The organism is Klebsiella sp. PCX (assembly GCF_021869705.1).
Taxonomy (GTDB): domain Bacteria; phylum Pseudomonadota; class Gammaproteobacteria; order Enterobacterales; family Enterobacteriaceae; genus Klebsiella; species Klebsiella quasipneumoniae.
This window is the reverse complement of the sequence record NZ_CP091527.1, coordinates 3,659,231-4,566,548: the sequence shown is the minus strand read 5'-3', so window position 1 is coordinate 4,566,548 and position 907,318 is coordinate 3,659,231. Positions and strand designations below refer to the sequence as shown.

Sequence of the window (907,318 nt, the reverse complement as noted above, 5' to 3'; positions counted from 1 at the left end):
CTGGTGGAGAGTCTGGAAGATATCTGCGCGGTACTGGGAGAATCTCGCTATGTGGTGCTGGCCCGCGAGCTGACCAAAACCTGGGAATCGATCCACGGCGCGCCGATTGGCGAGCTGGTGGCGTGGGTCAAGGAAGACGAAAACCGTCGCAAAGGCGAGATGGTGCTGATCGTCGAAGGCTTTAAGGCGCAGAAAGAGGCGCTGCCGGCGGCCGCGCTGCGTACCCTGGCGCTGCTGCAGGCGGAACTGCCGCTGAAGAAAGCCGCCGCGCTGGCCGCGGAAATCCACGGCGTGAAGAAAAATGCGTTGTATAAGTATGCCCTGGAGCAGCAGGGGGAGTGATCCTGTAGACCCAATTGAAGTCTGGCAAGCAGCCCTTCAGATAGTGAAGAGCTGCTTGAGCGTCCTCCTACATGTCGGAAGAAATGTCGGAAGAAAAGTGCAGATTCACTTGCGATACCAATGCTGAGTTTTCGCACCGCTAAGCGCAATCACACTATCTTCAGTTCCACCTTTTTGCTGCTTAACGCTGCACGGTCATTTTCGCTAATGCCGTCGTCGGTGATCACGCAGTCTATTTTTTCCATCGGCAGTACCTGGTTAAAGCCCCGGCGATTGAATTTGCTGGCGTCGAGCACGGCGATCACCTGATGCGCGGCGGCGGCCATCACGCTGCTGATGGAGTAACCTTCGTTAAAGGTGGTGATACCGTTGGTGGCGTCGATACCGTCGGCGCCGACAAACATCAAATCGGCGCAAATTCCCTGCAGCGAACGTTCGGCAATTGTGCCGTGCATCGAATGCGTTTTGTGCCGCACGGTACCGCCGCATACCACCAGGGTGATGTCTTTATTTTCCGCCAGGGTAAACGCGGCGGGCAGGCTGTTGGTGATCACGGTGATATTGGTCATCCGCACCAGCGCCTCGGCAATCAGCAGGGTTGTGCTGCCGCTATCGAGGATCACCGTCATACCTTCACGGATCATTGCCGCGGCGGCCTGGGCGATGCGCTTTTTGGGATCGCTGGCAAGCTGATAACGATCTTCCAGTACCACTTCCTGATTTTCGGCGTCGGTCAGGTCGCTGCCCGCACGGGCGGCGCCGCCGTGAAAACGGGTTAACAGCCCTTTCTCTTCCAGTAAGCGGAGATCGGCGCGAATCGTTACCTCAGAGATGCCAAAGAGATTCGAAAGGTCTAGAACCAATACGCTACCCTGCGTATTCACCATATCGACGATTTTGTTCCTTCGTTCAAATGAGTTCATCTTGATTTGCCTGATAATTAACTCATCTCAGTGTAATCGAAGGGTAACGAAAGTTGAACGATAATTTTCGAAAGGTTTGATGAGCCAGCGCCGAGGGCTGGCTCGGGCGGTCAGGAGAGTTTGAGCAGGATTTTGCCCTGCATCGGCGCGCCGTTGAGCGCCTGCACTTCACGCGCAAAGCTCTCCGCGTCACCGCGGTGGGCGATCAGCGGCGCCAGCTGCAGGCGTTTTTCTGTCAGCAGGCGGGTGGCCGTTTGCCACTCTTCTCCTGGCCACGGGCCAGAGTAGTTCATCCAGCTACCGACAATATTCAACTCCTTGCGCAGGATCTGCCCGAAGGTGGCGGCCGGGAGGGTTAAATCGTGATGGAGCGTGCCGACCAGCGCCAGCTGCGCCCGCGGCCCGGCGGCTTCAATCGCTAATGCGACGGTCTGCGGCGTACCGGCGGTCTCGAGGACTAACTGGTCGAACTGAATGGCTTCCAGCGCCTGCTGAATCGCCTGGCCGCTCATCTCGCGGCTGTTGAACACACGGGTTGCGCCAAGGGTTTTGGCCAGTTCCAGTTTCTGCGGATTGATATCGATCGCCGTGACGCTGTTGGCGCCCAGTTCGCGGGCGCACTGCAGCGCCAGCAGGCCAATGGTGCCGGCACCGATAATAATCACGTTTTTACCTTCGCAGCCCTGCGCCAGATGGAAAGCGTGCAGGCCGACGGTTATCGGTTCGATAAACGCGCCGTCATCAATTGGCATCTGGTCCGGCAGGCGGAACAGGTTGGCGCGCTTTACCACCACATATTCGGCGTTGCCGCCTTCGCTGCGTGAGCCGACGAACTGATACTGTTTACATAAAGAGAAATACTCGCGCTGGCACTGCGGGCACTGGAAGCAGGGCAGCAGCGGCACGCAGGCGACGGCATCGCCGGGCTGCAGGTCGGTTACCGCCGCGCCGTAGGATTCCACATAGCCGCTGAATTCGTGTCCCAGCGTAATAGGGTAGTAATGCGCGCCTTTGGCGAAAATGCGCGGGATATCAGAGCCGCATAATCCGGAACTGACTACTTTGACCAGGACATCGTTTTCCGTTTGCAGCTTAGGGATAGGGCGTTCTTCAACGCAGACGTTCCCCTCAGCATGGATTACCACTGATTTCATAACATTCTCCAGCTATAAGATTGAGGGGAGCGAACGCTCCCCTTTTAGATCAAGACATGCCTGTACTTTGTTGCGGGGCAGCGCTTTTTTCTGCTTTTTCCGCCGCGATGAAGCCGCGAGCGCGACGCCAGGTTAGTAAAACGCCGGCCAGATAAATGATACCGATGACCGCGAAGCCAACCACATTTTGCCAGGTAAAGAGCTGGATCAGCAGCCAGGTAATCGGCGAACCACCCTGGTCCATTGAGGCCACCATGCCGCCGGCTTTCAGGGCCCCGGCGTTTGCCGCCAGCTGGGTGTGCAGGCCAATCGTCTGGGTGGCGATCCACAGGGTGATACCCATAATGATGACCCCGGAAATCAACGTGCGGAACAGGTTACCCTGATGTACCGCCACTGCCATTGCCACGAAGAAGCCGATGGTGGCCAGGTCGCCAAACGGCAGAACCTGGTTGCCAGGAACCACGACGGCGATAAGAATGGTCAGCGGGATGAAGATCAGGCTGGCCGAGACCACCGAGGTATGGCCGAGCAGCAGCGCCGGGTCGAGACCAATCAGGAACTCCTGGCCGCCAAATTTGGCCTGCAGACGCTTACGCGCCTGTTTGGCTATCGGCGTAAGGCCATCCATAATCGGCTTGATCACCCGTGGCATCAGCAGCATCACCGCTGCGGTTTTCACCGCCAGCTGAAGAATGCCCTTCAGGTCGTAACCCGCCAGCGCGCCAATCACCAGCCCCATGACGAAGCCAACGGTAACCGGTTCACCGAAGGGACCGAAGCGTTTCTGAATGTCATCGGCGCTAAAGTGAATGCGGTTAAGGCCGGGGATCTTGTCGATGATGGTATCCACGAGGACAGCAACCGGCCCTAAATACGCCGAACTACCGTGGGGTATCGCAATACCCTCAAGGCCGAAGAAATCGCGGGTATCTTTGGCAAACCAGTCGCCCAGCTTATACACAAAGGCGGCATGCACCACCACGCCGAGAATACCTATCCAGTACGACCCGGTAGCGATGTGCAGCATCGCGCCGGTAAAGGTCATATGCCAGATGTTCCAGATATCGACGTTCACCACGCGGGTCATACGGGTAACCAGCATCACGATATTGACCACGATGGCCACCGGGATTGCCACCAGGGCGATTTGCGACGCCCAGGTCATCGGTGATGAACCCGGCCAACCGATATCGATCACATGAAGATTAATCTGGAAATGCTCCGCCATCGCCTTTGCCGCCGGGCCGATGGAGTCGAGCATCAGGCCAATGACCAGCCCGATACCGACGAAACCGATCCCGATATGCAGACCAGATTTAAAACAATCCCCGAGCTTCATCCCCAGTAATTTGGAGAAGATAATGATCACGATCGGCAGCATCACCGTCGGACCAAGATCGAGGATATAACGCATGATTTCGCTAAACATGGCGTTTACTCCGCGAGGATGCCGAGGATTTTCTGTTGTAAGGCTTCAATGCCGACGCCCGAAACGAACGGCATGCCGTGCACCACCGGAATGTCGCCGAAGGTTCGCTCCACGCGTGCGGTGGTGCAGATAAGATCCGCCCCGTCCATGTAGGTTTCGATTTCATTGACCCGGCACTGCACCAAATCCAGTTCAATATTGTGGTCTGCACATAGCTCTTTAATCTCTTCAGCCGCCATCGTGGAGGTGGCGACGGCACCGCCACAGGCGACGATAACTTTACGTTTCATAGGGTACCCCTTTTATTATCAGTATCTTATGAAGCCACGGCGTTAAGCTCGGGCTCAAGGATAAATTGCTGGAACCGCACCGGTAGCTGATCGTCGGAAGCGGCGAGCAGTGCCTCCAGCGTGTGCGGATTTTGTAGCTCACTAAATAACCGGCGCAGCAGCTTCAGCTGTGCCGCCGGGTTTTCAACAATCAGCGCGATGATGAGCGAAACATCGATTTCGCCGTCGTCGTCAGCGCGCTGAAAAGGGACCGGCATGTCCGGACGTATCAGGTAAATGGCCGGCGATTTCGCGTGAACCGCTTCGCAGTGCGGGATAGCGACAGCGTGTTGTTCCAGGGCGATGCCGGTGGGAAAAGTCGCTTCGCGTTCGAGCAGGGCGGCGGGATAGCTGTCATGTACGACGCCTCGCGCCAGCATCTCTGCGCCAATGTGTTCCAGTGCCTGTTGGCTGGAACTGAAATGAATGCCGGTACGAACAAACAGTTGACTCATATATCCTCTTAACTTCAGGCGGTTTCAGAAGAACAGCCGTAGCGATAGGCACGCAGGACATCCTGGATTTTGTCGAGGATCAGCGCGTGCGGCTCGGCGTTCAGTTCATTCAGCGACAGTCGTTCAAACTGCACCGGCATATACTGGCTGATAAGCCCCAGCGGCAGCTTAGCGTCGGTCAGATTAGCGATAAGTTTCTCAACGCTCTGGCGAATACGCGGATGCGGCCAGTAATAACGGATACGGTCGGAAAGGCTGAAGTGGATATCGACCATCGCCTGGCTCCAGGTGGGGCGATAGTATTTTTTCCAGTAGCCCGGCTCGTTAAGCATCACTTCGTCGATCACCTCCATCACGCGGCTGCGAGACTCCGGGGCGATCAGCTCATTTTCCATTTGGGCGAGGGCAAAGATGGCTTCACGCAGGGCAAAGGTGAGCGCCGGGCCGACTTTCAGAATGGCGAAGTGGTCGCGGACCAGCGCACGATAAGCCTGGCGGGTTTGGTAGTCGGTGGAGTGCGCTTCGTAGACCATCGGGGTGCTTTCGATCCAGGCGGAAAGCGCTTTCGCTTCCTGCGGCTGGTAATGAATGATTTGCGTATGGTCAAACTCCACGCCTGGCTGCACGACGATGGCGATCACGCGTTCCAGCGCGGCGTCGAGGCCCAGCTTGCGGAAGGCGGCTTCATGGGTTTCGAGCGTCGCGGCGGCATCCTGCGCCCGGGTGACATGTACGCTGCCGATGGTGCTGGCCTCACCGCCGGGAACCGGAACTTCGGTTCCGATGACGTAGGTCAGGTGGCGCTTTTGCTCAGCGCTGGCGGTCTCTTCGGCAGCCTGACACAGGCGGGCGGCGCGCTCAGCAACCACACCAGGATCCAACGGCACCGGATCGTCAGCACAGGACATTGACGCATCAAGATGGATTTTGCTAAAGCCGGCGGCGACGTAGGCCTTGATCAGGTCGATTGATTTTTCCATCGCCACGGCTGCTGGTTCATCTTGCCAGCAGTTCGGCCCGAGATGATCGCCGCCAAGAATAATGCGCTCAGCCGGGAAACCGACGGTACGCGCGATGTTGTAGACGAAGTCGCGGAAATCGGCCGGCTGCATGCCGGTGTAGCCACCAAACTGATTTACCTGGTTGGACGTCGCTTCGATCAGCACCTTGTTGTTGGTCGGCAGATCGAAACGTAACGCCGCTTCGATAACCAGCGGATGCGCTGAACACACTGAACAGATGCCGATATGTTCGCCGGACTTGTGGCGAGAGATAATTTCTTTCATTTACAACCTCCGTTTTCTTTCGAATATATTCGTTATGTTTTGTTTTGGTCGCAAATGGCTTTGTTTTGAATTGTGATCTGTATCGATAAATAGTGATGTAACGCAGTGAAAGGTGTCGTCTTTCGAGACAAAAACGCCCTGACCAGGAAGGCAGGGCGTTTTTAATTGATTGAAAATTAACTAAATAGTCGGGAGAGCCAGCTGCGTTTCGTTTTGACGGTTTCCTGAGAGACCTGCTGCGGCTGGGCGGCAATTTCGCCGAGACCGGCGTTAAAAGCGTCGCCAATGGCTTTTAACGCCTGCTGCGCATCGTTGCCGCTGGCCATAAAGTGCAGACGATGACCCTGTTTGGCACCCAGCGATACGACGCGCATCAGATTTTTGGCATCAACAATCGCGGAGCGCGTATCCAGGTTTTCGACCTGGATTTGCGATCGCCACTGCTTGACGGCTTTCACCAGCACCGCGCTGGGGCGGGCATGAAGACCGTGCGGATTGCGCAGGGTAAAGGTGGCCTCTTCGTCAAAATGCGGCGCGGGTTGCGGTTCTTCGCCTGCCGGCAGAGGGATATCGCCAGCGAGAATTTCCAGCACCGCCTGAGGGGTATCGGCGCGCGTCAGCGCCTCAGGCACCCGATCGTCGCCCAGGGCATGGGTGAGCTGGCGCAAAATATCGAGATGCTCATTGTCCTGAGCCGCAATACCGACAATCAGATAGGCGGTTTGCTCCTCACCCCAGTCAATCCCCTGCGGACAAGCCAGCACCTTAACGCCCGTTTTGAGCACTGCGTCGCGACTGTGCGGCGTACCGTGGGGAATGGCGATGCCGTTGCCCAGATAGGTGCTGATTTGCTCCTCGCGCTCGCGCATGCCTTGCAGATAGGCTGCTTGCGTATGTCCGGCCTGAGTCAGGGCTGCAACGACACGCTGTAGCGCCTCGTCTTTCGTTTTGACCTGACGATCGAAACAAATATCGGCAGAAGTCAGTTGCATAGCGTGCTCCTTATTTCATGGCGCCAGCAAGAGCTGTCGCTTTGTCAGTGCGTTTTTGCCACAGCCGCCAGCATCCCAGCATAAGTGCGCCGCAGGCGGAACCGGCGAGAATGCACAGCACCCACATCAACGGTTTGCTGACCAGCGGCAGGATTAAGAAGCCGCCGTGCGGTGCCGGAACCTGAATATGCAAGCTGTAGCTGAGTACCGCAGAAATTGAGGAGGCGATCATCATCATCGGGATCACCCGCAGTGGATCCTTGGCGGCGAAGGGAATTGCACCTTCGGTAATGTGCGTGCAGCCGAGGATATAGTTGACCATCCCGGCGGCGCGTTCTTCCTCGCTAAAGCCTTTCGGAAAGAACGTGGTCGCCAGGGCGATGACCAGCGGCGGCGTAATGCAGGCGGCAGACACACCGGCCATAAAGAAATAGTTACCTTGCCCCAGCAGCAGCGTACCGGTGACATAGGCCGCTTTGTTGACCGGCCCGCCGAAATCGAAGGAACACATTGCGCCGACCACGATCCCCAGCAGGATGGGGTTGGCTTCCTGCAGAGAACTGAGCCAGTTCATCATGCCATTGTTGATCGCTGCCACCGGCTGGCCGAGCAGGACCATCATCACGCCAATCACCAGGACGCCGATCAGCGGCATAATGAAGATCGACTTCAGCCCTTCGTACTGCCGCGGCAGACCGTCGAGCAGATGACGGATCAGCAGCATAAAATACCCAGCTGCAAAACCGGCGATGATCCCACCGAGGAACCCGGCGCCGGTGGCGTTCGCCAGCAGGCCGCCGACAAAACCGGCAACCATACCCGGGCGGCCAGATATCGACCAGGCAATGTAGGCGGTAAACACCGGCACCATGATCGAGAACGCCTGCTGACCGACTTTCATCAGGGTGGCGGCAATCACGTTATACTGCGGTGAATTCGGATCGGCGGAGTAGATGCCCCACAGGAAAGAAACGGCGATTAAGATCCCGCCGGCGACAACGAACGGCAGCATGTTGGAAACGCCGCTCATCAGATGTTTGTAAATCTGTCGGCCGAAGGATTCTCGCTCATATTTCTCGGCGGGATCCGTCGTCGCGGAGAGTCCCTGGCGACGCTGCGCCTGACCGTTAACGACTTTATTAATTAATTCCGCCGGATGGTGAATGGCTTCTTTAACCGGCACCTCGATAACGGGTAAGCCATTAAAACGTTCGGCATTAACATCTTTATCGGCAGCGATAATTACGCCATAAATATCCTTCAGGTCTTCCGGCGTAATGGCATTTTCTACGCCGGAAGCGCCATTGGTTTCGACTTTTATTTCAACGTTTAATTTTTTCGCTGCGGTTTTTAAGGCCTCTTCAGCCATAAATGTATGAGCAATACCTGTAGGGCAGCCGGTAACGGCAATAATTTTTTTCATAATCGGACCTTTATAATTGGACGATCTGAAGTTGTTGTAATAATTCTTGCGTACGGTTTAATTTGCCAAGCCCGGCGGAGGCGGCAACATCGGCGCCGGTGGCGCTGGCCAGCGCCAGCGCCTGGGGAATATCGTCTGTGTTAAGCCATTGGCTGAGGAACGCGCCCAGCGCGGCATCGCCAGCGCAGGCCGAGCTGACCAGCTCGATTTTCGGGGCCGAGCAGAACCACAGCTGCTCGCCATTCGAAAAGTAGAGTCCTTGCGCGCCAAGGGTCAGCAGCACGTTACGGGCCCCGAGCTGGTGGAGCGTTTGCATTGCTTCGCGTACCCGCCGTGGGTTGCTGACATCCAGACCAAAGATCTCTTTCAGCTCGTCGTCATTGGGCTTAATCAATAGCGGACGCCACTCTAACAGCTGGCGCAGCACCGGGTGGCTGATATCTAAGATGACTTCACACCCTTTTTGCTGACACAGCACTAGAATCTCGCTATAAAACCGGCTCTCTATTCCCGGTGGCAGACTGCCGCTGATAACTAAATAATCACCAGGCGCGACGCACTGTAAATGATGAAGAATTTGTTCTTTTCCTTCATCGTCAATCCGCGCGCCGGGATTTACCAGTTTGTATTCATCGCTGCCGTCGTTAATAAAGATATTAATACGGGTGGGTTCAGCGACCCATGCCGGCGTGACGTTAATATGCTGTTTGCGTAGTTCCTCAACGATATAGCGGCCGGTAAAACCGCCGAATATGCCCATAACATGGGTTGGCTGCTGGTAATGATGTAATACCAGCGAGACGTTAACCCCTTTACCATTCGGGCAATATTCCGTCTGCCGGGTGCGGTTGACTGCCGCCGGCTGGAGCGGATCGCAAAAGATATTCATATCAATCGCGGTATTCAGTGTCAGGGTGTGGATCACGACAAGGCTCCTTCGATTCGCTGATTACAGTTGTCCTTCGCAGCCACAAACGTGAATCACTTTGCGAACGACCTCTTTCATTGCCGCTTTCGCCGGTTTCATATAGTGGCGAGGATCGTTGGCGCCCGGATTTTCCAGGAAGTAGGCTTTCAGTGCATCCGAGAAAGCAATTTTTAGTTCGGTGGCGACGTTGACTTTGCAGACGCCCAGAGAAATGGCGCGGCGAATATCACTATCCGGCAGGCCGGAAGCGCCATGCAGGACCAGCGGAACGTCAACGCGGTCGCGAATAGCCGCCAGGCGCTCAAAATCAAGCTTCGGTTCGGCGGTGTAAAGGCCATGCGCGGTACCGATGGCAACGGCCAGCGAATCAATACCGGTACGAGCGACAAATTCGCGGGCCTGTTCGGGGTTGGTATAGAGCGCATCTTTTGCATCGACCACCAGATCGTCTTCTACCCCGCCCAGACGGCCCAGCTCGGCTTCTACGCTGGCATCATAGCGGTGGCTCAACTCCACTACGCTTTTTACCAGCGCCACGTTCTCTTCGAACGGCGAGTGAGAGCCATCGATCATGACCGAGCGGATCCCTGCCTGGACTTTGCGTGTGATATCAGCCAGATCCTCATGATGATCGAGGTGCAGAGCGAGCGGGAGATCCCACTTTTTCGCCAGATCGCGGGCGATCGCCACCACGTTGCCGGTGCCGGCATAGCTATAGGTACCGGGCGTGCCGGCAAGGATCAGGGGGGAGTGTAGCTCAGCTGCCGTTTCAACGACGACCTGCATAGTTTCGAGGTTATGGATATTGAAAGCCGGCACGGCATAACCCTGTCGTTGAGCTTTCAACAGCATGTTTTTACTGGAAATGATGTACATTTTAGTCCTCTATTTTCAAGTTGTAAGTTATTTGTGTCTAATAACCTTCAATTTGAAAGTAATGTACCGATCGTCTCGGCTTTTAGGTGTGATCAACCGCACACAATGATGAATTGATTTTTAAAATGAAAGTTAATAATATTTTTAATGTTTCTTTTTTAAAGTTTTCGCCGGGAAGGTGTGCTTTTTTAACTATATGATTATTATTGATTATTTTATTTATGGCGGAGTGGGTATACAGCCGCTGTTTGACATTGCACCAGGGAAATTTAAAAATGAAAGTTATTCCAGGAGAAAATAATAAGGCATAAACCGTGGCAAAACCGTCAACCAGCCTGCTGAAAAGGCGCTTGGACATCGCAGAGATCGTTCGTAAGAACGGCGAGATCAAAGTCGACGATCTGGCCGAAATGCTGGCTGTTTCCGGGGTGACAATCCGTAACGATCTCAACTACCTCGAGCAGCAGGGCTACTTGAAACGCTCCTTCGGCGGGGCGATTTACACTGCCCAGGCTGGCGCGCCGGTTGCGGTGACCCGGGAAGCACCGGCCGTCAGGGATAAAGCGCTGGAGACGGAAATGGCTCGCCAGGTGGCGGCGCAGATAGAAGATGGCGAAACGCTGTTTTTAGGTCAGGGTTCTATTTTGCGCAAAGTGATCCCCTTTCTGGCCAACAGAGAAGAGCTTTGCCTGCTGTTAAACGATCTGGGCCATGTCGCGCTGGCGCAGGAGTTTTTAAATGGGGAAACCGTTCTGCTTGGCGGGGTGCTGTCAGGCCAGGGGCGGATTGTGGAGGGCGATCTGGCGCTGAAGGCGTTAGGCCATTACCGCCCTTCACGTGCCCTGATAGCGGTGGATCATATTGCCGAAGACGGCACGCTGAGCGTGCGTAACGAGGTCACAGCACATTTACTAAACGAGGCTGTCGCCCAGAGTAAACGAGTCATTGCGATTGTCGCGTCCCGACCAGTCTATGGCGAGAAACGTTATGCTGTGGGTGAATTGCAACAGATCAGCAGCGTCGTGACCCCGCAGGTGGTCGCGGCAGAGTACCATGCCTGCTTCCTCGCTGCGGGTTTGACCAACAGCTATACCAACAATGAATGCCTGACATGGCTCAACACGGCTTTGCATAAGACAAACCAGGAGCGGTGATGAACGTAACCATTTGCACCATCGGCGAGCTGCTGGTGGAGTTTCTCGCCAAGGAAGAGAATCAGGGTTTTTCCCGCCCCGGTGAATTTTGGGGGCCCTATCCGAGCGGGGCGCCGGCAATCTTTGCCGATCAGGTAGCTAAGCTGGGTTTTGGTTCCGTGCTGTTTAGCTGCGTGGGCAGCGACGCCTTTGGTGAGATGAACATTGCGCGGCTGGAGAAAGACGGCGTTAACGTCAACGGTATCGCCATGCTGCAGAAAGCGACCACCGGTAGCGCCTTCGTCAGCTATCGTAGTCAGGCGCAGCGCGATTTTATTTTTAACATGCCCAATAGCGCCTGCGGTTTACTGACCGCCGACCACATTGATGAGGCGCTGCTCAACCGGTGTCAGCATTTTCACATTATGGGATCGTCGTTGTTCTCGTTCCGTATTATCGATGCGATGCGTAAAGCGATTGAAAATATAAAAGGCCGCAACGGGACGGTGTCGTTCGACCCCAATATTCGCAAAGAGATGCTTAACATCCCGGAGATGTCGCAGGCTTTTGAATATATCCTCGACTACACCGATATCTTCCTGCCGAGCGACGGCGAGCTGGATTACTTTGGCCTCAATCCGGAGCGCAATGAGCAGGTCCTGGTTGATAAGCTACTGAAACGCGGCGTGAAGCATGTGGTGATTAAACGCGGGCCGCGTGGCGCCAGCTACTTTAGCGCCAACGAGACACACCATGTCGCCGGCTTCAACGTGCCAGTGGTGGATCCGACAGGCGCCGGGGACTGCTTTGGCGCCACCTTTGTCAGCCTGTTCCTCAATGGCGCCACGCCGCAGGAGGCGCTGAGATGGGCAAATGCCAGCGGCTCGCTGGCGATTAGCCAGCGTGGACCGATGGAAGGTACCTCGACGCAGGCGCAGATCAGCGCTTTTCTTGCCGCACAGCACGCTTAATCAACAAGCCCGGATAAATCCGGGCTGAAGGGGAGTGGGCTGCCAGTGTCGCGATCAGGTCACCGGCGCCGGGTTAAACACCGCCAGTTGGTTATGCAGACCCCATTGATCGGAGAAGGTTTTCTTGCGTCCGCTGGCGACGTCGAGAATAAATTCGAACAGCTTCAGCCCCACCTCCTCAATCGTCTCTTCGCCGGTGGCGATGGTGCCGGCGTTAATGTCCATTAAGTCATACCAGCGGTTAGCCAGCTCGGTGCGAGTCGCCATTTTTATCACCGGTACCGCCATCAGTCCGTAAGGCGTGCCGCGGCCGGTGGTGAACACCTGCACCGTGATGCCAGAGGCCACCTGCTGGGTGCCGCAGACAAAATCGCTGGCGGGGGTGGCGGCGTAAATCAGGCCACGTTTGGTCGGGCGCTGCCCGGGGGAAAGCACCTCAACGATGGCGCTTTTTCCTGATTTGGCAATCGACCCCAGCGCTTTTTCCACCACGTTGGCCAGCCCGCCTTTCTTGTTACCGGGTGAAGGGTTGGCGCTGCGGTCGGTTTTGCCCATATCGAGATAGTTATCGTACCAGGCCATCTCTTCCAGCAGGCGTTTACCCACCTCTTCGTTGATCGCCCGCGGCGTCAGCAGATGGATAGCGTCGCGGACTTCGGTCACCTCTGAGAACATCACCGTCGCGCCGCAGCGCACCAGCAGATCGGAAGCGTAACCCACCGCCGGGTTGGCGGTCACGCCGGAGAAAGCGTCGCTGCCGCCGCACTGCATACCCACCACCAGTTCAGAAGCCGGGCAGGTTTCCCGCTGACGCTGGTTGAGTTTCGCCAGATGGCGCTCGGCGACCTGCAGAATGTCATCGACCATCGATTTAAAGCCCACGTGCTTTTCATCCTGCAGGCTGACGATACTGGCGCTGTCCACCGGGATGCTTTTGACATCTTCCGTCCCCTGCAGCAGCCGCTCGGGCTGCAGCTTTTCACAGCCAAGGCCAATGACCATCACTTCGCCGCCGAAGTTCGGGTTAAGGGCGATATTGTGGATGGTGCGTATTGGTACCACCGCCGCTGGCGCATTAATCGCTACGCCGCAGCCATAGAGGTGATTCAGACCCACCACGCCGTCGACGTTGGGATATTTCGGCAGCAGGTCGCGTTCAATGAGTTTCACCACGTAATCGACCACGCCCGCAACGCAGTGCACGCTGGTGGTGATACCCAGCAGATTTTTGGTGCCCACGCTGCCATCGGCATTGCGGTAGCCTGCGAAGGTATAGCCTTCCAGCGGCGGCAGCGGGGCCGGCACTTTGGTGGCCAGCGGCAGGGTGTTCAACGGCGGGGCGGTGGGCAGCTCCACTAACGACTCGTCAATCCAGCTTCCTTTGGGGATGTCGCGCATTGCCAAGCCAATGACTTCTCCGTAACGGATAATTTCACCGTGGGCTGGGATATCCACCAGGGCGACTTTATGACCCTGTGGAATGTGCTCGATGAGCGTCAGGCCGTCCGGGAAACGCGTTCCGGCGGTTAATCCCCGATCGTTGACAATAATCGCCACATTATCTGTCGGGTCAACTTTTATATAAAACGCGGTAGGCGATTGTTGTCGAATTGAAATATCAGCCATTGTCCAGTTATCTCCAAACAGGTGCTAAAAATATCATTAAATGGTAATTCTGGCGCTGTTAAGCAGAATAATGAAATAAAGCATGTCAGGTGTGTCGGCGTGAAGATGTGATCTGAATCACTCCTTGTCGCCATGGACGCGCGCGGAGGGTGGGGAATCGTAAGAAGTGTGGATTAGCGCCCATAGCTTAAGGCGATTGCCCAACTAAGGCTTTAAAAAATGTGTTTATATTGTGTTTATGCATAGTGTCTGGCGAGTGGGAGCTGACTATACTGAGTCGTGTTTTTGTGACGTCCGATATGCGCATGGTTTGCCTTTTAATCGCGGGTTAATAATTTAGCAGTCACCTAACGAATATTAAAAGATGGTTAATTTGCGATGGGCTTACATTTTCCGGACTCAAGGGCAGGAAATAAAAAAGGACACCCATTCGCTGGTTTATTCTGCGGATAATATTTGGGGTCAGGCGATACGCTTTTCCAGCCTAATGGGGCTCTCTCGCCGGACTGGTGATATAACGAATGAATTGCAGAAGTTAGCAACGATTAACGCAAGGTAAAAATCATGGATAACGCAATTTTCCCGAACAAATTTAAGGCCGCGCTGGCGGCTCATCAGGTGCAGATTGGCTGCTGGTGCGCGCTGGCCAATCCGATCAGCACCGAGGTGTTGGGTCTGGCGGGTTTCGACTGGCTGGTACTGGACGCGGAACATGCGCCGAACGACGTCACCACGCTTATCCCACAGCTTATGGCGCTGAAAGGCAGCTCCAGCGCTCAGGTGGTGCGCGTGCCGACCAACGAGCCCATCATCATTAAGCGCATGCTGGATATCGGCTTCTATAACTTCCTGGTGCCATTTGTCGAGACAGCGGAACAGGCGGCGCAGGCGGTGGCTTCTACTCGCTACCCGCCGGAAGGGATCCGCGGAGTCTCCGTTTCCCATCGCGGCAATATGTTCGGCACCGTGCCGGACTACTTCGCCCAGTCCAATAAAAACATTTCCATTCTGGTACAGATTGAGAGCCAAACCGGGGTGGACAACGTCGAGGCGATTGCCGCGACCGAAGGTGTCGATGGCCTGTTCGTCGGCCCGAGCGACCTGGCCGCCGCGTTAGGTCATCTGGGCAATGCCGCCCATCCTGAGGTGCAGCGCGCCATCCAGCATATCTTCGCCAGCGCGAAGAAGTACGGTAAGCCAAGCGGCATTCTGGCGCCGGTGGAGGCCGATGCGCGGCGCTACCTGGAGTGGGGCGCCACTTTTGTCGCCGTCGGCAGCGATCTGGGGGTCTTCCGTTCCGCAACCCAGAAACTTGCTGATGCCTTTAAAAAATAATCACCAGGATGAAGAGAGAGAACAATATGACAATCAAAGTGGGTTTTATCGGTCTTGGCATTATGGGCAAGCCGATGAGCAAAAATTTGCTGAAGGCGGGTTACTCGCTGGTGGTGTCTGACCGTAATCCGGAAGCGATTGCCGACGTGATCGCCGCGGGCGCAGAGACCGCGGCCACGCCGAAGGCGATTGCCGAGCAGTGCGATGTGATCATCACCATGCTGCCGAACTCGCCGCATGTCAAAGAGGTGGCGCTGGGGGAAAACGGCATTATTGAAGGCGCGAAACCGGGCACCGTGGTGATCGACATGAGCTCTATTGCGCCGCTGGCCAGCCGGGAAATTAGCGAAGCGCTGAAGGCCAAAGGTATTGATATGCTGGACGCGCCGGTAAGCGGCGGCGAACCAAAAGCGATCGACGGCACCCTGTCGGTGATGGTCGGCGGCGACAAGGCGATCTTCGACAAATATTACGATCTGATGAAAGCGATGGCCGGCTCCGTGGTGCATACCGGCGACATTGGCGCGGGCAATGTGACCAAACTGGCCAATCAGGTGATCGTCGCCCTGAACATCGCTGCCATGTCCGAAGCGCTGACCCTGGCCACCAAAGCCGGCGTCAATCCGGATCTGGTTTATCAGGCGATCCGCGGCGGTCTGGCGGGGAGTACCGTGCTGGATGCCAAAGCGCCGATGGTGATGGATCGTAACTTCAAGCCGGGCTTCCGGATCGATCTGCATATTAAAGATCTGGCCAATGCGCTGGATACCTCCCATGGCGTGGGCGCTCAGCTGCCGCTGACGGCGGCGGTAATGGAGATGATGCAGGCGCTGCGTGCGGACGGTCTGGGCACCGCTGACCATAGCGCGCTGGCATGCTACTACGAAAAGCTGGCGAAAGTGGAAGTGACTCGCTAACAAGAAGAGCCCCTGCGCGGCCTGGTGGTTATGCCTGGTGCAACAGTGCCAGACTGCCACGGCGGGGCTAGCATGGACGCGGTATTGATGCCGTTTCCGCGTGTTAACCTCAGTTGCGACGCAGGAAGCGGCGTTTCGCGGCGCGTTTGATAATATTTATCATGCATCGCGCAATATCGTCGCCACCCTGCTGGTCGGGATGACGACAGAAGGATGACAACGGGCGGTAAACCCACTATACTGCGCGCCGAAGCTGACCAGACAGTCGCCGCTTCGTCGTCGTCCCCCTTCGGGGGGAGACGGGCGGAGGGGAGGAAAGTCCGGGCTCCATAGGGCAAGGTGCCAGGTAACGCCTGGGGGGTGTCACAGCCCACGACCAGTGCAACAGAGAGCAAACCGCCGATGGCCCGCGCAAGCGGGATCAGGTAAGGGTGAAAGGGTGCGGTAAGAGCGCACCGCGCGGCTGGTAACAGTCCGTGGCACGGTAAACTCCACCCGGAGCAAGGCCAAATAGGGGTTCATAAGGTACGGCCCGTACTGAACCCGGGTAGGCTGCTTGAGCCAGTGAGCGATTGCTGGCCTAGATGAATGACTGTCCACGACAGAACCCGGCTTATCGGTCAGTTTCACTCCTTAGAAAACCCCGCTTCGGCGGGGTTTTTGCTATCTGAATACCGGACGCAGGATGAATGACTGTCCACGACGCTATACCAAAAGCACGCGGCTTACCGGTCAGTTTCACCTCTTTATGTCAAAACCCCGCTTCGGCGGGGTTTTTGCTATCTGAATCCGTGACGCGAATGAATGACTGTCCACGACGCTATACCAAAAACGCGCGGCGTAGCGGTCAGCTAGCGTTATTTAACCACCTTAGGATTCTGTAGCGTCGGTACCGTAGAATCTTGCACCTGATGAACCTGGCCGATAATCGTGGCGATGCTGCCGTTGCTTAAAGACTCGACGTCTGCGCTGTTATGCGATCCAAAATTAAAGGTCAGACGTTTATCCGTTTTATTCTGCTCATCGCGCATGGTCACGATAAAATAGTAGCTGCCGGCGATGCCGCTCATTCTGCGAATGTCGACAATCACGCCGCGCACTTTAACCCATTTACCCAGATAATCGCTGCTGGCCTTCGCCGGATTGAGAGTAAACGGCTGCAGAAACTGCGCGACGGAATACGTTTGCATCGAAGCGACGGCGTCATCTCCCGGCTGAAATAATTTATCGCCTGCGGAATAAAAGGCTTTAGAGGCCAGGCCGCAGCCGCTTAACAACAATATGAAAAATACCAACGGTAATACACGAAAGCGTAATAACATACCTATCTCCCTATTTATTTTTTTTATGATATCCCTGATTCACTGGATAACGTGATGTGCGCTGATTAAATTAAAGAAAAAGTCACCACTGTCAACTATTTGATCTGCTTCTTTAATTGAAAGTAATGAGTTAATGTTGTTGTATGGAGTGTACGAATTAACATAGTGACCTCATTCATGTAATCAATGTGTTTGGTGTTTTTATTCTTATCACGAATGAAAATAATCTTTAGGTATTATTTTTTACAATTATTCACTCCCGGCTGTAAAATAATAAACCGCTATTTCTGGCAATTTCACATCAGGATAAGACAATGAAATTAATAACCCGTATTGCGTTCGCCACCCTTCTGACCAGCGGTTTCTCTCTGACGGCACAGGCCGCGGACGTGCAGGCGGCGCCAGCGCCAGCGCAGGATCCTATTGTCCAGCACTTAAAACTCACCAGCGATCAGGTGGCGAAAATTAAAAGCCTGCATCAGCAGCTGGAAAATAATGTGCAGCAGATTTCACAGCAAGACATTAAAGATGGCGCGCTGATTAACGTGATTGATTCCGGTAAATGGAATGAGAAAGCGGTGAAGGATCAGCTGGCGGCTTTCAGTAAAATTGATCAACAGGTACGTTATTATCGCGTGAAGTACTATTTTGATGTGAATCAAGTACTAACACCCGAGCAGCGTACCCAGGTGAAAAAAGATCTTGCCGACGCGCTGAGTGAATAATGCCATCGGCCCCTTTCGGGGCCGATATAAGTGGGAAGTCATCAAGGATAGCCGAATAATCCATACTGCAGGTTCAGGCGAGACTTTCTTCATCCCGCAGGCGAATCTCCGCCTCGGCAACAATGGCTTCCAGTTCGCTAAGCATCTCATCATAACCAAAGCTGACGACGCCGACGGTTTCCGGCGGCGTCGGGGCTAGCGGCGTCGGAGACGCCTTTTTTCTGTTTTTCTTCTTACTCACTGACAGACTCCATCACTTCCGTTGTTACACCGGTAAATCTATCAGCAAAGCGCGCAGCGGCGTATCGGCGACGAGGGTAATGTTAGCTTCGTCACGAATAAATGCCCCATCACCACAGGTGAGAGCCTGTTTTGGTTGTTCCTGCGCGATGGCATGGACCGTGCCGTGGATCGACTGCAGGTAGGCGCGTGGCCCATGCAATTGCACGTTGATCTGCTCACCTTTTTCCAGCGCGATATGATAGACCCAGGCTTGCTGGCGAAGCTGGAGGCTATTATTCCCCCCATCCGGTGAGGCCAGCAGCTGTAGCGGCGCGTTGGCGACCTCGATTTTCTGCTGCAACGGGTTTTCCCGCTGCGGGCAGGCATCGAGCCACAGCTGCATCCGCGTTAACGACTGCTCTTTGCTCAGATTATGCTCGCTATAGCTCACGCCAGGCTGGGTGGCGATAAGCAGTGCTTCACCGGCTTTTGCCTGCACGTGGTTGCCGTCGCTGTCGCGATACTCCGCTTCGCCTTCCAGAATCAGGTTCAGGATATCGACTTTTGGGTACGTTCTGGCCTGGAAGGAAGCGCCTGGCGCCAGCACTTCCTGATTGAGAACGCGTAAGGACGCGAAGCCCAGTAATTTCGGGTCGAAGTAGTGGCCAAAGGAGAAGGTGTAGCGGGCCTGCAGCCAGCCGAAGTCTGCTTGTCCGCATTGTTTGGCTGTTCGGGTAGTAATCATGTTCTTGACCTCTCTTTACACTAAATCAATGGTAAAGGTATGGACGCTGTATTGTTAGCCAGATATTCTGCCCGGTATGTTCAAATTTCCTGAATGAGAAAGCGATGGCCAAAGAGAGAGCATTAACGCTGGAAGCGTTACGCGTGATGGATGCGATCGACCGTCGCGGGAGCTTCGCTGCCGCGGCTGATGAGCTGGGACGCGTGCCTTCCGCCCTGAGCTACACCATGCAAAAACTGGAGGAGGAGCTGGACGTGGTGCTGTTTGACCGCTCAGGTCATCGCACAAAGTTCACCAATGTCGGACGGATGCTGCTGGAGCGCGGGCGCGTGCTGCTCGAGGCGGCGGACAAGCTCACCACCGACGCCGAAGCCCTGTCACGCGGCTGGGAAACTCACCTGACGATCGTCACTGAAGCGCTGGTGCCCACGCCGGATCTGTTTCCGCTGATTGAGAAACTGGCGACCAAGTCCAACACCCAGCTGTCGATTATCACCGAGGTGCTGGCCGGTGCCTGGGAGCGGCTGGAGCAGGGGCGGGCGGATATCGTTGTCGCGCCGGATATGCATTTTCGTTCCTCCTCGGAGATTAACTCGCGCAAACTCTATTCGGTGCTCAGCGTGTACGTCGCGGCGCCGGACCACCCGATCCACCAGGAGCCTGAACCGCTCTCTGAGGTCACCCGTGTGAAATACCGTGGCGTCGCGGTGGCGGATACCGCGCGCGAGCGGCCCGTTCTCACCGTTCAGCTGCTGGATAAACAGCCGCGCTTAACGGTGAGCACCATTGAAGATAAGCGCCAGGCGCTGCTGGCCGGGTTAGGCGTGGCGACCATGCCCTATCCGCTGGTGGAGAAGGATATTGCCGAAGGACGCTTGCGGGTGGTCAGTCCGGAATATACCAATGAAATTGACATTATCATGGCCTGGCGACGGGACAGCATGGGCGAAGCGAAGTCCTGGTGCCTGCGCGAGATCCCTAAGCTTTTTGCCGGCAGATAGTCGAGGACGCTCCTCCCGCTAGCGGGAGGAGCAGGAAGATTTAGTATGAAAAGGGTTTTGGATCGGGGCCGAATCGGTTGTTGCCTTCCGTTCCGCGCTGGCAGTTAAAGATCAGAATCACCAGCCAGCCGATGACCGGGATCAACAGCAGCAGCAGCCACCATGCCGAGCGGTCGGTGTCGTGCAGACGCCGAAACTGCACCGCCCACCACGGTAAAAAGACCAGTATGCCATAGATGGTCGTCAGAATGCCTTCGCCGCCCGCCCGCTGCCAGCCCAGCATTTTATCGATGATGCTCAATACGCCGGTCAGGATGAGGTTGACCAGAATAAACATCCAGTACTCTTTGCGCCGCGCACGGCCGCCAAATCCTATATAGTTTTTTAATACCTTGAGATACCAGTCCATTTCTACGCCTCAATTAACCGTCAATCACTTGTTTTTTAAGCGATCGCAATAAGAATAGACGTGAATGAATGGTGGGTAAATATCTGTTTTATGAATTATTGGGCGCCATCACTGGCGCCCGACGGATCAACGGAAGCGCTGGTCGCGACCGTGTGGTTCGCTGAGATCCTGCTGCGGCCCAATGGAGATGATGCCGGTAGGGTTAATGGTTTTATGGCTGCGGTAATAGTGGTGACGAATATGCGGAAGACTCACCGTCTCCGCGATACCCTGCATCTGGTAGATGTCGCGCAGGAAACCGTAGAGATTGAGATAATCGCTGATGCGTCGTTTGTCGCATTTAAAATGGGTCACATACACCGGGTCGAAGCGTACCAGCGTCGTCCACAGGCGAATATCCGCTTCCGTCAGCTGATTGCCCGTCAGGTAACGATGCTGACCGAGGATCTGCTCCAGCCGCTCCAGTGAGGTAAACACCGCATCCACCGCTTCGTCGTAAGCCTGCTGACTGGTGGCAAAGCCGGCTTTATACACGCCGTTATTGACGTTGTCGTAGATCCAGCCGTTCAGCTCATCAATTTGTTCCCGCAGCGCCGGCGGGTAGTAATCCCCGGCTCTGGCGCCCAGGCCATCGAAGGCGGTATTAAACATACGGATGATTTCTGCCGACTCATTGCTGACGATGGTCTGCTGTTTTTTATCCCAGAGTACCGGGACGGTGACGCGGCCGGTGTAGTGCGGGTCGGCGTGCAGATACAGCTGATAGAGAAAATCGTGCTGATAAAGGGTGTCACCGGTGGCTTCCGGGAAGCTGTCGTCAAAGGTCCAGCCGTTTTCCAGCATCAGCGGATGGACCACGGAGACAGGAAGAAAGGGCTCCAGTCCTTTCAGCTTACGCATAATTAACGTGCGATGCGCCCACGGGCAGGCGAGAGAGACGTACAGATGATAGCGATCTTTTTCCGCCGCAAATCCCCCTTCGCCACTCGGGCCGGCCGCGCCATCGGCGGTGAGCCAGTTACGGAAGGCGGAAACGGAACGCTTAAAACGCCCACCGGTGGATTTTGTGTCATACCAGGTATCCTGCCAGACGCCGTCGACTAATTGTCCCATCTTTGTTCCTCCTTCTGACTTCAGATAGCAAAAGCGAGGAGTTGTCTCCTCGCTTTTTTCATTCAGTATAGTGCGCTTACCATTTCTTATTCAGTACACGGTCGATGCTGAATGCGCCCGGTCCGGTAATGGCCAGCAGCAGGTAACCGCCAGCGATGGTCAGGTTTTTCATGAACATCAGAGAGTTCACGCCTTCCGCAAAGTTGCTGTGGAACAGGAACGCGGTCAACAGGGTAAAGCCTGCGGTGAACAGCGCGGTGGTCCGGGTCAGGAAACCGAACAGAATCGCCAGTCCGCCGCCGAATTCAAGGAGGATGGTCAGCGGTAGCAGCGCACCCGGTACGCCCATGGCTTCCATATACTGCTGGGTTCCCGCATAACCGGTGATTTTGCCCCATCCTGCAGTGATAAACAGAATCGGCATCAGAATGCGCGCTACCAGTACACCAACATCTTCTAATTTTTTCATTTCTTACTCCAGAAAACCCAAAGGGCGGCGGTTTTGTTTTTTAGCGCAATCCCGCGTAGTTACACGGTGTTGCTGTCGATGGAGAGGATAGTAGCGAGGCGGAGAGGGAATTGTTAGCAAGGAAAACTGTAGATCTAGTTCAAAGTTTCTGAGTAATCGGCAAGAGGGGGGGGCGAAAGATTCCTGAACGCGATAGATCACTACCGCTCCTGGTATAGGCCTGGCCAGACGGGTAAGAGGACTGGCTGACCGCGGATGGCGGCCAGGAGGCAAGCTGTTACGAACGGCGTTGCGTATCGGGCGGGGAAGTGGCAGAGCGGGGCGCCGGGAAAAGCGCCCGCGCTCCGGGCGGCTAGCGGACTGTCGACTGGCGCAGGATCCCGCGGACCAGCCGCCAGGTACTCCATAAACCCAGTCCGCGTTTGGTCCAGCGCATTAAAAAATGCGGGTGCCGTACGGACCACACGGCCATCAGACCGCTGCCTACCATCAGCCACGAACGTAAACTGAGCAGCGTATGCCAGCCTCGGTCTAAGGGCGCAGTCGCATCCAGCCAGTGGCGGCGACAGGCGCTCAGCTCCAGCCGTTGCTGCTGGATCTGGCGCAGCAGTCGCGCCTTTTGCCGTTCACGCTCCTGTCGGCCATTCATGGTTTATCTTCCTCCAGAAGGGCACGGTCGTTCTCCAGCTCTCTTCGCGTCAGGCGCAGCAGCGTGGAGCGTCGCGCCTTACGTAAGGTAAGGATTCCGACAATCGCGGCGGCGAGTAGCAGCACGACGGTGGTGGCGATCATGACGTGCAGGCGGTACTGAGCGTCAACGGCCCAGATAACCAGCACCAGCAGACTCATGAGGCCAAACGCGGCAAACAGCAGCGTCAGTCCGGTCATGATCAGCAACTGGAAGAGGTTGGCTTTCTCCTCCTCCAGCTCCACGACGACCAGGCGCAGCCGTGTTTCCACCATTTCGACCAGCAGCGTAACGATACGCTGGCCAATGGAGAAGACGCGCTGACCCGGCCCCTGCGTGTGTTGTGTATTCGCCATAATCAGCGACGCGACAGCAGGACACCCAGCACCAGCCCGACGGCGGCGCCAATCCCGACCCCAGTCCACGGATTTTCGCGAACATAATCATCCGCTCGCGCGGCGGTCTCACGAGTTTGACGCAAAATCGCTTCGCTGGTCTCACCCAGGCGGGCGCGGCTCTCTTTCAGCGCGCTCTCCGCTTTACTGCGCAGTTTACCCATCTCTTCTTTCGACTTGTCCGCCGAGGAATTCAGTACTTCCTCCAGGGTGTCCGCCAGCGTTTTCAGTTCTGCACGAAGGTCGTCAGTCACATTCTCTTTAGCCATGTCGTTCTCCTGTAGCGTGGTCCGTATTGCGAAAGTTAATGGTGATTAGTAATCCCGAGACTCCAGCGTTTTCAACTCCTGTTGCGCTTCATTGAGTTTATGCTGGCGTTTGTTGATTTTGTCCGCATCGCCTTTCTTCCGGGCTTCCTGCAGATCGCGCTGACGTTCAGCGATCTCTTCCCGCTGTTTGGCAATTTTTTGCTGATGATCGGCTTTGAGTTTACTGTCGCTGCAGTTCTCCCGTACCTGACGTAGCGCGGTATTTAGCCCATCAATGCGACTTTGATTGTGATGCTTTTCGGCATAGCTGATCTCTCGTTGAATATCCTGCTCTTTTTCCTGGCAGGGAGAGGCGGCTATGGCGCTGGCGCTAAGTGAAGACAGGGCCAGAAGCAGAGCGATGCGGTGTTTCATGGATAGTACCTTCCATTGTCTTAGGGTATACCCGGAGGATAAACCCGTTCCCGTTGGTAAACGTGAATGCGTTGATTCACGCAGGTTTAAGCATAGTAACAAATGCGGGAAACCACCAGACTGCGTTGAAAACGCAGTCTGACGGCCGTTTACCCGAGCCGATGCGGCGCGTCGCGCAGGCGGGATAACCAGGCGGTGGGCGAGTTATCGTCCTCCAGCAAGGCGATAATATAACCATGTGGCAGAGCGCGACCGAGAACCTCTTTCGCCGCCGCGCCCTGGGCGGTGGAATCAAACTTAATTAGCAGGCCATCCTTTTGCGGCGTAATGCTCTTGAAGCGGATACCGTTAGCGTCGAGGTGATGCCAGACGGAGAAACCATCCGGCATACTGACGCCCTGGCCAACCGGACGGATCGCCAGCGTGGCCTCCTGCTGCTGCACCGCCAGCCAGAGCCAGAACAGCGCGCAGAGCAAAAGAGAGCCACCCAGCAGCCAGCTGAGCTGGCGCAGGGAAGGGCGTTTCATGACCATCATCAGCCCCGGCTTCTGTATTTTTTCTTCCACAGCACCACCAGCGAGCCGATCAGTCCGAAGACCAACAGCGCAACCGGCAGGAGCATCAGGCAGGACATCAGCTGATCTTCATACTTAAGGAATACCGGGGTTTTGCCCAGCAGATAGCCCAGCGAGGTCAGGATGAGCACCCACAGCAGGCCGCTCATCCAGTTAAAGAACTGAAAGCGGGCGTTATTGAGACCGGAAAGCCCGGCGATGGTCGGAAGCAGCGTGCGCACAAAGGCGATGAAGCGGCCGATCAGCAGCGCAGAGAGGCCATGCTTATGAAACAGGTGATGCGCGCGCTGATGATAGTGGGAGGGCAGATGCGACAGCCAGTTTTGCACGATCCGTGTGTTGCCTAGCCAGCGCCCCTGGATGTAGCTCAGCCAGCAGCCGAGGCTGGCGGCGGCGGTGAGCAGCAGCAACGTTTCCGGAAAGCCCATCGCCCCTTTGGCGATCAGCACGCCCACGAGCACAAGCAGGCTGTCCCCCGGCAAAAACGCGGCAGGCAGTAACCCGTTCTCAAGGAACAAAATCATAAACAAGACAAAATACAGCATGCCAATCATGGAGGGATTCGCGAGCGTTTCGTAATCCTGAGCCCACAAGGCATTCAATAACTGGGTTAATAGTTCCATTCACGATTCCTGGTACATCGGTTAACGGCACGTCTGAGCGCGTGGCATGTAGGGCGACAAGATTTTTATGAGATTATGGTCGCTGCTTCGGCGCTCTGAACGCTTCCCTGTATAAAACTGAAGTAAGTCAATACCTACTCCCAGAACGGCAAAATGCATCTAATTGTAACAAATCGCCTGACTTTCCGTCAGAGAAATTGCAAGGTGTTGCTCGTTGATTTTGCTGATTGCGGCGATGTGAGGCGAGAGGATTTACACAGGCTGACACTATATATGTTTTGCTTACCTCAGCCTGCCTGGGGAACAGGCGCGCAGGGGCCGCGCGCCGGGAGGATAAAGGCTTATTTCGCGCCGTTGGCCGCCGTATCGAGATGAACCACCGGGTTTTCGGCAAATAAGTAGCGATCGGCATTAAATTCAAAGTCGTCGCTGGTTTCGTTAAACAGCATTTGCTTGGTATTTTCCAGATGCTGCCACATCGCCAGTTTGGCGGCGTTCGGATCTTTTCGCAGTAGAGCCTTCAGGATCTGATCGTGGTCGTCGCACCAGTTATCGACGGTGCGCAGGTCGATATGCTCATGCAGCTTTTTCCAGTACGGGTTATGCACGCGCTGGGTCCACATTTTTTCCACGATCGCCGCCAGGGCGCTATTCTGCGTGGCCAGCGCCACCTGGACATGAAACTGCAGATCCCACTCGGAGTCGCGGAAACACTTCTCGTTGCGCGCTTTCTCCTGAATCTCCATCAGCTTCATGATGTCCTGCTTGGTCACCTGAGTGGCCGCGAATTCGGCGATATTGCTTTCAATAAGCTGCCGCGCCTGCAGCAGCTCAAAGGGGCCATAGTTGGCGAACTCAAGGCTTTCATCGGCCACTTGCTGGTATTTCGGATGGTTAGAGATGACGTGAATGCCCGACCCTTTGCGGACTTCGACATACCCTTCCACTTCCAGCATGATAATGGCTTCACGAACCACGGTGCGGCTAACGTTTTTTTCATCGGCGATAAAGCGCTCGGCGGGCAGCTTATCCCCTACAAGGTAGACACCTTGTTCGATGCGCGTCTTCAGCTCAGCGGCAAGCTGCTGATAAAGACGACGTGGTTCAATGATTTCCATATTCGCTCCCGCAAGATGGCGACAATATTCGATTTGTTATACCACTTTTACGCGATTTCCACCACTGGCAGGGATGAAAAAGCCGCCTGAGAAGGCGGCTTGGCAGGCGATCACCTCAGCATCAGCGTCTCTAACTCTGGGTGGCCGGTTTGCGGCTGCTAAGCGGCGGCGTGTCATCGTCAGCCGGTTTGTTTTTCAGCACCGTCCAGATGACCAGCGCGCCCAGCAGGTCAAAGACCGCCAGTACGGCAAACAGCGGGCTGAAGCCGATGGTGTCTGCCAGCGCGCCGACGACCAGGGCGAACATGGTGCTCGCCAGCCAGGCGGCCATCCCGGTCAGACCGTTGGCGGTAGCGACTTCGTTACGGCCAAAGACGTCGGAAGAGAGGGTAATCAACGCCCCGGACAGCGCCTGGTGAGCGAACCCGCCGATGCACAGCAGGGCAATCGCCACGTACGGGCTGGTGAACAGGCCGATCATCCCCGGGCCAATCATCAGCAGGGCGCCCATGGTGACCACCATTTTACGCGACACGATCAGATTGACGCCGAACCAGCGCTGGAACAGCGGCGGCAGGTATCCACCGACGATGCAGCCGAGGTCGGCGAACAGCATCGGCATCCAGGCGAACATGGCGATCTCTTTCAGGTTAAAGCCGTAAACCTTAAACATGAACAGCGGGATCCAGGCGTTAAAGGTACCCCAGGCCGGCTCGGCGAGAAAACGTGGCAGGGCGATACCCCAGAACTGACGGTTGCGCAGGATCTGCCACGGCGACATTTTCTTCGCGTTATTGGTCTGGTGTTGAGACTCCTGGCCGCCAATGATGTAGTCGCGTTCTTCGTCAGATAATTTCTTCTGATCGCGCGGGTGTTTGTAGAAGATCAGCCAGGCGATGGCCCAGGCGAAGCTCAGCACCCCGGAGATAATGAACGCCATCTGCCAGCTGTGCATGACAATCGCCCACACCACCAGCGGCGGCGCGATCATGGCGCCGATAGAGGAACCCACGTTGAAGTAGCCCACCGCGATAGAGCGCTCTTTCGCCGGGAACCATTCGGAGCTGGCTTTCAGCCCGGCGGGGATCATCGCCGCTTCCGCCGCGCCCACCGCGCCGCGGGCCAGCGCCAGGCCACCCCAGCTGCCGGCGAGGGCGGTCGAGCCACAGAATATCGCCCAGGCGATAGCGAAGAAGGCATAGCCGACTTTAGTCCCCAGAATATCAAGGACATAGCCTGCGACAGGCTGCATGACGGTATAGGCAGCGGAATAGGCTGCAATGATATAGGAGTACTGTTGGGTCGAGATGTGTAACTCTTCCATCAGCGTCGGCGCGGCCGCCGCCACGGTGTTACGGGTCAGGTAGCCCAGCACGGTGCCCAGCGTCACCAGTGCGATCATGTACCAACGTAACCCTTTAATTTTACGCATGTAAACCTCATCGTCTGTAATTTCTCCGCACCAGGTGCGGCCTCTCCTGACGGCGATACGCGGTCGGGAAAGCGAAACGGAGGGTTCAGGAGGGCGGTCCCCTCTGGCCCGAACCTTACCATCAGTTGTTATGTAAAAAGTCGGTATCCATTCCGTATAAGCCGATGCCATCAACACCGGTAAAGCATTCCGTCGGTTTATATGTTGCGACGGCAGAAAGATAACTTGTCATACAACTTTAAAAGTTGAGTGCTGTCACAAAAGTGGGAAAGTTAGTGTGGTCTTTATGACTGGCGAGGAAAGCCAGATACGGCGCGCCCTGGCGAGACGTTTGCCGTGGACAGGCGGTTTTTTTTATCAGCGTTTATTGATCTAACTCACGAAAAACAGTTCGGTCTGTGGAAATTGGTGTGATAACTTTGTCAGCATTGTAGTCAATCATCTGAAAGGCTCCTGTTCCGGAGCGAAGAGGACACACGAATGACACCGTTTATGACCGAAGATTTTCTACTCGATAGCGAATTTGCCCGCCGCCTGTACCACGATTACGCGAAAGATCAGCCTATTTTCGACTACCATTGCCACCTTCCGCCGCAGCAGGTTGCCGAAAATTATCGTTTCAAAAATCTGTATGACATCTGGCTGAAAGGCGATCACTACAAATGGCGCGCGATGCGCACTAACGGCGTGCCGGAGCGTCTGTGTACCGGGGATGCCTCCGATCGCGAGAAATTTGACGCCTGGGCAGCCACCGTGCCTCACACAATTGGCAACCCGTTATACCACTGGACCCATTTAGAGCTGCGTCGCCCATTTGGTATTACAGGTAAGCTGCTGTCACCTTCCACCGCCGATGAGATCTGGGAACAGTGCAATGCGTTACTGGCGCAAGACGCCTTCTCCGCCCGCGGGATCATGAAGCAGATGAATGTGAAGATGGTCGGCACCACCGACGATCCGATTGATTCCCTGGAACACCATGCGGTTGTCGCCAAAGACACTTCATTTGATATCAAGGTGTTGCCGAGCTGGCGCCCGGATAAAGCGTTCAACATCGAGCAGGCGACCTTCAATGACTATATGGCTAAGCTGGGTGAAGTGTCGGACACCGATATTCGCCGTTTTGCGGACCTGCAAAGCGCGCTGACCAAACGTCTGGACCACTTTGCCGCTCACGGTTGCAAAGTCTCCGACCACGCCCTGGACGTAGTGCTGTTTGCGGAAGCGACCGACGCCGAGCTGGACGCCATTCTGGCGCGTCGCCTGGCTGGCGAAACCCTTAGCGAACGCGAAGTGGCGCAGTTCAAAACCGCGGTGCTGGTGTTCCTCGGCGCAGAGTATGCTCGTCGCGGCTGGGTGCAGCAGTACCACATCGGCGCGCTGCGCAATAACAACCTGCGTCAGTTCAAATTGTTAGGCCCGGACGTGGGCTTCGACTCGATCAACGATCGCCCGATGGCTGAAGAGCTGTCTAAGCTGCTGAGCAAGCAGAACGAAGAGAACCTGCTGCCGAAGACCATTCTCTACTGCCTGAACCCACGCGATAACGAAGTGCTGGGCACCATGATCGGTAACTTCCAGGGCGAAGGGATGCCGGGCAAGATGCAGTTCGGCTCCGGCTGGTGGTTCAACGATCAGAAAGACGGCATGGAGCGGCAGATGACCCAGCTGGCGCAGCTCGGCCTGCTGAGCCGCTTTGTCGGGATGCTGACCGACAGCCGCAGCTTCCTCTCCTACACGCGCCACGAATACTTCCGCCGCATTCTGTGCCAGATGATCGGCCGTTGGGTGACCGCCGGCGAAGCGCCTGCGGATATCGCGCTGCTGGGCGAGATGGTGAAAAACATTTGCTTTAACAATGCGCGTGACTATTTCGCCATTGAACTGAACTAAGACCAGAGGTCGGTTGATATGCAATACATCAAAATCCATTCGCAGGATAACGTCGCGGTCGCGCTGGCGGATATGACGGCCGGTAGCGTGGTGACGATCGACAATGACCCGGTCACCCTCGGTCAGGATATCGTTCGCGGACACAAGTTTGCACTGCGCGCTATCGCGAAAGGGGAAAACGTCGTTAAGTATGGGCTGCCGATTGGCCATGCGCTGGCGGATATCGCGCCGGGCGAGCATGTCCATGCGCACAATACGCGCACCAATCTCAGCGACCTTGACGCGTATCGCTATCAACCGGAGCAGGTTGCCCAACCGCCGCAGCCAGCGGATCGCGAAGTGCAGATTTATCGTCGCGCCAATGGCGACGTCGGCGTGCGCAATGAGCTGTGGATCCTGCCGACCGTCGGCTGCGTCAACGCCATGGCCCGCCAGATGCAGAACCGTTTTCTGAAAGAGGCAAACGGCGCGGAGGACATCGATGGGGTACATCTCTTCAGCCATACCTATGGCTGCTCGCAGCTCGGGGACGATCACCTCAATACCCGCACCATGCTGCAGAATATGGTTCGCCATCCGAACGCCGGGGCGGTGCTGGTGGTGGGCCTTGGCTGTGAAAACAACCAGGTGGAGGCCTTTCGCGAAACGCTGGGCGAGTATGATCCGCAGCGCGTGCACTTTATGGTTTGTCAGCATCAGGACGATGAAGTGGAGGCGGGAGTGGCGCATCTCCACCAGCTGTATGACGTGATGCGTCAGGATAAACGTCAGCCGGGTAAGCTGAGCGAGCTGAAGTTTGGCCTCGAGTGCGGCGGGTCTGACGGCCTGTCCGGTATTACCGCCAACCCGATGCTGGGGCGCTTCTCAGACTACGTGATCGCCAACGGCGGCACCACCGTGCTGACCGAAGTGCCGGAGATGTTCGGCGCTGAACAGCTGCTGATGAGCCACTGCCGCGACGAAGCGACCTTCGACAAGCTGGTGACTATGGTCAATGACTTTAAGCAGTACTTTATCGCGCACGACCAGCCTATTTACGAAAACCCCTCGCCGGGCAACAAGGCTGGGGGGATCACCACCCTCGAGGATAAGTCGCTGGGCTGTACCCAGAAAGCGGGCTCCAGCCAGGTCGTGGATGTCCTGCGCTACGGCGAACGTCTGAAAGTTCATGGTCTGAACTTGCTGAGCGCGCCAGGCAATGATGCCGTCGCCACCAGCGCGCTGGCCGGCGCCGGCTGCCATATGGTGCTGTTCAGTACCGGCCGCGGCACGCCGTACGGCGGCTTTGTGCCGACGGTGAAGATCGCCACCAACAGCGAGCTGGCGGCAAAGAAAAAGCACTGGATCGACTTCGATGCCGGACAGCTGATCCACGGCAAAGCGATGCCACAGCTGCTGGAGGAGTTCGTGGATACCATTGTGGCTTTCGCCAACGGCAAACCGACCTGTAATGAGCAGAATGACTTCCGCGAGCTGGCCATCTTTAAAAGCGGTGTTACCCTGTAAAGGCGCATTCATATTGGCGCCCGGGCGGCGTTGATCGCGCATTGGCCTGATAGCGCAGCGTCATCGGGTAAGCAGCAGCGGCGTTTCAGCCTGTGAAGCGCCGTTTGTTTTTTCTCTCAGGGAGCTTTCATGACCGCGTATTGGCTGGCTCAGGGCGTCGGCGTTATCGCCTTTCTTATCGGCATTACCACCTTTATCAACCGCGACGAACGTCGCTTCAGGCTTCAGCTGGCGGTCTATAGCGCCGTTATCGGCGTCCATTTTTTCCTGATGGGCGCCGCGCCTGCCGGGATGAGCGCCGGGCTTAATGCGCTCCGCACGGTCATTTCCCTGCGCACCCGCAGCCTGTGGGTGATGACAGTCTTTATCCTGCTGACGTTGATCCTCGGCCTTGGCAAGCTGCAGCATGCTATGGAGCTGCTGCCGATTATTGGCACTGTCGCCAGCACCTGGGCGCTGTTTCGCTGTAAAGGGCTGACCGTCCGCTGCGTGATGTGGTGCTCCACCGCCTGCTGGGTGACGCATAACCTGTGGCTGGGTTCGATTGGCGGGACGCTGATTGAAGGCAGCTTCCTGATCGTCAACGGCCTGAATATCATTCGCTTCCGCCGGATGCAAAAGCGGGGTATCGATCCGTTCAGGGTTGAAAACGCGGTGCAGGAAGAGAGCCCCTCCGCGCGGTAGCGGAGGGGAAAGGCATTAACTGCGCAGGGCGTTTTTCGCCAGCTGGTCGTCTTCCGCCATGCAGGCGGCGGCGGTAAACAGGGCGTCGGTGGAGGAGTTCAGCGCGGTTTCGCAGGAATCCTGCAGCACGCCGATGATAAAGCCGACGGCAACCACCTGCATCGCCACATCGTTCGGAATACCAAACATATTACAGGCCAGCGGGATCAGCAGCAGCGAACCGCCCGCCACGCCGGAGGCGCCGCAGGCGCACAGCGAAGCGACCACGCTCAGCAACAGCGCCGTCGGCAGATCCACCGGAATGTTCAGCGTATGGACCGCCGCCAGCGTCAGCACGGTAATCGTGATTGCCGCGCCCGCCATATTGATGGTCGCCCCCAGCGGAATGGAGACCGAATAGGTATCGCGATCCAGGTTCAGCTTCTCGCATAGCGCCATATTCACCGGAATATTGGCGGCGGAGCTGCGGGTGAAAAACGCGTAGACGCCGCTTTCGCGCAGGCAGGTCAGCACCAGCGGATAGGGGTTACGGCGAATCTTCCAGAACACCAGCAGCGGGTTAATCACCAGCGCCACCAGCAGCATACAGCCCACCAGTACCAGCAGCAGCTGGGCGTAGCCCCACAGCGTTTCAAAACCGGTGGTCGCCAGGGTGGAAGAGACCAGGCCGAAGATCCCCAGCGGCGCAAAGCGGATCACCACTTTAACGATAAAGGTCACCGCGTGGGAGATATCGTTGATCAGGTTTTTCGTGGTGTCGTTACCATGGCGCAGGGCGAAGCCAAGCCCCACCGCCCACACCAGAATACCGATATAGTTGGCGTTCAGCAGGGCGTCGACCGGGTTGGACACCATGCTCATCAGCAGACTACGCAGCACCTCAACAATCCCCGACGGCGGCGTGATGCTGTCGGCGGCGGTGGTTAAGTGCAGAGTCGACGGAAAGAGAAAACTGAACAACACCGCAGTCAGCGCCGCGCTAAAGGTGCCCAGCAGATAGAGAAACAGAATAGGGCGAATACTGGTTTTTTGTCCGTGCTGATGGTTGGCGATCGAGGCCATGACGAGCATCAATACCAGCACCGGCGCTACCGCCTTTAACGCGCCGACGAACAGGGTCCCCAGCAGGCCGACGGCGATAGCCGCTGGCTTAGAGACCAGCGCCAGCAGCACGCCAAGCACCAGGCCGATTAAAATTTGTTTCACCAGGCTGCCTTGCGCCAGGCGGGAGAGCCACCCTGATGGGGGAGTGCGTGTTGTCATAATTCATTCCTTCCAGTGATGTAGCAAGCCATCCCAGCCACGTATTATTTGTTACGTTTATGTCAGGATGTAAATAGATGTTTGCATAGCCGAGTATACGGAAAGAAAGCCTGGCGGGAAGCGTAAAATACTGTGATTTTAATCTGGATCTTATTTTTTAACCACGCAGTAACATAATTGTGACATGAGCAGGCATTCTCGTTATGAGAAGGTCTGCTATAGCCGATTACCGCGCCGCCAGCGGGAGCCGACGGCGCGCCAGGCAGGTTATTCAGGCAGTTTGCGCTGCTTGTCGTGCTGCTTGTTGACCCAGGCGTTAATCAACAGCGTGACGGTCAGGATGCCGCCCACGACCCCCAGCGAGATGGCGACCGGGATATGGTAGAAGTCGACGATCAGCATCTTCACGCCAATAAACACCAGGATCACCGACAGGCCATATTTGAGCATCGAGAAGCGCTCAGCGACCCCCGCCAGCAGGAAGTACATGGCGCGCAGGCCGAGAATGGCAAACAGGTTCGAGGTCAGCACGATAAACGGGTCGGTGGTGACCGCGAAGATCGCCGGGATACTGTCGACGGCGAATATCACATCGCTCAGCTCGACCAGAATCAACACCAGCAGCAGCGGCGTGGCGAACAGCACCCCGTTTTTACGGGTGAAGAAGCGCTCGCTCTCGATTTTATCGGTCATTCGCAGATGGCTGCGGATCCAGCGCACCAGCGGTTTGTCGCCGATGCCGGAATCATCCTCTTTCGCCAGCGCCATCTTCACGCCGGTAAACAGCAGGAAGGCGCCGAAGACGTACAACAGCCAGTCGAACTGGGAGATAAGCCAGCTGCCGGCGAAGATCATAATGGTGCGCAGAACAATCGCCCCGAGGACGCCATACACCAGCACCCGGCGCTGCAGAGCAGGCGGCACGGCGAAGTAGCTGAACAGCATCAGCCAGACGAAGACGTTATCGACCGCCAGCGCTTTTTCAATCAGATAACCGGTGAGGAAGGCCAGGGCCTGCGGATCGGCGACGGCGCGGCCCTGGGTTTGCACCAGATACCACCAGAACGCGGCGTTGAACAACAGAGAAAGTGTGACCCAGAGGATAGACCAGCCAGCGGCCTGCTTCATGGTCATGCTATGCGAACCGCGTCGTCCCTGAAGCAGCAGGTCGATCGCCAACATGATCGCGACGACGACAGCGAATCCACCCCATAGCAACGGCGTGCCGACAGTATTCATTTGATATTCCTTACATAAAAACAAAAACGGCTGACGTCGGAAGACGGCAGCCGCTGCGCTTTTATGCATAGACCTCGCCTTCCGGCAAGGTCTCACTTACAACAACCAAAGTTCATCGCGATGGGCTTTGGTGATTGCCCGGCGACCGGATGCGGTATTACACGCATCGTAATGACGATCGGCCGGCAAGGAAGTTACTCCCCTTTGCTCGTAACAAAATATGTCACGAGGCGGTTTTCGTCAATGGCGGCCAGACGGGCCTTTACACTCTTTTACGCCAGCGGCTGCGTATCGGCCGGGAAGATCACCCCGGTCTGGCGACGAATTTCGCTCGACAGTTTCGCCGTGATACGGCTCACAGCCAGGCCCGGATGGTCGACATCCTCTGTTTCCACCAGCCGCGCGAAGGTCTCCGCCTCATACAGCATAGTATTGATATGCTGCGGCTGCGTCAGGTCCTGGGCTTTGCCGCCGCGCGGCACAAACGCCAGCTTCTGGCACTCGGAGATTTTTTCGATCACTAATACGCCGTCTTCGCCCTGAATTTCACTGGGGATCGCCGAGTCGCTCACCTTGGAATGATGCAGCGTCACGTCGAAGTCGCCGTAGCTCAGCACCACGGTGCCCTGGGCGTCCACGCCGCTGTCCAGCAGGCTGGCGGTGGCATGAACGGCCTGCGGTTCGCCCCACAGCGCCACAGCGGACGCCAGGCAATAGAAGCCGATATCCATAATCGAACCGTTGGAGAACGCCGGATTAAAGGTGTTGGGGTTTTCGCCGTCGAGGTAGCGCTGGTAGCGCGAAGAGTACTGGCAGTAGTTAATGAAGGCTTTACGCAGTTTACCCACTTTGCCGAGGGTTTCCTTCAGCAGCAGAAAGTTGGGCAGGCTGGCGGTTTTGAAGGCTTCAAACAGCACCACGTTGTTGGCTTTCGCCACCGCGATGGCCGCCTCGACCTCCTGCAGATTCGACGCCAGCGGTTTTTCGCAAATGACGTGCTTTTTGTGGCTCAGGAACAGCCGCGTCTGCGGGAAGTGCAGGGAGTTCGGGCTGGCGATATAAACCGCGTCAATGGCGTCGCTTTGCGCCAGCGACTCCAGCGAGGTAAACAGATGCTCGACCGGATAGTCATTGGCGAAGGCTTGCGCCTGTTCGAGGCTGCGGGAGTAGATGGCGGTAAGTTTATATTTGCCGGTTTCATGGGCGGCATCGACAAACTGCTTAGTGATCCAGTTTGTGCCAACAACTGCGAAACGTATCATAAACGGTGACGAACTCCATTAAAGGGAACCTGTCGTCACTCTATCATGCCCCCATGACAAAACCAGTGCGTGACTACGCAGAACGATTTAACGAAAGGTGCGTCAGCCACAGGCGGGTGTCGAACTCCAGCTGGTGGTACTGCGGCTCCATATGGCAGCACAGCTGGTAGAAGGCTTTGTTGTGCTCCTTCTCTTTCAGATGCGCCAGTTCATGGACCACGATCATCCGCAAAAAGTCCTCCGGCGCGTCGCGAAATACCGTCGCCACGCGGATCTCCGCTTTGGCTTTCAGCTTGCCGCCCTGAACGCGGGAAATGGCGGTATGCAGGCCGAGCGCATTGTTCAGCACGTGGATCTTACTGTCATACATCACTTTGTTGATCGGCGCCGCGCCGCGCAGAAAGCGGTTTTTCAAATCCTGGGTGTACTGATATAGCGCTTTATCGCTGTTAACGTCGTGCCCTTGCGGATAGCGCTTTTGCAGCACCTCGCCGAGGCGGTCTTGCTCGATTAACGTGGTCACCTGCGCCAGCAGCGATTCAGGATAGCCCTGTAAATAAATGAGTTTTGTCATCGTCTTATCATTACGTCTGTCAGGAGGGCAGTTCAGCCACGGTCATGGTAAAGACCAGCGGCGCAGTACCCTCATTGCGGTAACCGTGCTCTATTTCGGTGCGGGCCACCGCGGATTCTCCGACCGCCACCGTGCGGCAGGTCTCGCCAAGCGTCAGCGTCAGCGCGCCGGCTTCCACGTGCAGCAGCTCGAAGGTCGTCGCCGGGTGGCCGGGCGAGGTAAAGGCTTCGCCGGGCTGCATCTCCCAGCGCCACAGCTCAATCATATTCGGCCCGGCGGTGCCGGCGAGAAGCCTGGCGCTGCCTCCCAGCGGGCCTTGCCAGAGGGTGGGGATCTGCTCGGCGGGAATAATATGCAACGCGGGTTCGCTTGCCACATTGACGATATCCGCCACCGAAACGCCCAGCGCGGCGGCGAGTTTGCAGAGGATCGCAATGCTGGGGTTGGCGGCCTCTTTTTCCATCTCGACCAGCATACCTTTGCTGATGCTGGCCCGGCGCGATAGCTCGTCCAGCGACATTTTTTTCGCTTTACGGTAGGCCTTCAGCCGCGTGGCGACGGCGCGACTTACCTGGTCGACATCAGCTCCTGAATCGGTCGTTATATTGACTTTTACGTTCATTGGTCACTATGATGAAACAAATTGGTCATTACAGGATTATCGAATGCGTAGCGTAACGCCGTCAATCGAATCTGCGGTCAGCCGCCTGGCGCCGGGCTTTCGGGCATTAAGTATTGTGGTGGAGAGTGCGCCGGTGGCCAATCCCGCCGTCGCGGAGCAGGCGCTGGCCGAGGCCTGCCAGGCGGTGCAGCAGGATGATGTGCCCTGGGCGCAAGCGCACCTGGCGGCATGGGATGAAGCCTTCAGCGCCTTCGGCGCGAAGGCGAAACGTACCCCCTGTTCGGCGCAGGCGCTGCGCAAGCGGGTGCTGAAAGAGGGGAGCCTGCCGGCCATCGATCCGGTAGTGGATATCTACAACGCGATCAGCATTCGCTATGCCGTCCCGGTCGGTGGGGAAAATCTGGCCGCCTATCGTGGCGAACCGCGGCTGGCCATTGCCCGCGGCGATGAGCCATTCGATACGCTAAAATCGGCGGAGCCGGTGGTGGAATATCCGGAGCCGGGCGAAGTCATCTGGCGGGATGATATAGGCGTAACCTGCCGACGCTGGAACTGGCGACAGGGCGTACGTACCCGGCTGGACAGCGGCGCGCAGACGATGTGGTTTATTCTCGAAAGCCTGCCGGCGATGCCGTTGTCGGCCCTGCAAGAGGCGGGAGAGCGGCTGGTAGGCTATCTGCAGCAGCTGATGCCCGGCGCCCGCGCGTCGATAACGCTGCTGCAAGCCGATGACGAGGGCGATCTACGCTGAGCGGCGATGATCAGCGATCTCTCTTCAACTGGACAGGATTTGCGTATAAACTCGCGGGTTTTACTATTCCGGAGGCGGAGAGGCGATGAGCCAGGCAGAGTTAAACGGTGAGTTATTCACATTAGAGCGGTTCCCACCTAACGCTGAAGAAGAAGCGCTTCAGGCGTGGGAAGCGGCGGATGAATATCTGCTGCAACAGGTGAATGACGTCGACGGCCTGACGCTCATCTTCAACGACGGCTTCGGCGCGCTCGCCTGCGCGCTGGCGGAGCGCAACCCCGTCAGCATCAACGATTCCTTTATTTCCGAGCTGGCGACCCGCCACAACCTGCGGATGAACGGCATTGATGAAGAGAGCGTGCGCTTTCAGGATAGCCTGAGCCCGCTGCCGGCCGCGCCGGCGCTGGTGCTGATTAAGGTGCCAAAGCAGCTGGCGCTGCTGGAACAGCAGCTGCGCGCCCTGCGCCAAGTGGTGACGCCGGAAACCCGTATTATCGCCGCGGCGAAAGCCCGCGATGTGCATAACTCGACGCTGGCGCTGTTTGAAAAAATTCTCGGTACCACCACCACCTCGCTGGCATGGAAAAAAGCGCGTCTGATCCACTGCGTTTTCACCGCCCCTGAGCTGGCCGATGCGCCGCAAACCTACAGCTGGAAGCTGGACGGCACGCCGTGGACCATCCACAACCATGCCAACGTTTTTGCCCGCAGCGGTCTGGATATCGGCGCGCGCTTCTTCCTGCAGCATTTACCGTCTAATTTAGAAGGCGAGATCGCCGATCTCGGCTGCGGCAACGGGGTGATTGGCCTGCAGGCGCTGGCGCAGAACCCGAACGCGCGGGTCATGTTCACCGATGAGTCGCACATGGCGGTGGCTTCCAGCCGGTTGAACGTCGAGCACAACCTGCCGGACGATATCGACCGCTGTGAATTTATGGTCAACAACTCGCTCTCCGGCATTGAGCCGGACCGCTTTACGGCGATCCTGTGCAATCCGCCGTTCCATCAGCAGCACGCCATTACCGACCATATTGCCTGGCAGATGTTTAACGACGCCCGCCGCAGCCTGAAATACGGCGGCGAGCTGTACGTCGTCGGCAACCGCCACCTCGATTACTTCCGTAAGCTGAAGCGCGCGTTTGGTAATTGCACGACGATTGCGACGAACAATAAGTTCGTCATTTTGAAAGCGACCAAGGTGCGTAAGCAGCGCTGATACTTGTCGCAGTTTACCCGGCTTGCGGCTGTCGCCTTAGCCGGGCTACCGGCTGACGCCTTCGCCGGGCTAGCGTGCGGGATTATCGTGGTAGCCCGGGGAAGGCGCATCGCGCCGCCCCCGGGACACGGCTAAATCGTCAGCGCCAGCTTCGTGCCCTGGGCAATCGCCCGGCGCGCATCCAGCTCCGCCGCCACGTCGCAGCCGCCGATCAAATGCACCGTTTTCCCTGCCGCGCGCAGCGGTTCCGCCAGCTCGCGGCGCGGCTCCTGACCGGCGCAGACAATCACATGATCCACCGCCAGCAGCTGGCGTTCACCGCCGATAGTCACATGTAACCCCTCATCATCGATCTTCTCATAGCTGACCCCCGGGATCATTTTCACGCCGCGCGCCAGCAGCGTCGCGCGATGGATCCAGCCGGTGGTTTTGCCGAGCCCTTCGCCCGGTTTGCTCGCTTTGCGCTGCAGCATCACAATCTGTCGCGGGCTTTGACTCAGCTGCGGGCCTTCAGGACGCAGCCCTCCCGCCGTTTGCAGGCTGGTATCGATACCCCATTCGCGGCAGAATTCGCCGATATCCTGGCTGGTGGCCACGCCCGACTGGCTTAGGTACATCGCGGTGTCGAAGCCGATGCCGCCGCAGCCGATGATCGCCACCTTCGCGCCAACCGGCGCTTTGTCGCGCAAGACATCCAGGTAGCTGAGCACCTTGGGATGATCGATCCCGGCGATCGCCGGCAGGCGCGGGGCGATACCGGTGGCGAGGATCGTCTCATCGAAAGCCAGCAGATCGTCTGCCGTAACGCGGGTGTTCAGGCGCAGATCGACGCCGTTAAGATCGAGCATGGTGCGGTAGTAACGCAGCGTCTCGTGGAACTCCTCTTTGCCAGGGATCTGTTTGGCGATATTAAACTGGCCGCCGATCTCCGGCAGCGCATCGAACAACGTGACCTGATGGCCACGGGCGGCGGCGTTAACGGCAAAGGCCAGACCGGCCGGCCCGGCGCCGACCACCGCCAGCCGTTTAGGCGCGTTGGCAGGCAGGACCGGCATCAGGGTTTCATGACAGGCGCGCGGGTTGACCAGACAGGAGGTGACTTTGCCGACGAAGATCCGATCGAGACACGCCTGGTTGCAGCCGATGCAGGTGTTGATCTGATCGGCACGATCGTTCTGCGCTTTTGACATAAATTCGGCGTCGGCGAGGAACGGGCGGGCCATCGATACCATATCGGCATCGCCGCGGGCGAGAATATCCTCCGCGACCTGCGGATCGTTGATGCGGTTGGTGGTGATCAGCGGGATCGACACCGCGCCTTTCAGCTTGCGGGTGACCCAGCTAAAGGCGCCGCGCGGTACCGGCGTGGCGATGGTTGGAATGCGCGCTTCGTGCCAGCCGATCCCGGTGTTGATGATGGTCGCTCCCGCCGCTTCAATCGCTTTGGCCAGTTCAGTGACTTCCGCCAGCGTGCTGCCGTCGTTGACCAGATCGAGCATCGATAGGCGGTAGATGATAATGAAATCGTGACCGGCGCGCTGGCGCACGGCCTTGACCACTTCAACGGCGAATCGCATACGGCGCGCGTAATCGCCGCCCCATTGATCGCTGCGCTGGTTAGTGCGCGCGGCGAGGAATTCGTTAATCAGATAGCCCTCAGAGCCCATCACCTCGACGCCGTCATAGCCCGCTTCCCGCGCGAGCTGGGCGCAGTGGGCAAAATCATCGATCAGCGTGAGGATCTCGTTGTGGCTCAGCTCATGAGGGGTGAACCGGTTAATCGGCGCCTGCAGAGGCGAGGGGGCGACCAGCGCGGGCTGGTAGCTGTAGCGCCCGGTGTGCAGGATCTGCAGAGCGATTTTGCCGCCTTCCTGATGTACCGCGTCGGTGATCTGGCGATGATGCGCCAGATGGCTGGCATCGTTGAGCACCGCGCCGCCGGCCATGGTCACCCCGGACGGGGCGGGAGCGATGCCGCCGGTGACGATCAGCGCCACGCCGTGACGCGCACGCTCGGCGTAAAAGGCCGCTAACCGCCGCGCGCCGTCGGGCAGTTCTTCCAGACCGGTATGCATGGAGCCCATCAACACGCGGTTTTTAAGGGTGGTGAAGCCCAGCTCAAGCGGGGCGAAAAGCGACGGATAGCGGCTCATAATGGCTTCCAATGTAAAATTATTGTTATGTGGTCGGATGAGTTACTAATTTAGCCGTCGTGGAGAAAAAGGGAAAAGGGGAGTGCGGTGATTGTGATGGGATTCAAAGAACGGCGAAGCGTTGCCCCTCACCCCGGCCCTCCCCCAAAGGGAGAGGGAGAAAGGCGGACCAGCACTGGTATTCAGGCTTGCGCCAGACGGTTCCTTCTCCCGCCGGGAGAGGGTTAGGGTGAGGGCGAAGACGGGCACCGATATCCAGGCCAGCGCCGGACGGTTCCCTCTCCCGCCGGGAGAGGGTTAGGGTGAGGGCGAAGACGGGCACCGATATTCAGGCCAGCGCCGGACGGTTCCTTCTCCCGCCGGGAGAGGGTTAGGGTGAGGGCGAAGACGGGCACCGATATCCAGGCCAGCGCCGGACGGTTCCTTCTCCCGCCGGGAGAGGGTTAGGGTGAGGGCGAAGACGGGCACCGATATCCAGGCCAGCGCCAAACGGTTCCCTCTCCCTCCGGGAGAGGGTTAGGGTGAGGGGGAAGACGCAACGCGCTGGCGGCGTTCCAGACCCGGCGCCTGCCACATCGATGTTGTCAGCCCGCTATCGACAAGACCAAGCTGATCGGCATACACCGACTGCCATTTACTCATCATCTCCTGATAAAGCTCGCGATGCTGCGGATTAGGGCTGAATTCGCGGTGCCAGCTCACTAACTTTTCTCCAGCGCTGGCCATATCGCCGTACAGCCCGGCGCCAGCGCCGGCGGCAATGGCGCAGCCGAGGGCAGTGGCTTCGCGGACCACCGGCACCCGCACCGGCAGGCCGGTGACGTCGCTGAGGATCTGGCTCCACAGCGCTCCCTTCGAACCGCCGCCGGCAAACACCAGGCTGTCGAAAGTCACCCCGGAAAACTGCGAAATCTGCGCCAGATTGCAGGCGGAGACAATCGCCGCGTTCTCCTCCAGGGCCCGGAACAGGGTGGCTTTATTGCACTTCTCCGGATCGATGGAGAGGTTAATAAACGATGGCGCAGCGTGGTACCACTGCTTAAAGTGCATGGCGTCGGAAAAAATAGGCATCACGCCGTGGGAACCGGCGGGTACGCGGCTGGCCATCTCCTCCAGCAGCGAATAGGCATCGACGCCGAGACGCTCGGCAATCAGCTTTTCTTCAGCGCAGAAGGCGTCGCGGAACCAGCGCATGGTCAGTCCGGTAAAGAAACTGATCGATTCCGCCTGCGCCATGCCGGGGATCACGTGAGGATTGACGCGGATATTCATCTGCGGGTCGGTGCGCACCTGCGGCAGATTGACCACCTGCTGCCAGAAAGTGCCGCCGAGTACCGCGCTTTGCCCGGCGCGTACCACCCCGAGCCCGAGGCAGCCGAGCTGCACGTCGCCGCCGCCCATCACCACCGGCGTCCCGACGCGCAGGCCGCTCTGCTGGGCTGCTGCTTCGGTGACGGCGCCCAGCAGCGTGCCGGTCTCTTTCACCGGCGAGAGCATATCGGCGCGTAGCCCGGCCATATCCAGCAGCGCCGGACGCCAGTCGCGGCTGAACAGATCGAGCATGCCGGTGGTGCCTGCGTTTGACGGGTCGACCGCCAGCTCGCCGGAAAGCTTCGCCGCCAGCCAGTCGCTGATCATGGTGATAGTCGCCGCCTTGCGGTAGATATCGGGACGATGGTGCGCCAGCCACAGCAGGCGTGGCATGGCGCTGAGCGCCAGCGTTTGCCCGGAGACCTCGTACACCTCGGATTCAAAACGATAGTCGTGGATCTCCTTAAGCTCCGCCACTTCGCGGCTGGCGCGGGCATCAACGTTGGCGCAGGCCCAGATGGCCTCGCCGTTGCGGTCATAGAGGACGATCCCTTCGCGCATCGAACAGCAGGCGACGGACTGAATATCGGCGGCAGAGAGCCGGGCGGCGTCGAGCGCCTGGCGAATGCACTGGCAGGCCAGCTGCCAGTTGGTGGTAAGGTCGAACTCCATCGAGCCGGGGACGTTATCGACGCTCAGGTGTTTCCATTCGGCCTGGCCCACCGCCAGCTGGCGGCCATTAAGATCGAAAATGACCGCCCGTATGCTGCCGGTCCCGGCATCTAACGCTAACAGGTAACTCATGACATGCGCCTCACTGTTGTCGCGCGGCGCCGGGCCGTCAGGAGGCCAGTGCGAGCACCGCGCGTGCTGTTGTCTCTTCCGTTACCAGGCCATTAATGCGCTTGCCAATCAGAGCGGCATGAATCGCCTGCGCTTTTTGTTCTCCCCCGGCGACGCCGACGATGGTCGGCAGCTGCGCCAGCTCATCAAGGGTCACGCCGAGCAGTTCCCGATGGATCTCCAGTCCTTCTACCGGCCGGCCGTCGGCCTGCAGGAAATAACCTAAAATGTCGCCGACCGCCCCTTTGCGGGCGTACATCAGCTGTTCGCCCTCGCTGATATAGCCGGAGCGCAGAATGGTCGCGTCGCGCCGCTGATCGATAGCGCCAATGCCAACCACCGCCGCGTCCGCCGCCGTCGCCGCCAGCATCACATCGCGCACGCTGGATTCGCGGCGCAGGATCTCAGCGACCTCCGCCGACGAGACCCGCAGCGGCGCCGGAATAATACTGACGCTGCAGGCGGCATCCAGTTGGCCGATGCCGGTCATATAGGGGCCGACGCCGCCGGAGAGAGTGACCAGTCGCACCTGCTGCGAGCCGATAAAGCCGCTGAGATGCTGCAGGCAGCTCATGGTGGCTTCGCCGAAGCCGACCGCCAGCAGCTGTCCCGGTTGCAGAATGCCCATCAGCGACTGCGCGGCACCGATCCCCAGCCGGGTATTCATCGGCGGGGTGTTGAGCGCCGGCAGCACACGGGCAATCTTGAGGCCAAAGCGCTGCTGGAGTTCACTTTCCAGCGCCAGACAGCCCTCATAGCGCGAGTTGATCTGCACGCGAATCACCCCGGACTGGCGGCCTTTCTCCAGCAGGCGGGAAATCTTCAGCCGCGGCAGCCCCAAACGCTCGCCGATGTCGTTTTGCGTCAGGCCGTCGTGGTAGTAACACCACGCCACCCGCGCCACCAGCTCTTCCTCGGCTAACGCCAGCCCGGCGTAGCGATGGTCTTCCGTAATGCGTTTTTCGCTCATAAATTGAACTCTTATAAAAATTTAGATCATATGTTCGCTATTGCGCGGCCGGAAAGTGTGAGCCGACTGGCAAAACGGATCTTTCATCTCTGGCCGCTTTTTTCCGGACGATCTAAAGCGCCAAACTGTGATCTTCGCACGGTTGTAAATATAGTTCACCGTCTACGCTTTTGAACATTATTAAATTTAAAAATCATTTGTTCAAACGAGGCGCGACGATGAAGCCACTGCTTGAAGCTCGCCAGATCCGCAAACAGTTCTCCGGCGTTGCCGTGCTGAAGGGCATCGACTTTACGCTATGCGCGGGCCAGGTGCATGCGCTGATGGGGGGCAACGGCGCGGGTAAATCGACGCTGATGAAGATCATCGCCGGCGTCGAAACCCCGGATAGCGGTGAACTGACGATCGGCGAACGCGCGTTTGCGCGCCTTAACCCGGCGTTGGCCCACCAGCTGGGCATCTATCTGGTGCCGCAGGAGCCAATGCTGTTTCCCAACCTCAGCGTGCGCGAGAACATTCTCTTTCGTCTGCCGAAGCGGGCGGATACCACCGCGCGGCTGCAGGAAAAACTGCAGCAGCTGAACTGCCAGATCAACCTCGATGCCAGCGCCAGCACGTTGGAAGTGGCCGATCAACAGATGGTCGAGATCCTGCGCGGCCTGATGCGCGAGGCGCGGATCCTGATCCTGGATGAACCCACCGCCTCTTTAACGCCGGGTGAAACCGAGAGACTGTTTAGCCAGATCCGCGCGTTACAGGCGCTGGACGTTGGGATCGTCTTTATCTCGCACAAACTGCCGGAAATCCGCCAGCTGGCCAGCCATGTGTCGGTGATGCGCGACGGGGCAGTGGTGCTCAGTGGCGAAACGGCGGGCTACGGCGACCAACAGCTTATCAGCGCCATGACGCCGGCCAGCCGCGACCATGCGCTGAGCGACACGCAAAAGCTGTGGCTGGCGCTACCGGGCAATCGCCGTACCCAGGCGCAGGATTTTCCCGTGCTGCGGGTGGAGGATCTAACTGGCGAAGGTTTTATCGATCTCAGTCTGGAGATCCGCGCCGGGGAGATCGTCGGCCTTGCCGGGCTGGTGGGATCCGGGCGCACCGAATTTGCCGAAACCTTATACGGCCTGCGTCCGCCGCGCGCCGGGAGGATCTGGCTGGAGAACCGCGAGATTAGTCAGGAGAGCACCCGCGCCAGGTTGGCCAGCGGGCTGGTCTATCTGCCGGAAGACCGCCAGGTCTCCGGGCTGTTTCTCGATGCGCCGGTGCGCTGGAACACGGTGATGTTCAATCAGCCGTCGTGGTGGCAGCAGGGGAAACGGGAGGCGGCGGTGGTCGAGCGCTATCACCGGGCGCTGGGGATCAAGCTGGCCGATGGCGACCAGCCGGTACGCACTCTCTCCGGCGGCAACCAGCAGAAGGTGCTGCTGGCGCGCTGTCTGGAAGCTAATCCGTTGCTGCTGATTGTCGATGAGCCGACGCGCGGCGTGGATGTCTCCGCCCGCGCCGATATCTATCAGCTGCTGAAAAGCGTCGCCGCGCAAAATGTGGCGGTGCTGATGATCTCTTCCGATGTGGAGGAGTTCGTCGGTCTGGCCGACCGGGTGCTGGTGATGCATCAGGGCCGCCACAGCGGCGAGCTGGCGCGGCAGGCGGTGACCGTCGATCGCATGATGACCCTGGCCTTCGGAGGGCAGGCATGAAAACGTTATTCAAGAATCGCGAACTGAGCGCCTTTTTTGCCATCGTGGCGCTGTTTGCCGTGCTGGTGGCGCTCAATCCGGCCTATTTCAGCCTGCAGACGCTGGCGATGATTTTCGCCAGCTCACAAATCCTGTGCCTGCTGGCGCTGGGGGCGACGCTGGTGATGCTGACCCGCAATATCGACGTGTCGGTGGGCTCCACCGTTGGCCTGAGCGCCATCGCCGTTGGGGTAGCGCTGAACAACGGCTACGGGCTGGCGACGGCGATCGCCTTCGCGCTGGCGATAGGCGCGCTGGCCGGGGCTTTTAACGGCCTGCTGGTGGTGGGGCTGCGCATTCCGGCGATCGTCGCGACGCTCGGCACGCTGGGGTTGTATCGCGGGGTGATGCTGCTGTGGACCGGAGGGAAATGGATCGAAGGCTTGCCCGACAGCCTGAAATCGCTCTCGGAGCCCGCGTTTATCGGCGTGTCGCCGCTGGGCTGGCTGGTGCTGGCGCTGCTGCTGGCGGGCGGCTGGCTGCTGTCGCGCACCGCCTCTGGACGTGATTTCTATGCCGTTGGCGATAACCTCGCCGCTGCCCGCCAGCTGGGCGTGGCGGTCAATCGCACACGGATGCTGGCTTTTACCCTCAACGGTATGCTGGCGGCCTGCGCCGGGATCGTCTTCGCCGCGCAGATTGGCTTTGTGCCCAATCAGACCGGCAGCGGCCTGGAGATGAAAGCCATCGCCGCCTGCGTGCTGGGCGGAATATCGCTGCTCGGCGGCACCGGTACGCTGCTCGGCGCGTTTCTCGGCGCCTTTTTCCTCACCCAAATCGACACCGTGCTGGTGCTGTTCCGCCTTCCTGCCTGGTGGAATGACTTTATCGCCGGCCTGGTGCTGCTCGGGGTGCTGGTGCTTGATGGACGCCTGCGCCAGGCGCTGGCCCGCCATCAGCGGGCGCTGAAGTACGGTCGTTTCCAGCCCGGCAACAAAGGGGGCAAACAGGTTGCCCGCTTTCCCGAACGCAAAAGCAAAGAGGTGGCTTAAATGAAGCTGAAGCTTAACTGGGAAAGCGCGCTGCTGGCGTTATTAGTCGTGGAAATCCTGCTGTTCGGCGAGCTGAATCCGCGCATGCTGGATCTCAATATGCTGCTCTTTAGCACCAGCGACTTTATCTGCATCGGCATCGTCGCGCTGCCGCTGACGCTGGTGATTATCAGCGGCGGGATCGATATTTCGCTGGGCTCGACCATCGGACTGTGCGCCATCGCCCTCGGGGTGATGACCCAGGCGGGCTGGCCGCTGTGGCTGGCGGTGTCGCTGACGTTGCTGCTGGGGCTGCTGTGCGGGCTAATCAACGCCGCGCTGATCCACTACACCGGCATCAGCCCGTTGGTGATCACCCTCGGGACGCTGTATCTGTACGGCGGCGGCGCGCTGCTGCTTTCCGGCATGGCCGGCGCCACCGGTTATGAGGGGATCGGCGGCTTTCCCGACAGCTTCACCGCCTTCGCCAATTTAACTCTGGGCGGGCTGCCGCTGCCGCTGGTGCTGTTCGCGGGTATCACCTTTCTCTTCTGGCTGCTGGCCCATCGCGGGCGCTTTGGCCGCCACCTCTTTTTACTCGGGCAAAACCCGCGCGCCGCGCGCTATGCGGCGCTGTCGGTGAACGGCATCCCGTATGTGCTGTATGGCCTGGTCGGTATTGCCTCGGCGGTCGCGGCGCTGGTGATGGTCTCCTATTTCGGCTCGGCGCGTTCGGATTTAGGCCGTGACCTGCTGATGCCGGCGCTGACCGCGGCGGTGCTCGGTGGGGCCAATATTTACGGCGGCTCGGGATCGATACTGGGTACCGCGCTGGCGGCATTGCTGGTGGGGTATCTGCAACAGGGTTTACAGATGGTCGGCATCCCCAACCAGGTGTCGAGCGCGCTGTCAGGGGCGCTGTTGGTTGTGGTGGTGATGGGGCGTTCGCTGAGCCTGCACCGTGAATGGGTGCGCGCGACCTGGCGGCGTCTTTTCTCGCGTAAAACAATCGGAGCACAACAATGAAAACAAAACGTATCCTGCAGGTCAGCGCGCTGGCGCTGGCGATGAGCGTGGCAACCGCGCAAGCGGCGGACCGCATCGCCTTTATTCCTAAGCTAGTCGGCGTCGGCTTCTTTACCAGCGGCGGCAACGGCGCGAAAGAGGCGGGGAAAGCGCTGGGCGTGGATGTCACCTATGACGGCCCAACCGAGCCCAGCGTCTCCGGCCAGGTGCAGCTTATCAACAACTTCGTCAACCAGGGCTACAACGCGATTATCGTCTCAGCCGTCTCACCGGACGGCCTGTGTCCGGCGCTGAAGCGGGCGATGCAGCGCGGGGTGAAAGTCCTGACCTGGGATTCCGATACCAAGCCGGAGTGCCGCAGCATCTATATCAATCAGGGCACGCCGCAGCAGCTCGGCGGCCTGCTGGTGGAGATGGCGGAAAAGCAGGTGACGAAGCCCGCTGCCAAAGTGGCGTTTTTCTACTCCAGCCCGACGGTGACCGACCAGAACCAGTGGGTGAAGGAAGCCAAAGCCAAAATCGAAAAAGAACATCCGCAGTGGCAAATCGTCACCACCCAGTTTGGCTATAACGATGCCACCAAATCGCTGCAAACTGCCGAGGGGATCTTAAAAGCGTATCCGGATCTCGACGCCATTATCGCGCCGGATGCCAATGCCCTGCCGGCGGCGGCGCAGGCGGCGGAGAACCTCAAGCGTCAGGGCGTGGCGATCGTCGGCTTTAGTACACCCAATGTGATGCGCCCCTACGTGGAGCGCGGCACGGTGAAAGCCTTTGGTCTGTGGGATGTGGTTCAGCAGGGCAAAATTGCGGTTAACGTCGCCGATCGATTACTGAAAAAGGGCGATCTTAACGTCGGGGATAGCGTTGAGGTGAAAGATATCGGCTCGCTGAAGGTCGAACCGAACAGCGTGCAGGGCTACCAGTATGAGGCGAAGGGCAACGGTATCGTGTTGCTGCCGGAGCGCGTGGTGTTCAGCAAAGAGAACATCAATAACTACGACTTCTGACGGAGGATGAGATGGCTGATTTAGATGATATCAAAGAGGGCAAGGACTTCGGCCTCGACCGCCCGCAGCAGAACACGCTGTACACCCTGAAAGGCTGCGGCTCGCTGGACTGGGGCATGCAGTCGCGGCTGGCGCGCATTTTTAATCCGCACAGCAACCGCACGGTCATGCTGGCCTTCGACCACGGTTACTTCCAGGGGCCAACCACTGGGCTGGAGCGTATCGACCTGTCGATTGCGCCGCTGTTCGAGGAGACCGACGTGCTGATGTGTACCCGCGGCGTATTGCGCAGTCAGGTACCGGCGGCGACCAATAAACCGGTGGTGCTGCGCGCCTCCGGCGGTAACTCGATTTTAAGCGAACTCTCCAACGAATGCGTGGCGGTGGCGATGGAGGACGCCCTGCGTCTCAACGTTTGCGCGGTGGCGGCGCAGGTCTATATCGGCAGCGAATACGAACATCAGTCGATCAATAACATCATCAAACTGGTGGACGCCGGCAACCGCTACGGTATGCCGGTCCTGGCGGTCACTGGCGTCGGCAAAGAGATGGCCCGCGACGCCCGCTACTTCTCGCTGGCCAGCCGGATTGCCGCCGAAATGGGGGCGCAGTTTGTGAAGACTTATTTTGTTGAGGACGGTTTTGAGAAAGTGACCGCCAGCTGCCCGGTACCGATCGTCATCGCCGGGGGCAAAAAGCTGCCGGAGCATGAGGCGCTGGAGATGTGCTGGCGGGCGATCGACCAGGGGGCGTCCGGGGTGGATATGGGACGCAATATCTTCCAGTCCAGCGCCCCACGGGCGATGCTGAAGGCGGTGAAAAAGGTGGTGCATGAGAATCTGAACGCGCGCGAAGCGTACCAGTTCTGGCAGGAAGAGAAACAGGGAGAGCGGAAATGAACGTGACGCTGGTGGAGATCAATATCAAACCGGAGCGGGTCGACGAGTTTCTCGAGGTATTTCGCGCCAACCACGAAGGCGCGCTGCGGGAGCCGGGCAACCTGCGCTTTGATGTCCTGCAGGATCCGGAAGTGAAGACCCGCTTTTTTATCTACGAAGCCTATAAAGACGATGAGGCGGTGCTGGCGCACAAGAAAACCCCGCACTATTTAGCCTGCGTCGAAAAGCTGGAGGAGATGATGTCGCAGCCGCGGCAGAAGCGCAGCTTTATCGGCCTGCTGCCGCAGGTGTGAGACGAGCCCTCACCCCGACCCTCTCCCGAGGGGAGAGGGAGAAAAGCGGCTTCGAACGGTTCCCTCTCCCTGTGGGAGAGGGTTAGGGTGAGGGGAAAACGCTACGGCTTACGGAAAAACTCGTTATACAACATATATAAATGCGCCGCGCTCCACGAGAAGTTGGGCGCCCCCTGCTGGGCGCCAGTCAGCGGATTGTAGTTCTCCTGAATCGGGCCATCGGCGGTTAAGCCTTTGGCGTGCTGGAAGAAGGCGTCCGCCAGCTTCAGCGCCTCATCGCGATGACCGTAGCGCTCCATTCCCTTCAGGCCGAACCAGAACTGATCCACCCACACCCGTCCACGCCAGTAAATATCGGCGCCAAAGGCCGGGTTGGTCAGTGCGGCGGTGCCCAGCGGCACAAAGGTGTTGAACTCTTTCGGGTCGAGCATCACCGAAATCACATCGTCAGCATGTTGCTGCGTCGCCGCGCCGTTAAACAGCGGCGACCAGCCTTCCGGCCCTTTGCCGCGCTCGACGATCGGTTTACCGGCGCAGCCGTTGGCTAGCGGTTGTTCCTCGATACGAATGTCGTAATAGAAGCGGGTCTGCGGGTCGAACATGCAGGTATTGATATAATCCGCCAGCTTCGCCGCCAGCGCCTGATAGCGCTTTGCCTCTTCCGCTTTGCCAAGAACGGTCGCCATCTGCGCCAGATAGTGGTTATCGCTGTACATATAGCTGGCCTGATCGACCGACTCCTGAAGCAGCGAATACCCCAGCAGGTTGCCGTCGCGGTCGCGGTTTTCGGCGAATTTGACCGTCCAGTCGCTGCGTTTGCCGCCGTTGGCGACATATTTATCCAGCTGTTCTTTATCGATAAAACCAAATACCGCCGCATCGTCTCGCCCGGATTCCCACGATGCCGCTACCTGCGCCGGGATTTCGAGGCTGTCGTAATCGCCTTTGGCCGTCACCTGCTCGTAGGCGCTGAGGCCGGAAAGCGTCTGCTCGGTTTGCCCTTTTTTCACCGTGAACAGCATGGCGCCGTCGGCGGTGTTGTGCGCCTTATCGCGGGTCGCGCCATATTCCGGCACGCCGTTACCGTTATGGTCGCGATTGCGCAGCCACCAGTCGTGATAGGCCACCAGCTTCGGATACATCTCTTCCAGCCACGCTTTATCTTTGGTGACGTTATACACCTCCATCACCGACCAGGCCGCGAGGCTTGGCTTAGTGTTGCGTTCGTTCCAGTTGCCGCCGTCGCCGCCGCGCTCGGGGCTCAGGTTCCAGGCAATCAGATCGGGCACAAATCCGGCATCCTGCGGACGCACCTTATCATTGGCTTTAATCTGCCAGGAGAAGACGGCGCGGATATTCTCTTTGGCGATATCCGGGTTGAAGTGGGCCATGGCGTAGGCTTGCTTCCAGGTATCCCACGGCCAGGTCTGGTTGCCGGAGAACCAGCGGCCGGTCACGGATGGGGTGACGGTGTGGTAATGCACCGCGCCGCCCGGCGCGCGCCAGTTGCCGTTGAGCGTCTCAATGGCTTTCACCGCTACGCGAGTCTGTTCGGCGGTGGCGTCCGGATTAATGAGCCCTTTTTGCAGATAGCCGTCCCAGCGCTGTTCGGAGGCGGCGAGATAATACGCCGGGCGCGCCAGAATATCGCGGATTTGCGCTTTTTCCTGGCGCGCTTGCTCCGCGGTAAGTAGGTGCGAATAGGTAGTGTACAGGATGGTGGAGCCGCGGATCTCCGCGCTGCTGGTAAAGCGGTGGCCGTCGATACGGGTCTCGGTTACCAGCGAACGGTGGATCTGATACTGCGATTCGCCGGAGGTCATCAGGTCGGAGGCGGCGCGAACCTTGCCAAAGCTGACCGTCAGGCCGTCGGGCGTGGCGCTCAGACGGCGCTGATAGTCCGGGAAGGCTTCATCAATGGTTTTGTCCGATAGCGCTTTACCCTCTTTGGCGGCCAGTTTTTCCAGCAGTTCGCCATCCCACACCAGCTTCAGCGGAGTGTTGCTGGTGATTTTGGTCTCCAGCAGTGAAGTGTGGGCGCTGGCGAAGCGCAGCGTCATCTCCACCTTCACGCCGGGGGCGGTCAGCGTTTGTTTCAGCGCGCCGGGCAGGCTCCAGGCCTGCAGGGTGAAATCGACCTTTTTGCCGTTCTGATACACCGTCAGGCGATCGAAGTTGGTGGCCATAAAGTTGATGTACTCTTCGGTCAGCAGCGCCGGGCCGGGGAAGCCGCCCATGGTCGCCGGGCCATCGGGCAGCAGGTGGCCGTGCCACGCCCCGAGGTCGAAAAAGGGGTTGAAGCGCTGGTGGTCATCGGCGTCGAAATCCTGCATATACTGCGGCGCGCCGCTGCGGTCGATGACGTTTTTAAACGCCTGCGCGGTGACGGCATGGGCGGAAAAACTCAGCATCAGCGCGCAGGCAAGCGGCGTCAGCGTAGTGGTGAGGTTCATGGTATCTCGGCTCCTTGTTACCAGTAGAAGTATTGCATCAGGAAAATTTTGTCGCTGGGGTCGCCGCTGGCGTTGCTGGTATAGAAACGGCTGTCGGCGGCGGTGGCGAAACGACCGCCGCCGTATTCGTACCAGATGCCAAATTGCATAAACGCGGTGGTTTCATCAGCGGCGTGGTCCGGGCGGTGTTTGGCGTAGCTGTATGCGGTGGAGAAGTAGAGCCCGCTTAATGCTTCATACATGGCGCTGGCCATAAAGCCGGTTTCGCTGCCGGGGACATCCAGCCCTTTGGCGCGGCCGGTATGGTGCCAGGCGCGGAAGGCCAGATTGGGCGACAGAACGCCGGTCAGGAATAGCTGCCCGGTGCCGTCGGTCACTTCAAGGCCGTTCATCCAGGTGACGTCTTTGACGATGTCGTACTGTACGTAGCCGTTGATCATCGCCGGATAGGTGTACTTATCGTCATAGCGATCGTATTTGCCGAAGTGCAGCCAGGCCTTGCTTTCATCGTGATGCCCGGCCGGCGTGGCGGTGACGCTATAGCGGAAATCGCCGCTGCGGTTTTGTACCTTCAGCGCGTACATGATGTCGCGGGTATTGGGGATCACGTAACCCAGATCGGGGGTAAAGTCGCCCCACCACTGCAGGTCGTCCAGCGACGAGTCCTGGCGCAGGCTGAGCATGATCTCGGTGTTGTTATCGGTTTTATAGCCGCCATAGAGGCGGTTAAGGCCGCCTTCCACGCCGCCCCAGCTGTGGCCGGGCGTCCAGGCATTGCCCTGGCTATCGGCCTGTACCGTCCAGGCTTCGCCGTAAATCAGCCCGAACCAGTGGCCGTTTTTGACCTCCAGCCCGCCCTCGATATAGGTGCCATCGCTGTATCTATGTTTGTCCTCGCCTTCTAAATCCATGTATCCGCCAACCCCCAACTCGCCGTAAAAGCGATAGGAGGTGGTGGTTAATTCCGGCGTTTTGGTATCGTCGTGCTCGGCCGGATGGACGGTCTCAGCGGCCGCCGCAGGGGCGCAAAAAGCCAGGGCAACGAGTGCCCCGTATAAGTAAGAGTTAGTTTTCATTTTTTTAAGGTATTTAAGAGGTATGGGAAGCCGGAGCCGCTTCTATTTGTTGTTGTTCCTGGGTTAATCCTTTGACGTATCTGCTGTATTTCCACCACGCGAAGCCAAGGAAAATCACGATCCCGCCAACGTTGTAGAAAATAATGGTCAGGATGTTGCCGCCGGTTGGGAAGGTTGAGGCGACGAAACCGATGGCGAAAATCACAATCAGCATGGATACCACCACGATGCCGGTGGTACGCGAGCCCATGCGGAAATCGCGCGGCAGATGGTCGAGCTTGCGGCGCAGGTTGAGGTAGGCCAGCATGATGAACAGCGGCGGCAGCATGGAAGCGGCGGCGGTCATGTTGATGATGGTGTTCATCAGATCCTGCACGGTGTTGGATCCCAGCGTCGGGATGATCATCAGTGGAATAACGATCAGATACTGGATCCAGGCCGCGCGCGCCGGGACACCGTTCTCATTGAGCTCGACGGTTTTTTTACCAAAGATGCCGGAGGGAATTTCCGAGAAGAAAATTTTAACCGGAGTGGCGGTCCACATCAGTAGCGAGCCAAACATCGCGGTAAACGAAACGAGGCCGACGAAGCGGTTCATCAGCATTTCCGGCAGGCCAAAGTAAGCCGCCAGGCCGTGGAACACCTGCACCGATCCGCCGGTAAACTTCAGCTCTTTGCTGCTGACGAAGACGTTGATCAGCACGGAGGAGATCGAGTACAGCACGCCGATGAAGATCCCGGCGAGGATGATCACTTTAACGAAGGATTTCGAGCCGCCTTTCACATCGTTGACGTACACCGCCACCGATTCCGCGCCGCCCGCCGCCATAAAGATCCACGTGGTAATACCGAGGAACGCCCAGTTGAAGTTAGGGATCATCGCTTCGACGGTGATCGGATCCGCTGGCTGCACGCCGCCCACCAGTGCGGAACCGGCCAGCAGAATATAAGAGAGCGTCAGCAGCAGCATCAGCGATGAGGTGACGGAGGTGATAGGCCCCAGCATTTTCGCGCCGTTGGTGGAGATCCAGGTGGAGAAAGCGAACAGTGCCATGCTCAACACGGTGGTGGCGAACGGCGTCAGAATGTATTCGTAGCCGAGGAAGGCGTAAGAGGCATAGGCGATCACGCGCGGCAGCAGCGAGGTGAAGAAAAACAGGTTTACGAACCAGTAGGTATAGGCGGTGATAAACGCCCAACGGCCGCCGAGCGAACTCTTCACCCAGGCGTAAACCCCGGCCTCGGAGTTTTTATTCAGCGACACGAACTCGGCGATAATCAGGCAAAACGGAATGAAGTAGAACAGGGTAGCGAGGAAGAACATCGGCGCCGACGCCAGCCCCAGTTCGATATTGTTGTTGATGACGTTATTGAAACTGTAAACGGCGGCAAAGGTCAGCGATAACAGGCCGAACTTGCCGATGGTATTACGTTTAGTATCAGACATAACACATCTCCACACATTGTCCTTCAGAGGGTCACTGAAGGGGGTTGTGTTGTTTGTAGGGTAGAGGTAGTTAAGAATTAATGTCGATTTTAGTAAAAGTTTTAGTAAATAGAAGTAAAGAAACCGAATAGCTTTAACTCGATCACGAAAAAGGTTGAGTAATACGTAATCAGGCGAGGGTTAAAAAAATCCCGCCAGCCGATGAGGGGCTGACGGGACGACAGGAATGTTATTTACCGGCGGCGGCAGCGTTAACCGGCGCCGCGGCGCGCAGACGTTGCTGCTTTTTTTCAAAGCGGGTGATCCACCACCACGCCAGGCCGGAGAAGACCGCGGTCATAAAGACGTTGATAAAGAAAGCGTTAACCAGATCGACGCCTGGCGGGAAGGCCGAAGCGGTCATGCTAACCACGAAAATCACTATCAGCATCGATACCACGCTCATGCCCACTTTCCTCGAGCCCATACGGAAATCGCGCGGCGTGTCATCGTGTTTCCAGCGGAAGACGAAGTAGGCGACCATGATGAACAGCGGCGGCAGCATGGCTGTACCGGCGGTGAGATTAATGGCGGTGTTCATCATCTGCTGCACGCTGGCGGAGCCGAAGCCGTTAACTATCAGCATCAGGAAGACGAACAGGAACTGCCACCAGGCGGCGCGTACCGGCACGCCGTGAGCGTTCAACTCGGTGGTTTTCTGGCCGTAGATACCTTTCGGGATTTCCGAGAAGTGGATTTTGACCGGCGCGGCGGTCCACATCATCATGCTGCCGAAGATGGCGATAAACAGAATGATGCCGACGAAGCGGCCCATCAGCGCTTCAGAAATGTGGAAGTAGGCGCCGAGACCGGTAAAGATTTCCACCATTCCGCCGGCATAGGTCAGGTTCTCTCGGGCGACAAAGACGTTAACCAGCAGCGAACCTAAGGCATACATACCGCCAATCAGCACCCCGGCGGTGATGATGACTTTAATAAAGGATTTCTGCCCGCCCTTGGTGTCGTTGAGGTAGGCGGCAACGGTTTCCGCGCCGCCCGCGGCCTGGAAAATCCAGCACATAATACCGAGCGTCGCCCAGTTGATGGTCGGTTCCATCGCCGCCAGGGTAATCGGCTGCGCCGGGACGTGACCGGAACCCAGCGCGGTCAGCGCGCCGACGACGTAAATCGCGAACAAAGCGAACACGCCGTAGGCCACGCATTCGGAAATTTTACCCAGCCAGGTCGCCCCTTTGGTGGATATATGGGTAGCCATGGCGAACAGCACGATGGAGATAAGCGAGGTCACCATCGGCGAGAAGGGGATCGCGTACCCGGTGATCGCGTATGAGGCGTAGGCCACCACGTTCGGCAACAGCGAGAGGAAAAAGAACAGGTTCACAAACCAGTAGAGGAAGGAACCAAGATAGGCGGCGCGTGTGCCCAGCGGCTGCTTCAGCCACGCGTACATCCCGGATTCGGAGTGTTTATTGGCCGAGACGAATTCGGCGATGATAAACACGAACGGGATAAAGTAAACGATAGTGGCGAATAAGAAGATAGGCGCGGAACTGAGACCTAACTCAATGTTATTATTGACGATATTTCGCACGTTAAAGACGGCGGTAAAGGCCATCGATAGCAGCGCGAACTTGCCGATTTTGGCACGTACAGATTCGGACATACGTCCTCCAATCATTCATCTACCCGCCGCAGCGGGCTGGAACCGAAAGGCCAACGGGCGTACCCGTTGACCTCCCTTGTCGCTTAACGCGGGTTTACTTATTGAGGAAGTAGCCGTCTTCAACCGTGACTCGCAGCACCACTTTTTTTACCGGCGCATCGCAGATAAAGCGGTAGGCTTCGTCGATATCGCAAATCACCATCTGCCCTTCGTGAACCTTCACCGTTTCACCGATCCCTTTCAGGTATTCGCGATCGGTTTCGTCGCGGTAGCAGGCGACAGTTTGCAGATTTTCTTTGGCGGCAAACTCGATTTTCTGCTGCCCCTGCAGGTAATAGTGCACCTCAAAGTAGCGGCGGTTGCCGACAAATAGCGCGTCGGTCGTACTATCGTTTTCCACCCGATAGGAGAGCGAATCGCCAATGGAATGCGCCACGCCCGGGCGGATGTTGTCGATGTTATTGATGGCTTCCACGCAGCGCTGCCATTTGCGGCCGCTATGATAAACTTGCTTAAACTGTTCTAAATTATCGAGAATTCTCATTGTTCAGCCTCGCTGTGTGCAACGGGGGAAAAGAAACCGGCGCCGAAGCTATGGTTCGCCAGTACCTGCGAGGTGCCGCATCCGCCCTCCAGCGGCAGCAGCGTAAAGCCATAGTTGAAGGTGTTGAGCCAGACGCGCCAGCTATCCAGCACTTCGCTGCCCCAGGAGTTGGAGCCGAGGCCGAGCAGTTGCGCATCGATATTCAGAGTGATGTCATCGCTGCGCTGTAGTTCGTTGCAGTGCTGGGCGGCGTGCAGGTTTTCCGCCGTATAATGCCAGGCGCTGATATTGAGCGGATTGCGCGGTACGACCAGCAGACCGCTGCCGTGGCGGTCGCTGAACGATGCCCAGCGAACGTGCTGACGATTACCGTTGTTCTGCGGGAACGGATAATTGACGAACATATCGTCGACGGTGGTATGCCAGATATCAATGATGTTGCTTTGCTGGCTGTCGGCGTAGTTCTCGCCCGGCCCGCGGCCATAGTAGTTCACCTGGTCGAACTCACCGTTAATGCCCAGCATAAAGCCGATGCACGGGACGATGTGTGGATAGTCGCCGTAGCGCTCGCCGGCCAGCTCAACGTTGATGTGGCCCTGTGGGGTAATCTGCCAGCGATAGGTACAACGCATACCGAAGTCGAACACCGGCGGCGCAATCACGCTGCGGGTGGTGATCACCACCGTTTCGCCCTCTATTTCAGCGCTGAATTCGCGCAGATGCTCCTGCATTATCTGCAGGTGGGCCGGCTGCCACAGTCCTTCGTATTCCTGTTTATGGTTATCAATCATTGGCTTGAAGAAGTTAATCTTCGGCTCGCGGGTTACCTGGTCGACGCCGTTGACCTGCCATTCGCTCAGTTTGCCGCTGACCTTGCTGAACACCACGCGGAAGTTATGGCCGCAGATGGTGTAACTGAGGCGTTCATCGACAATCTGCAGCGGCGTGGCGCTGGCGTTTAACAGCGGCGTTCGCGCGGCGGTTCGCGCTTTAAGCGGGAACTGATAGACGGCGATATCGTGATTGGCTTCGCTATACGGGGTGCGCGAATCTTTGGTCACCATGATGTTGACGAAAGCTTCACGTTCGTCGAGCTGCGGCAGGGCGATTTGCAGGTCGCGGCCGCTATTCGGCGCCAGGTCTTTCACTTTCAGCAGCTGACTGGAGAGCGTTTCGCCTTCGGCGCGCACTTCAACGCGCAGGGTGTAGTCATCGAGAGTGGAGAACCACAGTTTGTTTTCCACTCGCAGTTCGCCGCGGCAGATATCCCGCGCCTGTACTTTTACCGGGGCGATGACCTGTTTGTATTCGCGCAGGCCCGGCCCCGGCGTCTGGTCGGAGAAAATCAGGCCATCAAGACAGAAGTTGTAGTTGTTCGGGTAGTCGCCATAATCGCCGCCGAATTTGTACCACACCGCGCCGTTTTCGTCGCTGGCCTGAATACCGTGGTCGCACCATTCCCACACGTAGTGGCCCTGGATACAGTCGTGCTGGTAAAAAACGTTCTGATATTCAGTTAGTCCGCCGGGACCGTTGCCCATCGCATGGGCGTATTCGCAAATAATGCGTGGTTTTTCATGTGGGTGCTCGCCGAATTCGTTCATCAGCGGTACGCGGGTATACATCGTGGAGATGATATCCACCACCTCGGCGTCGCGATCCTCTTCGTAGTGCACCAGCCGGGTATCATCCAGCGCTTTGGTGGCGTGGTACATGGCGCGGATGTTGCAGCCATAACCGGATTCGTTACCCAGCGACCAGATGACGATCGACGGATGGTTTTTCTGCGCGTGGACGTGGCGCACGATGCGCTCAACGTAGATGTGTTCCCAGGCCGGGTCGTCAGTGATGGCGCTGAGGTTGCCGACGTTGGCGAAACCGTGGGACTCCACGTCGGTTTCCGCCATCACGAACAGTCCGTAGATATCGCACATTTCATAGAAACGCGGGTCGTTCGGGTAGTGGGCGGTGCGAACCGAGTTGATGTTGTGCTGTTTCATCAGCAGCAGATCTTTTTCCACGCGATCCATGCCGACCGCGCGGCCTTTCAGATGATCGTTATCGTGGCGGTTTACGCCGTGCAGCATCACGTAGCGGTTATTGATATAGAACAGGCCGTCACGCACTTTGATATCGCGGAAACCGACGCGCTGTGGGATGATTTCCAGCACCTCGCCGGCGGCGTTCTTTAACGTCAGCACCAGATGATAGAGATACGGGCTTTCCGCCGACCACTGCTGCGGCGCGCTCACATCAATCGTGAAGCCGGTGTTCAGCTGCTGACTGACCTGCAGTTGACCGACGTTGCCCGAATAAAGCGCCTTTTCGCCGTCGAACAGGGTATATTCCAGCGTCGCCGCCGCCGTCTGCGGAGCCAGGTTTTCCAGCGTCAGTTGGCAGGAGAGGGTCGCGTCGATGTAGTCATCGTTAAAATCGGTGCGCACGGTGAAATCCTGCACGTGCAGCGGATTTTTCCCCACCAGATAGACGTCGCGGAAAATGCCCGCCGACCACCACATGTCCTGATCTTCAATATAGGTGGAGTCCGCCCACTGCATCACGCGCACGCACAGCAGGTTGTCGCCGGTTTGCACCGCCGCGCTGATATCGAACTCGGCGGTCAGGCGGCTGCCTTTGCTAAAGCCGATGTACTGGCCGTTAACGTAGACTTCGAAATAGGTTTCGACGCCATCGAATTTGATGATGGTTTGTTTGCCCTGCCAGCCGTCGCCGAGGGTGAACAGGCGCTGGTAGGCGCCGGTCGGGTTATCGGTCGGAACATACGGCACGTCGATGGGGAAGGGGAAACCTTCGTCGGTGTACTGCAGCTGACCGTGGCCCTCCATCTGCCACATACCCGGTACGGTAATCGGCCCCCACTCGTTCTGAAAGCACGAGGTAAAGCTCTCCGGTACCAGCAGCGGGTTGGTGAAAAAGCGGAAGTTCCACTGCCCGCTGAGGGACAGGAAGCGGCTGCTGGTTTCGCGGGCGAAGGTCCGCGCCTGGGCCAGTGAGTCGTAAGAGAAGAAATACGCCCGCGGCGGCAGCCTGTTTTCATGAGTGAGTTGAAGGTTTTCCCAGCGATTCATATCGCCTCCCTGAACGGCTTAATAAGATAAACCTCATTTTAGTAAAACTTTTACTAAATAAAATCGTCAGGGATGATTTACTTTAACTTGATCACAAAATGAGCCGCTTTTGTGCCGGGTGGCGGTTTCGCATTACCCGGCCTACAGAGTGGCGTTCCGGCCAGGACCGGTAGCCCGGCTAAGCGTAGCGCCGCCGGGATGTGGTTGGATTAACGGGTGGTTCCGCGCAGCTTCAACACGCTGGGAACAAAAACGTTAAGCGGCAGGGCGCGGCCATCGCGGGCCTTCTCGATCAGCAGGTTCACCCCCTGGCTGCCCATCATTTCGGAGTGGATCCGCACCGTCGACAGCGGCGGGAAGGTAAAGCGCGCGGTGGGGATATCGTTGACGCTAATCAGCGAAATATCTTCCGGGATCGCCAGCCCGCGTTCGTGAATGGCGCGCAGCACGCCGATGGCGATGGAGTCCGAGGCGACAAACAGCGCCCGCGGAAACTCCGCTTGCGCCAGCATCTGCTTCGCCAGCTCATAACCGGACGAGCTGGAAAAACCGCCGCGCCAGATATCATCGGCTGAAACCACGCCCTTCAACTGGCCGTACTCCACAAACGCCACTTCACGAATATCGGCCTTGCCGGGCTGGTCCTGGCCGCCGATAAATCCAATACGCGACGCGCCTTGCTGGATAAAGAAGTCGACCACCTCTTTAGCGATACGTACCAGGTCGATATCCACCGCATCGTACGGGCTACCGGCTTCGTGGAAATCAATAAAGCAAATATTGTCGGTCAGCGCGCTGGCGGTCTCGCGCAGCTCGCGCGTCGGCTGGCCAATAATCAATACGCCGGTGACCTTTTTCAGCTCGGGCAGGGTGTTATTGAGATAGCAGTTGGTGAGCTCGATGGCGAGCTTTTCGCATTGGGTTTCAATACCGTGGCGAATGGCGAGATAGTAAGGGTCGTTAATTTCCAGCTCTTGCTGGTAGCTATACAGCGCCAGGATATGATGATGGCCGACAGGTAGGACCTGAGTTTTACGCGCGCTGCTGCTTTTATACTCCAGCTTCTCCGCAATCTCCAGAATACGATGCTTGGTCTCTTCTTTTACATTCAGGGTGGGATCGTCGTTTAACACCCGGGAAACCGTCGCCAGCGAAACACCCGCTTCGGTCGCAATGTCTTTTAGCGTTGCCATCTTTTTCCTTTATCGGACGTTGCCCATGTTTGCTCATCCATTGTAAAGCAAGCGTCGCGTCCTGCACCTTATTTCAGTAAAAAACGCCTGCGTGGGAGGGCTATTTTCCCCGGCGATAGCGTGACAGAAGTAGCATTATTCTCAGTAGCATGCAGACGAACGGCAAAAATTTGCTATCTTTTAGTAAAAATTTACTGGAGGTGAGAGATGGATACCGTAGCTTACGCTGATTTTGCCAAACTGGAGATGCGCGTCGGCAAGATTGTCGAGGTGAAGCGCCATGACAATGCTGACAAACTGTACATTGCGCGGATTGATGTCGGCGGCCGCACGCTGCAGACGGTCACCAGCCTGGTGCCCTACTACAGCGAAGAGGAGCTGCTGGGGAAAACGGTGGTGGTGCTGTGTAATCTGGCGAAAGCCAAAATGCGTGGTGAAACTTCTGAGTGCATGCTGTTATGCGCAGAAACCGAAGACGAAAGCGAAAGCGTGCTGTTGACGCCGGAGCGCGTCATGCCGGCAGGCGTGCGGGTGGTATAACGAAAATACCCTCTCCCGACCGGGAGAGGGTTGTGTGTGAATTACGCCTCTGCAACCGAGACGCGCAGGGCCGCCAGCGCCTTACGCGCCGCCTTCAGCACCTGCTCGCACTGCTCAAGGGTGAGCGTCAGCGGCGGTTCAACGCGGATCGTCTTGGCGTTGTTTAACGTCCCGGCGACCAGCACCCGCTGTCTGAACATCTCGCTGGCAAAGTCGTAGCCAATCTCGTTATCGACAAACTCGATGGCCATCAGCATGCCTTTCCCGCGCACATCATTTACCAGGTCCGGATACTCCTGCGCCAGCAGGCGGAAACCGTCCAGCAGCATATCGCCTTTCTGCGCCGCCTGCGCCGGCAGGTTTTGCGTCAACAGCACGTTGATGGTCGCCAGCGCCGCCGCACAGGCCAGCGGGTTGCCGCCGAAGGTGGTGGTGTGCAGGAACGGGTTGTCGAACAGCACGGAGAAGACCTCCTCCGTCGCCACCGTCGCGCCGATCGGCATCACGCCGCCGCCGAGCGCTTTCGCCAGACACAGGATGTCGGGCTGAACGTTCTCATGCTCACAGGCGAACATCTTGCCGGTGCGGCCCATACCGGTCTGCACTTCGTCGAGGATCAGCAGGGCGCCAAACTCGTCGCACAGTTTGCGCACCGCCGGCAAATACCCCGTCGGCGGCAGGATCACCCCCCCTTCGCCCTGAATCGGCTCAAGGATCACCGCTGCGACGTCGTCACCGGTTTTCTTGCACTCGCTCAGCATGGTGCGCATGGCGTTGATATCGCCGAACGGCACATGGCGGAAGCCCGGCAGCAGCGGCATAAACGGTTTGCGGAAAGTCGACTTGGCGGTGGCCGACAGTGCCCCCAGCGATTTGCCGTGGAAGGCGCCGCTGGTGGCGATGAAGGTGAATTTACCTCGCGGCGACTGATAGGCTTTCGCCAGCTTGATGGCCGCCTCTACCGATTCGGTACCGCTGTTGCAGAAGAAGCTGTACTTCAGTTTGCCGGGCGTTAAGGCCGCCAGGGTTTTCGCCAGCATCGCGCGTAGCGGGTCCAGCAGTTCCTGACTGTGAAGCGGTTGTTTCGCGAGTTGATTCTCGACGGCGGATACCACAACTGGATTACGGTGCCCTACATTGAAGATGCCAAACCCGCCAAGGCAGTCGATAAACTCCTGTCCCTGGGTGTCGACAAGCGTATTTAACCCTCCCGCTTGCCACTCTACGGCTCCGTAATCCCCGCCGGCTGTGACCGATTTTCGATACTCTAAAAACCCCGGATTCACATGCTCTTTAAAGTATTCTCTAACCTCCTGGTTAAGTGCTTTCATTTCCTCATGGTCAAGCGTGCGCTTTTCAATGAGATTCAGTGCGTGTGCGCTGCAGGCCAGAGCCGATGCGCTGGAAGGTAACCTGTTCAAAATGTGCTCCTGGGGCGGACGTATCACACGATACTGGATTAAGTATTGCAGGGATTACGCCAGTTCGGCAGAAGCGGTGAAAATCGGGATAAATGCAAAGTAAAAGACGAAATGTGTAAAATTTAATCTCATGGCGCCATTATTGGCACGTTTTATTCCTGAGCTGGCGAGATTTTCTGCCTTGCGGCCTTTAGCGGCACGATCCGTCGTGGTGCGGGCTGCCCCAGCGCGGGGCAGCCGATGGTGAGAAAAGAGGCTTAGTCTAGCTGGGAGATCTCCATCGCCGCACGGTCGATAATGCCAATGATCTGCTTGAGCTGGGCGGCGCTGCTGGCCTGCTGGTTCACTTTCAGGTCGAGGACCGCTTTGAAATTCTCCAGCGCGCGCTTCATCTGCGGATCTCTGCGCAGCTCGCAGCCGACCATCCGCGCCTGCAAACGCGCCTGGATATGGGCCAGGTGCTCCTGGTTCTCCGCGTGCAGCTGTTTCCCCTCTTCGCTGATGACGATTTTTTTGCGTCCGTTGTCGTCTTCCACGCTGATAAGGCCCTGGTCCTGGAGCAGATCCAGCGTCGGGTAGATCACCCCCGGGCTGGGGCTGTAGTTCCCCTGGGTGAGGGTTTCGATCTCTTTGATCAGCTCATAGCCGTGGCTGGCGCTGCGACTGAGGATGTCCAGAATAATCAGCCGCAGTTCGCCGTGGCCAAAGAAACGCTGGCGACGTCCGCCGCCGCGGCGGCCATGGTCGCCGTGTTCGCTGGGATCACCGTGGCGCCCGCGTGGCCCACGCCCCTCTTCATGATGATGTCGCATGGTTACCTCCTGCTGTTTTTGATATATCTAATTTATATCTAAAAAATGAATGTTCGCAATGCTGGTTGCTATTTATTTTTTAAGATATTGATATATATGTAATTATTTTCTGGTTGTGGATTTTCATGCGGTTTGTTTTGACTATATCAAAAAAAGACTTGCATTCTTTTTAGTTGGCAATCATTATCATTTGCATCAAGTTTAGATATATCTATTTACCGTTCACGAAGGCGATCGATGATGACAAAAACCAAAGCAGACAAGTACCCGCAGCGTGTCCGCAATGAGCTGCGTTTCCGTGAGCTGACGGTGCTGCGCGTGGAGCGCGCAGGCGCGGCCTTCCAGCGCATCGTGCTGGGAGGCGAGGCGCTGGAAGGTTTCGTTTCCCGCGGCTTTGACGACCACACCAAGCTTTTCTTCCCGGAGCCGGGCGCGGCGTTTGCGCCGCCGCAGGTGACCGAGGAGGGGATCGACTGGGGTGAGGGCGTGCGGCCTGCTACCCGCGACTATACGCCGCTGTACGATGTCGAACGCCATGAGCTGGCGTATGACTTCTTTATCCACGATGGCGGAATTGCCAGCCGCTGGGCGCTGGAGGCAAAAGTGGGCGATAAGCTGGTGATCGGCGGTCCGCGCGGCTCGCTGGTGGTGCCGGAAGATTACGCCTGGCAGCTGTATGTCTGCGATGAGTCCGGTATGCCGGCGCTGCGTCGTCGTCTGCTGGGATTGCGTCAGCTGGCGGTGACGCCGCAGGTGACGGCCATCGTCACTATCGCTGATGCGTCATATAAAGATTATTTGGCGGATCTCGACGGCTTTAACATCGAGTGGGTGGTGGGCCACAATCCGGCGTTCGTCGCCGAGCGTCTGGCGCAGGTGAAGGTGCCGGCGGAGGATTATTTCATCTGGCTGACCGGCGAAGGCGCGGTGGTGAAATCGCTGCTGGCGCGCTTTGAAGATGAGAGCATCGATCAGCAGCTGGTGCGTTCGCAGGCGTACTGGCACAGCAAGTAAAAAGCCATCGTGGTAAAACCCGGATAGCGGCGCGTAGCGCCTTATCCGGGCTAACCGCGGTGCCGTTTTTTGTCGGGTGTCGGCTAACGCCTTACCCGACCTACCCTTCGGCGCTGTGACGTTGCCCCGGTAAGCGCAGCGCCACCGGGGAGGCTTATCGTTCCGCCAGCGCCTTAAACACCATCGCCACCGCGTGGGCGCCGGGGTCCATGTTGCCGAGCAGGCTGTCGCTGTTGAGATAGGACGCTCGTCCGGCGCCGGCTTTGCTCGACTGGCAGGTGCGATCCGCGCCGGCCTGCGCCGCGGCAAAAGCGGCCTGCAGGTTCTCCGGTTCGGCCAGCAGCGCCGTCAGCGCCGGCTGCAGAGCATCGATCATTGTCCGGTCGCCTTCATCGGCGCCGCCGTAAAATTTCATCTGCTCCAGACCAGCGTTCAGCGCCTCGGCCACGCTGGCGCCTTGCTCCAGTTTCTGCCCGGCAGCGGTGAAGAAGATCGACATCAATACCCCGCTGGAGCCGCCCATCACCACCGTCAGGCGTTCGCCCGTGAGCGCGAACAGCGTGGGTAGATCGTTGAGCGGCAGCTGCTGGCGCTGCAGCAGGTCGGCAACCTCACGCGCCCCGGCGGCGAAGGTGGAGCCGGTATCGCCATCGCCCACTTTGGCATCCAGCGCGTTGAGATGATCTTCAAGCCCGACGAGGGTGCTGGTCACCTGCGCGACGTAATCGCCCACCTGCGGGTTGGCAGAGGGCGTAAAGTCGACGCGTGCGCTGGCGAGAGTGGAGGGCATGATGTTAACTGTCCGCGGCTGCACCGGCCGTGGCCAGCCGGCGGTTTCCACATCCGCCAGCAGCGCTTTCTCAATACTCTCTTCCAGCACGATGGCGCTCAGCGAGAAACCCTTCATATCCAGGGCCGTCACCAGCGAGGCCGGGCCAATCAGCCAGTCAACGCGCGCCTGCAGCGGCGTGTTAGCCAGTTCGCGGGTCAGGATCGCCATTTCGGCCACCGACACGCCGCCGAGGTTATTGAGCATCACCGCCAGACGGCCGGTTTCCGGCAGGGCGGCGGTCAGTTTTTCCACCATCAGGTTGATGATGTCCGCACTGTTTTGCGTGGCGATGGTGGAGGCGCCAGGCTCGCCGTGGATGCCCATTCCCAGCTCGGCGTGACCGGCCTGATGGCGCGGCGCGGTGTCGGCCTCCTGTGGCAGATGGCAGCTGGCCAGCGCCACCCCGATGCTGGCGGTGTGGTTGGCGGCGTACCGCGCTTCGCGCAGAACGGTGGCGAGGTTGTAGCCGCGTTCGGCAAAATAGCCCGCCACCTTATGGACGAACAGCGTACCGGCGATGCCCCGCGGCTGTTTGTTATCCGGCAGCGAAATGTCGTCGCCAACGATCAGCATTTCCACGTTGTAGCCCAGACGGCGCGCTTTCTCCGCCGCCAGGCCAAAGTTCAGCCGGTCGCCGGTATAGTTTTTTACGATCAGCAGGCAGCCCGCCTCGCCGGTCACCGCCTGAATGGCGGTAAGCACCGCGTCGACGCTCGGCGAGGCGAACAGATCGCCACAGACTGCGGCGGTCAGCATGCCTTTACCAATAAAGCCGACGTGCGCCGGTTCGTGGCCGGCGCCGCCGCCGGAGATCACCGCCACGTTGTTTTTATTCAGGTCGCGACGGACCACCACCCGGATCGCCGGGTCGCTCTCCAGCCGGGCGAGGTTATTCCACGGACTGGCGATGATGGTTCCCTCAATCACGTCGTTGACGAGGCTGGCGCGCTGGTTAAAAAAGAATTGAGACATAGTGGTTCCTGAAGAGTAAGCGAAAACTCACCCTCCGGAGGCAGACCTCCGGAGCGGTAACGGTCAAAGTGGATTTAGTGGCGGATAAGGCGCTGGTGGCGCATATCGAGCGCGATGGGCTCGCCGGGCTGCACGCTGTTCAGCGCCTCGCCCTGCTGGCACAGCCAGGCGATCCCCGCCGCGCGGGCGATAATCGCGCCGTGGGCCTGTTCGCTGCCGTCGCGCAGGCACAGGCCTTTGACTCGACTGGCATCCAGTTGCAGGACGGTCGACGGGAACATGTTGTCGGCGATAATAATGGTCGGCTCGCCGGGCGTCGGCAGCGTCTCCTGAACGTCCTGCAGATGGCGCAGGGTGCGCTGCAGAATATCTTCGATATCGATATAGCGCGCCTGCAGATAGGGATCATCCAGCTGGCGATACTGCTGGCTGAGCTCCATCAGCACCTGATGCCACGCCCATTCCGCCGAGCACGGCTCGGTGAGCAGACGATCGTTGGCGGCATCAAACAGATCCTCATCGTCGAGCAGGGTGTGGTGCCCGGCGAAAATCGCCGCGATGTCGGCGTTAAATTTATTCTCCGCCAGCTCGGTCAGGGCGGTGAGCTCCGCCAGCGTCTGGTCGATGGCCCGGCGCAGTCGCTGCTGCTCGCGGGCGACATCGGCGGCGGCTGGACGCACCGGTTGGATCAGGGCCAGCGAATAGCGCAGCGCGATGCCTTCGACGCGCCCGGAGGTGGCCGGGGCCGCTGCCGGTTGCGCCGCAGGCGATTCGCCGAAGTTATCGGCGGCCAGCGCCTGAAACGCCGCCAGCGCCGCATCGGCCTCTGGCCCACGGGCCAGCAGGCGCAGCTTGTCGTTGCGTCGCACCTGCAACAGGGCGATTTGGTTGAGGCTGTCCGGTTTGACGCACTTCCCGTTTTTCTCCAGCAGCAGATCGGCGTTAAAGCCTGCCAGCGCGGCGACCAGCTTCGACGCCGGACGCACGTGCAGGCCGTTGTGGTTCTGTATGACCACCGCAAGCGATTTGCTGTCGCCATCGTCGGCAAGCGTCGGCGTCGGGGCGGCGTCAGGGGTTGGCGAAGGTAAACCCAGCTGGATCCGTTTGGCCTCCAGGGCGTTCATGGCGTCGGCGATCACTTTGTCGATCCCGGCGCCGGAGGCGGCGCTGACGGTGGCCGCCAGCGTCCCCTCCACCAGCGGCGCGGCGCACAGCCGCACCTTCGCGGCAATCGCCGGATCGAGCAGATCGAGAGCGGTCTCGGCGCTGAGCAACGCGCTGCCGATATCCATCATCACCAGCACGTGGTCGGTGTCGGCGACGGATTCGATCGCTTCCATGACCTTGATCGGGTCGGTGCCGATCGGGCTGTCGGGGTCGTCGATCCCGGCGGCGATCGCCAGCTTGCAGCCGTCGTTGATTAACATCTGCCGGGCCAGTTCTCCGACACCTTCGCCCAGCCGGGCGCTATGAGAAACAATAACCAGGTTTACCATCGCGATTTCCTTACTCTTTGGCCGCGGCGGCCAACATCTGCATCATAAACATCACTGACGTGGCGCCCGGATCCTGATGGCCGATGCTGCGTTCGCCAAGGTAGCTGGCGCGGCCTTTGCGCGCCTGCATGGTGATGGTACTGTGGGCGCCGGCTTCCGCTGCTTTGCAGGCGGCATCCAGCGCGGCGGCGATCGACAGGTGCTGCTCGCTGGACTGGCGCAGGGAGTCCACCACCGGCAGCCAGACGTCGCACATGGTTTTATCCCCCGGCTCCGCTTTGCCGCGGTTGACGACGCCGTCCGCGCCTTCGCGGATCATCAGGTACAGTTCGTCGAGCGTCAGGCTCTGGTGAGCCTGAGTGACCTGCGCGGCGCGAATGAAGAAGGTGCCGAACAGCGGGCCGCTGGCGCCGCCGACGTTGGAGAGCAGCGTCATGCCGGTGTTTTTGAGGATAAAGCCAATATCTTTATCGGCAATCGACGGCAGCTTTTCCACCACCTTGCTGAAGCCGCGGTGCATGTTCAGGCCGTGATCGGCATCGCCGATCTCTTTATCGAGGCCGGTGAGAAAATCGCTCTCTTTGGTGAAGATATCGCCGCAGCGGTACAGCCAGTCGACGATTTGCGTTCTGTTCAGTGACATGTCGTGCTCCTTAGTTTCCCCAGTTCAGCGCCGGGGTATGAACCGGGGCGTCCCATAGCGCCAGCGTCTCATCATCCACTTTCAGCAGAGTGATGGAGAAGCCCGCCATATCCAGCGAGGTGCAGTAGCTACCGACGAGGTTGCGTTCGATGATGATGCCGGACGCTTCGCAGCGCTGGGCGAGACGGTGATACACGCCGTACAGTTCGGACAGCGGGGTGGCGCCGAGGTTATTGACCAGCGCGATGACCCGGTCGCCGTTTTGCAGCGCGGTTTTGCTCTGCTTCACTTCCTGCCACGCGCCCTTGACGGTATCCCACTGGCGCAGCGTGCGGCAGTAGGCGCCATTCTCCAGCAGGGTATCGAACATCTCATCGACGGTTTGGTCCAGCGAGCTGAAGCGACGGCGGTCGATGCCCGGCTCGCCGTGAATGCCGACGCCGAACTCCATTTCATCGTCCTGCAGGGTAAAGGAAGGTTGTCCGGCGGCCGGTACGGTGCAGGCGCCGAGGGCGATGCCAATGGAGTGGCCGAGATTATTCAGGCGGCGCCCCAGTTCAGCGCAGGCCTCCAGCGAATCGCCGCGCTCGGCGGCGGCGCCGACCAGTTTTTCGATCAGTACGGTATTGGCGACGCCGCGGCGGCCTGCGGTATAGAGACTGTCCTTCACCGCCACGTCGTCGTCGACCACCACGGTGGTGACTTTAATGCCGCTCTCATGCAGCAGCTCGGTGGCGGTTTCGAAGTTCAGGATGTCGCCGGTGTAGTTTTTGATAATCAGCAGGACGCCTTCGCCGCCGTCAATCTGCATCGCGCATTCGAACATTTTATCTGGCGTCGGCGAGGTGAAGATTTCCCCCGGGCAGGCGCCAGAAAGCATCCCCTGGCCGATATAGCCGCAGTGCATTGGCTCATGGCCGCTGCCGCCGCCGGAGAGGAGGGCGACCTTGCCGGCCACCGGCGCATCGGCGCGGGTGACGTACAGCGGGTCCTGATGCAGGGTAAGCTGCGGGTGGGCTTTAGCCAGCCCCTGTAATTGTTCATTCAGTACATCTTCAACACGGTTAATCAGCTTTTTCATTATTCAGTGCTCCGTTGGAGAAGGTTCGATGCGGCCTCTCTGCTGGCGGAGGCGGTCATCGCGTAGGGGTATCGTCTGACGGTGCAGCGTGCCTGGCGATATGATGATTCTGGCTGAGCGGACGAAAAAAAGAATGCCCCGGCGATCGGGTTTCATTACGAAACATTGCCTGCTTATTTTGTTTCTTTATGGAACGTTTTTGCTGAGAAAACGGTGAAAATGCGAGCTGGCGCGCTTTTTTTCACCTGCTTTAAGCCCCGGTCATCGCAGCCGGCACAGTAGGCGGAAAAAATTTTTCGCTGATTTTCACGCAGCTGCGCGGGAAAAGCCTGCCGCTAAAGGGGGATGGTAGGGGAATTATGCGGCAGAGGAGCGGATCGGGATCGCAATCCTGACGGAGAACAGGGCTTTTTGTTCCAATATGGAACGTAAAAATTTAACCTGTGTTTCATATCAGAACAAAAAGGCGAAAGATTTTTTTGTTCCCTGCCGGCCCTACAGTGATCGCACTGCTCCGGTACATTCCGTTGAGGCCGCGCTTTACCGGCCGGCGCGGATAACGCCAGGGCTCATCATGTCTACATGCGCACTTATTTGAGGGTGAAAGGAATGCTAAAAGTTATTCAATCTCCAGCCAAATATCTTCAGGGTCCTGATGCTGCTGTTCTGTTCGGTCAATATGCTAAAAACCTGGCGGAGAGCTTCTTCGTCATCGCTGACGACTTCGTGATGAAGCTGGCGGGGGAGAAAGTGGTGAATGGCCTGCAGAGTCACGATATTCGCTGCCATGCGGAACGGTTTAACGGCGAATGCAGCCATGCGGAAATTAACCGCCTGATGGCGATTTTGCAAAAACAGGGCTGCCGCGGCGTGGTCGGCATCGGCGGCGGTAAGACCCTCGATACCGCGAAGGCGATCGGGTACTACCAGAAGCTGCCGGTGGTGGTGATCCCGACCATCGCTTCGACCGATGCGCCGACCAGCGCGCTGTCGGTGATCTACACCGAAGCGGGCGAGTTTGAAGAGTATCTGATCTATCCGAAAAACCCAGATATGGTGGTGATGGACACGGCGATTATCGCCAAAGCGCCGGTACGCCTGCTGGTCTCCGGCATGGGCGATGCGCTCTCCACCTGGTTCGAGGCTAAAGCCTGCTACGATGCGCGCGCCACCAGCATGGCCGGGGGGCAGTCCACCGAGGCGGCGCTGAGCCTGGCCCGCCTGTGCTATGATACGCTGCTGGCGGAGGGCGAAAAGGCCCGTCTGGCGGCGCAGGCCGGGGTGGTGACCGAAGCGCTGGAGCGCATCATCGAGGCGAACACCTACCTCAGCGGCATTGGCTTTGAAAGTAGCGGCCTGGCCGCCGCCCACGCGATCCACAACGGTTTCACCATTCTGGAAGAGTGTCACCACCTGTATCACGGCGAGAAAGTGGCCTTCGGCACCCTGGCGCAGCTGGTGCTGCAGAACAGCCCGATGGACGAGATTGAAACCGTGCTGGGCTTCTGCCAGCGCGTCGGCCTGCCGGTGACCCTCGCGCAGATGGGCGTCAAAGAGGGGATCGACGCGAAAATCACCGCGGTGGCAAAAGCCACCTGCGCGGAAGGGGAGACCATCCACAATATGCCGTTCGCGGTGACCCCGGAAAGCGTGCACGCCGCTATCCTCACCGCCGATCTGTTAGGCCAGCAGTGGCTGGCGCGTTAATTCGCGGTGGCTAAACCGCTGGCGCCGGTCAGCGGTTTCTCTTTCTCCCCTCTGGCAGTGGCTGCCGGAGGGGTTCTCTATGGTAAAACGCGGAAAACAGTATGACTGTTCAGACTCAGGATACCGGGAAGGCGGTCTCTGCCGTCATCGCCCAGTCATGGCATCGCTGCAGCAAGTTTATGCAGCGTGAAACCTGGCAAACGCCGCACCAGGCCCAGGGCCTGACTTTTGACTCTATCTGTCGGCGTAAAACCGCGCTGCTGACCATCGGTCAGGCGGCGCTGGAGGACGCCTGGGAGTTTATGGACGGTCGCCCCTGCGCGCTGTTTATTCTTGATGAGACCGCCTGCATCCTGAGCCGCTGCGGCGAACCGCAAACGCTGGCGCAGTTGGCTGACCTGGGATTTCGCGACGGCAGCTACTGCGCGGAGAGCATTATCGGCACCTGCGCGCTGTCGCTGGCCGCGATGCAGGGGCAGCCGATCAACACCGCCGGCGATCGGCATTTTAAGCAGGCCCTGCAGCCATGGAGCTTTTGTTCGACGCCAGTGTTCGATAACCACGGGCGCCTGTTCGGCTCTATCTCGCTTTGCTGTCTGGTGGAGCACCAGTCCAGCGCCGACCTTTCCCTGACGCTGGCCATCGCCCGCGAGGTGGGCAATTCCCTGCTCACCGACAGCCTGCTGGCGGAATCCAACCGCCACCTTAATCAGATGTACGGCCTGCTGGAGAGCATGGACGACGGGGTGATGGCGTGGAACGAACAGGGGGTGCTGCAATTTCTCAATGTTCAGGCGGCGAGACTGCTGCATCTTGATGCCCAGGCCAGCCAGGGAAAAAATATCGCCGATCTGGTGACCCTTCCGGCGCTGCTGCGCCGGGCCATCAAACACGCCCGCGGCCTGAATCACGTTGAAGTCACCTTTGAAAGCCAGCACCAGTTTATCGACGCGGTGATCACCTTAAAACCGATCGTCGAGGCGCAAGGCAACAGCTTTATTCTGCTGCTGCACCCGGTGGAGCAGATGCGGCAGCTGATGACCAGCCAGCTGGGCAAAGTCAGCCACACCTTTGAGCAGATGTCAGCCGACGATCCGGAAACCCGGCGGCTGATCCACTTTGGCCGCCAGGCGGCGCGCGGCGGCTTCCCGGTGCTGCTGTGCGGTGAAGAAGGGGTGGGGAAAGAGCTGCTGAGCCAGGCCATCCACAATGAAAGCGAGCGGGCGGGCGGCCCCTATATCGCCGTCAACTGCCAGCTGTATGCCGACAGCGTGCTGGGCCAGGACTTTATGGGCAGCGCCCCCACTGACGATGAAAATGGCCGCCTGAGCCGCCTTGAGCTGGCCAATGGCGGCACCCTGTTTCTGGAAAAAATTGAGTATCTGGCGCCGGAGCTGCAGTCGGCCCTGCTGCAGGTGATTAAGCAGGGAGTGCTTACCCGCCTCGACGCCCGCCGCCTGATCCCGGTGGATGTGAAGGTGATCGCCACCACCACCGTCGATCTGGCCAACCTGGTGGAACAGAACCGCTTTAGCCGCCAGCTGTACTATGCGCTGCACTCCTTCGAGATTGTCATCCCCCCGCTGCGCGCCCGGCGCAACAGCATCCCGTCGCTGGTGCATAACCGGCTGAAGAGCCTGGAGAAGCGTTTCTCTTCGCGGCTGAAAGTGGACGATGACGCGCTGGCCCAGCTGGTGGCCTACTCGTGGCCGGGAAATGATTTTGAGCTTAACAGCGTGATAGAGAACATTGCCATCAGCAGCGACAACGGCCACATTCGGCTAAGCAACCTGCCGGAATATCTCTTTTCCGATCGGCCGGGGGTCGATAGCGGCTCATCGCTGCTGCCGGCCAGCCTGACCTTTAGCGCCATCGAAAAAGAGGCCATCATTCACGCTGCCCGGGTGACCAGCGGGCGGGTGCAGGAGATGTCGCAACTGCTGAATATTGGCCGCACCACCCTGTGGCGCAAAATGAAGCAGTACGATATCGACGCCAGCCAGTTCAAGCGCAAGCATCAGGCCTAGTCTTCTCGATACGCGCCATGGAGAACAGGGCGTCCGACAGACGATTGCTGTAGCGTTTGAGCGCGTCGCGCAGTGGGCCAAATTGGCCATCCTCTGCCGTACGAATGCGCTAGCGATGAGTGTGACGGGGCCCGCCGCATAACGGCGGGTAACGAGGTTAACTTTCCCCGGCGAGCGCCGGGGGAAGGCTTATTTTTTAATAACCGAGTTGAGGTCGCCGAGTTTAGCGGCGGGGTTCTTGTGGCACTGCTGCAGCATTTTCGGCACCGAGACGGTCTCGACTTCATGCCAGTCGACATAGTCCCCGCCGCTGAAGTCGGTGTTGCGATTCACTACCCAGAAGGCCACCGGGGTCATGCTTTTCGGGTTCATATCCATAAATTCCTGACAGGTCATATTCTGCGGTGTGGTTTCCTGTACCGCGAATGCCGGGCTGGTCATCAGACAGAATGTGGTCGCCGCCACGGTCAATACGAGTGCTTTAGGTAAATTCATTTTCTTCTCCAGTCATAAAATACGGCTTAAGCCCGAGCATGCTTCATCTTATTTCTCAGGACCAGAAAGCCGATGGCGCTAAATATCATTTCAACGCCGATAAATGCGGTAATAAATAACCAGCTTTGCTGCGGGTTCATTGCCAGCCACAGGCAGGCGATAATTAAATCCAGCAGACCGATAAAAATATTCCAGCCAGCGCCGCTTTGTTTTCGGGTTTTACATCCGCTGACGATGCGGGAAATACCGCCGAGAACAAATAAAAAGCCGAATAAAAAGGCCAGACTGCTCATGCCGTTGAGGGGATTGACGACAAAACTCAGGCCGAGCACGATCCAGGCGATGGCGAAGATCAGCGCCACCAGGCGTGATTTCCAGTGCTGCTGACGGAAAACAATCAGGCTGTATAGCGAATAGAAGCCGCAGATCATGAACAACATGCCGGTCACCGTGGCGAGATACCAGCCGGCGACCAATGGCCAGGCCAGACAACAGGCTCCGCAGATAAACAGCAGGGCGGCCATCATGCCGGCATGCCGTTTATATCGAATGAAGACGCGTGGGCTAAACGCATTTAAGGTGTAATTGCTAAACATAAACATAATTGCTCCGCAGATCCGGTTGGCGGCCTGACGCTGAATAAAATACGTTATGATTTATTCAGCGGGCCAAAAGAAATGTCTGAGGAAAATAGTAGGCCGTGCCATCGCCAGGCGTAAATAAGAGTGCTGAGGTCACTTTATACGCCTTGTCTGACAGCTGTCAGACAAGGCCCGCAATATCGATTCCGGGCTCTGATTCTCAATAACTACGATATTTTTTAAGCTGGCTGCGTTTGGTGATGCTTACCGATTTTAATCAGGAGTTAACGATGAAAAAAGTCATTCTGGCGAGCCTGCTGGCAACCATGATGGGTACCTCTCCGGTGTGGGCAGCAGATAACGCGACGGCAGCGCCTGCCGCGGCAGCCACAGCGCAGGTGCAGAAAGAAGCCGCCGATGTGTTACAGGTGGCGGTTCAGGGCGCGAACGCGATGCGCGACGTCCAGTTCGCCCGTCTGGCGCTGTTTCACGGCCAGCCGGAGAGCGCCAAAAAACTGACAGACGACGCCGCCGCGCTGCTGGCCGCCGATGACGCCAGCTGGGCGAAGTTCGTGAAAACCGACGCGACAGCCAAAATGATCGCCGATCGCTATGTGGTGATCAATGCGACCATCGCCTTGTCTGAAGACTATGTGGCCACCCCGGAAAAAGAGAGTGCCATTAAATCTGCCAACGAAAAACTGGCGAAAGGCGATCAGAAAGGGGCTATCGATACCCTGCGTCTGGCCGGTATTGGCGTGATTGAGAACCAGTATCTGATGCCGCTTAACCAGACCCGTAAGGCGGTGGCGCAGGCGCAAAAACTGCTGAAAGCCGGGAAGTATTACGAAGCGAATCTGGTGCTGAAAGGCGCTGAAGAGGGCATCGTGGTGGACAGCGAGATGCTGGTGGCGGGTAACTGATCCTCGTTCCACCCTGAGAGAGCGCAGAGGAAGAGACTGACAAGGATGTCCCCTTAGCGGTCGGGCAGCGGACTGCCCGACCGGAACGGCTAGCGGCCGATGAGGGCGTCGATTTCGCCATCGATCTCGCACAGGATGCCGGTGATGTGCTGTACCACCTCCAGACAGCTTGCCGGCGTCAGCGAATCAGGTCGCTTAGCCTCAAAAGGGGCGCACAGTTGTTGTAGCGCAGTAATCCCCAGGATTTGTGCTGAACCGTGCAGACGGTGCAGCGCCCGCAGAAAGGTCTGCGGTTCATGCCGGGCGATAGCCTGTCCGGCGGCCTGTAAATCTGTGGCCGACGCATCGCGGAACGTCTCCAGCATCTCAGCCATCAGCGCCTGGTCTCCCCCCGTATTTTCGGTCAGCACGCTGAGCTTCAGATGCCGGGCGGCGTTAGGTGATGCGTGGCCCACCGCTAAGCGGCTGAGCTCATGGCTCAGCGTCTGAACCGACACTGGCTTAAACAGACACATATTCATGCCGCTGGCCAGACATGCCTCCCGCGACTGCGGCAGCGCGCTGGCGGTCACTCCCCAAATCACCAGGCTCGGGTAGCGTCGGCGTAACGACGCCGCCAGCGCCAGGCCATCTTTCTTCGGCATATTGAGGTCCGTGATCAGCAGATCGTAATGTTTGCCGGCGAGCTTATTCTCCGCTTCTTCACCGTCGCAGGCTTCATCGACACTGTAGCCGATAGTGTTGAGCTGGCGTTTGAGCAACAGCCGGTTGGTGGGGTGGTCGTCCGCTATCAATATCGACAGCCCGGGCAGGGCCTGCGGCCTGGCGGGCAACGCCTGTGGCGCGTGAATCGCGCAGCGACTCACCCTGACCGGCAGCGTGATGGTGAAAGTGGTCCCCACACCCGGACGGCTGACCATCTCCAGCCGGCCCTGCATCAACGTAACCAGCTCCTGGCAAATGACCAGCCCCAGCCCGGAGCCGGTCTGCTGGCGTCCCTGGCGCGCCTGGGCATAGCGATGAAAGAGGGTGGCCTGCTCTGCTTCACTGATCCCGCAGCCGCTGTCGCTAACGATGAGGGTCAGCTCTCCCTGTGTCTCATCCGCCTGCGCCAGCCGGCAGGAGATCTGAATCGCGCCCTCGGCGGTAAACTTCAGCGCATTGCCGATGAGATTATTGAGAATTTGCCGCAGCGCCTGAGGGTCGACCCACAGCGCGATCCCCTCCTGCAGAGGGAGATGGCTATGCAGCGCGATCCCCTTCTGCTGCGCCAGCGCGCCGAAGGTGTGGCACTGCTGCGACACCACCTGCGCCACATCGCTCCACTGTGGGGTGATCTGGTATTTTCCCGACTCAATCTTGTCGATATCGAGAATATTGCCGATAAGTCCCAGCAGGGTTTGCGCCGTCGACCCCGCCAGCTCGATCGCCTCTTTACGCTGACCGACGATCAGCTCCGGTTTCGCCAGCAGTTCCAGAAAGCCGACGATGGCGCTCACCGGCGTGCGCAGCTCGTGGCTCATGCTGGCCAGAAAGCGACTCTTGGCTTTTGTCGCTTGAATCGCTTTGTCTTTTTCCCGCTCCAGCGCGCAGGAGAGGGCTTCCTTCTGCGCCAGCTCCTCTTCCAGCCGCTGCTGAGAGTCTTTGCGTTTGCGTACTTCCCGGCACAGGGAGAGTCCCCAGCCGAGGCTGATGGCGATCAGCACCAGCGCGAAGGCGATCAACTGGTAAAACTGGCGGCTGTACTGGCTCCAGTTCTCTATTTGCTGGCTGGAGATTTTCGACCACTTCTCGGTCATCTGCAGAATATCCCGCGGCGGAATGGCCTGCAGCGCTTTGTTGAGCACGGCGGCCAGCACCGGTTCATCGCGTGGGATCGCCAGCCGAATGGCGGCGACCGGGAGTCCATCGATGCGGGTGTAGTGAAGATCTTGCGGATAGTAGTGATCGATCATATAGCGGGCGGAAAGCTCCGAGGCCACGGCGGCATCCGCCTCGCCTTCCTCCACCATCTTCATGGCGACACCAACGTTATCCGTCTCCACCCAGTTAACCTGCGGAAAGCGCGCTTTCAGGTCGTGGGCGGCGATCGGCCCCACCGGCAGGGCGATCCGTGCCGGGCGCGTCAGCAGATGCGGGTCGGGCGCGCTGCCGCGGGCGACCAGCACAAAGGCCACGTTAATGAGCGGCTCGCTGAGGGTGACGTAGGCCTGCGGCTGCGGGGTCAGGGTCGCGGCGGGCATGATCGCCCAGTCTTCTTTTTCCATGCGCTTTGCCAGATCCTGACGATTGCGCACCAGAATAGGGTCAAACTGCAGCCCGGTCTGTAGTGAGAAAATATTCAGCATATCGGCCATGATGCCGCGCAGCTCATCTTCGTCATCCACCAGGGTAAAAGGTGGAAAGTAGGGGTTAACCAGCAGACGGATGTGACGATGCTTCCGCAGCCAGCGCTGCTCCTCAGCGGTAAAAGGCAACGGGGTATTAAGAAACGACAGATCGCCGCGGTTGAGCCAGTTTTGCATGATCCGCATCGCGGTATCGCTGTCGATGGCGTGGATAAAACGGTCAAGGAGCTGGTGCAGCGCCGGTCGATCTTCACGGGTGACAAAGCGGTTGTGCTGCTCCTGCTGACGAAAATAGTGCGTGATGACCAGCGATTGCGAGAAATATTTCGAGATGCAGTGGCCGGTGGTGATGTTGTTGCCGATGAAATACTGATTCTCGCCGCTGACCACCGAGGCGAGGGCCTGATAGTCGCTATCATAAAGGGTGATTTTGGCGTTGGGAAACGCCTGTTGAATAATATCGAAAAAGGCGCAATCGCGGGTGCAGGCTAGCTTGACGCGGCGGTCGGTGGTTAGCGGCGGCAGGGGGGATTTTAGCGAGGTGACCAGCGTCGGCCAGGTTTTGATCAGCGGTGCGGATTGAACCAGGCCCGGGGCGAGCGCATCCCGGTGCGCCACCTGAGTGAGCAGGGTATCGACCTGGCGGTCGGCCAGGGCGGCCAGCGCCTGCTGCTCGGTGTCATATTGGCGGATAACCACCTTTAGCCCGAGGCTGTGCGCCATCAGCGCCAGATAGTCGGCGTTAATCCCCTGATAGCTTTCTTCGTCGCTGTCGTAGACGACGGGCGTCATCTCAGGGAGCCAGGTGCCGACGATCAGCGTTGGCTGGGCGGCCAGCCAGGTCTTTGCCTTATCGTTGAGCGGAATGTCGATCGCCGCAATGTGGGCATGGCTTTTCAGCTCCAGTTGCTTCATGGCAAACGCGGAGGGAGAGAGACTCAGCGCCAGCCCGACAATCAGGGATAAAATAAGACGAACGACCATGCCATCACCCTATTTTATTGCGTTGCGCAAAGTCATAAAGCTCAAGCAGGGAGCTGCAGCCTAATTTATCCATCAGACGGACCTTATAGGTGCTTACCGTCTTATTGCTGATATTCATTTTGCTGCCGATGGTGGTGTAGTCGATGCCGCTGAGAATATAGCGGAAGACCTTCATCTCCTGCGTTGACAGCGTATCCAGTCGGTCCTGATCGGTGATGCCGTGGGTGCAGAAGCGCTCCAGTGAAAAAGGGAAATAGCTGTAGCCATTATTGGCCGCGTCGATCGCGGCGAGGATATTATTCATTCCCTCTTTTTTACTCACAAAACCATTGGCCCCGCAGTCGGCGCTACGTTTGCCGTAAAACAGTTCATTCTTGGCGGAAATGACGATGATTTTTCCCCGGTAGCGGCGTTTTCGCAGCTGCTCCAGAACGTCTATGCCGCTGAGTTCCGGAATATCAACGTCGACGATCAGCAGGTCAGGCTGCATGGTTTCGGCGGTCTGTACCGCATGGGCGCCGCTGTCGAGTTCCGCTGCGACGGTAATGCCGTTGCTGTCGAGAAGGTTGCGAATGGCGATACGTGCCAATGGATGATCGTCAATGATTATCGCATTCATGGGGGCGTAAATCCTGATATGAAAAAAGAGGGCGATGCCTGATGCAGGTGCGGCGGGGGTTATTTTTATCGGTGCCGTAATAAGGCGCAATTGTAACACAAATCGTTTTCGGCCGGGAAAATATTGTGGATGTGTGCCTGCCGAATATATTTGCATATCGGGATGACAGCTGTAGGAAAAGGCGTTCGCTTGCTTCAGCGCTGTCTGCTGTTAAAAAAAATGCAAACGATTAATCTGCGCTTTTTAAGGTGAGGTGCCGGGAATATCGTCCGGTGACAGCTGGCAGGTAAAATAATAACAATGGTAAAAGCAAAGCGCCCCCTCTGGCGAAAATGGGCTTGGAAACGTCTGATGGCAGGAATAATCGTCCTGGCAATAAGTAACGCCGCGGTGGGAAAGGACGTGACGACCACTGAGGCGCGGACGCGCGATATGATGCGCTGTCAGGATTATCTGCAGCTGGATCCGCGCACCTGGACGCCGATGGTGATCTGGCTGATGAACGATCCTTTTTCCCTGCAGCCGCCGGAGTGGACCGACTTCCATGAAGCCGAGCTGGTGCTGACGCCGATCCTCACCGAAATCTGCCGTCAGGAGCCAGATGCCTGGCTGACTTCGCTGCGGGAACGGCTCAATTCTTATCAGCAGGTGCGGTCGCTGAACTAAGCGACCGCGGTAAAGCGGCAGAAAAAGTGACTAAACGTGCAGTTAGCGGCCAATTTCTGCGCCGAAGATCAGCAGCGGCCCGCTTTTTTCGACAGGGCGTCGCAGGTTTTGCTCGCTGGCGTCGGGTTGGCGCCGGCACAGATGGCATCCGAGACGGTGCTACTGCCGCCCAGCGGGATCAGTCCATACAGTTTCGGCTCGGCGGCTTTAGTCACATAGCAGCGATGGCGGGTGTTGCCGATGGTCGCCACAAAGTTGGTTTTCACATCCTGCTGCTTCGCATCGGAAATGGTCACCTGCGAAACATCGACATTAAAGGCAAAAGCGGCGGCTTCTTTCATTTCGCTTTCCGTCGCCATCGGTGGTTTAGCTACGCAACCCGTTAATAACAGTGCCAGACAGGTACTGACTGATATATCCCGTATTTTCATATTTTCATCCTTTTGTGTGAGTCAGCGGGTTGTATATATGAGCGACGGGAGGGGGGCGTTGATTTTGATCAGCTGGTACAGGGAAGGGGTATTTTTCGGAAATTGGCCTGAATTGTTAAAGTTATCGTGAGCAGTATGAATTCCAGCGTTGCGGGAATGAAAGGTGTTTTATGCCGACCTTGCGTAGTAAGACAGAGTAAACAGGAACGCGGCAATGATGGACTGGCTTCGGGAGGTGGACAACGCAGATGGCCTGCGCAAACTTTTGCCAGGATAGAGCACTGTCTATTTTAGCGTAAGCGTAAATTTTCCTTTTCGCGATAACGGATTTTTTTATCCTCTTAGCGGAATGGCAAGAAAATGCTGACCACGCGCATTGCTCAACGGCTTATGTTGCCATTTTATCGCTGTTCTAAAATTTAGAAACAAAAAAGCCACTCTTTCGAGTGGCCTAACTGTATGTATTTACTGCTAAAATTTGGTGGCCCCTGTTGGGTTTGAACCAACGACCAAGCGATTATGAGTCGCCTGCTCTAACCACTGAGCTAAGGGGCCGTGGCGAGGGATTATAAAGTAACTGACGGTTGCAATCCAGCGTAAAGCGCGCAGCTGCTGTTTTTATAAACAATGCATTTTCAATCCTTTATAATCATGTTTTAGCCATACAGCCGGAGAAAACATGATTAGCGATATCCTTGCGCCGGGCCTGCGCGTCGTCTTTTGCGGTATCAACCCGGGGAAGTCTTCCGCCCATACCGGCTTTCATTTTGCCCATCCTGGCAACCGCTTCTGGAAGGTCATCCATCAGGCCGGCTTTACCGATCGGCAGCTCAGGCCGGAAGAGGAGCTGCAGCTGCTGGATACGCGCTGCGGCATCACCATGCTGGTTGAGCGTCCGACGGTGCAGGCCAGCGAGGTCGCCCTGCAGGAGCTGCGCAGCGGCGGCCGTGAGCTGGTGAAGAAGATTGAGGAGTATCAGCCGCAGGCCCTGGCGGTGCTCGGCAAGCAGGCCTTCGAGCTGGCCTTTAACCAGCGCGGGGCGAAGTGGGGGAAACAGGCGATGACCATTGGCACGACCCAGGTGTGGGTGCTGCCCAATCCCAGCGGTTTAAACCGGGCGACGCTCGATAAGCTGGTGGCGGCCTATCGTGAACTGGATGATGCCCTGGCGACCCGCGGTCAGTAGCGGAGAGCGGCGGCTTTCCCCGAGCGGCCAGCGAAACGCCATAAAAAAAGCTCCCCGCAGGGAGCTTTTTAACCGGCTTTGGACGCTGTTCCGCGACGATTAATCGTCGAGGAAGCTACGCAGCACTTCAGAACGGCTCGGGTGGCGCAGTTTACGCAGCGCCTTCGCTTCGATCTGACGGATACGTTCACGAGTAACGTCGAACTGTTTACCCACTTCTTCCAGCGTGTGGTCGGTGTTCATGTCGATACCGAAACGCATACGCAGGACTTTCGCTTCACGAGCGGTAAGGCCGGCCAGCACGTCGTGCGTTGCCGCACGCAGGCTCTCGGTGGTCGCGGAATCCAGCGGCAGCTCGAGGGTGGTATCCTCGATGAAATCCCCCAGATGCGAATCTTCATCGTCGCCGATCGGCGTTTCCATGGAGATAGGCTCTTTGGCGATCTTCAGCACTTTACGGATTTTGTCTTCCGGCATCAGCATGCGCTCAGCCAGCTCTTCCGGGGTCGGTTCACGGCCCATCTCCTGCAGCATCTGACGGGAGATACGGTTGAGCTTGTTAATGGTCTCAATCATATGCACCGGAATACGGATGGTGCGCGCCTGATCCGCGATGGAGCGGGTGATCGCCTGACGGATCCACCAGGTAGCGTAGGTCGAGAACTTGTAGCCGCGACGGTATTCGAACTTATCCACCGCTTTCATCAGACCGATGTTGCCTTCCTGAATCAGGTCGAGGAACTGCAGACCGCGGTTGGTGTATTTCTTGGCGATAGAGATAACCAGACGCAGGTTCGCTTCCACCATCTCTTTCTTCGCACGGCGGGCTTTCGCTTCACCGATGGACATGCGACGGTTGATATCCTTCACCTGCTCGATGGTCAGGCCGGTCTCTTCTTCGATCTGCTGCAGCTTCTGCAGGCCGCGCTGCACGTCTTCTTTCACTTCCAGCAGCTTCTCGGACCACGGCTTGTTCATCGCCACCGCGGCGTTGAACCAGGTTTCGCTGGTTTCGTTGCCGGTGAACAGGGTGATGAAGTTTTTCTTCGGCATTTTGCACTGCTCAACGCACAGCTTCATGATGATACGTTCCTGAGTACGAACGCGATCCATCATGCTACGCATGCTGTTGACCAGGTAATCGAACTGCTTCGGCACCAGGCGGAACTGCTTGAAGACTTCAGACAGCTTCAGGATCTCTTCCTGGGCGGCGGCATGGCTACGACCTTTGGCTTTGATAGTGTCGCGCGTCAGCTCGTACTGGGTACGCAGCTCGGCGAACTTCTCACGGGCCAGCTCAGGGTCGATGCTGTTGTCGTCATCGCTGTTGTCGTCGGCGTCTTCATCTTCGTCTTCGTCTTCGTCGTCATCCATCTCTTCCTGAGACAGCTCGGAGCCAACGTGGGTGGCGGTCGGCGCCATATCTTCTTCGGCGTTCGGATCGACGAAACCGGTGATCAGATCGGACAGACGGGCTTCTTCCGCTTCCACACGGTCGTACTGCTCAAGCAGGTAGGTGATCGCTTCCGGGTATTCGGCAACGGAGCACTGCACCTGGTTGATGCCGTCTTCAATGCGTTTGGCGATGTCGATTTCGCCTTCACGGGTCAGCAGCTCTACGGTACCCATTTCACGCATGTACATGCGCACCGGGTCGGTCGTACGCCCGATTTCGGATTCCACGCTGGAGAGCACCTGCGCGGCGGCTTCGGCAGCATCTTCATCCGCGGTGTTTTCGGCAAGCATCAGATCATCGGCATCCGGTGCTTCTTCCATCACCTGAATGCCCATGTCGTTGATCATTTGGATGATGTCTTCGATCTGATCGGAATCGACGATATCTTCCGGCAGATGGTCATTGACCTCGGCATAGGTCAGATAGCCTTGCTCCTTACCACGTTGGACAAGAAGCTTCAGCTGTGACTGCGGGTTTTGCTCCATAAGACGGTATCCACACTTAATTCGTTTGATTGGTGTCGGCAGGCGGGCTGTCGACATTTAAAGCGAGGGCGTACTTATATTATTGCCGCTGCGCCTCTGCGCGGCTGTCGGGGGCTTCCCGATCGATACTCGGCACTTAAGCCGTTAAATACGGTGTCCTTCACGTCGCTCTGCGTTCTGCTGCTGCATCAATGCAACGTGAATGACTGAGTCTGTCATTTATTTCTTCGCCAGCTCCTGGCTGATGGTCCAGAGCTCCCGGCGTTCCTCACTGCTTAAACCGTGTGTGCGATCGCGAGCAATCAACTCTTCCTGTCGCAGTTCCAGCAGTGAATCAAACATATGGTTGAGCGAGTCGGTGAAGGTTTGTTCAGCGATATCTTTATCTGCTATATCGTCCCACATCGACAGTTTTTCAAGGGTTGCGGCCTCTTTTGTGCCGCGATATTGCTCTAAAAGTTGCCCGGTAGTCAGACCAGGCTGCGCCAGACAGCTCTTCACCAGCTCGCCGAACAGGCTCAGCCCCGGCATTTTGCGCGAGTCCAGCCCCTCCAGCGGTGGGACTAACGGCGCCAGATCCGGGTTTTGCACCAGCAGTCCTATCAGTATACGCATGGTCGTGCGTTTTAGCTGTGGTGCGGGGCGCGGGGCGCCATTTTCCGCCTGTTTTGGCATTAAACGTTCAAGCTGGGCGTCATCTAAAATGCCCAGCTTGTTGCCCAGCTCCTGACGCAAATAGATGCGCAGGGTTTCGCCCGGTACCTGGGTTATCAGCGGCAGCGCCAGCGTGCTCAGCTGCGCGCGCCCGTCCGGTGTGCTGAGGTCGACCTGCGGCAGCAGGCTGTTAAACAAGAACGTGGAGAGCGGCTGAGCCTGCTCCATCCGCGCCTCGAACGCCGCTTTGCCCTCTTTACGCACCAGCGTATCCGGGTCTTCGCCGTCAGGCAGAAACATAAAACGCAGCTGGCGACCATCGGTCATGTACGGCAGCGCCGTCTCCAGCGCGCGCCAGGCGGCATCGCGGCCGGCCCGGTCGCCGTCGTAGCAGCAGATGACGTTATTGGTCACCCGGAACAGCAGCTGGATATGATCGGCCGTGGTCGAGGTACCCAGCGAGGCGACAGCATAATTGATGTCGTACTGCGCCAGTGCCACGACGTCCATATAGCCTTCGACAACCAGCAAACGCGGTGGTTCGGGGTTGTCCTGCTGCGCTTCATACAGGCCATATAGCTGACGGCCTTTATGGAATATGTCGGTTTCCGGGGAGTTGAGATACTTCGGCAGGGCATCGCCCAGCACCCGTCCGCCAAACCCAATCACCCGGCCTCGCTTATCGCGGATGGGGAACATCACCCGTTCGCGGAAGCGGTCGTAACTGCGTCCCTGATCGTTGGTGACCAGCATGCCGGCATCAATAAGCGACTGGCGGTTTTCCTGATTGCCGCCAAAACGTTTTAAAACGTTATCCCAACCTGGGGGAGCATAGCCGATGGCAAAGCGCGTAATCACCTCGCTGCTTAACCCCCGTTTTGCCAGGTACTGGCGCGCAGGGTCGGCGGCGGGCTGCATCAGAGACTGTTGATAAAACGTATTCAGACCATCCAGTAACTGGTAGAGGTTCTGCCGTTGATGGCGCTCTATCTGGCTGGGTCCGTTGCCTGCTTCATAAGGCACTTCGAGGTTGTGCATGGCGGCCAGCTCTTCGACCGTTTCCACGAACTCGAGCTTGTCGTAGTTCATCAGGAAATCGATAGCATTGCCGTGCGCCCCGCAGCCGAAGCAGTGGTAAAACTGTTTTTCACCGTTGACGGTGAAAGAGGGGGTTTTTTCGTTATGGAACGGACAGCACGCGTGAAAATTTTTGCCCTGCTTTTTCAGCTTTACCCGCGCATCGATCAGATCGACGATGTCGGTTCTGGCAAGCAGATCGCTAATAAATACACGTGGAATTCGTCCAGCCATAAGCCCCGTTATTTCTGATGACTATAAACGAAAATAAGCCGCGCATTCCTTTCGGAAGCACGGCCTTACAACTACAACTCGGTCTGAATTGAGAGCGTCGCTCTCAACAGATTAGTACAGACGAGTACGGCGTGCGTTTTCGCGGGCCAGTTTCTTCGCGTGACGTTTCACTGCAGAAGCTTTAGCGCGCTTACGTTCGGTAGTCGGTTTTTCATAGAACTCACGACGACGAACTTCCGCCAGAACACCTGCTTTTTCGCAGGAACGCTTGAAGCGACGCAGAGCTACGTCGAACGGCTCGTTTTCACGTACTTTAATTACCGGCATGTGCCTCTCACCTTTGATTAATTCGGTTTGCCGCTGGCCGCAATGCCAGCTTATTTCAAAATGGTGCGGAATTTTACTGCAACTACTGCTGCTTTGTAAAGCACCTGCGCCTTTTTTGAAAGGGACTTTTATAAGGGTGAGGAGTATACACGAAGAGAGCACCAGGGGTGAGCAAAGTTTTACATCGCCGGTCATTGGACCTACACTGCGCGGTATTGAAGCGAGGTAAAACAACTCATGCGTGTACTGGGCATTGAAACATCCTGCGATGAAACCGGCATCGCGATTTATGACGACCAGCAAGGTCTGTTAGCCAACCAATTGTATAGTCAGGTGAAACTGCATGCGGACTACGGCGGCGTGGTGCCGGAGCTGGCATCGCGCGACCACGTGCGCAAAACGGTGCCGCTGATCCAGGCGGCGCTGAAAGAGGCCGGCCTGACGGCGAAAGATATCGACGCCGTCGCCTATACGGCGGGTCCTGGCCTGGTCGGCGCGCTGCTGGTCGGGGCGACCGTTGGCCGGTCGCTGGCCTTCGCCTGGAACGTGCCGGCGATCCCGGTACACCATATGGAAGGGCACCTGCTGGCGCCGATGCTGGAAGATAACCCGCCGGCGTTCCCGTTCGTCGCGCTGCTGGTTTCCGGCGGCCATACGCAGCTGATCAGCGTCACCGGTATCGGCCAGTACGAACTGCTGGGCGAGTCGATTGACGATGCGGCGGGCGAAGCCTTTGATAAAACCGCGAAACTGCTGGGGCTGGATTATCCCGGCGGGCCGATGCTGTCGAAAATGGCGTCCCAGGGTACTGAAGGCCGCTTCGTCTTCCCGCGTCCGATGACCGACCGTCCGGGGCTGGACTTCAGCTTCTCCGGACTGAAGACCTTCGCCGCCAACACCATTCGCAGCAACGGCGACGATGAACAAACCCGCGCCGACATCGCCCGCGCGTTTGAGGATGCGGTTGTCGATACGCTGATGATTAAATGTCGCCGCGCGCTGGAGCAAACCGGCTTTAAGCGTCTGGTGATGGCGGGAGGCGTGAGCGCCAACCGCACCCTGCGGGCGAAGCTGGCGGAGATGATGCAAAAACGCGGCGGTGAGGTATTCTACGCCCGCCCTGAGTTCTGTACCGATAACGGCGCGATGATCGCCTACGCCGGCATGGTGCGTCTGCAAACCGGCGCCAAAGCTGAGCTCGGCGTGACGGTCCGCCCGCGCTGGCCGCTGGCCGAACTACCTGCCGCCTAAAGCGTCCTGAAACAGGCCGACGTCACGTCGGCCTGCCTACCTGACTACTCCATACTTTTACACAGTGAGCAGATGGCACCCTGATGCTTATGTGAATGCATCACGTCCGGGCGCTCGTACTCTTCCTCACAGCTAACGCATTGATATACGGTGGTCGAGGCGTTCCCCGCCGCGTCATAGCGCGGTTCGGCGATCCCGTCATCCACCTGCTTAATATAGTAGCGCCCGCGGGTGAGGATCCCCATCAGCGGGGTCATGACAAAGGCGACGACCAACGCGATCAGCGGCGAGAACGGCGCCAACGTCGTCCCCAGCAGGCCGAAGAAAGCGCAGATCGACAGCCCGGCGGCCAGGCCAAAGGAAACCACGCCCACCGGGTTAACGTTGTAGATCATGCCGCGACGATATTCCGGCTGCGCCGGGGCCAGCTTGAGCAAGCCTTTATTAAAGGTGATGTCGGTCGCCACCACCACGACCCAGGCGATAGCGAAGTTGGAGTAAAAGCCGAGGATCCACGACAGGGCGCTGAACATATCGCCTTCCATCAGCGCCAGGGCAATCGCCAGATTGACCACCACAAAAATAATCCGCCCCGGATAGCGTTTGGTGGTGCGGGTCCAGGCGCTGGTCCACGCCAACGAGCCGGAGTAGGCATTGGTGACGTTAATTTTGATCTGCGAGATCACCACCAGCACCACCGCCAGCGTCAGGGCCAGCCAGCCGGGCACCAGATTATCGAAGACGCTGACGAACTGCTGCACCGGTTCGGTATTGTGCACCGCCGGAAAACGGGTCAACAGATAGAAGCCGAGGAAGGCGCCGATGATCTGTTTGATCGCGCCTAGCACCACCCAGCCCGGGCCTGCGGAAAAGACCGCCAGCCACCAGCTTTTACGGTTCTCCGCGGTTTTAGGCGGCATAAAGCGCAGGTAATCAATTTGCTCGCCAATTTGCATGATCAGCGACAGGCATACCCCGGCGCCGAGCATGATGGCGGTGATGTCCACCGTCGACGCGCTGTTTTTACCAGCGAAATGCAGGAAGCCGTCCACCAGTTGCGGATCTTTGACAATCAGCCACACCACCGGCACCACCATCAGCACCAGCCACAGTGGAGTGGTCCATACCTGCAGGCGGGTCAGGGCTTTCATGCCATAGACCACCAGCGGGAGCACCATCAGGGTGGCGATCAGATACCCCATCCACAGCGGTATCCCGAGGCCCACCAGCAGCCCCTGGGCCATGATCGAGCCTTCGAGGGCGAAGAAGATAAAGGTGAAGCCGGCAAAAATAATGCTGGTGATCACCGAGCCGAAATAGCCGAAGCCGGCGCTGCGGGTGATCAGGTCAAGGTCAATGTTGTAGCGCGCGGCGGTGATCGCCAGCGGAATGCCGGTGAGGAAGATCACCAGCGCCGCCACCAGGATCGAATAGATGGCGTTGCTGGTGCCCCAGGCCATACCGATGCTGGCGCCGATGGAAAAGTCCGCCAGATAGGCGATGCCGCCCAGCGCCGTGACCGCGACGACGCCCGGTCCCCAGCGGCGGAAGCTCAGCGGGGCGTAACGTAAGGTGTAATCTTCTAAGGTTTCCCGGGAGCCGGAAGTCCGCGCTGTCGCGGGTAATTCAGGGTTGAGATCCAGTGATGACATAGTCATTCCTTAATGGTTAGGCATGACTTGAATTAGCAAACCTTATGCCATATTGCAGGGCAGGCGTGGCGGGGAGGGGAGCGCAGGGTGATAGAAGAGAGAGCAGGGGTTGCACCATCCGGACGCGTCTGCGCCCGGCTGGTGCAACAGGCCTATTTGCCGAGCATGCCTTTGTCTTCGAGGAAGGCGATAATGGTGCTCAGGCCGTCTCCCTGCTTCAGATTGGTGAAGGTCCACGGGCGATCGCCGCGCATACGCTGGGTATCGCTGGCCATCACCTCCAGCGAAGCGCCGACATAGGGGGCAAGGTCGGTTTTATTGATCACCAGAAAATCGGATTTGGTGATCCCCGGCCCGCCTTTGCGCGGGATCTTCTCCCCTTCGGCCACGTCAATGACGTAGATGGTCAGATCCGCCAGCTCCGGGCTGAAGGTGGCGCTCAGGTTATCGCCGCCGCTTTCCACGAAGATAAGGTCGAGGTTACCGAACTTTTCACTCAGCGCTTCCACGGCGGCGAGGTTCATCGAGGCATCTTCGCGGATCGCTGTGTGCGGGCAGCCGCCGGTTTCTACACCGACAATGCGTTCAGGGGCCAGCGCGCCCGCTTCGGTGAGGATGCGCTGATCTTCTTTGGTATAGATGTCGTTAGTGACCACCGCCAGCTGCCAGGTATCGCGCATCGCTTTGCACAGCGCTTCCAGCAGGGCGGTTTTACCAGAGCCGACCGGGCCGCCGACGCCGACGCGCAGCGGGTGTTTATAAGAATTCATGGCTTCTCCTAGGAACGGAATAATCGGGAGTATTGGGTTTCATGCCGGGCAGAGGCGATGGCGGCGAGCGGCGTGGCCGATCCGATATCGCCGTCCGGCGCGGCCAGTGCGCGGGGCATCGCCGCTGCATAGTGGTCGCAAAGACGTAAAATGAGCTGCTGGGCGGCCTGCTGGCCGAAGGGCACCAGCTTGACGCCGGCCATTACGGCGCTCTCAATCCAGCTGTAGCCCAGGCTTAAGGCCATCTCGGGCAGCGCGATGCGCCAGCGCACGCCGAGCCAGGCCATCCCGGCGAGCTGGCTTTGCTGGCACAGCGTGCGCCACGGCGGCGGACAGTCCGGCTGCCAGTCGCCCAGCAGGCGGGCAAACGCCGCGCCGCGGTTGCGCTCTTCCTCCCGCAGTTCACGGGTCTCCCGGCAGGCCAGCAGATAAGCCGTCCAGCGCCGGGCCGCGGCGATATCGCCTTGGTCGCAGGCGCGGTACAGGCGGGCGAACAGCGGCAGGTCAACGGTAAAAAAGCCTTCCGTCATCTGCCGTCGCTGCCAGCGCTCGAAGGCCGCGACGTCCGGCACCCAGCCGGCTTCCACAGCCCACTCCAGCCCCTGGGACCAGCTGTAACCTCCTACCGGCAGGTTGCTGCTGGCCAGCTGCATCAGCCGCAGGCGTTGTTCCGCTGTCGACATGCTAGTGGCTGTGAGCGTGGTGGTCATGATGAGCATGATGATGACCGTGGCTTTCGCTGGCGTAAGCGCCGGCTTCCGGCTCGAACGGCAGCTGGCCAAAGGTCACCGTCAGGCCGAACTGGCGCAGCATATCGTCCAGCACGTGATCGTGATGGTAGCGCAGCTCGCCTGGCATAATCTGCAGCGGTACGTGACGGTTGCCGAGGTGATAGCAGGCCTTCGCCAGCATAAACGGGTCGTCGCAGCGCACCACCGACACCCCTTCATCAGCGGCAATCACCTGCACAAATTCGGTGCCGTCTTCGTTACTCAGCACATCGCCGCCGCGCAGCAGCAGGCCGCGGGGCAGCAGCAGACCGGCTTCCCGGCCATCGTTGAGGGTGACTTTTACCCGGCTTTTGACGCGAACATCAATCGGCAGCGTAACGCTGGCGGTCGCGGCGGCGGGGGTCTCCAGACGTTGAGTTAAATAAAGCATCCGCACTCCTTAAAACAGAAAATAACGTTGCGCCATCGGCAGAACCTCTGCCGGCTCGCTGGTGATGAGTTCGCCATCCACCCGCACCTCATAGGTCTGCGCGTCGACGGTGATGTTAGGCTGCAGGCTGTTGTGCACCATGTCGGCTTTCTGCACCGTGCGGCAGCCTTTCACCACGGCAATCGCGCTGCGCAGGTTCAGCCGCTCGGCTACGCCATGGTCCGCCGCTGCCTGCGACAGGAAGGTGAGGCGGCAGTGATGGCGGGCGCTGCCCAGCGCGCCAAACATCGGACGGTAGTGTACCGGCTGCGGGGTCGGAATAGAGGCATTGATATCGCCCATCGGCGCGATGGCGATCATGCCGCCCTTGATCACGGTGGCCGGTTTCACGCCGAAGAAGGCAGGCGACCAGACCACCAGGTCCGCCAGCTTACCCACCTCAATGGAGCCGACTTCGTGCGCGATGCCGTGGGTCAGCGCCGGGTTGATGGTGTATTTGGCGATGTAGCGCTTCACGCGGAAGTTGTCGTTATCCCCGGTCTCCTCCGCCAGCGCGCCGCGCTGCACCTTCATGCGGTGCGCCACCTGCCAGGTGCGGAGAACCACTTCTCCGACGCGGCCCATGGCCTGCGAATCGGAGGAGGTGAGCGAGAAGGCGCCAAGGTCGTGCAGCACGTCTTCTGCGGCGATGGTTTCCCGGCGAATGCGCGACTCGGCAAAGGCCACGTCCTCGGCGATGTCCGGGTCCAGATGGTGGCAGACCATCAGCATATCGAGATGTTCGTCGATGGTGTTGAGGGTGTAGGGCAGCGTTGGGTTGGTGGAGGACGGCAAAATGTTCGGGTGGGCGCAGGCGGTGATGATGTCCGGCGCATGGCCGCCGCCGGCCCCTTCGGTATGGAAGGTGTGAATGGTGCGCCCGCCGATGGCGGCAAGGGTATCTTCCACAAAACCGGACTCATTGAGGGTGTCGCTGTGCAGGGCGACCTGAATATCCATCTCATCGGCGACGGTTAATGCGCAGTCGATCGCCGCCGGGGTGGCGCCCCAGTCCTCATGGATCTTCAGGCCAATAACGCCCGCCGCCACCTGCTCGCGTAGAGCGTCCGGCTGAGAAACGTTGCCCTTGCCCAACAGGCCGATATTAACCGGCAGGCTGTCGGCCGCCTGCAGCATGCGTGAGATATACCATGGCCCCGGGGTGCAGGTGGTGGCATGGGTACCCGCCGCCGGGCCAGTACCGCCGCCGACCATGGTGGTCACGCCGGAGACCAGCGCCTCTTCCGCCTGCTGCGGACAGATCCAGTGAATATGGGTATCGATCCCGCCGGCGGTGACGATTTTTCCTTCGGCGGCAATCACTTCCGTCGCGGCGCCGATGGGGATGGTGACGTTGGGCTGGATGTCGGGGTTGCCGGCTTTGCCGATGGCGAAGATCCGGCCGTCCTTCACGCCGATATCGGCCTTAACGATGCCCCAGTGATCGACGATCAGCGCGTTGGTGAGCACCAGGTCAACACAGTCGGCGGCCAGCATCTGTCCCTGGCCCATCCCGTCGCGGATCACTTTGCCGCCGCCGAATTTGACCTCTTCCCCGTAGGTGGTCAAATCGTCCTCCACCTCGATCCACAGCTCGGTATCGGCCAGGCGCACCTTATCGCCGACGGTGGGGCCGAACATGTCGGCATAGGCCTGGCGTGAAATATTACTCATCGTTTGCCTCCAGTGGGCCCATGACTTCGCCGCGGAAGCCGAAGACGGCGCGGTGACCGGCGAAGGCCACCAGCTCAACCTCGCGTTTCTGGCCAGGTTCAAAGCGTACCGCCGTGCCGGCCGGGATATTCAGGCGATAGCCGGTGGCCTGCTGACGGTCGAACTTCAGCGCCGGGTTGACCTCGGCGAAATGGTAGTGCGAACCGACCTGAATCGGCCGATCGCCGTGGTTTTCAACGACCACGCGACAGGTCGCCCGGCCGGTGTTGAGGGTTATCTGGCCGGGCTTAACGTGATATTCACCAGGGATCATGGCGCTGCCTCAGATAATCGGGTTGTGAACGGTGACCAGCTTCGAGCCGTCCGGGAAGGTGGCTTCGACCTGGATATCCGGGATCATTTCCGGGACGCCTTCCATCACCTGCTCGCGGGTCAGGACGTGACGACCTTCCTCCATTAGCGAGGCTACGCTTTTGCCGTCGCGGGCGCCTTCCATAATAAAGGCGCTGATCAGGGCCACGGATTCCGGATAGTTGAGCTTCAGGCCGCGGGCCAGGCGGCGTTCCGCCACCAGCGCGGCGGTAAACAGCAACAGCTTGTCTTTTTCTCGGGGGGTCAGTTCCATAACGTTCTCTTAAGTCAGCCAGATTCGGGGGAGTACGGGGGACTTGCCGGTGAGATGAGGACGCAGAAACTGCCAGACGTCGCGCATCACCTGCTGGCAAATCAGATTATCGTCGCTGAGGAAGCGCACCGTCAGCAGGCGGTCGGTCAGGCTGGCGCCGGCGTAGAGGCCGAGCGGCGCCAGCGCGTCGCGCACCCCGTCGAGCAGGGCATCGGTTGCCGGATAGCACAGCAGCGTGCCGACCCAGGGACGTCCAGCGATGCTGGAGAGCTCTCCCTCCTGCAGGTGCAGGCGCTCGACCAGCAGCGGCTCATCGTCCACCCATACCTCCAGCCGGTTGCTGAGGGTGCCGTGGCTGAAGGTTTCGCCGATCACCGGGCGGCCAAGGCAGAGCAGATCCCAGGCCAGCAGGGTGCTGGAGGCACACAGGTGAAAGGCGGTGGACAGCCGGGCGTTCGCCCCGGGAAAGAAGATGGCATCCTGCGGGAGCCACTCCAGGGTCGCCTGCGGGGCGAGGGTCAACTGCTGGCGCAAAAGCGCTTGCGCGCCGCTGCTGCGGTAAAACTTGCTGGCGCCAGGCATGGTGATCAGGGTATGGCAGCCGGGATCAAGGTGGGCGCTAATCGTCAGTTCATCACCGCCGACGATGCCGCCGGGGGGGTGAAGCAGATAGAGGTGACAGGTCTCTTCTTCCGGGTAAAACGGGCGCTGGACGGTCAGCGGGCCGACGTGTTGGGCGCTGGCGAGAACGGTCTTGCCGCCGGCCTGCTGAAAGCGCAGATCCAGCGTGGCCTGCCAGCCTTTTTTGAGTGGTGGTAACACGGTGCCGTGCAATGTTGCGCCCCTGCAAAATCAAGATAAAACAGCAGCAATGAGTATTGATCGGCGGGAGATTATCCCGGTCATACGAAACGCTTATGTCATCTGTTACCCGCAGCGTCGCATTGGGCGCAAGGGGAAAGCGGCATAACCGCTCCGGATTATTCACCCGGATAATCATTGCCGTCAATATCCTGATCCGCTGCCTGGCCGCGGCGGAAAAGGCGCCAGCGGGGGGGACGCCGCGCCGCTGGTCGCTGGCGTGATTTTTGCTGTGGGTCACCGCTAACGCATTGTTACAAAAGAGGGATGTGGTGAAGATCGCCAATCATGACGACGTAAGGCGAAAAGGCGGGTGAGACAGGTAAATAGAAGGGGGGATCCCTCCGGCTGGCGGGGCCGGGAGGGGAGATTACTTCTCTTCTGGCGTTTTTTTCTTCTTCACACGCGTCCAGATTTTGCTCTCCTGGCGGCGCCACAGACGCTGAATGTTGTCGTGATGGCGCAGGAGGATCAGGCAGGAGAGCATCGACACCGGGAAGGTGTACTGCGGTTTAAACCACCAGACGTAGAACGGAGCGATCAGCGCGCTGACGATAGCGCCAAGGGAAGAGTAACCGCTGAGCAGGATGGTCAGCAGCCAGGTCCCGGCCATCACGCCGGTCAGGTCGAGGCCGATGGGGGCGATAGCGCCGAAGGCCGTGGCGACGCCTTTACCGCCGCGGAAATGAAAGAAAACTGGCCAGATATGGCCCACGCAGGCGGCAATCGCCACTAAACCCAGCCAGAACGGCGTCAGGCCCAGCGCCCAGGCGCCCCATACCGGCAGCATGCCCTTCAGCACATCAAAAATAAGTACCGCTACGGCCGCCCCTTTTCCGCCAATTCGTAGTACGTTAGTGGCCCCGGGGTTGCCTGAGCCGCTGTCGCGTGGGTCGGGCAGGCCAGCAAGGCGACATACCAGAATGGCGCTGGAAATGGAGCCGCAGAGGTAGGCGAGGAGTACCAGTCCAGGCGCGATTGCACTCATAACGCTGTTCCGTTTTGAAAATGTCGTTGTATTCTCTGCATCTGTGGATAATACGCATAATTCGCCGGAAGTGGTATCCGGTTTAGCTAAAAAGCAGGCAGGGCGTGATGGATATTGTATTTATAGAGCAACTTTCGGTAATCACCACCATTGGTGTTTATGACTGGGAACAAACCATTGAGCAGAAGCTGGTGTTCGATATCGAAATTGCATGGGATAACCGCAAGGCGGCCGCCAGCGATGATGTCAGCGATTGCCTCAGCTATGCTGATATCAGCGAGCGCGTCATCGCGCATGTTGAGGGGGGAAAATTCGCGTTAGTGGAGCGTGTGGCGGAAGAGGTGGCCGACCTGCTGCTGGAGACATTCCAGTCGCCATGGGTGCGCATTAAAGTCAGCAAACCTGGCGCCGTGGCTCGCGCGGCAAACGTCGGGGTGATTATTGAACGTGGCCTTAATCTGAAACAAAACTTTTCAGGTCATACTTGTTAAACAAATTGCGTTTATACCGGTCATAGCATCCGGTCATCAGGCAATTTTACTGGCGATCTTCTACCAGAACGGCAGGCGAATCCTTGTGTACGCCGTGTATGCTGCGGATTGCGCGCCCTCTGGCAGTCGGGTTGTGCCTGTTGAACGATACCGTGTTCCTGGTTTTTTTCATTTTACTTTTTTAAAGGGTTTAATTGGATGAGCGATATACACTCGCTGCTGGTGGCGGCAATATTGGGTGTGGTTGAGGGGTTGACAGAGTTTTTACCTGTTTCCAGTACCGGTCATATGATTATTGTTGGTCACCTGCTGGGGTTTGAAGGTGATACGGCAAATACCTTTGAAGTGGTTATTCAGCTAGGCTCGATACTCGCCGTGGTGGTCATGTTCTGGCGTCGCCTGTTCGGCCTGATCGGCATCCATTTCGGCAGGCCGCCGGAGCACGAAGGTAAAGGCAGCGGTCGCTTGTCGCTTATCCATATCCTTCTCGGCATGATCCCCGCGGTGGTGATGGGGCTTATTTTCCACGACACCATTAAATCTTTGTTTAACCCGGTAAACGTGATGTACGCCCTGATTGTCGGCGGTGTGCTGTTAATTGCGGCGGAAGTGCTGAAGCCGAAACAGCCGCGCGCGGTCGGGATTGACGATATGACCTATCGTCAGGCGTTCGTTATCGGCTGCTTCCAGTGCCTGGCGCTGTGGCCGGGCTTCTCCCGCTCAGGGGCGACCATCTCCGGCGGCATGCTGATGGGCGTCAGCCGCTACGCGGCGTCGGAATTCTCATTCCTGCTGGCGGTACCGATGATGATGGGCGCCACGGTGCTGGACGTCTACAAGAGCATCGGCTTCCTCAACATGGGCGATGTCCCGATGTTCGCCGTCGGCTTCGTGATGGCGTTTATCGTGGCGCTGATTGCGATTAAAACCTTCCTGCAGCTGATCAAACGGATCTCGTTCATTCCGTTCGCTATCTACCGCTTTATCGTCGCGGCAGCGGTTTACGTGGTCTTCTTCTAAGGCCTGCGCCCTCAGCCTTGCGGCTGGGGGCAACGCTGTTCCTTCCACTGCGCCACCGCCGCAATTCTCCGCCGCGTCAGCTCCTCGCGAATTTCCGCCCCTTTAAACCCCGCCGCCACCACCTCTTTGGTGGAGACCGACCGCGCCACTTCCCAGGCCTCTAATAGCAGGCGCCCCTGCGGATAATCGCTAGCCTCGAAACCGGTGCGCCCGCGAACGTCGGCTTCGCTGGTGAGGGCGATCTGCTGCACGCGCTGCGGTTTACGCCAGGCGTCAATGCTGTCGAAGAGTTTGACGAGGGTTTTCGGCTGCAGGATCGGTAGGGTGTGGATCAGATCATGATACTCTGCCACCAGTTTCGCGAGATCGCGGATATCGTTCGGCACCCGCAGACGCGCGCAGAGCTGCTCCACCAGCTTGACTCCCGCCGGGCCATGGCCGTGGTGACGCGGCCAGAGCGCTTTCGGCGTCAGCCCTTTGCCGAGGTCATGGCATAGGGTGGCGAAGCGCACATCGACGTCCGGCGACAGCATCGCGGCCATCGTGACGGTCATCAGGGTGTGCAGGCCGGTGTCGATTTCCGGGTGCCATTTGGCCGGGGCCGGCACGCCGTACAGGGCGTCAATCTCCGGGAACAGCACCTTGAGGGCCTGGCAGTCGCGCAGCGTCTGAAAAAAGACCTGCGGGTTGCGGGTGGTCAACGCGCTTTCCGTCTCTTTCCACACCCGCTCCGGCGTTAAATGGGCCAGTTCGCCGGCCTCAACCATGGCGGCCATCAGGGTCTGGGTCTCTTCGGCAATGCGAAAACCGAGATGGGCATAGCGGGCGGCAAAGCGCGCCACGCGCAGCACGCGCAGCGGATCTTCGCTAAAGGCGGGGGAGACATGGCGCAGCAGACGCTGGCGGAGATCGTTTTGTCCGCCGTAGGGGTCGATAATTGCGCCGTCGGCGTCCTGGGCGAGGGCGTTGACCGTCAGGTCACGGCGCAGCAGATCCGCTTCGAGGGTGACGTCCGGGGCGGCATAGCAGGTAAAACCGGTATAGCCTGCGCCGGATTTGCGCTCGGTGCGGGCCAGGGCATACTCTTCCCGGCTTTGCGGATGAAGGAACACGGGAAAGTCGCGGCCTACCTGCTGATAGCCCGCGTCAAGCATCTGTTGCGGGGTGGCGCCCACCACCACCCAGTCTCGGTCTTTGACCGGCAGTCCTAACAGCGCGTCGCGCACCGCACCGCCGACCAGATAACTCTTCACGCCTGATTCTCCCGTATCTGTTTTTTGCAAGATGATACGTAAGTCTGGCAGAGAAGACGAATTAGTTCATCCACCGGTCTTTACGTTTGCGGCTTGGCACCAGATGCGGCAGCACCAGACCCAGCAGCAGACCGACGCCCAACACGCCGCCGCCGTACATAAACCACTGCATGATAATGGTGCGCTGTTTGTCATCAAGCTGCAGATTCGCCGCATTCACCTTCTTCTGCGCGACAACCAGCTCATTTTTCAACTTTTGGTTCTCGTCTTTCAGCGCGTTGATCACGCTGTCGCTGCCGGCGACTTTCTTCTGCATATCCGCCGTGCGCTGGTTCCAGGTGGCGTCGATATTATTCAGCTTATCGGTCAGCGTTTTGACCTGGTTTTCCAGATCCGGGACGCGGGTGCGCAGGCTGGGCTCGTTGCTCAGCTCTTTCAGCGGGATCCAGGCAGTACGCCCATTGGCGTCGCGGATCTGCGCGTAACTGGTGCTGTCGTTGGTTTGCAGCACCGCCACTTCTTCCCCGGCGTTGATGGTGCCGACCAGACGATAATTATCGCCCGGGCCGCTGCGAACCCAGGTGTTCAGCTCATCGGAAACGTAGCGCTTTTCTTCTGCGTGAACCGCCGTGGCGGCGCTAAGCGCGAGCAAAGTAAAAGTAATCAGGCGTAATTTTGGCATCAGGTCATCGTTTGGTCATAAAAAGTGGAACGATAGTAGAGGCATCGCCAGAGCGACGCAAAGTTTTCCGCCACAATCGGAATCATCCAGGAGGTGGCCCGGCAAAAAGCGCGTTGCATGGCGATTCGCCGCAAAATACTATCTACTGACAAAAAATATCGTCGTAAGTTCGCCGCAATTTGTCGGCGCAGCACAGAAGCGGAAGAATTCAGTCATGGCTCAAGAAATCGAACTTAAGTTTATCGTCGCTCAGGATGGGGTAGAGACGCTGCGCGAGCAGCTCAATGCGCTCGAGGCGAAACATACGCCCGCGGGCCAGTTGCTGAACATTTATTACGAAACCGCCGATAACTGGCTGCGTCGTCACGACATGGGGCTGCGCATCCGCGGCGATCAGGGGCGTTATGAAATGACGCTGAAAATCGCCGGTCGGGTGGTGGGCGGCCTGCACCAGCGCCCGGAATACAATATTCCCCTGGATAAACCGGAGCTGGCGCTTGAGCGCCTGCCGGCGGAGGTTTGGCCGCAAGGGGAACTTCCGACCGCGCTGGCGGAGCATGTCCAGCCGCTGTTCAGCACCGATTTTGCCCGTGAACGCTGGGTGATCCAGGAAGGAAAGAGTGAGATTGAGATTGCCCTCGATCGTGGCGAAGTGAAGGCGGGCGAGCATCAGGAGCCGATCTGCGAGCTGGAGCTGGAGTTGCTCGCCGGGGAGACCGCCGATCTGCTGCGCTTCGCGCAGCGTTTGCTGGAGAGCGGCGTCCTGCGTCAGGGGAGCCTGAGCAAAGCCGCGCGCGGGTATCATCTGGCGCAAGGCAACAATGAGCGCCCGGTGGCCCGGCTGGCGGTGCTGCCGGTGGCGGCGAAGGCCAGCGTGGAGCAGGGGCTGGAGGCGGCGCTGGAGAGCGCCCTGGCGCACTGGCTGTATCACGATGAGGTCTGGCTGCGCGGCAACGCGAAAGCTAAAGCGGAAATCCTGCTGGCGTTGGCCCGCGTGCGCCATGCCCTCGTGCTGTTCGGCGGCATCGTGCCGCGGAAGGCGACCACCCACCTCCGCGCCTTGCTGAACGACGCCGAAGCCGCGCTGCTGGCCGCGGACACCGCCGAGGAGGCGTTATTCCGCACCGAGGTCGTCGCCGCCAAACTGGCGCTGACCGAATGGCTGGTCCAGCGCGGCTGGCGTCCGTTCCTCAACGAGGCGGGAGAGAAAAAAATAGCCGGATCGTTCAAACGGTTTGCCGATATTAACCTCTCGCGGGTGGCGGCCGAGCTGCGCAGCGCCGTGCAGCATCTGGCGGTTGAAGATGCCGCCGACCAGTTGCCGAAGCTGTCCCGCGATATCGACAGCGTCCAGCTGCTGGCGGGCGCCTATGGCGACGCCGTCGCGCCGTGGCTGGAGAACTGGCAGGAGCTTCAGCGTGCGATAGAGCATGACGACCGCAGCGTCTTTGAATATTTCCGTCGCCAGGCGCTGGCTGCCGAGCCGTTCTGGCTGCATAGTGGAAAACGATAATTACAGGCCAGGGAGCCCCTATGATGCCGCTTTCTTCGCAGTTACAGCAGCACTGGCAGACGGTCGCTGACCGCCTGCCAGCGGATTTTCCCGTCGCCGAACTGAGCCCGCAGGCCCGGTCGGTGATGGCGTTCAGTGATTTTGTCGAACAGAGTGTGATCGCCCAGCCAGGCTGGCTGAACGAGCTTGCGGACTCCTCGCCGGAGGCGGAAGAGTGGCGGCATTACGAGACCTGGCTGCAGGATCGCCTGCAAGCGGTGGCTGACGAAGCGGGGTTGATGCGAGAGCTGCGTCTTTTCCGCCGCCAGATGATGGTCCGCATTGCCTGGGCGCAGGCGCTGTCGCTGGTAAGCGAAGAAGAGACGCTGCAGCAGCTGAGTGTCCTGGCAGAGACCCTGATTGTCGCCGCTCGCGACTGGCTGTATGCCGCCTGCTGTAAGGAGTGGGGAACGCCCTGCAACGCCGAGGGTCAGCCGCAGCCGCTGCTGATCCTCGGGATGGGAAAGCTGGGCGGCGGCGAGCTGAACTTCTCTTCCGATATCGATCTGATTTTTGCCTGGCCTGAGCATGGCGCCACCCGCGGCGGCCGCCGCGAGCTGGATAACGCCCAGTTCTTTACCCGCCTGGGGCAGCGGCTGATCAAGGCGCTCGACCAGCCGACGCAGGACGGCTTTGTCTATCGGGTGGACATGCGCCTGCGACCCTTTGGCGACAGCGGGCCGCTGGTGCTCAGCTTTGCGGCGCTGGAGGATTATTACCAGGAGCAGGGCCGGGACTGGGAACGCTACGCGATGGTGAAAGCGCGGATCATGGGCGATAACGACGACGCCTACGCCAGCGAGCTGCGCGCGATGCTTCGCCCCTTCGTCTTCCGCCGCTATATCGACTTCAGCGTGATCCAGTCGCTGCGTAACATGAAAGGGATGATCGCTCGCGAAGTGCGGCGTCGCGGGCTGAAAGACAACATCAAGCTCGGCGCCGGCGGGATCCGTGAAATTGAGTTTATCGTGCAGGTCTTTCAGCTGATCCGCGGCGGTCGCGAACCTGCGCTGCAGCAGCGGGCGCTGCTGCCGACGCTGGCGGCGATTGATGAGCTGCATCTGCTGCCGGAAGGCGACGCGGCGCTGCTGCGCGCGGCCTATCTGTTCCTGCGCCGGCTGGAAAATTTGTTGCAGAGCATCAACGATGAGCAGACTCAGACTCTGCCGCAGGATGAACTGAACCGCGCCAGGCTGGCGTGGGGGATGCATACTGACGACTGGGAGACGCTGAGCGCGCAGCTGGCGAGCCATATGGCCAGCGTGCGGCGGGTGTTTAATGAGCTGATCGGCGATGATGAGGCTCAATCGCCGGATGAGCAGCTCGCTGAGTACTGGCGCGAACTGTGGCAGGATGCGCTGGAAGAAGATGACGCCAGCCCGGCGCTGGCGCATTTAAACGACGCCGACCGCCGCAGCGTGCTGGCGCTGATTGCCGATTTCCGCAAAGAGCTGGATCGGCGCACCATCGGCCCGCGCGGCCGCCAGGTGCTGGATCAACTGATGCCGCATCTGCTGAGCGAAATCTGCTCGCGCGCCGATGCGCCGCTGCCTCTGGCGCGGATCACGCCGCTGTTGACTGGGATCGTCACTCGCACCACCTATCTTGAGCTGCTGAGCGAATTCCCCGGCGCGCTGAAGCACCTGATTACGCTCTGCGCCGCGTCGCCGATGGTCGCCAGCCAGCTGGCGCGCCACCCGCTGCTGCTTGATGAGCTACTGGATCCCAACACCCTCTATCAGCCGACGGCGACCGATGCCTATCGCGATGAGCTGCGTCAGTATCTGCTGCGGGTGCCGGAAGAGGATGAAGAGCAGCAGCTGGAGGCATTGCGCCAGTTCAAGCAGGCGCAGCAGCTGCATATCGCCGCGGCGGATATCGCTGGCACGCTACCGGTGATGAAGGTTAGCGATCACTTAACCTGGCTTGCCGAAGCCATCCTCGACGCGGTGGTGCAGCAGGCATGGGGACAGATGGTGGCCCGCTACGGCCAGCCGACCCATCTGCACGATCGCCAGGGGCGCGGCTTCGCCGTCGTCGGCTACGGCAAGCTCGGCGGCTGGGAGCTGGGCTACAGTTCCGATCTCGACCTGGTGTTCCTCCATGACTGCCCGCCGGAGGTGATGACCGACGGCGAGCGGGAGATCGACGGCCGTCAGTTCTACCTGCGGCTGGCTCAGCGGATCATGCATCTGTTCAGCACCCGCACTTCGTCCGGTATTCTCTACGAAGTTGACGCCCGGCTGCGCCCTTCCGGCGCGGCGGGGATGCTGGTCACCACCGCCGACGCGTTTGCCGACTATCAGCAGAACGAAGCCTGGACATGGGAGCATCAGGCGCTGGTGCGCGCTCGCGTGGTCTATGGCGACCCGGCGCTGCAGGCGCGATTTGACGCCATTCGGCGCGATATTCTGACCACCGTGCGGGATGGCGCGACCCTGCAGACCGAGGTTCGCGAGATGCGCGAGAAGATGCGCGCCCACCTTGGCAACAAACATGCCGATCGTTTTGATATCAAAGCCGATGCCGGTGGGATCACGGATATTGAATTTATTACCCAGTATCTGGTCCTACGCTATGCCAGCGACAAGCCAAAGCTGACCCGCTGGTCTGATAACGTGCGTATTCTCGAGCTGCTGGCGCAGAACGACATCATGGACGAGGAGGAAGCGCGAGCTTTAACGCACGCGTACACCACCTTGCGTGATGCGCTCCATCACCTGGCCCTGCAGGAGCTGCCGGGACACGTGGCGCCGGAGGCATTCAGCCGGGAGCGTGAGCAGGTCAGCGCCAGCTGGCAGAAGTGGCTGATGGCTTAACTATAAAATCGGGTGTGCTATTATCGCGCGCAAAGTTTGCGTCTCGCAGGAGAGAGTCATGAAAGTAACGCTGCCGGAGTTTGAACGTGCAGGAGTGTTGGTGGTGGGTGATGTGATGCTGGACCGCTACTGGTACGGCCCCACCAGTCGTATTTCCCCGGAAGCCCCGGTGCCGGTGGTGAAGGTGGAAAATATCGAAGAACGTCCTGGCGGCGCGGCAAACGTAGCGATGAACATCGCCTCCCTGGGGGCGACGTCGCGCCTGGTGGGATTGACCGGGATTGATGACGCCGCTCGCGCGCTGAGCCAGGCGCTGGCCAACGTCAATGTGAAGTGCGACTTCGTCTCCGTCCCGACTCACCCGACCATCACCAAGCTGCGGGTGCTGTCGCGCAACCAGCAGCTGATCCGCCTCGACTTTGAAGAGGGCTTCTCCGGCGTTGATCCGCAGCCGATGCACGAGCGCATTCAGCAGGCGCTGGGCGCCATTGGCGCGCTGGTTCTCTCGGATTACGCCAAAGGGGCGCTGACCAGCGTCCAGACGATGATCAAGCTCGCCCGTGAAGCAGGCGTGCCGGTACTGATCGATCCGAAAGGCACCGATTTCGAACGCTATCGCGGCGCGACGCTGCTCACCCCGAACCTCTCTGAGTTTGAAGCGGTGGTGGGCAAGTGCCAGGATGAAGCGGAGATCGTTGAGCGCGGCATGAAGCTTATCGCCGAATTCGAACTGTCAGCGCTGCTGGTGACGCGCTCAGAGCAGGGGATGACGCTGCTGCAGCCGGGGCGTCCGCCGCTGCATATGCCGACCCAGGCTCAGGAAGTGTACGATGTCACCGGCGCCGGCGACACGGTGATTGGCGTGCTGGCGGCGACCCTCGCCTCCGGCAACACCCTTGAAGAGGCCTGCTATTTCGCCAACGCCGCGGCGGGCGTGGTGGTCGGTAAGCTGGGAACCTCCACCGTTTCTCCTGTCGAACTGGAAAATGCGGTTCGCGGCCGGGCTGAGACCGGCTTCGGCGTGATGAGCGAAGCGGAACTCAAACAGGCGGTAGCGGCCGCGCGTAAGCGCGGCGAGAAAGTGGTGATGACCAACGGCGTCTTCGACATTCTGCATGCCGGTCATGTTTCCTATCTGGCGAATGCGCGCAAGCTGGGCGACCGTCTGATCGTGGCGGTCAACAGCGATGCCTCCACCAAACGTCTGAAAGGCGAAACCCGCCCGGTGAACCCGCTGGAACAGCGGATGATCGTGCTGGGGGCGCTGGAGGCGGTCGACTGGGTGGTCTCCTTCGAAGAAGATACACCGCAGCGCCTGATTGCCGGGATCCTGCCGGATCTGCTGGTGAAAGGCGGCGACTACAAACCGGAGCAGATCGCCGGCAGTGAAGAGGTCTGGGCGAACGGTGGCGAAGTGCTGGTGCTCAACTTTGAAGATGGTTGCTCAACCACCAACATTATTAAGAAAATACAAAAAGATAGCGAAAAATAACCGTTTCGCTATTCCCCCGCCATAACGGTGCGGCATCACGGCCTGCGATAGCGATATCGCGGGCCGTTTTTATTTAATGATGTGGAAAATGATTTGGCGCAATAAATAATCATATTAAGCGCATTTTTCGTACAAATGGCGTTAAGGTAAGCGTAAATACTGAAGTGAGTAAAAGGCATATGACTGATCAGAACATCCACCGCTGAAGGAGTATGCGCATGAACCATAACGACATGTATTCAATGAAGAATTTTGATTTTTTGGCACGGAGTTTCGCCAGAATGCACGCCCAGGGCCAGCCAGTTGATCTTCAGGCCATTGTCGGCAATATGGATGAAGAACATCGTGAATGGTTTTGCCAGCGCTATGAACTGTACTGTCGTCAGGTGAACAGCCCGGCGGAAGCCGCACACTAAGCCAACGCAAACGGGCCCCTGAGGGCCCGTTTTTTTTACTGCTGCTCTTCGCTGCCAGGCGTCGTCGCCGGGCGGTTTTCGAGGTCATTCAGGCGCTGTTCCAGCAGCGCCAGTTTTTCGCGGGTCCGCAGCAGAACCTGAGTCTGCACGTCAAACTCTTCGCGGCTGACCAGGTCCAGACGGGTCAGCTGCGACTGCAGCGCCTGGCGGATTTTCTTTTCAACATCCTCACCCAGATCGCGAAGTCCTTTTGGCATCGACTCATGGACCTGGCGGGCGATTTGTTCAATTTTTTTCGGGTCAATCATGGTGGTTTCCTGCTCGGGTCGGATGATTGATCATTGTAGTGCGAACCAGGCCGCCTATAAACCAGAAATGTTTGAAGCTTATGCATTGCCGAGGATAGTCAATAGCGTTATAGTTATCTCGCTTATTCTCAGGGCGGGGCGAAATTCCCCACCGGCGGTAAATCAACCACGGCGTTGAAAGCCCGCGAGCGCTTCCCGTGACTACGGGAAGGTCAGCAGATCCGGTGTAATTCCGGGGCCGACGGTTAAAGTCCGGATGGGAGAGAGTAACGGCACAGTCGGGCCCAGGCCCGCTCGCGTTGACTTTTGCCGCTAAACCGGCGCTCCTAAGACTGCCCTGATTCTGGTAACCATAATTTTAATGAGGTTTTTTTACCATGAATCAGACGCTCCTTTCTTCTTTTGGTACCGCTTTTGAACGTGTGGAACACGCTTTGGACGCTCTGCGCGAAGGCCGCGGCGTGATGGTGCTTGACGATGAAGACCGTGAAAACGAAGGCGATATGATCTTCGCCGCCGAAACCATGACCGTAGAGCAGATGGCGCTGACCATTCGTCACGGCAGCGGCATTGTGTGCCTGTGCCTGACCGAAGATCGCCGCAAACAGCTGGATCTGCCGATGATGGTGGAGAACAACACCAGCGCCTACGGCACCGGCTTTACCGTCACCATCGAAGCGGCGGAAGGCGTGACCACCGGCGTTTCCGCTGCTGACCGCGTGACCACCGTCCGCGCGGCGATTGCCGACGGCGCGAAACCTTCCGATCTCAACCGTCCTGGCCACGTTTTCCCGCTGCGGGCGCAGCCGGGAGGCGTACTGACCCGCGGCGGCCACACCGAAGCCACTATTGACCTCGTGACCCTCGCTGGCTTCAAACCGGCAGGCGTGCTGTGCGAGCTGACCAATGACGATGGCACCATGGCGCGCGCGCCGGAGTGCATCGCGTTCGCTCAGCAGCACAATATGGCTGTGGTCACGATTGAAGATCTGGTGGCCTATCGTCGCGAACATGAGCGTAAAGCCAGCTAATCAGCGGCTGACAACGCCAGTGAAAACAGCCCGCTTATTAGTGGGCTGTTTTGTTTCTGTGCCTTAACCGATGCCCATCGTCTGGAGCACCACCAGACTCAGCCCCATCACCGACATCCCGCACAGGACGCCATAGCTCGGGTTGCTTTGCGGATCGATCTCTTTCGCCAGCGGCATCAGTTCATCGACCGACAGCGCCACCATAATCCCGGCGACGGCGGCCATGATCGCGCCCATGACCATCGGCGAGACCAGGCTACCCAGAATCAGCCACGCCAGCACGCCGCCTAAAATCTCCGCCATGCCGGAAAGACCGGCCCAGAGCACCGCCTTACTGCGCGATCCGGTGGCGGCATATACCGGCCCGGCAACGGCCAGTCCTTCAGGAATATTGTGCAGGGCGACGGCAAGCGCCACTCCCATGCCAAGCTCGAGGTTGTTGCTGGCCGTGACATAGGTGGCGATCCCTTCCGGAAAGTTATGCAGGCTGATACCCAACGTCAGCAGAATGGCGGTGCGGCGTAAATTGCGCGGGCGCGGCGCGGCGGGGGTCATCAAATCCTGCGGGTGGGCATGCGGCAGCAGGCGATCGAGACCAAAGTAGCCCAGCAGGCCGAAAACAAACATTCCGTAGCCGAGCAGCGGCGACATGTCCTCGGCGGCCAGCGCGGCAGGCAGCATTTCCATCAACGAAATCAACAGCATGATCCCGGCGGCAAAGCCGAGGGAGAAGCCCAGCAGGCGGTTAGAAGGTTTCTGGCCAATCACGCCGAAAATGGCGCCTATAAAGGTTGCGCTACCGGCTAACAGCGTCAATATTAAGGGTGATGACATCGCTTCTCTCCCTGCGAAAATAAGTGCATAGGAGTATATTGCCTGAGGATGCGCGTACGGGACAGCTCCCTTTACCGCGAATTACATTCAAATTTTCTGACGATCATCATCATGGTTATCTGAGTTTATCCTGGCGCAAAAGCGCGTAATGTGAGCACATCACATTGACACCCTAAGGATATCATCATGTCCCGTACCCGAATGCCCGCGTTGTTTCTCGGCCATGGCAGCCCAATGAACGTGCTGGAAGACAACCGCTATACCCGCGCCTGGGCTCACCTGGGCGAAACCCTGCCGCGTCCGAAAGCGATCGTGGTGGTCTCTGCGCACTGGTTCACGCGCGGTACGGGCGTGACGGCGATGGAGGCCCCGAAGACCATTCACGACTTTGGCGGTTTCCCGCAGGCGCTGTATGACACCCATTACCCGGCGCCGGGCTCCCCGGCGCTGGCGCAACGGCTGGTGGAGCTGCTCTCGCCGGTGCCGGTCACTCTCGATAAAGAAGCCTGGGGATTTGACCATGGCTCGTGGGGCGTGCTGATCAAGATGTATCCGCAGGCGGATATCCCGATGGTTCAGCTGAGCATCGACAGCACCAAACCGCCGGCCTGGCATCTCGAAATGGGGCGAAAGCTGGCCTCGCTGCGTGATGAAGGGATTATGCTGGTGGCCAGCGGCAACGTGGTGCACAACCTGCGTACCGCCCGCTGGCATGGCGAGAACACGCCGTATCCGTGGGCGGAGTCCTTCAACAACTACGTGAAGGCGAATCTGCAGTGGCAGGGCCCGGACGATCAGCACCCGCTGGTTAACTACCTGGCACACGAAGGGGGCTCGCTCTCCAACCCCACGGCGGAGCATTTCCTGCCGCTGTTATACGTGCTGGGGGCATGGGATGGCGTTGAGGCGATTTCGACCCCGGTCGATGGCATCGAGATGGGTTCGCTGAGTATGCTGTCGGTGGTGGTTGGCGCCTGATAAAAATTGAGCTCCGGCGGCGGTATCGTCGCCGGAGCGCGACATTATTCGACGAAAATGTGCGGATAGAAACGCGACAGATCCTGGGTAATCAGCGCCCGGTCTTCACGAATGCCGATCCCGGCGGGCTGATCGTTGATGAGCCAGCTGCCAATCAGCGTGTAGCTGTCACCAAACTTCGGCAGCGGGTAAAATTCCTGCACGATAGTGCCTTCTTCCCCATACGGACCTTCCACCGACTCCACCACCTTGCCCTGTTCAACGATCGACACGTTGGCGCCTTCGCGGGAGAAGATCGGCTTAATGACGTACTTCTCCATCTCCGGATGGGCATCTTCGCTGAAGTAAGCCGCCAGCAGATTCGGGTGATTGGGGAACATTTCCCACAGCATCGGCAGCAGCGCTTTGTTGGAGATGATGCTCTTCCACGCCGGCTCCAGCCAGCGAACGCCGGCGTCTTCCAGCTTGGTGGAGAACATCTCCCGCAGCATAAACTCCCACGGATAGAGCTTGAACAGGTTGCCAATCACCTGATCCTGGAGATCGGTAAACTGGCCTTTTTCACCCAGCCCAATATCTTCGATGTAGAGGAATTCCGTCGCCAGCCCCGCCTCGGCGGCGCAATCCTGCAGATATTGCACGGTGCCGCGATCTTCAACGGTATCGCGGCAGCAGGCCATATGCAGCAGCTGGAAGCCAAACTGCTCGCGCAGCTCACCGAAGCGATCGATCAGCTTCTCCTGCAGGCTATTGAACTGGTCGCTGCCCGCCGGCAGCTTGCCGGCGTTGAGCTGGTCTTCCAGCCAGATCCACTGGAAGAAGGCCGCTTCATACAGCGAGGTTGGCGTGTCGGCATTGTTCTCCAGCAGCTTCGGCTCGCCGACGCCATCCCAGGCCAGGTCGAGACGTGAGTAAAGTGACGGCTGGTTGGTTTTCCACGACTGGCGCACAAAGCCCCAGGTGTGTTTAGGGATGCGGAATTTGGCCATCAGCTCATCGCTGGCGATCACTTTTTCCACCACCTGAAGACACATCTGATGCAGCTCGGCGGTGACCTCCTCCAGCTTTTCCACCTGGGCGAGGCTCAGCTTGTAATAAGCCTCTTCGCTCCAGTAGGGCTCGCCGTACATGGTGTGGAAGTTGAAGCCGTATTCGGTCGCTTTCTCGCGCCAGTCCGGGCGCTCGGTAATGCTGACTCTTTCCATGTTGCTTAGCCGCCCATTGAGCGAGAAGAAGAGGTTGAGCCTGCGGCGCTACGCTGCATAGTCGACTGCTTCGCCACCGACTCGCCGAAGCCCCCGCGGGTGACGGTGGTGGTGGTCGCTGGCTTCGGCGCCATCGCGGTTTTCGGCACGTTCATGGTGCGGCCCGGCTGGGCGGCGCCATAGCTCTTACCGCTGGCGTCAGTGTACTGACCGTAGGCCGGGCTGGCAGGGTTTTTGGAGCTGAACAGCGGCTGCTGTTGCGCCATGCCGCCGCCCATCAGGCGGCCCATCATGTAGCCGGCCATCAGCGGCATCCAGAAGCTGCCGCTGCTTTGCGCCTGGGCCTGGTTTTCCGGGGCGACGCCCGCCTGGGCAGGCGTTTGCTGGCACTGACCTTCGCCAAACTCGGCGACGCAGTCTTCGCGGGTGGCATATTTCGGCGCGGTGCGCTCTGCCTCTTTCACCGCGTTGGTGTAGGCCGTGGTGCATTCGGCTGCTTTGCCCGGGTTGGCGGCGGAGCAGTCATCGGCGTTCTGGTACAGCGAGACCGTTTCGTCGCTTTTTTCACAACCGGCAAGCATAAAGACCGCGGTGACGGCCAGGGCGACCGGCGTCAGGTGACGTGCGCTCCAGCTTTTGCGGAACGACGAATGATTAATATTTTTTGTCCGTTTCATATTTGTCTTCCAGGACCCAGTGGTATGGCGTGTGTTAACGCTCAGGATAGAGGATGAGTGGTGGAAAATGAAGCGAAGAGGGGCGCTAAGCGGGGGATCTTTACGTTGCCTTACGTTTAACGCATCGCCTGTCCGACGGACAGGCGATGCGCGTCACAGTATGAAAATTACTGACGGAACGGATTGCTGCCGCTGCTATGGGTCGTCGTCCGTGCGGACGCCGGCTTCATAGCCGCAGTCGTGTTGCCGTAACCATCGGCAGTGGCATCCTGCTGCGGATTCTCCGGCGCGACGCTGTCGGCAGAGGTCGAGATCGGTTTGCCCAAGGTGTTGTTCAGGGCGATCAGATCCTGCTCGTTCAGCGTACCTAACGCCGACTTGATGTTCAGCTCGTTGATCAGGTAGTTGTAGCGCGCATTAGAGAGCTGCTGTTTGGCGTTGTACAGCGTGGTGGTGGCGTCGAGGACGTCAACGATAGTACGGGTACCCACCGAGTAGCCAGCTTCCATCGCATCCAGGGAGCTTTGCGCAGAGACCACCGCCTGTTTGTAGGCGTTGATGCTGCTGATAGAGGCATTCACGTTGTTAAACGAAGAACGCACGGTCTGGACCACGCTGCGGTGAGCGCTTTCCAGCTGCTCGCTGGCGCCGACGAAATTGTACTGCGCCTGTTTGACCTGCGAGTTAACCATCCCGCCCTGGTACAGCGGCAGGGAGAAGCTCAGGCCGATTTTGTTCTGACCGATATCAGCATCTTGCGAGGTGCTTTTTGAGCCGCTGTAGCGGTTGTTGGAAACGCCAGACGAGGCGTTTAAATCCAGGGTCGGCAAATGGCCGTCCTGCGCCTGGCGAATCTGCTCGCGGGCCAGGTCCTGATTCAGACGCGCCTGCAGCAGCGACAGGTTGCGGTTCTCCGCTTCCTTCAGCAGGGCGTTCACCGCCTGCGGTTTGCTGGTTTTGAAGCCGTCTACGTTCAGGGAGGCCAGCTCCGGGTAGTAGTTGCCGGTAACCTGGCGCAGTTCTTCCACGGCGTTGTCGAGATCGTTACGCGCGGTCACTTCGTTCGCCAGCACGGCGTCGTATTGTGAGCGGGCGTTCTGCACGTCGGTGATCGCCACCAGACCGACGTTAAAGCGCTGGGTGGTTTGATCCAACTGACGGTAAATAGCCTGTTTCTGCGCTTCGGTATAAGAGAGCGTATCGATGGCGGCCAGCACTTTGAAATAGGCCGTCGCGGTATTCAGAATCAGCGTTTGCTGATCGGTCTGATACGTGACATCCTGAATGCCTGCCGCTTTTTCCTGCAGCGTCAGGGCGCGCCATTTCGACATATCAAACAGAACCTGCGTTAACTGCAGCGAGCCGCTGGTGACGTTAGAATTCTGGTCTTTATAATCACGGAAGCCGCTGGTATAGGTATAATCCGCTCCCAGCCCGAGCTGAGGCAGTAATGGACTGCGCGCTTCGTTGATCTTTTCGAATGCGGCGTCACGATCGGCTGCCGATTTACGCAGATCGGGGTTGCTGATGCGCGCCTGCTGGTAAACCTGAAGCAGGTTTTCCGCCTGGCTCATGGCGCTGAACCCGGTCAGGCTCAGGCCGATAAGAATGGGGAGCAATTTCTTCATTTGCATTCCTTGTTGTGAAGCATTTAGCGCTGGTCTAATTCTAAGAAAAATTCCGCTGATTGTATCGATTCTGCCGCCGTAAAAAGTTGGCGTTACGTGCCATCCGGCGGTAATTTGCACCAATCTAACATACGGACCGTAAAACGGTAGCCAAACGGTCTGGAAATCCCTCATTTCGGATTAGCAGGACATAACAATGAGCAAACCCATCCACCAGGGAATTACCTTCTCCAAAAATGATGTAGAAATTATTGCACGCGAAACGCTGTATCGTGGTTTTTTTTCACTCGATTTATACCGTTTTCGCCACCGCCTGTTTAACGGCGGCATGAGCGGCGAAGTCACCCGTGAAATTTTTGAGCGCGGGCATGCCGCCGTCTTGCTACCCTTTGACCCGGTGCGGGACGAAGTGGTGCTGGTCGAACAAATCCGTATCGCCGCCTATGATACCAGCGAGAGCCCGTGGCTGCTGGAAATGGTCGCCGGCATGATCGAGGCGGGTGAGACGGTGGAAGATGTCGCCCGTCGGGAAGCGCTGGAAGAGGCCGGGCTTGAAGTTGGGCGGACGAAACCAATATTAAGCTATCTGGCCAGTCCTGGCGGCACCAGTGAACGGTTATCGATCCTGGTGGGCGAAGTTGATGCATCGACGGCAAAAGGCATTCACGGCCTGGCCGAGGAAAATGAGGATATTCGGGTGCATGTGGTAAGCCGGGAGCAGGCTTACCAGTGGGTAGAAGAGGGGAAAATCGACAACGCAGCCTCTGTCATCGCCTTGCAATGGCTGCAATTGCATTATCACAATTTACGAAACGAGTGGACAAAATGAAGCGTTATACACCTGACTTCCCTGAGATGATGCGCCTGTGCGAGACCAATTTCGCCCAGTTGCGCCGCCTGTTGCCGCGAACGGATGCAGCGGGTGAGAAGGTGAGCTATCAGGTGGGAAGCGCGCAATATCGGTTAACGATAACGGAATCAACCCGCTACACTACTCTGGTGGCGATAGAGCAGACTCTGCCAGCGGTGAGCTACTGGAGTCTGCCATCCATGACCGTTCGCCTCTACCATGACGCCATGGTGGCCGAAGTGTGTTCGAGTCAGCAGATCTTTCGCTTCAAAGCGCGATATGATTATCCTAATAAAAAGTTGCATCAACGCGACGAAAAGCATCAAATTAACCAGTTTCTGGCCGACTGGCTGCGTTACTGTTTAGCACATGGAGCGATGGCGATTCCGGTTTGTTAGCGTCGTTAAACCTAAGGACACCATTTGGAAAGCCTGTTAAACCTACCTCTGGCTGGTGAGGCCAGAGTCAGGATCTTACAAATTACTGATACTCACCTGTTTGCTGAAAAACATGAAACGTTGTTAGGCATCAATACCTGGGAAAGCTATCAGGCCGTACTGTCGGCCATTCATGCCTCACAGCGTCCATGCGATTTGATTGTCGCAACAGGCGATCTGGCGCAGGATCACTCCTCCGCGGCCTACCAGCATTTTGCTGAGGGCATCGCGAGTTTTGCTGCACCCTGCGTCTGGCTACCGGGCAACCATGATTTCCAGCCGGCGATGTACAGCACCCTGCAGGAGTCGGGCATTTCCCCCGCCAAGCGCGTGTTTCTCGGCGACCACTGGCAGATCCTGCTGCTGGATAGCCAGGTGTTTGGCGTTCCCCATGGTGAGCTGAGCGACTTCCAGCTGGAATGGCTCGAACATAAGCTGGCGGAGGCGCCGGAGCGTTATACCTTACTTCTGCTGCATCATCATCCGCTGCCGGCCGGCTGCAGCTGGCTGGATCAACACAGTCTGCGCAACGCTGGCGCGCTGGACAGCGCGCTGAGCGCCTGGCCGCGGGTGAAGCATCTGCTGTGCGGCCATATTCATCAGGAACTGGATCTCGACTGGAATGGCCGACGTATGATGGCGACGCCGTCGACCTGCGTTCAGTTCAAGCCGCACTGCGCCAATTTCACCCTCGATACGGTGTCGCCGGGCTGGCGCTGGCTGGAGCTTCACCCTGACGGAACGCTGACCACCGAAGTGTGCCGCCTGGAAGGCGCGGCGTTTCATCCGGATATTGCTTCAGAAGGCTACTGATGGCGACGCTTCTTTATCTGCACGGCTTTAACAGTTCCCCGCGCTCGGCGAAGGCGACGGCGTTAAAGACCTGGCTGGCGCAGCACTATCCTGAGATCGCCATGGTGGTGCCTGAGCTGCCGCCTTACCCGGCGGAAACGGCGGAGCTGCTGGAGTCCATCGTGCTGGAGCACGGCGGCGAGCCGCTGGGGGTCGTAGGGTCGTCGCTGGGCGGCTACTACGCCACCTGGCTGTCGCAATGCTTTATGCTGCCAGCGGTCGTGGTTAACCCGGCGGTGCGGCCGTTTGAGCTGCTGAACAATTTTCTCGGCCACAATGAGAATCCGTACACCGGGCAACAATATGTGCTAGAGTCTCGCCATATTTACGATCTCAAAGTCATGCAAATCGACCCGCTCGAAGCGCCGGATTTACTCTGGCTGCTGCAGCAGACCGGGGATGAAGTGCTTGATTACCGCCAGGCCGTTCATTACTACGCCTCCTGCCGGCAGACGGTGGAGGAGGGCGGTAATCACGCATTTGTCGGCTTTGACGATCATTTCACTCAGATTATCGAATTTCTCGGCCTGCGCTAAACGGCCCTGAACGACCTACGAATACACACCATGACGCAATCTTCATATAACGCTGATGCCATTGAGGTACTCACCGGGCTAGAGCCGGTGCGCCGCCGTCCGGGCATGTATACCGACACCACCCGTCCTAACCATCTTGGTCAGGAAGTGATTGATAACAGTGTGGACGAAGCGCTGGCAGGCCACGCCAAACGCGTGGAAGTGATCCTTCACGCCGACCAGTCCCTCGAGGTGATTGACGACGGGCGCGGGATGCCGGTCGACATTCACCCGGAAGAGGGGGTGCCGGCGGTTGAGCTGATCCTCTGCCGACTGCACGCGGGCGGTAAGTTTTCCAACAAAAACTACCAGTTTTCCGGCGGCCTGCACGGGGTGGGGATTTCGGTGGTCAACGCCCTGTCTAAACGCGTGGAGGTCAACGTGCGTCGCGACGGTCAGGTCTACAGCATCGCCTTTGAGAATGGTGAGAAAGTAGAAGACCTGCACGTCACCGGCACCTGCGGTAAACGCAACACCGGGACCAGCGTCCATTTCTGGCCTGACGAAAGCTTCTTCGATAGCCCGCGCTTCTCCGTTTCGCGTTTGACCCACTTGTTAAAAGCGAAAGCGGTGCTGTGCCCGGGCGTGGAAATTGTTTTCCGCGATCAGGTCAACAACAGCGAGCAGAGCTGGTGCTATGCCGATGGCCTTAACGACTACCTTAGCGAAGCGGTGAACGGCCTGCCGCTGCTGCCGGAAAAACCCTTCGTCGGCACCTTCTCCGGTGAGACGGAGGCGGTGGACTGGGCGCTGCTGTGGCTGCCGGAAGGCGGCGAGCTGCTGACCGAGAGTTATGTCAACCTGATCCCGACCATGCAGGGCGGGACGCACGTCAACGGCCTGCGCCAGGGGCTGCTGGACGCGATGCGTGAGTTCTGCGAGTACCGTAATATTCTGCCGCGCGGGGTGAAACTGTCGGCGGAAGATATCTGGGATCGCTGCGCCTACGTGCTGTCGGTGAAGATGCAGGATCCGCAGTTCGCCGGGCAAACCAAAGAGCGCCTGTCGTCGCGTCAGTGCGCGGCGTTCGTCTCCGGCGTGGTGAAAGACGCCTTCAGCCTGTGGCTGAACCAGAACGTGCAGGCTGCGGAGCTGCTGGCGGAGATGGCCATCTCCAGCGCCCAGCGTCGTCTGCGCGCCGCCAAGAAAGTGGTGCGCAAAAAGCTGACCAGCGGTCCGGCGCTGCCGGGTAAGCTGGCCGACTGCACCGCCCAGGATCTGAACCGTACCGAACTGTTCCTCGTCGAAGGGGACTCGGCGGGCGGGTCAGCCAAGCAGGCGCGCGATCGTGAATATCAGGCGATCATGCCGCTGAAAGGCAAGATCCTTAATACCTGGGAAGTCTCTTCCGATGAAGTGTTAGCTTCGCAAGAAGTGCACGACATTTCGGTGGCGATTGGTATTGACCCGGATAGCGATGATTTAAGCCAGCTGCGCTACGGCAAAATTTGTATCCTGGCGGATGCGGACTCCGATGGCCTGCACATTGCCACGCTGCTGTGCGCGCTGTTCGTGAGACACTTCCGGACTCTGGTGAAAGAGGGGCACGTCTACGTGGCGCTGCCGCCGCTGTACCGTATCGACCTCGGCAAAGAGGTTTACTACGCGCTAACGGAAGAAGAAAAAACCGGCGTGCTGGAGCAGCTGAAGCGCAAGAAAGGCAAGCCAAACGTCCAGCGCTTTAAAGGTCTCGGCGAGATGAACCCGATGCAGCTGCGGGAAACTACCCTCGACCCAAATACCCGCCGCCTGGTGCAGCTGGTGATCAGCGATGAGGATGAGCAGCAGACCACGGCGATGATGGATATGCTGTTGGCCAAGAAGCGTTCTGAAGACCGTCGCAACTGGCTGCAGGAGAAGGGCGATATGGCGGACCTGGAAGTGTAAGACCGCACGCTGCGCCAGACGTAAAAGGGAGCCTCAGGCTCCCTTTTCTTATTCCGTTTCAGCGTCGGCGGGCTTAGACGCCGGCCTGCAGGATACGGATGGTGGTCTCCAGCACATCGCCTTTGACCGCTTCCGACCAGGCTTTCATGTGCGGGGTCTGCAGGTGCGCTTCAAGATGCGCGACGCTTTCCCACTGCTCCACCATGACGATAGAGTCAGGAGCGGTGGTCTGGAAGCTGACGCCAGCGGCATGATCCACCATAGGCGCATAGCCGTGGCAGCCGGCTTCCTGCAAAACGGTCGGAATAATTTTCGCGAACTGATCGAGAACCGCCTGGCGGTGGTGCTGGCCCGGACGGGTACGGATTTCTGCAATCACTGTTAACATGGTTAACTCAACTCCTTCTGTGTGGATCTTGTCATACTCCAGGTTCCAATAACTCGAAATATGTAGAGCATAGACCCCTAGTTAACCAAAAATTTCCGCCAGATGCTTGCGATATTCTGCGATATACCGTGGGACATCAGGCATTTTTATCACGTCGTTGGCGATAAAGGTTGGCAGCGCCTCCATACCCAGGAACTGGTTGGCTTTATGGAACGGCAGGTAAACGCCGTCAACGCCAACGCCGTGGAAGAACTGCTCTTTGTCGGTGAAGGCCTCCATTGGCGCGTTCCAGGTCAGGGAGAGCATATATTTTTTCCCCTGCACCAGGCCGCCGGAGCCATATTTTTTGCTGGCGTCGGAGCGGGTACGGCCGTCGCTGGCGTACAGCGAACCGTGGCCTTCGGTAAAGACGTCATCCATATATTTTTTCACTGTCCACGGGGCGCCCATCCACCAGCCCGGCATCTGCCAGATCACCACATCGGCCCAGAGGAAATTCTGCACTTCGGCTTTGACGTCGTACTCGCTTTCGGCGCGAACGCTTTTAACATCGTGCCCGGCGTCGCGCAGATAACTCTCCGCGACCTCGGTCAGGGTGTCGTTCAGTTGGCCATTCGAGTGGGCGAATTTTTTTGCGCCATTGATAATCAGGATGTTGCTCATTAGTTGTCCTCAATCTTGAAAATTTGCCGACGATCTTACCCCGCGAAGCGGGGCAGTAAAATGAGCAAAATGTGCAAAGTCTTTTGCTAAATGAGCAATAATCCCGCTACCAGCCAACGCGGGCTTCGAAGCCCCCGTCGCGGGCGTTGGCAAACTCGACGCGCATGCCATGCAGCGAGGCGATGCGCCGGACGATAGACAAGCCCAGGCCGCTGCCCGGAGCATCCTGACCAGGCGGGCGGTAAAAACGTTCGCCGACGCGCGCCAGCGCCTGCGGGCTAATGCCGGGGCCGTTATCGCGGACCCGAAACTCGCGGGCGTTGAGCGTGATATCAACCTGGCTGCCGCGCGGGCTGTAGCGCACCGCGTTATCCAGCAGATTGCGCACCAGCAGGCTGAGGAGCAGCGGCTGGCCGGTGCGGGAGATGCCAGAGGCATTAAGATGCAGGCGCAGCTCAATCCCGGACTGCTGCGCCGGGTGGTACATCTCCATTACCGCCGACTGCAGCAGGTCGTCGATGGCGACCGGCTGCAGGTCGTCCAGCTGGGCGAGCGAGTCCAGCCGCGACAGCGTCAGCAGCTGATCCACCAGACGGGTGGCGCGATCGATCCCCTGATGGAGCTGAGCCAGGGCTTTCTCCCGCCCTTGTGGATCGTCCAGAGAGAGCTGGGCGACTTCAGTCTGCACCTTCAGCGCCGCCAACGGGCTGCGCAGCTCGTGGGCGGCATCAGAGGTAAACCGACGCTCGCGCAGCATGACGTCGTGGGTGCGCTGGAACAGCTGATTCAGGGCTTCGACCAGTGGGCGGACTTCAGGGGGGATCTTCTCCACGCTGAGCGATTCCGCCGAGTCCGGCGCGCGCAGACGCAGCGTGCGCGCCAGATGTTTCAACGGCGCCAGTTCGCGGCTTAACAGCACGATGAGCAGCACGAACATCAGCGGCAGGGCGACCATCCACGGAGTGAGCTGCGAGGTGACAATGTCCATCGCCATTTCGCGGCGATAATCCCACTCCTGGCCGACGGCGATGCGGTGGCGGCCATCGGCGGTGGTTAACCACAGGAAGCGCCACTCGTCATCATCGCCGCGCAGGTAGCCATCGCTAAAGCCCTCACGCTGCGAGTGCCACTGTATATCCTCTCCGTTCTCGCCGTCGTTAAGCACCATTTTGCCGTCGCGGGTGAAGATGGCGAACGCCAGCGCATCGTCGTCGATATGCCCGTGGCGCACCTTTTTCTTTTCCCCGAGCGATGCCGGCGGGGCGCGCAGTTCATCGAAATGCATGGCGCTCAGGCGGCGGGCGAACAGCAGCTGCTGGGTATCAAACAGCTTATCCAGCTTTTTACTGGTCTGCTGCCAGGCGATCACGCTGGCCACGCCCCAGGCGGCGGCGGTCAGCACGGCAAACAGCAGCGTCAGGCGCAGGCGCAGGCTCAGGCGGGCAAGTCGTTTCATGCGTCACCCAGGGTATAGCCGATGCCGTGGACGGTGCGGATAAATTCACTGCCGAGTTTGCGCCGCAGATGGTGGACGTGAACTTCCACGGCGTTGCTGGAGACCTCGTCGTCCCAGTTGTAGAGCTTTTCTTCAATAAGCTTACGCGGCAGCACGCGCCCGGCGTTACGCAGCAGCAGTTCCAGCAGGGCGAACTCCTTCGGCTTCAGCGTCAGGCTTTCGCCGTCGAGGCTGGCGGTTAAGCGGTTCGGGTCAAGGCGTACCTTGCCGTGGCGCAACTCGCTGCTGCTCTGGCCGTGGGCACGGCGGATCAATGCTTCGAGGCGGGCCGCTACCTCAATCAGGGCGAAAGGTTTGCACAGATAATCATCGGCGCCCAGGCGCAGCCCCTCCACCCGCTGGCTGAGCGCATCGCGGGCGGTGAGGATCAGCACCGGTTCATGGCGGCCTTTGTCGCGCCACTCGCGCAGAATATCGAGGCCATCAACGCCAGGAAGAGTGAGATCAAGAATTGCCGCGTCGTAGGGGGCGCTGTATAGGGCGTTTTTGCCCTCCAGCCCGGCGGTAAACCAGTCGATGCTGAAGCCCATTTTGCTCAGCCCGGCCTTGATGCCATCGCCGATTAACTTGTCATCTTCCACCAATAATATGCGCATGTTTCCCTCTGACGATCCTGATTCTTTGCGCAGTAAACCGCGTTGAAGCGGGTGATGTACAGCATTAAAATTTCTTTTTTCCCCTTAAGAAGTCGTTAAGTTTTGTCGGGCGTAATAGGAGCCATATCAACACGAAGGGAGAACACATCATGAAGAAAATTGCTGCGATGACCGCGATCGTTGCCCTGGTTTCCATGCCGGTGCTGGCTGCCGGACAGGGCGGGTATACCGGTCCTTCTGCGACCACGCCGGCAAGTTCAACCACCCAGGGCGGCGGCTTCACCGGCCCGAGCGGCGCGATCACCACCGTCACCAATGTCAAATCGCTGCGGGACGATACCTGGGTGACCCTGCGCGGCAAAATCACCGAGCGCGTTTCCGACGATCTGTATAAGTTCCAGGATGCTACCGGAGTGATCAATGTCGATATCGACCACAAACGCTGGAACGGCGTCACCGTCGGCCCACAGGACACGGTAGAAATTCAGGGGGAAGTCGATAAGGACTGGAACTCGGTGGAAATCGACGTTAAACAGATCCGTAAAATCGCGCCATAAGTCTCCGTTGGATAAGCGCAAGATCGGTCAGGCATCGCTATCCTCGCTCTGTCAGAGTATGTCGCGAGGAGGAGACGATGAACGATATTAAGGCCAGCCCGGGGTATGTCGGGCGCTTCCAGCGCGTCTGTAGGTACATTGCGCACCATCTTGATGAGCCGCTGTCGCTGGAGATGCTGAGCGCGATAGCGCACAGTTCGCCTTACCATTTTCACCGGCAATTTAGCGCTTATACCGGCATTCCCTTGTACCGGTATATTCAGTGGTTGCGTCTGCGTCGCGCCTGTTGGCGCCTGGCGTTCAACCCCCGCGATAAAGTCATCGATATTGCCCTTGATGCCGGATTTCAGAATGCGGAGTCGTTCAGTCGTGCCTTCCGTACCGCGTTTGACCAAAGCCCGACCCAGTTCCGTCAGCAACCGGACTGGGCCGAGTGGCATCGACGCGTACCGAAACATACGCTACAGGAGCAAACGTCGATGGACGTCAACATTATTTCGTTCCCCACCACCCGGATAGCCGTACTGCAACATCGCGGCAGCCCGGACCTTGTCAACGCCACCGCCGCGCGTTTTATCGCCTGGCGTAAAACGAGCGGATTATCGCCCATCGCCACCTGCGATACCTGGGGGATCGCCTGGGACGATCCGCAGACCACCCCGCAGGGGGAATTTCGTTTTGACATCTGCGGTACGGTCGCACGGCCGGTCGGTGAAAACGCCTTTGGCGTGATTAACGGCGAAATCCCCAGCGGACGCTGCGCCGTCGTGCGCCATCACGGCTCGCTGGACACGCTGGCGAACAGCGTTTGGTTTCTCTATCGCGACTGGTTACCCGCTTCAGGCGAGACGTTACGGGATTTTCCGGTGTACTTCCGTTACCTCAATTTTGTCCATGAGGTGGCTGAGCATGAGCTGCAAACCGATATTTATCTGCCGCTGGCCTGATTAAGGTGACGGAATCCTCAACCGATCTCACGGCCTGTGACTCAGGGCGTGAGATCGGGTATTATCGCGGGTAGTTTTGCCGTCCGAACGGTCGGTACCCAGATTGAGGATCCACGATTAATGAGCGATATGGCAGAGCGCCTTGCGCTGCATGAATTTACGGAAAATGCTTACCTGAACTACTCCATGTACGTGATCATGGACAGGGCATTACCGTTTATTGGCGATGGCTTAAAACCGGTCCAGCGTCGCATCGTCTATGCGATGTCCGAACTGGGGCTGAACGCCAGCGCCAAATTCAAAAAGTCCGCCCGCACCGTCGGCGACGTGCTGGGTAAATATCACCCGCACGGCGACAGCGCCTGCTATGAAGCGATGGTGCTGATGGCGCAACCCTTCTCCTATCGCTATCCGCTGGTGGATGGCCAGGGGAACTGGGGGGCGCCGGACGATCCGAAATCCTTCGCCGCCATGCGTTACACCGAATCCCGCCTGTCGAAGTATGCCGAGCTGCTGCTCAGCGAGCTGGGGCAGGGGACGGTCGACTGGGTGCCAAACTTTGACGGCACGCTGCAGGAGCCGAAAATGCTGCCGGCGCGCCTGCCAAACATCCTGCTCAACGGCACCACCGGCATCGCGGTGGGCATGGCGACCGATATTCCGCCGCACAACCTGCGTGAAGTAGCGAAAGCGGCGATTACGCTGATTGAGCAGCCGAAAACGACCCTCGACGAACTGCTGGATATCGTCCAGGGGCCGGATTTCCCGACCGAGGCGGAGATCATCACTTCGCGGGCGGAAATTCGCAAAATCTACCAGAACGGACGCGGCTCTGTGCGCATGCGCGCGGTGTGGAGCAAAGAGGACGGCGCGGTAGTGATCAGCGCGCTGCCGCACCAGGTCTCCGGCGCCAAAGTTCTGGAGCAAATTGCGGCGCAGATGCGCAATAAAAAGCTGCCGATGGTGGATGACCTGCGCGACGAATCGGACCACGAAAATCCGACCCGTCTGGTGATCGTCCCGCGCTCCAACCGGGTGGATATGGAGCAGGTGATGAACCATCTGTTCGCCACCACCGATCTGGAGAAGAGCTACCGCATCAACCTCAATATGATCGGTCTCGACGGCCGCCCGGCGGTAAAAAACCTGCTGGAGATCCTCAGCGAATGGCTGGTGTTCCGTCGTGATACCGTACGTCGCCGTCTGAACCACCGGTTAGAGAAGGTCCTTAAGCGCCTGCATATCCTCGAAGGTTTGCTGGTGGCGTTCCTTAATATCGATGAAGTCATTGAGATCATCCGCACGGAAGATGAGCCGAAGCCAGCTCTGATGTCGCGCTTTGCCATCAGCGAAACCCAGGCGGAAGCGATTCTGGAACTGAAGCTGCGCCATCTCGCCAAACTGGAAGAGATGAAGATCCGCGGCGAGCAGAACGAGCTGGAAAAAGAGCGCGATCAGCTGCAGGCGATTCTGGCCTCTGAACGTAAGATGAACAATCTGCTGAAGAAAGAGCTGCAGGCCGATGCCGATGCTTTCGGCGACGATCGCCGCTCGCCGCTTCACGAGCGTGAAGAAGCGAAAGCGATGAGCGAGCATGACATGCTGCCGTCTGAGCCGGTGACTATCGTTCTGTCGCAGATGGGCTGGGTGCGCAGCGCCAAAGGGCACGACATTGACGCCCAGGGCTTAAGCTATAAGGCGGGCGACAGCTGGAAAGCCTCGGCGAAGGGCAAGAGCAACCAGCCGGTGGTGTTTATCGATACCACCGGGCGCAGCTATGCCATTGATCCGATTACTCTGCCCTCGGCGCGTGGCCAGGGTGAGCCGCTGACCGGTAAGCTCACGCTGCCGCCGGGCGCGACCGTGGAACATATGCTGATGGAAGGCGACGATCAGAAACTGCTGATGGCCTCCGACGCCGGCTACGGTTTTGTCTGCACCTTTAACGATCTGGTGGCGCGCAACCGCGCCGGTAAAGCGTTGATCACCCTGCCTGACAACGCGCATGTGATGCCGCCGCTGGTCATTGAGGACGAGTCCGATATGCTGCTGGCCATCACCGCCGCCGGGCGGATGCTGATGTTCCCGGTCAGCGATCTGCCGCAGCTGTCGAAAGGCAAGGGCAACAAAATCATCAACATTCCCGCGGCGGAAGCCGCCGCCGGACAGGACGGCCTCGCACATCTGTTTGTCCTGCCGCCGCAGAGTACGCTGACCATTCACGTCGGCAAACGGAAGATCAAACTGCGTCCGGAAGAGCTGCAAAAAGTCACCGGCGAGCGCGGCCGCCGCGGTTCGCTGATGCGCGGGCTGCAGAAAATTGACCGTGTTGAAATTGACTCGCCGCGCCGTGCCGCGGCAGGCGATAGCGAAGAGTAAGCGCTTCTCCTCCCGTCTTTGACGGGAGGAGGCGAAAAAATGCCGCAAAATCGTTGTTTATTCAGGCGTTGCGATTAACAATGTCCATCATCAGGGACCCAGGAAGAACGGTCCCGGCCTGCGCAGAACTCGTGAGCCTGCCTTCTGCCAGCAGCGAATAATTCTAAGCGGTTTGGGTTTTAGAGGTAGCTATGCTATTCATTTTTCGAGTAATTTTCGTGGTCATTTATTGCATCGTGGTGTGCATACTTGGCTGTCTGTACTGCTTGTTCAGCCCGCGTAATCCAAAACACGTTGCCACTTTCGGCCATCTGTTTGGCCGCTTATCCCCGGTGTTTGGCCTGAAGGTGGAGCTGCGCAAACCTGCCGACGCGGAAAGCTATGGCAACGCGATCTACATCGCTAACCACCAGAACAACTATGATATGGTGACGGCGTCTAACATCGTGCAGGCCCCGACGGTTACCGTGGGGAAAAAGAGCCTGCTGTGGATCCCGTTCTTTGGCCAGCTGTACTGGCTGACCGGTAATCTGCTGATTGACCGTAATAATCGAACCAAAGCGCACGGCACCATTGCCGAGGTCGTTAACGCCTTTAAAAAGCGTAAAATTTCGTTCTGGATGTTCCCGGAAGGGACCCGCAGCCGCGGCCGCGGTCTGCTGCCGTTTAAAACCGGCGCCTTCCATGCGGCTATTGCCGCCGGAGTGCCGATTATTCCGGTGTGTGTCTCGAATACATCGAATAAAATAAAGCTCAATCGCTGGAACAACGGTCTGGTGATTGTGGAAATGCTGCCGCCGGTGGATACCAGCCAGTTCGGTAAAGACAACGTGCGCGCGCTGGCGACGCATTGCCGCGAGCTGATGGCCGCCAAAATCGCTGAGCTGGACAACGAAGTGGCCGAGCGCGAAGCGGCCGGCAAGCAATAAGACAGGAAACGCCGCCACCGCGCGCGTATTGCTGGCGGGAAACGAATTCCCTTTTTCATTTGTCAGTATGTCATGGAGTTAATATGTCACTCAGTCGGCGTCAGTTTATTAAGGCTTCCGGCGTAGCGCTGTGCGCTGGCGCCGCGCCGCTGAAGGCCCATGCCGCCGGCCAGCAGCCTGCGCTGCCGGTTCCGCCGCTGCTGGAATCCCGTCGCGGTCAGCCGCTGTTTCTGACGCTGCAGCGTTCGCACTGGTCGTTTACGCCAGGCACCCGCGCCCCCGTCTGGGGGATCAATGGCCGCTATATGGGGCCGACGATCCGCGTCTGGAGCGGAGACGACGTCAAGCTTATCTACAGCAACCGTCTGACAGAGAACGTCGCGATGACCATCCGCGGCCTGCAGGTGCCGGGCCCGCTGATCGGCGGCGCGGCGCGCATGATGTCGCCGAACGCCGACTGGGCGCCGGTGCTGCCGATCCGCCAGAGTGCGGCGACGCTGTGGTACCAGGCCAATACGCCGAACCGGATGGCGAAGCAGGTCTATAACGGTCTGGCCGGCATGTGGCTGGTGGAGGATGAGGTGAGCAAGAACCTGCCGATCCCTAACCACTATGGCGTCGATGACTTCCCGGTGATAATTCAGGATAAACGGCTGGATAACTTCGGCACGCCGGAATATAGCGAACCGGGCAGCGGCGGCTTCGTCGGCGACACGCTGCTGGTCAATGGCGTGCAGAGCCCCTATGTCGAAGTGTCGCGCGGCTGGGTGCGACTGCGCCTGCTGAACGCCTCCAACTCCCGGCGCTATCAGCTACAGATGAGCGATGGCCGACTGCTGCATGTCATTTCCGGCGACCAGGGGTTCCTGCCGGCGCCGGTTTCGCTCAAGCAGCTGTCGCTGGCGCCGGGGGAACGGCGTGAAATCCTGGTCGATATGACCAACGGCGATGAAGTGTCCATTACCTGCGGCGAAGCGGCGAGCATTGTCGACCGTATCCGCGGCTTTTTTGAACCGTCCAGCATTCTGGTCTCCACGCTGGTGCTGACCCTGCGCCCGACCGGGCTGCTGCCGCTGGTCACCGACAGTCTGCCGGTGCGTCTGCTGCCGACCGAGCTGCTCTCCGGTACGCCGATCCGCAGCCGGGATATCACCCTCGGCGACGATCCAGGGATTAACGGCCAGCTATGGGATCCGCAGCGTATTGATATTACGGCGCAGCAGGGGACCTGGGAGCGCTGGACAGTGCGCGCCGACCGCCCGCAGTCGTTCCATATTGAAGGGGTGATGTTCCAGATCCGTAACGTCAACGGTTCGACCCCTTTCCCGGAAGACCGCGGCTGGAAGGACACCGTGTGGGTCGACGGGCAGGTCGAACTGCTGGTCTACTACGCCCAGCCGTCGTGGCCGCACTTCCCGTTCCAGTATCTGAGCCAGACGCTGGAGCTGGCCGACCGCGGTTCGATTGGCCAGATGCTGGTGAATCCTGCGCCATAATCTCTTCGACCCTGGCCGGCATACGGTCAGGGTTTGAGAAAATCCTCCTTCATTTCCACTATCATTCCGGCTTATAATCCACGCCCTTTTGGTTATTTTTTTATCATTTTCCCCGGAAGCAATATGAGCGCAATATCCCTGATCCAACCGGATCGTGACCTTTTTTCCTGGCCGCAATACTGGGCTGCCTGTTTCGGCCCTGCGCCATTTTTACCGATGTCGCGTGAAGAGATGGATCAACTTGGCTGGGATAGCTGCGACATTATTCTGGTGACTGGCGACGCCTACGTCGACCACCCGAGCTTCGGGATGGCCATCTGCGGCCGTATGCTGGAAGCGCAGGGGTTCCGCGTGGGGATCATCTCCCAGCCGGACTGGAACACCAAAGACGACTTCATGCGTCTGGGCAAACCGAACCTGTTCTTCGGCGTGACCGCCGGCAACATGGACTCGATGATCAACCGCTACACCGCCGACCGTAAGCTGCGTCATGATGACGCTTACACCGCCGGCAACGTAGCGGGCAAGCGTCCGGACCGCGCCACCCTGGTGTATACCCAGCGCTGTAAAGAGGCGTGGAAAGATGTGCCGGTGATCCTCGGCGGCATCGAAGCCAGCCTGCGCCGTACCGCCCACTATGATTACTGGTCCGATACCGTGCGCCGCTCGGTGCTGGTGGACTCCAAGGCCGATATGCTGATGTTCGGCAACGGCGAGCGTCCGCTGGTGGAAGTGGCTCATCGCCTGGCGATGGGCGAAACCATCGATCAGATCCGCGATGTGCGCAATACCGCCATCATGGTGAAAGAGGCCCTCCCGGGCTGGAGCGGCGTTGACTCCACCCGTCTGGATACCCCGGGCAAAATCGACCCCATCCCGCACCCGTATGGTGAAGATCTGCCGTGTGCAGACAACAAACCGGTGGCCCCGAAAAAAGCCGAGGCTAAAGCCGTTGTCGTGCAGCCGCCGCGGCCAAAACCGTGGGAAAAGACCTATGTGCTGCTGCCCTCCTTCGAGAAGGTGAAAGGCGATAAGGTCCTGTACGCTCACGCCTCGCGCATTCTGCACCATGAAACCAACCCCGGCTGCGCCCGGGCGCTGATGCAAAAGCACGGCGAGCGCTACATCTGGATCAACCCGCCGGCAATCCCGCTCTCCACCGAAGAGATGGACAGCGTTTTCGCGCTGCCCTACAAGCGCGTGCCGCATCCTTCCTATGGCGATGCGCGCATCCCGGCGTATGAGATGATCCGCTTCTCTATCAACATCATGCGCGGCTGCTTCGGCGGCTGTTCGTTCTGCTCGATCACCGAGCACGAAGGACGCATTATCCAGAGCCGTTCTGAGGATTCGATCATCAATGAGATCGAAGCCATTCGCGACACGGTGCCGGGCTTTACCGGCGTGATCTCCGATCTCGGCGGACCCACCGCCAACATGTATATGCTGCGCTGCAAATCGCCACGAGCCGAGCAGACCTGTCGCCGTCTCTCCTGCGTCTACCCGGATATCTGCCCGCACATGGATACCAACCATGAGCCGACGATCAACCTTTACCGTCGCGCCCGCGAGCTGAAGGGCATCAAGAAGATCCTTATCGCCTCCGGGGTACGCTATGACATCGCGGTCGAAGATCCGCGCTATATTAAAGAGCTGGCGACCCACCACGTCGGCGGCTATCTGAAGATCGCGCCGGAGCATACCGAAGAGGGCCCGCTGTCGAAGATGATGAAGCCGGGAATGGGCAGCTACGACCGCTTTAAAGAGCTGTTCGACACCTATTCGAAGCAGGCGGGTAAAGAGCAGTATCTGATCCCGTACTTTATCTCCGCCCACCCGGGGACCCGTGATGAAGACATGGTGAACCTGGCGCTGTGGCTGAAGAAGCACCGCTTCCGTCTCGACCAGGTGCAGAACTTCTATCCGTCGCCGCTGGCGAACTCGACCACCATGTATTACACCGGCAAAAACCCGCTGGGCAAGATCGGCTATAAGAGTGAAGAGGTGGTGGTGCCGAAGGGTGATAAACAGCGCCGTCTGCACAAAGCGCTGCTGCGCTACCACGATCCGGCCAACTGGCCGCTGATCCGTCAGGCGTTGGAGGCGATGGGCAAGAAACACCTGATTGGCTCTCGTCGCGACTGCCTGGTGCCGGCGCCGACCCTGGATGAGATGCGCGAAGCGCGTCGCCAGAACCGTCATACCCGCCCGGCGCTGACCAAGCACACGCCGATTGCGCATCAGCGTTCTAACGGTGGCGCAACGGCGAAAAAGCCCGTCAAACGGGGTAAAGTCGCCGGGCGTTAAGCCTGACTTTGCGCCCGGCTGCGTTTCGCTGGCCGGGTGGTTTCTCAAGCCGGGCACGCATCAGCGCAGCCCGGCTTTTTTACCTGTTATCCGCCGAACTGATCCGGGTCAGGACCCAGACGCTTGCCCTGATCCAGCTTCGCAATCTCACCCAGCTCCTCTTTATCCAGGCGAAAATCCCAGACGTTAAAGTTTTCAGCGATGCGCGACGGCGTGACGGATTTCGGGATCACCACCAGACCGCTGTCTAGATGCCAGCGGATGACAATCTGCGCCGGCGTTTTACCATATTTATCAGCCAGCTGATGGATGACTTTCTGATCGAAGACGCCCTTACCGCCCTGGGCCAGCGGGCTCCAGGATTCGGTCTGGATCTTGTGGGTGGCGTTCCAGGCGTGCAGCTGCCGCTGCTGAAGCAGCGGATGCAGCTCTATCTGGTTGATCACCGGCGCGACGCCGGTTTCATCAATCAGCTTCTGCAGATGCGGCACCTGGAAATTACACACGCCGATGCTCTTCGCCAGCCCCTGCTGCTGCAGCTCAATCAGCACCTGCCAGGCCTCGACGTAATGGCCGATAGCCGGCACCGGCCAGTGGATTAAATAGAGATCCACATAGTCCAGTTTCAGCTTGCTGAGACTCTCTTTCAGCGCCTCGTGCGGCCGTTTTTGATCGTCGTTCCATAGCTTGGTGGTGATGAACAGCTCATCGCGATTGACGCCAGCGCTTTGCAGCGCGTAGCCGACGCCAGCCTCATTTTGGTACGCGGCGGCGGTGTCAAAAGAGCGATAACCGACTTCCAGCGCCTTATGAATGGCGGAGACGACTTCCTCGTTGCCAGCTTTCCACACGCCGAGACCCAGCTGCGGCATCAGGTTGCCGTCGTGTAGTTTTATAACGGTTGGATGTGTCATGCCTTCCTCCTGTTAATGAACTCGGCGAAGCAGGATCCGCCGAGGGGTAGCATTAAGTCTGGACGAAATAGCTAAAAACGGTAGTAAAAACACCCCTCCCCGACGTTTGTTTAACGTAAGGAGAGGTGAATCAGGCGGGGTAACTTAGCGGGCAGCCTCGTAGATACGGCGGCTGACCTCCAGGGTGATATCCTGATGCTCGCCCAGTTTGGTCATGCCGTGCTCTTCCAGTTTCGCCAGCAGCGCCGGGATGGAGCTCCCGTCGAGACCGTAATCGGAAAGGCGGGTCGGCACCCCCATCTGCTCGAAGAACTGGCGCGTCGCGGCGATGGCGGCATCGATACGCTGGTCGTCGGAGCCCTCGGTGATATGCCACACGCGCTCAGCATATTGCAGCAGCTTCTCGCGCTTGGTATCGCGCTTCTCATTCCACAGCGCCGGCAGAACGATAGCCAGCGTCTGGGCGTGATCGAGACCATGCATCGCCGTCAGTTCGTGACCAAGCATATGCGTTGCCCAGTCCTGCGGCACGCCAGCGCCGATCAGGCCGTTCAGCGCCTGGGTCGCGGCCCACATAATGTTGGCGCGCACGTTATAATTTTCCGGCTCCTTCAGCGCTTTCGGGCCATCCTCGATCAGGGTCAGGAGAATGCCTTCGGCGAAGCGGTCCTGAATTTTGCCGTCAACCGGGTAGGTGACGTACTGTTCGACGGTATGGACGAAGGCGTCAACCACGCCGTTGGCGACCTGGCGCGGCGGCAGGGTATAGGTGTAGACCGGGTCGAGGATCGCGAACTGCGGCTGAACGTGCGAAGACATAAACGCGCGTTTGTCACCGGTAGTTTTCCGCGAAATCACCGCCCCTTTGTTTGATTCAGAACCGGTCGCCGGCAGAGTGAGAACCGAGCCCATTGGAATGGCGCTGGCGATCTTACTGCCATAGGTTTCCAGAATTTCCCACGGATCAATGTTGGCGTCATAGTGGGCTGCTGCCGCGATAAATTTGGTGCCATCCAGCACCGAACCGCCGCCGACCGCCAGCAGGAAAGTGACCTTCTCTTCGCGGGCGAGCTTCACCGCATTCATCAGGGTTTCGTAAGACGGGTTCGGCTCGATGCCGCCAAATTCAAGGACGTCCAGGCCATTCAGGGCGGTCAGTACCTGATCCAGGACGCCCGTTTTTTTCACGCTGCCGCCGCCGTAGGTGATCAGTACGCGAGCTTCCGCCGGGATCTGTTCACGCAACTTTTCAATCGCGCCTTTGCCAAACAGAATGCGGGTTGGGGTATGCAGGTCAAAATTATTCATTGCTTGGGTCCTCCAAAGAGTAAAACTGCCGACAGGGACGATACCGCTGCCCGATGACGGTTATTGTGGTCCTCGCGCCGTTGCCTCTCAATGCACATTTCTGCCTATGTCTTGCCTATTTCTCCATATGGCTGGAGAATCCGCGGCGACCTGCGCACAATATATAGGTGAAGAAACATCGGGAGAGACGGTGGCAATGCAACACGCAGAGATATGTCGGACACTGACAGAGAAGGTTAACCAGCTGAAAGATAAGCACGAAATGTTAAGTTCGCTGCTACCTGACGTTCGGCTGCTGTACGGGACGCAGCCCGGACCGCGGATGCCGGTGATGTACCAGCCGGGGATCGTTTTTCTCTTTTCTGGCCATAAAATTGGTTATATCAATGAGCGGACGTTTCGCTACGATACAAACGAATATCTACTGCTGACCGTACCGCTGCCCTTCGAGTGCGAAACCTTTGCCACCCCGAAGGTGCCCCTGGCCGGGATGCGCCTGAACGTCGATATCCTGCAGCTGCAGGAGCTGCTGATGGACATTGGCGAGGATCCGCTGTTTCAGCCCGCCGTTGCCTCCAGCGGGATAAACTCCGCAGTGCTTTCGGAGGACATCTTGTGCGCTGCTGAACGGCTGCTCGACGTGATGGAACGGCCGTTGGACGCGCGGATCCTTGGCAAGCAGATCGTCCGTGAAATCCTCTACTATGTGCTGACGGGACCCTGCGGCGGCGCGCTGCTGGCGCTGGTCAGCCGGCAGACCCACTTCAGCCTGATTAGCCGCGTGCTCAAGCATATCGAGAGTCAGTACACCGAAAACCTCAGCGTCGATCGGCTGGCGGCGGAAGCGAATATGAGCGTGTCGGCGTTTCACCATAATTTTAAAGCGGTGACCAGCACTTCGCCGCTGCAGTATCTGAAAACCTACCGTTTGCACAAGGCGCGCATGCTGATGATCCATGACGGCATGAAGGCCAGTGCGGCGGCGATACAGGTGGGCTATGAAAGTCCTTCCCAGTTCAGCCGCGAGTTTAAGCGCTACTTCGGGATGACGCCCGGGGAAGACGCCGCGCGTATTCGTATGATGCAGGGGATGTAAGACCGGGGGAGGGAGCAGGCCGGGCGGGCGCAGCCCCCCGGCAGTCAACGTCAGGCGCTGCAGTATTTCTTTTTGATCACCACGAACAGCGTGCCGAGCAGGCCAGCCAGCAGCAGGGCAATTGGCAGGATCATCAGGCAGGTCATCACCTGATCTTCATGACGTTTCACAAACGGGATCATGCTCAGCGCATAGCCGAGGCCCGTGACCACGCCGACCCACAGCAGGGCGCTCAGCCAGTTGAAGAACTGGAAGCGGCGGTTAGGCAGACCGGAAATCCCCGCCATGGTTGGCAGCAGGGTACGGACAAAGGCCAGAAAGCGGCCCGCGAGCAGCGCCAGCAGACCGTGGCGGTCAAACATGCAGGTGGCGCGCTGATGGTACTTATGCGGCAGGTGCGCCAGCCAGCCTTTCACCGTTTGCGTATTGCCCAGCCAGCGCCCCTGTACATAGCTCAGCCAGCAGCCGAGGCTGGCGGCGGCGGTCAGAATGGCGATAGTGGGCACAAAGTCCATGACGCCTTTAGCAATCAGCGCGCCGGCGAGCAGCAGCAGGCTGTCTCCAGGTAAAAAGGAGGCAGGCAGCAGCCCGTTTTCCAGAAACAGGGTCGCGAACATAACCAGATATACAACGCCCACAACATGAGGGTTCGCCAGTGCGGCAAAATCATGTTGCCACAGCGCGGCGACAATCTCTTGAATGACAACCATGGACTTTCCTAAGTGGTACCGTATTGTTGACTAGTGTACTCCTGAAGAGACCCGAGCACCTTGATCCCGGGCGCAACAAAAGCGGCCGCTCCGATAAAAAGCGTCCGCTATTGTTGCCACTGACTGTCACTTTACACGATACGCGCGAAGCCCGCTGCTAAATCCGCCTGCAGATCGTCAACATTTTCGAGACCAATGTGCAAACGGATCAGCGTGCCGCTGAAGTCGACTTCCGCATCCGGTCGGATGTGAGCGATTTGCTCCGGCTGATTGGCCAGAATCAGCGATTCAAAGCCGCCCCACGAGTAGGCCATGCTGAACAGGCTGAAGTTGTCGAGATACTCTGCCAGCTCAGCGTCGTTGAGACGCTTGTTGAGCACAAACGAGAACAGCCCGCTGCTGCCGGTAAAATCGCGTTTCCAGAACTCATGGCCTTTACTGCCGGGCAGGGCGGGGTGGTTGACCCGCGCCACCTGCGGATGCTGCGCCAGCCACTCGGCGATGCGCAGGCTGCTTTCATGATGCTGACGCAGGCGGACGCCCAGCGTGCGCAGGCCGCGGCTGGTCATATAGGCGGTATCGGCGTCCAGCATTTGCCCCATCAGATAGGCATTCTCACGCAGCTGCGGCCAGCAGCGCGCGTTCGCCACCGCGGTGCCGACCATGGCGTCGGAGTGGCCGATCAGGTATTTGGTGCCTGCCTGGATGGAAATATCAATGCCAAAATCCAGCGCTTTGAACAGGATCCCCGCCGCCCAGGTGTTATCGATCATGATAATCGCTTCCGGCGCGACCTGACGCACGGCGGCGACAATCGCTGGCACATCATGCACTTCCATGGTGATGGATCCGGGCGATTCCAGGAACACCACGCGGGTCTCCGGCCGAATAAGTTGGGCAATATCAGCGCCGATTAAGGGATCGAACCAGCTGGTGGTGACGCCGAGTTTAGCGAGAATTTTGGTACAAAAGTCCTGGCTTGGCTCATAAGCGGTATTGGTCATCAGCACATGGTCGCCCTGCTCGACAAACGCCAGGATAGTGTTGGCTACCGCGGCGGCGCCGCAGGGGAAGAGGGCGCAGCCGGCGCCGCCTTCCAGCTCGCACATCGCTTCCTGCAGCGAGAAGTGGGTCAGGGTGCCGCGACGCCCGTAAAACAGCTCGCCGTTGGCCCGATTGCGAGTGGCGTGCTTTTTGGCCTCTACGGTGTCGAAAACCAGCGATGACGCGCGCTGGATCACGCTGTTCACTGAGCCCTGGGTGTACTTTTTGCTCCGCCCGGCGTTGACCAGCGCGGTATCAAGATGTTTATCAGCCATGTTGATGAACCTGTTTTTATACGTCTGGACGTCTAAACTAGCATGATTCTTCTTTTCTGTACCAGCGCGCTGCCGATACAGGCGAAAATTTTACCAGGCCCGCGGTTAGCCACTTTTTTACTGCGTAAGCGCAAGGAAAATAAACGTGATTTGCTGCACAGTGTAAATACTAATGAGAACCACTATCAATTCGATGTCGTTTTGATATTATTGAGGGCAGATTTTGTGATTATCGTCGTGGAGATAGAGCGTGGGTAATAATTTGATGCAGGCGGATCTCTCCGTTTGGGGTATGTATCATCATGCTGATATTGTCGTTAAGGTGGTGATGATTGGCCTGATTCTGGCGTCAGTCGTCACCTGGGCCATCTTCTTCGGCAAAGGGGCGGAAATCCTCGCCAGTAAGCGTCGCCTCAAACGCGAACAGCAGCAGCTGGCGGAAGCCCGCTCTCTCGATCAGGCCAGCGATATCGCCAGCGCCTTTGAGGCGAAAAGCCTCACCACCCAGCTTATCAATGAAGCGCAGAACGAACTCGAACTCTCCGCCGGCGCCGAAGACAATGAAGGCATCAAGGAACGAACCGGTTTCCGCCTTGAGCGCCGCGTCGCGGCCGTCGGTCGCCATATGGGGCGCGGCAACGGCTACCTGGCCACCATCGGCGCCATTTCGCCGTTCGTTGGCCTATTCGGGACCGTCTGGGGCATCATGAACAGCTTTATCGGCATCGCTCAGACCCAGACCACCAACCTTGCGGTGGTGGCGCCGGGCATCGCGGAAGCGCTGCTGGCGACGGCCATCGGCCTGTTCGCCGCCATCCCGGCGGTGGTCATCTATAACATCTTCGCCCGCATGATCGGCAGCTATAAGGCCTCGCTCGGTGACGTCGCCGCTCAGGTACTCCTGCTGCAAAGCCGCGATCTGGACCTCAGCGCCAGCGGCGTGAAGCCGGTGCGCAGCGCGCAGAAATTACGGGTAGGTTGATCGGCTATGGCGATGCGTCTTAATGAAAATCTGGACGATAACGGCGAAATGCATGAGATCAACGTGACGCCGTTTATCGACGTCATGCTGGTTCTGCTGATTATCTTTATGGTGGCCGCGCCGCTGGCGACGGTCGACGTGAAGGTGAATCTGCCGGCCTCCTCCAGCCAGCCGCAACCGCGACCGGAAAAACCTATCTACCTGTCGGTGAAGGCGGATAAGAGCATGTTCCTCGGCAACGACCCGGTGACCGAAGCGAATATGATTAACGCCCTGGATAGCCTGACCGCCGGCAAAAAAGATACCACCGTCTTCTTCCGCGCGGATAAAACCGTCGATTACGAGACGATGATGAAAGTGATGGATACCCTGCATCAGGCGGGATATCTCAAGATCGGGCTGGTGGGCGAAGAGACCGTCAAAGCCAAATAACCCGATGCTTTTCCTGAAAAGGCTGGCCGCGCGCCGGCCTTTTTTATTGTCGTCTGCCAGCGAAGTGTTGGCCTGGCGTTGCCATCACGTTATCTGTCTGGGATATAATGTCGCTTCTTTTTGTTAACTGACAGGATCTTATGGAACGCTTTCTGGAAAATGCTATGTACGCCTCGCGCTGGCTGCTGGCGCCGGTTTATTTTGGCCTCTCGCTCGGTCTGATTGCGCTGACCATCAAATTTTTTCAGGAGATCTTCCACATACTGCCGCATATTTTTAGCGTCAGTGAGTCGGATATGATTCTGACCCTGCTGTCGCTGGTGGATATGACCCTGGTGGGCGGTTTGCTGGTGATGGTGATGTTCTCTGGATATGAAAATTTTGTCTCGCAGCTGGATATTAACGAGGGTAAAGAAAAACTCAGTTGGCTGGGCAAAATGGACGCGACTTCGCTGAAAAATAAGGTTGCCGCCTCCATCGTGGCGATCTCCTCTATTCACCTGCTGCGGGTGTTTATGGATGCGAAAAACGTCCCGGACAATAAGCTGATGTGGTACGTGATTATCCACCTGACCTTCGTGCTGTCGGCCTTTGTGATGGGCTACCTCGATCGTCTGACCAAAGTGAAACACTAATCCCTTCTCTCCCGGCGGTGGCAGCTGCCGGGCTTTTTTCTCCCCGTTTCTGCTTTACTGCGCTGGCGTATGTCCGGGCTTCTGCTTTGCTTAAAAGGCGATAAACAACGGAGGCAGGGTGATGACGCGATTAACGGCCAAAGATTTCCCGCAGCAGCTGCTTGAGTATTATGACTACTATGCCCACGGTAAAATCAGCAAACGCGAGTTTCTCCAGCTGGCGGGGAAATATGCCGTCGGCGGGATGACCGCGCTGGCGCTGTTTAATCTGCTGAAGCCCGACTATGCCCTGGCAGAGCAGGTACCGTTCACTGACCCGGATATCCGCCCGGAGTATATTCATTATCCCTCTCCTGACGGCCACGGCGAAGTGCGGGCTTACCTGGTGACGCCGACGAAAATAGTCGATAAAGCGCCCGCCGTTGTGGTGGTACATGAGAACCGCGGCCTGAATCCCTATATTGAAGACGTCGCCCGGCGGGTAGCGAAAGCGGGGTATATTGCGCTGGCGCCGGATGGCCTGAGCTCCGTCGGCGGCTATCCGGGGAATGATGATGAAGGCCGCGCGCTCCAGCAGAAAGTCGATCCCGTGAAGCTGATGAATGATTTTTTTGCGGCGGTCGCGTTTATGGCGAAGCATCCGCAGGCGACGGGGAAGGTCGGTATCACCGGTTTTTGTTACGGCGGCGGCGTCAGCAACGCGGCGGCGGTCGCCATTCCGGAGCTGGCCTGCGCGGTGCCGTTTTACGGCCGCCAGCCGCCGCTGAAGGAGGTCGATAAAATTCAAGCGCCGCTGCTGCTGCACTATGCCGGCCTCGATAGCGGCATTAATGAAGGCTGGCCTGCCTATGAACAGGCGTTGAAGGAACACCATAAAGTCTACGAGGCCTATCTCTATCAGGGCGTGAATCACGGCTTTCATAATGATTCTACGCCGCGCTACGATCGGGCTGCGGCGGATCTGGCCTGGCAACGCACGCTGGCATGGTTTGATAAGTATTTACGCTAACGCAAACGTCATAAATAGCACTACCGCTCGCTCAAAAAAACGCTATATAATTTATTATATAACGATTGGGAGAGCTTGATGGAAAATCATTTTGGCAAAGGCTTAATGGCGGGGCTACAGGCATCCTATGCTGATACCGCCGCGCATGCGGCGAATTTTTGCGCCGACTATAAACGCGGGTTTGTGCTTGGTTACTCGCACCGCATGTTTGAAAAAACCGGCGACCGCCAGCTCAGCGCGTGGGAGGCGGGGATCCTGACCCGTCGCTATGGCCTTGACAGAGATATGGTGATGGACTTCTTCAAAGAGAGTGGTTCCTCGACCGCGATGCGCTACTTTATGGCGGGCTATCGGCTGGAAAGCTAACAACCGGAGGCGGTTGCCTCCGGTGGGTCAGAGCGTTACGCCTGGCGCTTATCTTCCGTTTGGGTGTCAAAGTCGCGGGCGTCGTGGCGCTCATGCAGCTGCTCATTGAGCGGGCCGTTGGTGCGGTTCACGATGCGTCCCCGCTTGACCGCCGGGCGGTTGCCCACATCCTGCGCCCAGCGCAGCACGTTTTTATAGCTCCCGGCGTCGAGAAACTCCGCTGCGTTATAGACATTGCCCAGCACGACGTTGCCATACCACGGCCAGACAGCCATATCGGCGATGGTGTACTCCTCGCCGGCTACATAGCGACCACGGGCGAGCTGTTTGTCCAGCACGTCGAGCTGGCGTTTGGCTTCCATCGTAAAGCGGTCGATCGCGTACTCGATCTTCACTGGCGCATAGTTATAGAAGTGGCCGAAGCCGCCGCCGAGGAACGGCGCCGCGCCCTGCAGCCAGAACAGCCAGTTAAGGGTTTCAGTGCGACCGGCAGGATCTTTCGGCAGGAAGAAACCAAATTTTTCCGCCAGATAGAGAAGAATGTTGCCGGACTCGAATACCCGGGTCGGCGGCGTGGTGGAATGGTCGCTGAGGGCCGGGATCTTCGAGTTCGGGTTGATGTCGACAAAGCCGCTGGAAAACTGATCCCCTTCGCCAATGCGTATCAGCCAGGCGTCGTACTCCGCGCCGCTGACGCCTAACGCCAGCAGCTCCTCCAGCATGATCGTCACCTTCTGGCCGTTGGGCGTGCCGAGTGAGTATAGCTGGAGCGGATGGGTTCCCACCGGCAGGACGCGTTCATGCGTCGCGCCGGAAACGGGACGGTTGATGTTGGCGAACGCGCCGCCGCTGTTTTGCTTCCATTCCCACACTTTTGGTGGCTGGTAGTTTTGCTCTGACATGCTGGTTTGCCTTTTTCGTGGATGTACAAAAAGTGTAGCAGGTGACCTCAGGCCATAATCCGCGCGGCCCACACGCTGACATCATCGCCGCTGCCCAGATCCGGCTGCACCAGGCCATTGACCATAAAGGTCGGCGAGACATGGATGCCGTTCTGGCGGGCATATTTACTGTGCCATTTGATCACGTCCTGCAGCTCCGGGCGGGCAAAGGCGGCCCCCAGCAGCACGTGACTGTAGCGCTCAATGCGTTCAATGATTTGCTGCGGGGTGGCGTTCATGTTCGGCCCGCTGCAGTGATCGGTAAACTCAAACTCTTCCCGATGGTCTGCCACGGCCTGCATCACCTTATGCGCCTGCTCTCTGCCATGCGGCAGGGTGGACGCGGCGAGGATGCAGCGGACAATCACCCCGGAGAACAGATGCCACGGCTGCGATTGCAGCCGTATCTTGATGGTGACGTTATCGGCGCCGACCTCATCGAGCAGATCGTCGAGTTTATTAAACGCGCGGACAGAGTAGGGGCAGGTGGGCTCAAGGAACACCTCAAACGTCCGCGGGCCGTGTCCCCAGACCAGCGGTTGGGCATTCAGATGCGAGGGTGTGCTCATTGTCGACTCCTGATGTTGCGTTGTTTTTTGTTATATCACCGATAACGATATCACTTCTGCTTCCGGCTGCAGGGTTATTTTCCTTAACGGCACGATTAGCGAAACGAATGAGTGGTATCATCGTTACACCTCTGTCTGGTAAGTGCCTGCGGCAGGATAAGAAGAGGGAGTTTTGTTTCGCCAACTGCCCGGGCTGCATTAATTTGAGGTCAGGCTAAATGAGCAAAGGATCGACAAGCAGTGACGCCCCGTTTGGGACATTGTTAGGCTACGCGCCCGGCGGCGTAGCGATTTATTCATCGAATTACAGTAGCTTAAATCCACAGGATTATCCGGATGACGCGACGTTTCGCAGCTACATCGGCAATGAGTATATGGGGCATAAATGGCAGTGCGTGGAGTTTGCGCGCCGCTTTCTGTTCCTGACCTACGGGTTTGTCTTTACCGATGTGGGGATGGCCTATGAAATCTTCTCCCTGCGCTTTCTGCGCGAAGTGGTCAATGACAACATTCTCCCGCTTCAGGCCTTCGCCAACGGCTCCCGTCGTCCGCCGATCGCTGGTTCGCTGCTGATCTGGCAGAAGGGCGGCGAGTTCAAGCACACCGGCCATGTCGCGGTGATCACCCAGCTTGTCGGCAATAAGGTGCGTATCGCCGAGCAGAACGTCATTCACTCGCCGCTGCCGCAGGGCCAGCAGTGGACCCGCGAGCTGACCCTCGAGGTCAACGCCGGCCGGTACACCATCAAAGATACCTTTGCCGATACCGAAATTTTAGGCTGGATGATCCAGACCGCCGATACCGAACACAGCTTGCCGCAGCCGGTACTGCCGGGTGAGGCGATGGCGATCAAGGGCGCGCGGCTGCCGAACAACGGCCAGTTCCGCGGCAAATGGCTGAACGAGAAAGATCCGCTGCAGAAAGCCTACGTGGCGGCCAACGGCCATTTTATCAATCAGGATCCTTATCAGTATTTCACTATCAGCGAAAGCGCCGAACAGGAGCTGATTAAAGCCACCAACGAGCTGCACCTGATGTATCTGCACGCCACCGATAAGGTGATGAAGGATGATAACCTGCTGGCGCTGTTCGATATCCCGAAAATCCTCTGGCCGCGTTTGCGTCTCTCCTGGCAGCGCCGTCGTCATCATATGATCACCGGGCGCATGGATTTTTGTATGGACGAGCGCGGGCTGAAGGTATACGAGTACAATGCCGACTCCGCCTCCTGCCATACCGAAGGCGGGCTGATCCTCGAGCAGTGGTTGAAGCAGGGCTACTATGGCACTGGTCACAATCCGGCGGAAGGTCTGCTCGATGAGCTGGCGGGAGCGTGGAAACACAGCCGGGCGCGGCCTTTCGTGCACATCATGCAGGACAAGGATCTGGAAGAGAATTACCACGCGAAGTTTATCCAGCGTTCGCTGACCCAGGCCGGTTTCGAGAGCAAAATTCTCTTTGGCCTCGATGAACTGCGCTGGGATGCGGCCGGCCAGCTGATTGATGCCGACGGGCGGCTGGTCAACTGCGTCTGGAAAACCTGGGCATGGGAAACCGCCATTGAGCAGGTGCGCGAAGTCAGCGCCGATGAGTACGCGGCGGTGCCGATTCGTACCGGGCATCCGCAGAATGAGGTGCGACTGATTGACGTCCTGCTGCGTCCTGAAGTATTGGTATTCGAACCCCTGTGGACGGTAATCCCGGGCAACAAAGCGATCCTGCCGGTGCTGTGGTCGCTGTTCCCGCATCATCGCTATCTGCTGGATACCGATTTTGTGGTTAACGACGAGCTGGCGAAAACCGGCTATGCCGTGAAGCCCATTTCCGGGCGCTGCGGGAACAATATCGACCTGATCGGCCCTCAGGATGAGGTTCTGGATAAGACCAGCGGCCAGTTTGTCGATCGCAAGAATATCTACCAGCAGCTGTGGTGCCTGCCGAAAGTGGATGGCAAGTATATCCAGGTGTGCACCTTTACCGTCGGCGGTAACTACGGCGGTACCTGCCTGCGCGGCGATTCGTCGCTGGTGGTGAAAAAAGAGAGCGACATAGAGCCGCTGATCGTATTGAAAGACAAAGCGTGACGTGCTGACCCCGGATAGCGGCTCCTGCCCTGTCCGGGGAGAGCGCAGAGACACGAACAAGGATAGCCCGGACTGGTAAGCGCCGCCGGGGAACACCTGCAACAAAGCCAAGATAATTAACACAACAACAAGACAGAAAAGGAAAATAGTATGCACGATCGGCGTCTCGCCGCCCGCGCGGGTGAACTCAAGCCCTCCGCCGTCCGCGAACTTCTCAAGCACAGTAAACTGCCGGGCGTGATCTCGCTTGGCGGCGGCATTCCGGCCCCGGAACTGTTTGATACCGAAGGCCTGGAGCTGGCGGTGCAGAAGGTGATGAGCGAGCGTTTTCATGACGCATTTCAGTACGGTCTGACGGAAGGCTACCCGCCGCTGCGTCAGGCGGTGAGTGAAATCTGCCACTCCCGTGGCGTGACCTGTTCAGCCGCTCAGGTCTATATCACCTCCGGCTCCCAGCAATCGCTGGATATCGTTGCCCGTACGCTGCTCGATCCAGGCGATACTATCGTCGTTGAGCGACCCACCTATCTGGCGGCGCTGCAGGTGTTTCAGCTGGCGCAGGCCAATATTCTCAGCGTCGATACCGATGATGACGGGATGCTGGTGGAGCAGCTGGCTGACCTGCTGGAGACCACCCGCGTCAAAGCTGTTTACCTGGTGCCGACGTTCGGCAATCCCGGCGGCAAAACGCTGAGCGAGGCGCGTCGTCGCCGGCTGGTCGAGCTGGCGAAAAAATATGATTTCGTCATTCTGGAAGACGATCCCTACGGCGAAATTAGCTTTACAGACGCCGTGCGACGCCCGCTCTATCAGCACGCTGTTGAGCTGGGCTGTGAAGATCAAGTGGTTTACACCTCGACGTTTTCAAAGATCCTCGCGCCGGGGATGCGTATCGGCTGGATCGTCATGCCGGACTGGCTGGCGCAGCAGACGGTGATCGTGAAGCAGGCGGCGGATCTGCATACCAATATGCTGTCGCAGGTGATCACCGCGGAATACCTCAGTCTGAACCGGCTGGATAACCAGATTGCGTTGATTCGCGAAGACTATCGCAAGAAGTGCGTGGCGCTGGCCGATGCGCTGGAAAGCCGCCTTGGCGAGCACCTGGAATTCAGCCGCCCGCAGGGGGGGATGTTCCTGTGGGCGCGTTTCCGCTATCCGTTCGATACAATGGAATGGATGAAGAAAACGCTGGAAAACGGCGTGGTGTACGTTCCGGGAGAAGCGTTTTATCACGATAATCCGGATACCCGTACCCTGCGTCTTTCCTACTCAACGGTGTCGGAAGCCGGGCTGCTGACAGCCGTTGAGCGGCTGGCGGCCTCCCTGTAACGGCCCTGCTGTGCGCCGCTTACCGGCGGCGCATCCTCTTCGCTTCAATAGCGAGAGGGAGTGACGCTAGCGTTCAGCGCTGGAATCACTCCGTATCGACGATGCGATCATCCAGCCAGACCAACATCAGCGCTGCGAGAAAAGCTACCGCAAAGGTACCAATAAACAACCACATAGATGTCCCTCACGGGTTAATTATTTTGCTGATTTTACCGGAGAACGATCGTTTCGGTCGGAGATGGAGATTTTTGTCCCAGCCGAATGGCTGGCGAGAGAGAAAAAGTCATCGGCATCAATATCGAAGTTAAGAATAATTTCCCTGTATTCCCCACCGTTAATTAACGCTTTGGCTTCTTTAACACTACTGGCAATAATGACAGGCATCAGTTTTATCTCATTTTGAAAACTGAGAAGCAAAATAAGAGTTAGTTCGTACCAGATCAACTACTTTTTATCGTATACGACTGCAGAAAAAAACGTCCTCCTGTGGCTCGGTGATAGAGGAGGATTTTGTGACAGCGATCGGTTCGTCAACAGCGGGATCTTATCGGGCGCTGTGACGGGCTGCGGTTTCGCCAGCCCGCCGGGATTATTTACCCTGCTGTTTTGCTCGTAATATCTCGCCACAGCGCTGCTGGTCCTGACGCAGCGCCTGCTGTTCCTGCGGGCTGAGCTGATGCCAGGTGTCCAGCATCCGCTGTCCCAGCGCCGGCAGGTAATGTGCTTTATGCAGCGCGTAGTCAGAATTCCCCCCCTCGACGATGTTTTGCATATCGTGGAGGAACTGGCGGCTGTCGTCATGATCGATCACGCAAAATACCGCCCGGTAGTAAGCTTCATCTTCCTCGGTGTAATGCGGAGTTAACCACCAGACCAGCAGCGCGGTAAGCGCCAGCAGCGGGATAATAAAGAGTAATTTTTTCAACATCAGTTTTTCGGCCGGAGACAATCAGCCGTCAGTGTACCTGCAACAACGTCAGGATGTAAGCGCCGGCCCCGGCGGGCCGGCACAGGCTAGTAGCCGACCGGGTAGATGCGGCCGGTCTGAACGCCTTCAATGCTGCGGCGATAGGCCTGCGCCACGGCGGCGGCGGGAACGCTGGCAAAGCCCGGGAAAAAGTCGCCGTAGGCCGCCAGCGACTCGCTGAGCACGGTGGGGCTGATGAGATTGATGCGGATCCCGCGCGGTAGTTCGCAGGCGGCGGCCCGCACAAAGCCTTCCAGACCGGCGTTGACCGTCGTGGCATTGACGCCCTGAGCAATAGGCTCCTGCGCGACAATGCCGCTGACCAGGGTAATCGACCCGCCGTCGCGCAGGAAATGCTGGCCGATCAGCGCCAGGCGAATTTGTCCCAGCAGTTTGTCCTGCAGACCGAGGTTGAACTGGCTGTCGGTCATGGTGCTTAACGGCCCAAAGTGCAGATTACCGGTGGTGGAGACGATGGCGTCTACTTCGCCGGTCTGCGCAAACAGCGCCTCGACGCTCTCCTGCGAGGTGATATCCACCTGATAATCCCCCCGGGTGCGGCCGACGCGGATAACGTCATGTCTCTGGCTCAGTTCTTCGCTGACCGCGCGACCAATGGTGCCGCTGGCACCGACAACGATAATTTTCATGGCAGACTCCTGATGAGGTGAGAGGCTATTCTTTAATAAAACGGATATCGGATAAACTGGCTAAAAGTTAGAACATTACTAACCAGAGGTTAGCAATATGGATAAGCTGCGAGGGATGGAGACGTTTATTGCCGTGGTGGAGTGCGGCAGCTTTACCGGGGCGGCGTCGCGCCTGGGGCTGTCGGCGGTGATGGTCGGGAAATATATCGCCCAGCTGGAAACCCAGCTGGCGACGCGCCTGCTGGAGCGTAACACCCGACGCCAGAGCCTCACCGACGCCGGGCGGGTCTATTTTGACGAAGCGAAACGGGTGATGGAGCAGGTCTCCATCGCCGAAAGCGCCGTTGAGCGGCTGCGGCTGGCGCCGGCCGGCACCCTGCGGGTGAGCGCGCCCACCTCGTTCGGCGCCAGCGTGATTGCGCCCCTGACCGCCACCTTTCTGCAAGCCTGGCCAGCGGTCCGGGTGGAACTGGATCTGACCAACCGGATGGTCGATCTGGTAGATGAGGGTTTCGACCTGGCGATCCGCATTGGCGAGATCCATCAGGAGGATCTGGTGGCCCGCTATCTGGCGCCCTATCGGATGGTGATCTGCGCCGCACCGGCTTATCTGGCGCGTTACGGAACGCCAGGGAGGCCGGAAGATCTCGCCGATCATCTCTGCCTGTCCCATACGGTCTGGACCGCCCGCAACGAGTGGCGGCTGCCGGGCATGGAGGGGGAAGTGCGCTGGAAGCGCGATGCGGTTTTGCGCTGCAACGATGGCTATGCGCTGCGCCAGGCGGCGATCGCCGGGGCTGGGCTGCTGATGCAGCCGGAGGTGCTGCTGGCCGATGCGCTGGCCAGCGGCAGCCTGGTGCGGGTGCTGGAGGCGTGGACCCCACAGCCGCGGCCCGTGCATCTGCTCTGGCGCCAGGATCGCCGGCCCCTGCCGAAGCTGACGCAGTTTATCGCCCACCTTCAGCAGGGAATGCCTGACGCGCTGGCGACGACCTGCGCGTCGGAATAATCACTCCTCCCGAAGCGCCTGCTGCCAGTCGGCAATCAGATCGTGAGGATCTTCGATCCCGACCGACAGGCGGATCAGCTGCGGCGTGATGCCGTTCGCCAGGCGCTTCTCCAGCGGGATCGAGGCATGGGTCATGCTGAAGGGCTGGCTCACCAGGCTCTCGACGCCGCCCAGACTCTCCGCAAGGGTGAACCAGCGCAGCTTGCTGATGATGCGTTCGGCGTAACCGTCATCGCCTTTCACCACTACCGAAATCATGCCGCCGGGCAGGGCCATTTGCCGGCGCGCCAGCTGATGGTGCGGGTGCGAGGCCAGCCAGGGGAACCAGACTCGCTCTACCTCCGGCTGCTGTTCCAGCCATTCGGCGAGCTGCAGCGCGTTCGCGCTGTGGCGCTCCATCCGCAGCGCCAGGGTGCGGATGCCGCGTAGCGTCAGGAAGCTGCTGAACGGGTCGAGTACGCCGCCTACCGCATTCTGCAGGTAGCCAAGCTTCTCCGCGAGCGCGGCGTTATCGCCGACCACCGCCAGGCCGGCGACGACATCGGAATGGCCATTGAGGTACTTAGTCGCGGAGTGGACCACAATATCAAACCCGTGCTCCAGCGGGCGATGGATCGCCGGCGAGGCGAAAGTGTTATCGGCGACGCTGATCAGGTTATGGCGGCGCGCGATAGCGGCGATAGCGCTGAGATCCGCCAGCTTCAGCAGCGGGTTGGTGGGCGTTTCCACCCAGATCATGCGCGTATCGGGGCGGATCGCCGCTTCAATTCCCGCCAGGTCGTCGGGTTTCACCCAGCTCACCTGCAGACCAGCGCTACGGCGGCGTACGTTTTCCAGCAGGCGGTAAGTGCCGCCATACACATCATCGACCGCCACCAGGTGACTGTCCTTATCCAGCAGCTCCAGCACGGTGGCGATGGCGGCCAGCCCGGAGGCGAACGCGTAGCCGCGCGTACCGTTTTCCAGGTCGGCGATCGCCGTCTCCAGCGCATGGCGGGTAGGATTCCCGCTGCGGGAATATTCATAGCCGGTATGCTGCCCCGGCGCCGGCTGAGCGAAAGTGGAGGTGGCATAAATAGGCGGCATCACTGCGCCGTGGCTGTCGGTGAAGGTTCCGCTATGTACGCTCAGGGTGTGGATAGATGACATAAAAAATTCCTTATTGTGCTACTTGGTTACGCCAGGCGGTCAGTACATCGCTGCGGGTGACCAGGCCAAGAAAACGCGCGTTGTCAGCGATCACCGCCACCAGACCGCGATCGAGAATGGCCTGCAGTTCGCTCTCTGGCGCACGCTTATCGAGAGTTTCAACATGGCGGCTCATCGCTTCGCTGACCGGCAGGGAGAAGCGTTGGCGATCGCCCTGTACGTGGCGGATCAAATCCCACTCATCGACGATGCCGACCACGCGGCCATCCTCCAGAACCGGCAGCTGGGAGATGTCATACAGCCGCATGCGGGTAAAGACCGCGGCCAGGGTGTCGTCCGGCGCGGCCGTGACGGTAGCGCCTTCGTCATGGCGCAGGGCGATAAAATCACTGAGATCGCCCTGTTCGGGGCGGGCGATTAGCCCTTGCTGGCGCATCCAGTCGTCGTTGAACATTTTTGACAGGTATTTATTGCCGCTGTCGCAGGCGAAGGTCACCACCCGCTTCGGACGGCTTTGCGCCCGGCAGTAGCGCAGTGCGGCGCTGAGCAGGGTGCCGGTGGAGGATCCGGCCAGCACACCCTCGACCTGCAGCAGCTGGCGCGCGGTGTGGAACGCTTCGCGGTCGCTGACGCGATAGGCGGTATGCACCCCCTCCAGCCTGGCCAGCGGCGGGATGAAATCTTCTCCAATCCCTTCGACCAGCCAGGATCCCGTTTCGCCGTAGCGTCCGGTATCAACCTGATCGGCAAGGATCGAGCCCGCCGGATCGGCGAGGATAAATTCCGTTTTCGGCGAGTGTTCTGCAAACCAGGCCTGAAGCCCGCCCAGCGTGCCGCCAGAGCCAACGCCGACGACGATGGCGTCGATGTCGCCCTCCAGCTGCTGGAAAAGTTCTGGCGCGGTGGAGGTCGCGTGCGCCAGCGGATTAGCGTCGTTGTTAAACTGGTCGATATAAAAAGCCCCCGGCGTTTCATCGGCAAGGCGGCGGGCATAATCCTGGTAATAGGCCGGGTGACCTTTATTGACGTCGGAACGGGTGAGCAGCACCGTCGCGCCCAGCGCCCGCAGGTGAAAGATTTTCTCGCGGCTCATTTTGTCCGGCACCACCAGGATCAGGCGGTAATTTTTCTGCGCCGCGATCAGCGCCAGGCCGAGGCCGGTATTGCCGGCAGTGGCTTCGATAATTGTCCCGCCGGGCGCCAGTTTGCCCTGACGCTCGGCTTCGTTAATCATCGACAGCGCAACCCGATCTTTAATTGATCCGCCCGGGTTCTGATTTTCCAGTTTTAAAAACAGACTGCAGGGCCCGGTATCCAGTTTGTGCAACTGGAGCAGGGGAGTATGACCGATCAGGTCGCTCACGGAATGAAACAGTGACATAACCATTTACCCACTCGTTTAAGATATTTTTGCATGGTAGGTCTGTGAAATCGGTAATTTAAAGAACATTTATCTGTCATTTAGCGCAAAATGGAATATAAGATGCTGTTCAGCCATCCGGAGGGAAAGCAGGGTAGCCGCCTGGGCGGATCGATTGCCAGAAAAGGGCGTTTTTAGCCGCTTTTAACGACAGAATGGCGATTTGAATCAGCGGGTTATCTGATATTTGAAAATGTATTTGCGAAAAGATTCTATGGGGAGAGGCGGTCTGCGCTGGCCGTTAAGTGGCAGCTGGCTCACCAGGAGAAAAGTGCAGCAGAGAAATCACGGGTTAGCGATGTTCGATGAAGAGTCCGGCTACAGAAGAGCAAAAACCCGCCTTGTGGGCGGGTTCTTTAAATAGTGGTGCCGGACTCGGACTAACGCCGCAGGCGTTGAACAGCGCGCGTGTCGCGCTGGCCCCGAAGGGGTGAGCCGCTGTGCGGCGAATAATCGAACGCAGTTCGATGGAGAGTCCGGCTACAGAAAAGCAAAAACCCAGCCATAGGCTGGGTTCTTTAAATAGTGGTGCCCGGACTCGGAATCGAACCAAGGACACGGGGATTTTCAATCCCCTGCTCTACCGACTGAGCTATCCGGGCAACGGGGCGCATTAAACCGTAATCGCCGCGCCTCGTCAACGAAATTTATCTGTTTTGCAGCAGACTGAACAATCTATCACCACATTGCGCTAAAAGCACGCGTCTTCAGGCAAAAAACAGCGTCCAGGCCGCTGAGATCGGCATCGCCAGCACCAGCGCAGGCAGCATATTCACCACGGCAAACATTTTTATTCCGCAGATGCGCAGCCCGGTGGCCACCAGCAGCATACCGCCGACGGCGCTGAAATCCGCCAGCATCATCGGCGTGGTGAGCGGCATAATGATCGCCGCGCAGGCCGCGAGGGTCAGCTGGATAAGTAGCATCGGTACGCTGATGGCGGCGACGGCAATGCCCAGGGTACAAGCGAAAATGGTGGCGGTGAAAAAATCGAGAAACGCTTTGGCAATCAGAATGCTGGCGTCGCCGGTCATCCCTTCGCGCATGGCGCCGAAGACGCCGGTGCCGCTGGCGCAGAACAGGACGATAATCGCCACATAGCTCTGAATATAGGAGTCATGAGCCGAGGCTTTTTTCTTACCCTTCGGCGTCAGCAACTGCTGGAGCTGACTGACCAGCGTATTAATCCCTTTTTCCATATTACAAATTTCGCCGAGCAGCGTTCCCACCAGGGTCGACAGCACCATCACCGGCAAATTGGCGCATTTGATCACCAGTAAAATGCCGATGCCTAATGACGCCAGACCAAAAATTGAGGTCATGGATGTGCGGATCCGTTCCGGCAACCGCTGGCTGAGTAAGGCGCCTAACACGCCGCCGACCAGCACCGCGCTGGCATTAATAAAAGGTCCTGTAACCACGCTGACTCCTGTTAAATATCCCTGATAACCGAATGATTATGACGTTAACCCGCCGTGAAAGCTTGTGTATCCGTGATATAAGTGCATACGGTTTTCATCTTGCGCCTGTCGGGGAAAGGTGCCATGATTGCGCGAATTTTCTCCTCCCTGATATGAGGCCGCCGATGACGACACTGCCATTACCTCGCCAGCGACGCCGCGCACAGATGCGTGGGCTGCCTCATCTTGCTACGCTTACCCCTCTGTTCACCATGCGGTGAAGGACACGTATGCTCACTGTAGGGCAACAGTAAGATCGGACGCGTCTGCTTTTACTGATGTCCGGCGGTCGGAGCTGAATCCGTCAGACCCGGACACATCGTTGGGCAAGGTTTCCCTTGCCTGAGATTTTTACACTCCCGATACGGGCATTTGCGCTTATGAAATCCATGCACATTGCCGCCAGCTGCGAGCTGGTCACCCGCTTGTCCACCCACCGTCGCGTTGTGGCGCTGGACAGTACCGATTTTACCGATGTGGCGGCAGTCGTCATCACCGCGGCGGACAGTCGCAGCGGCATCCTCGCCCTCCTCAGGCGTAGCGGATTTAACCTGCCGGTCTACCTGCTGAGCGAGACGGCGGTCGATAAGCCGGAGGGGGTACAGGCGGTGATCGCCGGTAAAGATCAGGAGTGGCTGGAGCTGGAAGCGGCGGCCTGCGATTATGAAGCGCGTCTGCTGCCGCCGTTTTTCAATACGCTGACCCAGTACGTCGAAATGGATAACAGCACCTTTGCCTGTCCGGGACACCAGCACGGGGCCTTTTTCAAAAAGCATCCCGCAGGCCGCCAGTTCTATGACTTTTTTGGCGAAAACGTCTTTCGCGCCGATATGTGTAACGCCGACGTAAAATTAGGCGATCTGCTGATCCACGAAGGGTCGGCCAAGCACGCGCAGAAGTTCGCCGCGAAGGTCTTTAATGCGGATAAAACCTACTTCGTCCTTAACGGCACCTCGGCGGCCAACAAAGTCGTGACCAACGCGCTGTTGACCCGCGGCGATCTGGTGCTGTTCGATCGCAACAACCACAAGTCAAACCATCACGGGGCGCTGATTCAGGCTGGAGCGACGCCTGTCTATCTTGAAGCCGCGCGCAATCCGTTCGGCTTTATCGGCGGTATTGACGAGCGCTGCTTTGATGAGCGCTACCTGCGGGATCTCATCCGTGAAGCGGCGCCAGAGAAAGCCACGGCCTCTCGCCCGTTTCGTCTGGCGGTGATCCAGCTCGGAACCTATGACGGCACGGTCTATAACGCCCGCCAGGTGGTCGATAAAATCGGCCACCTCTGCGATTACATCCTGTTCGACTCGGCGTGGGTGGGCTATGAGCAGTTTATCCCGATGATGGCCGACTGTTCGCCGCTGCTGCTGGAGCTGACCCCGGACGATCCGGGCATTTTTGTCACCCAGTCCGTTCACAAGCAGCAGGCCGGTTTCTCGCAGACGTCGCAGATCCATAAAAAGGATAACCATCTGCGCGGCCAGGCGCGCTTCTGTCCGCACAAGCGGCTGAATAACGCCTTTATGCTGCATGCCTCTACCAGCCCGTTTTATCCTCTGTTCGCCGCACTGGACGTCAACGCCAAAATCCACGAAGGCGAGAGCGGCCGCCGCCTGTGGGCCGAATGCGTGGCGCTGGGCATCGAGGCGCGCAAAGCGATCATCGCCAATTGCAAGATGATCCAGCCTTTTATTCCGCCGATAGTGGCGGGGCGCCCGTGGCAGGATCACCCGACTGAGGCGATCGCCCGGGAGCGCCGTTTCTTCAGCTTCGAACCGGGCGCGCGCTGGCATGGCTTCGAGGGCTATGCCGACGACCAGTATTTTGTCGACCCGTGCAAGCTGTTGTTGACCACCCCGGGCATCGACGCGGAGAGCGGAGAGTACAGTGAGTTCGGCATCCCGGCGACCATTCTGGCGCATTACCTGCGGGAAAACGGCATCGTGCCTGAGAAGTGCGATCTCAACTCGATTCTGTTCCTGCTGACGCCGGCGGAAAGCGCCGAAAAAATGGCGCAGCTGGTGGCGATGCTGGGGCAGTTTGAACAGCATATTGAAGCGGATACGCCGCTGGCCGATGTGTTGCCGACCATCTATAACAAATATCCGGTGCGTTATCGCGACTATACCCTGCGCGAACTGTGCCAGGAGATGCACGATCTGTACGTCAGCTTTGACGTGAAGAGCCTGCAAAAAGAGATGTTCCGTAAACGGAGCTTCCCGCGGGTGGTGATGAATCCCCAGGATGCCAACCGCGAATTTATCCGCGGCGACGTGGAGCTGGTGCGTCTGAGCGAGGCGGAGGGCCGCGTCGCGGCGGAAGGGGCGCTGCCGTATCCGCCGGGGGTATTATGCGTGGTGCCCGGTGAGGTCTGGGGTGGCGCTGTACTGCGCTATTTCCTTGCGCTGGAAGAGGGGGTTAATATGCTGCCGGGCTTCTCGCCGGAGCTGCAGGGGGTATATAGTGAGACGGATTCGGACGGCATTAAGCGGCTGTATGGCTACGTGCTGAAGGGATAAAAAACGCCCCGCTGAACCGGCGGGGCGTTTTGCTTTTGACGATCACGCGCTCTGCTGCGCGGCGGTCGGTTGTCTGACGTGTTTGTATTTGAACAGCGCCACGAAGGCAAAAGCCAGCACTAGCGAATAGCCGGCGAAAATCAGCCACACGCTCTGCCAGTTAGTGATCCCTTCGACGGTAAAGTGCTCCACCACTTTGCCGCTCACCATGCCACCGAGGATACAGCCGAAGCCGTTGGTCATCATCAGGAACATGCCCTGGGCGCTAGCGCGGATTTCCGGACGCACCTCTTTCTCCACGAACACTGAACCAGAGATGTTGAAGAAGTCGAAAGCGCAGCCGTAGACGATCATCGACAGCACCAGCAGCACGGTGCCGAACGGTGTCGGATCGCCGAAGGCGAACAGGCCGAAGCGCAGCATCCACGCCACGATACTGATAAGCATCACGTTCTTAATGCCGTAGCGGCTGAGGAAGAACGGAATGGTCAGGATAAACAGCGTCTCGGAGATCTGCGAGATCGACATCAGCACCGAGGCGTGTTCGACGATAAAGCTGCCGGCAAACAGCGGATCTTTATCGAAGCTGTGCAGGAAGGTATTACCGAACATGTTGGTGATTTGCAGCTCGGCGCCTAGCATCATCGAGAAGATAAAGAAGATTGCCATGCGCTTGTTTTTAAACAGCGCAAAAGCGTTAAGCCCCAGCATCTCCGTCCAGCTTTGATTACGCTGGGCGTTAGCCACCGGGATCGTCGGCAGCGTCAGGGTGAACAGCGTCAGCAGGACCGACAGCGTCGCGCCAATGTACAGCTGCATATGGCTCAGTTCGAAGCCGGAGAAGCTTACGCCCCACATGGCGAAGATAAAGCCGATGGTGCCCCAGATCCGGATCGGCGGGAAATCGGTGACGATATCCAGCCCCGCCGACTGCAGGCGGTAGTAAGAGATTGTGTTAATCAGCCCCAGCGTCGGCATATAGGCCAGCGAGTTGAGGAGGATCACAAGGAACATCTCGCCCGGCGTGGTGACCTGCGCCGCCAGATACAGCGTCAGCGCGCCCACCAGGTGGCAAGCGGCATACACCCATTTGGCGCTGATCCACTTATCGGCGACGATGCCGAGCAGCGTCGGCATCAACACCGCGGCGATACCGAGCGAGCTATACACTGCGCCGATAGCCGCGCCATCAAACTTCAGCGTGACAAACATGTATGAGCCAAGCGTGGTGAGCCAGCTCCCCCAAAGGCAGAACTGCAGGAACGACAGTATTTTGAGCTGCAGCTTAAGATTCATGTAGTTATCCTCACGAATGTGGGCTTGTTATGTTTTTAAAATAACATTAATCCCGTTATTTTGATGCGATTCTATCATTCACCAGCTGAAGGCTTCTGTTAACTGCCGCAGAAAACCGAAAGATATTCCACAGTATGACGTAGAAAGAAAGCGGCCTCAGCGCGTGGCTGAGGCCGGTGTCAGGAGGGGGGTTATTTACGGCGGTAGCTTTTCTGCGCCGTGTTAACTTTATACAGATAGCGGCGCGATTCCGCCGACGGATGACGGGTGGTCAGCGTCTGGTAGACGTCACCTGGCGCCATGCTGTTGATGATATTGGCCGCCTGGACTTTATCGCTGGAGAAGACCCGCAGCACGCTGCCGGCGCCGCCGTTATAGGCGGTGATCACCGCGTAGCGACGCGAGGTGGGGTTATCGATGCCAGCAAGGTAGACATTGTTCAGCATCGCCAGGTAGGCAGTACCGGTGTCAATGTTATTCGCCGGGTCGAACAGATAGCTGCGGCTTGGCAGGCCCGATTTACCCTGGGAACGGAAGACGTCTCTGCCGGCGCTGTGCTGGACTACCTGCATCAGCCCCATGGCGTCGGCATGGCTGACCGCATAAGGGTTAAAGGAGGATTCGGTCTGCATAATCGCGAGGATCAGCGACTCATCAACCCCATACTTACGCGAGGCCTGACGCACCATGCCGAGGTATTTATGCGCACGTTTGTCGAGGTGGTTCGGCACCAGGTTGATGGTGATGCTGTAGACCACGCGCAGGCCGTTGTTGCGGCTCTTCAGGCGGGTTTGCAGCAGATAGTCGGCAAAGCGCGCGGCGCGCCACTCCCAACGAATTGATGCCCCGGTGTTATCCACCACCTGGCCATAGAGGAACGGCTCTTTGGAGATCTGAATGTCATCGACATCGGAATAGAGGTCGATGGAGTTGGGGTCATCGCCCATCAGCAGGGTTTTGACGATCGCCTGGCGCAGTCGTCCGCGCGGATCGGTGCCGGCGATGGTCTCGACGGTGATCGTCCCTTCATCAAAGTTGATGTGGCTGCGGGTTTGATACTGGTCGGTGTATTTGACGTAGTCCTTCGGCCCGGCGAGCAGGACTTCGTTGTACCCCCAAATGTTCTCGATGTTGTGGGCAAACTGGCCCATCAGGATATCAAAACCGTTGGTATCCTTGACCCAGGCCTCGTTGTATTCGGCGCCTTTTTTATTGGAGCTGGAACACGAAACGAGCAACGGCGCAATCAGCGCGAGCGCTAAGTATTTTTTCATCATTCCGGGCGTGCGTGTTGTGTTTGTTTTTAAAAGGCCGCAGGGCCCTTACTGTTTTTCCGGCGGCGTATAGCCTTCGATGTGCACATCTTTCCCTTCAAACAGGAACTGCACCATTTCCTGCTCCAGCAGCTTGCGGTGCTCCGGGTTCATCATGCTGAGCTTTTTCTCGTTGATCAGCATGGTCTGCTTGTGCTGCCACTGCGCCCAGGCTTCTTTGGAGATTTCGTTGTAAATGCGCTTCCCGAGTTCGCCCGGATACAGCTGAAAATCCTGGCCGTCCGCTTCACGCTGCAGGAAGGTACAAAAAATGGTTCTGCTCATAATCAATCCTCTTTGATAGCCGAAAATTTATACCGGCGTTCCGGCTTTTAACTGTTGCAACAAGCGCTCCACGGGGGCCGCCAGACCGACCGACGGCGGCTGCGCTAAGTTATACCAGAGTGCGTTGCCTTCATCCATGCATGCGCCAGATGAGTGCACTGTAAGCCACATCGGCACAATATCCAGGTGGAAATGGCTGAAAGTGTGGCGAAAAGCGGTGAGCTGCGTCAGATTATCGGCCTTAATCTGGCGCTGTGCCAGCCACTCGCGCAGGCCCGCTTCGTCGGCAAACTGCGGAAAACAGAACAATCCGCCCCACAGACCCACCGGCGGACGTTGGGCGAGAAACACCTCGTCACCGTGCTGCATCAGAAGAAAATAGCCGGTGCGTTCCGGAATGGTCTGCTTCGGTTTTTTGCCCGGATATTCTGCCCATGAATGATTGGCGTAGGCCACGCAGCCGTTGCTCAGCGGGCACAGTTCGCACTTCGGCTTCGAGCGGGTGCAAACCATCGCCCCGAGATCCATCATCGCCTGGTTAAAACGCTCCACTCCCTTCGCCGGCGTGACCGCTTCGCTGATCTCCCACAGCCGTTTTTCCACCTCTTTTTTCCCCGGCCAGCCGCTGACAGCATAGCAGCGGGCGAGCACGCGCTTCACGTTGCCGTCGAGAATCGGATAATGCTGACCGAGCGAAAGCGATAAAATGGCCCCCGCCGTTGAGCGCCCGACGCCGGGAAGCGCCGCCACTTCGTCAAAGGTCTGCGGGAATTCGCCGCCGTGCTGCGTCGCCACCTGCTGCGCCGCTTTGTGTAAGTTGCGCGCCCGCGCGTAATAACCCAGTCCGGTCCACAGATGCAGCACTTCATCCAGCGGCGCGTTGGCGAGATCGACCACCGTAGGGAAACGCGCCATAAAGCGTTCAAAATAGGGGATAACCGTGGTCACCTGGGTTTGTTGCAACATCACTTCGGAGAGCCATACTTTGTAGGGCGTCTTGGCGATTTGCCAGGGCAGGGTTTTACGCCCGTATTTGTCGTACCAGTCCAGGACCTGGGCTGAAAATTGCGTGGCGAGAAAAGTCAAAGCTACGGCTCCGGGATCGCGATTACAGGGGGGCAGATTGCAGCATAAGGGCGAGTGGCTGTAAACCCTTGCATCCGCCGGGTAACTTTGGATAATGCCCGTTTTCCGAACACATTCACAAGCAGACCAAACTTTTATGAAAAACGACGTCATTTCTCCGGAATTCGATGAAAACGGTCGCCCGCTGCGCCGTATTCGTAGCTTCGTCCGTCGCCAGGGCCGCCTGACGAAAGGGCAGCAGCATGCGCTGGATAACATTTGGCCGGTGATGGGCGTTGAATTCAACGATGCGCCGCTCGATTTCGCCGCCCTGTTTGGCCGCGAAGCGCCGGTCACCCTCGAAATTGGCTTCGGGATGGGCGCCTCGCTGGTGGCGATGGCAAAAGCCAAACCGGAACAGAATTTCCTCGGCATCGAAGTGCACTCCCCGGGCGTCGGCGCCTGTCTGGCCTCGGCCGAAGAAGAAGGTGTGCAAAACCTGCGCGTGATGTGTCACGATGCGGTGGAAGTGCTGCACACTATGATTCCGGATAACTCGCTGAATATGGTGCAGCTGTTTTTCCCTGACCCGTGGCATAAAGCGCGCCATAATAAACGTCGTATCGTACAGCCGCCTTTCGCCGAGCTGGTGAAAAGTAAACTGAAGCTCGGCGGCGTCTTCCATATGGCGACCGACTGGGAAGCCTATGCCGTCCATATGCTGGAAGTGATGTCCTCGCTGGAAGGGTATCGTAACCAGTCGGCAAGCAACGATTACGTACCGCGCCCGGAATCGCGCCCGGTAACCAAATTTGAACAGCGTGGCCATCGTCTCGGCCACGGCGTATGGGACTTAATGTTCGAGAGGGTGAAATAATGGCCAAGAATCGTAGCCGTCGTCTGCGTAAAAAAATGCATATCGACGAGTTTCAGGAGTTAGGCTTCTCCGTCGCCTGGCGTTTCCCGGAAGGGACCAGTGAAGAGCAGATCGACCAGACGGTCAACGATCTGATCGAAGAGGTGATTGAGCCGAACAAGCTGGCCTTTGACGGCAGCGGCTATCTCTCCTGGGAGGGGCTGATCTGCATGCAGGAGATCGGTAAATGCACCGAAGAGCATCAGGCCATCGTGCGCAAATGGCTGGAAGCGCGTAAGTTAGAGGATGTGCGCACCAGCGAACTTTTTGACGTCTGGTGGGACTAAGTTTGACAAGGGTCGGCAACTGCCGGCCCGTTTTGTCTTAAGGGAGTTTTATGATGCGTAAAACGCTGCTGGCGGTGGCGCTCTCCGTCACCGCTTTGTCTGCCCATGCGGACTACCAGTGTAGCGTCACGCCGCGTGACGATGTGATCCTCACCCCTCAGCAGGTACAGGTGAAAGGGGAAAACGGCAATCTGGTGATCAAACCGGACGGCAACCTGACCTTTAACGGCAAGGCTTATGCGCTCAGCGCCGCCCAGCGCGAACAGGCGCAGGATTACCAGGCCAGTCTGCGTAGCAGCCTGCCGTGGATTGACGAAGGCGCGCGTTCGCGAGTCGAAAAAGGCCGCAAGGCGCTGGATAAAATCATTACCGAACAGGTCGGCGCCAATAGCAGTATGCACGGTCGTCTGACCAAGCTGGACGCGCAGCTGAAAGAACAGATGAACCGCATCATTGAGCGCCGCAGCGATGGCCTGACCTTCCACTATAAAGCCATCGACCAGGTGCGCGCCGACGGCCAGCAGCTGGTAAATCAGGCGATGGGCGGCATTTTGCAGGACAGCATTAACGAGATGGGGGCGAAAGCGGTGCTCAAAGGCGGCGGCAACCCGCTGCAGGGCATTCTCGGCAGCCTCGGCGGTCTGCAAACCGCTATCCAGGATGAGTGGAAAAACCAGGAGGCCGATTTCCAGCAGTTTGGTAAAGACGTCTGCAGCCGGGTGGTCTCCCTTGAGGACAGCCGCAAAGCGCTGGTTGGCTCGTTAAAATAGCTTGATTTCGCTACCTGCGCCCGCAGGTAGCGACGACGCTCAGGCGATCACATCAGCCCCAGCAGCTGTGGAATAAACAGCGAGATCGGCGGGATATAAACAATCATCATCAGCGCGATCAGCAGGGCGGCGTAGAACGGCAGCAACGGTTTGATGAGCTGCTGAATTTTCACACCTGAAATGGAGCAGCCGACAAACAGCGCGCTGCCAACCGGCGGGGTCAGCAGGCCGATGCACAGGTTAGCGACCATCATGATGCCGAAATGAACCGGATTCATGCCCAAATCCTCAGCAATGGGCAGAAATATCGGCGTGAAAATCAGCACCGCTGGGGTCATATCCATAAAAATGCCGACGATTAGCAGCACAATGTTAATCAGCAGCAGGATCACCACCGGGTTTTCCGACACTCCCATTAGCGCATCGCTTATCATGTAGGGAATATCGGCATTGGTCATCGCCCACGACATGCCGACCGAAAAGCCAATCAGCAGCAGAACGATAGAGGTCATCACCACCGACTCCAGAATCAGCTGCGGCAGATCGCGCCATTTGACTTCACGATAGATCAGCACCGAGAGAATAAAGGTGTAGACCACGGCGATGGCGGACGCCTCAGTGGCGGTGAAAATACCGCCGAGGATCCCGCCCATCACAATAATGACCAGCAGCAGGCTGGGTAGGGCGTCGAAAAAAGCCTTTGCCGCCTGGGCACAGGTCGGCCGTTCGGAAACCGGATAGCCGCGGCGTTTAGCGATGCAGCCGCAGACCAGCATGATGGACAGACCCATCAGAATGCCCGGCAGATAACCGGCCATAAACAGCGAGGCGACCGAGACGCCGCCGGCTGTCAGGGAAAAAACGATCAGCACGTTTGACGGCGGAATAAGCAGACCCGTGATGCAGGATGAGACGTTTACCGCTGTGGAAAAGGTCGGATCGTAGCCTTTTTGCCTCTGAATGGGATTCAGCGTCCCGCCTACCGCCGCGGCGGCCGCGACGGCTGAACCGGAAATCGAGCCGAACATCATATTGGCCAGCACGTTAACGTGCCCCAGCGATCCGGGCACTCGCCCAACCATCACCTGCGCCAGATTGATTAAGCGTATTGCAATCCCGCCGCTGTTCATCAGGGTTCCGGCAAAGATAAAAAAGGGGATGGCCAGCAGCGCGAAGTTATCAAGCCCGTTCGCCAGGCGTTGAGACACGGTTATCACCGCGATATCCCAGGGAAACATCAGCAGCATCGAGCCAACGGTAGCGATACCGATGGCGAAGGAGATGGGAACGCCGATAAAAACCAGAATAAAGAAAACGCCAAATAGCGTCAGTGCAATAGCGCTATCCATGAGTTGCTCCTTCTTCTGCATGTTTCATGGCTTTCAGGCCGTTACTGATAAAACACAATGCGTAAAACATCATCATGATGCCGGTGAGGGGCAGGATCAGATACACGTAGCCCATGGGGATCTGCATCGCGGCTGAGACCTGGGCGGTCGACAGCGTTTTTGCAATCAGTTTTACGCCGCCGGTCACAATCACTGCGCCGGCAAACAGCAGGATCAGCAGGTTAATAATGACGCTGAACAGCGCCTGCCTGCGGGGAGAGAGCGTCATGGTGAGTAAATCAATCGCCAGGTGACGCTGGGCGCCGACGGTGTAGGCCGCGCCCAGTAGCCCGACCCAGATCATTAAGAAGCGCGCCAGCTCATCGGTCAGGGTGCTTGGCTGGTTAAGCACGTAGCGGCTGAATACCTGCCAGACGACGCAGACAACCAGCGCAATCATAACAGCGACAGAGAAGGCGGCGATGGTGCGGTCCACCGCCAGCTTGATGCGGTTAAGTATCATCGTTGATTTCCTGGTGAAGACGGGCCAGCGGCTGGCCCGTTAATGGTTATTCCGCGGCAGCTTCAAATTTGGCCAGCAGGGCGGCCTGAGCAGGATCTTTTTTAAAGTCATCGAATAGCGGCTGCACGGCGGCGCGGAACGGCGCTTTATCCACTTTGATAATTTCGCCCCCCATGGCTTTGGCCTGCGCGCGGGTATCGGCGTCGATTTTCCGCCACAGCTGTTGCTGAAAAACCTCTGACGCTTTCGCCGCTTTGATCAGGATTTGTTGCTGATCCGGCGTCAGCTTGTCCCAGGTTTTACTGGAGATAACGAGGAAATCAGGGATGGAGGCATGCTCATCTTCAGAGAATACTTTCGCGATTTCGATATGGCGCGTCTGCACCCAGGAGGGAACGTTATTCTCCGCGCCGTCCACCACCCCCTGCTGCATGGCGGTATAAACTTCACCAAAGGAGATGGGGGTTGGGGAACCGCCCATTAATTCGACCATTTTTAACGTTGTCGGACTGGCCTGAACGCGGATCTTCAGTCCTTTTAAATCTTCCGGCCTGGTGATGGGCTTTTTTGCATAAAAACTTCTCGTCCCGGCGACATAAGCGGAAAGGGCAAAAAATCCTTTCTCTTTCGTCGAGTTCATTATTTCTTTACCCACCTCGCCGAAGACCACGTTATTGAAGTGGTTCTGGTCGTTAAACAAGAATGGTAAATTATATATGGCGTAAATATTATCGAAAGATTCCAGATCGCTGGCGGAACCTTTGGTCATATCCAGCGCGCCATTTTGTAATAACTCCATGGTCTCGCGAGCGCTGCCCATCTGACTACTGGGGTAAATGCGAATCTTCATCTTACCGTCAGAAAGCTGGTTTACCTCTTTGGACATCTCCTCAAACGCCTGATGCACCACATGGCTGCGCTCAAGGTTATGCGCCAGTTTTAATGTTATTTTTTCAGCCGCGACGGCACCTGCAGAGAGTAGGGCCAGTAAAGCTATACCTACCAGAGAACGAGAAAAAGGATATTTTTTCATGAGTTGGCTCCATGCACTTGGGGTAATGGGTCAATATCTTAAGCATCATGCTTTATTTCTGTATGACATATTATCTTTGTTGTCGTACATCTTTAAGCTGCCTGACTCACACTTTCTGGCAATGAGGTAATGAAATAACCGATCTTATTGAAGGATTGATATTTGGTTTGTATTAATTAATGCAAATTAATTTGAGAGTGGAATATTTAATAACAATGGAACAGATGTAATGAGGTATATATGGCGGAGGAATCGAGTGATTCCCATTCCCGAAATATTGCTGCCGGGAATGGGATGACGATATTTATTCGCTGAGGAATAGTTCGAGAAGAGAATTTAAAAACAGCTTTCCATGCTCGGTAATCTGCCAGTTCTGCTCGTCTTCCTGCAGATAGCCGTGGGCTATCGCCGCGTCCAGCTGCGGACGGATCGCCGCTTCATCAAGACCGGTATAACGGCGGAATTCCGCGCGCGGCGCGGCCTCCAGCAGGCGAAAACGGTTCATAAAGAACTCAAACGGTTTATCCGCCTCTTCCACATCATGCTGGCGTTCGAGGTAGCGGCCTTCCATATAGCCGCGCGGGTGGCGGGTTTTGGCGGTACGCAGGATGCGCCCGTCCGGGAAGGTTATCTTGCCGTGCGCGCCGCAGCCGATGCCGAGATAGTCGCCAAAGCGCCAGTAGTTGAGATTGTGCTGACACTGATAGCCCGCTTTGGCGTAAGCGGAAGTCTCGTACTGCTGGTAGCCGGCGGCGCTCAGCAGCTGATGTCCCTGCTCAAAAATATCCCATAGCGCGTCGTCATCCGGCAGCACCGGCGGCCGGGAACCGAACAAGGTGTTCGGCTCAATGGTCAGCTGGTACCACGAGAGATGCGGCGGGTTGAGAGCAATGGCCTGACGCAGATCGTCCAGCGCCTCCTCCAGCGACTGGTCCGGCAAACCGTGCATCAGGTCGAGATTGAAACTGCGCAAGCCCAGGCCGCTGGCGAGGCGTGCCGCGCGTTTGGCCTCTTCCGGGCCGTGGATCCGCCCCAGCCGCTGCAGCTTTGGTTCGCTAAAGCTTTGTACGCCGATAGAGATGCGATTCACCCCGGCGCGCTGGTAATCAACGAAGCGATCGGCCTCCACGGTGCCCGGGTTGGCTTCCATGGTGATTTCCGCCCCGGCGGCCAGCGGCAGGCAGGCGCGGACGCCATCGAGCAGGGTTTGCATGGCCGGGCCTGACAGCAGGCTCGGCGTACCGCCGCCGATAAAAATGGTGCCTATTTCCCGTCCCTGGGCATACTGCGCATCGGCCCGCAGATCGTTCAGCAGATGCTGGACGTAGTCATCGTGCGGCACCTCGCCTTTCAGTGCATGCGAATTAAAGTCGCAGTACGGGCATTTTTGCACGCACCAGGGAATATGAATATAGAGACTCAGCGGTGGCAAATTAGCCATTACGTAATGCTTCCAGTAACAGTTTAAGCGCCTGTCCGCGATGGGAAATGGCGCTCTTTTCTTCACGGCTCAGTTCGGCCGCGGTTTTTCCCTCTGACGGGACGAAGAAAATCGGGTCGTAGCCGAAGCCGCCATGACCTGCGGCTTCCCGGGCGATCACCCCAGGCCAGCTGCCGTGGCACACCAGCGGCGTGGGATCCTCGGCATGGCGTAGATAGACCAGTACACAGTGGAACTGCGCCTGGCGTTGGTCGTCCGGCACGTCCTGCAGGGCGTCGAGCAGTTTCTCAAGATTCTGCTGGTCGCTGGCGTCGACGCCGGCATAGCGGGCGGAGTAGATGCCTGGCGCGCCGCCAAGGGCATCGACGGCCAGACCGGAATCGTCGGCGATAGCCGGCAGGCCGGTGATCTGCGCCGCATGACGCGCTTTCAGAATCGCGTTTTCAATGAAGGTCAGACCGGTCTCTTCCGCAGACTCGACGCCGAGCTCGGTCTGAGCGACGATATCGAGACCAAAATCTTCCAGCAGCGAGGCCAGTTCGCGCACTTTACCGGCGTTGCCGGTAGCGAGGACGACTTTTTGCATGATGAATCCTGTTTATTCAGTTAGCGCCGCGACCGCAGTCGGGATCTGTTGTGGGGCGATGATTTTAACTTGCTTATGGCGGCCCAGCTCGCCTTTTTCAATCAGTACCTGGCTTTTGGCGACGCGGAACTGTTTGGCGAGAAATTTCACCAGATGGGCATTGGCCTGGCCATCAACGGGCGGGGCGGTAATGGCGACTTTGAGCTCGTCGCCATGTACGCCCACGATGCTGTCGCGGCTGGCCTTCGGCTGAATATACAGCCTCAGCACCAGCCCGTCAGCGCAGCGTTCAACGGCACTCATAGCGCCATCCACAGCCCCGGCAGCAGTACGTTACCGGTAGCCTGCAGCACCTCGGCGACCCCCATATTGATCACGTACAGCAGCAGCACCAGCACCATCGGCGAGAAATCGATACCGCCCATCGACGGCAGCAGGTTGCGGATTGGACGCAGCAGCGGGTCCGCCAGCTGCATCAGCACATACTCCACCGGGCTGCGTCCCTGGCTGACCCAGCTCATGATCGCCATCAGCAGCAGCACCCAGAAGATCAGCGAGCCGATGGTTTTCAGCAGAATAAGCAGGGCGGAGATCCAGATGATCGGCTGGAAGGTGATCACCATAAACAGGACGATCGCTTTGATGACGCAGAGGATGAATGCCACCAGCAGCGAGGCGCTGTCAATCGGCCCCATTGCCGGGATGATCCGGCGCAGCGGCCCGACAATCGGCTGCGTGGCCTTTACCACAAACTGCGAAAACGGGTTGTAAAAGTCGCAGCGCGCCCACTGCATCCAGACGCGTAACAACACGACCATTGTATAAAGCTCAATGACCGTTGAAAGCAGGAAAGTCAACGTCTTCATGGCGTTCCTCAGATTCCTTATTATTTGCTGTAGTCGCGCGCACCAAAAATGGCCGTGCCGATGCGCACCATCGTGCTTCCCGCCGCGATAGCGGCTTCCATATCGTCCGACATTCCCAGAGACAACGTATCGACCGTGGGGTACCGCGTTTTTAACCGCGCAAATGCTACCGCCATTTGCTGGGCGACGGCAAACTGCCTTACATATTCTGACTCAGGCGCGGGGATCGCCATCAGGCCGCGCAGCTCCAGATGAGGTAACTCAGCGATCTCCGCGGCTAAGGCATCGAGCGCTTCCAGCGGGATGCCGGATTTACTCTGCTCATCGCTGATGTTGATTTGAATCAGCACCTTCAGCGGCGGCAAATGCGCCGGGCGCTGCTCGTTCAGGCGGGTGGCGATTTTCAACCGATCGACGGTGTGGCACCAGTCAAAATGTTCGGCCACCAGCCGGCTTTTGTTGGACTGCAAGGGACCAATAAAGTGCCACTGCAGTCCACTGACGCCTGCCTGCTGGAAATGGTTAATCTTCTCCACGCCCTCCTGGACGTAGTTTTCACCAAATGCCCGCTGGCCTGCCGCGATGGCTTCTTCGATCGCGCTCGCAGGTTTCGTTTTACTCACTGCAAGCAATGTCACTTCTTCTGGCGCACGCCCGCAACGGGCGGCGGCACCGGAGATTTTGTCCCGGACCTGTGCCAGGTTATGCGCAATATCGTTCATATTCCGAGGATGAGTTATGAAGCTGGAAGAAATCGTAGCCCTTAGTGTAAAGCATAATGTCTCCGATCTACACCTGTGCAATTCCGCCGCACCGCGCTGGCGGCGGCAGGGTAAGCTGGAGCCCGCGCCCTTTCCCGCACCGGATATTGCGGATTTACTCAACGACTGGCTCGATGCCGCACAGTTACAGCACTGGCAGGAGCACGGCCAGATAGACTTTGCGCTGACTCTGGCCTGTGGTTCACGGTTACGCGCCAGCGCTTTCGCCCATACGCGCGGAATATCGCTGGTGCTGCGCCTGCTGCCCAGCCAGTCTCCGCGCCTGGAGGCGCTGGGCGCGCCGCCTGCGCTAAGCGAGCTGCTGGCGGAAGAGAGTGGCTTGCTGCTGGTCACCGGGGCGACGGGCAGCGGCAAGTCGACCACCCTGGCGGCGATGGTCGGCCATCTCAACCAGCATCTTGATGGCCATATTCTGACGCTGGAGGATCCGGTGGAGTTTATTCATCACAGCGAGCGATGCCTGATTCAGCAGCGGGAGATTGGCCGGCACTGTCCTTCGTTCTCCGCGGCGCTTCGGGTGGCGCTGCGTCAGGATCCGGATGTGATCCTGCTCGGCGAGCTACGCGACAGCGAAACCATTCGTCTGGCGTTAACTGCGGCGGAGACCGGGCATCTGGTGATGGCGACATTACACACCCGCGGCGCGGCGCCGGCGGTGGAGAGATTGATCGATGTCTTTCCGGCAGAGGAGAAAGATCAGGTTCGAAGTCAGCTGGCCGGAAGCCTGTGCGCGGTGCTGGCGCAAAAATTATTACCCGCACGTCATGGCGGCAGAGTTGCGCTATACGAGCTTCTGGTTAATACGCCGGCAGTGGCGAATTTGATCCGCGAAGGAAAAGTGCACCAGCTGCCCGGTGTAATGCAGACCGGGATGCAGGCCGGAATGTTGACATTTACCCAGAGTTTTCAGCAACGTGTGGCCGCAGGCGAGCTGTAAGGGGAGTGTGAAGCGAGTTGGGTGGTTGAAATGGTGTGTTAACTAAATGTTTAAAAGCTGTTTCTGGATATTATTTGATAATACAAATAATCTTTGTGAATAAATTCAAATAAGATATTCAGTTGAGATATGTCGGCAGTGAATACGCATTTCCAGGAAAAAAGTTTGATTACCTTTTGACAGCTTTGAGTCATTCGATTTATGCTGTTTACGGGAATAGGATGATTCTCATAGAATAACGTTTCAATTTGTAAATTGCCAATGCTATTTATAAATTCACGGCTGATTGTATATTTTTTTATTCATTTAACCACCATGACGGTGGATAGCTGCTAAGGAGAGTTTTAAGTGATTAATTTAAATGGAAATTCATCATCTTCTCGTCAGGTAACCTTTATTACCCACCCGTCTATTCAAAGCAAATCCTTTGCCAGCTATCTGAGCGAAACCCTGATGGCACCGGTGGTTTTACAAAATATTAATAAACCGCTGGCGCAGCGTCTGGCAAAAGATTCTGTAATATTATTTGATATTGCAGTGTCAAATAAGAAATTAAACGGGGTGTGGCGGGATATTATTCGCTTGCAGGCAGATAATCCTCGTTTGTTGATTATTAATAGCGCACAAAAGTATGAGTTATACGAAATGGCGCAGTGGCCGGCTTTATATGGCGTGTTCCGCCATGACGATGATGAATCGCGCTTAATTGAGGGCGTCAAGGCCGTGCTGAACGGCGAACAGACGGCTGAATTGAGCGTGATGCACCCGGCGATGTACGCTGCGGACCATGCATCGGCGCCGGTTGAGAACTCGCCGCTGACCGAACGAGAATGCGAGATCCTCAACGAACTGCGCTGCGGCGCGACCAACCTCGATATTGCCCGCGCGCTGTTTATCAGTGAGAACACGGTGCGGACGCACCTGTATAACGTGTTCCGTAAGCTGAGCGTTAAGAATCGCACCCAGGCGGTGAGCTGGGCTAACGAACATCTGCGCCACTAGGCGGGGGAGCTGCGCCGTCTGCGGTTCGCCGGCGGCGCAGAAGAGCAGGGCTTAAAAGCTCTGCTCGAAGTAGCTTTCCAGAATGACCACCGCAGAGGCCGAATCGACGCTGCCTTTATTCAGCGCCCGATAGCCGCCATGTTCGAACAGGCCCGCCCGGGCCTCAACCGTACTCAGACGTTCATCGTGGAGAAGGATCGCGACGCCAAAGCGGCCATGAATTTTATTGGCGAAATTACGCGCGCGCGCGGTCAGCGGTTGCTCAGTGCCGTCCATATTCAGCGGCAGGCCGACGATTACCGCCTCAGGCTGCCACTCCTTAAGCAATTTTTCGATGATATTCCAGTCCGGTTTACCGTCCTGCGCCTTCAGCGCCGGCAGTGGCCGGGCGGTTGCGGTGATCCGTTGCCCTACCGCCACACCGATGCTTTTGGTCCCGAAATCAAAGCCGAGAAAGGTACCGCTCATTATGCATGCCCCGCGACGCCTGGCATCGTCACGATGTCGATGCCAATCAGTTTAGCCGCCTCGCGCCAGCGATCGGCGATGGGCGTACGGAAGAGAATATTCTGGTCAGCCGGGGCGGTAAGCCAGGCATTATCTAGAATCTCCTGCTCCAGCTGCCCTTTCTCCCACGAAGAGTAGCCCAGGGCAACCAGCACGTTGCCCGGTTGCCGGTCGGTGCCTAAGGTTTCGAGGACATCCCGCGAGGTGGTGATCACCGTGTTATCCGAGATACGGATGCTTGAGGAAAAGTCAGAGGGCGGGGTATGTAAAATAAAGCCGCGGTCTTCCGCCAGCGGGCCGCCCAGCATCACCGGTTTATCCAGGCGGATCTCCGGATTACGCGGCTCCGGGACAATTTTGAGCTTCTCAAGGATCCCTTCCACCTGCAGATTTTCCAGCGGCTTATTGATAATAATGCCCATGGCACCCTCGTCGTTATACTCGCAGATATAGACCACGGAGCGGCGGAAAATGGGGTCCTGAAGCGCAGGCATGGCAATCAGAAAGTGATGCTGTAAATTCATTGTCAGAGGTTCTGTTCCTGGTTCAAAAAGCAACACCCAGTATGCGGGCAAAGTAGAATGGTGTCGATGCACTTTATCTGGCAGGCGCCCGAGCGGCGCCTGGCTGGAAGGGTTTCACCAGCGCGGCGATCCGCGCTCGCTGTGCCCTGAGCGGACGTTCGTACGCCGTAGTGCTTATCGGGCGAGACGTCTTTCGATAGCGTCCATCAGCATGCCGGTGATCGAAATATCCGGGAAGGCGGCCTCGATCTCACGTACGCAGGTGGGGCTGGTGACGTTAATTTCCGTCAGACGGTCGCCAATGATATCCAGGCCAACGAAAATCAGGCCTTTAGCCTTCAGCGTCGGGCCGACGCGGCGGGCGATATCCCAGTCGCTTTCGGTTAGCGGGCGGGCTTCGCCGCGGCCGCCGGCGGCCAGATTGCCACGAGTCTCGCCGCCCTGCGGAATGCGCGCCAGGCAGTAAGGTACCGGCTCGCCATCCACCACCAGCACGCGCTTGTCGCCATCTTTAATGGCCGGCAGATAGTTCTGCGCCATGCAGTAGCGGCTGCCCAGCTCGGTCAGCGTCTCGGCGATCACGCCGAGGTTCGGATCGCCGGCTTTGACGCGGAAAATAGAGGCGCCGCCCATGCCGTCGAGCGGCTTCATGATGATATCGCCGTGTTTTTCCCAGAAGGCTTTCAGCTGGGCTTTATTACGGGTGACCAGCGTTTCCGGGGTCAGTTCGGAGAACCAGGCGGTGAACAGCTTCTCGTTACAGTCGCGCAGGCTCTGCGGCTTGTTGACGATAAGCGTGCCTTTCTCTTCCGCTCGTTCCAGAATATAGGTCGCATAAATAAATTCGGTATCGAACGGTGGATCCTTACGCATCAGAATGACGTCAAGATCCGCCAGCGGCAGATCCTGCTCGCCGGTAAAGTCATACCATTTGTCGTAGTTCTGTTCGACGCTCAGTGTGCGCGTCCGGGCGCGGGCTTCGCCGTTGATCAAATAAAGGTCGTTCATCTCCATGTAATGGAGTTCATAGCCGCGACGCTGCGCCTCCAGCAACATAGCGAAGCTGGTGTCTTTCTTGATGTTGATGGTTGCGATGGGATCCATCACGATGCCGAGCTTGATCATGGTTCTTCTCCGTTAACGCCTCAACCTAAGTCGCCAAAACGCACCTGCAGGGCAGTAATGGCGGTGAGCGCAGTAGTCTCTGTACGCAGAACGCGCGGTCCCAACAGGATATCAGTAAACTGGTATTTCGCGGTCATTGCGATCTCTTCAGCCGACAGCCCGCCTTCCGGGCCAATCAGCAAACGGACGCGTTCAACCGGCAGCGGCAGCGTGTTAATGCTGGCGCTGGCGCGCGGGTGCAGGTTGAGCTTCAGCCCGCTGTCCTGCTCGGCGCACCACTCCTCCAGTTGCATCGCCGGACGAATTTCCGGTACCACGTTACGACCGCTCTGTTCGCAGGCGGCAATAGCGATTTTCTGCCACTGCTGGATCTTTTTCTGCAAACGTTCGGCGTCCAGTTTAACGCCGCAGCGCTCGGAAAACAGTGGCGTTATGAGGCTTACTCCGAGTTCGATCGATTTCTGGATGGTGAATTCCATTTTTTCGCCGCGGGACATCACCTGGCCTAAATGGATATGCAGCGGCGATTCCCGATCGTCGGGTTCGCCACTGAGGACTTCAACCGTGACGTTTTTCTTACCGGCCTCGGTAATGACGGCGTCAAACACCTGGTTACTGCCGTCGAATAGCTGAAGGTGCTGACCGGCGGTCATGCGCAGAACGCGCCCGACGTGGTTGGCCGCGTCATCGCTCAGCGCGATCAGGCTGCCGACAATGAGGGGTTCTGGATGATGGATGCGAGGAATGCGCATGCTTGATATTCCGTTCTTTGCGCAGATGCCAGCTTCCCGCCATTAGGCGGGAAGCACAGGGCTGCAAATTAACAATTGCCGCTAGTGTAGGTTAGCTCTTTTGCGCCTGGCAAGCCTGCTGGACATAAGGATTATGGTTGCCCTGCACTTTCGCGATGCGCTCATCGCGTTCACACTCCCAGGCGGTGACCGGATACTGTTTGTTCCAGGCGGTAAACAGCTGAGTTTGCTGGCGGGAAAGATTTAACTGGTAGCGGTCGCGCATATAGAAGTAGGTGCGGGCGATGGCGCCGCGGGCGCGGGCAGGGGGCTCAGCGATTTTATCTTTAAAATCGACCTTCATGGTGCACTGGCCGTACTGGCCTTCACCGCCGTTCCACTGGCTGTACATAAAGTTGCCGCGATCGCCATTCACTTCTCCCACCGCCGGCTGCAGGTTGTGCATGTCGCTTTCCATCTTGCGGTACTCAGGATCTTTGGCGCAGTTTTTACGACCACCCTCCTGCCAGCACTGGCGCTGATGGCCGAACTGCCACGCCGGCACCACGTGTTCCCATTCAACCCGGCTGGCGCGGTTCTCATTTTTACGCACTTTATAGCCACAAGATTCCAGATCGATAACGCCTTTTTTACCCTGCCAGGCAATTTTACAGCCGCAGTAAAAGTCGCCGGGAACGTCGGCGTTTACTTTGACGCCAGCGGCCTTGGCCTGGGAAAAACTGGTAATTTCTGCGGCCGCAAGCGGGCCACTCACTGCCGTGCTCAATACTGCAACGGCTAAAACATGCATACGGGACATCGTTCACTCCGTGTCAAAACGAGCCCGCAACGTAGCGAATGAGGGTGCCGGATGCAATCAGTCAGATCAGAAAGTTTCTAATTAATTCCAATGGTTATTCTTCAGCCACCAGCAGATCGCCGCAGCGCACGCAGCGGTAAGTGGCTTCGCCGCGCACCACCCGGTTATGGCGACGGACGGTGAGCTGATGCTGCTGGCAGCGGCAGCGGTAGGGGAAGGTATTCTGGCGGACTGAATCGAGTTCAAAGCGATGGGTGCGACGTGCGGGAACGCCCAGCACGCCCTCCATCATCCATTTCCACTCTTTACCGTGCGGGGCTACCCGGCCAAAGTGTTGCCACACCAGCAGGTGCGCCAGCTCATGGGGCACCACTTCATCGATAAACGCCTGCTGATTTTCCAGCAGCAGCACCGGATTTAAACGAATTTCGTTTTTCTCCAGCCAGGCGGTGCCGGCGGAGGTACCGCGCTGCTGGTAGACCAACGTCGGCTCCGCGTAGCGGCGTTCCAGCTTGAGGTTCGCTTTGGCGAGATGCTCCCGCAGGCTGCGCATCACGGCCTGCTGAATAGCGATGGGAATACGGGGTGTTTTCATAGCGCCAGAGGATAGTGCGGCGGAGGGGGGAGAGCAAGCGGAAGCTTCCTCCCGGAAGGGGAGGAAGCTCAGACGGATTAATCGCGGGCGCCGATCTCGCGCAGCGGACGACCCTGCATCAGGTTGCGTTCGATATGTTCCAGCGAGACGTTTTTGGTTTCCGGGATCAGCCACAGCGTCAGCAGAATAAACAGCACGTTCAGACCGCCGTAGACCCAGAAGGTGTTGGCGCTGCCCAGCGAATTGAGCATGGTCAGGAAGGTAGCGCCGACAATCATGTTGGCAATCCAGTTGGTCGCCGTTGAGCAGGTGATACCGAAGTCGCGGCCTTTCAGCGGCTGGATTTCGGAACACAGTACCCAAATCAGCGGGCCGGCGCTCATGGCGAAACCGACGATAAACATCAGCAGCATCAGGACGGCGATGTACTGGGCGGTTGAGGAGTGAATACCGATGTGCATCATGCTGCCCAGGACGCCCATTCCCGCTGCCATGACGATAAAGCCAAGGATCAGCGTCGGTTTACGGCCCCAGCGGTCGACCAGACCGATGGCGATAAAGGTGGCCAGCACGTTAGTCAGACCGACAATGACCGTCCCCCACATCTGCTCGGTGGTGTTGGCGTAGCCTGCCAGCTCAAAGATCTTCGGCGCGTAGTACATGATGACGTTCATCCCGGTGAACTGCTGCATTACCTGCAGCAGAATGCCGAGGAACACCGCGCGGCGGAAGTTGCTGTTGTCTTTAAACAGCGACCAGCCGGACTGTTTTACCTTCAGGCTTTCGCGGATTTCGTCGAGCTCGCGTTTCGCTTCGGCGCTGGTATCGCGCAGGCGCAGCAGCACGCGCTCGGCATCGACAAAGCGGCGTTTGGCGGCGAACCAGCGCGGGCTGTCCGGCAGGAAGATAACGCCGATCAGCAGCAATACCGCCGGAATAATGATCACGCCGAGCATCCAGCGCCATGCGCCGCTGTAGCTAAAGGCGGTGTCGGAGAGGTAAGCGCCAAGGATCCCGATGGTGATCATCAGCTGGTACATGGAAATCATACTGCCGCGAATCTTCTCCGGAGCGATTTCCGATAGATACAGCGGCGCGGTGTATGAGGCGACGCCTACCGCCAGGCCCAGCAGCACGCGGGAAACCAGCAGGATCTCGACGTTTGGCGCGGCGGCGGAGAACAGAGAGCCGGCGACAAAGAGGATGGCGCCGATCATCAGGCTCTTTTTACGGCCCAGTTTGAAGGAGAGCCAGCCGCTGCCGACCGCACCGACGGCGGCGCCGAACATCATGGAGCTGACCACCCACTCCTGAGTGTGGGCGGAAATCTGGAACTCATTGGCAATAAAGGGTAAGGCACCCGCAATAACACCGATATCAAGGCCAAACAGCAGGCCAGCCAGCGCGGCGAGGAAACAGACGAAGAACGTCATGGTCTTGTTTGAACGCCCTTGTTTTTTGTTGTCAGGCATAACGCCCTCCAGTTGAGTTATTGATTCTGTCGATGGTTAGCGTAGGACACTCGTCGGTAAAAAAACGTGATTATAATCACGGCTGTGTAATCGTTTCCACAAAGGTAAAGAAACGTAATGCATTAAATGCTTTTTAAATCAGCAATATAAACAAGGATAGTCGACAATTTGAAAAACGGTAATCAGAGTTAACCGAAACAATATGTAACATTGTGAAAAATACGCCGATGAGATGACGCACGCAGGCAGCAATCGACCATTACCATAATGTAATCGCTTTCATTGAGATGTTGCGCTACGTTGAAGCAAGGTACGGCAGGGAAGGTCAGGGAATAAAAAGGCCAGCGCGAGGCTGGCCTTAAAGAGAGGAAGCGGAGAGATTATTTCAGACCGGCCGCTTCGCGCAGCAGGGCCGCTTTGTCGGTTTTTTCCCAAGGGAAATGTTCGCGACCAAAGTGACCGTAGGCAGCGGTTTCTTTGTAGATCGGGTGCAGCAGATCCAGCATCTGAATCAGGCCGTACGGACGCAGGTCGAAGAACTCGCGCACCAGCAGGGTCAGCTGTTCAGAAGGCACTTTTTCAGTACCAAAGGTTTCCACCATGATGGACGTCGGCTCTGCAACGCCGATGGCGTAGGAAACCTGAATTTCGCAACGGTCAGCCAGGCCTGCGGCAACGATGTTTTTCGCTACATAGCGCGCCGCATAGGCTGCAGAACGGTCAACTTTAGACGGATCCTTACCGGAGAACGCGCCGCCGCCGTGACGAGCCATGCCGCCGTAGGTATCGACGATGATCTTACGACCGGTCAGACCGCAATCGCCCATCGGGCCGCCGATAACGAAACGGCCGGTCGGGTTGATGAAGAATTTGGTGGACGCGCTCAGCCATTCGGTCGGCAGAATCGGTTTGATGATCTCTTCCATCACCGCTTCCTGCAGCGATTTCTGGTCGATATCTTCGGCGTGCTGCGTGGACAGCACCACCGCGTCGATGCCGACGATTTTGCCGTCGTCATACTGGAAGGTCACCTGGCTTTTCGCATCCGGACGCAGCCACGGCAGGGTGCCGTTTTTACGTACTTCAGCCTGGCGCTGCACCAGACGGTGAGCGTAGGTCACCGGCGCCGGCATCAGCACGTCGGTTTCGTTGGTGGCGTAGCCAAACATCAGCCCCTGGTCGCCTGCGCCCTGTTCCAGCGGATCGGCACGGTCAACGCCCTGGTTGATGTCTGGAGACTGTTTACCAATGGCGCTCAGTACGGCACACGAGTTGGCGTCAAAGCCCATATCGGAATGCACGTAGCCAATTTCGCGGACGGTGTTGCGGGTGATCTCTTCGATGTCAACCCATGCGCTGGTGGTGATTTCGCCGCCTACCAGCACCATGCCAGTTTTGACATAGGTTTCACATGCGACACGCGCTTTCGGATCCTGCTCGAGGATCGCATCCAGCACGGCATCGGAGATTTGGTCAGCAATTTTGTCAGGATGCCCTTCTGATACGGACTCAGACGTAAAAAGGTGTTTTGCCATATTTTATTTCACCTGTGGACGATTCGGATAGCTCATACTGTTGTGTAATGTGGCTTTGGTGGATAATCAGCGCAAAGCCGCGCAGGTAGCGACACGAGCAGTCTGAGTGTTAATCAGTATAGACGGATTAACTTCTGGACGGCCATTTTAGGTCAAATCTTGAGCCTATTTCCAGCCTTTTTTGATGGCGGTCGCATTTATCGAAAAACTCGCCTGGCAAAATTTCCTGACAACCGCGCAAACGGGCACATTTTTATTTTGCTTTTTACCCCGCTTCTCGGTATAAAACGCCGCGCGCGGCTCATTAAAAAAGCGCACGGGGCATGGCCCTGTGGTGCCACTTCCAGCCGGGTTAAGCAGTCTGTATTTACAGAATCTCGCAACGGCATAGCGCTTGTTGCCCGGTATGTATAGCTTTGGCTTGTCGCCGACCCTGTCGCAGGGCGGTGTGGAGGTGATACCAGATAATGAACCAACGTTTTTCGCTTGTTTCGTCGCGTCGTTCTGTCGCGCGTCAGCACTCCGCAACCTGCATCTCTCTCATGCAAACCAGCCGATGTTCACCCCATCTCGGCGCTTCTCAGGATTCCAGGGCCGGTCGGCCGTCAGAAAACTGAACAAGGGCGCTCTTGCCAGGCAAGAGTTTTCTCGTGGTTTCTCCGGACTGTCATACTCTGTTCGGCTACGTGTTTTACGATGATATGAATAAGAAACCGGTCGCGCAGTCGCAAAACCAGCAGATAGTGCTGGGCTTTAGGACTGTTCATGGGTTGTTATCGCATCTTTGGACTGCGATAGTAGTTAACTGTCTTACACTTATTATTAAAAATTGAGGTTCGCTATGTCTGACGACATGTCTATGGTTTCGCCTTCGTCAGCAGGCGAACACGGTGTACTACGTTCCATGCAGGAGGTAGCGATGAGCTCCCAGGAAGCCAGCAAGATGCTGCGTACTTATAATATTGCCTGGTGGGGCAATAACTATTATGACGTCAACGAACTGGGCCACATCAGCGTTTGCCCGGATCCGGACGTCCCGGAAGCGCGCGTTGATCTCGCTGAATTAGTCAAAGCGCGCGAAGCGCAAGGGCAGCGCTTGCCGGCGCTGTTCTGCTTCCCGCAGATCCTGCAGCACCGTCTGCGTTCAATCAACGCCGCGTTCAAGCGCGCGCGCGAATCCTACGGCTATAACGGCGATTACTTCCTGGTCTACCCGATCAAGGTGAACCAGCATCGTCGCGTCATCGAATCGCTGATCCATTCCGGCGAGCCGCTGGGTCTGGAAGCCGGTTCGAAAGCGGAACTGATGGCCGTGCTGGCGCACGCCGGGATGACCCGCAGCGTCATCGTCTGTAACGGTTATAAAGACCGCGAATACATCCGTCTGGCGCTGGTGGGCGAGAAGATGGGCCACAAGGTCTATCTGGTCATCGAGAAGATGTCGGAAATTGCCATCGTGCTGGAAGAAGCCGAGCGCCTGAACGTGGTGCCGCGCCTTGGCGTGCGTGCGCGTCTGGCCTCGCAGGGGTCCGGTAAATGGCAGTCCTCCGGCGGTGAGAAGTCTAAGTTCGGTCTCGCGGCGACCCAGGTTCTGCAGCTGGTGGAGATCCTGCGTGCCGCAGGGCACCTCGACAGCCTGCAACTGCTGCACTTCCACCTCGGCTCGCAGATGGCCAACATTCGCGATATCGCCACCGGCGTGCGTGAATCGGCGCGTTTCTACGTCGAGTTGCATAAGCTGGGCGTTAATATCCAGTGCTTCGACGTCGGCGGTGGCCTGGGTGTGGATTACGAAGGAACCCGCTCGCAGTCCGACTGCTCGGTGAACTACGGCCTGAACGAATACGCTAACAATATTATCTGGGCCATCGGCGACGCCTGCGAAGAGAATGGCCTGCCGCACCCGACGGTCATCACCGAGTCCGGCCGCGCGGTGACCGCGCACCACACCGTGCTGGTTTCCAATATCATCGGCGTGGAGCGCAACGAATACACCGAGGCGACCCCGCCGGCGGAAGACGCCGCGCGTCCGCTGCAGAGCATGTGGGAAACCTGGCTGGAGATGCACGAAACCGGCAATCGCCGCTCGCTGCGCGAATGGCTGCACGACAGCCAGATGGACCTGCACGATATCCATATCGGCTACTCCTCCGGCACTTTCAACCTGCAGGAGCGCGCCTGGGCAGAACAGCTGTATCTGAACATGTGTCATGAAGTGCAGAAGCAACTCGACCCGAGCAACCGCGCTCATCGTCCGATTATCGATGAGCTGCAGGAGCGCATGGCGGATAAAATCTACGTCAACTTCTCGCTGTTCCAGTCGATGCCGGATGCGTGGGGGATCGATCAGCTGTTCCCGGTGATGCCGCTGGAAGGACTGAACAAGTCGCCGGAACGCCGCGCGGTGCTGCTGGACATCACTTGCGACTCTGACGGCGCCATCGATCACTACGTGGACGGCGACGGGATCGCCACCACCATGCCGATGCCGGAATATGACCCGGAGAACCCGCCGATGCTGGGCTTCTTTATGGTCGGTGCCTATCAGGAAATCCTTGGCAACATGCACAACCTGTTCGGCGATACCGAGGCGGTGGACGTGTTTGTCTTCCCTGACGGCAGCGTTGAGGTTGAGCTGTCCGACGAGGGCGATACCGTGGCGGATATGCTGCAGTACGTGCAGCTGGATCCAAACACGCTGCTGACCCAGTTCCGCGATCAGGTGAAAAACACCGGCCTGGACGACGCGCTGCAGCAGCAATTCCTCGAAGAGTTCGAGGCGGGTCTGTACGGGTACACTTATCTGGAAGACGAGTAGCCGCTGATGCCCGGTGGCGCTGCGCTGACCGGGCCTGCGTATGTCGGCCGCATAAGGCGAAGCCGTCATCCGGCAGACGGCGATACTCACTTGAACCCGTATGCATTACCGGCGATAATTCACGCCAATAAGCGATTTATCTATCAAACCCTTCCTCGTCGGGCCTAACGACGCGGAGGGGTTTTTTTATACTTATTTTTTACGTTCCACGACTGTGAAAAGAGGTCATATCCATGAGCACTTTAGGTCATCAATACGATAACTCCCTGGTATCCAATGCCTTTGGCTTCCTGCGTTTACCAATGAATTTCATGCCTTACGACAGCGATGCTGACTGGGTCATCACCGGCGTACCGTTCGATATGGCGACCTCCGGGCGCGCGGGCGGCCGTCATGGCCCGGCGGCGATCCGTCAGGTGTCCACCAATCTCGCCTGGGAGCACAATCGTTTTCCGTGGAACTTCGACATGCGTGAACGCCTGAACGTGGTTGACTGCGGGGATCTGGTGTACGCCTTCGGCGACGCGCGCGAAATGAGCGAGAAGCTGCAGGCCCACGCCGAGAAGCTGCTGGCGGCCGGCAAGCGCATGCTCTCCTTTGGCGGCGACCACTTTGTTACGCTGCCGCTGCTGCGCGCCCACGCCAAGCACTTCGGTAAAATGGCGCTGGTGCACTTCGATGCCCACACCGATACCTACGCCAACGGCTGCGAGTTCGACCACGGCACCATGTTCTACACCGCGCCGAACGAAGGGCTTATCGATCCCAACCACTCCGTACAGATCGGTATTCGCACCGAATTCGATAAAGATAACGGTTTCACCGTGCTTGATGCGGGCCAGGTTAACGACCGCAGTGTCGATGACGTGATTGCCCAGGTGAAGCAGATCGTTGGCGATATGCCGGTGTACCTGACCTTTGATATCGACTGCCTGGATCCGGCGTTTGCGCCAGGAACCGGTACCCCGGTGATCGGCGGGCTGACTTCCGACCGCGCGATCAAGCTGGTGCGCGGCCTGAAGGATCTGAACATCGTCGGGATGGACGTGGTGGAAGTCGCCCCGGCCTACGATCAGTCCGAAATCACCGCCCTGGCGGCGGCGACTCTGGCGCTGGAGATGCTGTACATCCAGGCGGCGAAGAAGGGCGAATAAATCTGTTCCCGTCATATTTCAAGTTGCATAGGCGTGGGCAATAACTCGGCCCATCCCTGGGCCTCGTCCTTACAGGGCCAGCGCAAGCGCTGTTCAAAACGGCTAGCCGTTTTGTCCTGCAACTTATTTAGGGTATAGACGCGTTTACTGCTGCTGCGCGACGCATACGCAGCAGCAGTGCGCCGCCGGCGCACAGCGTAATCAGCTGCGATGCCACCAGTACGGAAAAACCTGAACTGACCGATCCCACTGATTTCATTACCACTCCCATCAGCAGCGGAATAAACGCCGCGCAGATGTTGCCAATGCCGTTAATGATGCCATAGGCGCTGCCTACCGCTTCGCGCGGGGCGTGATGCTGAACCACCGCGGGGATCGCTGCCCCCTGTAATCCCCAGAACACGTTCGCCGCCAGCATAAACAGCGCCAGCATCGCCGGCTGTTCGCTGAGGATTAGCGCCAGCACGGAACCGGCGGTGAGTAGACCGCCAATAATAAACAACAGCGGCGCCTGCTCCGGGCGCATTTTGTCGAGGAGCACGCCGCCAAGGAACTTTGAGCCCAGGCTTAACAGAAAGGGGACAGCCGCCAGCAGGCCGGTGGCCTGTAGCGAGAAATGATGCTCATCGCGCAGCCAGGCTGGCAGCCAGGCGCTACTCCCCCACAGATAACTGAGGGTGGCAATTTCTATCAGCAGGATCCAGCCAAGCAGCGGCGTACGCCAGGCGAGGGCAAAAGTTTGGCTAAAGCCAGACTTCGCGCGCTGTGAGGTTACTTGTGGCGCGGGGAGAAACCGCCAGATTAACCCGCCGCCGAGCAGGAGATTCATCAGCGCCAGCGCATAGAAGGAGCCGATCCAGCCAACGTGCGCCATCAGCCAGGTGACCAGTGGGAAGCCTACCGCTAGCCCCAACGATACGCCAAGGGCGGTTACCGCATTCGGTTTGCCGATTTCATCGGCGGCAAAGTTGTCGTTGATAAAGCGTGTTTTCAGTGAAAACAGCGGTCCCTCCGCCACGCCAAGCACGATGCGCGCGATCAACATTCCCACCAGTGAACCGAGTAATGGGGAAATGGCGCACACCAGCGCCCATATAACAATGCTGATTAACAGCCCCTGACGATAATGCCATCTACTTTCTATAACTGGTGTTAATAATAATGCCGAAAACCCATAACCCAGAAGAAAGCATGTCATTAGCATGCCTTGTAACATTCTGTTTTCATTTAACTGGAAATGGGCAGCGAATTCCGGGTTAAGGATCATCACCGAGATATTTACCCGATCGACGTAGGAAATAATTATTAACAAAAGTAATGCTATTACCCCTTGCCATCTTGCCGCCATTCGTTGTCTCCACGCTTAATTTAATGATTGCCAGGTATTATTTTTTAACGCCAGAAATAGTTACGTGAGTAAAATGGTTCACCTGTGAAACTCATTGTTTTTAAATGATTAAATAAATAGTTGTTTCATGGGTGAAACACCATGTTTTCCGCTGCTGCCCATTTTTAATGATCGATTTGAAAAGAAGTCAATAGTCGTATGTGAAATTTAAATCGGAATTTTTATTTATAATGGATCACCGCTTTAAATATCATCATTTCATCTGAATGCAGTTTTTCGTGATCAATTGCACACTTAGCTAATTTAAAAGCCATTCATTAACAAGTTCGTCACATTAACGCTTGACGAAACATTCGCCGCTTTTATATTGGTTGTATTAAATAAGAAACACAGTTTCATATATGAAACAACGGCCTGGAGGATTGCGATGAGCTGGATAGGCGTATGTGACGCGGAGCAAGTACAAGAAGATTTTCCATATAGCGGCAATATCGACGGTAAGGAGATCGGCATTTATCTGATTGATGGCGAATATTACGCGCTGGAAGACGTTTGCCCTCATGCCTATGCGCTCCTGAGCCAGGGCTTTGTCGAAGATGGCAAAGTGGAATGCCCGCTGCATGAGGCGGTATTCGACGTGAAAACCGGCCAGTGCCTGCATGGCCCCGGCGGTCGCAACCTTAATCGTTACCCGGTGCGGGTATATGACAATCAGATCCAGATTACCTTTATTGAGGAGAACGTGGCATGAGCGAATCCCTGGATTTCAACCCGGCGCTACCGGAAAGCCGCCAGTTTACGCCACCGGCGGAAGGTGGAAACGGCAATATCCATAAGCCCGGCGACTATCCCAATCTGATCTGGCAAACCCGCAGCCGGGTGCCGGAAAACTGGGAACTGCAGCTTATCGCCACTCTGGAAACGCTGTTCGAGCAGGGCGCGGAAAGCCTCGGTGAGCTGGTGAACGGCCTCAATGGCGTCAGGATGCATGACCAGCAGGGCGAACCATGGAGCGAAAGCAGTTTCCAGGCATTCTTACAGGTCAACGGTTACTGAGGATACAGCGATGACGACAACGGTACAAAACTATCTTGATAAAGGGTTGCGCGGTTTGTGGTATCCGGTGCTGGCGAGCTGGGAAGTGCAGTCTGCGCCGGTAGGCATTACCCGTCTCGGCGAGCAGATCGTAGTCTGGCGGAATAAAGATGGCCAGGTGCAGGCCCTGGAAGACCGCTGCCCGCATCGCGGCGCGCGCCTGTCGATGGGCTGGAACTTAGGCGATCGTATCGCCTGCTGGTATCACGGCGTGGAAGTCGCCGGCAACGGCGAAGTCAAAGACGTCCCGGCGGTTGACCGCTGCCCGCTGGTCGGCCAGCAGTGCGTGCGCAGCTACAACGTGCAGGAAGCGCACGGGGCAATCTTCCTGTGGTTCGGCGTCACCGCCGACCAGCAGCCTGATGAACTGAGCTTCCCGGAGGAGCTGGCCGACCACAAAAAATACAGTCACTTCCTGTGCACCGCGGCGTGGAAATGCAACTACCAGTACGCGCTGGAAAACGTGATGGACCCGATGCACGGTACCTATCTGCACTCGTCATCGCACTCGATGGCGGAAGGCGATCGCAAAGCCGATATGGTGCTGCAGCCGACGAAAACCGGCTTTATCTTCGAGAAAAAAGGGCAGAGCGGCGTCAACTTTGACTGGGTTGAACTGGGCAACAGCGGCGCCTACTGGATGCGCCTGTCTATTCCGTACAAAAAGCGTTTCGGGCCGGGCGGCCACTTCTGGATCGTCGGCATGGTGGTTCCGGAAGATAACGACAACTGCCGCGTCTTCTTCTGGCGCATCCGCGGCGTTCAAGGTTGGCAGCGCGATCTGTGGCGCTTTATGTACCGCAACCGTCTGGAAAAACTGCACTGGGAAGTACTGGAGCAGGATCGCGTGGTGCTGGAGAGCCTGGCGCCGAACGCCCGCGATCATGAATACCTTTATCAACATGACGTCGGTTTGTCCCGCCTGCGCCGCATGATGCAGAAAGCGGCGAAAGAGCAGTTAGCGCTCCGCGAAGCGCAGCAGGGTGCCGCCTGATGAACGGCCTGCTAAACGGTAAACGTATTGTCGTCACCGGCGCGGCGCGCGGCCTGGGCTACCACTTTGCCGAAGCCTGCGCCGCGCAGGGCGCGACGGTGGTGATGTGCGACATCCTGCAGGGGGAGCTGGCGGAAAGCGCTCATCGCCTGCAGCAGAAGGGCTATCAGATCGAATCCCACGCCATCGATCTTGCCAGTCAAGCGTCGATCGAGCAGGTCTTCAGCGCCATCGGCGCGCAGGGGCCTGTCGATGGCTTAGTCAATAACGCGGCGATGGCCACCGGCGTTGGCGGTAAAAATATGATCGATTACGATCCGGACCTGTGGGATCGGGTGATGACGGTCAATGTCAAAGGCACCTGGCTGGTGACCCGCGAGGCGGTACCGCTGCTGCGCGAAGGGTCGGCGATCGTCAACGTCGCTTCGGATACCGCGCTGTGGGGCGCGCCGCGGCTGATGGCCTATGTCGCCAGTAAGGGCGCGGTGATTGCGATGACCCGTTCCATGGCCCGCGAGTTGGGTGAAAAGCGGATCCGTATCAACGCCATCGCGCCGGGACTGACCCGCGTTGAGGCCACGGAATACGTTCCCGCCGAGCGTCATCAGCTGTATGAGAACGGCCGCGCGCTCAGCGGCGCGCAGCAGCCGGAAGATGTCACCGGCAGCGTGGTCTGGCTGCTGAGCGATCTTTCGCGCTTTATCACTGGCCAGCTGATCCCGGTCAACGGCGGTTTTGTCTTTAACTAACAAGTGAGGCGGTATGGCGAACGATCAGGAAGTGAAGTACCTGGTACCGGGTCTGGAGCGCGGTTTACAACTGCTGCTGGCGTTTGGCGAACAGCATCGCGATCTGACCTTTGCCGAGCTGCATCGGCTGGTGGATATGCCGAAAGCGACCGCCTATCGCGTGGTGCAGACGCTGGAATATATGGGCTTTCTCGAGCGTAACGCCCGCACCAATACCTTTTCGCTGGGTATGAACGTACTGCGTCTGGGCTTTGAATATATCGCCTCACTGGATGTCGCTCAGGTGGGTCAGCCGGTCATCGAGCAACTGCGCGATATCAGCCAGTGCAGCAGCCATCTGGCGATCCGCGACGGCCGCGACATTATCTACATCGCCCGCGTCAGCGCTGCCGGTTCGCGCATCAACCAGGTCAGCGTCGGAACGCGGCTACCGGTGCACTGCACCTCGCTTGGCCGCATGCTGCTGACCGATGTTTCCCGCAGCGAGTTTGAACAATTGTTCCCGGATGAACGGCTGCCGGGCAATACGCCGGGCCAGTTGCATGACCGCGAAGCGCTGTGGCAGATGGTGCAGCAGGATAAAGCTCGCGGCTACGTGATTGGCGAATCGTTCTACCGCCACGGCATCTCATCGATTGTCTATCCGGTCTTTGACCGCAGCGGCCGGGTGGCGGCGGTCGTCAGCATTCTGGTGCCGTCGGACGAGATCCCGCAAAGCGATCGCGAGCGGTTGCAGAACGACGTCAGTATGGCGGCGGACAAAATTTCCGGCTTCCTCGGATATTTGTCACAGGCAAGTTAAATCAACAAATTAACAGCAGGCGCTTGATTGCGTCGGGCATGTTTTACGCCCAAATTCGGGCGACTGAACGGTAAAGAGGCGACGAATAATGAGTATTACCGGAATTGAAAAGCTGGAATTTGGCGTAGACGACCTGAACCACAGTGCTAAATTCATGCGCGATTTTGGCCTGACCGGCGACGCCAGCGGCCGCGCGTTTACCACCCTCAGCGGCGCGCGGGTCGAACTTAACCCGACCGATGCCGCTGACTTACCGCCAGCCTTTGAGGCGGGCAACACCCTGCGTCGCATGACCTGGGGCGTGGCGGATCGGGCGGCGCTGGATGCGCTGCGCCCGAAGCTGGAACGCCAGCCCGCTTTCCGTGAAATCGACGGCGCGCTGGAGTGTCGCGACCCTAACGGTATGACGCTGCGGGTGCAGGTTAGCCAGCAAACGGCGGTTGAACTGAACGTTGAACCGATCAACCAGTGGGGCGATGTGCGTCGCATCGACACCCCGAGCCCGGTGTACGACCGCGCGCAGCCCATTAATGTCGGCCACGTGGTGTTCTTCGTGGAAGAACTGGCGGCGGTGGAAAGTTTCTATCGCGAAGTACTCGGCTTCCAGGTGTCAGACCGTTACATCAATCGCGCGGTGTTCCTGCGCTGCGGCGTGCGCGGTGGCCACCATAACCTCTTCTTATTGCAATTGCCGAACCGAAAACGGGGGCTTAACCACGTCGCGTTTACCGTGCGGGATATACATGAAGTGATCGGCGGCGGCATTGCGATGAATAAAAACGCCTGGAGCACTTTTATCGGTCCAGGTCGCCATCCGGTCTCCTCAGCCTACTTCTGGTATGTCAACAGCCCGACCGGCGGCGCTTTTGAATACTACACCAACGATGACTATCTGACGGAAAACTGGCAGCCGCGCGAGCTGGAGCATTCACTCGTGTCCTTTACCGAATGGGCGGTGGAAGGCGGTATCGATCACGATACCCGTCGCCAGCAGAAAAAACCGGAGGCGGTATGACGGCGCGGATTGTCATTATCGGCGGCGGCCAGGCTGGCGGCTGGGCGGCGAAAACGCTGCGTGATGAAGGGTTTAGCGGCGAGATTTGCGTGGTTGCCGAAGAGCAATGGGATTTTTACGAGCGCCCGCCGTTGTCGAAGGCGGCGTTGCTGGAGGCCGAACCGGCGCTGCCGCGGTTATTTAGCGCCGAGGCGCAGCAGGCGCTGAACCTACGCTGGTATCGCCCGCTGCGTGCGGATTCGATCGATCGGCAAAATAAAACCCTGGCGCTGAGCAACGGTGAAACGCTGGCATATGACCAACTGTTGATCGCCACCGGCGGCCGGGCGCGGCTGCCGTCCGAGGGCTGGGCGCAGCATCCGCAGGTCTATACTCTGCGTCACTGGCAGGACGCGCAGCGTCTGAAGCAGCGGCTGGCATCGGCAACGCGGCTGGCGATCGTCGGCGGCGGCTGGATTGGCCTCGAAATCGCCGCCTCGGCGCGCAAAAGCGACGTGGCCGTAACCCTTTACGAGCAGCAGCCGGCGCTGTGCATGCGCTCGGTCAGTATGGAGGTCTCGCAGGCGCTGGCGCAACTACATCGCCAGCAGGGCGTTGAGATTCGCGGCGGCTGCGGCGCGCTGGAGCTGGAAGATGATAACGGCCTGCCGACGCTGCACTGCGACGGCCAGCGGGAAACCTTCGATGCGGTAGTGGTGGGGATCGGCGTCGATCTGAATCTCGAACTGGCGCGCGATGCCGGGCTCACTGTCGATCGCGGGATTGCCGTTAATGCCCAGGGGCGCAGTAACGATCCGGCGATTTTCGCCGCTGGCGATGTCGCTCAGCACCATCAGTACGGCCTGTGCATTCAGTCGTGGGCCTTTGCGCAAAATCAGGCCATCGCAACGGCGAAAGCGATGCTCGATCCGCAGGCCAGCGGCTACGACGAGGCGCCCTGGCTGTGGTCGGATCAATACGATCGCAATATCCAGATCCTCGGGATCCCGCAGGCGGGCAGCCGCACCATTGTGCGTGACGAGCCGCAGGGCGCGATCTACTTCTCCCTGAATGCCGATGGACGCTTAACTCAGCTGGTGGCCTTCAATAATGCACGTATCGTGAAGCTGGCGAAGCGCTGGATGGCGGCGGGAAGGGATCTCTCTAACGTCCCGCTCGCTGACCCGACTTTCTCGCTGATGTCATTGCGATAAGTAACGCGAACCCTTAAGGGGGAGAAATGACCACATTAGAGACCAACGCCGCGCCTGCAGAGGCGAGCGGCGAGGGCGTCCGCACGCCTGAAAAAGCAGTTCGTTGGGCCATTCCGCTGTCCCTGCTGGCCTGCGTGCTGCTGGCTTTTTTCGACAAAATCAGTATCGCCGCGCTGTTTTCCGATAGTCACTTCCAGCAGGCGATGGGCATCGATTTCGACACCACCCGGCTGGGCATTCTGATGAGCGCCTTTTTGCTGAGTTACGGCTTCTCGTCAGTGTTATTAAGCGGCCTTGGCGACCGGATTGCGCCGCTGCGTCTGCTGACTGGAATGATGGTGGTGTGGTGCATCCTGATGGTGATCATGGGTTTCACCCACAACTACGCGCTGATGGTGATGCTACGCGTCCTGTTGGGCATCGCCGAAGGGCCGCTGTTCCCGCTGGCGTTTGCCGTGGTGCGCCACACCTTCCCGCAGCGGCTACAGGCCCGCGCCACCATGCTGTGGCTGCTCGGCACGCCGGTTGGCGCAGCGTTGGGATTCCCGCTGTCAATTTGGCTACTTAATACTTTCGGCTGGCAGAGCACATTTTTCGTGATGGCGATGCTGACGGTACCGGTGCTGATTTTTGTGCGCATCGGGCTGCGCGGCGTGCAACTGGAGGCGAGAGCGAGCAGCGATAAAACCTCGCAGGAAGCGCGCCGCAGCGCGCGTCGCGAGCTCTTTGTGAGTCCGCATTTTTGGATGATCTGCATCTTCAACATCGCCTTTCTCGCCTATCTGTGGGGGATCAACGGCTGGCTGCCGGGCTACCTGATTAAAGGCAAAGGCATTCATCTGGAACACGCCGGCTGGCTGTCGTCGATGCCGTTTATCGCCATGTTGCTAGGCGAAATTATCGGCGCCTGGCTGTCCGACCGCGTCGATAGGCGCGCCGCCGCCTGCTTTATTTCCCTGGCAGGCGCGGGTATTGGCCTGGCGGCAGTGATGCATTTCACCACGCCGCTGCCGGTAATCGCGGCGATGAGCTTTAGCACCTTTATGTGGGGCACCGGCGCGCCGAACATTTTCGCCCTACTGGCTAAAGCGACCCATCCACGGGTCAGCGCCACGGCGGGGGGGATTTTCAACGGGCTGGGAAACTTTGCCGGGGCGCTATCGCCGGCGGTGATGGGCGCGCTTATCGCCTTCACCCATAGCATGGATTCCGGGCTGATTTTTCTGGCAGTGATGGCGGCGGTGGGCTGCGCCCTGTTACTGCCGCTGCTGAGACGTTACTGAGGATAAAACGATGACTGATTCAACCGTAACTGCAAAACAGAGTTTGAAACCTGACCATTTGACGATGGAAGAGTGGGTGGAGTCGCGTATCGCGCGCTTCGAAGGCCGTAAATACGACTGGAATGCGCTGAAATTCCAGGCCGATTTCGACCCCAAATATCGCCGCGCGCAGATGCGCTACATCGGCACCGGCGCCACCGGCGTCGCCAGCGATACCAACACCGTTCCGGCGGAGCACTTCACCTTTTCCACCATGGTGTTGCCGTCCAAATGTGAAGGCCCGCTGCATCTGCATGATGACGTAGAAGAGGTGTTCTTCATGCTCAAAGGGCAGATCACCCTGATGATTCAGGATGGCGACAACTATACCGAAACGGTACTGCGCGAACGCGATCTGATCTCGGTGCCGCCCGGAATCTATCGCGGTTTGTTTAACCACGGCGAAGAGGAGGCGCTGATGTGCGTGATGCTGGGCACGCCGAAACCGCATGTTCCGACTTATCCGGAAGATCATCCGCTGTCAAAAGTGAAGCGTAACTAAGGAGCGATGATGACGGGTTTTCGTGAACAAGGATGCGGGGTACCGCTGACGCTGCTGCACGGCATCAGTTCCGGCGCAGCCTCCTGGCATAAACAGATGGCGCTGCCCGGCTACCGCGTCCTGGCCTGGGATATGCCCGGTTATGGCGAAAGCCCGATGCTTGCGGCGGCGCCGGCGGATGCTGGCGATTACGCTGACGCGCTGGCGTTGATGCTGGACCGTGCCGGGGTAGAACAAACCGTACTGGTCGGCCATTCGCTGGGCGCGTTGGTGGCGGCTGCCTTCGCCGTGAAATATCCGCAGCGGGTGCTTTATCTGGTGCTGGCCGACGTCGCGCAGGGCTACGGTCAGGCGGAGGTCGCACAGCGGGAAAACGTCTGGCTAGGGCGTCAGCAGCAGATAGCGCAAGGCGGCGAGGCGATGGCCCAGGGGCGAGCGGCAAAACTTCTGCGCCCTGGCGCGCGCGAAGCTGATGTGGCGACGGTGGCGGCGGGGATGCGCAGGCTACGCCGCGACGGTTATCTCGCCGCGGCCTGGATGCTGGCTCATGACGACATTCACCGTTGGCTCGCCGACTATCGCGGTCGTCTCTCCGTGTGGTGTGGCGAGCAGGATGCCATTACCCAACCGGAGTTAGTGCAGGGAGTGGCGCTGCGTTACGGCGCTCCTTACATCGCTATCCCGCAGGCTGGGCATGCCAGCTATCTCGATAATGAAATCTTTTTTAATCAACAGCTTTTACGCATAGGGGAAGAGGTGCGCGATGAATGCACAAATTGAAGGACGCGTCGCGGTCGTCACCGGCGGTTCGTCAGGAATCGGCTTTGAAACGCTGCGCCTGTTGCTAGGCGAAGGGGCGAAGGTCGCCTTTTGCGGCCGCAACCCGGATCGTCTGGCCAGCGCCTATGCAGCACTGCAAAACGAATATCCAGAAGGCGAGGTGTTCTCCTGGCGCTGTGACGTACTGAACGAAGCGGAAGTTGAGGCGTTCGCCGCCGCGGTCGCCGCGCGTTTCGGCGGCGTCGATATGCTGATTAATAACGCCGGCCAGGGCTATGTCGCCCACTTCGCCGATACGCCACGCGAGGCCTGGCTGCACGAAGCCGAACTGAAACTGTTCGGCGTGATTAACCCGGTAAAGGCCTTTCAGTCGCTGCTTGAGGCGTCGGATATCGCCTCGATTACCTGTGTGAACTCGCTGCTGGCGTTACAGCCGGAAGAGCACATGATCGCCACCTCTGCCGCCCGCGCCGCGCTGCTCAATATGACGCTGACTCTTTCGAAAGAGCTGGTGGATAAAGGCATTCGAGTGAATTCCATTCTGCTGGGGATGGTGGAGTCCGGGCAGTGGCAGCGCCGTTTTGAGAGCCGAAGCGATAAGAGCCAGAGTTGGCAGCAGTGGACCGCCGATATCGCCCGTAAGCGGGGGATCCCGATGGCGCGTCTCGGTAAGCCGCAGGAGCCAGCGCAAGCGCTGCTATTCCTCGCTTCGCCGCTGGCCTCCTTTACCACCGGCGCGGCGCTGGACGTTTCCGGCGGTTTCTGTCGCCATCTGTAAGGAAAGATGATGAAAAAGGTCATGTTAATTGGCTATGGCGCGATGGCCCAGGCGGTGATTGAACGCCTGCCGCCGCAGGTGAGGGTGGAGTGGATCGTGGCGCGCGAATCGCATCACGCAGCGATCTGCCTGCAGTTTGGTCAAACGGTGACGCCGCTTACCGATCCGCTGCAATGCGGTGGGACGCCGGATCTGGTGCTGGAATGCGCCAGTCAGCAGGCGGTCGCGCAGTACGGCGAAGCGGTGCTGGCGCGCGGCTGGCATCTGGCGGTGATCTCGACCGGTGCGTTGGCGGACAGCGAACTGGAACAGCGTTTACGCCAGGCGGGTGGCAAGCTGACGCTGCTGGCTGGCGCGGTGGCCGGAATAGATGGCCTGGCGGCGGCGAAAGAGGGGGGGCTTGAACGAGTGACCTATCGGTCGCGTAAAAGCCCGGCCAGTTGGCGCGGTAGCTATGCTGAACAGCTTATCGACCTCAGCGCGGTCAATGAAGCGCAGATTTTCTTTGAGGGCAGCGCCCGCGAGGCGGCCCGGTTATTCCCTGCGAATGCCAACGTGGCGGCAACCATCGCGCTGGGCGGTATCGGCCTTGACGCGACCCGGGTACAGCTGATGGTCGATCCGGCTACGCAACGCAACACCCATACGCTACACGCCGAAGGATTGTTCGGCGAGTTTCACCTTGAGCTGAGCGGCCTGCCGCTCGCCAGCAATCCGAAAACATCGACCCTCGCGGCACTGAGCGCGGTACGCGCCTGCCGTGAACTGGCATAACGCAGAGAGGCTGAGATGGACGAATTAGACATTTTTATCGGCGGCCAGTGGCGTCGCGGCGGCGGCAATTTGATGCACAGCCAGTTTCCGGCGGATGGCGCTATTAACGCGGCGCTGCATGCGGCAAGCCTCGATGATCTGCAGGAGGCGATCGACTGTGCCGACCGCGCCTGGCGGGAGCCAACGTGGCGGGCGATGCTGCCGCATCAGCGGGCGAAGATCCTGCATAAGGTCGCGGAACTGATAGAGGTGCAACTTGATGAGTTAAGCCAAAAGCAGAGCCGCGATAACGGTAAGCCGCTGGCTGAGGCGCGGGGACTGGTGATGAGCGCGGCGGGGACGGCGCGCTATTTTGCCGCCGCCTGTGAACTGCTGGAGGGCGAGCTGCCGACGCCGCGGCAGGCGGATCTATTGACCCTGAGCCGCTATGAGCCGCTGGGCGTGGTGGCGGCGATCACCCCGTGGAACTCGCCGATCGCCAGCGAAATGCAGAAGGTGGCCCCGGCGATCGCCGCCGGAAATGCGGTGATCCTCAAACCGGCGGAAGCCACGCCGCTGATGGCGCTGGAGCTGGCGAAGATCTTTGAGCAGGCCGGTTTACCCGCCGGACTGCTGAGCGTGCTGCCGGGTAAAGGATCGATTATCGGCGATGCGCTGGCCCGCCATCCTAAGGTGCGCAAAATTTCCTTTACCGGCGGCACCACCACCGGACGTCACCTGGCGCATGTGGCGGCGGAAAAACTGATCCCGGCGTCGCTGGAGCTGGGCGGCAAATCACCGACCATCGTGCTGGAAGATGCCGATATCGAACAGGCGGCGCGGGGCATCTGCTACGGCATTTTCAGCTCCGGCGGCCAGGCCTGTATTGCCGGCTCGCGGCTGTTTGTTCATGACAGAGTGTACCCGCAATTAATGGCCCGCCTGCTGGAGTTAACCCAAGGGCTGCGGGTTGGTCACCCGTTCAACGCTGGCACCCACGTCGGGCCGCTGATCAACGATAAACACCGCCAGAGCGTGCAGGAGTACGTCGAGCTGGCGAAACGCGAAGGCGGCAGGGTGCTATGCGGCGGCGAGATCCCGGCGGATCCGGCGCTGGCGGCAGGCAGCTATTTCCTGCCGACCATCATTGAAGGGCTGAACAATCAGGCCCGCGTTTGCCAGGAAGAGATCTTCGGGCCGGTGCTGGTGGCGATGCGTTTTCGCGATGAAGCGGCGTTAATCCGTGAGGCCAATGATTCGGTCTTTGGGCTGGCGGCGGGGATCTGGACGCGCGATACCGGCCGCGCGCTGCGTCTGAGCGAGCAGCTGGAAGCCGGTACGGTGTGGATCAACACCTACAAAGTTTTCTCCATTTCGACCCCGTTTGGGGGCTTTAAAGAGAGTGGTCTGGGCCGCGAAAAAGGGATCCAGGGGCTGAAAGCCTGGATGCAGCAAAAGAGCATTTATCTGGCGACGGGTAATAGCGTCAACCACTGGTGCGACTGAGAAAGGGTGAGCAATGAGCGAAATGATAACCGTCGGCGATGCCATCGCCAGAACGCTGGAGCAGTATCACGTTGAAGCCATTTATGGCGTCATTTCTATCCATAACCTGCCGATCGCCGACGCCGTCGGCCAGCGGGAAAAAATCCGCTTTGTTCCGGCGCGAGGTGAAGCGGGCTCGGTGACCATGGCTGACGCCCACGGCCGTTTTTCCGGGCTCGGCGTGGCGCTGACCAGTACCGGCGCGGGGGCGGGTAATGCGGTCGGCGCGCTGGTTGAGGCGATGAACGCCGGTACGCCGCTGCTGCACCTGACCGGACAGGTCGAAAAAGCCTGGCTGGACGCCGACACCGGTTTTATTCACGAAACCCGCGATCAGTTGACCTTTCTGAAAGCCAGTTCGAAGCGCGCTTACCGCATTAGCAACGCCAACCAGGCGGTGGCTATCCTGCATAAGGCGATTCAGGAGGCGCAGACGCCGCCGTGCGGCCCGGTCTCGGTGGAGATCCCAATCGACATTCAGAGCGCCAAAATTCCGCCTTCACTGCTGACCGCGCCGCTGAAACGCGCTCCGGCGGTTGAGCCGGAACCGGCGATGGTCGATGCGCTGTGGGCGCAGCTTAAGCAGGCGAAGCGGCCCTTGCTGTGGCTTGGCGGCGGCGCGTTAGAGAGCGGCGAGGCGGTGAAGACGCTGGCGGATGCCGGGGTGACGGTGATCTCCAGCACCCACGGCCGCGGCATTCTGTCGGACAGCCATCGCGCCAGCCTGCGCGCGTTTCATAATTCTCCCTCGGTAGAAGCGCTGATTTCACAATGTGATTTCACACTTGTGGCCGGTTCCCGGCTGCGCAGCAACGAAACGCGCTCGTGGACGCTGGCGCTGCCCACGCCGAGGGTGCAGATTGATATCGACCCGGCGGCGGCCAGCCGTAACTACCTGATGGACAACACGCTGGTGGCGGACTGCCGCGCTTTATTAGACGCGCTGGCGAAGCGGGTACAGGGCCGGATGTGGGGCGATGCGCATTGGGATAGCCAACTTAAAGAGGCGGTAGAGGCGGCGGAGCAGGGGCTGCGCGACCAGTGCGGCGCTTACGCTAAATTGAATGACGCGATTGCGCAGGCGCTGCCCGATGACGGCATTCTGGTGCGCGATATTACCGTTTCCGGCAGCCTGTGGGGCAGCCGTCTGTTCCGCGCTCACGGTCCGCTGATGAATATCCATTCTCTGGCCGGAGCCATCGGTATGGGGCTGCCGATGGCGGTGGGCACCGCGATTGCCAATCCGCAACGGAAAGTGGTCGGCCTGGTTGGCGACGGCGGCCTGAGCCTGAACCTTGGCGAAGTGGCGACTCTGGCGCAGGAGAAGGCCAACGTGACGCTGTTGATTATGAACGACGGCGGCTACGGCGTAATGCGCGGTATTCAGGATAAGTACTTTGGCGGTCGCCAGTATTACAACGAGCTGCACACGCCGGACTTTACCCTGCTGGCGCAGGCGATGGGTCTGCAGGCGTGGAGCGTGGATCGGGCTGAGGATTTTCAGGCGGTGATGACCGAGGCGCTGGCGATGCCGGGGCCATCGGTGGTGGAAGTGAAGATGGGCCAGATTGGCGCGCTGCGCTTTGCCGGCCCGCCGCAGAAGACGCTGTATTAATGATAACCCAGTGACCCCAACCCTCTCCCTTCCGGGGAGAGGGTACCGTACGGCACAGGGGGTTAATCAAGGCGCCGGACGGTTGCTCCTGCGCGCCGGGAGAGGGCCGACCCGCAGGAGAGGGTTCATGACGTGCTTAAAACACGTTAAACGGATATTCGACGTAGAACCGCACTTCATTGCCGCTGACGTTATAGTCGCTGGCGTTGCTGGAAACCCGCAGTACCGAATACCGGAGTCTGAATTTCAAATCTTTCGCCGCCCCGTTTTGCACCTGGTATTGAACCTGATTGAACCATTCGTGTTCTTTGCCGTTGCTGGTCTCTGACGTTTTAATGTTATCCCCGCGCACGTAGGCGGTGGTCCAGGTCAGCCCCGGTAGCCCCAGCCCGGCAAAATCCAGTCCGTACGATGCCTGCCAGGAACGTTCATCTTCCCCGTTAAAATCAGACCAGTAGGAGTTGGCCAGCCAGATGGTGTTCCCGCCATCGCCGACACCGCCCTGGTTCTGGTAGCCGCCATAGTGGTAGCCGGTGCTGCCGCTGCTTTGCTGGTAAGCGACTTTAAAGGTATGAATATCCCAGATATAGCTGGCGGCCAGACTCCAGATGTTGTTACTGCGTCCGGTGTCATTGGCATCGGCATATTCTTGATCCAGACGTGAGTGATAGCCGTTGAAATCGAGAATCAGCTGCTGGCTGGCGGCGAACGGCTGCTTGTAGTTCAGGCCGAGATACTGCTTATTCAGCACGTCCTCGACGTGTGAAGCGTATAGCGCGCCGCTGAGCTGGTCGTTGAATTGATAGCTGGCGCCGCCAAAGGTCAGGCTCTTCAGGCCGCTATTGTGGCTGTCGTCGCTTTTGCGCTGCTGATCGGTGAGATAACCGGCGTTAATGTCCAGACCGTCGATTTCGCGTGAGGTCAGCATGGTGCCGGTATAGCTCTCGTAGAGCAGGCGCGAGTCGTCGGCGTAGACGATGGGCAGCATTGGGCGCTGGCTGCCGTAGCTGAGCACGGTATTCGAAAAGCGCATTTTGCCGGTGGCGCCGAATTTCGCGAGGTCGGATTTTGCCCGGCCGTCGTCATCCTGGGCGAAAAAGTCGATGCCGCCCGCGCCGCTACGGCCGCGGCCGCCGTCGAGACGCACGGCGTACTGGGCGATGCCGTCCACGCCGAAGCCGACCGGCCCCTGGGTAAAGCCGGATGCGAAGGTGGCGATAATTCCCTGGCCCCATTCGGCTTTATCCGGCAGCCCATCGCGATAATCGCGTTTGATATAAGCGTTACGTAAAAAGAGATCCAGATGACTGTCGTCAATAAAGCCCTGGCTGGTCGATTGTTGGCTGGCGAAAGCCGGTGCGGCGGCAATAATGCCAAGTGCGATGAATGGTAATTCTTTTTTCACTGAGGGCACTTCTCTGTCTGTCGATATATTCAAGGGAATCACTGCAATCGCGATATTCTCCTGAAATAATGTCGAAAGCAATCATTGTGTGAGCAATGGTATCGGCAGGAAACAAGCGGTGTGGCGCGCGCTGGCTGCGTTTGGCGAAGAGGGGTGGACTATTTAATATTTGGTCGAACCCGGTTCTGAAAGGCGGATTGCGTACGCCGTTTTTCATTTGCCAAATAATATATTGCTGAGTAACAGCATATAAAATAATTGGCTGCGACGAGGTGCAATCATAATTAACGGTTTGTGCGCTTAAATTATCAATTGATGCGGCTAAATATTTTTACTGGTAGATAAAAAAGGGAGGCAGACATGCCTCCCGCTGGCGGTTATTTAATCCCGTCGGCCTTCATGCGATCGCGAATATGCTGGGCGCGGGCTTCCGATGCCGGGTGATCGTCAAACATGGAGCTCTGACGGCCGGCTTCCAGCTTGGCCAGTTTTTCGAAGCTGGTGGCCAGTCCCGACGGATTGATGCCGCGCTTACGCAGCAGATCGTAAGAGTAGTCGTCCGCTTCCGATTCCTGGCGCTGGGAGAACTGCGAGTTCACCAGTTTTTCACCCAGATCGCCGAGCTGCGACTGGGACAGGCTGCCGACGATGCCGCCGGCGGAGGCCGCCGCCGCGCGCACGGCGTTGGTGCCCAGGGCAACCTGCATCCCTTTCTTCACGTGGCCCAGCGCGACGTGGCCCATTTCGTGGCCGATCACCGCCTCGACTTCATTATCGTTCATCAGATCCATCAGCCCGCTGTAGACGCGGATGCAGCCGTTGGCCATGGCGAAGGCGTTGACATCCTTGGTCTCATAGACCTTGTAGTTCACGGGCTGACCATTGATGTTATCGCCCAGCGCAGCCGCGATTTTGTTCAGCCGCTGGCTGTATTCACTGCTGGCCGGGGCGATTTTCGCTTTGGCGTCCATCTCTTTACAGGCCTGGTCGCTTAAGGTTTTCACCTGCGCGTCGCTGAGGGAGTATGCCTGGAAGGCTTCGGCCCCTGAGCTGAGCAGACCGTTGGAGTCCATGTTCTGACATCCGGTGAGCGTTGCTGCGATCCCAAGAGCAAGTACGGTTGAGCGAATTTTCATTTTTTATCTTCCACAATCTTATGGTTGTTTATCCGACAATACGGCGACGGCAGGGAACCGTATTCTGCGTAAATTATAAAGAGTATCGCAGGATACGGGCGAGCGGATTCCGGCGTAGCACAACCTGTTCCAGAGATTTCTTAAAGGGCAAAAGGATGCTCCATGTACATGACTTGTCGCTTGGGTTACATTGTTCACACTTTTTTCCGGCGTAGCCCAAAACGCGCTCTCGTCAAGTCGTTAAGGGCATGGCCTTCAACAGTCCGAACTGGAGTCAAAATGTCCTCACGTAAAGAGCTTGCTAACGCTATTCGTGCGCTGAGCATGGACGCTGTACAGAAAGCCAAATCCGGCCACCCGGGTGCCCCGATGGGTATGGCTGACATTGCCGAAGTGCTGTGGCGTGATTTCCTGAACCATAACCCGAACAATCCGGCCTGGGCTGACCGTGACCGTTTTGTACTGTCCAATGGCCATGGTTCGATGCTGATTTACAGCCTGCTGCACCTCACTGGCTACGATCTGCCGATTGAAGAGCTGAAAAACTTCCGCCAGCTGCACTCTAAAACGCCGGGCCACCCGGAAGTCGGCTACACCGCGGGCGTGGAAACCACTACCGGTCCGCTGGGCCAGGGTATCGCTAACGCGGTCGGGATGGCTATCGCCGAGAAAACTCTGGCGGCGCAGTTCAACCGTCCGGGGCACGACATCGTCGACCACTACACCTACGCTTTCATGGGCGATGGCTGCATGATGGAAGGCATTTCTCACGAAGTGTGCTCCCTGGCTGGTACCCTGAAGCTGGGCAAACTGGTGGCCTTCTATGATGACAACGGCATCTCCATCGACGGCCACGTTGAAGGCTGGTTCACCGACGATACCGCCAAACGCTTTGAAGCCTACGGCTGGCACGTGGTGCGCGGCGTTGACGGTCACGACGCTGACGCCATCAAACGCGCGGTAGAAGAAGCACGCGCGGTTACCGACAAACCGTCCCTGCTGATGTGCAAAACCATCATCGGTTTCGGTTCGCCGAACAAAGCCGGTACCCACGACTCCCACGGCGCGCCGCTGGGCGACGCCGAAATCGCCCTGACCCGCGAAGCGCTGGGCTGGAAACACGCGCCGTTTGACATCCCGTCTGACATCTATGCGCAGTGGGATGCCAAAGAAGCTGGCCAGGCGAAAGAAGCGGCCTGGAATGAGAAGTTCGCTGCCTACGCCAAAGCTTTCCCGCAGGAAGCCGCCGAATTCACCCGTCGTATGAAAGGCGAGATGCCGTCTGACTTCGACGCGAAAGCCAACGAGTTCATCGCGAAGCTGCAGGCCAACCCGGCGAAAATCGCCAGCCGTAAAGCCTCTCAGAACGCCATCGAAGCGTTCGGTCCGCTGCTGCCGGAATTCCTCGGCGGCTCCGCTGACCTGGCGCCGTCCAACCTGACCCTGTGGTCTGGTTCTAAGCCGATCAACGAAGATACTGCCGGTAACTACATTCACTACGGCGTGCGTGAGTTCGGTATGACCGCTATCGCCAACGGTATCGCGCTGCACGGCGGTTTCCTGCCGTACACCTCCACCTTCCTGATGTTCGTGGAATATGCGCGTAACGCGGTACGTATGGCGGCGCTGATGAAGCAGCGTCAGGTGATGGTCTACACCCATGACTCCATCGGTCTGGGCGAAGATGGCCCGACTCACCAGCCGGTAGAGCAGGTGGCTTCCCTGCGTGTGACCCCGAACATGTCCACCTGGCGTCCGTGTGACCAGGTGGAATCCGCGATTGCGTGGAAATATGGCGTTGAGCGTCAGGACGGCCCGACCGCGCTGATCCTGTCCCGTCAGAACCTGGCGCAGCAGGAGCGTACCGCAGAGCAGCTGGCGAACGTGGCCCGCGGCGGTTACGTGCTGAAAGATTGCGCCGGCCAGCCGGAGCTGATCTTCATCGCCACCGGTTCTGAAGTTGAGCTGGCGGTTGCCGCGTGGGACAAACTGACCGCCGAAGGCGTGAAGGCGCGCGTGGTCTCCATGCCGTCCACCGACGCGTTCGACAAGCAGGATGCGGCTTATCGTGAATCCGTACTGCCGAAAGCCGTGACCGCGCGCGTTGCCGTGGAAGCGGGTATCGCTGACTACTGGTTCAAATATGTTGGCCTGAACGGCGCTATCGTTGGCATGACCACCTTCGGTGAGTCTGCGCCGGCTGAGCAGCTGTTCGAAGAGTTCGGCTTCACCGTCGACAATGTGGTCGCTAAAGCGAAAGCGCTGCTGTAATCGCTGGTACGGTGCGGGCTAATGCCCTCACCCCAACCCTCTCCCACAGGAGAGGGGGGCAAGCACCAAAAACGGTAACCCCTGGGTTACCGTTTTTGCTTTTACCTCGTCACCCGGCTTTTTTGTATCTGCTATTCCTGAACCATGTAATACGGTTGTAAATTATTCCAGCAAAAATGTGATGTGAGTCATATAGCTGGTTTATTGCGCTGGACAAACATTCCTTTTATTCCTCGTTTGGCTTATTCTAGCTGAAGCGTTTCAGTCGTTTAAATGTTCGACAATTAATCAATCAGTCGCAGTTTGCAGCTGGTAAGGTTTCCCTCAGAGCGTAGCTGGATTACTCTGTCAGCCACCTCATCACAGGGACAGCCTTGCAGGAGATCTATGACCATTCGCATCGCGATTAATGGCTTCGGTCGTATTGGACGCAATGTGGTTCGTGCGCTATATGAATCCGGGCGCCGTGCGGAAATCACCGTGGTGGCAATCAATGAGCTGGCGGATGCTGCGGGCATCGCGCATTTGTTGAAATATGACACCAGCCATGGCCGTTTCGCCTGGGATGTTCGTCAGGAGCGCGAGCAGCTGTTTGTTGGCGATGATGCCATCCGTCTGCTGCACGAGCCGACCATTGCGGCGCTGCCCTGGCGCGAGCTGGCGGTAGACGTGGTGCTCGACTGCACCGGCGTTTACGGAAGCCGTGAGCACGGTGAGGCGCACCTGCAGGCTGGGGCGAAGAAAGTGCTCTTCTCCCATCCCGGCGGCAACGACCTCGACGCGACGGTGGTGTACGGCGTCAATCAGGATGAACTCCGCGCCGAGCACCGTATTGTCTCCAACGCCTCCTGTACCACCAACTGCATTATTCCGATCATTAAACTGTTAGATGATGCCTATGGCATCGAGTCCGGCACCGTCACCACCATTCACTCGGCGATGCATGACCAGCAGGTGATTGACGCCTATCATCCGGATCTCCGGCGTACCCGCGCGGCCAGCCAGTCGATCATTCCGGTGGATACCAAACTGGCGGCAGGGATAACCCGTATTTTCCCGCAGTTTAACGACCGTTTTGAAGCGATTGCCGTGCGGGTGCCGACGATAAACGTGACGGCAATTGACCTGAGCGTGACGGTTAAAAAACCGGTAAAAGCATGTGAAGTCAACCAGTTGCTGCAAAAAGCAGCACAAGGTGCATTTCATGGTATAGTTGACTATACGGAATTACCGTTGGTCTCGACAGATTTTAACCACGATCCGCACAGTGCTATTGTTGATGGCACGCAAACCCGGGTCAGTGGCGCGCATCTGATCAAAACGCTGGTCTGGTGCGATAACGAATGGGGCTTTGCTAACCGAATGCTCGACACGACGTTAGCGATGGCGGCTATTGGTTTCAGGTTCGACGCGTAAACGTCGACAAAACTTTATGAATCAACGAGAGGATTCACCATGTCTGTAATTAAGATGACCGATCTGGATCTGGCTGGTAAACGCGTTTTTATCCGTGCGGATCTGAACGTACCAGTTAAAGACGGGAAAGTAACCAGCGACGCGCGTATCCGTGCATCTCTGCCGACCATCGAACTGGCGCTGAAGCAGGGCGCGAAAGTGATGGTAACCTCCCACCTGGGTCGTCCGACCGAAGGCGAGTACAACGAAGAATTCTCTCTGCTGCCGGTTGTTAATTACCTGAAAGACAAACTGTCCAGCCCGGTACGTCTGGTTAAAGACTACCTGGACGGCGTTGAAGTGGCTGCCGGCGAGCTGGTGGTGCTGGAAAACGTTCGCTTTAACAAAGGCGAGAAAAAAGACGACGAAGCGCTGTCTAAAAAATACGCCGCGCTGTGCGACGTGTTCGTGATGGACGCCTTCGGTACCGCGCACCGCGCGCAGGCTTCCACCCACGGTATCGGCAAATTTGCTGACGTGGCGTGCGCAGGCCCGCTGCTGGCCGCTGAACTGGACGCGCTGGGTAAAGCGCTGAAAGAGCCGGCTCGTCCGATGGTCGCTATCGTCGGTGGTTCTAAAGTATCCACTAAGCTGACCGTGCTGGATTCCCTGTCTAAAATCGCTGACCAGCTGATCGTCGGCGGCGGTATCGCTAACACCTTCGTTGCCGCCCAGGGCCACAACGTCGGCAAATCCCTGTACGAAGCGGACCTGGTTGATGAAGCCAAGCGCCTGCTGAGCACCTGCGATATCCCGGTTCCGACTGACGTTCGCGTCGCGACCGAGTTCTCCGAAACCGCAACGGCGACTCTGAAATCTGTTAACGACATCAAAGATGATGAGCAGATCCTGGACCTTGGCGACGTTTCCGCACAGAAACTGGCTGAAATTCTGAAGAACGCCAAAACCATTCTGTGGAACGGCCCGGTTGGCGTATTCGAATTCCCGAACTTCCGTAAAGGGACTGAAATCGTGGCTAACGCTATCGCGGACAGCGAAGGTTTCTCCATCGCCGGCGGCGGTGACACCCTGGCAGCGATCGACCTGTTCGGCATCGCTGACAAAATTTCCTACATCTCCACTGGCGGCGGCGCGTTCCTTGAATTCGTCGAAGGCAAAGTCCTGCCGGCAGTAGCGATGCTCGAAGAGCGCGCTAAGCAGTAATTCAGTTCAGGCGGGGAAACCCGCCTGTTTTTCAGCGCGCTTAAGGGCTCGCGAACCTTCTTCAACGGTCGAAGATACAGATACAGGACTAAGTAACATGTCTAAAATTTTTGATTTCGTAAAACCGGGCGTCATCACTGGCGACGACGTTCAGAAAGTGTTCCAGGTAGCGAAAGAAAACAACTTTGCACTGCCAGCGGTAAACTGCGTAGGGACTGACTCCATCAACGCCGTTCTGGAAGCTGCTGCGAAAGTACGCTCTCCGGTTATCGTTCAGTTCTCTAACGGCGGCGCAGCGTTCATCGCAGGTAAAGGCGTGAAAACTGACGTTCCTCAGGGTGCTGCTATCCTCGGCGCTATCTCTGGCGCGCACCACGTGCACCAGATGGCTGAGCACTACGGCGTGCCGGTTATCCTGCACACTGACCACTGCGCGAAGAAACTGCTGCCGTGGATCGACGGCCTGCTGGACGCGGGTGAAAAACACTTCGCCGCTACCGGCAAACCGCTGTTCTCTTCTCACATGATCGACCTGTCTGAAGAGTCCCTGCACGAAAACATCGAAATCTGCTCTAAATACCTGGCGCGCATGGCCAAAATGGACATGACCCTGGAAATCGAACTGGGTTGCACCGGTGGCGAAGAAGACGGCGTGGACAACAGCCACATGGACGCTTCCGCCCTGTACACCCAGCCGGAAGACGTGGATTACGCGTACACCGAGCTGAGCAAAATCAGCCCGCGCTTCACCATCGCCGCTTCCTTCGGTAACGTACACGGCGTGTACAAACCGGGTAACGTCGTTCTGACCCCGACTATCCTGCGCGATTCTCAGGAATATGTTTCCAAGAAACACAACCTGCCGCACAACAGCCTGAACTTCGTCTTCCACGGCGGTTCCGGTTCTTCCGCTCAGGAAATCAAAGACTCCGTCAGCTACGGCGTAGTGAAAATGAACATCGATACCGACACCCAGTGGGCAACCTGGGACGGTATCCTGCAGTACTACAAAGCGAACGAAGCTTACCTGCAGGGCCAGCTGGGCAACCCGAAAGGCGAAGACCAGCCGAACAAGAAATACTACGACCCGCGCGTATGGCTGCGTGCTGCACAGACTTCCATGGTGACTCGTCTGGAGCAGGCATTTAAAGAGCTGAACGCGATCGACGTTCTGTAAGAAAAATCTGTTTCTTACCCCGAAGCCCGCAGCAATGCGGGCTTTTTTATTATCTTAACAACAGGATAGCGCGGCAGAAAACTGTGATCCATTTGGCAAAACGTGCACTTATTGTTTACCCTATAACCTGACTGCCCTGTCGCAGGCTGAGTTATTTACTTCCCCCTGGGGGATTCATAAGGAATGTTAAATGGAAGATTTGAACGTTGTCGATAGCATCAACCACGCCGGGACGTGGCTGGCACGCAACCAGGAGCTGCTGCTGAGCTATGCCGTCAACATCGTCGCGGCTATCGCTATCCTGATCGTCGGGATGATCGTGGCGCGCGTCGTCTCTAATACCGTCAACCGCCTGATGCTGGCGCGTAAAATTGACGCCACCGTTGCCGATTTCCTCTCCGCGCTGGTGCGCTATGCGGTTATCGCCTTTACGCTGATTGCCGCCCTGGGACGCGTGGGCGTGCAGACCGCCTCGGTCATTGCGGTGCTGGGCGCCGCGGGTTTAGCCGTCGGTCTGGCGCTGCAGGGATCACTGTCTAACCTCGCGGCTGGCGTACTGCTGGTGATGTTCCGCCCTTTCCGCGCCGGCGAGTATGTCGACCTTGGCGGTGTAGCGGGTACGGTGCTTAACGTACAGATTTTCTCCACTACCCTGCGTACCGCCGACGGTAAAGTGGTGGTGGTGCCGAACGGCAAAATCATCGCCGGCAACATCATTAACTTCTCCCGTGAACCGGCGCGCCGCAATGAGTTTATTATCGGCGTCTCTTACGATGCCGATATCGACAAGGTGAAGCAGCTCCTGACCTCGATTATCGAATCTGACGATCGTATTCTGCGCGATCGGGAAATGACGGTTCGCCTGAACGAACTCGGCGCCTCGTCGGTGAACTTCGTGGTGCGCGTCTGGAGCAAAAGCAGCGATCTGCAAAACGTCTACTGGGATATCCTCGAGCGCATCAAGCGTGAATTTGACGCCAACGGCATCAGCTTCCCTTATCCGCAGATGGATGTTCATGTGGTGCGTCTGCCGGAAAAAGCCGAGTAAACCGCCACTCAGTGACTCAGGCCGGCGATGCCGGCCTTTTTTAATGGCTCATTATTAGTTTTGCTTATTAACGATTAATACTTTCAATTTCCGCTAATAATTTATTCGCGTTATAGTCAGCGCCACTCTCGAACACAGCGGAAAAATCCTCATGTTTACCTATTACTTTCAGGGGCTTGCCCTGGGGGCGGCAATGATTTTGCCGCTTGGCCCCCAAAATGCTTTCGTGATGAACCAGGGGATCCGTCGTCAGTATCACCTGATGATTGCCTTGCTGTGCGCCGTCAGCGACTTGCTGCTGATCTGCGCCGGCATTTTTGGCGGCAGCGCGCTGCTGATGCAGTCCCCCTGGCTACTGGCGCTCGTGACCTGGGGCGGCGTGGCCTTTTTACTGTGGTACGGCTTTGGCGCATTGAAAACAGCGTTCAGCCAGAATCTTGAGCTCGCCAGCGCCGAGGTGATGCAGCAGGGGCGCTGGAAAATCATTATCACTATGCTGGCGGTCACCTGGCTGAATCCGCACGTTTATCTGGATACCTTTGTGGTGTTGGGCAGCCTGGGAGGCCAGCTGGCGATGGAGCCGAAGCGCTGGTTTGCGCTGGGAACCATTAGCGCCTCTTTCCTGTGGTTCTTTGGTCTGGCACTGTTGGCCGCCTGGCTGGCGCCGCGGCTGCGTACCGCCAGAGCCCAGCGGATCATCAACATTGTGGTCGGCGCCGTCATGTGGTTTATTGCGTTTCAGCTGGCAAAAGAGGGCGTCGGCCATATCCAGGCGTTGCTCAACTAAGCGTTGTCCGATGGACTTTCCCGCTGTACGCGCTAAGCTTGCTGGCATGCGTCCCGTAAGGGCGATTTAAGTAACATGGAGAAACGACAGTGAAGTTAAAAGTCTTAGCCCTGGCGGCAACACTCGGATTTAGCACGATGGCGGCACAGGCCAGCGAATTGCCGGACGGTCCGCATATTGTGACTTCAGGCACAGCAAGCGTTGCTGCGGTTCCGGATATCGCCACCCTGGCGATCGAAGTGAACGTGGCGGCAAAAGATGCCGCATCGGCAAAAAAACAGGCTGACGATCGCGTTGCGCAATACCTCTCTTTCCTCGAAAAGAGCGGCATTGCGAAAAAAGACATCAACTCGGCGAATCTGCGCACCCAACCTGATTACGACTATCAGAACGGGAAAAGCATTCTCAAAGGCTATCGCGCGGTGCGCACTGTCGAAGTGACCTTGCGCCAGCTGGATAAACTCAACGGTCTGCTGGACGGCGCCCTGAAAGCCGGTCTGAACGAAATTCGCTCCGTCTCGCTGGGCGTTGCGCAACCGGACGCCTACAAAGATAAAGCGCGTAAAGCGGCGATCGACGACGCCGTGCATCAGGCGCAGGAGCTGGCCGCAGGTTTCCACAGCAAGCTGGGTCCGGTGTACAGCGTGCGCTACCACGTCTCTAATTATCAGCCGAGCCCGATGGTTCGCATGATGAAGGCCGCTGACGCTGCGCCGGTTTCCGCCCAGGAAACCTACGAGCAGGCCACAATCCAGTTTGACGACCAGGTCGACGTCGTGTTTGAACTGCAGCCGGCGCAGGCTGCGGCCCCGGCCACGCCGGCGAAACCGGCTGAAGCGCCGAAACCGGCCCAGTAAGCGATAGAAACAAAAAAGCCACTTCAGCGAAGTGGCTTTTTTTATGCCCGCGGCTTAATCCTGACGCAGCACCTTGTGGCCGTAGTCGATGAGCGCATCGGTCACCCGGCGCATCATGCGGCTTTCCGGGGCAAAGCGGTGCCAGTAAAGCATACGGCGCTGAAACAGGCCGGGAGTGAGGTCGATAAGCTCGCCGCTGTTGAGCTCTTTTTCGATCTGCAGATGGGGGATCATGCAGCAGGTGGTGCCCTGGCGCGCCAGCTGGACGAAGGCTTCCGACGAGTTGACGATATGGCAGGGGACGCTACCCGGCGGCAGGTCGAAGTTTTGCTGCAGAAATGCCTGATGCATATCATCCAGATGATCGAAAGCGACGACCGGCGCTTTCAGCAGCGCCGAGCGCGTTACGCCGTTGGGGAAATAGCGTTGCGCAAACTCTTTTGAGGCGACAAACAGGTAATCGAGCGCGCCGAGCTGATCCACCAGGCAGCTTGGCAGCGCCTGTGGCTGGATACTTACCGCGCCGACCACTTCGCCACGGCGCAGGCGTTCCTGGGTGCGGGTTTCATCTTCCACCTGCAGGTTGAGACGAATAGGGGAGTCCGACAGCACATTAGCCAGCGCCGGCAGCAGCCAGGTCGCCAGACTGTCGGCGTTCACCGCCAGCGACAGCAGCAGCGGCGTGGAGCCAGTCTGCTCGTCCCCCAGCCACTCTTCCTCCAGCAGTTCAACCTGGCGCAACAGCGCCAGCAATTTTTGCCCTTGCTCGGTTGGGCGCGGCGGCACGGTACGTACCAGCAGCGGCTGGCCGAACATATTTTCCAGTTGCTTAATACGCTGTGAGACGGCGGACTGGGTAATACATAGCTTCTGCGCGGCGCGCTCAAATCCTCGTTCTCTAATCACCGCGTCCAGCGCTTGTAGTGTCCTGTAGTCCGGTCGTTTCATTATTCTGGCGTGCCCCCATAACTAATCGTTATCTCGCACTATGACATAAATTTTTATTTGATACAGACGAAATTGGTCTGCTCTGTTGTGTGATCTGCATCGCAGGGACATTTCCACTGTCGATGTTCTATAATGCGCCACAGGCATTCACATCTCGGACCATAATTATGACGCAGGATGAACTGAAAAAAGCGGTAGGTTGGGCGGCGCTGCAATACGTACAGCCAGGGACCATTGTGGGCGTAGGCACCGGCTCGACGGCGGCCCATTTTATTGACGCGCTGGGCACCATGAAGGGGCAAATCGAAGGGGCGGTTTCCAGCTCCGATGCCTCCACCGAGAAGCTGAAAAGCCTCGGGATCACCGTCTTCGATCTCAACAGCGTCGATCGCCTGGGGATCTACGTTGACGGCGCGGATGAGATCAACGGCCACATGCAGATGATCAAAGGCGGCGGCGCGGCGCTGACCCGTGAGAAGATCATCGCCTCGGTAGCGGATAAATTTATCTGCATCGCCGATGCCTCCAAGCAGGTCGATATTCTGGGTAAATTCCCGCTGCCGGTTGAGGTCATTCCGATGGCGCGCAGCGCCGTGGCGCGCCAGCTGGTCAAGTTGGGCGGCCGTCCGGAATACCGTCAGGGCGTGGTGACCGATAACGGCAACGTGATCCTTGACGTGCACGGCCTGGAAATTCTCGATGCTATCGCGCTGGAAAACGCGATTAACGGCATTCCTGGCGTCGTGACCGTGGGGCTGTTCGCCAACCGCGGCGCCGACGTGGCGCTGATCGGCACCGCTGACGGTGTGAAAACCATCGTAAAATAGTCTGTCCGCAGGGAGCCAACCGGCTCCCTCGCAAATATTTTTTCACCTGGCGCAATTTAGTGACTTCTGTCACATTTGTGCAACCATTCTGATTAACGCGCTACCGTTCATTATCTTTCTGGTGTTTTGTCCTGCCATTTCCTTCTGAATGACATTTCTTCAGGACAGCGACGCAAACGTTAATATTGCCGCGATAGTTTTTTTTGATATGTTGCTGAGACGAACTTTCGTTCAGCACGACATCAGTTAAGACAAAACAGGACGGGGAAATGGCTAAGGTATCACTGGAAAAAGACAAGATTAAATTTCTGCTGGTTGAAGGTGTGCATCAAAAGGCAATCGATAGCCTTCGCGCGGCAGGTTACACCAACATTGAATTTCATAAAGGCGCGCTGGATTCCGAACAGCTGAAAGCGTCGATCCGTGATGCCCATTTCATCGGCCTGCGTTCCCGTACCCACCTGACTGAAGAGATTTTCGCCGCGGCGGAAAAACTGGTTGCCGTCGGCTGCTTCTGCATCGGTACCAACCAGGTCGATCTGGACGCCGCCGCGAAGCGCGGTATTCCGGTGTTTAACGCGCCATTCTCCAATACCCGTTCGGTGGCCGAGCTGGTGATCGGTGAGCTGCTGCTGCTGCTGCGCGGCGTGCCGGAAGCCAACGCTAAGGCGCATCGCGGCGTATGGAATAAGCTGGCGGTGGGGAGCTTTGAAGCACGCGGCAAGAAACTGGGGATTATCGGTTACGGCCACATCGGCACCCAGCTCGGCATTTTGGCGGAATCGCTGGGGATGCATGTCTTCTTCTATGATATTGAAAACAAACTGCCGCTGGGCAACGCCACTCAGGTACAGCATCTCTCCGACCTGCTGAACATGAGTGATGTGGTCAGCCTGCACGTGCCGGAAAACGCCTCCACCAAAAATATGATGGGCGCGGAAGAGCTGGCGCTGATGAAGCCGGGCGCGCTGCTGATCAACGCCTCCCGCGGTACCGTGGTGGATATTCCGGCGCTATGCGATGCGCTGGCGAGTAAGCATCTGGCCGGGGCGGCGATCGACGTCTTCCCGACCGAACCCGCGACCAACAGCGACCCCTTCACTTCGCCGCTGTGCGAGTTTGATAACGTGATCCTGACTCCGCATATCGGTGGCTCCACTCAGGAAGCGCAGGAGAACATCGGTCTGGAAGTGGCCGGCAAGCTGGCGAAGTACTCTGACAATGGGTCTACCCTGTCGGCGGTCAACTTCCCGGAAGTTTCTCTGCCGCTGCACGGTGGACGCCGTCTTCTGCACATCCATGAGAACCGGCCGGGCATCCTGACAGCCATCAACCAGATCTTCGCCGCGCAGAGCATCAACATTGCCGCCCAGTATCTGCAAACGTCGCCGCAGATGGGTTACGTGGTTATTGATATCGAAGCGGAAGAAGATGTTGCCCAGCAGGCGCTGCAGGCAATGAAAGCGATCCCGGGGACTATCCGCGCCCGTCTGCTGTTCTAACCATTTTTGCCTCTCGGGCAGGTCGCGTGCCTGCCCGTTTTTTTGTTAACACCTTCCAGGCTGAAATTCTTCTCCCCACGTACCTACCAACACCAGGTTTTGCCCGGGGTGATCACCGCCGGCAGCGGGATATCCCACTCTTCGCTCGGCAGGGTGTCCACCTGCTGGCAGTCGTGCGCGTAGCCCACCGGCTGCAGGCGATACTGCTGCCAGTTTTGCAGCGTCCGGTCGTAAAAACCGCCACCCATCCCCAGGCGTTGTCCGCCGGCATCGAAGGCCACCAGCGGGGTGACCAGCACATCGAGATCAGCGAGCGGCAGCACGTCGCGCACGTCGAGCTTCGGTTCGCGGATCTTCAGGCGATTCACTATCAGTTCGCTCTGCGGATGGTAATGTAAAAACAACAGGTTACCGGGGCTAAACGGATGCAGCACCGGGAGATACACTCGCTTGCCGGCCCGCCAGAGCTGGTCAATCAGCGGTTGGGTGTCCAGCTCGCCGTCAAAGGAGAGAAACAGCGCCACGGTGTGGGCGAGAACCACCGGCGGCCAGGCCATCATTCGCTCTGCGGCCTGCAGGGCAAACTGCCGCTGTTGCTCAGGGCTGAGCGCGCGTCGACGCTCGCGGATCTGCTGGCGAATATGCTGGCGGGAAAGCAGGGTATCGGGCTGTAGGGTCATGCAGGTCTCATGGCGAGCAGGCGAAACAATAGAAAGCAGTGTAATACAGTGCGGCGTCAGCCGAAAACAGGTGTTGGGGAATAATGCGAAGTGAGGAAGGGAATCTCCGAGATGCCGCCGCAGGCTGTAACCCTTGAACCCTTGGTTCAAGGTGAATGTGTCGTCACGGTTTTAAGGCTTCTCGGACGGACCGAGCATGCTCACCAACCATGGAGCGCCACATTCTTGTGGTATGAAATATCGGCTCAGGGGACTGGCCCGCTTGCAAACATCTCAGAGAAATTTTGTTCCTGGAGTTACTCTAACACAGTTAACTGCAAAGTGTTATTCAAACTTCGACCCTGGTCTTTCGCTTATGCGACCTTGCTCAAGCAATGCTTGCTCGATGGTCTGCTGAAGCATGCGAATGCGCTGCTCCATGCTGGAAGCGTAGTCGCGGGTCTTCGCTTTTTCCTGAGTCAACTCATAGCTGATGTTCAACGCGGCGATGAAGACCAGCTGCTCAGTATTTGTGACTCTAGTGCGTTCTTTTAAATCTTGCAACCGCTGATTAAGGTCTTCAGCTGCCTGATTCAGGGCATCCCTTTGTTCAGGCGGGCAATTCACTCGCAGTGAACGGCCGAAAATTTGGAGATCTACGGGTTGTGCAGACATGCCACCTTCCTGCTGATTGACTGCGCTGCCTTCACACCCTGACCCGGGTCTGCGAAGGGGCGACACTATAGCTACCCTGGTGCGAAGATACAAGCCCTATTCTGGTTCACCAGGGTCCAAAGTGGTAGCATACCATGAATATTCCTCCCAACGATGACGAATGCGCATGTCTATACAGAACGAAATGCCTGGTTACAACGATGTAGACCAGTTACTGAACCAACAAGGGGTAGGGCTTACCCCGGCCGAGATGCACGGTTTGATCAGCGGATTGCTGTGCGGCGGCAACACGGACAGCAGCTGGCAGCCGCTGGTGCACGACCTGACCAACGAAGGTCTCGCCTTCGGCCATGAGCTGGCCCAGGCGCTGCGTAACATGCATTCCGCCATCAGCGACTCACTGGATGACGACGGCTTCCTCTTTCAACTGTATCTGCCGGAAGGCGATGCGGTGAGCGTCTTTGATCGCGCCGACGCTCTCGCCGGCTGGGTCAACCACTTCCTTCTTGGCCTTGGCGTGAGCCAGCCGAAGCTGGATAAAGTGAAAGACGAAACCGGGGAAGCGATTGACGATCTGCGTAATATTGCCCAGCTGGGCTACGATGAAGACGAAGATCAGGAAGAGCTGGAGATGTCTCTGGAGGAGATTATCGAGTATGTCCGCGTTGCCGCACTGCTGTGCCACGACACCTTTGCGCGTCAGCAGCCAACCGCACCGGAAGTCCGCAAACCGACATTACACTAACTAAAATTCGTTCAGGGGGCGTCATGACTCAGCAGGAATTTCTCTCGCGTCGCCAGGCGCTGTTGGCGCAGATGCAGCCAGGCAGCGCGGCGCTGATTTTCGCCGCACCGGAAGCGGTGCGCAGTGCAGATTCGGAATATCCCTACCGGCAGAACAGCGATTTTTGGTACTTCACCGGCTTCAACGAACCGGAAGCGCTGCTGGTGTTGATTAAAAGCGATGAAACCCACAACCATAGCGTGCTGTTCAACCGGGTTCGCGATCTGACCGCTGAGATCTGGTTCGGTCGCCGTCTGGGCCAGGAGGCCGCGCCGGCGAAGCTTGGCGTTGACCGGGCGCTGGCGTTCAGCGAAATCAACCAGCAGCTGTATCAGCTGCTCAACGGTCTGGACGCTATCTATTTCGCCCAGGGCGAATATGCCTATGCCGATCAGATTGTGTTCAACGCCCTCGAAAAACTTCGCAAAGGCTCGCGCCAGAACCTGCAGGCGCCGAACTCGGTCATCGACTGGCGGCCCATTGTGCATGAGATGCGCCTGTTCAAATCGGCGGAAGAGCTGGCCGTGATGCGCCGCGCCGGTGAAATTAGCGCTCTGGCCCATACCCGGGCGATGGAAAAATGCCGCCCAGGCATGTTCGAGTATCAGCTGGAAGGCGAAATTCTTCATGAATTCAATCGCCACGGCGCGCGTTTCCCCTCCTATAACACCATCGTTGGCGGCGGCGAAAACGGCTGCATTCTGCACTACACCGAAAACGAATCTGAACTGCGCGACGGCGATTTAGTGCTGATTGACGCCGGCTGCGAGTATCGCGGCTACGCCGGCGACATTACCCGCACCTTCCCGGTGAACGGCAAATTCAGCCAGCCGCAGCGCGAAATCTACGATATCGTGCTGGAATCGCTGGAGACCGCGCTGGAACTCTACCGCCCGGGCACCTCAATCTGCCAGGTGAATCAGGAAGTGGTGCGCATCATGATCACCGGCCTGGTGCGGCTCGGGATCCTCAAAGGCGAGGTTGACGAGCTGATCGCCAACAACGCCCACCGCCCGTACTTTATGCACGGTCTGAGCCACTGGCTGGGGCTGGATGTGCACGATGTCGGTAATTACGACACCGACCGTTCGCGCGTCCTGGAACCGGGAATGGTGCTGACCGTCGAGCCGGGGCTGTATATCGCCGCCGACGCCGACGTACCGGCGCAGTATCGCGGCATCGGCATTCGTATTGAAGATGACATCGTGATTACTGAAGACGGCAACGAAAATCTCACCGCTGGCGTGGTGAAGAAGGCAGATGAGATCGAGGCGCTGATGGCGGCGGCGCGCCAGTCATGAGCGTGCTGATTGTCGGCGGCGGGATGACCGGCGCGACGCTCGCCCTGGCCATCTCCCGTATGACCGGCGGCGCGCTGCCGGTCCATCTGATTGAGGCGCAGGATCCCCAGTCGGCTCGCCATCCCGGCTTCGACGACCGGGCGATCGCCCTGGCCGCCGGCACCTGCCAGCAACTGGCGCGCATCGGCGTCTGGCAACGTCTCGCCGAGCGGGCGACGCCTATCCAGCGGGTACATGTCAGCGACCGCGGCCATGCTGGTTTTGTGAATCTGGCGGCGGCGGATTATAGCCTGTCGGCGCTGGGTCAGGTAGTTGAACTCCACGATGTCGGCCAGCGACTGTTTAGCCTGCTGCGCGAGGCGCCGGGCGTGACGCTACATTGCCCGGCGAAAGTGGAAGCGGTCAGTCGCAGCCAGGAGAGCGTCAGCCTTACCCTTGAGGGGGGCGAAACGATCAGCGGTAAGCTGCTGGTGGCGGCGGACGGTTCGCGTTCGTCGCTGGGCGCCCGCTGCGGCATCAGCTGGCAACAGCAGCCCTATGAGCAACTGGCGATTATCGCCAACGTGAGCACCGCGCTGCCCCACGAAGGCCGCGCGTTCGAACGTTTTACCGAGCATGGCCCGCTGGCGATGCTGCCGATGTCGCAAGGGCGCTGCTCGCTGGTGTGGTGTCATCCGCAGTCGCGCCGCGATGAGGTGCTGAGCTGGTCTGACGAACGTTTTTGTCAGGAGCTGCAGCAGGCGTTCGGCTGGCGGCTGGGGCGCATTACTCACGCCGGGAAGCGCAGCGTCTATCCGCTGGCTCTCACCACCGCCAGCCGCGCGGTGTTGCACCGCCTGGCGCTGGTCGGCAACGCGGCGCAGACGCTGCACCCGATTGCCGGGCAGGGCTTTAATCTCGGCCTGCGCGATGTGATGAGCCTGGCGGAGTTGCTCGCTGACGCCCATCTCAGCGGCGAAGATGTCGGCCATTATCCGCTGCTGTGTCGCTATCAGGCGCGCAGGGCAGGGGATAAAGCCACCACCATCGGCGTGACCGATGGGCTGGTGCATCTGTTTGCCAACCGTTGGGCGCCGCTGGTGGTGGGGCGCAATGTCGGTCTGATGGCCATGGAATTATTTACCCCGGCGCGCGATGCGCTGGCGCAGCGTACCCTCGGTTGGGTTCCCCGTTAAGGAGTAGAACGTGCAAAGTGTTGATGTTGCCATTGTTGGCGGTGGAATGGTGGGGCTGGCGGTAGCCTGCGGTTTACAGGGCAGCGGCCTGCGCGTCGCGGTGCTGGAGAAAGCGGAGCCGCAGCCGCTGGCCGCCGATGCGCCGCCGGCGCTGCGCGTGTCGGCAATTAACGCCGCCAGCGAAAAGCTACTGACCCGCATCGGCGTCTGGTCAGAGATCGTCGCCCAGCGCGCCAGCTGCTATCACGGCATGGAAGTGTGGGACAAAGACAGCTTCGGCCGCATTAGCTTTGATGACCAGAGCATGGGCTTCAGCCATCTGGGCCACATTATTGAAAACGCTGTGGTGCATTATGCGCTGTGGCAGAAGGCGCAGCGTTGCGCTGACGTTACCCTGCTGGCGCCTGCGCAACTGCAGCAGGTGGCGTGGGGCGAGAATGAAGCCTTTCTCAGCCTGCAGGACGGCAGCATGCTCACCGCGCGGCTGGTGATCGGCGCCGATGGTGCCAATTCATGGCTGCGCAATAAAGCCGATATTCCGCTGACCTTCTGGGATTACCATCATCATGCGCTGGTGGCGACCATCCGTACCGCTGAGCCGCATCAGGCGGTGGCCCGCCAGGCGTTCCATGGCAACGGGATCCTCGCCTTCCTGCCGCTCTGCGATCTGCATCTGTGCTCGATCGTCTGGTCGCTGTCGCCGGCGGAGGCGCAGCGGATGCAGGAGGCTGATGAAGCCACCTTTAATCAGGCGTTGAATATCGCCTTCGATAATGGCCTTGGCCTCTGCCAGCTGGAAAGCGCACGTGAAGTCTTCCCGCTGACCGGCCGCTATGCCCGCCAGTTCGCCGCCCACCGCCTGGCGCTGGTCGGCGATGCCGCGCATACCATCCACCCGCTGGCCGGGCAGGGCGTCAATCTCGGCTTTATGGATGCCGCCGAGCTTATTGACGAACTGAAGCGCCTGCACGCCCAGGGCAAGGATATCGGCCAGCATCTTTATCTGCGCCGCTACGAGCGTAGCCGCAAGCACAGCGCCGCGCTGATGCTGGCGGGCATGCAGGGCTTCCGCGACATGTTTTCCGGTAGCCATCCGGCGAAGAAATTCATCCGCGACATGGGGCTGAAACTGGCCGATACGCTGCCGGGCGTGAAACCGCAGCTGATTCGCCAGGCGATGGGCCTCAACGATCTGCCTGCCTGGTTACGTTAACCGCGTCACACTTCTTTCACCCGGCCTGCGCGCCGGGTTTTCCCCCTCATTTGAAATATTCTAATTTCACCTCTTTTTTCGCATTAGATTTATTAATGCGTCCTTTTTTTTGTTAAAGAAATTAGGACGATAAAATCGCACAAAACACCATCATTCCCTAATCAGTGCCGCCTTAATGTTAATTTTATGTGGCATAAATCGCTTTTTTCCAGTCAATAACTCTGTAGGCTTTTCGGCGGATTTTAGTCATAAGCTAATGTGATGCCCTGAATGAGCTTATGGTTTAGTGCCGGGTTCGGTGGTAAGTTCAGGCAAAAGAGAACGTTTGCGTCGGCGTTCGTCAGCGATGCCGACACCCGATTTCGTGGCGAAAAATCGCCGACAATCTTGTGGCTGGTTCCGTTTTTATTCGATGAGGAAAAGATGGCTCAACAGACTCCGTTGTATGAACAACACACGCTGTGCGGCGCGCGCATGGTGGATTTCCATGGCTGGATGATGCCGCTGCATTACGGATCCCAGATTGATGAGCACCATGCGGTGCGCGGCGACGCAGGCATGTTCGATGTGTCGCATATGACCATCGTTGATTTCCACGGCAGCCGGACCAGAGAGTTCTTGCGCTATTTGCTGGCCAACGACGTGGCGAAGCTCACCACCCCGGGCAAAGCGCTCTACACCGGCATGCTGACCGCCTCCGCCGGCGTCATCGACGACCTGATTGTCTATTTCCTCTCTGAAGATTATTTCCGCCTCGTTGTTAACTCCGCCACCCGCGAAAAAGACCTCGCCTGGATTTCCGAACAAGCTGAACCCTACGGCCTCGAAATCATCGTCCGCGACGATCTGTCGCTGATCGCGGTCCAGGGTCCGCAGGCGAAAGCGAAGGCGGCGACGCTTTTTACCGACGCGCAGCGTCAGGCCGTGGAAGGTATGAAGCCGTTCTTCGGCGTGCAGGCCGGCGAGCTGTTTATCGCCACCACAGGCTATACCGGCGAAGCGGGCTATGAAATCGCCATGCCGAACGAGCAGGCGGCGGATTTCTGGCGCGGTCTGCTGGACGCTGGCGTTAAGCCATGCGGTCTCGGCGCGCGCGATACCCTGCGCCTGGAGGCCGGAATGAACCTGTATGGCCAGGAGATGGACGAAGGCGTCTCTCCGCTGGCGGCGAATATGGGCTGGACTATCGCCTGGGAACCGGCGGATCGTAACTTTATCGGTCGCGAAGCGCTGGAGATGCAGCGTGAAAAGGGCACCGAACAGCTGGTTGGCCTGGTGATGACTGAGAAAGGCGTCCTGCGCGGCGGCCTGCCGGTGCGTTTTACCGATAGCGACGGTAACCAAAAAGAAGGCATTATCACCAGCGGCACCTTCTCGCCGACGCTGGGCTACAGCATCGCGCTGGCTCGCGTGCCGGCCGGGATTGGCGACACCGCGGTGGTGCAAATTCGTAACCGTGAAATGCCGGTAAAAGTGACTAAACCTGGTTTTGTACGCAATGGCAAAGCCATTGTGTGATTTACCTTTTTTGGAGATGAATTGATGAGCAACGTACCAGCAGAACTGAAATACAGCAAAGAACACGAATGGCTGCGTAAAGAAGCGGACGGCACCTATACCGTCGGGATCACCGAGCATGCGCAGGAGCTGCTGGGCGATATGGTATTCGTTGATCTGCCGGAAGTGGGCGCCACCGTCGAAGCGGGTGCCGATTGCGCGGTTGCCGAATCCGTGAAAGCGGCTTCCGATATTTATGCCCCGATTAGCGGTGAAATCGTTGCCGTTAACGAAGAGCTGAACGACTCGCCGGAACTGGTCAACAGCGACCCGTACACCGACGGCTGGATCTTCAAGATCAAAGCCAGCGACGAAGCGCAGGTTGCCGCGCTGCTGGATGCCGCCGCGTATGAAGCTCTGTTAGAAGACGAATAAATACGCGTCATCCTTCACGCTGCAGGGGCGTTGGCTTCCTGCCGCGCGAATGATTTTGCGTATTCCGGCCCGGTAAGCATCAGCGCTTGCCGGGCAAACCAGTCAGACAATCACGATTCACCGCACGTTTCAGGAACCATCGCTCATGACTCAGACTTTAAGTCAGCTTGAAAACCGCGACGCCTTTATTGAACGTCACATTGGCCCGGACGCTCAGCAGCAGCAAGAGATGCTGAAGACCGTCGGCGCGGATTCGCTTAACGCCCTGATCGGCCAGATTGTGCCGCAGGATATCCAGCTGGCGACCCCACCGCAGGTGGGCGACGCGACAACCGAATTCGCCGCGCTGGCAGAGCTGAAGGCGATCGCCGGTCGCAACAAGCGCTTCAAGTCTTACATCGGCATGGGCTACACCGCCGTGCAGCTGCCGCCGGTTATTCAGCGCAACATGCTGGAAAATCCGGGCTGGTATACCGCCTATACCCCTTACCAGCCGGAAGTCTCCCAGGGCCGCCTGGAATCGCTGCTCAACTTCCAGCAGGTCACTCTCGATCTCACCGGGCTGGATATCGCTTCCGCTTCGCTGCTCGATGAAGCGACCGCCGCCGCCGAAGCGATGGCGATGGCCAAACGCGTCAGCAAACTGAAAAACGCCAACCGCTTCTTCGTTGCCGCCGATGTCCATCCGCAAACCCTGGACGTGGTGCGCACCCGTGCGGAAACCTTCGGCTTCGACGTGATCGTCGATGACGCCGACAAAGTGCTCGATCACCAGGATGTCTTCGGTGTGCTGCTGCAGCAGGTGGGCACCACCGGCGAAATCCACGATTACAGCAAACTAATCGCCGAGCTGAAAGCGCGCAAAGTGATAGTCAGCGTCGCCGCCGACTTTATGGCGCTGGTGCTGCTGACGGCGCCGGGCAAGCAGGGCGCGGATATCGTCTTCGGCTCCGCCCAACGCTTCGGCGTGCCGATGGGCTACGGCGGCCCGCACGCGGCCTTCTTCGCAGCGAAAGATGAATTCAAACGCTCCATGCCGGGCCGGATTATCGGCGTATCGAAAGATGCGGCGGGTAACACCGCGCTGCGCATGGCGATGCAGACTCGCGAACAGCACATCCGCCGCGAGAAAGCGAACTCCAACATTTGTACCTCGCAGGTGCTGCTGGCCAACATCGCCAGCTTGTACGCGGTTTTCCACGGCCCGGCGGGTCTGAAACGTATCGCAGGCCGCATTCATCGCCTGACCGACATTCTGGCCGACGGCCTGCAGAAGAAAGGGCTGAAGCTGCGCCATGCGCACTACTTCGACACCCTGTGCGTGGAAGTGGCGGATAAAGCCGCGGTGCTGGCGCGTGCCGAAGCCCTGCAGATTAACCTGCGCAGCGATATTCACGGCGCGGTGGGCATTACGCTCGACGAAGCAACCACCCGCGAAGACGTGCTCAACCTGTTCCGCGCCATCGTCGGCGACGATCATGGTCTGGATATCGATACCCTGGATAAAGACGTGGCGCTGGACAGCCGTTCCATCCCGGCGGCGATGCTGCGCGACGATGCGATCCTCACCCATCCGGTGTTCAACCGCTACCACAGCGAGACCGAGATGATGCGCTACATGCACGCCCTGGAGCGTAAAGATCTGGCGCTGAACCAGGCGATGATCCCGCTGGGTTCCTGCACCATGAAGCTGAACGCCGCGGCGGAGATGATCCCGATCACCTGGCCGGAATTTGCCGAGCTGCACCCGTTCTGCCCGGTCGAGCAGGCGGAAGGGTATCACCAGATGATCGCCCAGCTCTCCGACTGGCTGGTGAAACTGACCGGCTATGACGCCGTCTGCATGCAGCCGAACTCCGGCGCGCAGGGCGAATATGCTGGCCTGCTGGCGATTCGCCACTATCACGAGAGCCGCAACGAAGGCCATCGCGATATCTGCCTGATCCCAAGCTCCGCGCACGGCACCAACCCGGCTTCCGCGCAGATGGCGGGTATGCAGGTGGTGGTGGTTGCGTGCGACAAAAACGGCAATATCGATCTCGCTGACCTGCGTGAAAAAGCAGAGCAGGCGGGGGCGAATCTCTCCTGCATCATGGTCACCTATCCGTCGACCCACGGCGTATATGAAGAGACCATTCGCGAAGTGTGCGAGATCGTGCACCAGTTCGGCGGCCAGGTTTACCTTGACGGCGCTAACATGAACGCCCAGGTCGGGATCACCTCTCCGGGCTATATCGGCGCCGACGTTTCGCACCTCAACCTGCATAAAACGTTCTGCATTCCGCACGGCGGCGGCGGCCCGGGTATGGGCCCAATCGGCGTGAAAGCGCACCTGGCGCCGTTCGTGCCGGGTCACAGCGTGGTGCAGATTGAAGGGATGTTGACCCGTCAGGGCGCGGTTTCCGCCGCGCCGTTCGGCAGCGCGTCCATCCTGCCGATCAGCTGGATGTATATTCGCATGATGGGCGCGGAAGGGCTGAAGCAGGCGAGCCAGAACGCGATCCTTAACGCCAACTACATCGCTACCCGTCTGAAAGACGCCTACCCGGTGCTCTACACCGGTCGCGATGGTCGCGTGGCGCACGAATGTATTCTCGATATTCGTCCGCTGAAAGAAGAGACCGGCATTAGCGAACTGGATATCGCCAAGCGTCTGATCGACTTTGGCTTCCATGCGCCAACCATGTCCTTCCCGGTAGCGGGTACGCTGATGGTTGAGCCGACGGAATCGGAAAGCAAAGTGGAGCTGGACCGCTTTATCGACGCGATGCTGGCGATCCGCGCGGAAATCGACCGCGTCAAAGCCGGTGAATGGCCGCTGGAAGACAACCCGCTGGCGAACGCACCGCACACCCAGGGCGAGCTGGTGGGCGAGTGGAACCATCCGTACAGCCGCGAGCTGGCGGTATTCCCGGCGGGTCTGCACAACAAATACTGGCCGACGGTGAAGCGTCTGGACGATGTGTACGGCGACCGCAACCTGTTCTGCTCCTGCGTACCGATGAGCGAATACCAGTAAGTTTGCGTATTATCTATACTTTTAAAGGCGCTGCGGCGCCTTTATTTTTTGGAGGGAAGGTATGGGAATCGCTCTGATAAGCGGCGCGAGCCGCGGAATAGGCCGGGCGACGGCGCTGCTGCTGGCGCAGGAAGGGTATACCGTGGCGGTCAATTACCATCACAACATTAACGCCGCCACCGAGGTGGTGAATACCATTTTGGCGTCTGGCGGCAAAGCCACGGCGCTGCGGGCGGACATCAGCGATGAAGCGCAGGTGATGGCGATGTTTGAGGCGATTGACCGCATGGGCGAGCCGCTGACGGCGCTGGTCAACAACGCCGGGATCCTCTTTACCCAGTGTACGGTGGAGAGCCTGAGCGCCGAGCGCATTAACCGCGTGCTGGCGACCAACGTCACCGGCTATTTCCTCTGCTGCCGCGAGGCGGTCAAGCGCATGGCGCATCGGCATGGCGGTAAGGGCGGGGCGATAGTTAACGTGTCGTCGGCGGCCTCGCGCCTGGGCGCGCCGGGGGAGTACGTTGACTATGCCGCGTCGAAAGGGGCGGTAGATACCCTGACCACCGGGCTGGCGCTGGAGGTGGCGGCGCAGGGGATCCGGGTCAACGGCGTCCGTCCGGGGCTGATTTATACCGAAATGCACGCCTCCGGCGGTGAACCGGGGCGCGTGGATCGAGTGAAAGGTTCGCTACCGATGCGGCGCGGCGGCCAGCCGGAAGAGGTCGCTCAGGCCATTGCCTGGCTGCTGAGCGACAAAGCGTCCTATGTAACGGGTAGCTTCCTTGAACTGGCGGGCGGGAAATAACCCGTAGATGTCTATTGCCCGGCGGCGCTGCGCTTGCCGGCCCTACGGGGTCAAAGCCGAATGGTAGGCCGGGTAAGGCGTAGCCGCCACCCGGCATAAAAACCGCTAAAGCCCGACGGTCTAACAGGAGGCCGGCCACAGCCTCAGTACCCGTAGCCCGGCTAAGCGCAGCGCGAGCCGGGTAACCCGGCGGCCTACCAGGAGGCCAGCCACAGCCGCAGGCGCATTCCCCAACTGCTGGTCCAGCCGGTGGTAACCGACTTCACCTCGCCTCGATAAATCACCACCAGCGTTGGCGTCACCCGAATATCCCACTGCCGCGCCAGCTGGCCGCTCGGGTCATTTACCGTCGGCAGCGTCAGTTTCTTTCTGGCAAGCCACGTCTCCAGCGCGGCGTTATCGCCGGAGCGCAGGGCCACCGTCAGCACATTGCCGCCGTCGGCGGCAAGCGATGCCACCGACGGCGTGGTGTAGCGACAAACTCCGCACCAGGTGGCCCAAACGTACAGCAGCAGCGGCTTTTGCTGGCTCATGGCGTTCAGATCCACCGTCCTGCCGTCGAGGGCGTGCAGCGATGTGGCGCTGACGTTTTGCGGCAGCGCGGGCTGGCGAAAATAATCCACCGCCAGGCTCACCGCCGCGCCAATCAGCAGCCACACCGCCAGCTCGCGCAGCCAGCGCCTGATTTTACTGGCCACGGGCTTTCGCCAGCTGCTCTTTCACCAGCCCCTCCAGCTCATCAGCAGGGATCGCGCCGGCCACCATCTGATCGCCGATGATGGTCGCCGGGGTGCCCTGAATATTCAGCACCTGCGACAAAATCAGGTTCATCTTCAGCGAATCCATGGTCTTGTCATCGATATTTACACTATCGGTGGCGGTTTTCTTCTGCGCCGCGGCGATGCTGGCGTCATCGTGATAGCCTTTTTTCGCCATCAGCCGCTGATGCAGCGCCCAGAACTTATCGGGCTGCTGGCGCCAGGTCGATAGCGCCGCTTTGGCGGCATTGACCGAACTTTGCCCCTTGAACGGCAGCAGCTTAACGATCAGCTGAATGTCCGGGTTATCGTGGACGATTTTTTCCAGCAGCGGATCAAACTGTTTGCAGTAAGGGCAGTTGTAATCGGTAAACGAGACGATCGTCAGTTTTGGCGCATTCGCGCCGGTGCGCGGGCTGTTCGGATCGTTAAACAGCAGCTGCGCCAGCTGGTCATTAGCGTTTGCTTGTGGTTCTTCCGCCGGGGCGGCGAAGCTGAAGGCGGATATGCACAGCAGCAATAAGGCGGTGATAGCTCTCATGTTATTTTCCTTGGGCGACGGACAGGGTGGCGAGAAGGTGTTCGCGATCTAACAGCGCAGGCAGGATCTCTCCCTGCGGCAATCCCGGTCCGTAAATCTGGTTAAACGGCACCGCAGCGCTGCCGCGAGTGGTTAAAAACTGACTAATCGTGGCGGAGGGTCGGCTCCAGTCGCCGCGCAGGGCGACCACGTCCGGCGCTAACAGCGCCTGCTGGACGTCATCGCGCAGCAGCACGTTGTATTTATTGGCTTTACAGGTCACGCACCAGTCGGCGGTGACATCAATAAACACCCGCTTATGTTCCGCCAGGGCGCTGGCGATAGCCTGCTCGCTGAGCGGCTGCCAGTTAACCCGGTCGCGGCGCGGGCCCTCGCCGTCAGATCGGGAGACTAAGGCGACGGCGCCCGCCACCACGATGGCCAGGGCGCCCGCGCGCAGCGCCGTCCGCCAGCGGTAGCGCCAGGCGGTGGCCAGCAGCAGGGCGATGGCCAGAATTACCAGCAAGGTAAGCACCGGCGTACGGCCGATGTGGATCGTCAGCAGGCTGACCAGCCATAGCGCTGAACCAAGCATCATTAGCCCCAGCAGTACGCGCAGATGATTCATCCAGCGGCCGGGACGTGGCAGTCGTTGCGCCAGCCCCGGCCAGGCAACGATCAGCAGCCACGGCAGGCTCATGCCGATCCCCATGGCGAAGAAAATGCCCCACAGCAGCGGCAGAGGCGCCACCAGCGCCACCGACACGGCGGTGCCAAGGAACGGCGCGGTGCAGGGGGTCGCCAGCAGGGTGGCGAAGGCGCCCTGCCAGAAATGGCCCATTAAGCCGTTGCCGCCGCGGGTGGCGAGGAAGGTACTGGCGCTGGAGGAGAGGCGGATTTCGAACAGCCCCAGCAGACTGGCGCTGAACAGGATCATCACCAGCGCCATGGCGCCGATAAACCACGGGCTCTGGAACTGGATCCCCCAGCCGAGCGCCTGATTACCCAGGCGTAGCGCGGTCATCATCAGCGCCAGCGCCAGGAACGAGACGACGATCCCGCACGCCGAGGCGAGGAACTGTCGGCGTACCGCGCCGCGTTCGCGATGTTCGGTTTGCACCAGCGAGCCGAGCTTCATGGCCAGCACTGGCAGCACGCAAGGCATCACATTGAGGATAAGCCCCCCGGCCAACGCCATCAGCAGCACCCAGCCTAACGTCAGCTCCGGCGCGGCGCTGCCGGCGCTGATGGCGATCTGGCTTTCCTGCGCCTGGCCGCTATCCGCCAGCACCAGCGACAAGGTTTTACCGCGCAGATCCGGTGCCGCTTCGCCCCAGCTATCGGTGACCGGTATGGTGGCGGTCAGCGTATCGCCGCGGCTGGTAAAGCTCGGCTTGCCGAAATCGACATCCTCCATGCTGTCGATAAACAGCGCTGGCTGCTGCCAGCCGGCATCGCGGCGAGCGGTCACCGTCAGTTTGCCGCTGACGTAGCTGGCGGTCAGCTGCGAAGTCAGACCATCGCCCAGCGGCAGCGTGCCCACCGCGCGGGTGAAATCGTAGCCAAAACCCTCCCCTGGCGGGGCCGTCATATCCAGCGAAAAGGGATAGTCAGTAAGAATGCAGACATTGCTGCAGGTGGATAACGTCAGTACGCCGCTGAGCGTCGGTGGTAACTTCCCGCGCAGCGTCATCGGGAAGCTGACGTCACCGTGATAGCCCTGAGTGGAAATGCCCGCGACGTCGAAGCGCTGCGGCGTCGGCCAGCGCCAGTCAACCTCCAGCGGCGTGTGCCAGGCGATAGCCGGCGCGATGCCGCCTTCCCCCGGCGAGCGCCAGTAGGTTTTCCAGCCCTTTTCCAGCGCCACGTCTAAAAGCAGGCGGGTATCGCCATTGCTCTCGGTTTGCGCCCGCAGGCGGACGCTGGCGTGTTGATTGTCGGCGGCGCGTAGCCAGCCGCTGTCGGCGGCCTGACTGACGGGCAGCCATAGCCAAAGCAGGCAGACCAGTAGTCGCCTGAATAACATAGACATAAATTTGCTCCATAAATGATGAATTAACCTGAACTGTCAGGAAAATCAGTCACTCACGGAAGACGCATAATCGCAGATGCACCCGCAATCGGGGCGGGGAGATAACGCGGGGAGGCCACTGGCGCTCGATACGCGGCGGGATCGCCGCCAGCACCGCCAGCAGCAGGGTGATAGCCAACAGCGCCCCTTCAAACAGCATCGGCGGGACGGCCATCAGCGACTTGGCGCTGAGTTCGCACGGCGTGACCGGCGCGTCGGCTTTATCCTGGGTTTGCTGTAGTGACGGGCTGTCGGCGGTGAGGTTCATGACCAGCGCGTGCATCCCGGCCATTCGCTGGGCGGTGCAGACCAGCACCACCAGACAGGCCAGGAGGACAAAAAGAATGGCTTTGCGTTGTCGCTTAATCATGAGCGCCTCAAATATTCACGAGGCCTATCTTATCGGGCGAACGCGTTTTGGCAATGGTAAAGCTGTAAAGAAGTGTCTGGCAGATAAGCGATTTGCCCTCTCCCGGCCGGGAGAGGGCGGTCAATTACAGATTCTCGCCGTTGCTGGCGATGACTTCTTTGTACCAGTTAAAGCTCTTCTTGCGCGAGCGGGACATGTCGCCGGTGCCGTCGTCGTGTTTGTTGACGTAGATGAAGCCGTAGCGTTTGCTGTACTGCCCGGTAGTGAAGGAGACGCAGTCGATGCAGCCCCATGGGGTATAGCCCATCAGATCGACGCCGTCATAAGTGACCGCTTTGATCATCTCTTCGATGTGGGCGCGCAGATAGTCGATGCGGTAGTCATCGTTGATGCTGCCGTCGGCTTCGACTTTATCGTAGGCGCCAAAGCCGTTCTCGACGATAAACAGCGGCTTCTGGTAGCGCTCATACAGTTCACACAGGGAATAGCGCAGACCGACCGGGTCAATCTGCCAGCCCCAGTCGGAGGCTTTGACGTGCGGGTTCGGCACGCTGCCTTCGAAGCCGGAAATGGCGTCGCCGGTGCCGCCTTCGGCTTTCACCGCGTTGGTCATGTAGTAGCTGAAGCCGAGGTAAGCGCAAGTGCCTTCGCGCAGGATCTGCGCATCGCCATCTTCCATCTTGATGTTGAAGCCGCGGCGCTCCCACTCATTCAGCACATAGCTCGGGTAGTAACCGCGCAGTTGGACGTCGGTAAAGACGTAGCGCTCGCGCATCGACTCCTGGGCAAACATGACATCTTCCGGTTTGCAGGAGTAAGGGTAGAGGGCGACCATCGCCAGCATGCAGCCGACCTGCATGTCCGGGTTGATGCGCCGCGCCGCTTTCACCGCCAGCGCGCTGGCGACGAACTGATGGTGCAGCACCTGGTACATGGTCTCTTCCGGATTGTCATGCTCGGTATAGACCACCCCGGAGCAGCAGTAGCCGAACAGCGGCGCGCGCCAGTTGCGCTGGTTGTTGATCTCGTTGAAGGTCATCCAGTATTTCACTTTGTGCTTATAGCGCTCGAAAACCACTTCGGCAAAGCGCACAAAGAAATCGACCACTTTGCGGTTGGTCCAGCCGCCGTACTGCTGCACCAGGTGCAGGGGCATCTCGAAGTGGGAGAGGGTGATCACCGGCTCGATGTTGTATTTCAGCAGCTCGTCGAACATGTCGTCGTAGAACTTCAGTCCCTCTTCATTCGGCTGGGTTTCGTCACCCTGCGGGAAGATGCGGGTCCAGGCGATGGAGGTGCGGAAGCATTTGAAGCCCATCTCGGCGAACAGTTTGATGTCTTCTTTGTAGCGGCCGTAGAAATCGACCGCTTGGTGGTTGGGGTAATATTTGCCGGCTTCCACCTGGTGGGTGATTTCACGCGGCACGCCGTGCGCCCCGCCGGTCAGCACGTCGCAGATGCTGGGGCCTTTGCCGCCCTGATCCCAGCCGCCTTCAACCTGATGCGCGGCAACCGCGCCGCCCCATAAAAAATCTTTCGGAAGGGTTAATTTTTTCATCCTGGCTAATCTCTCTAATAACTATTGCGCTCGAGTCTAGCAAAGTGAAATTGAATGTCACGATATAACAAATTCCGCCAAAGGTAATATGTTACATCAAAAAAACAGGCTGTTATTTTTAGCTGATTTTGCGCGCTAATTTACGCCCGAGCGATTCGAGAATATAGATCACTGGAATTTGCGTGGTAATATCGTAGACGCCGCCAATGCGGGTCTGCGGGACGTGCCAGGAGAGATTGAAATCGGCCAGTTTGGCCAGCCGCGAATGCTCGTGACTGGTAATCGACATCACCTTGCAATGATGCAGGCTGAACTGGCTGGCGAAACGCAGGATCTCTTCTGTTTCGCCGGAGACGGAAAGCACGATCGCCAGCGCGTTGCGGGCCATATCGTTGGTCACCGGAAAATAGGGGTCGTCAATATGGTTGCTAAATTTCCCGACGTTGGAGAAGAAACGGGCGCCGTATTTCGCCAGCGCGCCCGAGGTGCCCGCGCCGACAAAAATAATACGTTCTGAGGCGAGAATAATATCGACGGCCTGGTCTAGTAACCCATCGAACTCGTCATTATTAACGCTTTTAAAAAAGCTCATGATTTCACTGGCGCCGATATTTGCCTGTTGAGGCTCGTTCTGCTCAAGATATAATTTAAAACGTACGCGAAATTCAGAGTAGCCCTCGCACTGCAGTTTGCGGCAGAAGCGCAACACGGTGGTGGTGGAGACGCCGGCGGCTTCGGCCAGTTCGCGGATGGTCATGTACATCACTTTGTCGCGATTCTTTATGACGTAGTGGTAGACCATCATCTCAAGATTATTGAGACTGGCGACAGCGGCGTGGGAGAACATACTCACAGGGCGAACTCACAATTCATAATGACCAGGACGGAATTATATCATGCAGGCCAATGACATTACCTTTTTTCAGCGTTTTCAGAACGACATCCTCGCCGGGCGCAAAACCATTACTATTCGCGATGCGGCGGAGTCGCACTTTAAGGTCGGCGATGTGCTGCGCGTTGGGCGCTATGAAGACGACGGCTATTTTTGCACCATCGCCGTGACCGCGACCTCGACAGTGACCCTCGACACGCTGACCGAACAGCATGCTCAACAGGAGAATATGACCCTGGGGCAGCTGCGGCAGGTCATCAGCGACATCTATCCTGGCGAGAGCCAGTTTTATGTCATTGAATTCAAAACGCTTTAAGATAAGCAGGAACAACTGTGAGTTGAAATAATAATGTAACAGTTTGATTTTAATGTATTTACAAATATACATCTTTTTATTTTAGCTAACAGGTGTTCACTGGAATCATTCTCAGTTACCCTAAGTGAGCAATGAAAGCGTTCTTGTTTTCAGGAGTCCAATATGGTGCGCAAACCATTAATCACTCAGGGATATTCTCTGGCAGAGGAAGTTGCCAACAGCATCAGCCACGGGATCGGGCTGGTGTTCGGTATCGTCGGGCTCGTGCTATTGCTGGTGCAGGCGGTGGACACCAACGCCAGCGCGACGGCGATCACCAGCTACAGCCTGTACGGCGGCAGCATGATTATGCTGTTCCTCGCCTCCACGCTCTATCACGCGATCCCGCATCAGCGGGCGAAACAGTGGCTGAAGAAATTCGACCACTGCGCTATCTACTTGTTAATCGCCGGGACCTATACGCCGTTTTTGCTGGTGGGGCTGAACTCTCCGCTGGCGAAGGGGCTGATGATCGTCATCTGGAGCCTGGCGCTGCTGGGGATCCTGTTTAAGCTGACCATCGCGCACCGCTTTAAAATTCTGTCGCTGGTGACCTATCTGACGATGGGCTGGCTGTCGCTTATCGTGGTCTATCAGCTGGCGGTGAAGCTGGCGGTGGGTGGCGTAACGCTGCTGGCGGTTGGCGGGGTGGTGTACTCACTGGGGGTCATCTTCTACGTCTGCAAACGTATTCCCTATAACCACGCTATCTGGCACGGCTTCGTGCTCGGCGGCAGCGTGTGTCACTTCCTGGCGATCTATCTTTACATCGGCCAGTCCTGATAAACATTCCACGGTGGCGCTGCGCTTACCGTGGCTACAATACGCTACGGCCTGGAAATTCCACGGTGGCGCTACGCTTACCGTGGCTACAATATACTGCGGCCGGGTAGCCCGGCTAAGGCGAAAGCGCCGCAAGCCGGGAGTCATAACGCTTAATTACACGTCTTCCAGCGAATAGGGCAGCGGTTCGATGCGCAGGCTTCCGGCATCGTCGCGCACGCGGAAGATGCTGTCCGGCTCCATATCGTTATTCATCACCACCTGCACCAGCAACTGGCCATCATCCAGCTGAACCGCCGCAAGCACCGTACCGGTGCGGCGCCAGTTGTCGCCCATCTTCAGCTCCAGGTCTTCCCCGGCTTCCGGCACCCGGCTGGCGGTACCTGACAGCGTCCACAGCGCGCGCTTATTGGCGCCGCGGAATTTCGCCCGCGCCACCATCTCCTGACCTGTGTAGCAGCCTTTTTTGAAGCTGATGCCGCCCAGCGCCTGCAGGTTGGTGGCCTGCGGAATGAACTGCCCGCTGTTGGCGCTGTCGATAACCGGCAGACCGGCTTCAATATTCAGCGCCAGCCACTGCTGGCTGTTGTTGAGCTGCGCTTCGCCGCGCAGCGCGTCCGTCACCCGATTGGCGGTGTCGACATCGGTCACCAGCAGGAAGCGCTCGCCCGGGTGTTCAAACCACAGCAGGCTGGTGGCGCCTTCGCTGACCGCCGGAGTGGCGGCGTCGGGCAGAGCGGCGAACAGCGGCGCCAGCGCGGCGCGCGCCTGGAAGCCGGCCACCCCCAGCAGAACCAGATCGTCGTTGGCGGCGATGGTGACTTTGGAGAAGACGGCATATTTTTTCAGCTCCGTCAGCTGCGCGTCGCGCAGGCTGCGGCGTTCAATCCACGCGAAGCCGCCGTCGCGACGGAATACGCGCAGGTTGCTCCACATCTTGCCTTTGGCGTCACAGTGGGCGGCAAGCAGATGCTGAGCATCGGTGAGACTGCTCACATCGGCGGTAATCTGCCCCTGCAGGTATTTTTCGCTGTCTGGCCCGCTAATCGTCGCCAGCGCCCAGTCATCCAGGGTCATCAGCGTTAACGGCAGACGAGCGGAAGAGGAAGGCTGACGCGGAGGAAAAGGTGTAAAAGCCATAGTCATATCCTGAATCGCTTAACGCAGTGTGTGTGACCAATGGTAAAAGAGCTATAGTGCATTGCAAGTGCTTTCAACAGGCCATTTGTGCGCTGACGTTTGGTGAAGGCCCGGCGTGGGAAAACAATAAGCCCATCATTATTTTATGGTTTTTATGGAAGGATGCTCGCATTCAGCGATATTCCTGTAAAGTTACGGCAGAAAACGGGTTAAACTAACCAATATTTTGCTGCTGGAAGGTCAACATGGACATTAACAATAAAGCTCGTATCCACTGGGCATGCCGCCGCGGGATGCGCGAACTCGACATCTCCATCATGCCGTTCTTTGAGTATGAGTACGATACCCTCAGCGACGCTGACAAACAGCTGTTCATTCGCCTGCTGGAAAATGACGATCCGGATCTATTCAACTGGCTGATGAACCATGGCAAACCGGCCGATGCGGAGCTGCAGCGGATGGTAACCTTAATTCAGACACGGAATCGGGAACGTGGTCCTGTGGCAATCTGATCTCCGTATCTCCTGGCGCGCGCAGTGGTTTTCTCTGCTGCTCCACGGCGTTGTGGCGGCGCTGGTGCTGCTGGTTCCCTGGCCGTTAAGCTACACCCCGATCTGGCTGCTGCTGCTGTCGCTGGTGGTCTTTGACTGTGTGCGCAGCCAGCGACGGATCCATGCCCGTCGCGGGGAGATAAAACTGCTCACCGATTCCCGGCTGCGCTGGCAAAACGCCGACTGGGAGATCCTCGGGACGCCGTGGGTTATCAATAGCGGTATGCTGCTGCGTTTGCGCCATGTCGATACCCGGCGCGGACAGCATCTTTGGCTGGCGGCGGACAGCATGGACGCCGGAGAGTGGCGCGATCTGCGCCGGCTGGTGCTGCAAAAACCGGCGCAGGAGTAAGCCGCGTCAGGAGAAGTGTTCGGCCATTTCGCCGAGGATCTGCTCGCACCAGCTCTGGATGCGCTCGTCGCTCAGGTCGTACTGGTTGGTTTCATCCAGCGCCAGGCCAACGAACAGTTGGCCATCCGCGATCACCGGTTTCGGGCTGGTGAACTCATAGCCTTCGGTTGGCCAGTAGCCGACAAACTTCACGCCTTTGGTCGCCAGCTTGTCATGCAGCATGCCCAGCGCGTCAAGGAACCATTCGCCGTAGCCCAACTGATCGCCCATGCCGTAGAGCGCGACGATTTTGCCCTCCAGGTCCAGGGTGTCCAGCTGGTCCCAGACCGCTTCCCAGTCTTCCTGAATTTCGCCGAAATCCCAGGTCGGGATGCCGAGGATCAGTACGTCGTACTGGCTCATCAGCGCGGGGGAGTCATCTTTCAGATTGTGCAGCGTCACCAGCTCGGGGCCGATGATATCGCGGATTTTCTCCGCGGCCATTTCGGTATAGCAGGTACTGGAGCCGTAAAACAGACCTATATTCATCGCGTAAACATCTCGATTCTTGCCGTGAATGGCGGGCAGTGTACCAGAAAGGCGTCCTCTTAAGGCATAATGAGAGCGTTTAACGAACAAAGAGGCCGATGTGAAACAGGATCTGGCACTAATCGAACAGTTTCTCGATGCCCTTTGGCTGGAGCGCAACCTGGCGGAGAATACGCTCAGCGCCTATCGTCGTGATTTGACGATGCTCGTGGAGTGGCTGCACCATCGCGGTCTGTCGCTGGCAAGCGTCGGCAGCGACGACCTGCAGGCGCTGCTGGCCGAGCGGCAGTCCGGCGGCTATAAAGCCACCAGCACCGCGCGCCTGCTGAGCGCTGTGCGTCGTTTCTTCCAGCATCTGTACCGGGAAAAAATTCGCCCGGACGACCCCAGCGCGCTGCTGGCCTCGCCAAAGCTGCCGCAGCGGCTGCCGAAGGATCTCAGTGAGGCGCAGGTTGAGCGTCTGCTGCAGGCCCCGCTGGTGGAGCAGCCGCTGGAATTGCGCGATAAAGCGATGCTGGAGGTGCTGTATGCCACCGGCCTGCGCGTTTCGGAGCTGGTGGGGCTGACGATGAGCGACATCAGCCTGCGACAGGGCGTGCTGCGGGTGGTGGGGAAAGGCAACAAAGAGCGGCTGGTGCCGCTGGGGGAAGAGGCGGTACTGTGGGTGGAAAATTACCTCGAGTATGGTCGCCCCTGGCTGCTGAACGGCGTGGCGTCGGATGTCTTATTTCCCAGTCAGCGCGCCCAGCAGATGACGCGCCAGACCTTCTGGCACCGGATTAAACACTATGCCGTGCTGGCGGGGATCGACAGCGAAAAGCTCTCCCCGCACGTGTTGCGCCATGCGTTCGCCACGCATTTGCTCAATCATGGCGCCGACCTGCGCGTGGTGCAGATGCTGTTAGGACACAGCGATCTCTCCACCACGCAGATTTACACCCACGTGGCGACCGAGCGTCTGCGACAACTTCATCAACAGCACCACCCGCGGGCGTGAGTGCTGAATAAAAGGACTGAGTATGAAAAAAGGTTTATTGATGTTCACCCTGCTGGCGGCTTCCCTTTCCGGGGCGGCGCATGCCGATAGCGCGGCAATTAAACAGTCGCTGGCGAAGCTGGGTGTACAGAGCACCGATATTCAACCGTCGCCGGTTTCCGGGATGAGCACGGTGCTGACCGACAGCGGCGTGCTGTATGTCACCGACGATGGCAAGCACATCATCCAGGGGCCGATGTACGACGTGAGCGGCGCGCAGCCGGTCAACGTCACTAACCAGCTGCTGCTGGGGAAGCTGAACGCGCTGAGCAACGAAATGATTGTCTACAAAGCGCCGAAGGAGCAGCACGTCATTACCGTCTTTACCGACATCACCTGCGGTTATTGCCACAAGCTGCATGAGCAAATGAGCGACTACAACGCGCTGGGGATCACCGTGCGCTACCTGGCCTTCCCGCGCCAGGGGCTGCAGAGCCAGGCGGAGCAGGACATGAAGGCCATCTGGTGCGCGAAAGATCGCAACAAAGCGCTGGATGACGCCATGAACGGCAAGGGCGTGCAGCCGGCGAGCTGCAGCGTGGATATCGCCAAACATTACACCCTCGGCGTGCAGATGGGCGTCAACGGCACCCCGGCGATGGTCCTCAGCAACGGCATGGTGCTGCCGGGCTATCAGGGGCCGAAAGAGCTGAAGGCGTTCCTCGACGAGCATAAAAAACAGACAAGCGGTAACTGATTCGCGTGAAACAACAGATACAACTACGCCGCCGCGAGGCGGTTGACGGCGTCGATTTACCCGCCGATCTGCCGCCGCTGCTGCAGCGGCTGTATGCCAGCCGCGGGGTGCGCAGCGCCCAGGAGCTGGAGCGCAGCGTCAAAGGCATGCTCCCCTGGACACAGCTCACCGGCGTTGAAAAAGCGGTCGGGATGCTGCACGACGCATTCCAGAAAGGGCTGCACATTGTCGTGGTCGGCGATTTTGACGCCGACGGCGCCACCAGCACCGCGCTCAGCGTGCTGGCCCTGCGCGCGCTGGGCTACGGCAACGTCTCCTACCTGGTGCCGAACCGTTTTGAAGACGGCTACGGCTTAAGCCCGGAAGTGGTCGATCAGGCTCACGCCCGCGGCGCGCAGATGATCATGACCGTCGACAATGGGATCTCGTCCCATGCCGGCGTCGATCATGCCCATGCGCTGGGGATCCCGGTGCTGGTGACCGATCACCACCTGCCGGGGGAGACGCTGCCGGCGGCGGAGGCCATCGTTAACCCTAACCTGCGCGATTGCGACTTCCCATCGAAATCGCTGGCCGGGGTGGGAGTGGCGTTCTATCTGATGCTGGCGCTGCGCACCTTTCTGCGTGATAACGGCTGGTTCGACGCCCGCGGCATCGCCGCGCCGAACCTTGCCGAGCTGCTGGATTTGGTGGCGCTTGGCACCGTTGCCGACGTCGTGCCGCTGGATGCTAACAACCGTATTCTCACCTGGCAGGGGTTAAGCCGCATTCGCGCCGGCAAGTGCCGGCCCGGCATTAAGGCGCTGCTGGAGATTGCCAACCGCGATCCGCAAAAGCTGGCGGCCAGCGACCTCGGTTTTGCCCTCGGGCCGCGCCTGAACGCGGCAGGACGTCTGGACGACATGTCGGTCGGCGTCGCGCTGCTGCTGTGCGATAACATCGGCGAAGCGCGCGTGTTAGCCAACGAGCTTGACGCGCTCAACCAGACGCGCAAAGAGATCGAGCAGGGGATGCAGGCGGAAGCGTTGACCCTGTGTCAACAGCTGGAACGCAGTAGCGACACCCTGCCCGGCGGGCTGGCGATGTACCATCCGCAGTGGCACCAGGGGGTGGTCGGCATCCTCGCCTCGCGAATTAAGGAACGTTTCCACCGGCCGGTGATCGCCTTTGCGCCCACCGGCGACGGCACGCTGAAAGGCTCTGGCCGCTCCATTCAGGGGCTGCATATGCGCGATGCGCTGGAGCGCCTTGATACGCTCTATCCGGGGCTGATCCTGAAGTTCGGCGGCCACGCGATGGCGGCAGGATTATCGCTGGAAGAGGCGCGCTTTGAGGAGTTTCAGCAGCGCTTCGGCGAGCTGGTGACCGAGTGGCTGGATCCTGCGCTGTTGCAGGGCGAGGTGGTCTCCGACGGCCCGCTGACGGCGGCGGAGATGAGCATGGAAGTAGCGCAGATGCTGCGCGACGCCGGGCCGTGGGGACAGATGTTCCCGGAACCACTCTTTGACGGCCGTTTCCGTCTGCTGCAGCAGCGGCTGGTGGGCGAGCGTCACCTGAAGGTGATGGTCGAGCCAGTTGACGGCGGCCCTCTGCTGGACGGTATCGCCTTCAACGTGGATACTTCCATATGGCCCGACAACGGCGTGCGCGAAGTCCAGTTAGCCTACAAGCTCGACATCAATGAGTTCCGCGGCAACCGCAGCCTGCAGCTGATCATCGACCACCTCTGGCCAAATTGACAACAGTGTATGAATAAGGGCGCGAATCCGGTAGAATTCCGCTCTTATCACCGCATTTTGACAAATCCATTAAAAGAAACCGACCATGTTTGAAATAAATCCGGTAAAAAACCGCATTCAGGACCTCACGGAGCGCTCCGACGTTCTTAGGGGGTATCTTTGACTACGATGCCAAGAAAGAGCGTCTCGAAGAAGTAAACGCCGAGCTGGAACAGCCGGACGTCTGGAACGAACCTGAACGCGCTCAGGCGCTGGGTAAAGAGCGTTCTTCCCTGGAAGCCATCGTAGATACCCTGGATCAGATGTCCCAGGGGCTGGAAGACGTTGCCGGCCTGCTGGATCTGGCCGTGGAAGCGGACGACGAAGAGACCTTCAACGAAGCCGTCGCTGAGCTGGATACCCTGGAAGAGAAGCTGGCGCAGCTTGAGTTCCGCCGCATGTTCTCCGGCGAATACGACAGCGCCGATTGCTACCTTGATATTCAGGCCGGTTCCGGCGGCACCGAAGCCCAGGACTGGGCCAGCATGCTGATGCGCATGTACCTGCGCTGGGCGGAAGCGCGCGGCTTTAAGACCGAAATCATCGAAGAATCCGAAGGTGAAGTCGCAGGGATTAAATCCGTGACCATCAAGATCATTGGTGATTACGCCTACGGCTGGCTGCGTACCGAAACCGGCGTTCATCGTCTGGTGCGTAAGAGCCCGTTCGATTCCGGCGGCCGCCGTCATACCTCCTTCAGCTCCGCGTTCGTTTACCCGGAAGTCGAAGACGATATCGATATCGAAATTAACCCGGCCGACCTGCGCATTGACGTATACCGCGCCTCCGGCGCCGGTGGGCAGCACGTTAACCGTACAGAATCCGCGGTGCGTATTACCCACATCCCGACCGGGTTGGTAACGCAGTGCCAGAACGACCGTTCGCAGCACAAAAACAAAGACCAGGCCATGAAGCAGATGAAAGCGAAGCTTTATGAGCTGGAGATGCAGAAGAAAAATGCCGAGAAGCAGGCGATGGAAGACAACAAGTCCGATATCGGCTGGGGCAGCCAGATCCGCTCTTACGTGTTGGATGACTCGCGTATTAAAGATCTGCGTACCGGGGTGGAAACCCGCAACACTCAGGCGGTGCTCGACGGCAGCCTGGACCAATTTATCGAAGCAAGTTTGAAAGCAGGGTTATGAGGAACCAACATGTCTGAACAACAAGCACAGGGCGCTGACGCGGCAATTGACCTTAATAATGAACTGAAAACCCGTCGCGAGAAGCTGGCTGCGCTGCGTGAGCAGGGCGTCGCTTTCCCGAACGATTTCCGTCGTGACCATACCTCTGACCAACTGCACGCTGACTTCGATGGCAAAGAAAACGAAGAGCTGGAAGCGCTGAACGTTGAAGTGGCCGTGGCTGGCCGCATGATGACCCGTCGTATCATGGGTAAAGCGTCCTTCGTCACCCTGCAGGACGTTGGCGGCCGCATCCAGCTGTACGTGGCGCGTGACGATCTGGCGGAAGGCGTTTACAACGACCAGTTCAAAAAATGGGACCTCGGCGACATCATTGCCGCCCGCGGTAAGCTGTTCAAGACCAAAACCGGTGAGTTGTCTATCCACTGCACCGAGCTGCGTCTGCTGACCAAAGCCCTGCGCCCGTTACCGGACAAGTTCCATGGCCTGCAGGATCAGGAAGCGCGCTATCGTCAGCGTTACCTCGACCTGATCTCCAACGATGAATCGCGCAAGACCTTCAAAGTGCGTTCGCAGATCCTGGCGGGCATCCGTCAGTTCATGGTTGGCCGCGGCTTTATGGAAGTAGAAACCCCGATGATGCAGGTGATCCCGGGCGGCGCCTCCGCGCGTCCGTTTATCACCCATCATAACGCGCTGGATCTGGACATGTACCTGCGTATCGCGCCGGAACTGTACCTCAAGCGTCTGGTGGTGGGCGGCTTCGAACGCGTCTTCGAGATCAACCGTAACTTCCGTAACGAAGGGATCTCCGTTCGTCATAACCCAGAGTTCACCATGATGGAACTCTACATGGCTTATGCGGATTACAAAGATCTGATCGAGCTGACCGAATCCCTGTTCCGCACCCTGGCGCAGGACATCCTCGGCAACACCGAAGTGCCTTACGGCGACCAGGTGTTCGACTTCGGCAAGCCGTTTGAAAAACTGACCATGCGCGAAGCGATCAAGAAATACCGTCCGGAAACCGAGATGGCGGATCTGGATAACTTCGATTCCGCGAAAGCGATCGCTGAATCTATCGGCATCAAAGTGGAGAAGAGCTGGGGTCTGGGCCGTATCGTGACCGAGATCTTCGAAGAAGTGGCGGAAGCGCACCTGATCCAGCCAACCTTCATCACCGAATACCCGGCGGAAGTTTCTCCGCTGGCACGCCGTAACGACGTGAACCCGGAAATCACCGACCGCTTTGAATTCTTCATTGGCGGCCGTGAGATCGGTAACGGCTTTAGCGAGTTGAACGACGCCGAAGACCAGGCGCAGCGCTTCCAGGATCAGGTTGATGCGAAAGCCGCAGGCGACGACGAAGCAATGTTCTACGATGAAGACTACGTGACCGCGCTGGAGCACGGCCTGCCGCCGACCGCCGGTCTGGGTATTGGTATCGACCGCATGGTGATGTTGTTCACTAACAGCCACACCATCCGCGACGTGATCCTCTTCCCGGCAATGCGTCCGCAGAAATAATCGCGTCTTGTGCATTGCAAAAAACCCGGCTTGCCGGGTTTTTTTATGTCTGACGTGAGGTCTGAAGGCTGGCGTAACCCGACTCAGCGCAGGCCGGGGGCTCCCGGATGGCGGCGTAAACGCCTTATCCGGGCTACGCAACAGCGCAGAACCGTAGGCCTGTGCAAGCGTAGCGCCGCCAGGCAACGATGACCGTTATGGCGCCGCTTTTTACGCCGGGTGGTGGCGGCAGCGAGACGAGTCAGCTTACCCGCGCAGACGCGCAACAAAGTCGGTCAGCGCCTGGCGGGCGTCCCGATTTTCCGCTTCCAGCACCATCCACGGGCTAAACGCCCAGGGCGTGGCGGCCAGCGCGCTTAACATCGTTGCCAGGTCAACCCACTGATAATCCATGACTTCATCGTCATTAGGCTGCACTTCGCTCACCACGCGCGCGGCATACACCGGGCATACTTCGTTCTCAACGATACCGTTTGGGGCGACCGCCCGGTAGCGGAAGGCCGGGTGAACCGGCGCGATATCGGCGATCTCCACGCCGAGTTCGAAGCGGCAGCGGCGCGTGACGGCCTGCTCGAAGGTCTCGCCCTGCTGGGGGTGTCCGCAGACCGAGTTGGTCCATACCCCGGGCCAGGCTTTTTTGCCCAACGAACGACGAGTGACCAGCAACTGACCCTGCTGGTTAAACAGCCAGCAGGAAAACGCGAGATGTAAAGGGGTATCAAGCGTATGGGCGGCATACTTCTCCAGCATACCGGCAGGCTGATCCTGCTCATCCAGTAAAATGACGTGTTCCCCGGCCATGACGACTCCTGAAAATAAAAAAAGACCCGGCACAAACCCGCCGGGTCATGTACTCAGGCCACTAGGTTAGCCCATAAATGGCAGAAAGGCATTACCAAAACAAGCCCTGGAGGCGGCTCTGTGAGCGGCCACCCGCATGTTGGGGAAGACCATCATGACGTGCGGCACCAACAGCAATCACTGTTCGTCGCGGGCCGTATCCGATGGCCAGGGGATATTGGTTTTGCCATCAGGGATGACGCCCTGCGCCGCGGACTGGTATGATATTCGCCCTGATTGCGAGGTAAGTGGTTGTGTTAAGTGCAGGATGCCTGATGATGAAACGCGTTTATATGACACTGATGCTGGTGGTAAGCCTGGCGCTGGCTGGCTGCTCCAGCACCTCCGATTCCGGTACGACCTACACCGTTAAACGCGGCGATACCCTGTATGGCATCTCCCGCACCACCGGCACCAGCGTTCGCGATCTGGCCCGCCTGAATAACATCTCCCCGCCTTACACCATTGAGGTGGGGCAGAAGCTGAAGCTTAACGGCAGCAGTTCAACGAAGACAACGAAGAAAAAATCTTCCTCTACGCGCACCGCGGCGGTCACGCCTTCGTCCGCAGTACCTCAGTCCTCCTGGCCGCCGGTGGGACAGCGCTGCTGGCGCTGGCCGACCAGCGGCAAAGTGGTCCTGCCTTATTCCACCGCCGATGGCGGCAATAAAGGCATTGATATCGCCGGAACCCGCGGTCAGCCGGTGTATGCCGCCGGGGCGGGCAAGGTGGTCTACGTCGGCAATCAGCTGCGCGGCTATGGCAATCTGATCATGATTAAGCACAGCGAGGATTACATCACCGCCTATGCCCACAACGATAAGCTAATGGTGAATAATGGCCAGAGCGTGAAGGCCGGCCAGCAAATTGCCACCATGGGCAGTACGGATGCCGACTCAGTGCGGCTGCATTTCCAGATCCGCTACCGGGCGACGGCCATCGATCCGCTGCGTTACCTGCCGCCGCAGGGAAGTAAACCTAAGTGCTAAAAGGTTATTTTATCGCCAGTCAGCATCCGGCAGGCTTGTCACAGGGTGCGTAAGGGCTATAATGCTTCTCGCACCTCTTCGCGGGCGTAGTTCAATGGTAGAACGAGAGCTTCCCAAGCTCTATACGAGGGTTCGATTCCCTTCGCCCGCTCCAAACTCAAGTCTCCTGAAGTCTACCAAACTCAATTTTCCCTTGATAAATCAGCAGTTATAGCATTCTATTAGTCTATTGAACTCAATTGTACTCCCCCAGGGTCAAGCTCAATGTGGGGGTATGGATGGGGGTATAATTGTACCCCCTGCTGAGAGGTACCCCCAATGAAGCTGACTGCTCGTCAGGTTGAAACTGCGAAACCCAAAGAGAAGCCCTACAAACTGGCCGATGGTGGTGGGCTTTACCTGCTGGTTAATCCCAACGGTAAAAGATACTGGCGTCTCAAATACCGTTCGTTAGGTAAAGAGAAGCTGCTCGCTATTGGCGTTTACCCCGATGTTTCTTTAGCTGAAGCCAGAAGCAAGCGAGAGGATGCTAAAAGGACATTAGCGGCTGGCAACGATCCTTCTCTTGAACGGAAAATTGAAAAACTTAGTCGTCAACAAGACGCAGAAAACTCTTTTGAGGCTATCACGCGGGAGTGGTATCAGCGTCGCTATGACCGCTGGTCTGTCTCCTACCGCGAAGAGATGCTGAGAACCTTCGAAAAGGATGTGTTCCCTTATATCGGTCACCGGCCAATCAAAGATATCAAGCCGATGGAGTTGCTTGCAGTTCTTTCAAAGATAGAAGCAAGAGGGGCAACTGAGAAGGTCCGTAAGGTTCGCCAGCGCTGTGGAGAGGTTTGGAAGTATGCTGTTGTGACTGGCAGGGCCGAGTACAATCCAGCACCTGATCTAGCCAGCGCCGTGAGTCCTCATGAGAAAGAGCACTATGCTTTTTTAACCCAGGATGAATTGCCTGAGTTTCTTCGGACTCTGAACACCTATGCCGGTAGTGTGCTTGTAAAGATTGCGATGCAATTGCTCATTTTAACGGGAGTAAGGCCAGGGGAATTGAGGCAAGCGGAGTGGCAGGAGTTTGATTTTGAGCGGAAGGTTTGGAACGTGCCAGCAGAGCGCATGAAAATGCGCCGCCCTCATCTGGTTCCGTTATCAAGCCAGGCAATTGACCTGCTTAATCAGCTTAAACCCATAACGGGAACAGGAGCGTTGCTGTTCCCGGGACGTAATAACCCAAAGAAACCGATGAGTGATATGGCTTTGACTGTGTTGGTAAGGCGCATCGGCTATGCAGGTCGCGTTACAGGGCATGGATTCCGCCACACGATGAGTACCATTTTGCATGAGGAAGGGTTCAATACGGCATGGATTGAAACCCAGCTGGCTCACGTTGATAAGAACTCAATTCGTGGAACGTATAACCACGCTCAATACCTGGAAGGGAGAAGGGAAATGATGCAGTGGTACGCTGATTATATTGACAAGCTTCTAAGTTCATCGACAAATAGTTAAGTGGTTGTTCCCCGCGCCTGAAGATGCGGGGAAGGCCATTCTTTTATTTTTTTGTCTGTTCTTTACCTTCTGGAATATTTACCGCACTGTATGGACTTTTGCGTGAAGCGATCCAGTACTGATTTGACCTGCCCCCCTCCTTGATTAATTCATTGGGATGTTAGTAATGTCTTCATCAGCAACATGAGGGGCCGTCATGAAAGCGTTTTTCCAACGAAAGCCTTCACTTGACCGAACGCCGTTTGCCATTCAGGTTACAGTGTCTCCTCAACACGATAAACTAGGGCACGGAACGCTATTCATTTCACATTTAGCATCCCCAAGTACTTACTTTTTCTATTCACGCAGGAAACGCAGTGGTATTGTTTTAAGTTAATACAGATGTGTGATACGTACCACCAAACATTGGATGGTAGCTTGTTGCTTTCATGAGTCATTCTGCCGTACAACTGAAAGCGCAATCGACGCAGGGACTAAAAATGACCGGAGTATCTAGCGATCAATACGCTGCAGGTGAACAGGGCTTAGGGTATATCTATCAGCCTCGTTTTGCGCTACTTAAGCTTCTACAGTGGCCAGAAGATACATCTGTTTTGATCGAAAAAGATGATGACCTAGACTTCGTCAATTCTAATGGTGTCAAAACACTGGCATCGCTCAAACACAAAGGAGATGGGGATACTCTAACCGACCTGTCTACCGATTTCTGGAAGTCAGTCCGCATCTGGCTTGACCGCTATAATCGTGATGGTAAAACCGAAGCAAATCTTCGTTTCTTTCTGTTTACGACCGGAACTATCTCAAACGCCTCGTTCCTGCAACATTTTTTAGTCGAAGCGCCAACAAAAGACGATAATTCAGTATCAATAACTCAACTCGCCAATACAGCTCTGGCTAGAAGCAAGTCAAAACTGATCGCGGCAATAGCCGATGAGTTCAATAAACTTACTGATGAGCAAAAAGATGACTTCTTATCACGGATAATCATATTTGATGGCGGGCCTCGCATTGAAGACATCCCAACAATTATTAAAAATCAGCACATGCGTATCATTAGACGCGATAACCGAGACGCTATTTTTGAACGACTTGAAGGGTGGTGGAATAACATCATAGTCGATCTACTAACAGGGAAACGTAAAGAGGCGATTTTTGGTTATGAGATTTCCGACAAACTTGCAGCATTTTCTGAAGAGTATAAATCTGACAATCTGCCGATTACGTTCAGAGGAAAAATGCCCGTTGGAGAAATCGATGTTATGAATGATCACAGGCTCTTTGTTGTGCAGCTCCGTGAAATAGGGATTTCCTCTAATCGAATCCGAAATGCGATTCTCGACTACTACCGAGCATTTGAGCAGCGTTCTTCATGGGCTCGTGAAAACCTTTTGGTTACAGGAGAGATAGAAGATTATGAAGACCGCCTTGTTGATGAATGGAGTCGCTATAAAGACGTCGTTTTTGAAGAATTAGATGAAAATTCAGCTGACGAAGTACTTATTACTGCGGGAAAAGCATTGTATCAATGGGCCGATCTTGAAAGTGGTAATATTCACTCATTGCGTATCCGAGAACGAGTGACTGAGCCTTATGTAGTTCGAGGAGGATTTCACATCCTTGCGAACAGTAGACCACTACCCAAAATTTTCTGGCATCCCCACTTCCTAAATAGAGTTGGTCAATTGTTGGGAGCCCAAGCATGAAGCAATGGGATCAGCGTCCATTCGAGATAAGAAATCTTTTCAATCCTGCATTTTGTGGTGTTGTGCTATTTAGAGCAATGCAGAGCTACGAAGAGGAAAACTCACAGGGCATGCCATTTTCTCTGGCTCTTTTAGTTTTACCATTATGTCTGCAAAAAGATTCTCGCCAAGTGTTTGCTGAAAATCCTCGCCGCTACCTTTTGAAAACTATAGAAAATAATCCCAAATTACTCGTTAATTTTGCTAACCGCGTCAATAATATGCTTCCATTTACGCTTGAAGCTTTTGGGATGCTCATGGAACGAGGATGTTTTGTTGTAACACAAGACGGCCGGTTGAAAACAGTACCTAATAAAGTTCGCAAATCGGTCATAGGGACTGAAGAATCTATCTCATGCCAGCGTGTCGCACGCTATATAGGAAAAGAATTTGCCCGTATTGCTGATCGCGTTACGGTATACACGACCTTTGGAATACGCCCATGAAAATTAAGTCGATTCATGTCTACAGCCATGATGGCCAACGTCGGGACCTGCACTTTAAGGTTAATGGTTTAAATGTCATTACTGGCCGTTCCTCAACCGGTAAATCAGCTCTTTCTGAGATCATTGAATACTGCATGGGTCGATCTACCTTTAACGTACCAGAAGGTATTATTCGCGATAAAGTGTCATGGTTCGCAGTCATTTATCAATTTTCACAGGAACAGATACTTATTGCGAAACCAACACCAAATGCAGGAGCCACAAGCTGTGGCACTGTTATGCTGCGACGAGGAAATGAACTGACCGCACCGAATTTCAAAGACCTCTCGGTTAACACCGATGATGATTCGGTAGTCGCACTGTTGTCACGATTACTTGGTATCCGCGAGAACCGTACAGATGTGGCAATTGGGCACAGCAGAGAAAGCTTTGATGCAAACATCAAGCATACTTTTTATTACCTTTTCCAAAAGCAGGGCCTTGTAGCAAATAAAGATCAACTTTTTTATCGACAAAATGAGGCATTTCAGCCACAAGCTATTCGCGATACATTACCGATTCTTCTAGGCATTTCATCAAATGATCGCTATGAACTTGAGGCCAAACTCCGTACAGCGCAGCGAGATCTGAAAATCAACGCCAAACGTCTTGAACAAGCGCGCGATACAATCGATACATCATTGCTAAAAGGTTTTGGGCTTTTATCTGAAGCCAGAGCCGTAGGTATCATCACACAAGACAAAGACAGAATCGGAACTGACGAAGTAATTAATGTTTTGCGTTCTGCAATGCAATGGGTTCCGTCTCCCCTACCTGAAGACGATGGACATAGAATATCCATTCTTGAAAATGAAATTGCTGGTTTACGACAAGACAGACGTAAGATCCAGTCCCGAATTGATTCTGCTCGGATGTATGCCAAGCAATCAGGTAATTTTGAAAACGAAGTTTTAGAACAGCAAGACCGATTATCTTCTATCAAGGCTCTACCGAAAAATCCGGAAACTGGCGAATGGCAATGGCCTTTCTGTGAAGCAAACTTAGCAATGGAATCTCCGATTGCAAAAGCACTCCTGAGCGAACTAACAACTCTTGACGCTGAAATGAGCGTTGTGGCTGGACAACGCCCTAAAATGGATGCTTATCTTGCTGAACTAGAAGATGAGGTTCAGACCATTGTAAGTTCGATAAGGGCCAAAGAAGTGGAGCTTGCTGCTGCAATCGCAGCAAACGAAGTTATTGAGCAATTAGGCACACGCAATAATGCTGCGGCAAGAGTAATTGGTCGTATAAGTTTGTTCTTGGAAGACCTAGTACCTAACTCAGAGCTGGCAACATATGAAGCAGAAAATCGTCGTCTAAAGCTCAAAGTCGAAGAACTACAAAGGAAAGTTGGTGCTGATAGCAGCCATGAAAGGTTCATATCTATTCTGAATAACATTTCGTCACAGATTACACGGTACATCCTGGCTTTTGATGCAGAATTTAAGGGACTCCCTGCTCGATTTGATCTAAGCCAAATGACTATTATCTTTGATCGTACAGATCGTCCCGTACCTATGAGTCGAACTGGCGGTGGAGAAAATCATCTCGCTTATCACCTGTCTGCATTGCTAGCCATTCATCTCTTTGCCTCAAAGAACAATTGCCCCATCCCTCAATTTCTTTTAATTGATCAGCCTACCCAAGTTTATTTCCCTTCTGAAAAAATTTACCAGGAAGCTGATGGTACTGTTCAGAAAACGGAAGCTGATGCTGACTTAGCAGCAGTACGTAGGCTGTTTGCGTTACTGCTGAAGTTTACTAAAGAAGAGGTCCCAGGCTTTCAGCTTATCGTGACAGAGCACGCAAATCTTCGTGACCAGTGGTTCCAGGATTCTTTAACCGAGCTTCCTTGGACCAAGCCCCCTGCCCTGGTACCAGAAGACTGGCCTTTACCGTCAGACTTACCAAATTAAGCACAAGTTTTGAAAATCCCCACACCCTTGGTTCGATACCGAGTCCGGCACCAAACTCATATCAACGGACCTCCACGGAGGTCCGTTTTTGTATACTAAGCCCGCTGACCTGCTCCCCATTGATTAAGTCGGTTGAAGCCGGACGAATCGTTAAAGATGTCTGCCGGGAGGCCGGTATCTCTGAAGCCACTTACTACAACTGGAAGTCCAGATACGGCAGTATGGAAGCTTCTGATATAAAAAAATCAAGGATCTTGAGGACGACAACCGCCGTTTCAAACAGTTGTTTGCTGACCTTAGCCTTGAGAGCCGGGCGCTGAAAGACGTTATCGAAAAAAGCTTTAAAACCAGCCTATAATTGTAAGCTGATCACTCATCTGATAACGACATTTGGACTAAGTATCCGTCAGGCCTGCCGGAGTTTGAACCTGAGCAGAACGGTTTACCATTACCGTCCGAATAGCCGACGCAGAACGCTTTTATTGAGCGCTTTAACCGAACATACCCCAAAGAAATAATCGATTTTTATCTGTTCAGAACTCTGAATGAAGTGTGGGAAATCACGGAAAGATGTGTGTCAGTATATAACTGTAAACGCCCTCATGAATTACTGAACAATAGGACGCCGTGTGAATACGCCAGCATATCCATCAGCGGATCGTAAAATGTAATGGCGCGTAACAGATCATTGGTCCCTGGCATAATGTAAGAAAACATCTGCTCTCCTTTATGGAACCAGGGGAGAGAAGATAGCCTGCCTAAATCACGCAGGCTTTGTTTTTCATTCATCTGCTTTATGAGCCCAGGCGGGCATTGCCGTCAGGTAACGCTTTGCTCGCTTCCGAGCTTCCTCCGGGCCGACTTTTTGCCAGGAATCAAGGAAGAAGGCTAAACCTGATACCGCTTCTTCCCAGGGTTTGAGATTGCCGTTGCTGTCGCTGCAGTACGCACAATATTGATCACTGGCACTGTGTGCATCTGGTGCCGACATCGGCATCCCGCAAGCCTGACAGAACTGTTCATGTTGTGACATATGATGCTCCTTATGGTGACGTGCTGATTAATAAACATACAGAGTATGTATTGTGCAGGTGATGCATCAGATCAAAGCCAAGGCGAAGCCCCCGGTATCTCCAGTCAGAAATACCGGGAACCTGTTGTTACCTGGCGATGAGCGCGAACACGCCCCAGCCAAAGTATTCCCGCGCGTACGTTACGTGGCGTTTCGGCGAGATGTTTAGCTCGGCCCTGACTTCGGCGGCGAAATCGTCGTCAGGATTGGCTTCCAACCAGCGGCGCATGGTCAGCCATTTCGCGGCCTCATACCGATCCCAGCCTTCCTGGTCCGCCAGTACCATTTCCACCACGTCGTAGCCGAGGTCGTCAAACGCGCTGACAAGCCCAGGAAGCGTCAGGAAATCGCTTGTCGAGCTGACGCCGCAGGCCTGGGCTATCTCTTCCGTCGCGGGTAGCTGACGCCAGTAAGGTTCACCGATGAGCATGATCCCGCCCGGTTTAAGGCTCTGCGCCAGCAGTTCGACTGTCCCGGCAAAGCCTCCGGCAATCCAGGTCGCGCCGACGCAGGCTGCTACGTCACATTTTTCATTGGCGACGTAACCCGCCGCATCATTATGAATAAAATGTACGCGTTCGCTGACGCCGAGTTCTTCCGCGCGGCGTCTAGCCTGCGCGGTGAAGAGCGAACTCATGTCGATGCCAGTCCCCGTAATGCCATGATCCCGGGCCCAGGTGCAGAGCATCTCGCCCGAGCCGCTGCCGAGGTCAAGAATGCGGATGCCCGGCTTCATGCGTAGCACGCGGCCCAGCGTGGCGTACTTCTCTTCGGTGAACGGGTTGTGGATGCGGTGTTCGCTTTCACTGATAGTAAAAATACGTGGGATATCCAATGTGGAATTCCTTTTATTGCGTTGAGTATTAAGAGGAAGTTCCTCTGAGATTTTTGCTTTTTCGGCCAGCAGAGCAAACAGCTTTCCTTCAAATGTCTCGCTGACTGGCCAGTCGTGGCTTTCAGGAGGAGGAAGCAGGGTAAAACCGACATTACCGAGCAGGCTGATGTACTCGTCATCGCGCCAGGCCGTCATCTGGCTGCCGAAACGGGTGGTGTGACCGTTTGCTTCTATGGCCCAGAACTGCGTTGAGCTGGTCTGGGCTTCTTCATCCCAGCCATGTTCCGTCAGCAGCAGGTGAGGGATGCCCAGAAACAGCCCGTCCGGACAGCGTTGCCAGCTCGGTTCAGCCATTCCCTGACGTTTAACTTCGTCGAAAGTATGGACTTCAGTGAGCAGCCTGCCATCCGGCTCCAGCCACAGCGCGCAGCGGCTGACGAGTGAGCGCGCATCTGCCGCGCTGAACACATTCAGTTCCCCGAATGTCATCATGATGAAATCGAACGATTTATCCGGCCAGTATGCGCGGATATCCTGCTGGACATAGTCGATGTTCAGACCGGCATTCTGCGCCTGCTGACGGGCCCAGCTCACGGATGCCGGTGAGAAATCCACGCCGGTGCAGTGAAATCCGCGCTCCGCCAGGCCGTGGGTATAAAAGCCGGGGCCGCAGCCGAGATCGAGGATATGTGCGCCAGGGGATAACTGGCTGGCGATCCACTCGACCTGCTGCTCAATGACCTTCTGCCTGCGGCTGGCCCAGTCGTGATCCTGCGACAAATGGTTCGCCAGCATGCGCTGGCTGAAAGCCGGTTCATCCCAGGGGATTTTACTTTCCTGTGCTGATAGCTGGATGTGCCGGGATGAGGAAATAAGGGTGCTGATATCCATCATGCTCTCCTTAGCGGTTATCAAGCTGTGCGCGAACGTTATTCAGCCCGGTGGTGTTGATGCGGTACGGCTGACCGTTGACGGACTTGATCAGTTTTTTGGTTTTGAGTTTTTTGAAGGTGGCAAGGGTGCAGTCGGTGAGCAACAGCCCTTCGCGGGTGTAGCATTCAACGGCGGTGACGCGGCCAGACGCATCGCGGACGTGCGCAATATGGCCACCTTTGGCGAGAACGTGTAAGGTACGTTGTTCCTGACGGGATAAATTCATACTGGAAAACCTGTTTAATCATCATGTGCAAAATGTGCAAACACACAGCGGTGTCCGCATTCGATTTCGGCGCATTGATAATCAGTCCGGCCTGAAAAGGTCGGGGAACTGATTATCGGATGATTACATTCTCCAGCATCAAAGCCTCGGGTTGGGTTGAAAGGTATTTACAGGGTGAATAATAACACCTTGTTTTAATAAGTGAATATCCTGAGCTGAAAAGTGTGATCCAGACAGGGGTCAGTGAGGACTCCCTTATTAAATCGACGGAGATTCTTAGCTGTAAAGGGTCTGCCGGGAAATGAACACTTCAGCTCCCAAAACCGTAATACACAAACGCCAGTTTATTGCCATCCGGATCGCGTACATAAGCACTATGAAATCCTTGTCCGTATTGCGGTCTGTGATCCGGCGCACCTTCATCCGCGCCTCCCAGATTAAGGGCAAGCTCATGCAACTGTCTGATATGTTCAATAGAACGGGCGTTCAGCGCCACCATCGTGCCATTACCAACGCCCGCTGGTTGTTGGTTAAAGGGCCTGCCGACGCACAATCCGATGGTATGGTTATCGCTGAACGTCCCCCAGGATGCGCCTTGTTCATTCCGGCCTGCCTTAGGATGCCCAAGCAATTCCATCAACGGATCGTAGAATCGGATGGCGCGTGGTAAATCGTTAGTACCCAGCATCACATAAGAAAACATAAACCCTCCTTACTTATTGTTTCTGACAGCCTACAGGTGATTCTGACTGGTTCTGATGCTGCCCACGCAGTTTAAGCAGGCGGGAAACTGATATGATGACGGCTATACCGGCCAGCAGCGCCGCGCCGTGGAAAGCAATCCTGCCGCCGGCATGGAAGTAAACCCAGCGGGTCATTTCAATGCTAAGGGCAATTATGCCGAGCGCCAGAATATTCAGCGTGGCAGAAGCGGTGCCTTTTGGCAGGTTATGAGAAAAGAGCGTGAAGCGAAACAGCACCGGATAGAGCAGTCCAATACCCAGGGCATAAAAGCTCGTTCCCAGTACTGACCATAGCCAGACGTGTGGCCATATCAGGTTGCCGACCAGCAAAGCCAGCAAGCCAGCAAACTGTATCGGGACAGTACCCCAGATAAAACGCGGTGAAGTCGGGTCTTTGATAAAATTCGCTACGATCGCACTGGCGATAATGATCCCACTAAACACGGGCACCTGTGTCCAGGCATAGGTACCGGGAGACATACCCCCGTGCTCAATCAGGATCACGGGGGAGAGCGCCACCCAGGTGATGATAGGCAGGTTACCAAAAGCGACTGCCAGTGAGCCGGTCAGCACCACTGGATGGCGAAATGCCGCGATGAAATCTGACAGCACTTCACCCGGTTTGAATTCTCTTCCCTGAGATATAACTGTTTCCGGCATTTTGAACAGTAGTAAGAACCATGCTACCAGACCAAACACACCGATGATGGCAAAGAGCAGTTTCCAGTGAATGAACGCCATCAGCGCAGCGCCGGCCACCGGCCCGATAACCGGGGCGAGCAGAACAACAGAGGTCAGCGCAGCCATGATCCTGATGGAATCCTTTTCATCAAAGGCCTCCTGTATTGATACATAACCCACGGTGGAGATGAAGCAGATACTGGTTCCCTGTATAAAACGGGCAATAAAATACTGTTCGATCGAGGTGACAAACAGCATGCTCAGGCATGCCAGGGCAAAGATGATTGCACCAGTGAGCAGGACGGGGCGGCGACCAATCCGGTCGGAGAGAGGTCCCAGGAGCCACTGGAGCGCCAGTCCGCCTGCCATATACAAACTGACTGATACTGGAGCCAGCGTAACATCCGCCTGTAACTCATTTATAATGTTAATGACGCCCGGCTGAATAAGGTCCGTTGTCAGGTAGGCTGAAAAATCGTAGATGATCATCGCCAGTGGAAATAATAGTATGCTGCCATACCTGCTAAGGCTCCCCAAAAATGGCTTCATAAACGGGTTCTCCGTTTTTATTATTGAATGGTTATTATCAACTTAGATCGTGCAGTTCCTTATCCATCGCAGGAGTCAGTCTGAGATCAAGAAATGCTACCTCCAATCCCTTGCGCTGAGGTGTACAACACATGATGCCCGTTTTGACAGGGCCCGTAGGGAAATGGCATAAGCGAAGTAATGGCCAGTGCTGTCCATCTGAGGAGTACTGCAGTCGTAACGCATCTTTTTTACGGGTCAGACGCAGCCAGAATTCCTTCGGATCCCCAGGAAAGAGTCCTGTAGCCCAGTCGGAATATCCCTGCGTGAGTACACTCCCGATTGCAGGTGCTCCATCGTTGAATTCGATGCCAGCTTTGAGCCAGTGCTGTTCGTCAGAGATAATCATAATTCCGGCCTGGTCATAGAGTGTGGTGAAGTCTGCACGGATCCTGACCTGAAAAGTAAAATCACCTGTTAAATCAGTAGTGTAGACGTGGCCGGTAAAACGCTCAAATCCGTACCAGGTACGGCACCAGAAATCAGTATGCTCATCTGTGATTACCGACAGGGCGTTATTTTCGTAGCACCATACGGCGGGCTCATTGAGCCATTCAAACTTGCAACTCATCATTGTTCTCCTGTCATTCGGAACGCAGCTAAAATGTCAGCTCCATCTCAAACTGGCATAACGGTTCAGCCTGATAACCCGCCGTAGTAAATAATGGTGCCAGCGTTTCTGGGATAGCGGCTGATGTACCTATGCCAGGCCATCTGGCATTGATTTTCTTCAGCATTGTTTTAGCCCGTCCCTGGTAACGATACGCCGGTTCAACAAACAGACAGCGGATCTGAGGTTGGCCCATGAACTCCGCGACAGCACACCATGCATGTTCGTTATCCCTGAGGATGTCGCAGGGAATAGTCAGGAGCGGCAGGGGACTGGCCAGCCAGGGAAGATCATCATCTGGCGCAGACCAGACGGTACGCAGGAAGTCGTCAACAGTCCTGGATTCCATATCCCCTGAAGGTATTTCCAGACGAGACTGTGGATCTCCCCGGTATTTACACAGATGTCGGCGTACCTGAAAACCGAGCGCGTGATAGAGAGCGATGGCCCGGGTATTTCCGCGCATCACTTCCAGCCTCACGCTGGATAACTTTTTCTCTTTTAAGGAGGTAAACAGAGGAGCAAGCATCTGTTTTGCCAGTCCCTGGCTCCGGTACTCGGGCAACACACCAAATGCCGCAAGACGTGCCTTGTCCATTCTTCGGGTTACGATGGCAATTGCCGCCGGGTTATCATTGACCAGCCAGACAAAGGAGTCTTCAAGGCTCAACCCTTCGGAAATGAAACGTGACGCAAACATTTCCGGGGGCAACGCAAACGGTGTCAATGATTCATCAAAGCTGTCTGCAAGAATACGGCACAGCTCCGTAATGCTGCATTCGATGGCTGGTACCGGAATAACGGTCATAGATAAAGCTCTCCATTGCGGTTACCGGGAGCTACAGGGGGAAAATATGCACCCTGTTTTCTCAGGCAGTGAAGCTGATTTTTACAGAGCGGGCACTGCGATCGCCCTCACCATGGTAAACAGCTTCGATATTGTTACCGTCCGGATCCAGAACAAAAGCGGCATAGTATCCGGGATGATAGGTTCGTTCGGCAGGTGCGCCGTTATCACGTCCGCCATGATTTAGTGCTGCGTGGTAAAACGCGTTCACCGATTCACGGTCTGCGGCCTGAAAGGCCAGATGGTGCCGTCCTGTAGGCACTCCGCCAGACTCCGAACTTATTACTGACGAAATGACCAGTTCGTCAGCCCAGATATAATCGTCATCGGTAATAACCATGGGGATCTTAAGTTCCGCCAGAACAGCAGTGTAAAACGTTTTGCTTGCGGCAAAGTCGTTTACCACGAGCTGGATATGGTCGATAAGTCTGCCACGATGCAGCGTATAGTTATCCATGGTTCATTTCCTTATTCAGATTCTGTCAGTCAGGTCTTTACCTGTGAAACTCAACAGAGGCACAACTCTACGTAATGCTTGTGTTGTTGAAAAAAAATACGTTAAGTTTTGTGCTCTGAACCCGACAGATATCAGAAAATCATTCCAGATTTGGTCTTTGTACAGAAATTGCTATTCCGTTATTCGCTTATGACCAGGCTCTCAATTGTCAGTTGTAATATAACGAGCAGGGATGAGATAAGAGCAAGCCATTTTACGGGGCGTAGTTTACGTTCAGGTATAGAGAGCGTGTGGAGTATGGCATGACGCTTCATTTTATTGAGTGGCATGCTGCCTCCTGAAAAGAGCCCCCTGCACAGGCTGCTAAACAATGAAAAAAGAATCATTCCACAACCAAGGCACTTATGAGTAAGGTTAATTGCCGTGGAGCTAACGTAACGGTCGAGGCGGTAAAAACAAGCCACAAGTGGCTAACCGTTTTCCTACCGAATTGACAGCGTCCTCCTGTAGAACTGTTCGTTTGTTAGCCAGAACAGGTTAACGGATAAAAACGGTATATCCATATCAAATAAGAGGTTGTTTAGCGTTTATTTAAAAAATACTAATCGAATAATGCGCGCTCGAATAATAACAAATTCGGAACTATCCAGAAATGCTAATTAATAGGTGCTTATGAGAACTGGAGAGATAACTCCTTCTGATGAGCCACAATGCAGTCTCATCCCGGTCAGGAGATTCTCAGGTTTAATAAGCATGATTAACCAGTACTGTAATGATGGCTCAACGTAAGACGCGTCAGTTTGCTGTTGACTCTCCTGTAAGGTAAGACTGTAAGGTCCACTTATTCATTCAGGGAGATAGTTACATGTATCAAATAGGGCTGTTTTCAAAGATCTGCCGTGTGACGATAAAAACGCTTCATTACTATAATGAAATCGGTTTACTTGTCCCTGCCTATATTAATCCTGAGAATGGTTATCGATTTTATACTTCTGATCAATTAATGAAATTCCATCAGATTGCGAGTTTACGTCAGCTTGGATTTACAATAACTGAAATAGTTACTCTTACTCAGGATGAAAATTCCTACCATATAATTGAACGGCGACGCCTTGAAATACAGAAACAAATTCGAGACATGAACGATATGCTCTCCCGAATTAACCACTATCTGCAACATAAAAAAAAGGAAAGAATTATGTTATATCAAGCTGTTTTGAAAGAGATCCCGGAATGTATTGTTTACTCCAAGCGTTTCATTGTTCCTGATTTTTCCTCTTATATCAAATTAATTCCGCCTATAGGACGAGAGGTTATGAAGGCAAATCCAGGTTTAACCTTAACTACCCCGGCTTATTGTTTCACTCTTTATCATGATAAAGAGTATAAAGAGAAAAGCATGGATGTGGAGTTCTGCGAAGCTGTTAATGATTTTGGTAAAAATGAAGGAAATATTATTTTCCAGATAATCCCTGCCATAACAGCTGTAACTGTAATACACAAGGGACCATATGATTCATTAAGAAATGCTTACATTTACCTTATGCAATGGGTTGAAGACAATGGTTACTTGTTAACAAATTCACCAAGGGAAAGCTACATCGACGGCATCTGGAACAAACAAGACTCCGCAGAGTGGATGACTGAAATACAGTTCCCTGTAGAGAAAGTTTAATCGAAATGCAGGCTGGCCCGGTTAAGGGCCACCTGCTGATAATCATTCAGATTGGAAATTCCCAGGCTGGCATTGTCGTCAGGTAACATTTTGCCTGCTTTTGTGCCCGACTTTTTGCCAGCAATCAAGGCAACCCTGTATCGCCTATGACCAGTGTTTAAGATTGCCGTTGCTGTCGCTGCAGTACGCACAATATTTATCACTGGCACTTTGTGCATCGGTTGAATACATCGCCATTCCGCAGGCCTGATTAAACCACTTGTGCTGTGTCATCATATGCTCCTTCAGTCAGTTGATTGTCTACTAAACATACAAACTTACTGCATGGTCTTTAACGGGTCAGATCAACAGCTCCTGATGGAACGGAACCACTATGAACATTGATTGAGCTCATTTACCCGATAAGCGCTATTTTGATAGGCTCGACTTAACTCGTTGACCATTTACAGGATTGTAACGTTGGAAATCTTTTTTTAACCCACTGAAAAGTATCTCTTAAATATTTTTCATACATAAAAATTCATGGTCCGTTCAGTACGGATCCGATTTTGTATGGGTTAAAAAAGGTACGTTATGAAAGTTACATGGACCGTCACGCCTGTGGGGTATCAGTGCATCGCGAAGCGGTGCCCTTCATGCAAAATTAAACGGGACTTCACGCCGTCAGGTGCTTTTCGGGTTAATTCTCAAAAGAAGTTGCTGGATGTATGGAGTATCTATAAATGCACACACTGCGATTACACCTGGAATATCTCCCTGTTTTCTCGTCTGCACGTCAGCAAAATTGACCGCCAGCTTTATCATCGGCTGATGAGCAACGATGCCGCCACGGTTCAACATTTTGCCTGTGATATCGCGACGCTGAAGCGGAACAACGCCGAGCTATCGGGTCGGCCTGATTTTCACGTTCAGGAGCGCTGGCCGTTAAGCATCACCGCCCACCAGCGGATCCACGTTAGTGTCAGGATCTCTCGTTCATTCCAGGTAAGTCTGCTGTCGATTTTGAAGCAGCAGCTCATGCTGAGCGCTGGTGAGATTCAGAGAAGGGTGGAAGCAGGGCAGATCGGCGGCGTTACGATGAAGATGCTTAAATCGAGAAAGCTGAAGGCTGGGGATTATAAGTTCCAACTATCTCTGGATGCGTTGTATGCCAGACGAAGGATCACTCTGAAACAACGATGAAAGTAAGAAGCTCACCTTGAGGTTGTTGGTATATAAATATCGTGGCCTTTCAAAGTAGTGAACAAAATACCAATAAAAAAGGTGAGCTTCAGCTTTTAATCATCAATCACCACTATCTGGATAGGCCTCCAAACAAAGTAAGAGAGGAGAAGGCTAAACTTACTCGCCTACTCAGGTAACAAGAGCGCTTTGTTAGCAGTACGCTCAACGCTGTAAATTCCAGAATGGCATTTTTTACAATGCTTGTTACCGACGTAATCTTCACTACAAAGAACGCAGAACCAGTGGGTAGGCGGGCTGGTCGAGGTATCGATCGCATAAGTGATCTGCCGCAATTTTTTAATACGGGCAGCTTCCTTCTCCATTGGGTCCACCCAGGCGCACTTCATTAGTTTATGGTGAGATATCGAGTGCTGAATATGCTCAAACCAAGGGCCTTCTTTCTCATCCCCTTTATGTAATATTAGCCTGCAGCCACAGCTGGCGCATGTCCAGTGCTCGTTGGTATTGGAGGCTTCAGCGGCTTCCTTAGCAGTGACATACTTGTTGTATATGTTGTTTGCCAGAAAGCATTTCAGTATGCGCATCCCGTCACCTCCGCAGTCTGGTCTGCTGCACTGGAGTGCGCCCGGCTGTAATCACCGGTGCGGCAGGTCATGCAGTACCGTTCGCCGTAGTAATCGCTGTCGCAGCCAGAACAGTGCCATTCGGCCTTGCGCACCAGCGGTAAGACATCCGGCACATAGCGACGCAGCATGCGCACCCGCCTGGCTTCCTTAGACTCAGGGCGTACATAGGGACAATGGTGGCGTCCGTTCTCCGTCAGGTTTTCCCATGTGTGCTCAAACCACGGGCGGTTAGTACCCCATTCAGGATGGAATAACAGAGCGCTGCCGCAGAGGTGGCAGGTGTAGCGGTCATAAGGGTGAAGCTGTGCAGTGGTTGCGCCCGTGAGACGCTGATTGCCGTCAAGGCCGATAAAGGATTTGGCGTATATCGTCATAGTATTAGTCCTTTGCCGTATGACGCGCAGAGCTAAGCCGTCCCGAGGAGGGCAGCAGTGGAGGTCATACGACTGGTGGTGTTAAATCAGATGGGGAATGTGATTGCGTTCGACAGGTTATTGACGGGACTGTGCAATGCGTTGCTGTAGCCAGGCTTCCACTTCGCTCTGAAGCCAGCGAGAACTTCTGCCCAGCTTAATGGGCTTTGGGAACGCCCCGTCTTTAATCAGTTTGTAGAACCATTTGTCCGTTAAGCCAGTGAGTTGTGTGATAAACGCCATATCGACAAATTTGTCGGTAAGAAGGCTGGCAGGTGTGGTCATCGTTTTTCTCCTTGAGTGAATGGGAGAAGGAGCCTGGTACGGTGAACGCAGACTCCTTCAAACGATGTGGCACCGGCGTAATTTTTAACTGGCTTTTCGCCGCCTGCCTGCTGTCCGTGGCGCAGGAATATTACTCAACTGGCAGATAACCCCCAGGCTTTTCTGTGCCTGCTTGCTGAGGTAGCTCAGGATGTACTGCATACCTCTGCGGCCCCTGGCATCGTCATAAGAGGTCACCCGTTCTCCTCGCACGCGATAATGTTCTTTAGGCTCACAACGGTGCGTGTGTCCTTCTCCCCATGTCACATACTTCCAAGTGTCCCTGAGTGCTTCAAAGACAGTCCAGACCTGGCGATGCTTCTGACCGTTGAGGTAAAACGCGGCGTGGATGTGAAAACCATGCTGTTCGGTTTGTTCCAGTACCCATGCGTAACCCACCAGCCCGTTGATATCCCCGCTGCGTTGAATCAGTAACGTGATATCCGCTACTGTCGAATGAATATCTCCCTGACCATGTGAATCGCTGTCCTGAAGGTAAGAGAAGTCCACCCGTAGCATCAACAGCTTGGAATAACGCTCAAATAACTGGTCCTGATGGCGTCGTAGCTTTCGGTTTAGGGCTGTGTGCTGAACGTAACTGAGATTGATATCGGTCGTGTCGTGGTAGCTCATGTCTGATTCTCCATGTGAGTGTAATCGTCATGGGAATGGACACTGGCGTCAGTTTTGAAATGGGTGCAGGAGAGCGGTAAGTATCGCGGTACCCTGATGATTGCCGTGCCAGGGCATCGCTCATGGGAGTGGAGGGCTACGAAAATGCTTCTCTATAAAATATCATTTTATTCCTTAATTAATTGATTTCGGCCCCATGCTCATGCACTTCAAGGAAGGAGCATTTGCTCATCTCATTGCGTTGACCTTGTCGGCACCTTCGCCAATTTTGACCAGATGATTTTTAAATTATCTTACCAACTACAGACTCTTCCCAGGACCTGACTCAGCAGCATAAGAGAGACGAGTCTAAGCCGCTCTTCGTTATACTGCTGTGATAAATAGGCCAGAAAGAGGCGGAGAAGGCAGTTTGCAGAGCATTTTGGGCATAAAACCCAGTATTAACGGCTAATGAAAGTGAGAAAAATAATTAAAAAACGACGATATACATCATAAAAGACGACGATTTATTGTATTAAAATCGAGCCATTTCATACTAAAAAACAAACATGATAAACGTCAAAATTCGTATAGTTTAAGTGTGAGAATTGTGTGATCGGACGAGTGACAATTTCGATGTTGCAGCGAGTTGGGAGGAGCGAGGGATGGCAGGCCTGAAGGATGACTTTAGAGTGTTTGACTTACGCCGGGAAGATCTGGCCTATGAGAGTCCTAACCAAAGGTGGGGGGAAATCAGCCATCAATATTTCTTTGTTGGGTTCGAGCGTCTGGAGGAGGATGAAAGGCCAGATAAGGAAGAAAAATCCAAAGCTAGCTTCAGGATGTTCGATATGCTGGACAAACTTTATCTGAACCAGGCGACCAGCGATGGGCAAGAGTTTAGAAGACCGAAGATGAAGTTTCGTGATTCTCAGCCAATCCACAGCGAACAGTTAGAGAAAAAGTGGAGAGATGCGCTTTTAAAAGCGATATCTGATAAAGAAAAGGCATTATCTTATCTCTGCGAGAACTATCGGAACGTTGTAAGAAAGCATCGTCAGGTTGAAATGTTGACTCTGAGTTTCTATTTACCTCTTGATAAAGGGGAGAAGATGCGGAACATACGGATTAAAAAAGATGACTCTCGTTTCAGACTACAACTCGCTGAACTTGAACGACGCTTTACCTTGATGAGGAAAAGGATAAATGCGGATCCGCTTTATAAAGCCGCCTGTGGTTATTCGCGAGTGATACTGATAAATGCTAGATTTGAGCCTTTCTATCTGGTGAATTTCTTTTTCAAAAAGCATCCAGACAGTCGGATAGACAGCTTTGTCTCATTAGACATTTACAGGAAATGGGTGCAATCGGGTAAGAAAGAAAACAAATCTGGTGAGCAGGTTGGATATTATTGCTTTAAGGATGCTTCCCGGCCACCTGTTCCAGAAAACAGTGGGCTATTTATTCGCAGGCCAGACCGAGTAACCGATGTTGGTCAATTTTCAGACCCAATCTCGTTGGTCTTATCAGAAGAAAGGAAATTCGAAAACAACCGCAAAGATTATCTGGCTTTCTTTCGCCTTCAGGCCCAAATCTATAATGTTATTCCAGGTGCACGAACCCTGACATGTTCTGACAATTTTACCTACATCAACGCAGCCGAGAAGAAACGCAGAAAAGCCAAAAAAGAAGACCTGAAGAAGAAATCCAAAACAGCATTCCCTATCACTGAAACTTCAGCTGTACCCGGAAATGATCTCTATGATAAAGAGGGCTCTCCCGAGTTGCTTTACCTGTTCGACGAATTTAATGATGACCTGCCTTCAAACCTTGAGGAGCATGTCTACGGGATTTTAAAAGAGGAGAAGCCGTAACAATACTTTGTGTGGCAGTTGAACGACGTCAGAAAATGAACCAGTGGCTATGGTTTCTCAGGCAAATGCGGTACATAGTTGCAAACTTAAACAGCCACCAGGTATCATTCAAGTCATGTTACTGGATAGTTCAACGTCTGCTATGAGCGAAGAGCGGACATTATGCTGCATTCATTAGATGAATCCCAAAGGGTAATAGTTGGTAGCTGAACATGAGGAACTTGCTAATAATAATTGGCTGGTTAAATCCCCGACATTATTAAAAGATTATGTGAAAAAATCAAATACACTCTTTTAGAAATCCTACTTTATCTGCCTGTTTTTTACGATAGACTATGAGGATAGTCAGGAATGTAGTCATTCAATAAAAACGCTTTATTATATAACGCATATGGAGAGAAAATGACTTTAATATTAGCAATGTTTTTGTTCTCCCTTACCATGTCAATTTCTCCAGGGCCAGTCAATATGGTCATTATATCATCTGGAGCGAGCTATGGATTCAGAAGAACTTTCCCATTCGTCTCAGGTGCTACAATAGGATTTACTCTATTACTTATAGTCATTGGTTTTGGGTTCTACGCTTCCATTGAGAAATATCCACTTTTCTTCAAATATCTCAACGTGGCTGGCTCAGCTTTTATAATATACATAGGTTATAAGATAGCATCATCAAGATCTGAGTTATCATTAACAAAATCAGAGGCGCCTAGTTTCACTCAGGGTTTTTTACTTCAATGGCTCAACCCAAAAGCCTGGATTGCCTGCGCATCCGGAGTGGTATTATTTTCTGAACCATCAAATAACACTTCGTTAATAATCTTCATAATAATATATTTTATCGTTTGCTACCTCTCTTTAGCTGCATGGGCTGTCCTTGGAAAGAACATCTCAACATTGCTTAATAGCATTGGACGCATCCGTGCATTTAATTTCTGCATGGGTGGGATACTGATTACCACTGCCTTCTACATGTTTCTGGCTCAATAAGCCACTTTCCCTTACTGGCTGGAATTGATCTTTTACATTATTGAAGCCTTAAATTAATCATAATATTTTGAATTCAAAGGAGTTGTAAATATTATTAATTAACGTGTAAGCGACACTGTTGGTAGATATATTAGAAGGCCAGGTTGCATAGACTTTTAGTGGTTCCAATGACCAGTCAGGGAGAACCAACTGTATTTCATCTCGCTTAATATCCTCTTTGCTGAGATAGCAAGGAGGGGCTGCGATTCCAACCTGATGTTTTGCTAGAGTGTAGGCAGCCTCGACATTATCAACGTACACCGTTGGCGTATACTTAATTAAAGCTATCTCTCCATTTTTGTGCCTGAACTCTCGACTGCCCTTCAGCATGCTCAGACCAATCCAGGGCATTTTTTCTAAGTCATTAGGATGGTTGATAGGCTGATAATTGCTAAGAAGTTTCTTTGAAGCAACAACGTGTCGGGGTAATACAAAAAGATGCCGTGCTTTGAGTGTGCTGTCGGGCAGTTCGCCAATTCGAAATGCAACATCTATACTATCGGCAATAATATCTTTACGAGTGTCGCTATAAGAAATACTCAGGGAAACGTCCGGATGTTCCTTTATAAATCCTGCAAGATGACGAGTAAAAACACTATTTATAAAAACTGCAGGAATTGACAGATTCAGCTTATTACTTGTTGAAATAGAACGCTGTTTAAACTCGATAAACCCCTTTTCATACAGTTCTAGCATAGAGTTTGCAGTTTCGAGCAAACTTGCCCCATCATGGGTCAGCGATAATTTTCGCGTGTTTCTGTATAGCAAAGCACTTCCCAGATTTCTCTCCAGCTTAGACAGATGTGTGCTTGCTGTCGCGGTAGTGAGCCCTAAAGCGTCTGCGCCACCTGAAATCGATCCAGCTTGTACAATTTTTGCAAAAACAATCAGGTAACGGATATCATCAATCATTACTATTCCTGAGTTCACTCATTAACTTTAAGCGTGAGAGTTGTTCTATCAGCCATAAAACTATCATGTTTTTATTTACCGCCAAAGTTCCTTTTTTTATCGAAGATTCCCAAAGTTGGAAACCTGAACATTGAAAAATATAATTAGTAATGAGAGGTAATGACCTGCTCCCCGCAAACTAACATAGCACGATGTTAGCAATGTCCGCTCCTGGCACCTAGCGGACAGAAAGCAAGGTCCCAAAGTCCGCTATGAGCGAGAAGCAGAAATTGCCGCTAAAAAGCTGACTACCGATACCGTGTCGATTCATATCAGCCAGGATGAGACTGTTCCACTTATATCTCTTGGCCTAAGGAACAACTAAGTCAGCCTGTTTAAAGTGCAATCACCATTCGGCTTTACAGGACTGCAACATGCTAACTGACTCCAGAACCTCATGGCTCAATAAAGTGCCTGAAGTGACGCTTTTCTTCTGGCTCATCAAAATGATGTCCACTACCGTGGGCGAAACGGCTGCCGATTTTCTGAATATGGATCTCGGCTGGGGATTGACCAACACCACTGTGCTTACCGGGGGATTATTCGTGATTGCACTGGCTCTCCAGTTGCGGGCCACGCGCTATGTCCCGGCACTTTACTGGGCAACGGTGTTGCTAATCAGCGTGTTTGGCACGCTGGTGACCGATAATCTGACCGACCGCTTTGGCGTGCCTCTGGCTTTCTCCACTGGTTTGTTTGGTGCGTTTCTGAGCCTGACCTTTGTACTCTGGTTTAACGAAGAGAGAACGCTGTCAATCCACAGTATCACTACCCGCAAACGTGAGCTGTTCTACTGGGTAGCGATCCTGTTTACCTTTTCACTAGGCACCGCTGCGGGTGACTGGGCGGCGGAAGGCCTGAATCTTGGTTATTTCAACGCTGCCACACTCTTCGGCGCATTGATCCTTCTGACCGCTCTCGCCTTTTATCTGTTCAGGGCGAACAGCGTGGCCTGCTTCTGGATTGCTTATATTCTGACGCGTCCATTTGGTGCCTCTTGCGGTGATTTACTGTCGCAGTCCCCGGTAAACGGCGGTGTGGGTTTGGGCACGACTGGGACCAGCATCCTGTTTTTGCTAACCATTATCAGTCTGGTTGGCTACCTGACTTTTCGCAATAGCATGGAAATACAGGAGAAATAGCCGCAAATTGCTCAGGGCGGTTCTTGCGTTTATGCTTACTCAGGCGCGGCCAAACGGGTTATTAAAACGATGAGAATTTTACTGGTTGAAGATGATCTGATGGTGGGGAATGCGATGGTGGATTCGCTGCGCGATGCCTCGTATGCTGCGGATTGGGTTCAGAATGGCAATGATGCTGTGACCAGTTGCCTGACACAGCATTACGACATTGTTATTCTCGACCTTGGGCTACCCGGCCAGGATGGCTTCAGCGTCCTGAGTGCATTGCGCCGTAAGGGCTCCTCCGTGCCGGTAATGATTGTCACCGCGCGGGATGCCCTGCCAGACCGTTTACATGGGCTGGATAGCGGTGCGGATGATTATCTGATCAAACCGTTTGAGTTCAGCGAACTGCTCGCACGAATCCGCGCGGTGCTGCGTCGGCATAATGGCAATGGTGAACGTCTGTTGAGTAACGGGGTTCTAAGCCTGAATCCGGTCAGCCATGAAGTATGTTTGCTTGCCAGCGATGAACGTTTTTTACTCTCTAACCGCGAATATGCTCTGCTGGAAGCGCTGATGCGGCGGCCGGGAGGCATTCTCTCCCGTAGCGATCTGGAAGAGCGCATTTATGGCTGGGGCGAAGAAGTAGAAAGCAATGCCATAGAGTTTTTCATCCACGCGCTGCGTAAAAAACTGGGCAAGGATGCCATCAAAAATGTCAGAGGCGTTGGATGGCTGGTTTCCAGAAGCAAGTGATAAATTCCCTGAAGTTTCGGCTCTCGGTAGCCCTGAGCATCGCCATTTTATTTACTGCCATCATTTCCTGCGGCCTCACCTTCTATTTTGCACTAGACGAAGCCCACGAACTGCAGGACAACACCCTCACTCAAATCGCCAGCGTGCTCCAATACAACCCGGACATACAGAATGCTATCCAGTCCCTGGATAGCGATAAAGATTCCCGCGTGGAGGTTGAGTTCATCTCCGCAAACGGCAGTGCTTTGCAGCCCCGAGGGTTCACCTTTCAGTTGGCTCCCCCCATACGCGAAGGCTTTCAGGACGTTAATGCCGGCGGAGAGTCGTTTCGCGTACTGGTCCACCGTCTTTCACCCATGCTGCTGGTTGCCATTGGTCAGCAACGTGACGTACGTGACGAAATCTCGTTTGAAAGCGCACTGCGCACGCTGATCCCTCTCAGTCTCCTGTTGCCAGTATTGTTGCTGGTCGCGACTGATCTGATCCGTAAAGCGTTTCGCCCCGTTTCACGCCTTGCCGATGAGGTACATCAGCGTGACGAACGTGATTTAACGCCGTTCACCGAAGATAACATACCCGATGAGATCCGCCCGTTTGTCAGCGGTATCAATAAGTTGTTGCATAAAGTGGATGAAGCAATGCAGACGCAGAAGCGTTTTATCGCCGATGCGGCTCATGAGTTACGCACCCCGTTAACGGCACTGTCGCTGCAGGCGGAGCGGTTGTCGGCCAGCGCAATGTCGCCCGAAGCGCAATCCCGTCTGAACAATCTTCAACAAGGGTTAAGCCGAACCAAAAAATTGTTAGACCAGCTTTTGCTGCTTGCCCGTGAACAGCAAAACACCTCGCACGAAAGCCATCAGCCACTTCACATTCCGCTGCTGTTCAGGGAGGTGATTGAATCCCTGTACCCACTGGCGCTTGAAAAAAATATCGATATCGGCGTACTGGAAACCGACAGTGCCAGTCAGCAGGTTATCACTGACAAACACACACTCATCATTGCCGTAAAAAATCTGGTGGAAAATGCTATCCGCTACATCCCTGAAAACGGGCAGATTGATCTCAGCGTGACGGTAACGCCGCACGAAGCAGTTATTAATATTGAAGATAACGGCCCCGGAATTGCTGCTGCCGAAAGGACGCGTGTGTTCGACGCATTTTATCGGCCCGAAGGCATGACCCAGCCCGGCTCCGGGCTGGGTTTATCGATAGTCAAAGCCTGCGTCACCCGCCTGGGCGGCGACATCACATTGCTTCCTGCCCGCCAGTTTCCCTCGGGTGTTCTGGCTCGCATCGTCCTGCCACTGTGCTCTGTTCGATGACATGCAGATGAAAACAATGTTCTTACTTGGGATCGTTTTTATTCTGCTGATATTCTGCCAGCACTCCGACCTCTGCCAGGATGCTGCACATTATTTGCAGGAGATGATTTTTTACTTGAGCCACCGGTTTTATGAGACGATAATTTAAGTAGCTCACAGCTGGTCTCATAGTTTATGCTTTGAGCATGTAGATGCATGATTTTACGGTCTGTCCGGAAGAAGTAGTTACTTCTACTGGTACCCGTTCATACTCAAAACCTTCGAACTCATCGAGTATGTGCCAGTGAAGATGCAAATTTTCTGACGTGAAAATAAAACCCTGTACACGATTACCGGAATCATCCAACACGATCCCCGGATATCCCATCTCTGTACCCCAACCTTTATCTAATAACGAACCACCCACGTGGCCTTCCTGCCATGTCCCCCCAATCTTTTCAAGAATATGAGCATTAGGTCGGCCAGGCCCCAGGGTCCCGTAAACAAACAAGCTTTCCATCATTCCTCCGATTGTCGCAAAGCCAATGTGAATGTTCAGTGTGCTAATTTTGATTTTCGGACTCAGGCCTGACAAATCATTTGTTCTCACAATACGCGTGATTTAAAATCACACGTATGATATTTGATCGCCTCCCCCCATTGCAGACTCTGCGTGCTTTTGAAGCCACAGCACGTCTCTCTAGTATGACACTGGCTGCAACAGAGCTGCACGTAACGCATGGCGCGATAAGCCGGCAAATCCGGAAGCTTGAAGAGCATCTGGGGTTAAAACTATTTTTCAGGCTGACCCGACAGATAATACTGACTCAGGAAGGTGCTGAATATCATCGCATTGTTACCCGCCTTCTGAGTGAGTTAATGATGGAATCTGAGCGTCTGCGCGGAAGGAACCCTGCCAAAAGTTTACGTGTCAGTACAACGGTTTCATTTGCCAGCAAATGGTTGGCACCCCGTCTGAGCCGCTTCAGGCAGAGATATCCAGAATTTGATATTCAGCTGGATGTTACTGACAGTAATGTGGATCTAAATGATGGTCAGGTAGATGCAGCCATTCGTTACGGTCTTGGCCATTACCGCGACGTTTCGTATGAGCGTATCTTCGATGAAACAGTTACTCCCGTCTGTAGCCCGGGTTTTCTTAAAGAACATAATGGTCTGACAGAAATTAAGGAGCTTTCAAACTGCATTCTTCTTCATGAATACAGAATGCTGGCGAACTGGGAGGCATGGTTTGAAATGGCCGGAGAAAAAAATTTTTGCTGCCATCATGGCCCCTTATGGACCCTTGGCAGCATGGCGACTGAGGCCGCTATACGTGGCGAAGGTGTGGCTCTTGGACGCAGTGTTCTGGTTGCAGATGATGTAGCAGCTGGAAGGCTTGTTGTTCCGTTTCCGCAATACAAACTCAAGGCTGAGCGGGGATATGATTTAGTTTATCGCTCGGATAATCAGGATTCATTTAAAATACGAATTCTGAGACAGTGGCTCTCTGAAGAAATGAGCTTGCTGGACGATTCAATGACCATCTAAAGATGGTCTGCTTCCGGCATGCAGCGGACAGCCTGGTTGGTCATCAGAGCTACCATTCGCGAGGTGCGGTCATAGATATACTGGGAGAAAGCAGTAGGATAATTAACCTGGTTCAGCACTTCTCAATTACCCATTAAGGCGTGCCTTAAGCCCTCGTTCGGTCTGGCAGTACTCCTCGGATTGCTCACTTTTCGCAAGCAAAAATATTACTTTGAAAGTCATAACAATAGTAAAACGGTACAGTTCAGGTCGCTGGCAGCAAAGACGGTTGTCTTAATTGATGGCTACAGATTCTTTTTTGAGAAAGCCAGTGACTTGCTGAATATTCAGAAGCGCATATGACTTTAACTGGTCTACTTTCAATTTTATTAACCAGATATTTGGCGTCTTTGATCGGATGAAGTCTATCGTCCTTGTATATTGGGCTGGTAGAAACAACTTCCGCCATCATATTTAACGGCCCAGCGTGCAGTTTAAGCAGGTATATATCTTTTTTTACCATATATATAACATCGCAAACTATCCATTCCATAGAATCACTCCAGATAAAATGACAACTAAGAATTGACCAACAGAATGTTCCTGTAAAGGTCAGCAACAATCATATAAGATAAATATATGAAACCGGTCACAGTTTTAATCTTTTTCGTACTGATCCAGAGCAGAGTGGTATGTGTTTTTGGTGGCTTCAGCTTGGATTGAAGCAGATTCTATCACAAGGCAGGCAGATAGCAGCATGTCCGCTTTTGGCACAAAGCGGACATTTATTACCTTTAAGTATAGCCTGTCTATTTAACCAATCTTCCAGCTTCAGGCCCGGTACCCTCCCAAACTCTCGCGTATTATTCGTCACCAGTACCGCGCCGACCGCAATGGCATGTCCGGCAATCGCCGTGTCGCTCGGACCGATCGGCGTCCCGGCGAGGAGCTGAGCCATATTTATCTCCGTGGTCGCATCCACCGCTGCGCGATCCCAGGGCAGGACGACATCGAGACTGGCGCAGATAGCGTCAGCCAGCTGCTGCACGTGAAGCGACTGCCAGGGTACGCCAGCCATCATGATGCGCTGTAGATCGGCCTCGCTGCGAATATTCATCAGTCGGCAGTATTCCTGGTTCTCGGCCAAGGAGCCCCCGAGGTCATACCAATTTCCACGGTTCGCCTCTCTGCTGAATTTTTCCGGAACCAATTTCTGTCAAAGTAGGATCAGCTTCTCTGTAATATTAAGTGATTCGGTTAGCTGAGCGTATTGAGGATAAAGTGGCCCGGCATTCTGCTGCGCCTGTTCTGGAGGTACTGGTCCGGAGAGGATGGCCGTTATTGAACTGCTCAGATGAAAGGTTGTGGTTTCACCGTCTGAAAAGCAATAAACTGCAATGCATAACGTCTGATAAAAGTCTGTAATCTATAATCTGTCAGGCAGATAAATATCATCGGACATCTTTCATAAACTGATTGTTTTCAGAGGTAACATGCAGCCTCCCGACCTTCCAGGAAATGAAGAAGAAAGGCTTAAATCGCTTTATGTTACGGGGCTTCTCGATACCCGCGACGATGAGCGTTTTGAACGACTAACCCGCCTGGCCAGACGCATTTTTCAGGTGCCAGTGGCACTGATTAGCCTTCTGGATCGCGATCGTCAGTGGTTGCTGGCATGTGAAGGGCTTGGTATTCGCGAAACCCCCCGTAACATTTCGTTTTGCGGGCATGCCATTCTGCATGAGGGGCCTTTCATCATTCTTGATGCAGCAGCCGATAAGCGGTTCCACGACAATCCCCTGGTCACCGGTGAGCCCTATATCCGGTTCTATGCAGGACAGCCGGTTAGCCTGCCTGACGGCACGGTGGCCGGCACGCTGTGCCTGATCCACACTTCTCCCCGTACCTTTTCAGAGGATGACATTGCGTCACTCCGGGATCTGGCCTGCATTGTCGAGGATGAATTCCAGGCCATAAGCATGGCAATGACGGACAGCCTGACGGGCATTCCCAACCGGCGTGGGTTTTACAGTGCAGGAGAAAAAGTATTCCGCTCGATGAACCAGCATAATGCGACGTTCAGTCTTATCTATTTTGATCTGGATAAGTTCAAGCCGATTAACGATCTCTGGGGACACGCTGAGGGTGACGAGGTTCTTAAGATATTTGCAGCCTCTTTATATCAGCATCTTGAACCGGGAGAAATTGCAGGCCGTATCGGCGGCGATGAATTTGTCGCACTTATTCGGCGAAACGGAAACACCCAGTCTTTTCTGAACGCGCTGAGTGCGAGTCTGGAGTACCATAATGAAACGTCAGGCAAACCCTACTATATCAATTATTCTTTTGGTGAGCTGATTAATAACGCAGACCAGTATGCGACGCTGGCGGAGATGATTGGTAAATGTGACGAAGTGATGTACCTAAAGAAAAAACGAAAAAATCTGTCACAGAAAACAGAACCGTGATACTTCCCTTCCCGGCTGAACTCTGGGCCCGGGGTTCAGGGGTACAGCAAAAAAGCATGATTTTTGATTTAAGAGCGCAGTATGGCTAACCCCAGAATTGGTCTTTTCGAATGTTTTTCTTGCAGGTGGACAGGCAGCTATGAGCGAGTAGCGGAAGCTCACAATTGTTATTACCGCGTAGGATGCATTACTAACGTTGCTATGTGTTAACGAACGGGGAGCGGGTCAAGCTAATCGAAAATGCAGGTCGAACCGATTTCAATTACAGGTCACAACATTTATGCTGCTGCAATTGTTGGCAGAAATAAGTTGGCAAGCTCGATCTCGAAGGGGTGGACTGGAAAAAAAGCTGGTTGAGGTGGATTAAAATGGCTATGGAAGTTCACGGATTTATTATTTCGTCTCCGTTCGTGTTCGTCTGCGATGATAAGGTTTATAGCAGCCAATCGGGAAAAAACTGGACGGGCATATTTAGCCGTTACGGTACGCAAGCCTGGGGGAATGATACCTATGCTTCCCAGCGCGTTGAGCGGGATTGCCCGCCAAATCGTAACGAAGAAGTTCGTTTGGCTTTCCGTGGCGCAGTTATGCGCCACTTCAAGCTGAACTACACTCAAATCGAGGCATTCTTCCAGCGTCAGATCGACGAGGACAAGCAAATCCTGGTCGAAGGAAATTCGGTTAAACGCCATGTGGTTGGCCGTAGCAGCTACAACACAGGCAGTAGCTGCACGACTATATCTGCACCCGCGCCCGCTCCAGCCAAAAAGGAATCCCCCCATCCAGCGCTTAAACATGGTTGCCCAGCAAGTCGCCTGGAAGAATTCCTGACCTGGGAAAAAGCGCACCTTGGGATTTTGAATCGTGTCAAAATGCCCCAGCGCGTTGCCATGTTCCTGGGAACCTGGGAAGAACCGAAAGCGGTCGAACCTGAACCCCAGGCTGAAGAACCTCGGGCCGAACGGTCGCTGGTTGAAGAACGCGAACACAAAGAAGATGTACCCTTCTATGGCCGTCGCCGTCGTGATCAGGGGAAATTCCGTGAAGATGTGATGCTTAACTGCGGTGGCCGTTTTGTCTACACAAATGCCATTGCGGTACGCTGCGAAGCCGCACACCTTAAAGCCCACGCTCGCAAAGGTGGCGCGAGCTTTAAAAACGGTCTGCTGCTGCGCGCTGATATCCACAAGCTCTTTGACGCGGGACTATGCGCCATCGATCCGCGCACGCTTAAACTCTGGTTCGCGCCAGACTTGGTAAAAAAAGACGCAGATCTCGCGGCCATTGATGGGATAACGATGCGCAAAACGCAGCTCCCTATCAACAAAGACAACATCGAAGACCGCTGGGATGCCTTCGTTAAGATCTTGCTGGCATGATTAACTGGTCACAAATGTCCACTCCTGGCACGAAGCAGACCCACATAACTAATTCACTAGCCTTCATTCAGTGTTCGCTTAAACCGATCGTCAGAGCTGAGATCTAAAATTTAGTCAGTTATATATCATCTTAATGAATTCCTTTACCTTTCTCTTCAACAGGCCATCTCCACCGGATGGCCTTTTTTATCCAGAGGCCAGCATGAAACATCTCTCGGGCTACGCCCTTATCCGCCGTCACCTGCGGCGCTATCCACGCTCACTACGACAACATTTGCTGAAAGAACTCAATCAGCTCGTCACGTACGAACCCGTGATTGGCATTATGGGTAAAACCGGCGTCGGTAAGTCCTCGCTGTGTAACGCGCTGTTCCGCAGTGAAGTCTGCGCAGTCAATGCGGTGGAAGCCTGCACCCGTCAGCCTCAACGGGTTCGTCTTCGCTTTGGCTCTCACTATTTGACGCTGATTGACCTGCCTGGTGTAGGAGAAAGCCTGCAACGTGATGATGAGTACCGCGAACTTTATCAGGAACTGATGCCACAGCTTGATATGGTGCTGTGGGTGTTAAAGGCGGATGACCGCGCCTTCTCGGTAGAGGAGCAGTTTTATCAGGCCGTTTTTGCCGGGTACAACGGGCCACTGCCTCCATTGATATGGGTACTGAATCAGGCGGACAAGACCGAACCGGCAGAGCAATGGAACTGGTCTTCCGCGCAACCCTCAGCGCTGCAGGCTGAACATATTGCTCAGAAACAACAGGCGGTCGCCCGCCAGCTGGGAATTGCAGAGCGTGATGTACTGGTCATCTCCGTCAGGGGGCGTTACCGGCTGTCGCGCCTGGTGGAGGCCATGATTACCCGTCTCCCAAAGCAGACCCGCAGCCCGCTGGTACCGCACCTTCAAACCGGCTATCGCACACAAGTCGTTATCAGCAGCTCCCGCACCGGCTTTGGCGAGGCGGTCGTGGAGGTGATTGACCGCATCATTGATTTGGCCCCGCTGCCGCAAGTTGCCCGCTCGGCCCTTCAGGCCGTGACGCATACCGTGGCCCGCGCCGCCCGCACGATCTGGTCCTACTTCTTCGGTTGACTTTCTCCGTACGTCCCACATTTCGATAAGTTTTTTCGTTCATACACGATCGAAATTCTCGATCGACCCGATCGGATATCTTCATTATCCAGGCGAAAAAACCGCTTATAAAATCCCCTGGCAGACATTCACTGAGTAAGCGCGACAGCGCACCTGTCGCATCACAAGGAGCAAATATGAACATGTTCTCTGCTGCCGCCGCCGTAATCACATTACTGGCAGGCCTCGTCTCATCTGCGGTAAGCGCAGAAAATGACGCCATCAAAGTCGATATCCAGAAAAGTGGCTGGGAGTGCAATGACTGTGTCTACGTCACTGTGACTGCCCGCACGGAGCGGATTCAGATAAAAAATATCGATGTAAACCGGGGCAAATGCCCGCAGCTGAAGCAGGGCGTGACCACCATTCAGGGTCAGAAGATGGAGGGGTGGTGGCCCAATAAAGACCCGTTCACGCCCCGTACGATGCAGTTTGCTGACAGTCTGACCTGGCGATTTGGCAACACGCTCTGGCAGAAGGGTATTACCTGCAATGTTATTGAAGCCCGGATATTCACTGACCTGGGCGTATTCACTTACAGCTGAAACCATGATGAAAATAAAACAAACGACCCAAAAGATTGTCTCGTTGCTGATACTGGCCTGCCTCGCAATGAGCGCCGATGTGTCTGCGGCACCCGCCGGGAATGAGTCCCGACTAATTACAGATGAGGCCGGATATCTGGTCTGCCATCGGTGTGGCCCGGAACACAAGGACAGCTATCTAATGGCGGAGTATCCTGCGGGCTCGCGGGAGAAATCCGTGAATTATCACCTGGTCCGGGATATGAGTCGCTACACCTTTCTGATGTCTTCGGATGCCCCGGCGACTGCGGCGAATCAGACGCCGGATTTCTGGTACATCGATAAGCAATCATCCACCCCGGCGCTGAACAGCATTGTCTTTGACGACGATAATTCGGCACTGTCATCCGCAGAGCACATCACCGTGACAGAGGCTGACGGCCAGACCCGGCTCAACGTTATCTGGGCGAACGGGAAGCGGAACATCTTCATTCTCGATAATCCTTAAACCCCATCAGATCAGCATCACACCCGACGCCCTGCTCATTCGAGTGGGGCGTTTTCTTTTGTGCCTTCAGATAAGGAAACAACCATGAAATTAGCCAGCCGTTTTGGTGCGGTGAACCTCGTTCGCCGTGACCGCCCGCTCACCCACGAGGAGCTGGCGCACTATGTGCCGAGCGTGTTCAGTGAAGACAAGCATGAATCCCGCTCAGAACGTTATTCATATATTCCGACCATCACCCTGCTTGAAAACCTGCAGCGTGAAGGGTTCCAGCCCTTCTTTGCCTGTCAGACCCGCGTGCGGGACCCCAGCAAACGTGAACACACCAAACACATGCTGCGCCTGCGCCGTGAAGGGCAAATCACCGGTAAGCAGGTGCCGGAAATTATCCTGCTGAATAGTCATGATGGGTCCAGTTCCTATCAGATGCTGCCGGGACTGTTTCGTGCTGTTTGTCAGAATGGGCTGATATGCGGGGAGAGTTTTGGAGAAGTACGTGTGCCGCATAAAGGCAACGTGGTGGAGAAAGTCATTGAAGGGGCTTATGAAGTGCTGGAGATATTTGACCGGGTGGAGGAGAAGCGCGATGCCATGCATTCACTCCTGCTACCGCCACCTGCTCAGCAGGCGATGGCGAAAGCGGCACTGACTTACCGTTTTGGGGAAGAGCATCAGCCGGTCACGGAGTCACAAATTCTTGCGCCACGCCGCTTGCAGGATGAGAGCAATGACCTGTGGACCACGTATCAGCGCATTCAGGAAAACCTGATTAAAGGCGGTCTGTCCGGTAGAACGACCAAAGGCAAACGGGCCCATACCCGCGCAGTGAAAGGCATCGATGGGGATGTGAAGCTCAATCGTGCCCTTTGGGTCATGGCTGAAAACATGCTGGAGCTCGCATCATGACCGCGCAGAAACAAAAGGGCCAGAGCCTGCTTCCGGCCGGACCTTTTACCCGCCAGCAGGCGGAGTACGTCAACGCGGCATACCAAAACATCTTCATCGAGGATGACCAGGGAAGCCATTTTCGGCTGGTCCTGCGCGATGCGGATGGCCGGATGGTTTGGCGAGCCTGGAACTTTGAACCGAAGGCCGGGACCGGGCTTAATGCGTACATCCGGGACTACGGCATCCTGCAGGGCCCTCTCAGCCGCCTGCCTTATTATCCACATTGCCACGCTTTCATTTTTCCCCTGACCCGCCAGCCTGAACCGCTGGCTTTTTTATTACCGGAGAAACCCATGAATGACACCACAACTGAACTCACCATTTCCGTCGCTGTTGTTGCCGATGAGTTACGCATCGGCTTCTGGCCGCAGCACTTTGGCTCCATCCCGCAGTGGATAACCCTTGAACCTCGCATTTTCGCCTGGATGGACCGGCTGTGTGTCGATTATCACGGCGGTATCTGGCGCTTTTCGACGCTCAGTAATGGAGGTGCTTTTATGGCTCCAGAGTCAGAGAGCGATGAGAAGTGGTCATTGTTCAACAACATGAACGGCAATGGCGCAGAGCTTACCAGTGAAGCTGCAGGGATAGTCGCGTGCCTGATGGCATACAGCCACCATGCCTGTCGTACCGAATGTGACGCGATGACTGAGCATTATTATCGCTTACGTGACTACGCGCTGAACCATCCGGAATGCAGCGCCATTATGCATCTCATTGACTGAGCATTATTATCGCTTACGTGACTACGCGCTGAACCATCCGGAATGCAGCGCCATTATGCATCTCATTGACTGAGGCATACCGAACATGAATACCGCAATATCCCCACCGTTATCGCAGCCTGAACTCTTTCCGGTGTCGGTCATGGCTCAGCATGGTTGCCTGCTCCCCGCGACATCCGGATTGACACCCTATGCCCAACGGACCATTCGCCGGGCTATCAACCTGCTGGATAAATATCTGCGCCAGCCCGGCATATCTTTTACCTCAAGTACTGCTGCCCGTGACTGGCTTCGGTTACAGCTGGCAGGACAAGAACGGGAAATGTTTATGGTGCTCTATCTTGATAATCAGCATCGTTTACTGGAGAGCGAAACGCTGTTTGCCGGTTCAGTTAACCATGTCCAGGTCCATCCCCGCGAAGTAGTGAAGTCAGCGCTTCGCTTAAATGCTGCAGCTGCCGTGCTGGCGCATAACCATCCATCCGGTGATCCCGAGCCCAGCCAATGCGATCGCAATATTACGGGCAGGCTTAAAGATGCCCTGGCACTGGTTGATGTGAACACGCTCGATCATCTGGTCATCGGCTCAGAGGGCATTGTGTCGTTCGCGGAGCGAGGCTGGATATGAAAATCATCAGTAAACGCCAGGCAATGACCCTGTACCGGCAACATCCTGGCTCCCGGCTGTTTCGCTTCAGTACAGGAAAATATAAATGGTCAGGCAGTATCTGCCATTATGCTGGCCGCGAGGTGGAAGATATACGCGGCGTTCTGGCCGTATTTGCTGAACGCCGTCAGGACCGCAATGGTCCCTATGTCATTCTTCGAAGTGTCACTCTCAATTAATCTTTCCCTTTAATCAGGAACAATAATGAACAATCACTCAGAATCTGGTGACAAGCCGGAGAATCCAGCCTGCCAGCAGTGGGGGCTAAAGAGTACGATCACCCCCTGTTTTGGAGCTCGTCTGGTACAGGAAGGCAGCCGGGTGCATTTTCTCGCTGACCGCGCCGGATTCAACGGTACTTTCAGCGACGAGCATGCGTTGCGCCTCGACCAGGCCTTTCCGTTGATACTCAAGCAGCTGGAGCTGATGCTCACCAGCGGAGAACTCTCCCCCCAGCATCAGCACTGTGTCACCCTATATTACAACGGGCTTACGTGCGAAGCCGATACACTTGGTAGTTGTGGCTACGTATACATCGCCATTTATCCCACTCAACGTTAATTACTTTCACGAGAGAAAAAATGAAATTTCTACCTGCAACAAATATGCGGGCGGCGAAGCCATGCCAGTCGCCTGTGACTATCTGGCAAATGCTGCTTGCACGCCTGCTGGAACAGCATTATGGCCTGACACTCAACGACACACCATTTAGTGATGAGACGGTAATTCAGGAACATATCGATGCCGGTATATCTTTGGCCGATGCTGTTAATTTTCTGGTGGAAAAGTACGGGCTGGTTCGTACCGATCGCAGAGGGTTTAGCTGGCAAGAACAAACGTCATATCTCACGATTATTGATATCATGAGGGCCCGCTGCGATCTGGGTTTATTAAATCATAATTAGTCTGATGCTAATGGTGTCGCTGCTTTCGCAGTATGCTTGCCATTTGCTATCATCTCGCTTCCTGCTGATTTATCGACAAAGGTAATTACTTGAATTCAAAGTCTCTGTGCTTTGGGGGTATCTTTGGGGGTATAAGTTAAGATATAACTTGAAAATTCTGTATTTTTCAGGTACTTGTTTGGTTTGTTCTACTCCCTTCGCCCGCTCCAATTTCAAGTCTCCTGAAGTCTACCCAACTCATTTTTACCTTGAAAAATCAGCGGTTATAGCTTTCTGTTAGTCTATTGAACTCCGACGGAGGACTCCACTTTGGTTGCCGGATCGGCGTTTTGCGCTGCTGGCGCTGGAGTCGTAGCGTTTAGTGATATTTTCGCACTTATCCTGTTTCCGCAGGATGAGTGATTTTACGCAACCGGCTCGCGCTGACTACGACCGATACCGCAGAGGCCGCGGCGGCGCTCCACAGCGCAACATGAATTGCCCTTTCATCTGCTGCCAGCAGAACGGCTACGGCGGCGGCTCCCAGGCACTGCCCGAAAGTGCGCATAATGGATAAAACACCGGACGCATAACTCGCGTGCTCACGAATAACGTTTGAGAGCATTTCCCGGTTATTGGGACTCTGAAAGCAGCCAAACCCTATTCCGCACACCAGACTTCGCAGACAGATATCCCACATTGAAGGGCTGGCGGGTAACGTCGCCAGCAGGATCAAACCGACGACAAATATTACCAGCCCCAGGGTGGATATCGCCGGGGCTGATATCGTGTCCGCCCAACGGCCTGCATGCGGCGCAATCAGCACGATCCCTAATGGCCACGGCGTAAACAGCAGGGCAGACACTACCGGACTGTAGCCGTATTCGCTCTGAAACAGGAAGGGTAGCGCAATAAAGGTGATCCCCTGGCTGACAAAAGCAATCATCGACGTGAAGGCCGCGAGGGTAAAACGTTCATTTTTAAACATGGTCGGCGGCAGTAAGGGATGACCCGTGCGGCGGATTTGCCAGATAAAAGCCATGCCGCTCAGCGCAGCGAGAGCCATCCAGCAAAGGCTGCCGAATTGATAAGTGGCGTTCTGTAGGCTGTTCGCCGCCATGATCGTCGAACCCAACAGCAGCGCCGACAATATGGCGCCCAGGGTGTCGAAGGGCGCCTGCATACGGATCGCATCCCGCGGCAGCGCTCTGACCGCCAGCAGTAAGGCGAGGGTGCCGGGAAGAACGTTTATCGCAAACAGCCATTGCCAGCTCAGGGTGTGAAGGATCGTACCACCCAATACCGGGCCGATAGCGGAGCTGGAGGCAATGAGCAGGGCATGGAACCCCAGAATGCGGCCAAGTAATCGTCCGGGAAATACGGACCTGAGTATTGCGGGGGCAATACTCAGCGTTGCCGCGCCGCCGATCCCCTGAAGCACGCGCATACCGATAAGCACTTCGGGCTTATTCGCCAGCGCGCAACCCAGTGATGTCAGGGTAAAGGTCGTCAGGCCCGCCAGAAATACGGGGCGATAACCCAGACGGGCCGCAAGCGCCGCGAATATCGCCAGCGTCATCGCAGCCGCCAGCAGATACCCGTTGGCGAACCAGACGGCAATACCGGCAGGTACCTGCATCTCCTGAGCCATTGAGGGCAGGGCAATGTTGATCATGGTGCCATCAAACACGCCCATTAAGGTGGTGGTCATTATTGCGGCCATCACCCGTGCGCGCGCCGGCCCAGGCAGTCCTTCGTCGCCGGGTTGGCTGGAAAAGAGCGTCATCATTTGTCCTCTGAGAAGAGTGTATGGATGACAAAACTATAAAGATGGCTTTTACCAGGCGGAAGGCGCACTATTTTCACTTTATTGTTGCATCAAACGCCTTATCTTGATGTGCTGGGAGAAAGGGTAATGTCTGATCCCGATTTTAATTTGCTGGTAGCTCTCGACATATTGCTGAGTGAAGCGAGTGTCGCAGGTGCGGCACGTCGTCTGAACCTCAGCACCTCGGCCATGAGCCGAACATTAAGCAGATTACGCGATGTCACAGGAGACCCGATTCTGGTGCGCGCCGGGCGTAACATGGTACTGACCCCGTGGGCCGAAGCGACCCGGGATCGCGCCAGGCGTGCAGTGCACGAGGCCAGGGCAGTATTGCAGCCCTCAACGGAAACGTTCTGCGCGCGAAGTCTGGCGCGTCTTTTTACCATCAGGGCAAACGATGGTTTTGTAGTGGCGTTTGGGCCTGCGCTCATCGCAGCGGTTGCCGACGCCGCGCCTGACGTCTGTATACGCTTCGCGCCTAAGCCGGAAAAAACGTCGCGCTATCTTCGGGAAGGGCTGGTTGATCTGGAGATTGGCGTTCAGAGTAATATGGGGCCAGAAATACGGCTGCAACGACTGTTTGAGGATCGGTTTGTTGGCGTCGTGCGTAAAGGGCACCCGCTGGCTAAGCAGGCAGAAATAGGCGTGGGTGATTATGTCGCCTGGGGCCATGTGGTAGCGTCACCCGAGGGCGCGTTGCACGGATCCGTTGACGATGCGCTGGCCGAACTGGGGACAAAACGTAAAATTGCGAGCGTCGTACCGGGATTTCCGACAGCACTGTCCGTGGCGCTGGAATCGGATCTTATCGCCATGATACCCGCACTCTATTTACTCAATCAGCAGGTAACGGACCAGGTACACGTTTTCGAGCTGCCGTTCAAAAGCCGTCGTATTACGGTATCGCAGATGTGGCACCCAAGGATGGAACGCGACCCCGGTCACCGCTGGCTGAGAAAGCAAATTCTTGCGATATGCGGTGGGGGGAGGTCAGTCATGGCCTGACCAAATAGACATGTCCGCGCTACAGTCTCGCCACAGCGATCGCTGCTTTCAAAGGATGAGACTCATGACGGCATACGGAACGGAAATTTTCTCAATGAGCGATCTGAACAGATTCACGATCGAAGTCTCCATACTTCGATAGACCGTTTATGTTCTTTCCGTGAGACCTAATCGAAAGCCCTCGTGGTACCTTTAAATTAACAATTAACGACGAATAAAGGACAGCTTCCCTGTCCTTTATTCTTTTTTATTCAGTTTTGCTCTCGCGCGATCGCAATACCTCACCGACCACAGGAGCAGCGGTAAACGCATTTGGCCATCCCGCGTAGAACGCCGCCTGGGCAACCACTTCTCCGGCCTCTTCAGCCGAAAGCCCATTATCCATGGCTCTGTTTAGGTGGTAGCCAATCTGCGCGCTCTGTCCGGCGGCGATTAACGCGCTGACCGTCACCAGGCTTCTGTCGCGGGGCGTTAGCGCGGGCCGTTGCCAGAGGTCGAGAAACAGCGGGTCGGCGGTAAATTTAACCAGGCCAGGTGAAATGGGGCCGACATTTTTTTCGACGGTGTCTGCACGCTGTTTCTCTACCTGTTCATTGAGGGGCAGCAGCGTCGGCGACGCGGCGGGGAGGGACTCTGCCGTCACGCCCCTGGCTTCAAAGATGGCTTTAGCGACGCTGACGGCTGACATCGCATTGGGCCAGCCAGCGTAGAAGGCGAGGTGAGTAATGATCTCTGACACTTCCGCTGGCGTCACGCCGCTATCGAGCGCGACGGCAATATAGTGCTTCAGCTCTCCTGGCTGGTTGCGGGCAATCAGCATCGCCATGGTCACGATGCTACGGTCGCGGGCGGACAGGGCGTCACGTTGCCAGAGGTCGTTGCTGATGGCCTCGCGGCCGAAGCGCGCCAGCGCCGGCGACACCGCTTGAATATCAGCGTCCGTAAGGGTAGAAGGGGTAATTTTCATCATAGCTTCATCTCTTTGTTCGTTGGCATAAGCAAAATCAGACAGCACAAGCGACAAGGCTGCCGCGGCAATCACGTTTTTCATATTTGCTCCTTTCCGATCCACAGGGCGGATCGTTAGCGCGTCCACACCTGAGGATGGTCTTTGGCTTGCGGCGTGTTTTGCGCCATCACGCCTGTGAGGAAGTGCGGCTGATAGGCTTCTTCCAGATAGCGGATTTCTTCCGGGCTCAGTTGAAGGGCTACAGCGTTGACCGCGCCGTCAACATGATGCTTTTGCGTGGCACCGACCACCGGGGCGGTGACTTTAGTCAGCAGCCAGGCCAGCGAAATTTCGGTCATGGAGACCTGATGCCGTTCGGCAAGTTCGGCGACGCGGGCAATAATGCTCCGATCCTGCTCTGCCGTGCGGTCGTATTTGCCCCGGGCATAATCATCTTCCACCGCTCGCCGCGTGTGGCCTTCTAAGCGGGCGAGACGGCCGCTGGCCAGCGCGCTATAGGGAGTCATCGCGATATTATCTTCCGCGCACAGCCCGAACAGCTCTCGTTCGTCTTCACGCATAATCAGGTTGTAGTGGCTCTGCACAGAAACAAAGGACGTGAGCCCTTCGCGTTCGGCAAGGGCGTTCGCCTTCGCCAGCTGCCAGGCATAACAATTGGAAATGCCAATCGCGCGCACCTTGCCGGCGGCGACAGCGGCATGCAGCGCCTCCAGCACGTCGATAACCGGGGTGTTGTAATCCCAAATGTGGTAAATGTAGAGGTCGATGTAGTCCATCCCGAGGTTTCGCAGACTCTGGTCAAGCGAGCGGGTGATCGCCTGTTTTCCGCTGATCCCCCCGGCAATCTGGGCAGCGGTTCGTGGCAGAAACTTGGTGGCCAGCACCACATCCTCGCGTTTTGCCATCTCCCGCAGCGCCCGGCCAACGTACCGTTCGCTGGAGCCGTTCTGATAGGCGATGGCGGTATCGTAAAAATTGATGCCCTGTTCCAGCGCGTAGCGGATGATCTCCCTGCTGGCTGTTTCGTCCAGCGTCCAGCGATGCTGGCCCGTTGACGGATCGCCAAACCCCATACATCCCATGCAGATGCGGGAGACCAGTAAGTCACTCTTCCCGAGCCGGGTATACTGCATCTTTATTTTCTCCCTTTGGGTTATTCCACCAGAGTTTTAAGCCGTGCGATCAGTCTGGCCGCGTGTTCCCGGGCACGCGTTTTTTGCTGAGCGATTTTGTCGGCATCCCGGTCGGCGTAGCTAATGCCGCAGGTATAAACCGGCGCCAGCAGCTCAAGATTGCACAGCCTGGCCGTGGTCTCGAAGGGAAGGAGATACTCCTCAATGGCATGGCCAAAGAAACCGTCAGCGGTATAGAGCGTCTGTGGCGCTCCCGTGGTGAAGGAGAGGATCAGCTTTTTACCACCCAGTTTCGCCGTTGAGCCATGGGCGAAGCCGTGGATAAAGACCTCGTCCAGCCACTGTTTCATTAACCCGGGCAGCCCATACCAGCTAAAGGGAAACTGCCAGACAATCACATCCGCCTGCAGCAGGCTTTCCTGCTCTGCGGCGATGTTGAATTTGCCGTCCGGATAGAGCCAGTCCAGACGACGGATTTCCGCATCAGGCAGGGCGGTCGCCAGCTCATCGAGGATGGTGGCGTTGGCGATGGAATGGTTAAGATCCGGATGCCCGGAAACGATAAGGATATGAGGCTTTCTCATCGTTACTCCTGAGGTTTAAATTCGGCAGAGAAGAGGTTTTCCCAGTTAATAAACGAGCCGAGTGGAATACACTCGAAGGTTAATAAACCCGCCTTCGCCAGCGGAAATTCGGCCATGACGTTATTCGCCTCTTCCACGGTGTCGCACTCGAGGAAAATAGCGACGCCGGGTCGGTCCTGACGGAAATAGATGTCGCGGATAAAGCCAGATTTATACAGCCCCCAGGCATGGAGGGCTTCCGCGGTAAGGTGCGGCGCATAGTGTTCCAGCGTTGCGCCGGGCGCGGGGATATCCAGACATAAAATTCGCATCGTTGTCTCCGGAAAGTCGTTATCAGCGGGAAGAGACAAAAGTATACGAGCCACAGGGAGTGAAGATTAGGCGGTCATTGACTTAAGAATATTTAGCCTGTACTTAATAATCAGGCGAGACTGTCGCAAGGAGATGCTATGAATAACGCCCTTTATAATCAAATACGCATCTTTCAGAGCATTGCGCGCGAAGGCAATATCTCGGCCGCGGCGAGGAAATTAGAAATCACGCCGCCGTCCGTTAGCAATGCCCTCAAGTTGCTGGAGGAGCATATCGGTCATCCGCTTTTTGTGCGTACCACCCGGCGAATCGAGCTGACGGAAACTGGCCAACAGTTGCTGGAGCAAACCGCTGCGGCGGTCGAGGTTCTGGAAACATCGCTGGAGAGCCTCCGCGATCAGAATCGGGAACCCTCCGGGGCGGTGAGAATTACGCTCTCGCGCTTTGCCTACCTGCTTATTCTTAAACCGGCGATGGCGGCTTTCTGTCAGCAATACCCGGGGATCCAGCTGGAAATATCGGTCTATGACGGTACCGTCAATATCATTGAAGAACGATTCGACCTTGGGATCCGCTTTGGCGATATTCTCGAAGGCGGGGTGGTCGCCCGCCCGTTAATGAAACCGTTTCGCGAAGGGTTATATGCCTCCTCAGCCTATCTGGCCGAATATGGCGTGCCTGAGTCGCCCGCCGATCTCAGCCATCACCGGCTGATTGGCTATCGCTTTATTACCAACCACCGTATCCTGCCGCTGATCCTCAATGACCACGGCGAGCAACTCACCGTGGAGATGCCGGGGCAGTTAATCAGCAATGATATTGACGTCATGGCAGACGGTATCCGCCATGGACTGGGGATTGGCCGCTTGTTTGAACCTATCTGGCGGCTACAGCCCGATCGTGAACAGTTTCTACCGGTGATGGAGGACTACTGGAAAACCTATCCGCCGGTTTATCTCTATTACCCGAAAAACGCGGGTAAAACGAAAAGGGTGAAAGCCCTGATTGATTTTCTGATAGCGCATACCGCGGCATAAAGGCTATTTTGCGTGCGAAATGTCTGAAGACACCGGCACTGTCTTTCCCTCTGCCTTAACCCTATACTCCCTGCGGATAAAGCAGTTTTTTATCGCGGTGTAACGGCTTATCCCATCGTCAACGCGATGGGCGGGGAATTTCAATAAGGGAGAGGCAGCAATGGGCAGACGCTTAATGGTCTGTGTGTTCGCGCTGGTGGCGTTTTCAGCCACTGCAGCGCATGGCCATCACGGCCAGTCGGTAATATCGAGCGCCGACGGCGGCAACGGTTCGGACGGCGGCAGTAGCGATAACTCCTCAGGCAGGGCAGGGTGCCCGGGCGGCACCGATCCCGATAAGCACGGCCATTTTTACCTGCCCGGCACCCGCGAACCCTGCAATCCTGGCCCTCAGGATGCAGAGAAAGTCGGGTCTTCCCGCTAGCGTTCAGCTCAGATCGTGCAGCGCTTTGTCCAGCGGCGGGGAAAGCTGAATATCCCGAAATGCAACCGCCAGTCCGCCGCGCTCCGGTGAGCAGCACATGACGCCGGCTTTTACCGGGCCTGGCGGAAAGTAGCCAAGACGCAGCAGCGGCCAGCGCTCGCCGTCGGTCGAATACTGCAGCCTTAACGCATCGCCTTTGCGGGTCAGCCGTAGCCAGAAAGTGCGCGGGTCGCCGGGGAAAAGCCCGGTGGCCCAGTCGGAGTGGGTTAACGTCAGCACGCTGCCGATGGCCGGGGCATCGTCATTAAACTCAATCCCCGCCTTCAGCCAGGTCTGCTCGTCCGCCATCATCATCAGCCCGGCCTGGTCGTAAAGCGTGGTGAAATCCGCACAGATTTTTGCCTGCAGGGTAAAATCGCCCTCCACCTCAGCGGCATAAAGATGGCCGGAGAAGCGTTCGAAGCCATACCAGGTATGGCGCCAGAAGTCGGTATGCTTATCGGTGACCACCGTCAGGCCGTCGGCATCGCGGTGCCACTCGGCAGGTTCATTAATCCAGTGAAAGGATGGCTGCATTTTTCCTCCGGAACAGGCTTATAACAGCGACTGCAGCGCGGGCGACGCCATGCTGGCCTCAAAGGGAATAATCTCCGTATGGGCGAGGCCCAGCTGCTGGAAGGGATCCTGGCCCAGACGCGATTCCAGAATTTCCCGGCTGTCGCATTTCGCCAGAATCACCCCGCCGGTACGAGGAATACGGCGGCCGGAGGCGAGAAAGAGGCCGTCAGCATAGCATTTTTTGAGCCATTCGACGTGGGCGGGGATCGCGTTGTCAATCTCTTCGAGCGGTTTTATATACGTTAAAACAACTACATAAATCGTACTCATCCTGAAAACCCTGTCAATCCGATGGGATCTTCAGCCTGACACATTTCAATGATGGATAAAAGAAAGCGCGGCATTTTTGCGTGCTATTGAGCAGGAGGCGCGTGTTGCAACTGCAGGGAGATTTATCGCAGCTGTGAAAAAAACATATATGTATTTTCGAATGTATATTGATCTTTAATCGTGGTCCCGTATGCTGTCCGTCACGCTTGAGGAGAAACCATGTCTTTATTACCCCTGCAACTGTTCAAAAACCTCGCCGATGAAACCCGGCTGGGGATCGTGCTGTTGCTCAAGGCGCGGGGAGAGCTGTGCGTGTGCGATCTCTGTACGGCGCTCGCCCAGTCCCAGCCCAAGATCTCCCGCCATCTGGCAATGCTGCGGGAGAGTGGGCTGCTGCGGGATCGAAAACAGGGTAAGTGGGTCCATTATCGCCTCTCTCCGCAGATGCCGGCCTGGGCGGCGCAGGTGATTGAGCAGGCCTGGCTAAGTCAGCAGGACGATGTGCGGCTGATGATCAGCAGACTGACCGACGGGCCAGGTTGTCGGTAAAAAATTTATCTTGTCATATATGATTTTTCGAATGTGATTGGTGGAGGAACGATGTTGCTGGCAGGTGCGATTTTTGTCCTGACCCTGGTGCTGGTGATCTGGCAGCCGCGGGGGTTAGGGATCGGCTGGAGCGCGGCCTTTGGCGCGGCGCTGGCGCTGGTCACCGGTGGCGTACAGATAGCCGATATCCCGGTGGTGTGGCATATCGTCTGGAATGCCACCGCCACGTTTATCGCCGTGATCATTATCAGCCTGCTGCTCGACGAGTCCGGCTTTTTTGAATGGGCCGCGCTACACGTTTCCCGCTGGGGAAGAGGGCGGGGTCGTCTGCTGTTTACCTGGATTATCCTGCTCGGCGCGGCGGTGGCGGCGCTGTTTGCCAACGACGGCGCGGCGCTGATCCTCACGCCCATCGTGATTGCCATGCTGCGGGCGCTGGGGTTCAGTAAGGGAACGATGCTGGCCTTTGTCATGGCTGCCGGGTTTATTGCCGATACCGCCAGCCTGCCGCTGGTGGTGTCGAATTTAGTGAATATCGTGTCGGCAGATTTCTTTGCCATTGGCTTCAGGGAGTACGCTTCGGTGATGGTACCGGTCGATCTCGCGGCGATCCTCTCCACCCTGGCGATGCTGCACCTGTTCTTTCGCAAGGATATCCCGCCGGCCTGGGATATGGCGTTACTGAAAGCACCGGCCACGGCGATAAAAGATACGGCGACGTTCCGCACCGGCTGGGGCGTGCTGCTGTTGTTGCTGGTCGGCTTTTTCGTTCTTGACCCGCTGGGGATCCCGGTCAGCGCCATCGCGGCGCCGGGAGCGGGGATCCTGTTTGCTGTCGCGAAGCGCGGGCGGGTGATAAACACCGGCAAGGTGCTGCGCGGCGCCCCATGGCAGATTGTGATCTTCTCGCTGGGGATGTATCTGGTGGTGTATGGCCTGCGAAACGCCGGATTAACGGATTATCTGACCACGGTGCTAAACATGCTGGCGGAGCGCGGGCTGTGGGCCGCGACGCTGGGCACCGGTATCCTGTCGGCCTTCCTCTCTTCGATCATGAATAATATGCCCAGCGTGCTGGTCGGCGCCCTGTCGATTGATGGCAGCGCGGCAACAGGGACGATCAAAGAGGCCATGATATATGCCAACGTCATCGGCTGTGATCTGGGGCCGAAAATCACGCCGATTGGGAGCCTGGCCACGCTGCTCTGGCTGCATGTGCTGACGCAGAAGCACATCACCATCGGTTGGGGTTATTATTTCCGCTGCGGCATCATCATGACCCTGCCGGTGCTGCTTGTGACGCTGGCCGCGCTGGCGCTGCGTCTCTCTTTCAACCAGCCATGAGAACGTGCTATGAGCATCACCATTTACCATAACCCTGAATGCGGCACCTCGCGTAATACCCTGGCACTGATCCGCAACAGCGGCGCTGAGCCCACCATTATCTATTATCTGGAGACGCCGCCGTCGCGCGATGAGCTGCGCCAGCTGATCGCCGCGATGGCGATCCCGGTGCGGGCGCTGCTGCGGCAAAACGTCGAACCCTACGATGCGCTGGGCCTGGCGGAAGACCGGTTTACAGATGACCAGTTAATCGACTTTATGCTCCAGCATCCGATCCTGATTAACCGCCCGATCGTGGTGACGCCGCGGGGCACCCGACTCTGTCGCCCGTCAGAGGTGGTGCTGGAGATCCTGCCGGCGCCGCAAAAAGGCGCCTTCGTGAAGGAAGACGGTGAGCGGGTCATTGATCGGGCGGGGCAGCGTGTGAAATAGCGCGCAAAATGGCGCCGGCTATAGCAGCCGGCAAGCCTTGTAAATCCTGCCGCACGGTTGGCTCTCCGGGGGTAGCACCTGGATGGCTTAACAATATTCTCCCTTAGCGCTATTTCTGCCTCCTCCGGCCCGTTTCCCTTACTTTTCCTGTCGTTATATGCCCTGCCCGCACCGACGGTTTTTGTCCTTTGTTAATCAATCAACTTACTGTTTTTAATAAATAAAATTATGTATTCTGCACAATGGCATAATGTCAACGTTGTTTACGTTTTTGCGAACATTAAATCTATAAAACTAGATGTTTGTCGACTTTTCATCTAAAAAGGAACGGTAAGGGGCTGGACAAAACCACTGCATGGTTATCAAATGGTTAAAAATGCTCGTATCTGATGTTAAGACAAACAAATTATAAATCGTCAGCCCGCTTTATACGGTTAACTTGCGCTGCGGCGCACCTTTTCTGGAGAATTTATGCATTCCTCTGTTAATAAAAACGAAAGCCGTACCTTTTTCGGCCATCCTTATCCGCTGGGCTCCCTGTTCTTCACTGAAATGTGGGAGCGTTTCTCGTTTTACGGGATCCGTCCCTTACTGATCCTGTTTATGGCGGCGACGGTTTACGACGGCGGGATGGGGCTGGCGCGGGAGAACGCCTCGGCGATCGTCGGGATTTTTGCCGGCAGTATGTATCTGGCCGCGCTGCCGGGCGGCTGGCTGGCGGATAACTGGCTAGGCCAGCAGCGCGCCGTCTGGTACGGCTCGATTCTTATCGCCCTCGGGCACCTGTCGATCGCCCTGTCGGCATGGCTGGGCAACGACCTGTTCTTTATCGGCCTGATGTTTATCGTCCTCGGTTCCGGGTTGTTTAAAACCTGTATCTCGGTGATGGTCGGTACCCTGTATAAAAAAGGCGACGCGCGCCGCGACGGTGGTTTCTCGCTGTTCTACATGGGGATCAACATCGGCTCGTTTATCGCGCCGTTAATCTCCGGCTGGCTGATTAAATCCCATGGCTGGCACTGGGGCTTCGGCATCGGGGGGATCGGGATGCTGGTGGCGTTGATCATTTTCCGTCTCTTTGCCGTACCGTCGATGAAGCGTTATGACGCGGAGGTTGGCCTCGATTCCACCTGGAACAGCCCGGTGGCGAAAAAGAATGGCGTTGGGGCGTGGCTGCTGGCGCTGGCCCTGGGAGTGGCGGTGCTGGTCACGCTCATTAGCCTGGGCACGATCGTGATTAACCCGGTGGCGGTGGCCAGCGTGCTGGTCTATGTGATTGCCGCCTCCGTGGCGCTCTATTTCATCTGGCTGTTCGTCTTCGCCGGCCTGAGCCGTAAAGAGCGGGCGCGCCTGCTGGTATGCTTTATTTTGCTGGTCTCGGCGGCCTTTTTCTGGTCCGCGTTTGAACAGAAACCGACCTCCTTCAACCTGTTTGCTAACGACTACACCAACCGGATGATCGGCGGTTTTGAGATCCCCTCGGTCTGGTTCCAGTCGATTAACGCCTTGTTTATCATTCTGCTTGCGCCGGTCTTCAGCTGGGCGTGGCCAGCGCTGGCGCGCAAAAACGTCCGTCCGGGCAGTATGACCAAATTCGTCATTGGCATCCTGTGCGCGGCGGCGGGCTTTGGCCTGATGATGCTGGCGGCGCAGAACGTCCTCAACAACGGCGGGGCCGGTGTGTCGCCGCTGTGGCTGGTGGGCAGCATCCTGATGCTGACGCTCGGCGAACTGTGCCTGAGCCCGATTGGTCTGGCGACCATGACCCTGCTGGCGCCGGAGAGAATGCGCGGCCAGATGATGGGGCTGTGGTTCTGCGCCAGCGCGCTGGGTAACCTGGCGGCGGGGCTGATTGGCGGTCATGTGAAGGCCGATCAGCTGTCGCTGCTGCCGGACCTCTTTGCCCGCTGTTCTATCGCGCTGCTGATCTGCGCCGCCGTACTGGCCGTGCTGATTGTCCCGGTCCGCCGGATGCTGGAGAACAGTCAGTCCAGCGCCGCGCAAAAATCCGTCAGCAACGCCTGACGCGATCCCCAGGCCGGTCCCCCGGGACCGGCTTGTTTTTTGTCCAACCCCCGCCTCAGCTGTGCAAAATCCCCTTTTCTGAATGCGCGATGTCCCATAACGTGAGCGTGTTCTTTGAAATCACGTCGCTTTCCGGTCCATAGTGTAGTCAGGTTTACTATGTGGTTAATATAAGGACACACCTATGCCAGCAGTCATTGATAAAGCATTGGATTTCATTGGTGGTATGAATACGTCTGAGCCAGTACCACAGTCTATGGATGAAAGTACCGCGAAGGGAATTCTCAAATATTTGAAAGAACTGGGCGTGCCAGCCAGCCCGGCCGATGTCGCTGAGCGCGGTCAGCAGCAGGGCTGGAGCGCCGGGTTTACCGACAAAGTGGCGGAGTGGGCTGAACGGGTCGCCGCCGGCGAACGGCTGGTGATTAAGCATCCGGAATTCTTTTCCACCTACATGCGCGAAGAGCTGCGCGCCCTGGTGTAATCGCCGCGCATCAATCCCGCGTCTTCTGTTAAATGCCTTCCCCATCCGGGAAGGCATTCTTGCTGATGACAAACCTGTTTGGTTATTGTGCCCGCCTTTCTGCCGGGCGGCGGCTTCGCCTTACCCGGCCTACGAAAGGCAGCAATATCAAACCGTTATGCGGTTGGCTGTAGGCCCGCGCAAGCGCAGTGCCGCCGGGCAATCCCTGAAGATTGCCCTTTGGCTGCAGTTTGAATGCCTTCCCCTCCGGGGAAGGCATTTTTGTTACTGGCCGCGGTAGCCGCCGCCCAGGGCTTTGATCAGGGTAATGTCGGTGCTCAGCCGCTGGGCCTCAATGTCCAGCAGCAACAACTGCTGGGCAAGAACCGCCCGTCGGGCCTCTTCGGCGGCGTAGCGGCTGAGCAGGCCGCGCTGATAATGGGCGCGAGCGCTGTCGGTGGTGGTCTGCGCCGCGGTGACCTTCAGCTGCTGCAGCGCACGCTGCTGATTCAGGTCGTTAAGCTGGCTGGAGCTGATGGCGACATCGCGAACCGCGTCCAGCACCGCCTGGTTGTACTGTTTGATCAGAATATTGCTGGCGGTGCGCACCGACTGCAGATTGGCGTTCAGACGACCGCCGTCGAAGATCGGCAGATAGAGCCCGGGCAGCAGGTTGATCTGCTGGAAAGAGGACTTAAACAGATCCCCGACGCTCAGGGCGTTATAGCCCCAGAACGCTTTGATATCAAAATGGGGATAGAAGGCCGCTTTCGCCGCGTCGACCTGGCTCAGGGAGGCGGTCACGTACCCGCGCAGCGCCTGCAGGTCCGGGCGGCGGGCCAGCAGCTCGAAAGAGAGCGACGGCGGTAGCGTCTCCTGGAGCGCAGGCAGCGCTACCGGATGGATCGCCGGCATGCTTTGCGCATCGGCGCCGATCAGCGCCCGCAGGGTTTCACGATACTGGGTCAGCATCCCCTCGGCGCTAATGATCTGCTGGCGGGCGGCGAGCTGTTCGGCCTGGGCGTTGGCCACGTCCACACTATCCTCCACACCGCGTTGGGTCCGGTGCTCGTGGGCCGCCACCGAGAACTGGGCAATGCCCTCCAGCTCCTGCAGCAGCGCGATTTTCTGGAATGTCGCCTGCATGGCGAAATAGAGCTGCGCCACGCTGCTGGCGATGTCGAGCTCAATGCCGGCGGTCTCCGCCAGCCGGGCGTTTTTCTCGCCAATGGCGGCGGCGACCCGGGCGCGATCGGCTCCCCAGAGATCGATATTCAGCTGTGCCCCGACGCCAACGGTGTTCAGCGTATACCACGGACCGTTCTTATCCACCGGCAGGGAGTAGGAGTAGGGCCAGCTAAAGGATTTGTCGGTGATCCGCAGGCGGTTTTGCGCCGCGACGGCGGTGGCCTGCAGGCCCATCGCCGACTGGGCGAGTTCCACCGTAGACTGCGACTGGGAGATGCGCAGCCGGGCGGCCTGCATGGTCGGCGAATTCTGCAGCGCCCGATTGATCAGCATATTGAGCTGAGGGTCATCGTAGGCCTCCCACCAGCGGGCTGCCGGCCAGTTGCTGTTCGCCAGGTGGATCACCTGCGCCAGCTGGGCCTGCTGCGGATTGACGATGGCGACCTGGGCAGGCTCGTCCTGAATCAGCGCGCAGCCGCTGAGCAGCGTCAGCGTCAGGGTAAGGAGAGTGTCGCGCAGCCGCGCGGAGAAAGGAAGGATCATCATGACGTTTTAGCCTGTTGCTCAGTCGCTATCGGTGTCGGGCCCCAGTCGGGCAGGGTGGCCAGCGCGGCGGCCAGCGCCGGGCCAAAGGGGTTAGTCAGGTCGGTGGCCAGCGGTTCGGCAGGGGCCGTTGCCTCCTGTTCGATACGTTCGGCGTAGCGCCGCAGCTGTTCGGCGCAGCGGGCCAGGGTCGGGTCTCCCGGCGCGGCGTTGAGCCGGTATCCTTCGCTGAGGCGGGCGATCTCCTCGGCCCGGGCGAGGGTGGCGCGCATCGGCCAGTTTTTCGCCTGGGGCCAGGGGTGGGCATACGTGCCCAGCGGTTCGGCGCGAACCCGATGGATAAGCGCTTCGCTGTCGGTGAAGGCGACAAACAGAGGGGCCAGCGGCACCGCATCGTGCGGGGCGGCGAGGCAGTCCGCCAGCCGGCGATAGAGTCCGGCGAGGCGCGATTTCAGCTGCGGCGCTTCGCTGTCCGGCCAGAGATATAAATGGACAATGGAGGAGACCAGCACCCCGAGCAGGATACCCAGCACCCGGTCCCGTAGCTCGGTGAGGTTAGTCAGCGGACCAAACCAGCTGAGGAAGGCCAGCGCAAAGGTGAAGCCAATCTGGATCCCGGCGTAGGCGATACGCTCCGAACCGGCGGCAATCCAGGCCGCCAGCGCCAGCACTGGCAGGGACATCGCCAGCAGCCCCGACAGCGAGTCGGTCCAGGGCTGGACAAAAACGATTAACAGCAGCGCCAGCAGAGTGGCGAACAGCGCGCCGCCGATGCGCAGCCACGTCTTTTGCATCGTGGCGCCCAGCCCGGGCTGGGCGACGATCACGCAGCTCAGCATAATGGTATGCAGTCCCTGCCAGTCGGCAGCGGTATAGAAGACATAGCAGATTAGCGTCGCCAGCAGGGTCTTGAGCGCAAAATGGAGATACGCCGGGTTGCGCCAGGCGTCCGGCGCTAGCAGGGGCGGCTTCTCCACCTCGCCCTGTGGCAGAGCAACGGGCTCACCCTGGGCCAGCCGCTGCAGAAGGGCTGCCATCTCCTGCAGAACGGCGCGATTGACGCCGCGGCCGCTGAGCGCCAGGGGAGGAATAGCGCCGTCAAACGGCCCCTCGCTGAGGGCACTCTTCAGCTGCAGCACCGCCTGCGACAGCCGCAGGCGATCGTCGCTATCGGCCTCGTCCGCTTGCAGCAGCGCCGCCAGCTGGTAGCAGCGCAGGGTGGCGGCCAGCCGCGAGCGCCAGGCCTGGGGATCGGCGGCGATCTCCGGCGTCGCCCGGCTGGCCTGGGCGAACAGCGACTGCAGCTGGTTGAACTGCGCGGCGGTCTCGCCGAAGGTCGGTGGCGCTTCAGCGTCCGGGTCTGCCAGCCGGCTGGCGACCGCCTGCAGCATCTCCGCCAGACGCGCCTTAAACTGGTTGCCGGGAAAGGCCTGCTGAAAACAGGCGTTGACCAGCAGGGTGACGAGGATCGCGGTGTTAATCGCCACCCACAGCCAGAGCAGCAGCCGCACCAGGATTTCGCTCTGGCTGGTCATCGACGGGAAGGTTTGGGCGTAAATCACCGCCAGCGCCACCACGAAAAAGGCCAGTCCCAGCTTGCCCAGCACCCGCATTAGATAGATGGCGCAGAAAAAGAGCGCCACGGAGGCCGCCAGGCGGATCAGCGGGTAGTCATAGGTCCACTTGATGATCAGCAGCACGCCGCCGAGCGCCACGCTGACGGTGACAAAAAAGACCACGCTGACTAACTTAATCATCAACACGTTAGGCTGGCTGACGTAGAACACGACGATCAGCGCGACGGCCAGAAAGGGGATCTGCAGGGTCATGAACAGGGTGATGAGCACCGCACAGCTCAGCGTCAGGCGCAGCGTGTAGCTGGCGCGTCCCGGTGCGTCGCGCAGTTCCTGGCGTAAAAAATGGGCGAGAGGAAACATCGCGTCGCCCGACTACGGCTGCAGCACGGCGCTGGCCGAGGCGCCCATGCGGAACAGTTCCGGATCGGGATCGCTGACGGCGATTTTCACCGGGAAGCGCTGCGAGACGTGGACCCAGTTAATGCTTTTCTGGATCAGCGGCAGGCCTTCGATGACGCTCCCGCCTTCGGGCAGGACGCCGGAGCCGACCGAATCCACCACCCCGTTAAAGGTCCGGTTGTGGTTGGTCATCACGGTGATGCGCGCCGCCACCCCAGGGTGCACGTTGTTCAGGTCGGTTTCGCGGAAGTTAGCGATCACATACCAGCGGTCGTCATCCAGCAGGGTGAAGACTGGCTTCAGCGCCGAAGCGTACTGGCCGACGGTGGTTTTCAGCGCCACCACCACGCCGTTGAACGGCGCGCGCACTTCGGTGAATTCCAGATGCAGTTCGGCGAGGGCGATTTGCGCCAGGATCCCGGCGCGTTGCGCCACCATGGCATCCACGCCGGTCACAGCCGCCGAGGCCTGTCTGGCCTGCAGCAGCGTGGCCTCCAGCTCCGCCCGCGCCGCTTTCTCGGCGGTGCGCGCCTGATCGAGATCTTCCTGCGAGGCAAACCCCTGCGGCACCAGCGGCTCAAGGCGGATGCGCGTGGAGGTGGTCTGCTTGACCAGCGCTCTGGCGCGCTCGACGGCGGCCGCCACCGACTGGGCGTTATACTCCTGCGCTTTGATGGTGCGCTGGGTCAGCATAATCTGCGCGTCGAGGGTCGTCAGCCGCGCTTTCGCGTCATCGAGCATCGCCTGATAGGGGCGGGGGTCGATGCGGAACAGCAGATCGCCTTTTTTCACCCGCTGGTTATCGCGAATGGGCATCTCCACGATGCGCCCGCTGACCTCGGGCACCACATCGATGGTATCGGCGTAGACATAGGCGTCATTGGTCTCTGGCGACGTTTGCAACTGCCAGATAACCAGGATCAACGCCAGGATGGCGGCCAGGACCAGCGCCAGCAGAGGCCATTTCTTGCGTAACAGGGGAGTGCGGGAAGTAGTCATAAGCGATCAGTGAACAAAAAACAGAAACCACAGCAGTGTGGCGAACAGGAACATCAGCGCGACATAGCTGAAGACCAGGGGAGAAAAGCGAGGCTGCCAGCCTTTACGGGTAATCAGGATATGGCAGGGGATCAGTAAAAACGCCCCGCCCAACAAGCAGAAAAACCAGCCGGGGAATGCGGCGCCCAGTACCGGGATCGCTGGTGAGAGTGAGCAGCCGGTTAGCGGCAAGACGAGCAGTAGCCGCGCTGGGCGGGCTATGGTGGCAATATGATTCAATGGAACATCCCTGAGTGCTCTTACCAGTGTGTCATGAGTGTAATCGCCTCGTTGCGGGAATGAAAGTCAACCGTTCGTTGACTGCGGGATCCTTGCGCGCCGGGAGAGGGGGAGGATGCGCAAAATCGCTCTCCTCACGCCCATTACCGACTTGCGCATAGTCAGCCGTCAAGCGGAGGACTATGCTTAGCCTGAAAGTCATAAAACAAGACCGAGGCAATGTCATGGATAAGGAATTACTGGAAGCCGGCTACCGGGCCTACACCGGGGAGAAAATCGACGTCTACTTTAATACGGCGATCTGTCAGCATTCCGGGAACTGCGTGCGCGGCAGCGCGAAGCTGTTCAATCTCAAGCGTAAGCCGTGGATCATCCCGGATGAAGTAGATGTCGCGACGGTGGTGAAGGTGATCGATACCTGCCCGAGCGGCGCGCTGCAATATCGTCATAAATAAGCGAGGAGAAGATGGAAATACTGGAAGGGCACAACAAATTTTATGTTAACGACGCGCAGGGTAACCAGGTCGCGGAGATTGTTTTTGTTCCCACCGGCGAACACCTCAGCATTATCGAACATACCGATGTCGATCCCAGCCTGAAAGGCCAGGGGGTGGGGAAACAGCTGGTGGCGAAGGTGGTGGAAAAAATGCGCCAGGAGCAGCGGAAGATTATTCCTCTCTGCCCGTTTGCCAAACATGAATTCGATAACACCCGTGAATACGACGATATTCGCGCCTGACGTACCGGCACCGGTGTAAACCGGTGCGCTTTTCTCTCGCCAGCGAATCCACGCCTTTAGTCACTCATCGCTTCCCCTCATGCCCGGACAAACGCCGACCGTGAGTTTGCTGATGAACGAGGCGGCTGCCTGTGCGGAAAGCGAGGGGCCAGATGCGGGTGATATTCCACCAGCTTTTTCACCCCCGCCAGCCGCTGAGCGTAGAGCGTTTTCTGGCTCAATCCGAGACGTTGCGACTGCTCGCCTATCGTCTGCCCTTGCAGCAGGGCGAGGAGCGCTTTGAGCTCGGCATGACTTAATCCAGCGGCCCGTTTTCGGTGGATCAGGGCGGCTTCACTGGCAAGGCGTTCAAGCCGCGGCGCGTTCTTCAGCCGATGGATCAATTGCGCGCAGGGGAGGTCGGCAGGAGCGGCATGGACGTTGCGCAAACGATCCGGATGGCTCACCTGATAAAGCAGCGTTCGCCACAGCCAGATGGCCGGGCTGCGGCTAAGCATCAGCATCGGCAACGGGCGTGATGCCTGGTCGAGCAGCCTGGCCGCCTGGCGCAGTGTGGTGAGCATCCACAGTGGATCGTCAGGAAGAAAGACCACGATCCGCTTCACCGCGGCCAGCTCCCGCAGAGAGACGCCCTCCACCGGCAGCACGACGGGCCGCTTCGCCGCGTTGTGCATCAGCTGGCTCAACCCACGGGCGGCCAGCGAGCAGGGAGAGAGGATGTACTCGGTCATCATTGATAGACAAAGGTAATGCCGATGATCGACTGCACGTTGCCGGCGGTGACCTGGCCTGTGGTCCGGGCGTAGGTCGCCGTCAGGCCGAGATTGACCGGCGAGGTTCCGACGGTGCCCAGTGAGACCGTGCTGTTCGCCGGCACGGCGCTGCCGTTGCGGGTAAGCTGGACGCCTATCCCTTGCGCCGGCGAGGCGGAGGCGGTGTTAGTGAAGATCGCGTTAGCGCTGTCCGCGGTGGCGCCGGAGAGGTAATACCCCAGCTGTTGGCTCTGCGCGCAGTGCACGGTGAGCGGCACGGCCATGGAGCCCGGGTAGTCGGGGAGGGTGACGGTGACATCGCGGGCGGAGACATCGCAGCCGCCGGTGGGGACCACCACGTCGTTATTGGCATAGATATTCCAGATGAACTGGAAGGAGTCGCTATTGTAGTTGTTGGTCTGATGCAGGATCAGCACCGCGATTAACGATCCTGCGGTGATCGCCACCCCGCCGGCGGTGCTGACCGGCGTCAGATACAGGACGGCCGGCCAGGGCTTATCGGTCCGGGAATCGTAAATCACCCGCGCCGTTTCCGTGGTGGTCGGGAAGGGGTAAGAGGTGCCGTTATATTTCACGGTGCCAGAGAAACTCGACAGCACACCGCCATAGGCGGATCCGCGCTGCAGGGTCACGTAGTCAGTGATCGTTTCCGGATAGTCGTTATGGCAAAAAATCTGCGTGGAGAGGTCGACCACCAGGTTTTGCCCGACGTTGACCGCCGGGGTCAGGTTAACGTAGACGTTGGCTGAGCCGCCGCCGATGGGGATCGTCGCGCCGGTGGCCGTTTTGCAGGCGAAGGACCAGGCGTTCATCGACCAGCCCAACAGCAGCAGGGTGGTGAATAAAGGGATAATTTTTTTCATCATGATGCTCTCCTGGCTCAGGCGTAGGTATAGGTCACGTTAATCACCGCCTGAATGGTGCCTTGCGTGGCGCCGCCGTTGACCGACAGGGCCCTGACCTGCAACGGGAAGCGGGCGGACTGGCTGGCCTCATCCACCTGTACCGACTGGCTGCTGCCATTGTTCAGCGTGGTGCCATCCTCGCTCTGCAATTCGAGCTGAATATTGCCCGCCGTCCCCTGGTTTTTGTAATAGCCGGTGCTGTCCGCGGTCCCGCTGAAGGTGGCCTTCACCCGTGAGGTACCGACGGGGCAGTTGCTGAGATCCAGCGCCACGCTGTGCCAGGCCGATGCCGAGCCTGCGCCAATCAGGCTGAAGGTGTAGAGATCGCCCAGCTCGACGGTGGCATTGACGGTGGAGACCGTGCAGGGTCTGGCCACCACCTTCCCGTTGACGGTAAGGGTGACGTCGGCCGACCGCAGGGAAGGGCTCGCGGTTAACAGGCCGGCCAGCAGCCAGCCCACGTGGGTCCATTTCATTTCAGCCTCCACTTACTGAAATTCCAGGGTGAATGTTGCTGTCGCATTGACATGCCCGGGCGTGACGGGCACCTGCGTGGCCATCAGACGGGCGTAAAAGTTCAGGATGTTGGTCTGGCCCGGCGTCAGCGTGGTCCAGGCGATGGCTGACGACGGGGCATTGACAGGCAGCCGGGACTGCTGCTGGTCGAGAATGTCCACCCCCATTCCCGCCGCCGCCGAGGCGCCGGCGTCAAGTTTTAACAGGCTGGTATTGACGCTGTCCGCCACGCCGGTGAAGCCGACCTTCACCGCGGTGACGGAAGTGCCGCAGGGCGATAGCACGATACGGAACGGCACCGGCGGGGTCGTCGCCCCGACGGCGTAAAACTGCTTCGCGGCGTTGTCCTGCAAATCGACGGTGAAATCCTTCGACTCTCCGGCCACCGCGCAAGCGTTGTCGCGCACATAGCCGCTGATGGCGATCGTGCTGTCGGCAGCGAAGGCCAGCGGCGCGAACAGAGCGAGCAGGGCGCTCAGCAGAAACTGCGGTGTTCTCATCATCATCTCCTTAGCGACACGCGACGGACAGCTGGCTGAGCGACTGCTGCTGGCTCTCCGGCGGCAGACGATAATCGGCCACGCACTGGGCGTCCGGGCCATCGCCCCATTTCACCCGCACCTTGCCCGCCAGCGGCATCCCGCTGAGGTAGACCTGACCGTTATCCGCGACGATGCTGCCGCTCTGGTTGCTGTCGCTGGTGGCGAGGGCGCCAAACGGCACCGGTTTGCCGCGATGGGTCAGCGTCATCAGAATCTTCATTCCCACCTGGGCGTTAAAGCTGGCGCGGACGATCGCCCCATGGGTAGGCACCACGCCGACCACTGCATCGTCAAGATCGACATTGTCGGCCAGGGTATTGGTGTCCAGCGCGACCCGGTTTTCGCGATACTCGGTGGCATACGGCAGGACGGCATACCCGCGCCAGTCGGTGCGCACCCCGGTCTGATTTTCTACCTTCACGCCGCCGGCGCCGGGGGCTTTCACCAGCACTACGGTATCGTTCAGCGGCTGGCTCAGGGTGATGCCGTTGGCGTGCGCCAGCACGCCGCCGCTGACCCCGTAGTAGAGCTGTTTGAAACCATCGCTGCGGCTGTAGCCGACGTTGGCGTTGCCGTAGCCGCCGCGGTAGTTGAGCGCGGTATAGCCGGTGCTCCCGCTGTCGCCGTTGCCGCCGCCCGCATAGCCGGTCTGTACGCTATAGCTGAGGTTATTGTCTTCCAGCAGGGTGCCGTACAGGCCCGCCAGATTGGTCATGCGGCCATTGAGATCGTGCGACAGGCTGTAGCTGGCGCTGGCGTGCCGCCAGACCGAACGGCTATCGGAACGCAGCCAGTGGCTGAAGGGGATATTGACGTTGACCGCCAGCATCTGATCGCGCCCCTGCTGCCATGCATTTTTCGTCAGGCTGTAGCTTAGCGACCAGTTGATATCGTCTACGGCGGCGTTGAGGCCGGCCTGCAGTTGCTCATCGGCATCGTCGGTGCCCCAGTAGGTCTGGTGGCTGCCGCTCAGATAGAGGGTGGCGGTGCGCCCCAGCTGTTGGGTCACGCTCAGCTGCACCTTACCGCGCTTGCTGTAAGCCAGATTGTAGTAGTCGGTAAATTTGGGTTTCACCTGGATAACCCCGTCCTGGGTTTCCACGCTGTAGCCGCTCATCCGGCGGTAGGTGGTATCGGCAAAGTTATAGTAGCCGCGGGTGGAGTAGCGGTAGCCCACCAGCTGCAGGTTGGTGCCGGTCTCATCCAGTGACTTGTTATAGAGAAAACGCACCGACTGTCCCTGATGCTCGCTGTCGTCAGGCAGGGTGGCGTTGGCCTGGGTGATATCCAGCGATAAGGCGCCGAAATAGCCCATGTTTTTCCCCACCCCGAGGTTAAAGGCGCGATAGCGGTCCGCCAGCTGGGTGCCGCCGTACAGGGTCCAGCCGGCCGGCAGGCCATGCATGGCCGTGCTCTGGAAAAAATCGGGCGTTTCCTGCTGGCTGTTGCCGCTGCGGTACTCCCCGGCGGTGAGGGCGAAGCGGGTATGGCCTTCGCGCTGCAGCACCGGCACCGTTGACCAGGGCACGCTGAAGACCTGGCGGGTGCCATCCGCTTCTTTAATGGTGACCTGCAGATCGCCGCCGTTGCCCGCGGCGTAGAGATCGTCGATGGTAAACGGCCCCGGCGGCACCGTGCTCTGGTAGATTTCGTAGCCGTTTTGTTTGACTGACACCTGCGCGGTGCCGCGGGCGATCCCGTGGATCACCGGCGCGAAGCCTTTCTGGCTGTCCGGCAGCATATTGTCATCCGAGGCCAGCTGCGCGCCGCGGAAGTTGATCCCGTCGAAGACATCGCCGTTGGTGTAGCTATCCCCGAGGGTAAGCCGCGAGCGCAGGGAAATAATGTCCCGCTCAAGCCAGCTGTTGACGTGCTGCCAGCGGTTCTCATTGGATGACGCGCTGCCGCCGCTGCTGTAACTCCAGGTGCTGTTGTCGCGCAGGCGCCACGGACCGAAGTTCAGACCGCTCTGCAGGTTCAGATAGGCGTAACGGCTGTTGCCCCCGGTGGTGTTATGGACGTTATTACCGGTGAAGTTATAGTTAATCAGCCCGGCGGTGATGCCGTTATCCCATAGCTCCGGCGGGATATACCCGCGGGCGTGGCTGCCCATAAACGCCTGGGGTACGGTGAGATACAGGCGCTGTTGGCCGACATCGAAGCGGGTGGTGGCTTCGCTGATGAGCGTCGTTAGCGGCACGCAGGCCGTACTGTCCAGGGCCGCCATGCCCGTCACCCGTCCGGTATCCACCCCCATGCTCGCCAGCTGGCCGCGGGTCAGGCAGGGCGACAGGCCATGGCCTTGCGCATCGGCCTGGAAAGTGACGTCCCGGGTGGTCATATAGCCGTTATTGAGATAAATATCGACGCGATAGGTGCCCGGCGGGACCTCCTGGCCTTTTTCAAATCCCGACAGGTCTGCCACCGCCGCCGGATCGTCAGCTAAAAAGCGGGGGTTAAAATAGAGGTCCGCCTGCGCGGCGAACGGCTGTGAGCAGAGCCACAGCGTCAGCGCCGGCGTAATCAGGCGCCGGGCGCTTCGGCGACCCTCATGGTCCAGTCCATATTTTCGATGTGACATAATCCCTCCGGTCCGACGTTGCCCGGCTGTCAGTGCTTCTGGTCATGCGCAGCGTGGCCCGCGCGGCGGGGCACACCAGATTTAACGCAGTACGCCATTCATTTTCGGCGTCAGCGCGCCGTAATCGTTAATGGTGCGATAGGTGATGGTGTTGCCGGCATCCGCGGGCAGCTTGACGCTGGTTTTACCCATCGGCGGCACCAGGGCGTTTTCCAGAATGCGCGTTCCGGCGTTCAGTTCGGTCACCGTCAGGTAATAAGGGGTTGGATTCGTCAGCGTTAGCGACGATCCGTTGCGGCTAAAGGTCAGCTTGTCCGCCGCCTGATCCGGGGGCAGGGTCAGTTTTGCCGGTCGGTAGTAGAGCTTGATGCGGCTGATAATCGCCAACTGGAGGGTGTTGTCGCTGAGCTTCGATTTATCCATTGAGGGAATAGCCTTCACGTTCATCCAGAACAGGCTTTCCCGATCCTGCGGCAGCTGGTTATTGGTCGCATCGATAATGCGCAGGGTATTCTCTTTTTTGCCCTGCATGGCAAACAGCGGGGGAGTGATAACAAACCGGCCGTCTCGCTGCCCATCGGCATTTTCCACCCATGACTGAATAAGCCAGGTGCTGTTGTCGTCGTTATTGGTCACCGCCAGCTGGACCTGTTTCTGACCCGCCGGGTAGATGACCCGAGTCGCGCCCAGCGCGACGCCCGCGTGCGCGCTGGCGCTCAACGCGCCGGCGGCGAAAAGCACACATCCCGTCAGTATGCCGCGTATCGTCGTTGCTGTTTTTCTCACATTATCTCCTTGTCTGCTCACGGTGTTGTCCTGCTGGTCTGCGGGTTGATTACTGATAGGTTAATGAGAACCAGGCCTGGGCGTTGGCCGCGCCGCCGGTGACCTGGCGTCCGGTCGCCCGATATTTGGCGACGAAATTTAGCGTCGTCGGTCCGCGGTAGAGCGGCACCCAGCGATCCGGCGGACGATTGAGAGGCAGCTGCTGGCCGTGACTGTCGAACAGCGCGATGCCGATCCCGCTGGCGATCCCCGGGCCTTCACCCACCGACAGCACGTCGGGGTTTTTGCCGTCAGCCACGCCGTGAAATGCCACCCCGACATGCTGGCTGACTGCCGTACTGCAATCCTGTAAATGAATCGTGAAAGGGATCGGGTTGCTGTCTTCGCCCACGTCGTGAAATCGGTTACTGCTGATCTGTCCCAGATTGACCGTCATCTGCCGATCGCCGGCTTCGACGCGGCAGGAACTGGCCATGATCAGGCCCTGAAAGCGCATGCTGCCCCCCGGCAGCGTGACGTTCCACTGATTACCGGCCAGCGCCAGCGGAGGCAGCAGCAGTAGCAGACCCGATTTCATTCCCTGCATCGTTTCACCCCGGTTGCAAAATTAAGCGCGGGCCCTCCTGGCCCGGATGGCTTCCTTGCCTGATGTTTGCCTTACTCGTACTGCACTTTGAAGGTGGCGTCAGCGTTCGCGATACCGGCGGTCGCGGCGCCAGTGGCGTAGTAACGTGCCTGGAACGGAATGATGTTGGTGCCGTCATTCAGCGTGGTGGCTGCGCTGAAGGTGGCGCCGTCCAGCGCCAGCGGCGTGCCGGTGTTGTCGAGGATCTGCACGCCGACGTTGGTCGCGCTGCCGGCGGCAGAGTTTTGCAGCGCCAGAACGGTGGTATTGCTGCTGTCGATGGCCGTACCGGCGAAGGCGACGGACGCTTTGGTTGCTACCGTGGTGTCGCAATCATCCAGCTGAATGTTGAAACCAACGGACGAACTGGTGCTCCCCGCCGTGGCCAGCTTCGCGGAACGCACCTGGCCCAACTGGACGGTTTGATCGATAGAGCCGGCATCCACCGCACAGGCCGCGTTAACGACTTCCCCTTTAAAATGGACGGTCCCGCCGTTAACCGTGGTGGTATCGGCCAGGGCCGCCGCGGAGCTCAGAGACAGGGCTGACACAACAATCATTGCCAGTGTTTTGATTTTCATACTGTTTTCCTTTGAACGATGTCGAAATAACGAACCGGATTGGCAGCCGTTGTGCCTTCCAGGCATTTCAGATTTCAGCCGAGTGGTCTGGCTGCCGGCTCTGCACAGTTTTCGCCCAACCGATGAGACAATTGGGGCCATTTTGACTCGTTGAGATAAACGATCTGTTCGTTGTTTAATCTTGCCTGTTTTCCGGTATTAAAATCTGTTTAATGTGGTTTTATTGGTTATTTAATCTGGTGATGTTAGCGAGAGTGCGAAAGGAAGAGAGATACCGCTGGCGAAGGCGCGCCAATGCAACGGGAGGGCAGGGTGGGGAAAAGTGCGTAATTGACGCTTTAAAAATATATTAAAAACATGTAGTTAATAATTTTTCTGCAGAAATATGGCGTGGTGAGTTGCAAAATATGTCAAAACATTTTTATGATATAAACAGTTTGGCCCCAATTGACCTGTTCACGGTTTATTTTTTTAATTAAATTCAATCAGTTGTATCAATTCCCGATTCTGCAATGCTTTCTCCAATAAGATTATTTCTTTCCCATATTCCAGCGAAACGCGCCGCATTGCTGGCGGTGTAGCGTACCGTGTGTCGAATATTACGATGACCGAGGTAATCCTGGATCAAACGGGTATCTGTACCTCTTTCCGCCAGTTCGTAGCCGCAGGCGTGACGCAGCATATGGGGGTGGGTCTGCGTCACGGTACCCGCCTTTTCCCCGGCGGAGCGAATAATACGATACGCCTGCTGGCGTGAGAGCGGGGTCCCGCGACGGGAGATAAAAAGCGCGTCGGTTTTGGCCGCCGCTTTCCAGCCGGCGCGGACCTGACTCCAGCGCTCAATGGCCTCACGTTCATCAAAGCGCAGCGGGTGAATAGTTGAAAAACCGTTCTTCAACCGCCGCACATTGACCCGGCCTTCCCGTAGATCCAGATCGTGATAGTGCAGATCCAGCAGTTCGCTGATGCGCATCCCGTGGCGAAAGGCGAGAAGGATGAGGCAGTAGTCCCGCTCGCCGGTGGCGCCCTGACGCGCGGCCTGCATCATAGCCTGAACTTCTTTGGCGGTAAGAAAACGACGTCGGTTCACAATAATTACTCCTGAAAAAGAGGTGAGGGGTCGTCATGGCGAAACCATACGCCATGACGGAAAAGATCCGTAATGTAAGAACGGTACAAGGTGAAGGCGATTAACCACGTATAGATAGCATATTATATTTACAGCCAGTCAAAATATCGCCTGGCGATAATTCTTAATTTTAGAGATTTTAAGCAAGGTCACAATAGATCTGCTCGGGTTTTATAGCATGTGCATAAAATAAAAGGGATTTTTCACTCGGTAGATTTTAAAAAATAGCGGGATGGATTTTTAGCCAACAATAAAGAATCACGGCAAAACCGGAATTAATACAGGGTCAATTTAACGATGAGACCGCAGGATTAAATAAGAACTTGCGGGAACAGTAATCATAATTAACTGAGGGTTAATTTATTGCTATTTAATTTCCCCGCAACGCGGTACAACGCCATCCGTGGCGTCAGGCTTACTGAAGCAGCGACAGGCGCTGTTTGTCGCGCGTATTGTCCCAGATACCATAGAAGCGTCCCGCGTTGCTGGCGGTATACCAGACGGTATGGCGAATATTGCGGTGTCCGAGATAGTCCTGGATCAGACGGGTATCGATACCCATATTGGCCAGCGCAAAGCCACAGGAGTGGCGCAGCATGTGCGGGTGGATCTCCAGCGGCAATCCCGCCTGGTCGCCAGAGGAGGCGATAATTTGATAAAACTGCTGGCGGGAAAGGGGATTGCCTTTGCGGGAGAGAAATAGCCACTCGCTGGCGGCCTGCGGCCAGGTGTTGCGAATGGCCAGCCAGCGCTTTAGGGCGTGGATCTCTTTATTCAGCAAAGGGTGGGTGGTCGAAAACCCCTTTTTTAGCCGATGGATATAAACGCAGCGGGAAGCAAGGTCGATATCGGATATTCTCAGGCGACAGATCTCGCTGGCGCGCAGACCATGGATGAAGCACAGCAGCGTCAGGCAATAATTACGTGCGGCATAGGGACCGCTATCGGCGGCTTTAAGTAGCGACTCGATTTCATTCTGAGTCAGGAAGTTCCTTTTTTTTATCTCGGCGTTATTCGTCATAGTGTTCCCTTTTATGGCAGGCAAATATTACGCTTTACAGGCCTGCGTCAGGTCATTGTTAAATGCGACTGCCTTTTTATTTTTTAACAGCGTGCTGATAACGTTTTTATTTGCTACGGGAGCATGCGGTATCATGGGCTATCGCCATCCCCAGCGATAAGACGCCGTATGCTGAAGGGTAAAGAAAGGGTTAGCTGGTTGAACTGGCGAATCTTTCCTGGAGGTTTCCACGTCCTGTACATCCCTGATCCTCTTGATGATGCCCGCTTGATGATGAAGGCACTGGCTTCCGGCCACGGCAAGGCGGCCATCAATGCCGTCATGATTTATTTCCCGGCTGTCGGGGCGGCACGGCGTCAGCCAGCCGGCCTCCCGTATCTCAGCGACGGGAATGGCATGAGTAATTTCTCAGACAGAATACAACCTTGAACCGTCTGGATAGCATTCACTGCAAAACTACAACAGAGATTAAACCATACTGCAAAAAGCCTGGGGATAATAGCCATTGTCTCTGTGAGGGCACTTTAGGTCTTATTTAACGGGTTGAGCTTAATCTTAATGGTGCTGTGGGAGCGTGGGCGGTAATCGGCGGAAGCGGTGATATCAGGCGGTGGGTATAAGAGAGGCATAGGCTGCAGACTGGTGTGGGTAATATTCTGCGGCGAGTTAAGAATAAAGAGCAGGTAGGGGATAGACACGACGGTCCGGTGTCGCAGGCGGTGTTAAAGGCTCCGGTGGCAGAAGTCCGCGATCTGATATCCACCGGAGCAGGCTGACTTACCATTTTTCGTCGCGGGCTTCCTGACGACCTTCGCGGCGGTTTTCCCGCTTATCGTGACGGCAGCTGGCGTTGCTTTGATTATTATTTCTGACGCACTCTTGCTTGGTTTCACGGCCCTGCTCGCGGCTATCCTGGCGGATATCGCGAGCGTCCTGGCGCTGGTCGCTGCGCCAGGTCGCCTGCGCCGAAAGCGAGGGCGTCAGCAGCGCGACGCACACCAGGGCGAGTAAGCATCTTTTCATGGGGGGGCCTTAGGTTTGATAAATACAATAAATTATTAGCATTAATCGATAGAATTATCATATATTTCAGCAGAGAATAGCACGAAATGCATCGCCGCTGGCAGCAAGTTTGTTTTTTATTAAACAAGTTTGTTGACGAATTCATTCTTAAATTAGCAATCCATAATACGATATTAGTATCATGATTTTCGTATCAGGTATAAACTGAAGGGATTAATTGTCTTGATATTTATCAAGTTAATTAAATGCACATATTGTCGGTGTTTTAATTGCGTGCAATATTCACCTCATGAGTTTTTTCTCATCTCACAAGCTAAGTGGATAAATAAATAAAAGGAACTATTTTATGAAGCGTTTAACTATTGCTGCAGCAGTACTGTCTACGGTATTTATGAGCGCCGGCGCTTTTGCGGAAACTGACCAGGGCGAGGTTATTATCACCGGGCGCGTTGTGGGTACGACATGTCAATTTCTTGACGGGAATAACTCTACGACCATTACGATGAACCAGGTGGGACAGGAAAGTCTTGCCGGCCTGAGTGCCGGCGCCACCTATACCGGTATTAAAAACAGCACCACGGTGCCATTAAAATTAAAATGTACCGGTAAGCCGCCAAAAATAAGCCTGGCGCGTAACCAGTTTGATACGACTTACCCGAACATTACGAAAAATACCGTAACGGGCGGCGCATCCGGCGTCGGCTTTGTGGTGACGGCAAATAACGCCGAACTGAACGCCGACTCGCTGATCTCGCTCAATGGCGAACCCGATGAAAATGGTGTTTATACCATTGATTTTTCAGCACAGTATGCGCTGGTGGCTCAGGGGTCTTCCGTCACCCAGGGCGATGTAGAGTCGACCGTTACGCTGACCGTGGTAACCGAGTGATGTGGTAACCCGGCGTAACGCAGAGCGTTCGCCGGGTCTCTGTTTACATGGAGTGAAAGAGATGAAAGGATTCATTCTGCTGCTACTGACATTTTTCATCATCCCTGCGCAGGCGGGTATTGTGATCTATGGAACGCGTGTTATTTATCCGGCCGGTAAAAATGAGGTGATGGTACAGTTAATGAATCGCGGCGATCGCGGCGCCCTGGTTCAGGCGTGGATCGACGACAGTAATACATCCATTACTCCGGAGAACATTCGTGTTCCTTTTCTTATCTCCCCGCCGGTGGTGCGCGTCAGAGCCAATACCGGCCAGCAGCTTAAAATTAAAGCATTATCCAATACGTTACCGCGAAACCAGGAGAGTTTATTTTATCTCAATGTCCTCGATATCCCACCCAATGCCAGCGTGAATGATGGTAAAAATGTGGTGAAGTTTGCAATACAAAACCGGATCAAGCTGTTTTATCGCCCGGAAGGTGTCACTGGCGTTACGCAGGCCAGTTTTCATCATTTAGTCCTGCAGCAAAAAGGCAAAAACTTGTTCCTACAAAATAACAGCGCTAACTGGATCACTATTCCCGAAATTAAAACCAATAACGTTAAGGGAAACAGTAAAGCCATTATGCTGGCACCATTTTCTCAGCAAATGATCACCCTCGGCGGCAGCGTCGCCAGACAGTACAAAATAACTCTTATTGATGATTACGGAAATTATATTAGTGATAGCATCAGCGTAAAATAAAAAGAGGTGGTTATGTTAAGGATGACATCACTGGCCCTGGCGATTATTGCATCATTATTTGCTGAAGCCCTGGCAGCAGAAGAGACCTTTGATACCAACTTTATGTTCGGAGGAATGAAAGGGGTCAAAGACAGTCACTATCAGTTTACAGATGACGCGCTGGTTGCGGGCGAATATAACCTGGATGTATATGTCAATAATAAGTGGCGTGGGAAGTATGACCTGACGGTGAAGGAGCAGCCAGGGGAAAGCTGCCTGTCATTATCCCAGCTGCAGCAGCTCGGTATTAAGACCGAGGGGCTGAACAAAAAGGCTCAGGCGCAATGCATCACGTTGCGCCAGGCGGTGCAGGGTGGAAAATACCATTTTGATATCTCCACCCTGACCCTCGAGCTCAGCGTTCCGCAGGCGTTTGTTGATGAACTGGAGGAGGGCTATGCTTCCCCGGAAAGCTGGGACCGCGGGGTTAACGCCTTCTACACGTCCTATTATGCCAGTCAGTATTACAGCGATTATAAAAGCGCCGGGAATACCAAAAGCAGCTTTGCCCGCTTTACCAGCGGCTTAAATCTATTGGGATGGCAACTGCACTCTGACGCAAGCTATAACAACAATGATTCTGGTTCGGGTGAATGGAAGAGTAACACGCTCTATCTGGAACGAGGCTTCGGCGAGATAGAAAGTACGTTTCGCGCCGGGGATATGTACACGTCAGGGGATATTTTCGACACCGTGCGTTTTCGCGGGGTGCGCTTATATCGCGACATGCAGATGTTGCCCAACTCCAGGCGCAACTTTACGCCGATAGTCCAGGGGATTGCGCAAAGCAATGCCCTGGTGACCATTGAGCAAAATGGTTTCGTCATTTATCAGAAAGAGGTGCCGCCCGGTCCCTTTGCGATTGCTGATTTACAGATGGCCGGCGGCGGGGCCGACCTTGACGTGAGCATCAAGGAAGCGGACGGGACGGTCACCCGCTATCTGGTGCCCTTTTCTTCTGTACCCAATATGCTGCAGGCTGGCGTCTCGAAATACGATCTTGCTGCCGGGCGCAGCCATATCGAAGGGGCCGATCGGCAGGCTGATTTTATTCAGGGTAGCTATCTGTATGGTGTGAATAATCTGCTCACGCTGTACGGCGGTTCGATGCTGTCCAATCACTATTCGGCTTTTACCCTCGGGACGGGCTGGAATACCTGGCTCGGCGCGATCTCTGTCGACGCCACTCAGTCGCATAGCGAACAGGATGATGGCACCTACGATGGTCAAAGCTATCAGGTGGCCTACAGTAAATTCCTGACCCCAACCCAGACCCGTTTTGGCCTGGCGGCCTACCGCTATTCGAGCCGGGATTTCCGCACCTTTAACGATCACGTGTGGGCGAAGAACAGAACTCATTATCACCGTGACGAAAACGATATCTATGATATTGCCGATTATTATCAATATGATTTCGGTAGAAAAAACTCGCTGTCGGTCAATTTAAGCCAGGCGCTGCCGGCGGGCTATGGCGCGATCTCCCTGAGCGCCCTGTGGCGCGACTACTGGGGAAAAAGCGGCAGTAATAAAGATTATCAGCTGGGGTACTCAAACACCTGGCAGCGGCTGACCTATACGCTATCGGCCAGCCAGACCTATGACGATTATCACCACCAGGATAAGCGGTTTAACCTGTATTTCTCTATTCCGTTCAGCTGGGGGGACGATCTGACCACGCCGCGCCGTCGGTTGAATCTGTCGAACTCCACCACCTTTGATAATAGTGGCTTTGCCTCCAATAACACCGGACTCAACGGCATTGCCGGCTCCCGCGATCAGTTCAGCTACGGGGTTAACCTCAGCCATCAGCAGCAAAATAATGAAACCGCCGCGGGGGCGAATCTCACCTGGAATGCGCCGCTGGCGACCCTGAGCGGCAGCTATAGCCAGTCGTCAAACTACACGCAGGCCAGCGGGAGTCTCTCCGGTGGCGTGGTGCTCTGGTCCGGGGGCATCAATCTGGCGAATCGATTATCAGATACCTTCGCGATTTTGCAGGCGCCGGGCCTGGAGGGGGCTCGGGTGAATGGGCAGAAATATCGCACCACTAACGGGAAAGGGATTGTGCTCTATGACAACCTCACGCCGTTCCGTGAAAACGCGCTGATGCTGGATGTGTCGGATTCCCACAGCACCACGGAGCTGAAAGGCAATCGGAAAATGGTGGCCCCGTATCGGGGGGCTGTGGTGGTCAGCCACTTTGATACCGACCAGCGTAAGCCGTGGTTGATTCATGCCCGACAAGCCGCGGGCGAGCCGCTGCCGTTTGGTTATGAAATCGAGGATAACCTCGGGCACAACGTCGGGGTCGTGGGGCAGGGCAGCTTATTATATATCCGCACGGATACGATTCCGTCGACGCTGAAAGTGGCTGTCGATAAAGCAAAAAATCAGTACTGCACGATCACCTTTAAGCAAAACATTGATGAAGCGCAGACCTACGTCTGCCGGTAAAGGACTATGACGATGAGATGGCTACTGTTTCTGCTGTTCACCTTCAGCACTTTTGGCGCCTGGGCAGGGAATTGCGACCTGAACACCAGTTATATCCAGAAAGGGATCGAAGGTTACGGTATCTATATTTTCAAACCCGTGACCCTCTCCGGCACACTGGCGTTACGCGAGGGCACCTTTCCCAATGATGACTGGCTGTTTGTTTGTCAGTCATTAGAGAATGTCGTTATTACCCTGACGGGCGAAGCGCAGCACAGCACCGAGTATAATTTTCTGGTGGGTAATGAAAAATATAAAATTAAATTCGACCTGTCGCCGCATAATTTGTCTGGCAAAGATTTTACCACCAATGCCCACTATAAATTGTCGGATATTTTCACCGATACCGCCTCGATTGACTATGCCATCAGTCAGGGCGAGGTCGCGGGCAGGCCGGTGATCACTCCTGGACAGCCGTTTACGGTAAGTTATAAGCTTAATCTGAGGTACTGTCAGAACAAGGACAAAACGTGCACTGACATCCCCATCACCTATATTTTCCATATTATTCTGCAGATCAACGTGATGACCTGTGGCTTTGATAACCCGACGACGGAAATTAATATGGGTGATTATAATTTCATCGATATTAAACAGGGGACCGTAGATTACCGCCCGGAGATGATCTATATCGATTGCCGGCAGGGGGACTCCGGTATGCTGCAGCTGACGCCGGGCAAAATTGAGTACACCTTCCGGAGCGCATCGCTTCTGAAAAACGGCCTGGTGTTAGCTAACGATGAAGAGTCGTCCGCGACCGGGGCTGGTGAGGTTGGATTCCGTATTCAGGATGCCAACGGCGCGGATATCCAGTATGACAATGGCTACCTGTACGAATCGCCTCAGGCCGCCACCCAGGGGAAAAATCCCATCATTCTCAACATCAAGCCCATGAAATATGGTGAGAATATCCGTACCGGAACAATCAAGAGCCGGGTCATTATCGTGGTGAATAACAACTAATCCCGCTTTGCCGTCGGCGGCGCTCCAGGCTAATGTTATCCCAAACGGTCAGGGAAGGCGTACCGCTCACCCTGGCCGGGAGGGCCGGTACACCGCTCGCCGGAGGTGAGAGGTGCGTCCGGCGGTTTACGTCTTTGCACCATGGCATATTGATGAATACTCCGTTTGCGCAACGCGACTGGCGCCTGCTGGCCGTCGGGAGCGGCGGCCTTCTTCTGCTGGCCGCCGGCATCACCTTGCACAGCCACTGGGGCGACTTCCTCCAGTGGTGCCTCGCCACGCAAATTACCTTGCATCGCTATCTGGTGATGTACCTTCTGCTGCTGAACAACCATCAGTACAGCGGCGGCGTCTGGCTGCTGGTGGGCGCTTTTCTCTACGGCGTGCTCCACGCTATCGGACCGGGCCACGGCAAGTTTATCGTCACCACTTACCTGAGCACCAATCAGGAGAGCCTGACCGCGGCGCGGGTGGTGCCTTTTCTCGGCAGCCTGCTGCAGGGCGTCAGCGCCATCCTGTTTGTCTTTATTCTCGCGGTGGGGCTGAATCTGGCCGCTGGCGATCTCAGCGCCAGCCGCTGGTACGTCGAGAAGATCAGCGCCCTGACCATCGCCGCCTTTGGGGTTTACGTTATCTGTCGTGCGCTGCAGAGCCTGCTGCCGGGTAAAAGGAGAATACGCGCCCTGAGGCCGGCGCATCAGCATGATGCCTCGTGCTGCTGCGGGCACCACGGCGTGGGACACGACCTGCAGGGCGCCGACTGGAAGACACGCCTGGGCGTGGTGCTGGCCATCGGCGCCCGGCCCTGCAGCGGAGCGATTATGATCCTGCTGTTCGCCAACGCGCTGGGGATCGTCAGCTGGGGCATCGCCGCGGTGATGACCATGGCGCTGGGCACCGCGCTGTCGATCCTTGGTCTGTCGCTGGCGGTGCACTATGCCCGTCACCGTACCGTCAACCGGCTGACGGCGACCAGCCGTCCGCGGCCCTGGCTGGTGCCGCTGGTGAAGATCCTCGGCGGGCTGGCGCTGATCCTCTTTGCCGCGGGATTGTTTTTCACCGTGGTGCCGATCAGCGCTAACGGCGACTTTATCGCCGCCGGCTGTTAACGGCTCTCCAGCAGGCGCATCAATACCCGCAGCGCCTGATCCAGCTGCTGGCGCTCGCCATCGCTGAGCCCCGCCAGCAGCTGCCGTTCATTATCGACATGGGTCTCCACCGCTTCATCGATGCGTTCACGTCCGGCGGGCGTCAGGGCGACCAGCATACTGCGGGCGTCTTCCGGATTGGGCAGGCGGGTAATAAATCCGCGTTTCTCCAGCGCCTTCAGGCGATGAGTCATGGTGCCGGAGGTGATCATCAGCGTGGAGAAGAGCTGGGTAGGCGAAAGAATGAACGGCGCCCCGGCGCGGCGCAGCGTCGCCAGCATGTCAAACTCCCAGCGCACCAGCTCATGGCGTGTAAAAGCCACTTCCACCTGCGGCTCCAGCAGCATGGCGCATCGTTTCAGACGGCCAATTGGCCCCATTGGGCTGCAGTCGAGGTCTGGCCGCTCCCGCTGCCACTGGGCAAGGATCCGATCAACGGCGTCGATCGGCGGTGATTTGTCCATCAGTGCTCACTTGTCTTGATATCAAGATAATTGCGTGTACATACTTGCGGCACCAATTTAACTTGAAGTGAAGATAAAATCATGGCTTTTCTCTCGCGTAGTCTGATGCTCGACCTGCTGCTCACGGCGCTGGCGCCCGCTATCTGGGGGACGACCTACATCGTCACCTCCCAGTTTCTTCCCCCCGACCGGCCGTTTATCGCCGCCCTGCTGAGGGTTTTGCCGGCAGGCATCGCCCTGCTGATCTGGAGCCGCCGCTTTCCACAGCGCGGCGAATGGCTAAAGCTTATCGTTTCCGGCATCTTAAATATCGGCGCATTTCAGGCGCTGCTGTTTATCGCCGCCTATCGCTTACCCGGCGGTCTGGCGGCAGTGATTGGCGCGATCCAGCCGCTGCTGGTGATGCTTCTCGCCTGGTGCGTAGACCGGCAGCGCTCGCCCTGGCTGGCGGTATTCTCAGCCCTCGCCGGCATACTCGGTATGGCCATGCTGCTGCTGTCGCCGCGCACCGTCCTCGACCCGCTGGGCATCGGCGCGGCGTTTCTCGGGGCGATCAGTATGGCGCTGGGCACCTGGCTCTCCCGCCGCTGGGCGCTCTCCCTGCCGATCGTCGCGTTAACCGGCTGGCAGCTGGCGATCGGCGGGGTGGTGCTGGCGCCCGTGGCGCTGATCGTTGATCCCCCTTTACATCAGGTGACAGCGCTGCAGGTGGCCGGCTATCTGTGGCTGTGCGTGGCGGGCGCGATGCTGGCCTATGGCCTGTGGTTCCGGGGGATTGGCCGCCTCTCGCCGGTGGCGGTATCGGCAATGAGCCTGCTGAGCCCGGTGACCGCCGTGGTGTTGGGGTGGATTTTCCTTGGCCAAAAGATCCAGGGGATGGCGCTGGTCGGGCTGATCGTGGTGCTGGCGAGCGTGTTGTCTATTCAGCGCGCGCTGGCGCGTCAGGCGGCGGGGGCAAAAACGAAAAAAGCCCCATAACGGGGCTCGACATTGCTGTGTGCGGGGTGGGCGGCGGGAGCCAGACCAGCCGCCCGCAGGCGGCCTGTCCGGCAGCTCCCTCTGCAACCATTCGCTTATTTAGAGAGCTCGGCGGTCATATGGACCTGGTTGCCGGTGTACGCTTCAGTGATGTGGTAGGAAGCGCCTTGTTCTTTCGCAATGGTCGCGATTTTCGCTTCTGCGCTGTCCAGGGTGTCTGCTGTTACGCTCACCGGATGAGCGAAGCTAGCGAAAGAGACCAGGGAGAGCATACCGGCAGCGGCGAGTAATTTTACGTTTTTCATGGTGTTTGTCCTTTTAACTTTTATGGTGGAAAGCGTGTTTGCTTTCGATGGGCTTATAATAAGTCTGCTAACTATAACGCGCGTGGCAAAAAGTGCGATTTAGATCACATTTTTATGGCGGTTTGATGACGGAGATATGAATGTTTCTCTATTTTTTAATTTAAAAACAATGGATTAGTGATTATTTTTTGATGGGAGTATCACGCGGACTGCCTGCGATCAGAATGTAGAATGCGCCTCATTTACGCGGTTACCATTCGTTGTATGAATTAGTTGGGCGGTTTTTAGCCGCCGTTGGGGCGGATTCGGACGATTCGCAATAGCCCTCTGGCGGCCATTTCGGCATGCTGAGACGGCCATTTCTCTCATGCCCTGGCGTTAGGCTTTCCGCGCTGTAAACATCCATCACCCCGTTTTGATCTATCAATAAGCATTTATTAATAGTTATCGATTATCTGTTATATAACTTAATGAAACGTGAACAAATGTATATTTGTCGGCGAATAAATAGCATTCTTTGACGCCGATAGCACCAGCGAACTTATATTTTTAAGTTCGTTACCTGACGCCTTAAATATTGCGGCTCCCGGTCAGTCGAAGATTCTATTAGCAGTGGCATAAATCAGCATCGCCTGATGTTTCTGGTTCTATGCGAATTCACAGTGTGCTCATTGATTCGTAATTCACTCTGACAAGGAAATGGCAATGAAAAAGGTTCTTCTCTCTGCAGCAATGGCAACCGCGTTTTTTGGCATGACTGCTGCCCATGCAGCTGATACCAATGTTGGCGGCGGCCAGGTTAATTTCTTCGGTAAAGTTACCGATGTATCCTGTACTGTTTCTGTTAACGGCCAGGGCAGCGATGCGAACGTTTACCTGTCTCCGGTAACTCTGACTGAAGTTAAAGCGGCAGCAGCGGATACTTACCTGAAACCGAAATCTTTCACCATTGACGTCTCTAACTGCCAGGCTGCTGACGGCACCAAACAGGATGACGTAAGCAAACTGGGCGTAAACTGGACCGGCGGTAACCTGCTGGCTGGCGCTACCAGCAAACAACAGGGCTACCTGGCGAACACCGAAGCTTCCGGTGCTCAGAACATCCAGCTGGTACTGTCTACTGACAACGCTACCGCGCTGACCAACAAAATCATCCCGGGTGACAGCACTCAGCCGAAAGCGAAAGGCGACGCTTCCGCTGTCGCTGATGGCGCGCGTTTCACCTACTACGTAGGCTACGCCACCAGTGCGCCGACCACTGTGACCACTGGTGTGGTTAACAGCTACGCGACTTACGAAATTACTTACCAGTAATTCCGTCAGAAAATAAAACTGCCCCGCGATGGGGCAGTTAATAACAATAATAAAGCGGCGATGACCGCCGCTTGTATTTTTATTCTGAGGTCAGCATGAAGCGTATTGCCCTTTTTTTCTGTTTCATTTTTAGTTTTGCGGCCCACGCCAACAATATTATTGTTAACGGTACCCGCTTTATTTATCCAGGAAATGAAAAAGAAATAACGGTACAGCTTTCAAATAACGCCGACCGTCCGGCGCTGGCGCAGGCCTGGCTGGATAACGGCGATGCCGATGCCACACCGGATACCATTACCACCCCGTTTATTATCACCCCGCCGATTTCGCGCGTTGACGCCAAGAGCGGCCAGACGCTGCGTATTAAGCTCGGCAGCAGCGCCGGTCTGGCGAAAGATAAAGAGACGCTGTGGTGGCTGAATCTGTTGGAAATACCGCCGGTGGTGGCCAATCAGAAAAATGAAGGCCAGAACGTGCTGCAGCTGGCGATCCGTTCGCGCTTTAAATTTATTTATCGTCCTGCCGGACTGGGCAACCGCGATGCGGCGGCCGAGAAGCTGACCCTGACCGCCAGCGGCAGTAGTCTCGCCATCAGCAACCCGACGCCGTTCTACATTACCGTCAGCCGTATTTCCCGCGACGGCGGTAAAGCCCTGAACAGCAAAACCGTGATGCTGGCGCCGCAGTCCAGCCAGACGGTGGCGCTTTCCTCCGCCGTCAACCGCGGCGAAACCCTGACCGTTAACAACATTAATGACTATGGCGCCGATGTCGCAGTGAAAGTGGCCGTTAAATAAGGGAAAAGCTAATGAAGCAGAGGTCATTCTGCCCGGGAAGATTAAGCACCGCGATCGCCATCGCGCTGTGCTGCTTTCCGCCATTTTCCAGCGGACAGGAAAACCCGGGAACGGTATATCAATTTAACGACGGCTTTATTGTCGGCAGTCGCGAAAAGGTCGACCTGTCACGCTTCTCGACCAGCGCGATTACCGAAGGCACTTACTCCCTTGACGTCTACACCAACGACGAATGGAAAGGGCGCTACGATCTGCGCATCGCGCGCGACAAAGACGGTAACCTTGGGGTCTGCTACACCAAAGCGATGCTGACGCAGTACGGCATCGCGGCGGAAAAGCTCAATCCGCAGCTGAGCGAACAGGAAGGCTACTGCGGTAGCCTCAAATCCTGGCGCAACGAAGACAACGTCAAAGACAACCTGGTCCAGTCCTCCCTGCGGTTGAACATTTCGGTGCCGCAGATCTATGAAGATCAACGCCTGAAAAACTATGTCAGCCCGGAGTTCTGGGACAAAGGCATTACCGCGCTTAATCTTGGCTGGATGGCCAACGCCTGGAACAGCCACACCTCTTCGGTCGGCGGGTCGGATAACAGCAGCGCCTACCTTGGCGTCAATGCCGGCCTGTCGTGGGACGGCTGGCTGCTGAAGCATATCGGTAACCTGAACTGGCAGCAGCAGCAGGGTAAAGCGCACTGGAACAGCAACCAAACCTATCTCCAGCGGCCGATCCCGCAGATCAACTCCATTGTCAGCGGTGGGCAGATCTTTACCAATGGTGAATTTTTCGACACCATCGGTCTGCGTGGGGTTAATCTTTCCACCGATGACAATATGTTCCCGGACGGCATGCGCTCCTATGCCCCGGAAATTCGCGGCGTGGCGCAGAGCAACGCCCTCGTCACCGTGCGCCAGGGCAGCAACATTATCTATCAGACCACCGTTCCGCCGGGGCCGTTTACGCTGCAGGATGTCTATCCATCCGGCTATGGCAGCGATCTTGAGGTTTCGGTAAAAGAGGCGGATGGCTCGGTGGAAGTGTTCAGCGTGCCTTACGCCTCCGTTGCTCAGCTGCTGCGTCCGGGCATGACCCGCTACGCGCTCTCCGCCGGTAAAGTGGACGACAGCGGGCTGCGCAATAAGCCGATGCTCTATCAGGCGACCTGGCAGCACGGGATCAATAACCTGCTGACCGGCTACACCGGGGTCACCGGCTTTGACGACTATCAGGCCTTCCTGGTGGGCACCGGGATGAACACCGGGATCGGCGCCCTCTCTTTTGACGTCACCCATTCTCGGCTGAAAAGCGATAGCCATGATGACTCGGGGCAGAGCTATCGCGCCACCTTTAACCGCATGTTCACCGATACCCAGACCAGCATCGTGCTGGCGGCGTATCGCTACTCGACGAAAGGTTATTACAACCTCAACGACGCGCTGTACGCCGTCGATCAGGAAAAAAACAGCCGCAGCAACTACACCCTCTGGCGGCAAAAAAACGGCATGACCTTCACGGTAAACCAGAACCTGCCTGACGGCTGGGGCGGGTTTTATCTCAGCGGTCGTATTTCCGATTACTGGAACCGCTCCGGGACCGAGAAGCAGTATCAGGTCAGCTATAACAATTCGTTTGGTCGTCTCTCCTGGTCGGCGAGCGCCCAGCGCGTCTATACCCCGGACAGCTCCGGCCATCGCCGCGACGATCGCATTTCACTCAACTTCAGCTACCCGCTGTGGTTTGGCGACAACCGCACCGCCAACCTGACGTCGAACACCTCGTTCAACAACTCGCGCTTTGCCAGCTCGCAGATTGGTATCAACGGTTCGCTGGACAGTGAAAACAACCTTAACTACGGCGTGTCGACCACCACCGCCACCGGCGGTCAGCATGATGTGGCGCTCAACGGCAGCTACCGTACGCCATGGACCACCCTCAACGGCAGCTACAGCCAGGGCGAAGGCTATCGTCAGAGCGGCATTGGCGCCAGCGGGACGATGATCGCCCACAGCGGCGGCGTGGTGCTCTCACCGGAAAGCGGCTCGACGATGGCGCTGATTGAAGCCAAAGACGCGGCCGGCGCTATGCTCCCGGGATCGCCGGGCACCCGCGTGGACAGCAATGGTTACGCCATCCTGCCGTATCTGCGCCCGTACCGAATTAACGCCGTCGAGATCGACCCGAAAGGCAGCCATGACGACGTGGCCTTCGATCGCACCGTGGCGCAGGTTGTGCCGTGGGAAGGCAGCGTGGTTAAGGTGGCGTTTGGCACCACGGTGCAGAACAACCTCACCCTGCAGGCGCGCCAGGCGAACCATGAGCCGCTGCCGTTTGCGGCGAGTATTTTCTCCCCCGACGGCAAGGAGATCGGCGTCGTCGGTCAGGGCAGCATGATGTTTATCAGCGATGCGAACGCCAAACGCGCGATTGTGAAGTGGAGCGGCGGGCAGTGTTCGGTGGATCTGGGGCAGCAAACAACAAAGGATAGCGTATGTCGCTGAGGAAATTACTGACGCTTTTTATCGTCTTGATGGCGCTGGGCACCACCTCGTCCTGGGCCGTCTGTACGCGCCTTTCTTCGCCAACGGTGATGCTGGACATGGTGGTGGGCAGGGTGGTGGTGCCCCCGGATCTGCCGGTGGGTTCGGTGATCCTCACCCGCGACTGGACGATGAGCGCCCCCGGCGGGGCGAGCTATCGCTGTACCTCCGGCACCAACCGCTTCGCGGCGAAGATCGTGTCGCCAGGGGCCACGGACCTGGGGAATAAAATTTATTCCACCAACGTGCCGGGAATTGGTATGCGTTTCAGCCGCGGTGGCGCGACGGTGAATATCGTCTATCCCGACGTCTATTCGTCCCGAGTGTATAACACCACCAACTATTCCCTTGAAGGATCACGTTTTACGCTGGAGATTATCAAAACTGCGGCAACCACCGGCAGCGGTACCCTCGCGGCGGGAAAATACACCTCCTACGACTGGGAGAGCGGCGGCAACCCGATCCTCGAAACCTATCTGAGCGCCAACGCGATCACCGTGGTCTCGCCCTCCTGTTCGGTATTGAGTGGGAAAAATATGAATGTTGATGTGGGCGCCATCAGACGTACTGACCTGAAAGGGGTTGGCACCACCGCGGGCGGGAAGGATTTTAATATTGAGCTGCAGTGCAGCGGCGGCCTGAGTGAAACGGGATATGCCAACATCAGCACCTCTTTCTCCGGCACCCTGGCTACCAGCACCACCGCCACCATGGGCGCCTTGCTGAATGAAAAGGCCGGCAGCGGGATGGCGAAAGGCGTCGGCATCCAGGTGCTGAAGGATGGATCCCCGCTGCAGTTTAATAAGAAATATACCGTTGGCCGCTTGAATAATCAGGAGACCCGCTACATCACCATACCGCTGCACGCGCGCTTTTATCAGTATGGCCCGACGACCAGCACCGGTGAGGTGGAGTCGCATATGATCTTTAACCTGACGTACGATTAATACGGGAGGGGGAATGAAGGGATTGCCGAAACATACTATCGCGTGGCTGCTGCTCTGCGGCAGCCTCGCCGTCCCCTCGGCGTGGGGTTTCGAGACTAATTACGACCGCGGACGGGTCGATTTTGCCGGGCGGGTGACGGATATCTCCTGCAGCGTCGCGCTCAATGGCGGCCAGCATGCCGGCAGCGGCAACGTCTGGCTGGCGCCGGTCAGCCTGGCGGAAGTGCACGATCGCGGGGCCGGCGCGTTTATGAAGCCGCAGCCTTTTACCCTGGCGCTGTCAAACTGCCAGCTACGTCATGACGGCGGCGCCGCTTCGCAGGACGAGGTGCGGCGGGTCAGCGTTCGCTGGATCGACGGTTTTTTACTGACGGCGGTCGGCAATGAGAACGCGGGCTATCTGGCTAATACCTTGCCAGACGGCGCGCAGAATATTTATCTGGCGCTGTCGACCAATGATAATAATACGCTGGATAAGAGTAATAAAATTGTCCCTGCGGATCCGCAGCAAAATCAGGTGCATTTACAGGAAAACGCGGTCAGCGGCGGCCTGTTCACCTATTATGTGGGCTACGTTTCGCCGACCCCGAAAAGCGCCACCAGCGGGCCAATTACCAGCTGGGCAACGTGGGAATTAGTTTATAATTAAGCGGGACGAAAAAGCCGGGCAAGCCCGGCTTTTTTATATGCCAATATCGTCGGCAACCAGTTGCTCAATGCTGACTTCCTGCCAGTAATGCCCCTGAATAGCAAACCACTCCATACCCTGCAGCCATTTTTTATGGGCTTCGCTTTCCACGCCTTCAATAATCACGTTGTGATGATTGCGGGATAAAAAGGTGACCAGCGCATCCATCAGCTGACGGCCGGACTCTTTGCGCATCAGATGCCAGAAAAAATCTTTATCAATTTTGACATAGTCAAAATGATAACCGCTGATGGCGTTAATCCCCGCGTAGCCAGAGCCGAAGTCATCGAGCCACAGCGAGGTATCCTGCGGGCTTTGCCAGGCGGCCAGGGAATTATTCAGAAGTTTCTCGGCGTTTTCGGTCACTTCAAAATGGACGCAGGTCAGGGCGGCGATTTTCTCTTTTATTTCCTTCTGGCGCAGCAGAGTCAGGATATGGTCATCAACGTTAATGGTAGCGGAAATATGGTTACGTAAAAACCATGCTTTATGCTGTTCAATCAACCCCAGTTGCTCGAGAAAAATACGTTCACGAACTGCCGCGGTGGCATGGCGGAAAAAATATTCTGGCGAAACGGGAAGATTATCGAAGCGGCTTAAGCATTCAACCGCGACTAAGGTACCTTGTGGGGAAAACATTTTCTGAAAGACGTAGCGTACAGCGATATCATTACGAGATAAAATGTTGTCTTCGAATATTTTAGTGTTCATTATCCCTCTTCACGAGGTTAGTCAGACAATAAGCAGAGGATAGGTTAATTATAGGCTACCTGATGATTAATGGGAATGGCAGGAAATGTAAATCAACAACGAATAAGTACGCTTTATCCGCTATTGATTTACCTCTGCGTAATTTAGCATTGATGGAGGGCGGCAATACGCTGGTTCATCGTGCGGGAATTATCAATGCCCAGCTTTTGCATGATATGGATTCGATGGCTGTGGACCGTTTTATGGGCAATGCCGAGCAGGGCGGCAATCCGCTTATTATTATTGTTGGCAATCAGCAGCTCGAGGATCTGGCACTCCCGCGGCGACAGTTGTTTGCGCAATCGTCGCGGCGGTTGTTCGCTGGCGCCCTTCGCCCGCTGGATAATAGAAGCAAACATAGATAGCGGCGATTTTTCACTAATAATCATGGCATTATCGACGGTTATTAACTCTCTGCACAGTCCGGCAATGTCGCTTTTTATCATCAGCACCGGCTGCTGGCAGCGTTGCAGGGAAAGGCGGAGCGCATTCAATAGATCAACGATTCTGATGGCAGAAATATCCTTATTGATTAAATTGAAAATAACCGTTTGGGCCTCAGGCAGCTGTTTCCCATGGATGACTTCGTCATAGCCAAAACGGGTGGCGTTTTCATGACTATCAATAAGGTAGTGATAGATTGAGTGACCAATGAGATTATCATTGGTGTACAGCAATATACTTTCCAAGGGTATCAGATTCTCTTTTTTCGCTTGGCTTCTAAGATCAGGTCCAGCAGAATTTTCTCTATTCTGCGCTGGTCGTCGAGATGGCGGAACTTAAACTGGCAGGATATCTGATAGTAGCTTTCGCTCTCTTCATTAGGGTCATCAAGGGTGATAATAATGACATTCTTTACCACCAGGTCGATGGTGATCTCGCCATATTCCGCCAGCATCAGTACGGCGTTTTTCAGCAATGCGTTATGACTGAGGAATTTCAGATTCGGCGTTTTGGTCATCAGTGCGCAACCGCCGTCTGAAATGTCCTTGATGTCGAAAAGATAGTTTTCGCCATTTTTATGGCGACCGCGGCAATAAAAATCATGCTCGTGGCGTAAACGAAAGCGGGGATCGCGGCGACGCTGCACCACCTGCAGGCATTCAGGCAAGGAAAAGGCGTAGCGGATACCTTTATCGACACCGCTATTGTCATGTTTTGTCAGGGCCGCATTAAACTCTATTTTCCCTGAATCGCTATGCAGGAGAAAGCGAATTTTATGCCCGGGCGGGATTTTGCGATGGGTCTGAATATGGAACTCGGCAAAGTCCACGCGCGTCAGTTGGGTTATGATACTGGTGTTGTTAAAAAATATTTCAATTTCAGTACGTTTGCGCAACTCCTCTCTGAAAATAGCAATAATTTCATACTTACTGGTCTTTATCGTTCCCTCTGTCATGTGCATCCCTTGTAAATAGTTGTCGTGAGGCGTTTGATTTTTCTTATAGCAATAGCAACATTCTGATTGGGTTAATCAGATGTTTTTATGAGCGTTTGATGTTATTGACTATCTTTGCAGCCAGATTGATATGTATAAACTTGGAATTCGATATTGTGTTTCCTGTAATCAAGCGTTTCAAATTTTGGTCATGACAAAAACGACAACGGCCTCCAAGCTGGAGACCGGTCGAAGGATAAAAAACTTAAGTTTAATTAACGGGAATAATGAGAGAACGATCGTCGATCACGCCCCATTTGTAGGATCTATAGTGCCAGCAGTGATGAGGTTTTTCCAGGCAAATATTGAGGAGGGAAGTCGTTCCCTCCTTTCGGCATGACGGGTCAGGGATGCTTGCGGGTGGCGATATTATCCAGGGTACGCAGCGCATCCGCCGGCAGAATTAGCCCGGCGGCGGCAATATTTTCCGCCAGGTGCGTCCGGGATGAGGTGCCTGGGATCAGCAGAATATTGGGCGCGCGCTGGAGTAGCCAGGCGAGGGCGACCTGCATCGGCGTCGCCTCAAGCGAGGCCGCGACCTCGTTCAGCTCCTGCGCCTGCAGGGGGGTAAAACCGCCCAACGGGAAGAAGGGAACCCAGGCGATGTGCTGGGCGGCCAGCGCATCCACCAGCGCGTCGTCGGCGCGATGGGCAATGTTATAGAGGTTTTGCACGCAGACGATAGGCGTCATTTTCTGTGCATCCGCCACCTGCTTTGCCGTCACGTTGCTGAGGCCAATATGGCGGATCAATCCTCGCTCCTTCAGCTCCAGCAGGGTGGCGAGCGGCGCCTCCAGCGACCCTTCCACCGGGCCGTGGGGGCTCAGCATACTGCGCAGGTTCACCACCTCCAGCACGTCGAGCCCCAGGTGACGCAAATTGTCCTCGACGGCCTGGGTCAGTTCAGCGGGCGACATGGCCGGCAGCCAGTTGCCTTTCTCGTCACGGCGGGCGCTGACCTTGGTGACAATGCACAGATCGTCGGGGTAGGGGTGGAGCGCTTTGCGGATCAGCTGATTGGTCACATGGGGGCCATAGAAATCCGAGGTATCGATATGGTTTACCCCGGCTTCGACGGCGGCCTGCAGCACGCGCACCGCTTCTTCTGGATCTTTCGGCGGGCCGAAAACGCCGGGGCCGGCCAGCTGCATGGCGCCGTAACCCAACCGATAGACCTGGCGATCGCCGAGCGTGCCGCGACCGGATAAGGTGACACTGGACATAGGAACTCTCCTCACGGTGGCTAAGCCGTAAGTGTAATGCGCTAACAAGGAAGGGAAGGGTGAGAATATTGTCAGAATGTGCGACAGCGGCTCAGGCAAGCCGCTGTCGCCGGAGACGGATTAGCCGAAGAACATCACGGAGACGCAGAGCAGGCCGACCACCAGAGTGATGGCGTTACCCACCGAGCGATACGGCTTCAGCGCCGGGATAAGCCAGGTTGACAGCGTGGGCATGATAAACAGGATCATGGCGATAAGCGGTCCGCTGATGGCGTAGATCATCGAGATCGCATTCGGGTTGATAAAACACACCGCAAAGGTGAAGGCAGAGACCAGCATGATCGACATCGCGCGGTTGAAGGCGCGGCTCTTGCGCACGCCCATCAGGCCCAGCGAGCTTTTGACGATTTCGCTGGCGCCTTCAATGACCCCGAAGTAGGTGCCGAGAAAGGATTTCGACATGGCGACCACGGCGACAATAATGCCGGTCACCGCCAGCCAGCCCGGCGCGCCCGGCACCATCGACAGGGCGGAGAGGATGGTCACCCCCTGATCGCGGGCGGTCTCAATATAGGTCGCCGGGATGGCCAGCAGGCAGCTGAAGACGAAAAACAGCACGCTGGCGCAGATGATGGTATAGGCCACCTTCATGATTTTTTTGCATTTACCCATGGCCAGGTCGCCGTGCTTCTCCTGCTGGTCGATAGCAAAAGTCGAGATGATCGGCGTATGGCTAAAAGCGAAAACCATCACGGGTATGGAGATCCAGACCTGGTGGAGCGTCTGCGAGCTGAACTGCATCTGGCTGGTGAGATGTTCCGGATGCCAGTCGCGGATTAAATAGAGGGAGAGAAACAGGAAGCAGGCGATAAGCGGGAAGACCAGAAAGCCCATCACCTTGATGGTGATTTGCCGGCCCATGAGAAAGATCAGGTTAAGGACCAGCACGACCCCCAGGCTCAGCAGCGCGCGTAGCGCAGGCGTCATCGGCGTGCGATGTGCCACCTGCTCGGCCAGCGAGTTGGTAATGGCCACGGCGTAGATCAGCACGACCACAAAGAAGGCGAGGAAATAGAGCCCGGTGATCAGGTTGCCAATTTTCTTACCATAGTAGTGATTTACTGCGCCGGTGATCCCGGTTCCCGGCGCGATATTGGCCGAGAGAATAAACTGGCTCAGCGCTTTGTGAGGCCAGTAGGTGAGCGGCCAGGCGACCAGCGCGGTGATGAAAAGGACAATGGCGCCAGCCGAACCCAGCTGGATCGGTAGAAATAGCGTCCCAGCGCCTACTGCAGTGCCATATAAGGCAAAACTCCATAGAGTTTCTTCTTTAGACCAAATTTTAGACATTATGCGACTTTATCAACCGTCAAACCAAAAAAAAGGAGTGCAATTTACCATATTTATGGTTCGTCTGTTGCGATAGTTTTTGGTGATAAAGTCGCGGCGGATCGCGAAGGATCCGCCGCGGGGCTAGCCGCGCGCCGCCTGGCGCGGGCGGCGACGACGGATCACGCGCTCGCGCAGGGTGTCCCAGACCCAGTTAAACGCCATGGTGTAGGGCAGGAAGAAGAGCATGAAGCCGATCTCCAGCATAAACGCCTGCAGCAGCGATACCCCCAGCACGATGGCCACCATGGTGACGCCGATGATAACAAAGCCGGTCTCGAAGCCGATCGCGTGCAGCGCCCGCACTTTCAGCCGGCGAGGGACGCGGGAGACTGGCCATAGGCGATCGAAAGCCGCGTTATAAATGATGTTCCATACCATCGCCAGGGTGGCGAGCAGAATGCTCAGTCCGCCCATCTCCACCACCGAACGCTGCATCAGCCAGGCGGCGGTGGGAGCGAGGATCAGCGTCGCCAGCCCTTCGAAGGTGATGGCGTGGATAACGCGCTCGGTGAGCGTCTTGCGCTGATGTGGGGTCTGTTGCATGGCGAGCTACCTCCAGTTTTAGCCTGAACAGGAAATTACCCGGCAGTTTATGGAAAAATATGATAAACAAAAGATAGAAACCATCGATAAAGTAGATACATCATGCGTTATTCACCGGAAGCGTTAACCGCCTTTGTCGAGGCCGTTGACAGCGGGTCGTTCTCCGCCGCCGCCCGTCGCCTGCGCAAAAGCCAGTCGACGATCAGTACCGCTATCGCCAACCTGGAGGCTGATCTCGGGGTGACCCTCTTCGATCGGGCAACGCGGCAGCCGACGCTGACGCCGCAGGGGGAGCAGGTGCTGAGCTATGTCAAAGCGATCCTCGCCGCCAGCGAGCGGCTGGATGAGCTGGCGGTATCGCTGTCCGGCGAGACGGAGCCGCGGCTGACCTTTGTGCTCTCGGACACCCTGCACCCGGACGTGCTGGAAGATCTGCTTGTGCAGTTTGACCGCCGCTTCCCTCATACCGAATTTGAATGCTTGATTGGCGAAGATGAGGACGTGATCGATCTCCTGCAAAAATCCCGCGCCCAGGTGGGACTGATTGAGGCGAGAGAGCGCTACCCGACCGATATCGGCAGCACCCGCCTGCCGCTGCAGACGGCGATGGGCATTTACGTGGCGCCTGACCATCCGCTGGCGGGGCAGGGCAAGGTTGTCTGGGATGAGCTGCGCAGCTGGCGCGAGCTGCGTTTGAGCACCTTTCTGGCCAGCGCGACGGAGCCTGCCGCCGGGCAGGTCTGGTCGGCGCCAAACTACCTGCTGCTGCTCAGCATGGCGGTGCAGGGCTTCGGCTGGTGCATTCTGCCCTGTGCGCTGGTGGCGGAGTTTGCGCCGCAGGGCGGACTGGTGGCGCTCGATATCCCCGGCTGGCCGCGGGCGATTTCGGTGGATCTGCTGTGGAATAAGAAAGCGCCGCCCGGGGCGGCCGGCAGCTGGCTGCGTCAGCATCTGCAGCGGCGTGAGCGTTAACGAATAGCTATTTCTTTGTGATTGGCTTCACTTTTTTTAAACAATTACAAAGTTTTTTGATAACAATTATCTAGTATATCGCTGTTTCTTTGCGCAAAAGCACGGGCAGGGGTAGAGGATGAAGGATGTCGTGATCGTCGGGGCGCTACGTACGCCGATTGGCTGCTTTCAGGGCGCGTTATCGCGCCATTCAGCCGTTGAGCTGGGCAGCGTGGTGGTGAAGGCGCTGGTGGAGAAGACGGGAATCGATCCGCAGAGCGTGGATGAGGTGATCCTCGGCCAGGTGCTGACCGCGGGAACCGGGCAAAACCCGGCCCGTCAGTCTGCTATTCGCGGCGGGTTGCCCAACACCGTATCGGCGATCACCATTAACGACGTCTGCGGTTCCGGCCTGAAAGCCCTGCACCTCGCCACCCAGGCGATCCAGTGCGGGGAGGCGGACGTGGTGATCGCCGGCGGCCAGGAGAACATGAGCCGCGCTCCGCATGTCCTCACCGACAGCCGCACCGGCGCCCAGCTGGGCAACAGCCAGCTGATTGACAGCCTGGTCCATGACGGCCTGTGGGACGCCTTCAACGATTATCATATGGGCGTCACGGCGGAGAACCTCGCCCGGGAATATGGCATCAGCCGCGAACTGCAGGACGCCTGGGCGCTCAGCTCGCAGCAGAAGGCGCGCAAGGCGATTGATTCCGGACGCTTTCGCGATGAGATTGTCCCGGTCGTTATCGAGCATAACGGCGCGGCGCGCACCGTGGATACCGATGAACAACCGCGGGTGGATGCCAGCGCGGAAGGGCTGGCCAGCCTGCAGCCTACCTTCGATCGTCTCGGATCGGTAACCGCCGGCAACGCCTCCAGCATCAATGACGGCGCGGCGGCGGTGATGATGATGAGTGAGGCGAAAGCCGAGGCGCTGGGGCTGCCGATCCTTGCGCGGATCCGCGCCTTCGCCAGCGTCGGCGTCGATCCGGCGCTGATGGGCATCGCGCCGGTGCACGCCACTCGTCGCTGTCTTGAGCGGGCCGGCTGGCGGCTGGACGACGTCGATCTGATCGAAGCCAATGAGGCCTTTGCCGCTCAGGCTATCTCCGTTGGCCGGGTACTGGAGTGGGATGAGCGACGGGTCAACGTTAACGGCGGCGCGATCGCCCTCGGCCACCCCATCGGCGCCTCCGGCTGTCGGATTCTGGTGTCGCTGGTGCATGAAATGATCAAGCGCGATGCGCGTAAAGGGCTGGCGACGCTGTGCATCGGCGGCGGTCAGGGCGTGGCGCTGGCGGTAGAACGCGCGTAGCGCTACATGTCGATTTCCATGGCCTCCTGCGGGAGGCCTTTTTTATGCGCCGCGCTTTGCCGACCCCTCTTTTTTCACCCGTATTTCCCTCACCCACCGCCAATTTATTGAGCTCCGTCACGTCTTGTTGTGCCACCTTTTTTGAAACAAATAACTACGATCCTGGTCACTAAAACTAAGGTGCTTAAAAAATAAAATAACGTTTCATAAAAACGAAATGACATTTTATTTATTATAAGGGGTACCCTATGTTGAAACGATCTCTGGTTCTGGCCGCCCTCTGCGGTATGTCTTTTGCGGCAACCGCGGTCACGATAGATTTACGTCATGAATTTATTGATGGCGGCAAGAGCGATAAAAGCAATGCTGACCGCGTCTCGGTGTCCCACCGCTTCGCCAACGGGCTAGGCTTTACCGTAGAGGCCAAATGGCGTTCAGGCGGCGACAACGGTTCGCAACCCTATTCGGACGTGGTGGGCAACGGCCATGAAGACACCATCAGCTGGCGCTGGAAAGCGACATCGAACCTGTTCCTCACCCCCGGGTTTACCATAGAGAGCAACGATAGCCGCTCCATCTACAAGCCGCACCTGCACGTACAATACAGTTTCGACAATGGCTTCTATGTCGCCGCTCGCTATCGCTATGAGTACACCCGCTATCCGAATGATGCCGGCAAAGATGATGACAAGGTGAATCGCGGCGACGCGTGGGCCGGGTTTGCTCTCGGCGACTGGCGCACCGAGCTGAACTATGTCTATGCCCGCAGTTCGGAAGGGGTGAATCGTAACGACAACAAACCCTACTCGCAGGAATATAACGTGAAGGTGGCCTATAAGCTGGATAACAACTGGTCGCCGTATGGTGAAATCGGCAACGTCGGCGTGAATGACCGCAGCGATCGCCAGACCCGTTTCCGCGTCGGGGTGGCTTACTCATTCTGATTTCCATCAGGCCCTCATCGTCTGTTTTCCCCGGCGCCGTCAGCCGGGGTTTTTTATGGGCCAAAGCGGGGGAACAAAAAAAAGCCCTCCGCGAAGGAGGGCAAGGCCAGTTACAGAAAAACGTTCGCCGGGGCTCAGGCGCTCAGCATCGGCGGATGGTCAGGTAATTTCGCGATATAGATGGCCGGCTTGCCGTCTTTATCAGAGCTGAACAGAATGGCGCTGTCGTCCGGCGTAAACGAGGGGTGCGGGTGCGTCACCTGGCGGCTGTTGGCCACCGTCGCCCACGAGGTATCATGGCGCGCGACGCGGAAGTAGCGCTTCTCCGCCACGTTAAAGACGTACAGATAAGGATCGTTATCAATGGAGTAGCCGCCGGTATCTTTGACATCCACCGGCGTGCCTGATCCATCGCCCACCAGCAGCGTACCGTCGAAATTGCTCATCAGATGCGAGCAGGCGGGCATCGTCATCAGGGCCTCGTTGACGCCGCTCTCCGGATCAAAGCGATAGATCGTCCGCCCCTGCTGGCCTTTCAGATAGGAGACGTAGATCAGCGCTGAACCGTCCGGGACCCAGAATTCATGGGTGCAGCTTTCCCCCGGGGCATGCGCTTTGACTTTACGCACGTTGCTGCCATCTTCATTCACCAGCCACATGCGGGCGTCAACCAGATCGTGCGGCCCTTCATGGCAGAAGGCGACGGTATGGTCGTCGAAGGGACGATAGATCGGGTGTCCCAGCCAGATTTTTTCCTCATGGATCACCTGGCTCTCACCGCTGCGCAGGTCGACGCGCAGCAGGCGGCAATGCGGTCCTTTGTGGAAGAAGTCATGAAAAATCTGCCAGTCGTTGAGCGGCGTCCAGTCGCTTTTCGCAATCTCAATGCCTACCAGTTTGCTGCAATCGCTGTTTGCCACCCAGGTGCCATAGCCGACCCACGCCTCGCTGACGCGGTAAACTTCACGCTCGGTGAGGGTGGTGAGGTTCACCTCCAGCAGGGTACGGTCATTTTTCACGTAATAGAGTGACTTATCGTCCGGGGAGAGGAAACCGCCGAAGGTGTTATCCCCGGCGCCTTCCGTCAGCTGAACGGCTTCGGCGCTGGCGATATTCAGCAGATAGTAGTTCCAGTGGCCGTCAAACTCGCCGGCGAACAGTAAATGGCTGCCATCGTTAAAAAAGCATTTCTGATAGAAGTAGTTGCGATGACAGGTGACCTCCGGGGGGGTTAAGCGGGTGACTTCCGCCCCGGTATCCGGATCGCGGCTGACGTGGTAATTCAGTTTGACCCGCATGCCTTTAGCCATGTAGTGCTCCTTTCTTTCCTGCGATGCCGCTGGACCAGAGGCGTGTCGCTGAGTGATGTGTTTTAAAAGATGGGTGTCAATTTATCAAAACAACGTTTCATTATTTGTGATATCCCACGCAGTTCAGCGTAATTCCTGCATCTTCTGCGGCCTGCTGGCCTCACTTTGGCCGCCTCTCCGGACAACCGATTGAATCATCATCCTTTTAAAACCGCTTCCTGTCCGGCGTGGGTTACCGGATCCGTTCGCGTTTTCTTTTTTTGTAATCGGCGTCATAAAAAATGAAACAACGTTTTAAATATCATTGAAAATGACAGAGGGCGGGGCTAAGATGGCACCCATCAGTAAAACGGAACTCTGTTTTATTTTTATGATGGGCTATGCCCGTGAGTTCGCCCCACGCTCAGTCGCGCCGCCGGCGCGAGCCGGGCCGAGAGAACCTTGCCTGCATACTGCAGGCTCTGAACGACTAAGGAACACATTATGATTCTTGATGCATTCTCCCTGCAGGGAAAAGTGGCCGTCGTGAGCGGATGCGATACCGGTTTAGGTCAGGGGATGGCCCTCGGGCTGGCGGAAGCGGGCTGCGATATCGTCGGTATCAATATTGTCGAGCCGGTGGAAACCATCGAGCGGGTGACGGCGCTGGGACGCCGCTTTCTCAGCCTGACTGCCGACCTGCGCCAGATCGACGGTATCCCTCAGCTGCTGGAGCGGGCGGTGGCGGAGTTTGGCCATATTGATATTCTGGTCAACAATGCCGGCCTGATCCGCCGCGAGGACGCGCTGGCGTTCAGCGAAAAGGACTGGGACGACGTGATGAACCTCAACATCAAGAGCGTATTTTTCATGTCCCAGGCGGCGGCGAAGCACTTTATCGCCCAGGGCAGCGGCGGGAAGATCATTAACATCGCCTCGATGCTGTCGTTCCAGGGCGGGATCCGTGTGCCGTCGTATACCGCGTCCAAAAGCGCGGTGATGGGCGTTACCCGCCTGCTGGCCAACGAGTGGGCTAAACACAATATCAATGTCAACGCCATCGCCCCGGGGTATATGGCGACCAATAACACCCAGCAGCTGCGCGCTGACGAGCAGCGCAGTAGCGAAATCCTCGACCGCATTCCCGCCGGGCGCTGGGGCCTGCCGGCCGACCTGATGGGGCCGGTGGTCTTCCTCGCTTCCCCAGCCTCCGATTACATCAATGGCTACACGGTGGCGGTGGACGGCGGCTGGCTGGCGCGCTAACCGACGGTGACGGCCGGCGCGGCACACACCGCTCCGGCCGTCTGAGCAATTATTGTCCATACCGTAAAATGAGGATCGTCCATATTCCATAATGCAGAATTAATGTTACCGCCCTGTATGAACAGGGTTATTAACGATGCGAAACGAATTTTTCGTTACGTTGAAAGTTTAATGTCCATCACAAAACCCATCTTGCCAGCAAAATAGTCCATATCTTTGGCGTATCCAGCCTGACAAACCCCTCCGCCAGTCACGTACTTTCGTCCTATGTCTTTCTCTGTGTGGCAGGAATAAAAATGACTTCAATCAGTAACGACTCTGCATTAACGCCGCGGGCGCAACGTGACACCCGGCGGATGAACTGGTTTGTTTCTATCGCCGCGGCGGTGGCGGGGTTGCTCTTTGGCCTGGATATCGGCGTGATATCCGGGGCGCTGCCCTTTATTACCGACCACTTTACCTTATCCAGCCAGCTTCAGGAGTGGGTGGTCAGCAGCATGATGCTGGGGGCGGCGATAGGCGCGCTGTTTAACGGCTGGCTGTCGTTCCGCCTTGGCCGCAAATACAGCCTGATGGCGGGAGCTGTGCTCTTTGTCGCCGGCTCTATAGGCTCCGCTTTTGCCGCCAGCGTCGAAGTGCTGCTGGTGGCCCGCGTGGTGTTGGGGGTGGCCGTCGGGATCGCCTCTTATACCGCGCCGCTGTACCTCTCCGAAATGGCCAGCGAGAACGTGCGCGGAAAAATGATCAGTATGTATCAGCTGATGGTGACCCTCGGCATTGTGCTGGCGTTTCTTTCCGATACCGCCTTTAGCTACAGCGGTAACTGGCGCGCCATGCTGGGCGTGCTGGCGCTGCCGGCGGTGATCCTGATCGTTCTGGTCGTCTTTCTGCCGAACAGCCCGCGCTGGCTGGCGGAGAAAGGGCGCCATATCGAAGCGGAAGAGGTGCTGCGGATGCTGCGCGATACTTCGGAGAAGGCGCGCGATGAGCTTAACGAGATCCGCGAAAGCCTGAAGCTGAAGCAGGGCGGCTGGGCGTTGTTCAAGGTCAATCGTAACGTGCGCCGGGCGGTGTTCCTTGGCATGCTGCTGCAGGCGATGCAGCAGTTCACCGGCATGAACATCATCATGTACTACGCCCCGCGTATTTTCAAAATGGCGGGCTTTACCACTACCGAACAGCAGATGATCGCCACCCTGGTGGTGGGCCTGACCTTTATGTTTGCCACCTTTATCGCGGTGTTCACGGTGGATAAAGCGGGCCGCAAGCCGGCGCTGAAAATCGGCTTCAGCGTGATGGCGCTGGGCACCCTGGTGCTCGGCTACTGCCTGATGCAGTTCGACAATGGCACCGCCTCCAGCGGCCTCTCCTGGCTTTCCGTCGGCATGACCATGATGTGTATTGCCGGGTATGCGATGAGCGCGGCGCCGGTGGTGTGGATCCTCTGCTCTGAGATCCAGCCGCTGAAATGCCGCGACTTCGGCATCACCTGCTCCACCACCACCAACTGGGTGTCGAACATGATCATCGGCGCCACCTTCCTGACGCTGCTTGACGCGATCGGCGCCGCCGGGACCTTCTGGCTCTACACGGTGCTCAACGTGGCCTTTATCGGCGTCACCTTCTGGCTGATCCCGGAGACCAAAAATGTCAGCCTTGAACACATTGAGCGCAACCTGATGGCGGGCGAGAAGCTGCGCAATATCGGTAACCGTTAATGTGAGGCGCGCGGCAACCACGGGCTGGCGACCTTGCGCGTCTCCCGATGGTTGTCGCCGTGAATGATATGCAGGGCGCTCAGGCGCCCGATGTCGTAGTGCGGCAGCTGCACCGTGGAGAGCGGCGGCAAAAACAGATCGCCAATTCCTACCATATTGTCGTATCCCACCACCGCCACGTCCTGTGGAATGCGTAACCCCTGGCCCAGCAGCGTCTGATAGACCATAAAGGCGATGCGATCGTTACCGCAGATCACCGAGTCGAAGCCGGGTTTACCCTCGCGGATATGCGCCAGCACCACCGCGGGAATATCGTGGTAATGCTCATCGCCCTGGGCCATATATGAGTGGGTCAGGCTCTCCGGTTCGATGCCCGCCTCCCGGCAGGCGCGCTCCAGCCCCTGGCGGCGGCGGATTGTCGCCAGCTGGCTGGCGGGTAAGTGCAGGCACAGCGGACGACGATAGCCGGCGGCAAGCAGGGCTTTTACCGCGTCGTACTGGCCCTGTTCATCGTCCGGGATATAGCTGGCCACCGGCTGGCTGAGGCTTTCGCAGTTAGCCAGCACGCAGGGCAGGGTCAGCAGTTTGTCCGGCAGCGGCACCTGACGCAGGCCCATGGTGGTAAAGATGATGCCGTCCGGACGGTGGGAGAGGAGCAGGTCGACCACTGCTTCCGGCCGATCGTCAGAAAACATATTGACCACAAAGCTGTTCCAGCCGTGGGCGCGGGCCGTTTCTTCGATCGACAGGGTGATTTCCACCGAAAAGGGCGTGGTGACGGTATCCAGCGCCAGCACGCCGATGGTGCTGGGGGTGGCCCGCGCCCCGCGGATCTTTTTCGCCGACAGGTCGGGGACGTAGTTGGTTTCGGCGATGGCGGCCTGTACGCGGGCCAGCGTCTCCGGCTTCAGCCGCTCCGGGGTGTTCAGCGCCCGTGAGACGGTCATCAGAGATACATTCGCCAGTTTTGCTACATCTTTCAGGGATGCCATTTTTTCCTCCGCCATAGCTGCAGAGTACAGGCTATACAACTAAGTCGCTGATGTAAAAGCGTGAAACGATTTTCTGCTAACGCCGTCGTGAGCGATGTTGCGGTTGATTTTTGATCGCGATCGCATCTTCGTTATGTTAACGTTAACTTTTGTGATTAACATCATATATCGCAGCGAATCCCTCTGCGCTTTGTTTTTTGTTAACGTTACCATAATTGCATTCCTCTAACACGAGAATGTCATGATGAAAGCGCATCACTCACACAGCTACCCGTTGCTCAGTGCCTTACTGTTTTTCTTTTTCGTGACCTGGTCGTCATCCGGCTCCTTGCTCTCCATCTGGCTGCACCAGGAGGTGGGGCTGAAGGCCGGCGATACCGGTATCATCTACGCCGTTCTGTCGGTTTCCGCGCTGTTTGCGCAAGTTTGCTATGGCTTTATCCAGGATAAGCTGGGGCTGCGCAAACGTCTGCTCTGGTATATCACCGCGCTGCTGATCCTCTCCGGTCCGGCGTATCTGCTGTTCGGCCATCTGCTGAAAATTAACGTCCTGCTGGGCAGCATCTTCGGCGGGATCTACATCGGCTTGACCTTTAACGGCGGCATTGGCGTGCTGGAATCCTATACCGAGCGCGTGGCGCGCCAGAGCCAGTTTGAATTCGGCAGGGCGCGGATGTGGGGCTCGCTGGGCTGGGCAGTGGCCACCTTCTTCGCCGGTCTGCTGTTTAACATCAACCCGCAGCTTAACTTCCTCGTCGCCAGCTGCTCCGGACTGGTGTTTTTTATTCTGCTGGCCCGGCTGCGCGTCTCCTCGGCACCGCATGCGATGCAGGAGGCGGTTTCGGGCGGCAAGGTGACCCTGGAAGATGCGCTGCGCCTGCTGACGCTGCCGCGCTTCTGGGCGCTGGTCTTCTTCGTCATCGGCACCTGCATCTACGGCGTCTATGACCAGCAGTTCCCGGTCTATTTCTCATCGCAGTTCGCGACCCTGCAGGAAGGCAATGAGATGTATGGCTACCTTAACTCCTTCCAGGTGTTCCTCGAGGCGGCCGGCATGTTCTGCGCGCCGTGGCTGGTGAACCGCATCGGCGCCAAAAACGGTCTGATTTTCGCCGGCATGGTGATGGCGATGCGCATGGTGGCCTCCGGCCTGGTGGAGGGGCCGCTGCTGATCTCCATCACCAAACTGCTGCACGCGGTGGAGCTGCCGATACTGCTGGTGGCTATCTTTAAGTACAACAGCATCAACTTCGATAAACGCCTCTCCTCCACCCTCTATCTGGTGGGCTTCGCCTGCACCAGCTCGATTATCGCCAGCGTATTGTCGCCGCTGGCGGGCTACAGCTATGAAAAATATGGCTTCGCTCAGTCCTATCTGATCATGGGCCTGCTGGTGTTCTGCACCACCTTTATTTCCATCTTCTTGTTGCGCTCCGGCAAATCCTCCGCCGATCCGCTGATGTCGCAACCTACCGCTATCTGAATCAAAAAGAGTGAAAACGATGACTTACACAATCTCCAGGGCTGAACAGGTACTCCAGACACAACGCCAGGCGCTCAATCTGCGCTGGTATCCGCACTATCACCTGGCGGCCCGCGCCGGGTGGATCAACGACCCAAACGGTCTGGTGTGGTTCGACGGCTGGTACCATGCTTTTTATCAACATCACCCGTACTCCACCCAGTGGGGGCCGATGCACTGGGGGCATGCACGGAGCAAGGATCTGGTGCACTGGGAGCATCTGCCGGTGGCCCTGGCGCCGGAGGGGCCGGAGGATAAAGACGGCTGCTTCTCCGGCTCGGCGGTGGTCGATGGCGATACCCTGGCGCTGATTTACACCGGGCATAAATTCCACGGCGACCCTGGCGACGAAGCCAATCTGTATCAGGTACAGTGCCTGGCCACCAGCCGGGACGGGATCCACTTCGAGCGCCAGGGGATGGTGGTCGACACTCCGCCGGGCATGCACCATTTCCGCGACCCGAAGGTCTGGCGGGAGGGAGACAGCTGGTACATGATCGTCGGCGCGCGCGAAGGCGACACCGGTCAGGTACGGCTGTACCGTTCAGCCGATCTGCGCCAGTGGCAGGACGCGGGGGTGCTGGATGAAGCGGAAAGCACCATGGGTTATATGTGGGAGTGCCCGGACTTCTTCACCCTCAACGGCAAACGCGTCCTGATGTTTTCCCCGCAGGGGATGCAGGCCGAGGGGTTCCGCAACCGCAACCTGTTCCAGAGCGGCTATCTGATCGGCGAGTGGCAGCCGGGGCAGCGATTCGTCCGCCACGGCGAGTTCACGGAGATGGATCACGGCCACGATTTCTATGCGCCGCAAAGCTTCGCCACCCCCGATGGCCGGCGGATCGTGATTGGCTGGCTGGATATGTGGGAATCGCCGCTGCCGGAGCAGCAGGACGGCTGGGCGGGCATGCTCTCCCTGCCGCGCGAGCTGAGCCTGAGCGCGGATAACCGCCTGCAGATGCGCCCGGCGAAAGAAGTGGAGAGCCTGCGCGGCGCCTGGTTCCCGTGGCCGGTAAGCACCCTGAACAATCAGCAGACCACGATGGTCGACAACTGCGAGGCGATGGAGGTCAACCTGCGCTGGAACTGCGCCAGCAGCAGCGCCGAGCAGTATGGTCTGCGCTTTGGCGATGGCCTGCGCCTCTACGTGGATGCCCAACAGCAGCGTCTGGTGCTGGAGCGGCATTATCCGCAGTATGGCCTGTGCGGGACGCGCAGCGTACCGTTGACCGCCGGGGCGGATCTCAATCTGCGGATATTTTTCGATAGCTCTTCGGTGGAGGTTTTTGTCAATGACGGCGAGGCCTGCCTGAGCAGCCGTATCTATCCGCAGGCTCCCTGCCGTGAATTAGCGTTATTTGCCTGGAGCGGTTCGGCGGCATTAACCGAAGCCGGAGCCTGGCAGCTCGAATAATAAAAAGGCTGTTGTCGTTAATAACCCGTCTTTGACGATGGGCGGGTTATTATTGCCTGTATCGTCGTGCATTACCCATTAATAAAAAATTCAGTTCATTCCATAATAAAAGGGTTTACCGATGAATAAAATCTGGGTCGGGTGTTTTCTCACGTCTCTGTATCTGCCACAGGCGATGGCGCAGGCGCCGTTATCGCTGGAAGAGCGGCTGGCGCAAATGGAGCAGCGGCTGAAGGCGACGGAGGCGCGCGCCGCCAGCGCAGAGGCGGAGATTAAGACGCTGAAAGGCCAGCAGCAGGCCACGACCGTCGCCCGCGCGGCGCCGGCTACGCCGCGCCTGCAGCTGAACGACAATGGCGAATTAAAATTTTATGGCGACGTCGAATTTAATCTTGATGGCGCCAGCCGCACCGGTAGCCTGACGTCGGTCAAAACCAGCGCGAATAAAAGTTGGGCGCCCGGCGAGAAAGAGCGCTGGGATATTAACGGCCGTATTCTGCTGGGTTTTGATGGCAGACGTAATGGCGACGACGGGAAATATGCCGGATTCAGCGTGCAGCCGCTGGCGGATATGGATGGCAAAATGAATCTCGACGATGCGGTATTTTTCTTTGGTCAGCAGGATGACTGGAAAATAAAAATAGGCCGCTTTGAAGCCTGGGATATGTTCCCCCTGAATCAGGATACCTTTATTGAATATTCAGGAAATACCGCCAACGACCTTTATTCCGACGGCTATGGCTATATTTACATGATGAAAGAGGGGCGCGGGCGCAGCAGCAGCGGCGGCAACCTCCTGTTCAGCAAAACCGTAGATAACTGGTATTTCGAGGTCAATACCCTGGTGGAGGACGGCAGTTCGCTGTTTGTCGATCAGAACTATCACGGTAATGCGCTGGAAAACCGCAAAAACGTAGTGTACGTGCGGCCGGTGGCGGTGTGGCAGTCCGGCGCCTGGTCGGCGGCGGCAGCGATAGAGAGCAACCTCGTCAACAACGCCTACGGCTATCAGAGTCAGAGCGGGCGCTGGGTCGACCAGTCAAACCGCACCGGCTACGGGATGACCATGAGCTGGAACACCCTGAAAAGCGATCCGCACGATGGGGCGGTGGTCAATCTGAGTACTGCCCTGCTGGACGCGGCGGATGAAACCGACTTCAGCGCCGGAATCAATGCCCTGTGGCATCGCGTGGAGCTGGGCTATATCTACGCGCATAACAAAATCGATCAGTTCAACATGGCCGGGGTGAATGGCGAGTGCGATGGCGACTGCGCAATCCTCCCGCCGGGGCGCTATGACATCCATACCGTGCATACATCCTGGCAGTTGCCGAATATTATGGCGATGCCGAACTTCAATATTTACCTTGGCGCCTACGCCTCGTGGCTCGATTCCACGGCGGCGAAGAGCGGGAATCCCGACGAACGCTATGGTGCCCGGGTGCGCTTTAAATATTTCTTCTGATATTTCTTCTGACAGGATACTCAGGCAGACTCTCCCGCGGCGGACGCCGCGGGAGAGTTCAGGTGGGCAGGTTAACGCATCGCGCGGCGCAGAATGCGGTCGGTCTGGCGCTGGAAGTCCTCGGCCGCTTCTTCCACCGACTTTTTACCGTAGTCGATGTACTGCAGGGTGGTGCCGAACTGGGCGACGATCTGTGGGTCGTCGAAGTACGGCGAGACCGGCAGGGTGGTGGGCAGGGATTGCGCCAGCTTCAGGCCGGACACCGCCGGATCGTCGGCTTTGATGATCCCGTCCTCGGTCAGGTAGGTGACCGCCGCTTTGCTCAGCGGCACGCCACGCTCCAGACCCAGAATATCCACCCCTTCTTTACTGTTCAGCAGGAAGTTAATCAATTTCGCCGCCGCCTGCGGGTTTTTCGTCGATTTGCCAATGGACAGCATCTGCGCAGGCTTGAAGAACAGTCCGGCATCGGTGGCGCCGGGGAGCATCGGGTATTCCCCCAGCACCAGCTTCGCCGGCGGCTTTAGATTGTCGGAATATTTATTGATGGTGGAGTTCCACATGTAGGTCCCGCCCCATTCACCCTGGATCCACGGCTTCATCTCGTACATGTTGCTCTTGCCGAACGAGGCATAGTAGCGGGTGTCCGGCATCACATGGCTGTCGATAAGCTTCTTATACATGCCGAAGAAGTCCGCCCACTGCGCTTTGCTGTAGGAGAATTTGCGGCTTTTCTCATCGATGGCCGGCTGGTTGTATTTTTGCACCATGTAAGAGTTGAGCAGGGCCAGCACGTCCTGGTGCTCAAGCACCACCGGGTAGTACTGTTTCCCGAGTTTGCTTTCGAAAGTTTTTCCCGCCGCCAGCAGTTCATCCCAGGTTTTCGGGAAGGGGATGCCCGCCTTTTTCCACGCTTCGTCGTTAAAGTAGAAAACGCGGGCGGTGACCGACACCGGGATGCCGTTGAGCTTGCCGTTGACCGTGGTGGACTGCAGCTCTTTGGCGTCAAACTGGCTGAGATCGATCTCGTCTTTCAGAGTATTGAGATCGTAAAAGCCATCGCCATTTTTCGAAAAGATCGGCAGCCAGTTCCAGTTGGTCTGCATCACGTCAGGCTCGGTGCCGCCGGCTATCTGGGTGGTCAGGCGCGAAAGATGGCCGTCCCAGCCGGTATATTCCGCTTTGACATTGATATCAGGATATTGCTGGTGAAAAGCTTCCAGCGCCTTGAGGGTCACCTGATGGCGGCCATTGCCCCCCCACCAGGACATGCGCAGGTCGACATCCTGCGCCAGCGAGGAGAAGGCGCTAAGGCCCAGGGTGGCGGAGAGGGTGGCGCTTATCAGCACGTTTTTCATTGTTATGCTCCAGGGTTCACAGAGAGAGGTTCTGTTCGGTTTTGGCGTCAAAGATGTGACACTTGTTAAGATCAAAGGTGAAATAGACTTTTCGATTCAGTCCCTTAGCAATCATCGGCTTCGCATCGTCCGACGGCACGCGAGCGGTCAGCTCGTAGCCCGCGACCTGCAGATAGACAAAGAACTCATGACCCATGTTTTCCACCCGCACCATCTCGCCCATGCAGCCGCCTTCGGCGAACGGTGCGTCGGAGAGCGACACGAATTCCGGGCGGACCCCGTAGAACACCTCCTGATGCTGATAGGCGCCGACTTTCTCCGCCAGACGGTCGTTCAACGGCAGGCGCTGGTCGCCAAGGGTCAGGCACAGGCGGCCGTCGTGCTCAACCAGCTGGCTGGGGCGAATATTCATCTCCGGCGCGCCGATAAAGCCGGCGACAAACATATTTTTCGGCTGGTGGTAAAGGTTGTCCGGGGTATCGACCTGCATAATGTGGCCGAGCTTCATCACGCAGATGCGGTCGCCCATGGTCATCGCTTCCGTCTGATCGTGGGTAACGTAGACGGTGGTCGCCGGTTTACCGGATTTCTTCAACTGCTTATGCAGATCGGAAATGCGAATGCGCATCGAGGCGCGCAGCTTGGCGTCCAGGTTGGAGAGCGGCTCGTCGAACAGGAAGACGTCCGGTTTTTTGACGATCGCCCGGCCCACCGCCACGCGCTGCGCCTGGCCGCCGGAGAGCTGGCGCGGCAGACGTTCCAGCAGCTCCTCCAGTTCGAGGATTTTCGCCGCTTCCTCCACCTGCCGATCAATCTGCGCCTTGGGCAGCTTGCTCAGCTTCAGGCCAAAGGCGAGGTTTTCGCGCACCGTCATATGCGGATAGAGAGCGTAGTTCTGGAACACCATCGCGATACCACGGGATTTAGGCGCCAGGTTGTTGACGATCTTGTCCCCAATCCGCACCTCGCCGCCGCTGATGGTCTCCAGACCCGCCAGCATGCGCAGGGTGGTCGATTTGGCGCAGCCGGAAGGGCCGACGATCACCATAAATTCGCCATCGGCAATCTTCAGGTCGATACCATGCACCGCTTTAAACCCGTTGGAGTAAACTTTTTCCAGTTTGTTGAAAATCACTTCAGCCATGATATTTCCCTCTTAACCTTTGATTCCGCTGCTGGTCACGCCCTGCACGAAGTAGCGTTGAGCCAGGAAGAAGACGATGATGGACGGCAGAATGGAGATGCTCGCCATTGCCAGAATTTCGTTCCACGGCGCGCCTTCCGTGACGTCGATAGACATTTTTAGCGCCAGCGCGATGGGATACTTATCGACGCTGTAGACGTAGATCAGCGGACCGATAAAGTCATTCATCGACCACATGAACTGGAACAGCGCCACCGAGATAATGGCCGGCTTGAGGATCGGCACCACCACATACCACAGCACCTGGATGGAGTTGCAGCCGTCGATCTGCGCCGCCTCTTCCATATCGCGCGGCACGCCGCGCAGAAACTGGATCAGCATAAAGACGAAGAATCCCTGGGTGGCGAAGGCCAGCGGCAAGTACAGCGGCAGATAGCTGTTCAGCATTCCCATTTCGCGGAACATCAGGTACTGCGGGATCAGCAGGACGGTGCTCGGCAGCAGCATGGTGGTGATGAGCGTCGCGAACCAGAACTTCTTCCACGGGATCTCAAAGCGCGCAAAGCCGTACGCCACGATGGTGGAGGAGATGATGGTTAACACCACCTTCGGGATCACATACTTAAAGGTGTTCAGCATATAGTGGCCGAAATGGTATTCGGTGCCGGTCTTCCAGCCGTTGATAAACCCGTCCCAGGTGGCGTGGGTCGGCCACAGCCCGAGGGTGGTGAAGATCTCATGGTTCGGCTTGAACGAGGCGGAGAACATCCACGCCAGCGGGTAGAGCATCAGCAGGCCGACGAATATCAGCACGACGTAGCGCACCACCCGGCTCACTTTTTCCCGGCGCAGCGTACGGGCGACCTCACGATCGGCGTCGCTCATCACCGGCGCCATCTGTTGAATATCAGCCATTTTTGCCTCCCTTATCGGCGGAGTAGAAGACCCAGTATTTCGATGACTTAAAGGCGATCGACGCAAAGACCGCCACGACGAGGAACAGCACCCACGCCAGCGCGGCGCCATAGCCCATGTCGAAGTACTTAAAGGCGGTATCGTAGATGTAGAGCGAGAACAGGTAGGTGTAATAGGTCGGGCCGCCGCCGGTTATCACGTACGGGCCGGTAAACTCCTGGAACGCCTGGGTAGTCTGCATAATAAAGTTGAAGAAAATCACCGGGGTGATCAGCGGCACGGTGACCTTCATAAACATCTGCCACTTCGAGGCGCCGTCGATCATTGCCGCCTCATACTGCGACTGCGGGACGTTCTGCAGGGCGGCGAGGAAGATGACCATCGCGGAGCCAAACTGCCAGACGCGCAGCAGGGTGACCGACATTAAAGCCAGCGAGGGTTCCCCCAGCCAGTTGACGGCATCGATGCCAAAGACGGCGAGAAAGCTGTTCAGCAGGCCGTCAATGGCGAACAGGGCGCGCCACAGCACGGCAATCGCCACCGAGCTGCCGAGGATCGACGGGATGTAGTAGGCGGTGCGGAAAAAGCCGATGCCGCGAAGTTTGAAATTGAGCACAAAGGCAATGCCGAGGGCGAAAGCCAGTTTTAAGGGGATGGTTAAAAAGACGTAGGCAAAGGTCACCCCCATCGATTTCCAGAACAGGCTATCCTCGGTCAACATATAGCGATAGTTTTCAATGCCGTTAAATACCGGCGGACTCATCAAGTCGTACTCAGTAAAACTGAGAAAGAAAGATGAAACAAAAGGAAAAGCAGTAAAGACAATCAGCCCGATGATATAGGGCGATATCCATGCCAATCCCAGCAGCTTGTTTTCATTCATACATACCTACCTGGCTTACGAGTTGTAATACGGATCGGGTGACGCGGCGCTGTCGGCCTTTTGCCGCGACCAACGCAAAAAGTCTGAACGTTTCCTCTGGTTAACATATCCTTGTTAATGAATGGCTTAAGTTTTATCTGGCCCAGCGTGGAGGGGCCGTCAGGTTCTTTTTCATGCTGATCTTTTTTTATAAAACACCGTTTTAATTTCATTTTATTGCGATTTATTTCCGCGTCATGCAGATCTGGATGGAAATGTGATCAAAGTCGAAACGATGTTTCAAAAAGGTGAGGTGGTAAGCACTTTAAGGATCTTAGGGAGCTTGAAAACAAGGAATAATCAGTCTGAACTGAGCGGGAAATATTATTACCAGGATAATGATTGGGGCGGCATCTTTTTTAGCGCGTGCTGTGAAACCTGGATCGGGGGCGGCGATCGCCCCCGTCTTTCATCAGCGTGCGAGAAAATCTTCGCGGATCGGGGTAAAGGTGTCGAGCAGCGTGCCGGGCTGCAGACAGACGCAGCCGTGCATGATCCCCGGCTGCTTATACAGCGTATCGCCAGCGCTGACGACGCGCGTCTCCTCGCCGATAGTGAACTCGAACTCGCCCGAGAGCACATAGGTGAGCTGTTCGTGAGGATGGTTATGCATCGGGCCGACGGCGCCGGCGGCAAAATTCACCTCTACGGCCATCATTTTGCCGTCGTGCGCCAGAATGCGGCGGGTTACGCCATTGCCGAGGTCTTCAAGGGTGGTGTCTTTATGGAAAATAAACATCGGGCGATCCTGTTGTTAAAATGAAACGTTGTTTCACTTAACTTATCCCACTCTTCATGAAAAAGAAATACGCGGCCAGAGAAGTGGAAAGTTGATCACAAGTTTGTTTCACTGGCAGAAACGACATAAGGAGCAGAAGATGAAAACCATTGGCCTGTTAGGCGGCATGAGCTGGGAGTCAACGATCCCTTACTATCGCCTGATTAATGAAGGCGTGAAGGCGCGACTGGGCGGGCTGCACTCCGCCAGCCTGGTGCTGCACAGCGTCGATTTTCACGACATCGAAGCCTGTCAGTCCGCCGGCGACTGGGATCGCGCCGGGGCGATCCTTGCCGAAGCCGCGGTCGGGCTGCAGCAGGCGGGTGCCGAGGGCATTGTCCTGTGCACCAACACCATGCACAAGGTGGCGGATGCCATCGCCGCCCGCTGCCAGGTTCCCTTTCTGCATATCGCCGATGCCACCGGGCGGGCGATTGCCGCCAAAGGCCAGCGGCGGGTCGCGCTGCTGGGCACCCGCTATACCATGGAGCAGACCTTTTACCGCGGTCGTCTGCAGGAGCAGTTTGCCATCGAGACGCTGATCCCCGAGGCCGACGATCGGGCGCGGATCAATCAGATCATCTTCGACGAGCTCTGTCTCGGCACCTTCAGCGAGGCGTCGCGGGACTATTATCTGCAGACGATCGCCGCCCTGGCGGAGCAGGGAGCGGAAGGGGTTATTTTCGGCTGTACGGAGATAGGCCTGCTGGTGCCTGCCGAGCTCAGCCCGCTGCCGGTCTTTGACACCGCGGCGATCCATGCGGAAGACGCGGTCAACTTTATGCTCTCTGCAGGACCGACGCCAGCGGCGTGAGGATCTGCGGCAGACTCTGCTGCAGGTGCGTCACAAAGGCATCGACCAGCGCCGAGCGCGGGCGATGGAGCGGGCGGATCAGGCTGACGGTAAACGGCACCTCGACGCTGAAGCGGCGCACCACCACGCCGCTATCAGCATAGTCCAGGGCGGTCAGCGGGTTAACCACCGAGATCCCGGCGCCGGCGCGCACCATGGCGCAGATCGAGGCCGCACTGTGGGTTTCGACCACCATCCGCCGTTTAACCTGATGCTCAAGGAACAGGGCGTCGAGCAGCTGGCGATAGCTGTCGGTGCGCGACAGGCTGATGTAGTTTTCGCCCTGAAAATCGGCGGGGGTCAGCGTCGTCTGCGCCGCCAGCGGATGGCCGGCAGGCAGCACGCAGACTTCATTCAGCGTCAGCAGCGGGGTGCGTTCGGTGCCCGCCGGGGTATGCAGGGTCTCCGTCAGGCCAAGGTCATGGCGCTGGGCGGAGAGCCACTCCTCCAGCAGCGGCGACTCCTGAGGGACGATCTGCAGGCTGACCTCCGGGTAGCGGGCGAGAAACGGCGGCAACAGCAGCGGCAGAAAGGACTGGGAAAACACCGGCAGGCAGGCGATCGACAGCTCGCCCTGGCGAAACTCGCGCAGGCTCTCGGCGGCGCTGACGATGCGGTCCAGGCCGTACCAGGAACGCTGAACCTCCTCAAACAGGCGCAGGCCCTGCACGGTTGGCTGCAGGCGACCGCGGGTCCGCTCAAACAGCTGAAGGCCGAGCACCTTCTCAAAGCGCGCCAGCTCGCGGCTGACGGTGGGTTGCGAGGTGTGCAGCATCCTCGCGGCTTCGGTCAGGTTGCCGGTGGTCATCACCGCGTGAAAGATTTCGATATGGCGCAAATTGACGGCTGGCATGCGGTCTCCCTGAGGCTCGGCTGTAACCATATCATTTTTGCATAGAGTCGCGATAAAACGATATTTTTTATTGGTCAGGCACTGTGGCGTAATCAGAAAAAACAGCGACCAACACACGCACTGCACCGGAGTTTTTATGCCACATTCTCTTTACGCCACTGATACCGATCTAACCGCGGACAACCTGCTGCGCCTGCCGGCGGAATTTGGCTGCCCGGTCTGGGTCTATGATGCGCAGATTATTCGCCGCCAGATTGCCCAGCTCAGCCAGTTTGACGTGGTGCGTTTTGCGCAAAAAGCCTGCTCTAACATCCATATTCTGCGTCTGATGCGTGAGCAGGGGGTGAAGGTGGACTCGGTGTCGCTGGGGGAGATCGAGCGTGCGCTGGCGGCAGGCTACGATCCGCAGCAGAATCCAGAGGATATTGTCTTCACCGCCGATCTGATCGACGACGCTACCCTCGATCGCGTCAAGGCGTTACAGATCCCGGTGAACGCCGGTTCGATCGACATGCTAAGCCAGCTGGGGGAGGTGTCGCCGGGCCATCGCGTCTGGCTGCGCGTCAACCCGGGCTTTGGCCACGGCCACAGCCAGAAAACCAATACCGGCGGTGAGAACAGCAAGCATGGCATCTGGTACAGCCATCTGCCGGCGGCGCTGGAAGTGATGCGTCGTTATCAGCTGCAGCTGGTGGGGATCCATATGCATATCGGCTCTGGCGTCGACTACGGTCACCTGGAGCAGGTGTGCGGCGCGATGGTGCGCCAGGTTGTCGACTTTGGCCAGGATCTGCAGGCCATCTCCGCCGGCGGCGGCCTGTCTATTCCTTACCGCGAGGGTGAAGAGGCCATCGACACCGCCCACTATTACGGCCTGTGGAACCGCGCCCGGGAGCAGATCGCCACCCATCTGGGGCACCCGGTGAAACTGGAGATTGAGCCCGGACGCTTCCTGGTGGCCGAGTCCGGCGTGCTGGTGTCGCAGGTGCGCAGCGTGAAAGAGATGGGCAGCCGCCACTTCGTGCTGATTGACGCCGGCTTTAACGACCTGATGCGCCCGGCGATGTACGGCAGCTATCACCATATCACCGCTCTGGCGGCGGATGGCCGCGATCTCAGCGCCGCGCCGCAGGTGGAGACCGTGGTGGCCGGGCCGCTGTGCGAGTCCGGAGACGTCTTTACCCAGCAGGAAGGGGGTAAAGTCGAGACCCGTCTGCTGCCGGCGGTGGCTCCAGGGGATTATCTGGTGCTCCATGACACTGGCGCCTACGGGGCCTCGATGTCATCCAACTATAACAGCCGTCCGCTGCTGCCGGAGGTGCTGTTTGATGGCGGCAAGGCGCGGCTGATCCGTCGTCGCCAGACCATCCAGGAGCTGCTGGCCTTAGAGCTTATTTAAAAAAAGGTCCCGTCGTTACCGACTCGCGCAACACCAGCGTGCCGGTGAACGGCGGGATCGTTTCGATCGGCTGCTGATTAGCAAGCTTGATCGCCTGATCGATAGCCGTGGTGATCATGTTGTCGATGGGCAGATAGACCGTCGACAGCCCCGGCTCCAGCCATTTCGCGCTTGGCGCATCGTCGAAGCCAAACAGCGACACATCCTGCGGAATACGCAGCCCCGCCTGATGCAGCGCCTTTGAGGCCCCCAGCGCCATATCATCGTTACAGGAAAACAGCGCGCTGAAGCGGGCTTTCTCGTCCAGCAGTTCCCGGCACAGCTCGTAGCCGCGGGTCATCGTCGAGTCCCCGTATTTCACCCGGCTCGGATCCCATTCAATACCATGTTTTATCAGCGCGTTGCGATAGCCCTGCAGGCGCGCCTGGCCGGTGGGGGTGTGCATCGGGACGGTGATGCAGGCGATATCGCGGTGGCCCTGGGTAATCAGATACTCCACGGCCTGGAAGGCGGCTTCCTGCTGTTCGAAAAACACGCAGCGTTCGCGGGCCTGCGCCACATCACGGTTAATCACCACCAGCGGCATGGCGATCGAGTTAATCAGCGACATGATCGCCTTCTCGCTCATATGCCGGGTATAGAGGATGATCGCATCGCACTGCCGGTCGGCGAGCATCTGCACCGCTTCCTCTTCGCGCTCCGGCGTATCATGGCCGTCGGTGACGATAAGCTGTTTTCCCCAGGCTTCGGTCTGGCGTGACGCCTGCTGCAGCAGACGGCCAAAGTAGAAGCCGTCAAAGGTGGAGACAACCAGCCCGATACTGTTGCTGGTCTGATTGGCCAGCGAGCGGGCAAGGAAATTCGGCCGGTAGCCCAGCTCTTCCATCGCTTTAAAGACCTGTTGGCGGGTGCTCTCTTTCACCTGACCTGTGCCGTTCAACACGCGGGAAACCGTCGCTTTCGAGACGCCTGCGCGAATTGAGACATCCAGCATTGTAGCCATTCATCGATTCCTGATTTCACGTGGTAAGGCGCAGTTTATCACAGACCGAAAAGGGACATATCGACGGGGCGGGGCGGAAAAACCATCGCGATCACGCTTTTAGCAGGAACTGACCAACCGGCGCTATCTGGTATGCCAATGGTTGTTTTTATCGATATTTGGGATACCACGAAGCGGGTTGCGAGCGCTGTCACAGAACAATTTTTGCCTGGCGACTATGTTTTGGTATGCCAAAAGTCTCTGGCTGTCTACCTGGCCGCAATAAGCCCTTTACTCTGAGGTACTCTTTTATGGCATTACAGGACAAACTGATCGACGCGCTGGGGCGTTTCGCGACGACATTCAACAGCTATCGCTACATTATGGCGATCAAATCGGCGTTTATTACCCTGATGCCGGTGATCATCGTCGGGGCCTTTTCGGTGCTGATCTCCAATATGGTGCTGGATCCGAAGAATGGGCTCGCCAGCTTTTCCTCACTCTCCTTTCTCGCGGCGCTGAAGCCGATCACCAGCGCGCTGAACTACGCCACGCTCAACTTCCTCAATATCGGCGCCGTGTTTCTGATCGGTATTGAGCTGGGGCGGATCAACGGCATCAAAAGCCTGTTTCCCGGCCTGCTGGCGGTGATCTGCTTTATCTGCGTCACGCCGACCACGGTGGAGATGATGGTCGATGGCCAGATGCACGTGGTGAAAGATGTCCTGCTGCGTCAGTTCTCCGATACCCGTAGTCTGTTCCTCGGAATGTTCATCGCCATTCTGTCGGTCGAGATTTACTGCTGGCTGGAGGGGCGCAAGGGGCTGAAGATCAAGATGCCGGATACCGTGCCGCCGAACGTTTCTGCCTCTTTTTCCGCGCTGATCCCGGCGATCATCACCACCACCGCGATCGCCACCTTTGGTTTTCTCTTCCACCAGCTGACGGGAATGTATCTCTACGATGCGGTCTACCAGGTGGTGCAGCAGCCGCTGGAGCGGGTGGTGCAGAGCCTGCCGGGGATCCTACTGCTGATGTTCGTCGCCCAGCTGTTCTGGGTGATCGGTATTCACGGCAACCAGATGATCAAGCCGATCCGCGAGCCGCTGCTGCTGGGGGCGATCACCGTCAATATGAGCGCCTTTGAGCAGGGGAAAGAGGTACCGAACATCATCACGATGCCCTTCTGGGATGTTTACATGAGCATCGGCGGCTCGGGGCTGACCATCGGCCTGCTGATTGCGGTGATGATCGCCACCAGGCGCAAAGAGATGAAAGAGATCGCCAAGCTGTCGATAGGCCCGGGGCTGTTCAATATTAACGAGCCGGTGATCTTCGGGATGCCGATCATGCTCAACCCGATCCTCGCCATCCCGTTTATCATCACCCCGCTGGTGACCGGCAGCATCGGCTATTTCGCCACCCTGACCGGCTTCGCCGGCAAGGCGGTGGTGATGGTGCCCTGGACCACGCCGCCGCTGATCAACGCCTGGCTGTCCACCGCCGGCTCGATGGGAGCGGTGGTGACCCAGCTTATCTGCATCGTCGTCGCGGTGCTTATCTATCTGCCTTTCGTCAAAATTGCCTCCCGCCGTGCCGATGCCGCACAGCGTCAGGCCGACAATCAACAGACCGCCAACCCTGTCTGAGGAGCCTATGACTACCGTACGGATGACCATTCCCGATGATTTTATCCTTGGCGCGGCGGCTTCCGCCTGGCAGACCGAGGGCTGGAGCGGGAAAAAACCGGGGCAGGACTCCTGGCCCGATCTCTGGTACAAAAACGACCGCCACGTCTGGCATAACGGCTATGGCCCAGCGGTGGCTACCGATTTTATTAACCGCTTTCAGGAAGACGTGCAGCTGATGAAGCTGGCCGGGCTGACCCACTACCGCACCTCGATCAACTGGTCGCGCTTTCTGATCGACTATGAAAACGTCACGGTGGATGAGGAGTATGCGGCCTATTACGACCAGCTGTTCGATGCGCTACTGGCCAACGGCATTACGCCGATGATCTGCCTTGAGCATTACGAATTACCGGGCTATCTGCTGGAAAAGTATGGCGGCTGGGGGTCGAAAAAAGTGGTTGAGCTGTTTGTGCGCTACGCGGAGCAGGTCTTTGCCCGCTACCACCTGAAGGTAACCCGCTGGTTTACCTTTAATGAGCCGATCGTGGTGCAGACCCGGGTCTATCTGGATGCCCTGCGCTGGCCCTATGAGCAGAACACCAGCACCTGGATGCAGTGGAACTACCATAAGGTGCTGGCGACCGCCTGCGTGGTGAAGCGATTTCGCGAACTCGGCTATCCCGGGACCGTTGGCTGCATCCTCAATCCGGAGGTGACCTACCCACGCTCCCGCGCCCCGCATGACCTGCGCGCGGCGGAGATCTACGATCTGTTCTACAACCGTATGTTTCTCGACCCGCTGGTGCACGGGGTCTGGCCGCCGGCGCTTCTCGCGCTGCTTGAGCAGCATCAGGTGACGTGGGAGGCCAGCGCGGAGGAGCTGGCGATTATCCGCGAGCACACCGTCGATGAGCTGGGGATTAACCTTTACTATCCGCACCGGGTCAAAGCCCCGTCGCGGGCCTGGCATCCGCATACCCCGTTCCATCCAGCCTGGTATTATGAGCCGTTTGAGCTGCCCGGCCGGCGGATGAACGCCTCCCGCGGCTGGGAAATCTACCCGCAAATCATCTTTGATATGGCGATGCGGATCAAAAATGACTATCGCAACATCCCGTGGTTCGTGGCCGAGAGCGGGATGGGGGTGGAAAACGAAGGCCAGTTCCGTAACCGCGAAGGCGTCATCGATGACAGCTACCGCATTCGTTTTATCAGCGAACATCTCTGGCACACCCTGCGCGCCCGCGAGGCAGGGGCCAACTGCCAGGGCTATATGCTGTGGGCGTTTACCGACAACGTGTCGCCGATGAACGCCTTTAAAAACCGCTACGGGCTAATCGAAATCGATCTGCAAAACCATCGCGCCCGGCGGCCCAAAGCTTCGGCGCACTGGTTTCGTCAGCTCGGCGAACGGCGTGAGCTGGTGCTGGATATCGACGATGAATACCGCTAGCCGGGAGCAATCTTTGCTAAGATAGCGGCGTATTTGACTCGCAGGCATGTAACGCACAGGTGATTTTGTGGAAAAAGCGATAATTCCGCCGGAAAAGAAGCCCTATCAGGAGATTGGTGATGACCTGCGCGCCCAGATTGCGCAGGGGCGCTACCCGGTCGGGTCGCGTTTGCCGCCGGAACGCCATATTGCCGAAACCTATGGCGTCAGCCGGACCATTGTGCGCGAAGCGCTGCTGATGCTGGAGCTGCAGGGGACGGTGGATATCCGTCAGGGATCCGGGGTGTACGTCATGCGTATCCCGCATGAAAACGACAGCGAAGAAGAGCAGTTGCTCAGCAGCGACGTCGGTCCGTTTGAAATTCTCCAGGCGCGCCAGCTGCTGGAGAGCAATATCGCCGCCTTTGCCGCGAAAATGGCCACCCGCGCCGATATCGACAATCTGAAGCGGATTATCGAGCAGGAGCAGCGGGCTATCGCCCTCAACGACACCGCCCAGGATAACGCCCGCCTGTTCCATCTGGTGCTGGCCGGGGCGACGCAGAACCAGATGCTGTTGGCGACGGTGGAGCGGATCTGGCTGCAGATGGACAGCAGCCCGCTGTGGCAGCAGTTCAATGTGCATATTGCCAGCCGCGCCTGGCGGCTGAAGTGGCTCGGCGACCGGCAGACGCTGCTCGCCGCGCTGCGGCGTCGCGATGTGATGGGCGCCTGGCAGGCGATGTGGCAGCATCTGGAAAACGTCAAAAACAGTCTGCTGGAGCTGTCCGATGAAGACGCCCCGGACTTTGACGGCTATCTGTTCGATTCGGTGCCGATTTTTCAGGGGAAGCTGGTATGACGATCCTGCCGCTGTACGCCGCGCCGCAATTCGCCCGGCAGGTGACCGACTGGCTGTGGCAGGCCTTTGGCGGCGAGGCGCTGCCGCGGGAATTTTTCGCCAGCATTGTGCAGCATAGCCAGACGGCGGAGGCGCTACCGCTGACCTTTATTGCCGTGGAAGGGGAGCAACTGCTCGGAACGATTGGCCTCTGGCGCTGCGATTTGATAAGCCGCCAGGATCTGTTTCCCTGGCTGGCGGCGCTGTACGTCGCGCCCGCCGCTCGCGGTCAGGGGCTGGCCGGACAGCTGCAGCGGCATGTGATCGATTATGCCCGCCGCGCGGGCTATCAGGAGCTTTATCTCTACTCCGCTTGCCGCGATTTTTATGAACGCTTCGGCTGGCGCTACATCGGCGAGGGGCTGGATTACCCGGCCACCGCCGTGCATCTCTATCGCTACGACTTATCGCCTTCCTGCGGGGCCACCACCGAATGACGGCGCACCAGCGTCGGGCTGAACAGGTGGGTGATCTCCGGCGCCGGGCGCTGCTCCGCCAGGGCTAAGGCCAATTCGGCCGCCTGGGTCGCCATTGTGACGATCGGGTAACGGACAGTGGTCAGCCGCGGGCGGACATAGCGCGAAATCAGGACATCGTCGAAGCCGATCAGCGAAATTTCCCGCGGGACGTCGATACCGTTGTCGTTGAGCACCCCCATCGCGCCGGCGGCCATCGAGTCGTTATAGCAGGCGACGGCGCTAAAGTGGCGGCCGCGGCCAAGCAGTTCGGTCATCGCCTGTTCGCCGCCGCTTTCATCCGGCTCGGCAAACGTGACCAGCCGGTCGTTGCACGGCAGGCCGCTCTCCTCCAGCGCCGCGTAGTACCCCTGCAGGCGATCTTCCGCATCAGAGATATCGTGGTTTGAGCACAGATAGCCGATACGCGTGTGCCCCTGCTGGATCAGATGACGGGTCGCCAGCCAGGCGCCGTAGCGATCGTCCAGCGCCACGCAGCGGGTTTCATATCCGGGCAGGATGCGGTTGATCAGCACCATGCCGGGGATCTGTTTCATCAGCCCGGCGAGTTCCTCATCGGGGATCATTTTGGCGTGCACCACCAGCGCCGCGCAGCGGTGGCGGATCAGCTGCTCTATCGCCTGGCGCTCCTTTTGCACGTTGTGGTAGCCATTGCCAATCAGCAAAAAATTGCCGGTGCGGTAGGCCACCTGTTCGACGGCTTTGACCATCGCGCCGAAGAAGGGGTCGGAGACATCGCCCACCACCAGGCCGACGGTTTCCGTGGACTGCTGGGCCAGCGCCCGGGCGTTCGCGTTGGGGTGATAGTTGAGGGTTTCCATCGCCGCGCCCACGGACTGACGCGAGGCTTCGCTGGCTTTGGGAGAGTTGTTGATGACGCGGGAGACGGTAGCGACGGAGACTCCTGCGAGTCGGGCTACATCCTTAATTGTCGCCATACCATGCCTTTTATAGGGTAAGCGTTTACATACTGCTATGTTACGGGAAAGAGCGGCAGATTCAAGGCGCGGCGGCGAAGGAATGGCGCAAATGTGATTCAGAGCGGGCTTATCGGTGACCTGTTTACATTGACGCTATCAGTAATTGAAACCGGCTCGGGGAAATACAAACCTTTGCTTACACTTTGCGATGCGCTGTTGCGAATGTTCGCTGGTTTGTCCGCCGAGCAGGTTGATATTCTGGCTCTCCCAGAGGTATTGATAGGTGGAGTCAACGTCAAGTTGACCACTTTACTTACACCAGCCTGCGCAGATGCGCAGGTTTTTTTTTGCCCGTCGCCGGCGTTGTTACAGATAGCGAAAATCGTAATAACTGGTTGCACTTAGGCTCACTCACTTGCGTTTTCCCGCTGGCCCGAAGCGGGCGAAAAACGCGACAATCGAGATCCCAGAGGTATTGATAGGTGAGTTTCTCAGGTACGCTCTTCGTACTGGACGTCTTACACCAGCCTGCGCGGATGCGCAGGTTTTTTTTATTCTGAAAATCCCCCCGCCGCACTGCTTTCCCACGCCTTCTCGTGTAACCTGCTTTGACTCATCACCGGTCACATGGAGTTGTTATGCTATTGGGATTTTTCAGACTGCTGTTCAAGGGGTTATACCGGGTCAGACTGACCGGCGACACGCAGGCTTTGCACCAGCAAAAAGTCTTAATTACCCCGAACCACGTCTCTTTCCTCGACGGCATTCTGCTGGCGTTGTTTTTGCCGGTCCGACCGGTTTTTGCCGTCTATACCTCAATCAGCCAGCGCTGGTTTATGCGCGCGCTGACGCCGATTATCGATTTTGTGCCGCTGGACCCGACCAAGCCGATGTCGATCAAACATCTGGTGCGCCTGATCGAACAGGGGCGGCCGGTGGTCATCTTCCCGGAAGGGCGAATCTCGGTCAGCGGCTCGCTGATGAAAATTTATGACGGCGCCGCCTTTGTCGCCGCCAAATCGCAGGCGACCATCGTGCCGCTGCGCATTGAAGGCGCTGAACTGACGCCCTTCAGCCGGCTGAAGGGGCTGGTAAAGCGTCGCCTGTTCCCGCGGATTCAGCTGCACCTGCTGCCGCCTACCCATCTGCCGATGCCCGAGGCGCCGCGCGCCCGCGACCGGCGCAAAATCGCCGGGGAAATGCTGCATCAGATCATGATGGAGGCCCGGATGGCGGTGCGCCCGCGGGAAACCCTGTATGAGTCGCTGCTGGCGGCGCAAGACCGCTTCGGCGCGCGCAAACCCTGCGTGGAGGATATCAACTTCCAGCCGGATACCTATCGCAAGCTGCTGACCAAAACCCTGTTTGTCGCCCGCATTCTGGAAAAATATAGCCAGCAGGGTGAGAAGATAGGCCTGATGCTGCCCAACGCCGGCATCAGTGCGGCGGTGATTTTCGGCGCGATCGCCCGCGGGCGCATTCCGGCGATGATGAACTATACCGCCGGGGTGAAAGGACTCAGCAGCGCCATCGCCGCCGCGGAACTCAAGACCATTTTTACCTCGCGCACCTTCCTCGATAAAGGCAAGCTCTGGCACCTGCCGGAGCAGTTGACCCAGGTGCGTTGGGTGTTCCTGGAAGATCTCAAAGGCGATATCACCCCCGCAGACAAACTGTGGATTTTCGGCCATCTGCTGGCGCCGCGTCTGGCGCAGGTTAAGCAGCAGCCGGAAGACGCGGCGATGATCCTCTTCACCTCCGGCTCGGAGGGCAACCCGAAAGGGGTGGTGCACAGCCATAAAAGCCTGCTGGCCAACGTCGAGCAGATCAAAACCATCGCCGACTTTACCGCTAACGACCGCTTTATGTCGGCGCTGCCGCTGTTCCACTCTTTTGGCCTCACCGTCGGCCTGCTGACGCCGCTGCTTACCGGCGCGGAGGTGTTTCTCTATCCCAGCCCGCTGCACTATCGCGTGGTGCCGGAGCTGGTCTACGATCGCAACTGCACGGTGCTGTTCGGCACCTCGACCTTCCTCGCCAACTATGCTCGCTTCGCTAACCCCTATGATTTCTATCGTCTCCGCTACGTGGTCGCCGGGGCGGAGAAGCTGCAGGAGAGCACCAAACAGCTGTGGCAGGATAAATTCGGCCTGCGTATTCTCGAAGGCTACGGTGTGACCGAGTGCGCCCCGGTGGTCTCGATCAACGTGCCCATGGCGGCGAAGGTCGGCACCGTGGGGCGGATTCTGCCGGGGATGGACGCCCGCCTGCTGGCGATGCCTGGCATTGAGCAGGGGGGACGACTGCAGCTGAAAGGGCCGAACATTATGAAAGGCTACCTGCGGGTGGAAAATCCCGGGGTGCTGGAAGCGCCGACGGCGGAAAATCAGCACGGTGAAAAGGAAGCGGGTTGGTATGACACCGGCGATATCGTGACTTTCGATGAGCAGGGCTATGTCCGCATCCAGGGCCGTGCGAAGCGCTTCGCCAAAATCGCTGGCGAAATGATCTCTCTTGAGATGGTGGAGCAGGTGGCCCTCGGCGCGTCGCCGGACAAAATGCACGCCACGGCGATTAAACAGGACGCCAGCAAAGGCGAGGCGCTGGTGCTGTTTACCACCGATAATGAACTGACTCGCGAAGCCCTGCTGCGCTACGCTCGCCAGCACGGCGTACCGGAGCTGGCGGTGCCGCGCGATATACGCTGGCTGAAACAGCTGCCGGTGCTCGGCAGCGGCAAGCCAGACTATGTCACCCTGAAAAATATGGTCGACGAGGCGGAAACAACCCATGAGTGAGTCAGTGCATACTAACCCGTCGCTGTATTCGAAAGGGATGATGGCGGTGATCTGCGCCCAGTTCCTGTCGGCCTTCGGCGACAATGCGCTTCTCTTCGCCACCCTGGCGCTGATGAAGCAGCTCTATTATCCGGAGTGGAGCCAGCCGGTCCTGCAGATGTTGTTTGTGGGCGCTTACATCCTTTTTGCCCCCTTTGTCGGCCAGTTCGCCGACAGCTTTGCCAAAGGCCGGGTAATGATGGTGGCCAACGGCCTGAAGCTGCTTGGCGCCGGCTGTATCTGCTTCGGCGTGAATCCGTTTATCGGCTATACGCTGGTGGGGATTGGCGCCGCCGCCTATTCGCCGGCCAAGTATGGCATTCTCGGCGAACTGACCACCGGCGATAAGTTAGTGAAGGCTAACGGACTGATGGAGTCCTCGACCATCGCGGCGATCCTGCTGGGCTCCATGGCCGGCGGGATCCTCGCCGACTGGCACGTGCTGGCGGCGCTGATCGTCTGCGCGCTGGTCTACGGTGGGGCGGTGGTGGCTAACCTGTGGATACCCAGGCTGCCGGCGGCGCGTCCGGGGCAGTCATGGCGTTTCAAGCCGATGACGCACAGCTTCTTCAGCGCCTGCCGCACGCTGTGGCGCAACGGCGAAACCCGCTTTTCGCTGGTGGGCACCAGCCTGTTCTGGGGCGCTGGCGTGACCCTGCGCTTCCTGCTGGTGATCTGGGTGCCGGTGGCGCTGGGCATTACCAGCAACGCCATGCCTACCTATCTTAATGCGATGGTGGCGGTGGGGATTGTACTGGGAGCCGGGGCGGCGGCGAAGCTGGTGACCCTGGAGACAGTGTCGCGCTGTATGCCGGCCGGGATTTTGATCGGTATCGCGGTGATAGCCTTTGCCGTGCAGCAGTCGCTGCTGCCGGCGTTCGGTCTGTTGCTGCTGCTCGGGGTGTTCGGCGGCTTCTTTATCGTGCCGTTGAATGCGCTGCTGCAGGAGCGCGGGAAGCATTCGGTCGGGGCGGGTAACGCCATTGCGGTACAGAACCTGGGCGAAAACGTGGCGATGCTGCTGATGTTGGGGCTCTATTCTCTGGCGGTGAGCGTGGGCGTGCCGCCGGTCGCTGTGGGAATAGGCTTTGGCGCGGTGTTTGCTGTGGCCATCGCCGCGCTGTGGGTCTGGGGGCGGCGTAAATAACTTCTCGTCGCGGTTGACTTGAAATCGTCGCCCCTGCCAGGCGCGCGGCAGAGAGAAACCCCCGGGTTGCGGCTTGCGCCTGACCCGGGCTACCGCGGCTACTGAGGCGGCTACCCGCCCTGGGTAGCGTAGGCCCGGTAAGGCGTAGCCGCCACCGGGCAACAACGCGACGCCAGAAGCTGGCGTCGACAGGTCGTGCTACGGTGCCGGGTAGGTATAAACCTGATGCACCGCTTCAATCTCCGCTAATACCTCTTCGCTCAGCTCAAGCTGCAAACTTTCCACGTTGGCCTGCAGCTGCGCCATGGTCGTCGCCCCCAGCAGGGTGCTGGCGACAAACGGCTGCCGACGCACAAAGGCCAGCGCCATTTGCGCCGGATCGAGGCCGTGACGTTGGGCGATATCCACATAGGCCGCCACCGCTTTCTGCGACTGCTCGCCGCTGTAGCGCGTAAAGCGGCTGAACAGCGTATTGCGCGCCCCCGCCGGCTTCGCGCCGTTGAGGTACTTCCCGGTCAGGGTGCCGAAAGCCAGGCAGGAGTAGGCCAGCAGCTCCACGCCTTCGAACTGGCTCACTTCCGCGAGGCCGACTTCAAAGCTGCGGTTCAGCAGGCTGTAGGGGTTCTGAATGGTCACGATCCGCGGCAGGTCGTGCTTATCCGCCAGGTGCAAATAACGCATCACGCCGAAGGCGGTTTCATTCGATACGCCGATGTAGCGGATCTTGCCGGCGCGCTGGAACTCGGTCAGCGCTTCGAGGGTATCCAGCAGCGTCACCGCAGGGGCGGCGTCGGCCCAGGTATAGCCCAGTTTGCCAAAGCAGTTGGTGGGGCGCTGCGGCCAGTGTACCTGGTACAGGTCGAGATAATCGGTCTGCAGACGCTTCAGGCTGGCGTGCAGCGCCTCGCGGATATTTTTCCGGTCCAGGACGTGGTTTGGTCGAATACTGCTGTCGTTATTGCGCGCGGGCCCGCTGACCTTCGAGGCGAGCACCAGTTTTTCGCGATTGCCGCGTTTCGCCAGCCAGTTGCCGACGTAGGTTTCAGTTAGCCCCTGAGTTTCCGGGCGCGGCGGGACAGGGTACATTTCGGCGACATCGATCAGATTGATGCCGTTGGCGACTGCGTAATCGAGCTGCTGATGGGCATCGGCCTCGCTGTTCTGCTCGCCAAAGGTCATAGTTCCCAGCCCGAGGGTGCTGATTTCAAGTGAACTGTGTGGGATACGGTGATACTGCATAGCCAGCTTCCTTTTTATTTATAAGGTCAGGCATTCCCCGACAAAGGAGTATCAACATGGCAGAGGGTGAGAAAAAGAGGAAGTAAAAAATCAAAAAAGCCGGGTGACGAGGAGGGGCGGTGGGTGGAACCCGCGGTGTCCTGGTGTGTCCCGACTCTTCTCAGAAGGCTGGTTGTCGGTAAGCGCAGCGTCAACAGAGGCTGGGGCCGACGGGGAAAAATTAACGCTTAATGATTTGCGAAACGTCGTCACGATTGATCTGCATTTTATTACCCTGCTGATCTTCGTAGCTGATAAGACCGGTATCGTCATCCACGGTAGGTTTACCGTCGGTCAGGATCATGCGCCCATCTTTGGTCGCCATGACGTAATCGCTGCTGCAACCGGAAACCGAGAACGCCAGTCCTACGGCGGAAATCAATACTGCCCATTTTTTCATCGTCATCACCTCTTGAGTAGCTGCACCCCATACCCATCTATTAATAGCCTGATTTGTGAGACATAAAAAGCAGTAAAGTCTGAAAAAGGGTTGCAGCCTGTGACCAGGCTGCAATTTTGTGGTTTACAGCGGGTTTTTCTTATTGCGCAGCAGGTTAAGGCTCTCCACCGCAATAGAGAAGAACATGGCGAAGTAGATGTATCCCTTCGGCACATGGACGTCGAAACTTTCCAGCATTAGGGTAAAGCCAACGAGGATCAGGAACGACAGAGCCAGCATTTTCACCGACGGATGACGGTCAACGAAATCGCCGATAGGTCGTGCGGCGAACATCATTACCCCCACCGCAATCACGACCGCCGCCATCATAATAAACAGATGGTCCGACAGACCGACGGCGGTGATCACCGAGTCGAGGCTAAAGATGATGTCCAGCAGCATGATCTGCACGATGGCGCCGAGGAAGGAGTGAACGTTAGTTTTCAGCCCCTCCTCTTCACCTTCGATAGACTCATGGATCTCTTTACTGGCTTTCCAGATAAGGAACAGTCCGCCTAACAGCAAGATCAGATCGCGAAACGAAATCTCCTGACCGAGGACGGTGAAGAGCGGGTTGGTCAGCTTAACGACCCAGGCGATAGAGGCCAGCAGCGCCAGGCGCATGACCATCGCCCCCATTAAACCGATCCGTCGCGCGTGAGCGCGCTGGGCGGTGGGGAGCTTGGCCACGACCAGAGAGAGAAAAATAATATTATCGATCCCGAGCACGATCTCCAGCAGCGTCAAGGTGCCCAGCGCCAGCCAGGCGTTAGGATCGGTTATCCATGCAAATAACATTGTTCAAAGTCCTGCAAAATAGAAAGCAGCAATTATATGCACGCCCCAACGCAGAACAAAAAATTAATCGTGTTGTAACAAGAAATGGCGGGCGAGCAGGGCGGCGGTGAAATTCTTTTTCAGGTAGAAACCGCGCGGCAGGGTGAGGATCGTCTCCCCGCGGGCGCCGATGGCTTCGGTCAACGCCTTGCTGTTGGCCGCTTTCGGTCTTAACTGCAGCACCTCGCCGTGGCGGGCGGTAATGCGCTCCACCTCACCGAGGACAATAAGATCCATCAGCTCTTCCCAGTCCATGCGCAGCTGGCGCTCCTCTTCTTCGTTCGGACTCCACAGCAGCGGTGCGCCGACGCGCCGCGCCGCCAGAGGAATGGTGCGCTCTCCTTCCACCGGGATCCACAGGACGCGCTGCAGCTTATGCCGCACATGGCTGCTCTCCCAGGTGACGCCGCTATTGCCGGTTAACGGAGCGACGCAGACAAAGGTGGTCTCCAGCGGACGACCCCGGCTGTCGATAGGGATCGTTTTGAGCTCCACCCCCAGCGCGGCGAAATCCTGTTCGGGTTTACTGCCCGCGCTGGCCCCCAGCCACAGCTCCAGCAGGATGCCCGTCCAGCCTTTATCACGCTTCAGATCGCGGGGAATGGGGATCCCGGCCAGCGCCGCCAGCTCGCCCAGCGTATAGCCGGCCAGCTGTCGGGCCTGGGCCAACAGCTGTTCCTGACTTTGCGGCGGAGAGGAGAGAGGAGCGATAGCGGGCATAGGGCGACACCTTTGGCTAAAAAATGAGCGCTAATTTTGCGCGTTGTGGATAGAGTTTACCGTTTTCTGAGTAACTATACCAATCCCATGATTTATATGCCTTTTTAAGGTCATTGCGCTGCGGGTGAAAACCATGAAAACAGGTTTTCCAGAACTGGTCACTGACAATAAACAGGATCTTACACCATGTTATCCACAGAAAAGTGGGATAACTGGGGAAAAGCCCCACTACTGGTTCGATTTACAGCCTTGACGTGCGACGAAAATCGAATTTTTTGAGAAAATCTGCCCGCGACCTGCGCGTAATCTGTGGATAAAATCGACATTGTTCGATCTTTCATCAGTCGGCGGATCGTATGTGTGATGATCGTCACGTTATGCTGTAATAAGTGAAAGGAATATATTCTAACTTAATGAATATGCTATCATTATTATAAGGTGTTAGCGGTGCGATGTTCAGATTACTCCGGGTTTTCCCGGGTTAATTCCGTACTTCTTCACAACTCTATCCACAGAAAAAGTGAATAAAATCGGCCGTCGGGCGCTTTCGCTGTTTATAACTCTGGCAATTACTGTGAGTTATTCAAATGTTATCCGTTCTCAGTGTGCGAACAGAGTGGTTTACCGTTTCCGACGAGTGTGAAACAATCATTCACATTGAAGCTTATCTTGAGGTAGTCCGGTGATTGATGACGATGGCTACCGCCCAAATGTCGGTATTGTAATCTGTAATCGTCAGGGCCAGGTCATGTGGGCCCGACGCTATGGTCAGCACTCGTGGCAGTTCCCGCAAGGGGGCATAAATCCAGGAGAATCCGCAGAGCAGGCGATGTATCGGGAATTGTTTGAAGAGGTCGGGTTAAGCCGTAAAGATGTGCGGATCCTGGCCTCAACCCGTAACTGGCTGCGTTACAAGTTGCCTAAACGTTTGGTGCGTTGGGACACAAAGCCGGTTTGTATCGGCCAGAAACAAAAGTGGTTTCTTTTGCAGTTGATCGGTAACGACGCGGACATCAATATGCAAACCAGCAGCACGCCTGAATTTGATGGCTGGCGCTGGGTGAGTTACTGGTACCCGGTTCGTCAGGTGGTGTCGTTCAAACGCGACGTCTACCGCCGGGTGATGAAAGAGTTCGCCAGCGTAACCATGTCGCTGGCGGAGAGCGCCCCTAAGCCGCAAAGCGCGCCTGCTTATCGACGTAAAAGAGGTTAAGCCACGCACATTATGCTCACTCGGTTGCGAGAAATAGTCGAGAAGGTCGCGAGTGCGCCGCGTTTAAACGAGGCGCTGGATATTCTGGTGACAGATGTCTGCCAGGCGATGGAGACGGAAGTCTGCTCGGTTTACCTGGCTGACAATGACCGACGCTGCTATTACCTGATGGCCACCCGCGGGTTAAAAAAACCTCGCGGGCGCACCGTTGCGCTGGCGTTCGATGAAGGCCTGGTGGGGCTGGTTGGCCGCCTGGCGGAGCCCATCAACCTCGCCGATGCGCAAAAACACCCCAGCTTCAAGTATATCCCCGCCGTCAAAGAGGACCGCTTCCGCGCCTTCCTTGGCGTGCCGATCATCCAGCGCCGCCAGCTGTTGGGCGTGCTGGTGGTCCAGCAGCGTGAGCTGCGCCAGTTTGATGAAAGCGAAGAGTCTTTCCTCGTCACCCTCGCCACCCAGATGGCGGCGATCCTCTCCCAGTCCCAGCTGAACGCCCTGTTTGGCCAGTATCGTCAGACGCGCATTCGCGCGCTGCCGGCCTCTTCCGGGGTGGCGATCGCCGAGGGCTGGATGGACGTCAGCCTGCCGCTGATGGAACAGGTGTATGAAGCCTCGACGCTGGATACCGCCTCGGAACGTGAACGCCTGACCGGCGCGCTGGAAGAAGCGGCCAACGAGTTTCGTCGCTACAGCAAACGCTACGCCGCCGGCGCGCAAAAAGAGACGGCGGCGATCTTCGATCTCTACTCGCACCTGCTCTCCGACGCCCGCCTGCGTCGCGAGCTCTTTGCCGAAGTCGACAAAGGCGCCGTCGCCGAGTGGGCGGTCAAAAAGATCATTGAGAAGTTCGCCGAACAGTTTGCCGCGCTGAGCGACGGCTATCTGAAAGAGCGGGCCGGCGACCTGCGCACGCTGGGTCAGCGTCTGCTGTTCCATCTCGACGACAGTATTCAGGGCCCCAACACCTGGCCGGCGCGCATTATCCTCGTGGCGGACGAGCTGTCGGCCACCACCCTCGCGGAAGTGCCGCAGGATCGCCTGGCCGGCGTGGTAGTGCGCGATGGCGCCGCCAACTCCCATGCCGCCATTATGGTGCGGGCCCTTGGCATCCCAACGGTGATGGGCGCCGATATTCAGCCCTCGCTGTTGCATGGCCATACGCTGATTGTCGATGGCTATCGCGGTGAGCTGCTGGTGGATCCTGAACCTGTTCTGTTACAGGAATATCAGCGCCTTATCAGTGAAGAGAACGAGCTCAGCCGCCTGGCGGAGGACGATCTCCAGCGTGCGTCGGAGTTGAAAAGCGGCGAGCGGGTAAAAGTCATGCTCAACGCCGGCTTAAGCCCGGAGCACGAAGAGAAGCTCGGCAGTTTTGTGGACGGCATTGGTCTGTACCGTACCGAAATTCCCTTTATGCTGCAGAGCGGCTTCCCCTCTGAAGAGGAGCAAGTCGCCCAGTATCAGGGCATGCTGCAGATGTTTAACAGCAAACCGGTGACCCTGCGTACCCTGGACATCGGCGCGGATAAACAGCTGCCGTACATGCCGATCAGTGAAGAGAACCCATGCCTCGGCTGGCGCGGGATCCGCATCACCCTCGATCAGCCGGAGATCTTTTTGATCCAGGTGCGGGCGATGCTGCGCGCCAACGCCGCCACCGGCAACCTCAGCATTTTGCTGCCGATGGTGACCAGTCTGGAAGAGGTCGATGAGGCCCGCCGACTGATCGACCGCGCCAGTCGGGAAGTTGAAGAGATGATCGGCTACGCCATCCCGCGTCCGCGTCTGGGGGTGATGCTGGAGGTGCCGTCGATGGTCTTTATGCTGCCGCAGCTGGCCAGCCGGATCGATTTTATCTCGGTAGGAACGAACGACCTGACCCAGTACCTGCTGGCCGTCGACCGTAACAATACCCGGGTCGCCAGCATGTATGACAGCCTGCATCCTGCGGTATTGCGGGCGCTGGCGATGATCGCTCATGACGCGGAGCGCTTTGGCATCGATCTGCGACTGTGCGGCGAGATGGCAGGTGACCCGATGTGCGTGACGATCCTTGTCGGTCTCGGTTATCGCCACCTGTCGATGAACGGCCGCTCGGTGGCGAGGGTGAAATATCTGCTGCGCCGCATCGATATCGAAGAGGCGCAGGAGCTGTCTCGTCGCAGCCTCGAAGCCCAGATGACCGCCGAGGTGCGCCATCAGGTGGCGGCCTTTATGGAGCGTCGCGGTCTCGGCGGCCTGATCCGCGGCGGGCGGTAGCGATAGCCCGGGTGAGGCGTAAGCCGTAACCCGGGAATACTCTGTTCACACCATCCGGCAAAATACAGTACAGCCGGCGAAACGGCTTCTGTTAGCATCCGTATACATATCTTTTACACGCCGGCGCGGATCGCACTCCTGGCTTATGCTATGATTCGCCTCCTTCGGCGTGCCCGTTTTAATCGGGCATGGATCATCACCGCTGTCCACTTTCGGCGGAATAACAAGTCTTTATGGTGACAGATGAATAGTGGCTACCTGCATTTTCCGGAGTTCGATCCGGTCATTTTTTCTCTAGGCCCGGTCTCCCTCCACTGGTACGGTTTGATGTACCTGGTGGGCTTTGTCTTTGCGATGTGGCTGGCCACCCGTCGGGCGAATCGTCCGGGCAGCGGCTGGACGAAAAATGAAGTAGAAAACCTGCTTTACGCGGGCTTCCTCGGCGTCTTTCTGGGCGGCCGTATCGGTTACGTGCTGTTCTACAACCTGCCGGTATTTCTTGCCGATCCGTTGTATCTGTTCCGCGTTTGGGATGGCGGTATGTCGTTCCACGGCGGCCTGATCGGCGTGATCCTGGTGATGATTATCTTCGCCAGACGCACCAAACGCACCTTCTTCCAGGTCTCCGATTTTATCGCGCCGCTGATCCCGTTTGGCCTTGGCGCCGGGCGTCTGGGCAACTTTATCAACGGCGAGCTGTGGGGCCGCGTGGACCCGAGCTTCCATTACACGATGATTTTCCCGGGCTCCCGTGCCGAAGATCTGGCGCTGCTGCCGACCCATCCGGAATGGCAATCGCTGTTTGATACCTACGGCGCGCTGCCGCGCCACGCGTCGCAGCTGTACGAGCTGGCGCTGGAAGGCGTGGTGCTGTTCCTGATCCTGAACCTGTTTATCCGTAAACCGCGCCCGACCGGTTCCGTTTCCGGCCTGTTCCTGATTGGCTACGGCCTGTTCCGCATTATCGTGGAATTCTTCCGCCAGCCCGACGCCCAGTTCACCGGCGGCTGGGTGCAGTACATCAGCATGGGGCAGATTCTTTCGATCCCGATGGTGCTTGCGGGTATCATCATGATGGTTTGGGCTTACCGCCACCGTCCGCAGCAACTGAATTCTTGAGGAACCATGAAACAGTATCTTGATTTGATGCAGAAAGTGCTCGCCGAGGGCACGCCAAAAAATGACCGCACCGGCACTGGCACGATCTCTATTTTCGGCCATCAGATGCGTTTTAACCTGCAGGAAGGCTTCCCGCTGGTGACCACCAAGCGCTGTCATTTACGCTCCATCATCCATGAACTGCTGTGGTTCCTGCAGGGCGACACCAACATCGCCTATCTGCACGACAACAACGTCACCATCTGGGACGAGTGGGCAGATGAAAATGGCGACCTGGGACCGGTCTACGGCAAACAGTGGCGTTCCTGGCCTGCGCCGGACGGTCGTCATATCGACCAGATCAGCACAGTGATGGACCAGCTGAAAAACGACCCGGACTCCCGCCGGATCATCGTCTCGGCGTGGAACGTCGGCGAGCTGGATAAAATGGCCCTGGCGCCGTGCCACGCCTTCTTCCAGTTCTACGTCGCTGACGGCAAGCTCTCCTGCCAGCTGTATCAGCGCTCCTGCGACGTATTCCTCGGCCTGCCGTTCAACATCGCCAGCTACGCGCTGCTGGTGCATATGGTGGCGCAGCAGTGCGATCTGCAGGTCGGCGATTTCGTCTGGACCGGTGGCGACACTCATCTGTACAGCAACCATCTCGAGCAGACCAATCTGCAGCTGAGCCGCGAACCGCGTCCGCTGCCGAAGCTGGTCATCAAACGCAAGCCGGAGTCGATATTCGACTACCGCTTTGAAGACTTCGAGATTGAAGGTTACGATCCGCACCCGGGAATCAAAGCGCCGGTGGCGATTTAACCCCCTCTGCAGATATGACCAACCGGCGTCTGATGGCGCCGGTTTTTTTATGCCGTTTTCACCACCTGAATAGGGGGGCTACCCTCGTTGCCATTACGATAGGAACGCTTCATCCCGCCCGCTGGCCGCAGGCGTTGGTGGGCGGGAAAGCTGGAAAGAGGCTCGCAAAAAAATGTTCTGCTGTTGGTCATGCAAACCTTTTTTGCGTGTCTGGCCGGGAAAGCCATTTTCCGTCGTCGCGCCAGGGCTAACCGCAGCGGCATACTCTGCGCCATGAACAGAGAACATGGTTATACCCTGATGGAAACCCTGGTGACGCTGACGTTAATGATGATCCTCAGCGTCGGCGGCCTGTACGGCTGGCAGCAGCAGCAACGACTGTGGCAAACCGCCGTTCAGGTGCGGGATTTCCTGGTTTTCCTGCGCGATGACGCCAACGCCTACAACCGGGACCGCGTGCTTCGCGTCGGCCAGGATGAAGAGGGATGGTGCCTGAGTGCCCAGGGGGAGGGGCCGGCGTGCGCCTCCGGGTCGCCCTTAACGCTGCGCCCGCGCTGGCCGGGGATCTCGCTGGCAGGCGTCACCCCTGGCCTGGGATTCTATGGCCTGCGCAGCACCGCCTGGGCGGGGAATCTGCGTCTGCAGAGCGAGGCCGGCAGCTGGAGCATTGTGATTTCACACTGGGGGCGGATTCGTTTATGCCGCAGTGACAGCGCAGGAGGATGTCAGTGAGCCGCCGCGGATTTTCCCTCGCGGAGGCGCTTATTGCCATGGCGATAGGCTCGCTGCTGCTGATCGGCGCCTGCCGCTTTCTACCCGCTCTGCAGCGCCATATTCTGCGTCAGGGCGAACAGCTGGCCCTGGAGAACGAATTGTGGCAGCGGGTGCATGCCGTGGGGAAGCATCTGCAGCGCGCCGGATACTGCCGGGGAGTGTGCGGCGGAGCCGGGCTGGAGCTCGCCGCCGACGGCGAGTGCCTGATTGTGCGCTGGGACGCGAACAGCAATGGGACATGGGAAACCTCCCCCGCGGCAGCGGCGGAGAGCACCGGCTTTCGCCTGCGCGACGGCGCGCTGGAGACTCTGCGCGGAGCCAGCGACTGCCGCGGAAGCGGATGGGAGAAAATCACCAATCCGGCCGCTATCGTGGTGACGCGCTTTGCGGTGCAGCATCGGCTGACCGAGGGCTTCGCGCCGGAGCTGAGCGTGACGCTGGCAGCGCGCTCTGCCCGGCAGATGGGTCTGGCGGCCGAGGTGGAGCAGCGGGTGACGGGGTATAACCTGTGATCCGCCAGCGTGGAATGTCGTCGCTGTTGATGGTGCTCCTGTTGCTGACTCTCGGCAGCCTGCTCCTGGAGGGGCTTAACCTGCAGCAGCGGGCGCTGCTGGCGCAAACCACCAGCGAAACGCAGACGATCCGCGATACGGCGGTGGCCCATTCGGCGCTACAGTGGGGAAAACAGCAGGCCTGGTCGGCGCAGGCGCCGCTGGCCTGCCGCGAGCAGGCGCAGCAGGGCTGGCGCGCCTGTCTGCGCATCTTCGACGACGGTTCGCTGCTGCTCAGCAGCGCCAGCGGCGAGGTGCAGGTCTGGCAGTCCGGCGAGGTGCGCGGCGGGCAAGTGCATTTCTCCGCCCATGGCTGGAGCGATTTTTGCCCGCTCAGGGAGGTGAGCCTATGTCAAATGCCATGAAGCGCCAGCGGGGTTTTAGCCTGCCGGAGACCGTTCTGGCGATGGCGCTGATGGTGCTAACGGTCACCGCGCTGGGCGGCTATCAGCGCGGAATGGCGCAAGGGGTCCACCAGCTGAACAAGACGCGTCAGCTATGGCGCGACGCCTGGCGCTATAGTCAGCTCTCTGCGCCGTCTCCGCCGGCAGGCGGACAGGTAAGCCGTATGCAGACATCGGCGCAAAGATGTGTCAGCATCACGGTAACGATCAGTATGCCCGTTGCAAAGCGGGCGCAGATGACCCGGCTGCATTGCCCGGTCAGCCAGTAGTCAGGAGCAATTATGTTAAGGGTTTACCACTCAAACCGGCTGGATGTTCTCGAAGCGTTGATGGAGTTTATCGTCGAGCGCCAGCGGCTGGATGACCCTTTTCAGACTGAAATGGTGCTGGTGCAGAGTACCGGTATGGCGCAGTGGCTGCAGATGACCCTGGCCTCGCGCTTCGGCATTGCCGCCAACATCGAGTTCCCGCTGCCGGCGAGCTTTATCTGGGATATGTTCGTGCGCGTCCTGAAGGATATCCCTGGCGAAAGCGCCTTCAGCAAGCAGAGCATGAGCTGGAAGCTGATGACTCTCCTGCCGCAGCACCTGGAAGAGGACGATTTTATCCTGCTGCGCCAGTATCTGAGCGATGACGGCGACAAGCGCAAGCTGTTTCAGCTGGCCGCCCGGGTAGCGGACCTCTATGACCAATATCTGGTTTATCGCCCGGAATGGCTGATGCGCTGGGAGGCCGACCAGCGGGTTGACGGCCTCGGCGACGCCCAGCAGTGGCAGGCGCCGCTGTGGAAAGCGCTGGTGCGCTATACCGCCGAGCTGGGGCAGCCGCAGTGGCACCGCGCCAATCTCTATCAGCGCTTTATCAGCGCCCTGGAAAAGGCGGATGAACCGCCCGCCGGGCTGCCGTCGCGCGTCTTTATCTGTGGAATTTCCGCGCTGCCGCCGGTCTATCTTCAGGCGCTGCAGGCGCTGGGTAAGCATGTCGATGTCTATGTGCTGTTCACCAACCCCTGCCGCTATTACTGGGGTGATATTAAAGATCCGGCGTTCCTGGCGAAGCTGCTATCGCGTCAGCGGCGCCATCACCGCGAGGCGCGCGCGCTACCCCTGTTTCGCGACACCGAGCAGGCGCCGGGGTTGTTTAATGACGCCGGGGAGCAGGATGTCGGCAACCCGTTGCTCGCCTCCTGGGGTAAATTGGGGCGCGATTATATCTACCTGCTGGCGGGGCTGGAGCGCTATGAGGAGCTGGACGCCTTTGTCGATATCGTTCCCGATAACCTGTTGCATAATCTACAGTCGGATATCCTGGAACTGCGCAACGCGGCGGTGGCCGGGCAGAGCGCGGAGGCTTTCGCCCACAGTCGCGACAAACGTCCGCTGGCGCAGGATGACCGCAGCCTGAGCATTCATGTCTGCCACAGTCCGCAGCGTGAAGTGGAGGTTCTGCACGATCGGCTGCTGGCGATGCTGGAGGCGGATCCGACGCTCACGCCGCGGGATATCATCGTCATGGTGGCGGATATCGACAGCTACAGCCCCTATATACAGGCGGTGTTTGGCGCCGCCAGCGGCGACCGCTGGCTGCCGTGGGCGATCTCCGATCGCCGCGCCCGCGAGTCGCACCCGGTGCTGCAGGCGTTTATCACTTTGCTCTCGCTGCCCGACAGCCGCTTCGCCAGCGAAGATGTGCTGGCGCTGCTGGACGTGCCGGTGCTGGCGGCGCGCTTTAACATCAATGAAGAGGGTCTGCGCTACCTGCGCCAGTGGGTCAACGAGTCCGGGGTCCGCTGGGGAATGGATGACGACAACGTCCGTGAGCTGGACCTGCCGGCGACCGGCCAGCACACCTGGCGGTTCGGCCTTACCCGCATGCTGCTGGGCTACGCGATGGACAGCCGGGAGGGCGAATGGCAGTCGGTGCTGCCCTATGACGAATCCAGCGGTTTGATCGCCGAGCTGGTAGGTAACCTCGCATCGCTGCTGATGCAGCTTAACCTGTGGCGACGCGGTCTCGCCCAACAGCGGCCGCTGGCGGAGTGGCTGCCGGTCTGTCGCGATCTGCTGAATGACTTTTTCCTGCCGGACAGTGAGACCGAAGCGGCGCTGGCGCTGATTGAGCAGCAGTGGCTGGCGGTGATTGATAGCGGTCTGGAGGCGCAGTATGGCGACCAGGTGCCGTTGACGCTGCTGCGCGATGAGCTGGCCCAGCGCCTCGATCAGCAACGGATCAGCCAGCGCTTTCTCGCCGGCCCGGTCAATATCTGCACCCTGATGCCGATGCGCTCTATTCCTTTCAAAGTGGTTTGCCTGCTGGGGATGAACGATGGGGTTTATCCGCGAACGCTGCCGCCGCTGGGTTTTGATTTAATGAGCCAGAAGCCGCAGCGCGGCGACCGCAGCCGGCGCGATGATGACCGCTACCTGTTCCTGGAGGCGCTGATGTCCGCCGAACAGACGCTGTATATCAGCTACATCGGCCGTTCTATCCAGGACAACAGCGAGCGCTTTCCCTCGGTGCTGGTGCAGGAGCTGGTGGATTACGTCGGCCAGAGCCACTGTCTCGCCGGCGATGAGGAGCTTGATTGCGACGCCAGCGAGGCGCGGGTTAAAGCCCACATCACCCATCTGCATACCCGCATGCCGTTCGACGTCGCTAATTTCCAGGATAACGAGAATAAGAGCTACGCCCGGGAATGGCTGGCTGCCGCCGGCCAGCAGGGGGAGGCGCATAGCGACTTCATTCAACCGCTTACCCCGCCGCCGATAGACAGCCTGCCGTTCGAGCAGCTCCTGCGCTTCTGGCAGCACCCGGTTCGCGCGTTCTTTCAGCAGCGTCTGCGGGTCAATTTCCGTGCGGAAGAGGATGATATTCCCGATGACGAGCCCTTCACCCTGGAAGGGCTGAGCCGTTATCAACTGAACCAGCAATTGCTTAATACCCTTATCGAGGAGCAGGACGTCTCGGCCATGTTCCGCCGCTTCCGCGCCGCCGGCGAGCTGCCGTATGGCGCCTTTGGCGAACTGGTGTGGGAGACGCAGCGACTGGAGATGCAGGCCCTGGCCGAGCGGGTGATGGCCGAGCGCCAGCAGGCGCAGAGCATGGAGATCGATCTCCAGTGCGGCGGCGTAAATCTGACCGGCTGGCTGCAGCAGGTGCAGCCGGACGGGCTGCTGCGCTGGCGGCCTTCGCTGCTGAGCGTCTCCCAGGGGATGCAACTTTGGCTGGAACACCTTGTCTACTGTGCCAGCGGCGGTACCGGCGAGAGCCGGCTGTTTGTGCGTAAAGAGGGAGAGTGGCGTTTTCCGCCGCTGGCGCCCGCCGAGGCGCAGGCGTACCTGAATGAGCTGGTGGATGGCTATTTGCTGGGGATGTCGCAGCCGCTGCTGCTGCTGCCGGAAAGCGGTGGCGCCTGGCTGAAAGCCTGTTATGACGCCGAAAAGGATGTCATTTTAATGGACGAAGAGACGCAGCAGAAAGCGCGGAGCAAATTCCTGCAGACCTACGAAGGTAACATGGTGGTCAGCGGGGAGGGGGCCGATATCTGGTATCAACGCCTGTGGCGTTCGCTGGAGCCGGCGCATTACGAAGAAATCATTGCCCAGACGCAGCGTTATCTGTTACCGCTATATCGTTACCATCAGTCCACACAAATTTAAATAGTATAAAAATTGCGCAGTGAATGGCGGTTCATTTATTATGCGCAACGTATCACGGACTGATGGACATAAAAGGCTGCACGCTGTGCAGCGCAAGTTTGTTAATGATGAGGTTCGTGAATGCCCCGCAGTTTATGGTTCAAGATTTTTGTTGTGCTGGCCGCCCTCTGGGCGCCGTTTAGTCAGGCCGACACCGGATGGCAGCCTGTTCAGGAGACGATCCGCAAAAGCGAAAAAGATACGCGTCAGTATCAGGCGATCCGTCTTGATAACGACATGGTCGTGCTGCTGGTTTCCGATCCGCAGGCGGTGAAATCGCTGTCGGCGCTGGTGGTGCCGGTGGGATCCCTGCAGGATCCGGCCGATCATCAGGGGCTGGCGCATTTTCTGGAACATATGACGCTGATGGGGTCACAAAAATATCCCCAGCCTGACAGTCTGGCAGAGTTTCTTAAACTGCACGGCGGCAGCCATAACGCCAGCACCGCGCCCTACCGCACCGCGTTCTATCTCGAAGTGGAGAATAATGCGCTGGACGGGGCCGTAGACCGCCTGGCGGATGCCATTGCCGCGCCGCTGCTGGATAAAAAATATGCCGACCGCGAACGTAACGCGGTCAACGCCGAGCTAACCATGGCCCGGACGCGAGACGGGATGCGCATGGCTCAGGTCAGCGCAGAAACCATTAACCCGGCTCACCCGGCGGCCCACTTTTCTGGCGGCAACCTCGAGACGCTCAGCGATAAGCCCGGCAGCCCGGTACTTGATGCGCTGCATACCTTCCGCGATTGCTGGTACTCCGCCAATCTGATGAAGGCGGTGATCTACAGCAACAAGCCGTTGCCGGAGCTGGCGCGCATGGCCGCTGACACCTTTGGCCGCGTGCCGAATCGTCAAATCAGCAGGCCGGAAATAAGCGTGCCGGTGGTAACCGATGCGCAAAAAGGCATCATTATTCACTATGTGCCGGCGATGCCGCGTAAAGTGCTGCGCGTCGAGTTTCGCATCGACAACAACAGCGATCGCTTCCGCAGCAAAACCGATGAGCTGGTCACTTACCTGATCGGCAACCGCAGCCCGGGGACGCTCTCCGACTGGCTGCAAAAGCAGGGACTGGCGGAAGGCATCCGCGCGGATTCTGACCCGGTGGTGAACGGCAACAGCGGCGTGCTGGCGATCTCTGCCACCCTCACCGATAAAGGCCTGGCGCACCGCGACGAAGTGACGGCGGCCATATTCAGCTACCTCGACCTCCTGCGTACCCAGGGCGTCGACAAACGTTACTTTGACGAGCTGGCGCATGTGCTGGCGCTGGATTTCCGCTATCCGTCGATCAACCGTGATATGGATTACGTGGAATGGCTGGCGGATACCATGATCCGGGTGCCGGTCGAGCATGCGCTGGACGTGGTCAACATTGCCGATCGGTACGACCCGCAGGCGATTAAAGACCGGCTGGCGATGATGACCCCGCAGAACGCGCGCATCTGGTATATCAGCCCGCAGGAACCGCATAACAAGACCGCCTATTTTGTCGATGCGCCGTATCAGGTGGATAAGATTAGCGAGCAGACCTTCGCTGACTGGCAGCAAAAAGCGCAGGCCATCAAGCTGCAGCTGCCGGTGCTCAACCCCTATATTCCGGATGATTTCACCCTCATCAAAAGCGATAAAGCCTGGCCGCACCCGCAGCTGATCCTCGATGAACCGACGCTGCGGGTGGTTTATGCCCCGAGCCAGTATTTCGCCAGCGAGCCGAAGGCGGATATCTCCCTGGTGCTGCGTAATCCCCAGGCGATGGACAGCGCTCGCCGGCAGGTGATGTTTGCCCTCAACGATTATCTCGCCGGCATCGCCCTCGATCAGCTCAGTAACCAGGCGGCGGTCGGCGGCATTTCGTTCTCCACCGGCGCCAATAACGGGTTAATGGTCAATGCCAACGGCTACACCCAGCACCTGCCGGCGCTGTTCAGCGACCTGCTGCAGGGGTACTTCAGCTATACGCCGACCGAGGAGCAGCTGGAGCAGGCCAAATCGTGGTATGCGCAAATGATGGACTCCGCTGAGAAGGGCAAAGCCTACGATCAGGCGATAATGCCGATCCAGATGGTCTCCCAGGTTCCGTATTTCCAGCGCGAAGTACGCCGGGCGTTGCTGCCTTCCATCACTTTGCAGGAGGTGCTCGACTACCGCGCCAACCTGAAAACCAAGGGACGCCCTGAACTGATGGTGATCGGCAATATGTCCGCCGATGCCGCCACGACGCTGGCTCGCCAGATCCAGCAGCAGCTGGGCGCTGACGGCAACGAATGGTGCCGCAATAAAGATGTAGTGGTGAACCGGCAGCAGCTGGCGATCTTCAACAAAGCGGGCAACAGCACCGACTCTGCGCTGGCCGCGGTGTTCGCACCGCCCAACGTGGATGAGTTCAGCAGCACCGCCGCCAGCACCCTGCTGGGACAGATTATTCAGCCGTGGTTCTATAACCAGCTGCGTACCGAAGAGCAGCTCGGCTACGCGGTCTTTGCCTTCCCGATGAACGTGGGACGTCAGTGGGGCATGGGCTTCCTGCTGCAAAGTAGCGATAAGCAGCCGGCTTTCCTCTGGCAGCGGTTCCAGGCCTTCTTCCCCACCGCGGAGGCGAAGCTGCGGGCGATGAAGCCGGAAGAGTTTGCCCAGCTCCAGCAGGCGGTGATAAGCCAGATGATGCAGGCGCCGCAGACGCTGGGCGAAGAGGCATCGAAACTGAGCAAAGATTTCGATCGCGGTAATATGCGTTTTGATTCACGTGATAAAGTAGTGGCTCAGATTAAACTGCTGACGCCGCAAAAACTTGCTGACTTCTTCCATCAGACGGTGGTGGAGCCGCAGGGCATGACGATATTGTCCCAGATTTCCGGTAGCCAGAATGGCAAAGCGGACTATGCCCAGCCGGCAGGCGGCAAAGTGTGGGAAAACGTCAGCGCATTGCAGCAATCCTTACCCCTGATGCGAGAGAATGAATGACCGACACCGCTGAGTCTTTGGATCCCCTGCGCTTGCCCTTGAGGGGCGAGCGCCTGATAGAAGCCTCTGCGGGCACCGGAAAAACCTTTACCATCGCCGCGCTGTATCTGCGGCTGCTGCTGGGGCTGGGCGGCGAGGCAGCCTATCCCCGCGCCATCAGCGTTGAAGAACTGCTGGTGGTGACCTTTACCGAGGCGGCGACCGAAGAGCTGCGCGGGCGTATCCGCAGCAACATCCACGAGCTGCGCATCGCCTGTATGCGCGGTGAATCCGATAACCCGCTCTACAGCGCGCTGCTGGCGGAGATCGTCGATAAAGAGGACGCCGTAAAGACATTGCTGCTGGCTGAACGGCAGATGGACGAGGCGGCGGTGTTCACCATCCACGGTTTTTGCCAGCGGATGCTGAGCCTTAACGCCTTCGAATCGGGCATGCTGTTCGAGCAGCAGCTAATAGAGGATGAATCCCGCCTGCGCTATCAGGCCTGCGCCGACTTCTGGCGCCGTCACTGTTATCCGCTGACCCGCGATATCGCGGCGGTGATCCACGATGTCTGGAAAGGGCCGCGCGATCTGCTGAAGTCCCTTGACCGCTGGCTGCAGGGCGAAGCGCCGCAGCTTAAGTCGCCGCCAGCCGCCGACGAGACGCTGGCCGAACGCCATCAGCAAATCATCGACCGCATTGACTCGCTCAAGCAGCAGTGGCGCGAGCAGGTGGGCGAGATCGAAGGCGTGCTTGAAGATTCGGGTCTTGACCGGCGGAAGTTCAATCGCGGCAACCAGGGCAAATGGCTTGAGAAAGTGACCGCCTGGGCGCAGGAAGAGACGTTGAGCTATCAGTTACCCGACGCGCTGGAAAAATTTGCCCAGTCGTTTCTGCTTGAGCGTACCAAAGCCGGTGGCGAACCGCCCGTACATCCTCTGTTTAGCGCCGTAGAATCGCTGCTGGCCTCGTCGCTGACGCTCACCGATCTGGTGCTGGCGAGAGCGATGGTCGAGATCCGCGATGCGGTCGCGCGCGAAAAGCGCCGCCGCGGCGAGCTGGGGTTTGACGATATGCTCAGCCGGCTTGACGAGGCGCTGCGCGGCGACAGCGGCGAGGCGCTGGCTAGCGCCATTCGCCAGCGTTTTCCGGTGGCGATGATCGACGAATTTCAGGATACCGACCCCCAACAGTACCGGATTTTCCGCCGTATCTGGCGCCAGCAGCCGGAGACGGCGCTGCTGCTGATCGGCGATCCGAAGCAGGCCATCTACGCCTTTCGCGGCGCCGATATCTTTACCTATATGAAAGCGCGCGGCGACGTTGCCGCGCACTACACGCTAGACACCAACTGGCGCTCCTCGCCGGGCATGGTGGGCAGCGTCAACCGGCTGTTCAGCCTCAGCGATAACCCCTTCATGTTTCGCGAGATCCCGTTCCTGCCGGTGAAGGCGGCGGCGAAGAACCAGGGGCTGCGCTTTACCGTTGACGCGGCGGACGTACCGGCGATGAACGTCTGGTTGATGCCCGGCGACACCGTGGGCGCCGGCGATTATCAGACGTTTATGGCGCAGCTCTGCGCCACGCAGATCCGCGACTGGCTGAGCGCCGGTCAGCAGGGGCGCGCGCTACTGTGGCGTGGGGAAACCTCGCGCCCGGTGCAGGCTTCGGATATTACCGTGCTGGTGCGCAACCGGCTGGAGGCGGCGCAGGTGCGTGAAGCGCTGCAGACGCTGGGCATCCCTTCGGTCTACCTCTCCAACCGCGACAGCGTTTTTGAGACGCTGGAGGCCCAGGAGCTGCTCTGGCTGCTGCAGGCGGTGTTGTCCCCGGAGCGGGAAAATACCCTGCGCAGCGCGCTGGCGACCTCGATGTTTGGCCTGACCGCGCTGGATATTGAAAATCTCAATCAGGATGAGCAGGCGTGGGACGCGCTGGTGGAGGAGTTCAGTGAATACCGTCAGATCTGGCGTCAGCGCGGGGTGATGCCGATGCTGCGGGCGCTGATGACGGCCCGGCATATCGCCGAGAACCTGCTGGCGACCCGGGGCGGCGAGCGGCGCTTAACCGACATATTGCACATCAGCGAACTGCTGCAGGAGGCGGCCAGCCAGTTGGAAAGCGAGCACGCCCTGGTGCGCTGGCTGACGCAGCATATCGCCGAGCCGGACAGCAACGCCGCCAGCCAGCAGATGCGTCTGGAAAGCGATAAGCACCTGGTGCAAATCGTCACTATTCATAAGTCAAAAGGGCTGGAATATCCCCTGGTCTGGCTGCCGTTTATCGCCCGGTTTCGCAAACAGGACCAGGCGTTCTATCACGATCGCGAGACGTTCGCGGCGGTGCTGGATCTGGGCCAGGATGAGGCCAGCCTCGAACTGGCGGAGGCGGAGCGGCTGGCGGAAGATCTGCGCCTGCTGTACGTCGCCTTGACCCGCGCGGTCTGGCACTGCAGCCTCGGCGTAGCGCCCCTCAGCAGCCGAAAGTCCGGCAACAGCGATTTTCATCTGAGCGCCCTGGGGCGGCTGCTGCAGGCGGGCGAAGCCATGGATGCCGCCGGGCTGGCCGCGCGCTTAGCGGACTTCTGCCATGGCGATATTGCATTGCAGAGGCCGGGCGAGCTGGATCTGACCCCGTGGCAGGCGCCGGCGGCGAGCATCCCCCCGCTGTCGGCGCGCGAGCTGCAGCGCCGCATCGCCGATGACTGGCGGGTAACCAGCTATTCCGGTCTGCAGCAGCATGGCTTCAGCAGCGGGCAGGATCTGCTGCCACGTCTGGATATCGATGCCGTCGGCGTCGGCGAGGTGGTGGAAGAGCCGCAGCTGACCCCGCACCAGTTCCCGCGCGGCGCTGCGCCGGGGACCTTCCTGCACAGTCTGTTTGAGGAACTGGACTTTACCCAGCCGGTGCCGGACGGATGGATGGCGGAGAAACTGCAGCTGAGCGGGTTTGACGCACAGTGGGCGCCGGTGCTGACCGACTGGCTGGGGGGCGTGCTGAAGACCCGCCTGCCGGGGCCGGATATCGCGCTCAATCAGCTTGCGGCGCGGGATAAACAGGTGGAAATGGCATTTTACCTGCCCATCGCGCAGCTGCTGACGGCGGAGCGCCTTGATGCGCTTATCCGCCAGTACGATCCCCTTTCCGCCGACACGCCGCCGCTGGATTTCCGCCAGGTGCGCGGCATGCTGAAGGGTTTTATCGATCTGGTCTTCCGCCACGAAGGCCGCTATTACCTGCTGGATTACAAATCCAACTGGCTGGGGGAAGATCGCGAGGCCTATACCCGGCCAGCGATGGAGCAGGCGATGCGGGCCCACCGCTACGATCTGCAGTATCAGCTGTACAGCCTGGCGCTGCACCGCTATCTGCGCCATCGGCTGGCCGATTACGACTATGACCGCCACTTCGGCGGCGTGATTTATCTCTTCCTGCGCGGCATGGACGGTCAGGAGGGGGGGCAGGGGATCTTCACTACCCGGCCGGTGCGACCGCTGATTGACGGTCTGGATCAGCTTTTTGCCGGAGAAACTCAGGAGGAGGCCTCATGACTTTTGATCAACTACTGCTGGCGGCGGTGGAGCAGCGTCTGCTGCGGCCGCTGGACGTCCAGTTTGCCCTGATGGTGGCGCAAAACGACCCGCCGGCGGTCAAGCTGGCGGCGGCCTTGCTGAGCCGTGATGCCGGAGAGGGGCACGTGTGCCTGCCGCTCTCGCGGCTGAGCGGCGACGAGGCGCTAAGCGGGAAAGCGGGGGAGATCCGCGATCGGCTGCTGGCCGACGCCGGCGCGCCGGAGGACTGGCCCGCGCTGCTGCTCGCTTCATCGGCGGTGAGCTGCGGCGATGCCCCGGCGCCGATGATTTTATGCGGCGACCGGCTCTATCTGAACCGGATGTGGCGCAACGAGCTGACCGTCGCCCGCTTCTTCAACGAAGCCAACCGGGTGCTGGAGATGGATGAGGCCCGGCTGGCGGCAACCCTCAATGCCCTGTTCCCTGCTACCGGCGAAACCGACTGGCAAAAAGTGGCCGCGGCGGTGGCGCTGACCCGCCGCATCTCGGTGATCTCCGGCGGTCCCGGGACCGGGAAGACCACCACCGTGGCCAAACTTCTGGCGGCGCTGATCCAGATTGAAGATAGTCCGCGCTGTCGTATTCGTCTGGCGGCGCCGACGGGGAAAGCGGCGGCGCGCCTGACCGAATCGCTGGGCGCGGCGCTGAGAAAACTGCCGCTGACCGACGCGCAGAAAGCGTTGATTCCCACCGAGGCCAGCACGCTGCATCGTCTGCTGGGCGCCCAGCCAGGCAGCCAGCGCATGCGCTATCACGCCGGCAACCCGCTGCATCTCGACGTGCTGGTGGTGGATGAAGCCTCGATGATCGACCTGCCGATGATGTCGCGGCTCATCGACGCGCTGCCGGCTCACGGGCGGGTGATCTTCCTCGGCGATCGTGACCAGCTGGCCTCGGTAGAAGCGGGGGCGGTGCTGGGGGATATCTGCGCCTGGGCGAGCTCGGGCTACACCGCCGCGCGGGCGCAGGAGCTGACCCGGCTGACCGGTTCGCCGGTACCAGCGGGCGAGGGGGCTATCGCTGGCGCGCTGAGAGACAGCTTGTGCCTGCTGCAAAAGAGCTATCGCTTCGGCAGTCACTCCGGCATCGGGAGCCTGGCGCGGGCGGTGAACGCTGGCGCGCGCGCGGAGGTGAAGGCCACGCTGCGCCAGCCGTTTGACGATATCGCGCTTCATCCCCTCAGTACGACCGAAGAGTACGAAGCCATGCTCGGCGCGGCCCAGCAGGGCTATGAGCACTACCTGCAGCTGCGCCGCGAGCGGGTGGAACCGCAGGCCATGCTGGCCGCCTTCAGCGAATTTCAGCTGCTGTGTGCGCTGCGGGAAGGGCCGTACGGCGTGAGCGGCGTCAATGAGCGGCTGGAGCAGCGGCTCAACCGCCAGCGGGCGATCGCCCTGCCGCGCCACTCCCGCTGGTATGACGGCCGGCCGATTATGATCGCGCGCAACGACAGCGCGCTGGGGCTGTTTAACGGCGATATCGGCATCGCCCTGGAGCGCAACGGCGAGCTGCGGGTATGGTTCCTGATGCCCGACGGCGCCATCAAGTCGGTGCAGCCGAGCCGCCTGCCGGAGCATGACACCGCCTGGGCGATGACCGTGCATAAATCGCAGGGCTCCGAGTTCGACCATGCGGCGCTGATCCTGCCGGCGCGCAGCGTTCCTCTGGTGACACGCGAACTGGTCTATACCGCGATCACCCGCGCAAAACGGCGATTGTCGCTCTATGCCGACGAGCAGGTGCTCTCCCAGGCCATTGTGACCCGCACCGAGCGGCGCAGCGGCCTGGCGGAGATTTTCGCCGGGCGTGAAGCCCCCTGAGACGCCGGGTCCGGGCGATGGAAAATGCTGCAGCCGTTGCCCGGGCTGGCGGAAAAATCAGTAACTGAAGAACAGAGGGATAAGCCAGAGCGCCGAGATCGAGTTCATGGCGAAAAAGCGGACTGCTGCGCCGCCGGCCAGCGGTGGGGTGGAACAGCGGGCACAAAAAATCACCAGCGAGGAGATGAGAAGATTCATGCCGGACGTCAGGGCCAGCAGAAATAATATCGCCACGGCGGCGCCAAGCGCGGCATAGCCATTCTGATGATGGCGCTGGTTGTCCCAGAGCAACAAAATCAACAGCAACCACGGATAGAGGGCGACCGCGGCGGTAATGAGGTTGATATGTCTGACCAGCCAGTTCGGTTGGGTTTCCATTCGTTAAGCGATCCTTGCAGGGCGGGTGGTGGCCGTGGCGCCAGTCGATATCCTGTCGACAGCCAGTAGCATATCGGTGAGCCAGCGAGAAAGATATGGTCTGCGCGGAAACCAGGAATTTAGCCCGCGTGCCGCACGTCAGATCGGCGCGAAGAGGGGGATACCGGCCTCGGGGATAACGCGATGAGCGTCGCGCTATCCCGGGCCGTTAGAAAGGGGGGAGAAGGAGCTAAGCGAGGTCGGCCATCAGCACCTTCGACCGGCGCTGATAGTTATACATTTGCTTTTTACTCTCCGGCAGCAGGTCGATATCCACCGGCGTGAAGCCGCGCTCCTGGAACCAGTGGATGCTGCGGGTGGTTAACACGAACAGCTTGCTCAGGCCCATCTGTCTGGCCTGGGCGGCAATACGCTCCAGCAGCACCTCTCCCCGCGACGAGCTCCGGTAATCCGGATGCACCGCCACGCAGGCCATTTCGCCGATCTTCTCTTCCGGGAAAGGATAGAGGGCGGCGCAGGCGATGGTGGTGTTATCGCGCTGAATAATGGTGAACTTGTCGATCTCCATCTCCAGCTGTTCGCGGGAGCGGCGCACCAGGATGCCCTGCTGCTCCAGCGGGCTTATCAGCTCAAGAATACCGCCGATATCGTTGATGGTCGCCCGACGGATCTGCTCCGCGCTCTCCATGACGATCTGGGTGCCGATGCCGTCGCGTGAGAACAGCTCCTGCAGCAGCGCGCCATTTTCCTGATAGCTGATCAGGTGGCAGCGCCGCACGCCGCTGCGGCAGGCCTTCACCGCCCCGCGCAGGAAGCGCACGGTGCCAGAGTTATAATCTTCGTCCGCTTCCAGCTCTTCGACGCGGGCCTGCGCTTCATTGGGGAACAGTTCAGAGACAATTTCCCCGGCCTGGTTGTAAACCCCTTGCGACGAACAGAAGCCGATCATTTTCTCCGCCTTCAGCTTGATGGCCAGCTGGGTGGCGATCTCCTCCGAAGTCAGGTTAAAGCTCTCGCCGGTGACCGATACTGCGACCGGCCCCATCAGGACTATGGCGCCGCTGTCGAGCTGGCGATGAATCGCCTCTTCGTCAATACGGCGAATGCGCCCGCTGTGGCAATAATCGACGCCGTCATCGACGCCCAGCGGCTGGGCGATGATAAAGTTGCCGCTGACGACATTGATATGGGCCCCCTGCAGCGGGGTGTTGTTGAGGCTCATCGACAGGCGGGCGGTGATCTCCAGCTGCAGCATCCCCGCCGCCTGCTTAACCAGCTCCAGCGTTTTGGCGTCAGTCACTCGCGTCTGCTTGTGATAGACCGGCTCGTGGTGGTGCTCGGCGAGATTAGCGTCAATCTGCGGGCGGGCGCCATAGACCACCACCAGGCGAATGCCCAGGCTATGCAGTAGTCCTATGTCATTGACAATATTTGAGAAATTTTCATGCTCAATGGCTTCGCCGCCCAGCATGATGACAAACGTTTTTCCCCGATGGGCATTTATATAGGGAACAGAATGGCGGAATCCTTCTACCAGTTCAGTGCGACGTTCCTTCACCATGACAAACCCTCAATGCATGATTATTCGTAATTATTGTATTTTTATTCTGTTTTGCCGTTAAACGCAAGCCCCAATTTGAGGCTAAGCCACGAAAAACATGTGACCCGGCGCAGGGTGTCAATGAATGTTTACCCTTTTATAGATGACAGGTTATATGCCTTTCGTTAAAGTTTCTGGTCAATCTGTTTGTTTTGGGTATAAATGCGTTTTTATTGCTTGGGAGTGGCATGTCGGGAAACAACTCTGGATTAAGCCGTCGCCGTCTGCTGCAGGGCGCGGGCGCCATGTGGTTAATGAGCGTGAGCCCCGTTGGGCTGGCCGCCGCCGCGCGGGTGGTCGCTGTTCGCGTCTGGCCAGCATCGACCTACACGCGCGTCACGGTGGAATCGAATCATGTGCTGAAATACCGGCAGTTTGCCCTCAGTAATCCGGAACGGGTGGTGGTGGATCTGGAAGGGGTTAATCTCAACTCGGTGCTGAAAGGCATGGGGGGGCAGATCCGCGATGACGATCCCTTTATTAAGTCCGCCCGCGTGGGCCAGTTTGATCCGCAAACCGTGCGCATGGTCTTCGAGCTCAAGCAGAACGTTAAGCCGCAGCTGTTTGCCCTCGCGCCGGTAGCTGGCTTTAAAGAGCGTCTGGTGATGGATCTCTACCCCGCCAACGCCACCGATGTTCAGGATCCGCTACTGGCGCTGCTTGAGGATTACAACAAAGGCGATCTGGAGCGACAGGTGCCGCCGGCGCAAAGCGGGCCGCAGCCGGGCAAAGCCGGGCGCGACCGGCCGATTGTCATTATGCTCGATCCCGGCCACGGTGGCGAAGACTCTGGCGCTGTGGGCAAGTATCGCACCCGCGAGAAAGACGTGGTGCTGCAAATTGCCCGCCGCCTGCGGGCGCTGATCGACAAAGAAGGCAATATGAAGGCCTATATGACCCGCAACGAAGACGTGTTTATCCCGTTGAAGGTGCGTGTCGCCAAGGCGCAGAAGCAGCGCGCCGACCTGTTCGTTTCGATTCACGCCGACGCCTTTACCAGCCGCCAGCCCAGCGGCTCCTCGGTGTTTGCGCTCTCCACCAAGGGGGCCACCAGTACCGCGGCAAAATATCTCGCCCAGACGCAGAACGCCTCGGATCTGATCGGTGGGGTCAGCAAGAGCGGCGATCGCTATGTCGACCACACCATGTTCGATATGGTGCAGTCCCTCACCATCGCTGACAGCCTCAAATTTGGTAAGGCAGTGCTGGAGAAAATGGGCAATATCAATAACCTGCACAAGAACCGGGTAGAGCAGGCGGGCTTTGCGGTGCTGAAGGCGCCGGATATCCCCTCCATTCTGGTGGAGACGGCGTTTATCAGTAACGTGGAAGAGGAGCGGAAGCTGAAAACGGCCAAATTCCAGCAGCAGGTGGCCGAGTCGATCCTCGCCGGGATTAAAGCCTACTTCGCCGACGGTGCGACGCTGGCCCGCCGCGGATAACCACACAGGAAAGGGACATGGCCTTACTGAAAAGCGCCCATGGCGGCAATATCCGCGAGGCCGCCGCCCTGCTGGGCATTGCGCCCGGCGAACTGCTGGACTTTAGCGCCAACATCAATCCGCTGGGAATGCCCGCCTCGCTCAGGCAGGCGATCGTCGACAATCCCGGCTGCGCCGAGCGCTACCCTGACGTTGAGTATCAACAGCTGCATCAGGCGCTGGCGGCCCACCATCGGCTGCCGGCGGCGCATATCCTCGCCGGCAACGGCGAAACTGAATCGATCTTCACCCTTGTCCAGGGCCTTAAGCCGCGGCGGGCGATGATCGTCATTCCCGGATTCGCAGAGTACCGGCGCGCGCTGCAGACTGTGGACTGCGAGGTGGTGGAGTATGCCCTGCAGGAGCGCGATGGCTGGCAGCTGACCGACGGGATCCTCAATGCTCTCACGCCGGCGCTGGATTGCCTGTTTCTATGCACCCCGAACAACCCCACTGGTCTGCTGCCGGAGCGTGGCCTGCTGGAAGCCATTGCGCAACGCTGTCGGGCGCTAAATATCAGCCTGATCCTCGATGAAGCCTTCCTCGACTTTATTCCCGATCAGCCGGGGTTTATTCCCCTGTTGGCGCAGTATCCGCACGTCTGGGTTCTGCGCTCGCTGACTAAATTTTATGCTATTCCGGGGCTGCGTCTAGGCTACCTGCTCAACGCTGACGCCCGGGCGGTGGCCCGGCTGCGCGAGCGACAAATGCCATGGTCCATCAATGCCTATGCCGCTCTGGCCGGGGAGATCATTCTTCAGGACCGGGCGTATCAGCGGGCCACCTGGCAGTGGCTGCAGGAGGAGGGAGCGCGTTTCTACGCGCAGCTTCAGGAGATGGCCGGGCTGACCGTGTGGCCCGGGCGCGCCAACTACCTGTTCTTGCGCTGTGACAGACCCGATCTTGACCTGCAATACGCCCTGCTGCGCCAGCACGTGTTGATCCGCAGCTGCGCCAACTACCCGGGGCTGGATAGCCGCTATTTCCGGGTGGCGATCCGCAGCGCCGGCGAAAACGACCAGCTGCTGGCGGCGCTGCGCCGGGCGCTGGCCTGAGCCCTACTGCAGGGTGACGCCCCCCGGCACCATCGCCAGCAGATGCTGTTGCGGCCAGTGGGCGGCGATGCCGCGCTCTGCCAGCCGCCATTGCAAAAAATCCACGTCATGACGACGGCGGTCCAGCAGCAGGCCGACGACGCTGCCGCTGTGCGCCACGTTGAGGCCATACAATCCTGCGCTTTCCACCAGCTCCAGCAGCGCGTCAAACCTCGGCTTGGGCAACAGCCGCTGGCTGGCGATGGCGCTAATAGTGGCCGCTTCGCCCAGCAGCTGCGGGCTGCCATGCTGGCAGGCCTGCTGCACTTTCTCCCACGCCAGCTGCAGCCGGGAGGCGTTAGCCAGCAGACCCGCCTCGCGCTGCAGCTGATGGTAGTCGGTGGTACGCAGCGTCAGCGGGCTCTCCAGCACTAACAGGTCGAGCGCCGGTGGCGCAGGGCAGGCGATTTGGGTAGCGGCGGTATTATGATCGAACAGCGTCAGTTGGTGGAACAGGGTGCTGTCGGTGGGCTCCAGCGCGACGCACAGGCGCGCCAGCGTCGGCTCATCCAGCGCGTGGCCCAGATGATGGGCGGTGGCCACCGCGGTGGCGGCGATATCGGCGGTGCTGCTGGCCATCCCTTTGGCTACCGGGATCGTCGAGTGCAGGGTGATGCGGATCTGCTGACTCAGCGCCGCCGGGTAGCCCCAGTGGGCCAGCAGTTGGTCGACCATCGCCCGCGACAGCGGCCGCTCATCGTTGCGCGGTTTGCCGGTCTCGACCTCGACGGTGCTGTACCAGTCCACCGGGCAGGAGACCAGCTTCTCGCTGCCGAGGATCCAGCCCTGGATAAGTTCTCCGCATGAGGCGGGACATTGTGCAACGGCCACGTTTTCACCTTTCCGCTTACCTTCGCCAGGGCGCATAGTGGCACGGCGACCCGCCGGTTACCATGATTCTCCGCAAAGGGGAGAGGCGTCGTTTAGGCTGGTACCGCCAGCTCGCGCGCCTGCGGCAGCGCCAGGCGCATCACATCGCGGGCGATCATCAGCTCTTCATTAGTTTTGATCACCGCCACTTTGACCATCGCATTTTCGGCCTGAATAAAGGTGGCGTTGTGCTGGTTTTTCTCTTCATCGACCGAGAGCCCGAGGAAATTCAGGTTATGGCAGATGGCGCTCCTGGCTCGGGCGGAGTTTTCGCCGATGCCGCCGGTAAAGATCAGCGCGTCCAGGCCGCCCATCTGCATAATATAGCTGCCGATAGTGGCGCGAATGCGCTCAGCAAACAGCGAGAGCGCCAGGGCTGCCTGACGATTACCGCTGTCCGCCGCCTGCTCGACATCGCGATAATCGTGCGAGACGCCGGAAACCCCCAGCAGGCCGGACTCGTTATTCAGCAGCTGATTCAGCTGCTCCGGCGTTTTACCCTCATGCAGCGCCAGCCACGGTAGAATCGACGGATCGATATCGCCGCTGCGGGTGCCCATCATCACCCCAGACTGCGGCGTAAAGCCCATTGAAGTGTTAACCGAACGCCCGCCTTTGATTGCGCAAACGCTGCTGCCGTTGCCGAGATGACAGCACACTACGCGCAGAGCGCTCAATGGTACGCCCAGCTTTTCCGCCAGCGTCGCGCTGACGTACTTATGGCTGGTGCCGTGGAAGCCGTAACGGCGAATGCCCAGCTCGCTGTAGTAGCGCCACGGCAGCGGATAGATAAAGGCGCGCTCATCCAGCGTCTGGTGAAAAGCGGTATCAAATACCGCCACCGACGGCGCGTCGGGCAGCAGCTGGCGGAACACTTTGATGCCTAAGGCATTTACCGGGTTATGCAGCGGGGCCAGCTCTGCCAGGCGCTCGATTTCCGCTAAGGTGTCATCGGTCACCGGCGTTGAATCCTTAAAGCGCTCCCCGCCGTGCGCCACGCGGTGGCCGACGCCATCGATATCCTGCAAGCTCTGGATAATCCGATGGTTGAGGAGCTTTTCAAGCAGCAGGGTGACGGCTTCACGGTGATCGGCGATCGGCGCCGTCTCCTGCCATTTCTGCTCCGGCGTTTTGAGAGTCACCTGGGCGTTTGCCATGCCGATACGTTCGATTAATCCCTGGCAGAGCATGTCGCCCTGCGGCATCTCCAGCAGCTGGAATTTTAACGATGAACTGCCGGCGTTAATGGCCATGATTTTGTAAGACATCATAAAGGTTCCTTCGAATTCAGAAAATTCAGCACGGCATCAAGACCCAGGTTATTCAGCGCGCTGGTGATAAAAATTTGCCGGGCGCCAGCCTGCCTGAGCCACTCGCCGATCAGCGATATCCGCTGCGGGTCGGCGAGGTCAGCTTTGGTGACCAGGCCAATCGTCGGACGGTTCATCGGGACGGTAAAACCCGGAGAAAACGGCGACCACTGGGCGTCGGCATTCAGCACCAGCGCGATAACGTCGGCCTCGCAGGCGCTGGTCAGCAGGGCGCTATAAAGGCAGCGGTTCTCCAGATATTCGCCCGGCGTGTCGATGGCCATCGGCGACCATTCAATCGCCTGAGTTTTCTTGTAATGGAGCGCTTCGCCGCGCAGACCCTGGGTAAGCGAGGTTTTCCCGCACTGGCTGGGGCCGATAAGCATCAGACGTTTCATTGCGCTACGTCCGGGTGATCGTGCAGGTAGTGAACTGCATCATTTCGCCCAGGGTGCGCGTCACCTGCTTGAGGGCATACTCGACGGCGGAAACGTCGCCGGTCAGCACCACGGCGCCGGTAAAGCGGTCAAGAAAACCAATCTCTACCGCGCCGGATTTGGTGGCGATATCGCAGGCGATAATCGACGCCTCGCTGGGCGTAATGGTGAGGATGCCAATGGCGGATACCGCATCCTGCAGGCCCAGCTTCTTAAAGAGATCTTTCCCTGGATTGGCAATCAGGTGCGCGAGGGTCACCTGTTTTCCGGGAACATATTCCTGAATCATGCGATCCGTTGTTGGCTGCCTTTCCATCATCCCTCCACCATCTGTCGCCACATCGCTTCATGCGGGCGCGGGATCACCGAGCGGTAAACCAGCAGCCCTTTTTCGCCCGCGCTTTCGCTGGCAACCGTCACCGCGTTGTTGACATCAGAAACGTCGCCCGCCACCACCATGTAGCATTTACCGCCGATGCCGAAGGCCATATGCACCCGCACCAGGGTGACGTTTGAGCCTTTTACCGCCCGGTCAGCGGCGCTGATGCAGGCCGCCACGCTCCAGGTTTCGACGATACCTACCGCCTGGCGCTTATCGACGATATTCAGGCCGCTGATGGCCGGAAGGACGCTGGGATGAATATTCGCCAGCACCAGGCTGTCGACGAGCATTTCGCCGGCCTGCGAAGTGCCGGTTTCAATGGCCTGCTGGACAGCGCCGATATCGCCGCCGAGCATCAGCAAAAACTTCCCCGGACAGATGGTCTTACTGACCAGCAGATTGACGTTGGCGCTTTTCAGCATCGCATCGCCGAGTTCCATCCCTTTGGCAATGCTGGTGAGTTCTAAAATTCCTATAGCCTGAGACATGGTTAACCTCTTACCACCGTGATGGCCTGTTCGCTGATGGTCGTAACAACGCCATCAATGCTGGCGTGAACCGGCGCGCCTAATGCACCTGCCGGAATATCGGCAACGCATTGTCCGCGCGTTACGCGCTCCCCAACCGCAACGTTGGGCACCGCGCCGGCGCCGATATGCTGGCGCAGCTGCAAAGTCACTTTTTCTACTGATGGTTGGTCTTCAACCAGCGGCGCCTCCTGGTACCAGGGGCTTAATCCCAGTTTGGCGATCAATCGCTTCACCGGTACGAGGCGGTATTTCGCCATTTCGTCGGCAGGATACAGCGGCCCTTCATAGCGCTGGTTTTGCGCGCGCAGCTCGCGTTTCAGCATGCGGTTGATGCGCATCGGCGAAATGCCGACCGGGCAGGCCACGCTTTCGCAGACGTTGCACTCCGAGCAGGTGAGGGCGCTAAGCAGCAGCTGCGGCGTAGCGGCCTGATGAAAGTTCACTGCCCGCACCAGCAGGTGCGGAGAGAGTTCGTGGCCGATCAGATGCCGTGGGCAGAGATCGGTACACAGCCGGCACTGCTCGCAGACGGTGCGAGCCACGGAAAGCACCGTGCGTTCGTCCTGCATTCTCCGCTGAATAAGCGGATGGCTTTTCGGCAGCACCAGCAGGCCGCCGGTGGTTTTGGTCACCGGGTTATCGAGAGAGGTGATCAGGCCGCCCATCATCGGACCGCCGTTAATAAAACCGGGGTCATCGACCGTCGCGCCGCCCGCCAGCGCCAGTACTTCGCGCAGCGGCATGCCGATGGGGACCGTGACGGTCAGCGGTCGGGCGACCGCGCCGTTAACGGTCAGCGTGCGGCGGGTCACCGCAAACTGCTGCTCAACCGCACGGGCAATATTGAGGACCGTTTGCACGTTATTGACCACCACGCCGACGCTGGCCGGCAGCGCGGCGGGCGCGACCCGGCGACCGGTTGCCAGCCAGATGGTCAGCACTTCATCGCCCGCGGGATAGACATCCGGCAGAATATGCAGACGGATACCGGCAGGCAGCAGCGGGGTAAGGGCGTCGATAGCCCGGCGGTATTTTTCTTTCAGGGCAATGACCCCTTCGCGCGCGCCGGTTGCCGTCATCGCGTACTGCACGCCGCGCACAAGGCGCGCAGCCTGCTGCCACATCAGCTGTTGGTCGACCTTGAGCATCGGTTCGCACTCGGCGGCGTTGACCAGAAAAATCTCTACCTGCGCCTGTAGCTTAACGTGGGCGGGAAACCCCGCGCCGCCCGCGCCGACGACGCCTGCTGCGCGCACGCGCTCGCGGATTTCATCGGCGCTATGGGAGATTTCAACGCTGTTGATGGCGGCGCTCATAGCAGTTCCTCCAGCAGTTCCCTGATTTCTTCAGCGCAGGCTGGACGCGGGTTGGTGCGTAAGGTAACGTCCGCCAGCGCGGCCTGCACCATCGCCGGAATACGCGCGGAAAACTCAGAGCGTCCTTCTTTCAGCGCGATCGCCAGTGACGGCAGCGCGCAGCGTTGCTTGAGTCGTTCGATCTGCTGAATCAGCGCATTGATCGCTGTGACGTCGTTGGCCTCTGCCGGGCAAAAGCCGCAGGCTTTAGCCAGCCGCGCATAGCGTTTGCCAGCGCGGGGAACAGCGGCGTTAAAGCGGATAACCGTGGTTAACAGCAGCGCGTTAGCCAGGCCATGCGGCAGATGAAACTGCCCGCCAAGCTGGTGGGCAATAGCGTGATTAAGCCCCAGTCCCGCCTGGCTGAAGGCCATCCCGGCGAGGGTTGAGGCGTTATGCATTTTCCCGCGCGTCGCCACGCAGTCACCTTTTTCCACCGCCGTGGGCAGATACTGGAACACCAGTTTGGCGGCTTTTTCCGCCAGCGCGTCGGTAAAGTCGCTGGCGTGCGGCGAAACCCACGCCTCCAGCGCATGGGTCAGCACGTCCATGCCGGTGTTGGCCGTAATCTGCGGCGGCACGCTGACCACCAGCTCCGGGTCAAGGATCGCCATATCCGGATACAGCGCATTGTTGAACAGCGGGTACTTAATGCCTTTATCCGGGTCGCTAATCACGCAGGCGCTGGTCACTTCCGAGCCGGTGCCGCTGGTGGTTGGTATGGCCACGCAGGTTTCGATGTTGATGCCGCTCTGCTGGCTGAACCAGACGATAGCTTTCGCCGCGTCCATTGCCGAACCGCCGCCGAAGCCGATGACCACCTGCGGACGCAGGGCCTGCATTTGCGCAATCCCCTGCACCACGGTATGGATAGTAGGGTCCGGCGTTATCTCGCTAAAGACGCTAATGCGGTTATCTGCGGGCAACGCGTTACGCAGGGTATCCAGCAGCGGCGAACGCGCCAGAAAGCCATCGCAGATTATCCAGATGTGCTTATTGGTAAAGCGCTTGAGCACCGCCAGACTGCCCTGACCGCTGTACAACCGCGTTTGTAGTGAGAAAGTATTCATCGCGACCTCGGTTAGCGGATGGAAAAGCCGTTGGTCAGCACGCAGCGCCGGGAGCGGGCAAAGGTGCGCGCCGAGGTTGTCCCTTCACCGGTTGGCGTGGCAATGGTAAAGGTGGTAAAACCTTCGCCGCCGACGCCGATCCCGGCATAGGAGGGGCCGTTCTTGACGAATATCGAGGTTTGCAGGGTGCGGGCCGCAAGGTTCAGGCGCGACACGTTCTGCGAGTGCATAATGGCGGTATGATGCAGCCCCTCTTCAACCTTGAGGGCCAGGGCCAGCGCGCTATCGAAATCGCGGACTTTCACTACCGGCAGCATCGGCATCAGCTGTTCGCTGGTGACCCACGGGTCATCGGCGTTGACGATAGCAATCAGCAGACGCGGCGCTTTCGCCGGCACGGCGATCCCGGCAGCTTCCAGCATGGCCGACGGGCTTTTGCCGACCAGTTTTTTGTTTGCCTGGCCTTCAGGCAGGCAGGCGGCGCGGAGTTTGTCGGTATCGGCTGGACTGAGCAGCAGCGCGCCGAAGGTTTGCATTTGCTGCACCAGGCGTTCAGCCACGCTCTCCACCACAATCAGGCTCTTCTCGGCGATGCAGGGCAGGTTGTAATCGAACGAAGCGCCGTTGATGATATCTTCCGCCGCCTTCACCAAATCCGCCGTTTCATCAACGATACAGGGCGGGTTGCCCGCGCCAGCGCCAATCACTTTTTTACCGCTCTTCATGCCCATTGCCACAATACCCGGGCCGCCGGTGATAGCCAGCACCGCGATGCGCGGGTGGGCCATCATCTGCTGGGTGGCTTCAAACGTCGGTTCCGCTACGGTGACCACCAGATTGCGGATGCCGCAGCAGCGGAAAACAATCTCTTCAATCAGGCTGATGAGCTTGAGAGAGACCTTTTTCGCTCCCGGATGCGGGCTGAAGTAGACGCTGTTGCCCGCCGCCAGCATGCTGATGCTGTTGTTGATGATGGTTTCCGTCGGGTTGGTGCTCGGCGCGACCGAACCGATAACGCCAAACGGTGAGTATTCAAAGAGCACCATGCCGCCGTCGCCGGTCAACGCGGTGGTGGTGAGATCTTCCACGCCCGGCGTGTTGTCGAGCGCGGCCTTGTTTTTCAGGAATTTATCTTCTTTGTTGCCCATTCCCGTTTCATTGGCGCTCTCTTCCGCCAGGCTCGCCAGCAGCGGCGTCAGCTCCTGACGTATTGCGCTGATAATGGCGCTGCGGGTTTTTAGCGGGCACTGCTGATAACGTAAGAACGCCTGGTGCGCGGCGTCGATAGCCTCGCTGACGGAATGAAAAATCCCTTTGCCCTGAGGCTGGACCGGCGTTTGCGCTGGCGTGGTTAATTGCTCGCTAAGAATGGTGCGAATCAGGGTTTCGAGTTCAGAAGTATTCATTGATGTGTTCCCACGTTAATAGCCGCGATGGCGGTCTGTGCTATGTCCATGTCCTGCTCAACGCTGCCGCCGCTGATGCCAAGACCCCCAATTAATAAGCCGTCGCGCCACAGGGCGTAACCGCCGCCAAAGGTGACCACTTTTCCCTGTAAATGACTTTCCAGACCGTAAAGCGCCGCGCCCGGCTGAACGACATCGCTCAGCTCATGGGTCGCCGTTTTCATCGCCACCGCGGTCCAGGCCTTTTTCGGCGCCAGTTCGCTGCTGACCAGCAGGGCGTCCGGCATCCGCCAGGTCACGGTTTCCGTACCGTGCGCATCAACGATGCTGATAACTACCGGCACCTGCAGCAGCTGCGCGCGCTCAACCGCCGCGCGAGTGAGCTGGTGCAGATCGAGGAATGAAAGGGCCACGGGCGTCGTTTCCTTGCTGTGGCTCGGCTGGCTGGCGGCCAGATAGCGCCTGCTAACCTCACGAATAATTTTGTTCTGGTGCGCATCGCTATCTTCCGCGCGGGCCAGAGCGTAAAGGCAGTCTGATAAGCGGTTGATGTAGCGCATCAGCACCTGGCGCACGTTAACTTCCGCCGCCAGCTCAACCAGACGGCGTTCGGCCCGGCGGGCCAGCGTGCGGGCAAAATGCAGGCGGCTCGCGGCTTCGCAGCGGCCGGGTAAAATAAAGCTATGCAGCGGTTCGACGCGGGCCATGGCCCGATCGATGGCGGCTTCCAGGGCGGAAATCTCTTCGCTGCTGATATAGCGCTGTTTCGGCGACGGCTGTTCGCTGTCACTGGCCAGTTCTGCGCTAAACCAAAATATTTGCTGCTGGATGGCCTCGAGTAAGGCGCGGTGTTTTTTATCCGCGGCGGCGCAGGCGCACAGGCTCAGCGCGGCGTTCAGTTCGTCCAGCGTGCCGTAGGCTTCAACCCGCGGGTGCGTTTTGCTCACCCGCTGGCCGGTAAAGAGTGAGGTGGTGCCAGCGTCGCCCGTTCGGGTATAAATCGCCATATTCGCTCCTTAACGTGAAAGCGTATCGACAATGCCGACAACGGCGAGGTCGATGGCCTCGTTTGGCCCGGAAAAAACGTGCCTGGCGCTGGAGCCGCCGCTAAGCAGAACCAGCTCGCCGATCCCTGCGCCGACGGAATCCACGGCGACTTCATCGCCGGAGGTGGGGGAGGCGGGGAGTTCGCCATCGGCGCTGACCCGCCGCACCAGCAGCAGCTTTTTGCCGATCAGGGAAGGCGATTTTTGCGTGGAGACAACCGCGCCCGTGACTCGTGCCAGATGCATGATTTACTCCTGCTTAATGAATTGAATATGCCGCGCCTGTGCCGCTTCGCGCGCCAGCGCGGTCACGATGCATTTGCGGTGGATAACCAGACGCCCCTGGCCCAGCTGCGCGACGTCGCGATAGCTCAGCACTGAACCTGCATGCAGGATCAGCGGCAGTCCGCGCTCGTCGGTGAATATCACCGGCAGGCGCGCCAGTTTTTTGAGCGGGATAACCGGCAGCAGCTGGCTGTGCAGGGTGAGCTGCACGCGGATGCCGAAAGCCAGCGCCTCGTGAATTTTCCGCGCCGCAGGATCGTCGGTTTCCGCCTCTGTCAGCTGGCCCAGCAGCGGCAGGTCAACGAGCAGGATGCGCAGCGAGGCGTACTGGCTGAACAGCGCTGGACAGTCGGCATCACGGAGCTGCGCAACGCTCAGCGTCGCCGTGCTATGGGCGCGACGCTGCAGCCTGGAGACGATTTCCTCCACAATGCGCTGCAAAACTGCGCCGTTCATCGCGGGCCTACCAGCCGGGCAAAGGCCTGCGGGTTATCTGCACCGGCGGCGTTGGCTTCATCGGTATCAATGTGCATTTCGAGGCGCATGTCCGGTGAAACGCGAACCGCCACGTTGTCGAAAATCAGCCCGCGCTCGTCGCCTTCAATGGCCACGGAGACCCTGTCGCCATGGGAAACCCGCAGGATAAGCGCATCGAGCGGCGACATATGGATATGCCGCTGCGCGACGATAACCCCTGTCGAGAGTTCTAGCTCGCCAAAAGGGCTGACCAGACGGATGCCCGGCGTCCCTTTCAGATCGCCGGACATTCTCAGCGGCGCCGCAACCCCCAGGGTTCTGGCATCGGTACGCGATATTTCCACCTGGCTTACCGAACGCAGTGGGCCGAGCAGGCGCACATTTTTAAGCTGCCCCTTCGGCCCTACCAGGGTTACGGTTTGCTCCGCAGCGTACTGTCCCGGCTGCAGCAGCGCTTTTTTCTCGCTGATGGGATGACCGGGAAACAGGCGTTCATAATCCGACGCCGACAGGTGGATATGACGATTTGAAACCCCCAGCGGAATGGGCCGCAGACGCATCTCGTCGAGGACTTTACTGACCGTTGATTCGAGAAGCTGTTTATCCATTACGCTTCACCTCGCTTGCCGGGATGAATGCAAAGCGAACGAGGCTCGCCCTTCTGGCGTGGACATTTTGGATCCAGGCACAGGTTGCAGCTCACCACGCCTTGTTGCTGGAGGGGCTCTTCTGCTGGCGCTTCAGAAACGACATTAGCCGTCTCTGACTCTTCAGGCTCAGGTTCCATGACGGAGGGTGGGGGAGCCTCTGCTGGCAGGATCCCTTCTCCGGGTCTGGCGATGACTTTATGAGCCACCAGACCGTTTCGCTGTTCGGCAAACTGTACACCGGTGGTGATGGCCGCCTGTACTGAGGCCACATCACCGGTAATTTTAATGACCATCCAGCCTGAACCATTGGTCTTTTCGAGGGCGACCAGCGTGATAGAAGCGGATTTCGCCATGATATCGGCGCAGCTAATAGCCAGTGCCAGACCACAAACTTCAAGTAATCCCAGTGATTGCTTCACGCGGTGCTCCTTATTCGCCAACAATCAGGCTGATTTCGGTAAAATGGCCTCAACGTCGCTGTGCGGACGCGGAATCACGTGGCAGGATTTCACTTCACCCACCACGCTTGCCGCCGCGCTGCCCGCATCCACCGCCGCTTTGACCGCGCCGACATCGCCGCGAACCATTACGGTCACCAGACCCGAGCCAATTTTTTCGTAGCCGACCAGCTGCACGTTGGCCGATTTCACCATGGCGTCGGCAGCTTCAATGGCGCCTACTAACCCTTTTGTTTCAACCAGTCCCAGTGCGTTATTCATACTGCAGTTCTCCTGTTGCTTAGCTATTCAGATCCCGGAAAGGGATCCCTTTGACCAGCCGTGCCGCGTTATTACCGGTATTGCGATGGGCCTGACTGTCCTGATGATGCATCAGCGTAAAAAGCGGCGCCGATGCGGGTAAATTCTTGTAGTGCACGACCAGCGTATGGCGATCGCAGGCGATGCCCACCAGCAGCGGCGAGCTGCGCGCCGCCTGCCAGGCGCTGTCCACGACATCCCCGGCCGGGTGATGCTGGAGCATGAAAGGAATGCCTTCCTCTTCAATGCCCAGCAGCACTTCGCGCCACAAGCCATCGCAGCCGTCGATGGCGGTAATGACGATGGCCGGGGCGGTGTGATTACTGTCCATGTGCAAACTCCTTATGCCAGGAGAGAATCAGCCCGGTAGCTACCGCGTTTCTGGGGCCTTCGCTGCCGCGAATATTTCCCCGCCCGGCCACCAGGCGGTAGTGCGCCAGCGCATCGGTGACCAGCTGCGGAACTTCGAAATCCAGCGACGAGCCACCGACCAGCACCACGAACGGAATATCGCGAATGTTGCCGGTCGGGCTGACCTGACGCAGCGCGCGCAGGGCGTTGGTGACAAAGACCCGCTCTTTGGCGCTGCGGCGAATGGCGCGCACTTTTTCCAGCGCTAAGTCGCCGGGAAGCGGCACCAGTTCGTCCGGTTTCACCACGCAGACGCGGGCGAATACGGCGGGGGGCAGCGGCGTGGAGAAGAACTGCACGCTGCCGTCCTCGTGGCGCAGATGGAACAGACTTTCGACTTTCGCCAGTGGATATTTTTTGATCTCTTCCGCCAGGTAGCGATCCTCCAGCCCCAGCTCGCGGGCAATGATCATGGTGACCATATCGCCAGCTCCGGCGAGGTGAGCGGCGATGATTTCGCCTTTGGGGTTGATGATGGAGGCATCGGTGGAGCCTGCGCCGAGGTCGAGGATCGCCAGCGGACGCGTGGTGCCGGGGGTGGTCAGCGCGCCGAGAATGGCGGCTTCGGCCTCTGCGCCGCCGATCTGCACGTCGATATTGAGCTTCTGCTTGATCTCGCGGGCAATCATCGCCATCTGCAAACGGTCAGATTTCACCATGGAGGCGATGCCCACGGCCTGCTCCAGCGAGAACTCCCCGGCAAGACCGCCGGTGACGCTCACCGGAACCGAGGTGTCAACGGCCAGCAGATCCTGAATAAAAATCTCGCTGCTGGGCTTGTTGGTCAGCTCGGCCATGGTCTGGCGCACGTGTTCCAGCATGCCGCCGATATTGGTCCCCGACTCGCCGGTGACGTTATCGAGTTTGCCGCAGCCGTCGACCGCTTTCATGATGGCTTCGGCTCCGGCGGCGACATCCACGCGCACGCTCCGGCCCTGGGCCAGCAGCTCAATGTTACCGGCGGGTATCGCGCGCGCTTTGACGTCACCGGATGGCGTTTTGACCACCACGGCGGAACGGTTGCCAATCAGCGCTCGCGCCATCGGGACGATGTTTTTCGTCTCCTCGGCGTTGAGGTGGAATACGGTGGCGATGCCGTAGGGGTTAGAGAGCGTTTCGATGACCTTCCCCGGGACGGCGACCTCAATTGCCGCCAGCATCCCCAGCGGAATGCGGTCGATGTACAGCACTTCGTCAACGATCGGCAGCGGTTTTTCCAGCCGGTTGCTGACCAGCACGCCATCGTCACGTTGCAAAATGACGCCGGTAATCTGATATCCGGCGCGCAGGGAAGCGTTAATCACGCTGGCGATATCGGCAAAGTCAAACGCCGACGACACCACCAGGATATAGGGCGCGTCCGCCGGGCGGGTTAACAGCTCCTGCGGCGTAATGGTGATGCCCACGCCAAGCCCCGCGCCGCCGGGCGTTTTCGGGTTATGGCCGATCATGGTTGATTCGGTGATGATGGTTTCGGTAATGGTTTCCATCGCCACATCGCCAATCACCGGCGTCGCTTCGTTAATGCGGATGAGCGAAATATCGCTGACACTGATCCCCGCGCGCTTTGCGACCAGCGCGAGGGCCTCCTGAATGCCGAACACGTTACGCAACGTGCCTTTGATCCCGGTGGTTTCCGCCAGCGCGCTGTGCGTAATCGTCAGCGCGCCAGCCTCATTCAGGGTCGCCAGGGCGACTTCCGTCGATGAGTTGCCGATATCAATGCCAGCTATATATCGCATCACATGCCCCTGTAATTAATCGTCGCCCTTGAGTTTTTTACGCTCGACGTACAGCGTTGCCGCTTCGCGAACGAAAGCGGCGCAGATCTTCGCCTGGTAGCGGCTTTCGAGATCGTCGGCGATCGTCAGCAGCTCCTCTTTCGTCGAGCGATAGGGGCGGAGGGCGTTGTAGATTTCAAGAATGCGATCGTCCGGTACCGCGGTCAGTTCGGCGGCGCGTTCGAAGTTCATCGCCAACCGGTCGCGGCCCGCGTCCCTGGCGATAGAAGCCTGTAAGCGCAGCGTTTCCGGGGTAATACGCATATCCTGAGCGGTGACTTTATTGCTCAGCACGTTTTCCAGCGTAAAGTCGTCCAGCGTTTTATTGGTGGCGGTTTTCACCCATTCCGGGTGCTTATTCGCCAGCGGGTAGTCGCTGACCTTTGCGCTACGGGGCGCGCCGCCAGCCGCCGGAGCCGCCGCTGGCGCCTCGCCCTGCAGGCTGTTCATACGGCTTAATACGTCGCGCACCATCGATTCAATTGCGTCGGTATTCATGGAGTTATCCTTTATCAAAGCGCCACGCGCAGTTCCTGCGGGTTTTTGCCCGTCACCACGTACTTGGTCTCTTTAATGTGCAAAATGGCCGATTTCGCCTGGTATTTTGGCCGCGCCATCTGGTCGTTCAGCGTCGGGACCGGCTGCGGCGATTCGCGTTTCGCATAGCGGGCGGCGTTTTTACCAATCTGACGATAGGTTTCCAGCGTCAGCAGTGGCGCCTGCGGGAACAGCTCCAGGTTAGAGAGCGGCGGCAGGCCCTGCTGGTGGATAACGGTGGTGCCTTTTGACTGGATGCCGATAGAGATGCCGGAACCGCTCAGGCGATTGCCTTCAACGGCGACGAAGGCCACGTCGGAGGATTTAAAGCAGCGAATTACGCGCGCCTTAATGCCTTCTTCTTCAATACCGGCAATCACTTCGCGCAAAATGCTCTTGTGCGGTATGCCGACGATATTGACGGTCTGCGCCAGGCCGAAAGCCGGGCCGACGGCGATAATCACTTCATCCTGCTGCGTGCCCTGACGCGCTTCGCCGACTTCCGTCAGGAAGCCGTCGCCAGCAGGCGCGGTTGCCTGCGGCGCAGCGGAGGCCGCCGGCGCATTAAACGAGACCGGTTTATCGCTGCTCTTCATTTCGCTAAGCACTTCTTCAATTATCAGGCGCAGCAATTTTTCATTAATTTCCATTTCTCACCCCTTAATCAATCTCGTTGGGATCAAGAGCGCCAGGGATGTTTTTAATCTCTTCCCAGCGTTCGCCCTGCAGGCGATAGCCCGTTGCCGGACCGGCATAATCGTTAACGTCGTTGACGGCTGATAGCACCTGTCCGTCGCCGACGATGATTGCGGAGGTATGCAGATAGTCCCCGGTCAGCTTGGCTTTCTGGATGTTGAGCATGTCCTGGGCCACGTCGGTGAAGCCGCCCTGCGCCAGCGCTTTCACCACCTCCAGGCCGTTGCGGTTTTTATTGATGATCTCCTGGGCGAATTTGATGTCCTCGACGATGTTGCGCTCCGGCATATCTTTCGAACCGTGGGCGTAGGTCGCGGCTTCCACTTCTTCATCGGTAATCGGCGGCAGCCCCATTCCGGCAAACACGGCCTGCAGCGCGCGGGCGGCTTTGTTACGGATGGCGATAACATCTTCTTCGCGAACCGGACGCAGACCGCCGTCGACCTTCAGGTCGCGCTGGATAACGTTGTAGTCGTCAAAGTCTTCGGCATCTTCGTTGGAGCCGGCGAACATGTTGTCGTAGTTCGGCACCGCGGAATAACCGGAGGAGATAAAGTCGGTTCCCGGCAGGAACTGCATCAGCAGGCGCGCGGTACGACGCATATCGGAGTGGGTGAAGGTCTGGTCGTTACTGGAGGCGCATTCGAGATCCAGCGAAGAGCAGATCAGGTTTTCCGCCAGCACCGCGCGAATGCCTGACGGAACAGCAGACGGCACGCCGATGCAGCTTACCGAGCCGTTTTGCAGCCCCTGCACGCCAGCGGCTTTGGTGATGTAGATGCAGCGCGCTTCCAGATACAGCATGGATTTGCCTTCGGCGTAGCCCATTTGTACTTCCGAGCCGGAGCCGGAGGTGAAGCGCATTTTCAGGCCGCGGGAGGCGTAGGACGAAGCTAAGAAACCTTTCGACCATGGCGTATCGTCACCGTCGGTGAAGACCGGCTCGGTACCGTAGACGGAAATGGTTTCGGCGTAGCAGGTGTGGCCCAGCATGCCAAGCTTCAGTTCGGTCGCTTCTTCCAGCGAGCACTGAGTCAGTACGCCCGGGCGGCCTACCTGCGAGCCGACCAGCAGCGCGATGGCGTTAAACGGCGCATAGCGCGCGACTGCAACCGTGGTTTCCTGTTCGTCAAATCCGCGCCATGCGCCTTCGGCGGCGTCGGCGGCAATCTGTACCGGGTTATCTTTGACGTTGGTGACGTGCGCCTGCTGGGACGGGGTGCGGCGGGCGCGCATTTTCTGCATCGCCATCATCATCTCAACGACGTTCATATGCGAAACCACTTCGACAATTTTTGCCGGCGTCATCGCGGTGGTCAGCGGGACGATTTCGCTACGCTTGACGTTCGGATCGCAGAGCATATTGGCCAGTTTGACCGAATCCATCGCCATCACTTCTTCGGCGCGATTCAGGTTGATACCGTAGCGGGCGATAAAGTGGTCGATCAGGTCAAAATCGCTCACCGGTTTCCCGTCCAGCTCGGTCACCGCGCCGTTAACGATTTTTATCGACGGTTTCGGATCGTTCGGGCTTTCCATCGCGATAAAGCCTTCTTCGATCCACTCCTTAACGAAGCCGTCCTGATTCACAGGGCGTTTCGCCAGTGCTTCAAATCTTTTCGATCTCATGAATCAGCCTCGCGGGTATCAGATGTAGGAGGGGCGATCGTTTTTCGGTTCAGCACCGAGGGTCGCAAGGACGGTTTTACCGATTTCGCGCGCGGAGGTGACTGCCTGGCGGACCGCGCCGGAGTCGCCGGAAATCACCAGGATGGCTTCGTTACTGAAGCTGGTGCCGTGCGCCGGAGAGCTATACGCCACGACTTCTACGTTGGCTGACTTCAGGGCGGTATCGGCCATCAGCACGCCAACGGAGGCCGGTGCGCCGACGATAATGCCGCAGGCGCGGCCAATCGGCGCGCCGAAGGCTTTTTCCAGGGCGTAGCTGGCGCGGGCGGTGTACTGCAGCTCGATATGTCCGGCTTCATTGCCGTAAACATCGCCAAAGGTGCGATCGAGCTCTTTCAGGGCGACTTCGATACCGCGCTTAACATCGGAAACGTCGTTGCCGCCTAAAATAATCAGCGAACCGTGGCCCGCGCCGCCTTTGGTATCGCGTGGAAGCTCAATGCTGACCACTTCGGTGTTGGTGGCTTTCACCGCTTCGTCCGCCGCCATAATGTGCGGGCCTGCGCCGGTGCGGGCGCCGAGAATGCCGATGGAGCGATAGCGTTTTTCAAGCTTCATCGCGTCCAGCAGGGCGGTATCGACGTTGGCGATCACCAGGCCCAGGGTGTCGCCAATGGCGGTCCCGACAAATTCCGTTAAACTGCAGCTTTTTTCTGCCATAGCCGTCTCTCGTATTGGATGGTTTTCAGTAGGGATGGCCTGCTGTTCCGGCGTTGCCACACGGGCAATCACTTGAGCCATGATCTGTTCAACCAGCTCATTGCTGCTCATTGGCTAATTCCCTTCGGTAAGATTTTTTCTACATCGGTGTGAGGGCGTGGGATGACGTGTACGGCTTTCACTTCTCCCACGTTACGTGCGGCGGCGGCACCGGCATCGGTGGCCGCTTTCACCGCGCCAACGTCGCCGCGCACGATGACGGTGACCAGCCCGGAGCCAATCTTTTCATAGCCCACTAACATCACATTGGCTGACTTAACCATTGCATCAGCGGCCTCTATGGCTGCGGTTAAGCCTTTGGTTTCTACCATTCCTAGTGCTTCTTGTTGCATAAAGACCTCGCATGGAGTGTTCCGATAGTGGGGACTATAAGAAGATGCGAGGAAAAAGAATGGCTGACTTCAATGTGATGGTGAAAAAATAGTGGGTATTGGATAATATAAAATTGTCTTTTATTTATTTAAGTGCTTGATGTTAATTATTATTTTTATTTGTGTTGATGTGATTATCTTGTTTTGTATATTCCATATTTACAAATTTGTTCATGACGATTTCAATTTTATCTGCTATGCGCGAGAAACTGATTTGTGATGTTTGTTGGAAAACGATGAGCTGGTTTTAGCAATATTTTTGCATGCCATGGTGGTGGCATAATGGCGAAAGCCGCGCGTGAGCAATGCAATTCTGCGTTATTTAATGACAATAATTTGTTATTGATGCCCGAATTTTCCGGAGGCTGCCGTCAGCAGGTTGCCAACAATTTGCGGACGGGAGTTCATATAGTGGTGCCCGTTGTACTCTACTGCCAGCAGGATGTTGGCTGGTCAGGACACGAACTCTGCTAAGAAGGTGTCATAATGAATGATTCGTTAAAAGCGCAATGTACCGCCGAGTTTTTGGGCACCGGGCTATTTTTGTTTTTCGGCATCGGCTGCCTGAGCGCGTTAAAGGTGGCGGGAGCCAGCCTCGGACTGTGGGAGATATGCATTATCTGGGGGCTGGGGATCTCGCTTGCCGTGTATCTGACTTCGGGGATCTCCGGCGGCCATCTCAACCCGGCGGTGACCGTCGCGTTATGGCTGTTTGCCTGCTTTCCCGGACGCAAAGTTTTCCCCTATATCGTTTCACAGGTTGCCGGCGCCTTTGGCGGCGCGGTGCTGGCCTATGTGCTGTACAGCACGATGTTTACCGAGTTTGAATCCGCCCACCATATCGCGCGCGGCAGCGTAGAGAGCCTGCAGCTGGCGAGTATTTTCAGCACCTACCCGGCGGCATCGCTGAGCATCTGGCATGCGGCGCTGGTTGAAGTGGTGATCACCTCCATGCTGATGGGGATGATTATGGCGCTGACCGACGACGGCAACGGCGTACCGAAAGGGCCGCTGGCCCCGCTGCTGATCGGCCTGCTGGTGGCGGTCATTGGCGCTTCAACCGGGCCGCTGACCGGCTTTGCAATGAATCCGGCGCGTGATTTTGGGCCGAAGCTGTTTACGTGGATGGCGGGTTGGGGCGATATCGCGATGACCGGCGGAAGGGATATACCGTACTTTATTGTGCCGATTATTGCGCCACTGATCGGCGCCTGTCTCGGCGCGGCCATCTATCGTTATCTGATTGGTAATAATCTACCGTGTAATACCTGTAAATTAGAGGATTAATGCATCCGCTGAAATAGCGAAAAATTTTCATGAACCGGTATCACGAACTGGCTAAAAACGTCTCCCACGGATGGGAGACTTTTGCTATCGTAATATTCTTTTATCGTTGGCGGTAAATGATGATGAAAGGAAGTGAATATTAAAGAAATGTTTTATTTATAACAAAAAATTAACTGAGAGGTTTTATCATGATTTCTGCGAGCACACTGAACTCAGAACTCATTAATAAAATCGCACAGGATTTTGCGCAGGCCACCAGTCTGGCGGTTGTGGTTGTCAATATTCACGGTGATGAAATATCTGAACTGTTTAACTTCACCCCTTTCTGCCAGCTGATGCGCCAGCACCCCCAGCACAGCTCCCGCTGTCGCATGAGCGACCGCTGCGGCGGCCTCGAGGCCTCGAAAACCGATGCGCTCTGTATCTACCGCTGTCACGCCGGGTTAACCGATTTTTCCATTCCGCTGGTTATCGCCGGGCACCTTGTGGGCTTTGTGCTCTGCGGCCAGGTTCGTCTGAGCAACGATATCGAACTGGTGGACATCCTTAACGTGGATGACCGCTGGCAGGACGATCCGGCGCTGGTTCAGGCGTTCCGCGATGTGCCTGAGATGGACTATTCGCGGGTTATCGCCTCTGCGGATCTGCTCAAGCTGATCGTCGAGAATTGCCTGAAAAAACAGCTTAACTTCGTGGTTATCAAGGATAACCCGCCGCAGAACGACCCGGCGCAGAGCAGCCGGGCGGCCTCGCCGCACGATGGCAAAATGAAGAAGGCGCTGCGCTATATCGACGCGCATCTCTCTGATGAACTGCGTCTGGAGGAGGTGGCGGCGCACGTCTATCTCAGCCCGTACTACTTCAGCAAATTGTTTAAAAAATATCAGGGGATCGGCTTTAACGCCTGGGTCAATCAGCAGCGGATGGCGAGCGCAAAAGAGCTGCTTTGCCACAGCGACTGGAGCATTGCCAGCATTGCGCGGAATTTAGGTTTTTCGCAAACCAGCTATTTTTGTAAAGTGTTTCGCCAGACCTATCAGGTAACGCCGCAGGCGTTTCGTCAGCAAATTAATGCCGGATCACAAACTGAGTCATTTTAAATGACAATATTTTGCTATTGCCGATTTTTGATATCCCGGAGTATCTTCATCATTATAAAATGAAAAAAACGACAGTAGAGCAATAAATTGTCATAGCGCAACAAAATAATGATATTCGAGGGATAAACTACACCAGTTTTTATTTTTGTGATGGGATAGAGTGTCCGTTAATACGAGACCGATGATTATTCAAAACCGCTTCACTCCGCAGGCGTCATTCTGGCGGGGGATAAGGCGGTAAAAGTAAGCTTGAAACATTAACCGCCGATGCAGGGCGCATCGGCGAATAAAACCGACAGGTTCGACACCAGTTTGGTGTCAGGGAAGGGGGTGTCAATCCCCCGCAGCCCCCGCTGCTGTGATGCTGACGACCCCGTAAAAACCACTGATCGTAAGATTGGGAAGGGCGGGCGAGAACGAAGCTAAGCCAGAAGACCTGCCTGCCGGTAACAGACCAACAACTTCGGTGGGAAGTGGGTGGCTTAGCGGTGCGTGGTCGCAGGACCAGGCATGCGCGCAGCTATACTCTGACCACCTGAACAGGACAGGGTATGGCAACCAGGCGTGCGTTCATTCTTGCGGGTACCGGTAGCGGTTGTGGCAAAACCACCGTGACGCTCGGCCTGCTCAGCTTGCTCCAACAGCGCGGTTTGCGGGTGCAACCCTGTAAAGTGGGGCCAGACTATTTAGACACCGCCTGGCACACCGCCATCAGCGGCGTCGCCTCCCGCAATCTCGACAGCTTTATGCTTCCCGCCCCGATACTCAACGCGCTGTTTGTCGACCAGCTCCAGCAGGCCGATATCGCAGTCATTGAAGGGGTGATGGGCCTCTATGACGGCTACGGCACCGACCCCAACTACTGCAGCAGCGCGGCGATGGCCAAACAGCTTGGCTGCCCGGTGATTTTGCTGGTGGATGGCAAAGCGGTCTCGACCTCCATCGCCGCCACGGTGATGGGCTTTCAACATTTTGATCCGGCCCTCAATATCGCCGGCGTGATCGTTAATCGCGTCAACAGCGACACTCACTTCCAGCTGCTGAAAAGCGCCATTGAGCGCTACTGCCAGGCGCCGGTGCTCGGTTATGTGCCGCGCGTGGAAGGCGTGGCGCTGCCCGAGCGGCATCTGGGGCTGGTGACCGCCCGCGAGTCGGTGGTTAATCAACAGGCATGGCGGGATTTTGCCAGCCTGCTGGGGCGCACCCTCGACATCGACCGGCTGCTGTCCCTCAGCGAACTGGCGAACCTGCCGGCCGGCGAGTGGGGGGAGCAGCTTGCCGCCGACGCCGGCGAAGGGCTGACGCTGGCCCTCGCCGACGACGAGGCCTTCAATTTTTATTATCCCGATAACCTGGCGCTGCTGGTCCGCTGCGGCGTGAAGATCGTGCGCTTTAGCCCGCTGCGCGATCGCCAGCTGCCGGCCTGCCAGATGATCTGGCTTGGCGGCGGCTACCCGGAGCTGCACGCGGCCGGCCTGTCAGCCAACCAGGAGATGCTGGCGCAGCTCCGCGCGGCGCACCGGCGCGGGGTGGCGATCTACGCCGAGTGCGGCGGCCTGATGTATCTGGGCTCCGCCCTGGAGGTCACCGGCGGCGAGCGCTATGCGATGGCGGATATCATTCCCGGCTACAGCCGGATGGGGACGCGTCTGACCCGGTTCGGCTACTGCGAAGCGCAGGCGCAGCAGCAGACGCTGCTGGCCGCCCCCGGCGAGTGGCTGCGCGGCCATGAATTTCATTACTCCGATTTTACTCCCGCCACCGCCGCCGTGCTGGCCTGCCGTAAACAGCGGGACGGCAAGACGCTTCAGCAGTGGCAGGGAGGATGGCAGTCCGGCAGCGCCTTTGCCAGCTATCTCCATGTCCATTTTGCCCAGCGACCCACCATGCTCAACCACTGGCTGCAGGCGGCAAGGAGGACGCTATGACTCTTCTCGCCTGGTGTGTGGCCTGGATACTCGATGTCGTCATTGGCGATCCGCCGCATTGGCCGCATCCGGTGCGCTGGATAGGTCGTCTGATCAACATCAGCCAGCGCGTGGTGCGGCGGGTCTGCCATAGCGAGCGGGCGCTGCGCATTGGCGGCGGGGTGATGTGGCTGGTGGTGACCGGCCTGACGTGGGCTGTGGCCTGGGGCGTACTGGCGCTGGCGCGCGGGATCCACCCCTGGCTGGGATGGCTGGTGGAGGTATGGATGATCTTCACCGTGCTGGCGGGGCGCTGTCTGGCGCAGTCGGCGCGGGACGTCGAGCGACCGCTGCGCGCGGGGGATCTGGCGGAAAGCCGTAGCAAGCTGTCGTGGATTGTCGGGCGCGACACCACACAGCTCCAGCCGCAGCAGATTAACCGCGCGGTGGTGGAAACAGTGGCGGAAAACACCGTCGACGGCATTATCGCGCCGCTCTTCTTCCTGCTGCTGGGCGGCGCGCCGCTGGCCATGGCCTATAAGGCGGTCAACACCCTCGATTCCATGGTCGGCTATAAGCACGAAAAATACCGGGCGATCGGCATGGTCAGCGCCCGTCTTGACGATGTGGCCAACTTCCTTCCCGCCCGGCTGAGCTGGCTGCTGCTTAGCCTCGCCGCCGTGGTATGTCGGGAAGATGGCGCCCGGGCGCTGCGGACGGGCTGGCGCGATCGCTATCAGCACAGCAGTCCTAACTGCGCCTGGCCGGAAGCGACGGTCGCCGGCGCGCTGGGGATCCGCCTTGGCGGCCCGAACGACTACTTCGGCCAGCGCGTTGAAAAACCCTGGATAGGCGACGCCGTCCGCGACATTGCGGTGGACGATATTTCCCGAACCATTCGATTGATGTGGGTGGCGTCAACCCTGGCGCTGGCGCTGTTTATCGGCCTGCGCTACTGGCTGGTCGGCGCGGCCTGAGGAGAACCTGATGCAGTACATACAACAACCGCAGGCGATTGAGGCGAAAAGCTTCGACATTATCAGCGAGATCATCGCCGAAACGCGACCGGACTACCGTTTCGCCAGCCCGCTGCACGAGGCGATTATCAAGCGGGTGATCCACACCACCGCTGACTTCGAGTGGCTGGATATTCTGTGGTTTTCTCCGGATGCCCTGATCGCTCTGAGCGAGGCGCTGAGCCGGCCCTGCACCCTGTATACCGATACCACCATGGCGCTGTCCGGGATCAACAAAACCCTGTTAGCCCGCTTTGGCGGCGAATGCCGCTGCTATATCAGCGACCCGCGGGTGGTGCGCGAGGCGCAAAGCCGGGGGATGACCCGCTCGATGGCGGCGGTGGATATTGCGGTGCAGGAGCCCGGGGAGAAAGTGTTTGTCTTTGGCAATGCGCCAACTGCGTTGTTTCGCCTGCTGGAACACCGCGAAACGGCCATCGGCGGCGTGGTGGGGGTGCCGGTCGGGTTCGTCGGCGCCGCGGAGTCGAAAGCGGCGCTCAGCGAGAGCGGCCTGCCGGCTATCGCTGCGCTCGGCCGCAAAGGGGGAAGCAACGTGGCGGCAGCAATTGTGAACGCCCTGCTGTACCACCTGCGGGAGGCGCAATGAGCGATCAGGCCTTTGACGACCCGGTGTGGCATCACGGCAAAGCCCTGCGCAAGGGCTACACCACCGGCTCGTGCGCCACGGCGGCGGCTAAGGTGGCGGCGCTGATGGTGATGCGCCAGCACCTCATTCATCAGGTCTCCATTGTCACCCCTTCCGGCGTGACCCTGTGCCTTAACGTCGAGTCGCCGCACGTCGAAGGGCAGCAGGCGATCGCCGCGATTCGTAAAGACGGCGGCGACGACGTTGACGCCACCCACGGGATGCTGATTTTCGCCCGCGTGACGCTCGACGACTCCGGCGAGATAACCCTGCGCGGCGGCGAAGGTGTCGGCACAGTCACCCGCAAAGGGATCGGCCTGCCCATCGGCAGCCCGGCGATTAACCGCACCCCGCGCCACACCATCGAGTCGGCGGTGCGCGAGGCGATTGGCCCGTCGCGCGGGGCGACGGTAGAGATTTTCGCCCCGGAGGGCGAGGTGCGGGCGCAAAAAACCTATAACGCGCGGCTGGGGATCCTCGGCGGGATTTCGATTATCGGCACCACCGGGATCGTCACCCCGATGTCGGAAGAGAGCTGGAAGCGCTCGCTCTCCCTCGAGCTGGAGATCAAACGCGCCGCCGGACTGGAGCGCGTGGTGCTGGTGCCGGGGAACCACGGCGAGCGCTTCGTACGTGAGCAGATGGGCATCGACTCGCAGGTGGTGGTCACCATGAGCAACTTCGTCGGCTACATGATTGAAGAGGCCGTGCGCCTCGGGTTCCGTCAGATTGTGCTGATTGGCCATCCCGGCAAGTTGATTAAAGTCGCCGCCGGGATCTTCCATACCCACAGCCATATCGCCGATGCGCGCATGGAAACGCTGGTCGCGCATCTGGCGCTGCAGGGGGCACCGCTGGCGCTGCTGCAGCTGGTGAGCGAATGCGATACCACCGAAGCGGCGATGGAGCACATCGACGCGTACGGTTTTCAGCCTATCTATAACCATCTTGCTGAACGCATCTGTCTGCGGGTGATGCAGATGCTGCGCTTTACCAAAGCGCCGCCCGTCTGCGACGCCATCATGTTCTCCTTTGATAACAAGGTTCTCGGCAGCAATCGGCCGATCGCCGAGATTGCGCGGGAGATGTCATGTTAACGGTGGTCGGCATGGGGCCGTCAGGCCTGCATTTGATGACGCCGGCGGCGCAAGATGCGGTCGCCAGCGCGGATGCGCTGGTAGGCGGTAAGCGGCATTTAGATCAGTTCCCCGGATTTCGCGGCGAACGGTTTGCGCTGGGCGCCAATATTGCCGAACTGCTGGTCTGGCTCGGCGAACGCGCAGCGCAGAAAGTGGTGGTGCTGGCCTCAGGCGACCCGCTCTTTTACGGCATCGGCACGCGGCTGATCGCCCACTTTGGCATCGAGCGCGTGCGCATTATCCCCGGCATCAGCGCGGTGCAGTATCTCTGCGCGAAGGCCGGTATCGATATGAACGATATCTGGCTGACCAGCAGCCACGGACGGGACGTCTGTTTTGATGAGCTGGCGCGCCAGCGCAAGGTGGCGATGGTGACCGACGGGCGCTGCGGGCCGCGGGAAATCGCCGCCCAGCTGGCGGCGCGGGGTAAAGGGTATCGCTGGATGGTGATTGGCGAAAATCTGGCGATGGATAACGAGCGGATCCACTGGCTACCGGTCAGTGAGGTCGATGCCGAATATGAGATGAACGCGGTGGTGATCCTCGATGAAAGATGAGCTTTTTCTGCGCGGCGAGAAGGTGCCGATGACCAAAGAGGCGGTTCGCGCGCTGGCGCTGGCCAAACTTGAGCTACACCGGGCAAGCCACTTGATTGATATCGGCGCCGGTACCGGCAGCGTGTCGATTGAGGCGGCGCTGCAGTATCCCTCTTTGCAGGTAACCGCCATCGAACGCAACCCCGCGGCTCTCCGGCTGCTGGACGAAAACCGCCAGCATTTCGCCTGCGGCAATATTGAGATCCTGCCCGGCGAAGCGCCGATGGTGATGACCGAACGCGCCGACGCCATTTTTATGGGCGGCAGCGGCGGCCGCCTCGACGAGCTCATTGACTGGTCGTGGCAGCAGCTCTATCCCGGTGGCCGTCTGGTGATGACTTTTATCCTGCAGGAGAACCTGAATGCGGCTCTCGACTATCTGCAGCAGCGGGGGATTACACAGATTGATTGCCTGCAGCTGAACGTCTCATCGCTGACCACGCTGGGCAGCGGCCACTACTTCAAACCCCATAATCCCGTTTTTGTCATCGCCTGTCAGAAGGAAGGAAACCATGGCTGAGACTTTTGATCCCCATTGCGTGTGGTTCGTCGGCGCCGGTCCTGGCGATCGCGAACTGATTACTCTCAAAGGCTACCGTCTGCTGCAGCAGGCGCAGGTGGTGATCTACGCCGGGTCGCTGATCAACACCGAGCTGCTGGCCTACTGTCCGCCACAGGCGGAGTGTCACGACAGCGCCGCGCTGCATCTGGAGCAGATCCTCGATCTGATGGAAGCGGGCGTGAAGGCGGGAAAAACGGTGGTGCGCCTGCAGACGGGGGACGTCTCGCTGTACGGCTCGGTGCGCGAGCAGGGCGAAGAGCTGACCCGCCGCGGGATCCGCTGGCAGGTGGTGCCGGGCGTCAGCGCCTTCCTCGGGGCGGCGGCGGAGCTGGGGGTGGAATATACGGTGCCCGAGGTATCGCAAAGTCTGATTATTACCCGTCTGGAAGGGCGCACGCCGGTTCCTGCGCGCGAACAGCTGGAGGCCTTTGCCAGCCACCAGACCTCGATGGCGATTTACCTGTCGGTGCAGCGTATTCACCGGGTGGCGGAGCGGCTGGTGGAGGGCGGCTACCCGGCGACCACCCCGGTCGCGGTGATCTATAAGGCCACCTGGCCGGAAAGCCAGACCGTCCGCGGAACCCTTGCGGACATCGGCGATAAGGTACGCGACGCCGGGATCCGCAAAACGGCGCTGATCCTCGTCGGTCCCTTCCTCGGCGATGAGTATCACTACTCCAAACTGTACGCAGCGGATTTTAGCCATGAATACCGTAAAGCCTGAATCCATTGCCCTGTTTTGCCTGACGCCCGGCGGCGTGCGGCTGGCAAAAAGGCTGGCGGCCATGCTGCCGCTCACCTGCTACACCAGCGAGGCGCTGCAGGAGGAGGGGTTTATCCCCTTTAACGGCGGCTTTGCCAGCGCTGCCCGCGAGGCGTTCAGCAGCTTTTCGGCGCTGATTTTTATCGGCGCCACCGGGATTGCCGTGCGGGTGCTGGCGCCGCTGGTGAATGACAAGCTCAGCGACCCGGCGGTGGTGGTGATTGATGAGCGCGCCCGGCACGTCATCAGCCTGCTCTCCGGCCATGCCGGGGGGGCCAATGCCCTGACCCGCTATCTCGCCGGGATGCTCGGCGCCGACCCGGTGATCACCACCGCAACCGACGTCAACGAGTTGGCCGCCCTCGACACACTGGCTGTTGAGCTGAACGCCCGGATGACCGATTTTCGCGCGACGGTGAAAACCGTCAATCAGATGCTGGTGAGCGGTAAGCGGGTGGGACTGTGGTGCGACGCTGAATTTACCGAGGCGCTAAGCCGCTGCGACCAGCGCGGCTTTATTCCGGTGAGGAACCTTACGCGCTTGCCGTCGCTCGACGCGCTGATCTGCATCACCCTGCGCCGGTCGCTGCCGCCGCTGCCGATACCTCACTGGAAGCTGGTGCCCCAGCGGGTGGTGGCGGGGATCGGCTGCCGGCGCGACACCCCCTGCGCGCTGCTCAGTACGCTGCTGGAGCGCCAGCTTGCTGCCCAGCGCCTTGACCCACTGGCGTTGAAAGCGATCGGCAGCGTGAGCCTGAAGGCAAACGAGCCGGGGCTCCGCCAGCTGGCTCATCGCTGCCGGGTGCCGTTCGAAACCTTCAGCGCCGAGGCGCTGCGCGAGCACGAGCACCGCTTTCCGGCCTCGTCTTTTGTCCGGGAGACGGTCGGCGTCGGCAGCGTCTCCGGCCCGGTGGCCTGGCTGCTGAGTCAGGGAAACCTGTCCGGCGAAACCCTGCGCGAGCAGGGCGTCACTATTACTTTGGGAGTTTCACACTGATGTTAAGCGTAATCGGAATTGGCCCTGGCTCGCAGGCGATGATGACCATGGAAGCCGTGGAGGCCCTGCAGGCGGCGGAGATTGTGGTGGGCTACAAGACCTACACCCACCTGGTAAAAGCCTTTACCGGTGACAAGCAGGTGATCAAAACCGGCATGTGCAAAGAGATTGAACGCTGCCAGGCGGCCATCGAGCTGGCGCAGGCCGGGCACAACGTGGCGCTGATCAGCAGCGGCGACGCCGGCATCTACGGCATGGCGGGGTTGGTGCTGGAGCTGGTTAATAAGCAGCAGCTGGACATTGAGGTCCGCCTGATCCCGGGGATGACGGCCAGTATCGCCGCCGCCTCGCTGCTCGGCGCGCCGCTGATGCATGATTTCTGCCATATCAGCCTCAGCGATCTGCTGACGCCGTGGTCGGTGATTGAAAAACGCATTGTCGCCGCCGGGGAAGCGGACTTCGTTATCTGTTTTTACAACCCCCGCAGCCGCGGCCGCGAAGGGCATCTGGCGCGCGCCTTTGCGCTGCTGGCGGCCAGCAAAAGCGCGGATACGCCGGTTGGCGTGGTCAAATCCGCCGGGCGTAAAAAGCAGGAGAAATGGCTGACCACCCTCGGGGAGATGGATTTCGCCCCGGTGGATATGACCAGCCTGGTGATCGTCGGCAACAAAGCGACATACATCGATAACGGTCTGATGATTACCCCGCGAGGCTACGCGCTGTGAACCACGGCGACGTGCTGGTTATCGGGGGCACCAGCGATGCGCGGGCGATCTGCCAGCAGCTGGACGCCGCCGGCGTGCGCTACACCCTGTCGGTGGCGACCTCCACCGGCGAGCAGCTGGCCGGCGCTATCCGTGGCCAGATACGCTGCGGGCGCATGGAGTGGCAGCAGATGGCGGAGTGGCTGAAGGCGCAACGCACCCGCTGGGTAATCGACGCCTCTCACCCCTACGCCGAGGTGGTCAGCGAGAATATTGTACGCGCCTGCGCCAGCGTCGGAGTCTTGCTCAGCCGCTATCAAAGGCCGGAGCAGCTGAGCGATCTGCGCCATCCGCTTCTTCACGTCGTCGGCGATCTGAACGAGGCCTGCGCGGTAGCCCATCGCCTCGGCGAGCGGATCCTGCTGACCACCGGCAGCAAAGATCTGGCGGCCTGGCGGGCGGGGCTGGCGGATAAAACGCTGCTTGCCCGGGTGCTGCCGGTGCCGGAGGTAGTTCAGCACTGCAGCGAACTGGGATTTGGCGTGGGGGAGCTCTTTGCCCTCTGCGGGCCGTTCAGCGCTGAATTTAACGCCGCCTTTTATCGCCAGTGCCGGGCCGACGTCGTGGTGACGAAAGCCTCGGGGGCGGAAGGGGGCTATCAGGAAAAAGTACAACCCTGTCTCGATGCGGGGATCCCCTGCATCGTCATTACCCGTCCGGCGCCGCTGGTGACGGGCGATGAATTACTGCAAAGCCAGGCCGATTTCGCTGCGCGGCTGACGCGCTGGCTGTCGGCGACTTGAGGAACAGGATATGAAAAAAGCACTTCTGGTGGTGAGCTTTGGCACCAGCTATCACGACACCCGCGAGAAGAACATCGCCGCCTGCGAGCGCGATCTGGCCGCCAGCTGCCCGGACCGCACGCTGTTTCGCGCCTTCACCTCGGGGATGATTATTCGCAAACTGCAGCAGCGCGACGGCATCCATATCGATACCCCGCTGCAGGCCCTGCAAAAGCTGGCCGAGCAGGGGTACCAGGATGTGGCGATCCAGTCCCTGCACATTATCAACGGCGACGAGTACGAGAAGATCGTTCGCGAAGTGCAGAGCATGCGCCCGCGCTTTCAGCGTCTGACGCTGGGCGCGCCGCTGTTGAGCGGTCATGGCGATTACGTGCAGCTAATGCAGGCCCTGCGCCAGCAGATGCCGCCGCTGGCGGCGACGGAACGAGTGGTATTTATGGGGCATGGCGCCAGCCACCACGCCTTCGCGGCCTACGCCTGTCTGGATCATATGATGGCGGTGCAGGGTTTTCCGGCGCGGGTGGGGGCGGTGGAAAGCTATCCCGAAGTGGACATCGTGATTAACGAACTCGCTCGCCAGGGCGTGACCGGCGTGCACCTGATGCCGCTGATGCTGGTGGCCGGCGATCACGCCATTAACGATATGGCCTCGGACGAAGAGGACTCCTGGAAAACGCTGTTCAATGCCGCCGGTATCACGGCAACGCCGTGGCTGAGCGGGTTAGGGGAAAATCCGGCGGTGCGGGCGATGTTCGTCGCCCATCTGCAGCAGGCGCTGAATAACGCGATGGAGAAAGCAGCATGAGCGGCAAACTGTACGCCCTGAGCACCGGGCCGGGGGCGGCCGATCTGATCACTGTGCGTGCGGCGCGGATCCTCGGCCAGCTGGATGTGCTGTATGCGCCAGCCGGTCGCAAAGGCGGCGACAGCCTGGCCCTCTCCATCGTGCGCGAGTACCTTGGCGCACACACGGAGGTCCGCTGCTGCCATTTTCCGATGAGCGCCGACAGCGCGGAAAAAGAGGCGGTGTGGAACGATGTCGCCGCGGCGCTGGCCCAGGAAGTGGCGGCGGGCAGGCAGGTCGGATTTATCACCCTCGGCGATGCCATGCTGTTCAGCACCTGGGTCTTTCTGCTGCAGCGGATTGGCTGCCCGGACTGGCTGGAGATTGTCCCTGGCGTTACCTCCTTCGCCGCCATTGCTGCGCGGGCGAAAACCCCGCTGGCCATGGAGCAGCAGTCGCTGGCGGTGATCTCCTGCACCGCGCCGGAAGCGGACATTGCCGCGGCGCTGCGCCAGCATGACAGTTTGGTTCTGATGAAAGTCTACGGCCGCTTCGCCCGCATTAAGGCGCTGCTGGCGCAGGCGGGGCTGCTGGATGCGGCGCTGATGATGTCAGAGGCCACCCTGCCGGGTGAGCAGTGCTGGCGCAGCCTGCGCGAGGTCAGCGATGACCAGCCGCTGCCCTATTTCTCGACCATCCTGGTTAACAAACAGTGGGAGGAGGCGTAATGAATCAGGTGCAATCGCTGAAGCAGCTTTCGTATGGGGGGCTGGCGGCTGCTGTTCTGCTGATCATCGTCCCGCAGGAGGCGTTCGCCATGCATATCATGGAGGGCTTTTTGCCGCCGATGTGGGCGCTGGCGTGGTGGCTGCTGTTTTTACCCTGCCTGTGGTACGGCCTGGTGCGCCTGCGGCGTATCGTCCAGGAAGAGAGCAATCAGAAGGTGCTGCTGGCTCTCTGCGGGGCGTTTATTTTTGTTCTTTCGGCGCTGAAGATCCCATCGGTGACCGGCAGCTGCTCGCATCCCACCGGCGTTGGTCTGGCGGTGATCCTCTTCGGGCCGGGCGTAGTGGCGGTGCTGGGGGCGATCGTTCTGCTGTTCCAGGCGCTGCTGCTGGCGCATGGCGGCCTGACCACCCTTGGCGCCAACGGGATGTCGATGGCGGTGATCGGTCCGATGGTCGGCTATCTGGTGTGGAAGCTGGCCTGTCGGGCGGGGATCCGTCGCGATGTCGGGGTCTTTCTCTGCGCCATGCTGGCGGATCTGATGACCTACTTTGTCACCTCCGTCCAGCTCGGGGTGGCCTTTCCCGATCCGGCAACCGGAGCAGGTGGATCGATCGCCAAGTTTATGGGCATCTTCTGCCTGACGCAGATCCCGATCGCCATTGCTGAAGGACTGTTAACCGTCATGATCTACGACCAGTTGACCAAACGTCAGCTGATTACCGCACAGGGGCATTAACATGAAAAAGACGCTGATATTGTTCGCCATGGTGGTGGCGCTGGTGATCCTGCCGTTCTTTGTCGATCACGGCGGCGAATTCGGCGGTTCGGACGGCGAAGCGGAGAGCCAGATTCAGGTGGTCGCGCCGCATTATGAGCCGTGGTTCCAGCCGCTCTACGAACCGGCAAGCGGGGAAATTGAGAGCCTGCTGTTTACGCTCCAGGGCTCCATTGGCGCGGCGGTGATTTTCTATATTCTGGGCTACAGCAAAGGTAGACAGCGCCGTGATGACCGGGTTTGACCGACTCAGCTATCAGAGCCGCTGGTTTCACGTCGCACCGGAGCGCAAGTTCCTGTTCTGGCTGCTGCTGATGGGGCTGGCCTTTACCCTGCCTCCGCTGGGGCAGGGTATCGAAATGGCGCTGATTGCCGCCTTAACCTGCTGGCTGCTGCGGGTCTCGCCGTGGCGCTGGTGCCGCTGGATGGCGCTGCCGTTTGGCTTCCTGCTGATCGGTGTGCTGACCATTCTGTTCAGCGTTAGCCGCAATCCGCAGGATCTGCTGGTGAGCCTGCCGCTGGGCAGCGTCTGGCTGGGCATCACCCCGGAGGGGCTGTCGACCGCCAATCAGACCTTCTGGCGCAGCCTGGCGGCGCTGGCCTCTACCTTCTGGCTGGTACTTAATTTACCGTTCCCGCAGCTTATTTTACTGCTCAAGCGCGGGCGGGTGCCGCGGCTGCTGACCGAGCAGATCCTGCTGACCTGGCGCTTTATTTTTATTCTGGTAGACGAAGCGCTGGCGATTCACCGCGCGCAAACCCTGCGTTTTGGCTATGGTAGCGTGCCGCAGGGCTATCGCTCGCTGGCGATGCTGGTGGGACTGCTGTTTACCCGGGTGATGATTCGCTACCAGCAGATGAGCACCACGCTGGATATCAAACTGTACCAGGGTGATTTTCACCTTTAAGGATAAGTATGCTTGCCACGACCGATCTCTGGTTTCGCTATCAGGACGAGCCGGTGCTGAAGGGGCTGACGCTGGATTTTTCCCGCCATGCGGTGACCGGCCTGGTGGGGGCCAACGGCTGCGGAAAGTCGACGCTGTTTATGAACCTGAGCGGTCTGCTGCGCCCGCAGCAAGGGGCAGTGCTGTGGCAGGGCAAGGCGCTGGATTACAGCAAGCGCGGCCTGCTGGCGCTGCGCCAGCAGGTGGCGACGGTGTTTCAGGATCCGGACCAGCAAATCTTCTATACCGATATCGACAGCGATATCGCCTTTAGCCTGCGCAACCTGGGCGTAGCGGAAGAGGAGATCGCCCGCCGGGTGGACGATGCCCTGACTCTCGTCGATGCCCAGGGGTTTCGTCACCAGCCGATTCAGTGCCTGAGCCACGGGCAGAAAAAGCGCGTGGCGATAGCCGGCGCGCTGGTGTTGCAGGCGCGCTATTTACTGCTCGACGAGCCGACGGCGGGTCTCGATCCTTCGGGACGCGCGCAGATGATCGACATCATTAAGCGCATTGCCGATCGCGGCAACCACGTGGCGATCTCCAGCCACGATATCGATCTGATCTATGAAATCAGCGATGCGGTTTACGTGTTACGCCGCGGCGAAGTGCTGGCGCACGGCGAACCCGGGGAGGTGTTTGCCCGCAGCGAACTGATGGCCCAGGCCGGGCTCACCCAGCCGTGGCTGGTGAAACTGCACGCGCAGCTCGGGCTGCCGCTGTGTAAAACCGAAGAAGATTTTTTTACGCGGATGCGAAGCAACGCGATGAAGGAGGCGTCATGACGCTGGCAATTATGTTACAGGGCACCGCTTCCGACGTCGGGAAAAGCGTGCTGGTGGCGGGACTGTGCCGCATTTTTCATCAGGATGGGCTGCGCACCGCGCCGTTTAAATCACAGAATATGGCGCTGAACTCCGGTATCACGCCGGATGGCAAAGAGATGGGCCGGGCGCAGATTTTCCAGGCCGAAGCGGCGGGTATTATCCCGGATGTGCGCATGAACCCGGTGCTGCTTAAGCCAACCAGCGACCGCAAAGCGCAGGTGGTGCTGATGGGCAAGGTGGCGACCAATATGGACGCGGTGAGCTATCACGAATATAAACCGCGCCTGCGGGAACAGATCCTCGCGGTTTATAACAGCCTGGCCGCCGAACATGATGTGCTGGTGCTGGAAGGGGCCGGCAGTCCGGCGGAGATCAATCTGCGCGACCGCGATATCGTCAATATGGGCATGGCCGAGATGGCGCAATGCCCGGTGATCCTGGTGGCCGATATCGATCGCGGCGGCGTATTCGCCTCTATCTACGGCACCCTCGCGCTGCTGCACGATCGCGAGCGCGCGCGGGTCAAAGGGGTGATTATCAATAAATTTCGCGGCGACGTGGCGCTGCTGTATTCCGGGATCGAGCAGATAGAAGCGCTCACCGGCGTCCCGGTGCTCGGCGTCATGCCGTGGCTGGACGTCGATCTTGAAGATGAGGACGGCGTCGCGCTGCAAAAAGGGAAATATCTGCGCACCGACAGGCGCGATATTGAGATTGCCGTGGTCCAGGTGCCGCATATCTCTAATTTTACCGATTTCAATGCGCTGGCGGCGCAGCCGGACGTCCGCGTCCGCTATGTTCGCCAGCCGCAGGAGCTGGCGGGCGTGGATATGGTGATCCTGCCGGGCAGTAAAAATACGCTCGGCGACCTCGGCTGGCTTCGCGAGAGCGGCATGGCGCATGCGGTACTGCAGGCCCGGCGTCAGGGCGTACCGGTGCTGGGGATCTGCGGCGGCTATCAGATGCTCGGCGAAACCATTATCGATGAGGTGGAGTCGGGGCTTGGCACCCAGCCGGGGCTGGGGTTGCTCAATACCGTCACCCACTTTGCGCACAGCAAAACGACGACCCAGGTCACGGCGACTCTGGCTCCGGCGCTGCCGGTGTGGCTGGCGGCAACGGCGGGGCTGGCGGTAAGCGGCTACGAAATTCATATGGGCGAAACCGAGCTGCGCGACGGCTGTCGTTCGCTGATGCAATTACATAAAGGCGGCCTGAGCGTGGCGGACGGCGCGGTCAGCGATGACGGCCTGGCGTTTGGCACCTATCTGCACGGCCTATTCGATAGCGATGCCTTTACCCGCGCGCTGGTTAACGGCCTGCGCCAGCGTAAAGGGTTGGCGGCGCTGGATAGCGATTTCGAGTATGCACAGTATAAATCGCGCCAGTTCGATCTGCTGGCGGACGCGATGCGTCAGCATATCGATATCGAAAAAATCTACGCCATCATGCGTCAACATCAGGAGCCCGTATGCTGACTTTAGTGACCGGCGGCGCGCGCAGCGGCAAAAGCCGCCATGCCGAGGCGCTGATTGCCGATGCGCCGCAGGTTTTATATATCGCCACCTCGCAAATATTTGACGACGAGATGGCCGCAAGGATCCAGCATCATCGCGACGGCAGGCCCGCCCACTGGCGCACCGCCGAGCGCTGGCAGCAGCTTGATGAACTGATCACCCCGGATACCGCCCCAGAGGAGGCGATTTTGCTGGAATGCATTACCACCATGGTCACCAACCTGCTGTTCGCGCTCGGCGGCGACAGCGACCCCGACGGCTGGGATTACGCCGCCATGGAGCGGGCTATTGATGACGAAATTGGCGTGCTGATTGCCGCCTGTCAGCGCTGCCCGGCGCACGTCGTGCTGGTGACCAACGAGGTGGGGATGGGCATTGTGCCGGAGAACCGCCTGGCGCGGCATTTTCGTGATATCGCCGGGCGGGTCAATCAGCGCCTGGCGGCCGCGGCGGATGCGGTCTGGCTGGTGGTCTCCGGCATCGGCGTCAAAATCAAATAACTCAATCGCTGGCCGACCGGGCCAGCCCTGGCAGGGATTCTGTATGCAAAGTGTAAACGAGGTACTGCGGGCGATCCCCGCGCCGGACGCCGACGCCATGGCGCGGGCACAGCAACACATCGACGGCTTACTCAAGCCCCCCGGCAGCCTCGGGCGTCTGGAGGCGCTGGCGGTGCAGCTGGCGGGAATGCCCGGCCTGGGCGGCCAGCCGCAGGTGGCGAAAAAGGCCCTGCTGGTGATGTGCGCCGACCATGGGGTATGGGACGAAGGGGTGGCGATTTCGCCGAAGGCGGTCACGGCCATCCAGGCCGCCAATATGACCCGCGGCACCACCGGCGTCTGCGTGCTCGCCGCCCAGGCCGGGGCGCAAGTGCACGTGATTGATGTCGGGATCGATAGCGAACCGCTGCCCGGCGTGGTGAATATGCGGGTGGCGCGGGGTTGCGGCAATATTGCCCGCGGCCCGGCCATGAGCCGCGAGCAGGGGCAGGAGCTGCTGCTGGAGGTGATGCGCTACACCCGCGCGCTGGCGCAGGAGGGCGTGACTCTGTTTGGCGTCGGCGAACTGGGGATGGCCAATACCACGCCGGCGGCGGCGATGGTCAGCGTCCTGACCGGCAGCGATGCGCAGGAGGTGGTTGGGATTGGCGCCAATTTGCCGCTGGCGAAGGTTGGCAACAAGGTGGAGGTCGTGCGGCGGGCTATCGCCCTTAATCAGCCCGACCCGAAGGATGGCCTCGACGTGCTGAGCAAAGTCGGTGGATTTGATCTGCTGGGGATGACCGGCGTCATGCTGGGGGCGGCGTCCTGCGGGCTGCCGGTGGTGCTGGATGGCTTTCTCTCTTACGCGGCGGCGCTGGCGGCGTGCCGGATAGCGCCGGCGGTAAAACCGTATCTGATCCCGTCCCACTATTCGGCGGAGAAGGGGGCGCGTATCGCGCTGGCGCACCTCGGACTCGAACCGTATCTCAATATGGGTATGCGGCTGGGGGAAGGCAGCGGCGCGGCGCTGGCGATGCCGATCGTCGAGGCGGCCTGTGCGATGTACCATCGCATGGGCATGCTGGCGGCCAGCAATATTGTGTTACCTAAGGGGTAAGCAGGAGATGGGGCGGCAATGGCCGTTCCCGTTTTCGGCAGAGGTTTTGCCGGCGGCAGAAACAAAAAAACACCCTTGAGGGTGTTTATGATGTTGGTTGCGGGGGCCGGATTTGAACCGACGACCTTCGGGTTATGAGCCCGACGAGCTACCAGGCTGCTCCACCCCGCGTCACCGTACTGCTTCACGTTGTCAAATTTGATTGGTTGCGGGGGCCGGATTTGAACCGACGACCTTCGGGTTATGAGCCCGACGAGCTACCAGGCTGCTCCACCCCGCGTCACCGTACTGCTTTACTTCATCAAATTTTAATTGGTTGCGGGGGCCGGATTTGAACCGACGACCTTCGGGTTATGAGCCCGACGAGCTACCAGGCTGCTCCACCCCGCGTCCGTGGAAGCGCACTATACTCCGCTAGCGAGATGATGCAACCTTTTTTCGACCAAATCGACATTTTTGTAAGAATTGGCTTATAAAACGCCACGTTGTGGTGTTTTTTTACACAAATCTGTGCCATCGATGAGATCGCGCATTTCAATAGCTCTGGCGCTTTGTTATCTTCAACACGCACTAAGGCTTCGCAGCAAAAGATGAGACACCATGAAAGGACGTTGGGCAAAATACGTAGCGACGGGGGCGATGCTGGCTATGCTCGCCGCCTGTTCCTCAAAACCGACCGACCGCGGTCAGCAATATAGCGATGGCAAGTTCACCCAGCCGTTTTCACTGGTAAACCAGCCGGATGCCGTCGGGGCGCCGATCAACGCCGGCGACTTCTCCGAGCAGGTTAATCAAATTCGTAACGCCTCTCCGCGCCTCTATAACAGCCAGAGCAACGTCTATAACGCGCTGCAGGAGTGGCTGCGCGCCGGCGGCGACACTCGCACGCTGCGCCAGTTTGGCATCGACGCCTGGCAGATGCAGGGCGTCGACAACTATGGCAACGTCCAGTTTACCGGCTACTACACGCCGGTGGTGCAGGCGCGCCACACCCGTCAGGGCGAATTCCAGTACCCCATTTACCGGATGCCGCCGAAGCGCGGCAAGTTGCCGTCCCGCGCCAGCATTTATGCCGGCGCGCTGAGCGACAACTATGTGCTGGCGTACAGCAATTCGCTGATGGATAACTTCATCATGGACGTGCAGGGCAGCGGCTATATCGATTTTGGCGACGGTTCGCCGCTCAACTTCTTTAGCTATGCCGGGAAAAACGGCTGGCCCTATCGCAGCATCGGCAAAGTGCTGATCGACCGCGGGGAAGTGAAGAAAGAAGATATGTCGATGCAGGCGATCCGCGAGTGGGGTGAAAAGCACAGCGAAGCGGAAGTGCGCGAGCTGCTGGAGCAGAACCCGTCGTTCGTGTTCTTTAAACCACAGTCTTTCGCGCCGGTGAAAGGCGCCAGCGCCGTGCCGCTGATCGGCCGCGCCTCGGTGGCCTCCGACCGGTCGATTATTCCGCCGGGAACCACCTTGCTGGCCGAGGTACCTCTGCTGGATAATAACGGCAAGTTTAACGGCCAGTACGAACTGCGTCTGATGGTCGCCCTCGACGTTGGCGGGGCCATCAAAGGCCAGCATTTCGACATCTATCAGGGCATTGGGCCTGACGCTGGCCACCGTGCCGGCTGGTATAACCACTACGGCCGCGTATGGGTGCTGAAAAACGCGCCAGGCGCGGGAAATGTTTTTAGCGGCTAACACCCCTGGCCGTGCCTGTTGACCAGGGCGCCCGGATGACGCCGTTTGCGGCGGCCTCCGGGCGCTGTCATTTTGTTCTGAGGTTCTATGTCTGTTGTAATCAGCGATGCCTGGCGCCAGCGTTTTGGCGGTACGGCACGTTTATATGGTGAAAAAGCGCTGCAATGTTTTGCCGACGCCCACGTCTGCGTGGTCGGGATCGGCGGGGTCGGCTCGTGGGCGGCGGAAGCGCTGGCGCGGACCGGCATCGGGGCGATCACCCTTATCGATATGGACGATGTCTGCGTTACCAATACCAACCGCCAGATCCACGCCCTCAGCGGCAACGTCGGGCTGGCGAAAGCGGAGGTGATGGCGGAACGTATTCGCCTGATCAACCCGGAGTGTCGGGTGACGGTGGTGGATGATTTCGTAACCCCGGAAAACGTGGCCGAATACCTGGGCGCCGGCTTCAGCTATGTCATCGACGCCATCGATAGCGTCCGGCCAAAAGCGGCGCTTATTGCCTGGTGCCGCCGCTACAAAGTGCCGCTGGTCACCACCGGCGGGGCAGGCGGCCAGATTGACCCAACGCAGATCCAGGTCGCTGACCTGGCGAAGACCATCCAGGATCCGCTGGCAGCTAAACTGCGCGAGCGTCTGAAAAGCCAGTTTGGGGTGGTGAAAAACAGTAAAGGCAAGCTCGGCGTGGACTGCGTATTCTCTACGGAAGCGCTGGTCTACCCGCAGGCGGACGGCAGTGTCTGCGCGATGAAGAGTACGGCGGAAGGGCCGAAGCGGATGGACTGCGCATCCGGCTTTGGCGCCGCGACGATGGTGACCGCGACCTTTGGTTTTGTCGCCGTCTCCCATGCGCTGAAGAAAATGCTGGCGAAGGCGGAGCGGCAGACGACGTAAACTCCCGGGTCGCGGCGCAGGCGCCTTACCCGGTCTACAGGACAATTCCCCGGAGGCGGCGCTGCGCACCTGTCCGGGCGACAAAACTGCACGAGCCCGTAGCCCGGGCAAGGCGCGTCAATCGCCGCCCCCGGGATGAGCTTAAACCCCAACCTCGCGGGCGGCGGCGAGCACCGCCTCGCTCAGGGCGCTGAGGCCCTGGCTGCGTGAGGCGCTGAGCTGGCCGCGCAGCCCCAGCTCGTCGAACAGCGCCAGCGGATCCTGTGCCAGCAGCTCAGCGGCGCTTTTGCCTTCCACGGCGGTTAAAAGTACCGCCAGCAGACCGCGCACAATCCTTCCTTCGCTGTCGCCAAAGAAGTGCAGCCTGCCCTCGGCGTCCTCCTCATAGCCCAGCCAGACGCGGTTCTCACACCCGGCAATCTCATGGGCCTGCGCTTTGCGCTCATCGGTCAGCGTCGGCAGCTTTTTGCCCAATAAAATCAGCTGCCGATATTTATCCTCCCACTGGTTCAGCGGGGCGAAGGTCTGGCGCAGCGTGGCGTCGGTAATGGTCGTGCCGAAGGGGTGCAGGGTCGTCATTAATCCACCAAAATTTCCAGGGCGCGATCCACCGCGTGGACCAGCGCCGCAACATCGTCTTGGGTATTGTAGGGGGCGAAAGAGGCCCGCAGCGTGCCGCTGACTCCTAAAGCCGCCAGCAGCGGCTGGGCGCAGTGCTGCCCGGCGCGCAGGGCAATGCCGGACTCGGCCAGCAGCGTCACCAGATCGCTGTGATGAATACCGTCGAACTCAAAGGCGAGCAGGCTTGACTGCTGGCAGCGGAAAGAGCGGAAGCCCGGCCGTTTCGCCAGCGCCTCTTCCGCCAGGCTCGCCAGGCTGCGGCTCCAGTTTTCCGCCTGGCCGATATCGCTCTGCGCCAGCCACTCCAGCGCGGCGCTGAGGCCGATAACCCCGGCGACATTGGGCGTACCGGCCTCAAGGCCATAAGGGGCCGGCTGTGGCGTAAAGCCGTCAAAGCTGACTTCGGCGATCATCTTCCCGCCGCCGAGCCAGGGCGACATCGCCGCCAGCAGTTCGCTTTTGCCGTACAGGGCGCCGATCCCGGTCGGGCCATACAGCTTATGGCCGGAAAAGGCGTAAAAATCGATATCCAGCGCCTGCACGTCCGCGGGGAAATGTACCGCCCCCTGCGCGCCGTCGACCATCACCACCATCCCGGCGGCGTGAGCAAGGCGGATGGCCTGAGCCAGGTCCGGGCAGCCGCCGGTGACGTTGGACATCTGGCCGATGGCCAGCACCCGGCTGCGCGGGGTAATGAGCGCGCTGAGGCTGGCGATATCCGGCAGGCGGTCGGCGCCGAGCGGCAGCTTGACCACTCTGGCGCCGGTTTGCCCGGCCACCATAAGCCAGGGCACGAGGTTGGCATGATGCTCGGCTTCGCTAACGAGAATTTCATCGCCAGGCTGCAGGCGCGGCCGGACGTAGCTCTGCGCCACCATATTGATGGCCTCGGTGGTCCCCCGCGTCCAGACGATATCTTTGCCGGAGGGGGCGTTCAGCCACGCCGCCACGCGCTCGCGGGCCGCCTCATAGCGCTCGGTCAGCCGCTGGGCGGCGGCGAATTGACTGCGGTGGACGTTGCCGGCGCTCAGGCGATAAAACTGGTCGCTGGCGTCGATCACCGCCTGCGGTTTGAGCGCCGTCGCCGCGCTGTCGAGATAGACGCCGGCATCGGCCAGAGCCGGAAACTGCGCGCGAAAGTGCGCAGGGTTGAATGCGTTCATGGAATTCCTCGTATCAATACCGCGATCGTCGCGCAATTTGTCGGGCGTGACAAGGCCTCTGCGCTCTGTGGAATTGTCCGAATGTGACTCCACGTGGGTCAAAGAGGGTTATGCTGAAAAGTGTTGGGTTTGTGTTTTAACCTATTACTTAACGAGTCACGAATAGTATAAATAGCCGTAAGGAGAGAAAAATGAAAATGACTAAGGCCGCTGCGATTATCTCTGCCTGTATGCTGACTTTAGGCCTGAGCGCCTGTTCCTCTAACTATGTGATGCATACCAATGATGGGCGGACCATCGTTACCGACGGGAAACCGCAAACCGATAATGATACTGGCATGATCTCGTATAAGGACGCGTGGGGCAACAAACAGCAGATCAATCGCTCTGACGTGAAACAGCTGGGTGAGCTGGACGAGTAAGGCAGTAAAAAGGCAAAAAAAAGCACCGCGCGTTGCGGTGCTACATTAAATCACTATGGACAGACAGGGTAAATGTACAGGAAGTGAAAAGGGGTAGCCTTGCTACCGGGGTCTGCAAAGACAGACCAATTGCAAACACAACAACACAACATCACAACCGTAAGCCAAAAGCTTGATGGAACACGCATTCCAAAAAAAGCTTCTCGTTCCGGCTCAGGAAGTGCCGCCACTATAGGTATTTGCTGGTAGAACCTCAACGGACAATTTATAATGGCTCAGATAAAAAAAACTAATAGGTTAACCATTGTTTCCTATTTGTTAAATTGAGTTAACATCTAAGCCAGAATAACCATGTCGAAGCGATTACCTCCTCTGAATGCATTACGTGTTTTTGATGCAGCCGCACGCCATCTCAGCTTCACTCGGGCAGCCGATGAGCTTTTTGTGACGCAGGCCGCAGTCAGCCACCAAATCAAGTCTCTCGAGGATTTTCTGGGCCTTAAGCTGTTCCGTCGGCGCAATCGTTCGCTGCTGTTAACGGAAGAAGGGCAGAGCTATTTTCAGGATATTAAAGAGATTTTTTCGCAACTGACGGAAGCGACGCGTAAACTGCAGGCGCGCAGCGCCAAAGGGGCATTAACGGTCAGTTTATTGCCAAGTTTCGCCATCCAGTGGCTGGTGCCGAGACTGACAAGCTTTAACTCAGCTTATCCGGGAATCGACGTCAGGATCCAGGCGGTGGACCGTCAGGAGGATAAGCTGGCGGACGATGTCGATGTGGCGATTTTTTACGGTCGCGGCAACTGGCCGGGCCTGCGTGTGGAAAAACTGTACGCCGAGTATCTGCTGCCGGTCTGTTCCCCGCTGCTGCTCACCGGCGATAAAGCATTGAAAACGCCTGCCGATCTGGCGCAACATACGCTGCTTCACGATGCGTCCCGCCGCGACTGGCAAACTTATACCCGCCAGCTTGGTCTAAGCCATATTAATGTGCAGCAGGGGCCGATTTTCAGCCACAGCGCGATGGTGCTGCAGGCGGCCATTCACGGGCAGGGCGTGGCGCTGGCCAACAATGTCATGGCGCAGTCCGAAATTGAAGCCGGTCGCCTGGTGTGTCCATTTAATGATGTTCTGGTCAGTAAGAATGCGTTTTACCTTGTTTGCCATGACAGTCAGGCAGAACTGGGTAAAATAGCCGCTTTCCGGCAGTGGATTCTGGCGAAAGCGGCAAGTGAACAAGAAAAATTCCGCTTTCGTTATGAACAATAATTACTTGTAGGGTAACAACATGACCAGCCGTTTTATGCTGATATTCGCCGCGATTAGCGGCTTTATCTTTGTGGCTCTGGGTGCCTTCGGCGCGCATGTCTTAAGTCAATCGCTCGGCGCGGCGGAGATGGCCTGGATCCATACCGGCCTGGAGTATCAGGCCTTCCATACCCTGGCGATTTTTGGTCTGGCGGTGGCGATGCAGCGTCGGATCAGTATCTGGTTCTACTGGAGTAGCGTGTTTCTGGCGTTAGGGACCGTGCTGTTCAGCGGCAGCCTCTACTGCCTGGCGCTCTCTCATTTACGCCTGTGGGCGTTCGTGACCCCGGTGGGCGGCGTGAGCTTCCTCGCCGGCTGGGTGTTAATGTTAATTGGTGCAATTCGTCTGAAACGTAAGGGCGTTGTTCATGAATAAGGTTGTCCTCTATTGTCGCCCTGGGTTTGAGAAAGAGTGCGCAGCAGAAATTACCGATAAGGCAGCCCGCCTCGAGGTGTTTGGTTTTGCCCGGGTCAAAGAAGACTCTGGCTATGTGATTTTTGAAGGCTATCAGCAGGATGATGGCGAGAAGCTGGTGCGCGATCTGCCGTTCAGCTCGCTGATCTTCGCCCGCCAGATGTTTGTGGTGGGCGAACTGCTGCGCGACCTGCCGCCGGAGGATCGCATTACGCCGATCGTCGGCATGCTGCAGGGCGTGGTGGAGAAGGGCGGCGATCTGCGCGTCGAGGTGGCGGACACCAACGAAAGCAAAGAGCTGATGAAGTTCTGCCGCAAGTTTACCGTGCCGCTGCGCGCGGCGCTGCGCGAAGCGGGCGTCCTGACCAGCTATGAAACGCCGAAGCGTCCGGTGGTGCATGTGTTCTTTATCGCCCCGGGCTGCTGCTATACCGGCTACTCGTACAGTAACAATAACTCGCCGTTCTATATGGGCATTCCGCGGCTGAAGTTTCCGTCCGACGCGCCGAGCCGCTCCACCCTCAAGCTGGAAGAGGCGTTCCACGTTTTTATTCCGGCGGACGAGTGGGACGAGCGCCTGGCGAACGGCATGTATGCCGTCGACCTCGGCGCCTGCCCGGGCGGCTGGACCTATCAGCTGGTGAAACGCAACATGTGGGTCTCTTCGGTCGATAACGGCCCGATGGCCCAGAGCCTGATGGATACCGGCCAGGTGACCTGGCTGCGTGAAGACGGTTTCCGCTATCGTCCTAACCGCAATAACATCTCGTGGATGGTCTGCGATATGGTGGAAAAGCCAGCGAAAGTGGCGGCGCTGATGGCGCAGTGGCTGGTCAACGGCTGGTGCCGGGAGACCATCTTCAACCTCAAGCTGCCGATGAAAAAGCGCTATGAAGAGGTGTCGCAGAATCTGGCCTACATTCAGGCCCAACTGGACGAGCACGGCGTTAACGCCCAGATCCAGGCGCGTCAGCTGTATCACGATCGTGAAGAGGTGACCGTTCACGTGCGTCGCCTGTGGGCCGCCGTTGGCGGACGTCGCGACGAGCGTTAATCACTCACCCTGAGGCCAGAGACGCGCATGTCCTCTGGCCTTCGCCGCATGCTTAAGGCTGCGGCGCATCCGACACAATATGCGTCACCTCATCCAGATGACCAATCCTCGCTTCGCCGGAGCGGTTGAACTTGCTTTTGTCGATCAGCAGCAGCGACTGCGCCGCCCGCTTAAGCAGGATCGATTTGAAGTCGGCATTGAAGGCATTGGAGTCCCACAGCGCGCCCTGCGAGTCGATGCCTTCGCAGGAAAAAATAAACAGATCGATCTCCAGCGATTTCAGCTGGGAAATCAGCGCCGGGTTAACGTAGCAGCCATATTTCCGCTGCAGAGTACCGCCGGAGCAGGTGAGCATGATCTGGTCGCGTTTAGCCAGCTCCTGACAGATGGGCTGGCTGTTGGTAAAGACGTGCAGCGGGCGGTCCGGCAGCTGGCGGGCGAGATACCAGCAGGTGGAGCTGGCATCGAGGGCGATGACCATCCCTTCGTCAATCCAGGCCAGCGCTTCGCGGGCGATATCGGCTTTATGCGCGTAATGGCTTTTCAGCCGCATGTGAAAAGGGTCGCCGCTGTCCTGGCTGCGCTGGTGGATCACTTTAGCCCGGCCGTGGTTGCGCAGCACTTTGCCCTGCGCCTGCAGCTCGCTGAGATCGCGGCGAATGGTTTCCCTGCTGACGTTGAGCTGTTTTGACAACGTTTCGGTGGTCAGGCTGCTGTGGTTGATCAGGAGATCGACGATCGCCTGCTGGCGGGCCGCTTTCATTTATTCTCACCCCATCATTGATTGAGCGTCTGCATCAGGCAGACGCTCCGGCATGAGATTACGGCGTGACTCCTTTTTTTAAAAGGATATTTCCGTACTTAGCGCACTCTCCTGTGATAACGATCGCAAAGGCTTTTTGCGCCCGGTCGTAGAAGGCAAAGCGGCCAATCCGCACGATATCCGGGCAGGGGGCCTGCGCCGAAAGCGCCTGCCGATAGCGCTGTTCCACCGTCGGGTCGAGCGCATCGCCTTCGACGGCGGCCATCATCACCAGCGGCGGCGCATAGCTGTCTAACTCGAACAACGGGATAATCGCCTGCAGCAGATCGCTGACCCGCAGGCCGTCGGCCCGAATCACCTGCGGACCCATGCTGTGCGCCGGGAAGTGGGCATCGGAAAAAATAATTTCATCCCCATGGCCCATTTCGGCCAGCACTTTCAGCAGTTCCGGCGATATCAGCGGGGAAATGGTTTTGAGCATCTCAGGCTTCCTCTGTTAATTCAGGTTCAGTTTGCGGCCAAAAATAGCGGTAGCGGTACGCGACCTGCGCTCTGGCCTGTTCCGGGGAAGAGAACTCGCCCACGCCATACCAGCCAAACATCGCCGCGCCGGCCACCGTGGTTTCGGCATCGTCGAGAACTTTGATCGGTATTCCCAGCCGGTCAGCCTTGATCTGGTTCCACAGCGCGTTGCGGCTGCCGCCGCCGACCAGCAGCAGCTCTTGCGCCCGGAAGCGGCCGATGTTTTCCAGGGTTTGCAGATGCTTCGCCAGCTGGTCGCTTAACCCCTCCAGCGCGGCGCGGTAAAAATGGCCGCGGGTGGTGTTGAGCGTGACGCCCTGCCAGCCGGCGTGCTGGCTGGCGAGCAGGTCGCACTGCATTCTGACGCCCTGGGCGCCGGGCGGGATCGCCTGCGCTTCGTCAATCAGCGTTTGCCACGGCGTGTCAGTGTTCCACAGTAGCTTGCGCACCCACTCGAGCACGCCGGAGGCCAGCCACTGCATCCCCGGGTTATAGCGTCCCGGCTGGCTGTCCAGCTCGCAAGTGGAGCCGCTGTAGTCGCAGAGCAGCGAGGTGTCGACCTGCGCGCTGCGCACCATCAGGATCTCCCAGGTCCCTGAGGAGAGCACCGGCTCATCCTGCCCGGCGCCGGCGCCAAACAGGGCGAACTGGGTGTCGTGCCCGGCCGAGATAACCGGGACCCCGACGGGAAGGCCCAGCAGCGCAGCGGCCTCCGGCAGCAGGGCGCCGATCGGCTGGCCTGCTTCAACCAGCTGCGGGAACAGGCGGCGCGGCAGGCCGGTCGCCTGCAGGATCGGCGCGCTGAAATCGCGCTGCCGGAGATCGAGCATCTGGCTGGTGCCCGCCATGGTGAGGTCGGTGGTGAACTCCCCGGTCAGTCGATGGTTGATCAGCGACGAAATAAACAGCCAGGCATGGGCCTGCGCCAGCAGCTGCGGGTGGTTCTCTTTCAGCCAGATCAGCTTATACAGGGTGTTGAATGCAAAGGCGCCGACGCCGGCGATTTGCTGCAGCTGGCGCGCGGACATATACCGGCTGATGGTGTCCATTACCGCCGCGGTGCGCGGGCATTTCCAGCTGATTATCGGATACAGCAGCGCACCCTGCTCATCCACCAGCGCGCCATCGACGCCAAAGGTCGTGACGGTGATGCCGCGCACCGTGCAGGAGGCCAGCTGGTCATGGATCTGCCGACAGCAGTCGGCAAAGCGCTGCATAATGGCCTCCAGCGACCACTGGTGCCAGTCGCTTTTTTCCGCCGCAATGTCGCTGGCGTTCGCCGTTGCGGCGCGGGCGATAATGTTCCCCTGTCGGTCAACGGCCATCGCCCGCACGTTCGTGGCGCCGCAGTCGAGGACCAGGATTACGTCTTGCTTCATAGTGACTCCCGAAACAACATTGCCGAATGGCGCGGCGCTTATCCGGCCTACAAACAGCGCGCGTCTGTAGGCCCGGTAAGCCTGCGCCTCCGGGCGAAACCAACCTGTTAACGCTTATACAGCGGCCCGTAGTTCTGGCAGGCGCGGTAGTCCTGGCCTTCGATGTCCATACCGTGCGCGGCCCAGGCGGAGGGGCGGTAGATTTTCGCCGCTTCCACGTTGTGCATGCAGACCGGAATACGCAGCATGGCGGCGAGGGTAATGAAATCCGCGCCGACATGGCCGATGGTCAGCACGCCGTGGTTGGCGCCCCAGTTAGCCATGACCGAGTACACATCGCTGAACGGGCCTTTGCCGGTCAGGCGCGGGGCAAACCAGGTGGTGGGCCAGGTGGAGTTGGTGCGGGCGTCGAGCTGGTCGTGCATCGCTTTGGGCAGCGCCACGCTCCAGCCTTCGGCGATTTGCAGTACCGGTCCCAGGCCTTTGATGATGTTCACCCGGGTCATGGTGAACGGCACGCCGCCTTCGGTCAGGAAGCGGGAAGAGAAGCCGCCGCCGCGGAAGTATTCATGGATCGCCGGGCACCATTCGGTGGCCGCGAGGCAGGCATCCGCCTCGTTCTGCTCAATCTCCCAGTGAGGTTTCATCGTTGGGTTGCCCTGCGCGTCGCGCTGCTGGCAGGAGCCGTCCAGCGCCGCGGAGCCGGAGTTAATCAGGTGAATGATGCCGTGCTCCGCCCGGCCGGTGAGCGGCTGCCCGGTGACGCGCTCTACGGCCTCCGGCGACCAGTAGGTGCGCACGTCGGCAAACACCTGGGCGGTGCCGGTGAGCTGATGGCCCATCAGCATGGCCACGCCGTTGAGGCTGTCGTTTTCGGTGGCGACGACGAACGGCTCGCGCACGCCGTTCCAGTCAAAGGAGCTATTGAGCAGCGCTTCGGCGGTATCGCCATTGGGGTATTGATCGGTCCAGTGACGCTGGCCCTGGAAGCCGGCGGCGATGGCGTTGTAGCCCAGCGACTCCTCCACCAGCCCTTTTTCCGCCAGCTTCGCGTTGCCCTGCATCATGTCGCGGATGCACATCGCCATCAGCAGGCTCTCTTTCAGCACCGCGCGGCTCTGCGCCTCATTGCGCTTATACTGCTCGGCGTTCTGATCTTCGCCGTAGCGGAAATGTTTATCCGCCCACGCCAGCGCCATCTCCAGCTCGGTTTCATCATAGATTTTCTGATCGATTCGCCGGCGCAGCTCCGTCATGTCGACAGCCTGAACCTTCATCCCGAGCCAGGATTCAAAGAAGTTGTGGTCGACGATGGAGCCGGCGATGCCCATTGAGACGCCGCCCAGCGACAGATAGCTTTTCCCTTTCATACTGGCGACCGCCAGGCCAGCGCGAGCGAAGCGCAACAGTTTTTCTTCGACATCCGCCGGGATCGAGGTGTCATCGGCATCCTGCACATCATGCCCGTAGATGGAGAACGCCGGGATCCCTTTCTGGCTGTGGGCCGCCAGCGCCGCGGCCAGATAGACCGCTCCCGGACGCTCGGTGCCGTTGAAGCCCCAGATGGCCTTCGGGCGCAGCGGATCCATATCGATGGTTTCGCTGCCGTAGCACCAGCAGGGGGTGACGGTGATGGTGACGCCAACGTTCTGGCTGCTGAATTTCTCTTCACAGGCGGCCGACTCGGCCATGCCGGCGATGCAGGTATCGGCGATCACGCACTCCACCCGGGCGCCGCAGGCATGGCGCAGCTTCTCACTGATAAGCGCGGCGGTGGCTTTCGCCATGTTCATGGTTTGCGCTTCCAGCGATTCGCGAACCCCCATGCGACGACCATCGATTACCGGGCGGATACCGATCTTCGGTAAGCTGATTTTTTTCATTACAGATCCCTCAGGTTATGCGGATAACAGGTTTAGTTCGTCGCCGCTTGCGAGCGGAAACGGGCAAAAATAAAGATGATGGCGAAGCACAGCGCCGGAACCAGTTCGGCGGTCGGGATATTGCCGGCGGCGTCGCTGACAAAGCCCATTACCGGGGTGACGATCCCGCCGCCGATGATGGTCATGACGATAAATGACGAGCCATATTTGGTGTCCTGGCCCAGGTGCTTAATCCCCAACGAGAAGATGGTCGGGTACTGAATGGACATAAAGGCGCTGCACAGGGTCAGGGCCAGCAGACCGACGTGGCCGCCGCTGAAGGCGGAGAGCAGACAGAGCAGCATGGCGATAAGCGCATAGATAGCGAGCACGTTATGCGGCGCGAAGCGGCGGATCAGCCAGGTGCCGGTGAAACGGCCAATAAAGAAACAGACCATGGTGCCGGTCAGGTAGTTGGCGGCGAAACCGGCCGTCATGCCCGGGATCTCTTCGACAGCGTAGCGAATCAGATAGCTCCAGCAGGCGGTTTGCGCACCGACATAGCAGAACTGAGCCAGTACCGCCCAGCGCCAGTGGCGGATGCGCATCAGGCGCGACAGCGAGGCGAGAAACGTGCTCTGCGCGCTGTCGCTGTGGTCATCGCTTTGCAGCGACGGGAAACGGGTACAGACGATCAGCAGGGCGACCAGCAGCACGATGGCCACGATAATCATATAGGGGGTTTGTACCGACAGGACCAGGCTGTGCTTCCAGGCGCCGAGCTGCTCTGGCGTCATTTTATCCAGCACCTCCTGCGGCTGATGCGGGACGTTGGACAAAATAAGGCTCTGGCCAAATACCACGGCAATAATGGCGCCAAATGAGTTAAAGGTCTGGGCCAGATTCAGGCGGAAGTGACCGCCGCTTTCCGGACCGAGGACGGTGACAAATGGGTTGGCCGCGGTTTCCAGACAGCCAAGCCCGGCGGCGATAATAAATAACCCAATCAGGAATAAGGTGTAATTCATTACTTCGGCGGCAGGCCAGAACAGCGCGGCGCCGCAAGCATATAAAAACAGACCCGTAAGAATGCCGGCTTTATAGCTGAATTTTTTCATCAGCATCCCGGCGGGGATGGGAATAATAAAATAGCCAAAATAAAAAGCCGACTGGATTAATCCGGCCTGAAAATTAGTCAGGGTAAAGGCCTGTTGAAACTGCGGTAATAAAATATCATTGAGATTATTGGCCACGGCCCACAGAAAAAAGAGGGAGCACAGCAGAGCAAAAGGAATAATGTAGCTCTTACTTTGCCCGCTCTCCATGGCGCGGTAACTTTGCGTTGGTATCGTTGTGTTTCCCATAGCGTCCTCATCAGTTCAGAAGCATTTACAACAGCATTCAGGGCGCAGTCTGGTGCTGCAGCAGACCGCAAAATTAAGTGAGCTCAGGTGACGCGCCGGTGAGTGAAATGAAAGTCACGGCGGAACTCATGGCTTCATTTTCAAATAAAAACCGCCTGTTAATATGATGAGGGTCACACTTAACGCTCTGTGGACCATTTTATGTGATAATTGTCACTTTAATTTTTCAAAATGACTGACCGTTTGAGGAAATAAATTCACAAAACCACAACGCCAATGACCGATTGAATATATATCGTGGAAAACGGGCAAATGTTACAGAAAAATAAAATGCCCGCTTGAAGAAATATTTTTAAGAACGGGCATTTTCAACATCCGCTTAACCAGTCACATCCCTTTTTTTATGATGGAATAATTGACCTGGTTCACAAAATATGGCGATGGAAATTCCCCTGCGATTATTCAGGCTGAAGATGGAGAACATTATTCAACCTATCCCACGGTCGCCAACAATAATTACGTTGCCCTGCCGTTGACGGATGATGAGTCGCTAAAAGAGGAAAACAATGGAAAGAAACAGACTGGCCCGGCAGATTATCGATACCTGCCTGGAAATGACCCGCCTGGGGTTAAATCAGGGGACCGCCGGCAATGTCAGCGTGCGCTATCAGGGGGGGATGCTGATCACGCCCACCGGCATCCCGTATGAAAAACTGACGGAAGACAAGATCGTCTTTATTGATGCCGACGGCCAGCATGAGCAGGGAAAACTGCCCTCCAGCGAATGGCGTTTCCATCAGGCGGCCTACCAGACGCGGCCCGATGCCCAGGCGGTAGTTCACAATCACGCAGTCCATTGTACGGCGGTATCGATCCTCAACCGACCCATTCCGGCCATCCACTATATGATCGCCGCCGCCGGCGGGAATTCGATCCCCTGCGCGCCCTATGCCACCTTCGGCACACGCGAACTGTCTGAGCATGTCGCGGTGGCGCTGAAGCACCGCAAAGCCACGCTGCTGCAGCATCATGGCCTGATCGCCTGCGAGGCCAGCCTGGAGAAAGCGCTCTGGCTGGCGCATGAAGTGGAAGTCCTGGCCCAGCTCTATCTCAGCACCCTGGCGATTACCGACCCGGTCCCCGTGCTGGATGACGAGGCGATCGCCATCGTGCTGGAGAAGTTTAAAACCTACGGATTACGCATTGAAGAGTGATGCCGCAACCCTAACAGGAGAGACGCGATGGCAAACCGAATGATCCTCAACGAAACGGCGTGGTTTGGCCGGGGGGCGATAAACGCATTAACCGATGAAGTGATGCGGCGCGGTTATCGCAAGGCATTGATCGTGACCGACAGGACCCTCGCGCAGTGCGGCGTGGCGGCAAAAGTCACTGACAAGCTGGACGCCGCCGGGCTGGCATGGGACATGTTCAGCGACGTGATCCCGAACCCCACCATCGCCGTGGTTCAGCAGGGGTTGCAGGCCTTTCAGCGCAGCGGGGCGGATTACCTGATCGCCATCGGCGGCGGTTCGCCGCAGGATACCTGTAAGGCGATCGGTATTATTCAGCGTAACCCGGCGTTCGCCGATGTTCGCAGCCTGGAGGGGCTGTCGCCCACCCGTCAGCCCAGCGTGCCGATCTTCGCGGTGCCGACCACCGCGGGTACCGCGGCGGAGGTGACGATTAACTATGTCATCACCGATGAAGAACAGCGGCGCAAATTCGTCTGCGTCGACCCGCACGATATTCCGCAGGTGGCCTTTATCGATGCCGATATGATGGACGCCATGCCGCCGGCGCTGAAGGCGGCCACCGGCGTGGACGCCCTGACGCACGCTATCGAAGGGTACCTCACTCGCGGCGCCTGGGCATTGACCGATGCGCTGCACCTCAAGGCCATCGAGATCATCGCCGGCGCGCTACGCGGCTCGGTTGCCGGCGACGCCGGAGCGGGGGAAGCTATGGCGCTCGGCCAGTATGTGGCGGGAATGGGATTTTCCAACGTCGGGCTTGGCCTGGTGCACGGCATGGCGCATCCGCTCGGCGCTTTTTACAACACGCCGCACGGCGTGGCGAATGCCATCCTGCTGCCGCACGTGATGCGCTTTAATGCTGAGGCGACCGGGGAAAAATATCGCGATATCGCCAGGGCGATGGGCGTCAAAGGGGAAGCGTTAAGCCTGAGCGCCGCGCGTCTGGCTGCGGTGGAGGCGGTGTGCCAGCTAAACCGCGATGTCGGTATTCCCGGCCATCTGCGCGAGGTGGATGTCAGGAAAGAGGATATTCCGGCGCTGGCCCAGGCGGCGCTGGCGGATGTGTGTACCGGCGGCAACCCGCGCGAGGCGAGCCTGGCCGATATCGTCGAGTTATATCAGGCGGCCTGGTGAGGGGCCGCCCCGGGGGAAGCAGGCGGTGCCGCCGCGCCGGCACCACGCTTGGGTAGGGTCAACGGGTCAGCCGCAGCTGCTGCAGATTGCCATCCAGCTGGAGGTCGGTCTGCAGGCGGGCCACTTCCCGGCAGGTGAAGGCCATCTCCTGATGCGCTGCCAGCTTTTTGCGCCACTTTTCCGGGACCTCTGCCAGGCGGGCATACAGCCCCTCCAGGTCCTGAAACTCGTTCAGCAGCTGGGCGGCGCTTTTCGGGCCAATGCCCGCCACGCCCGGCACCTTCGAGCTGCTGATCCCCGCCAGCCCCCAGTAATCCGCCAGCTGCTCCGGGGTGACGCCGAACTCACTGGCGATGAAGGGGGCGTCCAGCCAGCGCTTCTGAAAGTAGTCGCGGATGCGGATGGTGGGCGACAGCAGCTGGCAGTAGCCTTTGTCGGTGGAGACAATGGTGGCCTGATGGCCCGCCTGGGCCACCTTCACCGCCAGGGTGGCGGCGAGATCGTCCGCTTCGCTGCCCGGCGAGGCCCAGCAGCGGATCCCACGCTGTTCGAAGGCGGCCCGCAGCGCCGGCATCTCGGCGACCAGCGTATCCGGCATCGGCGCGCGGCCGGCTTTGTACTCCGGCAGGCGCTGGTGGCGCCAGCCGTGGGCGCGATCCTCATCATCAAACACCGCCACCGCGTGGGTGGGCTGACTGTGGACAATCAGCTGCTCCAGCGCATGCAGGCAGGTATCGACGCAGGGCGAACCCTGCACCGCGTGGATGCGGCGGATCAGATTTAACGCGTCGACGATTAACAGATGAACAGCCACAGATACCCCCTTATTCTCAGCGTCTTTAGGGTAACATCGCCATCGGATCGAGGCTATCTGCGCCTGAACAATCAGGAAGATAACGCGCAATTTTCGCTAACTGACCGCCATCAGCGAGCTGGCGACGCCGGGCGCGGGCTCGCCGTACCACACCGCTTCCCGCACCGGGACCGGTTTGGTGATAAGCCCGAGGGCGTAAAAGCGATCGGCGATGGTCTGCTGGGCGCGGATCACCGACAGATCCATCGGCCTTGGGCGGTGGCTTCGGCGGGCGAGGGCGATGCGCAGCGACCGGGCGTCAATCCCCAGCTCTGCTGAGAGTAAGCGGGCCGCTTCGCCACGATGCGAGTCGATAAACTGCCCGGTGTGGGTCAGCTCCGTCAGCAGGCGGCGCATGATATCGCCGTGCTGAGCGAGATAGTCCCGTCGCGAGAGATAAAACTGATGGTTGTTAACCCGTCCTTCGCCGCTGGCGACCACCCGCAGCTCGCCGGTGTGTTCGGCGTCGCTGAGCAGCGGATCCCACATCATCCAGGCGTCCACCGCCAGATAGTCGCTGGCGGTCAGCGGGTATTTCGGCGGGGTATAGACCACCCGCACGTCGTTCAGCCCCAGCCCGGCGTCCTCGAGGATCTGCAGCAGCAGCCAGTGGACATTCGACCCTTTATTGAGGGCGATGCGTTTTCCGCGCAGATCGCTGAGCTGGCGAATGTCGCTCTCCTGCGGGACGACCATCGCCACGCTGCGCGGCGCCGGCGGCTCCCACGCCACGTACATTAGTTCGCTGTTGCTGGCCTGGGCGAACACCGGCGGCGCTTCTCCGGTGGTGCCAAAGTCGATCTCGTTGCAGGCGAGGGCGTGAAGGAGCTGCGGTCCGGCGGGAAACTCGCTCCACAGCACGTTGACGCCGAGGCTGGCGAAGGCGGTCTCCAGACTCTGGCGGGCTTTCAGGATCCCGAGGCTGCCGAAGCGCTGGTAGCCAATGCGCAGCTCGCGATCGGCCCCGGTCGCGCTGGCGAATGCCCGCGGCGGCGCAGGCGGACGGCGGCGGCTTTTGATCAGCCCGAGGTTAGCGAGCTGGGTGCGTAAGGTATGCCGACTGATCCCTAACAGCGCGGCCGCCTGGCTCTGATTATCGTCGCAATGCGCCATGGCGTGGCGGATCAGCGCGCTGGTCACCCGCTGCCACAGCGGCTCGCCGGGAAGCGCCAGCTGGTGGCGAATAAAGTCGTCCAGTTCATGATCGCTCGCCGGCGACGGGGCGTCGTTGAGCGTCGCCAGGCGCAGCTGGGCGGGGCTAATCTCCTCTTCTTTACTGAGCAGCACCGCGTTGTGCAGGGTGTTTTCCAGCTCACGAATATTACCCGGCCACGCATAGTCCATCAGCCGGGCCAGCGACTCCGGCGCCAGACGCAGGGTTGGCCGGCCGAGGCGGCGGGCATAGAGCGATAAAAAGTGGTGAGCCAGCTGCGGGATATCCTGCCGACGCTGGCGCAGCGGCGGCAGCGGCACCACCGCGATATTCAGCCGATAGTAGAGATCTTCGCGAAAGCGGCGCTCGCGGATTGCCTGGGCCAGGTCGACGTGAGTGGCGGCAATCACCCGGACATTCACTTTAATCGCTTTGCGCGAGCCGACGCGGGTAATTTCGCGCTCCTGCAGCACCCGTAACAGCTTGACCTGCAGGGGCAGGCTTAATTCGCCGATCTCGTCCAGCAGCAGCGTCCCCCCTTCCGCGGCTTCAAACCAGCCGGGCTGTCCCTGCTGCGCGCCGGTGAAGGCGCCTTTCTCATGGCCGAACAGTTCGGCTTCGGCAAGGCTCTCGGTTAGCGCGCCGCAGTTAACGGCCAGAAACGGCTGCTGGCGGCGGGGACTGTGGTGATGGAGATAGCGCGCCACCACCTCCTTGCCGGTGCCGGTTTCGCCCACGATCAGCACGGTAGCCTCCGTCGGCGCGAGCTTGTCCAGCAGGCTCTGGAAAGCCTTCGATGCCGGGTCGATCAGCGCGGGCGCGGTGGAAGGGGATTCTGGGTTCAGCATAGCGGGCCTCCGGTCGTTGACCTCCTGAACTTATCCTGCGGCGGCGGCGGAAACCAGAGGGGGAAAGGCCGACGGCTGTTGCAAATGCGCCAGCGGATGCGCGGCGGCTGCGGGATTTGCAACAGCACGACGCGCGTGGGATGTTTTCAATCCCTTGATTTTAAAAATGTAATTTTTTATTCACCATTGGCATGATTATCGCTAACACTTATATAACCAAATTAAAACTTCTCTTCGATAAATATCGGATATGGTTATATAGGAAATAGATAATGACGCAGCAAGCTCCCGACAAGATCAATGTCTTCTGGTTCTTACCTACCCATGGCGATGGCCGCTATCTGGGCACCACCGAGGGTGGACGTCCGGTCGATTTACCTTATCTGCAGCAGGTGGCGCTGGCGGCCGACAGCCTGGGTTATTACGGCGTGCTGATCCCCACCGGTAAAAGCTGTGAAGATTCGTGGCTGGTGGCCTCGGCGCTGGCGCCGTTGACCCGCCGTCTGCGCTATCTGGTGGCGGTCAGACCGGGTCTGCAGCCGCCCACTCTGGCGGCGCGGATGGCGGCCACCCTCGACCGTTTATCGGAAGGACGGCTGCTGATCAATGTCGTCACCGGTGGCGACCCGGTGGAAAACAAAGGCGATGGCATCTTTCTCAGTCACAGCGAACGCTACCAGGTGACTCGCGAATTTCTCGACGTTTACTCCCGCCTGCTGCGCGGGGAGAAAGTGGACTATCACGGGGAGCATATTCATGTCGAGGGGGCGGAAGTGCTGTTTCCGCCGGTTCAGGAGAATGGCCCGCCGCTGTACTTCGGCGGCTCTTCTGAGGCGGCTATCGATGTGGCGGCCGAACAGATCGACAGTTATCTAACGTGGGGCGAACCGCCGGAACTGGTGGCGGAGAAGCTGGCGGTGGTGCGCGAGCGCGCCGCGGCCCGCGGACGCACCCTGCAATATGGCATCCGTCTGCACGTTATCGTGCGCGAAACGGAAGAGGAGGCGTGGGCCGCCGCCGACCGGCTGATCGCCCATCTTGACGACGACACCATCGCTCAGGCGCAAAAGATCTTCGCCCGTATGGACTCGGCTGGCCAGGCGCGGATGAGCGCCCTGCATCAGGGATCGCGCGACAATCTGCGTATTGCCCCTAATCTGTGGGCCGGCGTCGGGCTGGTGCGCGGCGGCGCGGGAACCGCGCTGGTGGGTAATCCGCAGCAGGTGGCGGAGCGCATCCGCGAATATCAGGCGCTCGGCATCAGCAATTTTATCTTTTCCGGCTACCCGCATCTGGAAGAGGCACACCGCTTTGCGGAACTGGTGATGCCTCTGCTGCCGCTGGAAAACGCGGCCTCGTCGAAGGCGCGCAGCGTGAACACCGGTCCGTTTGGCGAAACCATCGGCGGCGATAAGCGCCCGGTGCGCCAGGCCAGCGCCAGCTGATGGCCAGGAGCGCGACCATGAGACAGTATACCGGAGGAGGGCGGCGATGAGTGCAGAACCGCATATCGTGATTATCGGCGGCGGCTTTAGCGGCGCGGCGGTGGCGATTGAGCTGCTGCGCCTGGCGCCGAACGGGGTGCGCGTGACGCTGCTGGAGCCGCGTCAGACTCCCGGCGCCGGGGTGGCCTACTCCACCGCGGAGCCGACGCACCGGATTAACGTCCCGGCCGCCCGTATGCAACTGACCGGTGATGAAGAGGGCGCCTTCGATCGCTGGTACCGCCGTCAGCCTGCCTTTGCCGCCGATGCGCAGGCGCTGCGCCCGGACGGTTCCGTCTACCCTCAGCGCGGCCAGTTTGGTCGCTATGTGGCACAGCGTTTTTCCGACGCCGCGGCCGCCAGCGGCGGACGGCTGCGCCACCTGCGCGATCGGGCGTTCGCTTTTCATCAGGGGACGGTTAGCACTGAGGGCGGACTGCAGCTTAAGGCCGACCTGCTGGTGCTGGCGATCAGCCATCCACCGCCTTCGCTGCCGGCGCAGGCCGAAGCCTGGCGTCACCATCCGGCGCTGATTGCCAACCCGTGGCAGCCTGGCGCGCTCGACGCCATCGCCCCGCACGCCCGGGTGGCGGTGATGGGCACCGGATTAACCATGGCCGATACGGTCGCGACGCTGGACCGGTTGGGCCACCGCGGCAGTATCATCGCCTTTTCGCGCCACGGCCTGCTGTCGCGCGGTAACCTCAGCGGCGCGGGGGCAGCATGGCCCGGCGACTATCAGCAGGGCAACTTGCGCCAGCGCCTGCGCCAGATCCGCCTCGATGTGGCGTATGCGGCGCAGCAGGGCCTGAGCTGGCAGGTGGTGCTGGATGCGGTCCGCCAGCAGGGGCAGCGGATCTGGCAGGCGCTCAGCGTCGCCGATCGCCAGCGTTTTCTGCGCCATCTGCGCCATTACTGGGATGTCCACCGCTACCGCGTGGCGCCGCAGGTCGCCGAGGTGCTGGAGGCGCGCCAGCGCACGGGCAGTCTGCAGGTGCAGGCGGCCAGGCTACTGTCGATGAGCGCTGAAGGCGAGACGCTGCGTCTGACGCTGGCGCGGCGCGGCGGCGGCGTGCAAACCCTGAGCGTCGATCATCTGATCCTGACGACCGGACCCGCGCACCGTGCCCTAACCGACAGCCAGCCATTTTTACAGGACCTCGCCCGCCGCGGCCTGATTCGCGCCGATGCCTTCGGCATGGGCCTGGAGGTGGACAGCCGTTCCCGGGCAGTGGCTGATCCGCAGGTTGAGGCGCTGCCGGTGCTGGTGGCCGGTCCGGCCGCCCGCGGGCGTTTTGGCGAACTGATGGGCCTGCCGCAGGTAGCCGACCATGCCGCTGAGGTGGCGGCGCAAGCGTTACTCACGCTCGGGATCCCGCAGGACTCCCGATGTCCAGCGTACTGAATACCTCCCTTTACCTTCCCTGATTCATTTTGCCGCGTGCGCCCCGGCGACGGGCCGCGCTATGGAGATTGCTATGTCATCACAACGTGAAATTCGTCTTAACGCTTTCGATATGAACTGCGTCGGCCATCAGTCGCCGGGCCTGTGGGCGCATCCCCGGGATCGCTCCTGGCAGTATAAAGATCTGGAGTACTGGGTGGATCTGGCGCGACTGCTGGAGCGCGGCAAGTTCGACGGGCTGTTTATCGCCGACGTGCTTGGCGTCTACGACGTGCTGAACGGCAGCGGCGACGCGGCGATCCGCCAGGCGACGCAGGTGCCGGTCAACGATCCGCTGGCCCTGATCACTCCGATGGCGCTGGTGACGGAGCATCTGGGCTTCGGTCTGACCGCCTCGCTGTCGTTTGAGCATCCTTACCCCTTCGCCCGTCGTCTGTCGACGCTCGACCATCTGACCAAAGGGCGGGTGGGCTGGAACATCGTCACCTCCTATCTGGAGAGCGGGGCGCGCAATATCGGCCAGCAAACTCAGACCGACCACGACACCCGCTATGACTATGCCGATGAGTATTTGCAGGTGATCTACAAACTGCTGGAGGGAAGCTGGGAGGACGGGGCGGTGCTGCGCGACAGAGAGCGCAAGATCTTCAGCGATCCGCGGAAAATCCATCCCATTAACCATCAGGGACAGTTCTTTTCCGTGCCGGGGATCCACCTCTGCGAGCCATCCCCGCAGCGCACACCGGTACTGTATCAGGCGGGAGCGTCCAGCCGCGGCAAACAGTTCGCCGCCGGCCATGCCGAATGCGTCTTCGTCGCTGCGCCGTCGAAAGTGCTGCTGAAGAAGACGGTGGCGGATATTCGCCGCCGGGCGGCTGAGGCCGGGCGCGATCCGCACAGCATTCTGATCTTCAATCTGCAGACGGTAATTGTTGGCGACACCGACCGCGAGGCGCAGGCGAAATGGCAGGAATATAAGCAGTACGTCAGTTATGAAGGCGCGCTGGCGCTGCTCTCCGGCTGGACGGGGATTGATTTCGGCCAGTATCAGCCGGATCAGGTGCTGAAGTATCTGCACACCAACGCCATTCAGTCGGCGGTGGAGGCCTTCTCCACTGCGGACCCGAACCGGCAGTGGACGGTGCAGGCCCTGGCCGACTGGGCCGGTATCGGCGGCTTCGGCCCGCTGGTGGTCGGCAGCGCGCAAACCGTGGCGGACGAACTGCAGTCCTGGGTCGAAGAGACGGATGTCGATGGCTTTAACCTTGCCTATGCCGTCACCCACGAAACCTTCCGCGACGTCGTCGAGCTGCTGGTGCCAGAGCTGCAAAAGCGCGGCGTCTTTAAGCAAGAGTACCGTGAGGGGACCCTGCGCGAAAAACTGTTCGGCGCCGGTCCGCGTCTGGCCGCGCCTCACCCGGGCGCCAGCTACCGACGCGATGCGCGCACGGCGGCATCGGTAGAGGAGAAGGTGACATGATCGCTATCGATGATCTGCATAAAAGCTACCGCACGGCGGATGGCCGGCTCAGCGCGGTGCTGAAAGGGCTGTCGCTGCAGGTGCCTGAGCGCTCCATCACCGCGGTGGTGGGGCCGAGCGGCGCCGGTAAATCAACTCTCGCGCGCTGCATCAGCCTGCTGGAGCGCCCGGACAGCGGCAGCATTCGTATCAATGGCCTGGATCTGTCGGTGCTGTCCGGCGAGGCGCTGCGCCGGGAGAGGCGGGCGATTGGCACCGTTTTCCAGTCTTCGGCGCTGCTGAGCCGCAGGACCGCCTGGGAGAATGTCGCCCTGCCGCTGGCGTGGCTTGGCGTGGTGGAGCGCGATATCAAGGCGCGGGTCGGTGAGCTGCTGGAGAGCGTCGGCCTGAGCCACAAAGCGGATGCCTGGCCGGCCCAGCTCTCCGGCGGCCAGCGCCAGCGGATCGCCATTGCCCGCGCGCTGGCGCTGCGCCCGTCCGTTCTGCTGGCGGATGAAGCCACCTCCGGCCTCGATCCTCAGGCCACGGCCTCGGTGCTGACTCTGCTCAAGCGGCTGCGTGATGAGTACCAGTTGGCGATCGTCCTGATCACCCATGAAATGGACGCCGTGCGCTCGGCGGCGGATGCGGTGGCGGAGATCCGCGACGGGACGATCGTCCAGTACGGGCGGCTCGAAGATCTGCTGGCGCGTCCCGATTCCCTGCTCGGCCAGCAGCTGTTGCCGCTGACGCCGGCGGCAGCGGCCCACAGTGATTTGCTGCTGCGTCTGAGCTACCGCTGGGATGTGCCGGTGGCCACCGACTGGATCAGCCGCCTGAGCCAGCAGTGGGCGCTGCAGATCGATCTCCTTGGCGGCCACGTCGAGGTGATTAACGGTCGACTGGCCGGTCGTCTGCAGGTTGGAGTGCGCTTTCAGGGCGAACGCCTGTCGCCCGCGCGGCTGCAGGGCCTGCTGGCGCAGCTCGGCATGACGGCGGAGATCCTCGACAGCGCGCCGTTGCTCAGGGAGGCGGTATGAAACCGACAGTGATCAGCCAGGACACCCCCTGGAGCGAAATCCCTTCGCTGCTGCTTCCCGCCTATGGCGAAACCTGGCTAATGGTGGCCATTGTGATGCTGTTTGTCGTCACGCTGGGAGGGCTGGTGGGGGTGGTGCTATTTAACGCCTCGCCGCGGGGATTATTTCCGCACGCACTGCTGTACCGGCTGCTGAACTGGGTGGTCAACATGGGACGTTCGCTGCCGTTTCTGGTGCTGATGGCCGCTATTATCCCGTTCACTTACTGGCTGACCGGCACCACGATTGGCATCCCCGCCGCGGTGGTGCCCATGATCGCCGCCGGCGTCCCGTTCTTTGGCCGTCTGGTGGAGAACGCGCTGCGCGAGCTGCCGGCGGAGGTCACCGCGGTGGGCGTCGTCTGCGGTGGATCGCGCTGGCAAATCATTGCCAGCGCGCAGCTCAGTGAAGCATTGCCGGCGCTGGTGGCGGCGGTGACGCTAAACCTGGTCTCGATGATCGAGTATTCGGCTATCGCCGGGACCATCGGCGCCGGGGGCATCGGCTACCTGGCCGTGGTGTACGGCTATCAGCGCTTCGACAATCACATCATGATCGCGACGATCGTGGCCCTGATCGCCACGATCCAGGTGATTCAATTTTTGGGTGACCGCCTGGTCAACCATTTACGCCACACGCAGGGGAACCTTGTATGACAACAGAGCAATTTGAGTTACGTAAAGCGCGGCGCTGGCCCTGGCTGGCGGCGCTGGCGGTGATTATCCTGCTCGCCATCGCTTTCTGGTGGTGGCGGGGACATACCCAAAGCCAGCAGGTGGTCTTCGGCAGCACGTTAAAAATTCACTATGAGCCGGCGATGGCCGGCGAGCAGCGGATTATTGAATATATTAATCAGCATATTGCGCCCGATTACGGCCTGAAGCTGGAGGCGGTGGGGGTGCAGGATCCGGTTCAGGCTGACCGCGCGGTAGCGGAAGGACAGTATGCCGGGACGATCTATCAGCATCAGTGGTGGCTTAAACAGGTGGTGGACGCCAACGGCTTTGCGCTGTCGACTACGGTGCCGGTGTTCCAGTGGGCGTTTGGCATCTATTCCGACCGCTACTCGTCGGTACAGGCGTTGCCCAACGGCGCGACCATCGTGGTGCCTGACGACGGCGCCAATCAGGGACAGGCTCTGTGGCTGCTGCAGCGCATTGGTTTGATCTCGCTCGACCCGGCGGTAGAGCCGCGCACGGCGAAGCTGAAAAATATTGTCGACAACCCGCATCAGTTTGTCTTTAAAGAGCTGGATCTGCTGACCATGCCGCGGGCGTTAAATTCGGTGGATGCCGCCATCGGCTATGTCTCGCAATTTGACGCCGGGAAAGTGCCGCGTGAGAAAGGCATTTTATTCCCGCCGGCGCCGCGCACCTTTGCTTCGCAATTAGTGATTGGTACGCCGTATTTATCGCAGGAAAATATCGTCAAATTAAAACAGGCCTTTTCTGACCCACGGATCCAGACGTGGTTAAAAACCACCAACGATCCGCTGGTAAAAGACGTATTAGTTCCGGTATCGGCGGAATAAGCGTCCTGCACGACGTCTCTTTTCGTTGTTATTTACTTCCTTTTAGGATGCGCGAAAGCGCGTCCTTTTTGTGCTGATGATTTTAATTAACTTATTGATTATATTGATTTTTATAGTATGAATTGTTGTTTTGATTCTCGCCGCTCGAGGTTTATAACCGCTGATGACCTGCACAAAATAATAAGGTGAAAAAATGAGTACATTACCAGTGGATAATCCCGGTATCGCTTCGGTACCGGTCAGTAGCGTCGGGGATGTGGCGCGGCTAATTAATTCCGGCAGGGAACAGGCGAAATATGCGCGGATGATTGTCTTCCTCGCGCTGGGGGGCGTTTTTCTCGACGCGTATGACTTAACCACGCTCTCTTACGGTATTGATGACGTCGTGCGTGAATTTCAGCTCTCGCCGCTGCTGACCGGCCTTGTGACCTCCTCCATTATGGTCGGGACCATTGTCGGCAATATTATTGGCGGCTGGCTGACCGATAAATATGGTCGCTATTCGGTGTTTATGGCCGATATGTTCTTTTTCGTTATTTCGGCTATCGCCGCCGGGCTGGCGCCAAACGTCTGGGTGTTGATTGGCGCTCGCTTCCTGATGGGCATCGGCGTCGGCATCGACCTGCCGGTGGCGATGTCCTATCTGGCCGAGTTTTCCCGCTTTGCCGGCAAAGGCAACAAAGCGGCTCGCCTCGCGGCGTGGTGCCCGATGTGGTACGCCGCCTCAACCGTCTGCTTTCTTATTATCTTCGGTCTCTATTTCCTGTTGCCGCAGGAGCATCTTGACTGGCTGTGGCGCGCCTCCCTGCTGTTCGGCGCCGTGCCGGCGCTGCTGATTATCGCCGTCCGCAGCCGGTTCATGAACGAATCCCCGCTGTGGGCGGCGAACCAGGGCGATCTGACCTCTGCGGTGCGCATCTTACGCGACTCCTGGGGGATCCATGCCCATGAGGTCCCGACGGCGAAGCCGGCGTCGGCGCCGAAAGTGAGCTTTCGCGTGCTGTTCGAAAAACCCTACCGTGAGCGGACTATCGTCGCCGGGGTGATGAATATCTGTATCTCCTTCGAGTACACGGCGATTGCCTTTTTCCTGCCGTCAATTCTTGCCCAGTTTCTCGGGGCTGGCGTCTTCGAAACTATTTCGGCATCACTGGGGCTGAACGCCCTGTTTGCCTTTACCGGCGGGCTGCTTGGTATGCATCTGGCGTGGAAATACCCTTCGCGTCATGTGGCGATAGCCGGCTTTGCCCTGCAGTTTGTGGCGCTGATTGTGCTGGCGCTGGTGGGGCAACCGCACGCGACGGCAGGCATCGTACTGGCCATCGCGATGCTGGGACTGTGGCTCTTCGCCGAAGGATTTGGCCCGGGGGCGCAGCTGATGATCTACCCGGCGCTCTCCTATCCCACCGCCATTCGCGCCACCGGGGTCGGTTTCAGCCGGGCGCTTTCCGGGATCGGCAGCGCGCTGGCGCTGTTTATTCTGCCGCTGCTGCAGGCCTCGCTCGGCACGCAGATGTTCTGGGTGGTCTCGCTTGCCGCCATTATTCCCATTTTCTTCCTGCTGGCGGTCCGTCATGAACCGACACGAGAAGATATTGACGCAATTCATGAATAAGGAACCGACTATGACCTTGCTCTCCACTGGCACCGATTATGACGCGCTGGCGGCCGCCTTCCGCCCGATATTCACCCGCATCGCCCAGGGCGCCGCGGAGCGCGAACAGCAGCGCGTTCTGCCCGAGGAGCCGATCCGCTGGCTGAAAGAAGCGGGCTTCGGCACGCTGCGTATCCCGCGCGAGAAGGGCGGCTGGGGCGCTTCGCTGCCGCAGCTCAGCGCGCTGCTGATTGAGCTGGCGCAAGCGGATTCTAACCTGCCGCAGGCCCTGCGCGCGCACTTTGCTTTTGTGGAAGATCAGCTGAATCAGCCGGATTCCGCCGGGCGCGACCGCTGGTTTCGTCGCTTCCTTGACGGCGAGCTGGTGGGCAGCGGCTGGACGGAGATCGGCGCGGTTAAGCTGGGGGACGTGAACACTCGGGTGACGCCGGCAGAGGGCGGCTGGCGACTCGACGGCGAGAAGTTCTACAGCACCGGCGCGCTGTACGCCAACTGGATCGATGTGTTTGCCCGGCGCAGCGATACCGGTAGCGATGTGATTGCCCTGGTCAGCACCCAACAGCCCGGCGTGGCGCGGGAAGATGACTGGGATGGCTTTGGCCAGCGGCTGACCGGCAGCGGGACCACCCGCTTCACCGACGCCCGGGTGGAAACCGACCACGTCTACGACTTTGCCCAGCGCTTTCGCTATCAGACCGCCTTCTATCAGCATGTGCTGCTGGCGACCCTCGCGGGCATCGGCCTGGCGGTTGAGCGGGATGCCGCGCAGGGCGTCAAACACCGGTCCCGGATGTACAGCCACGGCAACGCCGCCGTACCGCGCGATGATGCCCAGGTTCTGCAGGTCGTTGGGCAGATTAGCAGCTGGGCATGGGCGACCCGGGCCGCGGTCCTGCAGGCCGCAGAATCGCTGCAGCAGGCCTATGTGGCGCACGTCAGCGACGACGAAGCGCTGATCGCCCGGCGCAACCAGCTGGCGGAAGTGGAAGCGGCGCAGGCGCAGGTGATCGCCAGCGACTGGATCCCGCGGGCGGCGACGGAGCTGTTCAATGCCCTCGGGGCGTCGGATACGCGTACCCGTCTGGCGCTGGACCGTCACTGGCGCAATGCGCGGACGGTCGCCTCGCATAATCCGGTGATTTACAAGGCGCGCAATATTGGAAACTGGCTGGTGAACGGTGAGGCGCCGACCTTCATCTGGCAGATTGGCAATGGTGAGAAAACGGCGGGATAAGTCCGTCGGCGACGGGGGGCGCAATGCCTCCCGCCGCCGGGAAAACTAAGGTTTATCCAGCGACCAGGTGGCGCTGCGTACGTCGACTTTCACCGGCAGCAAGCCGATGCGCGTAAAGGTATCCGCCAGCGCCTGCTGTTCGTTATACACCGCCGGCGTCATGCGTTCAGCGCCGTAGGGCAGGCGGGCCAGGGTCTTCAGCCAGATGGCTTTATCCAGCCCGGTTGAGGTCGACAGAAGGCCGGCGGCCTCGTCCTGATGGCTGTTCGCCCACACACTGAGTTTACCCAGCTCATCCACCACCTGTTTTGCCGTCTCCGGGTAGGTATCCGCAAACTTACGGCTGGCGAGATAGAAGGTGTAGTGCGGCACCAGCCCCTCGGCGTTGCGTATTTGTCGGGCTTTCGCGTTGGTTTCCACTTCCGCGAGGAACGGATCCCAGATCACCCACGCATCAATCGCCCCGCGCTGGAAAGCGGCGCGGGCGTCCGCCGGCGGCAGATAGACCGGGGTGATGTCTTTATAGCTGAGGCCCGCTTTTTCCAGCGCGGCGACCAGCAGGTAGTTGACGTCGGACCCCTTGTTCAGCCCCACGCGCTTGCCCTTCAGATCGGCTACGCTGCGGATCGTCGACTGCTCCGGGACCACAATCGCTTCCGTTTTTGGGTTAGCGGGGGAGTGGGCAAGGTAGACCAGATCGGCTTGTGCCGCCTGGGCAAAGGCCGGCGGCGCATCGCCGGTGGCGGCCAGATCGATACTGCCGACGTTGAGCCCCTCCAGCATTTGCGGACCGGCGGGGAATTCGACCCAGCGGACGGCAATGCCCTGTTTTTTCAGGCTCTCATCCAGGGTGCCGCGATATTTCAGCAGCGCGAAGATGTTCGCCTTTTGATAGCCGATGTTGACGGTCTCCGGCGCTTTGGCCAGCGCGGAGGCGGAAAGGGCGGCGAGGACCAGCAGCCAGGCGGGGCGGAATCGGTTGGACATTGTCTGTTCTCCTTAGCGTTTTGCGTAAGGTAACAAACAGCGCTTATAACCATTAAATAACTAAATTTTAATTGATATAACAAAAGGTGGGTGAGAGGGCCCGCCGCGGCGACGCGTGGCGGGCCAGCAGGTTAATCGCAGGCGACAATCTTCATCGCCAGACCACCGCGGGAGGTTTCCCGGTACTTGGCGTTCATGTCTTTGCCGGTTTCGTACATGGTCTCAATGACTTTATCGAGGCAGACGCGCGGCTCGCTGGTCCGGCGCAGCGCCATTCGCGCGGCGTTGACCGCTTTCACGGCGGCGATAGCGTTGCGTTCGATGCAAGGCACCTGCACCTGGCCGGCGACCGGGTCGCAGGTCAGACCGAGGTTATGCTCCATGGCGATCTCTGCCGCGATGCACACCTGGCCCGGGCTGCCGCCCAGCAGTTCCGCCAGACCGGCCGCCGCCATTGAGCAGGCGACGCCCACTTCACCCTGGCAACCCACTTCGGCGCCGGAGATCGAGGCGTTCATCTTATACAGCGAACCAATCGCGCTGGCCACCAGCATATAGCGGGCCAGGGAGTTGCTGTTCACCTTGCGGATAAACTTGTCGTAATAGGCCAGCACTGCCGGCACGATACCGCAGGCGCCGTTGGTCGGCGCGGTTACCACCCGGCCGCCGGCGGCGTTCTCTTCGTTCACCGCGAGGGCGAACATATTGATCCAGTCGACCACCGCCATCGGGTCGCTGTTGGTAGTGTCCTGGCTCACCAGCATGCGGCGCAGCGCGGCGGCCCGGCGCGGAACGCGCAGTTTGCCCGGCAGGACGCCTTCGGTGGTAATGCCGCGCTCAATCCCGGCGCTCATCACTTCCCACACCGCGGCGAAGTGTTGCTCCAGTGCCTCTTTACTGTGTAGCGCCAGTTCGTTCTGCATCATCAGGCCGGAGAGCGACAGCCCGGTTTCGCGGCAGTGACGCTGCAGGTCGGCGGCGTTTTTATAGGGGTAAGGGACGGCCACCGGCGCGTCGGTGGTCTGGCCGAAGTGCACTTCATCGACGATAAAGCCGCCGCCGATGGAGTAGTACGTCTGGCTGTAGAGCACCTGGTCGCCGGCCAGGGCGGTGATGCGCATGCCGTTCTCATGCAGCGACAGGTTGTCGGCATGGAAATTCATGCACTGATCGACCGGGAAGTCCACTTCGTGCTGGCCGTTGGCCAGCATCAGGCGACCATGGGTGTTAACGTCCTGAATAAATCCCGGAATGGCGTCAATGTCGACGGTGTCCGGCAGGTTGCCGGCGAGCCCCATGATAATCGCGATATCGGTATGGTGGCCTTTACCGGTCAGGGAGAGGGAGCCGTAGACGTCGACGACGACTTTGCTCACCTCGGCCAGCAGGCCGCGCGCGATCAGGTCGTCAGTAAATTGTTTGCCCGCTTTCATCGGTCCAACGGTATGGGAGCTGGAAGGGCCAATGCCGATTTTAAAGATATCGAATACGCTGATCATATGTATTCCCGTGCTGTCGGAAAGCGCGCCGCCGTTCAGCGGCGCGGGGGGAGGTGTTGACTGAATTAGCTGAACAGCGAGTAGAAGATCGCGGAGATGGCAATCAGACCCATAATCACCACGAAGACGTTGCTGACGTGGCCGCTGTATTTACGCATCGCCGGCACTTTCTGAATCGCGTACATCGGCATCAGGAACAGGATCATCGCGATAATCGGGCCGCCCAGGGTCTCGATCATGCCGAGGATGCTCGGGTTCAGCGTCGCTACAATCCAGGTGGTAACCAGCATGAACAGCGCGGTCAGCTTGTTCAGTTTGTTGATTTCGATCGATTTGCCTTTACCGCGCAGGGACTTAATCACCATGCCATTAAAGCCTTCGCGGGCGCCAAGGTAGTGGCCGAGGAAGGATTTGGTGATGGCGATCATCGCGATGATCGGCGCCATCCAGGCAATGATTGGCGCGTTAAAGTGGTTCGCCAGGTAAGACAGAATCGAGATGTTCTGCTCTTTCGCCGCCGCCAGGTCTGCCGGAGAGAGGCTCAGGACGCAGCTGAAGACGAAGAACATCACGGTCAGCACCATCATGATGTGGGCGCGAGCCAGGATGCTGGAGCATTTTTTCTCGGCGCCTTCGCCGTACTCTTCACGCTTGGCAACCGCGAAGGAGGAGATGATCGGCGAGTGGTTGAAAGAGAAGACCATTACCGGGATCGCCAGCCACAGGGTCATCAGCAGGCCGTTGCCGGTGACGGAGGCGCCGCTCAGGGAGAGGGTCTCCAGCGCCGCGCCGTTCCACTGCGGGATCAGGTACAGCGCCAACACCATCAGGGCGATAACGAACGGGAACACCAGCACGCTCATCGCTTTTACAATCATCTGCTCACCGAAACGCACGATAGTCATCATGCCGACGATCAGGATCAGCGACAGAATAGCGCGCGGCGGCGGCGTCATGTGCAGCTGGTGCGCCATGAAGCTTTCGACGGTATTGGTGATCGCCACGCTGTAGACCAACAGGATTGGATAGATAGCGAAGAAGTAGAGCAGGGTAATCAGCTTACCTGCGCCTACGCCGAAGTGTTCTTCAACCACTTCAGTAATGTCTTCGCCCGGGTTTTTGCCGGAGAGCACGAAGCGGGTCATACCGCGGTGGGCGAAGAAGGTCATCGGGAAGGCCAGAATCGCCATGATAATCAGGGGGATCATGCCGCCGACGCCGGCGTTGATCGGCAGGAACAAGACGCCCGCGCCGATCGCTGTACCGTACAGGCCCAGCATCCACATGGTGTCGGTTTTACGCCATCCGCTGCGGGTTTCGCCCGAAACGATGGTGCTGGTTTGAGTGGTTTCCATCTGTATCTCCTGGAGGAATCAACAAAATCTAATGAACAAATACAATTGCGTAACACGAAATTCGTTTAATTACGGTTTTTTTAGAAATTTTCTCCGTAATAATTGGGCCGGAAAGATACATTTATATGGTTTATGCATCAGTGATCGCGATCTCAAATGCAATAATCCACTTTCAATGTGCGTATTTTTAGTCCAACAGCCTGTTTCTGGTGATCAGCCAGCGATTTGTGGCGCGCAGGCTACCATTTGCAGCATATGAGATAAAAGCGGGGCGGCGTAATAACGAGGGATTTACTGTAAAAAAGAGAAGTGGTCGACGTTTTTGCGCTTAAAACCATTTTTTGCAGTGATAATTGTCGCAGTTTTTACTAACGCAAACGATTGGCTATGTAAAAACAATTCAGGTGTTTGATTAGTCACAGAAAGGTTTTTGGCGCGTTTTGGAAGTCAGAGAAAGCGTGCCCGCCGGGGCAACAGGCGCTGCCCCGGCGGGACGGAAATCAGGCGATGATTTCGTAGCAGGGAATATAGGCGGTACCGCCAGGAAGCTTCATGCGGTGCTGGGCGACGAAGCCCTGCAGCAGATCGTCCATGCGGCGCATCATCTCCGGGTCGCCGTGCAGCTTGTATGGACCGTACTGCTCGATGGCCTGGATGCCCACCTCTTTGACGTTACCTGCGACAATGCCGGAGAAGGCGCGGCGCAGGTCGGCGGCCAGCACTTCCACCGGCTGGTCCGGGGAGAGTTTGAGGTTGGCCATGTTTTCATGGGTCGGATCAAACGGCATCTGCAGGTCCGGCGAGATACGAATCGACCAGTTGAAGCTGTAGGCGTCGTCGGTCTCGCGACGGCTCTCTTTCACCAGCGGCATCGCTTTTTTCATCTGCCGCGCCACTTCCGCCGGGTCGTCGATGATGATCCGGTAGTGGCGACGGGCGGATTCGCCCAGGGTATGGGTGATAAATTCGTCCAGCACGCGGAAGTAGTCAGCGCTCTCTTTCGGTCCGGTGAGGATCAGCGGCAGCACCTGCGCTTTGTTATCCGGATGCATCAGAATACCCAGCAGGTAGAGCAGTTCTTCGGCGGTGCCGACGCCGCCCGGGAAGATGATGATCCCGTGGGCGATGCGCACGAAGGCCTCCAGACGCTTTTCGATGTCCGGCATGATGATCAGTTCATTGACCAGCGGGTTTGGCGGTTCTGCGGCGATAATGGACGGTTCGGTCATGCCGATAAAGCGGCTGTCTTTGTAGCGCTGCTGCGCGTGGCCGACGGCGGCGCCTTTCATCGGCGCTTCCATCGCGCCAGGCCCGCAGCCGGTGCAGATATTCAGTTCCCGCAGTCCCAGCTGCGTACCGACGCGGCGGGCGTAGAGATATTCGTTTTCGTTGATCGAGTGGCCGCCCCAGCAGACGATCATGTTCGGCGCTTCGCCGACGTGTAGCGCGCGGGCGTTGCGCAGGATCGAGAACACCAGGTTGGTGATATGGACCGAACTTTCGAGATCGAGGTTCGGGAAGCGAACGGTATTGTGGATCTGGCCGTACACGAAGAGGATGTCGCGCAGTACGGCGAACAGGTTGGCCTGCAGGGAACGAATAATGCGCCCGTCAACGAAGGCGTCTTCCGGCGGGTTGATCAGTTCCAGCTTCACGCCGCGTTCGCGACGTAGCACGTTAATATCGAAATTTTCAAAACGGGACAGGAGCTCCTTGCTGTTATCGGTCAGGCTCCCCGAGTTGAGCACAGCAAGCGAGCAGTTGCGAAACAGTTGATACAGGTCGCTGCTGGCGGTGCGCTTAAGCATATCCACTTCCAGCTGCGACAGCATATCCATTGAACCAAGCGGGCTAACATGTGTAATCAAGTGAACTCCTTACAGGACGCTTATGGTCTTCCTGTGATTACAATAGCCCTGCGAGCGGCGTTTTCACAACCTTGCGCGCGCCTAAACGCACGCAAATTGTGAAAATGTTTATTATTGTCGGGCGAGGCGGCCGGTGGCAGGGGAAAAGTCGCCGTTGCTGCGCCAGGGGTTGATATCCAGACCACCGCGTCGCGTATAGCGGGCGTAAACGGAAAGCGATTCCGGCTGGCAGAAACGGAGAATATCGTTAAAGATGCGCTCGACGCATTGCTCATGGAATTCGTTATGGTGGCGGAACGAAACCAGATAGCGCAGGAGCTGCTCGCGGTCGATTTTCGCCCCACGATACTGGATCTGCACCGAGCCCCAGTCCGGCTGGTGGGTGATCAGGCAGTTGGACTTCAGCAGATGGCTGACCAGCGTCTCTTCCACGATTTTGCCGCTGGCGGCGCCCTGCAGGTAGTCGGCGCTGAACTGATAGTTATCGATCTCGATATCCTGATCGTCGATGCAGGCGCCGTGCAGGTGGGCAATCGGCTGGCCTTCCAGTTCATCCAGCCGATACAGCGACACCTTGACCTCGCCCTGCGCGCAGGCGCTCAGATCGCGGGTTAGCGTCTCTTCAACCTCCTGCCAGCTGGCGAAACGCGTCTGGTTGAAGCTGTTGAGATAGAGCTTAAAGCTTTTTGATTCCACCAGATTGACGGTGGTGTCGGGCAGTTCGACGTGGCCGACGGCCACCTGCGGCAGGCCTTTGCCGTTCAGCCAGGAGAGTTCGTAGAGCGTCCAGATATCGGCGCCGTGAAACGGCAGGTTGTCGGCATGCAGGCCAAGCGGGTCGCGGTTAAGGCTGCGCGGAACGCCCTGCAGCAGCGAGGCGTCATAGGTATCGCGGTAATCGGTTGATTTACCGAGCGTCAGGCCGGCCAGCGCCTGATGATTATCGTAAGAAGACATGTTTCACCATAGTAAAGCGGGTACACTATTACCCCAGTGTATCCTGTCTAACGTGAAGAGAGAAACCGGTGGACCATCAGACCGCAGAAGCGCTGCATGCTTTTACCCAACGTTATTGCGCCGCCTGGCAGCAGCAGCGCCACAGCCTGCCGCGCAGTGAAGAGCTTTACGGCGTCCCGTCGCCTTGCGTCGTCGACACCCAGGACGAGGCCGTTTTCTGGCAGCCGCAGCCGTTTTCGCTGGCGCAAAATATCAGTGCGGTTGAACGCGCCCTGGATATTGTGGTACAACAGCCGCTTCATTCTTATTATACCACTCAGTTTGCCGGCGATATGACCGGCCGGTTCGCCGGCGAAACGCTCACGCTGCTGCAGACCTGGAGTGAAGAGGATTTCCAGCGGGTGCAGGAAAACCTCATCGGGCACCTGGTGGTGCAGAAGCGGCTGAAGCTGGCGCCGACGCTGTTCATCGCTACCCTCGAGAGTGAACTGGATGTCATTTCCGTCTGTAATCTCAGCGGTGAAGTCGTCAAAGAGACCCTCGGCACCGCCAAACGCCTCACCCTTTCCCCCTCGCTTGCGGGTTTCCTCAACCAGCTTGAGCCGGTGCTGTAATCCAGTCTGCCTGGTCATTTGTGAGAAATCTCTTACAAAACCTGTAAGAGATCATCATCATTTAAGGCAAATTTAATCCAATCTTTTTTTGTTAAGTTATTGGTATTAAATTAGATCTTAATTTTTTCGTCCTTTTGAGTGGGGACTAATCTTAAGAGATTGTCTCAAGAAGGGTTGTAAGAAGAGGCAGAATCAGTGATCCTATGTCTGTCGACAGGAAGTCGCGAAATGAAGCGAACATCAGGATGATGGCGCTTCTGCAGGACCCGCCAGGATGGCGTTGCAAGGACAGGCTTCAGGATGAAGCAAGGATAACGCAGGATCGCGTAATGGACACCTCCAGGATGGAGAATGAGAGCCGCTCAGGATGAACGGTGGATCAGGAAGATCGGGACAAACTTAAGGATAAGTCATTTCACATCGGGGTGGTGTGAAAGCAGGATGCGCGAGTTTATGGATGAACATGGTCAGGAGACCTCAGGAAAAGTTTTCAAGGACGAGCAGGGAGCACCAATGTAGCGGGAATGCTGCAAAACGAACCGGGAGCACTGTTTATACAGTGCTCCCTTTTTTTATTTCTCCTGCGGATTTGCTATCCTGCGCCCGGTTTTTAACTCATCGAGGTTTCCCCCATGACTCTTCACGATAGCGTGCGCGATCGCCTGCGCGCCATTGAAGCCCTGCTGCGCGAAACAGAGCACTGGCAGGAGACGGCGCCGGACAGCAGCGCCTTCGCCAGCGATAAGCCGTTTTGCCTGGATACCCTGGAGCCGCTGGAGTGGCTGCAGTGGGTCCTGATCCCGCGTATGCATCAGCTGCTGGAGAGCGGCCAGCCGCTGCCGCAAAATTTCGCCGTTGCGCCGTATTACGAAATGGCGCTGGATCAAGCCCACCCGGTTCGCGAATCCATGCTGGCGGAGCTGCTGCTGCTGGACGCGCTGTTTGCCGGTGAGCAGGCCTGATGCTGGAGATAATCTACCAGGACGACTGGCTGGTGGCGGTCAACAAACCGTCGGGCTGGCTGGTGCACCGCAGCTGGCTCGATCGCGATGAGAAAGTGGTGGTGATGCAGACCGTGCGCGACCAGATCGGTCAGCACGTTTTTACCGCCCATCGCCTCGACCGGCCCACCTCCGGCGTCCTGCTCATGGGACTGTCAAGCGAGGCGGGTCGGCTGCTGGCGCAGCAGTTCGAGCAGCATCAGATCCAGAAGCGCTACCATGCGATCGTCCGCGGCTGGCTGATGGAAGAGGCGCTGCTCGATTATCCGCTGGTGGAAGAGCTGGATAAAATCGCCGATAAGTTCGCCCGCGAAGATAAAGGCCCGCAGCCGGCGGTGACCCATTATCGTGGTCTGGCGACGGTAGAGATGCCGGTCGCTACCGGGCGTTATCCCACCACGCGCTACGGGCTGGTGGAACTGGAGCCGAAAACCGGCCGCAAGCACCAGCTGCGCCGCCATCTGGCCCACCTGCGTCATCCGATCCTTGGCGACAGCAAGCACGGCGATCTGCGGCAAAACCGCAGCGCCGCGGAGCATTTCGGCTGCCACCGCCTGATGCTGCACGCCAGCGAACTGTCGTTAAATCATCCCTTTACCGGTGAGCCGCTGACCCTGCGCGCCGGTTTTGACGACGTCTGGATGCGTGCGCTGTCGCAGTTTGGCTGGCGCGGGCTTCTCCCGCTAAATGAAAGGGTTGAGTTTGCCGACGACTGCGGTCAGGATGAAGAGAATAAGGACAATCCTGGGAGATAATAGCATGGCGGAAGTCGGAATTTTTGTCGGCACCATGTACGGCAACTCGCTGCTGGTTGCGGAAGAAGCAGAAGCGATCCTCAGCGGACTGGGACACAAGGCTACCGTGTATGAGGATCCGCAGGTCAACGACTGGGAATCCTATACGGGGAAGTATGTGCTGGTGGTCACCTCCACCACCGGGCAGGGCGATCTGCCGGACAGCATCGTCCCGCTGTATGAGGGCATCAAAGATATGTATCAACCTCACCTGCGTTACGGCATTATCGCGCTGGGCGACAGCACCTACGCCAACTTTTGCGGCGGCGGCCTGAAGTTCGATCAGCTACTGCAGGAGCAGGGCGCGAAGCGCATCGGCGAGATGCTGAAGATTGACGCCAGCGAAGATCCGGAGCCGGAGAGCGTCTCTAATCCATGGGTTGAGCAGTGGGCTACCCTGCTAGAATAAAAGCGCTGCCCTCTCCCTACGCAGAGGGCGCCCTTTCAAGCTGTCGCGGCCAGATACGCGGACAGCAAAAGTGTAGCCCTTTTCGGGCCGCACGCCTTCAGGCAAATGCACAATATCCTTAGCAATATCATGGGTTAAGCTAGCCAGTTTCACCGCGTCAAGAGAGGTATTTCACACTCCGGCTCTTTTTGCTGCCCTTTTGACCACCCGCGGCGCTGGTTTTTCATTTCCGTGAACTTCCCCCCATTCTTTCAGGCATAGGCCATAAACCACCTGCAATAGCGGCGTAAAAGCTGTGTAGATGCACGGTGAGCCGCGGTGTGCCTCTTCATATACTGCTCCAGCCAGTGACAAATGCAGTGCCAGATATAACGACAACTATCAAAACACGACCACGTCATTCTGATTACCCTACAGGTTGTGCTGTTCAGAATGAACGTAGCTAAACGCTATGATTCAGGAGTACAACAATGAGTTCATTAAGTCAGGCGGCGACGGCGGCTGAAAAGCGCACCAATGCCCGCTACTGGATAGTGGTGATGCTGTTTATCGTCACCTCTTTTAACTATGGCGACCGGGCGACGCTGTCGATCGCCGGTTCGGAAATGGCCAAAGATATCGGCCTGGATCCGGTGGGGATGGGGTATGTCTTCTCCGCGTTCTCATGGGCTTATGTCATCGGCCAGATCCCGGGCGGCTGGCTGCTCGACCGTTTCGGTTCGAAGCGCGTCTATTTCTGGTCGATCTTCATCTGGTCGATGTTTACCCTGCTGCAGGGCTTCGTCGACATCTTCAGCGGCTTTGGCATTATCGTCGCGCTGTTTACCCTGCGTTTCCTCGTTGGCCTGGCCGAATCGCCGTCGTTCCCGGGTAACAGCCGTATCGTGGCCGCCTGGTTCCCGGCGCAGGAGCGCGGCACGGCGGTGGCGATCTTCAACTCCGCTCAGTACTTTGCCACCGTTATCTTCGCGCCGATCATGGGCTGGCTGACGCATGAGGTGGGTTGGTCGCACGTCTTCTTCTTTATGGGCGGCCTGGGGATTGTGATTAGCTTTGTCTGGCTGAAAGTGATCCACGATCCGAACAACCATCCGGGAGTAAACAAGAAGGAACTGGAATATATCGCCGAAGGCGGCGCCCTGATCAACATGGATCAAAAGAGCAGCGCGCAGAAGGTGCCGTTCAGCGTCAAAATGGGCCAAATCAAGCAGCTGATCGGATCGCGGATGATGATCGGCATCTATATCGGTCAGTACTGCATTAACGCCCTGACCTATTTCTTTATTACCTGGTTCCCGGTTTACCTGGTGCAGGCGCGCGGCATGTCGATCCTCAAAGCGGGGTTTGTCGCCTCCGTTCCGGCGGTGTGCGGGTTCGTCGGCGGGGTGCTGGGCGGGGTGATCTCTGACTGGTTAATGCGCCGCACCGGCTCGCTGAACATTGCCCGCAAAACGCCGATAGTACTGGGGATGCTGCTCTCCATGACCATGCTGATGTGTAACTATGTCAACGTGGAGTGGATGGTGATTGGCTTTATGGCGATGGCCTTCTTCGGCAAAGGGATCGGCGCGCTTGGCTGGGCGGTGATGGCGGATACCGCGCCGAAAGAGATTAGCGGTCTTTCCGGCGGCCTGTTCAACATGTTCGGCAATATCTCCGGTATCGTCACCCCGATCGCTATCGGCTATATCGTCGGCACCACCGGCTCGTTCAACGGGGCGCTGGTTTACGTCGGCATCCATGCCCTGGTGGCAGTGCTGAGCTACCTGGTGCTGGTGGGCGACATCAAACGTATTGAACTGAAACCTGTAGCGGGACGTTAATCATGACTACCCAATCCAGCCCGATTATTACAGAGATGAAGGTCATTCCGGTGGCCGGACACGACAGCATGCTGCTGAACATCGGTGGGGCGCATAACGCCTGGTTTACCCGCAATATCGTGGTGTTGACCGATAACGCCGGCAACACCGGCGTGGGCGAAGCCCCTGGCGGTGAGGTTATCTACCAGACGCTGCTGGCGGCGATCCCGCAGGTGGTAGGTCAGGAGGTCGCCAGGCTGAATCGCGTGGTGCAGCAGGTACACAAAGGCAATCAGGCGGCGGATTTCGACACCTTTGGCAAAGGGGCGTGGACCTTTGAACTGAAAGTCAACGCGGTAGCGGCGCTGGAGGCCGCGCTGCTCGATCTGCTCGGCAAAGTGCTCAATGTGCCGGTCTGCGAGCTGCTGGGGCCGGGCAAGCAGCGTGATGCCGTCACCGTGCTGGGCTACCTGTTCTATATCGGCGATCGGCAGAAAACCGACCTTGGTTATCTGGACCATACGCCGGGCGATCACGAATGGTATCGCCTGCGCCACCAGCAGGCGTTGAGCAGCGAAGCGGTGGTGCGCCTGGCGGAAGCCGCTCAGGATCGCTACGGTTTCAAAGACTTTAAGCTGAAGGGCGGCGTGCTGCCCGGCGAGCAGGAAATTGACACCGCCCGGGCGCTGAAAAAGCGCTTTCCGGATGCGCGCATCACCGTCGATCCTAACGGCGCCTGGCTGCTGGATGAGGCGATCGCCCTGTGCAAAGGGCTGCAGGATGTTCTGACCTACGCCGAAGATCCGTGCGGCGCCGAGCAGGGTTTTTCCGGCCGGGAGGTGATGGCCGAGTTCCGCCGCGCCACCGGGCTACCGGTCGCCACCAATATGATCGCCACTAACTGGCGCGAGATGGGTCATGCGGTGATGCTCAACGCCGTCGATATTCCGCTGGCGGACCCGCACTTCTGGACGCTCTCTGGCGCGGTACGAGTGGCGCAGCTGTGCGACGAATGGGGGCTGACCTGGGGCTGCCATTCCAACAACCATTTTGATATTTCCCTGGCGATGTTTACCCACGTCGGCGCCGCGGCGCCGGGTCAGCCCACCGCCATCGACACCCACTGGATCTGGCAGGAAGGCGAGGCGCGCCTGACCAAAAATCCGCTGCAGATTATTAACGGCAAGATTGCCGTGCCAGACGCGCCGGGACTCGGCGTGGAACTTGACTGGGAGCAGGTGCGCAAAGCCCATGAGGCCTATAAAGCGCTGCCGGGCGGCGCACGCAACGACGCGGGCCCGATGCAGTACCTGATCCCCGGCTGGACATTCGACCGCAAACGTCCCGTTTTCGGCCGCCACTAAATTACAAAAGGATGATGCTATGACGACTTTCTCTTCCACGCCCGTTGTCACCACCATGCAGGTGATCCCGGTTGCCGGCCATGACAGTATGCTGATGAATCTGAGCGGGGCCCACGCTCCGTACTTCACCCGCAATATCGTGATTATCAAAGATAACGCCGGCCATACCGGCGTCGGTGAAATTCCGGGGGGCGAAAAAATTCGCCAGACTCTGGAGGATGCCATTCCGCTGGTGGTGGGCAAAACGCTGGGCGAGTATAAAAACGTGCTCGGTGCGGTGCGCAATCAGTTCGCCGACCGTGACGCCGGCGGCCGCGGCCTGCAGACCTTTGACCTGCGCACCACCATTCACGTGGTGACCGGAATCGAAGCGGCGCTGCTGGACCTGCTGGGTCAGCACCTTGGGGTCAACGTCGCCTCGCTGCTCGGCGATGGACAACAGCGCAGCGAAGTTGAAATGCTGGGCTACCTGTTCTTTATCGGTAACCGCCACGCCACGCCGCTGGCCTATCAGAGCCAGCCGGATGAACAATGCGAGTGGTATCGCCTGCGCCATGAAGAGGCGATGACGCCGGATGCGGTGGTCCGCCTCGCGGAAGCGGCGTATGAAAAATATGGCTTCAACGACTTTAAGCTGAAGGGCGGCGTGCTGGCCGGTTTTGAAGAAGCCGAAGCGATCAGCGCCCTGGCGAAGCGCTTCCCGAATGCCCGCGTGACCCTCGATCCGAACGGCGCCTGGCTGCTTGAAGAAGCCATTCAGATTGGCAAGCAGCTGAAGGGAGTACTGGCCTATGCGGAGGATCCGTGCGGCGCTGAGCAGGGCTTCTCCGGCCGCGAAGTGATGGCGGAGTTCCGTCGCGCGACGGGCCTGCCGACCGCCACCAATATGATCGCCACCGACTGGCGGCAGATGGGCCATACGCTCTCCCTGCAGTCGGTGGATATCCCGCTGGCGGACCCGCACTTCTGGACCATGCAGGGATCGGTTCGCGTGGCGCAGATGTGCCATGAGTTTGGCCTGACCTGGGGTTCGCACTCTAATAACCACTTCGACGTGTCGCTGGCGATGTTCACCCACGTTGCGGCTGCGGCGCCGGGCAAGATCACCGCTATCGATACCCACTGGATCTGGCAGGAGGGCAATCAGCGTCTGACCAAACAACCGTTTGAAATTAAAGGCGGAATGGTGCAGGTGCCGAGCACGCCGGGTCTGGGGGTTGAGCTGGATATGGACCGCGTAATGCAGGCAAATGAGCTATATAAGAAACATGGCCTTGGCGCCCGCGACGATGCGATGGCGATGCAGTACCTGATCCCGGGCTGGACCTTTGACAACAAGCGTCCATGCATGGTGCGCTAAAAGGCCGCCGGCCTCTGCGGGGGCCGGCATTGCGCGATAGCCACAAGGGTTAGCTCAGAGTAAGGACTGCAGATGAAAATAGTGATCGCACCGGATTCCTGGAAGGAGAGCCTGAGCGCGCTGGAAGTAGCCAGTGCGATAGAGCAAGGCTTTCGCGAGATTTATCCTGACGCGGAATATGTCAGGCTGCCGGTTGCCGACGGCGGGGAAGGGACGGTGGAAGCCATGGTGGCGGCGACCGGCGGGCATCAGGTTCCGCTGACGGTGACCGGGCCGCTGGGGGAGCCGGTAGAGGCATTTTATGGGCTGTCCGGCGATCGCCAGTGCGCCTTTATCGAAATGGCGGCGGCCAGCGGGCTGGAAAGCGTTCCCCCGGCGCAGCGTAACCCGCTGCTGACCACCTCCTGGGGCACCGGGGAGCTCATCCGCCATGCGCTGGACGCTGGTGTGCGGCAGATCATTATTGGCATTGGCGGCAGCGCGACCAATGACGGCGGCGCCGGCATGGCGCAGGCGCTGGGGGCGAAACTGCTGACCGCCGACGGTCAGCAGATCGCGCCAGGGGGCGGTGCGCTGGAGACGCTGGCGCGCATCGATCTTAGCGAGCTGGATCCACGGCTGGCAGATTGTCGGATTGAAGTGGCCTGCGACGTTACCAACCCGTTGACCGGCCCGCAGGGCGCCAGCGCGGTATTCGGCCCGCAAAAAGGGGCGACGGCGCAGATGATTGACCGGCTTGACAGCGGCCTGCGGCACTATGCCCGGATCATCGCCCGTGATTTAGATTGCGACGTGCTGAGCCTGGAAGGCGGCGGCGCGGCGGGTGGGATGGGCGCGGCGCTGTATGCGTTTTGCGGCGCTCAGCTGCGCCCGGGCATTGAGATTGTCACCGATGCGCTGCAGCTGGCGGAGCGGGTGGCGGATGCTGATTTAGTGATCACCGGGGAAGGGCGTATCGACAGTCAGACTATCCACGGTAAGGTGCCGGTGGGGGTGGCCCGGGTGGCGAAGCGATTTAACGTACCGGTGATCGGGATTGCCGGCAGCCTGACCGCCGATGTCGGCGTCGTGCATCAGCACGGGCTGGATGCGGTATTCAGCGTGTTGTACACCATCTGCACTCTGGATGAAGCGCTGGCCAATGCCGCCGCCAATCTGCGGATGACGGCGCGAAACGTCGCCGCGGTTTTGCAGATGGGCGGTAAGCTGTAATTGAGGGATCCCGGCTGGCGCGGCTTCCCGGGAATGTCTCAGCGATGTTGAGGCCGCCAGCACCGCCAGTTTCAGCAGCGCAAGTGGGTAAATTTACGGCAGGCCGCACAGACCGTAGGCCGGGCAAGGCACCGCTGCCGCCCGGCGCAAAAGCGGCTCTCTTCCCACAACACGGCCCGAAGGCCTATACCTGGCGAGCCGGGTGCAGGCCGGGAAGCCCTGCGGTTTTAGACGCCCATCCGGCACGATTCGCGCGCCACATTGTCCATCTCATCTAACAGCTCAAGCAGCTCCGGCTCCAGATCCTCGGCGGCGGTGCCTGCGCGCAGCTGGCTCTCCAGGGTGTGGCACAGCTTTTTCAGCCGCGGCACGCCGCTGTAGCTGCAGCTGCCATGCAGTTTGTGGATCAGATCCACCAGCCCTTCCGGCTGCTCGCCAACCAGTTGCTCTTCCACTTTGTTACGTACCTCCGGCATAAAAGCGATCAGCATCTGCAGCATCTCCCTCGCCAGATCTGGCTTCATCGCCGCCTGGCGCAGCGCCAGCTGCCAGTCGAGCGTCTGGTTATGGTCGATTACCGGCTCTGTGGGCGGTATCGCCGCCGGGGCGATGCTGTGTACTCCGGGCTGATAGCGCAGCAGCAGGGCGTGCAGTTTCTCTTCTTCGATCGGCTTCGCCAGATAGTCGTTCATGCCGGCGCTCAGGAGCTTCTCGCGCTGGCCCTCCAGGGCGTGCGCGGTGACGGCGATAACCGGCGTTAGCTGGTGATGCGGCAGATGATGGATAAGCTCACAAGCGCGGATGCCGTCCATATCCGGCATCTGAATATCCATCAGGATCAGATCCATCTGCAGTTGCTTGGCCTTGTCCACCGCCTGCTGGCCGCTGTCGCAGAGGATCACCTGCTGCACAAGGTCATCCAGCAGGGCGCCAATGAGCTTCAGGTTTGCCGGGTTGTCGTCGACGGCCATCACGGTCATCGGCAGCTTATGGCTGTCGGCCTGCGTCAACGGCGCGGAGGCTGTCGCATGATTGGTGGCCACCAGCGCTGGCAGTAAACGGGTAGTGGTGAGCGGTTTCAACAGGCAGGCGGCGACGCCATCGCGTTTCAGGGCTTCGGCGCTAACCTGGGCATGACACGGCAGAGCCAGCAGTACGTTGTCTGACATCGCGCAGGCTTTGGCTAATTTTTCCCGGTGCGGTGACAAATCGCGCATTGAGACCGGGATACCGACCAGCAGAATGTCGTACTGGGCTTCCGCCAGCGAGGAGAAGGTGGGGCTGTAGATCACCTCCAGCGGCGTGGCGGCCAGCATCTCCAGCGTGCACTGCGCCGCCGTTGCGTTGGCTTCCACATAGGCCAGACGCTTGCCCGCCAGCCCGTCGGTATTCAGCATATCCGGGATGGCGTTCGGGTTGAGATCGAGGTTGATATGGAACCAGAAGGTGGAGCCGCGGTTCGGCTGACTGTGAAACGAGATATCGCCGCCCATCTCCTTGACCAGACGCTGGGTGATCACCAGCCCGAGCCCGGTGCCGCCGTGGCGGCGTGAAATACTGGCATCGGCCTGACGGAAGGCCTGGAACAGCCGGGACTGATCGCGCTCGGGGATGCCGATGCCGGTATCGTGGATCTGAATTTCGATCTGCACCCGCGAATTACTGATGGCCCGCTGCTCCACCAGCACGTCGATATTACCGTGCTCGGTAAATTTGATGGCGTTGCCCACGAGGTTGGTCACAATCTGCTGCAGACGCAGCGGGTCGCCGATGACGTTATCCGGCACGTTGTTCTTAATGTTCAGCGTCAGCTCCAGCCCCTTATCATGCGCGGAATGCGCCAGCAGGGTGACCACCTCATCAAGCGAGGTGCGCAGCAGGAACGGAATACTCTCCAGGATCAGTTTCCCCGCCTCCAGCTTGGAAAAGTCGAGCACGTCGTTGATGATCGCCAGCAGATTATTGGCCGAGCGTTCGATGGTGGTCAGGTGGTCGCGCTGCGTGGCGTTGAGATCGGTTTTCAGCGTCAGGCGGGTAAAGCCGATCACCCCATTGAGCGGGGTGCGCAGTTCGTGGGACATATTGGCCAGGAATTCAGACTTAATGCGCGCCGCCTCCTGGGCGCGCTTTTTCGCCAGGTCCAGTTCGACGTTCTGAATCTCCATCTGCTCAAGGGTTTCCCGCAGATCGGAGGTGGCCTGGTCGACGTTGTGCTGCATCTCCTCATGGTACGCCGCCAGCGACATGGCCATCGAGTTGATGCCGTTTTTCAGCATATCCAGCTCGCCGAGCATAAAGCCCTCGACCCGACTGTCCAGCTGCCCACGGCGGATGCGGTCGACGGTATTGACCATATTGCGGATAGGGCCGGTGACGTCGCGCATCAGGCGCCAGCCGAAGATCAGCGCAATGCCGATGCAGAACAGCATCATCACGCTGGAGATGAAAATCTCTTTGTACTGCTGCAGGCGGACCGATTTCAGATCCAGCTCCAGCGCGACGTAGCCCAGCATATTGCCCGGCATTTTGGCATCGGATTCGGGGGATTCATCCGGCGAATAACTTTCCGAGACGATCGGCGTGCGCAGGATCATCATGTCGCCGTCGCGGATGACGCTGAGACGACGGGGAAACGCCTCGCCTTTTGGGATCTGCAGGTCGCTGGGGTTGAGCTGGTAATTGGAGGTGACAAACAGGCGGTTATGCGAATCGTACACCGAGATGGCCCGCACGATCTCCGAGTGGCGACGATGCAGAACGCTGATCAACTGGCCGATGGATTCGCGGTTTTGCAGATTCATGCCATATTCGCTGGAGACCGCCAGCGGCTCAATAATGCTGGTGCCGGCGTCCTCCAGCTGACGTTGCAGGTCGTTATAACGGTGAGCGACAAAGAAAACACTGAGCAACAGCCCTATCAGGACGGTTGGCGCCAGAATCAGAATCATCATGCGAGCACGCAGGCTGTAGTTGGTCATGCGGTTCCATTATGGGAGAATATAGACATCATCGTTCGGTGCGCGTCGGTGCGCTTCGCGGCGCTGCCGCTCTGAACGAGCTCGTTTTATTTGATTGAGACAACTCTCTACGATGGCGCAATTCTACTCTGCAAAACGGCGTGTGACGACGCGCCAGATCATAACCGTTACAGTCAACGACCTCGATCCCTTTGGCCAGGGCGTGGCCCGCCACCAGGGGAAAGCGCTGTTCGTCGGCGGCGTGCTGCCGCAGGAGCAGGCTGAGGTGGTGCTGGTGGAAGACAAAAAGCAGTACGCCCGCGCCCAGGTGAAACGCCGTCTGACCGACAGCCCGCAGCGCCAGGCGCCGCGCTGCCCCCATTTTGGCGTTTGCGGCGGCTGCCAACAGCAGCATGCCAGCATCACGCTTCAGCAGCAAAGTAAACGCGCCGCGCTGGCGCGCCTGATGAAGCGCGAGGTGGATGAGATCATCGCCGGCGAGCCGTGGGGCTATCGCCGTCGCGCGCGCTTAAGCTTGAATTATCAGCCAAAGACCCAACAATTGCAGATGGGTTTTCGTCAGGCCAGCGACAAAGCGATCGTCGAGGTGGTGCAGTGCCCTGTTTTGGTGCCCCAACTTGAGGCGCTGCTGCCCGCCGTGCGCGAGTGCTTAAGCGCGCTGAGCGCATTACGCTGCCTTGGCCACGTCGAGCTGGTGCTGGCGGACAACGGCCCACTAATGGTGCTGCGCCATACCGCTGCGCTGCCGGCCGCTGACAGGGAAAAACTGGAACGTTTTTCGCAAACTCACGGTCTTTCCCTGTACCTCGCGCCGCAAAGCGAGATACTGGAACATATTCACGGCGAAGCGCCATGGTATACCTCAGACGGACTACGCTTAGTGTTCAGTCCGCGGGATTTTATCCAGGTCAACGACGGCGTGAATCAGCAGATGGTGCGTACCGCGCTGGCGTGGCTGGATCTGCAGCCCGAAGACCGGGTGCTGGATCTGTTCTGCGGGATGGGCAATTTTACCCTGCCGCTGGCGACTCGCGCCGCCCACGTGGTCGGGGTGGAAGGGGTGCCGGCGCTGGTGGAGAAGGGGCGGGAAAATGCCGCCCTCAATGGTTTATCCAATGTCACCTTCTTCCATGAAAATCTGGAAGAGGATGTCACCCGCCAGGCCTGGGCGAAGCACGGCTTTGATAAAGTGCTGCTGGACCCGGCCCGCGCCGGCGCGCCGGGCGTGATGCCGCATATTATAAAACTGGCGCCGCGGCGGGTGGTGTATGTTTCCTGCAACCCGGCGACGCTGGCGCGAGACAGCGAAACCCTGTTGCAGGCTGGATATCAGATTCAACGCCTGGCGATGCTGGATATGTTCCCGCATACCGGTCATCTGGAATCAATGGTGTTGTTTGAGCGCAGGCTTACATAAGGTCATTCACAACGTCGCAGAAGTGCCGCCCCGGCCATCAATGCTGACGCGACCTGCAGGATGACATGTAGAAAGTTGAGGCTTGCCGACTTCGGCAGGCCGGTCCCTTAAGGAGAGGACAATGGTTGCGGTAAGAAGTGCACATCTTAATAAAGCTGGTGAATTTGACCCGAAGAAATGGATCGCGAGTCTGGGGATTTCCAGCCAGCAGTCGTGTGAGCGCTTAGCCGAAACCTGGGATTATTGTCGCGAAAAAACGCAAGGACACCCGCTGGCGGACCTGCTGCTGTGGCGGGGCGTCGAAATGGTGGAGATCCTCTCCACCCTAAGTATGGATATCGATACCCTGCGCGCGGCGCTGCTGTTCCCGCTGGCCGACAGCGAAGTCGTCAGCGAAGCGGTTATGCAGGAGAGCGTGGGTAAATCGGTCGTGACCCTGATTCACGGGGTACGGGACATGGCCGCCATCCGTCAGCTGAAAGCTACTCATACCGACTCAGTATCTTCCGAGCAGGTGGATAACATTCGCCGCATGCTGCTGGCGATGGTGGACGATTTCCGCTGCGTGGTTATCAAGCTTGCCGAACGTATCGCGCATCTGCGCGAGGTCAAGGACGCGCCGGAAGATGAGCGCGTGCTGGCGGCGAAAGAGTGCACCAATATCTATGCTCCCCTGGCGAACCGCTTAGGTATCGGCCAGCTGAAGTGGGAGCTGGAAGATTACTGCTTCCGCTACCTGCACCCGGCAGAGTACAAGCGTATTGCCAAACTGCTCCACGAACGCCGTATCGACCGCGAGCATTATATCGACGAGTTCGTCGGCCACCTGCGGGCAGAAATGAAAGCCGAAGGGGTCAAGGCCGAGGTCTATGGTCGGCCGAAGCATATCTACAGCATCTGGCGCAAAATGCAGAAAAAACACCTCGCCTTTGACGAGCTGTTTGACGTTCGCGCGGTGCGCATCGTGGCCGAGCGGTTGCAGGATTGTTATGCCGCGCTGGGGATCGTTCATACTCACTACCGTCATCTGCCGGATGAGTTCGATGATTACGTGGCCAACCCGAAACCCAACGGCTACCAGTCTATCCACACCGTGGTGCTGGGGCCGAGCGGCAAGACGGTGGAGATTCAAATCCGCACCCGGCAGATGCATGAAGACGCCGAGCTGGGCGTGGCCGCGCACTGGAAGTACAAAGAGGGCGCGGGAGCGGGTACCAGCGGCGGTCGCGGCTATGAGGACCGTATCGCCTGGCTGCGCAAGCTGATTGCCTGGCAGGAAGAGATGGCCGACTCCGGCGAAATGCTCGACGAAGTGCGCAGCCAGGTCTTTGACGACCGGGTGTATGTCTTTACGCCGAAAGGCGACGTGGTGGACCTGCCGGCGGGGTCGACGCCGCTCGATTTTGCCTACCATATCCACAGCGACGTCGGTCATCGCTGCATCGGCGCTAAAATCGGCGGCCGCATCGTGCCGTTTACCTATCAGCTGCAGATGGGCGATCAGATCGAAATTATTACCCAGAAGCAGCCGAACCCGAGCCGCGACTGGCTCAACCCTAACCTCGGCTACGTTACCACCAGCCGCGGACGCTCCAAAATTCACGCCTGGTTCCGTAAGCAGGATCGCGACAAAAACATTCTTGCCGGCCGGCAGATCCTTGACGACGAGCTGGAGCATCTGGGCATCAGCCTGAAGGATGCGGAAAAGCACCTGCTGCCGCGCTACAATTTCAATGAGCTCGATGAACTGCTGGCGGCCATCGGCGGCGGCGATATCCGCCTCAACCAGATGGTCAACTTCCTGCAGGCGCAGTTCAATAAACCGAGCGCCGCCGAGCAGGATGCGGCAGCGCTGAAGCAGCTGCAGCAGAAAACCTATGCTCCGCAGAACCGCACCAAGGATAATGGCCGGGTGGTGGTGGAAGGGGTTGGCAATCTGATGCACCATATTGCCCGCTGCTGCCAGCCGATCCCGGGCGATGAGATCGTCGGCTTTATCACTCAAGGGCGCGGGATTTCCGTGCATCGCGCCGACTGCGATCAGCTCGCTGAACTGCAGTCGCATGCCCCGGAGCGCATCGTCGATGCGGTATGGGGCGAAAGCTACTCGGCGGGATATTCGCTGGTGGTCAGGGTGGAGGCGAACGATCGCAGCGGGTTATTGCGCGATATCACCACCATCCTCGCCAATGAGAAGGTGAACGTGCTGGGCGTTGCCAGCCGCAGCGATACCCGTCAGCAGCTGGCCACCATCGATATGACCATCGAGATTTACAACCTGCAGGTGCTGGGCCGGGTGCTCGGTAAGCTGAACCAGGTGCCCGATGTGATCGACGCGCGTCGTCTGCACGGCGGTTAATTCGTCTCCAGGCCGGATAAGGCGAAGCCGCCATCCGGCAATTTCGCAACGTCGGATAAGGTCGAAAGGCCTTATCCGGCCGACTTTTTTTTGAATTTCCAGGATTGTCACATGACTCAGATTGACCGCTTGCTCGGCATTATGCGCCGCCTGCGCGACCCGGAAAACGGCTGCCCGTGGGATAAAGAGCAGACCTTTGCCACCATCGCCCCCTATACCCTCGAAGAAACCTATGAAGTGCTGGACGCTATTTCGCGAGAGGATTTTGACGACCTGCGCGGTGAGCTGGGCGATCTGCTGTTCCAGGTGGTGTTCTATGCGCAGATGGCGCAGGAAGAGGGACGTTTTAACTTTGACGATATCTGCGCCGCCATCAGCGACAAGCTGGAGCGCCGCCATCCCCATATCTTCGCTGATGCCACCGCGGGAAACAGCAGCGAAGTGCTGGCCCGCTGGGAGCAGATCAAAAGCGCGGAGCGGGCGGAAAAAGCCCAGCACTCGGCACTGGACGACATTCCGCATAGCCTGCCGGCGCTGATGCGCGCGCATAAAATCCAGCGTCGCTGCTCGGCGGTCGGTTTTGACTGGACCTCGCTGGGCCCGGTGCTCGACAAAGTGCATGAAGAAATTGATGAAGTGATGCATGAAGCGCAGCAGGCGGTGGTGGATGAAGCGAAACTGGAAGAGGAAGTGGGCGATCTGCTGTTCGCCACGGTGAATTTATCCCGCCATTTAGGGGTCAAAGCCGAGGTGGCGCTGCAAAAAGCGAACCGCAAGTTCGAGCGGCGCTTTCGCGAAGTCGAGCGCATTGTCGCCGCCCGCGGCCTGGAAATGACCGGCGTCGACCTCGATACCATGGAAGAAGTATGGCAACAGGTAAAACGCCAGGAAACTGATCTCTAACGAGTTTTCGTGATCAAGCGCGATTTGTGTGATTTTATAAATAACAAGCGCTTGATTTACGTCAAAAACATTTCGCCAAAAGCGTCTATTTTCTCTTTCCGTTATGTCGTTGAAACACCATGTAGCCTGCCTCTTCGAGTTGTTCGGGTCGCAACACAGGTGCAACTTGAAGAACGAAGGGGAGGGGAAGAATGAAAGTTTGTGGCGTCACGCATGTTCGGGTATACTACTTTCCCGTCCTGGTTATTCCATCGTTTTACCCTAACTTCTCAGGTTCAGCATGACAACGAACTATATTTTTGTGACCGGCGGGGTCGTATCCTCTCTGGGTAAAGGCATTGCCGCAGCCTCCCTGGCAGCCATTCTTGAAGCCCGTGGTCTCAACGTGACCATCATGAAACTGGATCCGTATATCAACGTCGATCCGGGCACCATGAGCCCAATCCAGCATGGGGAAGTGTTCGTTACTGAAGACGGCGCAGAAACCGATCTGGACCTGGGCCACTACGAGCGTTTCATCCGCACCAAGATGACTCGTCGCAACAACTTCACCACCGGTCGAATCTACTCCGACGTGCTGCGTAAAGAGCGCCGTGGCGACTATCTGGGCGCAACCGTACAGGTTATTCCGCACATCACCAACGCCATTAAAGAGCGCGTACTGGCTGGCGGCGAAGGCCATGACGTGGTGCTGGTGGAAATCGGCGGTACCGTAGGCGATATCGAATCCCTGCCGTTCCTCGAAGCTATTCGTCAGATGGCGGTAGAGATCGGCCGCGAGCATACCCTGTTTATGCACCTGACTTTAGTGCCGTACATGGCCGCCGCCGGTGAAGTCAAAACCAAACCGACTCAGCACTCCGTGAAAGAGCTGCTCTCCATCGGTATTCAGCCTGACATCCTGATTTGCCGCTCCGATCGCGCGGTTCCGGCCAACGAACGGGCGAAAATTGCTTTGTTCTGTAACGTTCCGGAAAAGGCTGTTATTTCTCTGAAAGACGTCGATTCCATTTATAAAATTCCAGGCCTGTTGAAATCTCAGGGGCTGGACGATTATATTTGTAAACGATTCAGCTTAACTTGTCCGGAAGCAAACCTGGCCGAATGGGAACAGGTAATCTATGAAGAAGCCAATCCGGCAGGCGAAGTCACCATCGGTATGGTTGGTAAGTACATTGAACTGCCGGACGCCTACAAGTCGGTGATTGAAGCGCTGAAACACGGTGGTCTGAAAAACCGCGTTACCGTCAACATCAAGCTGATCGATTCGCAGGATGTGGAAACGCGCGGCGTCGAAATCCTCAAGGATTTAGATGCTATCCTTATCCCGGGCGGCTTCGGCTACCGCGGTGTGGAAGGTAAGATCGCCACTGCGCGCTATGCGCGTGAGAACAATATTCCTTATCTGGGCATTTGCCTGGGTATGCAGGTTGCGCTGATTGAATTCGCGCGCAATGTAGCGGGTATGGAAAACGCCAACTCGACGGAATTTGTGCCAGACTGTAAATACCCGGTTGTGGCCCTGATTACCGAATGGCGTGACGAAGATGGCAACGTTGAAGTCCGCTCCGAGAAGAGCGATCTGGGCGGCACCATGCGCCTGGGCGCGCAGCAGTGCCAGCTGGATGAGGATTCTCTGGTACGCCAGCTGTACGGCGAGCCGACCATCACCGAGCGCCATCGTCACCGCTACGAAGTCAACAACATGTTGTTGAAACCGATTGAAGCTGCCGGTCTGCGCGTTGCGGGCCGTTCCGGGGATGATCAGTTGGTCGAGATCATCGAAGTGCCGAACCATCCGTGGTTTGTGGCCTGCCAGTTCCACCCGGAGTTTACTTCGACGCCGCGTGATGGACACCCGCTGTTTGCCGGCTTTGTGAAAGCCGCCAGCGAGTACCAGAAACGCCAGGCGAAGTAAAAAGAGTTAGAACGGCAATGCACCCATCCGGGTGCATTGTTTGTCTGGAGTTTTAGTTTAACTTGTACTGAGGAAAACCTAATGTCCAAAATCGTTAAAGTCATCGGTCGTGAAATCATCGACTCCCGTGGTAACCCGACTGTTGAAGCCGAAGTACACCTGGAAGGTGGTTTCGTCGGTATGGCAGCTGCTCCGTCAGGTGCTTCTACTGGTTCCCGCGAAGCGCTGGAACTGCGCGATGGCGACAAATCCCGTTTCCTGGGTAAAGGCGTAACCAAAGCTGTTGCTGCGGTAAACGGCCCGATCGCTCAGGCAATCCTGGGCAAAGATGCCAAAGATCAGGCTGGCATCGACAAGATCATGATCGACCTGGACGGTACTGAAAACAAATCTAACTTCGGTGCGAACGCAATCCTGGCCGTTTCTCTGGCGAACGCCAAAGCAGCTGCTGCCTCCAAAGGCCTGCCGCTGTACGCGCACATCGCTGAACTGAACGGCACTCCGGGCAAATACTCCATGCCGGTTCCGATGATGAACATCATCAACGGCGGTGAGCACGCTGACAACAACGTCGACATCCAGGAATTCATGATTCAGCCGGTTGGCGCGCCGACCCTGAAAGAAGCAGTACGCATGGGTTCTGAAGTGTTCCATCACCTGGCGAAAGTGCTGAAGTCCAAAGGCATGAACACTGCCGTTGGTGACGAAGGCGGCTACGCGCCGAACCTGGGTTCCAACGCCGAAGCGCTGGCTGTTATCGCTGAAGCGGTTAAAGCAGCAGGCTACGAGCTGGGCAAAGACATCACCCTGGCGATGGACTGCGCAGCGTCTGAATTCTACAAAGACGGTAAATACGTTCTGGCCGGCGAAGGCAACAAAGCGTTCACCTCTGAAGAGTTCACTCACTTCCTGGAAGAGCTGACCAAACAGTACCCGATCGTCTCCATCGAAGATGGCCTGGACGAATCTGACTGGGAAGGTTTCGCTTACCAGACCAAAGTACTGGGCGACAAAATCCAGCTGGTTGGTGACGACCTGTTCGTAACCAACACCAAGATCCTGAAAGAAGGCATCGAAAAAGGCATCGCTAACTCCATCCTGATCAAATTCAACCAGATCGGTTCTCTGACCGAAACTCTGGCTGCTATCAAGATGGCGAAAGACGCTGGCTACACCGCTGTCATCTCTCACCGTTCTGGCGAAACTGAAGACGCGACCATCGCCGACCTGGCTGTGGGTACCGCTGCAGGCCAGATCAAAACCGGTTCTATGAGCCGTTCTGACCGCGTTGCTAAATACAACCAGCTGATTCGTATCGAAGAAGCGCTGGGTGAGCAAGCGCCGTTCAATGGTCGTAAAGAGATCAAAGGCCAGGCTTAATCCTGTCCTGATGAAATAACCATGCCAGCCTTCGGGCTGGCATTTTTTTATACCTGCGGCCATTATTTAAAGTCGACGGCCATTTGCTGAGGGATCGACAGCCCGCGGGTGGTTTCCACGCAGCGGTCGATGTAATCGGTAAAGCGCGGCGGTTTTGGCATCCCCATGCTCAGCAGCTTGTCGTTGCTAAAGCGCACGTTCAGCGTGGCGAACGCGCCATATAAGCGCATCGCTTTCAGCATCAGTCGCTCATTGCACGGCCCAAAAATTCCTTTCAGTTCGCGACGCATTTTGACCAGCGTTTCATAACTCACCTGGGCGTACTTATCTCCCACCGGCGCCTGCTCCAGCGCCAGGGCCATCGCCCGGTCGATGTCGGCAAACTTCACGCTGTTCTCCTCACCGGCAGAGATATGCACTACCTCGCCGTGGGCCAGCGGCTGGTTAAGCAGCATCAGCAGGGCGTCGGCGCAGTAGTCCACCGGGATAACATCGATTCGGTCCTCCATCGCGCACATAAATTTCTGCAGCATCAGTCCCATGCTGAATACCCAGAAAATACTGCTGGAAGGCCGGCAGCCGTGATGAGTATGGCCCACCACAATAGAAGGGCGGGCAATGACCAGCGGTAGCGTAGGGCAGTGCTGCTGCATCAGTTGCTCGATGGCCGATTTCGAGTGGGTATATTCCACCAGATGCTCGGCGCGCTGCCGAAACTCCGCGCTCTCGGCGACCAGCGAATCCGGCTCCGGTGAGCAGGACATTGCGGTGCCGACGTGGAGAAAACGCTGCAGACCCGCCACCTGCGCCATCCGTTGCGCCAGACGCAGCGTACCCGTAACGTTAACCTTCCAGATGAGCGGGTTGCTGCCAAACGAGGCGACAGCGGCGCAGTTGAGAACATGGGTGACTTGCTCAAGCCGCGGATCGTTAAGAAAATGCTCCGGAGAGGCGAGATCGCCCAGCAGGATCTGCTGCGGTCGCAGCATCGCCAGTTTCTCCTCGGCGATGTTGAACTTACGCATGTTTTCCTTGACCCGTTCCAGGCCTGCTTCGGGGCTGTTGGCACGCACCAGTAGCAGCAGATCTAATTGGCTATCCTGATGGAGTATTTTCTCTAACGCCGCGCCGCCCAGAAAACCGGTGACGCCGGTAATGAATAATGTGGTCATAAACGCTATCTCATTATGGTTGGTCTGCGGGATTCTAGGAGGGCCAAAGTAAACGACGATTAAATAAAAAATGGCGGGCAGCAGGACTTTATTAAGAGGGGCTTAAGCTTATTTTCGGCGGCGGATTGGATTCGACTCTCAGACCAGGTAAATAATTCACTCTTTCATGTATCAATTTGTACATGCATGTATTTAAACATGTTTTTATTTTTCCGCTGACGTTTTTTATGTTCTGGTATATAACACGAAAAACATCTTCTGTTACATCTTTCTTCGCTGCAGTACGCTCCGCTGTTTATTTAAATCCTTACCACACTAATGAAATAAACGAAAACAGATGCATACTTTTAATTAACAATGAATAACGTCCGGGGTGAGAAAGCGACCCCGTGAGGGAAAAACGATCGCAGCGCAGGACAAGACCTGGACAGTGAAATCTGCGATAATAAGCGTTTATCACCCTAAACAGAGATGACTATGCAGTACCCGATTAACGAGATGTTCCAGACCCTGCAAGGCGAGGGTTACTTCACCGGCGTGCCTGCCATTTTTATTCGTCTGCAGGGATGCCCGGTAGGATGCGCGTGGTGTGACACCAAGCATACCTGGGACAAACTGGCCGATCGGGAAGTGTCGTTGTTCAGCATCCTGGCGAAAACCAAAGAGAGCGATAAGTGGGGGCCGGCAAGCAGTGAAGATCTGCTGGCGATTATCGGTCGTCAGGGGTGGACTGCCCGCCACGTGGTCATTACCGGTGGTGAGCCCTGCATTCACGACTTAACGCCGTTAACCTCGCTTCTGGAACAAAACGGCTTTAGCTGTCAGATTGAAACCAGCGGCACCCATGAAGTGCTTTGCAGCCACAACACCTGGGTGACGGTTTCCCCGAAGGTCAACATGCGCGGCGGGTATGACGTGCTGTCTCAGGCCCTGCAGCGGGCGGATGAGATCAAGCATCCGGTAGGGCGCGTCCGCGACATCGAAGCGCTGGACGAACTGCTGGAAACGCTGAGCGATGACAAACCGCGGATCATCGCCCTGCAGCCGATCAGTCAGAAAGAAGACGCGACGCGCCTGTGTATCGACACCTGCATCGCCCGCAACTGGCGCCTGTCCATGCAGACGCACAAATATCTGAATATCGCCTGATAAAAAAGCCCGGTAGCATACTGACCGGGCTTTTTTTTCGCTTACTCGCCGCGATAGACGCAGCCGGCGGTGCAGGTCTCTTTCACCATCACCGCGCTCAGCAGCGGGACTCGCGGTTTCATCTCATCCCAGATCCATTTGGCCAGCACTTCGCTGGTAGGGTTTTCCAGACCGGGGATATCGTTCAGATAATAGTGGTCCAGGCGATCGTAGGTCGGCTTGAAGGCGGCCTTCAGCTCGGCGAAATCCATGATCCACCCGGTATGGGGATCGACTTCACCGGTTATCTCCAGACGCACCATAAAGGAGTGGCCATGCAGGCGACCGCATTTGTGTCCTTCCGGGACGTGCGGCAGGTGGTGGGCGGCTTCGAAGGTGAAATCTTTAAACAGCGTGGTGGACATCATTGACTCTCAACAGGACGAAAAAAACCGCCGTAGGGTACCGGAAAGTACATTTTTTCGCATTAACTAAAACGGCCCTGAACAGAAAATCGACACATTTATCTGGGTTAAGTCCATAAAGTTTCGATATTTCAGATGGTTATTTAATCGATTTTGTTGTTAATAACTACAACTAAAACCGGTTAGTCCATTTGGTTATTTATTATTTCCATCCCTTCTTTAATTGTTACTATGCCCGCCGTTAACCTTCTATTCTCTTCTGTTTTTGTCGCGCTGACAGGGTGCGAATAACAGCTTTGCTTACTGGAACAAACGACGCATGACGACACAGGCCCCACCTTCCAACTTGCTGCCGCTCAACCCGGAGCAACTGGCGCGCCTTCAGGCGGCCACCACTGACTTCACGCCCACTCAGCTCGCCTGGGTGTCTGGCTATTTCTGGGGCGTGCTGAATCAGCACTCTGGCGCAGCGGCAGCCGCTCCCGCCCCGGCCGCCGAGGTCCCGACGATCACGCTGATTTCCGCCTCGCAAACCGGCAACGCTCGCCGCGTCGCCGAAGCGCTGCGTGACGATCTGCTGGCGGCGAAGCTGAACGTGAAGCTGGTGAATGCAGGTGATTATAAATTCAAACAAATTGCTGCTGAAAAACTGCTGGTGGTCGTGACCTCCACCCAGGGGGAAGGTGAGCCGCCGGAAGAAGCGGTCGCATTGCATAAGTTTCTGTTCTCTAAAAAAGCGCCGAAGCTGGACGGAACCGCATTCGCCGTCTTTGGCCTCGGCGATACCTCTTATGAATTCTTCTGCCAGTCCGGCAAAGATTTCGACAGCAAGCTGGCCGAACTTGGCGCGGAACGCCTGCTCGATCGCGTCGACGCCGACGTTGAATATCAGGCTGCGGCCGCTGAATGGCGCGCGCGCGTCGTTGAGGTGCTGAAGGCCCGTGCGCCGGTCGCCGCGCCCGCTCAGCTGGCCGCCAGCGGCGCAGTGAACGACATTCATACCAGCCCATACACCAAAGAGGCTCCGCTGACGGCGACCCTGTCGGTCAACCAGAAAATCACCGGCCGCGATTCAGAAAAAGATGTACGCCATATCGAAATTGACCTCGGTGATTCCGGTCTGCGCTATCAGCCGGGCGACGCGCTGGGCGTCTGGTATCAAAACGATCCTCAGCTGGTGAAAGAGCTGGTGGAGCTGCTGTGGCTGAAAGGCGACGAGCCGGTAACCGTCGAGGGCAAAACCCTGCCGCTGGCGGAAGCCCTGCAGTGGCATTTTGAGCTGACGGTCAACACCGCCGCTATCGTTGAGAACTACGCCACCCTGACCCGCAGCGAATCGCTGCTGCCGCTGGTGGGCGATAAAGCTCAGCTGCAGCAGTATGCCGCCGCGACGCCGATCGTCGATATGGTCCGTTTCTCACCCGCGCAGCTGGACGCTGAGGCGTTAATCGGTCTGCTGCGCCCGCTGACGCCGCGTCTGTACTCCATTGCCTCCTCGCAGGCGGAAGTGGAGAGCGAAGTGCATGTCACCGTGGGCGTGGTGCGCTATGACATTGAAGGCCGCGCCCGGGCTGGCGGCGCCTCCAGCTTCCTCGCCGACCGCGTGGAAGAGGATGGCGAAGTCCGCGTCTTCATCGAGCACAATGACAACTTCCGTCTGCCGGCTAACCCGGAGACGCCGGTGATCATGATTGGCCCGGGCACCGGTATTGCGCCGTTCCGCGCCTTCATGCAGCAGCGCGCAGCGGACGGGGCGCCAGGTAAGAACTGGCTGTTCTTCGGCAACCCGCACTTCACTGAAGATTTCCTCTATCAGGTGGAGTGGCAGAGCTATGTAAAAGAGGGGCTGCTGACCCGTATCGATCTGGCCTGGTCCCGCGATCAACAACAAAAAATCTATGTGCAGGACAAACTGCGTGAGCAGGGGGCCGAGCTGTGGCGCTGGATCAATGATGGCGCCCACATTTATGTCTGCGGCGACGCCAATCGTATGGCGAAAGACGTGGAACAGACTTTACTGGAAGTGATTGCCGAATACGGCGCGATGGACGCCGAAGCGGCGGACGAATTTTTAAGTGAGCTGCGCGTTGAGCGCCGTTATCAGCGAGATGTCTACTAATGAGCGAAAAACATCCGGGGCCTTTAGTGGTCGAAGGTAAACTGACCGATGCCGAGCGTATGAAGCTCGAGAGCAACTACCTGCGCGGCACCATTGCGGAAGATTTAAACGACGGTCTGACCGGCGGTTTTAAAGGCGATAACTTCCTGCTGATCCGTTTCCACGGTATGTACCAGCAGGACGATCGCGATATCCGCGCGGAACGCGCCGCTCAGAAGCTGGAGCCGCGCCATGCAATGCTCCTGCGCTGCCGTCTGCCGGGCGGGGTGATCACCACCACCCAGTGGAAGGCGATCGATAAGTTTGCCGCCGAGAACACCATTTACGGCAGTATTCGCCTGACCAACCGGCAGACTTTCCAGTTCCACGGCATTTTGAAAAAGAACGTCAAGCCGGTGCATCAGATGCTGCACTCGGTGGGGCTGGACGCGCTGGCCACCGCCAACGATATGAACCGTAACGTGCTGTGCACCTCCAACCCGTACGAGTCGCAGCTGCACGCCGAGGCCTACGAGTGGGCGAAAAAGATCTCCGAGCATCTGCTGCCGCGCACCCGCGCCTATGCCGAAATCTGGCTGGATCAGAAAAAGGTCGCCACCACTGACGAAGAACCGATCCTCGGTCAGACCTATCTGCCGCGTAAGTTTAAAACCACGGTGGTGATCCCGCCGCAGAACGATATCGATCTGCACGCCAACGACATGAACTTCGTAGCGATCGCCGAAAACGGCAAGCTGGTGGGCTTTAACCTGTTGGTGGGCGGCGGTCTGTCTATCGAACACGGTAACAAAAAAACCTACGCCCGCACGGCGAGCGAATTCGGTTATCTGCCGCTGGAGCATACTCTGGCGGTGGCGGAAGCGGTCGTGACCACCCAGCGCGACTGGGGTAACCGTACCGACCGTAAGAATGCGAAAACCAAGTACACCCTTGAGCGCGTTGGCGTCGAAACCTTCAAGGCGGAAGTGGAGCGCCGGGCAGGTATTAAGTTTGAGCCGATCCGCCCGTACGAATTCACCGGCCGCGGCGACCGCATCGGCTGGGTGAAGGGGATTGATGATAAATGGCACCTGACGCTGTTTATTGAAAACGGCCGCATTCTGGATTATCCGGGGCGCCCGCTGAAAACCGGTCTGCTGGAGATTGCTAAGATCCATCAAGGCGAATTCCGCATCACCGCCAACCAGAACCTGATCGTCGCCAGCGTACCGGAAGATCAGAAGGCGCGGATCGAGAAGCTGGCGCGGGATCATGGCCTGATGAATGCCGTCACCCCGCAGCGCGAAAACTCGATGGCCTGCGTCTCCTTCCCGACCTGCCCGCTGGCGATGGCGGAAGCCGAGCGTTTCCTGCCGTCGTTTATCGACAAGGTGGAAGGGGTGATGAGCAAGCACGGCGTGAGCGATGAGCATATCGTCACCCGCGTCACCGGCTGCCCGAACGGCTGCGGTCGCGCGATGCTCGCGGAAGTGGGGCTGGTGGGGAAAGCGCCAGGTCGCTATAACCTGCACATCGGCGGTAACCGCAGCGGCACCCGCATCCCGCGGATGTACCGGGAGAACATTACCGAGTCGGAAATTCTCGACTCGCTAGACCAACTGGTAGGGCGCTGGGCGAAAGAGCGCGAAGCGGGTGAAGGCTTCGGCGACTTTACGGTGCGTGCGGGCATCATTCGCCCGGTGCTCGATCCAGCCCGCGATTTCTGGGAGTAACATCCTGGTGCCCGGTGGCGCGTAGCGATCCGGGCCTGTAAAACCCGTAGGCCGGGCAAACGCAGTGCCGCCCGGCAAAACAGGCAAACGAGGTTCTTATGTCCGTACTCGATCTAAACGCGCTTAATGCATTGCCGAAAGTGGAACGCATTCTGGCACTCGCGGAAACCAACGCCCAGCTGGAAAAGCTCGACGCCGAAGGGCGTGTGGCCTGGGCGCTGGAAAACCTGCCGGGAGACTATGTGCTGTCGTCAAGCTTTGGCATTCAGGCGGCGGTGAGTTTGCACCTGGTGAACCAGATCCGCCCGGACATTCCGGTGATCCTTACCGATACCGGTTACCTGTTCCCGGAAACCTACCAGTTTATTGATGAGCTGACGGACAAACTCAAGCTGAACCTGAAGGTCTACCGCGCGGCTGAAAGCGCGGCCTGGCAGGAGGCGCGCTACGGCAAGCTGTGGGAGCAGGGCGTTGAGGGCATTGAGAAATACAATGAGATCAACAAGGTTGAACCGATGAACCGGGCGCTGAAAGAGCTCAACGCGCAGACGTGGTTTGCCGGTCTGCGCCGCGAGCAGTCGGGCAGCCGGGCTACGCTTCCGGTGCTGGCGGTCCAGCGCGGGGTGTTCAAGGTGTTGCCGATTATCGACTGGGATAACCGGACGGTGTATCAGTACCTGCAAAAGCACGGGCTGAAATACCATCCGCTGTGGGATCAGGGCTATCTGTCGGTAGGCGATACCCACACCACCCGCAAATGGGAGCCGGGCATGGCAGAAGAAGAGACCCGGTTCTTCGGGCTTAAACGCGAGTGCGGATTGCACGAGGGTTAATAGCGCCTCCTGAGGGAAAGGTGTGCAAGAGAACACGCGGGTGATGCCGCGTGTTCATTTGCAGCCGTCAGCTTTTCTTCTCCACCTTCGCCAGCTCTTTCACCAGCGGCAGCATCACTTTCACGACATCGCGCCCGCGATGCTCGATCCGTCCCGGCAGCGCGTGGTCGATATACTGCTGATTATCCAGCTGCACGTCATGCCAGCTGATGCCCTGCGGGAAGCTGCGCGATTTGCTCCGCTGCTGATAGCCATCTTTCTTGCCTAATGACCAGTTGGTCGCTTCCACCGACAGCACCGGGATCCCCGCGTTGTCGAAGACGCTGGCGTCATTACAGCAGCTGGTGCCTTTCGGGTAAGCCGGATTGAGTCCCGGATTAGTATAGGCGGCGATGCCTTTGCTGCGGGCGATAGCCAGCGCGCGATCGCGGGTCAGCTTGCGCACCGAGGCCGGCGTGCGGCGGCCGCTGTTGAAGTAAAGCTTATCGCCCACCACCAGGTTATCGAGATTGATCACCAGCAGGGTATTTTTCTTTTCCGCTTCGCTCATCCGCTGCAGCAGGTTTTGCGCGCCGAGACGACCTTCCTCTTCGCCGCTGGTGGCGATAAAGCGAATGCCATAGCGGGTGGGGACGTTCTTTAAATGCTCCGCCAGCTCCAGCATCACCCCGAGCCCCATCGCGTTGTCGTCAATTCCCTGCAGCGTCAGGCCGCCGAGGTTGTTTTCGACGTCTTTATCGCTCTGCGGCGCGTAGGTATCGAGGTGCGCCATGATGATGATTTGCTGGCGAGACTGGCCTTCATGGGCGGCGATCACCGTACTGCCGGTGACGTTATGCCAGTTTTTACGCTGGTTGCTGTCGGTATAGATGTAGCGGGTATTGAAGCTCCGCACGTCGCTCTGATAGCCCATCCGGGCGAACTGCTGACGCAGATAGTCAGCTGAGAGCATTTCCGGGGGCGTTCCGGTCATACGTCCCGGGAAGACGGTGGCGATATGGCGAGCCTGACTACTGGCGGTGTCGCCCAGCGCACAGAAGGCGGGGGCGGCGGCGAAAACAAAACCGGTGCCGAGCGCCAGCGGAAGCAGACGGCGGCACAACGCGGAAAACATAAGGGGTCCTTACACGAACGAGACAATTTGACGCGTACAGTATGAAACTGTGACCGCGGTTAAACAATTTCAATTGCTCTTAAATAGCGGAAAAATAGCGTGTTAAGCACTTTTTGATATTTGGATTTCCATCGCGTTATTCCTTTGCGTCACAACTCATTCCATTTCGTAATTTCATTTGCTCTAAGGCGCACCCTATAGTCGCAGTATCGCTGATTGTAAGAGAGTTGTTACCCCGTGGATTACTTGCCCCTTTTTGCCGAACTGAAACAAAGGCCCGTACTGGTGATCGGCGGCGGTGAGATTGCCGAGCGCAAGATCAAGTTCCTGCTGCGAGCCCAGGCGCAGGTGCAGGTGGTCGCCGGGACGTTGTCTCCGGCGCTGGCCGATCTGGCGGCGCGCCAGGCGCTTAGCTGGCGGGCGACGGAATTTAGCGACGCTCTGGTGGACGATGTCTTTCTGGTGATTGCCGCCACGGAGGACGAGGCGCTTAACCAGCGGGTGTTTGCGGCGGCTAACGCGCGCTACCGACTGGTCAACGTAGTGGATAACCAGGCGCTGTGCTCGTTTGTTTTCCCTTCTATCGTCGACCGTTCGCCGCTGCTGGTGGCGATCTCCTCCAGCGGGAAAGCGCCGGTGCTGTCGCGCATTCTGCGCGAAAAAATCGAAGCGCTGCTGCCGACGAACCTCGGGCGTCTGGCGGAATCGGCGAGCTACTGGCGCAACCATCTGAAAACCCGTCTGACGACCACCGAAGCGCGTCGCCGCTTTTGGGAGCGGGTCTTTACCGGTCGCTTCGCCAGCCTGATGGTGGCGGGCAACGCTGCGGAGGCGGAAAAGGCGCTGCAGGATGAGCTGGATAAGCCCGAACGCGAAACGGGTGAAATTATTCTGGTAGGGGCCGGACCGGGCGATGCCGGGCTGCTGACCCTGCGTGGCTTGCAGGCGATCCAGCAGGCGGACGTGGTTTTCCACGATCATCTGGTGACCCAGCCGGTTCTCGAGCTGGTGCGCCGCGATGCCGAGCTGGTTTGCGTCGGCAAACGCGCCGGCGAGCACTCGGTGCCGCAGCATGAAACCAATCAGCTGCTGGTGGAGGCGGCGAAGGCGGGGAAAACCGTCGTGCGCCTGAAGGGCGGCGATCCGTTTATTTTTGGCCGCGGCGCTGAAGAGCTGCAGGCCGCCGCCGCTGCGGGCATCCCGTTCCAGGTGGTGCCAGGCGTCACTGCCGCCGCCGGCGCGACGGCCTACGCCGGTATTCCTCTGACCCATCGCGATTATGCGCAAAGCGCCGTCTTTGTCACCGGCCACTATAAGCCGGACAGCGCCCCCTTCGACTGGTCGCTGCTGGCGAAGAGCCAACAAACGCTGGCGATCTACATGGGCACCATGAAGGCGGCGGAAATCAGCGCCCAGCTGATCGCCCACGGTCGCGACAGCGACACGCCGGTGGCGGTGATTTCCCGTGGCACCCGTGACGATCAGCAGACGATAACCGGCACATTGCAACAACTCGAACACCTGGCGAAAGACGCCCCGATGCCCGCCCTGCTGGTGGTCGGCGAAGTGGTGCAGCTGCATCAGCAGCTCGCCTGGTTTCAACATACATCATCCGCCGAGGGGTTTAACTCTTCGGTGGTCAATCTGGCTTAAGGAACGGTTATGGACCAAAAACGACTCACTCACCTGCGGCAACTGGAGGCGGAAAGCATCCATATTATTCGTGAGGTGGCCGCCGAATTTTCTAACCCGGTGATGATGTACTCCATCGGGAAAGATTCCAGCGTAATGCTGCATCTGGCGCGCAAAGCGTTTTATCCGGGAACCCTGCCGTTCCCGCTGCTGCACGTCGATACCGGCTGGAAATTCCGTGAGATGTATGAGTTCCGCGACCGTACCGCCAAAGCCTATGGCTGCGAGCTGCTGGTGCATAAAAACCCGGAAGGGGTGGCGATGGGCATTAACCCGTTCGTCCACGGCAGCGCCAAGCATACCGATATCATGAAAACCGAAGGGCTGAAGCAGGCGCTGAACAAATACGGCTTTGACGCCGCATTCGGCGGCGCGCGCCGTGATGAGGAGAAATCCCGCGCCAAAGAGCGCATCTACTCCTTCCGCGACCGCTTCCACCGCTGGGACCCGAAAAACCAGCGTCCGGAGCTGTGGCACAACTACAACGGCCAGATTAACAAAGGCGAAAGCATCCGCGTCTTCCCGCTCTCCAACTGGACCGAGCTGGATATCTGGCAGTACATCTATCTGGAAAACATCGAAATCGTGCCGCTGTATCTGGCCGCTGAGCGCCCGGTGCTGGAGCGCGACGGCATGCTGATGATGATCGATGACGACCGTATCGATCTGCAGCCGGGCGAAGTGATTGAAAAGCGGATGGTGCGTTTCCGTACCCTCGGCTGCTGGCCGCTGACCGGCGCAGTGGAGTCTGAAGCGCAAACGCTGCCGGAAATTATTGAAGAGATGCTGGTATCCACCACCAGCGAACGTCAGGGGCGCGTCATTGACCGCGACCAGGCCGGCTCGATGGAGCTGAAGAAACGTCAGGGGTATTTCTAAGGAGCCGCCATGAACACGACCATTGCCCAACAAATTGCTAATGAAGGCGGCGTAGAAGCTTATCTGCACGCGCAACAGCACAAGAGCCTGCTGCGTTTTCTGACCTGCGGCAGCGTCGATGACGGTAAAAGCACCCTGATTGGCCGTCTGCTGCACGATACCCGCCAGATCTATGAAGATCAGCTCTCTTCGCTGCATAACGACAGCAAGCGCCACGGCACCCAGGGCGAAAAACTGGACCTGGCGCTGCTGGTGGATGGCCTGCAGGCCGAGCGCGAGCAGGGCATCACCATCGACGTGGCCTATCGCTATTTCTCCACCGAGAAGCGCAAATTTATCATCGCTGACACCCCGGGGCACGAGCAGTACACCCGCAATATGGCCACCGGCGCGTCCACCTGCGATCTGGCGATCCTGCTGATCGACGCGCGCAAAGGCGTGCTGGATCAGACCCGCCGTCACAGCTTTATCTCCACCCTGCTGGGCATTAAACACCTGGTGGTGGCGGTCAACAAAATGGATCTCGTCGAGTTTAGCGAAGCGCGCTTCAACGAGATCCGTGAAGCTTACCTGACCTTTGCCGAGCAGCTGCCGGGCAACCTCGATATCCGCTTTGTACCGCTGTCGGCGCTGGAGGGCGATAACGTCGCCAGTCAGAGCGCGAACATGCCGTGGTACAGCGGCCCGACCCTGCTGGAAGTCCTCGAAACCGTGGAGATCCAACGGGTAGTAGAGAGCCAGCCGCTGCGCTTCCCGGTGCAGTATGTTAACCGTCCGAACCTCGATTTCCGCGGCTTCTCCGGTACGGTCGCCTCCGGCACCGTGCAGGTCGGCCAGCGCCTGAAGGTGCTGCCGTCGGGCGTCGAATCGAGCGTAGCGCGGATCGTCACCTTCGACGGCGATCTGCAGGAAGCCGCCGCCGGGGAAGCCATTACCATTGTGCTGAAAGATGAAATCGACATCAGCCGCGGCGACCTGCTGGTTGACGCGCAAGCCACGCTGCCGGCGGTGCAAAGCGCCAGCATCGACGTAGTATGGATGGCCGAGCAGGCGTTGACCCCGGGGCAGAGCTACGACATCAAAATCGCCGGTAAGAAGACCCGCGCCCGCGTGGACGCTATCCGTTACCAGGTGGATATTAACAACCTGACCCAGCGTGAAGTCGAGTCTCTGCCGCTGAACGGCATCGGGCTGGTGGAGCTGACCTTTGACGAACCTTTAGTGCTGGATCCGTATCAGCAAAACCCGGTGACCGGCGGGCTTATCTTTATCGATCGTCTGACCAACGTCACCGTCGGCGCCGGGATGGTCAACGAGCCGCACCTGCAGGCGTCGACGTCGGCATCGCAGTACAGCGCTTTCGAGCTGGAACTGAACCAGCTGATCCGCAAACACTTCCCGCACTGGGACGCCCGCGACCTGCTGGGAGGCAAATAATGGCCCAGCATGACGAAAACGTCGTCTGGCATGCCCACCCTGTGACCCAGCAGCAGCGGGAACAGCATCACGGCCATCGCGGCGTGGTGCTGTGGTTTACCGGCCTTTCGGGGTCGGGTAAATCCACCGTTGCCGGGGCGCTGGAGGAAGCCTTGCATGAGCGCGGCGTCAGCACCTATCTGCTGGACGGCGATAACGTGCGTCATGGCCTGTGCAGCGACCTGGGATTCAGCGATGAGGATCGCAAAGAGAACATTCGCCGCGTCGGTGAAGTGGCCAGGCTGATGGTCGATGCCGGGCTGGTTGTATTGACGGCATTTATATCTCCGCACCGCGCGGAGCGACAGATGGTGCGCGAGCGCCTGGGGGAGGGACGCTTTATCGAAGTGTTCGTCGATACCCCGCTGGCCATTTGCGAGGCGCGGGATCCGAAAGGATTGTATAAGAAGGCGCGGGCAGGGGAATTACGCAATTTTACCGGCATAGACTCGGTCTATGAGGCACCGGAAAAGGCGGAAATTCATCTGGATGGTGAACAATTGGTAACAAATTTGGTGCACCAACTATTAGACCTGCTGCAACAGAGCGATATTATCAGATCCTGAAACGGCAGCGGCATCGAGGGGTGCCGGTTGCCCGGTCTACAGGATTCGATATGCGCAATACCCAGAACCTCAGTATTATTCGTTCAGAACCGCCTCCGGCGACCGGCGACGAGACCACCTGGTCTTTGTCGGGCGCTGCCGTGGGCTTTATTTCATGGCTGCTGGCGCTGGGTATTCCCTTCCTTCTCTATGGCAGTAATACACTTTTCTTCCTCCTCTACACCTGGCCATTCTTCCTTGCGTTGATGCCAGTGGCGGTGGTGGTCGGTATTGCGCTGCACTCTCTGCTCAATGGCAAACTGCTCTATAGCGCCAGCGCGACCATCCTGACCGTCGGGCTGATGTTTGCGCTACTCTTCCTCTGGCTGTTGGGATAACCCGTTTCTGGTATGAATCAAGCATGGGTATCAGCGGCAAAAATATGGTACAGTCCCCGCGTTACGCGGCATCGTCCGCGCGCCCCGGTAGCGTACCCGGGCGAGTTTTGGGATGATGATGCCGTTTTTCAGGGGGCAGGATGGGTAAACTAACGCTGCTATTATTAGCTTTGCTGGTCTGGCTACAGTATTCGCTGTGGTTCGGTAAAAACGGCCTGCATGACTACACGCGGGTTAACGACGACGTCACCGCCCAGCAGGCGACTAACGCCAAATTAAAAGCACGCAACGATCAGCTGTTTGCCGAAATTGACGACCTCAACGGCGGTCAGGAAGCGATCGAGGAGCGTGCGCGCAATGAACTCAGCATGACCCGCCCGGGCGAAACCTTCTATCGTCTGGTACCGGATGCGTCTAAACGCAACCAGGCATCGGGGCAACAGCAGAACAATCGATAACCAGGCCCAGGATTACGACATGGCAGCCACTTTTCCGGGCATTTGCGCCGTGGTGCCGGCAGCCGGTTTTGGCCGCCGCATGCAAACGGAATGCCCGAAACAATATCTCTCAATCGGTAACAAAACGATTCTCGAACACGCGGTCGCCGCGCTGCTGGCGGATCCGCGCGTCCAGCGCGTGGTGATTGCCGTCAGCCCCGGCGATCGGCGCTTCAGCCAGCTGCCGCTGGCCCAGCACCCGCAAATTACCGTCGTGGATGGCGGCGCCGAGCGCGCCGATTCGGTACTCGCCGGCCTGCAGGCGTTACCGGAAGCGCAATGGGTGCTGGTGCATGACGCCGCGCGCCCCTGCCTGCATCAGGATGACCTCAGCCGCCTGCTGGCACTCTGTGAAACCAGCCGCGTCGGCGGGATCCTCGCGGCCCCGGTGCGCGACACCATGAAGCGCGCCGAGCCGGGCAAAACCGCCGTCGCCCATACCGTCGATCGTAATGACCTGTGGCACGCGCTCACCCCGCAATTTTTCCCTCGCGAGCTGCTGGTGGATTGCCTCACCCGGGCGCTGAACGAGGGGGCCACCATCACCGATGAAGCCTCGGCGCTGGAGTATTGCGGCTTCCATCCGCAGCTGGTCGCCGGACGCGCTGATAATATTAAAGTGACGCGCCCGGAAGATCTGGCGCTGGCGGAATTTTACCTCACCCGTTCCCGACACCAGGAGAAAGCTTAATGCGAATTGGACATGGTTTTGACGTACACGCTTTTGGCGGTGAAGGCCCAATCATCATTGGCGGGGTACGCATTCCTTATGAAAAAGGGCTGCTGGCCCACTCCGACGGCGACGTCGCGCTGCATGCGCTGACCGACGCGCTGCTGGGCGCTGCGGCGCTCGGCGATATTGGCAAGCTGTTCCCGGATACCGATCCGGCGTTTAAAGGCGCCGACAGCCGCGAACTGCTGCGCGAAGCGTGGCGCCGCATTCAGGCCAAAGGCTATACGCTCGGCAACGTCGACGTCACCATTATCGCCCAGGCACCGAAAATGCTGCCGCATATCCCGCAAATGCGTGTCTTTATCGCTGAAGATCTCGGCTGCCATATGGACGACGTCAACGTGAAAGCGACCACCACCGAGAAGCTGGGCTTCACCGGCCGCGGGGAAGGGATCGCCTGCGAAGCGGTCGCGCTGCTGCGTAAGGCCGACAAATGATCGCCTTTGACCAACTGACCTGGCTGCACGGCAAGCCGCAGAGCAGCGGGCTGCTGAAAGCCAATCCGGAAGATTTTCTGGTAGTGGAAGACCTGGGCTTTGCCCCGGACGGCGAAGGCGAGCACGTGCTGGTGCGGATCCTTAAAAACGGCTGCAATACGCGCTTTGTCGCCGACGCGCTGGCGAAATTCCTCAAAATCCATGCCCGTGAAGTGAGCTTCGCCGGGCAAAAAGATAAGCACGCCGTCACCGAGCAGTGGCTGTGCGCTCGGGTGCCTGGCAAAGAGATGCCGGATCTGAGCAAATTTCAGCTTGAGGGCTGCCAGGTACTGGAATATGCCCGCCATAAGCGTAAGCTGCGATTAGGCGCGCTGAAGGGCAACCAGTTTACCCTGATCCTGCGCGAGATTAGCGATCGCCAGGAAGTGGAGACGCGTCTGCAGGCCATCGCTGAACGGGGCGTGCCGAACTATTTCGGCGCTCAGCGCTTCGGCATTGGCGGCAGTAACCTGCAGGGCGCGCTGCGCTGGGCGGAGAGCGGTGCGCCGGTGCGCGATCGCAATAAGCGCAGTTTTTGGTTGTCGGCGGCCCGCAGCGCGTTGTTTAATCAGCAAGTCAGTATTAGATTAAAAAAAACGGAATTTAATCAGGTTGTTGATGGCGATGCGCTACAATTAGCGGGGCGTGGGAGCTGGTTTGTCGTCACACCGGAAGAACTCGAGGTTTCGCAGGCGCGGGTGCACAACCGCGAACTGATGATCACGGCTGCGCTACCGGGCAGCGGCGACTGGGGAAGCCAGCGCGACGCCCTGGCCGCCGAGCAGGCCGCCATCGCCGAGGAAACCTCGCTGCAGACACTGTTGGTGCGGGAGAAAGTCGAGGCGGCGCGCCGGGCGATGCTCCTCTATCCGCAGCAGTTGAGCTGGAACTGGTGGGATGATGTAACCGTTGAACTGCGTTTCTGGCTGCCGGCGGGCAGCTTCGCCACCAGCGTGGTCAGGGAGCTTATCAATACAACGGGTGACTATGCGAATATTGCTGAGTAACGATGACGGGATCCATGCGCCGGGGATACAGACCCTGGCGAAGGCCTTAAGGGAGTTTGCCGAGGTCCAGGTGGTTGCACCCGATCGTAACCGCAGCGGGGCTTCGAATTCGCTGACGCTGGAATCGTCATTGCGCACCTTTACCTATGAAAATGGCGATATCGCCGTCCAGATGGGGACGCCGACGGACTGCGTCTACCTTGGCGTGAACGCGCTGATGCGCCCGCGCCCGGACATCGTCGTTTCCGGCATCAACGCCGGACCCAACCTGGGCGATGACGTCATTTACTCCGGCACCGTGGCGGCGGCGATGGAAGGCCGCCATCTGGGGTTCCCCGCGCTGGCCGTGTCGCTCAATGGCTATCAACACTACGACACCGCCGCGGCGGTGACCTGTACTCTCCTGCGCGGACTCAGCCGTGAACCGCTGCGCACCGGGCGGATCCTCAACGTCAATGTCCCGGACCTGCCCCTTGACCAGATCAAAGGCATCCGCGTGACCCGCTGCGGCAACCGCCATCCTGCCGATCAGGTGATCCCGCAAAAGGATCCGCGCGGCAATACCCTGTACTGGATAGGCCCGCCGGGCGATAAGCGCGACGCCGGGCCGGGCACCGATTTTGCGGCAGTGGATGAAGGCTATGTTTCCGTTACGCCATTGCACGTCGATTTAACCGCCCATCAGGCGCATGAGGTGGTCACCGATTGGCTGGAACGTGTCGGGGTTGACAGGCAATGGTAAGTAAACGTGTTGAAAGTTTGTTGAATCAACTGCGCACGCAGGGCATCGTCGATGAACGTGTCCTCGAGGCGATCGCGCGCGTCCCGCGCGAAAAGTTTGTTGATGAAGCCTTTGAACATAAAGCGTGGGAAAACACCGCGCTGCCGATTGGCCAGGGGCAAACCATCTCCCAGCCGTACATGGTGGCGCGGATGACCGAGCTGCTGACGTTGACGCCGGAGTCGCGGGTGCTGGAGATCGGCACCGGTTCCGGTTACCAGACGGCCATCCTGGCGCATCTGGTGCATCACGTTTGCTCGGTAGAGCGAATTAAGAGTTTACAGTGGCAGGCGCGTCGTCGCCTGAAACAACTTGATTTACATAATGTTTCAACCCGTCATGGCGATGGGTGGCAAGGTTGGCAGGCGCGGGCGCCGTTTGATGCCATTATTGTGACGGCGGCGCCGCCGGAAATACCGACCGCGCTGCTGGCGCAGCTGGATGACGACGGCGTGCTGGTACTGCCGGTTGGCGAGGAGCATCAGTTTCTCAAACGGATCCGTCGCCGGGGCAACGAATTTATCATTGATACCGTCGAGGCCGTTCGCTTTGTTCCCCTGGTGAAAGGGGAGCTGGCCTGAGACCCGGATTATTCCAGGTTTTTTTTGCCTGACTTTAGGCGTAGGGTGGACACATTTTTCAGTGTCCTGGCCGGGCGTCGCCCGGTAAGCAAGATATTGGCAGTTAACATATTCCTGGGGGATAAATGAGCGCGGGAAGCACCAAATTTACCGTCAGCCGTATTGCGGCTCTTTCACTGGTTTCACTCTGGCTGGCCGGATGTACCAATACCAATAATCCGCCTGCGCCGGTCAGCTCTGCCGGCGGTGCCGCCTCTTCCAGCACCAACTCCGGCATGTTGATTACGCCGCCATCCTCCGGCGTCAAGTCTGCTCCTCAGGCGCAGCCGATCCAGCCGGTGCAGACCCAGACCATTCAGCCGCAGCCAATGGCGCAGGAGCCGGTGCAGACGGTGAATGGCAAGATCGTTTATAACCGCAAATATGGCGATATTCCGAAAGGTAGCTATACCGGCGGCAGTACCTATACGGTCAAACGCGGCGACACGCTGTTCTATATCGCCTGGGTCACCGGCAACGATTTCCGTGACCTGGCGCAACGCAACAATGTCCCGGCCCCGTACGCCCTGAACGTCGGCCAGGTGCTGCAGGTCGGCAACGCTTCAGGCCAGCCGATCACCGGTGAAAATGCCGTTTCTCAGGCCAGCGCAAGGGCGAGCGGCGGTGCGACGGCCACCACAACTTCTGCACAAAAATCGACCGCGGTGGTTGCTTCACAACCGACTATTACGTATTCTGAATCCTCAGGTGAACAAAGTGCTACCAAGATGTTGCCTAATAATAAACCAGCGACCACGACCTCGACGGTCGTCGCGCCGGTGACGGCACCAACAACGGTGAGCACAACCCAGCCGACTGCAAGCAGTACGTCAACCAGTTCGCCGATCTCATCATGGCGCTGGCCGACTGATGGCAAAGTTATCGAGAACTTTAGTGGCGCGGAAGGCGGCAATAAAGGTATCGACATTGCAGGCAGTAAGGGACAGGCTATTGTCGCGACCGCCGATGGGCGCGTCGTCTATGCCGGTAACGCACTGCGCGGCTACGGTAATCTTATTATCATCAAACACAACGATGATTACCTGAGTGCCTACGCTCATAACGATACCATGCTGGTTCGGGAGCAACAGGAAGTCAAAGCGGGGCAAAAAATCGCTACCATGGGTAGCACCGGAACCAGCTCAACAAGATTACATTTTGAAATTCGTTACAAGGGGAAATCCGTCAACCCGCTGCAGTACTTACCGCAGCGATAATTTGGCAAAGTACGGATAAGCGAAGCATTAGCTAACAGGCGCCAGGGCGGTGTCTATGCGCCTCTCGCAGAGAGGAGTAGGGGAAATCGTCCTGGCGTCTTTTGTTGATGCGCCGTGGAAGGTGCTTTGCTCAGGGATCACGGGTAGGAGCCACCTTTATGAGTCAGAATACGCTGAAAGTTCATGATTTAAATGAAGACGCGGAATTTGATGAGAACGGAATTGAGGTTTTCGACGAGAAGGCCTTAGTAGAAGAGGAACCCAGTGATAGCGATCTGGCTGAGGAAGAGCTGCTGTCGCAAGGCGCAACGCAACGCGTGCTTGACGCCACTCAGCTTTATCTTGGAGAGATTGGTTATTCCCCACTGCTGACCGCGGAAGAGGAAGTCTATTTCGCGCGTCGCGCACTGCGTGGTGATGTCGCTTCACGCCGTCGCATGATTGAAAGCAACCTGCGTCTGGTGGTGAAGATTGCCCGTCGTTACAGCAATCGTGGTCTGGCGCTGCTGGATCTGATTGAAGAAGGTAACCTCGGCCTGATCCGCGCCGTTGAGAAGTTTGACCCGGAACGTGGGTTCCGTTTTTCGACCTATGCGACCTGGTGGATCCGCCAGACCATTGAACGGGCGATCATGAACCAAACCCGTACGATCCGTTTGCCGATCCACATTGTCAAAGAGCTGAACGTCTATCTGCGTACCGCGCGCGAGTTGTCCCATAAGCTGGACCACGAGCCGAGCGCGGAAGAGATTGCCGAACAGCTGGACAAACCGGTCGATGACGTCAGCCGTATGCTGCGTCTGAACGAGCGCATCACCTCGGTGGATACCCCGCTGGGTGGCGATTCAGAAAAAGCGCTGCTGGATATTCTGGCCGATGAGAAAGAGAACGGCCCGGAAGACACCACGCAGGACGATGATATGAAACAAAGCATCGTTAAATGGCTGTTCGAACTGAACGCCAAGCAGCGTGAGGTTCTGGCTCGTCGTTTCGGTCTGCTGGGTTATGAAGCCGCCACCCTGGAAGATGTGGGCCGTGAAATTGGCCTCACCCGCGAGCGTGTGCGTCAGATCCAGGTGGAAGGTCTGCGTCGTCTGCGGGAAATTCTGCAGGGGCAAGGACTGAATATCGAAGCGCTCTTCCGCGAATAAGATCTTTTCTCTCAAAAAGGCCCCCTCGAAAGTCGGGGCCTTTTTCTTTGCGCTAGCCGCGGCGGGTTTCCTGCAGATGGCGCCAGACAATTTTCCCTTCCGCTTGCTGAAAAATCGCCGTCGACCAGCGTACGTTCTCACTGCCATCCGCCAGCGTTTGGCGTTCACGGTATAGCACGGCGGCGCCGTCGTGCCACTCGCTGATGATTTTCGTCTGATCCACCACGATGTGTAATCCCGGACGGCTTGCGCCCGCCTGGTGGAAAAAACGGCTCACCGTCGGGTAGTCCATCTTCTCGCCGCTCAGAGGGATCATAGTGAATTCGGCGGCAAAACGGCTCATCAGCGCCTCAGCGCTCCCTTCCCCCTGGCTTAACCAGCGTTCGATAAGGACATGGGCGTCGAGGACTTCCTGCAGATACGGGTTCATGACTTCTCCAGAGTGGTGTGCAGGCGATGGATAATCGCCCGATTATTCAGCCGCAGGCAACACAGCAGCGGCAACAGGGTTATGGCGGCGGCGCAGCTAAACGCGCCTTGCCAGGCGTAGGCCGGCGGGAATATCCTCAGCAGCAGAGCGAGCAGCGCGCTGCCGGCAAAGAAGCTGAGCTGGCGGTTAAGGTTCCACAGCGCGCTGGCGTCAGGCATCTCTTCGCCAGGCGTATGCAGGAAAGCGCTGCTTTGCGCGGTGCTGCTGCATAAGCTACCTCCGCCGCCCATCAGCGTAAAGGCCAGAATCAACAGCGCCAGCGGGCTGTGCGCATCGACCTGCAGCAGCAGCAGGATCCCTGCCGCCTGAAGCAGGCAGCCGACTATCACCAGAGGCCGCGGTCCGAAGCGGTTGAAATACCTGCCGGTAAAGGTGATGGCGACAAACGAGGCCAGCGACCAGGGCACCATCAGGGCGCCAATGGCCCCCGGCGCCATCCCGGTGACGCGTTGCAGGTAGAACATTCCCACGACGTTGACGCCAATAAACATTCCCGGTACGCAGAGATAAATAAGCATGGCGAAGCGCAGGAGAGGATCGGCCAGCAACGACAGCGGGAGCAAGCGGGCCGGCCGGACAGGGGCGGAGGTGTCGTTCAGCCATCGCGCCGCCAGCATAAAGGTAAGCAGGGCGACAGGCAGGCTGGCGAAAAAGACCCAGCGCCAGCTGAAGGCCTGGACGAGCAGACCGCCGATCGCCGGCGAGCAGGCGGGCGCCAGCAGGCCGACCAGCATCACCGCCGCCGATAGCTTCGCCCGCTCCTGCGGCTGAAACAGCGGCCAGGTCAGCGCCTGACCGAGGGGGATTAGCAACCCGCCGCCCATCCCCTGCAACGTCCGCCAGAAAATCAGCGCACCCAGGCTGTGGGCCAGCCCTGATGCCAGCGCGCCGAGGCTGAACAGCCCCAGCGAGAGTAAAAACAGCCGTTTTGGTCCACAGCGCTGGCTGAGCCAGGCGCTGAACGGCACGACGACCGTCAGGCCAAGAATATAGGCATTGCTGACCCACGCCAGCTGCGAGACGGATACCGCCAGCGCGTGGCTGATAGCCGGGAAGGCGATGCTGGCGATAAACATATTGATTAAGTCGAGAAAAAAGCCGAACAGAAAAACGGTGGCAACGCGGTGGCGATAGGTCATGATTCACTCCCTCAGACAGGCGGCTACTGTAAACCCGGCGCCACGGGGGATAAACGGGGTGAATCGGGATATACTGTCTGAATATTTTTGACAATCATCCGGACGACGATGCTAAACCTTCAGCGCGTGACCATGTTTATCGCCGTGGTGGACGCCGGCAGCTTCACCCAGGCCGCCGCGGCGCTGGGGCAGACCAAAGCGGTGGTCAGCTTTAACGTAAGGCAACTGGAAAATGAGCTGGGGGTGACCCTGCTGCTGCGCTCGACGCGCCGTCTGCGGCTCACTGACGCCGGGGCGCTGTTCTATCAGCGTGGGGTGGCGCTGCTGAAAGCGGCGGAAAATCTGCAGGATGAGGTTCGGGCCAGCCATAGCGGTTTAAGCGGAGAGCTGCGGATCACCACCACGCCGGAGTATGGCGCACAGGTTATCATCCCGGCGCTGGCGGCGTTTTCCCGTCATCATCCGGCGTTACGGGTGCGGCACGTCTCGTCCTCCCATCATGCGGATCTTATCTCCGAACGATTTGACGTGGCGATACGCCTCGGCACGTTGGCCGATTCCCGCTACCGGGCGACGCGGATTGCCAGTTTTGCGATCCTGCCCGTCGCCTCACCGGCCTGGCTGGCGAGCCATCCGCTGCAGACGCTGTCCGATCTGGCGCAAGCTGACTGGATTATTCACGAGCGTCTGCCGGCGCCGCTGCGCTGGCAGCTGCGAACGGATGAACAGGCAGAGGTGGATTTTACGATAGTCAACGCGCCACGGTTTTCAGCCGACAGCGCCACGGCGCTGATGAGCTTTGCTCTGGCCGGATGCGGCGTCGCTTTGCTGCCTGCCTGGCTGGTGGCCGGGAAACTGGCGCAGCGGGAGCTGGTGGCTGTCCTGCCGGAATACCATTTCCCGCCGCAGGGCGTGTATGCCCTTTATCCCGATGCGCAGCATATGCCGACCCGGGTGCGGGCGTTTATCGACTTTCTGCGCGAACAGCTCGACTAGGCGCTTGCTCAGGGAACCATCATCTTACGCACCAGCCGGGAGAACTGCTCGCGTTCATCATCGCTCAGGCGGCCGAGAAACTCGTCATCGACCTCATTGCCTTGCGGAATGGAACGGTTAAGCAGCGCCTCGCCTTCGTCGGTCAGAAAGACAAAACGGCGGCGTTTATCGGCCGGATCGTGCTCCCGGCGCACCAGGCCGCGCGCTTCCATCCGGCTGAGCATCTCCGCCAGCGTGGCCTTAGTACTGACCGCCGCTTCAATCAGCACCACCTGTTCGATCCCCGGCTGCTCGGCAACCGAGCGCATCACCGCATACTGAGGCTTAGTCAGGTCCGGTAACGCCTGCTGCCAGCGGGCGGTATGTTGTTGAAAAAGCTGGCGCAGCAGGTGGAATGCTTCGTTTCGTAACTCCATGAATACTCCGTAACAAAACTGTCACCTCTATGATAGCTGTTCGTACGCCTTTTTATACCTTTTCCCTGTTTGATTAAAAATGCGCACGTATACGAACGATCTTGTTATTTGAATCAGGAGGGGGTAATTTAAACATAAAGTTCGTGTACGAACAAAGTGAATGAGGTGTGGAATGAAACTGATTATTGGGATGACGGGGGCCACCGGGGCTCCGCTTGGGGTGGCATTGCTGCAGGCGCTGCGCGATATGCCGGAGGTGGAAACCCATCTGGTGATGTCGAAATGGGCAAAAACCACCATCGAGCTGGAAACGCCGTGGACGGCACGGGAAGTGGCCGCGTTGGCGGACTTTTCCCACAGCCCGGCCGACCAGGCCGCCACCATCTCATCAGGTTCATTTCGCACCGACGGCATGATCGTTATTCCCTGCAGTATGAAGACGCTGGCGGGCATTCGCGCGGGCTATGCCGAAGGGCTGGTGGGCCGCGCGGCGGACGTGGTGCTTAAAGAGGGGCGCAAGCTGGTGCTGGTCCCGCGGGAAATGCCGCTCAGCACGATCCATCTGGAGAACATGCTGGCGCTGTCCCGGATGGGCGTGGCGATGGTGCCGCCGATGCCGGCTTACTACAACCACCCGGAAACGGTTGACGATATCACCAACCATATTGTGACCCGGGTGTTGGATCAGTTTGGCCTCGACTACCACAAGGCGCGCCGCTGGAACGGCTTGCGTACGGCAGAACAATTTGCACAGGAGATCGAATAATGGCTTTTGATGATTTGCGCAGCTTTTTGCAGGCGCTGGATGACCAGGGACAACTGCTGAAAATCAGTGAAGAGGTGAACGCTGAGCCAGACCTGGCGGCGGCGGCCAATGCCACCGGACGCATCGGCGACGGCGCCCCGGCGCTGTGGTTCGATAATATTCGCGGCTTTACCGACGCCCGGGTGACGATGAACACCATCGGCTCGTGGCAGAACCATGCCATCTCGCTGGGCCTGCCGCCCAACACGCCGGTGAAAAAGCAGATTGATGAATTCATCCGCCGTTGGGATAACTTCCCGGTGACGCCAGAGCGCCGCGCCAACCCGGCATGGGCGGAAAACACCGTGGATGGCGACGATATCAACCTGTTCGATATTCTGCCGCTGTTCCGCCTCAACGATGGCGATGGCGGGTTTTACCTCGACAAAGCCTGTGTCGTTTCGCGCGATCCGCTTGACCCTGACAACTTCGGTAAGCAAAACGTCGGTATCTACCGTATGGAAGTGAAAGGTAAGCGCAAGCTCGGCCTGCAGCCGGTGCCGATGCACGATATCGCCCTGCATCTGCATAAGGCGGAAGAGCGCGGGGAAGACCTGCCGATCGCCATTACCCTCGGTAACGACCCGATTATCACCCTGATGGGCGCCACGCCGCTGAAATACGATCAGTCAGAATATGAAATGGCCGGCGCGCTGCGCGAGAGCCCGTATCCCATCGCCACCGCGCCGCTGACCGGCTTTGACGTGCCCTGGGGTTCGGAAGTGATCCTCGAAGGGGTGATTGAAGGCCGCAAGCGTGAGATAGAGGGGCCGTTCGGTGAGTTTACCGGCCACTACTCCGGCGGTCGTAACATGACGGTAGTGCGCATCGACAAAGTCTCGTATCGCAGCAAACCGATTTTTGAATCGCTCTATCTCGGTATGCCATGGACCGAAATCGACTATCTGATGGGCCCGGCCACCTGCGTGCCGCTGTATCAGCAGCTGAAGGCAGAGTTTCCGGAAGTGCAGGCGGTCAACGCCATGTACACCCACGGTCTGCTGGCGATCATCTCCACCAAAAAACGCTACGGCGGCTTTGCCCGCGCGGTGGGACTGCGGGCGATGACCACTCCCCACGGCCTCGGCTATGTGAAGATGGTGATTATGGTTGATGAAGACGTCGACCCGTTCAACCTGCCGCAGGTGATGTGGGCGCTCTCCTCTAAGGTTAACCCGGCGGGAGACCTGGTGCAGTTGCCGAACATGTCGGTCCTTGAACTTGATCCAGGCTCCAGCCCGGCGGGCATCACCGACAAACTCATTATCGACGCCACCACCCCGGTTGCGCCGGACCTACGCGGCCACTACAGCCAGCCGGTGCAGGATCTGCCGGAAACCAAAGCCTGGGCTGAAAAACTGACCGCTATGCTGGCCAACAGTAAATAAGGAGAAGAAGATGATTTGTCCACGTTGCGCCGATGAAAAGATTGAAGTCATGGCAAAATCGCCGGTGAAAGGGGTCTGGACTGTGTATCAGTGCCAGCACTGCCTTTATACCTGGCGGGATACCGAGCCGCTGCGCCGCACCAGCCGCGAGCACTATCCGGAAGCGTTCCGGATGACGCAGAAAGATATTGATGAGGCGCCGCAGGTGCCGCACGTCCCGCCGCTATTGCCGGAAGATAAGCGTTAATGAAAAGGGCCCGCTAAGGGCCTATTTCATTTGGGCTATTTTACCGGCCATATTAAAACTGGGCAGTGCGCAAACTGCCTGCGACAAATACGCCGACTGGGATAATCTCTCAGTCGGTTTTTTTATATTTCGCAGAATGATAAAAGTTATTTTATTCATTAAATCCAGAAATGGTGTAAAGGGATAATAGCGTGGGATGACTTTGCGAGCCTGCTTCCAGATTATTATAAAATCCGTGTGATTAATTCCTTGCAGATAAATTTCACGCCCTGACGAGTATAGAATAGCGGCGGGTGCTTGAGGCTGTCTGGCCTTGAGCAAGACCAGGACCCCAGACAGACGAAAGCCCCAGGAGATATTTCTATCAACTGAGGCTAGCGAATGAACATAGACAATTCAGATGTTAGTCTCTTCTTTGCAGGGAGGCAAGATATGCTGACAAAATATGCCCTTGTAGCAATCATCGTACTGTGTATTACGGTACTGGGATTTACGCTGTTGGTGCACAGCTCGCTATGCGAGCTGAGTATTAAAGAGCGTAGTATTGAGTTTAAAGCTGTTCTCGCTTACGAATCGAAGAAGTAGCATCCGCGCGGGGGCAACCCCGCGTATTGGTTGTCAGGACGCATCCTCTTGCACCCATTTTTAGTTTGTTAAAACGGCAGCGCGGAGCGGCGCTGCCGTTTTTGACCTTAATAGGGCGATTGGGGTGCTAGACCAGACTTTTCAGACGATAAATCCACTCCAGCGCCTGACGCGGGGTCAGGGAGTCCGGATCAAGATTCTCCAGCGCCTCAACCGCAGGCGAGGTCTCTTCCGGGGCGGCGAGCAGCGACATCTGCGTGCCGTCGACCTGGGTCGCCGCCGCGTTGGGCGAAATACTCTCCAGCTCGCGCAGTTTCTGCCGCGCGCGCTTGATCACCTCTTTCGGCACCCCGGCCAGCGCGGCGACCGCCAGGCCGTAGCTCTTGCTGGCCGCGCCATCCTGCACGCTGTGCATAAAGGCGATGGTGTCGCCATGCTCCAGCGCGTCGAGATGGACGTTGGCGACGCCTTCCATTTTCTCCGGCAGCTGAGTGAGCTCGAAGTAGTGGGTGGCGAACAGCGTCAGCGCCTTGATTTTGTTGGCGAGATTTTCCGCACAGGCCCATGCCAGCGACAGACCGTCGTAGGTGGACGTGCCGCGGCCAATCTCATCCATCAGCACCAGGCTGTGTTCGGTGGCGTTGTGCAGGATATTGGCGGTTTCAGTCATCTCCACCATAAAGGTCGAGCGGCCGCTGGCCAGGTCATCCGCCGCGCCGACGCGGGTAAAGATGCGATCGATGGGGCCTATCTCCACCTTCTGCGCCGGGACGTAGCTGCCGATATAGGCCAGCAGCGCAATTAGCGCGGTCTGGCGCATATAGGTACTTTTACCGCCCATGTTCGGCCCGGTGATGATCAGCATCCGCCGCTGCGGCGCCAGCTGCAGCGGGTTGGCGATAAACGGCTCTTTCAACACCTGCTCGACCACCGGATGGCGGCCTTCGCTGATGCGAATGCCCGGCTTATCGCTAAAGGTCGGGCAGCAGTAGTTCAGGGTTTCCGCGCGTTCCGCCAGGTTGACCAGCACGTCCAGCTCGGCCAGCGCGCTGGCGCTCGCCTGCAGGTCGGCAAGGTGCGGCAGCAGCAGGTCGAACAGTTCGTCATAAAGCTGCTTTTCCAGCGCCAGCGCTTTGCCCTTGGAGGTCAGCACCTTATCTTCGTATTCCTTCAGCTCAGGAATAATATAGCGTTCGGCGTTTTTCAGCGTCTGGCGTCGCACGTAGTGGATCGGCGCGAGGTGGCTCTGGCCGCGGCTGATCTGGATGTAGTAGCCGTGGACGGCGTTGTAGCCGACCTTCAGGGTGTCGAGGCCCAGCCGCTCGCGCTCGCGGATCTCCAGCTTATCGAGATAATCGGTGGCGCCATCGGCCAGCGCCCGCCACTCGTCCAGCTCTGCGCTGTAGCCTGGAGCGATGACCCCGCCGTCGCGGACCAGCACCGGCGGGGCGTCGATCACCGCGCGCTCCAGCAGTTCGCGCAGTTCGCTAAACTCGCCCATTTTTTCGCGCAATTTTTGCACCGGCTGACTGTCAACGTCAGCCAGCTGCTCGCGCAGCAGGGGCAACTGCTGCAGGGCATGACGCATGCGGGCTAAATCGCGTGGACGGGCGGTACGCAGCGCCAGACGCGCCAGAATACGTTCCAGATCGCCGACCTGGCGCAGCACCGGCTGCAGCTCGGTATAGCGCTCCTGCAGCGCGCCGATGGTCTGCTGGCGCTCCATCAGCACGGCGGTATCGCGGACCGGCATATGCAGCCAGCGCTTGAGCATCCGGCTGCCCATCGGCGTCACCGTGCAGTCGAGCACCGAGGCCAGCGTGTTATCGGTGCCGCCGGCGAGATTCTGGGTGATCTCCAGATTACGGCGGGTGGCGGCATCCATAATGATGCTGTCCTGCTGGCGTTCCATGGTGATGGAGCGAATATGCGGTAGCGAGGTGCGCTGGGTGTCTTTGACATACTGCAGCAGGCAGCCGGCGGCGCACAGGCCGCGGGGAGCGTTTTCCACGCCGAAGCCAACCAGATCGCGGGTGCCGAACTGCAGGTTAAGCTGCTGGCGCGCGGTGTCGATTTCAAATTCCCACAGCGGGCGACGGCGCAGACCGCGGCGGCCTTCGATCAGCGACGATTCGGCAAAATCTTCCGCATACAGCAGCTCCGCCGGATTAGTGCGCTGCAGCTCTGCCGCCATGGTTTCGCGGTCGGCCGGTTCGCTCAGGCGGAAGCGGCCGGAGCTGATGTCCAGCGTCGCGTAGCCAAAGCCTTTGCTGTCCTGCCAGATGGCGGCCAGCAGGTTGTCCTGACGCTCCTGCAGCAGCGCTTCATCGCTGATGGTGCCCGGCGTGACGATACGCACCACTTTACGCTCGACCGGCCCTTTGGTGGTGGCCGGGTCGCCTATCTGCTCGCAAATAGCTACCGACTCGCCCTGATTAACCAGTTTCGCAAGATAGTTTTCCACCGCGTGGTGGGGGATGCCGGCCATGGGAATGGGTTCGCCCGCGGAGGCGCCGCGCTTGGTCAGCGAGATATCGAGCAGCTGCGACGCGCGTTTCGCATCGTCATAAAACAGCTCGTAAAAATCCCCCATCCGGTAAAACAGCAGAATGTCAGGATGTTGCGCCTTCAGCTTGAGATACTGCTGCATCATCGGCGTGTGGGCGTCGAGATTGTCAATTGTGCTCATGGGGTGTTATCCAGATCCCTGATTTGAAATGGCTGCGATTTTGTTGTTTTCGTCGTTATCACATGGATGAGACATGATAACGGAGATGGGCAGGCGAGGGAAACTGACGAACGCGCGCGGCGCGATCCGGATTCCGGTTGCGCCGCGCGGGGGTTACGGCGCCAGATAGACCTGGGGGGCCGCGTTGTCCGGATGCTGGCCGAGGCGGACATCCGCCCCGTACCAGCGATGGATAACTGGCTGCTGGATCACCTCCTGCGGCGTGCCCTGGGCGACCAGATGGCCCTGGTGAAGCAGCAGGATGCGGTCGGCCCACAGGGCGGCGAGGTTAAGGTCATGCAGCACCACGCACACGTGCAGTTGCCCGCCGGCGGTGAGCCGTTTGAGCAAGCGCAGCAGATACTGTTGATAGTAAAGGTCCAGCGCCGAGGTGGGTTCATCAAGAAACAGCCAGCCCTGCGGCGCGCCGTCGCGCCACAGCTGCGCCAGACAGCGGGCGAGCTGTACCCGCTGCTGCTCGCCACCGGAGAGGCCGGGATAGCGGCGGCCGGCAAGTTCATCGCAGCCGGTGACGGCCATTACCGCCGCCAGCACCGACGGGTCCGCGGTCGGACCCCACGGCGAGCGCCCCATGGCGATGACCGTTTCCACCGTCCAGTCAGCCTGCAGGGCCGTGCGCTGCAGCATGACCGCCCGCCGGCGCGCCAGCGCCTCGGGTGACCATTCCTCCAGCGGCGTGCCCGCCAGATGGCGAGTGCCGCTATCCGGAGTCAGGTACCCGGTAAGCAGCCGCAGCAGCGTGGATTTGCCTGCGCCGTTCGGCCCGATAAGCGCCGTCATCTCGCCGCCGCGCAGCGCGACGGAGACGTTGTCGATAATCTGTCGTTTACCAAGGCGAAGTGACAGACCCTGGGCGCAGTATGCATTAGCCATGTCTGGAGTTCTCCCGACGAAAGACCAGCCACAGAAACCAGGGGGCGCCCAGCAGGCTGGTGAGCAGACCGACCGGCATCTCCGCCGGCGCCGCTACGGTGCGGGCCAGGGTATCGGCCAGCAGAAGCAGGATGGCGCCGGCCAGCAGCGAGCCGGGGATCAGCCCGCGATGATCCGGCCCCAGCCACAGGCGCATCAGGTGCGGCACCACCAGGCCGATAAAGCCGATGACTCCGCTGATGGCCACCGCCGCGGCCACCAGCACCGCGCTGCACAGCAGCAGCCAGCGCTGCAGCGCCCGCACGTTGACCCCGAGATAGTGCGCCTCTTCATCGCCGAGCTGCAGCAGATTCAGGTGGGATGCCATCCACCACACCGCCAGCGCCGCCGGGATGATCAGGGTCGTAGCCACCAGCAGGGTCGGCCACTCGGCCTGGCCCAGGCTGCCCATGCCCCACAGCGACAGCTGGCGCAGCTGGGCGTCGTTGCTCAGCCAGGCCAGCACGCCGACCAGCGCCCCGCACAGCGCGTTGATGGCGATCCCTACCAGCAGCAGGCGCGACAGCGAACCCTCCTCCGCCCGGCTGAGGATAAAAATCACTACCATCACTGCCAGGCTACCAATAAACGCCGCCAGCATCGGCATATACAGGGCGATCAGCCCCGATGCGGAAAGCGGGAGCACCAGCCAGCAGGCCACCGCCAGCGCGGCGCCGCTGCTGATGCCCAGCAGGCCCGGGTCGGCAAGTGGGTTGCGAAACAGCCCCTGCATCACGCAGCCGGAGAGGGCCAGCGCCGCGCCTACCAGCAGGGCCAGCAGCACCCGTGGCAGACGGATGGTCAGCCAGATATGGCGCAGCATCTCATCCCCGGCGGGCAGCAGGCTGGCCAGCGGCAAACGCATCGCGCCAAGGGTGGTGGCGAACAGCGTCAGCGAAACCAGCAGTAGCGTCATCATCAGCAAACGGCGGGCGAGGGCAGGGCGCATCAGGGCAGTTGCTCCGCTTTTTCACGCAGCGCGATAATTGCCTGCGGGGTGCGCGGCCCAAAGCCGAGCAGGGCCATGTCGTCGATCGTCAGCAGCTGTTTATGGCGACCCGCCGGGGTCTGCGCCAGGCCGGGCAGGCTCCACAGCCCGGCTTCGCCGCCCATCCCTTTGAGACCATCGGCGGAGATCACCACCAGATCCGCCTGGCTGGCGGCCACTCCCTCCTGCGACATCGCCCGATAGTGGTCGAAGCCCTGCATCGCGTTCTGCAGACCGGCGGCGCGAATGGCGCCATCGGCCGCGGTGTGTTGCCCGGCCACCAGGGTATTCATTCCGCCGTGGCTGAGAATAAACAGCACCCGCCTGGCAATCGGCTGCGTTGGAATGGCGGCGATCTGCTGCTGAAGCTGCTGGCGCAGCGCGTCGCCTGCCGGGGTTTTGCCTAATGCTTCGGCAATGACGGCCACTTTTTTATCGATCGCGGCCAGGTTTTCGCCGCCAGGCACGTTAACCACCTTCACGCCGCTCGCCTGCACCTTTTGTAAGACCAGCGAGGGCTGCGCCTGGGCGCTCGCTAACACCAGCTGCGGACGTAATGCGAGGATCCCCTCAGCGTTCAGCTGCCGCAGGTAGCCGACATCCGGCAGTTTTTGCGCCGCCGGGGGCCAGCTGCTGGTGCTGTCCCGGGCGACCAGGCTCTGTTGCGCGCCAAGGGCATAGACGATCTCAGTGACATCTCCGCCGAGGGTGACGAGCCGCTCCACAGCGGCGTGGCTCAGCAGCGGGAAGGCGATGAGAAGCAGTAACCAGCGCATCATGCGGGCAGTCCTTCGCGGGTCAGACGATCCACCTGCTGGCGCCATTGCGCCTGCTCGGGGTGGCCCTCGCTGCGCTGGCCATAGAGCTGGGCAATCTGGGTGCCGTCTTTGGCGAACAGCTCGACGCTGGTGACGTGTCCGTCTGAGGTCGGCTTACGGGTCACCCACACTTCATCGATACTCTCTTCGCGCAGATGGAGGGTAAAGGTGGGATTGAAGATATTCAGCCAGCCGCGCATCGGCGCCAGCTTTTCCAGGGCACCGGTGAAAATCTGCACGCAGCCGCGATTGCCGACGAAGATCATGATTTCATTGCCCTCCTGGCGCACCGTCTCCAGTAACGCTGGCAGCGCATGGCGATCAACGCGGCAGGCGAGGTCGTCGCTCACCAGACGGAAGGCCTGCTGGCGGGAAAGCTGATATTTACGCAGCAGACCGAAGAACTGGTGTACGTCGGTCATCTCGCGCCAGTCGTTCTCCAGCGCGGCTCCATCGGCGCTCTCGGCATATTTCACCGGCTCCAGCGGGCGCAGGGTCAGCGGTGCCGGGGCCGCCATCCGATACTCCGCGATCAGGGTGTCCCAGGCCGCCATGTCGGTCTGCGTGGTCGCATAGACTTTCAGCAGGGCGTCACCGTGGTGGTCGAAAAACTGAATGCTCTGGCGACCGTTATCGTTCAGATGGAAGGCGCTGGCCCACTGGCTGAGGAACAGACGCAAGTCGAGCGCGCGCGGGTTGAGTACCAGCCCGGCGTGGCCGCTGAGGTGCTGGTGCGTGAACTGGCCGACCTGCTCATGCACGGCATACTCGTTGCGGCAGATGCATTTGGTTTCACCGACGCGCTCCAGGGCGGCAATCAGCGCCCGGGCGTCATCGCTCAGGCGTACGGTATCGTGGCCGAGGCGGGCGGCGGTCAGTTCGGCTTCGCTGATCCCCATTTCCGCGGCGATATCGCGGGCATATTTCGCGGCGCTGGCCGCTTTGGTGGCCTGGTAGCGCTGCCACAGGTCAGGTTGTGCATTTGGCATAATCATATCCTTCTCGACGATCAATATCCCCGGCCGGTGGGCCGGGGCAGGTGAGTGGTTATTCGGGCAATCAGAAGTCGACGTTGACTCCGAGCTGCCAGGTGCGGCCCGGCATCACCGCCAGCGCTTTATCGTTGGCGTCCTGGTTGGTGCCGGTCTCGATATTGCGGCTGCTCAGGTAATCCCAGTATTTACGATCGGTGAGGTTGTAGACCCCGCCATTGAGGCGCACGTTTTTCGCTACCTGCCAGTACGCGGTCCAGTCCAGCATGCCGTAGCCCGGCACGCGCATATAGTCGCTGCTGGCATCGGTGATGGCGGATCCGCTGTTGCTGTAGCTTTCGCGATTGGTGGCGGTCGCCTGTTTCCCTTTGACGAAGGTCGCCGTCAGGGCGGTGCCGTAGCGTTTCGCCGGATCGTCCCACGCCACGCCGACGATGGCTTTCATCGGCGCTACGCTGTCGAGGTCGACGTATTTATCGCCGCTGTAGCTGGATTTCGATTTCCCTTCGCTATAGCCGAGGGCGAGGGTGGCGCTCAGGCCGTCCACCTGCTCATACCAGGTGCCAAAGTTAAATTTAGTGCTGATTTCACCGCCGTAGATATAGGCTTTATCGCGGTTTTCCGCCTGATAAATGGTGTAGATATTCGACGGCACGTTGGTGAACTGGCCCGGATTATTCGCCCGGGTATAGCGGGTATAGGCGATAAAGTTCTTATAGCTGTTGTAGAACAGCGCCGTGCGCAGAGTGATGCCTTCGGTAACTTCCCCCTTCAGTCCCCACTCAAGATTATCGCTGGTTTCCGTCTTCAGATCGGTATTGCCGATCAGGGCATACTGCTGGCTGCCGGCGTAGCTGGAGCCAAGGTTCCAGGAGCCATACAGCTGGCTGGCGTTGGGGAATTGCGCCCCGCGCTGGTACTGCAGGTAGGTCATCAGACGCGGGGTGAGGTCGTACTGGAAGCTCAACGACGGCAGAACCTGGGTATCGCTGTTTTTACCATACAGCCTGGCCACTGACGATTCGGTCAGCGCGCTGCTGTTGGCGGCGAGGTCGGACAGATTTTCCGGCTTCGTCGATTGATGTACCACACGCACGCCGGGAATAATGGCGAAATTGTGGCTATCGAGATCGAAGTTGATCTTATCCTGAACAAAACCGCCGAGGGTGTAGCTGCGGCTATCCGCCTCCGGCTGCATGATCTCGCTGTAAACGCTGGGGATTGGCGACTGGCTGAACGGCCGCTGGGTTTTGCTGGTGCTGGCGTTAAAGCCGGCGCTCAGATCGTGGCGGCCCAGGGTTTTCGCCAGTGCGGTCTGCAGGCCCCAGGTGTCGGTGTCGTAGTTGGAGTTCACCGTCTGCATTCTGCGGGTGACGCTGTCCGGCATATACGTCCAGTCATGGGCTTCGGTATGCTGGTAATAGATTTTACTGGAGACGCTGTCGAGGTAGTCATTCATCGGCGTCCAGTCATCCTTCAGGCTCAGGCCCCAGCGCCGGGTCTGGCTGGTCTGGTTGGCGGTGCCGATGGTGCTGTTGCCGCTGGAGTCCCAGGTATCGTAGTGGGTGTGGTTGGTTTTATGGTAATAGTCGAAGGTGCTGGTTAGCTTGTGCTCGTCGTTGGGCTGCCAGATCCCGGAGGCCAGAAAGGCATCGGAGTGCCAGTTCGCCGGGTAGGCATCGACGGTGCCGCTGTTATTTTCGGTTTCCTGACCATCGCGGCGGCTGTAGACCAAAATGCCGCGCAGGAACTCATCGCCGCCGGCGACGGTCACCCCGTTGTGCCAGCTGCGATCCGCGGAGTCGTAGCCGCTGCGATAGCCGAAGGCGCTGGTTTTGCCCGGGCGCAGGTAATCATCCGCCGATTTCGGGCGGAAGGAGACATTCCCCCCGATGGCGCTGTTGGCCGTTTCCGTCGAGGTGGCGCCGGACTGGATATCCACGCTGCCGTACATATAGGGGTCGATATAATCGCGGCCGATGCCGAAGGTGTTGAGCCCGGCGCGACCGACGTAGCCGCGGCCGGTGGCGTTGGGCTGGGCGATACCGTCCACGTCGATGCCGACGCGGTTGCTCTCCATACCGCGAATGTTGTAGCCGGTGTAGCCCCCGCGGTCGAAGCCGCTTTTGCCGTTGCCGGAGCCGCCGCTGGCCCCGGTGGCGCTGATGAGCGGCTCATAGCGCATGATTGAGCCGAAATCGTTAGCGCCTTTATCCTCCAGCTCCCGGGCGCTGATGCTGTGCTCGTTACCGGCTTTTTGCGCCGGCGCGGGAGCGGTGACGGTCATTTGTTCCGAGGTGTCATCCACCGCCTCGCCGCCGATGGCGGAAGTGCCTGCTGCGACGGCAGAAGTTTGATAAATTGCTGCAAGCAAAGAGGTCACCAGCAGGCGTTTTTTACACCCTGCTGCTGACGGAGTCGATTTGTACATAGTCGCCACGCCTTGATCGTTATTAGTATCGGCTCACGCGTTACTTCCAGAGTTGCAGGTTGCTCCGTCTTTTCCGTTGCGGATAGGGTCTAACTCCATTTGTTGATTGCGAATGGTAATGATAGGTATTATCGTTTGCAACAAAATATTGATGTATTCCTCATTTAAACTGCACATTGTTTACACTGTGCCCTTTCAGCCTGAGCGAGATGACGATGAATTCAAAAGCGGCTATCACCATCACCTATTGTTCCCAGTGCAACTGGATGCTGCGCGCCAGCTGGATGGCGCAGGAGCTGTTACACACCTTCAGCACCGATATCGCCTCGGTGACGCTGGTGCCGGGCACCGGCGGGATCTTCACTATCGATATCGACGGCCAGCAGATCTGGGAGCGCAAGCAGGATGGCGGCTTTCCGGATGCGGCAGAGCTGAAACGCCGGGTGCGCGATGTCTGCTTCCCGGAAAAAGCATTGGGGCATGTTGATAAACCCGCTAACCCGACCTGATCGTTAGGAAAGCGGCTGCGTGGCCGGCTTAAAAGGTGTATTATTGATGCATCTTTTTGTGGGGAGGGAAATTGACGGTGGGCAAACGCATCGAACGTGAAAAGCAGACGATCGGTCGGATGATTGGGCTTTATCAGCGCCGCTGTCCGGAGGCCCGCGACGACGCCGAACACTATCAGGCGCTGAACGCCTACGCCGATAAGCGCCTTGATAAGTGCGTGTTTGGCGACAATAAACCGGCCTGCAAGCAGTGTCCGGTGCATTGCTACCAGCCGGCGAAGCGCGAAGAGATGAAGCAGATTATGCGCTGGGCCGGGCCGCGAATGCTCTGGCGTCACCCGATCCTGACCCTTCGCCATCTGCTGGATGACAGGCGGCCGGTGCCGCCGCTGCCGGAAAAATACCGACCGAAAAAATAGCGGCCTTCCCCGGCCTGCGCGGCGCGCAGCCGGCGGACAACTCGCGTTTTTTGTAGCCCCGGTAAGGCGTTAGCCGCCGCCGGGGATGGTTGCTGAAGTTTTCTGTTTCCGGCTATCCCGGATCGTGCTTGCCACAAAGGCGACCACAAACAGCGCGGTGAACAGCACCACGATAGTCGGCGCCGGCGCGCTATCGAGATAAAACGCCAGCCACACCCCTCCCGCCGAGCAGCAGACCGCCACTGCCACCGCCAGCAGCAGGGCGTGGATAAAGCGCCGTACCAGCAGGAGCGCGATCGCCCCGGGGGCAATCAGCAGCGAAATCGACAGAATAATCCCTACCGACTGCAGCGTCGCGACGATGGTCAGGGCGATCATGCACAGCAGGCCGTAGTGCAGCAGCCCGCCGCGCAGGCCGCTGGCTTTGGCCTGCGTCGGATCGAAGGCGTGCAGCAAAAAATCCCGCCATTTCAGCCCGATAATCAGCGCTATCACCAGCGCGATAGCCGCCGTTTGTCCAATATCGCTGAGGGAGATCCCCAGCATGTCGCCGAACAGAATATGGTCGAGATGGACGTCGGACTGGATCGCTACGTACAGCACCAGCCCGGCGCCAAACATGCCGGAGAAGACAATTCCCATAATGGTATCGCGTTTGAGGCGGCTGTTATCGTCAAGAAAACCGGTCGTTACGGCGCACAGCAGCCCGGCGATAAACGCGCCGATGGCAAAGGGGATGCCGATAATGTAGGCCAGCACCACGCCGGGAAAGACCGCGTGGCTCATGGCGTCGCCCATCAGCGCCCAGCCTTTAAGCACCAGAAAGACCGACAGCAGCGCGCAGGGCACGGCGACGACCATCGATACCGTTATCGCGTTGACCATAAATGGAAACTGAAACGGAGCCAGGAACAGATTCAGCATGCAGCCTCCCTGGCGCGGCGGCGGTTGGCCAGCAGGCCATGCTTCGGCGCAAAGATAAAGGTGATGAGGAACAGCAGCGTTTGCGCCACCACGATAATGCCGCCGGTGGCGCCGTCGAGATAGAAGCTGAGCCAGGCGCCGAAGAAGCTGGTCAGGCTGCCGATGGCGACGGCGATGGCCAGCAGGCGCGGGAAGCGGTCGGTTAACAGCCAGGCGGTGGCCCCGGGAGTGACCACCAGGCAGATGACCAGAAAGGCGCCGACGGTCTGCAGCGCCGCTACGGTGCAGGCCGCCAGCAGGGTAAAGAACAGCAGCTTCAGGCCGCGGGTGTTCAGACCAATCGAGCGGGCGTGGTTTTCATCGAAGAAGGTCACCATCAGATCTTTCCACTTCAGCAGCAGGATCGCCATCGAGATAAAGCCGATCGCCGCCAGCTGGATAATATCCTCCGGGGCGATGGCCAGAATATTGCCGAGGATAATGGTCTGGATATTCACCGACGTCGGGTTCAGCGACACCATAAACAGCCCGATACCGAAGAAGGAGGAGAAGATCAGGCCGATAATCGCATCCTCTTTTAGCCGCGATCGCTGCTGCAAAAACAGCATACTGCCCGCCGCCAGGCCGCCGGAGAGAAACGCGCCGAGGGCAAACGGCAGGCCGAGCATATAGGCCCCGGCGACGCCGGGCACAATCGAGTGGGAAAGGGCGTCGCCAATCAGCGACCAGCCTTTGAGCATCAGGTAGCAGGAGAGAAAGGCGCAGACGCCGCCCACCAGCGCCGATACCCACATCGCATTGAGCATATAGTGATAGCCAAACGGCTCCAGCAGCCAGCTCATCGTGGTCCTCCCGCCGCGCGCCGGCTGATAAACGGCCGCTCGTCATCGGTGATAATCTGCGCTTCCGCGCCGGTGAGGGCGACGTGGCGCAGCACGCCGCTGAAAGCCCGCTCCAGATTCTCGGCGGTGAAGGTGGTTTCTGTCGGGCCGCTGGCCAGCACGGTGCCTTTTACCATCACCGTATAATCGCAAAACTCACTTACGGACCCGAGGTTATGGGTGGAGACCAGCATGGTGCAGCCCTCATCGCGTAGCTCGCGCAGCAGGCTGATGATCCGCGCTTCGGTCTGCACATCGACGCCGGTAAAAGGCTCATCCAGCAGGATCACCTGACCCTGCTGAGCGATGGCGCGGGCAAGGAAGACGCGCTTTTTCTGCCCACCGGAGAGCTCGCCAATTTGCCGATGGCGGTACTCGCTCATGCCCACGCGGGCCAGCGCGGCATCGACGATTTCGCGATCGCGCGGCTTTGCCCGCCGCAGCCAGCCCATATGGCCGTAGCGGCCCATCATCACCACATCCTCCACCAGCACCGGGAAGGACCAGTCCACCTCTTCCGACTGCGGGACATAGGCGACCAGATTCTGGCGCAGCGCGCGATTGACCGGCTGGCCGAGTATGGCGATCTCGCCGTGACCGATGCGCACAAAGCCCATCAGCGCTTTAAACAGCGTGGATTTACCCGAGCCGTTAACCCCCACCAGCGCGGCAATGGCGCCGCGTGGTACGCTGAACGAGGCGTCGCGCAGGGCGGTGTGGCCGTTGCGCCAGGTAACGGTGAGCTGGTCGACATACAGACCCGCTTGCGCTGTATTCATGGCTGTTTCCTCATCCCGTCCTGGATACCGTTGACGATGGTTTCGGTTGTGACGCGCAGCAGGTCGAGCCAGGTCGGCACCGGGCCGTCGGCGGCGCTCAGCGAATCGACATACAGCACGCCGCCGTAGTGGGCGCCGGCTTCGCGCGCCACCTGACGGGCCGGTTTATCGGAGATGGTGCTTTCGCTGAAGATGGTCGGGATCTGTTCTCTCTTCATGGTGTCGATAACTTTGCGTACCTGTTGCGGGGTACCCTGCTGGTCGGCGTTAATCGGCCACAGATACAGTTCGTGCAGGCCATAGTCGCGGGCCAGATAGGAGAAGGCTCCCTCGCTGGTGACCAGCCAGCGCTTATCCTCCGGCAGCTGCGCCAGTCTGGCCTGCAGTGGCGCCATCGTCTGGCGGATCTTCTCTTTGTAGGCCTCGGCGTTGCGGCGATAGGTGTCGGCGTGAGGCGGATCGTATTTCACCAGCGCGTCGCGAATATTATCGACATAGATCAGGGCGTTATCTGCCGACATCCAGGCATGGGGATTGGGCTTCCCGCTATAGGGGCCCGCGCTGATGCCCATCGGCTGGATCCCCTCGCTGACCACCACCTCCGGGACGCCCTGCAAGTGCTGATAAAAGCGGGCAAACCACCGTTCGAGATTGAGACCATTGCTGAGGATCAGCTGCGCCCCCTGTGCGCGTTTGATATCGCCGGGGGTGGGCTGGTAGTCGTGGATCTCCGCGCCCGGTTTGGTGATGGAGCTGACGACGGCGGCATCGCCGGCCACGTTCTGCGCCATATCGGCGATAACCGTGAAGGTGGTGATAACCCTGAATTTCTCCTGCGCCGAGGCCGGCGCCGCGGCCAGCAGGGCCAGCGCGCTGGCCAGCAGCAATGATTTCAGCGGTGTCAGATGCAGCATAGGATCCCTCGCAATGGTGTGGTTAATTTCTCAGCGTTTATAGCAATTGCTATGTTATATAGCACAAGCTATTTATAAATGAAAATAATTCTTATTTGCGTGCGGGGATAATAATGAGCCGGGAAACGAGAGCGCGAGAAAGGGGAGGCAAGGTTGGCCCGGCGCGAACCGGGCGGAGATCAAGAGATATCGGCGACCGACTGGCGCGGGATCAGGCGGCCGGCCAGCGAGCGGCCCTCGGCGGTGAACGTTGGCCGGTCGTCTATCAGGCTGCGAATACGCTGAATACAGTTATCCAGCAGCGCCTCCAGTGGCCATGAGATGCAGGTCAGCGGCGGATAGAGCAGCGAGGCGAGGGGGGAATCCTCAAGGCTCAGCAGGGAGACCTCCTGCGGGACGGCGATGGTGAATTCGCGCAGCAGGCGCATTGCTTCAGCCGCGTAGCGGTCGCGTTTAACGATAATGGCTGAGTATTTACTGAAGCTGTTAATTAAGGTCAGCAGCGCCTGCTCGACATCATCGTTGGCCGTCAGCACCAGCTGGCGGTTAAAAGGAATGGAGTAGTTCTGCAGGACGTTGCGGTAGCCTTCCAGCATCTGTCGGCTGGCATCGTCGCTATCGCTGTCCACCAGCAGGGCGATGTTGCGGTGTCCCTTGCCAATCACATAGCGGCAGGCGCTTTCGGTGGCGAAGGCGAAGTCATAGCCCTGGCTGTTGCTTCCAGCGACGCCGAAGCGGTCAAAGGCGATAACGTTGCGCGGCGCGTCGGCGGCAACGGCGCCCAGCACCACCACCGCCACGCACTGGCGCTGCAGATCGTCGATCGCCGCCGCCTGCTCTACCGGGTCGCTGACGTACTGGACCAGCAGGCTTTTATTCAGCCCTTTCAGCGCCTGCGAGAGGAGCGGCAACAGACGCGCGCCGTGGCTCTCGTCCTGCGCGGAAATCACCAGGCCAACGTGGCTGGATGTCTGACTGGCGAGGTTTTGCGCGGCAAAGCTCGGGCGATAGTTGAGTTCTTCAACGGCCCGCAGCACAGCTTCCCGGCTCTCTTCGCGCACGCCCCGGGTGCCGGTCAGCACGCGGGAAACCGTCGCTCTTGAGACATTCGCTAATCTTGAAACATCATCAATCGTTGGCATGGCTTTTTCTGTCTGGACATTTTCGCCTAGCTTAACATACCTGCTGAAAAAAGTGTCTACCGAGGCCCGTCCGCGGCGCCGGGCAACCGGGGCAGCCAGGCCGCGCCGCGCACGCCGCTGGCGTCGCCGAAGCGGGCCGGTTTGATCTGCGTGCGGCAGCTGTCGGAGAAGATCCACGGCACGATGGCGGCAGGCAGATCGCGATAGATCTGGCTGACGTTGGACAAACCGCCGCCCAGCACAATCACCTGCGGGTCGAGAATGTTGATCACTGACGCCAGGCTGCGGGCAAAGGCGTCGATAAAATGACGCCAGTGGGCCAGCGCGCGCGGATCGCCGTTTTGCGCTGCGGCGACAATGGCTTCCGCACGCGCTTGTTCCCCGTAGCGGCGGGCGAAGCCGGTGCCGGAAACAAAGCTTTCGATGCAGTTCGTTTTGCCGCAGTAGCAGGGCTGCGGCGGGCCATCGCGCTCAGGAGTATAGCCCGGCAGCGGATTATGTCCCCACTCTCCGGCGATAGCGTTGGGGCCGCTGAGCAGCTGTTGATGAACGGCGATCCCGCCGCCGCAGCCGGTACCGATAATCACCCCGAAGACGGTGGTGGCGCCGGCGCCGGCGCCATCGACCGCCTCGGAAAGGGTGAAGCAGTCGGCATCGTTTGCCATCCACACCGGTTGGCCAAGCTGCTGCATGATATCCCGGCGCAGATCGTGGCCGTTGAGCACCAGGCAGTTGCAGTTTTTAATGCGTCCGCTTTGCGGATCGATAGCCCCGGGCAGGCCGATCCCCAGAGTGAACGGCTGCGGGCTGACCGCGCGCATATCGGCAATCAGGGTCAGCAGTTGACGCATAAAGGCGTCATAGCTCTCTTTGTGGGTTGGCCGACGCAGGCGCTGGACGCATTCGCCTGCGGGATCCAGCAGTACGGCCTCCATTTTGGTGCCGCCAATATCTATTCCAAGATGTAACATAGTGACCTCGGGGAATCAGACCCGGCCAGCACGTCTGGCCGGGCAAGGCGCTAGGCGTGAAGCGGTTGCGCGCGGTAAATCGCAATCAGTTCGGCAATCAGCTCTTTCGCCAGAATGGAGGTCATCAGGTGATCCTGAGCATGGACCATCACCAGCGTCATTTTGGTTTTTCCCTCGCCTTCGTCAGCTTCGATAAGCTGGGTCTGCACAAGGTGAGCTTCGCGGGAATAGTGCGCCGCTTCCTGCATTTTGGCGTCGGCGGTGGCGAAATCACCCGCTTTAGCGGCGTGCAGCGCTTCGTAGCACAGGCTACGGGACTGGCCGGCGTTGATGATGATCCCCATCACCTGTTCTTCTAATTCCATGATTATCCTCTGAATCGTTAGCGTTAAGCGGTTTGCGCCGCGTTGTCAGCCTGGTCGACGGCGTTTTCACGCTCCTGGGCCAGCAGCTGTTTTTCGTAAGCTTTGAGAAATGGCAGGTACATCACCATGGCGGTGGCCATACAAATAAGGCACAGGATCACCGGGCTAAAGCTCCAGTTCGCCGCCCACGAGGCGCCGATAGGGGCCGGCGTCGTCCACGGCGTCATCGACACTACGCGGCTGACCAGGTCCAGCTTCAGCGCAAAGTACGCCAGGGTCGCGTTGACCATCGGCACCAGCACGAACGGCAGGAAGAACAGCGGGTTCATGATGATCGGCGCCCCGAACAGAATCGGTTCGTTGATGTTAAATACGCCCGGCACCACGCCCATCCGGCCAATCGTCCGCAGATGCACGGCCTTGCTGCGCAGCAGCATCAGCGCCAGCGGCAGGGTTGAGCCGACGCCGCCGATCAGCAGATAGTGATCCCAGAAGCCCTGGACATAGATGTGCGGGATAGCGGTGCCAGCGGCCATCGCCGCCTGATTGACCGACAGGTTGGCCATCCAGAACGGGTTCATGATCCCGGTGACGATCAGCGCGCCGTGGATCCCGGCGAACCACAGTACCTGACAGACCAGCACTGACAGCAGGATCGCCGGCAGCGTATCGGAAGCTGCGACCAGCGGTTTCACCAGCGACATGATCGCTTCCGGAATGATCATCCCCAGCTGGGCCTCGATAAACAGGTTCAGCGGATGTAGCGTCAGGATGATCGCCAGCACCGGGATCAGGATCTCGAACGAGCGCGCTACCCCGGCAGGCACTTCCGGCGGCAGGCGAATGGTGATGTTATGTCGCTTGAGGAAGGCGTACAGCTCGGTGGAATAGATAGCCACCAGAATGGCGGTAAAGATCCCCTGGCCGGAGAAGTAGGCAGTAGAGATCTGGCCATCTTTCAGCGGCGCGGCGACCAGCAGAAACGACATCAGCGACAGCATCCCGGCGGTCAATGAGTCCAGGTGATGGTGCTTGGCGAGGCTGGCGGCGATCCCGACGGCGATAAACAGGGTCATCACCCCCATGCTGAAGTTGAACGGCAGCATCAGCGCCTCGCGATGATCGAGCGAAAATTGCAGCCAGGCGCGGGCAAAGCCCCACGTCGTATCCGGAGAAAACGGCGGGAAGATAAACACCAGCAAAAACGAGCCGACGATCATAAAGGGCAGGGCGGTAATAAAACCGTCGCGGATGGAGGTAACGTATTTTTGCTGGCCGATCGCTCCCGCCATAGGCGTGATCTGCCGTTCGATCACATCGATCAATTTAGCGTACAGAGAGCTCATGATCTTTCCTTAGTTCTTGTTTTCGATGAGGGAAAGGGCGAAATCAAGGACTGCGGCGCCTTTTTGCATGCCGTAGTCCATCATATTGATGGGTTCGACGCGGATACCGTATTTATCCGCCTGCTTTTGCAAATCCTGCTGCATGTATTTCACCTGCGGCCCCAGCAGCACCACCTGATAATGGCCAACCTGTTCGGCGAACTCCGCTACGCCATAGGCGTTGATCTCTACCGGCAGGCCCCGCTGTTCGGCTTCCGCAATCATTTTTTTCATCAGCAGGCTGGTGGACATGCCTGCCGAACAACACAACATAATTTTTTTCATAAGTACCGCTCCTGATGAGGTTGGATGTGCGGACTATAGTCAAAATGGATGCATTACGGAAAGCGCTTTCCATTTATGGATTTATTTATTGTGACCATGATCACCTATGGCAGGCTTTCACTTTCCGGTGTTGTGGGCGATCATCCCGGCGAGACAATCATTCGCAAAGGTAGGAGTATGAACATTCAGTTAATGAATGTGGCCGTGGACATCATCGAGCAGCGGCTGGCGCCGTTGGCGAATGTTCTGACGCGCAACAACCACATTACGGCGATGCGCGATAGCTTTGCGCTGGCGATGCCATTTGTGATTGTTGGCAGCCTGTTGGTTCCCATTTTGTTTCCGCCCGTTTCCATCGACGGCGCCTCGCGTTTCGGCCAGGTCTATTTGCTGCTGCGGCCTATCCTGCTGCCGACCTTTCAGCTAACCATTGGCCTGGTGGCGCTGATTGTCGCTTTCGGCGCCAGCGCCAGTCTCGCCAAGCAGTACCGTCTGCCGGAACGGCTCTGTGGTTTAACCGGGTGTCTGGCTTTTCTGCTGTTTATTGGCTTTCGCGAGACTGCGGTGAGCAACGTTTATCTCGGCGGCATGGGGATATTTACCGCCCTGATATCCAGTACCTATTCCATTGAGATAATTCGTTTTTTCTACAAAAAAGGCTGGTGTATCCGCCTGCCTGATGAAGTGCCGCTGATGACTCGCAATGGCTTTCAACTGCTGATCCCGCTGCTGGTGGTGATGCTGTCGATAAGCGTGATGAATGCCATATTGCTGCAGACGACCGGGCGCATCGTACCGGAGCTAATCAGCGAAGCGGTGCGACCGCTGGTGCTGGCGTCCGACACGTTGATGGCGGTACTTATCTCTTTGTTAATCTGTAACTTACTCTGGTTTATCGGTATCCACGGCGCGCTGATTATCACCGGGATTATGAACCCCTTCTGGATGACCTATCTGTTTGAAAATCAGCAGGCTTTGGCAGCGGGTTCGCCAACGCTGCCGCATATTTATCTGCAGGGATTCTGGGATTTTTACCTGCTGATCGGCGGTATCGGCTCCACTCTGCCGCTGGTATTGATGGCGATGCGCAGCCGCTCACGGCAGCTGAAAAGCGTGGCCAAAATTGGCCTGCTGCCGTCGCTGTTTAATATCAACGAGCCGATACTGTTTGGTTTTCCGGTGATCATGAACCCGGTTTTTTTACTGCCGTTTCTCTTTGTTCCACTGATAAATGCCTGTATTGCATGGTATTTGACTCAGCTGGGCATCCTCGATCGCGCGGTGGCGATGCTACCCTGGTCGATGCCTTCTCCGCTGGGGGCGGCATGGTCGGCGAACGGCAGCTGGAAAAATTTGTGCATGAGCCTGTTCGCGATGTTTAACGCCTGGATGCTTTATCGCCCCTTCTTCAAAGTTTACGAACGCCAGCTCGCGGAAACCGAGCGCTGATCCCCTCGCCGTCGGCGGCTTCTCCCCCGACGGCACCTGTTCACTTTCTCTTTCTTCCGCTCTGCTGCCGGCTTCCGGCGGTATTCTTGTTATTTTATGTGATCAGTCTCACGAATATATTCGTCGCAGAGCGAATTTTGTGAACCAGATAGGCAATTATGGAAAGCGCTTTCCATTAGTGGATGTACATTTCCATTTTTGATCCGTAAATTTCCCCTCCGTTATCGGTTCGTGTTAACAAACATAACGTGGGAAAAAAATAATGATAAAGCTGAAACACTCAATACCTCTGGCTCTCCTCTCGCTGGCCGGGACCAGCAGCCTGGCCTGCGCCGATCCGAAGTATGATTTTGCGCTGCATGGCTATATTCGCTCCGGGATCCTTGCCAATTCTGATGGCAACCGCGCGGACTCCGTCGGCCTGATGCCGGACGGCAAGTGGCGACTGGGCAACGAAGAAGACACCAAGATTGAACTGATCCCCACCGTGACGCTGACGGCGGACAGCGGCGTGGTGGCGAAAGTGCAGGCCAACCTCACTCACCAGTCGAAATGCACCTCCGACTGGAACTGTCAGGATGACGATGGCCATGATGTGCAGTTTCGTGAAGGGTTCGCCGAGCTGAGCAATCTGGATTTTGCGCCGGAGATGACCTTCTGGGCCGGTAAGCGCTACAGCAGCTCCAACACTTCCAGCCATCAGTTTGACTGGGAGTACATTCAATACAATGGCACCGGCGGCGGCTTCGATAACATGGATCTGGGCTTCGCGCGCTTCGATGCCGGGGTCTACGCCTTTTCGCCCACCGATGAAACCAAAGCCTACCCGGTGGATAAGGGAGATCAGGGCTACCCGGATGACTACTCCCTCAACCTGTGGCTGAAAAAGATCGCCGGGACAGGCTTCGATCTGGAGCTGATCGGCCACCACATGAACCGTAACGAAAAGCATCCGACTTCCGCCGAAAAGGGCTATGGCGTGACCGGTATTTATAACTTTGACGGTTTTTATGGCCTCACCGGGGGGTACTCCCGCCTCGCATTGCAGTACGGCAAAGGGCTGGCGGCGGGCGACTCGCTGGGTAAAAACGGCTGGGGCTGGGCCAATCTGGAAAACACCCAGTCCTGGCGGGTGGTGCTGGATAGCGTGGCCTCGATGGGCGATCTGGAAATCTCCACCTTCGCCTTCTGGCAGAAGGATAAAAACTACCGCTGGTGGACGGAAGATGACAATGGCTGGGGACGCTCGATGTGGGTCGCCGGTATCCGCCCCTATCATCAGATCACCCGCAACTTTGCCATGCAGTACGAGCTGGGCTACGAATACCTGGATGACAAAAACTACAAAGGGGTTAACGGCAAAGGCAAAGGCGGCCTGACCAAAGTCACCGTTGCGCCAACGCTGACTTTTGACTCCGGCTTCTGGGCGCGCCCGCAGCTGCGTTTCTTCGTCACCTACGCGAAGTGGGACAAAGGTGTCTCCGATGCGCTGGACGGCAACTACAACTGGGATACCAATACCATCACCGCCGGCGGTTATTCCCGCAGTGGCTCAACCGACACCGTTAACTTCGGCGTACAGGCCGAAGTCTGGTTCTAAGGAGAGACAGCGATGAAGCCGATGAAAAACCTGCTGCTAATGGGGCTGCTGTCCGCGCTGGGGGCCGGCGGGGCGCTGGCCGCCGAGCGCTCGCATTTTGAACACTTTATCACTCGCGACGGCGCCGCTCTCAAGGATGGCGATAAGGTGTTTCGCTTCGCCGGGATCCACGCGCCGGAGCTGCACCGCATTGAAGACGACGCCCGCGGCCCCTGCAGGGCAGACCCGCGCGGCTGGGGGCAATACTTTAAATGGCCGACGGCCCAGGAGCAGCAAAACTGGATCCAGGCGATGGTGCAAACCGGGGCGAAAGCCCAGCGCGTCTACGTGCTGTCGGTGCAGCAGGAGTTTGACAAGGCCTGCGGCCGCGAGACCCATATTCTCGCGCCGGAAACGGCGGACGGCATGCCGCGGCTGAATGAGAAAGCCATGCGGGTGTATGACAACATGATTGCCGAAGCGGATAAACAGGGATTGCGTCTGATCCTGCCCTTTATCGACCATTGGTGGTGGTGGGGCGGGCGCGAGCAGCTGGCGGCGTTCTACCACGAAAAAGCGGAAGACTTTTATCGTACCGATAGCAAGACCTTCAAAGCCTATCTGGATGTGATCCGTCAGGTCATCACCCGGACAAATACCGTCACCGGCCGCGCCTATTTTGATGAGAAGGCGATCATGGCCTGGGAGACCGGTAACGAGCTGGAGGATACCAATGCCGATTTTCTGCAGCAGACCGCGGCGTGGATTAAAAAGTGGGCTCCCAACCAGCTGGTGATGGATGGCACCTATAAGAAAATCAATTCTTTTGCGTTGACTGACCCCAATGTGGATATCGTCAGCAATCACTATTACACCAACGCCGATAATAACCATCCCGGGCAGGTGACGCAGGATCTACGCGCCGTCGGCGGGCAAAAAGTCTATCTCGTCGGCGAGTTTGGCTTGCTGCCGGCGGATCAGCTGAACGCCATTATGCAGTCGATTGTTCACAGCGAGGTCAACGGGGCGCAAGCCGCCGGGGGGCTTATCTGGGGCTTCCGCGGCCATCGTCACGACGGCGGCTTCTACTGGCATAAGGAGTCGACCGGACACTACAGCTACCACCTGCCGGGGTTTGCAAAAGAAGGCGAAGCGAACCAGGAGCAGGCGGTGGTCGATCTGGTGCGCACCGCCGCAGCGCAGATGGCCGGACAGCAGAGGATGGCGCCGCTGCCGAAGCCGGACGCGCCTCTGCTGCGCGAGACCACCTCGCCCTTCGCGATCAACTGGATGGGTGCCGCGGTAGGACGTAGCTACGATGTCGAACGCGCTGGCTCGCCGACCGGGCCGTGGACGGTGGTGGGCCGGGATATATCCGATGGCGTTAACGAATGGAACCCGGAAACCATGGTTCTGTTCCGCGACGATTATCGTCAGCTTCAGCTCGGGCGGACGTACTACTACCGGGTGACGACGAAAAACGAGAGCGGTCGTTCTGCCCCTTCCAATGTGATTAGCGTGAAGCATAGTGAGGTGAATCAGCCGCCGGCTATCACGCTGGAACCCGCCTTAACTACCACTCAGGACCAGGGCGTCGAGCTTACGGCCAACTGGCAGGACGATGGCCTGCCGTCGCGAGAGGTGAAAGTGGGCTGGCAGCACGCCGGCGACGGACAGGTACATTTCTGCCATGCCGATCGGCCGCAAACCCGGGCCTGGTTCACGGCGCCAGGCACCTATGCGCTGACGTTCACTGCCGACGATGGGCTGCTGAAAAGCAGCAAAACCGTGACCGTGACGGTGGGCGAGGCGACGGGGAAGGCGCCGGCGGATTTCTGTCGTTATCACGGCAAAGTCTATGGCGTGGCTGAGGGGCGCCTGGCGGTAATGAAGAGTGATAAAGACGCGCTGGCAGTTGGCGAGGACGGTTTTCTCGGCCCATTTGCCAGCGAGGGGGATAAGATCAGCTGGCAGGTGCAGGCGCCGTGGAGCGGTCAGTTCCAGCTCAACGTAACCTTCAACGGCAAATGGGGCGGCAAGCAGAACTCCTTTGTCGTCAACGGGGGCGCTCCGCAGGCCGTGGCCTTCCCGCAGACGGATGAGCAGGGCCAGCAGCTGCGGATACCCGTAACGCTGAAAGCGGGGAGCAATCAGGTTGACTTCGGCCGCTTCGCCGGCGACTGGGGCTATATGTTTATTAAATCGATCGAAGTGGTCGCGGAGTAGTACGCTCAGGCTGCGCCAGACGGGCGCAGCCTTTTTTCGAAAGGAGAGGTTATGCAGCAGTATCAGTTTCCGCAAGGGTTTCTGTGGGGGGCGGCGGCGTCCGGCCCGCAAACGGAAGGGGTCACCAATAAGCGCCATCGTTCCATCTGGGACAGCTGGTTTGCTGAACAGCCGGAGCGATTTTATCAACAGGTAGGGCCGCAAACCGTGTGTGATACTTATCATCAGTATCCGCAGGACGTGGCGCTGATGAAACAGACCGGCTTCAACTCGTTTCGAACCTCGATTCAGTGGTCACGACTGATCGCGGATTTTGAAACCGGCGCGCCGGACCCGGACGCGGTGCGTTTTTATCACGCCTATCTTGATGAGATGATCGCCAACGGCATTGAGCCGATGATCAATCTCTACCATTTTGATATGCCGGAGGTGCTGCAGAAACAGTACGGTGGCTTTGAATCGGCGCACGTAGCAGAGCTGTTTGCCCGCTTTGCCCGCACCGCCTTTAACCTGTTTGGCCATAAGGTTAAATACTGGATAACCTTCAACGAGCCGATTGTACCGGTTGAGGGAGGCTACCTGTACGACTTCCACTATCCGTGTAAGAAAGATGGCCGGCTGGCGGCGCAGGTGGCGTTTAACATTATGCTGGCGCATGCCAAAGCGGTAACGGCTTATCGTGAACTGGCGCTGGCGGGCGAGATCGGCGTGGTGCTCAACCTGACTCCGAGCTATACGCTCACCGACAGCGACGCGGATAAAAAGGCCGCCTGGTATGCCGACCTGTTTTTTAACCGCAGCTTCCTTGACCCGCTGGTAAAACATGAATTCCCTAAAGCGCTGTGCAAGATCCTCGCCGCCCACGACTGCCTGCCGACGACCAGCAAAGACGACGTGGCGTTGATCCTCAGCGCGGAGATCGATTTTCTTGGGGTGAACTATTACGTGCCGCGGCGGGTAAAAGCGCGTGAGAGCGAATATGACCTCGATTATTTCACCCCGGAATACTATTTCGAAAACGCGGTGAACCCGCAGGGCCGCTTTAACCCCTATCGTGATAACAACGAGATCCTGCCGCAGGCTATTTACGACATTGCCGCCAATATTCGTGAAAACTACGGCAATATTAAGTGGTATCTCGCGGAAATCGGTATCGCGATGGATCGACAATCAGAGGGAGAGCCCGGGGCGGACGGGGTCATAGACGATACTTTCCGCATTCAACTGATGGAAGAGCATCTGGTGCAGCTGCACCGCGCTATTGCCGACGGCGCGAACTGCTTTGGCGTGCATCAGTGGACGTTTATCGACAACTGGTCGTGGATCAATGCCTTCAAACGGCGCTACGGCTTCTGGCGACTGGATCTGGATACCGGCGAGCGACAGATAAAACGCAATGCGCTGTGGTTTGCCGAACTGGCGACCAGCAACGGTTTTACCCGCGACAAATAGCGCGCTGCGCCAGCGCTCCCTCCTGGCGGCGCGCAAAGAGGGAGCGTGCGAGGCTACACCAGTTCGTCTTTATTAATGCCCAGCCGCTTCATGCGCGACAGGAGCGTGGTGCGCTTCAGCCCCAGCCGCTGGGCGGCGCCCTTCGGCCCGGCCACCACGCCGTTGCTCTCCTTCAGCACCCGGACGATCAGTTGATATTCATCTTCGCCTTCCTCAGGCAGGACCTCTGGCGACCGCGGAGGCTCGACGATATCCCGCTCCGGCAGGGAGAGCTGCAGCACGTTGCCGCGGGTCAGCAGGACCGCCCGTTCGATGACGTTTTCCAGCTCGCGCACGTTGCCCGGCCACTCCATGCGCGTCAGGGTGCGCAGGGTTTCCGCCGGGATGCTGTCGATATTGCGTCCCATGCGGCGGGCGATTTTGAAGGTAAACGCCTTCACCAGCAGCGGGATGTCGTCGGGACGCTCGCGCAGCGGCGGCAGGTGGATCGGGAACACGTTGAGCCGGTAGTAGAGATCGCTGCGGAATTCCCTGTCGATAACCATTTGCTTGAGATCGCGGTTGGTGGCGGCGATCAGTCGGACGTCGGTCTGGATCAGCTTGTTGCTCCCCAGGCGTTCGAACTCCTGCTCCTGGAGGACGCGCAGCAGCTTGGGCTGCAGCTCCAGCGGCATATCGCCCACTTCATCAAGGAACAGGGAGCTTTTGTCCGCCAGTTCGAAGCGGCCGATACGCTGGGCGCTGGCCCCGGTAAACGCGCCGCGTTCGTGGCCGAACAGATCGCTCTCCAGCAGCCCGGCGGGCATCGCGGCGCAGTTCATCTTCACCATCCGCCGACTGTTTCGTCCGCTGAGGTTATGAATGGCGCGGGCGATAAGCTCTTTACCGGTGCCGGTTTCGCCGAGGATCAGCACGGTGCTGTCGCTGTGGGCCACCATCTCGACCTGCTTGAGCACATTGTTCATCGCCTCGCTGCGGCCGATGATCTCCCCGAATTCGCTCTCGACATTGTTGAGCTGCTCGGTGAGGGCGAGGTTCTCATCCACCAGTCGCTCTTTCAGGCGCTGAATTTCGCGGTAGGCGAGGGCGTTATCGATAGCGATCGACACCCGCTCGGCGATCTGCCGCAGCAGCTTGAGATTGGTGGTGGTAAACACCTGTTCGTCGCACTGCGCCAGCTTCAGCACGCCGAGCAGGGTGTTGCCGGACATCAGCGGCAGCAGGCACAGGGTCTGGATCTTGTTGCCCCACATCTCGAAGAGCATTTTCTCGTACGGCGCGAGAGTGTCATGCTCGTGCAGGTTAAGCAGCAGCATCTCTTTGCTTTTGAACACCCGCTCGGTGAGGGTGCCGGCTTCATCCACCTCGCTCTGGTCGTGAACCGGATGGCTGGCGTCAAGATAGTGGGTGGAATAGATGTTGAGCTTCCCTTTGCGGTTGCTGCGCAGCACTACGCTGATGGCATCGATCCGGAAGTAGCGATGGATCTCTTTCGCCACCTCGCTGACCAGCTCGTCGATATCCAGACGCGAGAGGACCGCGTTGGTGATCGCCACCAGGATGCGAAAGTTGTCGCGCTCGTGGCACAGCAGATCGTAATCGACGTTGTTGCTGACCCGGTTCTGAATCTGCTCGGTGACCACGGCGACGATCTGCGCAAAGGTATGCAGCCGCTGGAACTCTTTCTCGCTCCATGGCCGGTTGTCACGACGCAGAAATTCGCAACCGCCGAAGATCCGCCCGTCGGCCGCCAGCGGCAGCAGCGAGTAGTACCCGAACGGGCGATAGATCCCGCTGCGGATAAGCTGCGGCCAGGTGTCGGCAAAGGTCTCATGATCGCAATGCAGGGCATCCGGCCGGGAGAGTAAGCGGCGCACCGGACCGTGGGCGAGCACGGTTTCATCTTCGTAGCTCACCGGCTGGCCTGCCTCATCGCAGGCGTATCTGGCCGCGCGGTGGTTGCCTGCGTTCCACAGGATAATGGCCGCTTCGTCGGCCAGCGCGGACTGTTGCACCAGGCGGGTCAGGGTTTCGCTCAGCGCAGCCAGATCGGGCTGCTGTAATAAAAGCCGGGTGATATCAAACAGACCCTGCTGGCCGAGATCGCTCATCGGTGTATACGACATGGCTTACATCCAAAACGCGCCGGCAACGCGGCGCATAAGAAAATGATGGTACAAATAATAGTATGTTAATAAGGCGGTTTTGACCGCCGTTAACCCATCCGTGGGCGCCCGCTGGTTTGGGCGTGATACTCATGCTGGCTTTTCCCGGCTTACGCTGCGCTTAGCCGGGCTACAAGTGCGCGCAGTTTTGTAGCCGGATAAGGCGCCAGCCGCTAACCGGGCCCCGACGCCGTCGTTAACAAATTCTCGGCAGCGGCTCGGCGTGGGGAAGATCGAGCGTCCGCTTCACGCCGTACAGCCCGACGGAACGCACCCCCGGGCGGGCGACCACCTCGCCGATTATCGCCGCCTCGCATCCCAGGGCGTGAGACCGTAGATGCGTCAGTACATTTTCCGCTTCTTCGCGGGCGACGGCGATCACCAGCTTGCCTTCATTGGCGAAGTTCAGGGCGTCCAGTCCGAGTAGCTCGCAGACCCCGCGCACGGTGTCGTTGACCGGCAGCTTTGCCTCGTGCAGTTCAATGCCGCAGCCGCTGGCGACGGCGAACTCATGGGCGACGGCGTTGACGCCGCCGCGGGTGGCGTCGCGCAGGGCTTTTACGCCGCGCAGCGGCCGCAGGGTTTGGATCAGCGGCGTCAGCACCGCGCAGTCGCTGGACAGCGCGCCGTCGAGCCCCATCTGCTCACGCAGATTAAGGATGGTGGCGCCATGATCCCCCAGCGTGCCGCTGACCAGCAGCACATCGCCGGCGCTGATCTGCTGCGTCCCCCAGCGAACGTCCGCCGGGATGGCGCCGATGCCGGCGGTGTTGATAAACAGCTTATCCGCCGCGCCGCGCGGCACCACTTTGGTATCGCCGGTGACGATGGCGATCCCTGCCGCCCGAGCGGTATCGGCCATGCTGGCGACCACCGCTTCCAGGGTAGTCATCTCCAGCCCCTCTTCGAGAATAAACCCGCAGGAGAGATAGCGCGGGATGGCGCCGCTGACCGCCACGTCGTTGGCGGTACCGCAGACGGCCAGCTTGCCGATATTGCCGCCGGGAAAGAACAGCGGGTCAATCACATAGCTGTCGGTGGAGAAGGCGAGGCGATCCCCCTGAGCGGCAAGCGCCGCCAGATCGAGGCGCGCCTGATCCTCCTGCTCCGCCAGCCAGGGGTTGGCGAAAGCCTGCATAAACAGGTCGCCGATCAGCTGCTGCATTGCCTGACCGCCGCTACCGTGGGCTAACTGGACGCTTTTCATGCTTCATATTCCTGACTGCGATATTGATACCAGGCGGCGCAGGCCCCTTCCGAGGAGACCATCAGCGCGCCAAAGGCGCTTTGCGGATTGCAGGTGCTGGCGAAGAGCGGGCACTGGTGCGGTTTACAGCGACCGGTCAACACCTCGCCGCAGCGGGCGCGCGGGTCGTCGCACACGCGCTGCGGCGCCGGGCGGAAATGGGCCTCGGCATCGAAGCGCTGATAGGTCGGCGTGAGGTGCACGCCGGAGTCGCTGATGACCCCCAGACCGCGCCATTCGCTGTCGCCATCAAGGCAAAACACGTCGGCCATCGCCGCCTGCGCCAGCGGGTTGCCTGCATCCGGCACCACGCGACGGTACTGATTTTCCACTTCGCTACGCTGCGCTATTGTCTGCTCAACCAGCATCACCGCGCCTTGCAGTAGATCAAGCGGTTCGAAACCGGCGACCACTAACGGGCGATGATAGTCGCTGGCGATAAAGCCGTAGGCTTCGGTGCCGATCACCATACTGACGTGGCCGGGGGCGAGAAAGGCGTCGATACCGTTGTCCGGCTGATCCAGCAGACTGCGCAGGGTCGGCAGCAGGGTGATGTGCTGACAGAAAAAGAAGAAGTTTTCGACGTTGCGCTCCCGCGCCTGACGCAGGGTGAGGGCGGTGGCGGGCATGGTGGTTTCGAAACCGAGACCGAAAAAGACCACCTCACGCTGCGGGTTTTGCTGCGCCAGCCGCAGGGCGTCCATCGGCGAGTAAACGATGCGAACATCGGCGCCGCTGGCTTTCGCCTGCAGCAGTGAGCCGTTTTTGCCCGGCACGCGCATGGCGTCGCCGAAGGTACAGAAGATCACCCCCGGGCGGCTGGCAATCTCAATGCAGGCGTCGATGCGCCCCATCGGCAGGACGCATACCGGGCAGCCGGGCCCATGAATAAATTCAATATTCTCCGGCAACAGCTGGTCGAGACCGAACTTAAATATGGCATGGGTATGGCCGCCGCAGACCTCCATAATGCGCAGCGGACGCTGCGCGGTGTGCGGCAGCAGATGGGCACGCTGCTGAAGATGGGCCACCAGCTGCATGACCTGCTCGGGGGCGCGGTATTCGTCAACGTAACGCATTATCGCTCCTCGCCGTACAGCAGGGCGCCGACGTCCGGCTCCACGTCAAACATATTTTGCAGCGCCTCGAGCGTATCGCGCGCTTCGTCTTCATTAATCACGCTCATGGCGAACCCGACGTGCACCAGCACCCACTGGCCGAGACGCGGCTGACCCTGGTCGTCAACGGCGCCCACCAGCGTCAGGTCAACGTCGCGCTGAATGCCACAGACTTCCACCTTCGCCAGCACGCCGTCGATGGCGCAAATTTGTCCCGGAATGCCTATGCACATCGTTGCGTCTCCAGCCAGGTGAGCCACTGGTCCATGCCTTCGCCGCTGGTGGCGGAGAGGAGGATAATTTCAATATGCGGATTGACCTCGCGGGCGCAGGCCAGGCATTTATCCACGTCAAAGTTGAGATACGGCAGCAGGTCGACCTTGTTGAGCAGCATCAGGCTGGCGGCGGCGAACATATGCGGATACTTCAGCGGCTTGTCTTCGCCTTCGGTGACCGACAGCACCGCCACCTTATGGCGTTCGCCGAGATCAAAGCTCGCCGGGCAGACCAGGTTGCCGACGTTTTCAATAAACAGAATGCCGTGGTCAGCCAGCGGCAGGCGCGGGGCGGCGTCGGCGATCATCTGGGCGTCGAGATGGCAGCCTTTCCCGGTGTTGACCTGGATCGCCGGAGTGCCGGTGGCGCGAATGCGGGCGGCGTCATTGACCGTTTGCTGGTCGCCTTCGATCACCGCGCAGTCGGCACGCCCTTTCAGCCGGGTGAGGGTTTCGGTGAGCAGGGTGGTTTTGCCGGAGCCGGGGCTGGAAACCAGATTCAGCACCAGCTGCTGCTTTGCCGCAAAGCGCGCGCGGTTGCGCGCCGCCAGGCGGTTGTTTTTATCCAGCACGTCGATTTCCACTTCCAGCATCCGCCGCTGGCTCTGGCCCGGGGCGTGAGTCCCCGCTTCGCCATGGCCGTAATGCAGATCGCCCTCTGTCGTGCGGGTGGGGGCGAAGTGGTCAGTTTTGACGCCGGTGATGGTCATCGTCTGGCGTGGGGCGGGCGCGAAGGGGGCGCTGCGGAACGCGGAATGCGGGTTTCGTTCGTCTCCTTCAATATAGAGGTTGCCTTCGCCACAGCCGCATGTCGTACACATAATTTACTCCAATTCTAAACGCTGAATCTGTAAGCCGTCATCCGCCACGATCTGTAGCTGGTCGTTATTGCAGTGCGGGCAGCGGCGGACGTGCTGCGAGACAAGATGGACGTACTGCTGACAGCGTTCGCACCAGCATTCAGCCTGTTGTTCGGCGATATGCAGTTCACACCCCTCCGCCAGCGTGCCGCGGCAGACCAGCTCAAAGCAGAAGGTCAGGGCGCTGGCTTCGACGCAGGAAAATGCCCCGACCTTAAGCCACACGCCGGTCACCCGTCGCGCGCCGGCCTGCTGCGCCTGTTGTTCAATAATTTCCAGCGCCCGCTGGCTGAGGGTGATTTCGTGCATAGTCGCCTCCGTATCGCGATGCGCCTTTTATGCAATAACGATGCCAGAACAGACTCATGGCGGTGGGAAATGTCGATGACGACGCGCCGGGGCTGTCATCGACATGTCGCGTCGGCAGGAGATAAATATAAAAACATAATTAAATCAAATAAATAAAATGTGGCACGGAAAATGCTTAAACGGTGCATCTCATGCTACGGAGAAACCGATATGACTATTTGGGAAATAAGTGAAAAGGCGGATTACATCGCCGACCGTCACCGGCAGCAGCAGGAGCAGTGGCATATCTACTGTAACTCGCTGGTTCAGGGGATCACCCTGTCGAAAGCCCGCCTGCATCACGCGATGAGCTGCGCGCCGGACAAAGAGCTGTGCTTCGTGCTGTTCGGCCATTTTCAGGTGTTCGTCGCCCTGGCGGAAGGCTTCAACAGCCACACCATCGAATACTACGTCGAAAACAAAGGCGGCGGTGATAAGTATCTGATTGCTCAGGCCACGCTCGCCGCGGATGGCACGGTGGACGGGCGGATCAGCAACCGCTCCCGCGACCAGGTGCTGGAGCACTATCTGGCGATTATCGCCACCGTCTATGACCGTCTGTACGACGCCATGGAGCAAGACCAACCGGTGGACTTAAGCCATCTGGCTCTGACCCACTGATCGCAAGGTGTCGACATGTGTCGAAAATGACACCTGCGCAACCTGATTTCGTCAAAAGTGACTTTCACCCGAGGATGACCCGGTGAACCGTTTTGTAATTGCTGACTCCACTGTCTGTATCGGCTGCCGCACCTGCGAAGCCGCCTGCTCTGAGACGCATCGCCAACATGGCCTGCAGGCGATGCCGCGGCTGCAGGTGATGCGTAATGAAAAAGAATCGGCACCGCAGATGTGCCACCACTGCGAAGACGCCCCCTGCGCCGCTGTCTGTCCGGTTAACGCCATCCAGCGCGTCGATGGCGCTGTCCAGCTCAACGAGAGCCTGTGCGTAAGCTGCAAACTGTGCGGCATCGCCTGCCCGTTTGGCGCGATCGAATTTTCCGGCAGCCGTCCGCTGGATATTCCGGCCAATGCCAATACCCGACTGGCGCCCCCCGCGCCGCCGGCGCCGGCCCGCGTCAGCTCGCTGCTCGACTGGGTGCCTGGGGTGCGCGCCATTGCCGTGAAATGCGACCTCTGCCACTTCGATGACCAGGGTCCGGCCTGCGTGCGGACCTGTCCGACCAAAGCGCTGATGCTGGTGGATAGCCGTGATATCGCCCTGGCCAGCAAGCGTAAACGCCAGCTGACCTTTAATACCGACCTTGGCGACTTGTCGCTGTTCCAGGCGCAACAGGGGGAGAGGGAATGAGTGTAATTGGATTAGTCAATCAGGCGGTGACATGGTACGCCGCCAGCGCCGTGCTGGCCTTTGTGTTTGCCATGCGTAAACCGCTCAGCGGCGCCATTGCCGGGATCGGCGGCGCGGTGGCCAGCGCCATGCTGGTGGTTGCCGGCGGCGCCGCGCTGTTGATGCCGGATCGGATCCACGGCGGCATGCTGCAGTTTCTCCATCTGACGATGCGGGTGGGCGGCGTGAATGCCTTGTGGCTGCTGGCCATTGGCCTGTCGGCGCTGCCGGTGTCGCTGTTTAACATTAGCTGGCATCGCCACCCGCAGGTGAAGGCCAACGGCCTGCTGGTCAACCTGCTGCTGGCCGCCGCCACCTGTGCGGTGGTGGTGACCAATATCGGCTCGCTGGTGGTGATGGCGGAGATCATGGCGCTCTGCGCGGCGTTTCTCACCGGCTGCGCCGCCTCCGGCAAGCTGTGGTTTGCCCTGGGTCGTCTCGGCACGTTGCTGATGGCCTGGACCTGCTGGCTGGTGTGGTCGACCTACGGCACCCTCGAGCTGGCGCAGATCAATCTTCAGGCGGTGGATATGATGCAGAGCCCACTGCTGTGGCTGCCGGGGCTGGCGGGGTTCGCCCTGCTGGCGGGGGCTATCCCGCTGCACGGCTGGGCGCCGCAGGCGCACGCCGGGGCCAGCGCGCCGGCCGCCGCGCTGTTTTCCACTGTGGTCATGAAGGTCGGTCTGTACGGCATGTTAACCGTTTCGCTGGCCGGCGGCGTGCCGCCGCTGTGGTGGGGCGTGATGCTGCTGGTGCTGGGGATGATCACCGCCTTTATCGGCGGGCTGTATGCGTTGATGGAACATAACATTCAGCGCCTGCTGGCCTATCACACCCTGGAGAACATCGGCATTATCCTGCTGGGGCTGGGCGCCTTCGTCACCGGCGTGGCCACCCGCAACAGCACGCTGATGGTGCTGGGTTTCATCGGTGGCATGTATCACCTGATTAACCACAGCCTGTTCAAAACTACGCTGTTCCTCGGCGCCGGGGCGGTGTGGTTCCGCACCGGCCATCGCGATATCGAGAAGCTGGGCGGCATCGGTAAAAAAATGCCGCTGATCTCCCTCGCCATGCTGGTGGGGCTGATGGCGATGGCGGCCCTGCCACCGCTGAACGGCTTCGCCGGCGAGTGGGTTATCTACCAGTCCTTCTTCAAAATGAGCACCAGCGACCTGTTTATTGGCCGTCTGCTGGGGCCGCTGCTGGCGGTCGGTCTGGCGATCACCGGCGCGCTGGCGGTGATGTGTATGGCCAAAGTCTATGGCGTCACCTTCCTCGGCGCGCCGCGGAGCAAAGAAGCGGAAAACGCCACCTGCGCCCCCTGGCTGATGACCCTGAGCGTGGTCATGGCGGCGGTCTTCTGCCTCGTTGGCGGCATCGCCGCGCCGTGGCTGCTGCCGCTGGTGAGCGGTGCCTTCCCGCTGCAGGCCCAGGTGTCGAGCGTGGTGTCGCAGCCGATGATCGCGCTGCTGCTTATAGCCTGCCCGCTGCTGCCGTTCTTGTTGATGATCTTCTTTAAAGGCGATCGCCTGGCGGCGCGCTCGCGCGGCGCGGCCTGGGTCTGCGGCTACGATCACGAACAGTCGATGGTGGTCACTGCCCACGGTTTCGCCATGCCGGTGAAAGAGGCCTTTGCGCCGCTGCTGAAGCTGCGTCACTGGCTGAATCCGGTGCGTCTGGTGCCTGGCTGGCAATCGGCCTCGGCGCCAGCGCTGCTGCGCGGAATGGCGCTGGTTGAGCTGGCGGTGCTGGTGGTGATTGTCATTTCGCGAGGAGCCTGAGAATGAGTTTGTTAATTGCATTGCTACAGGCGCTGGCGCTGTTTGCCGTCGCGCCGCTGTTATCCGGGATCGTTCGCGTCGCCCGCGCGCGGCTGCATAACCGCCGCGGTCCGGGCGTGCTGCAGGAGTATCGGGATATCCTGAAACTGCTGGGCCGCCAGAGCGTCGGTCCCGACGCCTCGGGCTGGGTGTTCCGCCTGACGCCGTACGTCATGGTGGGCGTGATGCTGACCATCGCCACCGCCTTGCCGGTGGTGACGGTGGACTCTCCGCTGCCGGTGCTTGGGGATCTCATCACCCTGATCTACCTGTTCGCCATCGCCCGTTTCTTCTTCGCGATTTCCGGTCTGGACACCGGCAGCCCATTTACCGCGCTGGGCAGCAGCCGCGAAGCGATGCTCGGCGTGCTGGTGGAGCCGATCCTGCTGCTGGGCCTGTGGGTCGCCGCACAGGTCGCCGGCTCGACGCACATCAGCACCATTACCGATACCCTTTATCACTGGCCGGCAGCGCGCAGCATTCCCTTGATTCTGGCGCTGTGCGCCTGCGCCTTCGCCACCTTTATCGAGATGGGCAAACTGCCGTTCGATCTGGCGGAAGCGGAGCAGGAGCTGCAGGAGGGGCCGCTTTCCGAGTACAGCGGTAGCGGCTTTGGCATCCTGAAGTGGGGCATCAGCCTCAAACAGCTGGTGGTGCTGCAGATGTTTGTCGGGGTCTTTTTCCCGTGGGGCCAGATGACCAGCTTCAGCGTCGGCGGCCTGCTGCTGGCGCTGGTGGTGGCCGTCGTCAAGCTGGTGGTGGGCGTGCTGATCATCGCGCTGTTCGAGAACAGCATGGCGCGTCTGCGTTTTTGTGCCACCTCCCGCGTCACCTGGGCCGGGTTTGGTTTTGCCTTTTTAGCCTTCGTCTCCTTGCTGGTGGCGTGATTTAAGAGAGTTTGAGCATGTCTGAAGAAAAAATCGGTCAACACTATCTTGCGGCGCTGCACCAGGCCTTTCCGGGCGTGGTGCTGGACGAAGCCTGGCAGACCAAAGACCAGTTAACCATCACCGTGAAGGTCAATTACCTGCCGGAAGTGGTGGAGTTTCTCTACTACCAGCAGGGCGGCTGGCTGTCGGTGCTGTTCGGCAACGATGAACGTAAGCTGAACGGCCACTACGCGGTCTATTACGTACTGTCGATGGAGCAGGGCACCAAATGCTGGATCACCGTGCGCGTGGAAGTGGACGCCAACAAACCGGAATACCCGTCGGTGACGCCGCGCGTGCCGGCGGCGGTGTGGGGCGAGCGCGAAGTACGCGACATGTACGGCCTGGTGCCGGTCGGCCTGCCGGACGAACGCCGGCTGGTGCTGCCGGACGACTGGCCGGACGAACTCTATCCGCTGCGTAAAGACAGCATGGACTACCGCCAGCGTCCGGCGCCGACCACTGACGCCGAAACCTACGAGTTCATCAACGAGCTCGGCAGCAAGAAAAACAACGTGGTGCCGATCGGCCCGCTGCACGTCACTTCCGATGAGCCCGGCCACTTCCGCCTGTTCGTTGACGGTGAGAACATTATCGATGCCGATTACCGTCTGTTCTATGTCCACCGCGGCATGGAGAAACTGGCGGAAACCCGCATGGGTTATAACGAAGTGACTTTCCTGTCTGACCGCGTGTGCGGCATCTGCGGCTTCGCCCACAGTACCGCTTATACCACCTCGGTGGAGAACGCGATGGGCATCGTGGTGCCGGAGCGGGCGCAGATGATCCGCGCCATTCTGCTGGAGGTGGAACGCCTGCATTCGCACCTCCTGAACCTTGGTCTGGCCTGCCACTTCACCGGCTTCGACTCAGGCTTTATGCAGTTCTTCCGCGTGCGCGAAACCTCGATGAAGATGGCGGAGATCCTCACCGGCGCGCGTAAAACCTACGGTCTGAACCTGATCGGCGGGATCCGCCGCGACCTGCTGAAAGAGGACATGATCCAGACCCGTCAGCTGGCGCAGCAGATGCGTCGCGATGTGCAGGAGCTGGTGGATATGCTGCTCAGCACCCCGAACATGGAGCAGCGCACCGTCGGCATTGGCCGGCTGGACCCGGAAATCGCCCGCGACTTCAGTAACGTTGGCCCGATGGTGCGCGCCAGCGGCCACGCCCGCGATACCCGCGCCGACCATCCGTTCGTCGGTTACGGCCTGCTGCCGATGGAGGTTCACAGCGAGCAGGGCTGCGACGTGATATCCCGCCTCAAGGTGCGGATCAACGAGGTTTATACCGCGCTGAACATGATTGATTACGGTCTCGATAACCTGCCCGGCGGTCCGCTGATGGTGGAAGGGTTCACCTATATCCCGCACCGCTTCGCGCTGGGCTTCTCCGAGGCGCCGCGCGGCGACGATATCCACTGGAGCATGACCGGCGACAACCAAAAACTGTACCGCTGGCGCTGCCGGGCGGCGACCTACGCCAACTGGCCGACCCTCCGCTACATGCTGCGCGGCAACACCGTTTCCGATGCGCCGCTGATCATCGGCAGCCTCGACCCGTGCTACTCCTGTACCGACCGCATGACCGTGGTCGATGTACGCAAGAAGAAGAGCAAAGTGGTGCCGTACAAAGAGCTGGAGCGCTATAGCATCGAGCGTAAAAACTCGCCGCTGAAATAAGGAATCGCCATGTTTACCTTTATTAAAAAAGTCATTAAGACCGGCACCGCGACGCACGCCTACCCGCTGGAGCCGATGCCGGTAGATAAAAACTTCCGCGGCAAGCCGGAGCATAACCCGCAGCAGTGTATCGGCTGCGCGGCCTGCGTGAATGCCTGCCCATCGAACGCCCTGATGGTCGAGACCGATCTGGCCACTAACCAGCTGGCGTGGCAGTTCAACCTCGGGCGCTGCATCTTCTGCGGCCGCTGCGAAGAGGTCTGCCCGACGGCGGCGATTAAGCTGTCGCCGGAGTATGAGCTGGCGGTGTGGAAGAAAGAGGATTTCCTTCAGCAGTCGCGCTTCGCTATCTGCCACTGCCGGGAGTGCCAGCGGCCGTTCGCGGTGCAAAAGGAGATCGACTACGCCATCGCGCTGCTCAAGCATAACGGCGATACCCGCGCCGAGCTGCACCGCGAAAGCTTCGAAACCTGCCCGGAATGCAAGCGCCAGAAATGTCTGGTGCCGTCCGATCGTATTGAACTGACCCGCCACATAAGGGAGGCCAGCTGATGAGCACTTTACTTGGCCCGCGCGATGAAAACGGCATTCCGGTGCCGATGACGGTGGATGAATCCATCGCCAGCATGAAGGCCTCGCTGCTGAAGAAAATCAAACGTTCCGCCTACGTTTATCGCGTCGACTGCGGCGGCTGTAACGGCTGCGAAATCGAAATCTTCGCCACCCTTTCGCCGCTGTTCGACGCTGAACGCTTCGGGATTAAGGTTGTGCCTTCGCCGCGCCATGCCGATATCCTGCTGTTTACCGGGGCGGTGACCCGCGCGATGCGCTCCCCGGCGCTGCGCGCCTGGCAGTCGGCGCCGGATCCGAAGATCTGTATCTCCTACGGCGCCTGCGGCAACAGCGGCGGCATCTTCCACGACCTGTACTGCGTCTGGGGCGGTACCGATAAAATCGTACCGGTCGATGTCTATATTCCGGGCTGCCCGCCGACGCCCGCCGCCACCCTGTACGGCTTCGCCATGGCCCTCGGCCTGCTGGAGCAGAAAATTCACGCCCGCCTGCCGGGCGAGCTTGACGAACAGCCGACCGAGCTGCTGCACGCCGATATGGTGCAACCCCTGCGGGTGCGCATCGACCGCGAAGCGCGGCGTCTGGCGGGCTATCGCTATGGCCGGCAGATTGCTGACGACTATATGCGTCTGCTCGGCCAGGGCGACAGCCAGGTGCTGCGCTGGCTGGAAGCGGAGAAAGATCCGCGTCTGACCGAGATCGTCACCCATCTCAACCAGGTGGTCGAGGGGGCGCGTATCCGATGAGCGAGACGGTGGTGTTCAGTCAGCTGAGCCGTAAATTTATTGATGAGAACGACGCCACGCCGGATCAGGCGCAGCAGGTGGTCTATTACAGCCTGGTGATTGGCCACCACCTCGGCGTTATCGACTGTCTTGAGGCGGCGCTGAGCTGCCCGTGGGAGGCGTATCTGGCGTGGATCGCCACCCTTGAGGCCGGGAGCGTCGCGCGGCGCAAAATGGAGGGCGTGCCGAAGTATGGCGAAATCGTCATCGACAGCAGCCATGTGGCGATGCTGGCCAACGCCTTTGATAAAGCGCAGTCCGCGCAGACCCCGCAGCAGCAGGCGTGGAGCAAAGCGATGCTCAGCATGCTGCATGATATTCACCAGGAGAGCGCCATCTATCTGATGGTGAGGAGATTACGTGACTGACGTTTTACTCTGTGTTGGCAACAGCATGATGGGCGACGACGGCGCCGGCCCGCTGCTGGCGGAGATGTGCGCGGCGAACCCGGCCGGCCAGTGGGTGGTCATCGACGGCGGCAGCGCGCCGGAAAACGACATCGTGGCGATCCGTGAATTACGCCCCGAACGCCTGCTGATTGTTGATGCCACCGACATGGGCCTTAACCCCGGCGACATTCGCGTCATCGACCCCGACGACATCGCCGAGATGTTTATGATGACCACCCATAACATGCCGCTCAACTATCTGGTCGATCAGCTGAAAGAGGACGTCGGCGAGGTGATCTTCCTCGGCATTCAGCCGGATATCGTCGGTTTTTATTATCCGATGACCCAGCCGGTGAAAGAGGCCGTTGCCCGGGTATACCAGCAGCTGGCAGGCTGGCAGGACCACGGCGGCTTTGCCCGGCTGGAGGCCGCAGACGATTAACCCTGCGGCGATCAGGGCTCCCCGACGGCGCACGACTGGCCTGCCGGGAGCCCCGTTACCGGCGGCGCCAGCTCAAGATTCTCTATCACTAATTTACCGGGCGACACCGAGACTCTGACCTGCGTGCCGACCGGAAATCCCGCCTGCTCCAGCCAGTCGCCGTTCAGGCTCAGGGCCGCGTGGCGGGTGTAGCGCCGCGTCTCCCGCGTTTTGCGGTTCTCATGGCGTTTTCTGACATAACCCACGGTTAACTGGCGAATGGCCCTGACGATCCCTCTGGCTGCGGGGGGATGCTGTGCGTTCATGATTTGCTCCTTGCTGAAGATACCCCTGAAAATATACTGGATAAAATACCAGTTGTTGTGAACGGGAGGCAAACCAGAAACTGGAATCAGGCTCGAGAAAAAAACATGTAATGGATGCAACAGAAAGCAGACGCCCGTCCCCCGGCCCCCGGCCAGCGCAGGGAGACGGGCGAGCGCCGGAGACGCGCTTAGTCGAGGTCGGCGCCGTTGCTGGCTATTACCTTCTGGTACCAGAAGAACGACTTTTTACGCTTGCGCGCCAGCGTGCCGTTGCCGGCGTCGTCGCGATCGACATAGACAAAGCCGTAGCGTTTGCTCATCTCGCCGGTTGACGCCGAGACCAGATCGATACAGCCCCAGCTGGTGTAACCCAGCACCGGAATACCGTCGCCGATGGCGTCGCGCATCGCCTTGATGTGCTCGCGCAGGTAGCTGATACGATAATCGTCATTGATCTCGCCCCTGGCGTCGATCTCGTCCCGGGCGCCGAGCCCGTTTTCCACCAGGAACAGCGGCTTCTGATAGCGGTCGTACATCATGTTCATGGTGATGCGCAGACCCAGCGGGTCGATGCCCCAGCCCCATTCGCTGGCCGGAATGTGCGGGTTCTTCAGCGACTTGACGATATTGGCGGCATTGGTGTTGCTGGCGTTCATCTCCGCCGAGGCGCAGCGTGAGGCGTAGTAGCTAAAGGAGACGAAATCGACGGTGTTTTTGAGGATCTCGTCATCGCCCGGCTGCTTCGCAATGGTGACCCCCTTTTCCCGGAACACCCGCGCGGCCCACACCGGGTAGGCGCCGCGCGCCTGGACGTCAATAAAGAACAGATTTTCGCGGTCCTTCTCCAGCGCCATCCAGACATCTTCCGGCTTGCAGGAGTAAGGGTAGAAATTACCGCCCGCCAGCATGCAGCCGACCTGATTTTGCGGGTTTATCTCGTGGGCGATTTTTGTCGCCAGCGCGCTGGCCACCAGCTCGTGATGCGCGGCCTGATACTTCACCTGCTCCTGGTTTTCTCCCTCTTCAAACACCAGACCGGCGCCGGAGTAGGGGCTGTGCAGCATGATGTTGATTTCATTGAAGGTGAGCCAGTATTTCACCAGACCGTCAAAAGCTTCAAAGCAGGTGCGGGCGTAGTGGCTGAAGAAATCGACCATTTTGCGGTTGCGCCAGGAGCCGTACTCCATTACCAGGTGCATCGGCACGTCAAAATGGCACAGCGTGACCAGCGGCTCGATACCGTGCTTTTTGCACTCTTCGAACAGCGAGCGATAGAAGGCGATGCCCTGCGGATTCGGCTGCTGCTCGTCGCCGCGCGGGAACAGGCGGCTCCAGGCGATGGAGGTGCGAAAGACGCTGAACCCCATCTCCGCCATCAGGGCGATATCTTCCTTGTAGCGGTGGTAGAAATCGATCGCCTCGTGGCTGGGGTAGAATTCGTCTTCGCGAAGCGTGAAGCGCTTCTCCAGGCCTAATTTTACCGGCAGACGGTGGGCGCCGTGGGGGAGGGTATCCACGGTGGCCATCCCTTTCCCCCCTTCGCGCCATGCGCCTTCAGACTGGTTGGCGGCCAGTGCGCCGCCCCATAAAAATCCCTGTGGGAAACTCGCCATGCGTTACCTCGTTATCAATGATGTGTTCAGGCGTGGGTTGCCTGGGCCTGGGCCTGGCGCGCTCGGGCGTCGGCGGCGGCCTGTTCAACGGGAATATCTTCAAAGCCGAGGATCAGCGTCAGGGCAAACGACAGCACTACCGACAGCGCCATCACGCCAAACACCCAGACGATGGTCATTGGATTGGCTGGATCGAAAAACTGCACGCTGGTGAACAGCCCCGGCGCCGCCATCGAGTGGCTGGCCAGTCCGGCGATACCCGCCACCGCGCCGCAGATAAAGCCGCTGATCAAGCTGGCGATCAGCGGGCGTTTCAGGCGCACCGCCACGCCGTACAGCGCCGGTTCGGAAATCCCGGCCAGAATCGCCGATGCCGCGGCGGCCAGCGCCGTCTGGCGCAGTTCCGGGTTTTTGGTTTTCCACGCCACCGCCAGCGAAGAGCCGCCGAGCGACAGGTTAGCGCCGATCTCCGACGGCATTACCATGCCCTCTTTGCCGGTTTCGGCGATGGTCTGAATGATGGTCGGCGTAAAGACCCGGTGCATGCCGGTCATCACCAGCAGCGGCCACAGCCCGCCCATGATCGCCACCGACAGCCAGCCGAGATAGCTGTGGATCGTATAGACCAGCGCGGAAATGGCGCTGCCGATCCAGATGCCGAGCGGGCCAATCAGCAGGATCGCCAGCGGGGCGGCGATCAGCACGATCAGCATTGGCTTAAGGAAGTTTTTCGTCACCGCCGGGGTAATGCGATCCACCCAGCGTTCGATATACGACAGGCACCAGGTCATCACCAGCGCCGGGATCACCGTGTAGGTGTATTTCACCGCGGTCACCGGGATAAAGGCAAATTCAACGTGTTCGCCCTGAGCGGCTTTGGCCATTAATTCGATAAACCCGGGATGCACCAGCACCCCGGCGATAGCGATGGCAAGCGACATATTGGTTTTGAATTTCACCGCCGCGGAGGCGGCCACCATCAGCGGCAGGAAGAAAAATGCGCCGTCGCCGATAAGCGTCAGGAGGGTCAGCGTCGGCGAGCCTTTCGGCAACGCGCCGCTCATCTCAAGGATCATCGCCAGCAGCTTGACCATCGATCCGCCGATAATCGCCGGGATCAGCGGCGACATGGTGCCGATCAGCGCGTCAAGGATCCCGGCGCCGATGCGTTTCAGGGTGACCGGCGCTTTGCCCTGCGGCTCGACCGGGCGCAGGTCGCCGGGCAGCAGATTCACCACCTCGCGATAGGCCTGTGAGACCGTGTTGCCGATGATCACCTGGCACTGGTTATCGCTGCGCACGACGCCGAGCACCCCGGTCAGGCCTTTCAGTGTAGGGCTATCGACCTGTTCGTTGTCTTTGACCACGAAACGCAGACGAGTCATGCAGTGGGTCACGGCGACGACGTTATCGACTCCGCCTAATGCCGCGACTATCTGTTGCGCCAGGGCTGCATAATTTTTCGACATCGGATTTTATCCTGTTTATCAATAGGGTACTGATCTGTTACCGCGCCGCATCGCCGGGCGATACCATGCTTTATAGGAAACCGGTTCCACAAAATCATGGTGAGTTTCATTTGATTTCACAAGAAATAAAAAAATATGATCTCAGTTTTGTGATTTTGATCGCTAATCGTCGCGGTGAGCAGGGGAGTGCTGTAAAAGCGGGAAACGTGCAGTACACTGCCTGCAACTTTTGCAACAGGAAGAATCACATGGCAACGATGCTGGAGGTCGCTAAGCGCGCGGGGGTATCGAAGGCGACCGTGTCGCGGGTGCTGTCGGGCAACGGCTATGTCAGCCAGGAGACCAAAGACCGGGTGTTTAAGGCGGTGGCGGAGAGCGGCTACCGACCGAATCTGCTGGCGCGCAACCTGGCGACCAAAACCACGCAAACCCTCGGCCTGGTGGTGACCAATACCCTGTACCACGGCGTCTATTTCAGCGAGCTGCTGTATCAGGTGGCGCGGATGACCGAGGACAAGGGGCGGCAGCTGATCCTCGCGGATGGCAAGCACAGCGCGCAAGAGGAGCGGGAGGCGATCCAGTACCTGCTGGATCTGCGCTGCGATGCGATCATCATCTACCCGCGTTTTCTCACTGTCGACGAGATGGATGAGATCGTTGAGAACCACTCGCAGCCGATCATGGTGCTTAACCGCCGCCTGCGCCGCCACGCCAGCCACTGCGTCTGGTCCGATCAAAAAGCGTCGGCGATGCGGGTGGTGGAGCGGCTGATTGCCCTGGGCCACCGCGATATCGCTTTTATTACCGGCTCCCTTGACTCGCCCACCGGCGTTGAGCGTCTTGCCGGCTACAAAGACGCGCTGGCTGGCCACGGCATTACCCTGAACGAGGCGCTCATCGCCGAAGGGCGCTGGACGCCGGAAACCGGCGCGGCGGCAGTGGAGAGCCTGCGTCAGCGCGGGGTGACCTACAGCGCGCTGGTGGCAAGCAATGACGATATGGCCATCGGGGCGATGAAGCAGCTTCACCAGCTGGGCATTAAGGTGCCGGAGCAGGTCTCGGTGGTGGGGTTTGACGATATTGTGCTGGCGCCGTACATGGTGCCGTCGCTCGCCAGCGTCCGGGTGCCGGTGACGGAGATGATTAAAGAGAGCATTAATCGCCTGATATTTATGCTCGATGGCGGGGAATTCAATGTTCAGCAGAGTTTCCCAGGGGCGCTGATCGAGCGTGAGTCGCTGGTGGCGGGTCCCTGCGCCTGACGTCGTCAGCTGTCATCGTCACTACTGACGATGACAGCGCATCACCGATTAAAATCTATTTATTATCAATAATATAAAAATTGGAACGTATTATGCATACTCCGGCGCCTAACCCTCTTACTGCTGGAGAAATGGATGAACCGTTTCATTATCGCCGATGCGAGCAAATGCATCGGCTGTCGCACTTGCGAAGTGGCCTGCGTGGTGTCCCATCAGGAACATCAGGACTGCGCCTCCCTGACGCCGCACACCTTTCAGCCGCGTATTCATGTGATAAAAGGGGTCAATGTCTCCACGGCCACCGCCTGCCGTCAGTGTGAGGACGCCCCCTGCGCCAACGTCTGCCCGAACGGCGCTATCAGTCGCGATAAAGGCTTTGTTCATGTGATGCAGGAGCGCTGCATCGGCTGCAAAACCTGCGTCGTCGCCTGCCCGTACGGGGCGATGGAGGTAGTGGTGCGGCCGGTGATCCGCCATAGCGGCGCCGGACTGAACGTCGTGGCGGAAAAAGCCGAAGCCAACAAGTGCGATCTCTGCTTCCACCGCGACAGCGGCCCGGCCTGCATGGAGGTCTGCCCGACGCACGCCCTGGTCTGCGTAGACCGCAACAAGCTGGAGCAGATGAACCAAGAGAAACGTCGCCGCACGGCGCTGGCCTGGTAACCTCTGGCATGAACGGGGTGCAAATCCGCATTCGCGGTAAGGTGCAGGGGGTGGGGTTCCGCCCCTTTGTCTGGCAGCTGGCTCAGAGGCAGGCTCGCTGCGGCGATGTCTGTAACGACGGCGAGGGCGTTCTGGTGCGGCTGGCCGGGGGCGATGACGGTTTTACTGCCGCCCTCGCTGCCCACTGCCCGCCGCTGGCGCGGGTCGACAGCGCCGACTGCGTCCCTTATCGCTGGGCGGCTCCGCCGCAGGGCTTCACCATCCGCGAGAGCGGGGCGGGGCGGATGCGCACCCAGATCGTGCCCGATGCCGCGACCTGCCCGGCGTGCCTCGCGGAGATGAATGATCCCCGGGCGCGCCGCTATCGCTACCCCTTTATCAACTGCACCCACTGCGGGCCGCGGTTGACCATCATTCGTGCCATGCCTTACGACCGGCCTTTTACCGCGATGGCGCCGTTTCCCCTCTGTCCGCCCTGCGAGGCGGAATACCGCGATCCCGCCGATCGCCGCTTTCACGCCCAGCCGGTGGCCTGCCCCGACTGCGGGCCGCGGCTGGAGTGGCGGGCCCAGGGTGAAGTGCGGCGCGGCGAGGCGGCGCTGCAGGCGGCTATCGCCCGGCTGGCGGCGGGCGACATCGTGGCGATAAAAGGCGTCGGCGGCTTTCATCTGGCCTGCGACGCCGGCAACCCCGCTGCTGTTGCCACGCTGCGGGCGAGGAAACACCGTCCGGCGAAACCGCTGGCGGTGATGCTGCCCTCTGCGGCGGGGTTACCTGCCGACGCCGTGGCGCTGATGGGCTCCCCGGCGGCGCCCATCGTACTGATTAGCAAAGCGCAGGTCTCCGGCCTGTGCGACGAGATTGCGCCAGGGCTTGCGGAAGTTGGGGTGATGCTGCCGTCTAATCCGCTGCAGCATTTGCTTCTGCAGGCGCTGGCGCGCCCTATCGTGATGACCTCCGGCAACCTTAGCGGCCGCCCGCCGGCGTTAAGTAATACTGAAGCACTCAACGACTTAGCCGACATCGCCGACGGCTTTTTGCTCCATAACCGCGACATCGTGCAGCGGCTGGATGATTCTCTGGTGCGCTCGAGCGGAGAAATGCTGCGCCGCGCCCGGGGCTATGTCCCGGATGCGCTGCCGCTGCCGCCGGGTCTGGACAAGGTGCCGCCGCTGCTGGCGCTGGGCGCGGACATGAAAAACACCTTCTGCCTGGCGCGCGGGGGCGAAGCGGTTCTCAGCCAGCACTTCGGCGATCTTGGCGAGGAGGGCGTCGAGCAGCAGTGGCGCAGCGCGCTGCAGCTGATGCAGAACATCTTCGCCTTTGCGCCGCAGCGGGTGGTGGTTGACGCCCATCCTGGCTATCGATCGACGCAGTGGGGAGCGGCTCTGCCGCTGCCGGTGGAGACCGTGCTGCATCACCATGCTCACGCTGCGGCGTGCCTGGCAGAGCACCGCTGGCCGCTCGACGGCGGAGACGTTATCGCCCTGATCCTCGACGGAATCGGCATGGGGGAGAACGGCGCGCTATGGGGAGGGGAGTGCCTGCGGGTTAACTATCGCCAGTGCGAACATCTCGGCGGGCTGCCGGCTGTCGCCCTGCCGGGCGGCGACCTGGCGGCGCGTCAGCCGTGGCGTAATCTGCTGGCTCAGTGCCTGGCTTTTGTCCCTGACTGGCAGGATTACCCGCAGACCGGTACGCTGCGCCAGCGCAACTGGCCGCTGCTGGCGCAGGCCATCGACCGCGGTATTAACGCGCCGCGCGCCTCGTCCTGCGGACGGCTGTTTGATGCCGTCGCCTGCGCGCTGGACTGCGCCCCGGAGAGCCTGAGCTATGAGGGGGAGGCGGCCTGTCGGCTGGAGGCGCTGGCCGCCAGCTGCCCCGGCGTCAGCCATCCGGTCACGCTGCCGTGGCGCGGCAATGCGCTGGACCTGGCCACCTTCTGGCGGCAGTGGCTGCGCTGGCAGGCGAGCCCGGCGCAAAAAGCCTGGGCATTTCATGACGCCCTGGCCTGCGGACTGGCGGCGATGGCCCGCGACTGTGCGACTGCCCGCGGCATCGACACGATTGTCTGCAGCGGTGGGGTGCTGCATAACCGTCTGCTGGCGGCGCGATTGACCTTTTATCTGGCGGATTTTACTCTGCTGTTTGCGCAGCAGTTGCCGGCCGGCGACGGCGCAATCGCCTATGGTCAGGCGGTGATCGCCGCCGCTCGCGTTCAGGCTCAAGGAACACAACAATGATAATGACAGTTTTACGCCAGCAGCCGCGCGCCGCGGGCCTGGTGTTGGGGTTGATCGCGGCGAACTTACTGGCCTGGTGCTGGGCGCTGCAGGCCTTTGGCGACAGCGGCGCGCTAATGGCCGCCAGCCTGCTGGCCTGGGGCTACGGCCTACGCCACGCAGTGGACGCCGATCATATCGCGGCGATTGATAACGTCACCCGCAAGATGATGCAGCAGGGGCGGCGGCCCTTCGCCGTCGGGGCCTGGTTCTCGCTGGGCCACTCGTCGATTGTGGTGCTGGCCTCGGCAGCGATTGCCGCTACCGCCACGGCCTTCAGCGCGCAGATGAACTGGCTGCACGACACCGGTAGCGTCATCGGCACCGCTGTGTCGGCGCTGTTTCTGCTGGCGATGGCCTTTATCAACCTGGTGATATTGCGCAGCGTCTGGCGTAGCTTTCGGGCGTGGAAGCGGGGTGAGCCGTTGAGCGACGAGATCGTCAGCGGCGGCGGGGTGATGAGCTGGCTGTTTGGCAAAACCTTTCGTCTGGTCAGCCGTAGCTGGCAGATGTACCTGGTCGGTTTCCTGTTCGGCCTCGGGTTTGATACCGCCACCGAAATCGGCGTGCTGGGCATCTCCGCCGCCGGCGCGTCGAGCGGGATTTCCGTCTGGTCGATTATGGTCTTCCCGGCGCTGTTCGCCAGCGGCATGGCGCTGGTGGACACCCTCGATAACGTGCTGATGGTCGGCGCCTACGGCTGGGCGTTCAGCAAGCCGCAGCGCAAGCTTTACTACAACATGACCATCACCGGCACTTCGGTGGTGGTGGCGCTGTTTATCGGCGGCCTGGAAGCGCTGGGTCTGCTGATGGATAAGTTTGCGCTCAGCGGCGGAATATGGCGCTGGGTAGGGGCGTTAAACGACAACCTCGGCGACGCCGGGTTTGTGGTGGTCGGGCTGTTTGTCGCCTGTTGGGCGCTGTCGGTGCTCAATTATCGCTGGCGCGGCTACGATAATCTGGCGCGTTAGGTTCAGCATTTTCCCGGCTTGCGCTGCGCTAAGCCGGGCGATCATCACTCTCTGGCGGCGCTTCTCTGCGCAGGTTCCCACCGGTCGTCACGAACCATCGCTCTACGTTAATCAGCTCACTTATTTAACTCATTGAAAAATTATTATTTTTATCAAATCTTCATTTCTCTTCGTTTTAACGACCCGCAGCATCTGTGATTCACCTCTTATTTACATCATTTAAACCATTCGTTAACTGGATAAAAACACGGCAGCCTCGTTATAGTAGTTTTGTAAAATAAAACACTGTTGTACAGGGTAAAACAAAACGAGGTATTCATGGAGATCGTTACCGCGCCGCACCTTGCGGTCAGAAACGAGTGGCTTGCGTTACATCGTGAAGCGCCATTACAACCCGAGCTGCCCATCATTGATGCGCATCATCATCTTTGGGATCGGCAAACCGGCCGCTATCTCACCCATGAGTTCAGCGACGATATCCAGACCTCAGGGCATCGCGTTGTCTCATCGGTCTACGTGCAATGCCGCTCCATGTTGCGTCGCGACGGGCCGGAGACGCTTAAACCGCTTGGTGAAATCGAGTTTGCCAGCGGTATCGCCGCGATGTTCGCCAGCGGACATTATGCAAACGCGCTCGGATGCGAAGCCGTCATCGGCGGCCTTAGCTTGCTGGCGGGCGATGCGATGCAGCCTGCCATCGAGAGCGCGATAGCGTTATCCGGCGGGCGGCTGCGTGGGATGCGCAATCCGTTGGCCTGGCATCCCGATCCGCGGGTCACGTCCAGCCCGGTTACGCCACCGCCAGGACTGGCGCTGAGCGATCCGTTCCATCGGGGCGCTCTCTGCCTTGCGAAAAATGGATTGTCGCTTGATGTGTGGGTTTACCACACGCAACTGGATGAAATTGCCGAGCTGGCGCGGTACATACCAACGCTTCAGATTGTGCTCGATCACTGTGGCGGGCCAGTCGGCGTTGGACCCTATTCAGAACGGGATCCAGACATGTTTCAGCAGTGGCGAAACAGTATGCGACATCTGGCGGAACTGCCGAACGTATGCGTAAAAATTAGCGGATTTGGTATGACGGTCAGGGGATTTCCCTTCGCAGCGGCAGAAACACCGCCGGATTCGCAAATGCTGGCACAGGCCTGGCAACCGTGGTTTGAGACCATCGTTTCGCTTTTCGGTGCGGAACGCTGCATGTTCGCCAGCAACTTTCCGGTCGATAAAGGCATGTTCAGCTACGGCGTTTTCTGGAACGCCTGCAAACGCCTGGCGCAACAGATGTCCCCTGGCGAACAGGCGCAGTTGTTCTGGCGCACTGCCGCAACCTGTTATCGGTTAACCTCTGTGGAGAAGATCAATGACCAGTAAAAGCGAGCTGAATCAATTTACTGCGACTAAAGCGACGCCTGACACATTGCCACAGCGCGTTGCTGAGAGGCGGACGCTGGCGCTGGGCGGCCTTGGCTGGACATTTGAAAGCTATGACTCCTTTCTGCTTTCATTGCTGTTGCCAGTACTGGGCGTGGTGTTCGGTATTAATAAAACCGAGCTTGGGCTGTTTATCAGCGTCACGGCCGGGGGGCAGATTATTGGCGGGATCCTGTTTGGTTTTATCGCCGACAAAATTGGCCGTGTAAAAACGGCGCTGACCTGTATCGCCATCTATTCACTCTTTTCCGGCCTGTTAGCCTTTACGCACGATCAACAACATTTCGCGCTGTTACGTTTTTGCGGCGCGCTGGGTATGGGCGGAATGTGGACATCGGGCGCGGCGCTGATTGCGGAAACCTGGCGGCCAGAGCGGCGCGCGCGCGGCGGCGCGCTGATGCAAATGGGGTTGCCCGTTGGCGCGATTCTGGCCATCAGCCTGACGGCAATCGTCAGCTCGGTTAATGGCGGCCTGGAGCAGGGGGCATGGCGCTATCTGTTTATGATCGGCGCGCTGCCGGTGTTCATTATGAGCGTGGTGGCCTGGTTCACACCGGAATCGCAGGTTTGGCTTGCTCGTCAACAGGCGAAGGCGACGAGTAGTCAACCTGCCGCGAAGCTGGGGAAACACAATCTGCGAGGTCTGCTGCTGGCCTTTGTCTTTATCTTTTTTATTCAGTATCTGTTCTGGGGCGTATTTACCTGGACACCCACCTATCTGCGAGAAGTCAAACACCTGGATTTTCTGCACAGTCTGAAATTTGTACTTGCGCTGCAGGCTGGGGCCATCGCGGGGTTTCTGGTGTTTTCGGTGCTGGCGGATAAGTGGGGACGCCGTCCAATGTTCCTGATTTATCTGTTAACGGGCGCCATTGCCGTCGCGCTTTACCTTGTGGCCACTCAACCCATCATTCTGATGGTGGCGATTTTCATGGCCGGTTTCGGGGTTAACGGTATTTTTGCGGGCTCCGGACCCTTCCTGGCGGAAATCATCGGGGACACCTCTTCCCGGGGCTTCCTGATGGGGCTCGCCTATAACGGAGGCCGTCTGGGCGGATTTATTGCGCCGCTACTGATTGGCGCTGTCGCCAATGCCGGCGGTTTCACCGCGGGACTGGCGACGACCGTGGTTGCTTTCCTTGCGGCGATGCTGGTGGTGTGGCGAGCGCCGGAAACCAGAGGCATCAAGCTGAAGTAACGTATTTCATCTCTACATCGTTTTCCTGATAAACATAATGAAACCCTGCGAGGAAACCATGACCGATCAATTACCGAACCGCGCGAACGATAACGACGCGCTGGAAAAAGAAACCATGCGACGGGTTATCTGGCGCATCCTGCCTTTCCTGGTGGTGAGCTACCTGGTGTCGATTATTGACCGGGGCAATATAGGCATGGCGGCGCTGCAGATGAATGAAGATCTGGGGCTAAGTAAGGCGGCTTTTGGCTTCGCCAGCAGTTTGTATTTTGTGGCCTACTTTATTTTTGAAGTACCCAGCAATCTGGCGATGCAGAAGGTGGGCGCACGCTTGTGGCTGCCGCGCATTATGATCAGCTGGGGAGTGGTATCGATGTGTATGGCGCTGGTGCAAAATACGACCTCACTGTATATCGTCCGTTTTTTGCTGGGCGCCGCCGAAGCGGGCTTCTTTCCGGGCGTGGTGCTTTATCTTACCTGGTGGATCCCGTCGCGCTACCGTGCGCGTATCATTGCCTCTTTTATGGTGGCCATTCCGCTGGCTAACTTTATCGGTTCACCGCTTTCAGGGTTGATCCTGACCCTGGATGGCTGGTTAGGGCTGCGTGGCTGGCATCTGTTATTCATTATTGAAGGGCTGCCGGCGGTACTGCTGGGAATAGCCGCGTTTTTTATTCTGCGCGACCGCCCTCACCAGGCTGGCTGGTTAACCGAGCGGCAAAAAACGTGGCTGGAAAACACCCTTCAGGCAGAGCGGCAACAGCAGACACAGATCGGCCACACCACGACATGGCAACTGTTGAAGCATCGCCAGATCTGGCTTATGGCGCTGATTTACGCTGGCGCTTCTTCTGCCGGCACCACGCTAAGCGTCTGGTCTCCACAGCTGCTGAAGTCGTTCCATCTTGATAACCTGACCACCGGGCTGCTGAATGCCATCCCCTATGGCCTGGCCTCGGTGCTGATGATTGTATGGGGACGCAGTTCGGACCGGAATAATGAACGCCGCTGGCACACGGCCCTTGCCCTCTTTATGATTGCGGCTGGCGTGTTCGCGGCATTTATCAATCTATCGCTGCCGGCCACCATTATGATCCTCAGTACCATACTGATTGGCGCATATGCGGCGAAGGGCCCCTTCTGGGCGCTGGCATCGGGCTGGATGAGCAGCACGTCAGCTGCCGCCGGGCTGGCGGCCATCGGCGCGATCGCCAACCTGATTGGCGGCGCGGTGATGGTGAATGCCTATGGCATTATTAGCGAACGGACAGGAAGCTATACGCTGGCGATGCTGCCGCTGGCCGTCTTGTGTCTGGCAGGCGGCATTGCGGTGCTGGCGATGGGGCGCCGTTACTCGCAGTCTGCCAGGCAGGAAAAACAGGTGACCCATTAATAAGCAAAGGCGGGATTTTTCCCGCCTTCTCAGCAAAGCTTACTCTTTCACACCGTAAAACGTTTCGCAGAAAGGCTTGCTGGCCCCTAGCTTGAGCGACAGGCGGTTGGCCGTCTCCTGCATGAGCTGGCTGATGCCGCTCGTTTTACGATCTTCCGTCAGACGCGATGCCGGCCCGGTCAGGGCCAGCGCCGCGATCAGTTTATCGTGGACGCCAAAAACAGGCATTGCGAAGGCCGCAGTGTGCGGGTCGCGCGCGCCGGAGGTATAGAACGGCAGCGTCGGTTCGTCTTCCGGCAACGATTCACCCAATCCCCAGTGGCGTAAAACCTTGCTGATAGCGGAACCATCCAGCGGGAACTGGCTGCCGGGCAGGTTGCTGTGGCGTAATCCCTGGGAGGCTTCGGCGCGGAACAGGCACAGGCGTTGCCCACCCTCAATCACATACCAGCTTGCGCTTTCGCTGGAGGCCTGCGACAGCGCCTGCAATTCCGGCTGTACGACTCTGGCAAGTTCAAATGATTGCTCATAGAGCTTGCCGAGATAGAGCAAACGGTGGCCGAGCGTATAGGTGCCATCGTCGTGCCGGATGATGTAGTTCATTCGCTCAAGCGAATTCATCAGGCGATAAACGGTTGTTTTGTGATATCCCGAAAGCTGGGCCAGCTCGGTTAACGTCAGACTGTCATTACCGGGACGGAAGCAGTCAAGTAAAGCCAGCGCCTTTTCAACGGCAATTACGCCTTCATTCCCCATCATGTTCTCCTTTTTGCCGACCAAAATTGTACCTGAATTTTGTGAGTAACTTCGTGTTTACATCACAAACAACTTCGCAACACTGGCGAAAAGCGACGCAATGCTCGTATAGTTGTTTTATATAGTACACACAAGTTGTACCTAGTAAAACAAATGGAGAGTCACCATGTCTGCTTCACAACAGAAACTCATCAATCTTGATATTGCGCGTGTTGACGCGGAAGAGGTCCGTCAGGCTGCCGAATTTCAGGCCGCCATCCTGGCTGACGTAGCCGGACGCCGTGGCACATTACATGGCCGCATCAAGCCGCTGGCGCCGCATATGACGGTTGCCGGGCCGGCGATTACCGTAGAGGTACGCCCAGGGGATAATCTGGCTATTCACGCCGCAATGGCCGTCGCCAAACCTGGCGACGTGCTGGTCATCGACGGGAAGGGCGATCTCTCCTGCGCGCTGCTGGGAGAGATCATGGCAACGCAGGCGCAGGCCAGCGGTATCGCCGGGATCGTCATCGATGGCGCTGTTCGTGATGCGGAAACCTTAAGTAAACAACGCTTTCCGGTTTTCGCAGCCGGCCTGAATCCGTGCGGCCCCACCAAGTTCATTCCTGGCCGGGTCAATCATGCCATTTCGGTCGGTGGCGCCGCGGTGCAGGCAGGTGACTTAGTGGTAGGGGATATTGACGGCGTGGTTGTTATCCCGCGCGATGAAGTCCGCACTATCATCGAGCTGGCGAAAGGTAAACTGGAAATGGAATCAAAACGTCTGGTTGCTATCCGCGACGGCAACCTTCGTCCGCACTGGCTGGAGAGCGCTCTGCGTCAGGCGGGGATGCTGAGCGAAGGGGAGACACTGCCATGAGCGCTAAAAATGTCATACTGATTACCGGCAGCGATTTGGCTGACGCGGCGCTGGGGATGCTGGAAGATTACGAACTTGTCTTTGCCGGCCGCCAGCCTACAGAGGCCCAGCTGATCGCGCTGTGCCAGCAGCACAATCCCGTCGCCATCCTGGTGCGCTATGGCCACATCACTGCCGCCGTTATGGATGCCGCCCCGGCATTGAAGGTGATTGCCAAACATGGCAGTGGCATCGATGTCATTGACGTTGAGGCGGCTGCCGCGCGCGGCATTCTGGTTCGCGCGGCGACCGGGGCGAATGCCGCCGCGGTTTCCGAACACACCTGGGCGTTAATTCTGGCCTGTGCTAAGTCGGTCATTCCGCTTGATCGCCGCCTGCGCGAAGGGCACTGGGATAAATCAACGCATAAATCGCTTGAGCTTGAGGGCAGAACGCTGGGACTCATCGGCCTCGGCGCCATTGGCAGCCGGGTGGCGAAGATTGCCTGTGCCTTTGGCATGAAGGTTCTGGCTTACGATCCCTATGCGAAAGCGGTTCCGCCGGAATGTGAACGTGTTGCTGAACTTAGCGAGCTGCTCATGCAGGCCGATGTGCTGTCGCTTCATTGCCCTTTGACGCAACAAAACAGGGGAATGATCAATGCCGCCACGCTGGCGCAGTGTAAGCCGGGCGCCATCCTCGTGAATACCGCGCGCGGCGGGTTGATTGACGATGCGGCGCTGGCCGCGGCATTAAAAGCGGGGACCTTGCGCTGGGCGGCGCTTGACAGCTTTAATAGTGAACCATTAACCACGCCGCATATCTGGCAGGCGATCGATAATGTCATTCTCTCTCCGCATGTGGGCGGCGTTAGCGATGCCTCTTACGTGAAAATGGGGACCGCCGCCGCGGCCAACATTCTGCAGGTGCTGCAGGAGTTGGCTCAGACAGAAACAACGTATTAAGTGTTAACCGAACCTGCGCTCCCGGTTAATTATTCTGCCCTTATGCACTTACGGGCGGCGTCCGCAGGCCGGGTAAGCGTAGCGCCAGCCGGCGAAATTACCGCGCAACAGGCTGCGTGGGAGGTAATCAATGCTTGCCCGGCGGCGCTGCGCTTGCGCGGGCCTACGGTATCTGAGCTTACGGACTGCATCCGTAGGCCGGGTAAGCGTAGCGCCTCCCGGCAAAATAACCGCGCAACAGGGCTGCGTGGGAGGTAATCAATGCTTGCCCGGCGGCGCTGCGTGTATTGCAGATACGGTTATCGGAATGCCACTTTGTCACTCCGGCAACAGCGTCTGTCGCCTGTAACTTCAGCGTACATTGCGCTCCCGGTTAATCTTCTGCGTTATGTCTTTCATGGCGCAGGGAGCGCACAGGGGGCGGCCAGTCGCCGCCGCCCCCTGTACCCCCGGGCTCCGGCCAGCAAAATCGCCGCTGCGCGGTCCCTTCGACTTATCCCTGCAGGCTTCGGGTCGGGCCGAGGCAGCGTCCGTGCAAAACACGGCCCTCAGCCCGCATCCATGCGGGCTGCCCCGGCCTTCCGGGAATGTCTCAGCGATTTTGAGGCCGTCAGCACCGGCAGTTTCAGCGACCCCAGCGCCAGCGGTGATTTGGGGCTGTAGGCCGGGTAAGGTGCAGCCGCCACCCGGCGAAATCAAGGATACCGTGCCTGATATCTTGCCCGGCGGCGCTGCGCTTGCACGGGCCTACGGGGTGTGAGCCTGTGAGTGGATCCTGTAGGCCGGGTAAGCGTAGCGCCACCCGGCAAACTAACGGCGCAACAGGGCTGCCTGGAAGGTCATCAACTCCCCAGCTGTTTGAGCAGGGCAAAGGCGTCTTTCATCTTGTCTTCGCTGACCACAAAGGCGCGCAGCTGCTTCTCACCATCCAGCCCTTTCGCCACCAGCCCCTCTTTGGCGGCCACGATGTTCCACGTCAGATCCTCGCGACGGGTATCGCCGGCCAGATGCAGCGGCAGATCCGGGGTCTTCACCTTCACCAGCATCGGCGGCAGTTTCAGTTCTCCCGTCTGCGCCAGCAGGTTTTTACTCAGGCACATGGCGCTGAGTAAAATCGGCTGCAGGAACGGCAGTACCGTACCGTTGATTTCCGCACAGTCGCCGAGGGCGTAAATCGCCGGGTCGCTGGTTTGCAGCTGGCTATTGACCACCACGCCGCGGTTAATCTGCAATCCGGCGTGGCGCGCCAGCGAGGTTTCCGGGCGCAGGCCGGCGGCGGCCACCACTGCATCGACGGTTATCACGCGCTGGCGATCGAGGCTAACGCGGATGCCGTCGGCGGTATGCTCAAGCCCTTCCAGCTGCGTTTTTAACATCAGATGGACGCCCATCCCGGTGAGGCGATGCTGCAGACGGCTGCTGACCTCCGGCGGCATCAGCGCCGCCAGTACGCTGGCGGCGTTATCAACCACCGTCACCGCTTTACCGGCGCGACAGAAATCCATCGCCAGCTCGCAGCCAATCAGGCCGCCGCCGACGATCAGCACCCGCCTGGCGTCGCGGAGCTGGCTCTGCGCGGCGCCATATTCGCGCTGGCTGTTCAGCGTCAGCATCAGCTCGCGGCCCGGCACCGGGGGGATAAACGGCGTGGCGCCGGTGGCCAGCACCAGTTTGTCGTAGCGCCACTGCTTATCCAGGCTTTTCACCCGATGGTTTTCAGCGTCGACATCGTTCACCCAGGTATGGGGAAACAGGCGCAGATTGTACTGCTCGGCGAACTCGCCGGCGCTTTGCAGGGTGAGATCGTCGGCGTGCTGTCCGCGGCTGATGACGTGGCTGAGATCGGGCTTGTTGTACTCATCCATGCTATCGGCGGCGATGAGGGTCAGCGGGATTCCGGCATCCTGCTTACGAATATTTTTCACCAGCTGGCGGGCCGCGAAGCCCGAGCCGATGATGACGATACCATCACTCATTTTGCCTCCATCGCCAGGACGTCAAAGACATCTTTGCCAAGAGAACACTCAGGACAAAGGAAATTGTCCGGCACTTCACTCCAGGGCGTACCCGGCTGGACATCCTGGTTAGGTTCGCCTTTCGCCGGGTCATACACCCACTGGCAGACGCTGCACTGCATCATGGGACCGAGATCGGCGGCCGTGGCGGCGGCACAGGCGCAGTCCTGTTGTTCCGGCGTGACTGTCGCTTCAGCAACCGGCAGCGGGGAGAGGGCCCACTGGCGGGCGATGTCGCGACCGTGTTGGCGGCACAGTTCGAGCGCGTCGATATCCGGGCGCCATTTGGCTTTCAGGCTCAGGGACATCTCAAAGCCGGCATCCTGCAGGCGGGTGGACAGGCGGTCTACCGCGCCGCCGCTCCAGCCGTGGGAGCCAAAGGCGCTGGCGCGTTTGTTGCGAAAACGCAGCCCGGTCATCTCTTCCACCAGCCCGGCGATTTTCGGCATCATCACGTTGTTCATGGTGGAGGTGCCCACCAGCACGCCCTTCGAGCGGAAAACATTGGTGAGGATGTCGTTTTTGTCGCTGCGGGCGACGTTAAAGATTTTCACCGCCACCCGTGGGTCGACCTCAGTGATCCCCTGGGCAATGGCGTCCGCCATCATGCGGGTGTTGTTGGACATGGTGTCGTAGAAAATCGTGATGCGATCTTCCTGATAATCCGCCGCCCATTCGAGGTATTTCTCGACGATTTGCGTCGGGTTATCGCGCCAGACCACGCCGTGGGAGGTGGCAATCATCGCTACCGGCAGGTTGAAGCCGAGGATTTCGTTAATTTTCGGCGTCACCAGGCGGCTGAACGGCGTCAGGATGTTGGCGTAGTAGCGCTGGCACTGTTCGTACAGTTCACTCTGGTCCACTTCATCGTTGAACAGATGTTCGTCGCAGTAGTGCTGCCCGAAGGCGTCATTGCTGAACAGCACCGCGTCGCCGGTCAGGTAGGTCATCATGCTGTCCGGCCAGTGCAGCATTGGCGTTTCGACGAAGATCAGCTGCTTACCGTTGCCGATATCGAGAGTGTCGCCAGTTTTCACCACGTGGAAGTTCCACTCCGGATGGTGGTGATGACCGTTGATGGAGTCGATGGCGTTGGCGGTGCAGTAGATCGGCGTATCCGGGATCTGCATCATCAGCTCAGTCAACGCGCCGGCGTGGTCCTCTTCGGCGTGGTTAATAACGATGTAGTCGAGGTCGGCGAGGTCGATTTCGCGGCGCAGGTTCTGCACGAACTCGCGGCTGAATTTATGATCGACGGTATCGATCAGCACGTTTTTCTCTTCGCGGATGAGATAGCTGTTATAGCTGCTGCCGCGCAGCGTTTTATATTCGGTGCCGTGGAAATCACGCACTTCCCAGTCACGTTGGCCAACCCAAAGAATGTTATTTTTCACCACAATAGACATAGCAACCTCAATCAATACAGTGTGTTTAAACTCAGTTGCCTGGCGTATTACAAGTTGCGTGCCAGTTTTTTAAAGTATTGAATAAAAAGAATTTTTAAATTTTCATGATTTTCGTTGCTGTCAAAATGACAATGATTAAAATAGTCGATATGACTATTAAGGTTGTCAAAATGACAATGGAGCGATGATGAGTTTTTCCGTTGAGGCGCTGGCGAGAATCGCCATTGATTTACAAAGCGATATCGGTCACGTCGACCGCTTTTCGCGCCTGATCGCCACCCTGCGGCAGATCCTGGGCTGCGACGCCTCGGCGCTGCTGCGCTATGAGGCCCATCAGTTTGTGCCGCTGGCGATCGATGGCCTGGCGCAGGATGTGCTTGGCCGGCGCTTTGCGCTGGATGGGCATCCGCGGCTGGAGGCGATCGCCCGCGCCGGCGATGTGGTGCGCTTCCCGGCGGACAGCGACCTGCCGGACCCCTATGACGGCCTGATCCCCGGCCAGGAGAGCCTCAAGGTTCACGCCTGCGTGGGGCTGCCGCTGTTTGCCGGGCAAACGCTGATCGGCGCACTGACCCTTGACGGTATGGATGCCGACCGCTTCGACAGCTTCAGCGATGAAGAGCTGCGGCTGATCGCCGCCCTGGTGGCCGGGGCGCTGAATAACGCGCTGCTTATCGCCCGCCTTGAAGCGCAAAACGTCCTGCCGCCGCAGGTGGTGAATTACCCGCAGCCGGAGCGCCAGGAGCTCATCGGCCTGTCGGCGCCGATGCTGCAGCTGAAAAAAGAGATCGAGATTGTCGCTGCCTCGGATTTAAACGTGCTGATCAGCGGCGAAACGGGGACCGGCAAAGAGCTGGTGGCGAAGGCGGTGCATCAGGGTTCGCCGCGGGCGGCTAACCCGCTGGTGTACCTCAACTGCGCGGCGCTGCCGGAGAGCGTGGCGGAGAGCGAGCTGTTCGGTCACGTGAAAGGGGCATTTACCGGGGCTATCAGCAACCGCAGCGGCAAATTTGAGATGGCCGATAACGGCACGCTGTTCCTCGACGAAATCGGCGAACTGTCGCTGGCGCTGCAGGCGAAGCTGCTGCGCGTCCTGCAGTATGGCGATATTCAGCGTGTCGGCGATGACCGCAGCCTGCGGGTCGATGTGCGGGTGCTGGCGGCGACCAACCGCGATCTGCGCCAGGAGGTGGTGGAAGGGCGCTTTCGCGCCGATCTCTATCACCGGCTGAGCGTTTTCCCGCTGTCGGTTCCGGCGCTGCGCGAGCGGGAAAATGACGTGGTGCTGCTGGCAGGCTATTTTTGCGAGCAGTGCCGCCTGCGGATGGGGCTGGCGCGGGTAATTTTAAGTGAGGCAACGCGTAACAGGCTGCAGCAGTGGTCGTGGCCGGGCAACGTGCGCGAACTGGAGCATGCCATTCACCGGGCGGTGGTGCTGGCGCGGGCTACCCAGGCTGGCGATGACGTAGTACTGGAGCCGCAGCATTTCCAGTTTACAGCGGCTGCGCCGACGTTGCCGACCGAGGAGATGGCAGCGGCGCCGGCGATGGGCAACGTCAATCTGCGCGAAGCCACGGATAACTTCCAGCGCGAGGCGATTTCCCGCACGCTGGCGGCGCATCAGGGCAACTGGGCGGCGACCGCCCGCGCGCTGGAACTGGACGTCGCCAACCTGCACCGGCTGGCGAAACGTCTGGGGCTTAAAGGATCCCGGCCTGGTAAAAGTTCTGCAGGTTGATGGCGCCGACCAGCAGGCCGTTTTCATCCACTACCGGCGCGGCGCTGATTTTATGTTTCATCAGCCGCTCTTTGGCTTCCACCGCGCGGCTCTCCGCCTGCAGCGTCACGCCGTTGCGGGTCATCGCCTGCGTGACGCCGTCGTTTAAGGTGCCGCCGCCCACCAGCCAGCGGCGCAGGTCGCCGTCGGTGAAGACGCCCTGCACGCGGTTGGCCTCATCGCAGACCGCCACCAGGCCGAGCCCGGTCCGGCTCAGCTCGAGCATCGCGTCCATGACGTTGGCGTCTGTACCGACGCGCGGCACTTCGTCGTCGCGGCGCATCAGATGATGCACTTTGTTCAGCAGACGCGCGCCGAGCGCCCCCGCCGGATGGGAGCGAGCGAAATCCTCTTCACTGAAGCCGCGGGCTTGCATCACCGCCATCGCCAGCGCGTCGCCGAGCATCAGGGTGTTGACGGTGCTGGAGGTCGGCGCCAGATGCATCGGACAGGCTTCGCGCTCCACGGCGATATCCAGCACTGCTTTCGCCGCCAGCGCCAGCGGCGAGGTGGATTTGCCGGTCATCGCCAGCAGGGGGATCCCTTTTTCCTCCAGCCGCGGCACGATCAGATCCAGCTCTTTCGCGCTGCCGGAGTAGGAGATAAACAGCATCACATCGCGACCGTCGAGCATGCCGAGATCGCCGTGCAGGGCTTCCGCCGGGTGGACGAAAAAGGCCGGAGTGCCGGTGCTGGCGAAGGTCGCCGCCAGCTTTTTGCCGATATGACCGGATTTCCCGATACCGGAGACAATCAGTTTGCCCTCGCAGTGGATGATGGTCTCCGCCGCGCGGATGAAGTCATCGCCCAGGCGTTCCGGCAGGCGGCTCGCCTCCTGTAGCTCCAGCATCAGGGTCTGGCGTCCGGCCTCTAACAAAAAGTTACTCATGATGTTCTCCAGTAATGATGACTTCTATGCCTTTGGCTTCCAGCGCCCGCTGGAATGCAGGGTCAATATCGGCATCGGTAATCAGTTTATCCACGCGCTCCAGGCCGCAGACAATATTGGGGCTTTTACGGCCAAACTTTGACGAGTCGGCCATCAGGATCACTTCGCGGGCGGCGTTGCACATCGCCTTGCTGACGGTATACACCTCATTGAAGGTGGTGACGCCGGCGTTCAGATCGATGCCGTCGGTGCCCATAAACAGCTTGTCGAAACTGAACTGTTCGAAAGCGTTTTCCGCCAGCTGGCCGTGAAAGGAGGCCGATTTTTTGCGGAAGGTGCCGCCGGGCATCAGGATAGTCTGTTCATTATCCAGTTCGGCAAGGGCATTGACGATATGCAGGCTGTTGGTCATCACCGTGATGTTATTGAAGCGGCTGAGCAGCGGGACCATCTGCAGCACCGTGCTGCCGGCATCGAGGATGAGGGAGTCGCCATCATGAATAAAACGCACCGCCGCTTCGGCGATGCGCGCTTTCTTATGGGTGTTGATCAACGTCTTATGATCGATCGGCGGATCGGCTTCATCCTTGTTGAGTACCACGCCACCGTAGGTGCGAATGACGGTGCCGGCGTTTTCCAGCGTGACCAGATCCTTACGGATGGTGGTGCCGGTCGTATCGAAATGTTGCGCCAGCTCTTCGACCGAGCATTTTCCCTGCGACTGCAGGAACTCGAGAATGGCTGCCTGGCGCTGACGTGGTTTCATAGGCGTCTATCCTGCGTTTAAGTTTCGAAGTGATAATTTCGCAAGATATTTACTTTTACAACGAAATTATCCATGTTTCGGATTAAGCGCTAATGATAGTGCATTCTGACAGCGCGGATCATGGGGAAAGATCACATCAGGCTGCAATTCCGCGATATGTTTGCCGTCCAGCGCGGGGATTTTTTGCGGACGGGCGAAAATGGTGAAGCCTTTCATCAGCAGCGTGTCGCAAATGCGGTTGTCATCATCAACGGCGATAGCGACGATGGCGCGCGGTTGAAAGCGTCCGGCGGAGCGGCCGACCCCCACCCGACCCTGCTGGCACAGGCTGTCGAAAGCGCGATTGAAACGGCGGATCTGCCAGCCGCCAAAGGCCATTTGGGTAAGCCAGGCGATGGCGGCGACGGTGATTAATGCGGTAACCATAGGTATCTCCTTAAGGGGGGCGGGAACAACCCGGGTCGTGGCGCGAGCGCCTAACCCGAGCGATCCGCGGTGCCTTTTCGTCGGGTAGCGGCTAACGCCTTACCCGACCTACAGTTTTGTAGCCCGGATAAGCGCGGCGCCATCCGGGATCCCTTTAAAACATCACCTGACCGCCGGTAACGTTGATTGACTGCCCGGTGCAGTACGACGCCTGCGGGCTGGCGTAAAACATTAATACGTTCAGCACATCCTGATATTCGCAACCGCGCTTCAGCGGCACCTTGTCGATGTAGTACTGCTCGACCTCGCTCTCATCGATACCGAGCTTGGTGGCGTACTGCGGCAGCAGCGACTGGAACATCGGCGACTTCAGCAGATTGCCGAGCATCAGTGAGTGTACGGTAATGCCGTATTCCGCCAGATCCAGCGCCAGCGACTGGGTCAGTCCGACGCCGCCGAACTTCGCCGCGCTGTAGCCGGAGTTGTGCTTGCTGCCGACTTTGCCGGATTTCGAGTTGATCTGAATGATGCGTCCCTTAATGCCGTCGCGGATCATCAGCCGGGAGAATTCGCGGGCGCAGAGGAAGTAGCCCACCAGATTGACCTGTAGCGAGCGGTCGAAATCCCCCAGCGCAAAGTCGCTAATAAACGCCGCTTTGGCGATGCCGGCGCTGTACACCAGCAAGTCGACGCGCGAGAAAATCTCATCCACCCCATGGGCCAGCGCGGTGACGCTGGCCTCGCTGGTGGCGTCGGCGCCGAAGCCATACGCCATGCCTTCGCCATATTCAGCGTTAATCTCCTGGGCGACGCGGCTGGCTTTTTCGCTCTGAATATCGACCACCGCCACGCGGTAGCCCTCGGCGGCCAGCCCGCGGCACAGAAACTCTCCTAAGGTTTGTCCACCGCCAATGACAACAGCAACCTGATTCATCTTTCTCTCCTGTTAAGCAACAAATTTCAGTACGCAGCCGGGCGCAATGGCGTCCGGCACCGGGCCCGCCACGTGGACGGTCCCCGGAAACTCCGCGTCGCGATGGCCGTCAAAGCGCAGGGTGATATGGCCCAGCTCGCGCAGATTTTGCTCGGCAACGTCGCCGACGGCGGTCACCGGGTAGCGCAGCTCGCCAAGCTGCAGCTCTGCACCCGGCTGCAGCGAACCGGCAAGCTCGCCGTGGTTGTGAATAAAGCAATACGCTTCGATATCCGCCGGGGCGCCCTCGCGGAAGGTGATCAGCATTTGCTCTTCCAGCGCCATCGCCGCGCAGGCGCCGATGTGCGTAATGGTGGTCTGGTAAATCACGGTCATGTTCTGGCCCCTCTTACTGGTAAATAAATCCGGAAACGAACCACGCGATCAGCACCGTTGGCGCGCCGGTCAAAAAGCGGCTGACCAGCACCGACGGCACGCCGACGCGCACGGTATCCTGGCGGGCTTCGGCCAGCGACAGGCCAACCGGGATAAAATCGCAGGCGGCCTGGGCGTTAATGGCGAACAGCGCCGGCAGGGCGAGGTGCGGCGGAATATTGCCGAGGCCGATCTGCACGCCGATCAGTACGCCAATCACCTGGGCGATAACCGCGCCGGGGCCGAGAAACGGCGACAGCAGCGGGAAGGAGCAGATCAGCGCCAGGGTCACCAGACCCAGCGGATGGCTGGCGAGCGGCGCCAGGCCATGGGCGATCCAATCGCCGATGCCGGAGGCCATGATGATGCCGATCAGCGCCGAGACGAAGGCCATAAACGGCAGGATCGTCTTCAGCACCGTATCGATGGTGTCGCGTCCGGCCTGGAACAGCACCGCCACCACCGAGCCCATCCCCATCCCGACCTTCGCCAGTAGGCCATCGCTCTGTTCAGTGATCTTTTTGCTGGCGTCGTAGTCGCGACCCGCGCGGTTGTTCTCCGCCGGTGGCTCGGGAGCTATCGTGCCGCCGGTCGCGATGCGCTGAATGTTCTCCTCCTTGACGCCGGAGACGTAGATATCTTCTGTGATGTACTGGGCCAGCGGCCCCGATTTGCCGGTGGCATGGATATTCACCGTCGGGATGCGGCGCTTGGGATAGAGCCCGCAGCGCAGGGTGCCTCCGCAGTCGATAATCGCCACGCCGATGTCGCTTTCCGCCGGTTCGCCCTCTTTAAAACCGTCCACCGCCTGCCAGCCGGTCAGGCTGGCGATACGGTCAACGATCGCCGGGCGGGTGCCGGCGGTGATATAGACGATCTTTTTGCCCTCGACGACGTCGAGCTCAAGGGGGCCGCCCCAGCCGCCGGTGCCTTTCTCAATACGAATCCGGGTCATGATGCCGCTCCTGACAGATGCACTTTCTGAGCCAGCTGAATCGCCATTTTTCGCTCGAAAATCGAGGTGGTCAGGTCGGTAACCCAGCCGCGGAAGAAGTTGGTCACCAGCCCGACCAGCAGATAGCTCACCGCCAGCGGACCGAGCGGCAGGCCGAGGGTGGTGAGGCCGTTGGCGATGCCGAGATAGACGAACAGTTCGCCGGGGTTGATATGCGGAAACAGACCGTTCATTGAGTGGCAGCTATAGGACGCCGCCGCGTAATAGCTGGGCTTGTACTTCTCTGGCATAAAGCGGCCCAGGCTCAGGGTCATCGGGTTACAAAACACAAAGGTACCGATGCAGGGCAACAGCAGGTAGCGGGAGATCGGGTTCCCGGCGCAGCGCTGCGCCAGTTTTTCGATCCGCTGCTGGCCAATAAAGTTGATCAGCGCGTTCATGATCACCAGCAGACTGATCAGCAAGGGGAGGATCCCGGTCACCATGCCGGTAAACACCTCGCCGCCTTTCTGAAACAGGCCGATAAACCACTCCGCGCCGTGGGTCACGACGTCAATCATTGTTCTCTCCTTCAGCATGTTATTTTTCTTGCTAACTGCAGACTGATTTTAATCATTTTGAAAGGTTTTAAAGTGTTAAATGGATCGCAAAATGAAAGATAAATATTTTATTTTGAAAGATTGGCGCTGAGAGGATGAAATAACGAGGGGCATGACAGCATGCAGGGAAGGGGGCGGTGAAGGACTATTTTGTCTACAAACGGATTGTCGCTTTCTTGTTGGTCGTCGCATGCTTTACCATAATTATCCCTTGCTGAATTTGTTAAACGGAATTCCCATGTTGAAGCGTCGCTCTCTGGCTTTACTTCCCCTTTGTGTGCTCCTCGCTGCCTGCAGCAGCAAACCCAAGACTCCCGCGGAAACGGAGATGGCGAGTGGAACCGGCGGCTTTTTGCTGGAACCGCAGCATAACGTGATGCAGATGGGCGGCGACTTCGCCAACAACCCGGCGGCGGCGCAGTTCATCGATAAGATGGTGGCGAAGCACGGCTTCGACAGGCAGCAGCTGCAGGAGATCCTGTCGCAGGCGAAGCGTCTGGACTACGTTCTGCGGCTGATGGATCGTCAGGCGCCGACCGGCTTGCCGCCGACCGGGCCAACCGGCGCCTGGCTGCGCTACAAGAAACAGTTTATTACCCCGGATAACGTGCAGAACGGCGTGGTGTTCTGGAATCAATATCAGGACGCGCTCAACCGCGCTTATCAGGTCTACGGCGTGCCGCCGGAAATCATTGTCGGTATTATCGGCGTGGAGACCCGTTGGGGACGGGTGATGGGCAAAACCCGCATCCTCGACGCGCTGGCGACCCTGTCGTTTAGCTATCCGCGCCGCGCCGAATACTTCTCCTCCGAGCTGGAAACCTTCCTGCTGATGGCGCGCAGCGAAAGCGACGACCCGCTGGATCTGAAAGGCTCTTTCGCCGGGGCGATGGGGTACGGCCAGTTTATGCCGTCGTCCTATAAGCAATACGCGGTGGACTTTAACGGCGACGGCCATATCAACCTGTGGGACCCGGTGGATGCTATCGGCAGCGTGGCCAACTACTTCAAACAGCACGGCTGGGTGAGCGGCGATCTGGTGGCGGTGCAGGCGCTGGGCCAGGCGCCGGGGCTGGAGAATGGTTTCAAAACCAAATACAGCGTGTCGCAGCTGGCGGCGGCGGGGCTAACCCCAACCCAGCCGCTGGGTAACCATCAGCAGGCCAGTCTGCTGCGCCTGGACGTCGGGACCGGCTATGAGTACTGGTACGGGCTGCCGAACTTCTACACCATCACCCGCTATAACCACAGCACCCACTACGCGATGGCCGTCTGGCAGCTTGGCCTGGCGGTTTCGCAGGCCCGCGGCGGTTATTAATACTGTCATCCGGCTGACAGTATCCGAGCCTCCCCGGATAACGGCGCGTAGCGCCTTATCCGGGCGACGGTCTGTTATCTGGTTGGTGGCCCCGTAAGCGCAGCGCGACCGGGGGATTTCCCGGAAAGGCCGCGCTTATCCTGCTGTTTCTTCCCGTCGGCATGCTTCCTGTCTACCTTTGTTACATTTCCGCTCACCGGCTCTGATTTACAATCTAATTTCGCCTCTGTATTGTTATGTTATAACATTTAATAAAAGGGGTAAGGATATGTTCGCATCGGTTTTTATGGCATCCGGCGCGGCGCGCCTGGCCATCGCTGGAACGCTGCTGGCGGCGCTATGGCTGGCGACCTGGTGGGCGGTGACGCTGCCATGATTGAACTGGAACAACTGGTAACCGGCTATGGCGGGGCGGCGATCACCCCTCCGCTGAGCGGGATGATATGTCCCGGCAGCCTGACGGCAATCGTTGGTCTCAATGGCTGCGGAAAATCGACCCTGCTGAAAACCCTCGCCGGGTTTCTTCCGCCGGTCAGCGGCCGCCTGCGCTGGCAGGGAAAGCGGCCGGTGATTGGCTGGCTGGCACAGCGCCATGCCCTCGAGTCACAGTTTCCTCTCAACGTGCAGGATGTGGTGAGTCAGGGAGCATGGCCCGGCGTGTCGCTGCTGCGCGGTCTGAGCGGCGATACCCGGCGACGCATCGGCGCGGTGCTGGAGCGGGTCGGGCTGGCGAGCCTGGCGAAAACCCCGATCGAAGCGCTCTCCGGCGGCCAGTTTCAGCGCATGCTGTTTGCCCGGGTGATGGTGCAGCGGGCGCCGCTGGTGATGCTCGACGAGCCCTTCACGGGTATCGATGAAGCGACCAGTCGCGAACTGATGGAGCTGATCCTCGACATGCACCGGCAGGGGCAAACCATCCTGGCGGTGCTGCATGATAACCAGCGGGTAGCCGACTTTTTTCCGGAGACGCTGCTTTTAACCCGCCAGCGCGCCTGCTGGGGTGCCACCCGGGCGGTTCTCCCGGCCTTCAGCCAGGCGAGGTCAGCATGATCTGGCATACCTTCTTTCAACCTTTTATTGAATTCGGCTTTATGCGCCGGGCGCTGGTGGTCTGCCTGGCGCTGTCGCTAAGCACCACCATGCTGGGCGTCTTCCTGTTGCTGCGGCGCATGAGCTTGATGGGCGACGCGCTGTCGCACGCCATTCTCCCCGGCGTGGCGGTGGGCTATCTGCTGAGCGGCATGTCGCTGCTGGCCATGACCGTGGGCGGCTTTGTCGCCGGCATCGCGGTCGCGCTGGTGGCGGGATGGGTGAGCCGGCGGACGCCGTTAAAAGAGGACGCCAGCTTTGCTGGATTTTATCTGGGATCGCTGGCGCTGGGCGTCACTCTGGTGTCGCTGCGCGGCTCCAGCGTCGACCTGCTGCATCTGCTGTTTGGCTCCATTCTGGCGGTGGATCGTGACGCGGCGCTGTTTGTCAGCGGCGTCGCCAGCCTGACGCTGTTGTGCATCGCGCTGTGCTACCGCGGTCTGGTCAGCGAGGCGTTCGACAGTGCCTGGCTGCAGGTGAATAACCGCCGGCTGCCCGCGGTGCTGCATGGGTTTTTTCTGGCGCTGCTGGTGCTTAACCTGGTGGCGGGATTTCAGGTGCTCGGCACGCTGATGGCGGTAGGGGTGATGATGCTTCCGGCGGTTGCCGCGCGCTGCTGGGCGCGAACGCTGCCGGGCATCCTGCTGCTGGCGGCGCTCTCCGGCGCGCTCTGCGCCTGGCTGGGTTTGAGTCTCTCCTGGGCGGCCAGTCTTCCCGCCGGGCCCGCCATAGTGCTGACCGCCAGCGCGCTGTTTTTTATTTCGCTGTTTTTTGGCACGCGCAGCCGACTGCTGGTCGGCTGGCGCAAATTGATGGGGTAAGGAAATGATGAAACGTAGTGCAATAGTGGTCGCGCTGGCCTTCGGCCTGATGGCGCAGGGGGCGATGGCGAAAACGCTGAATGTGGTAAGCAGTTTTTCAGTTCTGGGTGATATGGTGCAGCAGGTTGGCGGGGAGCATGTCCATGTGGATACCCTGGTCGGCCCGGATGGCGATCCGCACACCTTCGAGCCGTCGCCGAAGGATAGCGCGCTGCTCAGCAAGGCCGACGTGGTGGTGGTTAACGGCCTGGGACTGGAAGGCTGGCTGGATCGCCTGATTAAAGCCTCTGGTTTTAAGGGCGAGCTGGTGGTGGCGTCGAAGGGCGTCAAGACCCATACCCTCGATGAAGACGGCAAAACGGTGACCGATCCCCACGCCTGGAACAGCGCAGCGAACGGCGCATTGTATGCGCAGAATATCCTCGATGGTCTGGTGAAAGCCGACCCGGAAGATAAAGCGGCGTTGACCAGCAGCGGCAAGCGCTATATCGACCAGCTGACGGCCCTCGACGGCTGGGCGAAAGGGCAGTTCAGCGCCATTCCGCTGGCCAAGCGCAAGGTCCTGACCAGCCATGACGCTTTCGGCTATTTTGGCCGCGCTTATCATGTAACCTTCCTCGCGCCGCAGGGGCTCTCTTCAGAGAGCGAGGCCAGCGCGGCGCAGGTGGCGGCGCTGATTAAGCAAATCAACGCGGACGGCGTCCATACCTGGTTTATGGAGAACCAGCTTGACCCGCGGCTGGTGAAGCAGATTGCCAGCGCCACCGGCGCGCAGCCCGGCGGAGAACTCTATCCTGAGGCGCTCTCCGCCCCGGGGGGCGTCGCGGATAGCTATGTCAAAATGATGCGTCATAACGTGGCGCTGATCGCCGCCAGCATGAAGTAAGCGTGCGATTTCTCATCCCGGCGCCGCCGGGATGATTCATTTTGGATGTCCCCTCGTAAATTCCACACCTCGTCCCCATATCTCTGTGGAAAGTGCTATCTTTGATGGCCTCTTTATCCGGAGCAAAGCGGGGCGATAATGACCGATTCAGAATTAATGCAGCTAAGCGAGAAGGTCGGCCGGGCGCTGCAGGCGCAGGGCGCGACGGTGACCACGGCGGAATCCTGCACCGGTGGCTGGATAGCGAAAGCTATCACCGATATTGCCGGCAGCTCAGCGTGGTTTGAACGCGGTTTTGTGACTTACAGCAACGAGGCCAAATCGCAAATGATCGGCGTCAGCGAAGCGACGCTGCGGGACAACGGCGCGGTGAGCGAACCGGTGGTGGTGGAGATGGCGATCGGCGCGTTGCGCGCCGCGCGCGCGGACTATGCCATCTCGGTTAGCGGCGTCGCCGGGCCGGATGGCGGCAGCGACGAAAAGCCGGTCGGGACGGTGTGGTTTGGCGTCGCCAGCGTTAGCGGACAAGGGGTGACGCGGCGGGAATGCTTTGCCGGAGACCGCGAAGCGGTACGTCGTCAGGCGACGGCCTACGCGCTCAATCTGCTCTGGCAACAATTTCTATAAAAGACTTGATACTGTATGACTATACAGTATAATTGCCTCAACTGAACAAATATTAACGGCGAAGCGAACACGCTTCACCCTGCATGATTAGGAGTAACAATGGCGATCGACGAAAACAAACAGAAAGCGTTGGCGGCTGCACTGGGCCAGATCGAAAAGCAATTCGGTAAAGGCTCCATCATGCGCCTGGGTGAAGACCGTTCTATGGACGTAGAAACCATCTCCACCGGCTCGCTTTCTCTGGATATCGCGCTGGGCGCCGGCGGTCTGCCAATGGGCCGTATCGTCGAGATCTACGGGCCGGAATCCTCCGGTAAAACCACCCTGACGCTGCAGGTTATCGCCGCAGCGCAGCGCGAAGGTAAAACCTGTGCGTTCATCGATGCGGAACACGCGCTGGATCCGGTCTATGCGCGCAAGCTGGGCGTGGATATCGACAACCTGCTGTGTTCTCAGCCGGATACCGGCGAGCAGGCGCTGGAAATCTGTGACGCGCTGGCGCGCTCCGGCGCGGTTGACGTTATCGTCGTCGACTCCGTCGCGGCGCTGACGCCGAAAGCGGAAATCGAAGGCGAAATCGGCGACTCTCACATGGGCCTCGCGGCGCGTATGATGAGCCAGGCGATGCGTAAACTGGCGGGTAACCTGAAGCAGTCCAACACGCTGCTGATCTTTATCAACCAGATCCGTATGAAAATCGGCGTGATGTTCGGTAACCCGGAAACCACCACCGGCGGTAATGCGCTGAAGTTCTACGCCTCCGTGCGTCTGGATATCCGTCGCATCGGCGCGGTGAAAGAGGGCGACAACGTCGTCGGTAGCGAAACCCGCGTCAAAGTGGTGAAGAACAAGATTGCGGCGCCGTTCAAACAGGCTGAATTCCAGATCCTCTACGGCGAAGGCATCAACTTCTTCGGCGAGCTGGTTGACCTCGGCGTGAAAGAGAAGCTGATTGAGAAAGCGGGCGCCTGGTACAGCTACAACGGCGACAAAATTGGTCAGGGCAAAGCGAACGCTATCACCTGGCTGAAAGAGAACCCGGCGGCGGCGAAAGAAATTGAGAAGAAAGTGCGCGAACTGCTGCTCAACAACCAGGACTCTACGCCGGACTTCGCCGTTGACGGCAACGATGCAGAAGAAACGGAACAAGATTTCTGATATCGTCTAACAGAGTGATAAAGGGCTGCTTATGCGGCCCTTTTGCTTTTCTTAGATTATTGAGGTGCCTGTGACTGAACCTTCATCACGCCGCTCCGGCTACGCCCGCCTGCTGGACCGCGCTATCCGCATTCTGGCGATGCGCGACCACAGCGAACAGGAGCTGCGTCGCAAACTGGCTGCTCCGGTAATGAGCAAAAACGGCCCCGAGGCGCTGGACGTCACCCCTGAAGAGCTGGAGCAGGTGGTTGCCTGGTGTATCGAAAACCGTTATCTCGACGATAACCGTTTTGTCGGCCAGTTCATCGCCAGCCGGAGCCGCAAAGGCTATGGCCCCGCGCGCATTCGTCAGGAGCTCAGCCAGAAAGGCATTGCGCGCCAGGCCGTGGAACAGGCGATGCGCGAATGCGATATCGACTGGGTGAGCCTTGCCAGGGCGCAGGCGCAGCGTAAATACGGTGAACCGTTACCCTCCGCCTTTGCTGAAAAAGTGAAAATCCAGAGATTCCTGCTGTACCGTGGCTACCTGATGGAAGATATCCAGGAAATCTGGCGAAATTTTGCAGATTGACCCATCCGGGATTTTACTTCGCCGTAAAGAAAACTTATCTTATTCCCACTTTATTCCGTCGGGCCGCTGGTTGTGACAGTGCAGGCAGCGTCCTGGGCGATTATTCCTTTACACAAAATCATTCAAGCTGCATCAGGGCGGCAAGAGAGACTATCTTCCGCAACGCACGTCAGTTCGGTGCCGGAAGAGCAAGCGCAGCCAGGACAGAGGCGACTTGAAGGATGACGTGTAGCTTGATTTCAGGATAATTATGAGCAAGAGCACCGCTGAGATCCGTCAGGCGTTTCTCGACTTTTTCCATAGCAAGGGACATCAGGTAGTTGCCAGCAGCTCCCTGGTGCCGCACAACGATCCGACCCTGCTGTTTACCAACGCAGGGATGAACCAGTTCAAGGATGTCTTCCTTGGTCTCGACAAACGTAATTATTCGCGTGCGACCACCGCGCAGCGTTGCGTGCGTGCGGGTGGTAAACACAACGATCTGGAAAACGTCGGTTACACCGCGCGTCACCACACCTTCTTTGAAATGCTGGGCAACTTTAGCTTCGGCGACTACTTCAAGCAGGATGCCATCAAATACGCGTGGGAGCTGCTGACCGGTGAGAACTGGTTCGCGCTGCCGAAAGAGAAGCTGTGGGTCACCGTTTACGAGACCGATGACGAAGCATACGACATCTGGGCCAATGAAGTAGGCGTCCCGCGCGAGCGAATCATCCGCATCGGCGACAACAAAGGCGCGCCGTTTGCTTCAGACAACTTCTGGCAGATGGGCGACACCGGTCCGTGCGGTCCGTGCACCGAGATTTTCTTCGACCATGGCGATCACATCTGGGGCGGCCCTCCGGGAAGCCCGGAAGAAGACGGCGACCGCTACATTGAGATCTGGAACATCGTCTTCATGCAGTTCAACCGTCAGGCTGACGGTACCATGGAGCCGCTGCCGAAGCCGTCCGTCGACACCGGTATGGGCCTGGAGCGTATTGCCGCGGTGCTGCAGCACGTTAACTCAAACTATGACATCGACCTGTTCCGCGATCTGATCGCCAGCGTGGCGAAAGTCACCGGCGCCACCGATCTGACGAACAAGTCGCTGCGCGTTATTGCCGACCACATTCGCTCCTGCGCCTTCCTGATCGCTGACGGCGTAATCCCGTCGAATGAAAACCGCGGCTACGTGCTGCGCCGCATCATTCGCCGCGCGATCCGTCACGGCAACATGCTGGGCGCGAAGGATACCTTCTTCTGGAAACTGGTTGCCCCGCTGATCGCCGTGATGGGCTCCGCCGGCGAAGAACTGAAGCAGCAGCAGGCTCAGGTTGAGCAGGTGCTGAAAACCGAAGAAGAGCAGTTCGCCCGTACTCTGGAGCGCGGACTGGCGCTGCTGGATGAAGAGCTGTCGAAGCTGAAAGGCGACACCCTGGATGGCGAAACCGCCTTCCGTCTGTACGACACCTACGGCTTCCCGGTCGACCTGACCGCGGACGTCTGCCGCGAGCGCAACATCAAGGTTGACGAAGCCGGCTTTGAGGCCGCCATGGAAGAGCAGCGCCGTCGCGCGCGCGAGTCCAGCGGTTTCGGCGCTGACTATAACGCGATGATCCGCGTTGACGGCGCCTCTGAATTTAAAGGTTACGATCATCTGGAGCTGAACGGCAAAGTGACTGCGCTGTTCATCGATGGCAAAGCGGTGGATAGCGTCAGCGCGGGTCAGGAAGCGGTAGTGATCCTCGACCAGACCCCGTTCTATGCGGAGTCCGGCGGCCAGGTGGGCGATAAAGGCGAACTGAAAGGCGCGGGCTTCTCCTTCGCGGTCAGCGACACGCAGAAGTACGGCCAGGCCATTGGTCATATCGGTAAAGTCGCCAGCGGCTCCCTGAAAGTGGGCGACGCGGTGCAGGCCGATGTGGACGAGGCTCGCCGTCAGCGTATCCGCCTGAACCACTCCGCGACGCACCTGATGCACGCGGCGCTGCGCCAGGTGCTCGGCACCCATGTGGCGCAGAAAGGCTCGCTGGTCAACGATAAAGCGCTGCGCTTTGACTTCTCGCATTTCGAAGCGATGAAGCCGGAAGAGATTCGTGCAGTGGAAGATCTGGTCAACGCGCAGATCCGTCGTAACCTGGCTATCGAAACCAACATTATGGATATCGATGCCGCGCGCGCATCCGGCGCCATGGCGCTGTTCGGCGAGAAATACGATGACCGCGTCCGCGTGCTGCGGATGGGCGACTTCTCCACCGAACTGTGCGGCGGGACTCACGCGGCGCGTACCGGTGATATCGGCCTGTTCCGTATCACGTCTGAGTCCGGTACCGCCGCTGGCGTGCGCCGTATCGAAGCGGTGACCGGTGAGGGCGCGATGGCCATGCTGCACGCGCAGAGCGATCAGCTCAGCGATATCGCACAGCTGCTGAAGGGCGACAGCCACAATCTCGGCGAGAAAGTTCGCGCCGCGCTGGAGCGTACCCGTCAGCTGGAAAAAGAGCTGCAGCAGCTGAAAGAGCAGGCTGCGGCGCAGGAGAGCGCAAACCTCTCCAGCAAAGCGGAAGAGATTAACGGCGTTAAGCTGCTGGTCAGCGAGCTGGCCGGCGTGGAGCCGAAGATGCTGCGCACCATGGTTGACGATCTGAAGAACCAGCTGGGTTCGACGGTTGTGGTGTTGGCTACGGTCGCAGACGGTAAAGTTTCCCTGATTGCCGGTGTGTCTAAGGATGTGACAGATCGCGTCAAGGCTGGGGAGCTGGTTGGTATGGTCGCTCAGCAGGTGGGCGGTAAAGGGGGCGGTCGTCCGGATATGGCGCAGGCCGGTGGTACCGATGCGTCTGCTCTCCCTGCAGCGTTAGCCAGTGTGAAAGGCTGGGTCAGCGCAAAACTGTAATAACTATAAACGCATATACCCTAAATAATTCGAGTTGCAGGAAGGCGGCGACACAGCGAATCCCCAGGAGCTTACCCAAGTAAGTGACTGGGGTGAGCGAGGAAAACCAACACACATGCAACTTGAAGTATGGCGGGTTTAGGTGCCGTAACCTCAGGGAAATGGCACCTTGCGCGAGAAACACCGATAACGATAAAGTCGGGTTGAAATTGTGTATATCGGCTAAACTTAGGTTTAACAGAATGTGATGCCATGACTGCTTATACCGTAAGGTATTTGTCATTGCTTACTTTTTGGCGTTATATGATGGATAATGCCGGGATACGAGAGACCCGACTCTTTTAATCTTTCAAGGAGCAAAGAATGCTGATTCTGACTCGTCGAGTTGGTGAGACCCTCATGATTGGAGATGAGGTCACTGTGACAGTTTTAGGGGTGAAGGGTAACCAGGTTCGTATTGGCGTAAACGCCCCTAAAGAAGTATCTGTACACCGTGAAGAGATCTACCAGCGTATTCAGGCTGAAAAATCCCAGCAGTCCAGTTACTAAGGTTTCCGCGCCTCGCTGTTCAGTGAGGCGCATCACTTACCGCCGCTTTTTCCCTTTTTCTGTTTCTTCCCCCTGCACCATACCGCTTTTCATTACCCTTTGCCGCTTTGGTCGTTTGGCGTTATGCCAGCGTCAGGGCTGATTTCCTGTTGATAAATTGCCCTTTTTGCCGTTTTTGCACGCGAATTGCGTGCGAAGTGTGCAAACGAAAAAAGGTCTCGAAAAAGTGTTTGACTTATAAGTACCAGAAAGTAATATGTGCGCCATCGCAGCGACGAAGAGCAGAAACAAGTTCTTCGAAGCACTCGAAAGAGGCGTGTGTGGTGAGGTGGCCGAGAGGCTGAAGGCGCTCCCCTGCTAAGGGAGTATGCGGTCAAAAGCTGCATCCGGGGTTCGAATCCCCGCCTCACCGCCATTTTGCATCCGTAGCTCAGCTGGATAGAGTACTCGGCTACGAACCGAGCGGTCGGAGGTTCGAATCCTCCCGGATGCACCATCTTCTTTCTGAATTAAGAGAGAAGAGCGCTGTGAAAGCAGCGGCCCGCAGTGCGAGGCATAATCGAGTCACTCTACCGATTAGGCCGTCATACTCAGTGTGGCATGTGTTAGTTGTGACACTGACGCGTAGTAAAGCAAGTTTCCCGATGCATCCGTAGCTCAGCTGGATAGAGTACTCGGCTACGAACCGAGCGGTCGGAGGTTCGAATCCTCCCGGATGCACCATTCTTTAATAAGAATGGCAAATCGCGAAATTTGATATCAGAATTACAGCAGTAATCCCGATGCATCCGTAGCTCAGCTGGATAGAGTACTCGGCTACGAACCGAGCGGTCGGAGGTTCGAATCCTCCCGGATGCACCATATTCTCCTTAGTAACAGCAACATTGTTGTTATCTGGTTTGCGAAACCATCGTAAGTGCCAGGAGAGTAACCCCGCAGTAAAATAGCTTTCCCGATGCATCCGTAGCTCAGCTGGATAGAGTACTCGGCTACGAACCGAGCGGTCGGAGGTTCGAATCCTCCCGGATGCACCATATTCTCCTTAATAACAGCGACGATGTTGTTTTATGGTCTGCGAAATCATCGCCAGCACCAGGGAGGATAACGTTGCGTAAGCAACGGCCCGAAGGGTGAGGCGAAGCCGAATCATCCTCCCGGATGTACCATATTCTCCTCAGTAACAACGACGATGTTGTTACATAGGCTGCGAAATTATCGCAGCACCCGTTCTGAATGCATCATCTTCACTCTTCTCTCACCATCCCGATAACCGCGTTTTCCATCGCCAGTTTCATCCTGACTTTTTTATTGGCAAGCCGCGCTTTCCACTATAATTTATCCTTGTATATCAGCGTTATCAGGCTGAGATAAATGCAAGGAGAGAAATCCATGAAATGGTTCAAAGCAATACCTGCTTTTTGCGCAACGCTGCTGGTGGCGACTGCCCTCGCTGGCTGTGCGGGATCGGCTACAAAGGAGAGTACGGGCGGCTATATTGACGATACCGTGGTGACCACCAAGGTGAAAACGGCGCTCTTTAACGATAAAGACATCAAGTCCTCTGAAATCAGCGTCCAGACCTTTAAAGGCCGCGTCCAACTGAGCGGATTTGTCTCCTCCGCGGAAAGCGCTAAACGGGCGGTGGAAGTCACCCGTCGGGTGCAGGGCGTGCGAATGGTCGAAAACGATCTTCGAATTAAATAAGGCCGCCTATCCGGTCTGATGCCTGAAGGCGCCTGTGGGCGCCTTTGTCGTCTGCGCCGCTGGCCGCGACAACGACCGGCTTTTGCGTTACAGTAACCATTCATTAACCGGTTGGTGAGAAGACGATGTACGAAGGTTACGCAGGACTGATCTTTGATATGGATGGCACTATCCTCGATACCGAGCCGACCCATCGTCAGGCATGGAATGAGGTGCTGGGCCGCTACGGTATGCGTTTCGACGAACAGGCGATGGTTGCCCTCAATGGCTCACCGACCTGGCGGATTGCCCAGGCGATTATTGAACTCAACCAGGCGGATCTCGATCCACATCGCCTGGCGCAGGAAAAAACCCTGGCCGTTAAGGCGATGCTGCTGGACAGCGTACGTCCATTGCCGCTGATCGAGGTGGTCAAGGCGTGGCACGGCCGTCGCCCGATGTCGGTCGGCACCGGTAGCGAAAGCGCCGTCGCCGAAGCGCTGCTGGCGCACCTGGGCCTGCGTCATTACTTCTCCGCGGTGGTGGCGGCCGATCATGTGGTCAACCATAAACCCGCGCCCGATACCTTCCTGCTGTGCGCCGAGCGCATGGGCGTCGCGCCGGAAAAATGCGTGGTCTTCGAAGATGCCGACTTTGGTCTGCAGGCAGCGAAGCGCGCGGGAATGGACGCTGTAGACGTGCGTTTGCTGTGAGCGATGCGCTGTCACTCCTCTCGCTGTTTGCCAGTAGCTTTTTAAGCGCCACGCTACTTCCCGGCAATTCGGAGGTTGTGCTGGTGGCTATGCTACTTGCGGGGGTCAGTCATCCGTGGTGGTTAGTATTAATAGCAACAATCGGCAATAGCCTTGGAGGGGTAACTAACGTTATTCTGGGGCGCCTGTTTCCGCTGCGTAAAACCTCGCGCTGGCAGGAGCGGGCGGCCGGCTGGCTTAAGCGCTACGGCGCGGTTACGCTGTTGCTGAGCTGGGCGCCGGTTGTCGGCGATTTACTGTGTTTGCTGGCGGGATGGATGCGCATTTCCTGGGGACCGGTACTCTTTTTCTTATGCCTTGGAAAGGCGCTGCGCTATATCGTCATTGCAGCAGCGACGCTTCAGGGCATGACGTGGTGGCACTAATTGGACTGACAGTTCATCCATTACAATTATGCTTATTCAAACGATTTCGACAGGCGGGAGGTCAAATTGATCCCGGACGTATCACAGGCGCTGGCCTGGCTGGAAAAACATCCGCAGGCCCTGCAGGGTATTCAACGTGGTCTGGAGCGGGAGACGCTGCGCGTGAACGCAGACGGCACCCTTGCAACGACCGGTCACCCTCCGGCGTTAGGCTCAGCGCTGACGCATAAATGGATTACCACCGATTTTGCCGAAGCTTTACTTGAGTTTATTACGCCAGTAGATGGCGATATTGAGCATATGCTGACCTTTATGCGCGATGTCCATCGCTATACCGCGCGTCAGATCGGTGATGAGCGGATGTGGCCGCTGAGTATGCCATGCTATATCGCCCCCGGTCAGGATATTGAGCTGGCGCAGTACGGCACCTCTAACGTGGGGCGCCTGAAAACGCTATATCGCGAGGGGCTGAAGAACCGCTACGGCGCGCTGATGCAGACTATCTCCGGCGTGCACTATAACTTCTCCCTACCGATGGCCTTCTGGCAGGCTAAATGTGGTGTGGAAGACACTGAGAGTGGTAAAGAGGCCATTTCGGCGGGCTATTTCCGCTCAATTCGTAACTACTATCGCTTTGGCTGGGTGATCCCCTATCTGTTCGGCGCCTCGCCGGCGATTTGCGCTTCGTTCCTGCAAGGAAAGCCGACGACGCTGCCCTTTGAGGAGACGGGCAACGGCATGTATTACTTGCCGTACGCCACCTCGCTGCGCCTCAGCGACCTTGGTTATACCAATAAGTCGCAAAGCAATCTCGGAATTACGTTTAACGATCTGCACGAGTATGTGGCAGGATTGAAGCGCGCGATTAAAACGCCGTCGGAAGAGTACGCTAAAATCGGGCTGGAAAAAGACGGTAAGTATCTGCAGATCAACAGCAATATCCTGCAGATTGAAAACGAACTCTATGCGCCGATCCGCCCGAAACGCGTCACCCGTCGGGGCGAAACCCCGTCCGATGCGCTGTTGCGCGGTGGTATTGAGTATATCGAAGTGCGTTCGCTGGATATCAATCCCTTCTCGCCGATCGGCGTTGACGCCCAGCAGGTGCGTTTCCTCGACCTGTTTATGGTCTGGTGCGCGCTGGCCGACGCGCCGGAGATGAGCAGCGATGAGCTACTGTGCACCCGCACCAACTGGAACCGGGTGATTCTGGAAGGGCGTAAGCCGGGCTTAACGTTGGGCATCGGCTGCGAAAGCGCGCAGTTCCCGCTGGCGCAGGTGGGTAAAGATCTGTTCCGCGATTTACGCCGTGTAGCGCAGACGCTGGACAGCATTCACGGCGGCGAGGCCTATCAACAGGTCTGCGATGAGCTGCTGGCCTGTTTTGACGATCCGGAATTAACCTTCTCAGCCCGCATTCTGCGTTCTATGATTGAAGAAGGGATTGGTGGAACCGGCCGTGCGCTGGCCGATCGTTACCGGACCCAGCTGCGTGAAGAGCCGCTGGAGATCCTGAGCGAAGAAGATTTCATCGCCGAGCGTGACGCGTCGGTGGCGCGACAGAAGAAAATTGAAGCGGAAGACAGCGAGCCGTTTGAGGCGCTGTTGGCGCGGCACGCGTAGCGGTCGAAGCGCTGGAAAAGAAAAAGGCCACATCACTGTGGCCAAACTTTCATCTCTGATTCAGGGATGATGATGATAATAAATGCGCGTCTTTCATATACTGAGACTCGCGGTTGAACAAAGAGTTCATTTTATTTTAAAAAAATTCACTCCCGGAGGTGACGAATGCCGTTGTTAGATAGTTTCACAGTCGACCATACCCGAATGGAAGCCCCAGCGGTGCGTGTCGCGAAGAAAATGAACACGCCGCATGGCGATGAAATCACCGTATTCGATCTGCGCTTCTGCGTGCCGAACCAGGAAGTGATGCCGGAGCGCGGTATCCACACCCTCGAGCACCTGTTCGCCGGCTTTATGCGCGATCACCTGAACGGGAATGGCGTGGAAATTATCGACATTTCGCCAATGGGCTGCCGCACCGGGTTCTATATGAGCCTGATTGGTACGCCGGACGAGCAGCGCGTCGCCGACGCCTGGAAAGCGGCGATGGCCGACGTGCTGAAGGTGAAAGATCAGAACCAGATCCCGGAGCTGAACGTCTACCAGTGCGGGACCTACACCATGCACTCGCTGGAAGAGGCGCAGGAGATCGCTCGTCATATCATCGAGCGCGATGTGCGCATCAACAGCAACGACGAACTGGCGTTGCCGAAAGAAAAACTGCAGGAACTGCACATCTAGTGCTTCCGCCGCGGCCCGACGCCTGTCGCCGGGCCGCTTTCCCGACGCCGCCATGACGACGACCACCACCTTCTCCTTTCAGCACCGCCCGCTGGTGCCCTTTGCCCATGATTATGCTCACGGTGACCAGGAAGACTGGCATCAGCATGACTGCGCCCAGCTGCTGCATATTTTAAGCGGCGTGGTGCGGGTGGCGACGCCGGCAGGCTACTGGGTGGTGCCGCCCGGGCGCGGTGTCTGGCTGCCGGCGGGAACGCCCCACGCGCTGCGCATGACCGGCAACGTCGCGGCGCGAACGCTGTTTATCGATCCGCTGGCGCGCGCCGATCTTCCGGCGGGCTGCCAGATCGTACAGATCACGCCCCTGCTGCGGGAACTGATCGTCTCCTCCCTGGCGCTGGCCGAGCGTTATGACCCCGCCAGCCGCGACGAACGGATTTATGAGCTGATCCTCGATGAGATCCGCGGGATGGCGATCCTGCCGTTTGGCCTGCCGGAGCCGCAAAGCGAAACGCTGCGCCGGCTGTGCCAGCAGGTGCGCGAGGCGCCGGGCGACGTCTGGAGCAGCAGCCAGGCGGCGAAGGCGTGCAGCATGAGCGAGCGAACCCTGAACCGCCATTTTCAGCAGCAGACTAGCCTGACGTGGCGCGAGTGGGTGCGCCGGGCGAAGCTAATGGAAGCGCTGATTCGCCTGGCGCAGGGCCACTCCGTGCTGCGGGTGGCGCTGGAGCTGGGCTACGGCAGCCACAGCGCCTTCAGCGCCATGTTTCGTCGGGTGATGGGCGTCGCCCCCAGCGACTATTTTCGTCCCCCGGCCTGATCGGCGGCGCTGAGCGCATTGCACAGCGCCTGCAGCGAGGCGCGCGCCACGTCATTATCGATACCCACGCCCCAGTAGCTTTCTCCTTGCGGAAAAACGCAGCGGATATAGGCCACCGACCGGCTGTCGCTGCGCGCGCCGAGGGTATGCTCATGATAGTCCTTGATCATAAACGGTTGCCGAAACAGCGCGCTGAGGCCGCTGGCTGCGGCGGAGAGCAGGCCGTTGCCCTGGCCCTGCAGGCGTCGGGTTTCGCCGTGGTGACGCAGCGTTGCCTGCAGGGAAAGCTGGCCATTCTGCTGGCTGGCGCTCTGATAATCGACCAGCGTCAGCGCAGACTGCGTCTGCAGCCCGTAGCGCGTGCGGAACAGCTGCCACAGCGCATGGTGGGTCATCTCTTTGCCGTCGCTATCGGTGACCTGCTGAACGTGCTGGCTGAAGTCCTGCTGCAGCCCGCGGGGCAGCTTCAGGCCATGATTTTGTTCGATAAGCCAGGCGCTGCCGCTTTTCCCCGACTGGCTGTTGACGCGGATCACCGCCTCATAGCTGCAGCCAATATCCTGCGGGTCAATCGGCAGATAGGGCATCCGCCACGGGTCGCCAGGCTGACGGGCATCAAATCCTTTTTTGATCGCATCCTGATGAGAGCCGGAGAAGGCGGTGTAAGCCAGACTTCCCGCCCACGGGTGGCGCGGGTGAACGGGGATCTGATTGCAGTTTTCCACCACTTCCACCACCCGGTTCATCTGCTCGAAGCGAAGCTCAGGGTCGATGCCCTGGCTGTAGAGATTCATCGCCAGCGTCACCAGACAGACATTGCCGGTGCGTTCGCCGTTGCCAAACAGGCAGCCTTCCACCCGGTCGGCACCGGCCATCACCGCCAGCTCGGCGCTGGCGACGCCGGTGCCGCGGTCATTGTGCGGATGCACGCTGATGCAGACTTCGCCGCGGCGGGAGAAGTGGCGGCAAAAATATTCGATCTGATCGGCATAGACATTCGGGGTGTTGACTTCCACCGTCGCCGGCAGATTGACGATCATCGGTCGCTCGGCGCAGGGCTGCCAGACATCCGCCACCGCTTCGCAAATCTCAAGCGCAAACTCGGGCTCGGTGAAGCAGAAGGTTTCAGGCGAATATTCATATTGCCAGCGGGTCTCTGGCTGCTGTTCGCACTGCTGACGGATAAGCCGGGTGGCGCGGGTCGCGAGGGCGATCACCTCGGCCTTGTCCATGCCGAAAACCAGCTCGCGGAACAGCGGCGCGGTGGCATTGTAGAGGTGGACGGTGGCCCGGCGGGCGCCGCGCAGCGCCTCAAAGGTGCGCAGGATCAGCGGGTCTCGCGCCTGGGTCAGCACCTGGATAGTGACATCCTCCGGGATGCGCTGTTCGTCAATCAGCTGGCGGACAAAGTTGAAGTCGGTTTGTGAAGCGGAAGGGAAGGCGACCTCAATCTCTTTAAAGCCGCACTCCAGCAGCAGATCCCAGAACTGCAGTTTGCGGGCGCTGTCCATGGGCTCGGCCAGCGCCTGGTTGCCGTCGCGCAGGTCAGTCGACAGCCAGCGTGGGGCGTGGCTGATTTGCCGGTCAGGCCAGCGGCGGTCGGGAAGAGCGATCGGCGGATAGGGTCGGTACTTTTCAGCAGGATGGCTCAGCATAGTGTTCTCCTTAATGGTCAGCCTTTATCCTGCCCGAGCGCCGGCGGGCGGGCTTTCGCAAACGAGACAGAAACTAGCGAGAACTGGACAACCTGAAGGCGTAAAAAAGGGACCCGCAGGTCCCTTAATGTGAGGCTTAGTGCGCGCCGCCGCCGCCGCCGCCGGCGCTGAACGGGGGTCTGGCGAACCACACCAGTCCCAACAGCAGGATGAAAATGGCCGCTGAGATCCAGAAGATTTCGTTGGCGGAGATAATCAGCCCCTGGTTGGTTATCTGCTGTGCTATCCAGCCGGACGCCTGTTGCTGCGTCATTCCCATCCCCTGCAGCTGATCGTAGATCTGCTGCGCGTTGGGGTTGAACGGCGTCACCGATTCGGTGAGCTGCGCATGGTGCAGCGCCTCGCGGTTGGTCCACAGGGTGGTGGTGATCGAGGTACCGATGGAGCCAGCAAGGGTACGGGTGAAGTTCGACAAGCTCGACGCCGCCGCCAGCCGCTCCGGCGGCAGGCCGGAAAGGGTGATGGTGGTCAACGGCATGAAGAAGCAGGCCACCGCGAAGCCCTGGATAAACTGCGGCCACGCCGAGGCGCCAAAGTCCATCCCCGGTTCGAAGGTCCAGGCGCGCCAGTAGAAGCAGACGGCGTACATGATAAAGCTGAAGGTGACCAGCCGCCGCATATCGAGCTTATGCGCAAAGCGGCCGATAATCGGCGACAGAATGACCGGGATCACCCCCACCGGCGCTGACGCCAGGCCGGCCCAGGTCGCAGTGTAGCCGTAGACCTCCTGCAACAGCTGCGGCAGCAGCACGATGGCCCCGAAGTAGAGCATGTAGGCCAGGCTGATGCAGAGGCACCCGATGGTGAAGTTGCGCGACTTAAACAGCGACAGATCGACAATCGGGTTATCGTCGGTCAGCTCCCAGACGATCAGGAAGCTTATCGCCACCACCGCCACGATGGTCAGAATGATAATTTCATTGGAGGAGAACCAGTCCAGCTCTTTGCCCCGGTCCAGCATCACCTGCAGACTACCGATACCGATGATCAGCAGCGCCAGGCCGACGCCGTCGATACGCCGCTGTTCGGTTTTGGTTTCCCGGTTGCGCAGGGTCTGCAGGGTCATCAGCACCACCGCCACGCCAATGGGCACGTTGATAAAGAAGATCCATCCCCAGTGGTAGTTATCGCTGATATAGCCGCCGAGGATCGGGCCGCAGATGGGAGCGACGATCACCGTCATCGACCACAGCGCCAGGGCGATAGAGCGTTTCGCCGGCGGATAGTTGCTGAGCAACAGACTTTGCGACAGCGGGATCAGCGGCCCGGCAACAATCCCCTGAATGACGCGGAAGAAGATCAGCATCGTCAGGCTGTTGGAGACGCCGCAGGCCCAGGAGGCGATGGCGAAAGCGGTGGTGGACCACAGGAACAGCTTCACCTCGCCCACGCGCTTGGCCAGCCATCCGGTGATCGGAATGGAGATGGCGTTAGCGACCCCGAACGAAGTGATGACCCAGGTCCCCTGGCTCAGCGATGAGCCAAGGTTACCGGCGATGGTCGGGATCGCCACGTTGGCGATAGTGGAATCCAGCACCTGCATGAACGTCGCGAGCGACAGCGCAATGGTCATGATGACCAGCTGCGCGCCTTCCAGCGGTTTTTGCTGTTGCATTACACTCACCCCGAATTATCCGGCGTTGGCCTGAATGATCTCGTCTATCAGCTTATTGACCGGATCGAGAGCGATTTCGCGGGCGTTGCTCTCGTAGACCGGGGAGCTCCGCACCTGGCTTGCCAGCATTTCGCCATCGCGATCGGTGGTGTTAACTTCTACCAACGTCGAGAGGCCGATGCGCAGCGGGTGTTCCGCCAGCTGTTTTTCATCCAGTTCGATGCGGACCGGCAGACGCTGTACCACTTTGATCCAGTTACCGGTGGCGTTCTGCGCCGGCAGCAGGGAGAAGGCGCTCCCGGTCCCCATATCCAGACCAACCACCTTGCCGGTGTATTTCACGTCATCGCCATAGATGTCGCTGATCACCGTGGCCGGCTGGCCAATGCGCATATGCGCCAGCTGGGTCTCTTTAAAGTTAGCGTCGATCCACAGGTTAGTTGCCGGAACCACCGCCATCAGCGGCGTGGTGGTGCCGATCTGCGCGCCAGGCTGTACCGAGCGACGGGAAACGTAGCCGCTAATCGGGCTGACGATCTGCGTACGCTGCAGGGCCAGCCAGGCGTTACGCACTTCGGTCGCCGCCTGCAGCACCGCCGGCTGCTGTTCGAGTTTGGTACCCAGCACGATCGCCTGGTTGGCGTTGTACTGCTGGATGGCCACGTCAAGCTCGGCCTGCGCGCTGGCGACGGTGTCGCGGGCGTGCTGCAGCTCTTCGCGGCCGATGAGGTTCGCCGCGCCCAGCGGGATACGGCGGTTCAGGTCAGCCTGCGCCTGGGCGAGGGCGGTCTTTTTGACGTCAATATTCGCCTGCAGCTGCTTGCTGTTGATCATCTGCTGACGGGTTTGACGCACGCTGGCGGCCAGCTGCGTCTTGGCTTTCTCAAACGCCTGTTGGGCATCGGTCTGATCGAGGGTGACCAGCGGATCGCCTTTCTGCACGTAGTCCGTGTTGTCAGCCCAGACTTTGGTCACGCTGCCCGAGACCTGGGCCATAATTTGTACCTGGTTCCCTGCCACGTAGGCATCGTCGGTCTCTTCGTAGTGACGCAGTACCAGAAACCAGTAAATCCCATATGCCACGGCAATAATAATGAAGAGCAATGTCAGCAACAGAAGGGCGCCTTTACGCTTCCCTTTTTTGCTGCCTGGTTGCTGCGGGGTTTGGCTCTCCGCATTTGCGCTCATGTTATTCTCCACGATCTTATTATTTCACATCGGCTGAGCCGACCTGTTTATCAGAAAGGCCAGCAGAGATCTGCTGGCCTGGCTGTTTTCCTTGCAACGTAAAAATGGGCTGAGCGACGCCGCCCTTAGCGTAGAGAGTCCGCCAGCACGCCTTCTTCTTCCATCTGGTCAAGGCGGCTCAGGAGTTTGCGGGTAATATGTTCGAGCTGATCTTTTTCGCTGGTGCTGAGTGAAGACCACAGCTGATGCAGGCAGTTATGCTGCGGCGGCAGGACTTCACGCAAAAACTGATGGCCCTTTTCGGTCAGCTGCAGATGCAGACAGCGACGATCGTTATCGCTCTCGCGGCGTTCAATCCAGCCGCGTTTTTCCAGTTCATCAGCGATACGGGTGGCGTTGGTACGCGACGAGCCCAGCGCACAGCTCAGCTCGGACGGCTGAATGCTGTGGTTTTCCTGCGACTCCAGCGTAATCAGCGCCATAAATAATGTCTCGTTAATTCCCTGCGCTTTGAGCATTTTATTGCGATTTTCCAGCAGCTTACCTTGCATATGCATGCAAAGACGAGTTAACAGAATCTCCTGGAACGGGAAATCTTCATGGCGGCTGGCGCGGAACTTGAGCATTTGCTCAATGGGAGTAAACGAACTATCCATTTGGGTATGACCTCATTAATTACAGCCGATATAATAACTATTGTGACAAATAAATCAAATGAATTATTGACCAAAATTGATACGTAAAGCTTAGAGCCCGCTGGCGATTTTCCAGGCCAGACCGTAGGCCAACGCCGACAGGAGGGTCGGGATAATAATGCTGCGGGTTTTCCAGAAGGCGCCCCCCAGCACCAGGAAGCCGATCAGCGTCGGCGCCAGACGATGGGCATCGGCGAGGATCTCCGGCACGCTGGAGACCACCAGCAGCGCGCAAATCGAGGCGATGCCGATGGTATCCAGCAGCACGCTGACCGGGCCACGGCGGGCAGGCCGGGCATGGCCCGCGCGCAGACGCAGGGGAAGATAGCGAAACAGATAGTTCACGCCGCCGACAATCACCCCGAGCAGAAGGACCTCACTGTTCATCCGGCATCCCCTTCAGCATGGCCTGGACCAGCGCCGTCAGACACCCGCAAACAATCCCGGCAAGGATCGCCGCCGGAATGGAAAATAACAGAATGCCACCCAGGGCGCCCGCCAGCGCCGCGGTGACGCACAGGGATTGCTGGCGCTGGAAAGAGGCCAGCAGGAAGCTCATAAACAGCGCCGGCAGCATAAAGCCGAGCGCGGCTTCCACCGCCGGATAGTCCACCAGCAAACCGTTGCCGGACCAGGCGCCGGCCAGCGTGCCGCACACCCAGGATGCCCACGAGGTGAACGCGAGACCGAGCATCCAGTTTTCGCTCCAGCGGCGGTTGTCGCGAACCAGCCTGGCGGTGGCGGCGGCGAAAACCTCATCGGTCAGGCCGAAGGCCCAGAGGGCGGTTTTCTTTTTGTTCAGCGCGGTATGGATGCGGCTGCGCAGCGAGGGGCCATACAGCACGTGGCGTACGTCCATCGCCATCACCGTCAGGGCGGCGACCCACAGCGAACTGCCGGCGGCCAGCATGGCGGTGATCACAAACTGGCTGGCGCCGGCGTAAATGATGCAGGAGAAAAACAGGCTTTCCAGCGGGGTGAAACCCAACCGGGTGGCATTGAGTCCGAAGGCGAATGCCACCGGAAGGTAGCTGATGACGATGGGGAGACTGTCTTTAATGCCTTCGCCGACGGTGGCGACGCGTTCAGATAAGGCACAGGTTAAGGGCGCGGGGTTTTCCATATGAATAACTTATCGCTGGATCCATGTGAAGGTGGCAAATTGACCGATGTCCCCACCTTAACAGAGCGCGACGCGCCTTAACACTATGAAAATGCCCGCAATCCGCTTTTCCCTGACCCAGACGGGATGAAAGGCGGGGAAGGGGGCCCGGATAAGGCGTCGGGCCTTATCCGGGAGCGGGTTACTGCTGCGCGGCGAGGGCGGCTTTCACCCAGCTGTCGAACAGCGGCTGGTGGGCCTTGATCCAGCCATCAACATGACCGTTAATGTCGGCTTCAGAAGCATGGCCTTCGTGCATCATCGCATTCTCGGCATTGATGTCGGCGATCGGCAGCTTCATGACGCTAAACAGAGTGGCGGCGGCCGGGTTTTTCTCCGCCCAGGCTTTGTTGGCGACAATGTGCATGGTGTTGACCGGGAATCCATAGTTGGCGCCATTGGCCAGTTTGGTATCGATGTTTTTCTGCTCGCCCGGCAGGGAGGAGAACGGCACCTGCAGCCAGACGACATCTTTGCCAGGCTTCAGCACGTCGCTAACCCAGTACGGCGTCCAGGTGTAGTAGAGCACCGGTTTACCCTCTTTATAACGGGCGATGGTGTCGGCCATCATCGCCGCGTAGTTGCCCTGGTTATGGGTGACGGTTTTGCTCAGGCCATAGGCGTCAATCTGGTGGTTAATCACCGCTTCGCAGCCCCAGCCAGGGGTGCAGCCGGTGAGGTCCGCTTTACCGTCGTTGTTGGTATCAAACAGTTTGGCGATCTGCGGATCTTTGAGCTGATCGATGGAGGTGATGTGGTACTGCTCGGCGGTTTTTTTGTCGATCAGATAGCCCTGGGCGGCGCCTGAGACGTATACCCCCTTGCGGTAAAATTTGTTATCACCGCCCGCCGCGGCGTACATGTCATCGTGCAGCGGCTGCCAGTTGGTGGCGATGAAGGTGGTATCCCCAGCGGCAATCGAGGTATAGGCAACGTTATAGTCCACTTCGCTCGGTTTCTCGACGGTGTAGCCAAGCTTCTCCAGCGCGCGGCTGACCAGCAGGGTCTGGAAGCTCTCTTCGGAGATGGTGCTCTGGGCCGGCTTGACGGTAATGCCTTTGCCCGGCAGGTTGGCGGCGAAGGCGCTAGTGGCGATCAGGGTGGCAAAGGCGGCGGTGGCCATCATCGTGCTATGTCGCATGGTGGTTCCTCTTATTGTTTAACGGGAAGGGCGGCCCCCCGGCATCGGCTGGTGCCGGGGAGCGGCGCTGTTATCGACTTATCGACAGAAAGGGCTAGTGAGAAGCCCCAGCGGGCCGGTGGTGTACCAGCGGCGGTTGCCGCGACTGCGGGCGTCGCGGCCGACGGCCTGGGTAAGGCGGTCAAGAATAATCGCCAGGATCACGATCCCCACGCCGCCGACGGTGGCCAGGCCCATATCCAGGCGACCAATGCCGCGCAGCACCATCTGGCCAAGACCGCCGACGGCGATCATCGAGGCGATCACCACCATCGACAGGGCCAGCATCAGCGTCTGGTTAACCCCGGCCATAATGGTGGGCATCGCCAGAGGCAGCTGAACTTTAAACAGCAGCTGTCGCGGGCTGGCGCCAAATGAGCGCGACGCTTCGATCAGATCCGCAGGCACCTGGTTTATCCCGAGGATGGTCAGACGGACGATGGGCGGCAGGGCGAAGATAATCGTCACCACCACGCCGGGCACGTTGCCGATGCCGAACAGCATTACGATCGGCACCAGGTAGACGAAGGCCGGCGTGGTCTGCATGGCATCCAGCAGTGGGCGGATAATTTTCGCCGCCCGCGGACTGCGCGCCAGCCAGATCCCCAGCGGCAGGCCGATGATCATGCAGAACAGCAGGGCGGTGAGGACCAGCGCCAGGGTGACCATCGCCTGCGACCACGCGCCGATGGCGCCAATGGCAATCAGCGATACCAGGGTGGCGACCCCCATGCCGAGGCTGGAGATCTGCCAGGCGATCAGCGCGAAGACGATAATCGCCACTGGCGCCGGCATTCCCAACAGCAGCTGCTGAAAGGCGCTGAGAATGTAGTCGATCGGCACGCGGATCCCCTGGAACAGCGGGCGGAAGTGCAGCACGATCCAGTCGATGGCGTGGGTCACCCAGCTGTCGAGCGGGATCAGGGTCTTATGGAACGGATCCATGATATTGAACTGTTCCGGCTGCGGCGCCGGGGCGCTGTGCAGCCAGTCGGCGCCGCCGCCATTGGTCGGCGCGGCAGTAGAAGCGCCACCCCAGGCGTCTGCAGCCTGGGCGGCGTTGTCGGTTGCCGGGGCGCTGTCCCACGGATTGGTTTGATCAGCCATGATTCACCCCCTCGCGATCTAAAGCCTGGAGCAACATTCGTTTGGAAATGATGCCAATATATTGTTGTTCTTCATCCACCACCGGGACGGCGCACGGGGCGTGGCCGACGTGGGAGAGCAGATCGCTGAGCGGCGTTTGCGCCTCCACCGCCAGCGGGGCGTCAATCAGCGCCGCCTCGATCCCCTGGCCGGCGCTGAGCGCGGTTTTCAGAGAATCGATCGACACAATCCCGACAAAGCGATTACCACGCTCGATGACATAGCCATATTCCCGGTCTTCATCCTGTAATAATTTCAGCGCTGAGCGGGGGCCAAAACCTGGCGTTTTACGAATCAGGCCGACCGGACTACGACGGGCAATATCTTTGGCGCTGAAGACCTGGCTAATATCGACGCCGCGGAAGAAGGTGCGGACATAATCATTGGCCGGATTATTCAATATTTCATCCGGAGTGCCGACCTGAACCACTTCGCCATTTTGCATAATGGCGATACGATCGCCAATTCGCATGGCTTCATCAAGGTCATGGGAAATAAAGACAATGGTACGCTGATGCTTAGCCTGTAATTTGATCAGCTCATCCTGCATTTCGGTGCGAATGAGCGGATCGAGCGCGGAGAAGGCTTCATCCATTAACAGAATATCGGGATTAATCGCCAGGGCGCGGGCTAAACCGACGCGCTGACGCATCCCGCCAGAGAGTTCATCCGGCCAGGCGTGGGCATAATTCTCCAGCCCCACCTGCCGCAGCGCTTCCCGCGCTTTTTGCTCTCGCTCAGCGGCCGGGACGCCGGCAAGCGCCATGCCAAACGCCGTGTTGTCGAGCACGCTCATGTGCGGCATCAGTGCAAAGGATTGAAAAACCATCGCAATTTTTTTACGACGCACCTCGCGCAGCTCGGCGTCCGACATTTTCGCGATATCGACCCCGTCAATCAGCACCTGGCCGCGGGTGGGTTCAATCAGGCGATTGAGAAGGCGAACCATGGTGGATTTCCCCGAACCGGAGAGCCCCATGATGACGAATATCTCGCCTTCTTCAATGGCCAGACTGGCGTCTTTGACGCCAAGCGACAGCCCCGTTTTTTCCAGTATTTGCGCTTTGTTGAGTCCTTTCTCAATATATTTGAAAGCACGGTGAGGGTGCTCGCCAAATATCTTATAAAGATTTTTAATTTCTAATTTAATTGCCATGCAATAGAGAAGTTCCTGTTATTTGTTTATTGCGATACGGTACCCAATGGTGATTATGATCTTTTTACACCCTAACATACTCAGATTCTGTGACAACCCTTAATGACAAACTCTCGGCAAAATGGAGTGAGGGACATGGCGGCGCAGCCCCCGTGATATAAGGGCTGAGCGGTAATTTGTTGTGGGTAATATTTTTTGATTATCTCTGGATAATTCGACTGAAATAGACCAGTTTTCTGCTAAATATGACGGGATGATGACGGTTAGGCCATGGAGAGAATATTTGACAGATGAACCCACTTTTCTGCGAAATAGATCACCAGGAATTCGGTCGCGATATTCCTGGTGAAAGTACGGTTAAAAGTCCCAGTCGTCGTCGGCGGTCTCTTCCATTTTTCCTATCACGTAGGAGGAGCCAGAACCGGAGAAAAAGTCGTGGTTTTCATCGGCGTTGGGCGACAGCGCCGCGAGGATCGCTGGATTAACCGCCGCCATCTCCGCCGGGAACAGCGCCTCGTAGCCGAGGTTCATCAGCGCTTTGTTGGCGTTGTAGCACAGGAAAGCGCTAACGTCGTCGAACCAGCCGCTCTCGCCGTACAGTTCCCGGCTGTAGGCCAGCTCGTTGTCGTAAAGATCCATCAGCAGATCGAGGGCGAAATTTTTCAATTCTTCGCGCTTGCCGGGGCTGACGATCTCCAGTCCTTTCTGATATTTGTAGCCGATGTAATAGCCATGCACCGCTTCATCGCGAATGATCAGGCGGATCAGATCCGCGGTGTTGGTCAGCTTTCCCCGGCTGGAGAAGTACATCGGCAGCCAGAAGCCGGAGTAGAAGAGAAAGGATTCGAGGAACACGCTGGCGATTTTTTTCTTCAGCGGCTCGTCGGCCTGATAGAAGCCCAGCATCAGCTGCGCCTTGCGCTGCAGGGGCTCACAGCTTTCGCTCCAGGCGAAGGCGGCATCCACCTCCTTGCTGTGGCACAGCGTGGAAAAGATGGAGCTGTAAGAGCGAGCATGAACCGCTTCCATAAAGCTGATGTTCGACAGCACCGCCTCCTCATGCGGGGTCAGGGCGTCCGCCATCAGCGCCGGCGCGCCGATGGTGTTCTGAATGGTGTCGAGCAGGGTCAGCCCGGTAAAAACGCGAATGGTCAACTGCTGCTCCGCCGCGCTGAGGGTTTGCCAGGCGGGAATGTCGTTCGACAGCGGCACTTTCTCCGGCAGCCAGAAGTTGCTGGTGAGACGGTTCCACACCTCCAGATCTTTATCGTCATCGATGCGGTTCCAGTTGATCGCGCTGACGCGCGTTAAATGAGTCATCCTGATCTCCTTACAGCGCGCAGGACACGCAGCCTTCAATTTCAGTGCCTTCCAGCGCCAGCTGGCGCAGTCGGATGTAGTAGAGCGTCTTAATGCCTTTCTTCCAGGCGTAGATCTGCGCCTTGTTGATATCGCGGGTGGTGGCGGTATCGGGGAAGAACAGGGTCAGCGACAGCCCCTGATCGACGTGGCGCGTCGCCTCGGCGTAGGTGTCGATGATTTTCTGGGGCCCTATCTCGTAGGCATCCTGATAGAGGGCCAGATTGTCGTTATTCATAAACGGCGCGGGGTAGTACACCCGTCCGGTTTTCCCCTCTTTGCGGATCTCAATCTTCGAGACGATCGGGTGAATGCTGGAGGTGGCATGGTTGATGTACGAGATCGAGCCGGTGGGCGGCACCGCCTGCAGATAGCGGTTGTAAATGCCATAGCGCATGACGTCGTCGCGCAGCTGGCGCCAGCTTTCCCGGTCGGGCAGGGAGATGCCGGCGCGGGCGAATAGCGCGCGGACCCGTGCGGTTTTCGGCTGCCACTCCTCATGCAGATATTTGTCGAAGTACTCCCCGCTGGCGTAGCGCGACTGCTCGAAGCCGGCGAAGCGCTGACCGCGCTCGCGAGCCAACAGCATCGAGGTGTGCAGCGCGTGCCAGGTCACGGTGTAAAAGTAGATATTGGTGAAGTCCAGCCCCTCCGGGCTGCCGTAGGCAATGCCTTCCCGCGCCAGGTAACCGTGCAGATTCATCTGCCCCAGGCCGATGGCGTGGGAGGCCGCGTTGCCGGCCGCCACGGAAGGGACCGACTGAATGTGGCTCATGTCGGACACGGCGGTCAGGGCGCGCACCGCGGTGGCGATTGTGCGGCCGAAATCCGGCGAGTCCATGGTATGGGCGATATTCAGCGAGCCGAGGTTGCAGGAGATATCTTCCCCGATATGGGCATAGCTGAGGTCTTCATTATAGGCGGACGGCGTACTGACCTGCAGGATCTCGGAACACAGATTGCTCATGGTGACCCGCCCGGCCACTGGACTGGCGCGGTTCACGGTGTCTTCAAACATGATGTACGGGTAGCCGGATTCAAACTGGATCTCCGCCAGGCGCTGGAACAGGTCGCGGGCGCGGATCCAGCGTTTGCCCACCCGCTCGTCAGCCACCAGCTGCGGATAGAGGTCGCCGATGGCGCAGTCGGCGAAGGGTTTGCCGTACAGCCGTTCGACATCATACGGCGAGAACAGCGCCATCTGCGCGTCTTCTTTCGCCAGCTGGAAAGTGATATCAGGGATCACCACCCCCAGCGACAAGGTTTTGATGCGGATTTTCTCATCGGCATTTTCACGCCGGGTATCAAGGAAGCGCAAAATATCCGGATGGTGCGCGTGCAGCCAGACCGCCCCCGCCCCCTGGCGGGCACCGAGCTGGTTGGCATAGGAGAAGGCATCCTCCAGCATCTTCATCACCGGCACCACGCCGGAGGACTGGTTTTCGATGCGCTTGATCGGCGCCCCGGCCTCGCGCAGGTTAGAGAGTAAAAAGGCCACGCCGCCGCCGCGCTTCGACAGCTGCAGCGCCGAGTTCACCGCCCGGCCGATGGACTCCATATTATCCTCAATGCGCAGCAGGAAGCAGGAGATCAGCTCTCCGCGCTGCTGTTTGCCGGCGTTGAGGAAGGTGGGGGTAGCCGGCTGGAAGCGGCCGCTGAGTATCTCCTCCGTCAGCTGCCGCGCCTGCTGTTCATCGCCCCGGGCCAGCGTCAGGGCCACCATTACGCTGCGTTCGGCGAAATCCTCGAGGTAATGTTTGCCATCAAAGCTCTTCAGCGCGTAGCTGGTGTAGAACTTCCAGGCCCCTAGGAAGGTCTGGAAGCGAAACGCGGCGCGCCGGGCATGGTCGAACAACGCCAACACAAACCCGCGGTCATAGCCGGCCAGCACCTGCGGATCGTAATAGCCCTCGCGGACGAGCCAGCTGAGTTTATCCTCCTGGCTGGCAAAGGCGAGGGTGTTGGGCTGAACCTGGGTCGCCATAAAGGCCTCAACCGCCTGGCGATCTTTCTCAAACGGGATGCGGCCCTCGCTGTCGTATAAGTTCAGCATCGCATTGAGGGCGTGAAAATCCACGGCGGCGGTTATACGTTCTGCGGTTGTCGTTGCCAAAATTCGCTGACTCCTTTGCGTACGTTATCGATATCGTCGGGGGTTCCCATCAGCTCGAAGCGGTAGAGATAGGGCACGGCGCACTTCTGCGCGATGACATCCCCGGCGCGCCCCCAGGCGTCGCCAAAGTTGCGATTGCCGGCGGCAATCACCCCGCGGATCAGTCGACGGTTATGTACGTCGTTTAAAAAGCGGATCGCCTGACGCGGCACGGCGCCGGCGGTGCCGCCGCCGCCATAACTGGGAACGATGAGAATGTAGGGCTCGTCTACCTGCAGATGTTCACGCTCGTTCAGCGGGATGCGCACCGCCGGCAGCCCCAGGCGCTGCACAAAGCGATGGGTGTTCTCCGAACGGCTGGAGAAGTAGACGATGAGGCTCATGCGCTGGCCGCCGCGACGGAGGGGCGCAGGCGATTGATCATATCCGGGCGGAAGCCGCTCCAGCGCAGGTCGCCGGCGATCACCACCGGCAGCTGGCGAAATCCCTGCTCGCGCAGGATGTCGGCGGCATCCGGCTGATGGTCGACGTTGACCATTTCAAAGGCCAGTCCCCGGCTCTCCATGGCTCGCCGGGTGGCATGGCACTGCACGCAGTCATTTCGAGTGTAAATAATAATGCGCATGATTCGTATTTCCATTTAAGATAACAGCACGGCGCTAAACGTAGCGTCGAACGTTGTGGGCCATTCAATAAGGAAATACTAGATGTAGTTATTTAAAACTTCAACCACTCAATATATAGCGTTTTTAGCAAAGGATTCCCCCTCCGGGATGGCCAGGCGGAGGAGGGGGAAGGTTGCGCGAAACTACAGACGCATGGCGACGGCGAGGCGGTTAAAGGCGTTCATCAGGCTGATAGCGAAGGTGAGATCGCTTATCTGACGCGGGGTAAAATGTTCGCGCAGCGGCAGGTAAACCTCATCTTCCGCATGGCTGGCGGCGATGTCGGTGACCGACTCGGCCCACGCCAGTGCCGCGCGTTCGGCAGGGGTAAAATGGTCGCTCACCCGCCAGCCGGCCAGGGCATCCAGTTTGCTCTGCGCCATGCCGCCCTTGCGCAGCGCCTGGCTGTGCTTCTCAAGGCAGAAGGCGCAGCCGTTGATCTGCGACACGCGTAAATAGACCAGCTCCACCAGGGCGCTGCCCAGTTCGCTTTTCTCCAGCGCGAGGCTGGCCTGCACCAGCCCTTTATAGACTTCCGGGCTTAGTTCACTGAATGGCTGACGTAATTGGCTCATGGTGTTCTCCTCTCTAAGACGGCAGCCAAAATAGCACTATAATGGACTGCAAAAGATAGCCATATTGTGATGAAAAAAGCAGACCATAATGGAAGCCAGCCACCTCCCTCTCTATCAGCGTATTGCCCGCCAGCTGAAATCCGCCATTGAACGGGGCGAACTGGCTCCTGGCAGCCGTCTGCCCGCCAGCCGGGTGTTTGCCCAGGAGCAGGGCGTCTCCCGGGCAACCATCGAAAACGCCTGGGGCGAACTGGTCGCTCAGGGCTGGCTCGAGCGACGCGGGCAGGCGGGAACCTTTGTCAGCGAACGGCTCAGTCCGCGCCAGCTGGCGCCGGTAATGCCAGCGCAACCTGCCGCGCCGGCGGAGCCGTTGCCGTTTCAGATGGGGCTCCCGGCGCTGGATCTCTTTCCGCGCGGGCTGTGGGCGCGGGTGATGGGGCGCCGGCTGCGCACGCAGTCGCGGTTCGATCTGGCGCCCGGCGATCCCGGCGGCGACCCGCTTCTGCGTCAGGCGATCGTCGACTATCTGCGCCTGTCGCGCAGTATCGACTGTCAGCCGGAGCAGGTGCTGATCGCCGGCAACTATGCCACCGCTATGAACCTGATCCTGCGTACTCTGGCACAGCCGGGGCAGCATATGTGGATGGAAGATCCGGGATATCCCTTTATCCGCCCGGTGGTCGAGGCCGGGCAACTGGTGGTGGATGCGATCCCGGTGGACGACGAGGGGATGGATATCGCCTGGGGCCAGCGCCATCATCCGCAGGCGCGGTTTGCCCTGCTCACCCCGGCGCATCAGAGTCCGCTGGGCGTGGCGCTGTCGCTGCCCCGGCGTCGCCAGCTGTTGGCATGGGCCGCGGAGCGTGACGCATGGATCATTGAGGACGATTACGATAGCGAGTTTCGCTATCGCGGCAAACCGTTGCCGCCGCTGAAAAGCCTTGATGCGCCACAGCGGGTCATCTACGCGGGCACCTTCAGCAAGTCGATGTTTCCGGCGCTGCGCACCGCCTGGCTGGTGGTGCCGAGCGCGCTGGCGGCGCGCTTTCAGCAGACCGTGGAGCGCCAGCCCTGTACGGTTCCCACCCTGTGGCAGCAGACGCTGGCGGATTTTATCCAGCAGGGCCATTTCTGGCGTCATCTGAAAAAAATGCGCGCCAGCTACAGCCAGCGCAGGCAGTGGCTGGAGTCGGCTCTGCAGGCGCAGGGCTTTCAGGTTACGCCGCAGCAAGGGGGGATTCAGCTGGTCATGCCGGTTAGCGGCGACGATCGCCTGTTGGCCCAACGGGCGGTGGCGGCCGGGCTGGCGGTACAGGCGTTGAGCGACTGGCGGATGCGCCATGCCGGCGAGGGGGGATTACTGATGAGTTTTACCAATATTCGCTCGCCGGCAATGGCTGGCGCGCTGGCCCGGCGGCTGAGGGAGGCGATCGGCGTCGGCGGCGTCCCCCCCGATGGCGCATAAAAAACCCCTGCGGCCAGAGGCGCGCAGGGGCTGACGCGTATTTGTTATCTTCATTGCTTTCCGTGAAGCAGGCGGGCTTCCGCACGCTTATCGCGCGGCGGCAGCAAACGCTATAGCTATTATCGACGTAAATTGAGCAATACGCCAATAAATACCCCGACGGCGGCGGCGGCGCCCACGCTGTGCCACGGTTTATTGCGCACGTAGGTATCGGCGCAGCCCAGCGCATCACATGCTGCCTGGCGCGCATCCAGCGCCGCCTGCTGCACCCGGTTGTGGCCATTAATGCGGGCGCGGGTCTCTTTTAACAGCGACTGCGCTTTGGCACGCGCCGCTTCCGCTTCCTCTTTCGCGTCACTGCCCCACGATTTCAGCACCTCTTCCAGCGTGTCCGCTAATTGGCTGACATCGTTATGAATATCTTCGGCGTTATCGTCAAAATTGTTGCGGTTCACATGGTTAGCCATCGTTATCTCCCTTAATTCCATCGAGTGAGTAAGTGTAGGACAAGATTTTGAATTATGCTTACTGCTGTGGTTTCTGGAATATTCCGAAAGCACTGCCCTTAATGAATAAGGTAAGGTCAATGTGCGGTAAAAGATAACGAGGAATCAGTATGTATTTAAGACCCGATGAGGTGGCGCGTGTTCTTGAAAAAGCCGGCTTCACCATGGATGTTGTGACGCAAAAAGCGTACGGCTATCGCCGCGGCGATAATTATGTTTATGTGAACCGCGAAGCGCGCATGGGGCGAACAGCGTTAGTTATTCATCCGGCGTTAAAAGAGCGCAGCAATATGCTGGCTGAACCGGCTTCAGATATCAAAACCTGCGACCATTATGAACAGTTTCCGCTGTATTTAGCCGGGGATGCGCAGCAGCATTATGGAATTCCGCACGGATTTAGCTCACGCATGGCGCTTGAGCGTTTTCTGAATGGGCTATTTGGCGAAGCTCAGCCGGCCATGTCGACGAATTAATTCGCTGGATAAAGGCCCGGGCGAAGTCGGCTGGCGGGAGGAAGCGACTGGCAGAGCCAGTCGCTGTTAACGTGTCGGTCAGGCTTTTGCCTGCTGGTAGGGAGCCACGCGGAACAGGCGGCGGCAATAGTCGAGGAAGTAGCCGTAAGCGGCGCCCATCATCATCGATACCGCCAGGTTCGAGCTCACCGCAGCGACAATCTGGTGCCAGTCCGCACCCACGCTCCACAGAATGGCGACATATACCGGCGACTGAAAGGTCACGTAGGCCAGCACGTCGGCCATATTTTTCATCCAGCCGGCCGGAGTGATGCGCCGGGCCTGACGCATGGCGAAATCGCGATAAATCCCGTAAGGAACAGCAATAATAATGTTGACCGGGATCGCCACCAGGCGCGACGATAACGACTGCTCAAACGTCATACCAGAGAGAAAAATTTCGATCATCATGTTGACGACGGTGCAGTAAACCACCATCGCAAAGGTGTCTGCAACCGCGTGCCGCAAGCGGGAGTGCGCAGAGAACATCGGAGTGCTCCTCGAAAATGAAGTCAAGAACGCCGAAAAATGCGCGTTGGTATAGCGTTTTTGGGCTGCCTGTTTTGATGTGCGTAGAGTATATCTCTGCATTAAAAGTGGCAACTAGCTATAAATTTTTATTTATTGCCTTTTTGTCGATAAAATACTCTGCGACGGTTGGTTTTCTGCCCGTTACGCTACTTTTATTGCTGTTTTCATTAAATGTGTTTATTTTCAGGTGGTTATGTGGTGTTTTGCCATGGTGTTTGACCAGGGAGGCGGCGTCTGAGCACTCGCCGTGGCGCAAAATCGCGTTAGCCTGTGATGAGAGTCTCGTTTAGATGTTTTTATGCCATTATGCCGGTTTTTGTGGTGAAAAATTCTAAAGTGACGTGTGGCGTTTTATTCTTCCTAGCTGGGTAACTATTCATTAGGCCGTGTGGAGAGGGCCAGCGCATCCGCCGACGATAAGAGGATAAGCCGCTGACCATAAAGGTAATATCGCCTGCTGAATATATTTTCCTATCTCACTATCCGCCGCTTTTATTTATTCATGGTCTCGTTGGCCCGCGCTGGCGAAAAAGAATCGGGGATTTTCCGATATAGGGCAGGCGGAAGAGATTTACTCTCTGCATAATATATTTATCTGGACAACCGCAGGCTGGAAATAAATAAACGTTTCTATTACACTTGCCGCGTTGTGTCTTTTAATTTGCTATTTGGAATTTTTTAATTTTATGTCTTCAATGTTACACAAACTGAATAATATCCGTTCACTGCGCGCGCTGTCCCGTGAATTCTCCATTGACGTGCTTGAAGAGATGCTGGAAAAGCTCAGGATCGTCACTGAAGAAATACGTACGCAACAGCAGCTGGCGGCACAGCAGCAAGCGGAATATCAGGAAAAAGTGAATACCTGGCTTGAGCTGATGCGCGCCGATGGTATTTCTCCTGACGAGCTGGTGGCCGATATTCAGCCGCCGATGGCGGGCGGTAAAAAGCGGAAACCGCGCCCGGCGAAATATCGTTATACCGATCATACCGGCGCCGAGAAAACCTGGACCGGCCAGGGAAGAATGCCGAAGCCGATTGCCCTGGCGGTCGCCGAGGGGAAATCGCTGGACAGCTTTTTAATTTAAAACCGATTCGGCCAGCGCCACGACGGCGGGGAAGACCCACCGCCCGGCCTGGCCTTATGACCTGCAGCGAGGGAGCTTCAGCAGACGCCGAAGTCTCCCTCTTCCTGATATCGCGTCACCTCGTCTGACTTCAGCGTATAGCGTTCTCCCTGCTCCTGAGCGGCCTGAACCACCACCAGATCCTCGCCCTGCACTTCGATCACTTTCAGTTTTGGCCCGCCCGCACGCGGTTGCACCAGATCGCCGACAGAAAACATCATTCACTCCTCACTGTTAATACTACGTATGAACCTAAACCATAGCTCAACGCCCGTTCACTGAACACCGGGTGTGCTGTTTTTTGTTAAAACAATTTGGAGGTATATGTATTAGAGTTGTTAATGTTTTGCTGGCGCCATACCGCTGCTGAGAAGGGGGGACGGCGAGGGTAGGGTTACCACCAATCAGGTCAGGAAAGACACCATGAAGTATATCATTCTGTTGATCATTGTTATTGCTGTACTGTATGTCCATTACCGCGGACGGGTGCGCTATCGTTTCTGGCGACAGCTCTCCGACCATTCCACATTTACCGCGCCGCTGAATGGATTTATGTATTTATTTTCCCGCGTACCGAATACGCCTTATCTGCGCCCGGAGATGTTTCCCGAGCTGGCGATATTGCAGCAGAACTGGCTGGTTATTCGCGAAGAAGGGATCCGCCTCCAGCAACTGGAGCAGATTAAAGCGGCCGATAAATATAATGACGCCGGATTTAACTCATTTTTTAAAACCGGCTGGAAACGCTTTTATCTGAAATGGTATGAGGATGCCCATCCTTCCGCCAGCCAGCTTTGTCCGCAAACTACCGCGCTGCTGCGGGATATCCCGTCGGTAAAAGCGGCTATGTTCGCCACCCTGCCGGACGGCAGCCGTCTGCCGCGCCATCGCGACCCCTACGCCGGTTCCCTGCGCTTTCATCTTGGCCTGGCGACGCCGAACGATGACCGCTGCTTTATCGAGGTGGATGGTCAGCGCTACAGCTGGCGCGACGGGGAAGGCGTGCTGTTTGACGAGACCTATATCCACTATGCAGAAAATACCAGCGGTGAGAATCGACTGATTCTGTTCTGCGATATTGAACGGCCGATGCGCTACCGCTGGGCGCAGAAGGTCAACCACTGGCTGGGGCGCTATCTGATGAGCGCCGCCTCGGCGCCCAACGACGCCAGCGATCGCACCGGCGGAATTAACCGGGCATTTCGCTATATCTACCAGATCCGTATTGTCGGCAAGCGGCTGAAAAAATGGAATAAGACGGTCTATTACATCGTCAAATGGCTGCTTTTCGGCGGCATTGCCTGGCTTATCTGGAGTGCGTTTTAACTCCCCTGGCGCCGGTTCCACGGCATGATCGCCAGCAGGCGCGCCATGCCGCAAAAGCCGGTCACCCCGGCGAAAGTGAGCCCGGCGCCGACCGCGCCGCTGAGCAGGAAAAAGCCGCCGTTCACGGTATAGCCCAGCAGCACCCCCAGTAAAATCAGAACGCCAGCGGCAATTTGCACCTGGCGCATCAGCGGCAGCGGTTGCGATTTATCTTCCTCAACCGGGAGCCCCGCGGCTTTCCACGCCTGAATCCCACCCGCCAGCAGGCTGACCTGCGCCGGCGCGGCGGCGGCGGCCAGACGAATGGCGTTATTCTGCGTCCGGGAGCCGGCCTGGCAGTGAAAAATCACGCGCTCGCCGGCCCGGGCGTTTAGGGTCGCGCCGCCGTTCAGGGCGGCGAGCGGCACCAGCTCGGCATCGGGAATATGTTCGCGCGCGTATTCATCCGCATCGCGGATATCTATCAGTCTCGCGCCCTGGGCAATCTGCGCCCGGGCTTCGGCAGGGGTTAAGGTGGCGATGGTCATAGGCTCCTCACGGGCAATAGAGCGTTTTCAGCGTGTTGATCACCTGCTGTACTGCAGGATGGGTGATGAAATAGTGAATACGCTGAGCGTCGCGTTCGCTGTCGATCAGCCCCTCGTCACGCATCCGCGCGAGATGCTGCGAGGTGGCGGAAGGGCTCAGGCCGGTGGCGCGGGCGAGTTCACCGGCGCTGGCCCGCGGCGCGTCGCACAGCATGCACAGGATCAGCAATCGGTGAGGATTGCTCATCGCTTTCATTAGCGCGGCGGCTTCTCCGGCGCGGGCCTGCAGATCTTCAGGTGTGGTCATGTATTTTAGCTTTTTCTAAATTTAGATAACTCTAAAATAAAAAGACCGCCAGCGCCAGCACATTTTCCCGTGACTCAGGCCGGAACGGCGAGATCGGCTATCTGCGCACGGGCGCTGGCGATCCCGGCGTCGCGACCGTGCGGGCGGTTATCCAGCCCTTCGGCATAGATAAACTCCACCTCATGGATCCCCATCAGCCCCAGCACCGCGCGCAGATAGGGGGTGACGGCGTCGGTGCTTTCGCCCTGGTGAATACCGCCGCGGCTGCTGACGACCACCGCCCGGACGCCCTCGACCAGCCCCTGCGGCCAGCTGTCGGTGTAGCGAAAGGTTTCCCGCGCCCGCGCCACGAGGTCGAACCATTTCTTCAGGTCGGTCGGGACGTTGAGGTTATACATCGGGGCGCCGATCACCAGCAGGTCGCTGGCTTTTAACTCGGCGATAAGCTGGTCGGAGAGCGCAACCGCCGCGCGGATGGCCGGCTGCGGATCCGCCGCCCCGCGCAGGGCGGCGAACAGCGCGCCATCCAGCGTCGGCAGCGCCATGGCGCTGAGATCGTGTTCGCGGATCCGATCGGGGTGACCCGCCGCCTGGCGCGCCGCGAGAAATTCGTTAATCAGCTGATTGGTCAGGGATGTTTCGCCATTAATGCTGGATTTTAATACCAGAACGTTAGCCATGATAAGTGCCTCAGGTAAAGGGTAGAGGCAGAGACTAACACTGTCTTTTTTCTCTCTGGAGTGACATTATTTTCCGCTATTGTATCCCGTAAGGAACCAATCTGTGCGCGACGATCTGAACGCGATCCCGGTGTTTGTCACTGTGGTCGAGAGCGGTAACTTTGCCAGCGCGGCGACGATCCTCCACGTCACGCGATCGGCGGTGGGGAAAACCATTGCCCGGCTGGAGGCGCGTCTCGGCGTGGCGCTATTCCAGCGCACCACCCGCAGGCAACTGCTGACGGAAGAGGGAGAGCAATTTTATCACCAGTGTCGGGAGGCGCTGGGTCGCATTCGCGAGGCCGAAGAAGCGCTGCAGCGCGGCAAAGGCGAGGTGCAGGGACGGCTGCGGATTTCGCTGCCGGTGCTGTTTGGCCAGCGCTGCGTGGCGCCGCTGCTGTTCCGCCTGAGTCAGCGCTATCCACTGCTGAAGCTCGAGCTCCACTACAGCGACCGGCAGGTCAATTTGCTGGAAGAGGGGGTTGATCTCGCGGTGCGTATCGGGAGCCTGGCCGATACCGGGTCGCTACGGGCGCGGGCGCTGGGGGAGCATGGCATGGTGCTGTGCGCGGCGGCGGAGTACCTGCGCCGCCAGCCGGCGCCGCAGACCATCGCCGGGCTGAGCGAGCACCGCACCCTCGGCTATCTGCATAACGGTCAGCTGCAAAAATGGCAACTTTACGACCCGCAGCAGGGCGAAGTGCGCTTCACCCCGGAGGCGTGGCTGGTGCAGGATGACTTTGCCGCCATCGCCGCCGCGGCGCAGCAGGGGATGGGCATCGCCTGGCTGCCGGACTGGCTGGTAGCGCAGGCGCTCGCCGACGGGACGCTGCAGCAGGTTCTGGCGCCCAGCGGCCGTGTGCGTTTCGCTATCCACGCGGTGTGGCCGGAAGGGCCGTGGCTGCCGCAAAAAACGCGGGTGGCGATCGATGCCCTGCGGGAAGGACTGCGCCTTGCTAAAAGCACACCGCCCAGCGGTTAAGGGTATCTTAAGGCATCCGGGCGATAATGACAGAAAGATGACGACTGAGAGCTATCGCCATGAACGCCCTGGAAACCCTGAATCAATCTGTTTTTTTCGCGCTTAACGCGCAGCCTGGCGCCGCGGATGGCCTGCTGTCGCTGGCCAGTTTTTGCGCCAATGGCATTGTGTTTATGATGCCGACGATCGCGCTCGGCCTGTGGTTTCTCGGTGGCCGTGAGGGACATCGTCAGGCGCTGTTTATGACCCTGGCCGTGATCATTTCCCTCGGGCTGGGGATGGTGTGCGGGACGCTCTGGTTCCATCCGCGGCCGTTTATGATCCCCCTCGGCCATACCTGGATAAGCCATCCGGCGGATAACAGCTTTCCCAGCGATCACGGTACGGTAATGTTCAGTGCTGCGTTTGCGCTGCTGTCTCTGCGCCTGCGGGCGCTTGGCCTGCTGATGCTGCTGGCCGCGCTGCCGGTGGCTTGGTCGCGGATCTATCTTGGGGTGCATTTTCCGCTGGATATGGTGGGCGCGGCCCTGGTCGCCGTCGGTGGGGTCATCGTGGCGAAGCGAGTCTGGCAGGCGGTCGGCCCACGACTGGTGCTGCTGTGCGAGGCCGTCAGCCGGCGGATGTTCTCCTGGCTGCCGGCGCGCTTTACGCCATAGTCTCAGCGGCGTGGCCGTCCGGCACGGGCGGCGCGACGGTATAACGTGCTGCGGGCGATACCCAACATCTGCGCCGCCCGGCTGACGTTGCCGTTGACTCTGGCGAGGGTATCGACAATCAACTGCTCGTCATGGGCCTGCAATCCCCCGCGCGGCAGCGGCGCAGGCGCGGTGCGATATGTCTCCGGCAGCGCATCGGGCGTTAATGTGTCGCCCTCATCGGCGAGGGCCAGCATCACCTTCAGGACGCTCTGCAGCTGGCGTACGTTTCCCGGCCACGGCAGCTGGCTGAGGTGGGTCAGCAGCGCGGTGGACAGCGTCACCCGGCGCGAAGCGCCGCCCAGGTCGCGCCACAGGGTGGCGATAAAGGTTTCCAGCGCTGGCCACTCGCGCAGCGGAGGCAGCGCCAGGGCATACTCCCGCAGGCGCCACAGTAGATCTTCGCGGAATTCGCCGGCACTGACCCGCTGGGTCAGGTTGCGGTGCGTGGCGCAGATCAAGGCGAAGTTCACCGGCACGCTGCGGCTGGCGCCCAGCGGCGCCACCTCTTTCTCCTGCAGTACCCGCAGAAGGCGGGTCTGCAGCGCCAGCGGCATATCGCCGATCTCATCAAGAAACAGCACCCCGCCCTCGGCTTCGCGGATTTTGCCGATATAGCCATTTTTACTGGCGCCGGTAAACGCCCCCGGCTGGTAGCCGAAAAGCTCGGACTCGATCAGCGATTCCGGGATGGCGGCGCAGTTAATGGCGACGAATTTACCGCTGCGCCAGCGGCTGTGCTGGTGCAGCGTGCGGCTGACATACTCTTTGCCGCTGCCGGTTTCCCCCTCAATACAGAGCGCGATGCCGGCGTTAAGCAGCCGGAGCAGCTTTTCGCCTTCCCGCGGGCTGGTGAAGGGGAGCTGCATGGCCGGCGGGGCGCTCACCGCCACCCGGCGGCGGGTGGGCTCGCGCAGGCGATAGTGATAGCGACCCTGCGGGGTGGTCAGCGGCAGGGGAACGCTGACCGCCGTTTGCGTCAGCGTCGGAAAAAGCGACGCAAAGGTGAGCTGGCCAAACTGCGCCGCGCTCAGGCCGAACTCGCGCATCGCCAGCCGGTTGCCGGCGGTGAGGACGTTATCGGAAAAGACCAGCAGCAGCTCCTCGACGCTGTCGAGCTTGTCCACCTGCCGGTGCAGGCTCATCAGCCACTGCTCAGGATGCAGGCTCTGCTTCACCCACAGATACTCAATCTGCTTTGCCGCTGCTTTCACCCAGCCAAAGGTATGCTGGTGGGGAAAATCCGCCGGGCCGGAGATATCCAGCACGCCGGCGATACTTCCGTCCGGCCGCTGGAGCGGCATCGCCGCGCAGTACAGATTCTGGTTGCGGGTGAGAAAGTGCTGACGGCCATCGATTTCGCAGCCGTCGTCAATCGCCAGCGCGGTGCCGATGGCGTTGGTCCCACGCCCGCTTTCGCTCCACAGATTGCCGGGCGCCAGCGCCACGCGCTGCGCCTTTTGCATCGCCTGGGTATCGCCGACGGTGTGCAGCACCAGACCGCCGGGGTCGGAGAGGATCACCACCGACTGCAGGTCCGCCACCTGGCGCGACAGGGCTTCCACCACCGGCTGCGCCAACTGCTGCAGGCTGCGGTGGCTGGCGAGTCGATCCGCCAGCTCGCCGGCGTCGAGGCGGGGAAAATCCTCGGTAGCGGGATCCAGACCGTAGCGCTGGCAGCGAGACCATGAATCGCTCAGCAGGGGATTGGCGTTAACCTCTGGTGCGAGAAGAAAGGGATTGCCTGGCACAGGGCACCTCTGGGTCGATGTTGCTGTGTTGCAATATTGTAGCTATTTGGTTTATTTGGTGTTGCGATTTGCAACACATAAGTGGAAACCCGTGCAACAGTGGCTGACCATCTGCCCAGTTAGTGAAGGCAACCTATTAATAAATAAAAAGATTTAAAGTAAATAAAAAACTGGCATAACCCCTGCAAAGTGAGAAGCGTTCGGCGGCAAGTTTAAAAAATCAATATGCCGCTGCGTCTCAACCCTACAGAAGGAGATTTGCGATGCGTTATGCACACCCTGGCCAGCCCGGCGCCCTGGTTTCATTTAAATCCGCTTACGGCAACTTTATTGACGGTAAATTTGTCGAGCCGCTGAGCGGTGAATTCTTTATGAATACCTCCCCGGTAGACGGCAGCAACATTGCGCAGTTTCCCCGGTCGGATGCCAGAGACATTGACTTCGCCCTCGACGCCGCCCACCGTGCGGCGCCGGCGTGGGGCAAAACCTCAGTGCAGCAGCGCTCCCGGCTGCTGCTGCAGGTCGCCGATCGTATTGAACAGCATCTGGAATATCTGGCGGTGGCGGAGAGCTGGGACAACGGGAAACCGATCCGCGAAACGCTGAACGCCGACCTGCCGCTGGCGGTGGATCATTTTCGCTACTTCGCCGGCTGCCTGCGCGCCCAGGAGGGGAGTACCGCCGAGATTGATGAAACCACGGTGGCTTACCATTTCCATGAACCGCTGGGGGTTGTCGGTCAGATTATCCCGTGGAACTTCCCGCTGCTGATGGCCGCGTGGAAGCTGGCCCCGGCCCTGGCGGCGGGTAACTGCGTGGTGCTCAAGCCGGCGGAACAGACGCCGCTGAGTATTACTCTGCTGCTGGAGCTGATCGGCGATCTGTTCCCGGCCGGGGTGCTGAACGTGGTGCAGGGTTTCGGCAAAGAGGCGGGCGAGGCGCTGGCCACCAGCAAACGTATCGCCAAGCTGGCATTTACTGGCTCCACGCCGGTCGGGCGGCATATTCTCGCCTGCGCGGCGGAGAATATTATCCCCTGCACCGTCGAGCTGGGGGGCAAATCGCCCAATATCTACTTCGCCGATGTGATGGAGGGAGAAGAGGAGTTTATTGAGAAGGCGGTGGAGGGGCTGGTGCTCGGCTTCTTCAACCAGGGTGAGGTTTGTACCTGCCCGTCGCGGGCGCTGATCCATGAATCCATCTATGAGCCCTTTATGGCGCGGGTCATGGAGAAGGTGGCGCAGATCCGCCGCGGCGATCCGTTAGATACCGACACCATGATCGGCGCCCAGGCTTCCCGCCAGCAGTTCGACAAGATCCTCTCCTATATTCAGATTGCCCGGGAAGAGGGCGGCCAAATCCTGACAGGCGGCGAGCGGGCGGCTATCGCGCCGGCGCTGGATAATGGTTTTTATATTCAGCCCACGCTAATTAAAGGCCGCAACGATATGCGCTCCTTCCAGGAGGAGATCTTTGGGCCGGTGATCGGGGTGACCACCTTTAAGGACGAAGCGGAAGCGCTGGCTATCGCCAATGAGACCCAGTTTGGCCTCGGCGCTGGGGTGTGGACGCGCGATACTAACCTCGCCTATCGCATGGGCCGCGGCATAAAAGCGGGTCGCGTATGGACCAACTGCTATCATGTCTATCCGGCGCATGCGGCGTTCGGCGGCTATAAACAGTCCGGCGTCGGCCGGGAAACGCACAAGATGGCGCTGGATGCCTACCAGCAAACCAAAAACCTGCTGGTGAGCTACGGCACCGCGCCGCTGGGCCTGTTCTGAAGTCCATCTCATTTCTGATTGATCCCCAGTCCGCAATCCATTCGGGTTGCGGATTTTTTTTACTTCAAAATAACCCCATGCAAACGATGGGTTAGTATCGGCGGCAACGGCGATATATTCACATCACTGATATAACTACTTTCACTTGAAAATAAAAACACTTCCAGAACAAGAAATTATCGGATGGGGCTGACTGTCTTAGCGTCGTTTGTGTAGAAATGATGAATATTAATACCAGGAAAATTCCTAATTTTTTGGTGCTGCCCGGCAAGCGCACAATAAAACAAGACGACTTTTTGAACACTTATCTTTAAATTTGTTAATGGAATTGATCTGTTGTTGTTTAAAGGTATTTTAATTTCTTTTGTATAGATATGTAAATTAACATTGAAAAGCCATTTCAAAAATTAAGTTTATGGCGAATACAGTTGTTAACCTACAATTAACATTTACTCAGGTTGCCTTTTGATACTTCGGGTAATATATTTATTTCGCACATCAAAATAACTCTTTTTTCTTCTGCTTGTCATCCATGGCCATCTGTTGGCGAAATAAAGCAGAGTGGAGAGAACGTGTGCCTACTATCCTGCGGAAGGAACGCAATGAACATTTACAGGGAGGAGCTGACGAGCCGTTTCGCGATAGCTATGGAGCTATTAGCGATGATGGAAAATATATTCGTTAACGATGAGATAAATAATGAAAAAACAACCTCGCTTTATCACCATCCTCATAGGGGCGCTGCTTTCTGGCGTCGCCTTCCAGGCTACTGCGGCCAATACCATTAATCCAAACTCGGGCACCAGTGCGCAAGGCGCCGGCGGGCAGATCACCTTCAATGGGTCGATCACCGACAGCTCTTGCAACGTTGATAGTAATTCTTCCGGCCAGCCTGTGGATCTGGGCAAATGGGCCAGCAACTATTTTACCGGCACCGGCGCCGAAACCACGAAAACTCCTTTCCATATCAAAGTGAAAGATTGCCCGGCCAGCGTGACTACCGTCGCCGTGCTGTTTGACGGCGCGCGTGAACAGACGGATACCTCCCTGCTGGCCATCAACGGCGGCGCCAAAGGCGTAGCCATTAAGCTGTATGAGCACGATCAGACGACGGCGGTCAGCCTCGGTAAAACGACCGCAAAACAAACGGTCACTCCGGGTTCCAGCGGCGGCACCGGCACTGCCGACCTCGAGTTTTACGCCGACTATGTCTCCACCTCGGCGACCGTGACGGCAGGTAAAGCCGACGGTACGGCTAATTTCAATATGATTTATAACTAATCATATTGCACGTTATTCAGAGTCAGTCCATTGCGTCCTGATTAATTGCAGATAGCTAAAGAGATAATTGTCATAAAGTCATGAAATATATTCGTGACGGTATAGTTGTTTTTGCTAATTATCCCGACGGGTACTGGCTCTGTTATTTACTGCTTTATTTTATTGTCTGTTCAACCTTTGCCTGATGGTAAGTCATGATGAAGAAAATAATTGCCGTTGCGGCCTTTCTGCTGTGCTCCACGGCAGCGCAGGCCGGTATTGTCATGGGTGGAACCCGTGTGATTTATCAGGAAGGGAAGCGTGAAGCTGCTATTTCAGTCACTAATGCCGATACCCATACGCCCTATCTGGTGCAGTCATGGGTGGAAAATTACGCGGAAAACGATAAGGCCAGGGTGCCCTTCATTGTCACACCGCCCTTGTTCCGTCTCGATCCGGAGCAAAATAACGTCCTGCGCATTAACTTTATTGGCGCCTCGTTGCCCAGCGACCGTGAATCGGTCTACTGGCTGAACGTCAAAAGTATCGCCCCGACGCCCCAGGGCGAGGTGAACAAGCTGCAGGTCAATATTAAGTCGAAATTCAAAATCTTCTATCGCCCCAACGGCCTGGCGGGCGACCCGGCGAAAGCCTGGCAGCAGCTGAAGTTTAGTCAGTCCGGCGGTCATCTGACGGTGGCAAACCCCACTCCCTATTTTGTCTCTTTTTATTCCGTCGCGGTGGGCGGGCAGGCAATCGACGACCCTGGCATGGTGGCCCCCTTCGGTCAGAAAACGTGGTCGGTGACCGGGCACGGCACCGTCAAATGGCGGGCGATTAACGACTACGGCGGCGTCAGCGATTTCGCCCAGCAGTAATTCCCCTTTGTAATGAGCTTACCGGACGGCGCCAGCATGAAAAGAATAACAACAGCCAGGGTGCGGGAGTATGCCGCGTTGCCCGTCACCGCCGGACGGGCGCTGGCGCTGGCGACGCTGCCGACGATGATCTGTTGTCTCAGCCCGCTGAGCCGGGCGCTGGCTGACGACTATTTTGACCCGGCGGCGCTGGAGTTTGCCGACCCGCAGCAGCAAACCTCCGATCTGCACTACTTTGCCAAACCCGGCGGACAGCAGCCGGGGACTTACCCTGTCACCGTGGTGGTTAACGACCAGGAGCTGGGCCAGGCCGATATTACGTTTGTTGACGATGGCGGGAAGCTGCAGCCGGTGCTGACGCCCGGGCAGCTGGCGGAGTATGGGGTTAACGTTAGCGCGTTTCCGGCTTTTCAAACGCTGCATGAGGGTGAGACCTTCACCCGGATCGAGAAGTTTATTCCCGACGCCAGCAGCCGCTTCACCTTCGCTAACCAGCGCCTGACGCTGAGTATTCCCCAGGCGGCGATGAACGTGCAAAGCCGCGGCTATGTCGATCCCTCGCGTTGGGACGATGGCGTGCCGGCCGCGTTTGTCGATTACTACTTTTCCGGCGCGCAAATCAAGAACGCCGATGACGGGGAGAGCAGCCGCTCAAACTATCTCAATTTACGCAGCGGCGTTAACCTGGGCGCCTGGCGGCTGCGCAACGTCTCCTCAATGCAGTACGACCAGCAGCGCCGACACTGGGATTCACAGAGTACCTGGCTGCAGCGCGACGTCCGCTCGCTGAAGAGTCTGCTGCGGATCGGCGATACTTACACCACCGGCGACGTGTTTGACAGCATCCCGTTTCGCGGCGTACAGCTGATGTCTGACGATGAGATGCTCCCGGACAGCCAGCGTGGCTTTGCCCCCACCATTCGCGGCGTGGCGCACAGCAATGCCAAAGTGACCGTCTCCCAGCACGGATATGTGATTTACGAAACCTTTGTATCGCCGGGGGCGTTCGCCATCAGCGATCTTTACCCCACCTCGCAGAGCGGCGATCTGGAGGTGAAGGTGACCGAGAGCAATGGTTCGGTGCGCACCTTTACCCAACCCTATTCCGCCGTGCCGTATATGCTGCGCGAAGGGCGAGGCAAATTCAGCCTCAGCGCCGGCCGCTACCACTCCGGGGCGGATTCGGTGCGCTCGCCGGAATTCCTGCAGGGCACCCTGTTCTATGGTTTGTCGGCGGGATTTACCCTCTACGGCGGCACGCAGCTGGCCCAGGACTATCAGTCATGGGCGCTGGGCCTGGGCCGCGGCTTCGGCGAATTCGGATCGCTGGGAGGCGACGTCACCCAGGCCGTCACCCGTACCCCGTCGGGTAAGCGCTATGCGGGCCATTCGCTGCGCGCTCAGTATCAGAAAAATTTTGTCAGCTCGGGCACCGCATTCAGCCTCGCCAGCTATCGCTACTCCTCCAGCGGCTATTACGATTTTGCCGAAGCCAGCGCCCTGGAAAGCGCGCAGGGGCAGGTGGACAACCGGCGCCGACGGGAAGAGATCTCGGTGTCACAAAGCCTTGGCGATCTGGGGAGTCTGGCGGTTTCCGCCTGGTCGCAGGAATACTGGCACCGGCAGAGCCGGGATGAGACAGTACATCTCGGGTTCTACAGCGCCTGGAAAGGGATCTCCTGGGGGGTGGGCTATTACTACACCCGCGCCAGCGGTCAGCAAAAAAATGATCGCTCCTGGTCTTTCAATATCAATATTCCGCTGGGTGGTCCGCTGTCCGACAGCGCGGTGAGCTACAACACCACCTCGGACAGCAATGGCTATACCTCGCAGCAGGTGTCGCTGTATGGCGCGGTGCCGTCGCAGCCGAACCTGTTCTACTCGGTTCAGCAGGGCTATGGCAATCAGGGACGAGGCAGCAACAGCAGCGCTGCTCTCGACTACCACGGCGGCTTCGGCAACGCCCAGCTCGGCTATCGCCATGATGCCGCCAGCAACCAGCTGACCTGGGGAGGCGCCGGCTCGGTGGTCGCGCATCCGCACGGGGTCACTTTCGGCCAGACGGTGGGTGAGAGCTTCGCCATCGTCCGCGCGCCGGGGGCCGCCGGGGTGGCGGTACAAAACGGCAACAATGTGCACACCGACTGGCGCGGTTATGCCGTGGTGCCGTCCCTCACCGCCTATCGGAAAAATGTCATTACCCTCGACACGGAGTCGATGGCTGATGATACCGACGTCGACCAGCAGGGGCAGACGGTGATCCCCAGCGGCGGCGCGGTGGTGATGGCCAACTACCGGACCCACATTGGCAACCGGGTGCTGTTTACCCTCCGCAATGCCCAGGGGCCGTTACCGTTTGGCGCCAGCGCGCAATTGGTCACGGCGGAGGAGAGCGGCAATGCGCCGGGCGGCATGGTGGCTGACGGCGGCCAGGTGTACCTCAGCGGCGTACCGCAGGAGGGGACCCTGGCGGTGAGCTGGGTCGTGAACAACCAGTCGCAGAGCTGCAGGCTGCATTTTCATCTTCCGGATAACCCACAGCAGAGTCTGAACACGGTGAAAACCGTCTCCGGACTGTGCCAGACACGCTGAGGCGGCTATGAAATCTGTTTTTCGTCTACTTCCTTTCCTCTTTCTGCTGACGCTGAGCGGTTATCTTCCCGGCGTGCGGGCGGAAACCTGCCGCGCGAATATCGGTCAGACCACGGTCAATATTCCCAATATCAAGTATTTACCCACGCTGCCGATCAATACCCAGATGACCAGCGCGATGGCGGATAACGGCAGTGGGATCCCTTTTTCCTGCGACCTGCAGCTGCCGACGGCGAGCGCCAAACGCATCGTCTATAAGCAGCTGAAAACCGGCGGCGCGCCGGTGGTGATTAACGGACAGCACGTCTACCCCAGCGCCATCGACGGCATCGGGTACTCGCTCAGCTTTCAGTGCGCGGGCGGCCCGATGCGCGCTATCGACGGCAGCCACTCCGCGGGCGGCGAGTCGGTGGTGGTGTGCGACAGCGCGATGCTCCCGGCGCTGATGACGCAGCAGCAAACCACGGTCAGGATCGCGGTGACCTTCTATAAAACCGGGACGGTGCAGCTGGCGGACGGGACGCATACCAACTCGCCGTCGCTGCCGCAGGTGGGGGAGATGACCATTGAGCAGCAGGCCAGCGGCAGTGCCAGCTATGTCGCCAGCGCGCCGGTCAGTATCGATATGGCTGCCCTGAACGTGGACATCGGCAGCAGCGGTAGCTGTCAGGTGACGACGTCGTCGATCCAGGTCACTCTGGGCACGGTAAACCGGGCGGAGTTTCACGGTAAAGGGAGCACCGGCGGCCAGGCGAAGCGCTTTTCGATCCCGGTGTTCTGTCCGACGCCGACCGACGTGCGCATCGGCTTTTTCGGCGTGAGCGTGGAGAGCGATACCCTGGCGCTGAGCCAGGTCAGCAACAGCGCCAGCGGCGTCGGCGTGAAGCTGACCTACGGCAATAACCCCGGCGCGGCGGTGCCCGACGGCACCAGCGTTAAGATCAATGAGGCCAGCAATCTGCCGATCCTGAAAAGGGTAACCGGCGCCAGCGCCGGGACCGCCGAGGCTATCAATTTTAACGCGCAGTATGTGCAAACCGACGCCACCGTGGCGGCGGGCACGGCCAACAGCATGGTGACCTTCGCCCTGGAGTATAACTAGCCTGGCCCCGGGGGCAGACTGCCCTGCAGCGGGATCGGCACTACCGCGCCGTAGTCGTCGATATAGTTCAACTGGTACAGGCGAGCGCTGTCGGTGGTCATTACGGTATGGCTGCTGTAGGGCCGGAGCATCACGTTTCTCATCGGCGAGAGGTGGCCTTTATTATCGATCAGCGCCCCGTTGACCAGGGTGATATGCAGTGGGCCTGAGTTCGTCAAGCGCAGGTTATTGCCGCTCTGCTGCCACTGCAGCTTTTGCACCTCTTTGACGAGGGTGGTGGCGATGGTGGGTGGACGATAAAACAGCTTCAGACGGGTGCGGACGACAAATTGCAGCGTATGATTGCCGCCGGCGGTCGGCGGCGTCTCCTGGATATTGACCCAGAACAGGCTTTCCCGATCGTCGGGCAGCCCGCTGCCGAGATAGATAAAGCGCAGTTGGGCGGATTGCTGCGGCGATAAATAGACCAGCGGCGGCGTCGCCACCATCGGCAGGCCGACGCGCGAGGCATTGAGCCCGGCGTCCAGCCAGATCTGCACTTTATAGGGGGTGCTGCTGCGGTTATTGATATTCAGGCTGGCGACTTTGTCTTTTCCTGAATAGATCACCCGTGAGGCATTAATGGTTATCCCGGCGCAGGCCTGAAAGGCCAATGCGCTGAGCAAAACAGCCACCTGAGTTTTCATGATCGCTTCCTTTACGTCGACGTTTCATCCCTGACCGGAAAGCTATTCCTGCATAATGGTAAACCGGGCCGTCGCGTTGCCGTCGCCAGGATCCATGTGGGCTTTATCCCAGGTGTAGTAGAAAGCTTTGAGCCTGAAGGTGCCGGAGCCGCCGTCCACCGGGATCTCAATGCGGGGATCGTGTTGCGGATCGATGCGTTCATCGAGGCTGAGCGGAGTGCCTGTACGGTCGGTGAGCAGAATTCCTACGTTGCCGGCTGGCTTGCCGCGGCCGTCGAGGGCCAGTACGCGATGTTCAGGCATGCCGGTGGGGGTGGGGCCATCCACCACAATATAGTAGGTGCCTTTCTCACAATCTTTGACGCGAATATCGACACCTACCGCCGGCCCGGTGCCAGACTGACTGTTTTTCAGCCGCGACAGCGGAATGTCGCCCATGCTGACGTTGATGACCCCGTTGTCGCCCGCTCCCTCAAGCTTGCATGCCCCGTTTACAACCTTACCGATAAAGTTCAGCGTGCCGTCTGCCGCGCCAACCGGGCCGGCAACCAGTCCGGCAACCAATGTCGCCAGACACAGCGAGATTACTTTCATTTTCTTTCCTTCTGTATTGCCGATAAAACAGATCGCCAGAGCATGAATTCTGCCGCGTCAGGGGGGAATTATTTGCACTGGATATGTTTTTAATTAATTTATTTAACTTACCAATTTATTTACGTCTGGAAATAATCTGCGCATGTTATTTATTATCGCTTTACCGGGATATTAGCGTGGGAAAATAGCGGAGTAAATAAGACGGACAATGACCAGAGTGGAAGGGGGAATATCGCGAGATAAAATGTTTTGTTATTTTAATACAATGAGTTAGATTTTTCCTGCTGCTGTTTTTGAACCTAATTTCGACATCACGTCAGGCTGGAAAATACGATCGCTGGCGTAAGGCTACGCCCGGCGGATGAGAAATCATTCACCGGGCGTAGCCCTGTTTCGTTGTCAGATTTGCGATCGGCAACCGCCACGCCGGGTTGTATGTCCCGGAATTTAAAAATAGGATGAATTCCCTGTTACGCGCGGCGGAGGGTGCTGACTGAGAAGCGGCCCGCCACCCCGGCGCGCAAACCCGATAACAATAAGGATGGCGAGATGAAACTGACGGTGGGGCTGGCGCTGACGCTGGCGATAATGACCTGCGGCGCCCAGGCGCGCGATATGCAAACCATCGAGCGCAGCGGTGAACTGAAGGTCGGCGTGCCGGGCGACTACGCCCCGCTGGCGTTTCGCAATGCCGCCGGCGAGCTGCAGGGCTATGACGTCGACATGGCCCGCGATCTCGGGCGCACGCTGGGGCTGAAGGTGAGCTTCGTCTACACCAGCTGGCCCGCGCTCGCCGCCGATCTGCAGGCGGACAAATTCGATATTGCGATGGGCGGCGTGACGCAGACGCCGGCGCGGGCGAAGGACTTCGCCCTCAGCCACCCGGTGGTGGCGAACGGTAAAATCGCCTTAGCCAACTGTCAGGCTGCGCCACGGCTTGGATCGCTGGAGAAGATTGACCGTCCGGAGGTGAAGGTGGTCGTCAACCCTGGCGGCACAAACCAGAGCTTTGTCGATGAGCATATTAAGCAGGCGCAGATTATTCGCGTACAGAACAACGTCGATAATCTGGAGGCGCTGCGGCAGAAAACGGCCGATATGATGGTGACCGATCTGATCGAAGGCGACTATTACCAGAGCAAAGAACCCGGTGTGTTCTGCGTCGCCAACGAGACGCCGTTCGCCGGCACCGCCAGCGATAAGGTGTATATGATGAGTAAAGATAATCCGGCGCTGCTGGAGAAAGTGAACCAGTGGCTGGATAGCCAGGACAAAGAGGTTCTCAAACGGAAATGGAAAATTCGCGGTTAACGCGGCGGCGCGTCACCGCCGGCGGGCGAGTCCGGCGGTGGTTATCGGCCGCAGTCAGCCCTGCGGCGACAGCGCCTGTCGCGCCAGACCGCGGAAGTAGCAGGCGTAGCCGAGGGTGGCGGTCAGGCACAGCATATAGCCAAACGACTCGCTGCCTTCCTCCACCGTATTTTTCACCACCCGGGCGAAGTTCTCATTCAGTACGGCGTACCACAGGCCGTGCATGCCGAACAGCCGCGAGAAGACCAGAATCGCCAGCAGGCCGCTGATCATCATGCCGTAATAGGGCGTGCGGGTATAAGCCGCCAGCTGCGACAGGGTCTGACGCAGATGGCGCAGCGGCGCCAGCAGCGACCCCGCGGTGGCCAGCAGGGCAAACCACACCCAGCTGCCATGGGAAAGTAAATCAAACAGGCCATCCAGCTCACGGATCAGCATGGCGAGGAAGAAGCCGCCGATGAGGATATTGCTGTAGCGTAAGTGGGGGTAGTTGCGCGCCAGCAGGAAGTGAACCAGTACGATGACGGCCAGCACGCTCTCCTGCACCACTTCAGTCAGCGACACCTCCGGGATGTCGTTGCCAAATACCCGAATATCCACCCACAGGCAGAGTACCGCGAGAGCGGCTGCGACCGCCGCGCCGAGAAAGAAAAGCAAGCTTCGTAACAGAGACATTAACACCACAACTTATAGTTAAAACAAATATCATAAGTTTTGGGAATACATGTTCCTGTTCACTTTGTGCGACTTTGCGGCTGTTTTTTAACATTTTGCGCTTTTTAGCGCCGGGAAAGGCGACAGGGGAGGGGGACTCCCCTGAATGAGAGGCGTCAGAGAATATCATCCACCACGCCGCCGTCGACGCGCAGCGCGGCGCCGGAGGTGGCCGACGCCTGCGGCGAGCAGACGTAGACCACCATATTGGCGACCTCTTCCACCGAGGCCGCCCGCTGGATCACCGAACTCGGACGGTGGGTCATGACGAACGCTTTCGCCAGTTCCTCCAGCGACTGGCCGGTTCTCGCCACTTCGTCTTTCAGCATTTCGGCAAAGCCGTCAGAAATCGTCGGCCCCGGCAGAACGCTGTTAACGGTCACTCCACTGCCGGCGACATATTTCGCCAGGCCGCGGGCCAGCGACAGTTGGGCGGTCTTGGTGACGCCATAGTGGATCATATCCGCCGGGATATTGCGCGCCGATTCCGAGGAGATAAACACCACCCGTCCCCAGCCTTTGCTGACCATCGCCGGCAGCAGCCCCCGCGACAGGCGTACGCCGGACATGACGTTGGTCTGCCAGTAGTTGTCCCATGTCGCGTCGTCGGTGGCGTAGAAATCCTGCGGGCCATAGATCCCGGCGTTATTGACCAGGATATCGACGCCGGTCACCGCCCGCAGCAGCTGGGCTGCGCCGTCGGCACCGCTGAGGTCGGCGATGGCGGGTCGCACCTTCGCGCCCGACACCTCATTTTGCAGACGAGCGATGGCGGCGTTCACGCTCTGCTCGTTGCGCCCGTTAATGATGATCTCTGCGCCGCTCTCCGCCAGGCCTTTGGCGATAGCAAAGCCAATACCCGCCGTGGAGGCGGTGACCAGCGCGACTTTCCCCGATAAATCAATCTTCATGTTCCTGCCTTCTGGTTGTGAATCACCCATTAAGCGTAGCAGCGACGGTATCGGTGGGGATCAGTAACCGGCGTGCTTATTGACCAGGTTTTTGAGCGGCAGCCCGCGACGCTGGCGCTGAATGTTCTCCAGCAGCTGGCGGGCGATCACCTCGGCAGGGGCAGCAGAGGCCATATGCGGGGTGATCACCACCTGCGGATGGCGCCACAGCGGATCGTCAGCCGGCAGTGGCTCTTGCGGGAAGACGTCGAGCACTGCGCCGGCGAGCTGGCCGCTCTCCAGCGCCGCCAGTACATCCTCATTGACCATATGCTCTCCGCGCCCGCAGTTGATTAATACCGCTCCGGCGGGAAGCCGGCTGAACAGCGGCGCGGCGAGGATACCCCGGGTCTGCGCGGTGAGCGGCAGGAGGTTAATCAGTCCGTCAAGCGACCCGAGGAAGCTGTCGAGCGCCTCCGCGCCGCGATAGCAGGTGACGCCAGCCAGCTGCTTTTCACTGCGCGACCAGCCAGAGACCCGATAGCCAAGGCGGGCCAGCTGGTCGGCGATATAGCCGCCAATTTCGCCGAGCCCCATAATGCCGATATGGAAGTCGGCGGCGGCGCGCTGGGGATAGAGCTTCCAGGTTTGGGTCCGCTGGTGGGCCAGCGCCCGGTCGAAATGGCGCTGAAACCACAGGACGCTCCACAGAGCATATTCGAACATGCCGTGGCGAAAATCTTCATCGATCACCCGGCACAGCGGGATCTCGCTGGCGAACAGCGCGGGCGGCAGATGATCGACCCCGGCGGACGCGGCCTGGATCAGCTTCAGCCCCGGCGAGCGGCTCAGCAGCTGCGGGTCCGGGAACCAGCAGCTGGCGTACTGGGCGTCGCGTGCCGCCTGGTGATGGGGCAGAAGCGCCGTGACGTCGGGAAACTGCTGCAGGGCGGCGCAAATATCGCGGGCGAAATCCGCGTCGTTACAATCCACAACGATAGTGATATCAGACATAGGCGTTAGTCTTTGTAAGAGGTATCGAGACGGTCAAGACGGCGCAGCCACGCCTGCCAGACCTGTTGACGTTCATGCTCCACGCCCATCAGCTGCTCGCAGGCGTGCTGGCTGAGGTGCGGAGCGATGGTGTGGATCGGGCTGAGGGCCGCCAGCTGGGCGGTGGCCATCTGGATCTCGCAGGCGCGGTTCAGGTAGTACATGATGTAAAACGCATCGGCCACGGTGCGGCCCACCGACAGCAGGCCGTGGCTCTGCAGGATCATGGCGATATTATTCCCCAGCGAGCGCTGGATGCGCGCCCGTTCGTCGAGGTCAAAGGCCACCCCTTCATAGGGATGGTAGCCGACGCGCTGGTAAAACTCGGTGCTGATCTGGTTAAGCTGCAGCAGGCCGTCCTCGCAGGCGGCCACCGCCATTCCCGGCAGCGTATGGGTGTGGATCACGCAGTGGGCGTCTTCCCGGGCCATATGCACCGCGCTGTGGATGGTAAAGCCCGCCGAGTTAGCTGGCGCGTCGCCCTCGACGACCTTGCCCTGCATATCCACCACGATCAGGTTGCTGGCGGTGACTTCGTCAAACATCATGCCGAAGGGGTTAATTAAAAAACGCGGCTCGCCATCGCCGGGCAGGCGCACGGAGAAGTGGGTGTAGAGGGTATCCTCCCAGCCGAACAGCGCCGCCAGCCGGTAGGCGGCGGCCAACTGCTGGCGCAGGTGTTGCTCAGTTGCCATTTAGCGTACTCCCATAAATTCACGGATTCGTTGCAGAGAAGGGGCCTCCAGCGGGCTGCGGATCACCTGCGGGGCGATGTCGGCCTGCACCACGCCGTTCTCCATCAGCACCACGCGGTCGGAAATCGACAGGGCAAAATCCATCTCGTGGGTGACAATCAGCATGGTCATGCCTTCGCGGGCCAGCGACTGAATGACCTTCAGCACCTCGCCCACCAGCTCGGGATCCAGCGCTGAGGTCGGTTCGTCAAACAGCATGATGTCCGGCTTCAGCGCCAGCGCCCGGGCGATCGCCACGCGCTGCTGCTGGCCGCCGGAGAGCTGGCCGGGGTATTTGTGGGCGTGGGCCAGCAGACCGACGCGGTCGAGCAGCGCCAGGGCCTGCTCGCGGGCGACCGGCTGATCCAGCAGCTGGTGGTAGCGCGGAGCCAGCATCACGTTGTCGAGCACCGTGCGGTGGGGGAACAGGTTGAAGCTCTGGAAGACCATGCCGATACGCCGCACCCCGGCGCGCATCTGGCGTTTATCGACGATGGCTCCGCCTTTCAGGTAGTCCTCGCCGTAGAGAATGATCTCCCCGCCATCAATACTTTCGAGGGCGTTGATGGTGCGGATCAGGGTCGTTTTGCCTGAGCCGGACGGGCCGATGATGCTGATCACCTCCCCATTCTCCACCTGCAGGTCGATGCCTTTCAGCACCTCATGCTGGCCCCAGGATTTGCGGATGCCCCGCAGATCCAGCGCCGGCGGCGCGCCGTTGACGGCCGGCGTTTTGATCTCCTCCGTCAGCGCCGGCAGGCTCTGGCGCAGCGCCTGGCATTCCGCCTCGCTGAGGGTTTGCGGACGCTTGCGCTGAATATCGAGGCTATTCTCCAGCCCCCGGAACAGCCAGGTGAAGACGGTAACCACCATGACGTAGTACACCGCCACCGCCAGCAGCGTCTCCATCACGAGGAAATTTTGCGCGTACAAGCGCTGGCCGGTGAGCAGCAGCTCGGGTAAGGAGACCACCGACAGAATCGAGCTCAGCTTAATGATGGTGATGTATTCATTGATCAGCGTCGGCAGCGAGATGCGAAACGCCTGAGGAATAATAATTAGCCGCTGGATGCCGATAAAGCTGAAGCTCAGCGCATGGCCCGCCTCGCTTTGCCCTTTGGCCACCGACAACAGCCCGCCGCGGTGGATCTCCGCCATATAGGCCGCTTCGGTGACGGTCATCGACACCAGCCCGGCGATAAACGGCACCCCGAGCAGCGGCTGGGTCACCGGAAACAGCTGCGGCAGGTTGTAGACAAACACCAGCAGCACCATCAGCGGCACGCTGCGGAAAAACCAAATATAGAGTTCGACGGGGATCTTGATCCAGCGCGGCGCCGAGAGCTTCGCGCAGGCTAGCAGAAAACCGACCACCAGGCCGATCCCCCAGGACAAGGTGCTGACCACGATCACGGTCACGCACGCCTGCCAGAATGCCCCAATGCTAAACAATGAAAAAAAGTATCCCCAATCGAACGCCATACCGACTCCTGTTGCGCAGTGCTTATTGTCTTAATCGATGCTTTCTAAGTTGTATTTTTTGATCAGCGCGGCATATTTGCCGTTGGCTTTCAGCGTGGTGAGGGTGGCCTTAATCGCCTCCGCCAGCTCCGTGTTGCCTTTGGCGACGTAGATCCCCAGCGGCAGCGGATAGACCAGGCGCGTCGAGCTTATCGCCAGGCGACCGCGGCTCTTATCGACGATAATCTGCGCCGCCGGGGCGATCTCGAGCTGGGCGTCGATATTCTTCGACAGCAGCGCCTGGGAGGCTTCCGGCGCCGTTGGGAACTCCTGAATGGTGATGGCCGGTTTACCGTTTTTCAGGCACCACTCATCGGAGTGTTTTTTCAGGCTGGTCACCCAGGTGGTGCCTGCCTGCAGACCGACCTTCACGCCGCACAGCTCATCTTCGGTTTTCGGCTGCACCGCGCCGCCCTTCAGGGCGATGATCGACGCGCCGGAGAGGGCGTAAGGGATGGCGTCGGCCTGCTTCTGGCGTTCCGGCGTCACGTACATCCCGGAGATCACCGCGTCATATTTCTTGCCGATGCCGAGGATCAGGCTGGTGAACTTGGTGTCGATCAGCTGCGGTTTGGCCTGCAGATGCTCGGCGATCAGCGTCGCGAACTCCGGGTCGAGACCGACGATGTTGTTATTGCTGTCATAGGACTCAAACGGCGGGTAGGTAACCTCCATCCCCACCTTAAAGACGCCCTCGGTCAGCAGTTCCGCCGCCTGGGTGACAGAGGAGAAACAGGCGCTGACGGCGAGGGTAAGCGCGACGCGGCGCGAGATTTTTTTCAGGGTGCTAGTCATCATGGTTCCTCACGGGGGGTTAGGGTTTTTTTTGCTGTGCCTGTTTTTTCAAATGGCCAAAGGTATTGGTGCCGCGCGCGCGCTCCGGCAGCTGGAGCTCGCCGCGATTGACCTTCTCGCGCAGATAGCGATAGGTTTGCAGCGCCTGGCTCCACATATGCTCTCCGATGCTCAGCTCCTGATATTCGCTGGCTTCGCCGGCGGCCAGAAAGGTCGGTAGCGGGCGGATCAGCGTGTGGTAATCGCAGGCGAAAAACAGCGGGAAGGAGTACCGCTCCTGCGGCACTTTGCGCACCCGGTGGGCTGTAGCAACAAATGTGCCAGCGCTGAGCACTTCCAGCATGTCGCCGATATTGATCACGAACGCCTCTTCTCCGGCGGCGTTCGTGACAGGAGGCGCGTCGATCCACACGCTTTCTTCATTGAGGACTTCCAGCCCGGGCTGGTCGGCGAGCAGCAGGGTGAAGCACTCATAGTCGGTGTGTGCACCAATTCCGGGAACATCTTCGACGCTGGCGTCAAACGGGTAATGGATTAGCCGCAGCTTAGCCGGCGGGCAGGACACCATCGGTTTGAAATACCCTTCCGGCAGGCCGAGCGCGAGGGCGAAAGCGTCGAACAGGCGGTGGCCGAGGGCGAAGACCGCATCGTAGTAGGCCAGCACCCGCGCGCGGAAATCCGGCAGATCGGGCCACTCGTTGGCGCCGATCAGCGGCGTACCGGCGAGCACCAGCGGATGGTCGTCCGCCGCCTGGAAGCCGATATCGAACGCCTCTTTATGGTCCGGCTTGCCAGCGCCGTAGATCTCTTCTCCTTCCGGGACGTAGCCCTTATGGCTTTTGGAGCGGCCGATGTAGTAGTTCATCTTCTCCTCCATCGGCAGGGCGAAGATCTGCTTCGCCGCCTCGCGGACGCCGGCGATCAGCGCCGGGTCGATGCCGTGGCCGGTGATGTAGAAAAAGCCCACCTCGCGCGCCGCGCGGCCGATGGCGTCGGCCACCGCCTGGCGCCTGGCGAGATCGTCGCCGGCCAGATCGCGGATATCGATGGTCGGGAGTTCAGTAAAAGCGTGCTTCACGGCGGTCATGGCTGCGGTTCCTGTTCAGTGAGCGTTAAAAACTGCTGAAAGTGGGCCTGCTGGCGCGCGGCCATCCAGGCGTTGAGCGACCAGAGATCGGCCACCGGAACGTTGGTGAACGGCAGGTGGTGCAGATAGCCGTCGGCGCCAAACTCCGGCGTCAGGGTAGTTTGCTGATAGCCGCGCCGGCGCTGTGAATGCCAGATTTGCTCCCAGAAGCGCTCGGCAAAGGCCAGCGCCGGCTGATACTCCGGCGCCGCCGGGTGCGGCACCTGCGGCCCCTGGTCGTAGCCCACCCGGGCCTGCACGTGATGCACGCGGTCGATAAAGGCGCTGAAGTCATCGCAGGGGTCATCCAGCAAGCGCTCGCTAACCACCACCCAGTGGCTGATGTCGGCGGTAAAGCGCAACTGGGGGAGTTGCTGAACGATCTCCAGGGTGAGCCACGGGCTGTACAGCGAGGTGGCGCGATGGGTTTCAAAGCTGCAGGTCAACCCAAACCCGGCGGCCAGCTCGTGCGCCTTGCCGAGAAAATCGACCTGCTGCGCCAGCGGCCAGCGATCGTTGCCCGCCAGCAGATTGACAAAGCGCGGGTTGAGACCGCTGGCCTCGGCGAAGCGGGTCTGCAGGCGCGCCAGATGCTGTTCCGGCGTTTCATGCTGGGCGGGGAGCACCCCACCGCCGCTGAAGAGGATGGCGATATACTCCAGCCCCGACGCCTGCAGGCGGTCGGCGAGCTGGCGCCGTTCGGCCACCGTTAACGGCACGCGGGCTTCGATACCGCAGCAGCCGACGCGCTGCAGTTCATCCAGCGTTTGCGGCCAGGGGGTCGTCACTCCCCAGAGGGTGCGAAAGCATTTCAGCTCCATGGCGGCTTCCTCAGGCGTACTTCACGCCGGGCAGGACGCAGAGCATCTCGTACAGCAGGTTGGCCGCCAGCTGGGAGGTATTACCGCTCACGTCGTAGGGGGGCGAGACCTCCACCAGATCGGCGCCGATCAGGTTCAGGCCGCGGCAGCCGCGGACGATCTCCAGCGCCTGAATGGAGGTCAGACCGCCAACTTCCGGCGTCCCGGTTCCCGGAGCCCAGATAGGATCGAGGCTGTCGATATCAAAGCTGAGATACACCGGCCCGTCGCCCATCTGCTGGCGGACTTCGGCCATCAGCGGCGCCAGCGAGGTATGCCAGCACTGCTCCGCCTGCACCAGGCGAAAGCCCTGGTCAACGCCCCACTGGAAGTCGCCGGCGGCGTAGCCCTGGGCGCGCTGGCCAATCTGCACCACCCGTTTGAGGTCGAGCAGTCCCTCCTCAACGGCGCGGCGGAAGGTGGTGCCGTGGGCGATTTTCTCACCGAACATCTCATCATTGGTGTCGGTATGGGCGTCGACATGGATGAGCCCCACCGGCCCATGTTTTTTGGTCAGCGCCCGCAGGATCGGCAGGGTAATGGTATGGTCCCCGCCGAGGGTGAGGGGGATCAGCGGATAACTATTCAAACCGGTGTAGTAATCTTCGATAATTTGCACCGATTTGAGCAAACTGTAGGTATTGATCGGCACATCGCCGATATCGGCCACCGACAGCGAGTCGAACGGCGCGGCGCCGGTCGCCATATTGTACGGACGGATCATCACCGATTCGGCGCGAATATAGCGTGGTCCGTAGCGCGTACCTGAGCGCTGCGAGGTGCCGATATCCAGCGGAATGCCGACAAACGCCGCATCAAGTCCCTGTAAATCTTCGATAAACGGCAGGCGCATCATCGTGGCGCGGCCGGCGAAGCGTGGCATCTCATTGCCACCCTGCGGTTGGTGAAAGAGGTTATCCATGTCTGCTCCTGAATCTGACGGATGAAACGTAACAGGAGAGATAGTGCGCAACCCGCGCTGGACTTTACATCGTCTGGCGTAAATACTCAGTTCATTTATTGGTGAACTAAATACGATGCATAATGACGCCAGCCTCAATATTCGCCAGCTGCAGGTTTTCGAGGCGGTGGCGCGCCTGGAGAGCTACAGCCGGGCCCAGCAGGAGCTGGGCATTTCGGTCTCCGCCATCAGCAATGCGATGTCGCAACTGGAGGGACAGCTCGGCTTCACCCTCTGTCAGCGCGGGCGCGGCGGCTTTTCCTTAACGGAAAAAGGACAGCAGTTTTTACAGCAGGCGATCCGCGTGCTGAGTGAACTCAATGAACTGGAGCGGCAGTCGGCCCTGCTTAAAGGTGAGCACAGCGGCACCCTGTGCATCTCGACGCTCGACTCCATCGAGACCGAAACGGCGCTCTCGCTGCCGGTGGTTCTGCGCAGCTTCAGCGACAAATTTCCCCATGTGCATATCAAACTGATTATTCGCACCCCGGCGGAGCAACTGAACGGTGTGCTGAACAACCATATCGACCTGGCCATCGGCAGCTACAACTCGCAGGTGCATAACATCATCAGCGAGCCGCTGTACCGCGAGCAGCACTGGCTCTACTGCAGCGATCTGCACCCGATGTTCTTCAGCCGCCAGCTCGATAAAGAGCAGATCAGCCAGTGCCCGCTGGTGACCCGCAGCTACTGGAACACCAGCGATCTCCGCCGCCGGGGCTTCAGCAAAGGCAGCGCCACCGTTGAGACCGTCGACGCCCAGCTGCTGCTGATCCTCTCGGGAAAATATATTGGCTATCTGCCGGAGCATTACGCCTGGCCGTGGATCAAAGAGAACCGCCTGCGGGTGCTGCTGCCCAACGAGTTTGGCTTTCAGTCGCCGTTCTCGGCTATCTGTAAGCGCGGGCGCAGCAATGAACCCTATCTGAAAGCGTTCCGCGATCTGCTGAAGAAGAACACGGTGGCGCGGCCGAAGTGGAATTATTAAGCGGGGCGGGCGCTTCCCTCCGCCGTGGTGGCGGTTTTCGCCCTAAGCGCGCTGCCCGGCGGGGGCGGTTTCCCTGTTCAAAAAACGAACGGCGGCCGGTAGCCCGCCCGGGCTGCGGCTGCCAGGCAACTGCCTCCAGGTTATCCACAGGGTTAGGCGCCGCAGGTGTGGACAGGTCGCCTGGCGGCAGGGCGCGGCTAGCGGAATAAACGATGGCGTTTGCGTTTAATAAAACGGTACGAAAGGGAATCTGTGTTTGCCCCGCTTTTGACCGTGAAATCAGAAAATTTACTTCGCAGGCTAACCGCAGATTGCTTCAAAAAAATTCCCGTATTTGTTATATTGTTGTTCATTGATTACTCACCTCTGCGGTGCCAAAAAGAACAAGATTCACCGCAACCCAGGACAAAACCATGTTAGATTACCGCTTCCCGACAGCTTTGCAGATGGTTCTCAGCGTAGCAATGGCGGAGCAGATGGGTGAACGTTCAACGAGTGCGATTCTGGCCTACGGCCTGGAAGCCAACCCGAGCTTTATCCGCAAATTAATGGTTCCGCTCACCCGTGACGGCATCATTGTCTCCACGCTTGGCCGCAACGGCTCTATTCATCTTGGCCGCCCGGCGGACAAAATCACTCTGCGTGATATCTACCTTTCCGTTATCGAAGATAAAAAACTGTGGGCGTCGCGTCCTGAGGTCCCGGCCCGCTGCGTGGTCAGCGCCAACGCCTGCTGGTACTTCAAATCGGTCGCTGACGAAGCGGAGCAGGCTTCGCTGAACGTCCTCGCTCGCCATACCGTGGCCAGCGCGCTGGAGGCGCTCAAAAACGCCGATACCAGCGGCTGCGACCCGGTACCGGAAATGATCGCCCGCTTTAAAAAAGCGCATTAATCATTTTCTGGTGACGAAAAAAAACCGCCTTCAAATTGTGAAGGCGGTTTTTTGTTATCTGCTGCAGGCTAGGCGGGCAGATCCTCCTGGACCGGCTTACTGCGGGTCACCAGTTTCCGTAGCGTCACGTAAAACACCGGTGTCAGGAACAGACCGAACAGCGTCACCCCCAGCATCCCGGAGAACACCGTGATCCCGGTGACGCCGCGAACTTCCGCTCCTGCGCCGTGGCCGAGGATCAGCGGAATGGTCCCGGCGATAAAGGCGATGGAGGTCATCACAATCGGGCGCAGACGCAGGCGGCACGCCTCCAGCGCGGCCTCCATGATGCCTTTGCCCTGAATCTCCAGCTCGCGGGCAAACTCGACGATCAGAATGGCGTTTTTACAGGCCAGGCCCATCAGGACCACCAGCCCCACCTGCACGAAGACGTTGTTATCGCCCCCGGTCAGCCAGACGCCAAATAGCGCGGAGAGCATCGTCATCGGCACGATAAGGATCACCGCCAGCGGCAGGGTCCAGCTTTCATACAGCGCTGCCAGCACGAGGAACGCCAGCAGCACCGCCACCGGGAAGACGATCAGCGCCGTGTTGCCCTGGGTGGCCTGCTGGAAGCTGAGATCCGTCCATTCAATATTCATCCCATTCGGCAGCACCTGTTTAGACATGGCGTCCAGCAGCGTCATCGCCTGCGAGGAGGAGAGAACGCGCGGATCGGCATCGCCAATCAGGTCCGCCGCCGGATAACCGTTGTAGCGGATCACCGGATCCGGCCCGTAGGTGGTACTGATATTCACCATACTGCCGATCGGCACCATTTCGCCCTGATTATTGCGGGTGCGCAGATTGGCGATATCTTCCACGCTCTCGCGGTATGGTCCGTCAGCCTGGGCCATCACGCGCCAGGTACGCCCGAACTGGTTAAAGTCATTGACATAAGACGAGCCGAGATAGGTCTGCAGCGTGCCGAACAGATCGGTCAGCGATACCCCCTGCGCTTTCGCCTTATCGCGATCGACCTGCACGTCCAGCTGCGGCACGTTAGCCTGGTAGGTCGAGATCGGGAAGTGCATCCCCGGCGTCTGCATAATCGTCCCGGACATCGCATTCACCGCGCTTTGCAGCGCGCCATAGCCCAGCCCACCGCGATCCTGGATGTAAAGGGAGTAGCCGGAGCCCTGACCCAGTCCTAAAATCGGCGGCGGCAGGATGGAGAAGCCAAAGCCCTGCTGGATTTGCGCGATTTTAGCGTTGATTTCCGCATTGATTTCCGCCGCCGAGTGTTTGCGCTGGTCGAACGGTTTCAGGCCAAAAAAGACCGTCCCGGTATTCGGCGTGTTGGTGAACTGCAGCGCGTTAAGACCGGGGAAGGCGACCGCATAATCGACCCCTTCGGTATTCATCCCAATCTCGCTCATTTTGCGGATCACCGCATCGGTGCGCGCCAGCGACGAACCTTCCGGCATCTTCACGCCGCCAATCAGGTACAGTTTGTCCTGGGTGGGAATAAACCCGCCGGGGACGACTTTAAACATCACCCCTGCGGCGCAGAGCAGCAGCAGGTACACCACAAACACTGCGCCACGGCGTCCGAGGGTTTTGCTCACCAGCCCCTGATAGCCGTTTGAGCTGCGCAGGAAAAAGCGGTTAAACGGACGGAAAATCCAGCCAAACAGACGATCGATCAGCCGGGTAGGGAGGTCTTTCTTCGCGTCGTGCGGCTTTAACAGCAGGGCCGCCAGCGCCGGGGAGAGCGTCAGCGAGTTGATGGCCGAGATCACCGTGGAGATGGCGATGGTCACCGCAAACTGCTTGTAGAACTGACCGGTAACGCCTGAGAGAAACGCCATTGGCACGAACACCGCGCACAGCACCAGCGCAATAGCGATAATCGGCCCGGAGACCTCTCGCATCGCCTGATGCGCCGCGGCAAGCGGTGCAAGCCCCTCTTCGATATTGCGCTCGACGTTTTCCACCACCACGATGGCGTCATCCACCACGATACCAATCGCCAGTACCAGCCCGAAAAGGCTCAGGGTATTCAGCGAGAAGCCCAGCAGATAGAGAATGCTGAAGGTACCGACCACCGATACCGGCACCGCGATCAGCGGGATAATCGATGCGCGCCAGGTCTGCAGGAACAGGATCACCACCAGTACCACCAGCACGACCGCCTCTAGCAGCGTCTGCACCACCGCGCGGATGGAGTCACGGACGAAAACCGTCGGGTCGTACGGCGCCGCCCACTTCATATCTTCCGGGAAGCGGGTGGCCAGCTCGGCCATTTTGGCACGCACGGCGTTCGACAAATCGATGGCGTTAGCCCCAGGGGACTGGAAGATACCGATCCCGACCGCATCCTTATTGTTGAGCTGGGAGCGCAGCGCATAGCTACCGGAACCCATCTCGATGCGCGCCACGTCGCGCAGGCGGACCAGCGAGCCGTCCTGCGCCGTTTTCAGAATGATATTGCCAAACTCTTCTTCGGTATGCAGACGGCCCTGGGCGTTAATCGAGATCAGGAAATCGCTCTCCTGCGGCAGCGGCTCGGCGCCAAGCTGACCGGCGGAGACCTGGACGTTTTGCTCCTGCATCGCCGTCACCACATCCGAGGCCGTCAGACCGCGGGCGGCCACCTTGTTGGGATCCAGCCAGACGCGCATCGCGTATTCGCCGGAGCCAAATATCTGGATCTGGCCGACGCCGGGCAGGCGCGCCAGCTCATCCTTCACCTTCAGCGTGGCGTAGTTGCGCATATACAGCGAGTCGTACTTACCGTTTGGCGAAAACAGATGTACCACCAGGGTCAGCGTCGGGGACTGTTTCTGGGTGGTGATCCCCAGACGGCGCACATCCTCCGGCAGACGCGCCTCGGCCTGCGCGACTCGGTTCTGCACCTGAACCTGCGCCTGATCCGGGTCGGTACCCGGGCGGAAGGTCACGGTGGTCACCAGCACGCCGTCGGAGCCGGCGACCGATTTCATGTACATCATGTTTTCAACGCCGTTGATCGCTTCCTCCAGCGGCGTCGCCACGGTCTCGGCGATCACTTTCGGGTTGGCGCCGGGATACTCCGCGCGCACCTGCACGCTGGGCGGCACGACGTCAGGATATTCGCTCACCGGCAGCAGCGGGATGGCGATTAACCCGGTGATAAAAATTAAAATCGACAGCACCGCGGCGAAAATGGGCCTGTCGATAAAAAAGCGGGAAAAGTCCATGTCTTGGATTCTCTGATAAGGGATCAGTTGAGGGCGGCGCTGGGGGTCATGGCAACGGTTTTGGCGTTAACCGCCATACCCGGCATAAACACTTTTTGTAAGCCGTCGACGATGACGCTATCCCCAGGCTTCAGACCCTGCTTCACGATGCGTAAACCGTCGACCAGCCGCCCCGGCGTGATATCACGTCGCTGCGCTTTGCCATCTTTATCAACGATATAGACATATTTACGATCCTGATCGGTGAGCACCGCTTTGTCGTCGATAAGCGTAGCCTGGAACGCCGCGCTGCCCGGCAGACGCACGCGGGCAAACAGCCCCGGCGTGAACAGCCGCTGCGAGTTATCCAGCAGGGCGCGCATGCGGATGGTGCCGGTGCTCGGCGTTAACTGATTATCGAGAAAATCCACTTTGCCCTGATGGGGGTAGCCCTCCTCGCCAACCAGGCCGATCTCCACCGGAAGCGCCTGGTTATCGCTGGAGGCGCCTTGCCCGCGGCGGGCGAGATTCTGATAGTGCAGGTAGGTTGACTCGTCGACGTCAAAGTAGACGTACACCGTCTTCTGCGAGACCAGGGTGGTGAGCACGCTGGCGGTGTCGCCCGCCGTGACCAGGTTGCCGCTGGTGATCAGCGCGCGGCTGGCGCGGCCGTCGATAGGGGCAGTCACTTTGGTGAAGTCGAGGTTAAGCTGCGCGGCATCCACCGCCGCCTGCGCGGCGCGAATATCGGCCTGGGCCTGAACCGCGGCTGACCGGCGCTGCTCCCACTCTTCACGGGAGACGAGGTTGGTATGAACTAATTTATCGGTGCGGTTCGCCTCGCTTTGCGCCAGACTGGCCTGCGTTTTGGCTCTCGCCAGCGTCGCCTGCGCCTGCTCCAGCGCGGCGCGATAGGTTCTGTCGTCTATCGTGAACAGCACCTGGCCCTTTTTCACCTCCTGGCCGTCGGTATAATTCACTTTATCAATATATCCCGAGACGCGGGGGCGGAGCTGAACGCTCTCCACCGCTTCAATGCGACCGTTAAAACTATCCCACTGACTGATCGACTTCACCAACACCTTAGCGGCGCTGACGGCAGGCGCGGGCGGCGCGGCGTTTTGCGCGACGCTGTCGTCGCAGCCGACGAGCAGAAAGGAGAGCATCATCGCGCCGAGCGCGGTCAGGTGAATGTTTCCCCAGGTTTTTTGCAGGCTCATTATTTTTATTCCAGTCATTGTAGCCGCCGGGCAAGACGCAGCCTGAGAGGCTGCGCCACTTCCTTTGTCCGGGCTGGCTTAAGGCCATTTGTGTCGATCATCGCCACAAAATTGTAACAATTTCGAATACACTATCGCGGCGATTGTAGGAAGGCGCTTAACTAAGTGCAAGAATAATTGTTGCACTTTATGTGCGATCCTCACCGGAGAAAAAAGGCGCGATCCTGGCAGGGTTTTAAATGCAACAATAAAACTTGCATTTTGTGTAAAACCAGGCCACCTTTTAATGCAACTGCTAAAGATGCTTTTAACCGGCCGCGAGGGGGAAATATGATGAACACTGGCGCCATCATTCAGGATCTGATCGACTGGATCGACAACCATCTTGATAGCCGTCTGGATATTGATACCGTTGCCCGGCGAGCCGGCTATTCGAAGTGGCACCTGCAGCGGATCTTCAAAGAACATACCGGGCACCCCCTCGGGGAGTATATCCGGGCGCAAAAGCTGCAAAAATCGGTTGAACGCTTAGCCCACAGCAACGAGCCGATCCTCAACGTGGCGATCGCCCTCGGCTTTGACTCCCAGCAGTCCTTCAACCGCAGCTTCAAGCGCCAGTATGGCCAGGCGCCCGGCGTCTGGCGCCGGAGTATCAGCCGCTCTGCCGCGCAGACATCTCGTCAGTGATCTTCATGACCGGGGAGGGTCAGTCCTTACCCGGTCCATGATCGAATTTGCTGCCTTTGCCGATGGCATAGAACTGCCCGCCTGCGACATAGTGAACGGTCCGTAGTTCGTCCGGTGCATCATCAAAGATCCAGTGTCCGTTGCGGAATACCCGGTCATCGCTCCAGGCGGCGACGATGTCGCCCATAAACAGATTGTGCTGTTGCTGGATGTCCGGGTAAGGCATCACTTTGCACACCAGCCAGCCCGCGCAGCCTGCGACAAGGGGGAGATCGAACCCTGGCTGATAAAAGAAGGGGATGGTGTCGTTTTTATCCGGCGCATCGGCATAGCTGCGCCCGCCAGCGTAGAGGACGGTTGCCATCTGGCTGACTACGGGGATCTGCACGACGAAATAGCCGCTCTTTTCCACCAGCTGACGAGTGAAGGCCTGGGTGCCGATATAGGCCACCACTTTTCGCTCGCCTGCCAACCCAACCCAGGCGGCTGACATGACATTTTCGACGCCATCATATTTTGCGGAAATCATGGTGGTGGACCCGACCTGCAATAAACGATAGGCCTTACGTAATTCGACAGCCTGAACGGACATGATTTTTCCTTTATACGTGTTATTTAATTTGTTGATTGTATGGATATTTGTTGAGGTCATGGTCATTTTCAACCCTTCATTCGTCATCCACCGTGCAACGATACGCCAGGCGATTAAGCGCAAAAAGGTGCGTAAATTGTTTTCATTATTCATAATTAACGAATAATCATGCCATCTGTCGGTAAGCTGCTCGCTACAGGAGAGAAAGAAGGTGGATCGTATCCAGGCTATGCAGATGTTTGTGCGCGTCGCGGAGGCAGGGAGCTTCGTGCGTGCCGCGGAAACCCTTTCCCTGCCAGCCTCCACTGTCACCAGTACCATTAAAAACCTTGAGAAATACCTGAAGGTGCGGCTGCTGAACCGGACCACAAGGCGGGTGAGCCTGACTCCGGAAGGGATGCAGTATCTGGCGCAGTGCCGGGAAATTCTCGCCCTCATCGAACATAGCGAATCCAGCCTGAGCGAGTCTGTGGCGCGGCCTCAGGGGCGCCTGCGGGTTGATATGCCCGCGGGCATCGCGCATTTCATCGTCATGCCCCATCTGCAAGACTTTTACCGACGCTACCCTGACATCTACCTGATGATCGGCGTCAGCGATCGGCCGGTCGATCTCATTCAGGAAGGCGTCGACTGCGTGATACGCACGGGAGAGCTGAACAACTCCAGCCTGGTGGCCCGGCCTCTGGGCCGCTTTCGTTGGGTGACCTGCGCGTCACCGGATTATCTCAGGGAATATGGCGTGCCGCCGTCACCGGAGGCGCTCTCTCAGCACCGGGCCGTGCATTACTTCTCCGGCCAGACGAGGCGGGCCGATGAGTTCCGCTTCGTTCGCCACGGCGAGACTTTTTCTGTACCCGTCAGCGGCACCGCCGCGGTGAATGAAACGGGGCTCTATATAAAAATGTGTCTGGCAGGATTTGGGCTGGCGCAGCTGGCGGAGAATATCGTTGCTGACCACCTGCAGGAGGGGAGACTGGTGGAAGTGCTGACGGACTGGCAGCCGCCCCCGGTACCCGTCACTTTGCTCTATCCGCACCAGCGTTTTCTCTCTCCCGCCGTGCGGGCGTTTGCTGAGTGGATGCGGGAGGTGGTTTGAGGGAGGTATTGCTTACGATATAGCGCGTCGGGAGCCTCGCCAGGGAGGGGAGGGTTCCAGCAGAAATATCTGGTCTGCCGATCAATCACTCGATATTCTGTAATGCTTTGTCTTTTTTGTGAACAGGAAAAAGTATGCTTAATACGCTACCCGATTTACACAGAAGTTTTGCAGAGCAACTGAAGCTTAAATTACAGTCTGATTCGCGGATCCACTCCCTTCTCGCCGGCGGCTCGTTTATCCATGGCGGGTTTGATCAATACTCCGATCTGGATTTCGTGGTGGTGATCGACCCTCTCTATTATGACGAAATCATGGCTCAGCGTATGGCGTTCGCCGGAACGCTCGGCCATCTTCTACATGCTTTCACCGGGGAACACGTCGGTGAGCCTCGCCTGCTGATCTGCCTGTTTGGCCCGGAACTTCTGCATGTCGATCTGAAATTTATCACCCTGGACATGCTCACTCAGCGCGTTGAGGAGCCTGCCGTGCTATTTACCCGTGATAACGATGCTCTCAAGCGACAGCTGGCAAAATTTAGCGCGCACTGGCCGGACATGACGCCGGAGTGGTTTGAGTCCCGGGCCTGGATCTGGCTGCATTATGCCGTGGTTAAACTGGGCAGGGGGGAACTCTTCGAAGCGCTGGGGATGCTGTCTTTCTTCCGGGAACAAGTGCTGGGACCGATGCTGTTTCGTCGCGCCAATCTACCGCAACGCGGCGTTCGTCGAATAGAAGCCCTCGGCATTGACCCCGATGGCCTGCTGACTTCCACTCTGGCAACACACGATCGTCACTCCGTCGGGATTGCCATTCGAAGGGCTGCTGACGCTTATGTCAACCTGCGGGCTGATGCGCTGCCTGACAATATCGCAGACGATGCGGCGCGTCGGGCGGTCCTTGCCATGCTGGACGCGTATTCTCACAAGGGGTAAATCTATCCCTCCGGCCGCGGACGCGGCCGGAGGGTGCAAGGGTTGTGCGAGTGTCGTGGGAGGTCTAATTCTGAGAGGGGGGCTAGCGGGGTATCGGTAACGTGAAAATACCAGAGCTTCTCGTTGTGCCTATCAATAGGCCTAAAAGGTTCGGATTTAATCAGTTCTCTTCGGACGTCGTGGGACAAATTGAGGGCACAAAAAAAAGCCCGCAGGGCTTGCGCCGTGCGGGCTTTCAGGACTTCATCGGATGACTCTGGTAATCACCGATGGAGAATTTTGGGCTGGCGGAGTCTGAATAACTCGCGTAATTATTTAAATTTAAATTATTTTAATGTGTTCAACTTTCATTTGTGTACCTAAACGTGTACCAATTATGGAATGTCATAGCATTCTTACCTATCTAAAGTTGTCGATTGCTCTTCCTCCTGATGATTTTTCTGGATCTAAAAAGGCTGGATAAAAAGTTTTTTTGCATTTAACTGTTCACACTGTTCAAGAACTGCCACAACCGTAACAGGTCGTGTTGTTGTGTGTGCCCCGGCAGAATCACCTCATGTTGAAACCACGAGGAAACCTGCCATGACCGACACCACCTTTATCCCTGATTACCTGAAACCGGCGCTGGAGCGACTGGCCGCAGCCCGAGAAGCCCATCTTGAACAGGCCCGCCGGTTGGAGGGCACCCTGACGGCCATCACCCGCACGGAGGAGCAGAAAGCGGCGCTGGAGCAGGACAACGGCAGCGATACCCGCACCTGGCGCGCTGCTTTCCGTGCCGGGGGCGCCCTGCTGACCGATGAGCTGAAAAGCGGCCATATCGAACGCGTGGCCCGCCGGGAGCTGGCGCAGGAATGTGACAACCTGACCGAAGTGCTGGCCTTCGAACGTGACCTGCTGAAGGTCGCCTGCAACAGCACCGCGCGGGCATTCCGCCAGGCGCATCATGCCGTACTGTCTGAATATGCGAAGGAAGAACTCGACCGGGCGCTGAACGACACCCTCGGGCCACTGGTCCGGGCGATGGTGCTGAAAGCGGATGTGATGGCAAATCCGCTCGCCAACACCACCGGCCATCAGGGCTACATAGAGCCGGAGAAGGAGGTCATGCAGCAGGTGGTCACCTTCCTGACCGGGAAAGTGAGCGCCTTCTCCGTCACGCCAGCGGATGAGCCGGTGCTCTCCCTGACCGGCTTCCCGGCCGTTGCGCTTCCGCACATGGACCACGACGCCGCCAGCACACCCGGCGAGCGTAAAGTCTGGCAGGAGAAAATGCGTCAGAGAGAGGCTGACCTGAAAGCGCGGGGGCTGCTGCCATGATGCACTGTCCGTTCTGCAAAAAGTCGGCGCATGCCCGCACCTCCCGCTATCTGTCGGAGAACGTCAAACAGCGCTATCACCAGTGCACCAATATTGAGTGCTCGGCGACGTTCCGCACCACTGAAGCCATCGACGAGGTTATCCGGCCCCCGGCGGAGAAGACGCCGCCTGTCGCGGAGCCGGTCACACCCCCGGCACCCCGTAAAGCGCAGGGCTGCTACAGCTCGCCATACCGTCATTAATCAGGGGAGAACTGACCATGACCACCCTTACGCTACAGCAGGCCTTTGAGGCCTGTCAGAAGAACGAAACCGCCTGGCTGAACCGTAAAGCCGAACTCGCAGCCGCAGAGCAGGAATACCGCGAGCAGGTGCTGGCCGGGGATGAGCGTATACCGGGCAGAATGCAGACATTACGCGATATTATCGATGTCAAAAAATGGGAGATAAATCAGGCCGCCGGGCGCTATATCCGCTCCCATGAAGCGGTACAGCGCATCAGTATCCGCAACCGGCTGAATGACTTTATGCAGACACACGGCGCTGAACTGGCGGCCACGCTCGCCCCGGAGCTGATGGGACTCAGCCAGCAGCCCGCACTCCTGACCGGCCATGCGCTCGACCGTTCGGCGCATTACCTGCGCGAAGCGCTGTCCGTGTGGCTGAGTACCGGTGAAGAAATTAATTATGCGGCAGAAGACAGTGATATTTTAACGGCCATCGGATTCAGGCCTGACGCGGCTTCGCGGGTGGATAATCAGGAAAAATACACCCCCGCACAGAGCCTGATTTATGCCCGCCGGCGCACGGAACTGGCCAGTAAGTAGCCCCGCAAAAAATCCCCGAAAATACCGCTATTTTTCCCGAATTAAGCCATGCATCCACAGGGTGCATGGTTTTGCATGCACTTTCCCGTCCCGTCACTCCCTTCGCAACCCTGTCCCGGCGCGGCCTGAGGCCCCCGATGCACCTGCGTGAAAACCGACCCACGAAGCGTGCAGGCGAGGCGGGGAAAGCACTGCGCGCCAGCGGAAAAGTATTTATTTAATGATATTTAATTTCGCGGCCTGAGCGCGTCTCTGTGGCGTGGATGTATGAAGGTAAGGATTGGTCGGCAAGGGAGCGTCCGGCGCTGCAGTAGGCTTCTGAGGTGTTCAGGAGTGATGAAAGAAAAGGTCGCTAGGAGAATCAGTCATTTCGGTACTGATGGAGATGTTTATGAAACCACTCACCTCTGGCTGACGAATTGGGACCTGTAATGACCTGAGACCGTCAAAAACAGGTATGAGAACCGCCCAAAATCGTGAAGGATTGACCAGCAGAATATTGCACGTCAATATAGAATGAGACTTTTAAAGTGTAACAACTGGTTAAATGATCATCTATGAGAATGTTGCTTTTTAATTCAAAATAAGACCATTCCGAAATTAGGCTGAGTAGATCATATATGGATAATGTAGAAAAACTCAAGTTGATTAACTGGAAAGAGTTAATCGTCAATAAACATACTTGGATTGAATCAAGGTTAGTGAATCATCCTTCAGATACTCACGCCAAAATAGTATCTAGAATATTCACGATTCCTTTTAGTGGCGTTATTCAGGAGCATCATCATTTAGTTGAATCAATGGCTGATGCTATTGAGCATTACGTATTTGATAAAGAAACACTAGATAAAATGAAGGCTGAAGGGGTGGTACCCTTTAGGAAGGCTGCTCAGTTCTTCGGTGATACAAATCCAGTTAAGGATGGTAAATACGGTGAATTACTTCTCTATATTCTGTCTGAAGCTATATTAAGCACACCAATGGTTTCACATAAAATCACAAGCTTGAGTAACTTAAATGATCAGGTCAAGGGTGGGGATGGCGTTTTTTTTGGCGTCTACAGAGACAATTTATCAATACTGATTGGCGAGTCAAAGATTTATAAAAGTTTTTCCGGCGCATTGGAAAGTGCATTCGATTCCCTTGATCGATTCACTAAAAGCTACACTAGTGGTGCACTCGGCCATGAACTTTTCATGGCTAGAACTAATATTTCAAATAATTTTGATTTTGAAACTATGGAACTAATATATAGGGCATTTACTCCCGGAGATTATATTTATTCCGAGTGTGTCAAAACGCATCCGGTATTGCTTATTTTTGAAGATAGGGAGATAAAAGTAATTGAAGAAAATTCTGTGACTAAGGTTGATGCAGAAAATGCTCTTGATGCGTGGCTTACAACAAAAAAAATTGCAATTAAAGCTGCGATTGATGAGAGGTTAACGAAATACCCAAACGTAAGGCCGTGTTTCTTAGACTTCTTTTTAATACCAATGAGCGATGTGGGGGAGTTTAAAAAATCGTTGTATAGAGCTATCCATGCAATAGACTATAAAGAAAATTAAAAGTATGGGGGGGATATGAGTCAGAATACTGCTACAACAGCGATTAACCATAAAGATTTTACATGTGTATTTAATTCATTAATAGAAAACCTGTTCTTGAGGAATAGAGGAGAAGAAAGAAAGGTTTATATTTCTGATGAGGCAATAAGAAGAGCCACTTGGCTTGCTTCATTAGGCTCGTCAGGTAATGAAAATGATAGGAATATAGCAAGTGCTTTTGGCACATTGCTTTATTTGTATGATACAAAAAATGAGTTATATATCAAAGCCTGTTATGTTTTGCAATCAAGAGCAGGTAATATTGTATCTGCGAAGCACCTAGTTGGTCTCTTTGAAGAAGAAAAGTTCTTAAAACACTTTAGTGTTTCACTGGATTTTGAGCTCACAAATCAAAAGTATTTGCTTGAAAAGAAAATCTTAGGAGAAAACCCTATTTATTTTACGCATTTTCAAAAGGCTTTATGGGATAAATTGGAGCATGGTGAAAACGTTGCAGTATCTGCACCAACTTCTGCAGGAAAATCATTTGTAATCAAAAAGTACATTTATGAAAATGTTATAAAAAGTGATTTCGGCTATTTCGTATATGTTGTTCCCTCTAAGGCGCTAATAAATCAAGTTAGCAACGAGATGTCAAGGCAATTGAAAGATATAGCGATTGTAATGACGACTTATAAACCATTGGAAGAAGATAATCTTAAGGTTGTATATGTGTTAACGCCTGAAAGATGTATGAGGCTGTTGAATGAAAAAAAAGATAAAGAACCTATTATAGTTTTCTTCGATGAAATACAAAATCTTGAAGACAACAGCAGAGGTAATGTGTTTGAGAATATTATTTATAGAATGACTAGCTTGTGGAAATCCTCACAATTTATCATGGCGGGGCCATATATAAACAATTTGCAAGACTCACTTAGCAAAGTTGTTGATATTAATCTGGTGGAACAAAAAACTTCAGCAACGCCTGTTTTGCAGTTAAAAGTTATTCTAACAGTACATAAACAAAAGAAAACTGTTAGTTATAAACTTGTTAGCCCTGTTGGAGATGCGGTACTAGGTGAGTATGATATTGGTAAGGCATTATACAGCAAACTATCTGCTTCAAAGGGGACAGCTTTAAGGTATATAACTTCAATTTTGGACCCGGAAGAACAGAATATTATATATGCCCCCAAAAAGAAATTGGCCGAAACATGGGCATTAGATATATCAAAAACAGATAATGTAGAATTAGAGAATAATGAGTCTGATTTAGTATATGACGAAAGAATTGAGGATTTATGTTCCTTCTTAGAGAGAGAGATTCATCCCCTTTATTCTCTTGTCAGAAGTTTAAAAAAAGGTGTGGCTTTTCATCATGGCGGTTTATTAGATGTGGCTAGACTTGAGGTGGAAGATCTTTTTGTAGATGGAGTAATAAAAAACTTGGTATGTACTTCTACCTTATTGCAAGGGGTTAATCTTCCAGCAGATAGAATGATCGTAATATCACCTAAAATTGGAAATTACCAGTTACCGCACTTCGACTTCCTAAATTTAATAGGCCGGGCCGGTAGGATAAATACATCGTTATATGGAGAGATTTTTTGCATACAACTGGTTGATGAAGAGTGGGCGGAGGAAAAAATTGATTCAAATGAAATAAAGGAAATACAATCTGCAGTTTTAAAAAAACTGAATGAACACGGAGACTCTGTTGTAAGTTACATTGATGTTTATAGTAAGGATATAATTGATACTCAAGGCGATTATAATGCTATAAATTTAGCATCATATTTGAGAAGTCAATTTTTAGTTGATAGATTGCATTATGAGAAAATAATAAATAACTCTAATCTAACTGCCAATCAAATTAGAGTAATGACAAATAGGCTTGAGGTTTTAGAGGATTATCTGAAAGTCCCAAAAGAGATTGTTTATAAAAATCCGTTTATTGATCCCTTATTGATTGATCAACTATATTTTGAGGTTGAAACCAATGGTGTCAATAACTGGATTATGAATAAATATCCCGGAACAAAATCTGGTTCATCTGATTTCAATGCAGATTTCAAAGATATGAATTACTATAATCAATATAAAAGTATCGTCGTACGAATGAATGATATTTTTAATATTGAGGCTGAAATTAACTTTAAAGAAGATGGTGTAACTAGGAAGTCAAAACATTATGTGTCAATTTTCAAGCTAATCAATGACTCTCACAAATGGATGCAGGGGCGAAACTATAGATTTTTTATTGATAACATGGTCAAGGTTAAGTTAGATAGGAAAAATATAGCGGTTGACTATAAAAAAATTGATGGTATTACTAATTTTGTAACTACTCACATCAACACTAATCTTACCTTTATTTTAGTTAAATATTTATCTCTATGGTCAGATGTTGTCAGTGCTTTCATGTCCGAAAATGAGCGTACAGAGAAAGCTTTTTTTCTAAATCTTTCTTCAATGTTAGAAATGGGGAGTTATAATCCCCAAGTTTTGGAAGTGATGGCTTATGGAATAAATAGAAGTACTGCTATTGAGTTGTTGAGAAATGAAAAAATAAGAGATGACCAAACAACAGAGCAATTTTTATCGCAGTACAATTTAGATAAACTTTCACCATTACACCGGAAATACTTACAAAGAGCGGGCTTTGGTTCTTTTAGAGTAAAAATGAATTAGTCCACTTTTTAATTTATGGGTTTTTCAATAAAGTTTCCCCACCAGGCAAGTAAATCTTGCCTTTGTGGGAGATAAGTGGAGCGATTATAGGCTCGCCTAACTTCATTTTTATCAGAATGGGCTAAAGACGCCTCTATTACATCTGGATTAAAACCAGCCTCATTCATTGCCGTACTGGCAATAGAACGGAGTCCATGTGCAACTAATTTTCCTCCATAGCCAATACGTTTTAGAGCAGCGTTAGCTGTCTGGCTATTCATCGGTTGTTTTGGATCGTTCCTACTCGGGAAAACATGTTCTCGATGAGCACTAACGGGCTTCATCACTTCCAGAATATCTAATGCCTGTTGAGATAGAGGAACGATGTGTTCTCGCTTGGCCTTCATCCTTTCTGCAGGAATGGTCCAGAGCTTGGCATCGAGATCGATCTCGGACCATCTTGCACCAGAAGCCTCTGAAGGGCGAACGAGCGTCAGGAGTTGCCATTTAATGAGGCAGCGTGTCGGAACAGATAAATTAGACATAACCAGTGACCGCATCAATTTTGGCAACTCTTCTGGCCGCAATGTCGGCATGTTTTGCTTTTTCGGTTTCTCAAAGGCCATGCCAACACCTGATGCCGGATTCGCATCTATCAGACCGGTGTTAACCGCATAAATCATTATTTCGTTAACACGCTGTACCAAACGACGAACAGTCTCAAGTGCACCACGCGCTTTAATTGGCTCTAGTGCTTCAACAATAGTTCTGGCCTTTATCTCCTGAACAGGTATCGAACCGATAGCGGGAAATACGTCCTTATCCAAAGAACGCCAAATGTCTTTCGCATAATCCTCCGTAACGCTTCTGCTTTTTATCTGGAACCAGTTAGCGGCTACTGTTGAGAAAATGCTATCCAGCTCAATCTGACGTTGTTCTGACGCCAGTTCCTGTTGCTGTTGCGGATCCATGCCTTGTGCGAGTGTGGTTAAATGCTGGTCGCGTATCTGACGAGCTGCTGCGAGTGTAAGGGCAGGGTATGAGCCGAGGCTGAGATTAGTTCGGCTACCACTGACCGGACGTTGGTATCGGAAGCGCCAGAGCTTTTTACCAGACGTTTTGACGAGCAAGAAAAGACCGTCGCCATCATGGAGCGTAAAGTCTTTTTCTCGGGGTTTAGCTTTAAGTATTTCGTTGTTAGTCAGTGGGCGTGTAATGCACGCCATATCTGGATCCCTTCCATAATTGGTACACGTTTAGGTACACGCTATATTGTGGTCCATTAAACGTGTACCAATTTTCTCTGGATTTAGCCGGATGCCCTCGGACAACAATAGACACAAAAAAGCCCGCAGGGCTTGCGCCGTGCGGGCTTTCAGGACTTCATCGGATGACTCTGGTAATCACCGATGGAGAATTTTGGTGGAGCTGGCGGGAGTTGAACCCGCGTCCGAAATTCCTACATCCTCGGCACTACATGCTTAGTCAGTCTTTACATTCGCTTGCCAGCTGCGGACAGACACGCCACTAACAAACTAGCCTGATTAGATTTAACGCTTCAACCCCAGGCAGGGCATCCACGCGATCTCTTTTGGGTTTGACCTCTCTTTGATCCCCGTCTTAAGAGCGGAAGCTAGGGAGAGAGGGCTCAGAGCAGGTTATTAAGCTGCTAAAGCGTAGTTTTCGTCGTTTGCGACTATTTTTTGCGGCTTTTTACGAGGCCAACCGCCCCTCGGCATGCACCTTGGGTTTCGCAAATCCCGTCGAATCCAGAATCAGCCCCAATGTGTAGGTCAAGTATAACAGATTTGTGAATGTCGTTACCAGCCCCATCACGCAGGATTCTTTCAGCAAGGGTGGACGAAAAAGCAGCATCAACAAAGATATAGCGTAAGGGCCAGCGAAAGCTGGCCCTCAGGGGAGGGGGTTAGCGTCCGGCGTGCTTCATAATACGCGCCTTATCCAGCGCCCATTCACGATCCTTCAGGTCGGTACGCTTGTCGTGCTGTTTCTTACCTTTGGCGACGCCGATTTTCACTTTGCACCAGGCGTTCTTCCAGTACAGCGACAGGGCGACAACGGTATAACCTTCGCGGTTAATACGGCCGTACAGCGTGTCGAGTTCGCGCTGGTTGAGCAGCAGCTTACGGGTGCGCGTCGGGTCGCAGACATAGTGGGTGGAAGCCACGGCCATGGGCGTAAAGTTGGCGCCGAACAGGAAGGCTTCGCCATCCTTCAGGATGACATAGCTATCGCCGATGTTGGCTTTGCCTGCACGCAGGGATTTGACTTCCCAGCCCTGCAGGGCGAGACCAGCCTCGTATTCATCTTCGATAAAGTATTCGTGACGGGCGCGTTTATTCAGCGCAATGGTGGCTGATCCAGGTTTGTGGGCTTTTTTCTTAGTCATAATGTCCTGAAGTCATCGTCTTATACACAGTTACCTCGATCGCATCCTGCGAGGTGTACTGCGCATCTTAGCACGAGTTGCGGCACAGCGTTTTTTTTAGCAGCAGATAAATGATATTATTTGCACTGTGTTTAAATGTGGAACCTGCTATGCCTCAGATTAGCCGTACTGCGCTGGTGCCTTTCAGCGCGGAACAGATGTATCAACTGGTAAACGATGTGAAGTCCTATCCTGATTTTCTGCCAGGCTGCACCGGTAGCCGCGTGCTGGAATTCGGGCCGACGCAAATGACGGCGGCGGTTGATGTGTCCAAAGCCGGCATCAGTAAGACCTTCACCACACGCAATACACTGACCAGCAACCAGAGCATTTTGATGAGCCTGGTGGATGGCCCGTTCAAGAAGCTGATTGGCGGCTGGAAGTTTATTCCGCTGAGCCCCGAGGCCTGCAAAATAGAATTCCATCTCGATTTCGAGTTTACCAATAAACTGATTGAGATGGCTTTTGGCCGGATCTTCAAAGAGCTGGCCGCTAACATGGTGCAGGCGTTCACTTCGCGCGCCAAAGAGGTTTACAGTGCCGGCTAATATTCGTGTTGAAGTCGCCTACGCGCTGCCTGAAAAGCAGTATCTGCAGCGGGTCACCCTGGACGAGGGGGCGACGGTCGAGCAGGCGATTATCGCCAGCGGTCTGCTGGCGCTGCGTGATGACATTGATCTGGCGAAAAACAAGCTGGGTATCTACAGTCGTCCGGTAAAGCTGCATGACGAAGTTCACGACGGCGACCGGGTGGAAATCTATCGTCCGCTGATCGCAGACCCTAAAGAGCTGCGTCGCCAGCGGGCGGAGAAAAACGCCGCGAAGTAACCCGCAGCAGCAGACCGGCTATCAGCCATAAAAAAAGCGCTCACTGAGCGCTTTTTGCTTTTCCGGGCCTTACTGACTGGTTAGCGCGGGCTTGTTATCAATGTTGGTTAACACGCCGCCATTGTTGAAGGTCAGGGTCAGGGTCTGCTGAGTCACTTTCTCGTGGCCCGGCTCCTGACGGAATACATAGAACCAGGTGTTGGTGCCGAACGGATCCGACATCATTGGCGTTCCGAGAGCATAAGCAACCTGCTGTTGCGTCATACCGACACGAATTTTTGCTACATCGTTAGGTGCCAGATAGTTACCCTGGTTGATGTCAGGACGGTAAACCACTCGTTCCAGAGTGGAACAGCCTGCGGTCAACATAAGAAGAACCGCTGCGGCAGCAGTCAGCGTTTTACAGCGCATAGTGATTTGATTCCTTTTTGGGCCCGAGCAGTACGTGGCTCATCTGTAATATGCCGATAATAATAGACCTTCGCGCCGATGGAAACCTCCGGCTGCGGTCAGCAGGCAATTTGCTGTTCACTATGACCCTGTGAAAATCAAAAAGTTTACGCCGCAAGCAACTCTTTCGCGTTTGCCAGGGTGTTGCGCGTGACCTCGCTGCCGCCCAGCAGGCGAGCCAGCTCCTGCAGACGAGCACGCTTATCCAGCGGCTGCATATGGGTTTCGGTCATCTCGCCATCGGTCTCTTTGCAGACAAAGAAATGATGGTGGCCGCAGCCTGCGACCTGCGGCAGGTGGGTCACGCACATCACCTGCGTGGACTCGCCCAGTTGGCGCAGCAGCTTGCCGACCACGGCAGCGGTCGGGCCACTGATGCCGACGTCCACTTCGTCGAAGATGAGCGCCGGGGTTTCCATTTTACGCGCGGTGATCACCTGAATCGCCAGCGCAATACGCGACAACTCGCCGCCAGAGGCCACTTTCGCGATCGGCTGCAGCGGCTGACCCGGGTTAGTGGTGACGCGGAACTCAATATGATCGGCGCCGTCGGCGGTGAGATGGCGTTCATCAAAAGCGACCTCAATCGCGAAGACCCCATGCGGCATCGAAAGTGAGTGCATACTCTCGGTGATAAGCTGGGTCAGCTCGTCGGCGCTGGCCTGGCGCAGGGCGTGCAGCTGGCGCGCGGTCTCCAGCGCCAGCTGATGATGTTCGACCACCTGCTGGCTGAGGGATTCCAGCGAGCCGGCGCTGTCGTCCAGCAGGCGCTGCTCTTCGAGCATCGCCTGATAAACCGCCGGCAGCTCTTCCGGCATCACCTGGTGTTTACGCGCCAGCGCGATTTGTCGGGAAATCCGCTGCTCAAGTTCGAACAGACGGTTAGGATCAAGGTCCAGACGGTCATGGTAGTGGCGCAGCTCGTCGCTGGCCTCGCTGAGCTGAATGGCCGCCTCTTCCAGCATATCCAGCACGCCGGAAAGCTTGCTGTCCATACCCACCAGCTCGCTGACCAGCTGCTTCGCGGTATAAAGCTGGCTCTGCAGATTGGCCTCTTCGCCGTCCGCCAGTACCGTCAGGGCATGCTGGCAGGTGCTGAGCAGCTGCCCGCTGTTGGCCAGGCGCTTGTACTCTTCGTCAATCTGCTCAAACTCTCCCGCCAGCGGGTTAAATTCGTTCAGCTCTTTAAGCTGGTACTGCAGCAGATCGGCGCGGGCGGCACGCTCCTGGCTCTGCTGCTGATGCTGGGCCAGCTCGCGGCAGCTCTGGTGCCACTGGCGATAGTGCTCTGCCATGCGTTGAGTGAGCGCATACTCACCGGTATAGCCGTCGAGCAGCGTTTTCTGGTGTTCGGATTTGGTCAACAGCTGGTGCGCATGCTGGCCATGGATCTGGATCAGCAGCTGGCCCAGTTCGCGCAGCTGCGAGAGCGGGACGGCGGTGCCGTTGATGAAGCCGCGCGAGCGGCCGTCGGCGCTGATCACCCGGCGAAGTAAACACTCACGCCCGCTCTCCAGCTGGTTCTCTTCCAGCCAGCGCTGGGCGGCTGGGGTATCTTTCAGCGCGAAGCGCGCGCACAGGTCGGCACGGGTGGCGCCGCGACGCACCATGTCGGCTTCCGCTCTGCCGCCGAGGCACAGCCCCAGCGCGTCGATGGCAATGGATTTCCCGGCGCCGGTTTCCCCGGTGATGGCGGTCATGCCGCTGTGGAAATCAATTTCCAGTTCACGAACGATAGCAAAATTACTGATGGTGAGTTGCGCCAACATAGCTGCCTTCCTGTATGAAAAACCAATACTGTGTTTTCGTACAGTATAGACTGGTTTTTTATCCAGTAAAGAGGCAGCGATGTAAATCAGAACAATTTTTTCGACCAGCCGAGCTTGGTGCTTAATGTATTGAAATAGCTGTAGTCTTTGGGATGAATCAGATTGAGGTGGTAATCGCAGCGGCGGATGAGGACATCTTCGCCATCCTGGATCGGCAGGGCAATCTGACTGTCGCAGCTGATCTCCAGATCGCTGCAGCGGTGAGAGAAGCGCAGGCGGATGGTGCTGTCGCCGTTGATCACCAGCGGTCGCGCCGAGAGGGTGTGCGGGAACATCGGCACCAGGGTGATGGCGTCCAGCGATGGGGTGAGGATCGGGCCGCCGGCCGACAGCGAATAGGCTGTGGAGCCGGTCGGGGTGGAGATTATCAGGCCATCGGAGCGCTGGGAGAAGGCGAAGACTTCATCGATATAGACTTCGAACTCAATCATATGCGCCACTTTGCCGGGGTGCAGCACCACTTCGTTGATGGCGGTGCTGATGCGTTTCTGGCAATCCTGCTGGCACACCTGGGCCTCCAGCAGAAAGCGTTTCTCGGCGATGTAGTGGCCTTCCAGCACGTCGGCGAGCTGCTGCAGGGCGTTGTCCGGGTCCAGGTCGGTGAGAAAGCCGAGGTTGCCGCGGTTAATGCCGATGACGTTAATGTCATAACGGGCCAGAGTCCGCGCCGCGCCGAGCATATTGCCGTCGCCGCCCACGACCACCGCGAGGTCGGCCTGTTGGCCAATCTCCGCCAGCGTGCCGGTTTTCACGTTGCTGAGCTGGAGTTCATGGGCGATCTGCTGTTCAACCAGCACTTCATACCCTTTGCTGCACAGCCAGCGCCAGAGCATTTCATGTGTGGTCAGGGCGGTGGGGTGACGAGGATGTCCCACAATGCCGATACACTTGAAATGGTTCTTCATGATCTGGATGTCCTTGCGTTAAATGAAATAGTGACAATCTGTCCGCTTCCCTTGAAACCCGGAAACTGATCCCCATAATAAGCGAAGTTAGCGAGATGAATGCGAAAAAAACGCGGAGAAATTCATGAGTAGTAAAGAACAGAAAACGCCTGAGGGGCAAGCCCCGGAAGAAATTATCACGGAGCAGCACGACGACGTTGAGGCGGTAGAGCCTGAAGTTTCGGCTGAGCAGGTGGATCCGCGCGATGAAAAAATTGCGAATCTGGAAGCCCAGCTGGCTGAAGCGCAGAAACGTGAACGTGAAGTGATGCTGCGTGCCAAAGCCGACGAAGATAACCTGCGTCGTCGTACCGAGCAGGATATCGAGAAAGCGCACAAATTCGCGCTGGAAAAATTCGTCAATGAACTGCTGCCGGTGATCGACAGCCTGGACCGCGCGCTGGAAGTGGCCGACAAGGCTAACCCGGAGCTGGCGCCGATGGTGGAAGGGATCGAACTGACCCTCAAATCTATGCTGGACGTAGTGCGTAAGTTCGGCGTGGAAGTGATCGCCGACACCAACGTTCCGCTGGATCCGAACGTCCACCAGGCCATTGCGATGGTCGAGTCTGAAGACGTGGCGGCGGGCAACGTGCTGGCCGTGATGCAGAAAGGTTACACCCTGAACGGCCGCACCATTCGCGCCGCGATGGTGACGGTAGCAAAAGCGAAATAACGTTTGCTGCCTTGCTCAACGGCTGCCCGCGGGCGGCCGTTTTTTATGTCATCGCTCCCCGGCGCGAGATAAAAAAAACGGCGGGCCGCAGCCCACCGCGAGGTTAATTCCTTCGCTCGCGCTACTCCGCGACGCTCTCGCGTAATGATTTCACCGGCATCACTTTCACCTGTTTGATCATGTTGTCCTGCACGTCGAGAATATCAATATCATACTGCTCAATGCGCACGCGGGTGCCCGGGACCGGGATCTCTTCCAGCGCTTCAAGGATGATACCGTTGATGGTGCGCGCTTCATCTTCCGGCAGGTGCCAGTTGAACGCTTTGTTGATTTCGCGAACGTTGGCGCTGCCGTCGATTATCACGGTGCCGTCGTTGAGCGGGGTCACTTCCTCCGCCAGGGTGGGTGACATGGAGGTGGTGAAGTCGCCGACAATCTCTTCAAGAATATCTTCTACGGTGACCAGCCCCTGAATATCGCCGTATTCATCGACAACCAGACCGACTTTCTTTTTATTACGCTGGAATTTCACCAGCTGGGTGCTGAGCGGCGTCCCTTCCGGGACAAAGTAGATCTCATCTGCCGCCCGCAGCATGATCTCTTTTGTGAACTCTTTCTTCTCCGTCATCAGTCGGTAGGCTTCGCGGACGCGCAGCATGCTGATGGCATCGTCCAGCGAATCGCGGTAGAGCACAATGCGGCCGTGTGGGGAGTGGGTCAGCTGGCGGACGATAGATTTCCAGTCGTCATTGATGTCGATGCCGACAATCTCATTGCGCGGCACCATAATGTCGTTAACGCTGACCTTCTCAAGGTCCAGCACCGACAGCAGCATATCCTGATTGCGTCGTGAGATTTGTGAACGGGATTCATTCACAATCGTGCGCAGTTCATCTTTGCTCAGGGCGCTGCTGATGACGGTATCGGTGCGGATGCCCATCATGCGCATCAGTATGCGGGTGATGGTATTCAGCAGCCACACCAGCGGCATCATCAGCACCTGCAGGGGCGCCAACAGGAAGCTGCTGGGGTAGGCAACTTTTTCCGGGTAGAGGGCGGCGATGGTTTTCGGCAGGACTTCGGCAAATACCAGTACCACAAAGGTGAGTACGCCGGTGGCGATCGCGACGCCGGCATCGCCGTACAGGCGCATGCCGACGATGGTGCCCAGCGCCGAGGCGAGAATGTTGACGAGGTTATTACCGATGAGCACGAGGCTAATCAGGCGGTCCGGCTTGCGCAGCAGCTTCTCCACGCGCTTGGCGGGGCGGTTGCCTTGTTTCGCCATATGACGCAGCCGGTAGCGGTTCAGCGTCATCATGCCGGTTTCGGAGCCGGAGAAATAGGCAGAGATAATCACCATGACGATCAGCGTTATGATCAGCGTGGTGGTGGAGATATGTTCCACGTAGGATTCCTTAAAAGACTTAGCTCACGAACTGTTGCAGCACGCGGCTACCAAAATAGGCCAGCGTCAGCAGACCGGCGCCAGCGACGCTGAACCAGACCACGCGACGTCCGCGCCACCCTTCATGATAGTGGCCCCACAGCAGGACGATATAGACGAACCACGCAATAATCGACAGCACCGCTTTATCAATGTTTTCGCTGCTGAACAGATTGTGCATATAGAACAGGCCGCTGCACAGCGTCAGAGTCAGCAGCACTACGCCGACCTGAGTGATGTGGAACATTTTGCGCTCAATGCTCATCAGCGGCGGCATTTCGCTGCTGAAGGCCAGCTTTTTATTCTTTAACTGGTAGTCGATCCACGCCAGCTGTAGCGCATACAGCGCGGCAATAATCAGCGTGGCGTACGAGAAGAGCGACAGGCCGATATGCACCAGCATCCCCGGAGTGGTTTCCAGGTGGGTGATATATTCGTTAGGCACGAAGGTGGCGAAGGCCAGGTTGATCAGCGCGAAGGCATAGACGATAGGCAGCAGCAGCCAGCCGCGATTGCGCGAGGCCACGATAGTCATCACCGTACAGATCATCAGGCTCACCAGCGACCCGACGTTCAGTAAGCTGAGGTTTTGCCCGCTCTCGCCGCCGGGGAATATCCGTGCTTCCAGCGCAAAAGCATGGCAAATCAACGCGATAGTCGCAGATAAAATCGCCATTCGCCGCCAGCTGCTGTTTTTTTGCAGCAAGCCGGGGATAATCAGCGCGAGGCTGACGGAGTAGGCGACAAGGGCGAGTAGAGCAAAAACAGGCATAGGTGTCGGCTGTTGGCTAAATAAGAAAGAGAAGCAGTATAACGTCAGCAGGCCTCTGCTCCAACCGTTGCAGCACATTCAGATTGATGTCGTGTTATACTCCGCCACATTCGTTTTGTGTGTCGCTGCGGCGACCGACCGTTTCCACCTCAGGCGAGAGACAATGTTTGATAATTTAACCGATCGTTTGTCGCGTACGCTGCGCAACATTAGCGGCCGCGGACGCCTTACAGAAGACAATATTAAAGACACCCTGCGCGAAGTGCGCATGGCGCTGCTGGAAGCGGACGTTGCGCTTCCGGTGGTACGTGATTTCATCAGCCGCGTCAAAGAGAGCGCGGTCGGCCATGAAGTCAATAAAAGCCTGACCCCGGGTCAGGAGTTCGTCAAAATCGTCCGCAACGAGCTGGTGGCGGCGATGGGCGAAGAGAACCAGACCCTCGACCTGGCGGCGCAGCCGCCGGCGGTGGTGCTGATGGCGGGCCTGCAGGGGGCTGGTAAAACCACCAGCGTCGGTAAGCTGGGGAAATTCCTGCGCGAGAAGCACAAGAAGAAAGTGCTGGTGGTCTCCGCGGACGTTTACCGCCCGGCGGCGATCAAACAGCTGGAGACCCTGGCCGAGCAGGTCGGCGTCGACTTCTTCCCGTCCGACGTCGGGCAGAAGCCGGTTGATATCGTCAACGCGGCGCTGAAAGAAGCGAAGCTCAAATTCTACGACGTGCTGCTGGTGGATACCGCCGGTCGTCTGCACGTTGACGAAGCGATGATGGACGAAATTAAGCACGTCCACGCCGCCATTAATCCGGTTGAAACCCTGTTCGTCGTCGATGCGATGACCGGCCAGGATGCGGCGAATACCGCTAAAGCCTTTAACGAAGCGCTGCCGCTGACCGGCGTGGTGCTGACCAAAGTGGACGGTGACGCCCGCGGCGGCGCGGCGCTGTCGATTCGCCATATTACCGGTAAGCCGATTAAATTCCTCGGCGTCGGCGAGAAAACCGAAGCGCTGGAACCGTTCCATCCGGACCGCGTCGCCTCCCGCATCCTCGGCATGGGCGACGTGCTGTCGCTGATCGAAGATATCGAGAGTAAAGTCGACCGCGCGCAGGCCGAGAAGCTGGCCTCCAAGCTGAAGAAAGGCGACGGCTTCGACCTCACCGACTTCCTGGAGCAGCTGCGCCAGATGAAAAACATGGGCGGCATGGCCAGCCTGATGGGCAAGCTGCCGGGTATGGGCCAGATCCCGGACAACGTCAAAGCGCAGATGGACGACAAAGTGCTGGTGCGTATGGAAGCGATCATCAACTCGATGACCCTGAAAGAGCGCGCTAAGCCGGAAATCATCAAAGGTTCACGTAAGCGCCGTATCGCCGCCGGCTGCGGGATGCAGGTGCAGGATGTGAACCGTCTGCTCAAGCAGTTCGACGACATGCAGCGCATGATGAAGAAGATGAAGTCGAAAGGCGGCATGATGAAGATGATGCGCGGGATGAAAGGGATGATGCCTCCAGGTTTCCCGGGCCGTTAATACGCGTCATAATTCAAGCCGCAGATGCGTTGGCTGCGTTCGTTCACCCCGGTCACGTACTTGTGTACGCTCCCGGGGATTTACTCACTTGCCGCGTGATTCGGCCATTCGGCCTCACCCCTTCGGGGCCAGCGCAAGCGCTGTTCAAAACGCTTTCGCGTTTTGTCCTGCAACTCGAATTATTTAGCGTATGTAGTTTTGAATTGATTTTTGCACAGAAATCAGTAAAATTTTCGGGCTTTTAATATGACACCGGGCTCCGTTCCTCGATGGGGCCCGGTTGTTTTATTCACACAAGAGGATGTTATGGTAACTATTCGTTTAGCACGTCACGGCGCTAAAAAGCGTCCGTTCTACCAGGTTGTTGTCACCGACAGCCGTAATGCACGCAACGGTCGCTTCATCGAGCGCGTTGGTTTCTTCAACCCGATCGCTAACGGTGCGGAAGAAGAAACTCGCCTGGATCTGGATCGTATCGCTCACTGGGTTGGCCAGGGCGCTACTGTTTCCGATCGCGTTGCCGCGCTGATCAAAGCCGCTAAAAAAGCAGCTTAATCTGTCACGGTGGTCATGATGAGCAAGCAACACACCGCACAAGCACCTGTTGATCCGATCGTATTGGGGAAAATGGGTTCTTCCTACGGTATCCGTGGTTGGCTCAGAGTGTTTTCCTCCACCGAAGACGCCGAAAGCATTTTTGACTATCAGCCCTGGTTAATCCAGAAGGCGGGTCAGTGGCAGGTTGTTGAGCTGGAAAGCTGGCGCCACCACAATCAGGACATCATCATCAAGCTGAAAGGCGTTGACGATCGTGATGCCGCGAATCTACTGACTAATTGCGAAATTATCGTGGATTCATCGCAGTTGCCGGAGCTGGAAGAGGGTGACTACTACTGGAAAGACCTGATGGGCTGCCAGGTAGTGACGACGGAAGGCTATAGCCTCGGTAAAGTCATCGATATGATGGAAACCGGGTCTAATGACGTGCTCGTCATCAAGGCAAACCTGAAAGATGCATTTGGTATCAAGGAGCGGTTGGTTCCGTTCCTCGATGGGCAGGTTATCAAGAAAGTCGATCTCACTACGCGTACTATCGAAGTAGATTGGGATCCTGGTTTTTAAATTCTCCGGATAAACGGTAAAAGACGGCGCTATGTGGATTGGCATAATTAGCCTGTTTCCTGAAATGTTCCGCGCAATTACCGATTACGGGGTAACTGGCCGGGCAGTAAAAAATGGCCTGCTGAGCATCGAAAGCTGGAGTCCTCGCGACTTCACGCATGACCGGCACCGTACCGTGGACGATCGTCCTTACGGCGGCGGACCGGGGATGCTAATGATGGTGCAACCCTTACGGGATGCCATTCATGCAGCAAAAGCCGCGGCAGGTGAAGGCGCGAAGGTGATTTATCTGTCACCTCAGGGACGCAAGCTTGATCAAGCGGGCGTCAGCGAACTGGCAACGAATCAGAAACTGATTCTGGTGTGCGGTCGTTACGAAGGGATAGACGAGCGCGTAATCCAAACCGAAATTGACGAAGAATGGTCAATCGGCGATTACGTTCTCAGCGGTGGTGAGTTACCGGCAATGACGCTGATTGACTCCGTTTCCCGGTTCATTCCGGGAGTACTGGGCCATGAAGCATCGGCAACGGAAGATTCCTTTGCTGATGGGTTGCTGGATTGCCCCCACTATACCCGTCCTGAAGTGTTAGAAGAGATGGAAGTACCGCCAGTATTGCTGTCGGGAAACCATGCTGAGATACGTCGCTGGCGTCTGAAGCAGTCGCTGGGCCGCACCTGGCTTAGAAGACCTGAACTTCTGGAAAACCTGGCTCTGACTGAAGAGCAAGCAAAGCTGCTGGCGGAGTTCAAAACTGAACACGCGCAACAGCAGCATAAACATGATGGGCAGGCGTGAGCCCCCAATATCAGTTTACCCAGGATAAGAGATTAAATTATGAGCAACATTATTAAGCAACTTGAACAAGAACAGATGAAGCAGGACGTACCTTCCTTCCGTCCGGGTGATACCGTGGAAGTGAAAGTATGGGTTGTTGAAGGTTCCAAAAAACGTCTGCAGGCATTCGAGGGCGTGGTTATCGCTATTCGTAACCGCGGTCTGCACTCTGCATTCACTGTTCGCAAAATTTCCAACGGCGAAGGCGTTGAGCGTGTCTTCCAGACTCACTCTCCGGTAGTTGACAGCATTGCTGTTAAACGTCGTGGTGCTGTACGTAAAGCTAAACTGTACTACCTGCGTGAGCGCACTGGTAAGTCTGCTCGTATCAAAGAGCGTCTTAACTAAGATTCGCTTTCGCGACATCCTGACAAAAAGGGCTGGCCTCAGGGCCGGCCCTTTTTTTATCTTTGTTGTAACCATCGTGATGTAAATCATTTACAATACGCCCTCTATTCGGAGGGGCGGTGGTCAGTAACAGTTTTCAGCAAACGACACCTAAACGGCGAGCCGCCTGGCTGGCGCTGTTGGCGATCCTGCTGATCGTGGTGGCCCCCCTGATCTCCGTCTCCCTGCAAAAAGACCCTATGAGCGCCATGCCCGGCATGCACCACGCCATGATGATGGACAGCTCGCCAGCGAGTATGGCGCAGATGCCCGGCCACGATATGGCGATGATGCACAGCACAGACGGTGCTACGCCTACCGGACACGAACTGCCGCTGGACCATGCCGAAGCCTGTGGCTATTGCGTGCTGTTAGCCCATGTCCCAGGGCTGATTTTCGCGCTGGCGCTGTTCGTCGCCATGCTCCTGCGGCGCATTCTCCTGCCGGCTTCTCGCCCGGTATTAAAACACTGGCGCTACTTTCCCTGGCTCTACCCCGAAACCCGCGCCCCGCCGCGGCTGTCTGCTTTTTCCCTTTCATAAAAATCAATCTGCGCACCGCGCAACGACCTCTTTTGCTTTAAAAAAGGAAAAGTATGACAACCTGCACCTCGCGCGCGGCATGGCTGAACCTGCTGCGTCGCCTCCATTTCTATATCGGGCTGTTTATCGGACCGTTTATCTTTGTCGCAGCCCTGACCGGTACGCTTTATGTGGCGACGCCGCAACTGGAAAACTGGCTCTATCACGATGCGCTGTATGGCCTTCCCGAAGGCACCCCGCAGCCGCTCAGCGCCCAGATTGCGCTGGCAGAAGAAGCGACCCAGGGTAATCTGCGGCTGCTGGCGGTGCGTCCGGCCCCCGTGGTGGGCGAGACCACCCGCATTATGTTTGCCGATCCGCGTCTCGGGGAGTCGGAATCCCGGGCCATTTTTGTCGATCCGATCGCGCTGCGGGTGAAGGGCGATATGACGGTCTACGGCACCAGCGGCATCCTGCCGCTGCGTCAGTGGATTGACTATGCGCATCGTTCGCTGCTGTTGGGCGACAGCGGGCGGCTCTACAGCGAACTGGCTGCCTCATGGATGTGGGTGGCCGCGCTGGGGGGCATTGCCCTGTGGGCGATGACGCGTCCAAAACGGCGGATCAATAACGCCCTGCAGAATCATCGTCGGCTGCACGTGACGCTGGGCTGGAGTTTACTGCTGGGCATGCTGCTCTTCTCCGCCACCGGCCTGACCTGGTCGCAATGGGCCGGCGGCAATGTGGATAAAATGCGGGCGGCTTTCGGCTGGTGGACGCCGCAGGTCAATACCCTGCTGCACGGTGAGGCACCGATGGCACACGATCCCCATGCCGGGCATCACAGGGAGGCGATGGCCATGACCCAGCATCAGCCAGCGCAGTTTGACCGGGCTCTGGCGGTGGCCCGTCAGGCGGGGCTGAACGCCAGCCGGCTGGAGATCCGTCCCCCGGTATCAGACGGACGCGCCTGGACGGTGAATGAGATCGACCGCCGCTGGCCGACGCAGGTGGATGCGGTAGCGATCGATGGCGCCACGATGGAGGTGGTGGATCGCACCCATTTTGCCGACTTTCCTCTGATGGCGAAACTTACCCGCTGGGGCGTCGATTTCCATATGGGGATCCTCTTCGGTCTGGCGAATCAACTGCTGCTGGTGGGGTTTGGCTGTGCGCTGTGCGTAACCATCGCCGTGGGGTACCGGCTGTGGTGGATGCGCCGTCCGCCTCAGGCCGTCTGGGATCCGGCGCATTCGCTGCTGCGGGCGTGGCTGTCGCTCGCCTGGCCTGCCCGTGGGCTGGTGCTGGGGATAGCGTTAGCCCTGGGTCTGGCCATGCCATTGATGGGCATCAGCCTGGTGTTGTTCATTGCCGTTGACTACCTGCGCTGGCGCGCGGCAACGGCAATGAGGATGGCGAAGTCCAGCGATTAAGCGGACGTTTACGGCGTGCTGATGACCACCGTGACCCGGCGGTTTTCAGCGCGCCCGGCCGCGGTGTCGTTGCTGGCGATCGGGTATTTTTTGCCAAGGCCGCGGGTGACTAAATTACTGCGCGGGATATGGGCGCCTTCCGCCCAGGCATCGGCTACGCTGTTGGCCCGCTTAAGCGACAGGGCTTCGTTATAGCTATCCTCACCATAATTATCGGTGTGGCCTTCAAGGCGGCTATGCGTTATCCCGGTTGTCGCCAGCCGCGAGGCCATTTGGGTGATCTGCTGGCGGCTGTCGGGACGTAGTCGGTAGTCATTCTTGTCAAACAGGATGCTATCGGATAAGCCCAGGGACCAATCGCCATTGCTTTCAGTGAAACCGTAAGATTTCATCGCCGCCACCTGCTCGGGGGTAAATTTTCCCTGAGGAGCCTGGCAACCTGTCAAAAGCGCCGCCGCCATCAGGGCGGGGGCGAAATATTTCGTGATCATAATGCGTCCTTTATTATTTCAGCGTCTGCTGGATACGTTGGTTTTTCATCCGATACATATTCTGATCGGCAAGTTCTTGCAGTGATTCCGCAGTGGTGTGCTCCCACGCCAGGGCATAACCGACGCTCAGCGAGAGCGTGGCGCTATGGCCATTGTGCAGATTGAATGGCGGAAGAAATTGTTCCGACAGCGCCTGGCACAGGGCCTGGACTTCTGCTTCCGAGCGCACCTCGCGCAGCAGAACGGCAAACTCATCGCCGCCGAGACGCCACGCCAGATGGCGTTTACCGGCGAAAGTCATCAGGCGGCTGGCGACTTCCATCAGCACTTTATCGCCCGCCGCATGTCCCCAGTTGTCATTGATCAATTTGAAGTTATCGCCATCGAGAAACAGTAACGCTGAGGTCTGGTGATCCACTTCATTTTTCATCAGCTCGGCAAGCGCGTTGCGAAAGGCGGCGCGGTTAGCCAGGCCGGTCAACGGATCGTGTAACGAGCTGCGCAACAGCTGAGCATTTTTGGCCTGCAGCTGGCGCTGCCAGTCCTCCATCTCCCCCAGCAGACTGTTAAAGTCCTGGGCAAACAGATGGAACTCCTCGATACGCTCCTCCGGCACCCGCCGGGAGAAGTGGCGGTTTTCGCGAATATCATGCACGACCTCGGTGATGCTCTGCAGGGCGGCGACGATCCCCCGGTGCAGGGAGTGGGTCAGCAGCAGGCCGATAAACGAGGCGAGCAGAATGCTGCCTGTCAGTACCAGAATCGAGATGCCCAGAAAGTGGCTAATTAGTTCATCAAGCGCGGTTAGTCGCAGCTCGCCGATTTGTTTGCCCTGGTGCCAGATGGGCTGCACCGTGGGCTCCGGAAACAGCCATTTACTGATAAGGCCGCTCACTTGTTCTTTGTTGGCCAGCGGTTCGTGGCGCCATGCGGCGAAGGGCTGCTTCTGGCCGTTGAGCACGATTGCCTGGGAAATCTGCCCTTGCTTCCCCAGCGAAGCGAGGGTCTCCTCTGCTGCCGCGCTGTCGCCAAACACCAGGGCGGCTTCGAGACTGCGGCCCATGGTCGCGGCAGTGAGCTCAAGGTTTTTCTGCGCGTACTGCTTGAGCGTGAAGATAGAGGCCGTGCTCAGCAGCAGCCAGACCAGCGTCATGGAAATCACCACGCTTATCACGCTAATGCGACGCAGCGCGCGTTTGAACGTCGGGCGCGATGTCTGTGAAAAGTCCTTATTCATGTGGTTTCTTCCGGGCAAGCATCAGGACGTCCGGGTTAACCCGAACCCCGCTGTGCGTCAGAACGTCCAGATTAACGGAGAAGCGGACCCTGTCGTCGTTGATGATCAGGCAAAACGCGCTACCAATTGAGCAATCCGTATTTTGTTCTGCGATGAGTAACAGCGGCCTCGAGCCATAGCGGCGAGTTAATTCCGACTGTTGGGTCGGCGATTCGCTGCCAAAATAAAAACCATCGCAGGTTGTTTTTAACGCTTCTTCACTATTACGTACTATCACCGGTTGATAGGGCAATGCATCCGGATCTTCATGAGCCAGGCTATGGGTGAAGCGTGATGAGGCAAAAATGCACAGCTTCGGCGCCCCTGTTAATGACGGCCAACGGGTATAGGTCACGATCCCGGAAACAATCGCGCGAACATGTTCTGAAGGTCCGGCAGCAAAAACAGGAGATACCGCGATGAGAAAAAATACAGTCAATAAAAGACGGTGTAATACTGTCATTAACGCTTCCGTCAAATTCGCCCTGGCGCGGGAAAAGCCGCTGCCGATGCCCGGCGAAGAATATCACTGATAGCAAAACCCGTCATTAGATGCGCCCTTTGCTTTGGGACAAATCTCACCAGGATTTTTCGTAATGCCGATGGCTCTGATGAGCCATTTTGGCGCGATTTCGCTATGTGTAAATATTTTTGTACGTTTAACGCCGTGGTAAGTGCCAATTAATTTATTTGTGTAAAGTAAAATTTACGGAATATGGATTGAATTCTTTACTTTGTATGGTATCGTTACGTCATGCCCGCTGAGGCAACCCCTATCGCAAACGAGCTACACAGGATCGCAATCATGCAAAAAGACGCGCTGAATAACGTACATATTACCGACGAACATGTGTTAATGACCCCGGAGCAACTGAAGGCGGAATTCCCCCTGAGCGTTGAACAGGAAGCGCAGATCGCGCACGCCCGTGAAACCATCTCCGATATCATCGCCGGCCGCGATCCGCGCCTGCTGGTGGTTTGCGGTCCTTGCTCCATTCACGATCCGGAAGCTGCGATCGAATATGCTCGTCGGTTTAAAGCCCTTGCCGCAGAGGTCAGCGATAGCCTCTATCTGGTGATGCGCGTCTATTTTGAAAAACCCCGTACTACCGTCGGCTGGAAGGGGCTGATTAACGACCCGCATATGGATGGTTCGTTTGATGTTGAAGGCGGCCTGAAGATTGCGCGTCGTCTGCTGGTCGAGCTCGTGAATATGGGACTGCCGCTGGCGACGGAAGCGCTGGATCCCAACAGCCCGCAGTACCTTGGGGATCTGTTCAGCTGGTCCGCCATCGGCGCGCGAACCACGGAATCTCAGACGCACCGCGAAATGGCCTCTGGTCTTTCCATGCCGGTAGGCTTTAAAAATGGCACCGACGGCAGCCTGGCCACGGCCATCAACGCCATGCGCGCCGCGGCGATGCCGCACCGTTTCGTCGGTATCAACCAGGCCGGGCAGGTCTGCCTGCTGCAAACGCAGGGTAACCCGAACGGCCATGTGATCCTCCGCGGCGGTAAGGCGCCAAACTACGGTCCGGACGATGTGGCGAAATGCGAAAAAGAGATGGCGCAGGCGGGACTGAAGCCGTCGCTGATGGTAGATTGCAGTCATGGGAACTCCAATAAAGATTTCCGCCGCCAGCCGGCCGTGGCTGAATCCGTTGTCGCGCAGATTAAAGATGGCAATCGCTCCATTATCGGCCTGATGATTGAGAGTAATATCCACGAGGGCAATCAGTCCTCTGAACAGCCGCGTGAGGCGATGAAATACGGCGTTTCGGTAACGGATGCCTGCATCAGCTGGGAAACCACCGATGCGCTACTGCGTGAACTGGATAAGGATCTCCGCGGCCACCTGGCGGCCCGTTTGGTGTAAGAGGAAAGTATGGTTGCTGAACTGACCGCGTTACGCGATCAAATTGATGAAGTAGATAAAGCGTTGCTTAGCCTGCTGGCTAAGCGCCTGGAACTGGTGGCCGAAGTCGGCGAGGTGAAGAGCCAGTATGGCCTGCCGATTTACGTCCCGGAACGCGAGGCGGCGATGCTCGCCTCCCGGCGAGAAGAGGCGGCTGCGCTCGGCGTTCCGCCGGATCTGATCGAGGACGTTCTGCGTCGCGTGATGCGCGAATCCTATTCCAGCGAAAACGACAAAGGCTTCAAAACCCTTTACCCGAATCTGCGGCCGGTAGTGATCGTCGGCGGCGGCGGGCAGATGGGGCGTCTGTTTGAGAAGATGTTAACGCTGTCCGGCTACCAGGTGCGCATTCTGGAAAAAGAGGACTGGGCGCGGGCGACGGATATCGTCGCCGATGCCGGCATGGTCATTGTCAGCGTGCCGATTCACACCACCGTGGAGACGATCGCCAGGCTGCCGCCGCTGCCGGCGGATTGCATTCTGGTCGACCTTGCCTCGGTTAAAGCAGAGCCGCTGCAGGCGATGCTGGCGGCGCATCAGGGCCCGGTACTCGGCCTGCACCCGATGTTCGGTCCGGACAGCGGCAGCCTTGCCAAGCAGGTGGTGGTCTACTGTGATGGCCGCCAGCCAGAGGCCTATCAGTGGTTCCTCGAGCAAATTCAGGTCTGGGGCGCGCGCCTGCATCGCATCAGCGCGGTGGAGCACGATCAGAACATGGCCTTTATTCAGGCGTTGCGCCACTTTGCCACCTTCGCCTATGGGCTGCATCTGGCGGAAGAGAATGTGCGCCTTGAGCAGTTGCTGGCGCTCTCGTCACCCATTTACCGGCTGGAGCTGGCGATGGTGGGCCGTCTGTTTGCCCAGGATCCGCAGCTCTACGCCGACATTATTATGTCTTCGGAAAACAACCTGGCGCTGATTAAGCGCTACTACCAGCGGTTTGGCGAGGCGATCGGTCTGCTGGAGCAGGGCGATAAGCAGGCGTTTATCGATAGCTTCCGTAAAGTCGAACACTGGTTTGGCGATTACGCGCAGCGTTTCCAGAGCGAGAGCCGCACGCTGCTGCGTCAGGCGAACGATAATCGGCAGTAAAGCGAAAAAGGTGTATACAATAAAGCCAGCGACCGCTGGCTTTTTTTATAGGGATGACAACGATGGCTGAACCACAACCGCTGTTTGACTACACCGGATACCTGCCGGAATGCCCGACCTGGAGCGAGGCAGAGCAGGCTCTCTACTGGGCCGATATTATGGAATGTGAAATTCACCGCTACGATACCCGCAGCGGCGAACACCAGGTGCTGCAATTTCCGGAGGAGGTCGGCTGTTTTTCCTTGCGCGAGAAGGGTGGGTTTATCGTTGCATTGCGCAGCGGTATCTGGCTGACCGACGCCCACGGTCTGCTACGGCGTAAAGTCTGCGATAACCCGAGCAATCCGGAACTGGCGCGGTTTAACGATGGCGGGACCGATCGCGATGGGCGCTTTTATGCCGGCACCTTCTGGGGCCCGGGGGATTATAACGGCGCGCTGCTGATGCGGGTCGATAACGACCTGAAGCCGACGGTGATCCAGTGTGACATCCATGGCGCCAACGGTCTGGCGTTTAGCGCCGACCGGCGCTGGATGTATACCTCCGATACGCCGAACGCCGTGATCTACCGTACGCCGCTGGATGAGCAGGGTGAGCCTGGCCGGCGCGAAGTCTTTCGCCGTTTTCAGCCTGGCGAAGGGATACCGGACGGGGCGGCGATTGACGTGGAGGGGTGTTACTGGAGCGCAATGTTTGACGGCTGGCGGATCGCCCGTTTCTCTCCGCAGGGTGAGGAGCTGGAGTCCTACCCGATGCCGGTACGTTGCCCGACGATGGTCTGCTTTGGCGGGGCAGATATGCAAACGCTCTACATCACCACCACCCGGGAAAACATGGAGGACGATGAGCTGGCGCAGTATCCGCTGTCCGGCGCCATCTTCACCCTGCCGGTGGCGGTGGCAGGGATGAAGAAATTACCGTTCCGCGAACGTTAAACCGGATCCACCGGCACGACGTTTTCGCTGGGGTAGCAACCGAGAACCTTCATGGAGCGGGTGATCTCCGCCAGCTCCTTCAGCGCCTTGCGCATGGGCAGCGAGTCCAGGTTTGCCTGAATATCAAGATAAAACATCTCTTCCCACGGATTGCCATGGATGGGGCGCGATTCCAGTTTGGTCATGATCAGATTGTGATTGCGCAGCACCAGTAAGGCTTCCACCAGGGCACCCGCCTGCTGACCGGTCGCCATTAACAGCGTGGTCTTCGCCGGAACCTGATCGGAGACGTTCACCGCTTTGCGCGCCAGAACGAGGAAGCGCGTAATATTCTGCGTCTGGTTGGCCTGGCAGTGCTCCAGCACCTGCAGACCGTACAGAGCGCCGCCCGCTTCGCTGCCCAGCGCCGCGACGGTCGGGGCGTTCGCCTGCGCGACTTTTTCCATTGCCGCTGAGGTGCTCTCGGTATATTCAATCTTCCAGTGCGGGTAGCGACTCAGATACTGGCTACACTGCTGGAACGGTTGCGGATGGCTGTAGACGGTCTGAATTTTATCGGCATCCGTCGAGGTGCTGACCAGTACGCAATGATCGATAGGGATCGTCAGCTCGCCTACGATCGACAGGCTGGTGTGCTGCAGCAGATCGTAGACATCGTTGATCCCGCCGGAGCTGGTGTTTTCAATCGGCACTACGGCGTAATCGGCCTGGCCGGTTTCCACCTGATTAAAAATATCGGCGAACTTCGCGCAGCCGCTTTCAATAAACTGCTCAAAGTGGCGAGCTGCGTACTGACGCGCCGCCAGATGCGAATAAGAGCCTTTGGGACCGAGGAACGCCACGCGAGCCGAATGCGGGTTAATTTTATTCAAATGCTGCTGCAGCAGGGTTTGCTGGGTCAGTACAGAGTCTTCGATAATCAGCTGGAACAGGCGGGTGATGTAATGAGCGTCCAGATTATGGCGCTTGCCGAGGGTCATCAGACGCTCCAGCAGATCGCGTTCGCGGTCAATATCACGCACCGGGCGATGGGAGGCCAGTTTGGCTTTACCAACCTCAACAGCCAGCCCGCGACGCTCCGCCAGCAGAGCAAGCAGTTTCTCATCCAGCGCGCTTATCTTGTCGCGCAGCGCCAGTAATGGGTTTTCCTCGGTCATAGATGTTGCCTTTGTTGTTATCCAATAAAAAAGGCCTCCCGGGTGGGAGGCCTTATTGTTCGTCTTCGCATTCTTTCTTATACGACGAATTGCCTCCCGGTCAGGGGAAGGTAAAAAAGAATGCGAAGAAGAACGGGACGAGTTTCATGATGAATTCCTTTAAGTAGTGGGGATTACAGTACCTGTACTGTTTTCACTCTGTCAATAAAAAACGCGCCCGAAGGCGCGTGGCATGACACAACTTAAGTTAAGGATTACTCTTCTTCTTCCACAAAGCCTGCCTCTTTCACCGACGTCGCGGCGCGGCGGGCTTCCCCTTTGTGTTGCACTTTATTGAGCTGCCGTTCCAGCTTGTTGATCAATTCGTTAATGGCGGCGTACATATCTTCATGATGCGCACTGGCAACCAGATGGCCGTTTGGCGTGTTGATGGTTGCATCAGCGATAAAACCCTGCGGCTCCTTAGACAGAATGATGTGCGGGTTAATTAAATGAGTTTGCCACTTATCCAGTTTGGCGAGACGGTCTGCGACATGCTGGCGGATTGCCGGAGTAATTTCCATTTGTTTACTGGTAATGTTCATTGTCATAAATTTTACCTCTTGTCTTTCCCGTCTTGGTGAATCCAGCATACCTTTCCTAATGTCAAAATGTGTGATCTAAATCACGTTTTATTGTCACTTTTTGTCAACGAATTCATTTTGTGAGACAGGGCAGGAAGAAGTGAGATTTTACTTGTCGAACCTGCCAAAGCAGGCCATATTTGATGAGTTAACTCGACGCTAAACCGCTTCAGCTAACCAGGATAACGAATAAAAAAACGGCAGCCAGTGGCTGCCGTTTGCGATCCATGAGTCAGGCTCAGGTGTTCTTACTGTTCGCGGCGATAATCTTCGCGACTTTGTCCGCTTGAGCATTCATCTGCATTTGACGATAGGCATTTTCCATCTTCGGCAGGGCATCGCGGGTGGCCTGGGTATCCGGATAGTTACGCATCATACCTTCCACGCGGTTAACGACGGCAACCCATGCGCCGCGGTCGGTGTAGTAATCCACCACCGACAGCTCATACTTCGCCAGGCGATCTTTCAGGAATACCATGCGCTTATAGGCGTCCGTGGCATACTGGCTGTTCGGGTAGCCGCGTACCAGTTTGGAGAAGTCATTGAAGGCATCGCGCGCGTGCTGCGGATCGCGGTCGGAACGATCGACGCCGAAGAAGCCCTGCAGGGCGCTGTCATCCAGAGCCATGTTGGTCAGGCCGCGCATATAGATGACGTAGTCGATGTTCGGATGGGTGGGATTCAAGCGCATGAAGCGATCGATGGCCGCTTGAGCCAGCGGCAGATCGGCGTTTTTGTAATACGCATAAATCAGATCCAGCTGTACCTGTTGGGAATAAGGGCCGAATGGATAACGGTTATCCAACGCTTCCAGTTGCGTTATCGCCTGTTTCCAGTTACCGTCCTGCAGTTTTTGCTGGGCGGTCGCGTAGATTTCATTCGGCGGATTATCAGGCACCTCTTCCTTAGAGCCGGAGCAACCCACCAAAGCCAGGCTCAGTGTGGCGGCTGCCACCAGGTATTTCATGCGCGTCATGACGTTTTGACTTCCTCAAAATGTTTATGCGGGAGAATCTCTGTTCCTGCTCCCGATTAAGACCAGCTACAATAGCACACTATATTAAACGGCAAAGCCGTAAAACCCAACGTTAAACGAAGAAGCTGTATATGGCACAACGAGTACAACTCACCGCAACGGTGACCGAAAATCAACTCGGTCAACGCTTAGATCAGGCTTTGGCCGAATTGTTCCCTGATTATTCGCGATCGCGGATAAAAGAATGGATCCTCGACCAACGCGTATTAGTCAATGGCACCATTGGCGATAAACCGAAAGAAAAAGTGCTGGGGGGAGAACGCATCGCTATCGATGTGGAAATCGAAGAAGAGGCGCGCTTCCAGCCGCAGGATATTCCGCTCAATATCGTTTACGAAGATGATGACATCATCGTGATCAACAAACCGCGCGATCTGGTTGTACATCCTGGTGCGGGCAACCCTGACGGTACTGTGCTGAATGCGCTGCTGCACTACTATCCGCCTATTGCCGATGTGCCGCGTGCGGGTATCGTCCACCGTCTGGATAAAGACACCACCGGTCTGATGGTGGTGGCGAAAACCATTCCAGCGCAAACCCGGCTGGTGGAGTCGCTGCAGCTGCGCGAGATCACCCGTGAATACGAAGCGGTGGCGATCGGTCATATGACCGCTGGCGGTACGGTTGAAGAACCGATCAGCCGTCATCCGACCAAGCGTACCCATATGGCGGTGCACCCGATGGGCAAACCGGCGGTGACCCACTACCGCATTATGGAACATTTCCGCATCCATACCCGCCTGCGCCTGCGTCTGGAAACCGGTCGTACGCATCAGATCCGCGTGCATATGTCGCATATCACCCATCCGCTGGTAGGCGACCAGGTGTATGGCGGCCGCCCGCGTCCGCCGAAGGGGGCGTCGGAGGAGTTCATCACCGCGCTGCGTAAATTCGACCGCCAGGCGCTGCACGCCACCATGCTACGTCTGTACCACCCGATTACCGGCATTGAAATGGAGTGGCACGCGCCCATCCCACAAGATATGGTCGAGCTCATCGAGGCGATGCGCGCCGATTTTGAAGCCCATAAGGACGATATTGACTGGTTATGACTAAACTGATTGTACCGCAGTGGCCAATGCCCGGCAGCGTGGCGGCCTGTAGTTCTACCCGCATCGGCGGCGTGAGTCTGCCGCCCTATGACTCGCTCAACCTGGGCGCCCATTGCGGCGACAATCTGCAGCATGTCGAAGAAAACCGGCGGAGGATGTTTGCCGCCGGCGGCTTACCGTCTTACCCGGTTTGGCTGGAGCAGGTTCATGGTACCGATGTGCTCACGCTGGACGGCGGACCCTATCCGTCGAAACGCGCGGATGCCTCTTATAGCCGTACGCCAGGGACTGTCTGCGCGGTGATGACCGCTGACTGCCTGCCGGTCCTGTTCTGTAACCGCGCCGGTACCGAAGTCGCCGCGGCGCATGCGGGATGGCGCGGCTTATGTGAAGGGGTTCTGGAAGAGACGGTCGCCCGTTTCGCCGATAAAGCCGAAAACATTATGGCGTGGCTGGGACCCGCCATCGGTCCGCAGGCGTTTGAGGTGGGCCCAGAAGTTCGCGACGCTTTTATGGCTAAGGATGAGAATGCGCATCAGGCTTTTCGTCCGGCAGGCGAAAAATATTTTGCTGATATCTACCAGCTGGCTCGGCAGCGCCTGGCAAACGTCGGCGTTGAGCAGATTTTCGGCGGCGATCGCTGCACGCTAAGCGAAAAGGATGATTTTTTCTCTTACCGGCGCGACAAGACCACCGGTCGTATGGCAAGTTTCATTTGGCTGATATAACCTAGAGAATCAAGACGATCCAGAAGGCAAACTTATTTTTCGCATAGTTCAGGTCTTTAACCTTGAATAATTGAGGGATGACCTCATTTAATCTCCAGTAGCAAATTTGACCTGTTATGGGAGGAGTTATGCGTCTGGATCGTCTTACCAATAAATTCCAGCTTGCTCTTGCCGATGCCCAGTCGCTTGCACTCGGGCACGACAACCAATTCATCGAACCTCTTCATTTAATGAGCGCCTTGCTGAATCAGGAAGGGGGATCGGTACGTCCTTTATTAACCTCGGCGGGCGTGAATGCCGGGAAACTGCGCACTGACATCGAACAGGCTCTGAGTCGTTTACCGCAGGTGGAAGGCACCGGCGGCGATGTGCAACCTTCTCAGGATTTAGTGCGGATCCTGAACCTTTGCGACAAGCTGGCGCAAAAGAAAAAGGACAACTTTATATCGTCAGAACTGTTTGTTCTGGCGGCGCTTGAATCACGCGGTACGCTGACCGACCTTTTAAAATCCGCCGGAGCAACAACCGCCAACGTGACTCAGGCGATTGAACAAATGCGCGGAGGTGAAAGCGTGAACGATCAGGGTGCCGAAGACCAACGTCAGGCATTGAAGAAATTTACCGTCGATCTCACCGAGCGTGCCGAACAGGGCAAGCTGGACCCGGTTATCGGCCGTGATGAAGAGATCCGCCGTACCATTCAGGTACTGCAGCGCCGTACCAAAAACAATCCGGTGCTGATTGGTGAACCCGGGGTGGGTAAAACCGCTATCGTCGAAGGCCTGGCGCAGCGTATCGTCAACGGCGAAGTGCCGGAAGGGCTGAAAGGCCGCCGGGTGCTGGCGCTGGATATGGGCGCGCTGGTGGCCGGGGCGAAATACCGCGGTGAGTTTGAAGAGCGTCTGAAAGGCGTGCTGACCGACCTGTCGAAACAGGAAGGCAACGTCATTCTGTTTATCGACGAACTGCATACCATGGTTGGCGCTGGTAAAGCCGACGGCGCGATGGACGCGGGCAACATGCTGAAGCCGGCGCTGGCGCGTGGTGAACTGCACTGCGTCGGGGCGACGACGCTTGACGAATACCGTCAGTACATTGAAAAAGACGCTGCGCTGGAGCGCCGCTTCCAGAAGGTGTTCGTCGCCGAGCCGTCGGTAGAAGATACCATCGCTATTCTGCGCGGTCTGAAAGAACGTTATGAACTGCACCACCATGTGCAGATCACCGACCCGGCTATCGTGGCGGCGGCGACCTTGTCGCATCGCTACATTGCCGACCGGCAGCTGCCGGATAAAGCCATCGACCTTATCGATGAGGCGGCGTCCAGCATCCGTATGCAGATCGACTCGAAGCCGGAAGAGCTGGACCGTCTCGATCGCCGCATCATCCAGTTGAAACTGGAGCAGCAGGCGCTGAAGAAAGAGTCTGATGAGGCGAGTCTGAAGCGTCTTGATATGCTCAACGAGGAGCTGGCGGATAAAGAACGGCAGTACTCGGTGCTGGAAGAAGAGTGGAAAGCGGAAAAAGCGTCCCTCTCCGGCACCCAGACCATCAAAGCCGAGCTGGAGCAGGCGAAAATCGCCATCGAACAGGCGCGTCGCGTCGGTGACCTGGCGCGGATGTCCGAGCTGCAGTACGGCAAAATTCCGGAACTGGAGAAACAGCTGGCGGCAGCCACTCAGTCCGAAGGAAAAACCATGCGTCTGCTGCGTAATAAAGTGACGGATGCTGAAATCGCCGAAGTGCTGGCCCGCTGGACCGGTATCCCGGTCTCCCGCATGATGGAAAGCGAGCGTGACAAACTGCTGCGTATGGAGCAGAAACTGCATCATCGGGTGATTGGTCAGGATGAGGCGGTTGAAGCAGTATCTAACGCTATTCGCCGTAGCCGTGCCGGGCTGTCCGATCCGAACCGGCCGATTGGTTCATTCCTGTTCCTCGGTCCGACCGGGGTCGGTAAAACCGAGCTGTGTAAAACGCTGGCTAACTTTATGTTCGACAGCGACGACGCAATGGTGCGTATCGATATGTCCGAATTTATGGAGAAACACTCCGTCTCGCGTCTGGTCGGTGCGCCTCCGGGATACGTCGGTTATGAAGAGGGCGGTTACCTGACCGAGGCGGTGCGCCGTCGTCCTTATTCCGTCATCCTGCTGGATGAAGTGGAAAAAGCGCACCCGGATGTGTTCAACATTCTGCTGCAGGTACTCGACGACGGGCGCCTCACCGATGGCCAGGGGAGAACGGTCGACTTCCGTAACACGGTGGTCATCATGACCTCGAACCTCGGTTCCGATTTGATTCAGGAACGGTTCGGCGAGCTGGATTACGGACATATGAAGGACCTGGTGCTGGGGGTTGTCAGCCAGAACTTCCGTCCGGAGTTCATCAACCGTATCGATGAAGTGGTGGTCTTCCATCCGCTGGGTGAGAAACACATTGCTTCTATTGCCCAGATCCAGCTGCAGCGTCTGTATAAACGTCTGGAAGAGCGCGGATATGAAGTGCGGATGTCCGATGAGGCGTTGAAGTTACTAAGCGCCAACGGATACGATCCGGTATACGGCGCGCGGCCACTGAAACGCGCTATTCAGCAGCAGATTGAGAACCCGTTGGCCCAGCAGATACTTTCCGGTGAGCTGATTCCGGGTAAAACCGTCGAGCTGGTAGTGAAAGACGACCGTATCGTGGCAGTGCAGTAAGTCACAAAACGACAAAAACGGGCCCAGCGGGCTCGTTTTTGTTTAAAAACCAGGCAAGAATTAAAGCTCAACACCTGATTTGGTTGAAAAGTGAGCGGTTGAATTCTTTTTTTGAATTTATCCTTGTCACTTCAGAATTACCCCCTATAATGCGCCTCCACTGACACGGAACAACGGCAAGCAAGCCGCCGGGGCAGCAGGATTCAACGGCGAAAGATAACGTTGAAGCCGACAGAGAAAAGCAAAATAAGCGCTTGACTCTGAATGAGGAAAACGTATTATACGGGACCTCGCGACAGAGCGCTAAAGCGCGTCGCAACTGCTCTTTAACAATTTATCAGACAATCTGTGTGGGCACTCAAAGTGGCATGGATTCTTAATGTCTTCGGACAATAAATGAATACCAAGTCTCAAGAGTGAACACGTAATTCATTACGAAGTTTAATTCTTTGAGCATCAAACTTAAATTGAAGAGTTTGATCATGGCTCAGATTGAACGCTGGCGGCAGGCCTAACACATGCAAGTCGAGCGGTAGCACAGAGAGCTTGCTCTCGGGTGACGAGCGGCGGACGGGTGAGTAATGTCTGGGAAACTGCCTGATGGAGGGGGATAACTACTGGAAACGGTAGCTAATACCGCATAATGTCGCAAGACCAAAGTGGGGGACCTTCGGGCCTCATGCCATCAGATGTGCCCAGATGGGATTAGCTAGTAGGTGGGGTAACGGCTCACCTAGGCGACGATCCCTAGCTGGTCTGAGAGGATGACCAGCCACACTGGAACTGAGACACGGTCCAGACTCCTACGGGAGGCAGCAGTGGGGAATATTGCACAATGGGCGCAAGCCTGATGCAGCCATGCCGCGTGTATGAAGAAGGCCTTCGGGTTGTAAAGTACTTTCAGCGGGGAGGAAGGCGATAAGGTTAATAACCTTGTCGATTGACGTTACCCGCAGAAGAAGCACCGGCTAACTCCGTGCCAGCAGCCGCGGTAATACGGAGGGTGCAAGCGTTAATCGGAATTACTGGGCGTAAAGCGCACGCAGGCGGTCTGTCAAGTCGGATGTGAAATCCCCGGGCTCAACCTGGGAACTGCATTCGAAACTGGCAGGCTAGAGTCTTGTAGAGGGGGGTAGAATTCCAGGTGTAGCGGTGAAATGCGTAGAGATCTGGAGGAATACCGGTGGCGAAGGCGGCCCCCTGGACAAAGACTGACGCTCAGGTGCGAAAGCGTGGGGAGCAAACAGGATTAGATACCCTGGTAGTCCACGCCGTAAACGATGTCGATTTGGAGGTTGTGCCCTTGAGGCGTGGCTTCCGGAGCTAACGCGTTAAATCGACCGCCTGGGGAGTACGGCCGCAAGGTTAAAACTCAAATGAATTGACGGGGGCCCGCACAAGCGGTGGAGCATGTGGTTTAATTCGATGCAACGCGAAGAACCTTACCTGGTCTTGACATCCACAGAACTTGCCAGAGATGGCTTGGTGCCTTCGGGAACTGTGAGACAGGTGCTGCATGGCTGTCGTCAGCTCGTGTTGTGAAATGTTGGGTTAAGTCCCGCAACGAGCGCAACCCTTATCCTTTGTTGCCAGCGGTCCGGCCGGGAACTCAAAGGAGACTGCCAGTGATAAACTGGAGGAAGGTGGGGATGACGTCAAGTCATCATGGCCCTTACGACCAGGGCTACACACGTGCTACAATGGCATATACAAAGAGAAGCGACCTCGCGAGAGCAAGCGGACCTCATAAAGTATGTCGTAGTCCGGATTGGAGTCTGCAACTCGACTCCATGAAGTCGGAATCGCTAGTAATCGTAGATCAGAATGCTACGGTGAATACGTTCCCGGGCCTTGTACACACCGCCCGTCACACCATGGGAGTGGGTTGCAAAAGAAGTAGGTAGCTTAACCTTCGGGAGGGCGCTTACCACTTTGTGATTCATGACTGGGGTGAAGTCGTAACAAGGTAACCGTAGGGGAACCTGCGGTTGGATCACCTCCTTACCTTAAAGAAGCGTACTTTGAAGTGCTCACACAGATTGTCTGATAGAAAGTGAAAAGCAAGGCGTCTTGCGAAGCAGACTGATACGTCCCCTTCGTCTAGAGGCCCAGGACACCGCCCTTTCACGGCGGTAACAGGGGTTCGAATCCCCTAGGGGACGCCACTTGCTGGTTTGTGAGTGAAAGTCACCTGCCTTAATATCTCAAAACTCATCTTCGGGTGATGTTTGAGATATTTGCTCTTTAAAAATCTGGATCAAGCTGAAAATTGAAACACTGAACAACGAGAGTTGTTCGTGAGTCTCTCAAATTTTCGCAACACGATGATGGATCGCAAGAAACATCTTCGGGTTGTGAGGTTAAGCGACTAAGCGTACACGGTGGATGCCCTGGCAGTCAGAGGCGATGAAGGACGTGCTAATCTGCGATAAGCGTCGGTGAGGTGATATGAACCGTTATAACCGGCGATTTCCGAATGGGGAAACCCAGTGTGTTTCGACACACTATCATTAACTGAATCCATAGGTTAATGAGGCGAACCGGGGGAACTGAAACATCTAAGTACCCCGAGGAAAAGAAATCAACCGAGATTCCCCCAGTAGCGGCGAGCGAACGGGGAGGAGCCCAGAGCCTGAATCAGTGTGTGTGTTAGTGGAAGCGTCTGGAAAGGCGCGCGATACAGGGTGACAGCCCCGTACACAAAAATGCACATGCTGTGAGCTCGAAGAGTAGGGCGGGACACGTGGTATCCTGTCTGAATATGGGGGGACCATCCTCCAAGGCTAAATACTCCTGACTGACCGATAGTGAACCAGTACCGTGAGGGAAAGGCGAAAAGAACCCCGGCGAGGGGAGTGAAAAAGAACCTGAAACCGTGTACGTACAAGCAGTGGGAGCACCTTCGTGGTGTGACTGCGTACCTTTTGTATAATGGGTCAGCGACTTATATTCTGTAGCAAGGTTAACCGTATAGGGGAGCCGCAGGGAAACCGAGTCTTAACTGGGCGTTAAGTTGCAGGGTATAGACCCGAAACCCGGTGATCTAGCCATGGGCAGGTTGAAGGTTGGGTAACACTAACTGGAGGACCGAACCGACTAATGTTGAAAAATTAGCGGATGACTTGTGGCTGGGGGTGAAAGGCCAATCAAACCGGGAGATAGCTGGTTCTCCCCGAAAGCTATTTAGGTAGCGCCTCGTGAACTCATCTTCGGGGGTAGAGCACTGTTTCGGCTAGGGGGTCATCCCGACTTACCAACCCGATGCAAACTACGAATACCGAAGAATGTTATCACGGGAGACACACGGCGGGTGCTAACGTCCGTCGTGAAGAGGGAAACAACCCAGACCGCCAGCTAAGGTCCCAAAGTCATGGTTAAGTGGGAAACGATGTGGGAAGGCACAGACAGCCAGGATGTTGGCTTAGAAGCAGCCATCATTTAAAGAAAGCGTAATAGCTCACTGGTCGAGTCGGCCTGCGCGGAAGATGTAACGGGGCTAAACCATGCACCGAAGCTGCGGCAGCGACACTATGTGTTGTTGGGTAGGGGAGCGTTCTGTAAGCCTGCGAAGGTGACCTGTGAGGGTTGCTGGAGGTATCAGAAGTGCGAATGCTGACATAAGTAACGATAAAGCGGGTGAAAAGCCCGCTCGCCGGAAGACCAAGGGTTCCTGTCCAACGTTAATCGGGGCAGGGTGAGTCGACCCCTAAGGCGAGGCCGAAAGGCGTAGTCGATGGGAAACAGGTTAATATTCCTGTACTTGGTGTTACTGCGAAGGGGGGACGGAGAAGGCTATGTTAGCCGGGCGACGGTTGTCCCGGTTTAAGCATGTAGGCTGGTTATCCAGGCAAATCCGGATAATCAAGGCTGAGGTGTGATGACGAGGCACTACGGTGCTGAAGTAACAAATGCCCTGCTTCCAGGAAAAGCCTCTAAGCATCAGGTAACACGAAATCGTACCCCAAACCGACACAGGTGGTCAGGTAGAGAATACCAAGGCGCTTGAGAGAACTCGGGTGAAGGAACTAGGCAAAATGGTGCCGTAACTTCGGGAGAAGGCACGCTGGTGTGTAGGTGAAGTCCCTGCGGATGGAGCTGAGACCAGTCGAAGATACCAGCTGGCTGCAACTGTTTATTAAAAACACAGCACTGTGCAAACACGAAAGTGGACGTATACGGTGTGACGCCTGCCCGGTGCCGGAAGGTTAATTGATGGGGTTATCCGTAAGGAGAAGCTCTTGATCGAAGCCCCGGTAAACGGCGGCCGTAACTATAACGGTCCTAAGGTAGCGAAATTCCTTGTCGGGTAAGTTCCGACCTGCACGAATGGCGTAATGATGGCCAGGCTGTCTCCACCCGAGACTCAGTGAAATTGAACTCGCTGTGAAGATGCAGTGTACCCGCGGCAAGACGGAAAGACCCCGTGAACCTTTACTATAGCTTGACACTGAACACTGGTCCTTGATGTGTAGGATAGGTGGGAGGCTTTGAAGTGTGGACGCCAGTCTGCATGGAGCCATCCTTGAAATACCACCCTTTAATGGCTGGTGTTCTAACGTGGGCCCGTAATCCGGGTTGCGGACAGTGTCTGGTGGGTAGTTTGACTGGGGCGGTCTCCTCCCAAAGAGTAACGGAGGAGCACGAAGGTTAGCTAATCCTGGTCGGACATCAGGAGGTTAGTGCAAAGGCATAAGCTAGCTTGACTGCGAGAGTGACGGCTCGAGCAGGTGCGAAAGCAGGTCTTAGTGATCCGGTGGTTCTGAATGGAAGGGCCATCGCTCAACGGATAAAAGGTACTCCGGGGATAACAGGCTGATACCGCCCAAGAGTTCATATCGACGGCGGTGTTTGGCACCTCGATGTCGGCTCATCACATCCTGGGGCTGAAGTAGGTCCCAAGGGTATGGCTGTTCGCCATTTAAAGTGGTACGCGAGCTGGGTTTAGAACGTCGTGAGACAGTTCGGTCCCTATCTGCCGTGGGCGCTGGAGAATTGAGGGGGGCTGCTCCTAGTACGAGAGGACCGGAGTGGACGCATCACTGGTGTTCGGGTTGTCATGCCAATGGCACTGCCCGGTAGCTAAATGCGGAAGAGATAAGTGCTGAAAGCATCTAAGCACGAAACTTGCCCCGAGATGAGTTCTCCCTGAGACTATAAGTCTCCTGAAGGAACGTTGAAGACGACGACGTTGATAGGCCGGGTGTGTAAGCGCAGCGATGCGTTGAGCTAACCGGTACTAATGAACCGTGAGGCTTAACCTTACAACGCCGAAGATGTTTTGGCGGGTTTGAGAGAAGATTTTCAGCTGATACAGATTAGTCGATGCGTCCGCAGGGCGTGTTGACAAAACAGAATTTGCCTGGCGGCACTAGCGCGGTGGTCCCACCTGACCCCATGCCGAACTCAGAAGTGAAACGCCGTAGCGCCGATGGTAGTGTGGGGTCTCCCCATGTGAGAGTAGGGAACTGCCAGGCATCAAATAAAGCAGAAAGCTCAGTCGGAAGGCTGAGCTTTTTTGCGTTTGTGTCATCCGGCGAGGGTGCCGGCATGCCTCCCCGGTAGCCCGGCCAGGGGGGCTCAGCACCGCCTCCGGCGAAAATCCCACCATATCTCCCTCATCATCTTCATTCAAAGCAACATAAAACCCCGTCGTGGCAATCCCTTCGCCATAATCCACTTTTTCCTTGCTCCTGCGCTGGCGTTGATCGCGAAAACCGTGCTTACGAAAAAAAATGTGAATGCAATCACATATAAAGATATAACAATTATATAACATTTAGTTTACTAACTAATTTGTCTGCGTGACGTGGTACGCCCGACAAGACAGATTGCAGTCTTTGCTGGAGCAATATAACAATGACAGAGAGTAGCATTACCGAACGGGCCGCGCCGGAGCTGGCTGACACCCGTCGTCGTATTTGGGCAATTGTTGGCGCTTCCTCGGGAAATCTGGTTGAGTGGTTTGATTTTTACGTCTACTCATTCTGCTCGCTCTATTTTGCCCATATCTTCTTTCCATCCGGAAATACCACCACTCAACTTTTACAAACGGCAGGCGTATTCGCCGCCGGATTTCTGATGCGTCCTATCGGTGGCTGGCTGTTTGGTCGGATCGCTGACCGCCGCGGACGTAAAACGTCCATGCTTATTTCGGTCTGCATGATGTGCTTTGGTTCACTGGTAATTGCCTGCCTGCCGGGCTATGCAGTCATCGGCACCTGGGCTCCGGCGTTGCTTCTGTTGGCCCGTCTGTTCCAGGGGCTGTCGGTCGGGGGAGAATATGGCACCAGCGCGACCTATATGAGTGAAGTGGCGATTGAAGGAAAGAAAGGCTTCTACGCCTCCTTCCAGTACGTCACGTTAATTGGCGGACAGCTACTGGCGGTATTAGTGGTCGTGGCGCTCCAGCAGGTGCTGAGCGACGAAGATCTGCATGCATGGGGATGGCGTATTCCTTTTGCTCTCGGGGCAGTACTGGCCATCGTCGCGCTGTGGCTGCGTCGCCAGCTGGACGAAACCTCAAAGCAGGAGACCCGGGCGCTGAAAGAGGCTGGCTCATTTAAAGGGTTGTGGCGTAATCGCCGGGCCTTCGTGATGGTGTTGGGCTTTACCGCCGCCGGATCGCTGACCTTTTATACCTTTACTACCTATATGCAAAAGTATCTGGTCAACACGGCGGGAATGACGGCCAGCACCGCCAGCGTGATCATGACTGCGGCGCTGTTCGTTTATATGCTGGTTCAACCGCTGTTCGGCGCTTTTTCGGATAAAGTAGGCCGCCGTACCTCCATGCTGTGCTTTGGCGTACTGGCGACATTATTTACCGTGCCTATCCTGAGCGCCTTGCAAAAAGTGAGCTCCCCCTATGCTGCCTTCGGCCTGGTGATCTGCGCCTTGCTGATTGTCAGTTTCTATACCTCGATCAGCTGCATCCTGAAGGCCGAGATGTTCCCGGCGCAGGTTCGTGCGCTTGGGGTAGGGCTTTCCTATGCCGTCGCGAATGCCCTGTTTGGCGGCTCGGCGGAGTATGTCGCGCTGTCGCTTAAATCGGCGGGGATAGAGCACGCTTTTTACTGGTACGTAACGGTGATGGCGGCCATCGCCTTCCTGGTCTCCCTGATGCTGCATCGCAAGGGCAAAGGCCTGCGTCTTTAGCCGCTACTGGTGCGCCAGTTGCCACACAGCGTAGCCGGTGGTCGCGCCGGCTACATCCCAGGCGAAATCCTTCCAGCTCCAGCCGCTCCCTGCCGGGCGGCTGTCCCAAAGCTCTTTTGAGGCGCCGAGGCTGACAGAAAACATCAGGCCGATAGCGGCGCTGCGGTCCCGGCTGTAACCCTGATGTTGCGCATATTCATTGCCCGCGGCAGACAGCATCGCCGAGGCCAGAAAATGCTGGGCTTTGTCCTGACCGGACCATGCATCATTTGCCATGTGGCTGCAGCCCGTTAACATCAGCGAAGCAATCACGATTATCGTACGCATAGTGCTTCCAGAAAAAAGCCCCGTCGAGGCGGGGCTGATTGTCAGAGAATACGGCTGATCAGCCGGTCGATGCGGATCCGCCGTAGTCGGCGGATCAGTTTACGCACTTTCACCGGGTAGTCGGCAATACTTTGCAGATCCCGATAATGTTTCACCACCGTGGTGTGGGTGCGGATGAGCTTCAGCTCTTTCTCCCGCATGGCCCCCAACTGCTGCTTTGGATCGTGGATCAGAATGGCATTTTCCAGATCGAGTCGCCAGGCGCGCGGGTTAAGGTTGTTGCCGGTGAGCAGCATCCACTCATCATCAACCCACATGCCTTTCAGGTGGTAGCTGTTATCGTCATCCTTCCACAGGCGGACGATCAGCTGATCGGTATTCACATAATACTGCAGCCGGCTGAGGAAACGCCGCAGGTTGATTTCATACAGATAAGGAAGCGCGCCGATGATTTTAAACGGCTGATCTTCGGGAATATAGAAATCGTTAGCGGTTTTATCGCCGACAATAATCTCCACCTGTTTACCGTCGCGTAGCAGCTGGATGATATTTCTTACCAGCACGGCAGGAAGGTTGAAGTAGGGGGTGCAGATCGTTAACTTGTGCTCGGCACAGGGCATCAGGTGAAAGATAGTTTTGTTCAGCAGGCTGGATTTCCCCAGGCCTACCAGCGGGGTGACGGAGAGTTCTTCGTCACCGGCGGTGCCGACAAAATGGTAGCTGCGGTCGCGGAGCTCCTGACGGTACTGGCGAATGTCGTTTTTGATTTCCGGACTTTTTGGCCGATCCGGTCTGTCGAGACGATTCACACCGCGTCCCTGAACCAGATTATTGTCGACCCAGTCAAACATGACGTCCGCCATTTTGCCGTTTCGGATGCACTGATAGCGATCATAGCGGTACTTATCATGCTGATGCAGATAAACATCGTTCAGGCTGGCGCCGCTGTAGAGGACGCAGTCATCGATAATAAAGCCTTTGAAATGGAGAACGCCGAGCGCCTCCCGGGTGTTAATCGGCACGCCGTAAACGGGGATCTCTACGCCCGGATTTTCAGTGGCCATCCGGCAATACCAGTCGGCGTTGGTGTTGGAGGCGGCGGCGCCGATACGGCCACGTTGAGCGCGGTGCCAGTCCACGAGGACGCGAACATCCAGTTGCGGACGTTGACGCTTGGCGTCATACAGGGCCTGCAAAATTCCTTTTCCGCCATCATCTTGCTCCAGGTAGAGCGCAATAATGCATATACGCTGAGTGGCGTTGGCAATCCGGGTCAGTAACGCTTCCCTGAAATCCGCAGGGGCGTAAAAGAACTCTACATCATCAACTGACTGAGAAAGCTTAGGGAGTTGGGCAAGGTGTTGTTGATGTTTATTACGCTTAAATTTTGACAACATCACAGTGCGTTTCTTCTCTGTTTATTGAAGGGTCTTCTGTACCATGCAGACGACGTAAGCGGGCAATAATACCATTACTACCCGCTAATGTGGTCAACAATTGCGGTCAGCGTCGCGCGATTATCCCTGATTCAGGGGCAGCGACAGACTGACAATCCCATCTTCCAGCTGAATATCAACGGTGAATCCCAGCTTTCTGGCGAGGCCGATCATGCCTCGGTTATTCGGCATCGTAATCCCATTCAGCCGTTGCAGGCCATGGCTTTGCGTATAGGCGATCAGCTTTTCCAGCAGCCTTCGGCCCAGGCCTAACCCTTTCAAATCTGAACGGACCAGCACAGCAAACTCGGCATCAATATTATCAGGGTCGGAGATCGCCCGCGTCACGCCAAGGATCTCGCTCTGTTCCGCAGTGGTCCTGACGGCGACAAACGCCATTTCTCGATCGTAGTCGATCTGGGTCATATTGGCTAAGTCGTCATGGGTAAATTCGTTGATCTCACTAAAATAGCGATAATAGAGATCTTCTTTGGTGACCTGGGCGATAAACGCGAGCAGCTGCGGTTCATCTTCCGGCAGGATCGGCCGGAACAGACAGCGATCGCCATTTTTCATCACCACCCACTCCTCCAGCTGGTGCGGATAGGGACGAATAGCGAGACGGCTTTCACTGTCGCCGCTGAAGGGTGCAAGCCCAAGGGTAACATCCAGCGCCGTAAACTCGTTGCCGGAGGCGAGCAGGGGATGAATATCCAGGCGCTGGATCTCCGGGCAGTCGACGATCAGGTTCGAGACCTGAACCAGCAGCTGGCTTAAGCCCGCGATATCCAGCGGTCGCAATGCGCTGCGGCCGCGGATCTTCTTATTTTTGATCGCCTGGATCACCAGATAACGCGCCAGGTTCATATTCAGCGGCGGCAGCGCCACGGCGGCCTGGTCCTCGGCCCGCCACTCCACGCCGCCTTCGCCCAACATAATCAACGGGCCGAAGAGAGGATCGTGCTCAACCACCACTCTCAGCTCCTGGGCGCCGGCGCGATTGGCCATACTCTGCACCAGCAGGCCATGAATGCGCGCCCGGGGCCAGGCCAGCCTGACGCGATCGATCATCGCATCCGCTGCCTGCTGCACTTCTGCCGCGGTACGCAGATACAACATGACCCCCTGTACTTCTGATTTATGCGGAATATCCGGGGAACGCAGCTTCAACGCAACCGGATAGCCTATCTGCTCAGCAATATGCACCGCTTCCGCGCTGTCAGCGGCGATCCAGGTTGGCAGTGTGTGGATGCCGTAGGCCCGGAGTACCGGGCTGACCTCGTGGGTATCCAGCGTGGTGGCGCCGTCATCGATCGCTTGCTGGAGCAGGGCATGCGCCTTGCTGGTATTGGCGGTTAACGAGTCCGGCAGCACGGGGGTCTCGCGTAGCTGTTTCTGGTTACGGCGGTACTCGACCATATGCATAAAGGCGGTGATGGTCCCCTCCGGCGTACGGTAGGTGGGAAGGCCGGCATCGCTGAACAGCCGTCGCGCCTCCTGGGAGGAGAATTCGCCGCACCAGTTGGTCAGCACGGTGACATATTTGCCACGCGGATGGTGCTTCAGGGCGTCGATCAGCGCCAGGGCGCTCTCGGTGCCCGGCGCGGCGGCGCTGGGAGAGTGGATCACCAGCAGCGCGTCATAGTCCTGGCTGTTAAGCAGAATATTCACCGCCCGCTGATAATGTTCGCTGCTGGCGTCATCGCGTAGATCCAGTGGGTTGGCGATCTCGACGCCGCCCGGCAGCGCCTGGCGCAGAGCCTCGCGCGTCTCCTCGCTGAGGGTCGCCAGCTTACCGTTACGCAACCAAAGCTCATCCAGCGCCAGCGCCGCCGGCGCCGCGCCGTTGCTGACGATCATCAGTTTTTCACCGCGCAGCGGGCGCATATGACTCAGGGTTTCTACGGCGGAGAAGAGCTCATGGGTATCCTGGACCCGCAGTAGACCAGCACGCTGGATGGCCGCATCCCATGCCGGATCCATCCCGGAGTTGACGTGCAACAGCTTCTGCGCCGCGGGACTACGGCCGCTTTTAATCACCAGGATCGGCTTGTTTCGCGAGGCGCTGCGCGCGGCGGAAACAAACCGGCGCGCGTCGCTGAGATGCTCAAGGTAGAGCAAAATGGCGCTGGTTTTGCTGTCGCGGGCCAGAAAGTCCAGCAGGTCATCGACATCTATATCCAGACTATCACCCAGCGCGATAAAGTAGGAAAACCCCATCTCGCGCTGTTGCGCCCAATCAAGGATGGTGTTGGAGACGGCAGCCGATTGCGAGATAAAGGCCAGTTTACCGCGATGGATCGGCACCGGCGAAAAGCTGGCGTTCAACCCTTGCCACGGCGCCAGCAGGCCGAGACTGTTGGGGCCGAGCAGGCGCATCTGATGGCGGGTGGCGCACGCCAGCAGCGCCGGATACTGCTCAGGCTGCGAAGAAAGAATGATGCAGGTCTTGCAGCCTTTCTGCCCCAGGGCTTCAAGCAACTCGAGATTACGCCGCGCGTTGGTACAGAGTACCGCCAGATCCGGCGTAAAGGGCAGGCTCTCGATGGTGGGCCACGCCAGCACCCCGAGCACCGCCTTCCAGGCGGGGGTCACCGGCAGCACCGGGCCATTGAAGCCACCGGCTAGCAGGTTGCGCATCATGAGATAGCCAGCGCGCTGCGGTTTCATTGATGCGCCAATAACGGCGATGGACTTTGGTCGCAGCAGTGCTTCCAGGCCTCGTTGGCTCATACCGGTCTCCTTTCATCCCAGTGACCGAATGATTTTAAACGTTTTCCACCTGGTCCGCTGTGATACTGCCCTTATGCTGGGTTTTTCCCGCCAGGTAACGGGTCCGGAAGCGGGTGAAGTGTTCGCCAAGCGCTGCGGCGGCCGGTGCATCGCCCGCCAGGTCCAGCAGGGCGATGGCCACTTCCGCGGTACAATATTGTCCATCGGCGTGCGCCTCGCGCAGATGGTAGGCTGAGATGCGGGACAGATCGACGGAGATTATCGGCAGCGCGTCCAGATAAGGGCTCTTACGGAACATTTTACGCGCTTCGGTCCAGGTGCCGTCGAGCATGATAAACAGCGGCGGTTTGCCAGACGGCGGCGCGCTCAGGACCTGGCGCTCCGGCCCGGCGTAGGAGGCGGGGAACACCACCATCGGCTGGTAATCGGGATGGGCGACCAGGTCAAGCAGCCCCTGCGGCGGCTCGGTTCTCGACCATTGATAAGCCTCGGTATTCGGCAGAATATCGGCGATGAGCCGACCGGTGTTGCTGGGCTTCATCGGTTCCGTATCAAACATCACCAGGCAAAAGCGGCTGGTGGACTGCGCCGGCGTTAACGTGGCGCACAGACACTGCTTGAGCGGCAGCAGACAGCGCTGGCAGCGGCGGATGCGATTACCGCGCGCAAGGAAAGGGCGGGTGGCTCGCGCGAGACGTTCGGCGCGCAGGCGAAGGACAGCGTTATCAGTCATGGGAGTCGCTAATGAAAAGCGCTATTGTCGCAGAGGCTAAAACGGGGCACAAGCGGTGCCCCGGAAGGATTACTGCTGTCCGGCTTCGTTCAGCCAGCTATCAAATGGCGCTTTTGGCACCGCGCCATTGAGCATGTCGATCACTTCGCCATTTTTGAACATCATAATGGTCGGGATGCTGCGGATACGAAACCGTGCGCTAAGCTCACGTTCCGCTTCGGTGTTAACTTTCACAAAGCGCATCTTCCCGCTACGCTCTTCCGCAACGTCTTCAAAGATCGGCGCGAAGCTACGGCAGGGACCGCACCATGGCGCCCAGAAATCAACAACGACCGGCAGATCGTCCTTTAAGAGTTTATCCAGCGTTGCCCCGGTCGCGTTGATGACGTCGCCGTCAAAAAGATCGTGACCGCAGCGTCCGCACTTTGCGCCATCCGCGCTACGATCGTCCGGGAGGCGGTTCAGAGCCTGACAACTGGCACAAACGGTATTCATAACTAACCTCTGGTTATGGGTTGCAACGTGGCACGTGGCCGATATGTTTCTGTGATGTTACATATTATCGATTAAGTGTTATTTAAGGACAATGCGTTTTGTTCGATGAGTGCAATAGAGGCCGGCTTTTAAACGAAATCATGGCGAAGCGATGACACATCGGGTAATCTGCGCGCTTCGCGCAGCGCAGGTGGAGAAAATTGATGAGCGACGAACTGAAAAATAAAAGCGGCAAGGTCAAAGTGATGTATGTCCGCAGTGATGATGATTCTGACAAACGCACCCATAACCCACGTACCGGGAAAGGGGGAGGTCGTCCAGGAAAATCTCGTGTTGACGGCCGCAGCCGCCCTGCGCGTGACGAACGAAACAGCCGCGGTGACGATCGTAAACGCGATGACCGCAAGCGCGATGATTTTCATCGTGACGATGCGTCCCCGTGGCGTACCGTTTCCCGCGCCCCTGGCGATGAGACCCCGGTAAAAGAAGATCACGGCGGGATCAGCGGGAAGAGTTTTATCGATCCGGAAGTGCTGCGTCGCCAGCGCGCGGAAGAGACCCGCGTGTATGGTGAAAACGCCTGTCAGGCCCTGTTCCAGAGCCGCCCGGAAGCTATTGTCCGCGCCTGGTTTATCCAGAGCGTGACGCCGCGTTTTAAAGAGGCGCTGCGCTGGATGGCGGCTAACCGTAAAGCCTATCATGTGGTTGATGAAGCCGAGCTGGCGAAAGCCTCCGGGACCGATCACCACGGCGGCGTCTGCTTCCTGATCAAAAAACGGCACGGCACCTCTGTTGCCCAGTGGGTCGCGAAGGCCGCAGAAGAAGATTGCGTTCTGGCGCTGGAAGACGTGGGTAACCCGCACAACCTCGGGGCGATCATGCGCAGCTGCGCGCACTTCGGCGTGAAGGGCGTTGTGGTTCAGGATGCCGGCGTGCTGGAGTCCGGCGCGGCGATCCGTACGGCGGAAGGCGGTGCGGAACATGTTGAGCCGATCACCGGCGACAGCTTCATCAATACTCTTGATCAATTCCGTCAGGCGGGCTACGCGATTGTCTCGACCTCCAGCCATAATGGTACCCCGCTGTTTAAAGCCGAGCTGCCGAAGAAAATGGTGCTGGTGTTAGGCCAGGAGCGCGATGGCCTGTCGGATGCAGCGATCTCCAGCGCGGACCTCAGCGTCGCCATCGATGGTACCGGCAATGTCGAAAGCCTGAACGTCTCTGTGGCGACCGGCGTTCTGCTGGCGGAGTGGTGGCGTCAGAACAAGGCGTAATACCTGTCCCTGAATAAAAAAGCCAGCTGATGCTGGCTTTTTTTATGGCTGTCGATCACTCGCTTTCGGCGGGAAGGACCGGCATCCAGTCAATCGGCGCTTCGCCGCGCTCGGTCAGCCACTGATTGGTCTGCACGAAATGGTTGCTGCCAAAGAAGCCGCGATGTGCAGAGAGCGGTGACGGGTGCGGCGCCTTCAGCACGCAGTGGCGCTGGCGATCGATAATCGCGCCTTTCTTCTGTGCATGGGAGCCCCACAGTAGAAAGACCACTCCCTCGCAATGCTCATTGATTAACGCGATTACCTTATCGGTAAACGTTTCCCAGCCGAGACTGGCGTGCGAGTGCGCCTGCCCGGCGCGGACGGTCAGGACCGTATTCAGCAGGAGCACTCCCTGGCGCGCCCAGCTTTCCAGGTAACCATGGGTAGGGCGGGTAAAGCCAGGGATAGTGGCCTCGAGCTCTTTGTACATATTTAGCAGCGAGGGCGGGATGGCGACGCCCGGGCGAACCGAGAACGCCAGACCGTGGGCTTGCCCCGGGCCGTGATAGGGGTCCTGGCCGAGAATGACGACTTTGGCATCGCCCAGTTCGGTAAAGCGAAACGCATTGAAGACGTCTTTTTGCGGTGGATAGATGGTGATCCCGGACTGGCGCTCTTCGGCGACGGTCTTTAGAGTATTGAGAAAATAGGGTTGTTGCTTTTCATCCGCCAGCACGTCATGCCAGGTTAAAGGGGTGGTCATCTTGCTCTCCTGCAAAGGGTCATTGCTATAGCTTAACGGCTTCTTTCTACAGAACAAAATCGGCACGGCTCAACGCGGGCCTTCATGCAAAAAAAATTGAAAATTTACAAAATTATTTATAGCAGCGCATGGCGTAACTTGATGTAAAACAATAAAATCCTTGCATACCCACTTAGAGTGAATGGTTTTTATTGATTTACATCAAAGAATGCCGAAGGGGCGGCTGATATATATACACTCATACAACAATGGTTTTACCAATTGGCCGCGAAGAGGCCAAAATCGAATAAACACTGCCTGGGAGGCATCAAATGATTACTGGTATCCAAATTACTAAAGCGGCAAACGACGACCTGCTGAACTCTTTCTGGCTGCTGGATAGTGAAAAAGGCGAAGCGCGCTGCCTGTGCGCCAAAGGTGGTTTTGCGGAAGATGACGTGGTGGCGGTCAGCAAACTGGGTGAAATCGAATACCGTGAAATCCCGGTAGACGTGAAACCAGAAGTTCGCGTGGAAGGCGGTCAGCACCTGAACGTTAACGTGCTGCGTCGTGAAACCCTGCTGGACGCGGTTGAACATCCGGAAAAATATCCGCAGCTGACCATTCGTGTTTCTGGCTACGCGGTGCGCTTCAACTCCCTGACGCCGGAACAGCAGCGCGACGTTATCGCTCGTACCTTTACCGAAAGCCTGTAAGGCTAACGCCAGATGTGAAAACGCCGGGATAACCCGGCGTTTTTTTTTACTCTTCGTTGGGCGCTGATGGCGTCCCGGCTGCGCTTGGTTTCCGGCGCTTACCGATATTTTTCGTATCGCGGTGGCGCTTTTTCACCCGCGGCTTTTCTTTTTCTTTCTCTTTTTTCTCGGCGCGTTTCGCCAGCACTTTCTTCGATGGTTTACCGGTCAGCTTCTCGCTTGGCGCGCGGGTTTTTGGTCGCAATTCATCAATCACCCGAGCTTTCAGCGGTTCTTCAACGTAGCGGCCGATCTTGCCCAGCAACAGGTGGTCGTGCGCTTCAACCAGCGAAATCGCGGTGCCTTTCTTACCTGCACGCCCGGTACGACCGATACGGTGCAGATAGATGTCGGCGGTGCGCGGCATATCGAAGTTAAAGACGTGGCTGACGTCCGGAATATCGATACCGCGGGCGGCGACGTCGGTAGCGATCAGCACGTTTACGCGGCCATCGGTCAGACGCTTGATGGCTTCGTTACGCTTGGCCTGCACCATCTCGCCTTCCAGCCAGCAGGTGTTAATCCCGGCTTCACGCAGCCAGTTGGCCAGCTCATGCACGCGCTCGCGCTTGCGCACAAAGACGATAGCGCGGGTAGCTTCCGGCTGTTGCAGCAGATTCACCAGCAGTTTGGTTTTATGTTCGATATCGTCAGCGCGGTAGTACCATTGATGGATTTTCTTGCGCTCGCGAGTCGACGGGTTAGCGGAAACTTCAACCGGCTCCTCCAGAAGACGTTCGGCGAAGTCTTTGATCGCATCGCCTTCGAGCGTCGCGGAGAACAGCATGGTCTGCTTGCGCCAGCGGGTTTCACCGGCGATGGTTTCGATATCCTGCGCAAAGCCCATGTCCAGCATGCGGTCGGCTTCATCGAGGATTAGGGTCTCGACGGCGCGGCAGTCGAAGTTCTCTTCTTTTATATACTGCAGCAGGCGACCAGTGGTGGCGACCACGATGTCCTGGTTTTCGCTGAACACTTCCGCGTGGTTCATGTAGGCTACGCCGCCGGTAATGGTGGCGATATCCAGATGGGTATGCTTTGCCAGCTCGCGGGCGTGGTCAGCCACCTGCATCGCCAGCTCGCGGGTCGGCGTCAGGATAAGAATACGCGGCGGGCCGGATTTCTTACGCGGGAAATCGAGCAGGTGCTGCAACGCTGGCAGCAGATACGCCGCCGTTTTACCAGTGCCGGTCGGCGCTGAACCGAGGATGTCACGGCCATCGAGCGCAGGCGGAATAGCGGCGGCCTGAATGGCTGTCGGGCGAGTGAAACCTTTATCCTGGAGGGCCTCCAGCAGGTTTTCGTCGAGTTCAAGTTCGGAAAAAGTCGTTACAGTCATGTTCTACCTCTGAGTGGGCCGCCGATTATAGACGTTACTGACGTAATGTTCATCTGTTTGTAAGGCTATCTGTTCTCCGGTATTGTGCATAGCCTTACGTTCAGGAGTTTTTGTCGGCAAGGTTATTGAGGATGTCTCAGTCGAAGTTTGCGCTGCCGCGCAATGGTTTTACCTTCAAACAGTTTTTTATCGCCCACGATCGTTGCGCGATGAAGGTGGGTACCGACGGCATTTTGCTCGGCGCCTGGGCGCCGATTGCCGGGGTGAAGCATGTGCTGGATATTGGCGCCGGCAGCGGCCTGCTGGCGCTAATGCTCGCCCAGCGTACCGGCGATGATGTATGTGTCGATGCGGTTGAACTGGACGCAGAGGCCGCCGCCCAGGCGCAGGAAAATGCTCTCGCGTCGCCATGGGCTGCGCGGGTTGAGGTCTGTCAGGCCGATATTCATCAGTGGCAGCCGCCGCAGACCCGACGCTATCAACTGATAATCAGTAACCCGCCCTTTTTTGCGGAAGGGGTGCCTTGCGCCACCTCGCAGCGGGAGCAGGCGCGGTATACCACTACGCTCGATCACGCTTCTCTGCTGACCTGCGCCGCTGAACATATCACCGAAGAAGGCTTTTTTTGCGTGGTGCTGCCGGTAGATATCGGTAATGCGTTTATCGAACGGGCAACCGCGATGGGCTGGCACCTGCGACTGCGCACTGACGTGGCGGAGACCGAGCTGCGGCCGCCGCACCGGGTGCTGCTGGCTTTCTCCCCGACGGCGGGGGAGTGTTTCAGCGACAGGCTGGCGATTCGCGGGCCAGAGCAGCAGTATTCTGAAGGCTTTACCGCTCTGACCGAGGATTTTTATCTCTTTATGTGAGCCAGGGGCGACAGTATCGACGGGCCGCTGTTCGGCAGCGACTGCGGATAATCGAGGGTGTAATGCAGACCGCGGCTCTCTTTGCGCAACATCGCGCAGCGTACGATAAGCTCCGCCACCTGCACCAGATTGCGCAGCTCCAGCAGATTATTCGAGACGCGGAAGCGGGCGTAATACTCATCCAGCTCCTGCTGCAGCATGGTAATGCGCCGCAGGGCGCGCTCCAGCCTGCGGGTGGTGCGCACAATCCCCACGTAATCCCACATCAGCAGCCGCAGCTCGTGCCAGTTATGCTGGATAACCACCAGTTCATCCGGGATCTCCACCTGACTTTCATCCCACGCCGGCAGGGTGCTAACCTTCTGGGCCAGCGGCAGGCGTCGGGCAATATCTTCCGCGGCGGACCAGCCGTAAACCAGGCACTCCAGCAGCGAGTTCGAGGCCATACGGTTCGCGCCGTGCAGCCCGGTATAGCTGACTTCGCCGATAGCGTATAACCCATCGACGTCGGTGCGGCCATTATCATCCACCATCACGCCGCCGCAGGTGTAATGTGCGGCAGGGACGACCGGTACCGGATCTTTGGTTAAATCAATTCCCAGGCCGAGCAGCTTCTCGTAAATCATCGGGAAGTGCTGGCGAACAAACGCCTCGGGTTTATGGCTGATATCAAGGAACATACAGTCCACGCCAAGGCGCTTCATCTCATGATCGATGGCGCGGGCGACGATATCGCGTGGGGCCAGCTCGCCGCGCTCGTCAAAGTCCGGCATAAAGCGGGTGCCGTCCGGGCGTTTAAGGTGGGCGCCTTCGCCGCGCAGCGCTTCGGTAAGCAGGAAGTTGCGCGCCTGCGGATGATACAGCGCGGTGGGGTGAAACTGATTAAATTCCAGATTCGCCACCCGGCAGCCCGCCCGCCAGGCCATCGCGATACCGTCTCCGGAAGAGACGTCGGGGTTAGTGGTGTATTGATAAACCTTGGCGGCTCCGCCGGTGGCGAGCACCACCGCCTTCGCGCTGCAGGTTTCCACGCGCTCTTTATTGCGGTTCCAGATCCACGCCCCGACCACCCGGCGCGTGCCTGGCAAGCCAATCTTATCCGATACGATCAAGTCGACGGCATTGCTGCGCTCAAGGATGCGGATATTGGGGTGGGCGAGGGCTTTATCGACCAACGTCGTCTCCACCGCTTTGCCGGTAGCGTCGGCGGCGTGGAGAATGCGCCGATGGCTGTGGCCCCCTTCGCGCGTGAGATGATAGCTCTCTTCGCCATTGGCCTGGACCTGAGTGTCAAACAATACGCCCTGATCGATAAGCCACTGGACGCATGATCTGGCATTGCTGGCGACGAAGGTGACCGCATGGCGATCGCATAACCCTGCGCCGGCAATCAGGGTATCTTCGACATGGGATTCAATACTGTCCGTCTCGTCGAAAACGGCGGCAATCCCGCCCTGGGCATAGAACGTAGAACCTTCGCTGATCGGCCCTTTACTCAGCACGGTCACCGAACTGTGCTCTGCCAGGCGCAGCGCAAGGGAGAGGCCGGCAGCGCCGCTGCCGATAATCAACACATCACAAGAGAAGTCAGGAGTGGTATTCATCGTCTTTGTTTAATTTACTAAACACATTTAGCTCACAATAGCACCAGCTCGTGAGGAATCGTACATTTTTTTTGGCGGGCGTTGTGACGGCTAAACAGCAGGCGAGCGGAAACGGTCTGGAGCACGGCGAAAATGAGACGCGTGGCAGGTTGATAGCATTGGATTTTATAGTGAAATAAACGCCGTGTTACGATACCCTTCAGACGGGCCTGCGCTTTTTCTTATTGACTAACCTATCGTTTAGCAACCAGGGCATATAATGATTGATAACGATCTGCCGCCGTTGCCAGACAAAAAACAAAAAGCGTAACGGAACTTTATTGTTTTCATACACTCCAACAGTCAGCTTGCTCATAATGCAGATTTTGGGTGGTGTTTTGAAGACGCATGGGAATTGGGTTTGGGGAGACATTACCTCGGATGAGCGAGCAGTTAACGGATCAGGTCCTTGTTGAACGGGTCCAGAAAGGAGATCAGAAAGCGTTTAATTTGCTGGTAGTGCGCTATCAGCATAAGGTCGCGAGCCTGGTTTCCCGCTATGTACCGCCGGGCGATATCGCTGACGTCGTTCAGGAATCGTTCGTTAAGGCATGGCGTGCGCTGGACTCTTTCCGGGGAGATAGCGCTTTTTACACCTGGTTATACCGTATCGCCGTCAATACGGCGAAGAATTATCTGGTTGCTCAGGGACGCCGTCCGCCGTCCAGCGATGTTGACGCCAACGAGGCGGAAAACTTCGAAAGCGGCGGAGCGTTGAAAGAAATTTCGAACCCTGAGAACTTAATGTTGTCAGAAGAACTGAGACAAATAGTTTTTCGTACCATTGAATCGCTCCCGGAAGATTTACGCATGGCAATTACGTTACGGGAGCTGGATGGCCTGAGCTATGAAGAGATAGCCGCTATCATGGATTGTCCGGTTGGGACGGTGCGTTCGCGTATCTTCCGGGCGCGAGAAGCTATTGATAATAAAGTTCAACCGCTTATCAGGCGTTGACGATAGCGGAATACTGGAAAAGGGTATCAGGCATGCAGAAAGAAAAACTTTCGGCTTTAATGGATGGTGAAACGCTGGATAACGAACTGCTCAACGAGCTGAGTCGTTCTTCTGAGATGCAAAAAACCTGGGAGAGTTACCACCTTATCCGCGATACGCTGCGTGGCGATACCGCAGAGGTGCTGCAATTTGATATCTCCGCCCGGGTGATGGCCGCCATTGAAAATGAGCCCGTTCGTCAGACGGCGCCGCTTATTCCTGAATCTCAGCCCGCACCACACCAGTGGCGGCAGATGCCGTTCTGGAACAAAGTGCGTCCGTGGGCCAGCTCACTGACCCAGATGGGCGTTGCCGCCTGCGTATCGCTTGCGGTTATCGTCGGCGTCCAGCACTATAATGGGCAGTCTGATGCCGCTCAGCAGCCAGAGGCGCCGGTGTTCAATACGCTGCCAATGATGGGCAAAGCGAGCCCGGTAAGTCTTGGCGTACCGGCTGACGCATCAGCAGGTAGCGGCCAGCAGGCTCAGGTCCAGGAACAGCGCCGGCGGATTAACGCCATGCTGCAGGACTACGAACTGCAGCGCCGCCTGCACGCTGAGCAGCTTCAGTTTGGCCAGGCCCAGACTCAGCAGGCCGCAGTCCAGGTGCCGGGTTATCAAACTTTAGGAACGCAATCGCAGTAATGAAGCAACTTTGGTGTGCCATGTCGCTCATGGCAGGCAGTCTGTTGTTCTCTGTCAACGCCTCGGCTGATACATCGTCCGGGGCGTTGTTGCAGCAGATGAACCTGGCCAGCCAGTCCCTCAACTATGAGCTCTCGTTCGTCAGCATCAGCAAACAAGGCGTTGAGTCGCTGCGCTATCGTCACGCGCGACTGAACAATCAACCGCTGGCGCAGCTTCTGCAGCTGGACGGTCCGCGCCGGGAAGTGGTCCTGCGCGGTACGGAAATCAGCTATTTTGAACCCGGCCTCGATCCGTTCACCCTGAACGGCGACTATATCGTCGATTCGCTGCCGTCGTTGGTTTACAGCGATTTCAAACGTCTCAGCGCAGCCTATGATTTTATCTCCGTAGGCCGTACCCGTATCGCCGACCGCCTCTGCGACGTGATCCGCGTCGTGGCTCGCGACGGCACGCGCTATAGCTTTATCGCCTGGCTGGACGCTGAGACTAAGCTGCCGCTGCGCGTCGATTTACTCGACCGCGACGGTGAAACGCTGGAGCAGTTCCGGGTTGTCTCTTTCAACGTTGGCGATAACGTCAGCGCCAGCATGGAGACGCTGGCAAAAGCGAATTTGCCGCCGCAGCTGTCGGTGCCTGAAGGGGGCGACAAAGCCAACTTCAACTGGGCGCCGACGTGGCTCCCTCAGGGCATGACTGAGGTTTCCAGCAGCCAGCGTCGTCTACCCACCTTTGATGGTCCGGTAGAATCACGTCTCTATTCCGACGGTTTGTTCAGCTTCTCGATCAATATCAACCGCGCCACCGCGGCCAGCAGCGACCAGCTGTTGCGCACCGGCCGACGCACCGTCAGCACGACGGTACGCGATAACGCGGAGATCACCGTGGTGGGCGAACTGCCGCCGCAGACGGCGAAGCGTATCTCAGACAGCATTAAATTCAAGGCAGTACAATGATCAAAGAGTGGGCCACCGTGGTTTCCTGGCATAACGGCGTGGCGCAGGTGCACTGCGACGTTAAAGCCTCCTGCAGCAGTTGCGCCTCCCGCGCCGGCTGCGGCAGCCGGGTATTAAACAAGCTGGGGCCGCAGACCAGCCATACTATCAGCGTGCCCTGCGAGCAGCCGTTGACGGCGGGGCAAAAAGTGGAGCTGGGGATCGCCGAGAGCAGTCTGCTGGGTTCGGCGCTGTTGGTCTACATGGCGCCGCTGGTGGGGCTGTTTGTGATGGCGTCGATTTTCCAGGTGCTGTTTGCCAGCGATATCGCGTCACTTTGCGGCGCGCTGCTGGGCGGCGTCGGCGGGTTCCTGGTGGCGCGCGGTCTGTCGCCGCAGCTGGCAGCGCGCCAGTCGTGGCAGCCGGTGATCCTGAGCGTCGCGTTGCCGCCGGATCTGGTGCGTATCGAAACGCCTTCCTCCGACATGGGTCAGTGATTTCACTGGCCCTTATCTTTATTTACCCTTCCTGTTACAACGCCACAATTTCTGCGGTTATGCTGGATCTAACAGCATTTCCTGGTTTCAAGGATGTAGTGTAGAATGCGGCGTTTTCGGATTAAAAAACGTCAGGCACAGTACAGCGGCCTCATGATACTCGTAAGGCATAATTAACTCTAAATATGAAGAATATACGTAACTTTTCGATCATCGCTCACATCGACCACGGTAAGTCGACGCTGTCTGACCGTATCATCCAGATTTGCGGTGGCCTTTCTGATCGTGAAATGGAAGCCCAGGTTCTGGACTCCATGGATCTTGAGCGCGAACGCGGGATCACTATCAAGGCGCAGAGCGTCACCCTGGACTATAAGGCCAACGACGGTGAGACCTATCAGCTGAACTTTATCGACACCCCGGGCCACGTGGACTTCTCCTATGAAGTCTCCCGTTCCCTCGCCGCGTGCGAAGGCGCGCTGCTGGTGGTTGACGCCGGGCAGGGCGTAGAAGCCCAGACCCTGGCCAACTGCTACACCGCCATGGAGATGGACCTGGAGGTCGTTCCGGTACTCAACAAGATCGACCTGCCTGCGGCCGACCCTGAGCGCGTAGCGGACGAGATTGAAGATATCGTCGGGATCGATGCCCATGATGCGGTGCGCTGCTCGGCGAAAACCGGCGTCGGCGTGACCGACGTGCTTGAGCGTCTGGTGCGCGATATTCCGCCGCCGGAAGGCGATCCGGACGCGCCGCTGCAGGCGCTGATTATCGACTCCTGGTTCGATAACTACCTCGGCGTGGTGTCGCTGGTGCGGATTAAAAACGGCACCATGCGCAAGGGCGATAAGATCAAGGTCATGAGCACCGGCCAGGTCTATAACGCCGACCGTCTGGGCATCTTTACCCCGAAACAGGTTGACCGTACCGAGCTGAAATGCGGCGAGGTTGGCTGGCTGGTCTGCGCGATCAAAGACATCCTCGGCGCGCCGGTGGGCGATACCCTGACCGCCGCCCGCAACCCGGCAGACAAAGCGCTGCCTGGCTTTAAGAAGGTGAAACCGCAGGTGTATGCCGGCCTGTTCCCGGTGAGCTCCGATGATTATGAAGCTTTCCGCGACGCGCTGGGCAAACTGAGCCTCAACGACGCCTCTCTGTTCTACGAGCCGGAAAGTTCTACCGCGCTGGGCTTCGGCTTCCGCTGCGGCTTCCTCGGCCTGCTGCACATGGAGATCATTCAGGAGCGTCTGGAGCGTGAATACGATCTCGACCTGATCACTACCGCGCCGACGGTAGTGTACGAAGTGGAGACCACCTCCAAAGAAGTTATCTACGTCGACAGCCCGTCCAAGCTGCCGCCGCTGAATAATATTCAGGAGCTGCGCGAGCCGATCGCCGAGTGTCACATGCTGCTGCCGCAGGAGTTCCTCGGCAACGTGATCACTCTGTGTGTGGAGAAACGTGGTGTGCAGACCAACATGGTTTACCACGGTAAACAGGTGGCGCTGACCTACGAAATCCCGATGGCGGAAGTGGTGCTCGACTTCTTCGACCGTTTGAAGTCTACCTCCCGCGGCTATGCGTCGCTGGACTACAACTTCAAACGCTTCCAGGCGTCGAACATGGTACGCGTCGATGTGCTGATCAACGGCGAGCGCGTCGATGCGCTGGCGCTGATCACCCACAACGATAACGCGCCGTATCGCGGCCGCGAGCTGGTGGAAAAGATGAAAGATCTTATTCCGCGTCAGCAGTTCGACATCGCGATTCAGGCGGCCATCGGCAACCACATCATCGCGCGCTCTACCGTGAAACAGCTGCGTAAAAACGTGCTGGCGAAATGCTACGGCGGTGACGTCAGCCGTAAGAAAAAGCTGCTGCAGAAGCAGAAAGAAGGTAAGAAGCGTATGAAGCAGGTCGGTAACGTTGAACTGCCGCAGGAAGCGTTCCTCGCCATTCTGCACGTTGGTAAAGACGGCAAATAACCCTAAGGAGTTGGCATGGCGAACATGTTTGCCCTGATCCTGGTGATTGCAACCCTGGTGACGGGCGTTTTATGGTGCCTGGACAAGTTCATTTTTGCACCGAAACGTCGTGAGCGTCAGGCCGCTGCTCAGGCAGCGACCGGCGAGCAGCTGGACAAAAAGACGTTGAAGAAAGTCGGCCCGAAACCGGGCTGGCTGGAAACCGGCGCATCAGTTTTCCCGGTGCTGGCGATCGTTCTGGTGGTACGTTCATTCATTTATGAGCCGTTCCAGATCCCGTCCGGTTCGATGATGCCGACTCTGCTGATTGGCGATTTCATCCTGGTGGAGAAATTTGCCTACGGCATTAAAGATCCTATCTACCAGAAAACGCTGATCGAGACGGGTCATCCGAAGCGCGGCGACATCGTGGTGTTTAAATATCCGGAAGACCCGCGCCTGGACTACATCAAGCGCGCGGTGGGGCTACCGGGGGATAAGGTCACCTACGATCCGATTGCCAAGCAGGTCACTATTCAGCCGGGCTGTAGTTCCGGACAGGCCTGCGGCAACGCGCTGCCGGTGACTTACTCCAACGTGGAGCCGAGCGATTTCGTTCAGACCTTCTCCCGCAGCAACGGCGGCGAGGCGAGCAGCGGTTTCTGGCAGCTGCCGAAGGGCGAAACCAAAGCCGACGGCATTCGCCTCACCGAGCGTCAGGAGACGTTGGGCGACGTCACGCATCGTATTCTGATGGTGCCGATTGCTCAGGATCAGGCTGGCATGTATTACCATCAGAGCGGTCTGCCGCTGGCCACCTGGATTGTGCCGCCGGGTCAGTACTTCATGATGGGCGACAACCGGGATAACAGCGCCGACAGCCGTTACTGGGGCTTTGTGCCGGAAGCAAACCTGGTCGGAAAAGCCACCGCTATCTGGATGAGTTTTGAAAAGCAGGAAGGTGAATGGCCGACCGGTGTGCGGTTATCGCGCATTGGTGGAATTCATTAATTTCATCTGCTGAATTCACGCCGCTGCTGTTATCGCAGCGGCGTGAATTATTTAGTATTTAAATCCATTCAAACTAACGACATCCCGTGTCGTTGCGTATAGAATATCCCCCCGAAGTTTTTGGTTGTCGCTCTGCCGGGTGACACTGCACACGAAAGCGTATTGGTCTGTTTCAACTTCCTGTTTGAAGCGTATGCTCAGGTCGGTTTCGTGTGCTGCATCTTTGACGCATTCATTTATTGGTAACGCATGAACCCCATCGTAATTAATCGGCTTCAACGAAAGCTGGGCTACACTTTTCATCATCAGGAGCTGTTGCAACAGGCATTAACTCACCGCAGTGCCAGCAGCAAACATAATGAGCGCCTGGAATTTTTAGGCGACTCCATTTTAAGTTTCGTGATCGCTAACGCGCTGTATCATCGCTTTCCTCGCGTGGATGAAGGCGACATGAGCCGTATGCGCGCGACGCTGGTGCGCGGCAACACGCTGGCGGAAATCGCCCGCGAGTTTGAGCTGGGCGAATGCTTGCGCCTCGGGCCGGGCGAACTGAAAAGCGGCGGTTTCCGTCGCGAATCGATTCTCGCGGACACCGTTGAAGCGTTAATTGGCGGGGTTTTCCTCGACAGCGATATTCAGAACGTTGAACGCTTAATTCTCTCCTGGTACCAGACTCGTCTGGACGAAATCAGCCCGGGCGATAAGCAAAAGGATCCGAAGACGCGTCTGCAGGAGTATCTGCAGGGTCGTCATCTGCCGCTGCCGTCCTACCTGGTGGTCCAGGTGCGCGGCGAAGCGCACGATCAGGAATTTACTATCCACTGCCAGGTCAGTGGCCTGAGTGAACCGGTGGTTGGCACAGGTTCCAGCCGTCGTAAGGCGGAGCAGGCTGCCGCCGAACAGGCGCTGAAAAAGCTGGAGCTGGAATGAGCGAAGAAAAAAGTTATTGTGGGTTTGTCGCCATCGTGGGTCGTCCAAACGTTGGCAAATCCACGCTGTTGAATAAGCTGCTTGGGCAGAAGATCTCGATCACCTCCCGTAAAGCGCAGACCACCCGTCACCGCATCGTCGGCATCCATACCGAAGGGCCGTATCAGGCGATTTACGTCGATACTCCGGGCCTGCATATGGAAGAGAAGCGCGCCATTAACCGCCTGATGAACAAAGCGGCCAGCAGCTCGATTGGCGATGTTGAACTGGTCATCTTCGTGGTGGAAGGCACCCGCTGGACGCAGGACGACGAGATGGTGCTCAACAAGCTGCGCGACGCGAAAGCGCCGGTGATCCTCGCGGTCAACAAGGTAGATAACGTGCAGGAAAAAGCGGATCTGTTACCGCACCTGCAGTTCCTCGCCAGCCAGATGAACTTCCTTGATATCGTGCCGATGTCGGCGGAAACGGGGACCAACGTCGACACCATCGCGGCGATCGTGCGTAAGCATCTGCCGGAAGCGATCCATCACTTCCCGGAAGATTATATTACCGATCGTTCCCAGCGCTTTATGGCCTCCGAAATCATCCGTGAAAAACTGATGCGTTTCCTTGGCGCTGAGCTGCCGTACTCCGTCACCGTGGAAATCGAACGTTTTGTGACCAACGAGCGCGGCGGTTACGACATCAACGGCCTGATCCTCGTCGAGCGTGAAGGGCAGAAGAAGATGGTGATTGGCAACAAAGGCGCCAAAATCAAAACCATCGGTATCGAAGCGCGTAAGGACATGCAGGAGATGTTTGAAGCGCCGGTGCACCTCGAGCTGTGGGTCAAAGTGAAATCCGGCTGGGCCGATGACGAGCGCGCCCTGCGCAGTCTCGGTTATGTTGACGACCTCTGAGTTAACGCAACGTGGATGGATGGCAGCGCGCCTTTGTCCTGCATAGCCGACCGTGGAGCGAAACCAGCCTGATGCTGGACGTCTTCACGGAAGAATCCGGTCGCGTGCGCCTGGTTGCCAAGGGCGCACGCTCCAAACGCTCGAATCTTAAAGGCGCTTTACAGCCCTTTACCCCCTTGCTGGTTCGCTTCGGTGGCCGCGGCGAAGTCAAAACCCTGCGCAGCGCGGAAGCTGTCTCGCTGGCGCTGCCGCTCAGCGGCATCACCCTCTACAGCGCTCTTTACGTTAACGAGCTTATCTCCCGTGTGCTGGAGCACGAAACGCGCTTCTCCGAACTCTTTTTTGACTATTTGCACTGCATTCAGGCGCTCGCCGGGGCCAGCGGCTCGCCGGAGCCGGCGCTGCGGCGCTTTGAGCTGGCGCTGCTCGGGCACCTGGGCTATGGCGTGGATTTTCTCCACTGCGCCGGGAGCGGCGAGCCGGTGGACGACACCATGACCTACCGCTATCGCGAAGAAAAAGGCTTTATTGCCAGCCTGGTGATTGATAACAACACGTTTACCGGGCACCATTTGAAAGCGTTGGCGAGTCGCGAGTTTCCTGATGTTGATACGCTGCGCGCCGCGAAGCGCTTTACCCGTATCGCCCTGAAGCCCTATCTCGGCGGCAAACCGCTCAAGAGCCGGGAATTGTTTCGCCAGTTTATGCCCGCGCGAAAGGCGCGAGCGGATAATACGAAGAATGATTAACGAGGATTGTCATGGCTGAATTACTGTTAGGGGTCAATATTGACCATATCGCGACCTTGCGTAACGCCCGCGGCACCGCCTACCCGGATCCGGTTCAGGCGGCTTTCATTGCCGAACAGGCCGGCGCCGACGGCATTACCGTGCATCTGCGCGAAGACCGCCGCCATATCACCGATCGCGATGTGCGTATCCTGCGCCAGACGCTGCACACCCGCATGAATCTTGAAATGGCGGTCACCGAAGAGATGCTGACGATCGCCTGCGAAACCAAACCGCATTTCTGCTGCCTGGTGCCGGAGAAGCGCCAGGAAGTGACCACCGAAGGCGGGCTGGACGTCGCCGGCCAGCGCGACAAGATGCGTGATGCCTGTCAACGCCTGGCGGATGCCGGCATCCTGGTCTCCCTGTTTATCGATGCGGATGAAGCACAAATTAAAGCGGCAGCGGACGTTGGCGCGCCTTATATCGAAATCCATACCGGCTGCTATGCCGATGCTAAAACCGACGCCGAGCAGGCGAAGGAGCTGGAACGCATTGCCAAAGCGGCCGCCTACGCCGCCAGCCTCGGCCTGAAGGTTAATGCGGGTCACGGTCTGACCTATCACAACGTGAAAGCGATTGCCGCGCTGCCGGAAATGCATGAGCTGAATATCGGCCACGCGATTATTGGCCGCGCGGTGATGAGCGGCCTGAAAGAGGCGGTCGCGGAAATGAAGCGTCTGATGCTGGAAGCGCGCGGCTAATGGCCATTCTCGGGCTGGGTACCGACATCGTCGAGATCGCCCGCATCGAAGCGGTGATCGCCCGCAGCGGCGATCGCCTTGCCCGCCGGGTGCTGAGCGACCATGAATGGAGTATCTGGGAGCAGCATCAGCAGCCGGTGCGTTTCCTGGCGAAACGCTTTGCGGTCAAGGAAGCGGCGGCGAAAGCGCTGGGGACCGGGATCCGCAACGGGCTGGCCTTTAATCAGTTCGAAGTTTACAACGATGAGCTGGGCAAGCCGAAGCTGCGGCTATGGGGTGAGGCGCAACGGCTGGCGGAACGGTTGGGGGTGAGCCATATTCATGTCACGCTCGCCGATGAGCGCCATTACGCCTGCGCCACGGTGATTGTCGAAAGCTAAGCGCGACGGCGGTTAAATTTTATCCGCGTGGTGCATCAGGACGAATTTATCCCACAGCTGTTCTTCACTCTCGACGTGTGCCGGATCTTTCAGAATAGTATTCGGGATCGGGCACACCTTCTGGCAGGTGGGCGTATCGTAATGGCCCACGCATTCGGTGCAGCGGTCGCTGTTAATTTCATAAATGCTGTCACCCATCGAAATGGCCTCATTGGGGCACTCCGGCTCGCACATATCGCAGTTGATGCATTTTTTGGTAATTAACAGCGCCATCAGGAAAATCTCAGAAACAACACAAACAGGGCGGGCATTATACGCCCATTTTCTGCTCAGACCAGCTTTTTCACCAGCGCTTCGCTATGGCGAATGCGCTCCGGCGCCCGCTCCAGATCCTGCTGCACCAGCCCCATAAACAGCAGGTCGGTGAGCATCATTTGCGCGCTGGTGGAGGAGATGGCCGCGCTGCGCGTCGCCTGCTCTTCGGCGATAGTATACAGGCAGTGGGTCGCCTGCTGCTGCAGGGCGTTAGGGCTAAAGCCGGTGATCGCCAGGATCTTACAGCCGACGCGCAGCGCTTCACCGGCCGCCATATTGATCTCCCGACGCTCGCCGGAGTAAGAGATCGCCAGCAGCAGATCGTCGCTGGACATGGCCTGCACCGTCGCCAGCAGAGCGTGCATATCCTGCTCAGAGACAGCGTTGACGCCGATCTTCATCAGCTTCCAGCTAAAGTTACGCGCCACCAGGCCGGACGCGCCAATCCCGGTGACGATCACCCGCCGGGCGTTGCGCAGCAGCGTGACGGCTTCCCGCAGCGTCTCTTCAGTGTTGACGTCCAGCGAGGCATGCATGGCGGCGACATTGTCTTTGATGAGTTTCTCGCCCACCAGACGTAGCGGGTCGTCACCGCGAATGTGGTTATGTACCGGGACGGAGTGCGGATCCGGGCTGCTGGCCAGCGCTTCACTCAGCGCCAGCTTCAGCGCCGGAAAGCCTTTGAACCCCAGTTTTTGGGCAAATTTAACCACGCTGGACTGACTCACCCCGGCTTCCGCCGCCAGCTGCTGCGAGCTGAGGTGCCGGGTGTCATCGGGTTGGCTCAGAATAAAATCGGCCAACTTTTTGTCGCTCGCCGCCAGGGTGGGATAGCGCTGACGAATACGCGTTAAACAGTTCATTGGAGCTCCACTGGAGCCGTCCGGCTCGTGACTGAAAGAATTTTTATTCGATTATAAGGGGTATACCACGAATTAAAAATTCATAAGCCACAATTTTTCCTTCGCCTGCTAATTTAATTCTTCCTTAACGGCAGGGATGTTTTCCCTCTTCATGGCATAAGACTGTTAAGCTTACCCTAACGAGAAGCGAATCCTGAGAGAAGGGGGCAGTTTGCAGCACAGTGAACGGAGAGTGGTGTTTTTCGATCTGGACGGAACCTTGCATCAACAGGATATGTTCGGCAGTTTTCTGCGCTACCTGCTGCGCCATCTGCCGCTGAACCTGCTGCTGGTGGTGGCGATGGGGCCGGTGATCCTTGCCGGGCTGGCGGTGTGCGGGCGGGCGGCGCGCTGGCCGATGAGCCTCCTGCTATGGGCGTCAACCTTTGGCCGTCGCGAGGCGGTACTGAAGCGGCTGGAAGCGGAGTTTGTCGGCTGGTTTCGTCATCATGTGACAGCGTTTCCCGTGGTTCATGCGCGTCTGACGGCCTACCTGACCAGTACCGATGCCGACGTCTGGTTGATCACCGGCTCGCCGCAGTCGCTGGTGGAACAGGTTTATCGCGATACCCTCTGGCTGCCGCGGGTGAATCTGATAGCCAGCCGCACCGCGCGCCGCTGGGGCGGCTGGGTATTGACCCTGCGCTGCCTGGGCCATGAAAAGGTGGTGCAGCTGGAGAAAAAGATTGGCGCACCGCTGCAGCTGTATAGCGGCTATAGCGACAGTGAGCAGGATAACCCGTTGCTCGGCTTTTGCCAGCATCGCTGGCGGGTCACCCCGCAGGGAGAGCTGCAGCAGCTGGAGTAATAGTGTGTAATTGATAGCTCCCATGTATAATGCGCCCCGCTTTTTCTGCTGGAGTGGCCGCTGTGTCTGACCTCGAACTCAATGATGAATACTGGATGCGTCATGCCCTGACGCTGGCGAAGCGCGCCTGGGAAGAGGGCGAGGTACCGGTGGGCGCGGTGCTGGTGCATAACAATCAGGTCATTGGCGAGGGCTGGAACCGGCCGATAGGCCGTCACGACCCTACCGCCCATGCGGAAATTATGGCCTTACGCCAGGGCGGACTGGTGCTGCAAAACTACCGGCTGATCGACGCCACGCTGTACGTGACCCTCGAGCCCTGCGTGATGTGCGCGGGGGCGATGGTGCACAGCCGTATCGCCCGCCTGGTGTTTGGCGCCAGGGATGCCAAGACCGGTGCCGCCGGCTCGCTGATGGATGTTCTGCATCATCCGGGAATGAACCATCGGGTTGAGATTAGCGAAGGCGTGCTGGCGGAGTCCTGCTCTGCCATGCTGAGCGACTTCTTCCGCTGGCGGCGGGAAGAGAAAAAAGCGCTGAAGAAAGCCCGGGAGCAGAACGGGGAAAGTTAATACAGGTGGCCTGGGAGTTTCATCCGGGCATTATCCATCTGTTTTTCGGCGCGAAACTTGAAAAAGGGCAGGGTGGTCTCCTGCGGCTGTTCGAGCTCATTGGGGAGCACGGCCGGGTAATCTTCCGCCAGGGCCAGCATTTGCTGCTGCTGGCGCTCCTTCTCTGACAAATAGCCGACAAGGCTTATCTGATATTTGCGGATGTTTTCCACATAGGCGTAGGCCTCATGGCCGCGGGCATAGCCGTATTTTAGTTTGCTGTAATAGGGTTTCTGGCTCAGCAGCGGTAAACGCAGCTTAACGTCCGCCCAGCTGTTAGGATTGCCTTTCTGTTTGCGGGTGAGCGCCATGGCGTCCAGCATATGGGCATAGCCCATATTGTAAGCGGCCAGCGCAAACCAGATGCGTTCATCTTTCGGGATCGAATCCGGCACTTTATCCATCATATCCTGTAGATAGCGCATGCCGCCGTCGATACTCTGCGCCGCATCGGTCCGGTCAGTCAGCCCCAGACTTTGCGCCGTATTGCGCGTGAGCATCATCATGCCGCGCACGCCGGTAGGAGAGGTGGCCTGTGGATCCCAGTGGGATTCCTGCCAGGCGATGGCGGCCAGCAGGCGCCAGTCGATCTCGCGGGCGTACTTTTCAAACAGCGGCTGCACCTCCGGAAGAATGTTTTCCACCGCGCGCAGGAAGGTGCGGGTATCGACGTAATCAAAATCGTTGCCGTGGCCGAGGTACTTCTCCTCCAGGCGCGCCAGGGTGCCGTCTTCATTGATGTTGTTGAAGAAATCAAGCATCGCCGCCGACAGGGAATTATCATCGTCCCGGGCGCTGAACCAGGTGACCGGCTGTTCGTCGGTGATATCGAGGGCTACCGCCAGCTCCGGATGGACGCGCTGAAACAGGCTGACGGCCACCGAGTCGGCGATGGTGTAATCGAGTTTGCCGTCAATCACCGCCTGCATCAGCGCCGTGGTGCCGCGTTTTTCGTCCACGCGCCAGGCAAGATCCGGGTATTTCTCGGCTTTTAAGGTCTGCAGGTCGTTGATCGCCACGTGGCCCGGAGCGATGGCGAGCTGCTCGGCGGTCAGCGCCGCGAGGCTGCGCGGCCGGGTATTGCCGACGCGGTAGACCAGCTGTTGCGAAACAGAATAGTAGGTGGGGCCGGCCTGATAGTTTTTCACCCGCTCCTGGTTATAGACCAGCCCGGCAGCCAGCATATCGGCCTGACCGTCGTCGAGGTCGTCAAACAGCTGGCTGATGTTCTGCCGGACGGTTATCTTAAGCGTCACGCCGAGGTAGTCGGCAAACTGCTTCGCCAGTTCGTAGTCCAGGCCGAACGTTTTATTGTTCATGGTGGCAAAGGTCATCGGCGAGTTGATGGTGCTGATGCGCAGCTCGCCGCGAGCGATAATACCCGCCACCCGGTTCTCGGGTTTACCGGACCAGGGGATCGACGGCCACAGGGCAGCCGCCAGCAAAAGGGTGACAATGCCGATCAGCAGATAATTAATCTTTAATTTTTTCAGCGCGTTAATCTTCTGCAGCTTCAGGTTCCTCAGCGGGCGATGTCCGGAAAAAACGCAAGGTTGTCGTCGAATGAGCGGCATTCTGCTTAAGAATGCGCCAGTTGGCAACTTATTCGCGATAGGCGTCACATTTATTGATAAACAGCATCAATGATTTTATTTCTACGCAAACGGTTTCGTCGGGGCGCAGGATTCACTATAATGACGCCCGTTTCCCCCCCTGGCTCACCCTGAAAGCTTCGAAGACGAGAGACTTATGATGGAAATTTTGCGTGGTTCACCTGCACTGTCGGCATTCCGTATTAATAAACTGCTGGCACGATTTCAGGCGGCCAACCTTCCGGTAAGCGCCATATACGCCGAGTATATTCATTTTGCCGATCTGAACGCCCCGCTGAGCGCTGACGATCGCGAGCGCCTGGCGCGACTGCTTAAATATGGCCCGAGCTTAAACAGCCATACCCCGACCGGTAAATTACTGCTCGTGACCCCTCGCCCTGGCACCATCTCTCCCTGGTCTTCTAAAGCTACCGATATCGCCCATAACTGCGGCCTGGCTCAGGTTGTGCGTCTGGAGCGCGGCGTGGCGTATTATGTTGAAGCCTCGACCCTGACCGAAGCGCAGTGGACCGCGGTGGCGGCGGAACTGCACGACCGCATGATGGAGAGCGTCTTCGACGCGCTGGAAGCGGGCGAAAAGCTGTTCGCTCACCATCAGCCGACGCCGGTGACCAGCGTTGACCTGCTGGGCGAAGGGCGTCAGGCGCTGATTGACGCCAACCTCCGTTTGGGTCTGGCGCTGGCAGATGACGAAATTGACTACCTGCAGGACGCGTTTACCCGTCTGGGACGCAATCCGAACGACATCGAGCTGTACATGTTCGCCCAGGCGAACTCAGAGCACTGTCGCCACAAGATTTTCAACGCCGACTGGATCATCGACGGCGAACAGCAGCCGAAGTCGCTGTTCAAAATGATCAAAAACACCTTCGAAAAAACGCCGGACTACGTCCTGTCGGCCTATAAAGACAACGCCGCGGTGATGGAAGGGTCTGAAGTGGGGCGCTATTTTGCCGACCACCAGACCGGGCGCTACGACTTCCATCAGGAGCCGGCGCACATTCTGATGAAGGTGGAAACCCATAACCACCCGACGGCCATCTCCCCATGGCCGGGCGCGGCAACCGGCTCCGGCGGCGAGATCCGCGATGAAGGCGCCACCGGCCGCGGCGCGAAGCCGAAAGCGGGTCTGGTGGGCTTCTCGGTTTCCAACCTGCGCATCCCGGGCTTCGAACAGCCGTGGGAAGAAGATTTCGGGAAACCGGATCGCATCGTCACCGCCCTGGACATCATGACCGAAGGCCCGCTGGGCGGCGCGGCGTTTAACAACGAATTTGGTCGTCCGGCGCTGAACGGCTACTTCCGCACCTATGAAGAGAAAGTCACCAGCCATAACGGCGAAGAGCTGCGCGGCTACCACAAACCGATCATGCTGGCCGGCGGTATCGGCAACATCCGCGGCGAGCACGTGCAGAAGGGCGAGATTACCGTCGGCGCGAAGCTGATCGTGCTGGGCGGCCCGGCGATGAACATCGGCCTCGGCGGCGGCGCGGCGTCTTCCATGGCCTCCGGCCAGTCCGATGCCGACCTCGATTTCGCCTCCGTCCAGCGTGACAACCCGGAAATGGAGCGTCGCTGTCAGGAAGTGATCGACCGCTGCTGGCAGCTGGGCGACGCCAACCCGATCCTGTTTATCCACGACGTCGGCGCCGGCGGTCTCTCCAACGCCATGCCGGAGCTGGTCAGCGACGGCGGCCGCGGCGGTCAATTCCAGCTGCGCGATATCCTGAGCGATGAGCCAGGCATGAGCCCGCTGGAGATCTGGTGTAACGAATCGCAGGAACGTTATGTCCTGGCGGTCGCCCCGGAGCAACTGCCGCTGTTCGACGAGCTGTGCCGCCGCGAGCGCGCGCCTTATGCGGTTATCGGCGAAGCCACCGCCGAGCAGCACCTGAGCCTGAGCGACAGCCACTTTAACGATCAGCCGATCGATCTGCCGCTGGACGTCCTGCTTGGTAAAACGCCGAAAATGACCCGCGACGTGCAGACTCTGAAAGCCCAGGGCAGCGCGCTGGATCGCCAACCGATCACCATCGCCGACGCGGTTAACCGCGTACTGCACCTGCCGACGGTGGCCGAGAAAACCTTCCTCGTGACCATCGGCGATCGCACCGTGACCGGCATGGTCGCTCGCGACCAGATGGTCGGCCCGTGGCAGATCCCGGTGGCCAACTGCGCGGTAACCACCGCCAGCCTCGACAGCTACTACGGCGAAGCGATGGCGATGGGCGAGCGCGCCCCGGTTGCTCTGCTGGACTTCGCCGCCTCCGGCCGTCTGGCGGTAGGCGAAGCGCTGACCAACATCGCCGCCACGCAGATTGGCGAGCTGAACCGCGTGAAGCTGTCGGCTAACTGGATGGCCGCTGCCGGCCACCCGGGCGAAGACGCTGGCCTGTATGAGGCGGTGAAAGCGGTGGGCGAAGAGCTGTGCCCGGCGCTGGGCCTGACCATTCCGGTCGGCAAAGACTCAATGTCGATGAAAACCCGCTGGCAGGAAGGCAGCGAGCAGCGTGAGATGACCTCTCCGCTGTCGCTGGTGATCTCCGCCTTCGCCCGTGTCGAAGATGTTCGTCATACCGTCACGCCGCAGCTCTCGACGGAAGATAACGCCCTGCTGTTGATCGACCTCGGTAAAGGGCACAACGCGCTGGGCGCGACGGCGTTGGCGCAAGTCTATCGCCAGCTCGGCGACAAGCCGGCTGACGTGCGCGATGTCGCGCAGCTGAAAGGCTTCTGGGATGCGATGCAGGCCCTGGTGGCGCAGCGTAAACTGCTGGCCTACCACGACCGCTCCGACGGCGGCCTGCTGGTCACCCTGGCGGAAATGGCCTTTACCGGCCACTGCGGTGTGGAGGCGGATATCGCCGCGCTGGGCGACGACCGTCTGGCGGCGCTGTTCAACGAAGAGCTGGGGGCGGTGATCCAGGTCCGCGCCGCAGACCGTGAGGCGGTGGAAGCCATTCTGGCGGTTAACGGCCTGGCGGACTGTGTGCATTACCTCGGTAAAGCGGTCGAGGGCGATCGCTTCGTGCTGACCGCCGGCGGTCAGACGGTGTTTAGCGAAAGCCGCACCACGCTGCGCATGTGGTGGGCGGAAACCACCTGGCAGATGCAGCGTCTGCGCGACAACCCGGCCTGCGCCGATCAGGAGCACGAGGCGAAAGCCAACGACGCCGACCCGGGCCTCAATGTGAAGCTCTCGTTTGATATTAATGACGATGTCGCCGCACCGTACATTGCCACCGGCGCGCGTCCGAAAGTGGCCGTCCTGCGCGAGCAGGGGGTCAACTCTCACGTTGAAATGGCGGCGGCCTTCCATCGCGCTGGCTTTGACGCCATTGACGTGCATATGAGCGACCTGCTGGCGGGCCGCACCGGTCTCGGCGATTTCCATGCCCTGGTGGCCTGCGGCGGCTTCTCCTACGGCGACGTGCTGGGGGCAGGTGAAGGCTGGGCGAAGTCGATTCTGTTCAACGAGCGCGTGCGCGATGAGTTCGCGACCTTCTTCCATCGTCCGCAGACCCTGGCGCTCGGCGTGTGCAACGGCTGTCAGATGATGTCCAATCTGCGCGAGCTGATCCCGGGCAGCGACCTGTGGCCGCGCTTTGTGCGCAACCACTCTGACCGCTTTGAAGCGCGCTTCAGCCTGGTGGAAGTGACGCAAAGCCCGTCTCTGCTGCTGCAAGGCATGGTTGGCTCACAGATGCCGATTGCGGTCTCCCACGGCGAAGGTCAGGTGGAAGTGCGCGACAGCGCGCATCTGGCCCAGCTGGAGAGCAAAGGCCTGGTGGCGCTGCGCTTCGTGGATAACTTCGGCAAAGTGACCGAAACCTATCCGGCGAACCCGAACGGTTCCCCGAACGGTATCACCGCCGTGACCAGCGAAAGCGGGCGCGCGACCATCATGATGCCGCACCCGGAACGCGTCTTCCGCACCGTAAGCAACTCCTGGCACCCGGAAAACTGGGGCGAAGACAGCCCGTGGATGCGTATCTTCCGCAATGCGCGTAAACAGCTGGGTTAATTTTCCCGCAGCGTGTCACGCGAACGTATCGGCCCCCTGCTCAGGCAGGGGGCTTTTTTTTATATGTGACGGCCGGCACGCCAGGGTGTCGGGAATCACCGACAACCGGCATATTGCAGTGTCGCCAAAAGGCGACACTTAAGTTATTGATTTAAATGATGAGTAACTTGGGATACATTTGGTGTCGCTAATTGGCGACGCTATGGATAAAAAGTGTACTGCGCTGGGGTGGCTGGCTTTTATGGTTAAAGCCATATATATCAATGTGTTAATAAAATGTTTGGAAAGGTGGCATAGTTCATGCATAATAATAACCAGTGGCTCATTCACCTTCTTATGTCAGCCCCTTCGGGACGCGCTACATAAACTTCGAATGACGCACAAACAGGTGCCTGCCGTCCAACTCCTGATAATAGCCTGGCTTTATCAGACATCGGGCGAAACGTCGAGTAAGGCACCGCCTCATTCCTGAACAAAGCCAGGCCTTGCGCCTGGCTTTGTTGTTTCTGGGGCGCCGTGGCGACGGGTATCGCTTTTCTCCGGCGCGCTCCTCAGTTAGCATCGACCAGAGCTAATGATTGAGACCACACCTTTGAAGCGACTCTCTCTTTTTCCCCGTTCGCTGCGTCAGCTGGTGACGCTCTCCTTTGTGCTGATCCTGCTGCCGTTACTGGTGCTGGCCTGGCAGGCCTGGCAGAGCCTCAATGCCCTCAGCGCCCAGGCGGCGCATATCAACCGTACGACGCTGGTCGATGCCCGCCGCAGTGAGGCGATGATCAATGCCGCGCTGGAGATGGAACGCAGCTATCGCCAGTACTGCGTGCTGGACGATCCGACGCTGGCGCGCGTCTATCAAAACCAGCGGCAGCGCTACAGCCAGATGCTGGACGCGCACGCCGGCGTGTTGCCGGACGAAAAGCTCTGGCAGGCGCTGCGCCAGGATGTCAGCGATCTGGCGCAGCTGCAGTGTAACAACAGCGGCCCTGACGCCGAGGCAGCCGCCAGACTGGAAGTTTTCGCCAGTAATAACAGCGACATGGTCCAGGCGACCCGGGCGGTGGTCTATTCCCGCGGCCAGCAGCTGCAGCAGGAGATTGCCGAGCGCGGCCAGTTTTTCGGCTGGCAGGCGCTGGTGCTGTTTCTGCTGAGCCTGGCGCTGGTGCTGCTTTTCACCCGCATGATCATCGGCCCGGTGAAAGGTATCGAAAGAATGATCAATCAGCTGGGCGCAGGGAAGTCGCTGGACGACGCGGCATTGTTTACTGGCCCGCGCGAGCTGCGCTCGGTGGGCAAGCGCATCATCTGGCTCAGCGAGCGCCTGGCATGGCTGGAGTCGCAGCGGCATCAGTTTCTTCGCCATCTGTCGCATGAGCTTAAAACCCCGCTGGCCAGTATGCGTGAAGGCACCGAGCTGTTGGCCGACCGGGTCGCCGGACCGCTGACGCCGGAGCAGCAGGAGATCGTCGAGATCCTCGACAGCAGCAGCCGCAACCTGCAAAAGCTGATTGAACAGCTGCTGGACTACAACCGCAAACAGGCCGACGGCCCGGTAGCCCGGGAAGCAGTGGACCTGGTGGAGCTGGTGGAAAACGTCGTGGCGGCGCACAGTTTGCCTGCGCGGGCTAAACTGATGCATACCGAGCTGGCGCTGCGGGCGCGGCATTGTCTGGCGGAGCCTGCGTTATTGATAAGCGTAATGGATAATCTCTACTCCAATGCGGTGCACTATGGCGCTGAATCCGGTAACATTCGTATCCATAGCTACCGGCACGGAGAGCAGGTGCGTATTGATGTCGCCAACAGCGGCGAACCGATCCCGGCCGCGGAAAAGTATATGATTTTTGAGCCTTTTTACCAGGGAAGTCACCAGCGTAAGGGGGCCGTTAAAGGCAGTGGGCTGGGGTTAAGCATCGCCCGCGACTGTGTCCGTCAGATGCAAGGGGAACTCAGTCTGGTTGACGCCCCCGCCGGGCAGGTCTGTTTTCGCATTACGCTTCCCTCAGCGCCGGAATAATCCAACTAATGAATCGATATCGGGGAACTATGTCCCAATTCCTGGCCTGGCGCCGTTCCCTTAGCGGATGGCTGCTCTCAGGCATTGCTTGTCTGACGCTGGCGGGGTGTTCCGCCGGCTTCTCGCCGCATAGTGCGGAAGGTGCCGCTGCCCCCGGGCAGGCGCAGCACCAGGTGGCCGATTTTGTCGCCGTGGACTGCGCTGATATCTGGGCGCACAGCAGCGATGCCAGCGACAAAAACCCCCTCTACTGGCTGCGGGGCATTGACTGCGCCGATCGTCTCGCGCCGGTGCAGGCGCGAGCGGAGGCGAAACGCCATACCGACGACAGCTGGCAGGACGCATTCCGCCGCGGCATTCTGCTTGCCGATGCCAAAATTACCCCTGACGAGCGCCGCGAGCTGGTGGCGCGTCTCGACACCTTCAGCCCGCAAATCGCCGTTCAGGTCCGCCCGCTATATCAGCTCTGGCGCGACGGGCAGACCCGTCAGCTGCAGCTGGTGGAGGAGCGAGCCCGCTACGCGAAGCTTCAGCAGTCCAGCGATAGCGAGCTGGAGACGTTGCGCCAGCAGGAGCAGTCGCTGCGCCAGCAGCTGGAGCTGACCACCCGTAAGCTGGAGAATCTGACGGATATTGAACGCCAGCTCTCCAGCCGCAAGCCGGGCGGCAATTTCGGCAGCGAAAAAGTACCGGAGGTGATCCATGACGATCCGTAAACCGGCGCGTTTGCTGCTGGTGGATGACGATCCGGGGCTGCTGAAGCTGCTCGGCATGCGTCTGGTCAGCGAAGGCTATAGCGTGGTCACCGCCGAGAGCGGACCGGAAGCGCTGCGCGTGCTGGGACGTGAGAAAGTGGATCTGGTGATTAGCGATCTGCGGATGGATGAAATGGACGGCCTGCAGCTGTTCAGTGAGATCCAGAAGGGGCAGCCCGGCATGCCGGTGATCATTCTCACCGCCCATGGCTCGATCCCCGACGCGGTGGCGGCCACCCAGCAGGGCGTCTTCAGCTTCCTGACCAAGCCAGTTGATAAAGACGCCTTGTATAAAGCCATTGATGAGGCGCTGGAGCAGCGATCGCCAGCCACCGACGAAGCGTGGCGCCAGGCGATTGTCACCCGCAGCCCGCTGATGCTGCGCCTGCTCGAGCAGGCCGGGATGGTGGCGCAGTCCGACGTCAGCGTGCTGATTAACGGCCAGAGCGGGACCGGTAAGGAGATAGTCGCCCAGGCGATCCACAACGCCAGCCCGCGTCATGACAAGCCTTTCGTGGCGATTAACTGCGGCGCGCTGCCGGAACAGCTGCTCGAGTCCGAACTGTTCGGCCATGCTCGGGGCGCCTTTACCGGCGCGGTCAGCAACCGCGAAGGGTTATTCCAGGCCGCCGAAGGCGGCACGCTGTTTCTCGACGAGATCGGCGATATGCCTGTCGCCCTGCAGGTGAAGCTGCTCCGCGTCCTGCAGGAGCGTAAGGTTCGCCCGCTCGGCAGCAACCGCGATATCGAGATCAACGTGCGGATCATCTCCGCCACCCACCGCGACCTGCCGAAGGCGATGGCCCGCGGCGAGTTTCGCGAAGATCTGTTTTATCGCCTCAATGTGGTTAACCTGAAGATCCCGCCGCTCTCCGAACGCACGGAAGATATTCCGCTGTTGGCCAACCATCTGCTGCGTCAGTCCGCCGATCGCCATAAGCCGTTCGTGCGGGCATTTTCCAGCGATGCAATGAAGCGGCTGATGGCCGCCAAATGGCCGGGCAATGTGCGCCAGCTGGTGAACGTGATCGAGCAGTGCGTGGCCCTGACCTCGTCGCCGGTGATCGGCGATGCGCTGGTGGAACAGGCGCTGGAAGGCGAGAACACGGCGCTGCCGACCTTCGTGGAAGCGCGCAATCAGTTTGAGCTGAACTACCTGCGCAAGCTGCTGCAGATTACCAGGGGCAACGTCACCCACGCCGCGCGGATGGCTGGACGCAACCGCACCGAATTCTATAAGCTGCTGTCGCGCCATGAGCTCGACGCCAATGACTTTAAAGAGTAGCTCCGCAACATAGCGCAAGATATGATACGGTAAGCAACCGGTTACGCGACTAAGACAGGAACACCATGAAAAAGATTGATGCGATTATTAAACCTTTCAAACTGGATGACGTGCGTGAAGCGCTGGCCGAAGTCGGCATCACCGGGATGACGGTAACGGAAGTGAAAGGCTTTGGCCGCCAGAAAGGGCACACCGAACTCTACCGCGGCGCGGAATATATGGTGGATTTTCTGCCGAAAGTGAAAATTGAAATCGTGGTGACCGACGATATCGTCGATACCTGTGTGGATACCATCATCCGTACCGCGCAGACCGGTAAAATCGGTGACGGCAAGATCTTTGTCTTCGACGTGGCGCGGGTCATTCGTATCCGTACCGGCGAAGAAGACGACGCGGCGATTTAACGCTCGCCGCTCGCTGCAGTATTGCCGGGTGGCGCTGCGCTTACCCGGCCTACAAATCCCCGCGGCGTCGGGGCTTACAGCACCTTATGCGGGCCGAAGCATTCGTAATGAATGTGGTCTTTATTGACCCCTAATTCTACCAGCTGCTTCGCTGCAAACTGCATAAACGCTACCGGGCCGCAGAGATAATACTGCATCTGCGGGTCGCGAATAGTTTCCGCCACCGCCGCTAAATCCATCAAACCTTCGCTATCAAAACGTCCTGCCTGACGGTCAGCCTCGCTCGGGTTGCGATACCAGACGTGAGCGGTAAACGCCGGCAGCGCCGCGCCGAGCGCCTGCACTTCATCGGCAAAGGCGTGGACCTCGCCATTTTCCGCCGCATGGAACCAGTTCACCTGACCCTGATGATGGCTCTTCGCCAGCGCATCCAGCATCGCCAGCATCGGCGTTTGCCCAACGCCGCCGGAGATCAGGGTGACCGGCGTCTGCGGCTCAACATTAAGGAAGAAATCTCCCGCCGGGGCGGCCAGATAGACCACATCGCCTTCGCTGGCATGGTTATGCAGCCAGCTGGAAACCTGGCCGCCTTCTTCGCGTTTAACCGCGATGCGGTAGCCCTTACCGTCCGCTTTGCGGGTCAGGGAGTACTGGCGAATTTCCTGATATTCGAAGCCTTCCGGCTTCAGCCAGATGGCCAGATACTGGCCAGGCTGGTAATCGGCGACCGGCTGGCCGTCGACCGGCTCGAGCTCAAAGCTGGTGATAAACTGGCTGCGCGGGGTTTTCTTCACGATGCGGAACGCGCGAGTCCCTTCCCAGCCGCCGGTTTTACTGGCGTTTTGCTGATAGATCTCGGCTTCGCGGCCGATAAAGACGTTCGCCAACACCCCGTAGGCTTTACCCCAGGCATCGAGCACTTCCTGGCCCGGACTGAACATTTCATCGAGGGTCGCCAGCAGATGACTGCCAACAATATTGTACTGCTCCGGTTTGATCTGGAAGCTGGTGTGTTTCTGGGCGATCTTTTCCACCGCCGGCAGCAGGGCAGGCAGGTTATCGATATTGCTGGCGTAGGCGGCAATGGCGTTGAACAGCGCTTCACGCTGGTCGCCGTTGCGCTGGTTGCTCATATTGAAGATCTCTTTGAGCTCCGGGTTATGCGCGAACATCCGATCGTAGAAATGGGCGGTTAACTTTGGTCCAGTCTCTACCAGCAGAGGGATGGTGGCTTTGACCGTAGCGATGGTTTGAGCGTCGAGCATAGTGTGCTTCCTTGGGTGTTATCTTAATGATGTATTTTAAATGCATCTTAAGGAAATAACCCTGCGTTGTAAATGGTTCTTTAACACTTTCCGCCGTTGCAGTTACAACATGAAGAATTTGCATCACAATCCTGAAAAGAAATCCGTTGATACTGAGAGAGGCGTTATTGCTCAAAGCCTTGTGTCATGCGGAGCCAAACGTTTGCGTAAAATCCTTTGTCAAGACCTGTTATCACAGAATGATTCGGTTATACTGTGGGCCGTTGTCCAATCGGACCGCCTTTTTAGGCCGAAATTTTATTGTTAGCTGAGTCAGGAGATGCGGATGTTAAAGCGTGAAATGAACATTGCCGATTATGATGCCGAACTGTGGCAGGCTATGGAGCAGGAAAAAGTACGTCAGGAAGAGCACATCGAACTGATCGCCTCCGAAAACTACACCAGCCCGCGCGTAATGCAGGCGCAGGGCTCTCAGCTGACCAACAAATACGCTGAAGGATATCCGGGCAAGCGTTACTACGGCGGCTGCGAATACGTCGACGTGGTTGAGCAACTGGCTATCGACCGCGCGAAAGAGCTGTTCGGCGCTGACTATGCTAACGTCCAGCCGCACTCCGGCTCCCAGGCTAACTTTGCCGTCTACACCGCGCTGCTGCAGCCGGGCGACACCGTGCTCGGTATGAACCTGGCGCAGGGCGGCCACCTGACTCACGGCTCCCCGGTTAACTTCTCCGGCAAACTGTACAACATCATCCCTTACGGTATTGATGAGTCCGGCAAAATTGACTACGACGACATGGCGAAGCAGGCTCAGGAACACAAACCGAAGATGATCATCGGTGGTTTCTCCGCTTACTCCGGTATCGTTGACTGGGCAAAAATGCGTGAAATCGCTGACAGCATCGGCGCTTACCTGTTCGTCGATATGGCGCACGTGGCAGGCCTGATTGCCGCTGGCGTATACCCGAACCCGGTTCCGCATGCTCACGTCGTGACCACCACCACCCACAAAACCCTGGCGGGTCCGCGCGGCGGCCTGATCCTGGCGAAAGGCGGTAGCGAAGAGCTGTATAAGAAGCTGAACTCTGCGGTATTCCCAAGCGCGCAGGGCGGCCCGCTGATGCACGTTATCGCGGCGAAAGCGGTGGCGCTGAAAGAAGCGATGGAGCCAGAGTTTAAAGTTTACCAGCAGCAGGTTGCGAAAAACGCCAAAGCAATGGTGGAAGTGTTCCTGAACCGCGGCTACAAAGTGGTGTCTGGCGGTACTGAGAACCATCTGTTCCTGCTGGACCTGGTGGATAAAAACCTGACCGGTAAAGAAGCTGACGCTGCCCTGGGCCGCGCCAACATCACCGTCAACAAAAACAGCGTGCCGAACGATCCGAAGAGCCCGTTCGTGACCTCCGGTATCCGCATCGGTTCTCCGGCTGTGACTCGTCGCGGCTTTAAAGAAGCGGAAGTCAAAGAGCTGGCTGGCTGGATGTGTGACGTGCTGGACAATATCAATGACGACGCGGTCATTGAGCGTGTGAAAGGCAAAGTGCTGGATATCTGCGCCCGCTTCCCGGTTTACGCGTAAGCGTTAGCGTTGACATCAAAAAGGCCGCGTTTGCGGCCTTTTTTGCATCTGCAGATTAGCGACGGTCGAGGGAGATTGCCCCTGGGCCGGTGATTGCCAGCAGCAGGAAGGCGCCGGCGATGCTGACGTTTTTCCAGAAGTTAATCATGTTCGGCAATACCGCATCGCCAGTCATATCCCAGTAGTGATGGCCAATCACCGCCGTGCCGAGGGTGTAGAAGATAAAGATGACCGCCAGCGGGCGGGTGAAAAAGCCCAGCACAATTAAAATCGCGGCAGGCACTTCCATAATGACGGCGATAATCGCCGCCAGGGTCGGCATCGGCGCGCCGGAGGCGGCCATGTATTGCACCGTACCGCTAAAGCCCAGCAGTTTGGGGTAGCCAAAAAGTAGAAACAGAACCACCACGGCGATGCGGGCGATGAGCAGTAGCAGAGAGCGGGATGCGCCAAAATCAAAATAGCGGAGTGTGTTCATAATCAGCTCGTTATGAGAGACGTGTGATTTAAACGTAATACACAAAGTTGCCAGCCGCCATAGCAGGAAAATAATAATGTCGCGCTTCGTTTCATTAGGATTTCGCCGTATCGTTGGTCGCACTTTGATGCCCGGTTATCGGATTTTATTTAATACAACCGGTGACGGAGTGGGGAGTGCTCCGTGATGCGCGTCACGATTTAAAGACAAATGTACTCAACTTCCATATAGAGAGTGAGACACAGGTTTACTCACGATGGGGTTTATCGCCAGACTATCGCCACCATTCGGGAGGAAATCATGGTCTTGCACTCCACGCGCTGGCTGGCGCTCAGTTATTTCACTTACTTTTTTAGCTACGGTATTTTTCTGCCCTTCTGGAGCGTCTGGCTGGCCGGCAACGGGCTGACCCCGGAAACCATCGGCATTTTGCTTGGCGCCGGTCTGGTGGCCCGTTTTCTCGGCAGCCTGCTGATCGCCCCGCGGGTGAGCGACCCCTCCCGGCTGATCGCCGCGCTGCGCGTGCTGGCGCTGTTAACCTTGCTCTTCGCGCTGGCCTTCTGGGCCGGCAGCCACGTGGCATGGCTGCTGGCGATTATCATCGGCTTCAACCTGTTCTTTTCACCGCTGGTGCCGCTGACGGATGCTCTGGCCAATACCTGGCAAAAGCAGATCACCATGGACTATGGCCGGGTGCGGCTATGGGGCTCCATCGCCTTTGTGATTGGTTCGGCGCTGACCGGCAAGCTGGTGAGCCTGTTCGATTACCGGGCGATCCTGCTGATGCTAAGCCTGGGCGTCGCCTCGATGCTGCTCGGCATGTTGCTTAAGCCGTCGGTGATGCCTCAGGGGGCGTCGCGCCAGCAGCAGGGGGCCGGAATGGCGGCCTGGCTGACGCTGGTGCGCCAAAGCTGGCGCTTTCTCGCCTGCGTTTGTCTGCTGCAGGGGGCGCACGCCGCCTACTATGGCTTTAGCGCCATCTACTGGCAGCAGGCCGGCTATTCGGCCTCGGCGGTCGGTTATCTGTGGTCGTTAGGTGTGGTGGCGGAAGTGGTGATCTTCGCGCTGAGTAAAAAGGTGTTCCGCCGCTTCAGCGCGCGGGATCTGCTGCTGCTCTCTGCCCTGTGCGGGCTGGTTCGCTGGACGCTGATGGGCTGGACCACAGCGCTGCCGGGGCTTATCCTCGCGCAGATCCTTCACTGCGGGACCTTTACGGTGTGTCATCTGGCGGCGATGCGCTATATCGCCGCCCGCCAGGGCAGCGAAGTGATCCGCCTGCAGGCCGTCTACTCCGCGGTGGCGATGGGCGGGAGTATCGCCATTATGACCGTCTTCGCCGGCTTCCTCTATCAGCACCTGCACCAGGGCGTGTTCTGGGTAATGGCGCTGCTGACCATCCCGGCGTTGGCTATTCGGCCAAAAACGGTGGCGGCCTAGTCCTCGAGCATCGCGCAGATATGCTGCTGCTGGCGTTCGGTGAAGCAGTTCTCCGCGTGGATCAGCGGCGGTGAAAACAGCGGCAGCGCCGTCGCATAGGGAGTGACGATAAGCGTCACCCCTTTGGGCGCGCCTTCCTTCTGAAAGCGCTCTACGCTCTGGTATTTGATATTCAGCGGCAGCAGCGTCAGTTCGCGCAGCTGCTGCTCCAGGGCCGCTTCCATATCCGGATTATCATCGGTCAGCAGCAGAACCTGCTTCTCGTGCAGGTCGCTTTTCTGCATCAGCCAGGCGCCAAAGATCACCGCGATTAAGCTGGTCTCTTCCTCATTAAAACGGACGTGCCAGGCCTCCTCGAATTCGCTCAATGCCGCCTGGGTGGTGCGCAGTAAACGAGGATAGAGCCGGCTCACTTCCTCCGTGAGCGTGCTGTCGATGCCGATGGCAAACACGCTGCGGATCAATGCCTGCGACAAGTGAATATAAAGCTGGTCGCTCAGCCCCTGTTCGTCACTGAACGACCTGCCGGCGAGCATCTGGAAGCGGTGGATCAGGCCGGAAATAGCCAGCCGCAGGCGTCGATCCTGCGGGTGACCATCGCGAAGCGGATCGGGGGTTTTGAGCATCATAAACAGCAGCGAGAGGAAAAAAGGCTCTCCGACATGCGGCGGAGCGCCGACCCGGCGCTGCCAGTGGCGGACAATCTCCTGCGCCAGAGTGAACTCGGCGGCGGTCTGCGCCCAGCGTTGCTGTTCATCATTGAAGTCGGGTGAATAGCCCCGGTGATGCTCAAGCAGGCAGTACTGCAGGTACAGGCGCAGAAACTGGACGTCCCGGCAGTCGAACTGGCGATTGAGCGCTCGTGCGCAGCGGTTCACCAGCGCCTGCAGGTTGGTATCATCGTACAAGGTACGGGCGATGCCTTCCTGTTTAAGCTGCGTTTTCAGCGCCGGGGTAAAATGATGGTTAACGAACTGCGGGCACAGGCGCAGGCCCCGCCGCAGCGCATGCAGCAGGCATAAACGTTGGTCGAGCGCGGCGCCTTCAATCCGATAGCTGCCGTCCACCTGTGACCGAAGGGTCAGGCGGTGGTAACGCTGAATTTCGCGTCCGGTCTCCTCGATATCCTGCCGGGCCGTGGTCTCATCAACGAGGTTGATTCTGCCAAGCCGTTCAGTCGTTACCGACTGTCCGGGCAGATAAAACATCAGGAGCACCTGGCTACGGCGCTGTGGACTGGAAAGCGCAGATGGTGGTTCAATGACGGTCATCATCTGGTAAGTTCCAGTTAGGGTTTCCGCTAAGGATAGACAATGACGGCGGCGGGGGCAGGGAAGTGCGCCCGCTTTAGCTCAGGATTGCTGGCGAAGTTCACAGAATTTTTCACGTGAGGAACAGATGAACAGAGTGAAACAATGCACCAGCGCGGCGTTTTTCATGGTTTTATCATGGACAGCCGCTGCGCATCCGCATAGCTTCATCAGTTTGCAGAGCGAGCCGGTGGTCAAAGACGGCCTGCTGAGCGCCTTTAAAATGCGCTGGACAATGGATGAAATAACCTCATCGGATCTGCTTTACGACGCCGGAAACGCTAAACCGGGCAGCGAAGTATGGAAAAAACTGGCGGCGGAGGTGATGGCCAACGTGCTCGGCCAGCACTATTTCAGCGAGCTGTGGCACAACGGCCAGCGGGTGAAATTTGACAATCGCCCCGACGGCTACGGTCTTGAGCGCGACGGCCTGCAGGCGGTACTGACCTTTACCCTGCCGCTGGCGACGCCGCAACCCGTTGCCGGGCAGACATTTACCTTTTCCACTTTCGATCCGACCTACTATGTCGATATGTTTTATGACAAAGATAGCGATTTTTCCCTGCCCGCCGCGCTGCAGGCCGTCTGTAAGGCAACGGTGATGACGCCAAAACCGAATGACAAAATGCTCTCATACGCCCAGTCGCTGGATAAAGCGGATGCGCCGCCTGAGGATATGGCGCTGGGCAGCTATTTTGCCCAGAAGGTGACGCTGACATGTCAGTAATTTTTACCCCCCGCGCGCGAACTTCGCGCTGGAAAGCGCTGTGGCCGCTGGCGCTGCTGCTGGCCGTGAGCGTAACGGGCGGCATCTGGCTGTGGCTGGCCTGGCCGCAGGTGCTGATGCAGAGCGCGGTCTGGCAGCGCGCGCTCAATCTGGAGCTCAGCCGCCTGCTGCAGGCGGTGGCGGAGAACCCGGCTGCGGCGGGGCTGTCGCTGCTTGGATTCAGCTTCGTTTACGGGGTGCTGCATGCCTTAGGGCCCGGCCACGGCAAAATTGTCATTACCACCTGGCTTGCCACCCATCCCTCAAAGCTGAAATCGAGTATTAACCTGACGCTGGCCGCCTCTTTGTTGCAGGGGCTGGTGGCTATCGCGCTGGTGGTGGTGGTGCTGGCGCTACTGCAGCTGCCAGCGCGCCAGCTGCATCTCAGCAGTTTCTGGCTGGAGAAGGGGAGCTATTTGCTGGTGGGCGCGTTAGGTCTGCTGCTCTGCTGGCGGGCGCTGAAAAAGCTGCGTCTGCTGCTGAGCCGGCCAACGTTTACCGCGTTCACCCCGCATCATGTTCATAACGAACACTGCGGCTGCGGGCATCAGCATCTCCCGGCCCCGGAGCAGCTGCAGGCCGGCGATGACTGGCGGGCTCGCACCGTGATTGTCCTGTCGATGGGCATGCGTCCCTGCTCGGGGGCGATCATGGTCCTGCTGTTCAGCAAAGTGATCGGAGTGTTCAGCTGGGGGATGGCGGCGGCGCTGGCGATGGCGGCAGGGACCTCATTGACTATCACGGCGCTGGCGCTGCTGGTGCACAGTTTTCGCCAGCTGGCGGTGAAGCTGGGTCAGCATCAGGCGCCGCCGCTGTGGCGCCAGGTAGGCTGGCTGACGCTGGCGCTGGCCGGCGGCGTCATTTTGCTGGCGGCGGCAGGCGTGATGTGGTTCAGCGCCGTCCCGGCCGGCGGCGGGATCCGTCCGTTTTAGCCAGGCGTCGGGCGCAAATCCGAAAGTGGGCGCCGGCGCTTGCCGCTGACGCGGCGATGCTCTAGTTTTCCGCTTTTCGGCGGATGACAAGGAGTCGCTATGGCCGCAAATATCGTTTCTCCCGCGCAGAGCGGGCGGTTCTATTATGGCTGCGCCGGCGCCGCCGGGCTGCTGGCGGGCCTGGCGATCGTCTTCTGGTTTCCAGCCCTGGCCAGCTGGTGGCCGTCCGATCTGGTGCGCGTCTACCACGCCATGCCGTATGTTATGCGATTCGGGGTGGCGAGTGTCGCGGATATCCCGCTGGTGGCCTACGCCACCCTGACGCTGTCAGGCTTCGTGCTGGCCTTTTGCCATCCCGGGCACAGTAAACTGCCCATCGTCGCCTGGGCTGTGCATAACCAACCCTCGCCGCGGGAGATGGTCGACTGGATCCTGCGCAGTTGGGCGTTGCAGTTCGGTTTTCTGGTGATCATTTTCTGGCGTTTCGCGTTTATGAGTAAGCTAAGCAGCGACAGGCTAATGCAGATTGCGGGCATCTGTAACGACGTTTGCTATCTGGCCACGCTGGTGCTGGCAGCAATACTGCTGCGCGACGGCTGGCGCGGCGTTAAAGGCGTTGCCGCACCGGCAGGCAATATTCGCATTCCGCTGATCGTTGCCCTGAGTTTTTATCTGCCGTTTCAGCTGGTATGGATTTTACTCAGTGCGCAGCAGTATGAGCTGCCGCTGTGGGGATGGCTGCTGCTGGTTCCGGCGATGGTGGGCGTGCTGCTCGCTCGCCTGGCGACGGTAGGAATAGCGCTGTGTTTCCGGTGCTGGCTGGGGCCGCAGGGCTGCCTGCGCTGGCGCGGACCGCTGGCTTTATTTAGCGGCCTGACGGTGCTCTGTATTGGCGGTAATGCGGTGATTCGCCAGATCCTGAGGATGCTGTCATGACATAAAAAAAGGAAGCCGCGGCTTCCTTTTTGACATCAGTAAGAGATTAACGCTTCAGCGCATCGCTCAGCTGCTCGCGCATGTTCGCCAGCATCGCTTTTACCACGCGCGGGTTACCGGCAACGATGTTGCCCGTCAGCATATAGTTATGACCGCCGGTGAAGTCGCACACGATAGCGCCTGCTTCACGAGCGATCAGCTCGCCTGCGGCGAAATCCCATGGTTTCAGGGCGATTTCAAAGTAACCGTCAACGCGGCCGGCGGCAACGTAGGCCAGATCCAGTGCGGCGGAGCCGGTACGGCGGAAATCGGCGCATTCGGTGAACATGTTGCCGAGAATATTCATGTAAGTGGTGGCGTGCTGCTTCGCCTTGAACGGGAAGCCGGTCGCGATGATGGTGCCGTCGAGGTCGCGAGCGTTGCTGCCGCGCAGACGGTAGCCGTTCAGCTGCGCGCCCTGGCCGCGGGTCGCGGTGAACAGTTCGTTACGCATCGGATCGTAAACCACCGCGACTTCAGTACGGCCTTTGATGCGTACGGCGATGGAAACAGAGAAGTGCGGCAGACGTTTAACGAAGTTGGTGGTGCCATCCAGTGGATCGATAACCCATTGAACATCCTGCTCTTCACCAGCGTGTTCACCGCTTTCTTCGGTGATAATGGTGTGCTGCGGGTAAGATTTGCGAATGGTTTCGATAATAATCGCTTCGGCGGCTTTATCGACGTTGGTCACAAAATCATTGCTGCCTTTCTGGCTGGTTTCTACGGTGTCTGGCGTTTCGTAGTGTTTGGCAATTAAATTACCCGCCTTGCGCGCGGCGCGCACGGCGATGTTCAGCATCGGATGCATCGGTCTCTCTCACTGGATGTTAAAGAACGGGAAAAAACGGCGCATATAATAACAGCGAAATCTGCTTATGTCTCCGTTTTATGGTAGCATGCCCGAATAATCTTTAGCCGAAGAACCATAATGCTGCAAAATATTCGAATCGTACTGGTAGAAACTTCCCACACCGGCAATATGGGCTCCGTTGCCCGCGCGATGAAAACCATGGGCTTAACCAACCTGTGGCTGGTCAATCCGCTGGTGAAGCCTGATTCCCAGGCCATTGCGCTGGCCGCGGGTGCCAGCGACGTCATTGGCAACGCGCAGATCGTCGATACCCTTGATGAAGCGCTGGCGGGCTGTAGCCTGGTGGTTGGCACCAGCGCGCGCTCCCGCACGCTGCCGTGGCCGATGCTCGACCCGCGCGAATGCGGTCTGAAAAGCATCGCCGAAGGCCAGCATGCGCCGGTGGCGCTGGTGTTTGGCCGCGAGCGCGTTGGCCTGACTAACGATGAACTGCAGAAGTGTCACTACCATGTGGCCATCGCCGCCAACCCGGAGTACAGCTCGCTGAACCTGGCGATGGCGGTGCAGGTTATCGCCTACGAAGTGCGGATGGCCTGGCTGGCGGCGCAGGAGCAAGCGCAGCCGGCGGTTGAGCACGAAGAAGCGCCGTACCCGCTGGTGGATGACCTGGAGCGTTTCTACGGCCATCTTGAGCAGACGCTGCTGGCGACGGGCTTTATCCGTCCGAACCATCCGGGGCAGGTGATGAATAAACTGCGTCGTCTGTTCACCCGCGCGCGTCCGGAAAGCCAGGAGCTGAACATCCTGCGCGGCATGCTGGCGTCTATTGAGCAGCAGAATAAAGGTAAGTAAGAGCGTTAACGCCGGATGGCGCTTCGCTTATCCGGCCTACGAATCTACATCTCTGTTGTAGCCCGGGCGAGGCCTTTGGCCGACCCCGGGAGCGGCTCGAAATTAATAACGGCACGGAAAGCCAAATACCTGACTAAAACAGTCAAGTAAATAGTTGACCAAATTACTCGGGAATGTCAGACTTGGCCCTGCTATGCAATACCCATATTAATAAAAAGCCCGGCCAGGGGCGAGTTTGAGGTTAAGTAAGACATGAGACTGACATCTAAAGGGCGTTATGCCGTGACCGCGATGCTTGACGTTGCGCTCAACTCTGAAACGGGCCCGGTGCCGTTGGCAGATATTTCAGAGCGTCAGGGAATTTCGCTTTCCTATCTGGAACAGCTGTTCTCTCGCCTGCGTAAAAATGGCCTGGTTTCCAGCGTTCGTGGCCCAGGCGGTGGTTATCTGTTAGGTAAAGATGCCGGCAGTATCGCCGTCGGCGAAGTCATCAGCGCCGTGGACGAATCCGTTGACGCCACCCGTTGCCAGGGCAAGGGCGGCTGTCAGGGCGGCGATAAATGCCTGACTCACGCGCTGTGGCGCGATCTGAGCGAGCGCCTGACCGGCTTCCTGAACAATATCACCCTCGGAGAACTGGTGAATAACCAGGAGATCCTCGATGTTTCCGGTCGTCAGCATCAGCACGAAACCCAGCGCAATGCGCGCACCCAGGACGCGATCGACGTTAAACTGCGCGCCTGAGTGACCCGTCCCGTTTCGGGCTGCGGCTGACAGGGCGAGGCAGCGCGAAACGGCGGGACAACGATTATAAAGAGCTTTCAGAATCAGGCCGGGATGCTCCGACATTCCGTGTACTCGGTCGTACATCAAGCCGGTTGCCTGATTCCTTGCATTGAGTGATGTACGGAGTTTAAGAGCAATGAAATTACCGATTTACCTCGATTACTCCGCAACCACGCCGGTGGACCCGCGTGTTGCCGAGAAAATGATGCAGTTCCTGACCATGGACGGGACCTTTGGTAACCCGGCCTCCCGTTCCCACCGTTTTGGCTGGCAGGCTGAAGAGGCGGTTGATATCGCCCGCAACCAGATTGCCGAGCTGGTCGGTGCCGACCCGCGCGAAATCGTCTTTACCTCTGGTGCGACTGAATCCGACAACCTGGCGATCAAGGGTGCTGCCAACTTTTATCAGAAAAAAGGCAAGCACATCATCACCAGCAAAACCGAGCATAAAGCGGTTCTGGATACCTGCCGTCAGCTGGAGCGCGAAGGCTTCGAAGTGACCTACCTGGCGCCGCAGAGCAACGGGATTATCGATCTGAAAGAGCTGGAAGCGGCGATGCGTGACGACACCATCCTGGTTTCCATCATGCATGTGAATAACGAAATCGGCGTGGTGCAGGATATCGCTACCATCGGCGAGATGTGTCGCGCCCGCGGTATCATTTACCACGTAGACGCCACCCAGAGCGTGGGCAAGCTGCCTATCGATCTCAGCCAGCTGAAAGTGGACCTGATGTCCTTCTCCGGTCACAAAATCTACGGTCCGAAAGGCATCGGCGCGCTGTACGTGCGTCGTAAGCCGCGCATTCGTATCGAAGCGCAAATCCACGGCGGCGGCCACGAGCGCGGTATGCGTTCCGGTACTCTGCCTGTTCACCAGATCGTCGGCATGGGTGAAGCTTACCGTATCGCCAAAGAAGAGATGGAAAGCGAGATGGCGCGTCTGCGCACGCTGCGCAACCGTCTGTGGAACGGCGTGAAGGATATGGAAGAAGTGTACCTCAACGGCGACCTTGAGCAGGGCGCGCCGAACATTCTTAACGTCAGCTTCAACTATGTTGAAGGCGAGTCGCTGATTATGGCGCTGAAAGACCTGGCGGTTTCCTCCGGTTCAGCCTGTACTTCCGCGAGCCTTGAGCCATCCTACGTGCTGCGCGCGTTAGGCATGACTGATGAACTGGCGCACAGTTCTATTCGTTTCTCTTTAGGTCGTTTCACTACCGAAGAAGAGATTGACTACGCCATCAACCTGATTCGTAAATCCATTGGCCGTCTGCGCGAGCTTTCTCCACTGTGGGAAATGTTCAAACAGGGCGTGGATCTGAACAGTATTGAATGGTCACATCACTAATTCGGCACCAATAAGGAGAATTCATCATGGCATACAGCGAAAAAGTTATCGATCATTACGAGAACCCGCGCAACGTCGGCTCTTTTGACAACAGCGACGAGAACGTCGGCAGCGGCATGGTCGGCGCGCCGGCCTGCGGCGACGTGATGAAGTTGCAGATTAAAGTCAACAATGAAGGTATCATTGAAGACGCGCGCTTCAAGACCTACGGCTGTGGTTCTGCTATCGCTTCCAGCTCCCTGGTCACCGAGTGGGTGAAGGGTAAATCCCTGGACGAAGCGCAGGCGATCAAGAACACCGATATCGCCGATGAACTGGAACTGCCGCCGGTGAAAATTCACTGCTCTATTCTGGCGGAAGACGCGATTAAAGCCGCGATTGCGGATTACAAAAGCAAACGTGAAGCAAAATAATTAGTTGAGGTTTTGTTATGTCGATTACTCTTAGCGACAGTGCAGCAGCGCGAGTCAATGCCTTCCTGGCAAACCGCGGAAAAGGGTTTGGCCTGCGCCTGGGCGTGAGAACCTCCGGCTGCTCAGGTATGGCCTATGTACTGGAGTTTGTTGACGAGCCGGCGGCTGAAGACACCGTGTTTGAAGACAAAGGCGTGAAGGTCGTGATCGACGGCAAAAGTCTGCAATTCCTCGACGGCACGCAGCTGGACTTCGTCAAAGAAGGCCTTAACGAAGGGTTTAAGTTCACCAACCCGAACGTCAAAGATGAGTGCGGCTGCGGCGAAAGCTTTAACGTATAATCGGTACACCCCAACCCCACCGCGGTCACGCCGCGCGTGGGGTTTTCGTTTAGATGCATGACCCTGAGGTTACTATGGACTATTTCACCCTCTTCGGGTTACCAGCCAGCTATACCCTCTCGCTTGAACAACTGGCTGTCCGGTATCAGGATCTGCAGCGCCAGTACCATCCGGATAAATTTGCCAGCGCGCCCGCTGCGGAGCAGCTTGCGGCGGTTCAGTATTCCGCCACCATTAACCAGGCCTGGCAGACGCTGCGCCATCCCCTGACCCGCGCAGAATACCTCCTCTCGCTGCATGGCTTCGATCTGGCCAGCGAGCAGCATACCGTTCGCGATACCGCGTTCCTGATGGAACAGCTGGAACTGCGCGAAGAGTTGGATGAGATCGGCCAGGCGAAAGACGAAGCGCGGCTGGAAAGCTTTATCAAACGAGTGAAAGCGCTGTTTGATACCCGCCATCAGCTGATGGTTGACCAATTGCATAATGAGAGCTGGGAGGCGGCGGCGGACACGGTGCGTAAGCTCCGTTTCCTCGATAAACTGCGCAGCAGTGCTGAAGAACTCGAAGAAAAACTGCTCGATTTTTAATTTTCGGAAGCAATTATGGCCTTATTACAAATTAGTGAGCCCGGCCTGAGCGCCGCGCCGCACCAGCGTCGTCTGGCGGCCGGTATCGACCTGGGCACCACCAATTCTCTGGTGGCTACCGTGCGTAGCGGCCAGGCCGAGACTCTGCCCGATCATCAAGGCCGCTATCTGCTGCCGTCGGTGGTGAACTACCACGCATCGGGGCTGACCGTCGGCTATGACGCCCGGCTGAACGCCGCCCAGGATCCCGCCAACACCATCAGCTCCGTGAAACGGATGATGGGGCGCTCCCTCGCCGATATCCAACATCGCTATCCGCATCTGCCGTATCAGCTGCAGGCCAGTGAAAACGGCCTGCCGATGATCCAGACCGCCGGCGGCCTGCTGAACCCGATTCGCGTCTCCGCCGATATTCTGAAAGCGCTGGCTGCCCGGGCCACTGAAGCGCTGGCCGGCGAGCTCGACGGCGTGGTGATCACCGTTCCCGCTTATTTTGATGACGCCCAGCGTCAGGGGACCAAAGACGCGGCGCGTCTGGCGGGTCTGCACGTGCTGCGCCTGCTTAATGAACCGACCGCGGCGGCTATCGCCTATGGCCTTGATTCCGGCCAGGAAGGGGTGATTGCGGTCTACGATCTCGGCGGCGGCACCTTCGATATCTCTATTCTGCGCTTAAGCCGCGGGGTGTTTGAAGTGCTGGCGACCGGCGGCGATTCCGCTCTCGGCGGCGATGATTTCGATCATCTGCTGGCGGACTACCTGCGCGAGCAGGCGGGCTTCAGCGACCGTAGCGACAACCGCCTGCAGCGTGAGCTGCTGGATGCCGCCATCGCGGCGAAAATTGCCCTTAGCGATGCCGAGGTGGCGCACGTTGAGGTCGGCGGCTGGCAGGGCGATATTACCCGCAGCCAGTTTAACGATCTGATCGCCCCGCTGGTAAAACGTACGTTAATGGCCTGCCGCCGGGCGTTGAAAGACGCTGGCGTTGAGGCGCAAGAGGTGCTGGAAGTGGTGATGGTCGGCGGTTCGACCCGCGTGCCGCTGGTGCGCGAGCGCGTAGGCGAATTCTTCGGCCGCACTCCGCTGACCGCCATTGACCCGGACAAAGTCGTCGCCATTGGCGCGGCGATCCAGGCCGATATTCTGGTCGGCAACAAGCCGGACAGCGAACTGCTGCTGCTCGACGTTATCCCGCTGTCGTTAGGGCTGGAAACCATGGGCGGTCTGGTGGAGAAAGTGATCCCGCGTAATACCACCATTCCGGTGGCCCGCGCCCAGGAGTTCACCACCTTCAAAGATGGCCAGACGGCGATGTCCATTCATGTGATGCAGGGCGAGCGTGAGCTGGTGCAGGATTGCCGTTCGCTGGCGCGCTTTGCGCTGCGCGGTATCCCGGCGCTGCCGGCGGGCGGGGCGCATATTCGCGTCACCTTCCAGGTGGATGCCGATGGCCTGCTGAGCGTCACGGCGATGGAAAAATCGACCGGCGTGGAAGCCTCTATTCAGGTGAAACCGTCTTACGGTCTGACCGATGGCGAAATCGCCACCATGATTAAAGATTCGATGAGCTACGCCGAACAGGATATTCAGGCGCGCATGCTGGCTGAACAGAAAGTAGAAGCCGCACGCGTCCTGGAAAGCCTGACAAGCGCGCTGGCCGCCGACGCCGCGCTGTTAAGCGCCGCGGAGCGTCAGGCTATCGATGCTGCTGCGGAGCAGGTACGCGCCGCCGCGGCAGGCGACGACGCCGACGCCATTAAAGAAGCGATTAAAAATATCGACACACAAACCCAGGAATTCGCCGCCCGCCGTATGGATCAGTCGGTCCGTATCGCGCTGAAAGGCCAATCCGTGGACGAGGTTTAAAATGCCAAAAATTGTATTTCTGCCCCACCAGGACCTGTGTCCGGATGGCATCGTTGTGGAAGCTGAGACCGGTGAGACTATTCTGGATGCGGCGCTGCGTAGCGGCATCGAGATTGAACACGCTTGCGAAAAATCCTGTGCCTGCACCACCTGCCACTGCATCGTGCGTGAAGGCTTTGACTCGCTGGCGGAAAGTACCGAAGATGAAGACGATATGCTGGATAAAGCCTGGGGACTGGAGCCTGACAGCCGCCTGAGCTGCCAGGCGCGCGTCACCGACGAAGATCTGGTCGTTGAGATCCCGCGTTACACCATCAACCACGCACGCGAGCACTAATATGGCACTGAAATGGACCGACAGTCGTGAAATCGGCGAAGCGCTGTATGACGCTTACCCTGACCTCGACCCAAAAACCGTTCGCTTTACCGACATGCATCAGTGGATTTGCGATCTGGAAGAGTTTGATGATGATCCGAACGCATCCAATGAAAAAATTCTCGAGGCGATTCTGTTAGTCTGGTTAGACGAAGCCGAATAATTTTCGCGTCATGATTTATGCGGCGGTATAAAGTCGGATGAATCATCGAGCGAGAGAACGTTACGGGCTGCCATACGGTGGCCCGTTTGCTAAGAAGGATAATGATAATGACCGAAGCCATGAAGATTACGCTTTCCACTCAGCCAGCCGATGCGCGCTGGGGAGAGAAGGCGTCTTACAGCATTAATAATGATGGCATTGCCCTGCATCTCAACGGTAAAGACGACCTGGGCTTGATTCAGCGCGCGGCGCGTAAAATTGACGGCATGGGCATCAAGCATGTCGCGTTAAGCGGCGAAGGCTGGAACACCGACCGCGCGTGGGCGTTCTGGGCGGGCTATAAAGGCCCGAAAGGCACCCGAAAAGTTGAATGGCCGACCCTGGACGATGTGCAGAAAAGCGAGCTGGATAACCGTCTGACCATTATTGACTGGGTGCGCGACACCATCAATGCGCCGGCGGAAGAGCTGGGCCCGGAACAGCTGGCGCAGCGCGCCGTCGACCTGCTGTGCAGCGTGGCGGGCGAAAAGATGAGCTATCGCATCACCAAAGGCGAAGATCTGCGTGAGCAGGGCTATCTCGGCCTGCACACCGTCGGCCGCGGCTCCGAGCGTCCGCCGGTTCTGCTGGCGCTGGACTATAACCCGACCGGCGATAAAGAAGCCCCGGTATACGCCTGTCTGGTAGGTAAAGGCATCACCTTTGATTCCGGCGGCTACAGCATCAAACAGAGCGCCTTTATGGATTCAATGAAGTCTGATATGGGCGGCGCGGCGACTGTCACCGGCGCTCTGGCTTTCGCCATTACCCGCGGGCTGAATAAGCGCGTGAAGCTCTATCTGTGCTGCGCCGACAACCTGATCAGCGGCAACGCTTTCAAACTGGGCGATATTATTCATTATCGCAACGGCAAAACCGTCGAAGTGATGAACACCGACGCCGAAGGTCGTCTGGTGCTGGCGGATGGCCTGATTGACGCTTCGGCGCAGAAGCCTGAGCTGATCGTCGATGCCGCCACCCTGACCGGCGCGGCGAAAACCGCCCTCGGCAACGACTACCACGCGCTGTTCAGCTTTGACGATGCGCTGGCGAATCGCCTGCTGGCGAGCGCCCAGGCGGAAAATGAAGCGTTCTGGCGTCTGCCGCTGGCCGAATTCCACCGTAATCAGCTGCCGTCTAACTTCGCGGAACTGAACAATACCGGCAGCGCCGCCTATCCGGCCGGCGCCAGCACCGCGGCGGGCTTCCTGTCCCACTTCGTGGAAAACTACCACCAGGGCTGGCTGCATATCGACTGTTCGGCAACCTACCGCAAATCGGCCGTTGAGCAGTGGTCGGCGGGCGCGACGGGGCTTGGCGTACGTACTATCGCCAATCTGCTGACGGCTGAGTAATGGCCTTGCCGGGTAGCGCTACGCTTACCCGGCCTGGAAAATCCGCAGGCCCGTGCGGACGTCGCGCCGCCGGGCGATTTTTGAAGTAGCCAAACTATGTCCGAAACCAAAAACGAATTAGAAACCCTGCTGGAAAAAGCGGCTACCGAGCCCGCTCATCGTCCGGCATTTTTCAGCGCGCTGCTTGAGGCCACCGTCTGGGTACCGGGCAGCGCAGCCGATGGCGAGCAGATTGTCGAAGATAGCGCGCTGGATCTGCAGCACTGGGAAAAAGATGACGGCACGTCGGTCATTCCGTTCTTCACTTCGCTGGAGGCCCTGCAGCAGGCGGTGGAAGACGAACAGGCTTTCGTGATGATGCCGGCCCGCACGCTGATGGCGATGACTCTCGGCGAATCGCTGTTCCTCAACCCGAAGCTGCCGAGCGGTAAAGAATTCACCCCGCGGGAAATCAGCCATCTGCTCGGGGAAGAGGGCAGCCCGCTCAGCACCCAGACGGTGCTGGAGGGGGGCGAAGCGCTGCTGCTGTCTGAAGTCGCCGAGCCGCCGGCGCAGATGGTGGATTCGCTGACCACGCTGTTCAAAACGCTGAAAACCGTCAAGCGGGCGTTCCTGTGCTCGATCAAAGAGCACGCCGACGCGCCTGCTAATCTGCTTATCGGCATTGAAGCGGAAGGGGATATCGAGTCCATTATTCAGACCACCGGCAGCGTGGCCACCGATACCCTGCCCGGCGATGAGCCGATCGATATTTGCCAGGTGGTAGACGGCGAGAAGGGCATCAGCCACTTTATGATTGCCCATATCACGCCGTTCTATGAAAAGCGCTGGGGCAGCTTCCTGCGCGATTTCAAACAAAACCGCATTATCTGACAGCGGGGGCGGCAGCCCCCGGTTTCGCTATACTTTCAGCTCGATGCCAAAGCGGGTTGGTAAAGATTAATGCAGGGCGGCAACGATTCGCGGATAGGCTGACACCATGTGATAGAGCAGAAATCCCGCCACGCACAGCGTGACGATGCCGTTGAAGAGCGCCATATCCCCGCGCCAGGCCCGGCACCTTTCCTCTCCCAGCAGATAGCGTAGCGCTGCTACCAGCCCGGCGACCAGCATAAACGCCAGTAACACTCCCACCATCTGCGCGCTGACAATATACCAGCCCAGCGGCGTATTCACGCTCCGGGCGCTCATCAGCGCGATCTGCGCCGGCAAAATCGTCTGGAATCCGAGGGTGAGGAGCATCAGAAGGCGCAGATCCGCCAGCTGAGCATCGAATGTGCGGGCCAGACGTCGGGCGTCACGCAGCAGCAGCCCTCCTGACGTCACCGCCGCGGCAACGCTGATGTGCTGGAGAATAAAAATATATAACGCCAGGGTCCCGGATCCGACCCGGGACAAAAAGAACAGATTGCAAAAGACCATGACCAGCAGGCCAAATTTCGTCACCCAGGCACGGAGTACCTCGCCGGGCCAGCGGCGGCTTGACGCCGGGTTGTGCATCATCCATGCGGCAAGCGTCGATTTACCATAACCGGGCGCGAGCAGCACCATCAGAAAACCCAGCAGCGCCTGATGACCATAGGTGATCAGCGGGACGTCTGCCAAAGTGACGCCGAGAAAGCGGGTATAGACGGAAACGGGCGCAGGAACCAGGCTTAACCATGTTCGGTTCCATTGCGGCCAAAAATAGAGGATCGCGCCGCCGACCAGCAGGCCAGCGATGCCTCCCAGCCAGGGAAGGCGCGGGGAATAAGCAGAATGTGGGTTGGAGACTAATGCCATTTTCACTCCTTGTGGTGACATCAGGTTAGGGATTAAGCGCTCCCTCCTGGAGCTGGCCCCGACGGCGCCCGTTAAGCGCGCTTTCGGCGGGAGATGGTGAATTAGTCAGGGCAACCTTCGAGCCTGGCGTAAAGATCCTCATGAAGATATTCCAGCTCCAGCAAGGCGCCATCGCGTGTTTGGTTGAGGGCTTGCTGATGCTGCCATTCGTCGTGGCTCTCCTCTCCACCGGCAAAAATCTCCTGCAGATATTCAATCAGTGACGATTCTGCCAGCCAAAGGTCATTCTCTTTACCCTCGAAGCGGACGACAGGATATTCACCCTGTTCATCACGCTCGGTGACATAGATAAATACCTGCTGATCTCCGGGATGGCAGAGGCGAATCAGGGCAGGAAGACGCGGATCGTCGTTCCAGACGGGCATCAGCTCTTCAATATCCAGCCCGATCATATCAAGGCCATTCATATAATAAGCATCTTCATCCAGCGAGTCGGAAAGCAGGACGCCATGTTCATCAATGGCGTCCAGAACCGATTCCAGCACCCGTTGACCGTGGGGGCTTGTCAGCTGGCAATCGTAAGCCAGCAGCGCTTTCAAACTTTCCGGAAGTGCCACGGTTTCGCTATTTTGCGGATCGCGGTATTTCCGTACTCGCAGGCGATCCACTTCCTCTACGGGCATCGGTTTTGGGGTGGGATTGCGGTTGTGCTTGTGTACGACATCCATGAGATCCGCTAATGAAAAAGCCATCATTCAATTTCCTTATATAGTGGGTGGCAGTAAAGCGAACACGGCAGGCGCAAGCCCTGCGGCAGCACAGAGTAACCGGTTTAGCGGCTGGCAGGAGAAAGAGGCGGGGAAAATCAGAAATTATTTAGTGGCCGCGGAACGGGGCGCCCGCGGCCATACGGCGTTTACTGAGCGGCAGGAGCCGGTTCAATCGGCAGATCGCTGCGCGCCCCCCATTCGCTCCATGAGCCGTCATACAGGCAGACGCCGTTCACGCCAAGCGTGGTGAGCGCCAGCACCACCACCGCCGCCGTCACGCCGGAGCCGCAGCTGGCGATAATGGGCCGGTCAAAATCGACGCCCTGACGCAAAAAGATGTCGTTCAGCTCGTCGACGGTCTTCAGCTCGCCGTTAATCACCAGATCCGTCCACGGCACGTTAAGCGCGCCGGGAATATGCCCGCGCCGCAGGCCCGGGCGCGGTTCGTCAGCCTGGCCGTTAAACCGGGCCGCCGGACGCGCATCGACAATCTGCGCCGACCCTTCATGGCTGACCAGCAGCACGTCGGTCAGGCGCTTAATTTGCTGAGGATCGAAGCGCACGTCGAATTCCCCTTCGGCCACCTCCGGCACCCCTTGTTCCAGCGGCAGTTCGTCGCGGCGCCAGCCCTCCAGTCCACCGGCCAGAATCGACACCTTCTCCACGCCAAAGGCGCGCAGCATCCACCAGGCGCGAGGCGCGGAAAACAGATTGCCTTCGTCATAAACCACGAGGTGCTTATCGCTGCAGACGCCCAGTTCGCGCATGGCGACGGCAAACGCCTCGGCGCGCGGCATCATATGCGGCAGCGGGCTGGTGTGATCGGACAGCGCCTCGATATCGAAAAACAGCGCGTTCGGCACATGGCCGGCGCGGTACTCCGCGGCCATATCGCGCAGGGCCTCCTGTCCGGCGGGCGCCATGCGGGCGTCGATAATCTGGATCTCCGGGTCATCAATATGTTCCGCCAGCCAGTCGGCGGCGACAAAAAACGAGGTGGACATAGGTGCCTCCGTTTTACTATTCATGACTGAATTGTCGGCGTTTTATCGGGTGCTGACAAGTTAAGGACGCCAGAGTGGGGACGACGTCACGGCACTTTTCTGATTAATCGGCAGAAACCCGCGTCATCACTGTTGAGAAGCGCCGCCTTAACGCATAATAAAAAGTGATAATTTGCATCAGGCCCACCGGCCGAGGGGTTAGAAGGATGAAACCATTTCGTTTAGCGGCGCTGTCACTGGCGCTCCTTACCGCATTTTCATTAACCGGGTGTGATGACAGCGGTGCACCGCAGGCTACGGCCCCGACGCCGGCCGCCGATAGCGGCCCTGGAGCGGCGGCAAAACCGGACAGCGCCCAGCTGGCGGCGCTGGCGGAAAAAAGTCAGGGCAAAGCGCTGACGCTGCTCGACGCCTCGGAGGTGCAGCTGGATGGCGCCGCGACCCTGGTGCTGACCTTTTCCGTGCCGCTGCAGCCGGACCAGGATTTCTCCCGCAGCGTACACCTGGTGGATAAGAAGAGCGGTAAGGTAGATGGCGCCTGGGAGCTGGCGCCGAACCTCAAAGAGCTGCGTCTGCGTCACCTGGAGCCAAAGCGCGAGCTGATTGTCTCGGTCGACCCGACGCTGGTCGCCCTGAACAAGGCGACGCTCGATAAACCATTCGAGAAGACTCTGACCACCCGTGATATCGCGCCAAGCGTTGGGTTTGCCAGCCGCGGCTCGCTGCTGCCGGGCAACGTGATCGCCGGGCTGCCGGTGATGGCGCTGAACGTCGATAACGTCGACGTGAACTTCTTCCGCATTAAGCCGGAATCGCTCTCGGCCTTCGTCAGTCAGTGGGAATACCGCAATTCATTAAGCAACTGGGAATCCGACGAGCTGCTGAAGATGGCCGATCTGGTATACAGCGGCCGCTTTGACCTCAATCCGGCGCGCAATACCCGCGAAAAGCTGCTGCTGCCGCTGAGCGACATCAAGCCGCTCCAGCAGCCTGGCGTCTACGTGGCGGTCATGAACCCGGCGGGTCATTATAGCTACAGCAACGCGGCGACGCTGTTTACCCTTAGCGATATCGGCGTGTCGGCGCATCGTTACCACAACCGGCTGGACGTCTTTACCCAGAGCCTGGAAAACGGCGCCGCCCAGTCTGGTATCGACGTCCAGCTGCTCAACGCCAAAGGGCAGACCCTGGCGCAGGCGAAAAGCGATAGCCAGGGTCACGTCACCCTGCAAACCGATAAAGAAGCCGCGCTGCTGCTGGTGCGCAAAGAGGGGCAGACCACGCTCCTTGACCTCAAACTGCCGGCGTTGGATCTGGCGGAGTTCTCCATTGCCGGCGCGCCTGGCTTCAGTAAACAGTTCTTTATGTTTGGCCCACGGGATCTCTATCGTCCGGGCGAAACGGTGATCCTCAATGCGCTGTTGCGCGATAGCGACGGCAAGCCGCTGGCGGAACAGCCGGTGAAGCTGGAGGTGGTCCAGCCGGATGGCCAGGTGATCCGCTCGGTGATGAGCAAGCCGGTTAACGGCCTGTACCAGTTTACTTATCCGCTCGACAGCGGCGCGGCCACCGGCATGTGGCACATTCGCGCCAGCACCGGCGACAATCAGCCCCGCGAATGGGATTTCCACGTCGAAGACTTCATGCCGGAACGCATGGCGCTGAAGCTGACGCCGCAGGCGGCGCCTGTCGCGCCGAATGCCGATGTCGCCTTTGGCGTCAGCGGCGCTTATCTCTACGGCGCGCCGGCCAGCGGCAACCAGCTGCAGGGCAAACTGTTCCTGCGCCCGCTGCGCGACGCCGTCGCCGCTCTGCCGGGCTTCCAGTTCGGCGATATCGCGGAAGAAAATCTCTCCCGCAGCCTTGATGAAGTCCAGCTGACGCTGGATGAAAACGGCCATGGTGAAGTGACGACCTCAAGCCAGTGGCAGGATAGCCATTCGCCGCTGCAGGTGGTGTTGCAGGCGAGCCTGCTGGAGTCCGGCGGGCGTCCGGTCACCCGTACGGTTATGCAGCCGATCTGGCCTGCCGAGGCGCTGCCGGGGATCCGCCCGCAATTTACCCTGAAGGACGTTTACGACTACCGCACTGACACTACGGTGAAGCAGCCGGTGGTGGATGAAAACAGCAACGCCGCGTTTGATATCGTCTATGCCGACGCCAAAGGCGAGAAAAAAGCCGTTTCCGGCCTGCAGGTACGGCTGATCCGCGAGCGCCGCGATTATTACTGGAACTGGTCCGACAGCGAAGGCTGGCAGTCGCAGTTCGATCAAAAAGATCTGCAGGAGGGCGAGGAGTCGCTGGATTTGCAGGCCGGCCAGATCGGTAAAGTGAGCTTTCCGGTAGAGTGGGGCTCCTATCGCCTGGAGGTGAAAGGACCGGACGATGTCGTCAGCAGCGTGCGCTTCTGGGCGGGCTACAGCTGGCAGGATAACAGCGAAGGCACCGGCGCAGCGCGCCCGGACCGGGTCACCATGAAGCTGGATAAACCGAGCTATAAGCCGGGTGACACCATCAGGCTGCACATTGCTGCCCCGGCAGCGGGTAAAGGCTACGCGATGGTGGAATCCAGCGAAGGGCCGCTGTGGTGGCAGGAGATTGACGTACCTGCCGAGGGAATGGACCTGTCGATCCCGGTGGATAAAGCCTGGAATCGCCACGACCTCTACCTCAGCACGCTGGTGGTTCGTCCTGGCGATAAATCCCGCTCGGCGACGCCGAAACGCGCGGTGGGCCTGCTGCATCTGCCGCTGGGCGATGAAAAACGTCGCCTGACGCTGGCGCTGGAGGCCCCGGATAAAATGCGCCCCAACCAGCCGCTGACGGTGAAAGTGAAAGCCAGCGTCAAAGAGGGCGAGGCGCCGAAACAGGTGAACGTTCTGCTCTCGGCGGTCGATAGCGGGGTGCTGAATATTACCGATTACGCCACCCCGGATCCGTGGAACGCCTTCTTTGGCCAGAAACGTTATGGGGCGGATATCTATGATATTTACGGCCAGGTCATTGAAGGACAGGGACGTGTGGCCAGCCTGCGCTTCGGCGGCGATGGCGACGAGTTAAAACGTGGCGGTAAACCGCCGGTTAATCATGTGACCATCATCGCCCAACAAGCGCAGCCGGTGGTGATGAACGATCAGGGCGAAGGGACGGTGACGCTGCCGATCGGTGATTTTAACGGCGAACTGCGGGTGATGGCTCAGGCCTGGACGGCGAATGACTTTGGCAGCAGCGAAGATAAAGTAGTGGTGGCCGCCCCGGTCATCGCCGAGCTGAACACTCCGCGCTTCCTCGCCAGCGGCGACACTACGCGTCTGGCGCTGGATCTCAGCAACCTGACCGATAAACCGCAAACCCTGCAGGTGCATCTTGCCGCCAGCGGGCTGGTGTCCTTGACCGAGGGTCAACTGCCGCCGGTGCAGCTGGCGCCGGGGGCACGCAGCACGCTGTTTGTGCCGGTGAGCGCGCTGGCGGGCTTCGGCGATGGCCAGGTGAACGCCACGATCAGCGGCCTGAGCCTGCCGGGGGAAACCTTCGCCCCGCTGCAGAAACAGTGGAAAATCGGCGTTCGTCCGGCGTTCCCGGCGCAGACCGTCAACAGCGGCGCCGTGCTGCAGCCCGGCGAAAGCTGGCAGGCGCCAGCGGCACAATCGGCAGGTTTCGCCCCGCAGACGCTGCAGGGCCAGCTGCTGCTCAGCGGCAAGCCGCCGCTGAATCTCGCGCGTTATATCCGCGATCTGAAAGCCTATCCTTACGGCTGCCTTGAGCAGACCGCCAGCGGTCTGTTCCCGTCCCTGTATACCAGCGCGGCGCAGCTAAAGGCGCTGGGCATCAGCGGCGATAGCGACGAAAAACGCCGCGCGGCAATCGATGTCGGCATCTCGCGCCTGCTGCAGATGCAGCTGGAAAACGGCGGCTTTGCGCTATGGGATAAAGAGGGGCCGGAAGAGTACTGGCTGACCGCTTACGCCATGGATTTCCTCGTTCGCGCCGGCGAGCAGGGTTACAGCGTGCCGATCAACGCTATCAATAAAGGCAATGAACGTCTGCTGCGCTACCTGCAGGAGCCGGGGCTGATGACCGTACGCTACAGCGACGACGCCCAGGCCAGCCGCTTTGCCGCTCAGGCCTATGCCGCGCTGGTGCTGGCGCGTCAGCAAAAAGCCCCCCTCGGCGCCTTACGTGAAATCTGGAGCCGTCACGACCAGGCGCGATCCGGCTTGCCGCTGTTGCAGCTCGGCATCGCGCTGAAAACCATGGGCGATGCGCCGCGCGGCGACGCCGCGCTGAAGCTGGCGGTTGCCACCCCGCGTCAGGATGAGAAACGCTGGCTGGGCGATTACGGTAGCCCGCTTCGCGATGACGCCCTGAAGCTGGCGCTGCTGGAAGAGAATAAGCTGCTGCCGGAGGTGCAAAATCAGCTTTTGAGCACGCTGTCGGAAGAGGCCTATGGCCAGCGCTGGCTGTCGACCCAGGAAACCAACGCCCTGTTCCTTGCCGGACGGACGCTGGCCGACCTGCCGGGCAGCTGGCAGGCGCAAACCTCGCTGCAGGCGGAGCCGCTGACCGGCGACAAAGCGCAAACCCGCAACCTCGACGGCGATCGGCTGGCGGCACTGCAGGTGAGCAACACCGGCAGCCAGCCGCTGTGGCTGCGCCTTGACAGCAGCGGCTATCCGCAAAGCGCGCCGCAGCCGGGCGGCAACGTCCTGGGGATTGAACGAACTATTTTCGATACCCAGGGGCAGCAGAAATCGCTGTCATCACTGCGCAGCGGCGAACTGGTACTCGTCAAGCTGGAGGTGACCGCCAAACGCAACGTGCCTGACGCGCTGGTGGTTGATCTGTTGCCAGCAGGTCTGGAGCTGGAAAACCAGAATTTGGCCAACAGCAGCGCCAGCCTGCAGGAGAATGGCGAAGCGGTGCAAAACCTGCTTAACCAGATGCAGCAGGCGGATATTCAGCATATCGAGTTTCGCGATGACCGCTTCGTCGCCGCAGTCGCGGTCAATGAAGGTCAGCCGGTGACGCTGGTCTATCTGGCGCGAGCGGTGACGCCGGGCACTTATCAGGTCCCGCAGCCGCAGGTGGAATCGATGTATGTGCCGCAGTGGCGGGCGACCGGAACGGCCAGCGGCCCGCTCACCGTGACGCCGTAAATGCGCGTATTGCCTCGGGTAAAACGCTGCTGGCGCGGGCTGGCGGCGTTTATCTTTCTGCTGTGGCTGGCGGTGCTGGCGGCCGATCGCCTGTGGCCGCTGCCGCTGCGGGACGTTACGCCCGCCCGCGTGGTGGTGGCGGAGGACGGGACCCCCCTGTGGCGGTTTGCCGACGCGCAGGGCGTCTGGCGATATCCGGTCACTCTCGCCGACGTGTCGCCGCGTTATCTTCAGGCGCTCATCCAGTACGAAGACCGCTGGTTCTGGCGCCATCCGGGGGTCAATCCCTTCGCTGTAGTGCGCGCCGCCTGGCAGGATCTCACCTCCGGGCGGGTCATTTCCGGCGGCAGCACGCTTACCATGCAGGTGGCGCGTCTGCTCGATCCTCACCCCCGCACTTTCGGCGGCAAGCTGCGCCAGCTGTGGCGTGCGCTGCAGCTGGAGTGGCATCTGTCAAAAAGCGACATTCTGACCCTCTATTTGAACCGCGCGCCGTTTGGCGGCACCCTGCAGGGTATCGGCGCGGCCAGCTGGGCCTATCTCGGGAAGCCGCCTGCCAGGCTTAGCTACGGCGAGGCGGCGCTGCTGGCGGTGCTGCCCCAGGCGCCCAGCCGTTTACGTCCGGACCGCTGGCCGCAGCGGGCCCAGGCGGCGCGCGATAAAGTGCTTGCGCGTATGGTCAGTCAGGGCGTCTGGCCGGAGCAGGCGGTAAAGGAGGCGATGGAGGAGCCGGTGTGGCTGTTTCCGCGCCAGATGCCGCAGCTGGCGCCGCTCTTCGCTCGTCGGGCGCTGGCGAGCAGTGGCGATGAAAAGGTGGTGACGACCCTCGATGCCGGACTCCAGCGGCAGCTTGAGGATCTGGCGCTGAACTGGAAATCGCGCCTGCCGCCGCGCAGTTCGCTGGCGATGGTCGTGGTCGATCACACGGATATGAAAGTCCGCGGCTGGGTGGGTTCGGCGGATATTACGGACGACAGCCGCTTTGGCCACATTGATATGGCGTCGGCGGTCCGTTCGCCGGGGTCGGTGTTGAAACCCTTCATTTATGCGCTGGCGATGGATGAGGGGCTGATTCATCCGTCGTCGTTATTGCAGGATGTGCCGCGGCGCTTTAGCGATTATCGCCCCGGTAACTTTGACAGCGGCTTTCACGGCCCGGTGAGCGCCAGCGAGGCGCTGGTGCGCTCCCTGAATCTGCCGGCGGTCCAGGTACTTGAAGCCTACGGGCCCAAACGTTTCGCGGCGAATTTGCGCAATGCCGGGTTGCCCCTGATGCTGCCCGCCGGCGCCGAGCCAAATCTGTCGTTGATCCTTGGCGGCGCCGGGGCGAGGCTGGAAGATATCGTCGCGGCATACAGCGCCTTTGCCCGCCACGGGAAGGCGGCGCGGCTGCGCATGAAGCCCGGAGACCCGCTGGTGGAAAAGGCGCTGCTATCCCCGGGGGCGGCGTGGATCGTCCGGCGCATCCTGGCCGGCGAAGCGCAACCGGTTCCCGATGCCTCACTCCCGCAAGTGGCGCCGCTGGCCTGGAAGACCGGCACCAGCTACGGGTATCGCGATGCATGGGCGGTGGGTCTCAATGCGCGTTATCTGATAGGCATCTGGACCGGGCGTCCGGACGGTACGCCGGTGGTGGGGCAGTTTGGTTTCGCCAGCGCGGTGCCGTTGCTCAATCAGGTCAATAATCTGCTGCTCGCCCGCCCGGCGATGAGCCGCGGCGGCCTGCCGGTCGATCCGCGCCCGGCAACGGTCAGCCGCGGGACGCTATGCTGGCCCGGCGGCCAGGCGCTGCCGGCGGGCGACAGCAACTGCCGTCGTCGCCTGGCCAGCTGGCTGCTGGAAGACAGCCAGCCGCCGACGCTGCTGCTGCCGGGTCAGGAGGGCGTGCGCGGTATCCGCTTCCCGGTGTGGCGTAACGCAGCAGGAGAAAGGGTCGCCGCGGATTGTCCGGGCGCGACAGAAACTTCTGTTGATGTCTGGCCGCTACCGTTAGAACCCTGGCTGCCGGTTAGCGAGCGCCGCCGGGCGCGGCTGGGCACGGCATCGAAGGCGTGTCCGCCGCTGCAGACTCAGGATGCCGCGCCGCTGGTGCTTTCCGGCATTCGCGAAGGGGCGGTAATAAAACGGCTCCCGGGCGAGGCGCGGGTGATGTTACCCGTGCAAACGAGCGGTGGAGAAGGGCGGCGCTGGTGGTTTATTAACGGTGAACCGTTAGAGGCAGCGGGCGCAAGAACGATAATTACGCTCGATAAGCCCGGCGAGTGGCAACTGGTGGTAATGGATGAGGCGGGGCAAACGGCGGCCGCCAATTTCACCCTACAATAAACAGGGTAAATCTGTTGTTGGCGGTTTGTGTTGCTAATACTCATCTTATTTTAACAAAATGTTACCTTCGTCCGTAGGCATCGCCGACGTTGCTCATTATAATGCGCGCCAGGCCATACGATCGTATGTGCAACAACAGAACATTTAATTAGAGGTAATCATGGCTATTGAACGTACTTTTTCCATCATCAAACCAAACGCGGTGGCAAAAAACGTTATTGGCAGCATCTTTTCTCGCTTTGAAGCTGCAGGGTTCAAAATCGTCGGCACCAAAATGCTGCATCTGACCGTTGAGCAGGCTCGCGGCTTCTATGCTGAGCACGAAGGCCGTCCGTTCTTCGACGGTCTGGTTGAGTTCATGACCTCCGGCCCGATCGTGGTTTCCGTACTGGAAGGCGAAAACGCGGTTCAGCGTCACCGTGACCTGCTGGGCGCGACCAACCCGGACAACGCCCTGGCCGGTACCCTGCGCGCTGACTACGCTGACAGCTTCACCGAGAACGGCACCCACGGTTCCGACTCTGTAGAATCCGCTGCTCGCGAAATCGCGTTCTTCTTTGCTGAAGGCGAGGTTTGCCCGCGTACTCGCTAATCCTCGTCGTCTTTTCGACCGTCGCGGCGTTGGCTGCGCGCGTTCACCCCGGTCACATAGTTATCTATGCTCCCGGGGATTAATGAGAGGCTCCTGCCTCTCACCGGAGGCCAGCCTACGGCTGGTCAAATTCGTTCCCGACGAATTTGTCACTTGCTTGCCGCCTTGCGACAATCGAAAAGCCTTAGAGGATTGAGCAGTCAGTTACAGATTTTTTATCATTGCTTTGTGCAAACGTGGCAATGATGCGCCAGAATTTGTAGAATATAGCGCCCCTGGACGAGCTGTCGCTCTCCGGGGCGTTTCTTTTTCAACCCACCTGGGGCCATAACGTGTAATAACGAGGCCGGAAAACATTATGTCTGAACAAATTGTCACGCCTGATACCGCCGCTCTGACGGTGCCGAACAAAGATGCCAAAATCAACCTGCTGGATTTAAACCGTCAGCAGATGCGCGAGTTTTTCAAAAACATGGGCGAGAAGCCTTTCCGCGCCGATCAGGTGATGAAATGGATGTATCACTACTGCTGCGACGACTTTGATGAGATGACTGACATCAACAAAGTCCTGCGCAGTAAACTGAAAGAAGTGGCGGAGATCCGCGCCCCGGAAGTAGTTGAAGAACAACGCTCAACCGACGGGACCATCAAATGGGCGATTGCCGTTGGCGATCAGCGCGTCGAGACCGTCTATATCCCGGAAGAAGACCGCGCCACCCTGTGCGTCTCCTCCCAGGTAGGCTGCGCGCTGGAGTGTAAATTCTGCTCCACCGCCCAGCAGGGCTTTAACCGTAACCTGCGGGTTTCCGAAATTATCGGCCAGGTCTGGCGCGCGGCGAAAATCGTCGGTGCGGTGAAGACCACCGGCGTACGTCCGATCACCAACGTGGTGATGATGGGCATGGGCGAGCCGCTGCTGAACCTCAACAACGTCGTTCCGGCGATGGAAATCATGCTCGACGATTTCGGCTTTGGCCTCTCCAAACGTCGCGTCACCCTGTCGACTTCCGGCGTGGTGCCGGCGCTGGATAAACTCGGCGATATGATCGACGTCGCGCTGGCGATCTCCCTGCACGCGCCGAACGATACCATTCGTGACGAAATCGTCCCGATCAACAAAAAGTACAACATCGAGACCTTCCTCAACTCGGTGCGCGGCTATATTTCGAAGTCCAACGCCAACCAGGGCCGGGTGACCATCGAGTACGTGATGCTGGATCATGTCAACGACGGCACCGAGCACGCCCACGAACTGGCGGCGTTGCTGAAAGATACGCCGTGTAAGATCAACCTGATCCCATGGAACCCGTTCCCGGGCGCGCCGTATGGCCGCAGCTCCAACAGCCGCATCGACCGTTTCTCCAAAGTCCTGATGGAGTACGGCTTTACGACCATCGTGCGTAAAACGCGCGGCGACGATATCGACGCCGCCTGCGGTCAGCTGGCGGGCGATGTTATCGACCGTACCAAGCGCACGCTGCGTAAGCGGATGCAGGGCGAAGCGATTGACGTAAAAGCGGTCTGACAAATGATGGCCCGTGCAGCGCAGGCGGCACGGGCCATATTTATGACCTATAGCCAGGCGAAATACGCTGATTCGGTTAATAATTACGGTGCGTTTTTGTCGACTTTGAGGCAGTATGTAGCGGCACAACAACCGCTTAGCATTCAATTTTGATTCGTCTCTGTGATCGCGCGGCTGACAGTCCTATACTGTGAGGCTGACGTACCACAGATGTCTCGCGGCGCCGGCTTTTTCCCGCGCTGAACTTTAAATTTCACGTACCAGTAGTTGTAGCGAATGAATACTGAAGCCACTCAAGATCATCAAGAAGCAAACACCACGGGCGCGCGTCTGCGTCACGCCCGCGAACAACTCGGACTTAGCCAGCAAGCGGTGGCAGAACGCTTATGCCTGAAGGTGTCCACGGTTCGTGATATTGAAGACGATAAGGCGCCTGCCGACCTCGCTTCCACCTTCCTGCGCGGGTACATCCGTTCCTATGCTCGCCTCGTACATATTCCAGAAGACGAGCTGCTGCCGATGATGGCCAAGCAAGCGCCCATCCGTGCGGCGAAAGTCGCGCCAATGCAGAGCTTCTCTTTAGGTAAACGTCGCAAAAAACGCGACGGCTGGCTGATGAGCTTCACCTGGCTGGTGCTGTTTGTGGTTATCGGCCTGAGCGGCGCCTGGTGGTGGCAAGACCATAAGGCGCAGCAGGAAGAGATCTCCACCATGGCCGATCAGTCTTCCGCTGAGCTGAACAGCGGCGACACCAGTAGCCAGAGCGTGCCGCTGGATACCAGCGCCCCGGCAGCCCCGACCGCCGATAGCGCTGCGAACAGCGCGCCAACCGATACCGCCAGCGCCCCGACCACCAGCGCACCGGCTCAGACGCCAGCGGACAATAACGCCGTTGTCGCGCCTTCCCAGGCCAATGTCGATACCGCAGGCGCAGCCCCGACGGCGCCGGCTACCCCGGCCACGCCATTGCCGACCGATCAGGCGAACGTGACGAACCCGGCGGCATCGGCGCAGGATCTGGTGATGAACTTTTCCGCCGACTGCTGGCTGGAAGTGAGCGATGCTACCGGCAAAAAATTGTTCAGCGGCCTGCAGCGTAAAGGCGGAAATCTGAACCTGAGCGGTCAGGCGCCGTATAAGCTGAAAATTGGCGCCCCGGCTGCGGTAGAGATCCAGTATCTGGGCAAGCCTGTCGATTTAAGTCGTTTTATCAGAACTAACCAGGTTGCGCGTCTGACCCTTAATGCCGAATCATCACCGGCGCAGTAACAGACGGGTAACGCGGGAGATTTTTCATGCATAACCAGGCTCCGATTCAACGTAGAAAATCTAAACGTATTTACGTTGGTAATGTGCCAATTGGCGATGGGGCCCCCATCGCCGTTCAGTCAATGACCAATACGCGCACCACTGATGTGGCTGCGACCGTAAATCAAATCAAAGCGTTAGAGCGCGTAGGCGCGGATATTGTCCGCGTCTCTGTTCCGACGATGGACGCCGCTGAGGCGTTCAAATTGATCAAACAGCAGGTCAACGTCCCGCTGGTCGCCGATATCCACTTTGACTACCGTATTGCGCTGAAAGTCGCAGAATATGGCGTCGACTGCCTGCGTATCAACCCAGGCAACATCGGCAACGAAGAGCGCATCCGCATGGTCGTAGATTGCGCACGGGATAAAAACATCCCGATCCGCATTGGCGTCAACGCCGGCTCGCTGGAAAAAGATCTGCAGGAAAAATATGGCGAGCCGACGCCGCAGGCGCTGCTCGAATCTGCCATGCGCCACGTTGATCATCTCGATCGCCTTAACTTCGATCAGTTTAAAGTCAGCGTTAAAGCCTCTGACGTCTTCCTGGCGGTAGAGTCTTATCGCCTGCTGGCGAAACAGATCGATCAGCCGCTGCACCTCGGGATCACCGAAGCGGGCGGTGCGCGCAGCGGCGCGGTGAAATCGGCGATCGGTCTTGGGCTGCTGTTGTCCGAAGGGATCGGCGATACGCTGCGCGTCTCGCTGGCGGCGGATCCAGTGGAGGAGATCAAGGTTGGCTTCGATATCCTCAAATCGCTGCGTATCCGTTCCCGCGGTATTAACTTCATCGCCTGCCCGACCTGTTCGCGTCAGGAGTTTGACGTTATCGGTACGGTGAACGCCCTGGAGCAACGTCTGGAAGATATCATCACCCCGATGGATGTTTCGATCATCGGCTGCGTGGTGAACGGCCCGGGCGAAGCGCTGGTTTCCACCCTCGGGGTGACCGGCGGCAACAAGAAAAGCGGCCTGTATGAAGACGGCGTGCGTAAAGATCGCCTGGACAACAACGACATGATCGACCAGCTTGAAGCGCGGATCCGCGCCAAAGCCTCGATGCTCGATGAAGCCCGTCGGATTGACGTTCAACAGCTTGAAGCAAAATAACGTGTTGGGAAGCGATACGCTTCCCGTGTATGATTGAACCTGCGGGCGCGAGGCGCCGGGGTTCATTTTTGTATATATAAAGAGAATAAACGTGGCAAAGAACATTCAAGCCATCCGTGGCATGAACGATTATCTGCCGGGCGAAACCGCTCTCTGGCAGCGCATTGAAGGCTCACTGAAGCAGGTGCTCGGTAGCTACGGTTACAGCGAAATCCGTTTGCCGATTGTAGAGCAGACCCCGTTATTCAAACGCGCGATCGGCGAAGTGACCGACGTGGTTGAAAAAGAGATGTACACCTTTGAGGACCGCAACGGCGACAGCCTGACGCTGCGTCCGGAAGGGACAGCGGGCTGCGTACGAGCCGGCATCGAACATGGTCTGCTGTACAATCAAGAACAGCGCCTGTGGTACGTCGGGCCGATGTTCCGCCACGAGCGTCCGCAGAAAGGCCGTTACCGCCAGTTCCATCAGATCGGCGCCGAAGTTTTTGGCCTGCAGGGGCCGGACATCGATGCGGAGCTGATCATGCTGACCGCGCGCTGGTGGCGTGAGCTGGGCATCTCCGATCACGTTAGCCTTGAGCTGAACTCCATCGGTTCGCTGGAAGCCCGCGCCAACTACCGCGACGCGCTGGTGGCTTATCTCGAGCAGTTTACCGATAAGCTTGATGAAGACAGCAAACGCCGGATGTATACCAACCCGCTGCGGGTGCTGGACTCCAAAAACCCGGACGTGCAGGCGCTGCTGAACGACGCGCCGGCGCTCGGCGATTATCTCGACGAAGAGTCGAAAGCCCACTTTGCCGGCCTGTGCGCGTTGCTTGACGATGCCGGGATCCGCTATACCGTCAACCAGCGCCTGGTGCGCGGTCTCGACTACTATAACCGCACCGTGTTTGAGTGGGTGACCACCAGTCTCGGTTCCCAGGGCACCGTCTGTGCCGGCGGCCGTTACGACGGTCTGGTTGAGCAGCTTGGCGGTCGTGCCACCCCGGGCGTGGGCTTCGCCATGGGGCTGGAACGTCTTGTTTTACTGGTCCAGGCAGTGAATCCGGAATTTAAAGCCGATCCTGTTGTCGATATATACCTGGTAGCCTCCGGAACCGATACTCAGTCCGCCGCCATGCGTCTGGCTGAGCAGGTTCGCGATGCGCTACCCGGCGTGAAACTGATGACCAACCACGGCGGCGGCAACTTTAAGAAGCAGTTCGCCCGCGCTGATAAGTGGGGCGCACGCGTCGCGCTGGTGCTGGGTGAGTCAGAGATCGCTGACGGAAACGTGGTAGTGAAGGATTTACGCTCAGGTGAGCAAACTACCGTAACGCAGGAGAGCGTTGCCGCGCATTTGCGCATACTTCTGGGTTAATCTCCCGGGAATTATTAGTCAGGAGAAGGACTGCGTGGAAACTTTTAACAACGAGAACGATCAGGTCGATGCGCTGAAGCGCTTCTTTGCCGAAAACGGCAAAGCGCTGGCGGTCGGGGTGATTTTAGGGATTGGCGCGCTGGTTGGCTGGCGCTACTGGACCTCCCATCAGCAGGATACCGCCAGAGACGCGTCGCTGGCTTACGAACAGGCGACTTCCGCGCTGAAATCAAATACGCCAGAAGTGCTGTCAGGGGCGGAGAAGTTCGCGGCTGACAATAAAAATACCTACGGCGCCTTCGCTTCTCTCGAGCTGGCACAGCATTTTGTTGAACAGAACGATCTGCCGAACGCCGAAAAGCAGCTTCAGCAGGGGCTGGCTGCCGCGTCTGATGATAATCTGAAATCGGTTATCAGTATGCGTCTTGCCCGCGTTCAACTGCAGATGAAGCAGGCTGATGCGGCGCTGAAAACCCTCGACAGCATTAAAGGTGAAGGCTGGACCGCTATTGTGGCTGATTTGCGCGGCGAAATTCTGTTGAGCAAAGGCGATAAGCAAGGGGCCCGTGCGGCGTGGGAAGCTGGCGTGAAAAGCGATGCTTCTCCTGCGCTCAGCGAAATGATGCGTATGAAAATGAATAATTTGTCCATCTGAGAGGGACTCGATGCAATTGCGTAAATTACTGTTGCCAGGGCTGCTTTCCGTTACCTTGCTGAGCGGGTGTTCGCTGTTTAATAGCGAAGAAGATGTGGTGAAAATGTCACCGCTGCCGACGGTAGAAAACCAGTTTACGCCGTCCACGTCCTGGAGCACCTCGGTTGGCGATGGTATCGGCGAATTTTACTCTAACCTTCATCCGGCCTTCGCCGACGGCGTGGTTTATGCCGCTGACCGTAAAGGCACCGTCAAAGCGCTGAACGCCGACGACGGTAAAGAGGTATGGTCGGTGAATCTGGCGGAGAAAGATGGCTGGTTCTCGCGTACCCCGGCGCTGCTTTCCGGCGGTGTGACCGTCTCGGGCGGCCATGTTTATATCGGCAGTGAAAAAGCGCAGCTGTATGCGCTGAATACCAGCGATGGTACCGTGGCCTGGCAAACCCGCGTCGCCGGCGAAGCGCTGTCGCGCCCGGTGGTGAGCGATGGCATGGTGCTGGTCCACACCAGTAACGGCCAGCTGCAGGCGCTGAATGAGACCGATGGCGCCGTGAAATGGACGGTGAACCTGGATATGCCTGCGCTCTCCCTGCGCGGCGAATCCGCTCCGGCCACCGCCTACGGCGCGGCGATCGTGGGCGGCGACAATGGCCGCGTCAGCGCGGTATTGATGCAGCAGGGGCAGATGATTTGGCAGCAGCGTATTTCCACGGCCACCGGGCCGACGGAAATCGACCGTCTGAGCGACGTCGACACCACGCCGATTATCGTCAACGGCGTTGTCTATGCGCTGGCTTACAACGGTAACCTGACCGCGCTGGATCTGCGTAGCGGCCAGATTATGTGGAAACGCGAGCTGGGTTCGGTGAATGATTTCATCGTCGATGGCAACCGTATCTATCTGGTTGACCAGAATGACCGCCTGCTGGCGCTGACTACCGATGGCGGCGTGACCCTGTGGACACAAAGCGATCTGCTGCACCGTTTGCTGACCGCGCCGGTGTTGTATAATGGCAATCTGGTGGTCGGCGATAGCGAAGGCTATATGCACTGGGTGAACCCGGAAGATGGCCATTTTGTGGCGCAGCAGAAAGTGGACAGCTCCGGCTTCCTGACCGACCCGGTTGTGGCCGATGGTCGACTGCTGATCCAGGCGAAAGACGGTACGCTGTACGCGATTACGCGTTAATTACCGCTGTCGTGAGTGATTAAGAAACGGCCCCTGGCAGACAGGGGCCGTTTTGACTTTTTTAAAAACGTCGTTATGACGATGTTGCTTAGTGATTGTATGAGGCATTTAACATGATACCTGTGGTCGCGCTTGTCGGGCGCCCTAACGTTGGAAAATCCACGCTCTTTAACCGCCTGACGCGCACTCGTGATGCGCTGGTTGCGGATTTCCCGGGGCTGACTCGTGACCGTAAGTACGGTCGGGCCGAAGTCGAAGGCCGCGAATTCATCTGTATCGATACCGGTGGTATTGATGGTACGGAAGAGGGCGTGGAAACCCGGATGGCGGAGCAGTCGCTGCTGGCAATCGAAGAGGCCGATGTGGTGCTGTTTATGGTCGATGCGCGCGCGGGCCTGATGCCGGCGGACATCGCGATCGCTAAACACCTGCGCTCTCGTGAAAAGCCCACCTTCCTGGTGGCTAACAAAACCGACGGCATCGACGTCGACCAGGCGATGGCGGACTTCTGGTCGCTTGGCCTGGGCGATATCTATCCTATTGCCGCTTCGCACGGCCGCGGTGTGACCAGCCTGCTGGAGCAGGCCCTGCTGCCATGGGTAGATGAGGTTAATCCGCAGGAAGAGGTGGATGAAGACGCCGAATACTGGGCAAAATTCGAAGCTGAGCAGAACGGTGAAGCGGAAGAAGAGCCTGAAGATGACTTCAATCCTCAGGATCTGCCGATCAAACTGGCGATTGTCGGACGTCCCAACGTCGGTAAATCGACGCTCACCAACCGCATCCTCGGCGAAGATCGCGTGGTAGTTTACGATATGCCGGGCACTACCCGCGACAGCATTTACATCCCGATGCAGCGTGACGAGCGCGAATACGTGCTCATCGATACCGCCGGGGTGCGCAAGCGCGGCAAAATTACTGACGTGGTGGAGAAATTCTCGGTCATCAAGACCCTGCAGGCGATTGAAGACGCCAACGTCGTGCTGCTGGTGATTGATGCCCGTGAAGGCATCTCCGATCAGGATCTGTCGCTGCTGGGCTTTATCCTCAACAGCGGTCGCTCCCTGGTGATCGTCGTCAACAAATGGGACGGTCTGAGCCAGGAAGTGAAGGAGCAGGTGAAAGAGACCCTCGACTATCGTCTGGGCTTTATCGACTTTGCCCGGGTGCACTTCATCTCCGCCCTGCACGGCAGCGGCGTCGGCAACCTGTTTGAATCGGTACGTGAAGCCTACGATAGCGCTACCCGCCGCGTAAGCACCGCGATGCTGACCCGGATCATGAACATGGCGGCGGAAGATCATCAGCCACCGCTGGTTCGCGGCCGACGCGTGAAGCTGAAATATGCTCACGCCGGGGGCTACAACCCACCTATCGTGGTGATCCACGGTAACCAGGTGAAGGATCTGCCGGATTCCTACAAGCGCTACCTGATGAACTATTTCCGTAAATCCCTGGACGTGATGGGCACGCCAATCCGTATCCAGTTCAAGGAAGGGGAAAACCCGTTCGCCAACAAGCGCAACACCCTGACGCCGAACCAGATGCGTAAACGTAAGCGCCTGATCAAGCACATCAAGAAAAGCAAATAATCATTAAACCCGCTTCGGCGGGTTTTTTGTGGCCGCCGCGCCGGTAAAAGTCAAAACTTTCCGCCATAATCCCGCGATACTTCGCCGGGAACAGACCGGCTCAAAAGTGGACTTATTATGCAGATTGGTTTTATCGGCCTTGGCGCGGTGGTAGAAACTGCCTATTTACCGGCGCTGCGCCGCCTGGGATACCGTATTGATAGCTGCCAGGGCTATGACCTGGACTGCAGCAGAGCGCTGCCGGGGATCCAGCGCCGCAATTCGCTGTCGGCGCTGCTGGCCGAACCCCTGGATACGCTCTTCATTACCACCTCATCTCTCCAGCACCTGCCCGTGCTGGAGAGGGCGTTAGCCAGCGCCATTCCCCGCATCGTGGTGGAGAAACCGATTGTGGCCAACCTTGAGCAGGCCGCCCGGCTGCGGGCGCTGCTGGCGCCGGCCAGGGAGGCCGGTCGCGTGCTGGCCCTCGACCACTGGATGGCGCGTGGGTTAGCGCTGAACGCTCTTGCTCCGCCGTGGCAGGCGGAAGAGGAGGCCAGCGGCCTGCCGCCGCCGCACCTTTCAGCGCAGGATATCGTCTGGATCGAAGGCTATTTGCTGGAGCCAAGCGGCTTTAACGCTGCCGGAGAACCGGTCGCGCTCAACTTTGCCACCGGCGAGCTGGATACCCGGCAGCTGCGTCATCCCGACGGCGTGATCCTCGATATCGGTACCCATGTCCTGGCGATGCTGCGTGAAACCCTGCTCGGCTGCGGAGGCGATGTGACGCTGGAGCTCGCCGTCCGGGCGGTGAAAGACCGTCTCGGCCGGGACATTGCTCATGGGGATATGGTCACCGCCGAGGGAGAGGCGCATCTGCAGGGACGTCTGGGCGATATCCCGCTGAATATCTGGCTTAACAAATATGCTGGTCCCGCGGGCGGGCAAAAGGGAATGCGGATAGGGCTGCGGGATGGGCGAATGCTCGCCCTCGATCGCGCCCCTGATGGCGAGGTGGCGACGCTACAGGACGGTGAGCGGATCCAGCGCTGGACCCGGCCCGGAGCGATCTATTCGCACTGTCTCGATGAGCAGATCCTTGGCGCGGAGAATGTGTTTACCCGGGCGCCCGAAAGCGTGGCCGGGCTGACGCGGCGTCGGCTTGAGGAAGTGGAGTGGCTGCTCAGGTTGCAGCAGCAATTACGCGGCCCTCATTAAACCCGGAACATGGTAAAATAGATGCAGATAAACGTTGAAAGGAATGGTTATGGAACTTGATTGCCCTCTGTGCCACGCGCCGTTAGATGTCAAAGGCAGCAGCGCGCATTGCGCTCAGTGCGAAAGGGTATTTGCCCTTGAGGCGCGCTGCCCGGAATGCCACCAGCCGCTGGAGGTGCTGAAAGCGTGCGGCGCGGTGGATTACTTTTGCCAGCACGGGCACGGCCTGATCTCGAAAAAACGGGTGGAATTTATTCCGCTGGTTTAGGCGGCGATGGCTTTCTGGCCCGCGTTTTTTTCACCGGCGCAATCTGCCTCACTTCGCTTTCGACCCAGCCGTCTTTCAGGCGGGTGGTGAGCAGATCGCCGGTTTTGACCTGTTTTGTCTGCTTTAGTACCGTGCCGTCGCTCACCGAAGTGACGCTATAGCCGCGCGCGAGGGTGGCTAAGGGACTCACCGCCTCCAGATGGGTCACCGCGTGACCAAACCGTTCACGCCGCTCGCTGAGGCGGCCACGCATCGTTTCCGCCAGCCGGTATTCCAGCTGCTGGAGGCGCGATTGCGCCCGGTGGATGCGCGGCTGCGGGTTGTAGTGATTCAGGCGCTGAACAGTACGCTTTTGCCGCTGATCGGCGCGTTTCAACTGCGATTCCACGGCGATGCGCATCCGCTGGCGCAGGCGTTCCAGAGCGGTCTGCTGGCGGGCCAGCCGCAGCTGCGGGTGCTGCTGCTGCAGACGATGGAACAACTGGGTAAAACGGCGCTGGCGACTGGCGAGGAAATAGTCCATCGCCATCTCCAGCCGCTGCTGCCCGGCCTGCAGCTGGCGCAGCAGCTCCTGCTGATTGCGGCTGACGATCTCTGCGGCGGCAGAAGGGGTCGGCGCGCGCAGGTCGGCAACAAAATCAGCGATAGTGACGTCGGTTTCATGGCCAACGGCGCTGACGATAGGGATCTGGCTGGCGAAGATAGCTCGCGCCACCCGCTCATCGTTAAAACTCCACAGATCCTCCAGCGAACCGCCGCCGCGCCCGACAATCAGCACGTCACACTCCTGGCGCGCGTTGGCCAGCGCGATGGCGCGCACAATCTGCCCTGGGGCATCGTCACCCTGGACCGCGGTCGGGTAGACGATCACCGGCAGCCCGGGATCGCGGCGCCTGAGAACATGGAGAATATCGTGCAACGCGGCACCGGTTTTCGAGGTGATGACCCCGACGCAGCGGGCGGGGGAGGGGAGCGCCTGCTTATGTTTTTGATCGAACAGCCCTTCCGCGGTTAACTGCGTTTTCAGCTGCTCATACTTCTGCTGCAGCAACCCTTCGCCGGCGGGCTGCATGCTTTCAACGATAATCTGGTAGTCGCCGCGCGGCTCATACAGGGTGATGTTGGCGCGAACCAGCACCTGCTGCCCGTGCTGCGGGCGGAACGTGACCCGGCGGTTGCTGTTGCGGAACATCGCGCAGCGCACCTGGGCGTTATCGTCTTTTAAGGTGAAGTACCAGTGGCCGGAAGAAGGCTGGCTGAAGTTAGAGATCTCGCCGCTGATCCAAACCTGGCCCATTTCGCGCTCAAGCAGCAGACGCACCGTCTGATTGAGGCGGCTTACGGTAAAAATTGCGGGGGATTGAGAGGGTAACATGTGAGCAAGATCAAACTTTAAATCAGCAGGTTATTCAGTCGATAGTAACGCGCTCAGAGGGGATGGCAAGTATTATTTGCAAAAAAGGGTAGATGCAATCGGTTACGCTCTGTATAATGCCACGGCAATATTTATCCACCCTGGTCGAGATATTGCCCATGCTACGTATCGCTAAAGAAGCCCTGACGTTTGACGACGTCCTCCTCGTTCCCGCTCATTCTACCGTTCTGCCGAATACAGCCGATCTCAGCACTCAGCTGACGAAAACCATTCGTCTGAATATTCCTATGCTCTCCGCAGCCATGGATACCGTAACGGAAGCGCGTCTGGCTATTGCCCTGGCACAGGAAGGCGGCATCGGCTTTATTCACAAAAACATGTCCATCGAGCGCCAGGCGGAAGAAGTTCGCCGCGTGAAGAAACATGAGTCCGGCGTGGTCACCGACCCGCAGACCGTTCTGCCGACCACCACCCTGCGTGAAGTGAAAGAGCTGACCGAGCGTAACGGCTTCGCCGGCTACCCGGTGGTTACCGAAGAGAACGAGCTGGTCGGCATCATCACCGGCCGCGACGTGCGTTTCGTTACCGATCTGAACCAGCCGGTCAGCGTCTATATGACCCCGAAAGAGCGTCTGGTCACCGTGCGTGAAGGCGAAAGCCGTGAAGTGGTCTTCGCTAAGATGCACGAAAAACGCGTTGAGAAAGCGCTGGTTGTGGATGAGAGCTTCCACCTGCGCGGGATGATCACCGTAAAAGACTTCCAGAAAGCGGAACGTAAACCGAACGCCTGTAAAGATGAGCAGGGCCGTCTGCGCGTAGGCGCTGCGGTTGGTGCCGGCGCGGGCAACGAAGAGCGCGTTGACGCGCTGGTGGCAGCGGGCGTTGACGTCCTGCTGATTGACTCCTCTCACGGCCACTCCGAAGGCGTTCTGCAACGTATTCGTGAAACACGTGCGAAATACCCAGACCTGCAGATCATCGGCGGCAACGTCGCCACTGGCGCAGGCGCGCGCGCGCTGGCGGAAGCCGGCTGCAGTGCGGTGAAAGTAGGCATCGGCCCGGGCTCCATCTGTACTACCCGTATCGTGACCGGCGTAGGCGTGCCGCAGATCACCGCCGTTTCCGACGCGGTGGAAGCGCTGGAAGGCACCGGAATTCCGGTTATCGCCGACGGCGGTATCCGTTTCTCCGGCGACATCGCCAAAGCGATCGCGGCCGGTGCGGCGGCAGTGATGGTCGGCTCCATGCTGGCCGGTACCGAAGAATCCCCGGGCGAAATCGAACTCTATCAGGGGCGCTCTTACAAATCCTATCGCGGGATGGGTTCCCTCGGCGCGATGTCGAAAGGCTCCTCTGACCGCTACTTCCAGAGCGATAACGCCGCTGACAAACTGGTGCCGGAAGGTATCGAAGGCCGCGTGGCCTATAAAGGCCGCCTGAAAGAGATCATTCACCAGCAGATGGGCGGCCTGCGCTCCTGTATGGGGCTGACCGGCTGTGGTACCATTGACCTGCTGCGTACCAAAGCTGAATTCGTACGCATCAGCGGTGCGGGCATCCAGGAAAGCCACGTTCACGACGTGACCATCACCAAAGAGTCCCCGAACTACCGCCTGGGCTCCTGATTTCTTCGCCCGACCTTGCGTCGGGCGATTTATTTACTCTGTTTCACTTGCCTCGGAATTAGCGTCAATGACGGAAAACATTCATAAACATCGCATTCTCATTCTCGACTTCGGGTCACAGTATACTCAGCTGGTGGCGCGTCGCGTGCGTGAACTGGGCGTCTACTGTGAGCTGTGGGCATGGGATGTCACGGAAGCACAGATCCGCGAATTTAATCCAAGCGGCATCATTCTTTCCGGCGGCCCGGAAAGCACCACCGAAGAGAACAGCCCGCGCGCGCCGCAGTATGTGTTCGAAGCCGGCGTGCCGGTATTTGGCGTCTGCTACGGTATGCAGACCATGGCGATGCAGTTGGGCGGCCATGTAGAAGGCTCTAACGAGCGTGAGTTTGGCTACGCGCAGGTTGAAGTGGTTAACGACAGCGCGCTGGTGCGCGGTATCGAAGACTCCCTGACCGCGGACGGCAAACCGTTGCTGGACGTGTGGATGAGCCACGGCGATAAAGTCACCGCCATCCCATCTGACTTCGTCACCGTCGCCAGCACCGACAACTGCCCGTTCGCCATTATGGCCAACGAAGAAAAACGCTTCTACGGCGTGCAGTTCCACCCGGAAGTGACCCACACCCGTCAGGGGATGCGTATGCTGGAGCGCTTTGTGCGCGACATCTGCCAGTGCGAAGCGCTGTGGACCCCGGCGAAAATCATCGACGACGCCGTTGAGCGTATTCGCCAGCAGGTTGGCGATGACAAAGTAATCCTCGGCCTCTCCGGCGGCGTGGACTCTTCGGTGACCGCGATGCTGCTGCACCGCGCCATCGGCAAAAACCTGACCTGCGTATTCGTGGATAACGGTCTCCTGCGTCTGAACGAAGCCCAGCAGGTGATGGAGATGTTTGGCGACCACTTTGGCCTGAACATCGTTCACGTGGAAGGCGAGCAGCGCTTCCTCGACGCGCTGGCAGGTGAAAGCGATCCGGAAGCGAAACGTAAGATCATCGGTCGCGTCTTCGTGGAAGTGTTCGACGAAGAAGCGCTGAAGCTGGACGACGTCAAATGGCTGGCGCAGGGCACCATCTATCCTGACGTTATCGAATCTGCCGCTTCCGCCACCGGTAAAGCGCACGTCATCAAGTCTCACCACAACGTGGGCGGCCTGCCGAAAGAGATGAAGATGGGGCTGGTTGAGCCGCTGCGTGAGCTGTTCAAAGACGAAGTGCGCAAGATCGGTCTGGAGCTGGGTCTGCCGTACGATATGCTCTACCGTCATCCGTTCCCGGGCCCGGGCCTCGGCGTGCGCGTGCTGGGCGAAGTGAAGAAAGAGTACTGCGACCTGCTGCGTCGCGCGGACGCTATCTTCATCGAAGAGCTGCACAAAGCTGACCTGTACAACAAAGTGAGCCAGGCGTTCACTGTATTCCTGCCGGTTCGCTCCGTCGGCGTGATGGGCGATGGCCGTAAATACGACTGGGTGGTTTCCCTGCGTGCGGTGGAAACCATCGACTTCATGACCGCGCACTGGGCGCACCTGCCGTATGATTTCCTCGGCCGCGTCTCTAACCGCATTATCAATGAAGTGAACGGTATCTCCCGCGTGGTGTATGACATCAGCGGTAAGCCGCCAGCAACGATTGAGTGGGAATAATCCCCGGCGTTAGTTGAATAAAACGAAACCCTCTGTTGTTACAGAGGGTTTTTTAATTTATGCCCAGCCTCAATCCCGTCATCCCTCACCGCTATCCATCACTGGGTGGTTTCCTGTGTCCCCGGTGAATGTACCCGTTTATGGTTCCGGCAGATGTTCAGCCGGCCTATGTTTTGCCCCCGGGCAGAGGGCTGGACGCTTGCCCGGCTCTGTTTTACCCACCGAGCGCGCCATCGCCAGCGCCAGTCCGGCAACGATCAGCGTTAACCCGGTGGAAATCCACATTCCACCCACGATACCCAGCCGATGGTTCAGCCATGCATAGGTAAAGGGGGCGGCCGCCGCCATCAGTTGCCCGGGGATCAGCAGGAGACCCGTGCGGCTGGCGTAGCTTTCTGCGCTAAACAGCGCCAGCGGCAGCGTCGCTTTCACAATCGTCACCAGCCCATTTATCGCGCCATAGCCGAGCACAAACCCGGCTGCGCACCCGGCATACGCCGTGCTGCTGACACCAAGGAGAAAACAGAGCGGCATGGCGAGCGCGGTAAAACGCGTCAGCGCGAGCGGGGTGATGCGTCGACCGGCCAGCACTTCCCCCAGCCGGGCGCCGGTCTGGCCAAATCCCCACAGCATTCCGATGGCAACCGGCAGGCCAAAGTGGCTGATAAACTCCGGCAGATGGGTGGAGGTGCCGGTGGAGATGAAGGTGATCAGCGCAATAAAGAGCGCATAACGTATGCCGTTACGCCGATTGCCATCCGCTGTTGGGGCTTTCGCTTTCGTCGATGAGCCGAGCCGCTGACGAGGCAGCTGATAACTCAGCCATGCGCTCAGCAGGCCAAACAGCGCATAGACCCGCAGGGCATCCTGCCAGGACATCACGGTGAGTAAAGCCTCCCCCAGCGGCCAGAAGAGGGCAGAGGCCAGACCGCCGGCGAGGGTGATTTGAGAGATGGTTTTCCGCGCCTGCTGGCCGTAAAGGTTCACTACCGCAGCGAACAGGGCATCATACAACGACAGCCGCATGCCGACGCCGGTCAGCAGCCAGGCGCCGTACCAGCCGACCAGCGAAGGGCTCCAGGCCATCATCGCGCAACTGGCGGCTATCAGTAAGGTTCCGCTGGTGACCACCAGTCGTCCGCCAAAGCGAGCCAGCAGACTGGCGACCAGCGGGGAGACCGCCGCCATGATCAGCATCGCAAGCGTCAGGCCAAGATAGATCTGCGGCGAGCTCCATCCCTTGTCGGCGGCGATAGCTCCGGCAAAGGTGCCGGGCATATAAAAAGAGATACCCCAGTTGATCAGTTGCTGAGCGCCCGCGGTGAAGGCTAGGCGTCGGGGAATAGCCGGTGTTCCCATGGTTTTTCATTCCGTTAAGAGAGTTGTCCTGAGCATACCCGGCAGGCTATTGTTCTGGCAGAGCGGCCACCTTATGCGCGGTATAAGAGAAACTTTGCATGACAACACTGAACCTGGGAAACCTGGCGACCTTCCGGCTGGTCGTACAGCGCGGCAGCTTCTCAGCCGCCGCCGACGCGCTGGGGATCTCCCAGCCTGCCGTCAGCCTGCAGGTGCGTCAGCTGGAGCAATTTTTACAGACCCGACTGCTGGAGCGCACCGGGCGCGGGATCAAGGCGACGGCGGCGGGAATGGCGCTGCTGGCCCACAGCGAGCAGATCGATCGGGCGGTGAATAGCGCGGTGCAGTCGGTCAGTGCATTTAGTCAGGAAGTTAATGGCTCACTGACTCTGGGGACCGGCGCGACGGCCTGCATTCATCTTCTTCCGCCGCTGCTGCAGCATCTTCGTCAGCAGCACCCACTGCTGACGGTGGGGGTGACCACCGGCAACACGCTGGATGTCGTCCGGGCGGTGGAGGAAAACCGGCTCGATCTTGGGCTGGTCACGCTGCCCGTTCAGGGACGCAGTCTGGCGGTGACCGCCGTGGTGGACGAGGAGTTCGTGGTCATCCATCCCAGCCACGAGGCGGGGATCCCGGCGGTGTGTACCCCTGAGGAGCTGCAGGCGCTGCCGCTCATTGCCTTCGAGGCGGGCAGCGGCACGCGGGATCTGATTGACCGCTGGTTCCGTTCGGCGGGCCTGGCGGTCACGCCGGTGATGCAGCTGGGGAGCATCGAGGCGATCAAACGCATGGTGCGGGCCGGGCTGGGCTACAGTATTGTGCCCCGCATGGCGGTAGAGCAGGCGGAGGATCATTATGGCTTAACGGTACATTCTCTGGCCCCGTCGCTGTACCGTCAGCTGGCGGTTGTCATGCGTCAGGATAAAGTGATTACCAAAGGAATGGCGGAAATGCTGCGTCTGCTGCAGGCCGTGCGCTTATAAATCGTCAGCGGCAAAACATGCCTCGTCAGGGATAGTGCCTCGGAAACGGGCGTCTCTACCTGCGGATAGTGGCGTATCCGGCATCAGGATCAACGGGTTACTCGCGGGCGGAGGGCTCGACGGTGAGCGTTGACTCCTGCGACGCTTTTTTATCCTGGTGATGATACCAGGCGCCGATGGAGGAGTAGACAAAGCGTCCAAAGAAGAAGAGAAAGCTGATAAGCAGTACGATACGGGTCATGCGACGGTTAAATCGATGTCGTTTACGCATACTGGGTGCCTGACTCACAAAAGGTTCCTTGAAGTATACCCGAAGATGGGCGATGGGGGTATTAAGGCACAGGAACGAGGTGGGGTCAATTGATGCAGATGTAAAAGTGCGGCAGTGAAAACATTAATTAATGTTATATAAGATAATCCTCGTATTTACATGCTCTCTTTATTAGCCACGAAAAGCTGAAAAAATAAGTTTTATTAATGTTGGTGTCAGCATTTGTTGATTTACATCAACAGCCTCATTCTCTTCACCACTAAAATCAGCGGACGTTACCGTATCGTTATTACTTATGCGGTCAGCATGGGGTGGTTGGATGCCTGCCTGAATATGCCTCGCAGGAGCAGAGGCTCTCTGTAGAGCACCTATGAATTTATTAAAATACTATCAACAATATCGCGACAAATGGTGGGCCTTACCGCTTCTCCTGCCTGTGTTATTATTACCCCTTGCCAGAGGGATGAATACATATACCATGCTGAATGGGCACATGGTTTATCTTTATTATCTTCCCCTGGCGCTGGTGCTCAGCCTGATGATGTTTTTCGGCTGGGCGGCGATCCCCGGTATTATCGTTGGTCTGCTGCTAACGCTGGCCCGGGGCATGACGCCGGAGCAGGCCGTTGGCGTACTGTTCCATTTTCTGATCCCCTGCGTGCTCTGCTGGGGCGGATATCGCATCTTTGTTCCCCAACGGCAGCAGGTATCGCACGGTAACGTCAGGCTGATGCCGCATCGTCTGTTCTGGCAAATGCTGCTCCCTTCGGTCATTTTTCTGATTTTGTCGCAGATCGCCGAGTATCTGGGGCTACATCCGCGCACAACGGATATGACCGGCGTCTCGCCGTTTAGTTTACGGTCGTTAATCACCTTTCAGGCGCTGATGGTGGGGTGCCTGACCGGCGTACCGTTATGTTATTTACTGCTGCGGGTAATTCGTAACCCTTTTTATTTGCGCGGGTATATTTCTCAGGTTCGCTTACAAATTGATCCAAAAATAAAGAAAATTGAAATCATCAGTTGGGCGGCGATATTAACCCTATTGCTGGGGCTATTATTGATGCCGCTTAATGATACCAGCACCATATTTAGTACAAATTATACATTATCCTTATTGATGCCGGTGATGCTGTGGGGGGCGATGCGTTTTGGCTATCGCTTTATCTCGCTGATATGGACGCCGGTACTGATCGCCGTGATCCATTTTCATTACCGTTATTTACCTATTTATCCAAGTTATAACACTCAGCTGGCGATCACCTCGTCAAGCTACCTGGTGTTCTCGTTTATTGTCGCCTATACGGCGATGCTGGCAACACAGCAGCGGCTGATCTACGCCCGGATCCGACAGATGGCCTTCCTCGACCCGGTAGTACATATGCCGAATCTGCGGGCGCTGAGCCGGGCGCTGAACGGCGCGAGCTGGTCGACGCTCTGTTTTTTGCGTATTCCTGAGCTTGAACTGCTGGGCCGCCACTACGGGGTGCTGTTGCGTATTCAGTATAAGCAAATGCTGGCGAATCACCTGCGTGCGCTGCTGGAGCCGAACGAAGCGGTATATCATCTTGCCGGTCACGATTTAGTGTTTCGTCTCAACAGCGAAGGGCACCAGGCGCGCATTCACTTAATTGAGCGCTCCTTGCGACAGTTCCGTTTTCACTGGGACGGGGTCCCCCTGCAGCCGCGGATCGGCATGAGCTATTGCAACGTCCGCTCGCCGGTGAAGCATCTGTATTTGCTGCTTGGCGAGCTGAACACGATTGCCGACATGTCGCTGGCCAGTGGCCATCCGGAGAATTTGCAGCGCCGCGGCGCCGGGCATGTCCAGCAGGATCTGAAAGACAAAGTGGCGATGATGAACCGCATCCTCAAGGCGCTGGAGCAAGACTATTTTGTCCTGATGGCGCAGCCTATCCAGGGCATTCGCGGCGACAATTACCATGAAGTGTTGTTGAGGATGAAAGGCGAGTCGGGCGAACTGACGGGGCCCAACGAGTTCCTGCCGGTGGCGCACGAGTTTGGGCTGTCCACGCGCGTGGATCAGTGGGTCATTGAGCATACCCTGGCCTTTATGGATGCCAACCGGCGGGCGCTGCCCGGTCTGCGGCTGGCGATCAACCTCTCTCCGGTCTCGTTGAGCCGCAGTCAGTTTCCCGAGGAGGTCGAAAACCTGCTGCAGGCCTACAACATTGAGCCATGGCAGATTATTTTCGAGCTGACCGAAAACTATGCGCTCAGCAACCCCGAGCTAGTTTGCCAGACATTAGAGCACCTGCGGGCACTGGGCTGCCGGGTAGCTATCGATGATTTTGGTACCGGCTACGCCAGCTATGCGCGGTTAAAAACGATGAACGTCGATATTCTTAAAATAGACGGCAGCTTTATTCGCAATCTGCTCGCCAGCAGTCTTGATTACCAGGTGGTGGATTCAATCTGTCGTCTGGCGCGGATGAAGAACATGCAGGTGGTGGCCGAATATGTTGAATCGCCGGAGATACGCCAGGCGGTCATCGCGCTGGGGATCGATTATATGCAGGGCTATGATATTGGCGTCCCGGTGCCTCTGACGCAGCTGGCGGAGGGGATGAGCGCCTGAAGCCGTAAAAAAGCCGGGCGCGATGGCCCGGCTCGCATGATATCCATAGAGGCGATCAGGCGTCTGGCTCTTCTTCCGCAATTTTCAGCAGCCACTCCGGCACACCTTCCCAGTACTGCTGCTCTTTTTCCAGATCCAGCAGCACCAGCGCATTCTGGCTAAACCAGTTGTGCGGGAAGGTCAGCGTCCAGTGGTGAGCTTCCGTCTGCAGCCGTAGCGTCGGCGGCGTGGTGGTGGCCTGACGCTGGTTGTTCAGCAGCACGCCGAGGCGCAGCAGCTGGATCAGCGGCAGAAACTGCTTTTTCCTGAACAGCGTAAAGCGCGGCAAATCGTCGAGTTTTATCGCTTTGCGATGATAGCGCACCAGGGTGGCCATCAGCATCTGCTGCTCCTGGTTGAAGCCCGGCAGGTCGCTGTTCTGCAGAATATAGGCCGAGTGGCGGTGCATGCCGCTGTGGTTAATATTCAGGCCCACCTCATGGAGCATCACCGCCCACTTCAACAGCGCCGCCAGGTGCGGATTGGCCAGCTTGGGATTCTGCTCTTGCCACTGCTCCAGCATAAGGGTGGTGGTTTCCAGCACCCGGCGCGCCTGTTCGCGATCGATGTTGTACTGATTCGCCAGACTCTGCGCCGTACGGCTACGAATATCCTGGTGGCGGAAGCGGCCTTCCATTTCGTACAGCACGCCTTCACGCAGCGCGCCATCAGACAGACGAAGCTCTTTAATGGCTAGCGCGTCAAATACGCCGCACAGAATGGCCAGCCCCGGGGCAAAGACCGCTTTACGATCTTCCGAGAGGCCGGGCAGGCTGAGCGCGTCGAAGTTTTTATGCTTCAGCAGTTCACTGACCAGCATTTCGAGGCGCTCCGGCGTAATAAACCCGTCCTTCTCGCCCATAGCCACCAGCACTTCCTGGGCGGCCTTAATGGTACCGGAGGCGCCCAGCGCCACGGTCCAGCCCTGAATACGGAACTGCCAGGCCAGGGTTTCCAGTTTTTGCACCGCCGCCAGGCGAGCGCGCTGGAAATTTTCTTTATTGATGGTCCCGCCGGGGAAGTAGGCCTGGGAGAAACTCACGCAGCCCATGCGACGGCTTTCCACCAGCCGGGGCTCAAAATCTTCACCGATGACCAGCTCGGTCGAACCGCCGCCGATATCAATCACCAGCTTACGGCCGCGCTCCGGCTGCGTGTGCTCCACGCCCATAAAAATCAGGCGCGCTTCTTCATTACCGGAGATGATCTCGATCGGGTAGGGGATCACTTTTTCCGCGCGTTTAAGAAACTCTGCCGCATTGGTCGCCTGGCGCAGCGTATGCGTCCCGACGATGCAGACGCTGGAAGGGGAGAACCCCTGCAGGCGTTCGGCAAACAGCGACAGGCAGTTCAGCCCGCGGGTCATGGCTTCTTCGCTCAACACCGAGTTTTCATCGAGGCCATCGGCCAGATGTACGCGCTGTTTCAGGCGTCCGATGATCTGCATGGCGCCGTCGACGACACGGGCGATCACCATATGAAAACTGTTCGAACCAAGGTCAACCGCAGCGAACTCCTGCGGCCGAGGGGTTTTTTCGTTTATTGGCATAGGTTAGTCGGGTTGTTCGAGTGATTTGAGATAATCGTAAATCGCCATCTGAGCGCGCACTTTACGGCGATTGCCGCGCGGCACATAGCGATTACTCAGTTCTTTATCAAGATAGCGCGCTTTTACCGTATCGTTGAACAAGATATCAAAAATATCCAGCACCCGCTGTTTCAGGCGCGGGTCGAGCAGCGGGGCGGCAACTTCGATGCGATAATCGATATTACGCGTCATCCAGTCGGCAGAGGAGAGCCAGACCTGCTTATCGCCACCGTTTTCAAAACAATAGACTCGGTCATGCTCGAGGAAGCGGTCCACAATGCTGATGACGCGAATGTTTTCGCTGATGCCTTCCAGACCGGGGATCAGCGAGCACATGCCGCGGATTAACAGGTTGACCGGCACGCCGGAGCTGGAGGCGGCATACAGTCTGTCTACCAGTCCTTTATCCACCAGGTTGTTCAGCTTCAGGGTAATACCGGACGGTTGCCCGTTCTGCGCATTGGCGATCTCGCGGTCGATCATCTCATACAGCAGACGACGCGAGTTCTGCGGCGACACCAGCAGGTAATCGAAGCTGACCGGGCGGTAGGGGTTTTCAATAAAGTTAAACACCCGGCGAACTTCATTGGTAATGCGCGCATCGGCGGTTAACAGCGAATAGTCGGTATAGATCCGCGCGGTCTTCTCGTTGAAGTTACCGGTGCCGATGTGGGCGTAGCGCACGACCTCATCGCCTTCTTTACGCGAGATCAGGAACAGCTTGGCGTGGATTTTCAGGCCCGGCGCGGAGAAGATAACGTGGACGCCCGCTTCCGTCAGGCGTTTCGCCCAGTGAATGTTGGCCTCTTCGTCAAAACGCGCCTGCAGCTCCACCACTACGGTGACTTTTTTACCGTTGTGGGCGGCGTGGATCATCGCGTCGATGATTCGCGAATCCTTGGCCACGCGGTAGATGTTGATTTTGATCGCCAGTACGCTGGGGTCGAACGAGGCCTGACGCAGCAGCTCCAGCACATGCTCAAAAGTATGATAGGGGTAGTAGAGCAGCACATCGCGTTCGCGAATGGCGTCGAAGCCGTTGCGGAATTTATCAAACCACAGATGACGCAGGCGCGGCATAGGTTTATTGACCAGATTGGCCTTACCCACGTTCGGGAAGCCGATAAAGTCTTTGAAGTTGTGATAGCGGCCGCCCGGCAGCATTGAGTCATAGTTGGAGATGGAGAGCTTATCGCGCAGCATTTCGACCATCGCGTCCGGCATATCGCGCTGGTAGACGAAGCGAACCGGCTCGGCGGTCAGGCGCTGTTTCAGGCTGGAGGACATCAGCTCCATCAGGCTCGACTCCATCTCATGCACCAGATCGTACTCGGCGTCACGGGTCATTTTCATCGAGTAGGCGTTCAGCGCATCGTAATCAAAGAAGCCTTTAAAGATGTCGTCCAGGCAATAGCGCAGAATGTTATCCAGCAGGATCATTGGTTTACGGCGGCGAGGCGCTTCCGGCGGCAGGTTTACGAAGCGCGGGACCTTATCCGACGGAATTTCCAGCAGGGCATAGTTGATGTTCTCCCCGCGGATAATCTCCACCGCCAGATAGGTGTAATCATCTTTCAGGAACTGCACGAGGTCCGTTTCGCGGTTAATCAGGATCGGCGAGATATGCTGCCGCAAATACTGTTTAAAGTAGTTGCGCAGCCAGGCCTGCTGATTGACGGACAGCTGGCGCTCGTTGATCAGGAAGATCTGGTTGCGCGCCATCTCCAGCAGCAGTTCGTTATACAGACTATCGAATTCCTGATCGGCCTTCAGAACGCGGGCCTGGATTTTGCCTAACAGGTGGCGAGAATGGGCGGTACTGCCTTGTTCTTCACTGATAATAATCCGGCGCTTAAGCTCAGCGAAGCGCACTTTGTAAAACTCATCAAGGTTGTTGGAGTAGATCCCTAAGAAGCGCATGCGCTCAATCAGCGGGTTACTTTTGTCCGCCGCTTCCTGCAGCACGCGTTCGTTAAAAGATAACCAGCTGAGTTCTTTTTCGATGTATAGCTTTTCCTGGCCCATTACAACTCACACTCCGGATCATTGATGTCGCTTGTTTCATTATGGCGAGCATTGCCATTGAATGTCCAACTATGTCAAAGCAATATGACAGTTTTCTTTCAACCTGATGTCGGGAAAAAGCGGACGCGTTTGTTTGCTTACGTTATGTTCAATCATGAGTAAATGGGGGGCGAAACGATGTGGGAAACGCGGGCGCTGGAGCTCAATAATCAGGATATCTGGCACTGGCCGTCAGCTTGTCGCTTAATGGAATATGCCATAAAACATGGTTTTAATACCGTGGTGATCGGCCAGGCGGAGCTGTTCGGCAAGCTGGTATCGCCGCAGGGCTACACGCCGTTTGACTATAACGACCGGTTGTCGAGCCAGCAGCGAGCGCGCTGTATCTATCTCAACCGCCTGGCGCTGCGCTGTCGGGAACTGGGGCTGCGCTTTTATCTGCAGGCGAAAGAGCTCAGTTTCCCGACGGAGCTGTTGTTAGCGCATCCGGAACTGCTGGATAACCCGGGCGGTGTGCGTTTTGATGTGGATTTCTGGAGCCGTTGGTTGACCGACAAAGTCCGCGCCGTCTGCGAGGGCGTACCGGCGCTCACCGGCTTGATTATCGCCCTTTCCAGCACTGACGGCTTGTTGCCGATCTCCCGCCCGCAGTGGGATAGGCAGCGTCGCGAGGCGGGGGAAGGGCGCCAGCCGGCGCAGAGCTTCGTGCTGTATCGCCGCTGTTTTGGCGCCTTGAGCCAGGCCGTCGCGGCGCAAAACAAACATCTGGTAATACGCGTCTTCCCGGCAAGCAACGACGATCTCAGTACCGTGCTGGACGCTATTGAACCGCTGCCGCCGACGGTATCGGTATCGATTAAACTGACCCCGGAACGCTTCTGGCCAGCCTTTCCCAATAACCCGGCGCTGCTGGCGGTGCAGACGCGGGATGTGTGGGTTGATATCGATCTGGCCGGGGAGGAAGTTGGTTGGGGAGTTATGCCGTTTCTGCGTATCGATGAACTGCAGGGGCGGCTGCTGTGGTGCCAAAGCCGGAATCCGCGTATCACCGGCGCTATCTGTAAAGCCAGCTGGGAAAGTATTGATAACCACTGGATCCCCGATACCTTAAGCGAATGCAACCTGTTCGCCTGCAGCCAGCTGCTGGGGGACGGGATGGCGAAAAACCAGCAGCAGTTGCTCGACCAGTGGCTGGCGCAGCGCTACGGCTGGTGTCCGCCTGACGACGTGGCGCAGCAGTTCCGGCAGCTTCTCGAGCAGGGAGCGCAAACGCTCTACCAGGCGATCTACGTGCGCGACCACGTCTTCCATCGCCACAGCCAGCTGCCGGAAAGCTACGGGCAGGCGGTGTGGAGCCTGTACGGTCAGCTGGCGCGTAGCCACTGGCTGCCGGGGTCGGCGCAGGATATTCATTTCACCCGCGACGACCCGCAGAAGTCGATGAGCAATCTGACGCAAATCGCGCAGGAAAAGGATGAGGTGGCCAGCGGCGCGCAGCGCCTGGGGGAAGAGGCGTTGGCGTTTGCCCACACGGCGGAGTTTCCTGCCGCGCTGGAGCGGCAGTGGCGTGAAGAGTGGCAGGGGCTGGCGCTCTATTGCCAGCTGTTTACCCATGCGCAAAAGGCCTTTTTTACGCTGCATTTCGCCCGCGAGGTGGAGAACAGCTGGAGCATGCGGGAGATCTGCCATATCAATGTGCAGGCGCTGTACCGTTGCGCGTCTGAGATGGAAACGCTCTGCCAGCAGATGAGCGACGCCTCGCCGGCGTTCTACGTCATGTTCGATCCCGGACGGGTGCGTAGCCTGGCGGATAGCCTGAGCACCGAACTGACGGCGCTCAGGTAACGCTTTTACAGCGTGCGATGCAGGGCTTCCACCAGGCACAGCATCGCCATCGCCTGGCCATAGGGCATGGCGGTGAGCGGGATGTGACGATAGTGATCAAGGTCGTGGCCCATCGCGGTGCCGAACGACACCTGCAACAGTTCACCCTGTGGTGAAATATGGTCGATAATTCCCTCGCACGCGCGCTCGGCCACCGGCAGATAATCCGCTTCCAGATAGCCGAGGCGTATCGCTTTGAAGATGCCGGCGGCAAACCCGGCGGTCGCCGAGGCTTCCAGATAGCTGTCGGGGTCGTTGAGCAGCGTTGGCCACAAACCGTTGTCACTCTGGCAGCGGGCAAGCGCGGCGACCTGTATCTGCAGGGTATTTTGCAATTGCCGGTAAACAGCATCATGCTCGTCGAGATCGAGCATCTCCAGCAGCTCCGGGATCGCCAGGGTTATCCAGCTGTTGCCTCGGGCCCACAGAGCGCCGGCGAAGTGGTGTCGGCCGGCGAAATGCCAGCCGTGATACCACAGGCCGCTCTGGCGGTCGCTGAGATAGTGCAGATGCTGTAAAAACTGGTAGATGGCCTCTTCCACCCAGCGCGGTTTATCAAACATTTTGCCCAGTATGGCCAGAGGCAATACCGCCATCATCAGCGTATCGTCCCAGATTTGTTGCTGATGCGCGCTCTCATAGGTGACATGCTGCAGACAGCCTTCATCGGTGCGTGGCATCTGGCGATAGATGGCTTCGCCCCAGCAGTCGAGGTAGGCGCGCCAGTCGCTGCGCGGCGCCTGCTGGTAGCGCAGCGCCAGCGTTAAGAACGGACAAGCCGTATTGATGTTTTTCTCCGGCGTTCCCTCGGCGAAGCGGGCGCTGAACCAGTCGTCAATCAGCTGACGGGCGCGGGGGGAACCGGTCAACTGCTGATAGCGAAACAGTCCGAACAGACCGATGCCGTGCGTCCATTCCCAGCCCTCCCAGCCTTTCGTATCAATGACCCGGCCATCGGCCAGCCGCTGCAGATACTGGCCGCTCTTATCGTTAATGGCGGTTAGGTTATCGATCAGCGCTTCAATACGCTGAAGGAGTTCAGGACGGTTGCTTTTCTGCGACATAATCACTCCCTTGCGGTAAGACGGCGTGTTGCCAGCGGGCATTGCGGTGCGGATGACCGGTTAGTAGTTCAATAGTTTCTCGCGTCTGCGGGCTGGCATCCTGCGGATGGCCGCCAGCGCGCAGGCGCTCCAGCTCGTTAATCAGAATTTGATGGCGCGGCTGGCTTAAGCGGAAACGAAATGCGCCATACATGGCCAGGATCGCCAGCAGGCCGGGGCCCACCAGGAAAACCCACCAGATGCCGTTAAGGGCGGCGGCGTTCTGCGCTTCAGCGCCCTTGGTGAAGCCAAACGCCTCCAGCGCCAGTCCGACGATAAACAGCGCCAGCGCCTGGGAGAACTTGCGCGTCAGCATCATCACGCCGGCGTAAATTCCCTCGCGGCGCACGCCGGTATAGGCCTCATCGACATCCGGCAGAAAGTTATAGACGTTCCACGGAATGAGATAGGTTCCCCCGCGGGCGACGCCCATTACCACCGCACCGCCGAGCAGCAGCCAGGAGAGATGGCTAAAGCCGGCGCTAAGCTGGCTGAACCACAGCAAAGCGCAGAGGATCAGCACAATGGCCAGCTTATAGGCATTGCCGTTGCCAACGCGAATGCACAGCCAGGTGAAGAACGGGATGGCGAAGAACTGAAACAGCGTCATCAGGCTCATCGCCTGCGATGCCAGGGAGGTCCCGACGCGCAATACATAGGTCATGTAATGCATAAACAGCGAGCCGAAAATATCCAACGCCACCGCGCCGCCGACGTACATCATGATATGAATGCGGAAAGTGCGCAGATGAAACGTTGAAGCCATCTCCCGGTATAACGACCCCAGGGTTTTAAGCAACCCCTGGCGTGCCTGCGGTGGCGGAAGAGCGTCGCGCTCCCAGGTGCCGCGCCAGACAAAAATCCACGGCAGGGCGAAGAGCAGGGCGAAGACGATGCCGATATAGAGAAATGCCTGCGATTGGTCGGCGACGTGAGCCATGATTTGCCCGGGGATCAGCGCGGCGAGAAAGGCCGTCGCCTGCGCGAACAGCATCCTCGCGCCCGACATCTTAGAGCGCAGATCGTAGCGCGAGGTCATTTCTGCCGGCAGTGTATCGTAAGGCACCATCAGTAGCGTAAACACGGTGCTGAAAAGTAAATAAGTGCCGAGGTACCAGGCGTAACCGAAACCGCTCACCCACATCAGGGCGAAACAGAGCGACATCGGCGCGCCGAGAATAAAGAAAATCCGCCGGCGTCCCCAGCGGGTGCGGATGTTGTCAGTGATGTAGCCCATCACCGGATCGGTGATCCCATCCCAGATTTTGGCGATGGCGAAAATGGAGGCGGCGGCGGCGGGGGAGAGCCCGGCGACCTCAATATAGAAGTAGAGCAGCCACAGGCCGGTAATGGTCATCGCGCCGCTACCGAAAATATCACCCATCCCCCAGCAGAGGATATTGCGGGTTTTGACTTCTCGCGTTGGGGTTACTGTCCTCGTCATAAGCGTATCTCTTTGGTAAGGAAAGCGAGGTTGCACAGTAAAAGAGGGGGGGCGGGGGCGAAAATGCCGGATACGGGGATTTTGCGCCGTTCTGCGAGCAGCCTGCCAAATGGCGATGAAATGAAATAAATCCCGTGATATGGCTCACGGCTGACGCGATGGCCGCGGGCGGGAACTGTGCGGAGAGTACGCTTTTCGCGGTTGGCCGCGCAGGATTTGCGTTATCCATCACATTTTATCCCTGACGGACCTGGTGAATGTGAAATGCTGCGCAGATATTGCCCCGCGGGCAGTTTCTCCCCTACGCTGGTCGGGCAGGAGATGGTGTGATAGCTGCCTGTTTGATTTTCAGGATACGCTATGAATATTCATCTTTCTCAGCGCCATCCCCACGCGGATGGCGTCACTCCCGATACCGCTCTCTTTCAACAGGCGCTGGACGAGCTGGCGGAGGCCGGAGGAGGTACGCTGGTGGTCGATCACGGCAGGTACGCGCTCGGCGGCTTGCGGATAGGGTCAAATACCTGCCTGTGGCTGTCGCCGGGCGCCAAGCTGATCGTCAGCGAAAACGGCGATGATTTTACCCAAGCGGTCGCGCTGAGCCAGGCAGAGTGCTCCCACCGGGCCTTTCTTTATGCTCTCGATGCGCAAAATGTGAGTATCTGTGGCGGCGGTGAAATCTACGGTAGCGCCGACGGCTGGTTTTCCCGGGATGTCGATGCCATGGGGTACCGCCAGCCCGTCGAGCGGCGGCCGCGCATCATTTTGCTGGAGAACTGCCGCGGCGTGCGACTGGAAAATATTACCGTGCGCCATGCGCCGATGTGGACCATACATCTGGTCTCGTGTATCGGCGTGACGATTAACGGGATTACCGTGGATAACGATTTGACGATGGCCAATACCGACGCGCTGGATATCGACAGCTGCCAGCAGGTGCATATCGCCAACTGCTATTTCAGCGCCGCCGATGACGCTATCTGTCTGAAAACCACGGCCAAGCCTGCGCATATTCAGCGTCCGCTGCGTCAGGTTACGATCGTGAACTGTACGCTGCGGTCGAAAAGCTGCGCCTTAAAAGTCGGTACGGAAACCTGGCAGGATATTGAAGATGTGCTGGTCAGCAACTGCACCATCTTTGATTCCAATCGCGGGATCGGCTTGCTATCCCGCGACGGCGGCCAGCTGCGGCGGATGATCTTCAGCAACATAGCGTTTGCTTGCGTGAGCGCGCCAGCCTGTCACTGGGGGGAGGCGGATCCGGTTTTTCTTTCCGCACGCCATCGCGATCCGGCTATCGCCCCCGGCGCCATCACTCGGATCCAGTTTCGCGGTCTGGTCGGGGAGTGTGAAGGGGCGATTAATTTGCATAGTGAACCAGCGGGCCTGATCCAGCGCATTCTTTTTGACGGCATCCAGCTCCACCAGAAGCTTAATCCACAGGCGGAGCAGGGGCTTTATGATGTGCGTCCGCCGTGTAACCCGCAGTCGCCAACCGGCATGGGCATGGATAATGCCTGGTGTCTGAATCCGCACAGCGGCCGTGCCTGGGGGGTTGAGCCTTACCCGGGAGGGCTGCCGGTGATGTATGCCAACGGCGTGACTGACCTGACGCTACGTGAGTTTGATTACCAGCGGCCGACGCCATTGCCTGCGGGGTGGAACCACAACGCACTTTGCCTGGAAAACACAGATAAATAACCGGGGAGAAGTGAGAAAGTAGCCCCGGCAATGACCGGGGCGAGACGTGCTTATTCTTCAGCGGCATAGCCCTGGGGGGGAAGCTGTCGTTCATCCAGCCAGGCGTGGTTGCCCACCATGCGCAGACGCCCCTCGACGAACCAGCTTATCACCAGCGGATAAATGGCATGTTCCTGGGTCTGTACCCGCGCCGTAACCTCTTCCTCGCTGTCGCCAGCAAAGACCGGCACTTTGGCCTGCAGGATAACCGGACCGCCATCCAGCTCATCGGTGACGAAGTGCACCGAGGTCCCATGCTCCTCGTCACCGTTTTCCAGCACCTGGCGATGGGTATGCAGGCCAGGATACTTCGGCAGTAACGAAGGGTGGATGTTCAGCAGTCGTCCCTGATAGTGGCTGACAAAGGCCGGGCTAAGGATACGCATATAGCCCGCCAGCACCACCAGATCCGGGGCGTAGGCGTCAATTTCATGCATCAGCTGACGATCGAACGCTTCCCGGTCGGCAAACTGACTTTGCGCCAGCGCGTGGGCCGGGATCCCGGCCGCGCGCGCGCGCTCAAGGCCGAACGCATCGGCCTTGTTACTGAATACCGCACGCAGGGTGCCGTTTATCTGTTTCCGGCCACAGGCGTCGATGATCGCCTGCAAATTACTGCCGCTACCGGAAATCAGCACCACAATGTTTTTCATGCAATGACCACACGCTGTTCGGAATCGGAGGCTTTGATATACCCGATTTTCCACGCGTTTTCACCTTTCTCGTTCAGCAGGGCAATGGCCTTGTCTGCTTCTGCTGCCGGCAGGGCGATAACCATCCCCACGCCGCAGTTAAAGGTACGGTACATCTCATGCTGGCTGACGTTACCGGCGGTTTGCAGCCAGTTGAAAACGGACGGCCACTGCCAGGAAGACTCATCAATCACCGCCTGGGTGTTGTCCGGCAGTACGCGCGGGATGTTTTCCCAGAAGCCGCCGCCGGTCAGATGGGCGATGGCGTGGACGTCAACGCTGGCAATAAGGTCGAGAACCGATTTCACATAGATGCGGGTCGGCGCCAGCAAATGGTCGGCCAGCGGTTTGCCGTCAAGGTCGGTGGTCTGTGGGTCAACGCCGCTAACTTCAATAATCTTACGCACCAGCGAATAGCCGTTAGAGTGCGGGCCGCTGGAGGCCAGCGCCACCAGCACATCGCCGTCAGCGACTTTGCTGCCGTCGATGATTTCTGATTTTTCCACCACCCCGACGCAAAAACCCGCCACGTCGTAATCTTCGCCGTGGTACATCCCCGGCATCTCTGCGGTCTCACCGCCCACCAGCGCGCAACCGGACTGCAGGCAGCCTTCGGCGATGCCGTTGATGACGCTGGCTGCGGTATCGACGTCCAGTTTACCGGTGGCGTAGTAATCAAGGAAAAACAGCGGTTCAGCACCCTGAACCACCAGGTCGTTCACGCACATGGCGACCAGGTCGATGCCGATGGTGTCGTGACGCTTCAGATCCATTGCCAGACGCAGCTTGGTACCGACGCCGTCGGTGCCGGAGACCAGTACCGGCTCGCGGTATTTCTGCGGCAGTGCGCACAGCGCGCCGAATCCGCCCAGTCCACCCATCACTTCCGGGCGACGGGTTTTCTTCACCACGCCCTTAATACGGTCGACGAGAGCGTTGCCTGCATCAATATCCACGCCGGCATCTTTATAGCTGAGAGAGGTTTTGTCGGTCACTGCGAAGTCTCCACGCGTTTGCGGTAAGCAAGAAAAATCGGCGCAATTCTAACAGGGAAAGCAAACGTTTGCGAGCCTGCTTTACAGTCGGCGTAAAACCGTTGGCGGATGGTCAAATTTGATACTGCTCACGAAAATGAAACCGGGTACAGCCTTGTGCTTGCCTCAGTGTCAGGTAATCCCCATCATATTAATGAAACCGGTTTCTGTGATTAGTCACCGTATGGATTACCGGTGATTTATGCTCGACAGGGGAGGGATGAATGAAGATTGCGGCATTTGATATCGGTGGCACCGCGTTAAAGATGGGCGTCATGACCCGCGACGGCAGGCTGCTGGAAACCGCGAAGCAGTCAATCAATGACAGCGATGGCGATCATATCTTACAGACCATGCTGTCGTGGCTGGCGGCCCACCCGTCATGCGAAGGCATTGCCATCAGCGCGCCGGGCTATGTCGATCCGCACAGCGGATTTATCACCATGGGCGGCGCTATCCGTCGATTTGATAACTTCGCCATGAAATCATGGCTCGAGACGCGAACCGGGCTGCCGGTCTCGGTGGAAAACGACGCCAACTGTGTGCTGCTTGCCGAGCGCTGGCAGGGTAAAGCGGCGGAGATGGCCAATTTTCTTGTGCTCACTATCGGCACTGGCATCGGTGGAGCGATTTTTTGCCAACATCAGCTGATCCACGGGGCGCGTTTTCGCGCCGGCGAGTTCGGCTATATGCTTACCGATCGTCCCGGCGGACGCGATCCCCGTCGCTACTCGATGAATGAAAACTGCACCCTGCGGGTGCTGCGCTATCGCTATGCAGAACATATTGGCGCGCCGCTGGATAGCGTCACTGGCGAAATGATTTTTGACCGCTATGACGCCGGCGACCCGGTTTGCCAGCGTCTGGTCGCCGAGTTCTTCAATGGCCTGGGCCATGGCCTTTATAACCTCGTCAATATCTTCGATCCGCAGACCATTTTTATCGGCGGCGGCGTTGTGGAACGTCCTGGATTTCTGACGCTGCTGCGCCAGCATCTGGCCTGGTTCGGCATTGCCGACTATCTCGATACCGTCAGTCACGGCAACGATGCCGGCCTGATTGGCGCGGTTTACCATTTCAATCAGCACTATCGTTCGCCTGGCGACGATCGACCTTAGGGAGAGACTATGTCCGGATTTAAAGAAGGTTTTCTGTGGGGCGGCGCGGTGGCGGCGCATCAGTTAGAGGGCGGCTGGCAGGAGGGGGGCAAGGGGGTCAGCGTGGCGGATGTGATGACCGCCGGCGCCCACGGCGTGCCGCGGGAAATCACCGACGGCGTGGTGGCGGGAAAAAACTACCCGAACCATGAGGCGATCGATTTTTATCATCGCTACCCGCAGGACCTGGCGCTGTTTGCCGAAATGGGCTTCAAATGTTTCCGCACCTCGATTGCCTGGACGCGTATTTTCCCGCAGGGCGATGAACAGGAGCCGAACGAGGCTGGCCTGCAGTTTTATGACGATCTGTTCGACGAATGTCTGAAACACGGTATTGAACCGGTCATTACGCTGTCGCATTTTGAAATGCCCTATCACCTGGTCACCGAGTACGGCGGCTGGCGTAACCGCAAGCTGATCGACTTTTTCGTGCGCTTCGCCAGGGTCGTCTTCACCCGCTATCAGCATAAAGTGAAGTACTGGATGACCTTCAACGAGATCAACAACCAGGCTAACTACCATGAGGACTTTGCCCCTTTCACCAACTCCGGTCTGAAGTATTTGCCGGGTGAAGATCGGGAACCGGTAATGTACCAGGCCGCACATTATGAGCTGGTGGCCAGCGCCCTGGCGGTGAAAGCGGCGCGCGAGATCAACCCTGCTCTGCAGATAGGCTGCATGATCGCCATGTGCCCTATCTATCCGCTGACCTGCGCGCCGGACGATATGATGATGGCGATGAACGCCATGCACCGTCGGTACTGGTTCACCGATGTCCACGTCCGCGGCCGCTATCCGCAGCATCTGCTCAACTATTTTGCCCGCCGCGGCTTTAGCCTGGACATCACCGAAGCCGATCGTCAGGCGTTAACCGAAGGCTGTGTCGACTACATCGGCTTTAGCTACTATATGTCCTTCGCCACCAAAGCCACCGAAGACAACCCCTTGCTCGATTATGATGAAACCACCAGCCTGGTCTCCAACCCGTACGTGAAAAAGTCGGACTGGGGCTGGCAGATTGACCCGGTCGGCCTGCGCTATTCTCTGAACTGGTTCTGGGATCACTATCAGCTACCGCTGTTTATTGTCGAAAACGGTTTTGGCGCGATCGATGTTCGTGAAGCGGACGGCAGCGTGGATGACCAGTACCGTATCGATTATCTCTCCGCGCATATCGCGGAGATGAAAAAGGCGGTGGTCGAGGATGGCGTCGATCTGATGGGTTATACCCCGTGGGGCTGTATCGATCTGGTTTCCGCCGGAACGGGGGAGATGAAAAAGCGCTACGGCTTTATCTACGTGGATAAAGATAATGAAGGCAACGGCACGCTGGAGCGCAGTAAGAAGAAGTCGTTCGACTGGTATAAGAAGGTGATTGCCAGCAACGGGGAGCAGCTATAATTCCCCCGTGGCGCTGCGCTTATCGGGACGGCGGGGTTTGCGGTCCGGGTAAGCGTTAGCGCCGCCCGGCAGAACCCCGCGCTAAAACCGGAGCCTCGCCTCCGGTTTTTTTGTCTCTAAATCACTTTGCTTGATATACGTCAAGCAAGATGGGTATGGCCTAATCCGAAAAAAGCGGTATAATCCCGCGATTTTTTTTGTGGCTGCCCCTCAGAGGAGAAAGAGAATGAAGATTGTGGAAGTCAAACACCCACTCGTCAAACACAAGCTGGGCCTGATGCGCGAGCACGACATCAGCACCAAACGCTTCCGTGAACTCGCCTCTGAAGTGGGCAGCTTACTGACTTATGAAGCCACCGCCGATCTGGCGACCGAGAAAGTGACCATCGAAGGCTGGAACGGCCCGGTGGAAGTTGAGCAGATCAAGGGCAAGAAAATTACCGTCGTGCCAATCCTGCGCGCAGGCCTCGGCATGATGGAAGGGGTACTTGAGCACGTGCCGAGCGCGCGTATCAGCGTGGTGGGTATTTATCGCAATGAAGAAACCCTCGAGCCGGTACCTTACTTCCAGAAGCTGGTGTCCAACATCGATGAGCGTATGGCGCTGGTGGTTGACCCGATGCTGGCCACCGGTGGGTCGATGATCGCCACTATCGATCTGCTGAAAAACGCCGGCTGCACCAGCATCAAGGTGCTGGTACTAGTGGCGGCGCCGGAAGGAATTGCCGCGCTGGAGAAAGCGCACCCGGACGTTGAGCTGTACACCGCCTCTGTCGATAAGGGACTGAACGAGCACGGGTACATCATTCCCGGTCTCGGCGATGCCGGCGACAAGATCTTTGGTACGAAATAATCGCATAACGATAAATAAGCCGACTTTGAGAGTCGGCTTTTTTTTGAATAAAACACACATAACTAACCATCTCAGAGGAAAACACTATGACGCGCCGTGCTATCGGGGTGAGTGAAAGACCGCCGCTTTTACAGACTATCCCGCTTAGTTTGCAGCACCTGTTTGCCATGTTTGGCGCAACGGTGCTGGTGCCAATCCTGTTCCACATCAACCCGGCCACCGTGCTGCTGTTCAACGGTATTGGTACGCTGCTGTACCTCTTTATCTGTAAAGGCAAAATCCCGGCGTATCTGGGATCGAGTTTCGCCTTTATCTCTCCAGTGCTGCTCCTGCTGCCGCTGGGCTATGAAGTGGCGCTGGGCGGTTTCATTATGTGCGGCGTGCTGTTCTGCCTCGTCTCCTTTATTGTCAAAAAAGCCGGTACCGGCTGGCTGGATGTGATGTTCCCCCCGGCGGCGATGGGGGCCATCGTGGCGGTTATCGGTCTGGAGCTGGCGGGCGTGGCGGCCAACATGGCCGGGCTGCTGCCGGCCGACGGCCAGTCGCCGGACAGTAAAACCATTATTATCTCGATGGTGACCCTGGCGGTGACGGTGTTTGGTTCGGTCCTGTTCCGCGGCTTCCTGGCGATTATCCCGATCCTGATTGGCGTTCTGGTGGGCTATGCGCTGTCGTTTGTGATGGGCGTGGTCGATACCACCCCGATCGCCGAAGCGCACTGGTTCGCGCTGCCAACCTTCTACACGCCGCGTTTTGAATGGTTCGCCATCTTCACCATTCTGCCCGCTGCGCTGGTGGTGATTGCCGAGCACGTCGGTCACCTGGTGGTGACGGCTAATATCGTCAAACGCGATCTGATCCGCGACCCGGGCCTGCATCGTTCGATGTTTGCCAATGGCCTGTCGACGATCGTTTCCGGCTTCTTCGGCTCGACGCCTAACACCACCTACGGGGAAAATATCGGCGTGATGGCGATTACCCGCGTCTACAGCACCTGGGTTATCGGCGGCGCGGCGATCATTGCGATTCTGCTCTCCTGCGTCGGCAAACTGGCGGCGGCGATCCAGATCATCCCGGTGCCGGTGATGGGCGGCGTGTCGCTGCTGCTGTACGGGGTAATCGGCGCCTCAGGGATCCGCGTACTGATTGAATCGAAGGTGGATTACAGCAAGGCGCAGAATCTGATTCTCACCTCCGTGATCCTGATCATCGGCGTCAGCGGTGCCAAAGTGCACATCGGCGCCGCTGAGCTGAAAGGGATGGCGCTGGCCACCATCGTCGGTATCGCGCTCAGCCTGATTTTCAAGCTTATCAGCGTCCTGCGTCCGGAAGAGGTGGTTCTCGACGCCGCGGATAGCGAAGAGGTTAAATAACGATCGTCTGGCCGGGCGGCGATCCCGCCCGGTTCTCTCCTGACCTAAATCTGTGATAAACTCTTCGGGTTTTTCTGTAAGCCTATGTTGAGGTCCATCTGAACGCACCGGCACAGCTCTCTTTGCCACTGTATCTTCCTGACGACGAAACCTTCGCGAGTTTCTGGCCGGGTGATAATCCTTCCCTACTTGCTGCCCTCCAGAACGTACTGCGCCAGGAACACAGCGGGTATATTTATATCTGGTCACGTGAAGGGGCGGGTCGCAGCCACCTGTTACATGCCGCCTGCGCCGAGCTTTCCCAGCGCGGGGATGCCGTGGGCTACGTGCCGCTGGATAAACGCACCTGGTTTGTGCCGGAGGTGCTGGAGGGGATGGAACAGCTGGCGCTGGTCTGCATCGATAACATCGAGTGCGTCGCCGGGGATGAGCCCTGGGAAATGGCCATCTTTAATCTCTACAACCGGATCCTGGAATCAGGTAAAACCCGTCTGCTGATCACCGGGGACCGGCCGCCGCGGCAACTGAATCTTGGTCTGCCGGATCTCGCCTCGCGGCTTGACTGGGGGCAGATCTATAAGCTGCAGCCGCTGTCGGATGAAGACAAGCTGCAGGCCCTGCAGCTGCGCGCCAGACTGCGCGGCTTCGAGATGCCGGAGGACGTTTGCCGCTTCCTGCTGAAGCGGCTGGATCGCGAAATGCGCTCGCTGTTTATGACCCTCGATCAGCTGGATCATGCCTCGATTACCGCTCAGCGCAAGCTGACGATCCCCTTCGTGAAAGAGATCCTTAAACTCTAGTCCGCCTGCGGAGTCAGTTCCTCCTCCGTCAGCCCGGTCAACCGGGCGACCAGATCGCGCGCCAGGCCACTGTGTAGCATAGCGGCGGCGATACGCTGCGCCTCTTCCTTCCGGCCTTCCTGACGGCCCTGCGCCAGGCCCTGCGCCAGGCCCCGCTCCAGGCCCTGTTGTTCCAGATATTCCGCAATTGTCATCAACGTCTCCTTGTGCTGCGGCGTACGTAACGCCAGCTCGCGAATGAACTTGATCGGCTCTCGCGCGTTGCCTGCCTGCACCAGATAGTGCATCAGGGCTTGTACCTGCGATTCCGTCGCCAGACCAGTCAATAATAATTCGCTCAGCTTGTCGAGGAGCTGCGCCAGATCGCGTTGTCGAATATGTTTTTGCAGTAACTCCAGCGTCGCCATGCGCTGATGGGTGGCAATGTCGTCATCCGGAATGACGGTAATGTCCGCCAGCGGAAACGCCCCGTGATAAAGGTGGCCGGCCAGCTCCGGAGCGACGAATTCATCGAGCCAGCGCAGCGAGAACGGGTAGGGGCTCACCAGACCGTGGTAGAAGAGAACAGGGATCACCAGCGGCAGCCGATCGTGGCCGGCATCAAGGTGGCGCTGCATGGCGGCGATGGCGTAGCGCATCAGACGAAAGGCCATATGCCGATCGGGCGTGCTCTGGTGTTCGATAAGCGCATAAATATAGCCGTCTCCCGCCGTGGTTTTCAGGGAATACAGAATGTCGGCGTAAAAGGGACGCAGATCGTCTTCGACAAAATGCCCGGACTCGAGATGCAGCGTACGCAGATCGCACACCTTAAGCAGCGTCTCGGGCAGGTACAGCCGCAGAAAATCGCGGGCGGTATCAGGATGGGAGAGATAGCTCTTAAATACGGCATCATGAGGCGTTGAGGTTGGTTTTTTCATGTTCATCCGTCCAGTGGATTGAGCGATAGATGAACAGTAGCACTGCAAGGCGGGCGGGAGGGATAGGCGTGGAAGATCTGGAATCGGCTACGTAAAAAAGCGCCGCGATAGTGCGGCGCGGGTGGGTTAGCTTACGATCTCGAGGACCTGCTCCGGCGGTCGGCCAATACGCGCCTGGCCGCGGCTAACGACAATGGGGCGTTCGATAAGCTTAGGATTGGCGACCATCGCCTGTATCAGCGCCGCGTCGCTGAGCGCCGGGTCGGCAAGATTGAGCGATTTATACAGATCCTCTTTCTGGCGCATGAGCTCGCGGGGGCTCTCCATACCCAGCAGCTGCAGCAGTTGACGCAGCGTCCCGGCATCCGGTGGCGTCTCAAGATAAAGCACCACCTCAGGATCGATGCCGTGGCTCTTCAACAGGCTCAGCGTTTCGCGGCTCTTCGAGCAGCGTGGGTTATGGTAAATTTTTACCGCGTCGGTCATGGGGTCTCCTTACATTTTTTGGTAGGGGCGGAAGCGGGCCTGTAGCTCACGTAGCTGGTCGATGCGGGCATCGTAGCGGGCCTGCTGCAGACTACCGAGTTTCACTTGCGAGCTGGCGCTGCTGAGCAGGGAAATCGCCTGTTCCAGCTGGCCGACCAGCGCCATGCTTTCTGCCCGCGCCGCCAGCTCCTGGTCGCGATTGCCCAGGGCGCCTTCCGCCTGAGCCAGCAGGTCCCAGCCGTTGCCATCCTCTTTATAGGTAAAGGTATAACGATTCAGGATGGTCGCCGCTTCCCCGGGCTGGCCGCCCTGCAGCAGGGCGTTGGCCAGGTTCAACTGCAGCACCGGATTGGTGCGCAGCTCGCGGGCGTTTTTAAGGCGGTTGATGGCGTCGCCGGTTTTCTTCTGCCCGAGGTCGATATCGGTAGCCAGATCGAGATACCAGGGATTTTGCGGATCGGCGCTGAGCAGCGGCTGCAGCGTTTTGCGCGCCTGGTCAAAGTTGTTGCTTTCCATCGCCAGCAGGGCGCGGCCATACTGCGCGGCATGCTGCTGGCGGATATTGCCTTTATCCCAGGCGTTGAGCAGATCGGTGCCCAGCTTATTGTCGCCGTTGGTGTACATTCCGAGGGTACGCGCCTTCGCCAGATAGAAGTCCGCTGAGGACTGTACGACAACCGGGCGCATCTGGTTGGCGCGGTTACGAGCATCGGCAAGCCGGCTTTCCGGCAGGGGGTGGGTGAGCAGCATTTCCGGCGGCCGCGTCGAGTAGCGCGACTCATCAAGCAGTTTACCCATAAACATCGGCATGGCCTGCGGGTCGAATCCCGAGCGTTGCAGAACCTGAATACCAATCCGGTCGGCCTCTTCTTCGTTCTGGCGGGTGAAGCTGATCATGCCCTGTTGGGTACCGGCCAGCGTCCCGGTCAGCGCCGCCATCCCGGCCTGCGGGCTGGCCATCGCCAGCAGAATTGAACCCAGCGCGCCGACCCAGGTCAGCGGCGCATTGCGCTTCTGATCTTCCATTGCGCGGGCAAGATGCCGCTGCGTAACGTGGGAAATTTCGTGCGCCATGACAGAGGCCAGTTCGCTCTCATTATCGGAATAGCGGAACAGGGCCGAGTGGAGGACCACATTGCCGCCGAAGAAGGCGAAGGCGTTGATTTGGTCGTTATTAATCAAATAGAAGTGGAACGGGGTGCGCACCGAATTCGCATGCGAGACCAGACGCATGCCCAGCCCGTTGATGTATTGCACCAGCAGAGGGTCGTTGATCAGCGGCGCGCTGCCGCGCAGCTGGCGGACGTAGTAATCCCCCATCTGCATTTCCTGACCAATCGACAGCGTGCTTCCTGCGGAGGTCCCCATGTCCGGCAGGGTATCTGCGGAGTCAGCAAAAGCAGGGCCTAACGAACCCAGCGTCAGCGACGCGATCACGGTCGCCACCAGCGTTTTCTTCAACTGCCTGAACATAACCTCTGTCCTGTAATGTGGGTGTGCCAGTTTGACCGATTGTGCGACGCAATGTTCCCTGGCCGCATCCCAGCGAGTTTAGCTGGCGTTAGACACATTGAAAATAGGTTCTTCACGGCGGAGACGGGTTTGTCTGCTGCGCATCAAAAAGCGAAGTCTTTTTTGTGACATTTCGATACAATTCCTCCGTTTGTCGCCGCTTTGCGCTTCAGGGAAGGTTTTATGCTCGAGATGTTAATGCAGTGGTACCGCCGTCGATTCAGCGACCCTGAGGCGATAGCGCTGCTGGTTATTTTGCTTGCCGGTTTCGGCATCATGTTCTTTTTCAGCGGCCTGCTGGCCCCGTTACTGGTGGCTATCGTGCTGGCCTATTTGCTGGAGTGGCCGACCGTGCGCCTGGAGCGCATCGGTCTGTCGCGCACCTGGGCGACCTCGCTGGTGCTGATCCTCTTCGTGGGCATCCTGCTGTTGCTGGCTTTCGTGGTGCTGCCGGTGGCCTGGCAGCAGGGGATCTACCTTATCCGCGATATGCCGGGCATGCTCAACAAGCTCTCTGATTTTGCCGCCACGCTGCCGCGGCGCTATCCGGCGTTAATGGATGCCGGCATCATCGATGCGATGGCGGAAAATATGCGCACCCGGATGCTGACGGTGGGCGACTCGGTGGTCAAGTATTCTCTCGCCTCGCTGGTGGGGCTGCTTACGCTGGCGGTGTATCTGGTGCTGGTGCCGCTGATGGTCTTCTTCCTGCTGAAGGATAAAGAGCAGATGCTCAACGCGGTACGCCGCGTGCTGCCGCGCAACCGCGGCCTGGCCGGGCAGGTATGGAAGGAGATGAACCAGCAAATCACCAACTACATTCGCGGTAAGGTGCTGGAGATGATTGTCGTCAGCGTCGCCACCTGGATAGGCTTCATCCTTTTCGGCCTCAACTACTCGCTGCTGTTGGCGGTGCTGGTGGGCTTCTCGGTGCTGATCCCCTATATTGGTGCATTTGTGGTGACCATTCCGGTGGTGGGGGTGGCGCTGTTTCAGTTTGGCGCGGGCACCGAGTTCTGGAGTCTGTTCGCGGTCTATCTGATTATTCAGGGGCTTGACGGCAATCTGCTGGTCCCGGTGCTGTTCTCGGAAGCGGTGAATCTGCACCCGCTGGTGATTATCCTGTCGGTGGTGATCTTTGGCGGTTTGTGGGGGTTCTGGGGCGTCTTCTTCGCCATTCCGCTGGCCACGTTGATTAAAGCGGTGGTGCATGCCTGGCCGGATGGCCTGGTGGTCGACGACGACTAAGGCATTGAGGATAAAAAAAGACGCCGGGCGAGGTTCTCTCACCCGGCGTCTTGCTTTGCATCAGGCGTTTTCTTTCAGCCAGTTCAGCACCACGTCGTGGTGATTGCTGGTTTTGAAGTCATCAAAGACGTGTTCGATTTTGCCATCGGCATCGACGAGGAAGCTGATACGGTGGATCCCGTCGTAGGTTTTCCCCATAAAGGATTTTTCGCCCCAGACGCCAAACTGCTCGCAAACCTGATGGTTTTCATCAGACAGCAGCGTAAAGTTCAGCAGCTCTTTTTCGGCGAAGCGGGAGAGCTTTTCCGGTTTATCGGTGCTGATGCCCAGCACTTCCACACCGGCTTTCTTCAGGTCGTCCATGTTGTCGCGCAAGCCGCACGCCTGGACGGTGCAGCCCGGGGTCATGGCCTTCGGGTAAAAATAAACCAGGACACGCTGTCCCTGGAAGTCGGTTAAATTTACTTCCTCGCCGTCCTGGTCCGGTAAGCTAAATTTCGGTGCAAGATCACCGGCTTTCAGTGGGGTCATGGGTTAAACTCCATCCTGTTCATCATGCTGTGAATAATTAACGATGTTAATACTGCCTTGTGCGTTGAGTTCTGTACATAGGGCTTTGAACGCTTGTTCGATATTTGCTGCATTTTGCGTCGCAGGACTGTGGGCAGTTATCTGAATAAAAAGCTGCGCGGAATCACCGTCTCCCGGCTGCGTGCGGGAAACCAGTTCCGCGATATTCATATTCCATGTATCGCACAGGGCAGTGAAGCGCTCGATGATATGCGGTGAGTCCGGCACCTCAACCTGGACCCAGACGGTGTTTGGCATGGCCTGCGGGGGGCGCGCGGTGGTGCGTTTCATCACGATCAACAGCTCCAGCTCCGCGCCTTTCAGCGGCAGGGTTGATTCGATCAGGTTAATCGCATTCCACGACCCGGAAAGCAGCATGATAAACGTAAACTCATCACCGAGCATGGCCAGCCGGCTGTCTTCGATATTACAACCGCAGCTGCTGACGTGGCGAGTGATCGTATTCACGATGCCGGGACGGTCAGCCCCCAGGGCGGTAATAACCAGATAGTGTTGTAATGAGGCTGTCAAACCTGTTCTTCCTTTAAAAAGGTGAGGTAACATTAGGAAAGCATAAAAAAAACCGCCATACAACATCCCTGATGGCGTCGGGTCTCTTGCTTTTATTGCAGCTCCAAACGTAACATTGAGAATCTTGTCGCACTTCTGCTCTGAGGATGGCCCATGTTCACGGGAAGTATTGTAGCGCTTGTCACGCCGATGGATGAAAACGGTAATGTCTGCCGGACAAGCCTGAAAAAACTGATTGATTACCATGTCGCCAACGGAACCTCGGCGATCGTTTCGGTAGGGACTACCGGTGAATCCGCAACGCTGAGCCATGAAGAGCACGGCGACGTGGTGATGATGACGCTGGAACTGGCTGACGGGCGTATCCCGGTGATCGCTGGAACGGGAGCCAATGCAACCGCAGAGGCGATTAGCCTGACCAAGCGTTTTAACGACAGCGGCGTTGTCGGCTGCCTGACGGTCACTCCTTATTATAACCGTCCTACCCAGGAAGGCCTGTTCCAGCACTTTAAAGCTATCGCCGAACATACTGACCTGCCGCAAATTCTGTATAATGTGCCGTCCCGTACCGGTTGCGATATGCTGCCGGAAACCGTTGGCCGTCTGGCGGAAATTAAAAATATTGTCGGTATTAAGGAAGCTACAGGGAACTTAAGTCGCGTTCACCAGATCAAAGAGCTGGTTTCAGACGACTTTATTCTGCTAAGCGGTGACGATGCGACCGGTATGGACTTCATGCAGCTCGGCGGCGTGGGCGTGATTTCCGTCACCGCCAACGTGGCGGCGCGCGAAATGGCCGACATGTGCCGTCTGGCGCTGGCGGGTCAATTTGCCGAAGCCCGGGCGATTAACCAGCGTCTGATGCCATTGCATACAAAATTATTTGTCGAACCCAATCCTATCCCGGTGAAATGGGGATGCAAGGCGTTGGGTCTTGTGGCGACCGATACGCTGCGCTTGCCGATGACGCCTATCACCGACCAGGGTCGTGAAGCCGTTACCGCCGCGCTGAAGCATGCCGGTTTGCTGTAAAGTTTAGGGAGATTTGATGGCTTACTCAGTACAGAAGTCGCGCCTGGCGAAGGTTGCGGGTGTTTCGCTGGTTCTACTCCTCGCGGCCTGTAGTTCCGACTCGCGCTATAAGCGTCAGGTGAGCGGTGATGAGGCCTATTTACAGGCGTCACCGTTGAGCGAACTTCACGCGCCGGCGGGGATGATCCTGCCGATTCAGGTGGGTGATTACAACATTCCGGTGGCCAACAGCACCGGCGCGGTCGGCAAGGCGCTGGACATTCGCCCGCCGGCGCAGCCGCTGGCATTGGTTAGCGGCGCCCGCACCCAGTTCAACGGCGATACCGCGACGCTGATGGTCGAGAACGGCCGCAGCGGTTCGCTGTGGGCGCAGGTTACCAGCATTCTTCAGTCGAAGAACTACGTTATCGCCAAGCGCGATGATGCGAGCCAGACGCTGAACACCGACTGGGTTGAGTGGAACCGTCTTGATGAAGATCAGCAGTATCGCGGTCGTTATCAAATCTCCGTCAAACCGCAGGGCTATCAGCAAGCGGTGGTGGTCAAGCTGGTGAATCTGGAGCAGGCGGGTAAACCGGTTGCCGATCCGGCGTCACTGCAGCGCTACAGCACCGCCATGCTGAACGTCATTTCGGAAGGCCTGGACATGAACGCCACCAGCGCCCAGAACGCCGCCCAGCGCAGCGCGGGCGCCACCTTCGACGTGCAGAGCGCTGCCGACGATACGGGTCTGCCGATGCTCGTTGTTCGCGCGCCGTTTAACATGGTGTGGCAGCGTCTGCCAGGCGCCCTCGAGAAAGTGGGGATGAAAGTGACCGACAGCACGCGCTCTCAGGGCAGCATGGCGCTGACCTACAAGCCGCTGTCTGACAGCAGCTGGCAGGAGCTGGGCGCACGCGACCCGCAGCTGGCCTCCGGTGACTACAAACTTCAGGTCGGCGACCTCGATAACCGCAGTAGCCTGCAGTTCATCGACCCGAAAGGCCACACCCTGACGCAGTCGCAAAATGACGCCCTGGTAGCCGTATTCCAGGCCGCATTTAACAAGTAAACGAAAGGGCTGGAGCAATCCGGCCCTTTTAATATATAGTGACGCAAACGTGTGCGTATGCACATCATCCTTCAAATTGCCTCTTTGTTGGCCGCCTTCGTTCACCCCAGTCACTTACTTTTGTAAGCTCCTGGGGATTCGCTCAGTTGCCGCCTCGATGCACTTTGAATGATTTTGTGTATAGGTGGAAACGTATTTTTAGGCTCAATATCACTGGAGTAGTGAAAGATGAAAAAGCAAGCTGAGTTGTATCGTGGTAAGGCGAAGACAGTATACAGCACCGATAATCCGGACCTGCTGGTACTGGAATTCCGTAACGATACGTCAGCAGGTGATGGCGCGCGCATTGAGCAGTTCGATCGTAAAGGCATGGTGAATAACAAGTTCAACCACTTCATTATGAGCAAACTGGCAGAAGCGGGCATCCCTACCCAGATGGAAGCGCTGCTCTCCGATACCGAATGCCTGGTAAAAAAACTGGATATGGTGCCGGTGGAGTGCGTGGTGCGTAACCGTGCGGCAGGCTCGCTGGTAAAACGTTTAGGCATTGAAGAAGGAATCGAGCTGAATCCGCCGCTGTTCGATCTGTTCCTGAAAAACGATGCCATGCACGATCCGATGGTCAACGACTCCTATTGCGAAACCTTCGGCTGGGTGAGCAAAGAGAATCTGGCGCGGATGCGCGAGCTGACCTACAAAGCCAACGACGTGCTGAAAAAGCTGTTCGATGACGCCGGTCTGATTCTGGTGGACTTTAAGCTGGAGTTTGGTCTGTTCAAAGGCGAAGTGGTCCTGGGCGATGAGTTTTCGCCGGACGGCAGCCGCCTGTGGGACAAAAACACCCTCGATAAAATGGACAAAGACCGCTTCCGCCAGAGCCTTGGCGGCCTGATCGAAGCCTACGAAGAAGTGGCTCACCGTCTGGGCGTTAAGCTCGACTAACCCGCCCGCCGCCAGAAGATGGCCTCATCTTCTGGCGTCTCTTGCTGTTTCCTGTGGTAATCCTGCGCTGAACCGCCTACGATCTCTGCTATTGATACATAACAGGGAATGAGGTGCTTATGCGCTGGCAAGGGCGTCGCGAAAGCGACAATGTTGAAGATCGACGTGGACAATCAGGCTCGCCGTTTGGCGGCGGCGGGGGCGGCGGCTTCCGTCTGCCGAGCGGGAAGGGCGGCATTGTACTGCTGATTATTGTGCTGGTGGCGGGCTACTACGGCGTGGATTTGACCGGCATGTTGACCGGCGAACCGATGCCGCAGCAGCAGACCTCCACGCAGCGCTCCATCAGTCCGAAAGACGATGAAGCGGCGAAGTTTACTTCCGTCATTCTGGCCACCACCGAAGATACCTGGGGACCGATTTTTGAAAAGATGGGCCGCCAGTACCCTCAGCCAAAGCTGGTGCTCTACCGCGGCGCGACCCGTACCGGCTGCGGTACCGGCCAGTCGGTGATGGGGCCGTTCTACTGTCCTGCCGACAGTACGGTCTATATCGACCTGTCATTCTACGATGAGATGAAAAATAAACTGGGCGCCGATGGCGACTTTGCCCAGGGGTACGTCATTGCCCATGAAGTGGGTCATCACGTACAAAAACTGCTGGGCATTGAGCCGAAGGTTCGCCAGCAACAGCAGCATGCCACAGAGGCCGAAGCCAACCGGCTGTCGGTTAAGATGGAGCTACAGGCAGACTGCTTCGCCGGCGTCTGGGGGCATAATATGCAGCAGCAGGATATTCTGGAAACCGGCGATCTGCAGGAGGCGTTAAACGCCGCCGAGGCCATCGGCGACGACCGTCTGCAGCAGCAGAGCCAGGGGCGGGTGGTACCGGACAGCTTTACCCACGGAACGTCAAAACAGCGCTACACCTGGTTCAAACGCGGTTTCGACAGCGGCGACCCGGCGCAGTGCAACACCTTCGGCAGCGCGCTGTAATCGCCCCTGATGATGGACGCGCTGCTTGACCTCACCGCGCAGATGGCGCGGGAGGGGATTCGCCGCCTGCTGGTGCTCAGCGGCGACGAGGCCTGGACGCTGCAGCAGGCGCAGGCGCTGCGGGAGCGGCTCGGCGGCGATGGCCTGTGGGTGGGCTCCGAGCCGGTTTCTGCGCCCGGCGTGGCGCCTGGCGCCCTGAAGACGCTGCTGGGGCGGGAAGTGATGCACGCCTTTTTCGATGCCCGGCGCGGGTTTGATGTGGCCGCCCTGGCGGCCCTGAGCGGTACGCTGCGGGCGGGAAGCTGGCTGGTGCTGCTGACGCCCTCTTTCGCCGACTGGCCGTCCCGGGTGGATGAGGACTCCCTGCGCTGGAGCGATACGCCCGACCCGATCTCTACCCCCAACTTTGTTCTCCGCTGCTGTCGGCAGTTTATCGCCGACCCCGAGGTGCTGCTCTGGCGGCAGTCGGACTCGCCGCGGCTCCCGCTGGCCGTCCGGCGCCCTGACTGGCATCCCGCCGATGGTCACCCGCTGGCCGAACAGGCGGCGATCCTTGGGCAATTATTGCGTCTACCGCCTGGTATCGCAGCAGTGACGGCTGAACGAGGGCGAGGGAAATCCGCCCTCGCGGGCATGCTGCTGCGCCAGCTCGCGGGTGAGGCCATCGTTACCGCCCCGACCCGCAGCGCCGTCGACGTGCTGGCGAGCTTTGCCGGCGAGGCGTTTCGCTTTATGGCTCCTGATGCGTTGCTGTCGTCGAAGGAAAAGGCGTCCTGGCTGATTGTCGATGAGGCCGCGGCTATACCGGCTCCGCTTCTCCGGCAGCTGGTTAGCCGTTTTCCCCGCACGCTACTTACCACGACGGTGCAGGGTTATGAGGGCACCGGTCGCGGGTTCCTGCTGAAATTTTGCGCCAGCCTGCCCTATCTGCAATTGTTCAGCCTGAGCGCGCCGATCCGCTGGGCCGCAGGCTGCCCGCTGGAGTCGGCCATCAGCCAGCTGCTGATCTTCAGCGATGAGGCATTTCGCGACGCGCCGACGGGGGAGGTAGTCCTGGAGGCGGTCAATCAGTCCAGCTGGCAAACGCAGCCGGCGCTGCCGGAAGCGATGTACCAGCTATTATCCGGGGCGCATTACCGCACTTCTCCTCTCGATCTGCGGCGCATGATGGACGCTCCAGGCCAGGCTTTCCGCTGCGCTCGCGCCGGCGGTGCGGTGGCGGGCGCCCTGTGGCTGGTGGCCGAAGGGGGACTTTCTCCCGAACTCAGCCGGGCGGTGTGGGCGGGTTTTCGCCGGCCGCGGGGGAACCTGGTCGCCCAGTCGCTGGCGGCGCATGGCGGCACTCCCCTGGCGGCGACGCTGCGCGGGCTGCGGGTCAGCCGGATCGCCGTCCACCCAGCCCGCCAGCGCGAAGGGCTTGGGCAGCAGATGATCGCCGATATCGCCGCCGATGCCGCAGGTTATGATTATCTCTCCGTCAGCTTTGGCTATACCCCTGAGCTGTGGCGCTTCTGGCAACGCTGTGGGTTTATTCTCGTGCGGCTGGGCACCCATCGCGAGGCCAGCAGCGGGTGCTATACCGCGATGGCTCTGTTCCCGCTGACTGCAGCGGGGCATCAGCTCGCGCAACGGGAGGCACAGCGGCTACAGCGTGATGAATACTGGCTGCGCCCGTGGCGGCAAGCGTCCGCGCCGCTGCCGGCCGTTTCAGGGGCTATGCTTAGTGATGAGGACTGGCTGGAAGCGGCGAGCTTTGCTTTCGCCCATCGCCCGCTGGCCGCGGCGCTGGGTTGCCTCAATCGCCTGCTGTTGCAGGCCGACATCCCGTTGCCGGCCCTGCGCGGGCGTCTGCAGGGGGAAGAAGAGGCCGAACTCTGCGCCGCGCTGCAGCTAACAGGGCGTAAAGCCCTGCTGGCGAGATGGCGTCAGGAGGCCGCTGACGCCTTGCGCTTCCTCGATGCAGCGCGCGCCGAGGCGCTGCATCAGCAGGTGGCGAACCTGCAATTTTTTTAACTAACTCATTCAGTTAAATGGCATGGTCATATCTGGCGAGCGGCGTACACTGCCCGCATACACTAAGGAGACAGCCATGAAACACGATCATTTTATTGTTCAAAGCCCTGCGACGCCTGCGCAACAGCTGTTGCTGCTGTTTCATGGCGTGGGGGATAACCCGGTCTCCATGGGGCAAATTGGCAGCTGGTTCGCGCCGCAGTTTCCTGATGCGCTGATCGTGAGCATTGGCGGGGTGGAGCCTTGCGGTCCTGACGGTCGGCAGTGGTTTTCGGTGCAGGGAGTGACGGAAGAGAATCGTCAGCAGCGTATCGACGCCATTATGCCGACCTTTATTGAAATTGTGCGCTACTGGCAGGAAAAGAGCGGCATCAGCCCACTGGCCACCGCGCTGATCGGCTTCTCTCAGGGGGCGATCATGTCGCTGGAAAGCATCAAAGCAGCGCCGGATCTGGCTTCGCGGGTGATCGCCTTTAATGGCCGCTACGCGACGCTGCCGGTTACCGCAACGACGGCCACCACCATTCACCTGATCCACGGTGGTGACGATCGGGTTATCGATCTGGCGTGGGCGGTGTCGGCACAGGAGGCGCTGTTGCAGGCGGGGGGCGACGTGACCTTAGATATTGTGGACGATCTGGGGCATGCCATTGACGATCGCAGCATGCAGTTCGCGATCGAGCGACTGCGCTACACCGTGCCGAAGCACTATTTTGATGAGGCGCTGAGCGGCAGTACGCCGAAAGGGGACGATATCATCGAAATGCTGTAACCCCGGCGGGCGGGGTTACAGGCGGGCGCTACCGCGATAACGGCAAACTTACGGTTTCTTCGACTGGTCGTGCTTCGGCCAGTCGTCGTCATCGTCCCATTTATCGTTAAAATCACGGTGCGGCGGCAGATCGGGTTTGTTGTTGAGGAATTTTTTGTGGTCAACGCGGTTTAGATCTTTAATCACGTTGATAATTACCCCCACCAAAAAGACCAGCACCAGAATCCACCAGTGTTTAATAAGCCATTCCATGCGCGCTTCCTCTTTACGTCAGTACGTCAGGCGACCAGCTGTTCCATTACGCGTTGATACATCCGCGCCAGCAGCTGCAGGTCGGCGGCGTTCACACATTCATTAATTTTGTGAATCGTGGCGTTCACGGGGCCCAGCTCAACCACCTGCGCCCCCATGCGCGCGATAAACCGTCCGTCTGAGGTGCCGCCGTTGGTTAACAGCTGCGGTTTGATCTCATTATAGTGCTCAATGGCATTGACGACCGCATCCACCAGCTTGCCCCGTCCGGTAAGGAACGGCTGTCCGGAGAGCCACCACTCCACGCTGTAACGCAGCTGGTATTTTTCCAGCAGGGCGACCACCCGGGCTTTGATCGTCTCGTCAGTCAGTTCCGTACTGAAGCGGAAGTTGAACTGGACGAACATATCGCCAGGGATCACGTTGTTGCTGCCGGTACCGGACTGCACGTTGGCAATCTGCATGCTGGTCGGCGGGAAGTATTCATTGCCTTTATCCCACTCGATATTGACCAGCTCCGCCAGCATCGGCGCGGCGCGATGGACGGGGTTATCGGCAAGGTGCGGATAGGCGACATGGCCCTGTACGCCGTGAATGGTCAGGTTGCAGGTCAGCGAGCCGCGGCGGCCGTTTTTCACCACATCGCCGACCACTTCGGTACTGGAGGGTTCGCCGACCAGACAGTAGTCCAGACGCTCGTTACGCGCCATCAGCGTCTCCACCACTTTGACGGTGCCGTTTTTCGCGCTGGCCTCTTCATCAGAGGTGATCAAAAACGCCAGTCGGCCCCGGTGGTTCGGGTACTGCGCGACAAAACGCTCCGCGGCAACCACCATCGCCGCCAGCGAGCCTTTCATATCCGCCGCCCCGCGGCCAAACAGCATCCCGTCGCGGATGGTGGGTTCGAACGGGGGGTTGATCCAGCGGTCGGCGTCGCCTGCCGGGACCACGTCGGTGTGGCCGGCGAAGGCCAGCGTCTCGCCGTGGCCGCGCCAGGCCCAGAAGTTCTGCGTATCGCCGAAATCCATCGGTTCAACGGTAAAGCCGATCGCACGCAGGCGTTCAATCATTAACGCCTGGCATCCCGCATCATCGGGGCTAAGGGAAGGGCGGCGAATAAGCTGCTGAGCCAGCTCAATGACCGGGCAAGACATAGACTATACCTCGTTAAACTGCTGATAACTTGCTTCACTAAAACCCAGCAGCATAGGACGACCGGGCGCGCAGAGCAATGGGCGTTTGATGATCGCCGGCATTTCCAGCATCAATGCGGCGGCGGCATCGGCATTATCGATGCTGTTGCGCAGCGATTCGTCCAGTTTGCGCCAGGTGGTGCCGCGGGTGTTCAGCAGCGCCTGCCAGCCCAGTTCGGCAATAAAGGTATCCAGTTGCGCGCGGTCGAGGCCATCGGTGCGGTAGTCATGGAAGCGATAGTCAATCTGATGTGCTTCCAGCCAGCGGCGGGCTTTTTTAATGGTATCGCAGTTTTTAATTCCGTACATGGTGAGCATAGATAAACCTTTAACATTCAATTAAGCGGTTAACTCAGATATTTCCGAATATATAAGCCTTGTTGAAATAATACGTGATTCAGATGAATAAATATAACCTTTTACCGGGTATCTCATGCAATGCGTTAGGGTGATTAAAATTCGCCCAGCCGCGGGCATGATGTGAGGGCATTAACAATATTACGAAAATGTTGCTTGATGGTGCTCTGTATCACATAATTTTTACATACGAGACGGCATAGTGGCGGCAACCAGAGGTTTTATCTCTGTCAGCGGTCCACAAGACAATCAGAGCAATAGGGGAGCACAACTTCCCATCAGCAATGAAGTTATATAGAATCGACCATAATAATAAGAGAGGCTATTATGATTGAACATGAACTGGGGAACTGGAAAGATTTTATTGAAGGCATGCTTCGTAAATAAATTTCCGCAATGTGAGCAGGGGAATAACGCGACGTAAATAAGCGCGTCATGGTTCTGAACACATAAAGAAGGCGACCATCCAGGTCGCCTTTTCTGTTATTACGGCTCGCCGCCGTCGCCCGACGGTTTATTGCGGACGCTCCTTCAGCGGAAAGCGGCGACGCACCAGCACAAAGAACAGCGGTACGAAAAAGATGGCCAGCACGGTGGCGGAGATCATCCCGCCCATCACCCCGGTGCCGACCGCATGCTGGCTGCCGGAGCCGGCGCCGGTACTGGTGGCCATCGGCAGCACGCCGAAGATAAACGCCAGCGAGGTCATCAGGATAGGGCGCAGGCGCTGACGGCAGGCCGACAGCGTGGCGCTGAGCAGATCCTGGCCTTTCTCGTTAAGCTCATTGGCGAACTCGACGATCAGAATGGCGTTTTTCGCCGACAGGCCGATCACCGTCAACAGGCCCACCTGAAAGTAAACGTCATTCTCCAGGCCGCGCATCCAGGTCGCCAGCAGAGCGCCAATCACCCCGAGCGGAACCACCAGCATCACCGAGAACGGCACCGACCAGCTCTCGTACAGCGCCGCCAGGCACAGGAACACCACCAGCAGGGAAATCGCGTACAGGGCCGGCGCCTGAGCGCCGGAGAGGCGTTCCTGATAGGACATGGCGGTCCATTCGAGGCCAAAGCCGGTCGGCAGCTGCGCGGCCAGCTTCTCCATCATGTCCATCGCGGTACCGGTACTGATGCCCGGCGCCGCTTCACCGACGATCTCCACCGCCGAGTAGCCATTGTAGCGCTCCAGGCGCGGCGAACCGGTCTCCCAGCGCGAGGTGGCGAAGGCCGAGAACGGCACCATCGTGCCGCTGCTGTTGCGGACGTACCAGAGATTGATATCGTCAGGCAGCATCCGATATTTCGCCGCCGCCTGGACGTAGACTTTCTTCACCCTCCCGCGATCCATAAAGTCGTTGACGTAGCTCGACCCCCAGGCGGTTTGCAGCGTATCGTTGATGTCGTCAATGGAGACGCCCAGCGCCTGAGCTTTACGCTGATCGATATCGACCTGCAGCTGCGGGCTGTCGTCGAGCCCGTTATGCCGGACGCGGGTCAACAGCGGGTTTTTAGCCGCCAGCTCAAGCAGCGTATCGCGCGCCGCCATCAGCGCATCGTGCCCCTTACCGGCGTGATCTTCCAGCTCCATGTCGAAGCCTGCCGAACTGCCGAGGCCGCTGATTGCCGGCGGGCTGCTGGCGATGACCCGGGCTTCGTTGATCTGATTAAACGCTTTGGTGGCGCGTTCAATAATGGCAAAGGAGGAGCCGGTTTGCGGATCGCGCTGGTCCCAGTCTTTGAGGCGCACAAACATGCGGGCTACGTTCTGCCCGTTGCCGCCGGGGCCGGAGCCAACGGTAGCGAACACTGACTCGACGTTCTGCTTCTCGTTATTGAGGAAGTAATCTTCCGCTTTCTGTACCACTTTCAGCGTCTGCTGTTGGGTGCTGCCGCTCGGCAACTGTACCGAGGTGGTGAACATCCCCCGATCCTCCAGCGGCAGGAACGAAGTGGGCAGATGCAGGAACAGGAATACCATCCCGCCGAGCAGGACGATGTAGATCAGCATCCAGCGCAGCGAGCGGTGAAGGATCTTGCCGACGAAAGTTTCATAGCGGTTGGCGCTGCGGTTAAAGGTGCGGTTGAACCAGCCGAAGAAGCCTTTTCGCTCATGGGATTCACCTGGTTTAATCGGCTTGAGCAGGGTAGCGCAAAGGGCCGGGGTGAGGATCATGGCCACCAGCACCGAGAGGACCATCGCCGCGACGATAGTAATAGAGAACTGGCGATAGATAGCGCCGGTGGTGCCGCCGAAGAAGGCCATCGGCACAAACACCGCCGACAGCACCATCGCGATCCCCACCAGCGCGCCCTGAATTTGTCCCATCGATTTGCGGGTGGCTTCCCGCGGCGACAGGCCTTCCTCGCTCATGATGCGCTCAACGTTCTCCACCACCACGATGGCGTCATCCACCAGCAGGCCGATCGCCAGCACCATCGCGAACATCGTCAGGGTGTTGATGCTGTAACCACAGGCATAGAGCACCGCGAAGGTGCCCATCAGCACCACCGGTACGGCGATGGTCGGGATCAGAGTGGCGCGGAAGTTCTGCAGGAAAAGATACATCACGAGGAAAACCAGCAGGATCGCCTCCAGCAGGGTTTTCACCACGTCGGTAATAGAAGCCTTCACGAAGGAGGTGGTCTCGTAGGCGACTTTATATTCCAGCCCGTGCGGGAAATACTGCGAGAGCTCATTGAGGCGAGCGATCACGCGCTCCGCGGTGGCCATTTCGTTGGCGCCGGAGGCGAGCTTAATTCCCAGGCCAGAGGCGGCCTGACGGTTGTAGCGGCTAAGATAGTCATACTTCTCCGCCCCCATCTCCACGGTAGCGACATCGCCGAGGGTCACCTCTGAGCCATCCTGATTGACGCGCAGGGTGATATTGCGGAACTGTTCCGGGGTTTGCAGCAGAGATTGCGCGTTGATGGTGGCGTTCAGCGCCTGCTTATCCACGGAAGGCGTGCCGCCGAGCTGGCCGACGGCAATCTGGGCGTTCTGCGAACTGATAGCGTCGGTAACATCCTTGGTGGTCAGCTGGAAGCTATTGAGCTTTGCCGGATCGAGCCAGATGCGCATTGAGTATTGCGAGCCGTAGGCGTCGATATCCCCCACGCCGTTGACGCGACTGAGCGGGTCCTGAATGTTACTGGCGACGTAGTCGGCGATATCCTGTTTATCCATACTGCCGTCGGTGGAGACGAAGGCGAGGGTCAGGATATTGGTATCGCCGGTCTTGCGTACCGTAACCCCCTGGTTTTGCACCGCCTGCGGCAGTTTACGCATCGCCGACTGCAGCTGGTTTTGCACCTGCTGTACCGCTTCGTCCGGGTCGGTACCGGCGGTAAAACTGAGGGTGATGGTCGCCTGGCCGGTGGCGCTGCTCTGGGATGACATATACATCAGGTTATCGAGGCCGGTCATATTCTGTTCGATAACCTGGGTGACGGTATTCTCCAGGGTTTGTGCGGAGGCGCCAGGATAGTTGGCTGTAACCCGTACATTCGGCGGGGCCAGATCGGGATACTGTTCAACTGGCAGCGACAAAATGGCAAGGGTGCCCGTCAGGCATAACAGGATTGCCAGCACCCACGCAAAAATGGGGCGATCGATAAAGAAATTCGCCATCAGAATGAAAACCTCATATGCACATGTTCTTGTTATTGCACAGCCTGTGCCACTTTAGCGCCAGCGCCTCCGGCAATCGTGGAGAAATTAAGGAGATAGTGTAATTTATCATGTTGCTTTTGCCGTATCGTAAAGAAACATCGACCTTTCGTGCCGCCAGGTCGGCCACACCGCTTCGCCCGCCGCACCCGGGGACGCATTATCCCTTGCCGGTGTGAAACCTGATTTCATATAAGTCAAAAAAATTGATCCAAAACGGATTCTTTCCAGAAAAAGGGTATCCTGGGCAAATGAACATTGTTCCGGCCTCGTCTTGTCGGGTAATAAATAGGCATGCGCATTAAGGGGTTATTCACCAATAAGACAAAAGGAAGCCATGAACCACTTTATATTGAGCGATAGCCGAAAATGTATCGGTTGCCAGGCCTGCGAAGTGGCCTGCGTAATGGCGCATAACGAGGAGCAACATGCGCTGACCCCGCAGCGCTTTTTGCCACGTATCACCGTGATTAAAGCAGAGGGGCAGCGTAACGCCATCACCTGCCGCCACTGCGAAGACGCCCCCTGCCTCCGCAGCTGCCCCAACGGCGCCATCGCCCAGACTGGCGACAGCGTTCAGGTCTGTCAGGAGAAATGCATTGGCTGTAAATCCTGCATGGTGGCCTGCCCGTTCGGGGTGATGGAGGTGGTGGTGACGCCGCAGGCCGCAGGCCAGGTGAAAGCCAGCGCGCAGAAATGCGATCTGTGCGCGGGCCGCGAGGCGGGACCGGCCTGTGTGGAAAACTGTCCGGCGCAGGCGCTGACCCTCGCCGACGATGAGACATTGACCACGATGGCCAGGCAGCGGCGTCTGCGTTCGGCCTGCCAGGAGGCGCAGCCGTGGCAGCGCGGCGCGGCCCCCGCCAGACAGCCCGACGCCGGCGAGAAGGTCAGGCAGATGGCGATGACGCCGCCGCGCGGAGAGCCGGATAAGCTGCCGGCGGAGGTGCGCAAGAACCACTTTGAGGAGATCTATCAGCCGTTCAGCCCGACCCAGGCCCGGCAGCAGGCCGCCCGCTGCCTGAAATGTGGAGAACACAGCATCTGTGAATGGACCTGCCCGCTACATAACACTATTCCGCAGTGGGTCGAGCTGGTGAAGGCAGGGGATATCGCCGCCGCGGTCGCCCTGTCCCATCAGACCAACTGTCTGCCGGAGATCACCGGCCGCGTCTGCCCCCAGGACCGGCTGTGTGAGGGCGCCTGCACCCTGCGCGAGGAAAGCGGTGCGGTCACCATCGGCAATATTGAGCGATTTATATCCGACCAGGCGCTGGCCAGTGGCTGGCGTCCGGACCTCTCGCAGATTAAGCTGAACGGTAAACGGGTGGCGATTATCGGCGCCGGGCCGGCCGGTCTGGCCTGCGCCGATGTGCTGGTGCGCCACGGCGTGCAGCCGGTGGTCTTTGACCGTCATCCGGAGATCGGCGGTCTGCTGACCTTCGGCATTCCGGCGTTCAAGCTGGATAAGTCGCTGCTGACCCGGCGGCGGGCGATTTTCAGCGAGATGGGCGTCCGCTTTGAGCTCAACTGCGAGGTGGGGAAAGATATCCCTCTGGCGACGCTGCTGGCCGAGTATGACGCGGTGTTCGTCGGCGCCGGAACCTATCGCTCCATGAAGGCCGGCCTGCCGAATGAAGAGGCCCCCGGGGTCTACGATGCGCTGCCGTTTCTTATCGCCAACACCAAACAGGTGATGGGGCTGGCGGAATCGGCGCAGGAGCCTTATGTCAACACCGCCGGGCTGAACGTGGTGGTGCTGGGGGGCGGCGATACGGCAATGGACTGCGTGCGTACCGCGCTGCGCCATGGCGCCCGCCAGGTGACCTGCGCCTATCGGCGGGATGAAGCCAACATGCCGGGCTCGAAAAAAGAGGTCAAAAACGCCCGCGAAGAGGGAGCGCTTTTTGAGTTTAACGTCCAGCCGGTGACGCTTGAGCTGGACGAGAACGGGCGGGTGAACGGGGTTCGCTTTTTGCGCACCGAGCTGGGTGCTCCGGACGCCGGGGGAAGACGCCGCCCGACGCCGATCCCCGGCAGCGAGTTTGTTATGCCGGCAGATGCGGTGATCATGGCCTTTGGCTTCCACCCGCACCGCATGCCCTGGCTGGAAGCTGCGGGGGTGGCACTGGACAGCCAGGGGCGTATTAAAGCCGGAGTGGAGAGCCGTTACCGTTATCAGACCAGCCAGGAGAAGATTTTTGCCGGCGGCGATGCCGTGCGCGGCGCCGACCTGGTGGTGACGGCGATGGCGGAAGGCCGTCACGCGGCGCAGGGGATCCTTGACTACCTGGGGCTGAAAACGACGCCGCTTCACTGACGACAAACCCGGCTCCGCAGCGTAGTATGAGGGCGTCCTTTTACGCTGTGGGGTCGGTATGTCACTCAATATTCACGTCATTAAAGATAAAATCCTCTCTGAGAACTGGTTCGTACTACGCAACATGACCTATGAGCTGACGCGGGCGGACGGCAGCGTCGTGCGCCACAAGCGCGAGGTCTACGATCGCGGCAATGGCGCCACCGTGCTGCTCTATAACCGCCATAAGCAGACGGTGGTCCTGGTGCGTCAGTTTCGGGTCGCCACCTGGGTCAATGGCAATCATGACGGCATGCTGATTGAAACCTGCGCCGGGCTGCTGGACAACGACGAGCCGGAGGCCTGCATTCGTAAAGAGGCAGTGGAAGAGACCGGCTATGAAGTGGGCGAGGTGCGAAAGCTGTTTGAGCTGTTTATGTCGCCAGGGGGCGTCACCGAAGTGGTGCATTTCTTTATCGCTGAGTACAGCGACGCGCAGCGAACGACCAGCGGCGGCGGGGTGGATGACGAAGCCATCGAGGTGCTGGAGCTGCCCTTTAGCCAGGCGCTGCAGATGGTCGCTGACGGGGAGATCCGCGACGGGAAAGCCGTCATTCTGCTGCAGTATTTGCAAACCTCTGGCCTGATGTCGGGGAACTCTGACAAATCCGATTGAGTCAGCGGCTGCCGTTGTCCAGGATAGGCGCCGTGGTTGGGTTTATCTGGGGTCGGGCGGTTCATGCTTTTTCGCATCATTTTTTTCCTCTTTCTGGCGGTGCTGCCTTGCTCACAGGCATGGTCGGCACCGGCGCAGCAGCGCTTCAACGACTGGCAGGTCACCTGTAATAACCAAAACTTCTGCGTCACCCGCAACGTGGGGCTGCATTATGGTCTGGTGATGACCCTCAGCCGCAGCGCCGGGGCGGCTACTGATGCCAGCCTGCGTATCGAACTGGGCGGCACCGGCAATCCGGTGGCGACGCTCGCGCCGATAGCGCCGCGCCTGCTGCTGGATGGTAAACCGCTGTCCCTGACCGACAAGCGCTGGCGCATTGAAGATAAACTCATTAAAACTGACGACAGCGTGACGATCGATGCGTTCCTCCAGCGGGTACAGGAGGGAAAAACCCTCTCGTTGGCCAACGGCCTGCAGACTATCTCCCTGCAGGGGCTGAAAGCGGCCCTGTTTTTTATCGACGCCCGGCAAAAGCGGGTGGGCAGCGAAACGGCCTGGGTTGGCAAAGGGGAGGAGCCGCCGCTCAGCGTACCGCCGGCGCCGGCGCTGCGCGCGGTGGCGAGCGCAGACATGGCGCAGTCGCCGCTGGGGCGTGATGAGCTCAACGATCTGATGGACTATGGCAATGAGCGGATGAGCAACAGTAACTGCTCCCTCGATCCGTTCCGCCGCGAAATTCGCGTCACTGCCCTGACGGATGACAAAGTGCTGCTGATGACCAGCTGCGAATCCGGGGCGTACAACACCGTCTGGCTGGCCTGGCTGGTCTCCCGCCAGCGCCCGTATGTCGCCCGCCAGGTGCGGCTAACGCTGCCATTTCAGCCGCCGGGCGAGGCGCCGCGGGAGATAGAGCTTATTAACGCCAGCTATGATGACCGCCGCCATGAGCTGGTGACCCTGGACAAGGGGCGCGCGTCTGGCGATTGCGGGATCCAGACCCGCTGGCGTTTTGACGGCCAGCGGTTCAGCCTCTCCCGCTACGCGCAGCAGCCGACGTGCGACAACTGGCAGGGGCCAGACGCCTGGCCCACGCTGTGGATCACCCGTTAAGCACCTGTTCGGCGGTGGCGACGATATGGTCGACCGTAAAGCCAAAGAACGGGAACAGCTGCTCCGCCGGGGCGGATTCACCGTAGCCGGTCATGCCGACAATCTTGCCTTTTAAGCCGACATATTTATACCAGTAGTCCGCTATCCCGGCCTCGACCGCCACCCGGGCGCTGACGTCCGACGGCAGCACCGACTCGCGCCAGGCCTCGTCCTGAGCGTCAAACACATCGGTGGAGGGGAGCGAAACCACTCGCACATTCACCCCGTTGGCCAACAATTTTTCCGCCGCCAGGACGGTGATCTCCACTTCCGAGCCGGTGGCGATGAGGATCAGGTCGGGTTTGCCTCCGGCATCCTTCAGCACGTAGCCGCCCCGGGCGATATCCTGCACCTGTTGCGGGGTGCGCGGCATCTGCGCCAGGTTTTGTCGCGACAGGATCAGCGCCGTCGGTCCGCCCTGACGCGCGATGGCCGCCTGCCAGGCGACAGCGGTCTCCACCTGGTCGCATGGGCGCCAGGTGCTGAAGTTGGGCGTCAGCCGCAGACTGGCCAGCTGTTCCACCGCCTGGTGGGTCGGACCGTCTTCCCCCAGACCGATGGAGTCATGGGTATAGACCATGATCTGCCGGGCCTTCATCAGCGCCGCCATGCGCGCGGCGTTGCGGGCGTATTCCACAAACATCAGGAAGGTCGAGGTATAGGGGATGAATCCCCCGTGTAGGGCGATGCCGTTGGCCACCGCGGTCATGCCGAATTCGCGCACGCCGTAGTGAATATAGTTGCCCGCGGCATCCTCTTTAATCGATGTCGAGCCAGACCATATGGTCAGGTTACTCGGCGCCAGATCCGCCGAACCGCCCAGCAGCTCCGGGAGGTGCGGGCCATACGCGTTCAGCGCGTTCTGCGAGGCTTTCCGGCTGGCGATCTTCGCCGGCTCGGCCTGCAGCTTCGCCACGTAGTCGCGGGCGGTCGCGGCAAAATCCTCCGGCAGGGCGCCATCCATGCGGCGGGTCAGCTCAGCGGCCAGCTCCGGGAACTGCTGCCGGTAGGCGGCGAATTTCTCGTTCCAGTCGTGCTCGGCTTTTTCGCCGCGTGGACGCGCATCCCAGCCCTGATAGATCTCTTTCGGGATCTCAAAGGGGGGATGTTTCCAGCCCAGCTGCTGGCGGGCCAGGGCCACCTCTTTTTCACCCAGCGCCGCGCCGTGCGACTCCTCTGAGCCGGCTTTGTTGGGCGAACCGAAGCCGATGATGGTCCGACAGATGATCAGCGACGGCTTATCTTTCACCGCCTGCGCTTCCGTAATGGCCTGTTTGATGGCCTGAGGATCGTGGCCGTCAATGTCGCCGATCACGTGCCAGTGGTAGGCGCGGAAACGTTCTGCCGTATCATCGGTAAACCAGCCGTCGGTTTTGCCGTCGATGGAGATGCCGTTGTGGTCGTAAAAACCGATCAGCTTGCCCAGTCCGAGCGTGCCTGCCAGCGAACAGGCCTCATGGGAGATCCCCTCCATCAGACAACCATCGCCCATGAAAACCCAGGTGTGATGGTCGATAATCTCATGACCGGGGCGGTTAAACTGCGCCGCCAGGGTGCGTTCGGCGATGGCCATACCGACGGCGTTCGCCAGCCCCTGGCCCAGCGGGCCGGTGGTGGTCTCCACCCCGGGGGTATAGCCATGCTCCGGGTGACCCGGCGTTTTAGAGTGCAGCTGGCGGAACTGCTTCAGCTCTGACAGCGGCAGATCGTAGCCGGACAGGTGCAGCAGACTGTAGAGCAGCATCGACGCGTGGCCGTTGGACAGAATAAAACGGTCGCGGTCCACCCAGCCAGGGTTCTGCGGATTGTGCTTGAGAAAATCGTTCCACAGCACTTCGGCAATGTCTGCCATCCCCATTGGCGCACCGGGGTGGCCGGAATTGGCTTTCTGCACCGCGTCCATGCTCAGGGCGCGGATGGCGTTGGCAAGCTCTCTTCGGGACATAGTTTTCTCCGTGAGACTAAAGTGACAGTTTGGCGGCAAGCAGATCTTCCAGTTTGCGTTGATCGACGGCGAACAGGCGGATACCCTCCGCCAGCTTTTCGACCGCCATCGGATCCTGATTATGTTCCCAGCGGAACTCCGCCTCGCTGAGCGGCACCGGGCGCGGCAGGATCTGGCTGGCAGGGATCAGTTTGCGCACCACCGGGGCGTCGCTGGCCTGCAGCTCTTTTAACAGGGGCGGGGCGATGGTCAGCCGGTCGCAGCCGACCAGGGCGAGGATCTGCTCGGTGCGGCGGAAGCTGGCGCCCATCACGATGGTGTTGTATTTATGCTGTTTGAAGTAGTCATAGATATTGCGCACGGATTTCACCCCGGGATCTTCCTCAACCACGTAAGGATCCAGCGGTTTGCGCGCCTGATACCAGTCATAAATACGTCCGACGAAAGGGGAGATCAGATAGACCCCGGCCTCGGCGCAGGCCCGGGCCTGGGCGAAGGAAAACAGCAGCGTCAGGTTGCAGTGGATCCCCTCTTTTTCCAGGGTCTCGGCGGCGCGGATCCCCTCCCAGGTGGAGGCCAGCTTGATCAGGATCCGCGACTTATCAATGCCCATCTCCTGATACAGCGCCACCAGATGGCGCGCTTTCTCGATGCTCTTCTCCCGGTTGAAGGAGAGCCGGGCGTCCACCTCGGTGGAGACCCGGCCAGGAATGCTTTTGAGGATCTCCGCGCCAAAATTGACCGCCAGCTTATCGCAGGCGTGAGTCACCTGCGCTTCACGGCCGCCTCCTTGCTTTTTCGCCCAGGCGATCGCGTCGTCAATGAGTCCGCTATAGGACGCCAGGCCGGCGGCCTTCAGCAGCAGGGAGGGGTTAGTGGTGGCATCTTCCGGATGGTAGTGGCGGATGGATTCGATGTCGCCGCTGTCGGCGACCACGGTGGTGAACTGCTTGATACTGTCTAGCTGATTCATAGATAAGTCCTCCTGGAACAAGGTGTTACATGAGTGCTTGCCGGTATGCGGTATAAATATTGATGAGGTACATAACCAAAAAGCATAGCAGACGGGGCTATTATTGGCGGCGAATCCGGGTAACATAACCGCTATAAATTGATAACAACCAGATCATAGCGATGGCCAGAGTTTGGCGGTGTTCAAAGTTTATCGCCCCGCCAGGAGGGATACTGTCTGCCACTGAAAGGTGAACGACAGGATGGTCATCACGCTTTTTCCCTACGAACGATACGTGAAAGAAAGGAATATAAAATGGATGAGCAGTTAAAACAGAGCGCCCTCGACTTCCACGAATTTCCGGTTCCCGGAAAAATCCAGGTCTCGCCGACCAAACCTCTCGCCACCCAGCGCGATCTGGCGCTGGCCTACTCGCCGGGCGTCGCGGCCCCCTGTCTGGAAATTGAAAAAGATCCGCTGGCGGCCTACAAATATACCGCCCGCGGCAACCTGGTGGCGGTGGTCTCCAACGGCACCGCGGTGCTGGGACTCGGTAACATCGGCGCGCTGGCCGGCAAGCCGGTGATGGAGGGCAAAGGCGTCCTGTTTAAGAAATTCGCCGGCATCGATGTGTTTGATATCGAAGTCGATGAGCTGGACCCGGATAAATTCATTAACGTCGTCGCCGCCCTCGAGCCGACCTTCGGCGGTATCAACCTCGAAGATATTAAAGCGCCTGAGTGTTTCTACATTGAGCAGCAGCTGCGCGAGCGGATGAATATTCCGGTTTTCCACGACGATCAGCACGGCACGGCGATCATCAGCACCGCGGCGATCCTCAACGGCCTGCGCGTCGTTGAGAAGAATCTGTCCGACGTGCGGATGGTGGTCTCCGGCGCCGGGGCGGCGGCAATTGCCTGCATGAACCTGCTGGTGGCGCTGGGGATGCAAAAGCACAACATCGTGGTCTGCGATTCGAAAGGCGTTATCTATAAGGATCGTGAGCCCAACATGGCGGAAACCAAAGCGGCCTATGCAGTGGAAGACGACGGCAAACGCACCCTCGATGACGTGATCGACGGCGCGGACATTTTCCTCGGCTGCTCCGGTCCGAAAGTGCTGACCCCGGAGATGGTGAAGAAGATGGCGCGCGCGCCGCTGATCCTCGCCCTGGCCAATCCGGAGCCGGAAATTCTGCCGCCGCTGGCGAAGCAGGTCCGCGATGATGCCATCATCTGCACCGGCCGCTCCGACTATCCTAACCAGGTCAACAACGTGCTCTGCTTCCCGTTCATCTTCCGCGGCGCGCTGGACGTCGGCGCGACGGCGATCAACGAAGAGATGAAGCTGGCGGCGGTGCATGCCATTGCCGAGCTGGCCCACGCTGAGCAGAGCGAAGTGGTGGCCTCCGCCTACGGCGATCAGGATTTAAGCTTTGGCCCGGACTACATCATTCCGAAACCGTTCGACCCGCGGCTGATCGTCAAGATCGCCCCCGCGGTGGCGAAGGCGGCGATGGACTCCGGCGTGGCGACGCGCCCGATCGCTGATTTTGACGCCTATATCGAGAAGCTGAGCGAGTTCGTCTATAAGACCAACCTGTTTATGAAGCCTATCTTCTCTCAGGCGCGCAAAGAGCCGAAGCGTGTGGTGCTGGCGGAAGGGGAGGAGACCCGCGTGCTGCACGCCACCCAGGAGCTGGTGTCGCTGGGGCTGGCCAAACCGATTCTGGTGGGCCGCCCAAGCGTGATTGAAATGCGCATCCAGAAGCTGGGCCTGCAGATCAAGGCCGGCGTTGACTTCGAGATCGTCAATAATGAATCTGACCCGCGGTTTAAAGAGTACTGGAGCGAGTACTATCAGCTGATGAAGCGCCGCGGCATTACCCAGGAGCAGGCGCAGCGGGCGGTGATTAGCAACACCACAGTGATTGGCGCCATCATGGTTCACCGTGGCGAAGCGGATGCGATGATCTGCGGCACCATTGGCGAGTACCACGACCACTACCGCGTGGTGCAGCCGCTGTTCGGCTATCGCGACGGTGTCAGCACCGCCGGGGCGATGAACGCGCTGCTGCTGCCGAGCGGTAACACCTTTATCGCCGATACCTATGTCAATCACGATCCCTCGCCGGAAGAGCTTGCAGAGATCACCCTGATGGCGGCGGAAAGCGTGCGTCGCTTTGGTATTGAGCCGCGGGTGGCGTTGCTGTCGCACTCCAACTTTGGCTCTGCCGACTGCCCGTCAGCCAGCAAGATGCGTAAAACCCTGGAGCTGGTGAAGGCCCGCGCCCCGGAGCTGATGATCGATGGTGAAATGCATGGCGACGCCGCGCTGGTGGAAAGCATCCGCAACGATCGCATGCCGGACAGCCCGCTGAAGGGGTCGGCCAATATTCTGGTGATGCCGAATATGGAAGCCGCCCGGATCAGCTATAACCTGCTGCGCGTCTCCAGTTCGGAAGGGGTAACCGTCGGGCCGGTGCTGATGGGAGTGGCGAAGCCGGTGCATATTCTGACGCCGATCGCCTCCGTGCGTCGCATCGTGAATATGGTGGCGCTGGCGGTTGTCGAAGCGCAAACCGAACCGCTGTAAACGTCATAAAAAAGCCCCGGTACTCCGGGGCTTTTGGTCTGAATTGGCTTCGTTTAGATCCAAGCTTTCACTTTAATAAACTCGCTCAGCGCCGCTTCGGGGCTGCCGGCCTCCGGCTGGTAATCATATTCCCAGCGTACCAGCGGCGGCATCGACATCAGAATCGATTCCGTCCTACCGCCGGTCTGCAGACCGAACAGGGTGCCGCGGTCCCAGACCAGATTGAATTCGACGTAGCGGCCGCGGCGATAGAGCTGAAAATGGCGCTCGCGCTCGCCGTACGGCGTGGCTTTCCGGCGTTCGACGATGGGTAAATAGGCGTCAGCATAGCCGTTCCCGACCGCCTGCATAAAGGCGAAGCAGTGGTCAAAATCCGGGGTGTTCAGGTCGTCAAAGAACAGACCGCCGATGCCGCGCTGCTCCTGGCGGTGCTTGAGATAGAAGTACTCATCGCACCATTTTTTATAGCGCGGATAGACTTCCTCGCCGAACGGCAGACACAGATCGCGGGCGGTACGATGCCAGTGGACGGCATCCTCTTCAAAGCCGTAGTAGGGGGTTAAATCAAAGCCGCCGCCGAACCACCACACCGGGTCGGCGCCGGGCTTCTCGGCAATAAAGAACCGCACGTTGGCGTGGCTGGTGGGCACATAGGGGTTCAGCGGATGAACTACCAGCGAGACGCCCATGGCTTCAAAGCTGCGTCCGGCCAGCTCCGGGCGGTGGGCGGTGGCGGAGGCAGGCATGGCGTCGCCATGGACGTGGGAGAAGTTGACCCCGGCCTGTTCGAACACATTGCCGTCGCGCAGCACCCGGCTGCGTCCGCCGCCGCCGCCTTCCCGCTGCCAGGCGTCTTCAATAAACGGCGCGCCATCTACGGCGCTCAGCTGCTGACAGAGGCTGTCCTGCAGCTGGAGCAGAAAAGTTTTAACCTGCGCGGCATCGGGTTTCATTAACGTCTCTTCGAATGGGCTTTCTGGTTATCGAACCAGTGGAAATAGCTGATAATGCCGTTGGCAATCGCTGTGGCGATTTTCTGCCGGAAGGCGGTGGTGCCGAGCAGTTTCTCCTCGTTCGGGTTAGTAATGAACGAGGTTTCCACCAGCACGGACGGTATGGACGGCGACTTCAGCACCACGAACGCCGCCTGTTCGGTATTGCGGCTGTGTAGCTTATGCACCGGCTTGATCTTTTTCAGGATATGCGAGCCCAGCGTCAGGCTGTTTTTAATGGTGTCGGTCTGCACCAGATCGAACAGCACCTGCTGCAGCAGATGGTCTTTATCCGTCGCTTTCTTACCGGCGACCTCGTCGGCGCGGTTTTCGCGATCGGAGAGGTATTTTGCCATGGCGCTACTCGCCCCGCGGTTTGACAGGGCGAACACCGAGGCGCCGGCGGCGCTCGGGTTGGTGAAGCCGTCGGCGTGGATCGACATAAACAGATCGGCGCCGTGCTGATGGGCAATCTCCACGCGGTCATACAGCGGGATAAAGGTATCGCCGGTGCGGGTCAAGCGGGCGTCAATGCCGTTGCTGCGCAAGATGCTGCGCACGTTCTTAGCGATCGCCAGTACCACATGCTTCTCTTTCGAGCCATTATGGCCGATAGCCCCGGTGTCGATGCCGCCGTGGCCCGGGTCGAGCATCACAATGCGGCGGGCGCCGGCCTTTTTGGCGGCGGGTTTGCTGTGTCCATTTGATGTTTTCAGTGGCTGCTCTTTTGCGCTGACCTGTGCAGTGACGCCGCTCAGCGTCATGGCAGCCAGCCCGGCTTTCAGCACCTGACGGCGCGAAGCAAGTATTTTTAAGGGTTTAAAAGTGCTCATTCGGCCTGAATTGTAAACAAGTGATGTCCAATGTTATATCGTATCGCGTTTGCCGTTACGACCATTCAAAATAAGAATTGTTTTACTTTTCATTTCAATACATGACAAAGTCATATTATGCCATTTTTTGTCGCTGATTTCGCCTGATATTGGCTATCAGTCATATTCGCGCCATAATCACTGTTTTTAACCGTCAATGGTGGGGAATACCATGGAGATTCGCGTTTTTCGCCAGCAGGATTTCGAAGAGGTTGTGACGCTGTGGGAGCGTTGCGATCTGCTGCGTCCCTGGAACGATCCGGAGATGGATATTGAGCGCAAGCTGAATCACGATGTCAGCCTGTTCCTGGTGGCGGAAGTGAACGGCGAAGTCGTCGGTACGGTGATGGGCGGATATGACGGCCATCGCGGGTCGGCCTACTATCTGGGGGTCCATCCGGAATATCGCGGCCGGGGGATTGCGAACGCGCTGCTCAACCGGCTCGAGAAAAAGCTGATTGCCCGCGGCTGCCCGAAAATCAACATTATGGTCCGCGAAGATAACGATGTGGTGCAGGGAATGTACGAGCGGCTGGGTTATGAGTACGCCGATGTCCTGACCCTGGGCAAGCGCCTGATCGAAGATGAAGAATACTGAATTTATCCCCGCCGATTTTGATGCCCATGGCCGTCTGCGCCTGCCTTTTCTTTTCTGGTGCGTACTGTTGTTACAGGCCCGCACGTGGGTGCTGTTCTTGATGGCCGGCGCGTCGCGCCAGCAGGGCGACGCGATTCTGAATCTGTTCTATCCCGATCACGACCGCTTCTGGCTCGGTTTACTTCCCGGCGTGCCGGCGGTGCTGGCCTTTCTGCTTAGCGGCTATCGTCAGCGCCTGCCGCGCCTGTGGCGGGCGATGCGCTGGCTGCTGGTGCTATCGCAAGTGCTGCTGTTGCTCTGGCAGCCGATGCTATGGCTGAGCGGCGAATCGCCCTCATCGCTGACCATTGCGCTGCTGGTCGCGGATGGCTATGCCCTGTGGTGGCTGGCAACCAGCCGTCGCCTCGGCGCCTGTTTTCGCCAGACTAGCTTTTAATGGCACTTTTTACCGATCGTGAACTCCAACATGCGTTGAATGACTCAGAAAGGATTGTGAAATGAAATCGCTACGTGTAATGCTCTGCGCGCTTTCGCTGGCGCTCACCGGCTGCTCAACGATGAGCGCGGTCAACTGGTCGGCGGCCTATCCGTGGAACTGGTTTGGTTCTTCCACCGAGGTGACCGAGCAGGGGGTGGGTAAACTGACGGCGTCCACGCCGCTCAACGAACAGGCCATTAGCGATGCCCTGGGGGGCGACTATCGTTTGCGCAGCGGAATGAAGACCGATAAGGGCAATATCGTCCACTACTTTGAAGCGCTGAAAGACAACAGCGTGGCCTTGACCATCAATGGCGACAACGGCGCCATCAGCCGGATTGAGGTGCGTGATGCCGAAATCAAAACCGCCAGCGGCGTGAAAATCGGCACACCGTTCAGCGATCTGTACAGCAAAGCCTTCGGCAACTGCCAGAAAGGCAGCAATGACAACGGGGCGGTCGTCGAGTGTCAGGCCGAGGGGAGCCAGCATATCAGTTACGCCTTCACCGGCCACTGGAGCGGCCCGGACGAACTGATGCCCTCCGACGATACGCTGAAAAACTGGAAGGTCAGCAAAATTATCTGGCGTCGCTAAATTGATCTGAAGAGACACGACGGCCCTGAAAAACGGTTACAATGGCGCGTTAGCAACGCGACAGCGTTGTGGTTGCATCATTTCAGGAGGAGCGATGTCTCAGGTTCAGAGCGGCATTTTGCCGGAACATTGCCGCGCGGCGATTTGGATTGAAGCCAATGTCAAAGGGGACGTTAACGCCCTGCGCGAAGCGAGCAAAATTTTTGTCGATAAAGTGGCCACCTTTCAGGCTAAATTCCCTGACGCCAAACTCGGTGCCGTGGTGGCGTTCGGCAATAACGTCTGGCGTCAGCTGAGCGGCGGCGAAGGGGCGGAAGAGTTAAAAGATTTTCCGGTCTACGGCAAAGGGCTGGCGCCGTCCACCCAGTATGACCTGCTGATTCATATTTTATCCGCCCGCCATGAAGTGAACTTCTCGGTGGCGCAGGCCGCGCTGGCCGCCTTTGGCGACGCTATCGAGGTGAAAGAAGAGATCCACGGCTTCCGCTGGGTGGAAGAGCGTGACCTCAGCGGCTTCGTCGACGGCACCGAAAACCCGGCGGGGGAAGAAACCCGTCGTGAAGTGGCGGTGATCAAAGACGGCGTGGACGCGGGCGGCAGCTACGTGTTCGTCCAGCGCTGGGAGCATAATCTCAAACAGCTGAACCGCATGAGCGTGCCGGATCAGGAGATGATGATCGGCCGCACCAAGGAAGCCAATGAAGAGATCGATGGCGACGAACGTCCGGTCACGTCGCACCTGAGCCGCGTTGACTTAAAAGAAGATGGCAAAGGGCTGAAAATTGTTCGCCAGAGCCTGCCGTATGGCACCGCCAGCGGTACCCATGGCCTCTATTTTTGCGCTTACTGCGCGCGTCTGTACAACATCGAGCAGCAGCTGCTGAGCATGTTCGGCGATACCGACGGCAAACGCGACGCGATGCTGCGCTTCACCAAACCAGTGACCGGCGGCTATTACTTCGCGCCGTCGCTTGAGCGTATTCAGGCGCTGTAATGTTGCCCCTCACCCTAACCCTCTCCCCAAAGGGGAGAGGGGACGGTACGGTGCGGTTATGGAATCTGCGTGTGGACTCTCTTTCTCCCTCTCGCTGAGGGAGAGGGAATCGTTCGGTGCGGTTATGGAATCTGCGTGCGGACTCTCTTTCTCCCTCTCCCTCAGGGAGAGGGGCGGGGTGAGGGCATTGGCGACTCAAGCGCTTCAAGTATCCTCTCCATCACCGCCTCTTCATACTCTTCAAACTCATTATTCCAGAAGCGTAAAACCCGCCATCCCTGACTCTGTAGCCAGCGGGTGCGGCGAACATCGTAGACGCGTCTCTGATCGTGTTGACCGCCGTCAAGTTCAATCGCCAGCCGTGTTGCGCAGCAGGCAAAATCGAGAATATAGGGGCCAACGGGATGCTGGCGGCGAAACTTATAGCAAGCAAAACGGCGGTTGCGCAGTAAGTACCATAGTCGACGTTCTGTTGGCGTTAAGCTACGTCTGAGCTGACGAGCAAATATCTGTGTGTTTTTCATATAAACACAGTGCGCGCCTGGCTGCCGTTTGTCACAATGACACGTCTAATCTGCGAGCCGCTTTCAGCTAAGCTTTGCCAGGTGCTTATTCCCTTTTCGACTTCCAAATCGCCAAACGGTATATAAAACCGTTACTCCTTTCGTACCCGTTATAAATATGATGATCATCAGTAAATGATCATTTTTGATAAGGGTGCGCAATGGCCGTTAAATCACTGAAAAAAGGATATCTGGCGCTGGCGGCTTCCCTGCTGCTGGTGGCGCAGGCGCAGGCGACGGAGCTGCTGAACAGCTCCTATGATGTCTCCCGCGAGCTGTTTGCCGCCCTTAACCCGCCTTTTGAGCAGCAGTGGGCGAAGGACAATGGTGGAGACAAGCTGACCATCAAGCAGTCGCACGCCGGTTCTTCCAAGCAGGCGCTGGCGATCCTGCAGGGCCTGAAGGCGGACGTGGTGACCTACAACCAGGTGACGGACGTGCAGATCCTGCATGACAAAGGCAACCTGATCCCGGCCGACTGGCAAAGCCGCCTGCCAAACAACAGCTCGCCGTTCTATTCGACGATGGGCTTCCTGGTGCGCAAAGGCAACCCGAAAAACATTCATGACTGGAACGACCTGGTCCGCTCTGACGTTAAGCTGATCTTCCCGAACCCGAAAACCTCGGGCAACGCGCGGTACACCTACCTGGCGGCCTGGGGCGCGGCGGATAAAGCCGACGGTGGCGATAAAGCCAAAACCGAACAGTTTATGACCCAGTTCCTGAAGAACGTCGAAGTCTTCGACACCGGCGGACGCGGGGCGACCACTACCTTCGCCGAGCGCGGCCTGGGCGATGTGCTGATCAGTTTCGAGTCGGAAGTGAACAATATTCGCAAGCAGTATGAGGCGCAGGGATTTGAAGTGGTGATCCCGAAAACCAACATTCTGGCGGAGTTCCCGGTGGCCTGGGTGGATAAAAACGTCAAAGCCAACGGCACGGAAAAGGCGGCGAAAGCCTATCTGAACTGGCTCTACAGCCCGCAGGCGCAGACCATCATTACCGACTACTACTATCGGGTAAACAACCCGAAAGTGATGGATTCGCTGAAGGATAAATTCCCGCAGACCGAACTGTTCCGCGTGGAGGACAAGTTTGGCTCCTGGCCTGAGGTGATGAAAACCCACTTCGCCAGCGGCGGCGAACTGGACAAACTGCTGGCGGCGGGGCGTAAGTAATGTTTGCTGTGTCGTCCAAGCGCGTGCTGCCGGGCTTTACCCTGAGCCTCGGCACCAGCCTGCTGTTTGTCTGTCTGATTCTGTTATTACCGCTCAGCGCGCTGGTGATGCAGCTGGCGCAGATGAGCTGGGCGCAGTACTGGGATGTGATCACCAACCCGCAGGTGGTGGCGGCCTATAAGGTGACGCTGCTGTCGGCGTTCGTGGCCTCGATTTTTAACGGCGTCTTCGGTCTGCTGATGGCGTGGATACTAACCCGCTATCGTTTTCCGGGCCGCACGCTGCTGGATGCCTTAATGGACCTGCCGTTTGCGCTGCCGACGGCGGTAGCCGGCCTGACCCTGGCCTCGCTGTTTTCGGTAAACGGCATTTACGGGGAATGGCTGGCGAAGTTCGATATTAAAGTGACCTATACCTGGCTCGGTATCGCCGTGGCGATGGCTTTCACCAGCATCCCGTTCGTGGTGCGTACCGTGCAGCCGGTGCTGGAAGAGCTGGGACCGGAATATGAAGAGGCAGCGGAAACGCTGGGTGCCACGCGCTGGCAGAGTTTTCGCAAGGTGGTCCTGCCGGAGCTGTCGCCGGCGCTGCTGGCGGGCATCGCCTTGTCGTTTACCCGCAGCCTCGGCGAATTCGGCGCGGTGATTTTTATCGCCGGCAACATCGCGTGGAAGACGGAAGTGACGTCGCTGATGATCTTTATTCGTCTGCAGGAGTTTGACTATCCGGCGGCGAGCGCCATCGCCTCAGTGATCCTGGCCGCCTCGCTGCTGCTGTTGTTTTCCATCAATACCCTGCAGAGTCGCTTTGGTCGACGCGTGGTAGGTCACTAATGGCGGAAGTTACTCAATTGAAACGCTACGACGCGCCCCGCATCAACTGGGGCAAATGGTTTCTGATTGGCGTCGGGATGCTGGTTTCCGCCTTCATCCTTGTGGTGCCGATGCTCTACATCTTCATCCAGGCCTTCAGCAAAGGGTTAATGCCGGTGCTGGAAAACCTGGCGAACCCGGACATGCTGCACGCCATCTGGCTGACGGTGATGATCGCCTTGATTACCGTGCCGGTGAACCTGGTGTTCGGGACCTTGCTGGCCTGGCTGGTCACGCGCTTTACGTTCCCGGGACGCCAGCTGCTGTTGACGATGCTGGATATCCCGTTCGCCGTCTCGCCAGTGGTCGCGGGTCTGGTTTATCTGCTGTTCTACGGCTCTAACGGTCCGCTGGGCGGCTGGCTTGATGCACATAATCTGCAAATCATGTTCGCCTGGCCGGGCATGGTGCTGGCGACGATCTTTGTCACCTGTCCGTTTGTGGTGCGTGAGCTGGTGCCGGTGATGATGAGTCAGGGCAGCCATGAAGATGAGGCGGCGGTATTGCTGGGGGCTTCCGGATGGCAGATGTTCCGCCGGGTGACGTTGCCCAATATTCGCTGGGCGCTGCTGTACGGCGTGGTGTTGACCAACGCCCGCGCCATCGGCGAATTCGGCGCGGTATCGGTGGTCTCCGGTTCGATCCGCGGAGAAACGCTGTCGCTGCCGCTGCAAATTGAATTACTGGAGCAGGATTACAACACCGTCGGCTCGTTTACCGCCGCGGCCCTGCTGACGTTAATGGCTATTCTGACCCTGTTTTTAAAGAGTATGTTGCAATGGCGTCTGGCCAACCAGGAAAAACGCGCGCAACAGGAGGGAAATCATGAGCATTGAGATTGCCAATATTAAGAAATCGTTTGGTCGCACCCAGGTGCTGAATGATATCTCGCTGGATATCCCTTCCGGACAAATGGTCGCGCTGCTGGGGCCTTCCGGCTCCGGGAAAACTACCCTGCTGCGGATTATCGCCGGGCTGGAGCATCAGACCAGCGGTCATATCCGCTTCCACGGCACCGACGTCAGCCGGATGCACGCCCGCGACCGTAAAGTGGGCTTCGTCTTCCAGCACTATGCGCTGTTCCGCCATATGACGGTGTTCGATAACATCGCTTTTGGCCTGACCGTGCTGCCGCGCCGTGAACGACCCAATGCGGCGGCGATTAAAGCCAAAGTGACCAAACTGCTGGAGATGGTGCAGCTGGCTCACCTGGCGGATCGCTATCCGGCGCAGCTGTCCGGTGGTCAGAAGCAGCGCGTGGCGCTGGCGCGCGCCCTGGCGGTAGAGCCGCAAATTCTGCTGCTGGATGAACCTTTCGGCGCGCTGGATGCGCAGGTGCGTAAAGAGCTGCGCCGCTGGCTGCGTCAGCTGCATGAAGAGCTAAAATTTACCAGCGTGTTCGTCACCCACGATCAGGAAGAGGCGATGGAAGTTGCCGACCGGGTGGTGGTGATGAGCCAGGGCAACATCGAACAAGCCGATGCGCCTGAACGCGTGTGGCGTGAGCCGTCCACCCGCTTCGTGCTGGAGTTCATGGGGGAAGTGAATCGTCTGCAGGGGGTTATCCGCGGCGGACAGTTCCACGTTGGCGCCCACCGCTGGCCGTTAGGCTATACCCCGGCATACCAGGGGCCGGTGGATCTGTTCCTGCGTCCGTGGGAAGTGGACATCAGCCGCCGAACCAGCCTGGATTCGCCGCTGCCGGTGCAGGTCCTGGAGGCCAGTCCGAAAGGACACTACACCCAATTAGTCGTCCAGCCTCTGGGGTGGTATGACGAACCGCTGAGCGTGGTGTTAACGGGCGATGAGGCGCCGTCCCGCGGCGAACGGCTGTTCGTCGGGCTGCAAAATGCGCGCCTGTACAACGGTACCGAGCGTATCGAGCCACGCGGCGAGCTTGCTCTGGCGCAGTCGGCCTGATAGCTTAAATCCATGTGCTTTTGCCGGGTGAGGTTGTGCTTACCCGGTCTGAAATTATCACGCGTCTGGTAGGCCGGGTAAGCGAAGCGCCGCCCGGCTTTTTTATTGAGTAAACATCGTGAATACACTCGAACACACCATCGGCAATACCCCGCTGGTCAAACTTCAGCGTCTCGGACCGGACAACGGCAGCGAAATCTGGGTCAAACTCGAAGGCAATAATCCGGCCGGTTCGGTGAAAGATCGCGCTGCGCTGTCGATGATCGTCGAAGCGGAAAAGCGCGGCGAAATTCAGCCCGGCGACGTGCTGATCGAAGCGACCAGCGGCAACACCGGTATCGCGCTGGCGATGATCGCCGCGCTGAAAGGCTACCGGATGAAGCTGCTGATGCCCGACAACATGAGCCAGGAGCGCCGGGCCGCGATGCGCGCCTACGGCGCCGAGCTGATCCTGGTCACCAAAGAGCAGGGGATGGAGGGGGCTCGCGACCTGGCCCTCGAGATGGCTCAGCGCGGGGAGGGCAAACTGCTCGATCAGTTTAACAACCCGGACAACCCCTACGCCCACTACACCACAACCGGGCCGGAAATCTGGCAGCAGACCGCAGGGCGTATCACCCACTTTGTCTCCAGTATGGGGACCACCGGCACCATTACCGGCGTGTCACGATTTCTGCGCGAACAGAGTAAACTGGTGACCATTGTCGGCCTGCAGCCGGAGGAGGGCAGCAGTATTCCCGGGATCCGCCGCTGGCCGGCAGAGTATATGCCGGGGATCTTTAACGCTTCGCTGGTGGATGCGGTGCTGGATATTCATCAGCAGGATGCCGAGAACACCATGCGTCAGCTGGCGGTGCGGGAAGGCATTTTCTGCGGCGTCAGCTCTGGCGGCGCGGTAGCCGGGGCGTTACGTATCGCCCGCGAAAATCCAGGCGCGGTGGTGGTGGCGATCGTCTGCGATCGCGGCGATCGCTACCTCTCCACCGGCGTGTTCGGCGAGGAACACTTTAGCCAGGGAGCGGGTATTTAATCATCGAGCAGGTCGGTGCCGTAGGAGTTATCGACCGTGCACAACCAGCGCTCCCCCTGCTTCTGAAAGACATAGGTTGCGCGTCGCGTAACCTGTGTTGTTCCCTGTGCCGTCGGGATATCCAGCCGGGTCTCCATTATCACCAGCGCATTGCCGCCGCCCTCAATGACCTCCATTTTCCCCTGGGTCACTATCAGCCGGTGCTGGAAATAGTCGGCAATGGCGATAAACGCTTTGCGGATATTCTCTTTCCCTCTGACCACCATGCCCGGTTTGACGACCAGCGCGGCGTCTTCCGCGTAATAGCCCATCAGGGTATCGTAATCTTCCTGCGAGATAGCGCGGTCGCAGGCTTCGATGACTGCTTTTAGGGTCAGGTCAATGTGATGCATCTCTGGTGCTCCTTATTGTGAGCGATGTGTCCGCCACCGTGAGCGTTTCATCCGTTTCGACGATCCGGGCATGCAGGTAAGACTACGCCTGTTTTCGTTTATTTTTACAGTAACTTGTCGGCAGTAGCTACCACTCCCCGATGTGTTCGACGCACTGCCTGCGTCAGGGAGCGTCTAAGACCTGGGCTATATCGGCCGCCAGGCGGGCAATCTCATCGTCATTCAGGCGGCCCAGCGACAGGCGTAGCCCGTGGGAGGGCGTACGAATGCCAAACACCTCCCCCTCGCGGACCAGCCAGCCGGCGCGGGCCAGCCGTAAGGCGTAGGGCTGGCTCGCCGTTGGCAGCGGCAGCCAGAAATTAAGGCCGTCGCCAGGCGTAGCATGGCTGTAGCCGTGCCGGGCTAGCGCTGCCGCCAGTTTCTCATTCTGCTGGCGATAGTGACGGCGGGTCTCCGTCATCGAGGCGATAAATGCCTCATCGGTGAGACAGGCCAGCGTCAGATCCTGCAGCAGATGGCTGACCCACTGGCTGCCGGCGTTAAGCCGCAGGCGCAGCGCCGAGGAGGTGTCGATATCGCTGGCAATAAAGGCCAGCCGCAGGTCGGGCCCGAGGGTTTTTGACATCGAACGCACCACCGCCCAGCGCTGGGTGCTCGCGGGCAGAGGAGAAAACCAGGGCGTAGCCGACAGCAGGGCAAAATGGTCATCGACGATCGCCAGCACCTGCGGATAACGGACCAGCACCTCCCGCAGGGCATGCGCCCGGGTTTCCGTCAGGCTACAGCCGGTAGGATTGTGCGCGCGCGGGGTTAAGATCACCGCCCGCGCGCCGTTGCGTAACGCCTCCTCCAGCCCGACAGGATCCATCCCCTCGGCATCCACCGCCACCGGGCAGGGGGTAAAGCCAGCGTAACGCACCATATTGATGCTGCTAAGAAAACAGGGATCTTCAACCACCACGCCGTCGCCGGGGAGCAGCAAGGCGCACAGCAGACGCTCCAGCGCGTCAATCGCCCCGCTGGCGAGGTTCAGGGCAAAGGGAACGGTTATCTCCCCGGAAAACCATGCCTCAGCCCATTCGCCAAGCCGCGGCTCGATGGGGGCATCGCCATACAGGTGGGGCGTGCGGGCAATTTGGCCCAGATAGCGTGCTAAATCAGGCAGCCTGGCGGGGTCCGGATTGCCGCTGGAGAGATCGTTCAGCGGCGTCGTGGGGTCACCGCCCTCCAGCGCCGGCAGCGGATCCCGTGCTTTGATGGCCGTGCCGTTTCGTCCCTGGCTCACGGCCAGACCAGATGTCACCAGCCGTTTATAGGCGGCGGCGACGGTATTGCGATTCACCGCCAGCTGGCTGGCGAGCTCGCGTACCGGCGGCAGAACCTCTCCGGGCTGCAAGCCACCGCTCTGCACCAGATGGCGGATATGATCGAAGATATCGCTGGCGGTTTTTCCGGCAAACATTATTGACCTATGACAAAATGAAATTTAGCATAGGACGAATCATAATCAGAGCGTGACCCGCTGTCCAGCGGGGGGAGAAAAGATGGGCCAGCAAGATGACATACAATCAGTGCTCTTTCACGACAAAAGCCGGGCGTCGGAAGTCGATATCGTCGCCGTGCAGTCGCAGGTAGTTTACGGCAGCGTCGGCAACAGCATCGCGGTACCGGCGATTAAACAGCACGGTTTGCGCGTGCTGGCGGTGCCGACGGTGCTGTTCAGCAATACGCCCCATTATGAGACGTTCTATGGCGGCATTATCCCGGAGGAGTGGTTTGTCGGGTACCTGCAGGCGCTTGAGGAGCGCGACGCGTTGCGCGAACTGCGTGCGGTGACCACCGGCTATATGGGCAACGCCGTGCAAATTGAACGCCTGGCGCAGTGGCTGACGCGGGTCCGTGACCGCCATCCCGATCTCTGTATTCTGGTGGATCCGGTGATTGGCGATGTCGACAGCGGCATCTACGTCAAGGCCGAGATCCCGGACGCCTATCGTCAGCACCTGCTGCCGCTGGCGCAAGGGATCACCCCTAATCTGTTTGAGCTGGAGACGCTGAGCGGCCGGCGCTGTCGCAATCAGCAGGAGGCGGTCGCCGCGGCGCGAAGCCTGCTGTCGGACAGGCTCAAGTGGGTGGTGATCACCAGCGCGCCAGGAGAGGCCGCTTCGACAATCAATGTGCTGGTGGTGACGGCCGATGCAGTGCAGGTGGTGGTTCACCCGCGGGTGGAGACGGACTTGAAGGGTACCGGCGATCTGTTTTGCGCTGAGCTGGTGAGCGGGTTGCTTTCGGGCCTGGCGCTGGGAGCAGCGACGGAAGCAGCCGCCCAGCGCGTGCTGGAGGTGATGAACTGGACTGCCGCGCAGGGGTGTGACGAACTGATCCTGCCGCCGCTGGAGCAACACAGATGAAAAGCTATCGGTTAGTGATCCGTCAGCAGGGACGCATTGTTGGTCATTTTGATACCACAGGGGAGGCGGCGCTGGAGGATGCCTGCGTGGCGCGGTCGCTGTTCGGCCTGGCCGGTGGATATCAGTGCGAACTGCTGGTCTCTGACGGCGAGCGGCGCATTCTGGAGAGCACCCCGGAAGGATTGCGTCTCTTATCTCGCGAAAAATGCTATCAGCCGGTGACCCACGCGATATAAAAAAATGGCGCCTTTCGGCGCCATTTCTATGCAGCAATCATTACTTCTTGATGCGGATTACCGGGGTTTCACCCACGGTCACGCTACCGGACAGTTTGATCAGCTCTTTGATCTCGTCCATGTTGGAGATAACCACCGGAGTCAGGGTAGACTTGGCTTTCTCTTCCAGCAGCGGCAGATCGAATTCGATAACCGGGTCGCCGACTTTCACGCGCTGGCCTTCTTCAGCGATACGCTTGAAGCCTTCGCCTTTCAGTTCAACGGTATCAATACCGAAGTGAACGAACAGCTCGATGCCGCTATCAGATTCAATAGAGAACGCATGGTTGGTTTCGAAAATTTTACCAATGGTACCGTCTACCGGCGCGACCATTTTGTTGCCGGTCGGTTTGATGGCAATCCCATCGCCCACAATTTTTTCCGCAAAAACCACATCCGGCACGTCTTCAATGTTGACGATCTCACCGGAGAGGGGAGCAACAATCTCAATAGTTCCGGTGTCTTTCTTGTCATCAGAAACCAGAGATTTCAATTTATCAAACAAACCCATGATCTTCTCCTAAGCAGTAATTTGGGCCGCGCATCTCGTGGATTAGCAGATTGTTTTTTCTTCAATGAACTTGTTAACCAGCGTCATTAACTCGTCCGTTGTCGGTTGAGCAAGAGCCTGCTCTGCTAATACTTTCGCATCTTCGAAGTTCGTGTTACGAATAATCTTCTTGATGCGCGGGATGGAAATGGCGCTCATAGAGAATTCGTCCAGCCCCATACCCAGCAACAGAAGTGTAGCACGTTCATCGCCCGCAAGCTCACCGCACATGCCAGTCCATTTACCTTCAGCGTGAGAAGCATCAATAACTTGCTTAATCAGATTCAGTACAGACGGTGACATCGGCTGGTAAAGATGTGAAATCATATCATTACCACGGTCAACTGCCAGAGTATATTGCGTTAAATCATTGGTGCCGATACTAAAGAAATCAACTTCTTTGGCCAGATGACGAGCAATGGTCGCCGCAGCCGGTGTTTCCACCATCACGCCGATCTCAATGGATTCGTCAAATGCTTTACCTTCGTCACGCAGTTCCTGTTTGTAGATTTCGATCTCTTTCTTCAGCGCACGCACTTCTTCAACAGAGATGATCATCGGGAACATAATGCGCAGCTTACCGAAAGCGGAGGCACGCAGGATGGCGCGAACCTGATCGCGGAGGATCTCTTTACGATCCATGGCGATACGCACGGCACGCCAGCCGAGGAACGGGTTCTCTTCTTTCGGGAAGTTCATGTACGGCAGCTCTTTGTCGCCGCCGATGTCCATGGTACGCACGATAACGGCCTGAGAGCCACAGGCTTCAGCCACCGCTTTATAAGCCGCAAACTGCTCTTCTTCGGTTGGCAGCGCGTCGCGATCCATGAACAGGAATTCAGTACGATACAGGCCTACGCCTTCGGCGCCGTTGCGCTCAGCACCTTCGACGTCGCGAACGGTACCGATGTTGGCGCACACTTCAACCTGATGGCCGTCGAGAGTAATCGCCGGCAGATCTTTCAGTTTCGCCAGTTCGGCTTTTTCTTCCGCAACCTGAGCCTGCAGATTACGCAGCGCTTCAATTTGCTCGTTAGACGGGTTGATCAGAACCTGGTTGTTCACCGCGTCGAGAATCAGATAGTCGCCGTTTTTCACCTGCGCCGTGATGCTGCCGGTGCCCACGATGGCCGGCAGTTCCAGGGAACGTGCCATGATGGAGGTGTGGGAGGTACGGCCGCCCGCGTCGGTGATGAAACCCAGCACTTTTTTCAGGTTCAGCTGTGCGGTTTCAGACGGGGTCAGATCGGCGGCGACGAGGATGACTTCATCCTGAATCGCGCTCAGATCGATGATAGCCAGACCAAGGATGTTGCGCAGCAGGCGCTTACCGATATCACGTACGTCAGCCGCACGTTCTTTCAGGTATTCATCGTCCAGCTCTTCCAGGGCAGTGGCCTGACCGTCGATAACTTCATTGGCTGCCGCGTCGGCAGTCATGTGCTTATCTTTAATCAGGGCTATGATTTCCTGCTCAAGCTCCTCATCTTCCAGCAGCATAATATGCCCTTCGAAGATGGCTTCTTTTTCTTCACCGAAAGTTTCACCAGCTTTGGTTTTGATGACCTCCAGCTGGGCGGAGGCCTTGGCGCGGCCGCTCAGGAAACGTTCGACTTCCTGATCAACCTTATCGGCAGAAATTTTCTTCCGGTCGATGACAATTTCATCTTCCTTCAGCAGCAGTGCTTTGCCGAAGGCGATACCCGGGGATGCTAAAATGCCTGAAATCATAACCCTACCTTACTTGTGACTGATATGAAAAAGAACCCGTGAACTTACTCGAGTTCAGCCATCAGTTTAACCAGATGCTCAACAGCTTTCTGCTCATCTTCGCCTTCCGCGGAGAGGGTCACTACGGTGCCCTGGGTCAGGCCCAGAGTCTGCAGTTTGAACAGGCTTTTGGCGCTGGCGCTTTTGCCGTTGGAGGTTACAGTGATCTCAGAAGTGAAGCCTTTAGCTTCTTTAACAAACTGAGCAGCAGGGCGGGTGTGCAGACCGTTCGGAGCGGTAATGGTAACTTCTTGCTGGAACATTATATTTCCCCAACTTATAGGTTTAGTGTTGTGGACCTAAAGTCTAGTCTAACGACTCGACTTTAGCCTGTATTGTTAGCGCCGGCGTTACGTTTCCGGCCTTGGCGTCGGCAGCGCCTGGCGCTGCGAAGACCTGCGGGCCATTGACGTCTAGCACGTCATTAAACATTATGCCGCGAAAGGAAGACTTGAACCAAATCATAAAATCGATTCAGCTGGCGGAAATCCTCTTCTGAATAATTTCGCGCATCAAAATAAATGTGCTGGTTAAATACCAGACCCTACGAGGTGAATCAATGCCAGGAGGGGTAAAACTTTGACGTATGCCACAAAAAAGCACCTGAAAAGGTGCTTTTTTACACATTATTTACAAGCTGGCACTACTGTTGCAGTTCTTTCTCGGTGAAGAGATCGGCAAACAGCGCGGTGCTTAAATAACGCTCACCCGAGGAAGGCAGGATAACCACAATATTCTTATTGGTAAAGGCCTCATCTTCCTGCAGCTTCAGCGCCGCGGCAACGGCGGCCCCGGAAGAGATACCCGCCAGGATGCCTTCTTCTTCCATCAGGCGGCGTGCGGTGGAGATCGCTTCATCATTGGTGATGCCGATTACTTTGTCCACCAGCTTCAGATCCAGGTTGCCAGGAATGAAGCCGGCACCGATGCCCTGAATTTTGTGCGGGCCCGGCTTGAGCTCTTCACCCGCCAGCGCCTGGGAGATGACCGGCGAATCGGTCGGTTCAACCGCGACGGTGATCAGATCTTTTTTGCCCTTGGTGTTTTTAATGTAGCGGCTGACGCCGGTCAGCGTACCGCCGGTACCGACGCCGGAGATGAAGACATCCACCTGACCGTCGGTGTCTTCCCAGATTTCCGGACCGGTGGTCTTTTCGTGGATTTCCGGGTTAGCCGGGTTGCTGAACTGCTGCAGCAGCAGGAATTTTTCCGGGTTGCTGGCGACAATCTCTTCCGCTTTCTGAATGGCGCCTTTCATGCCTTTGGCGCCTTCGGTCAGCACCAGGTTGGCGCCCAGCGCTTTCAGAAGCTTACGACGCTCAATGCTCATGGTTTCCGGCATGGTTAGCGTTAGCTTGTAGCCGCGTGCCGCCGCCACGTAGGCGAGGGCGATACCGGTGTTGCCGCTGGTCGGTTCGACCAGTTCCACGCCAGGTTTCAGCACGCCGCGCTTTTCAGCATCCCAGATCATATTGGCGCCGATACGGCATTTTACGCTAAAGCTCGGGTTACGAGATTCTACCTTTGCCAGGATACGGCCGTTACCAATGCGGTTCAGTCGTACCAGCGGCGTATGACCGATAGTCAGGGAGTTGTCTTCAAAAATCTTACTCATGGCCCGTCCTTAACTGTATGAAATTTGGGGGTACGGCATCAGCATACCCGCTTAAAGAATATGCGGAAGTAAGGATTTAGCATATCTATATGCGTAAGGGAAATAATGATGAGCAAGAAGGAATAAGCGGAGATATAAGGAGCGGCGCTCGCCGCTCCCCGGGGGAGGTGTGACGACTACTTCCAGCTGGCGTGTCTGTCGCGATAGCAATCGACCCACATGGCGGTGGCGCCGCAGATAGCCACCGGGAGGATCACCAGGTTTAACACCGGGATCATGGTGAACAGGCTGGTGAGCGCGCCAAACTGCATATTCATCACCTTGCGGCTGCGCAGCGCTTCGCGCATGGTCCTGAAGGGGACCTTGTGGTTATCGAAGGGGTAATCGCAGTATTGAATCGCCAGCATCCATGCGCTGAACAGGAACCAGAGTACCGGAGCCACCGTCTGGCCAACGCCGGGTATAAAGTAGAGCAGCAACAGCACGATGGCGCGGGGCAGGTACCATGCCAGCTTCTGCCACTCACGCTTCATGATGCGTGGAATATCCTTCATGATGCCAAAGACGCCGACGTCCGGCGGGGTGGCGCCAGTCAGACGCGCTTCCAGCTGTTCCGCCAGCAGGCCGCTGAACGGGGCGGCAATCCAGTTGGCAATAGTAGAAAAGAAGTAGCCAAACACCAGCAGGATCGACAGCACCACCACCGGCCACAGCAGGTAGTTCAGCCACTGCAGCCAGTCAGGTACATGGCTCATCAGCGAAGGGATCCAGCTGTCGAGACGGGTAAACAGCCACCAGAAAGCACCGCCCATCAGCAGCACGTTAACCAGTAAAGGCAGGAAGACATAACGACGTATGCCCGGCAGCCCGATGAGTTTCCAGCCCTGCGAAAAATAGTGTACGCCGCTACGCGGGGTCGGTGCGGATGATGAAACCATAGCCAGGCATTGCTCCTTTTTTAACATCCAGTGTGAATGCTCGCTTATTTTATCGGGTCGTCAGACAATAACCAGTTAGGAAATGTTCGAAAAAACAGCAAAAAGCACGATTTAGTTCATCTTTATGTGGTGAAAGCGACCGACGCACTTGCACTTGAGGTAATCGGCAAATACTCTTAGTGAGTAAATGTTTGCCGTGGTGGCAAGGTGTTAGAACAACAGAGAATATAATGATGCAGGATTTGCGTCTGATATTAATCATTGTTGGCGCGATCGCCATAATCGCTTTACTGGTACATGGTTTCTGGACCAGCCGTAAAGAACGTTCTTCGATGTTTCGCGATCGCCCACTGAAACGTATGAAGTCGCGCGACGATGAGTCGGAAAACGACGACTTTGATGATAATGTTGAAGGCGTAGGTGAAGTCCGCGTTCATCCGGTGACTCACGCTCCGCACGGCGCGCATGGGGAGCATGAAGCCCCTCGTCAGGCGCCGCAGCACCAGTACCAGCCGCCTTACGAGCGCCAGATGCAGCAGCCTGTGCGTCCTGAGGAACCGGTTCGTCAGGCGCCGCCGCCGCGCCAGGCCCCGGTACAACCGCAGGGACAACCGTCTGCGCCGCATGCGGCTCCACAGCCGGGCTGGCAACAGCCGCAACCCGCGCAGCCGCCCGTGCAACCGCAACACCAGCCGCAGCCTGTTGTGCAACAGCCTGTCGCGCCGCAGCCGGTGACCCCGACCGTCGCCCAGCCGCAGCCGGCCGCTCCGCAGCAGCCTGCGCCACAGCCTGTTGCCGCGCCGCAGCCCGCGGTGGCTGAACCGCAGCCGACAGAGCCGCAGCAGCCTGCAGCGCCGCAGCCGAAAGAGCGTAAAGAGACGGTCATCGTGATGAACGTCGCCGCGCACCATGGCGCGCAGCTTAACGGCGAGGTGCTTATCAATAGCATCCAGCAGGCTGGCTTCAAGTTTGGTGAAATGAATATTTTCCACCGCCATCTGAGCCCGGACGGCAGCGGCCCGGTGCTGTTCAGCCTGGCCAACATGGTGAAGCCGGGGACCTTCAATCCGGACAGCATGGCGGATATGATGACCCCTGGGGTGACTATCTTTATGCAGGTCCCTTCCTACGGTGATGAACTGCAGAACTTCAAGCTGATGCTGCAGTCTGCGCAGTATATCGCCGATGAAGTGGGCGGCGTGGTGCTTGACGATCAGCGTCGCATGATGACGCCGCAAAAACTGCGTGAATACCAGGATCGTATTCGCGAAGTGAAAGACGCGAACGCCTGACGTCCCGCGTTATCTCAACTCCTTCTCAACCCCCGCCTGTCGGGGGTTTTTTATCATTGATGGTGTGATATGGAACCGATCGAACAACAACTGACTGAACTGCGAACCACGCTTCGCCATCATGAATACCTGTACCACGTTATGGACGCGCCGGAAGTGCCCGATGCGGAGTATGACCGGCTGATGCGCGAGCTGCGCGAGCTGGAGAGCCAGCATCCGGAGCTGATTACCCCGGATTCGCCGACTCAGCGCGTGGGGGCGGCGCCACTGACCGCCTTCAGCCAGATCCGCCATGAAGTGCCGATGCTGTCACTGGACAACGTGTTTGACGAAGAGAGCTTTCTGGCCTTCAACAAGCGGGTGCTGGATCGCCTGAAAAGCACTGACCCGCTCATCTACTGCTGCGAGCTGAAGCTCGACGGCCTTGCGGTGAGCATTCTCTACGAAAACGGCGTGCTGGTGCAGGCGGCGACCCGCGGCGACGGCACCACCGGCGAGGATATTACCTCTAACGTGCGAACCATCCGCACCATCCCGCTCAGGCTGCATGGCGATAATATCCCCGCACGCCTGGAGGTGCGCGGGGAAGTGTTCCTCCCGCAGGCCGGGTTCGAAAAAATCAATGAAGAAGCTCGCCGCACCGGCGGAAAAGTGTTTGCTAACCCGCGCAATGCGGCGGCGGGCTCGTTGCGCCAGCTGGACCCGCGCATCACCGCGAAGCGACCGCTTACTTTCTTCTGCTACGGCGTTGGGGTGCTGGAGGGCGGTGAGCTGCCGGCCAGCCACTCGGCCCGTTTACAGCAGTTTAAAGCATGGGGATTACCGGTGAGCGATCGCGTCACTCTTTGCCATACCCCCGAGGAAGTGCTCACTTACTATCGTAAAGTCGAGGAAGATCGTCCCCATCTGGGCTTTGACATTGATGGCGTGGTGATCAAAGTCGATTCGCTGGCGCTGCAGGAACAGCTGGGTTTCGTCGCCCGCGCGCCGCGCTGGGCCGTGGCCTTTAAGTTCCCGGCCCAGGAGCAGATGACTTTCGTCCGGGACGTGGAGTTCCAGGTGGGTCGCACCGGGGCGATTACGCCGGTGGCGCGCCTGGAGCCGGTCCATGTCGCCGGCGTGCTGGTGAGCAATGCCACTTTGCATAACGCCGATGAGATTGAACGCTTAGGCTTGAAAATCGGCGACAAGGTGGTGATTCGCCGGGCAGGCGACGTGATCCCTCAGGTGGTCAACGTGGTGCTTTCCGAACGTCCGGCAGATGCCCGGGATGTTGAATTCCCGACCCACTGCCCGGTCTGTCAGTCAGACGTTGAGCGAGTGGAAGGCGAGGCGGTAGCCCGCTGTACCGGCGGCCTTATCTGCGGCGCGCAGCGCAAAGAGTCGCTCAAACACTTTGTCTCCCGTCGCGCGCTGGACGTTGACGGCATGGGCGATAAGATCATCGACCAGCTGGTGGAGAAAGAGTACGTCCATACCCCGGCGGATCTGTTCCGGCTGACCGCAGGGAAACTGACCGGGCTGGATAGGATGGGGCCGAAGTCCGCGCAAAACGTGGTCAACGCTCTCGAGAAAGCCAAAGAGACAACCTTCGCGCGTTTCCTCTACGCCTTGGGCATTCGCGAGGTAGGAGAAGCCACGGCGGCAGGCCTGGCGGCGCATTTTGGCACCCTCGAAGCCCTGGAGCAGGCTTCCATTGAGGAGCTGCAGAAGGTCCCTGATGTCGGCATCGTCGTCGCCACACATACTTTCAACTTCTTTGCCGAAGAGAGCAACCGCGATGTCATCGCGCAGCTGCTGGCGGAAGGGGTTCACTGGCCGGCGCCGGTGGTGGTGAAGGCGGAAGAGATTGACAGCCCGTTTGCAGGCAAAACCGTCGTCCTGACCGGCAGCCTCAGTCAGTTGTCGCGGGATGATGCCAAAGCGCGTCTGGTGGCGCTGGGGGCGAAGGTGGCGGGCAGCGTGTCGAAGAAAACCGATCTGGTGATTGCAGGCGAAGCGGCGGGTTCTAAGCTGGCGAAAGCGCAGGAGCTCGGCATCGAGGTGATTGACGAAGCCGAAATGATGCGCCTGTTGGGAGAATAACGTGGATAAAGCGCAGCTGGTCGAGATCGCCAATACCGAGATGCCGTTCGGTAAATACAAGGGGCGTCGTTTAATCGATGTCCCGGAGGAGTATTTATTGTGGTTCGCGCGCAAGGATCAATTCCCTGCCGGCCATCTCGGCGAGCTGATGGCGCTGACCCTGCTGATTAAAAGCGAGGGGCTGAGCGATCTGGTCCAGCCCCTGAAGAAAGCGCGTTAGGCTTTGGCGGCGTTAGTTTTTTCCTGAGCGAGACGCGCATCGGTTTGCCGTTTATAGCGCCGCGCCAGCACCGCGCAGACCATCAGCTGGATTTGATGGAAGATCATCAGCGGCAGCACCATGATGCCGAGGATGGAGGTCGGGAAGAGAATATTGGCCATCGGGATGCCGTTGGCCAGGCTCTTTTTCGAACCGCAGAAGACGATGGTAATTTCATCGGCTTTGTTAAAGCCGCAGCGGCGGGCGACGAACACGTTGACCGCGATGACGATGGCCAGCAGCACCAGGCTGACTACCACGATAAACAGCAGCGATCCCAGGCCCACTTTATGCCAGATCCCGTTCACCACCGCCTCGCTAAAGGCGGAGTAGACCACCAGCAGAATCGAGGTCTGGTCGGTCTTACCAATCCACTTCTTATGCTTCGCCACCCAGTTGCCGATCCACGGCCGCGATAAATGGCCGAGCACGAAAGGCAACAGCAGCTGCAGCATGATCTTTCCGACCTGCTCGAGGCTACCGCCTGCGCCGTGAAGGTTCATCAGGACCCCCACCAGCAGTGGTGAAACAAAGATGCCCAACAGGCTGGAGGCCGAAGCTGAGCAGACCGCCGCCGCGACGTTGCCTCCGGCCAGCGAGGTGAAGGCGATGGCGGATTGCACGGTGGCCGGCAGAATGCACAAATAAATAAAGCCGCTGTAGAGCATCGGATCGACCTTCACCGGCGCCCACCAGGCAAACAGAACCCCCAGCACCGGGAAGAGGATAAAGGTGCTGCACATCACCCACAGATGCAAACGCCAGTGGCTGCCGCCGGCGATAATTGCCTCCCGGGAGAGTTTGGCGCCATGCATAAAGAACAGCAGGGCGATGGCGGCGGTGGTGAGATGTTCAAAGAAGGGGACGAAAGCGCCACGGGCCGGGAAGAATGAGGCCAACAGGACAACGGTGACCAGGGTTGCCGTAAACGGATCGAGAATGCGGAAAAGTTTCATAAACGCTCCTGAAAAGAGATGCGCTATTGTGCTTTTTTTGATTTGAGAAATAAAATTGATTTATTGCATCTATTCATGAATTAAAAAGATGAATTACTCTCTGCGTCAGTTAAAAGTATTCGTTACCGTTGCCCGCGCCAGGAGCTTTAGCCGGGCGGGGGAGATGATTGGCTTAAGCCAGTCGGCCGTCAGCCACAGCGTCAAGGAGCTGGAGCATCAGACCGGAGTCCGTCTCCTTGACCGTACCACCCGGGAGGTGGTCCTCACCGAGGCGGGTCAGCAGCTGGCAGGCAGGCTGGAGCGTTTGCTCGATGAGCTTGCGGTGACGCTGCGCGATGCCGGTCGGGTAGGCCAGCAGCTGAGTGGCACCGTTAAGGTCGCCGCCAGTCAGACGATTTCCGCCCACCTTATTCCGCAGTGTATTGCTCACAGTAATCGACGTTATCCTGATATCGATTTTGTGCTGCACGACCGGCCCCAGCAGTGGGTCCTGGAGAGTATTCGCCAGGGAGAAGTGGATTTTGGCATCGTGATTGATCCGGGCCCGGCGGCCGATCTGCAGTGCGAGGTGGTCCTGGCGGAACCTTTTTTGCTGCTCTGCGGGGAGGATCATCCTTTTGCCAGACTGACTGAAGTGCCGTGGCAGGCGCTACAGAATGAGAGACTGATCCTGCAGGACTATGCTTCCGGCAGCCGTCCGCTGATTGATGCGGCGCTCAGCAGGCTGGCTGTCCGGGCGAACATTGTGCAGGAGATTGGCCATCCGGCAACGCTGTTTCCGATGGTGGAATCGGGAATTGGCATCAGCGTACTGCCGGCGCTGGCGCTGCCGTTACCGCAGGGAAGCCATCTGGCGGTGAAGCGACTGACTCCGGTAATGGAGCGGCAGCTGATGCTGGCATGCCGGAAAAACCGCTCGCTGTCGACCGCCGCCCAGGCGTTATGGGAAATCGTGCGAGAAGAAGGGGGCAATCTCACCGCCGCCAGGGTTGAAGATCCGCTGTATCAGCGTTGATCGCGGTTTATCGCCACGGGGAAGCTCGTGGCCGGGGCTGTGTTCCACGCATAGCAAAAAGGCGCCTTTAGGGCGCCTTTTTACATTGGTGGGTCGTGCAGGATTCGAACCTGCGACCAATTGATTAAAAGTCAACTGCTCTACCAACTGAGCTAACGACCCGAAGTGGTGGGTGATGACGGGATCGAACCGCCGACCCCCTCCTTGTAAGGGAGGTGCTCTCCCAGCTGAGCTAATCACCCACTTCGGTACTTCACATTTTGACAGAAAATTCAGCTGGCGAGAAAGTGGTGGGTGATGACGGGATCGAACCGCCGACCCCCTCCTTGTAAGGGAGGTGCTCTCCCAGCTGAGCTAATCACCCACTTCTCAATTTTCTGTTCTACACGGCGGAGACTACGTTAAGTAGTGGTGGGTGATGACGGGATCGAACCGCCGACCCCCTCCTTGTAAGGGAGGTGCTCTCCCAGCTGAGCTAATCACCCCCGCTGTGTGGAGTCGCATTATAGGGAGAGTTGAAAATGAGTCAACGCCTTTTCTAAAGAATTCGTTCGTTCGTCGTAAAATTAAACAAAGCGATCGTAAAACCGGCGTCATAGCATGATTTATAAACAAAAATGGCAAACCGCGACGTTCCGACGGGAACAACATTGAGGAATCAGCCCACGGTGTTAGAATATTGACCCATAATTTCCACCGGACATTGCCGTCTATCGGCATCTTTATTAAACGTAAGGCCAATTCATGAAAATCAAAACTCGCTTCGCGCCAAGCCCAACCGGCTATCTGCACGTTGGCGGTGCGCGTACTGCTCTCTATTCCTGGCTTTTTGCCCGTAACCACGGCGGTGAGTTTGTACTGCGTATTGAAGACACCGATCTCGAACGCTCCACCCCGGAAGCAATTGAAGCCATCATGGATGGCATGAACTGGCTGAATCTGCAATGGGACGAAGGTCCCTATTACCAGACCAAACGTTTCGATCGTTATAACAACGTGATCGATGAGATGCTGGAAGCCGGTACCGCTTATAAATGCTATTGCTCGAAAGAGCGTCTGGAAGCGTTGCGCGAAGAGCAGATGGCGAACGGTGAGAAGCCGCGTTACGATGGCCGCTGCCGCCATAGCCACGAGCATCATGCCGACGATGAGCCGTGCGTGGTGCGTTTCGCCAACCCGCAGGAAGGGTCAGTTATTTTTGACGATCAGATCCGCGGACCTATCGAGTTCAGCAACCAGGAGCTGGACGATCTGATCATTCGCCGTACCGATGGTTCCCCGACCTACAACTTCTGCGTCGTCGTGGATGACTGGGACATGGCGATCACCCACGTGATCCGTGGTGAAGATCATATCAATAACACGCCGCGCCAGATCAACATCCTTAAAGCGCTGAACGCGCCGGTGCCGGTATACGCGCACGTATCGATGATTAACGGCGACGATGGCAAGAAACTCTCCAAGCGCCACGGGGCGGTCAGCGTGATGCAGTATCGCGACGATGGCTACCTGCCGGAAGCGTTGCTTAACTATCTGGTGCGTCTGGGCTGGTCCCATGGCGATCAGGAGATCTTCACCCGCGAAGAGATGATCGAGTTCTTCTCGCTGGGGGCGGTCAGCAAATCCGCCAGTGCGTTCAACACCGACAAGCTGCTGTGGCTGAACCATCATTACATCAATACGCTGCCGGCGGAGTATGTGGCGACCCATCTGCAGTGGCATATCGAGCAGGAAAATATCGATACCCGCAACGGTCCGCAGCTGGCCGAGTTGGTGAAGCTGCTCGGCGAGCGTTGCAAAACGCTGAAAGAGATTGCCCAGAGCTGCCGCTACTTCTATGAAGAGTTCGCTGAGTTCGACGCCGACGCGGCGAAGAAACATTTGCGTCCGGTAGCGCGTCAGCCGCTGGAGGTCGTCCGCGACAAGCTGGCGGCGATTAGCGACTGGACGGCGGAAAACGTCCACCACGCGATTCAGGCAACCGCTGATGAGCTGGAAGTGGGCATGGGTAAAGTCGGTATGCCGCTGCGCGTGGCCGTTACCGGTGCTGGGCAGTCTCCTGCGCTTGACGTAACCGTCCATGCAATCGGCAAGTCCCGTAGCGTAGAGCGTATCAATAAAGCGCTGGCTTTTATCGCTGAGCGCGAAGGCCAGGCGTCCTGACGGGGACGTAGATGATATAACGGCAGGATATACTCCTGCCGTTTTTTTTGTCTGTTATACCGGGCTGGCGATGCCGAGGCGGGCAAGAAAACCGCTAATCCCTTCCCGGGCCAGCAGGTCGCGGAGCTGCAGCTGTTCTGCCGGAGTCATCAGTTGCAGGGTTTCTGTGATTTGCCGCCAGATCGCGTCCGCCTCATTGACCAGGTAAGCGCCTGGCGATTCCGCGAGATGATTGTCGCTAAAAAGATGGCGTCTGGCGGGAATGTTAGTCAAAAACTCACGCACCGGTTGGTCGATGACCACCAGTCGCGCTCGTCCCCCTTTAACGCCGGGTATCGCTTCTGTGCGCCATTTCTTCTCCCGAACCCAGCGATTGATCGTTTGTCTGGCCAGCCCCAGGCAGTCGGCAAGCTCTGCGGGCGTCATTTTATCTTTTAGTTTCATCATGGTTTACCGATCGCGGATCCCTAACCGAAGCAGTAACCCGGTGATCCCCTCGCGCAGCAACAGCGACATAAGCTGCTTCTGCTCGCTGGGGGTGAGTTCTTTACAGAGGGTCAGCAGCAGCGATTCCAGATCGCTGTCGTGGGGAGAATAGGTGCCGGGCGTCTCCGCCACGCGCTGGGCGCTGCGGATAAACTCCCTGACTTGCTCATTGACATGGACCAGGCGCGCCTTGCCGCCCTGGACGCCAGGCCGCGGAGAGGTCTGCCAGCCTTCTTTCCGCACCCACTTATTGATAGTTTGCCGACTGTAGCCGGTCAGATGGGCGATTTCTTCAGGTGTCATTCGTTCCTTGAGCATACTATTTCCTGAGTAAATGTATGGGAATTAGCTGTCCATGTTATAGCATCCTTTTACTGGAAAAGGTGACCTGTTTAACTTCTGGCTGCGATAAGGCTCGCAATGTCAGCAGGTTGCCTGCTTTTTCAGCGATTGAATCGAGAAGGATAATTTTGCCGTTGACACCTGAGCGAGGAATTCATATTATGCCGCCCGTCAACACGACACGCTTTACGTTACGGGGCTATAGCTCAGCTGGGAGAGCGCTTGCATGGCATGCAAGAGGTCAGCGGTTCGATCCCGCTTAGCTCCACCAAATTCTGCACCCAGCGGATTTGGTTCGTAAAGAGGTCCTGTGGGGCTATAGCTCAGCTGGGAGAGCGCTTGCATGGCATGCAAGAGGTCAGCGGTTCGATCCCGCTTAGCTCCACCAAAATTCAGAACCCTCGCTTCGGCGGGGGTTTTTGTTTTTATCTATTTTCATGTAAAGCATTTTCTGCTTAAGTCAGTTAATCTCCAGCAATTAAAATCGAAAGTAATTTCAGACTTTTTCCTGATAAATCACCTTGCCTGCCCTAAATAAGCAACATAACATTTCCCCCATTAAACGTAATGAGGTTGCCGGAGTTTTAATTAACAATAATGGTTGATAAAATTAACATTAATATCAAAAAAACTCTGTTGGCCTTTATCGTCTGTTTAGTCGCTATTCCGCTGGCTCGTTTTATTTCACCGCAAACGGTTATTGATGGCAATCTTATTTATATTGCCTGGCTGCCCATTAGCGTGATGTTTTCTGTTATTTTTATCTTTGGCCGCTATGCGATTGCGCCATTAATCCTCGCATTTGCCATCACCAATTGCTTTCTTATTAAATTAACGCTACCGCAGGCGCTTATCTTACTCTTTTGTCAGCTGTTTGCGGTGTTCTTCTCCTGCGCTGTTCTAAGACTGATGGTGGGTAAGCGCTGGCGCTGTGGCCCGACGGCAAAACATATGGGAGCGCGGATCTTCTGGGGCGGCTTCTTCGCGCCGGTGCTGCTGAAACTCACCATGTACCTTGCCGGGCAATATTTTGCTTTTCCCTTATCTATTACCAGCTATTTTGGCAGTATGCCATTGATTTATACCGTAATAGATATTCAAAGTTTAATCAGCGCGGCATTAATTTTTACCACTTTTTTATATTATCCAATGCGGATGATTATCAATCCACGCTACGCCCGACGTTTCTGGCGGCAGGAATGTTTACCGTGGCTGGCAGCAAAATATCGTTCCTTTACGCTATATTGGTTTATTGCGCTGGCGGTGATATTAACGCTATTGTGTGCGCCGTATCAGTCTGAATTTATTGCCGGTTATTTAGTTCCGGTGATTTTTATCGTCTACTTTATCGGGATTAGCCGAATTGGTCATGCGCTGCTGCGTATTTCATGGTCGGTCTCGGCTTTTTTACTGGTGGTGTATAACAAAAACTTTCTCCAGGGCGTCCAAAGCGAGTATTCATTATCCTTTGTGCTCTCAGTGCTGATCTCCTTTACTATCTGTTTGTTTTATATGGCAGACACCTATGCCCGTAGCGACCGCAATAAACGCCGCTGGCGTAGTCAGGCGGAAGAAGATCCGCTGACTGGCTTGCCTAACCTGCGCGCGCTGGAGAGCCATTTACAGAGCTGTCCGCAGCAGGTTATCTGCAGCCTGCGTATTCATAATCTCGACTTTCTCAGCAGGCACTATGGCCTGATGATGGGGGTGGACTGTAAACGGCAGATAATTCGGGCGCTGCAACCGCTGCTGGGGGCAGCGGATAAAGTTTTCCAGGTGCCGGGCAGCGAGCTGATCCTCGTGCTTGACGGACCGGAGCCTTCGTCCCGTTTGCACCATATGGTCGCGGTTCTCAACCACAAAAAATTCAGCTGGCACAATCAGCCGCTGGATCTGGAGTTTGGCGCGGCCTGGGGCCGCGACGACGGTCAGCGCGAGGGACTTCACCAGATGCTGGGTCAGCTAAGCTGGCTTTCCGAACAGGCGGGTAGCGAACGTCGGGTGCTGGCCCTGGATGAGGAGCAGGAGCTGGTGGTGGATCAAACCACCGAACAGGTGCGCCTCCTCATGCGCGTCAAGCAGGTGCTTAAAGAGCGGGCGCTGATGCTCTATGCGCAGCCGATTCATAACAGGGAAGGGGAGGGATATCATGAGATCCTCACCCGCATGCGCTGTGGCGATAGCGTCATTATGCCCGATCAGTTTATCCCGTTGATTGTGCAGTTTAACCTCAGCCAACGTTTCGACATGCTGGTGCTGGAGACCTTGTTCAGCGTGCTTCATCAGCACCCTGGCCAGCGATTCTCGGTCAATCTGCTGCCTGCAACTCTAATGCAAAAGGACAGCGCCGCGCAGATTATCGCGCTGTTTCAACGCTATGCGGTCTCACCAGGCCTTATCACTATTGAAGTCACTGAAGAGCAGGCCTTCTCCAATGCCGACATCAGCCAGCAAAATCTTGAAGCGCTGCGCGCGTTTGGCTGTGCCATCGCCATTGATGACTTTGGCACCGGGTATGCGAACTATGAACGACTGAAGCATCTGCAGGCCGATATCATCAAGATTGACGGCTGCTTCGTTCGCGACATCCTCACTGACCCGCTGGATGCCATTATGGTGAAATCGATTGTTGAGATGGCGCGGGCGAAACAGATGAGCGTGGTGGCGGAATATGTCGAAAGCGAACCGCAAAAAGCGCGCTTGCTGGAGCTGGGGGTGAATTATCTGCAGGGCTACCTGGTGGGCAAGCCCCGGCCGCTGGGCGAATGACGGGTAAAAAAAAGCCGGGCATTGCCCGGCTCAGAGGACTGGCGCCTGTTACAGAACCAGAGCCGCAATTGAAGCAGACAGTACGCTGACCAGCGTGGAGCCGTAAACCAGCTTCAGACCGAAGCGTGAAACCACGTTGCCCTGTTCTTCGTTCAGACCCTTAATCGCCCCGGCGATGATGCCGATAGACGAGAAATTGGCGAAGGAGACCAGGAAGATAGAGATAATGCCTTCCGCACGCGGGGAGAGCGTCGAGGCGATTTTCTGCAGATCCATCATGGCGACGAATTCATTGGAGACCAGCTTGGTGGCCATAATACTACCCACCTGCAGCGCTTCGCTTGCCGGCACACCCATCACCCAGGCGACCGGGTAGAAGATATAGCCAAGGATCCCCTGGAAGGAGATGCTGTAGCCGAACCAGCCGGTGACGGTAGCGAACAGGGCGTTCAGCGCGGAGATCAGCGCGATGAAGCCGATCAGCATCGCCGCCACGATAATCGCAACTTTAAAGCCCGCCAGAATGTATTCGCCCAGCATCTCGAAGAAGCTTTGACCTTCGTGCAGATTCGACATCTGCAGATTTTCTTCACTCTCTTCCACGCGGTACGGGTTAATCAACGACAGCACGATAAAGGTGCTGAACATGTTGAGCACCAGCGCCGCGACGACGTACTTCGGCTGCAGCATGGTCATATACGCGCCGACGATGGACATCGATACGGTGGACATCGCGGTCGCTGCCATGGTGTACATACGGTTGCGCGACATTTTGCCGAGAATATCTTTATAGGCAATAAAGTTTTCCGACTGGCCGAGGATCAGCGAGCTGACGGCGTTGAAGGACTCCAGTTTGCCCATGCCGTTGATTTTCGACAGCACGGTACCGATGGCGCGGATAACAATCGGCAGGATGCGAATATGCTGCAAAATACCGATCAAAGCGGAAATGAAGACGATAGGGCACAGAACCTTAAGGAAGAAGAAGGCCAGACCTTTGTCGTTCATGCTGCCGAACACGAAGTTTGTCCCTTCGTTGGCAAAGCCGAGAAGTTTTTCAAACATCTCGGAGAAGCCTTTCACAAAACCCAGACCGATATCGGAGTTCAGGAAGAACCAGGCCAGCAGGACTTCAATGACAAGCAGTTGAACAACATAACGAATACGGATCTTTTTACGGTCATGACTGACCAACAGGGCCAGTATAGCCACCACAACGATCGCGAGGACAAAATGCAAGACGCGGTCCATAGTTGCTCCAAATATGAGGCAGGTTAAATTTCCGTGCACATTCTATGCAACGGCTTTAAAGAAAACGAGATCAATTGCACACTATTGCAAGGAACTGTGACCAATGGCAAAAATAGTGATCAAACATCCACTTTTGTTATGTTACGTAAAGGTTTTAAAAGTTGCATTCTTGTACTACTCTTAATATTTGGCGCGATCGGATTTTCTGACGCCCTTTTCCATATCCGGCCAGCAATTGTTCCCTCCTATCACAGCAATTATTATCTCCATTATAAATGAACTTGATAATCATTCGCATTTTGATAGCATGAAACATAGCAAAGGCTATATTTCCAGAGGCAGAAGATGACTAGCAGTCGCGTTGAGAATAGCAGTAGTCGCGCCGCGCGCAAGGTGAAGCTCGCCTTAATGGGGCCCGCTTTCGTCGCTGCCATTGGCTATATCGATCCGGGTAATTTCGCCACGAATATTCAGGCTGGCGCCAGCTTTGGCTATCAGCTGCTGTGGGTCGTAGTATGGGCCAACCTGATGGCGATGCTGATCCAGGTGCTCTCTGCCAAACTGGGCATTGCCACCGGTAAAAACCTGGCCGAGCAGATCCGCGACCATTACCCGCGCCCGGTGGTGTGGTTTTATTGGGTACAGGCGGAAATCATCGCCATGGCCACCGATCTGGCCGAATTTATCGGCGCTGCGATTGGCTTTAAGCTGGTGCTGGGCGTATCGCTTCTGCAAGGGGCGGTGCTGACCGGGGTGGCGACCTTCCTGATCCTGATGCTGCAGCGGCGCGGGCAAAAACCGCTGGAGAAGGTGATTGGCGGCTTGCTGCTGTTTGTTGCCGTCGCCTATGTCGTTGAATTGATCTTTTCCCAGCCCGCGCTGGCTCCCCTGACCAAAGGGCTGGCGATCCCTACGCTGCCCAACGGCGAGGCGGTATTCTTAGCCGCCGGGGTGCTGGGGGCCACTATTATGCCGCACGTGATCTACTTACACTCCTCGCTTACCCAGCATCTGCACGGCGGGACGCGAAAAGAACGCTATTACGCGACCCGCTGGGATGTGGCGATCGCCATGACCATTGCGGGGTTCGTTAACCTGGCGATGATGGCGACCGCCGCGGCGGCATTCCACTTCAACGGCCATACCGGCGTCGCCGATCTCGATCAGGCTTACAGAACGCTGGAGCCACTGCTGAGCCACGCGGCGGCGACCATCTTTGGCCTCAGCCTGGTCGCTGCAGGTTTATCCTCGACGGTGGTGGGGACTCTCGCAGGCCAGGTGGTCATGCAGGGCTTCATCCGCTTTCATATTCCGCTGTGGTTTCGCCGGGCGGTCACCATGCTGCCGTCGTTTGTCGTCATTCTGCTGGGACTGGATCCAACGCGTATTCTGGTGATGAGTCAGGTGTTGCTCAGCTTTGGTATTGCGCTTGCCCTGGTGCCGCTGCTGATATTTACCAGCAATGCAAAGCTAATGGGAGACCTGGTGAATACCCGTTGGGTGAGAGGCATCGGCTGGGCGATAGTCGCCATTGTGGTGAGCCTGAACGGCTGGTTAATTGTGGGATCGCTGCTCGGGGTGGATTGATGACTTCCTGCTGCGGAATAAAGCAAAGGGGAGCCGATGGGCTCCCCTTTTCGTCTGTTAGTGATGGCCATGTCCATGACCGCGTCCGCCGGGACCTCGTCCCCAGCCGCCGCGATGGTCGTCGCGGTCGCTCCAGCCCGCGCGATAGCCGCGCTCCCAGGCTTTATCTCTGCCTTTGTCCCAGCCGCGGTGCCAGCCGTTGTCATGACGATGCCAACGGTTATCACGCCATTCATAGTGACGACGCCAGTAATCACGGTCGCGCCAGCCGCCACCGTCCCAGTAGTTACCGTAATTGTCACGATCGCCTATTTGTAATTTTACCGATGGCAGCAGGGTGATTTCACCAGCGTTAGCGACTAGTGGCGCTGCGGCCAGCAGTACTGCTGCCAGAATCAGTGACCTGAACATACTCTTCTCCTTCACGATCGGGGCCGTAAGCGGCCTGTTAACCTGATATTACGGGCCGGTAAAGACCCGTCGCATCGGACGAACTCCGAAAGCGCAGAAAAGAGCACTTTTTGCTAAAGTAACATTTGCTTTACAGCGCCAGGATGGCATCAATCGCCGCGCACTCCCCGGCGCTGAAATGACGGTTTTTCAGCATCCCTACCGCATCATCCAGCTGGGCGGTTTTGCTGGCACCGATCAGCACGGAGGTGACTTTCTCCTCGCGCAGCACCCAGGCCAGCGCCATCTGCGACAGCTTCTGCCCGCGGGCTTCCGCCAGCGTATTCAGCTGACGAATTTTTTCTAATTTGGCGCGGGTCAGTTGCTCCGGCTGCAGAAAACGACTGCTGCTGGCGGCGCGTGAGTCTGCCGGAATGCCGTTAAGATAGCGGTCGGTTAGCTGGCCGCCGGACAGCGGTGAAAACGCTATACTTCCCACCCCTTCGGTCTGCAAAAAATCCAGTAATCCCTCTTCCACACCGCGTTCAAACATGGAGTAGCGAGGCTGGTGAATGACGCAGGGGGTGCCGAGGTCGTTAAGGATTTTCACCGCTTCTCGCGCCTGGGCGAGCGGATAGTTAGAGAGGCCGACGTACAACGCTTTACCCTGGCGGACAAGATGATCGAGCGCGCGCATCGTTTCCGTCAGCGGTGTCTCCGGGTCCGGGCGGTGATGATAAAAAATATCGACATACTCCAGCCCCATGCGCCGCAGGCTCTGGTTCAGACTGGCCACCAGGTATTTGCGTGAACCCCAGTCGCCGTAAGGGCCGTCCCACATGGTGTAACCCGCTTTGGTGGAGATGATCAACTCATCGCGATAGGGCAGGAGGGCCTCTTTAAGGATGCGGCCAAAATTGCTCTCCGCCGATCCCGGCGGCGGCCCATAATTATTGGCCAGGTCGAAATGGGTAATGCCGAGATCAAACGCGTGCAGGAGCATCTGCCGGCTGGTTTCCACCCGCGTTTCATCGCCAAAGTTATGCCACAGACCGAGAGAAATCGCCGGGAGCTGAAGGCCGCTGCGCCCGCAGCGACGATAGGCCATCGTTTGATATCGCGTGGTGCTTGCCTGGTAAACCATTCTTCCTCCGCAGATAAAACAGGGTGTGTATACGTTTACACTAATCAATGTTTTGCGTGGAGTACACCGCTTTTTGGGCGTAACTATTGCTTTACACCGGCTTTATCGTCCCCCTTCTGGACAGGCGGATCGCTTATTCAATACTCAAATTACACCTGCACCAAAATGAGGATAATGGACATGCAACCGACCTACACTATTGGGGATTATCTGCTGGATCGCCTCGTTGACTGCGGTATTGACCGCTTGTTCGGCGTACCAGGAGATTACAACTTACAGTTTCTCGATCGCGTCATTGCGCACAGCGCCTTGGGGTGGGTCGGCTGCGCCAACGAGCTGAATGCGGCCTATGCTGCTGACGGTTACGCACGCATTAAGGGGGCCGGCGCGTTACTAACAACCTACGGCGTCGGCGAACTAAGCGCCTTGAACGGCGTGGCGGGAAGCTATGCGGAGCATATTCCGGTATTACATATCGTCGGTGCGCCCTCCACTGGCGCTCAGCAGCGCGGCGAACTGCTGCATCACACCCTGGGTGACGGCGATTTCCGCCATTTTGCGCGAATGAGCGAGCAGATCACCTGTAGCCAGGCGCTGCTGACCGCTGGCAACGCCTGCCATGAAATCGACCGTGTTCTGCGCGATATGCTGACGCATCATCGACCCGGCTATCTGATGTTGCCGGCCGATGTCGCCAGAGCGGCAGCGATTGCCCCAGCGCAGCGCTTGCTGGTTGAGGCCGCTCCGGCGGATCAAAACCAGCTCGCCGGATTCTGCGAACATGCCAGCCGCCTTCTGCGGGGCAGTCGACGCATTTCCCTGCTGGCGGACTTCCTCGCGCAACGCTATGGCCTGCAGAACACGCTCCGGGAGTGGGTGGCGAAAACCCCCGTCTCCCACGCCACCATGCTCATGGGCAAGGGGCTGTTCGATGAGCAGCAGAGAGGTTTTGTCGGCACCTACAGCGGCATCGCCAGCGCGCCTCAGACCCGGGAGGCTATCGAAAACGCCGACACCATCATCTGCATTGGTACGCGCTTCACCGACACTATCACCGCAGGGTTCACCCAGCATCTGGCGCGGGAGAAGACCATTGAGATCCAGCCCTTCGCCGTCAGGGTGGGCGATCACTGGTTCAGCGGCGTGCCGATGGATCAAGCCCTGGCTGCGCTGATGTCCCTTTCCGCACCGCTGGCGGCGGAGTGGGCGGCGCCTCAGGTCGTGGCGCCGGAAGTGGAAGAGGAGGGTGAAGGCGAGTTAACCCAGAAGAATTTCTGGTCGACAGTGCAGGATGCGCTGCGCCCCGGCGATATTATCCTCGCCGATCAGGGGACGGCGGCATTTGGCATCGCGGCGCTTAAGCTCCCCTCTGAGGCATCGCTGATCGTCCAGCCGCTGTGGGGATCGATTGGTTTTACCCTCCCGGCCGCCTATGGCGCGCAAACCGCGGCGGCAGAGCGGCGGGTGGTGCTGATCGTCGGCGATGGCGCCGCCCAGCTGACGATTCAGGAAATGGGCTCTATGCTGCGCGATAAACAAAAGCCGCTTATTCTGCTGCTTAATAACGAAGGGTATACCGTAGAACGGGCGATTCACGGTCCGGAGCAGCGCTACAATGATATTGCCCTGTGGGACTGGCGGCGCCTGCCGGAAGCCTTCGCCCCGGACGTTGCCTCGCGCTGCTGGCGGGTTACGCACACTGCTGAGCTACGGGAGGCGATGGCGGAGAGTATCACCTCCGATACTCTCACCCTGGTGGAAGTGATGCTGCCGAAAATGGATATCCCCGATTTCCTGCGCGCGGTGACGCAGGCGCTGGAGGAACGAAACAGCCGCGTTTAGTCGGTATGGTGTCTGGCAATCATTAAGGGCCTCCCGGCCAGCAGCAGCCAGGCCGGGAGCATCACAATGCACAGCAGCGGCAGCAGCGTGGTGTCCGGAACCACCACAGCGGCCATAAACAGGCTCAGCCAGCCGTCGCGGGTGACGACCAGCACCATGCCGAGGATCGCGCAGGAGACGGTAATTGCCGCCGGCACGGCGTCCACGTGGGCATGCAGCATCAGCCCCAGCGCCACGCCGACGAAGACCGCGGGGAAAATCCGCCCACCGCGAAAGCCGCAGGCCGAGGCGAGAACCAGCGCAGCCAGTTTGACCAGCGCAATGAGCAGATAATCCGAGGCGGTCAGCGTCTGGCTGAAGGCCAACTGCTGCATCTCATCCAGCCCCTTAAACAGCGTTAAATGTCCGCCAATGGTTCCAAGGATCCCTAACAGCAAGCCGCCGAGGCCCAGCGTCAGGATTGGGTTTTTCAGGCGATGCATCAGCGTGTGCAGGCGCGGCAGACACCAGACGGCGACCATACCGACAGCGATAGCGATCAGGGCGACGATCATGCCGCTGACGATATCGACGAAGTGCATCTGGCTATAGTGCGCGATCGGCAGCGTGAAGTGGGGGTGGAAAAACAGCCCGGTCGTCAGCGCGCCCGCGGCGGCGGCAAGCATCGGGGCAAACAGACGATCCCACAGCGGCGACTCGTTGCTGCTGTTCAGGGTTTGCGAAAAAATCAGCGCGGCGGCCACCGGGGTGCCGAAGAGGGCGCCGATGGTGCCTGAGGCCGCGAGAATGGTCCAGTCCAGAGAGCTGACCCGGGGGAACAGTCGGGAGCCGACGGCGACGGCCAGCGCAATATTCACCACCATAATTGGATGCTCCGGGCCCAGGCTGACGCCGCCGGCGAGGCCAAGGATCAGCGCCGCCAGCAGCCCGGGCAGCGCGCCGGTGGCAATAGGCGCGCCGATTAACGACTCGGTCGCCGGGTCCGGCCCGGCGTGCCCCGGGCTGTAACGGACGACCAGGCCCACCGCGATCCCCGTCGCCGTGAGAATGGCGATGATCCACAGCGGGTTGTCGGCGCTCACCCCAAACTGCACAGGCAGATCGCTCCACAGGATGCGCTGCAGCAACGCGGCAACTTTCATCGCGCCGATCAGGATCAAACTGGAGGCGATGCCAATCAGGATAGCTGGCACCGACAGGATCAGCATTGTTCTGGCGCGAGGATGGAGCATGAAAATGTCCTTGTTAAAGTTCAGGAGCACTACTTTGCCTTTGTCGACGGGGACCGTCGATGCAAATGGTGCTGAAACGATAAAGTTAAGGCGGCGTCTGATACCCGTGGCCTCGTTAATAGGCTACTTTGCATTGATTACAAACTAAATGTGACCTGTGTCGCTAAACAAGGGGCGTCCGCGAGTTGGACGTTGTTGTTAAGCCGCCATGAATTTACAGTGTGCCAAAAGATTTATTTTGACTTTAGCGGAGCCGTAACGGAATGACAAAATTTGCTTTAGTAGGAGATGTCGGGGGGACCAACGCCCGCCTGGCGCTGTGTGATCTGGCGAGCGGAGAGATCTCTCGTGCAAAGACCTATTCCGGGCTCGATTACCCCAGTCTGGAGGCGGTGGTGCGCGTCTATCTCGAGGAGCATCAGGTGACGGTCAGCGAAGGCTGTATCGCCATCGCTTGCCCGATCACCGGCGACTGGGTGGCGATGACCAACCATACCTGGGCCTTCTCCATCGCCGAGATGAAGCGCAACCTTGGCTTTGCGCACCTGGAGATTATTAACGATTTCACCGCCGTTTCAATGGCCATCCCGATGCTGAAAGCTGAGCACCTGATTCAGTTCGGCGGCAGCGCGCCGGTAGCCGGCAAACCGATCGCCGTTTATGGCGCCGGAACCGGGCTGGGCGTAGCCCATCTGGTGCACGTTGATAAGCGTTGGGTCAGCCTGCCTGGCGAAGGCGGCCATGTCGATTTTGCGCCGAACAGTGAAGAAGAGGGCATTATTCTGGAAGAGCTGCGCGCTGAACTGGGGCACGTCTCCGCAGAACGCGTGCTCTCGGGGCCTGGTCTGGTCAACCTCTATCGCGCGATAGTCAAATCGGATGGTCGACTGCCGGAGAACCTGCAGCCGCGTGAGGTCACCGAGCGGGCGCTGGCGGATAGCTGCACCGACTGTCGCCGGGCGCTGTCGCTGTTCTGCGTCATTATGGGGCGCTTCGGTGGAAACCTGGCGCTGACCCTGGGGACGTTTGGCGGCGTGTATATCGCCGGCGGCATCGTGCCGCGCTTCCTGGAGTTCTTTAAAGCCTCCGGCTTCCGCGGCGGTTTTGAGGATAAAGGCCGATTTAAAGCCTATGTCCAGGATATCCCGGTTTACCTGATCGTGCATGACAACCCAGGCCTGCTGGGCTCCGGCGCGCATCTGCGTCAGACGCTGGGTCAGGTGCTGTAAGCGCATTCCTCCCGGGCTACCGCCGTAGCCCGGCAAGGCGGGGCTCCCCGTCGTCTACAGATTCATCAGCTGGCGAAACTCTTTCACTTTACTGCGACTGACCGGAACCTGAAACTCCAGGTCGCGCAGGCGTAGCACGTAGGTATTGTTAAACCATGGCTCAATTTCACGAATTTTGCTGAGATTCACACAGTACGAGCGGTGACAGCGAAAGAAATGTGCGGTGGGCAGTTTGCTGCAGAATTCGGTAATGTTCATCGGCATGACGAAAGACTCCCGGCGAGTGTAGACGAAGGTCATCTTCTCGTGTGCCTCTGCATAATAGATATCATGGATACTGGTGACGATGATCCGTTCATCTTTTATCAGATTGATGGTGTCGTTTTCCCGAGGCGCCGCGCTGGCTAGCCCGGAGGCGGCGTTATTTTGCTGCTGCCAGGCGGCGGTCAGCTTCTGCAGCATATTGATGATGCGCGACTCCTGGTAGGGCTTGAGGATGTAGTCAAACGCCTCAAGCTCAAAGGCTTCCACGGCGTGTTCTTTCCACGCGGTGATAAAAACGATAAAAGGCTTATGGGCGAACTGGCTGATGTTCTGCGCCAGCAGAACGCCGTCCAGCGACGGAATATTGATATCGAGAAAGATGGCGTCGACCTTGTTGTGCTGGAGAAATTTCAGCACGTCCAGACCGTCGTCAAAGCTGCCGACGATCTCCATCTGGCTGTGGGTGTTGATAAGCCAGGTGAGCTCCTGTTGGGCCAGAAACTCATCCTCCACAATGATAACTTTCATCTTTTCTCCGCTCATGACAACAGAGACTCCGTCAGCGCCTGCGGCGTAGAGTGATTGGGGACATAAAAGGCGATTTCCGTTCCTGGCGTCAGGGTGCGGATATGCAGCCCCTCGCCGTAGAGCAGTTTCACCCGATGATGAACGTTGAGCAGGCCGATTTTGTTACCTGGCATTTCATCGGCTTCCACGCGGGCGACCACGGCGGGATCGATGCCGTTGCCGGTGTCGCGAACGCTGATGCGAACCCGATTGCCGCACTCATTGATGCCAATCGTCACCACCCCTTTCCCTTTACACGGCTGAATGCCGTGCACAATGGCATTTTCCACCAGGGGCTGGATAAGCAGGCTCGGGATCACGCAGCTGACGTCGTCGTCAATATCATAGATGACCGTCAGTTTGTCGCCGAATCGCGCCTGTTCAATGGCGATGTAATCTTTGATCTGATACAGCTCTCGTTTGATATCGATCTGCTCATCGTCTTTTAATTCGATGTTATAGCGCAGATAGCGCGACAGATTAAAAATGAGCTGGCGCGCGGTGTCCGGATTAAGGCGAATCGAGGAGGAGATCGCGTTCAGGGCATTGAATAAAAAGTGCGGGTTAATCTTGCTTTGCAGAGCGCGCAGCTCCGCTTTGTTGGCCATCTCCCGCAGCTGTTCGGCGCGGGAAACCTCCAGCTGGGTGGAGATGATTTGTGACAGGCCTATCGCCATCTCCTGCAGCGTCGAGGTGATGCGATGGGCGTGGCAGTAATAGATTTTTAGCGTGCCGGTGACCACCCCCTTTTCCCACAGCGGGATGACCATTAAGGAGTGGATCTCCGGCGTGCGGTGGGCTTCGTCATTGTTTTTTATAATGATCTTTCCATAACGAATGGCCTGTCGGGTAGTGGGGCTGATGACATCGTCATGGTGTTGATAATTGGCTTCACCGACGCCCACGTAGGCCAGCACGTGTTCCGTATTGGTGATTGCCACCGCGTCGGCGGTAATGTCGCGGCGGATGATGTCGCAAACCTGGCGCAGAGAATCGCTGTTGACCTGACGGAACAGCGGCAGGGTTTTGTTGGCAATGTCGAGCGCCAGTTTCGCCTGCCGCGCGGCGCTGGCCTCCTTTTCCCCTTCCACGCTCTGCACCAGCAGCACGATAAAACCGATGCAGACGCTGCCGAGGATCATCGGGATACCAATTTTCGAGACGATATCCAGGCCGAGGCTCAGAGAGGGCGCCCAGACTATCACCAGGATCATGGTCAGGGTCTCGCAGACCATGCCGGCCAGAATGCCGATTTTCCAGCGTTGATCGCGGGCCACCTTGCGGTTAATCAACCCCGACAGCAGACCGGCGATGATGCTGGTGATAAAGCAGGGTACGGCGGTCACGCCGTCAATATCAATCAGATAGCGGTGCACACCGGCAATCACCCCGACAATGGCTCCCACCCATGGGCCAAACAGGATCCCGCCGGACATCACGGCGATGATACGCACGTTTACCAGCGATCCTTCCACCGGCACACCGGACCAGGTACTGAAGAGCGCGAACAGCGAGAAGATGGCGGTGACAGCCAGCAGCTCTTTCGGCGTATGCGCTGATTTATGCAGCAGTTCGCGGAACAGGCGCAGGCGAATAAGGAAAAACAGGCAAATAAGCATCAGGGCCGCACGATCATAGACCGCCAGCATCATAGTAAAGATTTCGTGCATGGGTGCGCCGCGTCAGTGGCCAGAAAAGGACATGATAAAAAACCTGACGACAGAAGACCAGCCGCAGAAAAATAATGAGGAAAAGACACACTTTTAAAAGGGGATTGAATCATGGCAAGGCGACAAACCGCTAGACAGCAGGGGAAACGATAAATACCCGTGATAGAAAAGATATCAATATGTTACCACTTGCATACAAAACGGTATTCATCCCGCGGCGTACTGCCGTATTTAGCGCAGACGATACCCGTTTTTAACGCCAGTGATTATTTTTCGTCAGGGCACTCGACAACGTGTTTTTTTTCAGGTTATTTTCTAAACGAGCCGCAACAGCGGCAGCGTCGCTCGGACGGTCCGGGCGCTAACGTTAATCAGAGGAACCTATGGCTGAATCCAGTCCTGAACGCCGTTTTACGCGTATCGATCGTCTCCCCCCGTACGTTTTTAATATTACTGCCGAACTGAAAATGGCTGCGCGCCGGCGCGGCGAAGATATTATCGATTTCAGTATGGGCAATCCCGATGGCGCGACGCCGCCGCATATCGTGGAAAAACTCTGCACCGTCGCGCAGCGGCCTGACACCCATGGTTACTCTACCTCGCGGGGGATCCCACGCCTGCGTCGCGCTATTTCGCGCTGGTATGAAGAACGCTATAACGTCGATATCGATCCGGAATCGGAAGCGATTGTCACCATTGGTTCGAAAGAGGGGCTGGCGCACCTGATGCTGGCGACGCTGGATCATGGCGATACCGTGCTGGTGCCGAACCCCAGCTATCCGATCCATATCTACGGCGCGGTGATTGCCGGGGCGCAGGTGCGCTCGGTGCCGCTGGTGGAAGGGGTGGATTTCTTTAACGAACTGGAACGCGCCATCCGCGAGAGCTATCCGAAGCCGAAGATGATGATCCTTGGCTTTCCCTCGAATCCGACCGCGCAGTGCGTCGAGCTGGATTTCTTTGAAAAGGTTGTCGCCCTGGCGAAGCAGTATGACATCCTGGTCGTCCACGATCTGGCCTATGCCGATATCGTGTATGACGGCTGGAAAGCGCCCTCCATTATGCAGGTGCCCGGCGCGCGCGATGTCGCCGTCGAGTTCTTTACCCTGTCGAAAAGCTATAACATGGCCGGCTGGCGCATTGGCTTTATGGTCGGCAATAAGACCCTGGTGAACGCGCTCGCCCGCATCAAAAGCTACCATGACTACGGCACGTTTACGCCGCTGCAGGTGGCGGCGATAGCGGCCCTGGAGGGCGATCAGCAATGCGTGCGGGATATCGCGGAACAGTATAAGCGCCGCCGCGATGTGCTGGTGAAAGGGCTCCACGAGGCCGGCTGGATGGTTGAGTGTCCGAAGGCGTCCATGTACGTCTGGGCGAAAATTCCGGAACCTTATGCCGACATGGGCTCGCTGGAGTTTGCGAAAAAGCTGCTTAACGAAGCGAAGGTTTGCGTCTCTCCGGGGATTGGCTTTGGCGATTATGGCGATACCCATGTCCGCTTCGCGCTGATCGAGAACCGGGACCGGACGCGTCAGGCGATCCGCGGCATCAAGGCGATGTTCCGCGCGGATGGCTTACTGCCCGCCGCGAGCTAGCGCTTCGGCGAATACGCTATAACAAAAACGGGAGCCTGTGGGCTCCCGTTTTTTTGACACCGCTGCAGTCTAGATCATCAGGGCAAAAGTACCGGCCCAAACGATGACCATAAAAGAGAGACCCATAAAGAAGTATTTCACGACTCATCACTCCACGCGCTTATGCGACGTTCAAATGAATTAATTGTTCTGTTTTTCAAGGGCTGTCGCCGGTGAAATCTCACCCTGCGGCAGCTCGCAATTCTGTGCGTTTAGTGCTCCAGATGGCGCTAATGTACGCCTAAAAAATCAGGGAAACAAGGGGCATTTTTTTATTAATTTTTAGTTACTTACGAGTGTCGTGATTCGGCGACACATTAATTTCGCCCGGTAATAAATTTAGCGCCAGCGACGCTACCAAAACGGGTTTCTCGTTAGTGAGATTAGCGGGGCTAGTCAGGCTTGGCGCGCGGCATTCAGGTTGCCACGCGCCGCCGGTTTAATGCAGATCAGAGGCGCGCTGTCGCCACTCGGCCGGGTAGTGCGCTGGGATAAAGCGCAGCGTGAGCGCCATGAGTAACAGGACACAAAGCGCATGCCAGGACCAGTCAAGGGTGTAGTTCCCGCTCAGGCTACGCAGCAGGCCGGAAAGCCAGGGCGACAGGCCGGCGATGATAAATCCGATACCTTGCATAAAGGCTACCAGCCGGCCAGCCACCGTCGGTTGTCCGGCGTGATCGAGGGCCAGCACCAGGCACAGGGGAAACGCGCCGCCCAGACCCACGCCGCAGGCGAGGGCCCAAAGCGCTGGGAAGTGCTGCGGCAGCCAGATGAAGCCGCAGAACCCAATCAGCTGTAGCGCCAGAGCAAGCAGCAGAAGCTGGCGCCGGTCATCCTGGCGAGCCAGCGCCGGCAGCAGCAGCGCGCCCGCGGTTTGCCCAACCGTCAGCAGCGCCAGCAGCGAGCCGCTGTACTGGGCGCTGTCGCCAAGCTGCATATAGTAGGGCGGCAGCCAGGCGATTAGACTGGCGTAGCCGGCGTTGATCAGTCCGAAATAGAGTCCCAGCGTCCAGGCGCGGCGCTGGCCAATAATCGCCACCCGGGGCGCGGCGCTGGTCTGATGCGGGGCGCGGGGCAGGTGCCGACAAATCGCCAGCCAGCTGAACAGGGCGAGGAGGGCGGGGAGCGCCCACCAGGCCAGCGCATCCCGCCATGCTGTGCTATGCGACGCCAGCCATGGCGTAAACGCAGCGCCTAACCCGCCACCGCCCATTAGCGCCGCTGACCATAGCCCCATCACCAGCGGCGTCCGGCGGGCGAACAAGCGCTTAATTACCGCCGGGATGGCAGCCTGGATTATGCCGATGCCAACGCCTCCGGCCAGGGCGCTGGTGAGCAGTAGGCCGCTATTCGGAGCGATTTCCCGCAGCAGGGCGCCCGCCGCGATAATCAGCAGACTTAGCGCAATGCTACGGTTTTGACCGACATAACGATCGACCGAACCGGCGGCCAGCGCCAGCACGCCCATCGCTATCACCGGCAGGGCGGTCAGTAGCGCGGCCAGGGTATAGCTCATCCCGCTGGCGGCACGGATCTCCGGAAGTAAAGGGCCGATGGAGGTGAGCAGCGGTCGCATATTTATGCCGATCAGCACCAGGATCCCCAGCGTCAGATTCTGTCGCAACACGGCTTTCATGGCTGCTGTTCCGCCCACCGCTGATAAACTGCCAGCCCCTCCGGCTGCGGGCGATGATGGATCGGCAACGTCTGCTGCGCCAGCGGCTGCTGCAACTGCTGATAAATCGCGGCGGTAGATAGCTGGAAAGGTTCTCCGTCCTGATTGCTGTTGGCGAAAAACACTTCCCGCACGCCGGTTAAATAGAGGGCGCTAAGACACATCGGGCAAGGTTGTCCGCTGGCGTAGATAACGCACTCGCGCAGAACCTCGCTCCCCAGCCTGGCGGCAATATCGCGAACGGCATTCAGTTCGGCATGCGCCGTTGGGTCGCCGCTTAGATGAAAGGTATTGACGGCTTCGGCGACAACCTCGTCATGGCGCACCAGCACGGCGCCAAAGGGACGACCGCCGTGGCTGATGTTGTGGTTTGCCAGCGTTAGGGCGCGCTGGAGATAGCGATCGTGAGCGGACATAGTCACTCCTGCATAAGATGCTGTTCAGGGAAAAAAAGGCAACGGGTCGTGCGTAGAGGGTACGTAACTTGTTTCATAAGTTAAAAGACTTATTTATGATTAACCCTAGTTGAATTACTTATAGGTAAGCGGATGCTCCTGCGCCATCTTTCCTACTTTATCGCCGTGGCAGAACACCGTGGCTTTACTCGCGCCGCCGCGGCGCTGCACGTCTCCCAGCCTGCGCTGTCACAGCAGATCCGCCAGCTTGAAGCCATGCTGGAGGTTCAGCTTTTCGACCGTTCTGGCCGTTATACCCGGTTAACCGATGCCGGAGAGATCTGGCTGGAGTATGCTCGCCGGGCGTTACGCGATCTTGAGGAAGGGCGGCGCGCTCTGCATGACGCTGAGGATCTGCAGCGTGGCAAACTCCGCATTGCCATGACGCCGACCTTCACCACCTATATGCTGGGACCGCTGGTGGAAAACTACTATCGACGCTACCCCGGAGTGAAATTGCTGATTCAGGAGATGAACCAGGAGCGCATGGAAACGATGTTGCTGCAGGATGAACTGGATGTCGGCATTGCCTTTGACGAAAGCCGTTCCCGGGATATTGTCGTTCATCCGCTGCTGACGGAAACCCTCGCGTTGGTGGTGAGCCGCAGTCATCCTCTGGCCAGAGAGAACGCGCTCCGGCTGCAGGCGCTCGACGCGCAGCCGCTGATTTTACTGAGCAGCGAGTTTGCCACCCGGGAGCAGATCGATCGTTATTGCCGTCGTCATCGGCTCGAACCTGACGTGCGGATGGAGGCCAACTCTATCGGCGCCGTTATGTCGGTCATTCGGCGCACGCCCCTTGCGACACTGCTGCCGGCGGCGATCGCCGGGCAGTTTGATGATGTAGTGGCTATTGAGCTCGAACCTGCGCTGCTGCAGCGAACGGCCTGTTTGCTACAGCGCAGGGATGCATGGCAGAGCGCCGCGGCACGCGAATTTATCGCCCTGGCGCGGGAGATTGCGCTAACGCTTGAGCAGGAAAACCGCCTGCCTCCTGCCTGACGGCCTGCGTCGCTCGGCGGCGAGCCTGGACTAACGGTGGGTTGCGCTGCTGAAGTCGGCCTCATTGGGCAGGACATCCTCTCTCAGCATGACTTCCTCCTTAAGCCTTTCCAGCACGTGATGAAAGAGCTGGGTCTTGTCTGGCTCAGCCATCTTCTGCAATTTCACATTAAATAAAGTATGGGACTGAATTAGATCGTGGATAAATTCCAGCAGTACCTCACTTTGCGGAAGGGAGGTTAATTCCTGATGGATATAACCGGTTTGTTGCCGTAGCGGATTTTTTGTGACATCCATCGGTCGGGCGCTAATGCTATGGGCAAATATTTTCTCAATTGCCTGACTGGTAATATAGAGCCGGTTCAATGACAGGGTGGGGTTTTCTGCCTCCTGCGGAATGAAGTGACAATATACAAACGGTTTCTCAGGCAGCATCATGCTGAGCCTGTTTTCATGATGAATATCGTCAGGCGCCTCCAGTAACGCCATTAAATTCCGGCTGTGCGGATGCCAGAGTCCTGACGCAGTGACCTTGACGTTGAACTGCGTGACGGTATTCCCGCGCAGGGTTTCCATGACGGGAATATCGCCATCAAGCCGCAGAATGCTATGGATATGAGAGTGTGGCGACAAGAAGGTCTCCACCGTCTCCGATGAATTGAGTGGATTAAATGTGCTGGTTACTTCTTTTTCCTGATGAGAAAGGACGGCGAGTTTTAATGTTCCCCGCGTCGGGTTAAGCTTCAGGCATAGATTGATCGCGCCGATATCATGCCAGTGAAGAATGTCTTCAATTTCGCAGTTTAATAATTTTTGCGCCCGGGGGAGAGAGCAATACTCCATTGGCGGTAAATTATTTAATTTCCAGATATTCCGTTCTGTTATATTCATAAGTTTTTTTGTTGCTAAAAAATAGCGGTTAGTATTGGGCGTAATCATCTAACAGCCACGTTTTATTGCCTGGACTCCCTGACCTGATTAATGAAACGCATTCACGTAGAGAATATTATATCGATAAGTTGATTATTCTTATTGTTACGTCAGATATTAACTTGACTGCGTTATCCTATCATTTATTTCGCTCGAGAAAAATAGTTTGCTTAGCGCCTGAATACAACACTTTTTTGTTATTTTTATTAATGACTCCGACGAGGGCGAACGCAGCATGAGGAGTACGCGGCTCTGGAGACAAATGCCGCGACGACCGGGATAACGCAAACGGATGCTCGCAGCATCCGTTTGCAGCGGCCAGGCTTACTGCGACACAGAGGGATAGCGATCCCCCGGCTGCGCGATGGCATACCAGGCCATCATCTCTGCGGTACCCGGCTGACCTTCGGCTGGCGCCCAGTCCATGGTGTCGATTTCAGCAAGCGGTTGATAAGCGCCTTGTTTGACTTCAAATACCATTCCTCCTGCGTCAAGTGAGAGCACCGTATGCCAGGTGCCGGGCTCCATTTCCAGGGCCGTGCAGGTTTCACCCAGCACCACCCGGTTAGTAATCACGCCATGGTCATCAAAATTTAGCACCACAAAGCGGCCTTTCAGCGGCAGCAAAAGTTCAAAAGTATGTCGGTGCCGGTGCGGGCGGATATAGGTGCCGGGTTCCATAGCGATAGCCAGGCGCTGCACCGGATCTCTCAGCTCAGGGTGAAAATTGCGATGGGCACGTAAGCGCGGGGAAGTGGTTGCCGCTTCGCTCTGCTGCTGCATATCGCTAAGGGTGATCTGTTTCATACCAACGCCTGGCTCCTTTGTTGTCCAGAGAGTGTTGAATCGGCAGGGCGGCAGGTTGACGCCCAGGCCACGCCATATTGTACGCAGAAAGCGTGTTGCTGTCGGTTAATTGTCGAGGCTATCGAGTACAGGAGGACTTCTGCCAGGCAACCACACAATTCCTTCCTGCTTTTTTTGCCTGGTACAGGGCGTCGTCGGCGCGGTTAAGTAATTCAGTCTCTACCGTTTTAGGATCCTCCGTAGTGGCAAGGCCGATACTGATCGTGACGCTCTCGGGGAGTTTAACCCTGCTGCTGACGTCGCCTGGGGAGATAATAGCCTGGCGAATCCGCTCAGCGATGAGTTGCGCCTGCTGTTGGCCGACGTCAGGCAGTAATAGTGCAAATTCCTCGCCGCCTGTTCTGGCCACAATATCATCTCTTCGAACCTGATCCTGAAGAACCCAGGCTACATACTGAATAACAAGATCTCCCTGAAAGTGGCCATATTTGTCATTTATGCGTTTGAAATGATCGATGTCGCATAACAAGATAGACAATGGTTTTTGCACAGAGACCCGTTGCATTTTTTTTGTCAGCGCAAGGTAAAAATAGCGACGGTTGTACAGCTGCGTCAGATAATCACGAATCGAGTTCTGATAGGCATTCTCATATTTATTGTTGGATAATTGATAAAGCTTAAACGCATTAAGGAAAATAATAATAATAAAGATCAGGGTGCCCAGCGTTTCGAAAAGCCTCGCTTTATACCATGTGTTTTCGCTAGCGACATCTGCGGTTGTTAAGAAAGAGAAGGTTAAGATATAAACGAAGCAGTAAAAATAGATTCCTGTCCAGAATATATTTCTGAAGCGGGTTAATGCAATCGTCGTGAAAAAGAGGAGCGTCCACATGTAAACCATTATATTACTGGCTAAGCGAATCGTTGGTTCATACAAGTGCGTTGAGGAAAATCCAACAATCAGGACGATAGCTAAAGTAAGGCTTATGCAGGCAAAGGTAATAATAATGTGATTATGGGAGGCCAGCAGGCGATGAGAACGAAATCTGTATACTAATGCCGCGGTGATGATTTGGGTGAGTGTTAAGGCGTTGCGGTAAAAGTAATACCGCAGAATTTCATTGTATGAGATTGAGTCGTTGAGATTGCAATAAAACATTTTGCTGTAATTATGTAACGCAAGAATCATCATTATGGCAGAGCCAATAAAGGCACAGGCTACTGGTATGAGAAACAGACAGCGTTTATCACTTAAGTATTTTAAAGCGATAGTTATTGATATTAAAAAGTAAAATATCAGAATAATAAGGGTCATGCCGTAAAACAACAACGGCGCCGGGGTCGTTATCGTGTTAATGTAGGTTGTGGTAAAATTAATTAAGCAAAATAGCGCCAGTATAGATACAATAAAAAACAACGGTGTCCGGAGCGTTGATGAGGCTGAAGGCCTGTTCATTAGGTCATACCTGTCAGGGTAAGAAAACTATGTTGTTATGATCGTGAATATCAATATTGTGAATGACGGTGAGGAGGGAGTAGTATGCTTTTCGTGCGGTTGCTGCTGACGATATCATTACGTTTTACAACTCGTCTTTTCCTGTGAGTCTTTCATTTTATTTGTAAAATGATCACTGGTGTTTTCCTCTTTTTAAAAAGAGGAATGGCGCAACGGGTTTTATATCTATAAATAAATCACTTTGTGCGTTAACAGGGAGGGGCATTGATGATCAGGTCGGTACTAGCTTGAGTGAACTATCTACCGGAGCTGCAGAAAAATCATCAAAAATCGCCGTGGATCCGACATAAAACAGGAGGGTCATGGTGTCCCCTGCAGGAATCGAACCTGCAACTAGCCCTTAGGAGGGGCTCGTTATATCCATTTAACTAAGGGGACAAGGCGGCACGAGTATAGCGTTTTTCGCCCGCCTGAGTAAGTGCCATACCGTCTGACTGCTTAAACCCTCGCCATTCTGAGCGCTTTTTTTATGCCCGGTCGGCGTTTTTGGCTTTTCCGGCGGCCTGCGCGCGGGCTTCTGCTTTTCGCTTGTTGCTCATGTCGTTACGGATCTGCGCATGGCTCAACAGCGCGAAGATGAAGGTTCCGCCGCAGATATTTCCCGCCAGCGTCGGCAGGGCGAACGGCCAGATGAAGTCGCTCCAGGGAAGGCTTCCGTTAAATACCAGATAGAGGATCTCTACCGAGCCCACCACGATATGAGTGGTATCCGCCAGGGCGATAAGCCAGGTCATCAGAATGATCACCACGATCTTGGCGGCGCCGGCGAGGGGAAACATCCAGACCATGGTGGCGACCAGCCAGCCGGAAATAATTGCATTGGCGAACATCTCCGTCGGGCTGTTTTTCATCACATCTTCGGCGATGCTGACGAAGGCCTGGCGGGTCGGCTCATCAAAAACAGGCATATAATTGAAGGCCCATGCGGCCACCGCGGTGCCGATGAGATTGCCCGCCAGTACCACCGACCATAGCCGCATCAGCAAACCGACGTTTCCGGGGGTGGGATTGTGCATCACCGGCAGTACGGCGGTGACCGTGTTTTCCGTGAACAGCTGCTGGCGGGCCATAATCACGATAATAAAGCCGAAGGTATACCCGAGGTTCTCGAGTAAAAATCCGCCAGGGATCCCATCCAGCTTGACGTGAAAAATCCCTTTCGCCAGCAGGGAGGCGCCCATCGACAGACCGGCCGCAATCGCCGACCACAGCAGGGCCAGCGCATCGCGCTCCATCTCTTTTTCCCCTTCCTGGCGAATATGTTCATGGATCGCCATCGCCCGAGAGGGAAGGCGATCTTCGTCAACTTCTATCTCTTCACCGCGCTGTTTTTCTTCACTTTCGACCTCGCGTTCGTCATCCGCAGGCTTTAATTTGTTATCGTCTGGTTCATCCATTTCACGGCCCTCGCTGACAAGTTATCTAGTTAAAGCGTAGCGGCTTTCCCTGGCGACTGGCTGGGGATACTCTTAAATCGCAAAAATGGTTACGCCAGATTTTTATCGCTCCGCTAGAATAGGAGCCCCGCGATCTCGTTATTCCCAGGCTATGATCAAATCAACAACTTGGGTGATATAGACATCGTTCAACGTGCTGTTACAATCGCTCACATCTTTACGGGCGGAAACGTTGTCTTTCCGTCATGGATGGCAACTCGCGATAGCCATAAAAACCAGGGAGACATCTATGAATTATCGCCTGTCGGCGCTTGCGCTTGGCGCCACATTGCTGGTGGGATGTGCCAGTTCCAGCTCTGGCGATCAGCCGCAGGGGCGCTCAGACCCGTTAGAAGGGTTTAACCGCACGATGTTCAATTTCAACTTTAACGTGGTTGATCCTTACGTGCTTCGTCCCGTCGCGGTGGCATGGCGTGACTATGTTCCGCAGCCGGCGCGCAATGGCTTAAGTAACTTCACCAGCAACCTGGAAGAGCCGGCGGTGATGGTGAACTCCTTCCTGCAGGGCGACCCCTATAAAGGAATGGTCCACTTTACCCGCTTCTTCCTGAACACCATCCTCGGGATGGGGGGGCTGATCGATGTCGCCGGGATGGCTAATCCGCAGCTGCAGCGCGTTGAACCGCATCGTTTCGGCAGCACGCTTGGCCACTATGGCGTCGGCTATGGTCCGTATGTGCAACTGCCATTCTACGGCAGCTTTACCCTGCGCGACGAAGGCGGCGATATGGCCGATGGCCTCTATCCGGTGCTCTCCTGGCTGACCTGGCCGATGTCGATCGGCAAATGGGCGGTGGAAGGCATTGAAACACGCGCTCAGCTGCTGGATTCCGACGGTCTGCTGCGCCAGTCTTCCGATCCTTACATTATGGTGCGTGAAGCTTACTTCCAGCGTCATGACTTTATCGCCAACGGCGGTAAGCTGACCCCGGCGGACAATCCGAACGCCCAGGCCATTCAGGATGAACTGAAAGATATCGATTCACAGTAATCGGCAAAGAAAAAAAAGGGTGAACATGATGTTCACCCTTTTTTGTTGTGTGCCGCTTATCAGAAGCGGTAGTTGAAGTTGGCGCCGTACAGCCAGGCGGTCCCTTCGGAGCGGAAGGTATACGGGCCTTCCTTGATTTCAACATGCTGCCCATGCATATAGGAAATCCCGACGTCAACCGACGCATCCTTGTTGAACGCGTAGGTGGTACCCGCGCTCAGCCACAGGCGATCCTGATCCGGAATGGAAATGGAGCGATTGTTGGCTGGTACCGGGCTGTCATCGAAGGCGATACCGGTGCGGAAGGTCCAGTTATCGTCATAATAATAGGTGGTCCCCAACGCAAGTCGGTAGGCGTCCTTAAAGCCTTCCTCTTTATAGAACAGCGTCTGGCCGTTGCTGCCGGTGGCTTTCAGCTCCTGGAACTGACTCCAGCTGGTGTAGGTCAGACTGTAGTGGACCGCCCACTGCGGTGCTACGCGGTTATAACCCGACAGCTCCCACATTTCCGGCAGGTTAAGGGTCAGTGAACCGTCGGTGGTTTGGCCATTAGTACCTGCTGGCAGACCGAAGTTGCCGAGGATCTGGTTATAGGCTGCCGGCAGGCTGCTGCGGTAGTTACCGTCGAAGTCGATCTTGACCTCGGAACGGTAGGTTAAACCGTAGCGGTTATTTTTATCCAGCTCGTAGAGGATACCGGCGTTCCAGCCAAAGCCCCAGGCGTTGCCGTTAAGATGGGCGATCTGCGTGTCGGCCGGGATCTTCGCTACCTGGCCCGCCAGCGCCGGCGGCAGCGCGCCCGAGCCAGCGACAATCTGCCCCAGATCGCCAGCATAGCGCTCGATCTTCGCCTTAGCGTAGACCGCGTCAAAGCCTAAGCCGAAGCTCCAGTTGCTGTCGAGACGGTAGGCGCCGCTCAGGTTAAAGTTCGCGGTGGTCAGGTCGGTTTTCCCGCCCATGCTGCCGGCGGCATAGTCATCGTTGTATTCGGTTGCCAGGCCGTAGTTGGAGGTGATGGACGCCCCCCAACCAAACTGATCGTTAATCGGCGCGACAAAGTGGAAGTTAGGTACCCACGCCGTCGGGGCGATATTGTCTGCATTCAGGCTTTTGCCGGTGGGTGAAGTCCCGGAGACATTGACGCCCGGATCGACAAAAACGGCGCCCGCCGACATGGTCGGACGGTCAAACATCATAATTAATGCCGGGTTACGACTGGCATTGCCTGCATCGTCTGCGATAGCCCCTTCACCGGAATAGGCCCGACCCAGCCCTGATGAAGAGAATTCGTTGAGCTGGAAGCCTGCTGACCAGGCCTGGGTGGAAACAAGTGCGACAGCCACTGCAAGGGCAGATTGGGTAAAGCGGGTTTTCTGGCTCATGCCCATAACCTCATTGAGTTATTTTTTTTTAAACTATGTTACATGCCGTAACAGAAGCGCGGAAGTGTAGGGTCTGCGGTACAACAGAGAAATCAGACCAGTGCGCTGAGTATAGGTCTGACCAGATGAGTTGTTGCAAGTTTGTTTATGAAGTTTTTCAATTGTGATAACAGAAACGCGATCCAGCTGGCAAAATTGTCGGGGGGAAGGAGAGAGAGAAAAGGTGATTTTTGTTTTAGATCATTTTTAAGTGTGATTTCTGTCACTTAACGCCGCGATGGCGATTATCGGCTGGAGGCAGACCAGGGAGCGGGCGTAAAATAGGCACATAAATTGTCTGGCACCGCAGGTGCATATCCAGAGGAAATCTACGATGAGTAAATGTAGCGCTGATGAAACCCCGGTTTGCTGCTGTATGGATGTTGGGACCATTGTCGACAACACCGACTGCACCGCCTCATACAGCCGCGTATTCGCCAACCGTGCGGAAGCAGAGCAAATGCTCGCCGCGCTGAGCGAAAAAGCCCGCAGTGTGGAATCTGAACCGTGCAAGATTAATCCCGTCTTCGCCGACGTTGACGGCGGCGTACAGCTGGATATCGATTTTGTGTTTAGCTGTGAGGCCGAATCCCTGATCTTCCAGTTGGGTCTGCGTTAATCCCTCCGCTTAACGCCCCGTGAAAGGGGCGTTATCTTTTCCGTTCAATGTGTTTTGGCTCGCAATTTTTCGCTTCCCCGATTGGCTTAATGTAAAAAATTAGTTAACAATGCTATCAGGTCAGACCACTTGTTTGTCTTGGTTAACAGGGGAGAGTTATGAGTCAGGCATTACCGCTTATCACCCGGCAGGGCGATCGCATTGCCATTGTCACAGGGTTACGCACGCCGTTTGCGCGTCAGGCGACGGCATTTCATGGCATTCCCGCCGTTGATTTAGGAAAAATGGTGGTTGGCGAAATGCTGGCGCGCAGCGACATTCCTGCGCAAGCCATTGAGCAACTGGTCTTTGGTCAGGTTGTGCAGATGCCGGAGGCGCCGAATATCGCCCGGGAAATTGTGCTCGGTACCGGAATGAGCGTGCACACCGACGCTTACAGCGTCAGTCGCGCCTGCGCCACCAGCTTCCAGGCCGTGGCGAATGTCGCTGAAAGCCTGATGGCCGGCACCATCCGCGCCGGTATCGCCGGCGGTGCCGACTCCTCCTCTGTGTTGCCTATCGGCGTCAGCAAAACGCTGGCCCGCACGCTGGTAGATGCGAACAAAGCCCGCACGCTGAGCCAGAAACTGAAGCTGTTTTCCCGCCTGCGGCCGCGCGACCTGCTGCCGGTTCCCCCGGCGGTTGCTGAATATTCAACCGGCTTACGGATGGGCGATACCGCCGAGCAGATGGCGAAAAGCTGGGGGATCACCCGGGAACAACAGGATGCGCTGGCACATCGTTCACACCAGCTGGCAGCGAAAGCCTGGGAGGAGGGCAAACTGTCCGCAGAGGTGATGACCGCCTATGCTTCTCCCTTCCGCGAACCGCTGGAGCAGGATAACAATATCCGTAAAAATTCAACCCTCGCGGATTACCAAAAGTTACGTCCGGCCTTCGACCGTAAACATGGCACCGTTACCGCCGCCAACAGCACGCCGCTGACGGATGGCGCGGCGGCGGTGATCCTGATGACCGAGTCGCGGGCCAAAGAGCTGGGTCTGACGCCGTTGGGTTATCTGCGCAGCTATGCCTTTACCGCCATCGATGTCTGGCAGGATATGCTGCTGGGGCCCGCATGGTCCACGCCGCTGGCGCTGGAGCGCGCTGGCCTGACGCTGGCTGATCTCACGCTTATCGATATGCACGAAGCTTTCGCCGCGCAGACGCTGGCCAATCTCCAGTGTCTGGCAAGCGACCGCTTTTCCCGCGAGGTGCTGGGCCGCGCGCAGGCCACCGGTGAGGTGGATGAGAGTAAATTTAACGTCCTCGGCGGCTCTATCGCCTACGGTCACCCCTTTGCCGCCACCGGCGCGCGGATGATCACCCAGACGCTGCATGAGCTGCGGCGACGGGGAGGGGGATTTGGTCTGGTGACGGCCTGCGCGGCAGGCGGTCTGGGCGCGGCGATGATTGTGGAGGCTGAATAATGGATACTGTTTCCGCTTTTAAGCTTGAGGTCCGTGCGGACAAAATCGCGGTGATCACCATTGATGCTCCGGGTGAAAAAATGAATACCCTGAAGGCCGAGTTCGGCAATCAGGTGCGGGGACTGATACGCCAGATACGCGACGATAAGTCGGTGCGCGGCGTGGTATTTATCTCCGCCAAAGCCGATAACTTTATCGCCGGCGCAGACATCAACATGATTGCCCGCTGCCGCAGCGCGCAGGAGGCGGAAGCGCTGGCGCGCCAGGGGCAGCAGATTATGGCCGAAATCCATGGCTTGTCGATTCCGGTCATTGCCGCCATCCATGGCGCCTGTCTGGGCGGCGGACTGGAGCTGGCGCTGGCCTGCCATGGCCGCATCTGTAGCGATGACGAAAAAACCCGACTCGGGTTGCCGGAGGTACAGCTTGGTCTGCTGCCGGGTTCCGGTGGGACGCAGCGTTTACCGCGGCTAATCGGCGTCAGCACGGCGCTGGATATGATGCTCACCGGCAGGCAATTACGGCCGCGCCAGGCGCTGAAGGCCGGTCTGGTGGACGAGGTGGTGCCGCAGACAATTTTACTGCAGGCGGCGGTGGAGCTGGCGCTGAAGGGACGTCCGACCAGCCGCGAGGTGCCGGTTCGCGAACGCGTGCTGGCGGGCCCCCTCGGTCGCCATCTGTTATTTCAGTACGTCGGCAAGCAAACGCAGCGCAAGACCCAGGGCAACTACCCGGCGGTGAAGCGAATTTTGCAGGTCGTCGAGAATGGTCTGGCCCACGGCTGCAGCAGCGGTTACGCCGAAGAGGCCCGCGCGTTTGGCGAACTGGCGATGACCCCGCAGTCGCAGGCGCTGCGATCGATCTTCTTTGCCAGTACCGATCTGAAAAAAGACCGTGGCGCCGAGGCGGAACCCGCTCCGCTGAGAAGCGTTGCAGTACTGGGCGGCGGCCTGATGGGCGGGGGGATCGCCTATGTGACCGCCTGTAAAGGCGGACTGCCGGTGCGAATTAAAGATATTCAGCCGAGCGGGATCAACCACGCCTTAAAGTACAGCTGGGATCTGCTGAACAAACAGGTTCGCCAGCGCCGACTGCGCCCCAGCAAGCGCGATCGTCAGCTGGCGCTGATCACAGGCACTACCGACTATCAGGGCTTTGCCCATCGCGACGTGGTGATTGAGGCGGTATTCGAAGACCTGGCGCTGAAACAGCGGATGGTCAGTGAAGTGGAGCAAAACGGCGGGCCGCAGACTATCTTTGCCTCGAATACGTCGTCGTTACCAATAGGCGATATAGCCGCCCATGCCAGCCACCCTGAGCGGGTGGTCGGCCTGCACTTTTTCAGTCCGGTGGAGAAAATGCCGCTGGTTGAGGTGATCCCGCATAAGGGAACCGATCCGCAGACCATTGCCACGGTGGTGCAACTGGCTAAACGTCAGGGGAAAACGCCGATCGTCGTGGCGGACAAAGCGGGCTTCTATGTGAACCGCATTCTCGCGCCGTATATAAATGAAGCGATGCGTCTGCTGGTGGAGGGAGAACCGGTTGAGGTGATTGATAAGGCCCTGGTGAAATTCGGTTTTCCGGTTGGACCGGTTCAACTGCTGGATGAGGTGGGTATCGATACCGGCACCAAAATTATTCCCGTACTGGAGAATGCCTTTGGAGAACGTTTTAGCCCGCCTGCAAACATCATTGACGCGATTTTGAAGGACGATCGCAAAGGTAGAAAAAATAATCGTGGTTTCTATCTTTATGAGATAAAAGGGCGTAAAAGCAAAAAACGGCCCGACCCGGCAGTCTATCCGCTGCTGGGCATCGACCGCCCGCAGTCGCGGTTGTCCGCGCAGCAGGTGGCCGAGCGCTGTGTGATGCTGATGCTTAACGAGGCGGCGCGCTGCTTTGATGAGCAGATCATCCGTAGCGCGCGCGATGGTGATATCGGCGCCGTATTTGGTATAGGGTTTCCGCCATTTCTTGGCGGCCCGTTCCGGTATATGGATACTATCGGCGCGGGTGAAGTTGCCGCGATCCTGCAGCGCCTGGCCGCCCAGTACGGCCCACGTTTTACACCCTGTGACACTTTGTTACGCATGGCCGAACAGGGGACCACCTTTTGGCCAGCGGATGAACGGCTGACCTAAGTTGTGGTCAAAGAAGGTAAATCCGGCTGCGGATGACGCTGTTGATTGGCTGTTTTGTAAACAATCATTGACTATACTTACGCCATTGAGGTAAAAAACAGCGTTTCATTCGTTGAATGGATCAGGCACAATGCCCGGCCACCGGGTTGCCTGCGTATTGTCTTCGCAGGCTAAACTTCGGTGCTTCTGGTTAACAAAAGCGGTGCAATATGCAAGTTTTTATTATGCGTCACGGCGACGCTGCCCTCGATGCAGCCAGCGACTCGGTTCGTCCATTAACCGTATGCGGTTGTGATGAGTCTCGTCAGATGGCAACCTGGCTGAAAGGTCAAAAAGTGGATATTGAGCGCGTTCTTGTCAGTCCCTATCTGCGTGCGGAACAGACGCTGGATATTGTTGGGGAGTGCATGAACCTGCCGAAACATGTCGACGTGATGCCGGAACTCACGCCGTGCGGCGATGTAGGTATGGTGAGCGCCTATCTGCAGGCGCTGGCAAATGAAGGCGTGGCGACGGCGCTGGTCGTCTCCCACCTGCCGCTGGTGGGGTACCTCGTCTCAGAGCTGTGCCCGGGGGAAACGCCCCCGATGTTCACCACCTCGGCTATCGCCTGCGTCAATCTGGACGCCGACGGCAAGGGTGAATACCTCTGGCAGAAAAGCCCCTGCAACCTCAAAATGGCCAACGCCATCTGACGGCCCCCGGAGCTCGCCGTCAAGGCAGTTCCGGTGGTTGCCACTCCTCGACCTCTATCAGAATCAGCAGTGCGGCGTCACCGCCGTACTCTTTTGGCGCCTGATGAAAAGCCATGATGTGTGGATGCTGCGCCAGCCACAGCGGGGTTTGCTGTTTGAGAATGTGCTTGCCGTGCCCGTGCATCACGCAGGCGCAAAACACATGCTCGCGGCGGCAGGCGGCAATCAGCGCGCCCAGTTCCTGTTTGGCCTGCTGCTGGGTGAGCCCATGCAAATCGAGAAACAGTTCCGGCGAATAATCCCCACGGCGCAGCTTTTTCAGCTCAAAATGGCTGACGTCGGCGCGGACATATTTCGTCGAGCCTTCGGTATTCAGTAGCGGCTGAAACTCATCGGAAAAATAGTGGCTGTTGTCGGCCTGTTCCTGCAACAGACGCTTAGGGGCAACCTCGGTGATTTTCTTGCGCTGCGGGCGGTGCACGATGGTGTCCTGTTTGATCTGCCGCGTGCCAGTCATCAGCTGACGGAACAGCGCCTGATCCTCCTCGCTAAGCGATGTCTTCTTTTTCATTGTCCGCTCTCATTAATACTTTGCGCTAGTTTACCCGACTCAATATCCCTTCGGGCAAGGAAAACCTGTTTTTTCCCCCGCCACCCCACGCAAGAATGCTGATTTATCGCCGTCTTCATGGCACACTAGCCGCCGAATTTATAGCAGAGTGTGCCCTGGAGGATGTCGTGGATAAAATTTTTGTTGATGAGGCAGTCAATGAGCTGCATACCATTCAGGACATGCTGCGCTGGGCGGTAAGCCGTTTCAGCGCTGCTAATATCTGGTACGGTCACGGGACTGACAACCCGTGGGACGAGGCGGTACAGCTGGTGCTGCCTTCGCTGTATCTGCCGCTGGATATCCCGGAAGATATGCGCACTGCGCGCCTGACCTCCAGCGAGAAACACCGCATTGTAGAGCGGGTGATTCGCCGCGTGAACGAGCGTATTCCCGTCGCCTATCTGACCAACAAAGCGTGGTTCTGCGGCCATGAGTTTTACGTTGATGAGCGGGTGCTGGTGCCGCGCTCCCCGATCGGCGAACTGATCAATAACCAGTTTGCCGGTCTAATTAACCATAAGCCGCAGCATATCCTTGATATGTGCACCGGCAGCGGCTGCATCGCCATCGCCTGCGCCTATGCCTTCCCGGAAGCCGAAGTCGACGCCGTGGATATCTCCCCGGACGCGCTGGCCGTCGCCGAGCACAACGTGGAATCCCATGGCCTGATCCATCACGTGACCCCGATCCGTTCCGACCTGTTTCGCGATCTGCCGAAGCTACAGTACGATCTGATCGTCACTAATCCGCCGTATGTCGATGAAGAGGACATGGCCGACCTGCCGGAAGAGTATGAGCATGAGCCGGTACTGGGTCTGGCCTCCGGAAGCGATGGCCTGAAGCTGACGCGCCGCATCCTCGGCAATGCGCCGGATTATCTCAGCGACGACGGCATTCTGATTTGTGAAGTCGGTAACAGCATGGTACATCTGATGGAGCAGTATCCGGACGTGCCGTTTACCTGGCTTGAGTTTGATAACGGCGGCGACGGCGTCTTTATGCTGACCAAACAACAGCTGATTGACGCTCGCGCGCACTTCGGTATTTATAAAGACTAAAAAAAACAACACGCCAACATAACGACAAATAATGGAGCCGTGATGGCAGGAAATACAATTGGACAACTCTTTCGCGTCACCACCTTCGGCGAGTCGCACGGCCTGGCGCTTGGCTGCATCGTTGATGGTGTGCCGCCGGGCATTCCGCTGACCGAAGCCGATCTGCAGCACGACCTCGATCGTCGTCGCCCGGGCACCTCGCGTTACACCACGCAGCGTCGCGAGCCGGATCAGGTCAAAATCCTCTCCGGCGTCTTCGAAGGCGTCACCACCGGGACCAGTATCGGGCTGCTGATTGAGAACACCGATCAGCGTTCGCAGGATTACGGCGCGATCAAAGATCTGTTTCGTCCTGGCCATGCGGATTACACCTACGAACAAAAGTATGGTCTACGCGACTATCGTGGCGGCGGTCGCTCCTCCGCCCGCGAAACCGCGATGCGCGTGGCGGCCGGGGCGATTGCCAAAAAATTCCTCGCCGCGAAGTTCGGCATCGTCATTCGCGGTTGCCTGACGCAGATGGGCGACATTCCGCTGGCCATTAAGGACTGGGAACAGGTTGAACAGAATCCCTTCTTCTGCCCGGATCCGGAGAAAATCGACGCTCTCGATGAACTGATGCGCGGTCTGAAAAAAGAGGGCGACTCCATTGGCGCCAAAGTTACCGTCGTCGCCGACGGCGTACCGCCGGGCCTTGGCGAGCCGGTCTTTGACCGCCTTGACGCCGATATCGCCCATGCGCTGATGAGCATCAACGCCGTGAAAGGCGTGGAGATTGGCGACGGTTTCGAGGTGGTGAAGCTGCGCGGCAGCGAAAACCGCGATGAGATCACCAAAGCCGGATTCCAGAGCAACCACGCCGGCGGCATTCTTGGCGGCATCAGCAGCGGTCAGCAGATCGTTGCCAACATCGCGCTGAAGCCGACCTCCAGTATTACCGTTCCCGGTCATACCATTAACCGCTTTGGCGAAGAGGTGGAGATGATCACCAAAGGGCGTCACGATCCGTGCGTCGGCATTCGCGCCGTACCGATCGCTGAGGCCATGCTGGCGATCGTTTTAATGGATCATTTTATGCGTCAGCGCGCGCAGAATGGCGACGTGACGACGACAATTCCACGCTGGTAACCATGAAAAACACCGTTATCGCCCTGTTGGCGCTGCTGGCCAGCGCCGGCAGCCTGGCCGCCACGCCATGGCAGAAGATATCCCAGCCAATCGGCGGCAGCGCGCAGTCGATTGGCGCGTTCTCCAATGGCTGTATCGTTGGCGCCGAGGCGCTGCCGCTGAACGCTGTCGGCTATCAGGTGATGCGTACCGATCAGCGGCGCTACTTCGGTCATCCGGATCTGATTCAGTTTATTCAGCGCCTGAGCAATCAGGTGCACAATAAAGGCATGGGGACCGTGCTGATTGGCGACATGGGGATGCCGGCAGGCGGCCGTTTTAACGGCGGCCACGCCAGCCATCAGACGGGCCTCGATGTCGATATCTTCCTCCAGCTGCCGCAGACGCGCTGGACATCGTCCCAGCTGCTGAAGCCGCAGGCCCTGGATCTGGTCGCCAGCGATGGCAAACGCGTGGTACCGTCGCTGTGGAGTCCGCAAATCAGCCAGCTGATCAAGCTGGCGGCGGAAGATAGCGAGGTGACCCGCATCTTCGTCAACCCGGCGATTAAACAGCAGCTGTGCCTGGACGCGGGAAGCGACCGCCAGTGGCTGCGCAAAGTTCGTCCCTGGTTCCAGCATCGCGCCCATATGCACGTCCGTCTGCGCTGCCCGGCAGGCAGCCTGGAGTGCGAAGATCAGGCGCCACCGCCGGCCGGCGATGGCTGCGGAGCGGAGCTGCAGAGCTGGTTCGAGCCACCTAAACCCGGGTCTACCCCACCTGTGAAGAAGACGCCGCCGCCGTTGCCGCCTTCCTGCCAGGCGCTACTGGATGAGCATGTGCTGTAATGGATAGTTTTATCGAGTTGTTTTCCGTATCGCCGCTGGTGCTGGTGGTGCTTTTTTTTGTCGCCATCCTGGCCGGTTTTATTGATTCACTGGCCGGGGGCGGGGGCTTACTGACCGTGCCGGCGCTTATGGCGGCAGGCATGCCGCCGGCCCAGGCGCTGGCGACCAATAAGCTGCAGGCCTGCGGCGGATCGCTGTCGGCGACCCTCTACTTTGTCCGGCGCAAGGTGGTCAATCTCGCCGATCAGAAGCTGAATATTCTGATGACCTTTATCGGTTCAACCGCCGGCGCGCTGCTGGTCCAGCACGTGCAGTCCGATATTCTTAAGCAGATCCTGCCGTTGCTGGTGATCGGCATCGGTCTCTATTTTCTGCTGATGCCGAAACTGGGCGAAGCGGACCGGCAGCGTCGGCTCTACGGTCTGCCGTTTGCGCTGGTCGCTGGCGGCAGCGTCGGGTTTTACGACGGTTTTTTCGGCCCCGGCGCCGGTTCGTTTTATGCGCTGGCGTTTGTCACCCTCGCCGGGTTTAACCTGGCGAAGTCGACGGCCCACGCCAAACTGCTCAACGCCACCTCGAACGTCGGCGGCCTGCTGCTGTTTATTATCGGCGGGAAGGTTATCTGGGCCACCGGCTTTGTGATGATGGCCGGACAATTTATTGGCGCCCGCGCCGGCTCCCGGCTGGTGCTGAGTAAAGGGCAATCGCTGATCCGACCGATGATCGTTATCGTCTCGGCGGTGATGAGCGCGAAGCTTCTCTACGACAGCCACGGGGCGGAGATTTTGCAGTGGTTGGGAATTCATTAATGCAACAGCAACACCATTATCAGCAGCTGATCGATCTCTTCGATAGCTGCTTTGCCGCAGATTTTAATACTCGCCTGGTGAAAGGCGACGATGAGCCGATCTACCTTCCGGCAGACGATGACACGCCATATCACCGTATCGTGTTCGCGCACGGTTTTTTTGCCAGCGCCCTGCACGAGATCTCCCACTGGTGTATCGCCGGCAAGGCTCGCCGCGAACAGGTGGATTTTGGCTACTGGTACTGCCCGGACGGTCGCGATGCAATGACCCAAAGCCAGTTTGAGGACGTCGAGGTGAAACCGCAGGCCCTGGAGTGGCTGTTCTGCGTGGCGGCGGGATTTCCGTTTAACGTCAGCTGTGACAATCTGGAAGGTGACGTCGAACCCGATCGCATCGCCTTTCAGCGCCGGGTACATGCCCAGGTGATGACTCTGCTTGAACAAGGGATCCCCGAACGTCCGGCGCGTCTTATTCGCGCACTACAACACTATTATCAAACGCCGCCATTGACGGCAGAACACTTTCCGTGGCCGGAAGACCTGCACTAAGGCCACACATTACATGACAAGAGGTAAGACGATGATCGCGGAGTTTGAATCACGCATTCTGGCGCTGATTGACAACATGGTAGACCACGCCAGTGATGATGAACTGTTTGCCGGCGGTTATCTGCGCGGCCACCTGACGCTGGCGGTGGCTGAGCTGGAAGGTGAGGGCGAGCATTCAGCTGAAGCGATACACAGCAAAGTCAGCCATAGCCTGGAGAAAGCCATCGGCGCTGGCGAGCTGTCGCCGCCGGACCAAAATCTGGTGCAGGGCATGTGGGAAAACCTGTATCTGCAGGCAAAAAATCAGGCCTGAGCCATGTTGTAGCCCGGGTCAGGCGTCAGCCGTACCCGGGAAATTGCCTGCCCTCATGGTTTTATTTCACCGCTTTTCCCTTCAGCAGTTTTCTCACCCATAGCCGATTCGGATTCAGCGCCGCCAGGGTGTCGCTATCCAGCGGCAGTGGTTCAGCGCTCATCTGCGCCGCCAGTATCTCAGCGCTTAACGGCGCGGTGCAAATGCCTCGCGATCCGAGGGCGCCAAGCATAAACAGGTTATGAAAGACCGGCGCGCTACCGGCGCTATCCTGCCGTTCGTGGAGGTTGGCGTATTGCGTCAATGTCGCCGCATAGTCCGGGACGTTGCCGACCATCGGCAGATGATCGCGGGTGGCGCAGCGCACGCCGCAGCGGGCGTCACTGGCGCTGATATCCACGTCCTGCGGCCACTCCGCGCCCGGGAAGCAGTCGATCAGCCGTTGCCGGTTGTGCTGCTGATCTCCTTCGCTGAAGGTGGTGTCGGTTTTGCCGCGATGGTAGCTGGCGCCAATACAATGCTGCTGGTTTTGCGGATTCTGCGGCGTCAGGTAGCCGTCGTAGCACAGCACCTGGCGCAAAGCGGAAAGCCGCGGGGTGGTGGGTATATGGCTGACCTGGCCACCCACGGGATAGACGGGCAACGGCGCGGTTTGCGCAAAATCCGCGATGCGGTGGCCGTTGGCCAGCACGACCGCCTGATGATAGCGCTGGTGGTTGAGCAGCCAGCCATCGCCTTCTGCACTCAGCGTCTCGACCTGATAACCATAATGCACGTGCAGACCGCGAGTCGCCGCCAGCGCCAGTAGCTCGGCGGTGAGCTGCTGTGGGCACAGCCAACCGCCGGCCGGATAGGTTATGCCGCCGCAGCCGGTCTCGACGCCGGTCAGCTCCGCGGCCTGATCCGCCGTCACCGCGCAGGCGATATCAGGGGGCAACTCCAGGGCCAGCATCTGGGCGATTTTGTGCGCGCTTTTTTCATCCCAGCCAAGCTGGGTGACCCCGCACCATTGATGATCGAACAGCACCGGCAGCGCGTCGTAGGTGCGGCGGGCGAAGGTAAAGGCGGCCGGGAAAAAGCGCGCCAGCGCCGGATCGTGCTGGCTTAACAGCGGGTAGAGCGCGCCCTGGCGATTACCGGAGGCGCCCTGCGCCGGGGCGTCGTCCGCGCAGTAGAGGGTCACCTGCCAGCCGCGACGCAGCAGCGCCAGGGAGAGCAGGGCGCTGGCGATACCGCCGCCGACGATGGCCGCTTCGCGGGCCTCGCTGCCTCGGCGGGCGAACCAGGGCGCGCGCGCCGGAAAGGCCAGCGTTTGCGCCATCTCGCCGGTCAGCATCTCCCGTTTGCGGCCGAAGCCCTTGGTTTTACGCAGAGTAAATCCGGCTTCCTGCAGGCCGCGGCGGACAAAACCGGCGGAGGTAAAAGTGGCCAGCGTTCCGCCGGGACGCGCCAGGCGCGCCATGGCATTGAACAGATCCTGGGTCCACATGTCGGGATTTTTCGCCGGGGCAAAGCCGTCGAGAAACCAGGCGTCCACCTGCTGATTCAGCGAATCATCCAGCTCTCTGGTCAGCTCGTTGATATCGCCAAACCACAGATCGAGCGTCACCCGTCCGCCGTCGAGCAGCAGACGATGGCACCCGGCGAAGGCCGAAGGCCATTGCGCCTGCAGCTGTTCTGCCCATGGGGCCAGCTCTGGCCAGCGCTGGTGCGCCAGGCGGAGATCTTCCGCCTTCAGCGGATATTTCTCAAAACTGATGAAATGTAACCTTTGCAGGGTAACGTCCGGGTTATCGCGAACAAAAACGTCAAACGCCTGCCAGAGAGTGAGGAAATTGAGCCCGGTGCCGAAGCCGCTCTCCGCGACGATCAACAGCGGGCGAGGGTGGCTGGAGAAGCGCTCCGGCAGGCGATTTCCGCCGAGAAAGACGTAGCGCGTCTCTTCCAGACCGTTGTCATTGGAAAAGTAAACATCGTCGAAATCTCGGGAAACAGGTGTACCCTCAGCATTGAATTCCAGGTTGGCGGGTTGTATAGCGTTTTGTTTCACGTAAGTTACTCGAATCACAAGGCGTAGCGCGATCTTAGCGATGTGTGCCTGAGGGCGCAAATTTATACACAAAATGTCTGATCGGACTTGTTCGGCGTACAAGTGTACGCTATTGTGCGACACGAAACTTAAAATAGTGAGACTTACAGAGGTATTTAATGAAACGTGCAGTGATTACTGGCTTGGGCATCGTTTCCAGCATCGGTAATAACCAGCAGGAAGTCCTGGCATCTCTGCGTGAAGGACGTTCAGGGATCACTTTCTCTCAGGAGCTTAAAGATTCAGGGATGCGCAGCCACGTATGGGGCAACGTCAAACTGGATACCACTGGCCTCATTGACCGCAAAGTAGTGCGCTTCATGAGCGACGCCTCCATCTATGCTTACCTGTCCATGGAACAGGCCGTTGCCGACGCAGGTCTGGCGCCGGAAGCATACCAGAATAACCCGCGTGTCGGCCTGATCGCAGGCTCCGGCGGCGGCTCCCCGAAATTCCAGGTCTTCGGCGCTGATGCCATGCGTAGCCCGCGTGGTCTGAAAGCCGTGGGTCCGTATGTGGTCACCAAAGCGATGGCTTCCGGCGTTTCCGCCTGCCTCGCCACGCCGTTTAAAATCCACGGCGTTAACTACTCCATCAGCTCCGCCTGCGCCACTTCCGCACACTGCATCGGTAATGCGGTAGAGCAGATTCAGCTGGGCAAACAGGATATCGTCTTTGCCGGCGGCGGCGAAGAACTGTGCTGGGAAATGGCCTGCGAGTTCGACGCCATGGGCGCGCTGTCCACCAAATACAACGACACTCCAGAAAAAGCCTCCCGCACCTATGACGCCAACCGTGACGGCTTCGTTATCGCCGGCGGCGGCGGTATGGTCGTGGTGGAAGAGCTGGAACATGCTCTGGCGCGCGGCGCGCACATCTATGCCGAAATCGTCGGCTATGGCGCAACCTCCGATGGCGCAGACATGGTAGCTCCATCGGGTGAAGGCGCAGTGCGCTGTATGCAGATGGCGATGCACGGCGTGGATACCCCGATCGACTACCTGAACTCTCACGGCACCTCCACGCCGGTCGGCGACGTGAAAGAGCTGGGCGCGATCCGCGAAGTGTTCGGCGATAACAGCCCGGCTATCTCGGCGACCAAAGCGATGACCGGCCACTCGCTGGGCGCGGCGGGCGTACAGGAAGCTATCTACTCCCTGCTGATGCTGGAGCACGGCTTTATCGCGCCGAGCATCAACGTCGAAGAGCTGGACGAGCAGGCAGCCGGCCTGAACATCGTCACCAAACCGACTGACGCTAAGCTGACCACCGTGATGTCCAACAGCTTCGGCTTCGGCGGCACCAACGCCACGCTGGTGATGCGTAAATACAACGCCTAATCAGCACGCGATGCACTGAGGGGAGCCACCGGCTCCCCTTTTTTGTCATCTTGACAGGGTAAGGTCCCGCAGGCACACTGCTGGCGAATCCATTAGTCTCTCCACTAATGCGTAAGCGTTTAACGTCAACCAACGCGCCTTAACCCTGATAGTCAGGTGGAGGGGGCGTGTCGCTTTGCTCGCCTTACTCTGCGAATCTGGAGTAATGCATGTCCGCAGTCACTGAAACAACATCTCATTCTTCCGCGAATTTTTCGCTTTTTCGCATTACATTCGCCGTCTTTTTGACCTATATGACCGTCGGTTTGCCGCTGCCGGTGATCCCGCTATTTGTCCATCAGGAGCTGGGATTTGGTAACACTGTGGTCGGCGTGGCGGTGGGGATCCAGTTCCTCGCCACCGTTCTGACCCGCGGCTACGCCGGGCGTCTGGCAGACCAGTACGGCGCCAAACGTTCCGTCCTGCAGGGGATGCTGGCCTGCGCCCTGGCCGGTGCGGCCTGGCTGGCCGCTGCGCTGCTGCCGCTGCCGGTGTTCGCGAAGTTGGGCCTGTTGCTGCTGGGCCGCCTGATCCTCGGGTTTGGCGAAAGCCAGCTGCTGACCGGCAACCTGAGCTGGGGGATGGGCCTGGTGGGGCCGGCCCGCTCCGGCAAAGTGATGTCATGGAACGGCATGGCGATGTACGGTTCGCTGGCGGTGGGCGCCCCGCTGGGATTGTTAATATATAGCCATTTTGGCGTGGCGGTCCTCGCCTGCGTCACCATGACACTGCCGCTCGTCGCCTGGCTCATCAACGGGACGGTGCGCAAAGTGGCGGCGCACGGAGGCGAGCGGCCTTCACTGTGGAGCGTCATCGGCATGATCTGGCGGCCGGGGATTGGTCTGGGCCTGCAGGGCGTCGGCTTTGCGGTGATCGGCACCTTCGTCTCCCTCTATTTTGCCAGCCATCACTGGCCGATGGCCGGCTTTACCCTGACGGCGTTTGGCGGCGCTTTTGTGCTGATGCGGGTGCTGTTCGGCTGGATGCCGGATCGGTTTGGCGGCGTTAAAGTGGCGATGGTCTCGCTGCTGATAGAGGCGGTCGGTCTGACGCTGCTGGGGCTGGCGTCGGGCGTCTGGGTAGCGCTGGCCGGCGCGGCGCTGACCGGATGCGGCTGTTCGCTTATTTTCCCGTCGCTTGGCGTGGAGGTGGTGAAGCGCGTCCCGGCGCAGGTGCGCGGCACTGCGCTCGGCGGCTATGCGGCCTTTCAGGATATCTCTTATGGCCTGACCGGGCCGCTGACCGGTCTACTGGCCACTTCGCTGGGCTACTCGTCGGTATTTCTTGCCGGCGCCCTCTGCGCGGCGCTGGGGATCCTCGTCACCCTCATTTCATTTCGCCGCTAGGTTGTTGTCCGGCCTGAAACCGCTGTAGTCAACACCGTGGCGTTTGGCATGAAAGGGAGCCGTAAACGCCACCTGTGCCTGCTGGGCTACAGCAGGAGCCACAGCACCAGGAGCAGGACAACCGCTCCCAGCGCCAGCTGCCAGGGCTTAGCGGCCCATGTCCGCCGGGTCACGGGCTCCTCCTGCGGGATCGCCAGCGTCTCCTGGGCGCGGGCTACCCGCAGCACAAACACCTTGTTCAACAGCGCCAGGATCTGCGCCGGGCTCAGCGTGGTCTGCGGCGTAACCTGCCAGTTGCGACGGGCAAAGTCGACAATCTTCTGCCACTCTGCGGTCTCAAGCGGCTGCTTGAGCGCCCCCTGCAGTGAGGTCAGCGTCGGCGCGGTTTGCGCGCTGAGGGTCTGCCGCGCCTGTAGCCAGTAGGAAAGCGGCGTGAAGTGCGTCGCCGGGATCAGCTCCCCTGACTTGACGCCGCAAAGTTCCAGCATGGACTGCCAAATCAGCTTGCTTGGTTCGCCGGTGGCGGCCGCCAGCTTCGTCACCAGCTGATTGAGCGTGTTGTGCTCGGCTGGCAACAGCGGGCGGAGGGTCGGCGGGCGCTGCTGCGGCTGCGGGATAGACAGCTGACCACGCTGCAGCAGATGCAGAATGTGCTCCAGTTGCGTCTGGCTGAGGGCATGCAGCGCCGTTTGCCCATAATGCTGACGAATATAATCGCTCACCGCCTGACGGTTATTGCCCTGGCCGAGCAGATCGCTGAGCTGCGCCAGGGTCTGGCGATGATGATGATTGTCCTGCGCGGCGGCTAAGCGCTGGTTGAGACTGGCCTCTGCGGCGCTGAAATGGCGGGCCAGCAGGGGCGTGTCGCCTTTTAGTCCGAGATCATGTTTGACGCAGGCCCACACTTCCGCATTCTGCTGCGAGGTCAGCGCCACCAGGCGCGTGATCAATCTCTCCAGGACGGTGCGTTGCTGCATGGAAAGCGAAGGTTCGCCGGTGGCGGCAGTGCCTGATGGGCCTCGCCCAGGAGGACGGTCTGGCATATCTGCAAGGGGGTGCGTCATGATTCATCCTTTCGATATCGCGGTACTGGAACCAGGTGATGAGTATGCCTGGCGGCCAGATTATGGCACACTTCCCCGGTTAACTCTCGTTCTCAGACAGGTACTGAACTGTGAAAATCCTCGTTGATGAAAATATGCCCTATGCCCGTGAGCTTTTTAGCCGTTTAGGCGACGTGCAGGCGATCCCGGGCCGCCCGGTTCCGGCCGATGCCCTGACCGATGCGGATGCCTTAATGGTGCGCTCGGTCACCCGGGTCAATGAAGCATTGCTTGCCGGCAAGGCCATCAGGTTCGTCGGCACCGCGACCGCAGGCACCGATCATGTCGATCAGGCGTGGCTGCAGCAGGCGGGGATTGGTTTCTCCGCGGCGCCCGGCTGCAACGCTATCGCGGTGGTGGAGTATGTCTTTTCAGCGCTGCTGATGCTGGCCGAACGTGACGGCTTCGCGCTGCGCGATCGCACCGTCGGGATCGTCGGCGTCGGTAACGTCGGCGGGCGGCTGCAAAAGCGCCTGGAGGCGTTGGGTATCAAAACCCTGCTTTGCGATCCCCCGCGTGCCGACCGCGGCGACGAAGGCGACTTCCGCTCCCTCGACGATCTGGTCCAGCAAGCTGATGTCATCACCTTCCATACCCCGCTGTATAAAGAAGGGCAATATAAAACCCTGCATCTGGCGGATGAGGCGCTGATTAGCCGCCTGAAGCCCGGAACGATTTTGATCAACGCCTGCCGCGGGCCGGTGGTGGATAACGCTGCGTTGCTGAAACGACTGGAAGCCGGTCAGTCCCTGAGCGTGGTGCTGGACGTTTGGGAGCCGGAGCCGGATCTCAACGTAGAGCTTCTTAAGCGAGTGGATATCGGCACGGCGCATATCGCCGGCTATACCCTTGAAGGGAAGGCGCGCGGGACGACGCAGGTGTTCGAAGCCTATAGCGCCTTTATCGGCCATCCGCAGCAGGTGGCGCTGGATACCCTGTTGCCGGCCCCGGAGTTTGGCCGCATCACCCTGCATGGCCCGCTCGATCAGCCGACGCTGAAAAGACTGGTTCATTTGGTGTATGATGTGCGCCGCGATGATGCGCCGCTGCGGAAGGTGGCGGGCGTCGCCGGTGAATTCGACAAGCTGCGTAAAAATTATCAGGAACGTCGCGAATGGTCTTCGCTGTACGTGCAGTGCAGCGATGAGCAGGCGGCGGCCCTGTTGCGCCAGCTCGGTTTTAACGCCGTGCATCATCCTGTTCGTTAATGTCTTCTTAATGCCCCTGCCGGATACTCCGGCAGGGCCGCTTTATTTCTGGAGTAAACCACCATGTCTGAAGGCTGGAATATTGCCGTACTGGGCGCAACGGGCGCCGTAGGCGAAGCCCTGCTCGAAACTCTTGCTGAACGCCAGTTCCCGGTGGGGGAGATTTTTGCTCTGGCGCGCAATGAAAGCGCGGGCGAACATCTGCGTTTTGGTGGCAAGTCGGTGATCGTCAAGGACGCCGCCGAGTTTGACTGGACCCAGGCCCAGCTGGCTTTCTTTGCCGCAGGTGCAGAAGCCAGTGCGGCGTATGTCGAAGATGCGACAAACGCCGGGTGTCTGGTTATCGATCTCAGCGGCCTGTTTGCGCTGGAGCCGGACGTACCGCTGGTGGTGCCGGACGTGAACCCGTTTGTGTTAGGCGATTACCGCAACCGCAATCTGATTGCGGTGCCCAACAGTCTGACCAGCCAGCTGCTGACGGCGCTCAAGCCGCTTATCGATCAGGGTGGACTGTCGCGCATTAGCGTCACTAACCTGCTCTCCGCCTCAGGGCAGGGGAAAAAAGCGGTGGATGCGCTGGCAGGGCAGAGCGCCAAGCTGTTGAACGGCATCCCCATCGATGAAGACGATTTCTTTGGCCGCCAGCTGGCGTTCAACATGCTGCCGCTGCTGCCGGATCGTGAAGGTAGCGTGCGCGAAGAGCGCCGTATCGTCGATGAAGCGCGCAAAATTCTGCAGGATGACGGGCTGATGATCTCCGCCAGCGTCGTCCAGTCGCCGGTCTTCTACGGCCATGCGCAGATGGTGAACTTTGAAGCGATGCGTCCGCTGGCGGCGGAAGAGGCGCGTGACGCCTTTACCCGCGGCGAGGAGATCGAACTGTCTGAAGAGGGCGAATTCCCCACTCAGGTTGGCGACGCCTCCGGTAACGCCCGTCTCTCCATCGGCTGCGTGCATAATGACTACGGCATGCCGGAGCAGGTCCAGTTCTGGTCGGTGGCGGATAACGTCCGCTTCGGCGGCGCGCTGATGGCGGTGAAGATCGCCGAGAAGCTGATTGAGGAGTACCTGTACTGATGTCTGAGATGGAGCAACAGCCGGTCTGTAAAATCGCGCTGGGCATCGAGTACGACGGTAGCAAATATTACGGCTGGCAGCGGCAAAACGAAGTGCGCAGCGTGCAGGAGAAGCTGGAAAAGGCGCTCTCGCAGGTGGCGAACGAACCGATTACCGTCTTTTGCGCCGGCCGCACCGACGCCGGTGTCCATGGCACCGGCCAGGTGGTGCATTTCGAAACCCGGGCGCAGCGTAAAGATGCCGCCTGGACGCTGGGGGTAAATGCGAATTTACCTGGTGACATTGCGGTGCGTTGGGTCAAACATGTACCGGCGGATTTTCATGCCCGGTTCAGCGCCACGGCGCGCCGCTATCGTTACGTCATCTATAATCATCGCCTGCGTCCGGCGGTATTGAGTCATGGCGTCACGCATTTTCACCAGCCGCTCGACGCCGCGCGCATGCAGCGCGCCGCGCAGTGTCTGCTGGGGGAGAATGACTTTACCTCGTTTCGCGCAGTGCAGTGCCAGTCGCGAACCCCGTGGCGCAACGTGATGCACATTAACGTTACCCGTTACGGCGCTTATGTGGTGGTGGATATCAAAGCGAATGCCTTTGTACATCATATGGTCAGGAATATTGTGGGCAGCCTGATGGAAATCGGGGCCGGAAACCAGCCGGAGAGCTGGATGGCAGAACTGCTGGCAGCAAAAGACAGGACGCTCGCTGCGGCAACGGCAAAAGCGGAAGGGTTGTATCTGGTGTCGGTGGATTACCCGGCCCATTATGATTTACCGGTGCTGCCAATGGGCCCGCTGTTTCTGGCGGACTAATAGGGTCATTAAGGGTAAAGACAAACATGGACTTGATTCACTTTTTAATTGATTTCATCCTGCATATTGATGTGCACCTGGCCGAGCTGGTCGCCCAGTACGGCGTCTGGGTTTATGCCATTCTGTTTTTGATTCTGTTCTGCGAAACCGGGCTGGTGGTGACGCCGTTTCTGCCGGGAGATTCCCTGCTGTTCGTCGCGGGCGCGCTCTCGGCCCTGCCCACCAACGATCTTAATGTCCATCTGATGGTATTGCTGATGGTTATCGCGGCTATCGTCGGCGATGCGGTCAACTACACCATTGGCCGGCTGTTCGGCGAAAAGCTGTTCAGCAATCCGAACTCGAAGATTTTCCGTCGCAGCTATCTGGATAAAACCCATAGCTTCTACGAACGTCACGGCGGAAAAACCATTATCCTCGCGCGCTTTGTGCCGATAGTCCGAACCTTCGCGCCGTTTGTGGCGGGAATGGGGCATATGTCCTATCGTCATTTTGCGGCCTATAACGTCGTCGGGGCGCTGCTGTGGGTGCTGCTGTTCACCTACGCCGGCTATCTGTTTGGCGATCTGCCGGTGGTGCAGGAGAACCTTAAGCTGCTGATCGTGGCGATCATCGTGCTTTCCGTCCTGCCGGGCGTGATTGAGATTATTCGCCATAAGCGGGCGGCGGCGAAGCAGGCGAAGTAGTTTAGCCTGTGTTGCGCGTGACGGTGCAGAGCGTCACGCGCAGCGGTTTGACCACTTTTTTATCCCATGTTCCGGGATGATATGATTTAATGTGCAACATTCATGGTCTGTAAGAGGCAAAAATGGCATTATGCGCCCCTTACGACAAAACTGGCATCGACCAGGTTCAGGCAGAAAGGTTATCAATGAGCTGGATTGAACGAATTAAAAGCAACATCACTCCCACCCGCAAGGCGAGCATTCCTGAGGGTGTATGGACCAAGTGCGACAGCTGCGGTCAGGTACTCTACCGCGCCGAGCTGGAGCGCAACCTGGAGGTTTGTCCTAAGTGCGATCACCATATGCGCATGTCGGCGCGTAATCGCCTGCATAGCCTGTTGGATGAAGGTTCTCTGGTGGAACTGGGTAGCGAACTTGAGCCAAAAGATGTGCTGAAGTTCCGCGATTCAAAAAAATACAAAGACCGCCTGGCGTCCGCTCAAAAAGAGACGGGCGAGAAAGACGCGCTGGTGGTAATGAAAGGTACGCTCTACGCGATGCCGGTTGTGGCCGCCGCCTTTGAGTTCTCCTTTATGGGGGGATCGATGGGTTCCGTCGTTGGCGCACGCTTTGTGCGCGCGGTGGAGCAGGCGCTGGAAGATAACTGCCCGCTGATCTGCTTCTCCGCCTCCGGTGGCGCCCGTATGCAGGAAGCGCTGATGTCGCTGATGCAGATGGCGAAAACCTCCGCGGCGCTGGCGAAAATGCAGGAGCGCGGATTACCGTACATCTCTGTGCTGACCGACCCGACCATGGGCGGCGTATCGGCGAGCTTTGCGATGCTGGGTGACCTGAACATTGCCGAGCCGAAAGCGCTGATCGGCTTTGCCGGTCCTCGCGTCATTGAGCAGACCGTACGTGAGAAGCTGCCGCCGGGATTCCAGCGCAGTGAGTTCCTGATTGAAAAAGGGGCGATCGATATGATCGTTCGCCGTCCGGAAATGCGTCTCAAGCTGGCCAGCATTCTGGCGAAGCTGATGAACCTGCCGGCGCCGGTTGCCGCTTCGGAAACGCCTCATGAAGGCGTGGTGGTGCCGCCGGCACCGGATCAGGAACCCGAGGCCTGATAAAGCAGAGGGCAGGGCCTGGCGGCGCTGCCCTTTTTTATTCATACGCGTTAACCGTCAATTCTTGCGGGCATCATGGAAAAAGATCCTATTCCTCAGGCCACGTCGCCCCTGGCTACGTGGCTTTCTTATCTGGAACATCTGCACAGTAAAACCATCGACCTGGGGCTGGCGCGCGTCAGCGAGGTCGCGCGGCAGATGGATATCGTCAAACCGGCGCCGTTCGTCTTTACGGTCGCGGGTACCAATGGCAAAGGCACCACCTGCCGCACGCTGGAAACCGTCCTGATGGCGGCCGGCTATAAAGTGGGGGTCTACAGCTCTCCGCATCTGGTGCGTTACACCGAACGCGTGCGCATTCAGGGAGCGGAACTGCCGGAGGCGGCGCATACGGCCTCGTTTGCGGAGATTGAAGCGGCGCGGGGCGACATCTCGCTGACCTACTTTGAGTACGGCACGCTCTCTGCGCTATGGTTGTTTAAGCAGGCGCAGCTGGATGTGGTGATCCTGGAGGTGGGGCTCGGCGGCCGTCTCGACGCCACTAATATCGTGGATGCCGATGTCGCAGTGGTTACCAGCATCGCTCTCGATCATACCGACTGGCTGGGACCGGATCGCGAAAGTATCGGCCGGGAGAAAGCCGGTATCTTCCGTGCCGGAAAACCGGCGGTAGTAGGGGAGCCGGATATGCCGCACACCATTGCTGAAGTGGCGAGCGAGAAGGGCGCCCTGCTCCAGCGCCGCGGCGTCGACTGGGGCTATGAGGTGGAAGGCGAGACATGGTCTTTCCGCGACGCGGGCGGGGCGTTAAGCCGCCTGCCTCTGCCTCAGGTGCCGTTGCCGAACGCCGCCACGGCCGTGGCGGCGCTGCGCGCCAGCGGACTTGCCGTGGATGACGCAATCCTGCGCGCGGGGATCCGCGACGCGATGCTGCCGGGACGCTTTCAGATAATCAGCGACGCCCCGCGGGTGATCCTCGATGTGGCGCATAACCCGCACGCGGCGGCTTATCTCGCCGGGCGTCTCAAAACGTTAGCGAAAACGGGACGCGTGCTGGCGGTTATTGGTATGCTGCATGATAAGGACATTGCCGGCACGTTGGCCAATCTGGCCCCGGAAGTCGACGCCTGGTACTGCGCGCCGCTGGAAGGGCCGCGCGGGGCGACGGCGGAGCAGCTGGTGGAACATTTGCGTGGCGGCACAGTCTATAGCAGCGTGGCGCAGGCGTGGCATGCGGCCATGGCTGACGCTAAAGTGGAAGATACCGTGCTGGTGTGTGGTTCGTTTCACACGGTCGCACAGGTTATGGAAGAGATAGACGCGGGGAGAATCGGTGGCAAGTAAGTTTCAGAACCGTTTAGTCGGGACAATCGTGCTGGTGGCGCTGGGGGTGATTATCCTGCCAGGGCTGCTGGACGGGCAGAAAAAGCATTACCAGGATGAGTTTGCCGCGATCCCGCTGGTGCCGAAACCGGGCGATCGTGATGAACCGGATATGCTGCCGGCGGCGACTCAGGCGCTGCCTTCGCAGCCGCCGGAAGGGGCGGCGGAAGAGGTGCGGGCGGGCGATGCCGCCGCGCCATCGTTAGATCCGTCGCGTATCCCGGTGAACAGCAACAGCTTCGATGACGTTCAGGAGCCGGTAGTGGCCGCGAAACCCCAGCCTAAACCTCAGCCGAAGCCGCAGCCGCAACAGCAGGCCGCGACGCCAACGCCGCCGCCTGCTAAGCCACAGCAGCAACAACCGCAGCAGCAGGCGGCCCTGCCGGCGCCGACCGGCAAAGCCTATGTGGTTCAGCTGGGCGCGTTGAAGAACGCCGATAAGGTGAACGAGATCGTTGGTAAACTGCGGGCGTCGGGCTTCAAAGTGTATACGTCGCCTTCGACGCCGGTACAGGGTAAAATTACCCGTATCCTCGTCGGGCCGGATGCGTCAAAAGACAAGCTCAAGGGCCAGCTGGGCGATCTGCAACAGATCTCCGGGCTCAGCGGGGTAGTGATGGGCTTCACCCCGAACTGATTGTTTTTTCCGCGATGCGGAAAGAACGCGGCGGGGCTAAACGCCCCGTAAACCCTGTCTCAGCCGCCCTGAAGAGGCGAAAGACAGTCTGGCGTTGAATGTTTTTTCAGCGCCATTTTTATTTCTGTAGGGCAAGGAAATCCCTACGCAAACGTTTTCTTTTTCTGTTAGAATGCGCCCCGAACTGGACGACAGGGCGTAAAATCGTGGGACGTATATGGTCTGGATTGATTACGCCATTATGGCGGTGCTGGGTCTTTCTTGCCTGGTCAGCCTGATCCGCGGCTTCGTTCGCGAAGCTTTATCGTTAGTCACGTGGGGTTGCGCGTTTTATGTCGCCAGCCACTACTACGCTGATCTGTCTGTCTGGTTTACGGGCTTTGAGGATGAACGGGTTCGAAATGGGATTGCTATTGCGGCGCTGTTTATCGTGACGCTCATCGTTGGCGCTATCGTGAACTATGTGATAGGCCAGCTGGTGGAGAAGACCGGTTTGTCAGGTACCGACAGGGTATTGGGGATCTGCTTCGGCGCGCTACGTGGGGTGCTGATCATCGCCGCTATTCTGTTCTTCCTTGACACCTTTACCGGGATGGCGAAGAGCGATGACTGGCATCAGTCGCAGTTTATTCCCTATTTTACCCCCGTCATCAGATGGTTTTTTGAATACCTGCAAAGCTCGTCAAGTTTCTTGCCTAAAGTATAGACTTTAGGTCGTTGCTGAACGAGGAAAAGACGTATGTGCGGTATTGTCGGTATCGCCGGTGTTATGCCGGTTAACCAGTCGATTTATGATGCGCTAACGGTGCTCCAGCACCGTGGACAGGATGCCGCTGGCATCATCACCATTGATGCCAACAACTGCTTCCGGTTGCGTAAGGCTAACGGGCTGGTAAGCGACGTATTCGAAGCCCGCCATATGCAGCGTATGCAGGGCAATATGGGGATTGGCCACGTGCGTTACCCCACGGCGGGCAGCTCCAGCGCCTCCGAAGCGCAGCCGTTTTACGTCAACTCGCCGTATGGCATCACGTTGGCGCATAACGGCAACCTGACCAACGCCCATGAGCTGCGTAAAAAGCTGTTTGAAGAAAAACGCCGCCACATCAATACCACCTCAGATTCCGAAATCCTCCTCAATATTTTCGCCAGTGAGCTGGATAACTTCCGTCACTACCCACTGGAAGCGGATAACATCTTTGCCGCGATTGCGGCGACCAACCGCTTGATCCGCGGCGCGTACGCTTGCGTGGCGATGATCATCGGTCATGGCATGGTGGCCTTCCGCGACCCGAACGGCATTCGTCCGCTGGTGCTGGGCAAACGTGACGTAGGCGATGGCCGCACCGAGTATATGGTGGCCTCGGAAAGCGTGGCGCTTGACACCCTTGGCTTTGAATTCCTGCGCGATGTGGCGCCGGGCGAAGCGGTTTATATTACCGAGAAGGGCCAGCTGTTTACCCGTCAGTGCGCCGATAACCCGGTCAGCAACCCGTGCCTGTTCGAGTACGTCTATTTTGCCCGTCCGGACTCGTTTATCGACAAAATTTCCGTCTACAGCGCCCGCGTTAATATGGGGACCAAGCTGGGCGAGAAGATTGCCCGCGAGTGGGAAGATCTGGATATTGACGTCGTTATCCCGATCCCGGAGACCTCCTGCGATATCGCGCTGGAGATCGCCCGCATCCTCGACAAGCCTTATCGACAGGGCTTCGTGAAGAACCGCTACGTCGGCCGCACATTTATCATGCCTGGCCAGCAGCTGCGTCGTAAGTCTGTGCGCCGCAAGCTCAACGCCAACCGTGCGGAGTTCCGCGATAAGAACGTGCTGCTGGTGGACGATTCCATCGTTCGCGGCACCACCTCGGAGCAGATCATCGAGATGGCGCGCGAAGCAGGGGCGAAAAAAGTGTATCTGGCCTCAGCCGCGCCGGAAATTCGTTTCCCGAACGTGTACGGTATCGATATGCCGACCGCCAACGAACTTATCGCTCATGGCCGCGAAGTGGATGAGATCCGCCAGATCATCGGCGCCGATGGCCTGATTTTCCAGGATCTCAACGATCTGATCGAGGCGGTGCGCGCGGAAAATCCGGATATTCAGCAGTTTGAATGTTCTGTGTTCAACGGCGTGTACGTCACCCGGGATGTCGACCAGCAGTACCTCGACTACCTCGATTCCCTGCGTAACGATGATGCCAAAGCGGTTCAGCTGCAGAACGAAGTCGAAAACCTCGAGATGCACAACGAGGGTTAAGCCGTTCACGCGTCGCGGGCCCGCCGTTCCTGATGGACGGCGGGCCTTTTTTTCGCCCGGCAACGGTGCGTCAATGGTTGCGCCAACGGCTATAATCCGGCAAAGTCTGCGGCACGACGCGCAAGGGGTAACAGAACGTGAAACGACTGATTATTGGCATTTCCGGCGCCAGCGGCGCCATCTATGGCGTGCGGATGCTGCAGGTGCTGCGGGATGTGCCGGATATTGAAACCCATCTGATCCTCAGTCAGGCGGCGCGCCAGACGCTGGCGATGGAGACCGACTTTACCGTGCGTGAAGTGCAGGCGCTGGCTGATGTGGTGCATGATGCCCGCGACATCGCCGCCAGTATCTCCTCCGGCTCGTTTAAAACCGCCGGGATGGTGATTTTACCCTGCTCAATGAAAACGCTCTCGGGTATTGTCCATAGCTACACGGATGGTCTGCTGACGCGGGCGGCGGATGTGGTGCTGAAGGAGCGTCGTCCGCTGGTGCTCTGCGTGCGGGAGACTCCGTTCCATCTTGGCCATCTGCGACTGCTGGTGCAGGCTGCGGAGCTGGGGGCGGTGATTATGCCGCCGGTGCCGGCCTTCTACCATCGGCCGCAAAGCCTGGATGATGTTATCAACCAGACCGTCAACCGGGTACTCGATCAGTTCGACATTAGCCTGGAACAAGACTTATTTACGCGCTGGCAAGGGTCACAGGATTGCACCAAATAGGTGCGTGAAATGTACGCTTGCGCTGCGCTGGTGCAAATTTGTCGTCCCGATCAAATCCTCGACATTTATTTCGTCTTTTTGCGCTCAGGCGCTGCGGTTTCGCCAGTAATGCTGGTATCTTCCCTTTTAAGACAATCCTGCAACTTTATTTTAACAAATTTAACCCTGTTCCCGGCACGCACCGGGAAGATGGCACAAAAACTGCAGGATTGATCGGCAATCACCATAACAAGCAACGCACCACATCACGACACTTAAGGGTACTGTATGAAGAAGACGATTCTGGCTCTCTCTTTACTCGTGGGAATGAGCAGCACGGCCAGTGTGTTTGCTGCTCTGCCGCAGAGCATTCGCATTGGCACTGACGCGACCTATGCGCCCTTTTCGTCGAAAGACGCGAAAGGGGACTTTGTTGGCTTTGATATCGATTTAGGCAATGAACTGTGCTCCCGTATTAAGGTGAAATGTACCTGGGTCGGCAGTGATTTTGACTCCCTGATCCCCTCCCTCAAGGCGAAGAAAATTGACGCCATCATCTCCTCGCTTTCCATCACCGAGAAGCGCCAGCAAGAGATCGCCTTCTCTGACAAGCTTTATGCCGCCGACTCCCGGCTGATCGCGGCCAAAGGCTCGCCGATCCAGCCGACGCTGGAGGCGCTGAAAGGTAAGCACGTCGGCGTGCTGCAGGGCTCCACGCAGGAAGCCTATGCTAACGATCGCTGGCGCAGCCAGGGCGTTGACGTGGTGGCATATCAGAACCAGGACCTGATCTATTCCGACCTCTCCGCTGGTCGTCTGGATGCGGCGCTGCAGGATGAAGTCGCCGCCAGCGAAGGCTTCCTGAAGCAGCCTGCCGGGAAAGATTTCGCCTTTGCCGGCCCGTCCGTTAAAGACAAAAAGTACTTTGGCGACGGCACCGGTATCGGCCTGCGTAAGGACGACGCCGAGCTGAAAGCCGCGTTTGATAAAGCGCTGGGCGAGATGCGCAAAGACGGCACCTACGACAAAATGGCGAAGAAATACTTCGATTTTAACGTCTACGGCGACTAAGACTGCCGCAGGCCCGCGCTATCGGGTGGGCCTGCCGCCATGCTCGTGTAAAAGCCCTGAAAAGGTGCATCGTCAGACGCTGTGGATCATTTTAGTGCAAAGGCAGGCGCTTTTGTGGCTAAAAAATGCATAGTTAAGCGTTTGTGATGCAAAAAAATGGCCTTTCTGGTGCATAAATCTTTGCCCTCAAGGGGCGAATAATGGCACGATAACTGGTGTTAATAGTTCTAATAAACCCGTTAGAATGACAGTCTGTCGAGGATAGTTATGAAAAAACTGGCGTTGTCTCTCTCTTTAGCGCTGGCCCTTTCCAGCGTTTCCACGGTCTTTGCCGCTATTCCGCAAAAAATTCGTATCGGTACCGATCCGACTTATGCTCCCTTCGAATCGAAGAATGCGCAGGGGGAATTGGTGGGTTTTGATATCGATCTGGCAAAAGAGCTGTGTAAGCGTATTAATACCCAATGTACCTTTGTGGAAAACCCGCTGGATGCGCTGATCCCCTCTTTAAAAGCGAAGAAAATCGACGCGATTATGTCTTCGCTGTCGATTACCGAAAAGCGTCAGCAGGAAATCGCTTTCACCGACAAACTGTATGCGGCTGATTCGCGTCTGGTGGTGAAAAAGGGCAGCCCGGTAACGCCGGATCTTGCCACCCTGAAGGGTAAGCGCGTGGGCGTGCTGCAGGGTACGACGCAGGAAACTTATGGTAATGAGCACTGGGCGCCGAAAGGTATCGAAATTGTCTCCTATCAGGGGCAGGACAATATCTATTCCGACCTGACCGCCGGCCGTATTGACGCCGCTTTCCAGGATGAGGTCGCGGCCAGCGAAGGGTTCCTGAAACAGCCTATCGGTAAAGATTATCAGTTTGGCGGTCCGTCGATTAAGGACGAAAAGCTGTTCGGCGTCGGCACCGGTATGGGGCTGCGTAAGGAAGACAACGAACTGCGCGAAGCGCTGAATAAAGCGTTTGCAGAGATGCGTAAGGACGGCACCTACGACAAGCTGGCGAAAAAATATTTCGATTTTAACGTATACGGCGAATAATTCTCACGCCTCACCATTGCGCGTCTGATTCACGCGCAATGGTGGATGACAGACAGGGTAGGCAGCATGCTGTATGGGTTTTCACAGGTTATTTTGCAGGGTGCGCTTGTCACCCTGGAGCTTGCGCTCAGCTCGGTCGTTCTCGCCGTCCTGATTGGGCTGGCGGGCGCTGGCGCAAAGCTATCGAGCAATCGTCCTCTGGCGCTGGTATTTGAAGGCTATACCACACTGATTCGCGGCGTCCCCGACCTGGTGCTGATGCTGTTGATTTTCTACGGCCTGCAGATTGCGCTTAACAGCGTTACCGACGCGCTGGGCATGGCGCAGTTTGATATTGACCCGATGATCGCCGGGATTATTACCCTTGGCTTTATCTATGGCGCCTATTTTACGGAAACCTTCCGCGGCGCCTACCTGGCGGTGCCGAAGGGGCATATCGAAGCGGCCACCGCCTTTGGCTTCAGCGGCGGGCAGACGTTCCGGCGCATCCTGTTCCCGGCGATGATGCGCTACGCGCTGCCGGGGATCGGCAACAACTGGCAGGTTATCCTCAAGGCGACGGCGCTGGTCTCGCTGCTGGGGCTGGAGGATGTGGTCAAAGCCACGCAGCTGGCGGGCAAAAGCACCTGGCAGCCGTTCTACTTCGCCATCGTCTGCGGCCTGATTTATCTGGTATTTACCACCCTTTCTAATGGCGTACTGCTGCTGCTCGAACGCCGCTATACCGTTGGCGTCAAGAGGGCTGACCTGTGATTGAAATTATTCAGGAATACTGGAAATCCCTGCTGTGGACCGACGGCTATCGCTTTACCGGCGTGGCGATTACCTTATGGTTGCTGATCTCTTCGGTGGTCATGGGGGGCATCCTGGCGGTCTTTCTGGCAATCGGCCGCGTTTCGAGCAATAAGTTCATCCAGTTTCCCATCTGGCTGTTTACTTACATATTTCGCGGCACGCCGCTGTATGTGCAGCTGTTGGTCTTTTACTCCGGTATGTACACCCTGGAAATCGTCAAAGGCACTGAACTGCTGAACGCCTTTTTCCGCAGCGGGCTAAACTGTACGGTGCTGGCGCTGACCCTGAACACCTGCGCTTATACCACCGAAATTTTCGCCGGCGCGATCCGCTCGGTACCGGCGGGCGAAATTGAAGCGGCGCGGGCCTACGGCTTCTCTTCGGTCAAACTGTACCGCTGCATCATCCTGCCTTCCGCGCTGCGGATTGCGCTGCCGGCCTACAGTAACGAAGTGATCCTGATGCTGCACTCGACGGCGCTGGCGTTTACCGCTACGGTGCCGGATCTGCTGAAAATCGCCCGCGATATCAACTCGGCCACCTATCAGCCGTTCACCGCCTTTGGCATCGCCGCGGTGCTCTATTTAATTATCTCGTATGTGCTGATTAGCTTGTTCCGCAAAGCGGAAAAGCGTTGGTTGCAGCATATCAAACCTTCTTCGACGCATTGAGAACGCCATGTCCGACAATAAATTAAACGTTATCGATCTGCATAAACGCTATGGGGAACACGAGGTGCTGAAGGGCGTCTCGCTGCAGGCGAAAGCCGGGGACGTTATCAGTATCATCGGTTCATCGGGTTCCGGGAAAAGTACCTTTTTACGCTGTATTAACTTCCTTGAAAAACCGAGCGAAGGCACGATCGTCGTCAGCGGCCAGAATATTGGCCTGGTACGGGATAAAGACGGTCAGCTGAAGGTGGCCGACAAGAACCAGCTGCGCCTGCTGCGCACCCGGTTGACCATGGTGTTTCAGCATTTCAATCTGTGGAGCCATATGACGGTGCTGGAGAACGTCATGGAGGCGCCGATTCAGGTGCTGGGCTTAAGCAAACAGGAAGCGCGCGAACGGGCGGTAAAATACCTGGCCAAGGTCGGGATAGACGAACGTCAGCAGGCGAAATACCCGGTGCATCTTTCCGGCGGCCAGCAGCAGCGTGTCTCTATTGCCCGCGCGCTGGCGATGGAGCCGGAAGTGCTGCTGTTCGATGAGCCGACCTCCGCGCTGGATCCGGAGCTGGTGGGCGAAGTGTTACGCATCATGCAGCAGTTGGCGGAAGAGGGGAAAACCATGGTGGTGGTGACCCACGAAATGGGCTTTGCCCGCCACGTCTCTTCACATGTCATTTTCCTGCATCAGGGAAAAATCGAAGAGGAAGGGCATCCGGACGCGCTGTTCGGCGCGCCGAAAAGCCCGCGCCTGCAGCAGTTTCTGAAAGGTTCGTTGAAATAAACGGCTTACCCGGCGTCTGCAGGCGCCGGGTGGGATTCACGCTCCAGCCGGTAAATCCAGTCATCGTAATCGACGCCGTTCAGATGATAGGCTTTCTCCAGCACCTGCGTGCGCACAAAGCCTTGCTTCTCCAGCAGGCGCGATGATCCACGATTCTCTCCCAACACCCAGGCATTGATGGCCTGTACCCCCAGCGTGCTGAAACCATAATCGCAGATCGCCCGCAGCGCTTCGCTGGCATAGCCTTTTCCCTGAGCCTCGGGCAGCAGCGCATAGCCGACGTCGGCCTCGTGCGGATTTTTAGGGCTGATGCGAAGCCCAATATCGCCCAGCGCATCGCCGCGCTTATTACGCAGAACATACACGCCGGGATCGGCGCAGCGACTGGCGAACACGCTGCGCAACGTCTCCTCGCTTAACACTTCGCCCATAAAACGCATCACCTGCGGATCCTGGCGCAGGCGCAGAAAAAAGGGCCAGTCATCGGTAACAAAGCGGGTAAGCGAAAGGCGAGGCGTGGTGATGGTCGTCATAAAGCAGTCAATTCGAAGAAGGAAAGGCCTACCTTAGCACTTTGCTTCGCCAGGTAACACCGGCGAACCGGCCGACTGGCGATGAACTCAGGCGCTTCAGGGCGCTGGCTGTCCGGGATATGGCGATGCTGCAGCGCCAGGCTGAGGCCATCCAGGCGTGGAGCATGAGCCAGCAGAATGGAATCAGGGGAGCCAATGCTCCCCTGTGTCAGCCATTAACTCAGCACATCCTTTAGCGCTTCGTCGAGATCGTACCAGCGGAAGGCGAAGCCGGCGGCTTCCAGTCGCTTAGGCAGCGCGCGCTGGCCGCCGAGCACCAGCACAGCGGATTCGCCCATCAGCAGGCGGATGGCGGCGGCGGGAACGCGGAAAATCGCCGGTCGATTGAGCGCATGACCCAGCGCGTGCGCGAACTGCTCGTTATGCACGGGATAGGGCGAAACCATATTGAATGGGCCGCGCAGATCGTTATCCAGCAGCCACAGAATGCCGTTAACCATATCGTCGATATGGATCCAGGCCAGGTACTGTCTGCCGCTGCCGATAGGCCCACCGAGGCCGAGCTTAAAGGCCGGGGTCATTTTGCCAAGAATACCGCCCCGCGGCGCCAGTACCACGCCGGTGCGCAGCAGACAGACGCGGGTGCGCTCGCTTTGCGCTTCGCAGGCAATTTGCTCCCAGCGGGCGCAGAGCTTATGGGTAAACTCATTGTGCGGCGGCTCTTCTTCTGTCACCACCACTTCGCCGAGGTCGCCGTAATAGCCGGTGGCTGACCCGCTGATCAGCACGGAGGGAGGAGTATCGCTGGCGTGGAACAAGCCCACCAGCCGCTGAGTGAGATCCCAGCGACTATGGCATAAGCGCTGTTTCTGCTCGGCGGTCCAGCGTTTATCGGCGATGGGCTCGCCCGCCAGATTGATGACGGCATCAATGTCATTGAGGTGGTGATGGCCCTCGAAATCGCGCCACAGCGTGACGCGCGGATCGAGACGGGCGCGGGCGGTATCCGGATGTCGGGTGGAGACCGTGACGCTATGCCCAAGCTCCAGCAGTCTGGGTATCAGATGTCGGCCAATCAGGCCGGTACCACCAGTAAGCAGGATCTTCATACCACCTCCCTGACATGGTTAGCGCCGCCAGCTCATGGTCATGGATACCGAGTCGGCATAGCGCAGCGCGTGAAGTTTATCGATCTCCACTTCAGCATATGTGACCCAGTGATGTTCGCATGCGATATTCAGCACATCCTGAGTTAATTTTTCCAGCAGCGAGAAACGACCATTCTCAAGATGGCTAATGATGCGTTTGGTAATGGTGCGGTAGTTCAACGCATCATTAATGTCCTCGCTGTCGCGCGCTTTATCGGCAGGGTAGTGAATGGCCACATTCACTACCACGTCCTGGCGGTTGGCGATCTCTTCCTCTTTAATACCAATAAAAGTACGCAGGCGCAGGTTCTTAATACGAATAATGGCGTCTGGTTGAGACATTGCAGGCTTCCTCCGTGTTTTAAGTCCTGCAATCATACAACAAAGCGCGACGGGCGAGCAGGGGGTTAATAAGGCTGAATTTTTAGCATCGCTTCCACCGTCGCCGGCCGCTGCTTAATGCGCTCATACCAGTTATGCACCGCCGGATAGTTCGCCAGATCGATCCGCTGGCGGACATGGCAGTTCACCCAGGGCCAGGCGGCGATGTCGGCGATGCTGTAGTGGTCCCCGCCCAGCCACGGGCTGGATCCCAGGCGGTGATTCAGTACCCCATAGAGTCGCTGGGTTTCCACCTGAAAACGCTCAATCGCGTAGGGCACGGTTTGCGGCGCTGAGTGGGAAAAATGCTGATTTTGCCCCAGCATCGGCCCCAGGCCGCCGACCTGCCAGAACAACCACTGCAGGGTGGTATAGCGCGCCCGCAGCTCCCCGCTCAGCAGCTTGCCGCTTTTTTCCGCCAGATAGAGCAGGATGGCGCCGGACTCGAAGACGCTCAACGGCGCGCCGCCGTCGGCAGGCATGTGGTCGACGATAGCTGGAATTTTGTTATTCGGCGAAATCGCCAGAAACTGCGGATGAAACTGCTCCCCTTTGCCAATATCGACCCGAATTAGCCGATAGGCCAGCTGCGCCTCTTCGAGAAACAGGGTGATTTTGTGGCCGTTTGGGGTGGGTGCATAGTAGAGATCGATCATAATATTTCCCGCCGTCGTGGGTCGCAAACTGATCGAGTATAGGTGAAGCTGCGCGACCCGGGAAAAAATCCGCGAGCGGGGCGCCAGCCACGCAGCGGACGAGCAGTGACATCGCCGGTAAGACAGGCTATGTTGGTTTATTGCCCTGTCTACCAACCCTGAGGAAGTTATGAGCCAGCCTGTGATTACCCTGTGGTCCGATGCCGATTTTTTCTCACCGTACGTGATGTCTGTTTATGTCGCGCTGCAGGAAAAGAGCCTGCCTTTTAGCCTTAAAACCATCGACCTGGGCAGCGGCGAACATCTGCAGGCCGGCTGGACGGGCTATACCGCCACCCGTCGCGTACCGCTGCTGGAGGTTGACGATTTCGCGCTGAGCGAGTCTTCGGCGATTACCGAATATCTGGATGAGCGTTTCGCGCCGCCTGAGTGGGAGCGCCTTTATCCACACGATCTGCAAAAGCGGGCCCGCGCCCGGCAGATCCAGGCCTGGCTACGCAGCGATCTGGTGCCCATTCGTGAAGAGCGATCCACCGCCGTGGTGTTTGGCGGGGTGAAAATGCCGGCGCTCAGCGAGGCAGGCAAGCGGTCGGCGGAAAAACTGTTTGCCACCGCTACCACGCTGCTGGCCCACGGCGGGCAAAATTTATTCGGCGAATGGTCTATTGCCGATGCCGACCTGGCGCTGATGCTCAATCGTCTGGTTCTTAATGGCGATGAGGTGCCGGAGGCGCTGGCGGATTATGCGACTTTCCAGTGGCAGCGGGCCTCAATCCAGCGTTACGCGGCGCTTTCCGCCAAACGCGGAGGCTGATAACCCGCCGCGCTTCCGCTATCATAGAGGCATCGTAACCAGTGGAGATGGAACCTATGAAGCTGATGTTTGCCTCCGATATTCATGGTTCGCTACCTGCGACGGAACGCGTGCTTGAGCGGTTCGCGCAAAGTGGCGCCAGGTGGCTGATCATCCTCGGCGATGTGCTTAATCACGGGCCACGCAACGCGCTGCCGGAAGGCTATGCGCCGGCGGAGGTGGCCGAGCGGCTGAACAGCGTGGCGGAGCGCATCATTGCGGTTCGCGGTAACTGCGACAGCGAAGTGGATCAAATGCTGCTTCGTTTTCCCATGACCGCGCCCTGGCAGCAGGTGCTTGGCGAAGGCTACCGCTTGTTTCTGACCCACGGTCATCTTTATAGCCCGGACAATTTGCCACCACTTGCCGCTGGCGATGTCCTGGCGTATGGCCATACTCATATTCCGGTTGCTGAAAAACGCGGGGCGTTCTCTCTGTTTAATCCAGGCTCAGTGAGTATCCCAAAAGGGGGATATTCCGCCAGCTATGGGCTACTGGATGAGGGGCGTCTGCAGGTTTTAGCACTCAATGATAATCAGGTTATTGCAGAGGTCGCAATTTACCCGTAATTTAGCCCTCAATCATAAAGACGCGCCGCAAGAGCGCTTTTAAAGTAAGGTTTCCTGATGGCGGAACAGAATCATTTGGCAAGCACAGAATGGGTCGATATTGTTAATGAAAACAATGAGGTGATAGCACAGTCCAGCCGCGAGCAGATGCGCGCGCAGTGCCTGCGCCACCGGGCGACCTATATCGTCGTTCACGACGGAATGGGGAAAATTCTGGTGCAGCGACGCACCGAGACAAAAGACTTTCATCCGGGCATGCTGGATGCCACCGCCGGCGGCGTCGTGCAGGCTGATGAGCAGTTGCTGGAGTCGGCCCGTCGCGAGGCGGAAGAGGAGTTAGGCATCGCCGGGGTGCCGTTTGCCGATCACGGCCAGTTCTACTACGAAGATAAATTCTGCCGCGTCTGGGGAAGCCTGTTCAGCTGCGTCTCCCATGGGCCGTTTGCCCTGCAGGAAGAGGAGGTGAGCGAGGTGTGCTGGTTAACGCCGGAAGAGATCACCGCCCGCTGCGATGAGTTCACGCCCGACTCGCTGAAAGCGCTGGCGCTGTGGATGACCCGTAACGCCGGCAACGAGTATGATGACGCGGAAGAGAGCGAGCGCGAATAAACGCGCTAACGCGTGGCAGCAACTGCTGTTCGCCTCCTGACAAAAAAGGCAGCCATCTGGCTGCCTTTTGCTTTCTCTCAGCGGGCGATTACTTCTGCTGCTGAGCTGACTGGATCGCGGTCAGTGCGATGGTGTAGACGATATCGTCAACCAGCGCGCCACGAGACAGATCGTTGACCGGCTTGCGCATACCCTGCAGCATCGGCCCGATGGAGATCAGGTCGGCAGAGCGCTGTACCGCTTTGTAAGTGGTGTTACCGGTGTTCAGATCCGGGAAGATGAACACGGTCGCGCGGCCAGCTACCGGCGAGTTCGGCGCTTTGGATTTCGCGACGTCAGCCATCACCGCGGCGTCATACTGCAGCGGGCCGTCGATCATCAGGTCAGGACGTTTTTCCTGCGCCAGACGGGTCGCTTCGCGGACTTTTTCTACATCGCTACCCGCGCCGGAAGTACCGGTGGAGTAGGAGAGCATCGCCACGCGCGGTTCGATGCCGAAGGCAATCGCGGAGTCAGCGGACTGAATCGCGATTTCCGCCAGCTGCTCTGCGGTCGGATCCGGGTTGATCGCGCAGTCGCCGTAAACATAAACTTGTTCCGGCAGCAGCATGAAGAACACGGAAGAGACCAGCGAGCTGCCCGGTGCGGTTTTGATCAGCTGCAGCGGCGGACGAATGGTGTTGGCGGTGGTGTGTACCGCGCCGGACACCAGGCCATCGACTTCGTCCTGTTCCAGCATCAGGGTGCCGAGAACCACGTTATCTTCCAGCTGCTCGCGGGCGACGGCTTCGGTCATGCCCTTGTTCTTACGCAGTTCGACCAGGCGAGCCACGTAGCTTTCGCGCACCACTTCCGGGTCGACGATTTCGATACCGGCGCCCAGCTCAACGCCCTGCGCTGCTGCAACGCGGTTAATCTCATCCGGGTTGCCCAGCAGCACACAGGTGGCGATCCCGCGTTCGGCGCAGATGGCTGCGGCTTTCACGGTACGCGGCTCGTCGCCTTCCGGCAGAACGACGCGTTTGCCGGCTTTGCGCGCCAGCTCGGTCAGCTGGTAGCGGAAGGCTGGCGGAGAGAGACGACGGCTGCGCTCGGAGGTCGCGGTCAGCGATTCGATCCAGTCGGCGTTGATGTAGTTGGCAACGTATTCCTGAACTTTCTCAATGCGCTCGTGATCGTCAACCGGTACTTCGAGGTTGAAGCTCTGCAGGCTCAGGGAGGTCTGCCAGGTGTTGGTGTTGACCATAAACACCGGCAGGCCGGTGGCGAAGGCGCGTTCGCACAGCTTGCTGATGCGCGCGTCCATTTCATAGCCGCCGGTCAGCAGGATGGCGCCGATTTCCACGCCGTTCATCGCTGCCAGGCAGGCGGCAACCAGCACGTCAGGACGATCTGCGGAAGTAACCAGCAGCGAACCTGCGCGGAAGTGCTCCAGCATGTGCGGGATGCTGCGCGCGCAGAAGGTCACGGATTTCACGCGGCGGGTGTTGATATCGCCTTCGTTGATGATGGTCGCATTCAGGTGATGGGCCATGTCGATCGCGCGGGTGGCGATCAGATCGAAGCTCCACGGTACGGCGCCCAGCACCGGCAGCGCGCTGCCTTTTTGCAGCTGAGCCGGGTCGATCTTCACGACTTTCGCTTTGGATGAGTCGTCGAAAATTTCCGACAGATCAGGACGGGTACGGCCCTGCTCGTCGACCGGCGCGTTCAGTTTGTTGATGATAACGCCGGTGATGCTGGTGTTTTTCGCGCCGCCAAAGCTGTTGCGGGTCAGTTCAATACGCTCGTTCAGCTGTTCTGGCGTATCGGTGCCTTGCGACATGACGAAGACGATTTCCGCGTTCAGGGTTTTGGCGATTTCAAAGTTCAGCGCCTGAGCGAACTGATGCTTACGGGTCGGCACCAGGCCTTCCACCAGCACCACTTCCGCGTCCTGGGTGTTCGCGTGATAGTTGGCGATGATCTCTTCCATCAGCACATCTTTCTGATTGCTGGAGAGCAGAGATTCAACGTGGTTCATCTTCAGCGGTTCAGCAGCGGTGGTGGTGGAGGAGCTGGCGCGAACGATGGTGGTGGTCTGGTCCGGGGCATCGCCGCCGGAGCGCGGCTGGGCGATAGGTTTAAAGACGCTCAGACGAACGCCTTTGCGTTCCATAGCGCGGATCACACCGAGGCTGACGCTGGTCAGACCTACGCTGGTACCGGTAGGAATTAACATGATAGTACGGGACACGGTATATCCTCTTTCGTTACCGCCAGTATCAGGCGGGATACAAAACAGCACCACCAGCGACCCGTCATACTCCACGTTGCACGTGCGTTGGCTCTACTTGCTCACCCCGGTCGCGTATGCGCCGGGGATCTGCTGTGTCGCCGCCTTCCTGCAGCTCGAAGTATTGCGGGTCAGGGCTGGCGGTGTGGAATTATGCGGTCAGACGGCTGGCGTCTTGCGCGATGACCAGCTCTTCGTTGGTCGGGATAACCACGGCAGGACGGGTGCCTTCTTTGTTGATGAAGCCAGACTTGCCGAAACGGGCAGCCAGATTACGCTCATGGTCAACTTCGAAGCCCAGTACGCCCAGTTTGCCCAGCGACAGCTCACGCACCATCGCGGCGTTTTCACCAATGCCACCGGTGAAGACCACGGCGTCGAGACGGCCGTCCATCAGCGCGGTGTAGGAGCCGATGTATTTCGCCAGGCGGTGGCAGTAGACGTCCATCGCGCGTTTAGCGTCGGCTTTTTCCTGGTAGTTGTCTTCTACGTAGCGGCAGTCGCTGGTGACTTCGGTCAGGCCCAGCAGGCCGGACTCTTTGGTCAGCATTTTGTTGATGGCGTCAACGCTCATGCCCAGGGTGTCGTGCAGATGGAAGATGATTGCCGGATCGATATCGCCGGAGCGGGTACCCATCACCAGGCCTTCCAGCGGGGTCAGACCCATGGAGGTGTCAACGCATTTGCCGTTACGAATAGCGGAAACCGAACCACCGTTGCCAAGGTGGCAGGTGATGATGTTCAGCTCTTCAACCGGCTTGTTCAGGATCTTAGCGGCTTCCTGAGTCACGTAGAAGTGGCTGGTGCCGTGTGCGCCGTAACGACGAACGCCGTGCTCTTTGTACAGGCTGTACGGCAGGGCGTAGAGATAGGATTCTTCCGGCATGGTCTGGTGGAACGCCGTATCGAATACTGCCACGTTTTTGTCTTTCAGGTGCGGGAAGGATTTCAGCGCTTCAGCGATGCCGATCAGATGTGCCGGGTTGTGTAGCGGTGCGAAGGACGCCGCGTCTTTAATGCCCTGAATCACGGACTCGTCGATGACGACGGAGCTGGTGTATTTTTCACCGCCGTGGACGATACGGTGGCCAATTGCGGTCAGCTGAGCAGACAGTTCTGGTTTTTGTGCCAGAATAGTGTTAACGATAAAGTTCAGTGCTTCGCTGTGCGCGGCGCCCGCGCCTAATTCGGCTTCTTGTTTGCCGCCGTCAATTTTCCATTTGATACGGGCTTCTGGCAGGTGGAAGCATTCCGCTAAACCGGACAGGTATTCGTCGCCGTTAACGGCGTCAAGGATAGCAAATTTCAGAGAGGAGCTACCGCAGTTCAGAACCAGTACTAACTTACTCGACATGGAAGTACCTTTTTATGATACGTGGCTAAAAAAACGTCAGTGTGTCATTAGCGTAGCGCAGGATGACCTCGACATTTATGATTAACATCATGCCTTGTTCTGTTTTCAGGCACGATGAGATAAGTACATTTGATTTTATGCCATTTTGCATAATTTTCAGCCAATGGCAGAATATGCGATAATTTGACTAGCCTGGCAAAAGAGTCTATCCGCCCTTTCAGGCGGGCACAGGATACCTGATTGCGGCATCCTTTGCCAAAATCTTTTGAACGATGTCATGCATAGTTGGTGTTTTGCACGAATTTTTTAAGTTTTATATGTAAAGTTGAGGTAAAGCCATGTCGACCCCTGAGAAACGCCCCGTTAGCTTCTTTAGCTTGTTCAACCGCGGGCAGCACTACGCGAAGACCTGGCCTCTCGACAAGCGCCTCGCGCCGGTATTTATTGAAAACCGCATCATTCGTGCCACCCGCTACGCCATCCGCATCATGCCGCCGATCGCCATTTTCACCCTCTGCTGGCAGATAGCGCTGGGCGGCCAGCTGGGGCCCGCCGTGGCCACTGCGCTGTTTGCACTGAGCCTGCCGATGCAGGGGTTATGGTGGTTGGGTAAACGTTCAGTGACGCCGCTGCCGCCTTCCATTCTTAACTGGTTCTACGAAGTACGCGGCAAACTGCAGGAGGCGGGGCAGGCGCTGGCGCCTGTCGAAGGCAAGCCCGATTATCAGGCGTTGGCTGACACGCTTAAGCGCGCCTTCAAACAACTCGATAAAACTTTCCTTGATGATTTGTAATTCACTACGGAAAACGCATATAAAAGAAGGCGCATGATTTATGCGCCTTCTTTATTTCACGCCCTACCGTGCTACAGGAGTCACAACATGGAAATGACCAATGCGCAGCGTCTGATTTTATCCAATCAGTACAAGATGATGACGATGCTCGACCCGGACAATGCGGAGCGCTACCGTCGTCTGCAAACCATCATTGAGCGTGGGTATGGGCTGCAGATGCGTGAACTGGACCGCGAGTTCGGCCAGCTGACGGAAGAAACCTGCCGTACCGTAATCGACATCATGGAGATGTACCACGCGCTACACGTCTCCTGGACCAACCTGAAAGATGCGGCGGGTATCGACGAGCGTCGGGTCACCTTCCTCGGATTTGATGCCGCCACCGAAGCGCGTTTTCTCGGCTACGTGCGCTTTATGGTCAACGTTGAAGGCCGTTACAGCCACTTTGACGCCGGCACCCATGGCTTTAACTCGCAGACCCCGATGTGGGAGAAATATCAGCGGATGCTGAGCGTCTGGCACGCCTGCCCACGCCAGTATCATCTGAGCAGTAACGAAATTAACCAAATCATCAATGCCTGAGGGAGGTGCCCGTGCAGTGTAAAGGTTTCCTGTTCGATTTAGACGGGACGCTGGTGGATTCCTTGCCGGTGGTGGAGCGTTCATGGTGCAAATGGGGGGATCGTTTCGCCATTGACCATGATGAAATTCTCAGTTTTATTCACGGCAAGCAGGCCATTACCTCCATTCGCCATTTTATGCCGGGTCGCAGCGAGGAGGATATCCAGGCCGAATTCCGTTATCTCGAGCAGATGGAAGCCACTGATATCGAAGGCATCGTCGCTCTACCGGGGGCGTTAGCCCTGCTGAATACGCTCAATGAGGCCGGGATCCCGTGGGCGATTGTCACCTCCGGCTCGATTCCGGTTGCCCATGCGCGTCACCGCGCGGCGGGCCTGCCGATGCCGGAGGTGTTTGTCACCGCTGAGCAGGTGAAGCATGGCAAGCCGGCGCCGGACGCCTATTTGCTGGGCGCCGAGCGGCTGGGTCTGCCTGCCGGGGAGTGCGCGGTGGTGGAAGATGCGCCGGCGGGGCTCCTCTCCGGACTGGCGGCCGGCTGTCGCACTATCGCGGTCAACGTGCCCGCCGATGCCCCCCGTCGGGATGAAGCCGACCTCGTGCTGAGCAGCCTGGAAGATCTGGTGGTTGAACGCCAGACTGACGGCGTGGTAAATGTGCGTCTTAAAGCGTAAACCCATGATTTCGCCCCGCGTCGTCGGGGCTTTTTTATGCCACTATGTCGACTCCCACTTGTGACAAGGAAACGTTGTGAACGGTGAATTGATTTGGGTTTTATCCCTCCTGGCCATCGCGGTTGTGCTGTTTGCTACCGGTAAGGTGCGCATGGATGCTATCGCCCTGATGGTCATTGTCGCCTTTGTCCTCAGCGGCACGCTGACGCTGACCGAAGCTTTTTCCGGGTTCAGCGATCCTAACGTGATCCTGATTGCCGCCCTGTTTATTATCGGCGACGGCCTGGTGCGTACCGGGGTGGCCACCAAGATGGGCGCCTGGCTGGTGAGCGTGGCAGGCAACAGCGAAACCAAAATGCTGATCTACCTGATGCTCACCGTCGCCGGGTTGGGCGCGTTTATGAGCTCCACCGGCGTGGTCGCCATTTTCATTCCGGTGGTCCTTAGCGTCTCGGCGCGGATGAATACCTCACCCTCGCGGCTGATGATGCCGCTGAGCTTCGCCGGGCTTATCAGCGGGATGATGACCCTGGTGGCGACGCCGCCCAACCTGGTGGTCAACAGTGAACTGCTGCGCGAAGGACTGCACGGCTTCAGTTTTTTCAGCGTCACGCCGATTGGCCTGGTGGTGCTGATCCTGGGCATCGTCTATATGCTGGCGGTGCGCTTTATGCTGAAGACGGATAATGGCGATTCCGCGCGCGATGGGCGAAAAAGAAGTACCTTTCGCGATTTGATCCGCGAATATCACCTCACCGGCCGCGCTCGCCGGCTGGCGATCCGACCCGGTTCGCCGATGATCGGTCAGCGGCTGGATGATTTAAAGCTGCGTGAGCGCTACTGTGCCAACGTCATCGGCGTTGAGCGCTGGCGGCGGTTCCGTCGGGTGATTGTTAACGTTAATGGGGTCTCGGAATTTCGCGCCCGCGACGTCCTGCTGATCGATATGTCTGCCTCCGATGTCGACTTGCGCCAGTTCTGCGGCGAGCAAATGCTCGAGCCGATGGTGCTGCGCGGGGAGTATTTTGCCGATCAGGCGCTGGATGTGGGGATGGCGGAGGTGGCGCTGATCCCGGATTCAGAGATGATAGGAAAAACGGTGCGTGAGATAGCCTTCCGCACCCGGTTTGGTCTCAATATCGTCGGCATGAAGCGCGATGGCAAAGCGATGGATGGTTCCGTGGTCGATGAGCCGCTGCAGCTCGGCGATATTCTGCTGGTGGTCGGCAACTGGCGGCAAATTGCCCTGCTGGCGAAGCGCGGCCGGGATTTCGTGGTGCTCAATATGCCGGTTGAGGTTGATGACGCTTCGCCGGCCCACAGCCAGGCTCCGCACGCGATTTTCTGTCTGGTGCTGATGGTGGCCCTGATGCTGACGGATGAAATCCCCAACCCCATCGCCGCGATCATCGCCTGTCTGCTGATGGGCAAATTCCGCTGTATCAACGCCGAAAGCGCCTACAAGGCGATCCACTGGCCGAGCATCATTCTGATTGTCGGGATGATGCCGTTCGCCCTGGCGTTGCAGAAAACCGGTGGGGTGGATCTGGTGGTTAAGGGACTAATGGACGTCGCCGGAGGCGAGGGGCCTTATCTGATGCTCGGCTGCCTGTTTGTGATGTGCGCGGCGATAGGCCTGTTTATCTCTAACACGGCCACCGCGGTGCTGATGGCGCCTATTGCCCTGGCGGCGGCGAAGTCGATGGGTGTGTCGCCTTATCCCTTTGCCATGGTGGTGGCGATGGCGGCTTCGGCGGCGTTTATGACCCCGGTCTCTTCGCCGGTTAATACTCTGGTGCTTGGCCCGGGTAAGTACTCATTTAGCGATTTTGTCAAAATCGGCGTGCCCTTTACCGTGCTGGTGATGGTGGTCTGCGTTCTGCTGATCCCGGTGCTCTTCCCGTTTTAAGATATGCAGGCCGGGTAGGGGGCGACCGCTGCCCGGCCTGAAAAATTACAGCGGCGAATCCTGGCTGATTTCATCCAGCGACAGCTGGAAGCTCGGGACAAACACCTGCATAAAGTAATCCATCTCCGCGCTGCGCCGCGACGCCAGCGTTTTTTCCAGACGGCCTTTGGCCAGCAGAAATTCGTTGTTGCCCGCCGACAGCTCTTCGAGGCATTTCAGGTAGGCGCAGAGGGCGTCAGCCTGTTTGACGATCGACTGCTCTTCCTCACTGTAATGATGCTCGTCAATCAGCGGTTCGAAAATATCGCGCAGCTCGTCAGGCACCATATCCACCAGCTTCTGCTGGGCGATTTTCTCAATCGCCTTATATTCCTGAGCAATCTGTGAATTAAAATATTTCACCGGGGTAGGGAGATCACCGGTTAAAACCTCGGAGGCGTCGTGGTACATCGCCAGCAGGGCGATACGCTCTGGGTTGACCAGGCCGCCAAATTTGCGGTTTTTAATCGCCGCCAGCGCGTGGGCGACCATCGCCACCTGCAGGCTGTGCTCGGAGACATTTTCGGTGCGCACGTTGCGCATCAGCGGCCAGCGGTTAATCAGTTTCAGACGGGAGAGGTGGGCAAAGAAATGACTCTGACTCATAGGAACCCTTAATCAGTGACAACATCGGGTTCCATTGTGCGCAGGGATCGCCGCCGGATGCAAATGCCGGCGGCAGCACGACTAAAGCTGATGGTAGCCGGAGAGGAAGCGGCCAAAGCGGGAGATCGCCATCTCCAGGTCGTCTTCGCGAGGCAGGGTCACAATACGCACGTGATCCGGCCACGGCCAGTTAAAGGCAGTACCCTGCACCAGCAGCACTTTCTCCTGCAGCAGGAAATCGAGCACCATTTTCTGGTCGTCGTGAATATTGAAGCGTTTGGCGTCAATTTTCGGGAACATGTACAGCGCGCCTTTTGGCTTCATGCAGGAGACGCCCGGAATATCGTTGATCAGCTCCCAGGCGCGGTTGCGTTGTTCATACAGACGCCCGCCGGGAATGATGAATTCGCTGATACTCTGGTAGCCGCCCAGCGCGGTCTGGATAGCATGCTGGGCCGGCACGTTGGCGCACAGACGCATCGAGGCCAGCATTTCCAGTCCTTCGATATAGCCTTTCGCGTGTTTTTTCGGGCCATTCAGCACCATCCAGCCCTGACGGAAGCCAGCGACGCGGTAAGTTTTCGACAGTCCGTTGAAGGTCACCGTCAGCAGATCCGGCGCCAGAGCGGCAATCGAGTGATGCTGGGCTTCGTCGTAGAGGATCTTGTCGTAGATCTCATCGGCGAAAATAATCAGGTTGTGCTGGCGGGCGATCTCCACGATCTCCTGCAGCAGCTCTTTGGAGTAGACCGCGCCGGTGGGGTTGTTGGGGTTGATGATCACGATCCCGCGGGTGCGAGGCGTGATTTTGGCGCGGATATCGTCAAGATCCGGAAACCAGTCAGAGGATTCGTCACACAGATAGTGCACCGCTTTACCACTGGAAAGAGACACCGCTGCCGTCCACAGCGGGTAGTCCGGAGCGGGAACCAGCATCTCATCGCCACTGTTTAACAACGCCTGCATCGCCTGCACAATCAGCTCGGACACGCCGTTGCCGATGTAAATATCTTCCACGGTGACATCGCGCATTCCCCGCGCCTGGTAATGCTGCATGATAGCTTTACGCGCCGAGTACAATCCTTTCGAATCGCAGTATCCCTGGGCGGTGGGCAGATTGCGGATGACGTCGACGAGGATCTCGTCAGGGGCTTCGAAGCCGAAGGGCGCCGGGTTGCCGATGTTCAGTTTCAGAACCTTATTGCCTTCTTCTTCAAGACGTTTCGCTTCTTTCAGAACCGGTCCGCGGATGTCATAACAGACGTTCTCTAACTTGCTGGATTTTTCGATGGGGGACATGAATCTTGACCTTTTAGCTGTTATCGCCACTCCCTGCCGTGGAAGTCAGCACGGAACAATGTACTCCGCCTCCCCGCTGTTTTGAAGGCTTTGCAGGAGAAGATTTTGCTAATGCAGGATTTTAAGCGTAATTGATTTATCTGTTGGTTGCTGGTTTTTCCTATTGTTTATGCCTTTTCATGGCATTTTTTCGGTCGTCTATGTTGATGTAGTGCCTTTTTTACCATCATTTATCTGGTTTGTTGGTTAGGTAAACGGGGCGCTGGAGAATGGGGGGCGGCTAGAAAACGCTATTTTTAATCTCATAGCGGTTGATTTGTAATTTTGATGTTAAATAATTTTAATAAAAAACTGCGTGCAAGCGCATTATTATTATTTTTGACAGGTAATAATCTGAGGTTTGTTAATTTATATAAAATGTTGAAAAAAATTTAAAATTATCTCAGTTAATCCTTATTAAGGCTTATAAAAAGGATGGGAATCGGTTAGAATATCGCCGTTAATATCAGTGGTAGTCGGCATGAATTATGGCTGAATTGATATTTAATATATTGTTATTACAGGATTTTATTGTTCGTTGTTCGCCAAAAAGAAGTCCGGCGAAAGAGAGGCTTTCTCACCACTACTGCGCGATTTTCCGGGGCGACGTAAGACGCCTGGCTGGCCGTGGTAATAAATAATAATGAGAAATACGAACAATATATTACTCCGGTGTTCTGCGCATTTGCTCAGACGAGTACTTTGGCATGTAATAACGTTCGTCCAGTTGTTTATCCGCCATCAGACGGTGAGCACGAGGCTCAGGGAATAGCCGGAAACCTGGCGTAAAGCATCAACAAGGCAGGTCAGCGTTAGCCACCTGTAAGTGAAGAAAGATGATTAATACAACACGTCCGATACTCAACCTCGATCTCGATCTGCTGCGCACCTTTGTAGCAGTCGCTGATTTGAACACCTTCGCCGCCGCCGCCGCCGCAGTGTGTCGTACCCAGTCCGCGGTCAGCCAGCAAATGCAACGCCTGGAGCAACTGGTTGGCAAGGAGCTTTTCGCTCGTCACGGACGCAATAAACTGCTGACCGAGCAGGGCATCCAGCTGCTGGGCTATGCCCGCAAAATCCTGCGCTTTAACGATGAAGCCTGCATGTCGCTGATGTATGGCAGCCTGCAGGGGGGACTGACCATCGGCGCGTCGGAAGAAACCGCTGATACTATCCTGCCGTTTCTGTTAAACCGCATCGGCTGCTTCTATCCCAGAATGACGCTGGAGATTAAAGTCCATCCCCATGCCGTCATCATGGCGATGCTGAGCGCGGGAGAGGTCGATCTGGCATTAACCACCCATCAGCTTCCCGGTTTTACCGCTTTCACGCTGAGAACGTCGCCTACCCTCTGGTACTGTGCAGCGGACTACGTGCTGGCGAAAGGGGAATCGATCCCCCTCATCTTGCTCGAAGAGCCTGGCCCGTTCCGTGAGGACATCATCGCCGCGCTGGAGGCTGCCCGCGTCTCCTGGCATCTGGCTCACGGCGCCTCGTCGCTCTCCGGGGTGAAAGCGGCGGTGAAAGCCGGGCTGGGGGTCACCGCGCGTCCGGTCGAAATGATGAGCCCGGATTTGCGCGTGGCCGGCATCAGCGATGGCCTGCCGGTCCTGCCGGATACCCGGTACGTCGTTAGCTGCAATCCGCAGACGGTGGGCGAACTACCGCAGGCGATTTTTCAATCTCTGAGCCAGGAGAGCGATCCCTGGCGCGCCGGGCCGGCACTTACTCCGGAAGAGGGAGGAAGCACCTTCATTTTGTGAGGTTATTTTGCTAACAAAGATCACAAAAACTGGTAACAGAATGTAAGTGCCCAAAAAGAGCCTCAAGGGTGGGTTTCCCGTCTGGTGGCTCTTTTTTTTGCACTATTATTGATGTTTTGAATCTTTTTTTTATTTCTTTGCAAGAAAATCAGCATATTGGCGTGACCTGGCGCTCACCTTGCCGACTTTTCCCAGCACTTTCAACACTTCCTGCTAATGTTAAAAAACCGGATGGATTGTTGCCGATTTCCTGGGGTAATTAACAAAACCGTGTCGCAGATCAAGAAAATACCCCTCTTTGGGGGGAGGAATCGAGGCTAAATCCTGTCAAAATAGCAGGGATTTTTGATTTACGACGGAAACGGACACGATTCAACAACACTAAAACCGAACAGTATGCAAGGTTATTTCGCATAAAAGGGCATTTAATGTTAATGAAAAGATTCCAATGTAAATTAATGTTATGAAAACTTTTGTTAAAGTTGACAAAAGGTTAAAGAAAGGGGTAAAAAGCCACGGCATCTGGGCTTCTCACATCTTCCAGGGACGCTTTTTTGCACGGTTATTTTTTATTCCTCCCGTGAAACGCTGTGGCGTTCATCTGCCAGTAAGAGCAGAGGGTTTTGGCGCTACACTTTTTTGGTTAAGCAATGCGTATGTCAACATCCACTGAAGTCATCGCTCATCACTGGGCATTCGCTATATTTCTCATCATCGCTATCGGCCTGTGCTGCCTGATGCTCGTCGGCGGCTGGTACCTTGGCGGTCGCGCGCGCGCGCGTAGCAAAAACACGCCGTTTGAATCGGGGATCGACTCCGTTGGTTCGGCCCGCTTACGTCTTTCTGCGAAGTTTTATCTGGTTGCCATGTTCTTCGTTATCTTCGACGTGGAAGCCCTGTATCTCTACGCATGGTCGACCTCCATCCGCGAGAGCGGTTGGGTCGGCTTTGTGGAAGCCGCAATTTTCATTTTAGTGCTACTGGCTGGTCTGGTTTATCTCGTTCGCATCGGCGCACTGGACTGGACGCCTGCGCGTTCCCGTCGCACGCTGGTTAACCCGGAAACAGACAGTCCCACTAACCGTCATATGCAGTAAAAGCGAGGCAATAAGATGGATTATACGCTCACCCGCATAGATCCTAACGGTGAGAACGACCGTTACCCCCTGCAGAAACAGGAGATCGTTACCGACCCCCTGGAGCAGGAAGTCAACAAAAGCGTGTATATGGGGAAACTCGAACACGCGCTGCATGACATGGTGAACTGGGGCCGTAAGAACTCAATTTGGCCGTATAACTTCGGCCTTTCTTGCTGTTATGTGGAAATGGTGACGTCATTCACTGCGGTGCATGACGTTGCGCGCTTTGGGGCCGAAGTTCTGCGCGCCTCTCCGCGTCAGGCGGACCTGATGGTGGTCGCCGGAACCTGCTTCACCAAAATGGCGCCGGTGATTCAGCGTCTCTATGATCAGATGCTGGAGCCGAAGTGGGTGATTTCCATGGGCGCCTGCGCGAACTCCGGCGGCATGTACGACATCTATTCCGTCGTCCAGGGCGTGGATAAATTCATCCCGGTCGATGTGTACATCCCGGGCTGCCCGCCGCGTCCGGAGGCCTATATGCAGGCGCTGATGCTGCTGCAGGAGTCCATTGGTAAAGAACGTCGTCCGCTCTCATGGGTGGTTGGCGATCAGGGCGTCTATCGCGCCAATATGCAGTCGGAACGCGAGCGTAAACGCGGCGAACGTATTGCAGTGACCAATCTGCGGACGCCGGACGAGATTTAATTTGCGCCTGCGGGCGGGAGAATCACTTCGCAAATCAATCTACAACAGCGCGAAGTCTCGCCCGGCAGTCACCACGGACCTTTTGCAATGGTGAACAATATGACCGATTTAACCGCGCATGACGCCGCACCAGCCTGGCAAACCCGCGATCACCTTGATGACCCGGTGATCGGCGAACTGCGCAACCGCTTTGGGCCGGATGCCTTTACCGTTCAGCCAACCCGCACCGGCGTACCGGTGGTATGGGTCAAGCGCGAGCAGCTGCTTGAGGTGGGTGATTTCCTGAAGAAATTGCCGAAGCCTTACGTGATGCTGTTTGACCTGCACGGTATGGACGAACGTCTGCGCACGCACCGCGATGGCCTGCCCGCCGCGGATTTTTCCGTTTTCTATCACCTGATTTCCATCGACCGCAACCGCGACATCATGCTCAAGGTGGCGCTGTCTGAAAACGATCTGCATCTGCCAACCTTCACCAAACTGTTCCCCAACGCCAACTGGTATGAACGTGAAACCTGGGAAATGTTTGGTATTACCTTCGATGGCCACCCAAATCTGCGTCGCATCATGATGCCGCCGACCTGGGAAGGCCACCCGCTGCGTAAAGACTACCCGGCGCGCGCCACCGAATTCGATCCGTTTGAGCTGACCAAAGCCAAACAGGATCTGGAGATGGAAGCGCTGACTTTCAAACCGGAAGAGTGGGGCATGAAACGCGGCACCGACAACGAGGACTTCATGTTCCTCAACCTCGGTCCGAACCACCCGTCCGCGCACGGTGCCTTCCGCATTATTCTGCAGCTGGATGGCGAAGAGATCGTCGACTGCGTGCCGGATATCGGTTACCACCACCGCGGCGCCGAGAAGATGGGCGAGCGCCAGTCCTGGCACAGCTACATCCCGTACACCGACCGTATCGAATACCTTGGCGGCTGCGTCAACGAGATGCCGTACGTGCTGGCCGTAGAAAAACTGGCCGGGATCACCGTGCCGGATCGCGTCAACGTGATCCGCGTGATGCTCTCCGAACTGTTCCGCATCAACAGCCACCTGCTGTATATCTCAACCTTTATTCAGGACGTCGGCGCGATGACGCCTGTCTTCTTCGCCTTTACCGATCGGCAGAAAATCTACGATCTGGTGGAAGCGATCACCGGTTTCCGTATGCACCCGGCGTGGTTCCGCATCGGCGGCGTCGCGCACGATCTGCCGCGCGGCTGGGATCGTCTGCTGCGTGAGTTCCTCGAGTGGATGCCGAAGCGTCTGGACTCCTATGAAAAAGCCGCCCTGCGCAACACCATTCTGAAGGGCCGTTCCGTCGGCGTGGCAGCCTATACCGCCAAAGAGGCGCTGGAGTGGGGCACCACCGGCGCAGGCCTGCGCGCCACAGGTATCGGCTTCGACGTGCGTAAATGGCGTCCTTATTCTGGCTACGAAAATTTCGACTTCGAAGTCCCGACCGGCGGTGGCGTTTCTGACTGCTACACCCGCGTGATGCTGAAAGTCGAAGAGCTGCGCCAGAGCCTGCGCATTCTTCAGCAGTGCCTCGACAATATGCCGGAAGGGCCGTTCAAAGCGGATCACCCGCTGACCACGCCGCCGCCGAAAGAGCGCACGCTGCAGCATATCGAAACCCTGATCACCCACTTCCTGCAGGTATCGTGGGGCCCGGTCATGCCGGCCAACGAATCCTTCCAGATGATTGAGGCGACCAAGGGGATTAACAGTTACTACCTGACCAGCGACGGCAGCACCATGAGCTACCGTACCCGCGTCCGCACGCCGAGCTTTGCGCACCTGCAGCAGATCCCGTCGGCGATCCGCGGCAGCCTGGTATCCGACCTGATCGTCTATCTGGGTAGTATCGATTTTGTTATGTCAGACGTGGACCGCTAATTATGCACGAGAATCAACAACCACAAACCGAGGCTTTTGAGCTGAGTGCGGCAGAGCGTGAGGCTATTGAGCACGAGAAGCACCACTACGAAGACCCGCGTGCGGCGTCCATCGAAGCGCTGAAAATCGTTCAGAAACAGCGCGGCTGGGTGCCGGATGGCGCGATCTACGCCATTGCCGATGTGCTGGGCATCCCGGCCAGCGACGTCGAAGGCGTGGCGACGTTCTACAGCCAAATTTTCCGCCAGCCGGTTGGCCGTCACGTGATCCGCTACTGCGACAGCGTGGTGTGTCACATTACCGGCTATCAGGGGATTCAGGCCGCCATCGAGAAGAAGCTGAACATCAAGCCAGGGCAGACCACCTTTGATGGCCGCTTTACCCTGCTGCCGACCTGCTGCCTGGGCAACTGCGACAAGGGACCGACCATGATGATTGATGAGGACACTCACAGCCATCTGACGCCGGAGGCAATTCCTGACCTGCTGGAGCAGTACAAATGAAAACCGTAATTCGTACTGCGGAAACGCATCCGCTCACCTGGCGCCTGCGCGACGACAAGCAGCCGGTCTGGCTGGACGAGTATCGCAGCAAAAATGGCTATGAAGGGGCGCGAAAAGCGCTGACCGGCATGGCGCCGGACGAGATCGTCACGGCGGTAAAAGACGCTGGCCTGAAAGGGCGCGGCGGCGCGGGCTTCTCCACCGGTCTGAAGTGGAGCCTGATGCCGAAAGACGAGTCCATGAACATCCGTTACCTGCTGTGTAACGCCGATGAGATGGAGCCGGGCACCTATAAAGACCGCCTGCTGATGGAGCAGCTCCCGCACCTGCTGGTGGAAGGCATGCTGATCTCCGCCTTTGCGCTGAAGGCTTATCGCGGCTACATCTTCCTGCGCGGAGAGTATATCGAAGCGGCCCAGCATCTGCGCCGCGCGATTGCCGAAGCCACCGAGGCGGGCCTGCTGGGGAAAAATATCCTCGGCACTGGTTTTGACTTCGAGCTGTTTGTCCACACCGGGGCAGGACGCTATATCTGCGGCGAAGAGACGGCGCTGATCAACTCCCTGGAAGGCCGCCGCGCTAACCCGCGCTCCAAGCCGCCGTTCCCGGCGAGCTCCGGCGTGTGGGGTAAGCCGACCTGCGTCAACAACGTGGAAACCCTGTGCAACGTGCCGGCGATTCTGGCTAACGGCGTCGAGTGGTACCAGAACATCTCCACCAGTAAAGATGCCGGCACCAAGCTGATGGGCTTCTCCGGCCGCGTGAAGAACCCGGGCGTCTGGGAGCTGCCGTTCGGCACCACTGCCCGCGAGATCCTTGAAGATTACGCCGGCGGTATGCGCGATGGCCTGAAGTTTAAAGCCTGGCAGCCGGGTGGGGCAGGGACCGACTTCCTCACCGAAGCGCACCTCGATCTGCCGATGGAGTTCGAAAGCATTGGTAAAGCGGGCAGCCGTCTGGGCACCTCGCTGGCGATGGCCGTTGACCACGAGATCAACATGGTCTCGCTGGTGCGCAACCTCGAAGAGTTCTTTGCCCGCGAGTCCTGTGGCTGGTGTACGCCGTGCCGCGATGGTCTGCCGTGGAGCGTGAAGATCCTGCGCGCCCTGGAGCGCGGCGAAGGTCAGCCTGGCGATATCGAAACGCTTGAGCAACTGTGTCGATTCCTGGGCCCAGGGAAAACCTTCTGCGCGCACGCGCCGGGCGCGGTTGAGCCGCTGCAGAGCGCGATTAAATATTTCCGCGAAGAATTCGAGGCTGGCATTAAGCAGCAGTTCAGCAATACCCATGCAATCAACGGGATTCAGCCGAACCTGCTTAAGACGCGCTGGTAATCTAAAGCTTTTTTTATTTTTGGAAGCACGCTAATGGCTACGATTCATGTAGACGGCAAAGAATACGAGGTCAACGGAGCGGACAACCTGCTGGAGGCTTGTCTCTCTCTTGGGCTTGATATTCCCTACTTTTGCTGGCATCCGGCGCTAGGGAGCGTCGGTGCTTGCCGCCAGTGTGCGGTGAAGCAATATCAGAACGCGGAAGACACGCGTGGTCGCCTGGTGATGTCCTGTATGACTCCGGCATCCGATGGCACCTTTATTTCTATCGACGACGGCGAAGCGAAGCAGTTCCGAGAAAGTGTGGTGGAGTGGCTGATGACCAACCACCCGCACGACTGCCCGGTCTGCGAAGAGGGCGGCAACTGCCACCTGCAGGATATGACGGTGATGACCGGCCATAGCTTCCGCCGCTATCGTTTTACCAAGCGTACCCACCGCAACCAGGATCTGGGGCCGTTTATTTCTCACGAAATGAACCGCTGCATCGCCTGCTACCGCTGCGTGCGCTACTACAAAGATTATGCCGACGGCACCGATCTGGGCGTCTATGGCGCCCACGACAACGTCTACTTCGGCCGCCCGGAAGATGGCACCCTGGAGAGCGAATTCTCCGGCAACCTGGTGGAAGTCTGCCCGACCGGCGTCTTCACCGATAAAACGCACTCCGAGCGTTATAACCGTAAGTGGGACATGCAGTTTGCGCCGAGCATCTGCCAGCAGTGTTCCATTGGCTGCAACATCAGCCCAGGCGAACGCTATGGCGAGCTGCGTCGTATCGAAAACCGCTATAACGGTACCGTTAACCGCTACTTCCTCTGCGACCGCGGTCGTTTCGGCTATGGCTACGTAAACCTCAAAGATCGTCCGCGTCAGCCGGTTCAGCGCCGCGGCGACGATCTGATCGCGCTCAACGCCGAACAGGCGATGCAGGGCGCGGCGGATATCCTGCGCCAGTCGAAGAAAGTCATTGGTATCGGTTCTCCGCGCGCCAGCATTGAAAGCAACTTCGCGCTGCGCGAGCTGGTGGGTGCCGACAACTTCTATACCGGCATCGCCAAAGGCGAACAAGCGCGCCTGCAGATGATGCTGAAAGTGCTGCGCGAAGGTGGGATCCACACCCCAAGCCTGCGCGATATCGAATCCTACGACGCGGTACTGGTGCTGGGCGAAGACATTACCCAGACCGGCGCGCGCGTCGCGCTGGCGGTGCGTCAGGCGGTGAAAGGGAAAGCACGCGAAATGGCGGCGGCACAGAAAGTGGCCGACTGGCAGATTGCGGCGATCCTCAACATCGGCCAGCGCGCCAAGCACCCGCTATTCGTCACCAACATCGATGACACCCGCCTGGATGACATCGCCGCGTGGACCTACCGCGCGCCGGTAGAAGATCAGGCGCGTCTCGGCTTCGCCATCGCCCATGCGCTGGACGACAGCGCGCCGGCGGTTGACGGCCTGAGCCGCGAACTGCAGGGTAAAGTCGATGTCATCGTCCAGGCGCTGGCCGGGGCGAAAAAACCACTGATTATTTCCGGGACCAACGCCGGCAGCATGGAGATCATCCAGGCCGCCGCTAACGTGGCGAAAGCCCTGAAAGGCCGTGGCGCCGACGTCGGCGTGACCATGGTTGCCCGCGCGGTGAACAGCGTCGGTCTGGGTATGATCGGCGGCGGCTCGCTTGAGGAGGCGCTCGACGAACTGGAAAGCGGTGCCGCAGACGCAGTTATCGTGCTGGAAAACGACCTTCACCGTCATGCTTCCGCCGCCCGCGTCGACGCAGCGCTCTCCAAAGCGCCGCTGGTGATGGTGGTTGACCATCAGCGCACGGCGATTATGGACAAAGCGCACCTGGTGCTCTCCGCGGCAAGCTTTGCGGAAAGCGACGGTACCGTGGTGAACAACGAAGGCCGCGCCCAGCGTTTCTTCCAGGTCTACGACCCGGCCTACTACGACGCGAAAACCGTGATGCTGGAAAGCTGGCGCTGGCTGCATTCTCTGCACAGCACCGTTAACAACCGTCAGGTTGACTGGACGCAGCTGGACCACGTTATCGATGCCGCGATTGCCGCACTGCCGCAGCTGGCGGGCATAAAAGATGCCGCGCCGGATGCGACCTTCCGCATTCGTGGGCAGAAACTGGCGCGTGAACCGCACCGCTACAGCGGCCGCACGGCGATGCGCGCTAACATCAGCGTCCACGAGCCGCGTCAGCCGCAGGATAAAGACACGATGTTCGCCTTCTCTATGGAAGGGAACAACCAGCCGTCTGCCCCGCGTTCGCAGATCCCGTTCGCCTGGGCGCCGGGCTGGAACTCCCCGCAGGCATGGAACAAGTTCCAGGATGAAGTGGGCGGGAAACTGCGCCACGGCGATCCGGGCGTCCGTCTGTTTGAAGCGTCCGCCAGCGGGCTGGAATACTTCACGGCGGTGCCGGCCAGCTTCCAGGCGGAAGACGGGAAATGGCGTATCGCGCCGTACTACCACCTGTTTGGCAGCGATGAGCTGTCGCAGCGCGCGCCGGTGTTCCAGAGCCGGATGCCTGAGCCGTACATCAAGCTGAACCCGGCGGATGCCGCGAAGCTTGGCGTCAACGCCGGGGCGATGCTCTCCTTTAGCGTGGAAGGCCAGACCCTGCGTCTGCCGCTGGTTATCTCTGAAGGTCTGACCGCAGGACAGGTTGGCTTACCGATGGGCATGCCGGGCATTGCGCCGGTACTGACCGGATCGCGTATTGATTCACTGCAGGAGGCGAAAGCATGAGCTGGTTAACGCCGGATCTTATCGACATTCTGTTAAGCATCCTGAAGGCCGTGGTCATTCTGCTGGTGGTGGTCACCTGCGGCGCGTTCATGAGCTTCGGCGAGCGTCGTCTGCTCGGTCTGTTCCAGAACCGCTACGGGCCAAACCGGGTAGGCTGGGGCGGTTCGCTGCAGCTGGTCGCCGACATGATCAAGATGTTCTTTAAAGAGGACTGGATCCCGCGCTTTTCCGATCGCGTGATCTTTACTCTGGCGCCGGTTATCGCCTTTACCTCGCTGCTGCTGGCCTTCGCTATCGTGCCGGTCAGCCCGACGTGGGTGGTGGCTGACCTGAACATCGGGATCCTGTTCTTCCTGATGATGGCAGGCCTGGCGGTTTACGCGGTGCTGTTCGCCGGTTGGTCGAGCAACAACAAATACTCCCTGCTGGGGGCGATGCGTGCTTCCGCGCAGACCCTAAGCTACGAAGTGTTCCTCGGCCTCTCCCTGATGGGCGTGGTGGCGCAGGCGGGGTCATTCAACATGACCGATATCGTCAACAACCAGGCGCATCTGTGGAACGTTATCCCGCAGTTCTTCGGCTTCGTGACGTTCGCCATCGCCGGCGTGGCGGTGTGTCACCGTCACCCGTTCGACCAGCCGGAAGCGGAGCAGGAGCTGGCCGATGGTTACCACATTGAATACTCCGGCATGAAGTTCGGTCTGTTCTTCGTGGGTGAATACATCGGTATCGTCACCGTTTCAGCGCTGATCGTCACACTGTTCTTCGGCGGCTGGAATGGCCCGTGGTTACCTCCTTTCATCTGGTTCGCGCTGAAAACCGCGTTCTTCATGATGATGTTCATTTTGATCCGCGCATCATTACCGCGTCCGCGCTATGACCAGGTAATGTCCTTTGGCTGGAAGGTATGCCTGCCGTTAACGCTGGTCAACTTGTTGGTAACGGCGGCTGTCATTCTCTGGCAGGCGCAATAAGGGGTGAATTGAACATGACCTTAAAAGAATTATTGGTGGGGTTCGGCACCCAGGTCCGGAGTATCTGGATGATTGGCCTGCATGCCTTCGCCAAACGTGAAACCCGGATGTACCCGGAAGAGCCGGTCTATTTGCCGCCGCGTTATCGCGGCCGCATCGTGCTGACGCGCGATCCGGACGGTGCAGAGCGCTGCGTCGCCTGTAACCTGTGTGCGGTAGCCTGCCCGGTGGGCTGTATTTCGCTGCAGAAAGCAGAGACGGTAGACGGCCGCTGGTACCCTGAGTTCTTCCGCATCAACTTCTCACGCTGCATCTTCTGCGGTCTGTGCGAAGAAGCGTGCCCGACCACGGCGATCCAGTTGACCCCTGACTTCGAGCTGGGTGAATACAAACGTCAGGATCTGGTGTACGAAAAAGAGGATCTGCTGATTTCCGGTCCGGGCAAATACCCGGAATATAACTTCTACCGGATGGCGGGTATGGCAATCGACGGCAAAGATAAGGGCGAAGCGGAAAACGAAGCTAAGCCGATCGACGTCAAGAGCCTGTTACCGTAAGGAGAGGGCAATGGAATTCGCTTTTTATATCTGTGGCCTGATCGCCATCCTCGCAACCTTGCGGGTCGTCACCCACACCAATCCGGTGCATGCGCTGCTGTACCTGATCATTTCGTTGTTAGCGATTGCCGGGGTGTTCTTCTCGCTGGGCGCGTACTTCGCCGGGGCGCTGGAGATTATCGTCTACGCTGGGGCCATTATGGTGCTGTTCGTCTTCGTGGTGATGATGCTCAACCTGGGCGGCAGCGAAATCGAACAGGAACGCAAATGGCTGCAGCCGGGGATCTGGATTGGCCCGGCCATCCTCTCCGCAGTGCTGCTGGTGGTTATCGTTTACGCCATTCTGGGGATTAACGACCAGGGTATCGACGGCGCGGCAATCAACGCTAAAGAAGTGGGTATTGCGCTGTTTGGGCCGTACGTCCTGGCGGTGGAGCTGGCCTCCATGCTGCTGCTGGCGGGCCTGGTGGTCGCCTTCCACATCGGTCGCGAAGAGCGCGCCGGCGAGGTGCTGAGCAACCGCGTGAACGACAGCGACAAAAGAAAAACGGAGGAACACGCATGATCCCCTTAACACATGGACTGATCCTCGCGGCCATCCTGTTTGTGCTTGGTCTGACGGGGCTGGTGATCCGCCGCAATCTGCTGTTTATGTTGATCAGCCTGGAAATCATGATTAACGCCGCCGCGCTGGCCTTTGTGGTGGCGGGCAGCTACTGGGGCCAGGCAGATGGTCAGATTATGTATATCCTCGCCATCAGCCTTGCGGCTGCGGAAGCGAGTATCGGTCTGGCGCTGCTGCTGCAGCTCCATCGTCGCCGCCAGAACCTGAACATCGATTCAGTAAGTGAGTTGCGTGGATGAACATGCTTGCCTTAACCATTCTTTTGCCATTGATTGGCTTTGTGCTGCTGGCCTTCTCCCGCGGGCGCTGGTCGGAAAACCTTTCCGCCACCGTTGGCATGGGCTCGGTAGGCCTGGCGGCGCTGGTCACCGCCTATGTCGGCGTCGACTTTTTCGCTAACGGCAAACAGGCGGTCAGCGTGCCGCTGTGGACCTGGATGTCGGTAGGGGATTTCAACATCGGCTTCAACCTGGTGCTGGACGGCCTGTCGCTGACCATGCTCTCCGTGGTGACCGGCGTCGGCTTCCTGATCCACATGTTCGCCTCCTGGTATATGCGCGGTGAAGAGGGCTACTCCCGCTTCTTCGCCTACACCAACCTGTTTATCGCCAGCATGGTGGTTCTGGTACTGGCCGACAACCTGCTGCTGATGTACCTGGGTTGGGAAGGGGTGGGTCTTTGCTCTTACCTGCTGATCGGCTTCTACTACACCGATCCGAAGAACGGCGCCGCAGCGATGAAAGCGTTTGTGGTGACCCGCGTCGGCGACGTGTTCCTCGCCTTCGCGCTGTTCATCCTCTACAACGAACTGGGTACCCTCAACTTCCGCGAAATGGTTGAGCTGGCGCCGCAGCACTTTGCTAACGGCAGCACCACGCTGCAGTGGGCG

Annotated in this window: 858 protein-coding genes, 19 tRNA genes, 3 rRNA genes, 3 other RNA genes, 16 pseudogenes, 2 riboswitches and 1 other annotated feature (2 of these 902 cut by a window edge); of the genes and pseudogenes, 494 read left to right on the top strand and 405 right to left on the bottom strand. The window is 58.1% G+C overall.

All coding sequences use genetic code 11. The features are described 5' to 3' along the window. Positions 1-342, top strand: partial view of a 16S rRNA (cytidine(1402)-2'-O)-methyltransferase gene (rsmI, locus tag GQR96_RS21810; protein WP_069734286.1) — the final stretch only. The gene continues 522 nt to the left of window position 1, outside the view; 342 of the gene's 864 nt are visible here — the last part of the coding sequence; its start codon lies off the left edge, out of view; the stop codon is at positions 340-342. A gap of 149 nt (positions 343-491) precedes the next feature. On the opposite strand, the gene GQR96_RS21805 is transcribed toward rsmI, so the two are convergent. From GQR96_RS21805 to GQR96_RS21760, 10 genes are all read right to left on the bottom strand, one after another. Further along, entirely contained in the window at positions 492-1,265 is a 774-nt protein-coding gene (locus tag GQR96_RS21805; RefSeq protein ID WP_004206153.1) for a DeoR/GlpR family DNA-binding transcription regulator, read from the bottom strand. A 110-nt stretch (positions 1,266-1,375) separates the two neighbouring features. After that, positions 1,376-2,419: a galactitol-1-phosphate 5-dehydrogenase gene (gatD, locus tag GQR96_RS21800; RefSeq protein ID WP_065903873.1), complete on the bottom strand. Its 1,044-nt coding sequence runs from the start codon at positions 2,417-2,419 to the stop codon at positions 1,376-1,378. 49 nt (positions 2,420-2,468) lie between these two features. Continuing rightward, entirely contained in the window at positions 2,469-3,851 is a 1,383-nt protein-coding gene (locus GQR96_RS21795) for a galactitol-specific PTS transporter subunit IIC (protein WP_004206150.1), read from the bottom strand. A gap of 5 nt (positions 3,852-3,856) precedes the next feature. Beyond that, a complete protein-coding gene (gene gatB / locus GQR96_RS21790; RefSeq protein ID WP_002918119.1) occupies positions 3,857-4,141 on the bottom strand; it encodes a PTS galactitol transporter subunit IIB in 285 nt (94 codons plus the stop codon). A gap of 26 nt (positions 4,142-4,167) precedes the next feature. Then, positions 4,168-4,635, bottom strand: coding sequence for a PTS galactitol transporter subunit IIA (gene gatA / locus GQR96_RS21785; RefSeq protein WP_004206149.1), 468 nt, complete (start codon positions 4,633-4,635; stop codon positions 4,168-4,170). Positions 4,636-4,649: 14 nt separating this feature from the next. Next, positions 4,650-5,921 (bottom strand): tagatose-bisphosphate aldolase subunit GatZ, encoded by a 1,272-nt coding sequence (gatZ, locus tag GQR96_RS21780; protein ID WP_057212872.1) that lies wholly within the window; start codon positions 5,919-5,921, stop codon positions 4,650-4,652. A 176-nt stretch (positions 5,922-6,097) separates the two neighbouring features. Then, complete coding sequence (locus GQR96_RS21775; RefSeq protein WP_032456650.1) at positions 6,098-6,913, bottom strand: HPr family phosphocarrier protein; 816 nt, start codon at positions 6,911-6,913, stop codon at positions 6,098-6,100. A 10-nt stretch (positions 6,914-6,923) separates the two neighbouring features. Beyond that, complete coding sequence (locus GQR96_RS21770; RefSeq protein WP_004206144.1) at positions 6,924-8,336, bottom strand: PTS fructose transporter subunit IIC; 1,413 nt, start codon at positions 8,334-8,336, stop codon at positions 6,924-6,926. Between the two features lie 10 nt (positions 8,337-8,346). Next, on the bottom strand, positions 8,347-9,261 hold the full coding sequence (gene pfkB, locus GQR96_RS21765; RefSeq protein WP_004206143.1) for a 1-phosphofructokinase: 915 nt from the start codon (positions 9,259-9,261) through the stop codon (positions 8,347-8,349). Between the two features lie 24 nt (positions 9,262-9,285). Then, complete coding sequence (locus GQR96_RS21760; protein ID WP_004206142.1) at positions 9,286-10,140, bottom strand: tagatose bisphosphate family class II aldolase; 855 nt, start codon at positions 10,138-10,140, stop codon at positions 9,286-9,288. A 350-nt stretch (positions 10,141-10,490) separates the two neighbouring features. Between GQR96_RS21760 and GQR96_RS21755 the strand changes: the two genes are divergently transcribed. Together GQR96_RS21755 and GQR96_RS21750 are read left to right on the top strand one after the other, a co-directional pair. After that, positions 10,491-11,294: a DeoR/GlpR family DNA-binding transcription regulator gene (locus GQR96_RS21755; RefSeq protein WP_072140524.1), complete on the top strand. Its 804-nt coding sequence runs from the start codon at positions 10,491-10,493 to the stop codon at positions 11,292-11,294. Continuing rightward, positions 11,294-12,244 carry a sugar kinase gene (locus GQR96_RS21750; protein ID WP_004206140.1) on the top strand — a complete coding sequence of 317 codons (951 nt, stop codon included), beginning with the start codon at positions 11,294-11,296 and terminating at the stop codon, positions 12,242-12,244. The genes GQR96_RS21755 and GQR96_RS21750 overlap by 1 nt, the downstream gene beginning before the upstream one ends. 54 nt (positions 12,245-12,298) lie before the next feature. Here the strand turns inward: GQR96_RS21750 and garD are convergent, their stop codons facing one another. Then, positions 12,299-13,870 (bottom strand): galactarate dehydratase, encoded by a 1,572-nt coding sequence (garD, locus tag GQR96_RS21745; RefSeq protein WP_065903881.1) that lies wholly within the window; start codon positions 13,868-13,870, stop codon positions 12,299-12,301. A 564-nt stretch (positions 13,871-14,434) separates the two neighbouring features. On the opposite strand from garD, the gene garL reads away from it, so the two are divergent. The 4 genes and pseudogenes from garL (at position 14,435) to rnpB (ending at position 16,754) form a co-directional block, all read left to right on the top strand. Beyond that, positions 14,435-15,205: a 2-dehydro-3-deoxyglucarate aldolase gene (garL, locus tag GQR96_RS21740; protein WP_065903883.1), complete on the top strand. Its 771-nt coding sequence runs from the start codon at positions 14,435-14,437 to the stop codon at positions 15,203-15,205. Between the two features lie 26 nt (positions 15,206-15,231). Next, complete coding sequence (garR, locus tag GQR96_RS21735) at positions 15,232-16,122, top strand: 2-hydroxy-3-oxopropionate reductase (protein ID WP_004206137.1); 891 nt, start codon at positions 15,232-15,234, stop codon at positions 16,120-16,122. A 72-nt stretch (positions 16,123-16,194) separates the two neighbouring features. Then, positions 16,195-16,339 (top strand): annotated as a pseudogene (locus tag GQR96_RS21730) (glycerate 2-kinase); the annotation flags it as partial. A gap of 32 nt (positions 16,340-16,371) precedes the next feature. After that, positions 16,372-16,754: RNase P RNA component class A (gene rnpB, locus GQR96_RS21725), an RNA gene on the top strand. Between the two features lie 225 nt (positions 16,755-16,979). Here the strand turns inward: rnpB and GQR96_RS21720 are convergent. Further along, positions 16,980-17,444 carry an OB-fold putative lipoprotein gene (locus GQR96_RS21720; protein WP_043520971.1) on the bottom strand — a complete coding sequence of 155 codons (465 nt, stop codon included), beginning with the start codon at positions 17,442-17,444 and terminating at the stop codon, positions 16,980-16,982. Between the two features lie 314 nt (positions 17,445-17,758). Here GQR96_RS21720 and GQR96_RS21715 point away from each other — a divergent pair, with 314 nt between their 5' ends. After that, positions 17,759-18,169, top strand: coding sequence for a Spy/CpxP family protein refolding chaperone (locus GQR96_RS21715; protein ID WP_004206135.1), 411 nt, complete (start codon positions 17,759-17,761; stop codon positions 18,167-18,169). A gap of 73 nt (positions 18,170-18,242) precedes the next feature. On the opposite strand, the gene GQR96_RS21710 is transcribed toward GQR96_RS21715, so the two are convergent. Both GQR96_RS21710 and GQR96_RS21705 read right to left on the bottom strand, forming a co-directional pair. Then, positions 18,243-18,410 carry a hypothetical protein gene (locus tag GQR96_RS21710; RefSeq protein ID WP_004206134.1) on the bottom strand — a complete coding sequence of 56 codons (168 nt, stop codon included), beginning with the start codon at positions 18,408-18,410 and terminating at the stop codon, positions 18,243-18,245. Between the two features lie 24 nt (positions 18,411-18,434). After that, positions 18,435-19,136, bottom strand: a complete 702-nt coding sequence (locus tag GQR96_RS21705) for a pirin family protein (protein ID WP_017900661.1) — start codon at positions 19,134-19,136, stop codon at positions 18,435-18,437. 104 nt (positions 19,137-19,240) lie between these two features. Here GQR96_RS21705 and GQR96_RS21700 point away from each other — a divergent pair, with 104 nt between their 5' ends. Beyond that, complete coding sequence (locus GQR96_RS21700) at positions 19,241-20,137, top strand: LysR family transcriptional regulator (RefSeq protein WP_004144865.1); 897 nt, start codon at positions 19,241-19,243, stop codon at positions 20,135-20,137. A gap of 40 nt (positions 20,138-20,177) precedes the next feature. On the opposite strand, the gene GQR96_RS21695 is transcribed toward GQR96_RS21700, so the two are convergent. The 11 genes from GQR96_RS21695 to GQR96_RS21645 form a co-directional block, all read right to left on the bottom strand. After that, entirely contained in the window at positions 20,178-20,546 is a 369-nt protein-coding gene (locus GQR96_RS21695) for a DUF805 domain-containing protein (protein ID WP_017900662.1), read from the bottom strand. A 126-nt stretch (positions 20,547-20,672) separates the two neighbouring features. Then, positions 20,673-21,659 (bottom strand): glutathione S-transferase family protein, encoded by a 987-nt coding sequence (locus GQR96_RS21690; protein WP_043520970.1) that lies wholly within the window; start codon positions 21,657-21,659, stop codon positions 20,673-20,675. 76 nt (positions 21,660-21,735) lie between these two features. After that, the gene (locus GQR96_RS21685) at positions 21,736-22,128 is read right to left on the bottom strand and encodes a DoxX family protein (RefSeq protein WP_002917920.1); all 393 of its coding nucleotides are present in this window, start codon (positions 22,126-22,128) and stop codon (positions 21,736-21,738) included. A 352-nt stretch (positions 22,129-22,480) separates the two neighbouring features. Further along, the gene (locus tag GQR96_RS21680; protein WP_043520969.1) at positions 22,481-22,777 is read right to left on the bottom strand and encodes a YqjK-like family protein; all 297 of its coding nucleotides are present in this window, start codon (positions 22,775-22,777) and stop codon (positions 22,481-22,483) included. Next, positions 22,774-23,172, bottom strand: coding sequence for a phage holin family protein (locus GQR96_RS21675; protein ID WP_023291093.1), 399 nt, complete (start codon positions 23,170-23,172; stop codon positions 22,774-22,776). The genes GQR96_RS21680 and GQR96_RS21675 overlap by 4 nt, the downstream gene beginning before the upstream one ends. Positions 23,173-23,174: 2 nt before the next feature. Further along, positions 23,175-23,480, bottom strand: a complete 306-nt coding sequence (locus GQR96_RS21670; protein ID WP_002917916.1) for an ElaB/YgaM/YqjD family protein — start codon at positions 23,478-23,480, stop codon at positions 23,175-23,177. Positions 23,481-23,525: 45 nt separating this feature from the next. Then, the gene (locus tag GQR96_RS21665; RefSeq protein WP_004206124.1) at positions 23,526-23,894 is read right to left on the bottom strand and encodes a DUF1090 domain-containing protein; all 369 of its coding nucleotides are present in this window, start codon (positions 23,892-23,894) and stop codon (positions 23,526-23,528) included. A 149-nt stretch (positions 23,895-24,043) separates the two neighbouring features. Continuing rightward, complete coding sequence (mzrA, locus tag GQR96_RS21660) at positions 24,044-24,421, bottom strand: EnvZ/OmpR regulon moderator MzrA (RefSeq protein WP_072096611.1); 378 nt, start codon at positions 24,419-24,421, stop codon at positions 24,044-24,046. Positions 24,422-24,429: 8 nt separating this feature from the next. Then, complete coding sequence (gene yqjA / locus GQR96_RS21655; protein WP_004206121.1) at positions 24,430-25,092, bottom strand: DedA family general envelope maintenance protein YqjA; 663 nt, start codon at positions 25,090-25,092, stop codon at positions 24,430-24,432. Between the two features lie 341 nt (positions 25,093-25,433). Beyond that, positions 25,434-26,210 (bottom strand): transcriptional regulator ExuR, encoded by a 777-nt coding sequence (gene exuR / locus GQR96_RS21650; RefSeq protein WP_004206120.1) that lies wholly within the window; start codon positions 26,208-26,210, stop codon positions 25,434-25,436. 130 nt (positions 26,211-26,340) lie between these two features. Beyond that, positions 26,341-27,642: an MFS transporter gene (locus tag GQR96_RS21645; protein WP_004206119.1), complete on the bottom strand. Its 1,302-nt coding sequence runs from the start codon at positions 27,640-27,642 to the stop codon at positions 26,341-26,343. A 480-nt stretch (positions 27,643-28,122) separates the two neighbouring features. Here GQR96_RS21645 and uxaC point away from each other — a divergent pair, with 480 nt between their 5' ends. The 3 genes from uxaC (at position 28,123) to GQR96_RS21630 (ending at position 31,725) form a co-directional block, all read left to right on the top strand. Further along, positions 28,123-29,535 (top strand): glucuronate isomerase, encoded by a 1,413-nt coding sequence (gene uxaC, locus GQR96_RS21640; RefSeq protein ID WP_004206118.1) that lies wholly within the window; start codon positions 28,123-28,125, stop codon positions 29,533-29,535. Between the two features lie 18 nt (positions 29,536-29,553). After that, complete coding sequence (locus GQR96_RS21635) at positions 29,554-31,041, top strand: UxaA family hydrolase (protein WP_017900666.1); 1,488 nt, start codon at positions 29,554-29,556, stop codon at positions 31,039-31,041. Between the two features lie 129 nt (positions 31,042-31,170). Then, complete coding sequence (locus GQR96_RS21630) at positions 31,171-31,725, top strand: YgjV family protein (protein WP_004206116.1); 555 nt, start codon at positions 31,171-31,173, stop codon at positions 31,723-31,725. 15 nt (positions 31,726-31,740) lie between these two features. Here GQR96_RS21630 and sstT read toward each other — a convergent pair whose 3' ends face one another. The 5 genes from sstT to GQR96_RS21605 form a co-directional block, all read right to left on the bottom strand. Further along, entirely contained in the window at positions 31,741-32,988 is a 1,248-nt protein-coding gene (gene sstT / locus GQR96_RS21625) for a serine/threonine transporter SstT (protein WP_004206115.1), read from the bottom strand. A gap of 267 nt (positions 32,989-33,255) precedes the next feature. Then, complete coding sequence (locus GQR96_RS21620; RefSeq protein ID WP_004188496.1) at positions 33,256-34,227, bottom strand: TerC family protein; 972 nt, start codon at positions 34,225-34,227, stop codon at positions 33,256-33,258. 272 nt (positions 34,228-34,499) lie between these two features. Beyond that, on the bottom strand, positions 34,500-35,489 hold the full coding sequence (locus GQR96_RS21615) for a Gfo/Idh/MocA family protein (RefSeq protein ID WP_065903886.1): 990 nt from the start codon (positions 35,487-35,489) through the stop codon (positions 34,500-34,502). 73 nt (positions 35,490-35,562) lie between these two features. Beyond that, a complete protein-coding gene (locus GQR96_RS21610; RefSeq protein ID WP_065903889.1) occupies positions 35,563-36,063 on the bottom strand; it encodes a M48 metallopeptidase family protein in 501 nt (166 codons plus the stop codon). 19 nt (positions 36,064-36,082) lie between these two features. Next, positions 36,083-36,685 (bottom strand): helix-turn-helix domain-containing protein, encoded by a 603-nt coding sequence (locus GQR96_RS21605; protein ID WP_004206112.1) that lies wholly within the window; start codon positions 36,683-36,685, stop codon positions 36,083-36,085. A 43-nt stretch (positions 36,686-36,728) separates the two neighbouring features. Between GQR96_RS21605 and GQR96_RS21600 the strand changes: the two genes are divergently transcribed. Then, positions 36,729-37,436, top strand: a complete 708-nt coding sequence (locus tag GQR96_RS21600; protein ID WP_065903892.1) for a B3/B4 domain-containing protein — start codon at positions 36,729-36,731, stop codon at positions 37,434-37,436. Between the two features lie 85 nt (positions 37,437-37,521). Then, positions 37,522-38,652 carry a 23S rRNA (guanine(1835)-N(2))-methyltransferase RlmG gene (gene rlmG / locus GQR96_RS21595; protein WP_048295620.1) on the top strand — a complete coding sequence of 377 codons (1,131 nt, stop codon included), beginning with the start codon at positions 37,522-37,524 and terminating at the stop codon, positions 38,650-38,652. 131 nt (positions 38,653-38,783) lie between these two features. Here the strand turns inward: rlmG and GQR96_RS21590 are convergent, their stop codons facing one another. The 3 genes from GQR96_RS21590 to lsrR form a co-directional block, all read right to left on the bottom strand. After that, positions 38,784-40,805 (bottom strand): NADPH-dependent 2,4-dienoyl-CoA reductase, encoded by a 2,022-nt coding sequence (locus GQR96_RS21590; protein ID WP_065903896.1) that lies wholly within the window; start codon positions 40,803-40,805, stop codon positions 38,784-38,786. 516 nt (positions 40,806-41,321) lie between these two features. Continuing rightward, on the bottom strand, positions 41,322-42,920 hold the full coding sequence (gene lsrK, locus GQR96_RS21585; protein ID WP_017900671.1) for an autoinducer-2 kinase: 1,599 nt from the start codon (positions 42,918-42,920) through the stop codon (positions 41,322-41,324). A gap of 37 nt (positions 42,921-42,957) precedes the next feature. After that, the gene (lsrR, locus tag GQR96_RS21580; RefSeq protein ID WP_004206105.1) at positions 42,958-43,929 is read right to left on the bottom strand and encodes a transcriptional regulator LsrR; all 972 of its coding nucleotides are present in this window, start codon (positions 43,927-43,929) and stop codon (positions 42,958-42,960) included. A gap of 218 nt (positions 43,930-44,147) precedes the next feature. Here lsrR and lsrA point away from each other — a divergent pair, with 218 nt between their 5' ends. From lsrA to lsrG, 6 genes are read left to right on the top strand one after another with little or no spacing between them, the layout of a single operon-like run. Next, the gene (lsrA, locus tag GQR96_RS21575) at positions 44,148-45,635 is read left to right on the top strand and encodes an autoinducer 2 ABC transporter ATP-binding protein LsrA (RefSeq protein WP_017900672.1); all 1,488 of its coding nucleotides are present in this window, start codon (positions 44,148-44,150) and stop codon (positions 45,633-45,635) included. After that, positions 45,632-46,666, top strand: a complete 1,035-nt coding sequence (gene lsrC / locus GQR96_RS21570; RefSeq protein WP_062914468.1) for an autoinducer 2 ABC transporter permease LsrC — start codon at positions 45,632-45,634, stop codon at positions 46,664-46,666. Before lsrA ends, lsrC begins: the two co-directional genes overlap by 4 nt. Beyond that, a complete protein-coding gene (lsrD, locus tag GQR96_RS21565) occupies positions 46,667-47,671 on the top strand; it encodes an autoinducer 2 ABC transporter permease LsrD (protein ID WP_065903899.1) in 1,005 nt (334 codons plus the stop codon). Next, positions 47,668-48,681 (top strand): autoinducer 2 ABC transporter substrate-binding protein LsrB, encoded by a 1,014-nt coding sequence (lsrB, locus tag GQR96_RS21560; protein ID WP_004206101.1) that lies wholly within the window; start codon positions 47,668-47,670, stop codon positions 48,679-48,681. The genes lsrD and lsrB overlap by 4 nt, the downstream gene beginning before the upstream one ends. Before the next feature lie 11 nt (positions 48,682-48,692). Further along, complete coding sequence (lsrF, locus tag GQR96_RS21555; RefSeq protein WP_004206100.1) at positions 48,693-49,580, top strand: 3-hydroxy-5-phosphonooxypentane-2,4-dione thiolase; 888 nt, start codon at positions 48,693-48,695, stop codon at positions 49,578-49,580. Next, positions 49,577-49,873: a (4S)-4-hydroxy-5-phosphonooxypentane-2,3-dione isomerase gene (lsrG, locus tag GQR96_RS21550; protein ID WP_004181386.1), complete on the top strand. Its 297-nt coding sequence runs from the start codon at positions 49,577-49,579 to the stop codon at positions 49,871-49,873. The genes lsrF and lsrG overlap by 4 nt, the downstream gene beginning before the upstream one ends. A gap of 101 nt (positions 49,874-49,974) precedes the next feature. On the opposite strand, the gene ygjK is transcribed toward lsrG, so the two are convergent. The 7 genes from ygjK to ebgR all read right to left on the bottom strand — a co-directional run bounded on the left by ygjK (position 49,975) and on the right by ebgR (position 61,338). Further along, entirely contained in the window at positions 49,975-52,326 is a 2,352-nt protein-coding gene (gene ygjK / locus GQR96_RS21545) for an alpha-glucosidase (protein WP_065903902.1), read from the bottom strand. A 17-nt stretch (positions 52,327-52,343) separates the two neighbouring features. Beyond that, positions 52,344-53,402: a protein YgjJ gene (ygjJ, locus tag GQR96_RS21540; RefSeq protein ID WP_048325788.1), complete on the bottom strand. Its 1,059-nt coding sequence runs from the start codon at positions 53,400-53,402 to the stop codon at positions 52,344-52,346. Between the two features lie 13 nt (positions 53,403-53,415). Next, entirely contained in the window at positions 53,416-54,849 is a 1,434-nt protein-coding gene (locus GQR96_RS21535; protein WP_017899717.1) for an amino acid permease, read from the bottom strand. Positions 54,850-55,078: 229 nt separating this feature from the next. Continuing rightward, positions 55,079-56,512, bottom strand: a complete 1,434-nt coding sequence (locus tag GQR96_RS21530; RefSeq protein ID WP_048325786.1) for an amino acid permease — start codon at positions 56,510-56,512, stop codon at positions 55,079-55,081. 94 nt (positions 56,513-56,606) lie between these two features. After that, positions 56,607-57,056: a beta-galactosidase subunit beta gene (locus tag GQR96_RS21525; protein ID WP_047077812.1), complete on the bottom strand. Its 450-nt coding sequence runs from the start codon at positions 57,054-57,056 to the stop codon at positions 56,607-56,609. Then, on the bottom strand, positions 57,053-60,145 hold the full coding sequence (ebgA, locus tag GQR96_RS21520; protein ID WP_065903905.1) for a beta-galactosidase subunit alpha: 3,093 nt from the start codon (positions 60,143-60,145) through the stop codon (positions 57,053-57,055). Before ebgA ends, GQR96_RS21525 begins: the two co-directional genes overlap by 4 nt. Positions 60,146-60,354: 209 nt before the next feature. Beyond that, on the bottom strand, positions 60,355-61,338 hold the full coding sequence (ebgR, locus tag GQR96_RS21515) for a transcriptional regulator EbgR (RefSeq protein ID WP_009485173.1): 984 nt from the start codon (positions 61,336-61,338) through the stop codon (positions 60,355-60,357). A 207-nt stretch (positions 61,339-61,545) separates the two neighbouring features. On the opposite strand from ebgR, the gene GQR96_RS21510 reads away from it, so the two are divergent. Then, a complete protein-coding gene (locus GQR96_RS21510) occupies positions 61,546-61,878 on the top strand; it encodes a tRNA-binding protein (RefSeq protein ID WP_048295612.1) in 333 nt (110 codons plus the stop codon). A gap of 41 nt (positions 61,879-61,919) precedes the next feature. Here GQR96_RS21510 and ygjG read toward each other — a convergent pair whose 3' ends face one another. Together ygjG and GQR96_RS21500 are read right to left on the bottom strand one after the other, a co-directional pair. After that, positions 61,920-63,299 (bottom strand): putrescine aminotransferase, encoded by a 1,380-nt coding sequence (gene ygjG / locus GQR96_RS21505; protein WP_025999194.1) that lies wholly within the window; start codon positions 63,297-63,299, stop codon positions 61,920-61,922. Positions 63,300-63,556: 257 nt separating this feature from the next. Continuing rightward, the gene (locus GQR96_RS21500; RefSeq protein WP_049004697.1) at positions 63,557-64,111 is read right to left on the bottom strand and encodes a PadR family transcriptional regulator; all 555 of its coding nucleotides are present in this window, start codon (positions 64,109-64,111) and stop codon (positions 63,557-63,559) included. Positions 64,112-64,348: 237 nt separating this feature from the next. On the opposite strand from GQR96_RS21500, the gene GQR96_RS21495 reads away from it, so the two are divergent. After that, a complete protein-coding gene (locus GQR96_RS21495; RefSeq protein WP_074194132.1) occupies positions 64,349-65,125 on the top strand; it encodes a siderophore-interacting protein in 777 nt (258 codons plus the stop codon). Between the two features lie 154 nt (positions 65,126-65,279). Here the strand turns inward: GQR96_RS21495 and GQR96_RS21490 are convergent, their stop codons facing one another. The 5 genes and pseudogenes from GQR96_RS21490 to GQR96_RS24815 all read right to left on the bottom strand — a co-directional run bounded on the left by GQR96_RS21490 (position 65,280) and on the right by GQR96_RS24815 (position 70,507). Continuing rightward, positions 65,280-66,929, bottom strand: coding sequence for a glycerone kinase (locus tag GQR96_RS21490; protein WP_065903910.1), 1,650 nt, complete (start codon positions 66,927-66,929; stop codon positions 65,280-65,282). A 74-nt stretch (positions 66,930-67,003) separates the two neighbouring features. Then, positions 67,004-68,425 (bottom strand): dihydroxyacetone kinase phosphoryl donor subunit DhaM, encoded by a 1,422-nt coding sequence (gene dhaM / locus GQR96_RS21485; protein ID WP_017899725.1) that lies wholly within the window; start codon positions 68,423-68,425, stop codon positions 67,004-67,006. A 10-nt stretch (positions 68,426-68,435) separates the two neighbouring features. Further along, on the bottom strand, positions 68,436-69,068 hold the full coding sequence (dhaL, locus tag GQR96_RS21480) for a dihydroxyacetone kinase subunit DhaL (RefSeq protein WP_017899726.1): 633 nt from the start codon (positions 69,066-69,068) through the stop codon (positions 68,436-68,438). Positions 69,069-69,078: 10 nt separating this feature from the next. Next, complete coding sequence (gene dhaK, locus GQR96_RS21475) at positions 69,079-70,149, bottom strand: dihydroxyacetone kinase subunit DhaK (RefSeq protein WP_065903917.1); 1,071 nt, start codon at positions 70,147-70,149, stop codon at positions 69,079-69,081. Between the two features lie 173 nt (positions 70,150-70,322). Beyond that, positions 70,323-70,507 (bottom strand): annotated as a pseudogene (locus GQR96_RS24815) (hypothetical protein). A gap of 251 nt (positions 70,508-70,758) precedes the next feature. Between GQR96_RS24815 and GQR96_RS21470 the strand changes: the two are divergent. Both GQR96_RS21470 and dhaR read left to right on the top strand, forming a co-directional pair. After that, entirely contained in the window at positions 70,759-71,856 is a 1,098-nt protein-coding gene (locus tag GQR96_RS21470) for a glycerol dehydrogenase (RefSeq protein WP_017899727.1), read from the top strand. Positions 71,857-71,957: 101 nt separating this feature from the next. Beyond that, the gene (gene dhaR / locus GQR96_RS21465) at positions 71,958-73,883 is read left to right on the top strand and encodes a dihydroxyacetone kinase operon transcriptional regulator DhaR (protein WP_004206088.1); all 1,926 of its coding nucleotides are present in this window, start codon (positions 71,958-71,960) and stop codon (positions 73,881-73,883) included. On the opposite strand, the pseudogene GQR96_RS21460 reads toward dhaR, so the two are convergent. From GQR96_RS21460 to GQR96_RS21450, 3 genes and pseudogenes are all read right to left on the bottom strand, one after another. Continuing rightward, a pseudogene (locus GQR96_RS21460) lies at positions 73,861-73,992 on the bottom strand (cobalamin adenosyltransferase); the annotation flags it as partial. The gene dhaR and the pseudogene GQR96_RS21460 overlap by 23 nt on opposite strands. 80 nt (positions 73,993-74,072) lie before the next feature. After that, positions 74,073-74,378, bottom strand: a complete 306-nt coding sequence (hdeB, locus tag GQR96_RS21455) for an acid-activated periplasmic chaperone HdeB (protein WP_004206087.1) — start codon at positions 74,376-74,378, stop codon at positions 74,073-74,075. 26 nt (positions 74,379-74,404) lie between these two features. Beyond that, complete coding sequence (locus GQR96_RS21450; RefSeq protein WP_004206086.1) at positions 74,405-74,980, bottom strand: HdeD family acid-resistance protein; 576 nt, start codon at positions 74,978-74,980, stop codon at positions 74,405-74,407. A 239-nt stretch (positions 74,981-75,219) separates the two neighbouring features. Here GQR96_RS21450 and GQR96_RS21445 point away from each other — a divergent pair, with 239 nt between their 5' ends. Further along, complete coding sequence (locus tag GQR96_RS21445; protein WP_072140371.1) at positions 75,220-75,882, top strand: YfdX family protein; 663 nt, start codon at positions 75,220-75,222, stop codon at positions 75,880-75,882. An 89-nt stretch (positions 75,883-75,971) separates the two neighbouring features. Here GQR96_RS21445 and GQR96_RS21440 read toward each other — a convergent pair whose 3' ends face one another. Together GQR96_RS21440 and evgA are read right to left on the bottom strand one after the other, a co-directional pair. Beyond that, on the bottom strand, positions 75,972-79,214 hold the full coding sequence (locus GQR96_RS21440) for an ATP-binding protein (RefSeq protein WP_069734285.1): 3,243 nt from the start codon (positions 79,212-79,214) through the stop codon (positions 75,972-75,974). 4 nt (positions 79,215-79,218) lie between these two features. Further along, on the bottom strand, positions 79,219-79,833 hold the full coding sequence (evgA, locus tag GQR96_RS21435; RefSeq protein ID WP_004205283.1) for an acid-sensing system DNA-binding response regulator EvgA: 615 nt from the start codon (positions 79,831-79,833) through the stop codon (positions 79,219-79,221). 300 nt (positions 79,834-80,133) lie between these two features. Here evgA and GQR96_RS21430 point away from each other — a divergent pair, with 300 nt between their 5' ends. Continuing rightward, positions 80,134-80,499, top strand: coding sequence for an HdeA/HdeB family chaperone (locus GQR96_RS21430; RefSeq protein WP_072140372.1), 366 nt, complete (start codon positions 80,134-80,136; stop codon positions 80,497-80,499). A gap of 68 nt (positions 80,500-80,567) precedes the next feature. Here the strand turns inward: GQR96_RS21430 and GQR96_RS21425 are convergent, their stop codons facing one another. Then, entirely contained in the window at positions 80,568-80,840 is a 273-nt protein-coding gene (locus GQR96_RS21425) for a hypothetical protein (protein ID WP_004205279.1), read from the bottom strand. A 569-nt stretch (positions 80,841-81,409) separates the two neighbouring features. Next, positions 81,410-81,485 (bottom strand) — tRNA-Ile (locus tag GQR96_RS21420). Between the two features lie 124 nt (positions 81,486-81,609). Here GQR96_RS21420 and mug point away from each other — a divergent pair. Then, positions 81,610-82,116: a G/U mismatch-specific DNA glycosylase gene (mug, locus tag GQR96_RS21415; RefSeq protein ID WP_004205266.1), complete on the top strand. Its 507-nt coding sequence runs from the start codon at positions 81,610-81,612 to the stop codon at positions 82,114-82,116. A gap of 99 nt (positions 82,117-82,215) precedes the next feature. Here the strand turns inward: mug and rpoD are convergent, their stop codons facing one another. From rpoD to rpsU, 3 genes are all read right to left on the bottom strand, one after another. Further along, positions 82,216-84,057: an RNA polymerase sigma factor RpoD gene (rpoD, locus tag GQR96_RS21410; RefSeq protein WP_004174339.1), complete on the bottom strand. Its 1,842-nt coding sequence runs from the start codon at positions 84,055-84,057 to the stop codon at positions 82,216-82,218. 219 nt (positions 84,058-84,276) lie between these two features. Beyond that, complete coding sequence (gene dnaG / locus GQR96_RS21405) at positions 84,277-86,022, bottom strand: DNA primase (protein ID WP_017899733.1); 1,746 nt, start codon at positions 86,020-86,022, stop codon at positions 84,277-84,279. A 111-nt stretch (positions 86,023-86,133) separates the two neighbouring features. Then, complete coding sequence (gene rpsU / locus GQR96_RS21400; RefSeq protein ID WP_001144069.1) at positions 86,134-86,349, bottom strand: 30S ribosomal protein S21; 216 nt, start codon at positions 86,347-86,349, stop codon at positions 86,134-86,136. A 237-nt stretch (positions 86,350-86,586) separates the two neighbouring features. Here rpsU and tsaD point away from each other — a divergent pair, with 237 nt between their 5' ends. Then, entirely contained in the window at positions 86,587-87,600 is a 1,014-nt protein-coding gene (gene tsaD, locus GQR96_RS21395) for a tRNA (adenosine(37)-N6)-threonylcarbamoyltransferase complex transferase subunit TsaD (protein ID WP_002916879.1), read from the top strand. Positions 87,601-87,644: 44 nt separating this feature from the next. Here the strand turns inward: tsaD and GQR96_RS21390 are convergent, their stop codons facing one another. The 8 genes from GQR96_RS21390 to GQR96_RS21355 form a co-directional block, all read right to left on the bottom strand. Next, a complete protein-coding gene (locus GQR96_RS21390; RefSeq protein ID WP_004205264.1) occupies positions 87,645-89,252 on the bottom strand; it encodes a purine-cytosine permease family protein in 1,608 nt (535 codons plus the stop codon). Positions 89,253-89,404: 152 nt separating this feature from the next. Continuing rightward, positions 89,405-90,022 (bottom strand): urease accessory protein UreG, encoded by a 618-nt coding sequence (gene ureG / locus GQR96_RS21385; RefSeq protein ID WP_002916877.1) that lies wholly within the window; start codon positions 90,020-90,022, stop codon positions 89,405-89,407. Positions 90,023-90,030: 8 nt separating this feature from the next. Continuing rightward, positions 90,031-90,705, bottom strand: a complete 675-nt coding sequence (locus GQR96_RS21380) for an urease accessory protein UreF (protein ID WP_004205263.1) — start codon at positions 90,703-90,705, stop codon at positions 90,031-90,033. 1 nt (position 90,706) lies between these two features. Continuing rightward, positions 90,707-91,183 (bottom strand): urease accessory protein UreE, encoded by a 477-nt coding sequence (ureE, locus tag GQR96_RS21375; protein ID WP_017899736.1) that lies wholly within the window; start codon positions 91,181-91,183, stop codon positions 90,707-90,709. A 9-nt stretch (positions 91,184-91,192) separates the two neighbouring features. Next, positions 91,193-92,896, bottom strand: coding sequence for an urease subunit alpha (gene ureC, locus GQR96_RS21370; RefSeq protein ID WP_017899737.1), 1,704 nt, complete (start codon positions 92,894-92,896; stop codon positions 91,193-91,195). Next, positions 92,889-93,209 carry an urease subunit beta gene (locus GQR96_RS21365; RefSeq protein ID WP_065903961.1) on the bottom strand — a complete coding sequence of 107 codons (321 nt, stop codon included), beginning with the start codon at positions 93,207-93,209 and terminating at the stop codon, positions 92,889-92,891. The genes ureC and GQR96_RS21365 overlap by 8 nt, the downstream gene beginning before the upstream one ends. A gap of 9 nt (positions 93,210-93,218) precedes the next feature. Continuing rightward, the gene (locus GQR96_RS21360; RefSeq protein WP_002916871.1) at positions 93,219-93,521 is read right to left on the bottom strand and encodes an urease subunit gamma; all 303 of its coding nucleotides are present in this window, start codon (positions 93,519-93,521) and stop codon (positions 93,219-93,221) included. Positions 93,522-93,530: 9 nt separating this feature from the next. Next, a complete protein-coding gene (locus tag GQR96_RS21355; RefSeq protein ID WP_065903964.1) occupies positions 93,531-94,355 on the bottom strand; it encodes an urease accessory protein UreD in 825 nt (274 codons plus the stop codon). Here GQR96_RS21355 and GQR96_RS21350 point away from each other — a divergent pair. Beyond that, positions 94,345-94,491 carry a hypothetical protein gene (locus tag GQR96_RS21350; RefSeq protein ID WP_032447021.1) on the top strand — a complete coding sequence of 49 codons (147 nt, stop codon included), beginning with the start codon at positions 94,345-94,347 and terminating at the stop codon, positions 94,489-94,491. The genes GQR96_RS21355 and GQR96_RS21350 overlap by 11 nt on opposite strands. 10 nt (positions 94,492-94,501) lie before the next feature. Here GQR96_RS21350 and GQR96_RS21345 read toward each other — a convergent pair. Continuing rightward, positions 94,502-94,603 (bottom strand): annotated as a pseudogene (locus GQR96_RS21345) (hypothetical protein); the annotation flags it as partial. Between the two features lie 149 nt (positions 94,604-94,752). After that, positions 94,753-95,370 (bottom strand): glycerol-3-phosphate 1-O-acyltransferase PlsY, encoded by a 618-nt coding sequence (gene plsY, locus GQR96_RS21340; protein WP_004205257.1) that lies wholly within the window; start codon positions 95,368-95,370, stop codon positions 94,753-94,755. A 107-nt stretch (positions 95,371-95,477) separates the two neighbouring features. Between plsY and folB the strand changes: the two genes are divergently transcribed. Further along, on the top strand, positions 95,478-95,861 hold the full coding sequence (gene folB, locus GQR96_RS21335; RefSeq protein ID WP_004150923.1) for a bifunctional dihydroneopterin aldolase/7,8-dihydroneopterin epimerase: 384 nt from the start codon (positions 95,478-95,480) through the stop codon (positions 95,859-95,861). 198 nt (positions 95,862-96,059) lie between these two features. Further along, complete coding sequence (gene bacA / locus GQR96_RS21330) at positions 96,060-96,881, top strand: undecaprenyl-diphosphate phosphatase (RefSeq protein WP_004205255.1); 822 nt, start codon at positions 96,060-96,062, stop codon at positions 96,879-96,881. An 11-nt stretch (positions 96,882-96,892) separates the two neighbouring features. On the opposite strand, the gene GQR96_RS21325 is transcribed toward bacA, so the two are convergent. Next, positions 96,893-98,134: a multifunctional CCA addition/repair protein gene (locus GQR96_RS21325; RefSeq protein ID WP_017899740.1), complete on the bottom strand. Its 1,242-nt coding sequence runs from the start codon at positions 98,132-98,134 to the stop codon at positions 96,893-96,895. Between the two features lie 61 nt (positions 98,135-98,195). Continuing rightward, positions 98,196-98,816, bottom strand: a complete 621-nt coding sequence (locus tag GQR96_RS21320) for a TIGR04211 family SH3 domain-containing protein (protein WP_004205252.1) — start codon at positions 98,814-98,816, stop codon at positions 98,196-98,198. Between the two features lie 214 nt (positions 98,817-99,030). Between GQR96_RS21320 and GQR96_RS21315 the strand changes: the two genes are divergently transcribed. Genes GQR96_RS21315 through hldE form a run of 3 tightly spaced genes read left to right on the top strand, consistent with a single transcriptional unit; the run spans position 99,031 to position 104,679 of the window. Then, complete coding sequence (locus GQR96_RS21315; protein ID WP_032456631.1) at positions 99,031-100,329, top strand: CYTH domain-containing protein; 1,299 nt, start codon at positions 99,031-99,033, stop codon at positions 100,327-100,329. Positions 100,330-100,349: 20 nt separating this feature from the next. After that, positions 100,350-103,187, top strand: a complete 2,838-nt coding sequence (gene glnE, locus GQR96_RS21310; RefSeq protein ID WP_004205250.1) for a bifunctional [glutamate--ammonia ligase]-adenylyl-L-tyrosine phosphorylase/[glutamate--ammonia-ligase] adenylyltransferase — start codon at positions 100,350-100,352, stop codon at positions 103,185-103,187. A gap of 58 nt (positions 103,188-103,245) precedes the next feature. Further along, positions 103,246-104,679, top strand: a complete 1,434-nt coding sequence (gene hldE / locus GQR96_RS21305; protein ID WP_017899743.1) for a bifunctional D-glycero-beta-D-manno-heptose-7-phosphate kinase/D-glycero-beta-D-manno-heptose 1-phosphate adenylyltransferase HldE — start codon at positions 103,246-103,248, stop codon at positions 104,677-104,679. A gap of 80 nt (positions 104,680-104,759) precedes the next feature. Here the strand turns inward: hldE and GQR96_RS21300 are convergent. Then, positions 104,760-104,906 (bottom strand): annotated as a pseudogene (locus GQR96_RS21300) (hypothetical protein); the annotation flags it as partial. Between GQR96_RS21300 and glgS the strand changes: the two are divergent. Further along, on the top strand, positions 104,898-105,095 hold the full coding sequence (gene glgS, locus GQR96_RS21295; protein WP_004205248.1) for a cell surface composition regulator GlgS: 198 nt from the start codon (positions 104,898-104,900) through the stop codon (positions 105,093-105,095). The pseudogene GQR96_RS21300 and the gene glgS sit on opposite strands and share 9 nt — an antisense overlap. A 35-nt stretch (positions 105,096-105,130) precedes the next feature. On the opposite strand, the gene GQR96_RS21290 is transcribed toward glgS, so the two are convergent. Next, positions 105,131-105,403 carry a ubiquinone biosynthesis accessory factor UbiK gene (locus GQR96_RS21290; RefSeq protein ID WP_004174355.1) on the bottom strand — a complete coding sequence of 91 codons (273 nt, stop codon included), beginning with the start codon at positions 105,401-105,403 and terminating at the stop codon, positions 105,131-105,133. A gap of 120 nt (positions 105,404-105,523) precedes the next feature. Beyond that, positions 105,524-105,675: riboswitch (FMN riboswitch) on the top strand. Positions 105,676-105,780: 105 nt separating this feature from the next. On the opposite strand from GQR96_RS21290, the gene ribB reads away from it, so the two are divergent. Continuing rightward, a complete protein-coding gene (gene ribB / locus GQR96_RS21285; RefSeq protein WP_017899745.1) occupies positions 105,781-106,434 on the top strand; it encodes a 3,4-dihydroxy-2-butanone-4-phosphate synthase in 654 nt (217 codons plus the stop codon). A gap of 63 nt (positions 106,435-106,497) precedes the next feature. On the opposite strand, the gene zupT is transcribed toward ribB, so the two are convergent. Then, complete coding sequence (zupT, locus tag GQR96_RS21280; protein WP_017899746.1) at positions 106,498-107,268, bottom strand: zinc transporter ZupT; 771 nt, start codon at positions 107,266-107,268, stop codon at positions 106,498-106,500. 186 nt (positions 107,269-107,454) lie between these two features. Here zupT and ygiD point away from each other — a divergent pair, with 186 nt between their 5' ends. Beyond that, entirely contained in the window at positions 107,455-108,246 is a 792-nt protein-coding gene (gene ygiD / locus GQR96_RS21275; RefSeq protein WP_004205244.1) for a 4,5-DOPA-extradiol-dioxygenase, read from the top strand. Positions 108,247-108,290: 44 nt separating this feature from the next. Here the strand turns inward: ygiD and GQR96_RS21270 are convergent, their stop codons facing one another. From GQR96_RS21270 to tolC, 3 genes are all read right to left on the bottom strand, one after another. Beyond that, on the bottom strand, positions 108,291-109,451 hold the full coding sequence (locus GQR96_RS21270; protein ID WP_017899748.1) for a glutathionylspermidine synthase family protein: 1,161 nt from the start codon (positions 109,449-109,451) through the stop codon (positions 108,291-108,293). Between the two features lie 5 nt (positions 109,452-109,456). Next, positions 109,457-110,128, bottom strand: a complete 672-nt coding sequence (locus GQR96_RS21265) for a DUF1190 family protein (protein ID WP_002916849.1) — start codon at positions 110,126-110,128, stop codon at positions 109,457-109,459. A gap of 167 nt (positions 110,129-110,295) precedes the next feature. Continuing rightward, positions 110,296-111,756: an outer membrane channel protein TolC gene (gene tolC / locus GQR96_RS21260; RefSeq protein ID WP_017899749.1), complete on the bottom strand. Its 1,461-nt coding sequence runs from the start codon at positions 111,754-111,756 to the stop codon at positions 110,296-110,298. Between the two features lie 196 nt (positions 111,757-111,952). Here tolC and nudF point away from each other — a divergent pair, with 196 nt between their 5' ends. The 5 genes from nudF to parE are packed head-to-tail and all read left to right on the top strand — an operon-like array spanning position 111,953 to position 116,357. Continuing rightward, positions 111,953-112,585 (top strand): ADP-ribose diphosphatase, encoded by a 633-nt coding sequence (gene nudF, locus GQR96_RS21255; RefSeq protein ID WP_004205241.1) that lies wholly within the window; start codon positions 111,953-111,955, stop codon positions 112,583-112,585. Then, positions 112,582-113,004, top strand: coding sequence for a DUF1249 family protein (locus tag GQR96_RS21250; protein WP_004205239.1), 423 nt, complete (start codon positions 112,582-112,584; stop codon positions 113,002-113,004). The genes nudF and GQR96_RS21250 overlap by 4 nt, the downstream gene beginning before the upstream one ends. 24 nt (positions 113,005-113,028) lie before the next feature. Further along, positions 113,029-113,856 (top strand): 3',5'-cyclic-AMP phosphodiesterase, encoded by an 828-nt coding sequence (gene cpdA / locus GQR96_RS21245; RefSeq protein WP_004205237.1) that lies wholly within the window; start codon positions 113,029-113,031, stop codon positions 113,854-113,856. Beyond that, positions 113,856-114,431 (top strand): esterase YqiA, encoded by a 576-nt coding sequence (gene yqiA / locus GQR96_RS21240; protein WP_004205236.1) that lies wholly within the window; start codon positions 113,856-113,858, stop codon positions 114,429-114,431. Before cpdA ends, yqiA begins: the two co-directional genes overlap by 1 nt. A gap of 30 nt (positions 114,432-114,461) precedes the next feature. Then, on the top strand, positions 114,462-116,357 hold the full coding sequence (gene parE, locus GQR96_RS21235; RefSeq protein ID WP_004205235.1) for a DNA topoisomerase IV subunit B: 1,896 nt from the start codon (positions 114,462-114,464) through the stop codon (positions 116,355-116,357). A 73-nt stretch (positions 116,358-116,430) separates the two neighbouring features. Here parE and GQR96_RS21230 read toward each other — a convergent pair whose 3' ends face one another. The 4 genes from GQR96_RS21230 to qseB form a co-directional block, all read right to left on the bottom strand. Beyond that, positions 116,431-116,745, bottom strand: a complete 315-nt coding sequence (locus GQR96_RS21230; protein ID WP_004205233.1) for a putative quinol monooxygenase — start codon at positions 116,743-116,745, stop codon at positions 116,431-116,433. An 81-nt stretch (positions 116,746-116,826) separates the two neighbouring features. Continuing rightward, positions 116,827-117,408: an NAD(P)H-dependent oxidoreductase gene (locus GQR96_RS21225; protein WP_023319164.1), complete on the bottom strand. Its 582-nt coding sequence runs from the start codon at positions 117,406-117,408 to the stop codon at positions 116,827-116,829. Positions 117,409-117,514: 106 nt separating this feature from the next. Beyond that, positions 117,515-118,864 carry a quorum sensing histidine kinase QseC gene (gene qseC / locus GQR96_RS21220; protein ID WP_023319163.1) on the bottom strand — a complete coding sequence of 450 codons (1,350 nt, stop codon included), beginning with the start codon at positions 118,862-118,864 and terminating at the stop codon, positions 117,515-117,517. Continuing rightward, positions 118,861-119,520, bottom strand: coding sequence for a quorum sensing response regulator transcription factor QseB (gene qseB / locus GQR96_RS21215; RefSeq protein ID WP_023319162.1), 660 nt, complete (start codon positions 119,518-119,520; stop codon positions 118,861-118,863). Before qseB ends, qseC begins: the two co-directional genes overlap by 4 nt. Positions 119,521-119,669: 149 nt before the next feature. Here qseB and GQR96_RS21210 point away from each other — a divergent pair, with 149 nt between their 5' ends. From GQR96_RS21210 to GQR96_RS21185, 6 genes are all read left to right on the top strand, one after another. Next, the gene (locus GQR96_RS21210; RefSeq protein WP_065903967.1) at positions 119,670-120,077 is read left to right on the top strand and encodes a YgiW/YdeI family stress tolerance OB fold protein; all 408 of its coding nucleotides are present in this window, start codon (positions 119,670-119,672) and stop codon (positions 120,075-120,077) included. 77 nt (positions 120,078-120,154) lie between these two features. Then, positions 120,155-121,024, top strand: a complete 870-nt coding sequence (locus tag GQR96_RS21205) for an AraC family transcriptional regulator (protein ID WP_004205225.1) — start codon at positions 120,155-120,157, stop codon at positions 121,022-121,024. 120 nt (positions 121,025-121,144) lie between these two features. Further along, entirely contained in the window at positions 121,145-123,403 is a 2,259-nt protein-coding gene (gene parC / locus GQR96_RS21200; protein ID WP_004205224.1) for a DNA topoisomerase IV subunit A, read from the top strand. Between the two features lie 191 nt (positions 123,404-123,594). Then, on the top strand, positions 123,595-124,332 hold the full coding sequence (plsC, locus tag GQR96_RS21195; RefSeq protein ID WP_004205223.1) for a 1-acylglycerol-3-phosphate O-acyltransferase: 738 nt from the start codon (positions 123,595-123,597) through the stop codon (positions 124,330-124,332). Between the two features lie 83 nt (positions 124,333-124,415). Next, entirely contained in the window at positions 124,416-125,828 is a 1,413-nt protein-coding gene (gene ftsP / locus GQR96_RS21190; protein ID WP_004205222.1) for a cell division protein FtsP, read from the top strand. Positions 125,829-125,861: 33 nt separating this feature from the next. Next, complete coding sequence (locus GQR96_RS21185; protein WP_072140373.1) at positions 125,862-128,135, top strand: YgiQ family radical SAM protein; 2,274 nt, start codon at positions 125,862-125,864, stop codon at positions 128,133-128,135. 86 nt (positions 128,136-128,221) lie between these two features. Here the strand turns inward: GQR96_RS21185 and dkgA are convergent, their stop codons facing one another. Beyond that, entirely contained in the window at positions 128,222-129,049 is an 828-nt protein-coding gene (gene dkgA, locus GQR96_RS21180; protein ID WP_236948535.1) for a 2,5-didehydrogluconate reductase DkgA, read from the bottom strand. Between the two features lie 144 nt (positions 129,050-129,193). Beyond that, entirely contained in the window at positions 129,194-130,357 is a 1,164-nt protein-coding gene (gene yqhD, locus GQR96_RS21175) for an alcohol dehydrogenase (protein ID WP_065903970.1), read from the bottom strand. A 196-nt stretch (positions 130,358-130,553) separates the two neighbouring features. On the opposite strand from yqhD, the gene GQR96_RS21170 reads away from it, so the two are divergent. Next, complete coding sequence (locus tag GQR96_RS21170) at positions 130,554-131,453, top strand: AraC family transcriptional regulator (protein ID WP_065903974.1); 900 nt, start codon at positions 130,554-130,556, stop codon at positions 131,451-131,453. Positions 131,454-131,503: 50 nt separating this feature from the next. Here GQR96_RS21170 and yghB read toward each other — a convergent pair whose 3' ends face one another. Together yghB and metC are read right to left on the bottom strand one after the other, a co-directional pair. After that, positions 131,504-132,163 carry a DedA family general envelope maintenance protein YghB gene (yghB, locus tag GQR96_RS21165; protein ID WP_004205217.1) on the bottom strand — a complete coding sequence of 220 codons (660 nt, stop codon included), beginning with the start codon at positions 132,161-132,163 and terminating at the stop codon, positions 131,504-131,506. Between the two features lie 131 nt (positions 132,164-132,294). Continuing rightward, complete coding sequence (gene metC, locus GQR96_RS21160) at positions 132,295-133,482, bottom strand: cystathionine beta-lyase (protein WP_004205213.1); 1,188 nt, start codon at positions 133,480-133,482, stop codon at positions 132,295-132,297. A gap of 250 nt (positions 133,483-133,732) precedes the next feature. Here metC and exbB point away from each other — a divergent pair, with 250 nt between their 5' ends. From exbB to GQR96_RS21135, 5 genes are all read left to right on the top strand, one after another. After that, positions 133,733-134,464, top strand: a complete 732-nt coding sequence (gene exbB / locus GQR96_RS21155; RefSeq protein WP_004174395.1) for a tol-pal system-associated acyl-CoA thioesterase — start codon at positions 133,733-133,735, stop codon at positions 134,462-134,464. Between the two features lie 6 nt (positions 134,465-134,470). Further along, positions 134,471-134,896 (top strand): TonB system transport protein ExbD, encoded by a 426-nt coding sequence (gene exbD, locus GQR96_RS21150; protein WP_002916785.1) that lies wholly within the window; start codon positions 134,471-134,473, stop codon positions 134,894-134,896. A gap of 140 nt (positions 134,897-135,036) precedes the next feature. Next, complete coding sequence (locus GQR96_RS21145) at positions 135,037-135,531, top strand: TIGR00645 family protein (RefSeq protein ID WP_004105804.1); 495 nt, start codon at positions 135,037-135,039, stop codon at positions 135,529-135,531. Between the two features lie 121 nt (positions 135,532-135,652). Further along, positions 135,653-136,540, top strand: a complete 888-nt coding sequence (yghX, locus tag GQR96_RS21140) for a YghX family hydrolase (protein ID WP_065903977.1) — start codon at positions 135,653-135,655, stop codon at positions 136,538-136,540. Between the two features lie 78 nt (positions 136,541-136,618). After that, positions 136,619-136,906 carry a DUF2623 family protein gene (locus GQR96_RS21135; protein WP_004205207.1) on the top strand — a complete coding sequence of 96 codons (288 nt, stop codon included), beginning with the start codon at positions 136,619-136,621 and terminating at the stop codon, positions 136,904-136,906. 35 nt (positions 136,907-136,941) lie between these two features. Here the strand turns inward: GQR96_RS21135 and yghU are convergent, their stop codons facing one another. Next, positions 136,942-137,808, bottom strand: coding sequence for a glutathione-dependent disulfide-bond oxidoreductase (yghU, locus tag GQR96_RS21130; protein ID WP_008806496.1), 867 nt, complete (start codon positions 137,806-137,808; stop codon positions 136,942-136,944). Positions 137,809-137,855: 47 nt separating this feature from the next. Next, positions 137,856-138,416: a DsbA family protein gene (locus GQR96_RS21125; RefSeq protein ID WP_004150918.1), complete on the bottom strand. Its 561-nt coding sequence runs from the start codon at positions 138,414-138,416 to the stop codon at positions 137,856-137,858. Positions 138,417-138,450: 34 nt separating this feature from the next. On the opposite strand from GQR96_RS21125, the gene GQR96_RS21120 reads away from it, so the two are divergent. The 3 genes from GQR96_RS21120 (at position 138,451) to GQR96_RS21110 (ending at position 141,832) form a co-directional block, all read left to right on the top strand. Beyond that, complete coding sequence (locus GQR96_RS21120; protein ID WP_032426103.1) at positions 138,451-138,558, top strand: hypothetical protein; 108 nt, start codon at positions 138,451-138,453, stop codon at positions 138,556-138,558. 76 nt (positions 138,559-138,634) lie between these two features. After that, positions 138,635-140,500: a bifunctional glutathionylspermidine amidase/synthase gene (gene gss / locus GQR96_RS21115; RefSeq protein WP_004205206.1), complete on the top strand. Its 1,866-nt coding sequence runs from the start codon at positions 138,635-138,637 to the stop codon at positions 140,498-140,500. A 150-nt stretch (positions 140,501-140,650) separates the two neighbouring features. Continuing rightward, complete coding sequence (locus GQR96_RS21110) at positions 140,651-141,832, top strand: aminotransferase-like domain-containing protein (RefSeq protein WP_004205205.1); 1,182 nt, start codon at positions 140,651-140,653, stop codon at positions 141,830-141,832. Positions 141,833-142,027: 195 nt separating this feature from the next. On the opposite strand, the gene GQR96_RS21105 is transcribed toward GQR96_RS21110, so the two are convergent. The 3 genes from GQR96_RS21105 to GQR96_RS21095 form a co-directional block, all read right to left on the bottom strand. Beyond that, a complete protein-coding gene (locus tag GQR96_RS21105) occupies positions 142,028-142,216 on the bottom strand; it encodes a hypothetical protein (protein WP_004205204.1) in 189 nt (62 codons plus the stop codon). Positions 142,217-142,421: 205 nt separating this feature from the next. Beyond that, positions 142,422-142,760 carry a hypothetical protein gene (locus GQR96_RS21100; RefSeq protein WP_065903987.1) on the bottom strand — a complete coding sequence of 113 codons (339 nt, stop codon included), beginning with the start codon at positions 142,758-142,760 and terminating at the stop codon, positions 142,422-142,424. Between the two features lie 86 nt (positions 142,761-142,846). Beyond that, the gene (locus GQR96_RS21095) at positions 142,847-143,449 is read right to left on the bottom strand and encodes a short chain dehydrogenase (RefSeq protein WP_032456621.1); all 603 of its coding nucleotides are present in this window, start codon (positions 143,447-143,449) and stop codon (positions 142,847-142,849) included. A 97-nt stretch (positions 143,450-143,546) separates the two neighbouring features. Between GQR96_RS21095 and GQR96_RS21090 the strand changes: the two genes are divergently transcribed. Further along, the gene (locus GQR96_RS21090) at positions 143,547-144,458 is read left to right on the top strand and encodes a LysR family transcriptional regulator (protein ID WP_032456620.1); all 912 of its coding nucleotides are present in this window, start codon (positions 143,547-143,549) and stop codon (positions 144,456-144,458) included. On the opposite strand, the gene GQR96_RS21085 is transcribed toward GQR96_RS21090, so the two are convergent. The 4 genes from GQR96_RS21085 to GQR96_RS21070 form a co-directional block, all read right to left on the bottom strand. Continuing rightward, positions 144,459-145,607: a trans-sulfuration enzyme family protein gene (locus tag GQR96_RS21085; protein ID WP_004205199.1), complete on the bottom strand. Its 1,149-nt coding sequence runs from the start codon at positions 145,605-145,607 to the stop codon at positions 144,459-144,461. It lies immediately after the preceding gene. 10 nt (positions 145,608-145,617) lie between these two features. Beyond that, positions 145,618-146,994 carry a pyridoxal-phosphate dependent enzyme gene (locus GQR96_RS21080; protein ID WP_072500772.1) on the bottom strand — a complete coding sequence of 459 codons (1,377 nt, stop codon included), beginning with the start codon at positions 146,992-146,994 and terminating at the stop codon, positions 145,618-145,620. Positions 146,995-147,553: 559 nt separating this feature from the next. Continuing rightward, positions 147,554-147,629, bottom strand: a tRNA-Phe gene (locus GQR96_RS21075). A gap of 105 nt (positions 147,630-147,734) precedes the next feature. Further along, positions 147,735-148,448: a DUF554 domain-containing protein gene (locus GQR96_RS21070; protein WP_004205197.1), complete on the bottom strand. Its 714-nt coding sequence runs from the start codon at positions 148,446-148,448 to the stop codon at positions 147,735-147,737. 419 nt (positions 148,449-148,867) lie between these two features. Here GQR96_RS21070 and GQR96_RS21065 point away from each other — a divergent pair, with 419 nt between their 5' ends. After that, positions 148,868-151,006: an ornithine decarboxylase gene (locus GQR96_RS21065; RefSeq protein ID WP_017899763.1), complete on the top strand. Its 2,139-nt coding sequence runs from the start codon at positions 148,868-148,870 to the stop codon at positions 151,004-151,006. 42 nt (positions 151,007-151,048) lie between these two features. On the opposite strand, the gene GQR96_RS21060 is transcribed toward GQR96_RS21065, so the two are convergent. The 4 genes from GQR96_RS21060 to mutY form a co-directional block, all read right to left on the bottom strand. After that, entirely contained in the window at positions 151,049-152,302 is a 1,254-nt protein-coding gene (locus tag GQR96_RS21060; RefSeq protein WP_023319141.1) for a nucleoside permease, read from the bottom strand. A gap of 191 nt (positions 152,303-152,493) precedes the next feature. Next, positions 152,494-153,576 (bottom strand): membrane-bound lytic murein transglycosylase MltC, encoded by a 1,083-nt coding sequence (gene mltC / locus GQR96_RS21055; RefSeq protein WP_002916629.1) that lies wholly within the window; start codon positions 153,574-153,576, stop codon positions 152,494-152,496. A gap of 48 nt (positions 153,577-153,624) precedes the next feature. After that, the gene (locus GQR96_RS21050; RefSeq protein WP_004105744.1) at positions 153,625-153,900 is read right to left on the bottom strand and encodes an oxidative damage protection protein; all 276 of its coding nucleotides are present in this window, start codon (positions 153,898-153,900) and stop codon (positions 153,625-153,627) included. A gap of 27 nt (positions 153,901-153,927) precedes the next feature. After that, the gene (mutY, locus tag GQR96_RS21045; protein WP_017899765.1) at positions 153,928-154,986 is read right to left on the bottom strand and encodes an A/G-specific adenine glycosylase; all 1,059 of its coding nucleotides are present in this window, start codon (positions 154,984-154,986) and stop codon (positions 153,928-153,930) included. A gap of 136 nt (positions 154,987-155,122) precedes the next feature. Between mutY and trmB the strand changes: the two genes are divergently transcribed. From trmB to GQR96_RS21030, 3 genes are read left to right on the top strand one after another with little or no spacing between them, the layout of a single operon-like run. Beyond that, positions 155,123-155,842, top strand: a complete 720-nt coding sequence (gene trmB, locus GQR96_RS21040) for a tRNA (guanosine(46)-N7)-methyltransferase TrmB (protein ID WP_004205192.1) — start codon at positions 155,123-155,125, stop codon at positions 155,840-155,842. Beyond that, positions 155,842-156,168: a YggL family protein gene (locus GQR96_RS21035; RefSeq protein WP_002916620.1), complete on the top strand. Its 327-nt coding sequence runs from the start codon at positions 155,842-155,844 to the stop codon at positions 156,166-156,168. Before trmB ends, GQR96_RS21035 begins: the two co-directional genes overlap by 1 nt. A 50-nt stretch (positions 156,169-156,218) precedes the next feature. Then, entirely contained in the window at positions 156,219-156,938 is a 720-nt protein-coding gene (locus GQR96_RS21030) for a YggN family protein (RefSeq protein WP_004205190.1), read from the top strand. Positions 156,939-156,985: 47 nt separating this feature from the next. Here GQR96_RS21030 and GQR96_RS21025 read toward each other — a convergent pair whose 3' ends face one another. The 8 genes from GQR96_RS21025 to GQR96_RS20990 form a co-directional block, all read right to left on the bottom strand. Beyond that, positions 156,986-158,287 carry a TRAP transporter large permease gene (locus GQR96_RS21025; RefSeq protein WP_048295591.1) on the bottom strand — a complete coding sequence of 434 codons (1,302 nt, stop codon included), beginning with the start codon at positions 158,285-158,287 and terminating at the stop codon, positions 156,986-156,988. Then, complete coding sequence (locus tag GQR96_RS21020) at positions 158,280-158,789, bottom strand: TRAP transporter small permease (protein WP_023319137.1); 510 nt, start codon at positions 158,787-158,789, stop codon at positions 158,280-158,282. Before GQR96_RS21020 ends, GQR96_RS21025 begins: the two co-directional genes overlap by 8 nt. 46 nt (positions 158,790-158,835) lie before the next feature. Next, the gene (locus GQR96_RS21015) at positions 158,836-159,822 is read right to left on the bottom strand and encodes a TRAP transporter substrate-binding protein (protein ID WP_048295589.1); all 987 of its coding nucleotides are present in this window, start codon (positions 159,820-159,822) and stop codon (positions 158,836-158,838) included. A 304-nt stretch (positions 159,823-160,126) separates the two neighbouring features. After that, positions 160,127-161,263 carry a radical SAM family heme chaperone HemW gene (hemW, locus tag GQR96_RS21010; protein ID WP_053809959.1) on the bottom strand — a complete coding sequence of 379 codons (1,137 nt, stop codon included), beginning with the start codon at positions 161,261-161,263 and terminating at the stop codon, positions 160,127-160,129. Then, positions 161,256-161,849 carry an XTP/dITP diphosphatase gene (locus tag GQR96_RS21005; RefSeq protein ID WP_049092317.1) on the bottom strand — a complete coding sequence of 198 codons (594 nt, stop codon included), beginning with the start codon at positions 161,847-161,849 and terminating at the stop codon, positions 161,256-161,258. The genes hemW and GQR96_RS21005 overlap by 8 nt, the downstream gene beginning before the upstream one ends. Positions 161,850-161,861: 12 nt before the next feature. Next, positions 161,862-162,152 carry a DUF167 family protein YggU gene (gene yggU, locus GQR96_RS21000; RefSeq protein WP_023319134.1) on the bottom strand — a complete coding sequence of 97 codons (291 nt, stop codon included), beginning with the start codon at positions 162,150-162,152 and terminating at the stop codon, positions 161,862-161,864. Further along, positions 162,149-162,715 (bottom strand): YggT family protein, encoded by a 567-nt coding sequence (locus GQR96_RS20995; RefSeq protein WP_004205182.1) that lies wholly within the window; start codon positions 162,713-162,715, stop codon positions 162,149-162,151. The genes yggU and GQR96_RS20995 overlap by 4 nt, the downstream gene beginning before the upstream one ends. A gap of 20 nt (positions 162,716-162,735) precedes the next feature. Further along, positions 162,736-163,437 (bottom strand): YggS family pyridoxal phosphate-dependent enzyme, encoded by a 702-nt coding sequence (locus GQR96_RS20990; RefSeq protein WP_004205181.1) that lies wholly within the window; start codon positions 163,435-163,437, stop codon positions 162,736-162,738. A 16-nt stretch (positions 163,438-163,453) separates the two neighbouring features. On the opposite strand from GQR96_RS20990, the gene GQR96_RS20985 reads away from it, so the two are divergent. Then, positions 163,454-164,434, top strand: a complete 981-nt coding sequence (locus GQR96_RS20985) for a type IV pilus twitching motility protein PilT (protein ID WP_065903982.1) — start codon at positions 163,454-163,456, stop codon at positions 164,432-164,434. Between the two features lie 348 nt (positions 164,435-164,782). After that, entirely contained in the window at positions 164,783-165,436 is a 654-nt protein-coding gene (locus GQR96_RS20980) for a LuxR C-terminal-related transcriptional regulator (protein WP_065903985.1), read from the top strand. Between the two features lie 51 nt (positions 165,437-165,487). On the opposite strand, the gene ruvX is transcribed toward GQR96_RS20980, so the two are convergent. The 8 genes from ruvX to metK form a co-directional block, all read right to left on the bottom strand. Next, positions 165,488-165,904 (bottom strand): Holliday junction resolvase RuvX, encoded by a 417-nt coding sequence (gene ruvX, locus GQR96_RS20975; RefSeq protein ID WP_004205178.1) that lies wholly within the window; start codon positions 165,902-165,904, stop codon positions 165,488-165,490. Next, a complete protein-coding gene (locus GQR96_RS20970) occupies positions 165,904-166,467 on the bottom strand; it encodes a YqgE/AlgH family protein (RefSeq protein WP_002916603.1) in 564 nt (187 codons plus the stop codon). The genes ruvX and GQR96_RS20970 overlap by 1 nt, the downstream gene beginning before the upstream one ends. A gap of 174 nt (positions 166,468-166,641) precedes the next feature. Beyond that, on the bottom strand, positions 166,642-167,592 hold the full coding sequence (gene gshB, locus GQR96_RS20965; protein ID WP_004205176.1) for a glutathione synthase: 951 nt from the start codon (positions 167,590-167,592) through the stop codon (positions 166,642-166,644). Positions 167,593-167,612: 20 nt separating this feature from the next. Beyond that, positions 167,613-168,344, bottom strand: coding sequence for a 16S rRNA (uracil(1498)-N(3))-methyltransferase (rsmE, locus tag GQR96_RS20960; RefSeq protein ID WP_017899770.1), 732 nt, complete (start codon positions 168,342-168,344; stop codon positions 167,613-167,615). A gap of 91 nt (positions 168,345-168,435) precedes the next feature. Continuing rightward, on the bottom strand, positions 168,436-169,143 hold the full coding sequence (gene endA / locus GQR96_RS20955; protein WP_004205174.1) for a deoxyribonuclease I: 708 nt from the start codon (positions 169,141-169,143) through the stop codon (positions 168,436-168,438). A 94-nt stretch (positions 169,144-169,237) separates the two neighbouring features. Continuing rightward, positions 169,238-169,738, bottom strand: coding sequence for a SprT family zinc-dependent metalloprotease (locus GQR96_RS20950; protein ID WP_004205173.1), 501 nt, complete (start codon positions 169,736-169,738; stop codon positions 169,238-169,240). Positions 169,739-169,815: 77 nt separating this feature from the next. Beyond that, entirely contained in the window at positions 169,816-171,210 is a 1,395-nt protein-coding gene (locus GQR96_RS20945; RefSeq protein WP_004205171.1) for a sugar porter family MFS transporter, read from the bottom strand. A 380-nt stretch (positions 171,211-171,590) separates the two neighbouring features. Beyond that, positions 171,591-172,745, bottom strand: coding sequence for a methionine adenosyltransferase (metK, locus tag GQR96_RS20940; RefSeq protein ID WP_004205170.1), 1,155 nt, complete (start codon positions 172,743-172,745; stop codon positions 171,591-171,593). Positions 172,746-173,446: 701 nt separating this feature from the next. Here metK and yqgB point away from each other — a divergent pair. The 3 genes from yqgB (at position 173,447) to speB (GQR96_RS20925) (ending at position 176,717) form a co-directional block, all read left to right on the top strand. Next, positions 173,447-173,578 (top strand): acid stress response protein YqgB, encoded by a 132-nt coding sequence (yqgB, locus tag GQR96_RS20935; RefSeq protein ID WP_002916578.1) that lies wholly within the window; start codon positions 173,447-173,449, stop codon positions 173,576-173,578. An 8-nt stretch (positions 173,579-173,586) separates the two neighbouring features. Further along, positions 173,587-175,563, top strand: a complete 1,977-nt coding sequence (gene speA / locus GQR96_RS20930) for a biosynthetic arginine decarboxylase (RefSeq protein ID WP_004205167.1) — start codon at positions 173,587-173,589, stop codon at positions 175,561-175,563. A 233-nt stretch (positions 175,564-175,796) separates the two neighbouring features. After that, a complete protein-coding gene (speB, locus tag GQR96_RS20925; RefSeq protein WP_004205166.1) occupies positions 175,797-176,717 on the top strand; it encodes an agmatinase in 921 nt (306 codons plus the stop codon). A 127-nt stretch (positions 176,718-176,844) separates the two neighbouring features. Here speB (GQR96_RS20925) and GQR96_RS20920 read toward each other — a convergent pair whose 3' ends face one another. After that, positions 176,845-178,065 (bottom strand): MFS transporter, encoded by a 1,221-nt coding sequence (locus GQR96_RS20920; protein ID WP_032456613.1) that lies wholly within the window; start codon positions 178,063-178,065, stop codon positions 176,845-176,847. 427 nt (positions 178,066-178,492) lie between these two features. Between GQR96_RS20920 and GQR96_RS20915 the strand changes: the two genes are divergently transcribed. From GQR96_RS20915 to GQR96_RS20850, 14 genes are all read left to right on the top strand, one after another. Beyond that, positions 178,493-178,816 carry a Rieske (2Fe-2S) protein gene (locus GQR96_RS20915; protein WP_004151769.1) on the top strand — a complete coding sequence of 108 codons (324 nt, stop codon included), beginning with the start codon at positions 178,493-178,495 and terminating at the stop codon, positions 178,814-178,816. Continuing rightward, on the top strand, positions 178,813-179,121 hold the full coding sequence (locus tag GQR96_RS20910) for a recombinase-like helix-turn-helix domain-containing protein (protein ID WP_017899772.1): 309 nt from the start codon (positions 178,813-178,815) through the stop codon (positions 179,119-179,121). Before GQR96_RS20915 ends, GQR96_RS20910 begins: the two co-directional genes overlap by 4 nt. 10 nt (positions 179,122-179,131) lie before the next feature. Further along, positions 179,132-180,154 (top strand): aromatic ring-hydroxylating oxygenase subunit alpha, encoded by a 1,023-nt coding sequence (locus GQR96_RS20905; RefSeq protein ID WP_004205160.1) that lies wholly within the window; start codon positions 179,132-179,134, stop codon positions 180,152-180,154. Continuing rightward, positions 180,154-180,903: an SDR family oxidoreductase gene (locus tag GQR96_RS20900; protein ID WP_057212961.1), complete on the top strand. Its 750-nt coding sequence runs from the start codon at positions 180,154-180,156 to the stop codon at positions 180,901-180,903. The genes GQR96_RS20905 and GQR96_RS20900 overlap by 1 nt, the downstream gene beginning before the upstream one ends. A 13-nt stretch (positions 180,904-180,916) precedes the next feature. Then, positions 180,917-181,705, top strand: a complete 789-nt coding sequence (locus tag GQR96_RS20895) for an IclR family transcriptional regulator (RefSeq protein WP_004205158.1) — start codon at positions 180,917-180,919, stop codon at positions 181,703-181,705. Positions 181,706-181,793: 88 nt separating this feature from the next. Beyond that, on the top strand, positions 181,794-182,720 hold the full coding sequence (locus GQR96_RS20890) for a VOC family protein (RefSeq protein WP_009308624.1): 927 nt from the start codon (positions 181,794-181,796) through the stop codon (positions 182,718-182,720). Further along, positions 182,717-183,913, top strand: coding sequence for an NAD(P)/FAD-dependent oxidoreductase (locus GQR96_RS20885; protein WP_069734283.1), 1,197 nt, complete (start codon positions 182,717-182,719; stop codon positions 183,911-183,913). The genes GQR96_RS20890 and GQR96_RS20885 overlap by 4 nt, the downstream gene beginning before the upstream one ends. A gap of 26 nt (positions 183,914-183,939) precedes the next feature. After that, positions 183,940-185,196, top strand: a complete 1,257-nt coding sequence (locus GQR96_RS20880) for an MFS transporter (RefSeq protein ID WP_004205154.1) — start codon at positions 183,940-183,942, stop codon at positions 185,194-185,196. A 10-nt stretch (positions 185,197-185,206) separates the two neighbouring features. Further along, positions 185,207-185,737, top strand: coding sequence for a cupin domain-containing protein (locus tag GQR96_RS20875; protein WP_025999198.1), 531 nt, complete (start codon positions 185,207-185,209; stop codon positions 185,735-185,737). Between the two features lie 9 nt (positions 185,738-185,746). Continuing rightward, entirely contained in the window at positions 185,747-186,517 is a 771-nt protein-coding gene (locus GQR96_RS20870; protein WP_064795032.1) for an alpha/beta fold hydrolase, read from the top strand. Next, a complete protein-coding gene (locus tag GQR96_RS20865; protein WP_017899777.1) occupies positions 186,501-187,295 on the top strand; it encodes an SDR family oxidoreductase in 795 nt (264 codons plus the stop codon). Before GQR96_RS20870 ends, GQR96_RS20865 begins: the two co-directional genes overlap by 17 nt. Before the next feature lie 9 nt (positions 187,296-187,304). Further along, the gene (locus tag GQR96_RS20860) at positions 187,305-188,069 is read left to right on the top strand and encodes an aspartate dehydrogenase (RefSeq protein WP_017899778.1); all 765 of its coding nucleotides are present in this window, start codon (positions 187,305-187,307) and stop codon (positions 188,067-188,069) included. Positions 188,070-188,084: 15 nt separating this feature from the next. Then, entirely contained in the window at positions 188,085-189,554 is a 1,470-nt protein-coding gene (locus GQR96_RS20855) for an aldehyde dehydrogenase (protein WP_004205148.1), read from the top strand. 13 nt (positions 189,555-189,567) lie between these two features. Further along, positions 189,568-191,208, top strand: a complete 1,641-nt coding sequence (locus GQR96_RS20850) for a thiamine pyrophosphate-binding protein (RefSeq protein ID WP_069135643.1) — start codon at positions 189,568-189,570, stop codon at positions 191,206-191,208. Between the two features lie 136 nt (positions 191,209-191,344). Here the strand turns inward: GQR96_RS20850 and GQR96_RS20845 are convergent, their stop codons facing one another. Together GQR96_RS20845 and GQR96_RS20840 are read right to left on the bottom strand one after the other, a co-directional pair. Next, the gene (locus tag GQR96_RS20845; RefSeq protein ID WP_048295584.1) at positions 191,345-192,613 is read right to left on the bottom strand and encodes an OprD family outer membrane porin; all 1,269 of its coding nucleotides are present in this window, start codon (positions 192,611-192,613) and stop codon (positions 191,345-191,347) included. 377 nt (positions 192,614-192,990) lie between these two features. Beyond that, positions 192,991-193,749: a metalloprotease LoiP gene (locus GQR96_RS20840; RefSeq protein ID WP_017899781.1), complete on the bottom strand. Its 759-nt coding sequence runs from the start codon at positions 193,747-193,749 to the stop codon at positions 192,991-192,993. A 279-nt stretch (positions 193,750-194,028) separates the two neighbouring features. On the opposite strand from GQR96_RS20840, the gene tkt (GQR96_RS20835) reads away from it, so the two are divergent. The 7 genes from tkt (GQR96_RS20835) (at position 194,029) to GQR96_RS20805 (ending at position 202,508) form a co-directional block, all read left to right on the top strand. After that, on the top strand, positions 194,029-196,020 hold the full coding sequence (tkt, locus tag GQR96_RS20835; RefSeq protein WP_017899782.1) for a transketolase: 1,992 nt from the start codon (positions 194,029-194,031) through the stop codon (positions 196,018-196,020). Positions 196,021-196,407: 387 nt separating this feature from the next. Next, a complete protein-coding gene (gene epd, locus GQR96_RS20830) occupies positions 196,408-197,436 on the top strand; it encodes an erythrose-4-phosphate dehydrogenase (protein WP_004205289.1) in 1,029 nt (342 codons plus the stop codon). 39 nt (positions 197,437-197,475) lie between these two features. Further along, positions 197,476-198,639 carry a phosphoglycerate kinase gene (pgk, locus tag GQR96_RS20825; protein WP_017899784.1) on the top strand — a complete coding sequence of 388 codons (1,164 nt, stop codon included), beginning with the start codon at positions 197,476-197,478 and terminating at the stop codon, positions 198,637-198,639. A 97-nt stretch (positions 198,640-198,736) separates the two neighbouring features. Beyond that, complete coding sequence (gene fbaA / locus GQR96_RS20820; RefSeq protein ID WP_004205292.1) at positions 198,737-199,816, top strand: class II fructose-bisphosphate aldolase; 1,080 nt, start codon at positions 198,737-198,739, stop codon at positions 199,814-199,816. 190 nt (positions 199,817-200,006) lie between these two features. Continuing rightward, a complete protein-coding gene (locus GQR96_RS20815; RefSeq protein ID WP_017899785.1) occupies positions 200,007-200,864 on the top strand; it encodes a small-conductance mechanosensitive channel MscS in 858 nt (285 codons plus the stop codon). Between the two features lie 151 nt (positions 200,865-201,015). Continuing rightward, entirely contained in the window at positions 201,016-201,651 is a 636-nt protein-coding gene (argO, locus tag GQR96_RS20810; protein WP_004205294.1) for an arginine exporter ArgO, read from the top strand. A gap of 89 nt (positions 201,652-201,740) precedes the next feature. Continuing rightward, positions 201,741-202,508: an oxidative stress defense protein gene (locus tag GQR96_RS20805; protein ID WP_004205295.1), complete on the top strand. Its 768-nt coding sequence runs from the start codon at positions 201,741-201,743 to the stop codon at positions 202,506-202,508. Positions 202,509-202,562: 54 nt separating this feature from the next. On the opposite strand, the gene argP is transcribed toward GQR96_RS20805, so the two are convergent. Continuing rightward, positions 202,563-203,456 carry a DNA-binding transcriptional regulator ArgP gene (gene argP, locus GQR96_RS20800; RefSeq protein WP_002916497.1) on the bottom strand — a complete coding sequence of 298 codons (894 nt, stop codon included), beginning with the start codon at positions 203,454-203,456 and terminating at the stop codon, positions 202,563-202,565. A 167-nt stretch (positions 203,457-203,623) separates the two neighbouring features. Between argP and rpiA the strand changes: the two genes are divergently transcribed. Both rpiA and serA read left to right on the top strand, forming a co-directional pair. Further along, complete coding sequence (rpiA, locus tag GQR96_RS20795; protein ID WP_002916495.1) at positions 203,624-204,283, top strand: ribose-5-phosphate isomerase RpiA; 660 nt, start codon at positions 203,624-203,626, stop codon at positions 204,281-204,283. A gap of 269 nt (positions 204,284-204,552) precedes the next feature. Further along, the gene (gene serA, locus GQR96_RS20790) at positions 204,553-205,785 is read left to right on the top strand and encodes a phosphoglycerate dehydrogenase (RefSeq protein ID WP_017899786.1); all 1,233 of its coding nucleotides are present in this window, start codon (positions 204,553-204,555) and stop codon (positions 205,783-205,785) included. Between the two features lie 83 nt (positions 205,786-205,868). On the opposite strand, the gene GQR96_RS20785 is transcribed toward serA, so the two are convergent. The 3 genes from GQR96_RS20785 to zapA form a co-directional block, all read right to left on the bottom strand. Further along, positions 205,869-206,465, bottom strand: a complete 597-nt coding sequence (locus GQR96_RS20785) for a 5-formyltetrahydrofolate cyclo-ligase (RefSeq protein ID WP_004205297.1) — start codon at positions 206,463-206,465, stop codon at positions 205,869-205,871. Positions 206,466-206,564: 99 nt separating this feature from the next. Next, a non-coding RNA gene (ssrS, locus tag GQR96_RS20780) (6S RNA) lies at positions 206,565-206,748 on the bottom strand. A 41-nt stretch (positions 206,749-206,789) separates the two neighbouring features. After that, positions 206,790-207,119, bottom strand: coding sequence for a cell division protein ZapA (gene zapA, locus GQR96_RS20775; RefSeq protein WP_004205298.1), 330 nt, complete (start codon positions 207,117-207,119; stop codon positions 206,790-206,792). A 166-nt stretch (positions 207,120-207,285) separates the two neighbouring features. Here zapA and GQR96_RS20770 point away from each other — a divergent pair, with 166 nt between their 5' ends. The 8 genes from GQR96_RS20770 (at position 207,286) to GQR96_RS20735 (ending at position 217,348) form a co-directional block, all read left to right on the top strand. After that, positions 207,286-207,864, top strand: a complete 579-nt coding sequence (locus GQR96_RS20770) for a YecA/YgfB family protein (protein ID WP_002916486.1) — start codon at positions 207,286-207,288, stop codon at positions 207,862-207,864. A 23-nt stretch (positions 207,865-207,887) separates the two neighbouring features. After that, positions 207,888-209,204: a Xaa-Pro aminopeptidase gene (pepP, locus tag GQR96_RS20765; protein WP_049116103.1), complete on the top strand. Its 1,317-nt coding sequence runs from the start codon at positions 207,888-207,890 to the stop codon at positions 209,202-209,204. Continuing rightward, complete coding sequence (ubiH, locus tag GQR96_RS20760) at positions 209,201-210,379, top strand: 2-octaprenyl-6-methoxyphenyl hydroxylase (RefSeq protein ID WP_065905395.1); 1,179 nt, start codon at positions 209,201-209,203, stop codon at positions 210,377-210,379. Before pepP ends, ubiH begins: the two co-directional genes overlap by 4 nt. Positions 210,380-210,389: 10 nt before the next feature. Beyond that, complete coding sequence (gene ubiI / locus GQR96_RS20755) at positions 210,390-211,592, top strand: FAD-dependent 2-octaprenylphenol hydroxylase (protein ID WP_065905393.1); 1,203 nt, start codon at positions 210,390-210,392, stop codon at positions 211,590-211,592. A 423-nt stretch (positions 211,593-212,015) separates the two neighbouring features. Next, positions 212,016-213,110, top strand: coding sequence for a glycine cleavage system aminomethyltransferase GcvT (gene gcvT, locus GQR96_RS20750; RefSeq protein WP_004205303.1), 1,095 nt, complete (start codon positions 212,016-212,018; stop codon positions 213,108-213,110). A 24-nt stretch (positions 213,111-213,134) separates the two neighbouring features. Continuing rightward, entirely contained in the window at positions 213,135-213,524 is a 390-nt protein-coding gene (gene gcvH, locus GQR96_RS20745) for a glycine cleavage system protein GcvH (protein ID WP_002916479.1), read from the top strand. 145 nt (positions 213,525-213,669) lie between these two features. Beyond that, positions 213,670-216,543: an aminomethyl-transferring glycine dehydrogenase gene (gene gcvP / locus GQR96_RS20740; protein ID WP_004205305.1), complete on the top strand. Its 2,874-nt coding sequence runs from the start codon at positions 213,670-213,672 to the stop codon at positions 216,541-216,543. Between the two features lie 61 nt (positions 216,544-216,604). Beyond that, the gene (locus tag GQR96_RS20735; protein WP_004205307.1) at positions 216,605-217,348 is read left to right on the top strand and encodes an SDR family oxidoreductase; all 744 of its coding nucleotides are present in this window, start codon (positions 216,605-216,607) and stop codon (positions 217,346-217,348) included. A 194-nt stretch (positions 217,349-217,542) separates the two neighbouring features. On the opposite strand, the gene GQR96_RS20730 is transcribed toward GQR96_RS20735, so the two are convergent. The 6 genes from GQR96_RS20730 to GQR96_RS20705 form a co-directional block, all read right to left on the bottom strand. Continuing rightward, entirely contained in the window at positions 217,543-218,046 is a 504-nt protein-coding gene (locus GQR96_RS20730) for a protein disulfide oxidoreductase (protein WP_004205308.1), read from the bottom strand. Then, positions 218,036-218,647 (bottom strand): DsbA family protein, encoded by a 612-nt coding sequence (locus GQR96_RS20725; RefSeq protein WP_004205309.1) that lies wholly within the window; start codon positions 218,645-218,647, stop codon positions 218,036-218,038. Before GQR96_RS20725 ends, GQR96_RS20730 begins: the two co-directional genes overlap by 11 nt. 1 nt (position 218,648) lies before the next feature. Then, positions 218,649-220,658, bottom strand: a complete 2,010-nt coding sequence (locus GQR96_RS20720) for a protein-disulfide reductase DsbD family protein (protein ID WP_101991327.1) — start codon at positions 220,656-220,658, stop codon at positions 218,649-218,651. Positions 220,659-220,707: 49 nt separating this feature from the next. Continuing rightward, positions 220,708-221,067, bottom strand: a complete 360-nt coding sequence (locus GQR96_RS20715; protein ID WP_017899797.1) for a hypothetical protein — start codon at positions 221,065-221,067, stop codon at positions 220,708-220,710. A gap of 124 nt (positions 221,068-221,191) precedes the next feature. Beyond that, a complete protein-coding gene (gene bglA, locus GQR96_RS20710) occupies positions 221,192-222,625 on the bottom strand; it encodes a 6-phospho-beta-glucosidase BglA (RefSeq protein ID WP_004205314.1) in 1,434 nt (477 codons plus the stop codon). A 118-nt stretch (positions 222,626-222,743) separates the two neighbouring features. Then, positions 222,744-223,472 (bottom strand): MurR/RpiR family transcriptional regulator, encoded by a 729-nt coding sequence (locus GQR96_RS20705; RefSeq protein WP_004205316.1) that lies wholly within the window; start codon positions 223,470-223,472, stop codon positions 222,744-222,746. 49 nt (positions 223,473-223,521) lie between these two features. Between GQR96_RS20705 and yqfB the strand changes: the two genes are divergently transcribed. Next, positions 223,522-223,833, top strand: a complete 312-nt coding sequence (gene yqfB, locus GQR96_RS20700) for a N(4)-acetylcytidine aminohydrolase (protein ID WP_004205318.1) — start codon at positions 223,522-223,524, stop codon at positions 223,831-223,833. A gap of 162 nt (positions 223,834-223,995) precedes the next feature. Beyond that, complete coding sequence (locus GQR96_RS20695) at positions 223,996-224,655, top strand: PAQR family membrane homeostasis protein TrhA (protein WP_004205319.1); 660 nt, start codon at positions 223,996-223,998, stop codon at positions 224,653-224,655. Positions 224,656-224,811: 156 nt separating this feature from the next. Here GQR96_RS20695 and ygfZ read toward each other — a convergent pair whose 3' ends face one another. Continuing rightward, the gene (ygfZ, locus tag GQR96_RS20690; protein WP_049116109.1) at positions 224,812-225,795 is read right to left on the bottom strand and encodes a tRNA-modifying protein YgfZ; all 984 of its coding nucleotides are present in this window, start codon (positions 225,793-225,795) and stop codon (positions 224,812-224,814) included. 245 nt (positions 225,796-226,040) lie between these two features. Here ygfZ and sdhE point away from each other — a divergent pair, with 245 nt between their 5' ends. Together sdhE and GQR96_RS20680 are read left to right on the top strand one after the other, a co-directional pair. Continuing rightward, positions 226,041-226,307: an FAD assembly factor SdhE gene (gene sdhE, locus GQR96_RS20685; protein WP_002916312.1), complete on the top strand. Its 267-nt coding sequence runs from the start codon at positions 226,041-226,043 to the stop codon at positions 226,305-226,307. Beyond that, a complete protein-coding gene (locus tag GQR96_RS20680; protein WP_004205323.1) occupies positions 226,288-226,698 on the top strand; it encodes a protein YgfX in 411 nt (136 codons plus the stop codon). Before sdhE ends, GQR96_RS20680 begins: the two co-directional genes overlap by 20 nt. A gap of 6 nt (positions 226,699-226,704) precedes the next feature. Here GQR96_RS20680 and fldB read toward each other — a convergent pair whose 3' ends face one another. Further along, a complete protein-coding gene (fldB, locus tag GQR96_RS20675) occupies positions 226,705-227,226 on the bottom strand; it encodes a flavodoxin FldB (protein WP_004205324.1) in 522 nt (173 codons plus the stop codon). A 100-nt stretch (positions 227,227-227,326) separates the two neighbouring features. Between fldB and xerD the strand changes: the two genes are divergently transcribed. From xerD to lysS, 5 genes are all read left to right on the top strand, one after another. After that, complete coding sequence (gene xerD / locus GQR96_RS20670; RefSeq protein WP_004144729.1) at positions 227,327-228,223, top strand: site-specific tyrosine recombinase XerD; 897 nt, start codon at positions 227,327-227,329, stop codon at positions 228,221-228,223. Between the two features lie 22 nt (positions 228,224-228,245). Next, complete coding sequence (dsbC, locus tag GQR96_RS20665; RefSeq protein ID WP_002916301.1) at positions 228,246-228,959, top strand: bifunctional protein-disulfide isomerase/oxidoreductase DsbC; 714 nt, start codon at positions 228,246-228,248, stop codon at positions 228,957-228,959. A gap of 5 nt (positions 228,960-228,964) precedes the next feature. Further along, positions 228,965-230,698 carry a single-stranded-DNA-specific exonuclease RecJ gene (gene recJ, locus GQR96_RS20660; protein WP_004205327.1) on the top strand — a complete coding sequence of 578 codons (1,734 nt, stop codon included), beginning with the start codon at positions 228,965-228,967 and terminating at the stop codon, positions 230,696-230,698. Between the two features lie 85 nt (positions 230,699-230,783). Then, positions 230,784-231,882, top strand: a protein-coding gene (gene prfB, locus GQR96_RS20655; RefSeq protein ID WP_095858446.1) for a peptide chain release factor 2 whose coding sequence is annotated in 2 segments (ribosomal slippage) — positions 230,784-230,858 and positions 230,860-231,882 — 1,098 coding nt in all. Because the reading frame shifts where the segments join, the coding sequence is not laid out codon by codon here. 9 nt (positions 231,883-231,891) lie between these two features. After that, positions 231,892-233,409: a lysine--tRNA ligase gene (lysS, locus tag GQR96_RS20650; protein ID WP_002916299.1), complete on the top strand. Its 1,518-nt coding sequence runs from the start codon at positions 231,892-231,894 to the stop codon at positions 233,407-233,409. Between the two features lie 246 nt (positions 233,410-233,655). Here lysS and idi read toward each other — a convergent pair whose 3' ends face one another. Further along, on the bottom strand, positions 233,656-234,210 hold the full coding sequence (gene idi / locus GQR96_RS20645) for an isopentenyl-diphosphate Delta-isomerase (RefSeq protein ID WP_004205328.1): 555 nt from the start codon (positions 234,208-234,210) through the stop codon (positions 233,656-233,658). Positions 234,211-234,524: 314 nt separating this feature from the next. Here idi and actS point away from each other — a divergent pair, with 314 nt between their 5' ends. From actS to GQR96_RS20610, 7 genes and pseudogenes are all read left to right on the top strand, one after another. Next, complete coding sequence (gene actS / locus GQR96_RS20640) at positions 234,525-235,238, top strand: amidase activator ActS (RefSeq protein ID WP_017899801.1); 714 nt, start codon at positions 234,525-234,527, stop codon at positions 235,236-235,238. 80 nt (positions 235,239-235,318) lie between these two features. Continuing rightward, positions 235,319-235,392: transfer RNA gene (locus GQR96_RS20635), tRNA-Gly, on the top strand. A 164-nt stretch (positions 235,393-235,556) separates the two neighbouring features. Further along, entirely contained in the window at positions 235,557-236,747 is a 1,191-nt protein-coding gene (locus GQR96_RS20630) for a tyrosine-type recombinase/integrase (protein ID WP_236948534.1), read from the top strand. A 428-nt stretch (positions 236,748-237,175) separates the two neighbouring features. After that, the gene (locus GQR96_RS20625; protein WP_236948533.1) at positions 237,176-238,450 is read left to right on the top strand and encodes an ABC-three component system protein; all 1,275 of its coding nucleotides are present in this window, start codon (positions 237,176-237,178) and stop codon (positions 238,448-238,450) included. After that, a complete protein-coding gene (locus tag GQR96_RS20620) occupies positions 238,447-238,935 on the top strand; it encodes a three component ABC system middle component (RefSeq protein WP_000815953.1) in 489 nt (162 codons plus the stop codon). The genes GQR96_RS20625 and GQR96_RS20620 overlap by 4 nt, the downstream gene beginning before the upstream one ends. Beyond that, positions 238,932-240,893, top strand: coding sequence for a DUF3732 domain-containing protein (locus GQR96_RS20615; RefSeq protein ID WP_080935126.1), 1,962 nt, complete (start codon positions 238,932-238,934; stop codon positions 240,891-240,893). The genes GQR96_RS20620 and GQR96_RS20615 overlap by 4 nt, the downstream gene beginning before the upstream one ends. Positions 240,894-240,985: 92 nt before the next feature. Next, positions 240,986-241,557, top strand: a pseudogene (locus GQR96_RS20610) (transposase). Here GQR96_RS20610 and GQR96_RS20605 read toward each other — a convergent pair. From GQR96_RS20605 to GQR96_RS20565, 9 genes and pseudogenes are all read right to left on the bottom strand, one after another. Next, a pseudogene (locus tag GQR96_RS20605) lies at positions 241,527-241,610 on the bottom strand (VOC family protein); the annotation flags it as partial. The pseudogenes GQR96_RS20610 and GQR96_RS20605 overlap by 31 nt on opposite strands. Positions 241,611-241,674: 64 nt before the next feature. Continuing rightward, positions 241,675-241,926 carry a zinc ribbon domain-containing protein gene (locus GQR96_RS20600; protein ID WP_275672077.1) on the bottom strand — a complete coding sequence of 84 codons (252 nt, stop codon included), beginning with the start codon at positions 241,924-241,926 and terminating at the stop codon, positions 241,675-241,677. A 127-nt stretch (positions 241,927-242,053) separates the two neighbouring features. Beyond that, positions 242,054-243,694, bottom strand: a complete 1,641-nt coding sequence (locus GQR96_RS20595; protein WP_236948532.1) for a class I SAM-dependent methyltransferase — start codon at positions 243,692-243,694, stop codon at positions 242,054-242,056. A gap of 7 nt (positions 243,695-243,701) precedes the next feature. Beyond that, positions 243,702-243,959 (bottom strand): YjhX family toxin, encoded by a 258-nt coding sequence (locus GQR96_RS20590; protein WP_060175518.1) that lies wholly within the window; start codon positions 243,957-243,959, stop codon positions 243,702-243,704. Between the two features lie 310 nt (positions 243,960-244,269). Next, complete coding sequence (locus tag GQR96_RS20585) at positions 244,270-244,662, bottom strand: VOC family protein (RefSeq protein WP_196520893.1); 393 nt, start codon at positions 244,660-244,662, stop codon at positions 244,270-244,272. 13 nt (positions 244,663-244,675) lie between these two features. Beyond that, positions 244,676-245,932 carry an MFS transporter gene (locus GQR96_RS20580; protein WP_236948531.1) on the bottom strand — a complete coding sequence of 419 codons (1,257 nt, stop codon included), beginning with the start codon at positions 245,930-245,932 and terminating at the stop codon, positions 244,676-244,678. Between the two features lie 37 nt (positions 245,933-245,969). Further along, the gene (locus GQR96_RS20575) at positions 245,970-246,542 is read right to left on the bottom strand and encodes a DUF1349 domain-containing protein (RefSeq protein ID WP_236948539.1); all 573 of its coding nucleotides are present in this window, start codon (positions 246,540-246,542) and stop codon (positions 245,970-245,972) included. A 28-nt stretch (positions 246,543-246,570) separates the two neighbouring features. Then, positions 246,571-247,389: a GNAT family N-acetyltransferase gene (locus GQR96_RS20570; protein WP_236948530.1), complete on the bottom strand. Its 819-nt coding sequence runs from the start codon at positions 247,387-247,389 to the stop codon at positions 246,571-246,573. 61 nt (positions 247,390-247,450) lie between these two features. Continuing rightward, on the bottom strand, positions 247,451-247,885 hold the full coding sequence (locus GQR96_RS20565; RefSeq protein ID WP_236948529.1) for a VOC family protein: 435 nt from the start codon (positions 247,883-247,885) through the stop codon (positions 247,451-247,453). 865 nt (positions 247,886-248,750) lie between these two features. On the opposite strand from GQR96_RS20565, the gene GQR96_RS20560 reads away from it, so the two are divergent. Next, positions 248,751-249,560: a MerR family transcriptional regulator gene (locus GQR96_RS20560; protein WP_236948528.1), complete on the top strand. Its 810-nt coding sequence runs from the start codon at positions 248,751-248,753 to the stop codon at positions 249,558-249,560. 46 nt (positions 249,561-249,606) lie between these two features. On the opposite strand, the pseudogene GQR96_RS20555 reads toward GQR96_RS20560, so the two are convergent. Continuing rightward, a pseudogene (locus GQR96_RS20555) lies at positions 249,607-249,833 on the bottom strand (hypothetical protein). A gap of 300 nt (positions 249,834-250,133) precedes the next feature. Here GQR96_RS20555 and GQR96_RS20550 point away from each other — a divergent pair. Continuing rightward, on the top strand, positions 250,134-250,742 hold the full coding sequence (locus tag GQR96_RS20550; RefSeq protein WP_236948527.1) for a DUF1062 domain-containing protein: 609 nt from the start codon (positions 250,134-250,136) through the stop codon (positions 250,740-250,742). 167 nt (positions 250,743-250,909) lie between these two features. Here GQR96_RS20550 and GQR96_RS20545 read toward each other — a convergent pair whose 3' ends face one another. The 4 genes from GQR96_RS20545 to GQR96_RS20530 form a co-directional block, all read right to left on the bottom strand. Beyond that, complete coding sequence (locus tag GQR96_RS20545; protein ID WP_236948526.1) at positions 250,910-251,329, bottom strand: zinc-ribbon domain-containing protein; 420 nt, start codon at positions 251,327-251,329, stop codon at positions 250,910-250,912. Continuing rightward, positions 251,317-251,745 carry a zinc-ribbon domain-containing protein gene (locus GQR96_RS20540; protein WP_236948525.1) on the bottom strand — a complete coding sequence of 143 codons (429 nt, stop codon included), beginning with the start codon at positions 251,743-251,745 and terminating at the stop codon, positions 251,317-251,319. The genes GQR96_RS20545 and GQR96_RS20540 overlap by 13 nt, the downstream gene beginning before the upstream one ends. A 117-nt stretch (positions 251,746-251,862) precedes the next feature. Then, positions 251,863-252,069, bottom strand: coding sequence for a helix-turn-helix transcriptional regulator (locus GQR96_RS20535; RefSeq protein WP_101880614.1), 207 nt, complete (start codon positions 252,067-252,069; stop codon positions 251,863-251,865). 84 nt (positions 252,070-252,153) lie between these two features. Then, positions 252,154-252,741, bottom strand: a complete 588-nt coding sequence (locus GQR96_RS20530) for a YagK/YfjJ domain-containing protein (protein WP_236948524.1) — start codon at positions 252,739-252,741, stop codon at positions 252,154-252,156. Between the two features lie 644 nt (positions 252,742-253,385). Here GQR96_RS20530 and GQR96_RS20525 point away from each other — a divergent pair. Next, the gene (locus GQR96_RS20525; RefSeq protein WP_208692434.1) at positions 253,386-254,594 is read left to right on the top strand and encodes a hypothetical protein; all 1,209 of its coding nucleotides are present in this window, start codon (positions 253,386-253,388) and stop codon (positions 254,592-254,594) included. Between the two features lie 402 nt (positions 254,595-254,996). Beyond that, positions 254,997-255,584, top strand: coding sequence for a LysE family translocator (locus GQR96_RS20520; protein ID WP_032705635.1), 588 nt, complete (start codon positions 254,997-254,999; stop codon positions 255,582-255,584). Positions 255,585-255,641: 57 nt separating this feature from the next. Here GQR96_RS20520 and GQR96_RS20515 read toward each other — a convergent pair whose 3' ends face one another. Then, entirely contained in the window at positions 255,642-256,535 is an 894-nt protein-coding gene (locus tag GQR96_RS20515) for a LysR family transcriptional regulator (RefSeq protein WP_032705636.1), read from the bottom strand. A 413-nt stretch (positions 256,536-256,948) separates the two neighbouring features. Between GQR96_RS20515 and GQR96_RS20510 the strand changes: the two genes are divergently transcribed. From GQR96_RS20510 to GQR96_RS20500, 3 genes are all read left to right on the top strand, one after another. Beyond that, a complete protein-coding gene (locus GQR96_RS20510) occupies positions 256,949-257,716 on the top strand; it encodes a COG4705 family protein (RefSeq protein WP_208692432.1) in 768 nt (255 codons plus the stop codon). Between the two features lie 69 nt (positions 257,717-257,785). Further along, complete coding sequence (locus tag GQR96_RS20505; protein ID WP_200974046.1) at positions 257,786-258,454, top strand: response regulator; 669 nt, start codon at positions 257,786-257,788, stop codon at positions 258,452-258,454. Beyond that, complete coding sequence (locus GQR96_RS20500; protein WP_208692429.1) at positions 258,430-259,779, top strand: sensor histidine kinase; 1,350 nt, start codon at positions 258,430-258,432, stop codon at positions 259,777-259,779. The genes GQR96_RS20505 and GQR96_RS20500 overlap by 25 nt, the downstream gene beginning before the upstream one ends. Before the next feature lie 172 nt (positions 259,780-259,951). Here the strand turns inward: GQR96_RS20500 and GQR96_RS20495 are convergent, their stop codons facing one another. Beyond that, positions 259,952-260,278, bottom strand: coding sequence for a gamma-glutamylcyclotransferase family protein (locus GQR96_RS20495; RefSeq protein ID WP_117119136.1), 327 nt, complete (start codon positions 260,276-260,278; stop codon positions 259,952-259,954). Between the two features lie 116 nt (positions 260,279-260,394). On the opposite strand from GQR96_RS20495, the gene gcvA (GQR96_RS20490) reads away from it, so the two are divergent. Continuing rightward, positions 260,395-261,309 (top strand): transcriptional regulator GcvA, encoded by a 915-nt coding sequence (gene gcvA / locus GQR96_RS20490; protein WP_222840351.1) that lies wholly within the window; start codon positions 260,395-260,397, stop codon positions 261,307-261,309. 244 nt (positions 261,310-261,553) lie between these two features. On the opposite strand, the gene GQR96_RS20485 is transcribed toward gcvA (GQR96_RS20490), so the two are convergent. Together GQR96_RS20485 and GQR96_RS24795 are read right to left on the bottom strand one after the other, a co-directional pair. Further along, entirely contained in the window at positions 261,554-261,841 is a 288-nt protein-coding gene (locus GQR96_RS20485) for a polymyxin B resistance protein pmrD (RefSeq protein ID WP_236948522.1), read from the bottom strand. Positions 261,842-262,102: 261 nt separating this feature from the next. Continuing rightward, a pseudogene (locus tag GQR96_RS24795) lies at positions 262,103-262,390 on the bottom strand (hypothetical protein); the annotation flags it as partial. A gap of 391 nt (positions 262,391-262,781) precedes the next feature. On the opposite strand from GQR96_RS24795, the gene GQR96_RS20475 reads away from it, so the two are divergent. The 12 genes and pseudogenes from GQR96_RS20475 (at position 262,782) to GQR96_RS20420 (ending at position 270,538) form a co-directional block, all read left to right on the top strand. Further along, positions 262,782-263,756, top strand: a complete 975-nt coding sequence (locus GQR96_RS20475) for a GGDEF domain-containing protein (protein WP_196520870.1) — start codon at positions 262,782-262,784, stop codon at positions 263,754-263,756. Positions 263,757-264,124: 368 nt separating this feature from the next. Then, the gene (locus GQR96_RS20470) at positions 264,125-265,135 is read left to right on the top strand and encodes an HNH endonuclease signature motif containing protein (protein WP_236948521.1); all 1,011 of its coding nucleotides are present in this window, start codon (positions 264,125-264,127) and stop codon (positions 265,133-265,135) included. A gap of 202 nt (positions 265,136-265,337) precedes the next feature. Beyond that, the gene (locus GQR96_RS20465; RefSeq protein ID WP_048294087.1) at positions 265,338-266,225 is read left to right on the top strand and encodes a GTPase family protein; all 888 of its coding nucleotides are present in this window, start codon (positions 265,338-265,340) and stop codon (positions 266,223-266,225) included. Positions 266,226-266,401: 176 nt separating this feature from the next. After that, positions 266,402-266,809 (top strand): hypothetical protein, encoded by a 408-nt coding sequence (locus GQR96_RS20460; RefSeq protein ID WP_048294088.1) that lies wholly within the window; start codon positions 266,402-266,404, stop codon positions 266,807-266,809. Positions 266,810-266,813: 4 nt separating this feature from the next. After that, positions 266,814-267,296, top strand: coding sequence for a hypothetical protein (locus GQR96_RS20455; RefSeq protein WP_228136721.1), 483 nt, complete (start codon positions 266,814-266,816; stop codon positions 267,294-267,296). An 84-nt stretch (positions 267,297-267,380) separates the two neighbouring features. After that, a complete protein-coding gene (locus GQR96_RS20450; RefSeq protein ID WP_048294090.1) occupies positions 267,381-268,199 on the top strand; it encodes a DUF932 domain-containing protein in 819 nt (272 codons plus the stop codon). Beyond that, positions 268,196-268,366, top strand: a pseudogene (locus tag GQR96_RS20445) (DUF905 family protein); the annotation flags it as partial. The gene GQR96_RS20450 and the pseudogene GQR96_RS20445, both read left to right, overlap by 4 nt. 168 nt (positions 268,367-268,534) lie before the next feature. Continuing rightward, positions 268,535-268,966 carry an antirestriction protein gene (locus GQR96_RS20440; RefSeq protein ID WP_048294092.1) on the top strand — a complete coding sequence of 144 codons (432 nt, stop codon included), beginning with the start codon at positions 268,535-268,537 and terminating at the stop codon, positions 268,964-268,966. A gap of 85 nt (positions 268,967-269,051) precedes the next feature. After that, positions 269,052-269,594, top strand: coding sequence for a RadC family protein (gene radC, locus GQR96_RS20435; RefSeq protein ID WP_236948520.1), 543 nt, complete (start codon positions 269,052-269,054; stop codon positions 269,592-269,594). Continuing rightward, on the top strand, positions 269,591-269,812 hold the full coding sequence (locus tag GQR96_RS20430; protein WP_012543032.1) for a DUF987 domain-containing protein: 222 nt from the start codon (positions 269,591-269,593) through the stop codon (positions 269,810-269,812). Before radC ends, GQR96_RS20430 begins: the two co-directional genes overlap by 4 nt. Before the next feature lie 25 nt (positions 269,813-269,837). After that, on the top strand, positions 269,838-270,194 hold the full coding sequence (locus GQR96_RS20425; RefSeq protein ID WP_236948519.1) for a type IV toxin-antitoxin system YeeU family antitoxin: 357 nt from the start codon (positions 269,838-269,840) through the stop codon (positions 270,192-270,194). A gap of 20 nt (positions 270,195-270,214) precedes the next feature. Further along, on the top strand, positions 270,215-270,538 hold the full coding sequence (locus GQR96_RS20420; protein WP_236948518.1) for a TA system toxin CbtA family protein: 324 nt from the start codon (positions 270,215-270,217) through the stop codon (positions 270,536-270,538). Positions 270,539-270,914: 376 nt separating this feature from the next. Here the strand turns inward: GQR96_RS20420 and GQR96_RS20415 are convergent, their stop codons facing one another. Next, positions 270,915-272,303 (bottom strand): MFS transporter, encoded by a 1,389-nt coding sequence (locus GQR96_RS20415; protein ID WP_049116114.1) that lies wholly within the window; start codon positions 272,301-272,303, stop codon positions 270,915-270,917. 129 nt (positions 272,304-272,432) lie between these two features. On the opposite strand from GQR96_RS20415, the gene GQR96_RS20410 reads away from it, so the two are divergent. Then, on the top strand, positions 272,433-273,350 hold the full coding sequence (locus tag GQR96_RS20410) for a LysR family transcriptional regulator (protein ID WP_004205331.1): 918 nt from the start codon (positions 272,433-272,435) through the stop codon (positions 273,348-273,350). Between the two features lie 247 nt (positions 273,351-273,597). Here GQR96_RS20410 and GQR96_RS20405 read toward each other — a convergent pair whose 3' ends face one another. The 4 genes from GQR96_RS20405 to GQR96_RS20390 are packed head-to-tail and all read right to left on the bottom strand — an operon-like array spanning position 273,598 to position 276,348. Next, complete coding sequence (locus tag GQR96_RS20405) at positions 273,598-274,401, bottom strand: carboxymuconolactone decarboxylase family protein (RefSeq protein ID WP_004205332.1); 804 nt, start codon at positions 274,399-274,401, stop codon at positions 273,598-273,600. 32 nt (positions 274,402-274,433) lie between these two features. Then, entirely contained in the window at positions 274,434-275,453 is a 1,020-nt protein-coding gene (locus GQR96_RS20400; RefSeq protein ID WP_004205333.1) for an aldo/keto reductase, read from the bottom strand. Positions 275,454-275,473: 20 nt separating this feature from the next. Continuing rightward, positions 275,474-276,037, bottom strand: a complete 564-nt coding sequence (locus GQR96_RS20395; RefSeq protein ID WP_032456595.1) for an NAD(P)H-dependent oxidoreductase — start codon at positions 276,035-276,037, stop codon at positions 275,474-275,476. A gap of 2 nt (positions 276,038-276,039) precedes the next feature. Further along, positions 276,040-276,348 (bottom strand): hypothetical protein, encoded by a 309-nt coding sequence (locus tag GQR96_RS20390; protein ID WP_004205336.1) that lies wholly within the window; start codon positions 276,346-276,348, stop codon positions 276,040-276,042. A gap of 138 nt (positions 276,349-276,486) precedes the next feature. Between GQR96_RS20390 and GQR96_RS20385 the strand changes: the two genes are divergently transcribed. Both GQR96_RS20385 and GQR96_RS20380 read left to right on the top strand, forming a co-directional pair. Further along, entirely contained in the window at positions 276,487-277,386 is a 900-nt protein-coding gene (locus GQR96_RS20385) for a LysR family transcriptional regulator (protein WP_004205338.1), read from the top strand. A 160-nt stretch (positions 277,387-277,546) separates the two neighbouring features. Next, positions 277,547-277,810 (top strand): hypothetical protein, encoded by a 264-nt coding sequence (locus GQR96_RS20380; RefSeq protein WP_004205339.1) that lies wholly within the window; start codon positions 277,547-277,549, stop codon positions 277,808-277,810. Positions 277,811-277,813: 3 nt separating this feature from the next. Here the strand turns inward: GQR96_RS20380 and GQR96_RS20375 are convergent, their stop codons facing one another. Both GQR96_RS20375 and GQR96_RS20370 read right to left on the bottom strand, forming a co-directional pair. After that, positions 277,814-278,386: a DUF1349 domain-containing protein gene (locus GQR96_RS20375; protein WP_004205340.1), complete on the bottom strand. Its 573-nt coding sequence runs from the start codon at positions 278,384-278,386 to the stop codon at positions 277,814-277,816. A gap of 18 nt (positions 278,387-278,404) precedes the next feature. Then, entirely contained in the window at positions 278,405-278,698 is a 294-nt protein-coding gene (locus GQR96_RS20370) for a YciI family protein (protein WP_004205341.1), read from the bottom strand. Between the two features lie 219 nt (positions 278,699-278,917). Here GQR96_RS20370 and GQR96_RS20365 point away from each other — a divergent pair, with 219 nt between their 5' ends. From GQR96_RS20365 to GQR96_RS20345, 5 genes are all read left to right on the top strand, one after another. Further along, positions 278,918-279,247: a metalloregulator ArsR/SmtB family transcription factor gene (locus GQR96_RS20365; RefSeq protein ID WP_004205342.1), complete on the top strand. Its 330-nt coding sequence runs from the start codon at positions 278,918-278,920 to the stop codon at positions 279,245-279,247. A gap of 51 nt (positions 279,248-279,298) precedes the next feature. Continuing rightward, a complete protein-coding gene (locus GQR96_RS20360; RefSeq protein ID WP_050533783.1) occupies positions 279,299-280,591 on the top strand; it encodes an arsenic transporter in 1,293 nt (430 codons plus the stop codon). A 9-nt stretch (positions 280,592-280,600) separates the two neighbouring features. Next, complete coding sequence (arsC, locus tag GQR96_RS20355; RefSeq protein WP_043520910.1) at positions 280,601-281,023, top strand: glutaredoxin-dependent arsenate reductase; 423 nt, start codon at positions 280,601-280,603, stop codon at positions 281,021-281,023. Between the two features lie 471 nt (positions 281,024-281,494). Beyond that, positions 281,495-283,048, top strand: a complete 1,554-nt coding sequence (locus GQR96_RS20350) for a peptide MFS transporter (RefSeq protein WP_065905389.1) — start codon at positions 281,495-281,497, stop codon at positions 283,046-283,048. Positions 283,049-283,232: 184 nt separating this feature from the next. Further along, entirely contained in the window at positions 283,233-283,532 is a 300-nt protein-coding gene (locus tag GQR96_RS20345) for a DUF1889 family protein (RefSeq protein WP_004205347.1), read from the top strand. Between the two features lie 264 nt (positions 283,533-283,796). Here the strand turns inward: GQR96_RS20345 and GQR96_RS20340 are convergent, their stop codons facing one another. Genes GQR96_RS20340 through GQR96_RS20325 form a run of 4 tightly spaced genes read right to left on the bottom strand, consistent with a single transcriptional unit; the run spans position 283,797 to position 288,496 of the window. Next, complete coding sequence (locus GQR96_RS20340; RefSeq protein WP_048325651.1) at positions 283,797-285,245, bottom strand: MdtP family multidrug efflux transporter outer membrane subunit; 1,449 nt, start codon at positions 285,243-285,245, stop codon at positions 283,797-283,799. Then, a complete protein-coding gene (gene mdtO, locus GQR96_RS20335) occupies positions 285,242-287,179 on the bottom strand; it encodes a multidrug efflux transporter permease subunit MdtO (RefSeq protein WP_064795042.1) in 1,938 nt (645 codons plus the stop codon). The genes GQR96_RS20340 and mdtO overlap by 4 nt, the downstream gene beginning before the upstream one ends. A 12-nt stretch (positions 287,180-287,191) precedes the next feature. Further along, positions 287,192-288,217, bottom strand: coding sequence for a multidrug transporter subunit MdtN (gene mdtN, locus GQR96_RS20330; RefSeq protein WP_004205352.1), 1,026 nt, complete (start codon positions 288,215-288,217; stop codon positions 287,192-287,194). A 6-nt stretch (positions 288,218-288,223) separates the two neighbouring features. Beyond that, on the bottom strand, positions 288,224-288,496 hold the full coding sequence (locus GQR96_RS20325) for a YtcA family lipoprotein (protein WP_004205353.1): 273 nt from the start codon (positions 288,494-288,496) through the stop codon (positions 288,224-288,226). Positions 288,497-288,720: 224 nt separating this feature from the next. Here GQR96_RS20325 and yjdI point away from each other — a divergent pair, with 224 nt between their 5' ends. Then, entirely contained in the window at positions 288,721-288,951 is a 231-nt protein-coding gene (yjdI, locus tag GQR96_RS20320; protein ID WP_004205354.1) for a 4Fe-4S mono-cluster protein YjdI, read from the top strand. A gap of 11 nt (positions 288,952-288,962) precedes the next feature. Then, entirely contained in the window at positions 288,963-289,235 is a 273-nt protein-coding gene (locus GQR96_RS20315; RefSeq protein WP_002916201.1) for a GNAT family N-acetyltransferase, read from the top strand. Between the two features lie 80 nt (positions 289,236-289,315). Here GQR96_RS20315 and GQR96_RS20310 read toward each other — a convergent pair. The 10 genes and pseudogenes from GQR96_RS20310 to fimB form a co-directional block, all read right to left on the bottom strand. Further along, positions 289,316-289,969: pseudogene (locus GQR96_RS20310) on the bottom strand (fimbrial protein); the annotation flags it as partial. Then, positions 289,966-290,871, bottom strand: a complete 906-nt coding sequence (locus GQR96_RS20305) for a fimbrial protein (RefSeq protein ID WP_004205356.1) — start codon at positions 290,869-290,871, stop codon at positions 289,966-289,968. The pseudogene GQR96_RS20310 and the gene GQR96_RS20305, both read right to left, overlap by 4 nt. A 17-nt stretch (positions 290,872-290,888) precedes the next feature. Further along, positions 290,889-291,374 carry a type 1 fimbrial minor subunit FimG gene (locus GQR96_RS20300; protein ID WP_072500825.1) on the bottom strand — a complete coding sequence of 162 codons (486 nt, stop codon included), beginning with the start codon at positions 291,372-291,374 and terminating at the stop codon, positions 290,889-290,891. Positions 291,375-291,401: 27 nt separating this feature from the next. Beyond that, a complete protein-coding gene (locus GQR96_RS20295; protein ID WP_049092673.1) occupies positions 291,402-291,929 on the bottom strand; it encodes a type 1 fimbrial adaptor subunit FimF in 528 nt (175 codons plus the stop codon). 10 nt (positions 291,930-291,939) lie between these two features. Then, the gene (locus GQR96_RS20290; protein ID WP_065905385.1) at positions 291,940-294,552 is read right to left on the bottom strand and encodes a fimbrial biogenesis usher protein; all 2,613 of its coding nucleotides are present in this window, start codon (positions 294,550-294,552) and stop codon (positions 291,940-291,942) included. An 81-nt stretch (positions 294,553-294,633) separates the two neighbouring features. Next, positions 294,634-295,338, bottom strand: coding sequence for a fimbria/pilus periplasmic chaperone (locus GQR96_RS20285; RefSeq protein ID WP_017899263.1), 705 nt, complete (start codon positions 295,336-295,338; stop codon positions 294,634-294,636). Positions 295,339-295,387: 49 nt separating this feature from the next. Continuing rightward, positions 295,388-295,924, bottom strand: a complete 537-nt coding sequence (locus tag GQR96_RS20280) for a type 1 fimbrial minor subunit FimI (protein WP_004205362.1) — start codon at positions 295,922-295,924, stop codon at positions 295,388-295,390. 71 nt (positions 295,925-295,995) lie between these two features. After that, positions 295,996-296,544 (bottom strand): type 1 fimbrial major subunit FimA, encoded by a 549-nt coding sequence (gene fimA, locus GQR96_RS20275; RefSeq protein WP_004205364.1) that lies wholly within the window; start codon positions 296,542-296,544, stop codon positions 295,996-295,998. Between the two features lie 481 nt (positions 296,545-297,025). Then, the gene (gene fimE / locus GQR96_RS20270) at positions 297,026-297,634 is read right to left on the bottom strand and encodes a type 1 fimbria switch DNA invertase FimE (protein ID WP_065905384.1); all 609 of its coding nucleotides are present in this window, start codon (positions 297,632-297,634) and stop codon (positions 297,026-297,028) included. A 454-nt stretch (positions 297,635-298,088) separates the two neighbouring features. Continuing rightward, positions 298,089-298,694, bottom strand: a complete 606-nt coding sequence (gene fimB, locus GQR96_RS20265; protein WP_004205366.1) for a type 1 fimbria switch DNA invertase FimB — start codon at positions 298,692-298,694, stop codon at positions 298,089-298,091. A gap of 168 nt (positions 298,695-298,862) precedes the next feature. On the opposite strand from fimB, the gene GQR96_RS20260 reads away from it, so the two are divergent. Beyond that, a complete protein-coding gene (locus GQR96_RS20260) occupies positions 298,863-299,123 on the top strand; it encodes a hypothetical protein (RefSeq protein WP_004205367.1) in 261 nt (86 codons plus the stop codon). Between the two features lie 348 nt (positions 299,124-299,471). On the opposite strand, the gene GQR96_RS20255 is transcribed toward GQR96_RS20260, so the two are convergent. After that, positions 299,472-299,717 (bottom strand): hypothetical protein, encoded by a 246-nt coding sequence (locus tag GQR96_RS20255; RefSeq protein ID WP_004205369.1) that lies wholly within the window; start codon positions 299,715-299,717, stop codon positions 299,472-299,474. Between the two features lie 346 nt (positions 299,718-300,063). On the opposite strand from GQR96_RS20255, the gene yehD reads away from it, so the two are divergent. The 5 genes from yehD to GQR96_RS20230 all read left to right on the top strand — a co-directional run bounded on the left by yehD (position 300,064) and on the right by GQR96_RS20230 (position 305,955). Continuing rightward, complete coding sequence (yehD, locus tag GQR96_RS20250) at positions 300,064-300,606, top strand: fimbrial protein YehD (RefSeq protein ID WP_004205371.1); 543 nt, start codon at positions 300,064-300,066, stop codon at positions 300,604-300,606. A 61-nt stretch (positions 300,607-300,667) separates the two neighbouring features. Then, on the top strand, positions 300,668-301,351 hold the full coding sequence (locus tag GQR96_RS20245; RefSeq protein WP_004205373.1) for a fimbria/pilus periplasmic chaperone: 684 nt from the start codon (positions 300,668-300,670) through the stop codon (positions 301,349-301,351). 12 nt (positions 301,352-301,363) lie between these two features. Further along, positions 301,364-303,844, top strand: coding sequence for a fimbrial biogenesis outer membrane usher protein (locus GQR96_RS20240; RefSeq protein ID WP_065905382.1), 2,481 nt, complete (start codon positions 301,364-301,366; stop codon positions 303,842-303,844). Positions 303,845-303,856: 12 nt separating this feature from the next. After that, positions 303,857-304,846, top strand: coding sequence for a fimbrial protein (locus tag GQR96_RS20235; RefSeq protein WP_065905378.1), 990 nt, complete (start codon positions 303,857-303,859; stop codon positions 304,844-304,846). A 152-nt stretch (positions 304,847-304,998) separates the two neighbouring features. Then, the gene (locus GQR96_RS20230) at positions 304,999-305,955 is read left to right on the top strand and encodes a nickel/cobalt transporter (protein ID WP_065905376.1); all 957 of its coding nucleotides are present in this window, start codon (positions 304,999-305,001) and stop codon (positions 305,953-305,955) included. Here the strand turns inward: GQR96_RS20230 and GQR96_RS20225 are convergent. Next, positions 305,952-306,458, bottom strand: a complete 507-nt coding sequence (locus GQR96_RS20225; RefSeq protein WP_004205381.1) for a MarR family winged helix-turn-helix transcriptional regulator — start codon at positions 306,456-306,458, stop codon at positions 305,952-305,954. The two genes, GQR96_RS20230 and GQR96_RS20225, sit on opposite strands and share 4 nt — an antisense overlap. An 81-nt stretch (positions 306,459-306,539) precedes the next feature. Here GQR96_RS20225 and GQR96_RS20220 point away from each other — a divergent pair, with 81 nt between their 5' ends. Next, a complete protein-coding gene (locus GQR96_RS20220; RefSeq protein ID WP_065905375.1) occupies positions 306,540-307,436 on the top strand; it encodes an EamA family transporter in 897 nt (298 codons plus the stop codon). A gap of 95 nt (positions 307,437-307,531) precedes the next feature. On the opposite strand, the gene GQR96_RS20215 is transcribed toward GQR96_RS20220, so the two are convergent. After that, a complete protein-coding gene (locus tag GQR96_RS20215; RefSeq protein WP_002916131.1) occupies positions 307,532-307,741 on the bottom strand; it encodes a YdgH/BhsA/McbA family protein in 210 nt (69 codons plus the stop codon). Positions 307,742-308,446: 705 nt separating this feature from the next. On the opposite strand from GQR96_RS20215, the gene mrkA reads away from it, so the two are divergent. The 5 genes from mrkA (at position 308,447) to mrkF (ending at position 313,985) form a co-directional block, all read left to right on the top strand. Further along, a complete protein-coding gene (gene mrkA / locus GQR96_RS20210) occupies positions 308,447-309,055 on the top strand; it encodes a type 3 fimbria major subunit MrkA (protein ID WP_000756959.1) in 609 nt (202 codons plus the stop codon). Positions 309,056-309,150: 95 nt separating this feature from the next. Next, positions 309,151-309,852, top strand: a complete 702-nt coding sequence (gene mrkB, locus GQR96_RS20205) for a type 3 fimbria chaperone MrkB (protein ID WP_004205383.1) — start codon at positions 309,151-309,153, stop codon at positions 309,850-309,852. A gap of 11 nt (positions 309,853-309,863) precedes the next feature. After that, on the top strand, positions 309,864-312,350 hold the full coding sequence (gene mrkC, locus GQR96_RS20200; RefSeq protein ID WP_004205384.1) for a type 3 fimbria usher protein MrkC: 2,487 nt from the start codon (positions 309,864-309,866) through the stop codon (positions 312,348-312,350). Then, entirely contained in the window at positions 312,341-313,336 is a 996-nt protein-coding gene (gene mrkD, locus GQR96_RS20195) for a type 3 fimbria adhesin subunit MrkD (protein WP_004205385.1), read from the top strand. The genes mrkC and mrkD overlap by 10 nt, the downstream gene beginning before the upstream one ends. A gap of 13 nt (positions 313,337-313,349) precedes the next feature. Continuing rightward, complete coding sequence (mrkF, locus tag GQR96_RS20190) at positions 313,350-313,985, top strand: type 3 fimbria minor subunit MrkF (protein WP_004205386.1); 636 nt, start codon at positions 313,350-313,352, stop codon at positions 313,983-313,985. Positions 313,986-314,018: 33 nt separating this feature from the next. Here mrkF and GQR96_RS20185 read toward each other — a convergent pair whose 3' ends face one another. The 6 genes from GQR96_RS20185 to GQR96_RS20160 all read right to left on the bottom strand — a co-directional run bounded on the left by GQR96_RS20185 (position 314,019) and on the right by GQR96_RS20160 (position 319,370). Beyond that, a complete protein-coding gene (locus GQR96_RS20185; protein WP_004205387.1) occupies positions 314,019-314,735 on the bottom strand; it encodes a cyclic-di-GMP phosphodiesterase MrkJ in 717 nt (238 codons plus the stop codon). A 143-nt stretch (positions 314,736-314,878) separates the two neighbouring features. After that, a complete protein-coding gene (locus GQR96_RS20180) occupies positions 314,879-315,451 on the bottom strand; it encodes a transcriptional regulator MrkI (RefSeq protein ID WP_004205389.1) in 573 nt (190 codons plus the stop codon). A 17-nt stretch (positions 315,452-315,468) separates the two neighbouring features. Further along, the gene (gene mrkH / locus GQR96_RS20175) at positions 315,469-316,173 is read right to left on the bottom strand and encodes a transcriptional activator MrkH (RefSeq protein WP_004205390.1); all 705 of its coding nucleotides are present in this window, start codon (positions 316,171-316,173) and stop codon (positions 315,469-315,471) included. A gap of 383 nt (positions 316,174-316,556) precedes the next feature. Beyond that, on the bottom strand, positions 316,557-317,435 hold the full coding sequence (locus GQR96_RS20170) for an aldo/keto reductase family oxidoreductase (RefSeq protein WP_017899257.1): 879 nt from the start codon (positions 317,433-317,435) through the stop codon (positions 316,557-316,559). Positions 317,436-317,555: 120 nt separating this feature from the next. Further along, positions 317,556-318,785: an amino acid permease gene (locus tag GQR96_RS20165; RefSeq protein ID WP_004205392.1), complete on the bottom strand. Its 1,230-nt coding sequence runs from the start codon at positions 318,783-318,785 to the stop codon at positions 317,556-317,558. A 123-nt stretch (positions 318,786-318,908) separates the two neighbouring features. Further along, complete coding sequence (locus tag GQR96_RS20160) at positions 318,909-319,370, bottom strand: multidrug/biocide efflux PACE transporter (RefSeq protein ID WP_004205393.1); 462 nt, start codon at positions 319,368-319,370, stop codon at positions 318,909-318,911. 102 nt (positions 319,371-319,472) lie between these two features. Between GQR96_RS20160 and GQR96_RS20155 the strand changes: the two genes are divergently transcribed. The 3 genes from GQR96_RS20155 to ompK26 all read left to right on the top strand — a co-directional run bounded on the left by GQR96_RS20155 (position 319,473) and on the right by ompK26 (position 322,583). Continuing rightward, positions 319,473-320,342, top strand: a complete 870-nt coding sequence (locus GQR96_RS20155) for a LysR family transcriptional regulator (RefSeq protein WP_004205395.1) — start codon at positions 319,473-319,475, stop codon at positions 320,340-320,342. A 118-nt stretch (positions 320,343-320,460) separates the two neighbouring features. Next, on the top strand, positions 320,461-321,639 hold the full coding sequence (locus GQR96_RS20150; protein WP_065905373.1) for an acetyl-CoA C-acetyltransferase: 1,179 nt from the start codon (positions 320,461-320,463) through the stop codon (positions 321,637-321,639). A gap of 248 nt (positions 321,640-321,887) precedes the next feature. Then, complete coding sequence (gene ompK26 / locus GQR96_RS20145; protein ID WP_004205398.1) at positions 321,888-322,583, top strand: KdgM family porin OmpK26; 696 nt, start codon at positions 321,888-321,890, stop codon at positions 322,581-322,583. A 134-nt stretch (positions 322,584-322,717) separates the two neighbouring features. Here ompK26 and GQR96_RS20140 read toward each other — a convergent pair whose 3' ends face one another. Then, the gene (locus tag GQR96_RS20140) at positions 322,718-323,893 is read right to left on the bottom strand and encodes an oligogalacturonate lyase family protein (protein WP_065905372.1); all 1,176 of its coding nucleotides are present in this window, start codon (positions 323,891-323,893) and stop codon (positions 322,718-322,720) included. Positions 323,894-324,376: 483 nt separating this feature from the next. Here GQR96_RS20140 and kduD point away from each other — a divergent pair, with 483 nt between their 5' ends. Then, positions 324,377-325,138 (top strand): 2-dehydro-3-deoxy-D-gluconate 5-dehydrogenase KduD, encoded by a 762-nt coding sequence (gene kduD / locus GQR96_RS20135; protein ID WP_012540639.1) that lies wholly within the window; start codon positions 324,377-324,379, stop codon positions 325,136-325,138. A 296-nt stretch (positions 325,139-325,434) separates the two neighbouring features. Continuing rightward, positions 325,435-326,856, top strand: a complete 1,422-nt coding sequence (locus GQR96_RS20130) for an arabinose-proton symporter AraE (RefSeq protein ID WP_032456582.1) — start codon at positions 325,435-325,437, stop codon at positions 326,854-326,856. On the opposite strand, the gene GQR96_RS20125 is transcribed toward GQR96_RS20130, so the two are convergent. Next, positions 326,853-327,848: a LacI family DNA-binding transcriptional regulator gene (locus tag GQR96_RS20125; protein ID WP_004205404.1), complete on the bottom strand. Its 996-nt coding sequence runs from the start codon at positions 327,846-327,848 to the stop codon at positions 326,853-326,855. The two genes, GQR96_RS20130 and GQR96_RS20125, sit on opposite strands and share 4 nt — an antisense overlap. Positions 327,849-327,942: 94 nt before the next feature. On the opposite strand from GQR96_RS20125, the gene GQR96_RS20120 reads away from it, so the two are divergent. The 4 genes from GQR96_RS20120 (at position 327,943) to GQR96_RS20105 (ending at position 332,249) form a co-directional block, all read left to right on the top strand. Next, complete coding sequence (locus tag GQR96_RS20120) at positions 327,943-328,077, top strand: hypothetical protein (RefSeq protein WP_048325637.1); 135 nt, start codon at positions 327,943-327,945, stop codon at positions 328,075-328,077. 12 nt (positions 328,078-328,089) lie between these two features. Then, entirely contained in the window at positions 328,090-329,331 is a 1,242-nt protein-coding gene (locus tag GQR96_RS20115; RefSeq protein WP_065905371.1) for an MFS transporter, read from the top strand. Between the two features lie 19 nt (positions 329,332-329,350). Next, complete coding sequence (locus GQR96_RS20110; protein ID WP_065905369.1) at positions 329,351-330,784, top strand: glycoside hydrolase family 32 protein; 1,434 nt, start codon at positions 329,351-329,353, stop codon at positions 330,782-330,784. A 121-nt stretch (positions 330,785-330,905) separates the two neighbouring features. Beyond that, complete coding sequence (locus GQR96_RS20105; protein ID WP_065905368.1) at positions 330,906-332,249, top strand: carbohydrate porin; 1,344 nt, start codon at positions 330,906-330,908, stop codon at positions 332,247-332,249. A gap of 71 nt (positions 332,250-332,320) precedes the next feature. Here GQR96_RS20105 and GQR96_RS20100 read toward each other — a convergent pair whose 3' ends face one another. The 5 genes from GQR96_RS20100 to GQR96_RS20080 form a co-directional block, all read right to left on the bottom strand. Next, positions 332,321-333,607 (bottom strand): ABC transporter substrate-binding protein, encoded by a 1,287-nt coding sequence (locus tag GQR96_RS20100; RefSeq protein ID WP_060656726.1) that lies wholly within the window; start codon positions 333,605-333,607, stop codon positions 332,321-332,323. 16 nt (positions 333,608-333,623) lie between these two features. Beyond that, complete coding sequence (locus tag GQR96_RS20095; RefSeq protein WP_017899248.1) at positions 333,624-334,751, bottom strand: ABC transporter ATP-binding protein; 1,128 nt, start codon at positions 334,749-334,751, stop codon at positions 333,624-333,626. 12 nt (positions 334,752-334,763) lie between these two features. Beyond that, positions 334,764-335,666: a carbohydrate ABC transporter permease gene (locus GQR96_RS20090; RefSeq protein ID WP_004205418.1), complete on the bottom strand. Its 903-nt coding sequence runs from the start codon at positions 335,664-335,666 to the stop codon at positions 334,764-334,766. Further along, entirely contained in the window at positions 335,659-336,549 is an 891-nt protein-coding gene (locus tag GQR96_RS20085; RefSeq protein ID WP_004205419.1) for a carbohydrate ABC transporter permease, read from the bottom strand. Before GQR96_RS20085 ends, GQR96_RS20090 begins: the two co-directional genes overlap by 8 nt. Before the next feature lie 451 nt (positions 336,550-337,000). Next, positions 337,001-337,327, bottom strand: coding sequence for a cupin domain-containing protein (locus tag GQR96_RS20080; protein WP_004205420.1), 327 nt, complete (start codon positions 337,325-337,327; stop codon positions 337,001-337,003). Between the two features lie 139 nt (positions 337,328-337,466). On the opposite strand from GQR96_RS20080, the gene GQR96_RS20075 reads away from it, so the two are divergent. Next, a complete protein-coding gene (locus GQR96_RS20075; RefSeq protein ID WP_004205421.1) occupies positions 337,467-338,180 on the top strand; it encodes an aspartate/glutamate racemase in 714 nt (237 codons plus the stop codon). Here GQR96_RS20075 and GQR96_RS20070 read toward each other — a convergent pair. Further along, on the bottom strand, positions 338,146-339,072 hold the full coding sequence (locus tag GQR96_RS20070; RefSeq protein ID WP_004205422.1) for a LysR family transcriptional regulator: 927 nt from the start codon (positions 339,070-339,072) through the stop codon (positions 338,146-338,148). The two genes, GQR96_RS20075 and GQR96_RS20070, sit on opposite strands and share 35 nt — an antisense overlap. Positions 339,073-339,208: 136 nt before the next feature. Here GQR96_RS20070 and lysA point away from each other — a divergent pair, with 136 nt between their 5' ends. Continuing rightward, complete coding sequence (gene lysA / locus GQR96_RS20065; protein WP_004205426.1) at positions 339,209-340,471, top strand: diaminopimelate decarboxylase; 1,263 nt, start codon at positions 339,209-339,211, stop codon at positions 340,469-340,471. On the opposite strand, the gene GQR96_RS20060 is transcribed toward lysA, so the two are convergent. Beyond that, positions 340,464-341,465 carry a LacI family DNA-binding transcriptional regulator gene (locus tag GQR96_RS20060; RefSeq protein ID WP_004229436.1) on the bottom strand — a complete coding sequence of 334 codons (1,002 nt, stop codon included), beginning with the start codon at positions 341,463-341,465 and terminating at the stop codon, positions 340,464-340,466. The two genes, lysA and GQR96_RS20060, sit on opposite strands and share 8 nt — an antisense overlap. Before the next feature lie 299 nt (positions 341,466-341,764). On the opposite strand from GQR96_RS20060, the gene GQR96_RS20055 reads away from it, so the two are divergent. The 4 genes from GQR96_RS20055 (at position 341,765) to GQR96_RS20040 (ending at position 345,854) form a co-directional block, all read left to right on the top strand. Continuing rightward, positions 341,765-343,102 carry a PTS sugar transporter subunit IIC gene (locus tag GQR96_RS20055; protein ID WP_004205429.1) on the top strand — a complete coding sequence of 446 codons (1,338 nt, stop codon included), beginning with the start codon at positions 341,765-341,767 and terminating at the stop codon, positions 343,100-343,102. A gap of 7 nt (positions 343,103-343,109) precedes the next feature. Further along, entirely contained in the window at positions 343,110-344,537 is a 1,428-nt protein-coding gene (locus GQR96_RS20050) for a glycoside hydrolase family 1 protein (protein ID WP_049004102.1), read from the top strand. A gap of 67 nt (positions 344,538-344,604) precedes the next feature. After that, positions 344,605-345,378, top strand: coding sequence for a GntR family transcriptional regulator (locus GQR96_RS20045; RefSeq protein WP_004205433.1), 774 nt, complete (start codon positions 344,605-344,607; stop codon positions 345,376-345,378). After that, positions 345,375-345,854: a GNAT family N-acetyltransferase gene (locus GQR96_RS20040; protein ID WP_043520882.1), complete on the top strand. Its 480-nt coding sequence runs from the start codon at positions 345,375-345,377 to the stop codon at positions 345,852-345,854. Before GQR96_RS20045 ends, GQR96_RS20040 begins: the two co-directional genes overlap by 4 nt. Here GQR96_RS20040 and galR read toward each other — a convergent pair. Then, a complete protein-coding gene (gene galR, locus GQR96_RS20035; RefSeq protein ID WP_002915981.1) occupies positions 345,815-346,831 on the bottom strand; it encodes an HTH-type transcriptional regulator GalR in 1,017 nt (338 codons plus the stop codon). The genes GQR96_RS20040 and galR overlap by 40 nt on opposite strands. Before the next feature lie 93 nt (positions 346,832-346,924). On the opposite strand from galR, the pseudogene GQR96_RS20030 reads away from it, so the two are divergent. From GQR96_RS20030 to lplT, 3 genes and pseudogenes are all read left to right on the top strand, one after another. Next, positions 346,925-347,189: pseudogene (locus GQR96_RS20030) on the top strand (hypothetical protein). 262 nt (positions 347,190-347,451) lie between these two features. Continuing rightward, the gene (gene aas, locus GQR96_RS20025) at positions 347,452-349,611 is read left to right on the top strand and encodes a bifunctional acyl-ACP--phospholipid O-acyltransferase/long-chain-fatty-acid--ACP ligase (RefSeq protein ID WP_004205437.1); all 2,160 of its coding nucleotides are present in this window, start codon (positions 347,452-347,454) and stop codon (positions 349,609-349,611) included. Then, entirely contained in the window at positions 349,604-350,797 is a 1,194-nt protein-coding gene (gene lplT / locus GQR96_RS20020) for a lysophospholipid transporter LplT (protein WP_065905366.1), read from the top strand. The genes aas and lplT overlap by 8 nt, the downstream gene beginning before the upstream one ends. Positions 350,798-350,995: 198 nt before the next feature. On the opposite strand, the gene GQR96_RS20015 is transcribed toward lplT, so the two are convergent. The 5 genes and pseudogenes from GQR96_RS20015 to GQR96_RS19995 all read right to left on the bottom strand — a co-directional run. Continuing rightward, complete coding sequence (locus tag GQR96_RS20015) at positions 350,996-352,036, bottom strand: NADP(H)-dependent aldo-keto reductase (protein WP_043520875.1); 1,041 nt, start codon at positions 352,034-352,036, stop codon at positions 350,996-350,998. 220 nt (positions 352,037-352,256) lie between these two features. Further along, positions 352,257-352,475: a YgdI/YgdR family lipoprotein gene (locus GQR96_RS20010; protein ID WP_002915974.1), complete on the bottom strand. Its 219-nt coding sequence runs from the start codon at positions 352,473-352,475 to the stop codon at positions 352,257-352,259. Between the two features lie 123 nt (positions 352,476-352,598). Then, entirely contained in the window at positions 352,599-353,312 is a 714-nt protein-coding gene (locus GQR96_RS20005; RefSeq protein WP_004205441.1) for a TerC family protein, read from the bottom strand. Positions 353,313-353,375: 63 nt separating this feature from the next. Next, positions 353,376-354,071 (bottom strand): DNA mismatch repair endonuclease MutH, encoded by a 696-nt coding sequence (mutH, locus tag GQR96_RS20000; protein WP_023319078.1) that lies wholly within the window; start codon positions 354,069-354,071, stop codon positions 353,376-353,378. Between the two features lie 88 nt (positions 354,072-354,159). After that, positions 354,160-354,300: pseudogene (locus GQR96_RS19995) on the bottom strand (hypothetical protein); the annotation flags it as partial. A 453-nt stretch (positions 354,301-354,753) separates the two neighbouring features. Between GQR96_RS19995 and rppH the strand changes: the two are divergent. From rppH to recD, 12 genes are all read left to right on the top strand, one after another. Continuing rightward, entirely contained in the window at positions 354,754-355,284 is a 531-nt protein-coding gene (rppH, locus tag GQR96_RS19990; protein ID WP_004205443.1) for an RNA pyrophosphohydrolase, read from the top strand. 12 nt (positions 355,285-355,296) lie between these two features. Next, the gene (gene ptsP, locus GQR96_RS19985) at positions 355,297-357,543 is read left to right on the top strand and encodes a phosphoenolpyruvate--protein phosphotransferase (RefSeq protein WP_004205444.1); all 2,247 of its coding nucleotides are present in this window, start codon (positions 355,297-355,299) and stop codon (positions 357,541-357,543) included. Positions 357,544-357,786: 243 nt separating this feature from the next. Then, on the top strand, positions 357,787-358,662 hold the full coding sequence (lgt, locus tag GQR96_RS19980) for a prolipoprotein diacylglyceryl transferase (protein WP_004205445.1): 876 nt from the start codon (positions 357,787-357,789) through the stop codon (positions 358,660-358,662). A 6-nt stretch (positions 358,663-358,668) separates the two neighbouring features. Beyond that, positions 358,669-359,463 (top strand): thymidylate synthase, encoded by a 795-nt coding sequence (gene thyA / locus GQR96_RS19975; protein WP_065905364.1) that lies wholly within the window; start codon positions 358,669-358,671, stop codon positions 359,461-359,463. A gap of 189 nt (positions 359,464-359,652) precedes the next feature. Then, on the top strand, positions 359,653-360,195 hold the full coding sequence (locus GQR96_RS19970; RefSeq protein ID WP_148390272.1) for a prepilin peptidase-dependent protein: 543 nt from the start codon (positions 359,653-359,655) through the stop codon (positions 360,193-360,195). Continuing rightward, on the top strand, positions 360,192-360,749 hold the full coding sequence (locus GQR96_RS19965) for a prepilin peptidase-dependent protein (RefSeq protein ID WP_004205448.1): 558 nt from the start codon (positions 360,192-360,194) through the stop codon (positions 360,747-360,749). Before GQR96_RS19970 ends, GQR96_RS19965 begins: the two co-directional genes overlap by 4 nt. Next, positions 360,746-361,153, top strand: a complete 408-nt coding sequence (locus GQR96_RS19960) for a DUF2509 family protein (RefSeq protein WP_065905362.1) — start codon at positions 360,746-360,748, stop codon at positions 361,151-361,153. Before GQR96_RS19965 ends, GQR96_RS19960 begins: the two co-directional genes overlap by 4 nt. Beyond that, on the top strand, positions 361,138-361,461 hold the full coding sequence (locus GQR96_RS19955; protein ID WP_004205450.1) for a prepilin-type N-terminal cleavage/methylation domain-containing protein: 324 nt from the start codon (positions 361,138-361,140) through the stop codon (positions 361,459-361,461). The genes GQR96_RS19960 and GQR96_RS19955 overlap by 16 nt, the downstream gene beginning before the upstream one ends. A 12-nt stretch (positions 361,462-361,473) precedes the next feature. Next, on the top strand, positions 361,474-364,851 hold the full coding sequence (gene recC / locus GQR96_RS19950) for an exodeoxyribonuclease V subunit gamma (RefSeq protein WP_004205451.1): 3,378 nt from the start codon (positions 361,474-361,476) through the stop codon (positions 364,849-364,851). Positions 364,852-364,971: 120 nt separating this feature from the next. Beyond that, positions 364,972-367,857 carry a pitrilysin gene (gene ptrA, locus GQR96_RS19945; protein ID WP_065905360.1) on the top strand — a complete coding sequence of 962 codons (2,886 nt, stop codon included), beginning with the start codon at positions 364,972-364,974 and terminating at the stop codon, positions 367,855-367,857. Continuing rightward, positions 367,854-371,390, top strand: coding sequence for an exodeoxyribonuclease V subunit beta (gene recB / locus GQR96_RS19940; protein WP_049004108.1), 3,537 nt, complete (start codon positions 367,854-367,856; stop codon positions 371,388-371,390). The genes ptrA and recB overlap by 4 nt, the downstream gene beginning before the upstream one ends. Next, positions 371,387-373,231, top strand: a complete 1,845-nt coding sequence (recD, locus tag GQR96_RS19935; protein WP_065905351.1) for an exodeoxyribonuclease V subunit alpha — start codon at positions 371,387-371,389, stop codon at positions 373,229-373,231. The genes recB and recD overlap by 4 nt, the downstream gene beginning before the upstream one ends. 57 nt (positions 373,232-373,288) lie before the next feature. Here the strand turns inward: recD and GQR96_RS19930 are convergent, their stop codons facing one another. Both GQR96_RS19930 and argA read right to left on the bottom strand, forming a co-directional pair. Continuing rightward, positions 373,289-373,609 (bottom strand): hypothetical protein, encoded by a 321-nt coding sequence (locus GQR96_RS19930; protein ID WP_017899229.1) that lies wholly within the window; start codon positions 373,607-373,609, stop codon positions 373,289-373,291. A gap of 229 nt (positions 373,610-373,838) precedes the next feature. Next, on the bottom strand, positions 373,839-375,170 hold the full coding sequence (gene argA / locus GQR96_RS19925; RefSeq protein WP_004149616.1) for an amino-acid N-acetyltransferase: 1,332 nt from the start codon (positions 375,168-375,170) through the stop codon (positions 373,839-373,841). 227 nt (positions 375,171-375,397) lie between these two features. On the opposite strand from argA, the gene amiC reads away from it, so the two are divergent. Both amiC and cobD read left to right on the top strand, forming a co-directional pair. After that, a complete protein-coding gene (amiC, locus tag GQR96_RS19920) occupies positions 375,398-376,651 on the top strand; it encodes an N-acetylmuramoyl-L-alanine amidase AmiC (RefSeq protein ID WP_017899228.1) in 1,254 nt (417 codons plus the stop codon). A 17-nt stretch (positions 376,652-376,668) separates the two neighbouring features. Next, positions 376,669-377,745, top strand: a complete 1,077-nt coding sequence (cobD, locus tag GQR96_RS19915) for a threonine-phosphate decarboxylase CobD (RefSeq protein WP_017899227.1) — start codon at positions 376,669-376,671, stop codon at positions 377,743-377,745. Positions 377,746-377,748: 3 nt separating this feature from the next. Here cobD and GQR96_RS19910 read toward each other — a convergent pair whose 3' ends face one another. The 21 genes from GQR96_RS19910 to pduA form a co-directional block, all read right to left on the bottom strand. After that, positions 377,749-378,615, bottom strand: a complete 867-nt coding sequence (locus GQR96_RS19910) for an L-threonine kinase (protein WP_141691344.1) — start codon at positions 378,613-378,615, stop codon at positions 377,749-377,751. 92 nt (positions 378,616-378,707) lie between these two features. Next, on the bottom strand, positions 378,708-379,922 hold the full coding sequence (locus GQR96_RS19905; protein ID WP_032431262.1) for an acetate/propionate family kinase: 1,215 nt from the start codon (positions 379,920-379,922) through the stop codon (positions 378,708-378,710). After that, positions 379,922-380,362 (bottom strand): propanediol utilization protein PduV, encoded by a 441-nt coding sequence (pduV, locus tag GQR96_RS19900; protein WP_017899224.1) that lies wholly within the window; start codon positions 380,360-380,362, stop codon positions 379,922-379,924. Before pduV ends, GQR96_RS19905 begins: the two co-directional genes overlap by 1 nt. A gap of 4 nt (positions 380,363-380,366) precedes the next feature. Beyond that, positions 380,367-380,717: a propanediol utilization microcompartment protein PduU gene (pduU, locus tag GQR96_RS19895; protein ID WP_004205469.1), complete on the bottom strand. Its 351-nt coding sequence runs from the start codon at positions 380,715-380,717 to the stop codon at positions 380,367-380,369. Then, the gene (gene pduT / locus GQR96_RS19890) at positions 380,717-381,271 is read right to left on the bottom strand and encodes a propanediol utilization microcompartment protein PduT (protein ID WP_004205470.1); all 555 of its coding nucleotides are present in this window, start codon (positions 381,269-381,271) and stop codon (positions 380,717-380,719) included. The genes pduU and pduT overlap by 1 nt, the downstream gene beginning before the upstream one ends. Positions 381,272-381,273: 2 nt before the next feature. Then, on the bottom strand, positions 381,274-382,629 hold the full coding sequence (gene pduS, locus GQR96_RS19885; protein ID WP_065802640.1) for a cobalamin reductase PduS: 1,356 nt from the start codon (positions 382,627-382,629) through the stop codon (positions 381,274-381,276). After that, complete coding sequence (gene pduQ, locus GQR96_RS19880) at positions 382,626-383,738, bottom strand: 1-propanol dehydrogenase PduQ (protein WP_032456568.1); 1,113 nt, start codon at positions 383,736-383,738, stop codon at positions 382,626-382,628. Before pduQ ends, pduS begins: the two co-directional genes overlap by 4 nt. 11 nt (positions 383,739-383,749) lie before the next feature. Beyond that, positions 383,750-385,144: a CoA-acylating propionaldehyde dehydrogenase PduP gene (pduP, locus tag GQR96_RS19875; RefSeq protein WP_032456567.1), complete on the bottom strand. Its 1,395-nt coding sequence runs from the start codon at positions 385,142-385,144 to the stop codon at positions 383,750-383,752. Next, entirely contained in the window at positions 385,141-386,151 is a 1,011-nt protein-coding gene (gene pduO / locus GQR96_RS19870; protein ID WP_065905347.1) for a two-domain cob(I)yrinic acid a,c-diamide adenosyltransferase PduO, read from the bottom strand. The genes pduP and pduO overlap by 4 nt, the downstream gene beginning before the upstream one ends. A 9-nt stretch (positions 386,152-386,160) precedes the next feature. Beyond that, positions 386,161-386,436: a propanediol utilization microcompartment protein PduN gene (gene pduN, locus GQR96_RS19865; protein ID WP_000549823.1), complete on the bottom strand. Its 276-nt coding sequence runs from the start codon at positions 386,434-386,436 to the stop codon at positions 386,161-386,163. A 3-nt stretch (positions 386,437-386,439) separates the two neighbouring features. Then, entirely contained in the window at positions 386,440-386,931 is a 492-nt protein-coding gene (gene pduM / locus GQR96_RS19860) for a microcompartment protein PduM (protein ID WP_065905345.1), read from the bottom strand. Then, positions 386,928-387,560, bottom strand: coding sequence for a phosphate propanoyltransferase (locus GQR96_RS19855; protein ID WP_065905344.1), 633 nt, complete (start codon positions 387,558-387,560; stop codon positions 386,928-386,930). The genes pduM and GQR96_RS19855 overlap by 4 nt, the downstream gene beginning before the upstream one ends. Then, positions 387,560-388,042 (bottom strand): BMC domain-containing protein, encoded by a 483-nt coding sequence (locus tag GQR96_RS19850; protein ID WP_100098422.1) that lies wholly within the window; start codon positions 388,040-388,042, stop codon positions 387,560-387,562. The genes GQR96_RS19855 and GQR96_RS19850 overlap by 1 nt, the downstream gene beginning before the upstream one ends. A gap of 3 nt (positions 388,043-388,045) precedes the next feature. After that, complete coding sequence (gene pduJ, locus GQR96_RS19845) at positions 388,046-388,321, bottom strand: propanediol utilization microcompartment protein PduJ (protein WP_001057755.1); 276 nt, start codon at positions 388,319-388,321, stop codon at positions 388,046-388,048. A gap of 19 nt (positions 388,322-388,340) precedes the next feature. After that, entirely contained in the window at positions 388,341-388,691 is a 351-nt protein-coding gene (gene pduH / locus GQR96_RS19840) for a propanediol dehydratase reactivase beta subunit PduH (RefSeq protein ID WP_023319057.1), read from the bottom strand. Continuing rightward, the gene (pduG, locus tag GQR96_RS19835; protein ID WP_065905343.1) at positions 388,681-390,513 is read right to left on the bottom strand and encodes a propanediol dehydratase reactivase alpha subunit PduG; all 1,833 of its coding nucleotides are present in this window, start codon (positions 390,511-390,513) and stop codon (positions 388,681-388,683) included. The genes pduH and pduG overlap by 11 nt, the downstream gene beginning before the upstream one ends. Positions 390,514-390,528: 15 nt before the next feature. Beyond that, positions 390,529-391,050 (bottom strand): propanediol dehydratase small subunit PduE, encoded by a 522-nt coding sequence (pduE, locus tag GQR96_RS19830; RefSeq protein WP_004205482.1) that lies wholly within the window; start codon positions 391,048-391,050, stop codon positions 390,529-390,531. Positions 391,051-391,064: 14 nt separating this feature from the next. After that, positions 391,065-391,739 carry a propanediol dehydratase medium subunit PduD gene (gene pduD, locus GQR96_RS19825; protein WP_017899216.1) on the bottom strand — a complete coding sequence of 225 codons (675 nt, stop codon included), beginning with the start codon at positions 391,737-391,739 and terminating at the stop codon, positions 391,065-391,067. 10 nt (positions 391,740-391,749) lie between these two features. Beyond that, complete coding sequence (gene pduC / locus GQR96_RS19820) at positions 391,750-393,414, bottom strand: propanediol dehydratase large subunit PduC (protein WP_004105132.1); 1,665 nt, start codon at positions 393,412-393,414, stop codon at positions 391,750-391,752. Between the two features lie 18 nt (positions 393,415-393,432). Then, positions 393,433-394,245: a propanediol utilization microcompartment protein PduB gene (gene pduB, locus GQR96_RS19815; RefSeq protein WP_004205485.1), complete on the bottom strand. Its 813-nt coding sequence runs from the start codon at positions 394,243-394,245 to the stop codon at positions 393,433-393,435. Continuing rightward, positions 394,242-394,526, bottom strand: a complete 285-nt coding sequence (gene pduA / locus GQR96_RS19810; protein WP_001183618.1) for a propanediol utilization microcompartment protein PduA — start codon at positions 394,524-394,526, stop codon at positions 394,242-394,244. Before pduA ends, pduB begins: the two co-directional genes overlap by 4 nt. Positions 394,527-395,051: 525 nt before the next feature. Between pduA and pduF the strand changes: the two genes are divergently transcribed. The 21 genes from pduF (at position 395,052) to cobT (ending at position 413,263) form a co-directional block, all read left to right on the top strand. Beyond that, positions 395,052-395,852, top strand: a complete 801-nt coding sequence (gene pduF / locus GQR96_RS19805; RefSeq protein WP_004105118.1) for a propanediol diffusion facilitator PduF — start codon at positions 395,052-395,054, stop codon at positions 395,850-395,852. Positions 395,853-396,040: 188 nt separating this feature from the next. Further along, positions 396,041-396,952, top strand: a complete 912-nt coding sequence (gene pocR / locus GQR96_RS19800) for a transcriptional regulator PocR (protein WP_004205486.1) — start codon at positions 396,041-396,043, stop codon at positions 396,950-396,952. A 280-nt stretch (positions 396,953-397,232) separates the two neighbouring features. Further along, positions 397,233-397,411: riboswitch (cobalamin riboswitch) on the top strand. A gap of 92 nt (positions 397,412-397,503) precedes the next feature. Beyond that, entirely contained in the window at positions 397,504-398,880 is a 1,377-nt protein-coding gene (locus GQR96_RS19795; protein WP_004205487.1) for a cobyrinate a,c-diamide synthase, read from the top strand. Continuing rightward, the gene (cbiB, locus tag GQR96_RS19790; RefSeq protein WP_017899212.1) at positions 398,877-399,836 is read left to right on the top strand and encodes an adenosylcobinamide-phosphate synthase CbiB; all 960 of its coding nucleotides are present in this window, start codon (positions 398,877-398,879) and stop codon (positions 399,834-399,836) included. The genes GQR96_RS19795 and cbiB overlap by 4 nt, the downstream gene beginning before the upstream one ends. A gap of 10 nt (positions 399,837-399,846) precedes the next feature. After that, positions 399,847-400,482, top strand: a complete 636-nt coding sequence (locus GQR96_RS19785; protein WP_004205491.1) for a cobalt-precorrin-8 methylmutase — start codon at positions 399,847-399,849, stop codon at positions 400,480-400,482. Continuing rightward, entirely contained in the window at positions 400,479-401,618 is a 1,140-nt protein-coding gene (gene cbiD, locus GQR96_RS19780) for a cobalt-precorrin-5B (C(1))-methyltransferase CbiD (protein ID WP_004205492.1), read from the top strand. Before GQR96_RS19785 ends, cbiD begins: the two co-directional genes overlap by 4 nt. Continuing rightward, entirely contained in the window at positions 401,612-402,217 is a 606-nt protein-coding gene (locus GQR96_RS19775) for a cobalt-precorrin-7 (C(5))-methyltransferase (RefSeq protein WP_004205493.1), read from the top strand. Before cbiD ends, GQR96_RS19775 begins: the two co-directional genes overlap by 7 nt. Beyond that, positions 402,207-402,776, top strand: coding sequence for a decarboxylating cobalt-precorrin-6B (C(15))-methyltransferase (locus GQR96_RS19770; protein WP_023319048.1), 570 nt, complete (start codon positions 402,207-402,209; stop codon positions 402,774-402,776). Before GQR96_RS19775 ends, GQR96_RS19770 begins: the two co-directional genes overlap by 11 nt. Next, the gene (locus tag GQR96_RS19765; RefSeq protein ID WP_004149602.1) at positions 402,769-403,542 is read left to right on the top strand and encodes a cobalt-precorrin-4 methyltransferase; all 774 of its coding nucleotides are present in this window, start codon (positions 402,769-402,771) and stop codon (positions 403,540-403,542) included. Before GQR96_RS19770 ends, GQR96_RS19765 begins: the two co-directional genes overlap by 8 nt. Then, complete coding sequence (gene cbiG / locus GQR96_RS19760; protein ID WP_004205497.1) at positions 403,523-404,578, top strand: cobalt-precorrin 5A hydrolase; 1,056 nt, start codon at positions 403,523-403,525, stop codon at positions 404,576-404,578. The genes GQR96_RS19765 and cbiG overlap by 20 nt, the downstream gene beginning before the upstream one ends. Continuing rightward, positions 404,578-405,303: a precorrin-3B C(17)-methyltransferase gene (locus GQR96_RS19755; RefSeq protein ID WP_049003250.1), complete on the top strand. Its 726-nt coding sequence runs from the start codon at positions 404,578-404,580 to the stop codon at positions 405,301-405,303. Before cbiG ends, GQR96_RS19755 begins: the two co-directional genes overlap by 1 nt. Continuing rightward, positions 405,300-406,085 (top strand): cobalt-precorrin-6A reductase, encoded by a 786-nt coding sequence (locus GQR96_RS19750; protein ID WP_065905341.1) that lies wholly within the window; start codon positions 405,300-405,302, stop codon positions 406,083-406,085. Before GQR96_RS19755 ends, GQR96_RS19750 begins: the two co-directional genes overlap by 4 nt. Before the next feature lie 10 nt (positions 406,086-406,095). Further along, positions 406,096-406,890, top strand: a complete 795-nt coding sequence (locus tag GQR96_RS19745; RefSeq protein ID WP_017899205.1) for a sirohydrochlorin cobaltochelatase — start codon at positions 406,096-406,098, stop codon at positions 406,888-406,890. Next, a complete protein-coding gene (locus GQR96_RS19740; protein WP_060656701.1) occupies positions 406,887-407,597 on the top strand; it encodes a cobalt-factor II C(20)-methyltransferase in 711 nt (236 codons plus the stop codon). Before GQR96_RS19745 ends, GQR96_RS19740 begins: the two co-directional genes overlap by 4 nt. Beyond that, positions 407,597-408,334, top strand: a complete 738-nt coding sequence (cbiM, locus tag GQR96_RS19735; RefSeq protein WP_065905339.1) for a cobalt ECF transporter S component CbiM — start codon at positions 407,597-407,599, stop codon at positions 408,332-408,334. The genes GQR96_RS19740 and cbiM overlap by 1 nt, the downstream gene beginning before the upstream one ends. Position 408,335: 1 nt before the next feature. Continuing rightward, positions 408,336-408,617, top strand: a complete 282-nt coding sequence (locus GQR96_RS19730; RefSeq protein WP_032456555.1) for an energy-coupling factor ABC transporter substrate-binding protein — start codon at positions 408,336-408,338, stop codon at positions 408,615-408,617. After that, complete coding sequence (locus tag GQR96_RS19725; RefSeq protein ID WP_032456554.1) at positions 408,604-409,281, top strand: energy-coupling factor ABC transporter transmembrane protein; 678 nt, start codon at positions 408,604-408,606, stop codon at positions 409,279-409,281. Before GQR96_RS19730 ends, GQR96_RS19725 begins: the two co-directional genes overlap by 14 nt. Before the next feature lie 8 nt (positions 409,282-409,289). Beyond that, a complete protein-coding gene (locus GQR96_RS19720; RefSeq protein ID WP_065905337.1) occupies positions 409,290-410,105 on the top strand; it encodes an energy-coupling factor ABC transporter ATP-binding protein in 816 nt (271 codons plus the stop codon). Then, positions 410,102-411,625, top strand: a complete 1,524-nt coding sequence (locus GQR96_RS19715; protein ID WP_065905335.1) for a cobyric acid synthase — start codon at positions 410,102-410,104, stop codon at positions 411,623-411,625. The genes GQR96_RS19720 and GQR96_RS19715 overlap by 4 nt, the downstream gene beginning before the upstream one ends. Then, positions 411,619-412,164 carry a bifunctional adenosylcobinamide kinase/adenosylcobinamide-phosphate guanylyltransferase gene (gene cobU, locus GQR96_RS19710; protein WP_043520796.1) on the top strand — a complete coding sequence of 182 codons (546 nt, stop codon included), beginning with the start codon at positions 411,619-411,621 and terminating at the stop codon, positions 412,162-412,164. Before GQR96_RS19715 ends, cobU begins: the two co-directional genes overlap by 7 nt. 43 nt (positions 412,165-412,207) lie before the next feature. Then, positions 412,208-413,263, top strand: coding sequence for a nicotinate-nucleotide--dimethylbenzimidazole phosphoribosyltransferase (cobT, locus tag GQR96_RS19705; RefSeq protein ID WP_023319039.1), 1,056 nt, complete (start codon positions 412,208-412,210; stop codon positions 413,261-413,263). Positions 413,264-413,357: 94 nt separating this feature from the next. Here cobT and GQR96_RS19700 read toward each other — a convergent pair. The 3 genes from GQR96_RS19700 to GQR96_RS19690 all read right to left on the bottom strand — a co-directional run bounded on the left by GQR96_RS19700 (position 413,358) and on the right by GQR96_RS19690 (position 413,653). Next, positions 413,358-413,434 (bottom strand) — tRNA-Met (locus GQR96_RS19700). Positions 413,435-413,466: 32 nt separating this feature from the next. After that, positions 413,467-413,543, bottom strand: a tRNA-Met gene (locus GQR96_RS19695). 33 nt (positions 413,544-413,576) lie between these two features. Next, positions 413,577-413,653, bottom strand: a tRNA-Met gene (locus GQR96_RS19690). A 210-nt stretch (positions 413,654-413,863) separates the two neighbouring features. Here GQR96_RS19690 and mltA point away from each other — a divergent pair. Both mltA and tcdA read left to right on the top strand, forming a co-directional pair. Next, a complete protein-coding gene (gene mltA, locus GQR96_RS19685; protein WP_002915579.1) occupies positions 413,864-414,961 on the top strand; it encodes a murein transglycosylase A in 1,098 nt (365 codons plus the stop codon). Positions 414,962-415,048: 87 nt separating this feature from the next. Beyond that, positions 415,049-415,858, top strand: coding sequence for a tRNA cyclic N6-threonylcarbamoyladenosine(37) synthase TcdA (gene tcdA / locus GQR96_RS19680; protein ID WP_012540708.1), 810 nt, complete (start codon positions 415,049-415,051; stop codon positions 415,856-415,858). Between the two features lie 141 nt (positions 415,859-415,999). Here tcdA and csdE read toward each other — a convergent pair whose 3' ends face one another. Beyond that, the gene (csdE, locus tag GQR96_RS19675; RefSeq protein WP_048295494.1) at positions 416,000-416,437 is read right to left on the bottom strand and encodes a cysteine desulfurase sulfur acceptor subunit CsdE; all 438 of its coding nucleotides are present in this window, start codon (positions 416,435-416,437) and stop codon (positions 416,000-416,002) included. Next, positions 416,437-417,642 (bottom strand): cysteine desulfurase CsdA, encoded by a 1,206-nt coding sequence (gene csdA, locus GQR96_RS19670; protein ID WP_004205516.1) that lies wholly within the window; start codon positions 417,640-417,642, stop codon positions 416,437-416,439. The genes csdE and csdA overlap by 1 nt, the downstream gene beginning before the upstream one ends. 197 nt (positions 417,643-417,839) lie before the next feature. Between csdA and GQR96_RS19665 the strand changes: the two genes are divergently transcribed. The 4 genes from GQR96_RS19665 (at position 417,840) to rlmM (ending at position 420,841) form a co-directional block, all read left to right on the top strand. Continuing rightward, on the top strand, positions 417,840-418,064 hold the full coding sequence (locus GQR96_RS19665) for a YgdI/YgdR family lipoprotein (RefSeq protein ID WP_002915549.1): 225 nt from the start codon (positions 417,840-417,842) through the stop codon (positions 418,062-418,064). Positions 418,065-418,415: 351 nt separating this feature from the next. Further along, the gene (gene gcvA, locus GQR96_RS19660; protein WP_002915545.1) at positions 418,416-419,333 is read left to right on the top strand and encodes a glycine cleavage system transcriptional regulator GcvA; all 918 of its coding nucleotides are present in this window, start codon (positions 418,416-418,418) and stop codon (positions 419,331-419,333) included. A 19-nt stretch (positions 419,334-419,352) separates the two neighbouring features. Further along, on the top strand, positions 419,353-419,748 hold the full coding sequence (locus tag GQR96_RS19655; protein ID WP_002915543.1) for a DUF423 domain-containing protein: 396 nt from the start codon (positions 419,353-419,355) through the stop codon (positions 419,746-419,748). Beyond that, positions 419,741-420,841, top strand: coding sequence for a 23S rRNA (cytidine(2498)-2'-O)-methyltransferase RlmM (gene rlmM / locus GQR96_RS19650; protein ID WP_004205518.1), 1,101 nt, complete (start codon positions 419,741-419,743; stop codon positions 420,839-420,841). The genes GQR96_RS19655 and rlmM overlap by 8 nt, the downstream gene beginning before the upstream one ends. Positions 420,842-420,893: 52 nt before the next feature. Here rlmM and fucR read toward each other — a convergent pair whose 3' ends face one another. From fucR to fucP, 5 genes are all read right to left on the bottom strand, one after another. Continuing rightward, on the bottom strand, positions 420,894-421,604 hold the full coding sequence (gene fucR, locus GQR96_RS19645; RefSeq protein ID WP_023319037.1) for an L-fucose operon activator: 711 nt from the start codon (positions 421,602-421,604) through the stop codon (positions 420,894-420,896). Positions 421,605-421,662: 58 nt separating this feature from the next. Continuing rightward, positions 421,663-422,085: an L-fucose mutarotase gene (gene fucU, locus GQR96_RS19640; RefSeq protein WP_064187451.1), complete on the bottom strand. Its 423-nt coding sequence runs from the start codon at positions 422,083-422,085 to the stop codon at positions 421,663-421,665. A gap of 1 nt (position 422,086) precedes the next feature. Beyond that, positions 422,087-423,505 carry an L-fuculokinase gene (fucK, locus tag GQR96_RS19635; RefSeq protein WP_023319036.1) on the bottom strand — a complete coding sequence of 473 codons (1,419 nt, stop codon included), beginning with the start codon at positions 423,503-423,505 and terminating at the stop codon, positions 422,087-422,089. Between the two features lie 107 nt (positions 423,506-423,612). Next, positions 423,613-425,388, bottom strand: coding sequence for an L-fucose isomerase (gene fucI / locus GQR96_RS19630; protein ID WP_032456537.1), 1,776 nt, complete (start codon positions 425,386-425,388; stop codon positions 423,613-423,615). Between the two features lie 32 nt (positions 425,389-425,420). Next, complete coding sequence (gene fucP, locus GQR96_RS19625; protein WP_048295492.1) at positions 425,421-426,731, bottom strand: L-fucose:H+ symporter permease; 1,311 nt, start codon at positions 426,729-426,731, stop codon at positions 425,421-425,423. Positions 426,732-427,297: 566 nt separating this feature from the next. Between fucP and fucA the strand changes: the two genes are divergently transcribed. Beyond that, a complete protein-coding gene (gene fucA, locus GQR96_RS19620) occupies positions 427,298-427,945 on the top strand; it encodes an L-fuculose-phosphate aldolase (protein WP_002915470.1) in 648 nt (215 codons plus the stop codon). Between the two features lie 27 nt (positions 427,946-427,972). After that, on the top strand, positions 427,973-429,121 hold the full coding sequence (gene fucO, locus GQR96_RS19615; RefSeq protein ID WP_049116052.1) for a lactaldehyde reductase: 1,149 nt from the start codon (positions 427,973-427,975) through the stop codon (positions 429,119-429,121). 58 nt (positions 429,122-429,179) lie between these two features. Here fucO and xni read toward each other — a convergent pair whose 3' ends face one another. After that, positions 429,180-429,935, bottom strand: coding sequence for a flap endonuclease Xni (gene xni / locus GQR96_RS19610; RefSeq protein WP_023319031.1), 756 nt, complete (start codon positions 429,933-429,935; stop codon positions 429,180-429,182). 96 nt (positions 429,936-430,031) lie between these two features. Then, on the bottom strand, positions 430,032-431,975 hold the full coding sequence (locus tag GQR96_RS19605; protein ID WP_023319030.1) for a sigma-54-dependent Fis family transcriptional regulator: 1,944 nt from the start codon (positions 431,973-431,975) through the stop codon (positions 430,032-430,034). Between the two features lie 272 nt (positions 431,976-432,247). Between GQR96_RS19605 and ssuD the strand changes: the two genes are divergently transcribed. The 8 genes from ssuD to GQR96_RS19565 all read left to right on the top strand — a co-directional run bounded on the left by ssuD (position 432,248) and on the right by GQR96_RS19565 (position 441,782). Beyond that, positions 432,248-433,420: an FMNH2-dependent alkanesulfonate monooxygenase gene (gene ssuD, locus GQR96_RS19600; protein ID WP_065802657.1), complete on the top strand. Its 1,173-nt coding sequence runs from the start codon at positions 432,248-432,250 to the stop codon at positions 433,418-433,420. A gap of 46 nt (positions 433,421-433,466) precedes the next feature. Next, complete coding sequence (locus tag GQR96_RS19595; RefSeq protein ID WP_065905333.1) at positions 433,467-434,864, top strand: FAD/NAD(P)-binding protein; 1,398 nt, start codon at positions 433,467-433,469, stop codon at positions 434,862-434,864. Positions 434,865-434,937: 73 nt separating this feature from the next. Further along, the gene (locus GQR96_RS19590) at positions 434,938-436,344 is read left to right on the top strand and encodes an LLM class flavin-dependent oxidoreductase (protein WP_023319027.1); all 1,407 of its coding nucleotides are present in this window, start codon (positions 434,938-434,940) and stop codon (positions 436,342-436,344) included. Then, positions 436,341-437,363, top strand: coding sequence for a methionine ABC transporter ATP-binding protein (locus GQR96_RS19585; RefSeq protein WP_023319026.1), 1,023 nt, complete (start codon positions 436,341-436,343; stop codon positions 437,361-437,363). Before GQR96_RS19590 ends, GQR96_RS19585 begins: the two co-directional genes overlap by 4 nt. Beyond that, on the top strand, positions 437,360-438,058 hold the full coding sequence (locus tag GQR96_RS19580) for a methionine ABC transporter permease (RefSeq protein ID WP_065905332.1): 699 nt from the start codon (positions 437,360-437,362) through the stop codon (positions 438,056-438,058). Before GQR96_RS19585 ends, GQR96_RS19580 begins: the two co-directional genes overlap by 4 nt. Then, positions 438,055-438,933, top strand: coding sequence for a MetQ/NlpA family ABC transporter substrate-binding protein (locus tag GQR96_RS19575; protein ID WP_004205538.1), 879 nt, complete (start codon positions 438,055-438,057; stop codon positions 438,931-438,933). Before GQR96_RS19580 ends, GQR96_RS19575 begins: the two co-directional genes overlap by 4 nt. A gap of 193 nt (positions 438,934-439,126) precedes the next feature. Beyond that, positions 439,127-440,548, top strand: a complete 1,422-nt coding sequence (locus tag GQR96_RS19570; protein WP_049004039.1) for an MFS transporter — start codon at positions 439,127-439,129, stop codon at positions 440,546-440,548. A gap of 10 nt (positions 440,549-440,558) precedes the next feature. After that, complete coding sequence (locus tag GQR96_RS19565; RefSeq protein ID WP_065905330.1) at positions 440,559-441,782, top strand: acyl-CoA dehydrogenase family protein; 1,224 nt, start codon at positions 440,559-440,561, stop codon at positions 441,780-441,782. 45 nt (positions 441,783-441,827) lie between these two features. Here the strand turns inward: GQR96_RS19565 and GQR96_RS19560 are convergent, their stop codons facing one another. The 5 genes from GQR96_RS19560 to queF form a co-directional block, all read right to left on the bottom strand. Beyond that, positions 441,828-442,769, bottom strand: coding sequence for a sulfonate ABC transporter substrate-binding protein (locus GQR96_RS19560; protein ID WP_032456530.1), 942 nt, complete (start codon positions 442,767-442,769; stop codon positions 441,828-441,830). Between the two features lie 131 nt (positions 442,770-442,900). Beyond that, the gene (locus GQR96_RS19555) at positions 442,901-444,268 is read right to left on the bottom strand and encodes an L-serine ammonia-lyase (RefSeq protein ID WP_048325545.1); all 1,368 of its coding nucleotides are present in this window, start codon (positions 444,266-444,268) and stop codon (positions 442,901-442,903) included. Positions 444,269-444,333: 65 nt separating this feature from the next. Beyond that, positions 444,334-445,623: an HAAAP family serine/threonine permease gene (locus tag GQR96_RS19550; RefSeq protein WP_004205549.1), complete on the bottom strand. Its 1,290-nt coding sequence runs from the start codon at positions 445,621-445,623 to the stop codon at positions 444,334-444,336. Positions 445,624-446,123: 500 nt separating this feature from the next. Next, positions 446,124-447,491 carry a nucleotide 5'-monophosphate nucleosidase PpnN gene (gene ppnN / locus GQR96_RS19545; RefSeq protein ID WP_004205551.1) on the bottom strand — a complete coding sequence of 456 codons (1,368 nt, stop codon included), beginning with the start codon at positions 447,489-447,491 and terminating at the stop codon, positions 446,124-446,126. A 111-nt stretch (positions 447,492-447,602) separates the two neighbouring features. Beyond that, positions 447,603-448,448, bottom strand: coding sequence for an NADPH-dependent 7-cyano-7-deazaguanine reductase QueF (gene queF, locus GQR96_RS19540; RefSeq protein ID WP_004205552.1), 846 nt, complete (start codon positions 448,446-448,448; stop codon positions 447,603-447,605). Positions 448,449-448,516: 68 nt separating this feature from the next. Here queF and syd point away from each other — a divergent pair, with 68 nt between their 5' ends. The 8 genes from syd (at position 448,517) to GQR96_RS19500 (ending at position 457,004) form a co-directional block, all read left to right on the top strand. After that, positions 448,517-449,062, top strand: a complete 546-nt coding sequence (gene syd, locus GQR96_RS19535) for a SecY-interacting protein (RefSeq protein WP_004205553.1) — start codon at positions 448,517-448,519, stop codon at positions 449,060-449,062. Positions 449,063-449,694: 632 nt separating this feature from the next. Continuing rightward, positions 449,695-450,024: a YqcC family protein gene (locus GQR96_RS19530; protein ID WP_002915249.1), complete on the top strand. Its 330-nt coding sequence runs from the start codon at positions 449,695-449,697 to the stop codon at positions 450,022-450,024. Next, complete coding sequence (truC, locus tag GQR96_RS19525) at positions 450,024-450,818, top strand: tRNA pseudouridine(65) synthase TruC (protein WP_062913564.1); 795 nt, start codon at positions 450,024-450,026, stop codon at positions 450,816-450,818. Before GQR96_RS19530 ends, truC begins: the two co-directional genes overlap by 1 nt. A 4-nt stretch (positions 450,819-450,822) precedes the next feature. Beyond that, positions 450,823-451,266 carry a flavodoxin gene (locus GQR96_RS19520; RefSeq protein ID WP_004205560.1) on the top strand — a complete coding sequence of 148 codons (444 nt, stop codon included), beginning with the start codon at positions 450,823-450,825 and terminating at the stop codon, positions 451,264-451,266. A 470-nt stretch (positions 451,267-451,736) separates the two neighbouring features. After that, entirely contained in the window at positions 451,737-453,089 is a 1,353-nt protein-coding gene (locus GQR96_RS19515; protein ID WP_004205562.1) for an MFS transporter, read from the top strand. A 2-nt stretch (positions 453,090-453,091) separates the two neighbouring features. After that, positions 453,092-454,432: an enolase C-terminal domain-like protein gene (locus GQR96_RS19510; RefSeq protein WP_023319020.1), complete on the top strand. Its 1,341-nt coding sequence runs from the start codon at positions 453,092-453,094 to the stop codon at positions 454,430-454,432. A gap of 19 nt (positions 454,433-454,451) precedes the next feature. Further along, positions 454,452-455,792, top strand: coding sequence for a glucarate dehydratase (gene gudD, locus GQR96_RS19505; protein ID WP_004205567.1), 1,341 nt, complete (start codon positions 454,452-454,454; stop codon positions 455,790-455,792). Positions 455,793-455,864: 72 nt separating this feature from the next. After that, positions 455,865-457,004: a glycerate kinase gene (locus GQR96_RS19500; protein ID WP_023319019.1), complete on the top strand. Its 1,140-nt coding sequence runs from the start codon at positions 455,865-455,867 to the stop codon at positions 457,002-457,004. Positions 457,005-457,231: 227 nt separating this feature from the next. Here the strand turns inward: GQR96_RS19500 and barA are convergent, their stop codons facing one another. Next, positions 457,232-459,982, bottom strand: a complete 2,751-nt coding sequence (gene barA, locus GQR96_RS19495) for a two-component sensor histidine kinase BarA (RefSeq protein WP_004205572.1) — start codon at positions 459,980-459,982, stop codon at positions 457,232-457,234. Positions 459,983-460,094: 112 nt separating this feature from the next. On the opposite strand from barA, the gene rlmD reads away from it, so the two are divergent. From rlmD to eno, 5 genes are all read left to right on the top strand, one after another. After that, positions 460,095-461,399, top strand: coding sequence for a 23S rRNA (uracil(1939)-C(5))-methyltransferase RlmD (gene rlmD, locus GQR96_RS19490; RefSeq protein ID WP_048325535.1), 1,305 nt, complete (start codon positions 460,095-460,097; stop codon positions 461,397-461,399). Positions 461,400-461,520: 121 nt separating this feature from the next. Next, positions 461,521-463,758 (top strand): GTP diphosphokinase, encoded by a 2,238-nt coding sequence (gene relA, locus GQR96_RS19485; RefSeq protein ID WP_004205575.1) that lies wholly within the window; start codon positions 461,521-461,523, stop codon positions 463,756-463,758. A 111-nt stretch (positions 463,759-463,869) separates the two neighbouring features. Continuing rightward, positions 463,870-464,661 (top strand): nucleoside triphosphate pyrophosphohydrolase, encoded by a 792-nt coding sequence (mazG, locus tag GQR96_RS19480; RefSeq protein WP_004205577.1) that lies wholly within the window; start codon positions 463,870-463,872, stop codon positions 464,659-464,661. 280 nt (positions 464,662-464,941) lie between these two features. Then, positions 464,942-466,579, top strand: coding sequence for a glutamine hydrolyzing CTP synthase (pyrG, locus tag GQR96_RS19475; RefSeq protein ID WP_004205579.1), 1,638 nt, complete (start codon positions 464,942-464,944; stop codon positions 466,577-466,579). A gap of 81 nt (positions 466,580-466,660) precedes the next feature. Further along, entirely contained in the window at positions 466,661-467,959 is a 1,299-nt protein-coding gene (gene eno / locus GQR96_RS19470; RefSeq protein ID WP_002915213.1) for a phosphopyruvate hydratase, read from the top strand. A 62-nt stretch (positions 467,960-468,021) separates the two neighbouring features. Here eno and GQR96_RS19465 read toward each other — a convergent pair whose 3' ends face one another. Beyond that, a complete protein-coding gene (locus GQR96_RS19465) occupies positions 468,022-469,131 on the bottom strand; it encodes an SDR family oxidoreductase (protein WP_004205581.1) in 1,110 nt (369 codons plus the stop codon). A 477-nt stretch (positions 469,132-469,608) separates the two neighbouring features. Between GQR96_RS19465 and queE the strand changes: the two genes are divergently transcribed. Continuing rightward, positions 469,609-470,280, top strand: coding sequence for a 7-carboxy-7-deazaguanine synthase QueE (queE, locus tag GQR96_RS19460; RefSeq protein ID WP_004205582.1), 672 nt, complete (start codon positions 469,609-469,611; stop codon positions 470,278-470,280). Positions 470,281-470,321: 41 nt separating this feature from the next. Here the strand turns inward: queE and queD are convergent, their stop codons facing one another. Next, complete coding sequence (gene queD, locus GQR96_RS19455; protein ID WP_004174641.1) at positions 470,322-470,687, bottom strand: 6-carboxytetrahydropterin synthase QueD; 366 nt, start codon at positions 470,685-470,687, stop codon at positions 470,322-470,324. 316 nt (positions 470,688-471,003) lie between these two features. Between queD and cysJ the strand changes: the two genes are divergently transcribed. The 3 genes from cysJ to cysH all read left to right on the top strand — a co-directional run bounded on the left by cysJ (position 471,004) and on the right by cysH (position 475,348). After that, entirely contained in the window at positions 471,004-472,803 is a 1,800-nt protein-coding gene (gene cysJ / locus GQR96_RS19450; RefSeq protein WP_004205584.1) for an NADPH-dependent assimilatory sulfite reductase flavoprotein subunit, read from the top strand. Further along, complete coding sequence (gene cysI, locus GQR96_RS19445; protein WP_004205585.1) at positions 472,803-474,515, top strand: assimilatory sulfite reductase (NADPH) hemoprotein subunit; 1,713 nt, start codon at positions 472,803-472,805, stop codon at positions 474,513-474,515. The genes cysJ and cysI overlap by 1 nt, the downstream gene beginning before the upstream one ends. Before the next feature lie 98 nt (positions 474,516-474,613). Continuing rightward, positions 474,614-475,348 carry a phosphoadenosine phosphosulfate reductase gene (gene cysH, locus GQR96_RS19440; protein WP_004205586.1) on the top strand — a complete coding sequence of 245 codons (735 nt, stop codon included), beginning with the start codon at positions 474,614-474,616 and terminating at the stop codon, positions 475,346-475,348. 67 nt (positions 475,349-475,415) lie between these two features. Here cysH and GQR96_RS19435 read toward each other — a convergent pair whose 3' ends face one another. After that, positions 475,416-476,462, bottom strand: coding sequence for an aminopeptidase (locus GQR96_RS19435; RefSeq protein ID WP_065905328.1), 1,047 nt, complete (start codon positions 476,460-476,462; stop codon positions 475,416-475,418). Positions 476,463-476,708: 246 nt separating this feature from the next. Here GQR96_RS19435 and cysG point away from each other — a divergent pair, with 246 nt between their 5' ends. The 11 genes from cysG (at position 476,709) to GQR96_RS19380 (ending at position 485,527) form a co-directional block, all read left to right on the top strand. Then, positions 476,709-478,115: a siroheme synthase CysG gene (gene cysG / locus GQR96_RS19430; RefSeq protein ID WP_074384248.1), complete on the top strand. Its 1,407-nt coding sequence runs from the start codon at positions 476,709-476,711 to the stop codon at positions 478,113-478,115. Between the two features lie 9 nt (positions 478,116-478,124). Continuing rightward, complete coding sequence (cysD, locus tag GQR96_RS19425) at positions 478,125-479,033, top strand: sulfate adenylyltransferase subunit CysD (RefSeq protein ID WP_002915160.1); 909 nt, start codon at positions 478,125-478,127, stop codon at positions 479,031-479,033. A 9-nt stretch (positions 479,034-479,042) separates the two neighbouring features. Then, entirely contained in the window at positions 479,043-480,470 is a 1,428-nt protein-coding gene (cysN, locus tag GQR96_RS19420; protein WP_004205589.1) for a sulfate adenylyltransferase subunit CysN, read from the top strand. Further along, positions 480,470-481,075 carry an adenylyl-sulfate kinase gene (gene cysC / locus GQR96_RS19415; RefSeq protein ID WP_002915158.1) on the top strand — a complete coding sequence of 202 codons (606 nt, stop codon included), beginning with the start codon at positions 480,470-480,472 and terminating at the stop codon, positions 481,073-481,075. Before cysN ends, cysC begins: the two co-directional genes overlap by 1 nt. A gap of 50 nt (positions 481,076-481,125) precedes the next feature. Next, complete coding sequence (locus GQR96_RS19410) at positions 481,126-481,452, top strand: DUF3561 family protein (protein ID WP_004205590.1); 327 nt, start codon at positions 481,126-481,128, stop codon at positions 481,450-481,452. A 140-nt stretch (positions 481,453-481,592) separates the two neighbouring features. Next, entirely contained in the window at positions 481,593-481,910 is a 318-nt protein-coding gene (ftsB, locus tag GQR96_RS19405; protein WP_002915156.1) for a cell division protein FtsB, read from the top strand. A 19-nt stretch (positions 481,911-481,929) separates the two neighbouring features. After that, on the top strand, positions 481,930-482,640 hold the full coding sequence (gene ispD / locus GQR96_RS19400; RefSeq protein WP_017899180.1) for a 2-C-methyl-D-erythritol 4-phosphate cytidylyltransferase: 711 nt from the start codon (positions 481,930-481,932) through the stop codon (positions 482,638-482,640). Then, positions 482,640-483,119, top strand: coding sequence for a 2-C-methyl-D-erythritol 2,4-cyclodiphosphate synthase (gene ispF, locus GQR96_RS19395; protein WP_004181093.1), 480 nt, complete (start codon positions 482,640-482,642; stop codon positions 483,117-483,119). Before ispD ends, ispF begins: the two co-directional genes overlap by 1 nt. After that, positions 483,116-484,165: a tRNA pseudouridine(13) synthase TruD gene (gene truD / locus GQR96_RS19390; protein ID WP_004205599.1), complete on the top strand. Its 1,050-nt coding sequence runs from the start codon at positions 483,116-483,118 to the stop codon at positions 484,163-484,165. Before ispF ends, truD begins: the two co-directional genes overlap by 4 nt. Beyond that, a complete protein-coding gene (gene surE, locus GQR96_RS19385; protein ID WP_004205600.1) occupies positions 484,146-484,907 on the top strand; it encodes a 5'/3'-nucleotidase SurE in 762 nt (253 codons plus the stop codon). The genes truD and surE overlap by 20 nt, the downstream gene beginning before the upstream one ends. Beyond that, complete coding sequence (locus GQR96_RS19380; protein WP_004205602.1) at positions 484,901-485,527, top strand: protein-L-isoaspartate(D-aspartate) O-methyltransferase; 627 nt, start codon at positions 484,901-484,903, stop codon at positions 485,525-485,527. Before surE ends, GQR96_RS19380 begins: the two co-directional genes overlap by 7 nt. Positions 485,528-485,630: 103 nt before the next feature. Here GQR96_RS19380 and GQR96_RS19375 read toward each other — a convergent pair whose 3' ends face one another. After that, on the bottom strand, positions 485,631-485,762 hold the full coding sequence (locus tag GQR96_RS19375) for a peptidase (protein WP_224052236.1): 132 nt from the start codon (positions 485,760-485,762) through the stop codon (positions 485,631-485,633). Between GQR96_RS19375 and nlpD the strand changes: the two genes are divergently transcribed. Both nlpD and rpoS read left to right on the top strand, forming a co-directional pair. Further along, positions 485,704-486,783: a murein hydrolase activator NlpD gene (gene nlpD / locus GQR96_RS19370; RefSeq protein ID WP_224052234.1), complete on the top strand. Its 1,080-nt coding sequence runs from the start codon at positions 485,704-485,706 to the stop codon at positions 486,781-486,783. The genes GQR96_RS19375 and nlpD overlap by 59 nt on opposite strands. Before the next feature lie 158 nt (positions 486,784-486,941). Then, positions 486,942-487,934, top strand: a complete 993-nt coding sequence (gene rpoS, locus GQR96_RS19365) for an RNA polymerase sigma factor RpoS (protein ID WP_002915106.1) — start codon at positions 486,942-486,944, stop codon at positions 487,932-487,934. A gap of 52 nt (positions 487,935-487,986) precedes the next feature. Here the strand turns inward: rpoS and GQR96_RS19360 are convergent, their stop codons facing one another. Together GQR96_RS19360 and GQR96_RS19355 are read right to left on the bottom strand one after the other, a co-directional pair. Further along, positions 487,987-488,364 (bottom strand): hypothetical protein, encoded by a 378-nt coding sequence (locus tag GQR96_RS19360; RefSeq protein WP_017899177.1) that lies wholly within the window; start codon positions 488,362-488,364, stop codon positions 487,987-487,989. Next, positions 488,361-489,563 carry an MFS transporter gene (locus GQR96_RS19355; protein WP_004205608.1) on the bottom strand — a complete coding sequence of 401 codons (1,203 nt, stop codon included), beginning with the start codon at positions 489,561-489,563 and terminating at the stop codon, positions 488,361-488,363. Before GQR96_RS19355 ends, GQR96_RS19360 begins: the two co-directional genes overlap by 4 nt. Before the next feature lie 108 nt (positions 489,564-489,671). On the opposite strand from GQR96_RS19355, the gene GQR96_RS19350 reads away from it, so the two are divergent. Continuing rightward, positions 489,672-490,559: a LysR family transcriptional regulator gene (locus GQR96_RS19350; protein WP_017899176.1), complete on the top strand. Its 888-nt coding sequence runs from the start codon at positions 489,672-489,674 to the stop codon at positions 490,557-490,559. Positions 490,560-490,567: 8 nt separating this feature from the next. Here GQR96_RS19350 and GQR96_RS19345 read toward each other — a convergent pair whose 3' ends face one another. After that, positions 490,568-490,975 carry a MarR family winged helix-turn-helix transcriptional regulator gene (locus tag GQR96_RS19345; protein WP_004205611.1) on the bottom strand — a complete coding sequence of 136 codons (408 nt, stop codon included), beginning with the start codon at positions 490,973-490,975 and terminating at the stop codon, positions 490,568-490,570. Between the two features lie 172 nt (positions 490,976-491,147). Between GQR96_RS19345 and GQR96_RS19340 the strand changes: the two genes are divergently transcribed. The 4 genes from GQR96_RS19340 to GQR96_RS19325 all read left to right on the top strand — a co-directional run bounded on the left by GQR96_RS19340 (position 491,148) and on the right by GQR96_RS19325 (position 494,000). Then, positions 491,148-491,741, top strand: a complete 594-nt coding sequence (locus GQR96_RS19340; protein ID WP_002915099.1) for a non-oxidative hydroxyarylic acid decarboxylases subunit B — start codon at positions 491,148-491,150, stop codon at positions 491,739-491,741. Continuing rightward, complete coding sequence (locus GQR96_RS19335; RefSeq protein ID WP_049004710.1) at positions 491,741-493,168, top strand: non-oxidative hydroxyarylic acid decarboxylases subunit C; 1,428 nt, start codon at positions 491,741-491,743, stop codon at positions 493,166-493,168. The genes GQR96_RS19340 and GQR96_RS19335 overlap by 1 nt, the downstream gene beginning before the upstream one ends. A gap of 10 nt (positions 493,169-493,178) precedes the next feature. Beyond that, entirely contained in the window at positions 493,179-493,415 is a 237-nt protein-coding gene (locus tag GQR96_RS19330) for a non-oxidative hydroxyarylic acid decarboxylases subunit D (RefSeq protein WP_004205613.1), read from the top strand. Between the two features lie 432 nt (positions 493,416-493,847). Then, on the top strand, positions 493,848-494,000 hold the full coding sequence (locus GQR96_RS19325) for a Hok/Gef family protein (RefSeq protein WP_025999150.1): 153 nt from the start codon (positions 493,848-493,850) through the stop codon (positions 493,998-494,000). A 127-nt stretch (positions 494,001-494,127) separates the two neighbouring features. On the opposite strand, the gene mutS is transcribed toward GQR96_RS19325, so the two are convergent. The 6 genes from mutS to GQR96_RS19295 all read right to left on the bottom strand — a co-directional run bounded on the left by mutS (position 494,128) and on the right by GQR96_RS19295 (position 502,890). Next, positions 494,128-496,689, bottom strand: a complete 2,562-nt coding sequence (mutS, locus tag GQR96_RS19320) for a DNA mismatch repair protein MutS (protein WP_032456520.1) — start codon at positions 496,687-496,689, stop codon at positions 494,128-494,130. Between the two features lie 153 nt (positions 496,690-496,842). Beyond that, complete coding sequence (locus tag GQR96_RS19315; protein WP_049004711.1) at positions 496,843-497,622, bottom strand: heme ABC transporter ATP-binding protein; 780 nt, start codon at positions 497,620-497,622, stop codon at positions 496,843-496,845. Then, positions 497,615-498,610 carry a FecCD family ABC transporter permease gene (locus GQR96_RS19310; protein WP_049004712.1) on the bottom strand — a complete coding sequence of 332 codons (996 nt, stop codon included), beginning with the start codon at positions 498,608-498,610 and terminating at the stop codon, positions 497,615-497,617. The genes GQR96_RS19315 and GQR96_RS19310 overlap by 8 nt, the downstream gene beginning before the upstream one ends. Beyond that, a complete protein-coding gene (locus tag GQR96_RS19305) occupies positions 498,610-499,428 on the bottom strand; it encodes a heme/hemin ABC transporter substrate-binding protein (RefSeq protein ID WP_023319005.1) in 819 nt (272 codons plus the stop codon). The genes GQR96_RS19310 and GQR96_RS19305 overlap by 1 nt, the downstream gene beginning before the upstream one ends. After that, on the bottom strand, positions 499,425-500,456 hold the full coding sequence (locus GQR96_RS19300; protein WP_065905319.1) for a hemin-degrading factor: 1,032 nt from the start codon (positions 500,454-500,456) through the stop codon (positions 499,425-499,427). The genes GQR96_RS19305 and GQR96_RS19300 overlap by 4 nt, the downstream gene beginning before the upstream one ends. Positions 500,457-500,526: 70 nt before the next feature. Next, entirely contained in the window at positions 500,527-502,890 is a 2,364-nt protein-coding gene (locus GQR96_RS19295; RefSeq protein ID WP_065905317.1) for a TonB-dependent receptor domain-containing protein, read from the bottom strand. Positions 502,891-503,105: 215 nt separating this feature from the next. On the opposite strand from GQR96_RS19295, the gene GQR96_RS19290 reads away from it, so the two are divergent. Both GQR96_RS19290 and GQR96_RS19285 read left to right on the top strand, forming a co-directional pair. After that, on the top strand, positions 503,106-503,399 hold the full coding sequence (locus GQR96_RS19290; protein ID WP_004205627.1) for an Rdx family protein: 294 nt from the start codon (positions 503,106-503,108) through the stop codon (positions 503,397-503,399). A gap of 77 nt (positions 503,400-503,476) precedes the next feature. Next, on the top strand, positions 503,477-503,818 hold the full coding sequence (locus tag GQR96_RS19285; protein WP_017899162.1) for a nitrous oxide-stimulated promoter family protein: 342 nt from the start codon (positions 503,477-503,479) through the stop codon (positions 503,816-503,818). 69 nt (positions 503,819-503,887) lie between these two features. Here the strand turns inward: GQR96_RS19285 and GQR96_RS19280 are convergent, their stop codons facing one another. The 9 genes from GQR96_RS19280 to GQR96_RS19240 form a co-directional block, all read right to left on the bottom strand. Beyond that, positions 503,888-504,742 carry a metal ABC transporter permease gene (locus GQR96_RS19280; protein WP_023319001.1) on the bottom strand — a complete coding sequence of 285 codons (855 nt, stop codon included), beginning with the start codon at positions 504,740-504,742 and terminating at the stop codon, positions 503,888-503,890. After that, on the bottom strand, positions 504,736-505,584 hold the full coding sequence (gene sitC, locus GQR96_RS19275; protein WP_032456515.1) for an iron/manganese ABC transporter permease subunit SitC: 849 nt from the start codon (positions 505,582-505,584) through the stop codon (positions 504,736-504,738). The genes GQR96_RS19280 and sitC overlap by 7 nt, the downstream gene beginning before the upstream one ends. Further along, positions 505,581-506,402 carry a manganese/iron ABC transporter ATP-binding protein gene (locus GQR96_RS19270; RefSeq protein ID WP_023318999.1) on the bottom strand — a complete coding sequence of 274 codons (822 nt, stop codon included), beginning with the start codon at positions 506,400-506,402 and terminating at the stop codon, positions 505,581-505,583. Before GQR96_RS19270 ends, sitC begins: the two co-directional genes overlap by 4 nt. After that, positions 506,399-507,316 (bottom strand): metal ABC transporter substrate-binding protein, encoded by a 918-nt coding sequence (locus GQR96_RS19265; protein WP_032456514.1) that lies wholly within the window; start codon positions 507,314-507,316, stop codon positions 506,399-506,401. Before GQR96_RS19265 ends, GQR96_RS19270 begins: the two co-directional genes overlap by 4 nt. 179 nt (positions 507,317-507,495) lie before the next feature. Continuing rightward, positions 507,496-508,458 carry a LacI family DNA-binding transcriptional regulator gene (locus GQR96_RS19260; protein ID WP_065905315.1) on the bottom strand — a complete coding sequence of 321 codons (963 nt, stop codon included), beginning with the start codon at positions 508,456-508,458 and terminating at the stop codon, positions 507,496-507,498. 56 nt (positions 508,459-508,514) lie between these two features. Beyond that, positions 508,515-509,429, bottom strand: coding sequence for an ROK family protein (locus tag GQR96_RS19255; RefSeq protein WP_023318996.1), 915 nt, complete (start codon positions 509,427-509,429; stop codon positions 508,515-508,517). A gap of 50 nt (positions 509,430-509,479) precedes the next feature. Next, positions 509,480-509,794 (bottom strand): PTS lactose/cellobiose transporter subunit IIA, encoded by a 315-nt coding sequence (locus tag GQR96_RS19250; RefSeq protein ID WP_002914983.1) that lies wholly within the window; start codon positions 509,792-509,794, stop codon positions 509,480-509,482. A gap of 23 nt (positions 509,795-509,817) precedes the next feature. Next, positions 509,818-511,140: a PTS sugar transporter subunit IIC gene (locus GQR96_RS19245; RefSeq protein WP_004205635.1), complete on the bottom strand. Its 1,323-nt coding sequence runs from the start codon at positions 511,138-511,140 to the stop codon at positions 509,818-509,820. A 9-nt stretch (positions 511,141-511,149) separates the two neighbouring features. Further along, the gene (locus GQR96_RS19240; RefSeq protein ID WP_002914979.1) at positions 511,150-511,464 is read right to left on the bottom strand and encodes a PTS sugar transporter subunit IIB; all 315 of its coding nucleotides are present in this window, start codon (positions 511,462-511,464) and stop codon (positions 511,150-511,152) included. Between the two features lie 177 nt (positions 511,465-511,641). On the opposite strand from GQR96_RS19240, the gene GQR96_RS19235 reads away from it, so the two are divergent. The 4 genes from GQR96_RS19235 (at position 511,642) to GQR96_RS19220 (ending at position 518,170) form a co-directional block, all read left to right on the top strand. Beyond that, positions 511,642-512,913, top strand: a complete 1,272-nt coding sequence (locus GQR96_RS19235; RefSeq protein ID WP_004205636.1) for a PTS sugar transporter subunit IIC — start codon at positions 511,642-511,644, stop codon at positions 512,911-512,913. 262 nt (positions 512,914-513,175) lie between these two features. Continuing rightward, entirely contained in the window at positions 513,176-514,513 is a 1,338-nt protein-coding gene (locus tag GQR96_RS19230; protein ID WP_004205637.1) for a maltoporin, read from the top strand. 12 nt (positions 514,514-514,525) lie between these two features. After that, entirely contained in the window at positions 514,526-516,718 is a 2,193-nt protein-coding gene (locus tag GQR96_RS19225) for a CBM35 domain-containing protein (RefSeq protein ID WP_236948517.1), read from the top strand. A 51-nt stretch (positions 516,719-516,769) separates the two neighbouring features. Beyond that, positions 516,770-518,170 carry a glycoside hydrolase family 1 protein gene (locus tag GQR96_RS19220; protein WP_065905314.1) on the top strand — a complete coding sequence of 467 codons (1,401 nt, stop codon included), beginning with the start codon at positions 516,770-516,772 and terminating at the stop codon, positions 518,168-518,170. Positions 518,171-518,223: 53 nt separating this feature from the next. Here GQR96_RS19220 and flhA read toward each other — a convergent pair whose 3' ends face one another. From flhA to hypA, 6 genes are all read right to left on the bottom strand, one after another. Next, positions 518,224-520,296 carry a formate hydrogenlyase transcriptional activator FlhA gene (flhA, locus tag GQR96_RS19215; protein WP_004205639.1) on the bottom strand — a complete coding sequence of 691 codons (2,073 nt, stop codon included), beginning with the start codon at positions 520,294-520,296 and terminating at the stop codon, positions 518,224-518,226. A 235-nt stretch (positions 520,297-520,531) separates the two neighbouring features. After that, positions 520,532-521,542 (bottom strand): hydrogenase expression/formation protein HypE, encoded by a 1,011-nt coding sequence (hypE, locus tag GQR96_RS19210; RefSeq protein ID WP_043520715.1) that lies wholly within the window; start codon positions 521,540-521,542, stop codon positions 520,532-520,534. Next, on the bottom strand, positions 521,539-522,660 hold the full coding sequence (hypD, locus tag GQR96_RS19205; protein ID WP_065905313.1) for a hydrogenase formation protein HypD: 1,122 nt from the start codon (positions 522,658-522,660) through the stop codon (positions 521,539-521,541). The genes hypE and hypD overlap by 4 nt, the downstream gene beginning before the upstream one ends. Beyond that, a complete protein-coding gene (locus GQR96_RS19200; RefSeq protein WP_043520714.1) occupies positions 522,660-522,932 on the bottom strand; it encodes a HypC/HybG/HupF family hydrogenase formation chaperone in 273 nt (90 codons plus the stop codon). Before GQR96_RS19200 ends, hypD begins: the two co-directional genes overlap by 1 nt. Next, on the bottom strand, positions 522,923-523,795 hold the full coding sequence (gene hypB, locus GQR96_RS19195) for a hydrogenase nickel incorporation protein HypB (protein ID WP_004205643.1): 873 nt from the start codon (positions 523,793-523,795) through the stop codon (positions 522,923-522,925). Before hypB ends, GQR96_RS19200 begins: the two co-directional genes overlap by 10 nt. 3 nt (positions 523,796-523,798) lie before the next feature. Beyond that, positions 523,799-524,143 (bottom strand): hydrogenase maturation nickel metallochaperone HypA, encoded by a 345-nt coding sequence (hypA, locus tag GQR96_RS19190; RefSeq protein WP_004205644.1) that lies wholly within the window; start codon positions 524,141-524,143, stop codon positions 523,799-523,801. 210 nt (positions 524,144-524,353) lie between these two features. Between hypA and hycA the strand changes: the two genes are divergently transcribed. From hycA to hycI, 9 genes are all read left to right on the top strand, one after another. Next, positions 524,354-524,803, top strand: coding sequence for a formate hydrogenlyase regulator HycA (hycA, locus tag GQR96_RS19185; RefSeq protein ID WP_004205645.1), 450 nt, complete (start codon positions 524,354-524,356; stop codon positions 524,801-524,803). Positions 524,804-524,885: 82 nt separating this feature from the next. Continuing rightward, positions 524,886-525,494, top strand: a complete 609-nt coding sequence (locus GQR96_RS19180) for a 4Fe-4S dicluster domain-containing protein (RefSeq protein ID WP_004205646.1) — start codon at positions 524,886-524,888, stop codon at positions 525,492-525,494. After that, positions 525,491-527,317 (top strand): formate hydrogenlyase subunit 3, encoded by a 1,827-nt coding sequence (gene hycC / locus GQR96_RS19175; RefSeq protein WP_004205647.1) that lies wholly within the window; start codon positions 525,491-525,493, stop codon positions 527,315-527,317. The genes GQR96_RS19180 and hycC overlap by 4 nt, the downstream gene beginning before the upstream one ends. A 2-nt stretch (positions 527,318-527,319) precedes the next feature. Beyond that, the gene (locus GQR96_RS19170; protein WP_004205648.1) at positions 527,320-528,243 is read left to right on the top strand and encodes a respiratory chain complex I subunit 1 family protein; all 924 of its coding nucleotides are present in this window, start codon (positions 527,320-527,322) and stop codon (positions 528,241-528,243) included. Positions 528,244-528,260: 17 nt separating this feature from the next. Beyond that, complete coding sequence (gene hycE, locus GQR96_RS19165) at positions 528,261-529,970, top strand: formate hydrogenlyase subunit HycE (RefSeq protein ID WP_004205649.1); 1,710 nt, start codon at positions 528,261-528,263, stop codon at positions 529,968-529,970. A 9-nt stretch (positions 529,971-529,979) separates the two neighbouring features. Next, a complete protein-coding gene (locus GQR96_RS19160) occupies positions 529,980-530,522 on the top strand; it encodes a formate hydrogenlyase complex iron-sulfur subunit (RefSeq protein WP_048325491.1) in 543 nt (180 codons plus the stop codon). After that, positions 530,522-531,289 carry an NADH-quinone oxidoreductase subunit B family protein gene (locus GQR96_RS19155; RefSeq protein ID WP_002914891.1) on the top strand — a complete coding sequence of 256 codons (768 nt, stop codon included), beginning with the start codon at positions 530,522-530,524 and terminating at the stop codon, positions 531,287-531,289. Before GQR96_RS19160 ends, GQR96_RS19155 begins: the two co-directional genes overlap by 1 nt. Next, complete coding sequence (locus tag GQR96_RS19150; protein WP_069734292.1) at positions 531,286-531,696, top strand: formate hydrogenlyase maturation HycH family protein; 411 nt, start codon at positions 531,286-531,288, stop codon at positions 531,694-531,696. The genes GQR96_RS19155 and GQR96_RS19150 overlap by 4 nt, the downstream gene beginning before the upstream one ends. Next, positions 531,689-532,159: a hydrogenase maturation peptidase HycI gene (gene hycI, locus GQR96_RS19145; protein ID WP_064178261.1), complete on the top strand. Its 471-nt coding sequence runs from the start codon at positions 531,689-531,691 to the stop codon at positions 532,157-532,159. The genes GQR96_RS19150 and hycI overlap by 8 nt, the downstream gene beginning before the upstream one ends. An 11-nt stretch (positions 532,160-532,170) precedes the next feature. On the opposite strand, the gene GQR96_RS19140 is transcribed toward hycI, so the two are convergent. The 3 genes from GQR96_RS19140 to ascF all read right to left on the bottom strand — a co-directional run bounded on the left by GQR96_RS19140 (position 532,171) and on the right by ascF (position 535,546). Then, positions 532,171-532,464 (bottom strand): SymE family type I addiction module toxin, encoded by a 294-nt coding sequence (locus tag GQR96_RS19140; protein WP_064178262.1) that lies wholly within the window; start codon positions 532,462-532,464, stop codon positions 532,171-532,173. A gap of 188 nt (positions 532,465-532,652) precedes the next feature. Continuing rightward, a complete protein-coding gene (locus tag GQR96_RS19135) occupies positions 532,653-534,077 on the bottom strand; it encodes a 6-phospho-beta-glucosidase (protein ID WP_023318986.1) in 1,425 nt (474 codons plus the stop codon). Positions 534,078-534,103: 26 nt separating this feature from the next. After that, positions 534,104-535,546: a PTS cellobiose/arbutin/salicin transporter subunit IIBC gene (gene ascF, locus GQR96_RS19130; protein WP_048295440.1), complete on the bottom strand. Its 1,443-nt coding sequence runs from the start codon at positions 535,544-535,546 to the stop codon at positions 534,104-534,106. Between the two features lie 248 nt (positions 535,547-535,794). Between ascF and GQR96_RS19125 the strand changes: the two genes are divergently transcribed. The 7 genes from GQR96_RS19125 to GQR96_RS19095 all read left to right on the top strand — a co-directional run bounded on the left by GQR96_RS19125 (position 535,795) and on the right by GQR96_RS19095 (position 544,749). Next, a complete protein-coding gene (locus GQR96_RS19125; RefSeq protein WP_017899639.1) occupies positions 535,795-536,808 on the top strand; it encodes a LacI family DNA-binding transcriptional regulator in 1,014 nt (337 codons plus the stop codon). A gap of 135 nt (positions 536,809-536,943) precedes the next feature. Continuing rightward, positions 536,944-537,471: an electron transport protein HydN gene (gene hydN, locus GQR96_RS19120; protein ID WP_004205658.1), complete on the top strand. Its 528-nt coding sequence runs from the start codon at positions 536,944-536,946 to the stop codon at positions 537,469-537,471. A gap of 8 nt (positions 537,472-537,479) precedes the next feature. Next, on the top strand, positions 537,480-539,714 hold the full coding sequence (gene hypF / locus GQR96_RS19115) for a carbamoyltransferase HypF (RefSeq protein WP_065905310.1): 2,235 nt from the start codon (positions 537,480-537,482) through the stop codon (positions 539,712-539,714). Continuing rightward, positions 539,711-540,724, top strand: coding sequence for a HoxN/HupN/NixA family nickel/cobalt transporter (locus GQR96_RS19110; protein WP_017899641.1), 1,014 nt, complete (start codon positions 539,711-539,713; stop codon positions 540,722-540,724). The genes hypF and GQR96_RS19110 overlap by 4 nt, the downstream gene beginning before the upstream one ends. A 318-nt stretch (positions 540,725-541,042) precedes the next feature. Beyond that, the gene (locus GQR96_RS19105) at positions 541,043-542,098 is read left to right on the top strand and encodes an amidohydrolase family protein (RefSeq protein WP_004205661.1); all 1,056 of its coding nucleotides are present in this window, start codon (positions 541,043-541,045) and stop codon (positions 542,096-542,098) included. Then, positions 542,088-543,356, top strand: a complete 1,269-nt coding sequence (locus tag GQR96_RS19100; RefSeq protein ID WP_004205662.1) for an MFS transporter — start codon at positions 542,088-542,090, stop codon at positions 543,354-543,356. Before GQR96_RS19105 ends, GQR96_RS19100 begins: the two co-directional genes overlap by 11 nt. A 58-nt stretch (positions 543,357-543,414) precedes the next feature. Then, positions 543,415-544,749, top strand: coding sequence for an MFS transporter (locus tag GQR96_RS19095; protein WP_049092178.1), 1,335 nt, complete (start codon positions 543,415-543,417; stop codon positions 544,747-544,749). Between the two features lie 39 nt (positions 544,750-544,788). Here GQR96_RS19095 and GQR96_RS19090 read toward each other — a convergent pair whose 3' ends face one another. After that, the gene (locus GQR96_RS19090) at positions 544,789-545,505 is read right to left on the bottom strand and encodes an IclR family transcriptional regulator (protein WP_017899643.1); all 717 of its coding nucleotides are present in this window, start codon (positions 545,503-545,505) and stop codon (positions 544,789-544,791) included. A gap of 166 nt (positions 545,506-545,671) precedes the next feature. Here GQR96_RS19090 and GQR96_RS19085 point away from each other — a divergent pair, with 166 nt between their 5' ends. Further along, positions 545,672-546,367, top strand: a complete 696-nt coding sequence (locus GQR96_RS19085; protein ID WP_065905309.1) for an RraA family protein — start codon at positions 545,672-545,674, stop codon at positions 546,365-546,367. Next, positions 546,364-547,311 (top strand): hydroxyacid dehydrogenase, encoded by a 948-nt coding sequence (locus GQR96_RS19080; protein WP_004205666.1) that lies wholly within the window; start codon positions 546,364-546,366, stop codon positions 547,309-547,311. The genes GQR96_RS19085 and GQR96_RS19080 overlap by 4 nt, the downstream gene beginning before the upstream one ends. 842 nt (positions 547,312-548,153) lie before the next feature. Here GQR96_RS19080 and norW read toward each other — a convergent pair. Together norW and norV are read right to left on the bottom strand one after the other, a co-directional pair. Continuing rightward, the gene (gene norW / locus GQR96_RS19075; RefSeq protein ID WP_004205667.1) at positions 548,154-549,287 is read right to left on the bottom strand and encodes an NADH:flavorubredoxin reductase NorW; all 1,134 of its coding nucleotides are present in this window, start codon (positions 549,285-549,287) and stop codon (positions 548,154-548,156) included. Continuing rightward, complete coding sequence (gene norV, locus GQR96_RS19070; RefSeq protein ID WP_017901376.1) at positions 549,284-550,732, bottom strand: anaerobic nitric oxide reductase flavorubredoxin; 1,449 nt, start codon at positions 550,730-550,732, stop codon at positions 549,284-549,286. The genes norW and norV overlap by 4 nt, the downstream gene beginning before the upstream one ends. Before the next feature lie 187 nt (positions 550,733-550,919). On the opposite strand from norV, the gene norR reads away from it, so the two are divergent. Beyond that, positions 550,920-552,470 (top strand): nitric oxide reductase transcriptional regulator NorR, encoded by a 1,551-nt coding sequence (norR, locus tag GQR96_RS19065; protein WP_043521289.1) that lies wholly within the window; start codon positions 550,920-550,922, stop codon positions 552,468-552,470. Here the strand turns inward: norR and gutQ are convergent. The 7 genes from gutQ to GQR96_RS19030 all read right to left on the bottom strand — a co-directional run bounded on the left by gutQ (position 552,433) and on the right by GQR96_RS19030 (position 557,453). Further along, positions 552,433-553,398 (bottom strand): arabinose-5-phosphate isomerase GutQ, encoded by a 966-nt coding sequence (gene gutQ, locus GQR96_RS19060; protein WP_004205670.1) that lies wholly within the window; start codon positions 553,396-553,398, stop codon positions 552,433-552,435. The two genes, norR and gutQ, sit on opposite strands and share 38 nt — an antisense overlap. After that, positions 553,391-554,164 (bottom strand): glucitol operon DNA-binding transcriptional repressor SrlR, encoded by a 774-nt coding sequence (locus tag GQR96_RS19055; RefSeq protein WP_004205671.1) that lies wholly within the window; start codon positions 554,162-554,164, stop codon positions 553,391-553,393. Before GQR96_RS19055 ends, gutQ begins: the two co-directional genes overlap by 8 nt. Before the next feature lie 66 nt (positions 554,165-554,230). After that, positions 554,231-554,590 carry a transcriptional regulator GutM gene (gutM, locus tag GQR96_RS19050; RefSeq protein WP_048325461.1) on the bottom strand — a complete coding sequence of 120 codons (360 nt, stop codon included), beginning with the start codon at positions 554,588-554,590 and terminating at the stop codon, positions 554,231-554,233. 154 nt (positions 554,591-554,744) lie between these two features. Then, positions 554,745-555,524 carry a sorbitol-6-phosphate dehydrogenase gene (gene srlD, locus GQR96_RS19045; RefSeq protein ID WP_002914815.1) on the bottom strand — a complete coding sequence of 260 codons (780 nt, stop codon included), beginning with the start codon at positions 555,522-555,524 and terminating at the stop codon, positions 554,745-554,747. Between the two features lie 12 nt (positions 555,525-555,536). Beyond that, positions 555,537-555,899: a PTS glucitol/sorbitol transporter subunit IIA gene (gene srlB, locus GQR96_RS19040; RefSeq protein ID WP_004205674.1), complete on the bottom strand. Its 363-nt coding sequence runs from the start codon at positions 555,897-555,899 to the stop codon at positions 555,537-555,539. A gap of 13 nt (positions 555,900-555,912) precedes the next feature. Further along, positions 555,913-556,893: a PTS glucitol/sorbitol transporter subunit IIB gene (locus GQR96_RS19035; RefSeq protein WP_004205675.1), complete on the bottom strand. Its 981-nt coding sequence runs from the start codon at positions 556,891-556,893 to the stop codon at positions 555,913-555,915. Next, the gene (locus GQR96_RS19030; RefSeq protein WP_062913534.1) at positions 556,890-557,453 is read right to left on the bottom strand and encodes a PTS glucitol/sorbitol transporter subunit IIC; all 564 of its coding nucleotides are present in this window, start codon (positions 557,451-557,453) and stop codon (positions 556,890-556,892) included. The genes GQR96_RS19035 and GQR96_RS19030 overlap by 4 nt, the downstream gene beginning before the upstream one ends. 277 nt (positions 557,454-557,730) lie before the next feature. Between GQR96_RS19030 and mltB the strand changes: the two genes are divergently transcribed. The 20 genes from mltB (at position 557,731) to GQR96_RS18930 (ending at position 573,334) form a co-directional block, all read left to right on the top strand. Then, positions 557,731-558,810 (top strand): lytic murein transglycosylase B, encoded by a 1,080-nt coding sequence (gene mltB / locus GQR96_RS19025; protein WP_043521292.1) that lies wholly within the window; start codon positions 557,731-557,733, stop codon positions 558,808-558,810. 339 nt (positions 558,811-559,149) lie between these two features. Beyond that, positions 559,150-559,860, top strand: coding sequence for a metal ABC transporter ATP-binding protein (locus tag GQR96_RS19020; RefSeq protein WP_072140381.1), 711 nt, complete (start codon positions 559,150-559,152; stop codon positions 559,858-559,860). After that, positions 559,857-560,720 (top strand): metal ABC transporter permease, encoded by an 864-nt coding sequence (locus tag GQR96_RS19015; protein ID WP_069734293.1) that lies wholly within the window; start codon positions 559,857-559,859, stop codon positions 560,718-560,720. Before GQR96_RS19020 ends, GQR96_RS19015 begins: the two co-directional genes overlap by 4 nt. A 7-nt stretch (positions 560,721-560,727) precedes the next feature. Then, entirely contained in the window at positions 560,728-561,606 is an 879-nt protein-coding gene (locus GQR96_RS19010) for a metal ABC transporter substrate-binding protein (protein WP_004205683.1), read from the top strand. Positions 561,607-561,744: 138 nt separating this feature from the next. Continuing rightward, positions 561,745-562,233: a nicotinamide-nucleotide amidase gene (gene pncC / locus GQR96_RS19005; RefSeq protein WP_065905305.1), complete on the top strand. Its 489-nt coding sequence runs from the start codon at positions 561,745-561,747 to the stop codon at positions 562,231-562,233. 99 nt (positions 562,234-562,332) lie between these two features. Further along, a complete protein-coding gene (recA, locus tag GQR96_RS19000) occupies positions 562,333-563,391 on the top strand; it encodes a recombinase RecA (RefSeq protein ID WP_004205686.1) in 1,059 nt (352 codons plus the stop codon). A gap of 70 nt (positions 563,392-563,461) precedes the next feature. Continuing rightward, on the top strand, positions 563,462-563,962 hold the full coding sequence (recX, locus tag GQR96_RS18995) for a recombination regulator RecX (protein WP_004205687.1): 501 nt from the start codon (positions 563,462-563,464) through the stop codon (positions 563,960-563,962). Between the two features lie 250 nt (positions 563,963-564,212). Next, complete coding sequence (gene alaS / locus GQR96_RS18990) at positions 564,213-566,840, top strand: alanine--tRNA ligase (protein WP_048325458.1); 2,628 nt, start codon at positions 564,213-564,215, stop codon at positions 566,838-566,840. Between the two features lie 363 nt (positions 566,841-567,203). Continuing rightward, the gene (gene csrA / locus GQR96_RS18985; RefSeq protein WP_000906486.1) at positions 567,204-567,389 is read left to right on the top strand and encodes a carbon storage regulator CsrA; all 186 of its coding nucleotides are present in this window, start codon (positions 567,204-567,206) and stop codon (positions 567,387-567,389) included. 322 nt (positions 567,390-567,711) lie between these two features. After that, positions 567,712-567,804, top strand: a tRNA-Ser gene (locus tag GQR96_RS18980). A 4-nt stretch (positions 567,805-567,808) separates the two neighbouring features. Further along, positions 567,809-567,885, top strand: a tRNA-Arg gene (locus tag GQR96_RS18975). A 150-nt stretch (positions 567,886-568,035) separates the two neighbouring features. Beyond that, positions 568,036-568,112 (top strand) — tRNA-Arg (locus tag GQR96_RS18970). A gap of 61 nt (positions 568,113-568,173) precedes the next feature. Then, a tRNA-Arg gene (locus tag GQR96_RS18965) sits at positions 568,174-568,250 on the top strand. 96 nt (positions 568,251-568,346) lie between these two features. Next, positions 568,347-568,423: transfer RNA gene (locus tag GQR96_RS18960), tRNA-Arg, on the top strand. A 355-nt stretch (positions 568,424-568,778) separates the two neighbouring features. Then, positions 568,779-569,093, top strand: coding sequence for a BON domain-containing protein (locus GQR96_RS18955; protein WP_004205689.1), 315 nt, complete (start codon positions 568,779-568,781; stop codon positions 569,091-569,093). A 125-nt stretch (positions 569,094-569,218) separates the two neighbouring features. Next, complete coding sequence (gene yqaB, locus GQR96_RS18950) at positions 569,219-569,785, top strand: fructose-1-phosphate/6-phosphogluconate phosphatase (protein WP_004205690.1); 567 nt, start codon at positions 569,219-569,221, stop codon at positions 569,783-569,785. Further along, the gene (locus tag GQR96_RS18945) at positions 569,782-570,210 is read left to right on the top strand and encodes a YqaA family protein (RefSeq protein ID WP_004205691.1); all 429 of its coding nucleotides are present in this window, start codon (positions 569,782-569,784) and stop codon (positions 570,208-570,210) included. Before yqaB ends, GQR96_RS18945 begins: the two co-directional genes overlap by 4 nt. A gap of 66 nt (positions 570,211-570,276) precedes the next feature. Further along, complete coding sequence (gene gshA / locus GQR96_RS18940; RefSeq protein ID WP_064155053.1) at positions 570,277-571,833, top strand: glutamate--cysteine ligase; 1,557 nt, start codon at positions 570,277-570,279, stop codon at positions 571,831-571,833. Positions 571,834-571,998: 165 nt separating this feature from the next. Next, positions 571,999-572,514 carry an S-ribosylhomocysteine lyase gene (gene luxS / locus GQR96_RS18935; RefSeq protein ID WP_004205694.1) on the top strand — a complete coding sequence of 172 codons (516 nt, stop codon included), beginning with the start codon at positions 571,999-572,001 and terminating at the stop codon, positions 572,512-572,514. Between the two features lie 52 nt (positions 572,515-572,566). Continuing rightward, the gene (locus GQR96_RS18930; RefSeq protein ID WP_065905304.1) at positions 572,567-573,334 is read left to right on the top strand and encodes an AraC family transcriptional regulator; all 768 of its coding nucleotides are present in this window, start codon (positions 572,567-572,569) and stop codon (positions 573,332-573,334) included. Here GQR96_RS18930 and leuA read toward each other — a convergent pair. From leuA to GQR96_RS18860, 14 genes are all read right to left on the bottom strand, one after another. Next, complete coding sequence (gene leuA / locus GQR96_RS18925) at positions 573,313-574,989, bottom strand: 2-isopropylmalate synthase (RefSeq protein ID WP_064178267.1); 1,677 nt, start codon at positions 574,987-574,989, stop codon at positions 573,313-573,315. The two genes, GQR96_RS18930 and leuA, sit on opposite strands and share 22 nt — an antisense overlap. A gap of 136 nt (positions 574,990-575,125) precedes the next feature. Then, on the bottom strand, positions 575,126-576,664 hold the full coding sequence (gene emrB / locus GQR96_RS18920) for a multidrug efflux MFS transporter permease subunit EmrB (protein WP_002914342.1): 1,539 nt from the start codon (positions 576,662-576,664) through the stop codon (positions 575,126-575,128). Positions 576,665-576,679: 15 nt separating this feature from the next. Beyond that, positions 576,680-577,852 carry a multidrug efflux MFS transporter periplasmic adaptor subunit EmrA gene (emrA, locus tag GQR96_RS18915; protein WP_004205697.1) on the bottom strand — a complete coding sequence of 391 codons (1,173 nt, stop codon included), beginning with the start codon at positions 577,850-577,852 and terminating at the stop codon, positions 576,680-576,682. A 125-nt stretch (positions 577,853-577,977) separates the two neighbouring features. Further along, on the bottom strand, positions 577,978-578,508 hold the full coding sequence (mprA, locus tag GQR96_RS18910; protein ID WP_002914337.1) for a transcriptional repressor MprA: 531 nt from the start codon (positions 578,506-578,508) through the stop codon (positions 577,978-577,980). Between the two features lie 90 nt (positions 578,509-578,598). Continuing rightward, on the bottom strand, positions 578,599-578,934 hold the full coding sequence (gene ygaH, locus GQR96_RS18905; RefSeq protein WP_004205699.1) for an L-valine transporter subunit YgaH: 336 nt from the start codon (positions 578,932-578,934) through the stop codon (positions 578,599-578,601). Further along, a complete protein-coding gene (locus GQR96_RS18900) occupies positions 578,924-579,670 on the bottom strand; it encodes an AzlC family ABC transporter permease (protein WP_004205700.1) in 747 nt (248 codons plus the stop codon). Before GQR96_RS18900 ends, ygaH begins: the two co-directional genes overlap by 11 nt. A gap of 181 nt (positions 579,671-579,851) precedes the next feature. After that, positions 579,852-580,850, bottom strand: coding sequence for a glycine betaine/L-proline ABC transporter substrate-binding protein ProX (gene proX, locus GQR96_RS18895; protein ID WP_032456497.1), 999 nt, complete (start codon positions 580,848-580,850; stop codon positions 579,852-579,854). A 78-nt stretch (positions 580,851-580,928) separates the two neighbouring features. Next, the gene (gene proW, locus GQR96_RS18890) at positions 580,929-581,996 is read right to left on the bottom strand and encodes a glycine betaine/L-proline ABC transporter permease ProW (protein ID WP_065905301.1); all 1,068 of its coding nucleotides are present in this window, start codon (positions 581,994-581,996) and stop codon (positions 580,929-580,931) included. Continuing rightward, positions 581,989-583,191 (bottom strand): glycine betaine/L-proline ABC transporter ATP-binding protein ProV, encoded by a 1,203-nt coding sequence (gene proV / locus GQR96_RS18885; RefSeq protein WP_002914328.1) that lies wholly within the window; start codon positions 583,189-583,191, stop codon positions 581,989-581,991. Before proV ends, proW begins: the two co-directional genes overlap by 8 nt. A 357-nt stretch (positions 583,192-583,548) precedes the next feature. Continuing rightward, a complete protein-coding gene (gene nrdF, locus GQR96_RS18880; protein WP_062913733.1) occupies positions 583,549-584,511 on the bottom strand; it encodes a class 1b ribonucleoside-diphosphate reductase subunit beta in 963 nt (320 codons plus the stop codon). Positions 584,512-584,521: 10 nt separating this feature from the next. Continuing rightward, on the bottom strand, positions 584,522-586,663 hold the full coding sequence (gene nrdE / locus GQR96_RS18875) for a class 1b ribonucleoside-diphosphate reductase subunit alpha (RefSeq protein ID WP_017900618.1): 2,142 nt from the start codon (positions 586,661-586,663) through the stop codon (positions 584,522-584,524). Continuing rightward, a complete protein-coding gene (gene nrdI, locus GQR96_RS18870) occupies positions 586,636-587,046 on the bottom strand; it encodes a class Ib ribonucleoside-diphosphate reductase assembly flavoprotein NrdI (RefSeq protein ID WP_004205706.1) in 411 nt (136 codons plus the stop codon). Before nrdI ends, nrdE begins: the two co-directional genes overlap by 28 nt. Then, positions 587,043-587,288 carry a glutaredoxin-like protein NrdH gene (gene nrdH, locus GQR96_RS18865; RefSeq protein ID WP_236948516.1) on the bottom strand — a complete coding sequence of 82 codons (246 nt, stop codon included), beginning with the start codon at positions 587,286-587,288 and terminating at the stop codon, positions 587,043-587,045. Before nrdH ends, nrdI begins: the two co-directional genes overlap by 4 nt. A 183-nt stretch (positions 587,289-587,471) precedes the next feature. After that, positions 587,472-587,903, bottom strand: coding sequence for a carboxymuconolactone decarboxylase family protein (locus tag GQR96_RS18860; RefSeq protein ID WP_004205714.1), 432 nt, complete (start codon positions 587,901-587,903; stop codon positions 587,472-587,474). An 88-nt stretch (positions 587,904-587,991) separates the two neighbouring features. Here GQR96_RS18860 and GQR96_RS18855 point away from each other — a divergent pair, with 88 nt between their 5' ends. Beyond that, positions 587,992-589,368, top strand: a complete 1,377-nt coding sequence (locus tag GQR96_RS18855) for a MocR-like pyridoxine biosynthesis transcription factor PdxR (protein ID WP_053810035.1) — start codon at positions 587,992-587,994, stop codon at positions 589,366-589,368. A 119-nt stretch (positions 589,369-589,487) separates the two neighbouring features. Here the strand turns inward: GQR96_RS18855 and GQR96_RS18850 are convergent, their stop codons facing one another. Next, entirely contained in the window at positions 589,488-589,835 is a 348-nt protein-coding gene (locus GQR96_RS18850) for a DUF883 family protein (protein ID WP_004205716.1), read from the bottom strand. 149 nt (positions 589,836-589,984) lie between these two features. On the opposite strand from GQR96_RS18850, the gene GQR96_RS18845 reads away from it, so the two are divergent. Then, positions 589,985-590,347, top strand: a complete 363-nt coding sequence (locus GQR96_RS18845; protein WP_002914291.1) for a DUF2002 family protein — start codon at positions 589,985-589,987, stop codon at positions 590,345-590,347. A gap of 78 nt (positions 590,348-590,425) precedes the next feature. On the opposite strand, the gene alaE is transcribed toward GQR96_RS18845, so the two are convergent. After that, a complete protein-coding gene (gene alaE, locus GQR96_RS18840; RefSeq protein WP_004205719.1) occupies positions 590,426-590,875 on the bottom strand; it encodes an L-alanine exporter AlaE in 450 nt (149 codons plus the stop codon). A 728-nt stretch (positions 590,876-591,603) separates the two neighbouring features. Between alaE and stpA the strand changes: the two genes are divergently transcribed. Continuing rightward, positions 591,604-592,005 carry a DNA-binding protein StpA gene (gene stpA / locus GQR96_RS18835; protein ID WP_004205720.1) on the top strand — a complete coding sequence of 134 codons (402 nt, stop codon included), beginning with the start codon at positions 591,604-591,606 and terminating at the stop codon, positions 592,003-592,005. Positions 592,006-592,082: 77 nt separating this feature from the next. On the opposite strand, the gene GQR96_RS18830 is transcribed toward stpA, so the two are convergent. Then, positions 592,083-592,262, bottom strand: a complete 180-nt coding sequence (locus GQR96_RS18830; protein ID WP_004205721.1) for a YodC family protein — start codon at positions 592,260-592,262, stop codon at positions 592,083-592,085. A gap of 205 nt (positions 592,263-592,467) precedes the next feature. Here GQR96_RS18830 and lpxO point away from each other — a divergent pair, with 205 nt between their 5' ends. Beyond that, positions 592,468-593,370: a lipid A hydroxylase LpxO gene (lpxO, locus tag GQR96_RS18825; protein ID WP_004205722.1), complete on the top strand. Its 903-nt coding sequence runs from the start codon at positions 592,468-592,470 to the stop codon at positions 593,368-593,370. Here the strand turns inward: lpxO and GQR96_RS18820 are convergent. From GQR96_RS18820 to GQR96_RS18810, 3 genes and pseudogenes are all read right to left on the bottom strand, one after another. Further along, positions 593,351-593,897, bottom strand: a pseudogene (locus GQR96_RS18820) (rhodanese family protein). The gene lpxO and the pseudogene GQR96_RS18820 overlap by 20 nt on opposite strands. Positions 593,898-593,904: 7 nt before the next feature. Further along, the gene (locus GQR96_RS18815; protein WP_002914277.1) at positions 593,905-594,204 is read right to left on the bottom strand and encodes an ArsR/SmtB family transcription factor; all 300 of its coding nucleotides are present in this window, start codon (positions 594,202-594,204) and stop codon (positions 593,905-593,907) included. Between the two features lie 74 nt (positions 594,205-594,278). After that, positions 594,279-594,884: an FMN-dependent NADH-azoreductase gene (locus GQR96_RS18810; RefSeq protein WP_004205724.1), complete on the bottom strand. Its 606-nt coding sequence runs from the start codon at positions 594,882-594,884 to the stop codon at positions 594,279-594,281. Between the two features lie 103 nt (positions 594,885-594,987). Here GQR96_RS18810 and GQR96_RS18805 point away from each other — a divergent pair, with 103 nt between their 5' ends. Together GQR96_RS18805 and GQR96_RS18800 are read left to right on the top strand one after the other, a co-directional pair. Then, positions 594,988-595,905, top strand: a complete 918-nt coding sequence (locus tag GQR96_RS18805) for a LysR family transcriptional regulator (protein WP_065905299.1) — start codon at positions 594,988-594,990, stop codon at positions 595,903-595,905. A gap of 59 nt (positions 595,906-595,964) precedes the next feature. Continuing rightward, positions 595,965-596,561 carry an undecaprenyl-diphosphatase gene (locus GQR96_RS18800; protein ID WP_004205726.1) on the top strand — a complete coding sequence of 199 codons (597 nt, stop codon included), beginning with the start codon at positions 595,965-595,967 and terminating at the stop codon, positions 596,559-596,561. 2 nt (positions 596,562-596,563) lie between these two features. On the opposite strand, the gene GQR96_RS18795 is transcribed toward GQR96_RS18800, so the two are convergent. Then, positions 596,564-598,351 carry a sigma-54-dependent Fis family transcriptional regulator gene (locus GQR96_RS18795; protein ID WP_004205727.1) on the bottom strand — a complete coding sequence of 596 codons (1,788 nt, stop codon included), beginning with the start codon at positions 598,349-598,351 and terminating at the stop codon, positions 596,564-596,566. A gap of 263 nt (positions 598,352-598,614) precedes the next feature. Between GQR96_RS18795 and GQR96_RS18790 the strand changes: the two genes are divergently transcribed. From GQR96_RS18790 to GQR96_RS18770, 5 genes are all read left to right on the top strand, one after another. Next, positions 598,615-600,135: an acetaldehyde dehydrogenase ExaC gene (locus GQR96_RS18790; RefSeq protein WP_004205728.1), complete on the top strand. Its 1,521-nt coding sequence runs from the start codon at positions 598,615-598,617 to the stop codon at positions 600,133-600,135. A gap of 699 nt (positions 600,136-600,834) precedes the next feature. Continuing rightward, positions 600,835-601,416: a fimbrial protein gene (locus GQR96_RS18785; RefSeq protein WP_065905297.1), complete on the top strand. Its 582-nt coding sequence runs from the start codon at positions 600,835-600,837 to the stop codon at positions 601,414-601,416. A 194-nt stretch (positions 601,417-601,610) separates the two neighbouring features. Continuing rightward, the gene (locus GQR96_RS18780; RefSeq protein WP_049093583.1) at positions 601,611-602,273 is read left to right on the top strand and encodes a fimbrial biogenesis chaperone; all 663 of its coding nucleotides are present in this window, start codon (positions 601,611-601,613) and stop codon (positions 602,271-602,273) included. Positions 602,274-602,309: 36 nt separating this feature from the next. Beyond that, the gene (locus GQR96_RS18775) at positions 602,310-604,865 is read left to right on the top strand and encodes a fimbria/pilus outer membrane usher protein (RefSeq protein ID WP_065905396.1); all 2,556 of its coding nucleotides are present in this window, start codon (positions 602,310-602,312) and stop codon (positions 604,863-604,865) included. A gap of 7 nt (positions 604,866-604,872) precedes the next feature. After that, positions 604,873-605,967: a fimbrial protein gene (locus GQR96_RS18770; RefSeq protein WP_032456492.1), complete on the top strand. Its 1,095-nt coding sequence runs from the start codon at positions 604,873-604,875 to the stop codon at positions 605,965-605,967. Here GQR96_RS18770 and GQR96_RS18765 read toward each other — a convergent pair. Next, positions 605,964-606,653 (bottom strand): fimbrial biogenesis chaperone, encoded by a 690-nt coding sequence (locus GQR96_RS18765; protein ID WP_043521338.1) that lies wholly within the window; start codon positions 606,651-606,653, stop codon positions 605,964-605,966. The two genes, GQR96_RS18770 and GQR96_RS18765, sit on opposite strands and share 4 nt — an antisense overlap. A gap of 42 nt (positions 606,654-606,695) precedes the next feature. Next, positions 606,696-607,247 (bottom strand): fimbrial protein, encoded by a 552-nt coding sequence (locus GQR96_RS18760; protein ID WP_065878685.1) that lies wholly within the window; start codon positions 607,245-607,247, stop codon positions 606,696-606,698. A gap of 458 nt (positions 607,248-607,705) precedes the next feature. On the opposite strand from GQR96_RS18760, the pseudogene GQR96_RS18755 reads away from it, so the two are divergent. After that, a pseudogene (locus GQR96_RS18755) lies at positions 607,706-608,558 on the top strand (transporter substrate-binding domain-containing protein). A gap of 54 nt (positions 608,559-608,612) precedes the next feature. Here the strand turns inward: GQR96_RS18755 and GQR96_RS18750 are convergent. The 9 genes from GQR96_RS18750 to speB (GQR96_RS18710) all read right to left on the bottom strand — a co-directional run bounded on the left by GQR96_RS18750 (position 608,613) and on the right by speB (GQR96_RS18710) (position 617,173). Next, positions 608,613-609,233, bottom strand: a complete 621-nt coding sequence (locus GQR96_RS18750; protein WP_004205741.1) for a hypothetical protein — start codon at positions 609,231-609,233, stop codon at positions 608,613-608,615. A 155-nt stretch (positions 609,234-609,388) separates the two neighbouring features. After that, a complete protein-coding gene (locus tag GQR96_RS18745) occupies positions 609,389-610,183 on the bottom strand; it encodes an SDR family NAD(P)-dependent oxidoreductase (protein WP_065905295.1) in 795 nt (264 codons plus the stop codon). Positions 610,184-610,243: 60 nt separating this feature from the next. Next, positions 610,244-611,176 (bottom strand): 2-hydroxyacid dehydrogenase, encoded by a 933-nt coding sequence (locus GQR96_RS18740; protein ID WP_064795142.1) that lies wholly within the window; start codon positions 611,174-611,176, stop codon positions 610,244-610,246. A gap of 5 nt (positions 611,177-611,181) precedes the next feature. Further along, complete coding sequence (locus GQR96_RS18735; RefSeq protein ID WP_004899997.1) at positions 611,182-611,910, bottom strand: class II aldolase/adducin family protein; 729 nt, start codon at positions 611,908-611,910, stop codon at positions 611,182-611,184. Beyond that, entirely contained in the window at positions 611,911-613,431 is a 1,521-nt protein-coding gene (locus GQR96_RS18730) for an amino acid ABC transporter permease/ATP-binding protein (RefSeq protein WP_023318955.1), read from the bottom strand. It abuts the gene before it with no gap. A 30-nt stretch (positions 613,432-613,461) separates the two neighbouring features. Then, the gene (locus tag GQR96_RS18725; protein ID WP_060656652.1) at positions 613,462-614,265 is read right to left on the bottom strand and encodes an ABC transporter substrate-binding protein; all 804 of its coding nucleotides are present in this window, start codon (positions 614,263-614,265) and stop codon (positions 613,462-613,464) included. A gap of 19 nt (positions 614,266-614,284) precedes the next feature. Next, on the bottom strand, positions 614,285-615,352 hold the full coding sequence (locus GQR96_RS18720; RefSeq protein WP_065905293.1) for an isopenicillin N synthase family dioxygenase: 1,068 nt from the start codon (positions 615,350-615,352) through the stop codon (positions 614,285-614,287). After that, on the bottom strand, positions 615,349-616,212 hold the full coding sequence (locus GQR96_RS18715; protein ID WP_065905291.1) for a sugar phosphate isomerase/epimerase family protein: 864 nt from the start codon (positions 616,210-616,212) through the stop codon (positions 615,349-615,351). Before GQR96_RS18715 ends, GQR96_RS18720 begins: the two co-directional genes overlap by 4 nt. 10 nt (positions 616,213-616,222) lie before the next feature. Beyond that, positions 616,223-617,173 carry an agmatinase gene (gene speB, locus GQR96_RS18710; RefSeq protein ID WP_004145693.1) on the bottom strand — a complete coding sequence of 317 codons (951 nt, stop codon included), beginning with the start codon at positions 617,171-617,173 and terminating at the stop codon, positions 616,223-616,225. Between the two features lie 115 nt (positions 617,174-617,288). Between speB (GQR96_RS18710) and GQR96_RS18705 the strand changes: the two genes are divergently transcribed. Both GQR96_RS18705 and GQR96_RS18700 read left to right on the top strand, forming a co-directional pair. After that, the gene (locus tag GQR96_RS18705; RefSeq protein WP_004205760.1) at positions 617,289-618,200 is read left to right on the top strand and encodes a LysR family transcriptional regulator; all 912 of its coding nucleotides are present in this window, start codon (positions 617,289-617,291) and stop codon (positions 618,198-618,200) included. 413 nt (positions 618,201-618,613) lie between these two features. Continuing rightward, positions 618,614-619,093, top strand: coding sequence for an RrF2 family transcriptional regulator (locus GQR96_RS18700; RefSeq protein ID WP_004205761.1), 480 nt, complete (start codon positions 618,614-618,616; stop codon positions 619,091-619,093). 68 nt (positions 619,094-619,161) lie between these two features. Here the strand turns inward: GQR96_RS18700 and oqxB are convergent, their stop codons facing one another. Beyond that, positions 619,162-622,314, bottom strand: coding sequence for a multidrug efflux RND transporter permease subunit OqxB (oqxB, locus tag GQR96_RS18695; protein WP_065905289.1), 3,153 nt, complete (start codon positions 622,312-622,314; stop codon positions 619,162-619,164). A gap of 23 nt (positions 622,315-622,337) precedes the next feature. Continuing rightward, positions 622,338-623,513 (bottom strand): multidrug efflux RND transporter periplasmic adaptor subunit OqxA, encoded by a 1,176-nt coding sequence (gene oqxA, locus GQR96_RS18690; protein ID WP_043521386.1) that lies wholly within the window; start codon positions 623,511-623,513, stop codon positions 622,338-622,340. 333 nt (positions 623,514-623,846) lie between these two features. Here oqxA and GQR96_RS18685 point away from each other — a divergent pair, with 333 nt between their 5' ends. Further along, a complete protein-coding gene (locus tag GQR96_RS18685; protein ID WP_004205765.1) occupies positions 623,847-624,200 on the top strand; it encodes a helix-turn-helix domain-containing protein in 354 nt (117 codons plus the stop codon). A 19-nt stretch (positions 624,201-624,219) separates the two neighbouring features. Here GQR96_RS18685 and GQR96_RS18680 read toward each other — a convergent pair whose 3' ends face one another. After that, positions 624,220-624,792 (bottom strand): flavin reductase family protein, encoded by a 573-nt coding sequence (locus GQR96_RS18680; protein WP_004205767.1) that lies wholly within the window; start codon positions 624,790-624,792, stop codon positions 624,220-624,222. A 211-nt stretch (positions 624,793-625,003) separates the two neighbouring features. Here GQR96_RS18680 and GQR96_RS18675 point away from each other — a divergent pair, with 211 nt between their 5' ends. The 7 genes from GQR96_RS18675 (at position 625,004) to GQR96_RS18645 (ending at position 633,210) form a co-directional block, all read left to right on the top strand. Further along, positions 625,004-625,888 (top strand): LysR family transcriptional regulator, encoded by an 885-nt coding sequence (locus GQR96_RS18675; protein WP_065905287.1) that lies wholly within the window; start codon positions 625,004-625,006, stop codon positions 625,886-625,888. A gap of 134 nt (positions 625,889-626,022) precedes the next feature. Further along, positions 626,023-626,823 carry a hypothetical protein gene (locus GQR96_RS18670; RefSeq protein WP_062913715.1) on the top strand — a complete coding sequence of 267 codons (801 nt, stop codon included), beginning with the start codon at positions 626,023-626,025 and terminating at the stop codon, positions 626,821-626,823. A gap of 582 nt (positions 626,824-627,405) precedes the next feature. After that, positions 627,406-628,143, top strand: coding sequence for a hypothetical protein (locus GQR96_RS18665; RefSeq protein ID WP_062913714.1), 738 nt, complete (start codon positions 627,406-627,408; stop codon positions 628,141-628,143). Beyond that, a complete protein-coding gene (locus GQR96_RS18660; protein ID WP_062913713.1) occupies positions 628,140-628,385 on the top strand; it encodes an ogr/Delta-like zinc finger family protein in 246 nt (81 codons plus the stop codon). Before GQR96_RS18665 ends, GQR96_RS18660 begins: the two co-directional genes overlap by 4 nt. A 17-nt stretch (positions 628,386-628,402) precedes the next feature. Continuing rightward, positions 628,403-628,969 carry a phage polarity suppression protein gene (locus GQR96_RS18655; RefSeq protein WP_062913712.1) on the top strand — a complete coding sequence of 189 codons (567 nt, stop codon included), beginning with the start codon at positions 628,403-628,405 and terminating at the stop codon, positions 628,967-628,969. A 620-nt stretch (positions 628,970-629,589) separates the two neighbouring features. Continuing rightward, positions 629,590-630,537, top strand: coding sequence for a Hachiman antiphage defense system protein HamA (locus tag GQR96_RS18650; RefSeq protein WP_062913711.1), 948 nt, complete (start codon positions 629,590-629,592; stop codon positions 630,535-630,537). A gap of 15 nt (positions 630,538-630,552) precedes the next feature. Further along, on the top strand, positions 630,553-633,210 hold the full coding sequence (locus GQR96_RS18645) for a DEAD/DEAH box helicase (RefSeq protein ID WP_064776605.1): 2,658 nt from the start codon (positions 630,553-630,555) through the stop codon (positions 633,208-633,210). A gap of 8 nt (positions 633,211-633,218) precedes the next feature. Here GQR96_RS18645 and GQR96_RS18640 read toward each other — a convergent pair whose 3' ends face one another. The 3 genes from GQR96_RS18640 to smpB form a co-directional block, all read right to left on the bottom strand. Next, the gene (locus tag GQR96_RS18640) at positions 633,219-634,415 is read right to left on the bottom strand and encodes an integrase domain-containing protein (RefSeq protein ID WP_062913709.1); all 1,197 of its coding nucleotides are present in this window, start codon (positions 634,413-634,415) and stop codon (positions 633,219-633,221) included. 194 nt (positions 634,416-634,609) lie between these two features. Continuing rightward, positions 634,610-634,972: a transfer-messenger RNA gene (ssrA, locus tag GQR96_RS18635) on the bottom strand. A gap of 144 nt (positions 634,973-635,116) precedes the next feature. Then, positions 635,117-635,599 (bottom strand): SsrA-binding protein SmpB, encoded by a 483-nt coding sequence (smpB, locus tag GQR96_RS18630; RefSeq protein ID WP_002914164.1) that lies wholly within the window; start codon positions 635,597-635,599, stop codon positions 635,117-635,119. A gap of 149 nt (positions 635,600-635,748) precedes the next feature. On the opposite strand from smpB, the gene GQR96_RS18625 reads away from it, so the two are divergent. Both GQR96_RS18625 and GQR96_RS18620 read left to right on the top strand, forming a co-directional pair. Further along, entirely contained in the window at positions 635,749-636,186 is a 438-nt protein-coding gene (locus GQR96_RS18625) for a type II toxin-antitoxin system RatA family toxin (protein WP_004145683.1), read from the top strand. Next, complete coding sequence (locus GQR96_RS18620; protein WP_004206851.1) at positions 636,176-636,466, top strand: RnfH family protein; 291 nt, start codon at positions 636,176-636,178, stop codon at positions 636,464-636,466. The genes GQR96_RS18625 and GQR96_RS18620 overlap by 11 nt, the downstream gene beginning before the upstream one ends. 69 nt (positions 636,467-636,535) lie before the next feature. On the opposite strand, the gene bamE is transcribed toward GQR96_RS18620, so the two are convergent. The 3 genes from bamE to nadK all read right to left on the bottom strand — a co-directional run bounded on the left by bamE (position 636,536) and on the right by nadK (position 639,650). Next, entirely contained in the window at positions 636,536-636,877 is a 342-nt protein-coding gene (gene bamE / locus GQR96_RS18615) for an outer membrane protein assembly factor BamE (protein ID WP_004206850.1), read from the bottom strand. Between the two features lie 146 nt (positions 636,878-637,023). After that, positions 637,024-638,685: a DNA repair protein RecN gene (recN, locus tag GQR96_RS18610; RefSeq protein ID WP_062913708.1), complete on the bottom strand. Its 1,662-nt coding sequence runs from the start codon at positions 638,683-638,685 to the stop codon at positions 637,024-637,026. Positions 638,686-638,771: 86 nt separating this feature from the next. Beyond that, complete coding sequence (nadK, locus tag GQR96_RS18605; RefSeq protein ID WP_002914158.1) at positions 638,772-639,650, bottom strand: NAD(+) kinase; 879 nt, start codon at positions 639,648-639,650, stop codon at positions 638,772-638,774. Positions 639,651-639,774: 124 nt separating this feature from the next. Here nadK and grpE point away from each other — a divergent pair, with 124 nt between their 5' ends. Continuing rightward, on the top strand, positions 639,775-640,365 hold the full coding sequence (gene grpE / locus GQR96_RS18600) for a nucleotide exchange factor GrpE (protein WP_004174800.1): 591 nt from the start codon (positions 639,775-639,777) through the stop codon (positions 640,363-640,365). Between the two features lie 121 nt (positions 640,366-640,486). On the opposite strand, the gene GQR96_RS18595 is transcribed toward grpE, so the two are convergent. Together GQR96_RS18595 and GQR96_RS18590 are read right to left on the bottom strand one after the other, a co-directional pair. Beyond that, positions 640,487-641,773 (bottom strand): HlyC/CorC family transporter, encoded by a 1,287-nt coding sequence (locus tag GQR96_RS18595; protein ID WP_023318900.1) that lies wholly within the window; start codon positions 641,771-641,773, stop codon positions 640,487-640,489. 19 nt (positions 641,774-641,792) lie between these two features. Beyond that, entirely contained in the window at positions 641,793-642,584 is a 792-nt protein-coding gene (locus tag GQR96_RS18590; protein ID WP_002914153.1) for a cytochrome C assembly family protein, read from the bottom strand. A 163-nt stretch (positions 642,585-642,747) separates the two neighbouring features. Between GQR96_RS18590 and ffh the strand changes: the two genes are divergently transcribed. The 7 genes from ffh (at position 642,748) to GQR96_RS18555 (ending at position 648,413) form a co-directional block, all read left to right on the top strand. Then, on the top strand, positions 642,748-644,112 hold the full coding sequence (ffh, locus tag GQR96_RS18585; RefSeq protein WP_002914152.1) for a signal recognition particle protein: 1,365 nt from the start codon (positions 642,748-642,750) through the stop codon (positions 644,110-644,112). Positions 644,113-644,418: 306 nt separating this feature from the next. Next, positions 644,419-644,667, top strand: a complete 249-nt coding sequence (gene rpsP, locus GQR96_RS18580; protein WP_065905234.1) for a 30S ribosomal protein S16 — start codon at positions 644,419-644,421, stop codon at positions 644,665-644,667. An 18-nt stretch (positions 644,668-644,685) separates the two neighbouring features. Further along, positions 644,686-645,234, top strand: a complete 549-nt coding sequence (rimM, locus tag GQR96_RS18575; protein ID WP_004150977.1) for a ribosome maturation factor RimM — start codon at positions 644,686-644,688, stop codon at positions 645,232-645,234. Between the two features lie 31 nt (positions 645,235-645,265). After that, positions 645,266-646,033 carry a tRNA (guanosine(37)-N1)-methyltransferase TrmD gene (gene trmD, locus GQR96_RS18570; protein ID WP_002914147.1) on the top strand — a complete coding sequence of 256 codons (768 nt, stop codon included), beginning with the start codon at positions 645,266-645,268 and terminating at the stop codon, positions 646,031-646,033. Positions 646,034-646,072: 39 nt separating this feature from the next. After that, positions 646,073-646,420, top strand: coding sequence for a 50S ribosomal protein L19 (gene rplS / locus GQR96_RS18565; RefSeq protein ID WP_002914145.1), 348 nt, complete (start codon positions 646,073-646,075; stop codon positions 646,418-646,420). A 119-nt stretch (positions 646,421-646,539) separates the two neighbouring features. After that, positions 646,540-647,001 carry a DUF2946 domain-containing protein gene (locus GQR96_RS18560; protein ID WP_236948515.1) on the top strand — a complete coding sequence of 154 codons (462 nt, stop codon included), beginning with the start codon at positions 646,540-646,542 and terminating at the stop codon, positions 646,999-647,001. A 53-nt stretch (positions 647,002-647,054) separates the two neighbouring features. After that, positions 647,055-648,413, top strand: a complete 1,359-nt coding sequence (locus GQR96_RS18555; protein ID WP_065905232.1) for a PepSY-associated TM helix domain-containing protein — start codon at positions 647,055-647,057, stop codon at positions 648,411-648,413. A gap of 8 nt (positions 648,414-648,421) precedes the next feature. On the opposite strand, the gene GQR96_RS18550 is transcribed toward GQR96_RS18555, so the two are convergent. From GQR96_RS18550 to GQR96_RS18540, 3 genes are read right to left on the bottom strand one after another with little or no spacing between them, the layout of a single operon-like run. Next, on the bottom strand, positions 648,422-648,904 hold the full coding sequence (locus tag GQR96_RS18550) for an OmpA family protein (RefSeq protein WP_017900643.1): 483 nt from the start codon (positions 648,902-648,904) through the stop codon (positions 648,422-648,424). A 13-nt stretch (positions 648,905-648,917) separates the two neighbouring features. Beyond that, a complete protein-coding gene (dgcN, locus tag GQR96_RS18545) occupies positions 648,918-650,141 on the bottom strand; it encodes a diguanylate cyclase DgcN/YfiN (RefSeq protein WP_065905230.1) in 1,224 nt (407 codons plus the stop codon). Next, entirely contained in the window at positions 650,134-650,643 is a 510-nt protein-coding gene (locus GQR96_RS18540) for a regulatory sequestration protein YfiR (RefSeq protein WP_017900644.1), read from the bottom strand. The genes dgcN and GQR96_RS18540 overlap by 8 nt, the downstream gene beginning before the upstream one ends. Positions 650,644-650,985: 342 nt before the next feature. Between GQR96_RS18540 and aroF the strand changes: the two genes are divergently transcribed. From aroF to GQR96_RS18525, 3 genes are all read left to right on the top strand, one after another. Further along, positions 650,986-652,056: a 3-deoxy-7-phosphoheptulonate synthase AroF gene (aroF, locus tag GQR96_RS18535; RefSeq protein WP_004206844.1), complete on the top strand. Its 1,071-nt coding sequence runs from the start codon at positions 650,986-650,988 to the stop codon at positions 652,054-652,056. Between the two features lie 9 nt (positions 652,057-652,065). Further along, positions 652,066-653,187, top strand: coding sequence for a bifunctional chorismate mutase/prephenate dehydrogenase (gene tyrA / locus GQR96_RS18530; protein WP_004206843.1), 1,122 nt, complete (start codon positions 652,066-652,068; stop codon positions 653,185-653,187). A 62-nt stretch (positions 653,188-653,249) separates the two neighbouring features. Next, positions 653,250-654,122, top strand: a complete 873-nt coding sequence (locus tag GQR96_RS18525) for an SMP-30/gluconolactonase/LRE family protein (RefSeq protein WP_004206842.1) — start codon at positions 653,250-653,252, stop codon at positions 654,120-654,122. On the opposite strand, the gene pheA is transcribed toward GQR96_RS18525, so the two are convergent. From pheA to bamD, 4 genes are all read right to left on the bottom strand, one after another. After that, on the bottom strand, positions 654,119-655,279 hold the full coding sequence (pheA, locus tag GQR96_RS18520; RefSeq protein ID WP_023318895.1) for a bifunctional chorismate mutase/prephenate dehydratase: 1,161 nt from the start codon (positions 655,277-655,279) through the stop codon (positions 654,119-654,121). The genes GQR96_RS18525 and pheA overlap by 4 nt on opposite strands. A gap of 24 nt (positions 655,280-655,303) precedes the next feature. Beyond that, positions 655,304-655,428: a sequence feature (Phe leader region), on the bottom strand. Further along, complete coding sequence (gene pheL, locus GQR96_RS18515; RefSeq protein WP_100250063.1) at positions 655,380-655,427, bottom strand: pheA operon leader peptide PheL; 48 nt, start codon at positions 655,425-655,427, stop codon at positions 655,380-655,382. (Overlaps the previous feature by 48 nt.) 105 nt (positions 655,429-655,533) lie before the next feature. Next, entirely contained in the window at positions 655,534-655,869 is a 336-nt protein-coding gene (raiA, locus tag GQR96_RS18510) for a ribosome-associated translation inhibitor RaiA (RefSeq protein ID WP_065905228.1), read from the bottom strand. Between the two features lie 271 nt (positions 655,870-656,140). Then, positions 656,141-656,878 (bottom strand): outer membrane protein assembly factor BamD, encoded by a 738-nt coding sequence (bamD, locus tag GQR96_RS18505; protein ID WP_004145664.1) that lies wholly within the window; start codon positions 656,876-656,878, stop codon positions 656,141-656,143. A gap of 131 nt (positions 656,879-657,009) precedes the next feature. On the opposite strand from bamD, the gene rluD reads away from it, so the two are divergent. The 8 genes from rluD to GQR96_RS18465 all read left to right on the top strand — a co-directional run bounded on the left by rluD (position 657,010) and on the right by GQR96_RS18465 (position 668,575). Further along, positions 657,010-657,990 carry a 23S rRNA pseudouridine(1911/1915/1917) synthase RluD gene (rluD, locus tag GQR96_RS18500; RefSeq protein ID WP_004206840.1) on the top strand — a complete coding sequence of 327 codons (981 nt, stop codon included), beginning with the start codon at positions 657,010-657,012 and terminating at the stop codon, positions 657,988-657,990. Then, positions 657,987-658,718 carry a purine nucleoside phosphorylase YfiH gene (yfiH, locus tag GQR96_RS18495; RefSeq protein WP_023318894.1) on the top strand — a complete coding sequence of 244 codons (732 nt, stop codon included), beginning with the start codon at positions 657,987-657,989 and terminating at the stop codon, positions 658,716-658,718. The genes rluD and yfiH overlap by 4 nt, the downstream gene beginning before the upstream one ends. A gap of 128 nt (positions 658,719-658,846) precedes the next feature. After that, positions 658,847-661,420 carry an ATP-dependent chaperone ClpB gene (gene clpB / locus GQR96_RS18490; RefSeq protein WP_065905226.1) on the top strand — a complete coding sequence of 858 codons (2,574 nt, stop codon included), beginning with the start codon at positions 658,847-658,849 and terminating at the stop codon, positions 661,418-661,420. Positions 661,421-661,884: 464 nt separating this feature from the next. After that, positions 661,885-663,424 (top strand): 16S ribosomal RNA (locus GQR96_RS18485). Between the two features lie 85 nt (positions 663,425-663,509). Next, positions 663,510-663,585: transfer RNA gene (locus GQR96_RS18480), tRNA-Glu, on the top strand. 193 nt (positions 663,586-663,778) lie between these two features. Continuing rightward, positions 663,779-666,681 (top strand): 23S ribosomal RNA (locus tag GQR96_RS18475). A 97-nt stretch (positions 666,682-666,778) separates the two neighbouring features. Beyond that, positions 666,779-666,894: ribosomal RNA gene (rrf, locus tag GQR96_RS18470) — 5S ribosomal RNA — on the top strand. Together the 16S, 23S and 5S rRNA genes with 1 tRNA gene alongside form the textbook arrangement of a ribosomal RNA operon. A gap of 382 nt (positions 666,895-667,276) precedes the next feature. Beyond that, entirely contained in the window at positions 667,277-668,575 is a 1,299-nt protein-coding gene (locus tag GQR96_RS18465) for an MFS transporter (RefSeq protein ID WP_065905441.1), read from the top strand. Positions 668,576-668,578: 3 nt separating this feature from the next. Here GQR96_RS18465 and GQR96_RS18460 read toward each other — a convergent pair whose 3' ends face one another. The 5 genes from GQR96_RS18460 to trxC form a co-directional block, all read right to left on the bottom strand. Continuing rightward, positions 668,579-668,902, bottom strand: a complete 324-nt coding sequence (locus tag GQR96_RS18460; RefSeq protein ID WP_004201811.1) for a YfiM family lipoprotein — start codon at positions 668,900-668,902, stop codon at positions 668,579-668,581. Between the two features lie 41 nt (positions 668,903-668,943). Next, positions 668,944-670,299 carry a CDP-diacylglycerol--serine O-phosphatidyltransferase gene (gene pssA / locus GQR96_RS18455; protein WP_004201812.1) on the bottom strand — a complete coding sequence of 452 codons (1,356 nt, stop codon included), beginning with the start codon at positions 670,297-670,299 and terminating at the stop codon, positions 668,944-668,946. Positions 670,300-670,419: 120 nt separating this feature from the next. Next, positions 670,420-673,071, bottom strand: a complete 2,652-nt coding sequence (gene pat / locus GQR96_RS18450; RefSeq protein WP_065905439.1) for a bifunctional acetate--CoA ligase family protein/GNAT family N-acetyltransferase — start codon at positions 673,069-673,071, stop codon at positions 670,420-670,422. Between the two features lie 34 nt (positions 673,072-673,105). Further along, positions 673,106-673,804, bottom strand: coding sequence for a tRNA-uridine aminocarboxypropyltransferase (tapT, locus tag GQR96_RS18445; RefSeq protein WP_032456473.1), 699 nt, complete (start codon positions 673,802-673,804; stop codon positions 673,106-673,108). A 69-nt stretch (positions 673,805-673,873) separates the two neighbouring features. Next, on the bottom strand, positions 673,874-674,299 hold the full coding sequence (gene trxC, locus GQR96_RS18440) for a thioredoxin TrxC (protein WP_002914091.1): 426 nt from the start codon (positions 674,297-674,299) through the stop codon (positions 673,874-673,876). Positions 674,300-674,502: 203 nt separating this feature from the next. Between trxC and GQR96_RS18435 the strand changes: the two genes are divergently transcribed. Beyond that, the gene (locus GQR96_RS18435) at positions 674,503-675,573 is read left to right on the top strand and encodes a tRNA/rRNA methyltransferase (protein WP_065878245.1); all 1,071 of its coding nucleotides are present in this window, start codon (positions 674,503-674,505) and stop codon (positions 675,571-675,573) included. Positions 675,574-675,628: 55 nt separating this feature from the next. Here the strand turns inward: GQR96_RS18435 and ung are convergent, their stop codons facing one another. Continuing rightward, entirely contained in the window at positions 675,629-676,318 is a 690-nt protein-coding gene (gene ung, locus GQR96_RS18430) for a uracil-DNA glycosylase (protein WP_065905438.1), read from the bottom strand. 311 nt (positions 676,319-676,629) lie between these two features. Here ung and grcA point away from each other — a divergent pair, with 311 nt between their 5' ends. Beyond that, the gene (gene grcA, locus GQR96_RS18425; RefSeq protein ID WP_002914084.1) at positions 676,630-677,013 is read left to right on the top strand and encodes an autonomous glycyl radical cofactor GrcA; all 384 of its coding nucleotides are present in this window, start codon (positions 676,630-676,632) and stop codon (positions 677,011-677,013) included. Between the two features lie 46 nt (positions 677,014-677,059). On the opposite strand, the gene srmB is transcribed toward grcA, so the two are convergent. Then, positions 677,060-678,391, bottom strand: a complete 1,332-nt coding sequence (srmB, locus tag GQR96_RS18420; RefSeq protein WP_004201817.1) for an ATP-dependent RNA helicase SrmB — start codon at positions 678,389-678,391, stop codon at positions 677,060-677,062. A 131-nt stretch (positions 678,392-678,522) separates the two neighbouring features. Between srmB and GQR96_RS18415 the strand changes: the two genes are divergently transcribed. Next, complete coding sequence (locus GQR96_RS18415; RefSeq protein ID WP_017900411.1) at positions 678,523-679,260, top strand: tRNA(1)(Val) (adenine(37)-N(6))-methyltransferase TrmN; 738 nt, start codon at positions 678,523-678,525, stop codon at positions 679,258-679,260. Here the strand turns inward: GQR96_RS18415 and nadB are convergent. Next, on the bottom strand, positions 679,245-680,864 hold the full coding sequence (gene nadB, locus GQR96_RS18410) for an L-aspartate oxidase (RefSeq protein WP_004201819.1): 1,620 nt from the start codon (positions 680,862-680,864) through the stop codon (positions 679,245-679,247). The two genes, GQR96_RS18415 and nadB, sit on opposite strands and share 16 nt — an antisense overlap. 420 nt (positions 680,865-681,284) lie before the next feature. On the opposite strand from nadB, the gene rpoE reads away from it, so the two are divergent. The 11 genes from rpoE (at position 681,285) to acpS (ending at position 690,654) form a co-directional block, all read left to right on the top strand. Continuing rightward, complete coding sequence (gene rpoE, locus GQR96_RS18405) at positions 681,285-681,860, top strand: RNA polymerase sigma factor RpoE (protein WP_002914074.1); 576 nt, start codon at positions 681,285-681,287, stop codon at positions 681,858-681,860. A gap of 32 nt (positions 681,861-681,892) precedes the next feature. Next, the gene (gene rseA / locus GQR96_RS18400) at positions 681,893-682,543 is read left to right on the top strand and encodes an anti-sigma-E factor RseA (RefSeq protein WP_004201820.1); all 651 of its coding nucleotides are present in this window, start codon (positions 681,893-681,895) and stop codon (positions 682,541-682,543) included. Continuing rightward, positions 682,543-683,499 carry a sigma-E factor regulatory protein RseB gene (gene rseB / locus GQR96_RS18395; RefSeq protein ID WP_004201821.1) on the top strand — a complete coding sequence of 319 codons (957 nt, stop codon included), beginning with the start codon at positions 682,543-682,545 and terminating at the stop codon, positions 683,497-683,499. The genes rseA and rseB overlap by 1 nt, the downstream gene beginning before the upstream one ends. Further along, on the top strand, positions 683,496-683,975 hold the full coding sequence (gene rseC / locus GQR96_RS18390; RefSeq protein WP_004201822.1) for a SoxR-reducing system protein RseC: 480 nt from the start codon (positions 683,496-683,498) through the stop codon (positions 683,973-683,975). The genes rseB and rseC overlap by 4 nt, the downstream gene beginning before the upstream one ends. A gap of 185 nt (positions 683,976-684,160) precedes the next feature. Continuing rightward, entirely contained in the window at positions 684,161-685,960 is a 1,800-nt protein-coding gene (gene lepA, locus GQR96_RS18385; RefSeq protein WP_004201823.1) for a translation elongation factor 4, read from the top strand. Between the two features lie 15 nt (positions 685,961-685,975). Further along, positions 685,976-686,950: a signal peptidase I gene (gene lepB, locus GQR96_RS18380; protein ID WP_004201827.1), complete on the top strand. Its 975-nt coding sequence runs from the start codon at positions 685,976-685,978 to the stop codon at positions 686,948-686,950. 249 nt (positions 686,951-687,199) lie between these two features. Beyond that, positions 687,200-687,880 (top strand): ribonuclease III, encoded by a 681-nt coding sequence (gene rnc / locus GQR96_RS18375; RefSeq protein WP_002914065.1) that lies wholly within the window; start codon positions 687,200-687,202, stop codon positions 687,878-687,880. Continuing rightward, on the top strand, positions 687,877-688,782 hold the full coding sequence (gene era / locus GQR96_RS18370; RefSeq protein ID WP_017900415.1) for a GTPase Era: 906 nt from the start codon (positions 687,877-687,879) through the stop codon (positions 688,780-688,782). Before rnc ends, era begins: the two co-directional genes overlap by 4 nt. 11 nt (positions 688,783-688,793) lie before the next feature. Beyond that, entirely contained in the window at positions 688,794-689,531 is a 738-nt protein-coding gene (gene recO, locus GQR96_RS18365; protein WP_043520108.1) for a DNA repair protein RecO, read from the top strand. Positions 689,532-689,542: 11 nt separating this feature from the next. After that, positions 689,543-690,274, top strand: coding sequence for a pyridoxine 5'-phosphate synthase (gene pdxJ, locus GQR96_RS18360; RefSeq protein ID WP_017900416.1), 732 nt, complete (start codon positions 689,543-689,545; stop codon positions 690,272-690,274). Then, entirely contained in the window at positions 690,274-690,654 is a 381-nt protein-coding gene (gene acpS / locus GQR96_RS18355) for a holo-ACP synthase (RefSeq protein ID WP_004201835.1), read from the top strand. Before pdxJ ends, acpS begins: the two co-directional genes overlap by 1 nt. Positions 690,655-690,666: 12 nt before the next feature. On the opposite strand, the gene GQR96_RS18350 is transcribed toward acpS, so the two are convergent. Together GQR96_RS18350 and GQR96_RS18345 are read right to left on the bottom strand one after the other, a co-directional pair. Then, entirely contained in the window at positions 690,667-690,927 is a 261-nt protein-coding gene (locus GQR96_RS18350) for a YfhL family 4Fe-4S dicluster ferredoxin (RefSeq protein ID WP_004144350.1), read from the bottom strand. Positions 690,928-690,983: 56 nt separating this feature from the next. Then, positions 690,984-691,832, bottom strand: a complete 849-nt coding sequence (locus GQR96_RS18345) for a MurR/RpiR family transcriptional regulator (RefSeq protein WP_004201837.1) — start codon at positions 691,830-691,832, stop codon at positions 690,984-690,986. Positions 691,833-692,043: 211 nt separating this feature from the next. On the opposite strand from GQR96_RS18345, the gene yfhb reads away from it, so the two are divergent. Together yfhb and tadA are read left to right on the top strand one after the other, a co-directional pair. Further along, entirely contained in the window at positions 692,044-692,679 is a 636-nt protein-coding gene (gene yfhb / locus GQR96_RS18340; protein ID WP_004201838.1) for a phosphatidylglycerophosphatase C, read from the top strand. Between the two features lie 62 nt (positions 692,680-692,741). After that, the gene (gene tadA / locus GQR96_RS18335; protein WP_023318886.1) at positions 692,742-693,251 is read left to right on the top strand and encodes a tRNA adenosine(34) deaminase TadA; all 510 of its coding nucleotides are present in this window, start codon (positions 692,742-692,744) and stop codon (positions 693,249-693,251) included. On the opposite strand, the gene mltF is transcribed toward tadA, so the two are convergent. Next, on the bottom strand, positions 693,248-694,864 hold the full coding sequence (gene mltF, locus GQR96_RS18330) for a membrane-bound lytic murein transglycosylase MltF (protein ID WP_065905435.1): 1,617 nt from the start codon (positions 694,862-694,864) through the stop codon (positions 693,248-693,250). The two genes, tadA and mltF, sit on opposite strands and share 4 nt — an antisense overlap. A gap of 175 nt (positions 694,865-695,039) precedes the next feature. Here mltF and purL point away from each other — a divergent pair, with 175 nt between their 5' ends. The 5 genes from purL to glnB all read left to right on the top strand — a co-directional run bounded on the left by purL (position 695,040) and on the right by glnB (position 703,385). Beyond that, positions 695,040-698,927 carry a phosphoribosylformylglycinamidine synthase gene (gene purL, locus GQR96_RS18325; RefSeq protein ID WP_065905433.1) on the top strand — a complete coding sequence of 1,296 codons (3,888 nt, stop codon included), beginning with the start codon at positions 695,040-695,042 and terminating at the stop codon, positions 698,925-698,927. 592 nt (positions 698,928-699,519) lie between these two features. Further along, positions 699,520-700,941, top strand: a complete 1,422-nt coding sequence (locus tag GQR96_RS18320; protein ID WP_074384566.1) for a sensor histidine kinase — start codon at positions 699,520-699,522, stop codon at positions 700,939-700,941. A 29-nt stretch (positions 700,942-700,970) separates the two neighbouring features. Beyond that, a complete protein-coding gene (qseG, locus tag GQR96_RS18315; protein WP_004201847.1) occupies positions 700,971-701,657 on the top strand; it encodes a two-component system QseEF-associated lipoprotein QseG in 687 nt (228 codons plus the stop codon). After that, positions 701,644-702,981: a two-component system response regulator GlrR gene (gene glrR / locus GQR96_RS18310; protein ID WP_004201849.1), complete on the top strand. Its 1,338-nt coding sequence runs from the start codon at positions 701,644-701,646 to the stop codon at positions 702,979-702,981. The genes qseG and glrR overlap by 14 nt, the downstream gene beginning before the upstream one ends. 65 nt (positions 702,982-703,046) lie before the next feature. Further along, positions 703,047-703,385, top strand: a complete 339-nt coding sequence (glnB, locus tag GQR96_RS18305; RefSeq protein WP_002914032.1) for a nitrogen regulatory protein P-II — start codon at positions 703,047-703,049, stop codon at positions 703,383-703,385. Between the two features lie 74 nt (positions 703,386-703,459). Here glnB and hmpA read toward each other — a convergent pair whose 3' ends face one another. Further along, positions 703,460-704,650 (bottom strand): NO-inducible flavohemoprotein, encoded by a 1,191-nt coding sequence (gene hmpA, locus GQR96_RS18300; RefSeq protein WP_032456468.1) that lies wholly within the window; start codon positions 704,648-704,650, stop codon positions 703,460-703,462. Between the two features lie 325 nt (positions 704,651-704,975). Between hmpA and glyA the strand changes: the two genes are divergently transcribed. Next, positions 704,976-706,229, top strand: a complete 1,254-nt coding sequence (gene glyA / locus GQR96_RS18295; protein WP_002914027.1) for a serine hydroxymethyltransferase — start codon at positions 704,976-704,978, stop codon at positions 706,227-706,229. A gap of 55 nt (positions 706,230-706,284) precedes the next feature. Here the strand turns inward: glyA and GQR96_RS18290 are convergent, their stop codons facing one another. After that, the gene (locus tag GQR96_RS18290) at positions 706,285-706,707 is read right to left on the bottom strand and encodes a DoxX family protein (protein ID WP_004201855.1); all 423 of its coding nucleotides are present in this window, start codon (positions 706,705-706,707) and stop codon (positions 706,285-706,287) included. A 300-nt stretch (positions 706,708-707,007) separates the two neighbouring features. On the opposite strand from GQR96_RS18290, the gene GQR96_RS18285 reads away from it, so the two are divergent. Then, the gene (locus GQR96_RS18285; protein ID WP_004201857.1) at positions 707,008-708,144 is read left to right on the top strand and encodes a 3-phenylpropionate MFS transporter; all 1,137 of its coding nucleotides are present in this window, start codon (positions 707,008-707,010) and stop codon (positions 708,142-708,144) included. Here GQR96_RS18285 and csiE read toward each other — a convergent pair. After that, complete coding sequence (gene csiE / locus GQR96_RS18280; protein ID WP_017900424.1) at positions 708,141-709,418, bottom strand: stationary phase inducible protein CsiE; 1,278 nt, start codon at positions 709,416-709,418, stop codon at positions 708,141-708,143. The genes GQR96_RS18285 and csiE overlap by 4 nt on opposite strands. Positions 709,419-709,542: 124 nt before the next feature. On the opposite strand from csiE, the gene GQR96_RS18275 reads away from it, so the two are divergent. From GQR96_RS18275 to GQR96_RS18265, 3 genes are all read left to right on the top strand, one after another. Beyond that, positions 709,543-710,181: a DUF1007 family protein gene (locus GQR96_RS18275; RefSeq protein ID WP_004201860.1), complete on the top strand. Its 639-nt coding sequence runs from the start codon at positions 709,543-709,545 to the stop codon at positions 710,179-710,181. Further along, positions 710,172-711,152: a nickel/cobalt transporter gene (locus tag GQR96_RS18270; RefSeq protein WP_004201862.1), complete on the top strand. Its 981-nt coding sequence runs from the start codon at positions 710,172-710,174 to the stop codon at positions 711,150-711,152. The genes GQR96_RS18275 and GQR96_RS18270 overlap by 10 nt, the downstream gene beginning before the upstream one ends. A 99-nt stretch (positions 711,153-711,251) precedes the next feature. Beyond that, positions 711,252-712,088 (top strand): hypothetical protein, encoded by an 837-nt coding sequence (locus GQR96_RS18265; RefSeq protein WP_049003911.1) that lies wholly within the window; start codon positions 711,252-711,254, stop codon positions 712,086-712,088. A 46-nt stretch (positions 712,089-712,134) separates the two neighbouring features. Here the strand turns inward: GQR96_RS18265 and suhB are convergent, their stop codons facing one another. Beyond that, positions 712,135-712,938 carry an inositol-1-monophosphatase gene (suhB, locus tag GQR96_RS18260; RefSeq protein ID WP_002913995.1) on the bottom strand — a complete coding sequence of 268 codons (804 nt, stop codon included), beginning with the start codon at positions 712,936-712,938 and terminating at the stop codon, positions 712,135-712,137. Positions 712,939-713,058: 120 nt separating this feature from the next. On the opposite strand from suhB, the gene trmJ reads away from it, so the two are divergent. The 11 genes from trmJ (at position 713,059) to sseB (ending at position 721,946) form a co-directional block, all read left to right on the top strand. Next, the gene (trmJ, locus tag GQR96_RS18255) at positions 713,059-713,793 is read left to right on the top strand and encodes a tRNA (cytosine(32)/uridine(32)-2'-O)-methyltransferase TrmJ (protein ID WP_004201864.1); all 735 of its coding nucleotides are present in this window, start codon (positions 713,059-713,061) and stop codon (positions 713,791-713,793) included. 252 nt (positions 713,794-714,045) lie between these two features. Then, entirely contained in the window at positions 714,046-714,537 is a 492-nt protein-coding gene (gene iscR, locus GQR96_RS18250; RefSeq protein WP_002913993.1) for a Fe-S cluster assembly transcriptional regulator IscR, read from the top strand. 178 nt (positions 714,538-714,715) lie between these two features. Beyond that, complete coding sequence (gene iscS, locus GQR96_RS18245) at positions 714,716-715,930, top strand: cysteine desulfurase (protein WP_017900428.1); 1,215 nt, start codon at positions 714,716-714,718, stop codon at positions 715,928-715,930. Positions 715,931-715,956: 26 nt separating this feature from the next. Beyond that, the gene (gene iscU, locus GQR96_RS18240) at positions 715,957-716,343 is read left to right on the top strand and encodes a Fe-S cluster assembly scaffold IscU (protein ID WP_002913991.1); all 387 of its coding nucleotides are present in this window, start codon (positions 715,957-715,959) and stop codon (positions 716,341-716,343) included. Between the two features lie 17 nt (positions 716,344-716,360). Then, positions 716,361-716,684 (top strand): iron-sulfur cluster assembly protein IscA, encoded by a 324-nt coding sequence (iscA, locus tag GQR96_RS18235; protein ID WP_002913979.1) that lies wholly within the window; start codon positions 716,361-716,363, stop codon positions 716,682-716,684. A 74-nt stretch (positions 716,685-716,758) separates the two neighbouring features. After that, positions 716,759-717,274, top strand: a complete 516-nt coding sequence (gene hscB, locus GQR96_RS18230; RefSeq protein ID WP_004201868.1) for a co-chaperone HscB — start codon at positions 716,759-716,761, stop codon at positions 717,272-717,274. Positions 717,275-717,289: 15 nt separating this feature from the next. Further along, the gene (gene hscA / locus GQR96_RS18225) at positions 717,290-719,140 is read left to right on the top strand and encodes a Fe-S protein assembly chaperone HscA (protein WP_004201870.1); all 1,851 of its coding nucleotides are present in this window, start codon (positions 717,290-717,292) and stop codon (positions 719,138-719,140) included. Position 719,141: 1 nt separating this feature from the next. Then, positions 719,142-719,477: an ISC system 2Fe-2S type ferredoxin gene (gene fdx, locus GQR96_RS18220; RefSeq protein ID WP_004201872.1), complete on the top strand. Its 336-nt coding sequence runs from the start codon at positions 719,142-719,144 to the stop codon at positions 719,475-719,477. A gap of 1 nt (position 719,478) precedes the next feature. Then, positions 719,479-719,679, top strand: a complete 201-nt coding sequence (gene iscX, locus GQR96_RS18215) for a Fe-S cluster assembly protein IscX (protein WP_002913954.1) — start codon at positions 719,479-719,481, stop codon at positions 719,677-719,679. A gap of 107 nt (positions 719,680-719,786) precedes the next feature. Continuing rightward, positions 719,787-721,073 (top strand): aminopeptidase PepB, encoded by a 1,287-nt coding sequence (gene pepB / locus GQR96_RS18210; protein ID WP_004201874.1) that lies wholly within the window; start codon positions 719,787-719,789, stop codon positions 721,071-721,073. Positions 721,074-721,169: 96 nt separating this feature from the next. Beyond that, the gene (gene sseB, locus GQR96_RS18205) at positions 721,170-721,946 is read left to right on the top strand and encodes an enhanced serine sensitivity protein SseB (protein WP_004201877.1); all 777 of its coding nucleotides are present in this window, start codon (positions 721,170-721,172) and stop codon (positions 721,944-721,946) included. A gap of 66 nt (positions 721,947-722,012) precedes the next feature. Here the strand turns inward: sseB and GQR96_RS18200 are convergent, their stop codons facing one another. The 3 genes from GQR96_RS18200 to sseA form a co-directional block, all read right to left on the bottom strand. Beyond that, on the bottom strand, positions 722,013-722,855 hold the full coding sequence (locus GQR96_RS18200; RefSeq protein ID WP_069734068.1) for a hypothetical protein: 843 nt from the start codon (positions 722,853-722,855) through the stop codon (positions 722,013-722,015). 101 nt (positions 722,856-722,956) lie between these two features. Further along, complete coding sequence (locus tag GQR96_RS18195) at positions 722,957-723,607, bottom strand: DUF5066 family protein (RefSeq protein WP_069734232.1); 651 nt, start codon at positions 723,605-723,607, stop codon at positions 722,957-722,959. Positions 723,608-723,771: 164 nt separating this feature from the next. Next, positions 723,772-724,629 (bottom strand): 3-mercaptopyruvate sulfurtransferase, encoded by an 858-nt coding sequence (sseA, locus tag GQR96_RS18190; protein WP_004201882.1) that lies wholly within the window; start codon positions 724,627-724,629, stop codon positions 723,772-723,774. 206 nt (positions 724,630-724,835) lie between these two features. On the opposite strand from sseA, the gene GQR96_RS18185 reads away from it, so the two are divergent. From GQR96_RS18185 to GQR96_RS18130, 12 genes are all read left to right on the top strand, one after another. After that, entirely contained in the window at positions 724,836-729,785 is a 4,950-nt protein-coding gene (locus tag GQR96_RS18185) for an alpha-2-macroglobulin family protein (RefSeq protein ID WP_069734069.1), read from the top strand. Continuing rightward, entirely contained in the window at positions 729,786-732,110 is a 2,325-nt protein-coding gene (pbpC, locus tag GQR96_RS18180) for a peptidoglycan glycosyltransferase PbpC (RefSeq protein ID WP_069734070.1), read from the top strand. Positions 732,111-732,270: 160 nt separating this feature from the next. Next, positions 732,271-732,702 (top strand): nucleoside-diphosphate kinase, encoded by a 432-nt coding sequence (gene ndk / locus GQR96_RS18175; RefSeq protein ID WP_004866348.1) that lies wholly within the window; start codon positions 732,271-732,273, stop codon positions 732,700-732,702. A 358-nt stretch (positions 732,703-733,060) separates the two neighbouring features. Continuing rightward, positions 733,061-734,227 (top strand): dual-specificity RNA methyltransferase RlmN, encoded by a 1,167-nt coding sequence (locus GQR96_RS18170; RefSeq protein WP_002913894.1) that lies wholly within the window; start codon positions 733,061-733,063, stop codon positions 734,225-734,227. A gap of 276 nt (positions 734,228-734,503) precedes the next feature. Continuing rightward, a complete protein-coding gene (gene rodZ / locus GQR96_RS18165) occupies positions 734,504-735,496 on the top strand; it encodes a cytoskeleton protein RodZ (protein ID WP_004201889.1) in 993 nt (330 codons plus the stop codon). A gap of 26 nt (positions 735,497-735,522) precedes the next feature. Continuing rightward, a complete protein-coding gene (gene ispG, locus GQR96_RS18160) occupies positions 735,523-736,644 on the top strand; it encodes a flavodoxin-dependent (E)-4-hydroxy-3-methylbut-2-enyl-diphosphate synthase (protein ID WP_004201890.1) in 1,122 nt (373 codons plus the stop codon). Positions 736,645-736,735: 91 nt separating this feature from the next. Further along, positions 736,736-738,010, top strand: a complete 1,275-nt coding sequence (hisS, locus tag GQR96_RS18155) for a histidine--tRNA ligase (RefSeq protein ID WP_069135832.1) — start codon at positions 736,736-736,738, stop codon at positions 738,008-738,010. 34 nt (positions 738,011-738,044) lie between these two features. Then, positions 738,045-738,665, top strand: a complete 621-nt coding sequence (locus GQR96_RS18150; RefSeq protein ID WP_004201892.1) for a YfgM family protein — start codon at positions 738,045-738,047, stop codon at positions 738,663-738,665. Positions 738,666-738,675: 10 nt separating this feature from the next. Then, complete coding sequence (gene bamB, locus GQR96_RS18145; RefSeq protein ID WP_004201895.1) at positions 738,676-739,854, top strand: outer membrane protein assembly factor BamB; 1,179 nt, start codon at positions 738,676-738,678, stop codon at positions 739,852-739,854. Between the two features lie 113 nt (positions 739,855-739,967). Beyond that, complete coding sequence (der, locus tag GQR96_RS18140; RefSeq protein WP_004144309.1) at positions 739,968-741,446, top strand: ribosome biogenesis GTPase Der; 1,479 nt, start codon at positions 739,968-739,970, stop codon at positions 741,444-741,446. Between the two features lie 117 nt (positions 741,447-741,563). Then, positions 741,564-742,643, top strand: coding sequence for a Gfo/Idh/MocA family oxidoreductase (locus GQR96_RS18135; protein ID WP_065903374.1), 1,080 nt, complete (start codon positions 741,564-741,566; stop codon positions 742,641-742,643). 49 nt (positions 742,644-742,692) lie between these two features. Next, positions 742,693-742,911: a zinc ribbon domain-containing protein gene (locus GQR96_RS18130; RefSeq protein ID WP_004201901.1), complete on the top strand. Its 219-nt coding sequence runs from the start codon at positions 742,693-742,695 to the stop codon at positions 742,909-742,911. On the opposite strand, the gene xseA is transcribed toward GQR96_RS18130, so the two are convergent. Beyond that, positions 742,895-744,286, bottom strand: a complete 1,392-nt coding sequence (gene xseA, locus GQR96_RS18125; RefSeq protein WP_004201903.1) for an exodeoxyribonuclease VII large subunit — start codon at positions 744,284-744,286, stop codon at positions 742,895-742,897. The two genes, GQR96_RS18130 and xseA, sit on opposite strands and share 17 nt — an antisense overlap. Positions 744,287-744,444: 158 nt before the next feature. Here xseA and guaB point away from each other — a divergent pair, with 158 nt between their 5' ends. Both guaB and guaA read left to right on the top strand, forming a co-directional pair. Beyond that, positions 744,445-745,911 carry an IMP dehydrogenase gene (gene guaB / locus GQR96_RS18120; RefSeq protein WP_004151980.1) on the top strand — a complete coding sequence of 489 codons (1,467 nt, stop codon included), beginning with the start codon at positions 744,445-744,447 and terminating at the stop codon, positions 745,909-745,911. Positions 745,912-745,978: 67 nt separating this feature from the next. Beyond that, positions 745,979-747,556, top strand: coding sequence for a glutamine-hydrolyzing GMP synthase (guaA, locus tag GQR96_RS18115; RefSeq protein WP_004201905.1), 1,578 nt, complete (start codon positions 745,979-745,981; stop codon positions 747,554-747,556). Positions 747,557-747,694: 138 nt separating this feature from the next. On the opposite strand, the gene GQR96_RS18110 is transcribed toward guaA, so the two are convergent. Continuing rightward, positions 747,695-748,915, bottom strand: coding sequence for an MFS transporter (locus GQR96_RS18110; protein WP_065903370.1), 1,221 nt, complete (start codon positions 748,913-748,915; stop codon positions 747,695-747,697). A 73-nt stretch (positions 748,916-748,988) separates the two neighbouring features. Here GQR96_RS18110 and GQR96_RS18105 point away from each other — a divergent pair. Next, positions 748,989-749,901, top strand: a pseudogene (locus GQR96_RS18105) (LysR family transcriptional regulator). A 97-nt stretch (positions 749,902-749,998) separates the two neighbouring features. On the opposite strand, the gene GQR96_RS18100 reads toward GQR96_RS18105, so the two are convergent. Further along, positions 749,999-750,172 carry a YfgG family protein gene (locus tag GQR96_RS18100; RefSeq protein ID WP_017900441.1) on the bottom strand — a complete coding sequence of 58 codons (174 nt, stop codon included), beginning with the start codon at positions 750,170-750,172 and terminating at the stop codon, positions 749,999-750,001. Positions 750,173-750,542: 370 nt separating this feature from the next. Here GQR96_RS18100 and GQR96_RS18095 point away from each other — a divergent pair, with 370 nt between their 5' ends. After that, the gene (locus GQR96_RS18095) at positions 750,543-752,771 is read left to right on the top strand and encodes a sensor domain-containing phosphodiesterase (protein ID WP_017900442.1); all 2,229 of its coding nucleotides are present in this window, start codon (positions 750,543-750,545) and stop codon (positions 752,769-752,771) included. A 55-nt stretch (positions 752,772-752,826) separates the two neighbouring features. Here GQR96_RS18095 and ppx read toward each other — a convergent pair whose 3' ends face one another. Continuing rightward, positions 752,827-754,359, bottom strand: coding sequence for an exopolyphosphatase (gene ppx / locus GQR96_RS18090; RefSeq protein WP_004201914.1), 1,533 nt, complete (start codon positions 754,357-754,359; stop codon positions 752,827-752,829). A 3-nt stretch (positions 754,360-754,362) separates the two neighbouring features. Continuing rightward, entirely contained in the window at positions 754,363-756,423 is a 2,061-nt protein-coding gene (ppk1, locus tag GQR96_RS18085; protein ID WP_002913838.1) for a polyphosphate kinase 1, read from the bottom strand. Positions 756,424-756,600: 177 nt separating this feature from the next. Here ppk1 and GQR96_RS18080 point away from each other — a divergent pair, with 177 nt between their 5' ends. Then, positions 756,601-758,268 (top strand): hypothetical protein, encoded by a 1,668-nt coding sequence (locus GQR96_RS18080; RefSeq protein ID WP_032456485.1) that lies wholly within the window; start codon positions 756,601-756,603, stop codon positions 758,266-758,268. Positions 758,269-758,273: 5 nt separating this feature from the next. Here GQR96_RS18080 and GQR96_RS18075 read toward each other — a convergent pair whose 3' ends face one another. Further along, on the bottom strand, positions 758,274-759,371 hold the full coding sequence (locus GQR96_RS18075; RefSeq protein ID WP_023318864.1) for a beta-galactosidase BglB: 1,098 nt from the start codon (positions 759,369-759,371) through the stop codon (positions 758,274-758,276). Beyond that, entirely contained in the window at positions 759,346-760,794 is a 1,449-nt protein-coding gene (locus tag GQR96_RS18070) for an MFS transporter (protein ID WP_065802923.1), read from the bottom strand. The genes GQR96_RS18075 and GQR96_RS18070 overlap by 26 nt, the downstream gene beginning before the upstream one ends. Positions 760,795-761,214: 420 nt before the next feature. Between GQR96_RS18070 and GQR96_RS18065 the strand changes: the two genes are divergently transcribed. After that, positions 761,215-762,555: a glycoside hydrolase family 28 protein gene (locus tag GQR96_RS18065; protein WP_004201919.1), complete on the top strand. Its 1,341-nt coding sequence runs from the start codon at positions 761,215-761,217 to the stop codon at positions 762,553-762,555. 50 nt (positions 762,556-762,605) lie between these two features. Here GQR96_RS18065 and purN read toward each other — a convergent pair whose 3' ends face one another. Beyond that, on the bottom strand, positions 762,606-763,247 hold the full coding sequence (gene purN / locus GQR96_RS18060) for a phosphoribosylglycinamide formyltransferase (RefSeq protein WP_004201920.1): 642 nt from the start codon (positions 763,245-763,247) through the stop codon (positions 762,606-762,608). Beyond that, the gene (gene purM / locus GQR96_RS18055) at positions 763,244-764,281 is read right to left on the bottom strand and encodes a phosphoribosylformylglycinamidine cyclo-ligase (protein ID WP_004201922.1); all 1,038 of its coding nucleotides are present in this window, start codon (positions 764,279-764,281) and stop codon (positions 763,244-763,246) included. Before purM ends, purN begins: the two co-directional genes overlap by 4 nt. A 263-nt stretch (positions 764,282-764,544) precedes the next feature. On the opposite strand from purM, the gene bglK reads away from it, so the two are divergent. The 5 genes from bglK to GQR96_RS18030 all read left to right on the top strand — a co-directional run bounded on the left by bglK (position 764,545) and on the right by GQR96_RS18030 (position 769,904). Further along, on the top strand, positions 764,545-765,438 hold the full coding sequence (bglK, locus tag GQR96_RS18050) for a beta-glucoside kinase BglK (RefSeq protein ID WP_017900443.1): 894 nt from the start codon (positions 764,545-764,547) through the stop codon (positions 765,436-765,438). Between the two features lie 9 nt (positions 765,439-765,447). Further along, positions 765,448-766,878, top strand: coding sequence for a 6-phospho-beta-glucosidase (locus tag GQR96_RS18045; protein ID WP_017900444.1), 1,431 nt, complete (start codon positions 765,448-765,450; stop codon positions 766,876-766,878). A 226-nt stretch (positions 766,879-767,104) separates the two neighbouring features. Further along, on the top strand, positions 767,105-767,731 hold the full coding sequence (gene upp / locus GQR96_RS18040) for a uracil phosphoribosyltransferase (RefSeq protein ID WP_004201927.1): 627 nt from the start codon (positions 767,105-767,107) through the stop codon (positions 767,729-767,731). A gap of 86 nt (positions 767,732-767,817) precedes the next feature. Beyond that, complete coding sequence (gene uraA, locus GQR96_RS18035; protein WP_017900445.1) at positions 767,818-769,104, top strand: uracil permease; 1,287 nt, start codon at positions 767,818-767,820, stop codon at positions 769,102-769,104. 98 nt (positions 769,105-769,202) lie between these two features. Then, complete coding sequence (locus tag GQR96_RS18030) at positions 769,203-769,904, top strand: DnaA inactivator Hda (RefSeq protein ID WP_020947395.1); 702 nt, start codon at positions 769,203-769,205, stop codon at positions 769,902-769,904. Here GQR96_RS18030 and GQR96_RS18025 read toward each other — a convergent pair. The 3 genes from GQR96_RS18025 to bepA all read right to left on the bottom strand — a co-directional run bounded on the left by GQR96_RS18025 (position 769,901) and on the right by bepA (position 772,783). Further along, positions 769,901-770,824, bottom strand: coding sequence for an Rpn family recombination-promoting nuclease/putative transposase (locus tag GQR96_RS18025; RefSeq protein ID WP_017900446.1), 924 nt, complete (start codon positions 770,822-770,824; stop codon positions 769,901-769,903). The two genes, GQR96_RS18030 and GQR96_RS18025, sit on opposite strands and share 4 nt — an antisense overlap. Positions 770,825-770,950: 126 nt before the next feature. Further along, complete coding sequence (arsC, locus tag GQR96_RS18020; RefSeq protein ID WP_004201931.1) at positions 770,951-771,310, bottom strand: arsenate reductase (glutaredoxin); 360 nt, start codon at positions 771,308-771,310, stop codon at positions 770,951-770,953. Between the two features lie 9 nt (positions 771,311-771,319). Then, positions 771,320-772,783, bottom strand: coding sequence for a beta-barrel assembly-enhancing protease (bepA, locus tag GQR96_RS18015; protein ID WP_004201932.1), 1,464 nt, complete (start codon positions 772,781-772,783; stop codon positions 771,320-771,322). Between the two features lie 51 nt (positions 772,784-772,834). Here bepA and GQR96_RS18010 point away from each other — a divergent pair, with 51 nt between their 5' ends. Both GQR96_RS18010 and GQR96_RS18005 read left to right on the top strand, forming a co-directional pair. Further along, positions 772,835-772,951 carry a hypothetical protein gene (locus GQR96_RS18010; RefSeq protein WP_032425793.1) on the top strand — a complete coding sequence of 39 codons (117 nt, stop codon included), beginning with the start codon at positions 772,835-772,837 and terminating at the stop codon, positions 772,949-772,951. Positions 772,952-773,005: 54 nt separating this feature from the next. Continuing rightward, on the top strand, positions 773,006-774,070 hold the full coding sequence (locus GQR96_RS18005; RefSeq protein ID WP_004201933.1) for an AI-2E family transporter: 1,065 nt from the start codon (positions 773,006-773,008) through the stop codon (positions 774,068-774,070). A 60-nt stretch (positions 774,071-774,130) separates the two neighbouring features. Here GQR96_RS18005 and bcp read toward each other — a convergent pair whose 3' ends face one another. Both bcp and GQR96_RS17995 read right to left on the bottom strand, forming a co-directional pair. Further along, positions 774,131-774,601, bottom strand: coding sequence for a thioredoxin-dependent thiol peroxidase (gene bcp / locus GQR96_RS18000; RefSeq protein ID WP_004201935.1), 471 nt, complete (start codon positions 774,599-774,601; stop codon positions 774,131-774,133). Between the two features lie 3 nt (positions 774,602-774,604). Then, positions 774,605-775,171, bottom strand: coding sequence for a glycine cleavage system transcriptional repressor (locus GQR96_RS17995; RefSeq protein WP_002913804.1), 567 nt, complete (start codon positions 775,169-775,171; stop codon positions 774,605-774,607). Positions 775,172-775,324: 153 nt separating this feature from the next. Here GQR96_RS17995 and dapA point away from each other — a divergent pair, with 153 nt between their 5' ends. The 6 genes from dapA to ypfH all read left to right on the top strand — a co-directional run bounded on the left by dapA (position 775,325) and on the right by ypfH (position 781,976). Next, a complete protein-coding gene (gene dapA, locus GQR96_RS17990; protein ID WP_017900447.1) occupies positions 775,325-776,203 on the top strand; it encodes a 4-hydroxy-tetrahydrodipicolinate synthase in 879 nt (292 codons plus the stop codon). A gap of 16 nt (positions 776,204-776,219) precedes the next feature. After that, complete coding sequence (bamC, locus tag GQR96_RS17985; protein WP_004201942.1) at positions 776,220-777,254, top strand: outer membrane protein assembly factor BamC; 1,035 nt, start codon at positions 776,220-776,222, stop codon at positions 777,252-777,254. 228 nt (positions 777,255-777,482) lie between these two features. After that, on the top strand, positions 777,483-778,196 hold the full coding sequence (gene purC / locus GQR96_RS17980) for a phosphoribosylaminoimidazolesuccinocarboxamide synthase (protein ID WP_002913801.1): 714 nt from the start codon (positions 777,483-777,485) through the stop codon (positions 778,194-778,196). Positions 778,197-778,315: 119 nt separating this feature from the next. Then, the gene (locus tag GQR96_RS17975; RefSeq protein ID WP_004201945.1) at positions 778,316-779,191 is read left to right on the top strand and encodes a KPN_02809 family neutral zinc metallopeptidase; all 876 of its coding nucleotides are present in this window, start codon (positions 778,316-778,318) and stop codon (positions 779,189-779,191) included. 9 nt (positions 779,192-779,200) lie between these two features. Further along, positions 779,201-781,204 carry a tRNA(Met) cytidine acetyltransferase TmcA gene (locus GQR96_RS17970; RefSeq protein ID WP_065903364.1) on the top strand — a complete coding sequence of 668 codons (2,004 nt, stop codon included), beginning with the start codon at positions 779,201-779,203 and terminating at the stop codon, positions 781,202-781,204. 76 nt (positions 781,205-781,280) lie between these two features. Continuing rightward, positions 781,281-781,976, top strand: a complete 696-nt coding sequence (ypfH, locus tag GQR96_RS17965) for an esterase (RefSeq protein WP_004201952.1) — start codon at positions 781,281-781,283, stop codon at positions 781,974-781,976. Between the two features lie 48 nt (positions 781,977-782,024). On the opposite strand, the gene GQR96_RS17960 is transcribed toward ypfH, so the two are convergent. The 3 genes from GQR96_RS17960 to GQR96_RS17950 are packed head-to-tail and all read right to left on the bottom strand — an operon-like array spanning position 782,025 to position 783,739. Then, a complete protein-coding gene (locus GQR96_RS17960) occupies positions 782,025-782,228 on the bottom strand; it encodes a YpfN family protein (protein WP_002913768.1) in 204 nt (67 codons plus the stop codon). Positions 782,229-782,254: 26 nt separating this feature from the next. Continuing rightward, a complete protein-coding gene (gene dapE / locus GQR96_RS17955; RefSeq protein ID WP_004201953.1) occupies positions 782,255-783,382 on the bottom strand; it encodes a succinyl-diaminopimelate desuccinylase in 1,128 nt (375 codons plus the stop codon). A 3-nt stretch (positions 783,383-783,385) separates the two neighbouring features. After that, positions 783,386-783,739, bottom strand: coding sequence for an ArsC family reductase (locus GQR96_RS17950; protein ID WP_004201956.1), 354 nt, complete (start codon positions 783,737-783,739; stop codon positions 783,386-783,388). Between the two features lie 366 nt (positions 783,740-784,105). Between GQR96_RS17950 and ypfM the strand changes: the two genes are divergently transcribed. Continuing rightward, positions 784,106-784,165 carry a protein YpfM gene (gene ypfM, locus GQR96_RS17945; RefSeq protein ID WP_100181659.1) on the top strand — a complete coding sequence of 20 codons (60 nt, stop codon included), beginning with the start codon at positions 784,106-784,108 and terminating at the stop codon, positions 784,163-784,165. Positions 784,166-784,292: 127 nt separating this feature from the next. Here the strand turns inward: ypfM and acrD are convergent, their stop codons facing one another. Then, a complete protein-coding gene (gene acrD / locus GQR96_RS17940; RefSeq protein WP_065802929.1) occupies positions 784,293-787,406 on the bottom strand; it encodes a multidrug efflux RND transporter permease AcrD in 3,114 nt (1,037 codons plus the stop codon). Positions 787,407-787,782: 376 nt separating this feature from the next. On the opposite strand from acrD, the gene aegA reads away from it, so the two are divergent. From aegA to GQR96_RS17925, 3 genes are all read left to right on the top strand, one after another. Then, positions 787,783-789,765 (top strand): formate-dependent uric acid utilization protein AegA, encoded by a 1,983-nt coding sequence (aegA, locus tag GQR96_RS17935; protein WP_004201961.1) that lies wholly within the window; start codon positions 787,783-787,785, stop codon positions 789,763-789,765. Positions 789,766-789,823: 58 nt separating this feature from the next. Continuing rightward, complete coding sequence (nudK, locus tag GQR96_RS17930) at positions 789,824-790,420, top strand: GDP-mannose pyrophosphatase NudK (protein WP_002913754.1); 597 nt, start codon at positions 789,824-789,826, stop codon at positions 790,418-790,420. A 63-nt stretch (positions 790,421-790,483) separates the two neighbouring features. Continuing rightward, the gene (locus tag GQR96_RS17925) at positions 790,484-791,530 is read left to right on the top strand and encodes a DUF1176 domain-containing protein (protein WP_004201962.1); all 1,047 of its coding nucleotides are present in this window, start codon (positions 790,484-790,486) and stop codon (positions 791,528-791,530) included. On the opposite strand, the gene tkt (GQR96_RS17920) is transcribed toward GQR96_RS17925, so the two are convergent. Further along, positions 791,520-793,514 (bottom strand): transketolase, encoded by a 1,995-nt coding sequence (gene tkt, locus GQR96_RS17920; RefSeq protein ID WP_004201964.1) that lies wholly within the window; start codon positions 793,512-793,514, stop codon positions 791,520-791,522. The two genes, GQR96_RS17925 and tkt (GQR96_RS17920), sit on opposite strands and share 11 nt — an antisense overlap. Positions 793,515-793,530: 16 nt before the next feature. Then, positions 793,531-794,487 (bottom strand): transaldolase, encoded by a 957-nt coding sequence (gene tal / locus GQR96_RS17915; RefSeq protein WP_004201965.1) that lies wholly within the window; start codon positions 794,485-794,487, stop codon positions 793,531-793,533. 294 nt (positions 794,488-794,781) lie between these two features. Between tal and maeB the strand changes: the two genes are divergently transcribed. Continuing rightward, complete coding sequence (gene maeB / locus GQR96_RS17910; RefSeq protein WP_004201966.1) at positions 794,782-797,061, top strand: NADP-dependent oxaloacetate-decarboxylating malate dehydrogenase; 2,280 nt, start codon at positions 794,782-794,784, stop codon at positions 797,059-797,061. 53 nt (positions 797,062-797,114) lie between these two features. Here the strand turns inward: maeB and hemF are convergent, their stop codons facing one another. Both hemF and amiA read right to left on the bottom strand, forming a co-directional pair. Further along, entirely contained in the window at positions 797,115-798,014 is a 900-nt protein-coding gene (hemF, locus tag GQR96_RS17905) for an oxygen-dependent coproporphyrinogen oxidase (protein WP_064178309.1), read from the bottom strand. Beyond that, on the bottom strand, positions 798,014-798,886 hold the full coding sequence (gene amiA / locus GQR96_RS17900; protein ID WP_004201984.1) for an N-acetylmuramoyl-L-alanine amidase AmiA: 873 nt from the start codon (positions 798,884-798,886) through the stop codon (positions 798,014-798,016). The genes hemF and amiA overlap by 1 nt, the downstream gene beginning before the upstream one ends. A 211-nt stretch (positions 798,887-799,097) precedes the next feature. Between amiA and GQR96_RS17895 the strand changes: the two genes are divergently transcribed. The 4 genes from GQR96_RS17895 to GQR96_RS17880 all read left to right on the top strand — a co-directional run bounded on the left by GQR96_RS17895 (position 799,098) and on the right by GQR96_RS17880 (position 801,590). After that, positions 799,098-799,523: a GNAT family acetyltransferase gene (locus tag GQR96_RS17895; protein ID WP_002913637.1), complete on the top strand. Its 426-nt coding sequence runs from the start codon at positions 799,098-799,100 to the stop codon at positions 799,521-799,523. Continuing rightward, positions 799,510-799,959: a DUF2919 domain-containing protein gene (locus GQR96_RS17890; RefSeq protein WP_017900453.1), complete on the top strand. Its 450-nt coding sequence runs from the start codon at positions 799,510-799,512 to the stop codon at positions 799,957-799,959. The genes GQR96_RS17895 and GQR96_RS17890 overlap by 14 nt, the downstream gene beginning before the upstream one ends. Before the next feature lie 61 nt (positions 799,960-800,020). Continuing rightward, a complete protein-coding gene (locus GQR96_RS17885; protein WP_065903350.1) occupies positions 800,021-800,596 on the top strand; it encodes an RpoE-regulated lipoprotein in 576 nt (191 codons plus the stop codon). A 94-nt stretch (positions 800,597-800,690) separates the two neighbouring features. Continuing rightward, a complete protein-coding gene (locus GQR96_RS17880) occupies positions 800,691-801,590 on the top strand; it encodes a Dyp-type peroxidase (protein ID WP_004201987.1) in 900 nt (299 codons plus the stop codon). 161 nt (positions 801,591-801,751) lie between these two features. Here GQR96_RS17880 and GQR96_RS17875 read toward each other — a convergent pair whose 3' ends face one another. Then, positions 801,752-802,114, bottom strand: a complete 363-nt coding sequence (locus GQR96_RS17875; RefSeq protein ID WP_072071552.1) for an endonuclease domain-containing protein — start codon at positions 802,112-802,114, stop codon at positions 801,752-801,754. Between the two features lie 200 nt (positions 802,115-802,314). Here GQR96_RS17875 and cysP point away from each other — a divergent pair, with 200 nt between their 5' ends. From cysP to cysM, 5 genes are all read left to right on the top strand, one after another. Beyond that, positions 802,315-803,331, top strand: coding sequence for a thiosulfate/sulfate ABC transporter substrate-binding protein CysP (gene cysP, locus GQR96_RS17870; RefSeq protein ID WP_017900457.1), 1,017 nt, complete (start codon positions 802,315-802,317; stop codon positions 803,329-803,331). Next, complete coding sequence (cysT, locus tag GQR96_RS17865) at positions 803,331-804,164, top strand: sulfate/thiosulfate ABC transporter permease CysT (RefSeq protein ID WP_002913626.1); 834 nt, start codon at positions 803,331-803,333, stop codon at positions 804,162-804,164. The genes cysP and cysT overlap by 1 nt, the downstream gene beginning before the upstream one ends. Then, positions 804,164-805,039, top strand: a complete 876-nt coding sequence (cysW, locus tag GQR96_RS17860) for a sulfate/thiosulfate ABC transporter permease CysW (RefSeq protein WP_004201990.1) — start codon at positions 804,164-804,166, stop codon at positions 805,037-805,039. The genes cysT and cysW overlap by 1 nt, the downstream gene beginning before the upstream one ends. Beyond that, a complete protein-coding gene (cysA, locus tag GQR96_RS17855) occupies positions 805,029-806,123 on the top strand; it encodes a sulfate/thiosulfate ABC transporter ATP-binding protein CysA (protein ID WP_004201991.1) in 1,095 nt (364 codons plus the stop codon). The genes cysW and cysA overlap by 11 nt, the downstream gene beginning before the upstream one ends. A 118-nt stretch (positions 806,124-806,241) precedes the next feature. Then, entirely contained in the window at positions 806,242-807,153 is a 912-nt protein-coding gene (cysM, locus tag GQR96_RS17850) for a cysteine synthase CysM (RefSeq protein WP_049115264.1), read from the top strand. On the opposite strand, the gene GQR96_RS17845 is transcribed toward cysM, so the two are convergent. Next, entirely contained in the window at positions 807,150-807,545 is a 396-nt protein-coding gene (locus GQR96_RS17845; protein ID WP_049115266.1) for a YybH family protein, read from the bottom strand. The two genes, cysM and GQR96_RS17845, sit on opposite strands and share 4 nt — an antisense overlap. A gap of 163 nt (positions 807,546-807,708) precedes the next feature. Then, entirely contained in the window at positions 807,709-809,007 is a 1,299-nt protein-coding gene (ptsJ, locus tag GQR96_RS17840) for a MocR-like B6 salvage transcription factor PtsJ (protein ID WP_065802933.1), read from the bottom strand. 82 nt (positions 809,008-809,089) lie between these two features. On the opposite strand from ptsJ, the gene pdxK reads away from it, so the two are divergent. Both pdxK and GQR96_RS17830 read left to right on the top strand, forming a co-directional pair. After that, complete coding sequence (gene pdxK / locus GQR96_RS17835; protein WP_069734071.1) at positions 809,090-809,956, top strand: pyridoxine/pyridoxal/pyridoxamine kinase; 867 nt, start codon at positions 809,090-809,092, stop codon at positions 809,954-809,956. Further along, positions 809,953-810,192 (top strand): hypothetical protein, encoded by a 240-nt coding sequence (locus tag GQR96_RS17830; RefSeq protein ID WP_017900460.1) that lies wholly within the window; start codon positions 809,953-809,955, stop codon positions 810,190-810,192. Before pdxK ends, GQR96_RS17830 begins: the two co-directional genes overlap by 4 nt. 40 nt (positions 810,193-810,232) lie before the next feature. Here GQR96_RS17830 and crr read toward each other — a convergent pair whose 3' ends face one another. The 5 genes from crr to cysZ form a co-directional block, all read right to left on the bottom strand. After that, positions 810,233-810,742, bottom strand: a complete 510-nt coding sequence (gene crr, locus GQR96_RS17825) for a PTS glucose transporter subunit IIA (RefSeq protein WP_000522253.1) — start codon at positions 810,740-810,742, stop codon at positions 810,233-810,235. A gap of 42 nt (positions 810,743-810,784) precedes the next feature. After that, complete coding sequence (gene ptsI / locus GQR96_RS17820) at positions 810,785-812,512, bottom strand: phosphoenolpyruvate-protein phosphotransferase PtsI (protein WP_004201998.1); 1,728 nt, start codon at positions 812,510-812,512, stop codon at positions 810,785-810,787. Positions 812,513-812,556: 44 nt separating this feature from the next. Further along, complete coding sequence (gene ptsH / locus GQR96_RS17815; protein ID WP_002913505.1) at positions 812,557-812,814, bottom strand: phosphocarrier protein Hpr; 258 nt, start codon at positions 812,812-812,814, stop codon at positions 812,557-812,559. 380 nt (positions 812,815-813,194) lie between these two features. Beyond that, positions 813,195-814,166, bottom strand: coding sequence for a cysteine synthase A (gene cysK, locus GQR96_RS17810; protein WP_004202001.1), 972 nt, complete (start codon positions 814,164-814,166; stop codon positions 813,195-813,197). Between the two features lie 176 nt (positions 814,167-814,342). Next, positions 814,343-815,104: a sulfate transporter CysZ gene (gene cysZ, locus GQR96_RS17805; protein WP_017900461.1), complete on the bottom strand. Its 762-nt coding sequence runs from the start codon at positions 815,102-815,104 to the stop codon at positions 814,343-814,345. A 230-nt stretch (positions 815,105-815,334) separates the two neighbouring features. Between cysZ and zipA the strand changes: the two genes are divergently transcribed. From zipA to GQR96_RS17790, 3 genes are all read left to right on the top strand, one after another. Next, positions 815,335-816,396 (top strand): cell division protein ZipA, encoded by a 1,062-nt coding sequence (gene zipA / locus GQR96_RS17800; RefSeq protein ID WP_004202003.1) that lies wholly within the window; start codon positions 815,335-815,337, stop codon positions 816,394-816,396. 69 nt (positions 816,397-816,465) lie between these two features. Then, positions 816,466-818,481, top strand: coding sequence for an NAD-dependent DNA ligase LigA (ligA, locus tag GQR96_RS17795; protein WP_004202005.1), 2,016 nt, complete (start codon positions 816,466-816,468; stop codon positions 818,479-818,481). A gap of 1 nt (position 818,482) precedes the next feature. Then, on the top strand, positions 818,483-818,701 hold the full coding sequence (locus tag GQR96_RS17790; protein ID WP_004202007.1) for a DUF3820 family protein: 219 nt from the start codon (positions 818,483-818,485) through the stop codon (positions 818,699-818,701). Here GQR96_RS17790 and GQR96_RS17785 read toward each other — a convergent pair. Next, positions 818,698-819,696, bottom strand: coding sequence for a bile acid:sodium symporter family protein (locus GQR96_RS17785; RefSeq protein ID WP_004202009.1), 999 nt, complete (start codon positions 819,694-819,696; stop codon positions 818,698-818,700). The genes GQR96_RS17790 and GQR96_RS17785 overlap by 4 nt on opposite strands. A gap of 88 nt (positions 819,697-819,784) precedes the next feature. Here GQR96_RS17785 and GQR96_RS17780 point away from each other — a divergent pair, with 88 nt between their 5' ends. Further along, positions 819,785-820,711 carry a LysR family transcriptional regulator gene (locus GQR96_RS17780; RefSeq protein ID WP_065903346.1) on the top strand — a complete coding sequence of 309 codons (927 nt, stop codon included), beginning with the start codon at positions 819,785-819,787 and terminating at the stop codon, positions 820,709-820,711. A gap of 86 nt (positions 820,712-820,797) precedes the next feature. Here the strand turns inward: GQR96_RS17780 and GQR96_RS17775 are convergent. The 4 genes from GQR96_RS17775 to GQR96_RS17760 all read right to left on the bottom strand — a co-directional run bounded on the left by GQR96_RS17775 (position 820,798) and on the right by GQR96_RS17760 (position 821,196). Beyond that, positions 820,798-820,873: transfer RNA gene (locus GQR96_RS17775), tRNA-Lys, on the bottom strand. 4 nt (positions 820,874-820,877) lie between these two features. After that, positions 820,878-820,953, bottom strand: a tRNA-Val gene (locus tag GQR96_RS17770). A gap of 46 nt (positions 820,954-820,999) precedes the next feature. Further along, positions 821,000-821,075, bottom strand: a tRNA-Val gene (locus GQR96_RS17765). 45 nt (positions 821,076-821,120) lie between these two features. Then, positions 821,121-821,196, bottom strand: a tRNA-Val gene (locus GQR96_RS17760). A 259-nt stretch (positions 821,197-821,455) separates the two neighbouring features. Here GQR96_RS17760 and gltX point away from each other — a divergent pair. Further along, on the top strand, positions 821,456-822,874 hold the full coding sequence (gene gltX / locus GQR96_RS17755; RefSeq protein ID WP_004202014.1) for a glutamate--tRNA ligase: 1,419 nt from the start codon (positions 821,456-821,458) through the stop codon (positions 822,872-822,874). A 54-nt stretch (positions 822,875-822,928) separates the two neighbouring features. On the opposite strand, the gene GQR96_RS17750 is transcribed toward gltX, so the two are convergent. Both GQR96_RS17750 and GQR96_RS17745 read right to left on the bottom strand, forming a co-directional pair. Continuing rightward, complete coding sequence (locus GQR96_RS17750) at positions 822,929-823,321, bottom strand: MerR family transcriptional regulator (RefSeq protein ID WP_057216533.1); 393 nt, start codon at positions 823,319-823,321, stop codon at positions 822,929-822,931. Between the two features lie 3 nt (positions 823,322-823,324). Next, positions 823,325-823,678 carry a YfeC-like transcriptional regulator gene (locus GQR96_RS17745; RefSeq protein ID WP_004202017.1) on the bottom strand — a complete coding sequence of 118 codons (354 nt, stop codon included), beginning with the start codon at positions 823,676-823,678 and terminating at the stop codon, positions 823,325-823,327. A 219-nt stretch (positions 823,679-823,897) separates the two neighbouring features. Between GQR96_RS17745 and GQR96_RS17740 the strand changes: the two genes are divergently transcribed. The 3 genes from GQR96_RS17740 to GQR96_RS17730 all read left to right on the top strand — a co-directional run bounded on the left by GQR96_RS17740 (position 823,898) and on the right by GQR96_RS17730 (position 826,471). Then, positions 823,898-823,973 (top strand) — tRNA-Ala (locus tag GQR96_RS17740). 41 nt (positions 823,974-824,014) lie between these two features. Next, positions 824,015-824,090, top strand: a tRNA-Ala gene (locus GQR96_RS17735). Between the two features lie 209 nt (positions 824,091-824,299). Next, positions 824,300-826,471: an EAL domain-containing protein gene (locus GQR96_RS17730; protein WP_065903342.1), complete on the top strand. Its 2,172-nt coding sequence runs from the start codon at positions 824,300-824,302 to the stop codon at positions 826,469-826,471. A 48-nt stretch (positions 826,472-826,519) separates the two neighbouring features. Here GQR96_RS17730 and nupC read toward each other — a convergent pair whose 3' ends face one another. Further along, the gene (gene nupC, locus GQR96_RS17725; protein ID WP_012540950.1) at positions 826,520-827,722 is read right to left on the bottom strand and encodes a nucleoside permease NupC; all 1,203 of its coding nucleotides are present in this window, start codon (positions 827,720-827,722) and stop codon (positions 826,520-826,522) included. Between the two features lie 345 nt (positions 827,723-828,067). Here nupC and GQR96_RS17720 point away from each other — a divergent pair, with 345 nt between their 5' ends. Further along, complete coding sequence (locus tag GQR96_RS17720; protein WP_069135914.1) at positions 828,068-829,309, top strand: Nramp family divalent metal transporter; 1,242 nt, start codon at positions 828,068-828,070, stop codon at positions 829,307-829,309. Between the two features lie 57 nt (positions 829,310-829,366). On the opposite strand, the gene GQR96_RS17715 is transcribed toward GQR96_RS17720, so the two are convergent. Together GQR96_RS17715 and GQR96_RS17710 are read right to left on the bottom strand one after the other, a co-directional pair. Next, entirely contained in the window at positions 829,367-829,720 is a 354-nt protein-coding gene (locus tag GQR96_RS17715) for a DUF2502 domain-containing protein (protein ID WP_069135912.1), read from the bottom strand. Positions 829,721-829,850: 130 nt separating this feature from the next. Then, positions 829,851-830,843, bottom strand: coding sequence for an aldo/keto reductase (locus GQR96_RS17710; RefSeq protein WP_069135910.1), 993 nt, complete (start codon positions 830,841-830,843; stop codon positions 829,851-829,853). A 180-nt stretch (positions 830,844-831,023) separates the two neighbouring features. Between GQR96_RS17710 and GQR96_RS17705 the strand changes: the two genes are divergently transcribed. Continuing rightward, positions 831,024-832,685 carry an alpha-keto acid decarboxylase family protein gene (locus tag GQR96_RS17705; protein WP_069135908.1) on the top strand — a complete coding sequence of 554 codons (1,662 nt, stop codon included), beginning with the start codon at positions 831,024-831,026 and terminating at the stop codon, positions 832,683-832,685. Here the strand turns inward: GQR96_RS17705 and GQR96_RS17700 are convergent. Beyond that, a complete protein-coding gene (locus GQR96_RS17700; RefSeq protein ID WP_004202026.1) occupies positions 832,682-833,917 on the bottom strand; it encodes an ion channel protein in 1,236 nt (411 codons plus the stop codon). The genes GQR96_RS17705 and GQR96_RS17700 overlap by 4 nt on opposite strands. Before the next feature lie 263 nt (positions 833,918-834,180). On the opposite strand from GQR96_RS17700, the gene glk reads away from it, so the two are divergent. Further along, entirely contained in the window at positions 834,181-835,146 is a 966-nt protein-coding gene (gene glk, locus GQR96_RS17695; RefSeq protein WP_004202027.1) for a glucokinase, read from the top strand. A gap of 54 nt (positions 835,147-835,200) precedes the next feature. On the opposite strand, the gene GQR96_RS17690 is transcribed toward glk, so the two are convergent. Further along, positions 835,201-835,938, bottom strand: a complete 738-nt coding sequence (locus GQR96_RS17690) for a LytR/AlgR family response regulator transcription factor (RefSeq protein ID WP_069135932.1) — start codon at positions 835,936-835,938, stop codon at positions 835,201-835,203. An 11-nt stretch (positions 835,939-835,949) separates the two neighbouring features. Further along, positions 835,950-837,647 carry a sensor histidine kinase gene (locus GQR96_RS17685; protein WP_017899496.1) on the bottom strand — a complete coding sequence of 566 codons (1,698 nt, stop codon included), beginning with the start codon at positions 837,645-837,647 and terminating at the stop codon, positions 835,950-835,952. Here GQR96_RS17685 and GQR96_RS17680 point away from each other — a divergent pair. Together GQR96_RS17680 and alaC are read left to right on the top strand one after the other, a co-directional pair. Further along, the gene (locus tag GQR96_RS17680) at positions 837,646-837,744 is read left to right on the top strand and encodes a hypothetical protein (RefSeq protein ID WP_032431109.1); all 99 of its coding nucleotides are present in this window, start codon (positions 837,646-837,648) and stop codon (positions 837,742-837,744) included. The genes GQR96_RS17685 and GQR96_RS17680 overlap by 2 nt on opposite strands. Positions 837,745-838,030: 286 nt before the next feature. Next, positions 838,031-839,245, top strand: coding sequence for an alanine transaminase (gene alaC / locus GQR96_RS17675; RefSeq protein ID WP_004202031.1), 1,215 nt, complete (start codon positions 838,031-838,033; stop codon positions 839,243-839,245). Between the two features lie 69 nt (positions 839,246-839,314). Here the strand turns inward: alaC and ypdK are convergent, their stop codons facing one another. The 3 genes from ypdK to GQR96_RS17660 form a co-directional block, all read right to left on the bottom strand. Continuing rightward, positions 839,315-839,386 carry a membrane protein YpdK gene (gene ypdK, locus GQR96_RS17670; RefSeq protein WP_099119320.1) on the bottom strand — a complete coding sequence of 24 codons (72 nt, stop codon included), beginning with the start codon at positions 839,384-839,386 and terminating at the stop codon, positions 839,315-839,317. A gap of 337 nt (positions 839,387-839,723) precedes the next feature. Further along, complete coding sequence (locus GQR96_RS17665) at positions 839,724-840,920, bottom strand: CynX/NimT family MFS transporter (RefSeq protein ID WP_004202032.1); 1,197 nt, start codon at positions 840,918-840,920, stop codon at positions 839,724-839,726. Beyond that, a complete protein-coding gene (locus GQR96_RS17660) occupies positions 840,917-841,375 on the bottom strand; it encodes a nucleoside deaminase (protein WP_004202034.1) in 459 nt (152 codons plus the stop codon). The genes GQR96_RS17665 and GQR96_RS17660 overlap by 4 nt, the downstream gene beginning before the upstream one ends. 132 nt (positions 841,376-841,507) lie before the next feature. Here GQR96_RS17660 and cynR point away from each other — a divergent pair, with 132 nt between their 5' ends. Further along, positions 841,508-842,416, top strand: coding sequence for a transcriptional regulator CynR (gene cynR / locus GQR96_RS17655; protein WP_017899498.1), 909 nt, complete (start codon positions 841,508-841,510; stop codon positions 842,414-842,416). Between the two features lie 30 nt (positions 842,417-842,446). Here cynR and GQR96_RS17650 read toward each other — a convergent pair whose 3' ends face one another. The 5 genes from GQR96_RS17650 to GQR96_RS17630 all read right to left on the bottom strand — a co-directional run bounded on the left by GQR96_RS17650 (position 842,447) and on the right by GQR96_RS17630 (position 847,066). Next, entirely contained in the window at positions 842,447-843,307 is an 861-nt protein-coding gene (locus tag GQR96_RS17650; protein ID WP_025999167.1) for a hypothetical protein, read from the bottom strand. 363 nt (positions 843,308-843,670) lie between these two features. Beyond that, positions 843,671-844,153, bottom strand: a complete 483-nt coding sequence (locus GQR96_RS17645) for a WbuC family cupin fold metalloprotein (RefSeq protein WP_069135486.1) — start codon at positions 844,151-844,153, stop codon at positions 843,671-843,673. Between the two features lie 118 nt (positions 844,154-844,271). Next, a complete protein-coding gene (locus GQR96_RS17640; protein WP_062914204.1) occupies positions 844,272-845,609 on the bottom strand; it encodes a sensor domain-containing diguanylate cyclase in 1,338 nt (445 codons plus the stop codon). Between the two features lie 363 nt (positions 845,610-845,972). Continuing rightward, positions 845,973-846,047, bottom strand: a tRNA-Arg gene (locus tag GQR96_RS17635). Between the two features lie 89 nt (positions 846,048-846,136). After that, positions 846,137-847,066 carry a formate/nitrite transporter family protein gene (locus tag GQR96_RS17630; protein WP_069135487.1) on the bottom strand — a complete coding sequence of 310 codons (930 nt, stop codon included), beginning with the start codon at positions 847,064-847,066 and terminating at the stop codon, positions 846,137-846,139. Between the two features lie 289 nt (positions 847,067-847,355). Between GQR96_RS17630 and mlaA the strand changes: the two genes are divergently transcribed. Next, the gene (gene mlaA / locus GQR96_RS17625; RefSeq protein WP_004201799.1) at positions 847,356-848,117 is read left to right on the top strand and encodes a phospholipid-binding lipoprotein MlaA; all 762 of its coding nucleotides are present in this window, start codon (positions 847,356-847,358) and stop codon (positions 848,115-848,117) included. Positions 848,118-848,176: 59 nt separating this feature from the next. Here the strand turns inward: mlaA and fadL are convergent, their stop codons facing one another. Continuing rightward, positions 848,177-849,499, bottom strand: a complete 1,323-nt coding sequence (gene fadL, locus GQR96_RS17620) for a long-chain fatty acid transporter FadL (RefSeq protein ID WP_004201798.1) — start codon at positions 849,497-849,499, stop codon at positions 848,177-848,179. 373 nt (positions 849,500-849,872) lie between these two features. On the opposite strand from fadL, the gene GQR96_RS17615 reads away from it, so the two are divergent. The 4 genes from GQR96_RS17615 to sixA all read left to right on the top strand — a co-directional run bounded on the left by GQR96_RS17615 (position 849,873) and on the right by sixA (position 854,465). After that, on the top strand, positions 849,873-850,157 hold the full coding sequence (locus GQR96_RS17615) for a YfcZ/YiiS family protein (RefSeq protein ID WP_004201797.1): 285 nt from the start codon (positions 849,873-849,875) through the stop codon (positions 850,155-850,157). 158 nt (positions 850,158-850,315) lie between these two features. After that, on the top strand, positions 850,316-851,626 hold the full coding sequence (fadI, locus tag GQR96_RS17610) for an acetyl-CoA C-acyltransferase FadI (RefSeq protein ID WP_057216383.1): 1,311 nt from the start codon (positions 850,316-850,318) through the stop codon (positions 851,624-851,626). Next, complete coding sequence (fadJ, locus tag GQR96_RS17605; protein ID WP_069135488.1) at positions 851,626-853,770, top strand: fatty acid oxidation complex subunit alpha FadJ; 2,145 nt, start codon at positions 851,626-851,628, stop codon at positions 853,768-853,770. The genes fadI and fadJ overlap by 1 nt, the downstream gene beginning before the upstream one ends. 209 nt (positions 853,771-853,979) lie before the next feature. Then, the gene (gene sixA / locus GQR96_RS17600) at positions 853,980-854,465 is read left to right on the top strand and encodes a phosphohistidine phosphatase SixA (RefSeq protein WP_004201794.1); all 486 of its coding nucleotides are present in this window, start codon (positions 853,980-853,982) and stop codon (positions 854,463-854,465) included. Between the two features lie 19 nt (positions 854,466-854,484). Here the strand turns inward: sixA and smrB are convergent, their stop codons facing one another. Next, positions 854,485-855,036 (bottom strand): endonuclease SmrB, encoded by a 552-nt coding sequence (smrB, locus tag GQR96_RS17595; RefSeq protein WP_017899504.1) that lies wholly within the window; start codon positions 855,034-855,036, stop codon positions 854,485-854,487. 167 nt (positions 855,037-855,203) lie between these two features. On the opposite strand from smrB, the gene prmB reads away from it, so the two are divergent. Genes prmB through GQR96_RS17565 form a run of 6 tightly spaced genes read left to right on the top strand, consistent with a single transcriptional unit; the run spans position 855,204 to position 859,761 of the window. Beyond that, a complete protein-coding gene (prmB, locus tag GQR96_RS17590; RefSeq protein ID WP_002913346.1) occupies positions 855,204-856,136 on the top strand; it encodes a 50S ribosomal protein L3 N(5)-glutamine methyltransferase in 933 nt (310 codons plus the stop codon). Between the two features lie 42 nt (positions 856,137-856,178). Continuing rightward, positions 856,179-857,264: a chorismate synthase gene (aroC, locus tag GQR96_RS17585; protein WP_017899506.1), complete on the top strand. Its 1,086-nt coding sequence runs from the start codon at positions 856,179-856,181 to the stop codon at positions 857,262-857,264. A gap of 2 nt (positions 857,265-857,266) precedes the next feature. Next, a complete protein-coding gene (mepA, locus tag GQR96_RS17580; RefSeq protein WP_004201788.1) occupies positions 857,267-858,091 on the top strand; it encodes a penicillin-insensitive murein endopeptidase in 825 nt (274 codons plus the stop codon). Then, on the top strand, positions 858,091-858,900 hold the full coding sequence (locus tag GQR96_RS17575) for a sulfite exporter TauE/SafE family protein (RefSeq protein ID WP_004201787.1): 810 nt from the start codon (positions 858,091-858,093) through the stop codon (positions 858,898-858,900). Before mepA ends, GQR96_RS17575 begins: the two co-directional genes overlap by 1 nt. Continuing rightward, on the top strand, positions 858,900-859,448 hold the full coding sequence (locus tag GQR96_RS17570) for an elongation factor P hydroxylase (RefSeq protein ID WP_057216374.1): 549 nt from the start codon (positions 858,900-858,902) through the stop codon (positions 859,446-859,448). Before GQR96_RS17575 ends, GQR96_RS17570 begins: the two co-directional genes overlap by 1 nt. A gap of 31 nt (positions 859,449-859,479) precedes the next feature. Then, on the top strand, positions 859,480-859,761 hold the full coding sequence (locus GQR96_RS17565) for a YfcL family protein (protein ID WP_069734072.1): 282 nt from the start codon (positions 859,480-859,482) through the stop codon (positions 859,759-859,761). Between the two features lie 61 nt (positions 859,762-859,822). On the opposite strand, the gene mnmC is transcribed toward GQR96_RS17565, so the two are convergent. Further along, on the bottom strand, positions 859,823-861,811 hold the full coding sequence (gene mnmC, locus GQR96_RS17560; protein ID WP_004201784.1) for a bifunctional tRNA (5-methylaminomethyl-2-thiouridine)(34)-methyltransferase MnmC2/FAD-dependent 5-carboxymethylaminomethyl-2-thiouridine(34) oxidoreductase MnmC1: 1,989 nt from the start codon (positions 861,809-861,811) through the stop codon (positions 859,823-859,825). Between the two features lie 158 nt (positions 861,812-861,969). On the opposite strand from mnmC, the gene fabB reads away from it, so the two are divergent. Both fabB and GQR96_RS17550 read left to right on the top strand, forming a co-directional pair. Next, a complete protein-coding gene (fabB, locus tag GQR96_RS17555) occupies positions 861,970-863,190 on the top strand; it encodes a beta-ketoacyl-ACP synthase I (RefSeq protein WP_002913291.1) in 1,221 nt (406 codons plus the stop codon). Positions 863,191-863,399: 209 nt separating this feature from the next. Next, a complete protein-coding gene (locus tag GQR96_RS17550; RefSeq protein ID WP_043520214.1) occupies positions 863,400-864,575 on the top strand; it encodes an MFS transporter in 1,176 nt (391 codons plus the stop codon). 86 nt (positions 864,576-864,661) lie between these two features. Here the strand turns inward: GQR96_RS17550 and flk are convergent, their stop codons facing one another. Then, positions 864,662-865,639, bottom strand: a complete 978-nt coding sequence (flk, locus tag GQR96_RS17545) for a flagella biosynthesis regulator Flk (RefSeq protein WP_043520216.1) — start codon at positions 865,637-865,639, stop codon at positions 864,662-864,664. Between the two features lie 110 nt (positions 865,640-865,749). On the opposite strand from flk, the gene pdxB reads away from it, so the two are divergent. From pdxB to GQR96_RS17495, 10 genes are all read left to right on the top strand, one after another. Continuing rightward, positions 865,750-866,886 (top strand): 4-phosphoerythronate dehydrogenase PdxB, encoded by a 1,137-nt coding sequence (gene pdxB / locus GQR96_RS17540; RefSeq protein ID WP_004201779.1) that lies wholly within the window; start codon positions 865,750-865,752, stop codon positions 866,884-866,886. 63 nt (positions 866,887-866,949) lie between these two features. Further along, positions 866,950-867,963, top strand: coding sequence for an aspartate-semialdehyde dehydrogenase (locus GQR96_RS17535; protein WP_004201776.1), 1,014 nt, complete (start codon positions 866,950-866,952; stop codon positions 867,961-867,963). Next, a complete protein-coding gene (truA, locus tag GQR96_RS17530) occupies positions 867,963-868,775 on the top strand; it encodes a tRNA pseudouridine(38-40) synthase TruA (RefSeq protein WP_004201775.1) in 813 nt (270 codons plus the stop codon). The genes GQR96_RS17535 and truA overlap by 1 nt, the downstream gene beginning before the upstream one ends. 26 nt (positions 868,776-868,801) lie before the next feature. Next, positions 868,802-869,461, top strand: coding sequence for a DedA family protein (locus GQR96_RS17525; RefSeq protein WP_002913221.1), 660 nt, complete (start codon positions 868,802-868,804; stop codon positions 869,459-869,461). Positions 869,462-869,646: 185 nt separating this feature from the next. Then, a complete protein-coding gene (gene accD, locus GQR96_RS17520; RefSeq protein ID WP_004201773.1) occupies positions 869,647-870,567 on the top strand; it encodes an acetyl-CoA carboxylase, carboxyltransferase subunit beta in 921 nt (306 codons plus the stop codon). Between the two features lie 75 nt (positions 870,568-870,642). Beyond that, a complete protein-coding gene (gene folC / locus GQR96_RS17515) occupies positions 870,643-871,911 on the top strand; it encodes a bifunctional tetrahydrofolate synthase/dihydrofolate synthase (protein ID WP_064794917.1) in 1,269 nt (422 codons plus the stop codon). Further along, positions 871,901-872,587, top strand: coding sequence for a cell division protein DedD (gene dedD, locus GQR96_RS17510; protein WP_004201770.1), 687 nt, complete (start codon positions 871,901-871,903; stop codon positions 872,585-872,587). The genes folC and dedD overlap by 11 nt, the downstream gene beginning before the upstream one ends. Before the next feature lie 217 nt (positions 872,588-872,804). Then, on the top strand, positions 872,805-873,293 hold the full coding sequence (gene cvpA, locus GQR96_RS17505; RefSeq protein WP_002913214.1) for a colicin V production protein: 489 nt from the start codon (positions 872,805-872,807) through the stop codon (positions 873,291-873,293). A 33-nt stretch (positions 873,294-873,326) separates the two neighbouring features. After that, positions 873,327-874,844: an amidophosphoribosyltransferase gene (gene purF, locus GQR96_RS17500; protein WP_004180758.1), complete on the top strand. Its 1,518-nt coding sequence runs from the start codon at positions 873,327-873,329 to the stop codon at positions 874,842-874,844. A 137-nt stretch (positions 874,845-874,981) separates the two neighbouring features. Then, the gene (locus tag GQR96_RS17495; RefSeq protein ID WP_004180755.1) at positions 874,982-875,566 is read left to right on the top strand and encodes a UbiX family flavin prenyltransferase; all 585 of its coding nucleotides are present in this window, start codon (positions 874,982-874,984) and stop codon (positions 875,564-875,566) included. Between the two features lie 65 nt (positions 875,567-875,631). Here the strand turns inward: GQR96_RS17495 and GQR96_RS17490 are convergent, their stop codons facing one another. Beyond that, positions 875,632-875,793 (bottom strand): hypothetical protein, encoded by a 162-nt coding sequence (locus GQR96_RS17490; protein ID WP_004140952.1) that lies wholly within the window; start codon positions 875,791-875,793, stop codon positions 875,632-875,634. 40 nt (positions 875,794-875,833) lie between these two features. Between GQR96_RS17490 and argT the strand changes: the two genes are divergently transcribed. From argT to hisP, 5 genes are all read left to right on the top strand, one after another. After that, positions 875,834-876,616 (top strand): lysine/arginine/ornithine ABC transporter substrate-binding protein ArgT, encoded by a 783-nt coding sequence (argT, locus tag GQR96_RS17485; protein WP_004180753.1) that lies wholly within the window; start codon positions 875,834-875,836, stop codon positions 876,614-876,616. A 267-nt stretch (positions 876,617-876,883) separates the two neighbouring features. Continuing rightward, a complete protein-coding gene (gene hisJ / locus GQR96_RS17480; RefSeq protein ID WP_002913209.1) occupies positions 876,884-877,666 on the top strand; it encodes a histidine ABC transporter substrate-binding protein HisJ in 783 nt (260 codons plus the stop codon). Positions 877,667-877,732: 66 nt separating this feature from the next. Beyond that, entirely contained in the window at positions 877,733-878,419 is a 687-nt protein-coding gene (locus tag GQR96_RS17475) for a histidine ABC transporter permease HisQ (RefSeq protein WP_004201769.1), read from the top strand. Next, positions 878,416-879,132 carry a histidine ABC transporter permease HisM gene (gene hisM, locus GQR96_RS17470; RefSeq protein WP_002913207.1) on the top strand — a complete coding sequence of 239 codons (717 nt, stop codon included), beginning with the start codon at positions 878,416-878,418 and terminating at the stop codon, positions 879,130-879,132. Before GQR96_RS17475 ends, hisM begins: the two co-directional genes overlap by 4 nt. 7 nt (positions 879,133-879,139) lie before the next feature. Next, positions 879,140-879,913: a histidine ABC transporter ATP-binding protein HisP gene (gene hisP / locus GQR96_RS17465; RefSeq protein ID WP_002913206.1), complete on the top strand. Its 774-nt coding sequence runs from the start codon at positions 879,140-879,142 to the stop codon at positions 879,911-879,913. 5 nt (positions 879,914-879,918) lie between these two features. Here the strand turns inward: hisP and GQR96_RS17460 are convergent, their stop codons facing one another. Beyond that, positions 879,919-880,446 (bottom strand): GNAT family N-acetyltransferase, encoded by a 528-nt coding sequence (locus GQR96_RS17460; protein ID WP_004201767.1) that lies wholly within the window; start codon positions 880,444-880,446, stop codon positions 879,919-879,921. A 119-nt stretch (positions 880,447-880,565) separates the two neighbouring features. On the opposite strand from GQR96_RS17460, the gene GQR96_RS17455 reads away from it, so the two are divergent. Further along, positions 880,566-880,682, top strand: coding sequence for a hypothetical protein (locus GQR96_RS17455; protein ID WP_032425776.1), 117 nt, complete (start codon positions 880,566-880,568; stop codon positions 880,680-880,682). Here GQR96_RS17455 and GQR96_RS17450 read toward each other — a convergent pair. From GQR96_RS17450 to yfcG, 3 genes are all read right to left on the bottom strand, one after another. Next, a complete protein-coding gene (locus tag GQR96_RS17450; RefSeq protein WP_004201764.1) occupies positions 880,662-881,555 on the bottom strand; it encodes a TIGR01777 family oxidoreductase in 894 nt (297 codons plus the stop codon). The genes GQR96_RS17455 and GQR96_RS17450 overlap by 21 nt on opposite strands. Before the next feature lie 18 nt (positions 881,556-881,573). Continuing rightward, complete coding sequence (folX, locus tag GQR96_RS17445; protein WP_002913200.1) at positions 881,574-881,936, bottom strand: dihydroneopterin triphosphate 2'-epimerase; 363 nt, start codon at positions 881,934-881,936, stop codon at positions 881,574-881,576. Between the two features lie 65 nt (positions 881,937-882,001). Next, positions 882,002-882,631 carry a GSH-dependent disulfide bond oxidoreductase gene (gene yfcG / locus GQR96_RS17440; RefSeq protein ID WP_004201763.1) on the bottom strand — a complete coding sequence of 210 codons (630 nt, stop codon included), beginning with the start codon at positions 882,629-882,631 and terminating at the stop codon, positions 882,002-882,004. A gap of 169 nt (positions 882,632-882,800) precedes the next feature. On the opposite strand from yfcG, the gene yfcF reads away from it, so the two are divergent. From yfcF to yfcD, 3 genes are read left to right on the top strand one after another with little or no spacing between them, the layout of a single operon-like run. Then, on the top strand, positions 882,801-883,445 hold the full coding sequence (gene yfcF / locus GQR96_RS17435; protein ID WP_004201762.1) for a glutathione transferase: 645 nt from the start codon (positions 882,801-882,803) through the stop codon (positions 883,443-883,445). A gap of 56 nt (positions 883,446-883,501) precedes the next feature. Beyond that, entirely contained in the window at positions 883,502-884,053 is a 552-nt protein-coding gene (gene yfcE, locus GQR96_RS17430) for a phosphodiesterase (RefSeq protein WP_004201761.1), read from the top strand. 57 nt (positions 884,054-884,110) lie between these two features. Further along, positions 884,111-884,662 (top strand): NUDIX hydrolase YfcD, encoded by a 552-nt coding sequence (gene yfcD / locus GQR96_RS17425; protein ID WP_002913197.1) that lies wholly within the window; start codon positions 884,111-884,113, stop codon positions 884,660-884,662. An 88-nt stretch (positions 884,663-884,750) separates the two neighbouring features. Here yfcD and pta read toward each other — a convergent pair whose 3' ends face one another. Continuing rightward, entirely contained in the window at positions 884,751-886,898 is a 2,148-nt protein-coding gene (gene pta, locus GQR96_RS17420) for a phosphate acetyltransferase (protein ID WP_004201759.1), read from the bottom strand. A gap of 190 nt (positions 886,899-887,088) precedes the next feature. Further along, a complete protein-coding gene (gene ackA, locus GQR96_RS17415) occupies positions 887,089-888,291 on the bottom strand; it encodes an acetate kinase (protein ID WP_004201756.1) in 1,203 nt (400 codons plus the stop codon). Positions 888,292-888,629: 338 nt separating this feature from the next. On the opposite strand from ackA, the gene yfbV reads away from it, so the two are divergent. The 4 genes from yfbV (at position 888,630) to GQR96_RS17395 (ending at position 892,247) form a co-directional block, all read left to right on the top strand. Then, positions 888,630-889,085, top strand: a complete 456-nt coding sequence (gene yfbV, locus GQR96_RS17410) for a terminus macrodomain insulation protein YfbV (protein WP_002913194.1) — start codon at positions 888,630-888,632, stop codon at positions 889,083-889,085. A gap of 87 nt (positions 889,086-889,172) precedes the next feature. Next, positions 889,173-889,667 (top strand): YfbU family protein, encoded by a 495-nt coding sequence (locus tag GQR96_RS17405; RefSeq protein WP_004201754.1) that lies wholly within the window; start codon positions 889,173-889,175, stop codon positions 889,665-889,667. Between the two features lie 11 nt (positions 889,668-889,678). Further along, a complete protein-coding gene (locus tag GQR96_RS17400) occupies positions 889,679-890,338 on the top strand; it encodes a sugar phosphatase (RefSeq protein ID WP_004201751.1) in 660 nt (219 codons plus the stop codon). 76 nt (positions 890,339-890,414) lie between these two features. Then, the gene (locus GQR96_RS17395) at positions 890,415-892,247 is read left to right on the top strand and encodes an SLC13 family permease (protein ID WP_004201750.1); all 1,833 of its coding nucleotides are present in this window, start codon (positions 890,415-890,417) and stop codon (positions 892,245-892,247) included. 45 nt (positions 892,248-892,292) lie between these two features. Here the strand turns inward: GQR96_RS17395 and yfbR are convergent, their stop codons facing one another. Further along, positions 892,293-892,892 carry a 5'-deoxynucleotidase gene (gene yfbR / locus GQR96_RS17390; protein WP_043520241.1) on the bottom strand — a complete coding sequence of 200 codons (600 nt, stop codon included), beginning with the start codon at positions 892,890-892,892 and terminating at the stop codon, positions 892,293-892,295. 81 nt (positions 892,893-892,973) lie between these two features. Continuing rightward, positions 892,974-894,191, bottom strand: coding sequence for an alanine transaminase AlaA (gene alaA / locus GQR96_RS17385; RefSeq protein WP_004201748.1), 1,218 nt, complete (start codon positions 894,189-894,191; stop codon positions 892,974-892,976). 875 nt (positions 894,192-895,066) lie between these two features. Here alaA and GQR96_RS17380 point away from each other — a divergent pair. The 12 genes from GQR96_RS17380 to nuoL all read left to right on the top strand — a co-directional run. Then, entirely contained in the window at positions 895,067-895,993 is a 927-nt protein-coding gene (locus GQR96_RS17380; protein ID WP_004201747.1) for a LysR family transcriptional regulator, read from the top strand. Between the two features lie 650 nt (positions 895,994-896,643). Beyond that, complete coding sequence (gene nuoA / locus GQR96_RS17375; RefSeq protein ID WP_002913181.1) at positions 896,644-897,090, top strand: NADH-quinone oxidoreductase subunit NuoA; 447 nt, start codon at positions 896,644-896,646, stop codon at positions 897,088-897,090. 15 nt (positions 897,091-897,105) lie between these two features. Continuing rightward, positions 897,106-897,780, top strand: coding sequence for an NADH-quinone oxidoreductase subunit NuoB (nuoB, locus tag GQR96_RS17370; RefSeq protein WP_002913178.1), 675 nt, complete (start codon positions 897,106-897,108; stop codon positions 897,778-897,780). Between the two features lie 87 nt (positions 897,781-897,867). Beyond that, positions 897,868-899,676, top strand: coding sequence for an NADH-quinone oxidoreductase subunit C/D (gene nuoC, locus GQR96_RS17365; RefSeq protein ID WP_004201746.1), 1,809 nt, complete (start codon positions 897,868-897,870; stop codon positions 899,674-899,676). A gap of 2 nt (positions 899,677-899,678) precedes the next feature. Beyond that, positions 899,679-900,179 carry an NADH-quinone oxidoreductase subunit NuoE gene (gene nuoE / locus GQR96_RS17360; RefSeq protein ID WP_002913160.1) on the top strand — a complete coding sequence of 167 codons (501 nt, stop codon included), beginning with the start codon at positions 899,679-899,681 and terminating at the stop codon, positions 900,177-900,179. Then, positions 900,176-901,513 (top strand): NADH-quinone oxidoreductase subunit NuoF, encoded by a 1,338-nt coding sequence (nuoF, locus tag GQR96_RS17355; RefSeq protein ID WP_002913158.1) that lies wholly within the window; start codon positions 900,176-900,178, stop codon positions 901,511-901,513. The genes nuoE and nuoF overlap by 4 nt, the downstream gene beginning before the upstream one ends. Before the next feature lie 33 nt (positions 901,514-901,546). Beyond that, on the top strand, positions 901,547-904,273 hold the full coding sequence (gene nuoG / locus GQR96_RS17350) for an NADH-quinone oxidoreductase subunit NuoG (protein WP_065903331.1): 2,727 nt from the start codon (positions 901,547-901,549) through the stop codon (positions 904,271-904,273). Continuing rightward, the gene (gene nuoH / locus GQR96_RS17345; RefSeq protein ID WP_002913156.1) at positions 904,270-905,247 is read left to right on the top strand and encodes an NADH-quinone oxidoreductase subunit NuoH; all 978 of its coding nucleotides are present in this window, start codon (positions 904,270-904,272) and stop codon (positions 905,245-905,247) included. Before nuoG ends, nuoH begins: the two co-directional genes overlap by 4 nt. A gap of 14 nt (positions 905,248-905,261) precedes the next feature. Beyond that, entirely contained in the window at positions 905,262-905,804 is a 543-nt protein-coding gene (gene nuoI, locus GQR96_RS17340; protein WP_002913152.1) for an NADH-quinone oxidoreductase subunit NuoI, read from the top strand. Positions 905,805-905,814: 10 nt separating this feature from the next. Next, positions 905,815-906,369, top strand: coding sequence for an NADH-quinone oxidoreductase subunit J (nuoJ, locus tag GQR96_RS17335; RefSeq protein WP_004201743.1), 555 nt, complete (start codon positions 905,815-905,817; stop codon positions 906,367-906,369). Next, the gene (gene nuoK / locus GQR96_RS17330; RefSeq protein ID WP_002913148.1) at positions 906,366-906,668 is read left to right on the top strand and encodes an NADH-quinone oxidoreductase subunit NuoK; all 303 of its coding nucleotides are present in this window, start codon (positions 906,366-906,368) and stop codon (positions 906,666-906,668) included. Before nuoJ ends, nuoK begins: the two co-directional genes overlap by 4 nt. After that, positions 906,665-907,318, top strand: the start of a protein-coding gene (nuoL, locus tag GQR96_RS17325) for an NADH-quinone oxidoreductase subunit L (RefSeq protein WP_004201740.1). Its footprint extends 1,188 nt past the window's final position; only the first 654 of its 1,842 coding nucleotides appear in the window; it begins with the start codon at positions 906,665-906,667; the stop codon falls past the right edge of the window. The genes nuoK and nuoL overlap by 4 nt, the downstream gene beginning before the upstream one ends.

What these genes read in the sequence shown, in the direction of transcription:
- GQR96_RS21805 (WP_004206153.1), bottom strand. Translation starts at nt 1,265, where the DNA reads ATGAACTCATTTGAACGAAGGAACAAAATCGTCGATATGGTGAATACG.
- gatD (WP_065903873.1), bottom strand. Translation starts at nt 2,419, where the DNA reads ATGAAATCAGTGGTAATCCATGCTGAGGGGAACGTCTGCGTTGAAGAA.
- GQR96_RS21795 (WP_004206150.1), bottom strand. Translation starts at nt 3,851, where the DNA reads ATGTTTAGCGAAATCATGCGTTATATCCTCGATCTTGGTCCGACGGTG.
- gatB (WP_002918119.1), bottom strand. Translation starts at nt 4,141, where the DNA reads ATGAAACGTAAAGTTATCGTCGCCTGTGGCGGTGCCGTCGCCACCTCC.
- gatA (WP_004206149.1), bottom strand. Translation starts at nt 4,635, where the DNA reads ATGAGTCAACTGTTTGTTCGTACCGGCATTCATTTCAGTTCCAGCCAA.
- gatZ (WP_057212872.1), bottom strand. Translation starts at nt 5,921, where the DNA reads ATGAAAGAAATTATCTCTCGCCACAAGTCCGGCGAACATATCGGCATC.
- GQR96_RS21775 (WP_032456650.1), bottom strand. Translation starts at nt 6,913, where the DNA reads ATGCAACTGACTTCTGCCGATATTTGTTTCGATCGTCAGGTCAAAACG.
- GQR96_RS21770 (WP_004206144.1), bottom strand. Translation starts at nt 8,336, where the DNA reads ATGAAAAAAATTATTGCCGTTACCGGCTGCCCTACAGGTATTGCTCAT.
- GQR96_RS21760 (WP_004206142.1), bottom strand. Translation starts at nt 10,140, where the DNA reads ATGTACATCATTTCCAGTAAAAACATGCTGTTGAAAGCTCAACGACAG.
- GQR96_RS21750 (WP_004206140.1), top strand. Translation starts at nt 11,294, where the DNA reads ATGAACGTAACCATTTGCACCATCGGCGAGCTGCTGGTGGAGTTTCTC.
- garD (WP_065903881.1), bottom strand. Translation starts at nt 13,870, where the DNA reads ATGGCTGATATTTCAATTCGACAACAATCGCCTACCGCGTTTTATATA.
- garL (WP_065903883.1), top strand. Translation starts at nt 14,435, where the DNA reads ATGGATAACGCAATTTTCCCGAACAAATTTAAGGCCGCGCTGGCGGCT.
- garR (WP_004206137.1), top strand. Translation starts at nt 15,232, where the DNA reads ATGACAATCAAAGTGGGTTTTATCGGTCTTGGCATTATGGGCAAGCCG.
- GQR96_RS21720 (WP_043520971.1), bottom strand. Translation starts at nt 17,444, where the DNA reads ATGTTATTACGCTTTCGTGTATTACCGTTGGTATTTTTCATATTGTTG.
- GQR96_RS21715 (WP_004206135.1), top strand. Translation starts at nt 17,759, where the DNA reads ATGAAATTAATAACCCGTATTGCGTTCGCCACCCTTCTGACCAGCGGT.
- GQR96_RS21705 (WP_017900661.1), bottom strand. Translation starts at nt 19,136, where the DNA reads ATGATTACTACCCGAACAGCCAAACAATGCGGACAAGCAGACTTCGGC.
- GQR96_RS21700 (WP_004144865.1), top strand. Translation starts at nt 19,241, where the DNA reads ATGGCCAAAGAGAGAGCATTAACGCTGGAAGCGTTACGCGTGATGGAT.
- GQR96_RS21695 (WP_017900662.1), bottom strand. Translation starts at nt 20,546, where the DNA reads ATGGACTGGTATCTCAAGGTATTAAAAAACTATATAGGATTTGGCGGC.
- GQR96_RS21690 (WP_043520970.1), bottom strand. Translation starts at nt 21,659, where the DNA reads ATGGGACAATTAGTCGACGGCGTCTGGCAGGATACCTGGTATGACACA.
- GQR96_RS21685 (WP_002917920.1), bottom strand. Translation starts at nt 22,128, where the DNA reads ATGAAAAAATTAGAAGATGTTGGTGTACTGGTAGCGCGCATTCTGATG.
- GQR96_RS21680 (WP_043520969.1), bottom strand. Translation starts at nt 22,777, where the DNA reads ATGAATGGCCGACAGGAGCGTGAACGGCAAAAGGCGCGACTGCTGCGC.
- GQR96_RS21675 (WP_023291093.1), bottom strand. Translation starts at nt 23,172, where the DNA reads ATGGCGAATACACAACACACGCAGGGGCCGGGTCAGCGCGTCTTCTCC.
- GQR96_RS21670 (WP_002917916.1), bottom strand. Translation starts at nt 23,480, where the DNA reads ATGGCTAAAGAGAATGTGACTGACGACCTTCGTGCAGAACTGAAAACG.
- GQR96_RS21665 (WP_004206124.1), bottom strand. Translation starts at nt 23,894, where the DNA reads ATGAAACACCGCATCGCTCTGCTTCTGGCCCTGTCTTCACTTAGCGCC.
- mzrA (WP_072096611.1), bottom strand. Translation starts at nt 24,421, where the DNA reads ATGAAACGCCCTTCCCTGCGCCAGCTCAGCTGGCTGCTGGGTGGCTCT.
- yqjA (WP_004206121.1), bottom strand. Translation starts at nt 25,092, where the DNA reads ATGGAACTATTAACCCAGTTATTGAATGCCTTGTGGGCTCAGGATTAC.
- exuR (WP_004206120.1), bottom strand. Translation starts at nt 26,210, where the DNA reads ATGGAAATCATTGAACCACGTCGTCTTTATCAGCAGCTTGCCGCTGAG.
- GQR96_RS21645 (WP_004206119.1), bottom strand. Translation starts at nt 27,642, where the DNA reads ATGCGTAAAATTAAAGGGTTACGTTGGTACATGATCGCACTGGTGACG.
- uxaC (WP_004206118.1), top strand. Translation starts at nt 28,123, where the DNA reads ATGACACCGTTTATGACCGAAGATTTTCTACTCGATAGCGAATTTGCC.
- GQR96_RS21635 (WP_017900666.1), top strand. Translation starts at nt 29,554, where the DNA reads ATGCAATACATCAAAATCCATTCGCAGGATAACGTCGCGGTCGCGCTG.
- GQR96_RS21630 (WP_004206116.1), top strand. Translation starts at nt 31,171, where the DNA reads ATGACCGCGTATTGGCTGGCTCAGGGCGTCGGCGTTATCGCCTTTCTT.
- sstT (WP_004206115.1), bottom strand. Translation starts at nt 32,988, where the DNA reads ATGACAACACGCACTCCCCCATCAGGGTGGCTCTCCCGCCTGGCGCAA.
- GQR96_RS21620 (WP_004188496.1), bottom strand. Translation starts at nt 34,227, where the DNA reads ATGAATACTGTCGGCACGCCGTTGCTATGGGGTGGATTCGCTGTCGTC.
- GQR96_RS21615 (WP_065903886.1), bottom strand. Translation starts at nt 35,489, where the DNA reads ATGATACGTTTCGCAGTTGTTGGCACAAACTGGATCACTAAGCAGTTT.
- GQR96_RS21610 (WP_065903889.1), bottom strand. Translation starts at nt 36,063, where the DNA reads ATGACAAAACTCATTTATTTACAGGGCTATCCTGAATCGCTGCTGGCG.
- GQR96_RS21605 (WP_004206112.1), bottom strand. Translation starts at nt 36,685, where the DNA reads ATGAACGTAAAAGTCAATATAACGACCGATTCAGGAGCTGATGTCGAC.
- GQR96_RS21600 (WP_065903892.1), top strand. Translation starts at nt 36,729, where the DNA reads ATGCGTAGCGTAACGCCGTCAATCGAATCTGCGGTCAGCCGCCTGGCG.
- rlmG (WP_048295620.1), top strand. Translation starts at nt 37,522, where the DNA reads ATGAGCCAGGCAGAGTTAAACGGTGAGTTATTCACATTAGAGCGGTTC.
- GQR96_RS21590 (WP_065903896.1), bottom strand. Translation starts at nt 40,805, where the DNA reads ATGAGCCGCTATCCGTCGCTTTTCGCCCCGCTTGAGCTGGGCTTCACC.
- lsrK (WP_017900671.1), bottom strand. Translation starts at nt 42,920, where the DNA reads ATGAGTTACCTGTTAGCGTTAGATGCCGGGACCGGCAGCATACGGGCG.
- lsrR (WP_004206105.1), bottom strand. Translation starts at nt 43,929, where the DNA reads ATGAGCGAAAAACGCATTACGGAAGACCATCGCTACGCCGGGCTGGCG.
- lsrA (WP_017900672.1), top strand. Translation starts at nt 44,148, where the DNA reads ATGAAGCCACTGCTTGAAGCTCGCCAGATCCGCAAACAGTTCTCCGGC.
- lsrC (WP_062914468.1), top strand. Translation starts at nt 45,632, where the DNA reads ATGAAAACGTTATTCAAGAATCGCGAACTGAGCGCCTTTTTTGCCATC.
- lsrD (WP_065903899.1), top strand. Translation starts at nt 46,667, where the DNA reads ATGAAGCTGAAGCTTAACTGGGAAAGCGCGCTGCTGGCGTTATTAGTC.
- lsrB (WP_004206101.1), top strand. Translation starts at nt 47,668, where the DNA reads ATGAAAACAAAACGTATCCTGCAGGTCAGCGCGCTGGCGCTGGCGATG.
- lsrF (WP_004206100.1), top strand. Translation starts at nt 48,693, where the DNA reads ATGGCTGATTTAGATGATATCAAAGAGGGCAAGGACTTCGGCCTCGAC.
- lsrG (WP_004181386.1), top strand. Translation starts at nt 49,577, where the DNA reads ATGAACGTGACGCTGGTGGAGATCAATATCAAACCGGAGCGGGTCGAC.
- ygjK (WP_065903902.1), bottom strand. Translation starts at nt 52,326, where the DNA reads ATGAACCTCACCACTACGCTGACGCCGCTTGCCTGCGCGCTGATGCTG.
- ygjJ (WP_048325788.1), bottom strand. Translation starts at nt 53,402, where the DNA reads ATGAAAACTAACTCTTACTTATACGGGGCACTCGTTGCCCTGGCTTTT.
- GQR96_RS21535 (WP_017899717.1), bottom strand. Translation starts at nt 54,849, where the DNA reads ATGTCTGATACTAAACGTAATACCATCGGCAAGTTCGGCCTGTTATCG.
- GQR96_RS21530 (WP_048325786.1), bottom strand. Translation starts at nt 56,512, where the DNA reads ATGTCCGAATCTGTACGTGCCAAAATCGGCAAGTTCGCGCTGCTATCG.
- GQR96_RS21525 (WP_047077812.1), bottom strand. Translation starts at nt 57,056, where the DNA reads ATGAGAATTCTCGATAATTTAGAACAGTTTAAGCAAGTTTATCATAGC.
- ebgA (WP_065903905.1), bottom strand. Translation starts at nt 60,145, where the DNA reads ATGAATCGCTGGGAAAACCTTCAACTCACTCATGAAAACAGGCTGCCG.
- ebgR (WP_009485173.1), bottom strand. Translation starts at nt 61,338, where the DNA reads ATGGCAACGCTAAAAGACATTGCGACCGAAGCGGGTGTTTCGCTGGCG.
- GQR96_RS21510 (WP_048295612.1), top strand. Translation starts at nt 61,546, where the DNA reads ATGGATACCGTAGCTTACGCTGATTTTGCCAAACTGGAGATGCGCGTC.
- GQR96_RS21500 (WP_049004697.1), bottom strand. Translation starts at nt 64,111, where the DNA reads ATGCGACATCATCATGAAGAGGGGCGTGGGCCACGCGGGCGCCACGGT.
- GQR96_RS21495 (WP_074194132.1), top strand. Translation starts at nt 64,349, where the DNA reads ATGATGACAAAAACCAAAGCAGACAAGTACCCGCAGCGTGTCCGCAAT.
- GQR96_RS21490 (WP_065903910.1), bottom strand. Translation starts at nt 66,929, where the DNA reads ATGTCTCAATTCTTTTTTAACCAGCGCGCCAGCCTCGTCAACGACGTG.
- dhaM (WP_017899725.1), bottom strand. Translation starts at nt 68,425, where the DNA reads ATGGTAAACCTGGTTATTGTTTCTCATAGCGCCCGGCTGGGCGAAGGT.
- dhaL (WP_017899726.1), bottom strand. Translation starts at nt 69,068, where the DNA reads ATGTCACTGAACAGAACGCAAATCGTCGACTGGCTGTACCGCTGCGGC.
- dhaK (WP_065903917.1), bottom strand. Translation starts at nt 70,149, where the DNA reads ATGAAAAAGCTGATTAACCGTGTTGAAGATGTACTGAATGAACAATTA.
- GQR96_RS21470 (WP_017899727.1), top strand. Translation starts at nt 70,759, where the DNA reads ATGCTAAAAGTTATTCAATCTCCAGCCAAATATCTTCAGGGTCCTGAT.
- dhaR (WP_004206088.1), top strand. Translation starts at nt 71,958, where the DNA reads ATGACTGTTCAGACTCAGGATACCGGGAAGGCGGTCTCTGCCGTCATC.
- hdeB (WP_004206087.1), bottom strand. Translation starts at nt 74,378, where the DNA reads ATGAATTTACCTAAAGCACTCGTATTGACCGTGGCGGCGACCACATTC.
- GQR96_RS21450 (WP_004206086.1), bottom strand. Translation starts at nt 74,980, where the DNA reads ATGTTTATGTTTAGCAATTACACCTTAAATGCGTTTAGCCCACGCGTC.
- GQR96_RS21445 (WP_072140371.1), top strand. Translation starts at nt 75,220, where the DNA reads ATGCTTACCGATTTTAATCAGGAGTTAACGATGAAAAAAGTCATTCTG.
- GQR96_RS21440 (WP_069734285.1), bottom strand. Translation starts at nt 79,214, where the DNA reads ATGGTCGTTCGTCTTATTTTATCCCTGATTGTCGGGCTGGCGCTGAGT.
- evgA (WP_004205283.1), bottom strand. Translation starts at nt 79,833, where the DNA reads ATGAATGCGATAATCATTGACGATCATCCATTGGCACGTATCGCCATT.
- GQR96_RS21430 (WP_072140372.1), top strand. Translation starts at nt 80,134, where the DNA reads ATGGTAAAAGCAAAGCGCCCCCTCTGGCGAAAATGGGCTTGGAAACGT.
- GQR96_RS21425 (WP_004205279.1), bottom strand. Translation starts at nt 80,840, where the DNA reads ATGAAAGAAGCCGCCGCTTTTGCCTTTAATGTCGATGTTTCGCAGGTG.
- mug (WP_004205266.1), top strand. Translation starts at nt 81,610, where the DNA reads ATGATTAGCGATATCCTTGCGCCGGGCCTGCGCGTCGTCTTTTGCGGT.
- rpoD (WP_004174339.1), bottom strand. Translation starts at nt 84,057, where the DNA reads ATGGAGCAAAACCCGCAGTCACAGCTGAAGCTTCTTGTCCAACGTGGT.
- dnaG (WP_017899733.1), bottom strand. Translation starts at nt 86,022, where the DNA reads ATGGCTGGACGAATTCCACGTGTATTTATTAGCGATCTGCTTGCCAGA.
- rpsU (WP_001144069.1), bottom strand. Translation starts at nt 86,349, where the DNA reads ATGCCGGTAATTAAAGTACGTGAAAACGAGCCGTTCGACGTAGCTCTG.
- tsaD (WP_002916879.1), top strand. Translation starts at nt 86,587, where the DNA reads ATGCGTGTACTGGGCATTGAAACATCCTGCGATGAAACCGGCATCGCG.
- GQR96_RS21390 (WP_004205264.1), bottom strand. Translation starts at nt 89,252, where the DNA reads ATGTCATCACTGGATCTCAACCCTGAATTACCCGCGACAGCGCGGACT.
- ureG (WP_002916877.1), bottom strand. Translation starts at nt 90,022, where the DNA reads ATGAATTCTTATAAACACCCGCTGCGCGTCGGCGTCGGCGGCCCGGTC.
- GQR96_RS21380 (WP_004205263.1), bottom strand. Translation starts at nt 90,705, where the DNA reads ATGTCGACAGCGGAACAACGCCTGCGGCTGATGCAGCTGGCCAGCAGC.
- ureE (WP_017899736.1), bottom strand. Translation starts at nt 91,183, where the DNA reads ATGCTTTATTTAACTCAACGTCTGGAGACCCCCGCCGCCGCGACCGCC.
- ureC (WP_017899737.1), bottom strand. Translation starts at nt 92,896, where the DNA reads ATGAGTAATATTTCACGCCAGGCCTATGCCGACATGTTCGGCCCCACC.
- GQR96_RS21365 (WP_065903961.1), bottom strand. Translation starts at nt 93,209, where the DNA reads ATGATCCCTGGTGAATATCACGTTAAGCCCGGCCAGATAACCCTCAAC.
- GQR96_RS21360 (WP_002916871.1), bottom strand. Translation starts at nt 93,521, where the DNA reads ATGGAACTGACCCCCCGAGAAAAAGACAAGCTGTTGCTGTTTACCGCC.
- plsY (WP_004205257.1), bottom strand. Translation starts at nt 95,370, where the DNA reads ATGAGTGCAATCGCGCCTGGACTGGTACTCCTCGCCTACCTCTGCGGC.
- folB (WP_004150923.1), top strand. Translation starts at nt 95,478, where the DNA reads ATGGATATTGTATTTATAGAGCAACTTTCGGTAATCACCACCATTGGT.
- bacA (WP_004205255.1), top strand. Translation starts at nt 96,060, where the DNA reads ATGAGCGATATACACTCGCTGCTGGTGGCGGCAATATTGGGTGTGGTT.
- GQR96_RS21320 (WP_004205252.1), bottom strand. Translation starts at nt 98,816, where the DNA reads ATGCCAAAATTACGCCTGATTACTTTTACTTTGCTCGCGCTTAGCGCC.
- GQR96_RS21315 (WP_032456631.1), top strand. Translation starts at nt 99,031, where the DNA reads ATGGCTCAAGAAATCGAACTTAAGTTTATCGTCGCTCAGGATGGGGTA.
- glnE (WP_004205250.1), top strand. Translation starts at nt 100,350, where the DNA reads ATGATGCCGCTTTCTTCGCAGTTACAGCAGCACTGGCAGACGGTCGCT.
- hldE (WP_017899743.1), top strand. Translation starts at nt 103,246, where the DNA reads ATGAAAGTAACGCTGCCGGAGTTTGAACGTGCAGGAGTGTTGGTGGTG.
- glgS (WP_004205248.1), top strand. Translation starts at nt 104,898, where the DNA reads ATGAACCATAACGACATGTATTCAATGAAGAATTTTGATTTTTTGGCA.
- GQR96_RS21290 (WP_004174355.1), bottom strand. Translation starts at nt 105,403, where the DNA reads ATGATTGACCCGAAAAAAATTGAACAAATCGCCCGCCAGGTCCATGAG.
- ribB (WP_017899745.1), top strand. Translation starts at nt 105,781, where the DNA reads ATGAATCAGACGCTCCTTTCTTCTTTTGGTACCGCTTTTGAACGTGTG.
- zupT (WP_017899746.1), bottom strand. Translation starts at nt 107,268, where the DNA reads ATGTCATCACCCTTAATATTGACGCTGTTAGCCGGTAGCGCAACCTTT.
- ygiD (WP_004205244.1), top strand. Translation starts at nt 107,455, where the DNA reads ATGTCCCGTACCCGAATGCCCGCGTTGTTTCTCGGCCATGGCAGCCCA.
- GQR96_RS21270 (WP_017899748.1), bottom strand. Translation starts at nt 109,451, where the DNA reads ATGGAAAGAGTCAGCATTACCGAGCGCCCGGACTGGCGCGAGAAAGCG.
- GQR96_RS21265 (WP_002916849.1), bottom strand. Translation starts at nt 110,128, where the DNA reads ATGAAACGGACAAAAAATATTAATCATTCGTCGTTCCGCAAAAGCTGG.
- tolC (WP_017899749.1), bottom strand. Translation starts at nt 111,756, where the DNA reads ATGAAGAAATTGCTCCCCATTCTTATCGGCCTGAGCCTGACCGGGTTC.
- nudF (WP_004205241.1), top strand. Translation starts at nt 111,953, where the DNA reads ATGAGCAAACCCATCCACCAGGGAATTACCTTCTCCAAAAATGATGTA.
- GQR96_RS21250 (WP_004205239.1), top strand. Translation starts at nt 112,582, where the DNA reads ATGAAGCGTTATACACCTGACTTCCCTGAGATGATGCGCCTGTGCGAG.
- yqiA (WP_004205236.1), top strand. Translation starts at nt 113,856, where the DNA reads ATGGCGACGCTTCTTTATCTGCACGGCTTTAACAGTTCCCCGCGCTCG.
- parE (WP_004205235.1), top strand. Translation starts at nt 114,462, where the DNA reads ATGACGCAATCTTCATATAACGCTGATGCCATTGAGGTACTCACCGGG.
- GQR96_RS21230 (WP_004205233.1), bottom strand. Translation starts at nt 116,745, where the DNA reads ATGTTAACAGTGATTGCAGAAATCCGTACCCGTCCGGGCCAGCACCAC.
- GQR96_RS21225 (WP_023319164.1), bottom strand. Translation starts at nt 117,408, where the DNA reads ATGAGCAACATCCTGATTATCAATGGCGCAAAAAAATTCGCCCACTCG.
- qseC (WP_023319163.1), bottom strand. Translation starts at nt 118,864, where the DNA reads ATGAAACGACTTGCCCGCCTGAGCCTGCGCCTGCGCCTGACGCTGCTG.
- qseB (WP_023319162.1), bottom strand. Translation starts at nt 119,520, where the DNA reads ATGCGCATATTATTGGTGGAAGATGACAAGTTAATCGGCGATGGCATC.
- GQR96_RS21210 (WP_065903967.1), top strand. Translation starts at nt 119,670, where the DNA reads ATGAAGAAAATTGCTGCGATGACCGCGATCGTTGCCCTGGTTTCCATG.
- GQR96_RS21205 (WP_004205225.1), top strand. Translation starts at nt 120,155, where the DNA reads ATGAACGATATTAAGGCCAGCCCGGGGTATGTCGGGCGCTTCCAGCGC.
- parC (WP_004205224.1), top strand. Translation starts at nt 121,145, where the DNA reads ATGAGCGATATGGCAGAGCGCCTTGCGCTGCATGAATTTACGGAAAAT.
- plsC (WP_004205223.1), top strand. Translation starts at nt 123,595, where the DNA reads ATGCTATTCATTTTTCGAGTAATTTTCGTGGTCATTTATTGCATCGTG.
- ftsP (WP_004205222.1), top strand. Translation starts at nt 124,416, where the DNA reads ATGTCACTCAGTCGGCGTCAGTTTATTAAGGCTTCCGGCGTAGCGCTG.
- dkgA (WP_236948535.1), bottom strand. Translation starts at nt 129,049, where the DNA reads ATGACACATCCAACCGTTATAAAACTACACGACGGCAACCTGATGCCG.
- yqhD (WP_065903970.1), bottom strand. Translation starts at nt 130,357, where the DNA reads ATGAATAATTTTGACCTGCATACCCCAACCCGCATTCTGTTTGGCAAA.
- GQR96_RS21170 (WP_065903974.1), top strand. Translation starts at nt 130,554, where the DNA reads ATGCAACACGCAGAGATATGTCGGACACTGACAGAGAAGGTTAACCAG.
- yghB (WP_004205217.1), bottom strand. Translation starts at nt 132,163, where the DNA reads ATGGTTGTCATTCAAGAGATTGTCGCCGCGCTGTGGCAACATGATTTT.
- metC (WP_004205213.1), bottom strand. Translation starts at nt 133,482, where the DNA reads ATGGCTGATAAACATCTTGATACCGCGCTGGTCAACGCCGGGCGGAGC.
- exbD (WP_002916785.1), top strand. Translation starts at nt 134,471, where the DNA reads ATGGCGATGCGTCTTAATGAAAATCTGGACGATAACGGCGAAATGCAT.
- GQR96_RS21145 (WP_004105804.1), top strand. Translation starts at nt 135,037, where the DNA reads ATGGAACGCTTTCTGGAAAATGCTATGTACGCCTCGCGCTGGCTGCTG.
- yghX (WP_065903977.1), top strand. Translation starts at nt 135,653, where the DNA reads ATGACGCGATTAACGGCCAAAGATTTCCCGCAGCAGCTGCTTGAGTAT.
- GQR96_RS21135 (WP_004205207.1), top strand. Translation starts at nt 136,619, where the DNA reads ATGGAAAATCATTTTGGCAAAGGCTTAATGGCGGGGCTACAGGCATCC.
- yghU (WP_008806496.1), bottom strand. Translation starts at nt 137,808, where the DNA reads ATGTCAGAGCAAAACTACCAGCCACCAAAAGTGTGGGAATGGAAGCAA.
- GQR96_RS21125 (WP_004150918.1), bottom strand. Translation starts at nt 138,416, where the DNA reads ATGAGCACACCCTCGCATCTGAATGCCCAACCGCTGGTCTGGGGACAC.
- gss (WP_004205206.1), top strand. Translation starts at nt 138,635, where the DNA reads ATGAGCAAAGGATCGACAAGCAGTGACGCCCCGTTTGGGACATTGTTA.
- GQR96_RS21110 (WP_004205205.1), top strand. Translation starts at nt 140,651, where the DNA reads ATGCACGATCGGCGTCTCGCCGCCCGCGCGGGTGAACTCAAGCCCTCC.
- GQR96_RS21105 (WP_004205204.1), bottom strand. Translation starts at nt 142,216, where the DNA reads ATGCCTGTCATTATTGCCAGTAGTGTTAAAGAAGCCAAAGCGTTAATT.
- GQR96_RS21100 (WP_065903987.1), bottom strand. Translation starts at nt 142,760, where the DNA reads ATGTTGAAAAAATTACTCTTTATTATCCCGCTGCTGGCGCTTACCGCG.
- GQR96_RS21095 (WP_032456621.1), bottom strand. Translation starts at nt 143,449, where the DNA reads ATGAAAATTATCGTTGTCGGTGCCAGCGGCACCATTGGTCGCGCGGTC.
- GQR96_RS21090 (WP_032456620.1), top strand. Translation starts at nt 143,547, where the DNA reads ATGGATAAGCTGCGAGGGATGGAGACGTTTATTGCCGTGGTGGAGTGC.
- GQR96_RS21085 (WP_004205199.1), bottom strand. Translation starts at nt 145,607, where the DNA reads ATGTCATCTATCCACACCCTGAGCGTACATAGCGGAACCTTCACCGAC.
- GQR96_RS21080 (WP_072500772.1), bottom strand. Translation starts at nt 146,994, where the DNA reads ATGGTTATGTCACTGTTTCATTCCGTGAGCGACCTGATCGGTCATACT.
- GQR96_RS21065 (WP_017899763.1), top strand. Translation starts at nt 148,868, where the DNA reads ATGAAATCCATGCACATTGCCGCCAGCTGCGAGCTGGTCACCCGCTTG.
- GQR96_RS21060 (WP_023319141.1), bottom strand. Translation starts at nt 152,302, where the DNA reads ATGAATCTTAAGCTGCAGCTCAAAATACTGTCGTTCCTGCAGTTCTGC.
- mltC (WP_002916629.1), bottom strand. Translation starts at nt 153,576, where the DNA reads ATGAAAAAATACTTAGCGCTCGCGCTGATTGCGCCGTTGCTCGTTTCG.
- GQR96_RS21050 (WP_004105744.1), bottom strand. Translation starts at nt 153,900, where the DNA reads ATGAGCAGAACCATTTTTTGTACCTTCCTGCAGCGTGAAGCGGACGGC.
- trmB (WP_004205192.1), top strand. Translation starts at nt 155,123, where the DNA reads ATGAAAAACGACGTCATTTCTCCGGAATTCGATGAAAACGGTCGCCCG.
- GQR96_RS21035 (WP_002916620.1), top strand. Translation starts at nt 155,842, where the DNA reads ATGGCCAAGAATCGTAGCCGTCGTCTGCGTAAAAAAATGCATATCGAC.
- GQR96_RS21030 (WP_004205190.1), top strand. Translation starts at nt 156,219, where the DNA reads ATGATGCGTAAAACGCTGCTGGCGGTGGCGCTCTCCGTCACCGCTTTG.
- GQR96_RS21025 (WP_048295591.1), bottom strand. Translation starts at nt 158,287, where the DNA reads ATGGATAGCGCTATTGCACTGACGCTATTTGGCGTTTTCTTTATTCTG.
- GQR96_RS21020 (WP_023319137.1), bottom strand. Translation starts at nt 158,789, where the DNA reads ATGATACTTAACCGCATCAAGCTGGCGGTGGACCGCACCATCGCCGCC.
- GQR96_RS21015 (WP_048295589.1), bottom strand. Translation starts at nt 159,822, where the DNA reads ATGAAAAAATATCCTTTTTCTCGTTCTCTGGTAGGTATAGCTTTACTG.
- hemW (WP_053809959.1), bottom strand. Translation starts at nt 161,263, where the DNA reads ATGGCTAATTTGCCACCGCTGAGTCTCTATATTCATATTCCCTGGTGC.
- GQR96_RS21005 (WP_049092317.1), bottom strand. Translation starts at nt 161,849, where the DNA reads ATGCAAAAAGTCGTCCTCGCTACCGGCAACGCCGGTAAAGTGCGCGAA.
- yggU (WP_023319134.1), bottom strand. Translation starts at nt 162,152, where the DNA reads ATGAGTGCCGTTGAACGCTGCGCTGACGGGCTGGTGCTGAGGCTGTAT.
- GQR96_RS20995 (WP_004205182.1), bottom strand. Translation starts at nt 162,715, where the DNA reads ATGAAGACGTTGACTTTCCTGCTTTCAACGGTCATTGAGCTTTATACA.
- GQR96_RS20990 (WP_004205181.1), bottom strand. Translation starts at nt 163,437, where the DNA reads ATGAACGATATTGCGCATAACCTGGCACAGGTCCGGGACAAAATCTCC.
- GQR96_RS20985 (WP_065903982.1), top strand. Translation starts at nt 163,454, where the DNA reads ATGAAGCTGGAAGAAATCGTAGCCCTTAGTGTAAAGCATAATGTCTCC.
- ruvX (WP_004205178.1), bottom strand. Translation starts at nt 165,904, where the DNA reads ATGAGCGGTACCTTTCTCGGCTTTGATTTCGGGACCAAAAGCATCGGT.
- GQR96_RS20970 (WP_002916603.1), bottom strand. Translation starts at nt 166,467, where the DNA reads ATGAATTTACAGCATCACTTTCTGATTGCCATGCCTGCGCTTCAGGAC.
- gshB (WP_004205176.1), bottom strand. Translation starts at nt 167,592, where the DNA reads ATGATCAAGCTCGGCATCGTGATGGATCCCATCGCAACCATCAACATC.
- rsmE (WP_017899770.1), bottom strand. Translation starts at nt 168,344, where the DNA reads ATGCGCATTCCTCGCATCCATCATCCAGAACCCCTCATTGTCGGCAGC.
- endA (WP_004205174.1), bottom strand. Translation starts at nt 169,143, where the DNA reads ATGTCCCGTATGCATGTTTTAGCCGTTGCAGTATTGAGCACGGCAGTG.
- GQR96_RS20950 (WP_004205173.1), bottom strand. Translation starts at nt 169,738, where the DNA reads ATGAAAACACCCCGTATTCCCATCGCTATTCAGCAGGCCGTGATGCGC.
- GQR96_RS20945 (WP_004205171.1), bottom strand. Translation starts at nt 171,210, where the DNA reads ATGCCTGACAACAAAAAACAAGGGCGTTCAAACAAGACCATGACGTTC.
- metK (WP_004205170.1), bottom strand. Translation starts at nt 172,745, where the DNA reads ATGGCAAAACACCTTTTTACGTCTGAGTCCGTATCAGAAGGGCATCCT.
- yqgB (WP_002916578.1), top strand. Translation starts at nt 173,447, where the DNA reads ATGAATAAGAAACCGGTCGCGCAGTCGCAAAACCAGCAGATAGTGCTG.
- speA (WP_004205167.1), top strand. Translation starts at nt 173,587, where the DNA reads ATGTCTGACGACATGTCTATGGTTTCGCCTTCGTCAGCAGGCGAACAC.
- speB (WP_004205166.1), top strand. Translation starts at nt 175,797, where the DNA reads ATGAGCACTTTAGGTCATCAATACGATAACTCCCTGGTATCCAATGCC.
- GQR96_RS20920 (WP_032456613.1), bottom strand. Translation starts at nt 178,065, where the DNA reads ATGGCGGCAAGATGGCAAGGGGTAATAGCATTACTTTTGTTAATAATT.
- GQR96_RS20915 (WP_004151769.1), top strand. Translation starts at nt 178,493, where the DNA reads ATGAGCTGGATAGGCGTATGTGACGCGGAGCAAGTACAAGAAGATTTT.
- GQR96_RS20910 (WP_017899772.1), top strand. Translation starts at nt 178,813, where the DNA reads ATGAGCGAATCCCTGGATTTCAACCCGGCGCTACCGGAAAGCCGCCAG.
- GQR96_RS20905 (WP_004205160.1), top strand. Translation starts at nt 179,132, where the DNA reads ATGACGACAACGGTACAAAACTATCTTGATAAAGGGTTGCGCGGTTTG.
- GQR96_RS20900 (WP_057212961.1), top strand. Translation starts at nt 180,154, where the DNA reads ATGAACGGCCTGCTAAACGGTAAACGTATTGTCGTCACCGGCGCGGCG.
- GQR96_RS20895 (WP_004205158.1), top strand. Translation starts at nt 180,917, where the DNA reads ATGGCGAACGATCAGGAAGTGAAGTACCTGGTACCGGGTCTGGAGCGC.
- GQR96_RS20890 (WP_009308624.1), top strand. Translation starts at nt 181,794, where the DNA reads ATGAGTATTACCGGAATTGAAAAGCTGGAATTTGGCGTAGACGACCTG.
- GQR96_RS20885 (WP_069734283.1), top strand. Translation starts at nt 182,717, where the DNA reads ATGACGGCGCGGATTGTCATTATCGGCGGCGGCCAGGCTGGCGGCTGG.
- GQR96_RS20880 (WP_004205154.1), top strand. Translation starts at nt 183,940, where the DNA reads ATGACCACATTAGAGACCAACGCCGCGCCTGCAGAGGCGAGCGGCGAG.
- GQR96_RS20875 (WP_025999198.1), top strand. Translation starts at nt 185,207, where the DNA reads ATGACTGATTCAACCGTAACTGCAAAACAGAGTTTGAAACCTGACCAT.
- GQR96_RS20870 (WP_064795032.1), top strand. Translation starts at nt 185,747, where the DNA reads ATGACGGGTTTTCGTGAACAAGGATGCGGGGTACCGCTGACGCTGCTG.
- GQR96_RS20865 (WP_017899777.1), top strand. Translation starts at nt 186,501, where the DNA reads ATGAATGCACAAATTGAAGGACGCGTCGCGGTCGTCACCGGCGGTTCG.
- GQR96_RS20860 (WP_017899778.1), top strand. Translation starts at nt 187,305, where the DNA reads ATGAAAAAGGTCATGTTAATTGGCTATGGCGCGATGGCCCAGGCGGTG.
- GQR96_RS20855 (WP_004205148.1), top strand. Translation starts at nt 188,085, where the DNA reads ATGGACGAATTAGACATTTTTATCGGCGGCCAGTGGCGTCGCGGCGGC.
- GQR96_RS20850 (WP_069135643.1), top strand. Translation starts at nt 189,568, where the DNA reads ATGAGCGAAATGATAACCGTCGGCGATGCCATCGCCAGAACGCTGGAG.
- GQR96_RS20840 (WP_017899781.1), bottom strand. Translation starts at nt 193,749, where the DNA reads ATGAAAATTCGCTCAACCGTACTTGCTCTTGGGATCGCAGCAACGCTC.
- tkt (WP_017899782.1), top strand. Translation starts at nt 194,029, where the DNA reads ATGTCCTCACGTAAAGAGCTTGCTAACGCTATTCGTGCGCTGAGCATG.
- epd (WP_004205289.1), top strand. Translation starts at nt 196,408, where the DNA reads ATGACCATTCGCATCGCGATTAATGGCTTCGGTCGTATTGGACGCAAT.
- pgk (WP_017899784.1), top strand. Translation starts at nt 197,476, where the DNA reads ATGTCTGTAATTAAGATGACCGATCTGGATCTGGCTGGTAAACGCGTT.
- fbaA (WP_004205292.1), top strand. Translation starts at nt 198,737, where the DNA reads ATGTCTAAAATTTTTGATTTCGTAAAACCGGGCGTCATCACTGGCGAC.
- GQR96_RS20815 (WP_017899785.1), top strand. Translation starts at nt 200,007, where the DNA reads ATGGAAGATTTGAACGTTGTCGATAGCATCAACCACGCCGGGACGTGG.
- argO (WP_004205294.1), top strand. Translation starts at nt 201,016, where the DNA reads ATGTTTACCTATTACTTTCAGGGGCTTGCCCTGGGGGCGGCAATGATT.
- argP (WP_002916497.1), bottom strand. Translation starts at nt 203,456, where the DNA reads ATGAAACGACCGGACTACAGGACACTACAAGCGCTGGACGCGGTGATT.
- rpiA (WP_002916495.1), top strand. Translation starts at nt 203,624, where the DNA reads ATGACGCAGGATGAACTGAAAAAAGCGGTAGGTTGGGCGGCGCTGCAA.
- serA (WP_017899786.1), top strand. Translation starts at nt 204,553, where the DNA reads ATGGCTAAGGTATCACTGGAAAAAGACAAGATTAAATTTCTGCTGGTT.
- GQR96_RS20785 (WP_004205297.1), bottom strand. Translation starts at nt 206,465, where the DNA reads ATGACCCTACAGCCCGATACCCTGCTTTCCCGCCAGCATATTCGCCAG.
- zapA (WP_004205298.1), bottom strand. Translation starts at nt 207,119, where the DNA reads ATGTCTGCACAACCCGTAGATCTCCAAATTTTCGGCCGTTCACTGCGA.
- GQR96_RS20770 (WP_002916486.1), top strand. Translation starts at nt 207,286, where the DNA reads ATGTCTATACAGAACGAAATGCCTGGTTACAACGATGTAGACCAGTTA.
- pepP (WP_049116103.1), top strand. Translation starts at nt 207,888, where the DNA reads ATGACTCAGCAGGAATTTCTCTCGCGTCGCCAGGCGCTGTTGGCGCAG.
- ubiH (WP_065905395.1), top strand. Translation starts at nt 209,201, where the DNA reads ATGAGCGTGCTGATTGTCGGCGGCGGGATGACCGGCGCGACGCTCGCC.
- gcvT (WP_004205303.1), top strand. Translation starts at nt 212,016, where the DNA reads ATGGCTCAACAGACTCCGTTGTATGAACAACACACGCTGTGCGGCGCG.
- gcvH (WP_002916479.1), top strand. Translation starts at nt 213,135, where the DNA reads ATGAGCAACGTACCAGCAGAACTGAAATACAGCAAAGAACACGAATGG.
- gcvP (WP_004205305.1), top strand. Translation starts at nt 213,670, where the DNA reads ATGACTCAGACTTTAAGTCAGCTTGAAAACCGCGACGCCTTTATTGAA.
- GQR96_RS20735 (WP_004205307.1), top strand. Translation starts at nt 216,605, where the DNA reads ATGGGAATCGCTCTGATAAGCGGCGCGAGCCGCGGAATAGGCCGGGCG.
- GQR96_RS20725 (WP_004205309.1), bottom strand. Translation starts at nt 218,647, where the DNA reads ATGAGAGCTATCACCGCCTTATTGCTGCTGTGCATATCCGCCTTCAGC.
- GQR96_RS20720 (WP_101991327.1), bottom strand. Translation starts at nt 220,658, where the DNA reads ATGTCTATGTTATTCAGGCGACTACTGGTCTGCCTGCTTTGGCTATGG.
- GQR96_RS20715 (WP_017899797.1), bottom strand. Translation starts at nt 221,067, where the DNA reads ATGATTAAGCGACAACGCAAAGCCATTCTTTTTGTCCTCCTGGCCTGT.
- bglA (WP_004205314.1), bottom strand. Translation starts at nt 222,625, where the DNA reads ATGAAAAAATTAACCCTTCCGAAAGATTTTTTATGGGGCGGCGCGGTT.
- GQR96_RS20705 (WP_004205316.1), bottom strand. Translation starts at nt 223,472, where the DNA reads ATGTTCTCCCACGCCGCTGTCGCCAGTCTCAATAATCTTGAGATGATG.
- yqfB (WP_004205318.1), top strand. Translation starts at nt 223,522, where the DNA reads ATGCAGGCCAATGACATTACCTTTTTTCAGCGTTTTCAGAACGACATC.
- GQR96_RS20695 (WP_004205319.1), top strand. Translation starts at nt 223,996, where the DNA reads ATGGTGCGCAAACCATTAATCACTCAGGGATATTCTCTGGCAGAGGAA.
- ygfZ (WP_049116109.1), bottom strand. Translation starts at nt 225,795, where the DNA reads ATGGCTTTTACACCTTTTCCTCCGCGTCAGCCTTCCTCTTCCGCTCGT.
- sdhE (WP_002916312.1), top strand. Translation starts at nt 226,041, where the DNA reads ATGGACATTAACAATAAAGCTCGTATCCACTGGGCATGCCGCCGCGGG.
- fldB (WP_004205324.1), bottom strand. Translation starts at nt 227,226, where the DNA reads ATGAATATAGGTCTGTTTTACGGCTCCAGTACCTGCTATACCGAAATG.
- dsbC (WP_002916301.1), top strand. Translation starts at nt 228,246, where the DNA reads ATGAAAAAAGGTTTATTGATGTTCACCCTGCTGGCGGCTTCCCTTTCC.
- lysS (WP_002916299.1), top strand. Translation starts at nt 231,892, where the DNA reads ATGTCTGAACAACAAGCACAGGGCGCTGACGCGGCAATTGACCTTAAT.
- idi (WP_004205328.1), bottom strand. Translation starts at nt 234,210, where the DNA reads ATGGCCGGGGAACACGTCATTTTACTGGATGAGCAGGATCAGCCTGCC.
- actS (WP_017899801.1), top strand. Translation starts at nt 234,525, where the DNA reads ATGATGAAACGCGTTTATATGACACTGATGCTGGTGGTAAGCCTGGCG.
- GQR96_RS20630 (WP_236948534.1), top strand. Translation starts at nt 235,557, where the DNA reads ATGAAGCTGACTGCTCGTCAGGTTGAAACTGCGAAACCCAAAGAGAAG.
- GQR96_RS20625 (WP_236948533.1), top strand. Translation starts at nt 237,176, where the DNA reads ATGAGTCATTCTGCCGTACAACTGAAAGCGCAATCGACGCAGGGACTA.
- GQR96_RS20620 (WP_000815953.1), top strand. Translation starts at nt 238,447, where the DNA reads ATGAAGCAATGGGATCAGCGTCCATTCGAGATAAGAAATCTTTTCAAT.
- GQR96_RS20615 (WP_080935126.1), top strand. Translation starts at nt 238,932, where the DNA reads ATGAAAATTAAGTCGATTCATGTCTACAGCCATGATGGCCAACGTCGG.
- GQR96_RS20600 (WP_275672077.1), bottom strand. Translation starts at nt 241,926, where the DNA reads ATGTCACAACATGAACAGTTCTGTCAGGCTTGCGGGATGCCGATGTCG.
- GQR96_RS20595 (WP_236948532.1), bottom strand. Translation starts at nt 243,694, where the DNA reads ATGATGGATATCAGCACCCTTATTTCCTCATCCCGGCACATCCAGCTA.
- GQR96_RS20590 (WP_060175518.1), bottom strand. Translation starts at nt 243,959, where the DNA reads ATGAATTTATCCCGTCAGGAACAACGTACCTTACACGTTCTCGCCAAA.
- GQR96_RS20585 (WP_196520893.1), bottom strand. Translation starts at nt 244,662, where the DNA reads ATGTTTTCTTATGTGATGCTGGGTACTAACGATTTACCACGCGCCATC.
- GQR96_RS20580 (WP_236948531.1), bottom strand. Translation starts at nt 245,932, where the DNA reads ATGAAGCCATTTTTGGGGAGCCTTAGCAGGTATGGCAGCATACTATTA.
- GQR96_RS20575 (WP_236948539.1), bottom strand. Translation starts at nt 246,542, where the DNA reads ATGAGTTGCAAGTTTGAATGGCTCAATGAGCCCGCCGTATGGTGCTAC.
- GQR96_RS20570 (WP_236948530.1), bottom strand. Translation starts at nt 247,389, where the DNA reads ATGACCGTTATTCCGGTACCAGCCATCGAATGCAGCATTACGGAGCTG.
- GQR96_RS20565 (WP_236948529.1), bottom strand. Translation starts at nt 247,885, where the DNA reads ATGGATAACTATACGCTGCATCGTGGCAGACTTATCGACCATATCCAG.
- GQR96_RS20560 (WP_236948528.1), top strand. Translation starts at nt 248,751, where the DNA reads ATGTATCAAATAGGGCTGTTTTCAAAGATCTGCCGTGTGACGATAAAA.
- GQR96_RS20550 (WP_236948527.1), top strand. Translation starts at nt 250,134, where the DNA reads ATGAAAGTTACATGGACCGTCACGCCTGTGGGGTATCAGTGCATCGCG.
- GQR96_RS20545 (WP_236948526.1), bottom strand. Translation starts at nt 251,329, where the DNA reads ATGCGCATACTGAAATGCTTTCTGGCAAACAACATATACAACAAGTAT.
- GQR96_RS20540 (WP_236948525.1), bottom strand. Translation starts at nt 251,745, where the DNA reads ATGACGATATACGCCAAATCCTTTATCGGCCTTGACGGCAATCAGCGT.
- GQR96_RS20535 (WP_101880614.1), bottom strand. Translation starts at nt 252,069, where the DNA reads ATGACCACACCTGCCAGCCTTCTTACCGACAAATTTGTCGATATGGCG.
- GQR96_RS20530 (WP_236948524.1), bottom strand. Translation starts at nt 252,741, where the DNA reads ATGAGCTACCACGACACGACCGATATCAATCTCAGTTACGTTCAGCAC.
- GQR96_RS20525 (WP_208692434.1), top strand. Translation starts at nt 253,386, where the DNA reads ATGGCAGGCCTGAAGGATGACTTTAGAGTGTTTGACTTACGCCGGGAA.
- GQR96_RS20520 (WP_032705635.1), top strand. Translation starts at nt 254,997, where the DNA reads ATGACTTTAATATTAGCAATGTTTTTGTTCTCCCTTACCATGTCAATT.
- GQR96_RS20515 (WP_032705636.1), bottom strand. Translation starts at nt 256,535, where the DNA reads ATGATTGATGATATCCGTTACCTGATTGTTTTTGCAAAAATTGTACAA.
- GQR96_RS20510 (WP_208692432.1), top strand. Translation starts at nt 256,949, where the DNA reads ATGCTAACTGACTCCAGAACCTCATGGCTCAATAAAGTGCCTGAAGTG.
- GQR96_RS20505 (WP_200974046.1), top strand. Translation starts at nt 257,786, where the DNA reads ATGAGAATTTTACTGGTTGAAGATGATCTGATGGTGGGGAATGCGATG.
- GQR96_RS20500 (WP_208692429.1), top strand. Translation starts at nt 258,430, where the DNA reads ATGGCTGGTTTCCAGAAGCAAGTGATAAATTCCCTGAAGTTTCGGCTC.
- GQR96_RS20495 (WP_117119136.1), bottom strand. Translation starts at nt 260,278, where the DNA reads ATGGAAAGCTTGTTTGTTTACGGGACCCTGGGGCCTGGCCGACCTAAT.
- gcvA (WP_222840351.1), top strand. Translation starts at nt 260,395, where the DNA reads ATGATATTTGATCGCCTCCCCCCATTGCAGACTCTGCGTGCTTTTGAA.
- GQR96_RS20485 (WP_236948522.1), bottom strand. Translation starts at nt 261,841, where the DNA reads ATGGAATGGATAGTTTGCGATGTTATATATATGGTAAAAAAAGATATA.
- GQR96_RS20475 (WP_196520870.1), top strand. Translation starts at nt 262,782, where the DNA reads ATGCAGCCTCCCGACCTTCCAGGAAATGAAGAAGAAAGGCTTAAATCG.
- GQR96_RS20470 (WP_236948521.1), top strand. Translation starts at nt 264,125, where the DNA reads ATGGCTATGGAAGTTCACGGATTTATTATTTCGTCTCCGTTCGTGTTC.
- GQR96_RS20465 (WP_048294087.1), top strand. Translation starts at nt 265,338, where the DNA reads ATGAAACATCTCTCGGGCTACGCCCTTATCCGCCGTCACCTGCGGCGC.
- GQR96_RS20460 (WP_048294088.1), top strand. Translation starts at nt 266,402, where the DNA reads ATGAACATGTTCTCTGCTGCCGCCGCCGTAATCACATTACTGGCAGGC.
- GQR96_RS20455 (WP_228136721.1), top strand. Translation starts at nt 266,814, where the DNA reads ATGATGAAAATAAAACAAACGACCCAAAAGATTGTCTCGTTGCTGATA.
- GQR96_RS20450 (WP_048294090.1), top strand. Translation starts at nt 267,381, where the DNA reads ATGAAATTAGCCAGCCGTTTTGGTGCGGTGAACCTCGTTCGCCGTGAC.
- GQR96_RS20440 (WP_048294092.1), top strand. Translation starts at nt 268,535, where the DNA reads ATGAATGACACCACAACTGAACTCACCATTTCCGTCGCTGTTGTTGCC.
- radC (WP_236948520.1), top strand. Translation starts at nt 269,052, where the DNA reads ATGAATACCGCAATATCCCCACCGTTATCGCAGCCTGAACTCTTTCCG.
- GQR96_RS20430 (WP_012543032.1), top strand. Translation starts at nt 269,591, where the DNA reads ATGAAAATCATCAGTAAACGCCAGGCAATGACCCTGTACCGGCAACAT.
- GQR96_RS20425 (WP_236948519.1), top strand. Translation starts at nt 269,838, where the DNA reads ATGAACAATCACTCAGAATCTGGTGACAAGCCGGAGAATCCAGCCTGC.
- GQR96_RS20420 (WP_236948518.1), top strand. Translation starts at nt 270,215, where the DNA reads ATGAAATTTCTACCTGCAACAAATATGCGGGCGGCGAAGCCATGCCAG.
- GQR96_RS20415 (WP_049116114.1), bottom strand. Translation starts at nt 272,303, where the DNA reads ATGACGCTCTTTTCCAGCCAACCCGGCGACGAAGGACTGCCTGGGCCG.
- GQR96_RS20410 (WP_004205331.1), top strand. Translation starts at nt 272,433, where the DNA reads ATGTCTGATCCCGATTTTAATTTGCTGGTAGCTCTCGACATATTGCTG.
- GQR96_RS20405 (WP_004205332.1), bottom strand. Translation starts at nt 274,401, where the DNA reads ATGAAAAACGTGATTGCCGCGGCAGCCTTGTCGCTTGTGCTGTCTGAT.
- GQR96_RS20400 (WP_004205333.1), bottom strand. Translation starts at nt 275,453, where the DNA reads ATGCAGTATACCCGGCTCGGGAAGAGTGACTTACTGGTCTCCCGCATC.
- GQR96_RS20395 (WP_032456595.1), bottom strand. Translation starts at nt 276,037, where the DNA reads ATGAGAAAGCCTCATATCCTTATCGTTTCCGGGCATCCGGATCTTAAC.
- GQR96_RS20390 (WP_004205336.1), bottom strand. Translation starts at nt 276,348, where the DNA reads ATGCGAATTTTATGTCTGGATATCCCCGCGCCCGGCGCAACGCTGGAA.
- GQR96_RS20385 (WP_004205338.1), top strand. Translation starts at nt 276,487, where the DNA reads ATGAATAACGCCCTTTATAATCAAATACGCATCTTTCAGAGCATTGCG.
- GQR96_RS20380 (WP_004205339.1), top strand. Translation starts at nt 277,547, where the DNA reads ATGGGCAGACGCTTAATGGTCTGTGTGTTCGCGCTGGTGGCGTTTTCA.
- GQR96_RS20375 (WP_004205340.1), bottom strand. Translation starts at nt 278,386, where the DNA reads ATGCAGCCATCCTTTCACTGGATTAATGAACCTGCCGAGTGGCACCGC.
- GQR96_RS20370 (WP_004205341.1), bottom strand. Translation starts at nt 278,698, where the DNA reads ATGAGTACGATTTATGTAGTTGTTTTAACGTATATAAAACCGCTCGAA.
- GQR96_RS20365 (WP_004205342.1), top strand. Translation starts at nt 278,918, where the DNA reads ATGTCTTTATTACCCCTGCAACTGTTCAAAAACCTCGCCGATGAAACC.
- GQR96_RS20360 (WP_050533783.1), top strand. Translation starts at nt 279,299, where the DNA reads ATGTTGCTGGCAGGTGCGATTTTTGTCCTGACCCTGGTGCTGGTGATC.
- arsC (WP_043520910.1), top strand. Translation starts at nt 280,601, where the DNA reads ATGAGCATCACCATTTACCATAACCCTGAATGCGGCACCTCGCGTAAT.
- GQR96_RS20350 (WP_065905389.1), top strand. Translation starts at nt 281,495, where the DNA reads ATGCATTCCTCTGTTAATAAAAACGAAAGCCGTACCTTTTTCGGCCAT.
- GQR96_RS20345 (WP_004205347.1), top strand. Translation starts at nt 283,233, where the DNA reads ATGCCAGCAGTCATTGATAAAGCATTGGATTTCATTGGTGGTATGAAT.
- GQR96_RS20340 (WP_048325651.1), bottom strand. Translation starts at nt 285,245, where the DNA reads ATGATGATCCTTCCTTTCTCCGCGCGGCTGCGCGACACTCTCCTTACC.
- mdtO (WP_064795042.1), bottom strand. Translation starts at nt 287,179, where the DNA reads ATGTTTCCTCTCGCCCATTTTTTACGCCAGGAACTGCGCGACGCACCG.
- mdtN (WP_004205352.1), bottom strand. Translation starts at nt 288,217, where the DNA reads ATGACTACTTCCCGCACTCCCCTGTTACGCAAGAAATGGCCTCTGCTG.
- yjdI (WP_004205354.1), top strand. Translation starts at nt 288,721, where the DNA reads ATGGATAAGGAATTACTGGAAGCCGGCTACCGGGCCTACACCGGGGAG.
- GQR96_RS20315 (WP_002916201.1), top strand. Translation starts at nt 288,963, where the DNA reads ATGGAAATACTGGAAGGGCACAACAAATTTTATGTTAACGACGCGCAG.
- GQR96_RS20305 (WP_004205356.1), bottom strand. Translation starts at nt 290,871, where the DNA reads ATGAAAAAAATTATCCCTTTATTCACCACCCTGCTGCTGTTGGGCTGG.
- GQR96_RS20295 (WP_049092673.1), bottom strand. Translation starts at nt 291,929, where the DNA reads ATGAGAACACCGCAGTTTCTGCTGAGCGCCCTGCTCGCTCTGTTCGCG.
- GQR96_RS20290 (WP_065905385.1), bottom strand. Translation starts at nt 294,552, where the DNA reads ATGTCACATCGAAAATATGGACTGGACCATGAGGGTCGCCGAAGCGCC.
- GQR96_RS20280 (WP_004205362.1), bottom strand. Translation starts at nt 295,924, where the DNA reads ATGCAGGGAATGAAATCGGGTCTGCTACTGCTGCTGCCTCCGCTGGCG.
- fimA (WP_004205364.1), bottom strand. Translation starts at nt 296,544, where the DNA reads ATGAAAATCAAAACACTGGCAATGATTGTTGTGTCAGCCCTGTCTCTG.
- fimB (WP_004205366.1), bottom strand. Translation starts at nt 298,694, where the DNA reads ATGACGAATAACGCCGAGATAAAAAAAAGGAACTTCCTGACTCAGAAT.
- GQR96_RS20260 (WP_004205367.1), top strand. Translation starts at nt 298,863, where the DNA reads ATGCTGAAGGGTAAAGAAAGGGTTAGCTGGTTGAACTGGCGAATCTTT.
- GQR96_RS20255 (WP_004205369.1), bottom strand. Translation starts at nt 299,717, where the DNA reads ATGAAAAGATGCTTACTCGCCCTGGTGTGCGTCGCGCTGCTGACGCCC.
- yehD (WP_004205371.1), top strand. Translation starts at nt 300,064, where the DNA reads ATGAAGCGTTTAACTATTGCTGCAGCAGTACTGTCTACGGTATTTATG.
- GQR96_RS20245 (WP_004205373.1), top strand. Translation starts at nt 300,668, where the DNA reads ATGAAAGGATTCATTCTGCTGCTACTGACATTTTTCATCATCCCTGCG.
- GQR96_RS20240 (WP_065905382.1), top strand. Translation starts at nt 301,364, where the DNA reads ATGTTAAGGATGACATCACTGGCCCTGGCGATTATTGCATCATTATTT.
- GQR96_RS20235 (WP_065905378.1), top strand. Translation starts at nt 303,857, where the DNA reads ATGAGATGGCTACTGTTTCTGCTGTTCACCTTCAGCACTTTTGGCGCC.
- GQR96_RS20230 (WP_065905376.1), top strand. Translation starts at nt 304,999, where the DNA reads ATGAATACTCCGTTTGCGCAACGCGACTGGCGCCTGCTGGCCGTCGGG.
- GQR96_RS20225 (WP_004205381.1), bottom strand. Translation starts at nt 306,458, where the DNA reads ATGGACAAATCACCGCCGATCGACGCCGTTGATCGGATCCTTGCCCAG.
- GQR96_RS20220 (WP_065905375.1), top strand. Translation starts at nt 306,540, where the DNA reads ATGGCTTTTCTCTCGCGTAGTCTGATGCTCGACCTGCTGCTCACGGCG.
- GQR96_RS20215 (WP_002916131.1), bottom strand. Translation starts at nt 307,741, where the DNA reads ATGAAAAACGTAAAATTACTCGCCGCTGCCGGTATGCTCTCCCTGGTC.
- mrkA (WP_000756959.1), top strand. Translation starts at nt 308,447, where the DNA reads ATGAAAAAGGTTCTTCTCTCTGCAGCAATGGCAACCGCGTTTTTTGGC.
- mrkB (WP_004205383.1), top strand. Translation starts at nt 309,151, where the DNA reads ATGAAGCGTATTGCCCTTTTTTTCTGTTTCATTTTTAGTTTTGCGGCC.
- mrkC (WP_004205384.1), top strand. Translation starts at nt 309,864, where the DNA reads ATGAAGCAGAGGTCATTCTGCCCGGGAAGATTAAGCACCGCGATCGCC.
- mrkD (WP_004205385.1), top strand. Translation starts at nt 312,341, where the DNA reads ATGTCGCTGAGGAAATTACTGACGCTTTTTATCGTCTTGATGGCGCTG.
- mrkF (WP_004205386.1), top strand. Translation starts at nt 313,350, where the DNA reads ATGAAGGGATTGCCGAAACATACTATCGCGTGGCTGCTGCTCTGCGGC.
- GQR96_RS20185 (WP_004205387.1), bottom strand. Translation starts at nt 314,735, where the DNA reads ATGAACACTAAAATATTCGAAGACAACATTTTATCTCGTAATGATATC.
- mrkH (WP_004205390.1), bottom strand. Translation starts at nt 316,173, where the DNA reads ATGACAGAGGGAACGATAAAGACCAGTAAGTATGAAATTATTGCTATT.
- GQR96_RS20170 (WP_017899257.1), bottom strand. Translation starts at nt 317,435, where the DNA reads ATGTCCAGTGTCACCTTATCCGGTCGCGGCACGCTCGGCGATCGCCAG.
- GQR96_RS20165 (WP_004205392.1), bottom strand. Translation starts at nt 318,785, where the DNA reads ATGTCTAAAATTTGGTCTAAAGAAGAAACTCTATGGAGTTTTGCCTTA.
- GQR96_RS20160 (WP_004205393.1), bottom strand. Translation starts at nt 319,370, where the DNA reads ATGCAACAGACCCCACATCAGCGCAAGACGCTCACCGAGCGCGTTATC.
- GQR96_RS20155 (WP_004205395.1), top strand. Translation starts at nt 319,473, where the DNA reads ATGCGTTATTCACCGGAAGCGTTAACCGCCTTTGTCGAGGCCGTTGAC.
- GQR96_RS20150 (WP_065905373.1), top strand. Translation starts at nt 320,461, where the DNA reads ATGAAGGATGTCGTGATCGTCGGGGCGCTACGTACGCCGATTGGCTGC.
- ompK26 (WP_004205398.1), top strand. Translation starts at nt 321,888, where the DNA reads ATGTTGAAACGATCTCTGGTTCTGGCCGCCCTCTGCGGTATGTCTTTT.
- GQR96_RS20140 (WP_065905372.1), bottom strand. Translation starts at nt 323,893, where the DNA reads ATGGCTAAAGGCATGCGGGTCAAACTGAATTACCACGTCAGCCGCGAT.
- kduD (WP_012540639.1), top strand. Translation starts at nt 324,377, where the DNA reads ATGATTCTTGATGCATTCTCCCTGCAGGGAAAAGTGGCCGTCGTGAGC.
- GQR96_RS20130 (WP_032456582.1), top strand. Translation starts at nt 325,435, where the DNA reads ATGACTTCAATCAGTAACGACTCTGCATTAACGCCGCGGGCGCAACGT.
- GQR96_RS20125 (WP_004205404.1), bottom strand. Translation starts at nt 327,848, where the DNA reads ATGGCATCCCTGAAAGATGTAGCAAAACTGGCGAATGTATCTCTGATG.
- GQR96_RS20120 (WP_048325637.1), top strand. Translation starts at nt 327,943, where the DNA reads ATGTTGCGGTTGATTTTTGATCGCGATCGCATCTTCGTTATGTTAACG.
- GQR96_RS20115 (WP_065905371.1), top strand. Translation starts at nt 328,090, where the DNA reads ATGATGAAAGCGCATCACTCACACAGCTACCCGTTGCTCAGTGCCTTA.
- GQR96_RS20110 (WP_065905369.1), top strand. Translation starts at nt 329,351, where the DNA reads ATGACTTACACAATCTCCAGGGCTGAACAGGTACTCCAGACACAACGC.
- GQR96_RS20105 (WP_065905368.1), top strand. Translation starts at nt 330,906, where the DNA reads ATGAATAAAATCTGGGTCGGGTGTTTTCTCACGTCTCTGTATCTGCCA.
- GQR96_RS20100 (WP_060656726.1), bottom strand. Translation starts at nt 333,607, where the DNA reads ATGAAAAACGTGCTGATAAGCGCCACCCTCTCCGCCACCCTGGGCCTT.
- GQR96_RS20095 (WP_017899248.1), bottom strand. Translation starts at nt 334,751, where the DNA reads ATGGCTGAAGTGATTTTCAACAAACTGGAAAAAGTTTACTCCAACGGG.
- GQR96_RS20090 (WP_004205418.1), bottom strand. Translation starts at nt 335,666, where the DNA reads ATGGCTGATATTCAACAGATGGCGCCGGTGATGAGCGACGCCGATCGT.
- GQR96_RS20085 (WP_004205419.1), bottom strand. Translation starts at nt 336,549, where the DNA reads ATGAATGAAAACAAGCTGCTGGGATTGGCATGGATATCGCCCTATATC.
- GQR96_RS20080 (WP_004205420.1), bottom strand. Translation starts at nt 337,327, where the DNA reads ATGTTTATTTTCCATAAAGACACCACCCTTGAAGACCTCGGCAATGGC.
- GQR96_RS20075 (WP_004205421.1), top strand. Translation starts at nt 337,467, where the DNA reads ATGAAAACCATTGGCCTGTTAGGCGGCATGAGCTGGGAGTCAACGATC.
- GQR96_RS20070 (WP_004205422.1), bottom strand. Translation starts at nt 339,072, where the DNA reads ATGCCAGCCGTCAATTTGCGCCATATCGAAATCTTTCACGCGGTGATG.
- lysA (WP_004205426.1), top strand. Translation starts at nt 339,209, where the DNA reads ATGCCACATTCTCTTTACGCCACTGATACCGATCTAACCGCGGACAAC.
- GQR96_RS20060 (WP_004229436.1), bottom strand. Translation starts at nt 341,465, where the DNA reads ATGCTGGATGTCTCAATTCGCGCAGGCGTCTCGAAAGCGACGGTTTCC.
- GQR96_RS20055 (WP_004205429.1), top strand. Translation starts at nt 341,765, where the DNA reads ATGGCATTACAGGACAAACTGATCGACGCGCTGGGGCGTTTCGCGACG.
- GQR96_RS20050 (WP_049004102.1), top strand. Translation starts at nt 343,110, where the DNA reads ATGACTACCGTACGGATGACCATTCCCGATGATTTTATCCTTGGCGCG.
- GQR96_RS20040 (WP_043520882.1), top strand. Translation starts at nt 345,375, where the DNA reads ATGACGATCCTGCCGCTGTACGCCGCGCCGCAATTCGCCCGGCAGGTG.
- galR (WP_002915981.1), bottom strand. Translation starts at nt 346,831, where the DNA reads ATGGCGACAATTAAGGATGTAGCCCGACTCGCAGGAGTCTCCGTCGCT.
- aas (WP_004205437.1), top strand. Translation starts at nt 347,452, where the DNA reads ATGCTATTGGGATTTTTCAGACTGCTGTTCAAGGGGTTATACCGGGTC.
- lplT (WP_065905366.1), top strand. Translation starts at nt 349,604, where the DNA reads ATGAGTGAGTCAGTGCATACTAACCCGTCGCTGTATTCGAAAGGGATG.
- GQR96_RS20015 (WP_043520875.1), bottom strand. Translation starts at nt 352,036, where the DNA reads ATGCAGTATCACCGTATCCCACACAGTTCACTTGAAATCAGCACCCTC.
- GQR96_RS20010 (WP_002915974.1), bottom strand. Translation starts at nt 352,475, where the DNA reads ATGAAAAAATGGGCAGTATTGATTTCCGCCGTAGGACTGGCGTTCTCG.
- GQR96_RS20005 (WP_004205441.1), bottom strand. Translation starts at nt 353,312, where the DNA reads ATGTTATTTGCATGGATAACCGATCCTAACGCCTGGCTGGCGCTGGGC.
- mutH (WP_023319078.1), bottom strand. Translation starts at nt 354,071, where the DNA reads ATGCCCGCTATCGCTCCTCTCTCCTCTCCGCCGCAAAGTCAGGAACAG.
- ptsP (WP_004205444.1), top strand. Translation starts at nt 355,297, where the DNA reads ATGCTCACTCGGTTGCGAGAAATAGTCGAGAAGGTCGCGAGTGCGCCG.
- lgt (WP_004205445.1), top strand. Translation starts at nt 357,787, where the DNA reads ATGAATAGTGGCTACCTGCATTTTCCGGAGTTCGATCCGGTCATTTTT.
- thyA (WP_065905364.1), top strand. Translation starts at nt 358,669, where the DNA reads ATGAAACAGTATCTTGATTTGATGCAGAAAGTGCTCGCCGAGGGCACG.
- GQR96_RS19970 (WP_148390272.1), top strand. Translation starts at nt 359,653, where the DNA reads ATGCAAACCTTTTTTGCGTGTCTGGCCGGGAAAGCCATTTTCCGTCGT.
- GQR96_RS19955 (WP_004205450.1), top strand. Translation starts at nt 361,138, where the DNA reads ATGTCAAATGCCATGAAGCGCCAGCGGGGTTTTAGCCTGCCGGAGACC.
- recC (WP_004205451.1), top strand. Translation starts at nt 361,474, where the DNA reads ATGTTAAGGGTTTACCACTCAAACCGGCTGGATGTTCTCGAAGCGTTG.
- ptrA (WP_065905360.1), top strand. Translation starts at nt 364,972, where the DNA reads ATGCCCCGCAGTTTATGGTTCAAGATTTTTGTTGTGCTGGCCGCCCTC.
- recB (WP_049004108.1), top strand. Translation starts at nt 367,854, where the DNA reads ATGACCGACACCGCTGAGTCTTTGGATCCCCTGCGCTTGCCCTTGAGG.
- recD (WP_065905351.1), top strand. Translation starts at nt 371,387, where the DNA reads ATGACTTTTGATCAACTACTGCTGGCGGCGGTGGAGCAGCGTCTGCTG.
- GQR96_RS19930 (WP_017899229.1), bottom strand. Translation starts at nt 373,609, where the DNA reads ATGGAAACCCAACCGAACTGGCTGGTCAGACATATCAACCTCATTACC.
- argA (WP_004149616.1), bottom strand. Translation starts at nt 375,170, where the DNA reads ATGGTGAAGGAACGTCGCACTGAACTGGTAGAAGGATTCCGCCATTCT.
- amiC (WP_017899228.1), top strand. Translation starts at nt 375,398, where the DNA reads ATGTCGGGAAACAACTCTGGATTAAGCCGTCGCCGTCTGCTGCAGGGC.
- cobD (WP_017899227.1), top strand. Translation starts at nt 376,669, where the DNA reads ATGGCCTTACTGAAAAGCGCCCATGGCGGCAATATCCGCGAGGCCGCC.
- GQR96_RS19905 (WP_032431262.1), bottom strand. Translation starts at nt 379,922, where the DNA reads ATGTCTTACAAAATCATGGCCATTAACGCCGGCAGTTCATCGTTAAAA.
- pduV (WP_017899224.1), bottom strand. Translation starts at nt 380,362, where the DNA reads ATGAAACGTCTGATGCTTATCGGCCCCAGCCAGTGCGGGAAAACCTCG.
- pduU (WP_004205469.1), bottom strand. Translation starts at nt 380,717, where the DNA reads ATGGAAAGGCAGCCAACAACGGATCGCATGATTCAGGAATATGTTCCC.
- pduT (WP_004205470.1), bottom strand. Translation starts at nt 381,271, where the DNA reads ATGTCTCAGGCTATAGGAATTTTAGAACTCACCAGCATTGCCAAAGGG.
- pduS (WP_065802640.1), bottom strand. Translation starts at nt 382,629, where the DNA reads ATGAGCGCCGCCATCAACAGCGTTGAAATCTCCCATAGCGCCGATGAA.
- pduQ (WP_032456568.1), bottom strand. Translation starts at nt 383,738, where the DNA reads ATGAATACTTTCTCACTACAAACGCGGTTGTACAGCGGTCAGGGCAGT.
- pduP (WP_032456567.1), bottom strand. Translation starts at nt 385,144, where the DNA reads ATGAATACTTCTGAACTCGAAACCCTGATTCGCACCATTCTTAGCGAG.
- pduO (WP_065905347.1), bottom strand. Translation starts at nt 386,151, where the DNA reads ATGGCGATTTATACCCGAACGGGCGACGCTGGCACCACCTCACTCTTT.
- pduN (WP_000549823.1), bottom strand. Translation starts at nt 386,436, where the DNA reads ATGCATCTGGCACGAGTCACGGGCGCGGTTGTCTCCACGCAAAAATCG.
- pduM (WP_065905345.1), bottom strand. Translation starts at nt 386,931, where the DNA reads ATGAACGGCGCAGTTTTGCAGCGCATTGTGGAGGAAATCGTCTCCAGG.
- GQR96_RS19855 (WP_065905344.1), bottom strand. Translation starts at nt 387,560, where the DNA reads ATGGATAAACAGCTTCTCGAATCAACGGTCAGTAAAGTCCTCGACGAG.
- pduJ (WP_001057755.1), bottom strand. Translation starts at nt 388,321, where the DNA reads ATGAATAACGCACTGGGACTGGTTGAAACAAAAGGGTTAGTAGGCGCC.
- pduH (WP_023319057.1), bottom strand. Translation starts at nt 388,691, where the DNA reads ATGGACAGTAATCACACCGCCCCGGCCATCGTCATTACCGCCATCGAC.
- pduG (WP_065905343.1), bottom strand. Translation starts at nt 390,513, where the DNA reads ATGCGATATATAGCTGGCATTGATATCGGCAACTCATCGACGGAAGTC.
- pduE (WP_004205482.1), bottom strand. Translation starts at nt 391,050, where the DNA reads ATGAATACCGACGCAATTGAATCGATGGTGCGCGACGTATTAAGCCGT.
- pduD (WP_017899216.1), bottom strand. Translation starts at nt 391,739, where the DNA reads ATGGAAATTAATGAAAAATTGCTGCGCCTGATAATTGAAGAAGTGCTT.
- pduC (WP_004105132.1), bottom strand. Translation starts at nt 393,414, where the DNA reads ATGAGATCGAAAAGATTTGAAGCACTGGCGAAACGCCCTGTGAATCAG.
- pduB (WP_004205485.1), bottom strand. Translation starts at nt 394,245, where the DNA reads ATGAGCAGCAATGAGCTGGTTGAACAGATCATGGCTCAAGTGATTGCC.
- pduA (WP_001183618.1), bottom strand. Translation starts at nt 394,526, where the DNA reads ATGCAACAAGAAGCACTAGGAATGGTAGAAACCAAAGGCTTAACCGCA.
- pduF (WP_004105118.1), top strand. Translation starts at nt 395,052, where the DNA reads ATGAATGATTCGTTAAAAGCGCAATGTACCGCCGAGTTTTTGGGCACC.
- pocR (WP_004205486.1), top strand. Translation starts at nt 396,041, where the DNA reads ATGATTTCTGCGAGCACACTGAACTCAGAACTCATTAATAAAATCGCA.
- GQR96_RS19795 (WP_004205487.1), top strand. Translation starts at nt 397,504, where the DNA reads ATGGCAACCAGGCGTGCGTTCATTCTTGCGGGTACCGGTAGCGGTTGT.
- cbiB (WP_017899212.1), top strand. Translation starts at nt 398,877, where the DNA reads ATGACTCTTCTCGCCTGGTGTGTGGCCTGGATACTCGATGTCGTCATT.
- GQR96_RS19785 (WP_004205491.1), top strand. Translation starts at nt 399,847, where the DNA reads ATGCAGTACATACAACAACCGCAGGCGATTGAGGCGAAAAGCTTCGAC.
- cbiD (WP_004205492.1), top strand. Translation starts at nt 400,479, where the DNA reads ATGAGCGATCAGGCCTTTGACGACCCGGTGTGGCATCACGGCAAAGCC.
- GQR96_RS19775 (WP_004205493.1), top strand. Translation starts at nt 401,612, where the DNA reads ATGTTAACGGTGGTCGGCATGGGGCCGTCAGGCCTGCATTTGATGACG.
- GQR96_RS19770 (WP_023319048.1), top strand. Translation starts at nt 402,207, where the DNA reads ATGAAAGATGAGCTTTTTCTGCGCGGCGAGAAGGTGCCGATGACCAAA.
- GQR96_RS19765 (WP_004149602.1), top strand. Translation starts at nt 402,769, where the DNA reads ATGGCTGAGACTTTTGATCCCCATTGCGTGTGGTTCGTCGGCGCCGGT.
- cbiG (WP_004205497.1), top strand. Translation starts at nt 403,523, where the DNA reads ATGAATACCGTAAAGCCTGAATCCATTGCCCTGTTTTGCCTGACGCCC.
- GQR96_RS19755 (WP_049003250.1), top strand. Translation starts at nt 404,578, where the DNA reads ATGTTAAGCGTAATCGGAATTGGCCCTGGCTCGCAGGCGATGATGACC.
- GQR96_RS19745 (WP_017899205.1), top strand. Translation starts at nt 406,096, where the DNA reads ATGAAAAAAGCACTTCTGGTGGTGAGCTTTGGCACCAGCTATCACGAC.
- GQR96_RS19740 (WP_060656701.1), top strand. Translation starts at nt 406,887, where the DNA reads ATGAGCGGCAAACTGTACGCCCTGAGCACCGGGCCGGGGGCGGCCGAT.
- cbiM (WP_065905339.1), top strand. Translation starts at nt 407,597, where the DNA reads ATGAATCAGGTGCAATCGCTGAAGCAGCTTTCGTATGGGGGGCTGGCG.
- GQR96_RS19730 (WP_032456555.1), top strand. Translation starts at nt 408,336, where the DNA reads ATGAAAAAGACGCTGATATTGTTCGCCATGGTGGTGGCGCTGGTGATC.
- GQR96_RS19725 (WP_032456554.1), top strand. Translation starts at nt 408,604, where the DNA reads ATGACCGGGTTTGACCGACTCAGCTATCAGAGCCGCTGGTTTCACGTC.
- GQR96_RS19720 (WP_065905337.1), top strand. Translation starts at nt 409,290, where the DNA reads ATGCTTGCCACGACCGATCTCTGGTTTCGCTATCAGGACGAGCCGGTG.
- GQR96_RS19715 (WP_065905335.1), top strand. Translation starts at nt 410,102, where the DNA reads ATGACGCTGGCAATTATGTTACAGGGCACCGCTTCCGACGTCGGGAAA.
- cobU (WP_043520796.1), top strand. Translation starts at nt 411,619, where the DNA reads ATGCTGACTTTAGTGACCGGCGGCGCGCGCAGCGGCAAAAGCCGCCAT.
- cobT (WP_023319039.1), top strand. Translation starts at nt 412,208, where the DNA reads ATGCAAAGTGTAAACGAGGTACTGCGGGCGATCCCCGCGCCGGACGCC.
- mltA (WP_002915579.1), top strand. Translation starts at nt 413,864, where the DNA reads ATGAAAGGACGTTGGGCAAAATACGTAGCGACGGGGGCGATGCTGGCT.
- tcdA (WP_012540708.1), top strand. Translation starts at nt 415,049, where the DNA reads ATGTCTGTTGTAATCAGCGATGCCTGGCGCCAGCGTTTTGGCGGTACG.
- csdE (WP_048295494.1), bottom strand. Translation starts at nt 416,437, where the DNA reads ATGACGACCCTGCACCCCTTCGGCACGACCATTACCGACGCCACGCTG.
- csdA (WP_004205516.1), bottom strand. Translation starts at nt 417,642, where the DNA reads ATGAACGCATTCAACCCTGCGCACTTTCGCGCGCAGTTTCCGGCTCTG.
- GQR96_RS19665 (WP_002915549.1), top strand. Translation starts at nt 417,840, where the DNA reads ATGACTAAGGCCGCTGCGATTATCTCTGCCTGTATGCTGACTTTAGGC.
- gcvA (WP_002915545.1), top strand. Translation starts at nt 418,416, where the DNA reads ATGTCGAAGCGATTACCTCCTCTGAATGCATTACGTGTTTTTGATGCA.
- GQR96_RS19655 (WP_002915543.1), top strand. Translation starts at nt 419,353, where the DNA reads ATGACCAGCCGTTTTATGCTGATATTCGCCGCGATTAGCGGCTTTATC.
- rlmM (WP_004205518.1), top strand. Translation starts at nt 419,741, where the DNA reads ATGAATAAGGTTGTCCTCTATTGTCGCCCTGGGTTTGAGAAAGAGTGC.
- fucR (WP_023319037.1), bottom strand. Translation starts at nt 421,604, where the DNA reads ATGAAAGCGGCCCGCCAGCAGGCGATCGTCGATCTCCTGATCAACCAC.
- fucU (WP_064187451.1), bottom strand. Translation starts at nt 422,085, where the DNA reads ATGCTCAAAACCATTTCCCCGCTGATATCGCCGGAACTGCTGAAAGTG.
- fucK (WP_023319036.1), bottom strand. Translation starts at nt 423,505, where the DNA reads ATGAAGCAAGACGTAATCCTGGTCCTCGACTGCGGCGCCACGAACGTG.
- fucI (WP_032456537.1), bottom strand. Translation starts at nt 425,388, where the DNA reads ATGAAAAAAATCAGCTTACCGAAGATCGGTATCCGCCCGGTAATCGAT.
- fucP (WP_048295492.1), bottom strand. Translation starts at nt 426,731, where the DNA reads ATGGGAAACACAACGATACCAACGCAAAGTTACCGCGCCATGGAGAGC.
- fucA (WP_002915470.1), top strand. Translation starts at nt 427,298, where the DNA reads ATGGAAAGAAACAGACTGGCCCGGCAGATTATCGATACCTGCCTGGAA.
- fucO (WP_049116052.1), top strand. Translation starts at nt 427,973, where the DNA reads ATGGCAAACCGAATGATCCTCAACGAAACGGCGTGGTTTGGCCGGGGG.
- GQR96_RS19605 (WP_023319030.1), bottom strand. Translation starts at nt 431,975, where the DNA reads ATGCTGAACCCAGAATCCCCTTCCACCGCGCCCGCGCTGATCGACCCG.
- ssuD (WP_065802657.1), top strand. Translation starts at nt 432,248, where the DNA reads ATGACGCAGCAAGCTCCCGACAAGATCAATGTCTTCTGGTTCTTACCT.
- GQR96_RS19595 (WP_065905333.1), top strand. Translation starts at nt 433,467, where the DNA reads ATGAGTGCAGAACCGCATATCGTGATTATCGGCGGCGGCTTTAGCGGC.
- GQR96_RS19590 (WP_023319027.1), top strand. Translation starts at nt 434,938, where the DNA reads ATGTCATCACAACGTGAAATTCGTCTTAACGCTTTCGATATGAACTGC.
- GQR96_RS19585 (WP_023319026.1), top strand. Translation starts at nt 436,341, where the DNA reads ATGATCGCTATCGATGATCTGCATAAAAGCTACCGCACGGCGGATGGC.
- GQR96_RS19580 (WP_065905332.1), top strand. Translation starts at nt 437,360, where the DNA reads ATGAAACCGACAGTGATCAGCCAGGACACCCCCTGGAGCGAAATCCCT.
- GQR96_RS19575 (WP_004205538.1), top strand. Translation starts at nt 438,055, where the DNA reads ATGACAACAGAGCAATTTGAGTTACGTAAAGCGCGGCGCTGGCCCTGG.
- GQR96_RS19570 (WP_049004039.1), top strand. Translation starts at nt 439,127, where the DNA reads ATGAGTACATTACCAGTGGATAATCCCGGTATCGCTTCGGTACCGGTC.
- GQR96_RS19565 (WP_065905330.1), top strand. Translation starts at nt 440,559, where the DNA reads ATGACCTTGCTCTCCACTGGCACCGATTATGACGCGCTGGCGGCCGCC.
- GQR96_RS19560 (WP_032456530.1), bottom strand. Translation starts at nt 442,769, where the DNA reads ATGTCCAACCGATTCCGCCCCGCCTGGCTGCTGGTCCTCGCCGCCCTT.
- GQR96_RS19555 (WP_048325545.1), bottom strand. Translation starts at nt 444,268, where the DNA reads ATGATCAGCGTATTCGATATCTTTAAAATCGGCATTGGCCCTTCCAGC.
- GQR96_RS19550 (WP_004205549.1), bottom strand. Translation starts at nt 445,623, where the DNA reads ATGGAAACCACTCAAACCAGCACCATCGTTTCGGGCGAAACCCGCAGC.
- queF (WP_004205552.1), bottom strand. Translation starts at nt 448,448, where the DNA reads ATGTCTTCTTACGATAATCATCAGGCGCTGGCCGGCCTGACGCTCGGT.
- GQR96_RS19530 (WP_002915249.1), top strand. Translation starts at nt 449,695, where the DNA reads ATGACTCTTCACGATAGCGTGCGCGATCGCCTGCGCGCCATTGAAGCC.
- truC (WP_062913564.1), top strand. Translation starts at nt 450,024, where the DNA reads ATGCTGGAGATAATCTACCAGGACGACTGGCTGGTGGCGGTCAACAAA.
- GQR96_RS19520 (WP_004205560.1), top strand. Translation starts at nt 450,823, where the DNA reads ATGGCGGAAGTCGGAATTTTTGTCGGCACCATGTACGGCAACTCGCTG.
- GQR96_RS19515 (WP_004205562.1), top strand. Translation starts at nt 451,737, where the DNA reads ATGAGTTCATTAAGTCAGGCGGCGACGGCGGCTGAAAAGCGCACCAAT.
- GQR96_RS19510 (WP_023319020.1), top strand. Translation starts at nt 453,092, where the DNA reads ATGACTACCCAATCCAGCCCGATTATTACAGAGATGAAGGTCATTCCG.
- gudD (WP_004205567.1), top strand. Translation starts at nt 454,452, where the DNA reads ATGACGACTTTCTCTTCCACGCCCGTTGTCACCACCATGCAGGTGATC.
- GQR96_RS19500 (WP_023319019.1), top strand. Translation starts at nt 455,865, where the DNA reads ATGAAAATAGTGATCGCACCGGATTCCTGGAAGGAGAGCCTGAGCGCG.
- barA (WP_004205572.1), bottom strand. Translation starts at nt 459,982, where the DNA reads ATGACCAACTACAGCCTGCGTGCTCGCATGATGATTCTGATTCTGGCG.
- rlmD (WP_048325535.1), top strand. Translation starts at nt 460,095, where the DNA reads ATGGCGCAATTCTACTCTGCAAAACGGCGTGTGACGACGCGCCAGATC.
- relA (WP_004205575.1), top strand. Translation starts at nt 461,521, where the DNA reads ATGGTTGCGGTAAGAAGTGCACATCTTAATAAAGCTGGTGAATTTGAC.
- mazG (WP_004205577.1), top strand. Translation starts at nt 463,870, where the DNA reads ATGACTCAGATTGACCGCTTGCTCGGCATTATGCGCCGCCTGCGCGAC.
- pyrG (WP_004205579.1), top strand. Translation starts at nt 464,942, where the DNA reads ATGACAACGAACTATATTTTTGTGACCGGCGGGGTCGTATCCTCTCTG.
- eno (WP_002915213.1), top strand. Translation starts at nt 466,661, where the DNA reads ATGTCCAAAATCGTTAAAGTCATCGGTCGTGAAATCATCGACTCCCGT.
- GQR96_RS19465 (WP_004205581.1), bottom strand. Translation starts at nt 469,131, where the DNA reads ATGACCACATTATTCATTACCGGCGTCACCGGTTTTCTGGGCGGCGCG.
- queE (WP_004205582.1), top strand. Translation starts at nt 469,609, where the DNA reads ATGCAGTACCCGATTAACGAGATGTTCCAGACCCTGCAAGGCGAGGGT.
- queD (WP_004174641.1), bottom strand. Translation starts at nt 470,687, where the DNA reads ATGATGTCCACCACGCTGTTTAAAGATTTCACCTTCGAAGCCGCCCAC.
- cysJ (WP_004205584.1), top strand. Translation starts at nt 471,004, where the DNA reads ATGACGACACAGGCCCCACCTTCCAACTTGCTGCCGCTCAACCCGGAG.
- cysI (WP_004205585.1), top strand. Translation starts at nt 472,803, where the DNA reads ATGAGCGAAAAACATCCGGGGCCTTTAGTGGTCGAAGGTAAACTGACC.
- cysH (WP_004205586.1), top strand. Translation starts at nt 474,614, where the DNA reads ATGTCCGTACTCGATCTAAACGCGCTTAATGCATTGCCGAAAGTGGAA.
- GQR96_RS19435 (WP_065905328.1), bottom strand. Translation starts at nt 476,462, where the DNA reads ATGTTTTCCGCGTTGTGCCGCCGTCTGCTTCCGCTGGCGCTCGGCACC.
- cysD (WP_002915160.1), top strand. Translation starts at nt 478,125, where the DNA reads ATGGACCAAAAACGACTCACTCACCTGCGGCAACTGGAGGCGGAAAGC.
- cysN (WP_004205589.1), top strand. Translation starts at nt 479,043, where the DNA reads ATGAACACGACCATTGCCCAACAAATTGCTAATGAAGGCGGCGTAGAA.
- cysC (WP_002915158.1), top strand. Translation starts at nt 480,470, where the DNA reads ATGGCCCAGCATGACGAAAACGTCGTCTGGCATGCCCACCCTGTGACC.
- GQR96_RS19410 (WP_004205590.1), top strand. Translation starts at nt 481,126, where the DNA reads ATGCGCAATACCCAGAACCTCAGTATTATTCGTTCAGAACCGCCTCCG.
- ftsB (WP_002915156.1), top strand. Translation starts at nt 481,593, where the DNA reads ATGGGTAAACTAACGCTGCTATTATTAGCTTTGCTGGTCTGGCTACAG.
- ispD (WP_017899180.1), top strand. Translation starts at nt 481,930, where the DNA reads ATGGCAGCCACTTTTCCGGGCATTTGCGCCGTGGTGCCGGCAGCCGGT.
- ispF (WP_004181093.1), top strand. Translation starts at nt 482,640, where the DNA reads ATGCGAATTGGACATGGTTTTGACGTACACGCTTTTGGCGGTGAAGGC.
- truD (WP_004205599.1), top strand. Translation starts at nt 483,116, where the DNA reads ATGATCGCCTTTGACCAACTGACCTGGCTGCACGGCAAGCCGCAGAGC.
- surE (WP_004205600.1), top strand. Translation starts at nt 484,146, where the DNA reads ATGCGAATATTGCTGAGTAACGATGACGGGATCCATGCGCCGGGGATA.
- GQR96_RS19380 (WP_004205602.1), top strand. Translation starts at nt 484,901, where the DNA reads ATGGTAAGTAAACGTGTTGAAAGTTTGTTGAATCAACTGCGCACGCAG.
- rpoS (WP_002915106.1), top strand. Translation starts at nt 486,942, where the DNA reads ATGAGTCAGAATACGCTGAAAGTTCATGATTTAAATGAAGACGCGGAA.
- GQR96_RS19360 (WP_017899177.1), bottom strand. Translation starts at nt 488,364, where the DNA reads ATGAACCCGTATCTGCAGGAAGTCCTCGACGCCCATGTCCTTATCGAA.
- GQR96_RS19355 (WP_004205608.1), bottom strand. Translation starts at nt 489,563, where the DNA reads ATGACCTATCGCCACCGCGTTGCCACCGTTTTTCTGTTCGGCTTTTTT.
- GQR96_RS19350 (WP_017899176.1), top strand. Translation starts at nt 489,672, where the DNA reads ATGCTAAACCTTCAGCGCGTGACCATGTTTATCGCCGTGGTGGACGCC.
- GQR96_RS19345 (WP_004205611.1), bottom strand. Translation starts at nt 490,975, where the DNA reads ATGGAGTTACGAAACGAAGCATTCCACCTGCTGCGCCAGCTTTTTCAA.
- GQR96_RS19340 (WP_002915099.1), top strand. Translation starts at nt 491,148, where the DNA reads ATGAAACTGATTATTGGGATGACGGGGGCCACCGGGGCTCCGCTTGGG.
- GQR96_RS19335 (WP_049004710.1), top strand. Translation starts at nt 491,741, where the DNA reads ATGGCTTTTGATGATTTGCGCAGCTTTTTGCAGGCGCTGGATGACCAG.
- GQR96_RS19330 (WP_004205613.1), top strand. Translation starts at nt 493,179, where the DNA reads ATGATTTGTCCACGTTGCGCCGATGAAAAGATTGAAGTCATGGCAAAA.
- GQR96_RS19325 (WP_025999150.1), top strand. Translation starts at nt 493,848, where the DNA reads ATGCTGACAAAATATGCCCTTGTAGCAATCATCGTACTGTGTATTACG.
- mutS (WP_032456520.1), bottom strand. Translation starts at nt 496,689, where the DNA reads ATGAGCACAATTGACAATCTCGACGCCCACACGCCGATGATGCAGCAG.
- GQR96_RS19315 (WP_049004711.1), bottom strand. Translation starts at nt 497,622, where the DNA reads ATGGCTAATGCATACTGCGCCCAGGGTCTGTCACTTCGCCTTGGTAAA.
- GQR96_RS19310 (WP_049004712.1), bottom strand. Translation starts at nt 498,610, where the DNA reads ATGCGCCCTGCCCTCGCCCGCCGTTTGCTGATGATGACGCTACTGCTG.
- GQR96_RS19305 (WP_023319005.1), bottom strand. Translation starts at nt 499,428, where the DNA reads ATGATGCGCTGGTTACTGCTTCTCATCGCCTTCCCGCTGCTGAGCCAC.
- GQR96_RS19300 (WP_065905319.1), bottom strand. Translation starts at nt 500,456, where the DNA reads ATGCCAAATGCACAACCTGACCTGTGGCAGCGCTACCAGGCCACCAAA.
- GQR96_RS19295 (WP_065905317.1), bottom strand. Translation starts at nt 502,890, where the DNA reads ATGTACAAATCGACTCCGTCAGCAGCAGGGTGTAAAAAACGCCTGCTG.
- GQR96_RS19290 (WP_004205627.1), top strand. Translation starts at nt 503,106, where the DNA reads ATGAATTCAAAAGCGGCTATCACCATCACCTATTGTTCCCAGTGCAAC.
- GQR96_RS19280 (WP_023319001.1), bottom strand. Translation starts at nt 504,742, where the DNA reads ATGCTGAATCTGTTCCTGGCTCCGTTTCAGTTTCCATTTATGGTCAAC.
- sitC (WP_032456515.1), bottom strand. Translation starts at nt 505,584, where the DNA reads ATGAGCTGGCTGCTGGAGCCGTTTGGCTATCACTATATGCTCAATGCG.
- GQR96_RS19270 (WP_023318999.1), bottom strand. Translation starts at nt 506,402, where the DNA reads ATGAATACAGCGCAAGCGGGTCTGTATGTCGACCAGCTCACCGTTACC.
- GQR96_RS19265 (WP_032456514.1), bottom strand. Translation starts at nt 507,316, where the DNA reads ATGCTGCATCTGACACCGCTGAAATCATTGCTGCTGGCCAGCGCGCTG.
- GQR96_RS19260 (WP_065905315.1), bottom strand. Translation starts at nt 508,458, where the DNA reads ATGCCAACGATTGATGATGTTTCAAGATTAGCGAATGTCTCAAGAGCG.
- GQR96_RS19255 (WP_023318996.1), bottom strand. Translation starts at nt 509,429, where the DNA reads ATGTTACATCTTGGAATAGATATTGGCGGCACCAAAATGGAGGCCGTA.
- GQR96_RS19250 (WP_002914983.1), bottom strand. Translation starts at nt 509,794, where the DNA reads ATGGAATTAGAAGAACAGGTGATGGGGATCATCATCAACGCCGGCCAG.
- GQR96_RS19245 (WP_004205635.1), bottom strand. Translation starts at nt 511,140, where the DNA reads ATGAGCTCTCTGTACGCTAAATTGATCGATGTGATCGAACGGCAGATC.
- GQR96_RS19240 (WP_002914979.1), bottom strand. Translation starts at nt 511,464, where the DNA reads ATGAAAAAAATTATGTTGTGTTGTTCGGCAGGCATGTCCACCAGCCTG.
- GQR96_RS19235 (WP_004205636.1), top strand. Translation starts at nt 511,642, where the DNA reads ATGAACATTCAGTTAATGAATGTGGCCGTGGACATCATCGAGCAGCGG.
- GQR96_RS19230 (WP_004205637.1), top strand. Translation starts at nt 513,176, where the DNA reads ATGATAAAGCTGAAACACTCAATACCTCTGGCTCTCCTCTCGCTGGCC.
- GQR96_RS19225 (WP_236948517.1), top strand. Translation starts at nt 514,526, where the DNA reads ATGAAGCCGATGAAAAACCTGCTGCTAATGGGGCTGCTGTCCGCGCTG.
- GQR96_RS19220 (WP_065905314.1), top strand. Translation starts at nt 516,770, where the DNA reads ATGCAGCAGTATCAGTTTCCGCAAGGGTTTCTGTGGGGGGCGGCGGCG.
- flhA (WP_004205639.1), bottom strand. Translation starts at nt 520,296, where the DNA reads ATGTCGTATACACCGATGAGCGATCTCGGCCAGCAGGGTCTGTTTGAT.
- hypE (WP_043520715.1), bottom strand. Translation starts at nt 521,542, where the DNA reads ATGAAAAGCGTCCAGTTAGCCCACGGTAGCGGCGGTCAGGCAATGCAG.
- hypD (WP_065905313.1), bottom strand. Translation starts at nt 522,660, where the DNA reads ATGCGTTACGTTGACGAATACCGCGCCCCCGAGCAGGTCATGCAGCTG.
- GQR96_RS19200 (WP_043520714.1), bottom strand. Translation starts at nt 522,932, where the DNA reads ATGTGCATAGGCATTCCGGGACAAATTTGCGCCATCGACGGCGTGCTG.
- hypB (WP_004205643.1), bottom strand. Translation starts at nt 523,795, where the DNA reads ATGTGTACGACATGCGGCTGTGGCGAAGGCAACCTCTATATTGAAGGA.
- hypA (WP_004205644.1), bottom strand. Translation starts at nt 524,143, where the DNA reads ATGCACGAAATCACCCTCAGCCAGCGGGCGCTGGAAATTATTGAACAA.
- hycA (WP_004205645.1), top strand. Translation starts at nt 524,354, where the DNA reads ATGACTATTTGGGAAATAAGTGAAAAGGCGGATTACATCGCCGACCGT.
- hycC (WP_004205647.1), top strand. Translation starts at nt 525,491, where the DNA reads ATGAGTGTAATTGGATTAGTCAATCAGGCGGTGACATGGTACGCCGCC.
- GQR96_RS19170 (WP_004205648.1), top strand. Translation starts at nt 527,320, where the DNA reads ATGAGTTTGTTAATTGCATTGCTACAGGCGCTGGCGCTGTTTGCCGTC.
- hycE (WP_004205649.1), top strand. Translation starts at nt 528,261, where the DNA reads ATGTCTGAAGAAAAAATCGGTCAACACTATCTTGCGGCGCTGCACCAG.
- GQR96_RS19160 (WP_048325491.1), top strand. Translation starts at nt 529,980, where the DNA reads ATGTTTACCTTTATTAAAAAAGTCATTAAGACCGGCACCGCGACGCAC.
- GQR96_RS19155 (WP_002914891.1), top strand. Translation starts at nt 530,522, where the DNA reads ATGAGCACTTTACTTGGCCCGCGCGATGAAAACGGCATTCCGGTGCCG.
- GQR96_RS19150 (WP_069734292.1), top strand. Translation starts at nt 531,286, where the DNA reads ATGAGCGAGACGGTGGTGTTCAGTCAGCTGAGCCGTAAATTTATTGAT.
- GQR96_RS19140 (WP_064178262.1), bottom strand. Translation starts at nt 532,464, where the DNA reads ATGAACGCACAGCATCCCCCCGCAGCCAGAGGGATCGTCAGGGCCATT.
- GQR96_RS19135 (WP_023318986.1), bottom strand. Translation starts at nt 534,077, where the DNA reads ATGGCGAGTTTCCCACAGGGATTTTTATGGGGCGGCGCACTGGCCGCC.
- ascF (WP_048295440.1), bottom strand. Translation starts at nt 535,546, where the DNA reads ATGTCGAAAAATTATGCAGCCCTGGCGCAACAGATAGTCGCGGCATTA.
- GQR96_RS19125 (WP_017899639.1), top strand. Translation starts at nt 535,795, where the DNA reads ATGGCAACGATGCTGGAGGTCGCTAAGCGCGCGGGGGTATCGAAGGCG.
- hydN (WP_004205658.1), top strand. Translation starts at nt 536,944, where the DNA reads ATGAACCGTTTCATTATCGCCGATGCGAGCAAATGCATCGGCTGTCGC.
- hypF (WP_065905310.1), top strand. Translation starts at nt 537,480, where the DNA reads ATGAACGGGGTGCAAATCCGCATTCGCGGTAAGGTGCAGGGGGTGGGG.
- GQR96_RS19110 (WP_017899641.1), top strand. Translation starts at nt 539,711, where the DNA reads ATGATAATGACAGTTTTACGCCAGCAGCCGCGCGCCGCGGGCCTGGTG.
- GQR96_RS19105 (WP_004205661.1), top strand. Translation starts at nt 541,043, where the DNA reads ATGGAGATCGTTACCGCGCCGCACCTTGCGGTCAGAAACGAGTGGCTT.
- GQR96_RS19100 (WP_004205662.1), top strand. Translation starts at nt 542,088, where the DNA reads ATGACCAGTAAAAGCGAGCTGAATCAATTTACTGCGACTAAAGCGACG.
- GQR96_RS19095 (WP_049092178.1), top strand. Translation starts at nt 543,415, where the DNA reads ATGACCGATCAATTACCGAACCGCGCGAACGATAACGACGCGCTGGAA.
- GQR96_RS19090 (WP_017899643.1), bottom strand. Translation starts at nt 545,505, where the DNA reads ATGGGGAATGAAGGCGTAATTGCCGTTGAAAAGGCGCTGGCTTTACTT.
- GQR96_RS19085 (WP_065905309.1), top strand. Translation starts at nt 545,672, where the DNA reads ATGTCTGCTTCACAACAGAAACTCATCAATCTTGATATTGCGCGTGTT.
- GQR96_RS19080 (WP_004205666.1), top strand. Translation starts at nt 546,364, where the DNA reads ATGAGCGCTAAAAATGTCATACTGATTACCGGCAGCGATTTGGCTGAC.
- norW (WP_004205667.1), bottom strand. Translation starts at nt 549,287, where the DNA reads ATGAGTGATGGTATCGTCATCATCGGCTCGGGCTTCGCGGCCCGCCAG.
- norV (WP_017901376.1), bottom strand. Translation starts at nt 550,732, where the DNA reads ATGTCTATTGTGGTGAAAAATAACATTCTTTGGGTTGGCCAACGTGAC.
- norR (WP_043521289.1), top strand. Translation starts at nt 550,920, where the DNA reads ATGAGTTTTTCCGTTGAGGCGCTGGCGAGAATCGCCATTGATTTACAA.
- gutQ (WP_004205670.1), bottom strand. Translation starts at nt 553,398, where the DNA reads ATGAGTAACTTTTTGTTAGAGGCCGGACGCCAGACCCTGATGCTGGAG.
- GQR96_RS19055 (WP_004205671.1), bottom strand. Translation starts at nt 554,164, where the DNA reads ATGAAACCACGTCAGCGCCAGGCAGCCATTCTCGAGTTCCTGCAGTCG.
- gutM (WP_048325461.1), bottom strand. Translation starts at nt 554,590, where the DNA reads ATGGTTACCGCATTAATCACCGTCGCCGCCATCGCCTGGCTTACCCAA.
- srlD (WP_002914815.1), bottom strand. Translation starts at nt 555,524, where the DNA reads ATGAATCAGGTTGCTGTTGTCATTGGCGGTGGACAAACCTTAGGAGAG.
- srlB (WP_004205674.1), bottom strand. Translation starts at nt 555,899, where the DNA reads ATGACCGTGATTTACCAGACCACCATTACGCACATCGGCGCCTGCGCG.
- GQR96_RS19035 (WP_004205675.1), bottom strand. Translation starts at nt 556,893, where the DNA reads ATGACCCGGATTCGTATTGAGAAAGGCACCGGCGGCTGGGGCGGCCCC.
- GQR96_RS19030 (WP_062913534.1), bottom strand. Translation starts at nt 557,453, where the DNA reads ATGATTGACGTCGTGACCCACGGCGCGGAGTGGTTTATCGGCCTGTTT.
- mltB (WP_043521292.1), top strand. Translation starts at nt 557,731, where the DNA reads ATGTTGAAGCGTCGCTCTCTGGCTTTACTTCCCCTTTGTGTGCTCCTC.
- GQR96_RS19020 (WP_072140381.1), top strand. Translation starts at nt 559,150, where the DNA reads ATGGCTGGCGACCTGGTGGGCGGTGACGCTGCCATGATTGAACTGGAA.
- GQR96_RS19015 (WP_069734293.1), top strand. Translation starts at nt 559,857, where the DNA reads ATGATCTGGCATACCTTCTTTCAACCTTTTATTGAATTCGGCTTTATG.
- GQR96_RS19010 (WP_004205683.1), top strand. Translation starts at nt 560,728, where the DNA reads ATGAAACGTAGTGCAATAGTGGTCGCGCTGGCCTTCGGCCTGATGGCG.
- pncC (WP_065905305.1), top strand. Translation starts at nt 561,745, where the DNA reads ATGACCGATTCAGAATTAATGCAGCTAAGCGAGAAGGTCGGCCGGGCG.
- recA (WP_004205686.1), top strand. Translation starts at nt 562,333, where the DNA reads ATGGCGATCGACGAAAACAAACAGAAAGCGTTGGCGGCTGCACTGGGC.
- alaS (WP_048325458.1), top strand. Translation starts at nt 564,213, where the DNA reads ATGAGCAAGAGCACCGCTGAGATCCGTCAGGCGTTTCTCGACTTTTTC.
- csrA (WP_000906486.1), top strand. Translation starts at nt 567,204, where the DNA reads ATGCTGATTCTGACTCGTCGAGTTGGTGAGACCCTCATGATTGGAGAT.
- GQR96_RS18955 (WP_004205689.1), top strand. Translation starts at nt 568,779, where the DNA reads ATGAAATGGTTCAAAGCAATACCTGCTTTTTGCGCAACGCTGCTGGTG.
- yqaB (WP_004205690.1), top strand. Translation starts at nt 569,219, where the DNA reads ATGTACGAAGGTTACGCAGGACTGATCTTTGATATGGATGGCACTATC.
- luxS (WP_004205694.1), top strand. Translation starts at nt 571,999, where the DNA reads ATGCCGTTGTTAGATAGTTTCACAGTCGACCATACCCGAATGGAAGCC.
- GQR96_RS18930 (WP_065905304.1), top strand. Translation starts at nt 572,567, where the DNA reads ATGACGACGACCACCACCTTCTCCTTTCAGCACCGCCCGCTGGTGCCC.
- leuA (WP_064178267.1), bottom strand. Translation starts at nt 574,989, where the DNA reads ATGCTGAGCCATCCTGCTGAAAAGTACCGACCCTATCCGCCGATCGCT.
- emrB (WP_002914342.1), bottom strand. Translation starts at nt 576,664, where the DNA reads ATGCAACAGCAAAAACCGCTGGAAGGCGCGCAGCTGGTCATCATGACC.
- emrA (WP_004205697.1), bottom strand. Translation starts at nt 577,852, where the DNA reads ATGAGCGCAAATGCGGAGAGCCAAACCCCGCAGCAACCAGGCAGCAAA.
- mprA (WP_002914337.1), bottom strand. Translation starts at nt 578,508, where the DNA reads ATGGATAGTTCGTTTACTCCCATTGAGCAAATGCTCAAGTTCCGCGCC.
- ygaH (WP_004205699.1), bottom strand. Translation starts at nt 578,934, where the DNA reads ATGAACAGTGAGGTCCTTCTGCTCGGGGTGATTGTCGGCGGCGTGAAC.
- GQR96_RS18900 (WP_004205700.1), bottom strand. Translation starts at nt 579,670, where the DNA reads ATGGAAAACCCCGCGCCCTTAACCTGTGCCTTATCTGAACGCGTCGCC.
- proX (WP_032456497.1), bottom strand. Translation starts at nt 580,850, where the DNA reads ATGCGACATAGCACGATGATGGCCACCGCCGCCTTTGCCACCCTGATC.
- proW (WP_065905301.1), bottom strand. Translation starts at nt 581,996, where the DNA reads ATGGCTGATCAAACCAATCCGTGGGACAGCGCCCCGGCAACCGACAAC.
- proV (WP_002914328.1), bottom strand. Translation starts at nt 583,191, where the DNA reads ATGGCAATTAAATTAGAAATTAAAAATCTTTATAAGATATTTGGCGAG.
- nrdF (WP_062913733.1), bottom strand. Translation starts at nt 584,511, where the DNA reads ATGACTCATTTAACGCGCGTCAGCGCGATCAACTGGAACCGCATCGAT.
- nrdI (WP_004205706.1), bottom strand. Translation starts at nt 587,046, where the DNA reads ATGAGCCTCATCGTCTACTTCTCCAGCCGTTCGGAGAACACCCATCGC.
- nrdH (WP_236948516.1), bottom strand. Translation starts at nt 587,288, where the DNA reads ATGCGCATTATTATTTACACTCGAAATGACTGCGTGCAGTGCCATGCC.
- GQR96_RS18860 (WP_004205714.1), bottom strand. Translation starts at nt 587,903, where the DNA reads ATGAGCCAATTACGTCAGCCATTCAGTGAACTAAGCCCGGAAGTCTAT.
- GQR96_RS18855 (WP_053810035.1), top strand. Translation starts at nt 587,992, where the DNA reads ATGGAAGCCAGCCACCTCCCTCTCTATCAGCGTATTGCCCGCCAGCTG.
- GQR96_RS18850 (WP_004205716.1), bottom strand. Translation starts at nt 589,835, where the DNA reads ATGGCTAACCATGTGAACCGCAACAATTTTGACGATAACGCCGAAGAT.
- GQR96_RS18845 (WP_002914291.1), top strand. Translation starts at nt 589,985, where the DNA reads ATGTATTTAAGACCCGATGAGGTGGCGCGTGTTCTTGAAAAAGCCGGC.
- alaE (WP_004205719.1), bottom strand. Translation starts at nt 590,875, where the DNA reads ATGTTCTCTGCGCACTCCCGCTTGCGGCACGCGGTTGCAGACACCTTT.
- stpA (WP_004205720.1), top strand. Translation starts at nt 591,604, where the DNA reads ATGTCTTCAATGTTACACAAACTGAATAATATCCGTTCACTGCGCGCG.
- GQR96_RS18830 (WP_004205721.1), bottom strand. Translation starts at nt 592,262, where the DNA reads ATGTTTTCTGTCGGCGATCTGGTGCAACCGCGTGCGGGCGGGCCAAAA.
- lpxO (WP_004205722.1), top strand. Translation starts at nt 592,468, where the DNA reads ATGAAGTATATCATTCTGTTGATCATTGTTATTGCTGTACTGTATGTC.
- GQR96_RS18815 (WP_002914277.1), bottom strand. Translation starts at nt 594,204, where the DNA reads ATGACCACACCTGAAGATCTGCAGGCCCGCGCCGGAGAAGCCGCCGCG.
- GQR96_RS18810 (WP_004205724.1), bottom strand. Translation starts at nt 594,884, where the DNA reads ATGGCTAACGTTCTGGTATTAAAATCCAGCATTAATGGCGAAACATCC.
- GQR96_RS18800 (WP_004205726.1), top strand. Translation starts at nt 595,965, where the DNA reads ATGAACGCCCTGGAAACCCTGAATCAATCTGTTTTTTTCGCGCTTAAC.
- GQR96_RS18790 (WP_004205728.1), top strand. Translation starts at nt 598,615, where the DNA reads ATGCGTTATGCACACCCTGGCCAGCCCGGCGCCCTGGTTTCATTTAAA.
- GQR96_RS18785 (WP_065905297.1), top strand. Translation starts at nt 600,835, where the DNA reads ATGAAAAAACAACCTCGCTTTATCACCATCCTCATAGGGGCGCTGCTT.
- GQR96_RS18780 (WP_049093583.1), top strand. Translation starts at nt 601,611, where the DNA reads ATGATGAAGAAAATAATTGCCGTTGCGGCCTTTCTGCTGTGCTCCACG.
- GQR96_RS18775 (WP_065905396.1), top strand. Translation starts at nt 602,310, where the DNA reads ATGAAAAGAATAACAACAGCCAGGGTGCGGGAGTATGCCGCGTTGCCC.
- GQR96_RS18770 (WP_032456492.1), top strand. Translation starts at nt 604,873, where the DNA reads ATGAAATCTGTTTTTCGTCTACTTCCTTTCCTCTTTCTGCTGACGCTG.
- GQR96_RS18765 (WP_043521338.1), bottom strand. Translation starts at nt 606,653, where the DNA reads ATGAAAACTCAGGTGGCTGTTTTGCTCAGCGCATTGGCCTTTCAGGCC.
- GQR96_RS18760 (WP_065878685.1), bottom strand. Translation starts at nt 607,247, where the DNA reads ATGAAAGTAATCTCGCTGTGTCTGGCGACATTGGTTGCCGGACTGGTT.
- GQR96_RS18750 (WP_004205741.1), bottom strand. Translation starts at nt 609,233, where the DNA reads ATGTCTCTGTTACGAAGCTTGCTTTTCTTTCTCGGCGCGGCGGTCGCA.
- GQR96_RS18745 (WP_065905295.1), bottom strand. Translation starts at nt 610,183, where the DNA reads ATGAAGATTGATTTATCGGGGAAAGTCGCGCTGGTCACCGCCTCCACG.
- GQR96_RS18740 (WP_064795142.1), bottom strand. Translation starts at nt 611,176, where the DNA reads ATGTCTGATATCACTATCGTTGTGGATTGTAACGACGCGGATTTCGCC.
- GQR96_RS18735 (WP_004899997.1), bottom strand. Translation starts at nt 611,910, where the DNA reads ATGGCAACTGAGCAACACCTGCGCCAGCAGTTGGCCGCCGCCTACCGG.
- GQR96_RS18730 (WP_023318955.1), bottom strand. Translation starts at nt 613,431, where the DNA reads ATGGCGTTCGATTGGGGATACTTTTTTTCATTGTTTAGCATTGGGGCA.
- GQR96_RS18725 (WP_060656652.1), bottom strand. Translation starts at nt 614,265, where the DNA reads ATGACTAGCACCCTGAAAAAAATCTCGCGCCGCGTCGCGCTTACCCTC.
- GQR96_RS18720 (WP_065905293.1), bottom strand. Translation starts at nt 615,352, where the DNA reads ATGACCGCCGTGAAGCACGCTTTTACTGAACTCCCGACCATCGATATC.
- GQR96_RS18715 (WP_065905291.1), bottom strand. Translation starts at nt 616,212, where the DNA reads ATGGAGCTGAAATGCTTTCGCACCCTCTGGGGAGTGACGACCCCCTGG.
- speB (WP_004145693.1), bottom strand. Translation starts at nt 617,173, where the DNA reads ATGGATAACCTCTTTCACCAACCGCAGGGTGGCAATGAGATGCCACGC.
- GQR96_RS18705 (WP_004205760.1), top strand. Translation starts at nt 617,289, where the DNA reads ATGCATAATGACGCCAGCCTCAATATTCGCCAGCTGCAGGTTTTCGAG.
- GQR96_RS18700 (WP_004205761.1), top strand. Translation starts at nt 618,614, where the DNA reads ATGTTAGATTACCGCTTCCCGACAGCTTTGCAGATGGTTCTCAGCGTA.
- oqxB (WP_065905289.1), bottom strand. Translation starts at nt 622,314, where the DNA reads ATGGACTTTTCCCGCTTTTTTATCGACAGGCCCATTTTCGCCGCGGTG.
- oqxA (WP_043521386.1), bottom strand. Translation starts at nt 623,513, where the DNA reads ATGAGCCTGCAAAAAACCTGGGGAAACATTCACCTGACCGCGCTCGGC.
- GQR96_RS18685 (WP_004205765.1), top strand. Translation starts at nt 623,847, where the DNA reads ATGAACACTGGCGCCATCATTCAGGATCTGATCGACTGGATCGACAAC.
- GQR96_RS18680 (WP_004205767.1), bottom strand. Translation starts at nt 624,792, where the DNA reads ATGTCCGTTCAGGCTGTCGAATTACGTAAGGCCTATCGTTTATTGCAG.
- GQR96_RS18670 (WP_062913715.1), top strand. Translation starts at nt 626,023, where the DNA reads ATGCTTAATACGCTACCCGATTTACACAGAAGTTTTGCAGAGCAACTG.
- GQR96_RS18665 (WP_062913714.1), top strand. Translation starts at nt 627,406, where the DNA reads ATGACCGACACCACCTTTATCCCTGATTACCTGAAACCGGCGCTGGAG.
- GQR96_RS18660 (WP_062913713.1), top strand. Translation starts at nt 628,140, where the DNA reads ATGATGCACTGTCCGTTCTGCAAAAAGTCGGCGCATGCCCGCACCTCC.
- GQR96_RS18655 (WP_062913712.1), top strand. Translation starts at nt 628,403, where the DNA reads ATGACCACCCTTACGCTACAGCAGGCCTTTGAGGCCTGTCAGAAGAAC.
- GQR96_RS18650 (WP_062913711.1), top strand. Translation starts at nt 629,590, where the DNA reads ATGGATAATGTAGAAAAACTCAAGTTGATTAACTGGAAAGAGTTAATC.
- GQR96_RS18645 (WP_064776605.1), top strand. Translation starts at nt 630,553, where the DNA reads ATGAGTCAGAATACTGCTACAACAGCGATTAACCATAAAGATTTTACA.
- GQR96_RS18640 (WP_062913709.1), bottom strand. Translation starts at nt 634,415, where the DNA reads ATGGCGTGCATTACACGCCCACTGACTAACAACGAAATACTTAAAGCT.
- smpB (WP_002914164.1), bottom strand. Translation starts at nt 635,599, where the DNA reads ATGACTAAGAAAAAAGCCCACAAACCTGGATCAGCCACCATTGCGCTG.
- GQR96_RS18625 (WP_004145683.1), top strand. Translation starts at nt 635,749, where the DNA reads ATGCCTCAGATTAGCCGTACTGCGCTGGTGCCTTTCAGCGCGGAACAG.
- bamE (WP_004206850.1), bottom strand. Translation starts at nt 636,877, where the DNA reads ATGCGCTGTAAAACGCTGACTGCTGCCGCAGCGGTTCTTCTTATGTTG.
- recN (WP_062913708.1), bottom strand. Translation starts at nt 638,685, where the DNA reads ATGTTGGCGCAACTCACCATCAGTAATTTTGCTATCGTTCGTGAACTG.
- nadK (WP_002914158.1), bottom strand. Translation starts at nt 639,650, where the DNA reads ATGAAGAACCATTTCAAGTGTATCGGCATTGTGGGACATCCTCGTCAC.
- grpE (WP_004174800.1), top strand. Translation starts at nt 639,775, where the DNA reads ATGAGTAGTAAAGAACAGAAAACGCCTGAGGGGCAAGCCCCGGAAGAA.
- GQR96_RS18590 (WP_002914153.1), bottom strand. Translation starts at nt 642,584, where the DNA reads ATGCCTGTTTTTGCTCTACTCGCCCTTGTCGCCTACTCCGTCAGCCTC.
- ffh (WP_002914152.1), top strand. Translation starts at nt 642,748, where the DNA reads ATGTTTGATAATTTAACCGATCGTTTGTCGCGTACGCTGCGCAACATT.
- rpsP (WP_065905234.1), top strand. Translation starts at nt 644,419, where the DNA reads ATGGTAACTATTCGTTTAGCACGTCACGGCGCTAAAAAGCGTCCGTTC.
- rimM (WP_004150977.1), top strand. Translation starts at nt 644,686, where the DNA reads ATGAGCAAGCAACACACCGCACAAGCACCTGTTGATCCGATCGTATTG.
- trmD (WP_002914147.1), top strand. Translation starts at nt 645,266, where the DNA reads ATGTGGATTGGCATAATTAGCCTGTTTCCTGAAATGTTCCGCGCAATT.
- rplS (WP_002914145.1), top strand. Translation starts at nt 646,073, where the DNA reads ATGAGCAACATTATTAAGCAACTTGAACAAGAACAGATGAAGCAGGAC.
- GQR96_RS18555 (WP_065905232.1), top strand. Translation starts at nt 647,055, where the DNA reads ATGACAACCTGCACCTCGCGCGCGGCATGGCTGAACCTGCTGCGTCGC.
- GQR96_RS18550 (WP_017900643.1), bottom strand. Translation starts at nt 648,904, where the DNA reads ATGATCACGAAATATTTCGCCCCCGCCCTGATGGCGGCGGCGCTTTTG.
- dgcN (WP_065905230.1), bottom strand. Translation starts at nt 650,141, where the DNA reads ATGAATAAGGACTTTTCACAGACATCGCGCCCGACGTTCAAACGCGCG.
- GQR96_RS18540 (WP_017900644.1), bottom strand. Translation starts at nt 650,643, where the DNA reads ATGACAGTATTACACCGTCTTTTATTGACTGTATTTTTTCTCATCGCG.
- aroF (WP_004206844.1), top strand. Translation starts at nt 650,986, where the DNA reads ATGCAAAAAGACGCGCTGAATAACGTACATATTACCGACGAACATGTG.
- tyrA (WP_004206843.1), top strand. Translation starts at nt 652,066, where the DNA reads ATGGTTGCTGAACTGACCGCGTTACGCGATCAAATTGATGAAGTAGAT.
- GQR96_RS18525 (WP_004206842.1), top strand. Translation starts at nt 653,250, where the DNA reads ATGGCTGAACCACAACCGCTGTTTGACTACACCGGATACCTGCCGGAA.
- pheA (WP_023318895.1), bottom strand. Translation starts at nt 655,279, where the DNA reads ATGACCGAGGAAAACCCATTACTGGCGCTGCGCGACAAGATAAGCGCG.
- raiA (WP_065905228.1), bottom strand. Translation starts at nt 655,869, where the DNA reads ATGACAATGAACATTACCAGTAAACAAATGGAAATTACTCCGGCAATC.
- bamD (WP_004145664.1), bottom strand. Translation starts at nt 656,878, where the DNA reads ATGACGCGCATGAAATACCTGGTGGCAGCCGCCACACTGAGCCTGGCT.
- rluD (WP_004206840.1), top strand. Translation starts at nt 657,010, where the DNA reads ATGGCACAACGAGTACAACTCACCGCAACGGTGACCGAAAATCAACTC.
- yfiH (WP_023318894.1), top strand. Translation starts at nt 657,987, where the DNA reads ATGACTAAACTGATTGTACCGCAGTGGCCAATGCCCGGCAGCGTGGCG.
- clpB (WP_065905226.1), top strand. Translation starts at nt 658,847, where the DNA reads ATGCGTCTGGATCGTCTTACCAATAAATTCCAGCTTGCTCTTGCCGAT.
- GQR96_RS18465 (WP_065905441.1), top strand. Translation starts at nt 667,277, where the DNA reads ATGACAGAGAGTAGCATTACCGAACGGGCCGCGCCGGAGCTGGCTGAC.
- GQR96_RS18460 (WP_004201811.1), bottom strand. Translation starts at nt 668,902, where the DNA reads ATGCGTACGATAATCGTGATTGCTTCGCTGATGTTAACGGGCTGCAGC.
- pssA (WP_004201812.1), bottom strand. Translation starts at nt 670,299, where the DNA reads ATGTTGTCAAAATTTAAGCGTAATAAACATCAACAACACCTTGCCCAA.
- pat (WP_065905439.1), bottom strand. Translation starts at nt 673,071, where the DNA reads ATGAGCCAACGAGGCCTGGAAGCACTGCTGCGACCAAAGTCCATCGCC.
- tapT (WP_032456473.1), bottom strand. Translation starts at nt 673,804, where the DNA reads ATGACTGATAACGCTGTCCTTCGCCTGCGCGCCGAACGTCTCGCGCGA.
- trxC (WP_002914091.1), bottom strand. Translation starts at nt 674,299, where the DNA reads ATGAATACCGTTTGTGCCAGTTGTCAGGCTCTGAACCGCCTCCCGGAC.
- GQR96_RS18435 (WP_065878245.1), top strand. Translation starts at nt 674,503, where the DNA reads ATGAGCGACGAACTGAAAAATAAAAGCGGCAAGGTCAAAGTGATGTAT.
- ung (WP_065905438.1), bottom strand. Translation starts at nt 676,318, where the DNA reads ATGACCACCCCTTTAACCTGGCATGACGTGCTGGCGGATGAAAAGCAA.
- grcA (WP_002914084.1), top strand. Translation starts at nt 676,630, where the DNA reads ATGATTACTGGTATCCAAATTACTAAAGCGGCAAACGACGACCTGCTG.
- srmB (WP_004201817.1), bottom strand. Translation starts at nt 678,391, where the DNA reads ATGACTGTAACGACTTTTTCCGAACTTGAACTCGACGAAAACCTGCTG.
- GQR96_RS18415 (WP_017900411.1), top strand. Translation starts at nt 678,523, where the DNA reads ATGTCTCAGTCGAAGTTTGCGCTGCCGCGCAATGGTTTTACCTTCAAA.
- nadB (WP_004201819.1), bottom strand. Translation starts at nt 680,864, where the DNA reads ATGAATACCACTCCTGACTTCTCTTGTGATGTGTTGATTATCGGCAGC.
- rpoE (WP_002914074.1), top strand. Translation starts at nt 681,285, where the DNA reads ATGAGCGAGCAGTTAACGGATCAGGTCCTTGTTGAACGGGTCCAGAAA.
- rseA (WP_004201820.1), top strand. Translation starts at nt 681,893, where the DNA reads ATGCAGAAAGAAAAACTTTCGGCTTTAATGGATGGTGAAACGCTGGAT.
- rseB (WP_004201821.1), top strand. Translation starts at nt 682,543, where the DNA reads ATGAAGCAACTTTGGTGTGCCATGTCGCTCATGGCAGGCAGTCTGTTG.
- rseC (WP_004201822.1), top strand. Translation starts at nt 683,496, where the DNA reads ATGATCAAAGAGTGGGCCACCGTGGTTTCCTGGCATAACGGCGTGGCG.
- lepA (WP_004201823.1), top strand. Translation starts at nt 684,161, where the DNA reads ATGAAGAATATACGTAACTTTTCGATCATCGCTCACATCGACCACGGT.
- lepB (WP_004201827.1), top strand. Translation starts at nt 685,976, where the DNA reads ATGGCGAACATGTTTGCCCTGATCCTGGTGATTGCAACCCTGGTGACG.
- rnc (WP_002914065.1), top strand. Translation starts at nt 687,200, where the DNA reads ATGAACCCCATCGTAATTAATCGGCTTCAACGAAAGCTGGGCTACACT.
- era (WP_017900415.1), top strand. Translation starts at nt 687,877, where the DNA reads ATGAGCGAAGAAAAAAGTTATTGTGGGTTTGTCGCCATCGTGGGTCGT.
- pdxJ (WP_017900416.1), top strand. Translation starts at nt 689,543, where the DNA reads ATGGCTGAATTACTGTTAGGGGTCAATATTGACCATATCGCGACCTTG.
- acpS (WP_004201835.1), top strand. Translation starts at nt 690,274, where the DNA reads ATGGCCATTCTCGGGCTGGGTACCGACATCGTCGAGATCGCCCGCATC.
- GQR96_RS18350 (WP_004144350.1), bottom strand. Translation starts at nt 690,927, where the DNA reads ATGGCGCTGTTAATTACCAAAAAATGCATCAACTGCGATATGTGCGAG.
- GQR96_RS18345 (WP_004201837.1), bottom strand. Translation starts at nt 691,832, where the DNA reads ATGAACTGTTTAACGCGTATTCGTCAGCGCTATCCCACCCTGGCGGCG.
- mltF (WP_065905435.1), bottom strand. Translation starts at nt 694,864, where the DNA reads ATGCCGCTCATTCGACGACAACCTTGCGTTTTTTCCGGACATCGCCCG.
- purL (WP_065905433.1), top strand. Translation starts at nt 695,040, where the DNA reads ATGATGGAAATTTTGCGTGGTTCACCTGCACTGTCGGCATTCCGTATT.
- qseG (WP_004201847.1), top strand. Translation starts at nt 700,971, where the DNA reads ATGTCCCAATTCCTGGCCTGGCGCCGTTCCCTTAGCGGATGGCTGCTC.
- glrR (WP_004201849.1), top strand. Translation starts at nt 701,644, where the DNA reads ATGACGATCCGTAAACCGGCGCGTTTGCTGCTGGTGGATGACGATCCG.
- glnB (WP_002914032.1), top strand. Translation starts at nt 703,047, where the DNA reads ATGAAAAAGATTGATGCGATTATTAAACCTTTCAAACTGGATGACGTG.
- hmpA (WP_032456468.1), bottom strand. Translation starts at nt 704,650, where the DNA reads ATGCTCGACGCTCAAACCATCGCTACGGTCAAAGCCACCATCCCTCTG.
- glyA (WP_002914027.1), top strand. Translation starts at nt 704,976, where the DNA reads ATGTTAAAGCGTGAAATGAACATTGCCGATTATGATGCCGAACTGTGG.
- GQR96_RS18290 (WP_004201855.1), bottom strand. Translation starts at nt 706,707, where the DNA reads ATGAACACACTCCGCTATTTTGATTTTGGCGCATCCCGCTCTCTGCTA.
- GQR96_RS18285 (WP_004201857.1), top strand. Translation starts at nt 707,008, where the DNA reads ATGGTCTTGCACTCCACGCGCTGGCTGGCGCTCAGTTATTTCACTTAC.
- csiE (WP_017900424.1), bottom strand. Translation starts at nt 709,418, where the DNA reads ATGATGACCGTCATTGAACCACCATCTGCGCTTTCCAGTCCACAGCGC.
- GQR96_RS18275 (WP_004201860.1), top strand. Translation starts at nt 709,543, where the DNA reads ATGAACAGAGTGAAACAATGCACCAGCGCGGCGTTTTTCATGGTTTTA.
- GQR96_RS18270 (WP_004201862.1), top strand. Translation starts at nt 710,172, where the DNA reads ATGTCAGTAATTTTTACCCCCCGCGCGCGAACTTCGCGCTGGAAAGCG.
- GQR96_RS18265 (WP_049003911.1), top strand. Translation starts at nt 711,252, where the DNA reads ATGGCCGCAAATATCGTTTCTCCCGCGCAGAGCGGGCGGTTCTATTAT.
- suhB (WP_002913995.1), bottom strand. Translation starts at nt 712,938, where the DNA reads ATGCATCCGATGCTGAACATCGCCGTGCGCGCCGCGCGCAAGGCGGGT.
- trmJ (WP_004201864.1), top strand. Translation starts at nt 713,059, where the DNA reads ATGCTGCAAAATATTCGAATCGTACTGGTAGAAACTTCCCACACCGGC.
- iscR (WP_002913993.1), top strand. Translation starts at nt 714,046, where the DNA reads ATGAGACTGACATCTAAAGGGCGTTATGCCGTGACCGCGATGCTTGAC.
- iscS (WP_017900428.1), top strand. Translation starts at nt 714,716, where the DNA reads ATGAAATTACCGATTTACCTCGATTACTCCGCAACCACGCCGGTGGAC.
- iscU (WP_002913991.1), top strand. Translation starts at nt 715,957, where the DNA reads ATGGCATACAGCGAAAAAGTTATCGATCATTACGAGAACCCGCGCAAC.
- iscA (WP_002913979.1), top strand. Translation starts at nt 716,361, where the DNA reads ATGTCGATTACTCTTAGCGACAGTGCAGCAGCGCGAGTCAATGCCTTC.
- hscB (WP_004201868.1), top strand. Translation starts at nt 716,759, where the DNA reads ATGGACTATTTCACCCTCTTCGGGTTACCAGCCAGCTATACCCTCTCG.
- hscA (WP_004201870.1), top strand. Translation starts at nt 717,290, where the DNA reads ATGGCCTTATTACAAATTAGTGAGCCCGGCCTGAGCGCCGCGCCGCAC.
- fdx (WP_004201872.1), top strand. Translation starts at nt 719,142, where the DNA reads ATGCCAAAAATTGTATTTCTGCCCCACCAGGACCTGTGTCCGGATGGC.
- iscX (WP_002913954.1), top strand. Translation starts at nt 719,479, where the DNA reads ATGGCACTGAAATGGACCGACAGTCGTGAAATCGGCGAAGCGCTGTAT.
- pepB (WP_004201874.1), top strand. Translation starts at nt 719,787, where the DNA reads ATGACCGAAGCCATGAAGATTACGCTTTCCACTCAGCCAGCCGATGCG.
- sseB (WP_004201877.1), top strand. Translation starts at nt 721,170, where the DNA reads ATGTCCGAAACCAAAAACGAATTAGAAACCCTGCTGGAAAAAGCGGCT.
- GQR96_RS18200 (WP_069734068.1), bottom strand. Translation starts at nt 722,855, where the DNA reads ATGGCATTAGTCTCCAACCCACATTCTGCTTATTCCCCGCGCCTTCCC.
- GQR96_RS18195 (WP_069734232.1), bottom strand. Translation starts at nt 723,607, where the DNA reads ATGGCTTTTTCATTAGCGGATCTCATGGATGTCGTACACAAGCACAAC.
- sseA (WP_004201882.1), bottom strand. Translation starts at nt 724,629, where the DNA reads ATGTCCACCTCGTTTTTTGTCGCCGCCGACTGGCTGGCGGAACATATT.
- GQR96_RS18185 (WP_069734069.1), top strand. Translation starts at nt 724,836, where the DNA reads ATGAAACCATTTCGTTTAGCGGCGCTGTCACTGGCGCTCCTTACCGCA.
- pbpC (WP_069734070.1), top strand. Translation starts at nt 729,786, where the DNA reads ATGCGCGTATTGCCTCGGGTAAAACGCTGCTGGCGCGGGCTGGCGGCG.
- ndk (WP_004866348.1), top strand. Translation starts at nt 732,271, where the DNA reads ATGGCTATTGAACGTACTTTTTCCATCATCAAACCAAACGCGGTGGCA.
- GQR96_RS18170 (WP_002913894.1), top strand. Translation starts at nt 733,061, where the DNA reads ATGTCTGAACAAATTGTCACGCCTGATACCGCCGCTCTGACGGTGCCG.
- rodZ (WP_004201889.1), top strand. Translation starts at nt 734,504, where the DNA reads ATGAATACTGAAGCCACTCAAGATCATCAAGAAGCAAACACCACGGGC.
- ispG (WP_004201890.1), top strand. Translation starts at nt 735,523, where the DNA reads ATGCATAACCAGGCTCCGATTCAACGTAGAAAATCTAAACGTATTTAC.
- bamB (WP_004201895.1), top strand. Translation starts at nt 738,676, where the DNA reads ATGCAATTGCGTAAATTACTGTTGCCAGGGCTGCTTTCCGTTACCTTG.
- der (WP_004144309.1), top strand. Translation starts at nt 739,968, where the DNA reads ATGATACCTGTGGTCGCGCTTGTCGGGCGCCCTAACGTTGGAAAATCC.
- GQR96_RS18135 (WP_065903374.1), top strand. Translation starts at nt 741,564, where the DNA reads ATGCAGATTGGTTTTATCGGCCTTGGCGCGGTGGTAGAAACTGCCTAT.
- GQR96_RS18130 (WP_004201901.1), top strand. Translation starts at nt 742,693, where the DNA reads ATGGAACTTGATTGCCCTCTGTGCCACGCGCCGTTAGATGTCAAAGGC.
- xseA (WP_004201903.1), bottom strand. Translation starts at nt 744,286, where the DNA reads ATGTTACCCTCTCAATCCCCCGCAATTTTTACCGTAAGCCGCCTCAAT.
- guaB (WP_004151980.1), top strand. Translation starts at nt 744,445, where the DNA reads ATGCTACGTATCGCTAAAGAAGCCCTGACGTTTGACGACGTCCTCCTC.
- guaA (WP_004201905.1), top strand. Translation starts at nt 745,979, where the DNA reads ATGACGGAAAACATTCATAAACATCGCATTCTCATTCTCGACTTCGGG.
- GQR96_RS18110 (WP_065903370.1), bottom strand. Translation starts at nt 748,915, where the DNA reads ATGGGAACACCGGCTATTCCCCGACGCCTAGCCTTCACCGCGGGCGCT.
- GQR96_RS18100 (WP_017900441.1), bottom strand. Translation starts at nt 750,172, where the DNA reads ATGCGTAAACGACATCGATTTAACCGTCGCATGACCCGTATCGTACTG.
- GQR96_RS18095 (WP_017900442.1), top strand. Translation starts at nt 750,543, where the DNA reads ATGAATTTATTAAAATACTATCAACAATATCGCGACAAATGGTGGGCC.
- ppx (WP_004201914.1), bottom strand. Translation starts at nt 754,359, where the DNA reads ATGCCAATAAACGAAAAAACCCCTCGGCCGCAGGAGTTCGCTGCGGTT.
- ppk1 (WP_002913838.1), bottom strand. Translation starts at nt 756,423, where the DNA reads ATGGGCCAGGAAAAGCTATACATCGAAAAAGAACTCAGCTGGTTATCT.
- GQR96_RS18080 (WP_032456485.1), top strand. Translation starts at nt 756,601, where the DNA reads ATGTGGGAAACGCGGGCGCTGGAGCTCAATAATCAGGATATCTGGCAC.
- GQR96_RS18075 (WP_023318864.1), bottom strand. Translation starts at nt 759,371, where the DNA reads ATGTCGCAGAAAAGCAACCGTCCTGAACTCCTTCAGCGTATTGAAGCG.
- GQR96_RS18070 (WP_065802923.1), bottom strand. Translation starts at nt 760,794, where the DNA reads ATGGGTGATATTTTCGGTAGCGGCGCGATGACCATTACCGGCCTGTGG.
- GQR96_RS18065 (WP_004201919.1), top strand. Translation starts at nt 761,215, where the DNA reads ATGAATATTCATCTTTCTCAGCGCCATCCCCACGCGGATGGCGTCACT.
- purN (WP_004201920.1), bottom strand. Translation starts at nt 763,247, where the DNA reads ATGAAAAACATTGTGGTGCTGATTTCCGGTAGCGGCAGTAATTTGCAG.
- bglK (WP_017900443.1), top strand. Translation starts at nt 764,545, where the DNA reads ATGAAGATTGCGGCATTTGATATCGGTGGCACCGCGTTAAAGATGGGC.
- GQR96_RS18045 (WP_017900444.1), top strand. Translation starts at nt 765,448, where the DNA reads ATGTCCGGATTTAAAGAAGGTTTTCTGTGGGGCGGCGCGGTGGCGGCG.
- upp (WP_004201927.1), top strand. Translation starts at nt 767,105, where the DNA reads ATGAAGATTGTGGAAGTCAAACACCCACTCGTCAAACACAAGCTGGGC.
- uraA (WP_017900445.1), top strand. Translation starts at nt 767,818, where the DNA reads ATGACGCGCCGTGCTATCGGGGTGAGTGAAAGACCGCCGCTTTTACAG.
- GQR96_RS18025 (WP_017900446.1), bottom strand. Translation starts at nt 770,824, where the DNA reads ATGAAAAAACCAACCTCAACGCCTCATGATGCCGTATTTAAGAGCTAT.
- arsC (WP_004201931.1), bottom strand. Translation starts at nt 771,310, where the DNA reads ATGACCGACGCGGTAAAAATTTACCATAACCCACGCTGCTCGAAGAGC.
- bepA (WP_004201932.1), bottom strand. Translation starts at nt 772,783, where the DNA reads ATGTTCAGGCAGTTGAAGAAAACGCTGGTGGCGACCGTGATCGCGTCG.
- GQR96_RS18010 (WP_032425793.1), top strand. Translation starts at nt 772,835, where the DNA reads ATGTTCCCTGGCCGCATCCCAGCGAGTTTAGCTGGCGTTAGACACATT.
- GQR96_RS18005 (WP_004201933.1), top strand. Translation starts at nt 773,006, where the DNA reads ATGCTCGAGATGTTAATGCAGTGGTACCGCCGTCGATTCAGCGACCCT.
- bcp (WP_004201935.1), bottom strand. Translation starts at nt 774,601, where the DNA reads ATGACCCCACTGAAAGCCGGTGATCTTGCACCGAAATTTAGCTTACCG.
- dapA (WP_017900447.1), top strand. Translation starts at nt 775,325, where the DNA reads ATGTTCACGGGAAGTATTGTAGCGCTTGTCACGCCGATGGATGAAAAC.
- bamC (WP_004201942.1), top strand. Translation starts at nt 776,220, where the DNA reads ATGGCTTACTCAGTACAGAAGTCGCGCCTGGCGAAGGTTGCGGGTGTT.
- purC (WP_002913801.1), top strand. Translation starts at nt 777,483, where the DNA reads ATGAAAAAGCAAGCTGAGTTGTATCGTGGTAAGGCGAAGACAGTATAC.
- GQR96_RS17975 (WP_004201945.1), top strand. Translation starts at nt 778,316, where the DNA reads ATGCGCTGGCAAGGGCGTCGCGAAAGCGACAATGTTGAAGATCGACGT.
- GQR96_RS17970 (WP_065903364.1), top strand. Translation starts at nt 779,201, where the DNA reads ATGATGGACGCGCTGCTTGACCTCACCGCGCAGATGGCGCGGGAGGGG.
- ypfH (WP_004201952.1), top strand. Translation starts at nt 781,281, where the DNA reads ATGAAACACGATCATTTTATTGTTCAAAGCCCTGCGACGCCTGCGCAA.
- GQR96_RS17960 (WP_002913768.1), bottom strand. Translation starts at nt 782,228, where the DNA reads ATGGAATGGCTTATTAAACACTGGTGGATTCTGGTGCTGGTCTTTTTG.
- dapE (WP_004201953.1), bottom strand. Translation starts at nt 783,382, where the DNA reads ATGTCTTGCCCGGTCATTGAGCTGGCTCAGCAGCTTATTCGCCGCCCT.
- GQR96_RS17950 (WP_004201956.1), bottom strand. Translation starts at nt 783,739, where the DNA reads ATGCTCACCATGTACGGAATTAAAAACTGCGATACCATTAAAAAAGCC.
- acrD (WP_065802929.1), bottom strand. Translation starts at nt 787,406, where the DNA reads ATGGCGAATTTCTTTATCGATCGCCCCATTTTTGCGTGGGTGCTGGCA.
- aegA (WP_004201961.1), top strand. Translation starts at nt 787,783, where the DNA reads ATGAACCACTTTATATTGAGCGATAGCCGAAAATGTATCGGTTGCCAG.
- nudK (WP_002913754.1), top strand. Translation starts at nt 789,824, where the DNA reads ATGTCACTCAATATTCACGTCATTAAAGATAAAATCCTCTCTGAGAAC.
- GQR96_RS17925 (WP_004201962.1), top strand. Translation starts at nt 790,484, where the DNA reads ATGCTTTTTCGCATCATTTTTTTCCTCTTTCTGGCGGTGCTGCCTTGC.
- tkt (WP_004201964.1), bottom strand. Translation starts at nt 793,514, where the DNA reads ATGTCCCGAAGAGAGCTTGCCAACGCCATCCGCGCCCTGAGCATGGAC.
- tal (WP_004201965.1), bottom strand. Translation starts at nt 794,487, where the DNA reads ATGAATCAGCTAGACAGTATCAAGCAGTTCACCACCGTGGTCGCCGAC.
- maeB (WP_004201966.1), top strand. Translation starts at nt 794,782, where the DNA reads ATGGATGAGCAGTTAAAACAGAGCGCCCTCGACTTCCACGAATTTCCG.
- hemF (WP_064178309.1), bottom strand. Translation starts at nt 798,014, where the DNA reads ATGAAACCCGATGCCGCGCAGGTTAAAACTTTTCTGCTCCAGCTGCAG.
- amiA (WP_004201984.1), bottom strand. Translation starts at nt 798,886, where the DNA reads ATGAGCACTTTTAAACCCTTAAAAATACTTGCTTCGCGCCGTCAGGTG.
- GQR96_RS17895 (WP_002913637.1), top strand. Translation starts at nt 799,098, where the DNA reads ATGGAGATTCGCGTTTTTCGCCAGCAGGATTTCGAAGAGGTTGTGACG.
- GQR96_RS17890 (WP_017900453.1), top strand. Translation starts at nt 799,510, where the DNA reads ATGAAGAATACTGAATTTATCCCCGCCGATTTTGATGCCCATGGCCGT.
- GQR96_RS17885 (WP_065903350.1), top strand. Translation starts at nt 800,021, where the DNA reads ATGAAATCGCTACGTGTAATGCTCTGCGCGCTTTCGCTGGCGCTCACC.
- GQR96_RS17880 (WP_004201987.1), top strand. Translation starts at nt 800,691, where the DNA reads ATGTCTCAGGTTCAGAGCGGCATTTTGCCGGAACATTGCCGCGCGGCG.
- GQR96_RS17875 (WP_072071552.1), bottom strand. Translation starts at nt 802,114, where the DNA reads ATGAAAAACACACAGATATTTGCTCGTCAGCTCAGACGTAGCTTAACG.
- cysP (WP_017900457.1), top strand. Translation starts at nt 802,315, where the DNA reads ATGGCCGTTAAATCACTGAAAAAAGGATATCTGGCGCTGGCGGCTTCC.
- cysT (WP_002913626.1), top strand. Translation starts at nt 803,331, where the DNA reads ATGTTTGCTGTGTCGTCCAAGCGCGTGCTGCCGGGCTTTACCCTGAGC.
- cysW (WP_004201990.1), top strand. Translation starts at nt 804,164, where the DNA reads ATGGCGGAAGTTACTCAATTGAAACGCTACGACGCGCCCCGCATCAAC.
- cysA (WP_004201991.1), top strand. Translation starts at nt 805,029, where the DNA reads ATGAGCATTGAGATTGCCAATATTAAGAAATCGTTTGGTCGCACCCAG.
- GQR96_RS17845 (WP_049115266.1), bottom strand. Translation starts at nt 807,545, where the DNA reads ATGCATCACATTGACCTGACCCTAAAAGCAGTCATCGAAGCCTGCGAC.
- ptsJ (WP_065802933.1), bottom strand. Translation starts at nt 809,007, where the DNA reads ATGTTTGCCGGAAAAACCGCCAGCGATATCTTCGATCATATCCGCCAT.
- pdxK (WP_069734071.1), top strand. Translation starts at nt 809,090, where the DNA reads ATGGGCCAGCAAGATGACATACAATCAGTGCTCTTTCACGACAAAAGC.
- GQR96_RS17830 (WP_017900460.1), top strand. Translation starts at nt 809,953, where the DNA reads ATGAAAAGCTATCGGTTAGTGATCCGTCAGCAGGGACGCATTGTTGGT.
- crr (WP_000522253.1), bottom strand. Translation starts at nt 810,742, where the DNA reads ATGGGTTTGTTTGATAAATTGAAATCTCTGGTTTCTGATGACAAGAAA.
- ptsI (WP_004201998.1), bottom strand. Translation starts at nt 812,512, where the DNA reads ATGATTTCAGGCATTTTAGCATCCCCGGGTATCGCCTTCGGCAAAGCA.
- ptsH (WP_002913505.1), bottom strand. Translation starts at nt 812,814, where the DNA reads ATGTTCCAGCAAGAAGTTACCATTACCGCTCCGAACGGTCTGCACACC.
- cysK (WP_004202001.1), bottom strand. Translation starts at nt 814,166, where the DNA reads ATGAGTAAGATTTTTGAAGACAACTCCCTGACTATCGGTCATACGCCG.
- cysZ (WP_017900461.1), bottom strand. Translation starts at nt 815,104, where the DNA reads ATGGTTTCATCATCCGCACCGACCCCGCGTAGCGGCGTACACTATTTT.
- zipA (WP_004202003.1), top strand. Translation starts at nt 815,335, where the DNA reads ATGATGCAGGATTTGCGTCTGATATTAATCATTGTTGGCGCGATCGCC.
- ligA (WP_004202005.1), top strand. Translation starts at nt 816,466, where the DNA reads ATGGAACCGATCGAACAACAACTGACTGAACTGCGAACCACGCTTCGC.
- GQR96_RS17785 (WP_004202009.1), bottom strand. Translation starts at nt 819,696, where the DNA reads ATGAAACTTTTCCGCATTCTCGATCCGTTTACGGCAACCCTGGTCACC.
- GQR96_RS17780 (WP_065903346.1), top strand. Translation starts at nt 819,785, where the DNA reads ATGAATTACTCTCTGCGTCAGTTAAAAGTATTCGTTACCGTTGCCCGC.
- gltX (WP_004202014.1), top strand. Translation starts at nt 821,456, where the DNA reads ATGAAAATCAAAACTCGCTTCGCGCCAAGCCCAACCGGCTATCTGCAC.
- GQR96_RS17750 (WP_057216533.1), bottom strand. Translation starts at nt 823,321, where the DNA reads ATGATGAAACTAAAAGATAAAATGACGCCCGCAGAGCTTGCCGACTGC.
- GQR96_RS17745 (WP_004202017.1), bottom strand. Translation starts at nt 823,678, where the DNA reads ATGCTCAAGGAACGAATGACACCTGAAGAAATCGCCCATCTGACCGGC.
- GQR96_RS17730 (WP_065903342.1), top strand. Translation starts at nt 824,300, where the DNA reads ATGGTTGATAAAATTAACATTAATATCAAAAAAACTCTGTTGGCCTTT.
- nupC (WP_012540950.1), bottom strand. Translation starts at nt 827,722, where the DNA reads ATGGACCGCGTCTTGCATTTTGTCCTCGCGATCGTTGTGGTGGCTATA.
- GQR96_RS17720 (WP_069135914.1), top strand. Translation starts at nt 828,068, where the DNA reads ATGACTAGCAGTCGCGTTGAGAATAGCAGTAGTCGCGCCGCGCGCAAG.
- GQR96_RS17715 (WP_069135912.1), bottom strand. Translation starts at nt 829,720, where the DNA reads ATGTTCAGGTCACTGATTCTGGCAGCAGTACTGCTGGCCGCAGCGCCA.
- GQR96_RS17710 (WP_069135910.1), bottom strand. Translation starts at nt 830,843, where the DNA reads ATGGTTTACCAGGCAAGCACCACGCGATATCAAACGATGGCCTATCGT.
- GQR96_RS17705 (WP_069135908.1), top strand. Translation starts at nt 831,024, where the DNA reads ATGCAACCGACCTACACTATTGGGGATTATCTGCTGGATCGCCTCGTT.
- GQR96_RS17700 (WP_004202026.1), bottom strand. Translation starts at nt 833,917, where the DNA reads ATGCTCCATCCTCGCGCCAGAACAATGCTGATCCTGTCGGTGCCAGCT.
- glk (WP_004202027.1), top strand. Translation starts at nt 834,181, where the DNA reads ATGACAAAATTTGCTTTAGTAGGAGATGTCGGGGGGACCAACGCCCGC.
- GQR96_RS17690 (WP_069135932.1), bottom strand. Translation starts at nt 835,938, where the DNA reads ATGAAAGTTATCATTGTGGAGGATGAGTTTCTGGCCCAACAGGAGCTC.
- GQR96_RS17680 (WP_032431109.1), top strand. Translation starts at nt 837,646, where the DNA reads ATGGGTGCGCCGCGTCAGTGGCCAGAAAAGGACATGATAAAAAACCTG.
- GQR96_RS17685 (WP_017899496.1), bottom strand. Translation starts at nt 837,647, where the DNA reads ATGCACGAAATCTTTACTATGATGCTGGCGGTCTATGATCGTGCGGCC.
- alaC (WP_004202031.1), top strand. Translation starts at nt 838,031, where the DNA reads ATGGCTGAATCCAGTCCTGAACGCCGTTTTACGCGTATCGATCGTCTC.
- GQR96_RS17665 (WP_004202032.1), bottom strand. Translation starts at nt 840,920, where the DNA reads ATGAAAGCCGTGTTGCGACAGAATCTGACGCTGGGGATCCTGGTGCTG.
- GQR96_RS17660 (WP_004202034.1), bottom strand. Translation starts at nt 841,375, where the DNA reads ATGTCCGCTCACGATCGCTATCTCCAGCGCGCCCTAACGCTGGCAAAC.
- cynR (WP_017899498.1), top strand. Translation starts at nt 841,508, where the DNA reads ATGCTCCTGCGCCATCTTTCCTACTTTATCGCCGTGGCAGAACACCGT.
- GQR96_RS17650 (WP_025999167.1), bottom strand. Translation starts at nt 843,307, where the DNA reads ATGAATATAACAGAACGGAATATCTGGAAATTAAATAATTTACCGCCA.
- GQR96_RS17645 (WP_069135486.1), bottom strand. Translation starts at nt 844,153, where the DNA reads ATGAAACAGATCACCCTTAGCGATATGCAGCAGCAGAGCGAAGCGGCA.
- GQR96_RS17640 (WP_062914204.1), bottom strand. Translation starts at nt 845,609, where the DNA reads ATGAACAGGCCTTCAGCCTCATCAACGCTCCGGACACCGTTGTTTTTT.
- GQR96_RS17630 (WP_069135487.1), bottom strand. Translation starts at nt 847,066, where the DNA reads ATGGATGAACCAGACGATAACAAATTAAAGCCTGCGGATGACGAACGC.
- mlaA (WP_004201799.1), top strand. Translation starts at nt 847,356, where the DNA reads ATGAATTATCGCCTGTCGGCGCTTGCGCTTGGCGCCACATTGCTGGTG.
- fadL (WP_004201798.1), bottom strand. Translation starts at nt 849,499, where the DNA reads ATGAGCCAGAAAACCCGCTTTACCCAATCTGCCCTTGCAGTGGCTGTC.
- GQR96_RS17615 (WP_004201797.1), top strand. Translation starts at nt 849,873, where the DNA reads ATGAGTAAATGTAGCGCTGATGAAACCCCGGTTTGCTGCTGTATGGAT.
- fadI (WP_057216383.1), top strand. Translation starts at nt 850,316, where the DNA reads ATGAGTCAGGCATTACCGCTTATCACCCGGCAGGGCGATCGCATTGCC.
- fadJ (WP_069135488.1), top strand. Translation starts at nt 851,626, where the DNA reads ATGGATACTGTTTCCGCTTTTAAGCTTGAGGTCCGTGCGGACAAAATC.
- sixA (WP_004201794.1), top strand. Translation starts at nt 853,980, where the DNA reads ATGCAAGTTTTTATTATGCGTCACGGCGACGCTGCCCTCGATGCAGCC.
- smrB (WP_017899504.1), bottom strand. Translation starts at nt 855,036, where the DNA reads ATGAAAAAGAAGACATCGCTTAGCGAGGAGGATCAGGCGCTGTTCCGT.
- aroC (WP_017899506.1), top strand. Translation starts at nt 856,179, where the DNA reads ATGGCAGGAAATACAATTGGACAACTCTTTCGCGTCACCACCTTCGGC.
- mepA (WP_004201788.1), top strand. Translation starts at nt 857,267, where the DNA reads ATGAAAAACACCGTTATCGCCCTGTTGGCGCTGCTGGCCAGCGCCGGC.
- GQR96_RS17575 (WP_004201787.1), top strand. Translation starts at nt 858,091, where the DNA reads ATGGATAGTTTTATCGAGTTGTTTTCCGTATCGCCGCTGGTGCTGGTG.
- GQR96_RS17570 (WP_057216374.1), top strand. Translation starts at nt 858,900, where the DNA reads ATGCAACAGCAACACCATTATCAGCAGCTGATCGATCTCTTCGATAGC.
- GQR96_RS17565 (WP_069734072.1), top strand. Translation starts at nt 859,480, where the DNA reads ATGATCGCGGAGTTTGAATCACGCATTCTGGCGCTGATTGACAACATG.
- fabB (WP_002913291.1), top strand. Translation starts at nt 861,970, where the DNA reads ATGAAACGTGCAGTGATTACTGGCTTGGGCATCGTTTCCAGCATCGGT.
- GQR96_RS17550 (WP_043520214.1), top strand. Translation starts at nt 863,400, where the DNA reads ATGTCCGCAGTCACTGAAACAACATCTCATTCTTCCGCGAATTTTTCG.
- flk (WP_043520216.1), bottom strand. Translation starts at nt 865,639, where the DNA reads ATGACGCACCCCCTTGCAGATATGCCAGACCGTCCTCCTGGGCGAGGC.
- GQR96_RS17535 (WP_004201776.1), top strand. Translation starts at nt 866,950, where the DNA reads ATGTCTGAAGGCTGGAATATTGCCGTACTGGGCGCAACGGGCGCCGTA.
- truA (WP_004201775.1), top strand. Translation starts at nt 867,963, where the DNA reads ATGTCTGAGATGGAGCAACAGCCGGTCTGTAAAATCGCGCTGGGCATC.
- GQR96_RS17525 (WP_002913221.1), top strand. Translation starts at nt 868,802, where the DNA reads ATGGACTTGATTCACTTTTTAATTGATTTCATCCTGCATATTGATGTG.
- accD (WP_004201773.1), top strand. Translation starts at nt 869,647, where the DNA reads ATGAGCTGGATTGAACGAATTAAAAGCAACATCACTCCCACCCGCAAG.
- folC (WP_064794917.1), top strand. Translation starts at nt 870,643, where the DNA reads ATGGAAAAAGATCCTATTCCTCAGGCCACGTCGCCCCTGGCTACGTGG.
- cvpA (WP_002913214.1), top strand. Translation starts at nt 872,805, where the DNA reads ATGGTCTGGATTGATTACGCCATTATGGCGGTGCTGGGTCTTTCTTGC.
- purF (WP_004180758.1), top strand. Translation starts at nt 873,327, where the DNA reads ATGTGCGGTATTGTCGGTATCGCCGGTGTTATGCCGGTTAACCAGTCG.
- GQR96_RS17490 (WP_004140952.1), bottom strand. Translation starts at nt 875,793, where the DNA reads ATGGTGATTGCCGATCAATCCTGCAGTTTTTGTGCCATCTTCCCGGTG.
- argT (WP_004180753.1), top strand. Translation starts at nt 875,834, where the DNA reads ATGAAGAAGACGATTCTGGCTCTCTCTTTACTCGTGGGAATGAGCAGC.
- hisJ (WP_002913209.1), top strand. Translation starts at nt 876,884, where the DNA reads ATGAAAAAACTGGCGTTGTCTCTCTCTTTAGCGCTGGCCCTTTCCAGC.
- GQR96_RS17475 (WP_004201769.1), top strand. Translation starts at nt 877,733, where the DNA reads ATGCTGTATGGGTTTTCACAGGTTATTTTGCAGGGTGCGCTTGTCACC.
- hisP (WP_002913206.1), top strand. Translation starts at nt 879,140, where the DNA reads ATGTCCGACAATAAATTAAACGTTATCGATCTGCATAAACGCTATGGG.
- GQR96_RS17460 (WP_004201767.1), bottom strand. Translation starts at nt 880,446, where the DNA reads ATGACGACCATCACCACGCCTCGCCTTTCGCTTACCCGCTTTGTTACC.
- GQR96_RS17455 (WP_032425776.1), top strand. Translation starts at nt 880,566, where the DNA reads ATGGCGATGCTGCAGCGCCAGGCTGAGGCCATCCAGGCGTGGAGCATG.
- GQR96_RS17450 (WP_004201764.1), bottom strand. Translation starts at nt 881,555, where the DNA reads ATGAAGATCCTGCTTACTGGTGGTACCGGCCTGATTGGCCGACATCTG.
- folX (WP_002913200.1), bottom strand. Translation starts at nt 881,936, where the DNA reads ATGTCTCAACCAGACGCCATTATTCGTATTAAGAACCTGCGCCTGCGT.
- yfcG (WP_004201763.1), bottom strand. Translation starts at nt 882,631, where the DNA reads ATGATCGATCTCTACTATGCACCCACCCCAAACGGCCACAAAATCACC.
- yfcF (WP_004201762.1), top strand. Translation starts at nt 882,801, where the DNA reads ATGAGCCAGCCTGTGATTACCCTGTGGTCCGATGCCGATTTTTTCTCA.
- yfcE (WP_004201761.1), top strand. Translation starts at nt 883,502, where the DNA reads ATGAAGCTGATGTTTGCCTCCGATATTCATGGTTCGCTACCTGCGACG.
- yfcD (WP_002913197.1), top strand. Translation starts at nt 884,111, where the DNA reads ATGGCGGAACAGAATCATTTGGCAAGCACAGAATGGGTCGATATTGTT.
- ackA (WP_004201756.1), bottom strand. Translation starts at nt 888,291, where the DNA reads ATGTCGAGTAAGTTAGTACTGGTTCTGAACTGCGGTAGCTCCTCTCTG.
- yfbV (WP_002913194.1), top strand. Translation starts at nt 888,630, where the DNA reads ATGTCGACCCCTGAGAAACGCCCCGTTAGCTTCTTTAGCTTGTTCAAC.
- GQR96_RS17405 (WP_004201754.1), top strand. Translation starts at nt 889,173, where the DNA reads ATGGAAATGACCAATGCGCAGCGTCTGATTTTATCCAATCAGTACAAG.
- yfbR (WP_043520241.1), bottom strand. Translation starts at nt 892,892, where the DNA reads ATGAGTCAGAGTCATTTCTTTGCCCACCTCTCCCGTCTGAAACTGATT.
- alaA (WP_004201748.1), bottom strand. Translation starts at nt 894,191, where the DNA reads ATGTCCCCCATCGAAAAATCCAGCAAGTTAGAGAACGTCTGTTATGAC.
- GQR96_RS17380 (WP_004201747.1), top strand. Translation starts at nt 895,067, where the DNA reads ATGATTAATACAACACGTCCGATACTCAACCTCGATCTCGATCTGCTG.
- nuoA (WP_002913181.1), top strand. Translation starts at nt 896,644, where the DNA reads ATGCGTATGTCAACATCCACTGAAGTCATCGCTCATCACTGGGCATTC.
- nuoB (WP_002913178.1), top strand. Translation starts at nt 897,106, where the DNA reads ATGGATTATACGCTCACCCGCATAGATCCTAACGGTGAGAACGACCGT.
- nuoC (WP_004201746.1), top strand. Translation starts at nt 897,868, where the DNA reads ATGGTGAACAATATGACCGATTTAACCGCGCATGACGCCGCACCAGCC.
- nuoE (WP_002913160.1), top strand. Translation starts at nt 899,679, where the DNA reads ATGCACGAGAATCAACAACCACAAACCGAGGCTTTTGAGCTGAGTGCG.
- nuoF (WP_002913158.1), top strand. Translation starts at nt 900,176, where the DNA reads ATGAAAACCGTAATTCGTACTGCGGAAACGCATCCGCTCACCTGGCGC.
- nuoG (WP_065903331.1), top strand. Translation starts at nt 901,547, where the DNA reads ATGGCTACGATTCATGTAGACGGCAAAGAATACGAGGTCAACGGAGCG.
- nuoH (WP_002913156.1), top strand. Translation starts at nt 904,270, where the DNA reads ATGAGCTGGTTAACGCCGGATCTTATCGACATTCTGTTAAGCATCCTG.
- nuoI (WP_002913152.1), top strand. Translation starts at nt 905,262, where the DNA reads ATGACCTTAAAAGAATTATTGGTGGGGTTCGGCACCCAGGTCCGGAGT.
- nuoJ (WP_004201743.1), top strand. Translation starts at nt 905,815, where the DNA reads ATGGAATTCGCTTTTTATATCTGTGGCCTGATCGCCATCCTCGCAACC.
- nuoK (WP_002913148.1), top strand. Translation starts at nt 906,366, where the DNA reads ATGATCCCCTTAACACATGGACTGATCCTCGCGGCCATCCTGTTTGTG.